787 protein-coding genes, 10 tRNA genes, 3 rRNA genes, 62 pseudogenes and 1 riboswitch (1 of these 863 cut by a window edge) are annotated in these 922,746 nt (G+C 58.9%); of the genes and pseudogenes, 409 read left to right on the top strand and 453 right to left on the bottom strand.

The annotated features are described in order from the left end of the window. From ACYZTU_RS13270 to ACYZTU_RS13220, 11 genes are all read right to left on the bottom strand, one after another. A protein-coding gene (locus tag ACYZTU_RS13270; protein WP_461970742.1) for an aldehyde dehydrogenase family protein crosses the window boundary here: on the bottom strand, window positions 1-856 show its 5' portion. Its footprint begins 560 nt before the window's first position; only the first 856 of its 1,416 coding nucleotides appear in the window; it begins with the start codon at window positions 854-856; its stop codon lies off the left edge, out of view. Further along, on the bottom strand, window positions 849-2,039 hold the full coding sequence (locus tag ACYZTU_RS13265; protein WP_461970740.1) for a pyridoxal phosphate-dependent aminotransferase: 1,191 nt from the start codon (window positions 2,037-2,039) through the stop codon (window positions 849-851). The genes ACYZTU_RS13270 and ACYZTU_RS13265 overlap by 8 nt, the downstream gene beginning before the upstream one ends. A gap of 45 nt (window positions 2,040-2,084) precedes the next feature. Next, the gene (locus ACYZTU_RS13260) at window positions 2,085-3,692 is read right to left on the bottom strand and encodes a 5-guanidino-2-oxopentanoate decarboxylase (protein ID WP_461970738.1); all 1,608 of its coding nucleotides are present in this window, start codon (window positions 3,690-3,692) and stop codon (window positions 2,085-2,087) included. A 10-nt stretch (window positions 3,693-3,702) separates the two neighbouring features. After that, window positions 3,703-5,802, bottom strand: coding sequence for an acetate--CoA ligase family protein (locus tag ACYZTU_RS13255; RefSeq protein ID WP_461970736.1), 2,100 nt, complete (start codon window positions 5,800-5,802; stop codon window positions 3,703-3,705). Window positions 5,803-5,820: 18 nt separating this feature from the next. Further along, window positions 5,821-6,981, bottom strand: a complete 1,161-nt coding sequence (locus ACYZTU_RS13250) for an acyl-CoA dehydrogenase family protein (RefSeq protein WP_461970734.1) — start codon at window positions 6,979-6,981, stop codon at window positions 5,821-5,823. 43 nt (window positions 6,982-7,024) lie between these two features. Then, the gene (locus tag ACYZTU_RS13245) at window positions 7,025-7,816 is read right to left on the bottom strand and encodes an enoyl-CoA hydratase/isomerase family protein (RefSeq protein WP_461970733.1); all 792 of its coding nucleotides are present in this window, start codon (window positions 7,814-7,816) and stop codon (window positions 7,025-7,027) included. Between the two features lie 293 nt (window positions 7,817-8,109). Next, window positions 8,110-9,522, bottom strand: a complete 1,413-nt coding sequence (locus ACYZTU_RS13240; protein WP_461970731.1) for an amino acid permease — start codon at window positions 9,520-9,522, stop codon at window positions 8,110-8,112. A 221-nt stretch (window positions 9,523-9,743) separates the two neighbouring features. Continuing rightward, on the bottom strand, window positions 9,744-12,005 hold the full coding sequence (locus tag ACYZTU_RS13235) for an ATP-binding protein (RefSeq protein WP_461970729.1): 2,262 nt from the start codon (window positions 12,003-12,005) through the stop codon (window positions 9,744-9,746). Beyond that, on the bottom strand, window positions 12,002-12,775 hold the full coding sequence (locus tag ACYZTU_RS13230) for a substrate-binding periplasmic protein (protein ID WP_461970727.1): 774 nt from the start codon (window positions 12,773-12,775) through the stop codon (window positions 12,002-12,004). Before ACYZTU_RS13230 ends, ACYZTU_RS13235 begins: the two co-directional genes overlap by 4 nt. Window positions 12,776-12,780: 5 nt before the next feature. Further along, window positions 12,781-13,497 carry a response regulator gene (locus ACYZTU_RS13225; RefSeq protein WP_415764994.1) on the bottom strand — a complete coding sequence of 239 codons (717 nt, stop codon included), beginning with the start codon at window positions 13,495-13,497 and terminating at the stop codon, window positions 12,781-12,783. Between the two features lie 92 nt (window positions 13,498-13,589). Then, the gene (locus tag ACYZTU_RS13220) at window positions 13,590-14,237 is read right to left on the bottom strand and encodes a TetR family transcriptional regulator C-terminal domain-containing protein (protein ID WP_461970725.1); all 648 of its coding nucleotides are present in this window, start codon (window positions 14,235-14,237) and stop codon (window positions 13,590-13,592) included. Between the two features lie 465 nt (window positions 14,238-14,702). On the opposite strand from ACYZTU_RS13220, the gene ACYZTU_RS13215 reads away from it, so the two are divergent. Beyond that, window positions 14,703-15,971: an IS110 family RNA-guided transposase gene (locus tag ACYZTU_RS13215; RefSeq protein ID WP_461966247.1), complete on the top strand. Its 1,269-nt coding sequence runs from the start codon at window positions 14,703-14,705 to the stop codon at window positions 15,969-15,971. A gap of 34 nt (window positions 15,972-16,005) precedes the next feature. Here ACYZTU_RS13215 and ACYZTU_RS13210 read toward each other — a convergent pair whose 3' ends face one another. Next, on the bottom strand, window positions 16,006-16,800 hold the full coding sequence (locus tag ACYZTU_RS13210; protein ID WP_461970723.1) for a class II aldolase/adducin family protein: 795 nt from the start codon (window positions 16,798-16,800) through the stop codon (window positions 16,006-16,008). Between the two features lie 75 nt (window positions 16,801-16,875). Then, window positions 16,876-17,704: pseudogene (locus ACYZTU_RS13205) on the bottom strand (extracellular solute-binding protein). Window positions 17,705-17,921: 217 nt separating this feature from the next. Here ACYZTU_RS13205 and ACYZTU_RS13200 point away from each other — a divergent pair. Next, window positions 17,922-19,883, top strand: a complete 1,962-nt coding sequence (locus tag ACYZTU_RS13200) for an oxidoreductase (protein WP_461970722.1) — start codon at window positions 17,922-17,924, stop codon at window positions 19,881-19,883. A 154-nt stretch (window positions 19,884-20,037) separates the two neighbouring features. Beyond that, on the top strand, window positions 20,038-20,634 hold the full coding sequence (locus ACYZTU_RS13195; protein WP_461959852.1) for a cupin domain-containing protein: 597 nt from the start codon (window positions 20,038-20,040) through the stop codon (window positions 20,632-20,634). Between the two features lie 119 nt (window positions 20,635-20,753). Here ACYZTU_RS13195 and ACYZTU_RS13190 read toward each other — a convergent pair whose 3' ends face one another. The 6 genes from ACYZTU_RS13190 to ACYZTU_RS13165 all read right to left on the bottom strand — a co-directional run bounded on the left by ACYZTU_RS13190 (window position 20,754) and on the right by ACYZTU_RS13165 (window position 27,263). After that, on the bottom strand, window positions 20,754-21,665 hold the full coding sequence (locus tag ACYZTU_RS13190; RefSeq protein ID WP_461970720.1) for an ABC transporter permease subunit: 912 nt from the start codon (window positions 21,663-21,665) through the stop codon (window positions 20,754-20,756). Beyond that, the gene (locus tag ACYZTU_RS13185; RefSeq protein ID WP_461971029.1) at window positions 21,662-22,543 is read right to left on the bottom strand and encodes an ABC transporter permease subunit; all 882 of its coding nucleotides are present in this window, start codon (window positions 22,541-22,543) and stop codon (window positions 21,662-21,664) included. The genes ACYZTU_RS13190 and ACYZTU_RS13185 overlap by 4 nt, the downstream gene beginning before the upstream one ends. A gap of 35 nt (window positions 22,544-22,578) precedes the next feature. Beyond that, window positions 22,579-23,721, bottom strand: coding sequence for an ABC transporter ATP-binding protein (locus ACYZTU_RS13180; RefSeq protein WP_461970718.1), 1,143 nt, complete (start codon window positions 23,719-23,721; stop codon window positions 22,579-22,581). Window positions 23,722-23,802: 81 nt separating this feature from the next. Further along, the gene (locus ACYZTU_RS13175; RefSeq protein ID WP_461970716.1) at window positions 23,803-24,711 is read right to left on the bottom strand and encodes a response regulator transcription factor; all 909 of its coding nucleotides are present in this window, start codon (window positions 24,709-24,711) and stop codon (window positions 23,803-23,805) included. Further along, the gene (locus tag ACYZTU_RS13170; RefSeq protein WP_461970714.1) at window positions 24,708-26,129 is read right to left on the bottom strand and encodes an aminotransferase; all 1,422 of its coding nucleotides are present in this window, start codon (window positions 26,127-26,129) and stop codon (window positions 24,708-24,710) included. The genes ACYZTU_RS13175 and ACYZTU_RS13170 overlap by 4 nt, the downstream gene beginning before the upstream one ends. Before the next feature lie 30 nt (window positions 26,130-26,159). Beyond that, complete coding sequence (locus ACYZTU_RS13165; protein WP_461970712.1) at window positions 26,160-27,263, bottom strand: polyamine ABC transporter substrate-binding protein; 1,104 nt, start codon at window positions 27,261-27,263, stop codon at window positions 26,160-26,162. Window positions 27,264-27,410: 147 nt separating this feature from the next. Here ACYZTU_RS13165 and ACYZTU_RS13160 point away from each other — a divergent pair, with 147 nt between their 5' ends. After that, window positions 27,411-27,812, top strand: coding sequence for an enoyl-CoA hydratase-related protein (locus ACYZTU_RS13160; protein ID WP_461970711.1), 402 nt, complete (start codon window positions 27,411-27,413; stop codon window positions 27,810-27,812). Between the two features lie 196 nt (window positions 27,813-28,008). Here the strand turns inward: ACYZTU_RS13160 and ACYZTU_RS13155 are convergent. Continuing rightward, window positions 28,009-28,487, bottom strand: a pseudogene (locus ACYZTU_RS13155) (LysR substrate-binding domain-containing protein); the annotation flags it as partial. Here ACYZTU_RS13155 and ACYZTU_RS13150 point away from each other — a divergent pair. Both ACYZTU_RS13150 and ACYZTU_RS13145 read left to right on the top strand, forming a co-directional pair. Further along, window positions 28,481-28,654: pseudogene (locus ACYZTU_RS13150) on the top strand (aldehyde dehydrogenase family protein); the annotation flags it as partial. The pseudogenes ACYZTU_RS13155 and ACYZTU_RS13150 sit on opposite strands and share 7 nt — an antisense overlap. Beyond that, window positions 28,633-28,770, top strand: a pseudogene (locus tag ACYZTU_RS13145) (aldehyde dehydrogenase family protein); the annotation flags it as partial. The pseudogenes ACYZTU_RS13150 and ACYZTU_RS13145, both read left to right, overlap by 22 nt. 19 nt (window positions 28,771-28,789) lie before the next feature. Here the strand turns inward: ACYZTU_RS13145 and ACYZTU_RS13140 are convergent. The 11 genes and pseudogenes from ACYZTU_RS13140 to ACYZTU_RS13090 form a co-directional block, all read right to left on the bottom strand. Continuing rightward, window positions 28,790-29,006, bottom strand: a pseudogene (locus ACYZTU_RS13140) (DinB/UmuC family translesion DNA polymerase); the annotation flags it as partial. Beyond that, entirely contained in the window at window positions 29,005-29,553 is a 549-nt protein-coding gene (locus tag ACYZTU_RS13135) for a hypothetical protein (protein ID WP_461970709.1), read from the bottom strand. The gene ACYZTU_RS13135 and the pseudogene ACYZTU_RS13140, both read right to left, overlap by 2 nt. Beyond that, window positions 29,550-30,479, bottom strand: coding sequence for a catalase family peroxidase (locus tag ACYZTU_RS13130; RefSeq protein ID WP_461970707.1), 930 nt, complete (start codon window positions 30,477-30,479; stop codon window positions 29,550-29,552). Before ACYZTU_RS13130 ends, ACYZTU_RS13135 begins: the two co-directional genes overlap by 4 nt. A 114-nt stretch (window positions 30,480-30,593) precedes the next feature. Next, window positions 30,594-31,703: an alkene reductase gene (locus ACYZTU_RS13125; protein WP_461970705.1), complete on the bottom strand. Its 1,110-nt coding sequence runs from the start codon at window positions 31,701-31,703 to the stop codon at window positions 30,594-30,596. Between the two features lie 59 nt (window positions 31,704-31,762). Continuing rightward, window positions 31,763-33,220, bottom strand: coding sequence for an aldehyde dehydrogenase family protein (locus ACYZTU_RS13120; RefSeq protein WP_461970703.1), 1,458 nt, complete (start codon window positions 33,218-33,220; stop codon window positions 31,763-31,765). A 19-nt stretch (window positions 33,221-33,239) separates the two neighbouring features. Further along, window positions 33,240-34,877, bottom strand: coding sequence for a GMC family oxidoreductase (locus ACYZTU_RS13115; RefSeq protein WP_461970701.1), 1,638 nt, complete (start codon window positions 34,875-34,877; stop codon window positions 33,240-33,242). 117 nt (window positions 34,878-34,994) lie between these two features. Beyond that, window positions 34,995-35,924, bottom strand: coding sequence for a LysR family transcriptional regulator (locus ACYZTU_RS13110; RefSeq protein ID WP_461970699.1), 930 nt, complete (start codon window positions 35,922-35,924; stop codon window positions 34,995-34,997). Window positions 35,925-36,101: 177 nt separating this feature from the next. Next, complete coding sequence (gene tnpA, locus ACYZTU_RS13105; protein ID WP_461970697.1) at window positions 36,102-36,419, bottom strand: IS66-like element accessory protein TnpA; 318 nt, start codon at window positions 36,417-36,419, stop codon at window positions 36,102-36,104. A gap of 170 nt (window positions 36,420-36,589) precedes the next feature. Beyond that, entirely contained in the window at window positions 36,590-37,627 is a 1,038-nt protein-coding gene (locus ACYZTU_RS13100) for a GGDEF domain-containing protein (protein WP_461970695.1), read from the bottom strand. A 212-nt stretch (window positions 37,628-37,839) separates the two neighbouring features. Continuing rightward, window positions 37,840-38,055, bottom strand: a complete 216-nt coding sequence (locus ACYZTU_RS13095; protein WP_461971027.1) for a carboxymuconolactone decarboxylase family protein — start codon at window positions 38,053-38,055, stop codon at window positions 37,840-37,842. A gap of 469 nt (window positions 38,056-38,524) precedes the next feature. Continuing rightward, the gene (locus tag ACYZTU_RS13090) at window positions 38,525-39,208 is read right to left on the bottom strand and encodes an MBL fold metallo-hydrolase (protein WP_461970693.1); all 684 of its coding nucleotides are present in this window, start codon (window positions 39,206-39,208) and stop codon (window positions 38,525-38,527) included. Window positions 39,209-39,298: 90 nt separating this feature from the next. Here ACYZTU_RS13090 and ACYZTU_RS13085 point away from each other — a divergent pair, with 90 nt between their 5' ends. After that, window positions 39,299-40,267 carry a GlxA family transcriptional regulator gene (locus ACYZTU_RS13085; protein WP_461970691.1) on the top strand — a complete coding sequence of 323 codons (969 nt, stop codon included), beginning with the start codon at window positions 39,299-39,301 and terminating at the stop codon, window positions 40,265-40,267. A gap of 167 nt (window positions 40,268-40,434) precedes the next feature. On the opposite strand, the pseudogene ACYZTU_RS13080 reads toward ACYZTU_RS13085, so the two are convergent. The 4 genes and pseudogenes from ACYZTU_RS13080 to ACYZTU_RS13065 all read right to left on the bottom strand — a co-directional run. Continuing rightward, window positions 40,435-40,566: pseudogene (locus ACYZTU_RS13080) on the bottom strand (M24 family metallopeptidase); the annotation flags it as partial. 19 nt (window positions 40,567-40,585) lie between these two features. Next, window positions 40,586-41,506 (bottom strand): LysR substrate-binding domain-containing protein, encoded by a 921-nt coding sequence (locus ACYZTU_RS13075; RefSeq protein WP_461970689.1) that lies wholly within the window; start codon window positions 41,504-41,506, stop codon window positions 40,586-40,588. 5 nt (window positions 41,507-41,511) lie between these two features. Beyond that, complete coding sequence (locus ACYZTU_RS13070) at window positions 41,512-43,725, bottom strand: xanthine dehydrogenase family protein molybdopterin-binding subunit (protein ID WP_461970687.1); 2,214 nt, start codon at window positions 43,723-43,725, stop codon at window positions 41,512-41,514. Continuing rightward, window positions 43,725-44,189, bottom strand: a complete 465-nt coding sequence (locus ACYZTU_RS13065; RefSeq protein WP_403139416.1) for a (2Fe-2S)-binding protein — start codon at window positions 44,187-44,189, stop codon at window positions 43,725-43,727. Before ACYZTU_RS13065 ends, ACYZTU_RS13070 begins: the two co-directional genes overlap by 1 nt. A 118-nt stretch (window positions 44,190-44,307) precedes the next feature. On the opposite strand from ACYZTU_RS13065, the gene ACYZTU_RS13060 reads away from it, so the two are divergent. From ACYZTU_RS13060 to ACYZTU_RS13010, 11 genes and pseudogenes are all read left to right on the top strand, one after another. Further along, window positions 44,308-45,198 carry a LysR substrate-binding domain-containing protein gene (locus ACYZTU_RS13060; RefSeq protein WP_461970685.1) on the top strand — a complete coding sequence of 297 codons (891 nt, stop codon included), beginning with the start codon at window positions 44,308-44,310 and terminating at the stop codon, window positions 45,196-45,198. A gap of 339 nt (window positions 45,199-45,537) precedes the next feature. Further along, window positions 45,538-46,467: an amidohydrolase family protein gene (locus ACYZTU_RS13055; protein WP_150732737.1), complete on the top strand. Its 930-nt coding sequence runs from the start codon at window positions 45,538-45,540 to the stop codon at window positions 46,465-46,467. Window positions 46,468-46,471: 4 nt separating this feature from the next. Continuing rightward, the gene (locus ACYZTU_RS13050; RefSeq protein ID WP_134418495.1) at window positions 46,472-47,377 is read left to right on the top strand and encodes an amidohydrolase family protein; all 906 of its coding nucleotides are present in this window, start codon (window positions 46,472-46,474) and stop codon (window positions 47,375-47,377) included. A 134-nt stretch (window positions 47,378-47,511) separates the two neighbouring features. Further along, complete coding sequence (locus ACYZTU_RS13045) at window positions 47,512-48,897, top strand: UbiD family decarboxylase (RefSeq protein ID WP_461970683.1); 1,386 nt, start codon at window positions 47,512-47,514, stop codon at window positions 48,895-48,897. 11 nt (window positions 48,898-48,908) lie between these two features. Beyond that, the gene (locus tag ACYZTU_RS13040; RefSeq protein WP_461971025.1) at window positions 48,909-49,505 is read left to right on the top strand and encodes a UbiX family flavin prenyltransferase; all 597 of its coding nucleotides are present in this window, start codon (window positions 48,909-48,911) and stop codon (window positions 49,503-49,505) included. Then, window positions 49,502-50,545 (top strand): CobW family GTP-binding protein, encoded by a 1,044-nt coding sequence (locus ACYZTU_RS13035; RefSeq protein ID WP_461970681.1) that lies wholly within the window; start codon window positions 49,502-49,504, stop codon window positions 50,543-50,545. Before ACYZTU_RS13040 ends, ACYZTU_RS13035 begins: the two co-directional genes overlap by 4 nt. Before the next feature lie 92 nt (window positions 50,546-50,637). After that, complete coding sequence (locus ACYZTU_RS13030) at window positions 50,638-52,005, top strand: nucleobase:cation symporter-2 family protein (protein ID WP_461970679.1); 1,368 nt, start codon at window positions 50,638-50,640, stop codon at window positions 52,003-52,005. Between the two features lie 12 nt (window positions 52,006-52,017). Beyond that, a complete protein-coding gene (locus ACYZTU_RS13025) occupies window positions 52,018-53,406 on the top strand; it encodes an amidohydrolase family protein (protein ID WP_461970677.1) in 1,389 nt (462 codons plus the stop codon). 80 nt (window positions 53,407-53,486) lie between these two features. Next, a complete protein-coding gene (locus ACYZTU_RS13020; RefSeq protein ID WP_461970676.1) occupies window positions 53,487-54,653 on the top strand; it encodes an XdhC family protein in 1,167 nt (388 codons plus the stop codon). An 84-nt stretch (window positions 54,654-54,737) separates the two neighbouring features. Next, window positions 54,738-55,595, top strand: a complete 858-nt coding sequence (locus tag ACYZTU_RS13015; protein WP_461970674.1) for a hypothetical protein — start codon at window positions 54,738-54,740, stop codon at window positions 55,593-55,595. A 539-nt stretch (window positions 55,596-56,134) separates the two neighbouring features. Beyond that, window positions 56,135-57,347: pseudogene (locus ACYZTU_RS13010) on the top strand (IS3 family transposase). Here the strand turns inward: ACYZTU_RS13010 and ACYZTU_RS13005 are convergent. Continuing rightward, on the bottom strand, window positions 57,339-57,581 hold the full coding sequence (locus tag ACYZTU_RS13005) for a restriction endonuclease (protein ID WP_461970672.1): 243 nt from the start codon (window positions 57,579-57,581) through the stop codon (window positions 57,339-57,341). The pseudogene ACYZTU_RS13010 and the gene ACYZTU_RS13005 sit on opposite strands and share 9 nt — an antisense overlap. Window positions 57,582-57,693: 112 nt before the next feature. Between ACYZTU_RS13005 and ACYZTU_RS13000 the strand changes: the two genes are divergently transcribed. The 3 genes from ACYZTU_RS13000 to tnpC all read left to right on the top strand — a co-directional run bounded on the left by ACYZTU_RS13000 (window position 57,694) and on the right by tnpC (window position 60,993). After that, on the top strand, window positions 57,694-58,698 hold the full coding sequence (locus ACYZTU_RS13000; protein ID WP_461970670.1) for a glycosyltransferase: 1,005 nt from the start codon (window positions 57,694-57,696) through the stop codon (window positions 58,696-58,698). Between the two features lie 374 nt (window positions 58,699-59,072). Continuing rightward, window positions 59,073-59,432 (top strand): IS66 family insertion sequence element accessory protein TnpB, encoded by a 360-nt coding sequence (gene tnpB / locus ACYZTU_RS12995; RefSeq protein ID WP_461964126.1) that lies wholly within the window; start codon window positions 59,073-59,075, stop codon window positions 59,430-59,432. A gap of 16 nt (window positions 59,433-59,448) precedes the next feature. Further along, window positions 59,449-60,993, top strand: a complete 1,545-nt coding sequence (gene tnpC / locus ACYZTU_RS12990; RefSeq protein WP_461970668.1) for an IS66 family transposase — start codon at window positions 59,449-59,451, stop codon at window positions 60,991-60,993. A gap of 573 nt (window positions 60,994-61,566) precedes the next feature. Here tnpC and ACYZTU_RS12985 read toward each other — a convergent pair. Beyond that, complete coding sequence (locus ACYZTU_RS12985) at window positions 61,567-62,514, bottom strand: diguanylate cyclase (protein WP_461970666.1); 948 nt, start codon at window positions 62,512-62,514, stop codon at window positions 61,567-61,569. Further along, window positions 62,514-67,064, bottom strand: a complete 4,551-nt coding sequence (locus ACYZTU_RS12980) for a CHASE domain-containing protein (protein WP_461970665.1) — start codon at window positions 67,062-67,064, stop codon at window positions 62,514-62,516. Before ACYZTU_RS12980 ends, ACYZTU_RS12985 begins: the two co-directional genes overlap by 1 nt. 589 nt (window positions 67,065-67,653) lie before the next feature. On the opposite strand from ACYZTU_RS12980, the gene ACYZTU_RS12975 reads away from it, so the two are divergent. From ACYZTU_RS12975 to ACYZTU_RS12955, 5 genes are all read left to right on the top strand, one after another. Further along, window positions 67,654-76,335 carry a GH36-type glycosyl hydrolase domain-containing protein gene (locus tag ACYZTU_RS12975; RefSeq protein WP_461970663.1) on the top strand — a complete coding sequence of 2,894 codons (8,682 nt, stop codon included), beginning with the start codon at window positions 67,654-67,656 and terminating at the stop codon, window positions 76,333-76,335. Between the two features lie 124 nt (window positions 76,336-76,459). Beyond that, window positions 76,460-76,954, top strand: a complete 495-nt coding sequence (locus ACYZTU_RS12970; protein ID WP_461970661.1) for a fasciclin domain-containing protein — start codon at window positions 76,460-76,462, stop codon at window positions 76,952-76,954. Between the two features lie 34 nt (window positions 76,955-76,988). Further along, on the top strand, window positions 76,989-78,017 hold the full coding sequence (locus ACYZTU_RS12965; protein ID WP_449644748.1) for a YkgB family protein: 1,029 nt from the start codon (window positions 76,989-76,991) through the stop codon (window positions 78,015-78,017). A 490-nt stretch (window positions 78,018-78,507) separates the two neighbouring features. Then, window positions 78,508-79,647 carry a glutathione-independent formaldehyde dehydrogenase gene (locus ACYZTU_RS12960; RefSeq protein ID WP_449644749.1) on the top strand — a complete coding sequence of 380 codons (1,140 nt, stop codon included), beginning with the start codon at window positions 78,508-78,510 and terminating at the stop codon, window positions 79,645-79,647. Window positions 79,648-79,782: 135 nt separating this feature from the next. Next, window positions 79,783-80,880, top strand: a complete 1,098-nt coding sequence (locus tag ACYZTU_RS12955) for an alpha/beta hydrolase (RefSeq protein ID WP_449644750.1) — start codon at window positions 79,783-79,785, stop codon at window positions 80,878-80,880. Window positions 80,881-81,229: 349 nt separating this feature from the next. Here the strand turns inward: ACYZTU_RS12955 and ACYZTU_RS12950 are convergent, their stop codons facing one another. Further along, a complete protein-coding gene (locus ACYZTU_RS12950; RefSeq protein WP_449644751.1) occupies window positions 81,230-81,787 on the bottom strand; it encodes an ATP-dependent Clp protease proteolytic subunit in 558 nt (185 codons plus the stop codon). Between the two features lie 255 nt (window positions 81,788-82,042). Here ACYZTU_RS12950 and ACYZTU_RS12945 point away from each other — a divergent pair, with 255 nt between their 5' ends. Beyond that, on the top strand, window positions 82,043-82,474 hold the full coding sequence (locus ACYZTU_RS12945; RefSeq protein WP_461970659.1) for a con-10 family general stress protein: 432 nt from the start codon (window positions 82,043-82,045) through the stop codon (window positions 82,472-82,474). 149 nt (window positions 82,475-82,623) lie between these two features. Here ACYZTU_RS12945 and ACYZTU_RS12940 read toward each other — a convergent pair whose 3' ends face one another. The 9 genes from ACYZTU_RS12940 to ACYZTU_RS12900 all read right to left on the bottom strand — a co-directional run bounded on the left by ACYZTU_RS12940 (window position 82,624) and on the right by ACYZTU_RS12900 (window position 91,000). Further along, complete coding sequence (locus tag ACYZTU_RS12940; RefSeq protein ID WP_461970657.1) at window positions 82,624-83,844, bottom strand: MFS transporter; 1,221 nt, start codon at window positions 83,842-83,844, stop codon at window positions 82,624-82,626. A 201-nt stretch (window positions 83,845-84,045) separates the two neighbouring features. After that, window positions 84,046-84,444 carry a YfeK family protein gene (locus ACYZTU_RS12935; RefSeq protein ID WP_461970655.1) on the bottom strand — a complete coding sequence of 133 codons (399 nt, stop codon included), beginning with the start codon at window positions 84,442-84,444 and terminating at the stop codon, window positions 84,046-84,048. A gap of 205 nt (window positions 84,445-84,649) precedes the next feature. Then, window positions 84,650-85,633, bottom strand: coding sequence for a Csu type fimbrial protein (locus ACYZTU_RS12930; protein ID WP_461970654.1), 984 nt, complete (start codon window positions 85,631-85,633; stop codon window positions 84,650-84,652). 17 nt (window positions 85,634-85,650) lie between these two features. Next, window positions 85,651-88,044: a fimbria/pilus outer membrane usher protein gene (locus tag ACYZTU_RS12925; protein WP_461970652.1), complete on the bottom strand. Its 2,394-nt coding sequence runs from the start codon at window positions 88,042-88,044 to the stop codon at window positions 85,651-85,653. A gap of 56 nt (window positions 88,045-88,100) precedes the next feature. Next, window positions 88,101-88,886 (bottom strand): fimbrial biogenesis chaperone, encoded by a 786-nt coding sequence (locus tag ACYZTU_RS12920; protein WP_461970650.1) that lies wholly within the window; start codon window positions 88,884-88,886, stop codon window positions 88,101-88,103. Window positions 88,887-88,913: 27 nt separating this feature from the next. After that, window positions 88,914-89,414: a Csu type fimbrial protein gene (locus ACYZTU_RS12915; protein WP_461970649.1), complete on the bottom strand. Its 501-nt coding sequence runs from the start codon at window positions 89,412-89,414 to the stop codon at window positions 88,914-88,916. Between the two features lie 4 nt (window positions 89,415-89,418). Continuing rightward, window positions 89,419-89,955, bottom strand: a complete 537-nt coding sequence (locus tag ACYZTU_RS12910) for a Csu type fimbrial protein (protein WP_461970647.1) — start codon at window positions 89,953-89,955, stop codon at window positions 89,419-89,421. A gap of 17 nt (window positions 89,956-89,972) precedes the next feature. Beyond that, window positions 89,973-90,506: a Csu type fimbrial protein gene (locus tag ACYZTU_RS12905; protein WP_461970645.1), complete on the bottom strand. Its 534-nt coding sequence runs from the start codon at window positions 90,504-90,506 to the stop codon at window positions 89,973-89,975. Next, window positions 90,500-91,000, bottom strand: coding sequence for a Csu type fimbrial protein (locus tag ACYZTU_RS12900; RefSeq protein WP_461971023.1), 501 nt, complete (start codon window positions 90,998-91,000; stop codon window positions 90,500-90,502). Before ACYZTU_RS12900 ends, ACYZTU_RS12905 begins: the two co-directional genes overlap by 7 nt. 455 nt (window positions 91,001-91,455) lie before the next feature. On the opposite strand from ACYZTU_RS12900, the gene ACYZTU_RS12895 reads away from it, so the two are divergent. Then, window positions 91,456-92,592, top strand: a complete 1,137-nt coding sequence (locus tag ACYZTU_RS12895; RefSeq protein ID WP_461970643.1) for an ATP-binding protein — start codon at window positions 91,456-91,458, stop codon at window positions 92,590-92,592. A 579-nt stretch (window positions 92,593-93,171) separates the two neighbouring features. Here the strand turns inward: ACYZTU_RS12895 and ACYZTU_RS12890 are convergent. Further along, window positions 93,172-93,333, bottom strand: a complete 162-nt coding sequence (locus ACYZTU_RS12890; RefSeq protein ID WP_449644761.1) for a DUF2986 domain-containing protein — start codon at window positions 93,331-93,333, stop codon at window positions 93,172-93,174. Window positions 93,334-93,437: 104 nt separating this feature from the next. On the opposite strand from ACYZTU_RS12890, the pseudogene ACYZTU_RS12885 reads away from it, so the two are divergent. Further along, a pseudogene (locus ACYZTU_RS12885) lies at window positions 93,438-93,641 on the top strand (hypothetical protein); the annotation flags it as partial. A gap of 176 nt (window positions 93,642-93,817) precedes the next feature. Here the strand turns inward: ACYZTU_RS12885 and ACYZTU_RS12880 are convergent. After that, the gene (locus ACYZTU_RS12880) at window positions 93,818-94,513 is read right to left on the bottom strand and encodes a tRNA (adenine(22)-N(1))-methyltransferase (protein ID WP_461970641.1); all 696 of its coding nucleotides are present in this window, start codon (window positions 94,511-94,513) and stop codon (window positions 93,818-93,820) included. 203 nt (window positions 94,514-94,716) lie between these two features. Here ACYZTU_RS12880 and ACYZTU_RS12875 point away from each other — a divergent pair, with 203 nt between their 5' ends. Both ACYZTU_RS12875 and ACYZTU_RS12870 read left to right on the top strand, forming a co-directional pair. Then, complete coding sequence (locus ACYZTU_RS12875) at window positions 94,717-96,201, top strand: M15 family metallopeptidase (protein WP_461970639.1); 1,485 nt, start codon at window positions 94,717-94,719, stop codon at window positions 96,199-96,201. Window positions 96,202-96,472: 271 nt separating this feature from the next. After that, window positions 96,473-97,216 (top strand): hypothetical protein, encoded by a 744-nt coding sequence (locus ACYZTU_RS12870; protein WP_461970637.1) that lies wholly within the window; start codon window positions 96,473-96,475, stop codon window positions 97,214-97,216. Window positions 97,217-97,258: 42 nt separating this feature from the next. On the opposite strand, the gene ACYZTU_RS12865 is transcribed toward ACYZTU_RS12870, so the two are convergent. Further along, the gene (locus ACYZTU_RS12865) at window positions 97,259-98,062 is read right to left on the bottom strand and encodes a hypothetical protein (RefSeq protein ID WP_461971021.1); all 804 of its coding nucleotides are present in this window, start codon (window positions 98,060-98,062) and stop codon (window positions 97,259-97,261) included. A 150-nt stretch (window positions 98,063-98,212) separates the two neighbouring features. On the opposite strand from ACYZTU_RS12865, the gene ACYZTU_RS12860 reads away from it, so the two are divergent. The 14 genes from ACYZTU_RS12860 (at window position 98,213) to ACYZTU_RS12795 (ending at window position 112,233) form a co-directional block, all read left to right on the top strand. Next, window positions 98,213-98,884, top strand: coding sequence for a GntR family transcriptional regulator (locus ACYZTU_RS12860; RefSeq protein ID WP_282382455.1), 672 nt, complete (start codon window positions 98,213-98,215; stop codon window positions 98,882-98,884). A gap of 114 nt (window positions 98,885-98,998) precedes the next feature. Further along, window positions 98,999-99,931 carry a 4-hydroxyproline epimerase gene (locus ACYZTU_RS12855; RefSeq protein ID WP_461970635.1) on the top strand — a complete coding sequence of 311 codons (933 nt, stop codon included), beginning with the start codon at window positions 98,999-99,001 and terminating at the stop codon, window positions 99,929-99,931. Continuing rightward, window positions 99,928-101,043 carry an NAD(P)/FAD-dependent oxidoreductase gene (locus ACYZTU_RS12850; RefSeq protein ID WP_461970633.1) on the top strand — a complete coding sequence of 372 codons (1,116 nt, stop codon included), beginning with the start codon at window positions 99,928-99,930 and terminating at the stop codon, window positions 101,041-101,043. The genes ACYZTU_RS12855 and ACYZTU_RS12850 overlap by 4 nt, the downstream gene beginning before the upstream one ends. Then, on the top strand, window positions 101,036-101,272 hold the full coding sequence (locus tag ACYZTU_RS12845) for a (2Fe-2S)-binding protein (RefSeq protein ID WP_461970631.1): 237 nt from the start codon (window positions 101,036-101,038) through the stop codon (window positions 101,270-101,272). Before ACYZTU_RS12850 ends, ACYZTU_RS12845 begins: the two co-directional genes overlap by 8 nt. Then, window positions 101,269-102,525, top strand: coding sequence for an FAD-dependent oxidoreductase (locus ACYZTU_RS12840; protein ID WP_461970629.1), 1,257 nt, complete (start codon window positions 101,269-101,271; stop codon window positions 102,523-102,525). Before ACYZTU_RS12845 ends, ACYZTU_RS12840 begins: the two co-directional genes overlap by 4 nt. Window positions 102,526-102,599: 74 nt before the next feature. Next, entirely contained in the window at window positions 102,600-103,349 is a 750-nt protein-coding gene (locus ACYZTU_RS12835; RefSeq protein WP_461971019.1) for an AraC family transcriptional regulator, read from the top strand. Window positions 103,350-103,599: 250 nt separating this feature from the next. After that, entirely contained in the window at window positions 103,600-104,418 is an 819-nt protein-coding gene (locus tag ACYZTU_RS12830) for an ABC transporter substrate-binding protein (RefSeq protein WP_461970627.1), read from the top strand. 10 nt (window positions 104,419-104,428) lie between these two features. Then, on the top strand, window positions 104,429-106,207 hold the full coding sequence (lhpI, locus tag ACYZTU_RS12825; RefSeq protein WP_461970625.1) for a cis-3-hydroxy-L-proline dehydratase: 1,779 nt from the start codon (window positions 104,429-104,431) through the stop codon (window positions 106,205-106,207). Next, window positions 106,200-106,865 carry an amino acid ABC transporter permease gene (locus ACYZTU_RS12820; protein WP_008157202.1) on the top strand — a complete coding sequence of 222 codons (666 nt, stop codon included), beginning with the start codon at window positions 106,200-106,202 and terminating at the stop codon, window positions 106,863-106,865. Before lhpI ends, ACYZTU_RS12820 begins: the two co-directional genes overlap by 8 nt. A gap of 10 nt (window positions 106,866-106,875) precedes the next feature. Then, window positions 106,876-107,526: an amino acid ABC transporter permease gene (locus tag ACYZTU_RS12815; protein ID WP_461970623.1), complete on the top strand. Its 651-nt coding sequence runs from the start codon at window positions 106,876-106,878 to the stop codon at window positions 107,524-107,526. Then, window positions 107,519-108,241 carry an amino acid ABC transporter ATP-binding protein gene (locus ACYZTU_RS12810; RefSeq protein ID WP_461970621.1) on the top strand — a complete coding sequence of 241 codons (723 nt, stop codon included), beginning with the start codon at window positions 107,519-107,521 and terminating at the stop codon, window positions 108,239-108,241. Before ACYZTU_RS12815 ends, ACYZTU_RS12810 begins: the two co-directional genes overlap by 8 nt. A 9-nt stretch (window positions 108,242-108,250) precedes the next feature. Next, window positions 108,251-109,279, top strand: coding sequence for a trans-3-hydroxy-L-proline dehydratase (locus ACYZTU_RS12805; protein ID WP_461970619.1), 1,029 nt, complete (start codon window positions 108,251-108,253; stop codon window positions 109,277-109,279). Between the two features lie 135 nt (window positions 109,280-109,414). Beyond that, window positions 109,415-110,332, top strand: coding sequence for a dihydrodipicolinate synthase family protein (locus ACYZTU_RS12800; protein WP_030132201.1), 918 nt, complete (start codon window positions 109,415-109,417; stop codon window positions 110,330-110,332). Between the two features lie 320 nt (window positions 110,333-110,652). Then, on the top strand, window positions 110,653-112,233 hold the full coding sequence (locus tag ACYZTU_RS12795; protein WP_461970617.1) for an aldehyde dehydrogenase (NADP(+)): 1,581 nt from the start codon (window positions 110,653-110,655) through the stop codon (window positions 112,231-112,233). 34 nt (window positions 112,234-112,267) lie between these two features. On the opposite strand, the gene ACYZTU_RS12790 is transcribed toward ACYZTU_RS12795, so the two are convergent. Then, a complete protein-coding gene (locus ACYZTU_RS12790) occupies window positions 112,268-113,275 on the bottom strand; it encodes an Ldh family oxidoreductase (protein WP_461970615.1) in 1,008 nt (335 codons plus the stop codon). Between the two features lie 115 nt (window positions 113,276-113,390). Between ACYZTU_RS12790 and ACYZTU_RS12785 the strand changes: the two are divergent. Together ACYZTU_RS12785 and ACYZTU_RS12780 are read left to right on the top strand one after the other, a co-directional pair. Next, window positions 113,391-113,573, top strand: a pseudogene (locus ACYZTU_RS12785) (OsmC family protein); the annotation flags it as partial. 109 nt (window positions 113,574-113,682) lie between these two features. After that, complete coding sequence (locus ACYZTU_RS12780) at window positions 113,683-114,123, top strand: Ohr family peroxiredoxin (protein WP_461970613.1); 441 nt, start codon at window positions 113,683-113,685, stop codon at window positions 114,121-114,123. On the opposite strand, the gene ptrR is transcribed toward ACYZTU_RS12780, so the two are convergent. After that, entirely contained in the window at window positions 114,104-114,994 is an 891-nt protein-coding gene (gene ptrR, locus ACYZTU_RS12775) for a putrescine utilization regulator PtrR (RefSeq protein ID WP_461970611.1), read from the bottom strand. The genes ACYZTU_RS12780 and ptrR overlap by 20 nt on opposite strands. Before the next feature lie 100 nt (window positions 114,995-115,094). On the opposite strand from ptrR, the gene ACYZTU_RS12770 reads away from it, so the two are divergent. Next, window positions 115,095-116,486, top strand: coding sequence for an aldehyde dehydrogenase family protein (locus ACYZTU_RS12770; RefSeq protein ID WP_461970609.1), 1,392 nt, complete (start codon window positions 115,095-115,097; stop codon window positions 116,484-116,486). Between the two features lie 91 nt (window positions 116,487-116,577). Here the strand turns inward: ACYZTU_RS12770 and ACYZTU_RS12765 are convergent, their stop codons facing one another. Continuing rightward, the gene (locus ACYZTU_RS12765) at window positions 116,578-117,522 is read right to left on the bottom strand and encodes an aldo/keto reductase (protein ID WP_461970607.1); all 945 of its coding nucleotides are present in this window, start codon (window positions 117,520-117,522) and stop codon (window positions 116,578-116,580) included. A 73-nt stretch (window positions 117,523-117,595) separates the two neighbouring features. On the opposite strand from ACYZTU_RS12765, the gene ACYZTU_RS12760 reads away from it, so the two are divergent. Beyond that, window positions 117,596-118,384, top strand: a complete 789-nt coding sequence (locus tag ACYZTU_RS12760) for an alpha/beta hydrolase (RefSeq protein ID WP_461970605.1) — start codon at window positions 117,596-117,598, stop codon at window positions 118,382-118,384. On the opposite strand, the gene ACYZTU_RS12755 is transcribed toward ACYZTU_RS12760, so the two are convergent. After that, on the bottom strand, window positions 118,334-118,750 hold the full coding sequence (locus tag ACYZTU_RS12755) for an OsmC family protein (protein WP_461971017.1): 417 nt from the start codon (window positions 118,748-118,750) through the stop codon (window positions 118,334-118,336). The two genes, ACYZTU_RS12760 and ACYZTU_RS12755, sit on opposite strands and share 51 nt — an antisense overlap. Before the next feature lie 23 nt (window positions 118,751-118,773). Further along, window positions 118,774-120,105 carry an aminotransferase-like domain-containing protein gene (locus ACYZTU_RS12750; RefSeq protein ID WP_461970603.1) on the bottom strand — a complete coding sequence of 444 codons (1,332 nt, stop codon included), beginning with the start codon at window positions 120,103-120,105 and terminating at the stop codon, window positions 118,774-118,776. Window positions 120,106-120,188: 83 nt separating this feature from the next. Between ACYZTU_RS12750 and ACYZTU_RS12745 the strand changes: the two genes are divergently transcribed. Next, window positions 120,189-121,079, top strand: a complete 891-nt coding sequence (locus ACYZTU_RS12745) for a DMT family transporter (RefSeq protein WP_461970601.1) — start codon at window positions 120,189-120,191, stop codon at window positions 121,077-121,079. 103 nt (window positions 121,080-121,182) lie between these two features. Continuing rightward, window positions 121,183-122,043 (top strand): CAP domain-containing protein, encoded by an 861-nt coding sequence (locus ACYZTU_RS12740; RefSeq protein ID WP_461970599.1) that lies wholly within the window; start codon window positions 121,183-121,185, stop codon window positions 122,041-122,043. A gap of 16 nt (window positions 122,044-122,059) precedes the next feature. Here the strand turns inward: ACYZTU_RS12740 and ACYZTU_RS12735 are convergent, their stop codons facing one another. The 3 genes and pseudogenes from ACYZTU_RS12735 to ACYZTU_RS12725 form a co-directional block, all read right to left on the bottom strand. Beyond that, a complete protein-coding gene (locus tag ACYZTU_RS12735; RefSeq protein ID WP_461970598.1) occupies window positions 122,060-122,689 on the bottom strand; it encodes a Vgb family protein in 630 nt (209 codons plus the stop codon). A 35-nt stretch (window positions 122,690-122,724) separates the two neighbouring features. After that, window positions 122,725-123,945, bottom strand: a complete 1,221-nt coding sequence (locus ACYZTU_RS12730; RefSeq protein ID WP_461970596.1) for a helix-turn-helix domain-containing protein — start codon at window positions 123,943-123,945, stop codon at window positions 122,725-122,727. Between the two features lie 130 nt (window positions 123,946-124,075). After that, window positions 124,076-124,480, bottom strand: a pseudogene (locus ACYZTU_RS12725) (GNAT family N-acetyltransferase); the annotation flags it as partial. 262 nt (window positions 124,481-124,742) lie between these two features. On the opposite strand from ACYZTU_RS12725, the gene ACYZTU_RS12720 reads away from it, so the two are divergent. From ACYZTU_RS12720 to katG, 4 genes are all read left to right on the top strand, one after another. Beyond that, entirely contained in the window at window positions 124,743-126,041 is a 1,299-nt protein-coding gene (locus ACYZTU_RS12720) for a sialidase family protein (RefSeq protein WP_461970594.1), read from the top strand. After that, window positions 126,038-126,652, top strand: a complete 615-nt coding sequence (locus ACYZTU_RS12715; RefSeq protein WP_461970592.1) for a hypothetical protein — start codon at window positions 126,038-126,040, stop codon at window positions 126,650-126,652. Before ACYZTU_RS12720 ends, ACYZTU_RS12715 begins: the two co-directional genes overlap by 4 nt. Before the next feature lie 32 nt (window positions 126,653-126,684). After that, a complete protein-coding gene (locus tag ACYZTU_RS12710; protein WP_461970590.1) occupies window positions 126,685-128,721 on the top strand; it encodes an LTA synthase family protein in 2,037 nt (678 codons plus the stop codon). A 378-nt stretch (window positions 128,722-129,099) separates the two neighbouring features. Continuing rightward, on the top strand, window positions 129,100-131,355 hold the full coding sequence (gene katG, locus ACYZTU_RS12705; protein ID WP_461970588.1) for a catalase/peroxidase HPI: 2,256 nt from the start codon (window positions 129,100-129,102) through the stop codon (window positions 131,353-131,355). A 346-nt stretch (window positions 131,356-131,701) separates the two neighbouring features. Here katG and ACYZTU_RS12700 read toward each other — a convergent pair whose 3' ends face one another. Continuing rightward, on the bottom strand, window positions 131,702-132,094 hold the full coding sequence (locus tag ACYZTU_RS12700) for a GFA family protein (RefSeq protein WP_461970586.1): 393 nt from the start codon (window positions 132,092-132,094) through the stop codon (window positions 131,702-131,704). A gap of 196 nt (window positions 132,095-132,290) precedes the next feature. Here ACYZTU_RS12700 and ACYZTU_RS12695 point away from each other — a divergent pair, with 196 nt between their 5' ends. Continuing rightward, on the top strand, window positions 132,291-132,962 hold the full coding sequence (locus tag ACYZTU_RS12695) for a class I SAM-dependent methyltransferase (protein ID WP_461970584.1): 672 nt from the start codon (window positions 132,291-132,293) through the stop codon (window positions 132,960-132,962). Between the two features lie 50 nt (window positions 132,963-133,012). Here the strand turns inward: ACYZTU_RS12695 and ACYZTU_RS12690 are convergent, their stop codons facing one another. Together ACYZTU_RS12690 and ACYZTU_RS12685 are read right to left on the bottom strand one after the other, a co-directional pair. Beyond that, entirely contained in the window at window positions 133,013-134,131 is a 1,119-nt protein-coding gene (locus ACYZTU_RS12690; protein WP_461970582.1) for a glycosyltransferase 61 family protein, read from the bottom strand. Window positions 134,132-134,202: 71 nt separating this feature from the next. Then, entirely contained in the window at window positions 134,203-135,357 is a 1,155-nt protein-coding gene (locus tag ACYZTU_RS12685) for a hypothetical protein (RefSeq protein ID WP_461970580.1), read from the bottom strand. A gap of 215 nt (window positions 135,358-135,572) precedes the next feature. On the opposite strand from ACYZTU_RS12685, the gene ACYZTU_RS12680 reads away from it, so the two are divergent. The 3 genes and pseudogenes from ACYZTU_RS12680 to ACYZTU_RS12670 form a co-directional block, all read left to right on the top strand. Continuing rightward, window positions 135,573-135,755, top strand: coding sequence for a hypothetical protein (locus ACYZTU_RS12680; protein WP_461970578.1), 183 nt, complete (start codon window positions 135,573-135,575; stop codon window positions 135,753-135,755). Between the two features lie 75 nt (window positions 135,756-135,830). Next, window positions 135,831-137,456 carry an NADP-dependent glyceraldehyde-3-phosphate dehydrogenase gene (locus tag ACYZTU_RS12675; protein WP_461970576.1) on the top strand — a complete coding sequence of 542 codons (1,626 nt, stop codon included), beginning with the start codon at window positions 135,831-135,833 and terminating at the stop codon, window positions 137,454-137,456. Between the two features lie 138 nt (window positions 137,457-137,594). After that, window positions 137,595-137,900, top strand: a pseudogene (locus ACYZTU_RS12670) (FUSC family protein); the annotation flags it as partial. A gap of 7 nt (window positions 137,901-137,907) precedes the next feature. Here the strand turns inward: ACYZTU_RS12670 and ACYZTU_RS12665 are convergent. Next, window positions 137,908-138,801, bottom strand: a complete 894-nt coding sequence (locus tag ACYZTU_RS12665; protein ID WP_461970574.1) for a DMT family transporter — start codon at window positions 138,799-138,801, stop codon at window positions 137,908-137,910. A gap of 135 nt (window positions 138,802-138,936) precedes the next feature. On the opposite strand from ACYZTU_RS12665, the gene ACYZTU_RS12660 reads away from it, so the two are divergent. Continuing rightward, complete coding sequence (locus ACYZTU_RS12660; RefSeq protein ID WP_008155029.1) at window positions 138,937-139,374, top strand: Lrp/AsnC family transcriptional regulator; 438 nt, start codon at window positions 138,937-138,939, stop codon at window positions 139,372-139,374. A gap of 64 nt (window positions 139,375-139,438) precedes the next feature. Here ACYZTU_RS12660 and ACYZTU_RS12655 read toward each other — a convergent pair whose 3' ends face one another. After that, a complete protein-coding gene (locus ACYZTU_RS12655; RefSeq protein WP_042609827.1) occupies window positions 139,439-140,110 on the bottom strand; it encodes a Bax inhibitor-1/YccA family protein in 672 nt (223 codons plus the stop codon). Between the two features lie 123 nt (window positions 140,111-140,233). Between ACYZTU_RS12655 and ACYZTU_RS12650 the strand changes: the two genes are divergently transcribed. Then, window positions 140,234-140,321: transfer RNA gene (locus ACYZTU_RS12650), tRNA-Ser, on the top strand. A 342-nt stretch (window positions 140,322-140,663) separates the two neighbouring features. Here ACYZTU_RS12650 and ACYZTU_RS12645 read toward each other — a convergent pair. Continuing rightward, window positions 140,664-141,377: a hypothetical protein gene (locus ACYZTU_RS12645; RefSeq protein WP_461970572.1), complete on the bottom strand. Its 714-nt coding sequence runs from the start codon at window positions 141,375-141,377 to the stop codon at window positions 140,664-140,666. A gap of 129 nt (window positions 141,378-141,506) precedes the next feature. On the opposite strand from ACYZTU_RS12645, the pseudogene ACYZTU_RS12640 reads away from it, so the two are divergent. Continuing rightward, window positions 141,507-141,761, top strand: a pseudogene (locus ACYZTU_RS12640) (cysteine hydrolase family protein); the annotation flags it as partial. Window positions 141,762-141,972: 211 nt separating this feature from the next. Here the strand turns inward: ACYZTU_RS12640 and ACYZTU_RS12635 are convergent. The 4 genes from ACYZTU_RS12635 to ACYZTU_RS12620 form a co-directional block, all read right to left on the bottom strand. Continuing rightward, window positions 141,973-145,113 carry a multidrug efflux RND transporter permease subunit gene (locus ACYZTU_RS12635; protein WP_461970570.1) on the bottom strand — a complete coding sequence of 1,047 codons (3,141 nt, stop codon included), beginning with the start codon at window positions 145,111-145,113 and terminating at the stop codon, window positions 141,973-141,975. A gap of 43 nt (window positions 145,114-145,156) precedes the next feature. Beyond that, window positions 145,157-146,311 (bottom strand): efflux RND transporter periplasmic adaptor subunit, encoded by a 1,155-nt coding sequence (locus ACYZTU_RS12630; protein WP_461970568.1) that lies wholly within the window; start codon window positions 146,309-146,311, stop codon window positions 145,157-145,159. Window positions 146,312-146,378: 67 nt separating this feature from the next. Further along, window positions 146,379-147,800: a diaminobutyrate--2-oxoglutarate transaminase gene (locus ACYZTU_RS12625; RefSeq protein WP_461970566.1), complete on the bottom strand. Its 1,422-nt coding sequence runs from the start codon at window positions 147,798-147,800 to the stop codon at window positions 146,379-146,381. Between the two features lie 118 nt (window positions 147,801-147,918). Further along, window positions 147,919-149,979: a TonB-dependent receptor gene (locus ACYZTU_RS12620; RefSeq protein ID WP_461970564.1), complete on the bottom strand. Its 2,061-nt coding sequence runs from the start codon at window positions 149,977-149,979 to the stop codon at window positions 147,919-147,921. 259 nt (window positions 149,980-150,238) lie between these two features. On the opposite strand from ACYZTU_RS12620, the gene ACYZTU_RS12615 reads away from it, so the two are divergent. The 8 genes from ACYZTU_RS12615 (at window position 150,239) to ACYZTU_RS12580 (ending at window position 187,671) form a co-directional block, all read left to right on the top strand. Continuing rightward, window positions 150,239-151,216 carry a TauD/TfdA family dioxygenase gene (locus tag ACYZTU_RS12615; RefSeq protein ID WP_461970563.1) on the top strand — a complete coding sequence of 326 codons (978 nt, stop codon included), beginning with the start codon at window positions 150,239-150,241 and terminating at the stop codon, window positions 151,214-151,216. Window positions 151,217-151,224: 8 nt separating this feature from the next. Next, entirely contained in the window at window positions 151,225-154,665 is a 3,441-nt protein-coding gene (locus tag ACYZTU_RS12610; RefSeq protein ID WP_461970561.1) for a condensation domain-containing protein, read from the top strand. A 31-nt stretch (window positions 154,666-154,696) separates the two neighbouring features. Continuing rightward, window positions 154,697-155,743, top strand: coding sequence for a TauD/TfdA family dioxygenase (locus ACYZTU_RS12605; protein WP_461970559.1), 1,047 nt, complete (start codon window positions 154,697-154,699; stop codon window positions 155,741-155,743). Window positions 155,744-155,855: 112 nt separating this feature from the next. Further along, a complete protein-coding gene (locus ACYZTU_RS12600; RefSeq protein WP_461970557.1) occupies window positions 155,856-158,918 on the top strand; it encodes a non-ribosomal peptide synthetase in 3,063 nt (1,020 codons plus the stop codon). A 58-nt stretch (window positions 158,919-158,976) separates the two neighbouring features. Continuing rightward, window positions 158,977-172,923 carry a non-ribosomal peptide synthase/polyketide synthase gene (locus ACYZTU_RS12595; RefSeq protein ID WP_461970555.1) on the top strand — a complete coding sequence of 4,649 codons (13,947 nt, stop codon included), beginning with the start codon at window positions 158,977-158,979 and terminating at the stop codon, window positions 172,921-172,923. 87 nt (window positions 172,924-173,010) lie between these two features. Next, window positions 173,011-182,127 carry an amino acid adenylation domain-containing protein gene (locus ACYZTU_RS12590; protein WP_461970553.1) on the top strand — a complete coding sequence of 3,039 codons (9,117 nt, stop codon included), beginning with the start codon at window positions 173,011-173,013 and terminating at the stop codon, window positions 182,125-182,127. A 58-nt stretch (window positions 182,128-182,185) separates the two neighbouring features. Further along, window positions 182,186-186,031 (top strand): non-ribosomal peptide synthetase, encoded by a 3,846-nt coding sequence (locus tag ACYZTU_RS12585; RefSeq protein WP_461970551.1) that lies wholly within the window; start codon window positions 182,186-182,188, stop codon window positions 186,029-186,031. Further along, window positions 186,028-187,671, top strand: coding sequence for a cyclic peptide export ABC transporter (locus ACYZTU_RS12580; RefSeq protein WP_461970549.1), 1,644 nt, complete (start codon window positions 186,028-186,030; stop codon window positions 187,669-187,671). Before ACYZTU_RS12585 ends, ACYZTU_RS12580 begins: the two co-directional genes overlap by 4 nt. On the opposite strand, the gene fhuF is transcribed toward ACYZTU_RS12580, so the two are convergent. Next, window positions 187,662-188,408, bottom strand: a complete 747-nt coding sequence (gene fhuF / locus ACYZTU_RS12575; protein WP_461970547.1) for a siderophore-iron reductase FhuF — start codon at window positions 188,406-188,408, stop codon at window positions 187,662-187,664. The genes ACYZTU_RS12580 and fhuF overlap by 10 nt on opposite strands. 106 nt (window positions 188,409-188,514) lie before the next feature. On the opposite strand from fhuF, the gene ACYZTU_RS12570 reads away from it, so the two are divergent. Further along, entirely contained in the window at window positions 188,515-190,218 is a 1,704-nt protein-coding gene (locus ACYZTU_RS12570) for an ABC transporter ATP-binding protein/permease (RefSeq protein WP_461970546.1), read from the top strand. A 9-nt stretch (window positions 190,219-190,227) separates the two neighbouring features. Here the strand turns inward: ACYZTU_RS12570 and ACYZTU_RS12565 are convergent, their stop codons facing one another. Continuing rightward, on the bottom strand, window positions 190,228-191,130 hold the full coding sequence (locus ACYZTU_RS12565; RefSeq protein WP_461970544.1) for a universal stress protein: 903 nt from the start codon (window positions 191,128-191,130) through the stop codon (window positions 190,228-190,230). A 458-nt stretch (window positions 191,131-191,588) separates the two neighbouring features. Between ACYZTU_RS12565 and ACYZTU_RS12560 the strand changes: the two genes are divergently transcribed. Continuing rightward, complete coding sequence (locus ACYZTU_RS12560) at window positions 191,589-191,786, top strand: hypothetical protein (RefSeq protein ID WP_461970542.1); 198 nt, start codon at window positions 191,589-191,591, stop codon at window positions 191,784-191,786. Between the two features lie 140 nt (window positions 191,787-191,926). Beyond that, entirely contained in the window at window positions 191,927-192,640 is a 714-nt protein-coding gene (locus tag ACYZTU_RS12555) for a metallophosphoesterase (protein WP_461970541.1), read from the top strand. A gap of 101 nt (window positions 192,641-192,741) precedes the next feature. Here the strand turns inward: ACYZTU_RS12555 and ACYZTU_RS12550 are convergent, their stop codons facing one another. Continuing rightward, window positions 192,742-192,939 (bottom strand): YbdD/YjiX family protein, encoded by a 198-nt coding sequence (locus tag ACYZTU_RS12550; protein WP_109631600.1) that lies wholly within the window; start codon window positions 192,937-192,939, stop codon window positions 192,742-192,744. Between the two features lie 14 nt (window positions 192,940-192,953). Beyond that, a complete protein-coding gene (locus ACYZTU_RS12545) occupies window positions 192,954-195,011 on the bottom strand; it encodes a carbon starvation CstA family protein (RefSeq protein ID WP_461970539.1) in 2,058 nt (685 codons plus the stop codon). 243 nt (window positions 195,012-195,254) lie between these two features. Between ACYZTU_RS12545 and ACYZTU_RS12540 the strand changes: the two genes are divergently transcribed. Beyond that, complete coding sequence (locus ACYZTU_RS12540; RefSeq protein ID WP_461970538.1) at window positions 195,255-196,622, top strand: cache domain-containing protein; 1,368 nt, start codon at window positions 195,255-195,257, stop codon at window positions 196,620-196,622. A gap of 33 nt (window positions 196,623-196,655) precedes the next feature. After that, entirely contained in the window at window positions 196,656-197,288 is a 633-nt protein-coding gene (locus ACYZTU_RS12535) for a response regulator (protein WP_461970536.1), read from the top strand. A 267-nt stretch (window positions 197,289-197,555) separates the two neighbouring features. Here the strand turns inward: ACYZTU_RS12535 and ACYZTU_RS12530 are convergent, their stop codons facing one another. The 4 genes from ACYZTU_RS12530 to ACYZTU_RS12515 form a co-directional block, all read right to left on the bottom strand. Beyond that, complete coding sequence (locus ACYZTU_RS12530) at window positions 197,556-198,902, bottom strand: glutamine synthetase family protein (protein WP_461970534.1); 1,347 nt, start codon at window positions 198,900-198,902, stop codon at window positions 197,556-197,558. A gap of 24 nt (window positions 198,903-198,926) precedes the next feature. Continuing rightward, the gene (locus tag ACYZTU_RS12525; protein ID WP_461970532.1) at window positions 198,927-199,481 is read right to left on the bottom strand and encodes a helix-turn-helix domain-containing protein; all 555 of its coding nucleotides are present in this window, start codon (window positions 199,479-199,481) and stop codon (window positions 198,927-198,929) included. A 26-nt stretch (window positions 199,482-199,507) separates the two neighbouring features. Continuing rightward, window positions 199,508-200,797, bottom strand: coding sequence for an NAD(P)/FAD-dependent oxidoreductase (locus ACYZTU_RS12520; RefSeq protein ID WP_461970530.1), 1,290 nt, complete (start codon window positions 200,795-200,797; stop codon window positions 199,508-199,510). A gap of 158 nt (window positions 200,798-200,955) precedes the next feature. Beyond that, window positions 200,956-202,158 carry an NAD(P)/FAD-dependent oxidoreductase gene (locus ACYZTU_RS12515; protein WP_461970528.1) on the bottom strand — a complete coding sequence of 401 codons (1,203 nt, stop codon included), beginning with the start codon at window positions 202,156-202,158 and terminating at the stop codon, window positions 200,956-200,958. A 284-nt stretch (window positions 202,159-202,442) separates the two neighbouring features. Here ACYZTU_RS12515 and ACYZTU_RS12510 point away from each other — a divergent pair, with 284 nt between their 5' ends. Then, complete coding sequence (locus ACYZTU_RS12510) at window positions 202,443-203,012, top strand: RrF2 family transcriptional regulator (protein WP_461970526.1); 570 nt, start codon at window positions 202,443-202,445, stop codon at window positions 203,010-203,012. 17 nt (window positions 203,013-203,029) lie between these two features. Here ACYZTU_RS12510 and ACYZTU_RS12505 read toward each other — a convergent pair whose 3' ends face one another. Beyond that, window positions 203,030-203,248 carry a hypothetical protein gene (locus tag ACYZTU_RS12505; protein ID WP_461970524.1) on the bottom strand — a complete coding sequence of 73 codons (219 nt, stop codon included), beginning with the start codon at window positions 203,246-203,248 and terminating at the stop codon, window positions 203,030-203,032. Between the two features lie 170 nt (window positions 203,249-203,418). On the opposite strand from ACYZTU_RS12505, the gene ACYZTU_RS12500 reads away from it, so the two are divergent. Then, a complete protein-coding gene (locus ACYZTU_RS12500) occupies window positions 203,419-203,658 on the top strand; it encodes a hypothetical protein (RefSeq protein ID WP_461970523.1) in 240 nt (79 codons plus the stop codon). 13 nt (window positions 203,659-203,671) lie between these two features. Beyond that, a pseudogene (bamE, locus tag ACYZTU_RS12495) lies at window positions 203,672-203,854 on the top strand (outer membrane protein assembly factor BamE domain-containing protein); the annotation flags it as partial. Between the two features lie 51 nt (window positions 203,855-203,905). On the opposite strand, the gene ACYZTU_RS12490 reads toward bamE, so the two are convergent. The 3 genes from ACYZTU_RS12490 to ACYZTU_RS12480 all read right to left on the bottom strand — a co-directional run bounded on the left by ACYZTU_RS12490 (window position 203,906) and on the right by ACYZTU_RS12480 (window position 205,524). After that, on the bottom strand, window positions 203,906-204,106 hold the full coding sequence (locus ACYZTU_RS12490; RefSeq protein WP_461970521.1) for an SPOR domain-containing protein: 201 nt from the start codon (window positions 204,104-204,106) through the stop codon (window positions 203,906-203,908). A gap of 157 nt (window positions 204,107-204,263) precedes the next feature. Then, window positions 204,264-204,506 (bottom strand): DUF1652 domain-containing protein, encoded by a 243-nt coding sequence (locus ACYZTU_RS12485; protein WP_461970519.1) that lies wholly within the window; start codon window positions 204,504-204,506, stop codon window positions 204,264-204,266. 118 nt (window positions 204,507-204,624) lie between these two features. Further along, window positions 204,625-205,524: a polysaccharide deacetylase family protein gene (locus ACYZTU_RS12480; RefSeq protein ID WP_461970517.1), complete on the bottom strand. Its 900-nt coding sequence runs from the start codon at window positions 205,522-205,524 to the stop codon at window positions 204,625-204,627. A gap of 104 nt (window positions 205,525-205,628) precedes the next feature. Between ACYZTU_RS12480 and ACYZTU_RS12475 the strand changes: the two are divergent. The 3 genes and pseudogenes from ACYZTU_RS12475 to ACYZTU_RS12465 form a co-directional block, all read left to right on the top strand. Continuing rightward, window positions 205,629-206,006, top strand: a pseudogene (locus ACYZTU_RS12475) (type 2 periplasmic-binding domain-containing protein); the annotation flags it as partial. A gap of 147 nt (window positions 206,007-206,153) precedes the next feature. Next, window positions 206,154-206,274 (top strand): annotated as a pseudogene (locus tag ACYZTU_RS12470) (ABC transporter ATP-binding protein); the annotation flags it as partial. A gap of 78 nt (window positions 206,275-206,352) precedes the next feature. Further along, a complete protein-coding gene (locus ACYZTU_RS12465) occupies window positions 206,353-207,033 on the top strand; it encodes an SOS response-associated peptidase (RefSeq protein ID WP_461970515.1) in 681 nt (226 codons plus the stop codon). Window positions 207,034-207,143: 110 nt separating this feature from the next. Here the strand turns inward: ACYZTU_RS12465 and ACYZTU_RS12460 are convergent, their stop codons facing one another. The 3 genes from ACYZTU_RS12460 to ACYZTU_RS12450 are packed head-to-tail and all read right to left on the bottom strand — an operon-like array spanning window position 207,144 to window position 208,372. Then, on the bottom strand, window positions 207,144-207,302 hold the full coding sequence (locus ACYZTU_RS12460) for a hypothetical protein (RefSeq protein WP_461970513.1): 159 nt from the start codon (window positions 207,300-207,302) through the stop codon (window positions 207,144-207,146). Window positions 207,303-207,362: 60 nt separating this feature from the next. Next, on the bottom strand, window positions 207,363-207,677 hold the full coding sequence (locus tag ACYZTU_RS12455; protein WP_449643943.1) for an AzlD domain-containing protein: 315 nt from the start codon (window positions 207,675-207,677) through the stop codon (window positions 207,363-207,365). Next, the gene (locus ACYZTU_RS12450; protein WP_461970511.1) at window positions 207,674-208,372 is read right to left on the bottom strand and encodes an AzlC family ABC transporter permease; all 699 of its coding nucleotides are present in this window, start codon (window positions 208,370-208,372) and stop codon (window positions 207,674-207,676) included. The genes ACYZTU_RS12455 and ACYZTU_RS12450 overlap by 4 nt, the downstream gene beginning before the upstream one ends. A gap of 266 nt (window positions 208,373-208,638) precedes the next feature. Here ACYZTU_RS12450 and ACYZTU_RS12445 point away from each other — a divergent pair, with 266 nt between their 5' ends. Then, window positions 208,639-209,013 carry a DUF2784 domain-containing protein gene (locus ACYZTU_RS12445; RefSeq protein ID WP_461970509.1) on the top strand — a complete coding sequence of 125 codons (375 nt, stop codon included), beginning with the start codon at window positions 208,639-208,641 and terminating at the stop codon, window positions 209,011-209,013. Between the two features lie 81 nt (window positions 209,014-209,094). Here the strand turns inward: ACYZTU_RS12445 and ACYZTU_RS12440 are convergent, their stop codons facing one another. Further along, on the bottom strand, window positions 209,095-210,672 hold the full coding sequence (locus tag ACYZTU_RS12440; RefSeq protein ID WP_461970507.1) for a sensor domain-containing diguanylate cyclase: 1,578 nt from the start codon (window positions 210,670-210,672) through the stop codon (window positions 209,095-209,097). A 212-nt stretch (window positions 210,673-210,884) separates the two neighbouring features. Beyond that, a complete protein-coding gene (locus tag ACYZTU_RS12435) occupies window positions 210,885-211,412 on the bottom strand; it encodes a DUF3087 domain-containing protein (RefSeq protein ID WP_461970505.1) in 528 nt (175 codons plus the stop codon). Between the two features lie 211 nt (window positions 211,413-211,623). Here ACYZTU_RS12435 and ppnN point away from each other — a divergent pair, with 211 nt between their 5' ends. Together ppnN and ACYZTU_RS12425 are read left to right on the top strand one after the other, a co-directional pair. After that, complete coding sequence (ppnN, locus tag ACYZTU_RS12430; protein ID WP_282377853.1) at window positions 211,624-212,997, top strand: nucleotide 5'-monophosphate nucleosidase PpnN; 1,374 nt, start codon at window positions 211,624-211,626, stop codon at window positions 212,995-212,997. Between the two features lie 117 nt (window positions 212,998-213,114). Further along, entirely contained in the window at window positions 213,115-213,555 is a 441-nt protein-coding gene (locus ACYZTU_RS12425; protein WP_461970503.1) for an NUDIX hydrolase, read from the top strand. Between the two features lie 237 nt (window positions 213,556-213,792). Here the strand turns inward: ACYZTU_RS12425 and ACYZTU_RS12420 are convergent. The 3 genes and pseudogenes from ACYZTU_RS12420 to ACYZTU_RS12410 all read right to left on the bottom strand — a co-directional run. Further along, window positions 213,793-213,947 (bottom strand): annotated as a pseudogene (locus ACYZTU_RS12420) (5,10-methylene tetrahydromethanopterin reductase); the annotation flags it as partial. Window positions 213,948-214,019: 72 nt separating this feature from the next. Next, window positions 214,020-214,115 (bottom strand): annotated as a pseudogene (locus ACYZTU_RS12415) (hypothetical protein); the annotation flags it as partial. Window positions 214,116-214,380: 265 nt separating this feature from the next. Continuing rightward, window positions 214,381-214,944, bottom strand: a complete 564-nt coding sequence (locus ACYZTU_RS12410) for a helix-turn-helix domain-containing protein (RefSeq protein WP_461970501.1) — start codon at window positions 214,942-214,944, stop codon at window positions 214,381-214,383. Between ACYZTU_RS12410 and ACYZTU_RS12405 the strand changes: the two genes are divergently transcribed. From ACYZTU_RS12405 to ACYZTU_RS12375, 7 genes are all read left to right on the top strand, one after another. Then, window positions 214,924-215,967, top strand: a complete 1,044-nt coding sequence (locus ACYZTU_RS12405; protein ID WP_461970499.1) for a DMT family transporter — start codon at window positions 214,924-214,926, stop codon at window positions 215,965-215,967. The two genes, ACYZTU_RS12410 and ACYZTU_RS12405, sit on opposite strands and share 21 nt — an antisense overlap. Window positions 215,968-216,128: 161 nt before the next feature. Next, complete coding sequence (locus ACYZTU_RS12400; protein ID WP_461970497.1) at window positions 216,129-219,047, top strand: monovalent cation/H+ antiporter subunit A; 2,919 nt, start codon at window positions 216,129-216,131, stop codon at window positions 219,045-219,047. Then, window positions 219,047-219,391: a Na+/H+ antiporter subunit C gene (locus tag ACYZTU_RS12395; RefSeq protein WP_007986256.1), complete on the top strand. Its 345-nt coding sequence runs from the start codon at window positions 219,047-219,049 to the stop codon at window positions 219,389-219,391. The genes ACYZTU_RS12400 and ACYZTU_RS12395 overlap by 1 nt, the downstream gene beginning before the upstream one ends. Beyond that, window positions 219,388-221,073 carry a monovalent cation/H+ antiporter subunit D gene (locus ACYZTU_RS12390; protein WP_461970495.1) on the top strand — a complete coding sequence of 562 codons (1,686 nt, stop codon included), beginning with the start codon at window positions 219,388-219,390 and terminating at the stop codon, window positions 221,071-221,073. The genes ACYZTU_RS12395 and ACYZTU_RS12390 overlap by 4 nt, the downstream gene beginning before the upstream one ends. Further along, window positions 221,070-221,558, top strand: a complete 489-nt coding sequence (locus ACYZTU_RS12385; RefSeq protein WP_461970493.1) for a Na+/H+ antiporter subunit E — start codon at window positions 221,070-221,072, stop codon at window positions 221,556-221,558. Before ACYZTU_RS12390 ends, ACYZTU_RS12385 begins: the two co-directional genes overlap by 4 nt. Beyond that, window positions 221,555-221,833 (top strand): K+/H+ antiporter subunit F, encoded by a 279-nt coding sequence (locus ACYZTU_RS12380; RefSeq protein WP_461970491.1) that lies wholly within the window; start codon window positions 221,555-221,557, stop codon window positions 221,831-221,833. Before ACYZTU_RS12385 ends, ACYZTU_RS12380 begins: the two co-directional genes overlap by 4 nt. After that, window positions 221,830-222,246 (top strand): Na+/H+ antiporter subunit G, encoded by a 417-nt coding sequence (locus tag ACYZTU_RS12375; RefSeq protein WP_461970489.1) that lies wholly within the window; start codon window positions 221,830-221,832, stop codon window positions 222,244-222,246. Before ACYZTU_RS12380 ends, ACYZTU_RS12375 begins: the two co-directional genes overlap by 4 nt. Here the strand turns inward: ACYZTU_RS12375 and ACYZTU_RS12370 are convergent. From ACYZTU_RS12370 to ACYZTU_RS12355, 4 genes are all read right to left on the bottom strand, one after another. Beyond that, window positions 222,189-222,626: a DUF3995 domain-containing protein gene (locus ACYZTU_RS12370; protein ID WP_461970487.1), complete on the bottom strand. Its 438-nt coding sequence runs from the start codon at window positions 222,624-222,626 to the stop codon at window positions 222,189-222,191. The two genes, ACYZTU_RS12375 and ACYZTU_RS12370, sit on opposite strands and share 58 nt — an antisense overlap. Window positions 222,627-222,790: 164 nt before the next feature. After that, window positions 222,791-223,807 (bottom strand): ABC transporter substrate-binding protein, encoded by a 1,017-nt coding sequence (locus ACYZTU_RS12365; RefSeq protein ID WP_461970485.1) that lies wholly within the window; start codon window positions 223,805-223,807, stop codon window positions 222,791-222,793. Between the two features lie 118 nt (window positions 223,808-223,925). After that, a complete protein-coding gene (locus tag ACYZTU_RS12360; protein ID WP_449643925.1) occupies window positions 223,926-224,129 on the bottom strand; it encodes a hypothetical protein in 204 nt (67 codons plus the stop codon). Continuing rightward, window positions 224,129-224,599: a hypothetical protein gene (locus ACYZTU_RS12355; RefSeq protein ID WP_461970483.1), complete on the bottom strand. Its 471-nt coding sequence runs from the start codon at window positions 224,597-224,599 to the stop codon at window positions 224,129-224,131. Before ACYZTU_RS12355 ends, ACYZTU_RS12360 begins: the two co-directional genes overlap by 1 nt. Here ACYZTU_RS12355 and ACYZTU_RS12350 point away from each other — a divergent pair. The 4 genes from ACYZTU_RS12350 to ACYZTU_RS12335 all read left to right on the top strand — a co-directional run bounded on the left by ACYZTU_RS12350 (window position 224,573) and on the right by ACYZTU_RS12335 (window position 226,023). After that, on the top strand, window positions 224,573-224,701 hold the full coding sequence (locus ACYZTU_RS12350; RefSeq protein ID WP_461971222.1) for a hypothetical protein: 129 nt from the start codon (window positions 224,573-224,575) through the stop codon (window positions 224,699-224,701). The genes ACYZTU_RS12355 and ACYZTU_RS12350 overlap by 27 nt on opposite strands. 313 nt (window positions 224,702-225,014) lie before the next feature. After that, a complete protein-coding gene (locus ACYZTU_RS12345) occupies window positions 225,015-225,263 on the top strand; it encodes a hypothetical protein (protein ID WP_461971015.1) in 249 nt (82 codons plus the stop codon). Window positions 225,264-225,421: 158 nt separating this feature from the next. Then, complete coding sequence (locus ACYZTU_RS12340; RefSeq protein WP_461970481.1) at window positions 225,422-225,652, top strand: hypothetical protein; 231 nt, start codon at window positions 225,422-225,424, stop codon at window positions 225,650-225,652. Window positions 225,653-225,783: 131 nt separating this feature from the next. Then, window positions 225,784-226,023 (top strand): DUF2789 domain-containing protein, encoded by a 240-nt coding sequence (locus ACYZTU_RS12335; RefSeq protein WP_033057641.1) that lies wholly within the window; start codon window positions 225,784-225,786, stop codon window positions 226,021-226,023. Between the two features lie 102 nt (window positions 226,024-226,125). Here ACYZTU_RS12335 and ACYZTU_RS12330 read toward each other — a convergent pair whose 3' ends face one another. The 13 genes from ACYZTU_RS12330 to ACYZTU_RS12270 all read right to left on the bottom strand — a co-directional run bounded on the left by ACYZTU_RS12330 (window position 226,126) and on the right by ACYZTU_RS12270 (window position 242,759). Beyond that, window positions 226,126-227,730, bottom strand: coding sequence for a methyl-accepting chemotaxis protein (locus ACYZTU_RS12330; RefSeq protein WP_461970479.1), 1,605 nt, complete (start codon window positions 227,728-227,730; stop codon window positions 226,126-226,128). Between the two features lie 199 nt (window positions 227,731-227,929). Beyond that, window positions 227,930-228,334 carry a TraR/DksA family transcriptional regulator gene (locus tag ACYZTU_RS12325; protein WP_007907888.1) on the bottom strand — a complete coding sequence of 135 codons (405 nt, stop codon included), beginning with the start codon at window positions 228,332-228,334 and terminating at the stop codon, window positions 227,930-227,932. A gap of 326 nt (window positions 228,335-228,660) precedes the next feature. Further along, a complete protein-coding gene (locus ACYZTU_RS12320) occupies window positions 228,661-229,683 on the bottom strand; it encodes an ABC transporter permease (protein WP_008153855.1) in 1,023 nt (340 codons plus the stop codon). 57 nt (window positions 229,684-229,740) lie between these two features. Then, window positions 229,741-231,306: a sugar ABC transporter ATP-binding protein gene (locus ACYZTU_RS12315; RefSeq protein ID WP_461970477.1), complete on the bottom strand. Its 1,566-nt coding sequence runs from the start codon at window positions 231,304-231,306 to the stop codon at window positions 229,741-229,743. Window positions 231,307-231,377: 71 nt separating this feature from the next. Further along, window positions 231,378-232,304 carry a sugar ABC transporter substrate-binding protein gene (locus ACYZTU_RS12310; RefSeq protein WP_461970475.1) on the bottom strand — a complete coding sequence of 309 codons (927 nt, stop codon included), beginning with the start codon at window positions 232,302-232,304 and terminating at the stop codon, window positions 231,378-231,380. Between the two features lie 148 nt (window positions 232,305-232,452). Further along, entirely contained in the window at window positions 232,453-233,505 is a 1,053-nt protein-coding gene (locus ACYZTU_RS12305) for a Gfo/Idh/MocA family protein (protein WP_461970473.1), read from the bottom strand. A 48-nt stretch (window positions 233,506-233,553) separates the two neighbouring features. Continuing rightward, window positions 233,554-234,564 (bottom strand): bifunctional inositol 2-dehydrogenase/D-chiro-inositol 1-dehydrogenase, encoded by a 1,011-nt coding sequence (gene iolG, locus ACYZTU_RS12300; RefSeq protein WP_461970471.1) that lies wholly within the window; start codon window positions 234,562-234,564, stop codon window positions 233,554-233,556. A 33-nt stretch (window positions 234,565-234,597) separates the two neighbouring features. Then, window positions 234,598-236,529: a 3D-(3,5/4)-trihydroxycyclohexane-1,2-dione acylhydrolase (decyclizing) gene (gene iolD / locus ACYZTU_RS12295; RefSeq protein WP_461970470.1), complete on the bottom strand. Its 1,932-nt coding sequence runs from the start codon at window positions 236,527-236,529 to the stop codon at window positions 234,598-234,600. A gap of 126 nt (window positions 236,530-236,655) precedes the next feature. Beyond that, entirely contained in the window at window positions 236,656-237,477 is an 822-nt protein-coding gene (locus ACYZTU_RS12290; protein WP_461970468.1) for a TIM barrel protein, read from the bottom strand. A 25-nt stretch (window positions 237,478-237,502) separates the two neighbouring features. After that, the gene (locus tag ACYZTU_RS12285) at window positions 237,503-239,005 is read right to left on the bottom strand and encodes a CoA-acylating methylmalonate-semialdehyde dehydrogenase (protein WP_461970466.1); all 1,503 of its coding nucleotides are present in this window, start codon (window positions 239,003-239,005) and stop codon (window positions 237,503-237,505) included. Window positions 239,006-239,049: 44 nt separating this feature from the next. Continuing rightward, the gene (iolB, locus tag ACYZTU_RS12280) at window positions 239,050-239,859 is read right to left on the bottom strand and encodes a 5-deoxy-glucuronate isomerase (RefSeq protein ID WP_461970464.1); all 810 of its coding nucleotides are present in this window, start codon (window positions 239,857-239,859) and stop codon (window positions 239,050-239,052) included. Continuing rightward, window positions 239,859-240,749, bottom strand: a complete 891-nt coding sequence (iolE, locus tag ACYZTU_RS12275) for a myo-inosose-2 dehydratase (RefSeq protein ID WP_461970463.1) — start codon at window positions 240,747-240,749, stop codon at window positions 239,859-239,861. Before iolE ends, iolB begins: the two co-directional genes overlap by 1 nt. Window positions 240,750-240,821: 72 nt before the next feature. After that, on the bottom strand, window positions 240,822-242,759 hold the full coding sequence (locus ACYZTU_RS12270) for a bifunctional 5-dehydro-2-deoxygluconokinase/5-dehydro-2-deoxyphosphogluconate aldolase (RefSeq protein ID WP_461970461.1): 1,938 nt from the start codon (window positions 242,757-242,759) through the stop codon (window positions 240,822-240,824). 311 nt (window positions 242,760-243,070) lie between these two features. On the opposite strand from ACYZTU_RS12270, the gene ACYZTU_RS12265 reads away from it, so the two are divergent. After that, window positions 243,071-243,991 carry a MurR/RpiR family transcriptional regulator gene (locus ACYZTU_RS12265; RefSeq protein WP_283183980.1) on the top strand — a complete coding sequence of 307 codons (921 nt, stop codon included), beginning with the start codon at window positions 243,071-243,073 and terminating at the stop codon, window positions 243,989-243,991. A 75-nt stretch (window positions 243,992-244,066) separates the two neighbouring features. Beyond that, window positions 244,067-244,678: a glutathione S-transferase family protein gene (locus tag ACYZTU_RS12260; RefSeq protein ID WP_461970459.1), complete on the top strand. Its 612-nt coding sequence runs from the start codon at window positions 244,067-244,069 to the stop codon at window positions 244,676-244,678. A 233-nt stretch (window positions 244,679-244,911) separates the two neighbouring features. Here ACYZTU_RS12260 and ACYZTU_RS12255 read toward each other — a convergent pair whose 3' ends face one another. Beyond that, window positions 244,912-245,850, bottom strand: coding sequence for a hypothetical protein (locus ACYZTU_RS12255; protein ID WP_461970457.1), 939 nt, complete (start codon window positions 245,848-245,850; stop codon window positions 244,912-244,914). Between the two features lie 278 nt (window positions 245,851-246,128). Here ACYZTU_RS12255 and ACYZTU_RS12250 point away from each other — a divergent pair, with 278 nt between their 5' ends. Both ACYZTU_RS12250 and ACYZTU_RS12245 read left to right on the top strand, forming a co-directional pair. Continuing rightward, window positions 246,129-246,812 (top strand): response regulator transcription factor, encoded by a 684-nt coding sequence (locus ACYZTU_RS12250; protein WP_461970455.1) that lies wholly within the window; start codon window positions 246,129-246,131, stop codon window positions 246,810-246,812. Continuing rightward, window positions 246,790-248,184, top strand: a complete 1,395-nt coding sequence (locus tag ACYZTU_RS12245) for a sensor histidine kinase (RefSeq protein ID WP_461970453.1) — start codon at window positions 246,790-246,792, stop codon at window positions 248,182-248,184. Before ACYZTU_RS12250 ends, ACYZTU_RS12245 begins: the two co-directional genes overlap by 23 nt. A gap of 72 nt (window positions 248,185-248,256) precedes the next feature. Here ACYZTU_RS12245 and ACYZTU_RS12240 read toward each other — a convergent pair. Continuing rightward, window positions 248,257-248,394: pseudogene (locus tag ACYZTU_RS12240) on the bottom strand (SRPBCC family protein); the annotation flags it as partial. A gap of 279 nt (window positions 248,395-248,673) precedes the next feature. Between ACYZTU_RS12240 and ACYZTU_RS12235 the strand changes: the two are divergent. The 7 genes and pseudogenes from ACYZTU_RS12235 to ACYZTU_RS12205 all read left to right on the top strand — a co-directional run bounded on the left by ACYZTU_RS12235 (window position 248,674) and on the right by ACYZTU_RS12205 (window position 256,283). Continuing rightward, window positions 248,674-250,746: a type VI secretion system Vgr family protein gene (locus ACYZTU_RS12235; protein ID WP_461970451.1), complete on the top strand. Its 2,073-nt coding sequence runs from the start codon at window positions 248,674-248,676 to the stop codon at window positions 250,744-250,746. Then, on the top strand, window positions 250,743-251,597 hold the full coding sequence (locus ACYZTU_RS12230) for a DUF4123 domain-containing protein (RefSeq protein WP_461970449.1): 855 nt from the start codon (window positions 250,743-250,745) through the stop codon (window positions 251,595-251,597). Before ACYZTU_RS12235 ends, ACYZTU_RS12230 begins: the two co-directional genes overlap by 4 nt. Then, the gene (locus ACYZTU_RS12225) at window positions 251,594-252,367 is read left to right on the top strand and encodes a hypothetical protein (protein WP_461970447.1); all 774 of its coding nucleotides are present in this window, start codon (window positions 251,594-251,596) and stop codon (window positions 252,365-252,367) included. The genes ACYZTU_RS12230 and ACYZTU_RS12225 overlap by 4 nt, the downstream gene beginning before the upstream one ends. 12 nt (window positions 252,368-252,379) lie before the next feature. Next, window positions 252,380-254,569 carry a lipase family protein gene (locus ACYZTU_RS12220; RefSeq protein WP_461970445.1) on the top strand — a complete coding sequence of 730 codons (2,190 nt, stop codon included), beginning with the start codon at window positions 252,380-252,382 and terminating at the stop codon, window positions 254,567-254,569. Between the two features lie 348 nt (window positions 254,570-254,917). Next, window positions 254,918-255,265 carry a DUF6124 family protein gene (locus tag ACYZTU_RS12215; protein WP_461970443.1) on the top strand — a complete coding sequence of 116 codons (348 nt, stop codon included), beginning with the start codon at window positions 254,918-254,920 and terminating at the stop codon, window positions 255,263-255,265. A gap of 3 nt (window positions 255,266-255,268) precedes the next feature. Continuing rightward, window positions 255,269-255,588, top strand: a pseudogene (locus ACYZTU_RS12210) (LysR family transcriptional regulator); the annotation flags it as partial. A gap of 377 nt (window positions 255,589-255,965) precedes the next feature. After that, the gene (locus ACYZTU_RS12205) at window positions 255,966-256,283 is read left to right on the top strand and encodes a DUF2388 domain-containing protein (protein ID WP_461970441.1); all 318 of its coding nucleotides are present in this window, start codon (window positions 255,966-255,968) and stop codon (window positions 256,281-256,283) included. A gap of 52 nt (window positions 256,284-256,335) precedes the next feature. On the opposite strand, the gene ACYZTU_RS12200 is transcribed toward ACYZTU_RS12205, so the two are convergent. After that, a complete protein-coding gene (locus ACYZTU_RS12200; protein WP_461970439.1) occupies window positions 256,336-257,265 on the bottom strand; it encodes a pyridoxal-phosphate dependent enzyme in 930 nt (309 codons plus the stop codon). Window positions 257,266-257,524: 259 nt separating this feature from the next. Here ACYZTU_RS12200 and ACYZTU_RS12195 point away from each other — a divergent pair, with 259 nt between their 5' ends. Next, entirely contained in the window at window positions 257,525-258,463 is a 939-nt protein-coding gene (locus ACYZTU_RS12195; protein ID WP_461970437.1) for a GlxA family transcriptional regulator, read from the top strand. 37 nt (window positions 258,464-258,500) lie between these two features. Here ACYZTU_RS12195 and ACYZTU_RS12190 read toward each other — a convergent pair whose 3' ends face one another. The 5 genes from ACYZTU_RS12190 to ACYZTU_RS12170 all read right to left on the bottom strand — a co-directional run bounded on the left by ACYZTU_RS12190 (window position 258,501) and on the right by ACYZTU_RS12170 (window position 261,568). Then, on the bottom strand, window positions 258,501-259,169 hold the full coding sequence (locus tag ACYZTU_RS12190) for an HAD-IA family hydrolase (protein WP_461970435.1): 669 nt from the start codon (window positions 259,167-259,169) through the stop codon (window positions 258,501-258,503). Between the two features lie 89 nt (window positions 259,170-259,258). Continuing rightward, a complete protein-coding gene (locus ACYZTU_RS12185; RefSeq protein WP_461970433.1) occupies window positions 259,259-259,666 on the bottom strand; it encodes a response regulator in 408 nt (135 codons plus the stop codon). 146 nt (window positions 259,667-259,812) lie between these two features. Next, window positions 259,813-260,094 carry a pentapeptide MXKDX repeat protein gene (locus ACYZTU_RS12180; RefSeq protein WP_461970431.1) on the bottom strand — a complete coding sequence of 94 codons (282 nt, stop codon included), beginning with the start codon at window positions 260,092-260,094 and terminating at the stop codon, window positions 259,813-259,815. Between the two features lie 71 nt (window positions 260,095-260,165). Further along, window positions 260,166-260,951 (bottom strand): molybdopterin-dependent oxidoreductase, encoded by a 786-nt coding sequence (locus ACYZTU_RS12175; protein WP_461970429.1) that lies wholly within the window; start codon window positions 260,949-260,951, stop codon window positions 260,166-260,168. Beyond that, window positions 260,948-261,568 (bottom strand): cytochrome b/b6 domain-containing protein, encoded by a 621-nt coding sequence (locus ACYZTU_RS12170; RefSeq protein ID WP_461970427.1) that lies wholly within the window; start codon window positions 261,566-261,568, stop codon window positions 260,948-260,950. Before ACYZTU_RS12170 ends, ACYZTU_RS12175 begins: the two co-directional genes overlap by 4 nt. 166 nt (window positions 261,569-261,734) lie before the next feature. Between ACYZTU_RS12170 and ACYZTU_RS12165 the strand changes: the two genes are divergently transcribed. Then, entirely contained in the window at window positions 261,735-262,676 is a 942-nt protein-coding gene (locus tag ACYZTU_RS12165) for a class I SAM-dependent methyltransferase (protein WP_461970425.1), read from the top strand. Here ACYZTU_RS12165 and ACYZTU_RS12160 read toward each other — a convergent pair. After that, window positions 262,660-263,436: a helix-turn-helix transcriptional regulator gene (locus ACYZTU_RS12160; protein ID WP_461970423.1), complete on the bottom strand. Its 777-nt coding sequence runs from the start codon at window positions 263,434-263,436 to the stop codon at window positions 262,660-262,662. The genes ACYZTU_RS12165 and ACYZTU_RS12160 overlap by 17 nt on opposite strands. 111 nt (window positions 263,437-263,547) lie before the next feature. Here ACYZTU_RS12160 and ACYZTU_RS12155 point away from each other — a divergent pair, with 111 nt between their 5' ends. Beyond that, on the top strand, window positions 263,548-264,651 hold the full coding sequence (locus tag ACYZTU_RS12155) for an extracellular solute-binding protein (RefSeq protein WP_461970421.1): 1,104 nt from the start codon (window positions 263,548-263,550) through the stop codon (window positions 264,649-264,651). A 78-nt stretch (window positions 264,652-264,729) separates the two neighbouring features. Then, window positions 264,730-265,851 carry a DmpA family aminopeptidase gene (locus ACYZTU_RS12150; protein WP_461970419.1) on the top strand — a complete coding sequence of 374 codons (1,122 nt, stop codon included), beginning with the start codon at window positions 264,730-264,732 and terminating at the stop codon, window positions 265,849-265,851. Here the strand turns inward: ACYZTU_RS12150 and ACYZTU_RS12145 are convergent. Next, window positions 265,808-266,458, bottom strand: coding sequence for an NAD(P)H-dependent oxidoreductase (locus ACYZTU_RS12145; protein WP_461970417.1), 651 nt, complete (start codon window positions 266,456-266,458; stop codon window positions 265,808-265,810). The two genes, ACYZTU_RS12150 and ACYZTU_RS12145, sit on opposite strands and share 44 nt — an antisense overlap. A gap of 86 nt (window positions 266,459-266,544) precedes the next feature. On the opposite strand from ACYZTU_RS12145, the gene ACYZTU_RS12140 reads away from it, so the two are divergent. Beyond that, a complete protein-coding gene (locus ACYZTU_RS12140) occupies window positions 266,545-267,198 on the top strand; it encodes a TetR/AcrR family transcriptional regulator (protein ID WP_461970415.1) in 654 nt (217 codons plus the stop codon). A 70-nt stretch (window positions 267,199-267,268) separates the two neighbouring features. On the opposite strand, the gene ACYZTU_RS12135 is transcribed toward ACYZTU_RS12140, so the two are convergent. Together ACYZTU_RS12135 and ACYZTU_RS12130 are read right to left on the bottom strand one after the other, a co-directional pair. Continuing rightward, window positions 267,269-267,991 carry a GNAT family N-acetyltransferase gene (locus ACYZTU_RS12135; protein WP_461970413.1) on the bottom strand — a complete coding sequence of 241 codons (723 nt, stop codon included), beginning with the start codon at window positions 267,989-267,991 and terminating at the stop codon, window positions 267,269-267,271. Between the two features lie 149 nt (window positions 267,992-268,140). Then, complete coding sequence (locus ACYZTU_RS12130; protein WP_461970411.1) at window positions 268,141-268,710, bottom strand: YceI family protein; 570 nt, start codon at window positions 268,708-268,710, stop codon at window positions 268,141-268,143. Window positions 268,711-268,950: 240 nt separating this feature from the next. Here ACYZTU_RS12130 and ACYZTU_RS12125 point away from each other — a divergent pair. Continuing rightward, window positions 268,951-269,325 (top strand): annotated as a pseudogene (locus ACYZTU_RS12125) (NmrA family transcriptional regulator); the annotation flags it as partial. 4 nt (window positions 269,326-269,329) lie between these two features. Here ACYZTU_RS12125 and ACYZTU_RS12120 read toward each other — a convergent pair. The 4 genes from ACYZTU_RS12120 to ACYZTU_RS12105 form a co-directional block, all read right to left on the bottom strand. After that, window positions 269,330-270,019, bottom strand: a complete 690-nt coding sequence (locus ACYZTU_RS12120; RefSeq protein ID WP_461970409.1) for a phosphoribosyltransferase — start codon at window positions 270,017-270,019, stop codon at window positions 269,330-269,332. A 222-nt stretch (window positions 270,020-270,241) separates the two neighbouring features. Further along, window positions 270,242-270,889: a hypothetical protein gene (locus ACYZTU_RS12115; protein ID WP_461970407.1), complete on the bottom strand. Its 648-nt coding sequence runs from the start codon at window positions 270,887-270,889 to the stop codon at window positions 270,242-270,244. 614 nt (window positions 270,890-271,503) lie between these two features. Continuing rightward, a complete protein-coding gene (locus tag ACYZTU_RS12110; protein WP_461970405.1) occupies window positions 271,504-272,862 on the bottom strand; it encodes an MATE family efflux transporter in 1,359 nt (452 codons plus the stop codon). A gap of 270 nt (window positions 272,863-273,132) precedes the next feature. Next, a complete protein-coding gene (locus ACYZTU_RS12105; protein WP_461965502.1) occupies window positions 273,133-274,563 on the bottom strand; it encodes an IS1182 family transposase in 1,431 nt (476 codons plus the stop codon). Window positions 274,564-275,370: 807 nt separating this feature from the next. Between ACYZTU_RS12105 and ACYZTU_RS12100 the strand changes: the two genes are divergently transcribed. Further along, entirely contained in the window at window positions 275,371-275,733 is a 363-nt protein-coding gene (locus tag ACYZTU_RS12100) for a DUF3885 domain-containing protein (RefSeq protein WP_461970403.1), read from the top strand. A 20-nt stretch (window positions 275,734-275,753) separates the two neighbouring features. Here ACYZTU_RS12100 and ACYZTU_RS12095 read toward each other — a convergent pair. After that, window positions 275,754-277,306, bottom strand: a protein-coding gene (locus ACYZTU_RS12095; RefSeq protein WP_461964900.1) for an IS3 family transposase whose coding sequence is annotated in 2 segments (ribosomal slippage) — window positions 275,754-276,844 and window positions 276,844-277,306 — 1,554 coding nt in all. Because the reading frame shifts where the segments join, the coding sequence is not laid out codon by codon here. On the opposite strand from ACYZTU_RS12095, the gene ACYZTU_RS12090 reads away from it, so the two are divergent. From ACYZTU_RS12090 to ACYZTU_RS12070, 5 genes are all read left to right on the top strand, one after another. Next, entirely contained in the window at window positions 277,273-277,518 is a 246-nt protein-coding gene (locus ACYZTU_RS12090; RefSeq protein WP_461970401.1) for a DUF3885 domain-containing protein, read from the top strand. The genes ACYZTU_RS12095 and ACYZTU_RS12090 overlap by 34 nt on opposite strands. A 220-nt stretch (window positions 277,519-277,738) precedes the next feature. Continuing rightward, window positions 277,739-278,083 carry a hypothetical protein gene (locus ACYZTU_RS12085; RefSeq protein ID WP_461970399.1) on the top strand — a complete coding sequence of 115 codons (345 nt, stop codon included), beginning with the start codon at window positions 277,739-277,741 and terminating at the stop codon, window positions 278,081-278,083. 441 nt (window positions 278,084-278,524) lie between these two features. Further along, window positions 278,525-278,797, top strand: coding sequence for a hypothetical protein (locus ACYZTU_RS12080; RefSeq protein ID WP_461970398.1), 273 nt, complete (start codon window positions 278,525-278,527; stop codon window positions 278,795-278,797). Window positions 278,798-279,046: 249 nt separating this feature from the next. After that, window positions 279,047-280,024: an IS5 family transposase gene (locus ACYZTU_RS12075; protein ID WP_461964113.1), complete on the top strand. Its 978-nt coding sequence runs from the start codon at window positions 279,047-279,049 to the stop codon at window positions 280,022-280,024. A 184-nt stretch (window positions 280,025-280,208) separates the two neighbouring features. Continuing rightward, window positions 280,209-280,523: a DUF6966 domain-containing protein gene (locus ACYZTU_RS12070; protein WP_461970396.1), complete on the top strand. Its 315-nt coding sequence runs from the start codon at window positions 280,209-280,211 to the stop codon at window positions 280,521-280,523. A 135-nt stretch (window positions 280,524-280,658) separates the two neighbouring features. On the opposite strand, the gene ACYZTU_RS12065 is transcribed toward ACYZTU_RS12070, so the two are convergent. Next, window positions 280,659-281,513 (bottom strand): LysR substrate-binding domain-containing protein, encoded by an 855-nt coding sequence (locus ACYZTU_RS12065; protein WP_461970394.1) that lies wholly within the window; start codon window positions 281,511-281,513, stop codon window positions 280,659-280,661. 106 nt (window positions 281,514-281,619) lie between these two features. Here ACYZTU_RS12065 and ACYZTU_RS12060 point away from each other — a divergent pair, with 106 nt between their 5' ends. Next, window positions 281,620-282,303, top strand: a complete 684-nt coding sequence (locus ACYZTU_RS12060; protein ID WP_461970392.1) for an FMN-dependent NADH-azoreductase — start codon at window positions 281,620-281,622, stop codon at window positions 282,301-282,303. 176 nt (window positions 282,304-282,479) lie between these two features. Here ACYZTU_RS12060 and ACYZTU_RS12055 read toward each other — a convergent pair whose 3' ends face one another. Next, entirely contained in the window at window positions 282,480-282,986 is a 507-nt protein-coding gene (locus ACYZTU_RS12055) for a hypothetical protein (RefSeq protein ID WP_461970390.1), read from the bottom strand. 118 nt (window positions 282,987-283,104) lie between these two features. Then, complete coding sequence (locus tag ACYZTU_RS12050; RefSeq protein ID WP_461970388.1) at window positions 283,105-283,788, bottom strand: winged helix-turn-helix transcriptional regulator; 684 nt, start codon at window positions 283,786-283,788, stop codon at window positions 283,105-283,107. Window positions 283,789-283,892: 104 nt separating this feature from the next. Between ACYZTU_RS12050 and ACYZTU_RS12045 the strand changes: the two genes are divergently transcribed. The 3 genes from ACYZTU_RS12045 (at window position 283,893) to ACYZTU_RS12035 (ending at window position 285,884) form a co-directional block, all read left to right on the top strand. Next, a complete protein-coding gene (locus ACYZTU_RS12045; RefSeq protein WP_461970386.1) occupies window positions 283,893-284,834 on the top strand; it encodes a carbon-nitrogen hydrolase family protein in 942 nt (313 codons plus the stop codon). 72 nt (window positions 284,835-284,906) lie between these two features. Next, complete coding sequence (locus ACYZTU_RS12040; RefSeq protein ID WP_461970385.1) at window positions 284,907-285,341, top strand: GFA family protein; 435 nt, start codon at window positions 284,907-284,909, stop codon at window positions 285,339-285,341. 237 nt (window positions 285,342-285,578) lie between these two features. Beyond that, window positions 285,579-285,884, top strand: a complete 306-nt coding sequence (locus tag ACYZTU_RS12035; protein WP_461970383.1) for a panthothenate synthetase — start codon at window positions 285,579-285,581, stop codon at window positions 285,882-285,884. Window positions 285,885-286,079: 195 nt separating this feature from the next. On the opposite strand, the pseudogene ACYZTU_RS12030 reads toward ACYZTU_RS12035, so the two are convergent. Further along, window positions 286,080-286,247 (bottom strand): annotated as a pseudogene (locus ACYZTU_RS12030) (extracellular solute-binding protein); the annotation flags it as partial. Window positions 286,248-286,337: 90 nt separating this feature from the next. Beyond that, entirely contained in the window at window positions 286,338-287,402 is a 1,065-nt protein-coding gene (locus ACYZTU_RS12025) for an agmatine deiminase family protein (protein ID WP_461970381.1), read from the bottom strand. A 135-nt stretch (window positions 287,403-287,537) separates the two neighbouring features. Here ACYZTU_RS12025 and ACYZTU_RS12020 point away from each other — a divergent pair, with 135 nt between their 5' ends. From ACYZTU_RS12020 to ACYZTU_RS12010, 3 genes are all read left to right on the top strand, one after another. Then, window positions 287,538-288,401 carry a LysR substrate-binding domain-containing protein gene (locus ACYZTU_RS12020; RefSeq protein ID WP_461970380.1) on the top strand — a complete coding sequence of 288 codons (864 nt, stop codon included), beginning with the start codon at window positions 287,538-287,540 and terminating at the stop codon, window positions 288,399-288,401. Window positions 288,402-288,483: 82 nt separating this feature from the next. After that, complete coding sequence (locus ACYZTU_RS12015; RefSeq protein ID WP_461970378.1) at window positions 288,484-288,888, top strand: antitoxin Xre-like helix-turn-helix domain-containing protein; 405 nt, start codon at window positions 288,484-288,486, stop codon at window positions 288,886-288,888. Next, window positions 288,882-289,574: an RES family NAD+ phosphorylase gene (locus tag ACYZTU_RS12010; protein ID WP_461970376.1), complete on the top strand. Its 693-nt coding sequence runs from the start codon at window positions 288,882-288,884 to the stop codon at window positions 289,572-289,574. Before ACYZTU_RS12015 ends, ACYZTU_RS12010 begins: the two co-directional genes overlap by 7 nt. Before the next feature lie 76 nt (window positions 289,575-289,650). Here the strand turns inward: ACYZTU_RS12010 and ACYZTU_RS12005 are convergent, their stop codons facing one another. The 3 genes from ACYZTU_RS12005 to ACYZTU_RS11995 form a co-directional block, all read right to left on the bottom strand. Continuing rightward, window positions 289,651-290,310, bottom strand: a complete 660-nt coding sequence (locus tag ACYZTU_RS12005; protein ID WP_461970374.1) for a DUF2931 family protein — start codon at window positions 290,308-290,310, stop codon at window positions 289,651-289,653. Continuing rightward, window positions 290,310-291,857 carry a T6SS phospholipase effector Tle1-like catalytic domain-containing protein gene (locus ACYZTU_RS12000; protein ID WP_461970372.1) on the bottom strand — a complete coding sequence of 516 codons (1,548 nt, stop codon included), beginning with the start codon at window positions 291,855-291,857 and terminating at the stop codon, window positions 290,310-290,312. The genes ACYZTU_RS12005 and ACYZTU_RS12000 overlap by 1 nt, the downstream gene beginning before the upstream one ends. Window positions 291,858-292,226: 369 nt before the next feature. Next, window positions 292,227-292,823, bottom strand: coding sequence for an eCIS core domain-containing protein (locus tag ACYZTU_RS11995; protein WP_461970370.1), 597 nt, complete (start codon window positions 292,821-292,823; stop codon window positions 292,227-292,229). A 171-nt stretch (window positions 292,824-292,994) separates the two neighbouring features. Beyond that, window positions 292,995-293,197, top strand: a riboswitch (cobalamin riboswitch). A 140-nt stretch (window positions 293,198-293,337) separates the two neighbouring features. Here ACYZTU_RS11995 and ACYZTU_RS11990 point away from each other — a divergent pair. From ACYZTU_RS11990 to ACYZTU_RS11980, 3 genes are read left to right on the top strand one after another with little or no spacing between them, the layout of a single operon-like run. After that, entirely contained in the window at window positions 293,338-294,351 is a 1,014-nt protein-coding gene (locus ACYZTU_RS11990) for an ABC transporter substrate-binding protein (protein ID WP_461970368.1), read from the top strand. Then, a complete protein-coding gene (locus ACYZTU_RS11985; RefSeq protein ID WP_461970366.1) occupies window positions 294,348-295,364 on the top strand; it encodes a FecCD family ABC transporter permease in 1,017 nt (338 codons plus the stop codon). Before ACYZTU_RS11990 ends, ACYZTU_RS11985 begins: the two co-directional genes overlap by 4 nt. Next, a complete protein-coding gene (locus ACYZTU_RS11980) occupies window positions 295,361-296,152 on the top strand; it encodes an ABC transporter ATP-binding protein (protein WP_461970364.1) in 792 nt (263 codons plus the stop codon). Before ACYZTU_RS11985 ends, ACYZTU_RS11980 begins: the two co-directional genes overlap by 4 nt. 122 nt (window positions 296,153-296,274) lie before the next feature. Here the strand turns inward: ACYZTU_RS11980 and ACYZTU_RS11975 are convergent, their stop codons facing one another. The 8 genes from ACYZTU_RS11975 to ACYZTU_RS11940 all read right to left on the bottom strand — a co-directional run bounded on the left by ACYZTU_RS11975 (window position 296,275) and on the right by ACYZTU_RS11940 (window position 306,443). Next, window positions 296,275-299,418, bottom strand: coding sequence for an efflux RND transporter permease subunit (locus ACYZTU_RS11975; RefSeq protein WP_461970362.1), 3,144 nt, complete (start codon window positions 299,416-299,418; stop codon window positions 296,275-296,277). Beyond that, window positions 299,415-300,899, bottom strand: a complete 1,485-nt coding sequence (locus ACYZTU_RS11970; protein WP_461970361.1) for an efflux RND transporter periplasmic adaptor subunit — start codon at window positions 300,897-300,899, stop codon at window positions 299,415-299,417. Before ACYZTU_RS11970 ends, ACYZTU_RS11975 begins: the two co-directional genes overlap by 4 nt. Continuing rightward, on the bottom strand, window positions 300,896-302,152 hold the full coding sequence (locus ACYZTU_RS11965; RefSeq protein WP_461970359.1) for a TolC family protein: 1,257 nt from the start codon (window positions 302,150-302,152) through the stop codon (window positions 300,896-300,898). Before ACYZTU_RS11965 ends, ACYZTU_RS11970 begins: the two co-directional genes overlap by 4 nt. A 99-nt stretch (window positions 302,153-302,251) precedes the next feature. Beyond that, complete coding sequence (locus tag ACYZTU_RS11960; RefSeq protein WP_461970357.1) at window positions 302,252-302,593, bottom strand: hypothetical protein; 342 nt, start codon at window positions 302,591-302,593, stop codon at window positions 302,252-302,254. A 74-nt stretch (window positions 302,594-302,667) separates the two neighbouring features. Continuing rightward, window positions 302,668-303,606 (bottom strand): copper homeostasis membrane protein CopD, encoded by a 939-nt coding sequence (copD, locus tag ACYZTU_RS11955; protein ID WP_461970356.1) that lies wholly within the window; start codon window positions 303,604-303,606, stop codon window positions 302,668-302,670. A gap of 3 nt (window positions 303,607-303,609) precedes the next feature. Then, window positions 303,610-303,993, bottom strand: a complete 384-nt coding sequence (copC, locus tag ACYZTU_RS11950; RefSeq protein ID WP_017737057.1) for a copper homeostasis periplasmic binding protein CopC — start codon at window positions 303,991-303,993, stop codon at window positions 303,610-303,612. A 369-nt stretch (window positions 303,994-304,362) separates the two neighbouring features. Then, window positions 304,363-305,751 carry a heavy metal sensor histidine kinase gene (locus ACYZTU_RS11945; RefSeq protein ID WP_461970354.1) on the bottom strand — a complete coding sequence of 463 codons (1,389 nt, stop codon included), beginning with the start codon at window positions 305,749-305,751 and terminating at the stop codon, window positions 304,363-304,365. After that, window positions 305,748-306,443 carry a heavy metal response regulator transcription factor gene (locus tag ACYZTU_RS11940; protein WP_461970352.1) on the bottom strand — a complete coding sequence of 232 codons (696 nt, stop codon included), beginning with the start codon at window positions 306,441-306,443 and terminating at the stop codon, window positions 305,748-305,750. Before ACYZTU_RS11940 ends, ACYZTU_RS11945 begins: the two co-directional genes overlap by 4 nt. 131 nt (window positions 306,444-306,574) lie before the next feature. Here ACYZTU_RS11940 and ACYZTU_RS11935 point away from each other — a divergent pair. The 5 genes and pseudogenes from ACYZTU_RS11935 to ACYZTU_RS11915 form a co-directional block, all read left to right on the top strand. Beyond that, window positions 306,575-306,724, top strand: a pseudogene (locus ACYZTU_RS11935) (co-regulatory protein PtrA N-terminal domain-containing protein); the annotation flags it as partial. Between the two features lie 167 nt (window positions 306,725-306,891). Next, the gene (locus ACYZTU_RS11930) at window positions 306,892-307,428 is read left to right on the top strand and encodes a cupredoxin domain-containing protein (protein ID WP_461970350.1); all 537 of its coding nucleotides are present in this window, start codon (window positions 306,892-306,894) and stop codon (window positions 307,426-307,428) included. 98 nt (window positions 307,429-307,526) lie between these two features. Continuing rightward, entirely contained in the window at window positions 307,527-307,778 is a 252-nt protein-coding gene (locus ACYZTU_RS11925) for a DUF2933 domain-containing protein (RefSeq protein WP_461970348.1), read from the top strand. 51 nt (window positions 307,779-307,829) lie between these two features. Next, window positions 307,830-308,821 (top strand): annotated as a pseudogene (locus ACYZTU_RS11920) (P-type ATPase); the annotation flags it as partial. 108 nt (window positions 308,822-308,929) lie between these two features. Then, the gene (locus tag ACYZTU_RS11915; protein WP_461970346.1) at window positions 308,930-309,130 is read left to right on the top strand and encodes a heavy-metal-associated domain-containing protein; all 201 of its coding nucleotides are present in this window, start codon (window positions 308,930-308,932) and stop codon (window positions 309,128-309,130) included. 52 nt (window positions 309,131-309,182) lie between these two features. On the opposite strand, the pseudogene ACYZTU_RS11910 reads toward ACYZTU_RS11915, so the two are convergent. Beyond that, window positions 309,183-309,505: pseudogene (locus ACYZTU_RS11910) on the bottom strand (metal/formaldehyde-sensitive transcriptional repressor). Between ACYZTU_RS11910 and ACYZTU_RS11905 the strand changes: the two are divergent. Further along, window positions 309,494-309,700, top strand: coding sequence for a hypothetical protein (locus ACYZTU_RS11905; RefSeq protein WP_461971220.1), 207 nt, complete (start codon window positions 309,494-309,496; stop codon window positions 309,698-309,700). The pseudogene ACYZTU_RS11910 and the gene ACYZTU_RS11905 sit on opposite strands and share 12 nt — an antisense overlap. A 113-nt stretch (window positions 309,701-309,813) precedes the next feature. On the opposite strand, the gene ACYZTU_RS11900 is transcribed toward ACYZTU_RS11905, so the two are convergent. Then, complete coding sequence (locus tag ACYZTU_RS11900) at window positions 309,814-310,203, bottom strand: DUF305 domain-containing protein (protein ID WP_461970344.1); 390 nt, start codon at window positions 310,201-310,203, stop codon at window positions 309,814-309,816. 927 nt (window positions 310,204-311,130) lie between these two features. On the opposite strand from ACYZTU_RS11900, the gene ACYZTU_RS11895 reads away from it, so the two are divergent. From ACYZTU_RS11895 to ACYZTU_RS11875, 5 genes are all read left to right on the top strand, one after another. Next, the gene (locus tag ACYZTU_RS11895; RefSeq protein ID WP_461970342.1) at window positions 311,131-311,337 is read left to right on the top strand and encodes a co-regulatory protein PtrA N-terminal domain-containing protein; all 207 of its coding nucleotides are present in this window, start codon (window positions 311,131-311,133) and stop codon (window positions 311,335-311,337) included. Window positions 311,338-311,558: 221 nt separating this feature from the next. Further along, the gene (locus tag ACYZTU_RS11890) at window positions 311,559-313,421 is read left to right on the top strand and encodes a copper resistance system multicopper oxidase (RefSeq protein WP_461970340.1); all 1,863 of its coding nucleotides are present in this window, start codon (window positions 311,559-311,561) and stop codon (window positions 313,419-313,421) included. A gap of 12 nt (window positions 313,422-313,433) precedes the next feature. Beyond that, window positions 313,434-314,396: a copper resistance protein B gene (locus ACYZTU_RS11885; RefSeq protein ID WP_461970338.1), complete on the top strand. Its 963-nt coding sequence runs from the start codon at window positions 313,434-313,436 to the stop codon at window positions 314,394-314,396. Between the two features lie 9 nt (window positions 314,397-314,405). Continuing rightward, window positions 314,406-315,221 carry a c-type cytochrome gene (locus ACYZTU_RS11880; protein WP_461970336.1) on the top strand — a complete coding sequence of 272 codons (816 nt, stop codon included), beginning with the start codon at window positions 314,406-314,408 and terminating at the stop codon, window positions 315,219-315,221. Beyond that, window positions 315,211-315,678: a DUF411 domain-containing protein gene (locus tag ACYZTU_RS11875; RefSeq protein WP_461970334.1), complete on the top strand. Its 468-nt coding sequence runs from the start codon at window positions 315,211-315,213 to the stop codon at window positions 315,676-315,678. The genes ACYZTU_RS11880 and ACYZTU_RS11875 overlap by 11 nt, the downstream gene beginning before the upstream one ends. A gap of 259 nt (window positions 315,679-315,937) precedes the next feature. Here ACYZTU_RS11875 and ACYZTU_RS11870 read toward each other — a convergent pair whose 3' ends face one another. The 4 genes from ACYZTU_RS11870 to ACYZTU_RS11855 are packed head-to-tail and all read right to left on the bottom strand — an operon-like array spanning window position 315,938 to window position 317,789. Then, window positions 315,938-316,120, bottom strand: a complete 183-nt coding sequence (locus ACYZTU_RS11870) for a DUF1289 domain-containing protein (protein WP_461970332.1) — start codon at window positions 316,118-316,120, stop codon at window positions 315,938-315,940. A 3-nt stretch (window positions 316,121-316,123) separates the two neighbouring features. Then, window positions 316,124-316,495, bottom strand: coding sequence for a hypothetical protein (locus ACYZTU_RS11865; protein WP_461970330.1), 372 nt, complete (start codon window positions 316,493-316,495; stop codon window positions 316,124-316,126). A gap of 41 nt (window positions 316,496-316,536) precedes the next feature. Further along, window positions 316,537-317,502 (bottom strand): CDF family Co(II)/Ni(II) efflux transporter DmeF, encoded by a 966-nt coding sequence (dmeF, locus tag ACYZTU_RS11860; RefSeq protein WP_461970328.1) that lies wholly within the window; start codon window positions 317,500-317,502, stop codon window positions 316,537-316,539. A gap of 11 nt (window positions 317,503-317,513) precedes the next feature. Beyond that, window positions 317,514-317,789, bottom strand: a complete 276-nt coding sequence (locus tag ACYZTU_RS11855) for a metal/formaldehyde-sensitive transcriptional repressor (protein ID WP_461970326.1) — start codon at window positions 317,787-317,789, stop codon at window positions 317,514-317,516. A 359-nt stretch (window positions 317,790-318,148) separates the two neighbouring features. Between ACYZTU_RS11855 and ACYZTU_RS11850 the strand changes: the two genes are divergently transcribed. Further along, a complete protein-coding gene (locus ACYZTU_RS11850) occupies window positions 318,149-319,459 on the top strand; it encodes an MFS transporter (protein WP_461970324.1) in 1,311 nt (436 codons plus the stop codon). 41 nt (window positions 319,460-319,500) lie between these two features. Here the strand turns inward: ACYZTU_RS11850 and ACYZTU_RS11845 are convergent, their stop codons facing one another. The 3 genes from ACYZTU_RS11845 to ACYZTU_RS11835 are packed head-to-tail and all read right to left on the bottom strand — an operon-like array spanning window position 319,501 to window position 320,969. Then, window positions 319,501-320,244 (bottom strand): TraX family protein, encoded by a 744-nt coding sequence (locus ACYZTU_RS11845; protein WP_461970322.1) that lies wholly within the window; start codon window positions 320,242-320,244, stop codon window positions 319,501-319,503. Further along, the gene (locus tag ACYZTU_RS11840) at window positions 320,241-320,615 is read right to left on the bottom strand and encodes a YqaA family protein (protein ID WP_461970321.1); all 375 of its coding nucleotides are present in this window, start codon (window positions 320,613-320,615) and stop codon (window positions 320,241-320,243) included. Before ACYZTU_RS11840 ends, ACYZTU_RS11845 begins: the two co-directional genes overlap by 4 nt. Window positions 320,616-320,669: 54 nt before the next feature. After that, the gene (locus ACYZTU_RS11835; RefSeq protein WP_069557030.1) at window positions 320,670-320,969 is read right to left on the bottom strand and encodes a metal-sensing transcriptional repressor; all 300 of its coding nucleotides are present in this window, start codon (window positions 320,967-320,969) and stop codon (window positions 320,670-320,672) included. A 512-nt stretch (window positions 320,970-321,481) separates the two neighbouring features. On the opposite strand from ACYZTU_RS11835, the gene ACYZTU_RS11830 reads away from it, so the two are divergent. The 3 genes from ACYZTU_RS11830 to ACYZTU_RS11820 all read left to right on the top strand — a co-directional run bounded on the left by ACYZTU_RS11830 (window position 321,482) and on the right by ACYZTU_RS11820 (window position 323,113). Next, the gene (locus tag ACYZTU_RS11830) at window positions 321,482-322,219 is read left to right on the top strand and encodes a HupE/UreJ family protein (RefSeq protein WP_461970319.1); all 738 of its coding nucleotides are present in this window, start codon (window positions 321,482-321,484) and stop codon (window positions 322,217-322,219) included. 12 nt (window positions 322,220-322,231) lie between these two features. Next, on the top strand, window positions 322,232-322,891 hold the full coding sequence (locus ACYZTU_RS11825) for a transmembrane anchor protein (RefSeq protein WP_461970317.1): 660 nt from the start codon (window positions 322,232-322,234) through the stop codon (window positions 322,889-322,891). Between the two features lie 93 nt (window positions 322,892-322,984). Further along, window positions 322,985-323,113, top strand: coding sequence for a hypothetical protein (locus tag ACYZTU_RS11820; RefSeq protein ID WP_461970315.1), 129 nt, complete (start codon window positions 322,985-322,987; stop codon window positions 323,111-323,113). A gap of 43 nt (window positions 323,114-323,156) precedes the next feature. Here the strand turns inward: ACYZTU_RS11820 and ACYZTU_RS11815 are convergent, their stop codons facing one another. Further along, on the bottom strand, window positions 323,157-325,058 hold the full coding sequence (locus ACYZTU_RS11815; RefSeq protein ID WP_461970313.1) for a potassium transporter Kup: 1,902 nt from the start codon (window positions 325,056-325,058) through the stop codon (window positions 323,157-323,159). Window positions 325,059-325,533: 475 nt separating this feature from the next. Here ACYZTU_RS11815 and ACYZTU_RS11810 point away from each other — a divergent pair, with 475 nt between their 5' ends. Next, window positions 325,534-326,094, top strand: a complete 561-nt coding sequence (locus tag ACYZTU_RS11810) for a lipid-binding SYLF domain-containing protein (RefSeq protein ID WP_461970311.1) — start codon at window positions 325,534-325,536, stop codon at window positions 326,092-326,094. A 155-nt stretch (window positions 326,095-326,249) separates the two neighbouring features. Beyond that, window positions 326,250-327,656, top strand: a complete 1,407-nt coding sequence (gene cls, locus ACYZTU_RS11805) for a cardiolipin synthase (protein ID WP_461970309.1) — start codon at window positions 326,250-326,252, stop codon at window positions 327,654-327,656. A gap of 123 nt (window positions 327,657-327,779) precedes the next feature. Here cls and arsJ read toward each other — a convergent pair whose 3' ends face one another. The 19 genes from arsJ to nspC all read right to left on the bottom strand — a co-directional run bounded on the left by arsJ (window position 327,780) and on the right by nspC (window position 349,729). After that, on the bottom strand, window positions 327,780-329,000 hold the full coding sequence (arsJ, locus tag ACYZTU_RS11800) for an organoarsenical effux MFS transporter ArsJ (protein ID WP_461970307.1): 1,221 nt from the start codon (window positions 328,998-329,000) through the stop codon (window positions 327,780-327,782). 9 nt (window positions 329,001-329,009) lie between these two features. After that, window positions 329,010-330,014 (bottom strand): ArsJ-associated glyceraldehyde-3-phosphate dehydrogenase, encoded by a 1,005-nt coding sequence (locus tag ACYZTU_RS11795; protein ID WP_461970305.1) that lies wholly within the window; start codon window positions 330,012-330,014, stop codon window positions 329,010-329,012. Window positions 330,015-330,037: 23 nt separating this feature from the next. After that, window positions 330,038-330,550 carry a cyclin-dependent kinase inhibitor 3 family protein gene (locus tag ACYZTU_RS11790; protein WP_461970303.1) on the bottom strand — a complete coding sequence of 171 codons (513 nt, stop codon included), beginning with the start codon at window positions 330,548-330,550 and terminating at the stop codon, window positions 330,038-330,040. A 12-nt stretch (window positions 330,551-330,562) separates the two neighbouring features. Further along, window positions 330,563-331,279 carry an arsenical resistance protein ArsH gene (arsH, locus tag ACYZTU_RS11785; protein WP_461970301.1) on the bottom strand — a complete coding sequence of 239 codons (717 nt, stop codon included), beginning with the start codon at window positions 331,277-331,279 and terminating at the stop codon, window positions 330,563-330,565. Next, the gene (arsB, locus tag ACYZTU_RS11780; RefSeq protein WP_461970299.1) at window positions 331,272-332,345 is read right to left on the bottom strand and encodes an ACR3 family arsenite efflux transporter; all 1,074 of its coding nucleotides are present in this window, start codon (window positions 332,343-332,345) and stop codon (window positions 331,272-331,274) included. Before arsB ends, arsH begins: the two co-directional genes overlap by 8 nt. Before the next feature lie 17 nt (window positions 332,346-332,362). Then, a complete protein-coding gene (locus ACYZTU_RS11775; protein WP_461970297.1) occupies window positions 332,363-332,833 on the bottom strand; it encodes an arsenate reductase ArsC in 471 nt (156 codons plus the stop codon). A 36-nt stretch (window positions 332,834-332,869) separates the two neighbouring features. Then, complete coding sequence (locus ACYZTU_RS11770) at window positions 332,870-333,232, bottom strand: metalloregulator ArsR/SmtB family transcription factor (RefSeq protein WP_461970295.1); 363 nt, start codon at window positions 333,230-333,232, stop codon at window positions 332,870-332,872. An 8-nt stretch (window positions 333,233-333,240) separates the two neighbouring features. Then, window positions 333,241-333,654: an arsenate reductase ArsC gene (locus tag ACYZTU_RS11765; protein WP_461970293.1), complete on the bottom strand. Its 414-nt coding sequence runs from the start codon at window positions 333,652-333,654 to the stop codon at window positions 333,241-333,243. 372 nt (window positions 333,655-334,026) lie between these two features. Continuing rightward, window positions 334,027-335,448 carry a mannose-1-phosphate guanylyltransferase/mannose-6-phosphate isomerase gene (locus tag ACYZTU_RS11760; protein WP_461970292.1) on the bottom strand — a complete coding sequence of 474 codons (1,422 nt, stop codon included), beginning with the start codon at window positions 335,446-335,448 and terminating at the stop codon, window positions 334,027-334,029. Window positions 335,449-335,581: 133 nt separating this feature from the next. Further along, the gene (locus ACYZTU_RS11755; RefSeq protein ID WP_461970290.1) at window positions 335,582-336,673 is read right to left on the bottom strand and encodes a mannuronate-specific alginate lyase; all 1,092 of its coding nucleotides are present in this window, start codon (window positions 336,671-336,673) and stop codon (window positions 335,582-335,584) included. After that, a complete protein-coding gene (locus ACYZTU_RS11750; protein WP_461970288.1) occupies window positions 336,673-338,070 on the bottom strand; it encodes an alginate O-acetyltransferase AlgX-related protein in 1,398 nt (465 codons plus the stop codon). Before ACYZTU_RS11750 ends, ACYZTU_RS11755 begins: the two co-directional genes overlap by 1 nt. A gap of 11 nt (window positions 338,071-338,081) precedes the next feature. Beyond that, entirely contained in the window at window positions 338,082-339,599 is a 1,518-nt protein-coding gene (algG, locus tag ACYZTU_RS11745; RefSeq protein ID WP_461970286.1) for a mannuronan 5-epimerase AlgG, read from the bottom strand. An 82-nt stretch (window positions 339,600-339,681) separates the two neighbouring features. Next, entirely contained in the window at window positions 339,682-341,070 is a 1,389-nt protein-coding gene (locus ACYZTU_RS11740) for an alginate export family protein (RefSeq protein ID WP_461971013.1), read from the bottom strand. Between the two features lie 41 nt (window positions 341,071-341,111). Continuing rightward, window positions 341,112-342,512: an alginate biosynthesis protein AlgK gene (locus ACYZTU_RS11735; RefSeq protein ID WP_461970284.1), complete on the bottom strand. Its 1,401-nt coding sequence runs from the start codon at window positions 342,510-342,512 to the stop codon at window positions 341,112-341,114. Next, complete coding sequence (locus ACYZTU_RS11730; protein ID WP_461970282.1) at window positions 342,509-343,723, bottom strand: alginate biosynthesis protein Alg44; 1,215 nt, start codon at window positions 343,721-343,723, stop codon at window positions 342,509-342,511. The genes ACYZTU_RS11735 and ACYZTU_RS11730 overlap by 4 nt, the downstream gene beginning before the upstream one ends. 117 nt (window positions 343,724-343,840) lie before the next feature. Continuing rightward, window positions 343,841-345,322, bottom strand: a complete 1,482-nt coding sequence (locus ACYZTU_RS11725; RefSeq protein WP_461970280.1) for a glycosyltransferase family 2 protein — start codon at window positions 345,320-345,322, stop codon at window positions 343,841-343,843. A 61-nt stretch (window positions 345,323-345,383) separates the two neighbouring features. Beyond that, a complete protein-coding gene (locus ACYZTU_RS11720) occupies window positions 345,384-346,694 on the bottom strand; it encodes a nucleotide sugar dehydrogenase (protein ID WP_461970278.1) in 1,311 nt (436 codons plus the stop codon). A gap of 665 nt (window positions 346,695-347,359) precedes the next feature. After that, window positions 347,360-348,604, bottom strand: coding sequence for a saccharopine dehydrogenase family protein (locus ACYZTU_RS11715; protein ID WP_461970276.1), 1,245 nt, complete (start codon window positions 348,602-348,604; stop codon window positions 347,360-347,362). 27 nt (window positions 348,605-348,631) lie between these two features. Continuing rightward, window positions 348,632-349,729 carry a carboxynorspermidine decarboxylase gene (gene nspC, locus ACYZTU_RS11710; RefSeq protein ID WP_461970274.1) on the bottom strand — a complete coding sequence of 366 codons (1,098 nt, stop codon included), beginning with the start codon at window positions 349,727-349,729 and terminating at the stop codon, window positions 348,632-348,634. Between the two features lie 582 nt (window positions 349,730-350,311). Here nspC and ACYZTU_RS11705 point away from each other — a divergent pair. Then, window positions 350,312-350,434: pseudogene (locus ACYZTU_RS11705) on the top strand (arginine deiminase family protein); the annotation flags it as partial. On the opposite strand, the gene ACYZTU_RS11700 reads toward ACYZTU_RS11705, so the two are convergent. From ACYZTU_RS11700 to ACYZTU_RS11670, 7 genes are all read right to left on the bottom strand, one after another. Continuing rightward, complete coding sequence (locus tag ACYZTU_RS11700) at window positions 350,394-351,581, bottom strand: carboxylate-amine ligase (protein ID WP_461970272.1); 1,188 nt, start codon at window positions 351,579-351,581, stop codon at window positions 350,394-350,396. The pseudogene ACYZTU_RS11705 and the gene ACYZTU_RS11700 overlap by 41 nt on opposite strands. Before the next feature lie 16 nt (window positions 351,582-351,597). Further along, window positions 351,598-351,909 carry a hypothetical protein gene (locus ACYZTU_RS11695; RefSeq protein WP_461970270.1) on the bottom strand — a complete coding sequence of 104 codons (312 nt, stop codon included), beginning with the start codon at window positions 351,907-351,909 and terminating at the stop codon, window positions 351,598-351,600. Window positions 351,910-352,183: 274 nt separating this feature from the next. After that, window positions 352,184-352,720, bottom strand: a complete 537-nt coding sequence (locus ACYZTU_RS11690) for a hypothetical protein (protein WP_461970268.1) — start codon at window positions 352,718-352,720, stop codon at window positions 352,184-352,186. A 303-nt stretch (window positions 352,721-353,023) separates the two neighbouring features. Next, on the bottom strand, window positions 353,024-353,848 hold the full coding sequence (locus ACYZTU_RS11685; RefSeq protein ID WP_461970266.1) for a DUF3618 domain-containing protein: 825 nt from the start codon (window positions 353,846-353,848) through the stop codon (window positions 353,024-353,026). After that, a complete protein-coding gene (locus ACYZTU_RS11680) occupies window positions 353,845-354,276 on the bottom strand; it encodes a phage holin family protein (protein WP_461970264.1) in 432 nt (143 codons plus the stop codon). The genes ACYZTU_RS11685 and ACYZTU_RS11680 overlap by 4 nt, the downstream gene beginning before the upstream one ends. Then, window positions 354,276-354,926: a hypothetical protein gene (locus tag ACYZTU_RS11675; RefSeq protein ID WP_461970262.1), complete on the bottom strand. Its 651-nt coding sequence runs from the start codon at window positions 354,924-354,926 to the stop codon at window positions 354,276-354,278. The genes ACYZTU_RS11680 and ACYZTU_RS11675 overlap by 1 nt, the downstream gene beginning before the upstream one ends. Window positions 354,927-355,115: 189 nt before the next feature. Next, complete coding sequence (locus tag ACYZTU_RS11670; protein WP_461970260.1) at window positions 355,116-356,552, bottom strand: J domain-containing protein; 1,437 nt, start codon at window positions 356,550-356,552, stop codon at window positions 355,116-355,118. A 269-nt stretch (window positions 356,553-356,821) separates the two neighbouring features. Here ACYZTU_RS11670 and ACYZTU_RS11665 point away from each other — a divergent pair, with 269 nt between their 5' ends. The 3 genes from ACYZTU_RS11665 to ACYZTU_RS11655 all read left to right on the top strand — a co-directional run bounded on the left by ACYZTU_RS11665 (window position 356,822) and on the right by ACYZTU_RS11655 (window position 358,454). After that, window positions 356,822-357,061, top strand: coding sequence for a DUF7693 family protein (locus ACYZTU_RS11665; RefSeq protein ID WP_461970258.1), 240 nt, complete (start codon window positions 356,822-356,824; stop codon window positions 357,059-357,061). After that, the gene (locus ACYZTU_RS11660) at window positions 357,046-357,480 is read left to right on the top strand and encodes a hypothetical protein (RefSeq protein ID WP_461970256.1); all 435 of its coding nucleotides are present in this window, start codon (window positions 357,046-357,048) and stop codon (window positions 357,478-357,480) included. The genes ACYZTU_RS11665 and ACYZTU_RS11660 overlap by 16 nt, the downstream gene beginning before the upstream one ends. Window positions 357,481-357,638: 158 nt before the next feature. Next, a complete protein-coding gene (locus tag ACYZTU_RS11655; RefSeq protein WP_461970254.1) occupies window positions 357,639-358,454 on the top strand; it encodes a DUF1206 domain-containing protein in 816 nt (271 codons plus the stop codon). A gap of 72 nt (window positions 358,455-358,526) precedes the next feature. On the opposite strand, the pseudogene ACYZTU_RS11650 reads toward ACYZTU_RS11655, so the two are convergent. Continuing rightward, window positions 358,527-358,914 (bottom strand): annotated as a pseudogene (locus ACYZTU_RS11650) (HhH-GDP family DNA glycosylase). A gap of 172 nt (window positions 358,915-359,086) precedes the next feature. On the opposite strand from ACYZTU_RS11650, the pseudogene ACYZTU_RS11645 reads away from it, so the two are divergent. Together ACYZTU_RS11645 and ACYZTU_RS11640 are read left to right on the top strand one after the other, a co-directional pair. After that, window positions 359,087-359,870 (top strand): annotated as a pseudogene (locus ACYZTU_RS11645) (IS1096 element passenger TnpR family protein). A 188-nt stretch (window positions 359,871-360,058) separates the two neighbouring features. Then, window positions 360,059-361,558, top strand: a complete 1,500-nt coding sequence (locus ACYZTU_RS11640; protein ID WP_461970253.1) for an MFS transporter — start codon at window positions 360,059-360,061, stop codon at window positions 361,556-361,558. A 229-nt stretch (window positions 361,559-361,787) separates the two neighbouring features. Here the strand turns inward: ACYZTU_RS11640 and ACYZTU_RS11635 are convergent, their stop codons facing one another. Both ACYZTU_RS11635 and ACYZTU_RS11630 read right to left on the bottom strand, forming a co-directional pair. Then, window positions 361,788-362,153: a histone-like nucleoid-structuring protein, MvaT/MvaU family gene (locus ACYZTU_RS11635; protein WP_461970251.1), complete on the bottom strand. Its 366-nt coding sequence runs from the start codon at window positions 362,151-362,153 to the stop codon at window positions 361,788-361,790. Window positions 362,154-362,664: 511 nt separating this feature from the next. After that, on the bottom strand, window positions 362,665-362,901 hold the full coding sequence (locus ACYZTU_RS11630) for a hypothetical protein (protein WP_461970250.1): 237 nt from the start codon (window positions 362,899-362,901) through the stop codon (window positions 362,665-362,667). A gap of 514 nt (window positions 362,902-363,415) precedes the next feature. Here ACYZTU_RS11630 and ACYZTU_RS11625 point away from each other — a divergent pair. After that, window positions 363,416-363,556, top strand: coding sequence for a hypothetical protein (locus ACYZTU_RS11625; protein ID WP_461970248.1), 141 nt, complete (start codon window positions 363,416-363,418; stop codon window positions 363,554-363,556). A 380-nt stretch (window positions 363,557-363,936) separates the two neighbouring features. Here the strand turns inward: ACYZTU_RS11625 and ACYZTU_RS11620 are convergent, their stop codons facing one another. The 8 genes from ACYZTU_RS11620 to ACYZTU_RS11585 all read right to left on the bottom strand — a co-directional run bounded on the left by ACYZTU_RS11620 (window position 363,937) and on the right by ACYZTU_RS11585 (window position 373,353). Then, complete coding sequence (locus ACYZTU_RS11620) at window positions 363,937-365,460, bottom strand: FAD/NAD(P)-binding protein (RefSeq protein ID WP_461971011.1); 1,524 nt, start codon at window positions 365,458-365,460, stop codon at window positions 363,937-363,939. 165 nt (window positions 365,461-365,625) lie between these two features. Continuing rightward, on the bottom strand, window positions 365,626-366,813 hold the full coding sequence (locus ACYZTU_RS11615; protein ID WP_461970246.1) for an aminotransferase class I/II-fold pyridoxal phosphate-dependent enzyme: 1,188 nt from the start codon (window positions 366,811-366,813) through the stop codon (window positions 365,626-365,628). Window positions 366,814-366,836: 23 nt separating this feature from the next. Beyond that, window positions 366,837-367,715 (bottom strand): acetaldehyde dehydrogenase (acetylating), encoded by an 879-nt coding sequence (locus ACYZTU_RS11610; RefSeq protein WP_461970244.1) that lies wholly within the window; start codon window positions 367,713-367,715, stop codon window positions 366,837-366,839. A gap of 16 nt (window positions 367,716-367,731) precedes the next feature. Further along, window positions 367,732-368,739 (bottom strand): 4-hydroxy-2-oxovalerate aldolase, encoded by a 1,008-nt coding sequence (gene dmpG, locus ACYZTU_RS11605; protein WP_461970242.1) that lies wholly within the window; start codon window positions 368,737-368,739, stop codon window positions 367,732-367,734. Window positions 368,740-368,777: 38 nt separating this feature from the next. Next, the gene (locus tag ACYZTU_RS11600; protein ID WP_461970240.1) at window positions 368,778-369,812 is read right to left on the bottom strand and encodes an AbrB family transcriptional regulator; all 1,035 of its coding nucleotides are present in this window, start codon (window positions 369,810-369,812) and stop codon (window positions 368,778-368,780) included. Window positions 369,813-369,899: 87 nt separating this feature from the next. Continuing rightward, the gene (locus tag ACYZTU_RS11595; protein WP_461970238.1) at window positions 369,900-371,141 is read right to left on the bottom strand and encodes an ATP-grasp domain-containing protein; all 1,242 of its coding nucleotides are present in this window, start codon (window positions 371,139-371,141) and stop codon (window positions 369,900-369,902) included. Window positions 371,142-371,307: 166 nt separating this feature from the next. Then, entirely contained in the window at window positions 371,308-372,132 is an 825-nt protein-coding gene (locus ACYZTU_RS11590; protein ID WP_461971009.1) for a hypothetical protein, read from the bottom strand. 45 nt (window positions 372,133-372,177) lie between these two features. Beyond that, window positions 372,178-373,353, bottom strand: a complete 1,176-nt coding sequence (locus ACYZTU_RS11585) for an MFS transporter (protein WP_461970236.1) — start codon at window positions 373,351-373,353, stop codon at window positions 372,178-372,180. A gap of 107 nt (window positions 373,354-373,460) precedes the next feature. On the opposite strand from ACYZTU_RS11585, the gene ACYZTU_RS11580 reads away from it, so the two are divergent. From ACYZTU_RS11580 to phnE (ACYZTU_RS11545), 8 genes and pseudogenes are all read left to right on the top strand, one after another. After that, window positions 373,461-374,360, top strand: a complete 900-nt coding sequence (locus ACYZTU_RS11580; RefSeq protein WP_461970234.1) for a LysR family transcriptional regulator — start codon at window positions 373,461-373,463, stop codon at window positions 374,358-374,360. A 260-nt stretch (window positions 374,361-374,620) separates the two neighbouring features. Beyond that, window positions 374,621-374,851: pseudogene (locus tag ACYZTU_RS11575) on the top strand (chorismate mutase family protein); the annotation flags it as partial. A gap of 112 nt (window positions 374,852-374,963) precedes the next feature. Next, the gene (locus ACYZTU_RS11570; RefSeq protein ID WP_461970232.1) at window positions 374,964-375,392 is read left to right on the top strand and encodes a nuclear transport factor 2 family protein; all 429 of its coding nucleotides are present in this window, start codon (window positions 374,964-374,966) and stop codon (window positions 375,390-375,392) included. Window positions 375,393-375,544: 152 nt separating this feature from the next. Continuing rightward, window positions 375,545-377,260, top strand: a complete 1,716-nt coding sequence (locus ACYZTU_RS11565; RefSeq protein WP_461970230.1) for an amidase — start codon at window positions 375,545-375,547, stop codon at window positions 377,258-377,260. A 173-nt stretch (window positions 377,261-377,433) separates the two neighbouring features. Beyond that, on the top strand, window positions 377,434-378,285 hold the full coding sequence (locus ACYZTU_RS11560; RefSeq protein ID WP_461970228.1) for a putative selenate ABC transporter substrate-binding protein: 852 nt from the start codon (window positions 377,434-377,436) through the stop codon (window positions 378,283-378,285). Then, complete coding sequence (locus ACYZTU_RS11555) at window positions 378,282-379,079, top strand: phosphonate ABC transporter ATP-binding protein (RefSeq protein WP_461970226.1); 798 nt, start codon at window positions 378,282-378,284, stop codon at window positions 379,077-379,079. The genes ACYZTU_RS11560 and ACYZTU_RS11555 overlap by 4 nt, the downstream gene beginning before the upstream one ends. Continuing rightward, on the top strand, window positions 379,073-379,900 hold the full coding sequence (phnE, locus tag ACYZTU_RS11550) for a phosphonate ABC transporter, permease protein PhnE (protein WP_461970224.1): 828 nt from the start codon (window positions 379,073-379,075) through the stop codon (window positions 379,898-379,900). Before ACYZTU_RS11555 ends, phnE (ACYZTU_RS11550) begins: the two co-directional genes overlap by 7 nt. After that, a complete protein-coding gene (gene phnE, locus ACYZTU_RS11545) occupies window positions 379,897-380,664 on the top strand; it encodes a phosphonate ABC transporter, permease protein PhnE (RefSeq protein WP_461970222.1) in 768 nt (255 codons plus the stop codon). Before phnE (ACYZTU_RS11550) ends, phnE (ACYZTU_RS11545) begins: the two co-directional genes overlap by 4 nt. A 969-nt stretch (window positions 380,665-381,633) precedes the next feature. Here the strand turns inward: phnE (ACYZTU_RS11545) and ACYZTU_RS11540 are convergent. Together ACYZTU_RS11540 and ACYZTU_RS11535 are read right to left on the bottom strand one after the other, a co-directional pair. Then, on the bottom strand, window positions 381,634-382,662 hold the full coding sequence (locus ACYZTU_RS11540) for a sterol desaturase family protein (RefSeq protein ID WP_461970220.1): 1,029 nt from the start codon (window positions 382,660-382,662) through the stop codon (window positions 381,634-381,636). Between the two features lie 85 nt (window positions 382,663-382,747). Further along, on the bottom strand, window positions 382,748-383,137 hold the full coding sequence (locus ACYZTU_RS11535) for a c-type cytochrome (protein ID WP_461970218.1): 390 nt from the start codon (window positions 383,135-383,137) through the stop codon (window positions 382,748-382,750). Between the two features lie 110 nt (window positions 383,138-383,247). Between ACYZTU_RS11535 and ACYZTU_RS11530 the strand changes: the two are divergent. After that, window positions 383,248-383,484, top strand: a pseudogene (locus ACYZTU_RS11530) (DUF7693 family protein); the annotation flags it as partial. Window positions 383,485-383,614: 130 nt separating this feature from the next. Here the strand turns inward: ACYZTU_RS11530 and ACYZTU_RS11525 are convergent. The 4 genes from ACYZTU_RS11525 to ACYZTU_RS11510 form a co-directional block, all read right to left on the bottom strand. After that, on the bottom strand, window positions 383,615-384,073 hold the full coding sequence (locus ACYZTU_RS11525) for a GNAT family N-acetyltransferase (protein ID WP_461970216.1): 459 nt from the start codon (window positions 384,071-384,073) through the stop codon (window positions 383,615-383,617). A gap of 128 nt (window positions 384,074-384,201) precedes the next feature. Beyond that, window positions 384,202-385,614 carry a purine-cytosine permease family protein gene (locus tag ACYZTU_RS11520; protein ID WP_461970214.1) on the bottom strand — a complete coding sequence of 471 codons (1,413 nt, stop codon included), beginning with the start codon at window positions 385,612-385,614 and terminating at the stop codon, window positions 384,202-384,204. 36 nt (window positions 385,615-385,650) lie between these two features. Further along, window positions 385,651-387,513 (bottom strand): amidohydrolase, encoded by a 1,863-nt coding sequence (locus ACYZTU_RS11515; protein ID WP_461970212.1) that lies wholly within the window; start codon window positions 387,511-387,513, stop codon window positions 385,651-385,653. A gap of 151 nt (window positions 387,514-387,664) precedes the next feature. After that, entirely contained in the window at window positions 387,665-388,687 is a 1,023-nt protein-coding gene (locus tag ACYZTU_RS11510) for a helix-turn-helix transcriptional regulator (RefSeq protein ID WP_461970210.1), read from the bottom strand. Between the two features lie 157 nt (window positions 388,688-388,844). Between ACYZTU_RS11510 and ACYZTU_RS11505 the strand changes: the two genes are divergently transcribed. Continuing rightward, the gene (locus ACYZTU_RS11505) at window positions 388,845-389,252 is read left to right on the top strand and encodes a hypothetical protein (protein ID WP_461970208.1); all 408 of its coding nucleotides are present in this window, start codon (window positions 388,845-388,847) and stop codon (window positions 389,250-389,252) included. Between the two features lie 128 nt (window positions 389,253-389,380). Here the strand turns inward: ACYZTU_RS11505 and ACYZTU_RS11500 are convergent, their stop codons facing one another. Continuing rightward, the gene (locus tag ACYZTU_RS11500; protein WP_461970206.1) at window positions 389,381-390,412 is read right to left on the bottom strand and encodes a lysozyme inhibitor LprI family protein; all 1,032 of its coding nucleotides are present in this window, start codon (window positions 390,410-390,412) and stop codon (window positions 389,381-389,383) included. Window positions 390,413-390,478: 66 nt separating this feature from the next. Here ACYZTU_RS11500 and ACYZTU_RS11495 point away from each other — a divergent pair, with 66 nt between their 5' ends. Next, window positions 390,479-390,697: a hypothetical protein gene (locus tag ACYZTU_RS11495; protein ID WP_461971007.1), complete on the top strand. Its 219-nt coding sequence runs from the start codon at window positions 390,479-390,481 to the stop codon at window positions 390,695-390,697. Window positions 390,698-390,740: 43 nt separating this feature from the next. On the opposite strand, the gene ACYZTU_RS11490 is transcribed toward ACYZTU_RS11495, so the two are convergent. From ACYZTU_RS11490 to ggt, 3 genes are all read right to left on the bottom strand, one after another. After that, window positions 390,741-391,304, bottom strand: a complete 564-nt coding sequence (locus ACYZTU_RS11490; RefSeq protein WP_461970204.1) for a flagellar biosynthesis protein — start codon at window positions 391,302-391,304, stop codon at window positions 390,741-390,743. 240 nt (window positions 391,305-391,544) lie between these two features. Next, window positions 391,545-392,078, bottom strand: coding sequence for a cysteine hydrolase family protein (locus ACYZTU_RS11485; protein ID WP_461970202.1), 534 nt, complete (start codon window positions 392,076-392,078; stop codon window positions 391,545-391,547). 69 nt (window positions 392,079-392,147) lie between these two features. Then, window positions 392,148-393,875, bottom strand: a complete 1,728-nt coding sequence (gene ggt, locus ACYZTU_RS11480; RefSeq protein WP_461970200.1) for a gamma-glutamyltransferase — start codon at window positions 393,873-393,875, stop codon at window positions 392,148-392,150. A gap of 150 nt (window positions 393,876-394,025) precedes the next feature. Between ggt and ACYZTU_RS11475 the strand changes: the two genes are divergently transcribed. Beyond that, window positions 394,026-394,541 (top strand): methylated-DNA--[protein]-cysteine S-methyltransferase, encoded by a 516-nt coding sequence (locus ACYZTU_RS11475; RefSeq protein ID WP_461970198.1) that lies wholly within the window; start codon window positions 394,026-394,028, stop codon window positions 394,539-394,541. A gap of 8 nt (window positions 394,542-394,549) precedes the next feature. Here the strand turns inward: ACYZTU_RS11475 and ACYZTU_RS11470 are convergent, their stop codons facing one another. Both ACYZTU_RS11470 and ACYZTU_RS11465 read right to left on the bottom strand, forming a co-directional pair. Next, on the bottom strand, window positions 394,550-395,143 hold the full coding sequence (locus tag ACYZTU_RS11470; protein ID WP_461970196.1) for an NUDIX domain-containing protein: 594 nt from the start codon (window positions 395,141-395,143) through the stop codon (window positions 394,550-394,552). Between the two features lie 61 nt (window positions 395,144-395,204). Further along, window positions 395,205-395,642, bottom strand: a complete 438-nt coding sequence (locus ACYZTU_RS11465; RefSeq protein WP_461970194.1) for a hemerythrin domain-containing protein — start codon at window positions 395,640-395,642, stop codon at window positions 395,205-395,207. A 151-nt stretch (window positions 395,643-395,793) separates the two neighbouring features. Between ACYZTU_RS11465 and ACYZTU_RS11460 the strand changes: the two genes are divergently transcribed. After that, complete coding sequence (locus tag ACYZTU_RS11460) at window positions 395,794-396,222, top strand: GNAT family N-acetyltransferase (protein WP_461970192.1); 429 nt, start codon at window positions 395,794-395,796, stop codon at window positions 396,220-396,222. Between the two features lie 5 nt (window positions 396,223-396,227). Here ACYZTU_RS11460 and ACYZTU_RS11455 read toward each other — a convergent pair whose 3' ends face one another. Next, window positions 396,228-396,578: a hypothetical protein gene (locus ACYZTU_RS11455; protein ID WP_282377726.1), complete on the bottom strand. Its 351-nt coding sequence runs from the start codon at window positions 396,576-396,578 to the stop codon at window positions 396,228-396,230. 161 nt (window positions 396,579-396,739) lie between these two features. Between ACYZTU_RS11455 and ACYZTU_RS11450 the strand changes: the two genes are divergently transcribed. From ACYZTU_RS11450 to ACYZTU_RS11410, 9 genes are all read left to right on the top strand, one after another. Then, window positions 396,740-396,988, top strand: coding sequence for a hypothetical protein (locus tag ACYZTU_RS11450; RefSeq protein WP_008154823.1), 249 nt, complete (start codon window positions 396,740-396,742; stop codon window positions 396,986-396,988). 20 nt (window positions 396,989-397,008) lie between these two features. Further along, on the top strand, window positions 397,009-397,338 hold the full coding sequence (locus ACYZTU_RS11445) for a DUF6388 family protein (protein WP_461970190.1): 330 nt from the start codon (window positions 397,009-397,011) through the stop codon (window positions 397,336-397,338). Window positions 397,339-397,373: 35 nt separating this feature from the next. Further along, entirely contained in the window at window positions 397,374-398,078 is a 705-nt protein-coding gene (locus ACYZTU_RS11440) for a YoaK family protein (RefSeq protein WP_461970189.1), read from the top strand. 65 nt (window positions 398,079-398,143) lie between these two features. Continuing rightward, window positions 398,144-398,536, top strand: a complete 393-nt coding sequence (gene tusD / locus ACYZTU_RS11435) for a sulfurtransferase complex subunit TusD (RefSeq protein ID WP_282377723.1) — start codon at window positions 398,144-398,146, stop codon at window positions 398,534-398,536. A gap of 1 nt (window position 398,537) precedes the next feature. After that, complete coding sequence (gene tusC / locus ACYZTU_RS11430) at window positions 398,538-398,900, top strand: sulfurtransferase complex subunit TusC (protein ID WP_461970187.1); 363 nt, start codon at window positions 398,538-398,540, stop codon at window positions 398,898-398,900. Next, entirely contained in the window at window positions 398,900-399,193 is a 294-nt protein-coding gene (tusB, locus tag ACYZTU_RS11425) for a sulfurtransferase complex subunit TusB (protein ID WP_461970185.1), read from the top strand. The genes tusC and tusB overlap by 1 nt, the downstream gene beginning before the upstream one ends. Further along, window positions 399,190-399,525 carry a TusE/DsrC/DsvC family sulfur relay protein gene (locus ACYZTU_RS11420; RefSeq protein WP_461970183.1) on the top strand — a complete coding sequence of 112 codons (336 nt, stop codon included), beginning with the start codon at window positions 399,190-399,192 and terminating at the stop codon, window positions 399,523-399,525. Before tusB ends, ACYZTU_RS11420 begins: the two co-directional genes overlap by 4 nt. Beyond that, window positions 399,522-400,523 (top strand): glycosyl transferase family protein, encoded by a 1,002-nt coding sequence (locus ACYZTU_RS11415; RefSeq protein ID WP_461970181.1) that lies wholly within the window; start codon window positions 399,522-399,524, stop codon window positions 400,521-400,523. The genes ACYZTU_RS11420 and ACYZTU_RS11415 overlap by 4 nt, the downstream gene beginning before the upstream one ends. Window positions 400,524-400,613: 90 nt before the next feature. Next, window positions 400,614-401,615, top strand: a complete 1,002-nt coding sequence (locus ACYZTU_RS11410) for a glutathione S-transferase family protein (RefSeq protein ID WP_461970179.1) — start codon at window positions 400,614-400,616, stop codon at window positions 401,613-401,615. Window positions 401,616-401,719: 104 nt separating this feature from the next. Here the strand turns inward: ACYZTU_RS11410 and cysG are convergent, their stop codons facing one another. The 6 genes from cysG to ACYZTU_RS11380 all read right to left on the bottom strand — a co-directional run bounded on the left by cysG (window position 401,720) and on the right by ACYZTU_RS11380 (window position 409,247). Beyond that, window positions 401,720-403,114: a siroheme synthase CysG gene (gene cysG / locus ACYZTU_RS11405; RefSeq protein WP_461970177.1), complete on the bottom strand. Its 1,395-nt coding sequence runs from the start codon at window positions 403,112-403,114 to the stop codon at window positions 401,720-401,722. Further along, window positions 403,115-404,395, bottom strand: a complete 1,281-nt coding sequence (gene serS / locus ACYZTU_RS11400) for a serine--tRNA ligase (protein ID WP_461970175.1) — start codon at window positions 404,393-404,395, stop codon at window positions 403,115-403,117. It lies immediately after the preceding gene. A 15-nt stretch (window positions 404,396-404,410) separates the two neighbouring features. Next, window positions 404,411-404,785, bottom strand: a complete 375-nt coding sequence (gene crcB, locus ACYZTU_RS11395; RefSeq protein ID WP_461970173.1) for a fluoride efflux transporter CrcB — start codon at window positions 404,783-404,785, stop codon at window positions 404,411-404,413. Next, entirely contained in the window at window positions 404,785-406,107 is a 1,323-nt protein-coding gene (locus tag ACYZTU_RS11390; protein WP_461970171.1) for a replication-associated recombination protein A, read from the bottom strand. The genes crcB and ACYZTU_RS11390 overlap by 1 nt, the downstream gene beginning before the upstream one ends. 33 nt (window positions 406,108-406,140) lie before the next feature. Further along, window positions 406,141-406,764 (bottom strand): outer membrane lipoprotein periplasmic chaperone LolA, encoded by a 624-nt coding sequence (gene lolA, locus ACYZTU_RS11385; RefSeq protein WP_449644690.1) that lies wholly within the window; start codon window positions 406,762-406,764, stop codon window positions 406,141-406,143. Between the two features lie 80 nt (window positions 406,765-406,844). Beyond that, a complete protein-coding gene (locus ACYZTU_RS11380) occupies window positions 406,845-409,247 on the bottom strand; it encodes a DNA translocase FtsK (RefSeq protein ID WP_461970170.1) in 2,403 nt (800 codons plus the stop codon). Window positions 409,248-409,553: 306 nt separating this feature from the next. Between ACYZTU_RS11380 and trxB the strand changes: the two genes are divergently transcribed. From trxB to infA, 4 genes are all read left to right on the top strand, one after another. Further along, window positions 409,554-410,513 (top strand): thioredoxin-disulfide reductase, encoded by a 960-nt coding sequence (gene trxB / locus ACYZTU_RS11375; protein WP_461970168.1) that lies wholly within the window; start codon window positions 409,554-409,556, stop codon window positions 410,511-410,513. Between the two features lie 64 nt (window positions 410,514-410,577). Then, the gene (aat, locus tag ACYZTU_RS11370; protein ID WP_461970166.1) at window positions 410,578-411,258 is read left to right on the top strand and encodes a leucyl/phenylalanyl-tRNA--protein transferase; all 681 of its coding nucleotides are present in this window, start codon (window positions 410,578-410,580) and stop codon (window positions 411,256-411,258) included. Between the two features lie 56 nt (window positions 411,259-411,314). Beyond that, window positions 411,315-412,022, top strand: coding sequence for an arginyltransferase (locus ACYZTU_RS11365; protein WP_282377706.1), 708 nt, complete (start codon window positions 411,315-411,317; stop codon window positions 412,020-412,022). 111 nt (window positions 412,023-412,133) lie between these two features. Then, entirely contained in the window at window positions 412,134-412,352 is a 219-nt protein-coding gene (gene infA / locus ACYZTU_RS11360) for a translation initiation factor IF-1 (RefSeq protein WP_002553999.1), read from the top strand. An 897-nt stretch (window positions 412,353-413,249) separates the two neighbouring features. On the opposite strand, the gene clpA is transcribed toward infA, so the two are convergent. Together clpA and clpS are read right to left on the bottom strand one after the other, a co-directional pair. After that, window positions 413,250-415,520 carry an ATP-dependent Clp protease ATP-binding subunit ClpA gene (clpA, locus tag ACYZTU_RS11355; RefSeq protein ID WP_129436903.1) on the bottom strand — a complete coding sequence of 757 codons (2,271 nt, stop codon included), beginning with the start codon at window positions 415,518-415,520 and terminating at the stop codon, window positions 413,250-413,252. A 30-nt stretch (window positions 415,521-415,550) separates the two neighbouring features. Continuing rightward, window positions 415,551-415,934: an ATP-dependent Clp protease adapter ClpS gene (gene clpS / locus ACYZTU_RS11350; RefSeq protein WP_034146919.1), complete on the bottom strand. Its 384-nt coding sequence runs from the start codon at window positions 415,932-415,934 to the stop codon at window positions 415,551-415,553. Window positions 415,935-416,159: 225 nt separating this feature from the next. On the opposite strand from clpS, the gene cspD reads away from it, so the two are divergent. Further along, window positions 416,160-416,426: a cold shock domain-containing protein CspD gene (cspD, locus tag ACYZTU_RS11345; RefSeq protein ID WP_461970164.1), complete on the top strand. Its 267-nt coding sequence runs from the start codon at window positions 416,160-416,162 to the stop codon at window positions 416,424-416,426. 79 nt (window positions 416,427-416,505) lie between these two features. Here the strand turns inward: cspD and icd are convergent, their stop codons facing one another. Continuing rightward, window positions 416,506-417,762 carry an NADP-dependent isocitrate dehydrogenase gene (gene icd / locus ACYZTU_RS11340; RefSeq protein ID WP_131062372.1) on the bottom strand — a complete coding sequence of 419 codons (1,257 nt, stop codon included), beginning with the start codon at window positions 417,760-417,762 and terminating at the stop codon, window positions 416,506-416,508. A 494-nt stretch (window positions 417,763-418,256) separates the two neighbouring features. On the opposite strand from icd, the gene ACYZTU_RS11335 reads away from it, so the two are divergent. From ACYZTU_RS11335 to nuoN, 22 genes are all read left to right on the top strand, one after another. Continuing rightward, a complete protein-coding gene (locus ACYZTU_RS11335) occupies window positions 418,257-420,482 on the top strand; it encodes an NADP-dependent isocitrate dehydrogenase (protein WP_461970162.1) in 2,226 nt (741 codons plus the stop codon). 75 nt (window positions 420,483-420,557) lie between these two features. Then, a complete protein-coding gene (locus ACYZTU_RS11330; protein WP_461970160.1) occupies window positions 420,558-421,004 on the top strand; it encodes an NUDIX hydrolase in 447 nt (148 codons plus the stop codon). 59 nt (window positions 421,005-421,063) lie between these two features. Continuing rightward, the gene (gene mnmA, locus ACYZTU_RS11325; protein ID WP_461970158.1) at window positions 421,064-422,209 is read left to right on the top strand and encodes a tRNA 2-thiouridine(34) synthase MnmA; all 1,146 of its coding nucleotides are present in this window, start codon (window positions 421,064-421,066) and stop codon (window positions 422,207-422,209) included. After that, window positions 422,206-422,829 carry a high frequency lysogenization protein HflD gene (hflD, locus tag ACYZTU_RS11320; protein WP_347805483.1) on the top strand — a complete coding sequence of 208 codons (624 nt, stop codon included), beginning with the start codon at window positions 422,206-422,208 and terminating at the stop codon, window positions 422,827-422,829. Before mnmA ends, hflD begins: the two co-directional genes overlap by 4 nt. Before the next feature lie 125 nt (window positions 422,830-422,954). Continuing rightward, window positions 422,955-424,325 (top strand): adenylosuccinate lyase, encoded by a 1,371-nt coding sequence (gene purB / locus ACYZTU_RS11315; RefSeq protein WP_461970157.1) that lies wholly within the window; start codon window positions 422,955-422,957, stop codon window positions 424,323-424,325. Window positions 424,326-424,411: 86 nt separating this feature from the next. Beyond that, entirely contained in the window at window positions 424,412-425,581 is a 1,170-nt protein-coding gene (locus ACYZTU_RS11310) for a ribosomal protein uL16 3-hydroxylase (protein WP_461970155.1), read from the top strand. After that, on the top strand, window positions 425,574-425,999 hold the full coding sequence (locus tag ACYZTU_RS11305) for a GNAT family N-acetyltransferase (RefSeq protein ID WP_017339601.1): 426 nt from the start codon (window positions 425,574-425,576) through the stop codon (window positions 425,997-425,999). Before ACYZTU_RS11310 ends, ACYZTU_RS11305 begins: the two co-directional genes overlap by 8 nt. Before the next feature lie 150 nt (window positions 426,000-426,149). Beyond that, complete coding sequence (locus ACYZTU_RS11300; RefSeq protein WP_461970153.1) at window positions 426,150-426,911, top strand: secretin N-terminal domain-containing protein; 762 nt, start codon at window positions 426,150-426,152, stop codon at window positions 426,909-426,911. A 475-nt stretch (window positions 426,912-427,386) separates the two neighbouring features. Beyond that, window positions 427,387-428,712: an isocitrate lyase gene (gene aceA, locus ACYZTU_RS11295; RefSeq protein WP_282377694.1), complete on the top strand. Its 1,326-nt coding sequence runs from the start codon at window positions 427,387-427,389 to the stop codon at window positions 428,710-428,712. A gap of 559 nt (window positions 428,713-429,271) precedes the next feature. Next, a complete protein-coding gene (locus ACYZTU_RS11290; RefSeq protein ID WP_003223812.1) occupies window positions 429,272-429,685 on the top strand; it encodes an NADH-quinone oxidoreductase subunit A in 414 nt (137 codons plus the stop codon). 10 nt (window positions 429,686-429,695) lie between these two features. Next, complete coding sequence (locus ACYZTU_RS11285; protein ID WP_008146035.1) at window positions 429,696-430,370, top strand: NuoB/complex I 20 kDa subunit family protein; 675 nt, start codon at window positions 429,696-429,698, stop codon at window positions 430,368-430,370. A gap of 72 nt (window positions 430,371-430,442) precedes the next feature. Then, complete coding sequence (gene nuoC, locus ACYZTU_RS11280) at window positions 430,443-432,227, top strand: NADH-quinone oxidoreductase subunit C/D (protein WP_461970152.1); 1,785 nt, start codon at window positions 430,443-430,445, stop codon at window positions 432,225-432,227. 2 nt (window positions 432,228-432,229) lie between these two features. Next, complete coding sequence (gene nuoE, locus ACYZTU_RS11275) at window positions 432,230-432,727, top strand: NADH-quinone oxidoreductase subunit NuoE (RefSeq protein WP_007946422.1); 498 nt, start codon at window positions 432,230-432,232, stop codon at window positions 432,725-432,727. Continuing rightward, the gene (gene nuoF / locus ACYZTU_RS11270; protein WP_461970150.1) at window positions 432,724-434,079 is read left to right on the top strand and encodes an NADH-quinone oxidoreductase subunit NuoF; all 1,356 of its coding nucleotides are present in this window, start codon (window positions 432,724-432,726) and stop codon (window positions 434,077-434,079) included. Before nuoE ends, nuoF begins: the two co-directional genes overlap by 4 nt. A gap of 137 nt (window positions 434,080-434,216) precedes the next feature. Continuing rightward, window positions 434,217-436,931, top strand: a complete 2,715-nt coding sequence (nuoG, locus tag ACYZTU_RS11265; RefSeq protein WP_461970148.1) for an NADH-quinone oxidoreductase subunit NuoG — start codon at window positions 434,217-434,219, stop codon at window positions 436,929-436,931. After that, window positions 436,928-437,935 (top strand): NADH-quinone oxidoreductase subunit NuoH, encoded by a 1,008-nt coding sequence (gene nuoH / locus ACYZTU_RS11260; RefSeq protein ID WP_461970146.1) that lies wholly within the window; start codon window positions 436,928-436,930, stop codon window positions 437,933-437,935. Before nuoG ends, nuoH begins: the two co-directional genes overlap by 4 nt. Window positions 437,936-437,947: 12 nt before the next feature. Next, complete coding sequence (gene nuoI / locus ACYZTU_RS11255; RefSeq protein WP_401123796.1) at window positions 437,948-438,493, top strand: NADH-quinone oxidoreductase subunit NuoI; 546 nt, start codon at window positions 437,948-437,950, stop codon at window positions 438,491-438,493. Window positions 438,494-438,502: 9 nt separating this feature from the next. After that, entirely contained in the window at window positions 438,503-439,003 is a 501-nt protein-coding gene (gene nuoJ / locus ACYZTU_RS11250) for an NADH-quinone oxidoreductase subunit J (RefSeq protein WP_461970144.1), read from the top strand. A gap of 3 nt (window positions 439,004-439,006) precedes the next feature. Then, window positions 439,007-439,315 carry an NADH-quinone oxidoreductase subunit NuoK gene (gene nuoK / locus ACYZTU_RS11245; protein ID WP_007905077.1) on the top strand — a complete coding sequence of 103 codons (309 nt, stop codon included), beginning with the start codon at window positions 439,007-439,009 and terminating at the stop codon, window positions 439,313-439,315. Further along, entirely contained in the window at window positions 439,312-441,165 is a 1,854-nt protein-coding gene (nuoL, locus tag ACYZTU_RS11240; RefSeq protein WP_461970142.1) for an NADH-quinone oxidoreductase subunit L, read from the top strand. Before nuoK ends, nuoL begins: the two co-directional genes overlap by 4 nt. Before the next feature lie 39 nt (window positions 441,166-441,204). Beyond that, window positions 441,205-442,737: an NADH-quinone oxidoreductase subunit M gene (nuoM, locus tag ACYZTU_RS11235; RefSeq protein WP_461970140.1), complete on the top strand. Its 1,533-nt coding sequence runs from the start codon at window positions 441,205-441,207 to the stop codon at window positions 442,735-442,737. Window positions 442,738-442,744: 7 nt separating this feature from the next. Then, window positions 442,745-444,208, top strand: coding sequence for an NADH-quinone oxidoreductase subunit NuoN (gene nuoN, locus ACYZTU_RS11230; protein WP_461970138.1), 1,464 nt, complete (start codon window positions 442,745-442,747; stop codon window positions 444,206-444,208). Window positions 444,209-444,273: 65 nt separating this feature from the next. Here the strand turns inward: nuoN and ACYZTU_RS11225 are convergent, their stop codons facing one another. Then, the gene (locus ACYZTU_RS11225; protein WP_461970136.1) at window positions 444,274-444,738 is read right to left on the bottom strand and encodes a GNAT family N-acetyltransferase; all 465 of its coding nucleotides are present in this window, start codon (window positions 444,736-444,738) and stop codon (window positions 444,274-444,276) included. A gap of 160 nt (window positions 444,739-444,898) precedes the next feature. On the opposite strand from ACYZTU_RS11225, the gene ACYZTU_RS11220 reads away from it, so the two are divergent. The 3 genes from ACYZTU_RS11220 (at window position 444,899) to ACYZTU_RS11210 (ending at window position 447,055) form a co-directional block, all read left to right on the top strand. Then, window positions 444,899-445,249: a toxin gene (locus ACYZTU_RS11220; protein ID WP_449644732.1), complete on the top strand. Its 351-nt coding sequence runs from the start codon at window positions 444,899-444,901 to the stop codon at window positions 445,247-445,249. Then, window positions 445,239-445,553: a helix-turn-helix domain-containing protein gene (locus ACYZTU_RS11215; protein ID WP_007940887.1), complete on the top strand. Its 315-nt coding sequence runs from the start codon at window positions 445,239-445,241 to the stop codon at window positions 445,551-445,553. The genes ACYZTU_RS11220 and ACYZTU_RS11215 overlap by 11 nt, the downstream gene beginning before the upstream one ends. A 176-nt stretch (window positions 445,554-445,729) precedes the next feature. Then, window positions 445,730-447,055: an OprD family porin gene (locus ACYZTU_RS11210; protein WP_461970134.1), complete on the top strand. Its 1,326-nt coding sequence runs from the start codon at window positions 445,730-445,732 to the stop codon at window positions 447,053-447,055. A gap of 146 nt (window positions 447,056-447,201) precedes the next feature. Here ACYZTU_RS11210 and ACYZTU_RS11205 read toward each other — a convergent pair whose 3' ends face one another. The 5 genes from ACYZTU_RS11205 to ACYZTU_RS11185 all read right to left on the bottom strand — a co-directional run bounded on the left by ACYZTU_RS11205 (window position 447,202) and on the right by ACYZTU_RS11185 (window position 453,634). Then, the gene (locus ACYZTU_RS11205) at window positions 447,202-447,534 is read right to left on the bottom strand and encodes a DUF2790 domain-containing protein (RefSeq protein ID WP_461970132.1); all 333 of its coding nucleotides are present in this window, start codon (window positions 447,532-447,534) and stop codon (window positions 447,202-447,204) included. A gap of 79 nt (window positions 447,535-447,613) precedes the next feature. Beyond that, complete coding sequence (locus ACYZTU_RS11200; protein WP_449644669.1) at window positions 447,614-447,814, bottom strand: co-regulatory protein PtrA N-terminal domain-containing protein; 201 nt, start codon at window positions 447,812-447,814, stop codon at window positions 447,614-447,616. A 108-nt stretch (window positions 447,815-447,922) separates the two neighbouring features. Then, window positions 447,923-451,075: an efflux RND transporter permease subunit gene (locus ACYZTU_RS11195; RefSeq protein WP_461970130.1), complete on the bottom strand. Its 3,153-nt coding sequence runs from the start codon at window positions 451,073-451,075 to the stop codon at window positions 447,923-447,925. A gap of 39 nt (window positions 451,076-451,114) precedes the next feature. Further along, on the bottom strand, window positions 451,115-452,314 hold the full coding sequence (locus ACYZTU_RS11190; protein ID WP_461970128.1) for an efflux RND transporter periplasmic adaptor subunit: 1,200 nt from the start codon (window positions 452,312-452,314) through the stop codon (window positions 451,115-451,117). 48 nt (window positions 452,315-452,362) lie between these two features. Continuing rightward, complete coding sequence (locus ACYZTU_RS11185) at window positions 452,363-453,634, bottom strand: TolC family protein (RefSeq protein WP_461970126.1); 1,272 nt, start codon at window positions 453,632-453,634, stop codon at window positions 452,363-452,365. 495 nt (window positions 453,635-454,129) lie between these two features. Between ACYZTU_RS11185 and ACYZTU_RS11180 the strand changes: the two genes are divergently transcribed. Further along, on the top strand, window positions 454,130-454,804 hold the full coding sequence (locus tag ACYZTU_RS11180; RefSeq protein ID WP_461970125.1) for a heavy metal response regulator transcription factor: 675 nt from the start codon (window positions 454,130-454,132) through the stop codon (window positions 454,802-454,804). Then, window positions 454,801-456,216, top strand: coding sequence for a heavy metal sensor histidine kinase (locus tag ACYZTU_RS11175; RefSeq protein WP_461970123.1), 1,416 nt, complete (start codon window positions 454,801-454,803; stop codon window positions 456,214-456,216). The genes ACYZTU_RS11180 and ACYZTU_RS11175 overlap by 4 nt, the downstream gene beginning before the upstream one ends. An 88-nt stretch (window positions 456,217-456,304) precedes the next feature. On the opposite strand, the gene ACYZTU_RS11170 is transcribed toward ACYZTU_RS11175, so the two are convergent. Genes ACYZTU_RS11170 through ACYZTU_RS11145 form a run of 6 tightly spaced genes read right to left on the bottom strand, consistent with a single transcriptional unit; the run spans window position 456,305 to window position 462,241 of the window. Then, on the bottom strand, window positions 456,305-458,047 hold the full coding sequence (locus tag ACYZTU_RS11170) for an ABC transporter substrate-binding protein (RefSeq protein ID WP_461970121.1): 1,743 nt from the start codon (window positions 458,045-458,047) through the stop codon (window positions 456,305-456,307). Window positions 458,048-458,094: 47 nt separating this feature from the next. Then, entirely contained in the window at window positions 458,095-458,367 is a 273-nt protein-coding gene (locus ACYZTU_RS11165) for a DUF2160 domain-containing protein (protein WP_449644666.1), read from the bottom strand. Between the two features lie 10 nt (window positions 458,368-458,377). Continuing rightward, window positions 458,378-459,178, bottom strand: a complete 801-nt coding sequence (locus ACYZTU_RS11160) for a carbohydrate ABC transporter permease (RefSeq protein ID WP_017339615.1) — start codon at window positions 459,176-459,178, stop codon at window positions 458,378-458,380. Between the two features lie 8 nt (window positions 459,179-459,186). Then, a complete protein-coding gene (locus tag ACYZTU_RS11155; protein WP_449644665.1) occupies window positions 459,187-460,053 on the bottom strand; it encodes a carbohydrate ABC transporter permease in 867 nt (288 codons plus the stop codon). After that, window positions 460,050-461,147 (bottom strand): ABC transporter ATP-binding protein, encoded by a 1,098-nt coding sequence (locus ACYZTU_RS11150; RefSeq protein WP_461970119.1) that lies wholly within the window; start codon window positions 461,145-461,147, stop codon window positions 460,050-460,052. Before ACYZTU_RS11150 ends, ACYZTU_RS11155 begins: the two co-directional genes overlap by 4 nt. Continuing rightward, entirely contained in the window at window positions 461,147-462,241 is a 1,095-nt protein-coding gene (locus ACYZTU_RS11145) for an ABC transporter ATP-binding protein (protein ID WP_461970117.1), read from the bottom strand. Before ACYZTU_RS11145 ends, ACYZTU_RS11150 begins: the two co-directional genes overlap by 1 nt. A gap of 271 nt (window positions 462,242-462,512) precedes the next feature. Here ACYZTU_RS11145 and ACYZTU_RS11140 point away from each other — a divergent pair, with 271 nt between their 5' ends. Next, window positions 462,513-464,345 (top strand): sigma-54-dependent Fis family transcriptional regulator, encoded by a 1,833-nt coding sequence (locus ACYZTU_RS11140; RefSeq protein ID WP_461970115.1) that lies wholly within the window; start codon window positions 462,513-462,515, stop codon window positions 464,343-464,345. 187 nt (window positions 464,346-464,532) lie between these two features. Here ACYZTU_RS11140 and cysS read toward each other — a convergent pair whose 3' ends face one another. Both cysS and ACYZTU_RS11130 read right to left on the bottom strand, forming a co-directional pair. After that, a complete protein-coding gene (cysS, locus tag ACYZTU_RS11135) occupies window positions 464,533-465,915 on the bottom strand; it encodes a cysteine--tRNA ligase (protein ID WP_461970113.1) in 1,383 nt (460 codons plus the stop codon). Between the two features lie 21 nt (window positions 465,916-465,936). Beyond that, on the bottom strand, window positions 465,937-467,634 hold the full coding sequence (locus tag ACYZTU_RS11130) for a glutamine--tRNA ligase/YqeY domain fusion protein (RefSeq protein ID WP_461970111.1): 1,698 nt from the start codon (window positions 467,632-467,634) through the stop codon (window positions 465,937-465,939). A 248-nt stretch (window positions 467,635-467,882) separates the two neighbouring features. On the opposite strand from ACYZTU_RS11130, the gene ACYZTU_RS11125 reads away from it, so the two are divergent. The 3 genes from ACYZTU_RS11125 to ACYZTU_RS11115 all read left to right on the top strand — a co-directional run bounded on the left by ACYZTU_RS11125 (window position 467,883) and on the right by ACYZTU_RS11115 (window position 470,683). After that, the gene (locus ACYZTU_RS11125) at window positions 467,883-468,386 is read left to right on the top strand and encodes a peptidylprolyl isomerase (RefSeq protein ID WP_449644659.1); all 504 of its coding nucleotides are present in this window, start codon (window positions 467,883-467,885) and stop codon (window positions 468,384-468,386) included. After that, on the top strand, window positions 468,383-469,126 hold the full coding sequence (lpxH, locus tag ACYZTU_RS11120; protein ID WP_461970109.1) for a UDP-2,3-diacylglucosamine diphosphatase: 744 nt from the start codon (window positions 468,383-468,385) through the stop codon (window positions 469,124-469,126). The genes ACYZTU_RS11125 and lpxH overlap by 4 nt, the downstream gene beginning before the upstream one ends. Window positions 469,127-469,414: 288 nt before the next feature. Further along, window positions 469,415-470,683, top strand: a complete 1,269-nt coding sequence (locus ACYZTU_RS11115; protein ID WP_461966247.1) for an IS110 family RNA-guided transposase — start codon at window positions 469,415-469,417, stop codon at window positions 470,681-470,683. Between the two features lie 97 nt (window positions 470,684-470,780). On the opposite strand, the gene ACYZTU_RS11110 is transcribed toward ACYZTU_RS11115, so the two are convergent. The 7 genes from ACYZTU_RS11110 to ACYZTU_RS11080 all read right to left on the bottom strand — a co-directional run bounded on the left by ACYZTU_RS11110 (window position 470,781) and on the right by ACYZTU_RS11080 (window position 481,891). Beyond that, window positions 470,781-472,310, bottom strand: a complete 1,530-nt coding sequence (locus ACYZTU_RS11110) for a DHA2 family efflux MFS transporter permease subunit (RefSeq protein WP_461970107.1) — start codon at window positions 472,308-472,310, stop codon at window positions 470,781-470,783. 65 nt (window positions 472,311-472,375) lie between these two features. After that, complete coding sequence (locus ACYZTU_RS11105) at window positions 472,376-473,578, bottom strand: HlyD family secretion protein (RefSeq protein WP_461970105.1); 1,203 nt, start codon at window positions 473,576-473,578, stop codon at window positions 472,376-472,378. A 16-nt stretch (window positions 473,579-473,594) separates the two neighbouring features. Continuing rightward, on the bottom strand, window positions 473,595-475,064 hold the full coding sequence (locus ACYZTU_RS11100; RefSeq protein WP_461970103.1) for an efflux transporter outer membrane subunit: 1,470 nt from the start codon (window positions 475,062-475,064) through the stop codon (window positions 473,595-473,597). Continuing rightward, on the bottom strand, window positions 475,061-475,534 hold the full coding sequence (locus tag ACYZTU_RS11095; RefSeq protein ID WP_461970101.1) for a MarR family winged helix-turn-helix transcriptional regulator: 474 nt from the start codon (window positions 475,532-475,534) through the stop codon (window positions 475,061-475,063). The genes ACYZTU_RS11100 and ACYZTU_RS11095 overlap by 4 nt, the downstream gene beginning before the upstream one ends. 242 nt (window positions 475,535-475,776) lie before the next feature. Continuing rightward, entirely contained in the window at window positions 475,777-479,451 is a 3,675-nt protein-coding gene (locus tag ACYZTU_RS11090; protein ID WP_461970099.1) for a translocation/assembly module TamB domain-containing protein, read from the bottom strand. After that, window positions 479,448-481,175 carry an autotransporter assembly complex protein TamA gene (locus tag ACYZTU_RS11085; RefSeq protein WP_461970097.1) on the bottom strand — a complete coding sequence of 576 codons (1,728 nt, stop codon included), beginning with the start codon at window positions 481,173-481,175 and terminating at the stop codon, window positions 479,448-479,450. Before ACYZTU_RS11085 ends, ACYZTU_RS11090 begins: the two co-directional genes overlap by 4 nt. Window positions 481,176-481,240: 65 nt before the next feature. Then, window positions 481,241-481,891: a GNAT family N-acetyltransferase gene (locus ACYZTU_RS11080; protein WP_461970095.1), complete on the bottom strand. Its 651-nt coding sequence runs from the start codon at window positions 481,889-481,891 to the stop codon at window positions 481,241-481,243. 176 nt (window positions 481,892-482,067) lie between these two features. Between ACYZTU_RS11080 and xthA the strand changes: the two genes are divergently transcribed. After that, window positions 482,068-482,880, top strand: a complete 813-nt coding sequence (gene xthA / locus ACYZTU_RS11075; protein WP_461970093.1) for an exodeoxyribonuclease III — start codon at window positions 482,068-482,070, stop codon at window positions 482,878-482,880. A gap of 78 nt (window positions 482,881-482,958) precedes the next feature. Beyond that, window positions 482,959-484,299: a substrate-binding domain-containing protein gene (locus ACYZTU_RS11070; RefSeq protein WP_461970091.1), complete on the top strand. Its 1,341-nt coding sequence runs from the start codon at window positions 482,959-482,961 to the stop codon at window positions 484,297-484,299. Between the two features lie 51 nt (window positions 484,300-484,350). On the opposite strand, the gene ACYZTU_RS11065 is transcribed toward ACYZTU_RS11070, so the two are convergent. After that, a complete protein-coding gene (locus ACYZTU_RS11065; RefSeq protein WP_123366263.1) occupies window positions 484,351-484,869 on the bottom strand; it encodes an ankyrin repeat domain-containing protein in 519 nt (172 codons plus the stop codon). A gap of 111 nt (window positions 484,870-484,980) precedes the next feature. Next, entirely contained in the window at window positions 484,981-486,819 is a 1,839-nt protein-coding gene (locus tag ACYZTU_RS11060) for a long-chain-acyl-CoA synthetase (RefSeq protein WP_461970089.1), read from the bottom strand. Window positions 486,820-487,163: 344 nt separating this feature from the next. On the opposite strand from ACYZTU_RS11060, the gene ACYZTU_RS11055 reads away from it, so the two are divergent. Further along, window positions 487,164-487,442, top strand: coding sequence for a DUF3509 domain-containing protein (locus ACYZTU_RS11055; protein WP_008146103.1), 279 nt, complete (start codon window positions 487,164-487,166; stop codon window positions 487,440-487,442). 241 nt (window positions 487,443-487,683) lie between these two features. Here ACYZTU_RS11055 and ACYZTU_RS11050 read toward each other — a convergent pair whose 3' ends face one another. From ACYZTU_RS11050 to aroC, 4 genes and pseudogenes are all read right to left on the bottom strand, one after another. Continuing rightward, entirely contained in the window at window positions 487,684-488,229 is a 546-nt protein-coding gene (locus ACYZTU_RS11050; protein WP_461970087.1) for a 1,2-dihydroxy-3-keto-5-methylthiopentene dioxygenase, read from the bottom strand. A gap of 20 nt (window positions 488,230-488,249) precedes the next feature. Continuing rightward, window positions 488,250-488,345: pseudogene (locus ACYZTU_RS11045) on the bottom strand (methylthioribulose 1-phosphate dehydratase); the annotation flags it as partial. A 20-nt stretch (window positions 488,346-488,365) separates the two neighbouring features. Then, window positions 488,366-489,511, bottom strand: coding sequence for an MFS transporter (locus tag ACYZTU_RS11040; protein WP_461970085.1), 1,146 nt, complete (start codon window positions 489,509-489,511; stop codon window positions 488,366-488,368). A gap of 34 nt (window positions 489,512-489,545) precedes the next feature. Continuing rightward, a complete protein-coding gene (aroC, locus tag ACYZTU_RS11035) occupies window positions 489,546-490,637 on the bottom strand; it encodes a chorismate synthase (protein ID WP_461970084.1) in 1,092 nt (363 codons plus the stop codon). A gap of 83 nt (window positions 490,638-490,720) precedes the next feature. Between aroC and ACYZTU_RS11030 the strand changes: the two genes are divergently transcribed. Both ACYZTU_RS11030 and ACYZTU_RS11025 read left to right on the top strand, forming a co-directional pair. Further along, window positions 490,721-491,719 carry an alpha/beta hydrolase gene (locus ACYZTU_RS11030; protein ID WP_461970082.1) on the top strand — a complete coding sequence of 333 codons (999 nt, stop codon included), beginning with the start codon at window positions 490,721-490,723 and terminating at the stop codon, window positions 491,717-491,719. Window positions 491,720-491,818: 99 nt separating this feature from the next. Then, window positions 491,819-492,610: a hypothetical protein gene (locus tag ACYZTU_RS11025; protein WP_461970080.1), complete on the top strand. Its 792-nt coding sequence runs from the start codon at window positions 491,819-491,821 to the stop codon at window positions 492,608-492,610. 56 nt (window positions 492,611-492,666) lie between these two features. Here ACYZTU_RS11025 and prmB read toward each other — a convergent pair whose 3' ends face one another. After that, a complete protein-coding gene (gene prmB / locus ACYZTU_RS11020; RefSeq protein ID WP_461970078.1) occupies window positions 492,667-493,575 on the bottom strand; it encodes a 50S ribosomal protein L3 N(5)-glutamine methyltransferase in 909 nt (302 codons plus the stop codon). A gap of 240 nt (window positions 493,576-493,815) precedes the next feature. Between prmB and ACYZTU_RS11015 the strand changes: the two genes are divergently transcribed. From ACYZTU_RS11015 to ACYZTU_RS10980, 8 genes are all read left to right on the top strand, one after another. Beyond that, complete coding sequence (locus ACYZTU_RS11015) at window positions 493,816-494,406, top strand: cysteine hydrolase family protein (RefSeq protein WP_461970076.1); 591 nt, start codon at window positions 493,816-493,818, stop codon at window positions 494,404-494,406. Between the two features lie 131 nt (window positions 494,407-494,537). After that, on the top strand, window positions 494,538-494,858 hold the full coding sequence (locus ACYZTU_RS11010; RefSeq protein ID WP_461970075.1) for a hypothetical protein: 321 nt from the start codon (window positions 494,538-494,540) through the stop codon (window positions 494,856-494,858). Window positions 494,859-494,934: 76 nt separating this feature from the next. After that, window positions 494,935-495,492 carry a Smr/MutS family protein gene (locus tag ACYZTU_RS11005; protein WP_008146127.1) on the top strand — a complete coding sequence of 186 codons (558 nt, stop codon included), beginning with the start codon at window positions 494,935-494,937 and terminating at the stop codon, window positions 495,490-495,492. A gap of 77 nt (window positions 495,493-495,569) precedes the next feature. Beyond that, complete coding sequence (gene folE, locus ACYZTU_RS11000) at window positions 495,570-496,115, top strand: GTP cyclohydrolase I FolE (RefSeq protein ID WP_461970073.1); 546 nt, start codon at window positions 495,570-495,572, stop codon at window positions 496,113-496,115. Window positions 496,116-496,215: 100 nt separating this feature from the next. Then, window positions 496,216-496,587: a glutathione S-transferase N-terminal domain-containing protein gene (locus tag ACYZTU_RS10995; protein WP_282376565.1), complete on the top strand. Its 372-nt coding sequence runs from the start codon at window positions 496,216-496,218 to the stop codon at window positions 496,585-496,587. A gap of 553 nt (window positions 496,588-497,140) precedes the next feature. Further along, entirely contained in the window at window positions 497,141-498,490 is a 1,350-nt protein-coding gene (locus ACYZTU_RS10990) for an NCS2 family permease (protein ID WP_461970071.1), read from the top strand. A 79-nt stretch (window positions 498,491-498,569) separates the two neighbouring features. Beyond that, window positions 498,570-499,196 carry a LysE family translocator gene (locus ACYZTU_RS10985; protein ID WP_461970069.1) on the top strand — a complete coding sequence of 209 codons (627 nt, stop codon included), beginning with the start codon at window positions 498,570-498,572 and terminating at the stop codon, window positions 499,194-499,196. Between the two features lie 287 nt (window positions 499,197-499,483). Then, on the top strand, window positions 499,484-500,752 hold the full coding sequence (locus ACYZTU_RS10980; protein ID WP_461966247.1) for an IS110 family RNA-guided transposase: 1,269 nt from the start codon (window positions 499,484-499,486) through the stop codon (window positions 500,750-500,752). A 128-nt stretch (window positions 500,753-500,880) separates the two neighbouring features. Here ACYZTU_RS10980 and uraH read toward each other — a convergent pair whose 3' ends face one another. Continuing rightward, window positions 500,881-501,234 (bottom strand): hydroxyisourate hydrolase, encoded by a 354-nt coding sequence (gene uraH, locus ACYZTU_RS10975; protein ID WP_282480738.1) that lies wholly within the window; start codon window positions 501,232-501,234, stop codon window positions 500,881-500,883. A gap of 430 nt (window positions 501,235-501,664) precedes the next feature. On the opposite strand from uraH, the gene puuE reads away from it, so the two are divergent. From puuE to ACYZTU_RS10940, 7 genes are all read left to right on the top strand, one after another. Continuing rightward, entirely contained in the window at window positions 501,665-502,591 is a 927-nt protein-coding gene (gene puuE, locus ACYZTU_RS10970) for an allantoinase PuuE (RefSeq protein ID WP_008146148.1), read from the top strand. Further along, window positions 502,588-503,103, top strand: a complete 516-nt coding sequence (gene uraD, locus ACYZTU_RS10965; RefSeq protein WP_461970068.1) for a 2-oxo-4-hydroxy-4-carboxy-5-ureidoimidazoline decarboxylase — start codon at window positions 502,588-502,590, stop codon at window positions 503,101-503,103. Before puuE ends, uraD begins: the two co-directional genes overlap by 4 nt. A gap of 86 nt (window positions 503,104-503,189) precedes the next feature. After that, the gene (alc, locus tag ACYZTU_RS10960) at window positions 503,190-504,185 is read left to right on the top strand and encodes an allantoicase (protein ID WP_461970066.1); all 996 of its coding nucleotides are present in this window, start codon (window positions 503,190-503,192) and stop codon (window positions 504,183-504,185) included. Between the two features lie 136 nt (window positions 504,186-504,321). Then, complete coding sequence (locus tag ACYZTU_RS10955) at window positions 504,322-504,825, top strand: ureidoglycolate lyase (protein WP_008005655.1); 504 nt, start codon at window positions 504,322-504,324, stop codon at window positions 504,823-504,825. Between the two features lie 50 nt (window positions 504,826-504,875). After that, on the top strand, window positions 504,876-506,168 hold the full coding sequence (locus ACYZTU_RS10950; RefSeq protein WP_461970064.1) for a urate hydroxylase PuuD: 1,293 nt from the start codon (window positions 504,876-504,878) through the stop codon (window positions 506,166-506,168). Window positions 506,169-506,556: 388 nt separating this feature from the next. After that, entirely contained in the window at window positions 506,557-507,342 is a 786-nt protein-coding gene (locus ACYZTU_RS10945; protein ID WP_461970062.1) for an outer membrane protein OmpK, read from the top strand. 375 nt (window positions 507,343-507,717) lie between these two features. Then, window positions 507,718-508,503 (top strand): outer membrane protein OmpK, encoded by a 786-nt coding sequence (locus ACYZTU_RS10940; RefSeq protein ID WP_282376557.1) that lies wholly within the window; start codon window positions 507,718-507,720, stop codon window positions 508,501-508,503. A gap of 86 nt (window positions 508,504-508,589) precedes the next feature. Here the strand turns inward: ACYZTU_RS10940 and ACYZTU_RS10935 are convergent, their stop codons facing one another. After that, the gene (locus tag ACYZTU_RS10935) at window positions 508,590-509,744 is read right to left on the bottom strand and encodes a patatin-like phospholipase family protein (protein WP_461970061.1); all 1,155 of its coding nucleotides are present in this window, start codon (window positions 509,742-509,744) and stop codon (window positions 508,590-508,592) included. 35 nt (window positions 509,745-509,779) lie between these two features. Next, window positions 509,780-510,712, bottom strand: a complete 933-nt coding sequence (locus ACYZTU_RS10930; RefSeq protein WP_461970059.1) for a lipid A biosynthesis lauroyl acyltransferase — start codon at window positions 510,710-510,712, stop codon at window positions 509,780-509,782. 118 nt (window positions 510,713-510,830) lie between these two features. On the opposite strand from ACYZTU_RS10930, the gene minC reads away from it, so the two are divergent. From minC to ACYZTU_RS10895, 7 genes are all read left to right on the top strand, one after another. After that, window positions 510,831-511,568, top strand: a complete 738-nt coding sequence (gene minC, locus ACYZTU_RS10925; protein WP_461970057.1) for a septum site-determining protein MinC — start codon at window positions 510,831-510,833, stop codon at window positions 511,566-511,568. Between the two features lie 202 nt (window positions 511,569-511,770). After that, window positions 511,771-512,583 carry a septum site-determining protein MinD gene (gene minD / locus ACYZTU_RS10920; protein WP_282376553.1) on the top strand — a complete coding sequence of 271 codons (813 nt, stop codon included), beginning with the start codon at window positions 511,771-511,773 and terminating at the stop codon, window positions 512,581-512,583. Next, the gene (gene minE / locus ACYZTU_RS10915) at window positions 512,583-512,837 is read left to right on the top strand and encodes a cell division topological specificity factor MinE (RefSeq protein WP_007898843.1); all 255 of its coding nucleotides are present in this window, start codon (window positions 512,583-512,585) and stop codon (window positions 512,835-512,837) included. Before minD ends, minE begins: the two co-directional genes overlap by 1 nt. A 181-nt stretch (window positions 512,838-513,018) precedes the next feature. Next, complete coding sequence (locus ACYZTU_RS10910; RefSeq protein WP_008146175.1) at window positions 513,019-513,654, top strand: RluA family pseudouridine synthase; 636 nt, start codon at window positions 513,019-513,021, stop codon at window positions 513,652-513,654. A gap of 171 nt (window positions 513,655-513,825) precedes the next feature. Further along, the gene (locus ACYZTU_RS10905) at window positions 513,826-515,115 is read left to right on the top strand and encodes a M18 family aminopeptidase (protein WP_461970056.1); all 1,290 of its coding nucleotides are present in this window, start codon (window positions 513,826-513,828) and stop codon (window positions 515,113-515,115) included. A gap of 110 nt (window positions 515,116-515,225) precedes the next feature. Further along, window positions 515,226-515,393, top strand: a complete 168-nt coding sequence (locus ACYZTU_RS10900) for a hypothetical protein (RefSeq protein WP_461971218.1) — start codon at window positions 515,226-515,228, stop codon at window positions 515,391-515,393. A gap of 78 nt (window positions 515,394-515,471) precedes the next feature. Further along, window positions 515,472-517,628 carry a mechanosensitive ion channel family protein gene (locus ACYZTU_RS10895; RefSeq protein WP_461970054.1) on the top strand — a complete coding sequence of 719 codons (2,157 nt, stop codon included), beginning with the start codon at window positions 515,472-515,474 and terminating at the stop codon, window positions 517,626-517,628. 235 nt (window positions 517,629-517,863) lie between these two features. Here ACYZTU_RS10895 and ACYZTU_RS10890 read toward each other — a convergent pair whose 3' ends face one another. Then, entirely contained in the window at window positions 517,864-519,537 is a 1,674-nt protein-coding gene (locus ACYZTU_RS10890) for a DEAD/DEAH box helicase (RefSeq protein ID WP_461970052.1), read from the bottom strand. Window positions 519,538-519,959: 422 nt separating this feature from the next. Here ACYZTU_RS10890 and ACYZTU_RS10885 point away from each other — a divergent pair, with 422 nt between their 5' ends. Next, window positions 519,960-520,751: a crotonase/enoyl-CoA hydratase family protein gene (locus tag ACYZTU_RS10885; protein ID WP_461970050.1), complete on the top strand. Its 792-nt coding sequence runs from the start codon at window positions 519,960-519,962 to the stop codon at window positions 520,749-520,751. Between the two features lie 109 nt (window positions 520,752-520,860). On the opposite strand, the gene ACYZTU_RS10880 is transcribed toward ACYZTU_RS10885, so the two are convergent. After that, complete coding sequence (locus ACYZTU_RS10880; RefSeq protein WP_461970048.1) at window positions 520,861-521,616, bottom strand: spermidine synthase; 756 nt, start codon at window positions 521,614-521,616, stop codon at window positions 520,861-520,863. 160 nt (window positions 521,617-521,776) lie between these two features. Here ACYZTU_RS10880 and ACYZTU_RS10875 point away from each other — a divergent pair, with 160 nt between their 5' ends. Continuing rightward, on the top strand, window positions 521,777-523,123 hold the full coding sequence (locus ACYZTU_RS10875) for a class II 3-deoxy-7-phosphoheptulonate synthase (protein WP_461970046.1): 1,347 nt from the start codon (window positions 521,777-521,779) through the stop codon (window positions 523,121-523,123). A gap of 86 nt (window positions 523,124-523,209) precedes the next feature. Here the strand turns inward: ACYZTU_RS10875 and ACYZTU_RS10870 are convergent, their stop codons facing one another. Together ACYZTU_RS10870 and ACYZTU_RS10865 are read right to left on the bottom strand one after the other, a co-directional pair. Further along, window positions 523,210-524,439 (bottom strand): winged helix-turn-helix domain-containing protein, encoded by a 1,230-nt coding sequence (locus tag ACYZTU_RS10870; RefSeq protein ID WP_461970044.1) that lies wholly within the window; start codon window positions 524,437-524,439, stop codon window positions 523,210-523,212. Window positions 524,440-524,503: 64 nt separating this feature from the next. Next, window positions 524,504-524,719, bottom strand: a complete 216-nt coding sequence (locus ACYZTU_RS10865) for a DUF1127 domain-containing protein (RefSeq protein ID WP_461970042.1) — start codon at window positions 524,717-524,719, stop codon at window positions 524,504-524,506. 95 nt (window positions 524,720-524,814) lie between these two features. Between ACYZTU_RS10865 and ACYZTU_RS10860 the strand changes: the two genes are divergently transcribed. Next, a complete protein-coding gene (locus ACYZTU_RS10860; protein WP_461970041.1) occupies window positions 524,815-525,669 on the top strand; it encodes a LysR substrate-binding domain-containing protein in 855 nt (284 codons plus the stop codon). On the opposite strand, the gene ACYZTU_RS10855 is transcribed toward ACYZTU_RS10860, so the two are convergent. Beyond that, on the bottom strand, window positions 525,659-526,393 hold the full coding sequence (locus tag ACYZTU_RS10855; protein ID WP_461970040.1) for a sulfite exporter TauE/SafE family protein: 735 nt from the start codon (window positions 526,391-526,393) through the stop codon (window positions 525,659-525,661). The two genes, ACYZTU_RS10860 and ACYZTU_RS10855, sit on opposite strands and share 11 nt — an antisense overlap. Window positions 526,394-526,519: 126 nt before the next feature. On the opposite strand from ACYZTU_RS10855, the pseudogene ACYZTU_RS10850 reads away from it, so the two are divergent. Together ACYZTU_RS10850 and ACYZTU_RS10845 are read left to right on the top strand one after the other, a co-directional pair. After that, window positions 526,520-527,271: pseudogene (locus tag ACYZTU_RS10850) on the top strand (LysR family transcriptional regulator). A 53-nt stretch (window positions 527,272-527,324) separates the two neighbouring features. Then, a pseudogene (locus ACYZTU_RS10845) lies at window positions 527,325-527,575 on the top strand (OsmC family protein); the annotation flags it as partial. Between the two features lie 177 nt (window positions 527,576-527,752). On the opposite strand, the gene ACYZTU_RS10840 reads toward ACYZTU_RS10845, so the two are convergent. Further along, window positions 527,753-528,322 (bottom strand): elongation factor P, encoded by a 570-nt coding sequence (locus ACYZTU_RS10840; protein WP_028619992.1) that lies wholly within the window; start codon window positions 528,320-528,322, stop codon window positions 527,753-527,755. Window positions 528,323-528,370: 48 nt separating this feature from the next. Further along, entirely contained in the window at window positions 528,371-529,513 is a 1,143-nt protein-coding gene (earP, locus tag ACYZTU_RS10835; protein WP_461970038.1) for an elongation factor P maturation arginine rhamnosyltransferase EarP, read from the bottom strand. Window positions 529,514-529,637: 124 nt separating this feature from the next. Here earP and ACYZTU_RS10830 point away from each other — a divergent pair, with 124 nt between their 5' ends. Beyond that, entirely contained in the window at window positions 529,638-530,048 is a 411-nt protein-coding gene (locus ACYZTU_RS10830; protein ID WP_461970036.1) for a hypothetical protein, read from the top strand. 14 nt (window positions 530,049-530,062) lie between these two features. Continuing rightward, window positions 530,063-530,545 (top strand): GreA/GreB family elongation factor, encoded by a 483-nt coding sequence (locus ACYZTU_RS10825; RefSeq protein ID WP_461970034.1) that lies wholly within the window; start codon window positions 530,063-530,065, stop codon window positions 530,543-530,545. Window positions 530,546-530,708: 163 nt separating this feature from the next. On the opposite strand, the gene cysB is transcribed toward ACYZTU_RS10825, so the two are convergent. From cysB to ACYZTU_RS10800, 5 genes are all read right to left on the bottom strand, one after another. Beyond that, the gene (gene cysB, locus ACYZTU_RS10820) at window positions 530,709-531,683 is read right to left on the bottom strand and encodes an HTH-type transcriptional regulator CysB (protein ID WP_461970032.1); all 975 of its coding nucleotides are present in this window, start codon (window positions 531,681-531,683) and stop codon (window positions 530,709-530,711) included. A 153-nt stretch (window positions 531,684-531,836) separates the two neighbouring features. After that, window positions 531,837-532,340, bottom strand: a complete 504-nt coding sequence (locus ACYZTU_RS10815; RefSeq protein ID WP_461970030.1) for a universal stress protein — start codon at window positions 532,338-532,340, stop codon at window positions 531,837-531,839. A gap of 94 nt (window positions 532,341-532,434) precedes the next feature. Next, complete coding sequence (locus ACYZTU_RS10810; protein WP_461970028.1) at window positions 532,435-533,340, bottom strand: 5'-nucleotidase; 906 nt, start codon at window positions 533,338-533,340, stop codon at window positions 532,435-532,437. A gap of 25 nt (window positions 533,341-533,365) precedes the next feature. Next, a complete protein-coding gene (locus ACYZTU_RS10805; RefSeq protein WP_461970026.1) occupies window positions 533,366-534,322 on the bottom strand; it encodes a putative 2-dehydropantoate 2-reductase in 957 nt (318 codons plus the stop codon). Continuing rightward, window positions 534,319-534,705, bottom strand: coding sequence for a thioredoxin family protein (locus ACYZTU_RS10800; protein ID WP_461970024.1), 387 nt, complete (start codon window positions 534,703-534,705; stop codon window positions 534,319-534,321). Before ACYZTU_RS10800 ends, ACYZTU_RS10805 begins: the two co-directional genes overlap by 4 nt. On the opposite strand from ACYZTU_RS10800, the gene ACYZTU_RS10795 reads away from it, so the two are divergent. Then, entirely contained in the window at window positions 534,704-535,147 is a 444-nt protein-coding gene (locus tag ACYZTU_RS10795; RefSeq protein ID WP_461970022.1) for a PilZ domain-containing protein, read from the top strand. The two genes, ACYZTU_RS10800 and ACYZTU_RS10795, sit on opposite strands and share 2 nt — an antisense overlap. Before the next feature lie 128 nt (window positions 535,148-535,275). Next, window positions 535,276-536,352 (top strand): 3-deoxy-7-phosphoheptulonate synthase, encoded by a 1,077-nt coding sequence (locus ACYZTU_RS10790; protein ID WP_461970020.1) that lies wholly within the window; start codon window positions 535,276-535,278, stop codon window positions 536,350-536,352. Window positions 536,353-536,412: 60 nt separating this feature from the next. On the opposite strand, the gene ACYZTU_RS10785 is transcribed toward ACYZTU_RS10790, so the two are convergent. After that, on the bottom strand, window positions 536,413-536,700 hold the full coding sequence (locus ACYZTU_RS10785; protein ID WP_008057026.1) for a GNAT family N-acetyltransferase: 288 nt from the start codon (window positions 536,698-536,700) through the stop codon (window positions 536,413-536,415). A gap of 638 nt (window positions 536,701-537,338) precedes the next feature. On the opposite strand from ACYZTU_RS10785, the gene oprI reads away from it, so the two are divergent. Further along, a complete protein-coding gene (oprI, locus tag ACYZTU_RS10780; RefSeq protein ID WP_002553018.1) occupies window positions 537,339-537,590 on the top strand; it encodes an outer membrane lipoprotei OprI in 252 nt (83 codons plus the stop codon). 124 nt (window positions 537,591-537,714) lie between these two features. On the opposite strand, the gene ACYZTU_RS10775 is transcribed toward oprI, so the two are convergent. The 3 genes from ACYZTU_RS10775 to ACYZTU_RS10765 all read right to left on the bottom strand — a co-directional run bounded on the left by ACYZTU_RS10775 (window position 537,715) and on the right by ACYZTU_RS10765 (window position 539,744). Then, on the bottom strand, window positions 537,715-538,686 hold the full coding sequence (locus tag ACYZTU_RS10775; RefSeq protein ID WP_461970018.1) for a L,D-transpeptidase family protein: 972 nt from the start codon (window positions 538,684-538,686) through the stop codon (window positions 537,715-537,717). A 102-nt stretch (window positions 538,687-538,788) separates the two neighbouring features. Then, complete coding sequence (locus ACYZTU_RS10770; protein ID WP_123432651.1) at window positions 538,789-539,082, bottom strand: hypothetical protein; 294 nt, start codon at window positions 539,080-539,082, stop codon at window positions 538,789-538,791. Window positions 539,083-539,138: 56 nt separating this feature from the next. Beyond that, window positions 539,139-539,744, bottom strand: coding sequence for an arylesterase (locus tag ACYZTU_RS10765; RefSeq protein ID WP_461970016.1), 606 nt, complete (start codon window positions 539,742-539,744; stop codon window positions 539,139-539,141). A gap of 10 nt (window positions 539,745-539,754) precedes the next feature. On the opposite strand from ACYZTU_RS10765, the gene ACYZTU_RS10760 reads away from it, so the two are divergent. From ACYZTU_RS10760 to greB, 3 genes are read left to right on the top strand one after another with little or no spacing between them, the layout of a single operon-like run. After that, on the top strand, window positions 539,755-540,438 hold the full coding sequence (locus ACYZTU_RS10760; RefSeq protein WP_461970014.1) for an ABC transporter ATP-binding protein: 684 nt from the start codon (window positions 539,755-539,757) through the stop codon (window positions 540,436-540,438). After that, window positions 540,438-542,942, top strand: coding sequence for an ABC transporter permease (locus ACYZTU_RS10755; protein ID WP_461970012.1), 2,505 nt, complete (start codon window positions 540,438-540,440; stop codon window positions 542,940-542,942). Before ACYZTU_RS10760 ends, ACYZTU_RS10755 begins: the two co-directional genes overlap by 1 nt. Before the next feature lie 48 nt (window positions 542,943-542,990). Next, window positions 542,991-543,488: a transcription elongation factor GreB gene (gene greB / locus ACYZTU_RS10750; RefSeq protein ID WP_008148506.1), complete on the top strand. Its 498-nt coding sequence runs from the start codon at window positions 542,991-542,993 to the stop codon at window positions 543,486-543,488. 18 nt (window positions 543,489-543,506) lie between these two features. On the opposite strand, the gene ACYZTU_RS10745 is transcribed toward greB, so the two are convergent. The 3 genes from ACYZTU_RS10745 to ACYZTU_RS10735 all read right to left on the bottom strand — a co-directional run bounded on the left by ACYZTU_RS10745 (window position 543,507) and on the right by ACYZTU_RS10735 (window position 546,021). Further along, on the bottom strand, window positions 543,507-543,815 hold the full coding sequence (locus tag ACYZTU_RS10745) for a hypothetical protein (RefSeq protein ID WP_027925699.1): 309 nt from the start codon (window positions 543,813-543,815) through the stop codon (window positions 543,507-543,509). Between the two features lie 246 nt (window positions 543,816-544,061). Beyond that, complete coding sequence (locus tag ACYZTU_RS10740; RefSeq protein WP_461970010.1) at window positions 544,062-544,496, bottom strand: DoxX family protein; 435 nt, start codon at window positions 544,494-544,496, stop codon at window positions 544,062-544,064. Between the two features lie 103 nt (window positions 544,497-544,599). Next, window positions 544,600-546,021: an MltF family protein gene (locus ACYZTU_RS10735; RefSeq protein ID WP_461970008.1), complete on the bottom strand. Its 1,422-nt coding sequence runs from the start codon at window positions 546,019-546,021 to the stop codon at window positions 544,600-544,602. 235 nt (window positions 546,022-546,256) lie between these two features. On the opposite strand from ACYZTU_RS10735, the gene ACYZTU_RS10730 reads away from it, so the two are divergent. Beyond that, a complete protein-coding gene (locus ACYZTU_RS10730) occupies window positions 546,257-547,063 on the top strand; it encodes a TatD family hydrolase (protein WP_461970006.1) in 807 nt (268 codons plus the stop codon). 54 nt (window positions 547,064-547,117) lie between these two features. Here the strand turns inward: ACYZTU_RS10730 and ACYZTU_RS10725 are convergent, their stop codons facing one another. Continuing rightward, window positions 547,118-548,347: an acyl-CoA dehydrogenase gene (locus ACYZTU_RS10725; protein ID WP_449645415.1), complete on the bottom strand. Its 1,230-nt coding sequence runs from the start codon at window positions 548,345-548,347 to the stop codon at window positions 547,118-547,120. A gap of 165 nt (window positions 548,348-548,512) precedes the next feature. Here ACYZTU_RS10725 and ACYZTU_RS10720 point away from each other — a divergent pair, with 165 nt between their 5' ends. After that, window positions 548,513-549,442 carry a LysR family transcriptional regulator gene (locus ACYZTU_RS10720; RefSeq protein WP_461970004.1) on the top strand — a complete coding sequence of 310 codons (930 nt, stop codon included), beginning with the start codon at window positions 548,513-548,515 and terminating at the stop codon, window positions 549,440-549,442. A 94-nt stretch (window positions 549,443-549,536) separates the two neighbouring features. Continuing rightward, window positions 549,537-549,953 (top strand): MerR family transcriptional regulator, encoded by a 417-nt coding sequence (locus ACYZTU_RS10715; protein ID WP_461970002.1) that lies wholly within the window; start codon window positions 549,537-549,539, stop codon window positions 549,951-549,953. On the opposite strand, the pseudogene ACYZTU_RS10710 reads toward ACYZTU_RS10715, so the two are convergent. Both ACYZTU_RS10710 and ACYZTU_RS10705 read right to left on the bottom strand, forming a co-directional pair. Next, window positions 549,950-550,213 (bottom strand): annotated as a pseudogene (locus ACYZTU_RS10710) (Tn3 family transposase); the annotation flags it as partial. The gene ACYZTU_RS10715 and the pseudogene ACYZTU_RS10710 overlap by 4 nt on opposite strands. A gap of 532 nt (window positions 550,214-550,745) precedes the next feature. Then, complete coding sequence (locus ACYZTU_RS10705) at window positions 550,746-552,209, bottom strand: aldehyde dehydrogenase family protein (RefSeq protein ID WP_461970000.1); 1,464 nt, start codon at window positions 552,207-552,209, stop codon at window positions 550,746-550,748. 130 nt (window positions 552,210-552,339) lie between these two features. Here ACYZTU_RS10705 and ACYZTU_RS10700 point away from each other — a divergent pair, with 130 nt between their 5' ends. Beyond that, window positions 552,340-553,194 carry a LysR substrate-binding domain-containing protein gene (locus ACYZTU_RS10700; protein ID WP_461969998.1) on the top strand — a complete coding sequence of 285 codons (855 nt, stop codon included), beginning with the start codon at window positions 552,340-552,342 and terminating at the stop codon, window positions 553,192-553,194. A gap of 38 nt (window positions 553,195-553,232) precedes the next feature. Beyond that, window positions 553,233-553,664, top strand: a pseudogene (locus ACYZTU_RS10695) (IS66 family transposase); the annotation flags it as partial. Window positions 553,665-553,775: 111 nt separating this feature from the next. Here ACYZTU_RS10695 and ACYZTU_RS10690 read toward each other — a convergent pair. Further along, window positions 553,776-554,561 (bottom strand): annotated as a pseudogene (locus ACYZTU_RS10690) (Tn3 family transposase); the annotation flags it as partial. A gap of 212 nt (window positions 554,562-554,773) precedes the next feature. On the opposite strand from ACYZTU_RS10690, the gene ACYZTU_RS10685 reads away from it, so the two are divergent. The 5 genes from ACYZTU_RS10685 (at window position 554,774) to ACYZTU_RS10665 (ending at window position 557,050) form a co-directional block, all read left to right on the top strand. Then, window positions 554,774-555,187: a hypothetical protein gene (locus ACYZTU_RS10685; RefSeq protein ID WP_461969996.1), complete on the top strand. Its 414-nt coding sequence runs from the start codon at window positions 554,774-554,776 to the stop codon at window positions 555,185-555,187. A gap of 1 nt (window position 555,188) precedes the next feature. After that, the gene (locus ACYZTU_RS10680; protein WP_461969994.1) at window positions 555,189-555,377 is read left to right on the top strand and encodes a GIN domain-containing protein; all 189 of its coding nucleotides are present in this window, start codon (window positions 555,189-555,191) and stop codon (window positions 555,375-555,377) included. A gap of 21 nt (window positions 555,378-555,398) precedes the next feature. Then, window positions 555,399-555,671, top strand: a complete 273-nt coding sequence (locus tag ACYZTU_RS10675; RefSeq protein WP_221733660.1) for a CopG family ribbon-helix-helix protein — start codon at window positions 555,399-555,401, stop codon at window positions 555,669-555,671. Next, a complete protein-coding gene (locus ACYZTU_RS10670; RefSeq protein ID WP_461969992.1) occupies window positions 555,671-555,946 on the top strand; it encodes a type II toxin-antitoxin system RelE/ParE family toxin in 276 nt (91 codons plus the stop codon). The genes ACYZTU_RS10675 and ACYZTU_RS10670 overlap by 1 nt, the downstream gene beginning before the upstream one ends. Before the next feature lie 204 nt (window positions 555,947-556,150). Continuing rightward, complete coding sequence (locus tag ACYZTU_RS10665) at window positions 556,151-557,050, top strand: hydroxymethylglutaryl-CoA lyase (RefSeq protein WP_461969990.1); 900 nt, start codon at window positions 556,151-556,153, stop codon at window positions 557,048-557,050. Window positions 557,051-557,659: 609 nt separating this feature from the next. Here ACYZTU_RS10665 and ACYZTU_RS10660 read toward each other — a convergent pair. Further along, window positions 557,660-559,357, bottom strand: coding sequence for an AMP-binding protein (locus tag ACYZTU_RS10660; RefSeq protein WP_461969988.1), 1,698 nt, complete (start codon window positions 559,355-559,357; stop codon window positions 557,660-557,662). A gap of 202 nt (window positions 559,358-559,559) precedes the next feature. Between ACYZTU_RS10660 and ACYZTU_RS10655 the strand changes: the two genes are divergently transcribed. From ACYZTU_RS10655 to ACYZTU_RS10640, 4 genes are read left to right on the top strand one after another with little or no spacing between them, the layout of a single operon-like run. Next, entirely contained in the window at window positions 559,560-560,723 is a 1,164-nt protein-coding gene (locus ACYZTU_RS10655) for an isovaleryl-CoA dehydrogenase (protein ID WP_461969986.1), read from the top strand. Between the two features lie 12 nt (window positions 560,724-560,735). Continuing rightward, entirely contained in the window at window positions 560,736-562,343 is a 1,608-nt protein-coding gene (locus ACYZTU_RS10650; protein WP_461969984.1) for a carboxyl transferase domain-containing protein, read from the top strand. A gap of 13 nt (window positions 562,344-562,356) precedes the next feature. Beyond that, entirely contained in the window at window positions 562,357-563,172 is an 816-nt protein-coding gene (locus ACYZTU_RS10645) for a gamma-carboxygeranoyl-CoA hydratase (RefSeq protein WP_461969982.1), read from the top strand. Beyond that, window positions 563,172-565,121 carry an acetyl/propionyl/methylcrotonyl-CoA carboxylase subunit alpha gene (locus ACYZTU_RS10640; RefSeq protein ID WP_461969980.1) on the top strand — a complete coding sequence of 650 codons (1,950 nt, stop codon included), beginning with the start codon at window positions 563,172-563,174 and terminating at the stop codon, window positions 565,119-565,121. The genes ACYZTU_RS10645 and ACYZTU_RS10640 overlap by 1 nt, the downstream gene beginning before the upstream one ends. A 39-nt stretch (window positions 565,122-565,160) precedes the next feature. Here the strand turns inward: ACYZTU_RS10640 and ACYZTU_RS10635 are convergent, their stop codons facing one another. Next, window positions 565,161-565,808 (bottom strand): LexA family protein, encoded by a 648-nt coding sequence (locus ACYZTU_RS10635; protein WP_461969979.1) that lies wholly within the window; start codon window positions 565,806-565,808, stop codon window positions 565,161-565,163. 129 nt (window positions 565,809-565,937) lie between these two features. Between ACYZTU_RS10635 and ACYZTU_RS10630 the strand changes: the two genes are divergently transcribed. Both ACYZTU_RS10630 and ACYZTU_RS10625 read left to right on the top strand, forming a co-directional pair. After that, window positions 565,938-566,279 carry a DUF6124 family protein gene (locus tag ACYZTU_RS10630; RefSeq protein WP_461969977.1) on the top strand — a complete coding sequence of 114 codons (342 nt, stop codon included), beginning with the start codon at window positions 565,938-565,940 and terminating at the stop codon, window positions 566,277-566,279. A gap of 484 nt (window positions 566,280-566,763) precedes the next feature. Further along, complete coding sequence (locus ACYZTU_RS10625; RefSeq protein ID WP_461969975.1) at window positions 566,764-567,915, top strand: M14 family metallopeptidase; 1,152 nt, start codon at window positions 566,764-566,766, stop codon at window positions 567,913-567,915. A 48-nt stretch (window positions 567,916-567,963) separates the two neighbouring features. Here ACYZTU_RS10625 and ACYZTU_RS10620 read toward each other — a convergent pair whose 3' ends face one another. Beyond that, window positions 567,964-568,410 carry a winged helix-turn-helix transcriptional regulator gene (locus tag ACYZTU_RS10620; protein ID WP_461969973.1) on the bottom strand — a complete coding sequence of 149 codons (447 nt, stop codon included), beginning with the start codon at window positions 568,408-568,410 and terminating at the stop codon, window positions 567,964-567,966. Between the two features lie 96 nt (window positions 568,411-568,506). Between ACYZTU_RS10620 and ACYZTU_RS10615 the strand changes: the two genes are divergently transcribed. Then, complete coding sequence (locus ACYZTU_RS10615; protein WP_461969971.1) at window positions 568,507-569,709, top strand: MFS transporter; 1,203 nt, start codon at window positions 568,507-568,509, stop codon at window positions 569,707-569,709. 1 nt (window position 569,710) lies between these two features. Here ACYZTU_RS10615 and ACYZTU_RS10610 read toward each other — a convergent pair whose 3' ends face one another. Both ACYZTU_RS10610 and ACYZTU_RS10605 read right to left on the bottom strand, forming a co-directional pair. Further along, window positions 569,711-570,256 (bottom strand): cytochrome b, encoded by a 546-nt coding sequence (locus ACYZTU_RS10610; protein ID WP_449645403.1) that lies wholly within the window; start codon window positions 570,254-570,256, stop codon window positions 569,711-569,713. Beyond that, a complete protein-coding gene (locus ACYZTU_RS10605) occupies window positions 570,253-571,341 on the bottom strand; it encodes a catalase family peroxidase (RefSeq protein ID WP_461969969.1) in 1,089 nt (362 codons plus the stop codon). The genes ACYZTU_RS10610 and ACYZTU_RS10605 overlap by 4 nt, the downstream gene beginning before the upstream one ends. 110 nt (window positions 571,342-571,451) lie before the next feature. Here ACYZTU_RS10605 and ACYZTU_RS10600 point away from each other — a divergent pair. The 4 genes and pseudogenes from ACYZTU_RS10600 to ACYZTU_RS10585 form a co-directional block, all read left to right on the top strand. Continuing rightward, window positions 571,452-571,586 (top strand): annotated as a pseudogene (locus ACYZTU_RS10600) (RNA polymerase sigma factor); the annotation flags it as partial. 22 nt (window positions 571,587-571,608) lie between these two features. Then, window positions 571,609-572,011: pseudogene (locus ACYZTU_RS10595) on the top strand (anti-sigma factor family protein); the annotation flags it as partial. 129 nt (window positions 572,012-572,140) lie between these two features. Then, a pseudogene (gene zapE, locus ACYZTU_RS10590) lies at window positions 572,141-572,330 on the top strand (AFG1/ZapE family ATPase); the annotation flags it as partial. 79 nt (window positions 572,331-572,409) lie between these two features. Then, window positions 572,410-573,798, top strand: a complete 1,389-nt coding sequence (locus ACYZTU_RS10585) for a leucine-rich repeat-containing protein kinase family protein (RefSeq protein ID WP_461969967.1) — start codon at window positions 572,410-572,412, stop codon at window positions 573,796-573,798. Here ACYZTU_RS10585 and ACYZTU_RS10580 read toward each other — a convergent pair. Next, complete coding sequence (locus tag ACYZTU_RS10580; RefSeq protein ID WP_461969965.1) at window positions 573,795-574,502, bottom strand: YebC/PmpR family DNA-binding transcriptional regulator; 708 nt, start codon at window positions 574,500-574,502, stop codon at window positions 573,795-573,797. The two genes, ACYZTU_RS10585 and ACYZTU_RS10580, sit on opposite strands and share 4 nt — an antisense overlap. Before the next feature lie 231 nt (window positions 574,503-574,733). Between ACYZTU_RS10580 and ACYZTU_RS10575 the strand changes: the two genes are divergently transcribed. Next, window positions 574,734-576,158, top strand: a complete 1,425-nt coding sequence (locus tag ACYZTU_RS10575; RefSeq protein ID WP_461969964.1) for a type VI secretion system Vgr family protein — start codon at window positions 574,734-574,736, stop codon at window positions 576,156-576,158. A 3-nt stretch (window positions 576,159-576,161) separates the two neighbouring features. On the opposite strand, the pseudogene ACYZTU_RS10570 reads toward ACYZTU_RS10575, so the two are convergent. After that, a pseudogene (locus ACYZTU_RS10570) lies at window positions 576,162-576,668 on the bottom strand (FAD-dependent oxidoreductase); the annotation flags it as partial. On the opposite strand from ACYZTU_RS10570, the pseudogene ACYZTU_RS10565 reads away from it, so the two are divergent. Beyond that, a pseudogene (locus tag ACYZTU_RS10565) lies at window positions 576,667-577,314 on the top strand (LysR substrate-binding domain-containing protein); the annotation flags it as partial. The pseudogenes ACYZTU_RS10570 and ACYZTU_RS10565 overlap by 2 nt on opposite strands. Before the next feature lie 27 nt (window positions 577,315-577,341). On the opposite strand, the gene ACYZTU_RS10560 reads toward ACYZTU_RS10565, so the two are convergent. After that, window positions 577,342-578,205, bottom strand: a complete 864-nt coding sequence (locus tag ACYZTU_RS10560; protein ID WP_461969962.1) for a LysR substrate-binding domain-containing protein — start codon at window positions 578,203-578,205, stop codon at window positions 577,342-577,344. 109 nt (window positions 578,206-578,314) lie between these two features. Here ACYZTU_RS10560 and ACYZTU_RS10555 point away from each other — a divergent pair, with 109 nt between their 5' ends. Both ACYZTU_RS10555 and phnX read left to right on the top strand, forming a co-directional pair. After that, on the top strand, window positions 578,315-579,424 hold the full coding sequence (locus tag ACYZTU_RS10555; RefSeq protein WP_461969960.1) for a 2-aminoethylphosphonate--pyruvate transaminase: 1,110 nt from the start codon (window positions 578,315-578,317) through the stop codon (window positions 579,422-579,424). Window positions 579,425-579,454: 30 nt separating this feature from the next. Further along, a complete protein-coding gene (phnX, locus tag ACYZTU_RS10550; RefSeq protein ID WP_461969958.1) occupies window positions 579,455-580,282 on the top strand; it encodes a phosphonoacetaldehyde hydrolase in 828 nt (275 codons plus the stop codon). Window positions 580,283-580,396: 114 nt separating this feature from the next. Here the strand turns inward: phnX and ACYZTU_RS10545 are convergent, their stop codons facing one another. Then, window positions 580,397-580,987: a hypothetical protein gene (locus ACYZTU_RS10545; protein WP_461969956.1), complete on the bottom strand. Its 591-nt coding sequence runs from the start codon at window positions 580,985-580,987 to the stop codon at window positions 580,397-580,399. 325 nt (window positions 580,988-581,312) lie between these two features. Between ACYZTU_RS10545 and ACYZTU_RS10540 the strand changes: the two genes are divergently transcribed. Further along, the gene (locus ACYZTU_RS10540; protein ID WP_461971004.1) at window positions 581,313-581,861 is read left to right on the top strand and encodes a cytochrome b; all 549 of its coding nucleotides are present in this window, start codon (window positions 581,313-581,315) and stop codon (window positions 581,859-581,861) included. 10 nt (window positions 581,862-581,871) lie between these two features. Here ACYZTU_RS10540 and ACYZTU_RS10535 read toward each other — a convergent pair whose 3' ends face one another. After that, window positions 581,872-582,789: a 1-aminocyclopropane-1-carboxylate deaminase/D-cysteine desulfhydrase gene (locus tag ACYZTU_RS10535; RefSeq protein ID WP_461969954.1), complete on the bottom strand. Its 918-nt coding sequence runs from the start codon at window positions 582,787-582,789 to the stop codon at window positions 581,872-581,874. A 98-nt stretch (window positions 582,790-582,887) separates the two neighbouring features. After that, window positions 582,888-584,927, bottom strand: a complete 2,040-nt coding sequence (locus ACYZTU_RS10530; RefSeq protein ID WP_461969952.1) for an oxidoreductase — start codon at window positions 584,925-584,927, stop codon at window positions 582,888-582,890. A 209-nt stretch (window positions 584,928-585,136) separates the two neighbouring features. On the opposite strand from ACYZTU_RS10530, the gene ACYZTU_RS10525 reads away from it, so the two are divergent. Next, window positions 585,137-586,267: a carbon-nitrogen hydrolase family protein gene (locus ACYZTU_RS10525; RefSeq protein WP_461969951.1), complete on the top strand. Its 1,131-nt coding sequence runs from the start codon at window positions 585,137-585,139 to the stop codon at window positions 586,265-586,267. A gap of 3 nt (window positions 586,268-586,270) precedes the next feature. Continuing rightward, window positions 586,271-587,311, top strand: coding sequence for an AraC family transcriptional regulator (locus ACYZTU_RS10520; RefSeq protein WP_461969950.1), 1,041 nt, complete (start codon window positions 586,271-586,273; stop codon window positions 587,309-587,311). A 349-nt stretch (window positions 587,312-587,660) separates the two neighbouring features. Here the strand turns inward: ACYZTU_RS10520 and ACYZTU_RS10515 are convergent, their stop codons facing one another. The 10 genes from ACYZTU_RS10515 to ACYZTU_RS10470 form a co-directional block, all read right to left on the bottom strand. Then, entirely contained in the window at window positions 587,661-588,479 is an 819-nt protein-coding gene (locus ACYZTU_RS10515) for a DUF2242 domain-containing protein (RefSeq protein ID WP_461969948.1), read from the bottom strand. 229 nt (window positions 588,480-588,708) lie between these two features. Continuing rightward, on the bottom strand, window positions 588,709-590,580 hold the full coding sequence (locus ACYZTU_RS10510) for a SurA N-terminal domain-containing protein (RefSeq protein WP_461969946.1): 1,872 nt from the start codon (window positions 590,578-590,580) through the stop codon (window positions 588,709-588,711). Between the two features lie 233 nt (window positions 590,581-590,813). After that, entirely contained in the window at window positions 590,814-591,086 is a 273-nt protein-coding gene (locus ACYZTU_RS10505) for an HU family DNA-binding protein (protein ID WP_002552737.1), read from the bottom strand. Between the two features lie 148 nt (window positions 591,087-591,234). Further along, window positions 591,235-593,631, bottom strand: a complete 2,397-nt coding sequence (gene lon / locus ACYZTU_RS10500; protein WP_461969945.1) for an endopeptidase La — start codon at window positions 593,629-593,631, stop codon at window positions 591,235-591,237. 162 nt (window positions 593,632-593,793) lie between these two features. Next, window positions 593,794-595,077, bottom strand: coding sequence for an ATP-dependent Clp protease ATP-binding subunit ClpX (clpX, locus tag ACYZTU_RS10495; RefSeq protein ID WP_149417943.1), 1,284 nt, complete (start codon window positions 595,075-595,077; stop codon window positions 593,794-593,796). Window positions 595,078-595,189: 112 nt separating this feature from the next. After that, window positions 595,190-595,825: an ATP-dependent Clp endopeptidase proteolytic subunit ClpP gene (gene clpP / locus ACYZTU_RS10490; RefSeq protein ID WP_461969943.1), complete on the bottom strand. Its 636-nt coding sequence runs from the start codon at window positions 595,823-595,825 to the stop codon at window positions 595,190-595,192. Between the two features lie 92 nt (window positions 595,826-595,917). Then, the gene (gene tig, locus ACYZTU_RS10485) at window positions 595,918-597,228 is read right to left on the bottom strand and encodes a trigger factor (protein WP_461969941.1); all 1,311 of its coding nucleotides are present in this window, start codon (window positions 597,226-597,228) and stop codon (window positions 595,918-595,920) included. A 419-nt stretch (window positions 597,229-597,647) separates the two neighbouring features. After that, window positions 597,648-597,732: transfer RNA gene (locus ACYZTU_RS10480), tRNA-Leu, on the bottom strand. 54 nt (window positions 597,733-597,786) lie between these two features. After that, a tRNA-His gene (locus ACYZTU_RS10475) sits at window positions 597,787-597,862 on the bottom strand. Between the two features lie 40 nt (window positions 597,863-597,902). Then, window positions 597,903-597,979 (bottom strand) — tRNA-Arg (locus ACYZTU_RS10470). A 279-nt stretch (window positions 597,980-598,258) separates the two neighbouring features. On the opposite strand from ACYZTU_RS10470, the gene folD reads away from it, so the two are divergent. The 3 genes from folD to ACYZTU_RS10455 all read left to right on the top strand — a co-directional run bounded on the left by folD (window position 598,259) and on the right by ACYZTU_RS10455 (window position 601,742). Beyond that, on the top strand, window positions 598,259-599,113 hold the full coding sequence (folD, locus tag ACYZTU_RS10465; RefSeq protein ID WP_461969939.1) for a bifunctional methylenetetrahydrofolate dehydrogenase/methenyltetrahydrofolate cyclohydrolase FolD: 855 nt from the start codon (window positions 598,259-598,261) through the stop codon (window positions 599,111-599,113). 237 nt (window positions 599,114-599,350) lie between these two features. Further along, window positions 599,351-600,289: a D-alanyl-D-alanine endopeptidase gene (gene pbpG, locus ACYZTU_RS10460; protein ID WP_461969937.1), complete on the top strand. Its 939-nt coding sequence runs from the start codon at window positions 599,351-599,353 to the stop codon at window positions 600,287-600,289. A 115-nt stretch (window positions 600,290-600,404) separates the two neighbouring features. Beyond that, window positions 600,405-601,742, top strand: a complete 1,338-nt coding sequence (locus tag ACYZTU_RS10455) for an IS4 family transposase (protein ID WP_461963881.1) — start codon at window positions 600,405-600,407, stop codon at window positions 601,740-601,742. A 38-nt stretch (window positions 601,743-601,780) separates the two neighbouring features. On the opposite strand, the gene ACYZTU_RS10450 is transcribed toward ACYZTU_RS10455, so the two are convergent. From ACYZTU_RS10450 to ACYZTU_RS10440, 3 genes and pseudogenes are all read right to left on the bottom strand, one after another. After that, on the bottom strand, window positions 601,781-601,996 hold the full coding sequence (locus ACYZTU_RS10450; protein WP_461969935.1) for a hypothetical protein: 216 nt from the start codon (window positions 601,994-601,996) through the stop codon (window positions 601,781-601,783). A 17-nt stretch (window positions 601,997-602,013) separates the two neighbouring features. Beyond that, on the bottom strand, window positions 602,014-602,220 hold the full coding sequence (locus tag ACYZTU_RS10445; RefSeq protein ID WP_461969933.1) for a DUF6021 family protein: 207 nt from the start codon (window positions 602,218-602,220) through the stop codon (window positions 602,014-602,016). Between the two features lie 91 nt (window positions 602,221-602,311). Further along, window positions 602,312-603,041, bottom strand: a pseudogene (locus tag ACYZTU_RS10440) (peptidase C39 family protein). 134 nt (window positions 603,042-603,175) lie between these two features. On the opposite strand from ACYZTU_RS10440, the gene ACYZTU_RS10435 reads away from it, so the two are divergent. Next, window positions 603,176-603,379, top strand: a complete 204-nt coding sequence (locus ACYZTU_RS10435) for a hypothetical protein (protein WP_461969931.1) — start codon at window positions 603,176-603,178, stop codon at window positions 603,377-603,379. A gap of 78 nt (window positions 603,380-603,457) precedes the next feature. Here ACYZTU_RS10435 and ACYZTU_RS10430 read toward each other — a convergent pair whose 3' ends face one another. Beyond that, window positions 603,458-604,207 (bottom strand): TerC family protein, encoded by a 750-nt coding sequence (locus ACYZTU_RS10430; RefSeq protein ID WP_461969929.1) that lies wholly within the window; start codon window positions 604,205-604,207, stop codon window positions 603,458-603,460. A gap of 28 nt (window positions 604,208-604,235) precedes the next feature. Beyond that, entirely contained in the window at window positions 604,236-604,478 is a 243-nt protein-coding gene (locus ACYZTU_RS10425; RefSeq protein WP_283188639.1) for a hypothetical protein, read from the bottom strand. Between the two features lie 135 nt (window positions 604,479-604,613). Between ACYZTU_RS10425 and nhaR the strand changes: the two genes are divergently transcribed. Beyond that, window positions 604,614-605,513 carry a transcriptional activator NhaR gene (gene nhaR, locus ACYZTU_RS10420; protein WP_282376458.1) on the top strand — a complete coding sequence of 300 codons (900 nt, stop codon included), beginning with the start codon at window positions 604,614-604,616 and terminating at the stop codon, window positions 605,511-605,513. A gap of 4 nt (window positions 605,514-605,517) precedes the next feature. Here the strand turns inward: nhaR and ACYZTU_RS10415 are convergent, their stop codons facing one another. Further along, complete coding sequence (locus ACYZTU_RS10415) at window positions 605,518-606,672, bottom strand: MFS transporter (RefSeq protein WP_461969927.1); 1,155 nt, start codon at window positions 606,670-606,672, stop codon at window positions 605,518-605,520. A gap of 278 nt (window positions 606,673-606,950) precedes the next feature. Between ACYZTU_RS10415 and sstT the strand changes: the two genes are divergently transcribed. Further along, on the top strand, window positions 606,951-608,183 hold the full coding sequence (sstT, locus tag ACYZTU_RS10410) for a serine/threonine transporter SstT (RefSeq protein WP_461969925.1): 1,233 nt from the start codon (window positions 606,951-606,953) through the stop codon (window positions 608,181-608,183). Between the two features lie 98 nt (window positions 608,184-608,281). Here sstT and ACYZTU_RS10405 read toward each other — a convergent pair whose 3' ends face one another. Further along, complete coding sequence (locus ACYZTU_RS10405) at window positions 608,282-608,791, bottom strand: DUF1993 domain-containing protein (protein ID WP_461969924.1); 510 nt, start codon at window positions 608,789-608,791, stop codon at window positions 608,282-608,284. Between the two features lie 139 nt (window positions 608,792-608,930). Between ACYZTU_RS10405 and ACYZTU_RS10400 the strand changes: the two genes are divergently transcribed. Beyond that, window positions 608,931-609,575: a YceH family protein gene (locus tag ACYZTU_RS10400; protein WP_461969922.1), complete on the top strand. Its 645-nt coding sequence runs from the start codon at window positions 608,931-608,933 to the stop codon at window positions 609,573-609,575. Window positions 609,576-609,582: 7 nt separating this feature from the next. Here ACYZTU_RS10400 and ACYZTU_RS10395 read toward each other — a convergent pair whose 3' ends face one another. Further along, window positions 609,583-610,101: a cupin domain-containing protein gene (locus ACYZTU_RS10395; protein WP_461969920.1), complete on the bottom strand. Its 519-nt coding sequence runs from the start codon at window positions 610,099-610,101 to the stop codon at window positions 609,583-609,585. A 12-nt stretch (window positions 610,102-610,113) separates the two neighbouring features. Next, window positions 610,114-610,968 (bottom strand): shikimate 5-dehydrogenase, encoded by an 855-nt coding sequence (locus ACYZTU_RS10390; protein ID WP_461969918.1) that lies wholly within the window; start codon window positions 610,966-610,968, stop codon window positions 610,114-610,116. A 243-nt stretch (window positions 610,969-611,211) separates the two neighbouring features. Here ACYZTU_RS10390 and ACYZTU_RS10385 point away from each other — a divergent pair, with 243 nt between their 5' ends. The 3 genes from ACYZTU_RS10385 to ACYZTU_RS10375 all read left to right on the top strand — a co-directional run bounded on the left by ACYZTU_RS10385 (window position 611,212) and on the right by ACYZTU_RS10375 (window position 612,290). Then, window positions 611,212-611,577: a hypothetical protein gene (locus ACYZTU_RS10385; protein ID WP_461969916.1), complete on the top strand. Its 366-nt coding sequence runs from the start codon at window positions 611,212-611,214 to the stop codon at window positions 611,575-611,577. Between the two features lie 235 nt (window positions 611,578-611,812). Next, window positions 611,813-612,007: a hypothetical protein gene (locus ACYZTU_RS10380; protein WP_449644003.1), complete on the top strand. Its 195-nt coding sequence runs from the start codon at window positions 611,813-611,815 to the stop codon at window positions 612,005-612,007. A gap of 100 nt (window positions 612,008-612,107) precedes the next feature. Beyond that, window positions 612,108-612,290, top strand: coding sequence for a hypothetical protein (locus tag ACYZTU_RS10375; protein ID WP_449644004.1), 183 nt, complete (start codon window positions 612,108-612,110; stop codon window positions 612,288-612,290). Here the strand turns inward: ACYZTU_RS10375 and ACYZTU_RS10370 are convergent. Further along, complete coding sequence (locus tag ACYZTU_RS10370; protein ID WP_461969914.1) at window positions 612,287-613,348, bottom strand: AI-2E family transporter; 1,062 nt, start codon at window positions 613,346-613,348, stop codon at window positions 612,287-612,289. The two genes, ACYZTU_RS10375 and ACYZTU_RS10370, sit on opposite strands and share 4 nt — an antisense overlap. 175 nt (window positions 613,349-613,523) lie before the next feature. Between ACYZTU_RS10370 and trhP the strand changes: the two genes are divergently transcribed. Continuing rightward, window positions 613,524-614,849, top strand: a complete 1,326-nt coding sequence (gene trhP, locus ACYZTU_RS10365) for a prephenate-dependent tRNA uridine(34) hydroxylase TrhP (RefSeq protein ID WP_461969912.1) — start codon at window positions 613,524-613,526, stop codon at window positions 614,847-614,849. Window positions 614,850-615,105: 256 nt separating this feature from the next. Here trhP and ACYZTU_RS10360 read toward each other — a convergent pair whose 3' ends face one another. Both ACYZTU_RS10360 and ACYZTU_RS10355 read right to left on the bottom strand, forming a co-directional pair. Then, on the bottom strand, window positions 615,106-615,336 hold the full coding sequence (locus ACYZTU_RS10360; RefSeq protein ID WP_461969910.1) for a hypothetical protein: 231 nt from the start codon (window positions 615,334-615,336) through the stop codon (window positions 615,106-615,108). A gap of 56 nt (window positions 615,337-615,392) precedes the next feature. Then, window positions 615,393-615,722 (bottom strand): annotated as a pseudogene (locus ACYZTU_RS10355) (FCD domain-containing protein); the annotation flags it as partial. Here ACYZTU_RS10355 and ACYZTU_RS10350 point away from each other — a divergent pair. Both ACYZTU_RS10350 and ampC read left to right on the top strand, forming a co-directional pair. Continuing rightward, a pseudogene (locus ACYZTU_RS10350) lies at window positions 615,722-615,838 on the top strand (GntR family transcriptional regulator); the annotation flags it as partial. The pseudogenes ACYZTU_RS10355 and ACYZTU_RS10350 sit on opposite strands and share 1 nt — an antisense overlap. A 122-nt stretch (window positions 615,839-615,960) precedes the next feature. Continuing rightward, on the top strand, window positions 615,961-617,118 hold the full coding sequence (gene ampC, locus ACYZTU_RS10345) for a class C beta-lactamase (RefSeq protein ID WP_461969908.1): 1,158 nt from the start codon (window positions 615,961-615,963) through the stop codon (window positions 617,116-617,118). A 102-nt stretch (window positions 617,119-617,220) separates the two neighbouring features. Here ampC and ACYZTU_RS10340 read toward each other — a convergent pair whose 3' ends face one another. Both ACYZTU_RS10340 and ACYZTU_RS10335 read right to left on the bottom strand, forming a co-directional pair. Next, on the bottom strand, window positions 617,221-617,589 hold the full coding sequence (locus tag ACYZTU_RS10340; RefSeq protein ID WP_461969906.1) for a DUF6124 family protein: 369 nt from the start codon (window positions 617,587-617,589) through the stop codon (window positions 617,221-617,223). Between the two features lie 284 nt (window positions 617,590-617,873). Next, a complete protein-coding gene (locus tag ACYZTU_RS10335; RefSeq protein ID WP_461969904.1) occupies window positions 617,874-618,437 on the bottom strand; it encodes a DUF4174 domain-containing protein in 564 nt (187 codons plus the stop codon). A 180-nt stretch (window positions 618,438-618,617) separates the two neighbouring features. On the opposite strand from ACYZTU_RS10335, the gene ACYZTU_RS10330 reads away from it, so the two are divergent. After that, entirely contained in the window at window positions 618,618-618,986 is a 369-nt protein-coding gene (locus ACYZTU_RS10330) for a VOC family protein (RefSeq protein ID WP_461969902.1), read from the top strand. 20 nt (window positions 618,987-619,006) lie between these two features. On the opposite strand, the pseudogene ACYZTU_RS10325 reads toward ACYZTU_RS10330, so the two are convergent. From ACYZTU_RS10325 to ACYZTU_RS10310, 4 genes and pseudogenes are all read right to left on the bottom strand, one after another. Next, window positions 619,007-620,806, bottom strand: a pseudogene (locus ACYZTU_RS10325) (ATP-binding protein); the annotation flags it as partial. 66 nt (window positions 620,807-620,872) lie between these two features. Further along, window positions 620,873-621,217 (bottom strand): annotated as a pseudogene (locus ACYZTU_RS10320) (ATP-binding protein); the annotation flags it as partial. Next, entirely contained in the window at window positions 621,214-621,813 is a 600-nt protein-coding gene (locus ACYZTU_RS10315; RefSeq protein WP_461969900.1) for a biliverdin-producing heme oxygenase, read from the bottom strand. The gene ACYZTU_RS10315 and the pseudogene ACYZTU_RS10320, both read right to left, overlap by 4 nt. A gap of 183 nt (window positions 621,814-621,996) precedes the next feature. After that, window positions 621,997-622,782: a sulfite exporter TauE/SafE family protein gene (locus ACYZTU_RS10310; protein WP_461969898.1), complete on the bottom strand. Its 786-nt coding sequence runs from the start codon at window positions 622,780-622,782 to the stop codon at window positions 621,997-621,999. Between the two features lie 278 nt (window positions 622,783-623,060). On the opposite strand from ACYZTU_RS10310, the gene ACYZTU_RS10305 reads away from it, so the two are divergent. After that, entirely contained in the window at window positions 623,061-623,882 is an 822-nt protein-coding gene (locus ACYZTU_RS10305) for an aldo/keto reductase (protein WP_461969897.1), read from the top strand. 30 nt (window positions 623,883-623,912) lie between these two features. Then, window positions 623,913-624,380 carry a DUF1810 domain-containing protein gene (locus ACYZTU_RS10300; RefSeq protein ID WP_461969895.1) on the top strand — a complete coding sequence of 156 codons (468 nt, stop codon included), beginning with the start codon at window positions 623,913-623,915 and terminating at the stop codon, window positions 624,378-624,380. Here the strand turns inward: ACYZTU_RS10300 and ACYZTU_RS10295 are convergent. Continuing rightward, complete coding sequence (locus tag ACYZTU_RS10295; RefSeq protein ID WP_461969894.1) at window positions 624,345-626,705, bottom strand: DNA polymerase II; 2,361 nt, start codon at window positions 626,703-626,705, stop codon at window positions 624,345-624,347. The genes ACYZTU_RS10300 and ACYZTU_RS10295 overlap by 36 nt on opposite strands. Window positions 626,706-626,946: 241 nt before the next feature. On the opposite strand from ACYZTU_RS10295, the gene ACYZTU_RS10290 reads away from it, so the two are divergent. Then, window positions 626,947-629,655, top strand: coding sequence for an RHS repeat-associated core domain-containing protein (locus tag ACYZTU_RS10290; RefSeq protein WP_461969892.1), 2,709 nt, complete (start codon window positions 626,947-626,949; stop codon window positions 629,653-629,655). Between the two features lie 103 nt (window positions 629,656-629,758). Here ACYZTU_RS10290 and ACYZTU_RS10285 read toward each other — a convergent pair whose 3' ends face one another. After that, the gene (locus ACYZTU_RS10285; protein WP_461969890.1) at window positions 629,759-634,702 is read right to left on the bottom strand and encodes an NEL-type E3 ubiquitin ligase domain-containing protein; all 4,944 of its coding nucleotides are present in this window, start codon (window positions 634,700-634,702) and stop codon (window positions 629,759-629,761) included. A 420-nt stretch (window positions 634,703-635,122) separates the two neighbouring features. On the opposite strand from ACYZTU_RS10285, the gene ACYZTU_RS10280 reads away from it, so the two are divergent. Beyond that, entirely contained in the window at window positions 635,123-635,563 is a 441-nt protein-coding gene (locus tag ACYZTU_RS10280) for a CBS domain-containing protein (RefSeq protein ID WP_461969888.1), read from the top strand. Between the two features lie 12 nt (window positions 635,564-635,575). On the opposite strand, the gene ACYZTU_RS10275 is transcribed toward ACYZTU_RS10280, so the two are convergent. Continuing rightward, on the bottom strand, window positions 635,576-636,199 hold the full coding sequence (locus ACYZTU_RS10275; RefSeq protein ID WP_461969886.1) for a glutathione S-transferase: 624 nt from the start codon (window positions 636,197-636,199) through the stop codon (window positions 635,576-635,578). 153 nt (window positions 636,200-636,352) lie between these two features. Here ACYZTU_RS10275 and ACYZTU_RS10270 point away from each other — a divergent pair, with 153 nt between their 5' ends. The 3 genes from ACYZTU_RS10270 to ACYZTU_RS10260 all read left to right on the top strand — a co-directional run bounded on the left by ACYZTU_RS10270 (window position 636,353) and on the right by ACYZTU_RS10260 (window position 638,209). Beyond that, window positions 636,353-636,874, top strand: coding sequence for a DUF3455 domain-containing protein (locus tag ACYZTU_RS10270; protein ID WP_461969884.1), 522 nt, complete (start codon window positions 636,353-636,355; stop codon window positions 636,872-636,874). Window positions 636,875-636,971: 97 nt separating this feature from the next. Further along, entirely contained in the window at window positions 636,972-637,493 is a 522-nt protein-coding gene (locus ACYZTU_RS10265) for a sigma-70 family RNA polymerase sigma factor (protein WP_461969882.1), read from the top strand. Further along, complete coding sequence (locus ACYZTU_RS10260; RefSeq protein ID WP_461969880.1) at window positions 637,490-638,209, top strand: anti-sigma factor; 720 nt, start codon at window positions 637,490-637,492, stop codon at window positions 638,207-638,209. Before ACYZTU_RS10265 ends, ACYZTU_RS10260 begins: the two co-directional genes overlap by 4 nt. A 172-nt stretch (window positions 638,210-638,381) precedes the next feature. On the opposite strand, the gene ACYZTU_RS10255 is transcribed toward ACYZTU_RS10260, so the two are convergent. Further along, complete coding sequence (locus ACYZTU_RS10255) at window positions 638,382-639,476, bottom strand: DUF1615 domain-containing protein (protein ID WP_461969878.1); 1,095 nt, start codon at window positions 639,474-639,476, stop codon at window positions 638,382-638,384. A 158-nt stretch (window positions 639,477-639,634) separates the two neighbouring features. Here ACYZTU_RS10255 and ACYZTU_RS10250 point away from each other — a divergent pair, with 158 nt between their 5' ends. Next, window positions 639,635-641,170 (top strand): FAD-dependent oxidoreductase, encoded by a 1,536-nt coding sequence (locus ACYZTU_RS10250; protein WP_461969876.1) that lies wholly within the window; start codon window positions 639,635-639,637, stop codon window positions 641,168-641,170. Here ACYZTU_RS10250 and ACYZTU_RS10245 read toward each other — a convergent pair. From ACYZTU_RS10245 to ACYZTU_RS10235, 3 genes and pseudogenes are all read right to left on the bottom strand, one after another. Then, window positions 641,154-641,266, bottom strand: a pseudogene (locus tag ACYZTU_RS10245) (porphobilinogen synthase); the annotation flags it as partial. The gene ACYZTU_RS10250 and the pseudogene ACYZTU_RS10245 sit on opposite strands and share 17 nt — an antisense overlap. Before the next feature lie 31 nt (window positions 641,267-641,297). Further along, complete coding sequence (locus ACYZTU_RS10240) at window positions 641,298-642,140, bottom strand: PhzF family phenazine biosynthesis protein (protein WP_461969874.1); 843 nt, start codon at window positions 642,138-642,140, stop codon at window positions 641,298-641,300. A 33-nt stretch (window positions 642,141-642,173) separates the two neighbouring features. Next, a complete protein-coding gene (locus tag ACYZTU_RS10235; protein ID WP_461969872.1) occupies window positions 642,174-642,872 on the bottom strand; it encodes a glutathione binding-like protein in 699 nt (232 codons plus the stop codon). A 283-nt stretch (window positions 642,873-643,155) separates the two neighbouring features. Between ACYZTU_RS10235 and ACYZTU_RS10230 the strand changes: the two genes are divergently transcribed. Beyond that, complete coding sequence (locus tag ACYZTU_RS10230) at window positions 643,156-643,827, top strand: histidine phosphatase family protein (protein WP_461969870.1); 672 nt, start codon at window positions 643,156-643,158, stop codon at window positions 643,825-643,827. Between the two features lie 36 nt (window positions 643,828-643,863). On the opposite strand, the gene mnmH is transcribed toward ACYZTU_RS10230, so the two are convergent. Together mnmH and selD are read right to left on the bottom strand one after the other, a co-directional pair. Further along, entirely contained in the window at window positions 643,864-644,973 is a 1,110-nt protein-coding gene (gene mnmH / locus ACYZTU_RS10225; RefSeq protein ID WP_461969868.1) for a tRNA 2-selenouridine(34) synthase MnmH, read from the bottom strand. Beyond that, window positions 644,973-646,007: a selenide, water dikinase SelD gene (gene selD / locus ACYZTU_RS10220; RefSeq protein WP_461969866.1), complete on the bottom strand. Its 1,035-nt coding sequence runs from the start codon at window positions 646,005-646,007 to the stop codon at window positions 644,973-644,975. Before selD ends, mnmH begins: the two co-directional genes overlap by 1 nt. Before the next feature lie 379 nt (window positions 646,008-646,386). Between selD and ACYZTU_RS10215 the strand changes: the two genes are divergently transcribed. Then, window positions 646,387-646,614 carry a DUF6555 family protein gene (locus tag ACYZTU_RS10215; protein ID WP_461969864.1) on the top strand — a complete coding sequence of 76 codons (228 nt, stop codon included), beginning with the start codon at window positions 646,387-646,389 and terminating at the stop codon, window positions 646,612-646,614. 38 nt (window positions 646,615-646,652) lie between these two features. After that, the gene (locus tag ACYZTU_RS10210) at window positions 646,653-646,931 is read left to right on the top strand and encodes a hypothetical protein (protein WP_461969862.1); all 279 of its coding nucleotides are present in this window, start codon (window positions 646,653-646,655) and stop codon (window positions 646,929-646,931) included. A gap of 32 nt (window positions 646,932-646,963) precedes the next feature. On the opposite strand, the gene ACYZTU_RS10205 is transcribed toward ACYZTU_RS10210, so the two are convergent. Both ACYZTU_RS10205 and ACYZTU_RS10200 read right to left on the bottom strand, forming a co-directional pair. Then, window positions 646,964-647,128: a metallothionein gene (locus ACYZTU_RS10205; RefSeq protein ID WP_449644034.1), complete on the bottom strand. Its 165-nt coding sequence runs from the start codon at window positions 647,126-647,128 to the stop codon at window positions 646,964-646,966. A 72-nt stretch (window positions 647,129-647,200) separates the two neighbouring features. Next, window positions 647,201-647,491, bottom strand: a pseudogene (locus ACYZTU_RS10200) (DMT family transporter); the annotation flags it as partial. On the opposite strand from ACYZTU_RS10200, the pseudogene ACYZTU_RS10195 reads away from it, so the two are divergent. Then, window positions 647,492-648,037: pseudogene (locus tag ACYZTU_RS10195) on the top strand (substrate binding domain-containing protein); the annotation flags it as partial. It abuts the pseudogene before it with no gap. A gap of 57 nt (window positions 648,038-648,094) precedes the next feature. Here ACYZTU_RS10195 and ACYZTU_RS10190 read toward each other — a convergent pair. From ACYZTU_RS10190 to ACYZTU_RS10180, 3 genes and pseudogenes are all read right to left on the bottom strand, one after another. Beyond that, a pseudogene (locus ACYZTU_RS10190) lies at window positions 648,095-648,295 on the bottom strand (methyl-accepting chemotaxis protein); the annotation flags it as partial. Continuing rightward, a complete protein-coding gene (locus tag ACYZTU_RS10185) occupies window positions 648,283-648,459 on the bottom strand; it encodes a hypothetical protein (protein WP_461969860.1) in 177 nt (58 codons plus the stop codon). The pseudogene ACYZTU_RS10190 and the gene ACYZTU_RS10185, both read right to left, overlap by 13 nt. Window positions 648,460-648,469: 10 nt before the next feature. Continuing rightward, a complete protein-coding gene (locus ACYZTU_RS10180) occupies window positions 648,470-649,786 on the bottom strand; it encodes a Na+/H+ antiporter family protein (RefSeq protein WP_461971002.1) in 1,317 nt (438 codons plus the stop codon). A gap of 192 nt (window positions 649,787-649,978) precedes the next feature. Between ACYZTU_RS10180 and ACYZTU_RS10175 the strand changes: the two are divergent. Together ACYZTU_RS10175 and ACYZTU_RS10170 are read left to right on the top strand one after the other, a co-directional pair. Then, window positions 649,979-651,268: pseudogene (locus tag ACYZTU_RS10175) on the top strand (cache domain-containing protein); the annotation flags it as partial. Window positions 651,269-651,370: 102 nt separating this feature from the next. After that, window positions 651,371-652,126: a methyl-accepting chemotaxis protein gene (locus ACYZTU_RS10170; protein ID WP_371918049.1), complete on the top strand. Its 756-nt coding sequence runs from the start codon at window positions 651,371-651,373 to the stop codon at window positions 652,124-652,126. A gap of 35 nt (window positions 652,127-652,161) precedes the next feature. Here the strand turns inward: ACYZTU_RS10170 and ACYZTU_RS10165 are convergent, their stop codons facing one another. The 4 genes from ACYZTU_RS10165 to ACYZTU_RS10150 are packed head-to-tail and all read right to left on the bottom strand — an operon-like array spanning window position 652,162 to window position 654,775. Continuing rightward, window positions 652,162-653,475 carry a sensor histidine kinase gene (locus ACYZTU_RS10165; protein WP_461969858.1) on the bottom strand — a complete coding sequence of 438 codons (1,314 nt, stop codon included), beginning with the start codon at window positions 653,473-653,475 and terminating at the stop codon, window positions 652,162-652,164. Then, complete coding sequence (locus ACYZTU_RS10160; protein ID WP_461969856.1) at window positions 653,472-654,140, bottom strand: response regulator transcription factor; 669 nt, start codon at window positions 654,138-654,140, stop codon at window positions 653,472-653,474. The genes ACYZTU_RS10165 and ACYZTU_RS10160 overlap by 4 nt, the downstream gene beginning before the upstream one ends. 3 nt (window positions 654,141-654,143) lie before the next feature. Continuing rightward, complete coding sequence (locus tag ACYZTU_RS10155) at window positions 654,144-654,467, bottom strand: PepSY domain-containing protein (protein ID WP_461969854.1); 324 nt, start codon at window positions 654,465-654,467, stop codon at window positions 654,144-654,146. Next, entirely contained in the window at window positions 654,467-654,775 is a 309-nt protein-coding gene (locus ACYZTU_RS10150) for a PepSY domain-containing protein (RefSeq protein ID WP_461969852.1), read from the bottom strand. Before ACYZTU_RS10150 ends, ACYZTU_RS10155 begins: the two co-directional genes overlap by 1 nt. Before the next feature lie 175 nt (window positions 654,776-654,950). On the opposite strand from ACYZTU_RS10150, the gene ACYZTU_RS10145 reads away from it, so the two are divergent. The 5 genes and pseudogenes from ACYZTU_RS10145 to codA all read left to right on the top strand — a co-directional run bounded on the left by ACYZTU_RS10145 (window position 654,951) and on the right by codA (window position 658,503). After that, on the top strand, window positions 654,951-656,030 hold the full coding sequence (locus ACYZTU_RS10145) for a patatin-like phospholipase family protein (protein WP_461969850.1): 1,080 nt from the start codon (window positions 654,951-654,953) through the stop codon (window positions 656,028-656,030). A gap of 93 nt (window positions 656,031-656,123) precedes the next feature. After that, the gene (queD, locus tag ACYZTU_RS10140) at window positions 656,124-656,480 is read left to right on the top strand and encodes a 6-carboxytetrahydropterin synthase QueD (RefSeq protein WP_081744008.1); all 357 of its coding nucleotides are present in this window, start codon (window positions 656,124-656,126) and stop codon (window positions 656,478-656,480) included. An 83-nt stretch (window positions 656,481-656,563) separates the two neighbouring features. After that, window positions 656,564-657,048, top strand: a pseudogene (locus tag ACYZTU_RS10135) (alpha/beta fold hydrolase). 43 nt (window positions 657,049-657,091) lie between these two features. Further along, window positions 657,092-657,245 (top strand): annotated as a pseudogene (locus ACYZTU_RS10130) (cytosine permease); the annotation flags it as partial. Window positions 657,246-657,258: 13 nt separating this feature from the next. Then, window positions 657,259-658,503 carry a cytosine deaminase gene (gene codA, locus ACYZTU_RS10125; protein WP_461969848.1) on the top strand — a complete coding sequence of 415 codons (1,245 nt, stop codon included), beginning with the start codon at window positions 657,259-657,261 and terminating at the stop codon, window positions 658,501-658,503. A gap of 99 nt (window positions 658,504-658,602) precedes the next feature. Here codA and ACYZTU_RS10120 read toward each other — a convergent pair whose 3' ends face one another. Next, window positions 658,603-659,595, bottom strand: a complete 993-nt coding sequence (locus ACYZTU_RS10120) for a diaminopimelate epimerase (RefSeq protein WP_461969846.1) — start codon at window positions 659,593-659,595, stop codon at window positions 658,603-658,605. Between the two features lie 165 nt (window positions 659,596-659,760). Between ACYZTU_RS10120 and ACYZTU_RS10115 the strand changes: the two genes are divergently transcribed. Then, entirely contained in the window at window positions 659,761-660,912 is a 1,152-nt protein-coding gene (locus ACYZTU_RS10115; RefSeq protein ID WP_461969844.1) for an MFS transporter, read from the top strand. Between the two features lie 155 nt (window positions 660,913-661,067). On the opposite strand, the gene ACYZTU_RS10110 is transcribed toward ACYZTU_RS10115, so the two are convergent. Together ACYZTU_RS10110 and ACYZTU_RS10105 are read right to left on the bottom strand one after the other, a co-directional pair. After that, window positions 661,068-661,322 carry a hypothetical protein gene (locus ACYZTU_RS10110; protein ID WP_461969842.1) on the bottom strand — a complete coding sequence of 85 codons (255 nt, stop codon included), beginning with the start codon at window positions 661,320-661,322 and terminating at the stop codon, window positions 661,068-661,070. A 33-nt stretch (window positions 661,323-661,355) separates the two neighbouring features. Beyond that, window positions 661,356-661,742: a DUF6124 family protein gene (locus ACYZTU_RS10105; RefSeq protein ID WP_461969840.1), complete on the bottom strand. Its 387-nt coding sequence runs from the start codon at window positions 661,740-661,742 to the stop codon at window positions 661,356-661,358. A 462-nt stretch (window positions 661,743-662,204) separates the two neighbouring features. On the opposite strand from ACYZTU_RS10105, the gene ACYZTU_RS10100 reads away from it, so the two are divergent. Further along, window positions 662,205-662,801 (top strand): helix-turn-helix transcriptional regulator, encoded by a 597-nt coding sequence (locus ACYZTU_RS10100; protein WP_461969838.1) that lies wholly within the window; start codon window positions 662,205-662,207, stop codon window positions 662,799-662,801. Further along, the gene (locus tag ACYZTU_RS10095; RefSeq protein ID WP_461969836.1) at window positions 662,794-663,663 is read left to right on the top strand and encodes a queuosine precursor transporter; all 870 of its coding nucleotides are present in this window, start codon (window positions 662,794-662,796) and stop codon (window positions 663,661-663,663) included. Before ACYZTU_RS10100 ends, ACYZTU_RS10095 begins: the two co-directional genes overlap by 8 nt. Here ACYZTU_RS10095 and ACYZTU_RS10090 read toward each other — a convergent pair. After that, window positions 663,662-663,763, bottom strand: a pseudogene (locus ACYZTU_RS10090) (7-cyano-7-deazaguanine synthase); the annotation flags it as partial. The gene ACYZTU_RS10095 and the pseudogene ACYZTU_RS10090 sit on opposite strands and share 2 nt — an antisense overlap. A gap of 144 nt (window positions 663,764-663,907) precedes the next feature. Then, window positions 663,908-665,044, bottom strand: coding sequence for an MFS transporter (locus tag ACYZTU_RS10085; RefSeq protein ID WP_461971000.1), 1,137 nt, complete (start codon window positions 665,042-665,044; stop codon window positions 663,908-663,910). Window positions 665,045-665,145: 101 nt separating this feature from the next. On the opposite strand from ACYZTU_RS10085, the gene ACYZTU_RS10080 reads away from it, so the two are divergent. Continuing rightward, on the top strand, window positions 665,146-665,910 hold the full coding sequence (locus ACYZTU_RS10080; RefSeq protein ID WP_461969834.1) for an AraC family transcriptional regulator: 765 nt from the start codon (window positions 665,146-665,148) through the stop codon (window positions 665,908-665,910). A 208-nt stretch (window positions 665,911-666,118) separates the two neighbouring features. On the opposite strand, the gene ACYZTU_RS10075 is transcribed toward ACYZTU_RS10080, so the two are convergent. Beyond that, window positions 666,119-666,559 carry a carboxymuconolactone decarboxylase family protein gene (locus tag ACYZTU_RS10075; RefSeq protein WP_461969833.1) on the bottom strand — a complete coding sequence of 147 codons (441 nt, stop codon included), beginning with the start codon at window positions 666,557-666,559 and terminating at the stop codon, window positions 666,119-666,121. Window positions 666,560-666,765: 206 nt separating this feature from the next. Here ACYZTU_RS10075 and ACYZTU_RS10070 point away from each other — a divergent pair, with 206 nt between their 5' ends. After that, window positions 666,766-667,188 carry a hypothetical protein gene (locus ACYZTU_RS10070; protein WP_461969831.1) on the top strand — a complete coding sequence of 141 codons (423 nt, stop codon included), beginning with the start codon at window positions 666,766-666,768 and terminating at the stop codon, window positions 667,186-667,188. 103 nt (window positions 667,189-667,291) lie between these two features. Here ACYZTU_RS10070 and ACYZTU_RS10065 read toward each other — a convergent pair whose 3' ends face one another. The 6 genes and pseudogenes from ACYZTU_RS10065 to ACYZTU_RS10040 all read right to left on the bottom strand — a co-directional run bounded on the left by ACYZTU_RS10065 (window position 667,292) and on the right by ACYZTU_RS10040 (window position 674,347). Next, window positions 667,292-670,507 (bottom strand): transporter substrate-binding domain-containing protein, encoded by a 3,216-nt coding sequence (locus ACYZTU_RS10065; RefSeq protein WP_461969830.1) that lies wholly within the window; start codon window positions 670,505-670,507, stop codon window positions 667,292-667,294. A gap of 12 nt (window positions 670,508-670,519) precedes the next feature. Continuing rightward, a complete protein-coding gene (locus ACYZTU_RS10060) occupies window positions 670,520-671,155 on the bottom strand; it encodes a response regulator (RefSeq protein WP_461969828.1) in 636 nt (211 codons plus the stop codon). A 109-nt stretch (window positions 671,156-671,264) separates the two neighbouring features. After that, window positions 671,265-671,678 (bottom strand): response regulator, encoded by a 414-nt coding sequence (locus ACYZTU_RS10055; RefSeq protein ID WP_461969827.1) that lies wholly within the window; start codon window positions 671,676-671,678, stop codon window positions 671,265-671,267. 125 nt (window positions 671,679-671,803) lie between these two features. Continuing rightward, a pseudogene (locus tag ACYZTU_RS10050) lies at window positions 671,804-672,056 on the bottom strand (cation transporting ATPase C-terminal domain-containing protein); the annotation flags it as partial. A 324-nt stretch (window positions 672,057-672,380) separates the two neighbouring features. Further along, window positions 672,381-673,718, bottom strand: a complete 1,338-nt coding sequence (locus ACYZTU_RS10045) for a lysine N(6)-hydroxylase/L-ornithine N(5)-oxygenase family protein (RefSeq protein ID WP_461969825.1) — start codon at window positions 673,716-673,718, stop codon at window positions 672,381-672,383. 146 nt (window positions 673,719-673,864) lie between these two features. Then, window positions 673,865-674,347 (bottom strand): sigma-70 family RNA polymerase sigma factor, encoded by a 483-nt coding sequence (locus tag ACYZTU_RS10040; RefSeq protein WP_461969823.1) that lies wholly within the window; start codon window positions 674,345-674,347, stop codon window positions 673,865-673,867. Between the two features lie 398 nt (window positions 674,348-674,745). Here ACYZTU_RS10040 and ACYZTU_RS10035 point away from each other — a divergent pair, with 398 nt between their 5' ends. From ACYZTU_RS10035 to ACYZTU_RS10025, 3 genes are read left to right on the top strand one after another with little or no spacing between them, the layout of a single operon-like run. Next, window positions 674,746-675,918 (top strand): efflux RND transporter periplasmic adaptor subunit, encoded by a 1,173-nt coding sequence (locus ACYZTU_RS10035; RefSeq protein ID WP_461969821.1) that lies wholly within the window; start codon window positions 674,746-674,748, stop codon window positions 675,916-675,918. Continuing rightward, window positions 675,919-677,892 (top strand): MacB family efflux pump subunit, encoded by a 1,974-nt coding sequence (locus ACYZTU_RS10030; RefSeq protein WP_461969819.1) that lies wholly within the window; start codon window positions 675,919-675,921, stop codon window positions 677,890-677,892. Between the two features lie 7 nt (window positions 677,893-677,899). Next, window positions 677,900-679,294 (top strand): efflux transporter outer membrane subunit, encoded by a 1,395-nt coding sequence (locus ACYZTU_RS10025; protein WP_461969817.1) that lies wholly within the window; start codon window positions 677,900-677,902, stop codon window positions 679,292-679,294. 82 nt (window positions 679,295-679,376) lie between these two features. Here the strand turns inward: ACYZTU_RS10025 and pvdP are convergent, their stop codons facing one another. After that, window positions 679,377-680,981 (bottom strand): pyoverdine maturation tyrosinase PvdP, encoded by a 1,605-nt coding sequence (gene pvdP / locus ACYZTU_RS10020; protein ID WP_461969815.1) that lies wholly within the window; start codon window positions 680,979-680,981, stop codon window positions 679,377-679,379. 173 nt (window positions 680,982-681,154) lie between these two features. On the opposite strand from pvdP, the gene pvdM reads away from it, so the two are divergent. From pvdM to ACYZTU_RS09995, 5 genes are all read left to right on the top strand, one after another. Further along, window positions 681,155-682,504 carry a pyoverdine-tailoring dipeptidase-like protein PvdM gene (pvdM, locus tag ACYZTU_RS10015; protein WP_461969813.1) on the top strand — a complete coding sequence of 450 codons (1,350 nt, stop codon included), beginning with the start codon at window positions 681,155-681,157 and terminating at the stop codon, window positions 682,502-682,504. Between the two features lie 30 nt (window positions 682,505-682,534). Next, window positions 682,535-683,815 carry a pyoverdine-tailoring periplasmic protein PvdN gene (pvdN, locus tag ACYZTU_RS10010; RefSeq protein ID WP_461969811.1) on the top strand — a complete coding sequence of 427 codons (1,281 nt, stop codon included), beginning with the start codon at window positions 682,535-682,537 and terminating at the stop codon, window positions 683,813-683,815. Between the two features lie 22 nt (window positions 683,816-683,837). Beyond that, window positions 683,838-684,701, top strand: a complete 864-nt coding sequence (gene pvdO / locus ACYZTU_RS10005; protein ID WP_461969809.1) for a dihydropyoverdine dehydrogenase — start codon at window positions 683,838-683,840, stop codon at window positions 684,699-684,701. A 108-nt stretch (window positions 684,702-684,809) separates the two neighbouring features. Then, window positions 684,810-686,459 carry a cyclic peptide export ABC transporter gene (locus ACYZTU_RS10000; protein WP_461969807.1) on the top strand — a complete coding sequence of 550 codons (1,650 nt, stop codon included), beginning with the start codon at window positions 684,810-684,812 and terminating at the stop codon, window positions 686,457-686,459. 215 nt (window positions 686,460-686,674) lie between these two features. Further along, window positions 686,675-689,140, top strand: a complete 2,466-nt coding sequence (locus ACYZTU_RS09995) for a TonB-dependent siderophore receptor (protein ID WP_461969806.1) — start codon at window positions 686,675-686,677, stop codon at window positions 689,138-689,140. 69 nt (window positions 689,141-689,209) lie between these two features. Here ACYZTU_RS09995 and ACYZTU_RS09990 read toward each other — a convergent pair whose 3' ends face one another. The 6 genes from ACYZTU_RS09990 to ACYZTU_RS09965 form a co-directional block, all read right to left on the bottom strand. Beyond that, entirely contained in the window at window positions 689,210-689,572 is a 363-nt protein-coding gene (locus ACYZTU_RS09990; protein WP_461969804.1) for a DUF6124 family protein, read from the bottom strand. A 374-nt stretch (window positions 689,573-689,946) separates the two neighbouring features. Further along, entirely contained in the window at window positions 689,947-690,903 is a 957-nt protein-coding gene (locus ACYZTU_RS09985) for an alpha/beta hydrolase (protein WP_461969802.1), read from the bottom strand. Between the two features lie 60 nt (window positions 690,904-690,963). Next, window positions 690,964-702,729: a non-ribosomal peptide synthase/polyketide synthase gene (locus tag ACYZTU_RS09980; RefSeq protein ID WP_461969801.1), complete on the bottom strand. Its 11,766-nt coding sequence runs from the start codon at window positions 702,727-702,729 to the stop codon at window positions 690,964-690,966. After that, window positions 702,729-713,702, bottom strand: a complete 10,974-nt coding sequence (locus tag ACYZTU_RS09975; RefSeq protein WP_461969799.1) for an amino acid adenylation domain-containing protein — start codon at window positions 713,700-713,702, stop codon at window positions 702,729-702,731. Before ACYZTU_RS09975 ends, ACYZTU_RS09980 begins: the two co-directional genes overlap by 1 nt. Before the next feature lie 125 nt (window positions 713,703-713,827). Continuing rightward, window positions 713,828-714,562, bottom strand: coding sequence for a thioesterase II family protein (locus ACYZTU_RS09970; protein WP_461969797.1), 735 nt, complete (start codon window positions 714,560-714,562; stop codon window positions 713,828-713,830). Window positions 714,563-714,636: 74 nt separating this feature from the next. Continuing rightward, a complete protein-coding gene (locus tag ACYZTU_RS09965; protein WP_461969795.1) occupies window positions 714,637-715,809 on the bottom strand; it encodes an MFS transporter in 1,173 nt (390 codons plus the stop codon). A 308-nt stretch (window positions 715,810-716,117) separates the two neighbouring features. On the opposite strand from ACYZTU_RS09965, the gene idi reads away from it, so the two are divergent. The 6 genes from idi (at window position 716,118) to ACYZTU_RS09935 (ending at window position 722,032) form a co-directional block, all read left to right on the top strand. After that, window positions 716,118-716,663 carry an isopentenyl-diphosphate Delta-isomerase gene (gene idi, locus ACYZTU_RS09960; protein ID WP_461969793.1) on the top strand — a complete coding sequence of 182 codons (546 nt, stop codon included), beginning with the start codon at window positions 716,118-716,120 and terminating at the stop codon, window positions 716,661-716,663. A 64-nt stretch (window positions 716,664-716,727) separates the two neighbouring features. Then, window positions 716,728-717,768 (top strand): terpene synthase family protein, encoded by a 1,041-nt coding sequence (locus ACYZTU_RS09955; protein WP_461969791.1) that lies wholly within the window; start codon window positions 716,728-716,730, stop codon window positions 717,766-717,768. A 142-nt stretch (window positions 717,769-717,910) separates the two neighbouring features. Continuing rightward, window positions 717,911-718,711 (top strand): glucose 1-dehydrogenase, encoded by an 801-nt coding sequence (locus ACYZTU_RS09950; protein ID WP_461969789.1) that lies wholly within the window; start codon window positions 717,911-717,913, stop codon window positions 718,709-718,711. Then, entirely contained in the window at window positions 718,704-720,530 is a 1,827-nt protein-coding gene (locus ACYZTU_RS09945) for a glycoside hydrolase family 15 protein (protein ID WP_461969788.1), read from the top strand. Before ACYZTU_RS09950 ends, ACYZTU_RS09945 begins: the two co-directional genes overlap by 8 nt. A gap of 177 nt (window positions 720,531-720,707) precedes the next feature. Further along, window positions 720,708-721,097, top strand: coding sequence for a hypothetical protein (locus ACYZTU_RS09940; protein ID WP_461969786.1), 390 nt, complete (start codon window positions 720,708-720,710; stop codon window positions 721,095-721,097). Window positions 721,098-721,129: 32 nt separating this feature from the next. Continuing rightward, window positions 721,130-722,032, top strand: a complete 903-nt coding sequence (locus ACYZTU_RS09935) for an alpha/beta fold hydrolase (protein WP_461969784.1) — start codon at window positions 721,130-721,132, stop codon at window positions 722,030-722,032. Here ACYZTU_RS09935 and ACYZTU_RS09930 read toward each other — a convergent pair. Continuing rightward, complete coding sequence (locus ACYZTU_RS09930; RefSeq protein WP_461969782.1) at window positions 722,001-722,984, bottom strand: GlxA family transcriptional regulator; 984 nt, start codon at window positions 722,982-722,984, stop codon at window positions 722,001-722,003. The two genes, ACYZTU_RS09935 and ACYZTU_RS09930, sit on opposite strands and share 32 nt — an antisense overlap. A 92-nt stretch (window positions 722,985-723,076) precedes the next feature. Between ACYZTU_RS09930 and inhA the strand changes: the two genes are divergently transcribed. Beyond that, a complete protein-coding gene (inhA, locus tag ACYZTU_RS09925; protein ID WP_461969780.1) occupies window positions 723,077-723,772 on the top strand; it encodes an isonitrile hydratase in 696 nt (231 codons plus the stop codon). Between the two features lie 668 nt (window positions 723,773-724,440). Here the strand turns inward: inhA and ACYZTU_RS09920 are convergent. Continuing rightward, window positions 724,441-724,905, bottom strand: a complete 465-nt coding sequence (locus tag ACYZTU_RS09920; protein WP_461969778.1) for an SRPBCC family protein — start codon at window positions 724,903-724,905, stop codon at window positions 724,441-724,443. 154 nt (window positions 724,906-725,059) lie between these two features. On the opposite strand from ACYZTU_RS09920, the pseudogene ACYZTU_RS09915 reads away from it, so the two are divergent. The 3 genes and pseudogenes from ACYZTU_RS09915 to ACYZTU_RS09905 form a co-directional block, all read left to right on the top strand. After that, window positions 725,060-725,215 (top strand): annotated as a pseudogene (locus ACYZTU_RS09915) (GFA family protein); the annotation flags it as partial. 54 nt (window positions 725,216-725,269) lie between these two features. Beyond that, window positions 725,270-725,671 carry a lysozyme inhibitor LprI family protein gene (locus ACYZTU_RS09910; protein ID WP_461969776.1) on the top strand — a complete coding sequence of 134 codons (402 nt, stop codon included), beginning with the start codon at window positions 725,270-725,272 and terminating at the stop codon, window positions 725,669-725,671. Window positions 725,672-725,770: 99 nt separating this feature from the next. Next, window positions 725,771-725,941: pseudogene (locus tag ACYZTU_RS09905) on the top strand (LysR family transcriptional regulator); the annotation flags it as partial. A gap of 12 nt (window positions 725,942-725,953) precedes the next feature. On the opposite strand, the gene mrdA reads toward ACYZTU_RS09905, so the two are convergent. The 6 genes from mrdA to ACYZTU_RS09875 form a co-directional block, all read right to left on the bottom strand. Continuing rightward, window positions 725,954-727,846: a penicillin-binding protein 2 gene (gene mrdA, locus ACYZTU_RS09900; protein WP_461969774.1), complete on the bottom strand. Its 1,893-nt coding sequence runs from the start codon at window positions 727,844-727,846 to the stop codon at window positions 725,954-725,956. Between the two features lie 315 nt (window positions 727,847-728,161). Next, window positions 728,162-728,277: ribosomal RNA gene (gene rrf, locus ACYZTU_RS09895) — 5S ribosomal RNA — on the bottom strand. A 154-nt stretch (window positions 728,278-728,431) separates the two neighbouring features. Beyond that, window positions 728,432-731,323, bottom strand: a 23S ribosomal RNA gene (locus tag ACYZTU_RS09890). 250 nt (window positions 731,324-731,573) lie between these two features. Beyond that, window positions 731,574-731,649 (bottom strand) — tRNA-Ala (locus ACYZTU_RS09885). A gap of 30 nt (window positions 731,650-731,679) precedes the next feature. Beyond that, window positions 731,680-731,756, bottom strand: a tRNA-Ile gene (locus ACYZTU_RS09880). A gap of 161 nt (window positions 731,757-731,917) precedes the next feature. Further along, window positions 731,918-733,456 (bottom strand): 16S ribosomal RNA (locus ACYZTU_RS09875). The 16S, 23S and 5S rRNA genes sit together here with 2 tRNA genes alongside, the layout of an rRNA operon. A 660-nt stretch (window positions 733,457-734,116) precedes the next feature. Between ACYZTU_RS09875 and rhtA the strand changes: the two genes are divergently transcribed. Together rhtA and ACYZTU_RS09865 are read left to right on the top strand one after the other, a co-directional pair. Further along, window positions 734,117-735,004 carry a threonine/homoserine exporter RhtA gene (gene rhtA / locus ACYZTU_RS09870; protein ID WP_461969772.1) on the top strand — a complete coding sequence of 296 codons (888 nt, stop codon included), beginning with the start codon at window positions 734,117-734,119 and terminating at the stop codon, window positions 735,002-735,004. A gap of 168 nt (window positions 735,005-735,172) precedes the next feature. Beyond that, on the top strand, window positions 735,173-735,454 hold the full coding sequence (locus ACYZTU_RS09865; RefSeq protein WP_461969770.1) for a hypothetical protein: 282 nt from the start codon (window positions 735,173-735,175) through the stop codon (window positions 735,452-735,454). A gap of 15 nt (window positions 735,455-735,469) precedes the next feature. On the opposite strand, the gene ACYZTU_RS09860 is transcribed toward ACYZTU_RS09865, so the two are convergent. Beyond that, entirely contained in the window at window positions 735,470-736,030 is a 561-nt protein-coding gene (locus tag ACYZTU_RS09860) for a TetR/AcrR family transcriptional regulator (protein ID WP_461969768.1), read from the bottom strand. A 92-nt stretch (window positions 736,031-736,122) separates the two neighbouring features. Between ACYZTU_RS09860 and ACYZTU_RS09855 the strand changes: the two genes are divergently transcribed. Both ACYZTU_RS09855 and ACYZTU_RS09850 read left to right on the top strand, forming a co-directional pair. Continuing rightward, window positions 736,123-736,851, top strand: coding sequence for an SDR family oxidoreductase (locus ACYZTU_RS09855; RefSeq protein ID WP_461969766.1), 729 nt, complete (start codon window positions 736,123-736,125; stop codon window positions 736,849-736,851). Between the two features lie 34 nt (window positions 736,852-736,885). Then, window positions 736,886-737,476 carry a 2-hydroxychromene-2-carboxylate isomerase gene (locus ACYZTU_RS09850; protein ID WP_461969764.1) on the top strand — a complete coding sequence of 197 codons (591 nt, stop codon included), beginning with the start codon at window positions 736,886-736,888 and terminating at the stop codon, window positions 737,474-737,476. Between the two features lie 54 nt (window positions 737,477-737,530). On the opposite strand, the gene ACYZTU_RS09845 is transcribed toward ACYZTU_RS09850, so the two are convergent. From ACYZTU_RS09845 to ACYZTU_RS09830, 4 genes are all read right to left on the bottom strand, one after another. After that, window positions 737,531-739,339: an aminopeptidase P family protein gene (locus ACYZTU_RS09845; RefSeq protein WP_461969762.1), complete on the bottom strand. Its 1,809-nt coding sequence runs from the start codon at window positions 739,337-739,339 to the stop codon at window positions 737,531-737,533. 65 nt (window positions 739,340-739,404) lie between these two features. Next, entirely contained in the window at window positions 739,405-740,562 is a 1,158-nt protein-coding gene (locus tag ACYZTU_RS09840) for a cysteine desulfurase family protein (protein WP_461969760.1), read from the bottom strand. Between the two features lie 203 nt (window positions 740,563-740,765). Next, a complete protein-coding gene (locus tag ACYZTU_RS09835) occupies window positions 740,766-741,380 on the bottom strand; it encodes a LysE family translocator (RefSeq protein ID WP_461969758.1) in 615 nt (204 codons plus the stop codon). A 94-nt stretch (window positions 741,381-741,474) separates the two neighbouring features. Continuing rightward, a complete protein-coding gene (locus ACYZTU_RS09830; protein ID WP_461969757.1) occupies window positions 741,475-741,744 on the bottom strand; it encodes a hypothetical protein in 270 nt (89 codons plus the stop codon). 290 nt (window positions 741,745-742,034) lie between these two features. On the opposite strand from ACYZTU_RS09830, the gene ACYZTU_RS09825 reads away from it, so the two are divergent. Continuing rightward, window positions 742,035-743,138, top strand: coding sequence for a sigma-54 interaction domain-containing protein (locus ACYZTU_RS09825; RefSeq protein WP_461969755.1), 1,104 nt, complete (start codon window positions 742,035-742,037; stop codon window positions 743,136-743,138). Here the strand turns inward: ACYZTU_RS09825 and ACYZTU_RS09820 are convergent. Further along, window positions 743,135-743,500 (bottom strand): antibiotic biosynthesis monooxygenase, encoded by a 366-nt coding sequence (locus ACYZTU_RS09820; RefSeq protein WP_461969753.1) that lies wholly within the window; start codon window positions 743,498-743,500, stop codon window positions 743,135-743,137. The two genes, ACYZTU_RS09825 and ACYZTU_RS09820, sit on opposite strands and share 4 nt — an antisense overlap. Before the next feature lie 95 nt (window positions 743,501-743,595). Here ACYZTU_RS09820 and soxR point away from each other — a divergent pair, with 95 nt between their 5' ends. From soxR to ACYZTU_RS09770, 10 genes are all read left to right on the top strand, one after another. Continuing rightward, entirely contained in the window at window positions 743,596-744,042 is a 447-nt protein-coding gene (gene soxR / locus ACYZTU_RS09815; RefSeq protein WP_461969751.1) for a redox-sensitive transcriptional activator SoxR, read from the top strand. Window positions 744,043-744,171: 129 nt separating this feature from the next. Next, window positions 744,172-744,630, top strand: coding sequence for a VOC family protein (locus tag ACYZTU_RS09810; protein WP_461969749.1), 459 nt, complete (start codon window positions 744,172-744,174; stop codon window positions 744,628-744,630). Window positions 744,631-744,905: 275 nt separating this feature from the next. Then, complete coding sequence (locus tag ACYZTU_RS09805) at window positions 744,906-746,105, top strand: PepSY-associated TM helix domain-containing protein (RefSeq protein ID WP_461969747.1); 1,200 nt, start codon at window positions 744,906-744,908, stop codon at window positions 746,103-746,105. Further along, the gene (locus ACYZTU_RS09800) at window positions 746,102-746,644 is read left to right on the top strand and encodes a thiamine pyrophosphate-binding protein (protein ID WP_461969745.1); all 543 of its coding nucleotides are present in this window, start codon (window positions 746,102-746,104) and stop codon (window positions 746,642-746,644) included. The genes ACYZTU_RS09805 and ACYZTU_RS09800 overlap by 4 nt, the downstream gene beginning before the upstream one ends. After that, window positions 746,641-746,970 carry a hypothetical protein gene (locus ACYZTU_RS09795; RefSeq protein WP_461969743.1) on the top strand — a complete coding sequence of 110 codons (330 nt, stop codon included), beginning with the start codon at window positions 746,641-746,643 and terminating at the stop codon, window positions 746,968-746,970. Before ACYZTU_RS09800 ends, ACYZTU_RS09795 begins: the two co-directional genes overlap by 4 nt. Then, window positions 746,967-747,539, top strand: a complete 573-nt coding sequence (locus ACYZTU_RS09790) for a DUF6162 family protein (RefSeq protein ID WP_461969741.1) — start codon at window positions 746,967-746,969, stop codon at window positions 747,537-747,539. Before ACYZTU_RS09795 ends, ACYZTU_RS09790 begins: the two co-directional genes overlap by 4 nt. A gap of 35 nt (window positions 747,540-747,574) precedes the next feature. Continuing rightward, window positions 747,575-748,504 carry a metal ABC transporter substrate-binding protein gene (locus tag ACYZTU_RS09785; protein WP_461969739.1) on the top strand — a complete coding sequence of 310 codons (930 nt, stop codon included), beginning with the start codon at window positions 747,575-747,577 and terminating at the stop codon, window positions 748,502-748,504. After that, the gene (locus ACYZTU_RS09780; protein WP_461969737.1) at window positions 748,501-749,244 is read left to right on the top strand and encodes a metal ABC transporter ATP-binding protein; all 744 of its coding nucleotides are present in this window, start codon (window positions 748,501-748,503) and stop codon (window positions 749,242-749,244) included. Before ACYZTU_RS09785 ends, ACYZTU_RS09780 begins: the two co-directional genes overlap by 4 nt. Beyond that, the gene (locus tag ACYZTU_RS09775) at window positions 749,244-750,143 is read left to right on the top strand and encodes a metal ABC transporter permease (protein ID WP_003226663.1); all 900 of its coding nucleotides are present in this window, start codon (window positions 749,244-749,246) and stop codon (window positions 750,141-750,143) included. Before ACYZTU_RS09780 ends, ACYZTU_RS09775 begins: the two co-directional genes overlap by 1 nt. Next, entirely contained in the window at window positions 750,144-751,058 is a 915-nt protein-coding gene (locus ACYZTU_RS09770; RefSeq protein WP_461969735.1) for a metal ABC transporter substrate-binding protein, read from the top strand. A 78-nt stretch (window positions 751,059-751,136) separates the two neighbouring features. Here ACYZTU_RS09770 and ACYZTU_RS09765 read toward each other — a convergent pair whose 3' ends face one another. The 5 genes from ACYZTU_RS09765 to ACYZTU_RS09745 all read right to left on the bottom strand — a co-directional run bounded on the left by ACYZTU_RS09765 (window position 751,137) and on the right by ACYZTU_RS09745 (window position 755,554). Further along, window positions 751,137-751,364 carry an MbtH family protein gene (locus tag ACYZTU_RS09765; RefSeq protein WP_461969733.1) on the bottom strand — a complete coding sequence of 76 codons (228 nt, stop codon included), beginning with the start codon at window positions 751,362-751,364 and terminating at the stop codon, window positions 751,137-751,139. A gap of 81 nt (window positions 751,365-751,445) precedes the next feature. Next, window positions 751,446-752,858 carry a diaminobutyrate--2-oxoglutarate transaminase gene (locus ACYZTU_RS09760; protein ID WP_461969731.1) on the bottom strand — a complete coding sequence of 471 codons (1,413 nt, stop codon included), beginning with the start codon at window positions 752,856-752,858 and terminating at the stop codon, window positions 751,446-751,448. Window positions 752,859-752,935: 77 nt separating this feature from the next. Continuing rightward, a complete protein-coding gene (locus ACYZTU_RS09755) occupies window positions 752,936-753,421 on the bottom strand; it encodes a GNAT family N-acetyltransferase (protein WP_461969729.1) in 486 nt (161 codons plus the stop codon). 127 nt (window positions 753,422-753,548) lie between these two features. Then, window positions 753,549-754,874 carry an ATP-binding protein gene (locus tag ACYZTU_RS09750; protein ID WP_461969727.1) on the bottom strand — a complete coding sequence of 442 codons (1,326 nt, stop codon included), beginning with the start codon at window positions 754,872-754,874 and terminating at the stop codon, window positions 753,549-753,551. After that, window positions 754,871-755,554: a response regulator gene (locus tag ACYZTU_RS09745; protein ID WP_074878741.1), complete on the bottom strand. Its 684-nt coding sequence runs from the start codon at window positions 755,552-755,554 to the stop codon at window positions 754,871-754,873. The genes ACYZTU_RS09750 and ACYZTU_RS09745 overlap by 4 nt, the downstream gene beginning before the upstream one ends. Window positions 755,555-755,708: 154 nt before the next feature. Here ACYZTU_RS09745 and dsbD point away from each other — a divergent pair, with 154 nt between their 5' ends. The 3 genes from dsbD to dsbG are packed head-to-tail and all read left to right on the top strand — an operon-like array spanning window position 755,709 to window position 759,057. Continuing rightward, entirely contained in the window at window positions 755,709-757,445 is a 1,737-nt protein-coding gene (gene dsbD / locus ACYZTU_RS09740; protein ID WP_461969725.1) for a protein-disulfide reductase DsbD, read from the top strand. Continuing rightward, entirely contained in the window at window positions 757,445-758,311 is an 867-nt protein-coding gene (locus ACYZTU_RS09735) for a TlpA family protein disulfide reductase (RefSeq protein ID WP_461969724.1), read from the top strand. The genes dsbD and ACYZTU_RS09735 overlap by 1 nt, the downstream gene beginning before the upstream one ends. Then, entirely contained in the window at window positions 758,287-759,057 is a 771-nt protein-coding gene (gene dsbG / locus ACYZTU_RS09730) for a thiol:disulfide interchange protein DsbG (RefSeq protein ID WP_461969722.1), read from the top strand. The genes ACYZTU_RS09735 and dsbG overlap by 25 nt, the downstream gene beginning before the upstream one ends. A gap of 126 nt (window positions 759,058-759,183) precedes the next feature. Here dsbG and ACYZTU_RS09725 read toward each other — a convergent pair whose 3' ends face one another. Beyond that, complete coding sequence (locus tag ACYZTU_RS09725; protein WP_461969720.1) at window positions 759,184-772,167, bottom strand: non-ribosomal peptide synthetase; 12,984 nt, start codon at window positions 772,165-772,167, stop codon at window positions 759,184-759,186. 397 nt (window positions 772,168-772,564) lie between these two features. Between ACYZTU_RS09725 and ACYZTU_RS09720 the strand changes: the two genes are divergently transcribed. Further along, window positions 772,565-773,113, top strand: a complete 549-nt coding sequence (locus ACYZTU_RS09720) for an RNA polymerase factor sigma-70 (RefSeq protein ID WP_282380058.1) — start codon at window positions 772,565-772,567, stop codon at window positions 773,111-773,113. Window positions 773,114-773,159: 46 nt separating this feature from the next. On the opposite strand, the pseudogene ACYZTU_RS09715 reads toward ACYZTU_RS09720, so the two are convergent. The 4 genes and pseudogenes from ACYZTU_RS09715 to ACYZTU_RS09700 all read right to left on the bottom strand — a co-directional run bounded on the left by ACYZTU_RS09715 (window position 773,160) and on the right by ACYZTU_RS09700 (window position 777,206). Next, window positions 773,160-774,471 (bottom strand): annotated as a pseudogene (locus ACYZTU_RS09715) (IS4 family transposase). Window positions 774,472-774,579: 108 nt separating this feature from the next. Then, window positions 774,580-775,593 carry a GNAT family N-acetyltransferase gene (locus ACYZTU_RS09710; protein WP_461969718.1) on the bottom strand — a complete coding sequence of 338 codons (1,014 nt, stop codon included), beginning with the start codon at window positions 775,591-775,593 and terminating at the stop codon, window positions 774,580-774,582. A 100-nt stretch (window positions 775,594-775,693) separates the two neighbouring features. Further along, the gene (locus ACYZTU_RS09705; RefSeq protein ID WP_461969716.1) at window positions 775,694-776,488 is read right to left on the bottom strand and encodes a substrate-binding periplasmic protein; all 795 of its coding nucleotides are present in this window, start codon (window positions 776,486-776,488) and stop codon (window positions 775,694-775,696) included. Window positions 776,489-776,579: 91 nt separating this feature from the next. Beyond that, the gene (locus ACYZTU_RS09700; protein WP_461969714.1) at window positions 776,580-777,206 is read right to left on the bottom strand and encodes a TetR/AcrR family transcriptional regulator; all 627 of its coding nucleotides are present in this window, start codon (window positions 777,204-777,206) and stop codon (window positions 776,580-776,582) included. A gap of 178 nt (window positions 777,207-777,384) precedes the next feature. On the opposite strand from ACYZTU_RS09700, the gene ACYZTU_RS09695 reads away from it, so the two are divergent. The 8 genes from ACYZTU_RS09695 (at window position 777,385) to ppnP (ending at window position 786,637) form a co-directional block, all read left to right on the top strand. Beyond that, window positions 777,385-779,187, top strand: a complete 1,803-nt coding sequence (locus ACYZTU_RS09695) for an acyclic terpene utilization AtuA family protein (protein WP_461969712.1) — start codon at window positions 777,385-777,387, stop codon at window positions 779,185-779,187. 12 nt (window positions 779,188-779,199) lie between these two features. Then, window positions 779,200-780,069, top strand: coding sequence for an SDR family oxidoreductase (locus tag ACYZTU_RS09690; protein ID WP_461969710.1), 870 nt, complete (start codon window positions 779,200-779,202; stop codon window positions 780,067-780,069). A gap of 3 nt (window positions 780,070-780,072) precedes the next feature. Then, window positions 780,073-781,689, top strand: coding sequence for a geranyl-CoA carboxylase subunit beta (gene atuC / locus ACYZTU_RS09685; RefSeq protein WP_461969708.1), 1,617 nt, complete (start codon window positions 780,073-780,075; stop codon window positions 781,687-781,689). A gap of 22 nt (window positions 781,690-781,711) precedes the next feature. After that, window positions 781,712-782,869 (top strand): citronellyl-CoA dehydrogenase, encoded by a 1,158-nt coding sequence (atuD, locus tag ACYZTU_RS09680; protein ID WP_461969706.1) that lies wholly within the window; start codon window positions 781,712-781,714, stop codon window positions 782,867-782,869. Further along, entirely contained in the window at window positions 782,866-783,663 is a 798-nt protein-coding gene (locus tag ACYZTU_RS09675; RefSeq protein ID WP_461969704.1) for an enoyl-CoA hydratase/isomerase family protein, read from the top strand. The genes atuD and ACYZTU_RS09675 overlap by 4 nt, the downstream gene beginning before the upstream one ends. A 44-nt stretch (window positions 783,664-783,707) precedes the next feature. Then, window positions 783,708-785,669 carry an acetyl/propionyl/methylcrotonyl-CoA carboxylase subunit alpha gene (locus ACYZTU_RS09670; RefSeq protein ID WP_461969702.1) on the top strand — a complete coding sequence of 654 codons (1,962 nt, stop codon included), beginning with the start codon at window positions 783,708-783,710 and terminating at the stop codon, window positions 785,667-785,669. A 71-nt stretch (window positions 785,670-785,740) separates the two neighbouring features. Continuing rightward, window positions 785,741-786,283, top strand: a complete 543-nt coding sequence (locus ACYZTU_RS09665) for a 3'-5' exonuclease (protein ID WP_461969701.1) — start codon at window positions 785,741-785,743, stop codon at window positions 786,281-786,283. 69 nt (window positions 786,284-786,352) lie between these two features. Continuing rightward, complete coding sequence (gene ppnP, locus ACYZTU_RS09660; protein WP_307332261.1) at window positions 786,353-786,637, top strand: pyrimidine/purine nucleoside phosphorylase; 285 nt, start codon at window positions 786,353-786,355, stop codon at window positions 786,635-786,637. A 71-nt stretch (window positions 786,638-786,708) separates the two neighbouring features. Here the strand turns inward: ppnP and ACYZTU_RS09655 are convergent, their stop codons facing one another. Together ACYZTU_RS09655 and ACYZTU_RS09650 are read right to left on the bottom strand one after the other, a co-directional pair. Beyond that, window positions 786,709-787,515, bottom strand: a complete 807-nt coding sequence (locus tag ACYZTU_RS09655) for an MOSC domain-containing protein (RefSeq protein ID WP_461969699.1) — start codon at window positions 787,513-787,515, stop codon at window positions 786,709-786,711. A 91-nt stretch (window positions 787,516-787,606) separates the two neighbouring features. Then, complete coding sequence (locus ACYZTU_RS09650; RefSeq protein WP_461969697.1) at window positions 787,607-788,542, bottom strand: chemotaxis protein CheV; 936 nt, start codon at window positions 788,540-788,542, stop codon at window positions 787,607-787,609. 463 nt (window positions 788,543-789,005) lie between these two features. On the opposite strand from ACYZTU_RS09650, the gene ACYZTU_RS09645 reads away from it, so the two are divergent. From ACYZTU_RS09645 to ACYZTU_RS09635, 3 genes are all read left to right on the top strand, one after another. Then, complete coding sequence (locus ACYZTU_RS09645) at window positions 789,006-789,476, top strand: hypothetical protein (protein ID WP_461969695.1); 471 nt, start codon at window positions 789,006-789,008, stop codon at window positions 789,474-789,476. A gap of 342 nt (window positions 789,477-789,818) precedes the next feature. Beyond that, on the top strand, window positions 789,819-790,712 hold the full coding sequence (locus tag ACYZTU_RS09640) for a sensor histidine kinase (RefSeq protein WP_461970998.1): 894 nt from the start codon (window positions 789,819-789,821) through the stop codon (window positions 790,710-790,712). Continuing rightward, on the top strand, window positions 790,709-791,368 hold the full coding sequence (locus ACYZTU_RS09635; protein WP_449644150.1) for a response regulator: 660 nt from the start codon (window positions 790,709-790,711) through the stop codon (window positions 791,366-791,368). Before ACYZTU_RS09640 ends, ACYZTU_RS09635 begins: the two co-directional genes overlap by 4 nt. Here ACYZTU_RS09635 and yegS read toward each other — a convergent pair. Next, complete coding sequence (gene yegS / locus ACYZTU_RS09630) at window positions 791,352-792,269, bottom strand: lipid kinase YegS (protein ID WP_461969693.1); 918 nt, start codon at window positions 792,267-792,269, stop codon at window positions 791,352-791,354. The two genes, ACYZTU_RS09635 and yegS, sit on opposite strands and share 17 nt — an antisense overlap. A gap of 228 nt (window positions 792,270-792,497) precedes the next feature. On the opposite strand from yegS, the gene ACYZTU_RS09625 reads away from it, so the two are divergent. Continuing rightward, on the top strand, window positions 792,498-792,806 hold the full coding sequence (locus tag ACYZTU_RS09625; RefSeq protein ID WP_461969692.1) for a hypothetical protein: 309 nt from the start codon (window positions 792,498-792,500) through the stop codon (window positions 792,804-792,806). A 64-nt stretch (window positions 792,807-792,870) separates the two neighbouring features. On the opposite strand, the gene ACYZTU_RS09620 is transcribed toward ACYZTU_RS09625, so the two are convergent. Further along, complete coding sequence (locus tag ACYZTU_RS09620) at window positions 792,871-794,097, bottom strand: molybdopterin molybdotransferase MoeA (protein WP_461969690.1); 1,227 nt, start codon at window positions 794,095-794,097, stop codon at window positions 792,871-792,873. Further along, window positions 794,081-794,620 (bottom strand): molybdenum cofactor biosynthesis protein B, encoded by a 540-nt coding sequence (gene moaB / locus ACYZTU_RS09615; protein ID WP_461969689.1) that lies wholly within the window; start codon window positions 794,618-794,620, stop codon window positions 794,081-794,083. Before moaB ends, ACYZTU_RS09620 begins: the two co-directional genes overlap by 17 nt. Before the next feature lie 81 nt (window positions 794,621-794,701). On the opposite strand from moaB, the gene mobA reads away from it, so the two are divergent. Beyond that, window positions 794,702-795,304 (top strand): molybdenum cofactor guanylyltransferase MobA, encoded by a 603-nt coding sequence (mobA, locus tag ACYZTU_RS09610; protein WP_461969687.1) that lies wholly within the window; start codon window positions 794,702-794,704, stop codon window positions 795,302-795,304. 76 nt (window positions 795,305-795,380) lie between these two features. Beyond that, entirely contained in the window at window positions 795,381-795,602 is a 222-nt protein-coding gene (locus tag ACYZTU_RS09605; RefSeq protein WP_282380102.1) for a YgdI/YgdR family lipoprotein, read from the top strand. A 52-nt stretch (window positions 795,603-795,654) separates the two neighbouring features. On the opposite strand, the gene ACYZTU_RS09600 is transcribed toward ACYZTU_RS09605, so the two are convergent. The 4 genes from ACYZTU_RS09600 to ACYZTU_RS09585 form a co-directional block, all read right to left on the bottom strand. Then, window positions 795,655-796,992 (bottom strand): IS4 family transposase, encoded by a 1,338-nt coding sequence (locus ACYZTU_RS09600; RefSeq protein ID WP_461968601.1) that lies wholly within the window; start codon window positions 796,990-796,992, stop codon window positions 795,655-795,657. A 136-nt stretch (window positions 796,993-797,128) separates the two neighbouring features. Next, complete coding sequence (locus ACYZTU_RS09595; RefSeq protein WP_461969685.1) at window positions 797,129-798,019, bottom strand: pseudouridine synthase; 891 nt, start codon at window positions 798,017-798,019, stop codon at window positions 797,129-797,131. Between the two features lie 71 nt (window positions 798,020-798,090). After that, entirely contained in the window at window positions 798,091-798,408 is a 318-nt protein-coding gene (locus ACYZTU_RS09590; RefSeq protein WP_008145883.1) for a hypothetical protein, read from the bottom strand. Window positions 798,409-798,556: 148 nt separating this feature from the next. Next, on the bottom strand, window positions 798,557-798,793 hold the full coding sequence (locus tag ACYZTU_RS09585) for a glutaredoxin family protein (RefSeq protein WP_461969683.1): 237 nt from the start codon (window positions 798,791-798,793) through the stop codon (window positions 798,557-798,559). A 213-nt stretch (window positions 798,794-799,006) separates the two neighbouring features. On the opposite strand from ACYZTU_RS09585, the gene ACYZTU_RS09580 reads away from it, so the two are divergent. Beyond that, complete coding sequence (locus tag ACYZTU_RS09580; RefSeq protein WP_461969681.1) at window positions 799,007-800,719, top strand: cation:proton antiporter; 1,713 nt, start codon at window positions 799,007-799,009, stop codon at window positions 800,717-800,719. On the opposite strand, the gene ACYZTU_RS09575 is transcribed toward ACYZTU_RS09580, so the two are convergent. Continuing rightward, window positions 800,716-801,924, bottom strand: coding sequence for an ammonium transporter (locus ACYZTU_RS09575; protein WP_461969679.1), 1,209 nt, complete (start codon window positions 801,922-801,924; stop codon window positions 800,716-800,718). The genes ACYZTU_RS09580 and ACYZTU_RS09575 overlap by 4 nt on opposite strands. A 326-nt stretch (window positions 801,925-802,250) precedes the next feature. Here ACYZTU_RS09575 and ACYZTU_RS09570 point away from each other — a divergent pair, with 326 nt between their 5' ends. The 9 genes and pseudogenes from ACYZTU_RS09570 (at window position 802,251) to ACYZTU_RS09530 (ending at window position 813,300) form a co-directional block, all read left to right on the top strand. Further along, window positions 802,251-802,565 carry an ElaB/YgaM/YqjD family protein gene (locus ACYZTU_RS09570; RefSeq protein WP_461969678.1) on the top strand — a complete coding sequence of 105 codons (315 nt, stop codon included), beginning with the start codon at window positions 802,251-802,253 and terminating at the stop codon, window positions 802,563-802,565. 1 nt (window position 802,566) lies between these two features. Then, window positions 802,567-802,956, top strand: coding sequence for a phage holin family protein (locus ACYZTU_RS09565; protein WP_461969676.1), 390 nt, complete (start codon window positions 802,567-802,569; stop codon window positions 802,954-802,956). Continuing rightward, window positions 802,953-803,294, top strand: coding sequence for a hypothetical protein (locus ACYZTU_RS09560; RefSeq protein WP_461969674.1), 342 nt, complete (start codon window positions 802,953-802,955; stop codon window positions 803,292-803,294). Before ACYZTU_RS09565 ends, ACYZTU_RS09560 begins: the two co-directional genes overlap by 4 nt. 214 nt (window positions 803,295-803,508) lie before the next feature. After that, a pseudogene (locus ACYZTU_RS09555) lies at window positions 803,509-803,796 on the top strand (EAL-associated domain-containing protein); the annotation flags it as partial. Window positions 803,797-803,864: 68 nt separating this feature from the next. Beyond that, window positions 803,865-805,193: a deoxyguanosinetriphosphate triphosphohydrolase gene (locus ACYZTU_RS09550; RefSeq protein WP_461969672.1), complete on the top strand. Its 1,329-nt coding sequence runs from the start codon at window positions 803,865-803,867 to the stop codon at window positions 805,191-805,193. A gap of 183 nt (window positions 805,194-805,376) precedes the next feature. Beyond that, window positions 805,377-805,769, top strand: a complete 393-nt coding sequence (locus tag ACYZTU_RS09545) for a response regulator (protein ID WP_461970996.1) — start codon at window positions 805,377-805,379, stop codon at window positions 805,767-805,769. A gap of 253 nt (window positions 805,770-806,022) precedes the next feature. Continuing rightward, window positions 806,023-806,649: a response regulator gene (locus ACYZTU_RS09540; RefSeq protein ID WP_449644135.1), complete on the top strand. Its 627-nt coding sequence runs from the start codon at window positions 806,023-806,025 to the stop codon at window positions 806,647-806,649. 8 nt (window positions 806,650-806,657) lie between these two features. Beyond that, complete coding sequence (locus tag ACYZTU_RS09535) at window positions 806,658-810,302, top strand: transporter substrate-binding domain-containing protein (RefSeq protein WP_461969670.1); 3,645 nt, start codon at window positions 806,658-806,660, stop codon at window positions 810,300-810,302. 49 nt (window positions 810,303-810,351) lie between these two features. Next, window positions 810,352-813,300 carry an HD domain-containing phosphohydrolase gene (locus ACYZTU_RS09530; RefSeq protein WP_461969668.1) on the top strand — a complete coding sequence of 983 codons (2,949 nt, stop codon included), beginning with the start codon at window positions 810,352-810,354 and terminating at the stop codon, window positions 813,298-813,300. On the opposite strand, the gene ACYZTU_RS09525 is transcribed toward ACYZTU_RS09530, so the two are convergent. Together ACYZTU_RS09525 and ACYZTU_RS09520 are read right to left on the bottom strand one after the other, a co-directional pair. Further along, a complete protein-coding gene (locus ACYZTU_RS09525) occupies window positions 813,301-813,783 on the bottom strand; it encodes a GAF domain-containing protein (protein WP_461969666.1) in 483 nt (160 codons plus the stop codon). It lies immediately after the preceding gene. Further along, the gene (locus ACYZTU_RS09520) at window positions 813,780-814,670 is read right to left on the bottom strand and encodes an ATP-binding protein (protein WP_461969664.1); all 891 of its coding nucleotides are present in this window, start codon (window positions 814,668-814,670) and stop codon (window positions 813,780-813,782) included. The genes ACYZTU_RS09525 and ACYZTU_RS09520 overlap by 4 nt, the downstream gene beginning before the upstream one ends. A gap of 166 nt (window positions 814,671-814,836) precedes the next feature. Here ACYZTU_RS09520 and ACYZTU_RS09515 point away from each other — a divergent pair, with 166 nt between their 5' ends. Next, window positions 814,837-817,158 carry a hybrid sensor histidine kinase/response regulator gene (locus tag ACYZTU_RS09515; RefSeq protein WP_461969662.1) on the top strand — a complete coding sequence of 774 codons (2,322 nt, stop codon included), beginning with the start codon at window positions 814,837-814,839 and terminating at the stop codon, window positions 817,156-817,158. Here ACYZTU_RS09515 and ACYZTU_RS09510 read toward each other — a convergent pair. The 3 genes from ACYZTU_RS09510 to msrB all read right to left on the bottom strand — a co-directional run bounded on the left by ACYZTU_RS09510 (window position 817,139) and on the right by msrB (window position 818,585). Continuing rightward, the gene (locus ACYZTU_RS09510; protein WP_461969660.1) at window positions 817,139-817,603 is read right to left on the bottom strand and encodes a MarR family winged helix-turn-helix transcriptional regulator; all 465 of its coding nucleotides are present in this window, start codon (window positions 817,601-817,603) and stop codon (window positions 817,139-817,141) included. The two genes, ACYZTU_RS09515 and ACYZTU_RS09510, sit on opposite strands and share 20 nt — an antisense overlap. Continuing rightward, on the bottom strand, window positions 817,600-818,085 hold the full coding sequence (locus ACYZTU_RS09505; RefSeq protein WP_074878825.1) for a glutathione peroxidase: 486 nt from the start codon (window positions 818,083-818,085) through the stop codon (window positions 817,600-817,602). The genes ACYZTU_RS09510 and ACYZTU_RS09505 overlap by 4 nt, the downstream gene beginning before the upstream one ends. 104 nt (window positions 818,086-818,189) lie before the next feature. Continuing rightward, window positions 818,190-818,585 (bottom strand): peptide-methionine (R)-S-oxide reductase MsrB, encoded by a 396-nt coding sequence (msrB, locus tag ACYZTU_RS09500; RefSeq protein WP_461969658.1) that lies wholly within the window; start codon window positions 818,583-818,585, stop codon window positions 818,190-818,192. Window positions 818,586-818,811: 226 nt separating this feature from the next. Between msrB and ACYZTU_RS09495 the strand changes: the two genes are divergently transcribed. After that, window positions 818,812-820,023, top strand: coding sequence for a pyridoxal phosphate-dependent aminotransferase (locus tag ACYZTU_RS09495; RefSeq protein ID WP_008030363.1), 1,212 nt, complete (start codon window positions 818,812-818,814; stop codon window positions 820,021-820,023). 316 nt (window positions 820,024-820,339) lie between these two features. Then, complete coding sequence (htpX, locus tag ACYZTU_RS09490; protein WP_282380135.1) at window positions 820,340-821,227, top strand: protease HtpX; 888 nt, start codon at window positions 820,340-820,342, stop codon at window positions 821,225-821,227. Between the two features lie 65 nt (window positions 821,228-821,292). Here htpX and ACYZTU_RS09485 read toward each other — a convergent pair whose 3' ends face one another. After that, window positions 821,293-821,946: a thiopurine S-methyltransferase gene (locus ACYZTU_RS09485; RefSeq protein WP_461969656.1), complete on the bottom strand. Its 654-nt coding sequence runs from the start codon at window positions 821,944-821,946 to the stop codon at window positions 821,293-821,295. A gap of 103 nt (window positions 821,947-822,049) precedes the next feature. Between ACYZTU_RS09485 and ACYZTU_RS09480 the strand changes: the two genes are divergently transcribed. Beyond that, complete coding sequence (locus ACYZTU_RS09480; protein WP_461969654.1) at window positions 822,050-822,817, top strand: DODA-type extradiol aromatic ring-opening family dioxygenase; 768 nt, start codon at window positions 822,050-822,052, stop codon at window positions 822,815-822,817. 30 nt (window positions 822,818-822,847) lie between these two features. On the opposite strand, the gene ACYZTU_RS09475 is transcribed toward ACYZTU_RS09480, so the two are convergent. Continuing rightward, complete coding sequence (locus ACYZTU_RS09475; protein ID WP_461969652.1) at window positions 822,848-823,561, bottom strand: UTRA domain-containing protein; 714 nt, start codon at window positions 823,559-823,561, stop codon at window positions 822,848-822,850. Window positions 823,562-823,911: 350 nt separating this feature from the next. On the opposite strand from ACYZTU_RS09475, the gene ACYZTU_RS09470 reads away from it, so the two are divergent. From ACYZTU_RS09470 to ACYZTU_RS09445, 6 genes are all read left to right on the top strand, one after another. Then, window positions 823,912-824,979 (top strand): ABC transporter substrate-binding protein, encoded by a 1,068-nt coding sequence (locus ACYZTU_RS09470; RefSeq protein WP_461969650.1) that lies wholly within the window; start codon window positions 823,912-823,914, stop codon window positions 824,977-824,979. A 122-nt stretch (window positions 824,980-825,101) separates the two neighbouring features. Then, window positions 825,102-825,908, top strand: coding sequence for an alkaline phosphatase family protein (locus ACYZTU_RS09465; RefSeq protein WP_461969649.1), 807 nt, complete (start codon window positions 825,102-825,104; stop codon window positions 825,906-825,908). Continuing rightward, window positions 825,905-826,750 (top strand): ABC transporter permease, encoded by an 846-nt coding sequence (locus ACYZTU_RS09460; protein WP_461969647.1) that lies wholly within the window; start codon window positions 825,905-825,907, stop codon window positions 826,748-826,750. The genes ACYZTU_RS09465 and ACYZTU_RS09460 overlap by 4 nt, the downstream gene beginning before the upstream one ends. Next, on the top strand, window positions 826,737-827,537 hold the full coding sequence (locus tag ACYZTU_RS09455) for an ABC transporter permease (RefSeq protein ID WP_461969645.1): 801 nt from the start codon (window positions 826,737-826,739) through the stop codon (window positions 827,535-827,537). Before ACYZTU_RS09460 ends, ACYZTU_RS09455 begins: the two co-directional genes overlap by 14 nt. Continuing rightward, window positions 827,534-828,523: an ABC transporter ATP-binding protein gene (locus tag ACYZTU_RS09450; RefSeq protein WP_461969643.1), complete on the top strand. Its 990-nt coding sequence runs from the start codon at window positions 827,534-827,536 to the stop codon at window positions 828,521-828,523. Before ACYZTU_RS09455 ends, ACYZTU_RS09450 begins: the two co-directional genes overlap by 4 nt. 34 nt (window positions 828,524-828,557) lie before the next feature. Beyond that, window positions 828,558-829,211 (top strand): HAD family hydrolase, encoded by a 654-nt coding sequence (locus ACYZTU_RS09445; protein ID WP_461969641.1) that lies wholly within the window; start codon window positions 828,558-828,560, stop codon window positions 829,209-829,211. 62 nt (window positions 829,212-829,273) lie between these two features. On the opposite strand, the gene ACYZTU_RS09440 is transcribed toward ACYZTU_RS09445, so the two are convergent. Next, entirely contained in the window at window positions 829,274-830,236 is a 963-nt protein-coding gene (locus ACYZTU_RS09440) for a zinc-binding dehydrogenase (protein ID WP_461969639.1), read from the bottom strand. A 139-nt stretch (window positions 830,237-830,375) separates the two neighbouring features. Here ACYZTU_RS09440 and ACYZTU_RS09435 point away from each other — a divergent pair, with 139 nt between their 5' ends. After that, entirely contained in the window at window positions 830,376-832,457 is a 2,082-nt protein-coding gene (locus ACYZTU_RS09435; protein WP_461970994.1) for a carboxy terminal-processing peptidase, read from the top strand. Between the two features lie 149 nt (window positions 832,458-832,606). Then, the gene (locus ACYZTU_RS09430) at window positions 832,607-834,397 is read left to right on the top strand and encodes a bifunctional diguanylate cyclase/phosphodiesterase (protein ID WP_461969637.1); all 1,791 of its coding nucleotides are present in this window, start codon (window positions 832,607-832,609) and stop codon (window positions 834,395-834,397) included. 306 nt (window positions 834,398-834,703) lie between these two features. Here ACYZTU_RS09430 and ACYZTU_RS09425 read toward each other — a convergent pair whose 3' ends face one another. The 8 genes from ACYZTU_RS09425 to ACYZTU_RS09390 all read right to left on the bottom strand — a co-directional run bounded on the left by ACYZTU_RS09425 (window position 834,704) and on the right by ACYZTU_RS09390 (window position 843,289). Next, window positions 834,704-835,027, bottom strand: coding sequence for a hypothetical protein (locus ACYZTU_RS09425; protein WP_461969635.1), 324 nt, complete (start codon window positions 835,025-835,027; stop codon window positions 834,704-834,706). A 383-nt stretch (window positions 835,028-835,410) separates the two neighbouring features. Beyond that, the gene (locus tag ACYZTU_RS09420; protein ID WP_461969633.1) at window positions 835,411-835,698 is read right to left on the bottom strand and encodes a contact-dependent growth inhibition system immunity protein; all 288 of its coding nucleotides are present in this window, start codon (window positions 835,696-835,698) and stop codon (window positions 835,411-835,413) included. Further along, entirely contained in the window at window positions 835,698-840,353 is a 4,656-nt protein-coding gene (locus tag ACYZTU_RS09415) for an RHS repeat-associated core domain-containing protein (RefSeq protein WP_461969631.1), read from the bottom strand. Before ACYZTU_RS09415 ends, ACYZTU_RS09420 begins: the two co-directional genes overlap by 1 nt. 238 nt (window positions 840,354-840,591) lie before the next feature. Next, the gene (locus ACYZTU_RS09410; RefSeq protein ID WP_461969629.1) at window positions 840,592-840,999 is read right to left on the bottom strand and encodes an SEL1-like repeat protein; all 408 of its coding nucleotides are present in this window, start codon (window positions 840,997-840,999) and stop codon (window positions 840,592-840,594) included. Beyond that, a complete protein-coding gene (locus ACYZTU_RS09405; RefSeq protein ID WP_003223109.1) occupies window positions 841,000-841,371 on the bottom strand; it encodes a hypothetical protein in 372 nt (123 codons plus the stop codon). Further along, window positions 841,368-841,709: a helix-turn-helix domain-containing protein gene (locus tag ACYZTU_RS09400; protein WP_282381005.1), complete on the bottom strand. Its 342-nt coding sequence runs from the start codon at window positions 841,707-841,709 to the stop codon at window positions 841,368-841,370. The genes ACYZTU_RS09405 and ACYZTU_RS09400 overlap by 4 nt, the downstream gene beginning before the upstream one ends. Before the next feature lie 114 nt (window positions 841,710-841,823). Next, entirely contained in the window at window positions 841,824-842,279 is a 456-nt protein-coding gene (locus tag ACYZTU_RS09395) for a YkvA family protein (RefSeq protein ID WP_461969628.1), read from the bottom strand. Between the two features lie 293 nt (window positions 842,280-842,572). Next, a complete protein-coding gene (locus tag ACYZTU_RS09390) occupies window positions 842,573-843,289 on the bottom strand; it encodes an FKBP-type peptidyl-prolyl cis-trans isomerase (RefSeq protein ID WP_449644112.1) in 717 nt (238 codons plus the stop codon). A 269-nt stretch (window positions 843,290-843,558) separates the two neighbouring features. Here ACYZTU_RS09390 and ACYZTU_RS09385 point away from each other — a divergent pair, with 269 nt between their 5' ends. Both ACYZTU_RS09385 and ACYZTU_RS09380 read left to right on the top strand, forming a co-directional pair. Continuing rightward, window positions 843,559-845,361, top strand: coding sequence for a di-heme-cytochrome C peroxidase (locus ACYZTU_RS09385; RefSeq protein ID WP_461969626.1), 1,803 nt, complete (start codon window positions 843,559-843,561; stop codon window positions 845,359-845,361). Then, complete coding sequence (locus tag ACYZTU_RS09380) at window positions 845,358-846,491, top strand: catalase family protein (RefSeq protein WP_461969624.1); 1,134 nt, start codon at window positions 845,358-845,360, stop codon at window positions 846,489-846,491. Before ACYZTU_RS09385 ends, ACYZTU_RS09380 begins: the two co-directional genes overlap by 4 nt. Window positions 846,492-846,632: 141 nt before the next feature. Here ACYZTU_RS09380 and ACYZTU_RS09375 read toward each other — a convergent pair. The 4 genes from ACYZTU_RS09375 to ACYZTU_RS09360 all read right to left on the bottom strand — a co-directional run bounded on the left by ACYZTU_RS09375 (window position 846,633) and on the right by ACYZTU_RS09360 (window position 847,163). Next, window positions 846,633-846,709: transfer RNA gene (locus ACYZTU_RS09375), tRNA-Asp, on the bottom strand. Window positions 846,710-846,727: 18 nt separating this feature from the next. After that, window positions 846,728-846,803, bottom strand: a tRNA-Val gene (locus ACYZTU_RS09370). Window positions 846,804-846,991: 188 nt separating this feature from the next. After that, window positions 846,992-847,068 (bottom strand) — tRNA-Asp (locus ACYZTU_RS09365). 19 nt (window positions 847,069-847,087) lie between these two features. Further along, window positions 847,088-847,163, bottom strand: a tRNA-Val gene (locus tag ACYZTU_RS09360). Window positions 847,164-847,322: 159 nt separating this feature from the next. Here ACYZTU_RS09360 and rdgC point away from each other — a divergent pair. After that, window positions 847,323-848,243, top strand: coding sequence for a recombination-associated protein RdgC (gene rdgC / locus ACYZTU_RS09355; protein WP_461969622.1), 921 nt, complete (start codon window positions 847,323-847,325; stop codon window positions 848,241-848,243). 343 nt (window positions 848,244-848,586) lie between these two features. Further along, window positions 848,587-848,901, top strand: coding sequence for a quaternary ammonium compound efflux SMR transporter SugE (sugE, locus tag ACYZTU_RS09350; protein ID WP_027922462.1), 315 nt, complete (start codon window positions 848,587-848,589; stop codon window positions 848,899-848,901). 81 nt (window positions 848,902-848,982) lie between these two features. Here sugE and ACYZTU_RS09345 read toward each other — a convergent pair whose 3' ends face one another. Both ACYZTU_RS09345 and ACYZTU_RS09340 read right to left on the bottom strand, forming a co-directional pair. Further along, window positions 848,983-849,744 (bottom strand): TenA family transcriptional regulator, encoded by a 762-nt coding sequence (locus ACYZTU_RS09345; protein WP_461969620.1) that lies wholly within the window; start codon window positions 849,742-849,744, stop codon window positions 848,983-848,985. Between the two features lie 78 nt (window positions 849,745-849,822). Further along, on the bottom strand, window positions 849,823-852,282 hold the full coding sequence (locus ACYZTU_RS09340) for an EAL domain-containing protein (RefSeq protein WP_461969619.1): 2,460 nt from the start codon (window positions 852,280-852,282) through the stop codon (window positions 849,823-849,825). Between the two features lie 255 nt (window positions 852,283-852,537). Here ACYZTU_RS09340 and ACYZTU_RS09335 point away from each other — a divergent pair, with 255 nt between their 5' ends. Beyond that, complete coding sequence (locus ACYZTU_RS09335) at window positions 852,538-856,749, top strand: hypothetical protein (protein ID WP_461969617.1); 4,212 nt, start codon at window positions 852,538-852,540, stop codon at window positions 856,747-856,749. Here ACYZTU_RS09335 and ACYZTU_RS09330 read toward each other — a convergent pair. The 5 genes from ACYZTU_RS09330 to ACYZTU_RS09310 form a co-directional block, all read right to left on the bottom strand. After that, entirely contained in the window at window positions 856,730-858,568 is a 1,839-nt protein-coding gene (locus tag ACYZTU_RS09330; RefSeq protein ID WP_461969615.1) for an ABC transporter ATP-binding protein, read from the bottom strand. The genes ACYZTU_RS09335 and ACYZTU_RS09330 overlap by 20 nt on opposite strands. Next, window positions 858,561-859,199: a DsbA family protein gene (locus tag ACYZTU_RS09325; RefSeq protein WP_461969613.1), complete on the bottom strand. Its 639-nt coding sequence runs from the start codon at window positions 859,197-859,199 to the stop codon at window positions 858,561-858,563. The genes ACYZTU_RS09330 and ACYZTU_RS09325 overlap by 8 nt, the downstream gene beginning before the upstream one ends. Before the next feature lie 3 nt (window positions 859,200-859,202). Next, complete coding sequence (gene trhO, locus ACYZTU_RS09320) at window positions 859,203-860,144, bottom strand: oxygen-dependent tRNA uridine(34) hydroxylase TrhO (RefSeq protein ID WP_461969611.1); 942 nt, start codon at window positions 860,142-860,144, stop codon at window positions 859,203-859,205. 102 nt (window positions 860,145-860,246) lie between these two features. Next, a complete protein-coding gene (locus ACYZTU_RS09315; RefSeq protein WP_461969609.1) occupies window positions 860,247-860,546 on the bottom strand; it encodes a BolA family protein in 300 nt (99 codons plus the stop codon). Between the two features lie 12 nt (window positions 860,547-860,558). Then, entirely contained in the window at window positions 860,559-861,083 is a 525-nt protein-coding gene (locus ACYZTU_RS09310; protein WP_461969607.1) for a DUF2059 domain-containing protein, read from the bottom strand. 190 nt (window positions 861,084-861,273) lie between these two features. Here ACYZTU_RS09310 and ACYZTU_RS09305 point away from each other — a divergent pair, with 190 nt between their 5' ends. Continuing rightward, window positions 861,274-862,668 (top strand): class II fumarate hydratase, encoded by a 1,395-nt coding sequence (locus tag ACYZTU_RS09305; RefSeq protein ID WP_461969605.1) that lies wholly within the window; start codon window positions 861,274-861,276, stop codon window positions 862,666-862,668. Window positions 862,669-862,714: 46 nt separating this feature from the next. On the opposite strand, the gene ACYZTU_RS09300 is transcribed toward ACYZTU_RS09305, so the two are convergent. After that, the gene (locus tag ACYZTU_RS09300; protein ID WP_461969603.1) at window positions 862,715-863,668 is read right to left on the bottom strand and encodes a DMT family transporter; all 954 of its coding nucleotides are present in this window, start codon (window positions 863,666-863,668) and stop codon (window positions 862,715-862,717) included. A 211-nt stretch (window positions 863,669-863,879) separates the two neighbouring features. On the opposite strand from ACYZTU_RS09300, the gene ACYZTU_RS09295 reads away from it, so the two are divergent. Further along, on the top strand, window positions 863,880-864,074 hold the full coding sequence (locus ACYZTU_RS09295; protein WP_461970992.1) for a DUF6316 family protein: 195 nt from the start codon (window positions 863,880-863,882) through the stop codon (window positions 864,072-864,074). A 123-nt stretch (window positions 864,075-864,197) separates the two neighbouring features. Here the strand turns inward: ACYZTU_RS09295 and ACYZTU_RS09290 are convergent, their stop codons facing one another. Together ACYZTU_RS09290 and pap are read right to left on the bottom strand one after the other, a co-directional pair. Continuing rightward, window positions 864,198-865,382: a thiolase family protein gene (locus tag ACYZTU_RS09290; RefSeq protein WP_461969600.1), complete on the bottom strand. Its 1,185-nt coding sequence runs from the start codon at window positions 865,380-865,382 to the stop codon at window positions 864,198-864,200. A gap of 105 nt (window positions 865,383-865,487) precedes the next feature. Beyond that, window positions 865,488-867,008 carry a polyphosphate:AMP phosphotransferase gene (pap, locus tag ACYZTU_RS09285; protein WP_461969599.1) on the bottom strand — a complete coding sequence of 507 codons (1,521 nt, stop codon included), beginning with the start codon at window positions 867,006-867,008 and terminating at the stop codon, window positions 865,488-865,490. Between the two features lie 184 nt (window positions 867,009-867,192). Here pap and mnmC point away from each other — a divergent pair, with 184 nt between their 5' ends. The 5 genes from mnmC (at window position 867,193) to ACYZTU_RS09260 (ending at window position 874,387) form a co-directional block, all read left to right on the top strand. Continuing rightward, window positions 867,193-869,175: a bifunctional tRNA (5-methylaminomethyl-2-thiouridine)(34)-methyltransferase MnmC2/FAD-dependent 5-carboxymethylaminomethyl-2-thiouridine(34) oxidoreductase MnmC1 gene (gene mnmC, locus ACYZTU_RS09280; RefSeq protein WP_461969597.1), complete on the top strand. Its 1,983-nt coding sequence runs from the start codon at window positions 867,193-867,195 to the stop codon at window positions 869,173-869,175. A 124-nt stretch (window positions 869,176-869,299) separates the two neighbouring features. Then, window positions 869,300-871,072 carry an N-acetylglutaminylglutamine amidotransferase gene (locus tag ACYZTU_RS09275; RefSeq protein WP_461969595.1) on the top strand — a complete coding sequence of 591 codons (1,773 nt, stop codon included), beginning with the start codon at window positions 869,300-869,302 and terminating at the stop codon, window positions 871,070-871,072. A gap of 3 nt (window positions 871,073-871,075) precedes the next feature. Beyond that, window positions 871,076-872,821: an N-acetylglutaminylglutamine synthetase gene (gene ngg, locus ACYZTU_RS09270; RefSeq protein WP_461969593.1), complete on the top strand. Its 1,746-nt coding sequence runs from the start codon at window positions 871,076-871,078 to the stop codon at window positions 872,819-872,821. Window positions 872,822-872,905: 84 nt separating this feature from the next. Then, entirely contained in the window at window positions 872,906-874,096 is a 1,191-nt protein-coding gene (locus ACYZTU_RS09265; RefSeq protein ID WP_461969591.1) for an osmoprotectant NAGGN system M42 family peptidase, read from the top strand. A gap of 63 nt (window positions 874,097-874,159) precedes the next feature. Then, window positions 874,160-874,387, top strand: a complete 228-nt coding sequence (locus tag ACYZTU_RS09260) for a YheU family protein (protein WP_025212539.1) — start codon at window positions 874,160-874,162, stop codon at window positions 874,385-874,387. A gap of 5 nt (window positions 874,388-874,392) precedes the next feature. Here the strand turns inward: ACYZTU_RS09260 and csrA are convergent, their stop codons facing one another. The 3 genes from csrA to ACYZTU_RS09245 all read right to left on the bottom strand — a co-directional run bounded on the left by csrA (window position 874,393) and on the right by ACYZTU_RS09245 (window position 875,944). Continuing rightward, window positions 874,393-874,578 carry a carbon storage regulator CsrA gene (gene csrA / locus ACYZTU_RS09255; protein ID WP_282481278.1) on the bottom strand — a complete coding sequence of 62 codons (186 nt, stop codon included), beginning with the start codon at window positions 874,576-874,578 and terminating at the stop codon, window positions 874,393-874,395. 153 nt (window positions 874,579-874,731) lie between these two features. Then, a complete protein-coding gene (locus ACYZTU_RS09250) occupies window positions 874,732-875,064 on the bottom strand; it encodes a YnfA family protein (RefSeq protein ID WP_449644096.1) in 333 nt (110 codons plus the stop codon). A 64-nt stretch (window positions 875,065-875,128) separates the two neighbouring features. Next, entirely contained in the window at window positions 875,129-875,944 is an 816-nt protein-coding gene (locus ACYZTU_RS09245; protein WP_461969589.1) for an SDR family oxidoreductase, read from the bottom strand. A 277-nt stretch (window positions 875,945-876,221) separates the two neighbouring features. Between ACYZTU_RS09245 and ACYZTU_RS09240 the strand changes: the two genes are divergently transcribed. After that, window positions 876,222-876,380 (top strand): DUF3309 family protein, encoded by a 159-nt coding sequence (locus ACYZTU_RS09240; RefSeq protein ID WP_172901242.1) that lies wholly within the window; start codon window positions 876,222-876,224, stop codon window positions 876,378-876,380. 61 nt (window positions 876,381-876,441) lie between these two features. Here ACYZTU_RS09240 and ACYZTU_RS09235 read toward each other — a convergent pair whose 3' ends face one another. The 10 genes from ACYZTU_RS09235 to ACYZTU_RS09190 form a co-directional block, all read right to left on the bottom strand. Beyond that, window positions 876,442-878,535: an LTA synthase family protein gene (locus ACYZTU_RS09235; protein WP_461969587.1), complete on the bottom strand. Its 2,094-nt coding sequence runs from the start codon at window positions 878,533-878,535 to the stop codon at window positions 876,442-876,444. A 621-nt stretch (window positions 878,536-879,156) separates the two neighbouring features. Then, a complete protein-coding gene (locus ACYZTU_RS09230; protein WP_461969585.1) occupies window positions 879,157-879,762 on the bottom strand; it encodes an START domain-containing protein in 606 nt (201 codons plus the stop codon). 41 nt (window positions 879,763-879,803) lie between these two features. Then, entirely contained in the window at window positions 879,804-880,058 is a 255-nt protein-coding gene (locus tag ACYZTU_RS09225; RefSeq protein WP_461969583.1) for a YkgJ family cysteine cluster protein, read from the bottom strand. A 165-nt stretch (window positions 880,059-880,223) separates the two neighbouring features. Then, window positions 880,224-880,697: a translation initiation factor 2 gene (locus tag ACYZTU_RS09220; RefSeq protein WP_461969581.1), complete on the bottom strand. Its 474-nt coding sequence runs from the start codon at window positions 880,695-880,697 to the stop codon at window positions 880,224-880,226. An 88-nt stretch (window positions 880,698-880,785) separates the two neighbouring features. After that, a complete protein-coding gene (locus tag ACYZTU_RS09215; protein WP_461969579.1) occupies window positions 880,786-882,225 on the bottom strand; it encodes an aminotransferase-like domain-containing protein in 1,440 nt (479 codons plus the stop codon). 288 nt (window positions 882,226-882,513) lie between these two features. Continuing rightward, window positions 882,514-883,326, bottom strand: a complete 813-nt coding sequence (locus ACYZTU_RS09210) for an OmpA family protein (protein ID WP_461969578.1) — start codon at window positions 883,324-883,326, stop codon at window positions 882,514-882,516. Next, window positions 883,323-883,679, bottom strand: a complete 357-nt coding sequence (locus ACYZTU_RS09205) for a DUF4398 domain-containing protein (protein WP_461969576.1) — start codon at window positions 883,677-883,679, stop codon at window positions 883,323-883,325. The genes ACYZTU_RS09210 and ACYZTU_RS09205 overlap by 4 nt, the downstream gene beginning before the upstream one ends. A gap of 9 nt (window positions 883,680-883,688) precedes the next feature. Further along, complete coding sequence (locus ACYZTU_RS09200) at window positions 883,689-884,525, bottom strand: substrate-binding periplasmic protein (RefSeq protein ID WP_461969574.1); 837 nt, start codon at window positions 884,523-884,525, stop codon at window positions 883,689-883,691. A gap of 80 nt (window positions 884,526-884,605) precedes the next feature. Next, complete coding sequence (locus tag ACYZTU_RS09195) at window positions 884,606-885,535, bottom strand: electron transfer flavoprotein subunit alpha/FixB family protein (protein ID WP_461969572.1); 930 nt, start codon at window positions 885,533-885,535, stop codon at window positions 884,606-884,608. Between the two features lie 2 nt (window positions 885,536-885,537). Next, a complete protein-coding gene (locus ACYZTU_RS09190; protein WP_461969570.1) occupies window positions 885,538-886,287 on the bottom strand; it encodes an electron transfer flavoprotein subunit beta/FixA family protein in 750 nt (249 codons plus the stop codon). Between the two features lie 547 nt (window positions 886,288-886,834). On the opposite strand from ACYZTU_RS09190, the gene ACYZTU_RS09185 reads away from it, so the two are divergent. Further along, window positions 886,835-888,499, top strand: coding sequence for an electron transfer flavoprotein-ubiquinone oxidoreductase (locus tag ACYZTU_RS09185; protein WP_461969568.1), 1,665 nt, complete (start codon window positions 886,835-886,837; stop codon window positions 888,497-888,499). A 51-nt stretch (window positions 888,500-888,550) separates the two neighbouring features. On the opposite strand, the gene ACYZTU_RS09180 is transcribed toward ACYZTU_RS09185, so the two are convergent. Beyond that, entirely contained in the window at window positions 888,551-889,441 is an 891-nt protein-coding gene (locus ACYZTU_RS09180) for an AraC family transcriptional regulator (protein WP_461969566.1), read from the bottom strand. Between the two features lie 192 nt (window positions 889,442-889,633). Between ACYZTU_RS09180 and ACYZTU_RS09175 the strand changes: the two genes are divergently transcribed. Next, complete coding sequence (locus ACYZTU_RS09175) at window positions 889,634-890,686, top strand: NAD(P)-dependent alcohol dehydrogenase (protein WP_461969565.1); 1,053 nt, start codon at window positions 889,634-889,636, stop codon at window positions 890,684-890,686. Here the strand turns inward: ACYZTU_RS09175 and ACYZTU_RS09170 are convergent. From ACYZTU_RS09170 to ACYZTU_RS09115, 12 genes and pseudogenes are all read right to left on the bottom strand, one after another. Beyond that, window positions 890,683-891,486, bottom strand: coding sequence for an IclR family transcriptional regulator (locus ACYZTU_RS09170; protein ID WP_461969563.1), 804 nt, complete (start codon window positions 891,484-891,486; stop codon window positions 890,683-890,685). The genes ACYZTU_RS09175 and ACYZTU_RS09170 overlap by 4 nt on opposite strands. Window positions 891,487-891,546: 60 nt before the next feature. Further along, window positions 891,547-891,744 (bottom strand): annotated as a pseudogene (locus ACYZTU_RS09165) (MFS transporter); the annotation flags it as partial. Window position 891,745: 1 nt separating this feature from the next. Then, window positions 891,746-892,161, bottom strand: a pseudogene (locus ACYZTU_RS09160) (MFS transporter); the annotation flags it as partial. A 75-nt stretch (window positions 892,162-892,236) separates the two neighbouring features. Continuing rightward, window positions 892,237-892,416 (bottom strand): annotated as a pseudogene (locus ACYZTU_RS09155) (galactonate dehydratase); the annotation flags it as partial. Between the two features lie 146 nt (window positions 892,417-892,562). Further along, a complete protein-coding gene (locus ACYZTU_RS09150) occupies window positions 892,563-893,183 on the bottom strand; it encodes a 2-dehydro-3-deoxy-6-phosphogalactonate aldolase (protein WP_461969561.1) in 621 nt (206 codons plus the stop codon). Window positions 893,184-893,202: 19 nt separating this feature from the next. Next, window positions 893,203-894,195 carry a 2-dehydro-3-deoxygalactonokinase gene (locus tag ACYZTU_RS09145; protein WP_461969559.1) on the bottom strand — a complete coding sequence of 331 codons (993 nt, stop codon included), beginning with the start codon at window positions 894,193-894,195 and terminating at the stop codon, window positions 893,203-893,205. 171 nt (window positions 894,196-894,366) lie between these two features. After that, window positions 894,367-894,885 (bottom strand): hypothetical protein, encoded by a 519-nt coding sequence (locus ACYZTU_RS09140; RefSeq protein ID WP_461969557.1) that lies wholly within the window; start codon window positions 894,883-894,885, stop codon window positions 894,367-894,369. After that, entirely contained in the window at window positions 894,854-895,288 is a 435-nt protein-coding gene (locus tag ACYZTU_RS09135; RefSeq protein WP_461969556.1) for an alpha/beta hydrolase, read from the bottom strand. Before ACYZTU_RS09135 ends, ACYZTU_RS09140 begins: the two co-directional genes overlap by 32 nt. A 225-nt stretch (window positions 895,289-895,513) precedes the next feature. Further along, the gene (locus tag ACYZTU_RS09130) at window positions 895,514-896,011 is read right to left on the bottom strand and encodes a hypothetical protein (RefSeq protein WP_461969555.1); all 498 of its coding nucleotides are present in this window, start codon (window positions 896,009-896,011) and stop codon (window positions 895,514-895,516) included. 6 nt (window positions 896,012-896,017) lie between these two features. Then, window positions 896,018-896,749, bottom strand: a complete 732-nt coding sequence (locus ACYZTU_RS09125) for an alpha/beta hydrolase (protein WP_461969553.1) — start codon at window positions 896,747-896,749, stop codon at window positions 896,018-896,020. A gap of 5 nt (window positions 896,750-896,754) precedes the next feature. Next, window positions 896,755-897,249 carry a PAAR domain-containing protein gene (locus ACYZTU_RS09120; protein WP_461969551.1) on the bottom strand — a complete coding sequence of 165 codons (495 nt, stop codon included), beginning with the start codon at window positions 897,247-897,249 and terminating at the stop codon, window positions 896,755-896,757. A gap of 232 nt (window positions 897,250-897,481) precedes the next feature. Next, a complete protein-coding gene (locus tag ACYZTU_RS09115) occupies window positions 897,482-897,964 on the bottom strand; it encodes a GNAT family N-acetyltransferase (protein WP_461969549.1) in 483 nt (160 codons plus the stop codon). A 165-nt stretch (window positions 897,965-898,129) separates the two neighbouring features. Here ACYZTU_RS09115 and ACYZTU_RS09110 point away from each other — a divergent pair, with 165 nt between their 5' ends. The 3 genes from ACYZTU_RS09110 to ACYZTU_RS09100 all read left to right on the top strand — a co-directional run bounded on the left by ACYZTU_RS09110 (window position 898,130) and on the right by ACYZTU_RS09100 (window position 899,551). After that, entirely contained in the window at window positions 898,130-898,783 is a 654-nt protein-coding gene (locus tag ACYZTU_RS09110) for an HD domain-containing protein (RefSeq protein WP_461969547.1), read from the top strand. A 130-nt stretch (window positions 898,784-898,913) separates the two neighbouring features. Beyond that, a complete protein-coding gene (locus ACYZTU_RS09105; RefSeq protein ID WP_461969545.1) occupies window positions 898,914-899,252 on the top strand; it encodes a hypothetical protein in 339 nt (112 codons plus the stop codon). A gap of 44 nt (window positions 899,253-899,296) precedes the next feature. Then, complete coding sequence (locus ACYZTU_RS09100) at window positions 899,297-899,551, top strand: hypothetical protein (RefSeq protein WP_461969543.1); 255 nt, start codon at window positions 899,297-899,299, stop codon at window positions 899,549-899,551. A gap of 113 nt (window positions 899,552-899,664) precedes the next feature. Here ACYZTU_RS09100 and ACYZTU_RS09095 read toward each other — a convergent pair whose 3' ends face one another. The 5 genes and pseudogenes from ACYZTU_RS09095 to ACYZTU_RS09075 form a co-directional block, all read right to left on the bottom strand. After that, complete coding sequence (locus ACYZTU_RS09095; RefSeq protein ID WP_461969541.1) at window positions 899,665-900,594, bottom strand: PfkB family carbohydrate kinase; 930 nt, start codon at window positions 900,592-900,594, stop codon at window positions 899,665-899,667. Further along, on the bottom strand, window positions 900,587-902,053 hold the full coding sequence (locus tag ACYZTU_RS09090) for a purine-cytosine permease family protein (protein WP_461969539.1): 1,467 nt from the start codon (window positions 902,051-902,053) through the stop codon (window positions 900,587-900,589). The genes ACYZTU_RS09095 and ACYZTU_RS09090 overlap by 8 nt, the downstream gene beginning before the upstream one ends. Window positions 902,054-902,228: 175 nt before the next feature. Continuing rightward, entirely contained in the window at window positions 902,229-903,227 is a 999-nt protein-coding gene (locus tag ACYZTU_RS09085) for an ADP-ribosylglycohydrolase family protein (RefSeq protein WP_461969537.1), read from the bottom strand. After that, window positions 903,224-903,937: a GntR family transcriptional regulator gene (locus tag ACYZTU_RS09080; protein WP_461969535.1), complete on the bottom strand. Its 714-nt coding sequence runs from the start codon at window positions 903,935-903,937 to the stop codon at window positions 903,224-903,226. The genes ACYZTU_RS09085 and ACYZTU_RS09080 overlap by 4 nt, the downstream gene beginning before the upstream one ends. 86 nt (window positions 903,938-904,023) lie before the next feature. Continuing rightward, window positions 904,024-904,420: pseudogene (locus tag ACYZTU_RS09075) on the bottom strand (FadR/GntR family transcriptional regulator); the annotation flags it as partial. A 257-nt stretch (window positions 904,421-904,677) separates the two neighbouring features. Here ACYZTU_RS09075 and ACYZTU_RS09070 point away from each other — a divergent pair. Further along, the gene (locus tag ACYZTU_RS09070; RefSeq protein ID WP_461969533.1) at window positions 904,678-905,550 is read left to right on the top strand and encodes an esterase/lipase family protein; all 873 of its coding nucleotides are present in this window, start codon (window positions 904,678-904,680) and stop codon (window positions 905,548-905,550) included. Between the two features lie 61 nt (window positions 905,551-905,611). On the opposite strand, the gene ACYZTU_RS09065 is transcribed toward ACYZTU_RS09070, so the two are convergent. The 17 genes from ACYZTU_RS09065 to ACYZTU_RS08985 form a co-directional block, all read right to left on the bottom strand. After that, entirely contained in the window at window positions 905,612-906,172 is a 561-nt protein-coding gene (locus ACYZTU_RS09065) for a DUF1285 domain-containing protein (protein WP_461969531.1), read from the bottom strand. A 17-nt stretch (window positions 906,173-906,189) separates the two neighbouring features. Next, window positions 906,190-906,798 carry a DUF4823 domain-containing protein gene (locus ACYZTU_RS09060; protein WP_461969529.1) on the bottom strand — a complete coding sequence of 203 codons (609 nt, stop codon included), beginning with the start codon at window positions 906,796-906,798 and terminating at the stop codon, window positions 906,190-906,192. Between the two features lie 87 nt (window positions 906,799-906,885). Then, window positions 906,886-907,854, bottom strand: a complete 969-nt coding sequence (locus ACYZTU_RS09055; RefSeq protein ID WP_461969527.1) for a GTP 3',8-cyclase MoaA — start codon at window positions 907,852-907,854, stop codon at window positions 906,886-906,888. 142 nt (window positions 907,855-907,996) lie between these two features. Continuing rightward, window positions 907,997-908,635 (bottom strand): TetR/AcrR family transcriptional regulator, encoded by a 639-nt coding sequence (locus ACYZTU_RS09050; RefSeq protein ID WP_008152317.1) that lies wholly within the window; start codon window positions 908,633-908,635, stop codon window positions 907,997-907,999. 342 nt (window positions 908,636-908,977) lie between these two features. Further along, window positions 908,978-909,763 (bottom strand): TatD family hydrolase, encoded by a 786-nt coding sequence (locus ACYZTU_RS09045; protein WP_461969525.1) that lies wholly within the window; start codon window positions 909,761-909,763, stop codon window positions 908,978-908,980. Between the two features lie 14 nt (window positions 909,764-909,777). Then, window positions 909,778-910,134 carry a PilZ domain-containing protein gene (locus ACYZTU_RS09040; protein WP_461969523.1) on the bottom strand — a complete coding sequence of 119 codons (357 nt, stop codon included), beginning with the start codon at window positions 910,132-910,134 and terminating at the stop codon, window positions 909,778-909,780. A gap of 42 nt (window positions 910,135-910,176) precedes the next feature. Continuing rightward, entirely contained in the window at window positions 910,177-911,163 is a 987-nt protein-coding gene (locus ACYZTU_RS09035; RefSeq protein ID WP_461969521.1) for a DNA polymerase III subunit delta', read from the bottom strand. Next, window positions 911,156-911,788, bottom strand: coding sequence for a dTMP kinase (gene tmk / locus ACYZTU_RS09030; RefSeq protein WP_461969520.1), 633 nt, complete (start codon window positions 911,786-911,788; stop codon window positions 911,156-911,158). The genes ACYZTU_RS09035 and tmk overlap by 8 nt, the downstream gene beginning before the upstream one ends. A 19-nt stretch (window positions 911,789-911,807) precedes the next feature. After that, complete coding sequence (gene mltG, locus ACYZTU_RS09025; RefSeq protein WP_461969518.1) at window positions 911,808-913,073, bottom strand: endolytic transglycosylase MltG; 1,266 nt, start codon at window positions 913,071-913,073, stop codon at window positions 911,808-911,810. 3 nt (window positions 913,074-913,076) lie between these two features. After that, the gene (pabC, locus tag ACYZTU_RS09020) at window positions 913,077-913,892 is read right to left on the bottom strand and encodes an aminodeoxychorismate lyase (RefSeq protein ID WP_461969516.1); all 816 of its coding nucleotides are present in this window, start codon (window positions 913,890-913,892) and stop codon (window positions 913,077-913,079) included. Further along, window positions 913,892-915,136, bottom strand: coding sequence for a beta-ketoacyl-ACP synthase II (fabF, locus tag ACYZTU_RS09015; protein WP_282375707.1), 1,245 nt, complete (start codon window positions 915,134-915,136; stop codon window positions 913,892-913,894). The genes pabC and fabF overlap by 1 nt, the downstream gene beginning before the upstream one ends. A 108-nt stretch (window positions 915,137-915,244) precedes the next feature. Beyond that, window positions 915,245-915,481 carry an acyl carrier protein gene (acpP, locus tag ACYZTU_RS09010; protein ID WP_003442511.1) on the bottom strand — a complete coding sequence of 79 codons (237 nt, stop codon included), beginning with the start codon at window positions 915,479-915,481 and terminating at the stop codon, window positions 915,245-915,247. A gap of 191 nt (window positions 915,482-915,672) precedes the next feature. Next, window positions 915,673-916,416, bottom strand: coding sequence for a 3-oxoacyl-ACP reductase FabG (gene fabG, locus ACYZTU_RS09005; protein WP_461969514.1), 744 nt, complete (start codon window positions 916,414-916,416; stop codon window positions 915,673-915,675). Between the two features lie 16 nt (window positions 916,417-916,432). Next, the gene (fabD, locus tag ACYZTU_RS09000; protein ID WP_461969512.1) at window positions 916,433-917,371 is read right to left on the bottom strand and encodes an ACP S-malonyltransferase; all 939 of its coding nucleotides are present in this window, start codon (window positions 917,369-917,371) and stop codon (window positions 916,433-916,435) included. A gap of 126 nt (window positions 917,372-917,497) precedes the next feature. Then, window positions 917,498-918,508 carry a phosphate acyltransferase PlsX gene (gene plsX, locus ACYZTU_RS08995; RefSeq protein ID WP_461969510.1) on the bottom strand — a complete coding sequence of 337 codons (1,011 nt, stop codon included), beginning with the start codon at window positions 918,506-918,508 and terminating at the stop codon, window positions 917,498-917,500. A gap of 4 nt (window positions 918,509-918,512) precedes the next feature. Beyond that, window positions 918,513-918,695: a 50S ribosomal protein L32 gene (rpmF, locus tag ACYZTU_RS08990; protein ID WP_008152339.1), complete on the bottom strand. Its 183-nt coding sequence runs from the start codon at window positions 918,693-918,695 to the stop codon at window positions 918,513-918,515. Window positions 918,696-918,708: 13 nt separating this feature from the next. Continuing rightward, window positions 918,709-919,236, bottom strand: a complete 528-nt coding sequence (locus tag ACYZTU_RS08985) for a YceD family protein (RefSeq protein WP_004371317.1) — start codon at window positions 919,234-919,236, stop codon at window positions 918,709-918,711. 105 nt (window positions 919,237-919,341) lie between these two features. Here ACYZTU_RS08985 and ACYZTU_RS08980 point away from each other — a divergent pair, with 105 nt between their 5' ends. Then, window positions 919,342-919,920 carry a Maf family protein gene (locus tag ACYZTU_RS08980; protein ID WP_461969508.1) on the top strand — a complete coding sequence of 193 codons (579 nt, stop codon included), beginning with the start codon at window positions 919,342-919,344 and terminating at the stop codon, window positions 919,918-919,920. A gap of 48 nt (window positions 919,921-919,968) precedes the next feature. Here the strand turns inward: ACYZTU_RS08980 and sppA are convergent, their stop codons facing one another. Genes sppA through rluC form a run of 3 tightly spaced genes read right to left on the bottom strand, consistent with a single transcriptional unit; the run spans window position 919,969 to window position 922,594 of the window. Further along, window positions 919,969-920,958, bottom strand: coding sequence for a signal peptide peptidase SppA (sppA, locus tag ACYZTU_RS08975; RefSeq protein WP_461969506.1), 990 nt, complete (start codon window positions 920,956-920,958; stop codon window positions 919,969-919,971). 24 nt (window positions 920,959-920,982) lie between these two features. Continuing rightward, window positions 920,983-921,645 carry an HAD-IA family hydrolase gene (locus ACYZTU_RS08970; RefSeq protein WP_461969504.1) on the bottom strand — a complete coding sequence of 221 codons (663 nt, stop codon included), beginning with the start codon at window positions 921,643-921,645 and terminating at the stop codon, window positions 920,983-920,985. Beyond that, window positions 921,632-922,594, bottom strand: a complete 963-nt coding sequence (rluC, locus tag ACYZTU_RS08965; protein WP_461955184.1) for a 23S rRNA pseudouridine(955/2504/2580) synthase RluC — start codon at window positions 922,592-922,594, stop codon at window positions 921,632-921,634. The genes ACYZTU_RS08970 and rluC overlap by 14 nt, the downstream gene beginning before the upstream one ends. Between the last annotated feature and the right edge of the window lie 152 nt (window positions 922,595-922,746).

Genomic DNA, 922,746 nt, shown 5'->3' with positions numbered 1-922,746 from the left:
GCATGCGGGTCAACGCGGTGCAGGTTTGCCCTGAATTGATCATCACGTCCTGCACGCCGTAGCGCACGGCGGCGGCCAGATCCGCATCCTCGGCGATCAGCAGCGCCGACTTGCCACCGAGTTCCAGGCATACCCGTTTTACCGAAGGCGCCGCCGCTTGCGCAACGCGCACACCAGCGCCGGTGGAACCGGTGAACGACACCATGTCCACGTCCGGGTGTTTGGCCAGCGCTTCGCCGACCTTCGCGCCCGGCCCACTGACCAGGTTGAATACACCGGCCGGCAAGCCGATATCCTCGATCATCTGCGCCAGCAAAAACGCATGCAGCGGGGTTTCCTGACTTGGCTTGACCACTACTGTGCAACCGGCCGCCAGCGCCGGGGCAAGTTTGCCGATCAACTGGTGCAGCGGGTAGTTCCACGGGTTGATGAACGCACAGACACCCACCGCCTCACGGATCACCAGCGAGTTGCCGACTTCGCGCACTTCGTCCATCAAACCGGCGAGTTCGACGTATTGCTGCAAGCCAATGATCGGCCCGTCCACTTGCACCGAGCGGCACCACTGAACCGGCATGCCCAGCTCGGTGGTGATCACCGACGCCATTTCATCGGCGCGAGCCCGCAGTTGCTTGGCCAGTGCACCGATGTACCCGGCGCGAACGCTGGATGGCGTGCGCGACCATGGCTCAAAAGCCTTGCGCGCCGCCGCCACGGCATTGTCGACATCGCGTTCATCGCCCAACGGCACGTTGCCGGCGACTTCCTCGGTGGCCGGGTTGATCACCTCGGCGACACCTTGCCCGGACGGGGTTTGCCAGCGTCCATCAATAAACAGTGCCTTATGATTAAGCATGTACTTGAGCCTCCATCAATTCCTCGGCACAACGGGCGATGCGCTGGCAGGCATCACGCAATTGCGTGGTGCCCACTACCAGCCCCAAACGAATGTGACCGGCAGCGCTCGGACCGAAGGCTTCGCCGGCCAGTACCGAGACGCCATGACGATCGAGCAAGCGATCAGCGAACACCTGGGCGCTGAGCCCGGTTTCGCGGATATCGACCATCACAAACATGCCGCCATCGGGCTTCAGCGCGCGAACGCCGGGGCAGTTCGCAAGGCTTTCGCAAACCAGATCCCGGCGCTGGCGATAGGCTTCGCGCATGGCCTCCAGTTCCGGCAGCTGGCTTTCCAGCGCCACCACGGCGGCGTCCTGGATGAAATCGGGCGAGCCGTAGAGCATGCACAGCGCCAGGTTTTCCAGATGCGCGGACAACGAGGATGGCGCCACCACCCAGCCGACGCGCCAGCCGGTCATGGCGTGGGATTTCGACAGGCTATTGAGCGTCGCGGTGCGTTCGGCCATGCCCGGCAAACTGGCCGGGCTGACGTGTTCGCCATCAAACAGCAGCTCGCTGTAGACCTCGTCGGAAATCAGCCACAGGTCGTGGGCGATACACAGCTCGGCCAACGCTTCCCAGGTACTGCGCGGCAGGCTCGCACCCGACGGGTTGTGCGGGCTGTTCAGCGCCAGCGCACGGGTGCGCGGGGTGATGCGCGCGGCAACGTCTTCGGGCAGAACGCGGAAACCGTTTTCCGAACGCACCGGCACTGGCACCACCACCGCGCCGCACGCACCGAACACCGCTTCGTAGGTGACGTACATCGGCTCGGCGACGATCACCTCATCGCCCGGATTGAGCACGCACTGGGCCACGCTGAACAGTGCGCACTGCGCCCCGGCCAGTACCGTGACCTGCTCCGCCGATACCTGCTGGCCGCTGCGTTGCCGGTGGCGCCTGGCGATGGCTTCACGCAAGGCACGCTTGCCACGCACCTCGGCGTAATGGGTGTTGCCGGACAACAGGCTATCGATGGCCCCTTGCACTATGGGCATCGGCGTGTCGAAATCCGGGTCGCCCACCGACAACAGCAGGATGTCTTCGCCCTGCTCCAGCAAAGCCAGTGCGCGATAGTGAATCTCCCAGGCGGCGGCGCCGTCACCGGCGATACGTTTGGTCAGATCGGAAAAACGCATGGTCTAATCCCCGTAAAAAGAAGCTCCGTAAAAAAAGGTCGAACGTCAGCGAACACAGGCATGCTTGAGCTCGATCAGGGTCACGCCGTTGCGATTGAAGCCGTGGCGCAAGTCGGTTTGCAGTTCCGCGAGGTTCTGCGGCTGGCTGACGGTGCAACCGAAGGCGCGGCCCAGGGCGGCGAAATCCGGGTTGCGCGGCAGCACGCCGATCGGCTCGATGTCCAGGCCGAGCATGTCGTCGCGAATCTGCCCCAGGGCATCGTTGTTCCACAGCAACACCACCAGCGGGCTGTCCAGTTCCTCGACCGCCGTCGCCAGTTCCTGCGCGGTGTAGAGGAAACCACCGTCACCCACCAGCACCAACCCCGGACGTTGCGGCGCGCCAAACTTGGCGCCGATACCGGCGGGCAAGCCGTAACCCAAGGTGCCGTAACCGGTCGGGTGCAACCAACTGCGTGGCGCCAGTGAATCGAAGGCGTAGTTGCCGGTGTAGGCCAGTTGGGTCATGTCGGTGCTGATGAAAGCGTCGGCCGGGAGTTCGGCAGCAATGCGCTGCAGAATCGCCTGATGGATCGACTGCAACGGACCGTGGCCGTTTTTCACGGCCTCACGCAGCGCCGCGACCGAGGCGATTGCCGCGCTGGCATCACGCACGTCGGGCGATAGACGCTCGAGCAGCGCGGTCAGGGTCTGTTGCGCGTCGCCGTGTAGCGCCACCGTGCAGGGATAGAAGTCATTGAACTTACGCGGATCGATGTCCACTCGTAGCAGCTCGGCGTTGAGTGGCAGGCGCTCGCGCCAGAAATCGGTGTCGGCCATTTCGGTGCCGACCGCCAGCACCACATCGGCCTCGGCGATCAGGTTCCAGCCCGGTTCCACGCACAGCGACGAACCGGCATTGAGCGGTGCGTCCGGTGGCAGCAGGCCTTTACCGGCGACACTGGTGAACAGCGGCGCAGACAGGCGGGTGCTGAGTTCTTGCAACTGCGATGCGGCATTCAATGCGCCGCCGCCCGCGATGATCATCGGCCGTTTCGCGCCATGCAGCTTGGCTACCGCCTCGTCCAATACAGTGGCGGCTGGCGTGCCGCGCCCCGGACGACGCACGACGTCGTTGCTCCAGTCGCGGGCAATCGGTGCCGACAGCACATCCAGCGGCACCGAAATGTGCACCGGGCGCGGACGCTCACTGTCGAACACCGCATAAGCGCGGGCGATCAGATCCGGCAAGTCTTCGGCGGTCAACGCCACCGCCGAGAACGCGGTGATTGGCGCGGTCATCGCGCGCTGATCCTGGGTTTCGTGCAGGCAACCCCAGCCCTTGCCGAGGCTGGCGCTGTGGTTGACGCTGGAAATCACCAGCATCGGAATCGAATCGGCGTAGGCCTGGCCGATGCCGGTGGCGGCGTTGGTCACGCCGGGGCCGGTAATGATGAAGCACACGCCGGGTTTGCCGCTCACCCGCGCATAGCCGTCGGCCATGAAACTGGCGCCCTGCTCATGGCGGGTCAATACGTGGCGAATGCCGCTGCCGGGCAAGCCGCGATACAGCTCCAGGGTGTGTACGCCGGGAATGCCGAACACAGTGTCGACGCCGTAGTTGGCCAGCAGACGCACCAGCGCCTGGCCACCCGTCAAGGTTTTGCTTTGCATGTTCAGGTCCTCACGCATGTGCGATGCGAATCAACGCATCGACCGCAGTCGTGCCATCGGCGCCGACCAACAATGGGTTCACATCAAGTTCCAGCAATTGTCCGGCGTTCTCGCAGGCGTATTCGGCGACCGCACCGATTGCCACCACCAAGGCGTCCAGATCCGCCGCTTCGCGACCACGAAAACCTTGCAGCAATGCGGCGCTGCGCAGGCTCAGCAAGGCCTGGCGAATCGCCCCGTCGGTGGTCGGCAGCAACAGGCTGCGACTGTCCTTGAGCAACTCCACCAGAATGCCGCCGGCGCCAATCACCAAAGCCAGGCCGAAATCGTTTTCGCGCTTGATGCCGACAATCAGCTCCGCCAGCGGCGGCTTGGCCATCGGTTCCAGCAGCAACTGATCGAAAGGCACGCCCGGCGCGTAAGCGGCGATGCTGGCGCGCATTTTTTCCAGGGCAGCGCTTAACGCGGCGCCGTCCTTGAGGTTCAGTGCCACGGCACCGGCTTCGGTCTTGTGCGGCAACTGTGCGCTGACCGCTTTGAGCACCAATGGATAGCCCAACGCTTCGGCGTCCTTCAGTACTTTGTCTGGCGTGCTCAGTACACCGTTGGGCGTCGGCAGGCCAAACTCGCGCAGGGCCTGCTTGGAATCCCATTCATTGAGCAACTGCCCTTCGCCTTCCAGCGCCTGCGGACAGAGTGGCACCAGAGCCGATTCGCCCAATGCCAACAACGCCTGACGATTGCGCTGATAACCGGCGATACGGCCCCAGGCCGCCAAACCGTCTTCGACACCCTGTAACGCTGCCACACCTTGCTCGTGCAAATGCTCGCGGGCATGAGCTGGCAGCAACTCGGGGAAGGCCGAGGTGACAAAACCGGTCTTGCCGTGACGCACCAGCGCCTCGCAGTACAGATCCAGCAGCAGGTCACATTCTTTGCGCTCGCCGGTAAACTCCGCGGGATAGTCGAGCACCAGCATCGCTGCATCGGCCTGTGTGCGCAGGGCGCTGTCGAGCATGGCATTCAAGGCCTCGCCGTCGCCCCAGATCGCCGTGGTGAAGTCCAGCGGGTTGACCAGGTTGGCGTAGGTCGGCAGTACCTGTGCCAGTTCACCGGTTTGGCCAGCGTCGAGCTTCGGCAAACTAAGGTCGTTGCGCTCGGCATAATCAGCGATCAGCCCGGCGTCGCCACCCGAGCAGGCCAGCGCGATCAGGCTGTTGCCCGCCGGCAGGTTGCCGCAGGCCGCGGCTTTCAGGGTTTCGACAAAACTCACCGGACCACTGACGCGAATCACTCCGAGCCTTGCGAACAAAGCGTCGTACAGCGCATCGGAACCGGACAACGAACTGGTGTGACTTAGGGCCAGTTCGGCGCCGATCTGCGACACGCCGGTTTTCAGGGCAATGATCGGAATGCCCTTCTCCAGTGCCTTGTGCGCGGCACGGGCGAAACCCGGTACGTTTTTCAAGCCTTCCATATGCAGGCCGATGGCGGTGACCCGTGGCTCATCGAGCAACACGTCCATCAGTTCGGCCACGCCCAGTTGCGCCTGATTGCCGACCGAGGCCATGTAGGCCACCGGCAGCGAGCGGTCACTCATGGACAGGTTGTAGGCGAAGTTGCCGCTCTGGGTCAGCACGGCCACGCCCTTCTCCACCGCTTTGCCGCCATGGGCCACCGGCCACAGCGCGGAGCTGTGCAGGTAGTCGAGCAGCCCGTAGCAATTGGGGCCGAGCAACGCCATGTCGCCAGCGGCTTCGAGCAGTTGCTGTTGCAGGGCCTGGCCTTCGGCGCCGGTTTCGGCAAACCCGGAGGCGTAGCAGATCGCGCCGCCGGTACCGACGGCGGCGAGTTCGGCGACGCAGGTCAGGGTCAGTTCACGGTTGGTCGCGATGAACACCGCGTCCGGGCCGCACGGCAAGTCCGCAATGCTGCGCAAGCAGGGTACGCCTTCGAGGCTGTCGTGCTGCGGATTGACCAGCCACATTTGCCCTGGGTAACCGCCGTCGGCACAGCGCTTGAGCGCGCGGGCCATGCTGCGGCCACCGACAAACGCCACGTGGCGCGGGGCGAGCATGCGTTTGAGGTTGTCACGAATCGTTTGCGACATTGTAATTCTCCGGGCCAATCAGCGCAGCAGCGGCCGCAGCAGCTCACGGGAAATGATGTGGCGCTGAATTTCCGAGGTGCCTTCCCAGATCCGCTCGATACGCGCGTTACGCCAGATGCGCTCCACCGGCCCTTCATCCATCAGGCCCATGCCGCCAAAAATCTGCACCGCCTCGTCGGCTGCGCGACCCAGCACTTCGCTGGCGAACAGCTTGGCCATGCCGGCCTCGCCGTCAGTCATGGTGCCTTGGTCCATTTTCCATGCGGTGTGCAGGGTCAACAGTTCCGCTGCGCGGATTTGCGTGGCCATGTCCGCCAATTTGAAAGAGACGCCCTGATAGCTGCCGATCGGCTGGCCAAATTGCTTGCGATCGGCCGCCCATTGCAGCGACACGTCCAGCGCCCGTTGCGCCTGACCGACGCAGTTGGCCGCGACCATCACCCGGCCGGCAGTCAGCCAGGCGTTGGCCACTTCCCAGCCTTTGCCGACTTCGCCCAATACTTTAGCGGCCGGGACACGGCAGTCGTCGAAGAACATTTCGAAGGTGTGATAACCACGGTTGCTCACGCACTTGGGGCCACGGCGAATGGTCATGCCCGGGCTGTCGCGGTCCACCAGGAACGAAGTCACGGCGTTGCGCTTGCGGCCGTTGTGCTCGTAGGTGTCGGTCACCGCGAAGACAATGGCGAAGTCAGCGTGGCCGGCGTGGCTGATGAAGTGTTTGCTGCCGTTGAGAACAAAGTCGTCACCGTCACGCACGGCGCGGGTCTGGATCGCATTGGCATCGGAACCTGCGCCCGGTTCGGTCAACGCGAAGCAGTCGATCTTCTCGCCCTGGATGCACGGCAACAAGTAGTCGTCGATCTGATCGCCGGTGCAGGCCATGAGAATTTTCGATGGCCGCGCAACGAAGACGTGCAGCGCCCAGGACACCTTGGAAAGCTCACGCTCGATCAGCGCTTGGGACAGGTAATCCAGACCACCACCGCCGACCTCTTCCGGCATGTTGAAGGCGTAGAAACCGGCGGCGATCGCCTTGCCGCGAATCTGCGCCGCCAGCTCCGGGGAGACTTCGTCGGAGCGATCGACTTCATCTTCATAGGGCAGCAGTTCCTTAACGACGAAACTGCGTACTGCGTCCACCAACATTTCTTGTTCTTGGGTCAGTTGGAAATTCATGGTGCTACCTGTTGTTCGTGTGCTGATAGAGGTGTGCCGAGGCTCAACGACCGATAAAGCGTGCCGGGCGTTTTTCCATGGCCGCGCGCAGGGCTTCGTTGCCGTCTTCGCTGCGACCGCACAACAGGCCGGCGGCCAGTTCCGCTTGCAGTTGCTCGGGCAAGCTACGGTCGGCACCTTCGCGCATGAGTTTTTTGGTCTGGGCGAAGGCAAAGGTCGGCCCGGCGGCCAGGCGTGCGGCGAGTTCGCTGGCGGCGGTCTGCAGTTGATCGTCGGCGCAGACATCGCTGACCAGGCCGGCGTCGAGGGCACGGTCAGCGCCCCACAACTCGTCGAGGAACAGCAGGCGCTTGGCCTGCTCGGCGCCGATCAGCCGCGGCAGGTGCCAACTGGCGCCGGCGTCCGGCGAGTAGGCCATGCTGGTGTAGCCGGCCTTAAAGCGTGCCGACTGGCCGGCGATGCGCAGGTCGCAGCACAGGGTCAGGTCCATCCCGGCGCCGACGGCGGTGCCGTTGATGGCGGCGATTGTCGGTTTTTCCAGGCTGTACAGGCGGGTCATCAAGGCATGGGCGGTTTCGGTCCAGCCGTAGCTTTCCAATGCGCCACGGGCTTCTGCGGCGGCCCATTCGTCGAGGTCGGCACCCGCGCAGAAACTGCGACCGCTGCCGGTCAGCACCACCACGCGTACCGCAGGGTCGGCGTTGAAATCGTCGAGCAAGGTGTGCAGGTTCTTCAAAGTCGGAATGTCCAGCGCGTTGCGCTGAGCAGTGCGATTTAGGGTGATCCAGGCAACGCCTGCTTCGACCTGACTGAGCAGTGAATCGTGAGTAGTCATGCGAGTCCTCGAATTATTGTGTTTGGTCTGAGGTGATGCGACTTGAGGCCATACTAAACGAGTGTTCAGTAAGGCGGCAATTGATGATGATAAAAGCTGTAACAGACCTAAAATCTCTATAACTAACTGTTTTATATAGGTTATGTATCTGTATTAAGTTCTTGATCGATGACGCTGTTACAACTTCGAACAACCTACACCGCTGACACGATCTGCCCGCGAATGGTTATTTCCCTGAAATGCAAAAAAAAACGCGACAGGCGCCTGCCGCGTTTTTTGTCAGTCGATGGGAATTACGCCGCCGGCAACGTCGGGGCCAACACCGCCTTGCGTTTACGATGGAGCAAGAAATACGCGCCATAACACAGAACAATGAATCCAAACCCCCAATACAACGACGGACGCTGGGTTTCATCCAGGGCCAGGAACACGAACAAAGAGCAGCACAGCGTGATGCACATCAAGGGCAGCACCGGGAACCACGGGGCGCGGTATTTCAGATCGCTGAGTTTTCCGCCGTCGCGCAGGTAGGCTTTGCGGAACTTGTACTGCGCCAACGCGATGACAATCCAGGTCACAGTGCCGGACATACCACTCACCGCCATCAGCACCATGAACAACGTTTCGGCGGCGATGAAGCTAGTCAGCAGCGACACCAGGGCAAAGCACAAGGTGATGCTCAAGGCGCGCAACGGCACACCACGTTTGCTCAACAGCGAAAGACTTTTCGGCGCCATGCCGGTTTTCGACATTGCCCACAGGATGCGGGTCGAGGCGTACAAGCCGGAGTTGCCCACCGACAAAATCGCCGTGAGAATCACAAAGTTCATTAAGTCAGCGGCGTACGGAATGCCGACCATGTCGAACACCTGCACGAATGGACTTTCCATCAGCCCCGCCTGCTGCCACGGCACGATGGCCGACAGCACGATAATCGCCAGCACGTAGAAGATCAGCACCCGGAACACCACGTTGCGCACGGCGCGCGGGATGCTTTTTTCAGGCTGGTCGGTTTCGCCAGCGGCCACGCCCATGATCTCGCAGCCCTGGAAGGCGTAGACCACGGTCATCATCACCGCGAACACCGCCGACAGGCCGTGAGGGAACAACGAGTCGCCGATCAGGTTGCTCATCATCGGCGCGGGTGCGCCACTGCTCAGCGGGATCGCGCCGAAAATCACCAGCACGCCGACCACGATGAACCCGAGAATCGCCGCGACCTTGATCCCGGAAAACCAGTATTCCGCCTCACCGAAGGCGCGGGTCGCCAGGGCGTTGAGGCCGAACAGCACCACCACGAACAGCGCCGACCAATACCAGATCGGCACCTGCGGAAACCAGCGGGTCATCAGCATCCCGGCTGCGGTGAATTCCAGGCCGACCGTGGTGGCCCAGCTCATCCAGTACACCCAGCCGATCATGAACCCGGTGGCCGGGCCGATGTATTTCGTGGCGTGGGTCTGGAACGAACCGGATACCGGCATGTGCACCGACAGTTCGCCCAGGCAGACCATCACCAGGTACATCAGGAAACCGGCGACCAGGTAGGCCAGAATCGCCCCCATCGGGCCGCCCTGGTTGATGATCACGCCGGAGCCCATGAACAGCCCGGTGCCGATTACGCCGCCCAGCGACAGCATGAAAATGTGCCGGCTTTTCAGGGCACGGGTCAATTGGATGCCATTGCGTTCGATGTTTTCGCTCATGTCGGCACCTCAGCAGTCAGTGAGGTGCGCAGCGCATGACAGGAGGTCATTGCGCAGGATGGGATCAGCTTTACGGCCATTCATTATTATTATCTCCAATAAGCTTCGAAGACCGCGCTACGGCGGTTGCGTCGATTATTGGAAAGCGATGTAAGGTCGTGTTGTACGCAGTGATCGAAGTTGTAGAAAATCGTAACGATATTGTACGGTGGGCTTGTACGTCAGGTCTGCAACAGGTGTTCCAGGGTTTGAAGCGAGCGCTGCAATTGTTCATGAACCCGCGGCGCCAGTTCATGGATGGCCGACTCGTCGTTGACCTGCGCCACTTCTTCCAGTGTTCGCAATACCGTGGCCAACGCTCGAAAGCCTAGCGAGTCACAGCTGCCGGCCAAGCGATGCGCCAGGTGCGCGATTTCGGTGCAATCCTCGGCCTCGGTGGCTTCGCGCAGCGCCTCCCGGTGCTGCAGGATCGAGTCGCGCAGCATCAATAGCAGACCCTGCACCTTTTGCTCACCAAGCAAGCTGCGATGGGTTTGCAGCAACGGCCAGTCCATGACGTTGTCGTCCGGCGCAGGTTCCCGGTCCAGCTTCTGCCCGGCCAGGGCCTGACGTAGATTGTCCAGTTTCAACGGTTTGGCCAACACGCCGTCCATGCCCGCATCCAGATACCCGCGCACCAGTGAAGGTTGCACGCTGGCCGTCAGGGCGAAGATGCGGGTCTGGCGGTTCGGTCCGTTGTTGCGGCGGATCTGATTGCACAACTCGACACCACTGATACCCGGCAGATGCACGTCCAGCAGAATCAAATCGAAAGTCTGGACAGCGCACTGCACTAACGCCTGTTCGCCCTCTTCGGCCAGCCACACTTGATGACCGTCACGTTGCAGCAGGCCCTGGACCACTTCGCGGTTCAGGGCCACGTCCTCAACCACCAGAACCTTGAGTGCTGACCCCACGACAGCCACTGGCGTAACGGCTACAGCACCGATGGCGGGCTGCAACGTCAGCTCGAACCAGAAACAACTACCGCGCCCGACTTCACTGTCAACGCCGATACATCCGCCCATGTGCTCCACAAGATGCTTGCAGATCGCCAGCCCCAGCCCGGTGCCGCCAAAGCGCTGCGCCACTTCCTCGCTGGCTTGAGTGAAGCGCTCGAAGATTTTCGCCTGCATCGCCGGTGCGATGCCGATCCCGTCGTCCGTTACACTCACCCGCATACGCTGCCCGCTGTGCGCTTCAGGCTGAGTGAGCCACGCCACCTCGACGCTGACTTCCCCGCCTTCGGTGAACTTGATCGCGTTGGCTAACAGGTTACTCAACACCTGTCGCAGGAATTGCTCGGCGCCGTGGTGATGTTCAGCCAGCCGTTGATCGACTCGGCAATGCAGGAGCGTGTCGTTACTCAGCGCCTTGGGTTCAAGCAGGGTCAACACTTCGTCGAGCAGTTGGCGAATCGAGAAACCCACCGGCTCGGGCAGGCATGCGCCCTCCTCCAGCTTGGCGAAATACAGCACTTCATTGAGGATCGTCAGCAAACCCTCGCCAGCCTTGCGCAGTGCATCCAGACGTTGGCTGTCGCGCTCGTCCAGGCTGGCACCGCGCAACAATTCGGCCATCCCGAGGATGCCGTTGAGCGGCGTGCGCAGCTCGTGGCTCATGGTCGCCAGAAAGCGCGACTTGGCCTGATTGGCCGCTTCGGCCTCGTCCTTGGCGCGCATCAGGCTGGCGGTGCGGCGCTCGACCATGCGCAGCAATTCGTCGCGGTTGTCCTGCAAGGCCAGGCGGTCGGTTTCCCGGCGGTCGATGTCCCTGAGGATCGCCCGGCGCATGTCGTCGAGGGCGTCGGCAACGGTGTCGATTTCATCTTCTTGAGCGTTGCGCCGTTTGTCCAGGCTTAACGGCTCCTGCCATTTACCGGCGGCGATGCGCCGGGCAAATTCGGCCATGACGCGCAGGTGGCGGGTGACCAATCGATAGAACAAGCCGGACAGCGCCACCGCCAAACCGCAGAGAAATACGCCCATCCACAACAAACTGGTCAACCCGGTGGCGTACAGGCGCTCATACACCGCGCCCAGATCAGTGCTGACTTCCAGTTCGCCGAGCTGCCGCAACGGGCCGGATGGCGGTAGATAGCGCAGGGCAAAACGCTCGATGCGCAACGGCCCCACAGGGTTGGGGTTACCTTGTAGCAAGTCGTAGTCCGGACTGGTCAGGTGCACCCGCGCCACATCGGAAAAACCCACCAGACCGCGCAATTGCACGTTCAACTGCTCCTGGTTCAGATCCCACAGGCTGCGCTCCAGGCTCGCCAGGTAGCCGGCGCGGATCAGCTCCATGCGCGAGTCGATCTCGCGCATCTCCCGGCGATATTCGATGTACAACTGCACGGTACTGGCGAGCACGGTGAAACACAGGCTGAACAACAGAATGAACAGCAGCAGGCGCCGCAACAGTCCACCAGGGCGGGCGTGGATCATGGCGCGTTCGCCGGCAGGTTGATCATGTCACGGTAGGTGACTTCGCTTTCATTGAGCAGACGCTCGATATCGCCGCCATCGACCATGCGCTGCAATTGCGCATTGATGTCTGGCATGCGCGCGGCCAGTGGCGAGCGGCGTGAAACGGCGACTCGCAGGTAGTCCACGCTGAGGGCATTGGGTAACGCAACGATGTCTTGCGCGCCGGGCATTTTCTCCACGTACAACTGCCCGGTGCGGCGCTCCTGGGTGATGAAGTCGATGCGCCCGCGAATCAGTTTGCCGAAGTTCTGGCGGCTGTCGGAGACCCACTCAATGTTGTTGTTTTGCGCGACCATGCGATCGAATTCCACGCCATAACTTTCGCCAAACAGCAGTCCGCCACGGTAGCGGACAAGGTCCTCCAGCCGTTCGAATTTCACCGGGTGCTGGCGATTGATGAACACCGCCACCTCTTCGCGCAGCACCGGCACCGTGGAAAACAACATGCTCTGTTCCCGTTGCGCGGTGGTGTAGGCCAGCACAACGTCGACCCGGCCTTCGGCGGCGTCGAGCAGACAACGCTGCCAGTTGCCCAGCACCACGATTTCGACTTCGTAGCCCAATTGACCGAACAGGATTTTCACTACGCTCGGCGCCAGGCCCCGGACCTGTTTGCCGTCGCTCCAGGAAATCGGCGGGTACACCGGATAGTCGCAATAGCGCACCTTCTCCGCCGCCAGCGTGTTGCCTGTCACCAGCACCAACAGCAGGCAAAACAGCCGCGCCACGGCCCTCACGCAGCGAGGCTGGCAGTGAACAGGTAACCGGCGCCGTGGATGGTGATGATCAACTGCGGTTCTGCCGGGTCGTCGTGCAGCTTGCGGCGTAAGCGGCCCACCAGCACATCGATTGAGCGGTCGTTGGGCACCCATTCGCGGTTGCGGATCTGGTCCATCAACTGGTCGCGGCTCAGGGTGTGACCGCTGTTGCGCAGGAACACGCTGAGCAGCTGGTACTCGCCGTGGGTGAGCAGGGTTTCACTGCCGGCCAGATCGATCAGGCGTCGGCGGTCGGTGTCCAGCGCCCAATCGGCGAACTGTTTGACGGGTCTGGGGACTGTGGCCACCGGTTGAGGAATCTGCGCGTGACGAACCCGGCGAATCAGGTTTTTCGCCCGGGACACCAGCTCGCGTGGATTGAGGGGTTTGATCACATAGTCATCGGCACCGCATTCAAGGCCGACGATACGATCAATTTCATCGTTGCGCCCGGTGATCAGGATGATCCCGACTTCCGAGCGCACCCGCAACTCTCGGGTCAGGGTCAGGCCGTCCTTGCCCGGCAGGCGGATATCGAGCATGACCAGGTCTACGGTCTGGCTGGCCAGGAAGGTTTCGGCCAGTTCCGCCGTGGCGGCGCAATGAACGTCGTAGCCCTCCTGGGACAAGTAGGCGTGCAACAGTTCACGAATCAGCGGATCGTCATCGACAATCAGTACCCGAGGCGTCATTGCTTGGTGTCCTGCACAGGCCCGAAGGCGTATTTCTTATTAGAGTGTTTTTCTGCATCAGCGGTAGAGAGTAGTCACTACTGAACAGGTGATCAACAGCTGCTCGTCTGCACGCAAAAACGCTGGCGGCCACCGGCCTGCAATCCGTCGACCCAGGCTTCGCAAATCTGGATACCCTGCTCCGGAGTAAAGGTGCCGGGATTGAGCCCGTACTCCAGCCACAGGCCATCGAGCAAGGCACTCAGGCTGATCGCCGCGAGATCGCCGTCGAAGTTTTCCCAGCCCTCCTCCTGCGCGAGTTCCATCAGCACCTTGCGCAAGATGCCGCGATACTCGCCGTAGGAATGATCGTGAGCCTTATTGATTGCCTCGGCAGTTTTCACCGCACCCCAGAACGCCAGCCAGGCATCGATCAACTGCGGATCGAGCAATTCGGCGGAAAACGAGCCGCGAAAAAACGCCGACAAGCGCTCGCGGGCATTGGGTGCGGCCTGCTCCATGGCGTCGCGCAGCAGGCTCATGACCCGCCCGGTGATCGCCATATAGGCCTCGGCCACCAGCTCATCCTTGCCGGAATAGTGATGGCTGATCAGGCCTAGCGAAACACCCGCCTCGGCGGATATCTTGCGGATCGACGCACCTTGAAAGCCGTGGCGCTTGAGGCATTCCAGCGTCGCCTCGATCAGATTGGCCTTGCGCAACTGCGGTTCCATGCGGGAAAAACGGGCTTCCTGATTCATGGGCAACACGCTCCTGGATTCAATCACTGGGGCTCGCACTATCATTGCAAGCTGAACGACTGTACAGCAAGAGCGTGGCATGTCTCCAGTCAGTTGCGCGTCCGGGAGACCGTAGCGCCCCAATCGCGGGCAAGCCTCGCTCCTACAGATTTGGGTTGTTCCACCATTATCGACACGAAGCAAAACCTGGAGCGGGGCTTGCCCGCGATATAGGTAGTCCGTTCCTTTCTCTTCCATACTGATATCGCTGGAAGTCAGTTGTCGGCGAGGAAGGAACATGCACCTGTGGGCTACGAATATGCCCGCGCAGCACTCGATGATTACGCCATCACCTTCGAGTCCACAGGTGCGCTTGCGCCCTCTAACGAATTCTCAGGGAAAGCCCGACACGGCTCTCTATATCGCCTTCGCTGGACGCAAGCATGCATGTCCCTGCATGTACTTTAGCGCCTGTTGAGGTGTTCCATGCAAACGCTCCTGTCTCAGAGTTTCACTGCTTATATCGGAATTGATTGGGCAGACACCAAGCACGACACCTGTTTGCAGATAGCTGGAGAGGCTCAGCGCAGTTTCGAGGTCATTGACCATAAGCCCGAGTCGATTGATCGCTGGGCCAGGTCGCTGCATCAACGTTACGGTGGCCCGATCGCGATCGCCGTGGAGTTGAACAAAGGCCCACTGATAGCGGCTCTGCAAAAATATGAGTTTTTTTGTATCTTTCCGATCAATCCGAGCACCTTGGCCCGGCACCGTAAAACCTTCGTCCCCAGTGGCGCCAAGGATGATCCAACGGATGCTCAATGGGCGCTTGAGCTGTTGCTGAATCACCCCGAACGGTTTCCTCAACTGGTCCAGCAAAGCTCCGCCATGCGTTCGCTCGCCAGCCTGACCGAACATCGCCGCGGATTGGTCGATGACCGGGTCAAGATCAGCAACCGTCTGGTGTGCATGCTCAAACAGTACTACCCGTTGGCCCTGGAGCTGTTTCATGACCATGACACGCTGGTTTTTTGTGAATTTCTGGCGCGCTGGTCGACCTTTGAAACGCTTAAGCGCGCTCGGCCGGCCAGCGTTTTGAAGTTCCTTCACGCGCATAATGTTCGCCATGCCGAGCTCAATCAGCAGCGTTTGGCGTTGATCGCCAAAGCCATGCCGTTGACTGAAGATCCAGGCGTGGTCAGTCCTTCAGCGCTGTATGTGCTGGCCCTGGTCTCGCAACTGAAAGGGATCATCACGGCGATCAAAGACTTTGATCGGGAGATCGAAAAAACTGCCAACACCCTGGCCGACTACCGACTCTTCAAGGCCTTGCCCGGCGCGGGACAGCAGCTTGCACCACGGTTGATGGTCGCCTTTGGTGAGCAGCGTGATCGCTTCAAGGATGCCAGTGCGGTGCAGCGATATGCCGGGATTGCCCCGGTCACCGAACGCAGTGGCAAGAAAAAAGTCGTCCACTGGCGCTATCAATGCGCAACTTTTTTGCGCCAGACCTTTGTTGAGTGGGCTGCCCACAGCATCAATCAATCGGTGTGGGCAGAGGCGTATTATCGCCAGCAAAGGGCCAAAGGCAGCTCTTACCAAGCAGCCCTCAGGGCTCTGGCGTTCAAGTGGATCCGGATCGTTTATCGGTGCTGGAAGACCAGCACCGTGTACGACGAAAACGTTTATTTACAGACCTTGCTACGGCACGGCTCGCCTTTGATCAGCGAGCCGGACACAGCAACATCGTGTTGACGGAAAGGCTCAGGGCGTGATGACGTCAGCCCATTCACACAGGGTCCCGATAACCCGGCGCCACTCGTTCCAGCAATCTCAGCAGCGCCGCCCACGCCAGCTGCATCCCATCGGGGTCGCTGAGTTCACCCTCGTCCAGCGGCCGACCAGGGTCGTTGAACTGGCGCTCGGTGTGTTCGCACACCTCGGCCGGGGGTAACACCAGCTCACCGGCAGCTTGCGCGGCCAACTGGATTTCGCAGGCTTTTTCCAAATAGTACATGCGCAAAAACGCCTGGCTCACCGTCTCGCCAACCGTGAGCAGACCGTGGTTGCGCAGCATCAGCACCGGTTTGTCGCCCAAGTCCTGCACCAGTCGTTGTTGCTCGCTCATGTCCAGCGCCACGCCTTCGTAGTCGTGGTAAGCGACGCGACCGTAGAACTCCATGGAAATCTGATTGACCGGCAACAACCCGCATTTCAATGCGGCGACTGCGCAACCGGATTTGGTGTGGGTATGCAGCACGCATTGTGCGTCTTCATCGCGGGCACCGTGAATGGCGCTGTGAATCACAAAACCGGCGGGGTTCACCGGGTACGGTGACCCTTCAACGGCGCGACCTTCGAGGTCGATCTTCACCAGATTGGATGCAGTGATTTCATCGAACATCAGCCCATAGGGGTTGATCAGAAAGTGATGCTCCGGCCCCGGCAGGCGCACCGAGATGTGGGTGAAAATCAGGTCGGTCATGCGAAAATGTGCAATCAAGCGATAACAGGCCGCCAGTTCTTCGCGCAGGCGCTGTTCGGTAGCGCTGCGCGCAGTCAGGTGGGTCGCAATCTCATTCATCGTTATGGTTCTCCAGGCTGATCGGTTCGGGCAGTCAGTACGGCTGGACGCGCATGGACGTCCAGCCGCAGTCAGTTATTTGCTCGCCCAGGCGTTGAAGCGCTCCTCAAGCTCCTCGCCATGGTCGACCCAGAAACCGACGTCCATCGACAGCGCGCCCTTGAGGTTCTGCGGCGCAGTCGGCACCCATTGCGCGAGTTTGTTGTCCAGTCGCGCAGCGGCCTCGGTGTTGGTCGGGCCATAGGGGATTTGCTGCACGTACTTGACCTGGGCATCCGGCTGATTGGCAAAGGCGATGAAGCGCTGGGCCTGATCGACATGTTTGGAGCCCTTGATGATCGCCCAGTAGTCCATGCCATACAGGCTGCCGGGCCAGACCAGCCCCAGATGACTGCCGCTTTGCGCGGCGGCGGCGATGCGTCCGCTGTAGGTTGAAGTCATCACCACATCGCCGGCGGTCAGCCATTGCGCCGGTTGTGCGCCCGCTTCCCACCACTGGATGTACGGCTTGATCTGATTGAGTTTGGCAAACGCCCGGTCTACGCCCTGTGGGGTATTGAGCACCTTGTAGACATCCTCGACCTTCATCCCGTCAGCGAGCAAGGCGAACTCCAGGTTGTACACCGCGCGTTTGCGCAGGCCACGTTTGCCCGGAATTGTCTGCACGTCCCAGAAATCGGCCCATGACTTTGATCTTGGCCATTTCGCCGTTGTATTCGCTCTGGATGACCTTGCGTTGATCCACTGCGCTAAACGGTTGGAAGAACGCCACGTCCTGGGCTTTTTGTCCGGCTCCGCCGTATCCGACCACCACCATGTCCGAAGCTGCCTGAGCACTGCCCAGGCCGATGGCCAGGGTCAACACTAAGGGATAACAACCGTGCTTGAGCGTATTCGATTTCATCAGTGGTTCCTCGTACAGGTGCAAGCCGAATATCGGTCGGCATCGCCCTTTTTTATTGTTGGTGAGGTTCGCCCCAGGAGCGGGCTCGAAACGAAACTACTGTAAGCCACAGTAAAAAAACAAGTTGATTTTTTACTGAAGGTAAATTTCTATAGGCAAATAATAACAACGCCGAAAGCCGGTCTTTCAGCTTCAGCCTGCCCTGAGTACCCGTACCATGCCGAGCCCGACCCCAGTTTATGCGCACCTGTTCGAACCCTTGCAAATCCGCGGCAAACGCCTGAAAAACCGCATCATGTCCAGCGGTCATGACACCTCGATGCCCACCGACAACCTGGTCAACGAACAGCTGATCGCCTATCACCGGGCGCGCGCCGAAGGTGGGGTCGGGCTGATCGTGCTGCAAGTGGCCGGTGTGCATGACAGCGCGCGGTACACCTCCCATGTGCTGATGGCCACCGACGATGCCTGCATCGATGGCTACCGGGAAATCGCGCAAACCTGCCACGCTCACGGCACCTTGGTGCTGTCGCAGGTGTTCCATCCGGGGCGGGAAATCATGGAGTCCAGCGATGGCCTGCTGGCCGTGGCCTACTCCGCTTCGGCGGTGCCCAATGAACGTTTCCGGGTGATGCCGCGCGCACTGGATCAGCCGATGATCGACGAGATTGTCGCCGGTTATGCCGCTGCCGCACGGCGTCTGCATCAGGCCGGGATCGATGGCGTCGAAGTGGTCGCCAGTCACGGCTACCTGCCTGCGCAGTTCATCAACCCCCGGGTCAACCGCCGAACCGACGGCTACAACGGTGAGCTGGAACAGCGTCTGCGCTTCCTGCGCGAAGTCATCGCCGCGATACGGGCCAGCACCGACGAGCAGTTCATCATCGGCCTGCGCATCTCCGCCGACGAGCGCGACCCTGAAGGCCTGACCGAAAACGAATCCTTGGCAGCCGTGCAATTGCTGCAACCACAACTGGATTACGTGCACATCGTCGCCGGCACCTCAGCGTCACTGGGGGGCGCGGTGCACATCGTGCCGCCGATGGCGATTGAAGCGGCATACCTGGCCAAAGAGGCTGGCACCTTCAAGGCCGGATTGAGCATTCCACTGTTCGTCACCGGGCGCATCAATCAACCCCAGGAAGCCGAACTGATTCTGGCCCGGGGTCAGGCCGATGTGTGCGGCATGACCCGGGCGTTGATCTGCGACCCGCAAATGCCCAACAAGACCAATGCCGGCCGCGCCGAAGACGTGCGCGCCTGCATCGCTTGCAATCAGGCGTGCATCGGGCACTTTCACAAAGGTTTGCCAATTTCCTGCATCCAGCATCCTGAAACCGGTCGCGAGTTGATCTTTGGAGCGCGGCAACGGGCGCCGACACGCAAGCGCATCATGATCGCCGGCGGTGGTCCGGCCGGGATGAAAGCCGCTGCGGTGGCGGCGCAATGCGGGCATGATGTGACGCTTTACGAAGCCAGCTCACAACTTGGCGGCCAAGTGCTGTTGGCGCAATTGCTGCCCCGGCGCAGCGAATTCGGTGGCGCGAGCACCAATCTGCAACGGGAAATGGAATTGGCCGGGGTACGAGTAGTGCGCAACACCCGAGTCGACCGGGCATTGGTGGAACGGGATAAACCGGAGATGGTGATTGTTGCCACGGGTGCCGAGCCATACTGGCCGGCGTTCGAACGCGGGGGTGAATTGCAGGTGGTGGATGCCTGGCAGGTGCTGCGCGACGAAGTGCAAATCGGCCGTTCGGTGGTGGTGGTCGACTGGCGTTGCGACTGGATCGGCCCCGGCATCGCCGAGCGTCTGACCCGTGCCGGCCATCAAGTGCAACTGGCGGTCAATGGCACCCATTGCGGGGAAAACCTGCCGCTGTACGTACGTGACCAACTGGCCGGTGAGCTGCACAGACTGGGCATTCCCATCACCCCTTACGCGCGGCTGTACGGTTGTGACGACAACACCGTTTACTTGCAACACACCGCCAGTGGCGAACCCATGTTGCTGGAAAATATCGACACGCTTGTGTTGTGTCAGGGTCATCAACCCGTGGATACACTTGGCGCGGAACTGCAAGGCCTGGTGGAATTTCGACGCATCGGCGATTGCCTGGCGCCGCGCACCGCCGAAGAAGCGATTTATGAAGGTTTGAAAGTCGCCTGGGCGCTTTAAGCCCGTTTATACTCCGGGGCTTTTACCCTATTGGAGCGAGCTTGCTCGCGATGCTCCCTAATGCGTGCTTACTGGTTGAACGCGGCGTCGGTGAGTCCATCGCGAGCAAGCTCGCTCCTACGGGGTTCACGTTCGACCCGGTTCGGAACTCACCATGAGCAACAACAGCAATACACCGCCCACAACCGGCACCGCCGAACCGCACTTTCTGGGCACGCGGATTCGCGGCCTGCGCAAACGCCGGGGCATGACCCTGGCGAAACTGGCGCAATTGAGTGAGCTGACAGCGGGCTACATCAGCCAACTGGAACGCAACCTCGCTTACCCGTCTATTCCGGCGCTGTTCAACATTGCCCGTAGCCTCGGTGTGACCATCCAGTGGTTCTTCGCCAGCGAAGCCAACACCGCCCCCGAGGACGATGGCGTGGTGGTGCGCAAAAACAGTCGTCTGAGCGTGCATTACGAAGACGGCATCGTCGACCAGCTCCTGACCCCACCACCCAACCGGCAACTGGAAATGCTCCACTCGCGCTTTCCGCCCGGCACCTACAGCCAGCAAAGCTACAGCCACGAAGGCGAAGAAGCCGGTTACTTGCTGTCCGGCAGTTTCGAATTGTGGGTCGGCGAGCGCTACTTCCAGCTCAACGAAGGCGACAGCTTCAGCTTTTCCAGCCAGGAACCGCACCGCTACGGCAACCCTGGCGAGGTGGATGCGGTGGTGATCTGGGTGATTACCCCGCCAACGTTCTAACGGCGCCCGCAGCTACGTTGGTTTTTCCAGGTACAACCGGCTCGCAGAAACTGCGGCCACTGCCGGTCCGGACCACCCCTGCAAAAAAGTTGAGGCGGTTGCCGGAATGACATCAAGGGTCAGGTGACTGGAGCAGCTTCGGAGCGCTCGGTGCGTTTTTGAAGTGGGGCAATAGATTGTGGCTTGGCCGATGCAACGGCACCTTCCTCGATCGCCTGCTGAATCGCACGCTTGCGCGCTTCTTCGGCACGGCGGCTGAAGAACCAGACCAGGAACGTCATCAGCGATACCGCCAGCAGAATCAGGCTGGCCACGGCGTTGATCTCGGGTTTCACGCCCAGACGCACCGCCGAGAACACTTCCATCGGCAGGGTCGTCGAACCCGGGCCGGAGACGAAGCTGGCCAACACCAGGTCATCCAGCGACAAAGCGAAGGACATCATGCCGCCAGCCCCCAAGGAGGGTGCGATCATCGGGATGGTGATCAGGAAGAACACCTTCCATGGCCGCGCACCGAGGTCCATGGCCGCTTCTTCGATGGACAGGTCCAGCTCACGCAAACGCGCCGACACCACCACCGCCACATACGCCGCACAGAACGTGGTGTGGGCGATCCAGATGGTGAGGATCCCCCGCTCCTGTGGCCAACCGATCATCTGCGCCATGGCCACGAACAGCAGCAACAGCGACAGACCGGTGATCACCTCGGGCATCACCAGCGGCGCGGTAACCAAGCCACCGAACAGCGTGCGTCCCTTGAAGTGGCTGATACGGGTCAGGACGAACGCGGCCAATGTACCCAGCGCTACCGCCGCCACCGCCGTGTAGCAGGCAATTTCCAGCGAGCGCACCACCGAGCCCATCAATTGCGTGTTGTCCATCAAACCGACGTACCACTTGATCGACCAGCCACCCCACACCGTCACCAGTTTGGAGGCGTTGAACGAGTAGATCACCAGGATCAGCATCGGCGCGTAGATGAACAGCAAACCCGCTACCAGCATGAAACTTGAGAAACGGAAGCGCTTCATTCCTTGCCCTCCATTTCTTTGGCCTGACTACGGTTGAACAGGATGATTGGCACAATCAGGATCAGCAACATAACCACTGCCAGGGCAGATGCCACCGGCCAGTCGCGGTTGTTGAAGAATTCTTGCCAGAGCACTTTACCGATCATCAGGGTTTCCGGACCGCCTAGCAGTTCCGGGATCACGAACTCGCCCACGACCGGGATGAACACCAGCATGCAGCCGGCGATGATGCCGTTCTTGGACAGCGGAATGGTGATCTTCCAGAAGCTGTTGAAGGTGCTTGAGCCGAGGTCGGACGCCGCTTCCAGCAGACTGTTGTCGTGCTTCACCAGGTTGGCGTAGAGCGGCAGGATCATGAACGGCAGGTATGAGTAAACCACGCCAATATAGACCGCGAGGTTGGTGTTGAGGATCTGCAGCGGTTCATCGATCCAGCCCATGGTCATCAGGAAACCGTTGAGCAGGCCGTTGTTGCTGAGGATGCCCATCCACGCGTAGACGCGGATCAGGATCGCGGTCCAGGTCGGCATCATGATCAGCAGCACCAGCACCGTTTGCATCTCTTTGCGGGCACTGGCGATGGCGTAGGCCATCGGGTAGCCGATTGCGAGACAAAGGATGGTGCTGATCAGCGCCATCTTCAACGAGCCGAGGTAAGCGGCAATGTACAGTTCGTCGCCGGCCAGCATCGCGTAGTTGCCGAGGTTAAGCAGCAACTGCAGTTTCTGTTCGGCGAAGGTATAAATCTCGGTGTACGGCGGAATGGCCACGTCGGCTTCGGCGAAGCTGATCTTCAGGACAATGAAGAACGGCAGCATGAAGAACAGGAACAGCCAGATGAACGGAACCCCGATGACCAGTTGGCGGCCACCGGGAATTATTCGGTTAAGACGGCGTTTGAATTTGCGCATGTTCATGAGCGAAGTACCACGCCGCTGTCGTCTTCCCAATACACGTAAACCTGGTCACCCCAGGTCGGACGCGCGCCACGGCGCTCGGCGTTGGCAACGAAGGACTGGACGATCTTGCCGCTTGGCAGCTCGACGTAGAATACCGAGTGCCCGCCGAGGTAGGCGATGTCATGCACATTGCCGCTGGACCAGTTGTATTCGCAGGTCGGCATGTCTGGCGTCACCAGCAATTTTTCCGGACGAATCGCGTAGGTCACGGATTTGTCCTGCACCGAGGTGCTGATGCCGTGGCCCACATAAATCTGACGGTCCAGGTCCTTGCAGGTGATGGTCGCGTGGCCTTCGGCGTCGTCGATCACTTCACCGTCGAAGATGTTGACGTTGCCGATGAACTCGCAGACCAGACGGCTGGTCGGGGTTTCGTAGATGTCGATCGGGCTGCCGATCTGGGCGATCCAGCCCAGGTGCATGATCGCGATGCGCTCGGCCATGGTCATGGCTTCTTCCTGGTCGTGGGTCACCATGACGCAGGTTACGCCGACCCGCTCGATGATCTCGACCAGCTCCAGCTGCATTTGCGAACGCAGCTTCTTGTCGAGCGCACCCATCGGTTCGTCGAGCAGCAACAGCTTCGGCCGCTTGGCCAAGGAACGCGCCAACGCCACACGCTGACGCTGACCACCGGACAACTGATGCGGCTTGCGCTTGGCGTACTGCGTCATCTGAACCAGCTTGAGCATGTCCGCGACACGGGCATCGACTTCAGCGGCGGGGATTTTGTCCTGCTTGAGCCCAAAGGCGATGTTCTGCGCCACGGTCATGTGCGGGAACAAGGCGTAGGACTGGAACATCATGTTGATCGGCCGCTCGTACGGCGGCATGTCGGTGATGTCTACGCCATCGAGGAAAATGCGCCCCTCCGTGGGCCGTTCGAAGCCTGCGAGCATGCGCAGCAACGTGGACTTGCCCGATCCCGAGCCGCCGAGCAGGGCGAAAATCTCACCTTTCCTGATTTCCAGGGACACATCGTCCACGGCAATCGTCTCGTCGAACTTCTTCGTGACCCGGTCGATTTTGACCAACACCTGTTTAGGTGATTGGTCGCCCTCGAGGGCTTTCTTATAGGCGCCGGAGGCAACTGCCATCTTTTTATCACTCGCGCAGAGAGGCCGCTTGCCTGAACAAGGCAACCTTATTGTTATTAGGATTCGCTAGTGGGCAATAACTTAATTCGTCCGTAACCACACGAAAAACAGTGCAAATAATTCCGACTGCGAATTGACGTTCAGCTTTAAATAAAGACCTTTGCGGTGCATGCGGACAGTCTCGGGCGAAATACCGAACTGCCTGGCCGTGGATTTCACGGAGTGCCCGCGGAGTACCATGTGCGCGACCTCGCGCTCGCGCTGCGTCAGCAGATCGCGACCGAAATCCTCAAAAGCGGCCTGCAATCGCTGTTTGAAATCGTCATGCGCGGTAGTGGCTTCGCCATCGGCGCTCGTTGCTACAATGTTCTGCAAACCGCGTTGGCCAAACTCATGGATGAACTCCCGTACTAGCGGCTCGACCGCCCGCAGCAGATTGAGTTGTTCCGCTTTGAGCGCCTCGCCTCCGAAGCCTTGAAACAAGCTCAATGATATTTGCGATTCATTCACCGTGTTGACAATATAAAAACTGTCCTCGGAACTCCCTGCTTTCAAGTAGTAAGTGTTGTAATACTCACTTTCAAAGAAGTTGTCAGGGGCAATTTCCTCAAGATGATAAAAACCTTCAGCCAGGCCCTGCTCCACTGCCAGACAAAACGGATCAAGCAAGTAGCCACCGGAAAAATAGCGGTCGATGATCGACTCCCGATATTTTTCCGGAATCCCGCGCTGATACAGCAACTGCGGTGCACGGTCCTTGTGTTCCAGGCTGATCATCACCGATTCGACGGACACCAGATGCCCGAACGCCGACGCCAGATATTGCAGCGCGTCGAGCGTCTCGACATGGGCAAATGCCTCGCGCATGTCGCGATGCCAGTTATGCAATGCCCCAAAACGCAAGGCAATCAACGTCTCTTCGTCAGGTTTGTTCATGCCCCGCAGTCTAGCGGGTGAACCGGCACCTGTTAATCGCAGACTTGAATTCATTGGCCGAGATACTGGCCGCTTTGCTCAAGCTCAGCGGCCACCTCAAGTATGCACACCCGCAGGATCTCGACGATTTCATCGACCTGAGCGCGCGTCAGAATCAGCGGCGGTGACATCACGTTGAGATGCATGATCGGGCGCACCAGCAAACCTCGAGCCTGGGCGCGGGAATGAATCATTTCGCCGATGTTGATTTCGTCGGCAAACAACGCTTTAGTGCGCTTGTCAGCCACGAACTCGACGCATGCCATGAGCTTCTGGCAACGCACCTCGCCAACCAGCGGCAGATTACAGAGTGTCGCGAGCCGCTCTTCCAGATAGCCGCCGACGTCGTCGACATGCGCCAGCAGATTTTCTCTTTCAATAATCTCAATGTTCTTCAGTGCCGCCGTACAGCACACAGGATGGCCACTGTAGGTAAAACCGTGAGTAAAGCAACGCCCCTTGCCGGGTTCGGCAATCACCTTCCAGATACGGTCGGAAAATATGCACGCTCCCAGCGGCAGATAAGCGGACGTCAGCCCTTTGGCGGTGGTGATAATGTCCGGTTGCACATCGAACAATTCATAAGAAGCAAAAAACTTGCCCAGCCGGCCAAACGATGTCACCACTTCGTCAGCGACAAAAAGAATGTCGTAGCGTTGGCATACTTCCCACATGCGCTTGAGGTAGCCCTTGGGCGGGATGATCACTCCGCCGGATCCCATGATCGGCTCGGCAAAAAAACCCGCCACCTTATCCGCACCGATAGACAGGATCTTGTCTTCAAATTCCTTGACCAGAAACTCCAGGAATTGCGCCTCGTCCATACCGCTCGGCGCGCGATATGGGTTGGGGTTGGAGATGTGGTGGATTTTGTCGTTGGCGTAATCGAATTCGGGCACCCGGTCGGCGGCCTTATTGCCGATTGACATCGTTAGAGTCGTGGAGCCGTGATAGGCGTTATACCGCGCGATGACATGCTTCTTGTCCGGTTTGCCACGGCAGTTCTGATAGTACTGAATCAGTCGGTACGCGGTGTCAACTGCAGTGGAGCCACCCGTGGTCAGAAACACGTGATCCAGATCCCCTGGCGCCAGGCTGGCGAGCTTTTCGCACAGTTGGATCGCGACATTGTTGGACATGTCGGAAAACGGATTCGAATACGCCAGTTGCCGCACCTGATCGGCAATCGCCAGCGCCATTTCCTCGCGCCCCAATCCGATATTGGTGCACCACATTCCACCAACGGCATCAAGAAAGCGGTTGCCATGGGCGTCGATGATATAGGCACCGTCACCCGCCACAATGTTCAAGGAACCCTGTTCGCTGTGCTCGTCGAACATGTGGTAGCCGTGCATGTAGTGAGCTTTATCGGCGCTGACCAACCTGGCGTCGTCTACAACAGCTGACAGTTGTTTATTGGCTGCAGTAACCATACAAAATCCTCAAACCAAATAATTGAAGAATTAAAGTCCGCTCTTGACGGTGCTCCAGACCCGAGTGATGGCACGCGTGTCTTTCGCGTTTTGGCTCTTCTGTGGAAACAGCCGTTGACGCGTCTGCTCATCGGGGTAGATAGCGGGATTGTTTCGTACATCGGCACTCAGCAACGCAGTGGCGGCCGCGTTGCTATTGGCGTAATGAATGTAATCACTCACCTCAGCCATCACCTGAGGCTGCATCAGATAGTCGAGGAACTTGTGGGCATTCGCGACATGGGGTGCGTCCACCGGAATGTACATATTGTCGAACCAGATCAACGAGCCTTCCTTGGGAATAAAGTAGGCAAGATTTATATTCAGTTTCGCTTCTTCGGCACGCGCCATCGCCGTCGCATAATCACCTGACCAGGTCATGGCCATGCACACGTCACCATTGGGCAGGCTGGTCAGGTAGTTGACCGAATCGAATTTGCGAATATACGGCCGCACCGACAACAACAAATCCTGGGCGGCTTTCAAATCTTCCGGCGCAGCGCTCTCAGGGTCGCGTCCCAGATATACCAGGGCTAACGGGATCACTTCCGTTGGCGCATCGACCAGCGTTACTCCGCAGTCGGCGAAGCGCGAGACGATTTTTGGATCGAAGATCATCGCCAACGAACCGATCGGCGCGTCCGGCATGCGCTCCTTGATCTTGTCGACGTTGTAGGTGATGCCATTACTGCCCCAGGTATAGGGCGCCGAGTACTTCGTACCGGCATCGAATCCCTGTTGCCCCTCCAGAACCTTCGGGTCAAGGTTGGTCCATTGGGGCAATAAACTCTTATCCAGCGGCTGGAAAACCTTGGCCTGGATCAATGGCGGTGCGAGGGACGCATTCAACACGACCAGATCGTAGCCGGAATGACCGGTCATGAGCTTCGCCTGAACCGTTTCATAGGCGTCGAACGTGTCATAGATCACGTGGATGCCGGACGCCTTTTCGAAGTTGGCGATGGTTTTTTCGCCAATGTAATCCGCCCAGTTGTACAGCCGCAGCGTATTGGCCTCATTCTCCTCACCAGCCTGTACACCGACCGCTATGAGTACCAGGAGCGTACTGAAAATCAACTTGAATGCCTTGCGCATAGCAAATCACCTTATCAAGTGAAGCCGGTTCTGGATGACCGGTTGGACTCACTATTAAGGGATTCGGCCAATGACGCCATAACCCAAATGGGGGGCTATCAGGATTGAGCACTCCCGAACTGAACGGGATGGCAAAAAACAGCAGCTATGGCGACACGTTTTGTCATAGTGCCGACAAAGGTCTACTCATCTGGACAGCCCGCCGTTTCGCCTGATGGATGTGGTCGTCCACCTGCAAAAACCGCTGCTTGCAGCAGTTTTCGGCAGGTGCTGGTCACGCAAAATTCCAAGCTTCGCATGCCGTTCGTGAATCTGGGCCTGTGCCCCGAATTCGGCGCCAGTCTGTTATTGCCCCGCCTGCTTGGCCATGCACGCACGGCGCGCATGCTGCTCTGGGGCGAAAGCCTGGATGGTGGCGCTGCGGTCGCTTGCGGATTAGCAAATGAAGTGTTCGACGACGCAGAAAAATGCCTGACGGCCGCGCAGTATTTGGCCCGACGCCTGCTGGCACTGCCCCGGCAATCCCTGCTTCGACGCGAAAATTGCTGAAGCAGGCGTCGATGGTTGAACTGGAAGCCACCTTACGCCAAGAAAACCTAATGTTCATCGAACGGCTCAACAGCATGGAGGCACAAACGGCGCTGAACACCCTCCTCCATCGCAGTAAATGAAGCTCGTCGGGGCCGATCCCAAGGCCATACCCATGAATCCGCCGCAGGATAGAAGCGGATAACGGCAACTGTCCCCCCGAAGGCGCCGTGTTCGCCTGCAAAAACTTCTTTAACGCTCCCGCCGCCGGCGACAGGCCCCGCCCTTTGCGCGTGAGCATGCCGATCTGGCGCTCCACCTTCGGCTCGGCCAGGGGCAAAAAGGCGAGCTTTTCGTTCTCCTGTGGAAACGCCAGGTAAGGCAAGGTACTGAATCCCGACGCCCTCCTCCAGCATCGCAATCAGCGAGATCATGTTGGAGATGAAAAAGCGACTGTGCTCCAACAAGCATTTTGCATCGGTGCCTTCCAATAGCCGTGAGGTGCCGTTACAGATCATTGGCAAGCCCTGCAGCTGCGACCAATGCAACGCCCCTCCCGCGGGTACCAAGGGTGTGCTCGACCACGACGCACCCCAAGGGGTCCGTCAGCAAGCGGCTGGCCACGGAAGGCACGGTGGCGATGCTGACCTGGCCTATCTCATGCTGGACCAACAAGGTGACCTCGCGGGCGATGCGGTATCGACATCAAGGTACACCGCGAGCCGGTGGGCGTGGTGGGCATCATCACCCCTTGGAACTTCCCCATGGCCACTGCTGCCTGGAAGATCGCTCCGGCCCAAGCCTTCGGCAACGCCGCAGTGTTCAAGCCGGCCAACCTGGTGCCAGCGAGTTCAAGCGCCGTGCCCAAACCGGCTGCGTGATGGTCAATCTGCCCACCGCCGGCACCGATTACCACGTGCCGTTCGGCGGCCGCAAAGCCTCGAGCTTCGGGCCACGCGCTATCTTCCGCGCAACTCAAGCTATTGACGTAAGTGTTATGGCAATTCCACCAGCACTCCATTGGCGTACTTCGCTTTGGGGCTTGAACATTCCAGGACGTATGCTTACCCGAATTTTCTTGCACAGCGACTGCTGAGCCCGAAGTTTGTCCGTAGCCCTCATCATGTAAGTCGCTATAGCTTCTTTTATCGGTGTTATCTCGGTGAGGTGCGTGCCGAACATTCGGCTACAGCAAATCTCCTATTTGGGCGGATCAGCGCAACAACCAGCGTGACATTAGACGTGTCGTCATGGGCATCAACCAATAGACCATATTGAAGGACACTAACCCAGCCACCAACACCTTGAACAACCAAGCGGGTAGATGCAGATCAGAAAGTTCAAGCAACACCGCCAAAAAACCCGGCATAAAAACTGACAATGGCAAGACTACCGACCAAGACAGTAGCCATTGCTTCCAGCGTGCAACCGTGGCCCGTCCTTGCATCGGCTCAAACCAGAATTTCGAATCATCGTCGACGCGATGGTAATCCTGCCGCAGCCAGGGCCGCGACTCATGCAGCAATGCCTGGCGCACGTCAGAGCCCAGCCACGCCAAGACATGGCACTTGCTGGTAAAGCGCAGGATTATTGCGTATCGCAACTGCGACCCTACGGGTTTGACTACATCAGTAGCTAAATAACCAGGGAACTGCTGATGGGCATCGATGGCCTTGTTCATCCATTGCTCATACAAGGCCTGATGCTGCGGATTGACCTCATGCACAATCACACTGACGCCAATGTCGGCGTCAATGCTCATTGTTGTTGCCTCCTGAGCATCGCCCGGTGGTAGATACCTTCACGTGCGAGAATCATTGGATCGTGACTTGGCTTAATGCCGTCGAGCAAGCGTCCGGGGCTGAAGGCAAGCCGCTGCTGGGCGAGTTGTTGTTCCTCTGCCGAAACAAGAGCGTCGAGGGTCAACATCCCCAGTTCGACTTCCTGATGGTTGCGCGACCAAGGAATCGAACCATCTTCGATGGCATCTCCTGGGGCTGCCAGTTGCACCATGAGTCGCAACTTCACCGTCCCCTTGGTCAATCGTGCGCCGATTTCGTCCTGCAAGTAATTGGCAGGCATCGAGGCGGCTTGCTCGTCGCTCAATAAAGGTTCTGGCAGCAACGGTTCAATGCGATAGCGACCGACATGGTCTTCACCCTGACGGTTGCTGAACACTAGGGCGTTGACGCCAAAGTATTCAGCACTAACGTAGCTGCTCGGTGCTGGCTTGGGCGTCTCAAGAAAATGCTGTGCCCTTGGATGGGTGACCAGAAATGCTTGCAGTGGCAAAGGATCGGACGGTGTGGCGACGTTGGCAGCAATGCCTCGCAAAAAGCTTAGGAAGTCTTCGGGGGTGGTCACCGGAAAGCCATTGAACGAGTGCGCCACGATATCCGTGGACTCACCGTCCGGTAGCGTAAAACGAACGGCCAGACCATGGGGGCTGGCCATCGGGTCACCGTCCTCGGTGGCAGGCACACCACTGAAGTTGGAGAACCTCAGCAATACCGGTACTGGCTGTCCCTGGAAATGAGCTGCTCGAGTAAGCGCCGGAGCCGCTTCAGAGGCGGTAAAGGTGCCACGTAACAACACGCCCTTGGCATGCGTTACGCGAAACCCAGGATGATGCCCGAAGGTCGCATAGAGAGCGTCAAGCAACGCGTCGTAGAGTTTGTCCTGGGGCATGGAGGTGTTTCTCACGGGAGAAGAATTATCTTCTTTGGCGGCGAAGGCAGAGGACGCTGTCAGCGTCCCTGCCAACAGCGCGCCTGCCATTAGTCGGGGCAGTCGCATCGGGGCTCAGCTCTGAGCCGCAAAGGATGGATAGTCCGTGTAACCCCGGGCGTCGCCACCGTAAAAGGTGCTGCCATCAGGCTCCGCTAACTCGGCGTTGAGCGCGAACCGCTGCGGCAGGTCGGGATTGGCGATGAAGGGTTTACCGAACGCCACGGCATCGGCAAGTCCTTGCGCGACGATGTGTTGCGCGTCGGCCTGCTGATAGCCGCCGCATACGAAGATCGCACCGCTGAACGCCGAGCGCAGTTGCGCGCGAAACCCTGAGGGATAATCCACACCGGGCCACTCGGACAAATGCAGGTAAGCGATGCACCGCTGACTGAGGAACTCGGCGAGGTACAAAGTAATGTCCTGAGCTTCGACGCTGAAGTCCATATCGTTGACGCTGGGTGGGCACCATGGCGAAAGGCGGATACCGACCCGATCCGCGCCAATCGCAGCCGAGACCGCGTCCACCACTTCCACGACAAAACGTGCACGGTTCTCCAGCGAGCCACCGTAGCGGTCAGTGCGCTCGTTGGTGGTAACGGAGAGAAATTGCTCCAGCAAAAAACCGTTTGCGCCTTGCAGTTCAACCAGATCAAAGCCTGCGGCGCGGGCCCACAGTGCGGCCTGAACAAACTCCTGCACGACCGCCGCGATCCCCTCTTCGCTTAACGCCTCTGGCATGTCGCAATCGACCATACTCGGCATACCTTCATCATCGAAGGCGAAAATCTTGGCCTGTGCACGAATAGCTGAAGGCGCCAGAGGCGACTGGCCCTGGGGTAAGACCGAGTGATGGGAAATGCGGCCGACATGCCACAGCTGGGCGGCGATCAGACCTCCGTTGGCATGAACCTCGTCAGTCACCTGCCTCCAGCCAGCTTGCTGGGCCTCGGTATAGATACCGGGTGTGTAGGCGTAGCCTTTGGCGCCGGGAGAAATCGGCATACCTTCGCTGATCAGCAGCCCTGCACCTGCACGCTGACCATAGTATCGGGCGTTGAGTGCTGTGGGGATATCACCGGGCTGGGCAGAGCGCGAACGAGTCATCGGAGCCATCAGCACGCGGTTGGCCAGGGTGAATGGGCCGAGATCCAAAGGTTCTAGTAAGGTTTTTGTACGATTCATGAATATGATTCTCTGTACAGCCGCCTACGCACCAACGCGCGCAGGCGAACTGAATGGATTTAAGCTTGGCGCAGGCCGGGATTGAGGGCGATATGTTTGTATTCGACGAAGTCATCCATGGCAGCTACACCGTTGAGGCGTCCCTGGCCCGACTGTTTAAAACCACCTTCCTCAAATTCGTCGTAGACCACTGCCCAGTCGTTGACCCATACAGTGCCAACCTCCAATTCACGGGCAACCCGCAGAGAACGGTCGACATCGCGAGTCCACACGCCAGCCGCAAGGCCGAACTCACTGTTGTTAGCCAGCTCGATTGCCTCGGCTTCGCTATCGAACACCTGTAGGGTCAGCACCGGGCCGAACGTCTCGCGCTGGACAATGGACATATTAGGGTCAGTGACGCGCAGCAAGGTCGGGCGATAGAAAGCGCCCTTGGCCAATGGCCCCTCGGTGATTGGCCCGCCGCGAACGATGATTTGAGCACCGTCGGTGATCGCTTCCTCCACCACTTGGTTGACCCGCTGCACGTTAGGTTTATCTATTAACGGCCCCATTTCGCTGGCGGGATCTGCAGCCGGCCCCACGCGCACGGCTTCCAACCGTGCGGCCAAGCGCTCCGTCAGCGCCGTGGCAATATCACGTTGCACCAGCAGCCGCGACCCCGTCATGCAGAATTGACCAGCGAATACCGTCAGAGCTTTTTCTAACTTTGGCACTACAACATCCAGGTCAGCGTCGTTAAACACCAGCATTGGCGTTTTCCCACCCAGTTCCAAGCCAAAGCGCTTAAGGTGCTGTGCACCCGCAGCGGAAATAGCCCGACCGGTGCTTGTGCTACCGGTGAAACTGATCACAGGAACCTTGGGCGATTCCACCAGATGTATGGAACCGGCCGCGCCCAGCTCACTGAACAGATTGATGACGCCACGAGGCAGCGACACCACCTCACTCATGATCCGAGCTACCAGGCAGTTGGTCTGGGCCGTTTGCCCGGGCATTTTGATCACTGTGGTGCAACCGGCAGCCAGAGCAGGTGCCAGGGAGCGAATCATCAGTACCACAGGCGAATTCCACGGCACGATGATGCCCGCTACGCCCACTGCTTGACGGATCACCAGGGAAATTTTGCCAGGCTTGGGCTCGGCCGCACGACCGTATTCGGCGCGAGCAAGAGCGGCGTAATAGCGCAGTTTGGAGGGCACCATAGTGACCTCGAACTCGGCTTCGGGTCTGATCTTTCCGTTTTCCAGCGCCAGGGTGTCGATCAACTCATCTGCGTTGCGCTCGAAAGCATCCGCCAACTCCAACAATACCTTGGCGCGCAAGTTACGATCATCTTTCCAAGGCGTTTCAGCGAACGACCGTTGTGCCGCCTTAATTGCCTGTTGCGCTTCGTTTAAGCCGCCTTCGGCGTATTGACCAATCAGCTCATAGGTCGCTGGGTCGATGGAGTCTTTGTAAACACCGGAGTCCAGCCATTGGCCGTCGATCCAGTTTAAAGCTGGAGTGCTGTTCATAGAGGCAGATTCCTGAGGATTAAACGTAGAGACGGGCGACTTTCTCGGCCGTGGCAATCACAGTGATATTGGTGGCTACCGAAGGCACATCAGGGAAGATCGAAGCGTCCACTACCCGCAGGCCCTGCACGCCGATAACCCGCGCTTCCAAGTCGACCACCGCTCGCGCATCGCCCGGCCGCCCCATGGGAGCAGTCGAGGTCGGGTGGTGATAGGTATCGAGACTGGCTTTGACGCTAGCCAGCAAGGCCTCGTCGGTGTCGTTGCCTTGGCCAGGGTTGAGTTCGGAATGGATCAGCTTATTGAGTGGTGCCGTTGTGCCGATTTTGCGGGACAGGCGGATGCCATCCAGCAGACGCTGGCGATCCTTTTCCTCAGCCAGAAAATTCAGATCGATGTTCGGTGCTACGAACGGATCGCGACTAGCGAGCGTAACTTTGCCTCGGGACAGTGGTCGAGTCAGGGCTACCGCTAGAACGAAGCCAACCTTGGTCGGGCTCTGGTCGTGGGGAAACAAGTGGGTGGCCGTGATATGAAGATCCAGATCACCGTTCTCGGCTGTACTGCTGTGAGTCCAGAGTTTTGCACCAATGGCTGGCGACTGACTGCCAATCACATCAGGCTTGGCGGCATAGGCGTTGTAGTAGAACGGGTGATCCACCAAGTTTTGTCCCACAGGCAGCTCGGCGACCAGTGGAATCTGCAAGGTACGGAGATCCTCCCCCGGGCCAATGCCGGAACGCAGCAGGATCGCGGCACTGCCATAGCTGCCAGCCGAAAGGATGACTTCACCAGACAAGAGCTTTTCCCCGTTGGCCAGTTGCACACCGATTGCGCGCTTACCGTCGAACAGAACTTTATCTACCAAGCTGTCGGGGCGGATATGCAGGTTGTCGCGGGCTCGCACCTCATCGGTGAGGTAGGCCATGCCGGTGTTGACCCGCACACCGTTGACGATATTCATCGGGTACGGCCCTACTCCGTTGGCGTCAGCACCGTCAAAATCGGTAACCACTTTGTAGCCATTAGCGACCGAGGCGTCGATGAAGGCGCGCTGCATGGGGGTCACATCGGCATTACTGAGTTGATGCACGGGGAGCGGCCCTTCATGGCCGTGTAGCTGGCTGGCACCACTGCTGTGAGTTTCCAGCTTTTTAAAGGAAGGCAGCAGCTCTTCATAACTCCAGCCTGGCAGATCCCAGCGTTTGAAGTCGGTAGGGCGCGCACGGATGGCCACCGCGCCGTTGATTGCCGAGCTCCCCCCCAGCACCTTACCGCGCAAGGCGCCGATGGGGTGGTCGATGTAGCCCGGTCGGGTCTTGTAACCCCATTCAAACTCAGGGTTGCCATTAGCACCGACGATGTCGCTGCTAGCGATGATTTCGGGGTAGTTACGCGGGCCAAAGCTATGCCCCGCCTCAAGCACCAACACCTGACGCTTACTGTTCTCGCTCAATCGGCGGGCCAAAACCGCACCGGCCGAACCACCGCCGATGATGATCACATCGACCGGGACACTACGACCTTCACTCTTACCGGGTTTGCTGCCTGGTTCCAAAACCTGCGCCAAACCATTGCCCGCCGCCAAAGTCGCGGCAACCATAACGCCACCTGCCAATACAGCACGGCGAGCAGGATTGCTAAGGGTACTCTTCATCCGTCTTCTTCCCTGTCAGACGCTCGGTAGTGCGTCTGGTGGAAAAAGCATAATTCAGGGCTCAGATCACCATAAGCTGGCAAAGAACGAATCAACGATTCGTTTTTTGCGAACGCATCAACTTGATCGCTGCGAGTGAGCCGCCAGCATTTGTTCCCACACAGGGGGACTGCCGATCTGTTCGATGAGGAAATTAGTCAGCGCTTGAAGCTTGGGCGAAGCCCTCTGAGATCGCCGATACACCATTGAGAAGTTGCCACCACGAGGCGCGTAGGGTGCCAGAACCTCTTCAAGTTCACCGGCCACAATGTCCGGTGCGGCCAGGAAGGTGGGCAAAATAGCTAGACCCATACCGGCCTTGGCGGCTTCCATGAGTTGATGACCATTGTTAGTGCGCATACGGCAACGCACAGGAAACGACTCCAATGTGTTGTTCACTGGTAGCGTCCATCTGCCAAGTGGTTCGCGATTCACATAGAGCATGGCGAAATGCTGGGCCAGATCTTGCGGGACTTGCGGTGTTCCGTGAGCAGCCAGGTAGGCTGGGCTCGCGCAGATGATATGGCGGTTGGCAGTAATGGTTCTGGCGATGAGCGAGGAGTCAGGTAACTCACCGATACGGATGGCCGCGTCAAACTTCTCTTCGTGTAAGTTTACGTTGCGATCATCATATTCGACATCCAACCGCAGTTCAGGGTAAAGCATAGCGAAGGACGACAAAATCGGCGTCAGGTAACGAATGCTAAAAGCCATAGGAGCCGCAATCCGTAGGCTCCCGCGTAAACTCGATTGAGATGTCAGGACGGCGTCTTCGGCATCTTCGACATCGGTAAGAATGCGCACACAATAACGGTAAAACACCTCACCCGATTCAGTCAGCCGAGCCTGGCGACCACGCTCCAGCAAGATGCTATCCAGGCGTTTTTCCAGTTTCTGGATACGCTGGCAGACCATTGATTTGGCCGTACCCAAACGCCGAGCCGCTTCGGAAATACTGCCAGTGTCCGCCACCATGACAAAAGAATGCATCTCGGACAGTTTGTTCAAGGTTTTTAATCCAAAGAAAAGTTATGTACATGCTTCTGCATTCGCATGCACTCTTGACGTTTTTTATAAGTAGTTAAGAGATATTCTTGGTTGCATCGGATAACTTTCCGTCATCATGATACCGGTCGGCGCGCATGTCCATGGGCTCGGTGGCGAGCCAGATGGAGTCGATGCGGATCATTGCGTTAGTCCGCGAACGAATCGGGTACAGCCATCAGGATCGGAGGCCGGCCATTTCACGGTCATCGTTCCTAGCCCGCACGGCAACTCGATGCTGACGGACTTCTCGTTCTGAATGTTTGATTCCAGCTTCACCGGCAAGAAAGCGACCAAGTCAGTGAGCTGTTGATCGCGGTAAAGCGGAAACCATTTGCGCACGACGTTAGCGTTGATGCCGTGACTCATCGCGACACTGGCAACAGAGGCGCCCGGTTGCAGGCATTCCTGGACGACTTGAGTTTTGAAGGGCTTTGGATAAGAGGTTCGTTGGTGCATGGAAATCCTGACATTAAGGGCAATCGCGTCCGCTTAAAAATACGCGGACACCATCGCCCTTAATGTTGGAGTTCGGAAGGTGTGTTGGCTGGACGCTTACGAATGAAGGCGAATCGAGTCACCCTATCCTGTGGAGCTATGTGATTGCAGCTAGAGTCCGAACGCCAGTTTCAGTTCACTCGGTTGCGCCCGCTGCGCTTGGCTAGATAGAGCGCATCATCAGCACGAGTCAGAAGGCTTTCCACGTCGTCACCCGCTTTGGCGAGGGCGACACCAAAGGACGCAGTTACGGTGTCTAGCACCTCATCCGTGCCACGAACCTTGATCCGCAGCGCCTGGATTTTTAGGCGCAGCTGCTCAGCAAAAGTATGAGCACTGGTGAGATCAAAACACGCTTGCAGGACTACACAGAACTCTTCACCACCATAGCGTGCCGCCAAGGCCTGAGGCGGGAGCGAGTTCCGTAACACCTGACCAACATGCTCAAGTACGCGGTCGCCCAGAGGATGGCCATACCGGTCATTGAACTGCTTGAAATGATCAATATCCAACATGACCAATGCCACCCCATGAGGAGCGTTGATCAACGCATGCTCCAGCAAGCGAGTGAAGGTAGCTCGGTTCAACACCTTGGTCAGCCCATCCAAAGATGCAGCCAGTTGGGCTCGCTCGAGCTTGTCTCTCAGACTCCTAATTTCATTCTGCGCTGAGTGCAGCTGGGAGAGGAAAAGCTCTTGCTGATCCTGCATGACCTGGGTGCTTTGTTGCAACTCGCTCAGAATGGCGGGCAACCTCTTGTCGACCGGCTCCGCGAGCATTTCCATGCAATACCCTAGACTGGCTTGAAAGTTGACACTGCCATTCACGCTACGCGAAACATTACGCTCCATGTCGTCAACCAGATTGATCGCTTGTTGTTGCCCTGCGCGCGCCTCCTCCAATTCGTCACGAATGATGTAGTCGCGAAAAAGCGTCGTAGCGGATTCTGGAGGGAAACAGTCGAAGTCTTTGACCACCCTGTCCAGAAGGCGATTAAGCTCTGGCTCCTGACCTTTGCTGTAGGTGTACCAGAGAGCATAGTGCACGGGATTGGGTGGAATGTTGTGACGCACCATCAGTGGTACGGCCTGTTTCAGCAGAGCCGCCGCCTCGCGGGAGTCCTCTGGATACAGCGTTAAGGCAGTCGCACGCGTCTTTGATTGGCTCATAACGTCACTGTAGTTGGTTTTTATTGGCATAAATGAAGTCGGGGGCAGCATATCCTTACGTACACCAAGAGGCCATACATAATGTATGCCTACTCCCTGTTGGACTATCTATAGACCGAACTCGACTACATCAATTTGCTGATGAAGTTGCGAATTGAACAAAGAACTATTTGAACACAACCTCCCCTCTCACCGCCCGCGAGGTCTACCAACTACTGAAGGACGTCGCGCTCGGCACGCGCATCATGAAGAGAGACACGAATCGCATTGGTGGTTTGCGGGGCGAGCCCTGACTTCATATCGGCAATGGCGCTATGAGCCGAGACACAGTATTCGCATCCGTTTTCGCGACTGATAACCAAAAAAATCAGCTCCTGTTCCGCCGATGTAAAACCTGACTCGTTACGGAATGCTGAATAGCCTTCCAGGTATGTCTCCAGCAGGCCAGGCGATTCGCCATGTGGGAGTACATGTTTGGGAGAACGCCTGCTTGTGCTTTGCCTTTGGTCAAAACGTCCTTTGCTCGGCCTTCGGAGGCCTCCAGTTCAATAGCTGGCAGCGTCATTTTGTATTCAGAAAGCATGTGCATGCTCCTCATAATATAGACAGATTGGTCTTTTAATCGGTAGCCAGAGCATTTAAATGATAACGTCATCCAGATACCCGAGGACAGTTATGAAACCGGGAGAGGTCGGTTGGGCTCAACGCATAGACCACGACCAACACTGAAATGCACTTCGAAGAAGTTCTAAATTTGTGCTGACATACATGCGGGTGGACACCACGATTCGATGGCTATTAGTTAAAAAGTGAATTCCATACTTTCACCATCTGCTGGGATCCGCAAACGCTGGTCAATACCGGCTAGTTTTCCTGCTTTAGCGAGTGCGGATCTAGTTACCGGGCAATGGCGACTGCTTCCATGTGATTGGCCACCACCGTTCCGCGACTCAGCCGAGTGAATTCAACGACTTCGTCAATCCCCATGATAATGTCGTCACCAAAATCAAATCGTGCACCCCCAGCAGGTACAACGCTGACGTGTGGCCCGTGATGTAGCACGAAATCCCGTATGGTCGGCGTGAGAATTGTATCGCCAGCCAGATAGAGGCTGGGTTCGCCTGGCATTTCGATTAAGTAACCGACACCGTGCTCCATCAACTTGCCAATCAGGCCTTTTCCATGGGTGCATTTGATTGTACGAATCGTGCCGCCCAAAAAGAGATTAGGCTGCTCATGATTTTCCGGAAGCGGCTGGATGTTTAAACCATGCTCTGCAAGATGGGGCGCGTCGTGCGGTGAACAGATCACTGGAATTTGTCTCTCGCGAAGCCATCTTTTGGCTGCTCGATCCAAATGGTCGAAGTGCCCCTTTTGGCAGTGGGTGATCAGACAGTGGGTTACCGCATCGAGAACAGTCGAGGTTGAATCCGGCAATTCGACGATTGGGTTGCGCTGCCTGGCGCCGAATAATCGTAAGGGCGGGAGCGCATCTTTTCGCGCCATCATTGGATCGACAAGGATGCGATGGAGGCCGATTTCAATAATGATTGTGGCATTTCGAATTTGTTGAATTTTCATCATAAAACCCTTTGGAAAGAGATCTTATGGTGCCAATCCGATACGGAGTCCATAATGGCAAGATTAGTCATAATGGATTCATTTTAGGCCATGTCCAAAACTTTAAGAGTTGGTCTCCTGCTGTTCTCCAATTGCATGCCTGCGGGCTTGTTCGCATTCGCAGATCTTCTGTACGCAGCGAATCGGCGCACAGGTCATGATCTCTTCGAAACTGTCTATGTCGCGGGGCAGATCGGTCCAGTTGAGTGTGCGCATGGCGTGACGTTGCAGGCGACAGCCTCCCTTGATAGCGACGAGCTGGACGCTATCTTGGTGCCAGGCTTCTGGGCGGAGTCGGCGCAGGAGGTTGAAAAGGAGTTGGTCGTTCATACGCCCCTGGTGGCAGCCCTATCGAATCGTGCCAAAACATGCAAGCTTTTGAGTTATTGCACGGGCGTTTGTCTACTTGCCGCGAGTGGTCAGTTAAATGATCAGGCGGCAACGATCACATGGTGGCTAGTGGAGACAATGGCTCAGCGCTACAAAAAGGTGCGCTGGCAAAGCGAGCAGATCTGCATCATTAACCAGAGAACGGCCACAGCTTCAGGCGTAAACGGATATCTGCCCATCGCCCAGGCGCTGATCGAAAAGAACGTCAGCTCTGAAATTTTTCGAGACCTCATCAAGTTGATGGTGCTACCACGCCCTGCTGTCGCTCACACCGCGTTTCAGACAATAAGCCTAATGGAGCAGTCCGAAAGGTTACTACGCAAGCTAATTATCCTAGTTGAGCAACTGCCGGCTGAACAACTTACAGTGGAAAAGTTAGCGGATAAACTCGGAATGTCCGCGCGCACTCTCGCGCGCAAGGTCAAAAAAGAAACAGGCCTAGCGGTTGCTGCCTATGCCCGTCTTATTAAGTTAAACCAGGTCAGCGAACGCCTCACCTTGACGTCATCAACCGTCAGCACAATTAGCATAGAGCTTGGTTTCAGCAGTGATTCCAATATGCGGCGAATGTTCAAAGAATTGACTGCCCTAACGCCAGCGGAATATCGACAAAAGTTTGGCCGTTACTGATGTGCGTTGGGTCTTAATATGGAGTATCTAGTCCAAGTTACGCTTCTGCATTCCGTTTCGAAGTCTGTTGACCCATGAACGTAACGAGCGCTCATGTAATCGTTCAGCGCCAAAATTGACTTTCCTGCAACGCAATCTCATGAATGAGGGTTTGCTGGTCGCGGTCGATTCACAATATCGCCTTCCTTCAGTGCAGTCGCCGAAGGGATTCCATGGCAGACCACCTGGTTGACGGATGTGCACACAGTGTTCGGGAAGCCGTGATAGCCGACATTGCCCAGAATGGCGAATCGTAAATTCGCCGGTTCGAGGGTGAAATCAAATCCGCGTTATGGAGTTGAGGAGGGGTTGCTGGCGTTCTTCGAGAACTAGTTCGCGCAACGTATCGAGAAACAGTTTGAGCACCGGCGAGTCATCGTCTGCGCGGTAAGTGGCGTACAGCGGCACTTCCGGCAACGCTGGGGTCAGGCGGCGGAACACCAGCCCGGCTGGCGCCAGCTGCTCGATGGACGCTGGCAACAACGCCACACCGAAACCGGCCTGCACCAGGCTGAGCAAGGTTTGAACCTCAATCACCTGTTGACGGATTTGTGGGGTAAAACCGGCCTTGATGCAGCACTGATAGAGAAAATCAGCAAACCGCGACTGCTTAAGTTCCAGCGCCACAAAAGGCTCCTGTGCCAAGTCTGCCGGCGCTAGGCTTTCGCATCGAGCCAAAGGATGATCGACAGGCATGACCACGCGAATCGGCTCGTAGATCAGCAGTTCATTGCGCAACTGCGGATCGTCATAGCCGACCCGGAACACACAGGCATCGATGCGTTTCTCCTTCAACGCCATGACCTGTGCCGCCGGCGTCATTTCATGCAGCCGCCAGGACACCTGAGGATAGCGCTCGCGGAAGAGGTGTAAGGCCCGCGGCAGCACGCCAACCATCACCGAACTGATCATGCCGATTTCCAGCTCGCCCAACTGACCACGACCGGTCTGACGAGTCAGGTCCAGCGCGCGGTTCAGTTGTTCGAACACCAGCGGCGCCTGTTCCTTGAGCATCTGTCCGGCCGCCGTCAGCTCGACCCGGTGATGACTGCGCTCGAACAGCGGTGTACCCAGTTCCTCTTCCAACAGACGAATCTGCTGGCTCAGCGGCGGTTGGCAAATGTGCAAACGCGTGGCAGCCCGGCCAAAGTGCAGCTCTTCAGCAAGGGCCATGAAATACCGCAGCAATCGCAAGTCCATGACGGCTATCCCAGGGTCAGTGGCGTCGAGCGCTGGCGCACACCGGTCAAGCTGAACAGCGCATTGGCGATGGCCGGGACCACCGACGTGCTGCCCAGTTCGCCGACACCTCCAGGTTTGCTCGGCTCGCCGTCCAGTACCAGAATATCAATCGCCGGCATGTCCGACATTCGGGGCACCCGGTAATCATGGAAGTTGCTCTGCACCACCCTGCCCTGCTTGATGTCCATGCGGTCGAACAGCGCGTGACCGAGGCCCCACATCAAGCCGCCATAGATCTGCTCTTCGACACCGCCCGGCGACACCGCCAGGCCGCAATCGACCACGCAGGTGAGCTTATCGACCTTGATCACACCGTCTTTTTTCGAAAGTCTGGCGACCACCGCGATGAAGCTGGTGTAACCCTGATTGGTGGCGATCCCCAAGGCTGTCCCTTCCGGCAATGGCTGGCCCCAACCGGCACGTTCGGCGGCGTTCTTCAGCACCGCGACGTGCCGGGGCCGTTCGTGCATATGGGCCAGGCGAAAGGCCAACGGATCCTGTCCCGAACTGTGTGCCAATTCGTCCATGAAACTTTCGACGGCAAACACATTGGGAATGAAGCTCACGGAGCGATACCAACCGCTGGGCACGTTGCTTTCGTGCTTGACCCAGACCAGGTCCAGATTCGCAGGACGATAAGCAAAGTCCCACGCGGTGATGGCTTCGGTCGTGCTGTAGTCCATGTGGTCGGGGCGTTCGAAATAGCCTGGTTCCCACTGTTCCGGCGAAGCCGGTGAGACCGCGTCAAGTTTCAACGCCGTGAGTTTGCCCTGAGCATCCAGCGCACCTTTGATTCGATGCAGAGTCGCCGGGTGCATGAACAGCGAACGCATTTCGTCTTCACGGCTGTTCATCAACTTGACTGGCACCTTGGCCTCCTGCGCCAGGTATGCCACTTCGAACAACCAGTACTTGGCCTCCCGCGCCCCGAAGCTGCCGCCGGACACCAACTCGTTGATGGTGACCTTGTCCTTGGAGATCTTGCACACCTTTTGCGCAGCTTCCAGCGCCGAGGATGGCACCTGAACGCCGCCCCAGTAGGTGATGGCGTTATTCTTTACCTCGGCGGTGATGCAGATCGGTTCCAGCGGGTTCTGCACCTTGTACGGCATGAGGTAATCGGCCTCGAGCAGCTTCGCGGCTTTCGGCCACTGAGCGCTCACGTCACCTGCAACCATGGCGGACACCCGTTGCGCATTTTTGTCGTGGATGGCCGCCGCTTGCGCCGTCGCCAGTTGATCGCTGTCGAAACCGGCCAGGGGTGAATCGCTCCATTGCACCTTGAGCAACGCACGACCCTGTTGGGCTGCCCAGTAGTTGTCCGCGAGCACTGCGACGCCTTCCTGATTGCCGCCCAGCACATCAGGCCGGCCGGGAATCGCGATCACCTTACGCACGCCCGGTACTTGCAACGCCATACTGGAATCCACCGAGACAACCTCGGCGCCGATCACCGGCGTGCGCTGAATCACCGCCACCAGCATCTCTGGCAATTCCACGTCGATGCTGTACTTGAAGCGCCCGCACACCTTGGCCGCCGCATCGCGCTTGTGCCGCAGTTTGCCAATGTACTTGAACTGCGCGGGGTCCTTCAGAGTGACCTTGGCCGGTGCTGGCAATTTCGCGGCAACACTCACCAGCTCACCGTAACCCAGGCTGCGTTTGCTGGCGGAATGCACCACCCGGCCCTCCTCGGTTGTGCAACTGTCGGGACTGACTTTCCATTGCTTGGCCGCCGCAGTGATCAGCAGTGCGCGCGCCGTGGCACCGGCCATCCGCAGGCGATCGTATTCCAGCGAAACACTGGTGCTACCACCCGTCGAGAAGACTTTCCATATCGGGTGAATGTAGGTTTCAAAGAACGGATTTTCCGGCGATATCACCTGCACGGTCATCGGGTTGACGTCCAGTTCCTCGGCCACGCAAGCGGCCAATGCAGTGTGGGTGCCTGTGCCCGAATCGTGTTTGTGCACCACCAGTTTTACCGTGCCGTCGGGCAATACCCGAACCCAGGCGTTGGGCTCGAATTCACCTGCAGGCGCAGGCACTTTTGGGTCCGTCGCCGCTAAGCCCGTGGGCAGATAAAACGCAATGGCCAGACCGGACGCAACGGTGGCGGCTTGCTTGAGAAAAATGCGGCGCGGCAGTTCGATCTGTGTGTCGTCGATAAACGTCATCACGCCTCCTTCGGCGCAGCAGCTGCGCGCTTGATAGCTTTATTGATTCGCCCGTAAGTGCCGCAGCGGCACACGTTGCCGGACATGGCGTTGCGGATCGAGTCATCGGTGACTGTCGCACCGGTGTTGAGCAACGCGGCCGCGGACATGATCTGCCCGGATTGACAGTAACCACATTGCGGGACATCTTCGGCAACCCAGGCCAGTTGCAGCGGATGCTGTTCGGTGGGCGACAAGCCCTCGATGGTGGTGATGCTGTGCCCCGCCACGGCGGCGACCGGCAGTTGGCAGGAACGTACTGCGACACCGTCCAGGTGCACGGTACAGGCACCGCACAGGCCCATGCCGCAACCGAACTTGGTGCCGGTGAGTTTCAAGTGATCACGCAACACCCATAACAAGGGCATGGAGGGCGATGTCTCTACCAGCTCGTGTCGTTCGCCGTTTACCGTGAATTCGATCATTGTCAGGCTCCAAGAGAGCGGCCCGTCTTTGTGCAGGCCTGGTCGCCGATTATTGGGAGCCTGCGCAAAAACGGGCCAGCGACGATTTCTGCCATCCTGTGTAAGTAGGACTAACAGCATGTACAAGCGATACCCGTCGGTGCAGTCCATGAGTGCATTCATCCAGGCCGCGCGCAGCGGAAGCTTCTCCAGTGCCGCGCGCAAACTCGACCTGACTCACAGCGCTATCAGCCAGCAGATCCGCAGCCTGGAAGACTTCATCGGCCAGCCGCTGTTCGTACGCGAAGGTGGCGGCAGTAACCTGACCGATGCCGGACAATTGTTTGCCAGCGTGCTGTCCGACGGCCTGGCGCAGATCGACCGGGCGCTATCCTCGGTGAAAAACCGCAGCGTCGCGCAGCGGCTGACCCTTGATGTCGACAGTGAATTGGCCCAAAGCTGGCTCAATCCACGGCTACCGGAACTGCTCGATTTATTGCCTGACCATCAAGTGGTATTGCTGTCGATGCCGCGCTCGGATCGCAGCTCGTTCGAGCGGGTGGACCTGGCGTTGCGCTACGGGTATGGCGATTGGGAAGACTGCGAGATGACCCAGATCTGCGGTGATCGAGTGACTGCGGTGGCATCCCCGGCGCTGCTTGAGCGCCATGGGTTGCAGGTGCCAATTACGCCGGCGCAGGTGCTGGAATTGCCGCTGCTGGGGTATACGCGGCGCTCGTGGATTCCCTGGCTGGATGCAGCAGCAATGTTGCCGACCGAGCCGAATGCGCGGATGGTTTTCGATAATGCGGCGAACCTGATTGCAGCGGCCGAAGCCGGGGTTGGCGCGGGGTTGGTGCGCGGGCTGCTAGCGGCGGATGCGTTGCGCGCGGGGCGTTTGGTAGAGCTGAACTCGGCGCAAATTCCGGCGCATTACAACCTCTACGCCGTGTGGCCGCCGGGCCAGGCCGAGCGGGTGGCGCCGGTGGTTGAGGTGATCAAGAAGCTGGCTCAGCAGACACTGACCTGACGCCATCGCGAGCAAGCTCGCTCCCACAGGGTTCTAAGGTTTGCCTTGGATTGTGCTCACACCCCAGATCCCTGTGGGAGCGAGCTTGCTCGCGAAGAGGTCCGCCCATCCACCACAAAACCCTGCCCCATATCGAACACATATCAACACCCCGCCCAATTAATATTGTACGAACCCCTCCCCCCCTTCCAATACTTCCTCCCAAGCAGCCAGCGTCCCGAGCCGGATGCGACCAGGCGAGGGAATGCGCAGCAGTGCGCATAGAAATGGCCGATTGCCCGGGACGTGGCTGCTGCGAACCGCAAGGTTCCCTTCCCCGCTATCAGGAGATCGACTTCAATGATCATCGATATCAGTTGCTATCCCACCGACCTGGTGGACCTCGCTTGGAGGCATGACGGTGACCCGTTCACCGGCGAGCGTCTGCTGGAGATGATGGATGGCCCGTACATGGTCAACGGCAAACCTCGCCGTATCGACAAAGCCTTCATCCAGCCGCCACAAGGCAACACCATTTACACCTGGACCGACGGCGACCTCAGCGGACGCGAATCCATCGATGCCTACATGGCTTACACGCTGAAGATGGTCCAGACCTACCCGGATCGCTTCATTGGCTGCTTCGTCTACAACCCGCGCTGCGGCGTGGAAAACGGTGTCGAGGCGATTGAGCGTTACGTCAAGGAACACGGTTTCAAGATGGTCCAGATGCAGGCCAACATGCACGCCTATCGCCCGGACCGTGCGCTGGACTGGGTCCGTCCGGCCTTCGAGAAATGCGCCGAGCTGGGCATCCCGGTCAAACTGCACACCGGCGACGGGCCGTACAGCATCCCGTCGGAATGGGTGCCGATGATCAAGGAGTTCCCCAACGTCGATTTCATCATGGCGCACTTCGGGGTGCAGACCGGCGGCGTCTACGTGTTCGAACCGATGCAATGGGCGATGGAACTGCCCAACGTCTACTGCGAATCGGGCTGGTGCCTGCAATCGCGGATCGTCGAGTTCGCCAAGGTCCTGCCGACCCACAAAATCCTTTTCGGCACCGACACCCCTCCGAACGAGCCGGGCATGTGGCTGCGCCTGCTGGAAGTGCTCTGTCATGAGCCGCCGCAAGGTCTGAATCTCGACGAGGACACCCTCGAAGAATACCTCGGCAACAACACCGCGCGGATGATCGGCCTCGAACCGACCCCGCCGCCACGTTCCGTGTCCGAAGCCGAGGCGCAGTTGAAGCGCCCTGTCACTACCCAACTGGCCAGGAGTTGAACCGATGATTATCGATACCCATCTGCACCCCACCAACCTGGTCGACGAGGCCTGGCGCCACACCGGCGAACCGTTTACCGGCGAGCGCATGCTCAAGTTGATGGACGGCCCGTACATGATCAACGGCAAACCGCGCCGCATCGACATGGGCTTCATCCAGCCGCCACCGGGCAACACCGGTTATCGCGACGGCAACCGGCGGGGCCGCGAAGGCGTGCGCGACTACATGTCGTACATCGCCGAGCTGTGCATGAAGTACCCGGATCGGTTCATTGGCAACTTCAACTTTAACCCGCGCTGGGGACCGGAAAACGGTGCGGCAGAGCTGGAGTTTCATATCAAGGAATACGGTTTCAAGATGCTCAAGCTGCACGCCAACATGCACGGCTATCGTCCCGACCGGGCACTGGACTGGCTGCGGCCGGCGATGAAAGTCTGCGCCAAGTACAACATTGTGGTGCTGATCCACACGGGTGACGGTCCGTACACCATCCCGACGATGTTCTACCCGATCATCCGCGAATTCCCGATGGTCAACTTCATCATCGGTCACTTCGGCATCCAGACCGGCGGCAACTACTCGTTCGAAGCGTTCTGGATGGCCATGGACACGCCGAACGTGTACTGCGAATCCGGCTGGTGCTTCCAGTCGCGGATCGTCGAGTTCGCCAAGGAGCTGCCGCGCAACAAGATCGTCTTCGGCACCGACTCGCCGCCGAACGAACCGGGCATGTGGTTGCGGGAACTGGAAGTGCTGTGTTCGCCGGCACCGCAGGGCTTGGGGATCGATGAAGATCATCTTGAGGATTACCTGGGCAACAACATTGCCCGGTTGTGCGGCATCGAACCGACACCGCCACCCAAGGATCTGATCGAGGCGGACATTCGTCTGACCACGACCTACCTCTAAGCGTTTTAAAACCAGAGCAAAGCGACTTTACAGGCGTACAGATGAGCCCGGCGTTCGATCGACCGGCAGGCCAACGGCTTGTCGATCGAACGTCGCCCTCAGCCCTGCGCGCCTGCTTTTTACGAGGTGAAACCATGACCCTCTCTACGCTCGGCGACACCCAGGATTTCCACGATTTTATCGACGCCTATCGCCGGCAGTACCCGGACGATGTGCTGACCGTTCACGAAAAACTATCCGCCGATCAGGACGTCACTGCCCTGGTCGATGCCCTGGCCACCCAGGGCCGTGACCCGCTGCTGATCTGCGAAAAAGTCGGCAACCTCGGTGTGCCGGTGGCGACCAACCTGTTCGCCTCCCGGACCCGCATCGCACGGATCTTCGGTGTCACTCCGGCGCAGCTGCACGAAACCTTCCAGGCTCGCGCCAATCATCCGATCGCGCCCCGCTACGTCGAAACCGGTCCGGTACTGGACGAGATCTTCGAAGGCGAAGCCGTGGACCTGGCACTGTTGCCGATGCTCAAGCACTTCGACAGTGACCGTGGCCCGTACATTACCAACGCGATCATCATCGCCGAAGACCCGGTCACCGGAATTGCCAACATGAGCTATCACCGCTCGATGCGCCATGCCCGGCAGACCCTCGCCACCAGCCTGCATTCGCGCGGTCACTTGTGGCGCATGCTGCAAACCGCTCGAGAGCGCGGTGAAGAATTGCGCGTGGCCATGGTGGTTGGTGCCCATCCGCTGTTTATGCTTGCCGCAGCAGCTCGATTGCCGTTCGGCAGTGATGAACGCGCGGTGGCCGGTGGCCTGTTTGGTGCCCCTTTGGAACTGGTCAAGACCCCGCTTTACGGGATCGGCGTACCGGCCTATGCCGAGTTTGTACTGGAAGGCGCCATCGATCCAGCGGCCTATGCCGAGGAAGGTCCGTTCGGCGAGTTCAGCGGCTATTCCTCAGACCGTTCAACCAATAACGTGCTGCGGGTCGACACCCTGATGCGGCGCAAGGACGCTTGGCTGGTGGACGTGGTCGGCGGCCGGTACGCCGAACACCTGACCCTGGCGCGCCTGCCACGGGAAGCGGAAATGAGCGAGAAACTCAAGGCACGCTTCCCCGCCGTCACCGCCGTGCACTACCCCAACTCCGGCACGCACTTTCATTGCTACGTGGCGCTGGATCAAAGCCGCGACGGCGAGGCGCGGCAGATCATGCTCGCCCTGCTCGGCTGGGACCCGTACCTGAAAACCGTGGTCGCGGTGGACAGCGACATTGACATCAGCGACGACAGCCAGGTGCTGTGGGCATTGGCCACACACTTTCAGCCGCATCAGGATATTTTCGTCATCGACGGTTTACCCGGCAGTCCGCTCGATCCGTCGTCCTCGGTCAACGGCACCACCTCGCGCATGGCGCTGGATGCCACGCGCGGTTCGGGATTCGACGGGATCAAGGCGCAGCTGGATCAGGACGTGGTCGAGCGTGCGCGCAATCTGCTCAAGAGCTATCAATCGTGAACCGCCAGCGCATGGTGGTCGGCATCAGCGGCGCGTCCGGCTTCATCTACGGCGTGCGCCTGCTGGAGTTGCTGGCTGAACTGAACATCGAAAGCCACCTGATCATCAGCCGGGCCGCGCTGCTGACCATGGCCCATGAAACCGACTACAAACTGGCCGACGTCACCGCGCTGGCCAGCCACTACCACCGCGCCGACGACGTGGCTGCCGGGATCGCCAGCGGTTCGTTTCGCTGCCTGGGCATGGTGGTTGCGCCGTGCTCCATGCGCACGTTGGCGGAGATTGCCACCGGCTCTTCCTCAGGGCTGATCGGCCGCGCTGCCGACGTCACATTGAAAGAACGCCGGACCTTGGTGTTGATGGCCCGGGAAACGCCGCTGACCCTCGCCCACCTGCGCAACATGACCGCCGTCACCGAAATGGGCGGGATCATCGCCCCACCGGTGCCGGCCTTCTACGCCCGCCCGCAAAACCTTTCGCAAATGGTCGATCACAGCCTCGGCCGTGTCCTCGACCTGTTCGGCCTCGACGCCGGGACCGCGCTGCGCTGGGGTGAACCCGGCCCATCGACCACCGGCCATTTCGCAACAACCAAGGAGCTCGCATGAACAGCCCATTCAACGCCCCTACCCCGAACCGCAAAATTCCGGTGACCATCCTTACCGGTTTCCTCGGCGCCGGCAAAACAACCCTGCTGAACTACATCCTCAGGGAAAACCACGGCCGCAAGATTGCCGTGATCGAAAACGAATTCGGCGAAGTCGGCATCGACGGCGACCTGGTGCTCAGCTCTGAGACCGAAGAAATCTACGAGATGGTCAACGGCTGCGTGTGCTGCACCGCCGAGGTTCGAGAGGACCTGGTGCGCATCGTCCGCGAACTGGTGGCGCGCCCGGTGCGGCTGGATCACATCTTGATCGAAACCAGTGGTCTGGCCGATCCGTACCCGGTAGCGCAGAGCTTCTTTATCAACGACCCGATTGCCGATGAAGTCGAACTGGACGCCATCGTGACCATGGTCGACGCCAAGCACATCGTCCAGCATCTGGAGGATTTGCAGCTGGATGGCGTGGACAACCAGGCGGTCGATCAGATCGTCTGCGCCGACCGCATTGTGATCAACAAGGTCGATCTGGTGAGCGAGGACGACGTGGCAGCGCTGCGCGGCAAGATTCGTGGATTAAACGCCACGGCGGATCTGGTGACCTCCAGCTACGCCGAGATCGATCTGTCGAAGATTCTCGGCATCGGTGCGTTCGAGTCGACGCAAAAGCTGATGGAAATCGGCTCTGAGCACGATCACCACGCCGACGAACACCACCATGATTCGGATCATGACCATGATCATGATCCGAGCGTGTCGTCAGTCGGCATCGCCGTGGACGGCGCCGTGAATCTGCTCGCCTTCCACCAGTGGATCAGCAAGTTGCGCGATGAGCAGGCCGACAACCTCTACCGAATGAAAGGCGTGCTGGCCGTCGCGGATCAGGATCAGCGTTACGTGCTGCAGGGCGTTCACAGCCTGGTCGAGTTCCGTGCCTCCACCTCATGGGGCACGGAACCACGCTCCAGCAAAATTGTGTTCATCGGCCGCGACCTGGACCGCGCGGCGTTGAACCAAGGCTTTGCCGCCTGCCTGGCAGGCTGAAAAAACGGCATCGGAGCCGGTGGATGGCGGCTCCGGGCACACAGAACGAATACCCCTCTCTACAGCATAAAAACAGCAAGAGGTGATTCCCCATGTCGTCAGCCACATCCCCATCAAAAACCCCTTCCACCGTCCACCCGGTCGACCAGATTCTGCCGGTCCGCCAAATGCTCACCCTTGGCCTGCAACACATGGCCGTCTCGTACATCGGCGCCATCGCTGTGCCGTTGATTGTCGCAAGCGCCCTGAAAATGTCCCAGGCCGACACCGTGGTGCTGATCAGCACCACGCTGTTCTGCTCCGGCATCGCCACGATTTTACAAACCGTCGGCTTCTGGAAATTCGGTGTGCGTTTGCCGATCTTGCAGGGCGTGGCGTTCAGCAGTGTCGGCCCGGTCATCGCCATCGGTACCAACCCGGAGGTGGGGTTCGCCGGGGTCTGCGGGGCGGTGATCGGCGCGGGGATCTTTACGATGCTCGTCGCGCCGTTCGTGGGCCGATTGCGTCGGTACTTTCCGCCGGTGGTCACCGGCTGCATTGTCACGGTGATCGGTTTGCAGCTGTTCCCGATTGCCTATGAGTGGATCGGTGGTGGCCGCAACGCCAGTGATTTCGGGGCGCCGGCGTACCTTACCGTCGCCGCCGTAGTGCTTTCGACCATTCTCTTGGTCAACCGCTATGGTGGGCCGATGATGCGCAACATGGCGGTGCTGATCGGGATGCTGGTGGGTGCGGGACTGGCTTACGGTCTGGGCATGGGCAGTTTTCACAGCGTGCAGGAAGCGCCCTGGCTCACCGTGCCCTACCCGTTCTACTTCGGCCTGCCGACCTTCAGCCTGATCCCGATTGCGACCATCGTGGTGGTGATGATCGTGCAGATGGTTGAGTCCATGGGGCTGTTCGTGGCCATCGGCGACATCGTCGACAAACCGGTAGAAGAAAAACAGGTGATCAATGGCCTGCGCGCCAATGGCCTGGCGAGCACCATCGCCGGGATGTTCGCCGCGTTTCCGTTCATTGCCTTCATGGAGAACGTCGGGCTGGTGATTTTGACCGGCGTGCGCAGTCGCTGGGTAGTGGCGATCAGCGGTTTGCTGATGTGTTCCGTGGCACTGGTGCCAAAGGCCGGGGCGATCATCGCGTCGATGCCGACCGCCGCCCTCGGGGGTGCCGGGATTGCCATGTTCGGGGTGGTCGCCGCGGCGGGCATTCAGACCCTGGCCAAAGTCGATTACGAGCGCAACCGCTTCAACGTGTTGATCGTCGGTTTCACCATCGCCGCCGCCTTGGTGCCGGTGCTGGCGCCTGCCCTGTTCAAGCAAATGCCCGACTGGTCCCAGCCGTTCCTGCACAGCAGCGTGGTGATTGCCTGCCTGGTGTCGGTGCTGCTCAACGCGGCGCTCAACGGCGTCAGTGTTCCCGACAGCGAGGCAACCAAGCCCGCGCCCCACAGCCTCTGACTGGAGAAGCACATGACTCAACTTCAAAACATCCTGATCAAAAACCCGGTGGCGGTGATGACCGGCTTGCGCGGCCCGCGTGCCCGGGCGGGCAACGTGGACATTCGCATCGTCAACGGGCGCATTGCTGAAATGGCTACGGACCTGGTGGCGCAACCCGGCGAACGGGTGATCGATGCCCGTCACTCGGTGGTCTACCCAGGCTGGATCAACACCCACCACCACCTGTTTCAGAACCTGCTCAAAGCCGTGCCCGAAGGTTTGAATCAAGACTTGCAAGGCTGGCTGGCCAGCGTGCCCTACCCGCGCCTCAACCGTTTTACACCACAACTGGCGCAGATCGCCGCGCGATTAGGCATGGCCGAGTTGCTGTTGTCGGGGGTAACGACCTGCGCCGATCACCATTACCTCTATCACGCCAACGGCACAACCGAGACCGGTGACCTGCTGTTCGACACGGCTGACACGTTCGGGATGCGTTTTGTGCTGTGCCGGGGCGGCGCACTGGAGTCCGCCAGCGCTCATCCGGGATTCTCGAAAACAGCGCTACAACCGGAGACGCTTGAGCAGATGGTCGGTGACATCGAACGGCTCAAATCGCGGTACCACCAGGACACTCCGGATGCGATGCGTCGAGTGGTGGTGGCGCCGACGACGCCGACGTTCTCGCTGCCGCCCACCTTGCTGCGCGAGCTTGCGCATACCGCTCGCGGCCTCGGATTGCGCTTGCACACGCACCTCTCGGAGACGCAGAACTACGTCAACTTTTGTCGCGAGAAATACAACTGCCTCCCGGTGGAATTCGTCGCCGAGCACGAATGGCTCGGCCCCGACGTCTGGTTTGCCCACGCGGTGCATTTGCAGCCGGGGGAAATCCGCATGCTCGCGCAAACTGGCACCGGCATTTCTCATTGCCCGGTGAGCAACGCACGGCTGGGCAGCGGCGTCGCGCCGGTGCCACAAATGTATGAGGCCGGGGTGCCGATATCGCTTGGGGTGGATGGCGTGGCATCGAACGAATCCGGAAGTATGGTCGGTGAGGCGCACACGGCGTGGTTGATTCATCGGGCCGAACAAGGGGCTTCAGCGACCACTGCCGAAGATGTGATTCATTGGGGCACGGCGGGCGGCGCGCAGGTATTGGGCCTGGGCGCGGTCGGAACGCTGGAAGTTGGCCAGGCTGCGGATCTGGTGATCTATGGCCTCGATCATCCACGGTTCTTCGGCTTCCACGATATCGCGCTGGCGCCGGTGGTCGCGGGTGAGCCGATTGCCGTGCGGTACAGCATGGTCGGGGGGCGACTGGTGGTCGACGACGGCGTGATTCCGGGGCTGGATCTGGAGCGCATGCGCGCTGAAGCGTGGGAAGGGGTGCAGCAGTTGATGCATGTCGTCGACTGACCCAACCGCTAAACAACCCCTTGTTGGAGCTGGTATGCCGGTTCCAACAGGTTGCGCACCGACTTTCGGGAGAACACACCATGTCCGGCCTCAACGACCTCCTCCAAGCCATTGAAACCTGCGCCCGGCAAGGCGAAGAAACCGTCCTCGCCACCGTGGTCAAGGTCGAAGGTTCGGCCTACCGCCGCCCTGGCGCACGCATGCTCATTCCCCTGCACGGCCGAACCATCGGCACCGTCAGCGGCGGATGCCTGGAACAAGACCTGGCCAAAAAGGCCTGGTGGCTGACCGATTCTGGCGAGCCGGTGGTGCGCCGCTATAGCACCGGCGCCACCGAAGATGAAGACGATGACCAAAGCGCCCTGACCTTCGGCCTCGGCTGCAACGGCACGGTTTTCGTCATGCTCGAACGCCTGCGCGCGAAGACCCCGTCATTGGCCATCGAACTGTTGCGACAGGTGCGTGATAGTCTGCAACCCGCGGCCATGGCGACCATCATTGCCACGTCTCGCCACACGTCGGTGCGGGTCGGTGATCGGGTGGTGTCGCACGCAAGCCCCGCGCTGCGCAATCGCGCACTCGACAGCAGCATCCGCAAAGACCTGCGCAAAACACTCACCGAGAAAAAATCCTCTCTGCGGCTCTACACCGATGCCCGTGGAGAGGTCGAAGTGTTCTTCGAGTACGTGGCTCCGCCCCCACGCCTGGTGATCTTCGGCGCCGGCCACGACGCCCAGCCACTGGTGCGCATGAGCAAACTGCTGGGCTGGCACGTCAGCGTGATCGACAGCCGCAGCCACTTTGCCCGCCCTGAACGCTTTCCGCAGGCCGATGCGGTCATCGTCGCGAACCTCGACGCCTCCATCGTCCTCGGACCGTTGATCGAGGGGGCCGCGGTGGCCGTCATGACGCACAGCTACCGCCAGGACCGACACTGGCTCGGCCAATTGCTGCAAAGCGCACCGGCCTACATCGGCCAACTCGGCCCCCGCGAGCGGACCGAGCGCTTGTTGACCGACATTCGCCAACATAATCCTGCCCTGAATGCATTGCTACAGCTGCACTACCCAATGGGCCTGGACCTTGGCGGCGACGCGCCCGAAGGCGTCGCGCTCTCGATTCTGGCGGAGATGACGGCGGCGTTGAATCAGCGTAACGGCGGGATGCTCAAGCATCGGAGCAAACCGATTCATTACGTGGATTTGCTGGTGTGTCAAACGTTGGAGGCTGCGGCAGTGGTCGATTGAGCTGGTTTCAAACGGCAACAGTTTCTCGGCACCTATAAAAAAGTCCCTCAAGCCGAAGTGGACGACTACTCAAGGAAATGAAAGATGCAGAACCGCACGTTTCTCGTTCGGAAGACCTTTGCCATCAGTACTCTGTTATTGACGACGGCCACTTCATTGCAAGCTGCCGACTGGAGCGATAACTCAATCAGTTACTGGTATGGCACCCACTTCGCCGAGCCGGGCATCGATGGCCCGATCGCCAAGCACATCGTTGAGTTCACTCACGTTGACGGATACAAATACGGCAGCAACTTCCTCAACGTGCAGGTGTTGTTCTCCGATAAAGACGATCCAGCCAACGGCGGCGGCGACGGTGCTACCGAGGTGTATGCGATATATCGCCATCAACTTTCACTGAATAAAATATCCGGCCAGGATTTCAAGTGGGGACCCGTCCGGGACTGGTCGCTTTCGGGTGGCGTCGACTGGAACACCAAAAACACTGCCTTTGCGCCGGCAAAACGCATGCTCGTCATCGGTCCAACGATCAATTTCAACGTGACAGGTTTTTGGGACTTCAGTGTGATGTACCGCTCCGAGCGCAACCACAATGGCTTGCCGTTCGCCCAAGAGCACGATATTCGCTTCAACGACACTTACTACTTGGAAACCGCGTGGGACATTCCATTTCAGCTCGCTTCAGTACCGCTCAAGTTCAAGGGCTTTGCCAACTTCGTCCCGCCCAAGGGCAAGGACGGCTTCGGCAACGACAGCGTGAGCGAAACGCTCGTGCACCTCGCCTTACTGGTGGACGTGGGCGAGCTCACTTTCGGGAAGAAAGACACCTTCTTTGCCGGGGTGGGTTACGAATACTGGAAGAACAAGTTCGGTAACAACTCTGCCAACACGCCTGGCACCGAAGCCAACACGCCGTTTCTGAATCTGGAATGGCATCTATAACGCTCCAATCAGAAGGAACACCGCCTTACACGGACAGTTGCATTGAGCCTACCGACTCCATGGATAGTGTCCGCACTAATGCGTGGGAGTTGACCCTACAACTTAGCCTCGGGCCGGTAGCCGGGCGGTGGGCTGACCGGACCCATACGGCTAAACCTAAATGTAGCCCTAGGTCTGCGACAGGCAGCAATCGGCCAACAGCAGACGTTGACCCAGGGCCTCTTCTGGCCAAAAGCGGACTATGCAATTGTGACTCTCAGCATTAGGGTCTTGAATCATTCGGCAAAGGCATCATCGAAAGCTAATTGGCTCCCTTTAACCAGAGCATCCTCAGTGAGGGAAAAGCTCGCGCACTCGAATAAATGACCGCCCTGTTTCAGCAGCCCTACGCACCTTTGAGTTCCAAGACCTTCTTACGGGGGATTTCCCTGTCTAGCATCTCGTAGATATCAAGTCAGTCGACGCAGATTGAATGAGCCCCATGAAAGACAGGACACCGTTTCCCCCTTACGATAAGGGATAGGCAAACGGTTATGTTTATGACTAATAGCAACGATAAGAGTGGTGAGCTTTTGGGCCAGGAGCGGCGGCGCCGCTGGAGCCCAGAGCAAAAACTGGCCATGGTTCGCGAGAGCCTTGAGCCAGGACAAAGCGTTTCGGTGGTGGCTCGGCGTAACGGCATCAATGCCAACCAACTGTTCCTGTGGCGCAAGCTTTACCAGGACGGCAGTTTGTCGGCGGTCAGTGCCGGTGAAGCCGTGGTGCCTGCCTCCGAGCTGAGCGATGCGCTCAAGCAGATCCGTGAGCTGCAACGGATGCTGGGCAAGAAAACGATGGAAGCAGAAATCCTCAAAGAGGCCGTGGAGATCGCCCGGTCGCGAAAATGGATTGCGCACTCACCCTTGTTGCCGGGGGACGACCAGTGAAGCTGGTCAGCAAATGTCTCGGTGTAGCGCGCTCGCAATTAACGGTTCGAATCAAACAATCGGTATCGCCCAAAGTACGGCGAAGCAGGCCTGTGGACGACGCTGATCTGGTGGTTGAAATCCAGCAACAGGTCAGCGAGCTGCCCAGCTATGGCTACCGTCGGGTCTGGGGATTGCTGCGTCGCTCCCGTGAAACCCAGTCGCTACCGGCAATCAATGTGAAGCGGGTTTACCGGGTCATGCGTGATCATAACTTGCTGCTTGAACGCAGAATCAAACAGCCGGGCGTGCCGCGTCGGCACGAAGGCCGTATTGCGGTGAAAACCAGCGATACGCGTTGGTGCTCGGACGGCTTTGAGTTCCGCTGCGAGGACGGCGCGAAACTGAGCGTGACCTTCGCCCTGGATTGCTGTGATCGCGAAGCTATGTCGCGAGCCCGACCGGGTATAGCGGCGATGACATCCGCGACTTGATGCTGGAAAGCGTGGAAAAGCGCTTTGGCGACCAACTGCCCACAACACCGGTGCAATGGCTAAGCGATAACGGCTCGGCCTACACCGCCGAACAGACGCGCCTGTTTGCTCGACAGATCGGTTTGCAGCCGGTGACCACCCCGGTACGCAGCCCGCAGAGCAACGGCATGGCCGAGAGCTTCGTGAAGACGATCAAGCGTGATTACGTGGCGCACATGCCCAAACCGGATCGGGAAACGGCGTTGCGCAACCTGGCAATTGCCTTCGAGCACTACAACGAGCAGCATCCGCACAGCGCCTTGAACTATCGCTCGCCGAGGGAGTTCAGGCGCTTGGCAGCGGCATCAAATTAACAGGGAGTTGGTGTCCGGTTTTGTAGGGGCAAATCCACAGATGACGCGTTTCCCCCTTCCAAAAGCTAATACTCCATCGTCAGTGAAGCCGCTGTTGCTGACGAAGATTCCCCTCGGCCAGGCGGCCCTCTGCTCTAGCTTCCCATGGAATGTGTGAAGGTCAGCTATCCCTATCTTGCTTCCATGCCACTTCGCTTCGATTAGATACGTCTCTCTGTTAAGCTTAAAACTCACAGGTGAGCGCAGCTGCCGCTACCCAAGGGGTATTTTTTGTATCGCCGTGCTAAAATTGGCAGTTACCAGCGCAATTACATTTTTATTGTACGTAACACAAAGAGCATATTATATGTCAGATCCGAAAATTTCCGTTATTGTTGCCGCATACAATGTCGAAGATTACATCGACGAGACGATGAAATCGCTCTTAGGGCAAACTTTTCAGCCATCGGAAATTGTGATTATCAATGATGGATCGACAGATGGGACGCTGGCATTAATCAACTCAAAATATGGCAATGACAGCAGGGTAAGTGTCATCACGCAGGAAAACCAGGGCGTCGGCGGAGCCCGTATAACGGGTTTCAACATGGCCACAGGTGACTACTTGTTTTTTTGTGACCCCGATGATGTGGTAGACCTCAATCTTTTCGAAGGCTTCAAAACAGCAGTAAATGAAAATACCGATCTGGAACTCTATTACTTTTCGAAACGATCTTTTGTTGATTCGAATGGCGAACGTAATTACTTGCGACGCGATACCGCACCGTCCCGCGAGGGCTGGTTCAGTAAGGGCGTGGAGTTGTTCGAGGATCTGATCATCAGTAATAAATACAAGGCCACGACGTGGCAGTATATTTTTAAAAAAACCATGACTGAGCGCTTCGAGGTTACATTCAAGGGGCGTGCGCACGAGGATCAGTTGTTCAGCATGAACGTCTATCTTCATAGCAAGCTCTGCTATGCAACACAGGCCGACCGATATTTCCAAAGGGTCCGCCAAGGGTCGCTTACCAATAGCGTCAAAGACGAGCGCCATGTTTTGACTAGCTACGACGCCTACCGAGACACCCTAGCTGCGCTCAAGGCCCATCTCCATCACTTCAGCCGCAAGCGTGAGGTGGCAATGGCTTATATGAGACGAGGCGTCACTTGGACAATCAAGGGGTGCATTCGAAACCGTGTGAGGCTACCCCACCGGTTTTTTACATTAACCCGCAAAGATTCCCGCGAATGTTGCGTGGGGCGCGAGGGAGGCATGGTATTAGTCCTACCGGAATGGCATTTCCTCGCGAAAAAAGTCAGCTTTGAATTGAAAGGTCTTTTGCGTCGGGGGCGATCCCGAGTTGCCTGAGTGCGAGCTTTGCTCGCCCGGACCACGCGTGGAGCCCACGACCACTCAACGCCCCTGCATGGCGAGACACTCAAAGTTCTGATCGAACACCTCGCCACCCGTCAACTCCACGCGCCCAGTAAGCGCAAAAAAACACCGTACTTTCGCTGGTAAACATATCCCCCTGTATTCACCATGAGCTGTGGCTGCCTAATATCCCCCGGTGTCAGGATAGTTGTCGCCTCTCCGAATTTTCCTGAAAAAGCATATCGGGGGCGGAAAGAGACTGGTCGTGCGGTGGCTCGTCATTGGTAAGGGATCCATGAACCCCACATTCCAAGCGGATAGCTGACGGCTGATGCTGTGCTCCCGATTTCCATGAGGAGCCCATCACCATGATGCGTCCCAATGCCAGCGTTGAAAAAGTGTACCTCTATCCAAAGCCGGTAGACTTTCGAAAGTCCATCGATGGCCTGGCTGCGCTGGTCGAACTGGATATCAAGGTCGCGGTGTTTGACCCCGTGCTCTTTGTTTTCCTGAATCGCCACCGTAACCGCGTCAAAGTGTTGTACTGGGAGCGCAACGGCTTCTGCCTTTGGCTCAAGCGCCTGGAGTCCGAGCGTTTTAAAATTTCACCTGATGTGGTGGACGAGGCTATCGTGCTGACCGTTCAGGAACTGAACTGGCTACTGGATGGATTTGATCTCTGGCGCAACCGTCCTCACAAGGTTTTAACGCCAAGATTCGTCGCTTGACGGGTATAATCCGGGCATGAATTTGATGCCCGAAGACCTCCCTGATGACCCTATTCTGCTCAAGCAAATGTTGCTTGAGGCACTCAGCCGTCAGCAGGCAACGGCTGAGGCATACCAGACTCATATCGTCGATCTAAAAGAACAGATCAAGTTGCTGCGCGACCGTTTATTCGGACGTAAATCCGAGCAGACCGTTGAACCCAACACGCCTCAACTCGCGTTATTCAACGAGCCCGAAAGCGAGCCGATGCCTTCAGTCGGCGACGCTGACGAAGAAGTGGTTGCTCCGACGCCACGTCGTGGCAAACGCAAGCCACTGTCGGCTGATCTGCCGCGCATCGAAGTCATCCACGAACTGCCAGAACATGAACTGACCTGTGCCTGCGGTTGCCGCAAGCATGTGATCAGTGAAGAAACCAGCGAACAGCTGGACATCGTGCCGATGCAGATCCGAGTGATCAAACACATCCGCAAAGTCTACGGCTGCCGTGGTTGTGAAACGGCTCCGGTCACTGCTGATAAACCTGCTCAGTTGATCGAAAAGAGCATGGCCAGTCCGAGCGTACTGGCGATGCTGCTGACCACCAAGTATGTCGATGGCTTACCGCTGCATCGTTTCGAAACGGTGCTGAGCCGACACGGTATCGATATCCCGCGTCAGACTCTCGCTCGCTGGGTTATCCAGTGCGGAGAGCACTTACAACCGTTGCTGAATTTAATGCGCGACCGATTGCTGGAAAGCCCGGTCATCCACTGTGATGAAACCCGCGTCCAGGTACTTAAGGAACCGGATCGAGACCCTACCTGCCAATCCTGGATGTGGGTGCAGGCCAGCGGGCCGCCAGACCGAAAAGTCGTGCTGTTCGACTACACGTCCAGCCGTGCGCAGGACGTGCCGTTGCGCCTGCTGGAAAGTTATCGCGGCTACGTGATGACTGATGATTACGCGGGTTATAACGCATTGGCGTTGCAACCGGGTGTGGAGCGGCTGGCGTGCATGGCCCATGCACGGCGCAAGTTCGTCGATGCGCAAAAAGTGCAGCCCAAGGGCAAGACGGGACGTGCCGATATTGCACTGACGATGATCAACAAGCTGTACGGCATCGAGCGTGAACTCAAGGATGCCAGTGATGAGCAGCGTTTTATTGGCCGTCAGGAAAAGAGCCTGCCGATCCTGGCCCAGTTGAAAGGCTGGCTGGAAAAAACGCAGCCTCAGGTCACCCCTCAAAGTGTGCTGGGTAAGGCAGTGAACTACCTGGCCAACAACTGGAGCCGACTGGAACGCTACGTGGAAGCCGGTTTTTTACCGATCGACAACAATCCGGCGGAGCGTGCAATAAAGCCGTTTGTCATTGGGCGCAAGGCTTGGCTGTTCAGCGACACGCCCAAAGGCGCCACCGCCAGTGCGCAGATCTACAGCTTGGTCGAGACCGCCAAGGTCAACGGCCAGGAGCCCTATACGTGGCTGCGCCACGTACTGGAGCGGCTGCCGCATGCGGAGTCGGTGGCCGATTACGAAGCGCTACTGCCATGGAACTGCTCACCGGAAATGCCACGGTAAACGAGGCGGTTGTCTTACGGTAGGTGTGGTTCATGGATCGGATACCGTCATTGTGATGTTGGACGTAAACCAATCGGCTACCCAACTGAAATTCACATTGCCATACATCCGAGGAAACACGCCAGTGGCCAAGCATGGGTTCAGTCAGCAGATTGATGTCCATATCGGTTCTACACAGGTGGAAAGGTGCACAGGTTATCCCCTCACACATCAACCTGGATGTGCGTAGCCGCTTAGTCTTTACTCCCCGCTTGAACTTGGTCGAAGCCGTCATTTAACTTGCACCTGACCGGCAGCTTGCGTCGTTTTCAGCCGGTCACGACAGGCAGCAACCGGCCAAAAGCGGTCACTGGACAATAACCATCCGGTCCCCAGTAGGGCAAAAACTCACATTTCAAATCGCTAGCCCCCCGGAGGAGGGAAGTCAGCACGGGGGCTAGGCAGTCGCGTGTCCCTAGGGGGCTTTCGGCAAACTGCGGATAGCTACTGGGCGTTTTCGATTGGAGCAAGTTCTTGATTCAATGCTTGCCCGTGAGATCCATTCGAAAATGCAGTCTGCAAAGGGAAAAACACTTAACTGGACGACATTGCAGAGGAACATACCCGAGCCCTACCCGCTTTCTTCGCTTCATAGAGTTGCTTGTCCGCAGCTTCTATCAACGCCTGGAATTCAAAGTCGTCAGTGGGCGTCAATGTTGCGACACCTAGAGAAAGAGTTACCACACGAGCTACATCAGAAGCAGAATGCTCGATACCCAGCGCCCGGATATGCTCTTGCATTTTTTCTGCAAGTTGGACCGCTCCGCAAAGATCTGTATTGGGTAGGATGCAGGCAAACTCTTCGCCACCATACCGAGCGACCAGGTCGTAGGGGCGTCTAACCGTTTCAGATAACGCTTGGGCAACAGATTTCAAGCAGCCATCTCCAGCCTGGTGGCCATATTGGTCGTTGTAGCGTTTGAAAAAATCAACATCCGCCATAATGAGCGACAGCGGTTTTTGCTCTCGAAAGCACTGGCGCCAATCCGCCAATATGTCCTCATCGAATTTGCGTCGATTAGCCACGCCAGTAAGACCATCCATTAATGCCATGGAACGCAGCAGATCGTTCTGTAGTTTAAGGGTCAGGTGTGTGCGCACACGGGCTCTAACAATGATTGGATTGATGGGTTTGCTGATGAAGTCCACCGCGCCAAGTTCCAGACCTAGTACCTCATCCGACTCCTGCTGCTGTGCGGTAATGAAGATGATGGGGATGTCCTGGGTCGCAGGGTCAGCCTTGAGTCGACGGCATACTTCATGCCCGTCCACTCCCTCCATAACCACGTCCAGCAGAATCAGATCGGGTAGTTGGGTCTGGCATACCGTGATCGCCTGCTCACCGCTGGTGGCCATGAACACATCACAGTCCTCACGAAACAACTCATGGAGTACCCGGATATTAATCGGTTGGTCGTCAACAATGAGGAGTTTTGGACGGTTATGGGAATGTGGTAACCAGGTTTCCATCGATTTTTCCATCAGGCAGATCTCAACAGTTCACGACCAATCGGCATCGCAGCAGAAAAGTTTAGCGACTGCACCATAACAACCAGTTCGTCGAACTGTGGGCGCAGGGATTGCGGCGTTTTTGACGCCAATGCGTCTGCCAGCTCTATGGCTTGGAGGTTGCCCGCTTCCAGCAACAGCAAAATCTCCTCTAGGGATTCTCGCCATTGCGTGAGCGCCATCAATTCGGAGTCAACACAGACCTTTGCGCTCGGGCTCTGACCAAAGTCGACATTCATCTGCTCAAGGCTTTGTTGCAGTAACCTGCTTAATTCATCAAACCATGTTGCGTCAGCAAAGATGCGCGCTACAGACTCTGCATCTGCGCAATTCAGTTTGTGCTCCAGGTCGCCCGCCAGTAGCGACACCGCCTTGGCACCCATGGTCCCGCTACTGCCTTTAATGGAATGGAGCACGAAAGCTGCCCCCGATGCGTCTCGCCGCTGGATCTGATCGTGCAACCGGCCAAGCAGTTTTTCTAGCTCGGGGCCAAAGTTACGCAGCACGTTTCGGATCAAATCGAGGTCGCCACCAAAGCGGCTAATGATCGATGCACGCGACTCGATCACGCCTTCTCCTGTATTAGCTTGGCCCGAGCCTGGAGATGCCTGGCGATTCTCAAGGCCCACTTGCAAAAGCAATGTGGCGACGAGTTGTTCCAGATCTATGGGCTTGCCGACATGCTCATTCATCCCCGCAGCAAGACACGCCTCACGGTCGGTATTTGAGGCATTCGCGGTCATCGCCACAATCGGCAGCGCTGCAAAGCGTGGATTCGATCGAATGCGACGGGTCGCCTCCAAGCCATCAATATCCGGCATCTGGATATCCATCAACACGACGTCGAAGGGCACACTCTCAGCCATCACCCTGCTCACCCCTTCCAGCCCACCTTCAGCCAGCGTCACTCGAGCGCCTTCCTCTGTCAGTAACTCATCGGCAACCTGCCGATTAAGCATGTTGTCTTCCACCACCAATAGCCGCAGCCCGGCCAGACGCTGCGGCCTGTCAACAGTTGACTTGGACGGGAGTGACTGCGCAAGGCCTTTGCCGTTGAGTGCTCGCTGAACAGCGTCGGCTAACTGCTTGGGAGTGACAGGCTTGGTGAGAAACCCCACGAAGGGAGCGTCTCCCATCTCGTTTGCGTCGGCCAGCACTTCACGGCCGTAAGCGGTAATCATAATGATCATTGGAGTAGGTACGCCGTTGCCCTGCTGATGGATCAGTTGCGCAGCGCTCAGCCCATCCATATCGGACATCCGCCAGTCCATCAGTACCACGTCGTAGGCTTCGCCTCTCGCCTGGGCGTTCTTCACCCATGCCACTGCTTGCGTGCCACCACTCACGTGGTCGGCCTTCCACCCCAATGCATGAACCGTTCGCAACAGCAATTCACCCGCCATGTCGTTGTCGTCGACGACCAGTATCCGTATGGACACATCGACTCCAGAGCTGTCAGATCTCAGCAGCGAATTCGGCGCTACATCCAGGGTGATATCGAACCAGAAGCGACTTCCCACACCTTGCTGGCTCTCCACCTGAAGTTCACCGCCCATCAAGCTGACCAACCGCTTGCAGATCACCAAGCCCAGACCGGTGCCGCCAAAGCGGCGGGTGGTTGAAGCCTCGGCCTGAGTGAATCCTTCAAAAATGCGTTGAAGTTGCTCCGGATTGATACCGATACCTGTATCAGAAACTGCGATGCGCAATTTCACAGCGTTTTTCGTGCGCATCAGTTGCTCGACGCTGACCACGATCTGGCCTTCCAGGGTGAACTTGAGGGCGTTACCCGCCAGGTTGATCAGCACCTGTTGCAGCCGCAGGCTGTCGCCTATCAGGTCGTTGGGCAGATTGGAGTCAAGGTCGAACATGACCTCGACTTCTTTCTGGCCCTGGTTACCGGCCAGCACAACGGCGAGGTCACGCATGAGCGATTCGAGTTCGAATGGGTGCACATCGAGTTGCAGCTTGCCGGCTTCAATCTTGGAGTAATCAAGGATGTCATTGAGCAAGCCCAGCAGTGATTTCGCAGCAGACTGTGCTTTGGTCACATAGTCGAGTTGACGACCATTCAGGTCAGTGTTCTGCACTAACTGCAACATGCCCAGCACGGCGTTCATCGGCGTGCGTATTTCGTGGCTCATGTTGGCCAGGAACGACGATTTGGCTGCACTCGCGGTGTCGGCCTGTTCCTTGGCATACAGCAGATTTGACTCCAGCTCGCGCTGGGAGGTTATATCCCGATTGATACCCGTAACACGCAAAGCCGCACCGTTCGGACTGCGTTCGACCTGCGCGCCTGCCTGTATGAAGCGGATCTGGCCGTCCGGGCGAACGACACGAAAAGTGGTGTCGTACACACCACTCCCCTCGACTGCGACACTCAGCTTTTCAGCCGCTGACACCGCATCGTCGGGGTGAACTCGCGAATACCAGTGCTCATAATCCAGACCATTACTGCGCAACGTCAGTGGCTGACCGTAGAACTCGAACATACGATCATTCCACTGCAAGGCATTGTCCGCCAACGTCCATGACCAGACGCCCAGTTCGGCTACTTCAGCAGCCATCAGCAACTGATCATGAATCGCCATCAGTTCACTACGTTGTTGCTGTGTTGTCTGCAGGCTCGCAGCCAGCTCCCTTTCCGCCGCTTTACGTTCGGTGATGTCCACCGCGATGCCCAGGTAGCCGCTCAATTTCCCTTCGTCATCACGCATGGAGGTGACCACCAGCGTGACAGGAAACCGCGAGCCGTCCTTACGTATGTAAGTCCACTCTCGGGTTTCTGCACCTTCAAGCTCAGGTTTATAGGTCAACACACGGAAACCATCGATTGCCTGAGCGTACTCCTCGCTCAGTTCAACGCTACGAGCAGCGACTTCCTCTGGTACATGGATCGATTCAGGTGTGCGCTGACCCAGCAACTCATCGGCGTGATAGCCCAACAAATGCTCAGCGCCTTTATTGAACACACGGATAACGCCATCGAGATCCGTCGCAATGATCGAGACCTCAGTGGCCGAGCGCAGCACGCTGTCTAACAATAGATTGAGTTGCCGCAACTCGGAAGTTCGCTGCGCAACCTGCTCCTCCAGATTTGAATTAAGTTCAAGAATTCGGGCTTCTGCTACTTTTTTCGCCGAGATATCCCTTAACGTCTTGGAGACTCCAACCACGCGACCACCCTCTCCATAAATGGGTGAGAAGCTGGCGGAGATATCGATCAGCCGGCGATCTTTACGGCGGCGCTGGGTATCAAAGCCAGTGATACTCTCCCCGGCCCATATGCGCGCAAGGATATGGGCTTCTTCAGCTACAAACTCCTCAGGAACAACCAGACTGACCAGCGTCTGGCCCACAGCCTCCTCGGCGGTATAGCCAAAAAGATGTTCGGCACCTTTGTTCCAGTTGGTGACGATGCCATCGAGTGTTTTTCCAATAATGCCATCGGCCGAGCTTTCGACGATGGCGGCCAGCCTTGCCTGTTCGGCGAGTATCTGCCGCCGACGTTGACGGCTGACACTCACGACACTCGTCAGAGTAGCCAGTAGAAGAGTGAGCAAACCACCAAGCAACAGGACGACTGTGGGTGAAACCTGATGCAGGCGCTGGATGAACAACGGGTGCGCGCTGAGTTCAACTTGCCATCGCCTCCCGTACACCTCGCGCTCCACCTGGTGGGTCATTAGCGTTTCATGGCTAGTCAATTCCTCGGTGCTTCCATAAAACAGCTTCTCTTGCCCAAGGACAGTGATATCCCTTAATCGCAGATGCACGGTCTCGTTTTCTATGCGCAGGCCTCTGAGTACCTCCTCTGTCCGCAACACGACATAGCTCCAGCCAAAAGCTGCGGCCTCTCGTTCAGCAGCGGTCGCCGGAGTCACACCACCGCGAAAGATAGGCATCAACACCAGGAAAGACTGCTGCGGTTTTCCTGTGTCCTGTATCAGAGTGATGGGCCCGGTAATCCGTACCCTACCGCTTTGTATCGAGGATTGGGCAGCCTCTCGCCGTGATGTTTCCGACGCAATGTCCAAACCAATTGCAGCCTGGTTTCCCTCAGCCGGTTCGACATACTGGATAACGTAACGCTCGCCTGAATGGGGTGAGAATTGACGAATGGAGAAATCGGCTTTGCCTTCGGCCCGAGCGTATTTGAGAAACTCGCGTTCATCGCGCTCCGATACTCGCCTGATAAAGCCCAAAGCACTGGCGCCGGGGAACTCGGCAGCGAGGTCGCGCGTTTGGTGATACTGGTTAAAAACCTCGCGACTGATGCCATGTTCACCCGCTGTCAGCACCGCGCCACGAGCGCCACGCAATCCGTATTGGTAAAGATCGAGGCGAGTTAAAACCAACTCGGCGGCTTCCTCGGTAGCCGCAGCGATCGCTTCTTGAGCCTGCTGCTGGTTGATGCGTTCGAGGATCCAGCCACCCAGAATGCTTGCCCCTAACCCCACCACCAGGGTGATGGCTACTCCCCTGCTCAATGCAAAAAACTTATGTTTTCTCACCCGCATTGTCCCATTGCAGAAGACCTTCAAGCCTTCAATATTAAAGTTAGAACCCTGTTGAGAGCGTCTGTAACTTAGTTTGTATGCATCACATTAACCATGAACCCCGTGGATAAAAATGTGCATATTTGAGCAAAGGGAACAGGACGCAAATATAGATAAACGTCTTGTCGCACATTCCTTTGGCCCTCGCAAATCCCTTGTATTAAATAACAAAAAATCCTCGCCCGGCTTTTCTGCGGTGAGATGCCCTGTCGGTGTCCCCGAATGCGCTCAGGCCAGGCCCGCCAATCGTTGAAGTCGTTCGAGGTCCGCTTCAGGCTCTCCATTATTCATAGCAGCCCTTAGCCCATCCTGAAAAAGCCCGAAGGCTATCGGTGCTCATAAGTCAGGGTGGACATAAAATTCCGATCAGCCGCTGACGCAGCTATGCTCGCTAGGCATACAAACATAGATCAGCTCCTTTGGCAGACTCCAAGCCAGCCGTAGTGGTGTGCTGCAAGGTGCTCGTGACGCACCATCAGGTCATGAACTGCGTCGGGAGCACTCCCACCCTCATCACTCCATTCGTCGAGGGCGTGTCATGCAAGGAAACATGGACAGTCAATGGCCCCACGTCTTCTTCCGGTTCTGGCGTCTGCCTGCCATTTACTATCGCCAGTGGAGCGAATCACGTCGTAAATTCGAGTACGAATCACTGCTGCGCTCGGAGTTGTTCAGCGCCGAACAGATGGCCAGCCATGGAACACTACTGGCTCAACAGCACCGTATTAGCGGCCGCACGGCGAAAGACTCGCTGCTGGCGCGCCTGGCCGACAACGAGACGACGCTAGCCAGTAGCTGCAAGGCGCTCACTGCGGCACCGTTGTCCGCCCGGCGTGCAACACCGGCAGCGGAATGGTTGTTGGACAACTATTACCTGGTCGAAGAACAAATCCGCACCACCAAGTCTCACCTGCCCCGAGGCTACAGCCGTGAGTTGCCGCAATTGGCCGATGGCCCGTCGGCAGGATTGCCACGGGTCTACGACATCGCTCTGGAGACCATTTCACATGGAGACGGCAGGGTCGATGAGGAGAGTCTGAGCCGTTTTGTAGTGTTCTATCAGACGATAACACCACTCACACTCGGCGAATTGTGGGCGATTCCGATCATGCTACGCCTGGCTCTGATCGAGAATCTGCGGCGAGTAGCTTCGCGAGTCATGGCTAACTGGGATGACCGCAACCTGGCCAATGACTGGGCCGATCACTTGATCGAAACCGCCGAGCGCGATGCCAAAAGCGTAGTTCTGACGGTTGCTGACATGGCGCGCTCAGAGCCGCCGATGACCTCATCATTCGTCGCTGAACTGGCGCGACGGTTACAAGGGCAAAGTGCCGCGCTGATACTGCCATTGGCCTGGATCGAGCAGATGCTCAGCGAGTCAGGACTCAACATTGAGCGCCTGGTGCAGGTGGATGCCCAGCAGCAAGCCGCCGATCAGGTGTCCATCAGCAACAGCATCGCCAGCTTGCGTCTGCTGTCGGCCATCGACTGGCAGGAGTTCGTCGAACAACTGAGCCACGTCGAGCATGTGTTGCGCACAGACCCGGCAGGGGTCTACGCGCGTATGGATTTCGCGACCCGTGATCACTATCGGCATGTGGTCGAACGCTTGGCCAGGAACTGTGACCAGGCTGAAAAAAGCGTCGCGCAAGCGGCCATCGCCCTGGCCGATGCCCGGATAAGGCCCCCGCCCGAGGGTGACGCGGCTGCACATGTGGGTTACTACCTGGTGGGCCCTGGGCTCAATGAACTCGAGCATCGAATCGCCGCTCGAGTGCCCTTGGGCGAGCAATGGTCACGCCTGCTGCTGCGCGCACCGCTGGCCTTTTACTTGGGTCTGGTGCTGATCCTGTCAACGCTGTTCGCCTGGCCTTTCCTTGAGACCGTTTATCGCGACGCAAGGCCTGGATACCTGCTGGTATTGATCGCGATACCCACGCTGCTGATGTCCAGCCGCCTGGCCATCGGGCTGGTCAATTGGCTGATCACTCTCACCATGCCCCCCAGCTTTCTTCCCCGACTGGATTACAGCCAGGGTCTCCCGCTGCAAGCTCGCACGTTGGTGGTCATTCCCACCCTGATAGCTCATTGCGTGGATGTCGAAGAGTTGGTCGAAGGCCTGGAAGTACGATTCCTGGCCAATCGGGATGCCAATCTGCACTTTGCCCTGCTCACCGATTTTATGGATGCCCCCACGCAGGAACTGGAGCAGGATGCGAGCCTGATGTTGCTGGCACGGCGGTTGATTGAAGGGCTAAATCGGAAATACCCCGACCCACACAACGACCGCTTTTTCCTGTTGCACCGACCAAGACGCTGGAACGAGGCCGAGCACACCTGGATGGGCTATGAGCGCAAACGCGGCAAACTCGCCGAGCTCAATGCCCTGCTGCGAGGCCGAGGCCAGGAGCACTTTTCACTGATCGTGGGCAATATCCAGGCACTGACTGCCGTTCGTTACGTGATCGCCCTCGACACTGATACCCAATTACCACGTGATGTTGCACAGCGATGCGTCGGCGCGATGGAGCACCCGCTCAACCACCCCGTGTTCGATCCGCACAAGGGCCACGTCATCAGCGGTTATGCGATTTTGCAACCGCGAGTGGGCATCAGCCTGCCGAGCACTGCACGCTCTTCCTATGCCCGGCTGTTCGGAAACGATGCTGGCGTCGATCCTTACACCCGTGCTGTTTCGGACGTCTATCAGGATCTTTTCCAGCAGGGTTCATTCATTGGCAAAGGAATCTACGCCGTGGATGCTTTCGAGCACGCCCTGGAAGGCTGTTTCCCGGAGAACCGCATCCTGAGCCACGACCTGATCGAGGGGTGTTATGCCCGCTCGGGGTTACTCAGCGACGTGCAACTGTTTGAAGAATACCCCGCCCGTTACAGCGCCGACGTCAAACGCCGGCATCGCTGGATTCGCGGGGACTGGCAGTTGCTGCCTTGGATCATGCCCTGGACACCCAAGGCAGGTGGAGGTCTAGAGCGCAATCGTCTTTGCGCCGTGGCGCGCTGGAAAATTTTTGACAATCTTCGGCGCAGTCTGGAGCCAAGCGCTTTCCTGATAATGTTGCTGTGGGGCTGGCTTGGAGCAATGGAGCCTCGTTCGTGGACCTTCGCGGTGCTTATCCTGGTACTGATCCCACCGCTGTCGAGCGCTTTGCACGAGCTCATGCACAAAACCGTCGACGTTCCGATCGAGCAGCATTTGACCGCTGCCTTGGGCACCTCCAGCCAACACTTTATGCGGGCGGTCCTTCCTCTGGTCTGGTTGCCGTTCGAAGCGTTATACAGCCTGGATGCAATCGGCCGTACGCTGTGGCGCATGCTGATCAGCAAGCGTCGTCTGTTGCAGTGGAACCCTTCCCGGGAAGTGGAACGCAGCGACAGCAACACGCTATCTGAGCTGTACCGCACAATGTGGATAGCCCCATTGCTGACAACGGTCCTTTTTGTACTGTTACTACCCACTCCGAACGTGCTCGCCTTGGCCGGACCCTTTTTGCTGCTGTGGCTGACGAGCCCGGCTGTCGCTTGGTGGCTCAGTCGGCCTTCCCCCCGGGCGAAGTTCAATCCTTCAGCGCAGGAGCTGCGCTTCCTGCGCTCCCTGGCGCGCAAAACCTGGGCATTCTTCGATCAATACGTCGGTCCGGCCGACAACTGGCTACCCCCTGACAACATCCAGGAGCAGCCCTACCTTGCCATTGCACACCGTACATCGCCGACCAATATGGGCATGGCGCTGCTGTCCCATCTGGCCGCGCATGATTTTGGCTATCTGAGTGGCGAGCGGCTACTGGAGCGCCTCGATCAGTCCTTGTCCAGCATGGCTGGCCTTGAGAACTACCGCCGGCACTTCTACAACTGGTATGACACCTTGACGCTCAAGCCCTTGCCACCGCTCTACGTATCGACGGTAGATAGCGGGAATCTGGCAGGGCTGCTACTGACCTTGCGCCCAGGGTTGTTGGACCTGATTGATGCGCCACTGTTTGATCTGCGGGTGGTCAATGGGCTGATCGACACTCTGAATGTGCTGCAAGACACCCTCCTAGCCGCGGGCCTGGACGACGCCGAGGTACAAACCCTACAAGAAGAAGCGCTCGTGGCGCAGGCCCGGATTATTTCGAACCCTGACGACGCCCCCGAGACGCTCCTGACCTTGCTGGAGCGCATGAATGCACCCACTGCCCTCAGCAACTTGGCGACGGTTGGTGAGGCCGCTTTCTGGCTCAAGGCATTGTGCGCGCAATGTCAGGATCTGCAGGCTGAGCTGCTGCGCTTTAGACTGCCGCCCGCCATCGACAAGGCAGAGCCGTTGGCACTCAGCTGGCGCCAATTGGCGCAACTCGATGTCGCTCGCTGGTTGCCGGCTCAGCAGGCTCAAGTGACGTCCGTGCAGCGCCTGGCGGTGCAGCGCATTGCCTCGGTCACCCGCCTGGCCAATCTGGCCGACACCATGGCGAACATGGACTTCACCTTTCTCTATGATTCCCGGCGCAATCTTTTCGCTATTGGCTATAACGCCAGCGACCACAAGCTGGATACGGGTTATTACGACTTGCTGGCCTCGGAGGCGCGACTGACCAACTATGTGGTTATCGCTCAAGGCCAGTTACCTCAAGAAGGCTGGTTTAGCCTTGGAAGGCTGCTCACCAGCAGCGGCGGCATACCCGTGCTGCTGTCATGGACAGGCTCGATGTTCGAGTACCTGATGCCCATGCTGGTAATGCCCAACTACGAAGGTACCCTGCTCGACCAGACCTGCCGCGCAGCGGTCGCCTTGCAGATAGAGTACGGCAATCAGTTGGGCATTCCCTGGGGGGTTTCCGAGTCGGGTTACAACATTCAGGATGCTCACTCCAACTATCAATATCGCGCATTCGGTGTACCAGGCCTGGGTCTCAAGCGGGGCCTTGGCGAAGACACCGTTGTCGCCCCCTATGCCAGCGCCCTGGCGCTGATGGTGGCCCCCGAGGCCTCGTGCCGGAACCTGCAGCGACTTTCCGCGCTGGGCCTGGCCGGGCGCTATGGCTTGTATGAAGCCGTGGATTTCACCGAGGCGCGCTTGCAACGCGGGCAGCGTTGCGCAGTCGTCTATTCCTTTATGGCGCATCACCAGGGCATGAGCCTGCTCGCGCTGACTTTCCTGCTACTTGACCGTCCGATGCAGCGACGTTTCGAATCCGACCCGCAATTCCAGGCGACCACCCTGCTGTTGCAGGAACGTGTGCCGAAGACCGCCGCACAGTACCTGCATGCCGCAAGCGCGCCGGCTGCGGACCGGGCATCACGAATACATGAAACCAAGCTGCGAGTCTTTTCCGATCCTGACCGCAAACGCCCTGCGGTGCAGTTGCTCTCCAATGGCCGCTACCATGTGATGGTCAGCAGTGCCGGCGCAGGTTACAGCCGCAGCAACGAGATTGCTGTCACCCGTTGGCATGAAGACTTCACCTGCGACAACTGGGGTATGTTTTGTTACCTGCGCGATGTTGCAAGCGGCACGTTCTGGTCCGCTGCGCACCAACCGACGTTGCGCCATCCGGAAAGCTACGAAGCCATCTTCACTGATGCCCGTGCCGAATTCCGTGTACGTGAGCAAGACTTCGACACTCATACCGAAATCGTCGTATCACCGGAGGACGACATCGAGTTGCGCCGCTTGCACATCACCAACCGCGCGCAAGTGCGCCGCAGTATTGAACTCACCAGCTACGCCGAGGTAGTGCTGGCTTCGGCCATCAGCGATGCGATGCACCCAGCCTTTAGCAATCTGTTCGTGCAGACCGAGCTGTTGCACCCGCTGCAGGCAATCATCTGCACGCGTCGGCCACGCTCCAGCCAGGAAACAGTGCCCTGGATGTGTCATTTGCTGGCAGCGCATGGTGTACATGTCGATGCGCTCTCCTACGAGACCGACCGTGCGCGCTTTATCGGTCGTGGGCGCAGTGTCGTGGCCCCGGCGGCACTGGACGATGAGGTCGAACATTTATCAGGAACCGCCGGCCCGGTACTTGATCCGATTGTAGCGATACGTTGTCGCATCACCCTGGACCCCTGTCAGACGGCGACCATCGACCTGGTGACCGGCCTTGCCGACAGCCGTGACAACTGCCTGCACCTGATCGACAAGTACCGCGACCGTCATCTGGCCGATCGCGTCTTTGACTTGGCCTGGACCCATAGCCAGGTGCTGTTGCGCCAGCTCAACGCGTCATTGAGCGACGCACGTCTGTTCGAGCAGATGGCCGCGTCGATCATCTACGCCAGCGCTGCATTAAGGGCCGAGAGCAGCGTGCTGGTGGCCAACCGGCGTAACCAGTCCAGCCTCTGGGGACAGGCAATATCGGGCGACTTACCCATCGTGCTGCTGCAGATCAGCGATCTGGCTAATATCGAGTTTGTGCAGCAGGTGGTCAAAGCTCATGCCTATTGGCGTCAAAAGGGCCTGTCGGTCGATCTAGTGATCTGGAACGAGGATCAGGCCGGCTATCGCCAGCAACTGCAAGACCTGATTATGGGGCTGGTTACCTCGGGCAGTGAAGCGAGCCTGGTCGACCGTCCTGGCGGGATTTTTGTGCGCCAGGCACAACAGTTGTCGGGCGAGGACCGGACACTGATGCTATCGGTGGCCCGCCTGGTACTCAATGACGGCCACGGCAGCCTGGCCGATCAGGTCCATCGGCGCCGCGCGGACCCTCTGCTCCCCAGGCTTGAACCGAGTCTTGTGCGAGTGGAGCAACCACCTGTGGTTGGTGCCGCACAAACCGACCCTGCCTTGATATTGAGCAATCCCTACGGTGGCTTCAGCCCGGACGGTAACGAATACGTAGTGACCCTGCGACCAGGCCAACCCACACCCGCGCCTTGGGCCAATGTGCTGGCCAATGCGCACTTCGGCACGGTGATTTCCGAAAGCGGCGCGGCTTACACCTGGAGCGAGAATGCTCACGAGTATCGTCTCACCCCTTGGCATAACGACCCGATCTCTGACCCCAGCGGTGAGGTGTTGTACCTGCGCGACGAAGATACCGGCCACTTCTGGTCGCCGACCCCGCAACCCTGCCCAGGTAGTGGCCTTTACCGTACTCGCCACGGTTTCGGCTACAGCGTATTCGAGTATGAAGAGGACGGCATCCATACCGAGTTGTGGGTCTATGTGGCGCTGGATGCACCGATCAAATTCTCGCGCCTGAAAATTCGCAATACCAGCGGCCGGCCGCGGCGTTTGTCGGCAACGTGCTATGTGGAGTGGGTACTGGGGGATTTGCGCAGCAAGTCGGCCATGCATGTGGTCACGGAGGTGGACCCATTCAGTGGCGCGCTATTCGCGCGCAACGCCTTTTCGATCGAGTTCTCCGGGCGCGTCGCCTTTCTCGACACGGACTCGACGGGGCGCAATTTTAGCGGTGATCGTGCCGAATTTATTGGTCGCAATGGAACCCTGCAAACGCCTGCAGCACTGACTCGTGCCCGACTGTCCGGACGGTGTGGTGGTGGTTTCGACCCGTGCGCAGCGATGCAGGTCGCACTGGAACTGGCGGACGGCGAAAGCCAGGACGTGGTGTTCCGACTCGGCGCCGAGCAGGATGCCAAATCAGCCACCCACTTGGTGCAAAAATACCGCGGCGCCAAGGCCGCGGCGAGTGAACTGGACGCTGTGCGTATGCATTGGCGCACGACCTTGGGGGCCATACAAGTTCAGACTCCCGATCCAGCCATCGATGTGCTGGTCAACGGCTGGCTGATGTATCAGGTCATCGCGTGCCGCTTCTGGGCGCGTAGCGGCTATTACCAATCCGGCGGAGCCATTGGCTTTCGTGATCAATTGCAGGACAGCATGGCAATGATCCATGCCGACCCGGCTGCCGCGCGCCGCCACCTGCTGCTCTGCGCCGCGCATCAGTACCCCGAAGGCGACGTACAACACTGGTGGCATCCACCGCAAAGTCGGGGTGTGCGAACGGGCTGTTCCGACGACTTTCTCTGGTTGCCCCTGGCAACCAGCCGCTACGTGTACATCACCGGTGACCGTAGCGTACTGAGCGAAGTGGTGGGCTATATCGAGGGACGTGCACTGAATGCTGGCGAAGACTCCTACTACGATCTGCCCGGCACTTCGCAACTCCAGGAAAGCCTCTACCAACATTGCGTGCGCGCCATTGAGCATGGCCTCAAGCGCGGATCCCATGGGCTGCCGTTGATGGGGGGCGGAGACTGGAATGACGGAATGAATCGGGTTGGCGAGCAAGGCCTTGGTGAGAGCGTATGGCTTGGCTTCTTCGGCTACGAGGTGCTGCTGCAATTCTCCAGTACTGCGCAGCTGGAAGGCGATTTGGTTTTCGCCCAGCGTTGTACCGACCAGGCGGCAACCTTGCGTGTGAGCCTGGAAAATCAGGGTTGGGATGGCGCTTGGTACCGCCGCGCTTACTTCGACGACGGCCAGGTATTGGGCTCTGCGAGTAACGAGGAATGTCGTATCGACTCCATAGCGCAAAGCTGGTCGGTGCTCAGCGGGGCTGCATCGCAGGTACGGCGCCGAACGGCCATGGATTCACTGGATCTGCACTTGGTCCGGCGCGATACCGGCGTGGTGTTATTACTGGACCCGCCGTTCGACAAGGGCGCACTGGATCCCGGTTACATCAAAGGCTACGTACCCGGCGTACGCGAAAACGGTGGCCAGTACACGCACGCTGCCGTCTGGGCAAGTATGGCCTTCGCCCGTCTCGGTGACAGCGACAAAGCGTGGGAGCTGCTGCGCATGATCAATCCCGTCAGCCGTCGCAGCGCTGCACAAATCGAAACGTACAAGGTGGAGCCTTACGTGATGGCCGCCGACGTCTACGGGGTTACGCCCCACACAGGACGCGGTGGATGGACCTGGTACACCGGATCGGCGGGCTGGACGTATCGCCTGATCGTCGAATCACTGCTGGGACTGACACGCTGCGCCAACTCGCTGCGCATTGAACCGGTGCTGCCAGCCGATTGGCCGGGTTTCACCCTCCACTATTGGTTCGGTGCAACCCTCTACCACATCGAGGTGCGCCAAAACGAAGACGCAACACACACACTCAGTCTGGATGGCAAGCTACTCCCCGATGCGACGCTAGGTCTGCTGGACGATGGGATCGAACACCGTATTTTGGCGACCTGCCCGAAATCTGCGGCAGTTAATGAGGGGCGCGTCACATCAACTTCTGAACGACCGTTGTAGCAGGGATTCTGAGCGTAGCGCGCAGAGTCCCTGCTTTGGGCTAGGCTGAGGGGGAAAGGATGTCTAACGTGTGAAAAAAAGCAACGCTGAGAATTGATCCAGCCAACAAACAAGGAGTTTGACAGTGAAACTATGGTCGCCCCTCGCATTGGCGATGCTGCTCATCGTTAGTAGCATTGTGTCGGCGAAAGATATTGTCGAGACGGCCAGGTCGGCTGGTCAGTTCTCAATCCTACTCAAAGCCGCGACTGCAGCTGGCTTGGACAAGACGCTATCAGAGCCTGGCCCCTATACCGTATTTGCGCCGACGGATGCCGCCTTTAATGCTCTGCCGCCGGGAGCGCTCGATAGGCTGATGCAGCCGGAGAATAAGGATTTGCTGAAACAGGTGCTGGGTTATCACACCCTGTTCGGTCGTTTGACGACCAAGGATCTCAAGGACGAGAAATCTGCCGCTACGGCAACGAACGGGCAACCTGTAATTCTGGAAAAGAAGAATGGCGCGGTGATGGTGAATGACGCCAAGATCATTCAACCCGACATTCCGACCGACAATGGCGTCATCCAGGTGATCGACAAGGTGTTGATGCCGGCCAAGCCCGTTCAGCCAAAAACGTGAAGTCGAGTGCACTCTTCCAACGGAGTAACCTTTCATGACTGACACGAAACTTTACCCCTCTTATTCCGTTGCCCCACTCACGCGCAATGGCGAGCGTGCTAAAGCCCTTGGCTCGATCCTCATGCGCTGTGCCCTTGGCGTGATCTTCCTTTGGTTCGGCGCAATGAAGTTCACTAGCTATGAAGCAACAAGCATCTCACCCTTCGTGATGAACAGCCTGTTGGTCGGCTGGTGGCATGGGGTGTTCGGCATACAAGGCACCTCTCATATCCTAGGCGTATTCGAAGTAGTCGCGGGCGCGTTACTGTTGGCCGGCTTTGTCAAACCCCTCCTGTCGGTGATCGGTGGTGCGATGGGCGTTATCACCTTTCTCATCACGCTTTCGTTCCTCTTCTCGACTCCCGGGGTGGCGGAACCGCTGGCCGGCGGCTTCCCGGCATTGTCGGCGGCTCCAGGTCAGTTTTTGTTAAAGGATGTGGGCCTGCTCGGCATTTCGCTGTTTATCGTTGGCGAGTCGCTTTTGAGGATGCGATCCGGCGCGGTGAGCGGCGTTGCGAGTATCGATGCATCTATCGACCGACGGAGCGAAACTGGCGCACAGATCCTCCGGTGGGGGGTAATCGTGATCCGCTACGGATTAGCGTTGATCTTCCTGTGGTTTGGCGGCATGAAGTTCACAAGCTATGAGGCAACGGGAATTGCGCCGTTCATCATGAACAGCCCGCTAGTCAATTGGTGGCATTCGCTGCTCGGTATTCAAGGCACCAGCTATATGCTCGGGATAATCGAAATCACCACCGGCATTCTGTTGACGCTCTACCAGATCACGCCGCGCGCGTCCGTAGTGGGCGGCGCCATGGCGGTAGTCACCTTCTTGATCACGCTGACTTTTTTCCTTACGACGCCAGGTGTTGCCGCGCCGATGGGATTCCCCGCGATCTCAGTCCATATTGGGCAATTTCTTCTCAAGGACGCGGGACTGCTTGGCATCTCGATCTGGCTTCTAGGCGAATCCCTGCTCGCATCGGCAGTTCGTGCCCCAACGGCCCTGGCGCACAGGTAGTTTAAAATTTCCGTACAGCCTTGCCAAAAACGCCCAGACGTCTAACGCTGTTCGTTGGCGCTCTACGGCGGCGTACCATTCGGCTCCTATTAGGCGAGCTTTGATCGATCATCTTCCGAAGAACTGCTGTTTGAAGCTTGGTACGCCCCAAACGGTTCTTTGGCTTACTCTAAAAATTCGCCTCGTCGGTAGTCGTGACAATTGAGAATTCAGTCGATGCAAACAAGATGATGCATACAAAATTGGTTAGCTCGTACTGGCACCTCTCTTCAAACTCCATCCCTCATTTCAAATGGACAGTTTGTTCCTCGTCTGCGCTCGAAAATAGATGCCAGCGAGAGCAAAAAATTCATATTTGTCGACGCAAAGTCAATCGATTTACCGCTCGTCAGCCTCTCGAATGAATTATTTGAACATCAGTTGATTTTCCCCTGACAGATAAATGATGAGCAGACGAAATTCCCCTTCGTTTCACTAATGGGAGAGCAACATGAAAGCAATCGTTTACAACGGCCCACGCGACGTGAGCGTGCAAAATGTTCCGGACGCCAAAATCGAAAAACCTACAGATGTTCTGGTTCGAATTACCACGACCAACATCTGTGGCTCAGATCTGCACATGTACGAAGGCCGTACATCAATGGAGACAGGCCGAGTATTTGGACACGAGAATCTTGGTGAGGTAATTGAGGTGGGAGCCGGCGTTGACCGGGTAAAGGTCGGTGATCGCGTTTGCCTGCCTTTCAACATCGGCTGCGGGTTCTGCGAAAACTGTGAGAAAGGCCTGACCGGTTTTTGTCTGACTGCCAACCCAGGTAATGCCGGCGCCGCTTATGGATTCGCAGAAATGGGACCTTATCAAGGAGGGCAGGCTGAGCTGCTCCGCGTGCCTTACGCGGACTTCAATTGTTTGGTGCTGCCGGAGGATGCGCAAGAGCGTGAAGACGACTACGTCATGCTGTCTGACATCTTTCCAACGGGATGGCACGCCACTGAGTTGGCAGGCCTGTTACCTGGCGAAAGCATCGCCATTTATGGCGCCGGCCCGGTCGGTCTGATGGCCGCTCACTCAGCCATGATCAAAGGTGCCTCCCAAGTGTTCGTGGTCGACAATCAACCCGACCGTTTGAAGCTGGCTGCTCAGATGGGCGCTACTCCAATCAATTCGCTTGAGAAGGAAGCCGTGGATCAGATTCTCAATCTGACCCTTGGCAAAGGTACTGATCGCGGTTGCGAGTGTGTGGGTTACCAATGCTGCGACCGTCATGGGCAAGAAGCCAATCACCTCACCATGAACAACCTCGTCGCTTCGACGAAGGCTACCGGCGGGATCGGTGTCGTCGGCGTGTTTGTCCCGCAAGACCCAGGTGCCAATAATGAGCTCGCGAAGGAAGGCAAGATGGCCTTCGACTTCGGTGCTTTCTGGTTCAAGGGGCAGCAGATCCGAACAGGTCAAGCCAACGTCAAAGTATACAACCGTCGCCTGGCTGAGCTCATTCATCATGGTCGTGCCAACCCGGCTCAAATCATTTCTCATCGGCTGAAACTCGCTGAAGGGCCTGACGCCTATAAGCACTTCGATGCGCGTGACAATGGCTGGACAAAGGTTGTGCTCAAACCGGCTGCTTAAGTCGCTGAGCATTGATGCTTTTGCCGGCTCAGTAAGATCGCCGGTACTCTCTATCGTGAAAGCTAAGCAACCGAAAAACCCGACTTATGGCGTTGCGTGCGTCTAAGTTGGGCTGTCGGTGTGAGGGGAAATACAATGACTACGAACCATCGCAAACTGGCCATTGCACTGTCCGCCATTGGCGTCATCACTTTGCTAAGCGGGTGTGCTCGCGACCCTGACAAACCTTCAGTTTCTCAGGTTGCTGCCAGTGGTACCAAAAGCATGCTGCGCACTGATTCGGACATGCAGAAAGTCCTGAATAAATTTGCCAGCTTCGATGGCAAAGCAATTGAGAAAATCACGCCTGCCGAAGCTCGCAAGCAACCGACAATGGCCGACGCCGTCAAAGGGGTACTGGCAGACCAGAAACGCGACAGTGCGCCCACAGCACTTGTACCAGGCGTCACCACCCGTGAGATACAAGTATCTGGTGCCGTAGGCTCAATGCCCGCGACCGTTTATACACCGGAAGGCGCAGGGCCGTTTCCAGTGGTCTTGTATTTTCACGGTGGAGGCTGGGTCTTCGCCGACCGCAAGGTCTATGACGGCGGCGCGCGAGGCCTAGCAAAGCAGGCTAATGCTGTCGTTGTTTCTGTGGACTATCGACTCGCCCCGGAAAACAAATTCCCCGCTGCACATGACGATGCCCTTGCAGCTTACCGTTGGCTGACAACGAAAGCGTCTTCGATTAATGGTGATCCGAAGCGTCTTGCGCTGGCAGGCGAGAGCGCGGGCGGTAACCTTGCCGTGGCGACGGCAGTAGCAGCTCTTAAGGCTGGACTGACTGCTCCGAAGCACGTGCTGTCTGTTTATCCCGTAGCCCAGTCGAACATAGGCACCGAGTCGTACCTGAAGTACGCAGATGCGATTCCGCTCAACCGTCCGACAATGCTGTGGTTCATTTCACAAGTCACTACCAGCGCTGCGGACAGCAAGGATCCGCGTATCGACTTAGTACACGCTAATTTGCAAGGACTGCCTCCGGTCACTTTAATCAACGCAGAGATTGATCCTTTGCGGGATGACGGTGCTCAACTGGAACAGGCACTGCGAAGCGCGGGTGTGAGCGTCGAGCGTCGACTCTATCCTGGGGTTACCCACGAGTTCTTTGGCACTGCCGCTGTAGTGCAGAAGGCCCAAGAATCACAGACGTATGCCGGCGAACGCCTTAAGGCTGACCTAGGGATGTAGCAACTACTGAAAAAAGCGACTCGGCTCGAACCGAACCAGCGTCCCTCTCTCTGTTATCGGCAAAAACTCGCGGAAAGGCCTGCCACGACAAACATTCCGACGTCCGTGGCATGGGGGGGGATTGGCGCCTTTGTCGTCTTCCCACCCGCCTCTACTAAGGCAAAAATCACCGCGCTGGCTAGCGAGTTGCTCCAGCGCAAAACAGCGTCGCTCATAATACATAAAGAGGTCGGGACTAGAAGAGAAGACATTCCCTCGTACCGCAGATCCTCGGAAATGCCAGCGGGGTACAGTATGCTGATGCGTTTCGGCATTTTTAAGCTGCCTACTCATGACGACCGCTCCGACCTCATCCACCACTTACTTTCCAGTGTTTGACATCATCGGCAAATACCATCTGTTGCATCTCATGAGCAATGCCGTAGGCCAGGGATTCGTGTGCAGCGATGACTTTTTCTTCCGCTGAAAGGCAATGAAAAATATCGAGCTTGGTCTCTGCGTCAGCAGTTTCGACTGTGAAAATTTGCACGTAACGCGCGAGGTCGTTGTCGAGGCTCAACAGGTATTCACGCAGGCGCTGATGGTCGACTGATTTTTGGCTGAAGTACCAATTCATCGGGTGAATTAGGAAGCGTGAGTGGGGCGAGGTGATGCGTCGGCCTGCCGCCAAAAACATAATGATGCCCATTGATTCGATGTTGCCCGCGTTGATTGCGCATAGCGGTACCGGCAATGACTTCAGGAACGTGTAAAGAGTGAAGCCAAAGTTAGTGCTACCCCCGCTTGTAGAAAGATTGAGGAGCAAGGAGGTGGCGCCTTGATCGATGGCCTCGAGGCAACAGTCCCGGAAGCGCTCAGTCGTTCCCTGATCGATTTGGCAATGAAAGTGGACGATGTGTTCGGTCATCGGCTTACCCTTTTTAACGGGACGGCTAGAGCACCTTTATAACCTTAGTAAAGAATTGACCTCTTTTAAGGAAAATCCAAGCGGAATGACAACCTGCGTCGCCTCTACCGCCAGTCGATTCGAATGTATTATTGCGGAACTAATAGCCTGATTCCGCTTGTCGTGAGAGGCGCACATCTGGTCAAACTTTCGACTTTTTGAGACCTCCGAATTAGACGAGCCACTGGGCTCGTAACTGAGAAGAGGTGGCTAGAGATGGCTAATACCGGAAAAGATAATCCCGGCAATTTTTCCAATGACCGGGACAAGGCCTCAGATGCCGGCAAGAAAGGCGAAGAGACCTCAGGTGGCAATTTTGCCAACGACCCACAACGTGCTTCAGAAGCTGGTAAGAAAGGCGGTCAGGCTTCGGGCGGGCAGCAGTCGAATGATGCGAATCGTTCAACTGGCGGTGGACAAGGAGCTGGTCGCGCAGGCAACTTTGCTGATGACAAAGAAAAAGCTTCTGAGGCAGGCCAAAAAGGAGGCCAAGCTTCGGGCGGACGCCAGTCTCGCGACGCTGATCAATCGACCGGCGGTGGGCAAGGAAGCAGTCGCGGCGGTAACAATGCCGAGGACATGGAAAAAACCTCTGAGGCTGACCGTAAAGGAGGTGTTCAAAACCCCGACGGCGGACGCAAATCCTGACGCCTTGTGAGCCACATCAAGCCCCGACTGATTCGGGGCTTGATCTTATGGCTTGGTATATAGGCAAGTAGGTGCCGACCTGTTTGCTGCTGCTCTAAAGCGCATAAAACCGGAACAACGAGTGGCGCCTAAAGCGGTTAGCTGTTCGTTCAAAACCATTTATTTTGCTTTTGGTTGCGCTTACTGCTTCTGAATAACAGTAACAACAGAGCTGTTGTGGCAAGCAGTGCACCTGCGAGGAAAGTGCTACCTGACCCAATGCTTTGCCAAAGCCAGCCCGCAAGAACGCTGGCGATCAGCATGCATATACCACTGACAAGATTGAAAATGCCGAAGGCAGTGCCCTTGAGTTCTGTGGGAGCGTTATCAGCTACCAGCGAGGCAAGAATGCCTTGGCTAAATCCCATATGAAGCCCCCACAGGGCAACGCCCAGCATCATCGTGATGACAGAACTGGATTGAGCGAGCACCAGATCCGCCAGAACGAGTATCCCCATCCCTATGCAGAGTAGTTTTGTGCGAGGAATGCGATCAGATAGCCAGCCGGCAGGATAAGCAGACAGCGTATAAAAAAACGCCATTACCACCATCACCAGTGGAGTCCAGGTGATCGACAGGCCTATCTGTTGCGCTCGTAATACCAGAAACGCCTCGCTGAAACGAGCAAGCGTAAACACCCCCCCAATTATGACGACCCACCAATACTCAGAGGAGAAGTCGTGAAGGACTTTCCAATGAATTGGAGATCGAAATTTGTGTTCGCTCGCGGGCTGTATGGGCTCTTTTACTCCAATGACAATGAGCGCCACCGCCACTGCTGCCGGAATCACTGCAAACCACAGGACAAGCTGTATATCTGCGAGCCATAACATAAGCAAGATGGCCAGAGCAGGGCCAAGAACAGCCCCTACGGTATCCATCGACTGCCGCAGTCCAAAACAGGCGCCACGGATTTCTGGTGGCGACACATCTGCGACCAGAGCATCACGTGGCGCCCCACGAATGCCTTTGCCAATGCGATCCAGCAATCGTGCTGTAAAGACCACTTCCACCGAATGAGCTAAAGGAAAAAGTGGTTTGCTCAGCGCGGCTAAACCATATCCAAGCAACAGTAATCCTTTGCGCCGACCAATAAAGTCGCTGATAGCGCCAGAAAATATCTTGACGAGCATGGCGGTCGACTCGGCAATACCCTCGATCACTCCGACGGCCAATGCACTCGCCCCCAATGTAGTGACCAAAAACACAGGCAGTAAACTGTGTACCAGCTCGGACGATAGATCCATGAATAGGCTGACAAAGCCAAGAGCCCAAATCGTGCGCGGAATACGAAAAGGCTCCGCTTTGGTGTTTGAACTTTCGCTACTCATATTTTCATCCTGTACCCATCGGCATCAAGGAGAGACTGAGAAAACTATTTAGTAGTGCTTGCAGGCGAACCAGGGTCCCGACAGAGCGGCCGCTTAAACCAGAACGATGAGCACCGCCGCCACTTTACTCAACGGGCACTTCACATGATGCAAGTGAAAAAGCCCAACGCCATCCAGAGCGTTATTCGACATGAGACAAACTCAACGAAGCTGCCGTTGCCTCTGTAGTTCCCTCTCCAGCCAGGTGCTTGCCGGTTGCACGCCTTCTGGACATCGCACTTCATAGGCGCGGCCACTCATACTGCTTTTAGTGGCAGCAAGATCGATGAAGTCTTCTGCGCTGCTCACCATGTTCTTGCCTTCGAGATAATTCAGCTTCTTCTCCAGATGCACCCGAGCCTGGGGACCTGGGAATTCGCTCCCGTTACGCACAAACTGACACTCACTATGCTCGACAAAGTCCAGCAAGCCCTTTATCTCTTGAGTGACTTGAGGTGTGGCTTGAGCCTGCGCATTGGTTACGATTGCGATAAGGCTAATACCAGCGGCAATCAGCAATCGGCTGATGGGCCGAGCCGCCGCCCCTATCCATGTCTGCATGATTCATCCTCGCCGTGAAAATGGAATGAATGTAGCTACCTCCAACAGATACCACCTATGTGCCAGGACAAGCACGGACTTTAACCTGCTGCCTCGTGGCAGCAGCCATTCCGATGGGCTGCAAGCCGAGTACTGGTCCAGCGGCGGTTATGACGATGCGATCGGACCGGCCGACCACACAAATGCTCAAGCAAACCCTGCGGCTCTAAAAGCCTACGTCCAGCACCACATTGTCGATATACGTTCCCCCCGGTGGGGTGTTCTGGTCCGTGTAGATCTTGGCGTTGTAGTTGAAAATCTGACTGCCGGTACCCAGGCCGTTGCCCGGGTTGACCTCGGCCGTGGAGCTGGCGCGGCGCGCTGTCGTCACACTGCCCCAACGGGTGGTGGTGGCGCTCTTGAAGATGTCATAGGCCAGCAGATTGCTGCCGGAGATCATCTGCCGCCGCCCACCCACGCTTGCCGGGTTCTGGCCGTCACTCAAGCCCACGGTGTAGGCGCTGCCCTTGGTGCAAGCGATGTTGATGGTCTGCCCGGTCACGGCACTGAAGCCACTGACCACCGGTGCGCTGCCAAAGCTGATGTTGGGCGCGGTGATCTGGCAGTCGTTGGTCACGGTCATGCTGACGGTCAGGCTGGCGGTGCCGGTGCCGATATCCCGCATCAGGCAGATGGCGCCAGTGCCCAGCGCAGCACAGTAGTTCCAGCTCCAGAAGATGCTCAAGGTCTCGCTGTAGACCCCGGCCGCAACGTTACTGCCAGTAATGCTGCCCAGGTAAATCGGCACTGTCTTGTTGCCTGGTCCGGATACCAGGCCAAGGCTCTGGGCAATATTGTTGCTGGCAAAGTCGAACTGGGTTCCACGAGTGATCGGGTAACTGGTGCTGTTATTGGCGTAAATCGTATAACCAATGACGTCACCCGTCGGGCCGACCATGCCGCTGGTCGCCGAGGTGATCGTTGCATAGAAGTGATCGCTGGCCGCCAGCAGCGAGATCAACGTCGCTCCACAACTCAAGCCGGCGTTGGTGGTCGAGCTGGCCTGGGCGGCGGTACGCACCGTCATCGAACTCACTGAGCCGAAACCGGCCGGCACGGTCGACACCACTGAGCAAGCCGCCCGGGCCTGTGCCGCGAAAACCAGGCTTGCCAGCAGCGCCAGTGAGTACACCCCTTGCTTGAGCCGCATGTCCACACTCCTCCACTTTATTGACAAACCAGCGGGCCAATCAGCGGCACCTGTTCCTGCTGAATGTCCAGTTCGAAGGTCGCCTGGCAGGTGTGGCCCTCGCCCACGGTCACCCGCAACGTGTTGTGCTCGGCCAGGCTTTCCAGGTAGACCAGGCCATCCCAGCCCACCACCGCCTGCGCGCCGCTTTGCTCATGCTGCACCAGGCTGCTCAGGGGCAGGTCCTGGTGCTGGGCATCCACCAATGTGATGCTGGCCGCAATGACCCGGCGCACCGGAAACTCCAGCACATAACCACTGCCTCGGCGAACCGCCACGCGTTGCTCGACCTGCGGGGTTTGCACGTTGGACGGCAGGTTCAACGGATCGATTTCATACTTGGCGCGGTAATAGGCGCTGCTCCAGGGCACCAGCAAATGCCCATTGCGGTCGGTTTCCCCTATCTTCTGGTTCTCGTAGAGCACCGGCACACCGGCAAAGCCATCGGTACTGACCACCACAAAGGCGTCATTGACCCGATTGGCGGCGAAGACTTGCTTGTCCATCCAGACCAGAGAGCCGCTGGCGTCCGCCCAGCGGGTTTGCGCATCGCTGCTGCCATACACGCCAGCCTGCAACTGCACCGACTGCAGACGCCAGGTCAGGTCGGCCTGGCGATAGGCCGGACCGTCGCCACGGGCGTAGCCGAGGTTGTAGCCCACGCCACCGTCGGTGGGGACCGCACGGCTGTAGTTGACCCGTTGACGGTTTTCTCCGGCCTGGGTGCGTTCATTGCTCAGGCTCAGACTGCCGTACATGTCGAAGGGAATCACCAGTTGCGCCTGCATGGCCCAGTTGCTGTCGCTAATCTCGCGGTTGGCGGACAGGTAGAAACTGGTGTTGTGCCATAGCTGTTTACTCCAGGTCAGGTTCAACAGCCGCGTGCGTGAATCATCAGCCGCCTGCACATCAAAATAGCCGGCGCCAATGCTGCCGTAGCTGTCCAGATTCAGACTCAGGGTCACCTGTTCGCTGCGCTTGCTGAGGCTGGCGTATGGCGTGTCGATCAGGGTCAGATCGGCGTACTGGTCACGGCGCCGTACCCTCTGGTAGGACAGGCTGTAGCGCTGGTTGCTGTACTGATAGCCCAGGCTCAATTGCTGGCCTTTCTCGCCGTCGAACTGGCTTTGGCTGAGGGCCGTGTTGAGCACACCAAAGTTGCCCAGCCGCAGGTTGCCGCCCAACCCGCCCAGGGTCAGGGAATTGGAGGCTTCGGCATGGCTCTCCAGGGTGAAGGTGTCCGATACCCCGTATCGAAAACTGCCGCTGGCCACCCCAGGCCCATAGCCGAAATCCCGCACGGTGTAGTCCCGGCGCAGAGTACCGGCGGCCACCGAAAAATCTGACAGGCCTTTTTGCAGCAGCGTACTGGTGACGTAGAACGGTACCGTGGTCGAGACCTGCCGCCCCAGAGCATCCGTGGTCACCACCACCGCTTCGCCCGCACCATTGATAAACGGAATATTAGTTAGGGTGTAGGGCCCAGGCTGCAGGTCGGCACTGCTAGATTTATAGCCGTTGATAAACAGGTCCACCGACGATGGCACAGCAGCCTCACCGGTGAACTGTGGCAAGGGGTAGGTCACCAAGTCTGGGCGCACGGCAAAGTCCCGTGACAGTTGCACTCCACCCAGGCGTACCGAACTGCTCCAGGGCAACGCACCGCTGATCACGTCGCCAGCCTCGTAAGTCAGCAGGCGCTCATCGTCGGAGAAGTGCCAGGTGGTGTCATAGCGCCGGTAGCCATTGTTCAGGGTGCTGCCTTCCACTTGGGCACCCATGGTGCTGCGGTACTGGCCGGTGTTGGACAGCGTGCCCCAGGTGTCAAACAGCCGGACTTCATTCCAGACCCCCAGGTAGGTACCGCTGTCATCGGTGTCGTTGAGGTAGGCGTCATAGTTGAGCAAGGCGCCAAAACTGGTCATCGCCTGGGTTCGCGGGTAGTTGCTGCGGTTGCCGATGAACTGATCCGGCAACCAGGCTGGCGGCACATTCAGCAACAAACGTTGGCCCTGACTGTCGTAATCACTGTGCAACCCGGCCAGGCTGTCGAGGGCGACTTCTTCGGTCACGCCAGCGGGCAGTTTCATACCCAGGTCACGCAATGTGGCCGCCGGCAGAAACAACCGTTCGGCACGCTGATTGACGGCGACCACCCGGCCGGTGTCCATCTGGTTGACCACAAGTTCCAGAAACAACTGGGCATCGGCAACAGCCTCTATATTGCCGGGGGGGGGCGGCAACGCAGCGGCCATACCCAGAGGCGTGAACACCAGGCCATACAGGTAACTCACTGCCACCACCGATCGCCACAGATAACGAAGCCGATCCTGGCTCATGAAGGCTTTGTGTCCTTCAATGGACATCTCCATCCTGTTCAAAGCAGGGACTGCCCCTGCATCACGCTCCTGACCGCGGCACTACCGTCCTACCGTCCTGGCGTAATGTTTTCCACGTTTGTTGCCCCGTTGATCCGCACCTGCAACGGCTGATCGGCCAGCACCGTATCCGGTACCGGCCAGCGCATGGTCGCGCCCGGCAGCACGTAGCCGAGCAAACCCTCCACCAGCGGCCGAAGCTGGCCGCCCTGCTTGAGCGCGGCATCAGTCAGCCGGGCGTGCACCGCGCCTTGATTGCGCATTTCCACATAGTTACGCCCAGCGACGGTGACCTTCTTCCAGCTCAGATCAGGCTTGCCTGCGCCTTTCGGGTCCCGCTGGCGGGTGCTGTCGTCCTTGCTCCACAGGCCGGGGCCATAAACAAACAAGGGCACCGAATAACGCATCTGAAAGCGGATGGCAGCAGCCGTCTTGCCATCGGCCGGCGGCGCTACCGGCGTCGCCGAAGGGATTTCATCGATGATGATCCGGTAGGCCAGTTCCTGGCCTGGCGGCACTTCCCGGGTTCGGGTCAGGCGCACCAGTTGCTTCTGCCCAGGTTCGATCTTGGCCACCGGCGGGCTGCCAATCACGTCGCGCTGGTTCTGGTATTGATCATCAAACCCGCTCTGGCTCCAGGCGAATACACGGATTTGCAGGTTGGCAGTCTCGGTGCCACGGTTCTCCAGCCACAACGCGCTGGCCTGTTGATCCGCTTCCAGAACCGGATCAATGGGCCAGATCAGCACGGAGCTGGCGGCCTGAACCTTGCCCATGCCCAACGCCACCAGCCCGATAAAACCCGCAACCCATAACCGTTGGGACGCTGAATACATAGACCCCACTCCTTGTGCCAAATAGCCTTACCACGACAGCTGCACCTGCAACACGTCGCTGTACGTCCCCCCAGGCTGATTACCCGGTAACTGCACCTGTCCGTAAATCGGCAGGGTGATGTTGTTAGCGTTGCTGTAGGCCACGCTGACGCTCTGGCTGATCCCCAGGCTCTGGCTCAGCGCGGCATCCTGAAACAACTGGTACGCCACCTGTGCGCTGCCGCTATTGAGCTGCAGGTGCCGGCCACTGCTGTTGTACAAACCGCCATCGACGCTCATGTTCAGGGTCACTCCCGGCGTGCATTGCAAGGTCACACTGCCGTTCAGCGGCACGGCGACGCTGCTGGTGGATAACGCCGAATAGGTGCCGAAGGTCAGACTGCCATAGTTCGACCCGCCGCCGACCACCAGGCAACCCGGCGTGATCGTCGCGCTGACCTGGAATGTCTGGCTGGTGACCGCGAGCAGTGACAGCGGCATCCCCCAGCCGATAACCACCGCCGCCGTCGTGTACCAGACGCCCTTCATGGCTCTAGAACGTCAGTTGCACGGATACCGTATCGGTGTAAGTACCGGCCGGCAGCCCCGTCTTGCCCACGGCTTGACCGTAGATATTCACGGTTTGCGCCAGGCCAGTGCTCGCGCCCACGTTGATCGTTCCGTTGATAGCCAGGAGCGTCGAATGCCCGGAGTCGGTATAGAAATCATAAGGCACGTAATTGGCAACGCTGTCGTACAGTGCCCGGGTACCGCCCGTCGATTGCCCGTCATGGGACCCTGCGCCCACGGTGATCACCGGCGAGGTGCCCGAAGAACACTGAATGGACAAGGCGCCCCCACCACCGCCCAGCACTTGGCCGGTGGCCGTGGTGAACTGGCTGTTGGTGGTACCAAAATTGAGCGTACCGAAGTTCAAGCCCGTGGTACCGCCGACGCCATTGACCAGGCAACTGTTGGTCAATATCAGGGTGGAACTGATCTGCCCGGTCACGGTGGTCGCCGCGTGAGCGCTGGAGGCCAACACCAGCGCCATCAACGGAAGGCCTACTTTTGAGACAAGTGCATGCATGATGTTCTCCTCATGGTTTACCAATCCAGTGTCACCGTCAGGGTGTCTGTGTAGATCCCGGCCGGTAAGGCCCTGGCATTCGCCTCCACCGAGCCGAATACCGGAATCGGTATTTGTGTGCTCTTGGTCACGATGAAATTACGTTGTTGGCCGATGCTGTAGCTGTTGCGACCGGAGGCATCGACAGAAAGACGATAGGGAATGGTCTGTCGACCATTGCTCAGGCGCCGGGTGCTGCCGTCGCCATGGGCACCACCATCGATGGTCACAGTGAAGCTGCTGACCGACGGGTTGCAAGAGACCGCCAACGGTGCCCTGTCACTGATCTCGGCATTCGGGCGGTTGTCCCAAGTCGGGCCTTGGTTGCCGAAATCCAGCACCGCCATCCGGCCGTCCGGGCTGACCGGGACGCTGTCGTTGCCTTTGCTCACCTCGCAGCTGGCGGTGATCACCAGCCGCGCGTGAACCTGCCCACTGACGGCAGCGTTGGCGTCATCAGCCAGCAGCAACAGGCCGGCCAGTGCCGCGAAGGCACAACGGCGGGCTACCATGTCACCGTCACCTTGAGCAGATCGGAATAGCGCCCAACCTGGGGAATGTCCTTGAGCGGCTCAATACGCCCGTAAAGCGGCAAATCCACCGACCCTGAATCCGGTACACGACCGCTGACCGGCGCATCCACGGCCAGAGGGATTCGCCGAGCGGCGTCGGTATAAATCCGATAGGGAATGGGTTTGGCTGACGCAGACGCGGCAGCCAGGTAACGTACCTCGCCAACGCCACCGTGCAGGCCACCGTCGACTCGTACCTGATAGAGCGTGTCCGGGTTGCACTCCAGGCGTGGTTGGCGCTGGCTGATCAGCGCGGCACTCAACGGGCCAGCGGGGTCATCCAGGCGCGGGCCGCTGCCAAAATCCAGCACCCCAAGTTGTTCGATACCGGTACTGCGAGTGGTACCTACCAATTGGCACCCACGCTGCACGTCAATGCGCACCTCCACTTGGAGCTGTGCACCGTAAACCGTGTTGCAGAGCATCGCGCTCATAACTGCCAAGACTGTGTGTCCCTTCACTGCCCCAATCCTTGTACAGGGGTGATTGCTGTGGATGAGGTTAGCAACGCAGGGGAAATCTGCCAGTCGGATCAGGTCTTGACGCCGGGCGTGGGGGCGGCTGACGCACTGTTCAGCGCGAAGCAAGTAAGCAGGCCAGCAGCCGAGTCCGTGGCGCTAATGAAGAGATGTTCGATCTATCGAACTGCGAAGACCGGCAAACTAGTATCAAGGCAGAAAACGACCCAGGCTGTGTGAAAACATAACGATGAGCCCTGCAACACAACCAGATGAACATTAACTGGGTAGGCATGCCTGACCAAGTCACATTTCGAGTCTATTGTTCTCTTTTGGCGTTCATGCAACACAACAAATCCATGTTCTACTGCACATTTATGGCTCGCCCTTCATTCCTGCCTGGAATTCACCTCATTACCTGGACTACCGGCATGCGACTGTCAGACTTTATCACCAAGAACCTTGAGCCCATTTTGCAGGCTTGGGAAGATTTCGCGCGAACCATTGACACACCTGGTGCGCCGCTGGATACCAAGGCTCTACGAGATCATGCCGAGCAGATGCTCCATGCCATCGTGCTCGATTTACGCACCAAACAATCGGTGCAAGAGCAAATCGCAAAGGCACAGGGCAATGCGCCGACGACCGATACGGAGACGCCTGCGGAAACCCACGCAGTTACACGACTAATGGCAGGTTTTACGATAGACCAAATGGTATCGGAGTATCGCGCGCTCAGGACAAGTGTACTAAGTCAGTGGTTGAAGCAAGTAAAGGCTGGTACCCCACTGGATGTGGATGATATGACCCGATTTCATGAAGCCATCGACCAAGCGCTAACAGAATCCATCGCGAGTTACTCGCGAGCAGTGGAGGCATCCCGCAACGTGTTTCTCGGCATCCTGGGTCATGACTTACGAACACCGTTGGGGGCTATCTTGCTAGGCGCTGACGTCTTGAGACGCTCAGAGAAATTAGGGGACCGGGCGACCAAGATCGCCTCCCAAATTTTCACTAGCGTAAAGCGAGCCAGTCAGATTGTCGGAGATCTGTTGGATCTAACTCGGTGTCAGATGGGCCCGGGAATTCCCGTCAAAAAAGAGAGATTGGACCTGTTGCCCCTCTGCGAGCGTATCGTAGATGAGATCCGGGCGTTTCATCCAGGTACGGATATCCTCTTCGAGAAGAAAGCATCGGCTGACGGGGAGTTTGATGGCGCGCGAATGGAGCAGGTGTTCTCCAATATCGTCAGCAATGCAGTGCAGCACGGTGATAATCATCAACCTATTGAGGTGACCCTGGACGTTTCAGAAGAGAGCATCGTTTTCACCGTACATAACAGCGGAGAACCGATCCCAGACGACGTTTTGCCCTTCATTTTTAATCCGATGGGCCGATTTTCTCAGCACTCGATCATCGACCATGGCCCTAGTGAAGGATTAGGTTTGGGCCTGTTCGTCGCCTCAGAGATTGTTGCATCGCACGGAGGCATCATTGAGGTGATTTCGGACAAAAAACACGGCACCACGTTCCTCGTCAGAGTACCTAGGCGCGTTTTCAATAGATGACAATCCTATGGTCACCGGCTATGACTTAATCGGAGGTGTCGAAGATGGCGCCCCCATTTCATCTAGCTCTTTCCTGCCCCGGTTGCCTGAGGAACTGCGAAACACTTCATTCTCTGGGGTGCTGCAAAATACGCTAACTGTCGTAGATCATTGTTTACGACAGCCGGCTGGATTGATGGTGTCCACACAGATACTTGTGGAAGACAGCCACTTTCAGCCCCGAAACATCCTGACCGAATACATCGCCAGTTTCACTACGCGCACCTCCAAATAACAACACTCAATGGAGATCGCCGCGCACTTCCTGCTCTTGGAGACATATTGAATCTTCGCCAACACCTGTCCTATGGTTTCTGTGTACGACCAGTGACCGCTTCACGCCCTGAGGAAGTCAGTCGCGACAGGCAGAAATCGGCCAAAAGCAGGCAGTCGAAGGTACCGAGGGAATCTGGTTCGATTCAGAGCCACGAAGCGGTTTCGACTTGAATGAATTGTTAGGCCGCGTCCTCGCGGTACGTGCCATCGGAATGAATAGCCCAATCAAATTTGTAAATGCCGGTGGTGCTTAAGCTACATAGATCAGCTCTCAGAGGAAATGATTGAGTCGTGACTGGATTCAGCAGCCAGCTTCAATCGGTCAGCTTTACTAATGTATTTAGACTTGCTTGGCGGTGCCAATTTGGCACTAGCCTTTTTGGCGTGAGCCTTTAATAACTGATTTATTTTTTTACGACGATTCATATTTTTCTACTCGGCTGGTAAGTTCTTGAATGATATCGGCTTAAATATTGGGCCAGATCCCGGTGATGCTCACTTAGGGCGGTCAGCGGTCAGTTCCGTTGGACATGCACTCTAGTCCTTCATTCAGACGGAGGACGAACCATGACCGTAACCAAGATTCGAGCCGGGCGCCCTGGAACAAAGGAAAGCTCGTGGGGCAAAAAGCGCCACTCCGGCTCAGGGATACCTGGGCGATTCGAGTGAAGCTTGAGCTAGCATACAAAACCCGGGACGTGGCTGTGTGTAATCTAGCAATCGACAGCAAACTCTTGACCGCTATGGGTCGTGGATTTCCATCAGTCATGACGGGCCGAAATCGGCCAGAAGCTGTCATTCAACTGTGGCTAAGAATTTTAGGGCAATTCAAAATTGGCCCTCGTTTCGTCGTAGGCTTTGTACGAAAAGTGCTTACGCGTCGACTTTTCGTACAAACCCTAGACCTGGCTCAAGCCAGCAGTTCGGTGATCCACCGGGCCTGCCGGGTGACGTCTTGCACCTTCTCCTCGGGCACGGCCTGCCGCGCCAGGGCGAAGTGGGTCAGGGTCTTCTGCTTCTGGCGCAGCATGCGCTGCCACTTGACCAGGAACGCCGGGCTGCGTGCCTGCATCTGCAGCGGGCCGAAGTACAGCTCCTCGGCGGTGTACATCACCGGCCCGGCGCGCTCGGCGACGATGATTTCGTAGTCGAAGCGCTTTTCCCGCAGCAGTTCCTCGCAGAGGATGCGGTAGCCATTTTCCATCAGCCATTGGCGCAGTGGCTGTTCGCCGCCGTTGGGCTGCAAGATCAGGCGCTCCTGGCCGCTCAGACGCGCCTTGCCGCTGTCGAGGATGTAGCGGATCGTCTCGCCGCCCATGCCGCAGATGCTGATCGCCGTGATTCCGTCTCCCGGCTCGATCGCCGCCAGGCCATTGGCCAGGCGCACGGTGATCCGCTGGTCCAGGCCATTCTCGCGCACGGTGCGTTCGGCCGAGCGGAACGGCGTCAATGCCACCTCGCCGGCCACCGCCGCCGCGATGGCGTTACGGCGCATCAATGCCACCGGCAGGTAGCCGTGATCCGAGCCGATATCGGCCAGGCGCGCACCGGCTGGAACATGCGCCGCCACGCGCTCCAGGCGCATGGACAATGTCTGTTCGTTCAACTGCAGCCCCTTTTCACCACAAGCGTCCAGCGCCTTTGGCCGGATCGGGGCACGATTCTGTCGAGCAACGCCGTGCATTTCAAATTTATGCGCCACACGGCGCTAAATAAGCGCGGCTGGTGCAACGGGTCGTGCGTTGCTACTGTCACTGACTCGACCCATTGCCTGATCTGGCTTGAGAACCGGCCACTTTGGAGCATCGCATGCGCCCGCTCTGCAACATCCTGCCCTCCTCATCACTGTTTTCGTTTCGTTCGTGCAGCCTGCTCGCGCGGCCCTGGCTGCAATTGGCCCTGTGCCTGAGCCTTGTCGTGCCCTGCATGGCCGGTGCAGAGCCACGACCCGAGAACATGGTTTATTTGCGCACGATTGATCCGGGCATTGAGCAAGACATTCGCTATGCCAGCGCGCACAACTTCACCGGGCAGTCACTCGACGGTTACACCGCTGGGGAGTGCCTGTTATCGCTGGACGCTGCCAAGGCCCTCGCTCGGGTACAAATGGCATTGCAGGCGCAGGGCTACGGTTTGAAAGTGTATGACTGTTATCGACCGAGCCGTGCCGTTGCCGATATGGGGCGTTTCGCGACGGAGCCGGGTGACCCACGCAAGGCCGAGTTCTATCCGCGCGTGGACAAGCAGGACTTCTGGCGTCTGGGTTACGTGGCACGGGTGTCGAACCACTCCAAAGGCTCAACCGTGGATTTGACACTGACCGGTCCGGATGCCCTGCCCGCCGATAGTTGGACGCCGTCAGCCAATCAAGTCGATTGCACGGCCCCCTATGGCCAGCGTTGGCGCGATGGCGCACTCGATATGGGTACGGGTTTCGATTGCTTCGATCAGCAAGCGCATACCGACAACCCGATGATCAACGCTGCCGCCAGGGACAATCGTCAGACGCTCAGCAGGGCCATGGAGAAAGAAGGGTTTACCGGGTACTCGAAGGAATGGTGGCACTTCACATACAGTGGAGAAAGTTCGCCGAAGAACGTCATGGACTTCCCCATTACGCCGCTGGGTGCAAGCGATGCTCTCGACACCAGCCATCAGCTGATTGTGATCACCACAAAAAACTGGACTGACATCCAGGGCACTGCCCAGCGCTATGAACGGCAGGGAAACACCTTTCGAAAATACGAAGCGCCGTTTTCGGTGGTGGTCGGCAAGAGCGGGCTGGCGTGGGGCAAGGGTCTTAGCAGCGTTGAGCAACGCGAAGGTCCGGTCAAACGTGAAGGCGATGGAAAAGCACCTGCCGGGGTATTCAAACTGGGAACGGCGTTTGGCTACGACAGCACGGCCGACACCCAACTGCCTTACCTTGCGTTGACATCGACTATCGAGTGCGTGGATGACAGCGACTCCGCACGCTATAACGAGCTTGTCGACGGAGCGATTGTATCGAAAGACTGGAACAGCTCCGAACGTATGCGTCGCGATGACGACAGGTATCGAAAAGGCATTTTCATCGAGCACAATACGCCAGCGTCCCCCGCCTCGGGCTCGTGCATTTTTTTGCACATTTGGCGTGGTGCCACTTCCCCGACGCTTGGTTGCACCGCCATGGATCAAGCGGATATTTCTCGCTTGTTCGATTGGCTGGATCCTCGCCAGTCCCCTCTGCTGGTTCAAATGCCCGAGGTGGAATACGAGCATTTTCGCAAACGCTGGAATCTGCCCAAACGCTGATACCGTCGACTCAGGCCACCTGAGCGATAGCTGCCCCCCATTGATACAACACCGTTACGCAGGCTGTTACTTGATGATCTGCACCGGCGTCCATGACCCTCCCGACTGTAACGCCAAGACACTTCGCCGCGCTGCGCGACCCGCCTACCGTGAAGCCGTCAATGTGCTTGCAGGGTATGGAAGAACGTCACGGGTGCTGCCTGATCGCAGGTCGGATTCGAAGCCCGCTGCCCATTGATTGTCCAACACTCAACCAAGGAAGAGGGAAACCATGAGTCAGTCAAACGCAGTAAGCAAACAAAGCCAGCAGTTGCACAATGACGTGCAAGAAGCCTTCAAATCGTTCCAGAGCGTCGCCCCAACGGCGCTGAAAACCACCGACTACAGCAAGGTGCTGACGTCGACCCTGGCGGCCACCCAAAAGTCGGTCAAGATCCAGATCGCCGCCGGTGACCTGACCTTGCTCAAACAATCAGGCTACAAGCTGTGCTTTGCCAAGAAGGTCGGCAATGAAGCCTACAACGTGGTCTGGCAATCCTACGTCCAGTACCTGAGCAACAGCACTTTCAGCTGGACGCCCCAGTATCAGTTGTTCGGTGCCAACTCTTTCCAGGCCAACGTTCAAGTCGATGTGTCGACCAACGTCGTCAATATCGGACTGGGCCAACAGTCGATACTCGACAATTCCGGCCTACTGGGTTCGGCGACGAGTGGTGGCCCCGACACCTCCATCACCCTGGTGAACAACTACGGTGCGATCCACCCCGGCATCAGCCAATTGTCCACGGGCATCGATGGCAAGCAGATCAGCACACCCATCTACGTGGCCTCGGCACAAGTAGTCACCGGCCAGACCGTGCTAACCCCCGTCGAGACCATTCTGGTGTGGTTCGAACAGAACGTGCAGACCAGCACCATGTTCAGCACCTCGCGCTCCCAATCAATCGAAATCGATTTGACCTTCGATAACAGTGCGACCCGCCTCTACTCTGGCGGTAGCTGGACCGTCGTGTAACGCCAGCATCCGGGGCAACCTTGCGGGTTGCCCCTCTGCTCATCAATCGTCACTACCACCCCGGGCGAAATAGCCCGTCAACGACTGGCAGATGGATTCGGCCAGATCTTCCTGAGTGGCGATGCCGTAGGGTCTATTTCGATCAAACTGCGCTGACCAACGGATTCGCCCCTGAGCGACATCAATCAAGCGTACCGAGGTCCGGACGCGCGCCGGTTCCACCCGCACGCTGCCCTCCAGGGAATAGCTGCCGCGCCTGGCCCGCCCCAGGTCGGGTGCTTTTACGCTACTTCGTGGCACCTTCATCAGCACATGGTTCGCCGGCGTTTGCGTCTGTTCGAACGACTCGAACAGTCTGCAACTCAACTCTTCGCACAAGCCCTGGGTAAAGTCGTCGCCGTCGCGGGTGATGCAGGTGAACGGCTGGAGTTGCAGGATCGGATGGCGCGTGCCGGTCGCCCGGGGTCGTTGCCGCTCGTACATCAGTCGATAACAACCGGCCGGCACGCTCAGACGTACCGGATCCTGTTGGCCAAGCGTGGCGTAATGACTGGCGAGCTTGCGCCGCAACCGGCCTACCTGAACCCGCACCACGGGATCATCGCCCGTGCAGTAGACCGCCGGGTCACGGCGAAACGCCGCGATGCCGATGGCATGCTCGGTGAGAGGCGTGTCGGAGAATTGGAGGTCGTGCTCGACCAGGAAGCGCAGCAGGCTGCCCATCCGCCTGGATTTGGCGAACAACGGACTGGCCAGCAGCAGCGCCAGCACCCGTTCCACCTCTTCCCGACCAAGCCGTTCGGGAGCAATGTCCGCACTCGAATTACTAACGAAATTGATCACAATCGCCCGCCTCCGTGCAGGTTGAGCGTCGCCAGATCGAAGCTTAGCAGCTGCAACCGGATGGTGAAGATATTCTAGTGGCTGGCCATGGCCGACGAACACCAGGGCAAATTCGTATACCCTATCTGCAAATCATTGCGAACGATCACGACCGTGGCCCTGACAAAACTCAACGCTCCCGACCTCGGCAATTCGCCTTCGACGTCGGAAATCATCACCCGTCATCTGCGTGACGCCATCGTCGCCGGGCATTTCGCCGAGGACGAGCCGATTCGCCAGGACGACATCGCCCGCCAGTTCAACGTCAGCAAGATTCCGGTGCGCGAAGCGCTCAAGCGCCTGGAGGCCGAAGGCCTGGTGATGTTCCAGCGCAATCGCGGGGCGATGGTCACGCGGGTGTCCGATGCGGAACTGGCGCAGATGTTCGAAGTGCGCATGTTGCTCGAAGACAAGGTGCTGCGCCTGGCCATTCCCAACATGACCGAAGACACCTTCGCGCGCGCCGAGCGCATCTGCCAGGAGTTCATCGGCGAAGATGACGTGGGACGCTGGGCCGAGCTCAACTGGGAATTGCACGCCTGCCTCTATGAGCCGGCGCAGCGACCGTTTCTGGTCAGCCTGATCCGCTCGGTCAACGACAAGCTGGAGCGCTACCTGCGCATGCAGATGAGCCTTTCGGCCGGCAAGGATCGCGCCGATCACGAACATCGGGAAATCCTGGCGGCCTGTCGCGCCGGTGACGTGGATCTGGCGGTGAAGCTGCTCGACGAGCACATTGCCGGCGTCTGCAAAACCCTGTTCGAGCACCTGCCTCACAGCCACTGACCGCTCACTCTTCTGTGCCGATTTCGTCATCGGCACTGGATAAAACCATCAAGCCGGCAAGCCCCCGCACCAGCCACTCTTGCGTTCAATCATCTGAACGGACGTGGCCATCCCATGAAACGCATCACCGTGATCGACTCCCACACCGGCGGCGAACCGACCCGCCTGGTGACCGCCGGTTTTCCTGATCTGGGCAACGGCAGCATGGCCGAACGTCGACAGCGGCTGGCCGAACAGCATGACCCATGGCGCGCTGCCTGCGTGCTCGAACCACGGGGCAGTGACGTGTTGGTCGGCGCCCTGCTTTGTGAACCGGTGGACCCGACCGCCTGTGCCGGTGTGATTTTCTTCAACAACAGCGGTTACCTCGGTATGTGCGGCCACGGCACCATTGGCCTGGTGGCCTCACTGGCGCACCTGGGCAAGATCGGCCCTGGCGTGCACAGCATCGAAACCCCGGTGGGCACGGTACAGGCGACGCTGCACGAAGACCATTCGGTCAGCGTGCGCAATGTGCCGGCGTACCGTTACCGCAAAGCGCTGGCGCTGCAGGTGCCGGGGCTCGGCCAGGTGATCGGCGACATTGCCTGGGGCGGTAACTGGTTCTTCCTGATCGCCGAGCATGGCCTGGACATTGCCGGCGACAACCTTGAGGCGCTGACCGCCTACACCTTCGCCGTGCAGCAAGCGCTGGAAGCTCAGGGGATCCGCGGTGAAGACGGCGGCTTGATCGACCATGTCGAGCTGTTCGCCGATGACGAGCAGGCTGACAGCCGCAACTTCGTCCTCTGCCCCGGCAAGGCCTACGACCGCTCGCCCTGTGGTACCGGCACCAGTGCCAAACTGGCGTGCCTGGCGGCCGACGACAAATTGCAGCCGGGACAGATCTGGCGTCAGGCCAGTGTCATCGGCAGCGAGTTCGAAGGCTCCTACGAACTTCAGGGCGAGCGCATCGTGCCGACCATTCGCGGCCGCGCCTTTATCAGCGCAGAAGCCAGCCTGATCATCGAACAAGACGACCCGTTCGCCTGGGGCATTCGCCCGTGAGCGAGGGCCGGGTGGCCGATGTGATCGTGATCGGCGCCGGCATCATCGGCGCTGCCTGTGCCCAGGCGCTGGCGGGTCGCGGCTTGCGCGTGCTGGTGCTGGACGCCGGCCTGCCGGGCGCTACGGCGGCGGGCATGGGCCACTTGCTGGTGCTCGATGACAACCCGGCCGAACTGGCCCTCAGTCAGTATTCCCTGCAACGCTGGCGCGAACTGGCGCCAGCCCTTCCCGATGGCTGCGCGTATCGCCGCAACGGCACCCTCTGGCTGGCGGCCAATGCCGAAGAAATGGCCGTCGCCCACAGTAAATACCTGAACTTGCAGGCCCAAGGCGTGGCCTGCGAATTGATCACCCGCAGCGACTTGCGCCAGCGCGAACCGCAATTGCGCGAGGGTCTGGAAGGCGGCCTGCTGATCAATGGCGACGGCATTCTTTATGCCCCGGCGACGGCCAACTGGATGCTCGAAACACCGAACATCAGCCAACGCCGGGCACGGGTCAGCGAAGTCGACGGCAACCGCGTGCGACTCGACGACGGCCACTGGCTATGCGCCGACGCGGTGATTCTGGCCAACGGCATCCAGGCCAACGTGCTCTGCCCTGAATTGCCGATCGAGCCGAAGAAAGGCCACTTGCTGATCACCGACCGCTACCCCGGAAAAGTCACCCACACCCTGGTGGAACTCGGTTACGTCACCAGTGCCCACAACGCCAGCGGTCCTTCAACGGCTTGCAATATCCAGCCCCGGCCGACCGGACAGTTGTTCATCGGCGCCTCGCGACAATTTGGCACCACCGACCCACAGGTCGAGGGCTGGATGCTGGCGAAAATGCTCAGACGTGCCACCGACTACATGCCGGGGCTGGCTCAGCTCAACGGCATCCGCGCCTGGACCGGTTTTCGCGCCGCCAGCCCCGACGGCTTGCCGCTGGTGGGTCAACACCCGCAACGCAAAGGCTTATGGCTGGCGGTCGGTCACGAGGGCCTCGGCGTGACGACCGCCCCCGGCACCGCCGACCTGCTGGTCGCGCTGTTGTTCGACGAAGCGCCGCCGCTGGCCGCGCAACCGTATCTGCCGCAACGTTTTCTCGGAGAGCCCGTTTATGCCTGAATTGACGCTGGACGGGCGTGCCTTGAAGGTTGCCGAGGGCACCAGCGTCGCGGCTGCGCTGGCCCTGAGCGGCGACGGCTGCACTCGCACATCGGTCAGTGGCCAACGTCGCGCCCCGCTGTGCGGCATGGGCATCTGCCAGGAATGCCGGGTGACCATCGACGGTCGCCGGCGCCTGGCCTGCCAGACGCTGTGCCGTGACGGCATGCACGTGGAGACTCAAGCATGAGCGAATACGCCGACCTGCTGATCATCGGTGCCGGCCCCGCCGGCATGGCCGCCGCGCTCGCTGCGGCGCCAAGCGGTGCACGCATCGCTCTGCTCGACGACAACCCATTGCCGGGTGGGCAAATCTGGCGTGACGGGCCTCAGGCCAACCTGCCGAACCCGGCGCGTCAGATGCGTGAACGACTCGAGGCGTGCAGCAACATCCACCGCCACTCCGGCACGCGGGTGATCGCCTGCGCCGGACCGAAACAACTGCTGGTTGAAGACGCTGATCATGGCTGGTTGATCAGTTACGACAAACTGATTTTGTGCACCGGTGCTCGCGAGTTACTCCTGCCCTTCCCCGGCTGGACGCTGCCCGGTGTGACGGGGGTTGGCGGCCTCCAGGCATTGATCAAGGGCGGCCTGCCAGTGCAGGACGAGCGCATTGTGATTGCCGGCAGCGGACCGTTATTGCTCGCCAGCGCCGCCACCGCGAAACACAACGGCGCCCGGGTGCTGCGCATTGCCGAGCAGGCCTCCACAGTCGCCGTCGGAGGTTTCGCCGCCCGACTGCCACGCTGGCCCAACAAACTGCTGCAGTCGATCACGTTGTTCGACCACCATTACCGTACCGGCACCCATGTACTGGCCGCCCTGGGCAATGGGCGGTTGGAAGGTGTGCGCCTGCAACAGCAAGGAAAAATCGTCGAACTGGAATGTGATCGCCTGGCCTGCGGTTTCGGTCTGATCCCCAATACCCAACTCGGCCAAGCCCTGGGCTGCGACCTCGACGGCCAGGCGCTCGCGGTCGATAACTGGCAGGCCAGCAGCCGCGCCGACCACTTTGCGGCCGGTGAATGCACCGGTTTCGGCGGCAGTGAACTGGCGTTGGTCGAAGGGGCGATCGCTGGGCATGCCGCGGTCGGTGACGTTGATTCGGCCCGAGCATTGTGGCCTCGTCGAACACGCTGTCAGGGTTTCGCCAACGCCCTGAACAAGGCATTCACCCTCGACCCGCAACTCAAGTCGCTGGCGCAACCCGACACCCTGGTATGCCGTTGCGAAGACGTGCCTTACGGGCTGCTTGCCGGGCACGCTGACTGGCGCGAGGCCAAACTGGCCAGCCGCTGCGGCATGGGCGCGTGCCAAGGCCGGGTGTGTGGCGGCGCATTGCAGCACCTGTTCGGCTGGCAACCTTCGGCACCACGCCCGCCCTTCAGTCCGGCGCGGATCGAGACTTTGTTGTGCCTGGACGACACCCCACCGGCCTGAATGCCGGCCCGGGGCTTTCGAGTCCGCTGCCGAGTCTCTATGATCCTGAACATTGCCACCAGACGCCCAGCGCCATGTATGCCTCGCTCACTACCTTCAAACCCTGCGACCTGCCGACCCTGCTAAGCAGTCTGCAGCCGATCGCGGCGCTGCTCGATACCCTGTCGGACGTGGTGTTTTTCATTAAGGACAGCGAGGCCCGCTACGCCTTCGTCAACCAGACCCTGGCCCGACGCTGCGGCTTCAAACACACTGACGAGTTGCTCGGGCGCACCGCCGACATGGTCTTTCCCGAGCGCTTCGGCCCGCTGTATACCGAGCAGGATCGCCGGGTGCTGTCCACCGGCCGCGAGCTGGCTGATCAACTCGAACTGCACCTGTATTACGGCAACCAGCCAGTCTGGTGCCTGACCCACAAACTCGCACTGCGCGACCTGCAGGGTCATGTGGTCGGCTTGGCCGGCATCTCCCGCGACCTGCAACTGCCACAGTCAAGCCATCCAGCCTTCCAGAAACTCGCGGCGGTGGACGCGCATATCCGCAGCCATTTCGCCCGGCCCATCAGCCTCGCCGAACTGACTGCGATCGCCGGGTTTTCCGTGGCGCAACTGGAGCGCCACTGCAAACGGGTGTTCCAACTCACCCCACGGCAGATGATTCATAAGGCGCGTCTGGAAGAAGGTTCCCGGCTGTTGCTGGAAACTGACCTACCCATCACCGAGATCGCCCTGCGCTGCGGTTACACCGATCACAGTGCCTTCAGCCGACAGTTCCGCGCCTTGACCAGTCTGGCACCGAGTCAGTATCGCGAAAGCCGTCGCTGAACCCGGGCGAGTGTTCCTTTAAGGGGCGCCCGGCGTCCCCACTGCTCCCTTCTGTAACACTGCCTGATACAGGTCATCGAGGCGCTCTTCTCCCGCGCCTTATTCCCACCCTCTTGCAGGACGTTTAACTCAAGGCTTGGCGAATAATTTTCGCCGCTGTTCGGAAACAGGCACGCTCATTGCTAATATAATATCGTATACGAAATTCACAATACGATATCTAACAGCACTTTCCGACCACGAGGCCTCTATGAAAAACCCCGCATTTGCCGTAGCCCTCAGCGCTGTTCTCAGTACTTCCTTCATTGCCACCGCCCAAGCCGACAAGCTCGACGAGATTATTGGTTCGGGCAAGCTGCGTTGCGCAGTGACCCTGGACTTCCCGCCCATGGGTTTTCGCGATGAAGGCAACAACCCAGCCGGTTTCGACGTGGACTACTGCCGCGACCTGGCGAAGATCCTCGGGGTCGAGGCTGAAGTGGTTGAAACGCCCTTCCCCGATCGAATTCCGGCGCTGGTCTCCGGGCGCGCCGACGTAATCGTTGCCTCCACTTCCGACACCCTCGAACGGGCCAAGACCGTCGGCCTCACCGTGCCGTACTTCGCCTTCCAGATGGTGGTGCTGACCCGCGACAACACCGGCATCAACAGCTTTGGCGATATCAAAGGCAAAGCCTTGGGCAACACCAGCGGAACCTATGAAGCCATCGCCCTGGAAAAAGACGTGAAGAGCTGGGGAAGCGGCACCTTTCGGGCCTATCAGTCGCAGAACGACACGCTGCTGGCGGTCGCTCAAGGCCACATCGACGCCACCGTGGTCACCAACACCGTGGCCGCCGCCACGATCAAGTCGGGCAAATACAAGAACCTGAAAATCGCCGGTAACGCGCCGTACACCATCGACTACGTGTCCCTGGGCGCCAAGCGCAACGAGTATGGCCTGCTCAACTACCTCAATCTGTTCGTCAACCAGCAGGTGCGCAGTGGTCGTTACAACGAGCTGTTCACCAAATGGGTCGGTACCGAGATTTCACCCTCCGACCTGACCGTGCCTAAGGTCTATTACTGAGGTGTCCGGCATGCCTAGGCCAACCTCTCTGACCGGTCGCAGCCTGGTCGCCGGCGCCGCACAAGGCGCCCTGCTGTTTGCCGATGTGGCCTTGAGTTTCTGGGGCGGGGTCGACCCGTTTAGCGGCGAGGTCATTGACCGTCACCACCCGCTCAGCGGCGAATACCTGGCCGGCCGGGTGCTGGCCATTCCCAGCGGCCGCGGCTCGTGCACCGGCAGCAGTGTGCTGATGGAATTGATCAGCAACGGCCACGCGCCGGCCGCGCTGGTGCTGGCCGAACCCGATGAGATCCTGACCCTGGGCGTGCTCGTGGCACAGACCATTTTCGAGCGTTCCCTGCCGGTGCTGTGCATCGGCCGGGAGGCCTTCGCCGCCTTGCGCGGCAAGGCCTTTGCTCGGGTCGAAGCTTCAACGGTGACCGTGTTCGAACGCCTGCCCGGTGATGCCTGGCAGGCACTCGACAGTCCGATGCAGACAGCAGAAAAAAGCACCTCTATCGAACTCACCGAACACGATCAGGCGCTGCTCGACGGCGAGCATGGCAAGGCCGCTCAGGTCGCCATGCAGATCGTCCTGCGCATGGCGCAATTACAAGGCGCCCGCCACCTGGTGGATGTCACCCAGGCACACATCGACGGCTGCATTTATACGGGACCTGCGAGCCTGCGCTTCGCCGAACAACTGGTGCAGTGGGGAGCAAAAGTACGGGTGCCGACCACCCTCAATTCGATTTCCGTCGACCAGCGCCGTTGGCGCGAGTTGGGCATTGATCCGGCACTCGGTGTGCCGGCCAGCGCTTTGGGCGATGCGTACATGGCGATGGGCGCACAGCTGAGTTTTACCTGCGCGCCCTACCTGCTCGACAGCGCGCCGAAGGCCGGCGAGCAAATCGTCTGGGCCGAATCCAACGCCGTGGTTTATGCCAACAGCGTGCTCGGCGCACGCACCCTGAAATACCCGGACTACCTGGATATCTGCATCGCCCTGACCGGCCGCGCGCCGTTGATTGGTTGCCATCTGGACGCGCAACGTAAAGCGAGACTGCAAATCGAATTACCGGTTTTGCGCGAGTTGGATGATGCCTTCTACCCCCTGCTCGGTTACCACATCGGTGCCCTGGCCGGCAGCAGGATTGCGCTGGTGCTGGGGCTGGAACACAGCAAACCGAGCCTGGATGACCTGAAAGCCTTCGGCGCCGCTTTCGCCACAACCTCCGCCGCGCCGCTGTTTCATATCGCCGGGGTGACTCCGGAAGCACTCGACCCGACGCAGGTGCTGGGGGCGGATGATCCTGTGCCGGTAGAAAAAATCTGCCTGAAGGATTTGCTGCTCAGCTGGCGTGAGCTCAACAGTGCCCGCGACCACCGGGTGGATGTGGTCTCGCTGGGCAACCCGCATTTCTCTCTTAGCGAATTCGCGCATCTGGCGCGACTGTGTCGGGGTCGGCACAAACATCCCGAGGTCGTGCTCGCCATCACCTGCGGTCGCGCGGTGCTGGAGCTGGCCCGTGAGGCCGGACATATCGCGGTGATCGAAGCCTTCGGTGCGACCTTGGTCACCGATACCTGCTGGTGCATGCTCGGCGAGCCGGTGATCCCGCTGGCCGCCAGAACCTTGATGACCAACTCGGGTAAGTACGCCCATTACGCACCCGGCCTGGTGGGCCGCAAGGTGCACTTCGCCAACCTCGCCGAATGCGTTGACGCCGCCTGCAGCGCCACGGCCAGCGGTCGTTTGCCGGCCTGGCTGCAATCGGCCGCCTCTCTGGAGAGCCACGCGCATGTTTGATTACACCTTCCAATGGCGCGCAACCCTGCGCGCCCTGCCGGACATGCTCGCCGGCGCCTGGGTCACCTTCGAGACCGCTGCACTGTCGATGATCTTCGGCGTGTTGATCGCCCTGGCCCTGACGGTGATGCGCGAAACCAAACAACCGTTGTTGCGCGGCATCGGCAACGGCTGGGTGTCGATCGCCCGCAACACCCCGTCGCTGTTCCAGATCTACGTCCTCTACTTCGGCCTCGGCTCGCTAGATTTGCATGTCAGCTCATGGTTCGCGCTGCTGGCCGGGATCACCTTCAACAACGCCGGCTACCTGGCGGAAAACTTTCGCGGTGGCCTCAAGGCTGTGCCCGGCACGCAAGTGCGCGCCGCGCGTTCGCTGGGCATGAGTGCCTTTCAGGCTTACCGGATGATCATCGTTCCGCAGCTGTTGCGGATCGTGTTCTACCCGTTGAGTAACCAGATGGTCTGGGCGGTGCTGATGACGTCGCTGGGGGTGATCGTCGGGTTGAACAATGACCTCACCGGCGTGACCCAGGATTACAACGTCAAGACGTTCCGCACCTTCGAATACTTCGCCATCGCCGCGGCGCTGTATTACCTGATTGCCAAGGCAATCGTCGCCGTCGCCCGGCTGATGGCCTGGCGGCTGTTCCGTTACTGAGGAGGTGACCATGTTGACCACCAGTTTTTCCTGGAATGACCTGCTGTTCTTGCTTGATGGCGCCTGGGTCACTCTGAAACTCACGTTCTGGTCGATCATCCTCGGCTCCTTCGCCGGGCTGCTGTTCGGCTTGCTGCGGGCGCTGTTACCGCGTGCCAGCCTGCCACTGGCCTGGGTGCTGGACGTGTTTCGCAGCGTGCCGCTGCTGATCCAGTTTGTCTTGTTCAACTCGCTCAAGAGCATCGTCGGTTTGAACATCAGCGCCTTTAGCGTTGGCTGCATTGTGCTCGGGGTCTACGCCGCCGCGTATTTCACCGAGATCGTGCGCAGCGGCGTACTTTCGGTGCCGTTCACCCTGCGTCGGGCCAGTCGTTCGCTGGGCCTGAGTTTCATGCAGGACCTGCGCTGGATTGTCCTGCCGATGGCCACACGGGTGGCTTTCCCCGGCTGGCTGAACCTGGTGCTCAGCGTGATGAAAGACACCGCGCTGGTGATGTGGATCGGCATCGTCGAACTGCTGCGCGCTTCGCAAACCATCGTGACCCGCATTCAGGAACCGCTGCTGGTGCTGTGCATCGCGGGCCTCATCTACTACGTCATGAGCCTGGTGGTCGCACGCCTCGGCGCTCGTCTGGAAAGAAGGTGGCAAGAAAATGATTGAGATCGACAACGTACACAAATCCTTCGGCGACCTCGAAGTGGTCAAGGGCGTCAACCTGACGGTGAGCAAGGGCGAGGTGGTGTCGATCATCGGCGGCTCTGGCTCGGGCAAGTCGACCCTGCTGATGTGCATTAACGGCCTGGAACCGATCCAGAAAGGCAACATCCGCGTCGACGGTGTGGAGGTCCACCACAGCGCCACCGACCTCAATCGACTGAGGCAGAAGATCGGCATCGTCTTCCAGCAATGGAACGCCTTCCCACACCTGACCGTGCTGGAAAACGTGATGCTGGCGCCACGCAAAGTGCTGGGTAAGAGCAAGTGCGACGCCGAGGAACTGGCGGTGAAACAACTGACCCACGTCGGTCTGGGCGACAAGCTCAAAGCCTTTCCCGGCAAGCTCTCCGGCGGCCAGCAGCAGCGCATGGCGATCGCCCGTGCCCTGGCCATGTCGCCGGACTACATGCTGTTCGACGAAGCCACTTCAGCCCTCGATCCGCAATTGGTGGGCGAGGTGCTGGACACCATGCGCATGCTCGCCGAAGACGGCATGACCATGGTCCTGGTGACCCACGAAATCCGCTTCGCCCGTGATGTGTCCGACCGCGTGGCGTTCTTTCGCAATGGCCTGGTGCACGAGATCGGCTCGCCCGACCAGGTCATCGGCAACCCGGTGCACGCGGAGACTGCGGCCTTCCTCAAGTCGGTCAAATAGGAGCAGACAATGCGCTCATCGAAAGTCATTCATGTAGTCAGCTGCCACGCCGAAGGTGAAGTCGGCGACGTGATCGTCGGCGGTGTCGCCCCGCCACCCGGGGCCACGGTGTGGGAACAGTCGCGCTGGATTGCCAAGGATCAGACCTTGCGCAACTTCGTCCTCAACGAACCTCGCGGCGGCGTGTTCCGCCACGTCAATCTGCTGGTGCCGGCCAAGGACCCTCGGGCGCAGATGGCCTGGATCATCATGGAACCGGCCGACACACCGCCGATGTCCGGCTCCAACTCGCTGTGCGTGGCCACCGTGTTGCTCGACAGCGGCATCCTGCCGATGACCGAACCGCAAACCCGGTTGGTGCTCGAAGCACCGGGCGGGCTGATCGAAGTTGTGGCCGACTGCCGTGACGGCAAGGTCGAACGGGTGGAAATCAAGAACGTGCCCTCCTTCGCGGACCGCCTCGATGCCTGGATCGAAGTCGAGGGCCTCGGCTCATTGCAGGTCGACACAGCGTACGGCGGCGACAGTTTTGTGATCGCCGACGCCAAGCGCCTGGGCTTCTCCATTCGTCCTGATGAGGCGGCTGAACTGGTCGAGGTCGGGCTGAAAATCACCCGCGCGGCCAACGAACAATTGGGTTTCGTCCATCCGCTGAACCCCGAGTGGTCGCATATTTCTTTCTGCCAGATTGCCGGGCCCATCGTCGTTGAAAATGGCATCGCCACCGGGGCCAACGCGGTGGTGATTCAACCCGGCAAGATCGACCGTTCACCGACCGGCACCGGTTGCTCGGCGCGGATGGCGGTGCTGCAGGCCAAGGGATTGATGCAGGTCGGCGAGCGTTTTATTGGCCGCTCGATCATCGGTTCCGAGTTCCATTGCCGCATCGACTCACTGACCGAAGTGGCGGGACGCCCGGCGATCTACCCGTGCATTTCCGGCCGGGCCTGGATCACCGGCACCCACCAGTTGCTGCTCGATCCGAGCGATCCGTGGCCACAAGGCTATCGACTGTCTGACACCTGGCCTGGGGCCTGATGCAGTCCTGAAAACCCTCATCAAAACTCTGACAAACGGCTAGCAAAAAACCCTACGTAACTGAAAAAAGCATTGGCCGAGCGTTGTCACTTGCAATATCGTATACGAAATACAATCACTGAACCGGAGGCAACAATGAGCAAGCGCATTAACTGGAGTGGCGTCTTCCCCGCGGTGACCACTCAATTCAACGATGACTTCACCATCAACCTGGAAAAAACCCACCAGGTGATTTCCAACGTGATCCGTGACGGCGTGTCGGGCCTAGTGGTTTGCGGTTCGGTGGGGGAAAACACCTCGTTGACCGCCGAAGAAAAAATCGCCGTGACTGAAGTCGCGGTCGACGCCTCCCGCGGCCGCGTGCCAGTGATCTGCGGTGTGGCCGAATTCACCAGCGTGCAAGCGGCCAAGGTCGCCAACGCCGTGCGCCGGGTGGGTGTCGACGGGGTCATGCTGATGCCGGCGCTGGTTTACGGTTCCAAGCCGTTCGAGACGGCCGAGCACTACCGCTACGTGGCCAAGAATGCCGATGTCCCGCTGATGGTTTACAACAACCCGCCGATCTACAAAAACGACGTCACCCCGGACATCCTGATTTCCTTGGCCGACTGCGACAACGTGGTGTGCTTCAAGGATTCGTCCGGCGACACACGGCGTTTCATCGACGTGCGCAATGAAGTCGGTGACCGCTTTGTGCTGTTCGCCGGTCTTGACGACGTGGTGCTGGAAAGCATCGCCGTCGGGGCCGAAGGCTGGGTCTCGGGCATGTCCAACGTGTTCCCGAAAGAAGGTGAAACCATCTTCCGCCTGGCCAAGGCGGGTCGCTTCGCCGAAGCCATGCCGATCTACGAATGGCTGATGCCGATCCTGCACCTCGACGCCCGCGCCGACCTGGTGCAGTGCATCAAACTATGCGAAGCCATCGCCGGTCGCGGCAGCGCCCTGACCCGTCCACCCCGTCTGGCCCTGCCGGAAGCCGATCGCGTTTTCGTCGAGCAGATCATGGCCAAGGCCTTGGCCAATCGTCCGGAGTTGCCGGACGTCGGTCTCTGAGTGATTGCCGGGCGGGCCCTTGAGGACCCGGCCCGGCTGCCTGTCTTTGCGCCTCTACAGGAAACGTCAGCATGTCCAACCCTCACAGCACCTCCCGCGCGACCACACCCTCGGGACTCAATACGCGACCTGTAGCAGCTGCCGCAGACTGCGTTCGAGCGCGTAGCGGTCGTCAATACTGGCGACACGGTGTGACTGTGACACCGCGTTGCATGGTTTTACGACGGCTTCGCCGCCGAACGCAGCCTTCGGCAGCTGCTACGGGTCATGCGCTGCAGTCTGGCAACGTATTTGGCCTCACATTCTGACAGGAGTTTTTCATGCCCCACATCATCGGCCACCACTACATCGGCGGCGCGCGCAGCGCCGCCGGCAACATCACTGTGCAAAGCCATGACGCCAGCACCGGTGAAGCGCTGCCCTGGTCGTTCATGCAAGCCACCGTTGAAGAAGCCGACGCCGCTGCTCAGGCCGCCGCGGCAGCCTACCCGGCCTTTCGCAACTTGCCGGCGAGCCGGCGCGCGGAGTTTCTCGAGGCCATCGCCGCGCAACTGGATGCGCTGGACGATGAGTTTGTTGCCCTGGTAACCCGTGAGACGGCGCTGCCGACTGGGCGCATTCAGGGTGAGCGCAGTCGCACCAGCGGCCAGATGCGCCTGTTCGCCCAAGTCCTTCGCCGTGGCGATTTCTACAGTGCGCGCATCGACCGGGCCATGCCCGAGCGTCAGCCGCTGCCACGGGTCGATCTGCGTCAGTACCGGATCGGCGTCGGGCCGGTCGCGGTGTTTGGCGCGAGCAATTTCCCGCTGGCGTTCTCTACCGCCGGTGGCGATACCGCAGCTGCCCTGGCCGCCGGTTGCCCGGTGGTGTTCAAGGCCCACAGCGGGCATATGGCGACTGCCGAGCACGTGGCCGATGCGATCCTTCGCGCCGCCGAGCAAACCGGCATGCCCAAAGGCGTGTTCAACATGATCTACGGCGCGGGGGTCGGGGAAGCGCTGGTCAAGCATCCGGCGATCCAGGCGGTGGGTTTTACCGGCTCGCTCAAGGGCGGTCGTGCCCTCTGCGACATGGCCGCCGCGCGGCCACAACCGATTCCGGTATTCGCCGAAATGAGCAGCATCAATCCGGTGCTGGTGTTGCCCGAAGCCCTGAAGTTACGGGGCGAGAAAATCGCCCGCGAACTTGCCGCGTCAGTGGTGCTCGGCTGTGGCCAGTTCTGCACCAACCCCGGATTGGTGATCGGCATTCGCTCCCCTCAGTTCAACGCATTCATTGAAACGCTTAGCGCGGCAATGGTCGAACAGCCGGGGCAAACCATGCTCAACGCCGGCACGTTAACCAGCTACGCCAAGGGCGTGCAGGCCTTGCGCGCGCATCCGCAAATCACCCATCTGGCCGGTCGCGAACAACAGGGCAAGCAAGCCCAGCCGCAGCTGTTCAAGGCCGACGTTAGCCTGCTGCTCAACGGCGACCCGCTGCTGCAGGAAGAAGTCTTCGGCCCCGCCACGGTGCTGGTGGAAGTGGCTGACAAGGCCGAACTGCAACGGGCGTTGCAGAGTTTGCACGGTCAACTCACGGCCACCCTGATTGCCGAAGCTGGTGACCTGCAAACCCATGACAAGCTGCTGCCGCTGCTCGAACAAAAAGTCGGCCGGGTGCTGTTCAACGGCTACCCGACCGGTGTCGAAGTCAGCGATGCGATGGTGCATGGCGGCCCCTACCCAGCCACCTCCGATGCCCGTGGCACCTCGGTCGGCAGCCTGGCCATCGAGCGTTTCCTGCGCCCGGTGTGCTACCAGAATTGCCCGGATGCGCTCTTGCCCGAGGCGCTGAAAAACGCCAATCCGCTGGGCATCACCCGTCTGGTCGACGGCAACAGCCATTGCCAACCGCTGTAAAGCCAAACGGGCGCCACTGGCGCCCGTTTTCACTTCAATCCAGCAGTGCCTTCAAGTCGTTGTACAAGGCTTCTGGAATCTGCACGCCTTCCACCAGACTGCGTGCTCGCGCCTCGTAACGCCGTTGCGACGGCAAGCGCGCGCCCTGCCCTTGTATGCTCTGGAACATCACTTCGGCACGGGCCAAGTGCTGCTCGGTGCCCTCGCCAAGAAAGCGCCGCGGATCGAGGGCGATGATCAGCTCGCCGTGGTACGGCGATGACTTGCTGCCGGCGTCATAGGCCAGCGATTCGGCACTGGTCAAATCACCGATCAACGGCCCGGCGATCAACTCCACCATGGCGGCCAACGCCGAGCCCTTGTGCCCGCCGAACGTCAGCATCGCACCCGCATCGAGCACCACGTTCGCATCGGTGCTCGGCTGCCCGTCAGCGTCCACGCCCCAACCCTCGGGAATCACCTTGCCGGCGCGTCGATGCAACTCGATCTCGCCACGGGCAATCGCGCTGGTAGCGAAGTCGAACACAAAGGGATCCGTGCCCGAACGCGGCCAACCGAAGGCGATGGGATTAGTCCCGAACACCGGTTGACTGCCTCCCGCCGGCGCGACCCAGGCATGGCTGGGATTACACGCCAGCGCCACCAGACCGGCAGCGGTCAGCTGCTCTATCTCGACCCACAGGGCGGAAAAATGCACACAGCGATTGATTGCTAACGCCGCAATCCCGTTTGCCCGGGTTTTCTCCTCCAGCAATGGCAGACCCGCCTGGAACGCCAACTGGGAGAAACCACCCGCCGCATCGACCCGCACGATCGAAGGTGCCTGGTCGATCACCCGCGGCTCGGCATCGGCCACCACCTTGCCGGCCCGGAGCGAGTTCACGCAGCCCAATACCCGGTACAAACCGTGGGAGGCACAACCATCGCGCTCGCCTGCAATCACCGTAGCGGCCACCGCTTGTGCGTGGGCAAGGTTGAAACCGTTGTGCAGCAAGATTGATTCGGCCAGCTCGCGAGCTTCGGCCAGGGACAGTCGGATCATCATCAACTCCTTGGACAGACCGTCCAGACTGGCCCATCCCAGAAGCCACGGCTTGATCGCTTTAGGCCCGGTCGACGACGAATTCAGCATATTCCGGCAGTCCGTCGACATCGAAGTCGAAGTCGATCTGGGTCAGACCGGTCCGGCCTACTTCCTTCAGGCTCGATTGACGTTGCGCGTGCCGGGGCTGGCGCATGACATTGCGACGACACTGGCGCACACCGCAGATCAAATTTGCCCGTACTCGAAAGCAACGCGGGGTAACATTGACGTGGCCCTGAACGTCCTCACGGCTTGACGCACCGCGCGGCGTTGATATCGATTGGCCTTGTCGATACGCCATACATATCGCATGCGCTTTAGGCGCATACGAATCACAATCCCATCAAAACGTTGAGGACTCATCCATGAACAAGATCGAAAAAGTCCTGGCCACAGGCAAAACCCACACGACGTTCAGCGACGGTGACAACTCCTCTCGCGGCCTCGCCATCCAGCTCTCGACGCCTGGAAACCCTAGACTGGCACACGAGTTCGCAGCCATCGTGCCGCACCCCACCGCGGAGCAGCTGTTCGCCGGCGCATGGTCGGCCTGCTACACCGCTGCCGTCGAGCTGGCGGCGAAAAATATGAAGGTGACGCTGCCGCCCAATCTGGCCATTGATATTGAGGTCGATCTGGGACAGACCGGCCAGGCCTACTTCCTACAGGCCCGGCTGAGTCTTCGCGTGCCAGGCTTGACGCAAGACGTCGCGACGGAGCTGGCGCACGCCGCAGACCAAATATGCCCGTATTCGAAGGCGACGCGAGGCAATATCGACGTGGAAATCAAGGCCCTGACGGTATGATGCACCGCACCACCCCGCGCTCTTCCAGCAAGCGCACAAACATGGTCAAACTTTGTGACACCGTCCCCCGGCGCCACACCAGCCAGGTGTGCAAATAACGGAACGATTCCGACAATGGCCAGACGCTCACCGTGGTGCATCCGGGCATGCTGTCGAGCATGCTGCGGGGCATCAGTGCCAGACCTGCACCGGCGCTGACGCACGCCAGCATGCCGTGATAGGACTCCATTTCGAAAATCTTGCCGGGCACCGCCGCGTCGTTGGCGAACCAGCTTTCGAAGTGGTGACGGTAGGAGCAATTGGAGCGGAAGGCGTAGATGTTTTCACCGTTAACATCCCCCGCGCGATGGATGGGGGAATGGTTGAGCGGTGCGATCACCACCATTTCTTCCTCAAACGCCGGCACGCCTTCCAGTGCCGGGTGCAGAACCGGTCCATCGACAAACGCTGCCGCCAGTCGGCCAGACAACACCCCGTCGATCATGGTCCCCGAGGGGCCGGTGGACAGGTCCAGCTCGACCTTGGCGTGCTTTTGGTTATACGCGGCCAGCAGCTCAGGGATACGCACCGCAGCGGTGCTCTCCAGTGACCCTAAGGGAAACGATCCCTGCGGTTCTTCGCCCGCCACGGTGGCGCGGGCCTCCTGGACCAGATCGAGGATGCGCCGTGCATAGTCCAGAAAACTCCAGCCGGCCGGCGACAAACGCAGGCGGCTCTTCTCGCGGATAAACAGGTCCACGCCCAGATCCAGCTCCAGCTGCTTGATCCGCGTCGTCAGGTTCGAGGGCACCCGGTGGATGTGCTGAGCGGCCGCGCTGATGCTGCCGTGTTCGGCGACGGCTTTGAAAATTTCCAGCTGAACCAGATCCAAGTCATTCTCCAAACGTGAACGATATGCTCAGTATTATTCAGTTTCCAGAAAACAAACGCCACCGTAACCTGAGCGCATCCCCACCTCGCAGGACGGTGCCATGACCCAAGTTTCCAGCCTTACCCATGCCATTTCGATCAACCCCGCCACCGGCGAGCAGATCGGCCACTACCCTTTCGAATCCGCATCGGAACTGGACGCCGCCCTTGCCCGCGCCGCTGCCGGGTTCCGCGTCTGGCGCAGTAAACCCGTTGATCAACGCTCGCAACTGTTGCTCGCCCTGGCTCAGGCATTGCGCGACAACGCCGCAGCGATGGCGAACATGATCACCCTGGAGATGGGCAAGCCGGTCACTCAGGCGCGCGGCGAAATCGAAAAGTGTGCGCAGCTCTGCGAGTGGTATGCCGAGCACGGCCCGGCGATGCTGAGCGCTGAACCAACGCTGGTTGAAGGTGGAAAAGCGCGTATTGAATATCGCCCGCTCGGTCCGATTCTCGCCGTCATGCCGTGGAACTTTCCGATCTGGCAGGTCCTGCGCGGCGCCGTTCCAGCGCTGATCGCCGGCAACACCTACGTGCTCAAACATGCGCCGAACGTGATGGGCAGCGCTTATCTGTTGCGGGAAGCCTTCCAGCGCGCCGATTTTCCCGAAGGTGTGTTCGAGGTCATCAATGTCACGCCGGACGGCGTCTCCACCGCGATTGCTGATCCACGCATCGCTGCGGTGACCCTCACCGGTAGCGTGCGAGCCGGCATGGCCATCGGCGCTCAAGCCGGTGCGGCGCTGAAGAAGTGTGTACTGGAACTGGGCGGCTCCGATCCCTTCATTGTGCTCAATGATGCCGACCTCGACGAAGCGGTCAAAGCCGCCGTGATTGGCCGTTATCAGAACACCGGGCAAGTTTGCGCGGCGGCCAAACGCCTGATTGTCGAGCAAGGCATTGTCGAGGAGTTCACGCGCAAGTTCGTCGACGCCACGCGCAAACTGGTGGTCGGCGATCCACTGTCCGCCGACACCTACATCGGCCCTATGGCCCGCTTTGATCTGCGTGATGAACTCGATCAACAAGTGCGCGACACCCTGGAAGAAGGCGCGACGTTGTTGATGGGCGGGAAGAAGTCTGAAGGCCCCGGCAACTTTTACGAGCCCACGGTCTTTGGTGATGTCACCGACCAGATGACCTCGTTCAAACAGGAACTGTTTGGCCCGGTGGCGTCGATCATCATGGCGCGAGATGCAGCGCACGCAGTGGAACTGGCGAATGACAGTGAATTTGGCCTCGCCTCAACCATTTACACACGCAACGTCGAGCTTGCCCAACAGATGGCCGGGGAACTGGAAACCGGTGGCGTGTTCATCAATGGTTATTGCGCATCCGACCCGCGCGTCACCTTCGGCGGCGTGAAGAAAAGCGGTTTTGGCCGTGAGCTGTCGCATTTCGGTGTGCGCGAATTCTGCAATGCCCAGACGGTGTGGCTGGATCGGCGCTGAGCGAACCACGATGCTTGGGAGCCCTTGGCTCCCTTGGTAGTGGCGCTTCCTTCTGGCACCGGACAACACCTGACGGCTCTCGCAAGCGCGCCTACCCCACCACGTCAATCAACTGCTCGCGCTGCGCGCCCGTCAGCATCGGGCCGAAACCTGCGCCGGCATTTTCCGCCATGTAACGCGGGTTGCCGGTGCCGGGGATGACGCAGGTCACCGCCGAATGAGACAGCAGGAACTTTAACGCCAGTTGCGGCCAGCTATTGACCCTCACATCCGCGGCCCAGCGCGGTAACGGTTTGTCCTTCAAGCGGGCGAGCAAATCACCGCCGCCGAATGGCCGATTGCAGATCACCGCCACGCCGCGCTCACGACACAGCGGCAGAATTCGTTTCTCGACCCCGCGATCGTCCAGGGCATAGTTGATCTGCAAAAAGTCCAACGGCTCGGTCTTGAGCACCGCTTCCACCTCGTCATACGCCGACGCCGTGTAATGGGTGATGCCGATGTAGCGGATGCGCCCTTCTTCCTTCCATTGGCGCAAGGTCGGCAAATGGGTTTTCCAGTCCAGCAGGTTGTGAATCTGCATCAGGTCGATCCGGTCGGTCTGCAGCAGTTTGAAAGACTGTTCCATCTGCGCGATGCCTTCTTTGCGGCCACGGGTCCACACTTTGGTGGCCAGGAAGGCCGGCGAACGCGGCTCATGAATCGACAGTAGTTCACCGGTCGTCTGTTCGGCGCGACCGTACATGGGCGAACTGTCGATCACCGTTCCGCCCTTCTCGAACAACGCACTGAGAACGGCTGGCAGTTGCTTGTAGGCGGGGCTTGAAGACTCGACATCAAAGCCGCGATACGTGCCCAGCCCGACGATCGGCAATGGTTCGGCACTGGATGGAATGGCCCGGGTCAGCATGTTCTTGCCTCCTGTTTCCGTCGACGGCGTGGATGCTGCAAAGGCCGGATCGAAGGTGAAAACCGCCGAAACTCCGGCAGCCAGCCTGAGTATTTTTCGACGCGTGTACCCATCAGTGTGGCTCATGGAATTGCCCGCTATCGGTCTACTACACTCTGACAGCGAACAATCGATAGCCGACTTCCGGCCAGAGCCGTCAATGCCGCCCACTAAAGTTAGTCGAATGTCACGAACACTGGTGTCCCTCGTCGTCATCATTGCCGTTTTTTATCTGGCGCTCTGCGCTGCGCTGTTCATCTTCCAGCGCGCCCTCATCTACTTCCCGCAACCTCGCGCTGTCGGCACATCGGCAACGCTGCTCACGCTGTCAGTCGCCGACGCGCAGGTGCTGGTATCCGTCAGACCGCATGAGGGGCCTAAAGCGTTGCTCTATTTCGGTGGAAATGCCGAGGACGTCTCCCGGAGCCTGCCTTCGTTTTCCGAAGCTTTTGTCGATCACGCCCTCTACATGCTGCACTACAGAGGCTACGGTGGCAGTTCCGGATCGCCCTCCGAAGAGATGATTTCGCGCGACGCCATGACCTTGTTTGACCAGGTCTACGCCACCCATCCACACATTACGGTGATCGGTCGCAGCCTGGGCTCGGGCGTTGCCGTGCGCCTCGCCAGCCAACGCCCGGCGGCGCGTCTGGTGCTGATCACGCCCTACAACAGCCTTGAAGAACTCGCCGCCCGGCAGTTCCCCATCTTTCCGGTGAAGTGGTTGCTCAAGGACACCTTTGAATCGTGGAAATACGCCGCCCACATCACGGTGCCGACACTCTTGATCGCCGCTGAGCACGACGAAGTGATACCACGCTCCAGCACGGAGCGGCTTTTCACGCATTTCGCCAACGGGGTGGCGTCACTGAAGGTCATACCGGCTACGGGGCACAACTCAATTTCCGAGAGTCCCGACTATCTCAAGGTCTTGGGTGATGGTTTGTAAGTGGCCGCGCGCTCGCCGACCAGCGCCGCAGCTGCACTCCGCACTCCGCACTAAGGCAAATGCTTCTGCGAAGTGGGCGCGTTGCGACTTAGCGGAGCGCCGTGCGAAGTTCCTCCAACTTCGGGCGTCAATCGCCAGGTCAGGCGGGAGCGTGACCTTCATTTTACCGGCAGCGACTTGCATCGCGCCGCTGAAGCAGGCTGACCATCCCGTGGCGAACAACTGCTCCGGATTGGTTCCGTCGCCCTTGGTGCCAGGGGACGAAAGCTTGACTTCGAGACGTCCATCATCACTGCGTGATGCGCCGTCCCATCCACCCGTGGTGTGGACTTTGGCCGTACGACGCGCAACAAGAGAATCAAAAATGATGGCGGGTGGGCGATTTCGGGCTATGAATAAGCGCCAATCACCCACTTAACTTTTTCAAGCGCTTCTCGAAGTGTGCCCATCTCCGCTGAGCCCAGCGCCAAGCGAATCGCATGGGGTACATGAGCAGAAGTGGCGAAAGGCTCAGCGGTTGAAACCGCCACTTTTTCACGCATCAGCGCCGCGGCAATCTGGTCAGCCCTAGCATCTTCAGACAAGGGCAGCCAAAGAAAATAGGACGAAGGGTGACCTACGCACGGAAGTCCTGCCAACACTTCACGGGCCATGGCTTGCCTGGCCTGCGCATCCCGGCGTTTTTCAGCTTCCAGTTGCATGACCGTGCCATCGTCGAGCCAGGTGCTCGCGATCGCCGTCAGCACGCCCGGGGTATTCCAGGTGGTCGCCCTGATCGTTCGCTCCAACGCGGGCACTCTTTCGGCGGGGGCGGCGACGAAACCTACGCGCAATCCGGTGGCCACACTCTTGGAGAGTCCTGAAACATAAACGGTCCGCTCGGGGGCGAGTTGCGCTAACGGTGCCGGCGGGTCCTCTGCGAGGAAGGCATAAGCGGCGTCCTCGATGATGAGCAAGTCATGCCTGCGCGCAATCGTCACCAGCGACTCACGCTGGTTAGCACTCATGACCCACCCCAGCGGATTGTGCAGCGTCGGCATCGTGTACACCGCCCGCACGCGGCGACGAAGGCACAGGCTGTCCAGCGCCTCTAGATCAGGTCCATGTTCGCCCGCGGGAATGGGCACGATTTCAAGGTGCAAGGCTTCGGCCAGCACGATGAATCCTGAATAGGTCAGCGCATCCGCCGCAATCACATCACCGGGTTGCAGCAGCGCCATCATTGTCACAGCCAGCCCATGCTGAGCACCACTGACCACTAACACTTGCTCGGCATCCACCGTCAGCCCTCGGACGAGCAAATGGCGCGCCACAGAGGCCCGCTCATGCGCACGCCCGGCGTATGGCTGGTAGCGCAACAGGGACTCCAGATCACCGCCCGACGCGAGTTGGCGCAGCGCATTGCGCAAGAGTTCCGCCTGCCCTGGCAGCGAGGGGTAGTTGAAGTTGAGGTCGGTCATTCCGACTGCCACGTTTTTCTGGTCGATACCCAAGCCAGGCGGCAACGAAGTCTCCCGTACGAACGTACCTCGACCCGTCTCGCCACTGACCAGGCCCATGGCCTCAAGCTCTGCATAGACCCGAGTGGCGGTCACCAGCGCCAGCCCTTCTGTCGCTGCGAGCTGACGATGCGTCGGCAATCGCGTACCCGGCAACAATCGTCCGGACCGGATGTCAGCCGCAAAAGCATCCACTAAAGACTTGTATCGTGAGCGAGGCATGTCGAGATGTATCCATGACAATTTTTTGATTGTAGTGACCGTCGATCATACGATGGATCTCTGCAAATTGAGAGTGCCCTGAAATGGAACGGACCCTGCAAAACCCAACGACGGAAAAGACCGCGAGCGGATGGCTCAACGGGTTTATCGGCGTGCTGATTTTCAGCGGCTCGCTGCCTGCCACGCGGTTGGCAGTGATGGAATTCGACCCGGTCTTCCTGACCGTTGCCCGAGCGGCGATTGCCGGGGTTCTGGCGCTTTGCATGCTTGTGCTGTTTAAAAAAAATCGTCCTGCCAAGCATCAGCTACTGCCCTTGGTGATCGTGGCAATGGGCGTTGTAGTAGGGTTTCCGCTGCTCACGGCGCTGGCTCTACAGCACGTGACATCGGCGCACTCAATCGTCTTCGTTGGCCTATTGCCGCTCGCCACGGCGGTGTTCGGCGTGTTGCGCGGAGGGGAGCGTCCACGGCCGGTATTCTGGTTCTTCTCGGTCCTGGGAAGCGCGTTGGTCGTGGGGTTTGCGGTCTCTCAAGGCCTGACAGCTTCTCCGACAGGCGACATGCTCATGCTGCTGGCCATTCTCGCCTGCGGGCTGGGTTATGCAGAAGGTGCGAAGCTTTCAAGAACACTGGGCGGGTGGCAGGTGATCTCTTGGGCATTGGTGCTGTCCCTGCCCGCCATGATCCCGCTGACCTGGTTAATGGCGCCTGTTTCGTTTTCGGGAATTACGACACCCGCGTGGATCAGCCTGGCGTACGTATCGATCTTCAGCATGCTGATCGGTTTCGTCTTCTGGTACCGCGGGCTTGCCCAAGGGGGAATTGCTGCCGTCGGCCAGCTTCAGCTGCTACAGCCGTTTTTTGGCTTGGCGCTGGCGGCCACGCTGCTTCACGAGCAGGTCAGCATTGGCATGCTGGGGGTTACCGTCGCGGTGATCCTTTGCGTTGCCGGAGCGCGAAAGTTTTCGAAGTGAACGGGCGCGACAAATAGATCTCTTGCGCTCGTGAACCTTGTGTTGAAGCGCCAGTCATAGCCGAGCCGTGAAAATCCACTTGCCCGCTCAGAGCTGTCCATCCATGCGCCAAACCCTCCAGTCCTTTCGCGTTGCCTCGCTCTGTTTCATTCCCCTGTTTTCACTGTTCGCCAACCCCGCCCACGCCAGTGCCGAAAGTCAATTGGTGGAAGCCATCAACGACTACCGCGCTCACCCCGATCGCTGCTCGGGGCGCGCGGGTCGAGCGTTATCGCCGTTGGCGTTGAAGGCGAACCTGGCCTTGCCGATCGGCTATGGCGGCGGATTGCGCGATAGATTGAAAGCGTCCGGCTATCAGGCGGTGACGGTGCGCACCCTACGTGTGGTCGGTGCGCGGGATGCCGATGAGGCCTTCGACATGCTTCAGAGCGATCACTGCGCGGCGTTGCTCGATACCCAGTTCGCCGACATTGGCGTCAGTCGCGCCCGTAGCGACTGGCAGATCGTGCTGGCGCGGCCGGTGCTCGACAATCAGGTGGGCGATACGCGAGCGGTCAGCAAGGCGTTGCTGGCACAAGCCAATGCGGCGCGTTCAAAGCCACGCCTCTGCGGTCGTCAGCGCTTCGCTGCCGCACGGCCATTGGCCTGGAACGCAGCCCTGGGCGCTGCGGCGCAAGGGCACAGCAAAGCGATGGCCTACGGCAACTACTTTGCACACCAGGACCCCGACGGTGAGATGCCCGCAGACCGGGCGCGAGCCGCTGGTTTCCGTGGCCGGCAGATCGGCGAGAACATCGCTGCCGGCCAGGGCTCACCCGGCAAGGCAATGTCGGGCTGGCTGGCCAGCCCGGGGCATTGCGCCAACTTGATGAACCCGATGTTTACCCAGATGGGTGCGGCCTATGCAGCAGACGCGCGCAGCGATGAGGGGGTTTACTGGACGATGTTATTTGGGGCGCCTTGAGTGATTGAGCGGCGCCTTATTTGGGGCGCCGCACCGCCCTCACCTTTCCACTGCCTCCGCCGCCGCAGAAAAACTGATCGCCACCGTCCGATTCAAGCCCCGACACCCCAACGCCCGCCGGCAGCTTCACGCTCTCCAGCACCTCGCCGGTCTGCGCATCAACATGGCGTAACTCACTCTCATCGCCTTCCCACGTGCCATGCCACAGCTGCCCATCGACCCAGGTCACCCCGGTGACGAAGCGGTTGGATTCGATAGTGCGAAGAATCGCGCCGGTCTCGGGATCGATCTGATGAATCTTCCGATCCCGATACTCACCGACCCACAGCGTCCCTTCCGCCCACGTCAGCCCTGAGTCACTGCCGCCAGGCGCCGGGATAGTCGCGAGTACGCGGCCGGTCTGCGGGTCAATTTTCTGGATGCGATCCTCGGCGATCTGGAACAGGTGCTGGCCGTCGAAGGCGGTGCCGGCATGGGCGGCGACGTCAATTGAGCGCAGTGTCTTGCCGCTCGTTGGGTCCAGGGCGTTGAGTGTGTCGCCGGTTGCAAACCAGACGTGCCGGCCGTCCCAAGTGACGCCATGCACCGTGTCGACACCGGCAAAGGGTCCATATTCACGAAGGATTTGAGCTTCAGACTGTTTCATGTTGGCTTCCTCGTCACGGGTGGGTGGCGTTCATCCTAGTCACCCGGCAGTGGCGCCGGGAGTAACAAGGTCGTCGCGAAACCCGGCACCGGCGGGGTCACCCAGCGACGCGCCCGGCCGCGACCGAACGACTGCACCTTGCCCGCGCAGGCGAGTTCGTCGAGTGCCCGTTGCACCGTCCGCTGGCTGACGCCAAGGGCCAGTGCCAGGGCCGAGCTCGACCACGATTCACCGTCGGCGAGGAAGGCGAACACCCCCGCGTGTTTCTCTTCGACGGGTTGCGCCAGCACCACAACGTCGCAGGCAACCAGCGACACCAGCGCAAAACCACGTTTAGTTGCAGTGACGCCGGCCCAGGGTTTAAGCGCCGCCCGCAGCCGCCCGACTTCGACTCTCAACCGTGCGCGAAGGGACTCATCGGCGAGCTTCAAACGAAAGGCCTGGGCAATCAGCGTTTCCCTCGACACGTCGGCCGGCCAGGCTTCGGCCAGTGCCCGCGCGAGGGCGAACAAGACCGGGCGTGTGGCGAGGGAAACCGACATGCCGGCGCCACGCACTACGTAGCGACACGCGTCCACGACCAGCGACGTTGACCCGAGCAGCGCTTCAACCTCATCCAGCAACAGAGGCCGTTCTTCGCCACGGGCAATCAGCCGCGCGACAGGCGTATTCAGGGCGAGGACCGCGTTTTCCACTTCGGCCGTCAGCGCAGGAATACCGGCATCGCGTGCGGCGTGTTCGGCCCTGGTGAGTGCAGACCGCGCCTTCTGCGTCTCGAGTCGCCGCATCGCGATCCCCGCCACGACCAGTTCGTGGGCGGCGCGCAATGCCGGCGGTAATGGCGCGGGGTCAAGCTCGGCGAGCAGCACGTCGGCCTCATCGAGATGCCCGATCAGCAGCAAACGCCGAATCTGCAGATATCGCGCAAGAGCGGCGTTCACTCGATCGCCGTGCGCCTCAAGCGTCACCCGCGCCGAGTCGAGTGCCTTCACCGGCCAGCCCAATTCCCGGGAGGCCAGCGCGATCTCGGCTTCAGCGACCACACACCGCGCCCGAGCCAAGGTCTCCTTCGGACCGAAGGCCCGTGCTGCTTTCTGCACCAGCGCCTTGGCCCGCACCAGATCGCCAAGTTGCGCCATCGCAATACCGCGCAACGCCAGCGCTGGCGCATCGTCGCGCAACGCGACCCGGTTCAGCGCGCCGAGCGGATCACCCGCTGCCAGCGCCTGTGCTGCGGCTGTGATCAGCGAGTCCATCTGAATCCCGCCACAGTTGTCACTCCCACCGTCGGATGTTCGGTGTTTAGTCTAATCCACGACCATCCACCTCGCTCTTTCCAGAAGCGCTCGCAGCTCTTGTTTCGCAGCACGACGGGGCACGCTTTATCTACGCGCAGGGGATTTCCATGCTTTTGGCTTCGGTGAGTAACCGCATCTTTATCAGCGCTACCCGGCGCCCGTCCGGCGCCAAGCGCTCCTCAACCCCATACGGCACAAACCCAAGCTGCGGATAAAGAAGCAGCCCCGCCGTATTCTCGTTGAAGCACGACAGCTGCACCTCGCGTGCCCGATGACGTTCCAACGCCAGCCCCACCATCGTCTGCACCAAGAACTTCGCGATACCTTACCCCCGAGCTTTGGGCGACACGATCACATTGCCGATCGCGCAGACGCCATCGCGATCAAACGTATAAAAGTTCGCGAAGCCCATAACAGAATCTTCGCCCTCAACCACCGTTGAGTCAGAACGTTGAGCAATCGATGCCTGCAGTTGATCTTTCGTCAGCGGGTGAAATCAGCTTCCTTTTCACTCTGGTCACTGTTCATGTCCGGCTTTTACGACCAACGGCGAGATTGGCCCGCCAATTCCGCTGGCTCGAATCTGAATCCCCCTAGTCCGGCAGTTTCAGCCTATCCATTGAGTGTTGCTGATCGACATGGCAGCGCACTACAAACAATTTCTTACAAAATAGAAATTCATAAAATTCGATCTTGTACTATCGAGTGTTAATTTGAGCGCCTGATCAGGCCCATGAGATGCCAAAATCTTAATTATGCGCATCAAATTTCCCAGCATTTCTGCCTTCGGTGCATACCTTGCACTTTCTTGCCTGTTTGCGGCCGCCTGGTTCGTCAATCCTGCCAATACGCACTCTTCCTTTGCCCTGATAAGTCCCGTGATGGCAGTGGCCGGCCAAGTGGCCAAGCCCATTTATACCAGCCGTTTCGCCTCCTCCGGGCTGGTTGACTTCGTGCATTCCTCGGCCGTCACCGCCTTGCCCGACGGTAGCCTGATGACGGTCTGGTTCGCTGGCTCGCGCGAAGGCGCAGCCGATGTGCAGGTGCGCTCCGCCCGTTACGACTCGAAAACCGGCGAATGGGGGGCTGAACAGGTATTGGCGACTCGGGATTCGACCCAACAGGGCACTCGAAAATACATTCGCAAACTGGGCAACCCGGTGGTTGCCCTAGCGCCGGATAATCGCCTGTGGTTGTTCTACGTGTCTGTGTCCATGGGTGGCTGGGCCGGTAGCGCGGTCAATGTGATGGTTTCAGACGACTTCGGTGGACATTGGTCCCCTCCGCGCCAGCTGATCACTTCACCCTTTCTGAACATCAGCACCCTGGTCCGGTCGGCACCGGTGTTTCATGCCGACGGCTCCATCGGCTTACCGGTCTACCACGAATTTCTGGGCAAGTTTGCCGAGTACCTCTACTTGAGCGCAGACGGCGATGTGATCGACAAATTCCGCATCAGCCACGGCAAGAACTCATTGCAACCCGCGGTGGTTCCGCTGGACGGGCAGCGCGGCATCGCCTTGCTGCGCTATGCCGGTAACACTCACCACCGTGTTCTGGCGACCCGCACTGAAGATGCCGGACAAACCTGGAGTGAGCCTTATCCGCTCGATCCCTCGAATCCGAATTCCTCGCTGGCGGCCGTCGCGACGCCCGAACACGGGTTGCTGGTGGCGCTCAACGACCTGCAGGAGGGGCGCTTCAAGCTGAGTCTTTACGGGACCGATGCAAAAATGGACGATTGGCGCTCGTTGCGCGACCTCGATAAGTCACCCGATCCAGCGGGCGCGCCGTTTTCACCCGAGGCCTACAAGGAAATCATCGGCAAAGAGTTCCGCGGTTCCAGTGGCGCTCTGCGTCAACCGCTGGAGGCGCAGTTCCTGGACAACCTCGACAACCGTGTCTGTAAAAGCCAAGGGTGTGAATTTGAATATGAATACCCGTACTTCATCCGCAGTCCCGACGGTATGTATCACTTGGTTTATTCCTGGAACAACACCTTCATCAAGCACGTCACCTTTAACGATGCGTGGCTCAACGAGCGTCTCAAATGATCAGCCTGTGGCAAGCCCATGCCAGCTTCGCAATGATCCTTTTCCTGGTGCTGCCTGCTTTCGGCCTAACCAAGACCTGGCGAATCGCACTGTTGGCCGCGTTGTTGGTCGCCAGCTTCATACCGCTGGACGGGTTGTCGTTGGCCGCCTATTTGCGCAGCTACATTGATGACCTGGCGATCACCACCATGGTGTTCATGGCGTGGGGCTGCTTGCGTCGGCTGGACATCCTGCCACCTGCGCGGGGTAAAACCAGCGTATTGATCCTCTTCGCCGCAATGGCCCTGGTGCTGTACCCGGCAACCCTGGGCATGAGTGATCTGGACCCCTATCGGTTTGGCTACAGCCCGCGCCCCATGTTGATTTTTTTCGCAGTGCTCACACTGGGCCTGTTTTACCTGCGCAACGGCCTGGCCGTCGTAATGCTGGCCAGCGCCACCCTGGCGTTCATCGCCGGGATAAAACCTTCGCAAAACTATTGGGATTATTTGATTGATCCACTGCTGGGTCTGTATTGCTGCGTGGCACTGCTGATGCTTGCCATGCGCTGGACGTTTCGCCGGGTAAGCAATCGGCGCGGTGCAGTGGGCGACATGCCCAAATCCGTTTGAGATTTAACGACTTTAATAACAGGGGAACATGGATGGGTTGGCTGCAATCGAGACGTTTGCATTACTGGCTGGGCGCGACAGCGATTACGTTTGCGCTGTTTGCACTGCTCAGGGTCGTGTTTTTCTTCGGCTTTTCCGGTTTCGACGCCAGCGCCCTGATCGACCAAAATGCTGTCGTGGAAACCCTCGGCATCGGCTTTCGCTTCGATCTGCGCCTGGCCATCCTGGTCGTGTTGCCGTTGGCGTTGCTGGCCTGGATTCCTCGTTGGAATCTGATCGGCAGCCGTCTGCTTCGCCGGATCGCACGCGTTTATCTGGTTGCAGCCCTGAGCGTCCTGCTGCTGATCTACATCATCGACTTCGGCCATTACGCCTACTTGGGCGTGCGAATCAACGCCACCGTGCTGCGCTTCATCGAGGATGCGCAAATATCCCGTGACATGGTCTGGCAAACTTACCCGGTTATCTGGATTTCACTGGGTTGGCTGGTAACGGTCACGCTGGCGATACTGGCCTTGGTGCGTCTGGAACGCGTAACGCTGGACCGCCCGCGCAAAGCCATTCACCCGCTCTCTGCGACATGGGGCGGCGCGCTGATGGTCGTGGTGGTGCTGCTGGGCATTTTAGGTCGTGTCGAAAACATGAACCTTGAAAATCCGGTCCCGTTACGCTGGAGCGATGCGTTCTTCTCGGGCAATAACCAGGTTGCCGCGTTGGGCCTGAACCCGGTGTTGTTCCTCTACGACACGGTCAAAGTCGGCCAGTCGCGCTATGACGAAGCGCAGGTGCGCGAACACTACCCGGTGATGGCCAACTACCTGGGGGTGGACAAGCCCGACGCGCAAACCCTTGATTTCGTACGTCAACAGGCGCCACAACCCTACAAAGTACCGGGTTCCCGGCCGCCGAACGTAATGTTCGTCATGCTTGAATCGCTGGGCACCAGCGCCGTCGGGGCCTACGGCAACCCGATCAATCCGACGCCCAATATTGATCGCCTGGCCACTCAGAGCTGGTTCTTCGAGCACTTTTACGTGCCGGTGACGGGGACCGCAAAAACCGTCTGGGCCAGCATCAGCGGGGTGCCTGACGTCACCCGCCAGGAAACCGCGACGCGTAATCCGTTGATCACCAAGCAAAACACACTGATCAACGCCTTCACCGATTACGAGAAGATCTACACCATCGGCGGCAACTCCGGTTGGGCCAACATGAATGCCTTGATTCGGCAAAGCATCGACGGCGTTCGCTTGTTTGAAGAGCGGGACTGGAAATCCCCGGTGGTGGATGTCTGGGGGATTTCAGACCTGGATCTGTTCAAGGAAACCGACCAGATCCTGCAAGCGCTGCCCAAGGACAAACCGTTCTTTGCGTATGTACAGACGGCCGGCAATCACCGTCCCTTCACGATTCCCAAGAGCAACGATGGATTCGAAGTCAAGCACCCTACCCTGGCGGAAGTCCAGGCCGCAGGATCGCGCAGTGTCGAGCAGTACAACGCCGTGCGTTTGCTGGACTTCAACATCGGACGCTTGATGGAAATCGCCAAAGCAGGCGGCTATTACGAAAACACCATTTTCGTGTTGTTTGGCGACCATAACACCCGAATCGCCCAGATCCCTTTCCTGGCACCCGCCTACGAGCAACTAGGCCTGGAAAGCAACGCGGTGCCGATGATCATCCACGCGCCGGGCTTGCTCGGGACGCGCAAGGTCAAAGAAGCGGTTGGCCTGGTGGACTTGCTGCCCACCGTGGCGGGCATGGCCGGTCTTGAGTTTCGCAACAGTGGCATGGGCCGTGATATCCAGCAGCCAGCGCCCGAGGGTGAGCGTGTGGTGCCACTGGTGTTACGTGAAGGCACCTTCCCGCTGATTGCCGGCGTTACTCAACACTACATGGTGCAGATGGAGCACGACGGCAGCTCGCCAAGTCTCCATGACCTGGCCTCACCGACGCCACTGGACAACGTCGCCGAGCAAAATCCGGAAGAGTTCAAACGCCTGTCACAGCTGACCCGCGCCATGCATGAAACCTCAAGGTTGATGCTGTACCAGAACGTGCGAAAGTAACGGCTTCCCCCGCGTCTATGCTGCAAATAGACGCGGGCCCACCCCAGATGCCGGTAAAAGACTCTGCCTATCGCGACCCAATACTCCACCTATTAGCTGACTTCCCAACTGGGGTCTAACCTTACTCGAGCGCTGGCACCCTAGCCGGCCGGTTAAGAGCTGATAAGGAGATAGGAATGGGTCAGAAGCCTGACTAAACCTGCCGTAGGCCACCGTGCAGGCAACTCGATTGCCACTGTTCAGAATTCCCGTGTGATCAAAACAATCAGTTGATCAAACTGCTGGCCCTGCAGCCTGTGTCATTGGTTTCGCTCGTTGCTATTTAATGCCCACGCTGGGCCGGATAGCCGGATGAACACGACCAAAGGTAGCTCACACATGGCAAATGAATCGAAATGCCCGTTCAATCACGCCGCTGGCGGTGGCACGACGAACCGCGACTGGTGGCCGAACCAACTGAATCTGAAGATCCTGCACCAGCACTCGTCCCTGTCCGACCCCATGGACGAGGATTTCAACTACACCGAAGCTTTCAAAACCCTGGACTTTGAAGCGGTCAAAAGAGACCTGACGGCGTTGATGACCGATTCGCAAGACTGGTGGCCGGCGGACTTCGGTCACTACGGGCCGCTCTTCATTCGCATGGCCTGGCACTCCGCCGGTACCTACCGCACCGGTGACGGCCGTGGTGGCGCCGGTTCCGGCCAGCAGCGCTTTGCGCCGCTCAACAGTTGGCCAGACAACGTTAGCCTCGACAAGGCGCGCCGGCTGCTCTGGCCGATCAAGCAAAAATATGGCCGTAACATCTCCTGGGCTGACCTGATCGTCCTCACCGGCAACGTCGCGCTGGAGTCCATGGGCTTCAAGACCTTTGGCTATTCCGGTGGTCGTCCGGACGTCTGGGAACCGGATGAGGATGTTTACTGGGGCTCCGAAAACAAATGGCTGGGTGGCGACACCCGCTATGGCAAAGAAAATGAGCCCATGCAAGAGCCCGGCGAAGGCCCACTCGTTGCTGAGCCGGGGGAAAATGAGGAGAGTCGTACCGAGCAAGGGCGCAACCTGGAAAACCCGCTCGCTGCGGTGCAAATGGGCCTGATCTATGTGAACCCTGAAGGCCCGGAAGGCAACCCGGACCCGGTTGCCGCCGGGAAAGACATCCGCGAGACCTTCGCTCGCATGGCGATGAATGACGAAGAAACCGTGGCACTGATTGCCGGCGGCCACGCCTTCGGCAAGACCCACGGTGCTGGACCTGCCGACAATGTCGGCGCCGAGCCCGAAGCCGCGGGCTTGGAACAACAAGGTTTTGGCTGGAAGAACAGCTTCGGCACCGGCAAAGGGCCGGACACCATCACCAGCGGCCTGGAAGTCACCTGGACCACCACGCCCACCCGGTGGAGCAACAACTATCTGGAAAACCTGTTCGGCTTCGAGTGGGAACTGAGCAAAAGCCCCGCGGGTGCGAATCAGTGGATACCGAAAAACGGCGCCGGTGCCGGCATCATTCCGGATGCTCACGACCCTTCCAAGCGTCGTAACCCGACCATGCTGACCACGGACCTGTCGCTGCGATTCGACCCGATCTATGAACCGATTTCGCGGCGCTTCCTGGAAAATCCGGACCAATTGGCCGACGCGTTCGCCCGCGCATGGTTCAAGCTGATCCACCGCGACATGGGCCCCCTCTCCCGCTACCTCGGCCCGGAAATGCCAAGCGAAGAACTGCTGTGGCAAGACCCGATTCCAGCGGTCGACCATGCCCTGGTCAACGACAGTGACGTCGCCGCACTCAAGAGCAAACTCCTGGCCTCGGGCCTGACAATCTCGCAACTTGTATCAACTGCCTGGGCGGCGGCCTCGACCTTCCGTGGCTCCGACAAACGCGGCGGCGCCAACGGCGGGCGTCTGCGTCTGGCCCCGCAGAAATTCTGGCAGGCCAACCAGCCTGAGCAAATGGCGAACGTGTTGGCGAAACTCGAGAGCATTCAGAGCGAATTCAACAACAGCGGAAAGAAGATCTCGCTGGCAGACCTGATCGTGCTGGCCGGTAGCGCTGGCGTCGAACAGGCGGCGAAAAATGCTGGCCACAGCGTCACGGTTGCGTTCACACCGGGGCGGATGGACGCCTCCCAGGAACAGACGGATGTGGAGTCTTTCGGCTTCCTCGAACCCATCGCCGATGGTTTCCGTAACTACCTCAAAGGCAGATACCGCGTACCGGCCGAGCAGCTGTTGATCGACAAGGCGCAACTGCTGACACTCACCGCGCCAGAAATGACCGCGCTCATTGGCGGTATGCGCGTGCTGAACACCAACGTCGGACAAACCAAACACGGTGTGTTCACGCAGCAGCCGGAGGCGTTGACCAACGACTTCTTCAAGAACCTGCTGGATATGGGCGTGGAATGGAAACCGGTCTCGGAGGCTAATGAGGAGTTTGAAGGGCGCGATCGCAAAACCGGCGAAGTGAAGTGGACAGGCACCCGTGTCGACCTCGTCTTCGGCTCACATGCGCAGTTGCGAGCGTTGGCTGAAGTCTATGCAACCGCTGATGCGAAGGAAAAGTTTGTTAAAGACTTCGTGGCTGCCTGGACCAAGGTGATGAACCTGGATCGCTTCGATCTTAAGTAACGCGAGCGGTAGTGCTGAAACTGCAACGCCTCCCAATGTGGAGGCGTTGTGCTTTTTGCTGAATGGAGGAAGTGATTAAACGGGAGAAATCGTGGCAAGGGCACCGATCAAAATGGTCAACACCAGAAATCCACCCAGGAAAATTGCCATCTTGCCCATTGGGCCTCCTACGTTATGAGTTTGCGGTGCGGCGGTTGCCGCGACTGTGGAGCGTGCTGTCATTGTGAGCCGGTGGCTGCGTGCGTTACAGCTGCAGATAGCGAAGGAAAATACGGATCAGAACAAAACCCGCCCACGTAAAAGCCCGCTGACCCTCACGGGTTCAGCGGGCTTTTTACTGCGCGGCCTACTCCTCAAAGCGACCCGACGCGTCACGATCGCGCTCGTATCGTCTTGTAAGCGGAAACGGTGGCAACCAAGACTCGCGACGGACGATCCAGCTTTCGTAGGTGGGCATCAGCTGGTCAAGGGCATCCAGGGATCCCAGGTTCACTTCGATTTCGTCGGCGGTGCGTGCAAAAACGGGCGAGCCGCAGCGGGGACAGAAAAACCGCCCGGCGTAGTCGCGTGTTTCGCCATCGATCGTCACCGCACTCTGAGGGAACACCGCGGAAGCGTGAAAAAGGGCCCCATGATGCTTGCGGCAGTCGAGACAATGACAAAGGCCGACCCGGTATGGACGTCCCGTAGCCTCAATTCGGACATTGCCGCACAGGCAACCGCCTGTAAATCGGTCCATGCTGCGTCTCCTCTAAAATCAAGCGGTCGGAATGTTTGCAACGCACAGCCGGTCTTCTCGAGTGACGCGCCGGCGTGACCTCGCAAAAGGCCATTGCCGGTGATAATGACGCAGGTAAAGCGTCACCGATAAGGTCCGATCCACCAGCAGATATCCTATCCTTCCTTCCATCCAACCAATAACTGCGGAGATCGAAATGCCCGCCTCCGAATCTACCCTCCTCCAAAGTTGGCACCACAACGCCCAATCCTGGATTGAAGCCATCCGCACCGGCACCATTGAAAGCCGCCTCAAAGTCACCGACCAGGCAATCCTGCTGGCTTTACTAAGCCGCCAGCCCGAGCGTGTGCTCGACCTGGGTTGCGGCGAGGGCTGGCTGTTGCGTGCGCTGGCTAAACGCGGCATCGAGGCGGTCGGTGTGGATGGCGATGCGACGCTAGTCGAGGCGGCTCGGGCGGCGGGTTCTTCGCAGGTGCATTTGGCGAGCTATGAAGCGTTGGTGGAGGCGAAGGTGGACATCGGCAGCGACTACGACCTGATCTGCGCCAACTTCGCCCTGCTGCATCAGGACATCATCCCTCTGCTCGCCGCCATGAACGGCCTGCTCGCCCCTGGCGGCGTGCTGGTAATCCAGACGCTGCATCCGTGGACCGCGGCGGCGGGCGACTATCAGGATGGTTGGCGGGAAGAGACCTTCGCTGGGTTCAAAGGGCAGTGGCAACCCATGCCGTGGTACCTGCGCACCTTGTCCAGCTGGCTTAATGCGCTGGACATGGCCGGTTTTCGGCTGGCCAGCCTGCAGGAGCCGCAGCACCCGCAAAGTCCTGTGCCGCAGTCGTTGCTGTTGGTGGCCGAGCAACGGGGGTGAGCCCCACACCCGGTTATTCACGCCCATGGGCTGACTTTTCTAGGCGGCCGTCATGATGGGAACAGGTCCAGTGTGCGCTCAACCTCTTGAATGTCGATTTTGAAGCCATCGCCCTCTGGCGTTCCGACCACAAAGCCAAAATTCTGGTTATCGCGATCCGTCAGGTACTTGAAGTAGCTGACGAAACGGTTCGGCGGTTGCAGTGCCAGCAACGAACCACCCTCCCGGAGTACATTGACACCATGTACTAACTGGCTCCCTTCGACCCCCACCACGGTCCGCGCCCCGGCACACGTCGCCACTATGGTCGGGACATCGGTTTTCAAAGGATCGATGATGCGAAACCCCCTACTCTTGCGCAGATGCTCAGCGAGCTCAATTTCATTGCGCAAAAAGCGCAAGTCACCGTCGCCACCCCGGAGAATGAACACGCCAGGGTGAGACTCATAGCGCACGTGCGACAGTAGCTTTTCACCCATGGCACGGAAACGTAAATGCCTGCTTCGATTGTTGCTCACATCGTCGAATAACACGAGCTCACGAAAAAACGCACCGCTCAAGCGAACCGGTTTCATGCCAAACCAGTTCTCATACGCGGGGGCCTGGGTAAATAGGGGAAACCTGGCGGATGGCGCGGTGGTCACCGGGACGCCTTCGTCGCAGGCCAACGAATAGGTCGGGCAGTCTTCCATCAACCATGTGCCAAACCATGTATTTCCATTTTGCGTGCAGTAAGCGGCACCGCGCTCGATCTCGTTTTCCACGAGAATTCGCGGGAACATTCCGGGTTTGAGAGACAACCACAGACTTGCCTTGTCCTTGTAGAGCGCGCCATCGATCAGCCAGACATCCTTGATCAAGTAGCCACGGGTCGGGCCTTGTACCACGTCACCCAGCCCTTCCATGGTGCGAGCGGGATGCTCGAAAGGATAAAAGCGCTTCGCCTCCCATCCTGTCACACGTTCCATTTGACCGGGCAGGAAGATAGCCGGCGGCGAATGCGATATCCCGCCCGGCGCAATATCCCAGCTTTTAACCGCCAGGCTTTTCAAGTTGATCTCCGCCTTGCGTGCCAGCCTTTTTCTCGCCATATAACTGTAGGCGGCAAGGGTCCATTTTTTTCGATTGCCAGCGGTCGCAGTGCTTAATTCCGAGACATCGCTATCCATGAAAAGTCCTCCCTGCGGGACAGGGTCAATAGTCAGGCGCGAAGCGCTGTAATTTCAGTTCTGGAAATGGCTCAGCTGGATGCAATCCTGTGCATGATGGGTGGGGTCTGCAGACTGGCATAGCGACTGCGCAAGGTTTCGAGGAACTGTTCGCCCGAGCTCTGTGCGCAATAGAGATAAATTTTGTGCAGCCCGCCAAAGACCATTTCATGATAGCGGCTGGCGACCTCCTCATCGCTTGGCCCGTCCGGTAAGCCAAGGTGCAGGGTCAATTCCTTCCCTTCGACGGCGAATAGCGGTGTGTCCCAGAGGAATTTGGCTGTACCGGTCTTGGGCAGCCGGACAAACATATAAGCGTGGTTTCCCAACGAATCAATATCACCGCCGCGCCTTCTTTTCCATTTCAGAAGACCGTCATCCGGCCGTGCCACGCAAAGACCGATGTCGTAATAATCGAAGCCATGATCGATCGCCCATTCAAGCGCCATGAAAGTGGTGATCGAATTGACTTCTCGCAGTCTTTTGGCATCTGAAAAAATCGCCTCGGTATAGCCGAAACGTAGTGTGCTCCAGTAGCGCTTTCCACCCCGAGTTATGACGCAGCCAAGGTGGCAGGCAACAACTTCGTCCTCCAGCATTATCAAGTCGAGCCGGCCCACAGTCTTGGCTATCCTGAAAACCTCCTGCGTGGCAAATTGCGCAGCGTGGATGCCTTGCCTTGCCGTGGCATAAGGCCGAAGCATTTCCCTGTCTGCCTTTTCAATTTCTTCATCCAGCAGCGTCTGTCTCATTCGGTAGCGCGGTCGGTTCTTGCGTATATTTCGACGCAACTCGCTATCGTATTTTGTGGTGATCTCCTCAATGGATCGCCCCAGCGGTACGACGGCACTCAGATACAAGGGTACATACAAGGCCCCCGAGGTCGGCATTTCACTGACCACTACCACATGATTCGACGCGGCAGGTTCCGGTTCGTCACCGGCCATAGGGGTATTCCCTTGGGACTTCCCCCCTATGAGAAGCTTTGCCATCTCCCGCTGCTTTTTCCTACCGATATAGAGGAATTCGTAAGGACTTTCGCTCTGCAGTCTGAACCTGGCAATTTCCCAGCGCCAGAAACAAGCCCGTCCAAGGATGTCTCGCAACCAGTTTGAAGCGTTTCTTATCTCATACCGCATTGAAGGAGATACGAGTCTTCGGATAACTGCCGCCAAGTCCCCTTTCATTTCTTCATCATCCTTTGAATTTTCTGGTGGTAGATCAGAAAAAGATTCAGGCGGAATTTCAAAAGGCGTGCTTAAACCTTGATATGAAAGACATATTTGATGAGGTATTACTCTGACGTTCGGTAACAGTAAAGGTAGGAGGTAGAGCCTTTGCAAGCGACGTACGGAGGGCGTCAGTCGTATATTTTATGTCTAAATGTTTCCTGGAGGCAGTGGTGAACGAATGGCCGGTGATCACCAGCTTGATGAACGAGAATGTCGGGGTTGCCGATGTCGCCCGCGTGAATGATCCGTTCATAACCCTCCAGGGCATCTACGCTTGGGACACAAGATCCAGACCATCACCCCTCTGCTCTGCCCATTTGCGCTTGATTGCAGTTAAAAAATCGAGTCATTAAGGCGTATAACCTTTCAAGTCAATTGCGAACTGCACGCCGCTAGTGCATGGCTTACACCACACACGGGGTAGCGACATGACCACAGAACACATCCTTGGCAACTTGTTTCCCGACTCCACCGACATACCGGAAAAGTACCGCCTCGACGGCCAGACCGAACAGCGTGAATACCTGGTCGACGGCGAGCTGAAAACCTGGCCCGGGCCCCTCGCCCAAGTCCGCAGCCCGGTGTACTTGACGGGTGAAAATGGCGATGAACAAGTGATCCTCGGCAGCACGCCGCTGCTCGACGCCGACACCGCATTGACCGCCCTCGACGCCGCCGTCCGTGCCTATGACCGGGGCCAGGGTCTGTGGCCGACGATGCGCGTGGCCGAGCGCATCCAGCACGTCGAAGCTTTCCTGGCGCGCATGCGTGAACAGCGCGAAGCCGTGGTCAAGCTGCTGATGTGGGAAATCGGCAAGAACCTCAAGGACTCGGAAAAAGAGTTCGACCGCACCTGCGATTACATTGTCGACACCATCAACGCGCTCAAGGAGCTCGACCGCCGCTCCAGCCGCTTCGAACTGGAACAGGACACCCTCGGCCAGATCCGTCGCGTACCGCTGGGTGTGGCATTGTGCATGGGACCTTACAACTACCCGCTGAACGAAACCTTCACCACGCTGATCCCGGCACTGATCATGGGCAACACCGTGGTGTTCAAACCGGCCAAGCTGGGCGTGCTGTTGATTCGCCCGCTGCTGGAAGCATTCCGCGACAGCTTCCCGGCCGGGGTGATCAACGTGATCTACGGCAGCGGCCGCGAGACCGTCAGCGCGCTGATGGCCAGCGACAAGATTGATATCTTTGCGTTCATTGGCACCAACAAGGCTGCCAGCGACCTGAAAAAACTTCATCCAAAACCGCACCGCTTGCGCGCGGCGTTGGGCCTGGATGCGAAAAACCCCGGCATCGTGCTGCCTGAGGTGGATCTGGACAACGCGGTCAGCGAAGCGCTCACCGGCTCGCTGTCGTTCAATGGTCAGCGCTGCACCGCGCTGAAAATTCTCTTCGTCCATGAAGACGTGGTCGAGGCTTTCATCGAGAAATTCAACGCCAAACTCGCCAGTCTCAAACCCGGCATGCCGTGGGACAGCGGCGTGGCGCTGACGCCGTTGCCGGAAGCGAGCAAGGTCGATTACCTGCACTCGCTGGTCGCAGATGCCGTCGGCAAAGGCGCCACCGTGGTCAACCCCAACGGCGGTGAAGCCCGCGCTTCGTTCTTCTACCCCGCCGTGCTGTACCCGGTGACGCCGCAGATGCGCGTCTATCAGGAAGAACAGTTCGGCCCGGTCGTCCCGATCGTGCCTTACCGGCATCTGGACACGGTGATCGATTACGTCCTGGAATCGGACTTCGGCCAGCAACTGAGTATCTTCGGCACCAACCCGGTGGCGGTCGGCCGACTGGTGGACACCTTCGCCAACCAGGTCGGCCGGATCAACCTCAACGCCCAGTGCCAGCGCGGCCCGGATACCTTCCCGTTCAACGGCCGCAAGAACTCCGCCGAAGGCACGCTGTCGGTGCATGATGCGCTGCGGGTGTTTTCGATCCGCACACTGGTGGCGACCAAGTTCCAGGAAACCAACAAAGAACTCATCAGCGAGATCATCAGCGGACGCAGTTCGAGTTTCCTGACCACCGATTACATCTTCTGAGGAGACCGAGCCTGAGCACATTCAGAGCCAATCGACTGCCACCGCTGTTGCGTCGACTGCTGCGTCCGCTGCTGGACCCGTATCGGCGCTATCGCCACGCCAGAGTGATCCACGCGGTGCGCGTGTCGCTGGGGTTGCACCCTGGAAATCCTCGGCAACACCCGACCGGATACCAGTGACGCGGACGCCATGGCCCATTTGCAATCGGCTTTGAAAGCCGAACATCGGTTGATCCGGGTGCAACTTATCGGTATGGCCCGGGCGCTGAAATCCGGTGCGTCCCAGCGGATTAATCGACCTGTCGAACTGCCGTCGGATTCAAGCCTGGCCGCACCGGTTTACAACCCTCTGGATGGTTACCGGTTGTTGGTCCGACAGTTGGCCAGCAACATCGGCGAGATGCGCCAGCGACTGGCCAAGACCGCGCCTCGATGGAACATCTGACGCCGGTTTATTGCGTTGCCGCTCGACGAAACTTCAGGCTCCAGCCTTGTTGCATGCCGGCAGCGGCCAACAGAATCGCGGCGACACCGATCCATTGCAGCGGCTCCAGGCGATGGCCGAAAGCAAACCAGTCAACGAAAATCGCCGCAATCGGGTAGATGAATGACAGCGCACCGGTCAGCGCCGTCGGCAGTTTTTGAATCGCGCCGTAGAGCAGCACGTACATCACGCCAGTGTGGACGATGCCCAGGGTCACGAGACTGGCCCACGCGCTCGGCGCTTGCGGCAGTGACGAAAAGTGCGCGAATGGCGCGAGTAACAGCACGCCGGTAAGAACCTGAATCAGCGCGATCAGATGCGGCGGTGTACCGGTCAGGCGTTTGATGATCAACGCGGCAATCGCGTAAAGGAATGCCGCCCCCAGCGCCAGAGCGATTCCCACCAGATAATCATTGCCGCTCTCGCCCTGCCCGCCATGAGCGCTGACAATCGCCAGCATTCCGAGAAACGAGATGCCCAGCCAGAAGAGTTTCTGCAGGGTGATTTTCTCGTTGAGGAACAATGCGGCCAGCCCCACCAACATGAACGGCTGAACGTTGTATACCGCCGTGCCGATGGCAATCGAGGCACGGGAGTAAGAAGCAAACAACAGCACCCAGTTGCCGACAATCGCCACGCCACTGAGCACGGCCAGCAAGAACGTAGTGCGGGTCAGAATGCCAGGACGGAGGAAGCCGAACGCCGCGCAAATCAGCAACAACGTGCCGGCGCCGAACACGCAACGCCAAAACACCACGTCCAGCACCGGTTGCCCAGACACCAGCACGAACCAGCCTATGGTCCCGGAAATCAGCATGGCGGCGGTCATTTCAAATGACCCGTGACGTATTGTTTTGTCCATCATCAGACTCCTGTGTTTAAGCCCAAAGTATGCCAATCCGCCGGGGAGCTTCTCCAGCGCAAAAAGCAGGCTAAACTTGGCATCTGCCTTTTTTTTCAAGGCGGTTTGAATTAATTGCCTAATAGGGGTTTCGTCATGACCGATGATATCGACCAAGTGCTGATTACGGCATTGATGGAAGACTCACGCCGCTCGCTCAAGGCCTTGGCGCAAATCAGCGGCCTGTCTTCGCCCAGCGTCGCCGAGCGTTTGCGCCGCCTCGAAGAGCGTGGCGTGCTCAAAGGCTATACCGTCGAGATCGACCCCAAATGCTTTGGCTATCAACTCCAGGCCATCGTCCGTATTCGCCCGCTGCCGGGCCAGTTGCAGGAAGTGGAGCGGCAGATCCAGGCCATCCCTGAATTCACCGAATGCGACAAGGTCACCGGCGACGACTGTTTCATCGCCCGTCTGCATGTACGCTCGATGGAACAACTGGACACCCTGCTCGACCGCCTCAACACCCACGCCGAAACCAACACGGCGATCGTCAAGAAAACCCCGGTCAAGCGCCGACTGCCACCGATGGCGTGAGCCTTTACTCAAATCGCAGGCAAGAAAAAACCCGCCGAAGCGGGTTTTTCCTCAAGGCTGACGATTAATCATCACGGCTCATGATGCCAAACAACTGCAACAAGCTGACGAACAGGTTGTAGATCGATACATACAGGCTGATGGTCGCCATGATGTAGTTGCGCTCACCGCCGTGAATGATGGCGCTGGTCTGGAACAGAATGCAGACCGAGGAGAACAGCACGAAACCTGCGCTGATCGCCAGTTGCAGACCGCTGATTTGGAAGAAGAAGCTGGCAACTACCGCGCCCAGCAACACGAAGAAACCCGCAGTGATGAAGCCACTGAGGAAACTCATGTCCTTGCGGGAAATCAGCACATAGGCCGACAGACCACCGAATACCAGCGCAGTCATCGCGAAGGCCGAGCTGACGACTTCAGCACCGCCCTGCATACCCAGGTAGCGGTTGAGGATCGGGCCGAGCAAGAACCCCATGAAACCGGTCAGGGCAAATGCCGACACCAGGCCCCAGGCCGAATCGCGTAGCTTGTTGGTGAGGAAGAAAAGGCCGTAGAAACCGATCAGCACCACGAAAATGTTCGGGTAGCCAACACGCATCTGCTGAGCGACAAACGCCATCACGCCGCTGAATGCGAGGGTGAGAGCGAGTAAGCCGTAAGTGTTGCGCAGGACGCGGCTAACCTCTAGCTGCTCAGCCTGCACGCTGTTATTAACTGCGTAATCCTGTTCGCGCATGGCGACACTCCTGTTGGTTTGAAACGTTCAGTCGCAAAGATCATAACAGACGCTCTGTAACAAGCTATGGAGAGAGTTTGACAGTGTGTTTCATTCAGGTATTATGGCGCCCGCAACGCAAACGGAGGTGTGGCCGAGTGGTTTAAGGCAACGGTCTTGAAAACCGTCGACTGTAACAGGTCCATGAGTTCGAATCCCATCGCCTCCGCCATATTTGTACCGACAAAGCCCTGATTATTCAGGGCTTTGTCGTTTCTGGGATTCGCAATTGTCACTCCGGTCTTTCTGGATCGTTTCCGCATCTTTTCAGCCATTTCCGCAACCCTACCCTTCCGACACCACCACGTCCCGCTCAAATAAAATTGCTCGAAACAAAATGTGTGGGGTGTTTTGACCGTTCTCGATAGCCAGCTTTCGGCCAATAGCGGTGATCCAAAGCAAAGACTGATAAATTTCTGAGGCAGAGGGACATTGTGTTTTTCTCCCGCGTGATTTCATTCAAGCTTGCATCCAACGGGTGTCGCCGCGTGTTTATTTGATTATGCAAGCAGTATCATGCGTCAGATTGCTTAAGAAATTTCATGCGTTTGTTCGCTTTATAACATTCATTGATATCGATAGCCTTCTGATAATACTCCCGTCGCTGCGTGCGATTACCGTCTCCCAGCAACCGGTAAATTTCAGCTTGATAGTCACGAATGCTGCCCCACTGCATGGCCATGCCAGCAGGTTGTTCCTGCCTGCACTCAAGCTTCACGGCAGGCTGTGGAAAGTATTTTTCATAGATCGGCATGCGGGCTTCTGTTGACTGCAACGCTGTTTGATACTGGGGCGTATTGGTGAACGCCAAACACCAGGATGCAATCCCAAGTGCCGGTGGAGCAAAGCCATGAGCAAGGCTTTGCTCAAACAACGGGCAAGCTTTCTCTTCAATTACTTTGCTTGGATACAGCATCACGTAGATCAGTCCGAGACGATACTGGGCTACGGGATGATCTAGCGCGGCTGCCTGTTCGAGCAGAGTGATCGCTGGCTTGAGTAGTGCACCAGCTTCCTCGGCCCGGGCCAACAAGCGCTTCTTTTCATCTTCGTTTGCAGTAGGAAATTCAACCGGTAATGCTTCGAGCTTGTTATTCGCTTCTTGGAGATACGGAACGGCTTGCTGGTAAAGGCTCTCGCTCTGAGGATTTATGGGAAGCGTGCTGGCCATGCATAATTGCGGCAGCAGCGATCCTAGAAGGGTGTAGCTCCAACGGTGAAAAAACATGGATTAGGTCCCTGTATTAGATTGTTTGAATGCGGCGCACAGTAATAGGTATTTGCGATAAAACAACATGCCTACCGCTCGCTCCCTTCGTCCGATCATAGCGGGCATTATCTAATCGGCCGCCGCTAGCTCATCATGACCACGCTCTGGACCGAAGCCTGCCTGACGCTTCCTGTACTTGACGTGACCCAGGAAAGCTATGACGGTTCGGCGGTACCTCTCTCGCCGCACACGACGCGGCGTTGCGCCGAATGGAGCAGGAGCGCTTAATCAACCGTATACAGATGTTGGTAGCTCCAGCGACTTGTCGCGCGAGTCGAACTGCCCGGGTTGATGGGTGGTTTTGAGAACTTTGATGGATTTAACGTTGAAAGGGCGTTGTAAAAGCGACTTAAGCAAACGGTGCGTGATGAAGATGGGGCTTGTGCATGACTTCTACCTTCATCTGTTAACGTCCTGTCCGGGATTAGTTGACCACTACATCCGGCCATACAGGTACATCAATGAAGTCTCCTAGCCCTTGTGACGCTGCATAACGGAGTCCGCAAAATGTAACTTGAGGGCCGAACAATTTCGGCAAATTTGCTGATCCATGTCATCGCGCGCCCTCTTCCGGAGTTGACCCGGTGAAAACGACATTACGATTACGCAACCGATCTGCCACGGACAGCACCCAGACAAAAAACACCGGCACGAACAGGACCCCGAGCACTGTTGCCGCGAGCATTCCACCAACCACGCCTGTGCCGATCGCTCGCTGGCTGGCAGCCCCCGCACCGGTGGCGATCGCCAGAGGCACCACGCCGAGGATAAAGGCCAGGGACGTCATGATGATCGGGCGAAAACGCAGACGTGCTGCCTGAGCCGCCGCTTGCGCAAGGCTGGCGCCCTGAGCGTGAAGCGCCTTGGCAAATTCGACGATGAGAATCGCGTTCTTCGCCGCAAGCCCAATGATCGTGATCAGCCCCACTTTGAAATAGACGTCATTGGGCATGCCCATGACCGTCACCGCTGCCACCGAACCGAGTATGCCGACAGGTACGATCAACAGCACGGCAAGGGGAATGGTCCAGCTTTCATACAGCGCCACCAGTACCAGCAGCACCACAATCAACGACAACCCCACCAGCAGCGGCACTTGATCGCTGGCCTGTTGTTCCTGAAGGGAAAGCCCGGCCCATTCGAGGCTGAAACCGGCCGGTAGCCGACGGGCGATTTTCTGCAGTTCTTCCATCGCTTGGCCCGTGCTGTAACCCGGTGCGGCATCCCCGGAAAAACGTAGCGATGCTGAGCCGTTGTAGCGAGCGATTTGCAACGGCCCGACCTGCCACTCGAAACGACTGAAGGCTTCCAGTGGCACCAATCGGTTCTGCCGGTTGGGCACTTGCAGGCGTAACAGCGCTTCAGGCGTCTGGCGACTGATGCCGTCCGCCTGAACGATCACTCGCTGCATCCTCCCCTGATTGGCGAATTCGTTGATTTGCTCCGAGCCCAACGCCGTGGACAAGGCCGAACTGATCACATCAAAACTCACACCGAGGGCTTCGGCCTTTTCACGGTCGATGCTGACATTGATTTGCGGCGCATCCGCCAGACCGTCCTCCATCAGGTAGTCGATCACCGGCGACGCCTTGGCCGTCTCCAGCAAATGAGTGCGGGCCCTCAACAGTGCTTCGTGCCCCTGCCCCGCCAGATCCTGCAACCGTAATTCGAAACCGTTCGAGGTGCCGAGGCCATCCACCGGTGGCGGCACCACGCTGAACAGCGTGCCGTCGGCGACGTTTTCAAAAGCATCGTTCGCGCGCCGAGCCACCGCATCGCTGGCCTGCCCGCTTCCACGAACCGACCAATCCTTGAGGCTAGTAAACGACAACGCCGCGTTGGCCCCAACCCCGGAGAAACTGAACCCCATGATCGCCAGCACCTGGTCCGTGGCGGGTTGCGCCAAGGCATAGTGCTCCCACGCTTGCACCGTCACATCGGTGCGCGAGGCTGAAGCCGCGGGTGGCAGCTGGATATCCGTGATGATGTAGCCCTGATCCTCGGACGGCATGAATGAGGACGGCAATCGGTGATAGGCGAATGCGAGTACCAATAGCAACATCAGGTACAGGCACATGCTGCGGGTGCTGCGCCGGACCCAGCTCGAACTGAGCCGTTCGTAACGCTGGGCCAAGGCATCGAAGCGTCGATTGAAGGCATTCGCCCATCGGTTGGGGCGGGCCTGATGCGTCGGATCGAAGGGCTTGAGCAACGTTGCACACAGGGCCGGCGTCAGGGTCAGCGCCAGGAACCCGGAGAACAGAATCGATACCGACAGCGCCATGGAAAACTGCTGGTAGATCACCCCTACCGAACCGCCCATGAACGCCAGCGGCAGGAACACCGCCGCCAGCACCAGCGTGATGCCGACAATCGCCCCGCCGATCTGTTTCATCGCCTTGCGGGTCGCGTCTTTGGGCGACAGCCGCTCTTGAGTGATCAGTCGTTCGACGTTTTCCACGACGACAATGGCGTCGTCCACCAGAATGCCGATGGCCAACACCATGCCGAACAGGGTCATCATGTTGATCGAAAACCCCAGCGGGGCCATCACCGCGAGGGTACCCAGCAAGCAGACCGGGACCACGATCGCCGGGATCAGCGTGTATCGCAGGTTCTGCAAAAACAGCAGCATCACCAGGAACACCAGCACCATGGCTTCGATCAACGTGTAGATGACTTGCTTGATCGCCACGTCGACAAAGTACGAGGTGTCATAGGGCACACTCAGGGTCATGTTCGCAGGCAATGTGCTTGAGAGCTGGTCGAGCCGTGCCTTGATCGCGGCCGCCGTTTGCAGCGCGTTGGCGCCCGGCGCCAACTGCACCGACATGGCCGCTGCGGGTTTACCGTTTAGACGAGCATCGAAGCGGTAGTCCTGACGGCCCAGTTCGACCCGCGCCACATCGTGAATCCTGACACTGGAGCCGTCGTCATTGGCCCGCAGCACAATGTTGCCGAACGCCTCCACGGATTCGAGCTGCCCCTGCACCATGACGGTGGCGGTGATGTGCTGTTCGGCAGGCCCCGGACGTTCGCCCACGCTGCCGGCAGGCACCTGCACGTTCTGCGCGGCAATGGCTTTGCTCACGTCAGCCATCGAGAGGTTGTAGCCGACCAGCCGGGCGGGATCGACCCAGATGCGCATGGCGCGTTCGGCGGTGTACATCTGCACCCGCCCCACCCCGGCCACGCGGCGAATTTCGTTGTTGATGCCCCGCGCGGCGTAATCCGCCAGCCCGATAGAATCCTGCTGCCCATTGGTATACGACAAGGCGTAGATCATCAGGAAGTTGGCGCGCACCTGTTCCACTTTCAGGCCTTGCTCGATCACGGCCTGAGGCAGCCGCCCAATCACCCGTTGCAAGCGGTTCTGGACATCGATCTGCGCCATGTCGGGATCGGTTCCCGGCTTGAAGGTGATCGTGGTTTCGGCGCTGCCGTTGGCGCTATTGGACTCGTAGTACAGCAAGTCTTTCAGGCCGTTAAGCTCCTCCTCGATCAGACTGGTGATGTTCTGATTGATGATCTGCGCCGAGGCGCCGGGGTAGCTGGCGCTGACACTGATTTGCGGCGGCGCGACGTCCGGGTATTGGCTGACCGGCAAGGTGCCCAGTGTCAGCGCTCCCGCTAGCGCGATGAACAACGCGATGACCCAGGCGAAGTTCGGACGATCAATAAAAAAATCGGGCATCGGTATGATCCTGGCTGACAACCGTGAGTAAAGCGTCAGGCCCTCAGTGACGGGCCTGCTGTTCGGCCAAGGTGATGACGCTGACCTGGGTCCCGGCACTGAGTTTGTCGGCCCGCTCGATCACCACTTGCTCACCGGCCGACAGCCCTTGGGTGATCTGCCAATCGGAGCCGAGCATCGCGCCGGTGCTGACCACGCGTTCGCGCACCACACCCTCGGCGTCCACCAGCATCAATCGGGCCTGGCCATCGACACCCCGATGCAGCGCTTTCTGCGGCACAAACAACGCGTGGGGATCGACCCCGGCCGGCGCCAATACGCGCACGTACATTCCCGGCAACAGCACGTTGTCGGGGTTGGGAAACTCACCGCGTAATGTCACCTGACCGGTGCTCTTATCCACGGAGATATCGGAAAACATCAACTTGCCTTGTCGGGTTTGTGCCGGGGTGCCAACTTGCACCGTTACCTGGGCGGCGCCCGCGCCGGTGAGGGTCAGACGACCGCTGGCCACGGCTTGCTGCAAGGCCACGACCTGATCGACGGACTGGGTGAAGTCGGCGTAAATCGGGTCCAGTTGCTGAATCCGTGCCATCTGCGTGGCTTCGTCCTGCCCCACCAATGCGCCCTCGCTGATCAGGGCACGGCCGATACGGCCACTGATCGGTGCACGCACCTGACAGTAACCGAGGTTAAGTCGGGCAGTCGCCACATCGGCTTGAGCGGCCAGACGGTTGGCCTGGGCACTCTTGAGATCGGAAACCGCGTCGTCGAATACCTGCGGACTGACGGCGTTGATGTCCACCAGTTGTTTGTAGCGCTGCACATGAGCGTTGGCGCGATAGACATCGGCTTCGGTTTTCGCCAAGGCGCCTTCGACCCGCATTAAGGCGGCTTTGAGCGGCGCCGGGTCGATGCTGAACAGCAGTTGACCGGCCTTGACGTCGCTGCCCTCTTCAAAATGTCGGGTCAGCACAACACCGGCAATCCTTGCACGCACCTCGGCGATGCGCACCGGTTCGATACGGCCCGGCAGGTCGGAGGTCATGGCAAACGGTCGGGGTTGCACGGTGAGCGTCTTCACCTGAGGCGGTGACGCAGTGTGTTCAGAGGGCTGATCCTGAGCACCACATCCGTTCAATGCCAGTAAGGCAATCAGCACCCACGCGGGTTTCATCGTCGCTAAAGCCTTGCGCATTGTCAGTCCCTGTTCAAAAAAACGTGCTTGCCGGTCCATGTCGACAAGCCAGTGCGTCGGCAGATCATTAACGCGCGGCGTGCTCGTTGAGCGTACTTGCCGCCTGGAACAGGATTTGCGCGACGAGATCGATTTCCTGTTCGGTAATGATCAACGGCGGCAAGAAGCGCACGGTGGCACCGTGGCGTCCGCCCAGCTCGACGATCAGGCCGTGCCTCAGGCACGCCTGCTGGAAGGCCTTGGCCCGGGCAGCGTCCACCGGCGGATGACCTTGTACGTCGAGGGCGCCTTGCGGGTCGACGATTTCCATGCCGAGCATCAAGCCGCGACCGCGTACATCGCCCACCCAGGCGAACTCGCTTTGCAGCATCTGCAACTGTTTGCGCAGGTGCGCGCCAGCGGTTTCGGCGTGCGCCACCAGGCCTTCATCGCGGATAAAACGCAAGGTCGCGGTACCAGCGGCCATCGCCAGCTGATTGCCACGGAAAGTGCCGGCGTGGGCACCTGGCTGCCAGACATCCAGCGAATCGTTGTAGACCATGACCGACAGCGGCAGACCGCCACCGATGGCCTTGGACAAGGTGATGACGTCCGGCGTGATACCGGAATGCTCGAAACCGAACATCCGGCCGCTGCGGGCGATGCCGCACTGGATCTCGTCGACGATCAGCGGAATGCCATGGGCCTTGGTCAAGCGGCGCAGTTCCTGAAGCCAGCGGTCCGGGGCGGTAATCACCCCGCCCTCGCCCTGGATCGGTTCCAGAATCATTGCCGCAGGTGCGGTGACGCCGCTTTCCGGATCATTGAGCAAATGCTCGAGGTAGCGCACGTTCAAGGTCACGCCTTGCTCGCCGGCCACACCGAACGGACAACGGTAATCGTGGGGGAACGGCAGGCGCTGTACGCCTGGCATCAACGCACCGAGGGCATTTTTCGGCGACAGGTTGCCGCTAATGGCCAATGTCCCCAGTGTCATGCCGTGGTAAGCCCCTTCAAACGCCAGCACCGAGTGCCGGCCCGTGGCGGTGCGGGTCAGTTTGAGCGCCGCTTCGACCGCATCGGCACCGCTCGGACCGCAAAACTGGATGCGCGCATTGCGAGCGAATTCTGTGGGTAGACAGCCAAAAATTTCTTGTACGAATGCATCCTTCACCGGGGTCATGAGGTCCAGGGTGTGCATCGGCACACCGGCCGCCATGACTTGGGTGATGGCTTGGATAATCACCGGATGGTTGTGGCCCAGCGCCAGGGTTCCGGCACCGGCCAGGCAATCGACAAACACTTGCCCCCGACTGTCCTGCACATAAATGCCATAGGCTCGTTCGAGCACCAGCGGAATGCGCCGAGGGTAACTGCGGGCATTTGATTCCTGCTGTTGCTGGCGTTCCAGCATTGGCGTCGAATCAAGGCAGTAAGGGCTCGACAGACCGCTATGCAACAGGCGTAGCTGTTGCGCGCCACCCGCTGTGACATTCGAAAAAGCATTCATGATTTCCTCCAGGGAGGCTGGTTTTGGAAAGAAGCAGGGCTGCCTGAATACGAACGTCCCAGACAGCAACAAACCTTGAAACCGAACGCGGGGAGCCTGCCTCCCCGCGCCCACCGGTTTACATGTCGTAACGCAGAACCACACCCACCGTGCGCGGCGCGCCGACGTCAATGATGTCGTCGTTGCGGTTGTTGGTGACGTATTCCTTGTCGAAGGCGTTTTTCACGAAACCGGACACTGCAACGTTCTTGGTGACCTTGTACTCGGTGTTGAAGTTGACCAGCACATAGTTGTCGCTCTTGAGCTCGCCAGTTACCTGACCGTCCGCGTCGAACAGGTATTCCGACGGCGTGGTGCTCTGGTAGGTGACGTCCGTGTTGAAGGTCAGGCGGTCGTCCCAGCGATAGGTACCACCCACCGACATCTTGTACTTGGGTGAATAGAGGAACGACTCGCCGCTCCTGTCCTGGCCATCACCCGCGACGAAGTCCTTGTACTTGCCATCGGTGATAGCCCCACCGGCGGTCAGCGTCAGCTGTTCGGTGATGTCTTTTTCAACGAAGACTTCCAGGCCCTTGATATCACTGCGACCGGCATTGAAGATGTGTACGAACTCGCGGTTGTCGTCCAGAACACTGACCTGCTGGTCTTTCCAGTCGGTGTAGTACAGGTTGGCGCGGGTACGCAGGGTCTCATCGAAGAATGAACCGCGGTACGACAGTTCGTAGTTTGTGGTGTATTCAGGATCGTAGGACTCGTGACCGCCGCCTGCACGGACGTTGACGCCGCCGCCGCGATAGCCTTTCTGCACCATGAATCCTAGGTACTGCCCCTTGGCCAGCTCATAGTTGATGCCCAGTTTCGGCAGCACGGCATCAAACGACTTGCTGACTTTCCCAGGGCTGGAGAAGTCATCCTGATCGACGTTGGTATCGTTCGTCTCGTGGTCGTAACGAAGACCGGTGATCAATGTCCAACGCGGGGCGAACGTCCAGTCGATTTCACCGAAGACCGCTTTGTTTTCAATCGTCGTGTCGCCCTTGACGGTCGCGAACAATTCGTTATCGAACAACAACTGGTCGTGGAAGTTGTTGGTGTTGTGGCCATAGTAGGCACCGACGAAGCTCTTCACCGTGTCCGAGCTGTAATTCAGGCGCAGCTCCTGACTGAACAGGTCGCCGTCCTGCTTGCGCAGAATGACTTCGTTGGCTTCAGCCGTCTGGTCGAAGTCCAGACGATTGCTGTAGTCCGAACGGGTATTGGCGGTAAGGCTGGTCAGGGACCAATCATCGTTCAGGCGATAGTCGACCTTGGCGCTGACGGTGTCCTGCTTCAGGTTGTCGAACGCCTTGGTGTCGGACGATACCTTGTAGTAACGGATCTTGTCGTTTTCGCGCATGACCGAGTTGTCGCCCTGACGGTGTTCGTTATGGGCGTAGGTCAGCAGCACATCGAGATCGTCGTTGGGCAGGATCAGCAGCTTGCCACGGGCATTACTGGTGCGATTGGGGTTGGCGTCATCGTGGAGTGCGATGTTGTCGATGTAACCGTCACCTTCCTGGGAATCCACGGCGATGCGTCCGGCGATCTTGTCGTCGACGATCGAACCGCCACCAGCAACGGCTGCTCCGCGCTCACCATATGTCCCCACATTGGTCCGCGCCGAGAAGGTCGGCTGGAAGGTTGGATTTTTGGTCTGGATGACCACCGCACCGGCCAGGGAATTTCGGCCCTGAGTGGTGGACTGCGGGCCGAGGAACACTTCGACCTGCTCTACATCCCAGAGCGGGATCGGGCTGAGGGTCAGTGCGCGGTTCGGCTGCACGGCGCCGTCGACATAAACCGATACGGCGCCGTTGAGGGTCGCCGGGCCCTGGTCGTCGAAACCGGACACCGGCACACCGCGAATCCCCCAGTTTTCGTTACCGGCCTGGCTGTACACACCTGGTGTACGGGCGAACACGTCGACCAGGCTGTGGTCGGCCTTCTCGCGTAGTTGCTGCTCGGTGACAACCACAACGCTGGACTGGGTTTGCTCAAGGGTGCGGTTGATTTTTTCACCGGACACCGTGATCGGAGCGATCTCCATTGTGTTCGACTGTTCGGCCGCCCATGCGCTATTAGCCAGGCACACCGCTGACCCCACAGCCAACGCAATTGTATTTTTCTTGAAATTCACGCCCCGCTCCCATCCGACAGATATTTGTTGTTTTTTTCAGCTGGCTGAATGCTGCTCGGCGCCAGCGGGGCGGAGTCTAATCCAAAAAAAAAAATAAAGGAATAAGATTGATAATCTATCTCATTAACAACTAATATGCCGCCGTGTATCAGAGCGAATACATTCAGTCGAGCTCTGCACCGGCGACCTCTGCCCCGTTTTCAAGGTCTGCCCAAGCCGCTCCGACTGATCGAATAAAGATAAAAAGGATGCGCAGCGGATGACCTCAATCGAACACCTGAGCCGGCGTTCCGAGCTTTTTTCCCTTGTTCCAGCGGATGGCAGCGAGCAGTCGTTACCCGTGCTAGTGCAGGCGGCATCGGGACAGTCGATTCATGATCTCGACGCGTCGGTTCGCGACACGCTGCCCCAGGCGCTGACCACCGTTGGCGGCGTGCTGTTTCGAGGATTCACTGTCGCCACGCCTATCGACTTCAAGCGCTTCGCCGCCAGTTTCGGCGCGCCGCTGGCCAGCTACGAATTCGGTTCCACGCCGCGCAGCAAAGTCTTTGCCGGGGTCTATAGCTCCACCGAATACCCAGCCCATCAATTCATTCCCTTGCACAACGAGCAGGCCTACACCCGGCCTTGGCCTTCGCGCATCTGGTTCCACTGCATCAAGGCCAGTGAAACCGGCGGCGAAACGCCGATTGCCGACAGCCGCCTGATCTACCAGCGCATGCCTGCCGAGATCCGCGAGCTGTTCGCCAGTCGCGAGCTTCTATATGTGCGCAATTACAGCGGCGCGCTGGACCTGCCCTGGCAGAAAGTCTTCAACACCGAAGACCGCGCTCAGGTTGAACGCTACTGCCAGGACAACGACATCGAGTGGGAATGGAAAGCCGATGGCGACCTGCGCACCCGCCAGCGTTGCGCCGCCGTGCTGCAGCATCCCGATACCGGTGAGTGGGTCTGGTTCAACCAGGCGCACCTGTTCCATGTATCGGCCATCGAACCGGGTGTACGCGCCAGCCTGCTGGCGGCAGTGGGTGAAGAGAATCTGCCACGCCACGTCTACTTTGGCGACGGCTCGGCGATTCCCGACGACGTGCTCGACACCGTGCGCGAGGTCTATCGCCGGACCGCCATCAGTTTTCCCTGGCAACCCGGCGACATCCTGATGCTCGACAATCGACTGGTCGCACACGGCCGCAATCCTTACACCGGTGACCGCAAAGTCATCGTTGCCATGGCGTGAATTCCACCATGTTCTCATTCAATCACTGGATCGACGTGCTGGAGGCCAACGCCCTGCACTTCCCGCAGCGTGCTGCCCTGCATTTCCTGCAGGACGGCGTCGAGATCGGCGAAACCCTGACCTTTGCCCAACTGCACGAGCAGTCCCGATCCCTCGCGGCCGCCCTGCAATCGCGCTACGCAGCGGGCGATCGCGTGTTGTTGATGCTGCCCAGCAGCCTCGATTACGCCCGTGCGTTCTGCGCCTGTTTATATGCCGGCCTGATCGCCGTGCCGTTGTTCCCGCCACCGTCGCGCAAGCCGCGGCACCTCGACCGGGTGCGCAAGGTGGTGGTGGATGCTGCCCCGTCGCTGATCCTCGCACCTGCAGATCACTGCCAGGGTTTGCTGGAACTGGTGGAAAACCAGGTCGATGTACTGACGGTCCACGACCTGGGCACGCCGCCGGCCAGTCAGTGGACGCGCCCGGACGTCGACGGCGCGACCGTGGCGTTCCTGCAATACACCTCTGGCTCCACCGGCACGCCAAAAGGCGTTGAAGTACGTCAGCGCAACCTGATCGCCAACGTCGAACTGATGCGTCAGGCCTACGGTTTCGATGAACATGGCGGCATGGTCAACTGGCTGCCGCTATACCACGACATGGGCCTGATCGGCGGTATGCTGGCCCCGCTCTACAGCGGCATGCCCTGCTACCTGATGGCTTCGCAGACCTTCGTCAACGCGCCGTCGACCTGGCTGCAGGCGTTGAGTCGCTACCGCGCCACCGCCAGTTTCGCCCCCAACTTCGCCTATGCGCTGTGCAACCGGGTGGTCAGCGACAGCCTGATCGCACAGCTCGACTTGAGCGCCTGGCAACACGCAATCAATGGTGCCGAACCGATCCACCCCGGCACCCTCGAAGCCTTCGCCCAGCGCTTTGCCCCTTGCGGCCTCAACCCTCTGGCAATCAGCCCCGGTTATGGCCAGGCCGAAGCGACATTGTGCGTCAGCGCCACGCGGGCCGATGCACTTCCGGTGGTGTTGCGCCTGGACAAGGCCGTGCTGGAAACCGGTCGCGTGGCGTTGGCGGCCACCGATGCCGCCGCCGTGGAGTTCGTCGCCTGCGGTTATCCGCAAGCCTTGCACAGCATTGCCATCGTCAACCCGCAGAGCCATGAACGCTGCGCTGCCGATCGCATCGGCGAAGTCTGGCTTAGGGGCCCGAGCAACGCCGAAGCCTATTGGAAAAACCCCGAAGCCAGTCGCGAAGCCTTTGAGGCGCGCATTGTCGGTGAGCCCGGCAACTACCTGCGCTCCGGCGACCTGGGTTTCATGCACGAAGGCCAGGTGGTGATCTGCGGGCGGCTAAAGGACTTGCTGATTCTCAATGGGCGTAACCTGTACCCCCACGACATCGAATTTGCCATTACCGATTCCGAGCCGGGCATTCGCACCGGGCGCATCGCCGCGTTCTCGGAAATGGACCCGGTGCTGGGCCGCGAGAAACTGGTGATTGTCGCCGAGCCTCAACGCAAGTTCGTCGACCCGGCTCATCACCCGGCGCTGTTTGCGTCGATGCAAAACGCCGTGCGCGAAGCCGCCGACTGCGGTATCGATCAGATCGTGCTGGTGGAAGCCGGCACCATCCCGATGACCACCAGCGGCAAGATCGCCCGTCAAGGCGCTCGCAAACAACTGGCCGCGGGCTCGTTAAGCATCATCGCCCAGAGCGGTGGGCAGATCGCCTCAAACAGCGAAACCATTGACCTCATTCAACTGAAGCATCGCGTGGGCAATGCGCCGCCGCAAACCGGGCAAGCCGGGCAAGCCGCGTGCCGTCAGTGGCTTGAGCAAACCCTGCGCGAGGTCAATCCGTACCTGACAGCAGACTGTGAACTCAGCCTGATCGGCCTCGGTCTGGACTCCATCAGCGTGGCCGACTTCGCCGCCCGCCTGCACAAGGATCTGGGCTGGAACCTGGACACACAAAGCCTGTTCGGCGAACAAACACTGGCGGAATGGGCGCTGGCCTTGCAGTGTTTCCTGAGCGAGCCGGCGCCGACGACCAGCGCCTCGACCACGCGGACGAACGTCAGCCAAAGTCATCAATCATTCGCCCAAAGTCGCCTGTGGTTCTTGCGTCAACTGAATCCGGACGACACCCGGCACAATCTGGTGTTGCACCTGAGCCTGCAAGGTCCGCTCGACATCGAAACCCTGGCGCTGCGCCTGAACACTCTGGTCAAGCGTCACAGCGTGCTGCGCACGGTGTATCGCGATGGCGTCGATGGGCCGCAGCAGCAGGTTTTACCAGCCACGACTGTACCGCTGACCTGGGACGATCTGCGTGATCAGAGCGAGCCGCAGCAACAGCAAGCACTCAGCGACTGTCTGGCAAACGAACACGCCACGCCAATCAACCTCGAGGCCGGGCCACTGCTGCGCGCCCAACTGCTCAGCCTTAAAGATGGGCAGCATGACCTGCTGCTGACCCTGCACCACATCGCCTTCGACGGGCGCTCGGCGCAAGTGCTGCTGGCGGAGCTGGCCGGCTCGGCCGACGCTGAATTGCCGGTGCAGTACCTGGATTTCGCCCAATGGGAAGCCCGGCACTGGAGCAAACAGCGGATCACCACGGAACAAAACTTCTGGCGTGAGCATCTGGCAAACTTGCCGCAAACCCTCGAGCTGGGTGGTAGCGGCCAGACCCAGGGCGAGCACAGCCTGAACTTCACTGTGCCCCAGGCAACCTGCGAACACCTTGCAGCGATGGCCCGCGAGCAAGGCATGACCCTGTTCATGCTGTTGCTGGCCAGCTATCAATTGGTGCTCCAGCAACTCAGTGGACAGCAACAGTTTCTGCTGGGCACCGATGTCAGTGGCCGTCCGCTGGCGGAACACAATGACGTCATTGGCTTCTTCGTCAACCAACTGGCCCTGCGCTGTGACCTGCACGGCGAACCGACACTGGCCGGTTTTCTTGAACGGGTGCGCGATGAAGCGCGACTGGCCTACGCACATCAAGGCCTGCCTTTCGATCTGGTGGTTTCGGCGCTCGCGCCGGAGCGCCGTGCGGGTCACTCGCCGCTGTTTCAGGTCAAGCTCAACTATCAACCGTCACGGGTAACGCCGACCGATATCGCCGGCGCGCACATGACCGCTCTGGACGTGGCGCAGGCGCCGGGGGATTTCCACTTGGTGCTCGATCTGGTTCACGGCGCCGCAGGCATCGACGCGACCCTCAAGTACCGCGGCGAATACTTCGATCAGGATCGCGCCCTGCGCCTGCAACACCTGTGGACGCGCCTGTTGGACGAAGCCCAAAGCCTGTTGCACGAACCGCTGCCTGCGCTGGCCGAACGGCTCGGCGTTTGGGATCAGACTTTCCAGCGTGAACGCCAACAGTCCCAAGCGCTGGCGGGTCGCAGCCAGATGATGCAAACCAAACGTCGCTCATTGTCCCTTTAACCCAGATCCATTAATCCAGTTGGATGCCTTTATGTCTATCGTGCCCCCATCGTCTCGCGCCCTCGGCGTTGTGCGCCGCAAAGCCATGAATGTCTCGGAACAGCAACTGGTCAGCGAGCGCCTGCTCAGCCCGGACCATGCCTTGCCACTGGTGATCGAGCCGGCGGTCAGCGGTGTCGATCTGGTCGCCTGGGCGAGCCGTGAACGCGAGTCTCTGGAGAAAAAACTGCTGCAGTACGGCGCGCTGCTGTTTCGCGGGTTCTCGGTGTTGTCCGTGGAGCAATTCGACCAGGTCATCGCCGCCCTCTCCCCCGGCGCACTGGAATACATGTTCCGCGCCTCGCCCCGGACCCGGGTCGGCGGCAACATCTACACCTCGACCGACTACCCGGCCGACCAGATGATTTTCCCGCACAACGAACACTCCTATTCACCACGCTTCCCACTGCGGCTGTTCTTCTACTGCCACATCCCGTCCGAGACTGGCGGCGAAACGCCGATTGGCTCGACCCGTGCCGTGAAGGCGAATATCAGCCCCGAGATCGAAGCGCGGTTCCGGGAAAAAGGCGTGCTGTACGTGCGCAACTACGGCGACGGTTTCGGCCTGCCGTGGCAGACCGTGTTCCAGTCCGAAGACCGCAGCGAAGTGCAAGCCTACTGCGCGAGCGTCGGCATCGACGTGGAATGGAAAGACAACAATCGCCTGCGCACCCGCCAGCGCGGGCCGGCCGTGGTGCGTCACCCGCGTACCGGCGAAGAAGTCTGGTTCAACCACGCGACCTTCTTCCACATCAGCACCCTGCCCCCGGCGATCCGCGATTCGCTGCAAAGCAACTTCAACGACCTCGACCTGCCCACCAACACCTTTTATGGCGACGGCGAAGCGATCGAACCGCAAGTCCTGGAGTCGCTGCGAGCGGCCTACCTCGACTCGCTGGTGCGGTTCAGCTGGCAACAGGGCGACGTGTTGTTCATCGACAACATGCTTGCGATTCACGGACGCGAACCCTTCACCGGCAAGCGCGCAATCATGACCGGCATGGCCGAAGCCCTGCTGTCGAGCGACGTCGCCGTCTGACTTTCAACGGGCGTATCAGCTGTTCGCAAGAGGCTCATCTGACAACCGGTCAGCGAGCCTCGGCACCTCTGCCATGGCCCAGGTTTAACCCCCATTTTTAGTCGAGTTGAACATGAGCGGACTCCAAGGTTTTCGTATTTCGCCGCAACAGGCATCTGTGTACCCGCACATCAACGGCACGGCCGAACACCCGTTCAGTTGCCATTTGCAATGGTCGTTGTCCCAGCCGGTGGACTTCGATGCGCTAAACAGCCGCCTGCTGGCGCTGATGGCCGACAGTGAAATCCTGCGCACGCACCTGATGCCAGTGCCGGGCCTGCGTCACCCGGTGCAGGTGATTCACGAAACCTGCGCCCTGCCCGTGACCGTACAGGATCTGCGTAAACACAGCCCCGCCGATCAGGACGCCGCGCTGACCAGCCTTGCCGCACAGGCCCGCGACTGGACAAACCCGCTGTGCGTGACCCTTGTGCAACTGGCGGACGAACAGTCGGTGCTGGATCTGGCCGCCGCCAGCAGCCACTTAGACCTTGCCAGCCTGAAACTGCTGGCTGCTGCACTGCTGCAAGACGCCGCCCCGGATCTGTCCGAAGCGCTGCAATACGCCGACTACGCCGAGTGGCGCTGGAGCCTGACAGAAGACGAGCCGGACCATCCGGGCGTGAACTTCTGGAAACCCCTGAGCGAAAGCGAGCAGCCGGTTTTGCAACTGTCGCTTGAATCGGCAACCGGCAACGGGTTTGCGCCGGCACGAGTGGAAGTAGCGTTGCCCGCTGATCTCGCCCGCCACCCCGCGCTGACCTCGAACCTGATGCTGACGGCCTGGGCCGCAGTACTTGGACGGTTGACCGGCCAGCAGCAAGTCCCGATCACCCTGATCCACGAAAGCCGTGGCCCGGAACTGGAAAGCGCGCTGGGCTTGTTCGAGCAGTGCCTGCCAGTGCGCATCGATCTGGATGCCCAGACCACCCTGCTGGAGCAAAGCAAACATGTCGGCGCCACGGTCGAGCGGACGGTTGGCTGGCAGGACTATTACACCCAGAACCTCAATGGCGGTTATGCCTTTGCCTGGCGTTCGGGCGATGCCCAGGAACGTTTTGCCAGCGCGGTAATGAACCCGGTGAAGGCCTGCCTAAACGTACGCCAATTGCCCGACAGCCTGCACGCTCACGTGGTTTACGACCGTCACACGTTAAGCGCCGAAGCAGCAGCCTGCCTCGCCGAGCAATGGGTGCAACTGCTGCTGGGCGCGCTGGCCGATCCGCAGCAAGCCTGGGCTCATCTATCACTGAGCGGGCCGATTCAGGCACATGTTATCGGCGCCCAACCGAGCTTGCCATCGATCGAACCGGTGACCCTGGTCGAGCTGATTGCTCGTCAGGTTCGCCAACAGCCGAACGCTATCGCCCTCAGCGACAAGGACGGCGACCTGAGTTACGCCCGCCTCGATGCCTGCGCGACTCATCTGGCCCATCAACTGGTGGCGGCTGGCATCGGTCCGGGCGTGCCCGTCGGCATTCTGTTCGCCCGCAGTAACGCCGCCATCGTCGCCATGCTCGCAGTGTTGAAGGCCGGTGGCGCTTACGTGCCGGTTGATCCGACCTACCCGGCGGATCGCCGCGCCTACATGCTCGCCGACAGTGCCATTGCGCACATCGTGGTCAGCGCCGAACTGGCCGACAGCGTGCCCGCCAGCCTGCAACGCTTCGTGCTCGACGACCTGACGGCGCCCGAGTCCAGCGACCTGCCGCCGTTGCCTGAACCGCACGCGGACGACCTGGCGTATCTGATTTACACCTCCGGCTCCACTGGCGCGCCGAAAGCCGTGGAAATCAGCCACGGTGCCCTGAGCTTTTCGACCCAAGTGCGCATGGCCGCTTATGAGACGCCGGTGCGCGCCTACCTGCTGCTGTCATCGTTTGCCTTCGACAGCTCGGTCGCCGGGATTTTCTGGACGCTGGCCCAGGGCGGGCGTCTGGTGCTGCCAGCGACTGGCGAAGAACTTGAGATGTCCCGACTGGCGCAGCTGATTGCCCAGCACCGGGTCAGCCACGGTCTGTCGCTGCCGTCGCTCTATCAAGCCCTGCTCGACCAACTGCAGCGCGCCAGTGGCGCCGACAGCCTCGAGTGCTGGATTGTTGCCGGTGAAGCTTGCCCTCCTTCGTTGATCGCCCAGCACAGCAAGACCTTGCCACAGGCCCGGCTGGTGAACGAATACGGCCCCACCGAAGCCACGGTCTGGGCCACCTATGAAGTGCTGGACCCGGCCCAGACGCTGAGCATCGGACGCCCGATTGCCGGCATGGATCTGCGCGTGCTGAACGAATACGGCATCACCAGCGGCATCGGCGAACCGGGGGAAATCGTCCTCGCCGGCCCGACCCTGGCGTGCGGTTATCGCAACAAACCCGAAGGAACCGCCAAGGCCTTTGTCACCCTGGCCGATGGCACCCGCGCCTACCGCACGGGCGATCTGGCCTGCTGGCTGGCGGACGGGCGCCTGGCGTTCCTCGGCCGCAAGGACCATCAGGTCAAGTTGCGCGGCTACCGCATCGAACTCGGAGAAATCGAGCGTCAACTGTGCAGCCACAGCGACGTGCGCGAAGCCGCGGTGATCGTGCAAGAGCATGCCGCCGGCAAGCGTCTGCTGGCCTACATCCTGGCCGCTCACGGCTACGCGCCGGACTCGGAAGCGATCAAGCGCTTCCTCGGTGAACGCCTGCCGTCGTACATGGTGCCGGCCCGGGTGCTGACCCTGCCGACCTTCCCGCGCACCCCCAACGGCAAGCTCGACACCCGCCAATTGCCCGACCCCGACCAGTTCGACGAAGGCGCCCACGTAGAACCGCGCAATGCGCTGGAAACCACCCTGCAAGCGATCGTCGCCAAGGTCTTGAAGCTGTCGACCGTCAGCGTCACCGAGAACTTCTTTGCCATCGGCGGCGACTCGATCCTGAGCCTGCAAGTGGTGGCCCAGGCCCATGAGCAAGGCATCGCGCTCTCCGCCAAACATGTGTTCGAGCGCCAGACCATTGCCGCCATGGCCGAAGTCGCACAGCCACTGGCCGCCGTCGCCGCTGAACCGCAAGCCGACAGCACCGAGTTCAGCGCTTCGGGTATGTCTGATGACGAAATGCAAGCGCTGATGGCCGAGCTGAACGAGGCCGACCTGTGACCGGTTTCCCTCGTCGCCCCGCCTTCACCGTTGCCCCTTTTTACGCAGGACGCTTTCAATGACCACCGAAAAAACCACCAGCAATCCGATCGAAGACATCTACCCGCTGTCGCCGTTGCAGCAAGGGATGCTCTTCCACTCCCTGCTGCACGAAGATTCCGGCGTGTACCTGATGCAGGATCGCTACCGCATCGGCGGTGCCATTGATGAAGTTGCGTTCCTTGAGTCCTGGCGCCAGGTGGTGGCGCTGCACCCTTCCCTGCGCGCCAGTTTCCAGTGGAAAACCCAGAAGCAACCGGTGCAAGTGATCCATCGCGAGGTCAAGGTGCCGCTGGACACCCTTGACCTGCGTGGGCTCGCCCCACACGAACAGGAAGCGCGGATCCGCACGTTGCTGGAAGACGAGCAGAAAGTCGGTTTCAACCTGTCGAAGCCGCCGCTGATTCGCTTCCGTCTGGTGCGACTGGCCGATGAATCCTACGAGTTCATTCGCAGCTTCCACCACATCCTAATGGACGCCTGGTGCATTTCCCTGGTGACCGTGGACTTCCTCAAAGTCTACGAAGCGCTGTGCAATGACCGCACGCCGGAGCTCAAGAGCCCGCGCCCGTTCCGCGATTACATCCAGTGGCTGCAACGCCAGGACGCAGGCAAGGCCGAGCAGTTCTGGCGCGGCCAGTTGCAAGGCCTCAATGCGCCCACGCCGCTGACCGTGGACAACGGCGTGGCCCGCGACCGCTACACCGACGCGGTGCTGGTGGACGATCATCTGATTCACCTGACTGAGCCAGAAACCCAGGCTCTGGCGGCGTTCTGCCGTAGCCGCCGGATCACTCCGAACACGTTCTTCCAAGGGGTCTGGTCGCTGCTGCTGTCGCGCTACAGCGGTCAACGGGACGTGCTGTTCGGCGTCACCGTCGCGGGTCGTCCGGCAGAGCTGACCGGCGTCGCAGAAATGATCGGCCTGTTCATCAATACCTTGCCGCTGCGGGTGTCAGTGGACCCGGAAGCATCGTTGGGCAGTTGGCTGAGTGCGCTGCAAGGGCTGAACGTCGACATGCGCGACTTTGAACACACGCCCTTGACCGACATTCAGGGCTGGAGTGATTTCCCCCGGGGCGAAACTCTGTTCGACAGTATCCTGGTGTTCGAAAACGCCCCGATTGACGAGCAGATTCTGGAAGGTGGTTTCCAGTTCAGCCTCGAAGGCATGGACCACAGTGTGCACACCCACTACGGCTTGACCGTGGTGATCCTGCCCGGTGAGCAGCTAGGCATTCGGGTGTCTTACGACCGCGAGCGTTTCGAGGCACCGACCGTGCAGCGCTTGCTCGGCCATATCGCCAGCCTGGTGCGCAGCATGCTTGCCGCACCGGAGGCGTTGCTGGGCAGTTTCGAACTGCTGGCTGCCGATGAGCGCCAGCAACTGCTGGGTGAGTGGGCGGTCAATCCCCACGACTTCCCGCTGGATCACAGCTACGCCGAACTGTTCGCCCTCCAAGTCGCCCAACGCGGCGGGCAGATTGCCGCGATCTGCGACGGTGAATCCCTGACCTACGCCGAACTGGATCAGCAATCCACGCGCCTGGCGCACGCCTTGCGCGACGCCGGCGCCGGTGAAGATCAATTGGTCGCGCTGGTTGCTCCCCGTGGCTTGGCACTGCTGACCATGATGATTGCCGTGTTCAAGGCCGGCGCAGCGATGCTGCCCCTTGAAGTCAATCATCCACCGGAGCGTCTGCGGGAAATCCTCAGCCTGTCCCGTGTACCATTGCTGTTGGCCAGTGAAGGTTGCGGCGCGCTGCTCGATCAATTGCTCAGCGGCCTCGATCAGGCGCCAGACGCCCTGCTCGCCGAAGCCTGCTGGAAGGCTGGCAACGATTCGCCGCTGCCGCTGCTCGGCGGCCCGGACAGCCTGGCCTACGTGCTGTTCACCTCGGGTTCGACCGGTACGCCTAAAGGCGTGATGATCGAACAACGGGGCATGCTCAATAACATCTTCGGCAAAGTGCCGGCCCTGGGGCTGAACGCCGAAGACCGGATTCCACAGACCGCTTCGGTGGCGTTCGACATTTCCGTGTGGCAGTTCCTTGCCGCGCCAGTACTGGGCGCCACGGTGCACATCCTGCCGGACGACGTGGCGCATGACCCACAACGCCTGCTGCAAGTGATCGCCAGCGAACGCCTCAGTGTGCTGGAAATCGTCCCGAGCCTGATGCGCACACTGCTTGCGCTTTGCCCTTGCGATCTGCAACTGCCCGACCTGCGCTGGGTGCTGCCTACTGGTGAAGCGCTGCCGCCGACCGTGGCCCGGGACTGGTTTGCACGTTTCCCCGACATCGCACTGATGAACGCCTACGGCCCGGCCGAATGCGCCGATGACGTGGCCTTCCAGCCGATCTTCGAAGCACCGGACGCTAACGTCAGCCATATGCCCATCGGCCAGCCGACCGCCAACAATCGCTTGTACGTGCTGGATGAAGCGTTGCGGCCGGTGCCAATTGGTGTGGCTGGGGAAATCTGTGTAGGGGGCGTCGGTGTCGGCCGCGGCTACCTGCACGATCCGCAGCGCACCGCTGATGCGTTCATCGACCATCCTCGGCTAGAAGGTCGCATGTACCGCACCGGCGACCTCGGGCGCTGGCGTGGCGATGGCGTGATCGAATACCTCGGCCGCCGCGACCAGCAGGTGAAATTGCGTGGACACAGGATCGAACTGACGGAAATCGAACACCGTCTGGCCCAGCACCCAAACGTGCGCGAAGCCGCCGTGCTGCTGCGCGAAAACAGCGTTGGCGAAGCCTGGCTGGTGGCTTACTGGTCGGCCCATGACGATACTTTGGGCAACGACGGGCTAACCGAACACCTGCGCGCACAACTGCCGCCGTACATGGTGCCGGCCGCGTTCGTGTGTCTGGAACGCTTGCCGCTGAACAACAACGGCAAGGTCGATCGCAAGGCCCTGGCCGCCCAGGAACTGAACTGGCAGGCTGACACTCAAGAAAGCATCGCACCGCGAAATGAGCTGGAAGCCGCTGTGGCGAAAATCTGGGCTGAGGTGCTGGGTCGCGACACCGTTGGCGTGGAAGACAACTTCTTCACCCTCGGCGGCCACTCGCTGCTGGCCACTCAGATCGTCGCGCGCCTGCGCAGCCATTTCAAACTCGACCTGCCGTTGCGGGTGCTGTTCGAACAACCGACGGTAGCGCTGCTGGCCGTCGCCATCGCCGCGCGCCAGGCTGACGCCGCCGCACCACAAGCCGTCGCAATCAGCGTGCCAAAGGCCCAGGTACGTCCGGCGCTGCTGCCGCTGTCGTTCTCGCAACAGCGCCTGTGGTTCATCGAGCAACTGACACCGGGCACGACGCTGTTCAACATCCCGTTCGCCCTGCACCTCAAAGGTGAACTCAACGTTGAAGCCCTGCACGCCAGTCTGAACGATCTGCTGGTGCGTCATGAAATTCTGCGCACCGGCATCCGCAGCACCGACGGCGTGCCCTGCCAGCAGATCAGCGATTCGCTGAACATCGAACTGCCTTTCGACGACTTGTCGGGCCTTGGCGCGACGGCTCGTGAAGGTGCGCAGTTCAATGCCCTGCAAGAAACCTTTGAGCAACCGTTCGACCTGACTTCACCACCGCTGCTGCGGGCGCGTCTGCTACGTGTGGCGCCGGGTGAACACGTGCTGGGCATCGCCTTGCATCACCTGGTCTCGGACGCGTGGTCGGCGACCATCGCCCTGCGCGAGCTGGCCCTGGGTTACGAAGCCCGTTGCAACGGCGCCCCCGCCCAACTGCCGGCCTTGCCGGTGCAGTACGCCGACTTCGCCCTTTGGCAGCGCGAACACCTGCAAGGTGCCGAGCTCAAGCGCCAGCTCGATTACTGGACCACCACGCTGGATCGTCGCAACAGCGAAGGCAGTCCGTTGCTGGCACTGCCGACCGACCATCCACGGCCGTCGATGCAAACTTACCGTGCCGGGATCGTACAGCGTGAACTCAGTGCCGACCTCAGTGGCCGGGTGCAAGCCTTCGCCAGTCGCCTGGGCACCACGCCGTTCACCGTGTTGTTCGCCGGCTTCGCGGTGCTGATGCACCGTTTGAGTGGCGATGCCACGGTGCTGATCGGCACCCCGGTCACGCACCGCGAACAACCGGGCACCGAAGGCCTGCTCGGCATTTTGCTGAACAACCTGGCGATCCGTGCCGACTTTGAACCACAAGCAGATTTCACCGCGCTGGTGGGTCAGGTGGCCAAGCGCTTGCGCGAAGGCTTGCAGCATCAAGACCTGCCATTCGAGCAATTGGTCGACAGCCTGCAACTGCCACGCAGCCTCAGCCATGCGCCGCTGTATCAAGTGATGGTCGCGCAGCAATTGGCCATGGAGTCGCGCTTGCGCTTCCCGGGGCTGGAGTTCGAAGCCCTCGACACACCGCTCAAGCATTCCGAATGCGATCTGGATTTGCACGTGTTGTGCCCGGCCAATGCGCCGATTCAACTGGAGTTGATGTTCGCCCTGGACCTGTTCGCTGCCGACAGCGCCCGTCAGACCCTCGCCCGCCTGGAGCACTTGCTCGAGCAAATGCTCGCCGAACCGCAACGCCCGGTGGCCGCCCTGCCGCTGCTGATGGCGGCGGAATGGCAGCGCACCGTGGTCGAGTGGAACCGCACCGAGATGGAGGTGCCACAGCACCTGACCTTCGCCCAGCTGTTTGAACAGCAGGCCGAACGCACCCCGGATCGTGACGCGTTATGTTTCGAAGGCCGCAGCCTGAGCTACGCCGAACTGAACCGCCGGGCCAACCAGGTGGCGCATTACCTGCGCAGTCGCGGTGTGGTCGCCAATAGCCCGGTGGCACTGTGCGTCGAGCGTTCGCTGGAATTGTTGGTCGGCCTGCTGGGTATTCTCAAATCCGGTGGCGCCTATGTGCCGCTGGACCCGACCTACCCGGTGGATCGCCTGGCGTACATGCTCGAGGACGCGCAACCCGCATTGTTCCTCGGTCAGCAGGGCTTGCTGGAACAACTGGGTGCCGAACTGCCGCGTCTGCGCCTGGACAGCGACGCCGCGTTGTTCGCCGATCAGCCGGACAGCAACCTCTCGCCTATCGCCGGTCCCGACGACCTGGCTTATATCATGTACACCTCCGGCTCGACCGGTAAGCCCAAGGGCACCCTGGTCACCAACGGCTCGGTGGTCAACTTGGCCTGGGCGCGCATCCATGGCCTGTATCGCCGCTACACCGATCAGCCGATGCGCACCAGCTTCAACTACTCGTTTGCCTTCGACAGCTCGGTGGCCGAGCTCATCCTGCTGCTCGACGGCCACAGCCTGTACCTGACCCCGGAAGAAGTGCGCTACGACCCCGAGGCCCTGGCGCAGTTTTTTCGCCAAACCCGTCTGGAAGCCTTCGAGTGCACCCCGGCGCAGCTCAAGGCCTTGCTCGAAAGCGACGGCGTACGCCGTGGCGAGGTGTACCTGCCGCGCTTCGTGCTGTTCGGTGGCGACGCGGTGGATGCCCAACTCTGGCAGCGTCTGCCATCGATTGCCGGCAGCCGCTTCTTCAACACCTACGGCCCCACCGAATGCACCGTTGATGCAACCGGTTGCGCCGTCGACGATTACCCTCAGCGTCCGATCATCGGACGGCCGATTGCCAACGTGCGCACGTACGTGCTCGATGCTTTTCTCAATCCGATGCCGGTAGGCGTTCCGGGTGAACTGCACATCGGCGGTGCCGGCGTGACCCTTGGCTACCTCAATCGCGCCGAACAGACCGCGAAGGTGTTCATTAACGATCCATTCTCGCCGCTGGCCGATGCGCGCATGTACAAGTCTGGCGACCTGGTGCGCTGGCTACCCGACGGTCAGCTCGAATACCTGGGGCGCATGGATCATCAGGTGAAAATCCGTGGTTTCCGTGTCGAACTGGGTGAAATCGAAGCGCTGATCGGCGCCCAACCGGGCGTCCGTCAGGCGGTGGTATTGGCCCGTGAAGACGTGCCCGGCGACAAGCGTCTGGTGGCTTACGTCACGTGTGACCAGCAGGCCGACATCAACGCCTGGCGCAAAACCATCGGCGCCGCCCTGCCCGACTACATGGTGCCGTCAGCGTTTGTGCTGCTCGATGAGTTGCCGCTGACCGACAACGGCAAACTCAATCGCAAGGCCCTGCCTGCGCCGGACATCCAGGCCACCCCAGACGCCCAGGATCCGCCGCGCACAGTCGCCGAACAGCAACTCGCCGCCCTGTGGGCCGAGCTGCTGAACGTGCCGCTGACCCAGATTGGTCGCGACAGTCATTTCTTCTACCTCGGTGGTCATTCGCTGTTGGCGGCGGTACTGTTTGCCCGTCTGCGCCAACAGTTCACCACGGTTCCGCCGCTGCGTGCGGTGTTTGAACACCCAAGCCTCGATGCACTGGCCGCCCTGTTGGGTGAGCCGCTGCAAGCCCCAGCGGCGACCTTCGTCCCGATGGCACGTCCCGCCCGTTTGCCGTTGTCGTTCGAACAGCAACGCTTGTGGTTCCTCGAACAATTGAGTGCTGGCGGTGGCGAGTACAACGTGGTCAGCGCCGTGCAGTTCGACGGTGAGCTGAACACCCGGGCCTTGCAGTCCGCCCTGAACAGCGTGGTTCAACGCCACGAAATCCTGCGCAGCCGGATCGCGCGCGATACCGACGGCGAGTTGGCACTGGTCATCGAACCGCAGGTCAACATCACCTTGCGCGTAGCAGCGCTGGATGCGGCCACCGACGACATCTGGCAACAGCTGACCGACGAGGCCATCCACGCCGAAACCGGGCACCGTTTCGATCTCGCCACCCAAGTGCCGATCCGCGCCACGCTGATGCAACGCAGCGGTCACGACCAGGCGCTGCTGTTGCTGACCGTGCATCACTGCGCCACCGACGATGCGTCCAGCCAGAACCTGCTGAATGAACTGGCGCAGTTCTACGCGGCCCAGTGCGAAGGCACCGTCGCTGCACTGCCGAACCTGGCCCTGCAATATCCCGATTACGCCCTCTGGCAGCGCTCCTCCTCGCAACAAACATTGTTCCGCAGCCAACTCGACTACTGGCACACCCAGCTGGAAGACAGCAACTATCTGCTGGATCTACCCACCGAACAGGGTCGTCCAAACCAGCTCGACCCTGCTGCCGGCGCGGTGCAACTGAAACTGCCGCAAGAGCTGGTGGGACGCTTGCGTCAGTTCGCTCAGCAACGGGGTGCCACCCTGTACATGCTGATGCTCGGCGCGGCGCAATTATTGTTGGGGCGCTACGCCAACCAGCGCGACGTGCGGGTCGGCAGCCCGGTTGCCCAGCGTCCGCTGGCCGAACTGCAGCCGCTGATCGGTTGCTTCGTAAACACCTTGGTAATGCGCGCCGACCTCGATCCGGCGCTGGATTTCGAAGGTTTGCTGAGCCAGGTGCGCAACCGTGTGCTGGATGCCCAGCAGCATCAGGACGTGCCGTTCGACCAGGTCGTTGAACACCTGGCGCCGGAACGCAGCCTCGGCCAGACGCCGCTGTTCCAGGTGTTGTTCGTGATGCAGAACGCCGACTCTTCCGCGAGTCACTGGCCGCAGTTGCAGGTGCGCGAACGGGTTGTCACCGCCCAGGCCACCAAGTACGACCTGAACTGGGAAGTGCATGACGGCGAAGTGCTGTCAGTGCTGCTGGAATACCGCGCCGCGCTGTTCAGCGAAACCACGGCCCAGCGTTGGCTGGCGCAATGGCAACAACTGCTCGAAGCCATGCTCGACGCGCCGCAGACTCGCCTCGGCGACTGGTCACCGTTGGCGGCGCCTGAGCGTCAACGCCAACTGGTCGAGTGGAACGCCACCGAACGCAGCTACAGCGGCCCGACCAACCTGCACACCGCGTTGACCCAACAAGCCGTCCTCAGCCCGAATGCCCCGGCGCTGGTGTTCGAAGGCCAGCGCCTGAGTTATGCCGAGCTTAACCAGCGCGCAGAAACCCTCGCCCGTGCCTTGCGTGCCGCCGGTATCGGCAGCGGCGCCATCGTCCCGGTGTGCATGGAACGTTCCGTAGAGATGGTCGTGGCGTTGCTCGGCATCGTGCATGCCGGTGCGGCGTGGCTGCCGCTGGACCCGGAATTACCCGGCGCGCGTCTGGCCTTCCTGATCGAAGACGCCGATGCCCAAGTCACCTTGACTCAACCACAATGGCTGTCGCGTCTGCCGGTCGGGCATCAGGCCTGGACCCTCGACGCACTGCCACAAGCGCCAGCGTTTGAGCCGATCAGCGTCAACGTCAATGATCTGGCCTACGTGCTCTACACCTCCGGCTCCACCGGCCAACCGAAAGGCGTGATGAACGAACACGGCGCCTTGATGAACCGTTTGTACTGGATGCAGGACGCCTTCCCGATCGGCCCGAACGACCGTGTATTGCAGAAAACCCCGTACAGCTTCGACGTCTCGGTGTGGGAGTTCTTCTGGCCGCTGATCACCGGCGCCACGCTGGTGGTGGCGCGGCCGGACGGCCATCGCGATCCGGCGTACCTCAGCGAATTGATCCAGCAAGAGCAGGTCACCACCCTGCACTTCGTGCCCTCAATGCTGCGGGCCTTCGTTGAAGAACCGAGCCTGGTGAATTGCCACAGCCTGCGTCAGGTGTTCGCCAGCGGCGAAGCGCTGCCGGCGGATCTGGTGCGGCGCTTCATGAGCCAACATCCGGCGGCGCTGGTCAACCTCTACGGCCCGACCGAAGCGGCGATCGACGTCTCGGTATGGCGCTGCTCGGTGGACGACGTGATCGTGCCGATCGGCAAACCGATCGCCAACCTGCGTTTGTACATTCTCGACGAAGCCATGCAACCACTGCCTATCGGCAGCATCGGCGAGCTGTACATCGGTGGTGTCGGCGTCGCTCGTGGCTACCTGAAACGGCCGGACCTGACTCAGGAACTCTTCCTCGCCAGCCCGTTCATCGACGGTGATCGCCTGTATCGCACCGGCGACCGTTGCCGCTTCCTCGCCGATGGCAACATCGAGTACCTGGGGCGTCTCGACCATCAGGTGAAACTGCGCGGTCAGCGGATCGAGTTGGGAGAAATCGATGCTCAATTGCTGGCGCAAACAGGCGTTCGCGACGCTGCCACCTTGTTGCTCGACCAGCGTCTGGTGAGCTTCTGGTGTGGTGACGCCGATGAAGCCGCAATGCGAGCCGCATTGCGCGACAGCCTGCCAGCGCACATGTTGCCAAGCCTTTTGGTTCAACTCGACAGCCTGCCACTCAACAGCAACGGCAAGCTCGACCGCAAGGCTCTGGCAGCTACGACATTGCCCGAAGCAGGCAGCGACCAGCCGCGCACGGCGCCACGCAACGCCACTGAAACGGTGCTCTGTGAGTTGTTCAGCGAAGTGCTGGAATGTTCCTCGGTGGGGATCGAAGATCACTTCTTCCATCTCGGCGGCCACTCCTTGCTGGCCACCCGTTTAGTCGCTCGGGTCCGTGAACGCCTCGGCGCGACTCTGCCGCTTGCGTTGGTGTTCGCACAACCGACGGTGGCGGCGTTGGCCGGTCATCTGCGAGCGGCGATGCCGGGCGAGCTGATCACCGCGCAACCGCGCCCGGCCCAGTTGCCGCTGGGTCTGGCTCAGCAACGGTTCTGGATGCTTAGCCGTCTGGTGCCGGAGTCCCGTGAATATCACATGCCATTCGCCCTGACCTTGCGCGGCGTGCTTCAGGTTCAGGCCCTGCGTGAAGCGTTCGAGCAGGTCAGCGAGCGCCATTTGGTGCTGCGCAGCCGCATTGTTGAGGTCCAGGGCGAGCCGCAGTTGCTGATCGACGATCAGGGCCCGGCGCTCGTGGTCACTTCGGTCGCCACACAGGACTGGACGACAGCTTGCGCCAATGCCCAGACCGCACTGATGGCGCCGTTCGATCTGGCCGCCGCCGCACCTTGGCGTGGGCACCTGTTGCAACGTCAGGACAGCGACGAAAGCCTATTGCTGGTTTGCCTGCACCACAGCGCCACCGACGGTTGGGCGATGCAGTTGCTGATCGACGAACTGGCCCAGGCCTACAGCGCCGGCCTGAACGGACAGTCGCCCGCCTGGACCGCGCTGGACGTCGACTATGTCGATTTCGCCCTGTGGCAACAGCATCCGGACACTCAGGCTCGACGCAATGACAGCCTGGATTACTGGAAAAATCACCTGGGCCAGGACGACTACCAACTCGACCTGCCCCTCGACCACCCACGAGGTGCCGAAGCCGATCGTCGCGCCCGGCAACTGAACGTCAGCCTCGGAGCCCAACGTGCCGAAGCGATTCGCCAGTTCGCCCGTCAACGTGGCACCACCACTTATGTGGTGCTGGCCAGTGCTCTGAGTGCTTTGCTCGCCCGCTACAGCGGTCAGCGCGACATACGCCTCGGCACCCCGGCCGACCAACGCGACCAACCGCAAACCCAGGCGTTGCTGGCCTGTCTGGTGAACACTCTGGTGATCCGCAGCGAGGTCGACCAACAGGCCCCGGCCGAACAGTTGCTTGCCAGCCTCGAAGCGGATCTGCGCGCGGCCCAGGCCCATGCCGACCTGCCGTTTGCCACCTTGGTCGGAGCCGCAGCCCAACACCGCGACCTAAATCGCACGCCGCTGTTCCAGGTCATGTTCTCCCTCAACCACGGTCGCATGGACAGCAGCCAATGGCCGGGCCTGAGCATCGAAGAGCAGACGCTGCCGGTGATCGATGCCAAGTTCGAACAGAGCTGGGAAGTCCAGGACGACGGCAGCGACATGATCCTTGCCCTGGAATACCAATCGGCACTGTTTGACGCGTCGACGATGCAGCGCTGGAGCGCGCAATGGTGTGCACTGCTGGACGCGCTGGTGACAACGCCGGAGCTAGCGCTGGTCGAGTTGTTCCCGCAACAACAGGATCAGCAGCAACTGGATCGCTGGAACGCTACCGAACGCAACTACAGCGGTCCGACCAATCTGCATACCGCGCTGACCCAACAAGCCGCGCTCAGCCCGAATGCCCCGGCGCTGGTGTTCGAAGGCCAGCGCCTGAGTTATGCCGAGCTTAACCAGCGCGCAGAAACCCTCGCCCGTGCCTTGCGTGCCGCCGGTATCGGCAGCGGCGCCATCGTCCCGGTGTGCATGGAGCGCTCCGTAGAGCTGGTGGTGGCCTTGCTCGGCATCGTGCATGCCGGTGCGGCGTGGCTGCCGCTGGACCCGGAATTACCCGCCGCGCGTTTGGCCTTCCTGATCGCGGACGCCGATGCCCAAGTCACCTTGACTCAACCGCAGTGGCTGTCGCGTCTGCCGGTCGGGCATCAGGCCTGGACCCTCGACGCACTGCCACAAGCGCCAGCGTTTGAGCCGATCAGCGTCAACGCCAATGATCTGGCCTACGTGCTCTACACCTCCGGTTCCACCGGCCAACCGAAAGGCGTGATGAACGAACACGGCGCCTTGATGAACCGTCTGTACTGGATGCAGGACGCCTTCCCGATTGGCCCGAACGACCGCGTACTGCAGAAAACCCCATACAGCTTCGACGTGTCGGTGTGGGAGTTCTTCTGGCCGCTGATCACCGGCGCCACGCTGGTGGTGGCGCGGCCGGACGGGCATCGCGACCCGGCCTACCTCAGCCAGTTGATCCAGCAGGAACAGGTCACCACCCTGCACTTCGTGCCCTCAATGCTGCGGGCCTTCGTTGAAGAACCGAGCCTGGTGAATTGCCACAGCCTGCGTCAGGTGTTCGCCAGCGGCGAAGCGCTGCCGGCGGATCTGGTGCGGCGCTTCATGAGCCAACATCCGGCGGCGCTGGTCAACCTCTACGGCCCGACCGAAGCGGCGATCGACGTCTCGGTATGGCGCTGCTCGGTGGACGACGTGATCGTGCCGATCGGCAAACCGATCGCCAACCTGCGTTTGTACATTCTCGACGAAGCCATGCAACCACTGCCTATCGGCAGCATCGGCGAGCTGTACATCGGCGGTGTCGGCGTCGCTCGCGGTTACCTGAAACGCCCGGACCTGACCGAGGAACGTTTCCTCGCCAGCCCGTTCATCGACGGTGATCGCCTGTACCGTACCGGCGACCGTTGCCGCTTCCTCGCCGATGGCAACATCGAATACCTGGGACGTCTCGACCATCAAGTGAAGCTGCGCGGTCAGCGGATCGAACTGGGGGAAATCGATGCCGCACTGCTGAACCTGCCTGCAATCACCGGTGCTTGCACTCTGGTGATCGATAATCGATTGGTAGCGTTCTACAGCAGCAACGCGGCGCAATCGGGACTCGATACGCTGCTTGCCGCCCAACTCAAAAACCAGCTGCCGGCGTACATGGTGCCGGCGGTGTGGGTCGAAGTGCCGACCCTGCCCCTGACCACCAACGGCAAGATCGACCGCAAGGCTTTGGCGGTCCTGCCATTACCGCAGACCCAGGAAAACTACGCCGCACCGCGTAATGACCTGGAAACCCTGCTTTGCCAGTTGTTCGGCGAACTGCTCGGCGAAGCCTTGACCGGTAGCCGCGAAGTCGGCACCTCGGACAGCTTCTTCGCGTTGGGCGGTGATTCGATTCTCGGTCTGAAGCTGATCTCACGCCTACGTGAACGGGGTTACTCGCTCACGCCAAAAGACCTGTTCCGCTCGCCGACCCCGGCGGCACTGGCGCAGGTAGCCAGCCCGTTGCTGACCCTGGCCGAACAAGGTGACGTGACCGGTGCCATGCCGTTGATGCCGTTGCATCAGTGGTTCTTCGAGCAACAACAACCGCAGGCCGCGTACTGGAACCAGTCGGTGCTGGCCGACAGCGATCGTCCTCTACAACCGGCCCTGGTGCAGGCGACACTGGACCGACTGGTCGCCCAGCACGACGCCTTGCGCCTGCGCTTCACCGAGGTTGACGGGCAATGGCAGGCGCACATCGCGCCGGTTGAGCCTGCGCAACTAGCGTGCTGCGACCATTTGGAGCAACTGGAAAGCATCGCGCAAAATCTGGACCTGCAACACGGCCCGCTGTTCGCCGCTGCGTTGCTGGAAGGCAAGCCGCAACGTTTGTATCTGGTCGCGCATCACCTGGTGATCGACGCAGTGTCATGGACGCCGCTACTGGAAGATTTCCAGCAGCTGTATCAAGGACTGGAACGTGGCGAGAATCCGAATCTACCGGCGAAAACCACCTCCTATCGTCAATGGGCCGAACACCTTCACGCCCATGCCAGCACGGTCAGTGCCGAACACCGCTACTGGAGCGCCCAGACAATAGCGAATGCCAAGCCTGTGGCTACGGTCGCCGAGCGCCAGACCCTGTCTGCCCGTTGGGATGCCGCCCACACCCACCAATGGCTGACCGAGTCCCATGCCGCTTACCGCACGCAACCGGAAGAACTGCTGATCGCCGCCCTCGCCGCCACCCTGGCGGAAGCCGAAAGCCGCTCCGACATCGTGGTCGATCTGGAGCGCCATGGTCGCGATGCGCCGTTCGAAGGCCTGGATGTCAGCCGCACCGTCGGTTGGTTCACCACCCTGTTCCCGCTGCGGGTGAATTCTAGCGGTGCCCCCGGCGACCGGGTGCGCAATGCCAAGGAAGCATTGCGCGCTGTGCCGGGTCAGGGCCTCGGCCACGGGTTGCTGCGTCAGCGCGGCGAGTTGCCGCCGGGCCGTGGAGATGTGTTGTTCAACTACCTGGGTCATGAGCAAACGCCACAAGGCTGGTTGCGCGCCAGCACCCTGACCCCACCGCCGGAAGTGGCGCTGGTGAACCGGGTCACCCATGGCCGCGAAGTGGTGGCCTGGCTGGAAGACGGCGTACTGCATGTCGAATGGCACAGCGTCACCTCGAGCGCCGACAGCCGCTTGCCCGCTCGCCTGCTGGAGCACCTGCAAGCGCTGGTCGGGCATTGCCTCGACCCGCAAGCCGGAACACTGATGCCGTCGGACTTCCCGCTCGCCAAAGGCATGAACCAGGCGACCCTCGACACCCTGCTCAAACGCCTGGGGCCGAAGAAGTGAGCCCCGGTATCGACCTGTATTTGACTTTGGAGTGCGCCGTTCGCGACGCACGTGCCTCCTCGTTTTTCTGGATTGAACACTGCTGCCATGCATGACCAAATCGAAAACATCTATTCGCTGACGCCCCTGCAAAAAGGCCTGCTGTACCACGAGGCCTATGCGCCAGAGTCCCGGGTTTACTACCAGCAGATGAGCATCGGGCTGGCCGGCGAACTCGACCTCGGCGCCTTCCGTCAGGCCTGGCTGGCCCTGATGCAACGCCACGCGGTGTTACGCACGGCGTTTCTCTGGGAAGAGCTGGACGACGCCTACCAGGTCATCCTCAAAGAGGTCGATCTGCCGCTGCGGGAAGTCGACTTGCGCGGCAACCCGCAAGGGCTGACGGCATTGGCGGCGGAAGATCACGCGCAAGCTTTCGAACTGGGCGCCGCACCGCTGATGCGTTTGACCCTGGCGCGACTGGACGATCAAAACGGTCAAGCGCACTGGTCGTTGCTGTGGACCCACCATCACCTGTTGCTCGATGGCTGGAGCGTCGGTTCGCTGCTGGCTGACTGGCGTGACCTTTATCGTGCCGCACGACGCAGGCAAAACGCGGCGCTGGAAACAGTGCGTCCGTTCCAGGATTACGTAGCCTGGCTCAGCGAACGCCCATCGGCCGATGAATTCTGGCGCAGCCGCCTGGCGGACTTCGCCAACACCACCCGCGTGCCCGAATCGGACCCGCGCGGCTTGCTCGCCGATCCGGTGGAGGCGCACCTGCCCTGCACCGAGCATCAGCTGATGCTGGATGCCGCAACGACCGCTCGCCTGACCGGCTTCGCCCGCGACAACAACCTGACCATCAACACCTTGCTGCAAGCGGCTTACGCTTACCTGCTAGGCCGCCATAACGGCAGCGACGAAGCCCTGATCGGTGTCACCGTGGCCGGGCGTCCGCAGCGCCTGAGCGGCGTCGAGCGCATGGTCGGTTTGTTCATCAACACCTTGCCGTTGCGCGTTCGCTGGGACGATGCGCCGACCGTTGGCCAATGGCTCGCGGGCATCCAGGACTGGAACGCCGAGATGCGCGAGCACGAACACACACCGCTGGCCAGTCTGCGGGCATTGACCGCGCTGCCGCCCGGTGGCGAGTTGTTCGAGGCGATCATGGTGTTCGAAAACTTCCCGTTCCCCCGGGAGCTGGATCAGATCGACGATGGCCTCGTCGGACTGCCGGACGCCGAACACACCGCGCCTTCGCGCCACACCGGCGGGCGCAACAACTACCCGATGTCGCTGATCGCGTCGATGGAAGGCGAAAGCTTGCAGCTGCATCTGGTACATCAGCGCAAACGCTTGTCCGATGCCGCCGGTGCCCGCCTGTTGCAGCAATTAGTGACCTTGATCGAAGAGTTGAGCCACGACGCCAATCGGCCATTGGCCGACGTGCCGCTGTGTCCGGTGCAGGAACTGAGCCTGACTCGCACCTGGGGCAACGGTGAGTCCCTCGAATTGCCTGATACTGCGCTGCACGAACTGATCGCCGCCCAGGCCCGCCGCCATCCCGAGCGTGAAGCCGTGCGCGACGCCAACGGCGCCTTGAGCTATGGCGAACTGCTTGAGGCTTCGACCGGACTGGCCAGTGTCTTGCGCCAGCGCGGTCTGCAACAGGGTGATCGCGTGGCGCTGGCATTGCCCCGTTGCAACGACGCAGTGGTCGCGCTGCTGGCGGTGATGCAGGCCGGTGGTTGCTTCCTGCCGCTGGATCTGGGCCAACCGGCCTCGCGCCTGAGTGCGCTGATGACCAGTGCTGACGTGGACTTCATCATTGGTTTGCCGACCTTCGATACCGCCTCCGCTCAGGTCGTCGACGCATCGGCCCGCACCACCGGCATCGACCTGCCAGCGGTGGATCAACAGGCCTGCGCCTATGTGATTTACACCTCCGGTTCCACCGGTACACCAAAAGGCGTGCGTCTGTCCCATCGCGCCATCGTCGCGTATGTCAGCGGCATTCTCGCCGAACTGGGTTGCGCCCAGGCTGAACAACCGTGGCGCCATGCGCTGCTCTCGACCCTGGCGGCGGACCTCGGTTACACCCAGTTGTTCGGCGCACTGGTCAGCGGTGGCAGCCTGCTGCTGGTGGACGACGACACCCGTGCCGACCCGAACGCCCTGGCGCGATGCTTTGCCGAATTCACCCCGGATCTGGTCAAACTCACCCCCAACCACCTGCACGGTTTGCTCGCCGCTCACCCCGACGCCGGCCTGCTGCCGCGCCGCGCCTTGTTGCTCGGCGGCGAAGCACTGCAAGGTGCGTTGCTGGACACCATCCGAGCGCTGCGTCCGGACTTGGCGGTCTACAACCACTATGGCCCGACAGAAAGCGCCGTGGGCATTTGCCTGTCACGCATCGACCAGCCGCTGGCCGGTGTGCAACCGCTGGGCCATCCGCAACCGAACCGCCAACTGCGGGTCCTCGACAGCCACGGTCACGCCATTCCTGTCGGTGTGCCGGGTGAACTGTGGGTCGGCGGCGAAGGCCTGGCCATCGACTACCTCGGCGATCCGGCGCAAACCGCTGCACGCTTCACTGCCGTTGCCGACCTGCCCCGCGCCTACCGCACCGGCGACCGTGTGCGCTGGCTGGAATCCGGCGAACTGGCGTTCCTCGGGCGCGTAGACAACCAGATCAAACTGCGCGGCTACCGCATTGAGCTGGGCGAAGTCGAAGCGCAGATCAAACGCCTGTCGAGCAACCTCCAGCAAGTGCTGGTGCGCGTGGTGCAGCCGGCCAACGAAACACCGCGCCTGGTCGCCTGGCTGGTGGCCAGCACCTCGATGTCAGCCGACAAATTGCGTTATGACCTGGCTCTGCGTGTGCCGGATTACATGGTGCCATCGGACTTCATCGCGCTGGACGCAATTCCGCTGAACGCCAACGGCAAGCCGGACATCGCACGCCTGCCATTGCCCGATGCCCCGACCAGCCAGGACAACTACGAGGCCCCGCGAGATGCGGTGGAAATCGCCTTCGCTGAGATCTGGCAGGATGTGTTGCGGGTCGAGCGCGTGGGTATTCACGACAACTTCTTCGCCCTGGGCGGCGATTCGATTCTCAACCTGCAGATCATCGCTCGCGCCCACCAGCGCGGCATGAAGTTAACGCCCAAGCAGTTGTTCGAAAACCGCACCATCGCCGAAATTTCTGCGGTGATCAGCCAAGGCGCGAACTACAGCCGTGATACGTCCAGCGCTGCGCGTAATGTGCCGCTGACACCGGGTCAGCACGCTCGGCTCGGAGCCGGCCCATTGGCAGCAGACTGGCGTTGCGTTGCGTTGAACGCATCGATCAGCCTCGAGGTATTGAACCGCGCCGTGTTGGCCCTGCAACAGCAACACCGTGCCCTGCAACTGGGTCTGGTCCGGCAGGCAGACGGCACTTGGGCGCAAACCCTGCCCGCCACGCCTAAACCGGTCAGCGCCAGCCGTCAGCCACTGAACATTGACGACTCGAACGCTCTAGCCGAGCTGGCTGAAACCACACTGGCCACGCTGGATCACGCATCAGGCGAAGGCTGGCACGCCTGCCTTTCGGAGCATGGCGACGCCGTGCTGTTGGTGGCCCATGCACTGCGCCTGGATGCGACCTCCTGGGCTTTGCTGATGACGGACCTGGCACTGGCCGTGGCTCAAGCGCAATACGATCGTGCGATCGAATTGCCGCGTCACGGCGGCAATCTGGATGAATGGGCCGAGCATCAGAAAAACTACGCCAGCGATGAAGACGGGCTGGAATCGGCCTGGGAATACTGGCTGCAATACGCCGGTGAAACCCTGCCGTCCGCCCTGCAACCGGATGGCGTGGCCACTGAAAGCCGCGTGCAGATTCCGGCGTCACTCAGTGCTCGCCTGAGCCTGCTGCAACGGCGTAGCCATGCACCCTGGGCCTCGTTGGTCGCCACGGCGGTCGCCGCAGAACTGGCGCAACACAGTGCTGAACAAGGCGTCTGGCTGACACTGGATCGCGGCCGTTGCGAGCGCGCACGCTTGCCGCTCACCAGCCCTCTGAGCCGTACCGACTTCAATCCGGCCACGATGATCGGTGCCCTGAGCCACGCCGTTCCTCTGCGCCTGACCGTAACACCGACCGCCAGCGCCGCGCAGTTGCTCGCACAGATCGACGCGCAAATGGCCGCCGCGCCGCACGCCGGTGACGATTACGGCGTGCTGCGTTACCTGGCCGACAACGACTACTTGCGTGAACCACTGCTGAGCCTGCCGCAGCCGACTGTGCATATCGTCATGGCCGGCGAATGGCAGGCCCATGAAGGCCCGTTGGGCGAGGTTATCGCCGCCAGCGCGCCAATCGATGGCGCCGGCTTGACCCTGTCCGTCAGCCTGCAACAAGGTCAGCTGCAGATCGATTGCCGTGGCCCGGGCGCCGAACGCTGGGCCGAGGCGCTGGAGCAGCGTCTGACCCTGCTGGCCGCCGACGCCGAGCAAGCCGTCCCCGGTGCCCATGCGTTTCCGTTGTGCCGCGCCGCCGGACACGACCTCACGGCCCTGGGTGCGAACTTCGACTGGGCGGGTATCGACGACTTGCTGCCCCTGTCGCCCATGCAGGAAGGCATGCTGCTGCACACCTTGTTGCGCCCCAACAGCGGCATTTATTTGATGCAGCAACGTTATCGCTGGGACGGCGAACTGGACCGCAGCGCCATCGAGTACGCTTGGGCGCAACAGCTGGCTCGACACCCGATGCTGCGCACCGGTTTTTGGTGGCAGGACGGCAAGGCCGCGCTGCAATGTGTCTACCACGAGACCGACCCGGCATTCGCCTGGTACGACTGGCGTCACCTCGACGAAGCGACTCGCCAGCGACAACTGGATGCCGTGCTGGACGCCGAATGCCGGCAGGGTTTCGACATGCGCCGCCCGCCGCTGACCTTCCTTCGGGTATTCCAGGTGGCCGATCAGGAGTTCCTGATCGTGCGCAGCTTCCATCACATTCTGACCGATGCCTGGTGCTTCGGTCTGTTGATGGCCGACCTGTTCGCCCACTACCAGGCACGGGTGCTCGGCCAGCCCGTGGCCCGCCCGTTGCTGCCATCGTTCAGCAACTACATCCATTGGCTGCACTGCCAGGACAGCTCCATCACCGAGCAATTCTGGACCCGCGAACTGGCCGGCTTCAGCGCCCCGACGCCGCTGGTGGTGGATCGCCCGGCCGTGACCGAGCAAGCGGTCGAAGCGGTGGCCAACCTTGACGTCACCCTGTCGATTGCCGACACCCGCGCATTGACCGCGTTGTGCCAACAGCACCAGCTCACACCCAACACCTGGATTCAGGGTGCCTGGGCGTTGCTATTGTCACGCTACAGCGGCAGCGATGACGTGCTGTTCGGCGTCACGGTGTCGGGCCGTCCGACCGATTTACCGGGCGTGGAAGACATCGTCGGGTTGTTCATCAACAGCTTGCCGCTGCGGGTCAAAGTCGACGACTCGCAATGCGTGGTGCCCTGGCTGCAAGCGCTGTTTGCGCACAACTTCGAGTTGCGCGCCTACGAACATGCACCGCTGGTGGATATTCAGCGCTGGAGTGAAATCGAGCACGGTCGCTCGCTGTTCGACAGTCTGGTGGTGTTCGAAAACGCACCGTTCGACGCCGGCCTGTCGGATCGTCAGGTGGACTTCAACGTCGACATCTACGAAGACCGCGTGCACACCAACTACCCGATGACCGTGGTGCTCTACCCCGGCGATCGGTTGGGCATTCGCCTGACTTACGATGCCGCACGTTTTGACACCGACACCGTGCAACGCATGCTTGGCCACCTGCGTCAGTTGCTGACGCAAATGGTTGCCCAGCCTGATGCGCCACTGGCCTCGCTGTCACTGTTGACGCCGGACGAACGCCAGACCCTGTTGGTGGACTGGAACCGCAGTGAACTCGACTTCCCGCTGGATCAAACCTACGCCGAGCTGTTCGCCCGGCAAGTGGCGGAGCATCCGCAGCGCATCGCTGCGGTGTGTGGTGCCGCCAGCCTGAGCTACGCCGAGCTGGATCAGCGCTCCAATCGTCTCGCGCGTGCGCTGATCGAAACCGGCGCCGGTCGTGACACATTGGTAGCCCTGGCTGCCGAACGCGGGCTGCCATTGCTGAGCATGATGATCGCCGTGCTCAAGGCTGGTGCCGCCTACTTGCCGCTGGATATCAAGCATCCGCCACAGCGCCTGAGCGAAATTCTCGAGCTGTCCGGGGCGACGATTCTGTTGACCAGCGACAGCGCCGACTCGGTCATCGACCCGGCACTGGCCGCTTGCACCGCGACACCGCGACACCTGCGCACCGAAGCCCTGTGGCTCGCGGGCGACGCAGCACCATTGGACATCGCGGGCAGCCCTGACGACCTGGCCTACGTGATCTTCACCTCAGGCTCCACCGGCACGCCCAAAGGCGCGATGGTCGAGCAACGGGGCATGCTCAACAACATCTTCGGCAAGGTGCCGACGCTGGGCCTGTCGAGCGCGGACCGGATTGCCCAGACGGCCTCCCCGGCATTCGACATTTCGGTCTGGCAATTCCTCGCCGCACCGATCCTCGGCGCCACCGTGCATATCCTGCCGGACGTGATTGCCCACGATCCCGAGCGCCTGTTGGAAGCGCTGGAGAACCAACAACTGTCGGTGCTCGAAGCCGTGCCGACGATGATCCGCGCCCTGCTCGACCTCGCTCGCACCGATACGCAACTGTCGGCACTGCGCTGGTTGCTGCCGACCGGCGAAGCCCTGCCACCGGCGCTGGCCCAGGCCTGGTTGAGCCGTTTTGCCCATGTGCCCTTGATGAATGCCTACGGCCCGGCGGAGTGTTCGGACGACGTGGCGTTCCACCCGCTGACCAGCGTGCCGAGCGAAGGTGGCAACGCCATGCCGATTGGCCGGCCGACCGCCAACAACCATCTGTACCTGGTGGACGCAGCATTGCGTCCGGTGCCGGTGGGTGTACCGGGGGAGATCTGCGTCGGTGGCGTCGGCGTCGGTCGTGGTTACCTGAACGATCCGCAGAAAACCCAGGCCGCGTTCGTCGCACACCCGTTCGAACCCGGGGCCCGTTTCTACCGCACCGGTGACCTGGGGCGCTGGCGTGCGGACGGGGTGATCGAGTTCCTCGGTCGCCGCGACCAGCAGGTGAAGATCCGTGGTCACCGTATCGAACTGGGAGAAATCGAAGATCACCTGGGGCGTCATCCCGCCGTGCAAGCCGTGGCCGTGATCGTCAACGCCGACCAGCGTGGCGACCTGCAACTGGTGGCGTACTGGACCGGTGACGACACGCCGGTGGCCGTGCTGCGCGAATGGCTGACCCAACGTCTGCCGTCGTACATGGTGCCGGCCCATTGGCAACCGCTGGAAGCACTGCCGCTGAACGCCAACGGCAAGGTCGACCGCAAACTACTGACCGCACGTACGCTGGACAATAGCAATCAGAGTCTTCAACGACCGCTGAGCAGCAAGACCGAGCAGCAACTGGGCGCGATCTGGGCACAGATTCTCAACGTGGCGGCGATCGGTGCCGACGACAACTTCTTTGCCCTCGGCGGACACTCGTTGCTGGCGACACTGGTGATCTCGCGGATTCGCAGCCAGCTCGCGGTGGATCTGCCGCTGCGGGCAGTGTTCGATCACCCGGTACTGGAAAACCTGGCACGCACCATCGACAGCGCTCGCTTGCAGGCGGCGCCTTTGGCCTTGCCCGCGATTAGCTTGGCAGAACGTTCGCGACCGCTGCCGCTGTCGTTTGCCCAACAGCGTCTGTGGTTCCTGGAGCAACTGAACCCTGGCTCCAGCGGTTTCAATATTCCGTTCGCCCTGACCCTGACCGGGGCACTGAATGTCGAAGCCCTGCGCCTGGCGTTCGAACAACTGATCGCGCGCCATGAAGTGCTGCGCAGCACCGTGCACAGCGATCACGGCGAACCCTGGCAGCGGATCGAAGCGGCGCAGGCGTTTGCCTTGCCGATCACCGACCTGCAACAGGTCTCGGCGCAGGAACAGGAGCCGGCCATCCAGTTGCAATTGGCCGAGGTCTTCGGCCAGCCGTTCGACTTGACCCAAGCGCCATTGATTCGTGCGCGGTTGCTGCAACTGGACGCGCAGACCCATGTGCTGGCCATTGCCATGCACCACATCGCCGTGGACGCCTGGTCCATTGCACAACTGGTGGATCAACTGGCCAGCGACTACGTCGGTTTCGGCACCACGACTGCCCGCATCGAAACCCCAGCCCTGCAATACGCCGACTTCGCCGTATGGCAACGCACGCACCTGCCGGGCCCGGTCTGGCAGCAACAACTGGCCTACTGGCGCCAACAGTTGCAAGCCAGCCCGGCGCCGCTGTTGTTGTCGGGCGCCCAAACCTCTCGGCAGGCCCGCGAGCATGGCGGTTGTGCACGTCATCGCAGTCGCCTGCCCGCATCGCTGGCCCGGGCCATCGGCGAGTTGGCGACGGCCCGCGAGGCTTCGCCGTTCATGCTGCTGCACAGTGCGCTGAACGTGTTGCTGCATCAGCAAACCGGACGCGAAGACCTGCTGGTCGGCACCGACATCGCCAACCGTCATCAGCAACAGACCGAAGACATGGTCGGCTTCTTCGTCAACCAGTTGGTGCTGCGTTGCCGCGTGACGCCCGAGCAGACATTTGATGAGCTGCTGAGCGATGCCCGGCGTGTGGCGCTGGATGCCTTTGCCCATCAGGACTTGCCGTTCGACGCCCTGGTCGCCGACCTGCTGCCGCAGCGGGACGCACGCTACACGCCGTTCTTCCAGGTCAAACTGGTGGTGCAAAACACCCGTCAACAGGACCTGCATCTGCCAGGCCTGGCGATCAGCGAGCGAGAACTGGAGCCTCAGGCTTCGGATGTGGACCTACTGATCAACGTCGTGGATGACGGCGAAGGCCTGCTGGTGGTGTACGACTACGACACCGGGCGTTATGCCAGTGCCTACATCGAACTGTTCGACAGCCTGTTCGTTTTCCTGCTGGAGCAACTTGCCCTGAACGCCGACACCAGCGTCGCCCAGTTGCTGCTGCCACTCAATCAACTGCAACAGACCTGCCGTGAACAGGCCCAGGCTGCACTGCGTGAAGCCAGCAGCGCCCGTCAGAGCACCTTGGGCCAGGCCCGTCGCCGCAGTGTCGTGAAGGATGCCGAACAATGATGGTCATCGGCTCATCGACCCTCGCGCTCATGTCGCACTTTTTTGTACAGGTCTCAGCATGACTCAGACTCACGAAGACACGCCGTTCGAAGGCTTCGAACTGTCGCCGCAACAGGCTCACCTGTGGCGTCTGCAACAAACCCGTCTGGCGCCGACAGCACACCGTGCCACGCTGCGCATTCGCAGTGAACAATCGCTGGACGGCGCACGGCTGAAAAACAGTTTGCTGGCGCTGATGCAACGCCACGAGATTCTACGCACCCGGTACCAGCAACTGCCGGGGCTGTCGTTGCCGATGCAGGTGATCGACGATTCAACCGCTGAATTGCAGACGCTGGGAATTGAACTGCAAGTGGACGCCAAGTCGGCGACGTTGCACCTGCCGGCATTGCATCTGGACAGCACCAGCCTGGGTTACCTCGGCGAAGAGTGGGCCCTGGGCTACTTGCAAGTGGCGCCGCAAGAGCTGCCGTTGCAGTACGCCGACTACGCCGCCTGGCGTCTGGAATCGGTGGACGACGAACAGAGCCGGCGGTTCTGGGATGAGCAGTTCAGCGCGGTGGTCGTGGATGTGCCGTTGCCCTGGCAGCGCCAGAACACGGCGCCATCCGGGCTGATCGAACCGGGCCGGGCGCAACTGCCGCTCGACGGTGCGACCCTGCAAAGCCTCGATCAGCAAGCGGCCAGCCTCGGCGTCAGCAGCGGCATTCTCATCCTCGCCGCCTGGGTAACCCTGTGGCAACGCTACAGCGAAGCCGAACGCCTGACGCTGGCCTACGAACACCAGGCACGTCCGGACGTATTGGGCGATGCCCTCGGGCTGTTTTCCGAACCGTTGCCGCTGACACTCGACACCGCACCCGAGCTATCGTTTGCCGCGCTGTGCCAGCAACTGACCGAACGCGTCGGCCTGCTCAACGATGCGCGGGACAGCTATCCGAGCCACTTGAGCAACGTACCATCGCTGTCGGGCGTAGGCTTTCGCGAACTCTCCATTGCGCCTCACAGCGCCCTGAACGATGCCGGTTGGCAGATCGAACAGGCCGACAGTGTCAGCGCCGGCTGCGCGTTGCTGTTGCAGTATCAACCGCGTTCCGCCAGCGGTTTGTCGCTGCATTTTGACGCCGCGCTCTACACGTCAGCCCATGTCGAAATGCTCGCCGAGCAGCTGCTGAGCGTGATCGAGCACAGCCTGCGTGAACCGTCCACCCGCCTGAACCGACTGGCGACCTGCAGCGCCGCCGAGCAACAACGGGTGACCGGCGCACTGGCCACTTCACCCACCCTGAGCCCGGCGCAAGAACAGCTTTATGCTGCCACGTTCGCCCTGCCAAACCTGGCTGCCTGCTTCTCCAAGGGTTCGGCCGCTCAGGGTTCGGCCACCAACGCCGGACACCCGGCGGTAACCGGTCCGAGCGGCACCTTGAACCACGCTGAGCTGGATCAGCGGGTCAGTGCCCTGACCCAGCAACTGCTGGCCCAAGGCCTGGAGCCCGGTGCGCGGATCGCGCATTTCCTGCCGCGGGACATTGATGCGGTGGTGGCGCTGGTCGCAATTTTGCGTGCCGGTGCCTGCTACGTACCGATCGATCCGGCCTACCCCACCGAGCGTATCGAACATATTCTGCGCGACAGCCAGGCACGTCTGGTGCTGACCCATCACGCTCGTGTGCAAGACCTGCCGGCGGACTGGCAGCCGAGTGCGCTGGCGATCGATCAAGCGATGCCGGCAGTGCCGTTTCGGGACGAGCCGAAAGTCTCGCGGGACCAACCCGCCTACCTGATTTACACCTCCGGCAGTACCGGCCAGCCCAAGGGTGTGGTCATCAGCCATGCCAACGCCCTGCATTCCCTGGCGGCGCGGCTGGCGGGGTATCCGCAGCCGGTGGAACGCTTCCTGCTGCTGTCGTCGTTCGCCTTCGACAGCTCCATCGCCGGGCTGTTCTGGAGCCTGGCCCAGGGCGGTTGCCTGCACCTGGCCAGTGAAATCGAACAGAAAGATCCGCTGCAACTGGCCCGGTTGATCCGCCGCCACGGCGTGTCGCATCTGCTGGCCCTGCCTTCGCTTTACGCATTGTTGCTGGACGAATTGGGCGACAGCCCGAGCCCGCTGAACACCGCCATCGTCGCTGGTGAAAGCTGCCCACCAGCGCTGGTGGACAACCACTATCGCCGCCAACCCGGCGCGCAGCTATACAACGAATACGGTCCGACGGAAGCCTCGGTGTGGAGCACCGTCGCCCTCTGCCGTCCCGATCAGGGCGTGGGATCCGTGCCCATCGGCCGCGCCATTGCCCACACCCGGGTGTACCTGCTCGCCAGCGACGGCGCACCCGTGGCTCGGGGACTCAAGGGTGAAATTCACATTGCCGGGCCGGGATTGTCCGAAGGTTATCTGGGCCTGCCGCAGATGACGTCCGAAAAATTCATCCGGGCCAGCCATCCATCTCTCGACGGCCAACGTCTGTACCGCACCGGCGATTTCGCCTGGCAGGATCTGGACGGGCAACTGGTGTTCCTCGGACGTACTGACTCGCAGATAAAACTGCGCGGTTACCGCATCGAGCTGGGCGAAATCGAAGCCGCACTGTGCAGCGTCAGCCACGCCAAACTGGCAGTGGTCTTGCTGGACACCACCCAGGCCGAACCGAGCTTGCGTGCTTTCGTCGAGTCGTCCACCCAGCTTCAGGCCAGTGCCGTGCGTGAGTCCCTGGCGACAATGTTGCCGGCGCACATGATTCCCGCCGACATCCAGTGGCTGGCGCAACTGCCGCGCACCGCCAACGGCAAGGTCGATCATCGCGCCTTGCTGGCCAGGGTGCCGAACCACAGCCTCGCGCCTTACGAAGCGCCTGAAGGTCATGTCGAACAGGTGCTTGCGGCAGTGTGGCAGGAACTGCTGGAGGCCGAGGTGATCGGTCGCCACGATGACTTTTTCGCCCTCGGTGGCCATTCGTTGCTGGTGGTGCGCATGACCGCAAGGCTGCGTGCCACGCTGGGTATTGAAGTGCCGGTCAACGTGATCTTCCAGCACCCGACGCTGATCCGGCTCGCCAAGCAGATCACCCAGCCGCACAACCGCGCAGCCGTCATTAACCTGCAGGCCGGCGAAGCAGGACAGACGCCGCTGTTCTGCCTGCACCAGCCCTCGGGTGGGGTGCATCACTATGTGCCGATGGTCGCCGGGTTGCCAAATGAACTGCCGGTGTACGGCATCCCGCTACCCGAGTCGCTGCGCAGCCAGGACCTCGCCGCATTGGCCAGCGAATACGTGCCGCAGATCCAGCAGATTCAGGCGCAAGGTCCATATCGCCTGGGCGGTTGGTCCATGGGCGGATTGCTGGCGCTGGAGCTGACCCGGCAACTGGAAGCGCAAGGGCAAACGGTCGAATGGCTGGGGTTGTTCGACAGCACCTTTCACGCCGAGGACGAGGCGCTGGCGTGGGATGCGCTGTACTCAATCGTGCAGCAAGAGCTGAGCAGCGACAGTCGCCAGCGACTGGCCACGCTCGCCCCGGAACGTCTGACTGAACTGCGCACGGCCACCGCCGGGCTGGGTCGCGTGGAGCAATTGCGTTTCGCCTTGCTGCAATGGGCGAACGCCAACGGCCTGAGCCTCAATGCACCGCAGGCTTACGTCGAGCAGACCTTGAATGTGATGGCCGACGCGCGTCGTTGGGTCATCGGCTATTCAGTGCCCGCCGTGCGTGCCACCCTGCACCTGTGGTGGGCCGAACAGACCCTCGTCGAGCGCCCGACCCTGCCTGCGCAGTGGGACGCGATCAGCCAGCGAACCTGTCATCATCAGGTCGCCGCCGATCACGACACGATCCTCGGGCAATCCGCCTTCCATGAACAACTCAACAAGTCGCTGGCCGTGGCCTCGACGGAAACCGTCGCATGAACCTGATTCTCTATCTCTACCGCCAATCGGCACGCCTGCTGGCGCTGGCCTCCATCACCGGTGCACTGGGCGGTCTGGCCAGTGCGGGCCTGGTGATCCTGATCAACCGCGGGCTGGCCAACCCGCAGCAACTGCCAGAGCTGGCCCTGGGGTTTTTCGGGCTATGCGTCGGCATGCTGCTGAGCAAGCTCTGCTCGGAACTGTCGCTGCTGCACCTGACCCAAAGCGCAATTTTTCAGATGCGCATCGACCTGTCGCGCAAGCTGCTCGCCACCCCGCTCAAGCGCCTGCAAGGCATGGGCAAACACCGTTTGCTGGTGATCCTCACCGAAGACGTGCACACCTTTACCGCCGCGTTCGAGTGGGTGCCGCTGCTGTTCGTCAACGCCGTGGTGACCCTGGCGTGCTTCGCCTACCTGGCCTGGCTGTCGTGGTCGCTGCTGGCGATTCTCGCGTTGTTCCTGTTGGTGGGGCTGGTGGCGTTTCACCTGGCCGAACGCGGGCCGTTGAGCCATCTGGAACGGGTGCGCCAACAAAAGGATGTGCTCTATCAGCACTTTCGCAGCCTGATCGAAGGCAGCAAAGAACTGCAGCTGAACAACGCCCGTGGCGAAGCCTTCGTCGAGCGGGTCATCCGTCCGGGCGCCGACGAGTTTCGTGTGCGGTTCCTGCGCGGCATGGCCGGGTATTCGGTGGTGGCCAATCTCGGCACCCTGCTGTTTTACCTCAACCTGGGCGTGCTGCTGTTCATCGTGCCGTTCTGGCTGCCGCAGCCGATCACCGTGCTGACCAGTTTCACCATCACCCTGCTGTATCTGGTGCGGCCGATTTCCGACCTGATGATCGCCCTGCCGTCGTTGCGTCAGGCCAGCATTGCCCTGGATCGCATTCGCCAACTGGACGCCGAATTGAGCACCGAAGCCCAGGCCGCCGCCCCGGTCGGTAACGTGTTCGCCAGCGAAGGTCCGATGCGGCTGTTGCTCAACGGCGTGTGCCACCGTTATCCCGGCGAACACGAGGATCATCCCTTCATGCTCGGCCCGATGGACCTGACGCTGGAACAGGGCGAACTGGTGTTCGTGGTGGGAGGCAACGGCAGTGGCAAGACCACGCTGTCGATGCTGCTGCTCGGGCTGTATGCGCCGGAAACCGGTTGCGTGGTGCTCAATGGCGTGGAAGTGGACGACGACAACCGCGAGCAATACCGTCAGCACTTTGCCGCGGTATTCGCTGACTTCCACCTGTTCGAACAGTTGCTGGGCGACGACGGACCGGACGCCGAGCACCGCACCGCCGAAGCGACGCGTTATGTGAAGGCTTTGGGGCTGGGGCATAAAGTCAGCATCGTCGACGACCGCTTTTCCACCGTGGATCTGTCCACGGGCCAACGCAAGCGACTGGCGCTGGTGTCGGCGTATCTGGACGACAAGCCGTTTTATCTGTTCGACGAGTGGGCCGCCGACCAGGATCCGACCTTCAAGCGGGTGTTCTACATGGAGCTGTTGCCGGAGTTAAAAGCCCGGGGCAAGACCGTGATCGTGATCACCCACGACGACGCTTACCTCCAACAGGCCGACCGGGTACTGAAAGTCGAGAACGGCCGCCTCACCCAGGTCGAAGCCCACGCGGCTTATGCCTGATGAGGCTGCGTGATGTCAGCGCCCGGCACCAGCGGACAGTTGTCGCAATACGGGCGCGCATCACCCAGTTGATGGTGCAGGCAGCACACCTTGCGCATCAGCAAGGGGACACCACTCGGGCCGGGGGCCAGTTGCAGGAAGCCGTACAGCGGATTGCGCGTGCCGTCGGGCCAATGACGCTCCCTGAACAGGCGATCACGCCACTGCGGCGCTTGCGGCATCTGGAAGTAATCGAGCGCGACTTCGATGGCGGCCGCCACGTTGTTCCACAGCAAGCGCTGGGCCACCCGCCCGGCGCTGGCCAATGCCTGGACCAAGGGCGCCATGTCTTCGACCAGCAGTTGTTGCACGAAGGCCAACGGGTCATTCAAGGGCAGCACTTCGCCCGCGGCAAACACCTGAGCCACGGGCATGCCGTCTTCCAGTGCTACATGAGGATCACGCACGGTGCAGCTCAGATTCTGCGCTGCGGCTGCCAACGGTAAGGCCAGCGTCACGCAAATCAAATCCATCGACCATTGAGATACCAGCGCGGCCCGAGGCGCAGCGGGATAGTAGCGGGCATACAGGCCCAACAGTTCGGTACAGGTTTGCGGATCGCGAAACTCAATCAGTCCACGGCCTTCGATGCAATCGCTGAGCCGGCACGTGCTGCGCAGAAAGGCGCCCTCGAAACGAAACAACTGATCGAGCAGGGTTTCGTCGAGCATTCGGGCAGCGGTTTGAAGAGACGTCATGAGGCTTCGTAACTGAGTTTGAGAACTGTTAACCTACCACGTTTTTTGTATTCCGAAGACTCTACACGGCGGGTCACCCCCCGAGTTTGCCAGGCAGGACGCTCTGATGTTCATCCATGATATGAAATTGCTGGCCGCGCCTTACTGGTCGGCTGAAGGCCGTCGTCGCGCCTGGCTGACCCTCGCCATGGCCATGCTGGCGGTGGCCGGGATCATTGCGATCCAGGTGCGCTGGAACGAGTGGAGCCTGGGGTTCTACAACTCATTGCAAAGCCTGGATGCCGCCGCGTTCGGTTATCACGTCGTGGAACTGCTGGTACTGGACGTCGCCTTCATCGCCTGCACCATGGCCAAGTTTCAGGTTCAGCAGCGATTGCTGATCAGCTGGCGAGAAAAACTCACCCAGGCCTTTCTCGCCAAGTGGCTCGACAGCCAACGCTACTACCGCAGCCGCTTTCACAGCGTGACCTACGACAACCCCGACCAACGCATCGCCGAGGACTGCAAGATCTTCGTCGAGCAGACCTTGGACCTGGGCTTGAACCTGCTCCAGGCGATCATTCTGGTGATACTGTTCAGCCTGATCATGTGGCGTATTTCCGGCACGCTGGAGTTCGAAGTCGCCGGGCATGCCGTCGCCATCCCCGGCTACATGTTGTGGCTGGCCTTGATCTACGCCGTGATCGGCAGCAGCATCGCACACTGGATCGGCAAACCGCTGATTGGGCTTAATTTCCTGCAACAACGTCGTGAGGCGGATTTTCGTTTCGGCCTGACACGCCTGCGTGAAGACGCTGAAAACGTCGCCCTTTCCCGCGGTCAGGGCTGGGAAAGCAAGCAGTTACTAGGACAACTGGGGCTGCTGCTGAGCAACTACTCCAGATTGGTTCGCTCGAAAAAACACCTGCTGGGCATCAATGCGGCATATGAGCGATTCGCCTTTACCTTGCCGCTGTTGCTGGTGTCACCGCGCTTCTTCTCGCGGGAGATTCAACTGGGACAACTGACCCAGATCGCTTCAGCTTTTGGCGAAATACAGGCCTCGCTGTCGTTTTTGATTCACAGCTACCCGCAAATCGCCGAATGGCGTGCGACCAAGACGCGCCTGTGCAGTTTCTGGCGTGAACTCGACGCACTGCCCGCCCCGGTCGACCCCGTGACCCATCGTACTGCCGGCCTGCGGCTGCATGACTTTTCACCGCTGAACGAGCACGGTTTACCGCTGTTCGAACCGCTGACCCTGACCTTGGCACCCGGTGAACGGCTGCTGCTGCGCGGCCCTTCGGGCGTGGGCAAGACCACCCTGCTTCGCTCACTGGCCGGATTGTGGCCACGGCACCAGGGCAGCGCCGAACTGGACCGGGATGGCCTGTTCATACTGCCTCAAAGGCCTTATCTGCCAAACGGTTCGTTACATGAGCTCTTGCATCAAACTGGCGAGGCCAGCGCTATCCACATTGATGAAACGCGCCTGGAAGAAGTACTCAAACTGGCAGAACTGCAACATCTGCCCTTGCACAGTACCGATGACTGGAGCCGGCGCCTGAGCCCCGGAGAGCAACAGCGCCTGGCCATGGCCAGGGCCTTACTGATACAGCCGCCGCTGCTGTTCCTCGATGAGGCCACCTCGGGGTTGGACGAAATTGCAGAGCGACGTCTGTACGAGGCTCTGGGAGCCACCGAAATCACAGTGGTCAGCATCGGTCATCGTGAAAGCCTCAGTGCGTATCACACCTGCGTGATCGACGTGGTGCCAGCAGCGTTGCCAGCTTCCCACAGGGAGCCAGTGCGCTCCACTGTTCACTACTGATGGTCTGATTCATTGATCCGCTTGCCCCTGAATTGCGAAAACGTTGCAGGGCACCTGGTACAGGACATGCTCTGTAGTGCTGCCAACCAATTTATCCAGCCCTTTGCGATGCACATTTCCCATTACGATTACATCGGCTCGGTTGTGGGCTGCAAAGTCAGCCATCGCCTTCGTAGGTGGTCCTGCAATGAAGTGCTGTCGCTCAGGTGGCACGCCGTAGTGATCGGCCAATGCCATGAATGACTTATGCAGCGACCGACGAACGTCGCTGCTGAAGCCTGGCATCGTCACTGCACCAGCACCTGCGTCAGAGATATGTGTCAGTGATAGATCGTAGGCATACAGCAGATGCAACTCGGCATTGCATTGCATTGCCAATCCGTTCGCAGCCTGGATGATACGGTCGTTAATTCCGGTGATCTGAGTTTCTGGGTGCGACGGATCAACTGCAGCCACTATCACCCGCGGAAGCGGACACCTAACTTCGCTGACCAGATGTAAAGCCACCGGACATTCGCGCAACAGGTGCCAATCCAAAGGAGTGATAAACACGCGCTTGAGCGCTGACTCGTGTTGCACGTCCTTAATAACCAGGTCCGGCTGCATTTCTTCCACGTGCCGAAGGATCTCTTGCAGCGCGTTGCGAGTTACCAGCACTTCAGTACTCACCTTGATACCGCTTCCGCGTATTAGATCGGCCTCATCCTTCAGCCACTTTTGGTTCTCTTGCTGACAGGTCTCACGAAACTTCCCACTTCCACTTATCAAACCCATGAAGTCGAAGTCTTCAATAAACACCGTGATATGTAGCGCTGCGCCTGTGGCTTCGGCAATTGCGACCGCTCGCTGCAGCGCCGGCGTGTGACGCATGGTTGAACCGGTTATCAGAAAGAGTCGTTGATATTCGCTCATGTAGCACCTCCAAACGTTCTGGGATATCTGCTCCGCTCCCCCCAGTCCTCTCGCACGTCACACCACAAGCGATCTGCTATCGCCTCAACTACTTGGATCGACATTATCAATATACGCCCTGCGAGAACAACGCAGCGATCCTGCTGCCAGTACATCGGCGCCGATGTCGGACACACACGCTTTTGTTAGTCGTGTGCCCCGGATCAGGATCAACCTGCGCAAGCGAAAGCGGATCAATGAGCCCAATGACCTGGTTCGCGAGCAGTTGGCCAAAGTCGCCGTTGCGCAACCATTCGTCGCATGAGAAACGTGGCGCGAATTTATTGACTATTTCTGGCTTAAGGATTGCAAAAGACGCTCGTAGCGGCCCCAGAGCGACGTAATTCTGACGCGGCGGCACTTTAATTAACGCTTAAGGACTCCAGCGATACGCTTGGTCAGTCACCGGGAGATGTAACGTGTCAACTCTCAATGAAATCGCAGCGAACCACGCGAGAATGGCTAAGGCTCTTGCAGAAGAGTCGACCGGGCTGAGTGAGCGCCAAACCCAAATAGTGGAAACTTTCGAAGTCCAATCCATTGATGCGCAACACGTGCCCCTGCACCTCATCGCCGGAGTGCAGGACAACCACTTCGGGCAAGCAACTGGCTACTGACTCTCACCGCGCTGGATCCGGGAAGCCTGTCGCGCGGCGGTAAAAGTCTTCTTGCCGCCGCGGTCATCGTCGACCAGCACTTCCTGGCCTAAACTCAACTGACTACCAGCCCGTTGGGGAGCTGCGGGAGAGGTATTCCCATGCTCGAAGCTTTCGAGATGCCGCGCGTGAAGCGCTTTGCCGTAAACGTTGCCGGCCGAGATTTCGTGGTCGGTGACATTCACGGCCATTTCACTCGGTTGCAGGCCGCTCTGGATGCAGTCGGGCTCAACCCCTCAGTAGATCGCCTGTTCAGTGTTGGCGATCTGATTGACCGTGGACCCGAGTGCCGTGACGCGCTCGATTGGCTGGACAAACCATGGTTCCACCCAGTGCGGGGCAACCATGACGACTATGTGGTGTGTTTCGACACCTGCGACTTCGACAGCTGGATCGGCAACGGCGGCTCATGGTTCACGGATCTATCGCCATTCGAGAAGCAAGCTTTCGCGGCGCAGTTCGCCAAGCTCCCTATCGCGATAGAAGTTGAAACAGCACACGGCCTGATCGGCATCGTGCACGCCGATTGTCCATTTCCATCATGGGAACAATTGCGTAAGGAACTGGAATCGCCAGAAAGCAACGAGCAGCTGCAAGTGGTCCAGCACTCCTGCATGTGGTCACGACGGCGGATCGATCAGATGCAAAAGCATGGCGTTGATGGCCTACGCGCACTCGTCGTAGGGCATACGCCGCTTCTTATGCCTGTCAGCCTTGGTAATGTGATTCACATCGATACGGCTGGCTGGAGGCCGGACCGTGGCTATTTCACCCTGCTGAATCTCGAAACGCTCGAAACCATCCCCGCCTCCTGACTCAATACGGATCGGCCAATGGAATTCACTTAATAAAAAACCCGGCCTCATCAGCCGGGTTCTTTAATTTGCTATTTAGATGGCATCACTGCCACCGACCCTCAACAGCACTTCGGCCCAGCCTTGCTTCCGTAACGAGCTTCCTGGCGTTCCCGGAAGAACACCTCATAACTCATCACCGGTTTGTCCGGGTGCTTGCTTTGCATATGTTCGACGTACGTGTCGTAGTCGGGCATCCCGACCATCAGGCGCGCGGCCTGACCGAGGTATTTACCGAGGCGACTCAGGTCATTGAACATGCTGCCCTCCTCGATCAAGCGTCCGGAATAGCCTGGAACGGTGCTTCCTTATCCGTACGTTCTTTGCTGCCCCAGGCGGCAATACCAACCTTGAGTGCAAAAAACAGGATGCTGAAGACCACCAGTAAGAACAGCGCCGTCAATGTTGCGTTGGTGTAGGCGTTGTAGATCACGTGCTGCATCTGCTCGATGCTCTTGGCCGGCGCGAGGATCTGACCGTTGGCCAGGGCATCGCTGTATTTCTTGGCCAGCGACAGGAAGCCGATCGCCGGGTTGGCGTCGAACAGCTTGATGAAACCGGCGGTGGTGGTGCAGATCAGCAGCCACACCGCTGGCAGCATGGTGACCCAGACGTAACGCTGGCGCTTCATTTTGATCAGCACGACGGTCGCCAACATCAGCGCGATACCGGCCAGCATCTGGTTGGAGATACCGAACAGCGGCCACAAGGTGTTGATGCCACCCAGCGGATCGATCACGCCCTGATACAGCAGATAACCCCACATCGCCACACATCCTGCGGTTGCGATCAGGTTGGCGGTCCAGGATTCGGTGCGTTTCAGCGCCGGCACGAAGGAACCAAGCAAGTCCTGGAGCATGAACCGCCCGGCACGGGTCCCCGCGTCGACGGCGGTGAGGATGAACAGCGCTTCGAACAGGATCGCGAAGTGGTACCAGAACGCCATGGTGCTTTCACCCGGCAGGACACTGTGCAGGATCTGCGCAATACCAACCGCCAGGGTCGGCGCACCGCCGGCACGGGCCAGGATCGTGGTTTCCCCGATGTCCTTGGCCACCGCTTGCAGCGCTTCCGGGGTAATTGCAAAACCCCAGCTGCTGACGGTTTGTGCGACAGCCACCACGTCACCACCGACGATCGCCGCCGGACTGTTCATGGCGAAATACACGCCCGGCTCGATCACCGACGCGGCAACCATGGCCATGATGGCGACGAAGGATTCCATCAGCATGCCGCCGTAACCGATGTAACGGGCATCACCTTCGTTAGCCAACATTTTCGGTGTGGTGCCCGAAGCAATCAGCGAGTGAAAACCGGAGACCGCGCCACAGGCAATGGTGATGAACAGGAATGGGAACAGACCGCCCTTCCACACCGGCCCGGTGCCGTCGATGAACTGGGTCAGCGCCGGCATTTTCAAATCAGGCATGGTGATCAGGATGCCGATCGCCAAGGCCACGATGGTGCCGATTTTCAGGAACGTCGACAGGTAGTCCCGCGGCGCCAGAATCAGCCAGATCGGCAATACCGCTGCGACGAAACCGTAGCCGATCAGCATCCAGGTTATTTGTACGCCGGTGAAGGTGAACGCTTTGGCCCACACCGGATCGGCGGCCACTTGCCCGCCCAGCCAGATCGAACCCAGCAACAGCAACACGCCAACCACGGAGATTTCACCAATGCGGCCCGGGCGGATGTAGCGCATGTAAATGCCCATGAACATCGCGATCGGGATGGTCGCCATCACCGTGAAAATCCCCCACGGGCTCTCGGCCAAGGCCTTGACCACGATCAGCGCCAGCACCGCGAGGATGATGATCATGATCAGGAAGCAGCCAAACAGCGCGATGGTGCCGGGGATGCGGCCCATTTCTTCACGAACCATGTCGCCGAGGGAACGGCCGTTGCGGCGGGTGGACATGAACAAGACCATGAAGTCCTGAACGGCACCGGCCAGCACCACGCCGGCAATCAGCCACAGCGTGCCGGGCAAATAGCCCATCTGCGCCGCCAGGACCGGACCGACCAGCGGACCCGCGCCAGCGATGGCGGCGAAGTGGTGACCGAAGAGTACGTGTTTGTTGGTCGGTACGTAGTCCAGACCGTCGTTGTTGACGACCGCGGGCGTGGCACGATTGGGGTCGAGTTGCATCACCTTGTTGGCGATGAACAGGCTGTAGTAACGATAAGCGACGAGATAGATAGCAACTGCTGCGACTACGATCCAGAGGGCATTGATCGCTTCGCCGCGGCGCAGGGCCACGACACTTAGCGCAAACGCTCCCAGGACAGCCACGGCAAACCAGGCGAGGTGTTTAGCCAGACGGGGCATAGCGTGTCTCCTGCCGACAGCCAGTGGACTGCGGCGGTAATTTTTATAATTGTGTCCGCTGTGCGGAGCTGGCCCAATATCCCCGCATACCGTCTACAAATAAATCCGCGTTACTACGTACGCGGCGTCTACGTAGTTCTACGTAGACGGTTTGTCATCCCGTCCAGCACCGCTACTGGGCGCGCGTATCTTTGGCATATGATGCCGGGCCTTCGCCTTCCCTCGGTCTGGACAGGAGCAGAGATGCAGCTCAAACACAAAATCGTCGCGCTCGGGATTCTGCCGCTGGTGTTGGCCATCGCCGTCATCTGCGCGCTGGTGATTTCGATGAACCGGCAACTGGGTGAACAACAGGCGCAACTGATCCAAGACAGCATTCTGGCGAGCAAGCGCGCAGAACTTAAGAACTATGTCGAAATGGCGCAAAGCCTGATCGAGCCGCTGTACGACGACGGCCACGGTGACGAACACGCACAGCAACAAGTGCTGGAAGAACTGCGCAAGCTCAGCTTTGGCATCAATGGCTACTTCTTTGTCTACGACCACGAAGGTCGCAGCCTGATGCACGCGCGCCAGTCGGAATTGGTGGGCAAATACCTGTGGGACATGAAGGACGCTCACGGTTTGCCAGTGATCCAGGCGTTGCTCAAAAGTGCGCAATCAGGCGAAGGTTTTCAACGCTACGCCTGGAACAAACCCTCTTCCGGCCAAGTGACCGACAAGCTCGCCTATGTGGTGATGCTGGATCGTTGGGGCTGGATGCTCGGCACCGGCATCTACCTTGAAGACGTTGAGCGCGCGACCCAACAGGCGCGTGACGAAGTGGCACAGGGCATTCGTAAAACCATGCTGGCGATTGCCGCGGTGGCCCTCGTGGCGGTGCTGTTTGTCTTCGCCAGTGGCATGACGCTCAACGTCAGCGAGCATCGTCTGGCCGACAAAAAACTGCAGCGCCTGACTCAGCGTATCGTCAGTTTGCAGGAGGAAGAACGATCACGGGTTTCCCGTGAACTGCACGACGGCATTAGCCAGCTGCTCGTCTCCATTAAATTTCAGTTCGAACTGGCCAGCCATCTGCTCGAGAACGGGCAAGCACAAGACAAGGGTTTGAGCACGCTGAGGGACGCCACGGAACGCCTGGGGGAAGCGATTGGCGAGGTTCGCAGCCTCTCTCACGACCTGCGCTCCTCGCTGCTCGACACCTTGGGCCTGCCGGCGGCGATCGGTCAACTCGCAGCTGAATTCGAACAACGCAGCGGCCTGGTGGTGACCTACAACGACAACGAATTCGACTGTCATTGGGTCGATGGGGCAGCGGTCGCGCTGTTTCGCATCGTGCAAGAAGGACTGACGAATATCGAACGCCACGCCCAGGCAAAAAACGTCTCCATTACCCTGCACGGGTCTGAAGAGTCCGTACGGTTGACGGTGGTCGATGACGGTATCGGCTTCAACGTCGCTCAGGTCGAACGTCGTCATGCGGGCATTGGCCTGCGTAATATTCGTGAGCGAGTCGAGCATTTTGGTGGACGATTCGACCTGATCTCAATGCCGGGAAGAAGTGAGCTGGACGTTCTGCTGCCGATGAAGATCCCCGGCGCAAAACGCTGACGCGCCCCACAACAACAAGAGTGAATACCCGCGATGAACCTGCCCTACCCGATCCGCGTCGCCCTGGTCGACGATCACTCCTTGGTCCGCGACGGCATCAAAGCGCTGCTGGCGGTCATGGCCCCCCTGGAAGTGGTGGGCGAAGCCGAGAATGGCGCGGATGCCATTGAAATGGTCGGGCGCTGCCAGCCGGACCTGTTGCTGGTCGACATTAGCCTGCGGGACATGAACGGGCTTGAGCTGACCCGGGTGTTACGCAGCCAGTACCCGTCGCTCAAGGTGCTGGTGCTCAGCATGTACGACAACAATGAATACGTGAGTGAGTCCGTGCGTGCGGGTGCCAGCGGCTATGTACTGAAGAACTCACCGTCGCGGGAAATCATTGCGGCGATCGAAGCCATTGCCAGTGGCGGTACGTTCTACAGCGCCGAGATCGCCCAGCGGCTCATCGCCGATAAAAGTACCGACAACGAGCTGACGCCGCGCGAAAGCCAAGTGTTGTACAAGATGGCTCAGGGGCTGAACAACAAGGAGATGGCCCGCGAACTGGACATCAGCGTTCGCACTGTAGAAACCCATCGCCTGAGCATCCGTCGCAAACTCAACATCGACAAACCGGCGGCCCTGGTCAAATACGCGATTGATCACGGGATCATCTCTCGATAGCGGATAGGGATCATTGGCCGCTGTGATCCTGGTCCTGCGCTGGAGCAAGTTGCGCGCACCGGCCCGAATTTCAGGCAAAAAAAATCCCAGGCAGCTGATGGACGCCTGGGACTCAAAATGCATAAACCGTGGTGGTGAACGCGGGGCGAATATTACTTAATATTTCTGCCTGCAACAAGATATTTTGATTCACTATCCGGTTACTAAAACGTCTAACTCATTAAATATCCACACAATTTTTATGGACGAGCGTCGACAAGGACTGATTTACAGGTACCAGCGATACTCCCGCGCACTGATGTCCTGCAGGAATTCTAAATGGTCTTGGCGCTTGTTTTCGCAGTAGACCTCCACAAATTCCGCACCCAAGCCTTCGCGCAACTGCGCATTGTTTTGCATCGAACGCACGGCATCCAGCATCTCCAGCGGGAAGTCGATACCGCTGCCACGGTCTTCGTTGAGGGATGCTATCGGTTCACGACCAACCTCCAACCCTTGCTCCAGCCCTACCAGAATCGCCGCCAACACGAGATAAGGGTTGGCATCCGCGCCCGCCAGGCGATGTTCGATGCGCAGATTTTTAGCGTCCGACTCAGGCACCCGCAGGCAAGCGTCACGATCTTCAAACCCCCAACTGGCGCGCGTCGCGACGTTCACCGTGCCGCTCAAGCGACGCATTGCGTTGTGATTCGGTGCAAAGATCGGCATGCAATGCGGCAACACTTCAAGGCAACCGGCCACCGCATGGCGCAGCGCCTGCTGATCGTTAGCCGCCAACAGGTTGTTTCCGGCCTCGTCGTAAAGGCTCACATGCACATGCATGCCGCTACCGGGGTGCTGCAAGTAGGGTTTGGCCATGAAGCTGGCACGGTGGTTGTGCTTGAGGGCCACCCCCCGGGTGCTGCGGCAAAACAGGGCCGCCCAGTCGGCCGCACGCAGGCCGTCGTCAAGGTGACCAAAATTGATCTCGAACTGGCCAGGGCCCAGCTCCGCGGTGATCACCGTGGTATCGATGCCTTGTGCCCGCGCGGTCTCGACCATGTCATCGAGTACCGGTGAAAATCTCGACAGCCGTTCGATGTGCATATTCGGCTGATCATCGGCATCGTCCGTCAGCTGATCGCGAGGGAACTGTGGCAAACCGTCACGTAGCTGGCGATCGAACAGATAAAACTCCAGCTCGAACGCGACCACGGGGAAAATCCCTTTTCGGCCAAGGCGCTCGAGCACCTGCGCCAACACTTCTCGCGGCTCGAAGACGATAGGTTTTTCGGTACCGCTTGAGGTAATCAGCATCTGCCCCAGCGGTTGTTTTTCCCAGCTCACAGGCTTGAGCGTACCGGGCACCAGGCGGCGGGGAGCATCCGGATCGCCGTCGTTAAAACAGTAGTCGCCGATTTTGAACAGACCGCCCTGCGTGCCCAGCAACACACAGTTTTGCGGCAGCTTGAGCACACTGCCGGCGGCGACCTTCTCGAGCATTTCTATCGGGTAGCGCTTACCGTAAAAATGCCCGGGAATATCCAGGGAAATCAGGTCAACGTAACGCACCTGCGGGAAGCGCTGACGAAACGCGCGAACCTCAGCAACCAGATCAGAGCAGACAGCATCCATCGTTAGTGTTCCTTGTTGTTTTTATCAGGTGTAAACCCAAAGCACTCGGGTGAGCTGATCCGTGAGGTTGCCGTAGCGACAATGCGTGTGACTGGCCAGTTGAAAACTGTCGCCGGCACGTAATGTCACCGGTTGATTGTCATCCAGCCACAGCGTCAGCTCCCCCTCGAGGACATAGCCACCCTGCTCCGAGCTGTCATTCATGTGCCGATCACCACTGCTGGCGCCGGGCTCCAGCTGACTTTCAAGCATTGAAAAGGACGCCCTCATCTTTGGAGAAACGAGGATGTCGGTAATCCCGTCGGCGTAATACAGCGTGCGTCGCTCATCCGGGCGGGTCACCCAAGGCAATGCCATGGGTTTGGGCAAGCTGTAGAAATAAGTGGTCGGCACGCCAAGGGTTTCACTGATGGCGGTCAAGTCCGCCACTGTGGGACGCGACAGCCCCCGCTCGACTTGCGAGAGAAAGCCGACCGAACGACCGATTTTGTCCGCCAGGTCTTTCAGCGTGTATTTTTTGTGCTTGCGCAGGTCCTGGATCAAGATCGCCAGCGCCGAAATTTCTTCTTGCATGTCCATCTAAAGGTTTCCAGAAATTGATGCTTTCAAAGGCTGTCGCGCAGCCGATACCAGGCCTTGCCGATGGCTTCCAGCGGTGCTGCCAAATACTTACCACCGGGAAAACTGCCGTTGATCAAACCCTGGTACAACGCCAGCTCATCCGGCCGGCCCAGTATCGCGTCGGACACGGCGCGGGCCCCGGCCAATGTCGGCAGCACGCCGTGGCCTGAGTAACCCTGCAGCCAGTAGAGATCGCCACGTCGACCGATGTCAGGCGTGCGCTTGAGGGTGAGGTCGATATGCCCTCCCCAGGCAAAATCGAACTCGACGCCCTTGAGCTGGGGAAAAACGCGCTCCAGATAAGGCCGCGTCGCAGCCGCGATGTCCTTCGGCATGCCACCCAGATAGGTGCAACCACCGCCGAACAGCAGACGGTTGTCCGGCGTACGGCGAAAATAATCGAGGACAAACTGGTTGTCGGTGACGCATACATTTTTCGGTAGCAACGCGGCTGCCTGCTCCTCTGAAAGTGGCGCGGTGGCCACCTGATAAGTGCCAACCGGTAACACGCAACTCGAAAGCTTCGGGTCAAGCCGATCCAGATAGGCGTTGCACGCCAGCACCAGCACGTCGGCGCGAATGCGACCGCGCTCAGTGGTGACCACATAACGATCGCCTTCTTCGCGATAACTCAGCGCCTTGCTCTGTTCATGAATGCATCCACCGGCACGTTCAATCGCGGCAGCCAGCCCGAGCGCCAGTTTCAGCGGATTCAAATGCCCGCCTTCAGGATCAAACAGGCCCGCCTGGTAGCGCTCACTGGCGACCCATTCCGGCAACGCCTCGCGCTCAATGAACTGCAAACTATCGTGGCCCCACTTGTGGCTGGCCTCGTGTTGCCATTCTGTCAGCAGACTCACCCGTCGCGGCATCACCGACGTCCAGAGGTGGCCGGGCCGATAGTCGCAGTCGAAATCATGGCGTGCGGGCAACGCTCGCAACTCTCGTGCTGCCCAGCGCATGCTGTCCCATAACCGGCGCGCGCGCTCATAACCCAGCGCCGCCTCCAGCGGCGGCATGTCACACGACCAACCGAGAATAGCCTGACCGCCATTGCGGCCCGAGGCGGCCCAGGCCACCCGACTGGCTTCCAGCAAGGTCACGCGTTTGCCGGCCAGGGCCAGACGCAACGCCGTGTGCAATCCACTGAAGCCGGCCCCGATGATCAACACTTCAGTGTCCTGCTCGCCCTGCAAAGGGGCTCGATCCAATAGACGATCCGCGCAGGTGTGGGCGTAATAACTGACGACGTGCTCGGTAGATTGTTGAAACATGCGGGCTCCGTGAAATTTTATACTTTTTATTTCATGAAAAAGTACACGTTAAATTTCACGCCCGCAACCGTTCAAGGCGCAAAAAAAATCCCACCCAAGAGAACCCGGGCAGGATTTTTCTAAGCAGACGGCGATATTACAGTTACGCTGCCGACGCTTCAGGCAACAGGAATCATCGGATCCGCTGAAGCCAGCGCAGTGACACGGTCAGCCGCAGGTGGGTAGATCCACGTCGTGTTGATCTGGGTTTTCAGCGCCTTGGCTTCCGCCTTGATCAACTTCACCTGACGATCCCAACCCTCGGAGTAGACCGCTCCCCAGACGCCCAGATCCAGACAGGTCACGTATTTAGGCTGGTTATACGGAGTCGGATCCACACCCAGGATCTGTGCGGCAACGTTGTTGCCGGCATGACGACCCAGCGAGATGGCGTGCTGACAGGTCATCAACGCGAAGTTACCGATGTCATCGCTGGCGGCGTAGGCGACGTCGCCGGTGGCGAAAATGTCTTCCTGACCAATGACTTTCAGGTGCGCGTCGACGTGCAGACGACCGAGGTGATCGCGTTCGGCCGGAATCTGCTCGGTCAGCGAGCTGGCGCGCACACCGGTGGTCCAAATCACGGTTTTGGCATCGATGCGCTGACCATCGGCCAGGGTCACGCCGCTTTCGTCGACGGCGACCACCGACGATTTCAAGCGCCATTTCACGCCGGTTTCAATACTGGCTTCAGCGATCGACTTGGCAATCTCGTCGCCCATGGACCCGCCAACTTTCTCGCCACGATCAACGATGATCACTTCGATGCCGGCACGATCACCCAGGATGGCACGCAGACGCCCAGGCATTTCGGTCGCCGTTTCAATCCCGGTGAAGCCACCACCGGCAACTACTACGGTGTTTCGGGCTTTGCTTTCTGGCAGGTTCACCAGGGATTTGAGGTGATTTTCCAGGCGTACGGCCTGTTCGATCTGGTCGACGTCGAAGGCGTGTTCCACCACACCTGGAGTGTTCGGCAGTGCCAGACGGCTGCCGGTCGCCAGAACGAGTTTGTCGTAGCTGCACACTTGCTGATTGCCCGATGCATCGACGTAACCGACGCGTTTTTGCTCAACGTCGATGCTCTCTGCGGTGCCCTTGATGAACTTCACGCCGACCGCATCAAACAGTTCGCCAATCGGCGCGGCCAGTAGGTGCGCATTCGGCTCGTAGAAGCGCGGACGTACACGCAACTCGGCCTGAGGGGCCAGAACAGTCACTTCAACGTCGTTGTGACCATGAATGTCGAACAGGCGCGTGGCGCTCAAAGCCGTCCACATGCCACCGAAACCTGCGCCGATAACCAAGATGTGCTGTTTCATTTTTAACTCCGTGGGAGAAGACCAAGTGATGAATTCGTTAAGGGTCACGCTCATCGGTAGCGGCTGCCGTCCTGACAACTACGACTATATTGATCCCAGTTACTTGGCACAAAACGAAATTACTGATGGTTACCATCGAAAAGTTTGATTCATCCTCAGGAGTAGCAATAAATCGTCCAACCAGCGCATGACGTTAGAGCAAACGCTGTGCATACGGGATCGAATTCATTGCTCAGCTCACTTTCCGCTGCTAACATTTACGACTGCTTTAGTCGGAGATCGATATGTCTCTTTACAGCGCCGGCGTTGAGTACGGCATTCATTGCCTGATTTTTTTGGTGGGAAATTGCGGCGACACCCGTGAGGCGAGCGTGCGCGACCTTGCTGAACTGCAAGGCGTACCTCAGGACTATCTGGCAAAAATCTTCACCAAACTGGCCAAGGCAAAACTGGTGGTCGCCACTGAAGGCGTGCGCGGCGGGTTCAAGCTGGCCCGGCCTTCTGACGAAATCAGCCTTCTGGATATCGTCAATGCCATCGACGGCCAGAAGCTCATCTTCGATTGCCGGGAGATTCGGGGGCGTTGCGCCTTGTTCGAAGGTTCCGCGCCGGCTTGGGCGGTGGCTGATCACTGCTCAGTCCATGCCGCCATGATGGTCGCGCAGAAACGTATGGAAGACGCCCTCGCCCAGCAGACCATTCTTGATCTCGCCAGGAAGGTCGGACGAAAAGCGCCGGCGCAATTCAATGCTCAGGTGGACAACTGGATGAACGAACGTCGGGAAAAGAAAACCAGTGCGAGCACTCAGGCAATCGACGACCCGATCATCCAGGCGATCGATATCACCGGCTAAACCTCGCTGAACAGCACTCAGCGAGGCGCGTTGTGATCCCCCGGATCCGGGTAAGACCTCTCATTGAGATAGGTCATCCATCTTTCGTACGCTTCATGCTGCCATTGAGTGACCCGCTCCCATTCCGGGCCGCTCAGCTGATGCGCGGAAATCAGCTTCATCATTTCCGTGGTAGCCGCGTCCATGTCAACCATCAGCTCATGGGCATGAAATCGAAAGTCATCGGTGGTCGTCATTGGAAGTTGCCTCGCCCTAGCGAAAATTCACTACCTCACTACGACATCAGATCTGCCCGTTCGCGTTCATTATCCCGACAGAAGGCTACGCCAACGGCCCGGACGAACGAAACGCCATGAATTGGGAAATGGGACTAAAATTTCGTAGCAGAGACTTTCAGGAGGTCATCATGTGGCTCAACGAATCTGAAAACGAACTTCGGCGTGACCTGCAAGGCGTTGCGTCGGACTTGAGGTGGTCAGCGGTAGAGCTTTTGCGCATCGCAGAGCAGCTACGCCAGCTCGGCAATGATGTGGATGCGCAAGCAGCCCAAAAGCTGTGCGAGTTGTTTCAGGGAGATGAAGAGCGACTGAAGGGTTATGCCGAGGAAGTGAAAGCCAAGGTTATCACTCGAACGAAAGCTCATTAGCAGGAGCGCTGCCATAAACAATCCGAGATGCGCACTGGTCGTCGTACTGGCAGCGTCGAGTGGCTGCAGCACTGAGTCGCGCATCTATCGGGATCAGCCGTTGGTCGCAAAGGCGGAGACCGGTATGAGCAAGGATCAAGTCCAGCAGATCGGCGGCCAGCCTTTATCGAAAACGGATCGCACTGTTGAGCCAGGGCCTTAATGCCATGCGAAAAAGCCCCGGCGAACCGGGGCTGCAAGCGCACTATCAATCTGACTTCTGGCTGAGTGCAGGCCGGCTTGATCTAGCCTTGTAGCCGGGAAGAGAGGCCGCAAAGGCCAGTGCTTCCTCTCGGCTGCCAAAGGCTCCAAGCCGGTCACCTTTGGTGCACACCCGCCACGGACCGTTGTTCACGCTGAGTACGTCATAACCGTTCATGTGCATTTTGGTCAGCATCGGAACGCTCATAGTCACCTCCATTTCGGCAGTGATGATCCTGAATTCACCTGAATACCTTACACCCGACCTTCATTGACGTGCCGACCAGACGTCGCGCCCGGAGGGTATCCGTAGAAATTGGATACCACGAGATGCAGCAAGGTGTGCGACAGCTGCTGCCGCGGGACTAGCCGGCAAACGCCCGGCGCCCGGCACGCATTTCAGTGCGCAACTCGCCAATCAGGTTGGAGATAGCGCGAACGGTGGTCAGCTGTGCTGGCGATACTCTGGTGATCAACAGATCAGTTCGCCCGGTGGCGGCTTCGTAGACCTTGATCCGTAACGTTCCGTCGGGGTTCACCGTGCAAGCACAGGACCGCGGTTGAAAACCGCACTCAACAATGCGGCAAAGCTCAGGAACTGAAACCATGACTGACGCCTCCGTGGCAGTTAATCGGATCCAACTTTCTCAGCATAGATGCACATTTCCCATCCTGCGTCGCCAATGCTCAAAATTTGTGTTAACTGTTTCTCACTTCGGAGTCCTCTCAGTGAGGATCCCGATCCCAGATCAAATTCCAGATCCCCGGCAATTTAATCGCCTCTGAACCGTCGCGGACGGTGCGCGCCATAGCCGCGCGTTGCAGCGCTGCCGTGTCGTCATAAAAAGGTTTCTGAGCTGTTTTCAGACCGGTGGCGCTCGCACTGTCGAGGAGGATTTGCAGGTACTCCCGCGTGTGCCGGGCGGTGTAGCGATTGAGGTCGTGGAAGGTCACCACTATCGGAATCACCCCGTCCACCACCGGTAACTCTCCAAGGGCGATGCGCTCGCGTACTTCGGACAGGCTGCGCAGCAGGTGGGCGCGCCGCCGGGGGCTGGCGTTGAAACCCCAGATCTTGCCGTCATTGGCGCTCAAATCGGTCAGCAGCACATGCATCCCATGTTGCTGATAGGCCGCGAAGGTGCGTTTGTCGTAGCTCCAGAATGGCGGGCGCACCAGCGTCGGCGGCGCGCCGGTGATCGCGGCGATGTCGGCGCTGCCGTGGGTGAGGGACTGCTCCAGTGCTTGCGGGTCCAGGGAGCGATGATTGGAGTGCCCGGGCGTGGCTGTGTGAAAGCCCAGGATCTGACCTTCGGCCTGTTCGCGGTGCATGACCTGGCGACCTATTTCACTGCCGCCGGCTCGTGAGGCGCGGGTCTGCACGAAAAACACCGCTTTGAGATTCGGCTGCACCGGGTTAGTGGCCAGACTGTCGAGCACCATCATCGTCGGATTCCAGAAACTCGAAGCGCTGGGACCGTCGTCAAAGGTCAGCAGAAAACGGATCGGTGGTTGCGCGCTCAGACGCTGTTCGGTCTGCGGCGTCATTTCGATGGGAGAAGCGATGCACCCAACCAACCCTGTGGCGATGACGAGTGCAGCTAGAACCTTGATTAGCTGTTTCATGATGTGCCTTGGCCGCACCGTTGAGCCCGCACATCTCTGCGGGCGTATGTTCGAACAGGGTACACAGTGTTTGGTCCCAGTGCTGCCCGGCATCGTGGGTTACTGCCCTGCGCGCCCTGGAAAAAGCCGACCTGCCGGAAGACTACGTCGACTTCATCAAACTGATGCCGATCGATACCGCCGCCGCGCTGCCTCAGGGCAGCATCGACGCGTTCCCGGTCTGGGAACCTTACATCTCTCAACAGATTCTGTTCTCCGGCGCTCGGCCGATTCTCACCGCCAAGAACCTGATGCCCGGCCTGAGCGCCATTGCCGCGTCAACGCCTTCAATCGACAGCAAGCGCGAAGCCATTACCGACTTTCTGGTACGCCTGAAAAAGGCCCGGGCCTAGGTCGACAATCTCACCGACGAGTACGCCGATCTGTGGGCGAAGAAAGCCAACCTTGACCAGAACGTTTCGCGCCATTGGTTGCGCCAGGCCAGCCAACGCACTGTTTGCCGCGCCACTGACCTACGCCGCCGAGCCCGTCGTCCTGCACGTAGGTGATCAGAACTACTACAACGTTCATGCTTCGGTGAAGGCTTCGGGCGTACTGAAAGACGCGCCTTATACCGTCGACTGGAAGCCAGCAGCATTTGTCAGGAGCTGGCAGTGCAACTGGTCCAATCCCCGTGACCGGCGGAACCCGCTGCTGGCGCGCCTCAAGGTCTTGTCGTTGACCGAGTTGCAGCGCGCCCACGTGAGCTGAGCAACTAAGCTGAAATCTCCAGCCAGAGCGCTTCAATCAGCGCTCTTCAATCAGAACTGTTCATCGGAGGATCGGCCTATGTGCGGACGCCTGTCGCAGTACCGTGGCATTCACGATTTTGTCGCGGCGCTGAGCATCCCCGACGCGTTGATCAACCACGTTGGTGATGAACCGCTAGCCCGCTACAACGCCGCGCCCACCACGCAACTCGCCCTCCTGCATCTGGAGAGCAACGGCCTGCACGCCGATTTCCAGCGCTGGGGATGGCGGCCACACTGGGCGAAGGATCGTGCGGCACCGATCAATGCGCGTGTCGAAAAAGTCGCCCACGGCGCGTTCTTCCGGGCGATCTGGCCGCACCGCGCGATTGTGCCGATCGACAACTGGTTTGAATGGGTCGACGCCGGGGATTCGACGAGGCAACCGTGGCTTATCCGCCGACGGGACCGGGCGCCGATTTTATGCGCGGCAATCGGACAGTTCCCCGACGCGAGGGGTGAGCCGCGGGCCGACGACGGTTTTGTGATCATCACCGCCGACAGCATGGGCGGCATGCTCGACATTCATGATCGGCGCCCCGTGGTGTTGTCTGCGCAACTGGCGCGGGAATGGCTTGATCCGGCCACCCCCAAAGAACGTGCTGAACACATGGCGCTGTTGCAGGGTGAAGTCAGCGAGGTTTTCGAGTGGTACAAGGTGGACAAAGCGGTTGGCCATTCAAGAAATCAAGGCGCGGCACTGATTGATGAAACACCCTGAACGTATCAATTCGAGGGACTGTTGAACCGTCATAAGGGCGGAGCCCTAAGCCGCCGTGACCACAGGAACGGATATGTACACGACCAACAAAAGACAGGTGTGCAAATCGGTCAAGGCCTCAGCGGACGCTCCTGGTCGCGATCGGACATCTCTTTACCGTCGTCGGGGTGCTTCCAGTCTGGCGTCGAACGCCGCTGCCGCTTGAGCTCCTCTTCCGTGGGTTCATCCAGCTCTTCATCCGGGTCCGGACGCTTTGGATCATTTGTCATACTCGCCTCGCTTCCTGAAGGGATCGTCTTTAAGCGTAGAACAGTTTCGACGGGAACGATTTAGAGCCACACGCGCAGCAAAAAGAAAAACCCCATGCTCAACACCATGCTGAGCAAGGTATTGCGGGTATAGAGCACCAGCCCCACCGCGACCAGCGAACTGATCAGGTACGGGTTGTCCCACTGCAGATTCAGCTGCTTGTCGGGCATGAACACGATCGGCCCGCAGATCGCGGTCAGCATGCCCGGTACCGCAAAACCCAGGAACTGCCGCGCATTACTGCTCAAGCGCACGGGCAACCGAGGCTCCAGAAACACATAGCGGTTCAGGAAAACCAGTATTCCCATGCCGACAATAACCGCCCAGACCATCATGTGCGTCCACCGTAGAGTTTGTTGCAGATAAAGCCAGCGGTCATGCCCGCCAATCCCGACAGCACCAGTGCCGAGCCCCATTGCCAGTAGCTGAACAGCACCGAGCAGAACAGCGACACCGCCACGCAAACCACGGTCGGCACGTCTCGCACCACCGGGGTGATCAGGGCAATAAAGGTCGCCGCAATGGAGAAGTCCAGCCCCAGATGTTCCAGTCCCGGAATACTGCTGCCCAGCACGATGCCGGCCAGGGTGAAGAGGTTCCAGGCGATGTAAAACGTCAGGCCGACACCCAACGCGTACCAACGGTTGAACTGCTGCTTGTCATGCTGACTGGTCAGGGCGAACAGCTCGTCAGTGAGCAAAAAGCCCAACCCCACACGCCAGCGGCCCGGCAACGGCGAAATTACCGAACGCATACTCATGCCATAAAGCAAATGCTGGGACGTCAGCAACACCGTGGTCAGCAGAATCGAAAAGATCCCGGCACCGCCCTTGAGCATGCCGATAGCCACCAGTTGCGCCGCCCCGGCAAACACGATGCTCGACAAACCCTGGCCTTGCAGGGGCGTGAGATTGGCCTCGATGGCCATGGAGCCGGCCAGCAGTCCCCAGGGCGCGGTCGCCAGGGACAACGGCATGATCGCCGCAGCGCCGCGAAGAAAGGCACTGCGCGGCATGAGTAAATTGGACATAACGCTCTACAACCAGGGAAAGACCTCAGACTGTGCCAGCAGTCGCGGCCGATGGCTTGAACAATCTGCGCACTGCTGCGAACTTGTGCCATTCATCGACTGCACGCTTGATTCGCCAAGCACAACGCAAGGATGCGTGCGGAGTTGGCTGACTTTCGCGATTGATGAAGGGCCGCTCGCAGCGCGGAACCGCAAACAATCGATAGAGCAGGAGCAACCCGCCCGAGTATCATGGAGCGATTCCAGTAACGCGTCAGGGAGTCGCCATGCTGTACCGAATCGCCGCCGACGGGCTGGTGCTGTTTCATCTGCTGTTCATTCTGTTCGTGCTGTTCGGCGGGCTGCTGGTGCTCAAATGGCGCCCTCTGATCTGGTGGCACCTGCCCGTGGCTGCGTGGGGCGTATCGGTGGAAGTCTTCCACCTGACCTGCCCGCTGACCGTGTGGGAAAACCTGATGCGTCACGCGGCCGGACAAACCGGCTATGGCGGCGGTTTCATCGAACATTACGTGTGGCCGGTCATTTATCCGGCGGGTCTGACGCCGGCGATTCAATTGGGACTGGGCAGCGTGGTGCTGGCGATCAACGTGCTGGTCTACCTTCGAGTGATCAGGCTGTGGCAGCGCCCATCGGGCGCGTAGCTGCCGCAGGCTCGGGCCGCGTTCGGACGATCTTTTGATCTTATCCGCTCAAGGATTCCCCAGTGACCGGTTTGTTTGAATTCAGTTGGCAATGACGCTCATGTTCCGGCCGCTGGCCTTGGCCACGTAAAGCGCCTTGTCGGCGGCCCCCACCAAGTCATCGGGCTGGGCCTGGGACGCCGGATCGTAAGCGGCGACGCCCAGGCTGACCGTCACCGAGCCTTCAGCACCTTCACAGTGCTCGATGCCTGCCTGCTGAACCGCGCGACGGATTTTTTCCGCCACCATAAACGCCCCCACATAGTCGGTTTCGGGCAGAACTACCGCAAACTCTTCGCCGCCATAGCGCGCAGCCAGGTCGCTGGGGCGCTTGATGTTGTCCCTGATGATCGTACTGATGTTGCGCAAACACTCATCGCCGGCCACATGGCCGTAAAGATCGTTAAAGCTCTTGAAGTGATCGACATCGATCATCAGCAGCGCAAGGTGGGTCTGGTTGCGCCTGGCGCGGCCCATTTCGGCAAGGATGAAATGATCGAACTGACGCCGGTTGGAAAGCCCGGTCAGTGCATCCTCCAGGGCCAGCAACTCAAGACTGCGGTTGACCTCAATCAGTTTTTCCTGCGCATCCAGCAATACGTTCTGCACGTGATTCTGCTGCGTCATGAGGCGAATGAGGCGATAACCGAGTACGCCCACAAACCCTAGAAATAACGAGACGATCCCGGCACTCAGCAGTACCTCCTTACGCCAGGCTGCCAGGACTTCATCTTTATTCAGCGCAGCAAAGATGATCAGCGGATAACCGTCGACCCTGCGAAATCCGACCACACGCTCGACGCCATCCACATAGGAGGGGACCGTTGCCGTGCCTGAATTGCCCTTGGGCAACAGTTGCGTAAACAGCGGCCCCTTGGCGACGCTGATGCCGATTTCAGCTTCTTTAAACGGTCGGCGAACGACGATGGTGGCGTCGTCGGCGATCAGGTTGATCACGCCGTTACCGCCCATGTCGATGCTGTTGTAGAGCGCAAGGAAGTGGCTGAGATAGAGGGTTGCCAGCGCCACGCCGGCAAAGCTGCCATCCGGATGATTGATCCGGCGGGAAACCGTCATGATCCATTCACCGCTCGAGCGACTCTTGATCGACGGGCCAATGTGGGGCCCTCGATCGGGATGATCACGATGGAAGATGAAGTATTCACGGTCGGCATTGTTCGCATCGGGCACGACGGCACTATTGGAATTGACAACCCAGCGACCTTTTTCGTCATACACGAACAAGCCATGGAGCTGGCCCAACTCGTTGCGCTGGGCTCTGAGCAATCGCTCCAGCCCGGGCATCCGGGCCTGGTCGAAACCGTCGTTTTCGAGGCGATCCACCAGGGTAAACAGCAGCGTGTCGGCTTGCTTGATCGACGCCTGCGCCTGCGAGGCCAAGGTCTGCGCAAGGTTGGACATCGCCACTGCCTTGTCATGCAGATGGTATTGGCGCGAGTTCCAGGCTTCCCACATCACGATAGCCGTCATGGAAAGGCACACCGCGACCAGCAGAAACACCGCAGAGCGAACCTTGAGCGTTACCCCGACCTGCTCGGCTACCAAGGGCATGCCGTGGCGGGCCTGTTCAATTCGATCTTTAACGGACGGATGACCCATGACGCTCCTGAATTCTGACCACATGGCGAATCCCGTTCGCCCTTTTTTTGACCCCTGGCGGGTATGAGCCGCCTGATGGCAGGCGACTATGCATCATCAAACACCTGATAGGGTGCGTAATGCCAGTCAGTTTAACCGCGATCCGTAGCAGCTGAAATGACTTAGCTGATTGGCATTAGACCCAGCGGAGCGGTTTCTGCCCACACCAGAAGCTACCGAGGCGCCTGCTTCACGGCCTCGATCCAGGCCGGATTCAATTGCGTCTGATCAGTCTCGATGCCCAGCGCCTCCATCCGTGCCTTGTGCTGATCCATCTCGCGGGTCAATTGGCTGTGATCACTGGAGTTGCCGTCCAACTCGTGCATCTGGCTCAACCCCAGATGATAGAAACGCAGCAGCTTCATGGCGGTCGGATCGCCGGCCTCCACCGCCGCCGTCACCTGATGCATGACGTTGGTAATGCTCATCAAACTGCGCTTGAGCTGCCAGCCGTAAACCGCCGGGGCCATCCATTGCTGGGTCCAGAACGTGCCGCGCATCAGCACTACCATCAGCAGTACCGCCACAAACACGCCACCAACGTTAAATCGCAGATTGTCGCCGTCGGGCTCACCGAACAGCGCCACCGCAGCGGTGGAGAGCACCATCGCCAGGGCCAGGAAAATCAGAGCTATGATCACTGTGCTGCGTCGCGTCTGGCTTCGATAGCGTTCGGGGTTCTGCGGCTGTATTTCGAACATCGCGACGGGTTTCCTTGAGGGCATGGGCAAAAAGACTGCGGGGCATTATCGCCTCTGCAGGGGATTTAGCTATGCTGAGGCTCCTTTTCAACTTTTCATCGTCAAACGGGGAAATGGCGATACAGCGCAGTTCGTGCCATCTTCTTTCATGGATACATACCATTCGGATGCCAGTTGCCTGTATGAATGGCATCGTTTTAAGGATCATTGAATGACCCAACGACAAGTAATCAACGCCTCGGTCAGCCCTAAAGGCAGCCTGGAAACCCTTTCTCAACGTGAAGTACAGCAACTGAGCGAAGCCGGATCCGGCAGCACTTACACCTTATTCCGCCAGTGCGCCCTGGCCATCCTCAATACCGGCGCCCATGTTGATAACGCCAAAACCATTCTCGAAGCCTACAAGGACTTCGAAATCCGCATTCACCAGCAGGATCGTGGCGTACGTCTCGAACTGCTGAACGCCCCGGCCGACGCTTTCGTCGATGGCGAAATGATCGCCAGCACCCGCGAAATGCTCTTTAGCGCCCTGCGCGACATCGTCTACACCGAAAACGAACTCGACGCCCAACGCATCGACCTGAGCACCTCCCAGGGCATCAGCGACTACGTCTTCCACCTGCTGCGCAACGCCCGTACCCTGCGCCCCGGCGTCGAGCCGAAGATCGTGGTGTGCTGGGGCGGCCACTCGATCAACACCGAAGAATACAAATACACCAAGAAAGTCGGCCACGAACTGGGCCTGCGCAGCCTCGACATCTGCACCGGTTGCGGTCCTGGCGTGATGAAAGGCCCGATGAAAGGCGCGACCATCGCCCACGCCAAACAGCGTATCCACGGCGGCCGCTACCTTGGCTTGACCGAGCCGGGCATCATCGCCGCCGAAGCGCCCAACCCGATCGTCAACGAACTGGTGATTCTGCCGGACATCGAAAAACGCCTGGAAGCCTTCGTCCGCGTCGGCCACGGCATCATCATTTTCCCGGGCGGTGCCGGCACGGCCGAAGAGTTCCTGTACCTGCTCGGCATCCTGATGCACCCGGACAATGCAGGCGTGCCCTTTCCCGTGGTCCTTACCGGACCGAAACATGCCGCGCCGTATCTGGAGCAACTGGACGCGTTTGTCGGCGCCACGTTGGGTGAAGCGGCAAAACAACATTACGAGATCATCATCGACGACCCGGTTGAAGTCGCGCGTCAAATGACTCAAGGCCTCAAAGCGGTCAAACAGTTCCGCCGCGAACGCAACGACGCATTCCATTTCAACTGGCTGCTGAAGATCGACGAAGGCTTCCAGCGCCCGTTCGATCCGACCCACGAAAACATGGCCAACCTGAAACTGAGCCGCAACCTGCCCGCCCACGAACTGGCCGCCAACCTGCGCCGTGCGTTCTCCGGCATCGTCGCCGGCAACGTCAAGGACAAGGGCATCCGCCTGATCGAAGAACACGGGCCGTACCAGATCCGTGGTGATGCAGCCGTCATGCAACCGCTGGATCAACTGCTCAAAGCCTTCGTCGCCCAGCACCGGATGAAACTGCCCGGTGGCGCGGCGTATGTGCCGTGTTATCAGGTGGTTGCGTAGCTCGGCTAAAGATCGTTCCCACGCTCCCGCGTGGGAACGAGCAGCAACGTGAACTGTAACCTTGCGAGCCGAAGCAAACGCTTCGGCTCGCTGCCTTCTATGGAAAGAGAATTCTTGATGCGCCAACGTAATGCCGCACGACTCCTCGTGGTCAATCCGGCCCGTCAGGTCCTGCTGTTTCGCTTCCAGCACAAGGGAGATGCCTTGGACGGACGCGACTATTGGGCCACACCGGGTGGAGGCCTTGAGGAAGGTGAAACCTTTGAAGCCGCCGCCATACGCGAACTGCATGAAGAAACCGGACTGCACACCAACACGGTGGGCACTAGCGTGGCAGAGCGCAGCTTTTCGATGATGTTGCCCAGCGGCGAAACCGTCCTTTCCGTGGAACGCTACTTCGTCGTCTGCACCGATGAAGAACGGCTGACGCGTGATGGCTGGACTGCCGATGAAGCCCGGGTAATGACTGAACACAAATGGTGGTCAATCGCCGAGTTGAAAGAAACCGCTGAAACAGTCTGGCCAGAAAACCTGATCCACATGATGGAGCAGGCCTGACCAGTGCCAGATGAATAACAAAAATCTAATAAGATCGTTCCCACGCTCCCGCGTGGGAACGATCATGCCTCAAGCTCGCGGCACTAATGCTCAGAGGTGATCCGCGTCGATTACTGCCTTGGCAAAGGCCTGCGGATCTTCCTGCGGCAAGTTGTGGCCGATGCCGCCGTTGAAAGTAGCGTCGTCGAAGCTCCATTTCGGGGAGGCCAGCTCCCAGATCAACTTGGCGAAGTCGTGCCCCTTGGTCAGATGGTCGAGCGTCGACAAGCGTCGGGCGAATGGATACGGGTGTTCGAAGGACAGCGAGGCGGTCAGCCGAACCCCAGGTGCTCGGAGACCAGCGCCATGGGCGGAATCAACTGCAGCGGATCGTTGACCGCCACTTGCGCAGCAGGTCATGCTGACTTTTCGCCAGGGGCTGCCCGGCAACAATCGGTTGGGTCAAGGCGTTCATGGATGGCTCCTCAGTTCCAGGCGTGGCGCGCAGGCTTCACGCCGTTGAGCAGGTAGTTGCCAATCAGGTGGTATTTCCAGCGTGCCGGATCGTGCGGCGAGCTTGTGGGCGACGGCGATTGCCTCGGCGTGCGAGCGGATGACGTGGGCGGTGCGAGGGGGTTGGGCTGGGGCTGTCATGGGCCGACTCCGTGGTTCCGGGTGAGTACCCAGAGCCTGTCGCAGAACTCATGCCTGAGGGGACGATCAGTCTTTCAGGCAATGACCATCGTGTGCACACCAGTGCGCACTTCAATTGGGCGCCCGCCCACAGGACTTGTCTACTGTCAGAAATAACAGGTGACACGCATTTCCCGATGAACCGTCAAGCGATCAAATCACCACATTCCGCACAAACCGCGCCGCAACTTCCCCATCGTTGCGATAGGAATGCGGCTGACTGCTGGCAAACATGTAGAACTCGCCGGCGACTATCTCATGCGGCACGTCACCCAGCATCAACGTCAGGCAACCTTCGAAGACGTAGATTTGTTCACTCCAGCCCTCGGCGTCCGGTTGCGACGGGTAAATTTCCCCCGGTTGCAGGCACCATTCCCATTGTTCCACCTCACGGGTGGCGGTGGCTTTGGACAGTAAAACGGCTTTGCTGCCAGGAATCGTCCCGGCCCAGGCCAGTTCGTTAATGCGGCTTGGATCGCGGGCATCCGGGGCCTGAATCAGGTCGCTAAAGGCCACGTCCAGCGCTTCGGCCACACGATCGAGGGTGGTGAGGCTGACGTTCTTCTCGCCGGCTTCGATGGCCACCAGCATCCGGCGGCTGACTCCGGACTTTTCGGCCAGTGCGGTTTGGCTCATGTCGGCGGCGTGGCGCAAGCGTCGAACGTTTTGACTGACGTGCTGGAGGACCGAAGCCCGATGCGTGGAATCTTTGTGCACTATATTGCTCACTTGGTGGGGTTGGGCAGTATACTGCGCAACATTCGGCGCATTGTGCGTCCCCCTCAGGTAGCGCGCAAGGTCATGACGTCGGTGAATATCTCTCACACTTCCCCCCGTTTCTCGCGATTCAGCAAGGCCGAGTGCGTGCTGGTGCTGATCACCATGGTCTGGGGCGGCACCTTCTTGCTGGTGCAGCACGCGATGACCGTCAGCGGGCCGATGTTTTTTGTCGGTCTGCGTTTTGCCGCGGCGGCGCTCATTGTTGCGCTGTTCTCCTGGCGTCACCTGCGTGAACTGACGTTGTTCGAATTGAAGGCCGGGGCCTTTATCGGTGTGGCGATCATGCTTGGTTATGGTTTGCAGACCGTCGGCTTGCAGAGCATTGCCAGCAGTCAGTCGGCGTTTATTACCGCGTTGTACGTGCCCTTCGTGCCGTTGCTGCAATGGCTGGTGCTGGGTCGGCGTCCGGGTCTGATGCCGAGCATCGGGATCATGTTGGCGTTTACCGGGTTGATGTTGCTGTCTGGGCCGGCCGGCGCTTCGTTAAATTTCAGCCCCGGTGAAATCGCCACGCTGATCAGCGCCGTGGCGATTGCGGCGGAAATCATTTTGATCAGCACTTATGCCGGACAGGTCGATGTGCGCCGCGTGACGGTGGTGCAATTGGCGGTCACTTCGGTGCTGGCGTTTCTGATGGTGGTGCCGACTCAGGAAGCGATTCCGGGCTTCTCATGGCTGTTGTTGTGCAGCGCGTTGGGGTTGGGCGCGGCCAGTGCTGCGATTCAAGTGGCGATGAACTGGGCGCAAAAGAGCGTTTCGCCGACCCGGGCGACGTTGATCTATGCCGGTGAGCCGGTGTGGGCCGGGATTGTCGGGCGGATCGCCGGGGAGCGTTTGCCGGCCATTGCGCTGGTTGGGGCGGGGTTAATTGTGGCGGCGGTAATTGTCAGTGAGTTGAAGACCAAGGGTAAAGCTGCGCCCGATGTCGAGGGCGACCCGGAAGGTGAAGCCGAGCACTGATCACTCCCACGCAGAGCATGGGAACGATCAAATCGCACTCTCTGAAACAATAAAAAACAGGTTTTTCCGTCGACCTTATAGGATTCTGCGACAGCTTGGCGTTTGGCGATCCGGGAGCTGGCACGTATGATGCTTCACAAACTTCCGCAGATTAGAAGCCTATGTCCCTGATAGTTCTACTGCTTCTGCCTTTTATCGGCAGCTGTCTGGCAGCCTTGCTGCCGCACAACGCGCGTAACACCGAATCTCTGCTGGCTGGCCTGGTTGCCTTGATTGGCACCGTTCAGGTCGCTCTCTTGTACCCGCAAATCGCCCATGGCGGCGTGATCCGCGAAGAATTTTTCTGGTTGCCCAGCCTGGGCTTGAACTTCGTCCTGCGCATGGATGGGTTCGCCTGGCTGTTCTCGATGCTGGTGCTGGGCATCGGCACGCTCGTTTCGTTGTACGCCCGCTACTACATGTCGCCGGACGATCCGGTGCCGCGGTTCTTCGCGTTTTTTCTGGCGTTCATGGGGGCCATGTTCGGGCTGGTGATCTCCGGCAACCTGATTCAGATCGTGTTTTTCTGGGAGCTGACCAGCCTCTTCTCCTTCCTGCTGATCGGCTACTGGCACCACCGCGCTGATGCGCGACGCGGCGCTTATATGGCGCTGATGGTCACCGGCGCAGGCGGTTTGTGCTTGCTGGCGGGGGTTATGCTGCTCGGCCATGTGGTCGGCAGCTATGACCTTGACAAGGTCCTGGCCGCCGGCGATCTGATTCGCGCGCACGCCCTCTACCCTATTCTGCTCTCCCTGATCCTGATCGGGGCCCTGAGCAAAAGCGCACAATTCCCCTTCCACTTCTGGCTGCCCCACGCGATGGCGGCGCCGACACCGGTTTCGGCCTATCTGCACTCGGCGACCATGGTCAAGGCCGGAGTGTTTCTACTCGCACGACTATGGCCGTCGCTGTCCGGCAGTGAAGAATGGTTCTACATCGTCAGCGGCGCCGGCGCCTGCACCCTGTTGCTGGGCGCGTACTGCGCGATGTTCCAGAACGACCTCAAGGGCCTGCTGGCCTACTCGACGATCAGTCACCTGGGCCTGATCACTCTGCTGCTGGGCCTGAACAGTCCGCTGGCCGCCGTGGCCGCGGTGTTCCACATTCTCAACCATGCGACGTTCAAGGCCTCGCTGTTCATGGCCGCCGGGATCATCGACCACGAAAGCGGCACCCGGGACATCTGCAAGCTCAGCGGCCTGATCAAGCTGATCCCGTTCACCGCCACCCTGGCCATGGTCGCCAGCGCCTCGATGGCCGGTGTGCCGTTGCTCAACGGCTTCCTCTCGAAAGAGATGTTCTTCGCCGAAACGGTGTTCATCAACGCGACAGCGTGGATCGAGATGACCCTGCCGATCGTCGCGACCATCGCCGGGACTTTCAGCGTCGCCTACTCGCTGCGCTTTACCGTCGACGTGTTCTTCGGCCCGACTGCCACCGACCTGCCGCACACCCCGCACGAACCGCCACGCTGGATGCGCGCGCCGGTGGAACTGCTGGTATTCACCTGCCTGGTCGTGGGGGTTTTCCCGGCGCAGGTAGTCGGCCCGTTATTGGCTGCTGCCGCCCTGCCGGTGGTGGGCGGAACCTTGCCTGAATACAGCCTGGCGATCTGGCACGGCTGGAACGCCCCGATGATCATGAGCCTGATCGCCATGTCCGGCGGCATCGTGCTTTATCTGCTGCTACGTAATCAGCTCAAACGCGGGCGTTTCAAGTACCCGCCGCTCATTGGCCGGTTCAACGGCAAGCGCCTGTTCGAGCGCAGCCTGGTGATCATGATGCGCCTGGCCCGTCGTCTCGAGCGGCGGATCAGCACCAAGCGCCTGCAAACCCAATTGTTCCTGGTGGTACTCGCGGCAGTGCTGGCCGGGTTGATCCCGATGCTCCACAGCAGCCTGAGCTGGGGCGACCGGCCGAAGATTCCCGGCTCGATCGTGTTCGTGACCTTTTGGCTGCTGGCGATTGCCTGTGCCCTTGGCGCGGCGTGGCAGGCCAAGTATCACCGGCTCGCGGCTTTGACCATGGTCAGCGTCTGCGGCCTGATGACGTGCATCACCTTCGTCTGGTTCTCGGCGCCTGACCTTGCGCTGACGCAACTGGCGGTCGAAGTGGTGACCACGGTGCTGATCCTCCTCGGTCTGCGTTGGCTGCCGCGCCGGATCGAAGAGGTGTCGCCGCTGCCGAGCACCCTGCGCAAGGCACGCATCCGCCGTATCCGCGACTTGCTGTTGTCGACCGTGGTCGGCGGTGGCATGGCGCTGCTGGCCTACGCGATGCTGACGCGCCAGACACCGAACCACATTTCATCGTTCTACCTCAGCCGTGCCCTGCCCGAAGGCGGCGGCAGCAACGTGGTCAATGTGATGCTGGTGGACTTCCGCGGCTTCGACACCCTCGGTGAAATTACCGTGCTGGTGGCCGTGGCCGTGACTGTATTCGCCCTGCTCCGACGCTTCCGACCGCCGAAAGAAAGCCTGCAGTTGCCCGCCCAGCAACGTCTGCTGGCACCCGACGTGGTCACCGACCTGGTCAATCCGCGGCAGGCCAGCGACACCGCGCTCGGTTTCATGATGGTGCCGGCGGTGCTGGTGCGCCTGCTGTTGCCTATTGCGTTTGTGGTATCGGTTTACCTGTTCATACGCGGCCACAATCAACCGGGCGGCGGCTTTGTCGCAGGGCTGGTGATGTCCGTGGCGTTCATCCTGCAATACATGGTCGCCGGCACCCAGTGGGTCGAGGCGCAAATGAGCCTGCGACCATTGCGCTGGATGGGCACCGGACTGCTGTTCGCCACGGTCACCGGGCTTGGGGCGATGGCGGTCGGTTATCCGTTCCTGACCACCCACACCTGGCATCTGGACCTGCCGGTGTTGGGCGATATTCACATTGCCAGTGCGCTGTTCTTCGACATCGGTGTGTACGCCGTGGTGGTCGGTTCGACCCTGTTGATCCTCACCGCCCTCGCTCACCAATCGGTACGCGGTCACAAGACCGCTGCCCTGCCTAGATCCGTCGCCACCAAAGGAGCCGTCTGATGGAAGAAGTCATCGCAATCGCCATCGGCGTATTGGCGGCGTCCGGGGTCTGGCTGATCCTGCGGCCACGAACGTTTCAGGTGGTGATGGGCCTGTGCCTGCTGTCCTACGGCGTCAACCTGTTCATCTTCAGCATGGGCAGCCTGTTTATCGGCAAGGAGCCGATCATCAAGGACGGCGTGCCGCAAGACCTATTGCACTACACCGATCCGCTGCCGCAAGCGCTGGTGCTGACCGCGATCGTCATCAGCTTCGCCATGACCGCGCTGTTTCTGGTGGTGCTGCTGGCCTCCCGGGGCCTGACCGGTACCGACCATGTGGATGGCCGGGAGCCTAAAGAATGAATCTGATGCCGCACCTGATCGCTGCACCGATTCTGCTGCCGCTGCTGACCGCCGCCATGATGCTGATGCTGGGCGAGAAACACCGGCCATTAAAAGCCAAGATCAACCTGCTTTCCAGTCTGGTGGGGCTGGGCATTGCCGTGCTGTTGCTGCAATGGACTCAGGAGACTGGCGTCCCCGGCTCCATCGGCGTGTACCTGCCGGGCAACTGGCAGGTGCCGTTCGGTATCGTGCTGGTGGTCGATCGACTGTCGGCGCTGATGCTGGTGCTGACCGGGATCATCGGCGTCAGCGCCCTGCTGTTTTCCATGGCCCGTTGGGACGGCGCCGGTTCGAGTTTCCACGCGCTGTTCCAGATCCAGATGATGGGGCTTTACGGCGCGTTCCTGACGGCGGACCTGTTCAACCTGTTTGTGTTTTTTGAAGTGCTGCTGGCAGCCTCTTACGGTCTGATGCTCCACGGTTCGGGTCGATCGCGGGTGTCGTCGGGGCTGCATTACATTTCGATCAACCTGCTGGCCTCGTCACTGTTCTTGATCGGCGCGGCGCTGATCTACGGCGTCACCGGCACCCTGAACATGGCCGATCTGGCGCTGAAGATCCCGCTGGTGCCCGAGGCTGATCGAGGCCTGCTGCATGCCGGCGCGGGAATACTCGCGGTGGCGTTCCTGGCCAAGGCCGGGATGTGGCCGCTGAACTTCTGGCTGGTGCCGGCGTATTCCGCGGCGAGCGCACCGGTGGCGGCGATGTTCGCGATCATGACCAAGGTCGGCGTCTACACCTTGCTGCGCTTATGGACCCTGCTGTTCTCCGGCCAGGCTGGCGCCTCGGCGTATTTTGGCGGCGACTGGCTGATCTACGGCGGCATGGCGACCATCGTCTGCGCCGCCGCGGCGATTCTCGCCGCACAACGACTGGAGCGTCTGGCCAGCCTGAGCATTCTGGTATCCGCCGGGATTCTGCTGTCGGCCATCGGTTTCGCCCAGCCGAACCTGATCGGCGCGGCATTGTTCTATCTGGTCAGCTCGACCCTGGCGTTGAGCGCGTTGTTCCTGTTGGCCGAGCTGATCGAGCGTTCGCGTTCGGCCAATGAAATGCCGTTGTTCGATGACGGCGATCTGCTTCCGCGACCGATGGAATCCTTACAGCCACCCAAAGGCATCAACCTCGATGACGAGCAGAAAGCCGTGGTCGGCCAAGTGATTCCCTGGACCATGGCGTTTCTCGGGTTGAGCTTCATTGCCTGCGCGCTGCTGATCATCGGCATGCCACCGCTTTCGGGATTCATTGGCAAACTCGGCTTGCTCAGCGCCCTGCTCAATCCGTTGGGCCTGGGCAATGCCAGCGATGAGCCGGTTTCGAACGCGGCGTGGGGCTTGCTCGCGTTGTTGATCCTCTCCGGGCTGGCGTCGTTGATCGCCTTCTCGCGCTTGGGCATCCAGCGTTTCTGGACACCCGAGGAGCGGCCGTCGCCATTGTTGCGACGTTTCGAATGCGTGCCGATCATCGCGCTGCTGGGCCTGAGCATTGCGCTGACCTTCAAAGCTGAACCGCTGTTGCGCTACACCCAGGCCGCCGCCCAAGCCTTGAACAACCCACAGCAATACGTGATGGCGGTGCTCGGCACCCGTGCGACGCCAAGCCCGGAAGCCAAAGCCGCGATTGCGGAGGTCAAACCATGAAGCGTCTGTTTCCGGCCCCGTGGTTGTCGCTGGCGCTGTGGTTGTTGTGGCTAGTGCTGAACCTGTCGATGAGCCCCGGCAATCTGCTGCTGGGCGCCGTGCTGGGGTTCTGCGCGCCGTTGATGATGCGCAAGCTGCGCCCGCTGCCGATCCGCATTCGTCGGCCGGGCGTGGTGGTGCGTTTGTTCTTTCTGGTCGGTCGCGATGTGGTGGTATCAAACCTCGCCGTGGCCTGGGGCGTGCTCAACGCTGGTCGCCGCCCACCGCGTTCGCGCTTCATCAAGGTGCCGCTGGACTTGCATGACGCCAACGGCCTGGCCGCGCTGTCGATGATCTGCACGGTGGTTCCCGGCACCGTGTGGTCGGAACTGGCACTGGACCGCAGCATTCTTTTGCTGCACGTCTTCGATCTGGAGGACGAAGCGCTGTTCATCCAGCACTTCAAGGCAACCTATGAGCGCCCCTTGATGGAGATCTTCGAATGAGCGCATTGCTGTCGAACGCAATCCTGCTGAGCCTGTTCATCTTTTCGCTGGCGATGATTCTGACGCTGATCCGGCTGTTCATGGGGCCGTCGGCCCAAGACCGGGTTCTGGCGCTGGATTACCTGTACACCATTGCGATGCTGATGATGCTGGCGCTGGGCATTCGGTATGCCAGTGACACTTACTTCGAGGCAGCGCTGTTGATTGCGCTGTTCGGTTTCGTCGGCTCGTTTGCCTTGGCGAAATTCCTGCTGCGTGGCGAGGTGATCGAATGAGCGCTGAACTGTCTCTGTGGGTGGAAATTCCGGTGGCGGTCCTGCTGGTGCTCAGCAGTCTGTTTACACTGATCGGCGCCGTTGGCCTGGTGCGGATGAAAGATTACTTCCAGCGCATGCACCCGCCGGCGCTGGCGTCGACATTGGGTGCCTGGTGCGTGGCACTGGCCTCGATCGTTTACTTTTCGGCGCTCAAGTCCGGGCCGGTGTTGCATGCCTGGCTGATTCCGATCTTGTTATCGATTACGGTGCCGGTGACCACGTTGCTGCTGGCGCGGGCGGCGCTGTTTCGCAAGCGCATGGCGGGGAAGGATGTGCCGGCCGAGGTGAGTAGTCGGCGTTCCGACGATGCTTATCAGATCCAGGCGACTGCCAGCAGCCCCGCCCCCAACACCACACACAACGGCGAATAGGCCCAGGTGTCGAGCCGTGCAAACTTCGAATCCTTCACCTGTTTGAAGAACCCAATCAGATTCGAATCGCCGATCGCCCTGGCGAACATCAGCATCGCAATGGCGCTGATCAACCATTGCAGCGACGAGTGATGCACCGTCGGCAAATACAGGCCGACCCGCAAGCACACCAGCATCGCAATCAGCAGCAACCCGACCGCCACCAATAACGTGGCAAAACCTGAAGGCTTGAAGACCGGCCTGGATTCCCCGCCGCCCTCTGCGGATATTCGCGGGATCGCCGCCTCGCTACCCAACTTGCCACCTGCCGCCCAGTACAGGTGGATCAGGCTGATCAACAGGAAGATGGCAGCCATCCATTGCGCGATCAATAGGCTCATGTTCAGACTTCCAGCGTGAAATGTCGCAGCAGGATGAACTTCCTTGAACGATTTTGTAAGGGTATTCGTCATCGGCAATGATAAAGTGCCGGCCCATGAAACTCGCCCGAACTGATCGCACGAGTCGGTGCGGCGCTCGCGAAGGCGTCATCAGACTCACTGCATCATTTCAACTCGGCAGACACCTTGTCTGCCACATCCTTGGGCACCCAGGCCTGCCACACGTCCGGGTGCGCCTTCATGAACGCCTCTGCCGCCTGCCGTGGCGGGGTGTGTTTTTCGCTCATCTCGGCCAGCGCCTTGTTCAGCAGACCGATTGGCAAGTCGACCTTGCTGAAGAACTCGGCAATCTGCGGATACTGTTTCTGGAAGGGCGTGGACACGCCGATGGACAATTTCGAGGCCAGTGAGCGCGTCGGTTTCGGATTCGGGTTGTCGGCGTCAGTCAGGGTCTTCCAGGCTTCGGCGTCGAACGGCGGCTCTTCGAGCTGAATCAGTTTGAAGCGGCCGAGCAATGGCGTAGGCGACCAGTAATAGAACAACACCGGTTTGCCGCGACGAATCGAAGAACTGATCTCCGCATCCAGTGCCGCCCCCGAACCACTGCGGAAATTCACATAGCTGTCGTCCAGCCCATACGCCTTGAGCTTCTGTTTGTTGACCACCTCCGACGTCCAGCCGATCGGGCTGTTGAGGAAGCGCCCCTTGCCCGGGGATTCCGGATCACTGAATACCCCCTTGTAGCGCGGCAGGTCGCTGACACTGCGCAAGTCCGGCGCCAGCGGCTTGATGCCTTTCGCAGGGTCGCCCTTGATCACATATTCGGGCACCCACCAGCCTTCGGTGGCGCCCTTGACCGTATCGCCGAGGCTCACGACTTTACCTTCGGCCTCGGCCTTGACCCAGACCGGACTGCGACCGGCCCACTCTTCGCCAATCACCTGAATGTCATTGTTGGCCAGTGCGGTCTCCAGGGTGATGGTCGTCCCCGGCAAGGTATCGGTCGGCAGCCCGTAGCCCTTCTCGACGATGATCCGCAGGATATCGGTGATCAGGCTGCCGCTTTCCCAGTTCAGGTCGGCGAAGTGGATCGGCGCCTGGGCAGCGAACACCGGAACGGGTGAAGCCAGCAAACCGAAAGTGGCCAGGGTAGCGGCCAGCAACCGTCGAAATCCGTTCATGCTTTTGCACCTCGTGCTGTTCGTAGCAATAGCAGGATGGCCTGGCAGAAGACCGCAAAGCCTCTGAATACTCAGTCAACTGACTGTAGTAGAGGTTCCTGCTTTCGAGGGGGGTCAACTAATTTTCGGAAGTTTCCTGCAAGCGCGCCAGCTCTCTTCGTACCATGCTGGCGTACTCCGCCGGACGCAACGTATAGATCTGTGACGCCACCCAACCGAGCCATGCACCTTGCAAAACAGCCTTTTGGTCGAACAGCCGTCGGGCCTCGACTTGCGCGCTGGCCTGGTTCTGTACGTGGAAGTCGGCGCGGGTCAGGGTCATTACTCGCTGGCCTTGAAGGTGATCAGTTCACCTTTGCGCCACTTGGCAGCCTTGGCGGTGACGGCTTTCAGGGTTTTGGTCAGGCCTTCCTGCAACTGTTGGTGAGCGGCGAACACCATCACCACGCTATGACCTTCCTTAAACACGATCCCGTGGCCATCAGCAGTGGTGACGAACGCGTAATCACCCATGCCGTAAACCGTGAGTTTGATTTCGCGAAACTTGATGTCCAGCTTGCCGCCTTCGCGACTGGGCAATACAGAGGCGCTGAAATGATCGCCGACCTTGAGTTTAAGCCCAGGTTTGTCATCAACCACCAGCGCTTCTTCGGTGTCGATCTCGGCAATATAAATGCCTTCAGCGTTCTGTTCGGTGATGTAAACAAAACGTGACTGGAACTGTTTAACCAGCTTTGCGCGCAAATCACCCAGCACGAACAAAGCATGCATATCGAGATTACTTACTGCCAAGGAAACATCCCCACATCTGAAAATGATGCTGCACGCAGGAAAAATAGCGCACAGCAGAAAAAAGCGGCAATGCCGAAGGTGTCGCCAAATGACCCGGGTTGAAATCCTGAAACGAGCAGAGCACTCATTCATCGCGAGGTTTAAGAAGACTACTGGAACGTCACTCACGTCGTCTTGCCTGGTATTCGTCAGAGGTTGAAGGAAAACGCCCTTCTAACGGCCAGATAAAACCGGACTACCAACCTTAGGGAACAAACTCTTTAATAAAAGCACTTTTCCTACATATCGCCCGCAGAAAATTGCTTTAGATAAGCATCAATCGCCAACCAGTGGTGGTGATTCTAGAGCAGCGATGCTCACCGAGACTACCCAAAACGACGAACACACGTCGGTAAAACAACGAAAAGGACTTCATATGTGCACGCTGACACACTTCGCTCACCCCCCGGCACCTTACACAAACAGCTCGCTGACCCTGCACTCGGTGATGTTTCAACCGCATGAATACCACCCTGAAGAGCTTGCCCGGCCACGCTTTCAGGTGGTTTTGGCCGGCAATGCCTTCTTCCATATCAAGGAAATTTCCACCGGCCGCGTCAGAGGTTTCCGCAGCAAGCATAACGAAGCCTGCGCCCTTGCCCGCTCTCTCGAGTTACGCAGTTGACGGTCCCGCTGAATTCATTTCTATAGACGCTTCGTCATGCCGGCGACTTATCTCAGCCGCCGGCATGCAACTACTGCCATACTGCCCGACCAATGAAACCCGTCCCCAGGGCGGGCGGCGTTCAAAACAACAGAATATTTCCAAGGGAAGGCTGCAACGTGACGGAATTTGATATCGGCGAATTTTTTATCCGGGGCGAAGCCAGAGAAGTCGAAGGCGAATTCCAGGCAGTCATTGTCATGCGCGCCAAACCACCGCTGACCACCGTGACGTATCACCAGGTCGAGAAGGATCGCTGGTTCAAGACCTCGGACGTCGCCGCCATTGCCGCCCAGGAATCCGCCAAGGCGCTGAAGCTTGCGGTCGATGAAGGGGCGTTGAAAGCCTGATAGTCGGTTTGCAGTCTATGCTCACTTCTGCTTTCGAACATCGCCATCGAACTCCTGAAGCGTGGCTCCCTCAGATGTATTGAAGCCACCCCTCAGATCTCGCACTCGACGCGACCCGCAAGGAGATGAACATGGATTCACCTACACACGACTTGAAAGGCTTGTTCGACCAACTCGGTCTGGACTCCAGCGAGAAGGCCATCGACGATTTTATTGCCAGTCATTCCCCTCTGGCCGACGACAAGAAACTCATCGATGCCGAGTTCTGGACCCCGCAGCAAGCCGGCTTCCTGAAAGAACAATTGCGCGAAGACGCCGATTGGGCACGGGTGGTCGACGACCTGAACTTGCGTATGCATCAGATCCACTAGCCTGTAATTAAAGGCAGGCTGTCGGGTATTTCGGCGTTCAGTTGCGCCAACCAGGCAGCCCTGCACTCCTGCGCCTCTTCGTGACTTGAGAATCCCGTCCTCTCAATGAGGATTTTCAGGCTTGTAACCCAATCGCAAACCACCCCAATGCCGGCCCTTAAGCATGATCGGCACCGAGAGGTCGTGCATCAGTTCACCGGTGTCGCGGGTGTAGGTTTGCAGCAGTACGGCCTGCTGATGGCTGCCACAGCGGATCCCGGTACGGTCGGCGAATTTGCGTTTGGTGCGGTTTTGCAAGGTATCGACCTGCGCATCACCGGTCAGTGGTTGGCTGAAGACTTTGTTGTGGGTCGGCACATAGCCCTGCTGCGTGCAGGCGATGGCGAACACCAGACCTTCATGGCGCGGCAACAACGGTTCCTGGATCGCCGGCAAGACCTGATCGGCATAGCGATCGAAGCGAGTCTGGTACTTGGCGGGGCTGGTGTTGGGTATGGCCTGGTAACTGCGATCAAACAGGTCATCGAGGCTGACGCGTCCCTCGTCGATATCCGCTTCAAAGCGCGCCGCTATCTGACTCGCGCCTTCGCGGGCCAAGTCATAAACCCGCTGGTGATAGTCATCCAGTCCGACTTCCGCGAGGCGTTCGCTGATGGTTTCGGCCTGACCTTCCATTTGCACCGCGGCCTGGGCCAGGCGCTGGGTCTGTTGGTCGCTGATCGCCAGGTCGCTGCGCATCCGTTCGATGGCGTGAAACAGGCTATCGAGTTGTTCGCGGTTGGTGTCAGCGCCCCTGGCGATTTCCCCGACCTGGCTTTCGACGCCAGCGGCCAGACGCGCAATGTTCTCCAGGTGCTCACCGGTGTGCTCGACCTGCTTGACGCCGGTGTCGAGGTCGCTGGACAGTTGACGGATCTGCTCCACCACTTGCGCGGTGCGCTGCTGAATATCCGCGACCATTTCCCCCACTTCACCGGTAGCCGTCGCCGTGCGCGCGGCCAGACCGCGAACCTCATCAGCCACCACCGCAAATCCGCGACCATGCTCCCCGGCCCGCGCCGCCTCGATAGCAGCGTTCAATGCCAGTAGATTGGTCTGGCTGGCGATGGACTGGATGACCAGGGTTACCCGTTGGATATCGTCACTGCGCAGGCTCAGGGCTTCGATCAGTTCACGACTGTTACTGGCGCGCTGACTGAGTTGATGCATACGGGCGATGGACTCAATCAACTCCGTACGCCCTGCCGCGCTGCTCTGATGAGCCTCGCTGGCCGCACTGAGGGCTTCCCGGCTGAGTGTCGAGGTGGCTTGTTCGGTGGCGATCATCACTTCGGCGTTGCTGACGATCTGCGCCGCGGCACCGAGCTGCGATTGCAGTTTGTCGGCCAGTTGCTTGACCGAAAAGGCCACACCGGCGGCGGACAAAGCGTTATGACTGGTTGTATAGGAAAGATCGCGAGTCAACTCGGCAATCGCGCTGGCGCTGTCGGCGGGGGTTGCCACAGGGATGGCGCGCGAGCGCAAGCGAGGTAGCCAGATCACCAACACGGCCAATGGCAGGCCAAGGTAAAGCGACCAGCCCCCCAGCGTCATGCCGCACAACAAGAGCATCAAGGCGATACTTTGCAGGGTCGGCGTTAGCCAAAGGTTTTTTGGCAAAAGCACGGGTGCAGGCACTGCCGCAACCAGCGATCCGTCTCGCGTCATCTTCGTCACCCCACCCATAATTCTAATTGTTGTATCGGCATTAAACGCCACTACAAGGCCATTATCTATGGTCCATTAGTAGTGGGCGTTGCAGCAGATCAATAGAAGGGTGGGAGATTTCTGCAGACGAAAAAAAGCACCGCGGGCAAGCCTTGCTCCAACAGGAGTGAGGCTTGCCCGCGATGCGGGCGTTACGAAATCAGGCCTGACGCTGGTGCTTGTCGATCTGTTCGTGACGCTCTTGAGCTTCGATGCAGTACTTGGTGGTCGGGCTGATCAGCAGGCGCTTCAGGCCAATGGCCTCGCCGCTGTCGTCGCACCAGCCAAAGCTGTCTTCCTTGATGCGTTCCAGAGCCTGTTCCAACTGAGGCAGCATGCGTTGGTCGCGATCGATCGCGTTTACCAGCCAGGTGCGCTCTTCTTCAACAGAAGCAGCGTCAGCCGGATCAGCCGGGGTGTCCAGGCTTTCGATGGCGATGCGGTTCTGTTCGATGCGCTCGTGGGTTTCGACTTTCATGTTCTGCAACAGCTCAGAGAAAAAAGCATGTTGCTCGGCATTCATGTAGTCATCCGCCGGCATGGCCAGCAACTTGTCCTTTGTCATTGATATCTCTATAAAAAAACGTGCATTAAGGCGAATTAGGAGCGATCCGGCGGACCTGGTCTGGCCATCGGAAAGGCGCCGTGTGTTCCAAGCGCCACCCGGCACTCAATTTACGAGGGGCAGCAGTCTAAGGCCGACTTGAGGCCTCAGCAACTGAAAAGACAGCGAATTTGTCCGACAAGGCCCAGAAAGTGCTCTACGGCAACCTTTGCGGTGATTATCGGAGTGCGTTTATAGCAAGAAATTCAATCGAGCGGCTGTATATAGAAGACAAACGGCTGCGCCACGCGGGTCAGGCGTGGCGCATTAGCGGTTTTATCGGCGACTCAGCGCTTGAGTTTGCGCTTGTTGCGGTACTGATCGATGACCACTGCCACCACGATGATCAGGCCTTTGATGATGTCCTGAATGTAAGCATCGACGCCAACAAAGGTGAAACCGCTGGCCATGACCCCGAGGATCAGTGCGCCGATGACCGTGCCGGTAATGCGTCCTACGCCACCGGCCAGGCTGGTGCCGCCGATCACTGCCGCGGCAATTGCGTCCAGCTCATAAGACATGCCCATCCCGGCCTGCCCGGTCGCGGCCCGTGCCGAAGCCACCACACCCGCCAGGCCTGCCAGCAACCCGGCGATGCTGTAGACGATCACCAGATGCCGCTTGACGTTGATCCCCGAGGTACGCGCCGCCTGCATGTTGCCGCCGATGGCGTAGGTGTACTTGCCGTACTTGGTGTAACGCAGGGCGATGTGAAAGATCACCGCGACCACCAGGAAAATGATCACCGGCATCGCGCCGTGTCCGATAGCCGTGTAGGAATCCGAGAGCATGCTCACCGGCTGGCCTTCGGTGTAGTAACGCGCGAGGCCACGCGCCGAGACCATCATGCCGAGGGTGGCAATGAACGGCGGGATACCGGTAATAGCAATGATGCTGCCGTTGATGGCCCCCGCCAGCAGTCCCACCCCAAGCCCGGCAATCACCGGAATCCATACCGGCAAGTCAGTCAACGACGGGAACACCGCCCGGGCGAAGTCCGACGTTTGCGCCAGACTGGCAGCGATCATCGCCGATAGCGCCAGCACCGAGCCGGAAGACAGGTCGATACCCGTGGTGATGATGACCTGGGTCACGCCGATGGCCAGCAGGCCAATGATCGACACTTGCAAGATCATCAGCACCAGACGCTGAGAGTTCATCAGGAAGCTCTGGTCGCGCACGATCCAGCCAAACACTTCAAAGACCAGGCCGATGCCAATCAGCACCAGGAAAATACTCAACTCAGTCGGAAAGCGCCGGCGACTCTTGACCGGTGCCGTTGCTGGCTTGTTTTCCAGTATCGCGTTCATAAACACTCACCCTTCTATTGCGTCGCCGACGCTGGCCATCGCCAGCGCCGGCATCAATTAGTGAACCGCGGACATGCCCGAGGCCAATTGCATCACTCGTTCCTGGGTCGCTTCGCTGCGGTCGAGGGTGCCCATCAGGTCGCCCTCGTGCATGACCATCACCCGGTCGCTCATGCCGAGCACTTCCGGTAGTTCCGATGAAATCATGATCACCGCCATGCCTTCGCTGGCGAGGCAGGAAATGAGCCGATAGATCTCGGCCTTAGCGCCGACGTCGATACCGCGAGTCGGCTCGTCGAGAATCAGGACCCGTGGATTGGTCATCAGCCAGCGCGCCAACAACGCCTTTTGCTGATTACCACCAGACAAGGTGTCGATGCACTGCTCCAGCGACGGGGTTTTGACCCGCAGCTTCTTGCACATGTCTTCGCACAAGGCGCGCAGGGCTTTTTGCTGGATGAAACCGTGGCCGGCGTAATGCGGCAACACCGCCATTTCCATGTTCTCCAGCACCGACAGGCACGGGAAAAGGCCGCTGAGCTTGCGATCCTCGGTCAGCAATGCGAAGCCCTTCTCGATCGCCATGTGCGGATCGCTGATGCGCACCACTTCACCGTCGAGACGAATCTCGCCACCGTCGCTCGGCGTGATGCCGAAAATCGCTTCGGCGACGTTGGTCCGCCCCGAGCCCATCAACCCGGCGATGCCGAGGATCTCGCCGGCATGCAGGTCGAAGGAAACACCTTTGAAAATGCCGTCCAGTTTAAGGTCGCGCACCGACAGCAGCAGATCACCGATCGGCTGCTCGCGCACCGGGAACAACTGGCTGAGTTCGCGGCCGACCATCATCGAAATCAGGCTGTCGCCGTCCATGCTGTCGGCCCGCTGCAGGCCGATGTAGGCACCGTCACGGAACACCGCGACTTCATCGGCGATGCTGAACACCTCGTTCATTTTGTGCGTGATGTAGATGATGCCTTTGCCCTGACGCTTGAGGTCGGCAATGATCGAGAACAGATGGGCGACCTCCTTGTCGGTAATGGCCGAGGTCGGTTCGTCCATGATCAGGATGTCGGAGTCGTAGGACACCGCTTTGGCTATCTCGACCATCTGCCGTTCGGCGATGCTCAGGTTGCCGACCTGTTCCTCCGGATCGAGGTTGATCCGTAGGCGTTCCAGCAGTTGCGCCGTGCAACGGTGCATTTCGCGGTGATCGATCATGTGCAGGCCATTAAGCTGCTCACGGCCGATCCAGATGTTCTCGGCGATGCTCATGTGCGGCATCAGGTTGAGTTCCTGGTGGATCATCGCGATCCCGGCCTGGAGCGCTGCCAGTGGCGTTTCGAAGACCACCGGTTTGCCCCTCAGGCGCAGTTCACCGGCGTCCGGCTGATAGATGCCGGCAATGATTTTCATCAGGGTGGATTTGCCGGCGCCGTTTTCGCCCATCAGGGCCAGCACGGAACCGGGGCGTACCCGAAGCTGTACATCGGACAAGGCCACCACACCGGGAAATCCCTTGCTGACGTTGATGATCTCCAGCAGGTACGGCTCATCGACAGGTGTTGCAGTTGGGTGGATACCCACCAACGGGGTGTTCGAAGCAGTCGCTGAAGCGAACATGATCAGGTACTCCATCAGCAAGGTCGCGGTCGCCACCTTGCGTATTTATTGTTGTTATTTGAACGGACAGGCTACTTGAACGTTTCGACGTTTTGCGGGGTGATCAAGCGGTATGGCACCCACACGGCCTGTTCAACCGGCTCGTTTTTGGCCATTTTCACTGCAGTGTCGATCGAACCGTCCGCCTGACCTTTCGCGTCCTGGAACACCGACACCGCCATGTTGCCTTTCTTGATTGCGTTCAAGCCGTCCGGCGTACCGTCGACACCCGCGATCAGCACACTGCCCTTCTCGACGCCGGCCTGTTGCAGGGCCATTGCAGCACCAATAGCCATTTCATCGTTGTTGGCTATGACCGCGTCAAACTTGCGGCCTTGGGTCAGCCAGTCGTTGACCAGGGTCATGCCTTTATCCCGCAGCCAGATCCCGGTCTGCTCTTGCTCGATCTTGATGTTCGGGTATTTGGCCAGTACGTCTTTAACGCCCTTGGTGCGGTTAGTGGTGGAGTTGTTCGCAAGGTCGCCCAGCAGAATCACGATATCGCCCTTGCCACCCATCTTGTCGGCCAGGTATTGCATCTGCATTTCACCGGCCTCCAGATCGTTGGAGGCGACAGTCACCACGCCTTTGGGCAACTTCAGGTCATCGGGGCGGCGGTTGACATAGACCAGCGGGATGCCGGCCTTGACGGCGGCTTCGGTGATTTTTTTTGTGGCGGCGGTATCCACCGGGTTGACCACGATGGCATCGACTTTCTGGCTGATGAAGTTTTCGACCTGGCTCAACTGCTTGACCACGTCGCTGCGGGCGTCTTCAAATTGCAGCTGGACGCCATCGGGATAAGACTTGGCTTTCTTGTCCATGGATTCGCGCAGGTAGGTCAGCCAGGTGTCATCGAACTGCGACATGCTGACGCCGATCTTCATATCGGCGAGTGCAGCGCCGCTGGCGAACATCAGGGACAAGGCAAGTGAGGCGAAACGGATCTTGGTCTTCATGAAAAGTCTTTCTCCACATTCTTGTTGGTTTTATGGATGAGGTGTGACGATTTCAGTCAGCGAGAAAAGCGTGAAAACGAGTCGCGAGGCAGGTCGCTGGAAATGACTCTATTGGAATATAATTTCTATATCAACTCATTTTAGAATCCTATTCTGTTTTTATTCCATGGCTTCCGAACGGGCTCAATGCCACCACTTCATGCCGCTCGACGCTCAGTCGCGCAGCATCTAGCACACGGGTGGTCGCCAACGCGTCACGGGCATCCACAGGCAGTGGGCCACCGCTCTGCAACGCGGCTTGCAGCTGTAAATAGAACTGATTCCAGCAACCGCGCTCGGAGGGCACCCGTTCGCGCACTTCGCCCTGTTCGAACCAGCCCCATCGGCGATGCTCTTCAACGCCCCAGCGTTCACCTTCGGATTTTGGCGAGCGCCCGGCGAGCGCCGAGGCTTCCTGTCCGTCCAGGCCATCGACGCTGTAACAGCCTTGGGTGCCGGTCACCCGAAAGCGCGGGCCGGGGGTGTTTTGCAGGCAACTGCCGCCCAGGTGCGAAGTCACGCCACTGGCATGGGTCAGGGCCATAAAGAAGCCGTTATCGAAGACCTGGCCTTTTTCCAGGTAATCCAGTTCGGCGTAGACCCGCGTCACAGGACCGAATAAAAGCAACGCCTGATCCACCAGATGACTACCGAGATCGCGCAGCAAGCCACCGCCACTGCCATTGTTCACCGCTTGCGGTGAGTAACGCTCGATCCGCGATTCGAAACGGGTGACCTGGCCCAGTGCGCCGGACTCGATGAGTTTGCGCACGGTGAGGAAGTCTGAGTCCCAGCGACGGTTCTGGTAGACGCTGAGCCGCACGCCTTGGCGCTCGGCCATGGTGATCAGGGTTTGCGCCTGCTGCGCGTCAGCGGCGAACGGTTTGTCGCTGACCACCGCCACACCGTGTTCGATGCCATCGAGCACCAGCGCCGGCCGGCCTTTGAGCGGAGTGGACACCACCAGCACATCGATCCCGGCTTCCACCAACTGGCCGATGCTGTCAAACGCGGGCACCCCTGGATGCTCGGCCGCCAGCAACTGTCGGCGCTCAGGTGAACGGGTGACAACACCCACGAACTTCGCCGCCGGCAAACTGCTGATCAGTGGAGCATGGAAAAACCGGCCGCCATGGCCGTAACCGACAAGTCCGATACGCATATTGTTCTCCTGATGATCGTTCCCACGCGCGTGGGAACGATCATCTAGTTAGCCGTAGAAGTGTGGGCGGTCTGGCAGACTGACTTTTACGATCGCCCCACTGTTCTGCGCCTCGATACACGCATCCGCCGCCACCGCCGCCGCGAACCCGTCCCATGCCGAAGGCCCACCCACCTGCCCTGCCCGAACGCCATCGATAAACGCCTGCAACTCAACGTCGTACGCGGCGATGAAGCGATCCTTCCAGTCCATCAGAATCGCGTTGGACAATTTCGCCCCGCTGCGCAATTGAACCTGCGACGGCTCAGGCAGTTTGGCGATGCCGGTCTCCCCCACGACTTCGCACTGGATGTCGTAGCCGTATTGGCAGTTAACGAACACTTCCACGTCGATGCGCGTGCCTTTGGCCGTTTCCAGCAGCACGATCTGCGGGTCTTTCAAATGCGCGAGCGCCTTGCTGCTCTTGCGCGGGAACACCACTTGTACCGACACGTAATCGTCGTCGAGCAACCAGCGCAACACGTCCAGTTCATGGATCAGCGTGTCGGTAATCGCCATGTCGGTTTTGTAGTTCTCACCCACGGTCGGGTTACGGTGCGCGCAGTGCAACATCAACGGCTCACCAATCTGACCGCTGTCGATCACGGCTTTAAGTGCCCGATAACCTTCGTCATACGGCCGCATGAAGCCGACCTGCACCAGGCGCTTGCCGTGGGCCACTTCGGCTTCGACGATCTTGCGGCAGCCTTCAGCGGTGACCGCCAGCGGTTTCTCGCAGAACACCGGTTTGCCGGCGGCAATCGCAGCCAGCACAAACTCTTCGTGGCTAGGCCCCCAGGAGGTGACCAAAATGGCGTCGACTTCCGGCGCCTTGATCAGTGCATGGCCGTCGGGATAGACCTCGGCGGTCAGCTTCAGGTCAGAAACCACCTTCGCGGCTTGTTGCAAGTTGATGTCGGTGACAGCGACTACCTGGCTGTTGAGCAAGGTCTGGCTGCAACGACGGATGTGATCCTGGCCGATGGCCCCTGTACCGATAACACCTAGCTTCAAAGACATTTCTGAACTCCTGTTGGAATTTTTGTAGAGCAATCAGTACTGACGGGCCTTGGACAGTCGTTCATTCAAGGTCTTGGCCACCGCATCGGTGCGGGCGCTGGTGGAGACTTGCGCCACGCCGACCCGCCACCACGACAGGTATTTGTGAATCATGGTTTTGGGCAGAACCTTGATGTCGATTAGCGTCGAGACTGTCTGCAATTGAGCATCGGCCAATGCCGCTTTCAGTTCATCAACGGTGTTCACTGTGTAGGTTTTGCAGCCATAGGCCGCCGCGCTCATGGCGAAATCTACCGGCACGAAACCGCCGTCCAGCTTGCCGGTTTCCGGGTTGCGGAAACGGAACTCGGTGCCGAAGCTGTCCATCCCGTGTTCCATCTGCAAGTTGTTGATGCAACCGAACGTCATGTTGTCGAGCAGTACCACGTTGATTTTGCGTCGCTCCTGAACCGAGGTCGCCAGCTCGGAATGCAGCATCATGTAGGAGCCGTCGCCGACCAGCGCATAGACCTCGCGCTCAGGCTCGGCGAGCTTCACACCCAACGCGGCGTTCACCTCGTAACCCATGCAGGAATAGCCGTACTCGACGTGATAGGTGTTCACGCCCTTGCTGCGCCAGCTGCGCTGCAAGTCACCGGGCAGACTGCCGGCGGCGGCGACGATGACTGCGTCATCGGCGAGGGTTTCATTGAGCACACCGAGCACTCGGCTCTGGGTCAGGCAGGAACCGGTCAGCTCGAAGAATTCGCGCAGCACCGCCAGGTCCATATGGTCGTTGATTTCCGGGACGAAATCCTTGGTCTGGTAGTCGATCTGATAAATGCGGTCGACTTCCTCGTCCAGTTGCGCCTTGGCCTGACGCGGTTGATCGCCCCACGCGGCGCGGTAATCACCCAAGGTCTCGGCCAGCGCTTGCAAACCGGTTCTGGCGTCTGCCAGCAGTTGCACGCCATCGAGTTTCAGGGCGTCGCAGGGGCTGATGTTCAGGTTGAGAAATTGCACCTCAGGATGCTGGAACAAGGACTTTGACGCGGTGGTGAAATCGCTGTAACGCGTGCCGACACCGATGATCAGGTCCGCATCCTTGGCCAACAGATTCGCCGCCAGACAGCCGGTTTCACCTATTCCGCCAACGTTCAGCGGGTGACTGGACACCACCGCACTCTTGCCGGCCTGGGTTTCGGCGAAGGGAATATCGAAGCGCTCCGCAAACGACTGCAGTGCGGCATTGGCGCCAGAGTATTTGACCCCGCCACCGCAAATGATCAGCGGTTTGCGTTTGCCTTTGAACAGCGCCAAGGCATCGCCGAGCATCGCTTCGGTAGCCGGACGACGCTCGATGCGGTGCACGCGTTTTTGCAGGAAATAATCGGGGTAGTCGTAGGCCTCGGCTTGCACATCTTGTGGCAACGCCAGGGTCACCGCGCCGGTTTCGGCAGGGTCAGTGAGCACACGCATGGCGTGGATCGCCGCCGTCATGAGTTGCTCGGGACGGTTGATGCGGTCCCAGTATTTGCTCACGGCCTTGAACGCGTCGTTGGTGCTGATGCTCAGGTCGTGGAACTGCTCGATCTGTTGCAGCACCGGGTCCGGTTGGCGGCAGGCGTAGACATCGCCGGGCAACAGCAGCAAGGGAATGCGGTTGGCGGTCGCCGTCGCGGCGGCGGTGAGCATGTTCGCCGCGCCCGGCCCGACCGATGAAGAGCAGGCGTAGATCTTGCGCCGCAGGTGTTGCTTGGCGAAACCGATGGCCGCGTGGGCCATGCCTTGCTCGTTGCGGCCCTGATGGACGATCAGGTCGCCACTGTCCTGCTCCAAGGCCTGGCCCAGCCCCAGCACATTACCGTGGCCGAAAATGGTAAAGATCCCGGCGACGAATTTGCTTTGAACCCCATCGACCTCGATGTACTGGTTATCGAGGAATTTCACCAGAGCCTGGGCCATGGTCAGTCTTGTTGTGGTCATGCTTGCACCTTCTGTATGCAAATCCGATCCCACTGTAGGAGCTGCCGAAGGCTGCGATCTTTTGATCTTGATCTTAAAAACAACATCAAAAGATCGCAGCCTTCGGCAGCTCCTACAGGGGAAGTGTCAACTCAGAGAGTTGTTCAGGTGATCCATGCTCGCGCCGATCGCCTGCTGGATATCCGCCAGGCCGTGGACACTGTCGGCAAACGGTTCGAACGACAGGTAGCCGCTGTAACCGCTGCTGAGCAAGGCGTCGATTTGTGCCGCGTTGCCGAGGATGTCGCCCTCGCCCACCAGCACTCGGTGGCCGTCGCGTAGGGTCGCCAACGGTGCCTCGGCATCCTCGACACCGGAGATGTGCACCAACCCGGTCAGCTCGGGGAAGAACTCATGCTCGCAGGCCAAGTGATGGTGAAAGGTGTCGTGAACCAGACGGAACACATCCAGCCCGCCGATGGCCTTGACCGCCTCCACCGCCGTGCGTTTACGACGCAGCGAGCACTCTTCAAAACCCAGCGGCTCGATGAAACCGAGAACGCCGTGTTCGCGCAGGATCGGCGCCAGTTCACTCAACGCTGTGCGCAGACCTGAAACACGTGCGGCCTCGTCACGCGGGTCGGCACGGTCGTTGAGCGGACACACGACCAATCCTTGAGCGCCGCAATCTCGGGCATAAGCGGCGAGTTTCAAGGCGTGTGCACGGCGCTCGTCATTCCACACATCAAACGGATACAGCGCGTTGATCGACAGCACGGTAATGCCGTTGGCGGCACACAACTCACGGACGCGCTCGGGCGCGGTGCCGTCTTCGATCTCGACGCCTCTAAGGTCGTTGCGAATTTCGATCGCGTCGGCTTTGAGGGCCACCGCCAACTCGATGAACGCGGGCAGGGACAACCGTGGGGCGACCATACGGTTCAGGGCGAAACGCAGGGGTTTGCTCATTATTGTTGTTCTCCGCACAGGTGAATTAGTTGGCCGTCGGCATACTGAATTCAGGGCCCTTGGCGATGCTGTCAGGCCAGCGCTGCATCACGCTTTTGTAGCGGCTGTAGAAACGAATTCCTTCCTCGCCGTAAGCGTGGTGATCGCCGAACAGCGAGCGCTTCCAGCCGCCGAAGGAGTGCCAGGCCATCGGCACCGGAATCGGCACGTTGATGCCGACCATGCCGACCTTGATCGTGCGGGCGAAGGCTCGGGCGATGCCGCCGTCACGGGTAAAACAGGACACGCCGTTGCCGAACTCGTGGGCGTTGATCAACGCGACAGCGCTGGCGAAATCCGGCACCCGAACAATGCCCAGCACCGGGCCGAAAACTTCCTGTTGGTAGATGCTCATCTCGGTCGTCACGTTATCAAACAGCGTCGCGCCGACGAAGAAGCCGTTTTCGGCGCCCGGCACCTTGAAGTTGCGGCCATCGACAATCAGCTGCGCGCCCTGGGCCACGCCTTCGTCGATGAAACCTTCGACTTTGGCCTTGTGCTCGGCGGTCACCAACGGCCCCATATCGCTGTTGCCGTTCAGGCCGTTGCCGACTTTCAGTTGATCGATACGCGGCAGCAGTTTGGCAATCAGTGGATCGCCGACATCGCCCACCACCACAGCAATCGAAATCGCCATGCAGCGCTCGCCGGCGGAGCCGTAAGCGGCACCGATCAAGGCATCAGCGGCTTGATCCAGATCCGCGTCGGGCATGACGATCATGTGATTTTTCGCCCCGCCCAGCGCCTGCACGCGCTTGCCGCGCGAGGTCGCTTGCTGGTGGATGTACTCGGCAATCGGCGTCGAGCCGACAAAGGAAATCGCCTCGATGTCCGGGTGTTGCAGCAACGCGTCGACCGCGGTCTTGTCGCCCTGGACCACGTTGAATACACCGTCCGGCAAACCGGCTTCGCTCAACAAACGGGCCATCAGCACACTGGCGGACGGATCACGCTCGGATGGCTTGAGGATGAAGCAGTTACCGGTGATCAGTGCCAACGGGATCATCCACAGCGGCACCATCACCGGAAAGTTGAACGGCGTGACGCCGGCACACACGCCCAGCGGCTGACGCAGGTTCCAGTTGTCGATGCCGCCGCCGATGTTGTCGCTGAACTCGGTTTTCAGCAGGTTCGGCGCACCGCAGGCGTACTCGACGATTTCGATGCCTCGGGTGACTTCGCCCTTGGCGTCGGAAAACACCTTGCCGTGTTCGCGGCTGATGATTTCTGCCAGCTCATCGTGATGAAGGTCGAGCAATTCCTTGAACTTGAACATCACCCGCGAACGGCGTAGCGACGATTGCTCGGACCATGCCGGAAAGGCTTTCAAGGCCGAGGCGACGGCTTCGTCGACAGTCTTCTGGCTGGCCAACCCGACGCGCGCCTGGACGCTGCCAGTGGCCGGATTGAAGACGTTGCTGAACCGCTCACTGCTGCTGTCTTGCACTTGACCGTGAATGTAATGGCCGATTACCGGGGCGTTGCTCATTGATCGTGTTCTCCGTGCAGACGTTGGAATTCAGGCTTTTTAGTTCAGAGATCAAGCAGCCAGCTGTGCTGCGGATCGTTATGGAACTGCCAGACACGTTTCGGGCCGGCCATCACGTTCAGGTAATACGACTCGTAACCGTACGGCACGCTGACCGGGTGGTAGCCCTTGGGCACGATCACGAGGTCGCTGTTTTCCACGGCCATGGCCTGATCGATGCTGCGATCGTCGGTGTACACCCGCTGGAACACGAAGCCCTGGGGTGGGTTGATCTGGTGGTAATAGGTTTCTTCAAGAAAGCTCTGGTGCGGCAAATCGTCGGTGTCGTGTTTGTGCGGCGGGTAGCTCGACGAGTGACCGGACGGCGTGCGCACTTCCACCACCAGCAGCGAATGGGCCGGCTCGGTGTCCGGCAGAATGTCGCAGACGTAACGGGTGTTGGCGCCTTTGCCGCGGACGCTGCGTTTCATGGTGTCGGGGTTGATCAGCCGTGGGCCGAGGCCGTTGCTCGTCGAACCGGGTGCGGCGCACACAGCGATCTGCACGTCGCTGAGCGCCACCACTTGCGCCTGACTGCCAGGCGGCAAGTACGCAGCGAAGGGCGATTTGTCTTCGAACACCGACTGGCGATCACCGATGTTGTCCCAGTCGAACGCGCCCTGCCCCGGTGCTTCGCCCTTGATGCTGACCCGACCGCTGAGTAGAACCAGGCACAGTTCTTTGTCACCGGCCGACACCGGCAAGGTTTCGCCCAGGCTCAAGCGGTAAGCGGCGAAGCCGACGTATTCCAGCTCACCTTCACCCAGTTCGACCATGGTCCGGCCACGGGCATTGCTTTTGACCAGCAGGCTCATCACTTAGTCCTCTCGTCGAGCAGCGTGCGCAAGGTGTCGTAACCTTTTTTGGCGTAGACATAGCTCGGCGCCACTGCCGGGTCCTGCTCGGCTTCGACCACCAGCCAGCCGTGGTAATCGGCCGCCAGCAGCACGTCGAGCAGGGCGCCGAAGTCGATATCGCCGTCGCCGGGCACGGTGAACGTGCCGTTGATGATGCAGTCCGGGAAGCTCCACAGGTTGTTGCGCGCCAGTTGCACCACCGGTTTGCGCACGTCCTTGAAATGCACGTGGCAGACGCGTTCGATGTGTTTGCGCAGCACCAGCAACGGCTCGCCGCCGCCCATATAGCAATGACCCGAATCGAACAGCAGACCGACTTCACTGCCGGTCAACGCCATCAGTTTGTCGATGTCAGCCGGGGATTCGACGTAGGCACCCATGTGATGGTGGTAGGCCAGGCGCACGCCTTGGGACAAGGTGAAGCGTGCCAGCTCAGTGAGCTTGTCGGCATATTCCTGCCAGGCGTGTTCGGTATGAAAACGTGGGCGTTCAACCAGCGGAATGTGCTGGCCTTGAATGGAGTCGGCGACTTCGCCGTACACCAGCACCTTGGCGCCGTTCTTGGCCAGCAGCTCGACATGGCTGCCGATGGCATCGATTTCTTCGGCCACCGAGCGGCGGGCCAGACGGCTGGAATACCAGCCGGACACCAGCGCCAGGTCATAAGGCCTTAGCACATCACCGACGCCCTTCGCGTCTTTGGGGAATTTGCCATTGAGTTCGAAACCTTCGTAGCCGATGTCTTTGCCTTCACTCAGGGCGGTGCTCAGCGGCGTCTCCCCACCGAGGGACGGCAGGTCGTCGTTGCTCCAGGAGATCGGGTTGATGCCAATTCGAATAGCGGGCATGGCTGCACCTTTTATTGTTTTCTAGATTTCCGTTGAGTCTGAGGCCGCGAAGAAAGATAACGCGGTGTCGCGTCAGGCCCGCGCCGTGCGCCAGGCATCGATCAGTTCGACGAACGTGCCCTGCACCTGACGGATCAGCGCTTCGTCATCGATTTCACCGGCCAGCCACGCGCGGCTCGGCTCCTGGAAAATCGTCCGGCCCACGGCGAAACCACGGCAGGTCTGGCTCTGGCTGGCCTGTTGAAACCCTTCGGCCAATGCCGCCGCCGGGGCATTCAGCCCCAGCAACACCACGCCACGGCAGTACGGATCACGCGCCTGAATCAGTTCGTCGAGTTGTTTCCACTCCTCGGCGCTCTGCGCTTCGATCTTCCACCACGCCGGGTAAATGCCCAGGTTGTAGAGGCGTTTGAGCGCGCGATACAGCACGTCCGGATGCGGCGATGGGTGATCCTTGGGCGGGATGATTTCCAGCAGCAGCTCATGACCGCTGACTTGGGAAGCCTGATACAAACCCTTGATCTGCGCTTCCTGTTCAAGTCGCAGCAGCGGCTCGTCGTCGGGGTGGAATTGCACCAGACACTTGATGATTTGTTCCTGCGGCCACGCGATCAGGTTGCTGCCAATGGAGCGCCCATGTTCGAACGCCAATGGCCGCGAGCCCTGCACTTCCACCGGTCGCGCCACCCACCAGCCGCGACCGGTGGCGGCGTTCAACGCGTCCTGACCGAAGCGTTGATCGGCCAGCAGCCCGACATCGGCCTCAATACCCTGCTCGCGCAAATCGGCTTCGACCCGTTCCACAGCCTTGATAAAAAGCTGCTTGAGTTCGCCAATAGCGCTCAGGTCGCGACCGCCCTTGTGCGCCAGTTCCACCAGTTGCCCGCGATGGTCGAAGGCAAAAATGAACAGTTGCTTCCACTGTTTGCGCGGCACGCTGACCTGATGCAGGCGTTGCAGCGTGGCGTCCTGGTCCGGCCGGGTAATCGGCACCGGGCTGTTGAACAGATAGTCGAGTTCGGCGCGGGTTGGCATGGCCGGGGCGCAGGCGTGACGCGACACCACCAGACCACCGCAGGCATTGGCCAACTGGCAGCAGCGCTCGTCGCTGGCGTCTTCCAACCAACCAGCGAGGAAGCCCGACATAAAGGCATCGCCGGCACCCAACACATTCAAGACTTCCACCTGAACGCCGGGATAAATGGCGCCGTCTTCGAGACGCACTGGAATCACCCCGTGAATCACCGTGCAGCCTTGCGGGCCGAGCTTGACCACTAACGTCGCCGCGCTCAGACGCCGGACATTGCGCAACGCGGTGAGCAAATCCTCGGAACCGCCGGCAATCAGAAACTCTTCCTCGGTGCCGACGATCAGGTCGAAACGCGGGAGGATTTTCTGCACATGCTGGCTGACGTTCTGGTCGGCGACGAAACGGGTTTCGCCGTCCGCCTTGCCGGCCAGGCCCCAGAGCACCGGGCGGTAGTCGATATCCAGTACGCGTTTGACGTTGTGCTTCTCGGCGTAATCCAGCGCCTGGATGCTCGCCGTGTAGACGCCGTCAGTGGAGAAATGGGTGCCGGTGATCAGCAAGGCTTTGCTGGAAGCCATGAAGGCTTCGTTGATGTCTTCGGCCCGCAGCGCCATGTCGGCGCAGTTTTCCCGGTAGAAGACCAAAGGAAAGGTTTCGCGATCCTTGAGGCCCAGCAGAACCATGGCGGTCAGGCGTTCCGGATCGACCTTGATGCCGCTGACGTCGCAACCTTCGCGGGCCAGGGATTCAACGAGGAAGCGGCCCATGTGGTCGTCCCCTACCCGGCTCAGCATCGCCGATTTCAGACCCAGCCGAGCGGTGCCGAAAGCAATGTTGGCGGACGATCCACCGAGGTATTTGGCGAAGCTGCTCACATCCTCCAGCCGCGCCCCGACTTGCTGCGCATAGAGGTCGACGCCAAGGCGCCCCAGGCAAATCAGATCCAATTGACGCCCACTGGCAAAACGAGTCTGGCCCATGTTGGCTCCTGTTATTTTTATCAGCCTGCGTTCGGGGCGATGGCCGCGCCGAACGCTCTTGGTGGATGCAGACTAAAACGTCGGGGACCGAACAATCAATAATTATTCCAATTATTTTTTACGTGGAATATTTATTCCAATAAACTTTGGTGAAAGCGTTACAGAAGCAGTGCATCGTTTCAGCAGACCTCGTACTGACTGCACGCTCAAGATTTTATTCCGGCCTACCCTGTAGACTGCGCACAGCCAACCTATTGTCAGGGGATGACGCTATCCGTCGTCCCTATAAGAACAAGCCAGAAGGATTCCTTATGACCCGCACCGATCAGCCGGCGACGACCGAGAGCACGCCCGACAGCGATCTCGCCAGCCCCCCGATCAATGCCGAGCGTCTGCTGCAACTGATCACCCACGAATACGAAAGCCTGCCGCGCCAGCTCAAGCGCATCGCCAGTTACATGAGCCAGCAGAGCGACCGGATCATGGTTGACCGCATCAGCGACATCGCCCGTGAGTGCGAAGTGCACCCCTCGGCGATCGTGCGTTTTTCCCAGCGCTTCGGGTTCAGCGGCTTCAGCGAAATGCAGGCGCTGTTCCGCGAGGCCTATACCCACAAGACCACGCCGGTTCAGAACTACCAGCAGCGCATTCGCAGCATGATCGCCAACAAGTCGCAGAAGGCCAGTGGCGGCGACCTGGCGCGCGAGTGCATCAATGCGACCCTCTCAGGGATCGAACGGCTGGGGCTGGAACTGGATGACCAGGCTTTCGACAAAGCTGTCGACCTGGTGGTGAATGCCGACAACATCTACGTGGTCGGGGTGCGTCGTTCGTTCGCGGTGGCCGACTACCTGGTCTACAACCTGCAGCACACCAACAAGCGTATTCATTTGGTCTCGGGGCTCGGCGGCAGCTACCGCGAGCAGATGCGCAGCGTGCGCGCCAATGACCTGGTGATCGCCATCAGCTTCACGCCCTACGGCAAGGAAACCCAGCATTGCCTGCGCATCGCCCAGCACAATCAGGCAAAAACCCTGATCATCACCGACAGCAACCTCTCGCCCCTGGCCAAGCGCGCCAACACCGTGCTGCTGGTGAATGAAGGTAGTTCGTTTGCCTTCCGTTCGTTGAGTGCGACGCTGTGCTTGTGCCAGGCGCTGTTCATCGCCGTGGCCTATCGGCTGGAATTGAAGGTCGATGAGATTCACGAACAGGTCGGCTTCGAGGATTAGCGCGTCGCCGGTTGCAGCGCGCGGAACCTCAGCTAAGGTAGTCCCTCCCGAATGGACATCTGAAGGAGCGGTTCAATGAAGTTAATCGGCATGCTGGATTCGCCCTACGTACGGCGCGTCGCCATCTCCGCCAAACGCCTTGGCATCTCGCTGGAACATCAATCGGTTTCGGTGTTTCGGCACTTCGAGCAATTCCAGCAGATCAACCCGGTGGTCAAGGCCCCCACCCTTGTGCTGGATGACGGTGAGGTGTTGATGGACTCGACGCTGATCATCGATTACCTGGAAGCGCTGGCCGATCCCGGCAAGCGTTTGATGCCGGGTGATCTCGATCAACGACTGCGTGCATTGCGCCTGATTGGCCTGGGGTTGGCGGCGTGCGAGAAGTCCGTGCAGATTTATTACGAACGCAGCCTGCGCCCGGCGCACATTCAATTTGAACCGTGGGTGGAACGGGTCGAAGGGCAATTGGCGGCGGCGTATTCGGCGCTAGAGCGGGAGCTGGAAAAGCAGCCGCTGAAGACAGACGGTTCGATTGATCAGGACGGAATTACGTTGGCGGTGGCCTGGAGTTTTACCAATCTGGTGGTGCCGGATCAGGTTGAGGGTGGACAGTTTCCGCTGATCAGCGCGTTTACCGCGTATGCCGAGGGGCTTGAGGTGTTTGTGTGTACGCCAATCGAGTAGATAGATTAAGGGCGCCTAATCTGGCCCCTTCGACTTGCTCGCGAATAGGCAGTCACATTCAATATCAAGGTGGCTGCCAGCCCGCTCACAAAAAAACGGCGCTTCCACCAGAGGTGGAAGCGGCAGAGGCATGAGCCCTAGTGGTATCAGGTGAACAGAGCGATCAGGATGATGATTGGGATGGGTATGCCAAGAAAGAGCAGCAGTAGTGAGCGCATGAGAGTTCTCCTGGGTTAACGAACAGGTACTGAAGTGGTGGATACATAAGCGTCGGTTTCGAGGTACTCGACCGCATCCCGACGACGACCACCGAAAGTTGCAGCAAGGCTGGCGAAGAACGCGCCAATCAGCAGTGCAATGAACATCCACAGCGAAGTCCAGGCAGCGACTTTGGCGGCGGTGTCGGCCGCTTGTTTGGTGGCGAGTTTGGCGTCGGCCACGGCTTTTTGAGCGCGGGCATACACTTCATCAACGCGACGTTCAGCGTCCGCTTGAGTGAGGTTGGTCCGTTGGGCGACCAATTGCGCCAGGTAGGTGCGATCTTCGGCAGCCAGCTGACCGTCGTTGCTCAGGCTGCGCACGAAGATGCGCGTCACGGTGCCTTGAACGGCGTCATCACTGACCGCAGTCGGGCGATCATCGCGGAACAGGCTGTCGACAAAGTAACCATACGGGTCACTGTTGGTAGTGCTTGCCGCGGTACCCGCCGCCAGCGTCGCGGCACTCGCGGCGCCACCGACCACACTCGCCCCGGCCTGCACGCCCCCGCCGACAATGCTGCTGACCGAGCCGACCACCAGCATCGCCGTCACCAGCGTCGCCACGCACCAGGCGAGAAAACCATGGGCGGTATCACGGAAGTAAACCTCATCACCGTGCATGTACGCCCACTTCACCCGCAGACGACCGGCGATATAACCGCCAAGCCCGGAAGCAATGATTTGCGTAACGGCCAGCCAGACAATCGTTGAAATACCCAGGCCCTTGGCGCTCACGCCTTCATGGGCCCAAGGCGACACCGCTGAAAAACCCAGGCCAAAGCCGAGCAGCACGAGGATCAGCGACAACGCCGCTGCCGCAGCAGCCCCGGCAAAAATCGCGGCCCAGGACACGCCAGAATGCGTGCTCGTCTCTTCGAAGGCAGGAGAGAAACCATCAGAGGATCTATTCATTGTTATATCGCTCCAGGCAGGAAAGATGGTGTTACAACTCTTCAATAAAGAAAGTGCAGTCACCGTGCCAGTCGCCAACTTTTAATAAATCGAGGTATTTCAATAGGTTATAAAATTTTTACTTCCAATGACCATGCAATTTGCAAGGATCTGCCATTTGCAGCGGGTTTTATGCATTGACCAAACAGGCGCCTGCATGAAGTTTTATTTAGAAAGCCTGCGCTCATTTCTTGGCAAAATGCCGCACACCATTGAGTTCTCCTAATCAGGCCCGCCCTATGACCCGCATCTTGACCATCGAAGACGACGCCGTGACTGCCCGGGAAATCGTCGCCGAATTGAGCAGCCACGGCCTCGACGTGGATTGGGTCGACAACGGCCGAGAAGGTCTTGCGCGCGCGGTCAGTGGTAACTACGACCTGATCACCCTCGACCGCATGCTTCCCGAGCTCGATGGTCTGGCGATTGTCACCACGCTGCGGACCATGGGCGTGGCCACGCCGATCCTGATGATCAGCGCCCTCTCCGACGTCGATGAACGTGTGCGCGGCTTGCGCGCTGGAGGTGACGACTACCTGACCAAACCGTTTGCCACCGATGAAATGGCCGCCCGGGTCGAAGTCTTGCTGCGTCGGCAGAACACCGTGACCGCCCAGGCCACCACGTTGCGGGTGGCGGATCTGGAGCTGGACCTGATCAGCCATGAAGCCAGTCGCGACGGTCAGCTGCTGACGCTGTTGCCCACCGAGTACAAATTGCTGGAATTCCTGATGCGCAACACCGGGCAGATTCTGTCGCGGATGATGATTTTCGAAGAGGTCTGGGGTTACCACTTCGACCCCGGCACCAACCTGATCGACGTGCACATCGGCCGGCTGCGCAAAAAAATCGACCCGCCAGGCAATGTCCCATTGATTCGAACCGTGCGAGGCTCGGGTTATGTCATTGCTGAACCCCTCTAACGGCTGGCGCTCTTCCAGCAGCCGTTTGCTGGCGCTCTACAGTTCGCTGTTCGTGCTCTGGAGCGGGATTCTCATGGGGGTCATGTACTACGAGGTTTCCGCTTACCTGGACAACCTGGCCAAACACTCGCTGATGCAACGTCAGCACCTGTTTTCGCACTTTTCGGGCGAACAACTGGCAGACGCCCTCGCCGTCAGCATGACCTTCGACATTCGCGGCATCGACGCCTATGGCCTGTTCGATAACCAGCATCGCTATATCAGCGGCGCTCTGCAGTACATTCCCGAAGGCCTGCCGCTGGACGGCAAGATTCACATGCTCAGCGACTGCGCCGATTCCGACGACCCGACCCTGCCCGTCGACAGCTGCGACGCGGTGGCGACCCAGACAAAGGACGGACGCTGGCTGGTGCTGGTGCGGGACAACGGTTCGTTGTTCGCCGTCACCCGAATCATCCTTCAGGCGTTGTTCTGGGGCGTGACGTTGACGATTCTTCCGGGCATCGCCGGTTGGCACTTGTTGCGCCGTCGGCCACTGCGGCGCATACGCGCAATTCAAGCCAGCGCCGAGGCCATCGTTGCCGGCGACCTGACCCGGCGACTGCCACTGTCCAATCGCCGCGATGAGCTGGACATGCTCGCCGCCATCGTCAACGCCATGCTCGAACGCATCGAGCGCTTGATGAACGAGGTCAAGGGCGTCTGCGACAACATCGCCCATGACTTGCGCACGCCGCTGACCCGCCTGCGGGCGCAGCTGTACCGGATTCAGCAGCAGGCTGACGACGGTTCGACGCTGGCCGTGCAACTGGATTCAGTGCTCGGTGAGGCGGATACCTTAATGGCGCGTTTTCGTGGGTTGCTGCGGATTTCCGAGCTGGAAGATCGTCAGCGCCGCTCGGGTTTTGTGCAGTTGGATCCGGTGCCGTTGCTGCAGGAACTGCATGAGTTTTATCTACCGTTGGCAGAAGAAGGCGAACTGGATTTCCAGTTGCAGTTGCCTGAAGGCTTGCCGCTGCTCAATGGCGATCGAGCGCTGTTGTTCGAAGCCGTGGCAAACCTGCTGAGCAACTCGATCAAATTCACACCGCCCGGTGGCGAGGTGGTTTTGCGTGGGCTCAATGAAGGCGGGCGTACGCGAATCGAAGTGCTCGATTCGGGGCCTGGTATTGCGGAGGCAGAGCGCGAGGCGGTGTTTCAACGCTTTTATCGCGCCGACGCTGGCAATCAGAAAAGCGGGTTCGGGCTGGGGCTGTCGATTGTCGCGGCGATTGTCAGCCTGCATGGGTTTACGCTGGAGGTGGGAAGCAGTGAACTCGGCGGTGCGCGATTGGTGCTCGATTGCCAGCAGAGCCTGATTCCACAGACCTGACCCAAATATCCTGAACCGACACATCTCCCCTGTGTGAACTGGTCCAGTAATTTTGGACATTTTTTTCGGTTCTCACTCCTCAACCTTTTCATCACTCACACCAACAGGCTCGAACCGCCCCGACCACTTCACCCGAGCCCCCTGCCCTTGCGCTTCAACCCGGATAGTCGCCAGATAGTCAGTGGCCGGAAACGGAGCCTGCAAAATAGACGGCCTTGACTCCGGCGAACCTGGCTGATCAGGAATGGATCGGCGTGTACCGCCAGAACGGTTTGGCTATCAAAGGTGATCCGCGCTGAAGCAACCACCGCTGGTTTGATTTGTAACGCCATTTTAGGAAGCGTCTGACATCAATTCCTGTGCGTCCTTGTTAGCGTTGCACCGAACCCGGCTTCGGGACGTTCTGTTGATCTGGCCATGGAAGGTCATTTACACGCGTTGCATCTACGTCCCGAAGCCTGTGCCACGCCACAGGAAAAGGAACCCTGGATGTTCAACGCAAACCCGCGCGCCTCTTTCAGCCTCACGATCAACGACTTCAAACACGACCTTCAGGTGCTCAGGTTCACCGGCAAGGAACTCATCAGCCAGCCTTACTCCTTTGAGATCGAGCTGGTCAGCGACAGGCGGGACCTGAACCAGATCGACCTGTTAAACAAACAAGCCTTCCTTGCCTTCAACGACGCAGGCAATGGTATTCACGGACAAATTCATTGCGCGGGCAAAGGCAGTCTCGGAAATGGCCTGACCCGCTACAGCGTGACGCTGGTGCCTCGTTTGGCGTACCTGGAGCACCGCATCAATTGCCGCATTTTCCAGCAAATGACCGTCCCGCAAATCATTGCGCAGGTGCTGGAAGGCCACGGCATCCATCGTGATTTCCACCAGTTTCAGCTGGGCAGCGCTTATCCGGATCGTGAGTACTGCGTTCAGTACAAGGAGTCCGATAGAGCGTTCATAGAACGCCTCTGCCAAGAGGAAGGAATGCACTACCACTTCCAGCACAGCCGCGAAAAACATGTGTTGGTGTTTGGCGACGACCAGACCGTTTTTCCCAGACTCGTCCGTCCAACGCGCTATAAGCATGACAGTGGCATGGTCGCCGAAACGCCGGTGATCAACCACTTTGACGTGCAGGTGAAAGCAGGCACCAGCCGCACCAGTCGCCGCGATTATGACTTCAACAAAGCACGCATTTTGCTGGAGGCCGAGAGCAGGTCAGATATTTCCCCGACTCAGCCGGATCTGGAGGATTACCAGTACCCCGGTCGTTTTACCCAGCGCGATCGCGGCAAGTTGTTGAGCCGACGCGCACAGGAGCGTCACGGCACCGAGTGCCGTGTGGCGCGGGGTAAAAGCGATCAACCGGCGCTGCTCTCCGGGCACTTCCTGCCACTGTCCGAACATCCGGACGAAGAATGGAACGACCTGTGGTTGCTGACCGAAATCGAGCATGAAGGTGCGCAGCCGCAGGTCCTGCAACAGTACGCGGCCTACACCGGCACCGGCGATGAAAACGGCTTTCAGGGTTATCGCAACCAGTTCCTCGCCACACCTTGGGAAGTGATCTACCGCTCGCCGCTGACCCATGACAAACCACGCATCGCCGGCAATCAGAGCGCAGTGGTGACCGGCCCGAAAGGCGAGGAAATCCACTGCGACGACTACGGTCGGGTCAAGGTGCAGTTCTTCTGGGATCGCGAAGGCCGTCACGACGATAAAAGCAGTTGCTGGCTGCGGATCTCCTCCCTCCTGGCCGGCAATGCCTTTGGCGGCGTCGCCGTGCCGAGAGTAGGCATGGAGGTCCAGGTCAGTTTTCAGGACGGCGACCCCGATCATCCTGAAATCAGCGGATGCCTCGCCAACAGCGCCAACCCGGTGCCCTACGAATTACCCGCCAACAAAACCCGCAGCGTATTCCGCTCCCGCAGCTCGCCGGACAGCACGGGGTTCAGCGAACTGCACGTTGAAGACCGTGCCGGTCAGGAATTGATTTACCTGCGCGCCCAGCGGGACATGGAACAGCGAATAGAAAACGACAGCCGTCTGGAGGTCGGCAACGAGCGGCGCACCACCGTCAAGGGTGACAGCGTTACCGTGCTGGAAGCCAACGAACATCGATCCACGACTGGAGACCGGCACACACAGCTCAAAGCCAATGACTACCTGCAAGTTGTTGGCAACAGTCACACCCACGCCGATCAATCGCTGGTGCTAGGCGCTGGCAGACTGATTTTTGCCGAGGCAGGTGATTATGTAATTTTTAAAGCAGGGTCAAGCTTCGCGATCGAAGCCGGTGGTGAATACTTGGTGGTAGGCGGCGGCGGAATTTTCGGCAGCAGCGAATTCCAGATTGGTGGGGCGCCCATGCGAGCGCCAGCCGCCTCACTCGCAATGCCTCGATCAGTCGATGGCCTGTCTGTGCCACCTGAACTGCCGCCTATGCTCGCGTCTTCCCAGCCCGCACTGATGGCGGCAAGCAACGCGTTGGCGGCGGACTTCTGCCCGATCTGCGAAGCCTGCCGAGATGGCGTTTGCCCAACGGAAGGAGCGGCCGCATGATCGACACGCTCCCCCGCCAATGGATGAGCGAACAGCGCCGCTCGGGCCATGAACTGTGCCTGGTGCTGGACTCGCAGAACGAGCGCGAAACCCGCCAGCTGTTAATGAAGTCCAGCGGACATAACCAGTACTTGAGCGTCTACAACGCTACAACCCTCGCGAATCTGGCCGATGCCGGTCCGTTCATCTTCACGCTGGATCAGTCCGGAGACAGGCGCCTCGACGACCTGCTGGATCATCCAGAACGCAACTGGGGCTGGCTCGCGAGCGTGGGAATAGGTGCCTTGCGCGAGTTGGTCAATCACTGGCAACAACGGTTGATTGTCGGGACGCGTCCCTATCAGGCGCTGTACCGCTTTCACGACAACCGAGTGTTGAGCCGCGCGCTAAAACATCTACCGCCTGAAGAATATCCGGCCGTCCTCGGCCCGGCGATCAGCGTTTGCTACTGGGATGGCACAGCCTGGAACACCGCTCAAAACCCTGCCCCCGGAACGTACCCCGTGCCGGACAAACCACTCTGGTTGCGCACGCCCCTGCCCCAACCGCAGGCCTCGGAAATTCGCCGGCTCAACGCCCATCGTTACTTGCTGGCCGAGCATGTTGAGGCCTACGCCAACCTCGCAGAACTGCATGACCCTGACGCGTGGTTGCGTGAGCGCTTGGCCCTAGCAGATACGTGGGGCTGGTTGGAGCCGGAGCAGTTGGAATTTCTATTGATTCAGAGTTTGCAGGCGCCAGGTTTTACGTTGTCGCCGCAGTGGGAGGTGCGGGGTGATGAGAGTCCGGTGGTGCACTTTGATAGGGTGCGGCAGTTGGTGGGTCTTGGGCAGGGAGATGCGCCGTTATGAAGCGGATAGCAGGCATTGCAGGTGTGGCTTGTTGTCTTGCGTTGGTCACGGGTTGCTCTAGTGGCCAACCGAACACATTCACCTTCACCGCCGATTTACCGCCCGATTTTGCCTATCAGGCCATCGCCGAGTACGTGCCCGCCAAAGGTGAAACATGCACCGTGCCGGGAGGGAGAAATACAGCAGTCGGGTACAACATGAAGTGGCGTGAAAGTTACACGCCGAACTCTGAAATCGCTATGTACAGGACAGTCAGTGGCTGTCCGCTGGTGATCCGGCGCATCAACCTGGAAATCAACTCTTCGTATTGGACACATCGGGGTGATTTCGGTGGGGACAGCGCAATGGTCATCGTCCGCGATGACCTGGAGGAACAGTACAAAGGCACGTTCAGTGAAGCTGGTGAAAGCACTTTCTACGGTCACTGTCAGTGGCTGTTTCGCACTGCGGGTGCGCAGCGACGCATTGTCAAAATTCTCGATTGCAAAACAGCGAACGCCCGAGGCGAGCCGGAACGTGGCCACCCAGTTTCGGGGTACAGCCTCGATCAGTTGAAAGGCAAAACCGTAAAAATGAAGATCACGTTGGCCGCGGAGGAAAGACCTGGTTGGGGTGACACATGGGTCGAAGTACCCGGCGGATGGAAGCGCTGCATGGGAAAAGGTTTTGAAGATCAGGATGCTTTCTGTTTTGGAAATCGCTCTGATTTCAGCACTTTCAAAATGCCAGATGGCCGCATCTGCACCATTTACCCCGGCTGCACGGAATAAGGAGATTTGGACATGACATCTATGGAAAAAGAGCTGGCATCACCATTGAGAAGCAGCGTGCTGACATGCCCCTTACAAGGTAAATGGAGCAGCTTCCAACTGGTCGACGAGTTCGGTTCAGGCGAGCCGTACTCGGGGCTGACTTATTCAGCAACTGACTCTGAAGGCCAGAAATACACTGGGCACCTAGATATCACAGGGACGGGCAAAGTCAGCAACCACTTTGCGGGACCAATTGCGTTGGTTCTCGACCAGAAATATGAAGGGGAGGAAACCGTATATGTGCGAGCCCAAACAAGGCCGCACTACCCGCTCAAAATTACTGAGCTTCAGGTCCGCGCCGAACAAACCCGCTATCTGAATCAAAACTCAACCCGCACCCGGACGAACCCGGCACAAGACTGCGCAGATGAGTTCCTCCAAGTAGAAGTACGTCACTTGGTCAAGCATGTTTCACACCTGCCGCCCGAGGTCTATCGTCATTATCCCCATAGCCCGAACCGAGCAAGAACCATGGGTGAACATGGGAAGCTCGGCGTTGTGCTGATGCCCCTTAAACACACGGTTCTGGAAGTGCGTCCTCTGCGAGCGTTGCGACCAATGCTGTCGACCCACCCGGAGTTTTGTGCGCTGAATCTCTACCAGCTCGCGCTGATGGCTACGCTGAGTTATTGCCCTTTCGGGCAGCAGCCAGACGGTCATCCGGTTAAAACGACGACCGTGACCTTCCCTATACAACCCAGCGTGGGAAGTTGGTTCGGCGATGCGTTGGCCAAGTTTGATGAGTTGTGGCGTGTCGATGCGGCGCAAAAAAGAGCCTTCTACCCACTGTATGAGGATGTGCCGTACTCCAAGCGTCTGGAAATCGTGCCGTTCGATCCAGGCCTTTATGAGGTCAACGAACTCAATCAAGAAAGCGATCAGGAACACCCTGCCAAAATTCACTTTCTCGATGACAGAAAACTTGGCGCAGAGTCGACCGATACCCAAGCGTTCATCACTCACAACGATGAACTCATCCTGATCGCTGTGCGCGGCACCGCGCAATTCAAGGCGGATGTACTGCGCGATGCCGACGCCTACCAAGTGCCGTTTGAAGACACCGACAGCAAAGTACATCGAGGCTTCTATGAATCCGCGCGGGTGGCTTACGAATTCGTCGTTAAATACCTCGAAAAATTTTACGCCGGACAGAAGCTCATGATTTGCGGCCACAGCCTCGGTGGCGCCGTCGCATTGCTGCTCTCCGAAATGCTGCGTCGTCGCCCGGGCTTCGACTACACCCTCCAGCTCTACACCTACGGCGCCCCCCGCGCAGGCGACGCGAACTTCGTCAAAGGCGCGAAGGACCTGATCCATCACCGCATCGTCAACCACAACGACCCGGTGCCGAGCGTGCCCGGCAGCTGGATGGACACCAAGGCCGGTGTGTACGGGGCGGGGCTGGCCTTGACGTTTGTCAACGTGCCGGCTGGTTTGTCGGTGTTCTTTGCGGGTATCACTAACTGGACAGGCGAGCCGTACGATCACCATGGCTCGTTGAGGCACTTCATGCCGGTGGAATTTGCTCGTGGGAAAATATCCGCGATCCTGTGGGACCCTGGCTGCGACACCATCACCCAACATGCGGCGTGCTCCTTGGCGATTCAGCAGAAAAACGGGCTTACGCATCGGCCGCCATTGCTGGCGCAGATCTTCCAGGCCGGGAATCATTTGATGACCGGCGGGTACATTCCGGCGTGTTGGGCCGTTCTGCTGCGGTGGAAGGAAGCGCACGAATCGAAAAGGTCGCGGGTTACAGATATCGAGTTCAATTGGGTCGCCGGGGCGCTGGCACGAATCACCCGGCAGCTCAGGGATGAAGAAGATAATTTGCCGGGACGTTCGGATGCTTACGCTCGCACCCGAGAGAACGACATCCGCGCATTGAGACTTGAACGGAGCAAGATTGAGGCCACAGTCAACCGACTGAAAAAGATTCGTCCTGAGAGGGTTAGCACACAAGACCTTTACGGATCGCTGTCAGAACAACTCGAGGAGCTGACGAAAAACGTCGATCGTTGGCTGGCTCATCCTGAAAACAAGGTCAAGGACCCATTGGCCATGGCGCCGGTGGACTCGGATGGCGATGCGCTGATGTCTTCGACCTATGGGCATACCATCGGGGCACCGCACACGCTGGATATTGATTCGTACCGTTAAACATCCCGTGTTTAAAAGCCTTCCAAGTAACTTCCCGAGAGCTACAGCGTCTTGCGTCATTGCCTACGGTTACGCCAGAATCCGCCGGCTTGTGCGCTTTGGGCCTGGGCTTTATCGTTTTCCGGTCGCTGAATAACAGCGACGGGGTTTGGTAGCCCCGGGTTATACAAGGTGCAACGCATCGCCATTTGGGGCATTTTTTGTCTCGGCTTTATGGTGGTCATGCACAGGGCGCCTTCGGGCGCGCCGGTTTCCTTGTGCCCGGTCTACCAACCTGCGTATGGCCGCCACCCTTCGTTTGGTAGCGAGGGTGATGGCTCCTCGTTTGTCGCATAAGGAGTTTCATCTATGTTCAAAGTAACGCCCAACCCGCCGGACACCGATCCCGCATCCCCCTCCGAAAACCCCGATTCAGAAAAACTCCACGAAGACCCCGACCGCGTCCCGTTCTATGCCGACATCCGAGCCACCCCGCGCAGACTCACAACGATGTACGTCATTGATCCGCACATCAACACCGAAGACCTGTTGGCCAACGCTTGCGAGTCGCTGGCATCCGCCCATGTCATGACCATGGACTTGGCAGATCGCACGCAGGGCCCCAGTCGCAACACTCTGCTGGGCATCGCGCAAGTCATCATGCTGGGTGAATTGACGGTGAACCGGGCGCTGGACCGACTCGACCCGATCGAGTAGCCGATGACTCGGCGCTATCCAACTATGGGAGCGATCCTGAAGTTCGAAAAGAACCTGACCCGGGCCGGGGAGAAACTGTTCCTCGGCCAGCCCGCCGTCAGTGCCTCACTGGCCAAGTTGCGCGATCTGTTCGACGACCCGCTGCTGGTGCGTAACGGTCGTGTCCTGGAGCCGACCCATCGAGCCTGACAATCCTCAAGGAATTGCAGCCGGCGATGGACAGCATCTCCGGCGCGGTCAGGGCTTCTCCGACGACGCCGAGTTCGGCGGCCAGCACGTTGATCGAAGGCAGCAGCCAGTTGCGTGCCGACGACCCGCCGTTTGACTGTCCGAACTGTCCATGGTCTGGAACGGCGTCTCTTGAAGCCATGCCCTCGGCCTTCGAGGTGGGCCCGGTCACTTCGCCGCGACGCGATCTGTGTAGCAGCTGGCGAAGCCTGCGTTCGACTGCGCAGCAGTCGTATAACCTGCGCGTTTTACCTGATAGACCGCAATGCCTGAATTGACGACTGCTGCGCAGCCGAACGCAGCCTCGCAGGCTCGGCAGCTGCTACGAGGATCGCATCGTGTGTGCGGCGAGGGACTGAGCATTTTCAGTCTTTGGACTGATCACGCATCGACAGGGAACTCCTGACGACCGCCACGCATCCTAATAGATGAGGTACTTCCTTTTTTGCTTCACGTTTCAGAGGACACCGTCATGCGCCGTCTGATTATTATCTCTTCCCTTCTGCTGTGTTTACCCTTCGGCTCCGCTATGGCCAAAGTGGATACAGGCGATGTCGCCACGTCAGCCGGGGTTTCCGCATCGCTGTACTCGACGTTCAAGGATGACAAACGGGTGATTCCGGCCCGAGATGACGCCTCCAGCTTCGTTGCCAGTGGCGGCGCAATTCGTGGTGTTTATCTGGAGTCCTACTTAAAGCAGATTCGTCAGGAGCACCCAGGCCTCAACGCCAGCGACGAAGACCTGGCCAGAGCAATCCTCGTCCAGGAAGGTGTTGCTGCGGGTCAATGAAGGCTGAAAAAGTAGCGGTGGGGCTCGCGACACCCGGATAGCGTTTGCAGCCCTACCTTGCTTCAGCGCCTGATAAACGCGCCCAACCCGCCACCAATTGCGCGCTGATGCTCACGCCGCCGCATACCACAATCACTGCATCATGGGCATCGGCAATCGCCGGATGGTCCAGATATCCAACCGCCAACGAAACGCCGCACGCCGGCTCGACCAACTGACGCAGGTCGTTGGCGTAACGGACCACGCCCATGATCGCCTCGTCATCGCTGAGCACCACACATTCGTGCGGAAAATCGACGATATGCTGCACCGGCCAGGCAGCCACCCGGGTCGCGCCGAGCGACCTGGCGACCGTATCGATCCGGGGGAATATGACCGGATGTCCGGCACTGACAGCGGCGGCAAAAGACGCAGAGCCCTGGGTTTCACAGGCGATGATCCGGCAGTCCATGCGATTGTGGCGGATCAAGCCGGTGAGAATCCCCGCCAGCAAACCTCCGCCCCCTACCGACATAACGAACGTATCGACCTGAGGACAATCCTCAAGAATTTCATCGACCATCGTGCTGTGCCCTTCCCACAGCACCGGGTGATCGAAGGCTGGCACGTATTCGGTGTCTGCGCCCTGCGCGAGTTCCTTGGCCCGTAGATTGGCTTCGTCCCAGACCTTGCCATGGACAATCACCTCGGCACCGGTTTTCCTGATCCGTGCGCGGGTGGTTTCCGGCGTGGTGTGCGGCACCACAATGCAGGCTTTCAACCCCAGGCTGGCAGCAGCCATGGCGGTGGCAAACCCGGCATTGCCACCCGAAGGACAGATCACTTTGCGTTTACCCTGCTTCGCCGCCTGGCTGCACAAGAGCCCTATTCCGCGAAGTTTGAATGAGCCACTGGGTTGCAGGTTTTCCAGTTTGAGCCAGATTCGTCGGGATGGGGTCGACAGGTCTGGATGCAGAATCAAGGGCGTTCTGATGTGAAGCATTTGTGGAGCTCCGTAAGGGTGAACGGTCCTTATCCAAGCTTAGTTCACCCTGCCCCGGCGGTGACCGTCTCAGCGATAACGCGGTGCCGCCGTAGAATGGCCGAACAAGCCTGAAAGCGGTTGGCGCTGGACTTCGTAGGCGTCCCACTTATCGCCGTCGTGCAGGCCCGGAAGGGTCACCACTTTGCCGCTTCTCCACGGAGCGGCCGGTTTCGTTACTCAGATGGTTTTTAGGACATGACATTTTGAGGACACCTCAATGACTTCCGTAGCGTTTGTAGTGTTTGAAGGGTTCCAGTCCATGGCGCTGGCGGCCATGCCGGTGTTCGAGTACGCCAACTTCAGCGCTGGCGAGATGCTCTATGAAGTGAGCGTGGTGTCCGAAGATGGCCGCACGTTGCGTGCCTCCGGCGGTTTGAATGTCGGCACCCAGGCCTTTGGTGAGCAGGTGTTCGACACGGTGATCGTGGTCGGCGGAGATGCCATCCTCGAGCAGGCGCCCGAAGGTGTGCTGAGTTACCTTCGCGACAGCGTTAAAACCACACGGCGCACGGCGTCGATCTGCTCCGGAGCGTTCGTCCTGGCCCAGGCGGGTTTACTCGACGGACGGCGGGCCACCACCCATTGGGCTTATGCACGGGAGCTGCAAGCGCGGTTTCCATCGATCAAAGTGGAAGAAGACCGCATCTACGTCGTCGACGGTTCGATATGGACCTCCGCCGGGATGACCGCCGGCATCGACCTGGCGCTGGCCATGGTTGAAAAGGATCACGGCGCCGCACTGGCCCGTTCCGTGGCGCAGAAACTGGTGATGTACCACCGCCGCGCGGGAGGCCAGTCGCAGCACTCGGCGCTGCTTGAACTGGAAGCGAAATCCGACCGAATTCAAACCGTCCTCGGCTATGCGCGAGAGCACCTCACCGAGACGTTATCGGTGGAGCACCTGGCGGACGTCGCGCGCCTCAGCCCTCGGCAATTCAGCCGGGCCTTCCGGGCGGAAACTGGTCAATCGCCGGCCAAGGCCATCGAAAACCTGCGTCTGGAAACGGCGCGTCAGATGCTGGAGCGCGGGCGGCTGACCCTCGATCAAATCGCCGAAGAGTCGGGCTTCAGCGATTGTCGCCGCATGCGCGAAGCCTTCCTTCGGGCGTTCGGGCAGCCGCCGCAGGTGATTCGGCGTAATGCCCGTTCGGCGTAGGATGCCTGTTGCTGGCAGCGGCTACGCTGCTCCCACATTAGATTTTCTGTAGGCGGACATGCCCGTCGGGGTCCACTAGCGTGATAACTATCTCATAGCTGGTGAGCGTGGCATGCGGGGTCTGGAGCGGATGGTCGTGGGTCGCGGTCACCACGATCAGGTCCGCGCCCGCCGCTTCAGCCGCGAGAATGCCTACGGTGGCGTCTTCGAATATCAGGCAATCGGCCGGTTTAACGCCCAACCTCTCAGCCGCCAGTCGATAGCCCGCGGGATCGGGTTTGCCGGCACTGACGTCTTCGGCAGTGACCATCACCAAAGGCTCCGGAATGCCCGCCGCAGCCATCCGTCGCAGCGCCAGTGCCTTCGGCGCCGAGGTGACGATCGCCCATTGGTTGGCGGGCAGGGACTTCAGAAAGTCTGCCGCGCCAGGCACCTCAATGATCCCCTCGACATCCTCGATTTCTGCCTCAGTGATGAACGCCGCTTCAGCCTCGACATTCACCCCCGGCAACGCCAGACGATTGATGGTGTCGATGGCGCGAACGCCATGGATGGTTGGCAGGAAGGTGTCGACATCGACGCCGTGGCGCAAGGCCCAGGCCGCCCAGATCCGCTCGGCAGCGGCGATGGAATTGAGGACGGTGCCATCCATATCGAACAGAAAAGCGCGGTATGGGGTGTTGAAGACGGAGTCGTGAGCAGACAAGGGGGGGCTTCCTCTCGCAAGTGCCAGGCGGGTTCGCCGAGCAATGTAGCATTTGCGAGGCCGCTGAGTTCAAGCATGGCAATAACGTTTCAGCCAGTCGTCTTCGGCTTCAAGGCACCGTTCACACAGTCCAGCAACTGCCCAATCGCCCACGGTTTCTTGATGAACGAAACCGAATGCCTGACCCCGGCGCTTACCGGCGTTTCGAAGCCAGACATGATCATGATCGGTTTGTCCGGCCAGCGGTCGCCAAATAGATTGGCCAGGTCCGCGCCATTGAGTTCGCCCGCCATGGTGATGTCCGTGAGCAACAAGCTCACCTTTTGTGCATTCAGTTTCAGGTATTGCGATGCGGCGTCTGCGCTGACATGCGGTTCAACCACAAAGCCTTCGTCCTGAAGAATTTCGCAGAGAAACTCCAGGATCAGCGGGTCGTCCTCCACCACAAGAATCAACCCGCCAGGAAGCTTCTCGCCCGCCGTCGATACTGGACTCATGACTGTGCCACTCCCTGATTGCCTAAATGATTTCGCGGCTGAAATCCGCTGTCTATCAAATATGAGCAGTGGACTCGGCGGAAAATTCATTTTTGATACAACCGGGTGATGAAATCAGGATCTGGCCTCGAAGAAGGGTGTTCGGATCAGTACGACGGAGCGTCTTTTTTCATGGTGTCCTTGGACATCGCGTCCTTCTTCACTTCGTCCTTGGACATGGAGTCTTTTTTCATCGTGTCCTTGCTCATGGAATCCTTGGACATGGCGTCCTTTTTCATCGTGTCTTTCTGCATGGCGTCTTTAGACATTGAATCCTTGCTCATGCTGTCGTTGCTCATGCCGTTATGGGTTGTTGCATCGGCGGCAAACACGCTGGCGGCGCCAAATGCCAGGCACATGGACAGTACGGTGGTCGCTAACTTTTTCATGATGAAACTCCTTGAAGCACAGGTTGCTAATCAGCGCAGCGAGTGCTGCGCAGTGAAGTGGCCAGGCGCCATCAGCTGCCACCGAACCAGCTGTAGCCCTGGTCTTCCCAGTAGCCACCCGGATAGGTGTTGGTGACGAACATCGCCTGAATGTGTTTGGGATTCTTGTAGCCCAGCTTGGTGGGCATGCGCAGCTTCATCGGGAAGCCGTACTGGCGAGGCAGCACCGCGCCGTCATAGGTCAGCGTCAACAAGGTTTGCGAATGCAGTGCGGTGGCCATGTCGATGCTGGTGTAGTAGTCGTCCGCGCATTTGAAGCCGATATACTTGGCATCCGTGTCGGCACCGACCCGCTTCAGGAAGTCGCTGAACCGTACGCCGCCCCAGCGCCCGATCGCGCTCCAGCCTTCGACGCAAATGTGCCGGGTAATCTGTTCGGTCTGCGCCATAGCTCGCAGCTCTTCGAGCCGCCAGCTGCGCTTGTCCGCGACCAGCCCGGTCACTTCCAGTCGATAACTCTCTTCCTCCACCGTCGGCGCCTCTTCGATGCCATAAAAGGCATTGAACGGAAACGGCCGGGTGATCATCGACTCGGGATAGGTCGGCGCCAGTGCGTTGGGGTTGAACAACCAGCCCTGCACCCGATCGTTGAATCGGGACATGGAGGACAACGCGGTTTCAACGCTTTTGTTGTCGGTGAGGTTGCAGCCGGACAACATGGCCACGCCGCCGAGGGTCAGGCCGCGCATCAGGAACGAGCGTCGTGAGCGGTCCTCGATCTGCGGTGCAATGATTTTTCTGGCGTCTGTCAGGATGGACGACTCGTCCAACCCTGAGCCTTGAATGCGCTTTTTCATAGGGGCTCCTTGCGACCGACAATCATCGCCCATAACGTTTTGGGAACCAGCGCGACCATCACCAGATGAACCGCGACAAAGGCCACCAACAGTGACATCGCGATGAAGTGCACGTGCCGTGCGCCTTCGTAACCGCCCAGCAGTTCACGCAACAGCGGAAATTGAACGGACTGCCACAACACCAGCCCGGAAATAACCAGCAGCGTGATGTCGAGCATCACGAACAGGTACGCCACCCGTTGCACCTGGTTGTAATGACTCAGATCGGCATGCCCCAACCGCCCTCGCAACCCCGCCCACAGGTCATGCAGGACACCGTTAGGCGAAACCGGGAAAAAGCGCCGCTTCAGACGACCACTGACGAGGTTGATGATCAGGTAGACAAGACCGTTGACGGCCAGAAGCCACATCGCCGCGAAATGCCATTGCAACGCCCCGCCGAGCCAGCCACCCAAGGTGATCGTTTTGGGGAAACTGAAGTCGTACAGCGGGGAAGCGTTATAGATTCGCCAACCGCTGGTGACCATGACCAGCACCGCCAGGGCATTCAGCCAATGGGTCAGCCGTAGCCAGCGGGGATGTGTGCTGACCGTGGGTGAAGCAGGTAACTGCGACATGATGGGCTCCCGGCGGTTGATCGTTGGAGCCGAGTATGTGAGCAGATAGATCGCTAAATCCTCACGTAAAGTTAAATTAAACGTGATAACTCTCGGCGCCTTGCAGCGGTCCTCGCGCCGCAATTGTGTTTAAAATGCCGCCCCTTCTCATTGCCGACGCTGCCCGATGAACTCAGACGCCCTCTCCACCCTCCACGACCATTTACTGACGGCCCTGGCAGCGGCCCCCGCCGAAACCCGCCGGCTGTTCCACGGCCGTGGCCGTTGCTGGCCGGGGCTGGAGCAATTGACCGTCGATTGGCTGCAGGGCGTGGTGCTGGTGTCGCTGTTCAAGGAACCCGAAGCATCGCAACTGGACGCGTTGAAACAGAAGCTGATGGACGTCACGCAATCGCCTGCGTGGACGCAATCCGGCGCGCACACGCTCTTGCTGCAACATCGCTACCTGCTGCAAAGCACGACCGAGTGGCTGTTGGGGGATGCGATCGACGAGATGACGATCACCGAGGGCGGTCTGCATTACCGGGTGGACCTGGGCCGCAAACAGAACACTGGCCTGTTCCTCGACATGCGTTACGGCCGCGACTGGGTGCGGGCCAATGCCCAGGGCAAGCGCGTGCTGAACCTGTTCGCCTACACCTGCGGATTCTCGGTGGCGGCCATCGAAGGTGGTGCAACGCACGTGGTCAATCTGGACATGTCGAGCCCGGCCCTGAGCCGTGGCCGCGACAATCACCGGCTCAACGGCCACGACTTGAGCAAGGTGACTTTCCTCGGTCATGACCTGTTCAAATCCTGGGGCAAGGTGATCGGCAAGGGCCCTTACGACCTGGTGATCATCGACCCGCCGTCCTTTCAGAAAGGCAGTTTTCTGCTGACCAAGGACTACCAGCGCGTGCTGCGCCGGCTGCCGGAACTGCTCGGCCCCCAGGGCACGGTTCTGGCGTGCATGAACGATCCGGCGTTCGGTCCGGACTTCCTCATCGACGGCGTCACCCGCGAAGCACCGAGCCTGCGTTTCGAGCAACGGCTGGACAATCCGCCGGAGTTTGCGGACGCCGATGTTGAATGCGGGTTAAAGGCGTTGGTGTTCAGGCTGGAGGATTGAGCACCAACGCAAACAACTCACCATGTCCATTCACATTGAGCTTGTGATAGAGGTTGCGCCGGTGCACCTTCACCGTCTCAGGGGAAATGCCCATCTGTTGGGCGATGGCCTTGCTTGAGAAGCCCTGGAGAATCAGTCGCGCCGTTTCGATTTCCCGCACCGACAGGCGCGCGTCGAAGCGATCCAGCAGGGTCGCCAGATCCCCGGCCACCGCTTCGGCGGCCGGTCCTTCCGGCGGCATTAATTGCAGGTGACGGCGCATCGCCGCCAGCACCCAATCACGCACGCAGAGCAGGCGACCCTGCTCTTCAAGGCTGAACCGCGTCGAGCGGCCGAGGGACAAACCGAGCACGGCGCCATCGACGTTGACCATGAACTGCAACTCGTCACCGCCCACCACGGTGCCAAAGTAGCTCAGGTAGTACTCGCTCTGCTGGAACTGGTCAGGTGCGACCGAGTCGAGGTTGTGCAAGCCGTCGGCAATGCCGGCGCAGGCAGCCTGATAAAACGGATCGAGCAGGTACATGCCGGCGCTATAGTCCGCCAGTTCTTCATGCTCGTCGGCGCCACCTTTGGCGTCGAAATCAATCAGCAGGCGCGGCACCCGCCCGGCCCGCATCACCGCGACCAACGCATTATCCAGCGGCACCAGCAGGCGCAGCGTGTCGACGAGCGCGCGCCAGAACCCGTCCTGCCCCACTGCACCAAATACCCGCGCCAGCCCTTGGTGCACCGGTAACTCTTTCAACAACGCGTCCACGCACTACCCCTTTCGAGTAACCCATGATGGGAATGGGTGAGTCCACTCCCTGCCGATACGCTGCAAACACCTGATCATCACCGGCCTGCAGCAGGCCAGGAGTGCCGCATCATGAGTCGTCACCGTGCGTATATCAATCTTGGACTGGGCGCCTGTCTGTCGGTCTCGCTATCGGCGGTTGCCGCCGAGGGCCCGACAGTTCACGTGTACAACTGGTATGACTACATTGGTCCCACGACCCTGCAGGATTTCAAACGTGACACTGGAATTTCGCCGGTCTACGACACCTTCGACAGCGCCGAAGTCCTGGAGGGCAAATTGCTCACCAGCCGCAGTGGATACGACGTGGTGGTGGCCAGCAACTTCAGCCTGCCGACCCTGATCAAGGCCGGTGCACTGGCCCCTCTGCCGCACGCTCAGATGCCTGATTTCAAAAACATGGACGCTGACCTGTTGGCGAAACTGGCCAACAACGATCCGGGCAACAAGTACGCCGTGCCGTATCTGTGGGGCACCAACGGCATCGGCTACAACATCGACAAGGTCCGCGCCGCGCTGGGCGACAAGGCGCCAGTGGACTCCTGGGACCTGGTGTTCAACGAAGAGAACCTGGCCAAGCTCGGCCAGTGCGGCGTGGCCATGCTCGACTCGCCGGCCGAGATGCTGCCAGTCGCCCTGCACTACCTCGGTCTGCCACCTAACAGTACCAACCCCGAGGACTACAAAAAGGCCGAAGCGCTGCTGCTCAAGCTGCGTCCGCACATTGCCTACTTCAACTCGTCCAAGTTCATCAGCGACCTGGCCAACGGCAACATCTGCGTGGCTGTGGGCTGGTCCGGCGCGATGCTGGAAGCCAAGACCAATGCCGAGCAGGCCAACAACGGCGTGAAGATCGCCTACAGCCTGCCGAAGGAAGGCGCGCCGGTGTGGTTCGACACGCTGGTGTTGCTCAAGGACGCGCCGCACCCGGAGCAGGGCCTGGCCTTCATCGACTACCTGATGCGCCCCGAAGTCATCGCCCCCGTCAGCGATCACCTCTCCTACCCCAATGGCAACCGCAGCGCGACGCCCCTGATGGCCGAAGCCACCCGCAACAACCCGGCCGCGTATCCGTCGGCCGAAGCCATGGCCACGTTATTCACCCTTCAGCCTCTGCCGCCCGCCACCGAGCGCGTGCGCACGCGGATCTGGAGCAAAGTCAAAAACGGTCAGTAAGCCCCGCCGTAGCGGCATCTGCTACAGGGATTGCGTTAGCCAATAACTTTTTTGAATAAATTGAAGATGAGAGAAACGATGAAACCACGTGCCCGCGACCTGAACATCCACTTCGGCCAACTGCAACCCGGCCCGCTCAACGCCATTACCGATGTCCCTGGCGTCCGAGTCGGCCACTGCAATGTGCGAGGACGCACGGCGAATGGCCGCGACATCCTGACCGGCGTCACCGTGATCGAGCCGCGTGCTGGTTCCACCAACCAGCAACCGTGCTTTGCCGGCGTCCATGTGCTCAACGGCAACGGTGATGCCACGGGACTTGAGTGGATTCGCGAGGCAGGCCTTTTGACCAGCCCGGTCGCTTTCACCAACACCCACAGCCTGGGCGTTGTGCGCGATGCGCTGGTGACGCTGGATCGCCAGAACCAGCCCGATGACGGGCGCCTCTACTGGAACATGCCCGTGGTGCTGGAGACCTTCGACGGTCTGCTCAACGACATCAACGGTTTCCACGTGAAGCCGGAACATGTCGCCGAAGCCCTGCGCACGGCGGTGGATGGCCCAGTCAGTGAAGGCGCCGTCGGCGGCGGCAGCGGCATGATCTGTCACGAATTCAAGGGCGGGATCGGCACTGCTTCGCGACGTCTGAACAGTGCTCAGGGCGGCTGGACCGTCGGCGCCATCGTTCAGGCCAACCACGGCATCCGCAACGAATTGCGCGTCGACGGTTACCCGGTCGGGCGCTACATGGAAAAGGCCGACTCGCCGTTCCTCAAGGCGTCCTTGCCGCATCCTGGCATGGGCTCGATCGTCGTTTGCCTGGCCACCGATGCGCCGTTGCTGCCACACCAGTGCACGCGCCTCGCGCAACGCGCCAGCCTCGGCCTCGCCCGCACCGGCGGCGGTAATGAAGACCACAGCGGTGACATCTTCATCGCCTTCGCCACCGGCAACCAACACGTGCCGCCGGCCGCTTATGAGGGCAAAGGCGCGCCGACCTGCGACAACCTGAGCATGGTCAACAACGACCACATCAGCGAGCTGTTCCTGGCCGCCACCGAAGCGGTGGAGGAAGCGATCATCAATGCCTTGCTGGCCTCCGATACTGCCGAAGGCAATGGCCATGCGGTGCCGGGACTGGATGCCGGGACGCTGCTCAACGCGCTGCGTCGGGCTGGCTGGCCGGGCGAACAGGTTTAGCAGAGTTGAGGGATCTGGAGGCCGCAAAGAGCTCGCGACCTAGGCTTCTCGCGGCGTCCAAATGTACAGCTGGATCCTGAATTTCCGATTCGAGCAGCAGTTCGGACGTCACCACCTGCGCACCGCAATAGTCAAAAATTCCATGGTCAATCTGCGTCTTCATGGCCTCGGCATAACCGTGCCGGGCGTAGGTTGTAGCGTCGGCACCGCCCACTCCGATCAGGTGAACCCGTAGATGGCCAAGCTTCTTCTCCAGCATGGCATCTGCACCGAAATCGAACGCCCAGCCGTTGGCGAACACCCGATCAATCCAGCCCTTGAGCAGCGCCGGCATCGACCACCAGTAGACGGGATAAACCAGCACCAGCGCATCGGCGCGGTCAATCCGCGCTTGCTCGGCAACCACATCAGCAGGGGGCGGTGCCTCCCGGTGATGCACTGCCAGATCAGCGGCGCTGAACTTCGGATCGAACCCTTCGGCCGAGAGGTCGGCGATTTCAACGGTGTGACCGGGATCGTCCAGGGCGATGCCCTCAGCGACTTGCGCGGCCAGGCTTTGCGTCAACGAACGAGGATCGTGATGAGCCACAACGATAAGCGCGTGCATGCTGGAAACTCCTGATTGAGAGCACAAGGCGGACCTTATATACTCTTGGTAAGTTACGATCAGTAAGTTACTTTTGGTACATAGCCATGTCAACCCCCGAAACAGACGCGCAAGACTCCACCCCGCCACCGCGACGACGAATGTCCCGGGAGGACCGCCAACGCCAGTTGCTGGACGTCGCCTGGCAACTCGTTCGGGAAGAAGGCACGGACGCGCTGACATTGGGGCGGCTCGCCGAGCAAGCCGGGGTGACCAAACCGGTGGTTTACGATCACTTCACCACGCGATCCGGGTTACTGGCGGCGCTCTACCAGGACTTCGATGCCCGACAGACTGCGCTGATGGATGCTGCGCTTCAGGACAGCGAACCGACGTTGCCCGGCACCGCAAGAGTGATCGCCTCGTCGTATGTCGACTGCGTGTTGCTTCAGGGCAACGAGATCCCCGGCGTCATCGCGGCACTGGCCAGCTCCCCGGAACTGGAGAAGATCAAACGCGAGTACGAAGCGATTTTCCTGAACAAGTGCCGGACCGCCCTCGCCCCTTTTGCTGGTTCGGGTGATATCAAGGCAGCGGGATTGCGGGCGATGCTCGGTGCGGCGGAAGCCTTGTCCCACGCCGCGGCAAATGGAGAAGTTACTGCCGTGCAGGCACAGGACGAATTGTTTGAAACCATCGTGGGGATGGTTGAAAGGAGTGCGCGTGGAGACGCAGGAGAGGTCGCCGGGGTTGATGCCTGAAACAGACACAAAAAAGCCCTTGGCGCGTTGTCCGCACCAAGGGCTTTTTTTGCATTGCGTCGAAGGTGACTTAGACCAACCGCAGTCGAGGGGAATGGGCTGGCACGGCACCTTCACCCAGTCGCTCCCGGACAAAATCGTTCGCTTTGCGCGTCATCTGGTCCAGATGTCGGTCACGCTGCTTTTCCGCATCGAGCATCGCGCGCTTACCGTGTTTTTGCAGCAGGTACGTATGAATCTGTCGCACCTCCAGCGAGCTGTAGATCGACGCCACGTCCAGCAGGGCCATCAAGCCGTCGGTGCCATGGTCACGGGTGTTCATCAGCACCTGAGTACCGCGCACGCCCACTAGCTGAAACCCCATTGCCTCAAAATACGGAACCTTGGTCACAGCGCACGTCAGTTCGGCATGCGGATAGCGGCCGACCATCTCCCGCAGCATCTTTCGGGCGACACCCTGACGCCGATGGCTCGCATGCACCGCCATATACGCCACGCCGCACGCCTCGGGATCGTCCTTGACCGGCAAGTACAGCAAGAAGCCGACAACCTTCTCGGGGTCGTCTTCGTCGGTCGCGACGAGCAACTCCACGGCAATCCCTTTCGCCCCGTTCAATGCCTCCAGATACAGATGAACCTCGTAGCCGATCGCGTACTGGTACACGTTGTACAACAGGTTGCTCGGCGCGATAGCGATCATGCTGATGTCGGTCAGGTAATCGACCACCATCTGCAGGATCTGGCTATTGATGTGCTCGGGGCACGGGGTTTTGAAATGGGTGATCTGGGGCATTCGTGCTCTGACTCTGGGACGGACGTGAAGAATGTGTTCGCGGGCGTGCCTATCATAACGTGCTGGAGCAGCGTGGCTTACAAAAGTACTCGCCGGTATGGACAAGTCCCTGTGGCGAGGTGCAAACAACGTGGAGTACCAGACGCACGTTACTGCTGCGGCGCAACCATGCGAAACCGGATGTTGATTTTGTCAGAGACAACACCGTCGGCCCATTCACCCTCACCGACTTTGAAGTCGCTGCGTTTGAGCGTTAACTGGCCATCGAAAATCCCGATGGCATTCTCGGACTTCAGCAGCACCGGCACATCCACTTCACGCGTGATCCCCCTGAGCGTAAGTTTTCCGGTGATCGAGTAGTGGTTGTCGCTCAACACCTTTACGCCGGTCGATTCAAACGTCGCCACTGGATACGTTGCCGAGTCGAACCAGGCCGGCTTTTGCAGTTCGCTGTTGGCGTCGCTGCTTCCGGCATCGATGCTGTCGAGCTGGATGGTGAGTGCGGTGTGGGCTGCTGACGGGTTCGCCGTGTCGAAATCAAGCGTGGCGTCAAACTTGCCGAACGTGCCGTATACCCGCGAGGAGAACTGTTTAAACGTGAAGGAGATCGTGCTGGCGGTTTCATTCACCTGCGTGTACTCAACCGCCTGGACGCAAGGCAACGCGCCGAATGCGAGGGCGGCAACCAGCACCGCGCAGGTCGGGAATCGATGTTTCATGGGATTCTCCGGTCGGGGCTCCCGTCATGAGCTGAGGCGCCGCACACGTTAGCCAGCGATAGGTGGACTAAAGCAAAAGAACGCGGTTTATTCCACCAGGCGCTCAGACTTCCGACCACCTGTCGGCCAACACGAGTGGCCACCCGAAACGGCCGCCGCCCGGGTGTTTAATGACTGCCCGACTCACCGCATCGGGAGATTGGCCATGAAATTCGTCATCATCGGAGGAAGTGGGCTGATCTGCGGGCCACGCAGTTCTTCGAGTTCGTGGGTGCCGTTGCTTACTCAGATCGCGAGGACGGCAACATCATCCATTTAACGTCCGCCGCGTTGCAACCGGTGGCCTCGGTCGACGTCGCGGCCGCACTGACGGCTATCGCTCAAAAAGCGCCGATCAATCAGACCGTGGAAGTAACCGGCCCGGATCGCCGCCCCATTGTCGAGTTCGTGAGTGAGTACCTGAAACACACCAAGGACCCGCACGAGGCGGTTCCGGACGACACGGTTCCTTACTTCGGCGCGCCGATCGATGACAAGTCCCTCACGCCAGGCGATAAGCCCATTGTCGGAGCGACCCGGTTTGAAAACTGGCTAGAGGCCTCGCATCCTTCTTGAGTCGCTATTGGCGATGATGATCAGCGGCGCTGGACTCTCGCAGCCACGCCCGCTGCAACAGCTTGATGACTTCGGCATCCGAGGTCTGGGTAAAGTCCATGTACCAACGGCCGATCGACATGAGCCAGTCGGGAATGAGCGGGCATATCAACTCATCCACCTCACTGCGCAGCGCCTCCGCCGTCTCAATCGGCGCCACCGGCACGGCGACGACGATACGAGACGGCGCGTGCACACGCACCGCGTGTATCGCCGCCATCATCGAGGCGCCTGTCGCCAGGCCGTCGTCGATCAGGATCACCACCTGATCCTTGAGTTGCACAGGCGCGCGCGTTCCCCGGTAAACCTGCTCGCGGCGCAACAGCTCCCGGGTTTCCCGTGCGACCACGGTGTCGAACGTGGCCTGATCAATCGGGTGGGCCCGCAGCGCGTGTTCATTGAGGATTTGGATGTCGCCGCTGGCGATGGCGCCCATGGCGAGCTCCTGATGGGACGGAACCCCGAGCTTGCGCACCAGCATCAGGTCGAGGCGAACCTCCAGGGCGGTGGCCACTTCATAAGCGACCGGCACACCGCCACGGGGCAAGGCGAGGACGATGACATCGGGTCTATGCGCGTATTTGAGTAACGGCTCCACAAGACGTCGACCGGCCGCGGCACGGTCCTGCAAGAGGGTTGGCGATGAGGAACTCATTGAAAACCTCCTCAGGCGATCACGCCTGCCGGTTCGCTTCACACGGTCACTCAGGATTGTCGGTCTGACGGTGGCTGACATCAAGCTCAGCCGTGATGTATCCGACCTTCCGACTCAAAACAAAGCGACCTCCCTGATGCAGGCTTTTATTATCACCTGCACAAAGAAGGTCGCGCCTGTCAGGCTCAGGACAAGCCCGCAAGGTTTACGCAGTGAAGCGGACTAACGTGCGCTCGCAACTGTCTGCGGAGAAATAACAACGGAGTCCTGTAGTTTCACACGCTGAGTCAATGCCAGCATCGTCAGGAAACCCAGTGCAATCAGTAGCGGATACGCCATCAACAGTTCGCAAAGGGAGTATTTCCAGGCCAACGGGCGCCCGACTCCCAGCATGGCCGCATACATCCAGGACACGGCCGACAGCGAGCCGCAGAACAGCGCCATCATCCGTGCGCTGAAGCCAAGATTGAGCAACGAGCCTGCCTTTTGCAGCGCGGGCAATACCAGGCGATGCAACAACAGGCCGTTGTAACTCAGCAACACGACAATAATCACTTTGGCGTGAAGCTTTGGATTCATAAAGTAATTCATACCTTTTTCCAGGTAATCAATACCGATGACGGCGATGCCGGTCACCCACAAAGCTATCAATGCAACGATGACAGACTTCTGAAGACTTTCCATGTGAGCATGATCATGCTCAGTGAATGCTTTTCGTTTTAACAGATCTCTAACCATCGCAATATCACTGGTCAATACCAAGCCAATGGCCACACAACACGACACTAAATGAACGTAAATCACGCCCAATCGCAAAAACCCCATAAACTCTTTATTTTCGAGCAGGCTCATAATTGTATTTATCGCCACGGTACTTTCCCCACCTTATTCGATAGTACAGATCGATAATTAACAGGGCATCCAACGCTTCAAAACCCTGTACGATCTTACTTTTATAAGATATGCCAAATCATAAACTTGGCACTGCTTAGCCCATTGATTCGCCTGGCAAACCAATGACCGGCTTATTATTGCCTCCTGAATTTCAGGTAAAAAAATCCCCATTAGCATTCAATGCCCATGAGGTTTATTTTCCACTTCTTTTCTGCGGCTGCAGGAGCAGGTCTTGGGTGACGTGCTGCAGGATCAGAGGCCAGGGATCCTGGAATGTTCATTTTTTGATCACACCACCGACAGACGGTGGTTACTGCGAAAAGACATTCGCATCGCAGTAGCACGTGCATTTCCCCCAGAACCCCCATGGTAACTGGCCTAGTGAATTACATAAGTTTAAAACAGTGTTTATTGGATCCATTAGTTGTTGCCATGCTCACGATAAGTGCAATAGCGACCCACTCTCATTTAGAACTGACACCCACTACAATAGTCATACTTTTCACTTTAAAAAACACACTAACTTTATCGAGCGTACGGACAGCACGTTAAACCTAATCAACTGCACGGTCAGCGCTCCTCCTGCCCGCCTACACCAACCGCTCAATCTTCTGATGCTGCCAGACCATTTTGTAATACGCCGTCTGCAATGCCAGCATCCCCAGATACGCCACCGGAAACGCCATCCACACACCCTGCAACCCGAACCGCGCATCCAACGCATACGCCACCGGCAATTGCACCAGCACCACGCAAACAATCGAAATCGCCATCGGCACCAGCACCGAGCCGCTGGCGCGCATGATGCCGCCGACGATCGCCTGGAAGCCGAACACCAATAGGCTCCAGAGCATGATGTGCAACAGGTGTTCCGCCATCGCCCGGGTGGAATCCTCCGTGAGGAACAACCCCAGCAACCAGTGCGACAACAAGTAACCCAACACCACCAACCCACCGGTCAGGCACACATTGATCAACAGCCCCGTGCGCAGAATCGGCGCCATGCGCTCAAGGCGCCCTGCCCCAATCGCCTGAGCGCCGAGGATCGACGCCGTGATCGCAATCGACAGCGCCGGAAACTGCACGTAATTGACGATCTGCGTCACCGCCCCATACGCCGCCGTCGCCTGCGAACCGTGCTGATTCACCAGCGCCAGAATCACCAGCTCCGACACCGACAACACCACCATCTGCAACCCGGTCGGCAACCCGATGCGCAGCACCTTGCCGAGAATCACCAAGTCCAACCGCATCGCCGCAAACATCTCCCGATCCGGCGCCAACGGATGCCCCTTGCGAATCAACCGCCACGCCAGCCACCCCATCGCCGACAAATTACCCGCCAACCCGGCATACGCCGCACTCTGAATCCCCATCATCGGCAGCCCGAACCAACCGCGAATCAACGCCGGCGTCAGCGCCAACCCGATACACGTTGACACCACCAACGCCACCAGCGGCGACACCGTATCGCTCACCCCGCGCAGGAGTTGGGTGAAGAGTACGTAGACCAGGAGGGACGGCATGATCCACATCATTACGTGGGCGTAGGACACTGCGTCGTCGAGTACGTCTGCCGGGGTCCCCAAGCCCTGCAACGCTGGTCTTGCGAATACGCTGCCGAGTACCGCTGCTGTCAGGCCGATCATTGCGCCTAACAGCAAGGTTGTGCCGGCGATGGTCTTCACCAGATGCGGTTCACGCGCGCCCCAGGCTTGGCCGATCAGCACACCCGCACCCGCGCCGAGGCCGATAACCAGGGCGATGAAGAAGAAGACGATGGGGAACATGCCCGAGACGGCAGCCAGGGCTTGAGTGCCAAGCATTTGGCCGATGTAGATGCTGTTGATGGTGCCCGACATGGATTGGAGGAAATTGGAGAGGACCATGGGGGCCAGGAAAAGGAGGTAGGTTTTCCAGAGGGGGTGTTGGGTGGCGGGGGTTTGCATTGAGGGTCCGTCTCGGGGTGGGCTCGTGTTTTGGAAATTCTACGCTAGGGGACTGGGTACCACCCGATTCGATTTCTCAAACTTGAGTAGTATGAGTAATGTCTGCTTTCGGCCCAGAGTGTGTAAAAACGCGCTGATGCACTGTCGGCGCGCAGCGCCGACGGTTGTTAGCTGAGTAATTGCTCGCAACAAGTCCTGCGGATCATTACTAGGGCCTGGGAGCCCCCAGCGCCGCTTCTACCTTGCTGGGTGGCCAAAATACAGACCTCTTCAGGCCGACAGCGCCTTCATTAAACCGCTGGTACCGAGAATTTTCATGACCCGCTTCAAGTTGTAGGCGAGGACGTTCAAGCTCATCTCCGCACTTACTCCGTTCAGCTTTCGTGTCAGGAAATGCGTGGCGCCCATCCATTGTTTGAGTGTCCCGAAGGGATGCTCGACCGTACGCTTGCGGATCCGCATCATGTCCGGCGCATTGCTCAGCCTGTTCTGCATTTCCTCCAGTACGGCTTCATGCTCCCAGCGTCGAACCCGCCGTTCCGTGCTCGGTGTGCACTGCGGTTTCATTGCGCAGCCCCGGCATTTCGAACTCCAGTAACGGTGCAACGTCAGGCCTTTTTCAATGTTGGTATAGCGCCAGATCAGCGCCTCTCCAGCCGGGCAAATGTATTCGTTTTTTGCCGCGTCATAGATGAAGGCATCATTATTGAAACGCCCGTCTGCTTTGGCTCCAGAGGTCATCGGCTTGGGCACATAGGCGGTGATGCCTGCATCGTGACAAGCCAGGATTTCTTCGCTTTTGAAGTAACCTCGGTCAGCCACTACCGAAAGCGTTTCTGACGCCATCGCTTCGCGGGCCTGCTTGGCCATCGAGCTGAGTTGATCGCGGTCGGAACCGACGTTGGTCACCTCATGTGCAACGATCAAATGGTGCTGGGTATCGACCGCTGTCTGCACGTTGTAACCGACGATTCCAGTGCCACGAGTCATCATGGAGCGGGCGTCTGGATCGGTCAGTGAGACCTGTTTATCCGGCGATTCGTTGAGCTGAGTTTCAATGACCTGTAACTCTTTCATCTGAGCTTTGAGCTTGTCGATTTTCTCTTGCAGACGAGTAGCCTTGGGCTGTGCGATCGAGGGTTCTTGCCGATCGGCTTCGTCGAGCGCAGTCAGGTACCGATTGATACTTGATTCAATTTCTTCCATTCGCCGCTTCAGTTTGGCGCTGGTGAAATTGCGGTCGCGGTTGTTGACCGCCTTGAATTTACTGCCGTCGATGGCAACCAGATTTTCTCCGAATAATCCCAGCTGCTGGCACAGCACCACGAACTGGCGGCAGACGCCTCGGATGGCCTTACTGTTGTCTTTTCGGAAGTTGGCAATGGTCTTGAAATCGGGCATCAAACGCCCGGTCAGCCACATCAGTTCGACGTTGCGTTGGGCTTCTCGTTCCAGGCGTCGGCTCGACTGAATGCGGTTGAGATAGCCGTAGATGTAGATCTTCAGCAGGACAGCGGGATGGTAAGCCGGCCGGCCAGTATCTGCCGGTATGGCGCCTTCAAAACCCAGTTTGACCAGGTCAAGTTCGTCGACAAAGACGTCGACTACGCGCACCGGATTGGTATCCGTGACGTAATCGTCGAGGCTCTCCGGAAGGAAGGTTCCTTGGCCTCGATGTTCACCTTGGATAAAGCGCTTCATGGGCGATCCCTGCGATGAAATCCTCAGAAATCATAGCAAGGGTTTGTGAAAGCGTTTTTACACACTCTGGGCCAAAAGCAGTCACTCATGAGTACCTGCTAAACTCTCACACACTACTAGACTGCTAGGCCGCCAGACATTGAATCCCGCTCTCACCATCAACCCGAAAGATGGCTCTATCCATATAGCAATCGCTGGATGCAACTTTGTAATCGAAAGTACATTTACCTCCGATACCACAGCGGCACCACTCGCGCAGTTCTACCGATCCGAACAGGATCACAAAAACGGGTACGTGTGGCGTACGTATCAGGGAATCAGTATTGAAGGCGTATCGGGTGGTTTGGCGCTTTGCTTCCATTCTGGTCGACTGACTGAAGTCCATATTGGCGCCTCTGTGCCACGCACAGGAACCGAAAACGGCTGGCCTACGAGAGAATTAATTGAACTAGAAGTCAACTTTCTAAAAAACTCATTCAGGCGACAGCTTTCACGCTCATTCCAGACCGACCTGGAAAGGTTTTCATGGGGAAGCGCTTGGGCCAAATTTGATGAGAAAGGATTCTCGGCTAGCGCTGGAATAAGCTATACACCGATATCACCAAGATCACATACCTAAGTACTACCGTCCACATAGGCATCGGCTCTCGGATTTTGATGTTGATTTTAGGCTGATGTCGATGCCGATCGGTTGAATCCACAGCCATATACGGACGCTCGCGGCTTAGCTCAGATCTTAGGTATACAGTAATATCCGTCCGCACCGCCCAACCTATGGAGTCGGGCTTGTAGCCATGAAGGGATCTAGTGAATCTACAACTTGAAATTCAGAGGATCTTTGGGGGCGAAGCATTTGCCAGGCCACTTTTCTATTCCTATCCGGGAGGTTTGCGTTTTGAGCTCTCTGAAACTGGTGGAGTGATTGAGCAATTTCTAACAGCACTACGAAAATCAACAAAGATCTGCAGCGATATCTTCCTTGATGACGCGACGTTTGTTGCTTGTCTGCGCATTCATTCTGGCAGCAACCGATTTGCTCATCGGCCCGTGATTCACGCTCTTCGATCTGCCGGCATTAACATACCCACGGAATGCTCAGTCTGGAGTGAGGAGATAGATCCGGAGGAATGGTTTTGCGAAAGTGAGCCGGAGCGGCGTTTTTCAAGGTAGTTGTCGCGTCAACCGTCTAACTATGCCGCTCTTTTCTCAACCTGTTGCTCTCGATCCGGGTTCAACAGCACGGTACCGACCGGCTCCCAGTTACGTGTTCGACCCGACCACCGTTCCGGCTTTTTCTCTTTGGCTCGTTCGTACAACTCATGTCGCCGCGCCAGGATCTGGTGGTCCAGCCCTCGATGCCGCTCCGTCGGTGTCACGAAGCGGATCCGGCTATGCCGGTGCTCGTTGTTGTACCAACGCATAAAATCCCTCACCCAAGCGCGTGCGGCGTCCAAGCTGGCAAAACCCTCCTGCGGCCATTGCGGGCAATATTTCAGCGTTCTAAACAGCGACTCCGAGTACGGATTGTCGTTGCTCACTCGCGGTCGGCCACGGGACGGCGTGATGCCCAGGTCGTACATCTTGCTCAACAGCGTCAGCGATTTCATCGGCGCACCATTGTCCGAGTGCAGCACCAGCGGCTCGCGTAAACACTGCTCGCCGATCACGCTGCGTTGCAGCAGCGCAGCGGCTTTTTCGCCGCTTTCTTCTTCGTAAACTTCCCAGCCCACGGCCTTGCGGCTGTAAATATCTTCGATCAAATACAGGTAGTAGTACTTGCCGCGTATCGGCGACGGCAAATACGTGATGTCCCACGACCACACCTGATTGGGCGCTTTGGCGACATGCGTCGTCGGTGCCGCATGCCGTCTGGGTCGCTGGCTACGGCCCCGATGATGTTGCTGACCGGCTGCACGCAGGATGCGATAAAACGTCGCTTCCGACGCCAGATAACGCCCCTCGTCAGCCAGCCTCGGCACGATCTGACTCGGCGGCAAATGGGCATACGCAGGGCTGTTACACAGGGTCACGATCGCTTGTCGTTCGATCTCGCTCAACGCATTACGCGGCGTGGGCCGCACGGTGGTTGTGCGGGCATCGGCTTGAACATCCTCACTCTGAGTCCATCGCTGCAAGGTTCTGAGCGACAGCCCCACCTCCTGGCACGCTCTGATTTTTCGAGCACCGGCCACGATGGCTTCGATCAACCAAGCCACCAACAACTGCCGTTCCGGCAAAGAGGTCAGGTGTCCTCGTTGTCGATCCCCCAGTAATCGTTGAGCTTTTTTCGCAGCACCAACAACGCGGCGGTCTCGGCCAGCGCCTTGTCTTTACGCAGCAGTTCGCGCTCTAGTTGCTGAATACGTTTCTTGTCCTTGCGAGATTGTTCGCGGTCGACCTTTTGTTGGTTCTGAACACTCTGCTGCCCCGTGATACAGGCTTGGCGCCAGGCGCTGACGTGTTCGGGGTACAGACCTTTTCGTCGGCAGTACTCACCCAGTTCGAGCTGCGACAGACCGGCGGTTTCAAGGACGACAGCGAACCGGGCTTCAGCAGACCAGTTCTCGGGGAGTGGCTTGTCTTCAGGCACGGCGCTTCCTTCAGAACTGACCTTCTTGCGCCAGTTGGACAAAGACATTTCGCTAACCCCTTCACGCCGGGAAACCTCGGCCATTGTCAGGTTCAGCGGGGGAAGCAGCATCTTGAGTAATGCGGCTTTGCGTTCAGGTGAATAGTACGGCACGACCAGTCTCTTTCCGCCCCCGATATGCTTTTTCAGGAAAATTCGGAGAGGCGACAACTATCCTGACACCGGGGGCCTACGACGACAGAGGTATGGATGTGGTTGGCCCCAACAAAGATCTGCTTTCACAGCTGTATCGTCAGCATCATACATACCTGCTGGATTACGACCGACACACGATGGACACCACATTCGCAGGGCCTGCCCGCTAGCCTCATTGCTTACATTGGAGCTGAAACCGTGCCCACAGCCCACAAGCCCACAAGCCCACCGTCTCCTATGGGTCGATTGCAGTCCATCGCGAAAGGCAGCAGTCGGCCAAAACCGGCCACTCACAAAATCGGCTTTCTCGCTGCCCCCTCACCGAGTTACGCATCGCATCAGCGATCCGACTTACTATCGAATGCTGAAAAACGAAAGAGAACATATCGATTGAGCGTCGTAAGCGAATTTGAAGATTGCCTACAAAACGAGCTTGCTCGTTCTGAAAATGATGAATGGTTTTTGAGTCATGCCAGAGAGGCAATCATAGCGAGGCTAAAACCGGACGAGGCTTATGCGGCGCTCGCATGCGCGCTCAAGCTTACGGCAAAACAAGACAGTCCATTCTACTTTGCGAGCTGTTGCTGGTTTGTCCTTGCTCTTGCTCGCAAAGCTGACACAACTCAACTCCCGCCAGACGCTTTTTCAATCATCCCTGCCCTGGAAACCAAAGCCGGACAGCTGTGTGAACAGCATGAACTTGAAGAGGTGTTTAAATGGTTTCGTGTTTTTTGAAGCCATAGAACGTAATACGTCGTGATTTCCAAGAAGAAATACGTCTGGTTTTGCTTGTTTTTTCTTTTCCCGAAAGACCGCTATTGGCCGATAGCCGTCGCTCGCGGAAGGGGCGTAACGGTCCTAGGAGCACCATAAAAATTCCTACACAAACCTCGGAATCCCTCACCTTTCCCGCCGTCCTGATGAGGCCTATAGTCCATCTCGTCGCCCAAAATGGCGATTTCGGGTTTGGCGACCCGAGATATGAGTGCGAGGGCCGTCTGCTCATTTGCAGGCGTCGTCGCAGCCGCAAAACCGCTGTACTATGGCGGTTGCGCGCGGGAGACCTTCGGGTCTGCCGGTTACTCATTCCCGGTTCGCCAACCTGCGCGCAACTGCCACCCTATCGTTTGGCGACGATCTGTTGGCGGTCTCAACAAACTGAATGAGATCTCCCCTATGGAAAGATACATACCCCTCACCGGAATCGACCTGATCCCGGCCTCCCTGCTCATCGACACCCAAGCCCCACTCGACGTCCTGCAAGCCATGGCCGATTACCGCATTCGCACGGTCACGCAGGTGCTGGAAAACATCGCCTTCCGCGGCGAGATCGGTTGCGACACGGTGGTGCTGTCCGACTTTTCCAAACTGCTGGCCATTCCGTTGCGCGATGGCTGCGACTTGATGGATGTGATCGGCCGACGCTTGCGGGCTCAAGCAGCGGAATAAACGAAAACGGGCGCCGTGAAGGCGCCCGTTTTTTGTGTCCGCAAACAAAGAGGTGCGCCAGCATTCATCGGACTTGCCAGCTCTGAGCGAAATCTAGGATTGCGTGCGCAAATGGCTGAAGCGGAGGTTGTCGCAACTTCTCAATGGCCGAGAATACGTGGCAGCCGTCAACTCTCTAGGGAAACTCTGAAAAAGACTTCCAGATTTGGTGAAATACGCACTTCACACGAACAGAACGGTTGAGCCCCGATGAAACAAATGTCCTTCGCCGATGCCGAGTACGCCGGCAAACGTAAGCAAACCCGACGTGAGCGCTTCCTGATCGAGATGGATCAGGTCGTGCCCTGGAAGGGTTTGATTGCTTTGATCGAGCCGTATTATCCGAATGGTGAAGGCGGTCGTCCGGCGTATCCGTTGCTGGCGATGTTACGGGTTCATCTGATGCAAAACTGGTTCGGCTACAGCGACCCGGCGATGGAAGAATCGCTGTATGAAACGACGATCCTGCGCCAGTTTGCAGGGCTGCATCTGGATCGAATTCCTGACGAAACCACGATCCTCAATTTTCGCCGTTTGCTGGAGAAAAATGAGCTGGCGGGTGGGATTTTGCAGGTTATCAACGGTTATTTGGGTGACCGTGGATTGATGCTGCGCCAAGGCACGGTGGTCGATGCCACGATCATTCATGCGCCCAGTTCGACCAAGAACAAGGACGGCAAACGCGATCCCGAAATGCACCAGACCAAGAAAGGAAATCAATATTTCTTTGGAATGAAAGCGCACATCGGTGTTGATGCCGAGTCGGGTTTGGTACATAGCCTGGTGGGCACGGCGGCCAATGTGGCGGACGTGACGCAGGTCGATCAGTTGCTGCACGGCGAGGAAACTTACGTGTGTGGCGACGCAGGTTACACCGGCGTGGACAAGCGTCCCGAGCATCAGGATCGCAAGATGATCTGGTCGATTGCCGCGCGTCCAAGCCGCTATAAAAAGCACGGAAAAAAGAGTTTGATCGGGCGCATGCGACGCAAGATCGAATACGCGAAAGCGCAGGTACGGGCCAAGGTTGAGCATCCATTTCGCGTGATCAAGCGCCAGTTTGGTTATACGAAAGTGCGCTTTCGTGGCTTGTCGAAAAACATCGCGCAGCAGACGACGTTGTTCGCTTTGTCGAACCTGTGGATGGTGCGAAAACGGTTGATGGGTATGGGCGAGGTGCGTCTGTAATGCGGGCCAATCGCCCTGAAACAGCGCGATCAGAGGAAAGAACCGTGAGTTAAGGGCGGGAAGGGTCTGATTTTCGACCGACTTATGATTTTTTGAACCTCAAGTAGTGAGGGCATCAAAAATCGGTGGGTACTTCAGACCTTCCCTAGGCAATCCTTCGTTCCACAGTTTGGATGAACTCAAAATGGGTCAAATGACTGAACAATTGATCGACGTTCTGGATCAGCTCGCCATCGTACTTGAAAGCGATGGAGCCACTGACTGGAGCCAGTGGATGCGCAAGGCCAAGGCACACTTGATGAACTCTGATTACTACGGGGTGGAATACTTTCTTTCAGCCTTTGGCGGAATGGGCTCGCTCAATGACCTGATCCTTGGGCAACACCACGTCGATGGTGTTTGGGCCTGGAAGCCCGGGTATGTCGAGTTGAACACAAGATTTGATGCGTTACGCAGCGAAGCCGCAGCGCTCGCCAGTGCCATACAACGTGCGCAGTAAAATAAATCTGAGAATCATCTGGCCGGCCTCCCCACCTTTCGGGTGCGGCCCTGCAATGCTGTTGTTCGGGCTCGCAGTCACTGACTCGTATGGAGGTCGCTACCCGAGACGTTCAAGCGGCCCTTGAAATGACAATCAAGCCCTGCGCGTGGAGCAGTACTCCACAATGAGCTGAGTGACCGCTGCCACAATCGCCTGATCCGCTTCAGGCGAGGTGAACAGCCGACATTGCGCATCCGGCAAATCCGGTAACCCTTGTTCTACCCCAATAACCGCCAATCCTTGCCCCAACTGACTGAGTGGCATGGGCGCTACCGCGAAGCCTGCCAGTGCCGCCGCCCGCAACCCGGCGGTGCTGCTGCACAACATCGCCGTGCGTTGGGCGATCCCCGCCTGCGCCAGTCTCGTCAGCGCGGCCTCGCGATAAGGGCACGGTTCGGGGAACAGGGCCAGCGGCAACGGCGTTGGTAACCGGGCGACGGGTTGCGCCGACCAGGCCCACACCAACGGTTCTTGCCATAGCAACAGCCCCGCTTCGCTGGTTTCGCACAGCGAACCGATGACCACCTCCAGATGCCCTTGCTTCATCAGCGCCAGTAACGTACCCGGAATGTTCACCTGCACCTCGATCTCCATCCCGGGGTACTGCGCCGCGAAATCCTGAACAGTGCGCAGTAATCGAGACTCGACAAAATCTTCGGACACCCCGATCCGCAGCCGCCCGTGAAACGGCGTGCGTGTCAGGTCTGTCCAGGCATCACGGTTCAGCGCGAGGATTGTGCGCGCATAAGAGACCAGGCGCTCGCCATCGGCCGTCAGTTGCTGGGAACGGGTGGTGCGCGTCAACAGGGGTTTACCAATCTGTTCTTCCAATCGCCGCACATGGCCACTGACCGCAGACTGAGTAAGGTGCAGCTTCTGGGCTGCACGGCTGAAGCCGTCTTCATCGACGACCGTGACAAATGTCTTGAGCAGCAGAGCATCGAACATAGTTTTATACGTGATCAATTGAGTACTAATTTACGATTTATATTTCAAATACAACTATGTTGCAATGCTCACACCTGCCCTGCCTCTCCATCATTCAAGGTGTGCCATGACGACTCTTCTCCATATTCAATGTTCTCCACGCAAGCAGCGTTCGGCTTCCCTTGAAGTCGCGCGCAGCTTCATTGCGCGTTATCAAGCAAACACCCCGGACACCGAAATCATCACCCTCGACCTCTGGAACATGACGCTGCCGGAATTCGATGATCTGGCCATTGAGGCCAAATACGCCGGGCTCAATGGCACGCCGTTGACCCCCGCACAACAAGACGCCTGGAACACGTTAAAAGAGTTGGCAAGTCACCTGCACCGCGCGGATGTACTCGTGATGTCCGTACCGCTGTGGAATTTCAGCATCCCGTACAAACTCAAGCACTTCATCGACTTGGTATCGCAGAAAGACATCCTGTTCAGCGTTGACCCGGAACGCGGTCTGGAAGGCATGCTGCACAACAAACTCGCCGTGGTGATGTACGCCCGCGGCCTGGATTTTTCGGCGCATTCGATCACACCGGCGGAGCGCTTCGACTTCCAGAAGCCCTATGTGGAAGCCTGGCTGAAATTTATCGGCGTCACGGATGTGCATTCGGTGATTGTGGAGAAAACCATCCTGGGGGAAGACGTTGATCTGCGCGCGCGTGAGGACGCGACTCAGCAGGCCAGGAGCCTGGCAGACAGTTTGTCGCTGACGCTTCAGGCCCCCCTGCTGTTGAGGCCGTCCCGGCTGAATTAAATAAATTGAATTAAATAAATCAGTCCCCAATTAATTTGTGATCGGCCGGCGCTTGCGGGCTCAAGCAGCGAAATAAACGAAAACGGGCGCCTTGTCGGGCGCCCGCTTTGTTTAGGGTTGCGTGCTGCGGGTTTTGCTTGCAGCCTATTCACCCACTGCCGAACGGTTATTGCTGATCATTGCGATTTTTTCGATACCGACGTCCCGGCTTTGCTCAACCCTTTCGCGTTGTGATCGCCTGGAGTCGAGGCCGAGATTGATCTGGCTTTGGCTACGCCGCGAGTATCTTTGGAATGGGCGATGCCTGAAGTCGTTGGGCCATGACCGCGATCACTATTGCGTTCACTGCCGTAGTGGTTTCCGCTTTCACCACGGTCGCGAACAGCCTTGCCGGCGTGATCGCTGGCCAGTCCATTACCGCGGCCGTTACTGGTAGAGCCGCCGGAGTGATCTGAACCACTGTGACCGCCGCCTACACCGCCGCCGTGGCCACCGCCATTACCGCCTCCGTTACCTCCCCCATTACCACCGCCGTTACCACCACCACCACCACCACCACCACCACCACCGTCTTTCGCATAGGCGGAGTTCATGATGGACAGGTCAGTAGGGAGTAATGGCGCGGCTGCAAGCATCAGGGCGCATGACATTACAGCAACGAGACTCTTATTCTTTAAAAGCATGATTGCTTCCGTAGGGTTGGTTGATATCGCGAGTCTTATGACGCTTTAAGCCCCAGTCAGTTCAAGCCCTGCGACCGACGGATGCAATGTGCACCGCCCCAATTAGCAGCTGCCAGCGCTAGCGTGCCGCACTCCGAGTCCCCGCAAACGCACTCGTGCCAAGCCAGCGCCACAAGCTTTCCGCATCCTTCACTGCGCCGTCGACACGCAGCTCCCGCGACTGAAGAACTTCCCGCGGTGTGCGGTCACCCGCCCACACTTCGGTCAACGCGCGCACGCTGGAGTCCACGACGAGCGTCAGTTCGCGTCCGGGGTCGTCGCGGCACAGGTCTGCCACGCCCTGTTCGACCACGAGCCACCACGCTTGCTCGCCGGGGCGCGCGTCGCGGAACGTGAACTGGATGACCACCGGTCGGGACGGGAACGTCTCGATGCGCACGAACCGGCGCACGTCCCACATCAGCAAGCCCGCGTCGAGTTCGTCATCGCGCAGGCGACTGCCGATCCAGCGCGCGCCCCAATGTCCCAACGCCATGATGATGGGGCGCAATTCCTCGCCCGCCTCGGTCAGGCTGTACTCCCAGACTTTGCCTGCGGGCGTGCGGTGCACGACGCCGATTTCTTCCAAATGGCGCAGCCGCTGTGTCAGCAGGTTAGTGGACATCCGTGGTACGCCGCGGTGCAGCTCATTGAAGCGCTTACTGCCGCACAGCAGCTCGCGCACGACCAAAGGTGTCCAGCGCTCGCACAGTGCTTCAGCACCGCGTGCGACCGTGCAGAACTGACCGTAGCTTTGTTCCATCGCCTGGACTCCGCAACTGCAACGCTTCAGTTTTTGAACTAGCCCCGCCACTTCGTCACGCGCACGCTCAAGCCTTCGAAAGCCAAGAGCCAAAGGAGAACGCCATGACCAAGGTAGCCATCATTCAGCGCCCGCCCGTGCTGCTCGATCGCAGCGCGACGATCGCCCGAGCCGTGCAATCGGTCGCTGAGGCTGCGACGGCGGGAGCCTCGCTGATCGTTTTGCCCGAATCGTTCATTCCCGGTTACCCGTCGTGGATCTGGCGGCTGGCGGCGGGAAAGGACGGGGCTGTAATGGGTCAGTTGCACACGCGGCTGCTGGCCAACGCCGTCGATATTACTAACGGTGACCTGAGCCAATTGTGCGAGGCCGCCAGGGTTCACGCCGTGACGATCGTGTGCGGCATCAATGAATGCGACCGGCGCAATGGCGGCGGCACGCTCTATAACAGCGTAGTCGTTATCGGCGCGAACGGCGCAGTGCTCAACCGACACCGCAAGCTGATGCCAACCAATCCCGAGCGCATGGTGCATGGCTTCGGTGATGCCTCCGGGTTGCGTACGGTCGATACACCGGTCGGCCGCATTGGTGCGCTCATCTGCTGGGAAAACTACATGCCGCTGGCACGCTATTCACTGTATGCCCAAGGGGTGGAAATCTACGTCGCACCCACGTACGACACTGGCGAGGGCTGGATCAGCACGATGCGTCACATTGCACTCGAAGGCCGCTGCTGGGTGCTCGGCAGTGGCACCGCGCTGCGCGGCAGCGATATCCCCGACGACTTCCCGGCGCGTACGCAACTGTTTCCCGATCCGGACGAATGGATCAACGACGGCGACTCGGTGGTGGTCAATCCTCAAGGCCGGATCGTGGCCGGCCCATTGCACCGAGAGGTAGGCATTTTGTATGCGGACATCGACGTCTCACTCGTGGCGCCAGCGCGGCGAGCGCTCGACGTCACCGGACACTACGCGCGCCCTGACATTTTCGAACTGCAGGTGCGGCGCACGCCGGCGACAGCGGTGCGCTACATCGACGGGTGAAGGTAGGCAACGTTCAGGCGATCCATGCCATGTCTGGCGGTATCGCCTGGCAATTAATCAAGGAGTCATGCCATGAGCATTGAACGGTCTTACAAGGGCAGTTGTTTTTGTGGCGCAGTCGAGTTCACAGTCAGCGGCGAGCCGGCCGGAATGGGCTATTGCCATTGCGAGTCGTGTCGGCATTGGTCAGCAGGACCGGTCAATGCCTTCACGCTGTGGAAACCCGAGGCGGTGCAAGTGACTCGGGGTGCTGACAACATCGGCACCTACAACAAGACATCGCGCAGTTACCGCAAGTGGTGCAAGACGTGCGGCGGGCACATCTTTACTGAACACCCGGGGATGGGGCTCATCGACGTGTATGCCGCGGTCATCCCGGATCTCGCGTACTCGCCAGGTGTTCACGTCCACTATCAGGAGACTGTGCTGCGCATCAAGGATGGATTGCCCAAGCTGAAGGATGTCCCCAACGAATTAGGGGGATCGGGCATCAGCGTGGACGAATAGCGCTAGCAAGGTGTTAGCGCCCAGTAGCTAAGTTTTATCGGAAGACCAATCCGCAATTTTCTGAAAAGTCTGGAGGCGTAAATCATGACCGCCCGTAACCCGTGCACGAGGGCTGGCTCACGCTTCGCTATTCTTGATGACACATACCGCGAGGACTGTTGAATGAATGGCCTGCGGCATGAGCGCCAGACGCAAAGGTCTGGCTACAGGGTTGCTAGTTGAGCAGAGGATTGAATGATGAAGATGTTACTGATGGTCGAGTGCCCGAATGAACCCTTCAATTCCCTTGTCAAAGCCGGAAATGTGGGCGAGGTCATTGAGCGCATTCTGGTCAGCATCAAGCCGGAGGCGGCGTACTTTACTGAGCAGGATGGCATGCGCGGCGGGATCTTTCTGGTCGACGTAAAAGACCCATCCGACATACCCGCTTTTGCAGAACCCTTTTTTCTCAACTTCAACGCCAACTGCAAGTTCCGTATTGTGCTGAGCGCGCAGGATCTGCAAAAGGCCGATCTGGCGACGCTCGGGATAACCTGGGCGTGAGGCGCATCCATTGCGGGCGTCGATAGTCACCATCATCGTGTGGCTGAAGGTGGTTCCGATCGTCTGATCGAAAGCCGCGCTGCATGAATGAGTAGCTTTACCGCGGTACTCAACGAAAAGCCCGGCCTTACAAGCCGGGCTTTTTCGTGCGTCGCGACGATCCGGACTAAGCCAACGGTGATTGACCGGTCGCTCTCATTTCGCGGTGGCCGTCTTGAACTTGGTCCAGGTTCGCATGCGCGCCCGCATGTCGGACTGGGGAATGCCCTTGCCAGGAATCAGCCGTGCGTAAGTGGCCTCATCGATGTAAATGTCCGGGTTGTCGCGCATTGTCGTATCGACGCTCGGACGTGCCTTGGCATCGCATAGGCGTACTCCGGATGATCGAGGTTGTGTGGCAAGTCCCAGGTGCAGGGCATCTGGGTTGTAGCGATGGTCAGAAGTGTCATGGCATCAGCCCTCCACCGGCCAGGCCGGCTGTTGCTGGGTGATGCAATGCACTCCGCCACCGCCATGAGCCAGGTGATTGATTCGAACCGGCACCACTTCGCGCCCGGGGAACGCCTGCCCCAGCACGGAGGCCGCCACGTTGTCGGCATCAATACCGTAGGCCGGCATGATGATGGCGTTATTGGTGATATAGAAATTGGTATAGGAGGCGCAGAACACCTCAGCCTCGGTGTCCACGGCATCGGTGGCCTCATACAATTCGATCAGCTCGAACTGTCGGCCTCGGGCATCAGTGGCCAGCTCCAGCGCACGACGGTTTTCGCGAGCCACTTTGGCATACACCGACTGCTGGTCGTGGGTGGCGTCCACCAGCAAAACCCCAGGGCGGGCGAAAGCACACACGCCATCAACATGGCCGTCAGTCATGTCGCCGGTCACATAGTCCGGATCGCCTGGCAGCCAGATCGTCTTCTGCACACCCAACAGACGCGTGAAGATTTCCTCTATGTCAGCCTTGTTCATGCCCGGGTTGCGATTGGGGTTGAGCAATACCGATTCGGTGGTGATCAACGTGCCTTCGCCGTCCACATGGATGGCCCCGCCTTCATTACTCAGCGCGGTACCAAAGCATTCCGCGCCCAAGTGATTGAGTGCGCGACGCGCCAGGCTTTCGTCCAGGTTGTGGGCGGACTTGCCGCCCCAGGCATTGAAGCGCCAGCTCACCCCGGCCAGGCCTTGTTGCGGATGGCAGACGAAGCTCGGTCCAGAATCCCGGCACCAGCTGTCGTTCACCGCCAGCTCGATCAATTCGATGTTTGGCCCACATAACGCTTTGGCGCTGGCGACAGCAGAAGGGTCGACGACCAGTTTCACCGGTTCGAAACGGGCGATGGCGTTGGCCACGCGAGCGAAATCCTCTTGCACCCGCGGCAATGTCACGCCCCAACCGGACTCCCAGAGTGCCTTGTTGTGTGGCCAGACCATCCAGGTGGCGGCATGCCTCACCCACTCGGCCGGCATCATCCAACCACTGTTTCGAACTGCAGTCTGCTGTATGACATGCTGCATGATAAAAAGCCCTTTTAGTTAAGCTATTGTGTTCAACAAAACTGCTTGAGTGATCCTGGCATGCATGCTACGGACGTGAATACAGGCAAACAAACGATGGATTTTGCAGACAAATGATTAGAGGAACTTATCAATATGCTCAAGCACTGGCCGCCTCTCAGCACCCTTCGCGGCTTTGAAGCCGCCGCCCGGCTGGGCAGCTTCCACAAGGCGGCCGCCGAGTTGCACCTCACCCAATCTGCGATCAGTCAGCAGATCCGCAGCCTTGAGGCGTACCTTGAACAACCCTTGTTCTTTCGCAGTGGACGCAGCGTCAGCCTGACCGATGCCGGTCACGACTTGCTCAGCACCACCCAAGCGATGCTGCAACAACTTGCCGTCGGCATTCGCCGCCTGGGGCAGTACCAAAAACCGAACCAACTGGTCCTCAACACCACGCCGGCGTTCGCCCGCCACTGGCTTCTGCCGCGTTTGGGGGATTTTCGCCGCGAGCATCCGGACGTTGATCTGTGGATTTTCAGTACCGATGAAGTCCCGGACATGACCACCCAGACTATCGACCTCGCGGTGCGCGATGACATCAGTTCCCAAGCCGAGTGCAGCTTCAAGGTGCTGCACGCCGACCGCCTCTACCCGGCTTGTCACCCGAACCTGTTGGCGCTGCCACGCGAGCAGCGCACAACCCTTCATGGCGAGCGGGAAATGGACTGGAGTCACTGGGCGGTGGAGGCTGGCATTGATGTCGGCCAGAAAGATCAGGGGCTGAATTTTTCCGACGCCGGCGTTCTGCTGGACGCCGCGTGCGCGGGGCTCGGTATCGCTTTGGTCAGCCAATTATTGAGTCGACAGGCACGCGCCAATGGCGTGTTGCTACCCTTGGTGGAGCAAACCATTCGTGGTCCGAACTGGGCCATGCTGACCCATCGTGACAGTGAAAATAATGCGCTAGCGCGAAGCTTCAGTGAGTGGCTGCTGAGTAATCTGGAAAATCGCCTGTAACGTCCGCTGGTCGAGGCAGTCTTGATCTATAGATTCAACATGACTATCTTTGAGTCTATGGATTCACGATGAGGTATTGAACATGGCCGTTGCCCTCCAGGAACAAGCCTTTACCAAGAGCCAGTGTGTGACGGGCCTGCGCGCCGCCGTCGGCATCCTCGAAAAATGGGGTGCGTCCAGCGATCAGGCCTGCCGCATCCTGCGCATTTCCCGCAGCACCTACACCCGCGCCCGGCAGCGTGATCCCGACTGGGCTGTGACTCTGGACTCGGACCAGATGCAGCGCATCAGTTTTGTGCTCAACATCCACGCCGCGCTGCGTCTGGTTTTCGATAACCCGGAGAACGTCTACGGCTTCCCGTCGATGGCCAACGACAACGAGTTTTTCAATGGGCGTAGCCCGCTTGAGATCATGTCTCAGGGCGATATGATTTCTTTGTATGAAACCTTTCGGCGCATCGACGTGCTGCGTGGCGCGCAATGGTAAAGGTGAATGAACTGGCAGAACTTGCTGGTGAGCAATTACAGGCCTATCGACTGGTCAATTCGAAGTTTCCACCGATCGCGATGTTTGATGACGTTGCGGACGCAGATGAGTTCGAGGTGCTGTATCAGATACAGGCGCTGACGAATCCCAGGCTGAAAAATGAAGTGGGTCATCTTGAGTTGATTCCCCGTGATCAGATCCCGTTCGGCATTCCTGGCTGCTCTTACGCGACAGCGCCTTTTACCCACGTCAACCCGGCGGGTTCGCGGTTCAGCGATGGCAGTTTTGGGGTGCTGTATTTGGCAGACTCCATGGAAACGGCGCTGGCCGAGGTGCGGCATCACCAGAGTCTGTATTGGGCGAATATCCGCAGCCTGAACTTTGAGCGCTTTGTTTTCCGGGGGCTGTCCTGCTCTTTCGTGGACGTGGCGATGAAGGATGCTGCAGTCATTTCGATGACTGATCCTGTTTATGCGCCTGACGATTACACGCATTCCCGTCGCTTGGGGAGGTCCGTTAAGGAGGCGGGTTGTCCCGGCATTCGTTACAACTCCGTGCGCATGCAAGGTAGTTACTGTTGGGCGCTGATGACGCCGAGACCGGTTTTATCGGTTATTCAAGCAGCGCATTACGAGATGATCTGGAATGGGCAGGTAACCAGTGTCAGTAAGATCAGTGAGGCCTGATTGCGATTGGGAAGCAGCGAAGTAAATGAAAACGGGCGCCATGCAGGCACCCGTTTTTTTGTTTGTACGGCGGTGTTTACCAACTGCCGTATGGAATGCCGAATCGCTCGATGTAGCGCTTGGCCTTGTCACTGACTGGATAGGCATACTTGCCTTCGCTCTTGCCCTGACTTGGCCCTAACAGCTCTATCTCAGCTTGAGCACGGGCGACCTTGATCGTTTTCAAGCATTTATCCTCTACCCACACTTGCACAATGCCGCCGGGAGCCAAGCCGACATAAACCGTCGCCCTGTAGTTGGCAGTTTCCTGCGGCCGAGTCGGGCAACGCTCGCTCACGGAGGCGTGCATGATCTGGCGCGCCTCTTCGGGAATATCAACCCACGCATGATAGGTTTTCGGCTCGACAATGGACTGCCAACGTACGTATATGCGTTTAGGTAAATCGGCCCCGACGACTCCCCTGATATTCCCACCGATGTGCTCGCCCCACCCGCGAGCCGCTTCCGTTCCATTCTCAGGTTCTCCCCCGGAAGCACGACCTCCGCCCGTGCGGCTGAACAGCTTGCCGTTGATGTCTTCAACAGCGCTGTCCTCCACCCAAACCTTCATGTAGAACGGCTCGTTAAAACTGAGGCTCCACCATGGGTTTTTTGGATCGTCCTTACCCGATAACGGTTCGATTGCCTGACAACCTGTTGCCAGCAATGCTCCCAACAAGATGACGATTGCTCGCATCAAAACAACCTCCAGCTTGGGTCAGCAATATGAGGTTGGCGTACGCGAACTCCGTTATCCGTTGGAGCATTGGTGTAGCGGATATTCGGGCCGCGTTCGCGGCTACCACCAATCGGGTTGTTCCAATTAGCAGACATGTGGATGTACTTCAGCCTCAGTAATCTTTCTTCTTCTGGCGATGGTTTGTACTGACCTGCGAGGACGTTGTCACAGAAGGATTGAAGCTCTGATGGGACGGTGTACGCGGGGGTTTCCGGAACATCATCAAACTGGACGCCTTTTTCCTTCGCCAATTTGTGCATCAAGCGCAGAGACACCACCGATAACTTTCCGCTTACCGATCTCTTTAGTTGCAAGCCTGCATAGGCTCTGAATTTTTTGACACCTATGCGATCTTGCCCCGCCGCCGGCAACTCAGATGGCGTAGGCGTAACAATCTCCAGCATTGCATCTGGCCAGCCTTTGGCTATCCACTTGGCTTTTTCTTGAAGAGCATCTCGATAAATGGAGGTGGTACGAATGTCTTCACCTTTACTAATTGTGAGGGCCTGCATTGGACTCACCAATACGCACTCCTCCACCTCTTCACGATAACCACCACCGATGTCGGAATGCACACCCGGCAGGGGAATTTCCGGATGCGCCGGAACGACACTGCTCAAAGCAAAATTCGCACGATGTTCGTCACGAGCCGTCAACTGAACAACATCGGTGAAGTATTTTCGGTCCAGGTACAGGTTAATGCCAGGAGCGACCGGGCTTTTGATATCGCCCATGTTTGTAAAACCTGCGACAGAGGGAACGGTATCAAACAGGCCGACAAAGCCCATGATGATTTCGCTGTTGTATTGGTTGCCAAAACTGGAACTGAAACCCTTAGGATTGCTTCGCAACACCTCTCCCAATGGCCCTTGCTTACAACGCACGACTTCATTCGCAAAATGCCGTGCCGCAGCAGCGCCTCGACTAAATCCAAACGTGTCAAAGGTGAGCGAGGTGATTTCGCCGTCAGGATTACTTTCGACTACCCGTTTAATCAAGGTTTTCAGGTCGGCAAACGCTTGCTGAACCTTACTCGCTACACCCGTTGCTCCCCGTCCGCTCGCCGCGTTTAAGAGACTGTCCTCGGTTCCGGCATTAGTGCCGATTCCTTCAACGTATAGGCTGCGCAAAACTAGTTTGACCGAGCCCTCTCCTTTTACGTCTTTCGATTCAGGATAGAGATCAAATAGCTTGGAGACATTACTCACATCATTCCCATAACTCCCCTCCGGATCGGCCATATACGGCTTACAGCTCGCATCGACGTCTTCCGGGCGGATCGGATGATGGGCGCCGCACACTAATCCTGATTCGGAGTTGCTCGCATTGTTCAGCGTCCCATCAAAGAACACCCCAATGCGCAGCGCTACCTTGATTTTATGCTTCTCAGGCGCCGGTACTTTGCCGTGCTTCTCATACTCGGCCCAGCGCTGGGCATGGATATCGACGGGTTTGGCTTCGTCGTATCGATAGTTTTTCGGGGGGTTGGGTACGTATCCACTCATTCCTTAATCACCTGGCTCCTTGGTGCAACGGGTGCTGAGGGTGCCATTGCGGATCCAATCAAGCAACGAGTAGCCGGATGCCATCATCCAAAGACATTGCCCACGTTGATAGTCACCATCAACTCAATGAAGTTCTCTTAAAAATTCCGGGGCGTAACATCGCCTCCATACCCAGCAACCGAAGCGGCAGGGTTCAGTGAGGAACATCGCTGCGCGACCGTGGAAATCAAAGGCGCCGATTACTCCGTTCAGGAGTTTTTAATCAGTGCCTGGACACTCCCGGAGAACATTCGCTACCAGATCATTCGTGAGCGCTACTGACCGAAATCGACACAATGCAGCCAGTCGTGATGGGCGGCTTCACTACCCTTAGTCAGTCCCTTCCCGCACCAACCGCCTGACCTCAGCCTGTATGGCATAAGCCGGCGCCTCCAAAGCATTGAAATCTTGTGTATACCGCTGGGCGAATCCTTCTACCCCCCATTCCTGAAACTGCTGCACGTGCTTTAGTTCGTGAGCCCAAAGCGCGATGTTCTGTTCTGCGGTTTGAGCGTCCCGGAAGAGGATGATGTCGATCAGCGTCACGGCACCGACATCGGGGTTTTGCAGCATGGCAGTGGCGGCGCTGAATTGGCCGTTGTCGCTAACCTTGTAGCGCGCGGTATCGAGCACGCTGGGGTCGTACCAACGCAACAGTTGCTCCCGGATGTGCGGTGGAATGGGCTGGATGCCGGCGTTGGCTGCTTCAGCGCGGGCTTGGGTCAGCCACAGCGCCAGGGCAGGTGCCGCGATCTGGTAGATGCCATCAGACAGGGGGCCGAGCAGTTGTCCTGCGTCTGGCAGGCAGATGCAGCCGTCCAGGCACACTTGTTTCTCGCCAGGTGGGCAGGCGTTGGTCTGGGCTGGCACTTCAAGCGTCAGGCAAAGAACAAACAGCGCCACCAGGCGCGTGGTGATGGGTGGCATTGGGCGCTCCAGGGACGGACGCAGCACGAACAGTGGGTCACAATTGATCGACGACCCGCATAACTTTAGCGTATCGCTATCGGACTCTTCTCGATGACCGCTTCACGCCCTGAGGAAATCAGTCGTGAACAGGCAGACATCAGCCAAAAGCGCTCAGTGGTGATATTCGGCATGATCGACTACCATGCCGGCCGCCGGTTTCCAAATGGGATTAATAGGGAATCCGAGATGCCTGACACGGCATCAAACGGAACTGCCCCCGCAACTGTAGGTGCTGAGCCTGCTCCTGAACTGCCACTGGGATCACTCCCGGGAAGGCTGGAGCCTGGCGACGACGCATCAGTCAGGAGACCTGCCGGCCAAGTAAATCACTAACCGGCGGGGTGTCCGGGAAGGACATCCTTGCGCCGAGCGTCGCCTGAGTGATCGGCACTTCACTGCTTCAATGGCAGCGATCGATGATGTGTTTCCAGTCCGTACCCCTGCTCTTGTACGGTCAAATGGAGATTGCGTCATGCTGCTGTTCCGCCTTGCCACCCTCGCCACTGCCCTGGGACTGTCCACCCTCGCCCATGCGGCCCCGACCCACTATCCCCTGACCGTCGAGAACTGTGGCAGCACGTTGACCTTTCAGCAGGCACCCAGCCGTGTCGTGACCATCGGCCAGGCTGGCACTGAAATGCTCTACGCCATGGGCCTTGGCAACACGCTGGTCGGCACTTCGCTGTGGTTCAACGATGTGCTGGCCACGTACAAGACAGAGAACGACACGATCGAGCGCCTGGCCGATAACGAGCCGAGTTTCGAGGCGGTGATCGGCAAGCGTCCGCAGCTGGTGGCAGTGGAGCTGGAGTGGATGGTCGGCCCGCAAGGCGTGGTCGGTACTCGCGACCAATTTCACGAACTGAAGATTCCGACCTACCTGATGCCCTCCGACTGCGAAGCCAAGGACAACCTGGTCGGTGCCGATGGCACACGTCTGGAGGCATTTCACATCGACAGCCTCTACAAAAGCATCAGCCAATTGGCTGAAATTTTCGATGTGCAGGAACGTGGCCAGCAGCTGACCGCCCAACTCAAGGCCAGCCTGGCCAAGTCCATTGCCACCGTACAGAACAAGGATCTGAAGCACACCAGTGCGCTGTTCTGGTTCTCCAGCGCCAGTCTGGATATCGACCCCTATGTCGCCGGGCACAAGGGCATTCCCGACTTCATGTTGAACACGTTGGGTGTGCGCAACGTGGTGGAGTCCGATGAAGAATGGCCAACAGTCGGCTGGGAAACCATCGCCAAGGCCAACCCGACCTTCCTGGTCATCGCACGCATGGATCGCCGTCGCTTCCCGGCTGACGACGATCAAAAGAAACTGGAATTCCTGCGTAGCGACCCGGTGACCCGCAACATGGACGCCGTGAAAAACAACCGCATCATCATCCTCGACGCCATGGCCATGCAGGCCAGCGTAAGAATGTTCGACGGTCTTGAAACCCTGGCATCAGCCATCAACGGCGACGACCTGCCGAAATGACCACGACGCTGATTCGTACGCTGCTGGCATTGCTGACACTGCTGCTGGCCGTGATTGCCGGTGTGGCCATCGGTGAAACGAGCATCGAGCCGAGCGTGGTGTTCCAGGTGCTGGCCAACAAGCTGTGGACTGCTGGTTATGTCCTCGATCCGATAGACGAAGGCATCGTCTGGAATTACCGCCTGACCCGCGCGCTGGTGGCAGCGGCCTGCGGTGCGGGCCTGGCCACCTGCGGGGTGATCCTGCAATCGCTGTTGCGTAACCCGCTGGCCGATCCTTATCTGCTTGGCATTTCCGCCGGCGCCTCGACGGGCGCTGTACTGGTGGCATTGCTGGGCCTCGGGGCGGGGCTGATTTCGCTGTCGGCCGGGGCGTTTGTCGGCGCCGTTGCCGCCTTCGCCGTGGTTGTTTTGCTGGCCCGCGCCAGTGGTTCAAACGGCGGTACCGGGCAGATCATCCTGGCGGGGATTGCCGGCTCACAGTTGTTCAATGCGCTCACCGCGTTTCTGATCACCAAGTCGGCCAGTTCCGAACAAGCCCGCGGCATCATGTTCTGGTTGCTGGGCAATCTCAGCGGTGTGCGCTGGCCGTCGGTGTGGCTGTCGGTGCCCGTGGCATTGATCGGTCTCGCGGTGTGCCTGTGGCACCGTCGGGCGCTGGATGCCTTCACTTTTGGCGCCGACTCAGCCGCCTCGCTCGGCATTCCGGTACGCCGAGTGCAAATTCTGTTGATCAGCTGCGCCGCACTGGTGACGGCGGTGATGGTGTCGATTGTCGGCTCCATCGGTTTCGTCGGACTGGTCATTCCCCATGCCGTGCGACTGCTGCTGGGCACCCGGCATGCGCGTCTGCTGCCGGCGAGTGCGCTGGGTGGTGCAGTGTTTCTGATCGCGGCCGATGTGCTCTCCCGAACGCTGATCAAAGGCCAGGTGATCCCGGTCGGCGTCATCACCGCACTGGTTGGCGCGCCGGTGTTCGCGTTGATCCTGATCGGTCGGAGGAATGCCCGATGAATGCTGCCTCGCCTGTTATCGGCGACTCCGTACTGCGTTGCTCCGGCCTCGGGTTCCATGTCCGCGACGCTGAGTTGCTGCACGACATCCACCTGGGCATCCGTCGTGGTGAAACCCTGGGCCTCGTCGGGCCCAACGGTTCGGGAAAATCCACGCTGCTTAAACTGCTGGCCGGCGTGCGCGTCCCCAGCCGGGGAGACATCCACCTCAACGGCCAGTGCCTCAAGGCGCTGTCACGACGAACCATCGCGCAAACCCTGGCGGTGGTAGAGCAACAGGCCGACACCTTGGATGCCATCAGTGTGTTTGATGCCGTAGCCCTGGGCCGAACGCCGTGGCTGTCGGCCTTGAGCCCGTGGTCGAGTGAGGACGATGCCATCGTCCTGCAGGCGCTGCACGACGTCGATGCGGCGCACCTGAAAAACCGTACCTGGCACAGTCTGTCCGGCGGTGAACGTCAGCGTGTCCACATCGCTCGCGCCCTGGCCCAGCGCCCGCAGATTCTGTTGCTGGACGAACCGACCAATCACTTGGATATCCAGCATCAACTCGCCATTCTAAATGTTGTACAGGCTTTGCCGGTGACGACATTGATCGCCCTGCATGACCTGAATCAGGCGCTGACCTGTGATCGTTTGGCGGTACTGGATCGGGGCCGATTAGTGGCCCTCGGCAAGCCACTTGAGGTGCTGACCCCGCAATGCTTGCAGGATACGTTCGGCGTGCACGGGCATTACCTTGTCGATCCTTTCGACGGCGCGCAGATTCTGCGATTTCGCTCTGTTTGACTTGCTCTCGGGTACTCGAGATATGTCGAACCTCAGGCGACAGAGATGATCAGCTTCAAGTCGCGCCGGTTTAACGTGATCGCGGTTGGTTAACGACAAAATCAGTTTCATACGACTTTTCCTTAACGGCTGGTGGGTTCAACTGGGAGATGGCGCCGACGCATCAGGCGATAGGCTGCCGGGATGACAAACAGAGAAAGTAAGGGCGCCGTGATCATGCCGCCAACCATGGGCGCGGCGATGCGGCTCATGACCTCGCTGCCGGTGCCGCTGCCCAACAGGATGGGTAACAGGCCGGCAATGATCACGGCCACGGTCATGGCCTTGGGTCGAACTCGCTGCACGGCGCCTTCACGAATGGCCGCAACCAGCCCGTGCTCAGTGCTGTCGCCGAGGTCCTCACGTTCGGCCCAGGCGTTCTTCAGGTAGAGCAGCATGATCACGCCAAATTCGGCAGACACTCCGGCCAAGGCGATAAACCCGACCCCGGTGGCGACTGACAGGTTGAATCCCAACAGATAGAGGAACCATGCTCCGCCCGTCAGTGCGAATGGCAGAGTGGCCATGATCAGCACGACCTCATCGAAGCGGGCAAAAATCAGGTAGAGCAACACGAAGATGATCAACAGAGTGGCAGGCACCACCAGTTTGAGTCGTGCGTTGGCCCTTTCGAGAAATTCGTACTGTCCCGAATAGCTCAAGCTCATGCCTGACTGCAACTTGACTTGCTCACTGACTACCCGGCGTAGATCAGCTACCACCGAGGCAATGTCCCGGCCACGCACGTCGATGTATACCCAACCAGAGGGCCGTGCATTCTCGCTCTTAAGCATCGGAGGACCGTCACTGACCTTGACCTTTGCCACCATGCCGAGGGTGATCTGGCTGCCTAACGGGGTGTAGATCGGCAACTGTTCCAAGGCACCGAGCGAGTCACGCCACTCCCGTGGGTAACGCACGTTGATCGGGAAACGTGCGAGACCTTCAATGGTCTCGCCGACGTTTTCACCGCCGATAGCGCCGGCCACGATGGATTGCACATCGGCGATATTCAGTCCGTAGCGAGCGGCGGCCTTGCGGTCGATATCCACGTCGATATAGCGGCCACCCGTCAGCCGCTCGGCCAGAGCCGAACTGACACCGGGTACGCCCTTGGCAACTCGCTCGACCGCCTGAGTCGCGGCATCGATCTCCGTCAGGTTGGTGCCGGTAACTTTCACTCCGATGGGACTCTTGATCCCCGTGGCCAGCATGTCGATACGGTTGCGAATCGGTGGTATCCAGATATTCGTAAGCCCAGGGACTCGTACCACTCGATCCAGTTCTTCCACCAACTTTTCCTGGGTCATGCCTGGCCGCCATTGCTCGTGCGGCTTGAATTGGATGGTGGTTTCGAACATCTCCAGCGGTGCGGGGTCGGTGGCAGTTTCGGCACGACCGGCTTTACCGAATACGTGTTCGACCTCTGGAACGGTCTTGATCAAGCGGTCGGTCAGTTGCAACAGTTGCGCCGCTTTCTGCGCCGACAATCCCGGCAGAGCTGAAGGCATATAGAGCAGGTCGCCCTCGTCCAACGGGGGGAGAAACTCGCCACCCAGGCGAGACATTGGCCATAGCGCGCTGACAAAAACCAATAGCGCCACCAGCAGCGTGATCTTTGGTCTACGCAAGACCGCGTCCAGAGCCGGCTGATAGATCCGAATCAACCACCGGTTCAACGGATTCTGTTGTTCACTGGGAATTCGTCCTCGAATCCAGTAGCCCATCAGCACCGGCACCAAGGTTACTGACAATCCCGCCGCTGCGGCCATGGCGTAGGTCTTGGTGAACGCCAACGGGCCGAACAGCCGCCCTTCTTGCGCCTCCAGAGTAAACACCGGAATGAACGACAGGGTGATGATCAACAAACAGAAGAACAGTGCTGGACCTACTTCTGCCGCCGCTTCGGTCATCACGTGCCAATGACGCTCCCCCTTCAATTCCTCTCCGGGATTGGCCACGTGCCAGGCCTCAACCTTCTTGTGGGCGTTCTCGACCATCACCACGGCGGCATCGACCATGGCGCCGATGGCGATGGCAATCCCGCCCAAGGACATGATGTTGGCGTTGATCCCTTGGTAACGCATAACGATGAAGGCAATCAACACACCAACAGGCAGCGAGATGATCGCCACAAGGGATGAGCGCAAGTGCCAGAGGAAGATCCCACAAACCAACGCGACGACGATGAACTCTTCGATTAGTTTTTGGCTGAGATTTTCCACAGCGCGGTCGATCAGCTTGCTGCGGTCGTAGGTGGTGACGATTTCCACTCCGGCCGGCAAACTGCTTTTCAGTTCGTCGAGTTTCGTTTTGACTGCCGCAATAGTCTCGCGAGCATTCTTGCCGCTGCGCAAAATCACCACGCCGCCGACGGTCTCGCCTTCGCCGTCGAGTTCAGTGATGCCACGCCGCATTTCCGGACCCAACTGGATCGTGGCGACATCGCCAAGGGTCACCGGCACACCACCCGAACCCAGCTTGAGCGGGATTGCCCGAAAGTCATTTAGTGTCTTCAGGTAGCCGGAAGCACGCACGATGAACTCGGTCTCAGCCATCTCCAGCACGGCCCCACCGGTTTCCTGATTAGCCTTGCCAATAGCCTCGGTTACCTGCGCCTGAGTGATGCCGAGGCTGGCCAGTTTGAGCGGATCAAGCTGCACCTGATATTGCTTGACCATGCCCCCCACGGTGGCCACCTCCGCAACATTGGGCAGGGTCTTGAGTTCGAACTTGAGGAACCAGTCCTGAAGTGCGCGAAGCTGCGCTAAATCGTGTCCGCCACTGCGATCCACTAGTGCGTACTGATAGATCCAACCCACCCCCGTCGCATCTGGTCCCAACGCCGGCTTGGCGCTGGCCGGTAAGCGACTTTGTATTTGGCTCAGATACTCCAACACCCGCGAGCGAGCCCAGTACAAGTCAGTGCCGTCTTCGAACAGCACGTAAACGAAGCTGTCACCGAAGAAGGAAAAACCACGCACCGTCTTGGCGCCCGGCACCGAGAGCATTGTTGTGGCCAACGGATAGGTCACTTGGTTCTCAACAATCTGCGGCGCTTGTCCCGGATAAGGGGTGCGAATGATCACCTGAACATCAGAGAGATCCGGCAGCGCATCAATGGGCGTGCTCTGCACCGACCAAATACCCCAAGCCGTGACGAATAGCGTCGCCAGTAGTACCAGGAGTCGGTTGGTCACTGACCAACGGATGAGGGCAGCGATCATGGCTGGCTCCCCGATTTATCCAAGCGCTCTACACGCAAGCCATCGTCGGTTTGGCTCACCGCGATCCGAACCTTGTCGCCCGTTTTATGGCCCTGCCCCAGAGCCGGATTGGCGAGTGGGAAAGTCATCGTCATACCCGGCATGCCGAGTGTCTTGAAGGGGCCATGGGCGAGCGTGACTTCTTTGTCGTTGATCTCAATGATTTGCCCATCCGCCTCGTGAAAGCTGGAGGCTGCTGCGCTGGGTGGTGGCTCTTGCTCCGAGGTTGCAACAATGCCCTTAAGACTGGCTTCCGAGTCGAGCAGGAACTGGCCAGAGGTAACCACCTTCTGCCCTTCTTCCAGACCTTTCAATATCGCCGTCTTGCCATCACTTTCCTGCCCGAGCTGCACCTCCACTGGACGATAGCGGCCAGCGTCTTCGGCGATCATCACCAAGGCACGTCGGCCAGTGCGAATGACGGCCTCGCTGGGCACCCACAACACACTTTGCTCGGCCGAGCGATTCAGGCGTACCTGCGCCGTCAAACCTGGTCTCAGGCGCCCGTCCGGATTGGGTAGTTCCACCCGCACACGAAGCGTGCGACTGTCTGGATTAGTTTCGGGCAAAATCGCACTGACTTTGCCACTAAGCGTTGTCCCTGGGAAGGCTGGCAGACGCGCTTCGACCGCCTGCCCCACGGTGATAGCTCCGGAATCCGATTCTGGAACGGCCACGGCTAGCCAGACACTACTTAAGCCATTGACGCGTGCCAGAGTGTCGCCAGTCGCCACGGTCATACCCGCGCGTACGTTCAACTCTTGCAATACACCGGCAATGGGGCTGGTGAGCGTCTGGTACGGCTGAACCTTACCGTCACGCTCTACCTGAGAAATCAGTGCTGCCGGCATCCCTGTTAGCCGTAGGCGCTGACGGGCAGCAACCAACAGGTCAGCATCCCCGCTGCGCTTCAGGGCAAGGAACTCTGTCTGAGCAGCGGCCCATTCCGGCACCAGGATATTCGCCAACGCCGCATTGGCTTTGAGCACATCACCGGGAGCATGGGCATAGACCCGCTCCACAAAGCCCGAGGTACGTGCTTGAATCACAGCGACATCACGCTCGTTGAACGCCAAGACACCTGTCGCATCGAGGCTGGAGTCAAAGATTCCACGGGTAACTGTCGCAAAACGCAGTCCGAGATTCTGGGCCAGACTTGGATCGATACTGACGGTCGCACGATCCCCTGCGCCACTGGCGTACTGGGGGACCAGTTGCATGTCCATGAAGGGGGACTTACCCGGCTTATCGAACTTTTGCTGCGGGGACATCGGGTCGTACCAATACAGTGCTTTGCGTTCACCCTGTGAATTGAGGCTCTGCTCCGGGCCGGCACTTGGTACTCCGTTGATGCGCTGATGAGCGAACCAGTAGCCACCACCAACACCCAATGCCAGCGAGATGCCTACCAGCAATGCCCCGTTCCATTTTGTAAGGATCATTGGCTGGACTCCCCATAAGCAAAATAAAGCCGCGCACTGGTTAACGCTCGCTGCTCTTCCACGTCGATCTGTTTGAGGCGGGCTTCGATGAGTTCACGCCGGGCGGCAACAACGGCATTTAAATCGCCTTTGCCGACACGATAACTGGCCATGCTGAGTTCGACCTTTTCCTTGGCCAGCGGCAACAGGCTTTCTTGGTTTCGGCGCACGGCACGATTCAGGCGCTCATAGTCAGCGAGTTCGTTTTCAAGTTGCTGAGTGTGCTCGCGTGACAGGGCTTCGCGCTCAGCCTCAAGCTGGCTGACTTCAGCCTGTTTGGCCGCGATTTTGGGGTTTTGGCGAGAGTCAGGAAACAGCGGCAGGTCCCAGGAAAATTGCACGCTGACCATATCGCCAAACTCACGGCCACGGCGCTGGTAATCCAGTTCCCAGCTCCAGTCCGACTGTTTCTCCGACACGGCTTCACGGACCTTGGCCTGCGCTTCGCGGGTCATTGGTGCAAACGCTGCCAACTCGGGGTGGTGTTGCAGTTTATGAGGGTAGCTTGAGGAATCGACGGGCCATTCAGGCAAGCTGCCCGCAGGCTTGTTGTTGGCGGCGGCGCCAATCCAGCGTTTTAGGGCCGCTCGGGCCTGTGCGCGCTGGCGAATCAGATCGTCCTGCTGCTCTTCCAGTTGTGCCGCTTCCTGTTTGGGCGTTACTGCATCAGCAGGTTGAGCGCGGCCGCCGGCAATTTGTGCACGGACGGTATCGGCCAGCAGACGGTTTTCTTTGTAGAAGTCCTGAAAGAGCGCGTCTTTACGCTCAACGGAGTAGCTGTTGATCCAGGCCAACGCCGTGGCCTGACGAACCTTTAGACGTTCGACCCGGCGCTCAGCGGCGGCGCGGTCAATGGCCGCATCAGCGACCTCAATGCGCGCTTTGCGCTTGTCACTATTGGGCATCTCTTGTCTGACCCCGACCATTCGCATGGTCATGAAGTCCTGGTCGATGCTCCAGCGATCCGGCCCCCCAATGGGGTAGTTCTGTACGCCTAGCAGCAACTTAGGATCGGGTAGTTCACCAGCGGGGATGGCCGCACTACTGGCGGCCTGAATTTTCGCGTCTTGTGCAGTCAGCGACGGCGCATTGTTTTCAGCCAGCTGCAAAGCTTCATCGAGTGTCAATGCGGCAGCGAAGCTCGGCAATGCCAGTACGCTTGCCGCCAGGCCGGCCACGAGGGACCAGCCTGTGCAATAGCACTTGGAGTTCATGTCTACGATTCCTGTGATGATCCACTGCGCGCTTCATCAGACATGCACGCAGATATGCCATCCCGCTAACGCGGAATGAGGCTCAGTGTGGTACAGGAATCAAGTGCGGGGCGGTCGCCATACCCCTGACGGGGTTTGTACTGGATGGGAATCTAGGGAGAAGGACAGTACGAGGGGGCTGGATAAGGTGATAGGAGGCTTGATGATGGAGACTTGCAGCATGCCACCAGTCTGGCACTCCTGGCCTGGCTTACAGGGTTTACCGTGCTCGGTGGGACTTTTCATGTCATGGCAGCAGTCTTGACCCATGCCGCTCATCATCGCCATGCCCATGGTTTTCATGGGGCAGGGCTCAGTCGGCGCCTGGACACCCGCCATCCCGCTGAGGGGAAGCGCTAGGCTAATCAGGAAAATCAGGCAAAACCGTAGGTAGCGTTTCATGGGCTGGAGTGTAGCCGGTGGAAATGGCCCTTACAATTCACCTACTAGACTCCTTAGTCGGCTGTCACCAACCTCTATCCCGCGCTCATTTCCACTTCCGGACTTAAAGTGCCTAACCATGCGACAAGACAAATTATGATGACTGCCATTAAAAATTCGAGTGTCATGCTGCGGCGCAAGGCATTGACCGCGGCAGAGTATTCTCCATTTCGAACTGACCGCTCCAATACCGGACTTAGGTGAAAGCGGTTCAGCGTGGCTAACACGATCATCCCGGCAAAGAGCAGGATCTTCAAAAACAGCAGTACACCGTACGTACTGAGCATCACTTCATCGAGATTTGGACCGATGACAAACAGATAATTCACTACGCCTGTGATGCTTATGATCACTACGATCACAGCGCCGGCCGATTCAAAACCAGTCAGCACCCGTGCAAGAATTCGAGCTTCTTGTTCGCCCTTTAGCGATTTCACCCGCAGCAGTAAAGCGAATGCCAATAGAGCACCCAACCAGCCACCAGCGGCTAAAAGATGGAATATATCGGTGATGAAATGCCAGTAGCGTCGGCTGCCTTCATCCATGGCACCGTGCCCTGTCCAAGCCAACGTCGCCAACGCAATCGCTCCGCATACGGTGACGATCCAGAGACTGGGTGTCGGAAATCGCCTATTCAATGCGACGCCAATAATTGCCATCACCAAGGCAGCTATTCGGACCATCCAGGTCAACCCGACGTCGGTCCCCATGAGGACCATTTCAAAAATATGGTGATGTAGCTCCATAAGCTCCGACACACCGCTCATTGCTTTCGCAAGCAGCAACATGGCGACAAGGGATAGAGCTACACCTGCGACAGAAGTACCGTAAAGAAGCGACTCAAAATTCAAGACCGTGCCCGATACTCTTTCCTTTCCCCTGAGGCTGTACAAGCCGAAAATTGCCAATCCGAATAACAACATCAGGTCGAAATAAAGAGCAAAGCGAACCACAATATTTATTGAGTCGCTCATAAATCATTTCACTTTAAATGAGAAGTTGCCGGTGATCGGGTGAGTGTCCGAGGAGACAGCACGCCATTCGACTTTGTAGGTACCGGTGGTCAAAGGTGCTGCTGGTGTAATCACCATCGTTTTCGGATCACCGCCACCCGCGACGGCGGCCTTAACACCCATTGGTGAGTTCGGCATGCCAGGCATATCGGTCATGATCAGTTTTGCACCGGAAAACTGAGTGGTGAGATTCTCAGAAAAGTGCAGTTCAATTTTCGAAGGGGCCGCCGCATCCGAGCCTTCTGCCGGAGTGGAAGAAAGGAGCTTTGGATGTGCTTGAGCAACTGCACTCAGAAGCAAACCAGCGGTCAGTGCAACAGCTACGGTGGTAGTTTTAAGGAATGACATGCAAGACTCCTCACAGCAAGAGCTGTTGATTCGAGGTTTGTTTGGGAATATCTAGTTTTTACTTTTCGATTCTTGTTAAAACCACTGATGATTAGCTAGTAGCCTCCGTATTCAAGGTCAGGTTGAACACGAGAAACTCACTAGGACCCAACGTCACAGTGCAAGAGCACGATGCCACACGAACGCAAACTGTTCGATTACATTTCAGTCAGCTTGACGAGGTGTTTGGCCTCGAATTGGCGGGCGTAGCGAGACTTAAAGACGAGACCGCGTGCCCGCGATACTAGGGTTTTCACTCATTCAAAAATAACGAAAGTGGACGCTGGGCGCAGGCTGAGAGATCGCCGTTGATCACAAATGCGCCGTTGTTCAGCTGACCTTCAAGTCAACACTAGGAAACTCTAGATGAAAGGCCGTTTTCCCGCCACATGACGTACACCAGATCTTGCCATCATGCGCTTCAATAATTGATCGAGTAATCGACAGACCTAGCCCTGCGTTGCTTGGACTCCCTTCTCGCCGAGCTGGGTCCACGCGATAAAAACGATCGAAAAGCTTTTCAAGGTGTTCGGGGGCAATGGGTTCTCCGTGGTTTTCCACGACGACCAATACCGACATCTCCTTCTGGAGAATTTCGACACTGATCGTCTTCCCTTCAGAGGTGTAGCGAAGCGCGTTAGAGAGCAGGTTAGAAATCGCTCTGTGGAGCATAAGGACATCGCCTCGGACGCTGCCCCTTCCTGAAACCTTGAGTTCAATCCCTCGCTCATCAGCCAAAAGGCGGTAGTACTCAAGCAATTTTTCCACGACTTCCACTAGGTCTATTGGTTTGTTCTCGTGTGTGATCAGACCGTTGTCAGATTTCGCCAGAAAAAGCATGTCATCAATCATCCGACTCATACGCTTCAAGTCATCAAGATTGGAGTACAGGTTGTCTTCGTAGTCCTCAATATCCCTTTTTCTAGAGAGTACTACTTCGGTATGGGTCATCAGATTACTGACCGGTGTGCGCAGTTCGTGAGCAATGTCCGCAGAAAAATTTGATAACCGGACAAAAGCATCATCCAGCCTGGATAACATCGCATTAAACGACAGCACCATCTGCTGAAGCTCTTTTGGAACGGGCGCTAATGGAATGCGCTCTTTAAGTGATTTAGCCGACATCGACGCAGCGACCCTGGTCACCTGCCGAATAGGACGCATACCACTGCTTGCAACCATCCAGCCCAGTGCGGCACTGACGAGCGCACTGATCACCAGCCCTATCCAGAACCATCGCTCAAGCGTCTCGAAGAAGGACATATGCTGAGTAACGTCAAAGATCAAAATCACGGTCCATGGTTTGTCTTGCCCCGTAACGATGGTTTGTGCCGTCACGCCACGGAACATTTGCTCGTGGTCTCGCCATTCCCAGACATTGTTGTTTGTGGCCGTGCGGAAATGCTCCGGAACATTTACTGGCCCGGGATCAGCGAAAAGCAATCTCCCATCACTGTCCAGGATTAGGGCTGTCAAATCACGGTGAGCACCGAGCAACGCCTGTAACTCAGGCTTTAAGTCGTCGAATTGGTCGATACTGTTCAGCTCTCCCAAAATTCTTTTGGTCGAATGGAGCTTTTCGTTCAGTGCCTGCTGATCCAGCATTTTGAAGTGATGCCGGCTGAGGTTATTGAAGCTGAGCCCGGCGACGGTGAGCACCGCCGTTACCGCAAGCATGAACATCAAACTCATGCGGGTGGTCAGGGATAGACTATTCATTCCGATTCCGATTTCGAATCAGGTGCATCGAGCATGTAGCCCATACCACGGCAGGTTTGGATCAGCTTGACCTCAAAGTCGTCATCGATCTTCGCCCTGAGCCTGCGCACCGCAACCTCGATTACGTTGGTATCGCTGTCGAAGTTCATGTCCCAGACTTGCGAGGCGATGAGCGATTTTGGCAGCACTTCGCCTCGGCGACGGAGCAGCAGTTCCAGTAGCGCAAATTCCTTGGCCGTAAGATCTATGCGTTTGCCTCCCCGAATAGCCCTGCGCTTGAGCAGATCTACTTCTAGATCGGCCAATTTCATATGGGTTTGCGAGGGCACGTTATTACCGCGACGGAGCAGCGTCCTGACCCGAGCTAGCAACTCAGAAAATGCGAAAGGCTTGATCAGGTAATCATCTGCCCCCAGCTCAAGCCCCTTGACTCGATCTTCAACGCGGTCTCGCGCCGTCAGAAAAAGGACCGGGACGTCCTTCCCTGACAAACGCACCTTCTGAAGGACCTCCCACCCATCCAGGCCCGGCATCATGACGTCTAATATCAGCAGGTCATATGCTTCGCTCAGGGCATGTTGAAGGGCCTCTGTACCGTTGGTAAAACGATCAACATTGAACCCAGCTTCCGTAAGGCCCTGTTGCAAATAGATACCTATTTTCGGTTCGTCTTCAGCAACCAGAAGTCTCATGGTGTGGCTCTCAAAGTGATGATGAGGCTGAGTTTGCAACGAATCAGCCGAACCAACCAGCAACTGACAGAAATGTAATCCTGGCTTCAGGTAGATGTCAGCCTGCGTTGTCTAGGGTTTGAACATGAACACTGAGCGAACTTCACAAGGATCATCCCGACGCATCGATGACGCCTCAACAGCACCTCGCCTGGATGGAGAAGCACGACAAAATCGTCGATGACGTTTTGAGCCAAATGCAACGCGAACACAAACTGATGCTTTCAGAAAAACATCAGTAAAGGCTCTATCTTCAAGGTTTCCGCGCTTTATCCAGGTTACAAACGGCGTCACTTCGGCGCCGTGTTTTATTTCAGAAACTGACAGAAATGTAGTGTTCAGGTCAGTTAACTGGCAGTTAAGTTTCCTTAGCATCACCAGTGCTACCCACTTTCACTTTGAGGTCACTATGAAAGCTAAATTTGCTATCCCGGTTTGCGCTGCAATTGCCCTTTTCCTCGGTTCTACAGCCATAGCTAGCGTTGGCCACGGGAAGGATGACATTGGTCAGCCCGGAGCGGCGGCCGAGGTTACCCGCACGATTGAAGTGAAAATGGGCGATATCTCCTTCGTGCCCAAAAACATCGATGTCAAACCTGGAGAGACAGTTCGCTTCGTCCTGCGCAACGAAGGCTCGCTGCTGCATGAATTCAATATCGGCAGAGCCGCTGCCCATGCCACGCATCAAAAAGAGATGGCAGCTATGTTCCAGAACGGCACGCTCAGTCCTACCGGACATGGGCAAGCGATGAGCGATATGGGACACAGCATGGGGGGGATGAAGATGGTCGGGATGGAGCACAACGATCCTAACAGCGTGCTGATTGAACCAGGCGCAACCAAAGAGCTTATCTGGACCTTTTCCAAGAGCACAGGCCTGGAGTTTGCCTGCAATGTACCGGGCCACTATCAGTCGGGAATGGTGGGTCAGTTTGAAGTGAAGTAAAGCGTGGATTGATCGATATCACAGCCTCAAAGCGTGCGTTGACTACTCTCAGTCGCAGATGTCACCCCAACGCTTGCAGGGACAAAAGGAACTCAATCATGACTAACCATCCGCATTCGGTTGAAAACGCTCCTCCACCCTTCTGGAGGAGCAAAACGGGTGTCGTACTGATCATGCTGGTTGCGATCGGCGTTTTCTACGTGGTCCGGGAACACTTCGGCCATGTCTCACCTTATCTGCCCTATCTGATTCTGTTGATCTGTCCGTTGATGCATTTTTTCGGGCACGGTCATGGCGGCCATGGCCGACACGTGAGTTCGGAAACCAACAAGGATGATAAGGGAAACTAGTCATGCCTGACGCCACAAGTCATCGCGACCATGATCACGCCCATCAGGTAACTCGGATGGATCGTGCAGATGGTGGCCCGTACCCAACGCTCTAAAGCCCCCATGCAGCGTATGGCGGACGCCGTTGTTGGTTACTTTGTGATGGGGGTAATCGTGATTGCCCTGCTGACTCTTCTGGGGTGGGGGCTGCTCGGTCCTGAGCCCTGTTGGGTCTTCGGCCTGATTAATGCGGTCGCCGTGCTGATTATTGCCTGCCCCTGCGCTCTGGGGCTTGCGACACCGATGTCGATCATGGTTTCCACGGGGAAAGCTGCCAGCATGAACCTTTACAAGATCGACACGCTGATCGTCGACAAGACAGGCACCCTGACAGAGAGCCGTCCGGTGTTTCACAGTGTGGAAGCCACACAGAACTTCGACCCCAATGATGTTCTTCAACTCGCTGCCAGTCTGGATCAAGGCAGTGAGCACCCAATACCGCGCTGATGGATGAGGCAGACGTGAGTATCAGGCCGCTCCAATACCGTGCAGAGCTGTTACGACTTGAAGGTATCAGCATTATCTATGTGGCAGTCGACGGAGTACTGGCAGGGTTGCTTGCAGTGTCAGATCCGATCAAACCAACCTCCAAAGAGGCCGTCACCAAGCTCAAGGCTGATAATGGGGGAATTGAAGAAGTCCACGGTGAAGTGAAGTCTCAGGACAAGAACGTCTTGTCGCGGACCTTCAGCAATACGGCCGGCGAGTTGCAATGGCTGACGACGGTATCAATGATGCGCCGGCTCTGGCCCGGGGCTTGTAAAAGGCGATTTGATGGGGATTCTTCGGGCGCGTGCCCTTTCTGTAGCGACGATGAAAAACATGCGAAAGAACCTGTGCTTTGCCTTTCCTTATAACTCGATGGGTATCCCGCTAGCAGCAGGTCTACCGTATCCACTGACCGGACATCTCTTATTCCGATGGTCGCGGCCATCGCGATGAGCGTGAGTTCAGCATCCGTGGTTTTCAATGCCTTGCGGCTGAGAAACACCCGAATAGATTGAGACTTGGACACCATTTAAACGGTGCAGACAACCCTTGACCTTCCTATCGTGTCAACGTTGATGCTGTAACTGCGGCCAAAGAGGCCGATCAACACGAGAGGAATAACTATGTTTGTCTTAGACGTATCAGGCATTGGTTGCGGTAGCTGTGTTAGCAAAATCACCAAAGCCATTCAGTCGTTGGATAGCGGGGCAGCTGTTTCGGTGGATCGTGCTGCCGGCAAGGTCAACGTTGAAAGCATCGAAAGCCCAGAGCGAGTCCGCGCTTCTGTTGAAGCGTTGGGTTTTCCTTCCAAGGTCAGCGCCTGAGGCGGTGATCTGCTCCGGCGTCAACGCCCTCACGCACAGACTCTCCCTGGGCTCATTTCAGATATGAGCGCAGGGCCGGGATGACTTGATCCAGGTCTTCTTGACGTTGTTCTGGAGTGACGGCTCCAGCACCCTGGTGCTCGCGGATATGCCCTTCAAGCACCTCTGCCATCAATCCGTTCACCGCGCCTCTCACCGCTGCAATCTGTTGCAAAACAGCAGAACACTCTGCTTCCGCTCCAGCGCTCGCTCCAAAGCCTCCGCCTGTCCCTTGACGGGTCTGACGCGAGTCAGCAGTCGTTTCTTGTCGTGGATGGTTGCGGCATAGGGCTGTTCCCTCCCCAAGGATCTGACGGGTGACACATGAGTTCCCATGCGCCGGCTCTGGGGCTTGCTGTCCTGGCCTATGCATGGCGGGTAGGCAAAGAGAAATATGCCTGCATTCTGACTTTGACAACTGACCAAAATGCGACACCCGCAAACTTCAAAGACCTCTTGTCAGTGCATGAGGAGCTGGTTCACATCACCGTTGAAATCAATCAAACAGCTCGTTCTAACATCGCAGCATAGTGAGCAGGTCGATCAGGGTAGCGGCGTTTTTCAAGGTGGTATGCGCCGACCGATGAAGCATGACATTTTCTTTCATCGGCGCGGCGCAGGAATCGACTTCGGCAACACCATATTCATGGTTTTTCGTTTGCTTTAATCCACCGATCGAATTCAGCAATTTCCTTCTTCTGTGCGGCAATTATGTCCTTGGCCATACGGAGCATCTCCGGATTTTTCCCGTTCTTGAGTTCAGTTTGCGCCATCTCGACTGCCATTTGGTGGTGCATTCGCATGTTGGCCGCGAAGTCATAATCCACATCACCGGTCATGGACATACCGCCCATTTGTTTCATCATCTTCGAATGATCCTTCTGCTCGGAAGGCATCTGCATCGCTTCACTTTTCGTGGGTTCTGCGGCATTAGTCCACGTCGGCGCTGCTGCCATTACCGCGACAGCCATCGCTATCACCCTCATCGACGAAGTGAACAGGCTAGAGCTGTTGTGCTTGATAGGCTGTGACATTGTAAATCTCCTGTTAGAGGCCGGAGGGTTGGCACATGTATGCCATTGCCCCCAAGCACGGAATTGCTACTTCTGTACCTGAATGGTGGTTCAACTATCCCTGGGCACCAGCCATTTTTCGGCAGCTCTCTGCGCATTCGCGGCAGGCCCTGACGCAATTTTCCATACCACCGACCTGTTCGCAGCTCTGGCGCAGGCCTCACATTTCTCGGCGCAAAACCCGCGAACGTGGTGGTGAAAGGTGGAACCACTCAACAAAAAATGGGTAATCGATGCATTCAGACAGGTTTGTGGCGTTGGCTACACGCATCAATGCGAGGCTGCTGGCATTGGAGAGTGTCCATGTGAGAGATCATCGGGCGGTCATAGCTATGTTCTCCATTGCATTTAAGGAAAGACAACGCTAGCAGTGGTACTGGGACCAGCGGCATTCGACAATTTCCATTAAAAACAGCTGATCATTTCGGACTGATCGCGGATGAGGATATTGCAGACGAATACCTAGCTGTAATGCGAGCCCGATGCTGTTTCATGCGCTCAGGTTGACCACATACCCAAGTGCTCATATTTCACCCTAGACGGACATAAGCGGACAGTCGACTGAAACCAAGATTACATTTCTGTCAGCTTCAGGTTGGTTAGCACTTCGTTACGAACCGGGAGGTAGGACGCGAGATTCATTTTGTCGGGGCCACCCGCCACCTCACTGCGTCAGCCAAGTAGTTGTCTGGCGAGGTGCTGTACCAAAGTGTAGACAAGGTCGTAATTCGAGAAGGAAATCGAAACCTGACACAACGGTAATGCTCACTTAAGGCTTCTGACAGGAGGAGAGTTTTAAGATTACGTCGTGGCTTCAACTCATCCCCCACGAATCACGTCTTGATGTGGATTCAACGGGGTAACCAAATCTCATTCGAGGATACCCAAATGAAATCCATGAAAACCCTATTTGTTATTGCAGCGTTGACCGTTTCTTCTCTGGCTATGGCCGAAGGCGGTGGTGACCGGACATTTGCACGTACGGAAGCGGCCAGGAAGGATTCGATGGAATCGTACCAAATTGCCCAAAAGCAAGGCACTCAATCCCCTGTAGCAGAGAGCAAAGGAAACGCAGTAGGCCACGCTAAGTGCTGAAACGATTGGCGTCGTTCCCAAGCTGACAGAAATGTAATCACCGTGATGGTTCAAATGTGGCAATTTCTAAACTCGCTTGCCGTATGACTGCGTCTTGAACGGCGGCGGAAAAACCTCATCCGGGCTCAAAACGATTCTCCGAGAGAGCGCCTTCAACCTGTCAGTGCAACTCACAGGTTGTTGCGAACGGCTTCCCTTTTGATTGATTGGACATAAACGGCATGCATTCCAAAACCTCTAGGCGGACATTCGTCAAAGGCCTGGCCGCTGGCGGCATTCTCGGCGGTCTTGGCCTGTGGCGCACCCCTGTATGGGCAGTAACCAGTCCCGGTTTTCCGAACGTACTGACTGGCAATGAATTTGATCTGTTCATTGGCGAAACCCCAGTGAATATCACTGGCTCGGCGCGTACGGCGATGACCATCAACGGCTCTTTGCCGGGACCGCTGCTGCGCTGGCGTGAAGGGGAAACGGTCACGCTGCGGGTGAAGAACCGCCTGGACCAGGATACCTCCATCCATTGGCACGGGATCCTCCTGCCCGCCAACATGGACGGTGTGCCGGGCTTGAGCTTTCACGGTATCGCGCCTGATGGCATGTACGAGTACAAATTCAAAGTCCATCAGAATGGTACTTACTGGTACCACAGCCACTCGGGTTTTCAGGAACAGGCCGGTGTCTACGGGCCTATCGTCATCGACTCGAAAGAGCCTGAACCTTTCCAATACAACCGCGATTACGTGGTGATGCTGACCGACTGGACTGATGAAGATCCTGGTCGGGTCATGGCCAAGCTTAAGAAACAGTCGGACTACTACAATCACCACAAACGTACCGTTGGCAACTTCATCGACGACGTGAGCGACAAAGGCTGGGCCGCAACGGTGGCGGATCGGAAGATGTGGGCCGAGATGAAAATGAACCCCACCGACCTCGCAGACGTCAGTGGCGATACTTATACCTATCTCATGAATGGGCAGGCCCCTGACGGTAACTGGACCGGTATTTTCAAACCAGGTGAGAAACTGCGGCTGCGCTTCATCAACGGTTCGGGTATGAGCTATTTCGACGTCCGTATCCCAGGTTTGAAAATGACCGTGGTGGCTGCCGATGGCCAGTACGTGAACCCTATCAGTGTCGACGAATTCCGCATCGCCGTAGCAGAAACCTATGACGTGATCGTGGAGCCTGTCAGCGCAGAGGCTTACACCATTTTCGCCCAGTCCATGGATCGAACCGGATATGCCCGCGGAACCCTGGCCGTGCGCGAAGGGCTGAAGGCGCCGGTCCCGGCGATCGACCCGCGTCCTCTCGTCACCATGGATGATATGGGGATGGGCGGAATGGATCACGGCAACATGGCAGGAATGGATCACAGCACCATGAAACCGGGCGACATGGCCGGTATGGATCACAGCAAGATGACCAGCATGGACCAGGGCGACATGTCCGGTATGAGCGGTATGGATCACAGCAAGATGACCGGCATGGACCAGGGCGACATGTCCGGCATGAGCGGTATGGATCACAGCAAGATGGCTGGCATGGGCACAGGAGCGATGCAGTCTCATCCGGCTTCCGAAACCAACAACCCGTTGGTTGATATGCAAGCCATGAGCACAGCGCCGAAGCTGAACGACCCAGGTATTGGCTTGCGCAACAACGGCCGTCGCGTGCTTACCTATTCAGACCTTAAGAGCACTTTCCAGGACCCGGATGGCCGCGAGCCCAATCGCACCATTGAGCTGCACCTGACCGGTCATATGGAAAAGTTCGCCTGGTCATTCAACGGCATCAAGTTCTCTGATGCTGAGCCTTTGCGCCTCAAGTATGGCGAGCGGCTGCGTATCACCCTGGTCAACGACACCATGATGACCCACCCCATCCACCTCCACGGCATGTGGAGTGACCTTGAGGATGAGGACGGCAATTTCATGGTGCGCAAGCACACGATCGACATGCCGCCAGGTACAAAGCGCAGCTATCGAGTAACAGCTGATGCGCTGGGGCGCTGGGCCTACCACTGCCACCTGCTCTTTCATATGGAAATGGGCATGTTCCGTGAAGTACGGGTTGATGAGTAAAGGAGACGGGTTATGAGCACATATCTGAATCGAAAGTCGCTGATCGGTTGCTTCCTTGCCATTGGCCTGTTGGGTGGAGTGCCATTTGCACTGGCAGGAGAAAGCACTGGTGATCATTCCCATTCCACTCCAGCATCATCAACGGACAAGCCAGAGCCAACGCAAAAGTCCAAGACCAATGAATCAAAGACCGATCACGGTTCCATGGACCATGGTTCGATGGATCACAGCAAAATGAAGATGGATGCCGGGGCGACCAGCACGAGTCGAACTCCCATTCCCGTACTAACAGATGCTGATCGTAAAGCTGCTTTTCCGCCTGTGGCAGGCCATGGTGTTCATGACAAAAGCCTCAACACGTTCTTTCTCCTTGATCAGTTCGAGTATCAGGACGCTGATAACGGCAGTGCCCTGAGTTGGGATGCAAAAGGCTGGATGGGTGGCGACATTGATCGTTTATGGCTGCGGTCAGAGGGGGAGCGTACCAACGGTGTGACTGAAGACGCTGAACTCCAAGCACTTTGGGGGCACTCGATCAGCCCGTGGTGGGATGTAGTGACTGGCGTGCGTCAGGATTTTAAACCAGGCTCGCCGCAGACTTGGGGCGCCTTCGGTATCCAGGGTATGGCACTTTATAACTTTGAGGCTGAAGCCACCGCTTTCATTGGCGAGAACGGCCAGACCGCAGCTCGGTTAGAGGGCGACTACGACATTCTGCTGACCAATCGCCTGATCTTGCAGCCCACAGCCGAAATGAACTTTTACGGGAAAAACGACCCTCAGCGGGGCATTGGCTCTGGTTTGGCCAATACCGAGGTGGGTTTGCGATTGCGCTACGAGATTGTCCGGGAGTTTGCCCCCTACATCGGGGTCACCTGGAGTCGCTCCTATGGCAAGACCGCCGACCTCGCTAGCGATGAAGGCGAAGATACGAACGAGGCGCGATTTGTCGCTGGTATTCGGATGTGGTTTTGAGAACCTGACATGAAAAGAACATTGAAAACATTAACTGCTGCTGGTGTGGTCGCCGCAATAGTAGGTGCCGGCGTGGTGTATTTTGGTGTGATTAATGTTGGGGCGGACGATCCACATTCCGAACCCGTTCACTCACTTCTGTCTATTGCTCGGGATCGCTCGATAGCAGTGCGCTCACGCGACATTAAAGTCCCCGACCTGAGCGAAGCAGCTCTCATTCGTGAAGGTGCTGGCAACTACAACTCAATGTGCATTGGCTGCCACCTTGCTCCGGGTGTCGCAGAAACCGAGTTAAGTAATAGCCTTTACCCTGCACCTCCAAATCTTTCAAAACTGGGCGTTGATGGAAACCCTGCCGCAGCGTTCTGGATCATCAAACATGGAATCAAATCCACAGGCATGCCCGCTTGGGGTAAAAGCATGGCCGATCCCTACATCTGGGGAATGGTCGCTTTTCTTAAGCAGCTTCCCACCCTGAATGCAGAGCAATACACCGCTCTAGCAGTCAGCAGTGGTGGTCATCAACACGGCGGCGGCGAGAGCAAAATGCATAACCATGAAGGTGAGCATGAGGGTCAAAAGGGGGCAGCCTCTGCACATCATGATGCGGGGGCAGCCGAAGAAGTAGCCGACGCAGGTGACCATCATGGCGAGAAGAACAGCGCCCATGCTCATGAGGACGCCGTACCACCTTCTCAGGATAAAAGTACCGATCACGCCCATCCTCAGGGTGCCGAGGCTTCACATGACGCTTCTGCAGCTCCTGGCGCTCAGCCAAAAACCCATGCCCATGCTGATGGGAAGGAGCATATCCATGCGAAATAACATTCATCGGTCCGGTCAGGCACTTCGCCTCGTTACATTCGCGGCTCTGTTGATCAGTTCAGCTGGTCATGCAGCAGAATCGCTGACGATCGACGTCCATCGTGATGCTAACTGTGGATGCTGCAAGAAGTGGATGCAGCACCTTGAAGCCAACGGCTTCACCGTCGTTGATCATGTAGAAACCAACATGAGCGCGGTCAAGCAGGACCTCGGTGTTGTTCCACGTCTCTCCTCATGCCACACCGCGATGATCGACGGAAAGTTTGTTGAGGGCCACGTACCTGCCGAGCAAATAGTCGCGTTGAGCAAACGCGATGACCTTCTCGGGATTGCTGTGCCGGGCATGCCGGCAGGCTCACCTGGTATGGAGGCAGGCGGAAAGCAGGACGCCTATCAGGTCATCGGCCTGACCAAAGCAGGTACTGATCAAATCGTCGCTGAATACCCGAAAAACTAATCTTCAACCCTTCCTGAATACTTGCATGGTCACTACCCATGCCCATGCAAGCGATGTGTACTTCTGCCGAGCACAAACCCGATCCCCCCCAGAAATGCGATGCCCAACGTGATGTAGGAGGAAGATTCAATACAGGTGAATGTTCCACCCTAGCTGACAGCTACCTGCCAACCGTTACCAGTATCAGTGAAGGTGGGACGGGCCATCTATATTGGGTCGATTACGGAATTTTCGAAACAGCGGCCTGAACTGCGGTTGTTCAATTGTTCTTTTTTTGCAGGCTTTTCAGGCGCAGGGTCGCGCGTTGTACAGCGGCCATCTTTTCTGGACGCTTCATCCGCTTCCATTTTCTGATGTCTTCCTTGGTGCGACCGCAGCTCAAGCAAAGTTCGCTGTTCAGCTGGCAAACGGAAATACATGGGTTTTCGATGTCCTGGGCCATGGTTTAACTCCGCGAAGATCGTGTACGTGTTAAACGCTGCTGCCAGTCACCGGCATTCGACCGCTGACATTGCTCTTCACTATCGAAATGCACGATGGCCGACACCTGACTCACGTGAACATTCGCTTCGCTTAACGCCAGGTTAGTGAGTTCGAGCACCCGCTTGTCTTGCCCATTGGCAAGAACCTGATCCCAGTTGGCATCGGTGTCGAAGACCCAAACAACTATCAGACTGGAGGGAAATCGCGCGTAATCCACATCGTGAGTCAACCAAGAGAAGCCCACGATCTCCGCTTTGGCCGTCTCGCAGGCCTTGGTCAGGGCGGCAATCAGACGACGCTCGATTTGCGCCTGATCTCGTTTGCTCAAAAGCATATCTCGATCCTTTTTCATCTCAGTCGACTATGCGTTCATTTCTAAGCCGGAACGGAGGCTTGAGCTGGTGAACCAGTTCCCAGCTTCGTGCGGTATTCAACAGTCAGGTGCGTGACCTCATGAACCGTAGCAAGCCGTTCTCGTATGTCTTCGGCATTCACTGCTGGGCTGCCTAGGACGCTAACAATCGCGGCTCGGGCCTGAGGCCCCACCTGCCAGACATGAAGATCAATAATCGAAGCATCTCCAGGCGTTTCAACCAATTCACGAATTTCTTGGGCTACATGATCATCTGTCTGGTCGAGCAATACACCCGCAGTCACCCGCATCAACGACCAAGCCCAGCGTGCAATAACAACTGCACCCACAATCCCCATTGCAGGGTCGAGCCATACCCAACCAAGATATCGGCCAGCAAGCAGAGCAGCGATGGCCAGAACCGAGGTCAGGGCATCTGCAATGACGTGAACGTAAGCAGAGCGCAAATTATTGTCGTGACCCTGCGCATGGTGAGATTGATCGTGGCCGTGGTCATGCCCATGGTGATGATCATGTCCGCCAGAAAGCAAAAGCGCGCTCACCACATTCACTGCTAATCCGACAACTGCGATAAGAGTCGCTGACCCGAATTGCACTTGAGTCGGTTGAAAGAGACGGAATAACGATTCTCCGCCAATTCCCAAGGCGACCAGTCCCAACATCAGAGCAGAGGCGAAGCCACCCAAGTCTCCCACCTTGCCAGTTCCAAAACTGTAGCGAGCACTTGAGGCATGTCTTTTTGCGTAACCATAAGCAGCTGCGGCTATGCCAAGCGCTCCAGCGTGCGTTGCCATGTGAAATCCATCGGCAAGCAACGCCATAGAGCCTGTGACATAACCTGCGGTGATCTCAACGACCATCATTACGACGGTCAGAGCTACCACCCACAAGGTTCGCTTGGCGTTTTCTTCATGCGATGCCCCCAGGAACATATGGTTGTGGGAATAGTCGGTGAACGAATTACTCATCTGGGTCAATCCTATTTGGAATAGCGGCGAATGGCTTCGAGCAGCTCTTCGACGCCTTTCGCTCTTTCTTCGTTGCTGAGTGTGGGATTCGCTACATGTTCACGAGCATGATCTTCGATGATTTCATCCATCAGCCCATTGATCGCGCCACGGGTCGAAGCGATCAAAAGCAAGGTTTTCGAGCAGTCATCGTCAGAGTCGAGTGCTCGCTCAATTGCCTGGATTTGCCCAGCGATTCGCTTTACGCGCTTAAGAAGATTGTCTTTGCTCGATCTTACATGACCCATACCATACCCCCCCTACCTATATTGAAGACATGATCACACGTTGCAATTAGCCAAACAAGCCAGGGAGGGAAGCCTTCCGACCGGCAGCGTTGCTGCATTTGAATCTGCAATCGAAACATTGAGCAGATCGTTTCGCAGGGCAAAACCAATACAAACCGATGGGCAGACCCGCACTTCAATCATTCGATAGAGGGTGTAGGGCCTATTTCTTGAGCTGCCATGGTCAATGGTTTAGGATCGAACCATATCCTCCCCGGGGGGATATTAACGCATCCACAAAGACGAAGTTGTTAACTCGCTTCCTTTCGATAAAAGTTCGGCAACCGCCTAGTCACGCACTTCGCCACCTGAGATCTTCCATGCTGAAAATCCTAGCCAACCGAACCTACCGCCACCTCTTCCTGGCCCAAGTAATTGCCCTCGTAGGAACGGGTCTTGCCACTGTCGCGCTAGGCCTACTGGCATTCGATCTTGCAGGTGCCCAAGCGGGTGCCGTCCTCGGTACAGCGTTGGCGATTAAGATGACGGCCTACATCGGCGTTGCACCCATTGCAGCGGCTTTTGCAGAACGCCTACCTCGTCGAGCAATGCTGGTCTCCCTGGATTTGATGCGGGCCCTGGTCGCGCTTGCACTGCCGTTCGTAACGGAGGTCTGGCAAATCTATGTGCTGATTTTCGTCCTTCAGTCGACCTCAGCAGCGTTCACCCCGACGTTCCAGGCAACTATTCCAGACATTCTGCCGGATGAAGACGACTACACCCGTGCCCTGTCACTGTCGCGTCTGGCCTACGATCTTGAAAGTGTCGCCAGCCCGATGCTCGCCGCCGCGTTGCTGACCGTGATCAGCTTCCATAACCTATTCGTCGGCACTGTCATCGGCTTCCTCGCCTCAGCGGCCCTGGTTGCCACGGTGTTGTTACCGAAGGCGAAGCCAACACCCAGACGCAGTATTTACGAGCGAACCACCCGAGGCATGCGCATCTTCCTAGCCACGCCCCGGCTGCGAGGGTTGCTCGCTCTTAACCTGACGGTAGCTGCCGCCAGTGCCATGGTCATCGTCAATACGGTGGTGCTGGTGCAATCGCGCTTCGCCCTGCCTCAAAGTTCTACAGCATTGGCGCTGGCTGCGTTTGGTGGCGGCTCGATGGTCGCGGCCTTGGTCTTGCCTCGGTTGTTAAAAAACATCAAAGACCGAACGGCCATGCTGTTTGGCGGAGGAATATTGGTCGCGGGTTTAGCGTTTGGTATCAACCTGACCACCTATAACATCCTGTTGCCGCTGTGGGTGGTGCTCGGGGTGGGCTACTCCCTGGCCCAGACTCCGAGCGGTCGACTGTTGCGTCGCTCGGCGCATGCCGAAGATCGCCCGGCGTTGTTTGCCGCCCAATTTGCTCTATCCCATGCCTGCTGGTTGATTACCTACCCCTTGGCGGGATGGCTGGGCGCCAACATCAGCCTCACGGCATCGTTTGTTGGGCTCGCTGTCGTGGCCGGTTGCGCACTGGTGGTCAGCATTGTGATCTGGCGTCCCGCTCATGACCAAGAGTCGATCAAACACACCCATGAGAACCTGCCGGACGATCACACTCACCTCGACGGCAAGGATGGCGTCGATCATGAACACCCATATGTGATCGATGATCAGCATCGCCGATGGCCCAACAGTTAATCGTAAGCTCCTTTGAATTGTTAAGGCTGGTTGACCAGCCTTCAGACCAGAAACCGTAGGCCTTGCAGAGCGGCAAGGTGGCCCGGATAAAACCAGTAGCCCCATTGCCGCACAGGCCACACCTTGAAGGCGAAGGTCTGACGCAGAAGCCAGAGTCCGATCAGGGGGGCAGCGAACGCGGTACACAATGCCAGCAAGGAATAGAATTCCAAGTCCATCGCCCTGGTCACGATGCTGCTGCGGGTATTACTCAAAAGGCATAGAGCCGCTGGCAGCAACCAAAGAACACCGGGCTTCTTAATCGCTAACAAGACCGCCGCTGGAACAAGTGCTCCGTAGAAGCCATACATCAGTGGATCATCCAGCACATAAGCAATTGTGGTGGCAATCAACGCCATAGCGCCGCTCAACAAGGTGCGATGCTGCCAACCCCAGGCAATCACCAGCCCCAACACCAGCGTAACCAACACGTTGAACGATCCCGAGGTGCTGATGTAGCGATACGGCACTTCTGAAATAGCGGCGAACAACAGCATCGAGAGAAGGTAACGACCATTAGCAGGCGTCAGCAGTTCGCCCGTTTTAGAGCGCGCCACGTTGGCCGCGATAGCGACACAGAACAACGGAAAAGAGAGCCGCCCCGGAATGAACAGAGTGCTCATCTCCGGCCACACTAACCGAAGGTGGTCGATGATCATGGTCAGCATCGCCACCCACTTGATCAGATCCAGGCTGCTGTTTCGGCGCTTGAGCAAGGCATGCTGGGTCGTATGAACAGTTGTCATGCCCACCCCAGTGTGACGGCGGCCAGCACGAGATAACACACGCCCTTGGCCAGGGAGACTATCAGCAGGAAGCTCCAAAGTGGCTCGCGCATGACTCCGGCGACGACTGTCAGCGGATCGCCAATGATCGGCACCCAGCTCAGCAGCAACGACCAGCGCTTGTGGCGCAATCGCTCAATGGAGCGACCGAGAATCCAGTTCAGTGCAGAGCCAAGAACGTTGCCGAGGGTGGCGACCGCCAAGAGCGCTGAAGCGACGTACTGATCGGAAAGCAACATTCCAACCAGTACCGCTTCAGACTGCATCGGCAGCAGCGTGGCGGCACCGAATGCCGCCAGAAACAGACCGACGTAGCTGGTGAGTTCAAACACTCATCTTCACCTTTTGCGTTCAAACCAATCCAGCCGTGGATGGGCATGTCAGACCTAGAGGTACTTGGTGATTTGCTTGAAGGCTTCCAGTGGTGCGCGCTCGCCATTGTTCAACGCCGAGACGGTGTCCTCCAGGCAGTGATCGATGTGATCCTGAATGAGCGTGCGCTTGGCTTGGCACACCGCTTTTTCAACAGCATGCAGCTGCTGGGCGATGTCCACGCACTGACGACCCTCTTCGATCATGGTGATGATGCCGCGTAAATGGCCGTCCGCCCGTTTGAGGCGTTTAATGATCGCCTCGTGACTTTGGTGGGTGTGGGGGTGGCTGTGTTCGTGTTCGTGCTCACTCATGACTTGAGCCTCAGGCCTCAATGAATTACGCTGGCATCCTATCCCCCCTAGGAGGATGGGTCAAACGCACCAAAGCCCTACAAAACGAGTTGAAACCCGCACGCTATGTTCAGCAGAACACTGACAACGACGGTGGTAATCGCGCTTGCTCTCGCCATGTTTGTGGCCTGGGCCGGGCATACCTATACGTTGTCAGTGATGTCGAAACAGCCGGCCTGGGAGATTGCGCAAGACGCTCATCACTCTCATGAAGAGCAAGCCGAGATGTCGTGTGCGAGCTGTTCGGATCACTATCACTCCCCTTTGACCCCTGACCACCAGCACGAAACGCCACAGCTCAGTGCTGTGTTGACTTTGTCTGCGCAGCCGAAGCTGTCCATGCGACTCGAAGCCCCGTCCTATTCCGTTCCTCGTCCGCCGATTTTCTTGATCGAGCGTCCACCCCGTCCTTCGTTCGCATCCTGACCATGGCCGCACTGCGGCCTTTGATCCCCGCAACGTAGGATTGATCTATGCATTCGCACTCGATGAGCGGCGTTGACGCATTTACTGCGCCTTCGCGTCGCCTGCTACTGCTGTTGTTTTTATTTGTCGCGACACTTTTCCTCGCAATGCCCGAGGCGATGGCTCATGCCGTCGCGGAAGGTGATAAGGGGTTCATCCAAGAAAGCTCTGGCGTCATGTTGTTGCCCTTCATCTATATGGGGGCCAAGCACATGATGACAGGCTACGACCACCTGCTGTTTCTGTTCGGGGTGATCTTCTTCCTCTACCGTCTAAAAGACGTGGGGCTCTATGTCACGCTATTCGCTGTAGGCCACTCGGTCACGCTGCTGCTGGGCGTGCTGACCGAGGTCAGCATCAGCTCCTACATCATCGACGCCATTATCGGTTTCTCGGTGGTGTACAAGGCGCTCGATAACCTGGGTGCATTCCAGCGCTGGTTCGGTTTCCAACCCAACACCAAGGTGGCCACGCTGATCTTCGGCCTGCTCCATGGTTTCGGTCTGGCCACCAAGATTCAGGAGTACGAGATCTCGCCTGATGGCCTGATTCCCAACCTGCTCGCTTTCAACGTCGGTGTCGAGATCGGCCAATTACTGGCCCTCAGCGCGATTCTCATTTTGATGGGGTATTGGCGGCGCACCGGCAGTTTCTGGCGCCACGCCTATACCGCCAACGTCGCCATGATGAGTGCCGGCTTCCTCCTGATGGGTTACCAGATCATCGGCCTATTTGTCTCCGCGTAAGGAATTCTGACCATGTTCAATACTCCGCTTCCCACCGTTAATGAATTGCCTAGCACTCGCAAACTCGTGCGTTCGACTGTCATTGCACTGCTGACTGCTGTCGGCCTGTTGGTGACCGTTGTTATGCCCTCGGAATACGCCGTTGATCCAACGGGTGTGGGCCGAGCACTGGGACTGACCCAGATGGGCGAACTGAAGATCACCCTTGCCCAGGAAGCTTTGGCGGATACCGCGCCACCTCAACCAGCAGCTCCAGCTCCAGCTCCAGCTCCAGCTCCAGCTCCGCAGGTTGCTCAAGTCCAACCTATTGCGAAACCTGTTGCTCAACCAGTGGCGACACCTGCCCCTGCTCTGAAGACGAATCAAATGACCGTCACGCTCAAGCCAGGTGAAGGGACAGAAATCAAACTGGAAATGTTGAAGAACAAAACCGTCACATATGAATGGACAACGGCTGGTGGGCCTGTGAACTACGACACCCATGGCGAACCCTACAACGGTGAAAAGGGTTACTTCCACAGCTACACCAAGGGCAAGCAAGTCAAAGGTGATAAAGGTGAATTCACCGCCATTTTTGACGGCACCCACGGTTGGTTTTGGCGTAATCGCAGCAACAATGACGTGACTATCTCACTGAAAACGACCGGCGATTACTTGAGCGTCAAACAGTAGTTCGAAGCAGCGATGGCTGTCCTACTGCCGAAAATGCGGTGCTCAGCCTGAACACAGGCCATTTATTTCATCCGTTTTATGAAGAGTCTTCCCATGAAAACCCCCACAACTCTGATCCGTTCGATGCTTCTGATCTGCTTCCTCGGCCTGATGACGGCATGCGGCGGCGGTGAAAAAGGCACAACCTCCGAAAGCGCTGAGCACGGCCATTCACACGAGTAACCCCTAAAAAAACAAGGGCCGCAAAATGCGGCCTTGTTTGTTTCTACATCTCAACCTGTGTACCCAGCTCGATCACTCGGTTCAACGGCAGCTTGAAGTATTTCAGGTTGCTGTTGGCGTTCTTCAGCAGAAACGCGAAAAGACTCTCCCGCCAGCGTGCCATACCAATGCGCTTGGTTGGGATCACTGTCTCCCGACTGAGGAAATAGGTCGTGCGCATCGGACTGAAATCCAGCTCAGACAAGTGACAGAGACTCAACGCTTGGGGTACATCGGGCTCCTCGATAAAACCAAAGTGCAGACTGACCCGGAAGAAGCCATCCCCATAGGCTTCAACCTCAAACCGCCGGTCAGCACTCACGCGAGGACTGTCTTCGGACACCACGGTGAGCAGTACCACTTGCTCATGCAAAACCTGGTTATGCAGGAGATTGTGCAGTAGTGCATGCGGAACAGCATCTGCCCTGGCCGTCAGAAAAACCGCCGTGCCTTGTACGCGATGGGGAGGCTGCGTACGGATGCTGGCGATGAATAACGGTAGTGGAAGCGCGGTTTCATCCAGCCGCTCAACAATAATCTTCCTGCCCCGCTTCCAGGTCGTCATCAAGATGAACAGACCAATGCCAGCGATCACCGGGAACGCACCGCCCTGAAAAATCTTCGGCGCATTGGCCGCGAAATACAGACCGTCCACCAGCAAAAATCCTAGCAGCATCGGGATGGCCAGCCAGCGCGGCGTTTTCCAAAGGAGCAGGACGACGGCCGAGGATAAGATTGTCGTGACCAACATGGTTCCCGTCACCGCGACTCCATAAGCGGCGGCCAAGGCACTGGATGACTCGAAACCGATCACCAGCAGCACGACACCGACCATCAACGCCCAGTTAACCGTGCCGATGTAGATCTGCCCCTGCTCCTGGCTGGAGGTGTGCTGGATAAACATGCGAGGAACGTAACCCAGCTGAATGGCCTGGCGAGTCAGGGAGAAAGCACCGGAGATCACGGCTTGAGAAGCGATGATGGTGGCCAGGGTGGAGAGCGCGACCATCGGCAGCAGTGCCCAGCTCGGCGCAAGCAGATAAAACGGATTACGCACAGCCTCCGGGTTCTCCAGGATCAAGGCACCCTGGCCAAAATAATTGAGTACCAGCCCCGGCAACACCAAAATGAACCATGCACGAGAAATCGGTTTGCGACCAAAGTGGCCCATGTCGGCATACAGTGCTTCAGCACCAGTCAATGCCAACACGACAGCGCCCAAAATCGCTACACCCATGCCCGGATGAACCACAAAGAATTGCACTGCCCAAGCAGGGTTAAGCGCTTGCAGCACTTCGGGACGCTGCAAAATACCGTAGATCCCAAGGGCACCCAACACCACAAACCACAGCACCATGACCGGGCCAAACAGGATGCCGATTCGAGCCGTGCCATGTTTCTGTATCAAGAACAGCGCGACCAGCACGATCACTGACAAGGGCACCACCCAGTGCTCTATTCCGTCAAACGCCAGCTGTAGTCCTTCAACCGCAGAGAGCACCGAAATGGCCGGGGTGATCATGCTGTCCCCGTAAAAAAGTGCCGCACCGAACAGGCCGAGCAGCACCAGTACCTTGCTCATGTGCGGATAAGGTGCTGCCGCACGGCGGGCTAACGCCGTCAATGCCATGATGCCGCCTTCGCCCTGGTTGTTGGCACGCAGGATGAACAGTACGTATTTGATCGAGACTACCCAGATCAGTGACCAAAAGATCAACGACAGAATGCCCAGCACGCCATCGTGATTTACCTGAACGCCGTAGTGACCGGAAAATACTTCTTTCAGCGTGTAGAGGGGGCTGGTGCCAATGTCTCCGTAAACCACCCCGACAGCAGCGACGAGCAAGCCCACTCCTGAGCTTTTGGATGGGGAGTCTTCGTTTGCAACGGTCGCTGTCTCACTCAAGGGGCGCTTCTCTCAATTAGCGGGGAGTCACTGCACGCCATCCTTGGGCAATACATTTTTCCAGGGCCATCGGAAAAGCAAGGCACATGGACGATCTAAAAAATCGCGGCCAGTATCGTTGCGGGCAAAAACACCAACCGTAAAGAAAGCGTAAAAATATTACGGGAGATATCCGTTTCAAACGATTGCTTTAGAGCGATGAAATCCTCAGAAATCATAGCAAGGGTTCGCGAAAGCGTTTTTTCACACTCAGGACCAAAAGCAGCCTCTGACGACGAACCCGGCCCTTACACAGTGGTCAAAACAAGTGATGGCATCGCGACTGATCAAAGGCCTTGGGCCTGCTTCATTCAGAAGCGAAGCTTGCAATTCACATACTTTAGGGTGCGCCGGATAACTTCAGTAGGTTCGGATCCTGTCTGGAACAGGTGCAGACTGCTGCTTCCATCCAATGCTCCCTTATCGGAGTACGCAAATGACTCAGCCAATGCGGTTTTTCCTATCGATCTTCCTCGCGACAGCATCATTGGCATCAGCGAGCCTGCTGAACAATGCAAGTGCGGCAACCGCCGAGGATTTGAATGCCGACTCCCGGCAAGCGTTGCAAACTCTTTACAAGGCCACTCCATTTGCCGAAACCATTTCGCACAATGCCAAAGCGGTGCTTGTCTTCCCGAAAATCATCAAGGCCGGCCTTGTGTTTGGTGGCAGCTATGGCGAAGGCGTGCTGATGAAGGGCTCGAAAGTGGAGGGATATTACAACTCCGTAACTGGGTCATGGGGGCTGCAGGCAGGCGCCCAATCGTACGGTTATGCGGTGTTCCTGATGACTGAAAAGGCCGTGAACTATGTACGTGAGACCAAGGGCTGGGAAGTCGGCGTGGGGCCAACCGTTGTCGTGGTTGACGAAGGGGTCGCGAAGAATCTGTCGAGCTCGACACTAAAGGACGATGCCTACGCCTTCATATTCGACCAGCAAGGGTTAATGGCTGGAGTCAGCATTGAGGGAACGAAGATTTCCCTGATCAAGCGCTGAAAGCCTGTCCTTCAAGGGCTTTGATCTTTTGAAGCGTACCGCGTCTGCGCCGTTGAAACACGCTCTAAAGGGTAGCCCCTCTATCAAGGCGCCTTGCGTAGGAAGCAAGACGCCCGGACTGAGCGCTATCACCGTCCTCGCCGAGAGGAGGCCTAATGAATATTCTAACCACCTGCAAGGGTATTTTTATTCCTCTGGTGCTGTGCGTGGCTGTGCTCCTGGCCTTTGTGATTTCCTGCAGTACATTGCCGAGGATAGTGCCCGACATGGCTCACGTTCCCTCTGCGCCCGTGCAACTCGACGGGATACACGGACCTCTGTCAACCGAGCGCAGCAAAGCCATTCTCGACCGACTTAAGTCCAGAGGCAAAGAAACCAACATCTTCGATGTGCACCTCGCAATCGAAGCATCCATCACCGGTAGCCCGCTAACGGAAGGAAACAAAGTCGACTTGCTGCAGGACGGCCCCACCACCTACCAGTCGATGATCAAAGCCGTGGAAGATGCGCGCGACCACATCAACATGGAGACCTACATCCTCGACGATGATGAAGTCGGCCAGCGTTTCGCCGCCGCTTTGATCGCTCAGCAACAAAAAGGCGTACAGGTCAATCTGATCCGTGACAGCGTCGGAACCCTTGGAACACCATCAGCGTTTTTCTCTCGATTGACCGACGCGGGCATCAAGGTGCTGGAGTACAACCCAATCAATCCGGTGACGGCCAAAGCGGGCTGGGACGTGAACCAGCGCGATCACCGAAAGCTGCTGATAGTGGACGGTCGTATTGCCTTTCTCGGCGGGATCAACATCAGCAGCGTCTATTCGGGGGGCTCGTTCAGCTCTCACTCGAAGACTCGCCCGAATGGTGATTTGCCTTGGCGCGATACCGATTTGCGCGTCGAGGGACCCGTGGTTGCGGAACTGCAGAAGCTGTTCATCGGAACCTGGACTACCCAGAAAGGTGAACCACTCGCGGCTCGCCACTACTTTCCGTCACCTGAGCGCAAAGGTAGCGAGGTGGTGCGCGCCATCGGCAGCTCACCAGATGAGCCGTTTAGCTTGATCTATGCCACGCTGATTTCGGCGCTGCATAGCGCGCAGACTGAGATATGGCTGACGAACGCCTACTTTGTGCCCGATCCTCAGTTGCTGGCGGCACTCAAGGAGGCGGCAGCACGTGGAGTCGACGTCAAGCTGGTGCTGCCTAGCAGCACCGATTCGTGGCTGGTATTCCATGCCGGACGCGCCTACTACAGTGAGTTGCTGAAGGCCAACGTCAAGCTTTTCGAACGCCATGACGCGCTACTCCACGTCAAGACCGCAGTAATCGATGGCGTGTGGTCGACTGTCGGCTCCACCAACTTCGACTGGCGCAGCTTCCTGCACAACGATGAAGTTAACGTCGTTGTGCTGGGCACCGGGTTTGGAAAAAAGATGCAGGCGGCATTCATGGCTGATCTGGCCAAGTCGAACGAAATCAAGCTGGAAAAGTGGCAGCGTCGCTCGCTCGCTGTGAGAGCCAAAGAGCAGATGGCGCGACTCTGGGAATACTGGCTATAAGTCGAGTGGTGCGTCGCTGATTTCTACTCCGATTTCGACTGTCAAACTAGCTCTAAACCGTTTTCACACAGCCTGGGTCGTTACCTGCCAGCATCGACCGGTTGAATCCACAGCCAAAAGCAGTCATCCACTAAGCGCGTGACGAGGCAATGCCATTGAAATCAAAGCTGCGAGCAGCACGAATGCACTCGATATCCATAAGCACGCCCCCAGCCCAAATACCTGATAAACCCAGCCGGAGAGCACCGTGCCGATAAGGCGCCCCATTGCGTTCGACATGTAATAAAACCCCACATCCAATGACACGCCATCTTCCTTGGCGTAGGACACGATTAGGTAACTGTGCAGCGAGGAGTTCACCGCGAACAGCGCACCAAAGACCATCAATCCACCCAACAACACCACCTGTTGCGACAGCCCAGTGCTCAGCCCGAGAGCAATTGCCGCAGGCAGCCCCGCCAGTGCAAGTGCCCACAGAAATGCCGCACGACCATCCGGTACGTGTCCACGTTTCTTACCGGTGATGTTGGGCGCGAAGGACTGCACGATGCCGTAGCCAATCACCCAGGCCGCAAGGAAGCCGCCCACCTTCCAGAAATCCCAGCCGAACACACTGCTCAGGTACACCGGCAAGGCCACCACAAACCAGACATCGCGGGCACCGAACAGGAACATCCGTGCCGCTGAGAGAATATTGATCGCCCGGCTCTTGGAGAGGATGTCGCGAAACTTTGGCTTGGCTTTGGCTTTGCCCAAGTCCTTTTTCAACAGGATCAGGCTGCTGATCCAGATCAGCGCCAGGACACCCGCCATGGCCAGCAAGGCACCTTTGAAGCCGATCAATGCCAACAAGGCTCCGCCGAGAAAGAAGCCAACACCCTTGAGTGCGTTCTTCGAACCGGTGAGGATCGCAACCCACTTGTAGAGTTTGCCCTGCTGCCCATCAGGAACCAGAAGTTTGATGGAGCTTTTGGCACTCATCTTGTTCAGGTCTTTGGCAATCCCCGACAGCGCCTGGGCCCCCATCACCCAAGGGATGGTTAGCCAAGCTACCGGAACCGTCAGCATCAATAGCGCCGCGACCTGGATGCCCAGCCCGATGTTCATGGTTCGGTTCAGCCCCAAGCGTGCGCCGAGGTAGCCACCCACCAGGTTGGTGATAACACCAAAGAGTTCGTAGAACAGAAACAACGCCGCGATTTGAAGGGGGCTGTAACCCAACGCGTGAAAATGCAGCACCACCAACATGCGCAAGGCGCCGTCGGTGAGGGTGAAGGCCCAGTAGTTGCTCGTCACGAGCAGGTACTGCCGCACTTCCGGAGCGAGGGCTGACAACGCTTTCATGACCGCTCCTTAGACTGCCAGACCAACCATTTTGGCCAGTTCGACGGTGCGGTTGGCATAGCCCCACTCGTTGTCGTACCAGGCATAGAGTTTGACCTGGGTGCCGTTGATGACCATGGTCGACAGCGCATCGATAATCGATGAGCGAGGGTCGGTACGGTAATCGATGGACACCAGTGGACGCTCCTCGAAACCGAGGATGTCTTTCAGTTCATTCTCGGAAGCGTTCTTGAGGAACTGATTGACCTCTTCGACAGTAGTGGCCCGCTCGACTTCAAAAACACAGTCCGTCAGCGAAGCGTTGGCCAGCGGCACACGTACGGCGTGACCATTCAGGCGCCCACGCAGCTCCGGGAAGATTTCGGCAATGGCGGTGGCCGAACCGGTGCTGGTTGGAATCAGGCTCATGCCTGAAGCACGCGCACGGCGCAGATCCTTGTGCGGCTGATCGAGAATGCTTTGGGTGTTGGTCAGGTCGTGGATGGTGGTGATCGAACCGTGGCGAATGCCCAGCTTCTCGTGGATGACTTTCACCACTGGCGCCAGACAGTTGGTGGTGCACGAAGCAGCGGTGACGATGCGATGTTCAGCTGGCTTGAACAGCTGATGGTTGACGCCCATGACGATGTTCAACGCGCCCTTCTCTTTCACTGGCGCACTGACCACAACCCGCTTCACACCTTGGTCTAGGTAAGCCTGAAGTACCGCAACCGTCTTCATTTTGCCGCTGGCTTCAATCACCAGATCACAGCCCGCCCAATCAGTGTCGGCAATCGCCTTGTTGGCCGTCACCTTGATTCGTTTGCCGTCGATGACGATGCTGTCGCCCTCAGAGTCGGCCTGGTAATTCCAACGGCCATGCACCGAGTCGAAGTTCAGCAGGTGCGCATGAGTCGCCGCGTCACCTGCCGGATCGTTGATCTGCACGAATTCGAACTCTGGCCAGCTCCAGGCTGCTCGCAGCGCGAGGCGACCGATCCGACCGAAACCATTGATGCCAACTTTGATAGTCATGTTGTTGTGCTCTGTATCTGTTGTCAGTGGGCGTTCGACTGAGTGTCGAACTGGCCGATGTATTCAATGTGGGCAGGATGCTGAATGGCGCGTGGGCGCAACGACTGAACATCGCGGATGGCATCGCTGAATGGCACACCGCTTTCGATCAACAGTTGAGCAGCGATTAAACCGGTACGGCCTGAGCCGCCCTTGCAATGGATGGCAATGGTTTTCCCTTCGGTCAGCAATTGCTTTAGACGCGGATGGTGTTGCGCCCATGCGGCTTTGAATGCTTCGCCAGGCGCTTGATCGTCTTCAACTGGCAGGTGAAACCACTCAATGCCAAGCATTTGGCATTCTTCGGGCAGCAGGTCGATCTCGTTCTGAAGCAACTCTTCGGTCGGCATCAGCGTCAGCAACGCCGATGCCCCTGCGTCCTTTAGGGTCTGCAACGCCTCGAAAGGTCGAGTGCCCTTCGTGCCTGGGCACGGGGTGAAGATCAACTGACCATTGAACTGTGCCAGGGGCAGTACGGAATAGGGATGTTGTTGCACGGTGAATAATCCTCAGATGGAGCGCTGATTGACACGTTTCATGAGTTCTTCCGCTGACTCTTTGCGCTCGGAATAACGATCGACCAGATAGTCCTGACGGTCGCGAAGCAGCAGCGTGAATTTCACCAACTCTTCCATCACATCCACTACACGGTCGTAGAACGGAGAAGGTTTCATTCGGCCGTTGTCATCGAATTCCATGTAGGCCTTCGGTACGGAGGATTGGTTGGGGATGGTGAACATGCGCATCCACCGTCCCAGCACTCGCAGCTGATTGACCACGTTGAACGACTGCGAGCCACCGCACACCTGCATGACGGCGAGGGTTTTGCCTTGGGTGGGGCGTACCGCGCCCATCGCCAGTGGCACCCAGTCAATCTGCGCTTTGAAGACCGCGCTCATGGAACCGTGACGTTCTGGAGAACACCAGACCTGCCCCTCGGACCACAGCATCAGCTCGCGCAATTCCTTCACTCGTGGATGATCATCGGGAGCGTCATCGGGCAGCGGCAAACCTGACGGATTAAAAACCCGCGTCTCGGCGCCGAAGTGCTCCAGCAGTCGAGCGGCTTCCTCAACCAGCAGTCGACTGAAGGAGCGCTCTCGGGTCGATCCATACAACAGCAAAATGCGCGGCTTATGGATGGAGGTCTTTTCAATACCGAGTTTGTCTGTCGATGGGAGATCAACCAGTTCGGTATCGAGTTGGGGGATGTGGTCATCAAACATAGTCTTTGTCCTGCGCAACGGCGCTCTTGGATTCATCGAACCAGCGGCGTTTCAACCAAAGGGCCACACCGACCAGGGAAATCAGTACCGGCACTTCCACCAACGGGCCAATCACCGTGGCGAAAGCGACCGGGGAAGCCAGGCCGAAGGTGGCAATGGCGACGGCAATCGCCAGTTCGAAGTTGTTGCTTGCGGCTGTGAAAGCCAATGCGGTGGTGCGGGGATAGTCAGCCTTGAGCAATTTACCCATCCAGAAACTGATGAAAAACATCACAACGAAGTAGATTGCGAGCGGGATCGCGATACGCAATACATCCAGCGGCAATTGCAGTACCACGTCACCCTTGAGGCTGAACATGGCCACGATGGTCAACAGCAGTGCCACCAGCGTCAGCGGGCTGATTTTTGGAATGAAGCGCTCCTGAAACCAAGCCTCACCTTTACGGGCGATGAGGATCTTGCGGGTCAGGAAGCCCGCCAGGAATGGCACACCCAGGTAGATCAGCACCGACTCGGCAATGCTGACAAAGCTGGTCTCAATCACACTGCCTTCCAGCCCGAACAGCGGCGGCAATAGCCCCAGAAAGACCCAGGCATACACACTGAAAAACAGGATCTGGAAGATGCTGTTGAATGCCACCAGCCCGGCGACGTACTGATTGTTGCCACCCGCGATCTGATTCCAGACCAACACCATCGCGATGCAACGAGCCAAGCCGATCAGGATCAGGCCCGTCATGTATTCCGGCTGGTCCCGCAAGAAGATGATCGCCAGTGCGAACATCAACACCGGGCCGATGACCCAGTTCTGCACCAAAGACAAAACAAGGATGCGCTTGTCCTTGAAGACTTCCGGCAGCTCCTCATAACGAACCTTGGCCAGAGGCGGATACATCATCACGATCAAGCCGATAGCGATGGGGACGTTGGTTGTGCCCACAGAAAGACTGTTGAGCCACTGTGGCCAGCCTTTGAACAGGCTCCCCAATCCGATACCCAAGGCCATGGCGAGAAAAATCCACAGGGTCAGGTAACGGTCCAGGAATGAAAGGCGGCTTTTACTCATGATCATTGCTCCTGTGGTTACAGCGTGCCAATCAGGGCCAGCTCTGCCTTGAGCTGTTCGGCACTCAGTTGAGAAAGCGGTAAAGCAAGGAAAGCCTCAATACGGGTTCTGATCTGCTCCAAGGTGGCTTCAAAAGCCGCCTCGATCTCTTCTTGGGTCCCGAGGTATTCCGAAGGGTCAGCCAGTCCCCAGTGGGCCTTGGTGGCCGGTCCGAAAAATACCGGGCAGGCTTCACCGGCTGCCTTGTCGCACACCGTGATGACGAAATCAGGTGCCAAATTCACATGGACATCGCTGGACTTACTGAACAGCCCAAGCGTCGAAATACCAGCGCTTTCCAAAGTTTGGAGACTCAACGGATGCACTTCGCCTTTGGGTTGACTGCCAGCGCTGTAGGCTTTCATGCCTTCCGGTGCCAAGTGATTGAAGACCGCTTCACAAAGGATGCTGCGGCAGCTATTGGCAGTGCAGAGGAACAGGATTTTCATCGAGCGATCTCGTAGTCGAAGGCGGAATCAGGCGATCTAGCTTTCACAGCAGGCGAGTGCCCGCTCGGGACGGTCACCCATCTCATCTAGGCGTTTGGCATCAGGACTCAACCAGTGCTTGTTGCTTTCGAGCACAGTGGTCAGCACTTGATGGACCCAATCTGGGAGATTCGGGTGCAGTCGGTAATACACCCATTGTCCTTGCCGACGGTCCGACAACAGGCCGCAAGTACGCAGTTGCGCCAGGTGCCTGGAGATTTTTGGCTGACTCTCATTCAACGCGCAGGTCAGCTCGCAAACACATAGCTCTCCTTCACGGGTGATGAGCATCATCGTGCGGACCCGAGTGTCGTCAGCCAGGCATTTGAAAACAGTGGTCGGTGTCAGATGGTCAGCCATATTCGTTCTCAGTGTTTGTTTTTGACCAAGACGAACATCTTGATGCGCTCATGAATTTCGTGAAGGGTGTGACGGAAGGCATCGGGTTTGATGCTGGTCACCGGGTCTTCAAAACTCCAGGCCAATGCCTCACCGGCTCCAGGTAAAGACAGGCATTGCGCTGCGGATTTATCACACAAGGTGATGACGTAATCAAAACGCTCACCACGGAACTCGTCTATCGACTTGCTACGTAATCCTTCGGTGCTCACACCGATGTGTGAAAGCGCCTCAAAGGTGCGCGGATCTACCTGAGTCGGAACGGTGCCGGCGCTGAACGCCTCGAAATGCTCCGAATCGGTATGCCGCAGCAACGCTTGGGCCAACTGAGAGCGTGCAGCATTGGCGGTACAGACGAACAGGACACGGGATTTGCTGGTCATAGTGAAATCTCAGCTCATATGCGGTTTGGCGAATATATGATTTTCCGAATACAAGGTAAAGACTCAGCGGCAGATTAATCCTTGAAGCGATAGGGCTCTGCCGCTCACCTGCACTTAAAGCCACGCGCAATGGCGTGATACACGTAAATTGCTTAGTGGGCCGCTTCAGAATATTTGAGGGGGTGCATATATGGTTTTTGTAATAAATATGTCATTCACGCAGAAATAGGCCACTCCCCTGGCACAGGGACTACCTGGACGTGCACAAGAAATAAGCAGGCAGCCCTAACCCGCCCCCGGTCGTAGAGGGCGGATTCGGTGGCTGATCACTAGGCTTTTCAACAACCCGGCGAGGTACGAGGTGCGACGGGCTCAACTCTTGACCTGTTGGTTCCTGCCGTAGACATCTTCCAGGCGCTCGATATCGTCCTCACCCAGGTAACTGCCGGACTGCACCTCGATGATTTCCAGCGGGATCTTGCCGGGGTTGGACAGGCGATGCACCGAAGCGATCGGGATGTAGGTGGACTGGTTTTCAGTGAGCAGGAAGACCTTTTCGTTGCACGTCACCTGGGCGGTGCCGGACACCACGATCCAGTGTTCGGCACGGTGGTGATGCATCTGCAGGGAAAGCTGCGCGCCAGGTTTCACGGTGATGTGCTTGACCTGGTGACGGGTGCCGCTGTCCACCGAATCGTAACTACCCCAGGGGCGATACACCGCGCAATGGCTCTGGGTTTCCGAGCGGCCTTTGGCATCGAGCGCATTGACCAGTTTTTTCACATCCTGCACGGCATCGCGGTGCGCGACCATCAATGCATCCTTGGTTTCTATCACAACCAAATCGTCCAGCCCTAGCAGGGTCACCAGCTTGCTACTGCCATGCACGAAGCAATTGCGGCTGTTGTAGCTGACTACATCACCCTTGAGTACATTGCCCTCGGCGTCCTTGTCATGCACATCCCACAGCGAAGACCAACAACCGACATCACTCCAGCCAGCGCTTAGCGGGACGACGCAGGCGCGGCTGGTGCGCTCCATCACCGCATAGTCGATGGAGTTGTCCGGGCAGCATTCAAAGGTGACCCGATCGATACTGGTCACGCCTTCGCTGCTGCGGCTGCGCTCAAGGGCCAGCACGCAGGTGTCGTACATGTCGGGTTCGTGAGTGCGCAACTCGTCGAGATAGCGGCTGGCACGGAACAGGAACATGCCACTGTTCCAGTAGTACTCGCCGGACCGGACAAACTCGCTGGCGGTTTGCTGGTCGGGTTTCTCGATAAACTTCTCGACCTTGAAGGCGCCGACGCCAGCATCGCCGCAGGCGGCCTTGATATACCCAAAGCCGGTTTCCGGACGCGTCGCCGGAATGCCGAACAGCACCATATTGCCTTTGAGCGCCTCTTCCTGCGCATGTGACAGCGTGGCGCGCAAGGCGGGCACGTCACTGATCACATGGTCGGCCGGAAGCACTAGCAGCAACTCATCGCGGCCCTCAGCGATCAGCTTGAGGGCCGCCAGCGCCACCGCCGGCGCGGTATTGCGGCCGAAGGGTTCGAGCAGTATCGCCTGAGGCGTACAGCCGATGGCGGCGAGTTGTTCATTGACGATAAAGCGATGCTCCTGATTACAGACCACGATCGGCTTGGCGACACCCTCGAACGCCAGGCGCTGCAGGGTCTGCTGAAACAGCGACCCCTCGCCTGCCAGACTCAGGAATTGCTTGGGATACAACTTGCGCGACAACGGCCACAACCGCGAACCACTGCCGCCGGACAGAATGACTGGAATCATTTCACCTCCTCCCGCACCTTTCATCACTCGACATGAAGGCGCTTCAAACAGCGAAGGACTGCCTTCCCTTTTGCAACACAAGCCCATTTACGAATGGCCCCACCGGGTATCCCGTGCGTATTGGCTGTTGCATTTATTCTTTCTGACCAGCAAATAGCTGGGTGATATCGCCGCCCAGGCGATAGGTTTTCATCGGTTCGATCGATTGGCGCCAACGGTTGGTTTGCACCGAGCAGTCGTACAGCGCGCAGTAAGGTTCCAGCCAGGCAAACTTGCCATCCTCGTTGAGGTCCTCGAGTTCTTGCTTGTAGCCGGTCTTGCGTTCAAACGAGCGTGGATCCTTGATCCCTTCCTCCACCCGCGCCGCCAGACGCCGCATCGCGCCGTGGTTTTCTTCGCGCAGGTCGATGCCATTGGCTCGGGCAAAGGCAGCGATCATCATCAGCGGCCCCATTGCATAGTTGTGGTACGCCAGTGCGCGGGTGTCGCGGCTCAGTTCGTTGGGCAGATAGCCGTCTGCATCGACCTGGGAAGCGCCGATGCGAAACTGCGCTACCGACCAGTCGAACAGGTCACGCCGGTCGACCACCACCGAGGCCGCCATGACGGCCCAGGCCGCCCAATACTGGTGATTGTTCAGCCGGTCCAGCGGCTGGTCGCGCCAGTCCCGCACCACCTGATCGGCGACCTGGCCGATCCAGACCTCGATCGGCCGGGCCTGCTCCTCGCGGCCCTTCAATGGCTGCGAACGCGAATACTTGAGCCGTAGATAGGCCGAAGAAATACTGCCCAGCGCCCATTTGCGCATCGACTTGCCGGTATGGGTGTAGGTGGTACTCAGCAGCGCCTGCGCCTTGGCCCATTCACCCAGCCAGCTCAGGGTGCATTCCACATGGCCTGCGCGGCCAAGCCGTAAATAGGCTGCGACGTGTTTGTTGATGCCCTTCTCCAGTTCGTTGATATCGGCTGACATTTGCTTGTAGCGTTGGTTGGATTGCGCGTTGAGCTGATCACGTGCCTTGCCAGAGCCCTCGTACTTGCTGGGGATCAACAGGTCACCGGTATAGGGTTTGGGTGCTGCCGGACAGCTCGGAGCGTCGCCTTCTTTGTCCACGGCCGGCGCGTAATAGCCCTGCGGCGGGCGGAGTTGAGCGGCCGCTGCCTGCACGATCGGCCCCATCAAAATGAAGGCCACGCCAACGGCGGCCCAGTGCATATGACGCATCACCGACCCTCCGCCTGCGCAGTGCGCAGGGATGGTGTCTCAGCGATGACCGGCTTGGCGCACAAGCGGGCCGAGAGTCCCATGGAGGTCGCTCCGGGCGGTGGCAGCACGTCCATGGAAAGAAAAGTCAGTTCGTCCCAGTCCGCATCAGCGCGAAGCTCGAAGACGAAGCGGCCCTGGGTGTTGACACTCGGCGGACGGCTCAAGTTGATGTTTTCCTGGCGACCGTTCATGAAGGTCAGGGTCGCGCTCATCAGGTGCACGGCGGGATCGGCGAACTTGAGGTCTACCTGATAACGATTGCCCTTGATCGGATACACCGCGCCGCCACTGCCGTTGAACAACACTTGATTACGCCCGCTGTGCAGGGTCGAGTGGCTTTTGAGCAGCGGCGCCTGGTTGTCGCAGCCATCGCTCAGCGCCGCCATCGCCTGCCGGTAGAAGCTGGATTTCTGGATGCTGTCGAGATTATCGGTTTCCCACACCAGCACCGTCGGCGGGCGCTTCTGAAAGTCGTCGCCGAGCAGGTAGGCGATCAACGAATCATCGTAGCCACCGCCCGGAACAGTGAAGTTGCTGACCGGAGTCTGCAGATACTGTTCGAGGAAACCGGCAAAGTTGAACGCCTCGCCGCTGGCGCTGGTACCGATCAATGCGACCTTGGCGGGGAGCTTGGAATCGCCCTGGGCCCGGGTTTGATAACGGGTGACAAACTGCGCCGCATAACCGTTGCCGCAAATCTGTGCGGCGACTTTTTGCAACGTGCCAGAGCGTCCCAGCAGGCCGGCTGGCTGGCTGGCAAAGACCTGATGCGGCAACGCCTTGAGCACATCGTTGCCCCTGAGCGTCTGGGCCACCAACTGTGCGCTGCGTTCGGCGCCATAGGGCGTCCAGTTGTGATCGCCCTTGAAGTAGAAGGGCTGCCCCGCTGGCTGTGGCGCACTCAGCAGGTTGGTAAAGTCGGGGACCTGAACGCCCAAGTCGCGCACCCGGACCAGCGTTTGCATGTAGTTCTGCCGGGCCTTGGCCTGATCGAATCTGGCCACTTCCAGCGATGTCAGGCGGTCGGCATGCAGCAAGCCGCGGCTGGGTGGCATCACCAGCACCAGCTCGACCCCGCGCTGGGCCAGCCCGTCGCGCAAGCGCTTGAGGGCCTTGTAACCGCTCTCATCGAGGCCGAAGTCAGTGCGAAAATCGCTTTGGGTGCGAAAGAGCCACTGGTCCTTGGCCTCCACCAGGGTCGCGTAGTTTTTCAGCGTCGGCTGCTCGTAAAGTGCCGCCTGCGCCGCTTGCGGGCACAGTTTGCAGCAGGCCTCGGCCGTGTATTCCGGCTGTGCCTGGACCCACGCCGGCACAGACAGCATGCATAGCGCGGCATACCCATGGATTGTCTTCATCAACAGGCTCCTCAAAGTTTCACCGGCAGAATCAATGCGGCTTCACGGCGACGCAGGAGAATGTCCATCAAGTCGCCCTGCACCTCTCCCAGCAAACCGGTGAAGGCAAGGCCGTCCTGTTTCTGCGGCGCCAGAAAGGTCAAGTCGTAGAGTTCCAGACGCGAGGGTGAAAACACCGTGATAGGACTGGAACCGTTGCCGATCAGCTTGCCGCCGACCACGGTGAGCGACAGCTTGGCTTCGAAGGGGTCTTCCTTGAGATCGCGGTCGGTGCCGCGCAAATCCTTGATGTGGCCGTAGATGCCGGTCAGGGCATTGGCCATCAGCTCGTTTTCATACAGCCGCACACCGGTACTGTTACGCACCCGAATCCCATGGCGGTTATTGTCGATTGCGCGGTTGCGCCAGAGCAGGTTATTGCCGCTCTCATACAGAGTTATTCCGTCGGAGTGGTTTTTGTAGGATTCGTTGTAGGCCAGCAGGTTATTGATGCTGGAACGGTCCAGGACAATGCCCGACAGGTGATTGTTGTAGGCGCGGTTGTAGATGATCCAGCTGTCATTGACCTCGCGCGAGAGGATAATGCCGTGCTTCTTGCGGGTACCGAAGGCATCGTTGTGGGCAATGATCAGCCGGCGCGAACGATCGTGCGGGTCAATGCCATAGACGATGTTGTCGCGATAGGCATTGCCGAGAATCACCACGTCGTCGGCCTCATAGCAATAGAAGCCGTACCAGTTGTCGACGAACTCGGAATTGAGCAGCCAGCCGGTCGGCCGCTTGCGCTTCATCTTCGGCGCCATGCTCGGGCTGTACTGGGAAATACTCACGCCATAACTCTTGCTCGCGGTGTAGCCGAAGCTGGTGATGGTGCTGCTGACGATGTAGGTCTCGGTGCCGCCCCAGGACACCAGGAAGGGCCGAAACTCCCCCTCTTTCTTGTACCAGGCCGGGCTGTTGTTCTTCTCGCTCCAGGCGCTGACCTTGGTGTCGGTGATAAACAGCTTGCCGTCATTGACCAGGAAGGAACCGCCCTCCTGGGACAATCGCAATTCCTTGACCGACTTGTCGATATGCAGGGTCCCGCCGGGACGTATGACGATTGGCAAGCGTGCCAGAAACACCCCCGGCGCGGTTTCGCGCAAGGCTGTCGGTGGCAGGCTGCGCGCCAGTTGCGTCAGGCTCATGTAGCCACGGTCGATGAAGATCGCTACCGGCATTCGCTGCTGGCGCACCACCCATTCCTTGAGACGCTCCTTGCCGCCGATGAACTCGTCGAGCGAGTTTTCCTTGAGCATCGGCAAGATCAAGGCACGGCCGGCGGGTTTGTAGGAAATCTTCGCCATGACTGCCTCGGCGGTATAGCCAGACAGGTCGGGGATCTTCGGCTCGCTGATCAGCAACGGCTTTCCCGGAGCCTCGCTGATGGTATAACGCGGCGGTTCGACGAGACCCGCCGCGCTGACACCCGCGGCCTGCACCAACAGCAGTCCGGCGAGCAACAGCGCGATCTTGACGACACTGTCCATAAGTCTCACCCATCAAAATAAATGCAATCTGTTGTGATCAAGGCGCTGCCCACAATGGCATCACTGCGGGCAACAACCGGACCTAGATTTTCCAAACGAAATCAATGAACGCCCGGTGCATGCTCGAATCGGTGTCGCTGGCGTAAGCGTCGCCCGGGAAGAACACGCCGAGGCGCAAGCGGACCAGTGCCGAGGGTTCGTCGACCCAATCCACCATGCTCGCGGGCAACAGACCCTGCTTGAAGTACTTGGTCATGACCAGATCGACTTCCTGGCCCAAGTCCTTCTCACCGTCCACCAGAGCCGCATTGATGATCCCGTCGTCGCCAGTGTCCTGCTGGTCGTCGACCCGCCAGAAGCGGTGGTAGACGAGGCTGGCGTCGTAGTCCTCGCGCAGCTGCCAGGAGCCGAACACGGTAGCCACCTGGAGGTTGCTCAGTTCACCGCGAAAGGCTTCACCGAAGCGGTGTACGCGCGAACGCGTGCCGGTGTAGTTCGAGCGGTTGCTCTGCAGGCCGGTTTGCTGGAACTGATTCTCCTGGTCGCGACCACCGCCGTCGCCGCGGGCCGCGGCCGCACCGAGGCGCCAGCTCTCATCGATGTTCCAGCGCAAACCCAAGTCTGCGGCCCAGGCGTTGACGTCGCCACTGGTGTGGCCCGTCGCGACCCGATCGCCGTCAGGGCCTACCGCGGTGGTGAGGTTGTCGCGTTCGCCGGTCAGCCAGGTCGCGTTGAGCCAGTAATTGACCGGCATCGTCGAGCGATAGTTGTAGCCGTCACCGTTCGCTTCGAGACCGGCCCAGGTCAGGCTGCCGGTGTTAGTCTTGTCGAGCGCATCGAGCTGCTCCCCTGCATCGGGCAGATTGCCGCTGTCCTCAACGTGGTGTACACGCAGGCCGAACCAGTGATTGGGCGTCCATTGCGTAGAGATGTCGGCGAAGGCATGGGAGCGGTCTTTGTCTTGGGGCGCCAGGTCGCTCACGTCAGTACGGTAGTCGGAAAAGCGCTGGGCGGCACCGAGGTGGGCGCGCAACAGAGTGGTCTCGAAGGTCCAGTTGAGCGCTTCGATGTTGGTGTCCATCCACTCGCCGCTGTCCTCGCGCAAACGCTGGCGCCCCAGACGCAGATGCTCGCCCGGATAAGCGGTGATGCCCGCATAATCGATCCAGAATTCGCGCATCGCCAGGTAGCTGTCATCCGTCTCACGGGCGTTACTGGCATCGACGCCGTTGTTGATCGTATCGGTATCGATGGTATCGGTCGCGGCTACTGCCTGCCCCATCGCATAGGCACTCCAGTTACCCCACTGGCCAAAGGCCCAAGGGCGCACGTCGATGCCGATACCGTTGACCGTGCCACCGGACGCGGTGCCCAGGTCACGGTCATCCTGCGACTCAGCGGTAATTTTCACATCCAGACCGAAGTTCTTCGGTGCCACTTCCGCCGCCAGCACCAGATCGACGCTGCACATCAGCGAAACCCCAAGACCACATCCTGCCAACAATGCTTGCTTCATAGTAAGTCCTGTCCATTTTCCGGAGTTTGCAACCTGGCTAAAGCCGCGCCCGTCAGACGGGCCTGGGCTTCTTCCTCAAGCAAGGGCTGCGCGATTTTCCTTTCTGCCGGGGTCAGCCCCGACTGCAGGGCCGACAGTACTGGCTCTGCCTTTACCACGCCCTGGCGTTGCGCGAGTTGCGCAAAGACAAAAGCATTGACCCGATTGACCTTGATCCCACGGGAGTCGGAAAACATGTGGGCCAGGGCCAGGTCGGCGTTGGGCGAGCCGTTGCGGGCTGCCAGCAACAAATGTAGCAGCGCTTTCTGTGGTTCGACCTGGCCCAGATAACCGCGCCGGTACAACTGTCCCAGGTAGTAATGCGCCCCGACTTCACCGGCCGCGGTCGCCTTGAGCAAATGCTCTTCAGCCAGGCGCGGATCCTGTGGCAACCATTTGCCGAGGTAATACAGCCGCCCGGTCAGCAGTTCCGCCCGTGGATCGCCCGCTTCGCGTCCGCGTTGCAAGGCCGAAAGCAATTGCGGCGCATCGCCTTGCACGGGGTAGTCGTTGATCAACCGTGCCAAGCTGGTCCAGGCCGGCGCATAGACCGGTGCCAGTTCCTCGAGCAGGCGCTGGGCGCTTTGCGGGTCGGCCGGGCCTTCGAGGGCTGGCGACGACAGAACGCGCGCCACCGACTCGATCCGCAAGGGCGCTACTCGTCCCTCGCGCCAACCCTGGCGCAACTGCGCCAGCAAGTCCGCTTGCGCCTTGGGCTGGGCGCGCATTCGGTTAATGGTGGCCAGCTCCACATAACAGGCATCGAGTACCGCCAGCCGCGCCCGGCACAGCTGCTCGATCTGCGGCAGGTGAGCCTTATAAGTGCCCTGATTGCGGTATATCAGAATCTGCGCCAGGTCCGCCTCGACAATGCCCTGGGCGCGCCAACTGTCGACCTTCTGTTGCGGTTCCACCACAGGCGCCATTCGCGGGTAGCCCAGGTACAACAACGTCAGCGGCACCACCGCAGTGAACTCGCCTTTATCCAGCGCGCCTTCCAACAATTGCCGGGCCTCGTGCACTTGCTGGGGATCACTCGGGCTCTGACGCAGCAACAGACGGCCCAGACGTGACTGCGCCTTGACCGATTCCGGCGCGGCCTGCCGGTACAAGACTTCCGCCTCTTTCAGGCTCGTCGGGTCACCCGCCGACGCCGTCAAGTCGCCCATCCCGGCCTGGGCATCGGCATAGCCATCCTCCGCCAGCGCCGCGTAGTGCTTGCGTGCTGTTTCATAATCGCCGCGCAACATGGCCTCGCGCGCCACCCCCTGATCCGGCAGGGTGCCACACCCATGACTCATCGTCAGAGCAGCGGCCAGCGCAGAAAACCGCAGCCCCGATCGCCATACGCCGTTCATTTTCCGGCCGCCATGACTTTATTCTCCCAGGCATTCTTCACCCAGGTGTTAGCCGCCACGGCATTCTGCACCCAGACATTGTCCTGCAGATCTTCGACACTGACCTCCACCGGACGCCCGCCCAGTTCGGTCCGCAACGGGCTGTCAGGCTCAATGGTCACCCGCAGGTCGGAGGCCAGGCCACCGTTGTCCAGCGCCACGGCGGCGATTTTGCCCGTGCGTGGCTGTTCTTCTCCGATCAGTTGAAAGCTCACTGACTTGCCAGGCTGGATCTTGGCAAAATTCTTATAGGGGAAGCGCGCTTCGATGGTTGCCACACCGTCGATCGGCATCAACTCGTACACCGTGGTGCCCTTGCCGACGACCTGCCCGTCCGGCACCAACTGCGCCACCACCCGGCAATCGCAAGGGCTGGTCAGCGAACCTTGCAGGGTGCGGCTGAACAGGCGCTCAAGGTTTTCCGGGGTCGCCTGCCCGGGCGGCAGATTGCCTTTCATCACATCTAGCAGCGAGGCAGAAAAGGTCGCCAGTGGGGCTCCCTTGGACACCACCGCGCCCACCTTGACCAACGAATTGACGCTGCCGTCGCGCGGCAGGCCGATCAACTGACCGGGCACATTGACCCGCGCCGATTCGGCGTGAGTGACGAAATAAATGCCATACAACTGGTTCAGCACATAACCAAAGGCAACCAGTCCCACCAGAAAGATCAGCAGGCTCACCGTGGTAGCCCGCAATCGTGCGAAAAAGCCCATGCCGTTGCCGCTTTCGTGCTTTCGCGGCTTGGTGAAGTTGTCGCGTTGTTGGGTCGCGAGCATGTCACCCAGGCTGATCACCCCTCCCGAGAGGTAGGAGGTGATCAGATAACGCAATGCGGAGATCGCGCGCGCAGGCAGGTTGTGGAACTCGCAACCCACCCGCAGTCCCTCGCTGCTGACCGAGCGCACGACAAATTCCACGTCGATGGCAAACCCCAACGCATCGACCTGGAACACCAGTTTGCCTTTGTGATGGCGGCCCGCGATCAGTGGAGTGTCCGGCTGACTCAGGCTGAAGCCACCGGCCGACAAGTCGATCAGCTCGCAATCGAACTTCTCCCGGTCCGGCCCATTAAACTTGATCCGTGCCGGTAGATTCAGCCGCGCATGCTGACGCTGCACCTCTGACTCATGCACGACATTGTCATCAACAGCAAAAACGGCTGTGTTCATAACGCGTCCCTTCCCATCCACGATTCAGACCGATCCGGCAGGTCAGTGCCGGTGTTCACCTTTATTCTTTACCGTTGAGCAGACCGACACGGCACGCCGACTACCCTGATACCTGCGCTACACCACCCACATCAGCAGCGCGCAAAACACACTGCCGGCCGAAAAGGTCATGGCCCGCGACGACCAGGTATTGAACCAGCGCTGATAGCTGGCCAGCCCGCGGTCGAGCTTGGTTTTCTGGCGCGTCCACGATTGCCGGTCGAGACGGAAGAACACATAGATCTTCACCATGGCGCCGACCAACTGGTTGTAATAGATAATCAATGGATAAGCCGGCCCGACCGGGTGCCCCGACGCCAGCAACAGCAGACTCAGGATCAAGCGAGTCACGCCGATCCAGAGCACATAGATCAGCAGGTAGGCCGCGCTGTATTTGAGGCTGGCGATGATCGCTATTGACGGCCCGAGCAGGCTGGCCCACATCGATACGCGTTGGTCGAACAGCACCAGCGAGGTGAACCAGCCCAACCGCTGCACGCCCAGGTGCAGGGCCCGCGAGTTCTGCCGCAGGTTATTGCCATACCAGCGGAACATCAGCTTGCGGCTGGCCTTGAAGAAACTCTTTTCCGGTGGGTGCTCAACCGTGTTGATCGCCGCATCGGGCACATAAAAAGTGTCGTAGCCCAGCCGCATCAGACTGTACCAACTGGACTTGTCATCACCGGTCAAGAAGCGGAAACGCCCCAGGCGCCAGTGCTGCAGATAATCGCTCTCAACGTCTTGAATAAAGCCGGGATCGGTCACCACCTGGGCGCGGAACACCGACATCCGCCCGGTCATTGTCAGCACTCGCTTGCCCAGTGCCATCGAACACATATTGATGTGCCGCTGGGCGAACCGCAGCTTGTGCCATTGGCTCATCAGGTAGCTTCCGCGCACCTCGCAGAACTCATTGGTGGTCAGCCCGCCGACTTTCGGGAACAGCTTGAACCAGGGCACGGTCTGACGCACCAGACCGGGCGAAAGCACGGTGTCGCCATCGACCACCGCCACCACCGCATCGCCATCCGGCAAATGCCGGGAGATCGCCCGAAAACCATGGGCCAGGCCATCGCGCTTACCGGTGCCGGGAATCCGCACGAAGCTCAGCTTGACCTGCTCCGGCGGGGTATAGCTGTCCCAGAGCGCTTTGATCAGTAACTCATCAGCCAACTCGACGATGGAACAGACCACCGTGGTCGGGTAACCACAACCGATGGCCTCCTCGATCACCGAGCCGTAGACCTGCGCCGTGGTCAACGCATCGATACGAAAACTGGTGACCAGCAAAAACACTTGCGACGGATCGGCACTTCTGCCCAGCCTGGTGACTTTGCGTCTGTAATAAGGGAATACCAGATAAAGGAACAGCATCCCCCGCAGGTAATGGATCGCGCCCATCGAATAACGCCAGATACCGACCGCCCCCAGCAACAGGAGAAAGTCCCTGGATTCGGGATCGAACACTGTGCGCGGCAGCAACAGTGCAAGCCCCATCAGCGCGGTGACGTAGAACAGCCAGCCCGCCGCTTCGCGCAAGTAAACCCTGGAATCAGCCATAGATATGACCCCTGCTCGATAAACCCATGTTGCTTGGAGCGCACCAGCTCGCGCGCCTCGCTTACCAGCAGATACCCTCAAGCCGATCGCCACTGGCATGCGGCATGAAGCCCACCAGGTCGACCACCTGCTTGCCCTCGGGCGCCTGAAGCGCAATGGCTTCGAAGGACTCGTCACTGTTGCCCAGTACGATCACGTCCGCCTGCTCGATCACCTTCGCAAGGTCAGCGCATAACAGCGAAGCGAGGTGCGGAATCTTCGACTCGATGTATTCCTTGTTGGCCCCGTAGATACGCGCGTACTCAACGTTGCGGTCGAAGATATGCAGGTCGTAGCCCTTGCCTATCAACATCTCGGCCAACTCCACCAGCGGGCTTTCGCGCAGGTCATCGGTGCCCGCCTTGAAGCTCAGGCCGAGTAGCGCCACACGCCGCTTGCCATAACTGCTGATAATGTCGAAGGCTCTCTGTACCTGCACCGCATTGCTGCGCATGATCGAGGCCAGTAGCGGGTGCTCGACGTCCATTTGCCCGGCGCGATAGTTCAGCGCACGTACATCCTTGGGCAGGCAGGAACCGCCGAACGCGAAGCCGGGGCGCATGTAATAACGCGACAGGTTGAGTTTGGTGTCCTGGCAGATCACGTCCATTACATCGCGACCGTCCACGCCGACGGCCTTTGCGATATTGCCGATCTCATTGGCGAAGGTCACTTTGGTCGCGTGCCAGACGTTGCAGGTGTACTTGATCATCTCCGCCACTTCGATGCTCCTGCGCAGGAGCGGCGCGTCCAGCTCTTGATAGAGCGCGGCGAGCATGTCACCGCTGCGCTGGTCGAGTTCACCGATCACCGTCATGGGCGGACAGTTATAATCCTTGATCGCGGTACTTTCGCGCAGGAACTCCGGGTTGATCGCCACACCGAAGTCGACCCCGGCCTTCTTGCCGGAACAGTCTTCAAGTATCGGGATCACCACGTTCTTCACGGTGCCCGGCAGCACCGTGCTACGCACCACGACCGTATGCCAACTGTCCTTGTCGTGCAGGGCTTCGCCGATCTCGCGGCAGACCGACTCTATGTAGACCAAATCCAGATCACCATTCTTCTTGCTGGGCGTACCGACGGCGATGAACGACATATCCGTGCCCATCACTGCCGCCTTCACATCACCGCAACCCCGCAGCAGCCCAAAATTTACCCCTTGCTCGAGCAGCGACTCCAGGCCCGGCTCAACGATGGGCGACTTACCCTGGTTGATCAGGTCGACCTTGACTTGCGAGACATCCACCCCGATTACGTCATGACCGCGAGCACAGAGACAGCCCGCACATACAGCGCCCACGTACCCCAAACCAAATATGCTGATACGCATCGGTGAACACCCCCATATACCCTGATTCAGGAAGGCCATCGGCATGCCACGCAGACCGACAGTCGCTCTACCGCGCCAACTAGCGGGCAGTTAGGTACAACTTGATTCTCGACCACACTCGAAAAACTTGAGTGTAGACAAACATAACTTTGGCACTGTCATTTTTTTAAAAAATCTCGAACACTTCGCGTCAACTACATGTGCAGCGAGATCAGAAAAACGAGAAACACTAATAAAATCAGATTGATATGAAAGCTATCGGAATGACAACTTGAACAAAAATTATATCCACGCACCAGAAACGCGTTACAACATTGTAAGCGTGACTATTAAACTCATCGCACACTGTAAAGCGAATGAAACATGTCAATTTTTTAATAACTATTTATTGGCGCTAACAATACGAGCAACAGTTAATATATTAAACGTCTGCAAGAGCGAGAGTTAGTCGTTGAGTTTTAAGCTCGAAGCTTGGTCAGCTACTGTCCCTGACGACCGGTTGAATTCACAGTTGATTGCTGCCGCTTCACGCCCTGAGGATGTCACTCAACCTTGATCTCGTCCTCAACATGCTCAACAAATGACGCACAAAGCAAAACGCCGCTCAAAGAGCGGCGTTTTGGCGTTTAGAGCGGGAAACGAGACTCACCTGTAATTTCGGCGCCTCAAACGTTGCAGCTCCAGGGACGATCACCACTCTCATCCTTGATGCGGGTCGGCAGGCCCATCACATCCAGCGCCTTGAGGAACGGCTCAGCCGGCAGCTCCTCGACGTTGACCATACGCTGCACGTCCCACTCGCCGCGGGCGACCAGCAGGGCCGCGGCCACGGGCGGCACGCCAGCGGTATAGGAAATGCCCTGGCTGTCGGTTTCTGCGTAGGCGTCTTCATGATCGGCCACGTTGTAGATGAACACCTCGCGCGGCTGGCCATCCTTGGTGCCCTTGACCAGATCGCCGATGCAGGTCTTGCCGGTGTAGCCAGGGGCCAGCGAGCTCGGATCAGGCAGCACGGCCTTGACCACTTTCAGCGGCACGACTTCCAGGCCTTCAGCGGTCTTGACCGGTTGCTCAGAGAGCAGGCCGAGGTTCCTGAGCACGGTGAACACATTGATGTAATGCTCGCCGAAGCTCATCCAGAAACGCACGTTGGGCACGTTGAGGTTCTTCGACAGCGAGTGAACTTCATCGTGGCCGGTCAGGTACAGGTTCTGCGCCCCTACGACCGGCAGGTTGTCAGTGCGTTTGACTTCAAACATCGTGTTGCTGGTCCACTGGCTGTTCTGCCAGCTCCACACCTGTCCGGTGAATTCTCGGAAGTTGATTTCCGGGTCAAAATTGGTGGCGAAATACTTGCCATGGGAACCGGCATTGACGTCAAGAATGTCGATCGAATCAATGCGGTCGAAATACTGTTGCTGCGCCAGCGCTGCATAGGCGTTGACCACTCCCGGGTCGAAGCCCACGCCGAGAATGGCGGTGATGTTCTTCTCTTTGCACTCCTCGAGGTGGTTCCACTCGTAGTTGCCATACCAGGGCGGCGTCTCGCAGATTTTGCCCGGTTCTTCGTGAATGGCGGTGTCCAGGTAGGCTACACCGGTGTCGATGCAGGCACGCAGCACCGACATGTTGAGGAACGCGGAACCGACGTTGATGACGATCTGCGATCCGGTTTCGCGGATCAGCGCCTTGGTCGCTTCGACATCCAGGGCGTTCAGCGAGAAGGCCTGGATTTCGGCGGGCACTTTGAGGCTGCCCTTTGTCTTGACGCTGTCGATGATGGCCTGGCACTTGGAGATGTTGCGCGACGCGATAGCAATACGACCGAGTTCATCGTTGTGCTGCGCGCACTTGTGGGCCACCACCTTGGCGACACCTCCTGCACCAATGATAAGCACGTTCTTCTTCAATTTTTCTCTCTCTCCTTCTCTGCCAGCTTACGAAAGGCTGGACATGTAGTCGTTGTAACCAAACTCACGAACCACCTCGACAGTACCGTCGAGTTGTTTCACTACGATGGACGGCATTTTCAGGCCGTTGAACCAATTCTTCTTGACCATGGTGTAACCCGCGGCGTCGATGAACGACAGCCGATCACCGATGGCCAGCGGACGATCAAATTGATATTCACCGAAAATGTCTCCGGCCAGGCAAGATTTGCCGCACACCATGTAGGTGTGCTCGCCCTCGCTGGGCGCCAGCTTGGCATTCAGGCGATAGATCAGCAGATCGAGCATGTGTGCTTCGATAGAGCTGTCCACGACTGCCAGGTGCTTGCCGTTGTAGAGGGTGTCGAGCACGGTGACTTCCAGCGACGCGCTCTGTGTGATGGCGGCTTCGCCCGGCTCCAGATAGACCTGAACGCCGTATTTTTGCGAAAAGGCCTTGAGGCGCGCGCAAAATTCATCCAGCGCGTAGCCTTCACCGGTGAAGTGGATGCCGCCGCCGAGGCTGACCCACTCGACCTTGTGCAGCAGATGACCGAATCGCTCTTCGATGGTGCACAGCATTTGGTCGAACAGGCCGAAGTCGCCGTTCTCGCAGTTGTTGTGGAACATGAAGCCAGAGATCTGGTCGATCACCTGCTCGATTTTCACCGGGTCCCACTCGCCCAGACGGCTGAACGGCCTCGCGGGGTCAGCCAGCAGATAATCCGAGCTGCTCACTTGCGGATTGACCCGCAGACCGCGGACCTTGCCTGCTGACGCCTCAGTGTAGCGCTGCAATTGGCCAATGGAATTGAAGATAATCTTGTCGCAGTTCTCGAGCATCTCCTCGATCTCGTCGTCGGCCCAGGCCACGCTGTAGGCGTGAGTCTCGCCAGCGAACTTCTGTCGACCGAGTTTGAGCTCGTAAAGCGACGACGACGTGGTGCCGTCCATGTATTGCTGCATCAGGTCGAACACCGACCAGGTGGCGAAGCACTTGAGTGCCAGCAGGGCCTTGGCCCCGGACTGTTCGCGCACATAGGCGATCTTCTGCATGTTCGCCAGCAGCTTTTGCTTGTCAATGAGGTAGTACGGCGTTTTGATCATTTCGAGGCGCCTCCGGCAAGGCCAACCAAAAAAGGATGCGCATTGTGCCTTCACTGACTGCATATCGAAAGAGCAGAAAGCGCTGCTCGCTGAGTCAACCTGAACGGGACCAGGGAGCATGTTGCACTTTGGGGCGTCGAACAGGGCGCTGCCTTTGCCACTGGATCCCTCTCCATGCGTAGTCAACGGCTATTGTAACGCTCTGACTTTCCAGCCTCACAGCAGTAGCCAGTCGGAGCCTTGATAAACCAGAATGTTCCGTAGCCCTTCCTTATTGTCTGGAACCTCTACCGTATCCGCCAATCAATCTTATATGAGGTGGGTATAGGACTGAGACGGTGATCTATGACGGCAAACGAGGACCTGATTGACTGGAATACCCACTGGCGAATTTTTAACGGTGTCGTGTCTTGCCGGACTTGCGAAGCACAACAACGAGAAACTGAACGAGGTGCAACATTTGAACACTGTCCTGGCTGTGGGCTCGCGGGACAAAAGCATCATCCGTGGGATGACTTGGATTCCATCTGTAAAAAGTTTGATGGCTTGGCATAAATGGCCGGAGTAAATCCAGTTATCAACTTCCTCGGCCACTCAAGCTTCATTCTGCCGCCACTGCCGAACACCCAATTTACCCGCGACACCGCTTGCTGGATCAAATTCACTAACGCCGACTTTCAGGTCTGGTACGGCGACCCGGCGAAGTGGGCAAGCCCTTCAGTTCGCGATTTGCTCCCGCTGTTTCCATCATCAGCTGATCGACTACTTGTGAGAGGGCTTCATAGACACTCCGTCCACTGCCGACGCTTTCTTCGTAGACATAACGTTGCCGCTCTGCACTGGTGCCTTCACGGATAATTCGCCGAAGCTGAGAAAAAACCTTCTCTACACCCAGTGCTCGAGCTGTATCTCCCAAGATCTGCTCTGCCATGAAAAGCCATTGTTCAATCGTAAATGGCCGGTCGTACCCCTCAACCAGGAACGCTGCGTAGACTCCATATCTTTTAGCTCTCCATCGATTCTCCATCAGCATCCATCTGGATTTTTGCGAGTAGTCCGATCCTGGACGAGGTTGATCGATAGCGTAGGCGATCATTAATCGGAAAAAAGAGGCGATACATAAAGCGTCCTCTAAACGCGGACATGCGTCTGTCATTCGCAATTCCAGCGTCGGGTACTTGGCAGAGGGCCGCACCCCCCACCAGCAATCGCTTGGCATTTTCATCGAGCCGGTTGAAATCAAAAATGCGATGTAGGCGTCATAGGCGAGATGATCCTCAAGGAACTCCGGTACGCCCATCCGGGGCCATTCATCACAGGCTGTCTGGCGATAGCTTGCAAATCCGCTGTCGGCACCATCCCAAAAGGGTGAGGAGCTACTTAAGGCCAGTAGTAAAGGTACCCACGGAAGCACCTCGTTCATCACCTGAATTCGATCCAAGTGATTCGCAATCTCCACATGTACGTGCAAACCCGATAGCAGACTGCGCCGTGCTACGCGTTGGTAATCTTTGAACAGCTGTTGAAAATGACTCTGGTCTGTGGCGTGTTGCACACGCCAGTCCGCCAAGGGATGACTACCGGCACACAGCAACCCTAATTCAAAAGACTGGAGAGAATGCTGCAACGTGCCGCGCGCGTTAGCGAGATAATCCGCTGCTTGCGCAAGACTCGTGAAAACAGGCGAAGCTACTTCGATCTGTGCTTGGAACATCTCGTACGCAAAGCTTTGCCCCAATTCAGCTTTGCACTTGTCACTCACCTCGCTGGACAGATTCCCAGGCATCTGTCGGGTGACCAGGTCGGTTATGAAATACTCTTCTTCTATACCAAACTTCAACTGACCGTTCATTGCTCCTCCCTGTCCCCTAAACGAGATTCAGGTCAGTCGACAGAGCCGACATTTCACACATCGTCTTGCAAGGATCAACCGAGTGGTAATCCTCTCCCGCGACTGCACGCAAATAAGCCTGATCCGCCTGAACTCGTAAGTCTCTCCACTCCTCCCAATCAACAATACCTTTACGATCCATCTCGTCCGCCTGTCGAAGCAGTTCCTCATGATAGGAATCTGGACAGTCCATACGCAGAGAGCAGTTCTCGAGCGCGCGATGCCACACATCCAGAGCAAAAAGTCTTCGCTCTTGAGCAGGCGTCAGCAGGTTTTTAAAAAAGTTCATCACGGCATGAATCCTGGAAGCATTTCTGAATGGATCTGCAAAATTCGCCGTGGGTTCATGAAGGCCGACAAAAGGTGTTTTATCTGTAACGACGAAGCAGCCAAGAATCGTCCACTTCTGAAAAAATCCTTACGATTCAAAAGCCTGGGTCCGCTGATAAACAGTTTGAATTTTTTTGGCACGCTCACTCCTTTACGCCTATCCGAACGCATCACCGGTAGCGGGGACTTGGAACACTCTTGAACGAAGCGAGTGCAGCGCTATTCTGACGACATCAGCTGCCTGGATTTGTGACTTGGATGAAGACCGCCCAGATGCCAAGCAGTATCCAGAATGTCGCAAAAATCCAAGGCGTGCGCACCGAAAATAACAGTGCCTTTCGGTACCCTTTATGAGTGGACTCACACTTACTGAACAAGGGCGATTCGTCATACGCCAGGCCCATCAGTGGTTCGCTACGCAACAGCTCACTCTGTTTGAAGTACCAGTGATCAATGATGTCATAGGCCGCGCGAATACCCGGCCAAGCATTCAGTGAGCTGAGCAATCCCAAGAGCGCGAGAAAAGGTGGTACCACCAGCGTGAACAACTTCCCCCACTCGGGATTGAGATTGGCCATGCAAGACGCAAATGCAATAACCAAAAACGACTGCGCGGCTAGATACGCGTCAGTTCTATTGGCCAAGATGCTGGTCTCGTACTGAATCTCTCTTCTGTAAAAATCCAGTCGCTCCTTAGGCGACCCGAACATTTTCGCATTGTGCTCAGTGAGTTCAGTATCGTGTGCTTGCGAAGTCAAAATTCTTGGCAAAATGGATTCCCTCTGTTCAGTTAATACGTAGCTTGTGCTCAGCCCAACACAGTCTCGAGAAACAGGAGTTCGTACAGGCGAAAATGTTCCGACATGAGCACACCTATTTTCCATTGGAGCGCTTATGGGTGGATCTCGGTGCAGCCATATGCATCTGTTTTGATATCCGCAAAGCGTCTAGTTCGAACGCAATGGCAGTGGCATTGAACACGCGAGAAAAGTTCTGTGTGGCCTTCGACTGCAGTCACGCCCCAGTGAACAGCGGGAGGTCAGTATTGAACCTCCCGCCTTTCATCCAACCCTTTATGACGTTCCCAATCCTCGAGAAAGATCAGCGGACGTATCGGATGCTGTGCGGTTCTCCCCTTCCGGCTTCACGTCCACGTCCGAATGATCAGTCGTTTTGGTCACCGTATCGCGCACCGCTTCAAATCCCTCCCGTGCCTGCTGTTTTACCTTGTCGGCCAGGCCTGCGCTGGTCTTGCCCAGGTAGCGTTGCTCTGTGGCTGTCGAAGGCAAGGCTGCCCCCAACATCGCCCCTAACGCGATCCCCGCAGCGGCTACCATCAGCGGCTGCTCCTTAAGTAAATGGCTGAATTGATTGCTCATCACTTGGGTACTACGCACCAAACGGTCGCTGGCGTCATGAACGGCATGGCTGATGTTTTCGGTGGCAGCCCCCAAGTTGTCACCCAGGTTTGCCGCTTTGCCTTTGACGGTCTGGTAGCCCTCTTTAAGCGTGTCCGCAGTCTGGTGCAAATGATCACGCGCACTATCGATGCCATCAGCAAGGCCATCGGCCCACTCGCCAACCCTGTTCTGATCGGGGCCCACTTGATATCCAGGGCGTGGGGTCGGTGGACGATTCTGACTCATCATCAACCACAGCAACCCGACCGACGTCAGTACAGCGGGAACGGGGTTATTACGAACGCTGGTGCCCAGGTTGGTCAGGAACGTCGTGCCATTACTCTGCATGAAAGACAACGCCTGATCGAACACCTGTCCTGGCGTAAATTTGCTTTCCAATGCATCAACGATGTTGCCGATGCTCGCCCGCTGCGCGTCGATTTCACGCTCGATGGCTTCAGGGCTTTTCTGCGACTCTGTTTCGAATTCACTTTTCATGAGACTTTCCTCCGCAGCGCTTCCTGGTCTTTGTTCAAGGCATCCAGCGTGCGATCAGGCTTGAAGTGGGACGGATCGAATTGTTTTTTCCCTGACTGCAGCATGGCGAACCCAACGATCATCACCACGACACCGACAATCAGCGCTGCCAGCCAAGGCGCCATGATGATGCTCAGGCCGTAGACGGCGGACATCAACAAGATGATGAACCCCGCCAGCAGCACAATCGCACCGCCCGCGACACCGGTAATACCGGCCTTGAGCGTCGTGAGGCTGGCCTGAAGCTCAGCTTTGGCCAAAGCGAGTTCCTTGGTGAACAGCGCAGGCACTTCGCGGGATAGCTGCCGTATCAGACCGACAACAGAGGCGTCGGGATCAGGCACGGGCACTGGTCTTGAGCCCGAAAAATCTGAATCTTCTCTGTTCATCACAGTGCTCCTTTGAAGGTTGTTGACCCAGGTGTCGAGTTCGTTGCGAAGTCCGAAGGATGGTCTTGCTCATTCGGCGAGGCTGGCGTGATGCCAGTGGCCAGGCCCGGGCCTTGATCGGCGTGTGACGGAACTGAAGTTTCATAGGGTCTTTGCGCGCCGAAACCGCCTGCAGGAGGCATTGAGTTGCCTGCTGCCGGGTCGCTGGTATCAGTGAATGTCGCCGCAGGCGAGCTACCGGCCTTTAGAAAGCGCGACAGGCCAAAGCCCAACGCAATACTGCCGGCGATGAACAACGCCGGGTTGTTACGAGCAAGATCAGCCCCGTCATGAAGCAATTGTTCGGCACTCTTTCCCCGTAGACTCCCGGCTAAGCCGCTCATGGACTCCGCCATGTCCGCGAGGTAGTCGGACATGCCGAGCGTGTCCTTGCTTTCAAGTTCAGATACGACTGATTTCGCTCCTTTGGCCAATGCCTCAATCTGGTCTGCTGCCGTATCTCGATATTGGCCAAACTGCGCATCAGCTTGCTGCCTTGCGCCGCCAAGCACCTCAGTCACGTTTTCTTTCAATTGTTCAAAGTTCTGCTCTGGCCCACCGGAGTTGGGTTTATCTGGCTGACTCCCAGTGGTGCTGTCTGAAGTATTCATGTTTGTCCCTCGCCTTCTGAATGAAAAAAGCGGTATCAGGGTTCGCCACGAAGTACCCGCAGCCCCCCTCATTCCAGATGACGGAGCGGCGTTATGGGGAGTTCCAATGGAATGATGAGCGATGCACTACAGCCGACGATTGAATCGCGGTGTCCTGTCTTTTATGGGGCTCGTTCAGCCACCCGATAATCAGAATTCATCTTCGGCAAGACTATAGGTGGTCATATTGCCGTTTTTGGCTTTATACAGCTTCAGCGTGAGGTCACTGTAGCGCGTACCTTGAGAAGTCTTTTTTTCTTCAAGCGTGAACTGTTCGGAGCGCGACAGATGGCCGGAAACTAGATCTCTATAGCGCACATCATAACCACCAGGTGTGACTGCTTTGACCGTAAAACGTCCGTGTGCAGGAATGAACACGAAGCGGGCCGGCTTGGCGTGATTTCCGTTTAGGGACACTAGCTTTACAAAGACATCCGAATTGTTCTGTCCGTTGTCGATGGTGACGGTCGAACGCCCTTTAGAGTTGGCTTGAGGGAACCCTTTCAAATAAGAGGCCAACTTCGGCCAAGGTTGCCCGTTTGGTGCTTTCGGTGGCCTGACCCAGGCTTGTTTGACAACCGGAGTGCCGGCGATCGTCGAGTTCCCCTGAGCCACAGGCTGGCGCGTTGAGCTCGTCCCAGCCGCATTCGGAGAAGGTATCCCGGCAGTTAAAGTCTGCTTGCCGTGGTCGACATTCGCCGCAGCTTCAGCCACGTATGGCTTAGGGTTTCGCGGCGGAGCATAAGTGTTCGGCTGCGCATTCAGTACCACAGAGGAGATGCCAGCGGCAATTACAGCGACTACCCCTACTTGCACAAAAAACCGACGCTGCGTGAGTTTCCACGCGTTCCTAAGGCGGACACTACTGCCGCCGAGCGCGTCTAAAAACGCTTCAATGTGTGCGCGTAACTTGGCCCCTTCGTCATCAACGTAACGACCGTCGGACTTTTTCCTGCGAGGAATTTTTTGCGCCAAGCTAAGCGCATCCAAGGCAACTGCGCGCGCCATATCGGGGCGGCCTGTGGCGGCGAAAAAACGGGCCTGATGGGCAGCCAATCGCGCGTTAGGCAACACCGGTCGCTTGCCTCCGAGCATATTGACCCATAGGGCCTGGACGGAATAAATCGGGCCCCACGGAAAACCCCACCACCCCAAGGCCCAGGTAATCGCGGTGGCCTGAAGTGCCTTTTTTTCGGCACAAGGGCTACAAAAAACCCCTTGGATCATTGAGCGTACCGTGAAAACCAGGAAGCTCTTGGCTTTTAAGAAAATCACGTAACGAGGCTGGGCAGAGACTTTGCCGCAACATGAGCAGACGATTGGCTCGGGCGCCTCGAAAGGTTCGGCGCAGACCTTCTTGGCTGCCTCGACCGACATCGTGTCATATTCGGCTCGAGACTCTGGTTCGCAGAGTACGGCGTAAGCTTCATTGAGGTGCTGAAATTGGCTGGTCGCGCCTGCTGACGCGTTCCGATCAGGATGTAGTTCCATTGCCCGACGACGATAGGCGGCTTTGATAAACGCGCCATCAGCGTCGCTATCTACCCTGAGAATGGCATAGTAGCCTTTCGGATCCCTACTCCCCATAGCGTCTCGTACCTGTCTTATCATGCTGCTTGCGTGCCAGATCTCACCAACTATTGCGCTCCGGCTAAAATCTCAGCCTTTGGAGTGGTAACGCTTTTCAACGTTTGCAAGGTTTCGGACTTCGCTTGCAACAACAAAACAGGCTAAGTCTAGGGCAATAAGCCACTATTCAGAAGAGCAAATTCTATTCCCATTCCATAAGCCCGGTTCTGCGCAGTCTGCCAATGAGGAAGTGGCGCACACGCTTAGCGGTGGACATGAGTCGTTGAATGCGGGTCTCTCTTTTCAATGATAGCGACAACCTGGACTACTGCGAGGACTGCAGGTCGCCTGACGGTCGTGCCGGGTCTCTTGAAACCTGGCAGCGCTATGGCCGAAGCAATCGAGATTCATCGAGCCTGGTACACATCCCGGTATGTTTTCCTCATAGAGGCTATTGGCTTCTACGGATGAGCTACCATAGTTTGACCGTGTTTTTTTTCAGGAGAAGATTATGCATCGATTGGTGAAGCCGTCGGATTATGTTCTTCAGACTATGATGGACAAAATGGTGTACATCCTTCCTTGGGAACGACGACATTGTCCGGGAAATCCTACGGATGCACCCGAGCAAGGCGCTCTGCTCTATAACAGATACATCCTGAATTTCATACTTGGTGTAACACCGCGAGCACCAAGTGAACAAATAATTGAAATCGCGCAATGGTGTCTGGCGTTAGCCGGAGAGCCTGCCAGGGCTTTGGCAGATGATTTGTCTGCGGCCTACCTCAGTCGATACAGCTTTGTGCTCGCTGACATTTCAAAATACGATGATGAATCGAAAGAATTTCGTGGGCACCTGGCGCTCTGGCCTGACGAAATTAAAAAAATGCCAGCGAATCTTGTGATGGCTTTGCGAGCCCGAGCGGCAGGCCTTTTGTTGCGCTGAAGCCTGCGATAGCCAAAAAAACAGGGGGCAGGGCTACGAATAGTTAGGTCTTGACCTGCTCACCCCTCATGCACCGACCGGATCAAAGCCTATCTTTAATCGAACCCCTCCTGACAAGATAGGTCTGCTTCTGTATTACCTCTGTGGAATTAAATTCTATGTCCGCGCAAGAGAGCCTTGTTGTACTCGCACGGGGTGGTTATGCCGCTCGAGGCGTTCTTTATCTCATCATTGGTATCTTCGCTCTGCTGGCGGCTCTAGATTCGACAAAACCGAAGGATAGTCACAAAAGCCTGGAGGCATTGTTAAGCCAGCCATTCGGTTATGTTTTAGTCGGACTAGTGGTGGCTGGCCTGCTCGCCTTCGCCTGTTGGCGAGTGTTGCAAGCAACGCGGGACGTTGATCACCACGGTAAAAAACTCAAGGGCCTGGTGATTCGTGCAGGTTTGTTAGCGGGAGGCGTAGTCAACGGCGCGCTAGCATTTTTTGCATCGGGCCTACTCATTGGCGGCATCAGAAGCTCGGGCAACTCCGGAGGGGAACAAACAAAAGATTTATTGGCGTATCTCTTGTCCTGGGAACACTCAAATGTATTGGTGTACCTAGTCGCACTCATACCACTCGGTGTTGGCATCGCTCACATCATCAAAGGCTGGAAGTCGTCGTTCGAAAAATATTTTGAAGCCGACGAGGACGTTATGCGATATGTACGGCCGGTGTCTCGGTTCGGTCTTATAGCCCGTGGAGTCGTCTTTATCGAGATCGCCCTGCTGCTGATAATAAGCGGCTCGAATTACAAGACCATGGATCCACCGGGCATGAAGGACGCCCTCGATGCCCTCCAGAACTTACCGGCCGGAGGTGTGATTTTGATGGTGATGTCCTTGGGGCTGATCGCCTTTGCGGTTTACAGCTTGTCCGAAGCCGTTTGGCGCAAGATAAACATGGACGTGCCTGGAGTACCGAGATCATAGCTGCGTACTACAGGGTTGTTTTCGGCCTCTCGCGACTGGCGGGAATCGCTCACCGCGATCCAGACCGCACATTCAATTCAAACGTTCGGTCGCTAAAAAAATCACTTTCCCTACCTCCCGCATAAAAATTTCGACGGTCTTGGGGCCAATCCCTTTGAAGGCAGAAAGGCGTTTCTCAAACTCCTAGCGGTCGGTACTCGCCTCCACGATGTTGCCTACCTCCCCGGCGTATCCGTTGTTGAGTTGTGAGCCAACGCCAATAGGCGTGACGCTGTGGTTTCGTCATAACGCACGTAATGAGCTTCACCGAGCAGCGCAACCAGTTCACGGTGAGTGCAATGGGAGAGCTTTCGGGGCGTATCGCGCTAATGTTTATCTACGATCACCCGGTAAGCCTTTGCTGCAATCTCGCCCTGAATTCGTTTTCCCATCAGAAAACTGCCACCAACCATTTGAACATCCCCTCTTCATTCGCATCATTCGGGGGGGGGCCGCAGCACTATGTTTTGGTGTGCTATCACGAAAAGCAAACGCAGAGTGGGTTTTAGAGGGCGACATTCAAGGCTGTTTCGAAATATCAGCCATGACTGGATGATCGCCAACATCCCTATGGATAAGCCGATTTTGCGGAAATGGCTCAAGACGGGTTACGTCTACCAGAACGAATTATTCCCCAGCCACGCCGGAAATTTCCAAATGCAAAGTGGACAGCCCGAAAAATGCGCGTGGTGCCTTATGCAAATGACTTCATCATCACTGGGTGTTCGAAAGAGTGGCTGGAGAATGAGGTCAGACCTGCTGTGGCTCAATTCCTGGCAGAGCGTGGACTGATCCTCTCCCCGGAAAAAACCAAAATAACGCACATCAGGGACGGGGTCGACTTCCTCGGATGGAATTTGCGTAAGTACAACGGCAAGCTCCTGATCAAGCCATCGAAAGCGAACATCAGGGCGCACCCTGCCAAACTCCGAGAAGTGATCAAGACCAACAAGACGGCCAAACAGGTGAATTTGTTAGGGTTGCTCAATCCGATTTTACGGGGATGGGCGAACTACCATAGCCATGTGGTTGCCAAGAAAGTCTGGGGGCCGACGGTGAACCCGGAAGCCCGCAAAACACTGATCAAGGCGCTGAACGGAAAGCGGACATTTAATTATCTTTATGACTTTGGTGACTTGGCATCACCGTATCAAGGTCGAAAAAATGCTACCTGCTATTGCCTGACCTCAGGTTCCGTATTGCATCGACGGCGCCAATGCTTGCCCACCGGAAGACGTAGGTGGCGAACTTGGCTATGAGGAGTTTCTAGAAGCGATGGCCAACCCCGATCATCCAGAGCATGACGCGAGGGTTGAATGGCATGGAGATTTTTTTGATCCAGCGGCATTGGAGTGCGAGCGTGAGCCAGTGATTTAAACGGATTAAGATTTGAGTTGCAAGTCAGTGTAGCTTGGACGCTTACGTTCGGACGTTTACAATCCAATAACATTGTTGCACTCAGCTCCTACATCCGCCCAGTATAATGGCCGAAATTTTCATCCATTTAATTTTAGAATATTTAATCCTAAATACTTAGAATTTTTTTAATAGCTGTTTGGTGTTTAATGACCTCTCGATGGATCGTTCTCGTAATAGTCTCTAGCGCACTGTTCTTAGTCAGCATTGACGTAACTGTACTGCACACGGCCCTGCCGAGTATTGCACATGACCTCGGCGCGACCAGTTCTCAAAAATTGTGGATAGTAAATACCTATTCTCTGGTTGTGGCGGGGCTGCTGCCCGGCTTTGGTTCACTGGGCGATCGCATCGGCCACCGCCGCGTCTTCATGTGGGGACTGGTCGCGTTCGGCATCGCCTCACTGGCCGCCGCCTTCGCGCCAAGCGCCGAACTACTCATCACAACCCGCGTGCTGCTTGCCGTGGGCGCAGCAATGATGCTGCCCGCTACTATCGCTCTTCTGCGGCTAACCTTTAAGGAGGAGCGCGAAAGCGCTGTCGCACTTGGCATATGGGGAGCCACGGCCTCTAGCGCCGTGGCAATCGGCCCGCTGATTGGAGGGGCATTGTTGGAGCACTTTTGGTGGGGGGCAGTATTCCTGATCAATGTGCCTGTGGTGCTGGTCACACTGGCTCTGGCCGGTCGTTACGTCCCCAACCTTGGAGGAAACTCCACGCGCCATTGGGATTTGTGGACTTCCGTACTAATTACGTTCGCCTTAGTGGGGCTCATCTATGGGCTGAAGGAGTCGATTAGGCCGGACGGCGATGCCGTACATACCCTCACGGCAACTATTGTCGGCGGGTTGTTCGCATGGTTGTTTCTGAGGCGACAGAAGAGTCTTCCCTCACCAATGTTGGATTTTTCGCTGTTTCGCAATACGCGCTTCGCTGCAGGCAGCATGGCAGCGCTGTTCAGCAGCCTTGCTATTATGGGCACCGATTTCGTAATTACCCAGCAACTACAGCTTTCACACGGCTATACGCCTTTACAGGCGGGACTGTACCTGCTGCCAATCGCCATCGCCTCGTTCCTGTCTGGCCCCGCTATAGGCTCCGTACTAATGCAGGTAGGGGTGGAACGCATGCTAGCAGTTATGCTCGGAGTGACCGGAATTGGGCTTGGTTTGTTTACCTTGTCGGGTGGCGTTTCTATCATCTGGCAGGCTGCAGCGCTGGCTCTATTTGGTTTTGGGGCGGGCGGAGCCATGTCAGCTGCCTCTAGCGCGATTATGGTCAGCGTGCCAGTGGATCGCGCTGGTATGGCTGGCTCCATCCAGGAGGTATCATTCGAGCTGGGAGCAACGCTTGGTGTGGCCGTATTGGGCAGTCTTATGGCTGCGATCTATACCGCCTCCTTTGCACCACCATCGGATTTGTCCGTCCCGGTATTGGCATGGGACAGCATTGACCAGGCGCTGATTGCTGCCGGTTCACTTCCGCCCGATGCCGCCGCACGCATGACGGCAGCAGCGCGCATAGCCTTTGATCGCGGAGCTATCGTCAGCTTCACAGTGGGGGCAGCCCTCGTGACGGCATTGGCGATTGGCATCGGTATATTGGCGCGCCGCAGATCTGCCAACGCAAGCCTTCCGGTTGAACTATGAATGCATGAACCGTATTGGCGTTCATTCAAGTGTGAGATTGGTTTCCATGGCAGCTAGTTCAACCACTCAATCTCTGCCCGCTGCGCAGCCGTGCCTCATCGGCGGGAAGAGCGCGTTTATCCCCGGGCTATCAGGCTCAAATCCCCGAAGTGTCCGATCAGAAAGAAAAAAGCCAGTCAGCTTAACTGACTGGCATTAGCCCTGAGGGCCCTTCGCACTCAAACCAATATCACTTGGTGAGCCATGACTCTACCGTGTCCGAACCGTATTTCGCTTTCCACTCTTTCAGTGTTTTGTGGTTGCCACCCTTGGTTTCAACTACCTCGCCGGACTCAGGATTTTTATAGACCTTCGTCTGGCGAGGCTTGCGAGAGCTGCTCTTCGACGGGGTCGCTGGTGCGCGACGACCGGCCTGTTGATCAAGAAGGCTAATCACATCTTTCAAGCTGTAGCCATATTTAGCAAGCAGATCACGAAGCTTCTTTTCGAATTCTATTTCCTGCTTGAGGCCAGTATCACCTTTCATGGTTTCGAGCGCTTGGAGCTGTTCTGCCAAGTGTTTTTCAAGCTGACGAAATTCTGCGAGCTTAGACATGGGCAATCTCTATGTGATCGTTCCCCTAACGTTACACCAAAAACAGCGATGTGCATGAAGCGGTGACGAGAGAATGTTTAAAAAATCACAAATAAGGGATTTTGCTGCGATGACGCCGCTTTTGAGACTGATTTGTGGAACGGAATTGCGTGCGAAGGTGTCGTTTGTATTAGACACCTTGGTGTCGAAATCCTATTCAGATAGAGAGGTAGCTTTCATGAACAACATTATCTACATCGTCGGGGCAGTTGTGATCGTCCTCGTTATTTTGTCGTTTATCGGCCTTGTTTAGACTTCACTGCTGAACACGTCACTGACGCATTCGTTTGATGCTAACGGCTTTCTCAAAGGTGTCGGGGCGGGTTACGAAATACAAGGCGTCTGGCCAGGGCAAACGTTCAAATGGCCAAGGTAGCGCTCGGGGAGCGAGGCCCCGTGTGGTGGGATGATGGCCGCCCTGACCTCAATAGGCATCAAGTCACAAAAACTCTATACGCCGAGTGGTACAGCTTCAACTGGGTTGATCGACGACCTTAATCTGCGTCAGCCCTACCAGCTCAGCCTGCTCTAAAATCTCCTCCGGCGTCGCGTCCGCAGTGGGCATGATCAGGCTGTTCTCTCCATCCCCAAAATGCAGCTGTAGCAGGTGCATCGCCGCCTCATGTACGGGCAGTTGAGGCTGCTTGAATTCGAACATGTGCGTGCGGGGCTCGCCGTTGAACAGGTATTCCAGGGTGTACTTGCGCATGGTGGGATCCTCGTCATAGAAGTGCAGCTGAACTCCCGACTTAATAGTCGACTCCTAGTTCAACATGGGAAAGCCCCCTGTACTCGTCCTGCCGATGGTCGATCGCGTACAACCAGAAGCCAATGTGAAGCACTCGATGAAATAAAAATGTAAGGCGTTAACCCTATATAACACCCAAGCACGGATGAATCACCGCCGGTCGTTAAAAGCCCGCGCGCTTGGGGTTGGTCACGACCAGATCGGCTCTGGCATTTCATCTACATCGCCGCCAACCAATACTTCCGTATCCGCCTCAACGCGCCGGCAGGTCTCTCGAAATGGCTGTGTTGTTGATGGGAACGGTGTACGGCGTTGAATCGACGGCCTCTACACCGAAGATTTCGTCAGCACCTATGACCTCGACGGCATGCTTGGCCAAAGATTGGTTTGCGCCGATAGATTCACTGGAGTAGCCCACCCGATGTGAGACAAAACGTTTTTGTGCGGGAACCGCTTTCGAGGAGGCTGACGCGTCATGGATGAAACCGTTACTCACCGCAGGGCGACTGCCGAGGGTACCCTGGCCATTTTCGAGTTGGGTCAACTGCTGAATGCGTTGCACAACGCTGCCTGCCCCGAAATCTACGCCCCTGCAACTGCCGAATTTTTCTCGTGACCTTCCGCACTGGATGAAGTTTTTTGAACAACCCGGTCAGGTTGCCTTTATCGCGGCAGTAGCCCACAAACCAGTGGAATTCATCCCTGCCGGCCTGTCATCCAGCAGCGGCCGTCTGATGCAGCCCATCGATTCGGTGCGGATTGGGTCAGTTTGCGTAAACGAGCAGTTCTGGGTCAACGGTAGCGGGCGCGAGCTTATACGACGGGTTCGAAAATGGCGCCAACGACCTGAAGCTCACCGTGTGGGCATTCAATGCACGGGCGGCTCGTCTGTATACAGAACTGGGATTCGAGACCCGTGGGATGTTTCTCTGAGGGTATGCATCAAGGCCAGCGCGGCAGTCGTGGCCAAGCTCACGACTGGCGCGGCCCTATTTTTCAGACATGCTCTTCCACGCGCTCAACCCTGTGCGTTTCTTCGCGCCATTGCATCGCGTCCGCACAACAGAAGGCGTGTCGCCCGTTGATTTCCAGCGCAGAGGTAAAGAAAAACTGCCCCGCCGTTAGCTCGCCGACCGCATAAATCTGGCGTGCCGAGCCCATCCGGCCCTGAATGCGGTAGGTATCCGAGTCGACGCAGATGCCACCCATCGGATGACAGGTGGCCGTGCCGCTCTTGATCAGCGAGCCCAGCAAGGTCGACTCAATGTGGTTCGCATCTCGAGGAAAGCCAGTTGCGTAGATCACCCGATCATAGACATGCTCCCAGCCAACCCCGCGAATGCTCAGTTCCGGCACATCAACTGGCTCGGGCGCGGCGAACGCACCGGGGACGAACTCCAGCTGGCCGCTTCGCAGGTAACCGAGGATCTTGCGCGCGTTTTCCGCCGGGATGGAGACGCGGTAAGCCATGAAGAAGCTGAAATACTCGCTCATGAACCTGGCTTGTGCAGTGTCGTCCAGCGCTTGCCAAAGGTGTTCGATAAAGCCGTTGGTTGCGTAGAGGATGGCCTGCCAGATACGCGGAGCTTGCGAGACATTGATCTCGTTCTCGATGAAGCTGATGACGTCGGCCGGCGGTGCTGGCAGTGGGATCACGGCACTTGCCGAGGCCGGGTCGTGGGCGGCCAGTTCCTTGCGAAACAGTGCGACCAGATCACTGATCTGCATCGGCCCGTTTTGCGCGACCAGCGCGCGAACACCCTCGCGGGTGAGGTGCTTGAGCTCGACGCGCTCTTGGGTTCCGCGAACCACGGGGAAATAGCCGCTGCGCGAATGCATGCGAATCAACTCGCGATGCCCGCCTTCAATCAGCGCGATCACCGTGTCGATGGCGCTCAACCGCGCACCGATTACGGCCACCCGCTCGTCCGGGGAAATTGTCTTCAGCAGGCGCGCAACCGGATAGGGTGTCGCCACGACGCGCTCGTCGTGCTTGTCGGGATCAATTTTCTTGGCCAACGGTCCGCAGAACAGCAAGACCTTATGCGCGGCGATACTCAGTCCGCATCGCGTCCGTACGGTCTCCATTCCGTCAATCAGATTGATAGCGCAGACCTCGGCATTCATCAGCACCAATTGGCAGCCGAGCGAGGCGCCACGCAATACGATCTTTTTGATCTGGTCCTGCAGGTAAACGCCGAACAAGGCCCGCGGAGCAAAGCTCTCCGGGGTCGGACGAAACTCGGGAAAGGTATGCCGCCATGCCCCGGGATGGTCCTCCAGCCAGCGCTGGAAATGACCAGGGAGATGCGGATAGGGCGTAATGAAACCGGTCTTGGTATTGAGGATGTTGCTCTGCAGATCAGCCTCATAAGCCGCGCCGCACCCGAAGTCTTCGCGTTTTTCGAAGAGGTAAATGGTCCCGGCCGGTGCGTTGTATGCAGCGACGCGATCCAGGTGTCGTTGCAGGAATGCGATAGCCGTCGCGCCGCAGCCGACGATTGCAAAGGGATTTTTCATCAAAGTACTTCCTTATATAAAACCGCTTCCCTTACGTGTGCTTCAGCCCGGCAGCAGACGTGATGTGACCAGCCACTCCCGCTCCAGAAGAACGCAGAGCAGCTCGCGGTTAGCCGAATCAGATCACTTCAGCGTCGCCAAACCTCGCCCATGCCAGACCGGTAATCACGAGATGGCGGACAGGAACTCTCTCAAGCGCGCGGCCCCGGACCTGACCTGCTCGGCATCACCGGAGTACGACAATCGCGCATGACCCGGTGCGCCAAAAAAGCTGCCGGGAATCAGCGCAACGCCGTATTCCTCCAGCAGCAAGGCGCAAAATGCCTCGTCATCGGCGATCAATCTGCCATGCAGGGATTTGCCCAGGGTCTGGCTGATATCCATGAACAGATAAAACGCCCCCGCTGGTTGGCAGAACCTCAGGTCTGGCGCCCCCTGCAAGTCGGTGAGCAATGCCTGGCGCTGGCTGTGCAAGCGTTCTCTTGCTGCGTAGGAGAACGCCTGGTCACCGCTGAAGGCCGCCGCTGCCGCTGCCGCCGGGATCGGTGGGATGTTCGAGATCGAGTTAGAATTGAGCGTGGTGACTGCCGAGGCAATCCGTTCATTGGCCGCCAACAGGCCGACCCGCCAGCCCGGCATCCCATAGAGCTTGGATACGCTGTCGATCTTGATGATGCGGTCGCTCAGATCCGGGGCGACCGAAAGCAGACTGGGGCAGCGATCCATGTCGTAGACGAATCGCTGATAGACGTCATCAGAAATTATCCAGACATCCTTTTTACGCAGCACCTCTGCCAACGCCGCGAGTTCCCCGGAGGAATACACGGCGCCGGTAGGGTTGCCCGGAGAGTTCAGCATGACCACCCGCACCTTGTCGGACAAGGCATCATCAAGGGCTTGCGCCGTCATCTTGAAATCGGTTTGCGCCGAGCAGGTGACGTTGACCACGCCCGCTCCGACCAGATCGGCAATGTCGAAATAGGTTGGCCAGCAAGGGGTGGACACGAGGATCTCGTCGCCGGGGCGGATGATCGCGCGTAGCACGCTGAACAACAGGTGCTTGGCGCCGAGGCCGGCCACCAGATTCTGCTCGCGATAGTGGGTGAACCCCTGTCCGTGCAGGTAACCCAGATACGCCGCCAGCAGCGCTTCATCTCCGCGGCTCGAGCCATACCCGCCGGTGTGTTCGCAGGCAGCCTTGACGGCCGCCTCGACGATATGCGGCGCCGGAAGAAAACCCGGCACACCGACACCGAGATCGATCACTGGATGCAGCGTTTCCCTGACCTTCTGAACGACACCCAGGATCGGGCAAAACCGTGCAAATTCGAGATCTGGCGAAAGAGTAGGCATAAAAGTCTCTCCGTTACGCTGAGTCAGGCTGCGCGTTCGGTCACGCGGCCTCGGGCCATGAGCGCGGCCATGTGGGTTGCGGTCGCAGTGATGATGTCGAGGTTGCCGGCGCTTGGATCGAGAAAGTCCCCTGCCCCTTCAACGCGCACCATGGTGAACAAGCGTCCCTCGCTGTAATGCAGATTGACGATCACCTGATACCCAGGCACGGCAGACTGCACCTGGCTCACGGCACGTTCCACTTCACGGCGGGTGGCGGCCAGATCAACCGTCTCGATCAGCGCCGAAATCGCGGTCTGCATAAAGACGTTCGGCTTGGCCGGATTGATGTTGAGGATCGCCTTGACGTCCTTGCAGCCGGTGAAGTGGCTTAACGCATTCTCGGTGGTAGTGATGTAGTTGCTCAGGTTTCGCCGAGTGGCCGGGCCGGCGCTTTCAGCGCTGATCGAGGACACCACTTCGATGTAGCGCACGCTCGGATTAGCCCGGGCGATCGCGGCCGCAAGCGGGATAGAAGCCTGGCCACCACAGGTGATCATGTTGATATTGCTCGCCTTGATCAGCTCCACGCCGTTGAGGGACGGCACGCACAATGCGCCCAGAGAGGCCGGGGTCAGGTTGATGATCGCTTTCCCGGCCTCGATCAGGCGCGGTGCGTGGGCTTCATGGTCGGCCGCCGAGGTGGCATCGAACACCAGATCAAATTCGTTGATCCGGGCAAACAGACCGTCGATGCCGTCCGCGGTGGTGGCGACCCCGCGCTCGCGGGCGAACGCAAGGCCGGATGAGTGCAGGGAGCGACCGGCAACCAGCGTGCAATCCAGATCCGGATGGACGAGCACCTTGCACAGGATGTCGCAGCCGATATTGCCACTGCCAATGATGGCGGTTTTCAAAGTCATTTTTTCAGTTCCAGAGTCAGGCGACGACGGGTTGAGAAAGGCGGCTGGCCACCGAGATGATCAGGTCTTCCTGGCCGGCCACGGCGTTGCATCGCGCAAGCTCTTCATAGATTTTTCGCGGCTCGACGCGAAATTCCGCCGCCGCGCGCGTGACGTGCTTCTCGAACCCGCTGCAAACGCCGTAGAGGCCGCTGATAAGATTGGCAGTCTTCACCACCGTGGGAGTCCTGACCGGCGTGAAGTCCTCAAGGCTCTCGACGGCGCGGCAAAGATCAAAGACCCTAACCCCTGTCTCGAACTTGTAGCGCTCGAGCACCGCGCACAGCACCTCCAGCTGGGTATTGCCGGCACCCGCGCCGAATCCGCGCATGCAGCCGTCAATGATGGTCGCCCCGGCCTGGGCGGCAGCCAACGAGTTGGCGATCGCCAGTCCAAGATTGTTGTGGCCATGGAAACCCACGGGAATGGCGAGCTCCCTGACCAGCAGGCCGATCTTTTCGCGGGTGCTGTCCGGGTCAAAGTGCCCCGCCGAATCCATCAGAACCAGGGCATTGGCGCCATAGCGCTGCTGCTTCAATGCTTCTTCGAGCAGCGTCTCGGGACTGGCCATGTGGGTCATCATCAGCACGCCCTGGACGTACCCGCCCTTGGCCCGCGCATGTTCGATGTAGCTCTCGGTCAGGCTGGCCTCGGTGCAATGGGACGCGATGCGCAGCACGTCGACGCCGATCTGCAGTGCGGTATCGATGTCGCTCAGCCTGGCAAACCCGGGAATCATGTGGATGCCAAGCCTGGAATGCGTCAGGTTGGCTCGCGCTGTTTCGAGCATCTCGCTGTCTTTGTAGCGCGCAAGTCCGAGTTGCAGGGAGGACGCACCCAGGCCATTTCCGTGGCCGACTTCTACAACGCTGAGGCCGCAGCCATCGACAGCCTGGCAGTAGGAGGCGATATCCTCCAGGCTCAGCGAATGGGAGACAGCATGATTTCCGTCGCGCAGCGTTGGGTCGTGAATAGCAATACTCATCGAGATCAGATCCTTGTCATTCGAGTTTTTTGCAGCAATTACTGTTCAGGCTGCGGGTTTTCCTGCAGTAGCCGTTTGGGCAGGAACGCCGGCGAAATATGGATGATCGACATCCGCACCACGTGATTGAGCATCACGAAGGCAGGATCGAGCTTGAGTAGCAAAGCCGCTGCGGTCATCACCTCAACACCACCAGGAACCCACGACATGAACAGCGAAAGGAACGGCTTGCCGGTCAGCTTGCTGAACGCGAAGGCAACCAGTAGTGTCGTGCAGAACGTCAGGGCAGTAACCACTAGACCGGCGCGGATGTAGCGCACGAAATCCTTGAGCGTGATGTCCTTTAGGCGAATGCCGATCAGACCGCCGAGCAGGATCAGCGCAACGATCGCCAGCGGATCGGGAACATGCAGATGGACTTGAGGAAAACCGACGTTGACCGCGGCGGAGCAAACCAGCCCGGTCAACATGTAAGGCGCGGGAACATCGAAGCGCTCCAGCAGGTAACCGGCGACCACAGCCGCGATCGCCGGAGGGATCACGCCCAGGTAATCATCAAACGAGCCCAGCACCGGCGCCGCGCTTTCGGCGTGCCCACCGGCAATGATCGTCACCACCAGCAACAGCGCGAGCAAACGGACAATGTGCACGAACGCGATGCGCCCGGAGGCCGGGCCCTCCTCTCCCGAGACCGTCATCACCGCCGCCATTGCGCCGGGAATGGACCCGAGCAGGCTTTCTACATGCCCCCAGCGCTCCATGCGCCGCAGCCAGTTATAGCCGACGAAAATTTGCGTGGTCATGCAGATGAGCAGACCGACCAGAATGCTGAAATCCGTCAGCTCGTGCATCATCGAGGCGGTGACGAAGGAGCCGACACTGACCCCTAGCAGCAACTGCACGGTAGCCACGAACGGATACGGCATGCGCATGCGCACACCCATTTTGCTGAGCGCAGTGACCAGGCAGATCGCGCCGATCAGCTCACCAAGCGCAAGCCCGGTCATGTAACCGAGCCATGCGCCCAGCGCCGCGACGGGAATCGGGATAAGGCTTTCGAACACAGTCTTCATTGGATATCCACTTTTCTGCGGGCGTGACGATTCCGTCCAGCTCAGGAAGGTCAGCTCAATTAATGTCGAAAGGTTGTGCGATAAGGTCTATGTCGCGGCGGCGATTTCGCTGCCCGACCAGTCGCAACTCTCGTGGAACCAGGCTTCGACCTGATGCAGCATGTTGCGCAACTCGGCCTCATCCTGACCTGCCACGATGGCGTTGAGGATTTCCGAGTTGGTGAATTCCATGCCGCCATAGGAGGTCATCTTCCTGGCGGAAATTCGGTACTCCAGGACACCGTTGAGCGGGCAGGTTTGCGGAACGTCGCGCAGCAGACCGACCCGCGGCGGGATGCTGATATGCCCGACCATCCGCAGCGGCGCGGCCATTGGCTCAGGGCGGTAGAACGGATCATGCAGCGCACGCAGGAAGCTCATCCGCGGATCAATGCCCCAGGCGTGGGTCAGCTCCTGGTTGAAGAACACCCCGCCCAACCGCGAGGCGATTTCGCAGAGGACGATCTCGTCATTTTCATCCACGAAAAGTTCAAGATGAAACAGCATGGTAGGGTCGGATGGCAGCACCTCTTCGACCAGCGAACGCGCATAGCGAACCAGCCTGTCGCGCATCGGGTTGTCGGCGTCGAGCATGTGCAGGTCATGTGATTTGCCGCCGAGGAAATCCAGCGCCGAGGTCATGACCCGAACCGGTGAAACCAGGATCGGACGGCCATCGATGTACAGACCATTGACGATGTAATGGCTGCCACGCACATAGCTCTCGATCATCAGGTTGTGGAACGTGCTTGAAGTGCGCCCGCCCAGCCATTCCCGCAGCTGCTGCGCGTCGTCGAGTACCTCCACGCCGTTCGAGCCGCGGCCATCGCGAGGCTTGATGACCACAGGGAAACCGAAGCGCTCGCTGAAACGAACCGCTTCCGTGGCATTGCTGATGGATGCCATTTCGGCGATGGCAAACCCGCAGTCCCTGGCGCGTTGCTTCATCAGGAACTTGTCCCGGTAAAACGAGGCGCGATCCTCGGCACCCAGCGTAATCCCGAGCCGATCATTGATGCGCGCCACCCGCAGCACATCGATCTCGGCCAGCGCCACACACAGCGGCGCATGGAGCTCCCGTGCAAGCTCATAGACATCGATCTCGACCAGCGCGCTGTCGTTAAAGTTGTCGAAGAGCTGGAAGCGGACGGTATGGCCCAGATGCGCCGCAATCTCTTGAGATCGCGAGGCGCAGCTCAACAGCATGCCTCTCTGGCCAAGCGCGGCAGACCAGCTCGCGGCAGAGTGCTGGAGAAGAATTTTCGGTGGGCAAAAAACAATGAGCTGCATACGGCTTTCCTTGCAATCTTCCATAGTTTGTAAATCTCCACCCCCAGGCACATCAAATCCACGCCGGATCCGGAGCTTCAGTATCTTGATAAAAACCTGAAGTACAGGCCAATACCGATTCCGTCGTTATTGATACTTTCCCAAGCGCTGTTCAGGTCGTTGTCTGTCAGTCCAGGTATTGGCCGCACTCACGCATCACTGCAGCCTTGCGCTGCAGGTATTGGACGAAGATTTCCTGGGCGGCAGACTTGACCACCGCGATGCCCATGACATCGACGAACTCCTCGACCCCTGTAACCGCGTGGGCGAAGTGATTGCTTTCGGTGCCGCCGGTGTGCACGGTGACCCAGGCGACAGTGGCCCGTACCTTCGCGGGCGGCACGCCCATGTCGCGTTCGAACCATTGCTTGAACAGCGGATGAATGAACTCCACTTCACCGTGGGTGTAGACCTCGTGAACCAGGGTGACCAACAGCCCCTGCAACAGGTCGCGGTCACGCAGGCGTCGCGCGTCCGTCCAGTCCTTGAAAGCCTGAGCCGACGGCAGGCAGTTGTCTTTCAGCAGCCACTGATCGTCACCGCAGATCGGCGTTGCCATGTTGTAAAAAAGCTCGGAATGCAGCGTGTTGCTCAGTGCGCCGAGGTCCTCGTCGGTGATCCGTTGCAGACTGCCGCAGACCCGGTAGAGCCGTTGCGCCGCTTCGCCCCACTGCTCGGAGCGCGCCAGCAGCGTGATGCGGTTGGCCAGGCCGGACACACTGGCGGCCGAGTTGTTGGTTTTCGACCAACTGCCAAAGAATTTGCGCAACTGCGGCGCAGCATGGCGGCGCGAGGTGAGCGTCTGGAACGTACTTTCGATGTCCAGCAGTTCCGATTCCTGGCTGCGAAACGCATCCACCAATGCTTGCTTCAGAACCCCGGCCGGCATCAGCTCCAGCACCGGCTTTATCACGTTCAACAACTGGCTTTGCAGCGTCAGCAGGTTACTCAAGGTCATCTCACTTTTTTCCTTGTTGGATGATGATTTCAGGCACATTCACGGGCGCGGGCGCGGGAGCGGCGATGACGGCAATGGGGAGTACTTCCAACCACCCCGCACGATCAGCAGCGGCAGCAACTGGAAAACCGCGATCAACGCGATACAGCCAGGCCAGCCCCATTGCTCCCACAGCACGCCAGGCACAAAGGCGCCGAAGCTGCCGCCCAGGTAGTAGCAGGTCAGATACACGCCTACGGCGCCGGCCTTGTTTTGCCGGGCATGGGCGGTGATAAAGGCATTGGCCGCGGACTGGGCGAGGAATACGCCGGTGCAACTGAATGCCAGACCGACAACGATCAGCCACAACGATGGCCACAGGGTCAGCACCGAGCCGCTGACGCCCAGCCATACCGCCACCCTCACCAATTCACTGCGAGGCCGGGCCTTGCTCATGCGCCCTGCGATCGGCACCACCACCAGTGCCAGCAGGAACACCGCATAAATCGAACCGAGCGCAGCGGTGCCCAGCGCAAACGGCGCCCGACTCAGGTGTAATCCGACATAGGTAAACGTCGCGACCTGAGCGAACAGCACGCAGAAACCCACGGCGTAGGTGGCCAGCAACGGCCTGCTTAGCAACTCGCTGTGCATTGCCTGGCGATCGGCAGGCGTTTGTACGGGTGACCGAAGGTTGCGCGGTAAAAGCAGGAAAATCCCCAGACCGATGATCAGGTTCAAGCCGGCCAGCACTGTCAGCGCCAGGCGCCAATCATCGAACTCGGTCACCAGGCCGGTCAAAAAGCGTCCGCTAAAGCCGCCCAGAATCGTGCCGGCGATATACAGGCTGGTCATTTCCGTCACGTCCCCGCCGCTCCAGCGCACGCCGATGTAGGCAACGCTGGTGGCAAACACCACCGGAATCAGCGTGCCTTGCACCGCTCGCCAGAGCAGCAGCTCGCTAAAACTGCCCGAGCAGGCCGCCATCACCGCAGGCAGTGACAGCAATATCGCGGCCACGGCGACGACCCGGTGCTGCTCGCCCCGCGCAGTCAACCGGCCGACAAAGGGGGCGGTGATTGCCACGGCCAGGGTGGTGACGGTGATGCTCCAGCTCGCTTGCCTGGCGGAAATGTGAAACGCCGCGGCCAACTCGTTGAGCAGACCTTGAGTGGCATAAAGGTTGATAAAAGCGGCGCACCCAGCCAGAAACAAGGCAACTCGAGGACAACTCACGCAATGATTCCCAAGATTAATTGTAATATTTTTAAACAACTTTATAAGATAGGCCGTCGAAAGGATCCAATACCTATTTCTGACCGATTGATACCTCAAGGATGACGATGATTGACCTCCGCCGCTTGCGCTACTTCCTGATCGTCAGCGACGAGTTGCACTTTGGCCGTGCCGCGGCACGCCTGCACATCGCCCAGCCGCCACTGACGCGGCAGATTTCGGCACTGGAGTCGCAACTGAGCTTTCGCCTGTTCGATCGCAGCACCCGCAACGTCACGCTCACCTCCGAGGGCCGTTATTTTCTGCCCTACGCCAAGGCGGTGCTGGAGCAAGTCGATCTGACGGCGAGCATTATCAGCAAGCTGGCGGCGGGTTCCGCTGGTCATCTGGCGGTGGGCTACGCCAGTTCGATTGCGCTGTCGGACATCTTCAGTCAGACCATTCAGGCCTTCTGCTCGGCGTATCCGGATGTGCAACTGACCGTGGAAGAAGGCGCGTCCAGCACCCAATGGTCGCAGCTCATCGAGGGACGTCTGGATATCGGCATGAGTCGTATGCAGCCCCCCGCCGAAGATGCCGAGATTCAAGCCATCTGCCTGGACAACGAGCCGCTGGTCGCGGCCATTGCCAGTGACAGCCCGCTCGCCCGGCAAGAACAGGTGACACTCGCCGAGCTGAGCGCCTACCCGTTGATCGCCTTCCCGACCGACTACGGTTCCGGATTGAACGAGATCATCGAGGCGCTATATCGGCGCCAGGCGCTGACACCCCTGCCCGCGCCGAAGGGCAAGCAGATCACCTCGATCATCGCCCTGGTCGCCGCAGGCCGTGGCGTCGCCGTAGTGCCCCAGTGCACCCAGACCTTGGTCAAGCGCGGCGTGACCTATCGGCCCTTGGCCGAACCCGGGGCCACCGCACCCTTGCTGGTATTGACGCGCAAACGCGAGCGCAGCCCGCTGGTCAAGGCATTTGTCGAAATCATCGAGCAGACCCTGCGAGCCAAGTAAATGATTTGAGTGGTTGGATGCGCGGTGTGACACACAATCACCGCCACTGGAAATCTGCGCTCACCGGACAAAATTGCCATCCTCTGATCAACTACCGCACTGCATAAATGAATAGCTTTACCGCAGTACTCAACGAAAAGCCCGGCCTGACAAGCCGGGCTTTTTCGTGAACAAAATAAATCATTCCCCACTTAATGCCTCTGCCACACCTGTGATACATAACACTTGATTGTGAGTCCCGTACCCAATGAGGTTTGCCGATGCTCCGTTCCTCACGCTTACCGCAACTGCTGACCTGCGCAATCCTCGGTTTACTTGTCTGCAGCGCACAAGCCAGCGCGCCCTCCCCGGTGCCCGATAGCTTGCAACCGCTGCTGGTGACGTTGAACGAGCGCCTGAGCATGGGTGATCTTGTGGCGCTGACCAAGTAGGACAGTGGCAAACCGATCCAGGACAGTGCCCGGGAAACGCAAGTCATCGCCAACGCCAGGTAGAGGCAGGCACTGATACGCGCCACCGGGGAGTTGTGCGTCGCTGGAGCGTGAAACACTGCATGAACAACACTGAAGCGTTTGCAAAACAACAAAAATACAGGAGTTGAAAATGTCTGAACTGAAACTGCACCCCAACGCCGTAGAATCCTTGAACCAGTGGCACGATATGATCAGCAAGCGTGACTTGAGCGCCTTGCCCCATTTGTTGGACCCACAGGCGATATTCCGCTCGCCGATGGCTCACACGCCTTACCCGGGAGCGGCCGTGGTATCGATGATTCTCAACACGGTCATCGAGGTATTTGAGGATTTTGTCTACCACCGGGAGCTGTCGACGGCCGACGGGTTGAACGTCGTCCTGGAGTTCAGCGCCAACGTCGGCGGAAAAGAGCTGAAGGGCATCGACATGATCCGCTTCAACGAGCAAGGAAAAATCATTGAGTTTGAGGTGATGGTCCGTCCCTTGAGTGGCCTGCAAGCCTTGGGCGAGCAAATGGGACAACGCCTTGGCGCTTACCTGGCGGCCAGCAAAGCCTGATGACCCCTGCTTGGTGTTAAATAGAACGCATAAAGCCGCGCAACGAGAACACCGATGAATACCCATTTTGAGATAAGTGATGCCCCTGAGCCCAAAACCCAGCGAGATGGAAACATTCACCCCCTCCCCCATCAGCCGCCGGTGGTAACAGCATGATCGAGGTCACCGAGGTTTCCATTGCCGAACTGCGTGCCGCGCTCGAATCTGGGCGAACCACTGCGGTTGAGCTTGTCCAGGCCTACCTCGCCAGGATCGATGCCTTCGATGGACCCGACACGTCCACCGCCCTCAACGCGGTGGTGGTTCGAAACACCGAGGCGCTCAACGAGGCGCAGGCGTCCGATGCCCGGCGGGCCAAGGGCGAAACGCTGGGTCCGCTCGATGGCATTCCCTACACGGCCAAGGACAGTTATCTGGTCAAGGGGCTCACCGCCGCCTCGGGAAGTCCCGCGTTCGCGAACCTGATTGCTTATCGCGATGCGTTCACGATCGAGCGGCTTCGAGCCGCTGGCGCGATCTGCCTGGGCAAGACCAATATGCCACCCATGGCAAATGGCGGCATGCAACGTGGCGTCTACGGACGTGCGGAAAGCCCGTACAACGGGGAGTATCTCACCGCTCCTTTCGCCTCGGGCTCATCAAACGGCGCCGGTACTGCCACCGCCGCCAGTTTCGCGGCATTCGGCCTCGCGGAAGAAACCTGGTCGAGCGGACGCGGTCCTGCATCGAACAATGGTCTGTGTGCCTATACGCCTTCGCGCGGGGTGATCTCGGTGCGCGGCAACTGGCCGTTGACGCCGACGATGGACGTTGTCGTGCCGTATGCCAGAACCATGGCCGACCTCCTCGAGGTGCTCGACGTGGTGGTGGCGGATGATCCCGACACACGGGGCGACCTGTGGCGGATGCAACCCTGGGTGCCGATTCCGAGTGTCGCCTCGGTACGTCCCGCCTCTTATGCGTCGCTTGCCGCGAATACTGATGCGCTCGCCGGAAAGCGATTTGGCGTTCCCCGCATGTACATCAACTCGGATCCGGATGCCGGTACGAGCGATGCGCCTGGCATCGGTGGTCCGACGGGGCAGCAAATCATCACCCGTCCTTGCGTGATCGGGCTCTGGGAAGCCGCTCGCCAGGCACTCGAAGCTGCGGGTGCGGAAGTGGTCGAAGTCGATTTCCCGTTGGTCTCCAATTGCGAAGGTGATCGTCCCGGTGCGCCGACGGTGTTTACGCGGGGCCTGGTGTCCCAAGAGTTCCTTCATCATGAGCTGTGGGACCTGTCGGCCTGGGCGTTCGATGATTTTCTGCGGGCCAATGGCGATCCCAAATTGAACCGTCTGGCCGATGTCGATGGACCGCTGATTTTCCCGCACGACCCAGGGACGCTCCCCAACCGGGAGGACGACCTTGCCGCTGGCATGGACGAGTACGTGAAGATGGCCGAGCGCGGCATCACACCGTGGGACCAGATCACCACGTTGCCTGACGGGCTGCGCGGACTTGAAAAGACGCGTCGCATCGATCTTGAAGACTGGATGGATCGGCTGGGGCTCGATGCGGTGATATTCCCGACGGTGGCCGACGTTGGGCCGGCGAATGCCGATGTCGACCCGAAGTCTGCGGATATAGCGTGGAGTAACGGCGTATGGGTCGCCAACGGCAATCTCGCTATCCGGCACCTCGGCGTTCCCACAGTCACTGTGCCAATGGGCATCATGCCGGACATCGGCATGCCCGTCGGGCTGACCTTTGCCGGTCGTGCCTATGACGATTCGACGCTGCTGCGCTTGGCGTCGGCGTTCGAGTCGATTGGGACAAAACGATTGATCCCGCCTCGCACCCCTCCTTTGTCGCGTGGCAAAAAATAGTAATGGCGGGATTGGGGCATTACACGCTTCAATCCCGCCACTAACGGCAAAGCAGGCCAACGACGCAGGAACTCATATTCGCTGCGTTTCGTCTACCCTCACAACGCGCCATTCAGCAATCAGCGTGTGCCTAGCGCATCGACATTTTTGCGCTAATGAAACGGAGAACTTACATGCTAAAGCGTAACCTGGCATTGGCCATTGGCTTAACCCTGTCTTTTTGTACCCTGCTAGCGCAGGCCGCCGACACCCTGAAAGTCAGCGCCATTCCCGATGAAGCCCCGACCGAACTGCTCCGCAAGTTCAAGCCGCTTGGCGCTTATCTGGAACAACAAACAGGCATGAAAGTTGAGTTCGTGCCTGTGAGCGACTATCCGGCCGTGGTCGAGGCGCTGGCCACCGACCGAATCGACCTGGCCTGGCTGGGCGGTTTCACGTTCGTGCAGGCACGCCTGAAAACCGGCAATGCCATTCCGCTGGTACAGCGCGAACAGGACGCCCAGTTCACCAGCAAGTTCATCACCGCCGACCCAGCCATCAAGTCCCTCGCCGATCTCAAGGGCAAGACTTTCGCCTTCGGCTCGGTGTCATCCACGTCGGGCAGTCTCATGCCGCGCTATTTCATGCTGAAGGACGGCATCAAACCGGAAACGTACTTTAGCCGCGTGGGCTACTCCGGTGCCCATGACGCCACCGTCGCCTGGGTCCAGGCCGGCAAGGTGGACGCCGGGGTACTGAACGCCAGCGTGTGGGAAAAACTGGTCGCCGCCGGCAAGGTCGACACCAACAAGGTCAAAGTGTTTGCTACCACCCCGACTTACTACGACTACAACTGGACGGTGCGCGGGACGCTCGACCCGGCACTGGCGGCCAAGATAAAGGCAGCCTTCCTTGCGCTCGATCCGGCGAACCCGAAGGACAAGGAGATTCTGGATCTGCAGGCCGCCAGCCGCTTCATCGAAACCAAGCCTGAAAACTACAAGGGTATCGAGGACGCCGCACGCGCCGCCGACCTGCTCAAATGACGTTGCATCTGACCCAGGTCAGCCTTACCCACGCCAACGGCGTCCAGGCGCTGCGTGGCGTGGACCTGCACATCGGTGCAAGCGAACAGGTCGCCATCATCGGCCCGTCCGGCGCCGGTAAGTCGAGCCTGCTCAACCTGCTGGCCACCGCCCTGCGACCGGACAACGGCGAGCTGCGGGTGCTCGGCGAGCAAGCCTGGCAGCTTTCTGCCCGTCAGCGTCAGCGTCTGCGCGCTCGCATCGGTCTGATTCATCAATCGCCCCCCTTGCCACCGCGCCTGCGCGTGGTCACCGCGGTTCTGGCCGGAAAGCTTGGCCAGTGGGGTCTGGGCAAGAGCCTGCTGAACCTGCTGCACCCATTGGATATTCCGGGTGCACGCGCGGCTTTGGGCCAGCTGGACCTGAGTGACAAGTTGTTCGCGCAATGCCAGCAGCTGTCCGGTGGACAGCTACAGCGCGTGGGCATTGCCCGCGTGTTGTATCAAGCGCCCGAGGTGTTGCTGGCCGATGAGCCGGTATCGGCCATGGACCCGGTGCTCGCCGAGCACACGCTGTCGGTGCTCTGCCGCCATGCCCGGGAGCAGAACGTCACCCTGGTCGCCAGCCTGCATGCGGTGGAACTGGCCCTGGTGCATTTTTCGCGCATCATCGGCCTGCGTGATGGACAGATCCTGTTCGACCTGCCGGCCGGCGCTGTCGGCCGCGAGCTGCTCGACAAGCTCTACGTCAACGAACAGCTGCAAGCCTCGCCCATTCCTCCGGCACCCATGAGTGTGCAGATTCCCCGATGCTGACGCGCGACACCCGAGACCCCGCCACCCGCCCCCGCCTGCTGCTCATTCTGCTGGCCCTTGCCCTGCTGTGGCCTGGCATCCACTACAGCGAGTTGGACCTGAGCGTCCTGGTAGCAAGTGATAGTCAGAGCGAGATCGGCAAATTTGTCTCAGCCTTTTGGCCACCGGCCCATGACGAGGCGTTCATTGAGCTGTTGTTGCAAGCCACGCTGCAGACGCTGGCTATCGCCACAGCCGGCATGGCCCTGGCGCTGCTCTTGGCAGTCCCCGCCAGCCTGCTGGCCAGCCGGGCTCTGTCGCTGTCGGCTGCGTCCCGTGCCGGCCATCCGAGCTATTGGGGCCAGCTGCTACGTTGGCCTGTACGCGGTTTACTGATCTTCCTGCGCAGCGTGCCGGAAATCGTCTGGGCCCTGCTGTTCGTGCGTGCCGTTGGCCTCGGCCCGACTGCCGGGGTACTGGCGATTGCCATTACCTACAGCGGCATGCTGGGTAAGGTTTACGCAGAAATTTTCGAGTCGGTCGATCAGCGCCCGGCCCACGCGTTGCTGCAGGCCGGCAGTGGTCGGCTCGCGGCCTTTTGTTACGGGATCCTGCCCAATGTCGCTGCGGAGCTGCTGTCGTACACGGTGTACCGCTGGGAATGCGCCATCCGCGCCTCGGTGGTGATGGGCTTCGTCGGCGCCGGCGGTCTGGGCCAGCAAATGGATTTGTCGTTGCGCATGTTTGCCGGCGGTGAAGTGGCCAGCCTGTTACTGACGTTTCTCGTGCTGGTGCTGCTCGCCGATCAACTCAGCCGCCTGCTGCGCTGGAGGCTGACATGAATCGCCTGTTCAACCTGGTACTGGTCCTGTGCATCGGCGCAGCGGTCGCCGCCTCGTTCACCTATCTGGGCATCGACCTCGCCGAACTGGGTGACACCGGCAATCTGAACCAGATGGGTGCCTATGCGCAGCGTTTTCTCTGTCCGGACCTGAGCACTGGTCATCTGCAAGCCATCGGCCATGGCGCCCTGGAAACCATCGCCATGTCCGCCCTTGGCACCCTGCTCGCGGCGGTGCTCGGTCTGCTATTGGCACTGCCCGCGGCCGGGCGATTCGGCTGGCCGCTGCAGAGCGCATCGCGCCTTGTGCTCAACGCCCTGCGCGCAATTCCGGAACTGGTGTGGGCCGCGTTAATGGTCCTTGCCGCCGGGCTCGGCCCGAATGCCGGCACCCTGGCATTAGCCCTGCACACTACCGGCGTGCTCGGCCGCCTGTTCGCCGAAGCGCTGGAAAACGCCCCACCCGAACCGGCCGAAGCTATCCGCCTGCAGGGCGCCAATGCCGTGTGGGCTTTCTGTTACGGCACACTGCCCAATCTATTGCCACAGCTGCTGGCCTACATCCTGTACCGCTGGGAGAACAACATCCGCATGGCCAGCGTGCTCGGCTTTGTCGGCGCGGGTGGTTTGGGGCAGATGCTCTATGTCAGCCTCAGCCTGTTCCAGGAAGCTCAAGCCAGCACTATTATTCTGGCCATGCTGTTACTGGTATTGGCCGTCGATACGCTGAGCAGCTGGAGCCGCCAACGCTGGGTCAAGGCCTAATGCTGTTCACTTAAGGTTGGGGGACATATCCGTTTCTGCGGTGATGGCTGATTACGGTTTCGCTTTTACAGCGAGTCACTTGGAAGAGCCCCAAGTAACCAAGGGCTCCTGCCCCACCATTCGGTGCCTCGCCTAGGCTCGGCATGCCCTCACTCCGGCATTGCTCCGGGGCGCCCGCCGCCATCGGCCATCCGTGGCAATCTGGAGCCAAAGCAAAGCAACAGCAACGGCAAGATCAAAAGATCGCAGCCTCGCTTCGCTCGACAGCTCCTACAGGGAAATGCTTTCACTTGAAGTCAGGCCGGCCGGGAGGCCGCCTCGCTTTTGCTTTTGCGGTGTGCGCCCCCTCGAGAGGCAGAGTGGAGGTTCTGCGCAGTGGGCAACCCGGCATGGATGCCGGGTTAGCCGCCCCCGGCCATGGATGGCCGATGGCGGCGGGCCCACGGAGCAGGACCGGAGCGAGGGTATGCCGAGCCTAAGCGAGGCACCGAACGAAAGGGGCAAGAGCCCTTGGTTACTTGGGGTTGGGCGGCATTCCGTATTTCCAAGTGACTCGCTGTAAAAGCGAAACCAATAGCGGCCATTACCACAGAAACGGATATGCACACGATCAACAAAAGACAGGTCGGCCGCCTCGCTTTTGCTCTTGATCCACCGCCCCCTCGCTACGCATGTGTGTGTGCCTGGAAACACCGAGCTTAAGTGAACAGCATTAGGGTCAAGGCCTGACTGTTTGCGCAGAAGCAGCATCAGCTACCCAACTCATCAACCATAAGGTGATGGAGATCTTTCTGATGAGCCCGCAAGAGCATTTCGAGCAATGTGTGGGTTTATTCAAGGCGTATGTGGGTGATTATCGACCGGCCGGCACCTGATCGACGTGTCGGGCCTGGCGTTCGCGCATCAGCTGATTGAAATCCGCGCGATGGCACACACGGGCTGATGTTTCCGTCGCCTGCGGCACAGTGCTCAATTTTTCGGAGAGACGCGTGCCCATTCCATGGCGCGTCTGGTGGGAATCTTGCGGGCTATGTCCACAAAGGGGGTGACGATCAGGCTATAGAGCGTCAGGTAACGGTGGTGATCCTGTTCGCCGGTGCCGAACTGAATGGGCTCGGGCGTCGAGTGTGTGACGTAGAGCGTACCGAACATCCAGTCCCAGAGTGACAGGTTGGTACCGAAGTTCTTGTTGAAGTGTCGGGGCGCGTCACTGTGGTGAATCTGGTGTTGCGCGGGGCTGTTCAGCACATGCTCGACCACGGGCCCAAATGAGAGCCAGACATGGCTGTGACGCAGGTTGGCCGCCAATGCATTGAGGATGAAAACCATATAGGTCACGCCGAACAAGGTATACCGGCTGATCTCTCCGCCACAGGCGTACCAAAAGACCCCGGCATAGGCGCCGAGGCAGACAGTGTCTATCAGTTTTTCGACAATTTTTTCCACAAAGTGAATCCGGCTTGCCGTCGCCGGTACCAGGACGGGCGCGGAATGATGGACGTTGTGGAACGCCCACAGATACCGGGAATGAAAGGCGCGGTGGACCCAGTAATGGATGAAGTCTTGCACCAGAAACACGCCCAGCCCGTAGAGCAAGGAGAGTGAGAGGTTCTCCCCCACCTGCACGCGTGCGCCCCAAAGATGGGTGAAAAACGAGATATAGTCGCCGGAGCGCAGGACGTACGGGTCAACCAGGCCAACAATCGGCAGCACCAGCGCGACTTTCAGGATGGCCCGCACGAAGTAGTACCGGTAATCCAGCAACGCCGAGCGATGAAAATGAACCCGGCGTCCGCCGATAAACTGCCCGAAAGAACGTGCGTCGGTCAGCCCGCGAGACTGTCTGAATCGGTAAAGGCTGTAGGCGATGCTGTAGGACAAGCAGAGAAACACGATGCCGAAGCGGCCGTTCAGATCGAAAATGCCAAAAAACTGGTCCGTGACAGGCCCGATCACCCACTTGATCAGGTAGTCACATAGAAGCACGAAAACATCCATGACCGGCTGCCCTCTGTCAAAGGGCGGTATTGTAAATCAGATCGGAACCACCGCGTGTTCCGCGCCTGACGAATGTCGCAAAGTCCTACTGCGGCTGAAACGTCTGAAGGTACGCCAATAGATTTTCGATCTTTTGCGAATCGCTTAGCCCCCAGAAAATCATGCGAGTGCCGGGTACCACTGCTTTGGGATTTTCGAGGTACGCGGTCAGCGTTTCGCGGGTCCAGACGATGCCGGCTGATTTCATGGCATCGGAATATTGGTAATCCTTGGTGCTGCCCGAAGCGCGTCCAAAAATGCCGTTGAGCTGCGGACCAAAAGAACCCCGTGCCGACTCCCCGACTTGATGGCAGCCACCGCATATCCGCTTGAACAGTGTCGCACCCGCTTCGGCATCGCCGGCCGCTGGGGCTTGCGTACTGAACAGCCCCGTACTGAGTATCAAGGAGAAGGTGAGTACGGCGGCTTTCTTCATGTAGGGTTCCAGATCAGTGGGTGTCCAGAGCAGAAGCTCGCGGAGATTTCACCATGATCGTCTATCCTGTGCACCCCCGTTTCTACGCCACGAACTCACCGGAGACACACGTGCCGCCTCTGACCGCACGCGAGGTTTACCAGCGACTGCGCGCCGCCGCGATGGGCAGCTGCCCTTTGCTGCGCCTCGATGAACAATCCGAGCCCGGCCAGTTACAAGTCGATATCGAGGGCTGGCGCCTGACCCTCGACTTCGATGGCATTCGTCTGCGCCACTGCCAACGTTGCCAGAGCCCGGACGGCCGTGAGGACGTGTTCGACAGCTGGCAACGACTGATCGCCCAACCCGAACAGGCCGCAACGTTGCTGTTGGACATCTTCCAATTGTTTGGGCAGACGCTGGTCGAGGGGTTTGTTCACGTGCCCCAAGGCCCAAGCTGCATTCCTGCACGCGCTGAGGTGACCGGCAGCGGTTGGCTCAGCCTTGCTTCAAATCGAGGCAGTAGGTGTAGTAACCCGTATCGCGCACATAGCCCAAGGATTCGTACAACCTTTGCGCGCCGACATTGTCCGTCGCCGTTTCGAGCACCATGCCTTTGGCACCGGTCAACAGCGCAAAGTCTCGCGCGGTGTTCATCAGCAACGTGCCTACCCCTTGCCCTCGGGCGGCGGGTGTTGTGAAGAGGTCGCCAAGCAGCCAGGTGCGGTGTGCATCGATGGAGGAGAACGTCGGGAACAACTGCACGAAACCCAGCGCTTCGCCGCGGGTGTCCTGGGCGTAGAAAATCGCGGATTCGTCCCGGGCAATGCGCTCGGCGATGAACTCGCGAGATTGCGGCAGGTTCGACGGCTGGCCGTAGAAGCCTCGATAGGCGTCGAAGAGGCTGGCGATTTTATCGATGTGGGTTGCGTCGCCGCGTAGGGCCTGGATATCCATAGTTGTCGTCTCGTCGAAAGTGCCTGGGGCTGGTCAGCCTGAAAGTCTAGCACCGCGTATTCAATTGTCCCGGCAACTGGACAGCGCGCGCTCACACCCGGCGAAGAGTGTGAGCGTTGTTCCGGATCTCAGGCCTTTGAGCCCTGCTCAGGCAACACAGCAAGCGCTGAGGTCCTGGCCAGCAGGTAGTAGAAGATGCCCGGCACCACCAGACCCACAATCCAGGAAATATCGACACCGCCGAGTTGCGCGACCATCGGCCCGGAGTAGAAGTGAGTATCGACGAAGGGCAACTGGATCAATACACCGATGACATACACGCTGATCCCGCGCATGTTCCAGCGGCCATAACGACCTGCCGGGTCGGACAACGCCGGAATGTCATAGCGCTCCTTGTTGATGAAGTAGTAATCCACCAGATTGATCGCGCTCCAGGGCGTGAAGAAGGTCAGCAAAAACAGAATGAAATACTTGAAGGCGTTGAGAAACGAGTGCTGGCCCAGAAGCGCGAGCGTGGTGGACGCCGCGACAATCACCAATACAAACAGCATGCGCTGCCTGGCGGAGATCTCGAGACGACTGCGAAAGCCACTGATGATCGTGGCCACGCACATGAAGCTGCCATAAGCGTTGAGCGTGGACACCGTGACCTTGCCGAACACCACGCTCAAGTACAGCAGAGACGCCATTACACCGGTGCTGCCCAACCCGACGATCGTCGCCACCTCGTGACCGCGAAAATTTGCACCGGCCAATGCCGCCGCGAATACACCCAGCACCATGGACGCCTGGGCGCCCAGCACCGTTCCAAGGCCAACGGCAGCAAACGTTTTCCAGGACGAGGTCTTGCTCGGCAGGTAGCGTGAGTAGTCAGCCACATAAGGGCCAAAGGCGATCTGCCAGGACGCGGAAAGGGATACTGCCAGCAGGAAAGTGCTCCAGCCGAAGTGGCGGTTCTCCAGCAACAGGCCGATATCGTTGAGCGTCATCAACCGGGTAAACAGATAGACGAAAGCAATGATGCCCAGCACGCTGGCCACCCTGCCGACCAGGTGAATAACCCGGTAACCGAAGATCGTCAGAAACGCGATGCACGAGGCAAAAATCAGGATGCCGGCGCTGTCGCTGACATGGATCAACTGGGCAATGGCCTGCCCTGACAGTACCGCGCCGGTGGCGCTGAAACCGAGGTACATCAGGCACACCAGCACAATCGGGATGGCCGCCCCATAGACCCCGAACTGCACACGACTGGAGATCATCTGCGGCAGCCCGAGCTTCGGCCCTTGTGCCGCGTGCAGGGCAACCACCGCACCGCCGAGCACCTGGCCGATCAGCAAGCCAATGAGTGACCAGAACACATCACCGCCCAGCACCACGGCCAGGGCGCCGGTGACGATCGCCGTGATCTGCAGGTTGGCGCCGAGCCATAGGGTGAACTGACTGTAGAGGCTGCCATGACGCTCGGCCTCGGGGATGTAATCGATCGAACGTGTCTCGATCAGGGGACTTCGCTGCTGACTATCGCTGACCTTGGTCATTTACGGGGTTCTCTTCTGAGGGGCAGACTGTTGCTTTTATTGTTGTTCAGTCACGGCGACTTGAGTCGGCCGCTGATCAAGACCCACGAACGGCGCCTTGGCCCACACGACCTTGCCGCCGACCACGGTCATCAGCACCTCGTTGCGTGCCAGCTCATCCTCGGGCATTTGCATGAAGTTCTTGTCCAGGACGATCACGTCGGCGAACTTGCCGACCTCGACCGAACCGACAACAGCGTCCAGTTTCAGCTGCTCGGCCGCGTTTATGGTGATGGTGCGCAGCACTTCAGTGCGCGACAGCGCCGGGTCGGCATTCAGCCTGCCCGCATACTTGGGACCGTAGCTGTGCGGGTTCAGTGGATCGCCTGAGCGAGTGACCCCGACCTTCAACGCGAGGAATTCGTCGAGCGGGTCGACGGGCCAGTCGCTGCCATACGCAACACGCCCGCCGGCACGCGCGATGCTGCCCGAGGGCTCCATGCGGGCGAAACGCGCAGGCCCGAGGTGATCGCTGGTGCCGTCGACCGTGGACGGCGCCTGCTGCGCCCACTGGAAGGACATGCTGGCGGTCACGTCGAGCGCCTTGAAGCGCGCATAGTCGGCAGGGTCCACCGACTCGTTGTGCGTAATGGCTGGGCGGAAGCCATTGCCCGGCAGTTGCTGGCGCACGTATTCGATGCCGTTCAGTGAGTCACGCACCGCTCGGTCTCCGGTGGCATGAAGGTGCGGATCGAGGCCGGCCTGGACAGCCTTCAGCAGCAGCGGGTTGAGCACTTGCGGCGGGAAATACAGCTCACCGACATTCTTGCCTGGCGTCCATTTGGGCGCTGCATCGGTTCCGGCATTGCGCAGATAGGGCGTCAACATTGCCCCCGTGTCCGCCGGCGCGTTGATGATGCCATCCATGAACAATTTGACGTGGCGCATGCTCACGCCCGGCGTGGGTTTCGCTTCGCCCTGATCGTAAGTCGTGGCCAATGCCTTGGCCTCGGCGATGGTTTTCGCCGGGTCTGCAGCCGCGGCGGCAGGGTCCAGTTTGATCGCCAGCAAGGCCCGGGCGGTCAGCTCGCCCGACTGCTGCAACGTGGTGAAAGCTTTGCCATTCTCCGGCCCCGACAAGGCATCGAAGAAACTGGTGATGCCTTGCTGGCGCAGGGCGTCGAGCGCCGCGCGGGTCTGCTTGAGTTTCTCTGCGTCGGTGGCTGGCGGTACCACGGCGGCCATGGCATCGGCAGCGCCGTCTTCGCAGATGCCGGTCGGGTTGCCGGCGCTGTCGCGCACGAACTTGCCATCACCGGGATTGGCCGTGTGCTTGTTGATGCCAGCCACTTCCAGGCCGCGAGAGTTGGTCAGCACGGTATGGAAATCAGTGGATCGGACCTGAATCGGTCGATGGGTCTTGAGCGCATCCAGCGTCGATTTGTCCGGGTCGCCGTCAAGTCCGTCCATGCCTATGCGATCCCAACTGCCCACTTCCAGCCAGACATCCGGGCCTTTGCCTTTGTCGGCATCCAGGCACGCCTGAATGGTTTCCTGGAAAACCTTGCGGGTCATCGTCTGGTATTTCAGGTCGCACAGCGTCATGGCGCGGCCGCCGTCTCCCGGATGCATGTGCGCATCGATGAAGCCCGGCATCACCATGCGTCCCGCCAGATCGATCAGCTGCGTCTGCTTGCCGATGTACGAAGAAACGCCTTCATCGCTGCCGACATAAACGATCTTCCCGCCCGTGACGGCGATCGCCTGCTGCACGGAATTCTTGCCGTCGACGGTGTAGACATAGCCGTTGCGCATCACCATGTCAGCGGGTGTCGAACCCTGCGTCTGACACCCCACCAGCGCCACGCAGGAAAATGCCGTTGTCGCGGCAACGGCGATAAATAGCCTGGAAAATTTCAAATGCCTCACCTCTGTTTTTATAGTTTTAGAAGTGCCCGAACAGACTGCCGTGCAAACCCCTGATATGCAGGGCATACCCTATAGAGCAAGGCGATCGGATGGACCTCCACAAATGAGGAGGGGTAAGGCGATTAGTTAGAAATATCGCGGGTTAATCGCGGCGCGCAGCCTCCACAAGCGAACTCGACGAACGCAGGACAGAACCCAGTTCCACCTTGCTCTTCACACCGAGCTGCAAGTAGCAATTGCGCAGATAAGTGCGCACTGTCGCAGGACTCAAGGCAAGGATCTTGGCAATCTCTTTATAGGAATGACCGGCAGCGAACAGCATCGCAGCCGTGCGCTCGCGAGGCGCCAGCACCGCCCCGCGCGACTGTGTTTCGAGCGACAGGATGACATGCTCGGCATTAGGGCTCAGTGTCAGTGCGCAGCGACCCAGGCGCATGACGCAAGGTGCCTTTTGCAGCTGCGCGATCACATCAACGGGCAGCGTTGAACCACTCCACCCAGGCAACTCGCGCTGAATGGCGGCGCACAGACGTGCTCCCACGTACAGCAAACTGCCGTCCATACGCGCGACCCCGAAGTCAGTAGCCCCGTTGCCCGTGTCGAAGCGGATCATGTCCTGCACCTGAAAGCGCCACAACTGCAACAGATGGTCGCAGAACGCCGAAAACAACCCGGCTTCGCTGTCATTGAACGCCGCAGCATCAGCGCCGCGGTAGAGACAGACAAAGAACATCAAACCGCTTTCGGGCAACTCGAAGGTGATGCACATCGGGTGGTAGAGGTCGTGGCGACGGGCGAACGCGTCCACGTCTGCATCCGGGTCGGTGAACCCGCTGTCGCGCACGACCTCGCCGGGTTGGCTCAAAGTGTCATGGGAGAATTTGTCGCTGCCCGCACTCTTGTGCCATTCGGCGGCAAACGACTCCGGCAGATTGATTCGCCCGTGCATCCAGCTTTTGGGCGGAGCATCGGCGCCTGATGCGGACATCTCGCCCCACCAGGCTGACGCGAACGTCACCAGTGGGCGGAAGGCCTGCAGGCCGTCTGCGATGAGTTGGGAGGCGTCGCGCTCTCGAGCAAGACGACCCAACTGGAGCACGCACAGATTGAATGCTTTCAGCGTTGCCATCGACGTATTGGCGCCGACTTCGTCACCCTCCTCCATTGTTTTGATCCTGTTTGCTACATGGCGTATTAATTTGACGATGCCATAGGCTCGGTTATGGCGTCCAGCGCGATACAGCTATCCAGATAAAACCTTCGCCGGATTGAGAACTGAGTATGCTTGGTAGCCTCTGAATCCCCATTGAAAAGGAGTTCGAATGAAAACGGATTGGCAGCAAATTCGAGAAATGATGAACACTGTCATCGACAGCTGTGAGCAGATCGAAGCGGCAGGTTACTGCGAAGAGCATCGCGCCGCGACCGTGGCTATCAAAGGCGTCGAATACTCCGTTCAGGAGTTCTTGATCAGTGCCTGGACACTGCCTGAGAACATTCGCTATCAGATTATTCGTGAACGGCATGAGGCCGGGAGTAACCTCCCTAACGTACCGGAAGCAGCTCGTATTCTGGTTGCCATGGCGCAGGCTTGCGCAGAGTTGGTCGGGGCTTACGACGTTGCTCCCGCCAAGAAAGCCATTGAAGGGATGAATCATTGGTACAAAACGTATGCGGTGCCTCATGTGACGACAGCTATTAAGCGCGTAAAGAGCCAACCTGACGCGTAGCGCAGAACCAGTGCCGATAAAGTGCTGGCAACTCTACGTGATGTGGTGAGCGCTTTTTTGACTGAGCTGATCGAGATTTTCGGGGCAGCGTAAGCGTTAACCGGCGCAAGCCCCCCACAATTATCGGCTCAAGGCATCAAGTCCAGCGGTAACGTCTCGTCTTTCGCTCGCTCGTCGTACCAACGCTTCAATGACTCAGGCAAGCGACCTTTCCAGCCCGGTACGTTGGTGTAGTAACGAGCCCTTAAATGGCTCTGCTGATCGGTCACCACCAGTAGCAGCCAGAATCGGCTATCCGGTGCGCTCGCGAAGATCGCAGCGTTGATCGAGCCTAAACCGCGTATCCACATTTCCGTGACTTGCGCCCCCGGCAAGTCGCTCGACGTGTCGCCTGTCACCCTCGAACTGCTACTCGCCACCAACCGCGGATAGTCGTCCTTGAGCAATTTCCGTAGCGCGTCATCTTCCTGCCGTGTGCGCACCAAGCCCACGCTGAGTAAATCGTTGTCCAGAGCCAAAGACTGTTCCGACGCCACATAACGTCCGGCGTAATACACGCCCATGCCGGCGCCACAATCGGCAGCCTCGCCGCTCTGTGAAACGTCGAGTACACCGTTGATGGCTTTGAAATCCAGGGTGCAGGCCCCCTCGGCGTAACGCGCCTGAGTGCCGTCGAGTGTCGCGATGCCGTCCAGCTCGCCCATGTTGGCGCCGTTCATGGCCGAAACGTCGAACGTAATGTGAGTTGAATCCTTGCGTTGGGTTTTCAACTCGGCCCCCGTCGAAACGCCCCACGGAATCAATTGCCAAGAGGCGTCCCACGTAAATGGCGTGGCAGCGTGGCCAAGTTCAACGAGGCGCATCTGGTACTGCTGACGCAGACAGCTGATGTTGTCAGCGCATTGATTGCGTTGTTTCAGCCACTGGCGTTGATCCGCCTTCAGCGCCTTGGGATCGGCGACCTCAGGCAGCGTCGAACTCCAGAGTGCGCCCAGTTTGCGGTCAAGATCCGAGGTGTAGGGATCCGCACAGATGGCTTTTTCGCTGACGTTGGCGGCGCTGTCGCAGTTGAAGCTGCTGGCGTGGGCAGCTGCGGACAAGAAGACAGGCATCAACAGGAAAGCGTAAGGGGTCTTGAAACGAGAAAACGTTGAGAGCATCGACAGATTCCATTCTATGGGCGCCACCAGTATGCCCAAGTCCATGAGCGCGGGCATTTGAAAACGATGGATCGGTGGTGCTTTGCAACCCGGCGCTCGCTCGCCACACACGTGGTGGCTGACGGGTTGGATCAGCGTTACTGGGATCTGGAAGTTGAAGGGCAAGTCATCACGCTGCATCTGGAACACTGCCTGGGGATCATGCTGCTGGTAGAGGACGCGGGCCCCGACTGGGTGGCCTCCAAGCGTTTTCAGGTGGTCGTGCGGCGGTTGCAGACAGAGTGAATTAAAACCGGCGCCTTGCGGGCGCCGGTTGTATTTTCAGTGCTTAGAGATTTTTTGCCATCGTCTCGGTGATGGCTTTTAAACCTTGTTGGGTGCTTTCCTTCCAGTCGTTTTCGGTGACGACCTGCACGCCTTCGCGGTTCTGTTTCACTATTTCGACAGCCGGGGACGCGTTGCCTGTTTCCACTTTCAGGTGAAGCTTGTTGTTCACGCCTACTGTGAGGAAACCTGGCGACATCCACGACCAGAACTCAATGACATGCACGGTGACGGCTTGGGTATCGGCTGTCTTTTCACCGCTCTGGACGACGCGATAGCCCGCTTGGCCATAGGCCGCGGCAATGCTCTTGGCGATCAGGCTGCTGAGCTTGGTGCCTTCTGGCAACAACACGTCACCCAGCGCCATGCCATAGCCGTTGCGTTTACGGGCGATAGCACGCTCGGTGATGGTCTTGTCGGTGATTTCGCCATCCTTGAGGGACGGGATCTCGGGGATTTCAGGTTTGAGCTCGAAGCGGCGCTCGTCGAGCACCGTGATAGCGACTTTCTGGCCATTGCCGTTGGCGACTTGAGGTGCGTCTACGCCGACTACCGAACGACTGGTCACTCACCCGAACAAGGCGGTCGTAGCCAACAACAAGCAGGCGAGTTTCAGGTGTTTCATGACGACTCCGGTCATTGTGATCCGTCCAATTTACGATTCAGGAAGGCAAGCGGGTTTCGCGCGCCCTGCACTGTCGAGCCCCGATGTAAAAACCGGGGCTTGCGAGGGCATTAAGTGAATCGGCAGTGCGGCAGGAATCGTGAGAGAGGGGACACGATTTTTGCTTAAAGGATTAAGCCGCCTTTAAACGCGGATTTCGCTGGTCGGGGTAACGTCGATTCGCGCCACGGGCCCCGTCAAGTGCGCCAGGTCTGCGTTGTGCTCAGCAATAATGTCCTGAGCGGCAAGGTTGCCGTTGTCGACGGTGGAATGCGCGTCGGCGGCGAGCACCACGTCATAACCCAGGTTCAGGGCCTGGCGGACGGTAGCGTTGACGCAATAGTCGGTTTGCAGGCCGCAGATGATCAGGCGGTCCGTGCCCTGGTCTTGCAACAATGATTGCAAGTGGGTTTGGTAGAACGAATCTCGAGTGGTTTTGCGCAGGCGCAGGTCCAGTGGCGAAGTCACCAGGCTGTCTGCCAGTTGCCAACCTTCGGAGCCGTGTTGCAGCAGACCACCCTTTTCTTCGTGCTGGATGAGGATGACCGGAACACCGGTCTCTCGAGCCTTGGCACTGAGGTCGTTGATGCTCTCGATGACGCGCTTGATATCAAAACATTCGTACTCGCCGGTGCACAGGCCGTGTTGGACGTCGATGATCAGCAATGCAGTGGCCATGGGTTCCCTCCTGATAAGTCGGTGGATTAGGAGACGGAAACTAGATCCGTCTCCTTCAAAACACAACCCTCAATAACCGAGCGACAACCCGGTATTACGTCGCGGGTCGTTCGCCCCATAGAAGCGGTTTTTGCCCACCGGTTTGCCTTCCAGCGAAGGCGCGCCGACCAGAATCGCCGCCACATGGTTGGCGTCCTGTGGCCCGGCAAACTTGTGCCCCCAGCTTTCAAGCATCTTCACCGTATCGGGACTGGTGGTGAAGGTCTCCAGGTTGGTCTCTTCCGGCAACCACTGCTGGTGGAAACGCGGTGCATCGACCGCTTCCTGGATGTTCATGCCGTAGTCGATCACGTTGAGGATGGTCAGCAAGGTCGCGGTGATGATCCGGCTGCCGCCGGGGGTGCCGACGACCATTACGACTTTGCCGTCCTTGGTGACGATGGTCGGGCTCATGGACGACAGCGGTGCCTTGCCGGGAGCGATGACATTGGCCTCCCCTTGCACCAGGCCGTACATGTTCGGCACGCCGATTTTCGAGGTGAAGTCATCCATCTCGTCGTTGAGAATGACCCCGGTTTTGCTGGCCATGACGCCGGCGCCGAACCAGTCGTTCAGGGTGTACGTCACCGAGACCGCGTTGCCCCACTTGTCGACGATGGAGTAATGGGTGGTGTTACTGCCTTCGTGTGGCGCTACGCCGGGTTTGATCTCGCGGGACACACCGGCCTTTTGCGGGTCGATGGCGGCGCGGATTTTGGTCGCGTAGTTTTTATCCAGCAAGTGGGCGATCGGGTTTTTCACGAAATCCGGGTCGCCGAGGTAGCTGTTGCGATCCACATAGGCGTGGCGCATCGCTTCGATCTGATAGTGCATGCTCTGGGCCGAGTGATAGCCCAGGTCTTTCATTGGGTAGCCTTCGAGGATGTTCATGATCTCGCAGATCACCACGCCACCAGAGCTTGGCGGTGGGGCCGAGACGACGTGGTAGCCGCGGTAATCGCACTCGATCGGGGCCAGTTCACGGGTCTTGTATTTGTCGAGGTCGGCCTGGGTGATGATGCCCTTGTTAGCCTGACTGGAGGTGACGATGGCGTCGGCCACCCAGCCTTTGTAGAAGCCGTCTTCGCCCTTTTCGGAAATTTCCAGGAGGGTTTTGGCCAGATCCTTCTGCACCAGTTTTTGCCCCACCTGCATCGGCTCGCCGTTGCTCAGGAAGATCGAGCCGGAATCGCGCATGTCCTTTTTGAAGACGTCGGTGGCGTATTCCAGCAACTCGACATCGCCCTGCTCCAGCTCAAAACCGTCTTCGGCGAGCTTGATGGCCGGGGCGATGACTTCCTTGCGGGGTTTGGTGCCGTATTTCGACAGCGCCAGTTCCATCCCGGACACGGTGCCCGGCACGCCGACCGCCAGATGGCCACGGGTGCTCAGGTCAGGGACGACGTTGCCCTCCTTGTCGAGGTACATGTCTGCGGTGGCGGCCAGCGGTGCTTTTTCGCGGAAGTCGAGGAAGGTCTTGCGCCCGTCCGCCAACTGAATGGTCATGAAACCGCCGCCGCCCAAGTTGCCCGCCGCGGGATAAACCACCGCCAGCGCGTAACCGACGGCTACTGCGGCATCGACGGCGTTGCCGCCGTTCTTGAGCACATCCACGCCCACATGACTGGCCAGATGCTGGGCGGTGACGACCATGCCGTTTTCTGCCGCGACCGGCGCCACGGAGGCCGAGTAAGCACTGAGGCAGCTGAGCGCCAACGAGGTCGCAATCAGCGATTTGGCAAAAGGTTCGAACTTCATGAGTCGGTCTCTTTTTGTTTTTAGGCTCTGTACAAAAACAGAGGGAAGGCTTCAAGAGCAGAGGCAAGTATGGCTGGGATTGCGTATTGCGCCTCCCCGTCGAGGCAGTATGCTTGCCCTCAGTTCAGCACTTTTGCGGAGTCCACCGGCATGAGTTACACCTTCACCACCCTCGCATCCCCGGTGGGCGAATTGAAACTGGTCGCGAACGGCTCACGACTGGCAGCCATCCTCTGGGAAAACGACAAACCCGGCCGTGTGCGACTTGGGCCGATGAGCGAGGCGCCGGATAATCCGATCCTTATGCGCACCGCTCAGCAGTTGCGGGAATACTTTGCGGGCACACGCAATCGATTCGACCTGGAGTTAGCGTTTGCCGGGACGGAATTTCAAAAGAAGGTCTGGGCGGCGCTGCTGACCATTCCATTTGGTGAGACACGTAGCTATAGCGAGATTGCCAGGCAGATCGGTAATCCCAGTGCGGTTCGGGCGGTGGGAGCCGCGAATGGCAAGAATCCGATTTCAATTGTGGCGCCGTGTCATCGGGTGATTGGCGCTTCGGGGAAGTTGACGGGGTTTGCCGGGGGGCTTGAGGCGAAGGAGAGGCTGCTGATGCTTGAAGGTTGCGAGTGGTCAGGCCTCAGCAGGACGGGGGAATTGTTTTGATTTAACGCTCAAGCGTCGGAGAAGATGTTTTTCATCGCCGCATACTGCAACAGCATGATGGTCTTCGCATCGCAGATGTCCCCGCGATAAAACGCCTCAAGCGCGTCGTCGAACTTCCACTCCAGCACTTCCAGCTCCTCGGTCTCCTCCTCCAGTCCGCCGCCATCACTGACCTTAGACGCGGCATCGTACTCAGCGATGAAGAAGTGCAGTTTTTCAGTCACCGAGCCGGGGCTCATGTAGGCCTCGAACACCTTGTGCACGTGGTGCACGCGATAACCGGTTTCTTCCTCCGCTTCTTCGCGGATGCGCTCTTCAGGCGCCGCACCTTCAAGCAGCCCTGCTGCCACTTCGATCAGCAAGCCATCGTGGCCGTTGACGAACACCGGCAATCTGAATTGCCGGGTCAGCACGACGGTTTTCTTTTCACGGTTGAACAGCAGAATCGCCGCGCCATTACCACGGTCGTAGACCTCGCGGGTCTGGCGCTGCCATTCGCCGTTGTTGCGCAGGTAATCGAAGGTGATTTTCTTGAGCAGGTACCAGTCGCGGGACAACACCTGGGACTCGATGAGGTTGACCCGCTCGGCTGTGTTCGACATGACAACGCATCCCTTTTTTCGTCGGAAGGCGCACATGTTAGGCGAAAACGAAAGCCTGGCGCTAAGAAAGCTGGGCCTTGTATTCCTTCACATATTGCCCCGCCAGCGTCTCTTTCTGTTTGTCGTCGAGTAGCTTGCCGGCCATTTGGAAGAACTTCTGCTCTTCCTCTTCCATGTGGTGATTGACCTTCTCGGCGAGCTTCTTCGCGGCGGCCAGCCAAGCCGGACTGGACATCTCGGTCTCATCCAGCGTTTCCATCATTTCGTCCATCTCGTGATGTTCGGCAATCGCATGGCGGCTGAGGTCGACGCCGTTATCGAACTCCATCAGCGGGATGTAGAAATGGCGCTCTTCAGCAGTTTCGTGGGCCTGAAGTTCGGACTTGAACCGCTTGTAAGCCTCGACCCGCTCGGGGGTGTCCCCGCTGGTCTGGATCAGCGCATCGGCGTAGGTGCGTTGGCGGTCGTGGCTTTCGCGCAAGGCTTCAAAAATATTCACGGATTGTCCTCATAGGCCGCGTTCTGGAATGACGCTGTTTAGGCTAGACATCTGCACGATGGCGAGGGTTCCGCCTCAGGGGCTGGAACAACGACCGCTGACCGCGATAGGCTTGAGGCTGTTGTCCACTCAGACCATAAGGAAATAGCTGATGACCCTGCGAATCGAGCAGTCGCAAAACCCCACGGATGCCGAGGAACATGCACTCGTGCTGCCGTTGCGTGCGTATAACGCCTCAAAGGCCGGCGTCACGGTGCCGGAGCCGATTGCCTTGCTGGTACGCGACGACAACGACGAAATCCTCGGCGGGCTCTATGGCCGGGTGTTTTACCAGTGGTTATACATCGAGTTGCTGTCGGTACCGGAACAGGCCAGGGGACAAGGCATGGGCACGAAACTGATGCAAATGGCCGAAGACCTTGCACGGGAAAAGGAATGCATCGGGGTCTGGCTCGACACCTTCGACTTCCAGGCGCCGGCGTTCTACAAGAAACTCGGCTACAGCGAGTTCGGGCAGATCGCTGACTATCCGCCGGGTCACAAGCGCTTCTTTTTCCAGAAGCGCCTGATCAATAGCTGAGCGGCTTACAAGCAGGTCGCCAACGCCGCCAGTCGACGCTTGGCCACAAAGTCGTCACGTTGCGCGTAATAATTCAGCACGGTTGCGGAAGCGTCAGTCGTCACGTCCACAAAGGACTCTGCCGAGCGCGTGTAAACGGTGGAACCACCCTTTTTGCCAGGCTGCAAATACGCGCCCGCATCGACCCCGAACACCGCCTCGTCCTGCCAGGAAAACTGCACACACTGGGCGACGACTTTTTCCGGTTTGTCCGACGTCAGGGTTTTGTACGGGGTTCCAGTGCGGGCATCGTTCATCGCCGAGCCGGCGCATCCCGCCAGCAACGTTACGGCCAGCGCCACCATCAGAATTCGCATTGCGTTCGCTCATCAAGAAAAAGCGGACTGTATCACCGCGGCACGGCGTATCGTTCTGCTTTACTTCATTTATACCGCGACACCGCGTGACGATTCGCGCACCCTGTCGCGCCATTAACGCCGCATCGCCCATTTTTCCGGGCTCATTTTTTGGAAAGGCCATGACACCCAACGCCGAATATTACAAACCGACCGCTGAATATGCCGACAAGCTGATCAGCCAGATCGGTCAGACGCCGTCCTGGATTGCCAAGCGAATTGGCGTCACCGACAAGCGGATTCGTTACATCCTCGACGGCGAAAGAACCGTCAAAGGTGAAACCACGCCGATTCAAATGACCTATCCCGAGCAGTTTGCCCTTGAGTGCCTGGCAGCAGCGGCCAAGGCCAGCAAGAAGCAATCTTCGTAACCCGGCCTCAAGGAGCGACCATGGCGGCAACCGAACAGCAACACGAGCAAGCGCTGAAGAAGTTTCTCGATGAGCGCCCTGAACTGCGCGTCGAGCTCGACAACCTCAATCCTCTGTTGGCTCAGGCCAAGGGCGAGACCGCTGCGCAGTACCGCGAGGAACGCTTGCATGAAGCCTTTGAAGCCGAGGCCGAGCACCTGGGGTTGTTTGCCTGGGAACTGACGCTGCAACTGACCGCGGCGACGGCCGAGGACTATCAGGCACAACGCTTGGAAGTGCACAAGGAAGTGGCCGAGATGGCCGGCATGGACTGGCTGGAGTATTGCGAGTTATATGGTTTGAGTAAGTGACCATCACGGTCGCTGCCTGAGGACGACCTTCGCTGATGTTGCCATCCCTTTCAACTGACCGCGCCAGTCCAGGCCACCTGCATACCCGGAAATGGCGCGGACGCATCGGCATGTTGCTGGTGGCCAGCCTCTCGGTGCTCGCAGGCATGACCGATGCCATCGGCTTCATGGCCAGCGGCGATTTCGTCTCGTTCATGAGTGGCAACACTACCCGCCTGGCCGTGGCGATCAGCGATGGCGACCTGGGCCTGACCTTGCGCCTGATGATACTCGTTGGCACCTTCGTCCTCGGTAACGCCTTGGGTATTGTCGTCAGCCGCCTCGGCGGTCGCCGGGCGCTGCCCTTGCTGCTGTGCATCGCCACGCTGCTGTGTGGGGCTGCGGCTTGGCCTTATGAGGAACAATTGCCGGCGTTGCTGGCGGCCATCATTGCCATGGGCATGCTCAATGCCGCCGTCGAGGAAGTGAACGGTCTGCCGGTCGGCCTGACCTACGTCACCGGCGCCCTGTCGCGCTTCGGCCGTGGGCTGGGACGCTGGATGCTTGGCGAACGTCGCAACGGTTGGCGCGTGCAACTGATCCCCTGGAGCGGGATGTTTGCTGGCGCGGTCATCGGCGCCGTGCTGGAACATCACTTGGGGCTCAGGGCCCTGTTTGTCAGCGGGCTGCTGGCCGGCGCCATCGGGCTGCTGTCGCTGAAAATTCCGCGGCGTTGGCAGTTGGGGTATATGCCGCGCTGAAACGCCCTTCGCCGCCCCGGCGATAAAGCATTATCATGGCCGCAGTCTTGCTGATCGAGTCCGTCATGAAGTTCGCCATCGCGCTGTTTTCCGCCGCCCATGCGCCCTCCTCGCGCCGCGCCTTGCTGTTCGCTCAGGCCGCCCTGGCTGGCGGGCATGAGATTGTCCGGCTGTTTTTCTATCAGGACGGCGTCTACAACGCCTCCGCAAGCGTGGTCACGCCGCAGGATGAGCTGGATTTGCCCAAGCAATGGCGCAACTTCGTTACCGAGCATCAACTGGACGGTGTCGTGTGCATCGCCGCGGCCCTGCGCCGTGGTGTGTTGAACGAAGAAGAAGCCGGACGCTATCAGCGTGAAGCCGTTGCAGTAGGCGCGCCGTGGGAATTGTCCGGCCTCGGCCAGTTGCATGACGCGGTGCAGGACGCTGACCGTCTGATCTGTTTCGGAGGCGCGTGAGATGCCTAAATCCTTGCTGATTATCAGCCGTCAGGCGCCATGGTCCGGACCGAGTGCGCGGGAAGCGCTGGACATCGTGCTGGCCGGTGGTGCGTTCGATCTGCCGATCGGCCTGCTGTTTCTCGATGACGGCGTGTTTCAGCTCGCCGCGAAACAGGGCGCCAAGGCCCTCCAGCAGAAGGACCTGAGCGCCAACCTGCAAGCCTTGCCGATGTTCGGTGTCGAAGACCTTTTCGTCTGTGGCGCCAGTGCTGCAGAACGGGGTCTGGACCCGGCCGGTTTAGCGCTGGAAGAAGCCCAAGTGCTGGCCGCACACGAAATCACCGCACTTATTGACCGTTACGACCAGGTGATTACCCTCTGATGTCGACTTTGCATGTGTTGTCTCATTCCCCGTTCGGCGACGATCGCCTGACCAGTTGCTTGCGCGTGATCGGCACTGGCGATGCGCTGCTGCTGTGCGGCGACGCGACCTACGCGTTGCAACCTGGCACCGCGCCTTTCAGCACGCTGAGCGCCCGCAGTCTGAAACTGTTCGTGTTGGCCGAAGACGCTCAGGCCCGCGCGCTGCAATTGCCTGACTGGGTCAAGGCCATCGATTACCCGGCCTTCGTCGAGCTGTCGATTCACTACGACAAGGTCAACAGCTGGCTATGAACTCCCTGACGGTCGGCGCGCGCGCCATCGAGTTGGACAAGGACGGTTTCCTGATCGAACTGTGCGACTGGTCCTTTGAGGTGGCCAGCGCCCTGGCAGCCGCCGAAGACATCGAATTGAGCCCCGAACACTGGGAGATCCTCGAACTGCTGCGCAGTTTCTACGCCGAATTTCAGCTATCGCCGGCCACCCGTCCGCTGATCAAGTACACCGCGTTGAAGCTGGGCCCGGACAAGGGCAACAGCCTGCACCTGAACCGACTGTTCAAAGGCACCCCTGCCAAACTCGCCGCGAAACTGGCGGGCCTGCCCAAACCGACGAATTGCTTATGACCGATTACCCAGCGCTGACCCTCGAAACACCCGCCGAACACCCGTTCGCCCCGTTCGTGCGCATCCTCGGCAAAGGCAAACGCGGCGCTCGCGACTTGACCCGCGAGGAAGCCCGCGAAGCGATGGGCATGGTGCTCGACCACAAGGTCGAAGACACCCAACTCGGCGCCTTCCTGATGCTGTTGCGGCACAAGGAAGAAAGCGCCGAGGAGATGGCGGGCTTTACCGAAGCGTTGCGCGAACGTCTGAATTCTCCAGCGCTGGCAGTTGATCTGGACTGGCCGACGTATGCCGGCAAGAAACGTCATCTGCCGTGGTATCTGCTGGCGGCCAAGTGCCTGGCGCAAAATGGTCTGCGCATCTTCATGCACGGCGGCGGCGCGCACACGGCGGGTCGGCTGTATAGCGAACAGTTGCTGGATGAGTTGAAAATTCCGTTGTGCCGCGACTGGCAGCAGGTGGGTGTGGCGCTCGATAACGGCGGTCTGGCCTTTATGCCGCTGGTGGATTGGGCGCCGCAACTTCAGCGCATGATCGACCTGCGCAACACCCTGGGCCTGCGTTCGCCGATCCACTCCCTGGCGCGAATTCTCAATCCGTTGGGTGCTCGCTGTGGCCTGCAAAGCATTTTCCACCCTGGTTACCAGGCCGTGCATCGCGATGCCAGCGGCTTGCTCGGCGACACCGCGATCGTGGTGAAAGGCGACGGCGGCGAAATCGAGATCAACCCGGACGCCGACAGTCATCTGTACGGCACCACGGGCGGCGAAAGCTGGGATGAGGAATGGCCGCAACTGTCGAGCCAGCGCCACGTCAAACCGGCCGCGCTCGATCCCGGACACCTGAAAGCCGTGTGGCGTGGCGACGTAGTCGACAGCTACCCGCAAATGGCGCTGATCTCGACCATGGCCCTGGCCTTGCGGGGCCTCGGCCAATCCCGCGAACACGCCTTCGAAACCGCCCAGCAATACTGGGATGCTCGGGACAGATTGATTTAACCGATCATAAGCGCCCACCCTTTGCGCTTTTTTATCGAACCTATGCGAATAGACTCCTCTCCAACGCTTATTGGTTGAGGAGTCTTGAACATGGGTTTGTTGGTTGAAGGTCGCTGGCATGACCAGTGGTACGAAAGCAGCAAGGATGGCGCGTTCCAGCGTGAACAGGCGCAGCGTCGCAACTGGCTGACCGCTGACGGCAAACCCGGCCCGACCGGTGTCGGTGGCTTTGCGGCCGAGGCCGGGCGCTATCATCTCTATGTGTCCCTCGCCTGTCCGTGGGCTCACCGCACGCTGATCCTGCGCAAACTCAAAGGACTCGAAAGCCTGATCGATGTGTCAGTGGTCAGTTGGCTGATGCTGGAAAACGGCTGGACCTTCGACCAGAACCTCGGATCGACCGGCGACAAACTCGATCACTTCAATTTCATGCATCAGCGCTATACCGCTGATACCGCCGACTACACCGGCCGCGTCACGGTGCCGGTGCTTTGGGATAAACAGCAGAATCGCATCGTCAACAATGAATCGGCGGAGATCATCCGCATGTTCAATGGCGCTTTCGATGATTTGACGGGTAATGACCTGGATTTCTACCCGGCGCCGCTACGGGGTCAGATTGACGCGTTGAACGAACGGATTTATCCGGCGGTGAACAACGGCGTGTACCGCGCAGGATTTGCCACGTCGCAGAAGGCGTATGAAGAGGCGTTCGACGAGTTGTTCGAGGAGCTTGATCGGCTGGAACAGCTGTTGGGCGCCAATCGTTACCTGACCGGCGAATACCTGACTGAAGCTGATATTCGGTTGTTCACCACGTTGATTCGCTTTGACGCGGTGTATTACGGGCACTTCAAGTGCAACCTGCGGCGGATTGCCGATTATCCGAACCTGTCGAACTGGCTACGGGAGATTTATCAGTGGCCGGGGATTGCCGAGACGGTGGATTTCGAGCACATCAAGCATCACTACTACGCCAGCCACAAGACCATCAACCCAACAGGGGTTGTGCCGAAAGGGCCGGCGCAGGATTTCGCGGCACCGCATGATCGGGAGCGGTTGAGCGGGAAAGGGGTTTGGCAGAGGCATTAAAATCAAAAGATCGCAGCCTTCGGCAGCTCCTACAGGATTATGCGATCCCTTGTAGGAGCTGCCGAAGGCTGCGATCTTTTCCAACAGGCAACACACTTCTCAAATCAAACTTGCGCCTGAGCCCCTTCAAACCACGCCAGTTTCTCGCGCAACTGCACCACTTCCCCAACGATCACCAGCGTCGGCGCATGCACCTCATGTTCCGCCACCAGCCGTGGAAGGTCCGCCAAAGTTCCGGTAAACACCCGCTGATTGACGGTGGTGCCCTGTTGGATCAACGCCGCCGGCGTATCCGCTGCGCGACCATGCTTGATCAATTGCTCGCAGATGATCGGCAAGCCCACCAACCCCATGTAAAACACCAGGGTTTGCGCTGGCGCAACCAGGTCGGCCCACGGCAAATCGGTGGAACCGTCCTTCAGGTGCCCAGTGACAAAACGCACCGACTGCGCGTAATCGCGGTGCGTCAGCGGAATCCCGGCATACGCCGCGCAACCGCTGGCCGCCGTGATACCCGGCACCACCTGAAACGGGATGCCATGGGCCGCCAGTTCTTCGATCTCTTCACCGCCACGACCGAAGATGAACGGATCACCGCCCTTCAACCGCACGACCCGCTTGCCTTGCTTGGCCAAATCCACCAATTGCTGGTTGATCTGATCCTGGGGCACGGAGTGATCGGCGCGACGCTTGCCGACGTAAACCCGTTCAGCATCGCGACGGCACAAATCCAGAATCGCGGGCGCCACCAAGCGGTCATACAGCACCACATCAGCTTGCTGCATCAGGCGCAAGGCACGGAAGGTCAGCAGGTCGGGATCACCCGGGCCGGCGCCCACCAAATAGACTTCGCCCGTTGCACTCGGTGCTTCACCAGCAATTTTCGCCAGCATCAAGCGCTCGGCTTCGGCGCCCTGCCCGGCCAGTTGACGATCGGCAATCGGGCCCTGGAACACGTCTTCCCAGAACGCCCGACGCTGCTGCACATCCGGGAACAGGCGTTTGACCTGGCTGCGGAAACGCGCCGCCAGACCGGCCAATTGACCGTAGGTGGAAGGAATCCAGGTCTCCAGTTTGGCGCGGATCAACCGCGCCAGCACCGGCGCGTCGCCGCCACTCGATACCGCAATGATCAAAGGGGAACGGTCGACGATCGCCGGGAAGATCACGCTGCACAAGGCCGGCGCATCCACCACGTTTACCGGCACGCAACGCCGATGGGCATCGGCGGAGACTTGCGCGTTCAGCGGTTCGTCGTCGGTGGCGGCAATAATCAGCCCGCAACCGTCCAGGTCCGCTTCGACATAGCCACGCACCAAACATTCGCCACCGCTGCCGGCAACCAGCTCACGCAGTTGCGGCTCGATTTCAGGTGCGACCACCCGCAGCAGCGCACCGGCTTCGGCCAGCAGGCGGGATTTGCGCAAGGCAATCTCCCCTCCGCCGACGACCAAGACACGACTGCCGCGAAGGTTATGAAACAGCGGCAGATAGTCCATTTAGCCGATGACCTCAAGGCCACCCATGTACGGTTTCAGCACGTCCGGCACACGGATCGAACCGTCGGCTTGCTGGTAGTTTTCCAGCACCGCCACCAGCGTACGACCGACCGCCAGGCCGGAACCGTTCAGGGTATGAACCAGTTCAGGCTTGCCGGTTTCCGGGTTGCGAAAACGCGCTTGCATACGACGGGCCTGGAAGTCGCCGCAGTTGGAGCACGACGAAATCTCGCGGTATTTGTCCTGGCTCGGGATCCACACTTCCAGGTCGTAGGTCTTGACCGCGCTGAAGCCCATGTCGCCGGTGCACAGTGCAATAGTGCGATACGGCAGCTCGAGCAATTGCAGGACTTTCTCGGCGTTGGCAGTCAGGCCTTCGAGCGCGTCCATCGAAGTCGATGGCTCAACGATCTGGACCATTTCAACCTTGTCGAATTGGTGTTGACGGATCATGCCGCGAGTATCGCGACCCGACGCACCGGCTTCGCTGCGGAAGCACGGCGTGTGCGCAACGAACTTGATTGGCAGCAGTTTCGAATCGACGATTTCGCCCGCGACGATGTTGGTGAGCGACACTTCAGCAGTCGGGATCAGGTACAGATCGGCTTCGCCTTCGCGGCTGATCTTGAACAGGTCTTCTTCGAACTTCGGCAGTTGACCCGTGCCTTGCAGCGCCGGCGCTTGAACCAGATAAGGTGTGTAGGCCTCTTCGTAACCGTGTTCGCTGGTGTGCAGGTTGATCATGAACTGCGCCAGAGCGCGGTGCATTCGAGCAATCGGACCACGCAACAGGGCGAAACGGGCACCGGACAGCTTGGCGGCGGTTTCGAAGTCCAGCCAGCCGAATTTCTCGCCCAGGGCCACGTGGTCCTGAACCGGGAAATCGAACGCCGTCGGGGTGCCCCAGCGGCGCACTTCGACGTTGCCGTCCTCGTCATCACCGATTGGCACGGATTCGTGTGGCAGGTTCGGGATACCGAGCAGGATCGAGTCCAGATCGGTCTGGATCCCGTCCAGCTCGACTTTACCGTCACTCAACTCGTTCGCCATGCGCTCGACGTCAGCCATCAGCGGGGCGATGTCTTCGCCACGCTGCTTGGCCTGACCGATGGATTTGGAGCGCGCATTACGTTCAGCCTGCAGTGCTTCGGTGCGGGTCTGGACGGTCTTGCGCTGTTCTTCCAGCGCTTCGATGCGCGCAACATCCAGCTTATAGCCACGGGATGCCAGGCGGTCCGCTACGTCCTGAAGGTTGCTACGTAACAGTTTGGAATCGAGCATGTCGGTCTCTCGTTATCAAAGTTTGGTCAAGGACAGGCCAGCCCAAGTAGCGAGCAGCCCGCCGAATACGCTGATGGCAGCATAGCCCAGGGCCAGCGGCATTTGCCCGGTTTCCAGCAGGCGCACCGTATCCAGTGAAAAGGATGAAAAAGTCGTCAGCCCCCCAAGGAAGCCGACCATCAACCCGGCGCGCACCGCAATCGGCACCTCCGGGCGGATTAAAAACAGACCGTATAAAACGCCGATCAGCAAACAGCCGACGATATTAACGGCCAGCGTCGCGGTATAGAAGTGCCGCGGCCAATTAGCGTTGATCCAGTTACCGGTGGCAAAGCGCAAAAGCGTTCCGGCGATACCGCCCACAGAAACGGCAACGATCAAAGGAATCACTATTTTCTCCGCTGCCGCGGGCTGAGACGGTCAAGTTGCGCGAGGTGATTGAGTTTCTCGCCGATCTTCAGCTCCAGGCCACGGGGCACCGGTTGATAGAACGGTTGTGGTTCGAGCTCCTCCGGGAAGTAGTCTTCGCCAGCGGCGTAAGCGTCCGGCTCATCATGCGCGTAACGGTATTCGTCGCCATAACCCAGTTGCTTCATCAATTTGGTCGGCGCGTTGCGCAGGTGCAACGGCACTTCCAGCGAACCGTGTTCGGTGGCGCTGCGCATGGCGGCTTTGAAACCCATGTACACCGCATTGCTTTTCGGCGCGCAAGCCAGATAGGTGATGGCCTGGGCCACCGCCAATTCACCTTCAGGACTGCCGAGGCGTTCCTGCACTTCCCACGCCGCCAAGCACAGGCTCAGGGCGCGGGGATCGGCGTTGCCGATGTCTTCGCTGGCCATGCGCACCACGCGCCGGGCCAGGTACAGCGGATCGCAACCGCCGTCGATCATTCGGGCGAACCAGTACAGCGCGCCGTCGGGATTGGAGCCGCGCACCGACTTATGCAGCGCGGAGATCTGGTCGTAGAACGCTTCGCCGCCCTTGTCGAAACGCCGACGGGTATCACCGAGCAGACTTTGCAGCAGGTCGACGCCGATCTCGTTGTTGTCTTCAGCCAGGTCCGAGGCGTTTTCCAGCAAGTTCAGCAGACGCCGGCCATCGCCATCGGCAGCCGACAGCAGCATCTGGAAGCCTTCATCGCTGAGGGTCAGTTGCCGCGTGCCCAAACCACGCTCTTCGGTGAGGGCTCGATGCACCAGCTTACGCAGGGCCGCTTCGTCGAGGCTTTTGAGCACGTAGACGCGGGCCCGTGAGAGCAGCGCGTTGTTGAGTTCAAACGAGGGGTTTTCAGTGGTCGCGCCGATGAAAATCAGCGTGCCGTCTTCAACGTACGGCAGGAACGCATCCTGCTGGGACTTGTTGAAACGGTGCACTTCATCGACAAACAGGATGGTCCGCTTGCCGTACTGCCCGGCCTGCTGCTTGGCGATTTCCACCGCCTGGCGGATTTCCTTTACACCGGCCAACACCGCCGAAACCGTTTCGAAGTGCGCGTCCGAGACTTCCGCCAGCAGCCGCGCCAGGGTGGTTTTGCCCACGCCCGGCGGCCCCCAGAAGATCATCGAGTGCAGGGCACCCTGCTCCAGGGCTTCGCGCAAAGGCTTGCCGCGAGCGAGCAGGTGTTCCTGACCGACGTACTCGTCCAGATTGGCTGCCCGCAAACGGGCGGCCAGGGGTTGAGCAATCGGGGCACTGCGAAACAGGTCCATCACTACTTATGAAACCTCACTGGATGCTGCGTCTTATTCCTGGATCACATCGGCACCCTTCGGGATGTCGAACTTGAACTTTGACGCCGGAATCGGCTCGTTGGCCTTCACACCGGTGAACAGGATATTGGTGCGCTGGCCGACGCTGTCGATCAATTGCATGTCATTGACCAAGCCATTGCGGAACGACAGACGCAGGCTGTCGAACAGGGTGTCCTTGGTTTTCGGCTTCAACGTGAAGTCGATCACGCCACCGGCTTCCTTGGCGCTGATGTCGAAGCTCTGGCTGATCTTGGACACGTCACCGGACAGCAGCAGTGCCGGGGTCTGAGTCAGGCGCTGGTCGAGGTTCTTGATGGTGACCTGTTCAAGGTCCGGGTCCCACAGGGAAACCTTCTTGCCATCGGAGACCATCAACTGCTCTTGCGGTGCGTCGGTGTGCCAGTAGAACAGGCCAGGACGCTGCAGGGACATTTGACCCGCCGTTTCCTGCAACCGGGTGCCACTGCCGTCGAGGGTCAGCTGCGAGAATCGCGCGGTCAGGGTCTGGGATTTTTCCAGCAATTGGGTCAGACGCGCCACGTCCTTGTCATCGGCGTGGGCCGAAAGCGTGGTCAAAGCCAGTACCGGCAGCAACAGCATGCGGATAAGACGCATGGGAGTCCTCATAACATTCGTGGGAGTTCGGGCGGCGCATCACTGCGCCGCCGCTTTTCAATTCAGGTCAGCAAATCAAATCAGTCGCGCACCGGGCCTGGAGCCAGGACTTCACGCGAACCGTTGGTATTCATGGATGTCACGACCCCGGCCATTTCCATGGCTTCGATCATGCGCGCGGCGCGGTTGTAGCCGATTTTCAGCTTGCGCTGAACCGCAGAGATGGACGCACGACGGCTTTCCAGTACGAACTGCACCGCTTCGTCGTAGAGCGCATCGGATTCACTGTCGTCATCGCCGCCGCTGCCGCCTTCAAAGCCGCTACCGGGCTCTTCGACACCCGCAAGGATCTCGTCGTTGTAATCCGGCGCGCCACGCAGTTTCCAGGCTTCGACCACCCGGTGAACCTCGTCATCGGACACGAAGGCACCGTGGACACGGATCGGCAGACTGGTGCCAGGCGGCATGTAGAGCATGTCACCGTGGCCCAACAGTTGTTCGGCGCCACCCTGGTCGATGATTGTTCGCGAGTCGATCTTGCTCGATACCTGGAACGCCATACGGGTCGGAATGTTGGCCTTGATCAGACCGGTGATCACATCAACCGACGGACGCTGGGTCGCAAGGATCAAGTGGATACCGGCAGCACGGGCCTTCTGGGCAATACGGGCGATCAGTTCTTCAACCTTCTTGCCGACGATCATCATCATGTCGGCGAATTCGTCCACCACCACGACAATGGTCGGCAGCTTGGTCAGCAGCGGCGCTTCGTCGTGAATGTTTTCGCGCTTGTACAGCGGATCGGTCAACGGCGTGCCGGCGTCCTGGGCTTCCTTGACCTTGGCATTGAAGCCCGACAGGTTACGCACGCCCATCTTCGCCATCAGTTTGTAGCGACGCTCCATCTCCGCCACGCTCCAGCGCAGGGCGTTGGCCGCGTCCTTCATGTCGGTCACGACCGGGCACAGCAGGTGCGGAATGCCTTCGTAGATCGACAGCTCAAGCATTTTCGGGTCGATCATGATCAGCTTGGCGTCTTCCGGGCCAGACTTGAACAGGATCGACAGGATCATCGCGTTCACACCTACCGATTTACCGGAACCCGTCGTACCGGCTACCAGCAAATGGGGCATTTTTGCCAGATCGGTGATGACCGGCTTGCCACCGATGTCGTGGCCCAAGGCCAACGTGACCGGCGACTTGAAGTTATCGTACTCAGGCGTCGACAGCACTTCGGAGAAGCGCACGATCTGGCGATCTTCGTTAGGAATTTCGATACCAACGGTGGTCTTTCCTGGAATCACTTCGACCACACGCACGCTGGTCACGGCCAGGGAACGTGCCAGGTCTTTCGCCAGATTGGAGATGCGACTGACCTTGACGCCTGCCGCTGGCTGGATTTCGTAACGGGTAATGACCGGGCCTGGGTGAATTGAATCCACCGAGACTTCGACGCCGAACTCCTTGAGCTTGATTTCCAGCAAGTGGCCGACCGCAGCCAGGGATTCAGGCGAATAATTGAGTTGTTTCTTTTCTGCAGGGTCGAGAATCGAGATCGGCGGCAAGGTGCCTTCGACGGCGCTGTCTACGAACAGTGGCGCCTGTTTCTCTTTTTCCACGCGCTTGCTGGGAGCCGCTGGCTTGGGCGGAGCTGGCGCAATGACCGGCGGCACCTGCTTCTCGCGGTCGGACATGTGCTTGCTCAGCGCTTGCTCACGCTCGATCAAGCGTTCCTTGACCTTGGCCTGCTCGCGCTTGTCGGTGACGGTCGGCGCCACCACGGCATGGACGCGGTCGTCGACTTCACGCAACTGAGCGACCAGTTGCTTGCGTTCTGTGCGGGCGGCCCACCAGCGATTGGCCGCACCCTGGAACAATTCGAACAGGTCGAGGGTGATCTTGCCGGTGAGGTCCATCACCTTGAACCACGACAGGTCGGTGAACACCGTCAGGCCAAACAGGAACAACGCGATGAGCAACAGCGTACTGCCCTGAATATTCAGGGCGTTCCTGGCCAGATCGCCAAGGCTTTCGCCTAAAGCGCCGCCAGCGCCGGCCGGCAGACCGGTCGCGGCGTGGAAATGGATATGGGCCAGGGCGGCGCCCGACAGCACCAGAAACACCAAGCCGATCAGGCGCCAGGAGAACAGCCAGCCGCTCCACTCCCACTGCTCGTGGCGTTGACGGAAGATTTGATAAGCCTTGATCGCCAGCAACAGCGGGAAGATGTAGGCGAAGTAACCCAACACCATGAACAGGATATCGGCGCTGTAGGAGCCGACCGGTCCGCCGAAGTTCTGCACATCGTCGATCTTGCTGTTATGGCTCCAGCCCGGATCGTCCTTGCCGTAGGTCAACAAGGCCATCATCAGGAACAGGCACAAGCCGCCGATGGCGATCAATGCACCTTCCTTGAGCCGGTAGTGCAAGTGCTGGCGCCAGAGCGGAACGACTGTTTTTGGAGCTGCGGTGGATTTCTTCAAAACGCTTCTTTTCCTGCGCCCATGGCGCGTCCATCTGTTGAGTGACTATAAAAAACTGCCCAATCCAGGCAGGTAAAAAAGTTAACAGGCGCAACTGAGACTACTTTTAACACTACGCTCCGGCTTTTATAAACACGGCGCGCACTGCTTTTTTATTTCAAACACTGTAACAGGCAGGCATTGTACGGGTTTGTTCGTCCGATGCCATGCTTGAAACCCAAGGTGTAGCATAGCCAACAGCACATGACTCGCGGTTCAATTTGAGCATGCATTCTCTTTTGTGACAAAGGCTTATGAGGTGTTTTTATGAGCGAAGCGAAGCATTCCCGCCTGATCATTCTGGGTTCCGGCCCTGCTGGTTACAGCGCAGCCGTTTATGCCGCCCGCGCCAACCTCAAACCCGTTGTCATTACCGGCATGCAGGCAGGTGGCCAGCTCACCACCACCGTCGAAGTTGACAATTGGCCCGGTGATGTCGAAGGCCTCACCGGCCCGGTCCTTATGGAACGCATGCAAAAACACGCCGAGCGCTTTCATACAGAGATCGTTTACGACCACATCCACACTGCCAAGTTGCAACAGCGCCCGTTCGAACTCATCGGCGACAGCGGCACTTACACCTGTGACGCGCTGATTATCGCCACCGGCGCCTCGGCGCAATACCTGGGGCTGCCATCGGAAGAGGCATTTGCCGGCAAAGGGGTTTCGGCCTGCGCGACGTGCGACGGTTTTTTCTACCGCAATCAGGTAGTCGCGGTCGTTGGCGGCGGCAATACGGCGGTTGAAGAAGCGCTGTACCTGTCGAACATCGCCAAGGAAGTCCACCTGATTCACCGGCGCGACAAGTTGCGCTCGGAGAAGATCCTCCAGGACAAGCTCTTTGAAAAAGCCGCCAACGGCAATATCCGCCTGCACTGGAACCAGAATCTGGATGAAGTGCTGGGCGATGCGAGCGGCGTTACTGGCGCCCGCCTGCGGGACAGCCGCACTGGTGAAACCAGTGAATTGTCGCTGGCCGGCGTGTTCATTGCTATCGGCCACAAGCCCAACACCGACTTGTTCGAAGGCCAGCTGAAAATGCGTGACGGCTATCTGCTGGTCAAGGGCGGCAGCGAAGGCGATGCTACCAGCACCGAAATCAAAGGTGTGTTTGCCGCCGGCGACGTCGCCGACCACGTTTATCGCCAGGCCGTGACCTCCGCCGGGGCCGGTTGCATGGCCGCGCTGGACGCCGAGAAGTATCTCGACGACATTCCAGTCGTTTGACGGCACACTTCAGGGTGGGCCCACCCGCCCGCCACTGCCCTCCACTTCTGTAAGCCCGGATGCCATGCTGACTTGGTTACAACGCAACACCCTGACCTTCCCGCCCCTGGAAAAAGCCATGCGCGATCCCAACGGGCTGTTGGCCGCGGGCGGCGATCTGTCCGCCGATCGTCTGATTCAGGCCTATCGCCACGGCTGTTTTCCGTGGTTCTCGGAAGGCCAGCCGATTCTCTGGTGGTCGCCGGATCCACGCACCGTACTGTTTCCCGACGAACTGCATGTCTCGCGCAGTCTGAACAAACTGTTGCGCCAGCAACGCTATCAAGTGACCTTTGATCAGGATTTTGCCGCGGTCATCCGCGCCTGCGCCGCGCCACGGGATTACGCCGACGGGACCTGGATCACAGAGGCGATGCAGAACGCCTACCTCGAGCTGCACAAGCGCGGGTACGCCCATTCGGTGGAAGTCTGGGACCGGGATGAACTGGTCGGCGGGCTCTATGGCCTGGCGATGGGTCAGCTGTTTTTCGGCGAATCCATGTTCAGCCGCGCCGACAACGCCTCGAAATATGGCTTTGCCTCACTGGTCCGACATCTGAAAGACTCAGGCGTTGTGCTGATCGACTGCCAGATGCCTACCGATCATCTGCACAGCCTCGGCGCCCGAGCGATTCCACGCAGCGATTTTGCCGACTACCTTGCGCAGCATCTGGATCAACCCAGCCGTGCAACCTGGGTTTGCTGAGCGACTTTTGCGCGCGTGGCTTACACTTAATTCAAAAGCTATCCCGAGGGTTGATCATGACCGAGTTGGCGCGCTTGAAGTTCTATGCCACTCAGCCCCACTCTTGCAGTTATCTGCCCGAGGAACAGGCCACAACCCTGTTTCTCGACCCTAGTCAGCCCATGGATGTGCATGTCTACGCAGACCTGTCTGAAATGGGTTTCCGTCGCAGCGGCGATCATCTTTACCGGCCCCATTGCCAGAATTGCAACGCGTGCGTGCCGGCGCGAATCCCTGTGGCGCAATTTGAGCCCAACCGTCAGCAGAAACGCATCTTCAAGCGCAATGCCGACTTGCAGATACGTCCCGCCAGGCCAGGGTTCAGCGAAGAGTATTTCAACCTTTATCAGCGCTATATCGAACAGCGTCACGCCGATGGCGATATGTACCCGCCGAGTCGCGATCAGTTTGCGACGTTCCTGGTACGTGACTTGCCGTTTTCCCGGTTCTACGAATTTCGCCTCGAAGGACGACTGGTGGCAGTGGCCGTCACCGACTTACTGCCGAACGGTCTGTCGGCGGTTTATACCTTCTACGAGCCCGCTGAAGAACGCCGCAGCCTGGGGCGCTATGCGATTCTCTGGCAAATCACCGAGGCTCAGCGTCTGGGGCTGGAAGCCGTCTATCTGGGCTATTGGATAAAAAACTGCAAAAAGATGAGTTACAAGACGCAATATCGTCCTATCGAACTGCTGATTAATCAGCGCTGGGTCATCCTGAACTAGAGCAAGCCGTAAACCCCTTGGCTTAAACCCCATTTTTCGGGCACAATGCACGCCGCTTTTGCCTGGCGCAGTTGCACCGGGCCATTCATTGGACACCGAGGGCTTTACTGCATGTCGAAAGAAGACAGCTTCGAAATGGAAGGCACTGTCGTCGACACCCTGCCCAACACCATGTTTCGTGTGGAGTTGGAAAATGGGCACGTCGTAACCGCGCATATTTCCGGCAAGATGCGCAAGAACTACATTCGTATTCTTACCGGTGACAAGGTGCGCGTCGAGCTGACGCCCTATGACTTGAGCAAAGGGCGCATCACTTACCGCGCTCGCTAATCAAGTCAATACAAAACGCCCGGTTTATGCCGGGCGTTTTTGTGTCTGCGGTTTGGTGGGGGCTCTTTAGTTTTTGGTGTATATCCGTTGCTGCGGTTAGGGCTTCTGGCGGTTTCGCTCTTACAGCGACTCACTTTTCCAAACGCCGGAATGCCGGCCCAGCGAAAAGTAAGCAAAAGGCTTCGCCCCGGCGTACGGCGCCTCGCTAAAGCTCCGCGTTCCCTCGCTACGGTGTCCATCAGGGGGCATCGCCTCCGGTCTGCTTCGCGACGACCTCCTCTCGATGTGTGCGGCTCCGCCGCACGGCGCTACGCGCCTAACCCCCTGATGAACACCTCCGCTCGGCCTGCCGAAGGGGCGAAAGATCAAGATCAACTTCAAAAGCCAAAGCCACAGCCACAGCCACAGCCACAGCCACAGCCAGATCAAAAGATCGCAGCCTTCGGCAGCTCCTACTGAAGCAAGCAAATCCGCCCCTCACCACTCAACAGGCCGAGCGTTAGCTCGCCTGCAGCTTTTGATTTTGATCCACCCGCCCCTTCGGGAGGCTGAGCGGAGGTGTTCATCTGGGGGGCAGGCGCGCAGCGCCGTTCGACGAAGTCGAACACATCGAGAGGAGGTTGAAGCGAAGCCAACCGGAGGCGATGCCCCCAGATGAATGCCGGAGCGAAGGAACGCCGAGCCTAAGCGAGGGGCCGGACGCTCGGGGCGAGCCTTTTTTTGCTTACTTTTTTTTGGCGTTTGAAAAAAAAGTGAGTTGCCGTAAGGGCGAAACCTCCAGCAGCCGTTACCGCAGCAACGGATATACACCCAAATCTCAATGGATATACACCCAAATCCCAAGCAGCAAAAAGGCGCCAACAGGCGCCTTTCGCTTTACCGCACTAGCAACAACCGTCAGGCCATCTCTGCCGTGGTCTCGAAGTCAAAGGTCAGCTCGCCGTCCTTGAGATCGATGTGAACCACCCCACCATGATCGGCCAATTCGCCAAAGAGAATCTCTTCGGCCAGCGGACGCTTGATCTTGTCCTGGATCAAACGCGCCATTGGTCGAGCGCCCATTGCCGTGTCGTAGCCACCCGCAGCCAACCAGCTGCGCGCCGCGTCCGTCACTTCCAACTGCACGCGCTTGTCTTCCAGCTGCGCCTGAAGCTCGGTAAGGAACTTGTCCACCACGCTTTTGATAACCTCATGACTGAGGCGACCAAACTGAATAATGGTGTCCAGACGGTTACGAAACTCCGGCGTGAAGCTCTTCTTGATCACTTCCATCGCATCGGACGAGTGGTCCTGATGGGTGAAACCGATCGAAGCGCGCGCTGCGGTTTCGGCGCCGGCGTTGGTCGTCATGATGACGATCACGTTTCGGAAATCCGCTTTACGCCCGTTGTTATCGGTGAGCGTACCGTGATCCATGACCTGCAGCAGCAGGTTAAAGACTTCCGGATGCGCCTTCTCGATTTCATCGAGCAACAGCACGCAGTGAGGTTGCTTGGTGATGGCTTCGGTCAACAGACCGCCCTGATCAAACCCGACATAGCCTGGAGGCGCACCGATCAGACGCGATACGGTGTGGCGCTCCATGTATTCCGACATGTCGAAGCGAACCAGTTCAATACCCAACGCTTTGGCCAACTGACGTGCCGCTTCGGTTTTACCGACACCGGTAGGCCCTGCAAACAGGAACGAACCGACGGGCTTGTCAGGCGACTTGAGGCCGGCACGGGACAGTTTGATCGCGGTCGACAGCGAGTCGATCGCGGCATCCTGGCCAAACACTGTCAATTTCAAGTCACGTTCAAGGTTACGCAGCAGCTCTCTGTCGGAGCTGTTGACGTGCTTAGGCGGAATCCGCGCGATTTTCGCAACGATGTCCTCGACCTGAGGCACTTCGATACGTTTTACACGCTTCTCGATGGGTTGCAGACGCTGGTAGGCACCCGCCTCGTCGATGACGTCGATGGCCTTGTCCGGCATGTGCCGGTCATTGATGTAGCGTGAGGCCAGCTCAGCCGCCGCACGCAGGGCTTCATCGCTGTATTCAATGCCGTGGTGCGTTTCGAAACGCCCTTTCAGGCCGCGCAGGATGCTGATGGTGTCTTCTACCGAAGGCTCCGACACATCGACCTTCTGGAAGCGTCGTGCCAAGGCACGGTCCTTCTCGAAGATCCCACGGAATTCCTGGAACGTGGTCGAACCGATGCAGCGGATATCACCCGACGACAACAGCGGCTTGAGCAGGTTTGAGGCATCCATGACGCCACCCGATGCGGCACCCGCACCGATAATGGTGTGGATTTCGTCGATGAACAGGATCGCCTGCGGACGTTTTTTCAGCTCATTGAGCAGCGCCTTGAAGCGTTTCTCAAAATCGCCGCGGTATTTGGTCCCGGCCAGCAAGGCACCCAGATCGAGGGAATACACCACGCTGTTGGCCAGCAAGTCCGGCACCTGGTTGTCGACAATGCGCTTGGCCAGGCCTTCGGCAATCGCGGTTTTACCCACGCCTGCCTCGCCCACCAACAGCGGATTGTTTTTGCGACGACGCGCCAGGATCTGTGCGACGCGCTCGACTTCCAGCTCACGGCCTACCAATGGATCGATACGACCCTGGCGCGCGAGTTCATTGAGGTTGCTGGCATAAGCATCCAGAGGATTGCCTGAAGATGAAGACTCACCGCCCTCGTCGTCCTGCATATCTTGCTCACCTTCAGAGTGATCGCCATGCCCCGGCACTTTGGAAATGCCGTGTGCGATGTAGTTGACGACATCGATGCGCGCAACGCTCTGCTGTTTCAGCAGGAACACTGCCTGACTCTCTTGCTCACTGAAGATCGCGACCAGCACGTTGGCGCCAGTCACTTCGCGTTTGCCCGAGCTCTGTACGTGAAAGACAGCACGTTGCAGAACACGCTGGAAGCCCAGGGTTGGCTGGGTTTCACGATCCTCGTCATGCACGGGGATCAATGGCGTGGTGGAGTCGATGAACTCCTGCAGATCATGCTTGAGTTTGTCGAGGTTTGCGCCGCAGGCACGCAATACGGTGGCGGCAGCCTCATTGTCCAATAGCGCCAGCAGGAGGTGTTCGACGGTCATAAACTCATGACGCTTCGATCGGGCCTCCTTGAAGGCAAGATTGAGGGTGACTTCGAGCTCGCGGTTTAACATAGCTTCACCTCATACCCAAGTGGTCGGCGATTAACCGTCCTTCTCGATTTCACAGAGTAGCGGATGCTGGCTTTCCCTGGCGTACTGGTTGACCTGCATGGCCTTAGTCTCGGCGATGTCGCGGGTAAACACTCCACATACTGCCCGTCCTTCTGTGTGGACGGCCAGCATGACCTTGGTCGCCAGCTCTCGATTCAGGTTAAAAAACACCTCGAGTACTTCGACGACGAAATCCATCGGTGTGTAGTCATCATTGAACAAAACCACCTTGTACATCGGCGGCGCCTGTAAAGCAGGCTTGGCCTCCTGAACAGCAATGCCTGCGGAATCGTCGTCGTGTTCCTCCGGATGATCTTTTTGGAGAGTCGGGCGATCCTGATTGAATGTTAGTCGAATCTGGCTGATTGCATGCATGGAAAGAAAGGTTCGTCAGTTGTGCAAATACAGTGGTGGGGGCGACCATCGCCGATTTCAACTCCGACTGCCTGGTCACCTTGACTATCGGCAAAACGGTGTTACAACCAATAGAGCCCACAGTGGGTAAAAAAGGTCCGCGGAGTCAATCTTATTTCTAAGAACTGACTGCGGATGTACTGGATGATACTCCAGTGATGGAGTCTGTTGCAGAGGGATATGGGTATGTCAGGCGTCAAGGTCAGCGGCAAGGTCAAATGGTTCAACAATGCCAAGGGTTACGGCTTCATCAACGAGGAAGGCAAGAGAGAAGACCTTTTCGCCCACTACTCGGCCATCCAGATGAACGGTTATAAAACCCTGAAGGCCGGACAGGCTGTCGTCTTTGAGATCATTCAGGGGCCCAAAGGCCTGCACGCCATCAATATCGGCGCGCCTCAGGACACTCAGAATGTGGTCGCTCCCACCGGACAACAAACCGTCACGGCTTGAATTCGCAGCAACCATCCAGTCATAAAAAAACCGCCCGACTCAATCACTTGAGTCGGGCGGTTTTTTATTACCTATTCGCTTACATATGCGAAATCAGCGCATCACCAAACGCCGAAGAAGACAGCAGCTTCGCGCCTTCCATCAAACGGTGGAAGTCATAGGTCACGGTCTTGGCGGAAATCGCGCCGTTGGTGCCCTTAATGATCAGGTCAGCCGCTTCGGTCCAGCCCATGTGACGCAGCATCATCTCGGCGGACAGGATCAGGGAGCCCGGGTTGACCTGGTCCTTGCCGGCGTATTTCGGCGCAGTACCGTGGGTCGCTTCGAACATCGCAATGGTATCGGACAGGTTGGCACCCGGAGCGATACCGATACCGCCCACTTCCGCCGCCAGGGCGTCAGAGAGGTAGTCGCCGTTCAGGTTCAGGGTCGCGATTACATCGTATTCGGCCGGGCGCAGCAGGATCTGCTGGAGCATGGCGTCGGCGATGGCATCTTTGACGATAACGTTCTTGCCGGTTTTCGGGTTTTTGAACTGCATCCACGGACCGCCATCGAGCAGGGTCGCGCCGAACTCTTCAGCCGCCACTTCGTAGGCCCATTCCTTGAAGGCACCTTCGGTGAACTTCATGATATTGCCTTTGTGCACGATGGTCAGCGAGTCGCGGTCGTTGTCGACCACATACTGCAACGCCTTGCGCGCCAGACGCTTGGTGCCTTGCAGCGAAACCGGCTTGATGCCGATACCGCAGTTTTCGTCGAAACGGATCTTGGTGACGCCCATTTCATCTTTAAGGAACTTGATGACCTTGGTCGCTTCCGCCGAACCGGCTTTCCACTCGATACCGGCATAAATGTCTTCCGAGTTTTCGCGGAAGATTGTCATGTCGACGTCGCCTGGTTTCTTGACCGGGCTAGGCACACCTTCGAACCAGCGCACAGGGCGCAGGCAGACATAAAGGTCGAGTTGCTGACGCAGGGCCACGTTCAGGGAGCGAATACCGCCGCCGACCGGCGTGGTCAGTGGGCCCTTGATGGAAACAACGTAATCCTTGACCGCGTCCAGGGTTTCCTGAGGCAGCCAGGTGTCCTGATCGTAAACCTGAGTCGCTTTCTCCCCGGCATAGACTTCCATCCAGGAAATTTTGCGCTCGCCGCCGTAAGCCTTCTTAACAGCAGCATCGACAACCTTGATCATGACCGGGCTGATATCAACGCCAATACCATCACCTTCGATGAAGGGGATGATCGGGTTGTTAGGAACATTGAGAGAATGGTCCGCGTTGACGGTGATTTTGTCGCCGACTGCTGGAACCTGAATCTTCTTGTATCCCATGCTGAACTCCATTGTTTGGATTGAACATCTGGCTTCGTTCGAGCGTACCCCAGTTAAATCGGCACGCAAACCCTATGTTCCATTCATCTGCCGCAAAGCTGCACAGTTCGCGGCCTACAAGCCTGAAAGCAAAGGGAAAAGCGCCAAACTCAAGCACGGTGCAAGACTCTACGCCCCGCTCGCCCCTGCGACCTTTAGACCAATGGACGATATTCGTTGCTTATGAACCATCGGCAGATTGCCAGCTACCTATGTATAATGCCGCCCGCTGACCACAGAGTCACGACGGCCAAACCTCTCTACTACGAGGCTCCAGGCCCGAAAAAGCCGGACTGTTACCGCAGTCCACCCGCTTGACGCTCGACTGATGCACCCAACATCACCGCGAAGAAACCTCGACATTCGGCTCATGGATGACTTTGAACGAACGCGCTCACACGGCGCCCCTCGAGTTTCTGCGCACGCTTAGCAAAGAAGAGAGAGTTAATCCGAATATGCCCACCCGCTCGAAGATCATCTATACCTTCACCGACGAAGCTCCCGCCCTCGCCACCTATTCACTGCTGCCTATCGTAGAGGCCTTCACCGCCTCCGCTGATATCGCCGTGGAAACCCGCGATATCTCTCTTGCAGGGCGCATCCTGGCCAGCTTCCCCGAGCAATTGGGTGACAAAGCCGTAGCCGACCACCTCGCCGAACTGGGCGACCTGGCCGTTACGCCTGAAGCCAACATCATCAAGTTGCCGAACATCAGCGCCTCGGTTCCGCAACTGCAAGCCGCGATCAAGGAACTGCAAGCCCATGGCTTCGCACTGCCTGACTACCCGGAAACCGTTACCAGCGACGCCGACAAGCTCGCCAAGTCGCGTTACGACAAGATAAAGGGCAGCGCCGTGAACCCGGTTCTGCGCGAAGGCAACTCTGATCGTCGTGCACCGCTGTCGGTCAAGAACTACGCGCGCAAGCACCCGCACAAAATGGGCGCCTGGGCTGCGGACTCCAAGTCCCACGTAGCGCACATGAGCACCGGCGATTTCTACGGCAGCGAAAAAGCTGCCCTGATCGACGCCGCTGACGCCGTCAAAATCGAACTGATCGCTCAAGACGGCACCACCACCGTCCTGAAAGAAAAAACCACCGTGCAAGCCGGTGAGATCCTCGATTGCGCAGTCATGAGCAAAAACGCTCTGCGCAGCTTCATCGCTGCCGAGATCGAAGACGCCAAGCAAAAAGGCGTACTGCTGTCGGTTCACCTCAAAGCCACCATGATGAAGGTCTCCGACCCGATCATGTTCGGCCAGATCGTTGCCGAGTTCTACAAAGACGCGCTGGCCAAGCACGCTGACGTGCTGGCACAGATCGGCTTCAACCTGAACAACGGCATCGGTGACCTGTACGCTCGCATCAAAGCCCTGCCAACTGAGCAGCAAGCTGCGATTGAAGCGGACATCCAGGCGGTCTACGCCGCTCGTCCGTCGTTGGCCATGGTCAACTCCGACAAAGGCATCACCAACCTGCACGTGCCGAGCGACGTTATCGTCGACGCCTCGATGCCAGCAATGATCCGTGACTCCGGCAAAATGTGGGGCACTGACGGTCAGCTGCACGACACCAAGGCTGTGATCCCGGATCGCTGCTACGCCACCATCTACCAGGCGGTGATCGAAGACTGCAAGCTGCACGGCGCCTTCGACCCAACCACCATGGGCAGCGTGCCAAACGTAGGCTTGATGGCGAAGAAAGCCGAAGAATACGGCTCGCACGACAAGACTTTCCAGATCAAGGCAAATGGCGTAGTTCGGGTTTCCGACGGCGCTGGCCGCACGCTGCTGGAACAGTCGGTTGAAGCCGGCGACATCTTCCGCATGTGCCAGACCAAAGACGCGCCGATCCAGGACTGGGTCAAACTGGCCGTCAACCGGGCTCGCGCCAGCAGCACGCCAGCAATTTTCTGGCTGGACCCAATGCGCGCCCACGACGGTGTGGTCATCGAGAAAGTTCAGGCTTACCTGAAGGATCACGACACCGCAGGCCTGGACATCCGCATCATGTCGCCCGTCGACGCGATGGCCTTCACCCTGGGCCGTACCCGCGAAGGCAAGGACACCATTTCGGTGACCGGCAACGTACTGCGCGACTACCTGACTGACCTGTTCCCGATCATGGAACTGGGCACCAGCGCCAAGATGCTGTCGATCGTTCCACTGATGAACGGCGGCGGCCTGTTCGAAACCGGCGCTGGCGGTTCGGCACCGAAGCACGTTCAGCAGCTGCTGGAAGAGAACTTCCTGCGCTGGGATTCCCTGGGCGAGTTCCTGGCCCTGGCCGCGTCCCTGGAGCACCTGGGTGTGACGTACAACAACCCTAAGGCGTTGGTGCTGGCCAAGACCCTGGATCAGGCCACCGGCCAGTTCCTGGACAACAACAAGTCGCCATCGCGTAAAGTCGGCAACATCGACAACCGCGGCAGCCACTTCTACCTGGCGCTGTACTGGGCTCAAGCCCTGGCTGCCCAGACCGAAGACACTGCACTGCAAGCGCAGTTCGGTCAGTTGGCCAAGACCTTGGCCGAGAACGAAGCGACCATCGTCGCCGAGCTCAACGCCGTTCAGGGCAAGCCAGTGGACATCGGCGGTTACTACCACGCCAATGCCGAGCTGATCAGCAAGGCCATGCGCCCAAGCAACACTTTCAACGCCGCGATCGCTGCGTTGGTTTAAGGTTGTAAGGATGCAAAGAAGCCCCGGCCCTGTGCCGGGGTTTCTGTTTCTGCCCCTCAACAGGAGGTTTTAATTATGGATTGGCTACCTCACATCACCGTCGCCACCATCGTCGAAGACAACGGCCGCTTCCTGATGGTCGAAGAATCCAAGGGCGGACGAACGGTGCTCAACCAGCCCGCCGGCCACCTCGACCCGGACGAAACCCTGATCGACGCTGCCGTGCGTGAAACCCTCGAAGAAACCGGCTGGGACGTCGAGCCGACGGGCGTGGTGGGCATTTACCTCTACACCGCCCCAAGTAATGGCGTGACGTATCAGCGGGTTTGTTTCACCGCAAAACCAATCAAACACCACCCCGATTATCAACTGGACGACGGCATCGTCAGCGCCAAGTGGCTGACGCGTGACGAATTGCTGGCACAGCGCGCAAACTGGCGCAGTGAGCTGATCATCCGCTGTATTGATGATTATCTGGACGGTCAACACTTCGGTCTCGAACTGATCCGCCCTTCTCTTTAGCCTTGCAGGCTTGGGCCTGTTAGAATCGCGTCCTTTTTCAAGACACTCATTGAATCCCTATGCGTGATCCAGCCCCTTCTGACACACAAAAGAAGCGCGTCATTGTCGGCATGTCCGGCGGCGTGGACTCTTCCGTTTCCGCTCTCCTGCTGATCGAGCAGGGTTATGCGGTGGAAGGCCTGTTCATGAAGAACTGGGAAGAAGACGATGGAACGGAATACTGCACCGCCATGGATGACCTGGCGGACGCTCAGGCCGTGTGCGACAACATTGGCATCAAGCTGCACACCGCCAATTTCGCCGCCGAGTACTGGGACAACGTGTTCGAGCACTTCCTGGCCGAATACAAGGCCGGTCGCACGCCGAACCCGGACATCCTCTGCAACCGCGAAATCAAGTTCAAGGCGTTCCTCGACTACGCCATGATGCTCGGCGCCGACCTGATCGCCACCGGTCACTACGTGCGCCGCCGTGATATCGAGGGTCGCACCGAACTGCTCAAGGGCCTGGACCCGAACAAGGACCAGAGCTACTTCTTGCACGCCGTCGGCGGTGAACAGATCGCCAAGACCCTGTTCCCGGTTGGCGAACTGGAAAAGCCCGAAGTGCGCGCGATTGCCGAGAAACATGATCTGGCCACCGCGAAGAAAAAGGATTCCACCGGGATCTGCTTTATCGGCGAACGCCGCTTTAGCGATTTCCTCAAGCAATACCTGCCGGCCCAGCCGGGCGAGATCAAGACCACCGAAGGTGAAGTCATCGGCCGTCACCACGGCTTGATGTATCACACCATCGGTCAGCGCCAGGGCCTCGGCATCGGCGGCTTGAAAGACGCGGGTGACGAGCCGTGGTACGTACTGATCAAAGACCTTGAAAACAACGAACTGATCGTTGGCCAGGGCAATGATCATCCGTATCTGTTCTCCCGCGCCCTGCTCGCTTCAGACATTTACTGGGTCAACCCGATTGATCTGACCGAGCCGCGCAAGTTAACCGCCAAAGTCCGTTATCGCCAAAGCGATCAACCCTGCACGCTGGAGAAAACCGCCACCGGCTACCGCGCCACCTTCGATGACCCGCAACGCGCAGTCACCCCAGGCCAATCCGTGGTGTTCTATGACGGTGAGATCTGCCTCGGCGGCGGCGTGATCGAAATTGCAGAACCGTGGACCAGCAAAGGCACTCCTCAAGGCGAGCAACAATGAGCCCGACTCAGGAGCAACTGACGGCACTGGGCGGCGTATTCCTCGCCGCCGTGCTGGTCGACAAGATCGCCAAGACCGGCCAGACCACCGAAGCCGGCCTGACCTGCATGCTCGGCAGCCTGCTGATTCGTGATCCCAAGGACACGCTGGAAGTCTACGGCGGCGACGACATCAATCTGCGTGAAGGTTACCGCGCATTGATTGGCGCCCTGGAACGCGACCCGAGCACCCTTCAGCGCGAACCGCTGCGCTACGCCCTGGCGATGCTCGGACTGGAGCGTCAATTGGCCAAGCGCAACGATATGCTGGATGAGATCGGCAAGCGCTTGCCGCAGATTCAGTCCCAGGTCGAGCACTTCGGCCCGGCTCACGAAAACGTGATTGCAGCCTGCGGTGCGCTGTACCAGGACACCTTGAGCACCTTGCGCCAACGCATTCAGGTCCATGGCGACATGCGCAACCTGCAACAACCGAGCAACGCTTCGAAAATCCGCGCCCTGTTGCTGGCCGGTATTCGATCGGCGCGCCTGTGGCGGCAGTTGGGCGGCCATCGCTGGCAACTGGTGATCAGCCGACGCAAGTTGCTGAAAGAGCTTTATCCGCTGATGCGCAGCAGCTGAACCGCGCCCGCAAGATCTTTTGTAATTTGAAACGCGTAGACGCTGGTCAGTTGGCAACGGACCGGCGGATTTTTTCATGTATGATACGCGCCCCATTTCGTTGCCCGACTGTCCGAGAACACCCCATGCAGCTTTCTTCGCTCACTGCGGTTTCCCCTGTTGACGGCCGCTACGCCGGCAAAACCCAGGCCCTGCGCCCAATTTTCAGCGAGTACGGCTTGATCCGTGCTCGCGTTCTGGTTGAAGTGCGCTGGCTCCAGCGCCTGGCCGCTCATCCTGCCATCAGCGAAGTGCCGGCGTTCTCCGCCGAAGCCAACGCGGTGCTGAATACCCTGGCGGAAAACTTCGCTCTGGAGCACGCCGAGCGTGTCAAAGAGATCGAGCGCACCACCAACCACGACGTCAAAGCCATCGAATACCTGCTCAAAGAGCAAGCGGCCAAGCTGCCAGAACTGGCCAAGGTCAGCGAATTCATCCACTTTGCCTGCACCAGCGAGGACATTAACAACCTGTCCCACGCCCTGATGTTGCGCGAAGGCCGTGATGACGTGATGCTGCCGCTGATGCGCCAGACTGCCGAAGCCATTCGCGAACTGGCGATTCGTTTCGCTGACGTGCCGATGCTGTCGCGCACCCACGGTCAACCGGCTTCGCCGACCACCCTGGGCAAAGAGCTGGCGAACGTGGTTTACCGTCTGGAGCGTCAAATCACCCAGGTCGCTGCCGTTCCGCTGCTGGGCAAGATCAACGGCGCTGTTGGCAACTACAACGCACACCTCTCGGCTTACCCTGAGATCGACTGGGAAGAAAACGCCCGCGCCTTCATCGAAGACGAGCTGGGCCTGGGCTTCAACCCGTACACCACGCAGATCGAACCGCACGACTACATCGCCGAGCTGTTCGACGCGATCGCGCGCTTCAACACCATCCTGATCGACTTCGACCGCGACATCTGGGGCTACATTTCCCTGGGTTATTTCAAACAGCGCACCATCGCTGGCGAAATCGGTTCGTCGACCATGCCGCACAAGGTCAACCCTATCGACTTCGAAAACTCCGAAGGCAACCTGGGTATCGCCAACGCGCTGTTTCAGCACCTGGCAAGCAAGCTGCCGATTTCCCGCTGGCAGCGTGACCTGACCGACTCCACCGTACTGCGCAACCTCGGTGTCGGCTTCGCCCACAGCGTGATCGCGTACGAAGCAAGCCTCAAAGGCATCAGCAAGCTGGAGCTCAACGCTCAGAAAATCGCTGCTGACCTGGATGCGTGCTGGGAAGTATTGGCCGAGCCGATCCAGACCGTCATGCGTCGCTACAACATCGAAAACCCGTACGAAAAACTGAAAGAGTTGACCCGTGGCAAGGGCATCAGCCCTGAAGCGCTGCAAACTTTCATCGATGGTCTGGACATGCCAGCCGCGGCCAAGGCCGAGCTGAAGCTGCTCACCCCGGCGAACTACATCGGTAACGCTGTAGAGCAAGCCAAGCGCATCTGATTGACCGCTTTACCCGTTTGAGACGCCCGGCAGCGCCGGGCGTTTTTATTCCCGTCTGAAAAGTGCTTTTTTTCAATAGGTTACACATGAATCCTGACATTCCTTTTCAACTTCTGGGCGGCATCACGGCGCGCGAATTTCTGCGCGACTACTGGCAGAAAAAACCCCTGCTGATCCGTCAGGCGATTCCTGAATTCGAAAGCCCGATCAACGCCGACGAACTGGCCGGCCTGGCGCTGGAAGAAGAAGTCGAATCGCGCCTGGTGATCGAGCACGGCGAGCGCCCTTGGGAATTGCGCCGCGGCCCGTTCGCCGAAGACGAATTCAGCAAATTGCCGGAACGCGACTGGACGCTGCTGGTTCAAGCGGTCGACCAATTCGTACCGGAAGTCGCTGAGCTGCTGGAAAACTTCCGCTTCCTGCCGAGCTGGCGCATCGACGATGTGATGATCAGCTTCGCCGCCCCGGGTGGTAGCGTCGGCCCTCACTTCGACAACTACGACGTATTCCTGCTGCAAGGTCACGGCAAGCGCAACTGGAAAATCGGCCAGATGTGCGATTCCGAGAGCAAGCTGCTGCAACACGCCGACCTGCGCATCCTCGCCGACTTCGAGGCCACCGACGAATGGGTCCTGGAACCGGGCGACATGCTTTACCTGCCGCCGCGCCTGGCCCATTGCGGCGTTGCCGTTGATGACTGCCTGACCTACTCGGTAGGTTTCCGCGCGCCAAGCGCCGCTGAAGTGCTGACCCACTTCACCGACTTCCTCAGCCAGTTCCTGCCAGACGAAGAGCGTTACACCGATGCCGACGCCCTGCCTGCGGCTGACCCACATCAGATCCAGCACGACGCACTTGATCGCTTGAAAGGCCTGCTTGCCGAGCACATGAGCGACGAGCGTCTGCTGCTGACTTGGTTCGGCCAGTTCATGACCGAGCCGCGCTACCCGGAACTGGTGGTGGGTCCGGAAGAGATCGAAGAAGACGACCTGCTCGCCAGCCTTGAGCAAGGCGCAGTACTGATCCGCAACCCGAGCGCGCGCATGGCCTGGTCCGAAGTCGATGACGACCTGCTGCTGTTCGCCAGCGGCCAGAGCCGTTACCTGCCGGGCAAGCTGCGCGAGCTGCTGAAGTTGATTTGCGCCGCAGACGCGCTGCACACCGACAACCTCGGCGACTGGCTGAGCGACGAAGACGGTCGCGGCCTGCTGTGTGAACTGATCAAGCAAGGAAGCCTGGGGTTTGCTGATGAATAAAATTCACGTACGTGTCGCAGACTGGCAAAAGGACAACGCCGAGATCCGGCGCATTCGTGAGACGGTGTTCATCGCCGAGCAATCCGTTCCGCCCGAGCTGGAATGGGATGCTGATGACGCAACTGCGGTGCATTTTCTGGCCTTCGAAGGCGACTTTCCGATTGGCACCGCTCGCCTGCTGCCCGACGGCCACGTCGGCCGGGTGTCGGTGCTCAAAGACTGGCGCGGCTTGAAAGTCGGCGATGCGCTGATGCAAGCGGTGATCGGTGAAGCCGAGAAGCGCGGACTGAAGCAGCAGATGCTGAGCGCACAGGTACAAGCCACGGCGTTCTATGAGCGCTTGGGCTTCAGCCTGGTCAGTGAGGAATTCCTGGAAGCAGGGATTCCGCATGTGGACATGGTACGTCATTCGGCTTGAGATCCTGTGGCGAGGGGGCAAGCCCCCTCGCCACAAAACGCCCCGCCATCTTCGGATGCCGGGGCGTTTTGCTGTCTACGGTTCAACTTGCCCCACGCCGGGCCGACAAACTGGCAATATCAACACTTCAAGATGTCGGAGATAACGGTTATGTCCCTACGCACCCTGTTCACCACGCTGCTGATGGCCTGCAGTTTTTCGGTTATGGCCGCCACCGAGATCGTGCCCCTGAACTACCACACCAGCGCCGACATGCTGCCGATGGCCCAGGATTTCATCGGCAAGGATGGCCAGGTCAGCGCCTACGGCAACCAGCTGATCGTTAATGCCGATCAGCGCAAGATCGACGAACTTAAAGCCCTGATTGCGCAACTCGACACCCAACCCAAACGCCTACTGATCACCGTCGACACCAACGAAAACAACGTTCAGGGCGATCAGGGTTATTCGGTGAACGGTGCCAAACCGAGCCAGACCCGCATCATCAATCGCAGCACCGACAGCCGTGATGGCGGAATCCAACAGGTTCAAGCCAGCGAAGGCGCACCAGCCCTGATCCAGGTCGGCCAGAGCGTGCCGCTGACCAGCACTCAAACCGACTCTTACGGCGACCTGCGAAGCCAGACCGAATACCGTAACGTCACCCAGGGGTTCTACGTCACCGCCAGCGTCACCGGCGACATCGTTCACCTGGCGATCAGCACCAATCGTGACCGCATGAGCCAGGAACGTCCCGATGTAGTGAATGTGCAAAGTACCGACACAACTGTCACGGGCCGATTGGGTGAATGGATCACCCTGGCGGGCGTAAATCGCCAGACACAGGCCGACAAACAGGGCCAGACCCGCAGCTACTCGACTCAGGGACGGGACGACATGACCCTGCGGGTGAAAGTCGATACTTTGGACTAAACCACCGAAAACTGACTGATTAGTCGTATTAGACCAAAGATGTAGTGCTTAAAAATAAGCACTACAAAACGTTTGACGATACAAAAAAGCGAAGGCATGATGGCCTCGCTCCCGCTAATCAGGGGCCCTGGCAAGGGCCTTCGAGGCGCCGTTCGCAACTACCCCGCGAGCCGCTTCGTGTCTGTACCGCCCACAAGGTGTGTTTGACGAGGTTGCCGACTGGAACGAAGTTGTCCCGAGGGACGGAAGCGTAATTAGGTAACCCGGCTCCACACTGAAGTTCGCACCAAGGCCCACGACGCCCGAATGCGCTCGCCAGTTCGCCCTTACCTGCTCACTTCCCCTCGAGCCCATCGTTCATCCCGTCGCCATCCCCGCCGAATCCGACTTGACCATCTAAGCTTCTGGTCAGCGAGCGCATGAATTTTCCACCGCAGAACAACTTTCCGTAAAAGACGCGACGAGGTTTATCTCCATGGCACTGACACGCGAACAGCAAATTGCAGCCCTCGAAAAAGATTGGGCTGAAAACCCACGCTGGAAAGGCGTGACACGCGCTTACTCCGCTGCTGACGTCGTCCGCCTGCGTGGCTCGGTTCAACCTGAGCACACCTTTGCAAAATTGGGCGCCGAGAAGCTTTGGAACCTGGTGACCCAAGGCGCCAAGCCGTCCTTCCGTCCTGAGAAAGATTTCGTCAACTGCATGGGCGCCCTGACCGGCGGCCAGGCCGTGCAACAAGTTAAAGCCGGTATCCAGGCGATCTACCTGTCGGGCTGGCAAGTCGCTGCGGACAACAACTCCGCCGAATCGATGTACCCGGACCAGTCGCTGTACCCGGTGGACTCGGTTCCAACCGTGGTCAAGCGCATCAACAACTCGTTCCGTCGTGCTGACCAGATCCAGTGGAAAGCCGGCAAAGGCCCGGGCGACGAAGGTTACATCGACTACTTCGCTCCGATTGTGGCTGACGCCGAAGCCGGTTTCGGCGGCGTACTGAACGCTTACGAGCTGATGAAGAGCATGATCGAAGCAGGCGCCGCCGGCGTTCACTTCGAAGACCAACTGGCTTCCGTGAAAAAATGCGGCCACATGGGCGGCAAGGTACTGGTTCCTACCCAGGAAGCTGTACAGAAGCTGACCGCTGCTCGCCTGGCTGCTGACGTTGCCGGTACTCCGACCATCATTCTGGCCCGTACCGACGCTAACGCGGCTGACCTGCTGACTTCCGATTGCGACCCGTACGACAAAGAGTTCGTGACTGGCGAACGTACTCAGGAAGGTTTCTACAAAGTGCGCGCTGGTCTCGACCAGGCAATTTCCCGCGGCCTGGCCTACGCGCCGTACGCCGATCTGATCTGGTGCGAAACCGCCAAGCCGGATCTGGACGAGGCTCGTCGCTTCGCCGAAGCGATCAAAAAGGAATACCCGGACCAACTGCTGTCGTACAACTGCTCGCCTTCCTTCAACTGGAAGAAAAACCTGGACGACGCGACCATCGCCAAGTTCCAGCGCGAACTGTCCGCCATGGGTTACAAGCACCAGTTCATCACCCTGGCCGGCATTCACAACATGTGGCACAGCATGTTCAACCTGGCGCACGACTACGCCCGTAACGACATGACTGCCTACGTGAAGCTGCAAGAGCAAGAGTTCGCTGACGCTGCCAAGGGTTACACCTTCGTGGCTCACCAGCAGGAAGTGGGCACCGGCTACTTCGACGACATGACCACTGTGATTCAAGGTGGCTCGTCGTCGGTAACCGCACTGACCGGTTCGACTGAAGAAGAGCAGTTCCACTGATCTGATTCGCCTGAGCAAACGGCCGTTGCGGATCGGATAGAAAGCTAACCGCAACGTCGCACAATTGACGCCCCGACTGGTTCGGGGCGTTTTTTTGCCCGCGATTTCACAAACACAATCAAAACCCTGTGGGAGCCCAACCTTCAAATCCTGAAAAAAATCATTGATCCAGAGCAGTTTTTCGATCAGGGAAAGAAGGTAAAACGACCCCGTGCGCTACTTACAGCAACGCGCATATAAGACAACTTTCCGGCCACCCACCCGTTAAACAGTTTAAAAACCACCACAAACAATATTGATTATCATTTAGCCAAAACTATGTTCGTTACATTCCCTACAAAACATATTTGATGAAATCCCGGCTAATGCCCGCAACGCATGGGCTGCGGGACCTTGGAGGCGCGCTATGTCCTTATTCTATTAAATAATTTCGCTATCTGAATTTTACTTGCACGGTGATGTGCCATAAAATCAGCGGGATTGATTGCTGCGACATATCGTCACTGCTTTGTTTCTTATCAAGCTCAGAGACCTTTGCTCTCTGTTAAGGATTACCAGCATGCCCGAAGCGACAGGACTCATGGCCCACAACTGGGGCTTTGCCATTTTCCTTCTGGGCGTCGTCGGCCTTTGCGCCTTCATGCTCGGCGTCTCCAGCCTCCTCGGGTCAAAAGCCTGGGGCCGCAGCAAAAACGAACCGTTCGAGTCCGGCATGCTACCTACAGGTGGTGCCCGCTTGAGGCTCTCAGCCAAATTCTATCTGGTCGCGATGCTCTTCGTGATCTTCGATATCGAAGCCCTTTTTCTCTTTGCCTGGTCTGTGTCCGTCCGCGAAAGCGGCTGGACCGGATTCGTCGAAGCTCTCGTTTTCATAGCAATTCTGTTGGCAGGTCTTGTCTACCTGTTCCGAGTGGGCGCCCTTGATTGGGCTCCGGAAGCTCGTCGCAAGCGGCAGGCGAAGCTGAAACAATGAGGCTTTGGCAATGCAATACAATCTCACCAGGATCGACCCCGATGCTCCTAACGAGCAGTATCCGATTGGCGAACGGGAAACCGTTTCCGATCCGTTAGAAGATCAAGTTCACAAAAACATTTTCATGGGCAAGCTCGAAGACGTGCTTAACGGCACGATCAACTGGGGGCGCAAGAACTCCCTGTGGCCGTATAACTTCGGTCTTTCGTGCTGCTACGTGGAAATGACCACCGCCTTCACGGCGCCCCACGACATCGCGCGCTTTGGCGCCGAGGTTATCCGGGCATCGCCGCGTCAGGCGGATTTCATGGTTATCGCCGGTACCTGCTTCATCAAGATGGCGCCGATCATTCAGCGTCTCTACGAGCAAATGCTCGAACCTAAATGGGTTATCTCCATGGGTTCGTGCGCCAACTCCGGTGGCATGTACGACATCTACTCCGTCGTTCAAGGGGTGGACAAGTTCCTGCCCGTGGACGTCTACGTGCCTGGCTGCCCGCCCCGCCCTGAAGCTTTTCTGCAAGGCTTGATGCTCTTGCAAGAGTCGATTGGACAGGAGCGTCGTCCGCTTTCCTGGGTCGTCGGCGATCAAGGCGTGTACCGCGCCGAGATGCCTTCGCAAAAGGAACAGCGCCGCGAACAGCGAATCGCAGTCACCAACCTGCGCAGCCCCGACGAAGTCTGATCCAGATCTGCTTCTTTTATAGAACGAGAAACTGGCTTCATTCTTTACGTTGACCGAAAGCGATAAATAACCATGACTACAGGCAGTGCTCTGTACATCCCGCCTTATAAGGCAGACGACCAGGATGTGGTCGTCGAACTGAATAACCGATTTGGCCCAGAGGCGTTCGCCGCCCAGCCTACCCGCACCGGCATGCCGGTGCTTTGGGTTGCCCGCGCCAAACTCGTTGAAGTCCTGACCTTCCTGCGCAACCTGCCCAAGCCGTACGTCATGCTCTATGACCTGCACGGCGTGGACGAGCGTCTGCGCACCAAGCGTCAAGGGCTGCCAAACGGCGCCGACTTCACTGTGTTCTATCACTTGATGTCGATCGAACGTAATAGTGACGTAATGATCAAGGTCGCCTTGTCCGAGAGCGACCTTAGCGTGCCGACCGTTACCGGTATCTGGCCGAACGCCAACTGGTACGAGCGTGAAGTGTGGGACATGTACGGCATCAACTTTGCCGGTCACCCGCACCTGACCCGCATCATGATGCCGCCAACCTGGGAAGGTCACCCGCTGCGCAAGGACTTCCCGGCCCGTGCCACCGAATTCGACCCGTTCAGCCTGACGCTGGCCAAGCAACAGCTTGAGGAAGAAGCCGCGCGCTTCAAGCCTGAAGACTGGGGCATGAAGCGTTCCGGTGCGAACGAGGACTACATGTTCCTCAACCTCGGTCCTAACCACCCTTCTGCTCACGGTGCGTTCCGCATCATTCTGCAGCTGGACGGTGAAGAGATTGTCGACTGCGTGCCGGACGTCGGTTACCACCACCGTGGTGCCGAGAAGATGGCCGAGCGTCAGTCCTGGCACAGCTTCATTCCGTACACCGACCGTATCGACTACCTCGGCGGCGTGATGAACAACCTGCCGTACGTGCTCTCGGTCGAGAAGCTGGCCGGCATCAAAGTGCCTGAGAAGGTCGACGTCATCCGCATCATGATGGCCGAGTTTTTCCGGATCACCAGCCACCTGTTGTTCCTGGGGACTTACATCCAGGACGTCGGCGCCATGACCCCGGTGTTCTTCACGTTCACCGACCGTCAAAAGGCGTACACGGTGATCGAAGCCATTACCGGTTTCCGTCTGCACCCGGCGTGGTACCGCATTGGTGGCGTCGCTCACGACCTGCCGCGTGGCTGGGAAAAACTGGTTAAAGACTTCATCGAGTGGATGCCAAAGCGTCTGGACGAATACCAGAAAGCCGCACTGGACAACAGCATCCTGCGTGGCCGGACTATCGGCGTCGCGGCCTACAACACCAAAGAGGCCCTGGAATGGGGCGTCACCGGTTCTGGCCTGCGTTCGACCGGTTGCGACTTCGACCTGCGTAAAGCTCGCCCGTACTCCGGTTACGAGAACTTCGAATTCGAAGTACCGCTGGCGGCCAATGGCGATGCCTATGACCGCTGCATCGTGCGTGTCGAAGAAATGCGTCAGAGCCTGAAGATCATCGAGCAGTGCATGCGCAACATGCCGGAAGGCCCGTACAAGGCGGATCACCCGCTGACCACGCCGCCGCCGAAAGAACGCACCCTGCAGCACATCGAGACCCTGATCACGCACTTCCTGCAAGTTTCGTGGGGCCCGGTCATGCCGGCCAACGAATCCTTCCAGATGATCGAAGCGACCAAGGGCATCAACAGTTATTACCTGACGAGCGATGGCGGCACCATGAGCTACCGCACCCGGATTCGCACCCCAAGCTTCCCGCACTTGCAGCAGATCCCTTCGGTGATCAAAGGCAGCATGGTCGCGGACTTGATTGCGTACCTGGGTAGTATCGATTTCGTTATGGCCGACGTGGACCGCTAAGCATGAACAGCACGCTTATCCAGACAGACCGTTTCACCTTGAGTGAAACCGAGCGCTCGGCCATCGAGCACGAGTTGCATCACTACGAAGACCCGCGCGCGGCGTCGATCGAAGCCCTGAAGATCGTCCAGAAGGAGCGTGGCTGGGTGCCTGACGGCGCGCTCTACGCCATCGGCGAGATCCTCGGCATCCCGGCGAGCGACGTTGAAGGGGTGGCTACTTTCTATAGCCAGATCTTCCGTCAGCCGGTTGGCCGTCACATCATCCGTGTCTGCGACAGCATGGTTTGCTACATCGGCGGCCACGAATCCGTTGTCAGCGAAATCCAGAGCAATCTGGGCATCGGCCTGGGTCAGACCACCGCCGACGGTCGTTTCACCCTGCTGCCGGTCTGCTGCCTCGGCAACTGCGACAAGGCGCCGGCGTTGATGATCGACGACGACACTTTCGGTGATGTGCAGCCTGCCGGCGTTGCCAAATTGCTCGAGGGCTACGTATGACCCTGACTTCCTTCGGTCCTGCCAACCGCATCAAGCGGTCGGCCGAGACTCACCCGCTCACCTGGCGTCTGCGTGACGACGGCGAAGCTGTCTGGCTCGACGAGTACCAGGCCAAGAACGGTTACGCGGCTGCGCGCAAAGCCTTCGCCGACATGGCCCAGGACGACATCGTCCAGACTGTGAAAGACGCCGGTCTTAAAGGTCGCGGCGGTGCAGGCTTCCCCACGGGTGTTAAGTGGGGCCTGATGCCGAAAGACGAATCCATCAACATCCGCTACCTGCTGTGCAACGCGGACGAGATGGAACCGAACACCTGGAAAGACCGCATGCTGATGGAGCAACTGCCCCATCTGCTGATCGAAGGCATGCTGATCAGTGCTCGCGCGCTGAAAACCTACCGTGGCTACATCTTCCTGCGTGGCGAATACACCACCGCCGCCAAGCACCTGAACCGAGCCGTGGAAGAAGCCAAGGCAGCTGGCCTGCTGGGTAAAAACATCCTGGGCAGCGGCTTCGATTTCGAGCTGTTCGTCCACACCGGCGCCGGGCGTTACATCTGCGGTGAAGAAACCGCACTGATCAACTCCCTCGAAGGTCGCCGCGCCAACCCGCGCTCCAAGCCGCCCTTCCCGGCCGCCGTTGGCGTGTGGGGCAAGCCGACTTGCGTGAACAACGTTGAAACCCTGTGCAACGTGCCGGCGATCATTGCCGACGGCGTGGACTGGTACAAATCGTTGGCGCGCGAAGGCAGTGAAGACATGGGCACCAAGCTCATGGGCTTCTCCGGCAAGGTCAAGAACCCGGGCTTGTGGGAATTGCCGTTCGGCGTCACCGGTCGCGAGTTGTTTGAAGACTACGCCGGCGGCATGCGCGACGGTTACAAGCTCAAGTGCTGGCAGCCTGGCGGCGCCGGTACCGGTTTCCTGTTGCCGGAACACCTGGACGCACAAATGTATGCCGGCGGCATCGCCAAAGTGGGCACCCGTATGGGTACCGGCCTGGCCATGGCGGTGGACGACAGCGTCAACATGGTTTCCCTGCTGCGCAACATGGAAGAGTTCTTCTCCCGCGAATCCTGCGGCTTCTGCACCCCGTGCCGTGACGGTTTGCCGTGGAGCGTCAAGCTTCTGCGCGCCATCGAGAACGGTGAAGGGCAAGCCGGTGATATCGAGACCCTGCTGGGTCTGGTCGGCTTCCTCGGCCCAGGCAAGACCTTCTGTGCTCACGCACCGGGCGCCGTGGAGCCGTTGGGCAGCGCAATCAAATACTTCCGCCATGAGTTCGAAGCCGGCATCGCGCCTACCAGCGCCGCCGTCCCGCCTCTGGCGAGGCCGATCGTAGTCGGCGCTTAACGCTTTAAAAAAAGCGAACGGTCCGTGCCGTTCGCTTTTCGCGCGATGACGCCTTTAACGGCTGTTTTGATTCGCGCGGATAACAAGATTCCATTAGCCACGCCCGCTGACACCGGGCCAACGAAGAACTTTGAACCATGGCCACTATCCACGTAGACGGCAAAGAGCTCGAAGTCGACGGGGCAGACAACCTGTTACAGGCATGTCTGTCGCTAGGCCTCGATATCCCTTATTTCTGCTGGCACCCAGCCCTAGGCAGCGTTGGCGCTTGCCGCCAGTGCGCGGTCAAGCAGTACACCGACGAGAACGACAAACGTGGTCGGATCGTCATGTCGTGCATGACGCCCGCTACCGACGGCAGCTGGATCTCCATCGACGACGAAGAAGCGAAAGTGTTTCGCGCCAGCGTCGTTGAATGGCTGATGACCAACCACCCTCACGACTGCCCGGTCTGTGAAGAAGGCGGTCACTGCCACCTGCAAGACATGACCGTGATGACCGGCCACAACGAGCGCCGTTATCGCTTCACCAAGCGTACTCACCAGAACCAGCAACTGGGCCCGTTCATTTCCCACGAAATGAACCGCTGCATCGCTTGCTACCGCTGCGTGCGCTTCTATAAGGACTACGCCGGCGGCACCGATCTCGGTGTGTTCGGCGCCCACGACAATGTGTACTTCGGTCGCGTTGAAGACGGCACCCTCGAAAGCGAGTTCTCCGGCAACCTCACCGAGGTCTGCCCGACCGGTGTGTTCACCGACAAGACTCACTCCGAGCGCTACAACCGCAAGTGGGACATGCAGTTCTCGCCGAGCATCTGCCATGGCTGCTCCAGCGGTTGCAACATTTCCCCGGGCGAGCGCTACGGTGAACTGCGTCGTATCGAAAACCGTTTCAACGGTTCGGTAAACCAGTATTTCCTGTGCGACCGTGGCCGCTTCGGCTACGGCTATGTCAACCGCGAAGACCGTCCGCGTCAGCCAAAGCTGGCCAACGGCGCCAAGCTGACCCTCGACGAAGCGCTGGATAAAGCCGCCGACTTGCTGCGCGGTCGCAACATCGTCGGTATCGGTTCGCCACGTGCCAGCCTCGAAAGCAACTACGCGTTGCGCGAACTGGTCGGCGCCGAGCACTTTTACTCCGGTATCGAAGCCGCTGAGCTGGAACGCATTCGTCTGGTCATGCAGGTGCTGAAAGACAGCCCGCTGCCGATCCCGAACATGCGCGACATCGAAGACCACGATGCAATTTTCGTCCTCGGTGAAGACTTGACCCAGACTGCTGCGCGCATGGCCCTGTCCCTGCGTCAATCGGTCAAAGGCAAAGCTGAAGACATGGCCGACGCCATGCGCGTCCAGCCTTGGCTCGACGCTGCGGTGAAGAACATCGGTCAGAACGCTCTGCACCCGCTGTTCATCGCCAGCCTGGCTGAAACCAAGCTCGACGACATCGCTGAAGAATGCGTTCACGCGGCGCCGGACGACCTGGCCCGCATCGGTTTCGCCGTGGCTCACGCCCTCGACGCCAGCGCGCCTGCCGTTGAAGGCCTGGACGCTGAAGCTCTGGAGCTGGCCAAGCGTATCGCCGATGCCCTGCTCGCAGCCAAGCGTCCGCTGATTATTGCCGGTACCTCGTTGGGTTCCAAGGCGCTGATCGAAGCGGCGGCGAACATCGCCAAAGCGCTGAAGCTGCGCGAGAAGAACGGTTCCATCAGCCTGATCGTGCCAGAGGCCAACAGCCTCGGTCTGGCCATGCTCGGTGGCGAATCGGTCGACGCGGCCCTGCAAGCCGTGATTGACGGCAAAGCCGATGCCCTCGTCGTACTGGAAAACGATCTGTACACCCGTACCGACAAAGCCCGTGTCGATGCTGCCCTGAACGCCGCGAAAGTGGTGATCGTTGCGGACCATCAGAAAACCGCCACCAGCGATCGCGCGCACCTGGTTCTGCCCGCCGCCAGCTTCGCTGAAGGCGACGGTACGTTGGTCAGCCAGGAAGGTCGCGCCCAGCGTTTCTTCCAGGTGTTCGACCCGACTTACCTCGACGCGAGCATCCTCGTTCACGAAGGCTGGCGCTGGCTGCATGCCCTGCGCGCGACCCTGTTGAACCAGCCAATCGACTGGACTCAGCTGGACCACGTCACCGCTGCGTGTGCCGCAAGCACTGCGCAACTGGCCGGCATCGTCAGTGCCGCGCCGTCCGCCGCGTTCCGTATCAAAGGCCTGAAACTGGCCCGCGAACCGCTGCGTTACTCCGGTCGCACCGCCATGCGCGCCGACATCAGCGTGCACGAACCGCGTACTCCCCAGGATAACGACACGGCGTTCTCGTTCTCCATGGAAGGTTACTCGGGCTCGGTCGAACCGCGTCAGCAAGTGCCATTCGCCTGGTCTCCGGGCTGGAACTCGCCGCAAGCCTGGAACAAGTTCCAGGACGAAGTCGGTGGTCACATCCGCGCTGGCGACCCGGGCACCCGCCTGATCGAAAGCACCGGTGATTCGCTGAACTGGTTCGCCAGTGTTCCGCGCGCGTTCAACCCGGCTCCGGGCACCTGGCAGGTTGTGCCGTTCTTCCACCTGTTCGGCAGCGAAGAGAACTCTTCCAAAGCCGCGCCGGTTCAAGAGCGCATCCCGGCCGCCTACGTGTCGCTGGCCAAATCCGAAGCCGACCGCCTGGGTGTCAATGACGGCGCCATGCTCAGTTTGAACGTGGCCGGTCAGACCCTGCGTCTGCCGCTGCGCATCAACGAAGAGCTGGGTGCCGGCCTGGTCGCTTTGCCGGCCGGTATCGCTGGCATTCCGCCGGCGATCTTTGGCAAATCCGTTGACGGTCTGCAGGAGGCAGCTCAATGACCTGGTTCACGCCTGAAGTGATTGCCGTGATCATCGAGGTCCTCAAGGCCATCGTGATTCTGCTCGCCGTCGTGGTGTGCGGCGCGCTGCTGAGCTGGGTCGAGCGTCGTTTGCTCGCCCTCTGGCAGGACCGTTACGGTCCGAACCGCGTCGGCCCGTTCGGCGCGTTCCAGATCGCGGCCGACATGATCAAGATGTTCTTCAAGGAAGACTGGACGCCGCCGTTCGCCGACAAAGTGATCTTCACGTTGGCGCCGGTCGTGGCCATGAGCGCCTTGCTGATTGCCTTTGCGATCATCCCGATCACCCCGACCTGGGGTGTGGCGGATATCAACATCGGCATCCTGTTCTTCTTCGCCATGGCCGGTCTGTCGGTTTACGCGGTGTTGTTCGCCGGCTGGTCGAGTAACAACAAGTTCGCCCTGCTGGGCAGCTTGCGGGCCTCGGCGCAAACCGTATCGTACGAAGTGTTCATGGGCCTGTCGCTGATGGGCATTGTGATCCAGGTCGGCTCGTTCAACATGCGCGACATCGTTGAGTATCAAGCGCAGAACCTGTGGTTCGTCATTCCGCAGATCTTCGGTTTCCTGACCTTCTTCATTGCCGGCGTCGCCGTGACTCACCGTCACCCGTTCGACCAGCCGGAAGCGGAACAGGAACTGGCCGACGGTTACCACATTGAATACGCCGGCATGAAATGGGGCATGTTCTTCGTCGGTGAGTACATCGGCATCGTGTTGATTTCGGCGCTGCTGGTGACCTTGTTCTTCGGTGGCTGGCACGGCCCGTTCGGCATTCTGCCGCAGATCCCGTTTATCTGGTTCGCGCTGAAAACCGCGTTCTTCATCATGTTCTTCATCCTGCTGCGCGCCTCGATTCCGCGCCCACGGTATGACCAAGTGATGGATTTCAGCTGGAAGTTCTGCCTGCCGCTGACCCTCGTCAACATGCTGGTGACCGCTGCGATCGTGTTGCTCAACACGCCCGCCGTCGCGGCTCAGTGAGGATAGAGAATCATGAAGTACATTTTTGACATCGTGCATGGCTTCTTCACCCAGCTTCGCAGCCTGGTGATGATCTTCAGCCATGCCTTCCGCAAGCGCGACACGCTGCAGTACCCGGAAGAAGCCGTGTACCTGCCGCCGCGCTTTCGTGGACGTATCGTCCTGACCCGCGACCCTGATGGCGAAGAGCGTTGTGTAGCCTGCAACCTGTGCGCCGTGGCATGCCCGGTCGGCTGCATCTCGCTGCAGAAAGCTGAAACCGAAGACGGTCGCTGGTACCCGGAGTTTTTCCGTATCAACTTCTCGCGCTGCATTTTCTGCGGCCTCTGCGAGGAAGCCTGCCCGACCACCGCGATCCAGCTGACACCGGATTTCGAGATGGCCGAGTTCAAACGTCAGGACCTGGTGTACGAGAAAGAAGATCTGCTGATCTCCGGCCCCGGCAAAAACCCTGATTACAACTTCTATCGCGTTGCAGGTATGGCAATTGCCGGTAAGCCGAAAGGCGCCGCGCAGAATGAAGCCGAACCGATCAACGTGAAGAGCTTGCTGCCTTAAGGAAGAAAGATGGAATTCGCTTTCTATTTCGCATCGGGTATCGCTGTTGTGTCCACGCTTCGCGTGATCACCAACACCAACCCTGTGCACGCCCTGCTCTACCTGATCATTTCGCTGATTGCCGTGGCGATGACCTTTTTCGCCCTCGGCGCACCGTTCGCCGGTGTGCTGGAAGTGATCGCCTACGCTGGCGCCATCATGGTGCTGTTCGTGTTCGTGGTAATGATGCTGAACCTGGGTCCGGCCTCGGTTCAGCAAGAGCGCGTCTGGCTCAAACCCGGCATCTGGCTGGGCCCCGTCGCACTCGGCGCCCTGCTGCTGGTTGAACTGCTGTACGTGCTGTTCAGCGACGCCAGCGGTCAGGCCATCGGCCACACCACCGTAGACGCCAAGGCCGTGGGCATCAGCCTGTTCGGTCCTTATCTGCTGGTGGTCGAACTCGCCTCGATGCTGCTGCTTGCTGCAGCCGTCACGGCGTTCCATCTCGGCCGTAACGAGGCGAAGGAGTAACCCATGCCTGCTATCCCTCTCGAACATGGTCTTGCCGTTGCCGGCATCCTGTTCTGCCTCGGTCTGGTCGGCCTGATGGTCCGCCGCAACATTCTCTTCGTGCTGATGAGCCTGGAGGTCATGATGAATGCCTCCGCACTGGCGTTCATCGTTGCCGGTAGCCGCTGGGGTCAGCCGGATGGACAGATCATGTTCATCCTGGTGATCAGCCTGGCAGCCGCCGAGGCCAGTATTGGCCTGGCGATTCTGTTGCAGCTGTATCGCCGCTTCCACACTCTCGATATCGACGCTGCCAGCGAGATGCGCGGATGAATCTTCTCTATCTGACTTTCGTATTCCCTCTCATAGGTTTCCTGCTGCTGTCGTTCTCACGCGGCCGCTTTTCGGAAAACCTGTCGGCGCTGATTGGCGTCGGTTCCATCGGCTTGTCGGCCATCGTGACTGCTTATGTGATCTGGCAATTCAACGTTGCGCCACCTGAAGGCGGTCACTACACCCAGGTGTTGTGGCAGTGGATGGCGGTGGAAGGCTTTACGCCGAACTTCGCGCTGTACCTGGATGGTCTGTCCCTGACCATGCTCGGTGTAGTCGTCGGCGTCGGCTTCCTGATCCACCTGTTCGCGTCCTGGTACATGCGCGGTGAAGCCGGTTACTCGCGCTTCTTCGCCTACACCAACCTGTTTATCGCCAGCATGCTGTTCCTGGTCCTGGGCGATAACCTGTTGTTCCTGTACTTCGGTTGGGAAGGCGTGGGCCTGTGCTCGTACCTGTTGATCGGTTTCTACTACAGCAACCGCAACAACGGTAACGCGGCACTGAAAGCCTTCATCGTCACCCGTATCGGCGACGTGTTCATGGCCATCGGCCTGTTCATCCTGTTCGCGCAGCTGGGGACGCTGAACATCCAGGAACTGCTGGTGCTGGCACCGCAGAAATTCCAGGCCGGCGACTTCTGGATGGTCATGGCGACCCTGATGCTGCTGGGCGGCGCTGTCGGTAAATCCGCGCAACTGCCGCTGCAAACCTGGCTGGCGGATGCGATGGCCGGTCCTACTCCGGTTTCGGCACTGATCCACGCCGCAACCATGGTGACCGCCGGTGTCTACCTGATCGCCCGTACTCACGGCCTGTTTGCGTTGGCGCCGGACATTCTGCACCTCGTCGGCATCGTCGGTGGCGTGACCCTGGTGCTCGCAGGTTTTGCCGCACTGGTCCAGACCGACATCAAACGTATCCTCGCCTACTCGACCATGAGCCAGATCGGCTACATGTTCCTGGCGTTGGGCGTAGGTGCCTGGGATGGCGCGATCTTCCACCTGATGACCCACGCCTTCTTCAAGGCGCTGCTGTTCCTTGCGTCCGGTGCGGTGATCGTTGCCTGCCATCACGAGCAGAACATCTTCAAGATGGGCGGCCTGTGGAAGAAACTGCCATTGGCTTACGCCAGCTTCATCGTCGGCGGCGCGGCGTTGTCTGCCCTGCCACTGGTGACCGCAGGCTTCTACTCCAAGGACGAAATCCTTTGGGAAGCGTTCGCCAGCGGCAACCACGGTCTGCTTTACGCAGGTCTGGTCGGCGCGTTCATGACGTCGCTGTACACCTTCCGCCTGATCTTCATCGCATTCCACGGTGAAGCGAAGACCGAAGCGCACGCCGGTCACGGTATCGCTCACTGGTTGCCGCTGTCGGTGCTGATCGTGCTGTCGACCTTCATCGGCGCAATGATCGTTCCACCACTGCACGGCGTGCTGCCGGAAAGCGTCGGCCATGCCGGCGGCGATGCCAAGCACAGTCTGGAAATCGCTTCGGGCGCCATCGCCTTGGCCGGTATCCTGCTGGCCGCGTTGCTGTTCCTCGGCAAGCGTCGTTTCGCCACTGCAATCGCCAACAGCGGCATCGGCCGTTTCCTTTCGGCCTGGTGGTTCGCTGCCTGGGGCTTCGACTGGATCTACGACAAACTGTTCGTCAAGCCCTACCTTGCGATCACCCACGGACTGCGCAAAGACCCGCTCGACCAGACCATCGGTCTGATCCCGCGTATGGCCAAAGGCGGCCACACCGCCCTGAGCCGTACCGAAACCGGTCAACTGCGTTGGTACGCGGCATCCATGGCTGCCGGCTCCGTGCTGGTCATCGGCGCCATCGTGCTGGTAGCGGTCTGATATGAACCTTGCGAACTTGCGAAAGGAATTGAGCCCGTCATGATTCTGCCTTGGCTAATCCTGATCCCCTTCATCGGCGGCCTGCTGTGCTGGATGGGTGAGCGCTTCGGCGCTACCCTCCCCCGCTGGATTGCGCTGTTGACCATGACCCTGGAACTCGCTCTCGGCCTCTGGCTGTGGGCCCACGGTGATTATTCATTTGCTCCGGCACCGGGTGCCGATCCGACCTGGGTGCTTGAGTTCAAGCACATCTGGATCGAGCGCTTCGGCATCAGCGTACACCTGGCCCTCGACGGCCTGTCGCTGTTGATGATCCTGCTGACCGGTCTGCTGGGTATCCTCTCGGTACTCTGCTCATGGAAAGAGATCCAGCGTCATGTTGGCTTCTTCCACCTGAACCTGATGTGGATCCTGGGCGGTGTCGTCGGCGTGTTCCTCGCCCTCGACCTGTTCATGTTCTTCTTCTTTTGGGAAATGATGTTGGTGCCGATGTACTTCCTCATCGCGCTCTGGGGTCACAGTTCTTCGGACGGCAAGAAAACCCGGATCTACGCGGCGACCAAGTTCTTCATCTTCACTCAAGCTTCCGGCCTGATCATGCTGGTGGCGATCCTGGGTCTGGTACTGGTCAACTTCAACGACACCGGCGTGATTACGTTCAACTACGCCGATCTGTTGAAAACCAAGATGTCGCTGACCACCGAGTACATCCTGATGCTCGGCTTCTTCATCGCCTTCGCGGTCAAGTTGCCAGTGGTGCCGTTCCACTCCTGGTTGCCTGATGCTCACGCCCAGGCGCCGACGGCGGGTTCGGTCGACCTGGCCGGTATCTTGTTGAAAACGGCGGCTTACGGTCTGCTGCGTTTCGCCCTGCCGCTGTTCCCGAATGCCTCGGCCGAGTTTGCGCCGATCGCCATGACCCTCGGTCTGATCGGGATCTTCTACGGTGCGTTCCTGGCCTTCGCACAAACCGACATCAAGCGTCTGATCGCCTACTCCTCCGTTTCCCACATGGGCTTCGTGTTGATCGGCATCTACTCCGGCAGCCAACTGGCGCTGCAGGGTGCGGTGATGCAGATGCTCGCACACGGCCTGTCGGCCGCGGCACTCTTTATCCTCAGCGGTCAACTGTACGAGCGCACCCACACCCGCGACATGCGCGAAATGGGAGGCCTGTGGTCGAAGATCGCTTACCTGCCGGCCCTCAGCCTGTTCTTTGCAGCCGCGTCCCTCGGCCTGCCGGGTACCGGTAACTTCGTCGGTGAGTTCCTGATCCTGATCGGCACGTTCCCCGCTGCGCCATGGATCACCATCATCGCGACGTCCGGTCTGGTGTTCGGTTCGGTCTACTCGCTGATCATGATCCACCGTGCGTACTTCGGCCCGGCCAAATCGGACGCGGTGCTGCATGGCATGGACGGTCGCGAACTGATCATGGTGGTCGGCCTGGCGGCGCTGCTGATTTACATCGGCGTGTACCCGCAACCGTTCCTCGATACCTCTGCCGCTACGATGCATGGCGTGCAGCAATGGCTCGGCACCGCCTTCACTCAACTCGCTTCGGCCCGGTAAGAGCGCTATGGAATTCACGACTCAACACTTTATCGCGCTTGCGCCGTTGTTGATCACCAGCGCCACGATCATCGTGGTGATGCTGGCAATCGCCTGGCGCCGCAACCACTCACAGACCTTCCTGATTTCCGTGGCGGGTCTGAACCTGGCGTTGCTGTCGATCCTGCCAGCCTTGAAGGTCGCACCATTAGCTGTGACCCCTCTGTTGCAAATCGATAGCTTCGCGTGTCTGTACATGGCGCTGATCCTGGTCGCCACCCTCGCTTGTGTGACCCTCGCCCACGCCTACCTCGGCGATGGCGGTTCGGGTTACCCGGGCAACCGTGAAGAACTTTACCTGCTGATCCTGATGGCCGCCGCCGGTGGCCTGGTGCTGGTCAGCGCGCAGCATCTGGCCGGGTTGTTCATCGGTCTGGAACTGCTCTCGGTACCGGTTTACGGTCTGGTGGCTTACGCCTTCTTCAACAAGCGTTCGCTGGAAGCCGGTATCAAGTACATGGTGCTGTCGGCCGCCGGTTCCGCGTTCCTGTTGTTCGGTATGGCCCTGCTGTATGCCGACTCCGGCAGCCTGAGCTTCGTCGGTATCGGTCAAGCGCTTGCGGCTACTGGCCTGCCAAGTTCGCTGGCGCAACTGGGCCTGGGCATGATGCTGATCGGTCTGGCGTTCAAGCTGTCACTGGTACCGTTTCACCTCTGGACCCCGGACGTTTACGAAGGTGCTCCGGCACCGGTGGCGGCGTTCCTGGCCACCGCGTCGAAAGTCGCCGTGTTCGCGGTGATGGTGCGTCTGTTCCAGATCTCGCCGGCGGCAAGCAGCGGTGTACTGAGCGACGTGCTCACCATCATCGCCATCGCGTCGATCCTGTTCGGTAACCTGCTGGCCCTGACCCAAAGTAACCTCAAGCGTCTGCTGGGTTACTCGTCCATCGCGCACTTCGGTTACCTGCTGATCGCCCTGGTGGCGAGCAAGGGTCTGGCCGTGGAAGCCATCGGCGTGTACCTGGTCACCTACGTGATCACCAGCCTCGGCGCGTTCGGCGTGATCACGCTGATGTCCTCGCCGTACAACGGCCGTGATGCGGATGCCTTGTACGAATACCGCGGCCTGTTCTGGCGCCGTCCGTACCTGACCGCCGTACTGACCGTGATGATGCTGTCCCTTGCCGGTATCCCGCTGACGGCGGGCTTCATCGGCAAGTTCTACATCATCGCTACCGGTGTCGAGTCGCACCAATGGTGGCTGGTCGGTTCCCTGGTACTGGGCAGCGCCATCGGCGTCTTCTACTACCTGCGTGTGATGGTTACCCTATTCCTGATCGAGCCGAACCTGCGTCGCCACGATGCGCAACTGCACTGGGAACAAAAGGCAGGCGGCGTGATGCTGCTGGCCATCGCCGCACTGGCGTTCTTCCTCGGGCTGTATCCGCAGCCGTTGCTGAATCTGGTTCAGCAGGCGGGGTTGGCGGGTTGATCACGTAGCGCACTTGGTAACAAACAAAAACGGCACCTTCGGGTGCCGTTTTTGAGTTTGGGCTATCACAGTTTCTTCACCATGGGCACGCAGGCCAGTTGAAGACCTGAGGGCGAATGGTAAATCGCAGATTCCTCCCCGACGTAACCGTAGCGTCGATAGAAATCGGCCGCATTCAACGTCGCATCCAGACACACTTCCCTCAGTCCCAGATCCCGCGCCAGATCTTCGAGAAAGCGCAGGACGCGTTTGCCCAAACCGCGCCGCATAAAATCAGGGTGAATGAAGATTGCACCGATTTCGCGGTTCTCCGGATCGAGCATGCCTGTCGCCACGGGCTCACCCTGAACGCATCCCAGATAAAAATGCTTTTCCATGAGTACGTCGTATCCGTCCTCAGCCGAGCCCTTCGTCCAGGCCAGCATTTGCTTCTCGGTATAGGCACCGATGCATTGATGTCGGATGGCTAGCAACCGTATGTCGAATGCCGTCTGGGCGTCGCTTTGGCTGGCTTTTCTAATCTCGAACATTTCACTCTCCATCAGCCATGTGCAGACGGAGAATCGCTTCGTCCTACAGGCGTTTTTACGACCGGGGTCTACCTTGAAAACGGGGACGAAAAAGGATGGCTTCGATGCCTTGACCTATTCGATTATCAAGACAACACTATACGCAGGTGACGTACAGAATATGGATGCTCTTTTTATCGAATTACCTGCGTTTCAGAAACACCGAGACAATTACCTGGATGACGATCTGTTTCGCAGCTTTCAGCTGGAGCTGCTAAAAAACCCCGAAGCGGGCGATCTCATTGAAGGCACGGGCGGGCTGCGCAAAATCCGCTTTTTCGATCAACGTCGCGGTAAAGGCAAACGCAGCGGATTGCGGGTGATTTATTACTGGTGGTCAGGTTTCGATCAATTCTGGCTGTTCACGGTGTACAGCAAAAACGAGCAAGACGACCTGACGCCTGCCCAGAAAAAACTTTTCAGACAAACGCTGGATCGAGAAATCAACACGAGAACCCACTATGAAACGTGACATTTTTTCCGAACTGATGGAAGGCCTCGAAGCCTTGGCCGACGAGCGCCAAGGCAAGGTCACGCTGCGGACCCACAAGGTTAAGCTGCCAAAACTGGTACCCATCACTGCCGAGGAAGTGGTAGCCATCCGCCAACAACTCAACCTTTCCCGGTCGGTGTTCGCCATGTATCTGCGCACCAACACCCGAACCCTCGAAAACTGGGAACAAGGACGGGCAACACCAAATGCCCAAGCCACGACATTGATCCGTCTCGTTGAGCGCTTTCCGCAAACAATCGAACAACTCGCAGCCTTGACCTGAACCGTCGAGGCTCCAACCCACTACGCATGACGAAATTGTAATTACCCCATCACCTTGGCGTTATCCGCAGATTGCAACGATGTCACCCGGCGACCATGCCGGCGGGCCCTTCCCCGCCGAACAATAAAACCTACGCCGAAGCACGTTCCCGTTCTGCCGAACCCAAGGAGTGATTGATGGTTAACAATACAAAAATGTCGATGGCCGCTTTAGCAGTGGTTGTCGGCTCCGGGCCGTCCATGGTGTTGGCGGAAGATAAAGCCGAGGGGTTTATCGAGGGCAGCAGCCTGACGGTGCTCAACCGCAACTTCTACTTCAATCGTGATCACCGCAACGGCCAGTCCAGTCCCACCGGCAATGGTTATTCCGAGACCTGGGCCCACGCCGTTATCAGCAAATTCGAATCCGGGTTTACCCAAGGCACCGTCGGGGTCGGTGTCGATGTGTTTGCGATGATCGGTTTGAAGCTCGACACCGGTGACGGCCGCAACGGTGGCCGCAGTTCGTTTGATGTGCTGCCGGTCAACAGTGACGGCCAGGCTCGGAACGAATACACCAAGGTCGGTGGCGCCGCCAAAGTGCGTGCCTTCGATACGGTGATCAAGGTCGGTGATGTGTTCCCCGCCAACCCGGTCGTTGCGGCGGGTGACTCCCGACTGTTGCCGGAAAGCTTCCGGGGTGTCACGGCCACCAACACCAGTATCGAAGGTTTGTCGGTACAGGGCGGTCGCCTGCATGCGATGAGCCAACCGGTTTCCAGTGACATGCGCGAGAACTTCGCGACCTTCTACGCGGGTCCGGTCAACTCGCCGTGGATCGGTTATTTCGGTGGCGACTACGCACTGAACAAGAACCTCAGCTTCAGTCTGTACTCCAGCCGTCTCAAAGATGCCTGGAATCAGTACTACGCCGGCACCGCATGGACTTACCCGCTGTCGGATGACCTGTCGCTATTCGGCGGACTGAACTATTACAAGGCCGTCGATGAGGGCAAACAACTGCTCGGCGAGTTCGACAACAACATCTGGAGCGGCCGGGTCGGCGTGAAACTTGGCGCACACTCCGTTGCGTTATCGCACCAGCGCAACAACGGCAACGACGATTTCGATTATCTGCGCCAATCCGACTCGATCTTCCTCGACAACTCCATTCAGTACAGCGACTTCAACTCGCCCAAGGAACGCTCCTGGATGGTGCGCTATGACCTCGACATGACGGCCTATGGTGTTCCGGGGCTATCGTTCATGACCCGTTACGCCCGGGGCACCGACGCCGACTATTCCAACGCCAACGCCGTGTACATGCGCCGCGATGCTGACGGCAGCCCGCTGACCGACCAGAAGCGCTGGGAGCGTGACATCGAGGTCAAATATGTGGTGCAGAGCGGCTCGCTGAAAGATATGTCGCTGCGCCTGCGCCAGGCCAATACCCGCGCCACGGCGTTTGAATCGGATCTGGATGAAGTGCGGGTGATTATCGAGTACCCGTTGGCGATTCTCTGACTTCACGGTTTATACAAATTCACCTTTAGAAGCTCCTTGCTCCTTTGGTAAGAGGTGAATCTTTTGGCGCCCTTCGGGGCGCTTTTTTTATGCGCGTAGATTGAGAATCTGTAGATACCGTCTTGAACCTCACCGAGCAAGCCGTGTCAGCCACCGCGTTTGCGGCAATCCCCCGCCACGGTGTATTTGATCGTGTTGAGTTGGCCCTGAGAATCTTCATAGGTCATTGCCGTAGGCACCACGGCGCAGGCAACGGTCGGCCGCACAACGCTCACCACTTTCACCACATCCAGCGTCATCCCGTATTCGTAATCTTTCACAACAGGGGCCGGTTTGCCCTGGTTGGCGGCGTATTGCTCCATGGCTTTGGTGTTGGCTCTGAGCATTTTCTCGAATGCCCTGTCACCGCCACCCTCAGCAAGCACATTCAGGGACATCACCATAACCCCGACGAACGCGATCAACTTGATCAACTTCATATTCTGTACCTTCAAAACCCGGCTCATAAAAAAGCCCACCATCGGCACTCGATGACGGGCTTGTTCAAGTGCGACACGCTTACAAGTCTTTGGTCTTGTCGTCGTTCTTTTCATTCACAACGACGGGGTCGCGCGCCTGTTCTTTCGCGACAAACTTCTCCACTGCCTGATCATTGGCCGCCATCATTCTGTCGAACGTTCTGTCGCCGCCACCTTCAGCCAAAACAACAGAAGACATCACCAACGCCGCAGCCAACGCACTCAGTTGTGCAAGTTTCATGTTTGATTCCTCGTTTAATTAACTAACGGGATCAGGGTATCAATCCGAACCTTTCGTCACGGTGGCGCCGAAATTACATATCCGTTATGTGACCTGAGAAACATTGGCTTATGGGGTGGGACTCACTTCCTCTTCACGCCGATGCGCCAGCTGATACAGCGCAGGCAATATCAACAACGTCAAAATGGTCGAAGACAGAATCCCGCCAATCACCACCGTCGCCAGCGGCCGCTGCACTTCCGCACCGGTGCCGGTTGCCAGGGCCATCGGAATGAAGCCCAGGGAAGCCACCAGCGCCGTCATCAACACCGGCCGCAGACGCGTGAGCGCACCTTCGTTGATCGCATCACTGAGTGAGCGCCCCTCCTCGCGCAGGTTGCGGATGAACGCAATCATCACCAGCCCGTTAAGCACCGCCACCCCCGACAGCGCAATGAAGCCCACACCCGCCGAGATCGACAGCGGAATGTCACGCAGCCACAACGCCATGACGCCGCCGGTCAACGCGAACGGAATCCCGGTGAACACCAGCAAGCCGTCCTTGAGGTTGTTGAACATCATGAACAGCAGGCCGAACACCAACAGCAAAGCCACGGGCACCACGATCTGCAAGCGCCTGGCCGCCGACTGCAACTGCTCGAACTGCCCGCCCCAACTGGTCCAGTAACCGGCCGGAACCTGAACATCGCGCTCGATCACTTCGCCGGCCTCTTTGACGAAAGAGCCAATATCGCGCCCACGGACGTTGGCGCTGACGATCACCAGACGCTTGCCGTTCTCGCGGCTGACCTGATTCGGCCCCAACACCAGATCGAGGCTGGCGACTTCCTTGAGGGCGATGAATGCGATCTGGTCGGTTGCGCCATTGAGCGGCGCCGGCACCGGAATCAGCAGCGCCGACAGGCCTTCAATGTCTTTGCGCATGGCATCGGACAAACGCACCACCATGTCGAAACGCCGGTCGCCTTCATACAACGTGCCCGCCTGACGCCCGCCGACCGCCACCGCAATGGTGTCTTGCACATCTCCGACGTTGAGCCCGTAACGCGCAGCCTTGTCGCGGTCGATGTTGATGGTCAGCACCGGCAAGCCGGTGGTCTGCTCGACCTTGACCTCTGACGCGCCACTGACCTTCTGCATGGCAGCAGCAATCTTCGCCGCCGTGGCGTTGAGCACCGCCATGTCATCACCGAACACCTTGACCGCCACGTCGCTGCGCACGCCGGAGATCAGCTCGTTGAAGCGCAACTGGATCGGCTGCGACAGTTCATAGTTGCTGCCCGGCAACGTCGCGGCGGCCTGTTGCAGTTCGGCCATCAGAGTCTCGCGGGACTTGCCCGGATCCGGCCACTGCTCTTTGGGCTTGAGCATCACGTAGCTGTCGGAAATGTTCGGCGGCATAGGGTCGGAGGCGATTTCGGCGGTGCCGGTACGGGCGAACACGCGCTCGACCTCCGGCACTTTGCCGAGGATCAGGGTTTCCAGACGCTGCTGCATGTCCACCGACTGCGTAAGGCTGGTGCCCGGCACCCGCAAGGCTTGCAGGGCAAAATCGCCCTCACTGAGGCTCGGCACAAACTCGCTGCCCAGGCGGCTGGTCACCACGCCGCTGAGCGCAATCACGCCCAACGCCATGCCCACGGCCAACGCCCGATGGCTCATCACCCAGGCCAGCGCCGGTGCATACACCTGCCGCGCACCGCGCATGACCACGCCTTCCTCTTCTTTGACTTTACCGGTGACAAACAGCGCAATGGCCGCGGGTACAAAGGTCACCGACAACAGCATGGCGCCCAGCAGTGCGATGACCACGGTGAAGGCCATAGGGTGGAACATTTTCCCTTCGACACCGCTCAAGGCGAAGATCGGCAGGTACACGACCATGATGATCAACTGGCCGAAAATCAGCGGTCGGCGCGCCTCTTTGGCTGCCGCAAAGACTTCGTGAAAACGCTCGGAACGGGTCAGCAACCGCCCATGATGCCGCTGCGCATGGGCCAGCCGGCGCAGGGTGTTTTCGACGATCACCACCGCGCCGTCGACGATGATGCCGAAGTCGAGCGCGCCGAGGCTCATCAGGTTGGCGCTGACTTTGTTGGTGAACATGCCGGTGAAGGTGAACAGCATCGACAGCGGAATCACCATCGCGGTGATCAGCGCCGCGCGGATGTTACCCAGAAACAGGAACAGAATCGCGATGACCAGAATCGCCCCCTCCACGAGGTTTTTCTTCACCGTGGCGATGGCCTTGTCCACCAGGTGCGTGCGGTCATAGACCGGCACGGCGATCACGCCTTTGGGCAGCGAACGGTTGATCTGCTCAAGTTTGCTGGCCACTGCTTGGGAGACGGTGCGGCTGTTTTCGCCGATCAGCATGAACACTGTGCCGAGCACCACTTCGCGACCGTTTTCGGTGGCGGCACCGGTGCGCAGTTCGTGGCCGATGTCCACGGTTGCGACGTTCTTGATCCGGATCGGCGTACCGTCGACATTGGCCATGACGATGTTGGCGATGTCTTCGGTGCTCGCCACTTGCCCGGGCGCACGAATCAGCAACTGCTCACCGCTGCGCTCGATGTAACCGGCGCCGACGTTGGCGTTGTTGCGCTCCAGCGCCGTGACCAGATCGGTGAGGGTCAGCTTGTAGGCCGCCAGCCGTTTCGGATCGGGAGCGATCTGGTACTCCTTGGCGAATCCGCCGATGGTGTTGATCTCGGCCACACCGGGGACGTTGCGCAATTGCGGCTTGATGATCCAGTCCTGAATCACCCGCAGATCGGTCGGCGTGTAGGTCGTTCCGTCGTCCTTGAGCGCCCCTTCCTGCGCCTCCACCGTCCACAGGAAAATCTCGCCAAGCCCCGTGGAAATCGGCCCCATCACCGCTTCCGCGCCCTCGGGCAGTTGCTCCTTGGCGATCTGCAGGCGTTCGTTGACCAATTGCCGGGCGAAGAACAGGTCGGTGCCGTCCTTGAAGATCACCGTGACCTGCGACAGCCCCGAACGCGACAGCGAACGGGTCTGCTCCAGCGCCGGCAGACCGGCCATGGCGGTTTCAATCGGGAAGGTGATGCGCTGCTCGGTTTCCAGCGGCGAGAACCCGGCCGCACCGGTATTGATTTGCACCTGGACGTTGGTGATGTCGGGCACGGCGTCGATCGGCAGCTGTTGATAACTGGCGATGCCGAGGCCGGCCATGAGCAGAACGGCGAGCAGCACGATGATGCGCTGCTCGATGGCAAACTGGATCAGGCGTTCGAACATGAGAACCTTCTCGACGAGGGGGCGGATCGGTGGGAGTCTTCAGTGAGAGTGCTCAGCCGAGGCTTTGCCCAGTTCCGATTTGAGAACGAAGCTGCCGGCGCTTGCGACTTGCACGCCCGATTCCAGCCCTTGAGTGATTTCCACCTGACCGGCCGCGCGACTGCCCAGCTCCACCACTTGCGCCTTGAAGCCATCGGCGGTGCGCACGAACACAGTGGGTTTGTCCTCGACGGTCTGGATCGCGGCTTCAGGTACAGCGACTTTGGCTTGGCGGCTGTCGGTCGCGACCAGTGCGGTCACGAACAGCCCGGGACGCCACGCGCCTTGCGGGTTTTCCAGGGTCACGCGAACGGTGGCGGTGCGCGTCTGCTCTCCCAGCAAACTGCCGACGTAAGACACGTTGCCCGCGACTTCGGCGTTCAGCTGCGCAGCGCTGACGGTGACCGGTTTGCCCACCTGCACCTTGTTCAAATCCTTGGGCGAAACGCCGAAAGTCACCCACACGCGGGACAGGTCCGAGAGCGTGAAGGCATTGCTGGTTTCGTCGACCACTTCACCCGGCGTCAAGTGTTTTTCCACCACCACGCCGTCGAACGGCGCGCGCAACTCATAACGATTGCCACCGCTGGCGACCACACTGCCACTGAGCACGCTGATTTTCTGCCGGGCGTTGTTCAGGGCGATTTCGGCTTCCTCCAACGCCTGACGAGCCTGAAGGAAATCCTGCTCGGCGGAGATCTTGTCTTGCCACAATTGCCGTTCACGCTCGTAAGTGGTGCGCGCCAGCGCCAAGCGCCGTTGCGCGGCAGCCTGCTCGCTGCGCTGATCGGAAATCTGCTGACTGGCGATCACCGCCAGCAACTGGCCCTTCTTCACCGACTGCCCGAGATTGACTGACACCGACTCGACCACTCCCGGCACGCGCGGCACGACGTGGGCTGTGCGGTCTTCGTCAAAGCGCACTTCACCGGGAAACGGCAAGCCGAGGCTGATGTTCTGCGCCCGTGCTTCAGCCAATTGAATACCCGCCGCTGCGATCTGTTCGGCGCTCAACGTCAGGTGCCCTTCTTCGCCTTCGGCATGTTCGCCGTCGGCTACCGCACCTTCTTCGGCGTGATCGGCGTGTTCCGCCGCTTCATCGGCGTGGGCATCAATGGAAGAATTGCCCGCCCATATCGAACCGATACCAATGCCCAGCGCCAGCGTCGCCGTAGCGACAACGATCAGTTTTTTATCCATGGAAACTCCTCTGCGTCATGCCATCGCGAGTGATCTGAAAGATGAAATTCAAGGGCTGACGGCAAACGTGCCGAGATCGCCGAAAATGCGTTCGATGCGTACTCGTGCGTCTGTCGCTTCGGCGACTGCCTGGATGTATTGGGTGCGAGCACTGATCAGGGTGCGCTGGGCGTCGAGCACGTCGAGGAAGCCGAACTTGCCCATTTCGAAACCGCGAGTGGCGCTGTCGACCGCACTTTGCGCGGCGGGCAGGATGGTTTGGTTGAACGCCTTGACTTCGCCGTTAGCGGTCTGCCACTGCTCAATGGAGGTCTGGATTTCCGTGCGCAAACGCAGCTCGGTGGCGTTGCGCAGATCCCGCGCCTGATCGGTGCGCCGCGCCGCCGCCAGCACGTTGCCCTGATTGCGGTTGAACAGCGGAATCGGCATCGACAGCCCGACCACATTCACCCGCTCGCGCTCCAGCTCGCTGTACTGGCTGCCGACGCTCACGGTCAGATCCGGAATCCGCTGCGCCTTTTCCAGCCCCAGTGATGCCTCGCGCTGATCGATCTGCAAGTTGGCCAAACGCAGCTCAGCGGTCTCGTTCAGTCGCTCAAGCAATCGGGTTGGCGGCGGCACGGCGGGCATGCCTTGAGCGGCAGTTTGCACATTGACCGACGTCGGTAACGGTGAGCCCATGGCTTGCGCCAATTGCCGGTAGGCATTGGCCTGATCGCGCTCGGCCCGACTCAGCTCCAGACGCACTTCGGACAATTGCACTTGCGCCCGGGTGCCTTCGACTGGCGACGATTTTCCCGCCTCGATACGCCCTTGCGCCACACGCAACCCGTGCTCGGCCAGTTGCAACGACTGGCGGGACAACTGCAGCCGTTGCTGCGCGGTCTGTGCGCTGTTGAACGCTTGAATCACGTCCGCCCGCAAGGCATTGCGCTTGCGCTCCAGCTCGATCCCGGCGGCATCCTGCGCGCGGCTGGCAACGTCGATTCGTGCACCGCGTTTGCCGCCCAGTTCAATCGGTTGGCTGAGCATCACCGTGGTGGTGCGCGACTCGCGGCGGGTGTCTTCGACCTCCCACGACACTTCGGGATTGGGGATCAAACCGGCCTGCTTGCGGTCACCCTCGGCGATGCCGATCTCCCATTGCGCCGCCGCCAGGTCAGGGTTGCCGGCGAATGCCGTTTGCAGGGCCTGCTCAAGGGTCAGTGTCGATGCATTCGCAAGACGCGCGCCGGCCAGCAGCAAAACGCAGCTGGCCGTCACCACCCTTGCTGTTTTTTTCAGGCGTGATCGCGCCGTCAGTTCTCTTAAACCGGGCAATGGAATACTTCCTTTTTAAATCAAGTCTTTTTAAATCGAGAGCGTTCGGAGTCGCCACGGTAGGGTTTCTAACTTATCGACAAGGTGACTGGAACATTACAAATCCGTTATCAACAGCTCGAGCAAGTTGTTTTGCTCTAGCATGCAAAGTGCAAAATCTGATGTAGCAATAGATAGAAACAAATGACCTGTAGTTATCCGCCGAACAGTACTTGCCTGAGTTCAGTTCTCATGAGGCGCGTGAACTTTTGGCCGCGTCTACTGCGACAGGCTGTCGCAGATAGGCCTTTTCAGTGCTCAAGACCGCGCGCCTTAGTTGACTCTGTAGCTACTACAGCCTTTACCTTGCACGCCCTCCCGCGGAGAAATCTCTGTAGGAAAACGGGAATTCACAGCATCTAGTCGTTTTTACAAGCCCTCCGGAAGCCCTTACAAAACAACAATTTTTCCGACCACCTTAATTACATATCCATTAAATAAAAGTGGTGATTAATCATGCGAATCCTTGTCGTCGAGGACGAGTTTAAAACTGCCGAATACTTGCATCAGGGATTGACGGAAAGTGGTTATATCGTTGACCACGCGGCAACCGGCGCCGATGGACTGCATCTGGCCCGACAACAGGTTTATGACCTGGTGATACTGGACGTCAATCTGCCGGAGCTGGACGGCTGGGGCGTGCTTGCACAACTGCGTCGCACCCACTCCACCCGGGTGATGATGCTGACCGCGCGCGGTCGCCTGGCCGACAAGATCCGTGGCCTCGACTTGGGCGCCGATGACTATCTGGTCAAGCCGTTCGAATTTCCGGAACTGCTGGCGCGGGTGCGTACCCTCATGCGCCGCAGCGAGAATATCCCGATGCCGCAGGTGCTCAAAGTCGCCGATCTGGAACTCGATCCGGGCCGCCACCGCGCCTTTCGCGGCGAGCAGCGCATCGACCTGACCACCAAGGAATTCGCCCTGCTGCACCTGTTGATGCGTCAGTCCGGCGAAGTGCTGACCCGGACCCAGATCATTTCGCTGGTGTGGGACATGAACTTCGACTGCGACACCAACGTGGTCGAAGTCTCGATCCGGCGTTTACGGGCGAAAATCGACGACCCGTTCGACAGCAAATTGATCCATACCCTGCGCGGTGTCGGTTACGTGCTGGAGGCACGGGAATGAAGCCGGCGAGCCTGTCGCTGCGTCTGGGTCTGACGGTCAGTACTCTCGGGGCGCTGCTGGTAGTGTTTCTGGCGAGCCTGGCTTACTTCGCCCTGACCCATGAGCTGAACGCATTATCCAGAGACAGTCTGGATAAGAAGATGGAGCAGGTTGAACACAGCCTGTCGCTTTACACCGATCCCGGGGAGATCCGTTCGAAGCCGCACATTTTGCTCGATCAGGTCATGGGGCATGACAACCTCACCCTGACCATTTATGACCGCACCAATCTGCGCTCCCCGCTGCTCAAATCCGGCTCCGGCATGGCCGATCCGCGCGTCGAACTGAAGGCTGTGCGGGCGGCCACCGATCAACTGGCCTACTCCAACAGCACCCACGCTGAGGGTGCAAAATTCCTCACCGCCTCCAGGCTGATCCGCATCAAGGACGGCACCAGCGTCCCGGTGCTGCTGTCGATGGACGATACCCACGATCAGGCCTTGCTCAGCGCCTATCTGCGCTCGACGCTGATTGCCTTGCCGTTGCTGCTGATCTTCATCGGCCTCAGTGCCTGGGGGGCGGTGCAACGAGGACTGGCGCCGTTGCGTGAGTTTCGCAAGGTGGCGGCGATGGTTTCGACGCAAGACCTCGACCATCGGCTGTCGATGGTGAACATGCCACAGGAGCTCAGTGAACTGGCGCAGGGCATCAACTTCATGCTGCATCGCCTCGACAGCGGCGTGCAGCAGTTGTCGCAGTTCTCCGATGACCTCGCCCACGAACTACGCTCGCCGATCAATAACTTGATGGGCAAGGCCCAGGTGACACTGTCTAGGGAGCGCACGGACGAGGAGTACAAAAACGTTTTGGTGTCATGCACCGAAGAGCTGGAACGCGTCGCGCGGATTGTCTCGGACATGCTGTTTCTGGCCCAGGTCAGTCACCCGGCAGCGCTGGCGCCATTCGAGCCAGTCGCACTGCATGAGGAAGCCTTGAAAGTCGCAGACCTGTTTTCCCTGTCGGCGCAGGACAAGCATATTCATTTGAGTGTGGTCGGCAGCGCTCGGGTGCTGGGTGACCGGTTGATGATTCAACGCGCGATCTCGAACCTGCTGTCTAACGCCCTGCGCCACTGCCCGGCCGAGCAAACGGTTTCGTTGCTGATTGAGCAAGGCCCAACACAGGTTTCACTGCTGGTCAGCAACCCCGGCGCGGGCATCGAAGCGCAACACCTGCCGCACCTGTTCAACCGTTTTTACCGGGTCGACAGCAGCCGCTCCCGCTCGCAGGGCAGTACCGGGCTGGGCCTGGCCATCGTGCGTTCGATCATGAGCTTGCATCAGGGAGTGGCCGAGGTTAAGAGCTTGCCGGGGCTGATGACGGTGTTTCGGTTGGCGTTTCCTGCGGTTGAGGGCGCAGCAACATCGTGTTGACGGAAAGGCTCAGGGCGTGAAGGCGTCCGCACAGGCACAAAAGAGAACGGCACCTTTCGGTGCCGTTCGCGTTTCACTGTCCAGCTGTTTACTTCCGCGCCGCCTCCCACGATTTCAGCAGTTCGGCATAGCTCACGGTTTCACCTTTAGGCTTCTCGTCCGCGAGTTTCGGTTTCGGCGCTCCCGGCTGATCGAACCAGTACTGCGCATCCCGCTCAGGATTCATTTTTGGCCCGCAGGTCGGCTGTACCTTGGAGCGTTCCAGACGGGTCATGATCGCGTCCTGATCCTTCGCCAAACCATCCAGTGCCTGTTGCGGGGTTTTCTCGCCGCTGGCGGCTTCCGCGATGTGGCTCCACCACAGTTGCGCCAGACGTGGATAGTCCGGCACGTTGGTGCCGGTCGGGGTCCATTGCACGCGGGCCGGGCTGCGGTAGAACTCCACCAGCCCACCGAGTTTCGGCGCCAGGTCGGTCATGGCTTGCGAGTTGATGTCCGACTCGCGGATCGGGGTCAGGCCGACGATGGTTTTCTTCAGCGACACGGTTTTCGAGGTCACGAACTGCGCGTACAGCCAGGCCGCCAGTTTTTGCTTCTCGGGCGTGGATTTGAGGAAGGTCCAGGATCCGGCGTCCTGATAACCGAGCTTCATACCCTCTTCCCAATACGGGCCTTTTGGCGACGGCGCCATCCGCCATTTCGGCGTGCCGTCGGTATTCATCACCGGCAGGCCCGGTTTGGTCATGTCGGCGGTAAACGCGGTGTACCAGAAGATCTGCTGGGCGATGTTGCCCTGGGACGGCACCGGGCCAGACTCGGAGAAGGTCATGCCCGCCGCTTCCGGTGGCGCATATTTTTTCATCCAGTCAACGTATTTGGTGGTCGCATACACCGCCGCCGGGCCGTTGGTGTCGCCGCCGCGGGTTACGCTGGAGCCGACCGGGCGGCAGTCCTCGACGCGGATGCCCCACTCGTCCACCGGCAAACCGTTGGGGATGCCTTTGTCGCCAGCACCGGCCATGGAGAACCAGGCATCGGTAAAGCGCCAGCCGAGGGACGGGTCTTTTTTGCCGTAGTCCATGTGCCCGTAGATACGCTTGCCGTCGATTTCCTTGACGTCTTCGCTGAAGAATTTGGCGATGTCTTCATAGGCCGACCAGTTCACCGGGACGCCCAATTCGTAGCCGTACTTCTCCTTGAACTTGGCTTTCAGCTCTGGCCGTTCGAACCAGTCGGCGCGGAACCAGTAGAGGTTGGCGAACTGCTGGTCGGGCAGCTGATAGATCTTGCCGTCAGGCGCTGTGGTGAAGGAAATGCCGATGAAATCCTTGATGTCCAGGGTCGGTGAAGTGAAGTCCTTGCCTTCGTTGGCCATCAGGTCGGTGATCGATTCGGTCTTGCCGTAACGAAAGTGCGTACCGATCAGGTCCGAGTCGTTGACCCAGCCGTCATAGATGTTTTTGTCCGATTGCATCTGGGTCTGCAGCTTTTCAACCACGTCGCCTTCCTGCAGCAAGTCGTGAGTCAGCTTGATCCCGGTGATCTCGGTAAAAGCTTTGGCCAGCACTTTGGATTCATATTCGTGGGTGGCGATGGTTTCCGACACCACTTTGATGTTCATCCCGCGAAACGGCTCGGACGCCTTGATGAACCACTTCAGCTCTTCCAGTTGTTGATCGGCCGTCAGCGTGGACGGCTTGAATTCGCTGCCGATCCATTTCTTCGCGGCGTCTTCATAGGCATCGGCCCAGGCCGAAGCGCTCAAACCGCTGAGTGCCAGCATGGCTGCCAATGAAACGCTATGTCGCAGCTTATTGTTTTTGTCGAACATAGAGACCTCCTTATTGAGTTTCGGAGCAACATTGCCGAGCGATTCGACTAGCCCCAACGCATCACAGCCAACAGCCACACCAGGGACAACGCGGACGCCACCCAGATGCTCCAGTCGGTGACGCCGATTACCAGCAGATGCAGGTAGGCGCTGCCGAGAAGACCGATAAACAACCGATCGCCACGGGTGGTGGCAATCGGCAACAAACCACGCCGAAGAATGCTCGGCGAACGCAATTCCCACGTCGTCATGCCCACCAGAATCAGGCCAATGACGATAAAGAACGCTGCTGTGGGGGTGGTCCAACTCATCCATTCCATCATCAGCTCCTCAGACCCGGCCCAGGGCAAAGCCCTTGGCCACGTGGTTACGAACAAACCAGATCACCAGCATGCCCGGCAGAATGGTCAACACCCCCGCCGCCGCCAGCACGCCCCAATCAATGCCGGACGCCGAGACCGTGCGCGTCATCACCGCCGCAATCGGTTTGGCATTCACCGACGTCAGCGTTCGCGCCAGCAGCAGCTCGACCCAGGAAAACATGAAGCAGAAAAATGCGGTGACACCGATCCCGGAGCCAATCAGCGGAACGAAAATCTTCACGAAGAACTTGGGAAAACTGTAGCCATCGATGTAGGCGGTTTCGTCGATCTCCTTGGGCACGCCGGACATGAAACCTTCGAGGATCCACACCGCCAACGGCACGTTAAACAGGCAGTGGGCCAAGGCCACAGCGATGTGGGTGTCGAATAAACCAATCGAGGAATACAGCTGGAAGAACGGCAGCAAAAACACCGCCGGTGGCGCCATGCGGTTGGTCAGGAGCCAGAAGAACAGGTGCTTGTCGCCGAGGAACCGATAGCGCGAAAACGCATACGCTGCCGGCAGCGCCACACTCAGGGAGATGACCGTGTTCAGGCTCACGTAGTACAGCGAGTTGAGATAACCGGTGTACCAGGCCGGATCGGTGAAGATCACTTTGTAGTTGGCGAAGGTAAAATCCTGCGGAAACAGCGTCAGGCCACTAAGGATTTCGGTGTTGCTCTTGAAGGACATGTTCAGCAGCCAGTAGATCGGCACCAGCAGGAACAGGATGTAGATCAGCAATGGGATCAGCTTTCTTTTGCTCATGGCGGACCTCAGCGGTTGGCGTCAGAGTGAGTCATGGCGGTGTAGAACAGCCAGGACACCAACAAGATGATCAGGAAGTACACCAGCGAGAAAGCCGCCGCCGGGCCGAGGTCGAACTGCCCGATCGCCATCTGCGTCAGGGTCTGACTGAGGAAGGTCGTGGCATTACCCGGACCGCCACCGGTCAGCACGAACGGCTCGGTGTAGATCATGAAACTGTCCATGAACCGCAGCATCACCGCGATCAGCAACACGCTCTTGAGTTTGGGCAACTGAATATGTCGGAAAACTGCCCAGGCCGACGCGCGATCAATCCGTGCCGCCTGGTAATAGACGTCCGGAATCGCCCGCAGCCCCGAGAAACACAACAGCGCCACCAACGACGTCCAGTGCCAGACGTCCATCACCAGCACCGTGACCCAAGCGTCCATGGTGTTGGACGCGTAGTTGTAGTTCAGGCCCATGGCCTTGAGGCTTGCGCCGAGCAAACCAATGTCCGCCCGACCGAAGATCTGCCAAATGGTGCCGACTACGTTCCACGGAATCAGCAACGGGATCGCCAGAATGATCAGCACCAGCGACGACCAGCGGCCCTTGGTCGGCATGGTCAGGGCGATGGCAATACCCAGCGGGATTTCGATCAGCAGCACACAGCCCGAGTAGATGAACTGGCGCAGCAACGAGTCATGCAGGCGCGGATCGAGCAGCACTTGCCGGTACCAGTCGGCGCCGACAAAGTAGCGGCTGGACTGGTCGAAGATGTCCTGCACCGAGTAGTTGACCACGGTCATCATCGGGATCACCGCACTGAACGCCACCAGCAAAAACACCGGCAACACCAACCACCAGGCCTTGTTGTTCTGCACCTTGTTCATGGCTGCGTCTCCAGCAGGTAATCGTCGGCATACACCATCAACCACTGGGCCGGAAAGCTGATGTAGGCGGTTCCCTCAGGCACTGGCTTGTCTTCGGCCAGGCGCACTTTCAGCGGCGCGCCGTCGAGGTTCAGGGTCATGATCTTGTAGGTCCCGAGGTCTTCAACGTGTACGACCTGCGCCTGCATCGCGTCGTCAAAGGGTTCGTCCCACACATGGACGAACTCTGGACGGATACCGACCTTCAGGGTGTGCCACTCGGATTCGGCGATGCGTTTCTGTTGGGCGTCCGACAGCGGCAAATGGGTCGAAGCAAAACCGACACCACCTGGCTGCGGCTGAACCTCGATCAGGTTCATCCCCGGACTGCCGATGAAATAGCCGACAAAGGTGTGGCTCGGTCGCTCGAACAGTTCTCGCGGCGTACCGAATTGCACAATCTGCCCGCCGTACATCACCGCGATCTTGTCGGCGAAGGTCGAGGCTTCGAGCTGATCGTGAGTGACGTAGACCATGGTGATGTTGAACTGCTCGTGGATCTGCTTGAGCTTGCGCCGCAGCTTCCACTTCAGGTGTGGGTCGATCACCGTCAGCGGTTCATCGAACAGGATCGCCGAGACGTCATCGCGCACCAACCCGCGGCCCATGGAGACTTTCTGCTTTTCATCCGCCGTGAGGTTGCGCGCCTTCTTGCTCAGCAACGCCTGGAGGTCGAGGACTTCGGCGATTTCCTGCACCTTGCTGAGAATTTTCGCCTCGGCCATGCCCTGATTGCGCAGCGGAAAAGCCAGGTTGTCGAACACCGTCATGGTGTCGTAGACCACCGGAAACTGGAAAACCTGGGCAATGTTGCGCTTTTCCGGGGTCAGGTCATTAACCACTTTATTGTTGAACAGCACCTGCCCTTGGGACGGGCTGAGCAGCCCGGAAATGATGTTGAGCAAGGTCGACTTGCCGCAGCCTGATGGCCCGAGCAAGGCATAGGCACCGCCCTGTTCCCAGACGTGATCCATCTCGCGAATCGCGTAATCCTCGGGGCCGCTCGGCGTGCGGGTGTAACTGTGCGCGAGGTGTTGCAAACGAATTTCGGCCATCAGGCAACCCTCGCGATACGGCGACCGGGCGCCTGGACCAACTGCCCCTGCCTATCGAACACAAACAGTTTATGGGTCGGGATATAGATGCGAATCGGCGCATCGACGTCGTATTCGTGGACGCCCGGCAAGTGCAGCACCAACAGAAAATGCTCGTTGCGCACGTGCAGGAAGGTTTCCGAACCGCTGATCTCGGCCACCTCGACAGTCACCGCCAGCTCCAGATCATCGTCGTTGCTCGGCACCAGCGAAATATGGCTGGGCCGCACGCCAAAGCGGAACTCGCCCTCGCCCACCGGCCGCAGATCGACGTTCAGCGGGAAGTGCACGAAATTGGCGAAACTGACTTCGTTGCCGGCGATACGCCCCGGCATCAGGTTGATCGGCGGCTCGGAGAACAGCTCCGCCGCCAGCACGGTTTGCGGCTGGTGATAAACCTCGGAAGACTTGCCGCTCTGAATCACCCGGCCCTCATGAAGAATGGTGGTGGTGCCGCCCAGGGCCAGGGCTTCATTGGGTTCGGTGGTGGCGTAGATAGCGATGGTGTGGTGAGCCTTGAACAGCTCGCGCATTTCCTGACGCAGTTCTTCGCGCAGTTTGTAGTCGAGGTTCACCAGCGGCTCGTCGAACAGGATTAGCTCGGCGTCCTTGACCAGCGCCCGGGCCATCGCCGTGCGCTGTTGCTGACCACCGGAGAGTTCGAGGGGATGGCGCTGGAGGAACTTCTCGATGCGCAACATCTTCGCGGTTTCCAGCACTTTGCTCTGGATCAGCTCATTGGACACACCGCCCTGGCGCAACGGCGAGGCGATGTTCTCGAACACCGTCATGGTCGGGTAGTTGATGAACTGCTGATAGACCATCGACACATTGCGCAAACGCACCGGGCGCTGGGTAACGTCGACACCGTTCATCAGGATGCGGCCGCTGTCGGGCTTGTCCAGACCGGCCATCAGGCGCATGAGACTGGTTTTGCCGGACAGCGTGCGCCCGAGCAAAACGTTGAAGGATCCGGCTTCGAAACTAAGGCACGCATCGTCGATCCAGGTCTGGCCCTCGACGGTGCGGCTGACGTGCTCCAGGGTTAATGACATGGCTCGGCCTTTTTATTATTGGAGTCAAGCGACCGGAGCTACAGAGCGACATTCGTGCCAGAAATTGCAAGCCTTTGATTCGACTTGAAAATCCTTCAAATGGAGGATAAACCGCGTTCATTGCTGAACAGAAATGAACAACCGCGGCTGAACAATTGAACAATCCACCCATTGACAATGAACAATAGTGAACAACACTCTACGGATGCTTTGGGCTCGCAAAGACGAGCGCATAACAAAAACAACAAAGCTTTTTCAGAGACTGCCGACCATGGCCGCACTCGCATCAAAGCTCTCCCACGACGCGATCATTCAGGACTCCTGGTCCCGCTGCCGCGCGTTCGGTCTCAATCATCAGAGCGCACCGGCGTTTGATCAGTTGCCGGCCGAGGGCATTGCGCAATTGCTGGAGAGCCAGCACTCACTGGTACAAACCACTCACCAGGAAGTCCTGCCGTATTACGAAAATATCCTCAGTAACTCAAATTGCCTGATCATGCTCGCCGACAACCAAGGCCAGGTGCTGACAACCTGGGGCACCCAGCGCTTTATCGAGCCGAGTCTGACCCGCGGTTTCAGCGCCGGCGCCAGCTGGATGGAACGGTGCAGCGGCACCAATGCCATTGGCACCGCGCTGGCCTGCGAACAGGCGGTGCACATCGAGCACGATGAACATTTCCTCAAGGCCAACCGTTTCATGACCGGTTCCGCCGCGCCGATTTTCAATGCCGAGCGCAAGGTGATCGCAGTGCTGGATGTGTCCAGCGACAGTTACCTGCCGCCGTCGCACACCCTCGGCATGGTCAAAATGATGAGTCAGACCGTGGAAAACCGGCTGATCCTCAACCTGTTCCATGGTCAGCATTTCCAACTGACCTTCAACACCGGACTGAACAACCTCGACAGCCAATGGGCGGGCCTACTGATCTTCGACGAGACTGGCCAGGTGCTGTCGGCTAACCGCCGCGCCGACAATCTGCTGGGCATCAGCCTGTCGCGGGTTAGCGTCGAAAGCCTGTTCAAGGTCTCGCTGCTGGAACTGCTGAACCAGCCGGACGGCCTGCCCTTCGCCTTGCAAGCTTCGGGGCGCAACCGCTTCCAGTGCCTCTTGAAACGGCCGAAACAGGCTGAGATTCAGGCGCGGGTGTTTGTCGAACCTGCCGTTTCGGCTCCGGCGGCGATCAGCCTGAACACCCTGCATTTTGGCGACAGTCGCGTGGAAAAAGCCGTGCGCCAGGCCAAGCGTTTGCTGGAAAAAGACATTCCGTTGTTGATCCACGGCGAAACCGGGGTCGGCAAGGAGGTCTTCGTCAAAGCCCTGCATCAGGCCAGCTCTCGAAGCAAAAAACCATTCATTGCCGTCAACTGTGCAGCCATCCCCGCCGAACTGGTGGAGTCCGAGCTGTTTGGCTACGAGAAAGGCGCGTTCACCGGCGCCAACCAGAAAGGCAGCATCGGGCTGATCCGCAAGGCTGACAAAGGCACCCTGTTCCTTGATGAAATCGGTGATATGCCGTTGCCAACTCAGGCTCGACTACTGCGAGTGTTGCAGGAGCGTTGCGTGCAACCGGTGGGCAGCAGCGAGTTGTTCCCGGTGGATATTCGCATCATCTCGGCAACCAACCGCTCGTTACGCGAGCAGGTTCAGCTCGGGCGGTTTCGTGAAGATCTTTATTACCGGATTGGTGGTTTGACCCTCGAACTGCCTCCCCTGCGCGAACGCAGTGACAAAGAAGCACTGTTTAAGCGCCTGTGGGAGCAACACCGCGAACCGAGCCAGTGGGCCGGGCTGAGCCGAGAAGTGCTGGAGTTGTTCAGCCGACATCCGTGGCCGGGGAATCTGCGCCAGGTCAGCAGCGTGATGCAGGTGGCGCTGGCCATGGCTGAGGAACAACCGGTGCGGCCGGAGCATTTGCCGGATGATTTTTTTGTGGATATGGAGATGGAGCCCGTGGATACGCCAGAGCCACTGACCGTCGACCTGAATGATGCAGAGGATTTGAATCGGCAGTTGCAGGCGGCTGGGGGGAATATTTCGCACCTGGCGCGGCGGCTTGGGGTTAGCCGAAATACTCTTTATAAACGGTTGCGCCAGGCCGAGTGACGAGCGAGCCGCAGCTGACTGATCGTTCCCACGCTCCGCGTGGGAATGCAGCCCGGGACGCTCCGCGTCCCATGCCGAAGCGGACGCGGAGCGTCCATTGAGGCATTCCCACGCGGAGCGTGGGAACGATCAGTGGGCAAACAAAAACCCGCACAAGGCGGGTTTTGTTTTGCAGCAAACACAGCAATCAGTCAGCCAGACGCCAAGTCGTTCCACCCTTCCCGTCTTCCAGCATCACGCCCATGGTGGTGAGCTGGTCGCGGATGCGGTCCGATTCTGCCCAGTCTTTACCAGCACGAGCCGCCAGACGCGCAGCAATCAGCGCATCAACCTCAGCCGCATCAACCCGCCCTTCAGCGCCAGCCTGCAGGAAGTCATCCGCTTCGAGTTGCAACACACCCAGCACGCTGGCCAGTTCCTTCAAGCGTGCTGCCAGACCGGCCGCGGTGTCGAGATCGCTCTCGCGCAAACGGTTGATCTCGCGAACCATCTCGAACAACACCGCGCAGGCTTCCGGCGTACCGAAGTCGTCGTTCATCACCTGGGTGAAACGCTCGACGAACGCTTCGCCACCGGCCGGCGCCACGTTCGGCAGGCCTTTCAACGCGTGGTAGAAACGCTCGAGTGCGCCTTTGGCGTCCTTGAGGTTGTCTTCCGAATAGTTGATCGCGCTGCGGTAGTGGCTCGACACCAGCAGGTAACGCACGACTTCCGGGTGGTATTTTTCCAGCACGTCGCGAATGGTGAAGAAGTTGTTCAAGGACTTGGACATCTTCTCGCCGTTGATGCGAATCATGCCGCAATGCATCCACGCGTTGGCGTAGGTCTTGCCGGTGGCCGCTTCGCTCTGGGCGATTTCGTTTTCATGGTGCGGGAACTCAAGGTCGCTGCCGCCGCCATGAATGTCGAAGGTCTCGCCGAGGCAGCAAGTCGACATCACCGAGCACTCGATGTGCCAGCCCGGACGACCGGCGCCCCACGGCGATTCCCAGCTTGGTTCGCCCGGCTTGGTGGCTTTCCACAGGACAAAGTCCAGCGGGTCCTGCTTGGACTCGTCGACTTCGATCCGCGCGCCGATGCGCAGGTCTTCAATCTTTTTGCGCGACAGCTTGCCGTAGCCCATGAACTTGGCGACGCGGTAGTACACGTCGCCATTGCCCGGGGCATAGGCGTAACCCTTGTCGATCAGGGTCTGGATCATGCTCAGCATGCCAGGGATATGATCGGTGGCCCGCGGTTCCATGTCCGGTTTGAGGATGTTGAGGCGCGCCTCGTCCTCGTGCATCGCGGTGATCATGCGCTCGGTCAGCACGTCGAACGGCTCGCCGTTCTCTTTGGCCCGATTGATGATCTTGTCTTCAATGTCGGTGATATTGCGCACGTAGGTCAGGTTGTAACCGCTGAACCGCAACCAGCGGGTCACCAGGTCAAACGCGACCATGCTGCGGCCGTGGCCAATGTGGCAGTAGTCGTACACGGTCATCCCGCAGACGTACATGCGCACATTGTTGCCATCCAGCGGCTTGAATACTTCTTTGCTCTTGGTGAGCGTGTTGTAGATCGTAAGCACTGAGTGCTCCTTAACGCTGAATCACTGGCCCCACGAATCGCGCAGGGTCACGGTACGGTTGAAGACCGGAGAACCTGGTTTCGAGTCCTTGATATCCGCGCAGAAGTAACCTTCGCGCTCGAACTGGAAACGGTCTTCCGGCTGTGCATTGCCCAACGAAGGCTCGGCACGACAACCGGTGAGGACTTGCAGCGAGTCAGGGTTGATGTTGTCCAGGAAACTGGCGCTGTCTTCGGCTTTCTCAGGGTTGGCCGAACGAAACAGGCGGTCGTACAGACGCACTTCGCACTCGACGCTGGCAGCGGCCGGCACCCAGTGCACGACGCCTTTGACCTTGCGGCCTTCAGGGTTCTTGCCGAGTGTTTCCGGATCGTAGGAGCAACGCAGTTCGACGATGTTGCCATCGGCGTCCTTGATCGCTTCGTCGGCACGGATCACATAACTGCCGCGCAGGCGCACTTCGCCATTCGGCTCCAGGCGTTTGTAGCCTTTTGGCGGCTCTTCCATGAAGTCTTCACGGTCGATGTAGATCTCACGGGCGAACGGCAGAACGCGCACGCCCATGTCTTCTTTCGGGTGGCACGCCAGTTCGAGGTTCTCGACCTGGCCTTCCGGGTAGTTGGTGATCACGACTTTCAGCGGGCGCAGCACGCACATGGCACGCGGGGCGCTGTGGTCGAGGTCGTCACGGATGCTGAATTCCAGCATGCCGAAGTCGACCACGCCGTCGGAACGGTTGGTGCCGATCATGTCGCAGAAGTTGCGGATCGATTTCGGCGTGTAGCCACGGCGGCGGAAGCCGGACAGCGTGGACATGCGCGGATCATCCCAACCGAGAACGTGCTTTTCATCGACCAGTTGCTTGAGCTTGCGCTTGCTGGTGATCGTGTAGTTCAGGTTCAGACGGCTGAACTCGTACTGACGCGGTTGCGCCGGCACGGGCAGGTTCTCGAGGAACCATTCGTACAGCGGACGGTGGCTTTCGAACTCCAGGGTGCAGATCGAGTGGGTGATGCCTTCGATAGCGTCCGACTGACCGTGGGTGAAGTCGTAGTTCGGGTAGATGCACCACTTGTCGCCGGTCTGGTGGTGGTGAGCGTGGCGGATGCGATACATGATCGGGTCGCGCAGGTTCATGTTCGGCGAGGCCATGTCGATCTTGGCCCGCAGCACGCGTGCGCCATCCTTGAATTCGCCGGCCTTCATGCGGGCGAACCAGTCGAGATTTTCTTCCACGGAGCGGTCACGGAACGGGCTGTTTTTGCCCGGCTCGGTCAGGCTGCCGCGGTATTCCTTGGCCTGTTCGGGGCTCAGGTCATCGACGTAGGCCTTGCCGGCCTTGATCAGTTCAACGGCCCAGTCGTGCAACTGGTCGAAATACTGCGAGGCGTAGCGCACTTCACCGGACCATTCGAAGCCCAGCCATTTGACGTCGCTTTCGATCGCGTCGATGTATTCCTGGTCTTCCTTGGCCGGGTTGGTGTCGTCGAAACGCAGGTGCGTGACGCCGCCAAATTCCTGGGCCAGACCGAAGTTCACGCAAATCGACTTGGCGTGACCGATGTGCAGGTAACCGTTGGGCTCAGGCGGGAAACGGGTGACGATCTGCGAGTGCTTACCCGAGTCCAGGTCCGCCTGGATGATCGGGCGCAGGAAATTGACCGGCACGGCAGGGCCGGTCTTGGAATTCGAGGTAGGGTCGACAGTGGGCTTGCTCATAGGATCCTTGAACGTACAAGTGCGCGGCCGGAAGACAGCCTGACAAAACAAAGCCGCTATCATAGCCGATGCCGTCAAGCCGCTGACAGAGCAGGCCCGAAAACGGCTGCATTTAATCGGATGCACATGAAAAACAGCCTCGAAATTCACGCCTGTCGCGCTAAACTGCGCACCTTGGTCGTAGCAGACCAACACGGTTGCGGGCTGTGATGCCCCGAAACCCACGAATTCATTAAAGAGTAGCCAACATGACCCAAGTCAAATTGACCACCAACCATGGCGACATCGTCCTGGAACTGAACGCTGAAAAGGCACCGCTGACCGTTGCCAACTTCATCGAGTACGTCAACGCCGGTCACTACGAAAACACTGTTTTCCACCGCGTCATCGGTAACTTCATGATCCAGGGCGGCGGTTTCGAGCCAGGCATGAAAGAAAAGAAAGACAAGCGCGGCAGCATCCAGAACGAAGCCGACAACGGCCTGCCGAACGAGAAGTACACCGTGGCCATGGCCCGTACCATGGAACCGCATTCGGCTTCCGCCCAGTTCTTCATCAACGTGGCTGACAACAGCTTCCTGAACCACAGCGCCAAGACCACTCAGGGCTGGGGCTACGCGGTATTTGCCAAAGTCGTTGCAGGCACCGACGTCGTCGACAAGATCAAAGGTGTTTCCACCACCATGAAATCCGGCCACCAGGACGTACCTGCAGAAGACGTGATCATCGAGAAAGCCGAGATCATTGAGTGATACTGCTGATTTCAGACTTACATCTGGAAGAGGAGCGCCCGGACATCACCCGGGCGTTTCTGGATTTGCTCGCCGGACGCGCCCGCTCGGCGAGTGCGCTGTACATTCTGGGCGATTTTTTCGAGGCGTGGATTGGCGACGATGCCATGACGCCCTTTCAGCGTTCCATCTGCCAGGCCCTTCGCGAACTCAGCGACAGCGGCACGGCCATTTTTCTGATGCACGGCAATCGCGACTTCATGCTCGGCCAGGCCTTCTGTAAACAGGCCGGCTGTACGTTGTTGAAGGACCCGAGTGTCGTGCAGTTTTACGGTGAGCCGGTCCTGTTGATGCATGGCGACAGCCTGTGCACCCGCGACGAGGCTTACATGAAGCTGCGTCGTTATCTGCGTAACCCCATCACCCTGTTCATCCTGCGGCACTTGCCCTTGCGGACTCGCCATAAACTGGCGCGCAAGCTGCGCAGTGAAAGCCGTGCGCAGACGCGGATGAAGGCCAATGACATTGTTGATGTCACACCGGAAGAAGTCCCGCGGATCATGCAGGCCTTTGGCGTGAAGACCCTGATCCATGGGCATACCCATCGCCCGGCCATTCACAAATTGCAGATTGGCGAACAGGCGGCCAAGCGGATTGTGCTGGGGGATTGGGATCGTCAGGGGTGGGCGTTGCAGGTGGATGAGAATGGGTTTGCGTTGGCGCCGTTTGATTTTGGAAACCCGCGCCTGACCGTTGAATGAGATCCCTGTAGGAGCGAGGCTTGCCCGCGATATAGGTAGTCCGTTCCTTTCTCTTCCATACTGATATTCGCTGGAAGTCGGTTGTCGGCGAGGAAGGAACATGCACCTGTGGGCTACGAATATGCCCGCGCAGCACTCGATGATTACGCCATCACCTTCGAGTCCACAGGTGCGCTTGCGCCCTCTAACGAATTCTCAGGGAAAGCCCGACACGGCTCTCTATATCGCCTTCGCTGGACGCAAGCATGCATGTCCCTGCATGTACTTTAGCGCCTGTTGAGGTGTTCCATGCAAACGCTCCTGTCTCAGAGTTTCACTGCTTATATCGGAATTGATTGGGCAGACACCAAGCACGACACCTGTTTGCAGATAGCTGGAGAGGCTCAGCGCAGTTTCGAGGTCATTGACCATAAGCCCGAGTCGATTGATCGCTGGGCCAGGTCGCTGCATCAACGTTACGGTGGCCCGATCGCGATCGCCGTGGAGTTGAACAAAGGCCCACTGATAGCGGCTCTGCAAAAATATGAGTTTTTTTGTATCTTTCCGATCAATCCGAGCACCTTGGCCCGGCACCGTAAAACCTTCGTCCCCAGTGGCGCCAAGGATGATCCAACGGATGCTCAATGGGCGCTTGAGCTGTTGCTGAATCACCCCGAACGGTTTCCTCAACTGGTCCAGCAAAGCTCCGCCATGCGTTCGCTCGCCAGCCTGACCGAACATCGCCGCGGATTGGTCGATGACCGGGTCAAGATCAGCAACCGTCTGGTGTGCATGCTCAAACAGTACTACCCGTTGGCCCTGGAGCTGTTTCATGACCATGACACGCTGGTTTTTTGTGAATTTCTGGCGCGCTGGTCGACCTTTGAAACGCTTAAGCGCGCTCGGCCGGCCAGCGTTTTGAAGTTCCTTCACGCGCATAATGTTCGCCATGCCGAGCTCAATCAGCAGCGTTTGGCGTTGATCGCCAAAGCCATGCCGTTGACTGAAGATCCAGGCGTGGTCAGTCCTTCAGCGCTGTATGTGCTGGCCCTGGTCTCGCAACTGAAAGGGATCATCACGGCGATCAAAGACTTTGATCGGGAGATCGAAAAAACTGCCAACACCCTGGCCGACTACCGACTCTTCAAGGCCTTGCCCGGCGCGGGACAGCAGCTTGCACCACGGTTGATGGTCGCCTTTGGTGAGCAGCGTGATCGCTTCAAGGATGCCAGTGCGGTGCAGCGATATGCCGGGATTGCCCCGGTCACCGAACGCAGTGGCAAGAAAAAAGTCGTCCACTGGCGCTATCAATGCGCAACTTTTTTGCGCCAGACCTTTGTTGAGTGGGCTGCCCACAGCATCAATCAATCGGTGTGGGCAGAGGCGTATTATCGCCAGCAAAGGGCCAAAGGCAGCTCTTACCAAGCAGCCCTCAGGGCTCTGGCGTTCAAGTGGATCCGGATCGTTTATCGGTGCTGGAAGACCAGCACCGTGTACGACGAAAACGTTTATTTACAGACCTTGCTACGGCACGGCTCGCCTTTGATCAGCGAGCCGGACACAGCAACATCGTGTTGACGGAAAAGCTCAGGGCGTGAAGGCGTTGTATCAGTCGACATCAATGTTGAATGATACTACGCCTTCGCGGGCAAGCCTCGCTCCTACACGGATTCGCTTAATGGCCGGAGGTAGCAGGCCCCGCCTTCGCCGCGAACGGCGGTTTCGCCAGCCACACCAGCACAATCAAGCCCATGAATGCCCACCCCAGTAACGTGAAGTAATCCACGGTCGACAGCATGTACGCCTGACTGGTCAGCACATGATCCAGCTGCGCATACGCCGGACTCCCCGCCCCGCCCAGACTGTTCAACGCCTCCCGGGTCGCCGGCTCATAGGTCGTAATGCTTTCACTCAAATACGCATGATGCTGATCCGCCCGGCGAATCCAGATCCAGGTGGTCAATGACGCCGCAAAACTGCCGCCCAAGGTCCGCAGGAACGTCGCCAGGCCCGCGCCGTCGGCGATTTGGCTCGGCGGCAGGTCCGACATCAGAATACTCAAGGTCGGCATGAAGAACAGCGCCACGCCAATCCCCATGAACAGCTGCACCAGAGCGATGTGCTGGAAGTCCACCTCGTTGGTGAACCCGGCGCGCATGAAGCAACTCAGGCCGATCGCCAGAAATGCCAACCCAGCCAGCAGCCGCAGATCAAACTTGTGCGCGTACTTGCCGACAAACGGCGACATCAGCACCGGCAGAATCCCGATCGGCGCAACCGCCAGCCCCGCCCAGGTCGCCGTGTAACCCATCTGGGTTTGCAGCCATTGCGGCAGGATCAGGTTGATCCCGAAGAACCCGGCGTAACCCAGCACCAACACAATGGTACCGATGCGGAAGTTGCGGTAAGCGAACAGCCGCAGATTGACCACTGGGTGTTTGTCGGTCATTTCCCAGATCACGAACACCGCCAGTGCAATCACGGAAATGGCCGCGCCAATGAGGATGAAGTTCGACTCGAACCAGTCCAGGTCGTTGCCCTTGTCGAGGATCACCTGCAACGCCCCGACGCCAATGATCAGCGTGATCAAACCGACGTAATCCATCGGCTGGTAGCTGGTTTCCACCGGCCGCGCCTTGAGCTGCGAACGCACCACCATCACCGCAAAGATGCCGATCGGCACGTTGATGAAGAAGATCCACGGCCAGCTGTAACTGTCGGTAATCCAGCCGCCGAGGATGGGACCTGCAATCGGTGCGACCACCGTGACCATCGCCAGCAGTGCCAGGGCCATGCCGCGCCTGGCGGGCGGATAGATGGCAATCAGCAGCGTTTGAGTCATCGGGTACAGGGGACCTGCCACCAGACCTTGCAGCACGCGGAAGCCAATCAGCTCTGGCATCGAGGTCGAGATACCGCAGAGAAACGAGGCCAGCACGAACAGGACTGTCGCCCAGAGAAACAGCTTCACCTCACCAAAGCGCCGACTGAGCCAACCGGTCAATGGCAGCGCAATCGCGTTGCTGACCGCGAATGAGGTAATCACCCAGGTGCCCTGCTCCGAACTCACGCCCAGGTTGCCGGAAATCGTCGGCAGCGCCACGTTGGCGATGGTGGTGTCGAGCACCTGCATGAAGGTCGCCAGCGACAAGCCGAGCGTGCTGAGCAGCAGGCTGGGCGGCGTGAAAGACGCGTTATTGCTCATCGCGAATCCTTTAAAACTGGGCTGGCGCGGCGCCTTTTAACGGGCGCCGCTGAGGGATTGGCGAATCAGCGTTGAACGGTTTTGCTGACCGCTGCGCTGTTGTCGTGGATCAATTGAGTGATCATCGCGTCGGCCTCGGCCAACTGATGGTCGTAAACGTTGGTGCTGAACGAGGCCTTTTGCGGCGGCTGTTGCGCCAGCACCGGACCGCTCTGGTCACGCAGGTTCACATCGACCTGAGTCGACAGGCCGACGCGCAACGGGTGCTTGGCCAGTTCTTCGGCGTTGATGTGAATCCGCACTGGCACACGCTGGACGATCTTGATCCAGTTACCGGTAGCGTTCTGCGCGGGCAGCAAGGCAAACGCGCTGCCGGTACCGGCGCCGAGGCTGTCGATGGTGCCGCTGAACTTCACGTCGCTGCCGTACAGGTCGGCTTCGATGTCCACTGGCTGCCCGATGCGCATGTCACGCAGCTGGGTTTCCTTGAAGTTGGCGTCGATCCACAGCTGATCCAGCGGAATGACGGCCATCAATGCAGTACCCGGCTGGACCCGTTGGCCCAGCTGCACCGAGCGCTTGGCCACGTAACCGGTGACCGGCGCGATCAAGGTGCTGCGAGCGTTGATCAAGTACGCCTGACGCAATTGCGCGGCGGCAGACATCACGTCCGGGTGCGACGACACAACGGTGTCATCGACCAGCGCACTGGTGGTTTTCAGTTGCTGTTTGGCGTTGGCCAGGGCGTTTTGCGCCGAGGTCAGGTCGTCGCGAGCGTGGGACAGTTCTTCCTGGGAAATCGCCCCGCCAGCGGCGAGGTTTTTCCGCCGATTGAAGTTGTCCTGAGCTTTTTGCACTTCGGCCTGCTGAGAGTTGACCTGGGCTTTCATGCCGTCGACGTTGCTGTACAAGCCGCGAACCTGACGCACGGTGCGGGCCAGATTGGCCTGGGCACTTTGCAAACCGACTTGGGCGTCGTTCGGGTCGAAGTTGATCAGCACCTGACCTTCGTGAACCAAGTCGCCATCGTCGGCACCGATGCTGACCACGGTGCCGGTGACCAACGGAGTGATTTCCACCACGTTGCCATTCACATAGGCGTCGTCGGTGCTTTCGTTCCAGCGCCCGTAGAATTCGTGATAACCCCAGACGCCGACACCGGCGAGGATCACCACGATCGCCAACACCACCAGCATGACTTTGCGTTTGCGCGGGTTGCTCGTGTCTTGAGCGTTGTCTGGGGTTTGAGGTGTATCGGCAGTGGCCATGACAAATTACCTTGAATTAGTGGGTCTGCGTGGCTGGGGTTACTTTGGCGGCGGCCAGGGTTTCGCCCTGGAAGCCACCGCCCAGCGCCTGCATCAGTTGGATCGACAGATCGATCTGCTCGGCATTCAGGTTGGCCAGCTGACGCTGGGCCTGGAGCAATTGCTGCTCGATGCTGAGCACGTCCAGGTAGTTGCCGATGCCGGAACCGTAGCGCTGGACCACGGTGTTGTAAGAATCCTGGGCAATGTCGGTGGCGCGCTGCTGGGCGCCGAGCTGCCGGCCGATATCGCGCAGCTGGTTGATGGTGTCGCTGACATCACCCAGCGCTTTCACCAGGCTTTTGTTGTACTGCGCCACGGCGAGGTCGTAATCGGCGTCGCGGGAATCGAGGTCGGCACGCAGGCGGCCGCCATCGAAGATCGGCACCGAGATCGTCGGCGCAATGTTGAAGAAGCGACTGGCCGAACCGAACATCGCGTCGCCCAGCAACGACTCGGCACCCGCCGCAGCGCTAAGGTTCAAGTTTGGGTAGAACTGGGTTTTGCCGGCGTCGATGTTCTTGCTCGCCGCTTCGACCCGCCAGCGTGCGGCCACCAGGTCTGGACGACGACCCAGCAACTCGGCCGGTAGCACCGAGGGCAACGCGACGGCGCTGGCCTGAAGGATTTTCGGCCGGGCGATTTCATTGCCGCGATCCGGGCCTTTACCGAGCAGCACGGCCAAAGCGATTTTTGCGCTTTGCAGGCGTTTCTCGGCGTCGATCAGACTCGCTTCGGAGCTGGCTTCCAGGCTTTCGGTCTGCTGGAACTGGTATTGACTGTCGATCCCGGAGCTCAGGCGACGCTGGCTCAGATCGAGCATTTGCCGGGTGCGCTTGAGGTCTTCACTGGCCAGGTCATAGACGATGTGCGCCTGACCCAGGTCGCTGTAGGCGCGAGCCACGTCGGCGGACAAGGTCAGCTGAGCGGCTTGTTGATCGACTTCGGCAGCACGGGCCTGGCCCAGCGCAGCTTCCCAGGCGTCGCGCTGACCGCCCCAGAGGTCGAAGTTGTAATTGAAACCGGCGCTGATGTTGCGCACGGTGGAATAAGTCCCGCCCTGCCCGCTCGGGTCCTGATCCCGGGCCAGACGCGAACGACTGACGCCTGCTCTGGCATCGAGGGTCGGCATCCGCGCCGCATCCGCTGCATAGGCGGCGGCACTCGCTTGGTGGGCGCGGGCATCGGCGATTTGCATGTCGGGGCTGTCGTGCAGGGCTTCGCGGATCAAGCCGTCGAGCTGTGGGTCGCCGAGGCTTTTCCACCAATCACTTTTCGGCCAGGCCGCGGGCGAGAGGGTCACGCCGTTGAGCGATTGCCCGGCCTTGAGGTTTTTCGCATCGAGGCTGACGCCTTCGGTGGTCAGGCCGCTGTAACTGGCGCAACCGGCGAGGCTCATGGCCAACAGCACCAGGCTCAGTCCGGTACGCAGGGTTTTGCTGCTCATTTTTTACCTACCCGCAGCAGGGTGATCGAGTCACCGGCTGCCACCAAAATTTTCGTCAGGATCTGTTCCAGGGTTTTCAATTCTTCAGGGGTGATCGCGCCTGCCAGCTCATTCATGGCGTCAGCGCCGATCTCCGGCAGGCGGTCAGTCAACTGCTGGCCTTGCTCGGTCAGTACCAACTGAACTTGACGGCGGTCCGCCTCGGAGCGTTGGCGGGCAAGGAAACCTTTCTGTTCCAGACGATCGAGCATGCGGGTCATCGAACCGCTGTCCAGCGACAGGTGACGGCACAGCTCCGCCGGGGTATCGACGCCGAACTGGGCCATGATGATCAGCACTTTGAACTGCGCGGCGGTGATGCCGTGGGGTACCATGTGCGTGTCGATGATCCGGTCCTTGAGCAGCGCGGCGCGCCCGAGCAAAAGGCCGAGATGGCAATTATGGAAATTGTATGAGGTGAAATGTTTCATCTGACCACCGATTAGCTGCCTAGGCAGAGAATGTATGACGAGATGTTACTGCCTAGGCAGAGAATGTCAATGCAATAGTTAGGTTGCTTGCTATTCAGCTGATAAATGGTGCGCCGCTGATCATTCCCACGCTCTGCGTGGGAATGCCTCAACGGACGCTCTGCGTTCGGCTTGGGAAGGGACGCGGAGCGTCCCGGGCTGCATTCCCACGCGGAGCGTGGGAATGATCAGGTTGGGGGGGGTTAGAAATCCCGCTTGTAGAAGATGTCCAGCGAGCTGGCCACGCCGCCGGCGGCTTCGAGGTAGACCTTCTTGCTCAGCTTGTAACGCAAGGCGATGGTGTTGGCCGGTTCGAACACGCCCACGCCATAGCGCAGACTGAGTTTCTCGGAGATATTGCCGCTGGCCACCACGCTGGTTGCGTTGCCGCTGCCTTGGGTGTCGAGCTGGAAGTCCTGAATGCCCAGGTCCTTGGCCAACCCGCTGGTCACCCCCGAGCTGCCCATCAACCCCAACCCCAGCGCGGCTTGGGCAAGCATATTGTTGTCCTCACCGCTGGTGCTCAGCGGACGCCCCAGCACCAGATAGGACAACGCCTGCTCCTGGCTCATGGCCGGTTCCGAGAAGATCTGTGTTGTCGGCTGCTCGGCGCTGCCGCTCAGGCGAATGCCGGCGATCACGTCGTCGGTCTGGCGAATCGCTTCGATGTCCAGATAGGGCTGATCGATGGGACCTGCAAACAGCAGCCGCGCACGGCGCACCGTCAGCCGCTGACCGTAGGCACGGTATCGCCCATCGTTGAGCCAGAGTTCGCCGCGAGTGTCCATGTTGTCGCCGATGTGCACATGACCTTGCAGGTTGGCGGTCAGGCCAAAACCGGCAAAGCTGAGTTTGTCCTGCCCGACCACCACATCGATGTCCATTGCCATGGCCATCGGCGGTTTGCCCGCTTCGGTCTGCTGGCCGACGATCACCGTGTCATCGGACACCTTGACCGTCGACGGCGGCAGCTCGCGTACGGTGATCTCACCTTTTGGCACCAGCACCTTGCCGGCGATCGCCAGTTTGTCGTCCTTCATCGAGATTTTCAGGTCCGGCGCCATTTCCAGTTTGGCGTATGGCTCGACAGTGACGGGCAATTGCGTGCCTTTGAGCGCCAGATCCACCACCAGCGCCTGACCCCAGGCGATGTTGCCATTCAGGCTACCCTGCCCGCTCTTGCCGCTTTTCCAGCCGCCGTTCAACTGCACAGTTTCGCCAGCAATCACGGCTTGAAGTTGCAAGGCTTCCAGATCCATCGGTAGTTCAGGCCCGGAAATTTCGCCGTCGCTGAGCAGCAAGTTACCGTTGACCTGAGGCGCCAGCAGCATGCCTGCAAGCGTGCCGCTGCCATTCAAACGACCGGTCAGTTTCTCGACCATCGGCACGAACGGCCGCGCCACGGACAGGTCCAGACCATTCAAGCGGAACGAGCCGGTCAGTGGTTTGTTGTTCGGCAGCGGATTGATCTGCGTCTGAACCATGAGTTCGCCGAGCTTGCCGCCGACGAAGTTGAGGTCGGTGTCGATGCGCTTGGGCGTGAGTTTGCTGTTGAGTGTCAGCGTCTGGTACGGGAAGTCCAACCACTGGTCCTTCTCCTTTATACGCAACGTGCCGCCGCTGGCATCGACGCTGATCTGGCCGTTCGGGCCGCTGGCCGGCAGGTCCAGTTGCAGGTCGGCGTTGAGCCGGCCCTTCCAGGCGAAATCTTTCGGCAACCATTGCGCGAGGCTGTCGATCGGGAACTGTTTGAGGTGATAACGCAGCTTCGGCTCAGGCATCAGGCGCTGATCCTCGCCGCACAGGCTGGCTGGGCCGGACGCCCAGCAATGGGCGCCAAAAATGATCTTGCCGTCCGCCAGCCGTTCAAGCTTTGCCGGACCTTGCAACTTCCAGTCTTGACCGCCGGCCTGGATATCGCCGCTGGCCAGCCGCCCACGCCAATTGCCTTTGTCCAGATTGCCGTCGAGGCCGAGCGCAAGTTTCAGCTTCGGCCCTTGCAGATCGAGGGCGAGCTTCTGGTTTTTGATATTGCCCTGGCCGCTGGCGGTCAGCGTCCCCAGTGACGTCTCACCGGCCTGAATGCCACTGCCCTTGAGATCGATTTTCGCGCGCTGCGCACTGTCGAGGGTTGCATCCAGGTTCAGGCTTTGCAGGCGATTGTCTTCGAACGCCAGTTGCGTGCCTTGCAGCCCGAGCTTGCCTTGCGGCGCCTTGAGCGTCCCGGCGACATCGATGCGACCATTGAGCTGACCGCGCAGTTGCGGCCAAAGCTGGGCAAGGCGCGACAGCTTGATATCAATCTGGCCGGCGAGCTTCTGTTGCAGACTGCCTTTGCCATTGATGCTGTTGTCGCCCAGACGAATCTGTAGCGCGCTGAGGTTCCATTGCTCACCGCTGCCATCGGCTTTGGCTTGCAGAACGGCCGGTTGGCCGCGCAGTTTGCCTTTGAGATCGAGGTCGGCGGTCAGGCTGAGTTTTTCATTCTTCATCTCGCCTTTGCTGCGCAACGGTCCGGCCAGCGTGCCCGGCAACTCCGCAACCCAGTACGCCGGGTTGATCGCCGACAAGTCCAGTGCGGTGTCCCAGGCAATGCCCTCGGCGAATTGCAGGTTCAGGTGCCCTTCGGCCTTGCCTTGCCCGGCTTCGAGTTGAATCTGTTGGAGATAGATTTTCGTCAGGTCGCCGCTGAACGGGCTGGTCAGGCTGAACGCCCCGGCCGGGCCGTCGAGTGCGGCTTTGAAGCTGCCGAGGTATTTACCGTCGGTGTAGGAAACTTCACCGTTGAAGCTGCGCAATGCCACTTCTGGTTCGTCGATCAGCGGATAGAGGCGATGCCACGGGAAATCCAGCCAGTCGATTTTTGCATCAACGCTCAGGCCTTTGCTCCAGTCGAGGTTGCCGGTGAGTTTGAGGCTTTGCTTGTCGTTGGCCGTGAGGTCCAACCCGGCGATCTGAGCGCCGTTGGCGTCAACCTTGCCTTGCAGCAACAACACGACCGGGCCAAGTTCTGCGGGCAACGTGGCTTTGCCGAGCAACTGGTAACCGTTTTTCAGGTCGCCGTCGCCGGTGAGTTCCAGTTGATTGAGTTGTAGAGTGTCCGGCAGATCGGCGCTGGGCTTGAAGCCGTCAGCGGTGATCCGCACCTTGGCCGGCAGGTTTTCCACCAGCGGTTGCAGTTCACCGGTCAGTTGGCCGTTCAGGTAACCGCTGCTGTCGGCTTTCAGGTTCAGGGTTTTCAGCAGATCGCCGTCGACCTTCAGAGCCAGCGTCCAAGGCTCGGTGCCAGGCGCCGGCAGGGTCAGTTTGCCTTCGGCGGTCAGCGCCCAGTTGCCGCTGGGTTGCAGCAGGCCTGAAAGATTCAGGCTCAGCTCATCCCTTTGCAAATGAACAGAGTCGATCTGCAAGCCTTTGGCCGTCCAGTGCGCCGCCAGTTGCAAACCCTTGAGTTCTTCGCTGCCGTTAAACAGCAGGCTGCCGACCTGGACATCGCCCAGCTCGATGGCCAAGGGCAATTTCAGATCCGGGAGACTGATCGGCCCGCTGCTTTCTTCTTCCGTACCGGGCGGGAATTGTAGGCTGACCTGATCGGCTTTCAATTGCGAGATACACAGGGTCATACGCGTCAGGCACAACGGCGACCAAGCGAAAATCGCCTTGTTCAGCTCAACCCGGCTGCTGTCCTGCTGCCACACCACATGGTCGGCACTCCACTGTCCGCCCAGACGGCCTTGGAAATTATCCACGGTCAAACCCGGCACAAACCCCAGCGCCCAGCGACTGCCTGCTGCAGTTCCCAGCACCGTGGCCAGCGCCAGGACGACCAGCATCAGCAGCGCCAGAATCGCCAGCAGCGATATTTTCAAACCACGATTCACAGCTCAGGCCCCATGGAAAAGTGCAGTCGAATGCCGCCGTCGTCGTCCATCGCATGGGCCAGGTCGAGGCGTATCGGCCCCACCGGTGAGACCCAGCGCACGCCGATACCGACACCGGTCTTGAGGTTCGGCAGTTCGAGGGTATTGAAGGAATTGCCCTGATCGATGAAGGTCGCGACCCGCCATTTTTCGGCGACGGAGTACTGATACTCGAAGCTACCAGCGATCATGTAGCGGCCACCGATGCGGTCGCCCTCGGAGTTTTCCGGGGACAGGCTCTGGTAGTCGTAGCCGCGCACGCTCTGATCGCCACCGGCGAAGAAGCGCAACGACGGCGGCACCGATTTGTAGCCGTTGGTGGCGCTGCCGCCGACCTGCACCCGACCGAGGAAGCGGTGCTTGTCGAAGACCGTGGTCAAGCCTTTCACCAACGCGGTGCCGTAAAGCAGGTTGGTGTCGGAACCCAAGCCTTCCTTGGCCACCTTGGTCTCGAATTCCAGACGATAGCCATTGTGCGGGTCGATGCGGTTGTCGCTTTTCAGGTACGAATAGCTGACGCCAGGCATCAGCAACGTGCTGAGCCCCGAGTCGTCGCCGAGCCTGTATTCCTCGCGCTGCCACTTGAGCGACACCACCCGCTGCCAACCGCTGGGCAGCTTGCTGTGCCACTCGGGACCGACGGTCAGCAGTTTGCTGAGGGAGTCCTTGTCGGCGATTTCTTCGTTCTGATAACCACCGGCGAACCGCAGTTTGTCGGTCAGCGGCGGATCCAGGGGAATGTCGTAGAACACACCGACGTTCTGTCGTGGTGCCGAGACTTCGGTCTCCCAGCCATAGCTGTGCCCCTGAGGGTTGACCCAGTGCCGGGTCCAGTTGGCCTTGACCCGTGGGCCGACGTCGGTGGAATAGCCCAGCCCCAGGCCCATGGTCCGCGGTTTGCGGGTTTCGAGTTTAACGTCTACCGGAATCACATCGTTCTTCGACGCTGTCGGCGCCGCATCCACCCGCACACTGTCGAAATAGCCGCTCGATTGCATGGCCTGATTGAGTTCGGCGATCAGTTCGGAGTCATAAGGCGCGCCGGCCTTGAACGGCACCATGCGTTGTAGCAGGTCTTCGTCAAACGGCGTATCACCCTCGAAACTGACCTTGCCCAGTGAATAGCGCGGGCCGCTGTTATAGATCAGTTCAATGTCGGCAACGCCGGCTCGCGGGTCGACCGACAATTTCTGGCTACTGAAGTGCCCGCTGAAAAAGCCGTAGCGCGAAGCCTGATTCTGAATCAGGCGCTTGGCGTCTTCGTAATGTCCATGGTTGAGCACTGCGCCGGTTTTCAGCGCATTGCTTTTGGGTACACGAAAGGATTTGAGGGAGGCGGCCGGGCCGTCGATGCGAACAGTGACATTGCGCAGATGGACAGACTCGCCGGGATCGATGGTCAGCACCAGGCGCGGCGTCTTGCCACCCTTTACATCCGTGTCGATCTGCGGCTGGTAATAACCCAAGGCCTGGGCGGCCTTGCGCGCCTGTTCTTCGGCGCCACGACTGAAGCGCAGCAAGGCTTCCTCGTCACGATCGCCGAGGCTGCCGATATAGCCCTCTATATTGGCTTTCAGTTCATCGTTGGACGGTTTGATCCGAACATCCAATTCACTTTGCGCCAGCGCCGTGCAGCTGGTAATCAGCATCAGCACGCCGCTGGTAATTCTTCCTGGAAACTTCATAGGCGCGGATGCTATCACGAGCGTGGGAGCGTGATAGAGCCTGGTGTGCCGTGAAAGTTCTACCTTTATGCCGTTGCTGTTTGTAACACCTGCGGGTTGGCGTGGAAAAACACGTGTTCGCGAATCGGTCCTACGGCGACTTCACCGATTTCCTCATAACCCTGACGCTTATAGAAATCCAGATAACGAGGATTCCCGGTATCGAGAATCACGCCCTCGGAGTGCTCATCCACCGCGCACCAGTTGTGCACCGCTTGCAGCAATTGTTCGCCGAAGTGTTTGCCCTGGAATTGCGGATGAACCCCCAGCAACGGCAGCACGTGCACCGAGTCGGACGGCACGCAAGCCATCACGGCATCGTGATATTCAAGATAGCGACGGGTGCAGCGAAACCCGGTGCTGAGCACCATGCGCAGACGCCAGGCCCAACTTTCGGTGATGCCCAGGCGACGTTGCGGCGGCGCGATCAGCGCGATGCCGATCAACCGGTCGTTGACCAGCAGGCCGATGGCCGGCAAGTCCTGAAGAAAGTGTTGTTTGACCAACTCGCGCACGGTGGCGCGGACCCGTTGTTCATAACCGGGACGTTCCGCTTCGAACAGGTAGCCAAATGTCGGCTCATGCCGGTAAGCCTGGTACAACAGCGAACGTGCTTCGCGGGAATAACCGTTGTCGAGCATGTGAATATCGGCGATGACGGTCGAGGTTTCGGGCATAACGGTATTTCTCCCCTGGGCGAGGCTCAAAAAGGCCTCGTTCTTATTGGTACGAGCCTTGCGCAGTCGCGATCGTTCCCACGCCCCCAGACATTAGCAGCGCATTCGGACTACTGCCACGCTGGCCCCATTCCTACATGTCAGCTAGCATCGCCCTTTTGCTAGGACTGCCGACCATGAAGATCGTCTCCTTCAACATCAATGGGCTGCGTGCTCGTCCCCATCAGCTGGCGGCGCTGATCGAAAAGCATCAGCCGGACGTCATCGGCTTGCAGGAAACCAAGGTCCACGACGACCAATTCCCGCTGGCCGAGGTTCAGGCGCTGGGTTATCACGTGTATTTCCACGGGCAAAAGGGTCACTACGGCGTCGCCCTGCTCTCGCGTCAGGAACCGATTGCCTTGCACAAAGGTTTCGCCACCGATGAAGAAGATGCACAGCGCCGCTTCATCTGGGGCACTTTCGCCGACGCCAATGGCGTGCCGGTGACCATCATGAACGGCTATTTCCCACAGGGTGAAAGCCGCGATCACCCCACCAAGTTCCCGGCCAAGGAACGTTTTTACAGCGATCTGCAGCAACTGCTGGAAAGCCAGTTCAGCAACGATCAGCCGGTGGTGGTGATGGGTGACGTGAACATTTCCCCACAAGACTGCGACATCGGTATCGGCCCGGACAACATGAAGCGCTGGCTGAAAACCGGCAAATGCAGCTTCCTGCCGGAGGAACGCGAGTGGATGGCCCGCTTGAAGAACTGGGGCCTGGTGGACAGCTTCCGTCACTTGAACCCGCAGGTGACCGACCGTTTCAGCTGGTTCGACTACCGTAGCCGCGGTTTTGAGGATGAGCCCAAGCGCGGGCTGCGCATTGACTTGATCATGGCGTCCCACGGGTTGCTGCCTCGCGTGAAGGATGCCGGTGTGGATTACGACCTGCGCGGGATGGAAAAACCATCGGATCACGCGCCGATCTGGCTTGAGTTGAGCTAAAAGCAAAAGATCTGTCATCTTTCAGAAATCTTACTGACTTATTCTCCCGGCACTCCCTTTGGCTTATAAGGTGCCGGCATGACGCTGCGCGTGTTGTTCCTGTTGATGCTGTGCGCCTGGCTGCCGCGGACGGCTTCGGCTGGCGATTTGCCGACGCCCGAACACGGCCCGGTGCTGCGCATCCAGGGCTCCAATACCATCGGCGCGGCATTGGGGCCGGCGCTGGTTGAGGGGTTGATGCGCGAACAGGGCCTGCTCAAGATTCACAGCGAGGCCCCGGACACAGCCAACGAACTGCGCGTCGTCGGCGAAACCGTTCAGGGCCGCCGGGTCGTGGTGGACGTCGCGGCCCACGGTTCCAGCACCGGTTTCACCGCCCTGAAAACTGCCACGGCCGACCTTGCCGCCTCCTCGCGCCCGATCAAGGACAGCGAACGGGTGGACCTCAAACCCTTGGGCGACTTTAAAAGCCCCGGCGCCGAGCAGGTTATCGCCATCGATGGCCTGGCGATCATCCTTCATCCGCAAAATCCGTTGAGTGAACTGAACACCGAACAACTGGCGCGAATCTTCAGCGGCGAGGCAAAAACCTGGGAAGAACTCGGCGGTACCGGTGGGACGATTCATCTCTATTCGCGGGATGACCAATCGGGCACGTATGACACGTTCAAGGAATTGGTCCTCAGCCGTCGTGGGAAAACGCTGAGTAGCGCTGCGAAACGTTTCGAATCCAGCGAGCAATTGTCCGACGCGGTCAGCCTCGACCCGCAAGGCATTGGCTTCATCGGCCTGCCTTATGTGCGTCAGGCCAAAGCCGTGGCGATTGCCGATGGTCAATCCCAAGCCATGTTGCCGCTCAACAACCTCATTGCCACGGAAGACTATCCGTTGTCCCGCCGGCTGTTCTTTTACCTGCCGCCCAATGGGAAGAATCCCTGGGCTGAAGCATTGGTGGCGTTCGCCCAAACCAGCAAGGGCCAAGCGATTGTCGCCGCCAATGGTTTTATCGCCCAGACCGTCCAGGCCATGACTGTCACGCCGAATGCGTTGATGCCGGAGGGTTATCAGGCGCTCAGCCGTCACGCCCAGCGATTGTCAGTGAATTTTCGTTTCGAAGAAGGCAGTGCGACGCTCGACAACAAGGCCCGGCAGGACCTGTCGCGGGTGTTCGACTATATAAAGCAGCACGAGAAAACCAATCGGCAGGTGACGCTGGTGGGGTTTGGCGACGCCAAGAGTGATCCGGCGCGAGCCGATCTGCTGTCGAAACTGCGAGCCATGGCGGTGCGGCGGGAACTGGTGAAAAGCGGCGTGGTATTTCGCGAGATTCGTGGTTTTGGCGCCGAAATGCCAGTGGCGGCCAATAGCGCGGATGAGGGGCGAATCAAGAATCGCCGAGTTGAGGTTTGGGTGTATTGATACAGTCAGACTCTTCAGCGAAGAAAAGCCTGACCGACAACAGAATGCAAATCAGCCGAGCAGCTTTTGCAACTGCGCCGTGGTGTCCACCGCGCCCATCGTCTTGGCGGCATCCAGCGCCGATACGCCATTGGCGTCCTTGGCTTTCGGGTCGGCGCCTTTGCTGATCAGGTAGTCGACGATTTCGACGCGATTGAACATTGCCGCCATCATCAGCGCGGTACGGCCATCGAAGGACGAGCCTTCCACTTGCGCGCCGCCTTCGACCAGCGCCTTGACCACCGCCAGATCACCCTTGAACGCCGCGCCGGCAATCGGGCTCTGGCCGTTGTCATTGCGGATTTCCGGGTCGGCCTTGTGTTCGAGCAGGACTTTTACCGTCTCCACATGGCCGTGGTACGCCGCCAGCATCAGTAAAGTATCGCCCTTGTGGTTGCGCAGGTTCGGCGGCAAGCCCTTGGTCAATAGCGCAGCCATCATGGCCGCATCGCCCTCGCGCGCTTTGTTGAATACCTGTTCGGCAAATTCAGCGGCTTCTTCGGGGGTCATCTGGCGGCTTTGGTCTGACATTGGGACTCCACTTTCTGTTATTCGCAAAGCCGACAGTTTCCCGAGCCGCCCCGAGGCTGTCACTTCTTTTTTTCTCATGGACCTCCATAGCCACATTCAATAGCGCTGCATTCAATAACGAAAAGCGCCGCCATGAATGTCCGCCAGCAATTGCTCGGTGACCTGCACATAAGTCAGGGTCCCCGGCAGCCAGGCATAGATTGGATCATCGCCGGTTTTTCCGGGGTCGAAGGCTTCATCCTTGAGGCGAGTCTTCTGGTATTTGAAGGTCCCGGTGGTCTCCATTTTTACTTTCACTCGCAGGAACAAAGGCACCGCATAAGCGGGCAATTGCTCGCGGGCGAAAGCCAGCAACTCACTGAAATCCAGGGTCGCCAGAGACTCGGCCGGCGTAATCGCCGCCATCCCGGCACGCCCGTTGGTGTTCTGGATCTCCACACCGTAGGCCACGGCCTCGGAAATATTCGGGTGTTGCAGAAGGATGTTTTCGACTTCGGTGGTCGAGACGTTTTCGCCCTTCCAGCGGTAGGTGTCACCCAAACGGTCAACAAACTGAGCGTGGCCAAAACCGATGTTGCGCAGCAGGTCACCGGTATTGAAATAGCGATCGCCCTTCTCGAACACGTCGTGGAGCACAACCTTTTCGGTCTTCTGCGGATCGGTGTAACCGTCGAGCGGTGCCTTGTCGTTGATCTTCGCCAGCAACAGCCCTTTCTCGCCTTTGGCAACCTTGCGCATGAAGCCCTTGGCATCCCGAATCGGCGCGCCGCTGTCGTGGTCGTAGGCCGCCAACTCCCATGACATCAGGGAAAAACCGACGGTGTTATCAAAGTTCAGGATGTTGGTGAAACCGATATTGCCGTCGCTGGCGGCGTACAGCTCACAGATATGGTTCACCCCGAATCGCGTCTTGAACTCGCCCCACGCGCCGGGGCGCAGGCCATTGCCAATCATCTTCGTCACGCCGTGCTTGCTGTCGTCGGCACTGGGCGGTTGATCCACGAGGTAGCGGCACAATTCGCCGACATAACCAAGGGTGGTCGCGCGGTACTGGCGCACATCGTTCCAGAATTGACTGGCGCTGAACTTACGGCGAATGGCAAAGCCCGAGGCGCCACTGATCGCCGAGCCCCAGCACACGCACAGCCCGGTGGCGTGATAGAGCGGCAAGGTGCAATAGACGACATCTTCCGGGCGCATATCCAATGCGATCAGCCCGAAGCTTGCGCAGCTGCGCATCCAGCGACCGTGCTTGAACACCCCGGCCTTGGGCAAGCCGGTGGTGCCCGAGGTGTAGATATAGAAACAAGGGTCGTCGAAGAAAATCTGTTGGCTGCTGTCAGGATTGTCACTGGCAGCGTCGGCACTGGCCGTCATCAGGTTAACGAACCCGTCGGGCGTAATGCCCGGTTGAGTGAAGGTGTCTTGATCGGCGACGAACCAGGTGTGCGCCGCCTCTATCGACACCCGTTCGCGCACCGCCGAAAATGCCGGGACCAGCTCTTCTCCGACAATGATTGCTGCGGGTGCCACCAGGTTGAGGCTGTGAGCCAGGGTATCGCGGGTTTGCGAGGTATTGAGCAAGGCGCTGATCGCGCCGACCTTGGCCACCGCCAGAATCGTCACCAACAGTTCCGGGCGATTTTCGATAAAGATCGCCACCCCATCGCCCTTGCGGATGCCTTGGACAATCAGCTGATGGGCGATGCGGTTCGCCCACTGGTTGACCTGAGCATACGTCAGCGCCCTCTCGCCCTGCAGCAATGCCGGGCCATCGGGATTGCGCAACGTCGCTTGTTCGAAGCACCAGCCCAGGCCACACGGTTGGGTCGGGTCCTTGACGTTGGCGGCTTTCATGCCTTTCATCACGCGAGGAATGGCCTTGGCAATGGAAGGCAGCTTGCGGAGCATCATGCCCCAGGTAATCGTGTCGTTCGGCGTGCGGCTCATGGTTGCTCCCGGTCGATTTTTTTATTGTTCGGGCGGCGTTGATTGAGGCCGAAAATACGTCAGCGGTTCCTGAGCTGTACACGCGGTTTTTGAAATGATTTGTATCCACGTCTGCGGCATTCGAAATCGTGAGCTTGCGCCGGGCAATTGGTTCCATCGAATCGATGTCGACCACGCAAAATGCAGGATGCACGATGGCCATTCATGCAGATTGCACGAAAGTGCAAAAACACTGAAAAACTAACTAATTGATATACAAGGGTTTTTAAAAAATCAGGTGCTGGCACAATCACTGCAACTACCTCTGCATGCTTGCCATTCAAGAGCTAACGGAGCTGATAGACATGAACCTGATCCAAGAAAAATTTTCGTCCCTGTTCTCCAACTTCGAAGTGACCACCCAGCCACGTCCCGACGGTGGGATTCTGCTGACCTTGAGCAGCACCGACGGCAAAGTCTTCAAACGTTCGATTTCCTACCAGCAATTGCATGCTGGTGATCAGTTGTCGTGGGTGATCAGCGCGATTCGCCGTGACATTGCCGAACAGGCCAGCGAACTGCCGCAGATCTCCATGCTGCAAAGCCAGCAGCGGTTTGCCCTGCCGACGTATCACTCGGTCTAAAACCGTATCGACGCTGTAAACGATCAGGCCGTGAAAGCTTTCGCTTCACGGCCTGAATTATTTGTGGAGTTGCGCAATCCCTGTAGGAGCAGAGCTTGCTCGCGAAAGCGGTGTGCCATTCCATATTGCTGTTGCCTGATATACCGCTTTCGCGAGCAAGCTTCGCTCCTACAGAGTATGACCAATGGCTTGGGTAATACGCCCTTCGATATCGGTGAGAATCGCTTTGACCGGCATGCGCTCAGTCCTCGAGACGCGGGAAGCGGCTGGCGATGTCTTCGCCGGTGAAGTTGGCCACCCAGCCTTCGGCGTTGTTGAACAGACGGATCGCGACGAAATGCGGATGCTCGCCCATGTCAAACCAGTGCGGGGTGCCGGCCGGGACCGAGATCAGGTCGTTTTTCTCGCAAAGCACCGCGTAGACGTAATCGTCGATGTGCAGGGTGAACAAGCCACGGCCGGCGACGAAAAATCGTACTTCGTCTTCGCCATGGCGATGTTCGTCGAGAAACTTGGCGCGCAATTCAGCTTTCTGCGGGTGATCGCTGTTCAGGCTGATCACATCGACGGTGATGTAACCGCGTTCGGTCATCAGCGTGTCGATTTGCTCCTGATACGCGGCGATCACTTCCTCCTGGCTGGCGCCGGGCTGGATCTTCGCTGTGGCTTGCCAACGGTCGAAACGCACGCCCTGTTCGGCCAGAGTCGAGGCGATGTCTTCGAAATGCGTTAGCACCTTGTTTGGCAAGTCAGGGCTTGAGACGTGGTAAACGGACAGGCTGCTCATCAGGGCAACTCCTTAACGGTTCATGCTGTACGGTTCAAGAGCGAGCGCGTCTTCAACTCGCACTCGAACAAAAATTCAAAGGCTTCGATCTGCCGCAGCGCATCGCTCATGCGCGCGAGCTGTTCACGGCTAAGGCTCATGGCCTGTCCTCTTGCATACGTGTGGCAATGATAACGGCTGCCGCGAAGGCTGCGAGGCTGGCAATACTAAAGGTCAATGTGGCGCCGAGTGCATTCCAGCTATAGCCGGAATACAACGCGCCCAATGCGCCACCTGCGCCGGCCAGTGCGGCATACAACGCCTGCCCCTGACCTTGCTGACGCGCGCCGAAGCTACGTTGCACGAACTGGATGGCAGCCGCGTGAAAACTACCGAAAGTGGCCGCGTGCAGCACCTGGGCAAACAACAGCACCCAAAGAAATTCAGCGAACGAACCGAGCAACAACCAACGCAACGCCGCCAGCAGAAAACTCGCCAGCAACACCCGACGCACGGAGAAACGCGCAAGGATCTTGCTCATGGCCAGAAACATCAAGACTTCGGCGACCACGCCGACCGCCCAGAGCATGCCGATCAGCCCACGGCTGTAGCCAAGTCGCTCCAGGTGCAAGGTCAGAAAGGTGTAATAAGGACCGTGGCTCACCTGCATCAGCGCCACACAACCGTAAAACGCCAACACCCCGGGACTGCGCAACTGTTTGAGGAAACCGTCCCCCGCCGGTCGCTCACCCTGAACCGGTTGAGCGTTGGGCACCCACAGGCTGCTGACGACAATGCCAGCCATGATCAGCACCAGCGCCAGAGGATAAATGTCGAGGCTGAGCCATTCGAACAGCCTGCCGAGTGCGACCACGGTGATGATGAACCCGATGGAACCCCACAGGCGGATCTGGCTGTAACGGTGAGTCTGGCCCTGCAAGTGCGCCAACGTGATGACTTCGAACTGCGGCAACACCGCGTGCCAGAAGAACGCGTGCAAGGCCATGACCATCGCCAGCCAGGCGTAGGTCTTGCTGACGAAAATCAGTGAGAACGTCAGCAGCGTACAGACCGCACCGAAACGCACGATCGCCAGGCGCTGGCCGGTGTAATCGCCGAGCCAGCCCCAGATGTTCGGCGCCACACAGCGCATCAGCATCGGGATCGCCACCAGCTCGCCGATGCGTGCGCTGGAAAAGCCCAGATGATCGAAGTACAGCGCCAGAAACGGCGCTGTCGAACCGAGCAAGGCGAAATAGAACAGATAGAAACTGGAGAGCCGCCAGTACGGGAGCGCCGCCACAGTTGTTAAACCGCAGCGGCTGTGAGGTCAGCCATTAAACCTGACCCAGCACCGGCGTGCTCACGCGCACGTCCAGGTTCTGCCCACGGTGACGCAGCAGGTGATCCATCAGCACGATGGCCATCATCGCTTCGGCAATCGGCGTGGCACGGATGCCGACGCACGGGTCGTGACGACCCTTGGTGACGACTTCCACCGGGTTGCCATGGATGTCGATGGAACGGCCCGGCGTAGTGATGCTCGAGGTTGGCTTGAGTGCCAGGTGCGCGACGATCGGCTGACCCGACGAAATGCCGCCGAGAATCCCGCCGGCGTTGTTGCTGAGGAACCCTTGCGGGGTCATTTCATCGCGGTGCTCGGTGCCGCGCTGGGCAACGCTGGCGAAACCGGCGCCGATTTCCACGCCTTTGACCGCATTGATGCTCATCAGCGCATGGGCCAGTTCGGCGTCAAGGCGGTCGAAGATCGGCTCGCCGAGGCCCGGCATCACGCCTTCAGCGACAACGGTGATCTTCGCGCCCACCGAATCCTGGTCGCGGCGCAACTGGTCCATATAGGCTTCCAGCTCCGGCACTTTGTCCGGATCAGGGCTGAAGAAGGCGTTCTCTTCCACCGAATCCCAGGTCTTGAACGGGATTTCGATCGGGCCGAGCTGGCTCATGTAGCCACGAATGACGATGCCCTGAGTGGCCAGGTATTTCTTCGCAATCGCACCAGCAGCCACGCGCATGGCCGTTTCACGCGCCGAACTGCGACCGCCACCGCGGTAATCACGCTCGCCGTATTTATGGTGATAGGTGTAGTCGGCGTGGGCCGGGCGGAACAGATCCTTGATCGCCGAGTAATCCTTGGACTTCTGATCGGTGTTGCGGATCAACAGGCCGATGGAGCAACCCGTGGTGCGCCCTTCAAACACGCCGGAGAGGATTTCGACTTCGTCGGCTTCCTGGCGTTGGGTGGTGTGGCGGCTGGTACCGGGTTTGCGGCGATCCAGGTCACGCTGCAGATCTTCCAGAGAGATCTCCAGGCCCGGCGGGCAGCCGTCGACAATGGCGACCAACGCCGGACCATGGCTTTCGCCCGCGGTGGTGACAGTGAACAGCTTGCCGTAGGTATTGCCGGACATGCAGGACGCTCCGTGAAATCGAACCAAATACGTAATGCGCGCCAGTATACGCAGGCTACCCAAGTAGTTCATCCTCGAACCTTATGGGTGCCTGCGAGTCCAACCGGCATCTTGTTCATGATGGCGTGATGATGCTGCGAGTTATAGCCTTGAGCCTTACCCTGTTTACCGGCTTTGTACAGGCCACTGTCCTGCAACGCCCGATCACTTTAGACACGGGCAGCGGCGAGCTTTTCGGCTCGTTATTGCTACCCAAGTCCGACACGCCGGTACCGGTTGTCCTGATCATTTCCGGGTCCGGCCCTACGGATCGTGACGGCAACAACCCGGACGGCGGACGCAACGACAGCCTCAAGCGTCTCGCTTGGGTACTGGCCAAACACAACATCGCCAGCGTGCGTTATGACAAACGCGGCGTGGCGGCGAGCCTTGCGGCGACCCCGGACGAACGCAATCTGTCGGTTGAAGCCTATGTGGCCGACGCCGAGGCCTGGGGCCGGAAGCTCAAAACTGACCCGCGCTTTGGCCAACTGATCCTGCTGGGCCACAGCGAAGGCGCCTTGATCGCCAGCCTCGCGGCGCCGAGCCTTGATGCCGCCGCGGTCATTTCCTTGTCCGGCAGCGCCCGGCCGATCGATCAGGTGCTGCGCCAACAATTGAGCAATCGCCTGCCGCCACCGCTGATGCTGCGCAGCAATGAACTGCTCGACAGCCTCAAGGCCGGCCACACCGACGACAACGTGCCGCCGCAGTTGCAGGTCATTTTCCGCCCGAGCGTGCAGCCGTATCTGATTTCACTGTTCCGCCAGGACCCGGCAGCGGCGTTTGCCAAGTTGAAGATGCCGGCGCTGATCATTCAGGGCAGCAACGACATTCAGGTCGGCGTCGGTGACGCCAAGATGCTGAAAGCCGCCAAACCGGACGCCGAACTGGCGCTGATCGAAGGCATGAACCACGTGATGCGCATCGTGCCCAACGATGTGAAACGGCAATTGGCCTCTTACAAAGATCCGCAATTGCCACTGGCGGCCGAACTCGGCACGCGAATCCTCGGGTTTATTGACGGACTTCGCACCAGTTAAGCGCTGTTAGCCCTCCAGTCCTGAAAAAAACGGCCGATAAGCCTTTGTCACCAGCGCTATGACTGGCGGCAAGCAGAGCTTGGAAAGGATCTCGCCGTTATGACTGATACCCAGACTTCACCCGACACCACCGCTGAAAAAGACGTACCGCCAGCGGTCGAGCTGCCATGGGCGGACGTCCACGTCGAGCACCAAAGGATGCTCCGTCTGGCGCCGTTGCAGACCGACCGCAACACCGGTGGACGGCCGCTGCGTTTTGTCGAGTACGGTTACGCCGAACGCAATAGCAAGGAACGCAGCCTGATGCGCATGAGCATCAAGTTGCCCGGCCAGCGCGTGCGCAAGGAACAGAATCATCTGGACGTGTGGGTCGATCACGCCACCAAGCGCGTGCATTTCGGGCCTGACAGCGGTTTGCAGATCGAACCGATGAACCGTGGCATCGGGCGTTATATGGCGGCCCAGGGCATTACCTGGGCGAAAAAGCGCTGGCCCGGTTACACCGTCGACGGCACCGACTTGAACAACAAGGACGCGCTGAACGAAGACACTCGTCTGCGTCGCGATCACTTTTTGCGGATGCACGGTTTCGATGTGGTCTATGCCGACCCGCAGCATTTGAAGGGCAGCGTCAAAGAGGTGCAGGTCGGCGACCTGCTGGCTGACTGGAGCACGGAAAAATTGCAGGTCGTGGAAATCCTTGAGGCGGCGCAGATGCTCCAGCAAGCCGAGCAAAATCTGGCCGAGCAGGAAGTCAAACTCAAGAAGCACGAAGAAAAGGTCAGTAAGTACAAACGCGAAGACGCCGGGCTGCGCTTTACCATTACCTGTCTGGTGGCGTTTGCGGTGTTTCAGGCTGGGTTGCTGATCTGGATTGCTACGCACCGCTGATCGCGCAAGTTAGCGCTTGATCGTTCCCACGCTCTGGTGGGAACGATCATTACGGGTTAAACGCGAGAAGCGAACAGTGCCTGATGATCGCGGCACTGCTCCGCCGCCAGCATGAACACGCCATGCCCACCGCGCTCGAAATCGAGCCAGGCGAAGTCGACTTCCGGGTACAGCGCCTGGACGTGAACCTGGCTGTTGCCTACTTCGACAATCAGCAAGCCCTTCTCGGTCAGGTGATCCGCCGCTTCGGCAAGCATGCGACGCACCAGGTTCAAGCCATCATCACCGCAGGCCAGGCCCAGCTCCGGTTCGTGCTGGTATTCGTCCGGCATGTCGGCGAAATCTTCCGCATCAACGTAAGGCGGGTTCGACACGATCAGGTCAAAACGCTGCCCCGGCAATCCATCAAATCCATCGCCCTGCACCGTGTACACCCGCTCATCGACGCCATGGCGCTCGATGTTCTGGTTGGCCACTTCCAGTGCTTCGAACGACAGGTCGGCCAGCACCACTTCGGCGTTCTGGAACTCGTAGGCACAAGCGATACCGATGCAGCCGGAACCGGTGCACAGGTCGAGAATTCGCGCAGGTTCGGCGCCCAGCCACGGTTCGAAACGCTTTTCGATCAGTTCGCCAATCGGCGAACGCGGGATCAAGACGCGCTCATCGACGATGAACGACATGCCGCAGAACCACGCTTCCCCCAACAGGTACGCGGTAGGAATGCGTTCTTCGATACGGCGTTTGAGCAGGCGTTGCAGGTTGACCAGCTCGTCTTCTTCCAGATTGCAGTCGAGGTAGCTGTCGGCGATTTCCCACGGCAAGTGCAAGGCACCCAACACCAGCTGACGAGCTTCGTCCCAGGCGTTGTCGGTCCCATGGCCGAAAAACAGATCCTCCCCATGGAAGCGGCTGACGGCCCAACGAATATGGTCACGCAGGGTACGAAGTCGGGAAGTGATCACGGGGGGCAAACTCCAAAAAAAACGACTGGCGATTCTAACAGCCAAAACGCGTCACGACGACGCGGGAAAACTACCGGGACAAATGTAGGACTATTCTATTTTTTCGGCTGGTGATTGAACAAAACGCGCATATTGACAAGGCTGCGAGCCAGCAAAGACGGCGCCTACGATGGTAGCGATTCACAGAAGCGCTCAGCCAGAGGACAATGTCGCAAAAGCCCCAACCGAAGGAGCCCCAGAATGTCCGTTACACAAACGATGTTTCAACTCAGCGGCCGCGGTTATGCAGCAGCCAAACTGAGCCATGCGACCCTTGTCATTATCGATGCCCAGAAAGAATACCTCAGCGGCCCACTGGCCCTGAGCGGCATGGATGCTGCCGTCGCGAACATCAACCAACTGGTGACCGCTGCCCGTGCAGCCGGTCGGCCGATTGTGCATGTCAGCCATCTCGGCACCGTCGGTGGACTGTTCGACCCGCGTGGCGAGCGCGGGCAGTTCATTCCTGGGTTGGAGCCGCTGCCCGGCGAAATCAAAATTGAAAAAATACTGCCGAGTGCGTTCCATGGCACGGATCTGAAAAAACGCTTGGAAGAACTTGGCTCGGTGGATCTGGTCGTTTGCGGCTTCATGAGCCACTCCAGCGTCAGCACCACCGTGCGTGCGGCAAAAAACCTGGGCTTTCGCTGCACGCTTGTAGAAGACGCCTGCGCCACCCGCGATTTGCCATATAAGGGCGGAGTCCTCAGTGCCGAGCATGTTCATCAGACCGAAATGGCGATCATGGCAGACAATTTCGCGGTCGTTGCCCTGACTCAAGAGTTGATCTGATCGACCTACGATGAGCGGTCCATGCCGCCGCTCATCCGCAAAGGCCTATCATTTGCTGTAATTGTCTTAGCCTCAGGAACATCCCGGACAACTCCCGGTCGAAGGGCCGATACCCATTGAGGAAGGTCGGAATGAAGTTATCCGATGGTTTTGACGCACGCCGCCTGCGGCCTAAAGGCCAACGCAACTGGCGTTTTCGAATCGGCGCGGCATTTGCTGCCTTGCTGGCAATGTGCGGTGTGTTGCTGGCGATGGCAGGTATAGCCAGCCTGCTCGGCCACGCGCCCGCCTTGGGCGAGCTGAATGCCAGCCCGGCCGGGTCGGCAGTGATTCTGGCGATTGGTCTGTTCGTGCTGTACATCGGCGTGTGGCTATGGCGTCGCTGCCGTCGTCGCTCGCGTCAGTCGCGTGAGCTGAACATCTCCCCGCACCTGATGAAAAAACACGACTGAGCCGTGCCCTTCGCGTTTTCTCGCGCCCCGATTCGTCTCGAGTTGGGTAAACTGGCCGCCCTTCGCGGAGGCTGACATGCAAGACGACGATTTTTCCCTGTTCAAAAGCGCGATCCAAGGCGTCAAGCCGATCAAACATGATCGCGCCGAAACCGGCAAACCCAAAGCTGACCGCGCACAAATCGCCAAATTGCGCCAGGCCGCCACCGTTCGCACCGATGCCACCACCGTTGACGGACTGTCTGATCAGTTCGTCATCGATGTTGGCCCGGAAGACGAGCTGATGTGGGCGCGTGACGGTGTTCAGGAAAGTCAGATGCGCAAGCTCAAGATCGGACAGATTCCGTTCGAAGGTAGCCTCGACCTCCATGGCATGAGCGTGGAAAAGGCCCGGGAAACCCTCTGGGCGTTTCTGGCCGAAGCGACCAAATTCGAAATCCGCTGCGTGCGCGTCACCCACGGCAAGGCCGTGCGTCTGGACGGCAAGCGGCCGATGATCAAAAGCCACGTCAACACTTGGCTGCGCCAGCATTCACAGGTGCTCGGCTTCACCTCGTGCCAAGCGAAACATGGCGGCGCCGGCGCGGTGTATGTGATGCTCAAACGGACCATGATGGAAGGTCGCGACGAGTAAAGCCGTCGCGCCACGCTTGCAGCGTCGTGTCCGCCACCGTACCCTTGTCCTTTGCGTAAAATCCCACAGGTAGTTTCATGTCCCTGGAACAGAATTACACCGAGATTCTCGGCCAATTGGGCGAGGACGCCTCCCGCGAGGGCCTGCTCGACACGCCAAAACGTGCCGCCAAAGCCATGCAGTACCTCTGCCGCGGTTATGAACAGACGCTGGAAGAGGTCACCAACGGTGCCTTGTTCAGCTCCGATAACAGCGAAATGGTGCTGGTGAAGGACATCGAGCTCTACTCGTTGTGCGAACACCACCTGCTGCCGTTTATCGGCAAGGCCCACGTCGCTTACATTCCGAGCGGCAAAGTGCTGGGCCTGTCGAAAGTCGCGCGGATCGTCGATATGTACGCCCGTCGCCTGCAGATCCAGGAAAACCTCAGCCGCCAGATCGCCGATGCGGTCCAGCAAGTCACCGGCGCCCTGGGCGTTGCAGTGGTGATCGAGGCCAAGCACATGTGCATGATGATGCGCGGCGTGGAGAAACAGAATTCGTCGATGATCACCTCGGTGATGCTGGGTGAGTTCCGCGAAAACGCGGCCACCCGCAGCGAGTTTCTAAGCCTGATCAAATAATTCGCAGCACGAAGAAAACCGGCATTCATCGCCGGTTTTTTTTCGACCGCGAAAATCAGGTAAGCTGCGCGCCTTCGTTTGCCCCTGTGAGGCTTATACCGTGTTCGTAAAAGCGCTTCGTGTCGGCCTTGGCCAACTGATCATCTTCATCGACTTCATCACCCGCCCCGGCAAAAAGCAGCGTCCTGCCGAGGTTCAGGCTCAGGTCAACACGGCTGCCAAGGGCCTGACCCTGTATCAGTTCCACGCCTGCCCGTTCTGCGTGAAAACCCGCCGCACCCTGCGCCGCTTGAACGTGCCGGTGGCGTTGCGCGATGCAAAGAACAACGAACAGGATCGCCAGACCTTGCTGGAACACGGCGGCAAGATCAAGGTTCCGTGCCTGCGCATCGAAGAGAATGGCCAGACCACCTGGATGTACGAGTCCAAGGTGATCATTGATTATCTGGACAAGCGGTTTGCCGCGGCCTGATGGTTTGTGCTGGTGCTGATGGCCTCATCGCGAGCGAGCTTGCTCGCGATGAGGCCGGCCCTTGCACCAAAAATCTCGGACAAAAACAAACCGCCCCCTGCGCCGGTTTTTTTGTCTCTGCCCTCAGATCGCTTCCGCTGCCTGGGCCTGACGCACCACAGCTGCCCAGCCGTTTCAGCCCTTCGATGGCGATGGACATGGCTTTGGGAAAAACCCAAGTGCCAACCGAGTAACTTTCGTTTCCACGCTCCCGCGTGGGAATGCCGCCATGGACGCTGTGCGTCCGCTCCTGAAAGTGACGCATAGCGTCACCGGATGCATTCCCACGCAGAGCGTGGGAACGATCGTCTATAGCCGATATATCCCAATCAACAAACTTTTCGTCTACAAAATCAAAAACATTATTTGCTTTATTTGTATACAAAAGCATAATCCACTTCGTGCGAGATCTTGACCAAAAGGTCAACAACTTCGCAAGTGCCTCAAAGGGCCGCTGCCGCCCTCATGGGTCCGGCCCTGGAAATAACAATAAAACTCTTGAGGAGTACTCGCTGTGGAAAGCCGCAAATCCGAAGTCCCGTCGCTGGAACTCTCGCCGCCGTTACGTAATGGTTGGCTGGAGCGCATCTTCAAACTCAGCTTGCATGGCACTACGGTGAAGACCGAGCTGATTGCCGGTCTGACAACCTTCATCACCATGGCTTACATTATCTTCGTCAACCCCAACATCATGGCCGATGCCGGGATTGATCACGGTGCCGCGTTCGTCGCCACCTGTATCGCCGCCGCGCTGGGTTGCCTGTTGATGGGCCTTTACGCCAACTGGCCGGTCGGCCTGGCGCCAGGCATGGGTTTGAACGCCTTCTTTACTTATACCGTGGTTGGCACCATGGGCTACAACTGGGAAACCGCCCTCGGCGCGGTGTTTATCTCGGGTGTACTGTTCATGTTCCTGACCTTCTCGCGGATTCGCGAATGGCTGCTCAACAGCATCCCGGTCAGCTTGCGCTACGCCATGGGCGCCGGTGTAGGCTTGTTCCTCGGGCTGATCGGCTTGAAAACCGCTGGCATCGTCGTCGATAGCCCGGCCACCCTGATCAAACTCGGCTCCCTGCGCGAGCCTGGCCCGCTGCTCGCCGCCATCTGCTTCCTGATGATCGCCGTGCTCAGCTACCACAAAGTGTTCGGCGCGATTCTCATCAGTATCATCACCGTCACCCTGGCAGGTTGGGGCCTTGGGCTGGTGCACTACGAGGGCCTGATGTCGGCCCCGCCGAGCTTGGCTCCGACCTGGATGGCCATGGATGTCGCCGGCGTGTTCAACATCAGCATGATCAGCGTGGTGCTGGCCTTCCTCTTCGTGCACATGTTCGACACCGCCGGCACCTTGATGGGCGTCGCCCAGCGCGCCGGTCTAGTGAATGCTGACGGTAAGATCGAAAACCTTTCCCGTGCCCTCAAAGCCGACAGTGCATCCAGCGTGTTCGGTGCGGTGGTCGGTGTTCCGCCGGTTACCAGTTACGTGGAAAGTGCCGCTGGCGTAGCCGCGGGTGGTCGGACTGGTCTTACCGCCGTGACCGTAGGTGTGCTCTTTATTGCCGCGATGTTTTTCGCACCGCTGGCTGGCATGATCCCAGCGTATGCTACCGCCGGTGCGTTGATTTATGTGGCGATGCTGATGATGGGCGGCATGGCTCACATCGAATGGGACGAAGCGACCGATAGCATTCCGGCGATCGTCACCGCGATCATGATGCCCCTGACCTTCTCGGTCGCCGACGGCATTGCGCTGGGCTTTATCACTTACGTGGTACTGAAAGCCTGTACTGGTAAGCACAAGGAAATTTCCATCAGTCTGTGGGTGCTCTGCGCGATCTTCATCGCCAAGTTCGTTTTCTTGTAAGCCGTCTACGTTTCAAAAACAGTGTTTCAAAACAGCCTCACCCCGTCGGGTGGGGCTTTTGCACAAATGGAGGAAAGTGATGAGTCTGGAAACCTGGCTGCTGTTCAGCGGCGCTGCGCTGGTGGTGATCCTGATCCCCGGGCCACTGTCTTTGCTGATGATCAGCAACAGTCTGAATTACGGTTTGCGCCGTTCGTACCCGGCGTTTCTGGGAGGCGTGATTGCGTCGATCTGTTTGCTCAGTGCTTCCGCGTTGGGTTTGGGCGCCTTGCTGCTGGCGTCGGAACAGCTGTTCAGTGCCCTGAAGATCGTCGGTGCGCTGTACCTGTTCTACCTCGCCTGGCAGAGTTGGCAGCAATCGCGTCAGCCCTCACACGGCGCTGAAGTGCCCCTGGCTGCACCGGTTCCACGCTTTCGTGCGTTGTTCGGCCGCGCGTTTGTGCTGGGCGCGAGCAACCCGAAAGACATTCTGTTTTTCGCCGCTTTCCTGCCGCAGTTCCTCAGCGCCGAGCAACCGTTCCTGCCGCAGTTGCTGGTGATGATAGTGACCTGGACCGTGCTGGATCTGTTGTGCAAATTGGCTTATGGGCTGGGCGCCCACGGGGCGGCGCAGTATTTGCGCAGTGGCAAGGGCCAGAACTGGTTTAACCGGATCAGTGCGGGGTTGTTCAGTGGTGCGGGCGCGGCATCCTTGTTGAGCCGCTGAAGAGCAAAAGCATCGCGGGCAAGCCCGCGATATAGGTAGTCCGTTCCTTTCTCTTCCATACTGATATCGCTGGAAGTCAGTTGTCGGCGAGGAAGGAACATGCACCTGTGGGCTACGAATATGCCCGCGCAGCACTCGATGATTACGCCATCACCTTCGAGTCCACAGGTGCGCTTGCGCCCTCTAACGAATTCTCAGGGAAAGCCCGACACGGCTCTCTATATCGCCTTCGCTGGACGCAAGCATGCATGTCCCTGCATGTACTTTAGCGCCTGTTGAGGTGTTCCATGCAAACGCTCCTGTCTCAGAGTTTCACTGCTTATATCGGAATTGATTGGGCAGACACCAAGCACGACACCTGTTTGCAGATAGCTGGAGAGGCTCAGCGCAGTTTCGAGGTCATTGACCATAAGCCCGAGTCGATTGATCGCTGGGCCAGGTCGCTGCATCAACGTTACGGTGGCCCGATCGCGATCGCCGTGGAGTTGAACAAAGGCCCACTGATAGCGGCTCTGCAAAAATATGAGTTTTTTTGTATCTTTCCGATCAATCCGAGCACCTTGGCCCGGCACCGTAAAACCTTCGTCCCCAGTGGCGCCAAGGATGATCCAACGGATGCTCAATGGGCGCTTGAGCTGTTGCTGAATCACCCCGAACGGTTTCCTCAACTGGTCCAGCAAAGCTCCGCCATGCGTTCGCTCGCCAGCCTGACCGAACATCGCCGCGGATTGGTCGATGACCGGGTCAAGATCAGCAACCGTCTGGTGTGCATGCTCAAACAGTACTACCCGTTGGCCCTGGAGCTGTTTCATGACCATGACACGCTGGTTTTTTGTGAATTTCTGGCGCGCTGGTCGACCTTTGAAACGCTTAAGCGCGCTCGGCCGGCCAGCGTTTTGAAGTTCCTTCACGCGCATAATGTTCGCCATGCCGAGCTCAATCAGCAGCGTTTGGCGTTGATCGCCAAAGCCATGCCGTTGACTGAAGATCCAGGCGTGGTCAGTCCTTCAGCGCTGTATGTGCTGGCCCTGGTCTCGCAACTGAAAGGGATCATCACGGCGATCAAAGACTTTGATCGGGAGATCGAAAAAACTGCCAACACCCTGGCCGACTACCGACTCTTCAAGGCCTTGCCCGGCGCGGGACAGCAGCTTGCACCACGGTTGATGGTCGCCTTTGGTGAGCAGCGTGATCGCTTCAAGGATGCCAGTGCGGTGCAGCGATATGCCGGGATTGCCCCGGTCACCGAACGCAGTGGCAAGAAAAAAGTCGTCCACTGGCGCTATCAATGCGCAACTTTTTTGCGCCAGACCTTTGTTGAGTGGGCTGCCCACAGCATCAATCAATCGGTGTGGGCAGAGGCGTATTATCGCCAGCAAAGGGCCAAAGGCAGCTCTTACCAAGCAGCCCTCAGGGCTCTGGCGTTCAAGTGGATCCGGATCGTTTATCGGTGCTGGAAGACCAGCACCGTGTACGACGAAAACGTTTATTTACAGACCTTGCTACGGCACGGCTCGCCTTTGATCAGCGAGCCGGACACAGCAACATCGTGTTGACGGAAAGGCTCAGGGCGTGATGGCGCCTGACCCGGCACCTACTTTCTCAAGGACGAAAAAAAGCCCGCAGTGTGAGCGGGCGAAAGACCAAAGAAGCTATATGCGCAGGATTTTTTGGGGGGAAAGTCCTAGCTTCCTCTGTAGGTCGAATAGCTGTACGGCGAAATCAGCAATGGCACATGGTAGTGATCCTGTTCCGCAGAGATGCCGAAACGCAGCACCACTACATCCAGGAACGCTGGTTCCGGCAGCTGAACGCCACGGGCGCGGTAGTAATCGCCCGCATGAAACTGAACCTGATAGACCCCGGAGCGATAGTCATCGCCTTGCAGCAGCGGTGCATCGACACGGCCATCGCTGTTGGTCATCGCAGTGGCGACCAGTTCCAGCTGCGAACCTTCAACGCGGTATAACTCGACCTTGATCGAGCTGCCCGGGCAACCGTGTGCAGCGTCCAAAACGTGTGTAGTCAAACGTCCCATTGATTCTGCGCGCCTGCCCGCCGGAGCAGTCAGACCTCGCGCCTCCCGAAGTCAGTTGAAAAGGAGACCGCACCGATTCGGAGCACGAAAAGCTGCGGCGAGGGACTGATTAAGACACTTTCAAACGAAATTGTACACAATAAAATTACATTTTTACGCCGATGTACGTTACTCATCGATTCGTACCGAATCTGGTGTCGAACCACAGGATCAAGGACCTTCCATCCATTAGCTGACCAATCAGGCAGGTTTCTTGCAATAACATGTGGAGATGACAGTCAGTGAAAAATGCAAAAAATCAGGCTTACAAAGTGGATATAAAGTTGTATACAATCAGTCCATCGCTGTGGCGCCAGCCTGTCATCAAATTGCCAGGCCGCCACACAACCCTGACCTTGAACAAGTCGAACGAATAAGAAGGAAGACTGCAGTGAGCGCTGACTACCCACGCGACCTGATCGGTTACGGCAGTAACCCTCCTCACCCACACTGGCCGGGCAATGCTCGCATCGCCTTGTCCTTTGTGCTCAATTACGAGGAAGGTGGCGAGCGCAACATCCTGCACGGCGATAAAGAATCCGAAGCCTTCCTCTCCGAGATGGTCTCGGCGCAGCCGCTGCAAGGCGCGCGCAACATGAGCATGGAATCCCTTTACGAGTATGGCAGCCGTGCCGGCGTCTGGCGGGTTCTGAAACTGTTCAAGGAATTCGACATCCCGCTGACCATCTTCGCCGTGGCCATGGCCGCCCAGCGTCACCCGGACGTGATCCGTGCGATGGTCGATGCCGGCCACGAGATCTGCAGTCACGGCTATCGCTGGATCGACTACCAGTACATGGACGAAGCGCAGGAACGCGAGCACATGCTCGAGGCGATCCGCGTCCTCACCGAAATCACCGGTGAACGTCCGCTGGGCTGGTACACCGGCCGCACAGGCCCGAACACCCGTCGCCTGGTGATGGAAGAAGGCGGTTTCCTCTATGACTGCGACACCTATGACGACGACCTGCCCTACTGGGAACCGAACAACCCAACCGGCAAGCCGCACTTGGTGATCCCGTACACCCTGGACACCAACGATATGCGCTTCACCCAGGTCCAGGGCTTCAACAAGGGCGACGATTTCTTCGAATATCTCAAAGACGCGTTCGACGTGCTGTATGCCGAAGGCGCCGAAGCACCGAAGATGCTGTCAATCGGCCTGCACTGCCGTCTGATCGGCCGTCCGGCGCGTCTGGCCTCGCTCAAACGCTTTATCGAGTACGCTAAAAGTCATGAACAGGTGTGGTTCAGCCGTCGCGTCGACATCGCTCGCCACTGGCACGAAACCCACCCGTACCAAGGGGCCGCAAAATGAGTCACTTCCAAAGCCTGAAGCCCTCGACCCTGAGCCGCGATGACTTCGTCGCCGCCTTCGCCGACATCTACGAACATTCGCCATGGGTGGCCGAGAAAGCCTTCGACCTGGGGCAGGACGCATCGATCGACGAGATCGAAACCCTGCACCAGCGCATGAGCGACATCCTGTTGAGCGCCGATCACGTCAGCCAGCTGGCATTGATCAACGCTCACCCGGACCTGGCCGGCAAAGCCGCCGTCCAGGGCCAATTAACCGAAGCCAGCACGAATGAACAGGCTGGCGCCGGTATTCACCAATGCTCGAGCGATGAGTTCCAGCGCTTCACCGAGCTGAACGACGCCTACAAAGCCACGTTCAAGTTTCCCTTCATCATGGCGGTAAAAGGCAGCGACCGGCATCAGATCCTCGCGGCGTTCGAAACGCGCATTCACAACCCGGAAGACATCGAGTTCAAATGCGCGCTGGCAGAGATCAATAAGATCGCCCTGTTCCGATTACTGACCCTATAGCGAGCCTTGCCCGAGGGTTTAAAACGCGAAGACACCCAGGGCACTGCAAGCATCCCAAGCCAACTAATTAAAGGCAGACAAGAAGAATGAAAGCTTACGCCGTACCTTTCGAGAAGTTCGTCAACTTGGCCGACGCCCGTCTGGGCACCAAAATCATCTCGGTCACCGATGACTGGTTCGCTGACGCCAACCGCCTGTTTCAACCGACCCCGGCTGTGTGGAAGGAGGGCGTGTTCGATGACAACGGCAAGTGGATGGACGGCTGGGAGTCGCGCCGCAAGCGCTTCGAAGGCTACGACAGCGCGGTAATCCACCTGGGCGTTCCAGGCTCGATCAAAGGCGTGGACATAGACACTTCATTCTTCACCGGCAACTTCCCACCGTCGGCCTCCCTGGAAGCGTGCTTCCTGGCCTCGGGCGAGCCGGACGAAAGCACCCAGTGGACTGAAGTGCTGTCGGCCGTCGAGCTGCAAGGCAACAGCCACCACTTCCACGAAATCAACAACGACCAGGCCTTCAGTCACCTGCGCTTCAACATCTACCCGGATGGTGGCGTAGCCCGCCTGCGTGTTTACGGTATTCCGTTCCGCGATTGGTCCGCTGTCGGCGACAACGAACAGGTTGACCTGGCTGCAGCGCTGAACGGCGGCCGCGCCCTCGCCTGCTCCGACGAACACTTCGGTCGCATGAGCAACATCCTCAACCCGGGCCGTGGCATCAACATGGGCGACGGCTGGGAAACCGCACGTCGTCGTACCCCTGGCAATGACTGGATCATCGTCGCGCTGGGTCATCCGGGCGAGATCGAGAAAATCGTCGTCGACACCCTGCACTTCAAGGGCAACTACCCGGACACGTGCTCGATCCAGGGAGCGTTCGTCAAGGGCGGCACTGACAGCCAGATCGAAACCCAATCGCTGTTCTGGCGCGAATTGCTGCCGGCGCAGAAACTGGAAATGCATGCCGAACACACCTTCGCCGAGCAGATCAAGGCTCTGGGGCCGATCACCCACATCCGCCTCAATGTGTTCCCGGATGGTGGTGTGAGCCGCCTGCGCGTCCTCGGCAAGGTCGCTAAATAAGCGCTGAGGCCAATCGCGAGCAAGTCGAATCGTCGCTCCCACATTGGATTGTGGCGTACACAAAACCTGTGGGAGCGAGCTTGCTCGCGATAGCAATAGAACAGACAACACAGAACTCAACGAAAAGAAGACCAGCATGCGCACATTGACGATTGAACCGCTGACCAAAGAAGCCTTCGCCCCTTTCGGTGACGTGATCGAAACCGACGGTAGCGATCACTTCATGATCAACAACGGTTCGACCATGCGCTTTCACAAACTGGCGACGGTTGAAACCGCCACGCCAGAGGACAACGCGATCATCAGCATATTCCGCGCCGACGCGCAGGACATGCCGCTGACCGTCTGTATGCTGGAGCGTCACCCGCTGGGCAGCCAGGCTTTCATCCCGCTGCTCGGCAACCCCTTTCTGATCGTGGTCGCGCCACTTGGCGATGAACCTGTATCAGGCTTGGTCCGCGCCTTCGTCACCAACGGCAGGCAGGGCATTAATTACCATCGCGGCGTTTGGCACCATCCGGTGCTGACGATCGAAAAGCGGGATGACTTCCTGGTGGTTGATCGCAGTGGCACAGGCAACAACTGCGATGAGCATTTTTTCAAAGAGGATGAGCGTTTGATCCTTGCCCCCCACCAATAAGAGAAGGTCTGATCACTCGACGACAGAGTGACAGGCGAGAGGTAAAGACTGTGGAAGCACATCTGTTGGAATGGCTGAACCTCAGCGTGCGCTGGGTTCACATGATTACTGGCGTGGCCTGGATCGGCGCGTCGTTCTATTTCGTCTGGCTGGAAAACAACCTCAATCGGGTCAACCCGAAAAGTGGCTTGGCGGGCGATTTGTGGGCGATCCACGGCGGCGGTATCTATCACCTGGAAAAATACAAACTGGCCCCACCGACCATGCCGGACAACCTGCACTGGTTCAAATGGGAAGCCTATTTCACCTGGCTGTCGGGGATCGCGCTGCTGTGCGTGGTGTTCTACTCCAACCCGACGCTCTACCTGCTGGCACCGGGCAGCAGCCTGACCGGCCCTGAAGGTGTTGCCCTGGGCATCGCCTCGTTGTTCGTCGGCTGGTTCGTCTACTCCTTCCTTTGCGACTCGGCCCTGGGCAAACGCCCTGCCCTGCTAGGCTTCATCCTGTTCGTGCTGATCATTGGCGCCGCTTACGGCTTCAGTAAAGTGTTCAGTGGTCGGGGTGCGTACCTGCACGTCGGCGCGATCATCGGCACCATCATGGTCGGCAACGTGTTCCGCATCATCATGCCGGCCCAGCGTGCGCTGGTGGCGGCGATTGCCGAGAACCGCACGCCGGATCCGGCGCTGCCGGCCAAAGGCTTGCTGCGTTCGCGTCACAACAACTACTTCACCTTGCCGGTGCTGTTCATCATGATCAGCAACCACTTCCCGAGCACTTACGGCAGCCAATACAACTGGCTGATCCTCGCCGGAATTGCGGTGCTGGCGGTATTGGTGCGTCATTACTTCAACACCCGTCATGACAGCCACAAGTTCGCCTGGACCATGCCCGTCGCAGCAGTGGGCATGATCTGCCTGGCGTACGTGACTGGCCCGGCGCAAATGTCCAGTGCACCTGAAGTAGCCAAGGCTCCTGGCACCATCGAGTACCAGCCGCTGCCGGAAACCGCCCTCGGTGGAGGTGCCAAACCTGCCGCCGCGAAGCCTGCTGACGCGCCGGTTCAGGCTGCGAACGCCGGACCGAGTTACGACAAGGTGCACAGCGTGATTCAGGAACGTTGCTCGGTTTGCCATTCCGCCAAACCGACCAGCCCGCTGTTCAGCGCTGCACCGGGCGGCGTGATGTTCGACACTCCCGAGCAGATCCGTCAGAACGCCGCACGCATCCAGGCTCAAGCCGTCACCAGCCAGATCATGCCGCTGGGCAACATCACCCAGATGACCCAGCAGGAACGTGACCTGATTGGCGCGTGGATTGTTCACGGAGCTCCAACCAACTAAGCAACAAAGCGTCGCGGGCAAGCCTCGCTCCTACAGGATTTGTGTTGTTCCCGTAGGAGCGAGGCTCGCCCGCGAATGGCCGCGCCGCGGTCCCCTGATACAAAAATCACAAGAATAAAAAAGATCCGAGGTGTTGCATGTCCAAGCTATCCGAAGCGCACCGGCCAGGAAGTCTGCCCACGGATGCTGCGTCGCGGTTTGCTGTGTGATGCCGGAGCTGTCGTTGAACCTGCTGTTCAACATCCTCGGCGGCGCTGAACGCGCGGCCATCAACGACTGCCACGCCCACCCGCATTGACACACTAAAAGCCATACAACCTGTGGGAACAGTTGCTCCCACAGTGGCCACACCTGCGCCTCAAACAATAAAAACAAGAGGGAGCAACAGATGATTCGGACACAGACAAACATGCTGTTGGGCGGTGGTCTTTTGGCCGCCAGCCAAGCCATGGCCGGCGATTTACTGCTGTGGCAGACCAACAGCCTGAGCTATTTGTACGGCAAGAATTTCGAGATCAACCCGTCGATCCAGCAGACGGTGACGTTCGAGCACGCCGACAAATGGAAGTACGGCGACAACTTCCTGTTCGTCGACAAGATCTTCTACAACGGACAGGAAGACCGAAACAAAGGGCCCCACGCCTTCTACGGCGAGTTCAGCCCACGCCTTTCCTTCGGCAAGATCCTCGACCGCCGCTTCGAATACGGCCCGATCAAGGACGTACTGCTCGCGATGACTTATGAGTACGGCGAAGGCGACAGCGAGGCCTACCTGATCGGCCCGGGTTTCGACCTCGCGGTGCCGGGCTTCAACTATTTCACCCTGAACTTCTATCGTCGCCACACCGAAGGCCCGCGCCCCGGCGATGGTGTCTGGCAGATCACGCCGGCCTGGTCCTACAGCATTCCATTGGGCAATTCAGACCTGTTGTTCGACGGCTACCTGGACTGGGTGGTCGACAACGATCAGAACGCCCGCGGTACCTACCACGCCAACCTGCACATCAATCCGCAGCTCAAATATGACCTTGGCAAAGCCTTGGGCTGGGGGCAGAAACAGGTCTATGTCGGCACCGAATACAGCTACTGGAAGAACAAGTACGGAGTCGAAAACAGCTCGAACCTGGACACTAACCAAAACACCGCCAGCCTGCTGGTGAAGGTGCACTTTTAAGATGGCCCGCAACCGTGTTCCAAACCTGCTGTCGGTGCGCTGTTGCGGGGCACTTGAGACCTGGCCAAGGAGTCAGTATTCTCCGCGGCCGCCCGAATCTGGACTAAAAAAAAGCCCGGATTTAATTCCTGACCAGAAAGCCAACTTATCCCGGCTCTGGACGGTACCAAGGCACTCCAAAACCTCTCTCAATCGACTGCTCTTGAGCAGCCGAACGGGCGTTTTTGGGCTTTTTGAAAGCTTTGGCGCAGCTCTTGCTAACAGCACTGAAGCTGACCGATTGGATGATTTTTACAGCGACAGAAAAAGGCGCCACACCAGAGCGCCGACCTAAAAAAAATAACGTGGAACCACCTACTTTTTGGGAGCAACCGAATGAAACGTACGTGCACTAGCCTGATGCTGGCGGGATCTTTGCTGGCCGGGGGCCAGGCAATGGCCGGCGACTTGCTGCAATGGCAGAACAACAGCCTGACCTACCTGTATGGCAAGGACTTCCAGGTCAATCCGCGCATTCAGCAAACCGTGACATTCGAACACGTCGATGGCTGGAAATATGGGGATAACTTCTTCTTCGTCGACAAAATCTTCTACAACGGCGACAAGGATTTCAACGTCGGCCCGAACACCTATTACGGTGAGTTCAGCCCACGAATTTCCCTGGGTAAGGTCCTCGACCAGAAAATCGAATTCGGCCCGGTCAAAGACGTGTTGCTGGCCATGACGTACGAGTTCGGTGAAGGCGATACCGAGTCCTACCTGATCGGTCCTGGTTTCGACCTGGCGATCCCGGGCTTCGACTACTTCCAGCTGAACTTCTACCAGCGTCACACCGAAGGCAGCCGCGCGGGCGACAACGTGTGGCAAATCACCCCGGTATGGTCCTACACCATCCCGGTCGGCGATTCGAACATCCTGATCGATGGTTTCATGGACTGGGTGGTCGACAACGACTCCAATTCCAAAGGCGACTACCACGCCAACCTACACTTCAACCCACAGGTCAAATACGATTTGGGCAAGGCGTTGAATTTCGGTGAGAAACAGTTGTATGTCGGTGTGGAGTACGACTACTGGTCGGACAAGTACGGGATTAAAGACAGCCAGTACTTCAAAACCGATCAGAGCACTACAAGCTTCCTGGTGAAGCTCCACTTCTGATTTAGAGTCAAAATATCGCAGCCTTCGCCAGCTCTACAGGGATATGCGCTCCAATGTAGGAGCTGGCGCAGCTTGCGATCTTTGCTTTATGACAATCCCAGAAACCGACACAACTCATCCCGCTTGGCCAACGCATCCCGCCGCCCAAGATCAATCAGTTCGCTGCAATACCCCGCCTCGAACAGCAGATAACTCAGCACCCCCGCCCCGCTCGTCTTGGTCGCCCCCGGACCGCGCAAAAACAGGCGCAGCGCCGCCGGCAACTCCTGCCGATGCCGCGCCGCAATCTCATCGATCGGCTGACTCGGCGAAATCACCAGCACCTCCACGGGCGCCACCCCGAGTGCTCGGGTCGGTGTGCCATCGGGCAGCAGATGACTGAACTGATTGAGTCGCTGCAGCAACTCGATGTCACTTTCCAGGCTGTCAATGAACGTGCTGTTGAGCAGGTGCCCGCCGATCTGCGCCAGGCTCGGCTGCTGACCGGTGTAGGCGCGCTGCAGCGGTTGTTCCGGGTCGACGCCGCGGGGGTTGCCGCTGACGCCCACCACCAGCACTCGGCTGGCGCCCAGGTGCAGCGCCGGGCTGATCGGCGCCGACTGACGTACCGCGCCGTCACCGAAATACTCTTCACCGATTTTCACTGGCGCGAACAGCAGCGGAATCGCTGAACTGGCCAGCAAGTGATCGACGGTCAATTGCGTGGGAACGCCGATTCGCCGATGGCGCAACCAGGCATTGATGGTGCCGCCGCCCTGATAAAAGGTCACCGCCTGACCGGACTCGTAGCCGAACGCGGTCACCGCAACCGCCTGCAACTGCTTCTGTGCAATGGCCTCGGCAATCCCGCTCATCTGCAGTTTGGCGTCGAGCAATCCGCGCAGCGGCGAGCTGTTGAGCAAGGCCACCGGCACCTGAGCGCCAATCCCCAGCAAACTGTGGCTGACAAAACGACTGGCCTGATGGATCACGCCCGGCCAGTCGCTGCGCAGCACCAGATGACTGCGGAAGCCCTGCCAGAAGGCTGTCAGACGTTGAATCGCACCACGAAAATCCATCGCCCCACTGGCGAGACTGACCGCGTTGATCGCGCCGGCCGAGGTGCCGACGATCACCGGAAACGGATTCGCTGCGCCCACCGGCAGCAGCTCGGCAATCGCCGCCAGCACGCCGACCTGATAAGCCGCCCGAGCCCCGCCGCCGGAAAGAATCAACCCTGTAACCGGTTCAGCAGGACTCATCGCAACACTCCATGGTGCTTATCGGGATCGGTGGTTCAACCGCGTTTTGCGTACAACTTGGGTTCGCCCGGTGGGCGGCTCTTGAAGCGGCGATGAGCCCAGAGGTATTGCTCTGGACATTCGCGCAACGCGCCTTCAACCCACTGATTGATGCGGATGCAATCGGCCTCTTCGGTCTCGCCGGGGAAATCCTCGAGCGGTGCATGAATCATCAGTCGATACCCACTGCCGTCAGCCAGACGTTCCTGAGTGAACGGCACCACCAGCGCCTTGCCCAACCGCGCAAACTTGCTGGTGGCGGTGACGGTCGCGGCCTGAATTCCGAACAGCGGCACGAAGATACTTTGCTTGGCGCCATAGTCCTGATCCGGTGCGTACCAGATTGCCCGGCCGGCCCGCAGCAGTTTCAGCATGCCGCGAACGTCGTCGCGCTCCACCGCCAGCGAGTCGACGTTGTGCCGCTCGCGACCCAGGCGCTGGACGTAGTCGAACAACGGATTCTTGTGCTCGCGGTACATGCCATCGATGGTGTGTTGCTGGCCGAGCAACGCCGCGCCGATTTCCAGCGTGGTGAAATGAACGGCCATCAGGATCACACCTTTGCCGTCGCGCTGGGCCTTTTTCAAATGCTCCAACCCTTCGACATGGGCCAGCTTCGCCAGACGCTCGCGCGACCACCACCAGCTCATCGCCATCTCGAAAAACGCGATGCCCGTGGAGGCGAAGTTTTCCTTGAGCAGGCGCTTGCGCTCGGCAGCGGTTTTTTCAGGGAAACACAGTTCGAGATTGCGCTTGGCAATGCGCCGTCTGTCGCCCGCTACTCGATACATCAATGCACCCAAGGCGCGACCAATCGACAGCAACGCCGGATACGGCAGCTGAATAATCAGCCACAACAGCCCCAAGCCACACCACAGCGGCCAGAAACGTGGAGAAAGAAATGTTTTTCGAAAACGCGGGCGATCCATTAAAGGTTCCGGAAAGACAATGGCCGCGCATTCTACATCGTTCGACCCGGCTTGCGGCCCGCGGGCGTTCTCGTTATAAGTCTCGGCACTTTTAGTGACAAGTCGTTGTATGCCGACCATGAGCCAAACCGAACCGCTAGACCAAGATCCCGTGTTCCAGCTGAAGGGCAGCATGCTCGCCATTACGGTGCTGGAATTGGCCCGTAACGACCTCGAGAACCTTGATCGTCAACTGGCCGCCAAGGTTGCCCAGGCGCCTAACTTCTTCAGCAACGCGCCACTGGTGCTGGCCCTGGACAAACTTCCGGCCAGCGAAGGGGCAGTTGATCTGCCAGGCCTGATGCGCGTCTGCCGTCAGCATGGCCTGCGCACCCTGGCGATCCGTGCCAGCCGCATTGAAGACATCGCCGCGGCCATCGCGGTCGATTTGCCGGTGCTGCCACCGTCCGGCGCCCGGGAACGTCCGCTTGACCTGCACGAAGGCGTCGTTGCAAAAAAACCGGAAAAACCGCCGGAGCCGACCATCAAGCCAACGAAGATCATCACGTCGCCCGTACGTGGTGGCCAGCAGATTTATGCCCAGGGCTGCGATCTGGTCGTGATCTCGTCGGTCAGTCCGGGGGCGGAACTTCTCGCCGATGGCAACATCCATGTATACGGCCCGATGCGCGGCCGTGTGTTGGCCGGCGTCAAAGGCGATACGAAAGCCAGGATTTTCTGTCAGCAAATGAGCGCTGAACTGGTTTCCATCGCAGGCCACTACAAGGTTTCGGAGGATCTGCGTCGCGACCCTATGTGGGGCGCGGGTGTACAGATCAGCCTGTCGGGCGATGTGTTGAACATCATTCGGCTTTAACGGATACTGCCGCATTTTCCAAACATCTCTAAAACGTAGCGAAAACGGCTCAAACGAAGTAGGAAAAAAGGCCATAGGCAGTGTTTACCCGAGGTAAGCGCCGTTCTGGGCCAGATTCCAGCCAAGGCTGTCCGACTGCAGTAGTTTTTCTAGAGATGTTTTTCAGGGGCTAAATGTCCTTTTTCCTTAGGGGTGAAACACCTTGGCCAAGATTCTCGTGGTTACATCCGGCAAGGGTGGTGTGGGTAAGACCACCACCAGTGCTGCTATCGGTACCGGCCTCGCACTGCGCGGCCACAAAACAGTCATCGTCGACTTCGACGTCGGTCTGCGTAACCTCGACCTGATCATGGGTTGCGAGCGCCGCGTGGTGTACGACTTCGTCAACGTGGTGAACGGCGAAGCCAACCTGCAACAAGCCCTGATCAAAGACAAACGCCTGGAAAACCTCTACGTACTGGCCGCCAGTCAGACCCGCGATAAAGACGCGCTGACTGTGGAAGGCGTGGAAAAAGTGTTGATGGCGCTGAAAGAAGACTTCGAATTCGTGGTCTGCGATTCCCCGGCCGGCATCGAGAAAGGCGCCCACCTGGCCATGTACTTCGCTGATGAAGCGATCGTCGTGACCAACCCGGAAGTGTCCTCGGTACGTGACTCGGACCGCATGCTTGGCCTGCTGGCCAGCAAGTCCCGCCGCGCCGAAAAGGGCGAAGAGCCGATCAAGGAGCACTTACTGCTGACCCGCTACAACCCGCAAAGGGTCAGTGACGGCGAAATGCTCGGCGTCGAAGACGTCAAAGATATTCTGGCCGTCACCCTGCTGGGTGTCATTCCGGAATCCCAAGCGGTACTCAAAGCTTCCAACTCGGGCGTGCCGGTGATTCTCGACGACCAGAGCGATGCCGGTCAGGCATACAGCGATGCGGTCGATCGTCTGCTGGGCAAAACCGTGGAGCATCGTTTTCTCGATGTAACGAAGAAGGGCTTCTTCGAGCGCCTGTTTGGAGGTAGATAATGAATCTTTTTGACTTCTTTCGTGCCAGCAAAAAGGTCAGCACCGCGTCGGTAGCGAAAGAGCGTCTGCAGATCATCGTGGCGCACGAACGCGGCCAGCGCAGTACACCGGACTACCTGCCAGCCTTGCAGAAGGAATTGGTCGAGGTGATCCGCAAGTACGTCAATATCGGGTCCGATGACGTGCACGTGGCTCTGGAAAACCAGGGCAGCTGCTCGATTCTGGAACTCAATATCACCCTGCCTGACCGCTAGTCGATCAGACAGGAGTCACGGCGGCTCAGGTCTCCTGGCACTTTGTAGGAGCGAAGCTTGCTCGCGAAGCAGGCAACTCGGTGTATCTGATAGATCGAGGTGATGCGTTCGCGAGCAAGCTTCGCTCCTACAGGGTGTGGGGGCCTGAGCCGCCGTTGGCGTTTGTTACGAGGCTGTTTTAATGCCGCTGTCCAATATCCGCATCATCCATCAGGACGCCGCCGTACTGGTGGTGAACAAACCGACCCTGCTGCTCTCCGTCCCTGGCCGGGCCGATGACAACAAGGACTGCCTGATTACCCGCCTGCAAGAAAACGGCTACCCGGAAGCGCGAATCGTCCATCGTTTGGACTGGGAAACCTCCGGCATTATTCTATTGGCCCGTGACCCGGACACGCATCGCGAGCTGTCTCGGCAATTTCATGACCGCGAAACCGAAAAGGCCTACACCGCCCTGTGCTGGGGCCAGCCGGAACTGGACAGTGGCAGCATCGATCTGCCCTTGCGCTACGACCCGCCGACCAAGCCACGCCATGTGGTGGACCATGAATTCGGCAAACATGCCCTGACCTTCTGGCGCGTATTGGAGCGTTGCGGCGATTGGTGTCGTGTCGAATTGACGCCGATCACCGGCCGATCCCATCAGTTGCGCGTGCACATGCTCTCCATCGGTCACCCGCTGCTGGGTGACGGGCTCTACGCCCACGAGCAAGCATTAGCGGCCTGGCCACGACTGTGCCTGCACGCGAGCATGCTGAGCTTTACTCACCCGCAAAGCGGCGAACGCTTGCGCTTCGAGTGTCCTGCTCCTTTCTAAGCAGCGCTGAATCAAAAAAAAACGCCCTTCCATTGAAGGGCGTTTTTTTGTTTCTCCCTGCCGCGCAAGACCGCCTCGCCAACCAGCAGGCGACGCACACCGAACAGCATTGCCTCTGCAATGCCGTGAGCCAATACGTTAAACTTGCGCCATTGCCGTCTGGAGCTACTTATGCGCGAAGAGTTGAACCAAGGCCTGATCGATTTCCTCAAGGCCTCCCCTACCCCATTCCATGCCACCGCCAGCCTTGTTCAGCGTCTGGAAGCGGCGGGCTATCAACGCCTCGACGAGCGCGAGCCATGGACCACCGAAGCCAATGGTCGCTACTACGTTACCCGTAACGACTCTTCGATCGTCGCGTTCAAGATGGGCCGTCATTCGCCCCTGCATGGCGGTATTCGCCTGGTCGGCGCGCACACCGACAGCCCGTGCCTGCGGGTCAAGCCCCAGCCGGAACTGCAACGCCAGGGTTTCTGGCAGCTGGGCGTCGAAGTCTATGGCGGCGCACTGTTGGCGCCATGGTTCGACCGCGACCTGTCATTGGCCGGCCGCGTGACCTTCCGTCGTGATGGCAAGGTCGAAAGCCAGTTGATCGACTTCAAGGCACCGATTGCCACCATCCCGAACCTGGCCATTCACCTTAACCGTGAAGCCAACATGGGCTGGGCGATCAACGCCCAGACCGAACTGCCGCCGATCCTCGCGCAATTTGCCGGTGACGAGCGTGTGGACTTCCGTGCCGTGCTGACCGATCAACTCGCCCGCGAACACGGCTTGAACGCCGACGTGGTGCTCGACTATGAGCTGAGCTTCTACGACACCCAAAGTGCTGCGGTCATCGGCCTGCATGGGGATTTTATCGCTGGCGCACGCCTGGACAATTTGCTGTCGTGTTATGCCGGCCTGCAAGCCTTGCTGACCACCGAAACCGACGAAACCTGTGTACTGGTCTGTAACGATCACGAAGAAGTCGGCTCCTGCTCTGCCTGCGGTGCCGACGGCCCGATGCTCGAGCAAACGCTGCGTCGCCTGTTGCCCGAAGGTGATGAGTTCGTACGGACCATTCAGAAATCCCTGCTGGTCTCGGCCGACAACGCCCACGGCGTGCACCCCAACTACGCCGACAAGCACGATGCCAACCACGGCCCGAAACTCAACGCCGGCCCGGTGATCAAGGTCAACAGCAACCAGCGCTACGCCACCAATAGCGAAACCGCTGGGTTCTTCCGCCATCTGTGCATGGCCGAAGAAGTGCCGGTGCAGAGCTTCGTGGTGCGCAGCGACATGGGCTGTGGCTCGACCATCGGCCCGATCACCGCCAGCCACCTGGGCGTGCGCACCGTGGACATCGGCCTGCCGACATTCGCCATGCACTCGATCCGCGAGCTGTGCGGCAGCCATGATCTAGCGCACTTGGTCAAAGTGTTGAACGCGTTTTACGCCTGCCGCGAGTTGCCGTGATCCTTGTAGCTGCCGAAGGTTCGGCAGCTCCACACACATCACCACAGGCCACCCAAAAGCCACCTAGACTTTAACTACCTCTTCCGACAAGGCAGTCGCTCATGATCTCGATGTCTTCGTTTCACACCATGCTGATACCGATTCTCGCCGGGATGATCATGCTGGCAACCGGTTTCAATTTTCGCGACAAGAACGCCGGCGTGTTCGCGATGTGGATCGGCATGTTGATGATCCTCGCCACCGTGGTCTTCAAGATCCTCGCCAAACTCAACGAATAAATCCTCACCCCTGGCTCGCATTGATTTTGACGGGCTCGTACACTCGCTCGATCCGCTTATCCCGAGGTTCACCGCCCAGTGTTCGTTCGTCTTTTTGCCCTGCCGTATTACGTACTTGTCTGCCTCATGACGCTGCTGCCGATGGCGCCCGCCCAAGCGGTCGGTTTGCCAGGATTGCTTAACAGCTCGGCGAAATCCCAGCCAGAAGCGCAAGAACCTTTGGGCCAGTCCCTGGACGAAGTGATCAAGTCCTTGGAGAACGATCAGCAACGCAGCAAGTTGCTGGCCGACCTGAAGAAGCTGCGCGACGCCACAAAAAAAGCCCAACCGGCCGCTGAAGAAGGCGTGCTGGGCCTGATCGGCGGCACACTGGCCAGTTTCGAGAAACAGTTTTCCGGGGCCGACAGTCCGCTCACGCGCTGGTCCGACGAGTTCAATCTGGCCAAGGAGGAATTGACAGCGCTCGTGCTGCCGACCAATGAATGGCTGCCGATCATTTTTGCCTTCGCCATGATCCTGATGGTCTGGAGCTTGCTCGCCGCCGTGCTGATCTGGGTCAGCCACCGGGTGCGGATGCGCTTTGGCCTGACCGAAGAGCTGCCGCAGCACCCCAAGGCCCTGGACATGTTGCGCTTCGCCCTGCGCAAACTCGGGCCGTGGCTGATTGCCTTGGTGATGACGGTCTACATGACTTACGCCCTGCCCTCGTCATTGGGTAAAAGCCTGGCCATGGTGTTGGCCTATGCGCTGGTGGTCGGAACCTGTTTTTCGGCAATCTGCGTAATTGCCTTTTCCGTGCTCGACGGCCCACACCGCCACCGCGCCTTGTACATCCTGCGGCATCAAGCCTTTCGGCCGCTGTGGCTGATCGGCAGCTTCGCCGCCTTCGGTGAAGCCTTGAGCGATCCGCAACTGGTCGCCAGCCTCGGCAGCCACCTGGCGCATACCGCCGCAACCGTGGCCAACGTCCTGGCCGCACTTTCCACCGGGTTGTTCATCCTGCGGTTCCGTCGCCCCATCGCCCACTTGATCCGCAACCAACCGCTGTCCCGACGCCTGACCCGTCGCGCGCTCAGCGACACGATCGAGATTCTCGGGACCTTCTGGTACGTACCAGCACTGGTGCTGGTGGGCATCTCGCTATTCGCCACGTTCGTCTCCGCTGGCGATACCAGCACCGCGCTGCGCCAGTCGCTGATCTGCACGGTACTGCTGGTGTTGTGCATGGTCATCAACGGGTTGGTGCGCCGCCACTCCCTCAAACCGCAGCGCAGCGTAAGGCGCCATGCGCTGTATTCGGACCGCCTGAAAAGCTTCTTCTACTCCCTCGCTCATTTGGTGGTGTGGCTGGCGTTCATCGAGCTCGGCCTGCGGGTCTGGGGTATGTCGCTGATCGCATTCACCGAGGGCGAAGGCCATGAAGTCAGCGTCAAACTGTTCAGCCTAAGTGGCACGCTGATTTTTGCCTGGCTGATCTGGATTCTCAGCGACACCGCCGTGCACCACGCCCTCACCCGCTCACGCAAAGGCCTGGCGAATGCTCGCGCGCAGACGATGATGCCGCTAATCCGCAACGTATTGTTCGTGGCGATTTTCATCATCGCACTGATCGTCGCCCTGGCGAACATGGGCATGAACGTCACGCCATTGCTGGCCGGTGCCGGTGTGATCGGTCTGGCGATCGGCTTCGGTGCGCAGTCACTGGTGGCGGACCTGATCACCGGGCTGTTCATCATCATCGAAGATTCCCTGGCCATCGACGACTACGTGGACGTCGGCGGCCACCTGGGCACCGTCGAAGGGCTGACCATTCGTACCGTGCGCCTGCGGGACATCGATGGCATCGTCCACACCATTCCGTTCAGCGAAATCAAAAGCATCAAGAACTACTCCCGGGAATTCGGCTACGCGATTTTCCGGGTGGCGATACCCTCCAACATGGACATCGATAACGCGATCAAACTGATGCGCGAAGTCGGCCAGAAGATGCGCACCGATCCCCTGCAACGGCGCAACATCTGGTCGCCGCTGGAAATTCAGGGTGTCGAGAGTTTCGAGTCAGGCAATGCGATTCTTCGTGCCCGGTTCAAGACCGCGCCGATCAAGCAGTGGGAAATTTCCCGAGCCTTCAACCTGTCACTCAAGCGCCACCTGGACGAAGCCGGGTTCGACCTGGCGACACCACGCATGAGCGTGCAAGTCGTCACGACGGGCGGAGGAACGGCGACGGAGTAACCTCGTAGCAGCTGCCGAGCCTGCGAGGCTGCGTTCGGCTGCGAAGCAGTCGTGAAATCAGGCGCCTTCGGTCTTTAAGACAAACTGCGGCGACTTGATTGGCGGCGGCTCCGTCCGAACGCGGCCCGCACCGAACGCAGCCTCGCAGGCTCGACAGCTGCTACAAACGGCAGGCAAAAAAATCCCCGAACCAGTCGGGGATTTTTTATGTTCGATCAATCAGCCCGAGAGCGGATCAATCTTCGCGATAGCGACGCAGCTTCAACTGCTTACCAGCAACGCGAGTGTCCTTCAGCTTGGTCAGCAGACGCTCCAGACCATCTTCCGGCAGCTCAACGAGGCTGAAGCTGTCACGCACCTGGATGCGACCGATTGCTTCGCGAGCCAGACCACCCTCATTGAGGATAGCGCCCAGCAGGTTCTTGGCAGCGATACCATCACGCGCACCCAGCGCGGTACGGCAACGAGCACGACCTTCGGCCAATGGAACCGGAGCACGACGCTCGCGATCACCACGGTCCGGACGATCACCGGTACGCTCTGGACGATCGCCACGTGGTGCGTTGTTCGGCACCAGTGGACGGTCTTTCTCGATCGCGGCCAGGGTCAGCGCCTGAGCGTTGGTCGCCTTGCGCAGCAGAGCAGCGGCCAGTGCACGCGGGGTGCAGCCGATGTCGGCAGTCAGGCGATCCAGCAGATCACCGTGAGTCGATTCGGCATCAGCCACCAGCGGCGACAGGCTGCTGGTCAGTTTCTTGATGCGGGCATCGAGAACGGCCTGAGCGTCCGGCAGGCGAACTTCAGCAACTTTCTGACCGGTTACACGCTCGATCACTTGCAGCATGCGGCGCTCACGTGGAGTCACCAGCAACAGCGCACGACCTTCGCGACCGGCACGGCCAGTACGGCCGATACGGTGAACGTAGGACTCTGGGTCGTACGGCATGTCAACGTTGAACACGTGAGTGATACGCGGAACGTCCAGACCACGAGCAGCAACGTCGGTCGCCACAACGATGTCCAGTCGGCCATCCTTGAGGGATTCGATGACGCGCTCACGTTGGTTCTGAGCAATGTCACCGTTCAGCGCAGCGGCTTTGTAGCCTTTGGCTTCCAGGGCACTGGCCAGGTCCAGGGTCGCTTGCTTGGTGCGCACGAACATGATCAGGGCATCGAAGTCTTCAACTTCCAGCAGGCTCAATACAGCCGAGGTCTTCTGGTCAGCGTGAACCAACAGGTGAGCCTGTTCGATCGCGGTAACGGTCTGAGTCTTGGTCTGGATCTTCACGTGTTGCGGATCGCGCAGATGGCGCTCGGCAATGGCACGGATCGACTGCGGCAAGGTAGCCGAGAACAATACGGTCTGACGGGTTGGTGGCAGAGCCTTGAAGATAACTTCGAGGTCGTCCATGAAACCCAGTTTGAGCATTTCGTCCGCTTCGTCGAGAACCAGGTGGTTCACGGTCGACAGGACTTTTTCGTCACGACGCAGGTGGTCGCACAGACGGCCCGGAGTGGCGACAACGATCTGTGCGCCATTACGGATTGCTTTCAGTTGTGGACCCATAGGGGCGCCGCCGTAAACGGCCACAACGGTAACGCCCGGCATTTGCTTGGCGTAGGTTTCGAAAGCGGTTGCTACTTGCAGCGCCAACTCACGGGTTGGCGCCAGGATCAGGGCTTGCGGCTCGCGCTTAGCAGGATCGATGCGATGCAGGATAGGCAGGGCGAACGCAGCGGTTTTACCCGTACCGGTTTGCGCCTGACCAATCATGTCGTGACCGGCCATGATGATCGGGATCGATTGATGCTGAATAGCCGAAGGCTCTTCGTAGCCAGTCGCGATGACGGCTGCAAGAATATTCGGATTAAGATTAAAAGCGGCGAAGCCGCCGGTTTCCTGGGTCATGGGTCTGCCTCTAAGTGCATCCGCAAAGACCCATGCTCCAAAGCTGCGCATGCCGTGTAAGACTCAAGAGTCGCCCTGGCTGCTTTGTCGGCGGGGATTTGCGAAAACGAATGAATGAAAAAGATTCGTCAAGGGAGAGTCCGCTGTACGGACGTGCAGCCGAAGCTGACTTCGGGAAATTGCGCTACCTAAACGCGGCCCGGTTAAAGGCCGGCGCGCACTATACCGGAAATAGCCCAAAAAGGGAGCTTTATTTGTCGGAAAACTGCCGCGTATAGCGTTCTGTCACACGCTTTGCGGATCATCGTGCAACGGTCTATTTTGCAAAGGCCCAGCCCTGCTGGCGATCGCGCTAAAACGGTTCACCCTTGTGACGCAGACCTGCGGTCTCACATATCCCTTCCCGCCCGAGGAAATGCTTCATGAATCAGTCCGGCTCCAGTCGTGTAACCCGTGAACGACACGGTCATGTCCTGATGATAGGCCTGGATCGGGTGGCCAAATGCAACGCCTTCGACCTCGATCTGCTCAACGAACTGAGCCTCGCCTATGGCGAGTTCGAGGCGGACAGCGAGGCGCGGGTGGCGGTGGTGTTCGGCCATGGTGAGCATTTCACCGCAGGGCTGGATCTGGTCAGTGCCAGCGCGGCCCTGGCTGAAGGCTGGCAGGCACCGGCCGGCGGCTGCGATCCGTGGGGTGTATTTGCTGGCCCCAGAGTCAGCAAACCGGTGATTGTCGCCGCGCAAGGCTACTGCCTGACCATCGGTATCGAATTGATGCTGGCCGCTGATATCAACCTGTGCGCCAGCAACACCCGCTTCGCCCAGAAAGAAGTGCAACGCGGAATCTTCCCGTTCGGCGGCGCCACGTTGCGCCTGCATCAGGTCGCTGGCTGGGGCAACGCCATGCGCTGGCTGCTGACCGGCGATGAGTTCGATGCCCATGAAGCGCTGCACCTGGGATTGGTCCAGGAAGTCATGGCCAGCGAGGATCTGCTGCCTCGAGCGATTGAGTTGGCTGAGCGGATTGCCCGGCAGGCGCCGCTTGGGGTTCAGGCGACGTTGATGTCTGCGAGGCAGGCACGTTATGAAGGGGAAACAGCGGCGGCACAAGCGTTGCCACCGATGGTGAAGAAGCTGCTGGCTAGCGAGGATGCCAAGGAAGGCGTGCGGTCGATGATCGAGAAGCGACCGGGGGTCTTCAAAGGACTCTGAGGCATGTGTTGACTGGAAGATGGCCATCGCGAGCAAGCTCGCTCCCACATTGAAATGCATTCCCCTGTGGGAGCGAGCTTGCTCGCGATGAGGCCCTGACAAACAACACTTATGTCGCCGGGCGGATCGCCTTGATCAACGACTGCAACGAATACCCCAAGCGCGGCGCCAGCCCTTCGGCCCGGGCGTTCAAGCCATCCATGTCCAGTTCCTGATCCAGCTCCGAAGGCACGATCAGAATCACATTGCCCTCCTTTACCGGCAGCTCCCAGTAGTGCCGGTGATAGAGCCCGCGAAACAACGCCGCGCCCAACGGCTTGCCATCGTCGGTGGCCCACTGATTGATCACCAGCCAGCCACCCGGATTCAGGCGTTTCTGACAGTTTTCCAGGAAATTCCAGGCAAGGTGCCCGACACCCGGCCCGACATCGGTATAGAGGTCGACGAAAATCAGATCCGCCGGCTCAGCGGTATCGAGCAACTCCAGCGCATCGCCCACCCGGATATACAGCCGCGGATCGTCATCCAGCCCAAGGTATTCAATGGCCAAGCGCGGCACGTCGGGGCGCAGTTCGATGGCTTCGACGTCTTCCAGCGGCAGGAACTTGAGGCAGGCCTGGGTCAGGGTGCCAGCGCCGAGGCCGAGGAACAGCGCGCTTTCCGGCTGCTCGTGGCACAACGCGCCAATCAGCATCGCCCGGGTGTAATCGTATTCGAGCCAGCTCGGATCAGCCGTGAACACGCAGCTCTGCTCGATGGCATCACCGAACTCGAGAAAACGGTAATCGGCCACTTCCAGCACGCGAATCACGCCGAACTCATCCTGCACCTCGGCGAGCAGTTGCTCGACGCGCTCCTCAGTCATTTCGTCTCCTGATCGTTACCGGGCCTGCAATGTAAACAGCAGCGCAATAAAACCGCTGCAGGCAGCGGCAAAGGCGCGATTGTCCGCGAAACGACGGGAACAGGTCACGCGCTAATTGCTGATAACATGACCGTCCGAGCGTAAAACACTAGAGACCGTGATGAGCCAACCCTGGAGCCCTGACAGCTGGCGCGCCCTGCCGATCCAGCAACAACCCCACTACCCCGACGCAGCGCATTTGCTCCACGTCGAGCAAACGCTGGCCAGTTATCCGCCGCTGGTGTTTGCCGGTGAAGCCCGGGAGTTGCGCCGTCAGTTTGCCGAAGTGACCCAGGGCCGCGCGTTTCTGCTGCAGGGCGGCGACTGCGCTGAAAGCTTCGCCGAGTTCTCTGCCGCGAAAATCCGCGACACCTTTAAAGTCCTGCTGCAAATGGCGATCGTCATGACCTTCGCCGCCGGTTGCCCGGTGGTCAAGGTCGGGCGCATGGCCGGGCAGTTCGCCAAGCCCCGTTCAGCCAACGACGAAACCATCGACGGCGTAACCCTGCCGGCCTACCGTGGCGACATCGTCAACGGCATCGGTTTCGATGAAAAAAGCCGCGTGCCGGACCCGGAGCGCTTGCTCCAGTCCTACCACCAGTCCACCGCGACCCTGAATCTGCTGCGTGCCTTCGCCCAGGGCGGTTTCGCCGACCTGCATCAGGTGCACAAGTGGAATCTGGACTTCATCGCCAATTCGGCGCTGGCCGAGAAGTACAGCCACCTGGCCGATCGAATTGATGAAACCCTGGCGTTCATGCGCGCCTGCGGCATGGACAGCTCGCCGCAACTGCGCGAAACCAGTTTCTTCACCGCCCACGAAGCGCTGTTGCTGAACTACGAAGAAGCCTTCGTGCGTCGCGACAGCCTGACCAACGATTACTACGATTGCTCGGCGCACATGCTGTGGATCGGCGACCGCACCCGTCAGCTCGACGGTGCTCACGTCGAGTTCCTGCGCGGCGTGAACAACCCGATCGGGGTCAAAGTCGGCCCGAGCATGAACCCCGAAGACCTGATTCGCCTGATCGATGCACTCAACCCGGACAACGATCCGGGGCGTCTGAACCTGATTGCGCGGATGGGCGCGAACAAGGTTGGCGATCATTTGCCGGCGTTGATCCGCGCGGTGCAGCGTGAAGGCAAGCAGGTGCTCTGGAGTTCCGACCCGATGCACGGCAATACCATCAAGGCCAGCAGCGGCTACAAGACCCGCGACTTCGCGCAGATTCTTGGCGAGGTGAAGCAGTTCTTCCAGGTTCACGAAGCGGAAGGCACTTATGCCGGCGGCATCCACATCGAGATGACCGGGCAGAACGTCACCGAGTGCATTGGTGGCGCGCGGCCGATTACCGAAGACGGGTTGTCGGACCGGTATCACACCCATTGCGATCCGCGGATGAATGCCGATCAGTCGCTGGAGTTGGCGTTTTTGATTGCCGAGACCCTGAAACAGGTTCGGCGCTAAATCGCGTCGTCTCTATCGCGAGCAGGCTCGCTCCCACAGGATTGCGCTGTACCTGTGGGAGCGAGCCTGCTCGCGATATAGGTATGTCAGCCACCACTGAGCTGCGCCAATGCCACCCGCAACCGCCCTGCACTCGCCCGCGGACAATTCAACTGAACCCGCTCAAGCCCCAGCCACTCCGCCATCCGCCGCAGATTAACCGCCAACGCCAGCATCCCCTCGTCATCCAGTCCCGGCTCATCCTCATGCACAGCGTGCACCGCCAGCCTGCCCAGCGCCCGCTCAGCGCGCAGGTCTACCCGCGCGGCAATTCGTTCATTGTGCAAAAACGGCAACACGTAATAGCCGTAGACCCGCTTGTCCTGCGGCGTATAAATCTCCAGCCGATAGCGAAAATCGAACAGGCGCTCAGTGCGGCTGCGCTCCCAGATCAGCGAATCAAACGGTGAAAGCAAGGCGCTGGCCTCAACCTTGCGCGGCACTTTCGGCTGGGGCAGGCAATAAGCCGGTTGCCGCCAGCCCTGGACTTCACAGCTCAGCAATTCACCCGCCTCCACCAGTTCCGCCAAGCGCGGACGGGCATCACCGGGACTCAGGCGAAAATAATCGCGCAGGTCCTTTTCAGTCGCCACACCCAAGGCATTCGCGGCATGTCGCAACAGACCGCGCTGGGCCTGCGCTTCCGAGAGCAGCGGTTGCTGGAGTATCGCCGAAGGAATCACCCGCTCCGGCAGATCATAAAGCCGTTCGAACCCACGCCGCCCGGCCACGGTCACTTCACCGGCGGCGAATAACCACTCCAGCGCATGCTTTTCCGCGCTCCAGTCCCACCAGGGCCCTGCCCGCTCCTGACGGGTCGATAGACTTCCGGCACCCAGCGCGCCCAGCGCCTGAACCGAGGCCAGCACCCGACGAATCGTGTCCTGCTGCTCACGACCGAAACGTGCCAGTTGCTGGTAAATATCTTCGCCACGGGTCGCGCGCAGCATGCGCCAGCGCATCAACGGGTACATCGACAAGGGCAGCAACGAGGCTTCATGGCCCCAATATTCGAATAGCGTGCGCCGCCGGCCCGAACTCCAGGCAGCCTGGTCGAGCAAGTCGGATGAGTAATTGCCGAGGCGGGAAAACAAGGGAAGGTAGTGCGAACGCACCAACGCATTGACCGAATCGATCTGCAGAATGCCCAACCGTTCAATCAGACGATTGAGCTGAACCGGTTTGATCGCCGCTGGCGGCTGGCGCCTGTTGAACCCTTGGGCAGCCAGCGCCAGACGCCGAGCCTGTTTGATGGAAAAGGACACTGTTGCGGGCATGAGCATCTCCTTGTCTGCTCGCAACCTACCTCACCGGGAGACGGTTTGTGTAGTTGTGTTTTACTCATTTGTGCATCGGGTCATCCCAGAACGGTTTGACCGACTCGAACTCCACATCCGCACGACTCATGCCGATGTCCTTCAGTGCTTCATCGCTCAGACTCGCCAACAACTCGCGCTCCCGGTGAAGCTCGTACCAGCGACTGAATTTGTGCAGCAGATCGGATACCAGGTGGATTGAGTGCTTCTCTACTGCTGGATATTCATGTTGACCTTTCATCTTGTTGCCCTCCGTTTGGATGGCTCAAGTGTCGCGCTGGGGCTAAGATCAATCCAACGAATGTTTCTGATGTAACACATCTCGGAGATTGATGAATGTCTGCCTACCCGAGTATCGACACCGAAGTGCTGCGCACCTTTGTCGCCATCGCCGATCAGGGCGGCTTTACACGTGCCGGCGAGTTGGTCAACCGCACCCAATCCGCCGTGAGCATGCAGATGAAGCGGCTGGAAGAGGATGTGTTGCAGCGTCAGTTATTCCAGCGCGACGGGCGGCAGGTGCGGCTGACGGCTGAGGGGCAGGTGTTGCTCGGCTATGCCCGGCGCATCCTCAAGCTGCACAGTGAAGTGTTCAATACGCTGCGCGAGCCGCACATGGTTGGCATGGTGCGGATCGGCACGCCGGACGATTACGTGATGCGTTTTTTGCCCGGGATTCTGCGCCGATTTGCGCAGTCGTATCCGCTGATCCAGATCGAGGTGCACTGCGAATCATCAAAACAATTGCTGCTGCGCCAGGACCTGGACTTGACCATCGTCACCCGCGAGCCGGGTAACGAAATCGGCCAACTGCTGCGCAAAGAGCGCTTTGTCTGGGCCGAGGCGCAGTGTTTCAACGCCCACGAGCAAACGCCGCTGCCGCTGGCGATGTTCAACAGTGATTGCTTCTGCCGCTTATGGGCCTGCAATGCACTGGATGCCATGGGTCGCGATTACCGCGTGGCGTACAACAGCGACAGCCTGTCGGCAATCATGGCGGTGGTCAGTGCCGGCCTGGCGGTGACCGCGCAACTGGAAAGCCTGGTCACCCCGGACATGCGCATTCTCGGTGAAGCCGAAGACCTGCCGATCCTGCCAGAAGCCAGCATCATGCTGCTGCGCAACCTGCACAACCCCTCGCCGATCACCGAGTGCCTGGCCGAACACATCGTCGAAGGTTTCAAACTTTAAGGGCGAGCATCACCGCGCAGAACACCAGAAAACCACAGAACAACCCGCGCAGCAGTCGCTCCGGCAGTGCGTGAGCGATCCTCACGCCCCAGCTGATGCTCATCAGGCCACCGACCGCCAAGGGCAGACCGATCATCCAGTCCACCTGATGGTGCACCGCGTAAGTCACCAGCGTGACACCCGTGCTCGGCAACGCCAGCGCCAGCGACAAACCCTGCGCAACTACCTGACTGGTGCCGAACAGACTGGTCAACACCGGCGTTGCCACCACCGCCCCGCCCACGCCAAATAACCCGCCCATGGTGCCGGAGGCGGCGCCGAGTACACCCAGCCATGGCCATGAATAATTCATCTGCGCAGACGCCGGCGCGTTGGCGCAGAACATTCGCACCAGGTTGTAGGCCGACAGGGCAATCAGGAACGCAACAAATCCTGCGCGCATGGTTTGCGCATCAATGCCCACAGCCCAGATCGAACCGATCCAGGCGAAACAGAAACCCATCGAAGCCAATGGCAGCGCATGGCGCAATTCAATGCGATTACGCTGGTGATAACGCCACAGCGCCAGCATCACGTTGGGCACTACCATCACCAGCGCCGTGCCTTGGGCAACCTGCTGATCGAGGCCGAACAACACGCCCAGCAGCGGGATCGCGATCAAACCACCGCCAATGCCGAACAACCCACCGAGGGTTCCCAGGGCGGCGCCAAAGATCAGATACATCAAAAACTCAATCACAAGCGATTTCCCCCTCACGTCAGGCTACTCATCCTACGCAGTCGGCGCTGGCGGGGAAACGCACAGCAACGCACAATGGCTGTGCCAACTTCGCATAAGCGCTGACAACCCATGAACCCCAATCAATTGACCGAACAACTGGGTCTATTCCTAGACGTGCTGGAAACTGGCAGTTTTTCCGCCGCGTCCCGCCGTCACCCGCTGACCCCTTCGGCGGTGGCGCGGCGTATTGACAGCCTGGAAAACGCCGTCGGCAGCCAGTTGTTCATCCGCAGCACTCATGCGGTGCGCGCAACCCCGGCAGGTCTGGCTTTTGCCGAACGCGCACGGCGGATCGTGGCTGAACTGCGGCTGGCTCGGGCTGAAGCGGTATCCTTGAGCAGCGCACCGGAAGGCTTGATTAGGATCAGCGCATTGCCTGCGCCAGCCCCGAGTATTTGCAACGGCGTGGCGTGCCGACCGATCCGGCGCAGCTGATTGAGCACGACGGCCTCGACTGGGAGGGTCTGGCCCCGCCGTTCGCTTGGCGTTTCGAGCGGGATGGGCAGATGCACTTGCACCGCCCCGCGCGCATCCGCATGAGCGCCAACAATGCCGAGGCGCTGGTCTGCGGCGCATTGGCCGGGCTGGGTATTGCGCACTTGCCGACCTGGCTGGCCAGCGAATACTTGCTGCGCGGCGATTTACTGCCACTGTTTTGCGAAAACGGCCTGCCAACGCCGGAGACCACCGGCATTTACGCGCTGCGCCTGGAGCAACAACCCAATTCCCGCAGTCGCTTGTTACTGGAATACCTGAAAACCCGCTTCAGCCCGATCCCGCCGTGGGATCTGGCGCTGCAAAATACCCTCGACCGGCACTAGGCTAAAATTGTCTGGCACAGTAAAGATTCGCCCGCTAAATTCATGAGATCACCATCCTCGACGTGAAACTCGCCACGCCCAAAGAACTCGGTGGTGCTGGTGGCGCTGCGACCAACCCTGAACCGCTCATGTTGGCATCGGCCAGATCCCTAGTGGTTTCGGTCTGGACATCGACCTGCACGTCAGCTTGCCGGGTCTTGAACACGCCGATGCACAAAGCCTGGTCGACGCTGCCCACCAGGTCTGCTCGTACTCCAACGCCACCCGTGGCAACGTCGATGTGCGCCTGCACGTTACCGTCTAACGCTGACTCCCTGCAGTTCGCTATGGTTTACTCAACGTGGCAAGCCAGGTTCCAGCGGCGCAATCGGCAATGTTGCAGGCGTCCGAAGAGCTCAAGCAACACCTCAAGTAAGCGGTAAATCGCAGGTACAAAAAAGCCCGACTCAATGGTCGGGCTTTTTCATTCCTGAAGCGGTGCTTATTTGGCACGGCCTTTGTAGGAACCGCCTTCGCGGGTATCGATCTCGATTTTGTCACCGATTTCGATGAAGTCAGCAACTTGCAGCTCAGTACCGTTGCTCAACTTGGCAGGCTTCATCACTTTGCCGGAAGTGTCGCCGCGAGCGGAACCTTCGGTGTAGTCAACGACGCGCACGATGGTGGTCGGCAGTTCTACGGAAACCAGACGCTCTTCGAAGAAGATCGCTTCGCAAACATCGGTCATGCCTTCTTCAACGAAAGGCAGAACGGCTTCGATGTCTTCAGCGTTCAGCTCGTACATGGTGTAGTCGGTGGTGTCCATGAACGTGTAGGTGTCGCCGCTGATGAAGGACAGGGTCGCTTCTTTGCGGTCGAGGATTACGTCGTCCAGTTTGTCGTCGGCGCTGTAAACGATCTCGGTCTTGTAACCGGTCAGCAGGTTTTTCAGCTTGGTCTTCATGATCGCGCTGTTACGACCAGACTTGGTGAATTCAGCTTTCTGAACCAGCCAAGGATCGTTTTCGAGACGGATCACGGTACCGGGTTTCAGTTCTTTACCAGTTTTCATTGCGAATATCCGAATTTGGATGGGATTTACAAAAATCTAGGCCGCGCATCATATCCAATTTACATAAAACTGTACCAGCGCTGCGGCAAGATCATCCTGCAAGGCCTGTTCCAGACACCACGTTTCGGCGTGTTTTTGCAGTTCTGGCCAGTGTTTGCGGGTCGCCAGCCAGTGGTCGGACATTGCCTCACCGGCATTCCACGAATGCCAAAGACCGCTGATCGCCTCGCGTGCAGGCTCCGACAGTCCTTTGCTGTACAGAGCGAGGAAGGCCTCGAGCTTGTCCAGATGGATGTCTTCGTCCTGCTGATAGATGTGCCAGAGCAGCGGCCGGCCCGCCCATTGAGCGCGAACAAACGAATCTTCACCGCGCACGGCGTTGAAATCGCAGCACCACAGCAACAGGTCATATTGGTCCTGTCTGACGAACGGCAGCACATGCACGGTCAAAGCATCGCGCACATGCACGGCACCGGCCACCAGACCGTCCACACCGAGCCAACGCTCGACATCCCCAAGAATCCGACCTTCGGGAACCAGCAGATGAGTGGGCGTCGAGTCGGCCGCCATTGCATCAAACCAACTGGCCAGCCCTTTATTTTCGTAGGCAAACAGCGAGACCAGCTGTGCACCTTGCGCGCGATCAATCCCTAAACTTTGAAGGAATTCTCGCTGAGCCTCGGGGTTTTGCTGAAACTGCTGACGACGCTCAAGCAATCCGCTTTCACGCAACAAGCCGCCCGTGCCCTTCTGGAATCCTGGGAAGAAAAAGATTTTTTGTACGCTTTTGTACTTCACGGACGGCAAACCGTGGCAACCGACGATCCAGTCCTCGGCACTCAGATAGTCGAGATTCATCCACAGCGGCGGTTTTTCCCGCTCGGCCATGGCGTCCATGTAAGCACCCGGCAATTGGCAGGCGAACGCGGCGATCACCACATCAGCAGCGTCAGTGGGCTGCCATTCGGCCGTCCACTGACACACTTCGACGCCCTGCTGCCATTGCTGTGAAGCGTTGATGTCGATTTCCGGGCACAACCGCTCGAAGGCCCGCAAATCATCGACCCACAAGCGCACCGTCACTGAATGTTCGGTCACCAGCTGTCGGGCCAGGCGCCAGGTCACGCCGATGTCGCCAAAGTTGTCGACCACCGTGCAGAAAATATCCCAGCGGGCTTTCATTTCAGGCATTCCAGGCTCCCGTTGGCAAAGGCGCCGATTGTCCTCATAAATTACCCCGTGCAGAAGAGCCGACGGCGATTAATCTTCATGCGACAATCGCCACTCGCCCGCGACCACCCGCCAGGAGGCAGCCATGCCCTACCGTCCAAACCCGCGCCGCCCGTTGCCGATCCAGCTCAGCGCCTTGCAACTGACCGGCAGCATTGCCCTGGGTTTGTGGCTGGGGTTTATCGCGATCGCGCTGACGTGCTGGCTCGCCTCTCGCCTGCTGTTCAACGAGCCATTGGCGCCCGTGGCTGCGGCGATAGAACAACTGGCCAAACCGCCGATGGTGGTGCAACCGGTGCCGGATAGTCCTCCGCAGAGCCCGTTGTTCGAACAATACGAAGAGAACCTGCGCAAAAACGAGCAGCAGCAACGGCTGGATCAAGCGCGCAGCAGTAACCGCAACCTGTCGAACCCCAAATGCCAGTTCTGGTTGCAACAGGACCAGACTGCACCGAGCGAAAAAAGCCGCGCCAACGTCCAGCAATTCTGCGATTGATCATGAACCTGACCATGCACAAGCCTACCGTCCACCAACTGATTCTCGACAAGCTGCGGATCGATCTCGACATCGCCGAGCGTGCCGCGCAAACCGCTTACGAAACCGCGACCCACGAAGAAAACATCGCCGAGAACAAGTACGACACGCTGGGTCTCGAGGCGTCATACCTCGCGGCCGGGCAGGCGAAGCGGGTCGAGGAGATCCGTCATTCACTGACGCTTTGCCAGAACCTGACGTTGCGCCCATATGACGATCAGCGCGGTATCGAAGTCGGCGCCCTGCTCGGTCTCGAAGACGAAAAGGGACGTGAACAATGGCTGTTCCTGGCCCCCGACGCGGCGGGTTTGAAGGTCGATCTGGTGGGGCAATTGATCACCGTCATCACCCCCCGCTCGCCGCTGGGCAAAAGCCTGCTGGGCAAGTTCGAAGGGGACGAGGTGGAGATTCTGGTGGCGGGCGCTCGGCAACAATTTGCTGTTACCGAGGTGATTTAAGTGTCCTGCCTCGCGAATACGTTCCTCTTTTGACGAGTGGCTGTGGTCGTCAGGCAAGGCGCCGCGACGAGTCATAGCCCGCTATGGCGAGGAGCGGCAACGCAGCATGACGGCGACAGACACCGTCAAAAAGGAACAGTATTCGCGAGGCAGGACACTCTGATTAATGGACCGGCAGTTCGACGCCGTCGAACAGCTCTTCCAATTCCTGTTTGTTGTGGCACTGGATGGCCTTGGCCATAACTTCGCGGGTCAGGTGCGGGGCGAACTTCTCGATGAAGTCGCACATGAAGCCACGCAGAAAGGTGCCGCGACGGAAACCGATTTTAGTAATGCTGGATTCGAACAAATCACTGGCGTCAAGCATGACCAGGTCGCTATCGAGTTTGGCATCGACCGCCATTTTCGCCACGATGCCCACGCCCAGGCCCAAGCGAACGTAAGTCTTGATCACGTCGGCGTCGGCGGCGGTAAACACCACTTTCGGCGTCAGGCCGCGGTGGCTGAACGCTTCGTCGAGTTTCGAACGGCCGGTAAAACCAAACACATAAGTTACGATCGGGTATTCGGCCAGGGCTTCGAGGGTCAACTTCGGAAGTTTGGTCAGCGGGTGGCCGTGAGGCACGACCACGCAGCGGTTCCAGCGATAGCACGGCATCATCACCAGATCACCGAACAGCTCCAGCGCTTCGGTGGCAATGGCGAAATCCACGGTGCCGTCAGCGGCCATTTCGGCGATCTGCATCGGCGAACCCTGGTGCATGTGCAGGGCAACGTCCGGGTACTGCTTGATGAAATTGCTGATCACCGGTGGCAACGCATAACGCGCCTGGGTGTGAGTGGTGGCGATCGACAGGGTGCCTTTCTTCTCGTTGGAGAATTCCTGGGCAATCTGCTTGATGCTTTCAACCTTGCGCAGGATCTCGCCGGCGGTAGTGATGATGCGCTCGCCGGCCGGGGTGACGCGGGTCAGGTGCTTGCCGCTGCGGGCGAAAACCTCGACCCCCAATTCGTCTTCCAGCAGGCGGATCTGCTTACTGATGCCCGGTTGCGACGTGTAAAGGCTTTGGGCTGTAGCGGAAACGTTGAGGTCGTGGTGCGCCACTTCCCAGATGTAGCGCAATTGTTGAAGCTTCATATGAATCCCTCAAAGCAGGTAGACGCCACGGGCATCAGCGACGGTATATAACTATATTAATGGTTTGAAGAATAAATCTAGAACTTTTTATCAAAATGCCACTATTCGTGTTCTGGTGTCCTGCCTCGTGAACAGAATTTGCGAGGCCGGACACTAACGATCCCCTTGGCGACGACGTTCCACCAGCGGCACCAGATAGACCGGCACCCGAGACAGTTGCAACACCCGCGCTGCAGTCCGGCCCAAAGGCGTTTCCGCGCCAGCACCATGGCTATGACTACCTACGATCAACAAATCCACGGAGAGTTTCTGCGCCTGGTCGAGAATCACCTGCGACGGGTCGCCCTGAAGCACCCGGACCGCTTTAATTCGTTCCAGGTCCTGATCCCCTTCGTCCCCCAGTTCCTCACGAAAGCTGTCGAGCACCCGCTGCTCGATATTGGCAATCACTGTGTTCAGGCCCTGGCTGTGAAACTCGTTCAACGCCTGCTCATCGAGGTAACTCTGAAGCACCGATTCGGCGAACAACCCCATCGGTTCAACGGCGTGCACCACGTAGAGGTCGGCATTGAATGTTCGAGCCAGTGCCAAGGCATGTTGCATCACCAACGGCGCATACAGGCCGAGGTCAGTGGCATACAGCATCGACCGAATCATATGACCTCCTCGCGTCCAACATGGCGGAGATTTGATTCAGCTTAGCAGTGCCTTGGCGAGTACGACGTTCCGCGTAACGCGTTGAACCGCGGGCTTAAACCTTTTGCTCGTTGCTTATGCCATGGGGCACGTGACCGGTGGCGACCACCTCGCGGGCCAACTCGCAGTGACCGGCCTGATCGTCGAAAAACACGTCGGCGGCAAAGGCTTCGAGAAATGCCGACTTGGTCAGGCCGCCGAGAAACAGCGACTCGTCCAGGCGAATGTCCCATTCGCGCAAGGTACGAATGACTCGCTCATGGGCCGGCGCCGATCGCGCGGTCACCAGGGCCGTGCGGATTGGACATGCGTCATCCGGGAACTCGCGCTGCAACAGATTGAGGGCCGCAAGGAAGCCCTTGAACGGCCCACCGCGCAACGGCTCGCGGGCGGCTTCGCGCTCGCTGGCCTGAAACGCTTCCAGACCACCGGACTGATAGACGCGCTCCGACTCGTCGGAAAACAGCACCGCATCACCATCGAAGGCAATGCGCAATTCATCGCTGGCCGCACGGCTGGCGCCACCCGACAGAATGGTCGCCGCGGCAAACCCGGCATCCAGTGCACTGCGCACGTCTTCGGCATGCGTCGAGAGAAACAGGTCACAGCCAAACGCCTTGAGGTACGGATAAGGACTGCGCCCGCCGACAAACGCCGCGCGGGAAATCGCCAAGCCATAGTGGTGGATCGAATTGAACACCCGCAAACCGGTGTCCGCACTGTTGCGCGACACCAGGATCACCTCGACCCGGGCGCGACCGAGGCTGGTGTTCAAGTTGAGGAGTTTTTGCACCAACGGGAATGCATCACCGGGCTCAAGAATTTCATCTTCGTGTTCGATCTGATATTGCCGATAGGCTTCGACGCCGCTCGACAGATAAACCTTGTGGCTTTCGCTCAGGTCGAACAGCGCACGCGATGAAATCGCCAGCACCAGTTTGTCGTTGATCGTTTTTGCCATGCCCTTCTCCCCAAGGTTGATCGACTCAAATGTTACGTCGATCGATAAAACTCAAACTGCGATACAAGGCTTCGATTCGCGGCATTTCGCATCCTGCCGCTTTGGCCACCGCCAGGGGCCGGACGTAAATCGCCTCCAGCTCCAGCGGTCGCTTGTGCAGAAAATCGTGGTACATGCTCGGCCAGTAGTCGGGCATTTTCTGGGTCATCATGAACAGATGGTCGGCATATCCGGCCGGTACGTCGTGACCGCAGGCGATTGCGCCTTGAACCACTTCGGCCATCAGTGCCTTGATCAATTCACGGCTGTCGGCATCGGCCATCAACGGCGTAGTGCTCGCCCCAAGCAGCACCGACAGACCGTTGTAAGGGATATTCCAGACCAGTTTTTGCCAGCGCGCCTGATGCAGGTTCGCCATGGCCCGGGAATCGATGCCGGCGGCGCGGAACAGCCCGGCGCCTTCCTCGACAATTGCCATGCCCGCCTGCCCGTCGGCTACGGGGCCGCTGTGATAGCCAACATTCACCGCGCCGAGCGCCTGATGGGTGATGACGCCGGGGCCGTCGCGATGGACGCAGATATAGCAGAGCCCACCGAGAACGTGCAGCGAATCGGGAAGCAACGCCCGCAAGCTGTCTTCGACCTCCAGACCGTTTTGCAACAGCAGCACCTTGGCATTCGGTGCCGCCGCTTTAACGATGGCCGGCACCAGGTCCGTGTTGCTGATGGTTTTTGCGCCGACGAGCAACCAGTCACAGGGCGGCATGTCTTCGGCCGTCGAATAGGCCTGAACCGGATTCAACGTCAGCGCGCCGTGCACCGCGCTGTCGAGTTGCAATCCGCGTTCGGCAACGGCCGAAAACTCACTGCGCAATAAAAAATGCACATCAAAACCGGCACGCGCCAGCATCACGCCGTAGAACCCGCCGATCGCGCCGGTGCCGATAATACCGATTGTCGGTTTGATCACTGCCCCCATCATGGCAACTCCTCTGCTATTCGACTCAACGCCTGACCCACGGCCTCATTTAGCTCGGTGCGGGTCAAGCGCGATTTTAGTGCCCCGAAGAATTCACCGTCGCGCACCACAAACAGCGCCGGCAAGTAAAAGACCTGATAACGCTCGACCACGCCACCATTGTTCCCCGCATCAATCCAGCACAGTCGATCAACGTTCAGATCGAGTCGTGGCAACTGCTCACGGGCAAAACGGCAACTGGCGCAGCCGACACTGGTGAAAATAACCAGCGACACACCGCTCATCGCCAGCAGCCGTTGGTCGGCGTCGAAATCAGTCAGTTCCAATTCGACCACTATACTGGGGGAAACAATGTCAGATGGCCGACACATGGAGTCCGTGTTCATGGGACGTTTTATTCCTCACCCTGACGATGTGCCCGTCGAATTAACATTGCTCAAACCTGAGTGTATTTCGCGGCAACAGCTGCACACTATCAGCCTCGGGGGCATGGCTTGCAATTATCACCGGGCGTGGCGCCACGGTACGGCGCTGGAAGTGCGCATGCCCACCTTAAACCCCGACATGCGTTTTCTGGGCTATGTGGCCTGGTGCCTGCGGCGCAAGCGCGGCTATCTGGTAGGCATCGCTTTTGTTGACGAGCAGATGATGTTTAGTGCCCGAATGGGCGAGCAAGTGTGCCAGATCGAGCGTTACTGCCGCCTGCATGACGCGCACGACGACCTGCAGGAAACTCAAGCCCTGGCCCTCGAATGGGTCCAGGAGCACGCCGATGAGTTCTCTCACGACACGGTTCGCAGGGTATTTGCACAGGCTGTGCTGGATTAAACCGGCGTCTGCCCATTGTCGAGCCACGGTGTAACGCGCTAAGGTTCTGCTCCCCGACGCGCTTAATTTGCTGTGCTCCGCCGCGCGGGTTCGCTGGCGGCCGGCACCCGTGACCTGACGAGTAAACGATGGCTGATTTACCGATCAACGACCTAAACGTCGCCTCCAACGAGACCCTGATCACTCCCGATCAGCTCAAGCGTGATATCCCACTGAGCGACGCTGCCCTGCGCACCGTCACCAAGGGACGCGAAGTCATTCGCAACATTCTTGATGGCACCGACCACCGCCTCTTTGTTGTCATCGGGCCTTGCTCGATCCACGATATCAAGGCGGCCCATGAATACGCCGAACGTCTGAAGGTGATTGCGGCCGAAGTGTCCGATACCTTGTATCTGGTCATGCGCGTGTATTTCGAGAAGCCACGCACCACCGTCGGCTGGAAAGGTTTGATCAACGATCCGTACCTGGACGACTCCTTCAAAATTCAGGACGGTTTGCACATCGGCCGCCAGTTGCTGCTGGACCTGGCCGAGATGGGCCTGCCGACCGCAACCGAAGCCCTCGACCCGATCTCCCCGCAATACTTGCAGGACCTGATCAGCTGGTCGGCCATCGGTGCGCGCACCACCGAATCCCAGACTCACCGTGAAATGGCTTCCGGCCTCTCCTCGGCAGTCGGCTTCAAAAATGGCACCGACGGCGGCCTGACCGTAGCGATCAACGCCCTGCAATCGGTTTCCAGCCCGCATCGTTTCCTCGGTATCAACCAGGAAGGTGGCGTGTCGATCGTCACCACCAAGGGCAATGCCTACGGCCACGTGGTGTTACGGGGTGGCAACGGCAAACCGAACTACGATTCGGTCAGCGTCGCACTGTGCGAACAAGCGCTGAACAAGGCGAAGATCAAGCCGAACATCATGGTCGATTGCAGCCACGCCAACTCCAACAAGGACCCGGCCCTGCAACCGCTGGTGATGGAGAACGTCGCCAACCAGATCCTCGAAGGCAACCAGTCGATCATCGGCCTGATGGTCGAAAGTCATCTGAACTGGGGCTGCCAGTCGATCCCGAAAGACCTCGCCGACCTGCAATACGGCGTGTCGATCACCGATGCCTGCATCGACTGGCCCGCCACCGAAAAGTCGTTGCGCAGCATGCATGCCAAGCTCAAGGATGTGCTGCCAAAACGTGATCGCAGCTGATCACCGTTTTTCGCGCACAAAAAAACGCCGGGCTTAACCCGGCGTTTTTTTGTGTACGGTTTACTGGCTCAGCTTGGCCGCATGCCGCTGGTGACGTTCCATATAGCGCTCCACGTAGGAACACGATGGAATGACGGTGTAGCCCATTTCCTCAGCGTACTCCAGCGCCTTCTCGGTCAAGGCTGCCGCAATGCCGCGACCACGCAGTGCGTTGGGCACAAAGGTGCGATAGATATCCAGGGTCTGTTTCCCCAGATCCATATAGGTCAAGTAGGCACGATGACCGTCCACATTGGTCTCGAACTGATGACCAGCCTGGTCATGGTGGATGGACAACGCCTCGCTCATCACTACTCCTCGCGGGTCTGGAATTCTGACCCCTACCTTACCGATGTTTTTCCGGCGAAGGAACATCTACGCCACCCCGTGCCTGAATGGACACCGAGAAGAGCCGCACCCATCTCGCGCAACCGAGCACGTATCAAATAGTAGGCGCCATTGGCAGAAATGCTCAAGATACGCTTGTCATCACGCAGGTTGGCGGGTGCTGCTCCGGGTTACGCAGAGACGGCTCGACCGAAGATCCTGAAAGGTCGATAGCCTGAACATTGCCGGATATTGAGACTTAAGACGAGCGCCCTTTGTTAAAGTCACCTCAACATGGAGAAAGATATGAGAGGCGCCACGCAAATTCCGAACAAAAGTGTAGACGAATCCATCTAGACAGACTTTAGCCAAGACTCGGAAAAGAGCTGTGAGCGCGCGGAACCTTTCTTCGGCGGCTCGCTCAGCTCGGGCCTCCCAGCTGGATATTTTTTAAACAATGCAGTTAAAAGTTGCTCGAAAAAGAATCAACGCCTACAATTTTTTTTGCTTCTTGCTATACGTCAGTTTACTTACGACAAGTAATGGGTAGTATGTACGCCGGCTATTTCCTCACTCTGAGGAGACAGCTACTTAATAGAAAGTCCTTGAAGGGGAACACGATGAACAACGTTCTGAAATTCTCTGCTCTGGCTCTGGCCGCAGTTCTGGCTACCGGTTGCAGCAGCGTATCGAAAGAAACCGAAGCACGTCTGACAGCTACTGAAGACGCAGCTGCTCGCTCCCAGGCTCGTGCAGACGAAGCTTACCGTAAAGCTGATGAAGCTCTGGCTGCTGCTCAAAAAGCACAACAGACTGCTGACGAAGCTAACGAGCGTGCTCTGCGCATGCTGGACAAAGCTAGCCGCAAGTAATAATCCTTCGGGATTGTTATCAAGCCGACCCATTTTTTGGGTCGGCTTTTTTATTGCCCGGGGTTTTGTCCAGACCATAAAAAACCCGCCGGCGCAGTCAGCGTCGGCGGGTTCTGTTCAAACATTACTGCAGCGGGTCGATCGGTGCACTCGTCACCATCGGCGCGGAAGTATTCGGCACGCCGATTTCCACCGGCAGGCCATCTTCAGCGGCAACCACGTCGCGCACTACATCCCAGTTCATGCGCAGGTTGTTGGTGATGTCCTCACGCTTGAGCATCGCATTGATCACCGCGGTGTGCTTGTCGACTACAGAGGGGTTGCCCTTGTCGTCCAGCGGTGTGTGCGCTTCCAGATACACTTTGCCGCCACTGACGCCGAATTTGTACGGATCGCTGACGATGCGTACCGACGTACCTACCGGCACCATGCCCGCCATCTCCAGCACGTTGTTGTTGAACATGCGGAAGCAACCGTGGCTGGTGCGCATGCCGATGCCGAACTTCTTGTTCGAACCGTGGATCAGGTAGCCCGGCGTGCCCAGCGTGAATTTGAACGGCCCCAACGGGTTGTCCGGGCCTGCCGGCACCACATTCGGCAGCGGATCTCCATCGGCAAGGTGCTCGGCCTTGATCGACGCTGGAGGGGTCCAGGTCGGGTTCGGTGTCTTGGCGATGATGCTGGTATGGGCAATCGGCGAGCCCCAGCCTTCACGGCCGATACCCAGCGGGAAGGTGTACACCACGTTCCGGCCTTTCGGGAAGTAATAGAGGCGGTACTCGGCCAGGTTGATGACGATGCCTTCACGCGGGCCCGGCGGCAGGATGAAGCGCGTCGGCAGCACCACTTCGGTGCCTGCGCCCGGCAACCATGGATCGACGCCAGGGTTGGCCGCGACCATTTCCGAATAGCCCAGATCGTAGGTGGTGCCAAGGTCGGCGAAGGTGTCTTCGTACTTGGCCTTGATCACCTGGACCTGACCGATGATGTCTTCACCGGGTGGTGGCAGGGGCAGCTCCAATGCTGCTACGGGACCCGCCACACAGAGGGCGGCGAGAGACAGGTAGCGGGTGACGGCAGGAAAGCGCGGCAACATCCGGAAAATCCTTCGCATGATCGACAAGGGTGTAAAAACGAGATTGTACACCGGCGCCTGGAAAATCGGGGAGCTGACCGATAGCAAGCACTGTATCGGGTTCTAAAGCTCGAAACGCAGCTCTGGCCAGATCGGCGATGTACCGCGCTTTTGCGATTCCAGAATGGCCCGGCACAGCGAGCACAGGCGCTGGTCCTGGAACACTCGGCGTTCGACGCTCGACCAGCGTGGTTGTGCTGGCAGCAGGCTGCCGCACAAGGTCCGGTCCGCCGAGCCACCCAGCTCCAGCTGACGGGTCACCAGATGTACCCGCACTTCCTGGCAGGCGAACAGATCCAGCTGTTCGTCAGGCTCGATCAGTTGGTAGGCAAAAAGGGACCAGGCAGGACGTGGCATCGGGGGCTCCAAATCGGGGGCGCCACCTTAGCCGAAACACCGCCGCTAGAAAAGCGTCAAAGCAGCGGTTTCAGTGTCGGCCAGACATTTTCCAGCAACTTGTCCTGAGCCCCGACAGTCGGATGCAGACCATCGGCCTGCATCAAGTCCGGATGACCGCCCACGCCGTCGAGAAAAAACGGCACCAGCGGGATCTTTTTTTCCTCGGCCAGGGTGCTGTAGACCTTCGCGAAGGCCTCGGTATAACGAACGCCGTAGTTGGGTGGCAACTCCATGCCGAGCAAAAGCACCTTGGCGCCACTGTCCCTGGAGCTGTCGATCATCGATGCAAGGTTTTGTTGCAAATTAGCTGGGGGCATTCCGCGCAGCCCGTCGTTGCCGCCCAATTCAAGGATCACCAATTCAGGCTTATGCTCTGCAAGCAGCGCGGGCAGGCGCGCCTGGCCTCCGGCGCTGGTGTCGCCGCTGATGGACGCATTGACCACCTTGTCGTCGAAACCTTCGCGCTTGAGCCGTTGCTCGAGCAGGGATACCCATCCCAACTGGGTATCCAGCCCGAAACCGGCGCTGATACTATCGCCAACGATCAGGACTGTACCCGCCGCTGCATTCTGGGCCATGCACATCAAGGCCAGGCCAGCACTCAAAAACCACACACGCATCGGATTCTCCATGGGCGCAAGCATTCTCACCGCGAAGAACCTCAGCAAAGTGGTTCCCAGCGCGGAAGGTGAACTGACTATCCTGCACGAACTCAGCCTGGAACTGAACAAGGGCGACAGCTTGGCGATTGTCGGCGCCTCCGGTTCCGGCAAATCCACCCTCCTGGGCCTGCTCGCCGGCCTCGATCTGCCGAGCAGCGGCGACGTCACCCTCGCAGGGCAACCCCTGAGCAACCTCGACGAAGACCAGCGCGCGCGCATCCGGGCCGAGCATGTCGGTTTTGTGTTCCAGTCCTTTCAGCTGCTCGACAGCCTCAACGCCCTGGAAAACGTCATGCTGCCGCTGGAACTCGACGGCCGCAAAGACGCCCGTGAACGCGCCACCGAGCTGCTGCAACGGGTCGGCCTGGGCCAGCGACTGACCCATTCGCCACGCCAACTTTCCGGTGGCGAGCAGCAACGCGTGGCGATTGCCCGTGCATTTGCCGCCGAACCCGATGTGCTGTTTGCCGACGAACCCACCGGTAACCTCGACAGCCACACCGGCGAGCGCATCAGCGATCTGCTGTTCGAGCTCAACCAGGAACGCGGCACAACCCTGGTGCTGGTGACCCACGACGAACGCCTGGCACATCGCTGCCGGCGCCTGATCCGCCTTGAAGCCGGCCTGCTGGTCGCCCCTCTGGAGCCTTGATGGCACGCCTGCCGCTATTACGCCTGTTCAGTCTTGCCATCCGCCAACTGCTGCGCGATGCCCGCGCCGGCGAGTTGCGCGTGTTGTTTTTCGCCTTGCTGGTCGCCGTCGCCGCGAGTACCGCCATCGGTTACTTCGGTGCCCGCCTGAACGGCGCCATGATGCTGCGCGCCACCGAGTTTCTCGGCGCCGACCTGTTGCTGGAAGGCAGCTCGCCGGCACGGCCCGAACAGATCAGAAGCGGCACGGAGCTGGGCCTTGAACACGCTCAAGTGGTGGAGTTCTCCAGCGTCATCGCCACTGACAACGGCATTCAGCTGTCCAGTATCAAAGCCGCCGACCAGGTCTACCCACTGCGCGGTGAACTGAAAAGTGCCCCGGCGCCCTTTGCCCCGGAAGAACCCGGCGGCGGACCGAAACCTGGTGAAGCCTGGGTCGAAGCGCGACTGCTGACCGCGCTGGATTTGAAGATCGGCGACAGCATCGATGTTGGCATACGAACCCTGAAGCTGGCGCGAGTGCTGACCTACGAACCGGACCGCGCCGGCAACTTCTACAGCCTCACGCCGCGAGTATTGATCAACCTCAGCGACCTCGCGGCGACGGGTGTGGTGCAACCCGGCAGCCGGGTCAGTTACCGCGAACTCTGGCGTGGTAAAGCCGAGGCGCTGGAAACCTATCGTCAATTGATCAAACCCGGCCTCGCCGCCAACCAGCGTTTGCAGGATGCCCGCGATGGCAACCGACAGATCGGTGGTGCGCTGGGCAAGGCCGAGCGCTACTTGAACATGGCCAGTCTGGTGGCGGTTCTGCTGTCCGGTGTGGCGGTGGCGCTATCGGCGACACGCTTCGCCACGCGCCGATTCGATGCCAGTGCATTGCTGCGTTGTCTGGGGCTGTCCCGACGGGAAACCATGCTGCTGTTCAGTTTGCAGCTGACGGTGCTCGGACTGCTCGCCAGTATCAGCGGCGCCCTCATCGGCTGGTTCGCGCAGTTGGGGCTGTTCGCGCTATTGCATGATTTATTGCCGAACGACGTTCCGCCGGGCGGTCTGTTTCCAGCCATCGCCGGGATCGGCACCGGGCTGGTGGCGCTGGCCGGTTTTGCCTTGCCGCCACTGGCTGCACTGGGTCGCGTTCCGCCATTGCGGGTCTTACGTCGGGACATGTTGCCGATTCCTTCCAGTACCTGGATGGTCTACGGCGCGGCATTGGGCGCCCTCGGGCTGATCATGTGGCGTCTGAGCCTGGACCTGGTGTTGACCTTCGCCCTGCTCGGTGGCGGGGTGATCGCGGCGCTGGTGCTTGGTGGTTTGCTGTTGCTGCTTTTGAAGAGTCTGCGCCGAATGCTCGCGCGAGCCTCTTTGCCATGGCGCCTCGGACTGGGCCAATTGCTGCGTCATCCGCTGGCGGCAGCGGGACAATCCCTGGCCTTCGGTTTGATTCTGCTGTCCATGGCGCTCATCGCATTGCTGCGGGGCGAGTTGCTGGACACCTGGCAGAACCAGCTACCGAAAAACGCGCCTAACTATTTCGCGCTTAACATTCTGCCGGCGGACAAACAGGCGTTCATCGATCGCCTGATCAAACTGTCGGCGCAATCGGCGCCGCTATACCCGGTGGTACCTGGACGGCTGATCAGCGTCAACGGCGAGCCGGTACAGGAAATCGTCAGCAAGGATTCGGCCGGTGATCGAGCGATCCAGCGCGACCTGAGCCTGACCTGGGCGGCGGATTTGCCGGCGGGTAACAAACTCACTGCGGGTAACTGGTGGGCCGAACAGGCGCCGGACGAGATTCCCGGCGTATCGGTGGAAGGTAAAGTCGCTGAAAGCCTGAAGCTCAAGCTCGGCGATCACATGGTTTTTACCGTCGGCGGCGTTAACCGCGAAGCGAAAGTCACCAGCCTGCGAGACATCAACTGGGACAACTTCCAGCCTAACTTCTTTATGATCTTCCAGCCCGGCACGCTTAAGGATCTGCCGGCGACCTACCTGACCAGTTTTTATCTGGCAGCGGGTCATGATCAGCAGATCGTGGATCTGTCGCGGGCCTTCCCGGCGGTGACCATTCTGCAAGTCGAAGCCTTGCTCGAACAGCTGCGCAGTATCCTCGGTCAAGTCACCCTGGCGGTGGAATACGTGCTGTTGTTCGTGTTGGCGGCGGGGATGGCGGTGTTGTTTTCAGGCTTGCAGGCGACGCTCGATGAACGTATTCGCCAAGGCGCATTGTTGCGAGCGCTGGGGGCTGAGCGCCAATTGTTGGTCAAGGCCCGGCGGATCGAGTTTGGTTTGCTTGGGGCGGTCAGTGGATTGTTGGCAGCGCTGGGCTCGGAACTGGTGAGTTTGGTGCTCTATCGCTACGCCTTCGACTTGCCCTGGCATCCGCATCCATGGTTGTTGCTACTGCCGTTGATCGGCGCTGTGCTGATCGGTGGTGCCGGTGTATTCGGCACTCGTCGGGCCTTGAACGCCAGCCCACTGACAGTCCTGCGCGAGGGTTGATAGACTCAAACACTCTCGTTCACAAGAACCCAACCACAAGAAGTTGCCATGAGCCGTTATCGCCCTCCCCGCACCGCTGGCACCGCGCTGATCACCCCCGAAGGTGAAGCGCGGATGCGGGCCGAGTTTCATGAGCTCTGGCATGTTCGGCGGCCACAGGTCACACAGTCGGTCAGCGAGGCCGCAGCACAAGGTGATCGCTCGGAAAACGCCGAATACACCTACGGCAAAAAGATGCTGCGCGAGATCGACAGCCGCGTGCGCTTTCTCACTAAACGGCTGGAAGCGCTCAAGGTCGTCAGTGAGAAGCCCAGCGATCCGAACAAGGTCTACTTCGGTGCCTGGGTGACGATCGAGGACGAGGACGGCAAAGAGTCGCGCTATCGCATCGTCGGGCCGGATGAACTGGACCTGAAACAAGGCCTGATCAGTATCGACTCACCGCTGGCTCGCGCCCTGATCGGCAAGGCCCTGGACGCGGAAGTTCGGGTCCAGACACCGACCGGCGAGCAGTGCGTGTATATCGTGGCGATCGACTATCTTTGAGCCGCAGCGCTCTAAGCCTCAACGGCGGGTAATCAGCCCTTGCCGGGCCACGCGAGTCAGTTGTTTGATCACTTCGGGGGCGTCCTCGAGACTGGGCGATTGAATCACCGCCAGATCGAAACTGTCGCTGGCAAATCGAGCCAGCGATTCACCGTCTTCGACAAACTGGATGAGGAAGGCGGCAGGCCCACCGGTGCGACGTGGCCAGCCATCGAGATAACGCAAGAGTGTCGGCTGATGTTTGCCGCCAAGCAGGATTTTTGGATTGCGCTGGGTGAGATGTGCCGTGATCGGCGCGGGGCGTACAACGGGGCTTAATGCATTCATCGTGTCGTGTCTCTGCCTCAAAAGTCTGCATGGCAGGTGAGAGGCAACACCGAACCAGCGCTTTAGCGGTATTTCGAAGCCTGAATCAAGCTTCTATCGGCAACTGAATGAGTCACCTGGCGCCCCGCAAGTAGCTGTTTAAATCGGCGCATGGGCAGCATCCTAGAGAAGCTGACTGGACAGTGTCAAGAATGACGCACAACAAAAAAGGCTCGCAATGCGAGCCTTTTAGTTGAGCCAGAGCGGTTAGCCGGCGATGGCGCGGTCAGCCGAGAGCTTGCCGGCGCCTTCGATCAGCACCGCAACGCTGCCGCCGAGCAGGGCCAGGGCGAATTCATAACCGTTGTTAGCCATGAACAGACCGTTGCTGATATGCACTGTAAAAATGGCGACCAGCGAGAGGAAGGTCAGACCCAGTGCTGCCGGGCGAACCAACAAGCCGATGATTAAGGCCAGGCCGGCGAAGAACTCGGTACCACCCGCCAGCATCGCCATCAGGTAGCCCGGCGCCAGACCGATGCTCTCCATGTACTGCGCGGTGCCGGCCAGACCGTAACCACCGAACGCCCCGAAAAGTTTCTGCGAGCCGTGGGCAGCGAAGATGATGCCGACGAAGATCCGCAGAACGGTCAGGCCGTAGCCAGCGCGGGTAAACAGTACCTTGTTGATCAGTGAGCTCATGCTGTGTCATCCATTGTCAGTGTGTGGTGGTTGGCCGCTATATTAATTAGTAAATCTTATGCTAAAAGCGCAATAAATTCGCCATTACAATCAGTTTATTCGATCATTTACGTGAGGCAACTTTTTGTCCCTCGGGCTCCAACGACTCCCGCTCCCGATCGAACGCCAGATAATACTTGTTCACGCTATTAACATAGCTGACAGCCCCCATTCCCACCTGCTCCATGGCGATGCGTTCGACCTGGAAGAACCACTGATTGGGATTCAAACCGCGCCGACGTGCCTCGGCGCGCATGCCCTGCACCCGCTCCGGCCCCATGTTGTAGGCCGCCAGAACGAACGCCATGCGCTCGCGCTCGTTGAGTTTGGGGCTGGCAAAGAACTTGCGGCGGATCAGCGCCAGGTACTTGGCCCCGGCCTGCACATTGGCGTCGAGATTCTGAATGTTGTTGACCCCCACCCGCTCGGCGGCGGACGGGGTGATCTGCATCAGGCCGGTAGGGCCGCTGCCACTGCGGGCATTGGGTTGCAGGGCCGATTCCTTGAACGCCAGTGCCGCCAGGTTCAGCCAGTCCATGCCTTGGGCTTCGGCGTGTTTCTGCAGCACCGGTCGAAGTTTTTCGAGGCGCTGCCGATCAGCCTTGGCTAATGGATAATGCACTTGATACAGGCGTCGATAGATTCGCAGGAACGCTGCGTCCTGATCCGATGGCTTTTTGTAACCGGGCAGGAAGCGATCAATGCTCGCCCGCAACATTGAGGCATCGCGGCGCACGAACCAGAACTCTTCGCCCGGTTCACTGATGAGCACCTGCCGATCGAAACGCAACTTGGGCAGGATCTTGCCCCAGCGCTCGGCAATGGGTTGTTCGACGATCGTCAGGTGAAAGATTCCGCCTTGGACCATCTCCAGCACGTCCTCGACCGCCAGACTGGGATCGACCCACTCGATTTTCACCGGCGGCAGCTTGTGCAGCGCGAGCTTTTGATTGATCTGACTGACCGCGGCTCCGGCGGCACTACCGGTCGTCAACGCCAGGGTTTTGCCAGAGAGTTGTTCGAGACGGGTGTAGCGTCGCTCGCCTTTGATCCCCACCAGGACCAACGGGATGTTGCTGGCAATCGGTTGACTGGTGCTGACCGCATGACCCGGTTGCAGGTCGAGCAGCTCCCCCGGTGCGACAAGATCACCCTCGCCGCGCTGCAAAGCGCCAATCAGTTGATCCTTGGCTTTGGGAATGATCTTGAGGGTAATTTCCTGACCGTCACGGGCGTGACCGTTGAGGTATTGCTCGAAGGCGCGCAAACGGTGGTATTCAACACCGATGGCCTGGCCCTGAACTTCGCCAGAGCTGTTACGGCTCTGGTTGACCAACACCCTTAACACACGACTGCTGCGGATTTCCGCCAAGTCGCGAACTTTGCTCGAAGGCACGGCTTGCAGCGGCCCGGCCAGACGCGCAACCGCCGGCATCGGCAGCAGCAACGAACAACACAGCAGTAGCAAAACCGAGGGACGTGTCATCCACTCTCCAGAATGAATACTGGGCCGATCTCAAGAATTTTCATGAAATCGAACGACAGAAACAGAGCGCCTTGAGCGCTGGCAAAGTGCGAAAGACTGGCACAGTGATGGCACCTTAGCCACCCTGACCTGTCTCGCGGCATCAAGAGACAGCTACAACTCATTGTAGTTCTTGGCTTTTCTTATAAATCTACAGCTCTGATATGCTTTCCGGCCTTTGGTCCGAGGTAGCACCATGCAACTCATCGATATCGGCGTCAACCTGACCAACCCCAGTTTTGCCGACAAACACCAGGCTGTACTCGACCGCGCCTACGCTGCCGGGATCTGCCAATTGGTGCTCACCGGCACCAGTGTCGAGGGCAGCGAGCAGGCTCTGGAACTGTGCCAGCAACTGGACGAAACGGCTCAACGGCTGTTCGCCACCGCCGGCATTCACCCCCACTGCGCCAGCGACTGGAACGCTGACAGCGCCCAGCGTCTGCGCAGTTTGCTCAAGCAGCCGAACGTCGTGGCGGTGGGTGAATGCGGGCTGGATTTCAATCGTGATTTCTCGCCGCGCCCGCAGCAGGAAAAAGTCCTCGAAGAGCATCTGGCGATGGCGGTCGAACTGCAATTGCCGGTGTTCCTCCACGAGCGTGACGCCAGTCAGCGCTTGCTGGAAATCCTGCGTGATTACCGTGATCAGTTGCCGGCCGCCGTGGTGCATTGTTTCACCGGCGAAAAGAAGGCGCTGTTCAGCTACCTTGATCTGGATTTACACATCGGCATCACCGGCTGGATCTGCGACGAGCGCCGGGGCACGCATCTGCATCCGCTGGTGAAAGAGATCAAGCGGGGGCGGCTAATGCTGGAGAGCGATGCGCCGTATCTGTTGCCGCGCAGCTTGCGCCCCAAGCCGAAGAATGGTCGCAACGAACCGGCGTATCTGACCGAAGTGTTGCGTGAAGTGGCGTTGCATCGTGGGGAGAGCGAGGAAGATCTGGCCGCTCACAGCACGGCGTGTGCGCGAGCATTCTACGGGTTGCCTTCTGTTGATTGATGCAGCCTCAACGTTATCGCGAGCCTGATCCAGGCCCGCGATACAAGCCGGGGTTTAGTGACTGCTGCGCATCATTTCTTTAGGCACGTATTTGCCAATCTCGAACTTGCCGATCGCCGCGCGGTGCACTTCGTCCGGGCCGTCGGCCAGGCGCAGGGTGCGTTGCATCGCATACATGTAGGCCAGCGGGAAATCGTTGGAAACCCCTGCCCCGCCATGGATCTGGATCGCCCGGTCGATAACCCGCAAGGCCACGTTCGGTGCGACAACCTTGATCTGAGCGATTTCGCTCTTCGCCACCTTGTTGCCGACGGTGTCCATCATGTACGCCGCTTTCAAGGTCAGGAGCCGCGCCATGTCGATCTCCATCCGCGAGTCGGCGATCTTGTCGATGTTGCCGCCCAGGCGTGCCAAGGGTTTACCGAACGCGGTACGGCTCACCGAACGTTTGCACATCAGTTCCAGCGCACGCTCGGCCATGCCGATCGAACGCATGCAGTGGTGAATCCGGCCCGGGCCAAGGCGACCCTGAGCGATTTCAAAACCGCGTCCTTCGCCCAACAAGACGTTTTCGTACGGCACCCGGACGTTTTCGAACAGCACTTCGGCGTGGCCGTGAGGTGCGTCGTCGTAACCGAACACGGGCAGCGGACGAACGATCTTCACGCCCGGTGCATCCACCGGTACCAGAATCATCGAGTGCTGCGCATGACGCGGCGCGTCAGGATCGCTCAGGCCCATGAAGATCAGAATCTTGCAGCGTGGATCGCAGGCGCCTGAGGTCCACCATTTTTTGCCGTTGATCACCCATTCGTCGCCATCACGCACGGCGCGGGCGGCCATGTTGGTGGCGTCGGACGAGGCCACGTCCGGTTCAGTCATGGCGAACGCCGAGCGGATCTCGCCACGCAGCAGCGGTTCGAGCCAGCGTTGCTTCTGTTCTTCGTTGGCGTAGCGCACCAACACTTCCATGTTGCCCGTGTCTGGCGCGGAGCAGTTGAACGGCTCGGGGCCCAGCAGCGAGCGGCCCATGATCTCCGCCAACGGCGCGTATTCGAGGTTGGTCAGGCCGGCGCCGAGTTCGGACTCAGGCAGAAACAAATTCCACAGGCCTTCAGCCTTGGCCTTGAGTTTGAGCTCCTCCATGATTGCGGTCGGCTGCCAGCGATCACCCTCCGCGACCTGGCGCTCGAATACCGCTTCGGCGGGATAAACGTAGGTGTCCATGAACGCGGTCACGCGCTCACGCAGTTCTTGCACCTTGGGCGAATAAGCGAAATCCATGGGCAGCTCTACCTTTTAACTGAGGGTTTTGATGAGTTGTTCAGGTCATGCAATCGATGCTAAAACAGCTACGAAAATTTACCTAGCCTATTCTCGGCGTGTATTAACATTCATCACCGATATATGATCGGCTGATTGAGAGCCCCACAATAAGAGTGCAGCGCAATGAATCTGAGCAAGGTCGACCTCAACCTTTTCATCGTCTTCGACGCGATCTACACCGAAGCCAACCTGACCCGCGCCGGGCAGATTGTCGGCATTACTCAACCGGCGGTCTCGAACGCTCTGGCCCGTCTGCGCGAGACCTTCAATGACCCGTTATTCGTGCGCACCGCTCAGGGCATGGTCCCGACGCCGATGGCCCAGAACATTATCGGGCCGGTGCGTAACGCCCTCTCCTTGCTGCGGGTGTCGGTGCAGGAAAGCCGCATTTTCAACCCGTTGCAGGCGGTCAAGACCTATCGCATCAGCATGACCGACCTCACCGAGGCGGTGATCCTGCCGCCACTGTTCCAGCGCCTGCGTCGCCTGGCGCCGACGGTGATCATCGAAAGCTTTCTGTCCAAGCGCCGCGAAACCACCAAGGAACTGGCGGCCGGGCGTCTCGATTTCGCGGTGGATGCGCCGCTGAACACTGACCCGCAAGTGCGCCACGTCAAATTGATGGAAGACCGTTACGTGTGCGCCATGCGCAAAGGCCATCCGCTGGCGGGCAAAGAGAAATTCACCCTCGATGATTATCTGTCGCTGACACATATCCATATCTCCAGCCGTCGCAGCGGTCTGGGCCATGTCGACCTGGCCTTGGGCAAAATGGGCATTCAGCGCAAAATCGCCTTGCGTTCCCAGCACTACCTGATGGCGTCGCAAGTGCTGCAGCAGACCGACATGGTCATGACGGTGCCGGAACGCTTCGCCCGTCGCCATGACCTGTACTCGGTGAACCTGCCGGTCAAGGATGTGCCGCCGGTGGAAACCCACCTCTATTGGCACGAAAGCACTGATCAGGACCCGGCCAACCGCTGGATGCGCGAGCAGATGATCGAGTTGTGCCAGCAGGTGACGGCGCATGAGCAGAAACTCGATAAGGTGTAGGAATCACCTGATAGACGAAGGATCAGGGCGCGATGCTTGACGTAAACGTCAACCTGCCATTAGCTTAGCGCCATGACCTTTTTCGAGCGCTTCCATGAGCAGCCAGACCTATAGCATTTCCGACCTCGCCCGCGAGCTCGACATCACCACCCGGGCCATCCGCTTTTATGAAGAGCAAGGCCTGCTCAGCCCCGAGCGACGCGGTCAGGAACGCATCTACTCACCCCGCGACAAGGTCAGCCTGAAGCTGATCCTGCGGGGCAAGCGCATTGGTTTCTCTCTGGCCGAATGCCGCGAGCTGATCGAACTCTACGACCCCATCGGCGGCAATCAGAAGCAGCTGCAAACCATGCTGACCAAAATCGCCGAACGTCGTGAACAGCTGGAGCAGCAGATGCTCGACATCGAACAGATGAAGCTGGAACTGGACACCGCGCAGGAGCGTTGCACCCAGGCGCTGGAACAGACCATCAAGGGGAGCCTACAGAATTCGGAAAAAATCGTACGCTAAGGTTTTCCGACCTGTCGTAGCGGCCTGAATTTACCGTCTTCCAGCTTGCGGCTCTGTTGCCAGACGTAATCGCCGGTCAGGTTGACGTGCTCCCAGCCCAACGGCGACAGGTACTGAAATAGCGTGCGTTCAATCCGGCCCAGCTCCCGCAGTGCCACAGCCAGACCATTCTGACGCGGATAGCTGCTCAGCTTGCGCAGCATCAACGAGGCAGTGACCGTGCCCTGCTTGATCGATGCCGCCAGCCGCCGCAGTTCATTCATCACCAGCGAGCCATTGACAACGCCACATTCCAGGGCTAACTCGCAGGCCACTTGCAGTGCATCCATACCGACCTCGCGGGCGACCAACAACAACTCAACAAAGGCGCGATCACCACGGGACTGCTTAAGCAGGCGTTCGCGAACCTGCTGGATCGCCGCCGGCAAATCCCATTTACACAAAATCAGGGACACCCTCAAAATGCTCCGTATCTTTCGATACGGAGCATTTTGCGTTTCTACGGTTTAACCACTCCCCTGACCTTCGCAACGGCTTTGCCGTTGGTAGCTCTATTTCGGTAAGCCGTAACGATGCTGTAATACAAGCCACCCTCTCCATCTGGCCATGGGGCTAGCACAGCCGAGCCTTTGCGACCACGCAACACAATCACCCATTGATCACCGCCCATATTGTCGAACTCGCACACTATGCTTGTGTCATGCACGATGATATCGGCCACAAAACGGGGCACATCGGAAAAGTCTGTAATAACTACCTACGGTGGTCCGACGCAGTTCATCCCCATGCCTGTCAAAGGCTGTAGTCGAGGTAGACCGTTTTGGTCCGCACATAGGTGCGATACCCATGCTCACCGTCGTCGCCACCCAGGCCAGAGCGTTTCCAGCCCGCGTGGTAGCCGTTGATTTCCTCGGGGCCCGCGCGGTTGATGTACACCTCGCCGCTTTCCAGTGCGTCGGTCAGTTGCATGGCGGTGCGCAGGTCTCGGGTGTAGACGTAGGCGCTCAAGCCATATTCGCTGCGGTTGGCCCACTCGATCACCTGATCCAGCGTCGTGAACTCGATCACCGGCAACACGGGGCCGAACACCTCGCTTTGGAAGATTTCAGCGTCCGCCGGCAAATCGGTGAGAATCGTCGGGGCGACCCAGAAACCTTTGCCCATCGAGTCGGCAGGCGTGCCGGAGTATGCCACCTGCGCGCCTTGCTCCTGCGCCTTGGCGATGTGTTTGAACACACTCTCGCGCTCTGCCGCACTGACTTTCGGGCCGATATCGGTCGACTCGTCGTGGGGGTCACCGATCCGCAGCTGACGTGCAGCCTTGAGCAGCGCTTCCATAAATTGCGGATAGACGCTGGCATGCACGTAGGTGCGCTCGTTGGCGATACAGGCCTGACCGCAGTTGTGCATCCGCGAGGCCAGCGCATCCCGGGCCGCGCGCTCAACATCGGCGTCCGCCATCACGATAAACGGCGCCTTGCCGCCCAGCTCCAGCGACACCGGCAGAATGTTTTCCGCCGCAGCGGCCAGGATTTCACGACCGGCGCGGGTCGAGCCGGTCATGGTCACCAGGCTCGTCAGCGGGTGGCGGACCAACGCATCACCGACCGTCTTGCCCGGGCCGGTCACCACGTTGACCACACCGGCAGGCAGCTTTGCCCGCTGGCACAGCGTGGCCATTGCCAAAGCAATCAAGGGCGTGTTTTCACTCGGTTTGATCACGAGGGTATTACCCGCCACCAACACCGGCGCGAGCTTGCGAACAAACATCGCCAAGGGAAAGTTCCACGGAATGATTGCGGCCACAACGCCAAAAGGTTCGTCACGAATCGTCGTGCTGCGTTGCTGGCGGTCAGCCGCCATCAGGCTGCCGGTCTGGCGAAAACCGAAGCCTGCGTAGTAACGCAGCATGGTCAAGGCCATGCCGACCTCACCACGGGCTTCCTTGATCGGCTTGCCTTGTTCGGTGACCAGCAGGCGGGCCAGGCCTTCGGCATTATCCTTTACTTGCTCCAGCAGGCCCTGCAAATAGTCGGCACGCACGGCAATGCTCAGGGCGGCCCAACCTTTCTGCGCTTGATGGGCATTTTCCACCGCCAGGGCAGCAGTACTGCGATCACCGTCTGCCACTTGGCCGATCACCGCTTCGGTTGCCGGGTTGAGCGAGTCACGAACGGTCTGGGAGGCGTGCCATTGGCCGCCGATAAAATGTGCGGGTGCGTCGGGTAATAGCGATTGAAATTGAGCGGTATGCATCGTCTGGCTCCTGCAGTGAAAACACCCTGCGGCGCTGGGTGCTTGTTGCTGAGTGCCTAGACTAAACAGGCTTATATGTTCTATAAATTGAAAAATATTGAATCAACCTTTTCGAATTTGAGAACAACTTATGCAGCTTTCCCAATTGCGCGCGTTCTGCACGGTCGCTTCCACCGGTTCCATCACCGCCGCGGCCAAGCTGCTCAACCGCGTGCCGTCCGGCGTGACGATCCGGATCCAGCAGCTTGAGGAGGACCTGCAATGCCAGTTGTTCGTGCGCGAAAAACAACGCCTGACGCTGTCCCACGCCGGGCGCCTGCTGCTGGAGCATGCGCCACAGATCATTGAACAGGCTGACAGCGTGCGCGCGCTGATGCGCAATGAGCAGGCACAGGGCAGCCTGACGGTTGGCGCGATTGACCTGGGTTTGATTGCGTTCATGCCGACCCTGATTGGTCGCTTCCGGGAGTGCCATCGCGGGGTCGACATGGATATCCGCTGCGAACCGTCGGAGGTACTGGTTGAGCAAGTGATCAACGGCACACTGGACATCGCCTTGACCGACGGCCCGGTGCAGTCGCCCTCACTGGAAAGTGACTACGCGTTTTCCGATCAATTGGTACTGATCACGGAGAAAGGCCATCCCACGGTAGCCAATGCAAGTGAGCTGCGCTGTCAGGAAATCTATGGGTTCAGGCAAAACTGTTCATACCGGCTGCGGCTTGATAGTTGGCTGACGCAAACGCCCCAGGCGCTGTTGAAGGTGGTCGAGATGGAGTCTTATCACACGATGCTCGCGTGCGTCAGCGCCGGGATCGGTGCCGCCTGGATACCTCAGGCTGTACTGGACGGGCTGCCGGGACGGCATTCGGTAAAGGCTCATGCACTGGGCCCGTCGGCTCAAAGCGATCTCTACTTTATCTGGCGCAAAGGCCACCTGACCGAGAATGCCGAACGGATTTTGCAACTGCACCGCACGGGCTGAGCAGAGTGGGTGAGTCGGATCAACTGATCGGCGATCTCGGCGTTTTGGCGATGTTGCTGACGACTAAATACGTCGATGGTCTGCCACTGCATCGCTTCGAAAAAGTACTCGGTCGCCACGGCGTCGATATTCCACGGCAAACCTTGGCGCGCTGGGTTATCCAGTGCGGCGAACACCTGCAACCCTTGCTCAACTTGATGCGGGATCGACTGCTGGAAAGTCGCGTCATCCACTGCGACGAAACGCGTGTGCAAGCGCTGAAAGAACCTGATCGAGAACCGAGCAGCCAATCCTGGATGTGGGTACACACCGGCGGGACACCGAATCAGCCGATGATTCTGCTTGACTACTCGACCAGTCGGGCGCTGGAGGTTCCGTCGCGCCTGCTCGAACGTTATCGCGGCTACCTGATGACCGATGATTACACTGGTTATAACGCCTTGGGCGCGCGACCTGGTGTCGAACGTTTAGGGGTGCCTACAGAAATCGGAAAAATCGTACGCTAAGGTTTTCCGACTTGTCGTAGCGGCCTGAACTTCCCATCTTCCAGCTTACGGCTCTGCCGCCAGACGTAATCGCCGCTTGGCGTAGGTCATGCCCGGACTCGACCCGGCCATTTTGGTCAGCCCAATGTTGATGGCATCTCCGAGGATCGCTGACAGCAGCAGCGTTCTATCCTTGGCCTGGGCACCATCCTTCAGGTGGGTAAAGTGACGGGTGAAGCCCGTCCACTCGTCCACGTCCATCAGCAGCTCGGTGATCTTGATGCGCGGCAGTAGCTGACTGGTCTTGTCGATCAGCGCCTGGGCGGTGTCCGGTACCGCCGCATCCAGCGGCGTGATCTTCAGTCCGGACTCGGTAAGGATGGCGTCGGGGAGTTCATTGTCCTTGGCCAGTTTGGCGACGGTCGCCAGTTGCTCATCCAGCAGCTGCAAGCGTTGCTCTAGGTACTGGTCGCTGTTGGGGTTGATCGCCAATGGCAGTGCCTGTTCCTGCTTGAGTGCGGCAAACTTCGCGGGCGGTAGCAGGTAATCTTCAAAGTCGCGGAACTGCCGTGAGCCCTTGACCCAGATGTCGCCGGAACGCAGTGCGTTTTTCAGTTCGGACAAGGCGCAGATCTCGTAAAAGCGCCGGTCAATACCTTCCGGCGTGATCACCGGCGGCTTCCAGCGCGGCTTGATGAAGGCGATTGGTGCGTCCGATGGCACCGTGCGCAGGTTGTCTGCGTTCATCTCGCGCAGCTGCTGGACGGCATCCAGCACCCGTTGTGCTGCCGGTGCGGCCCGTAGCTGAAGCACCTCCAGAAAAGCCGGGGTGTAGCGGCGCAGCGTATTGAAGTTCTCGCTGACCTGGTGCAAATGGTCGAACGTCTTCGTTAGCAAGTGTCAATAAAATGCACTTTAAACTCTAACCTGACGGACTGAGTTCTGGCAGCCTGACATCAGGTTAGGGTATAGCCCAAACTGACAGCACGCTTGACGACACACAATTATTCACTATGATTAACTTTAAATCGAATTGACGAAGATCAGCGCAGAGCAAATGACCAAGGATCGAACCCATAAACCATTCCAGCCCTTTGACGCTCCAGGATGCCAACCATCGCGATTCTGCGTGGGAACGGGCAGCCAATTATGAGAAGGAAGCGCGACCCATCCGTCCGGTGCGCAAAATTGTGGTCAAGGGCGCAGTGGATGTTGTGTTCTTCCGCCCACCTTCAGCGCACCTGGTTGTGGCCGGGGAAAACCAGGAGGCCATTGGTAGCATCAAGACCCGATTGGAGGGTGACAAGCTGGTCATCAAGCAGGACGGCGTTTCCATCAGCGGGGGTGGTGCCAATATTCACGTATCTAGCACCGGCAACATTTTGTTGGTGGAACAATCAATGTCGCTGGACGCCAGGGCGGTATCACGATGCAGTTCAAAGGGCGTTGTATTGTCGGAGTCGCACTGCCTGAAGCGCCAAGTATCCGTATATCAAGGGCAGCGGTGACGTGACCCTGTACGACCTTCACAGGCCATCCTCGACCTTGGAGTCCAGGGCTCAGGGGACCATCGACGCTTATGTCAGCAACTCCGTGAAGGCTCGTGTCGCGGGCTCTGGCGACATCGTAATCCGTGGTAACCCACCGATCCGCGATCATTCCGTTGCAGGATCCGGCGACATCAAATTCAAGAAGTAACGATTAGGAGTAACCCTCATCATGGCAACCACCGCGAAAACCCGATCTGTCACGGCTCACGTCCCTGAACAACTGGCCCAAAAGGTCGATTTGATGGCTGAGCGTCTGGAGCGCTCCAAAAACTGGATCGTCAAGCAGGCTCTGTCCGCTTGGATAGACCAGGAAGAAGAGCGTAGTCGCCTGACCCGTGAGGCCTTGGCCGATGTTGACGCTGGCCGCGTTATTGACCACCAAGCTGTCCAGGCCTGGGCTGATAGCCTCAGCACCGACACTCCGTTGCCGGTGCCGCACTGATGGAATTGAAGTGGACAACCAAGGCGCTTTCCGACACTACCCGACTGTACGAGTTTCTGGCCTCGGTGAATCAACCTGCCGCCGCACGAACAGTGCAGCAACTCGCAGCCGCACCTATCACGCTGCTGAACAACCCGCGCATTGGCGAACGCCTGGAAGAGTTCGAGCCAAGGGATGTGCGCCGAATTCAGATCGGCCAATACGAAATGCGTTACGAGATAGTGGATTCCACTATCTACCTGCTGCGCCTGTGGCACACCCGCGAGGATCGATAGCATGGTGAAAACAACGCGACTGACTTTTGCGCTGGGAACATATCAACCTGGCAGGCCTAAAAACCTTAGCGTACGATTTTTTCCGAATTCTGTAGGCTCCCCATCAAGAGCCAGGAAGTGGTTCAGTAATCGTACGAAATGATCGTTCCCGCGCTCTTCCCACGCAGAGCGTGGGAACGATCCCTAACTGACAGGTGAATTCTTATGTCTCTCCCCACTCACGTACGCCTGGTCGAAGTCGGCCCACGCGACGGTCTGCAAAACGAAGCTCAACCCATCAGCGTTGCGGACAAGGTGCAACTGGTCGACGCGCTGACCGCCGCCGGTCTCGGCTATATAGAAGTCGGCAGTTTCGTCTCGCCCAAATGGGTACCGCAGATGGCCGGCTCTGCTGAGGTCTTCGCGCAAATCCAGCGCAAGCCTGGCGTGACCTATGGTGCACTTGCCCCTAACCTGCGCGGGTTTGAAGACGCCATTGCGGCCGGGGTCAAGGAAGTCGCGGTGTTCGCTGCGGCGTCGGAAGCGTTTTCCCAGCGCAACATCAATTGCTCGATCAGCGAAAGTCTGGAGCGCTTCGTGCCAATCATGGACGCCGCCAGGCTACAGGGTGTCAGCGTGCGCGGTTACGTGTCCTGTGTGCTGGGCTGCCCTTACGAAGGTAACGTCGCGCCTGCGCAAGTCGCGTGGGTCGCCCGCGAGCTCTACGCGATGGGCTGCTATGAAGTTTCCCTGGGCGACACCATCGGCACCGGCACCGCTGGAGCGACCCGCAAGATGTTCGAGGTGGTGTCGGCCGACGTACCCCGTGAAAAACTGGCCGGGCACTTCCACGACACTTATGGCCAGGCCATGGCCAATATCTACGCCAGTCTGCTGGAAGGCATCTCGGTGTTCGACAGTTCCATCGCCGGCCTCGGCGGCTGCCCGTACGCCAAGGGCGCCAGCGGTAACGTTGCCACCGAAGACGTGGTTTACCTGCTCAACGGCCTGGGTATCGAGACCGGTATCGACCTGGACGCGTTGATTTTGGCTGGTCAGCAAATTTGCACAGTGCTGGGACGTCCGACCGGTTCGCGCGTGGCCAAGGCTCGCAGCGCACAGTGAGGCCTCGGGGTGTTACCGCAGCCTCTGGAACGTGGGCAAAAGCGAGTAACACGGAAACAAATTGTCGCGCCTTGATTGAACGTAAAACCCTACAAAATTTCAAGACGTTGATTTTAAAGACTTTTATAAAGTTGGCACGGCTTCTGCTATCTCTATTGCATAACAAGAACAAAAAAAGCGGCAAACCTAATAAAAATAAGACGTAACGACTCTGACATAACAAAAACAACACGGCAGAGACGCAGCTAACAGATTTTTTTGGAGAGGATGTGCTTTTCAGGGTGCTTTTCGGAGTAACCCGCAACCGGGCAGAGAACAATAAAACTACCTTCAGGTAGCTCCCGAACTGGTTGGATCGCTTAGCGAAAAAGTAGATCAGCGCTCAAAAAAATACGTTTGCTCTTGATCCCGGATGGGGATCGACAAAAACAGCGGTAAAGGGTCACGGTTTCTAAAAACAAAAACAGACCGCCCCTCAATAATAAAAAAAGAGCACGCGCAACGACAAAATTAAAGGGGAGCTTCGGCTCCCCTTTGTGCTTTGTGGCGTTTGTAATTTCCAGCGCCATCCCCTGTGGGAGCGAGCTCGCTTCTCACAGGGGATTATCGTTAGATGGTATTGGTTTTCAGCTCCTCGATACTGATCTCGCGCATTCGAAACTTCTGAACTTTCCCCGTCACCGTCATCGGAAACTCCTCGACGAACTTAAAGTAACGCGGTGTCTTGAAGTGCGCGATGCGTTCCTTGCACCAGGTCTGCAGCTCCTGCTCGGTAGCGCTGTGGCCCGGATGGAATTTGATCCACGCGACAATCTCTTCGCCATAACGCGAGCACGGAATCCCGATCACTTGCACATCCGCTACTGCCGGGTGGGTAAAGAATAATTCTTCCAGTTCCCGTGGGTAAATGTTCTCACCGCCGCGGATGATCATGTCCTTGTTACGCCCGGCAATGCACACGTAGCCTTCGTCGCTCATGCTCGCCAGATCACCGGTGTGCATCCAGCCGGCCTGGTCGATCGCTTCCGCGGTGCCTTGCGGGTTGTTCCAGTAACCGAGCATCACGCTGTAACCGCGCGTGCACAGTTCACCGATAGTGCCCCGCGACACCAGGTTGCCCGCCTCGTCGATGATCTTGCTTTCCAGTTGCGGCTGGGTGCGGCCGACGGTGGTGACGCGCAATTCCAGTTCGTCTGACGGACCGGTCTGCAACGACACCGGACTTGTTTCCGTCATGCCGTAGGCAATCTGCACTTCGCTCATGTGCATGTCACTGATGACCCGGCGCATCACCTCGATCGGACACGTCGCCCCGGCCATGATCCCGGTGCGCAGGCTCGACAGATCGAATTCGGCACGTTGGGGCTGATCGAGTATGGCGATAAACATGGTCGGCACACCGTAGAGTGCAGTGGCCTTTTCTTCGGCGACAGTGGTCAGGGTCAGCAGCGGATCGAAGGCATCGTTGGGGTAAATCATGGTGCTGCCGTGGGTCATGCAACCGAGGTTGCCCATGACCATGCCAAAGCAGTGATACAGCGGCACCGGGATGACCAGACGGTCACTCGCGGTCAAACCGAGGCTTTCGCCGACCATGTAACCGTTGTTGAGAATGTTGTAGTGACTGAGGGTCGCGCCTTTCGGAAAACCGGTGGTGCCAGAGGTGTACTGGATGTTTACCGCCTGGTCGAAATGCAGACTGTCCTGACGTTCGCTTAACTGCTCTGCCGACACGATCGCCGCGAGATCGGCCAATTGCGACCATGGCAGGAAACCCGATGGCGGCTGTGCATCTAGACTGATGACACCACGCAGCTCTGGCAGTCGTTCGCTTTGCAATTTTCCGATGGATTGCTCAGCCAGCTCGGGAATGAGGCCTTGCAGCATCCCATGATAGTCGGAGGTCTTGAAAGCGCCTGCGCAAACCAGCCATTGGCAGCCAGACTGCTTCAACACGTATTCAAGTTCGGAATTGCGATAGGCCGGGTTGATGTTGACCAGAATCACGCCGATTTTCGCGCTGGCGAACTGGCTGATACACCACTGGGCGCAGTTCGGTGCCCAGATACCGAGACGATCACCGGTCTGCAAACCCAGCGCCAACAGCGCTTTGGCATGCAGGTCCACGGCTTCGGCCAGTTGCTGCCAGGTGTACCGCAACTGTTGATGGCGCACGACCAGCGCCTCCCCGGTCGGATACTGCGCGACGGTATTATCGAATGCCTGGCCGATGGTCATCGCCAGCAAGGCTTTGTCCTGGGCACCACGGGTATAGCTGCGCGGCGGGCTTGCACTGGGTTGATCCATGACGACCCCTATTGTCTTTATTAGTGGGTTGTTGGAACGAGGCATGGCTAGCCCCGATCATTCAGAACTGGCTCTACTCTCGCCCAAGTTGACGTTAACGTAAAGGGTGATTGACAGCCATCCATCACAGGCTTACGTTGACGTAAAGGTGAGAGCCAAATCACTGCCCTCCCTACCCTACAAAAAAGCCAAAAGGTGACCCATGAGCTACCCATCCCTGAACTTTGCCCTCGGTGAAACCATCGACATGCTGCGTGATCAGGTTCAGTCCTTCGTCGCCAAAGAGATCGCACCACGCGCCGCTCAGATCGACATCGACAACCTGTTCCCCGCCGACCTGTGGCGTAAATTCGGTGACATGGGCCTGCTGGGCGTCACCGTGCCGGAAGAGTATGGCGGCGCTGGCCTGGGTTACCTGGCCCACGTGGTGATCATGGAAGAAATCAGCCGCGGTTCGGCCTCGGTCGCCCTTTCCTACGGTGCGCACTCCAACCTTTGCGTCAATCAGATCAACCGCAACGGCAATCACGAGCAGAAAACCAAATACCTGCCGAAGCTGATCAGCGGCGAACACATTGGCGCCTTGGCCATGAGCGAACCGAATGCCGGCTCCGACGTGGTGTCGATGAAACTGCGCGCCGACAAACGCGGCGATCACTACATCCTCAACGGCAGCAAAACCTGGATCACCAACGGCCCTGACGCCAACACCTACGTGATCTACGCCAAGACTGACCTGGAAAAAGGCCCCCACGGCATCACCGCGTTCATCGTTGAACGTGATTCCAAAGGCTTCAGCCGCAGCAACAAATTCGACAAGCTCGGCATGCGCGGTTCAAACACCTGTGAGCTGTTCTTCGATGACGTCGAAGTGCCGGAAGAAAACATCCTCGGCGTGCTCAATGGCGGTGTGAAGGTGCTGATGAGCGGCCTCGATTACGAACGCGTTGTTCTGTCCGGCGGCCCGACCGGGATCATGCAGGCCTGCATGGACCTCATCGTTCCGTACATCCACGACCGCAAGCAGTTCGGCCAAAGCATCGGTGAATTCCAGCTGATCCAGGGCAAGGTCGCCGACATGTACACCCAGCTCAACGCCAGCCGCGCCTATCTCTATGCGGTAGCGCAAGCGTGCGAACGCGGCGAAACCACCCGCAAGGATGCCGCCGGTGTGATCCTTTATAGCGCCGAACGCGCCACACAAATGGCCCTCGATGCGATTCAGATTCTCGGTGGCAACGGCTACATCAACGAATTCCCGGCCGGGCGTCTGCTGCGTGACGCCAAGCTGTACGAAATCGGCGCCGGCACCAGTGAGATCCGTCGCATGCTGATCGGTCGCGAACTGTTCAACGAAACCCGCTAAACGGAGCTGTCCATGGCTATTCTGCATACCCAGCTCAACCCCCGTTCGGCGGAGTTCGCGGCCAACAGCGCGGCAATGCTCAAACAGGTCGACGCCCTGCACACCCTGCTCGCGCAAGTGCAGCAAGGTGGCGGCCCGAAGGCTCAAGAACGCCACACCTCGCGGGGCAAACTGCTGCCCCGTGAGCGGATCAATCGCTTGCTCGATCCGGGTTCGCCGTTTCTCGAGATCAGCCAATTGGCCGCCTACGAGGTGTATGGCGAAGACGTGCCGGCCGCTGGCGTGATTGCCGGTATCGGCCGTGTGGAAGGCGTCGAATGCATGATCGTCGCCAACGATGCCACCGTGAAAGGCGGTTCGTATTACCCGCTGACCGTGAAAAAACACCTGCGCGCGCAGACCATCGCCCAGCAGAACCGTTTGCCGTGCATCTACCTGGTGGATTCCGGCGGCGCCAACCTGCCGCGTCAGGATGAAGTATTCCCGGACCGCGAGCACTTCGGGCGGATCTTCTTCAACCAGGCGAACATGAGCGCCATGGGCATCCCGCAAATCGCGGTGGTCATGGGTTCGTGCACCGCCGGTGGCGCGTATGTGCCGGCCATGGCGGACGAAGCGATCATGGTCCGCGAACAGGCAACCATTTTCCTCGCCGGCCCACCGCTGGTGAAAGCCGCGACCGGTGAAGTAGTCAGCGCCGAAGACCTCGGCGGGGCCGATGTGCACTGCAAAATTTCCGGGGTGGCCGACCATTACGCCGAGAGCGACGAACACGCCTTGGCCATTGCGCGGCGCAGCATCGCCAACCTCAACTGGCGCAAACTCGGCGAAGTGCAACAGCGCACGCCCATCGCCCCGCTCTACAACAGCGACGAGTTGTACGGCGTGGTGTCGGCGGACGCCAAGCAGCCGTTCGACGTTCGCGAAGTGATCGCACGGTTGGTGGACGGTTCGGTGTTCGACGAGTTCAAGGCGCTGTTCGGGACTACATTGGTTTGCGGTTTTGCCTACTTGCACGGTTACCCGATCGCGATCCTCGCCAACAACGGCATCCTCTTCGCCGAAGCCGCGCAGAAAGGCGCGCACTTCATCGAGCTGGCCTGTCAGCGCGGCATTCCACTGCTGTTCCTGCAAAACATCACCGGTTTCATGGTTGGCCAGAAATACGAGGCCGGCGGCATCGCCAAGCACGGTGCGAAACTGGTGACCGCCGTGGCGTGCGCCAAGGTGCCGAAATTCACTGTGATCATCGGCGGCAGTTTCGGTGCCGGGAACTACGGCATGTGCGGCCGGGCTTACGATCCGCGTTTCCTGTGGATGTGGCCGAATGCGCGGATCGGTGTGATGGGCGCCGAGCAAGCCGCGGGGGTTTTGGTGCAGGTTAAACGCGAGCAGGCCGAGCGCAGTGGCCACGGTTTCAGTGCCGAGCAGGAAGCCGAGATCAAGCAACCGATCCTCGACCAGTATGAAGAACAGGGTCATCCCTACTACTCCAGCGCCCGGTTGTGGGACGACGGCGTCATCGACCCGGCGCAAACCCGCGATGTATTGGCCCTGGCCTTGTCGGCGTCGCTGAATGCGCCTGTCGAACAGAGCCGCTTCGGCGTGTTCCGGATGTGATCGGGAGAAAATCATGATCAACTTCAACACCCTCGAACTGCTGAACGATCCAAGGGGTTTTGCGACTCTGTGGCTCAGCCGTGAAGAAAAGAACAACGCCTTCAACGCCGAAATGATTCGCGAACTGATCCTCGCCTTGGACAAGGTGTCGAGCGACGCCAGCCTGCGGTTTCTGCTGGTGCGTGGACGCGGCAAACATTTCAGCGCCGGCGCAGACTTGGCCTGGATGCAGCAGTCGGCCGAACTCGATTACCACACTAACCTCGACGACGCCCGGGAACTGGCGGAATTGATGTACAACCTCGCCAAGCTCAAAGTCCCGACGCTGGCGGTGGTGCAAGGCGCTGCATTCGGTGGCGCGTTGGGCCTGATCAGCTGCTGCGACATGGCCATCGGCGCCGACGACGCGCAGTTCTGCCTGTCGGAAGTGCGTATCGGATTGGCGCCGGCGGTGATCAGCCCGTTCGTGGTGCAAGCCATCGGCGAACGCGCAGCACGGCGCTACGCGCTGACCGCCGAGCGTTTCGGCGGACAACGAGCGCGGGAAATCGGCTTGTTGTCGGAGAGTTATCCGATCGCTGAGCTGGAACTGAACGTCGAGCAATGGATCGACAACCTGCTGCTCAACAGCCCGGCCGCCATGCGTGCCAGCAAGGACTTGCTGCGTGAAGTCGGCCACGGCGCGCTGACCCCGGCGCTGCGGCGCTACACCGAAAACGCCATCGCCCGCATCCGCGTCAGCCCCGAAGGCCAGGAAGGCTTGCGGGCCTTTCTGCAAAAACGTCCGCCGAGCTGGCAAGCCGCAACCACCACCAAGGAGTCGCGTTGATGAGCGCACCTGTTCTCACCACCCTACTGGTGGCCAACCGCGGCGAAATCGCTTGCCGGGTGATGCGTACCGCCAAGGCCTTGGGCCTGACCACCGTGGCCGTTCACAGCGCCACTGACCGTGAAGCCCGGCACAGCCGCGAAGCGGATATTCGCGTCGACCTCGGTGGCAGCAAAGCCGCTGACAGTTACCTGCAAATCGACAAACTGATCGCCGCCGCCAAGGCCAGCGGCGCTCAGGCGATTCATCCGGGTTATGGCTTTCTGTCCGAGAACGCCGGGTTCGCCCGTGCCATCGATGAAGCGGGCCTGATCTTCCTCGGCCCGCCCGCTTCGGCCATCGACGCGATGGGCAGCAAGTCTGCCGCCAAATCATTGATGGAAACCGCCGGCGTGCCGCTGGTGCCCGGTTATCACGGCGAGGCGCAGGACCTCGATACTTTCCGCGACGCCTGCGAACACATCGGTTATCCGGTGCTGCTCAAGGCCACCGCGGGGGGCGGCGGCAAAGGCATGAAAGTGGTCGAGGACGTCAGTCAATTGGCCGAAGCCCTGGCCTCGGCCCAGCGTGAAGCACAATCGTCGTTCGGCGATTCGCGGATGCTGGTGGAGAAGTACCTGCTGAAGCCGCGTCACGTGGAAATCCAGGTCTTCGCCGACCAGCATGGCAACTGCCTCTACCTCAACGAACGGGACTGCTCGATTCAGCGTCGGCACCAAAAAGTCGTTGAAGAAGCACCCGCTCCAGGTTTGAGCCCGGAACTGCGTCGCGCCATGGGCGAAGCGGCTGTGCGCTCGGCGCAAGCCATCGGCTATGTCGGCGCTGGCACCGTGGAGTTTTTGCTGGATGCGCGCGGTGAGTTCTTCTTTATGGAAATGAACACGCGCCTGCAGGTCGAACACCCGGTCACCGAAGCCATCACCGGCCTCGATCTGGTGGCCTGGCAGATTCGTGTGGCCCGCGGTGAAGCGCTGCCGATGACTCAAGCCGAGGTTCCGCTGATCGGTCATGCCATCGAAGTGCGCTTGTATGCCGAAGACCCAAGCAATGATTTCCTGCCGGCTACCGGTCGACTGGAGCTGTATCGCGAATCCGCGAAGGGTCCGGGACGGCGGGTGGACAGTGGTGTCGAAGAAGGCGACGAGATCTCGCCGTTCTACGACCCGATGCTCGGCAAACTGATTGCCTGGGGTGAGGATCGTGAACAGGCGCGACTGCGGCTGCTGAGCATGCTCGATGAGTTTGCCATTGGCGGGCTCAAGACCAACATCAACTTCCTGCGCCGGATAGTCGGCCATTCGGCGTTCGCTGCAGCCGAACTGGATACCGGGTTCATCCCGCGTTATCAGGAAGAACTGCTGCCAGCGGCCTCGGACCTCAGTGACGAGTTCTGGCAGGCCGCCGCGCAGGCTTTCGCCCAGAGCCAGCCGAACACGACCCGTGCCGATGACCCGAGTTCGCCTTGGGGTGTCAGTAACGGTTTCCGAGCCGGACTACCGCGCGAAATCACGTTGCATTTGAGCTGCGAAGGACAAGACCGGGCGCTGACGTTGGGCGACACCTGCTCGGCACATCTCAAGGGCGAACAACTGTTGACCGAGCACAACGGCCTGCGCCGCCAGCATCGGGCAATCCGCCGTGGCGATGCCCTATATCTGCAATGGGAAGGTGAACTGCGCCGCATCGAGTCCTACGACCCGATCAGTGCCGTCGAGGCCAGTCACAGCCATCAGGGCGGGCTGACCGCGCCCATGAATGGCAGCATCGTGAGGGTACTGGTGGAAGCCGGACAAACGGTCGAAGCCGGGGCGCAACTGGTGGTGCTGGAAGCGATGAAGATGGAGCACAGCATTCGTGCGCCACACGCAGGGGTGATCAAGGCGCTGTATTGCCAGGAAGGCGAGATGGTCAGTGAAGGCAGTGCGTTGGTCGAGCTAGAAGAAGCGTGAAATGAAGATCGGTCCTACGTCTTGCGAGGACCGATCTGATTAGAACCTGGCTGTCGCCTGAACCACTACGCCGATAATTCGGCACTCTTCGGTGTAAAGGGCTTTCGGATACGTCGGATTGAGCGGGACCAGGTAACGCTGCCCGCCCTCTTCGATCAACTTGCGAAAGGTCGCCTCGGCGCTGTCGGACCATTGGGCGATCACCAGCTTTCCGGGCTCAGGCACAATGGCCGGGTCCACCAGGACCATCATGCCCTCGGCGATGCTGATACCGCTGGGTGCAGTCATCGCATCGCCGACTACCACCAGCCAGAATGCCGCGCCCTGGGCATGGTAATCGGTCAGTTCGAAACGTGGCTTGCCGTACACCGACAGCTCACCGTCGCGCACCTCGGCAGGCGCCCGCCAGTCGCTGACCGGGTAGCGGAAATAGGGGTTGTACTTTTGCGTCAGGGAAATCTCGTCGCCCTGCTGGACTAAAGGCTCCCGGATCACCATCGCCACTTCCAGAAAATCCATCCCGAGCGCCCGCAAGACACGGTTCATGTCTTCGATGCTCGGCTGACGGCGTTTATTCAGCCAATGACCCACGCCGCCCTGGGACATCCCGAGACGTTCAGCGAGTATCTCTTGAGTGACTTTGAGTTCACTCATCTTGGCCTTGACCAATTCAATCCATTTATCCATGTGCGGCACGATACGTGGGGGACTCCGACCATCAAAACACAAATTGTAGTATTTAAACTCTCGTCATAAATACAGTTCGTACTAGGATTGGTTCACGGATCTGAATCTATCACGGAGCTCACCATCGCCATGTCCATCCCCTGCAACGACCTGCCAGACATGCAAATTGATACCAGCCTCACCTCGCCCAAAGGCTCTGCCGCCGCGCAACGCGCGTTGGACTATTACTTGAAACCAACTGTTTCAGAGGAGGTGGTCGAAGAACGTTTCTTTGACGTGAACCGCAACATCAGCTGCGAAGAGGCACTGGTCCATGCGTCGGATCTGTTGCGTTGTGCCGCCGCCACCGCGTACGAATCAGCCAACAATCTGCACGGCACAAACCGCGACCTGGCGTTTTCGGCGGTACACATGATCGACATGGCCAAGGCAATGGTGGATCGATCCCTGGAGGGCGATCAGAACGAGTGAGACGAGGGTACTGTCGAGGAGGACGGGGAAAGAATTTTCCAATCGCGCAAATAAAAACATTTGACTTGCAAACGAGAATGATTATTATTGCATGCAGCTGGTCGCGAGATCAGTCGATTGTCCAAGTGACCTTAGGTCGGTCTCCTGGACTCTCTCCTCATCAGGCTAATCACGGTTTTTGACCCGGCTTTTTGCCGGGTCTTTTTTTTGCCAGTTATTCTGGCTTTACCTTCAGGCTAATGAAGTCTTTAGGTGCTACAAATTCGATGGCGCGGATGATATCAAAAGAATATCCGTTGGCAATAGAAGCCCGGCATCATTGGCCCAAACTAGTTAAAAACAGCGCTTGAGAATCAATCGCACAGTCTCTAAGCTTCGTCGGCGTCAAGGAGGACGCCCCCCGCTTCACCTCAGAATTTCCCCCGGTTTTTCCCTTCCCAGCGTGTAAAGTAGCAGCCATGAAAATCATATTCAGGAATTGACTATGGCCGTGGCTAAATCCTCTTTCGACATCAGTGCCAACTTCGACAGTGGCAACATTGAAGTGCTGGATATCAGCAATCCGTTGCAAGCCTTGCTGGCCATCAAGCCGGACACCCGTAGCCAGCACTTTCAGTGGTTCCACTTCAAGGCCAGCGGTCTGCACGTCGGTCAGGAGCACTGGTTTCGCCTGAACAATGCCAGCAAATCTTCGTACAACAAAGCCTGGGATGGTTATCAGGCGGTCGCGTCCTACGACCACGTCAACTGGTTCCGGGTGCCAACCATATTCGAAGGTGACTGCTTGCGCTTCAGCCTTGAAGCCACCGCCACCCACGCCTGGTTTGCTTACTTCGAACCCTACAGCCGCGGTCGCCATGACTGGTTGATCGAGCAGGCGCTGGCCAAGGCCGGCACCGAACTGCTGGCCACCGGCAAGAGCGTCGAAGGTCGGGACATCCAGCTGCTGCGTAAAGGCACGGGCGCCGAAGGTCAACGCAAGGTCTGGATCATCGCCCAGCAACACCCCGGCGAACACATGGCCGAGTGGTTCATGGAAGGCGTGATTGAACGTCTGGAAAAGCACGACGATCCTGTACTGAGCAAGTTGCTGGCCAGCGCCGACCTGTACCTGGTGCCAAACATGAACCCGGATGGCGCTTTTCACGGTCACTTGCGCACCAACGCCATGGGCCAGGACCTGAACCGCGCCTGGCAGAACGCCAGCCAGGAAGTCAGCCCGGAAGTGCTGTTCGTTCAGCAGCAAATGGAAAAGTACGGCGTGGACCTGTTCCTCGACATCCACGGCGATGAAGAAATCCCCTACGTGTTCACCGCCGGTTGCGAAGGCAACCCGGGCTACACGCCGCGGATCGAAAAACTCGAAGAGCATTTCCGCAGCCATCTGAAGCACCTGACCAAGGACTTCCAGACCAAGCACGGCTACACCCGCGACGAGCCGGGCAAAGCCAACATGACCCTGGCGTGCAACAGCGTCGGCGAGAAATTCGACTGCCTGTCGCTGACCCTGGAAATGCCGTTCAAAGACCACGACGACCATCCGAACACTGAAACCGGCTGGTCCGGCAAGCGCTCGAAGCAGTTGGGCAAGGATGTGCTGACCACCGTCGCGGACATGGTCAATACCCTGCGCTGATCACGCGCGATGGCTGCATGCCCGGCATGCCCGGCATGCAGCCTTGCCTCACTCGGCAGCGATCCGCACGCAATCCTCAGGTCCAAGCAAGCGCCCATCTTCGGCACGTAACTCCAGCGTCTGCACGGGTCGGCCGTTCTCTCGGTCAACGACCCGCGAGTGTGCCTCCCCTGCCTCATAGAAAAACGCCTCGCCCCATTGGCGCAATCCGATGATCAACGGGAACAAGCCTTGGCCCTTTTCGGTCAGCACATATTCCTGATACGCACTGCCGTCCGACGCCGGCACCAGGTCGAAAATGCCGTGGGTCACCAGGGTACGCAGCCGCGCAGATAAAATATTCTTGGCCATGCCCAAATTGCGCTGAAACTCCCCGAACCGGCGAATGCCGTCAAATGCATCGCGCACGATCAGCAACGACCACCAATCGCCAATAGCATCCAATGAACGGGCAACCGGGCATTCGGCGTCTTCCATGCTTGTACGTTTAGCCATGAGCGCACTCACCTCAATCAAATGTAGTTGCAATATAAAACCAGCTTCCTTACCGTACAACTGGTTTCAATTTGAAACCACAAAAGGAAGCCTGTCATGAAATCTGATCATCCATTGAGCGGCGCCGTGGTGCTGCTGTTTGCCATCGCCTGCGGCTTGGCCGTCGGCAATGTTTACTACGCACAACCGCTGCTCGATGCCATGGCCGAGGCCTTCGCCATGGACCCCGCCACCATCGGCATCGTCGTCACGCTGACTCAAGTCGGTTACGGTGCAGGCTTGGTGTTGCTGGTGCCGCTTGGTGATTTGCTCAATCGTCGGCACCTGATCGTTACGCAAACGGTGCTGTCGGCGCTGGCCTTGCTCACGATCGCTCTGGCGCCTAACAACATCTGGCTGCTGATCGGCATGACATTGACCGGGTTATTGGCTGTCGTGACCCAAGTATTGGTGGCCTACGCCGCGACATTGGCCATCCCAGAGCAGCGAGGGCGCGTGGTCGGTGTGGTCACCAGCGGCATCGTCGTCGGCATTCTGCTCGCTCGGACAGTGGCCGGCGGCATGGCTGACCTCGCCGGTTGGCGTTCGATTTATCTGTTGTCAGCAGGTTTGACGCTGGTGATGGCGCTGCTGCTGTTTCGTGTGTTGCCCAAACACGAGGATGCGCAACCCGCCCGTTCCTACGGCGCCTTACTTGGCTCGGTATTCACGCTGTTCAAGGAAGAACCGGTGCTACGCCAGCGGGCGGTGCTCGCGCTACTGACCTTCGCCAGCGCCATGGTGTTGTGGACGCCCATGGTGCTGCCGCTGAGCGCACCGCCGCTGTCGTTGTCCCACACACAAATCGGATTATTCGGACTAGCAGGTGCCGCCGGGGCACTGGCCGCCGCTCGCGCCGGGCATCTGGCTGATCGTGGCCTGGGGCAATGGACCAGCGGGTTGTCACTCTTGTTGATGCTGGTTTCCTGGCTGCCGATCGCCTTCACCCAGTCCTCATTGTGGGCATTGCTGCTTGGCGTGATTACCTTGGATCTGGGTTTGCAGGCCGTGCATGTCACCAGCCAGAGCATGATCTACAACGTGCGCCCCGAAGCCCAAAGCCGACTCACCGCCGGCTACATGCTGTTCTATTCAGTTGGCAGCGCCTTGGGGTCGATCGGTTCGACGGCGATGTACGCATGGGCCGGGTGGCTCGGCGTATGCCTGCTGGGCGCAGGCATCAATGCTGTGGCGTTGATCTATTGGTGGCGAACGCTGTCCATAAAAGCCCCCTCGCCACAGTGCCTCGCCAGCCTATAGGTCATCCGCGATCCTTCCCCCGCAACATGCTGTCCAGCACCTCATCGCGACGCACCCAGCCGTGAAACAACGCCGCCGCCAAATGCAGCAGCACCGTCAAAAACAGCAGATACGCCAAATACCCGTGAGCCTTGCGCAGGAACGCAAACACCTGCGCATTCGCGGGCAGGATCGATGGCAACTGCAACGAGCTGCTGAGCATGACCGGATCCCCCGCCGCCGAAATCATCGCCCAGCCCAGCAGCGGCAGGACCAGCATCAAGGCATACAACAAAACATGTGAAGCCTTGGCCGCCAGCACTTGCCAACCTGGCAGATCCGCCGGCAGCGGTGGCTGCTGAGTGGAAAAACGCACGCCCAGACGCACGATCACCAGCAGCAGAATCGCAACGCCCAAGGGTTTGTGCAGATGAATCAGCCACTGATGACGCTCGGACACCGAAGCGGCCATGCCCGCGCCGATAAACAGCATCGCAATGATCATCAGCGCCATCAGCCAGTGCAGCAATCGCGCTAAAGGCGCGAAGTGGTTCGGTTGAGCGCTCATTGACGAGACTCCTGTTTATTGGCAGAGGGCAACTGGCTGACTTCGCTGGTGCGGCGCAAGTAGGAAGTGGCGTAACCGGCGGAACGAGCGGCGAGCAACGGGTCGTTGGAACCTTCGATACCGGCGGGCAGTACCAGCGGGTCGTAGTTGATGTCACGGCATTCGCCATTGAGTTGCGGCTGAGTGCTTTCGAGCACCAGGGTGCCGGCGTTCAACACTTTGCGACCGTCGGGCCAAGCCTTGCTGGCGTCGTTGACCGGGTCACCAGAGTTGGCCAGCGTGATGTTCAACTGCCAACGTAGCGGCCCTGCGGAAATACGCTGAACCAGGTCTTTCTCGAGGAAATCGCCCCCTTCAGGCGCCGAGGTACCTGCTGCATCCTGAGCCACCGGCACCATGCTCCAGCGCACCGCCTGCCGTTGTCCCGCAGCGTTCACCAGGTAAAACGCATTGACGCTGTTGTAGGTTTCCGTCACGTAACTGGCCGACGGCTTGGCGGTTTTGACCCAGGCCAGGAACGGTGCCGCATCCGGATGCGAACCGAAGAACGCTGACACAGCAGCCGGGTTCGGCTTGCCGGTGGCCGGGTCCGGCGACTGGGCTTGTTGCAACTGGTAGAACGCCTCGGGCGTGCCCACCGGAAACACCGGCATGCTGTTCATCCCGGTGCGCCATTGTTGGCCGTTGGCCTGGGTGAATCGCAACGCTAGGCTGCGGATCGGCACGCTGTTGTCCGGCGCATAAGGATTGCCGGCCGGTAAGGCGAAACGCCCGACCACCGGGGTCCGCGCTTCGTTGAACACCTGAGCACTGGAATAACTGCGCGCCTCACCGCTGCTCTCGAAATGCCCGATGACGCACACGCCTTTGGAATGATTACGCCGGAAACCCGGGTGCACCCCGTTGTTGGTCTCCAGCACATTGATCAGCTTTTTCGGCGTCAGGCGCTGTGGGTCAAAGGTGCCGTTGACGTAGGCAAATGCCGCGGCCACTGCAGCGACCACCACGGCAATGCCAGCCAGACGGAATATCAGGCTCGCGGCACTCAAGGGTGGCCGGGTTGGCGGTGATGAGCGATCTACCATGAAAGACTCCAGGGCCATCGGCCACAAATGAGAAGGATCAAGCAGACGAACCCCACGGCGGTTTATTCCATCGCCCGGTATTTATTTTTTCAGGCGTGGAATAACCTCAAATGCCGGGCGTCTTCCTAGTCCACAGCGTAGCGACTAGTCAGAACTTCATGAACGATATCGACGAACAACTGAGAGAAATCATTCCCAGATTGCGCCGGTTTGCCGTGTCGCTGCCGCGCAATCCCAGCAGCGCCGCCCTTCTCTGGGGAGACTCAAATGATCAGCATGCCCCCAAGCGAGCGTGACCTGCACGCCAACGTCGACCATCAACTCAGCGATACCGACCGACGTCTGGTGGAGACTTTTCTGGCCTGCAACACTAAAGTGGCTGCACACGTGCGCGCCTGGCAGCAAGACACTAAGCAACATGCGCACGGCATTGAGCGGCGCCCTGCAGCAACCGGCCAATCCGGACCTCGACCCGGCGCTGATTCGCCAACGCCTCAAACGACAATCGCGCCGCCATCTGGCCAGCTGGCCAGCGCCACCGTGTTGCTGATCGCGATCAGCGTCGGCGGGTTCGGGTTGGCTCGGCCGCTATTTCACTCAGGCCAATCGCTTGCCGGACCTTTCGGGTGCAGGTTTCAAACCGGTCAGCGGGCGCTTGCTCAGTACCGAGTAAGGGCCGGCGGCGCAGATGCTCAGGCAGATGGTGCAGTTCTGACCGTGGTCAACCCTGCCCAAATATTTGCGAAGGCCGGCGCAGCACACTCCAGCCGCCACAGGCAAGCCCACTCTCCACAGGAGCAAAATGCTCCCTGGCCTTTACCTGCATGGCGCCGTGGGTCGCGGCAAGAGCTGGCTGCTCGACGGGTTTTTCCAGGCCATTTCTATCGCGGAAAAAACAGCGCCTGCATTTTCATGAGTTCTTTGCGTAACTTCACCAAGGGATGTTCAGTCATCGCGATCAACCCGATGCGCTGGAAACCGTGCCTGACCGGCACCACACTTTTCCGGCTATCATGTCGCCCTTTCTCTGGCCCCCGCGCCTCCTCTCGATCAATAGTGGATCTGTTCATGGATACCCTTGCCCAACTGCGCGCCGGCCAACTGTCGGGCATCACCCGCTTGGACCTCTCCAGCGGCCTGACCGAGTTTCCGCGAGAAATCTTCGACCTGGCGGACTCGCTGGAAGTCCTCAACCTCAGTAGCAATGCCTTGAGCAGCCTGCCGGACGACTTGCACCGCCTGACCCGTTTGCGCGTGCTGTTTTGCTCGGACAATCTGTTCACCGAACTGCCCGACTGCCTGGGCCAATGCGCCGCACTGACGATGGTCGGCTTCAAGGCCAACCGCATCGAGAGCGTGCCAGGCGCCGCCCTGCCACCGTTGCTGCGCTGGTTGATCCTCACCGATAACTGCATCACTGAGTTGCCCGCCGAGCTGGGTGAGCGCCCGCACCTGCAAAAACTCATGCTTGCTGGCAACCGCTTGCAACGTTTGCCGGAGAACTTGCGTCATTGCCATCGACTCGAACTGTTCCGCATCGCCGCCAATCGGTTGACCGAGTTGCCCGAGTGGCTGCTGTCCCTGCCGAGTCTGACCTGGCTGGCGTACGCCGGTAACCCGCTCGAGACCGAAGCCGATGCGGCCGCCCTCGAAGCCACGCCCCACATTCCCTGGTCTGAACTGCGTCTGGAGCAGCAACTGGGCGAAGGCGCGTCGGGGGTGATTCATCGGGCAATGTGGGATCGACCGGGCCAACCGGCCACACAGGTCGCGGTCAAACTCTACAAAGGCGAAATGACCAGCGATGGCTCGCCGTTGCACGAAATGAACGCCTGCATCACCGCAGGTTGTCACCCCAACCTGATCCGGATTGAAGGGCGAGTCGTTGGGCATCCAGAAGCCCAGGCCGGGCTGGTGATGCATCTGATCGATCCGAGCTATCGAAATCTGTCCGGGCTGCCGAGCCTGGCGTCATGTACCCGCGACGTTTACGCCAACGACACCCGGTTCAGCGCCGGCGTAGCATTGCGCATCGCCTCTGGCATCGCCTCGGCGGCCGAACATTTGCACCAACATGGCATCACCCACGGCGACCTCTACGGCCACAATATTTTGTGGAACGAGCACGGTGATTGCCTGCTGGGGGATTTTGGCGCGGCGTCTTTCCATGCCACCTCGGACGGCCTTGAAAGCCGTGCGCTGCAACGGATCGAGGTGCGAGCGTTTGGTATTTTGTTGGGGGAATTGTTGGAGCGGATCGACTCGGGGTTGAGCGATGAAGGTCGTGCGCAGCTGGAGCAGTTGCAGCAGCGCTGCTGTCAGCCGCATGTGCTGACGCGACCGGGGTTCAGCGAGATTATTCAGGCGCTTGCGGTATTTGCCTCAACCACTGGAAGCCAATACAAACCTGTGGCGAGGGGCCTCGCCACACGTCATCACACGCTCGAAGCGGTTTAACCCGCCAACCCGACAAACATGTCCTGCACGTCATCGTGGTTATCGAGGCCTTCGAGGAAGGCTTCGACTTCAACCATCTGCTCATCGCTCAGACCGCTGACCGGGTTTTTCGGCTGATAACCCAACTTGGCCGACAGCACGGTGAAACCTTGCTCGGGCAGGGCTTTCTGTACCGAATCCAGGTCCGCAGGCTCGGTCAGGAACAGGGTCGTGCCCTCTTCTTCACCCGGCTCAAAATCCTGGGCGCCGGCTTCGATGGCGGCCATTTCCGGATCGGCATCAGGGCTGTCCGGCGAGGCCTCGATCATGCCCACATGGTTGAAGTCCCAGGTCACCGAGCCGGAAGCGCCCAATTGGCCTTTGCGGAACGCGACGCGGATTTCAGCGACGGTGCGATTAATGTTGTCGGTCACGCATTCGACGATCAGCGGCACCTGATGCGGTGCGAAGCCTTCATAAGTCACGCGATGGTATTGCACGGTTTCGCCGAGCTGGCCGGAGCCTTTCTTGATCGCGCGTTCCAGGGTCTCGCGGGGCATCGAAGCCTTTTTCGCCTGTTCGACCACCAGACGCAGGTGCGCGTTGGTCGCGACATCGGCACCGTTACGGGCAGCAATGGTGATTTCCTTCACCAATTTGCCGAAGATCTTGCCCTTGGCGTTAGACGCCGCTTCTTTGTGTTTAACCTTCCACTGTGCGCCCATTACTCACTCTCTTATCTGTGGCGCCGAGACATCTATTGGCCGACGCTTTGCGCAAGTTTATACGGCCTAAAGTTGGCAATCGACCAAAAAATCCACGCTGTTCACCGGCATGGTGAATCGACATCTTCACCGGCAGTTGTAGGGCGATTCTGAAACTTCGATTTGCGGTGACCATAAAGGGCTGTGGTTTCGTACCCTCTGCGCCCTTATCCCATGGCAGAAGCGCGTTCGATGCACAACGACAAGGAAAGTCCCTTCACCCTGACACTCCTCGACGGCGATTTGAGTTTGCAGGTGTTGCAGTTCAGTGGCCGAGAAGCCCTCAACCAGCCCTATCGATTCGACATCGAAGTAATCGGCCTGGCACCGGCCATGAACCTCGACCGATTGCTGCAACAACCGGCTTTCCTCAGCCTGATGGATGGCCAGGGTATTCACGGCGTACTTCACAGTGCCAGTCGCGAGCATCGCGGCCCACACCGGGTCGACTACAAACTGGTGCTGGTGCCCTACCTTCAGAGGCTCGACCGGCAGCGTTCACGGCGCGTCTTTCATCGCCTCAGCGTACCGATGATCCTGCGCCAACTGTTGGAGGAACATGATGTGCCGGAGGGGAGCTATCGCTTCGAATTATCCAACGGACACTATCCCGTCCGGCCTTTTTGCATTCAGTACGAGGAGAGCGATCTGGCATTGCTGCAACGGCTGTGCGAAGAAGAAGGCATTCATTATCACTTCGAACATCAGCGCGACGGGCATGTGCTGGTCCTCGCCGATGACAGCCTGAGTTTCCCCCAGGAACCGGTCCTTACGCCTTTCCAGGGCAACGCGTCCGACAAAAGTGACTTACCGGTGATCAGTGAGTTGTTCCAGCGCCATGACTCGCCGCCCTCGCCCTCGCGACTGGAGGCCAGAAACCGTGGCTCGCAGATCGCCGACGAGGGAGCGGCCAACCACGCTTTCATCCGACCATTGCCGGTGATGGCCCTTCCCGCTCCCGAGCACCGCCATCGCGATCATTTGAGCCGACGACAATTGGAGCGTCTGCGTTGCCAGCACGTGCAAATCCACGGCCAAAGCAACCACAGCGCGTTGCGCAGCGCACGGATTGTCCAAGTGTCAGCGCATCCACTGTCGAGTTTCAACGATCAATGGCTGCTCACCGAAACCCGACATCAGGGGCAACAGCCTTCGATTCTTGCCGCCGACAAATCCGTGACTGTCCGCCATTACCGCAATCAGTTCACCGCCATTCCCTGGTCAACGGTCTTCAGGCCGGCGCTCAAACAGACGAGGCCGAGCATCCCGGGCTATCAGCCGGCGCGGGTGCTTGGCCCTGCCGGACAGCCAGCTGTGATGGATGCGCGAGGACGAATACAGGTCAGACTGTGGCCAACAGCGGAACCGGGTCCGGATGAATCTGCCGGTATCTGGCTACCCGTGGCCCTCGCAGCGCCGGACGGTCGGATTGACCCGTCCAGACTGCCAAGGGCCGGCAGTGATGTACTCATCAGTTTTCTCGACAGCGACCCAGACCGGCCGGTGCTGTGCGTCGGTATGGGCCATCACCCGCGCACCAGGCCTGCTCCCGAGCTACGCGGCGATAGCCACTTGCTGCTTGATTGGCTGGTCAATCGCTCGGACCTCGCCCCCTGACACTCATCCCTTGTCGGCCTTGCCTGCCGCCGCCGCGAACTTCGCCAGACGCACATCCAGGTGCCGTGGTCGGCACCCGTTATCTTCGGCGCGCTCCTCGCGGCGGATGGCGTTGCGCACCATCAGTGAGCCGAGGTAACGAATCGGTTCCGGCGGAAAGAAGCCCAAGGGGCCGTTGACCAGCGGCGAACGGGTCCAGGCGTTGTCCAGTCCCTGGACCATCGAGGCGAGAATCTGCCCGCCCATATGACACGGGCCGACCCCGCTGCCGGAGTATCCGAAACCGTAAAACACATTGCCGCTGGCACTCATCTGGCCGAAGAACGGCAAACCGGTGACGGAGCGATCAGACGGACCGTTCCAGGTCGCCTCGACGTTGACCTCGGCAAACGCCGGAAAGAACTCGCTCAGGCTGTGCCGCAACAAACCGGCATAGGGCGACGGCTGATCGAACACCGGCAACATTCGCCCGCCGTAAGCGAAGGTGTTGCCGCCCTTGCCGAGCATCATCGAGGCCGAGGCTCAAGAGTTGCTTCAGGAGTCCCAAGCACTGCAGACCGGCAGCCTGATTCTTGCCGTTGATGCGCCGGTGCACGTGCTGCCGCAGATCGCCCGGTTCTGCGAACGCTATCCCGGCATCAGCGTGAAAATCGAAACCGGTAACACCGATGAATCGCTGTTTCGGTTGTTCAACTAACAGGCCGATCTGGCATTGTTGGGGCGTGAAGTCAGTGACGAACGATTAATTTCGTTGCCGCTGCGCAATGACCCGATGGTGGCATTCGTTTCCCGCCATCATCCGTGGGCCGACCGTGAATCGATTTGCCTCGCGGACCTGGACGACACGCCTTTGGTGCTGCGGGAAATCGGCTCGGTGACGCGCCAGACGCTGGAAGAAGAAATGGCCCGAGCCGGGTTTCGTATCCGCCCGGCGATTCAGGTTGAAGGTCGGGAAGCAGCGCGTGAAGCGGTGGTCGTGGGGATAGGTGTCGGTGTTGTATCAGCCGCCGAGTTCGGTGCGGATTCGAGGGTTTGCGCGTTGCCGATTACCGATTGCAAACGGCGGCTGACCGAGACACTGGTGTGCTTGCGCGAGCAGAGTTCGCGGCGGGTGGTGGCGACGTTTCTGGAGATGGTTCGCGAGAGTCTTGTGTAGGCAGGCCCGGCCCCTTCGCGCCGCGGTTCAACTGGATGGCGCCAAATCAAAAAAAGCCTGAATCAAGCGCAAACCCCGCCGCCGATCCATGCAGCCAATCATGTGCCGATTGAGCAACCCTTCGCCAATAATCGGCACCGCCACCACCCTCGGGTCGTGGCTGACTTCCACCGACGACACCACGCCAACCCCCAAATCTGCGGCGACGGCTTCGGTCACCGCCTCGCGACTGTCCAGCTCCAGCAACACCCGTGGATTGACCAACGCCGTCGCGCAGGCTTCGTCGAAAGTGCGCCGGGTGATCGAGCTCGGCTCGCGCAACACCATGATCACCTGATCCAGCGCCTTGAGCGGCACGCCCTTCGACATCCGCGCCCACGGATGCCCCTCAGGCACCAACGCACACATTCGTGACTCGCTTAAGCCTTGCAGATGCAAGCCCTTGCGCGGTTCGACTTCGGTCAGCACCGCCACGTCGGCATGCTCCGACAGTAACGCCGCCAGGGTTTCCTGAGCATTGCCCAGCCGCAGGTTCACGGTAATTCCGGGATACCGCGCGCGCAGGCTGGCAAGCATCGGCATGACCATGTGCGGCCCGTCCGCCGCCACTTCCAAACGCCCGGTCAGCAACTGCCGGTTCGCTTCCAGCATCACCTGCGCTTCTTCGGCCAGACCGAACATCGCCCGGGTGATCGCGGCCAGTTGGGTGCCCTCCTCCGTCAATTCCACTCGTCGTGCCGTGCGCCGCAACAAGGTGATCTGGTAGTGCTCTTCCAGCGCCTTGATGTGGCCGGTGACCGCCGGTTGGCTGATGAACAATCGCGCAGCGGCCCGGGTGAAGCTGCCCTCACGGGCCACGGCGTCGAATGCGCGGAGCTGAAACAGGTTCATGAATAACTCTCACTGATGGTTGGCATAACAATAAACAATTTGATTGATAGCACGGCAAATTGCAATTTAAGCCCCGTAGCTTCATCCCATCGATTGCGAGGACACGAGAATGAGTACTGCCGAGCCCATCCTGCTCACCCCCGGTCCATTGACCACATCGGCCCGCACCCGCCAGGCGATGATGGTCGACTGGGGTTCATGGGATGATCGTTTCAATCAACTGACCGCCAGCCTCTGCGAGCAACTGCTGGCAATCATCAACGGCGGCGACAGCCACCACTGCGTGCCCCTGCAAGGCAGCGGCACGTTCGCGGTCGAAGCGGCGATCGGCACGCTGGTGCCACGCGATGGCAACGTGCTGGTGCTGATCAACGGCGCCTACGGCAAACGCCTGGCGAAAATCTGCGAAGTGCTCGGCCGCTCCTTCAGCACCTTTGAAACTGCCGAAGACGAACCGACCACCGCCGCCGACGTCGACCGCCTGCTGCGCGCCGATGCCAGCATCACCCACGTCGCGCTGATTCATTGCGAAACCAGCACCGGCATCCTCAACCCGCTGCCGGACATCGCCCACGTCATCGCGCAACACGGCAAACGCCTGATCATCGACGCCATGAGCTCCTTTGGTGCCCTGCCGATCGACGCGCAACAGGTGCCGTTCGACGCGCTCGTCGCCGCCTCGGGCAAATGCCTGGAAGGCGTACCGGGAATGGGTTTCGTCTTCGCTCGCAAAGAAGCGCTAGCGAATGCCGCCGGCAACTCGCACTCGCTGGCGATGGACCTTTTTGACCAGCACACCTACATGGCCAAGACCGGTCAATGGCGCTTCACCCCGCCGACCCATGTGGTCGCCGCGCTGCACGAAGCCCTGCTGCAATACAACGAAGAAGGTGGTTTACCCGCCCGGCATCAACGCTACGCCAACAACTGCCAAGTGCTGCTTGATGACATGGCCAAGCTCGGACTGCGCAGCTTCCTGCCCGCCGCCATTCAGGCGCCGATCATCGTCACCTTCCATGCGCCGAAAGATCCGCGCTACCAGTTCAAAGAGTTCTACGAACGCGTCAAGGCCAAGGGTTTCATTCTCTACCCTGGCAAGTTGACCCAGGTCGAAACCTTCCGCGTCGGCTGCATCGGCCACGTCAACCAAGCCGAGATGCACGCGGCCGTGGCGGCGGTCGCCGAAGTACTGCGCGAGATGGAAGTGCTGGAAATCTGATTGCCCCCATTCCCACAGGATTATCAAAAAATGAACTACAGCAACCCAACCAAACTCCAAGCGGCCATCCTCGACTGGGCCGGCACCGTGGTCGACTTCGGCTCCTTCGCGCCGACGCAGATTTTTGTCGAAGCTTTCGCCGAGTTCGATGTCCAGGTTTCCATCGAAGAAGCCCGCGGGCCGATGGGCATGGGCAAGTGGGACCACATCCGCACCCTGTGCGATCAGCCGCAAGTCGCCGAGCGTTATCGCGCGGTGTTCGGCCGTACGCCGACCGATGACGACGTCACTGCCATCTACAAACGCTTTATGCCACTGCAAATCGAGAAAATCGCCGAGCACTCGGCACTGATTCCCGGCGCGCTGGACACCATCGCCAACCTGCGCCAGCAAGGGATCAAAATCGGTTCATGCTCCGGTTACCCGAAACAGGTCATGGACAAGGTTGTCGAGCTGGCCGCCACCAACGGCTACATCGCCGATCATGTGGTCGCCACCGACGAAGTGCCTAACGGTCGTCCATGGCCGGCCCAGGCGCTGGCCAACGTGATCGCCCTCGGCATCGATGATGTCGCGGCCTGCGTGAAGATCGACGACACCGTGCCGGGCATTCTCGAAGGTCGCCGTGCCGGCATGTGGACCGTGGCGCTGATCTGTTCGGGCAACGCGCTGGGCCTGGACTACGAAGGTTATCAGGCCCTGGGCAGCGACAAACTGGCCAGCGAACGTAAACGCATCCATGCAATGTTCGAAGGCTCGCGGCCGCACTACATGATTGACACCATCACCGATTTGCCGGAAGTGATCGCTGATATCAATAAGCGCCTGGCCAATGGTGAAATGCCACAAAACTTCTAGAACATAAGATGCCGCGATGTCCCAGGACATCGCGGCATGATAGGTAATAGGGGAAGCACCGAACTTCTTTCGGGCGTTCAATGACAACCCCATTCATAGCCAACACAACAACACTTAGTTAATTTGATTACCGTCGGCATCAACAATCACGCCGTCGGGATATCGGGTACTGCCATCCGCAAATCGTTCAGTGCCATCAGCCCAGACAATACGTCCATCCAGGTATTCAACAGTACCGTCCGGCCATTCAATACTTCCATCCGGGTGACCCACCCTGCCGTCAGCATATTGCACAACGCCGTCAGGGCGTTTGACCGACTGCTCATCCGCACTCACCAGACTGCCGTCCGGCAGCAGGCTGGAGCCGTCCGCGTTGTGGATTCGACCGGGCGTAGCCAGCAAGTTGTACCAACCTAACGGATCGACGGTGACATTAAATGTCGGCCAAGGCATTGGCGGCCGCGGGTTCGGCTTGGGCGTTGGTTTCGGGGTGGGCCTCGGAGCCGGTTTCGGCGCCTCGGGTTTTGGCACCGGCTTCGGTGCAGGTTTGGGTGTCGGCTTGGGCGTCGGTTTAGGGGTCGGCTTCGGATCGGGTTTAGGCGTCGGTTTAGGGGTCGGCTTAGGTTTCGGGGCAGGAGGTTTAACGGCCATCATTTTTTTGGCGAGGCCACGCTGTTGCGACTTGGCAATATTGAATCCTTTCATAACTTTCTCCAGTGAGATCTTTTCAATAATAACTTTAAATTAAATCCGCCCTTGTTCAACTTAAACAACGAAAGGACGTAACAGCAGAATATAGAGAGCAACGAAAATTGCAAAACAACAACCAATGCAAGACATGATCACGCCCCTCTACATCCAAACTAACCAATCGTTTATCAACTACCGAAGAAACCAGACTTTCATAAAAAACCCGCTTACCCCCGAAATAAACGGAACGGCCTAGGCGGACTCGGCAAAACAGGATTACAGTTAGAACATGACGTCGCACAAGAACGACAGCTCAAGCCTGAATCATGAGGAACACCGTATGCCCTGGAAGAATTCCGACTCACGCTACAGCACTGTATCGATCGCGCTGCATTGGTTGATGCTGGTCCTGCTGGCGCTGGTTTACGCTTGTATCGAATTTCGCGGGATCTTTCCAAAAGGCAGTGGCGGCCGGACGCTGATCACCGAATCGCACTTTATGCTGGGCTTGACGGTATTTGTATTGGTCTGGCTGCGGCTGTTTGCTCGCAGCCTGGGCCCGGCCCCGCAAATTTTCCCGGCCTCGCCTCAGTGGCAGACCGTGCTAGCCAAATTGATGCACTGGGCGCTGTACATTTTCATGATCGCCATGCCGATTCTGGGCTGGCTGGTCACCAGTGCCAAAGGCCATCAAGTGATGTTCTACGGCTTTGACCTGCCGTTGCTGATCGCGGAAGACAAGGCGTTGGCCAAGCAGATCCAGGGCTGGCATGAACTCGGTGGCACTATCGGCTATTGGCTGATCGGCCTGCATGCCTTGGCGGGGATTTATCACCACTATGTGGTGCGCGATAACACCATGCTGCGGATGATGCCCAAGCGCGGCTAAATTCGGCCGCTCACTGGAAACCCCGGCGGCCCTGCAAACCGCCGGTGTGGATGAAGATCAGGCGTGTCCCACGAGCAAACTTTCCCGCTTCGACGTGCTGCTTGAGCGCCAACAGTGCTTTGCCGGTGTACAGCGGTTCGAGGGGAATGCCGCTGGCCTGTTCGGTCTGATCGATGAATTCGAGTAACAGCGGATCGACTTTGGCAAAGCCACCACGGCTGGCGTCGAACAATTCATAGGCGCGATCCTGTAAACCCGCCTCTCGCACAATCGATTCGACCTGCTGCGCAACCCCATGATCGTCGGGCACGGCCAACGCGCCATACACCGGGTGTTCGCCGGCCTCGGCCAGCACCAGACCGGCCAGGGTCGTGCCCGTTCCGCAGGCCAGCCACCAGCCGTCGTAGTCGTTCCAGCCCAGACCGTTCAGCTGCTCACTGACCATTGTCCTCATCTGCAGGCAGCCCTTTGCTCCCTGCAAACCGCCGCCACCTTCCGGCACTGGATGCAGATCGGGATACTGCGCCTGCCAGGGTTGCCAGAAACCCGGTTCGTGCCGCGCTCGATAACCGCCATAGCCCAGCCAATGCAGCTGCATACCGAACGCCTGCAAGTCCTTCACCGTCGGCGTTTCTTGTGGATGTCCACGCAGCAGGCCAGCGGTGGTGAAACCGAAACGTTTGCCCGCGGCGGCCAGTGCATGCAGATGATTGGAGTGGGCACCGCCGAGACTGATGATGCCTTTGGCACCGATCAGGTCAGCGGATTTCAGGTGTTCAATGAGTTTGAACCATTTGTTGCCGCTGATCAGTGGATCGATCTGGTCGAGGCGCAGGGTCGCGACTTCGATGCCGGCATTGGTCAGCCAGCCAAGAAGGAGGGGTTCGAGCAGGGGCTTAGGTAGCCAGTTGGCTGGAGGAGAAAGCATCGGCTCTGCGCAGGCGAAAAAGACGCCAGTCTATCAGCCAACGCAAACCTTGTAGCAGCTGGCGCAGGCTGCGCCAGCTGCTACAGAATGTGTGAGTTTTAGAGTTCAGCAGCCAGACGCGACCCTTGGTTGATCGCCCGCTTCGCATCCAATTCCGCCGCCACATCCGCGCCGCCAATCAAATGCACGTTCTGCCCGGCCGCTACCAGACCCTCCTGCAATTCGCGCAGCGGATCCTGCCCGGCGCAGATCACGATGTTGTCCACCGGCAGCACTTGCGGCTCACCGGTTTCGCCGATGCGGATGTGCAAACCTTCGTCGTCGATCTTCAGGTACTCGACGCTGTTGAGCATCTGCACCTGCTTGTTCTTCAAACCGGTACGGTGAATCCAGCCGGTGGTCTTGCCCAGGCCGTCGCCGACCTTGGATTTCTTGCGTTGCAGCAGGAACACTTCACGAGCCGGTGCATGGGGTTCAGCCTTGATGCCGGCGACACCGCCGCGCGCTTCCAGATGCGTATCGATGCCCCACTCCTTCCAGAACGCCTCACGGTCCAGACTGGTGGCCACGCCCTGATGCACCAGGAACTCCGACACATCAAAACCGATACCGCCCGCACCGATCACGGCGACACGTTTGCCCACCGGTTTACGCTCGAGGATCACATCCAGGTAGCTCAACACCTTGGCATTGTCGACGCCCGGAATCGCCGGAGTTCTTGGGGCAATACCGGTAGCCAGGATGATCTCGTCGAAACCGCCCTCAACCAGTTTTTCCACATCAACGCGGGTGTTCAGGCACAGCTCGACGTTAGTGGTTTGCAATTTGCGGCTGAAGTAGCGCAGGGTTTCAAAGAACTCTTCCTTGCCTGGCACGCGCTTGGCGATGTTGAACTGGCCGCCAATTTCGCTGGCCGAATCAAACAGCGTCACCTGATGGCCGCGCTCGGCGGCCACGGTAGCCGCGGACAGCCCCGCAGGACCGGCACCGACCACAGCGATTTTCTTGATCTGTTGCACTGGCAGGTAATTGAGTTCGGTTTCATGGCAGGCGCGCGGGTTCACCAGACAACTGGTCAACTTGCCGCCGAAGGTGTGATCCAGGCACGCCTGGTTGCAACCGATGCAGGTGTTGATTTCATCGCCACGGCCGGCCGCTGCCTTGTTGACGAAGTCCGGGTCGGCGAGGAACGGCCGCGCCATGGAGACCATGTCGGCATCGCCTTCGGCCAGAATCTGCTCGGCGACTTCCGGGGTATTGATGCGGTTGGTGGTGATCAGCGGAATGCTCACCGAGCCACGCAGCTTGGCCGTGACTTTGCTGAACGCGCCGCGCGGCACTTTGGTGGCGATGGTCGGGATCCGCGCTTCGTGCCAGCCGATGCCGGTGTTGATGATCGTGGCACCGGCCTGTTCGACGGCCTTCGCCAGCTGGACGATTTCTTCCCAACTGCTGCCGCCTTCCACCAAATCGAGCATCGACAGGCGGAAGATAATAATGAAATTCGGGCCTACAGCTTCACGCACCCGACGGACGATTTCCACCGGCAGGCGCATACGGTTTTCATAGCTGCCACCCCAGCGGTCAGTACGGTGGTTGGTGTGGGCGGCGAGGAACTGGTTAATGAAATAACCTTCAGAGCCCATGATCTCGACGCCGTCGTACTCGGCCTGTTGCGCCAGGGTCGAACAGGTGACGAAATCGCTGATCTGTTTCTCGATGCCTTCTTCGTCCAACTCTTTTGGCTTGAACGGGTTGATCGGCGCCTGAATGGCGCTCGGCGCGACTTGTTTCGGGCTATAGGCATAACGACCGGCGTGAAGAATCTGCATGCAGATCTTGCCGCCCGCCTCGTGCACCGCGCGGGTGACGATCTGGTGCTTGAGCGCTTCCGCCTCAGTGGTCAGTTTGGCCGCGCCGGAGTACACGCCGCCCTCATCGTTCGGGCCAATACCACCGGTGACCATCAGGCCAACGCCGCCACGGGCACGTTCGGCGAAGTACGCCGCCATGCGCTCGAAACCGCCGGGCTTTTCCTCAAGACCGGTGTGCATCGAACCCATCAGGGTACGGTTGCGCAGCGTGGTAAAACCCAGGTCCAGCGGGGCCAACAGGTGCGGGTAATGAGCGGCGGCCATCGGTAACTCCACATCGAGCGATCACGGAAAAAGTGCAGGAGCTCTACGGCCCCCGTCAGTCATATTGGACAGACTAAGAGTCGCGCCGCCGTCACTCAATGACCGTAACTGACAACTTATTGATCCAAATGTGCAGCGCCCCTTGGCAAGTGCCGGCATGCGCCCTACCCTAGTCGCGAACCCTGCACACGGCCGTAGACTGTTTCCCCATGCGCAAACTTCTGTACCTGACCTTTTCCATGGCGTTGATCGCCGCCCTCACGACCTACGCCATGTGGGCCGCGGACCGTCCGGTGGGTCATTACCTGTCGGACCTGCGGATCAATCTTGCGGTCGACCAAGGCACGCCTGCTGATCGCGGCAACTTGCTGGGCATCCAGCCCGAGCTGTTTCCCACCGACTACCAAAGCCCCGAGCGCCTGCACCGCAAGCTGGCGGCCTATTTGCAGAAGGCCCAGGACCAGGGCCTGCTGAATGAAAAAACCATCGTTGTACTGCCCGAACATGTCGGCACCTGGTTGATGGTCAGCGGCGAGAAAGATGAGCTGTACCAAGCAACCACGCTCAAGGAAGCCATGAACTGGCTGGCGGTGAGCAATCCCTTGAAGTTCCTCCGCGCGCTAATCAGCGCCAAGGGCGACAGCCGTCTGGACGACGCACACTTGCGCATGAAGGCCAAAGGCATGGCCAAGGACTACCAGGCACTGTTTGGCGGTCTGGCGAAAGAATTCCACGTGACCCTGGTGGCGGGCTCCATCGTGCTGCCCGAGCCTAGTGTCATCGACGGCACCCTGAAAATCGGCCGCGGCGCGTTGTACAACAGCACCGTGGTGTTCGGCGCCGATGGCCTGCCGATCGGCCAGCCCCAGCGTCAGATGCATCCGATTTTCGATGAGCATGAAGTCATCGCGGCCAATGGCGAGCATACGCTCAACGTCGTCGACACCCCGGCCGGACGCTTGGGTGTTCTGATCGGCAGCGACAGCTGGTACCCGGACAATTACCGCAAGCTCGACAGCCAGGGTGCGAAGTTCGTCGCGGTCCCGGCGTTTGTGATCGGGCGCGGCACCTGGGACAAACCGTGGCGTGGCTACAAGGGGCTGTTGACGCCTGGCTCCGTCAGTCTCAAGGCCGGGGAGCTCAGCGAAGGCCAGGCCTGGCATCGTCTGACACTCACCACTCAACCACCCAGCAGCCAGGCAATCGCCGGCATGAGCGTGTTCCTGCGCGGTCAATTCTGGGATCAGGGCAGCGCCGGTCAAAGTTTTCTCAGCAGCAACGGGCAGCAGTTCGCCGACGGCAATGCCCGTGGCGCGCGCTTGCTGAACCTCTGGTTGTAACCAATGAAACCGTTGCCGATGCGGCTCGGCGATCTGTCGGTGGGCTTTGTTCATAGCCTGGCCGACGCCGTGCGCAGCCACGGTGTAGACCCTCAGACGCTGCTCGAACAATACGGCCTCGACGCGGCTCGCCTGAGCGAAGCAGGCGCCCGGCTCTCGATCCCGCGCTACATGCGCCTGGGCCACAGCGCCATTCAACTGACCGACAACCCGGCACTTGGTTTACGCATGGGCCAACTCAGTCGCCTGAGCCAAGCCGGCCTGGCCGGGGTCACCGCCGCCCAGGCGCCAACAGTGCGAGAAGCCGCGCGCTGCCTGATTCGCTTCGAAGCCTTATATGGCTCCAACTATCGCGGTCAATCGAGCTTTCACGAAGACGCCCAAGGCGCCTGGCTGCGGTTCTATTCCATCAGCCCTTACAACGCCTACAACCGCTTCGTGGTGGATTCGATCATCGCTGGCTGGTTGCAGCAATTGTCCAGCATAAGCCCTGCACCGTTGCGGGCCGAACGCATCGAGATCGAGTTTGATGAACCGGATTACCGCAGGGCTTATGAGGTGCTGGGTGACTGCCCGATCCAGTTTGGCGGCGAGCACAATCAACTGCGCTTGAGCCTTGCCAGCCTCGCACAGCGTAACCCGGAACATTGCCCAAGCACTTGGCGACACCTGCTGCAACTGTGTGAACGGGAGCTGGAGCAACTGACACGCACCCGCAGCCTGCGTGAACGTATCACTCAGTTGCTGGGGCCGTTACTCAATGGTGGCCGGGAACCCGACCTGGAAGAAGTGGCGGCACGCCTGAAGCTGCCAACCTGGACCTTGCGCCGCAAACTTGCCGAGGAAGGCACGCAATTTCGCGCGATTCTCAACGACACACGTCGCGACCTGGCCATGACCTACATCCGCGATACCGAACTGGCGTTCGGAGAAATCGCCTACCTGCTGGGCTTTGCCTCAGCCGAAGCGTTTCAACGGGCCTTCAAACGCTGGAGCGGCCAGACACCCGGCGAGTTTCGCCGCAGTCATCGCCAATCCGCTTGACGCTTATAGCTCGGTAGCGTCTTCGGCCGGTTCCAGCGGATCCAATTCAAACGCCTGATACTCGAGCAGTTCTTCTTGATAATCGTCCATTTTTAATCCCCCAACTGTTTGAAAAAAACGCCTGAATAAATGTCCAGCACCCCGAGCGTAAAGCGCCCACGTGAAAGAAAAATGACGCAGGCACGCCGCTCAGCGGCTACTTAATAAAACGTAGCAGGCCGTCAGGAATTTATCACAGGATTTTTTCGATACAGACCGTAGGACTACGGTCTGAGTTGACGTGGATCAAACTTGAAAGTCGCTGCGCAATCGATGTCGTTTGACTCGATCCCGCAGCGCCAGAATCCGATTACTGGCCTGAAGCAGGATTGGCCGAAATAGGCTCGGTGGGTGGAGGCAGGCTTGATTCCGGCGGCGGAGTGACTGTTTCCGTGGCCGGTGCCGGTTCGGAGTTCTCGGCCGGAGCGATCGGAGCGGTTTCGGGCGGCGGTGCAACCGGCTCGGAGGCTGCTGGAGCAGCTTCGGCAGGTGCCGGCGCAGGTTCTACCGCAGGCGGCGCCAATGGAGCCGGTGCGGCCTTGGCTTCAGGCACGCCGAGATCAGGTTTCGGCTTCTCCTTGATGTGCGCGGCCTTTTTCGCTTCCGGCGGCAGGAACAACTCGACCAGGGTGAAGAAACGCTCGTAGAACTTGGGCGACGATACGGTTTCGCTGGCAACCTTGACCATCGAGTCGTCGGACGAGCCAATCGGCATCGACACTGAACCCAACACGCCCACACCAACGCTGGCGGAGTTGTTGGTCTTCTTCAGCGCATAACGGTCCTGCAGGGCGTTGGCGAACATGGTCGCGTGAAGCCCCTCACTGCCATCATCGGCACAGACCACACTGAAGCTGATCTCCAAGTGGCTCTCGCCGGTCTGCTGGAAGCTTTTGTGTCCGCTGACCAGTTTCGGGTCGGCGCTGGTGATGATGTAGCCTTGGCTGAGCAACGCCCGACGGGCGGCTTCGCACGTCTGCGTATCAGTCACCGGGTAGCTGCGCGAAAACGTTCCGGAGTCATCGAAGTTCTCATGCTCATAGATAGGGGCTTTCTTCGACGAGCAGCCGGACGCGGCGGCCAGCACCAACGCAAGCCCGGCAACACGCATGGGAAATGATTTAAACATTGAACATCCTGAGGAAAACGGTCCGGGGCGTATTGTGCAACAGATCGATGCTTAGCGGAGTATCGATTAGTGTCTTGAAACAGTTACAGGTCTACTGACTGTCATTTACAGGGAAAAGTCGCACGGTAAATACTCAGGCGACGGGTAACCCGCCCTGCTTTTGTTTCGCTCATAAAAAACCCCAGCCTTTCGGCTGGGGTTTTTATGTTGCGGGAAACTCAGACAGGCATCAGAAACGCTTGATGTCTGCTTCGGCTTCCAGCTGCTTGCGGTAAGCAGCAAAGTCTTGCTGGCCAATGCGCGAGGCGAGGAAGCGACGGTATTGAGCCTTCTCCTCTTCAGTCGGTGCAGCGGCTTCGTTGACGCCGTTCAGACGCACGATCACCAGGCTACCATCGGTCAGGGTCACGCTACTGAAGGTCGGCTTGTCCTTGGCTGCCGGCTTCGGCATGCGGAACAGCGCTTGCAACACGGTTGGGTCAACCCCTTCCTGGCCACGAGTGGCTGCCTGGATTGCTTTCCAGTTCTGGCCGTCGATCGCCTTGACCAGCGGTGTCTTGCCATCGCGCAGACTGACAATCAGCTCTTCAGCCTTGGTCTTGGCGGCAGCACTGGCGTGCTCCTTGGCCAATTGCACGCGAATGTTGGCAGCAACGCTTTCGAGCGGCAGTTGCGCAGGTTTCAGGTGCTCCTTGGCGCGCAGCACGATCACGGTTTCCGGATCAAGCTCGATGGCGGTGCTGTTGGCACCCTCATCCAGCACTTCAGCGCTAAACGCAGCAGTGACCACGGCACGGTTGGCCGCAACACCTTCGCCACCTTCACGACCGAACGGCTTGGACGTGTGAACGGTCAGCTTCAGGTCCTGCGCCGGCTGAGCCAGATCGGAGGCTTCGAACGACGAGTCTTCCAGTTGCTTGGTCGCGTCAACGAAACGCTGCTCGACCTGCTGGGCTTTCAACTCACGGGTCAGCTTGTCTTTCAAACTGGCTAACGTCGGCACTTCAGGTGCTTCCACGCCCAACAGCTTGATCAGGTGAAAGCCGAAGTCGGTGCGGACCGGCGCCGAAACCTGATCCTTGGCCAACGCGTACAGCGCTGTTTCGAAGGCTGGATCGTAGACACCAGGACCTGCATAGCCGAGGTCACCACCGATGTTTGCCGAACCAGGATCCTGCGAGAACTCCTTGGCCAAAGCCTCGAACTTCTCGCCTTTTGCCAGACGCGCCTGGATTTCATCGATCTTGGCCTTGGCTTGCGCTTCGGTCACCTTGTCGTTCACTTCGATCAGAATGTGCGCGGCCCGGCGTTGTTCGGACAGGTTCGCGGTTTCTTTCTGATACGCCGCTTGCAGGTCTTCGTCCTTAACGCTGACCTGATCAAAGAAGGAAGCCTTCTTCAACTCGAGGTAATCGATGACCACCTGATCCGGCGTCATGAATTCCTTGGCGTGTTCGTCGTAGTAGGCTTTGACTTCATCGTCGGTCAGCTTCACAGCCGCCGGGTCAACCTTGACATTCAAGGAAGCGAAATCGCGGGTCTGTTTTTCCAGACGGGCGAATGCCAGAACCTGTGCATCGGTGACGAAACCGCTACCCGCCAGACCAGCGCGCAGCTGACCGATCAGCATTTCCTGAGCCAGCATCTGGCGGAATTGCATGCGGCTGTAGCCGAGTTGACGAATCACCTGGTCGAAACGCTCAGCGCTGAACTTGCCATCGACCTGGAATTCAGGCGTTTGCAGGATCACTTGGTCCAAAGCAGCTTCGGAAAAGGCGAATTTCGAATCTTCTGCACCTTGCAGCAGCAGCTTGCGATCGATCAAGCCTTTGAGGGCGGATTCGCGCAGCATTTTTTCGTCGAGCAAGGAAGCATCGAAATCCTTGCCCAGCTGTTGCATGAGCTGACGGCGTTGCATATCGACCGCCTGGCTCAGCTCGTTCTGGCTGATTTCTTCACCATTGACCTTGGCCGCGTCCTGGCTGGTGGTCGTCGCCTGGAAAATGGCCTCGATACCGGTGAACGCCATCAATACAACGATGATCCCGATAATGGTCTTGGCAATCCAGCCTTGTGAATTGTCCCTGATATTCTGCAGCATGCGTCCCCCAGAAACGGTTGAACTTCAAAATTAGGCAACCGTGGAGCGTGGGTAGAATCCGGATAGAAGAAAGGCGCATCCGAGGATGCGCCTTCTCGTAACTGGCGGAGCGGACCGATGACTCGAACTTGCGAGCCTCGGCGTCTCGGATCGGCGACTCGTCGACCGGACTACCGCTCCGCTGCCAGGTCAGGCATGACCCCGACCCGGATAGGCAAAAACCTGAATCGAGCTTAGTTAACAGCTTCTTTCAGTGCTTTACCGGCTTTGAAACCTGGTTTTTTAGCGGCTGCGATTTCCAGCGTCTTACCGGTCTGTGGGTTACGACCAATGCGAGCTGGACGATCGGTGACGGAGAAAGTACCGAAACCAACCAGAACAACAGAATCGCCAGCCTTGAGAGCGCCAGTGACGGATTCGATTACAGCGTCCAGCGCACGGCCAGCAGCAGCTTTCGGGATATCAGCGGATGCAGCGATAGCATCAATCAGTTCCGACTTGTTCACTCTAAGTCCCCTTATATCTATTTGAGTATGATTCTAAGTTTTTTGGTGAAAGCAAAAACGAGTGCTGAATGGCCTACAGACACTTAAGAGCCGCTTTATAACAAGGGCTCTAAAAAGCTGTCAAGGAAGCCCCCCAGGCAAATGCGTACTAATGCGTGCTAATTCTTTCCTTAGAGTCAGACTCGCGCTTTTCATCCTTTGCAACTATCTCTGGAGCTACATCGGGCAAGGGCTCCGGCGCGTATTGCAGCGCAATTTGCAGGACTTCGTCAATCCATTTAACCGGTTTAATCTGCAGATCTTGCTTGATATTGTCAGGAATTTCCTTCAGATCGCGTACGTTCTCTTCCGGAATGATCACGGTCTTGATCCCGCCACGGTGAGCAGCGAGCAGTTTTTCTTTCAGACCACCAATCGCCAGTACCTGACCACGTAGCGTAATTTCGCCGGTCATGGCAACGTCCGCGCGTACAGGAATCCCGGTCAAAGCCGACACCAGAGCCGTGCACATGCCTACACCGGCGCTAGGACCGTCCTTCGGGGTCGCCCCTTCCGGCATGTGGATATGCGTGTCGCGCTTCTCGTGGAAGTCCAGGGGAATCCCCAGGCTCTTCGCGCGACTGCGGACAACGGTCAGGGCCGCAGTGATCGATTCGACCATCACGTCACCCAAAGAACCGGTCTTGATCAACTGGCCTTTACCCGGCACGACGGCAGCTTCGATGGTCAGCAACTCACCACCCACCTGAGTCCACGCCAGCCCGGTAACCTGACCGATCTGATCCTGCGATTCGGCCAGACCGTAGCGGAATTTGCGCACGCCCAGGAAGTGTTCCAGCATCTCGGCCGTGACCTTCACCGAGAAACGTTTTTCCAGTGAATGCTCTTTGACCGTCTTGCGGCAAACCTTGGCAATCTGGCGCTCCAGCCCCCGTACACCGGCTTCACGGGTGTAGTAGCGGATGATGTCGCGGATCGCTTCGGCGTCGAATTCCAGCTCACCTTTTTTCAAGCCGTTGGCAGTAATCTGCTTTGGCGAAAGGTATTTGACAGCAATGTTGATCTTCTCGTCTTCGGTGTAACCCGGCAGACGAATCACTTCCATCCGGTCCAGCAGGGCTGGCGGAATGTTCATGGAGTTCGAGGTGCAAAGGAACATCACATCGGACAGGTCGTAGTCGACTTCCAGATAGTGATCGTTGAAGTTGTGATTTTGCTCCGGGTCGAGCACTTCCAGCAACGCCGACGCTGGATCGCCACGCATGTCACTGCCCATTTTGTCGATTTCATCGAGCAGGAATAGCGGGTTACGGACGCCCACCTTTGTCATCTTTTGAATCAATCTTCCTGGCATCGAACCGATATAAGTACGGCGATGACCGCGAATTTCCGCTTCATCGCGTACGCCGCCGAGGGCCATACGCACGAATTTTCGGTTGGTGGCGTGAGCGATCGACTCCGCCAGCGAAGTTTTACCCACACCCGGAGGACCGACCAGGCACAACACCGGGCCACGAATTTTCTTCACACGTTTTTGCACGGCGAGGTATTCGAGAATCCGTTCTTTGACTTCTTCCAGACCATAGTGGTCTGCATCGAGAATATCTTCTGCGCGCGCGAGATCAAGGCGTACTTTGCTCTGCGCCTTCCACGGCACCTGAACCAGCCAGTCAATATACGAGCGGACCACGGTCGCTTCCGCAGACATTGGCGACATTTGTTTCAATTTGTTCAGTTCACCCTGGGCTTTGGCCAAGGCATCTTTAGGTAGACCAGCGGCATCGATGCGTTTTTTCAGCTCTTCGATTTCGTTGTGGCCTTCGTCGCTGTCGCCAAGCTCTTTCTGAATGGCCTTCATCTGCTCATTCAGGTAGTACTCGCGCTGACTGCGCTCCATTTGTTTCTTAACGCGACCGCGAATGCGTTTTTCGACTTGCAGCAAGTCGATCTCCGTATCCAGCAACGCAAGAACGTGCTCGACCCGGGCCGACAAATCGATAATTTCGAGGATTTCCTGCTTCTGCTCAATCTTCAGGGCCATGTGCGCGGCCATGGTGTCGACCAGGCGACCTGGTTCGTCGATGCTGTTGAGCGACGACAGGACTTCAGCCGGGACTTTCTTGCCCAGCTGCACATATTGTTCGAACTGAGCCAGCAGGCTGCGGACGAACACTTCCGACTCGCGCTCCGGCGCGTCGATTTCGTCGATCAATGAGACTTCGGCACGGCAGTGGCCGTCCACTTCGCTGAAACGCTCAACGGCGCCTCGCTGCTCGCCTTCAACCAAAACCTTGACCGTGCCGTCAGGCAGCTTGAGCAGCTGCAGAACGGTAGCAATGGTACCTACGCGATAAAGTGCGTCTTCACCGGGATCGTCGTCAGCAGGGTTTCTCTGAGCCAGCAGAAGGATCTGCTTGTCGCCCGTCATCGCTGCCTCGAGGGCTTCGATGGATTTCTCGCGCCCCACGAACAGCGGGATAACCATGTGCGGATAAACCACGACATCACGCAATGGCAGGAGAGGCAATTCGATGGTTGTCTTCATGATTTCGCCTCTACGGCGGCCATAAGGCCGTAAACAGATGGAAGTAAGCTTGAAACCAAGATGGGGGCTGCTTTGAAAAAAAACAAGCGCAAAGAGGGTGTTAAAAACGCTTTAAAAGAAAAGGGGCCCGAAGGCCCCTTCTTTGTTCCAGCTGCCTGACGCTTAAGCGTCTGGCGCTGCCTTGGCAGCAGGCTCACTGTTTTCGTAGATATACAGTGGCTTGGACTTGCCTTCTATAACGCTTTCGTCGATCACTACTTTACTCACCTCGGACTGCGAGGGGATTTCATACATAGTGTCGAGCAATACACCTTCGAGAATCGAACGCAGTCCACGAGCACCGGTTTTGCGTTCCAGAGCACGTTTGGCGACCGATTTCAAAGCGTCGGCCCGGAACTCCAGGTCCACACCTTCCATCTCGAACAGCTTGGCATACTGTTTGGTCAGAGCATTCTTCGGCTCGGTGAGAATCTGCATCAACGCAGCCTCATCAAGCTCGTCCAGCGTGGCAAGCACCGGCAGACGACCGACGAACTCCGGGATCAGACCGAACTTGACCAGATCGTCAGGTTCGACTTCACGCAGGGATTCACCCACCTTCTTGCCTTCTTCCTTACTGCGTACTTCCGCGTTGAAACCGATGCCGCCCTTGGTGGAACGGTTTTGAATAACCTTTTCCAGACCGGAGAATGCGCCGCCGCAGATGAACAGAATGTTACGGGTGTCAACCTGAAGGAATTCCTGCTGCGGATGCTTGCGACCACCTTGAGGTGGAACGGAAGCGACCGTGCCTTCGATCAACTTGAGCAAGGCCTGCTGCACGCCTTCACCGGAAACGTCCCGAGTGATCGACGGGTTGTCAGACTTGCGCGAGATCTTGTCGATCTCATCGATGTAGACAATGCCCATCTGGGCTTTTTCTACGTCGTAATCGCACTTCTGCAGCAGCTTCTGAATGATGTTCTCGACATCTTCACCTACGTAACCCGCCTCGGTGAGGGTGGTTGCGTCGGCGATGGTGAACGGAACGTTCAGCAAGCGGGCCAGTGTTTCGGCAAGCAGGGTTTTACCCGAGCCTGTCGGGCCGATCAGCAGGATGTTGCTCTTGCCGAGTTCGACGTCGTCACTTTTCTTGTCGCGCTGGTTCAGACGCTTGTAGTGGTTGTATACCGCTACGGCCAGAACCTTTTTCGCACGCTCCTGACCAATCACATACTGATCAAGGATGCCGCTGATTTCTTTAGGCGAAGGCAATTTATGCGCGCTGCTTTCGGCCTGGGCTTCCTGCACCTCCTCACGGATGATGTCATTGCACAGGTCGACGCACTCGTCGCAAATAAAGACCGAGGGGCCGGCAATCAACTTACGCACTTCATGCTGGCTTTTGCCACAGAAGGAGCAATAGAGCAGCTTGCCGTTGTCCTCGCCGTTGCGGGTGTCAGTCATTCGTTCGATCCAAATCCGATAGGCTTGCAACACAAGATGAAGGCTATTGCGGGCTTTTTCAAGCCCGCTGGTGATCGGAGCAGCCGACCACCCCTATTTTGAGCTGCTTATTTTAAGCGGGGCGCTGGGTGATCACTTCATCGATCAACCCATATTCGCGTGCGGCTTCTGCACTCATGAAGTTATCGCGGTTGGTATCACGCTCGATCTCTTCAAGAGTGTGCCCGCTATGCTTGGCCATCAGCGTGTTGAGACGCTCACGAATGAAGAGGATTTCCTTGGCATGGATTTCGATATCCGACGCCTGCCCCTGGAAACCGCCCAGTGGCTGGTGAATCATCACGCGTGAGTTCGGCAAGCAGAAACGCTTGCCAGGAGCACCGGCTGTCAGTAGAAAAGCGCCCATGCTGCACGCCTGACCGATACAGGTGGTCGACACGTTGGGTTTGATGAACTGCATGGTGTCGTAGATCGACATGCCCGCTGTCACCGAACCGCCCGGGGAGTTGATATAGAGATGGATGTCCTTGTCCGGGTTTTCCGCTTCAAGGAACAGCAGTTGCGCACAGATCAGGTTGGCCATGTAGTCCTCTACCGGGCCAACCAGAAAGATCACTCGCTCCTTGAGAAGGCGCGAGTAAATGTCGTAGGCGCGCTCGCCACGAGCGGACTGCTCGACAACCATCGGGACCAGGCCGCCTGCGGCCTGGATATCAGAGTTCTGCTGAATATACGAATTACGGAACATGCTCTGCAGTCACTCCCAAATAGTTATGTCTTGAATACGCATAAGCCAGCACGAAGGCTGGCTTATGTGTGTACTTCTTACCGCAAAAACGATCAGTCGGCTTGTGGAGCTTCTACCGGCTTGACCGCTTCTTCGTAAGAGACCGATTTGTCGGTCACGCTAGCTTTCTGCAGAACAGTATCCACAACTTGCTCTTCCAGCACAACCGAACGAACTTCGTTCAGTTGCTGGTCGTTCTTGTAGTACCAAGACACAACCTGCTCAGGCTCTTGGTAAGCCGAAGCCATTTCCTGAATCATTTCACGAACGCGGGCGTCGTCAGGCTTGAGGTCGAACTGCTTGACCACTTCAGCCACGATCAGACCCAGCACAACGCGGCGCTTGGCTTGTTCTTCGAACAGCTCGGCCGGCAGCTGGTCAGGCTTGATGTTGCCGCCAAACTGCTGAACAGCCTGCACGCGCAGACGGTCAACTTCGTTCGACAGCAGAGCCTTAGGCACTTCGATCGGGTTGGTGGCCAGCAGACCGTCCATTACCTGATTCTTGACTTTGGATTTGATCGCCTGACGCAGTTCACGCTCCATGTTCTTGCGAACTTCGGTGCGGAAGCCTTCCAGACCCGTTTCCTTGATACCGAATTGAGCGAAGAATTCTTCGGTCAGCTCTGGCAGTTTTGGCTCGGAAACAGTGTTCACGGTAACGGTGAACTCAGCGGTTTTACCGGCCAGGTCGAGGTTCTGATAGTCCTCTGGGAAGGTCAGGTTCAGAACGCGCTCTTCGCCGGCTTTAGCGCCAACAAGACCGTCTTCAAAACCAGGGATCATGCGACCTGAACCCAGAACCAGCTGAGTACCTTTGGCGGAACCGCCAGCGAACACTTCGCCGTCAACCTTGCCAACGAAATCGATATTCAGTTGGTCTTCGTTTTGAGCAGCGCGATCGGCGGCTTCGAAACGGGTGTTCTGCTTGCGCAGGACTTCCAGCATTTTGTCCAGATCGGCATCAGCCACGTCAGCGCTCAGGCGCTCGACAGTGATACCTTCGAAACCAGCAACGGTGAACTCAGGGAACACTTCGAAGATTGCGACGTATTCCAGATCTTTGCCGGCTTCCATCGATTTAGGCTCGATCGAAGGAGCGCCAGCCGGGTTCAGCTTCTGCTCGACAACAGCTTCGTAGAACGAAGACTGGATCACATCGCCCACGGCTTCCTGACGTGCATCAGCACCAAAACGGCGCTTGATTTCACTCATTGGCACTTTGCCTGGACGGAAGCCAGCAATCTTGGCCTTTTGGGCAGTCTGCTGCAGACGCTTGTTGATCTGAGTCTCGATGCGCTCCGCCGGCACGGTGATGCTCATGCGGCGCTCAAGAGCAGAAGTATTTTCAACAGAAACTTGCATGGATATTCCTCGTTGCACAGACGTTAGCCGGCCGTTTCCGACCCCAGAATCAAGGGCATGCATTCTAGTAGGTCAAACTCAAGAAGTCACCCTACTGAAAACGGGTAAAAAAGCAGCAGGCAATTTATAGGCGGGGACAAACGGTTGTGCCTCGCCCTGTAAGCAAATACAACCAATCATGCCAGGGCTCTGCACCAATCCTTCTATATATAGAAGACACCGGCAATCCATCCCTGACAGTCGACCCCCGAGGGGACCAACGGACGAATCAGTATCATCGAGAAACAAATCCGACGACCCGACCCGCCCTCTCGACCCAGACCCTGCGGTCGTTTTTAAAATTCAGATTTCTAAAACAAAAACGGCGCAGCCCTTTTCAGGTGCTGCGCCGTTTTCTGCTATTAAATAGCTACTTGTAATGGTGCGGACGGAGAGACTCGAACTCTCACACCTTGCGGCGCTGGAACCTAAATCCAGTGTGTCTACCAATTCCACCACATCCGCATCAAGCTTTTAAAGCAAAGGCGCCAGACTGTTAATCTGGCGCCTTTCTAAATATGGGGTGGACGAAGGGGATCGAACCCTCGACAACGGGAGTCACAATCCCGTGCTCTACCAACTGAGCTACGCCCACCATATTGCCATGTTGCGTTACTTGTGCCAAAGCTGCCTAATGGCGCACCCGGCAGGACTCGAACCTGCGACCATCCGCTTAGAAGGCGGATGCTCTATCCAGCTGAGCTACGGGCGCCTTGTTAATCTGTATTCTTGGACGATTACAAACTAAGTGCTTTCAGTCTGACCGAATTAAACATCAACTCTGCTTGACCTTCTTAACCAGTGCTAGGCTGTGCCCGACAAGTGCGACGAATGTTATAGGTGACCCTGAGGGTCGTCAACTCTTTTTTATAAAAAATTCATTTAATTAAAGGGGTTAGGGGAATTTGCAGACCAAGCGCCTTTGCCCTTACCTCATGACATGCGAGAATGCGTTCTCTTTTTTTCCCCTCTCGATGGTTAATCACGCGCAATGACTGCACAACTAATCGACGGCAAATCGATCGCCGCCAGCCTGCGCCAGCAGATCGCCAAACGCGTCAATGAGCGTCGCCAGCAAGGCCTGCGCACGCCCGGCCTCGCGGTGATCCTGGTCGGCAGCGATCCTGCCTCTCAGGTTTATGTCTCGCACAAGCGTAAAGACTGTGAAGAGGTCGGCTTCATTTCTCAAGCCTATGACCTGCCCTCCGAAACCACTCAAGAAGCGCTGACTGATCTGATTGATCGTTTGAACGACGATCCAGTGATTGATGGCGTTCTGCTGCAGCTTCCATTACCTGAACACCTGGACGCCTCCAAATTGCTGGAGCGCATTCGTCCAGACAAAGACGTCGACGGTTTCCACCCTTATAACGTCGGCCGCCTGGCCCAGCGTATTCCGCTGCTGCGTCCGTGCACCCCTAAAGGCATCATGACGTTGCTGGAAAGCACCGGTGTCGATCTTTACGGGATGGACGCCGTGGTTGTCGGGGCCTCCAACATTGTTGGCCGCCCGATGGCGATGGAATTGCTACTGGCCGGCTGCACCGTGACTGTCACCCACCGTTTCACCAAAGATCTGGCGGGCCATGTCGGCCGTGCCGACCTGGTGGTGGTCGCCGCCGGCAAGCCGGGGCTGGTCAAGGGGGAATGGATCAAGGAAGGCGCGATCGTGATCGACGTCGGCATCAACCGACAGGAAGACGGCAAACTGGTCGGTGACGTGATCTACGAAACCGCCCTGCCCCGCGCCGGCTGGATCACTCCAGTCCCGGGTGGCGTTGGCCCGATGACTCGTGCCTGCCTGCTTGAAAATACGCTGTATGCAGCCGAAACCCTGCACGGCTGAATCACTGTTTTTACAGCCGCGGCAAACAAAAGAACCTCGCCAATGGCGGGGTTCTTTTTGCCTGACCAAAAACCCCTACCACTCGCCGGAAACTCCCCTTTAGCGCAGGTTTTCAAGGTCTTTCACCTGATCTTCGAACAACCATCGACAGTTCTTCAGCCATACTCCTAAAATGCGTCAACTTGAAGAAACAACCCGTTACAGAACGGCTAATCCACACCTAATGAGTCTGCCAGCGTGAAAATCCGTCTTTCCATCCTGAGCCTATTTTTTGCATTTACAGGGACGTTCATCACGCCAATGGCCAACGCCGCCGAAACAACCTCGGCGCCCCGCGACACCTCACAACTCAAGATCGCTTCCGGCAGCGCATTGCTGATGGATATGCAGACCAACAAAGTCATCTATGCCAGCAACCCTGACGTGGTTGTCCCGATCGCTTCCGTCAGCAAACTGATGACTGGCCTGATCGTGGTCGAAGCCAATCAGAACATGGACGAATACCTTTCCATCAACATCAGCGACACGCCGGAAATGAAAGGCGTGTTTTCCCGAGTCAAACTCAAAAGCGAATTGCCGCGCCGGGAAATGCTGCTGATTGCCCTGATGTCCTCGGAAAATCGCGCTGCCGCGAGCCTTGCCCATCACTACCGCGGCGGTTATGTCGCGTTCATTGCAGCGATGAATGCCAAAGCCAAGGCACTGGGCATGACCAGCACCCACTTCGTCGAACCGACCGGTCTCTCCCCTCGCAACGTGTCCACCGCCCGCGACCTGAGCAAACTGTTGGTTGCCGCGCACAAGCATCCACTATTGACTGAGCTGAGCACGACCAAGGAAAAAACCGTCTCGTTCCGCAAACCCAATTACAGCCTGGGTTTCCGTAATACCGACCATCTGGTCAGAAAGCCGAACTGGGACATCAAACTGACGAAAACCGGATTCACCAATGAGGCCGGTCACTGTCTGGTGCTGGTTACCAGCATGGGTAATCGCCAGGTTGCGCTGGTGATTCTTGATGCTTTCGGCAAGTACACACACTTTGCCGATGCCAGCCGTATTCGCAGCTGGGTGGAAACCGGCAAGGGCACGAACGTGCCGTCTGTAGCCCTGCAGTACAAATCCGACAAGAACCTCAAACATCGTCAGAGTGGCGTAGTTGAAGCGTCGAAGTAATTAAGCGACAGAAAAAAAAGCCCCGATCATTCGGCAATGCTGTTCACTTAAGGATTGTTGACTAATTCTCAGACAGCAGGAAAATCCGGAATCTGATAAAGATTCCGGATTTTTTATGTCTGTTGCTCAGGATTTAAGCGCTGTTCTGGACTTCGCTGAACAGCCACTCTCACGCCTTGAGGTGTTCACCGATCACATTCCTCAGGATTGGATCACCGCTGCGGCCGCTCTGGCGGACAAAGCGACTATCCGACGTCGACGCCTGCCTTCGGACATGGTCCTTTGGCTGGTAGTGGGGATGGCGCTTTTCAGAGGAGAGCCAATAGTTGAGGTCGCTCGCCGACTCAATATCTGTGCCGACGGCCTTGCCAATGAAGTGCTTTTGGCCAAAAGCGGCCTGTCTCAGGCGCGCCAGCGCCTGGGTAACCAGCCCGTGGCCTGGCTGTTTCAGCAGTGCGCCAATACCTGGGGATACGAGCGCTACCCGCAAGACGACTGGCACGGCCTTCAGGTTTTTGCCGTCGACGGTGCCTTGTTTCGAACCCCGGAAACGTCATCATTGCGCGAACATTTTGGCTCCGGCAATACCTCCTCCGAGCGTCAAACTCCCTATCCGGTGCTGCGCCTTGTTGCGCTGATGAACGCCCGCTCTCACATCATCGCCAATGCGGCTATCAGCCCTTACCGCAAGGGCGAAATCCCGCTGGCCAAGGACTTCGTCGAGACCATACCCAATCATTCGGTGACACTGCTGGACAAAGGTTTTTTCAGTGCAGACTTGTTGTTGAGCATCCAAAGTACTGAGAGAAACCGGCATTGGATGATCCCGGAGCGCAAAGGTACGGTTCGTACAGAGATTGAACACTACGGCGATGGTGATTACCTGGTACAGATGAAAGTCTCGCCGCAGGCACGCAAGAAGAACCCACTTTTGCCTGAGTACTGGCAAGTACGGGCCGTCACCTATGAAGTCGAAGGGAAAGAAAAAACCGTCTTCACCTCGCTGCCGGCCTCACACTTCAGCGCCGAACAGATCGCCAGCCTTTATCACGAGCGATGGGAAATAGAGCTGGGCTTCAGGGATATCAAAAGCTCGATGCAAGACAATGCCTTGACCCTGCGCAGCAAGACCGTGGATCTGGTGTATCAAGAGTTGTGGGGACTCTTACTGGCTTACAACGTGGTACGTCGGGAAGCCAGTCAGGCGGCGGTTGCTCACAAGCGAGCGCCGAGCGAAGTGAGTTTCAAGTTTGCCTGTCGGCACATCGCCAGCCATCTCGTCGTCATGGCTGGAGCAGTGTCGCCGTCACACACACCCAGACGCCTGGAGGAGCTTCGCGGTAGCGTCGGTGTGCTTTTCATAACAAAACGCCCCAGACCGGCGAGGCCCAGGGCGGTGAAGATGTCAAAAACCCGGTATCCGGTTAACCGCAAAGCTGCTCCGCTTAAGTGAACAGCATTGCGATCATTCGGGGCTTGTTCCGTGTTGCGTTAATCATTGGGCAGTGGCATCTGATCGTCGCCCGGAATGCCGTCCCCGGCACTCGGGTCTTTCCAGCCCCGTGGATGTTCCGTCGTCACTACCACAGGTCTGGCCAGAGGATCCCGTAAGGGACTGTCCGGATCCAACACGGGATCGATGTCGTTTTCAGGGGTGGTTGGAACGCTGTCCGGACGTTTGTCGTTGAAACTCGAATCAGTAGACATACGCACCTCACTAAGGCTCAGGGTTTCAGATCGGCGAGTGGATCGTAAGGCTTCGCAGGCACCTTGGGATTGTCGCCCGGCTTCACATCCCTGGGGGCCTTGGCGGGTCCGATGGGGTCGACCTGAGGATCGGCGAGGTCCGGTGAGTCGGGATCGAACCCCAACTCATCGCCCGACGAATGCTCGGACGAGTGCGGGCCGACGGGGGTATTGGAATGTGCCATGGGCGCCTCCTGGTCACAGCCCGTAGAAATCCGGGCCCTATACCTTAGAAGTCGGCAACGTGCAGAGGTGCCCGACAGATGACGAACGGACTTATTGTGCGCTCAGCGCTTTTTTCGCCCTGGCTGCCGCTTGCTCCTGACCTGCCTGGGCAAGATCGCTCGCAGCCTTGAGCCATCGCTGTTGATCGACATTGGTCGGCAGCTGATTTGGCTTCTGAATCAGCACGGCCCAGCCACCGGCATCCTTGAGCGCCGATTCAAACGAACCGAAACCCATCAACTCCCGACGATTCATGCCCGAACGCAGCAGCACGGTGCGCTTTTGGCGATTGTACCCGGCAAGAATGGCGTAACGGGGTTCAGCCCAGAACGCCGAGCCTTCAGTAAAGCGCACCATCACCGGATATCCAGCCGCGACCTGGGTCAACAGCGCTGGCAGGTTGCTGTCGAGGGGATAGACGACCATGCCGTACTCGCGAGCGAGGTTCTGCATGCTCTGCTGCAACTGGGCTTCGGCACCCGGCAAATGCAACGGCTTTTCGAGCAAACCTGGGGTAATCACAATGCCTTGTTGGGACAACAGGCTGGCCAGCACCTGCGGCCCGCTTTGATTCGCCACGCCACGGTAGAACGTGCCACTGAGTTCGACACGCTCCGGCAAACGCTTGATTTCAGGCGCCACACTCCCCGCGCAGCCGGCCAGGCCTGCAACGCAGCCAACGACCAGCACTAAAGATCGAATTCGAGAAAATACCCGCACCATCATCACTCTCTTGATTTGGACGCCAGGCATTTGCGCTCCCGGCTTGGGCGTCGATCATAGGACGCCGAGCGGCGGCGGTATAGCCTTAACCGGCAGATGATTGCATTCGATAGAGCGAACTGATTGGTGACAGCCGACCTTTGGTCAATAGCCTGAAACACAGCAGCGACTAGACTGTCATTTGCAAAGAGTATGTGCCCGCAGCAGGGCGAAGAGGAGGCACTGATGAGCCTGGCAATGACCATTGTGATGTTGATTTCTGGCTGGCTGGCCGTTGCCGCCGCCATGTTATGGGGGGTCTTGCGAATTACCCGTCGGCACCATCACCACCCTGCTCAATCGGCGCCGGTGGTGAAAACGGATGAAACTACTGCACACCACGCCAGCGCGCACTGACTGGCACTTTTTTTAACAGCAAAAAAAACGGCCGCCTGCCCTCTTTCGAGCGCAGGCGGCCGTTTCGTTTATCGCCCGTTAAGCTTCAGTAGCTACACGCTTTTGCTTTGACCGCCGCGACATCATGTTCAAACCCTCGATCGTCGCCGAGAACGCCATGGCCGCGTAGACGTAGCCTTTCGGTACGTGGGCGCCGAAGCCTTCGGCGATCAGCGTCATGCCGATCATGATCAGGAAGCCCAGCGCCAGCATGACCACTGTCGGGTTGTCGTTGATGAACTTGGCCAAAGGATCAGCCGCCAGCAACATCACCAGCACCGACACCACCACCGCGATGATCATGATCGGCAGATGCTCGGTCATGCCGACAGCGGTAATGATGCTGTCGATGGAGAACACCATGTCCAGCATCAGGATCTGACCGATGGCGGCAGCGAAGCCAAGCGTCACGGCCGAAGTAGCCGACTTCGGATCATCCGGTGCCGGGTCCATGCTGTGATGGATCTCGGTGGTCGCCTTCCACAACAGGAACAGGCCACCGGCGACCAGGATCATGTCTTTCCAGGAGAACGCATGGCCGAAGATATCGATCACCGGCTCGGTCAGCTGGACGATGAACGCGATGGTGCTCAACAGCGCCAGTCGCAGGATCAGCGCCATGCCGATGCCGATGCGCCGCGCCTTCTGCCGATGCTGCTCGGGCAGCTTGTTGGTCAGGATCGAAATGAAGATCAGGTTATCGATGCCGAGCACGATCTCCATGACGATCAACGTGGCCAGGGCGACCCAGGCGGTAGGGCTTGCAGCAAGTTCTAAAAGGTATTCCATGGGTCAGTCCTGACTCGTTTTAAACGGTTTAGATTTCCTGGGACGAAGATTCGGTTTTGTCTTTATCTTCGTTTGATGATTCTTTCTTGCTGATCAGGCCGCCGGTGGCGTCGCTGATTGCTTGCTCGGCGGCTTTGTGGGTGTCATCGATCGCTTGCTTGGCGGTTTCGGCAGCCTTGCCCATCAATTGCTGAGCGCTTTTCTCGGCCTGGTCACAACCGGCCAATACCAGTAAAGACGTAATCAACAGTGCCGTGGTTTTAAGCTTCATGATGCTTTCCTCGATAGAACAAACCGAACCGAAACGATGGCCCGTTGATAGCGAGGCATTCTAGGGAGGCAAACACTTCAGGAAAATTCGTATTTTTAGCGGTTATACTTCGGTTTTAACGAACTGTAGATCGATATGCTCAATTATCGGCAATTGCATTACTTCTGGGTAGTGGCCAAAACCGGCAGCATCGTGCGCGCCTGCGAGCAGCTGAACCTGACGCCACAGACCATCAGCGGGCAGATTTCCCTGCTCGAACAGACCTATGGCATCGAGCTGTTTCGCCGGGTCGGCCGACAGCTTGAGCTGACGGAAGCTGGACGTCAGACCCTGCCCTACGCCGAGCAAATGTTTCAGCTGGGAGGTGAACTGGAGTTGATGTTGCGAGCGCAGCCCAATGAGCAGCAGATTCTGTTTCGGGTGGGTGTGGCCGACGTGGTACCCAAATCCATCGTCTATCGGCTGATTGCGCCGACCATGGAATTGAGTGAGCCGCTACGCATCACCTGTCGTGAAGACAAACTCGAACGCCTGCTCGCCGACCTGGCGATCCAGCGCCTGGATCTGGTCATCTCCGACAGCCCGATGCCATCGCACCTGGACATCAAGGGCTACAGCCAGAAACTCGGGGAATGCGGGATCAGCTTCTTTGCCACCGCTGAATTGGCGGCGCGCTACGGTCAGGACTTCCCCCGCAGCCTGCACGGCGCACCCCTATTGATTCCCGGGCCAGAGACCGTGGTGCGCAGTCGCTTGCAGCGCTGGTTTGCCGAGCAGCAGATCCAGCCGCGCATCGTCGGCGAGTTCGACGACAGCGCCTTGATGCAGGCTTTCGGTCAATCCGGCAGCGGGATTTTCATCGGCCCAAGCGTGATTGCCGATGAAGTGAAGCGCCAATACGGCGTGGAGTTGATTGGCCAGACCGACGCGGTCACCGAATCGTTCTACGCCATTTCGGTGGAACGCAAGGTCAAGCACCCCGGCATTGTTGCCATTACCGAAGGTGCCCGACGCGAGCTGTTCACCGAGCTTTGAAGTGTCAGGCGCAGACTTCGCGGGGTTTGAAGGTCATCAGCGCGATTGCCAAGAGGATCGAGACAAGGATAAAACCGGCGGCCGCAAACCCAAGGCCTCCCAGGCCAACGCTGTCGATCACTCGCCCGCCCACCATCGCGCCCAAGCCGATTCCCAAGTTGGCCCCGGCGATGTTCAGCGACGCAGCAAAGGCCGGCGCTTCGGGCGCAGCCTTCATCAAACGCACATGACTGACCAGGAACAACGCCGCCTGAGTCACGCCCCAGATCCCCATCGCCGCTGCCAGGCCCAGCGGCGAATGAATGTTCGGCACCAGCGCCACCATGCCGGCGATCATGAACGCGCAGAACATCATTGAGGCGATCAACGGATGACGATCCACCGCGCGGCCACCCAGTGAGTTGCCGATCAACCCGACCGCGCCGAAGCCCATCAGGCACCAACCGACCACCGTGCCGTTGAAACCGGCCAAGCGCTCAAGAATGTCCGCCAGGTAGGTGTAAGCGGTGAACATGCCGCTGAACACCAGGATCGACAGCAGCACATGCCCCACCATCAGCGGGCTGCGCAGGATCTTTAACTGCGAGCGGAAACTCACTTGATGCTGATGCAGATTGGTTTTCGGCAGGTAGATAAATAGCAGCAACGCCTTGGCAAACGCGATCACCGCCAGAATGCCAAAGGCACTGCGCCAGCCGAATGCATCGGAGATCAGTGTGCCCACAGGAATGCCGAACACCGTGGCGCAAACAATGCCAAAACCGATCTTGGCGATGGCGCGGCCGGCATAGTCCGGGCCGACAATGCCCACCGCCGTCTCACTGGCCAGCGCCCAGAACACCGGCAATCCCAGCGCCGGAATCAACCGGGCAATGGCCATTACCCAAATGTTCGGCGCAAACGCCGCGAGGGTGTTGGCAAGACCGAACATGATCAGCACCGAGATGAACAACTTGCGGCGCTCGAACCGGGCGAAATACGCGGTCAGGAACGGCCCGAATGCGGCGACCGTGAAGGCGAACAAGGTCACCAGCAAACCCGCTTGGGGGACGCTGACGTCAAGGTCTCGAGCGATGGCCGGCAACAGGCCGACGATGATGAATTCCGTGGTCAGCACCGTGAAACCGGCAGCAGACAACAGAAGGATGGGCAACAACATGCAGAACTCCAGAAAACGACGACACCAGCGATAGCCCGAAGGCCCACTGGCATGACTTGAAAATGAGGATGGCGAATCTTAACAGAGTGTTTCCAATCAGGGTTGCACGAACCTGCCAATCTCGTTGGCCCCACGGGCGGCAGATCGTCACAGGTCTGAAGGATAAAGGCCACTGTGATAAAGTCCGCGCCCTGCGATATGTACACCCTATTCATCGGCCATTGATTGGCATTGATGTCGCGATACCCCGCACCTAAAAAAATCAGAGATGCCGTTTTATGACCGTTTCATCCCCTTCGCTATGGTTACGCCTGAAACGCTTAAGCCTGGTCACACAAATCATCATCGGCCTGATCGCCGGGATTGCCCTGGCGTTGTTCGCGCCGGAGGTGGCGAAGTCCACTGCGTTCATCGGCAAAGTCTTCGTATCGGCACTGAAAGCGGTCGCGCCGATTCTGGTGTTCGTGCTGGTCATGGCGTCTATCGCCAACCATAAGCACGGCCAGGAAACCCACATCCGGCCGATTCTGTTTCTGTATCTGCTGGGGACTTTTGCGGCGGCGGTGGTGGCCGTTGTCGCCAGTACGTTGTTCCCGTCGAGCCTGGTATTGGCGACTCACGACGTTGCGGTCACCGCGCCGGGCGGTATCAGTGAAGTGTTGCAAAGTCTGTTGCTGAGTGTGGTCGACAACCCGGTCAGCGCGCTGATGAATGCCAACTTCATCGGCATTCTGGCGTGGGCGATTGGTATGGGCGTTGCCATTCGCCATGCCGGTGACACGACGCGCGAAGTGCTGGGCGACCTGTCCAATGGCGTGACCCTGATCGTGCGTTTAGTGATTCGTTTCGCGCCGCTGGGCATTTTCGGCCTGGTGGCTTCTACCCTCGCCACCTCCGGTTTCGGCGCCTTGATCGGCTACGTGCATCTGCTGGCGGTGCTGCTGGGCTGCATGCTGTTCGTGGCGCTGGTGATGAACCCGGTGATCGTGTTCTGGAAACTGCGTCGCAACCCGTATCCGCTGGTGCTGATGTGCCTGCGGGAAAGTGGCATCACCGCGTTTTTCACCCGCAGTTCGGCGGCGAACATTCCGGTCAATCTGGCATTGAGCAAGCGCCTGGGCCTGCACGAAGACACTTACTCGGTTTCGATTCCGCTCGGCGCGACCATCAACATGGCCGGCGCGGCGATCACCATTACCGTGCTGACCCTGGCAGCCGTGCATACTTTGGGCATCGCCGTGGACATTCCGACGGCCATCCTGCTGAGCGTCGTGGCAGCGATTTGTGCCTGTGGCGCTTCGGGTGTGGCTGGCGGCTCGTTACTGCTGATTCCATTGGCGTGCAGCCTGTTTGGCATTCCAAGTGAAATCGCCATGCAAGTGGTGGCGGTCGGTTTCATCATCGGTGTGTTGCAGGACTCGGCGGAAACCGCCCTGAACTCCTCCACCGACGTATTGTTCACGGCGGCGGCGTGCCTGGGTGAAGACGAGAAAGCCCAGCGTCTGGCCTAAACCCGCTCCCAGAGGATCAGCGGTGCAGATGAAAAATGCTTAGCTGTAAAAAAGCCCCCGCAACTCAGGCTGCGGGGGCTTTTTATTGCCTGAGCGGTTTAGAACGCGCCCATGTAATCGCGCTTGCCCACTTCCACACCGTTGTGACGCAGCAGTGCGTAAGTGGTGGTGATGTGGAAGAAGAATTGCGGCAGGCCGTAGCTCAGCAGGTAAGTCTGGCCGGTGAAGCGCTTCTCTTTCGGCGTGCCCTGACGAGTGATGATTTCGATGCCTTCCTTGCCGTCGATTTGTTCTGGTTTGATCTCACCGATGAAGGCCAGCACCTTGGCGATCAACGCTTGCAGCTCGACGAAGGTGGTTTCGGTGTCGTCGTATTTTGGCAGTTCAACTTCGGCCAGACGCGCGGAAACGCCCTTGGCGAAATCAACGGCGATCTGCACCTGACGTACCAGCGGGAACATGTCCGGGTACAGACGGGCTTGCAATAAAGCGTTTGGGTCGATGTTCTTGGCGGTGGCGTGGGCTTCGGCCTTGTTCAAAACGTCGCTCAGGGCGTTGAGCATTTGTTTGAAAACCGGGACGGAAGCGGCGTACAGGGAAATAGTCATGGCAGTCTCGTGTTGTGACAGGAGGGAAACGTGGGCCGATTATAGCCATCCCCGCCCCTCCTGCGGCTTGTCTTTTATCCTGCAAGGATTACGCTAGGCGGCTTCGACTGCATGCTTCGACTGCATAGGGAAAAGCGCGATGAGCACTGAGCAAGAAACGACCTTCGACGAGCCGCGACTTAACAGCACGGAAATCCGCATTCTGGGTTCGTTGATCGAAAAACAGGCCACCAGCCCGGAAACCTATCCACTGACCCTCAATGCGCTGGTGATTGCCTGCAACCAGAAAACCAGCCGCGAGCCGGTGATGAACCTTACCCAGGGTCAGGTCGGCCAGAGTCTGCGCGCCCTCGAAGGACGCGGTTTTACCAAATTGGTGATGGGCAGTCGTGCCGATCGCTGGGAACATAAAGTCGACAAGGCGCTGGAACTGGTGCCGGCGCAGGTCATTCTTGCGGGGCTGCTGTTCCTGCGCGGCCCCCAAACGGTCAATGAACTGCTGACCCGCAGCGGCCGCATGCATGACTTCGAAGACGCCGAACAGGTCGTGCATCAACTGGAACGCTTGATTGCTCGAGGTCTGGCGCTGTTGATTGCGCGCCAGGCCGGTCAGCGTGAAGACCGCTACATGCACGCCTTGGGCGACCCGGCGGACATCGAAGTGATCCTGGCGGCACGGCAGAACCCGGTCGAACGTGGCACGGGCGGCGTATCGGTTGAGCGGATCGAAGAACTTGAAACGCGGATTGCGGCGCTGGAAGAGCGTCTGGCCCGCCTCGAATAACCCTGCGCTACTCGCCGTCCCAATAATCCACACCGTCAGCCGGCCGGGCGACGGCGACGAAGCCCGAGGCATTGCCTTCGGCGTCGACCTTGAAGTCGTCCATCACCACGTACTTGCCAGAATCCGGGTACTCGCAAATCTCGGGTGATTGCTGGGTGCTGACCGCCAGGTAGCGCAGCTCACCGTTGCTGGTGTTGATGATCTGGTGTGCGGTTTCAGGGCCGCCCGGCGGGCAGGCAATGACATCCCCGGCGCGAACGGGAAAGCGTTCGGCACCCAAGCGAATCTCCCCTTCCCCGGCCACGATGTAAAACATCTCTTCGTTAACCCGATGACTGTGAAACGGGCTGCCACGCATCCCCGGTTCCAGCGCGTACAGGCGACAACCCAATTTCTGCGCGCCGAGTTGCTGGCCGATGCGCGCCTGTCGTTGTTGATAGCGGCCGGCGGTGTCTCCCGTAGGGGCAAACGCTTCGGGCAGCGCCTCAAGTTCGGCTTGATCCAGATTAAGAATGGCAGGATGCATGAATAACCTCGGTCACGGTTTCGCTTGCTGGGCAGCAGGATAGCCAAGGCTACTGCGGGCAAATTCCACTGCGTTGTGAAACTGCACATCGGTCGGCCGCACGCCGGTGTACAGCACGAACTGCTCCAGCGCCTGGATCGCGATCACTTCCAGCCCGGTGATCACTCGCTTGCCTTCAGCACGAGCGCGCACAATCAACGGTGTTTCCGAGGGGACTGCCACTACATCGAAGACAGTCTCGGCAGCAGCGATGGTTTCAGCATCGAACGCCAGCTGATCGACCTCGGGACCGCCGGACATGCCAATCGGTGTGACGTTGATCAGCATCTGCTTGCGCTTCGAGCCCAGCTCCGCTTGCCATTGATAGCCCAGCGATTCGGCCAGCGCACGTCCGGCACGCTCGTTACGGGCAACGATCAGGCCATTTTTGTAGCCACCATCGCGCAAGGCACTGGCCACAGCCTTGGCCATGCCGCCGCTGCCGCGCAGGGCAAAGGACGATTCCTTCGGCACCTCGTGGGTTTCAAGCAACTGGGCGATCGCGATGTAGTCGGTGTTGTAAGCCTTGAGATGGCCGTCAGTGTTGACGATGGTGTTGATCGATTGAATGGCCGCAGCGGAGGGGGCCAGTTCGTCGACCAGCGCAATGCACGCCTCCTTGAACGGCATCGACACGCCGCAACCACGAATCCCCAAGGCGCGAATGCCGCCAACGGCGCCTGGAAGATCCTGGCTGCTGAAGGCCTTGTAGTAAAAATTCAGGTCCAGTTGCTCATACAGATGATTGTGAAACCGCAGGCCAAAATTGCCGGGGCGCCCGGAAAGCGACATGCACAGCTGGGTATCTCTGTTGGGGTTCATCTGCATGAATATCTCCTTCAATAGCACTTTCAGATAGACGGGATTAGCCATTCCATCGGGTCTGATCGATCATAACGGCGTGTCTGCGCGCAGCATCACTGGACCGTAAAGATGCTAGTACAGACCTTACACAAAATTTACCCAACGGCTGTGCTGATTTAAAAAAAACGCTGTCTTAGAAGTATCCCCGCGACAATCCTTGGGTCTATTGCAGACGCAAGCGCCGGGTCGAAGAACCGAGGAGTTTTCATGATCCGTAAAATCCCCACAGTGGCCTTGCTGATCGGTGCTTTTGCTATCGCAGGGCAGGCAGAAGCTGGCGGCGGTCACGGTTGGCAAGGTCCGGCGGTGTTTGGTGCGATCATCGGCTCGGCCATCGTCGGTTCGGCCATCATCAACAGCAACCGCCCGGTCTATGTACAGCAACCGGTGTACGCTCAGCCTCAGCCGGTTTACATACAACAACCTCCACCGGTTTATTACCAGCCGGCCCCGGTCTACGTGCAACAACCGGTCTATTACGGCCCGCCACCGGTTTACTATGGTCCGCCACGTGGTTACTACGGTCCACCGCGTGGTTACTACGGCCACCCCCACGGTTATGACCGCTGGTAACAGAATCATAGGCCCCGCCTCATCAGCGGGGCCTTTTTTTGCGACCGTCTGTCGGTAGAGGTCTGGATAAATCTCGCCAAGGTCGCTGTCGGGACAGTCTTTGCGGTTCAAGTTGGCAAGATTGACTCGCCACCCTTCCCCCATTTTGGGGAAAGCGGTCATATTTATGTCATGTCAGGTCCGCACTCTGGGATCTGTCCGCTAACAACAGATTGATAAAAACAAGGACGACCTCATGCCCACGCAAAATCCGCACCGCATTGTCGGCTTGTGCACTTCCAGCAAGGTGTACAACACACTGACCGAACTCAAGCACCTGGAAGGCCATCGCAGCGCCAAGTTTCTTTCGCTGCTCGCAGAAAACCTGGTGCGAAAAGGCCTGCTCAACGAGCAGGAAGTGGTCCATATGCTGGATCTGGTGGTCGACTGAACCGATAATTCATTGGCGTCAATGACGACTATCGAAAGCGTTGATTGTCCGTTCAAGTGTCCGGTCCGTAAGGTAGCTCCATAGATTGATGGAGGTACTTATGTCCCAGGTTCAGATCATGTCCGTTATCGGCAGCGCCGTTCCCGCACCGCTCAGAGAGCTGGGATTGCTCGCCTGTTGGTATCTGGTGCAGGACGGCGAACCGATCAGCGGCCCGCTCACCTCGCTGCCGGCCGCCCAGGCATTGTCGCAACGTATCGGCCAAGGCCAACTCAGCGTTTAAGGCAACTGCACCCGCGGCTTGGTTTCCATGAAGATTGACCAGCTCGACATAAACAGCGCGGCGATCAGCGGCCCGATTACAAAACCATTGAGGCCGAAGACCGCCAGACCGCCAAGGGTCGAGATAAGGATCAGATAGTCCGGCATCTTTGTATCCTTGCCCACCAGGATCGGTCGCAGTACGTTATCCACCAGACCGATCACAAAAACCCCGAACAGCCCCAGCACCACGCCCTGCCAGATCGCCCCGGCGAACAGGAAAAACGCCGCCACCGGTGCCCAGACGATCCCCGCCCCCACCGCTGGCAACAGGGATAGAAACGCCATCAATACCGCCCAGAGCAACGCGCTCGGGACGTCCAGAAACCAGAAAATCAACCCCCCCAACGCGCCTTGCGTGATTGCCACCAGCAGGTTGCCCTTCACTGTCGCCCGCACCACGCGATTGAACTTCAGTTGCAAGCGACGTTTCTGGTGCTCCTGCAGCGGCACAGCGGCGCGAACTTTTCGCGCCAGTTCGGCACCGTCCCGCAGAAAGAAGAACAGCAGGTAGAGCATGATGAAAAAACCCACCACGAATTCGAACGTACCCTGACCAAAACTGAAGGCTTTGTTGGCGATGAACTCATTGCCTGTCACTGCACTCTTGATGATCTTCTCCCGCAACCCATCCAGCTCGCCAACCCCGGCCCGATCGAGCACATGCTGAAAGTACGGCGGCAGGCTGTGTTTGAAATGCGTCAAATACCCGGCGATGTCCAGTTCGCCACTTTCGATGCTCTTGTACAGCGCGGCCCCTTCTTGAACCAGCAAGATACTAAGGATGATCACCGGCAGGATCGCGATCACCATGCAGATGCTCAGGGTGAGCAGCGCCGTCAAGTTGCGCTCCCAGCCGAACTTCAGTTGCAGTCGACGTTGCAGGGGCGCGAAGAGGATGCCGAGGATGACCGCCCAGAACACCGCACCGTAAAACGGCAGCAAGATCCAGATGAAAGCGGCGGTGACCAGTCCCAGTAAAATCGCCAGTGATTTGTTTTGCAGTGTCTTTTCGTTCATGTCCGATCCGTGTCAGTCCGCGGGGCGCAGGCTCTTGTACTGAAGAGCCGTCCTGATGCTTAGTCCGCCACGGTTCGCGCGAGTGCCATCCGTTTGTTCATCAAGCATAGATCCAGATCAATGAATCTTTGGGGCAAGCCGCTTATTCTCGGCGGCTTTTGTGACCGACACTGCCATGACCCTGCTCCCCCCGGAACTGCTCGCCCCCGCGGGCACCCTGAAAAACATGCGTTATGCCTTCGCCTATGGCGCCGATGCGGTGTACGCCGGCCAGCCGCGTTACAGCCTGCGGGTGCGCAATAACGAATTCGATCACGCCAATCTCGCCCTCGGCATTCACGAGGCCCAGGCTCAGGGCAAGCGCTTTTATGTGGTAGTGAACATCGCCCCGCACAACGCCAAACTGAAAACCTTCCTCAAAGACCTGGCGCCGGTAATTGCCATGGCGCCGGACGCGCTGATCATGTCCGACCCGGGTCTGATCATGCTGGTCCGCCGGCATTATCCGCAGATGCCGATTCACTTGTCGGTGCAGGCCAACACGGTGAACTGGGCCAGTGTCGAGTTCTGGCAGCAACAAGGCTTGAGCCGGATCATCCTGTCGCGGGAACTGTCCCTGGAAGAAATCGCCGAGATCCGCGAGCAGGTTCCGGCGATGGCGCTGGAGGTGTTTGTCCACGGCGCCTTGTGCATGGCCTATTCCGGTCGCTGCCTGTTGTCGGGCTATATGAACAAGCGCGACGCCAACCAGGGCAGCTGCACCAACGCCTGTCGCTGGAAGTATTCGGCGCAGCAGGCCACGGAAAATCAGCTGGGCGAGATCGTTCAGACTTTCCAGCCTGAACCGACCCTGGGCATAGGCGCCCCGACCGATCAGGTGTTCCTGCTGCAGGAAGCCAACCGCCCCGACGAACTAATGCCGGCCTTTGAAGATGAACACGGCACCTACATCATGAATGCCAAGGATCTGCGCGCGGTGCAGCACGTCGAGCGACTGACACAGATGGGTGTGCACTCGTTGAAAATCGAGGGCCGGACCAAATCCCACTTTTATTGCGCGCGGACCACTCAGGTTTATCGCCGGGCGATCGACGACGCGGTGGCCGGTCGCGAGTTCGACCGCAGCCTGATGACGGATCTGGAATCCCTCGCTCAGCGCGGCTACACCGAAGGTTTTCTGCGGCGGCATGTGCATGACGAATACCAGAACTACCAGCACGGCAGTTCGGTGTCGGAGCGGCAGCAGTTTGTCGGCGAGCTGACTGGTGAGCGGCGTGACGGGATGGCGGAAGTCAAGGTGAAGAATCGATTTGGCCTGGGTGATCACATGGAACTGATGACGCCCAAGGGCAACTTCCAATTCGACTTGAATCAGTTGCAAAACGTCAAAGGCGAGCCGATCGAGGTGGCGCCGGGGGATGGGCACACGGTGTATCTGCCGATTCCGGATGCGGTGGATTTGGGGTTTGGGTTGTTGATGCGGGATGTGGGCGCAGTTTAGATTCATGTGCAACTGGCGCTGGTTGTGTTGGTCAGTGTGTTCACCTTGAATCTGGAGCAGCGGAAAAGTTGGCGGCGTGAGAACCGAAAAAAATGTCCAAAATTACTGGACCAGTTCAAGCCAGCTCCCACAGGGTCTGTGGCGATCACATTATTCTCATCCGACTCAAAACCTGTGGGAGCGGGCTTGCCGGCGATGAACGATGACGCGGTTGAACTGCACGGCATAAAAACCCGGCGCACTGGCCGGGTTCTGTTTATCGCCTGTCATCGGATAGCGGTGTCGGCTCATCTGCCGGAGGAACGTCATCGGCCGCTTCAGGATCCATCCAGTCTTCAGGTCGGTCTGCGTCAGCCTCAGCCGGGTCCAGCGAAGGGTCCATGCCGGGGGGCGCGTCGTGATCCAGGGTCGGCTCGTCGGTGCCGGGCATGGGTTTGGTAGGGTCGGTATTGGGCGTTCCACCCTGGAACATCGAGTCGTTAGCCATGACGCACCTCACTGATGAGGTCCAGCAAATCTGGGCCGTATTCGTTGGAAGCAGGGTCACGGATGAGGTGCTATCGAGTAGACAAACGGTGGCCAGCGATCAGCCGAAAACCGGTCGCGACTGTTGGTCAGGTGCAACAACATGGCCGCCCGCGCTGCATCCGGATCCTGGCGCTTGATGGCGTTGAGAATCGCCTCGTGCTCAAGGTTGGCCAGTTGATCACCGACATAAAACAGATAACCCGGCATCTTCACCTCATCGTGCTGCTGACCTTCACCGAGCAGGGCGGCCACCAGCACGTCCAGGTGCTGACCCAAGAGATCAAGCAGCGCAGCTTCAAGGCCCGTGACGGCGTGGATGGTGATGCGCAAATCGAACGTCTGTAGCCACGGGCAACGTGTGCTTCACCGAAATCATGCAGCACTTGGGCGGCGCCATGATCCCGCGAACCCGCGTCAATGCCGCCGAGCGCGGTGCAGTGGACTTGAGCAAGCTCGGGCAGCGCTAATTCAGCGGTCGCGCCTAGCCTATTAACAATCAGCCCGGCCCGTCTATGGGCGGCCGGATTTAAAAAACGCTCGGAGCGTAGCGTTTAACACCCTAAAATCGCACGCAATCGAATCAATGACGGACAAAACCAACATGAATAGGCTGAAGACTCTCGCCGTTTGCGTGGCGGTGCTCGCCACCGGCCAATGTGTCGCACAGGATCAAATCGAGACGGTGGTGAATGCCGCCATACGACCGGTCATGCAAGCCCAGGCCGTTCCCGGAATAGCCGTGGCCATCACCGTCAACGGCCAATCGCATTACTTTAACTACGGCGTGGCCTCGAAGGAAAACGGCAAAGCCGTCACCAAAGACACCCTGTTCGAGATCGGTTCGGTGAGCAAAACCTTCACCGCTACCCTCGCCGCCTACGCTCAGTCCACCGGCAAACTGTCCCTGTCCGACAAGGCCAGCATTGTTCTGCCGGAACTGCGTGGTAGCGCGTTCGATAACATCAACGTGCTGCAACTGGGCACCTACAGTGCTGGCGGCCTGCCGCTGCAATTCCCCGGCGATGCCGATGCACCGGACAAGATGCTCAGCTATTTCAAACAGTGGAAACCGACCTATGCCGCCGGCACCCATCGGCAGTATTCGAACCCGAGCCTGGGGTTGTTCGGTTATCTGGCGGCCAAAAGCATGGGCCAGCCGTTTGATGAGCTGATGGAGAAGTCCCTGCTGCCGAAACTCGGGCTAAAGCACACCTACCTCAAGGTGCCACAGGCTGAAATGGGACTTTACGCTCAGGGTTACAACAAGGATGACAAGCCTGTGCGGGTTGGACCGGGGGCACTGGATTCGGAGGCTTATGGCGTGAAAACCAGCGCCGCGGACCTGATTCGTTATGTTGAAGCGAACATGAAACCGACCAGCCTTGAAGATCCGCTGCAGCGGGCAGTCGCCACGACGCATTCCGGTTACTACAAGGTGGGCGAGATGACTCAGGGGTTGGGTTGGGAGTTCTACAACTACCCGGTCACCCTCGATACATTGCTGGCGGGTAACTCGACGCAGATGGCGATGGAGGCTCACGAAGTCCAGTGGCTGACCCCGCCGCAACCTCAACCGAAAAACGTACTGATTAACAAAACCGGTTCAACGAGCGGCTTCGGTGCCTATGTGGCGTACGTACCGTCGAAAGACATCGGCATCGTGATCCTGGCCAACAAAAACTACCCGAACCCTGAGCGAATCAAGATCGCTCACAAAATATTGAGCGCACTACTCAAATAGATCGTTCTCTGGAGACAATCACTTGCCTGTCGCGCGGGTGTCAATGTCAGTAATAACAATGGGCGCCCCTTTGAGGTCGCCCCTTGTCGTTACTGCGTCAGCTCAATGCCGAGTCGGCGGTTGAGCGTCAGGCGCATCGCTTCTCGGATCAAGATTTTCCCGTGCCTGATTCACCAACAACTCGGCGACCGACGCCAATTGCTGAATCGACAGCAGCACATTGCGGTTCGAGCCTTCCAGTTTGCCGGTAAAATTCGCAATCAGGACATTCAGGGAGGCAAGGGTTTCACAGGCCTGATTTAGCAGGGCTAGTGTGTCGACACCGGGGGCAACAGTGAAGATCTGCTTGGTCGTGGCGGTACGCGTGGAATTTCGAATGACTGCGTCTTTTGAGGTTTCACACGGCTTCGCGGGACCGAGATGATCGGCGTCGGTTAGGGTTTTCGGTTGATTCTTGCTGAATTTTTTCACAGACGAGCTCCTTATTGTGCCATTGGTGTTTTTCGTCCCTGGATCCCTCAGTGTCGCGGACTCCCACGTCCGACCGCGATTTTGCGGTGGCTGACGAAGGCTAGCGGTGCGCTCTGACAGAAACCAGTTCATGAAGTCCGACAGGACTTGCAGGAAATTTCCGAGACCAATAGAAGCCAATACATCTCACCCTGGAACACCCGGTTTTTTTAGCAGCTACCGAGCAAAAAATGGGCGACCTCTTGAGGTCGCGCACTCTTGTAGCAGATGGCGAAGGTCCGGGTTCAATCGTCCGGCATTTCAGGAGGCTTGGCGGGTTTGTCCGGTTTGCCCGGTTTTGCGCCTTTGGAACCCTTGGCGGCCGGTTCGGCTACAACAGGCGTCGCGACCGTCGGCGCTGCAGCTTCTTTCTCGGTCACTGGCAACGCGTCGATGGTCTCGAAAATTTTCTTCAAATCGACCGATTTTGATTCATCCCCCGAACTCTCGAATTTCTTTTCGCCGTCCTTGCCCACCAGGATAACCTTGGGCAACGCCCCGGCACCGAGTTTAAGCGAGCGGATCAGTGCCATGGTGTCCTGTTGGCCGAGATCCTTGCCGTCGAGCTGACCGAACATGTTCAGCACGGTGTACACCCTGATATTGCGTTGGGCGACACCCTCCTTGTTGGCCGGATCGGCCAGCGACTTTTTCAGACCAACCCACACCGGATCAACCGTGCTGGAAGCAATAACAATCAGTGGCCGCGCCCTGCCCTTGTCCATATCCAGAGGTGAGTCGCCATCGGCGGCGAACAAGGGGCCGGCGAAAGCCAGCAGGGTAGTCAGGGTCAATGACCTGATGAGCATGCGCATCTCCTTTTGATATCCACGCTCTAATGATTGCGCATCGCGGCGTTCGTTCCGGGTGACGCACCGCAATTGTGTCTAGCCTTGCCCAAAGCTTAGGCCAGGGCGGTCATTGCGCAACAGGCTGAGCTAATCTCATAGCTCAACAACAACGCCCTGATCCGCCGTGAGGACCACTGCATGAGCGCTCAGCTGAACCACACCATTGTCTGGTGCCGTGACAAGCAGACATCAGCAAACTACCTGGCAGAAATCCTTGGCCTGCCCAGCCCCGAACCCTTCGGCCCGATGCTGATCGTCACGTTCGACAACGGTGTGTCGCTGGACTTCTACGACAATGACCCGCCGATTGCCTCCCAGCACTACGCGTTTTTGATCGGTGACGACGATTTCGATGCGGCCTTCGCCCGCCTGCAAGCACGAAAGCAACCCTGGTGGGCTGACCCCGGCAAGCAGCGACCGAACCAGATCAACGATTACGGCGGTGGCCGGCGGGTTTACTTCGATGACCCGGACGGGCATCTGCTGGAGATTATGACCCGGCCCTAGGCCGCGTCAGCCGCCAACGCCGGAATGGAAAAGGTAAACACGCTGCCAATCCCTGGTTCGCTCTCGGCCCAAAGCTCTCCGCCATGCGCCTGCACAATGCTGCGGCAGATGTACAATCCCAGGCCACTGCCGTTGGGATTACCGTCACGAACCGACCAGTAGCGCTCGAAGATGTGCGGCAAATGCACGGCGTGTATACCGCCGCCGTTGTCGCGCACCGAGATCAGCACTTTGCCGTCTACCTGGCGGGCGCTGAGGTCAATACGTCCGCCCGTGGGGGTGAATTTAATTGCGTTGCCCAACAGGTTCGACAGCACCTGGAACAAACGCTGGGGATCGGCGTCGATGCTCAAGCCTTCAGAACTGCTGCAGTTGAGCTCGATGTTTTTGTGGGTCGTGAGGGTCACCAGCAACCCACAGGCCTCTTCAAGCAGGTTGACCACATCCAGCGGCTTGCACTCGAGTGGGTACTTGCCTGCATCGAGTTTCGACTTGTCCAGCAAATCGGCAATCAGGGTATTCATCCTTGCGGTGGCTTCCTCCATGGTGCCCAAGGCCGCGCTCAGGCGCACGGTATGTTTGCCTTCGTCCTTGGCTACCAGGCGCTGCATCATTCCACATTGCATGATGATAATGGTCATCGGATTGCGCAGGTCATGGGACACCATCGCCACCAACTCATCACGCTCGCGGACCGCTTCATGCTCGCGGAGCACCTGACGGGCGAGGTCGTTTTCGATGGCATTGCGGCGTAGCTCACTGACCGCATAAGCATCCGCCGCGCTCCATTCGCGCGCCCTGCCCTCCACTTGCTGTTCCCACAGCGCAAAGGATGTACGCGGTTGCAGACGGTTGTCGCCTGCGGCACTGAAATGTTCATCAGGATTGCCGCTCCACTTCATGCTGGAGCGCAGCTGCGGGCGGAACCACAGGACGCCGTTGTCCACCGGTTTGGGCAGCACGAACGCCAACAGACCGCTGGCCACGTCACTGTAGAGGGCGCTGGCACCGTGCAGGCCTTGCAGGTGGTCGGTCAACAGCGGCTCGCCGCTTGCCAGGCATTGCTCGCGCACCCACAGGTAAAGGGCTCGTACCTGCTCAACCGTCGGGCACTCACCGAACAGCTGCAAGCGGTCTTCGATCAATACGGCGACGCCACTGGCCCCGGTCAGGGCTTGCAATGGCTGCGGGTGGTTGAGCAGCCCCTCCAGCACGTCGCTGTCAGCCAGGCGCATCGCTGCGGTCAGTTCAGTGATCAGCCGGGATTTCTGTTCACGCTGACGCTGTTCGTCCCGGGTGTGCAGTGCCATGATCTGCACACTGAGCAACTGGGCGATCGCAGCGCACATCGTGCGCACCGAATGGCTCACCCGCAGCGGTTCAGGATGGGCACACGTGATCAGTCCCCAAAGCTGATCGCTCGCAAGCAAAGACAAGCTCATGGAGGCCCGCACGCCCATGTTTTCCAGGTATTGGCAGTGCACCGGCGACACGCTGCGCAGGACCGAAAACCCCAAGTCCAGCGGCTGTCCGGTGTCAGGGCGCAACACCGGAAGAATCGGCACCGGCACATAGCGCGCATCCGGGATCACCCGGATCCAGTTCAGGCGATACAACTCACGCGCCTGCGCTGGAATGTCCGAGGCGGGGAAACATTGCCCCAGGTAACCGGGTAGCACACCGCCCAGTGCCTCGCAAATGACTTGCCCATGCCCCGCCGGTTGGAAACGATAAATCATCACCCGGTCGAAGCCGGTCAGGCGGCGGACTTCATCGACACTGACGGTGTACAAGTCGTCCAGCGTGCTGGCGGCCTGCATCCGCCGCAAGGCCCGAAGCAGGATGCCGGTGTTGTCCGGCGCAGCGTCGTGCAACGGCTCCAGTTCAAGAATAATCACGCCGTCATGTCGGTTGAGCAATCCGTTGAACCGCTGCGCCCCTATCTCCAGCACCAACGGATTGGCATCCTCCAGATCATTCAACAACAGTGCGTGACGAACCTGCTCTGCCGCCGTGGCACCCAACAGCATCGTCAAAGGGTGCTGCAATAAAGCCGCCGCCGTCTGACCGAGCAACGACGCACAATTGCGGCTGATCTGCTGGATGATCAACTCAGGCTCACTCAGTACCAGCAGAACGCCATGGGGTTGGATCGACCCTGGAGTCCGGATCGCTTCGCGGGCGCACTCGGCGAGCGCAGCGTCGAGTTGCTCATCAGTGAGGCGATTCATACCAATACCTCGCACTGCTCGAGCCAACCTTCGAAGGCCTCGAAAGTCGCCTGGGCCGCGGTCACCGACGCCGCCCGTTCAACGGGATCACACACCTCATACAGGCACGCCAGGAAACCGCGCCACATCAGCAAAGTCGACGTGCCGTACACCGCAAAAAAGCGGCCGCCCATGTGTTCGTCGACACCGAGGCGCGAGTACAGGCCGTTGCGCAGCGATTGACCGCCCAGTGTCGCGCCTTCAAGGACGTACAGCACGCCCAGCACATCGGCAACGGAGCGGGGCTGAAGGGAAAACTGGCAGAGGGGGATGGCATCGATGGCGCCCGCGTCCAGACCCAAGGCATACAGATCGGCTTCAAGCGATGGGGTTTTGCTACGAATCAGCCAGTCCAGACCGGGAATGGTCATCGCCATCTGGCACAGCAGGTTTTCCAGCGGCCGATAAAAACCGTAGTAAGCCTTGATCAGGCGGGTGTAGAGCAATAAATCGGCGGTGAAAAACGGAATGCGTTTTTCCAGCACTTGATGCTGCCGGGTCGTCGCGGTGCGCAGCTCACTGAGAATCAGCGGCAGGCTTTTGGGCAGGGCAGTCACAACAGTGTGTCGAGGCAATACCCGGCTTCGAGGCTTTGATATTCAGCGATCAGCCTGTACACGTGCCACCTCTTGTCGATCACGGGAAATGCCGACAGGTCATTCACGGGTAAATGAAGGCGGGCTTTCAACCGTAGCACCTATACGGCGCAGGAGGTGGTTTGTTTCTGGAACCTGTGTCGGCTAAAAGGCCAGTTTGTAACCGATCAGCACCAGCATCGTGGCCAGGCAAGGACGCAACACTTCATCGGAGATGCGGCCAGTCAGGTGGCTGCCCAGGTAAATCCCCGGCAGCGAACCGACCAGCAAGTAACCCAGCACATGCCAATCCATGTTGCCCATGCTCGCATGGCCGAGGCCTGCAACCAAGGTCAGCGGTACCGCGTGCGCGATTTCCGTGCCCACCAGACGGCGGGTTGGCAGCAGCGGATAAAGAATGAACAACGCGACGGTGCCCAAGGCGCCAGCGCCGATGGAGGTCAGGGCAACTATGGTGCCGAGGACCAGGCCGGTGATCACGGTCAGTACATTCAAGCGGTTGCCGCTGGGGTTGTAATTGCCACCCGCACGCTTATGGGCGAAATCGAGCAGGCGTTTCTTGAAGAAAATCGCCAGCGCCGTTGCAAACAGGACAAAGCCCAACGCCTGTTTGATAACAGCGTTCATCGCCTCGGGTGATGTCTGCAAGGTGCTCAGGAACCACAGCGTCAGCGCCACCGCCGGCACACTGCCGAGGGTCAACCAACCGGTAATTGCCCAATCGATGTTCTTGTTCTTTCTATGAACCAGCACGCCACTGGACTTGGTAATCGCCGCGTACAGCAAATCCGTGCCCACTGCGGTGGCCGGATTGACGCCGAACCACAACAGAATGGGGGTCATCAACGAACCGCCACCTACGCCAGTCATCCCGACAATAAAACCGACCACCAGACCTGCAATGACTAAACCGAAATTACCGAATTCCATTAACACGCCCACAAAAAACGCATAAAAAATCTGGCCCGCAGCATAGCGATTTTTCTTATAACCACTTATATCGATGCGATCTATCTTTATGCACTTCCTTGCTCCGTCATGTAGAACTCGAGCCGACTACCGTGGGCGGTGACGAGCATGCTGCACCGCGTATTTCGGCCTGCGCCGACGACGCAATTGCTGTTACCTCCTTTCTGGTGCTCGACGGAACCACCGGGCTATTCTGCTGCCCACTAAAGTATCGATCGAAATTCAGAAAGGAGGTTTTGATGCGGACCCTCGAATTGGCCGGCGTCAATGTACCGGTCATCGGCCAAGGCACCTGGCGCATGGGCGAAGATCGCTCCCGACACACCCAAGAAGTGGCTGCATTGCGCCTGGGCATCGAATTGGGCATGAACCTCATCGACACCGCTGAAATGTACGGCGAGGGCGCTGCTGAGGAAGTGGTCGGTGAAGCCATCGCCGGCAGGCGTGACAAAGTCTTTCTCGTCAGCAAGGTTTACCCGCACAACGCCAGCCGCAAAGGCATCCCACAAGCGTGCGAGCGCAGTCTGCAGCGACTGGATACCGATTACATCGATCTCTACCTGCTGCACTGGCGCGGCCAGTATCCCCTCGAAGAAACGGTCGAGGCCTTTGAACGTTTGCGCGAAGAAGGCAAGATTGGTCGCTGGGGCGTCTCCAATTTCGACGTCGACGACCTGGAGGAATTGGCCTCACCGGCCTGCGCTACCAATCAGGTGCTCTACAACCTGGAGGAACGCGGCATCGAGTTCGACTTGCTGCCCTGGTGCCAGCAGCAAAACCTGCCAGTCATGGCCTACTGTCCGATTGGCCAGGGTGGGCATATGCTGGTCAATTCAACCCTCAAGCAGGTTGCCGCCCGTCACGGGGTGACGCCTGCCCAAGTATCGCTGGCATGGATTCTGCGACAGGAAGGTGTGATCGCCATCCCCAAAGCGGTCAAACCTGAACATGTGCAACTGAATGCGCAAGCCGCGCAATTACGGCTCGAAGCTGGGGATCTGGAGGCGCTGGACCACGCGTTTCGCGCGCCACAACACAAACAGCGGTTGGCCATGGTCTGAGCCATCGCAGTTTTGTCAGAGGGCTTCTGCATGAGAAGCACCGATCAGCTCGATTCCTTTAATCTGCAACGCTTTATCCTGGCCCAGGACCCGGTGTTTAAACGGGTCCAGACCGAGCTGAAGGAGGGTCACAAGCGTAGCCACTGGATGTGGTTCATCTTTCCGCAATTCGCAGGGTTAGGCGGCAGCGAGATGTCCCGCCACTTTGCCATTCGTTCCGAAGAGGAAGCGGCGGCGTACTTGAATCATCCGCTGCTGGGTTCACGATTGCGCACCTGCACACAGTTGGTGCTGAACATCGAAAAAAGCTCTGCCGCCATCTTCGGCCACCCCGACGATCTCAAGTTTCACTCATCCATGACGCTGTTCGCCCAGGTTGCCGGCGCTAACAGCGACTTTCATCAAGCACTGGACCGGTATTTCCACGGCATGACGGATGACTGGACGTTGTCACTGCTGGATTCAAAACAGGCCCAGTTGCCCCCCAATCAAGGTTGAAAAGTCGTCGTCCACGAAGGGCAGAATCGCGTCCGCCACCGGTTGCAGTTGCCGGGTGACGTAGTGGTCGTAGTCGATGGGCGCGCTGCGGATTTCCAGCGGTTCGGGCCCGGCGACGGTGATCACGTAGCTGATCCAGCCACCGTTCTGATATTGCCGCGGGCGACCCTGCTGATCGTTGTAATCATCGGCTATTCGCGCGGCCCGCACGTGGGGCGGCACGTTGCGCTGATAGTCATCTAGGGTGCGGCGCAGGCGCTTGCGGTAGATCAGGCGGTCGTCGAATTCTCCCGCCAACGTCTTGCGCACGTAGTCGCGCACATAATCCTGATAGGGTTTGCGATTGAAGATGCGCAGGTACAACTCCTGCTGAAACTGCCGGGCCAGCGGCGACCAGTCGGTGCGCACGGTTTCCAGGCCTTTGTAGATCATTTCATCGGTGCCATCGGCGCGGGTCACAAGCCCCGCATAGCGCTTCTTGCTGCCCTCCTCGGCACCGCGAATGGTCGGCATCAGAAAGCGCTTGTAGTGGGTTTCGAACTGCAACTCCAGCGCACTGTCCAGACCGTATTCCTGCTGCACATGCTCGCGCCACCACTGGTTGACGTGATCCACCAGCGCGCGGCCAATCTGTGCGGCTTCCTGCTGACCGTGCGCGCGGCGCAGCCAGACGAAGGTCGAGTCAGTGTCGCCGTAAATCACCGTGTGGCCCTGGGCTTCGATCAGCTGTCGGGTACGCAGCATGATCTCGTGGCCGCGCAAGGTAATGGACGACGCCAGGCGTGTATCGAAGAAGCGGCAACCGCTGGAACCGAGCACGCCGTAGAACGCGTTCATGATGATCTTCAAGGCCTGGGACAGCGGCGCGTTGTATTCACGCTTGGCGGTTTCCCGGCCTTCGGCAACCCGGGCAACGATAGCGGGCAGGCAGTGTCGGGTTCTTGAAAAGCGTGCGCCACGAAAGCCCGGCACCGACTCGCTGTCAGCGGGATGTTTAAGCCCCTCGATCAAGCCCACCGGGTCGATGAGGAAGGTACGGATGATCGATGGATAGAGGCTTTTGTAGTCGAGCACCAGCACCGACTCGTACAGGCCCGGTTGCGAGTCCATGACAAAACCGCCGGGGCTGGCCTGCGCTGGCTTGTTCCCAAGGTTCGGTGCAACGAAACCCTGGCGGTGCATCAGCGGCATGTAAAGGTGCGTAAACGCCGCCACCGAGCCGCCGCTGCGGTCTGCCGGCAATCCGGTGACGCTAGCCCGTTCCAACAAGAAGGTCAGCAACTCGGTCTTGGCGAAAATCCGCGTCACCAGCTCGCAGTCCTTGAGGTTGTACTTGGCCAGGGCCGGTTTGTCCTCGGCGAACATGCGGTTGATTTCGTCCATGCGCTGATACGGATTGTCGATCGACTTGCCCTCGCCGAGCAGGGTTTGCGCGACGTTTTCCAGGCTGAACGAGGGGAAACTCCAGGTCGCCGAGCGCAGGGACTCGATGCCGTCGATGATCAGCCGGCCGGCGGCCGAGGCGAAGTAATGGTTGCGGCTACCGTGTTCGCGCCATTGCATTTCTTCGCCACCACGGCCCAGCTTCAGCGGCACTGCCAGGCGCCGGGCGTGTTCATGGAGTACGCGCAGGTCGAACTGCACAACGTTCCAGCCGATGATCGCGTCGGGGTCGTGGCGGGCGAACCACTCGTTGAGTTTTTTCAGCAGCAGGGTTCGGGAGTCGCAGTATTCGAGCTGGAAATCCACCTCGCTGTCATCACCGTTGGGCGGGCCGAGCATGTAGACCTGGCGCTCACCACAGCCTTCCAGGGCAATGGAATACAACTCGCCCTGAGCGGTGGTTTCGATGTCCAGGGAGACCAGCCTGAGGCTTGGGCGGTAATCGGGGTCGGGTTTCATCTGCGCATCGAGCAGCAGACCCACGGTATTCGGCGTGCCACTGAACCGGACCGGCGCGGTGATGAAACGCTCCATCATGTAGCGTTCCGGCGGACGCACGTCGGCTTCGAACATGTCGACGCCCGACTTGCGCAGTGCGGTTTCCAGACGCATCAACTGACCGTGCTGCTGGCAATACAAGCCAAGCACCGGACGGTGCTCGAAATCCTGCAATGCCAAAGGGCGTAGCTCGACGTTCTTTTCGCCGCGCAGCAGCACTTCGGCCTGCTCTCGTTGCACTGCGGGGATGAACGCCACCGACGGTTGATGAGGCAGGCGGATCCGCTGGGGACCGACATCGGTCGCCAGCCAGAACTCGACTTCCGTACCGGCCGGGGTATCGCGCCAATGCCGGGTCAGGACGAAGCCCTGCTGTAAATCCACCACTGCAACCTCTAGATTTGATTCAAGGCGCAATTCTACGCGTCATTGCGCGATTACGTGCGTGGACGCTGTATTGAGATCCGACCGAAATAAACACTCGTCACTTGCAACATACTCGGTCTAAAGCATCCAACCGACCTGTCAGATATGACAGGTCACACACTGAGGTTGCATTGATAGTATCAATTCATCAAAAAACCTTTCGCAAGTACCGGTGCACAGCATCGCAGGAGATTGAACAATGAATCTCGCCGAGCATCGGAACACCCCCTTGCTTGAAGTTTATGACGGTCGTGGCCTGTCGATCCGCCAGGTAGCTTATCTGCGCAAGGTTGAAGCATCAGTGGAATCGCTCATTACCCGACAGGGATATGACGTCGCGGGCAGGGTAAAAACCCAATGCGATCCACGTTTGGCCGGTTCTCCCAGACCTAACCTGACGAATGTCCACGGGCTATCCGGCCAAGCCATCAAGGTTGACAGCGTCGATGCCGGTTGGCGCCTGAACCTGCCCGGAATGGCCGGTGAAATCCTTCAGCGTTGGGATGAGCGCGGTAATCAGTGGCGAAACACCTACGATGAAAAATTGCGTCTATTGACGGTCGATGAAAATGCTCAGACGAACGTCGAAGTTTTTACTTATGCGCAGGGCGATGCAGAGCCTGGAAACAACCTGCGCAGTCAGTTATGCAAGAAGGTCGATCCTTCGGGCTCTGTTGAATTCAAGCGCTTCAGCCTGCATGGCCTCCCCTTTGAAGAAGTCCGCACACCACTGGATGACAATGTCTACACCACAACATGGTCTTACGGCGCAACCAGTCAGCCTCTTAACCAGACTGACGCGGGCGGCCATCAGCAACTTTCTCGCTACGACATTGCCGGGCAACTCAAGCAAGTGACACTCCAAATCAATGCCGACGGACCGGTGCTGGAAATCCTTGAAGACGCTCAATACAACGCCGCCGGCCAGACCATTGAACAACTCACCGGCAATAAGGTGGCCAGGACCTGGATCTACGACTTGGCAGATGGTCGGCTGACGAACATGGAGGCAGGTGTACCCGGTCAGCCCTTGTTGCAAAATCTCGAGTATTTCTATGATCCGGTCGGGAATGTGCTGGGCATCGACGATCACATGTTTAAACCGGTGTTCTTCGCCAATCAGTACATCGATGGCCACCGCGAGTTCACCTATGACTCGCTGTACCGGCTAATCAGCGCCACGGGACATGACGACACCCCGTCAACTGACATGCCGGGCCGCCCGTTGCCGAGCGATCCCAACAATCACCTTAACTATAAACAGCTATACGACTACGACCCGGGCGGCAACCTGATCAAGTTGACCCATACCCGTGCGGTAGGTGGCTACACCCACCAGATGCGCATTGACCCGTCGAGCAATCGTGGCGTGCGCTGGAAACCGGAAGATCCCGAACCGAATTTCGAAACGTTGTTCGACCGCCACGGCAATCTCCAGACCTTGCAACCGGGACAGACCCTGTTCTGGAACAACCGTGATGAGCCGTCATCCATAACACTGATCGAACGCCAGTCCAGCCTCGACGATAAAGAAACCTATCGCTACAGCAATGGCGAACGGATCTATAAACGCCATGAAACTCATACGCTATCGACCACCCATTTCCATGAAGTGCTCTACCTTAACGGACTGGAGATACGCACCCGCGAAACGGGTGAAGCGCTGCATGTCATCACTTTGCCGAGCAGCCTTGGCCGCGTGCGTTGCCTGCATTGGGTGAGCAATAAACCTGACGATATTGATAACAATCAGGTGCGTTACATCCTCGATGACAACCTGGGTTCCAGCCTCACGGAGCTCGATCAACACGCCCGCCCTATCAGTCATGAAGAATATTATCCATTCGGTGGCACCGCCTTTTTGACTCGGGGCTCGGTAGCTGGAATCAGCTATAAAACCATCCGTTACTCAGGTAAGGAGATGGATGACACTGGACTTTACTACTACGGACGACGCTATTACGCGCCGTGGTTGCAACGCTGGGTCAGCGCCGATCCGGCGGGGGATGTGGATGGGTTGAATCTGTATGCGATGGTGCGCAATAACCCGATGACGCTTGTAGATAAGTGGGGACTGGCCGGAGATTTTTCGCAGCACATGAGTAACAGGACCACATCAATATTGACAACCTACACTTTGCACCCACCACCCACCGGCGGGACTGTGACCAAACAGAAGAAAGCGGCGGAGGATCACTACAAGAAAGTTCCAGATGCCAGGTTTTCGAAGAAAGTGCTTGGGGATCTTGTCGCCCATGCCGGTTTTGAATACTCGGATGGGAATCCTGAAAATACCGTCAGTGCTACTGACGTTTTCAACATATCGCTACCCAAAGGCGGAGTGGCAGGCATACCTGGCGTCTCGATTCATAAACCGTTTGACGCTGCCATGGGATCCGGCAATCCAGCAAATCTCGGGATATTGAAAGTCGAACCACATCAATTCCTCCCTGCATTGAATAAACAATACGAAACAGCGTTCAACGATAAAACGTTCCCAGTGAAAATTTATAAGGAGAGCACGAAGGAGACAGTGGACATGAGCGGAGTCGAATATGAAGCGTCTCCGCTCCACCCATTGACGAGAGAGCTCGTTGAAAGTCATATCACTCAAAGCGGTGGATATATCCCCCAAGGTGCAGGGCTTCCGGGTTTTCATGCAGAGGTTAAGATGCTTAACATCGCCGCGCTGATGATCCCCAATCTTGGCCAACAACTTGATAACCTCACCATCGTCACTCAAAAATTGGTTAACGTAAAAGCCGCAACAGCTTTTCCGGGCTGTTTCAACTGCGCCAACATATTGGTTAACTCCTACAATGGTGGACCCGGAGTAAATATTCCAACAGGGCGAGCAGATTTGTCCCATACCCAGTGGAAAAAAATTGTTGAGGAGTATCCAGGTTAACGATGTTACGCACGGACATTACGTGGCAGCTTGTATCAGTCAACGCTCCTGAAGGCAGGAGCGTTTATTGGCCTCCGTGATAATTAGCGGGTCCTGGTGACCGTCAGATACTTGTCGAGTCCATCGCTGTGCGGGTCAACGTCCTGAGTAAAGCCTTACGCGCGAACGCCAATTCGGCGAGTTTGTATACATAGTCCTGCTGCGAAAGTGAACCTGACAACTGCCGATCGAGCAACACATTGTACTTTTCGTTATACGCCGCCGAGTTTTGCGCAAACTCTCGCGGATAGCGGCTTTTCAAGTACTTGCGCCAAAATCGCTGTTCGATGATGTGGTTCACCAGCCCATCTCCAGCCTCCAGCCCCAGTATCGACTGATACGCCTGTTCTACTTGCACATCGTCCACGCCGGCCATCGCTCGAAACAACATGTCCCGCGATTGCCATGGCAGCTCCAGCCGATCCGCCAGACCGGTTTGAAACGCCAGATAGACTTCCACTTCATCGATGGTTCCGGTGATTTCGCCGTCGTCATCGACCGCCTGAAAAGTTTCCCCTGCCTGCAACCTGCCCTGAATCGTGGCACGGGCGATTTCATTGACTTGATCCAGTCGATACTTACCCTTGGCCAACGTGACCAGGCTGGCTTCGATCTGCGCAGGACTGCCTGCCCGATAAGCTTCGTAGACCAGCACTTTGCTGCCCATTTCATTAAAAATCTGCGCACCGGCGTCTGCGCAAGAGTCCGGGTTGGTCGCCATGCGAAACAGTTCTTCACGCAGCGGCGTGTTCTCAGAGGCGGCATCGAGCATTCGCCACACTCTTGCTGTCAGTCCCGGGCGGTAGGCGTCATCGACGTAATCGGCTGATTCGGTGAGCTGTTCCAGCACCTCAAAAAACCCCTGGGCATTCGATTCCCGTTCAAGCTCATCCCAAGTCGCTTGTCTGCTGACTCGTTGTTCTGCAGTACTGCCTTCAAGCCAATACTCACTGGTTCCCTCACCCTTGGGCGGGTAACTGCGGGTGGGGTCATAACCCACCGAGCGCATATAGTTTTGAAACTGCTGACGGCTTTGGTCGGTGAGCTGATCGCGATTCAGGCGCGTTCGTGCAACAAGGCGTGCCTGCTCCGAACCGGGAGTGACGTGTGGCATCTGTTGGATCGGATTGCCTTGCAAGTCCAGTTCAAAGGAACGCGGCCGCGGTAACTCAAACAAGCCTTTGGGCCAATCGGCAACACCGGTATTGTGCAGATCCAGATGATTAAGTTCAGGCATCCTGCCGATATCCGGCAGCCAACCCAATGTTGGATTATTGCCCAGCTTCAAGACTTGCAGACGCGTCAGCCCGCCGAGGTCAGTCTCACTTTGAACGGTCAGCATCAAATGGTTATTGGAGAGATCCAAATGCTCAAGCGCCGGCAGGTTCGCTCGCACAAGCGGTGGCACGACCAGGGCATTATCACTCAAGTCCAGTATTCTCAAGTTCGGAAAATACCCGAGGAAACCGGTGATATCGGTGCGCAACTCGACATGGCGGAACTGCAACGCGCTGACGTGGCGAAAGTTCGCATCCAAGGCAGGCAGATACTCCAGAAAATCACTCGTCCAATGAAAGTTCAAATCCAGGGTGTAGCCTTGCGGCAACAATTCCATTCCTGCCTGCCAGCATTGTTTGATGGTCTTGGCGAAGCGCCCTTTGTGATAGCGCTGATCCATTGGAAGAAGGTCGCCTCTTTCAATCGCCACCCAGTTATCGAGTGCTTTGCTCAGCACGTCGAACTCCATTTCTCGCTCCCTGATGGCGGCGAGTGCCTGTGCTTCGGAGGTAAACGACTGCATGAAACCGGTAAAGGTGTCCGCCGTCGTGCCCGGAAAGAGCGTTTTGAAACGTTCCCCGGGGCTGGGCGCCCCGTCCTGCCCGACCTCTATCGATTCATAACCTTGCATGCCTCCACGCAAACGCATGACGTAGGGGTCATAGACCGGCTTACGGACAGGCTGCTGCAAAAGCACCTTGCGAAACTCTTCCTGCGCCAACGGAGCCTTTTGAAGGGTTTGCTTTAGACGGGCGCCCTGGCCGATTTCGTAACCCAGCGCCTTGCGACTGGAATCAGGCAACGCCTGCAAAATTGACGTGTAAAACTTGTCGGTGCCATGCAGGGAATTACCTTCGGCGTCATACGACTGGAATCCGCCCTCATCGCTCAACACCAGGACTTTGCGAACGGATGAGTCGACGGGCCCGACACTGTCGAGCAACGGTCCGTCAAACGTAATACCCCGGATCTCGATACGAAGATCCGGGGACCAACCCCTCCACTGTTCCAGGCTATGCAATGCCAACCGCGCGGTATCGACACTCTCACTCGCCTCTAGATATAGCCCCTCGTAGCTGCGCAAGAGCCGTAGCTCAAGCGTCGCAGCACGGGCAGCCTGTCGCAGCCGCAGCGGTATTTGCCGACCTTCGCGCATTTGCAGCAGTTCGGTAGGGGTTGCGTTGATCAATAGTTCGTCCATGACTGATCGCGGCAAATGCTCAAAGTCGATACGCAACAACTGAGCATACGGATTGGCACTCGTATCGCCAGCGCGCTCGAAGAACCTGTATCGGGCATCGACCAGTGTGGCTGTTCTGTCCTTGGCCAACCCGGCAATCACCCTGCGCAGCCTGGCTGCCCGCACATCAAGGGCAATAGAGCCGAGACCCGTTTCTTCATCAAGCAAGATTTTGATCTGCGGCTCGTCCAGCCCACGCAACAGTGTTTTCGCCAAATCGTCGTGACCGGCTTGAGTCTCTCTGATTTGCAACACCGGATCAGTGGCCGACTCCGGCAAGTATTGCCATTGCACCTGACCGTCACCGTCCAGTAACTCGACCGCGCGCAACTCCGGCCATTTTCCATGAAGCGTCAGCAGTTGCAGCTGGGTCTTCAGGTCAGCATTGCCAAACACTTGGGGATCATCGCTGCTCATCTGCTCGATGAACGTCTGAACTTCTTGGTCGACCTTGAAGCGTTTGATGGTTTCGACCAGCAACGCTGGCGGTTGCTCGTGCTCGACATGCAGCTTGCGCAACACGTCGTCTTCGACGCCGCTGACAATGCGAATCTGCTCCAGGGTCTGATCGGTAAATGACTCGACGCTGTGCCCCAGACGTCGCATGAGCGTGACACCCCGCCACGTCTCGGGGCGTTCGGCCTCATGGGTCCAGGCGCCGACGCCGTTATGGGTAAGCCTGGGTGAATACGCATCGGCTCGGGTGGGATGCTGAATGCGATATTGGTCCAGCCCAGGTTCCTGCCTGATTGCGAAGTACTTGTTATCAAGCGGGAGCACCTCTCGCCCCTCATGCCGATAAATCCCCTTGGTGTCAGGTCGGGCATTCTCCCCCAGAGGCACCGGCAGCTTGTAAACCTCAAGGTCCGGTTGCCATAACCGTGATTGACAATTGCTGATCTCGACGACTTTCATGCGTTCGACAAATGGCGACGGCTTGAACGGCAACAGATCCCCCACCCATTTGCCGCCTGCCGCGAATGTTCCCAGCTGAATGAGGCTTTCAACCAAGCCGATAAAATGCTCGGCGGCTTCGGTTCGCTGTCCTTCTGACCATTCGATAATCCCTTCGAACGTTTCATCGAGCAGTTGATAGGCGGTATAAGCCAGCATCAGCTCGCCAACAAAAGGCACAAAGGGCACGGCCACAAAAGCGGCGACTTCAAGAACGGCTGACGCTATTTTCTCAAAGCTCTCCCATCGCGCCCAACGGGACTTTTCATCCTCATCGTCAGTGGGCACCGCCATTGCCCTCGCGTCATTGAGGATTTTATTCAGCTTCTGGTGGAAGTCATGGGTCCAGAAATCACCGCTGACTCGGCCATATGCCATCCCCAGACGCGGATTCTGAACGGGCTCGGCCCGCCATGGCGGGGTTTGTTCAAACGGTATCGGTTTGTGCCATTGAACCTTCGAAAGTTTGTCATTGAGCTGGAAAAAGAAAGTACCCCGCTGTTGGTGCGGGACAAACCGGCTGATAAACCGTTGATACTCAGGTCCACGTAGTTGAGCGGTGAGCTCGGCGGCGAAGCTGGCGATGGACGAATACTGTTTGACCGGGTGCTGCGGGTCATGGGGAACATAAGCGATGATTTGTTCGGTCGTATGGCTATGGTCCAGGTCTGCGGCAATTAGGACGATGTCCGAAAGCGCAGCATCCATGATCGTCAACCCAAAGCAGTGCATCGGCTTACCGCGCAAAGTCAGCGCTCGGTGCCCCTCAACCAACCTGATAAGCATAAGGTGAGTCTCAAGATCGATATCGTGCTTCATGAGTGCCATCACGCTGGCGGCACGCAACGCATCCCTATGGCTGGTCTGGACTTTAATTTTTAACACTGCCCTCGCCACCGGGTTTTCGAACCCCAAAAACGCCTTCAGGTAAGCCTGATATCGAGCGCCAATATCAAGCTCACGACACAGCGCTGCAAAGGCCTCGACAGACAGTTTGGATTTGATCGGCACAACCTCAAATTGCCCGGTGTCAGAAGGTTTGGTAATGAAGTCGCTCGCCCTGTCGAAATACCCCGTTCGGGTTTCTTTAAGTTCGAAGTTAAGCAGCGAGGCCTCAAGCAGCGACAGCGTCCGTACATCAAACCCGACGACAATACCCTTGGGACGGTACAGCCGCAGGTAGATCGCTCTGACATCCAGAGCAATGTTGTACTTGTCTTTCAATGCAGCGGTTAATAGTTCTTCCGCGAACGTTTCGATTCCTTGAAGTCTTTTCAGGACTTCATCCAATTCATTGTGTGAAGCCCAACTGTCTTCAAACGCCTTGTTCATTTCACCACGCAGTTGCGCTGATGCCACGTCGTACCAAGGCATCGCGGGCCCAACTGCCTGTTTCAAAGCTGCGCGATTTTCTGAGTGAGTGTTTGTAAGCCAGTCAGGTATCGCCTTGACAATGAAATGTGCGTGCCGACTCTGATTAACAGATTCGGCAAATGAACGCTGTGTATATAGAGCGGCCGTTAGAGCATTAAACATTATGCCTCGTCATCCATGAACGATAGAAAACGCGAGCCTATTCGAATTCCCGGTTTTCATTTCCCTGTATCTGTTTCAAGTTATTAACTAACGAATCTATAGCCGTCCACTGCCCAAAGTTTGTTTACCTGCGGATCCAGGGCTACACCAGTGAGTTTTCTATCGCCAAAGAGTCGTCAGCGGGAAGTTGATACAGGTGCTGCAAGACTGGACGCCACCCATCCCGGCCTCTGTCTTTATTACCCGGCCGATCGGCATGTTCCTGCACGGCTCCGGGCGCTTATCGACCGGGTACGTAAGGTTTTCCGAAGAAAAACCGCTGAATGACGTTTTTTGCGTGTTATCTGCCGCTTTCTCCCTTGCCCTCAGCGCCTGGGTCTACGATTCTTCAAGGACAACGAAAACACCTGAGAATCCGCCATGAAAACCGTCGCCCAACTGCTGAAGTTAAAGGCTGAACAGAATCATGAAGTCCACATCATTGCGCCGCATCAAATGGTGCTGGAAGCGTTGATGGTCATGGCCGCGAAAAACGTCGGCGCATTGCCGGTCGTGAAGAATGGCGAGGTCGTCGGCATCATCAGCGAGCGCGACTATGCGCGCAAACTCGTGCTCAAGGGCCGCTCCTCCGTCGGTACGCCGGTCGAAGACATCATGGTCTCGCCGGTCATCACCGTGGACACCCATCAAACCGTCGAAACCTGCATGGGCATCATGTCCGACAAACGCCTGCGCCACTTGCCGGTGGTGGAAAACGGCGCATTGATCGGCTTGCTGTCGATCGGCGACCTGGTCAAGGAGGCTATCGCCGAACAGGCTGAACTGATTCGTCAGTTGGAACAGTACATCCGCGGCGAATAAGAGCAGACCTTTTCAGGCCGGCCAATGCCGCGCGAAGACCGGTGCCAGTGTCAGGTGCCGGTCGATGCGTTCCAGCCAGGCGAAAAACCCAGGCCTTGCACTGCGTAAATGTTCCCGACTGCCCGCCCATCTGGAAACCACCGCCGCCAGCACATCCAGCGCCCCCGGCGTTTCATCGCCCAGGTACAAATCGCCCGAAAACTGATCGGCAAACACCTCCCAACTCCAGTGCAGTCGCGCGCGGGTGCCGGCCATGAGATTTTGCCTGGACGATTCATCCGCCTCGGCCAACCAGCGCTCCGGGTAATCGATGATGCCAATCGCCGAATAGCAATGGCTGACGATGTACACCAGGCCGCGAATGGCCTGATCCCGCGCGGGGGCGCTTTTCGGCAGCAGGTTCGACTTGGGAAAGGTGAGCCCCAGGTGAATCAGAATCGCCGCGCTCTCGGTGAGAACGCTGCCGTCGGGCAATTGCAGTGTCGGAATCTGCTTGAGCGGGTTAAGTTTCTCCAGGGCTTTGGCCGCCTCCGGGAACGATTCAACGTCGATGAAGCGATAAGCAATATCGCAGAGCTCAAGGGCGGCTTCTATCGCCGCAGCTCCAGAGTTCTTGTGTCCGTAGAGCTGGTACATAAACACCTCCTTGCGATTGTCTCTTTGTAGCAGCTGACGCTGGCAATGTTAGAAATTTCTTTTACCCACTGCATCCAAATCGCTTTCCGATGGGTAGTACCTGTAGCAGCCCTGATGCTGCCGAGCGGGTTACTCATTTTCGGAGAGAAATTCATGAACGCCAAACACCTGATTTGCCTTGCCGGTTTACTCGCTGCCATACCTGCAGCTTATGCCCAGACGGGTCTGCCCGACAGCATCAAGGTGCCGGACGGGCACAAGGTCGCCATGGAAACTACCGGGGTCGGCGAGATTACCTACGAATGCCGTGACAAGGCCAATGCAGCCGGCCAGACCGAATGGGTTTTTGTCGGCCCCAAAGCGGTGCTCAACGATCGCAGCGGCAAACAGGTCGGCACCTACTTCGGCCCCCCCGCTACCTGGCAGGCGAAAGATGGCTCGAAAGTCACCGGCACCCAACTGGCCGTAGCACCGTCGAGCCCGGGCAATCTCCCCTACCAATTGGTCAAGGCCAACCCGGCCGAGGGCAAAGGCGCGATGAGCGACGTGAGTTACATCCAGCGCGTAGCCCTCAAGGGTGGCGTGGCCCCAAGCGCCGAGTGCACGGCCGCCAACAAGGGCAAGCAGGAAGCGGTGAAGTATCAGGCGGACTATATTTTCTGGGCGGCCAACTGAAACCAGTCCTGCGGGAAATTGGTCTACGCTGCTCTGCACATGCCCCGGTCCTCTGGTCCGGGGCTATTGCCCACTTTGACGGCTGAGCACTGTGTCCTTGCCCCAACCCCTTTTCGATTACGAAGCCCATCTGGCCGCCTGCGCTCGCGGCGAGCGTCAGGCCTTGCAGGATTTGTATGTGCAGGAAAGTCCGCGCCTGCTGGGGGTTGCCAAACGCCTGGTACGCGACACTGCGCTGGCCGAGGATATTGTCCACGATGCGTTCCTCAAGATCTGGGGCGGCGCCGCGCGGTTCGACCCGGCGCGGGGTTCGGCGCGAGGCTGGATGTTTAGCGTGACCCGGCATCTGGCGCTCAATTTCATCCGTGACAACAGCCGCGAGGTTCAGGGCGAGATCGACATGCAGGATAACGCTGAAACCTTCGATGCTCAGGTCCACTCGTCACGCATTCATCTGTGTCTGGAACGACTGGAACCTGCGCGGCGCAGCTGCATTCTGCACGCCTACGTCGACGGTTATTCCCACGCTGAAATATCACACAAACTCGGCACTCCGCTGGGCACCGTCAAAGCCTGGATCAAACGGAGCCTGACGGCATTGCGGGAGTGCATGGGATGATCACCAGACCTGCGAATGAAACCCCGGAAGAGCTCAACGAGCTGGCCGGCGAGTATGTGCTGGGCACGCTCCCGGCACAGCGACGTACAGAGGTGCAACAACGCCTGCGCGACGATGTCGAACTGCGCACGGCGGTCGACACCTGGGAGCGCCGCTTGCTCGACCTGACTGACTTCGCCGAACCCCTGGCACCCTCGCCACACCTGTGGCCGCGCATCGAGCGCAGTGTGCATGCCTTGAACCGGCAACCAGCAGGGGCGGCGGTTGCGTCGTCATCCTGGTGGAACCTCCTGCCGCTGTGGCGCGGGCTCGCGGGGGCGGGGCTAGCGGCGACCTTGCTGCTCGGCGCCTTGATGTTGACGCAAACCACGGTCAAACCGACCTATCTGGTGGTACTGGTCGCCCCTCAGGACAAAGCGCCGGGTTGGGTGATTCAGGCCAGCAATCCAAGGGAAATCCAGTTGATCCCACTGGGCGTGGCGGAAGTTCCGGCCGACAAGGCACTGGAGTTCTGGACCAAAGCTGAAGGCTGGCAAGGACCGGTGTCCCTGGGCTTGGTCAAACCGGGGCAGATGCTCTCGGTGCCGCTGGACAAGTTGCCGCCACTGCAACCCGACCAGCTGTTCGAGCTGACCCTGGAAAACCCCAATGGCTCGCCGACCGGCAAACCTACGGGGCCGATTCAGTTCATCGGCCGAGCGGTGAAAGTGATCTGACGGCGATCACCCCAGTGCCGCGATCCCCCCGCCCCAGGTTCCGGCAGCAAACACCTGAGCACGACTGGCGCCTTGTTGATAGGCGCTGCATAAATGAATGGTTTTACCGCGGTACTCAATGACAAACCCGGCCTCATCAGCCGGGTTTTTTACGCTTGTGTGTTGCGGTCGGTCACTTGCCCGCACGTGCCATACATCGCTGATAGCGTTCATCGACCCGTTTGGCGAACCAAGCCGTCGTGAGTTTGCGGGTGATTTTCGGGCTTTGCAGCACGATCCCGGGCAACACCGCACGCGGTAATGGCCGACCTTCCGCCTGCTCGGCCAAAGCGAAAACCCGCGCATAGAGCTGGGTGTCCTCGAACTCGACGTTTTTGCCCTCCTCCAATTGGTCCCGAATGGTCGGATTGCGCATGCCCAGCTGCTTGCCGAGGGTGCGCACCGCCAATTCCGTGGTGCCAGGCATGATGGAATCGTAACGGACCAGGTCCCCATCCAGCGCCAGCGGTATGCCCGAAGCGCGACTCACCGCGTTCTGAAAACCGGCATTGCGACTGGCGTACCAACCGGCATTGAAATCGGCGAAGCGATACAACGGTTGTTTGTAGGTCACCGGATAACCGAGCAAGTGGGCGATACCGAAGTACATGCCACCGCGACGACTGAACACTTCATGCCGGATCGAACCGTTCACCGGGTACGGATACGCCTTCGCCTGCTGCTCGGCGAAATCGATGCTGACCTGCATCGGCCCACCGGTGTGCACCGGGTTGAAGCCACCGAACAGCGTTCGGCCCATGGGCACCATGCCGATGAAATCATCGAAAATCGCGCTGAGCTCTTTTTCGCTGCGCGCCGCATTGAGGCGGTCGCTGTAGCTTTTGCCGTTAGATGAACTCACCTGCAGCGCACCGCTCACCAGCAGGCCGGGAATATGGACTTTGTCGGCACGGCGGTCTATCTCCTCGCGGGCGATTTTGCCCAGGCCCGGTACCGGCGGGTCCACCTGAAAGGTCGATTCCTGCTCGGTGACCGCCAGTACCGAGCACAGGTTTTGGGTGGATGGATAAATGTTCTGAGCAGCAAATGCTGCGTAAATATCGGTGGCCCAGCCTTGGCGATCAGTGGCTTTGGCCGGCAGCAGGCGCACGATCTCGGCCTTGACCTCCGCGGGCTTGCGCGCCGGTAGTTCCTGCGTTCGCTGAGAACCGCAACCGGCCAGAACCAGCAGCGCGGCGACACTCATCATCAATCGATTGGCTTGCATGTTGCTCCATCAAATCCGTTGAGCCGGGTTAACCATACGACCAATAGCATGGCGCAGGCTATGACTGTGGCTGCCGCCCCCTGTTCCGTTGGGCAGCCTGTCTGACCTCACGCCTGGGCTGAACCATACTTGAGCCACACACCGCGGAGGGCGGGCTCATGAACCGTAGCGACGTACTGATCATCGGCGCCGGCCCGACCGGGTTGGTGCTGGCGTTGTGGCTGAGCAAGCTTGGCGTGCAAGTGCGGATCCTCGACAAGACGTCTGCACCCGGCACCACTTCGCGGGCGCTGGCCGTCCAGGCGCGGACGCTGGAGCTGTATCGCCAGCTCGACCTCAGCACTGCCATTGTGCAGAACGGTCATCGCGTGGGCGCGGCGAACTTCTGGGTCAAGGGCGAACCCGTGGCGCGTTTGCCCCTGACCCGCATCGGCGAAGGCCTGACGCCTTATGCATTCCTCGAAATCTTTCCTCAGGATGAGCACGAACGGCTGCTGATAGATCGCCTCGAAGCCTTTGGCATCAGGGTGGAGCGCAAGACCGAACTGGAAAGTTTCGAGGAAACCGGCGACGGCATCACCGCCCATCTGCGCCTGCCCGATGGTCAGCTGGAAACCTGTCAGGCCTGCTATCTAGCGGGTTGTGACGGCGCCCGGTCGATTGTGCGCAAGGCCCTGGACACCGGTTTCCCGGGTGGCACCTACCAGCAGATTTTCTACGTCGCCGACGTGCAGGCCAGCGGGCCGACGTTCAACGGCGAACTGCATGTGGATCTCGACGAAGCGGATTTTCTCGCGGTGTTTCCCTTGGCTGGTACAGGCCGCGCCCGCCTGATCGGCACCGTACGCGGCGAGCGCGCCGATCATGCCGAAGCCCTTCAGTTTGAAGACGTCAGCAGCCGGGCCATCGAACATTTGAAGGTGCAGATTGAACAGGTGAACTGGTTCTCGACTTACCGCGTGCATCATCGGGTGGCGGACCACTTTCGCACCGGGCGCGCGTTTCTTTTGGGTGACGCCGCCCACGTCCACAGCCCCGCCGGTGGCCAGGGCATGAACACCGGAATTGGCGATGCCATCAACCTCGCCTGGAAACTCGCGGCGGTGTTGAACGGCGGCGCCGAGGTAAAACTGCTCGACAGTTATGAAACCGAGCGCATCGCGTTTGCCCGCAAACTGGTCGCCACCACCGATCGGGTGTTCAGTTTCGTCACGGCCGAAGGGCGCATGGCCGATTTGCTGCGCACGCGTCTGGCGCCGTTCGTGATTCCGAAAATGGCATCGTTTGAGGCATCCCGCGAGTTTCTGTTTCGGACGGTGTCGCAGATCACCCTGAATTATCGCGGGATGCCTTTGAGCATGGGCGCTGCCGGTCATGTTCACGGTGGCGACCGCCTGCCCTGGGCTCACGACGGTGAGGGGGACAATTTCGAATCACTGAAGTGTCCAACCTGGCAGGTGCATGTGTATGGCGACACCAGCGACGAAATGATCGCCTGGTGCCACGAACATCATTTGCCGTTGCATGTGTTTGACTGGCGGCCGGCGTTTGAAGCGGCGGGCCTGGGGCGTAACGGGTTTTATCTGTTGCGGCCGGATACGTACGTGGCGATTGCCGACAACTCTGCCGATCCCAAGGTGATTGAGCGGTACTTCCGGGGTCACGGGATTCGACCGTTTTTCGGCGCCCGCTGATGATGTCCAGGTACGCGCCGGCGGTTTGACCATCAGCGCGTCGGCGCCTTCCTGCTCATCCATCAGTGATTCGCGCACGGCTTCTCGGCGGCTCAGCCGAGCCCGCGAGGCAGCTGCTACAGGCCTCTTAAAGCGTCAGGGTTCCGCTGATGCAGGTCACCACCGCGCCGCCGATCCAGATCTCGTCGCCCACTTGCTCGACCTGAATGCACCCGGCGCGGCCCATCGTCAGGCCCTGGCTGACCACATAGGAAGACGGCGCCAGTCCTTCGCTGAGCAGCCATTGGGCAATCCCGGCGTTCAGGCTGCCGGTGGCGGGGTCTTCCGGCATGCCGTCGCCGGAGACAAACGCCCGCACTTCGAACTGTGCACCATCGCCATCGCGCTCGGGATGCCAGGGCGCGATGACACCGACGGCCAGGCCAAGCATTTGCGAATGATCCGGTTGCAGGTCGAGCACCTGCTGGCGATCCTCGACCATTACTGCCAGCCATCCAGCCCCGTTGTCGACCCACTGGGCCCTGACAATCGCGCCATGCTCCAGCCCGAGCCCTGACCGCACATGCTCCTTCAAATCGGCGTCCACCGGCCCGGTTCTGATCAGAGGCGGCGCGAGAAAGGCCAGCTCCGTGCCCTGTCGACGAACCCGCACCAGCCCCACGCCGCACTCCTGAATGATGTCTTCGCCCTTGGGCACGCCACCGGCCTCAAGCCAGGCATGGCAGGTGCCCAGTGTCGGATGTCCGGCGAATGGCAATTCGTTCAGGGTGGTAAAGATCCGTACCCGGTAGTCGGCGCGAGGGTCGCGCGGTTCGAGTATGAATGTGGTTTCGCTGAGGTTGGTCCAACTGGCAAACGCCGCCATGCGCTCATCGCTGAGCTCATCGGCGCCGAACACTACTGCCAGCGGATTGCCCTTGAGTGCAACGCGGCTGAAGACATCTACTTGCTTGAAATCGAATGAGTGCATGGCCTGCCTTGGTCTTGATCAAATCGAAGTGTTTTACATGGGGATTTCCAGCCCGCGCATCACCGCCGGCCGCGCCAGGAAGCGCTCCAGCACCCGCGTGATGTTCGGGAAGTCCTTGATGCCCACCAGCTCGCCGGCCTCATAGAAGCCAATCAGGTTGCGCACCCAGGGGAAGGTCGCGATGTCCGCGATGGTGTAACGCTCGCCCATGATCCAGTCGCGCCCTTCCAGACGGTTGTTGAGGACATTGAGCAGGCGTGTGCTTTCATCGACGTAGCGGTCGCGCGGGCGTTTGTCCTCGTAGTCCTTGCCGGCAAATTTGTTGAAAAAACCGAGCTGGCCAAACATCGGCCCGATTCCGCCCATCTGAAACATCAGCCACTGAATGGTTTCGTAACGCGCTGCCGATTCCTGGGCCAACAATTGCCCGCTCTTGTCGGCCAGGTAGATCAGAATCGCCCCGGACTCGAACAGCGCCAGGGGTTTGTCCCCCGGACCGTGGGGGTCGAGGATCGCCGGGATCTTGTTGTTGGGGTTCAGCGAAAGAAATTCGGCGGACATCTGATCACTGGTATCGAAGCCCACCCGATGCGGTTCATAGGGCAGTCCGATCTCTTCGAGCATGATCGACACCTTGACGCCATTGGGTGTCGGCAAGGAGTAAAGCTGGATCCACTCAGGGTACTGGGCGGGCCATTTTTGAGTGATGGGGAATGCGGACAAATCGGTCATGGGAGCATCCGTCGACAAAGAAAGGGGTTGAGCATAATCCAGGATTCATCGCTTCTTACTTAAAACCGCAACATCCTGTCGATAACCTCTGTTCAAACCCATCTCAGGTTGCCGCTACAGTGCTGCGCACTTGCTCGGATCGAACCAATGGGCTTCAGAGGACTCTGAAGGTTGCCCTTTCGGAACGGACCGGCTCAACGACATGGAAAACACCCGAAGCTGGGAGCTCGCGGTGTAAAGGTTTGTCAGCCTTAACCGAATGCGCTGAAGATCACCTATTCAAATGATGAACCCTTTGAAACTCGTCAAACGCTTCAAACATCGCGCGTATGTCGTCCTGCCCTCCCTGTTGGTGGCCAGCGCGCTGTTCCTGTCCCTTGCCAGCGAAAGCCGCGCTCAACCGGCAGACGGCACCCAGACGCTGGTGTTCCTGCGTCACGCGGAAAAACCCGCAGGTGGCCTAGGCCAGCTCAACTGCCAAGGTCTGAATCGCGCCATCGACCTGGCCACCTTGCTGCCGGAAAAATTCGGCAAGGCCAATTACGTGTTTGCCGCCAACCCGACACGCAATGTCGAGGAAGGCGAACTGGACAATTCCTACAGCTACATCCGCCCCCTGATGACCATCAGCCCCAGCGCGATCAAGCTCGGCTTGCCGGTGAACATCAATTTCTCGGCCAACGACACCAGTGACCTGGCGGATGAGTTGCTTCACGACAAGTATCACAACTCGGTCATCTACACCGCCTGGTCCCACGGCTACCTGCCCGAGCTGATCAACAAAGTCGCTGGAGAAGCCGTCGGCAAGAAACAGAACATCACGGATGACTGGGAGTCCAGCGACTACGACTCGCTGTACGTGCTCACCCTGACCTGGCACAACGGCAAGGCCAGCGTGCAGAGCCACGCCTACAAGCAAGGCCTGGATAACGGGCGCGAGACCTGTCCGACGTAAGTGTCGGCTGCAGCGGATTGATCAGGGCGGCGCTGATTAACCCTCAGCCCTCTGGCGGCTACGCTCTCGCAGGTATTCGAGCACGGCAGCCCGCTCCCCGGCGAATTCAATGCGCCCCCCCTTCTTCTCCCGCTGAAACGCATACATCGGGTCGTAATACTCGCGAAGCAACCCTTCGATCCAGCCCCGATGCAGGTCCACTGCCCCACTGCTCGCCTGCACCGCCAACGCGTCCTCCATCAAAATCAACATCCGCCGATGGCGCTCACCACCCAGACGTTTCTGCACATTGTTCAGACTCTCCAGCAGGCGCTCGGAAAACAATGCAAATCCTTCATCGCCATGCACGCCGATGAACTCGGCACACAAGTCCACCACGTAATCGCGCAGGATCCGTTCGACCCGCCCTTCCAGGCTGTCTTCAAGCCAGACCATCGGAAACTGTTGCATGCCCTGAAACAGCGGCAGCGGTAAGGCGCAACTGCCGACCATGCGGCTCTCGTCTTCCAGCACAAACTGCTCGATGCCATGGGCGCGCTTTTTCAGCACGTCCACCGCCAAGCGGTTTTCAAAATCGATGTTGGAGGGTTGGCCGGTGGCGCGTTTACCGAAACTCGAGCCGCGATGATTGGCGTGACCTTCAAGGTCCAGCCCGTTGCTCAACTGCGTGAGCACTTCGGTTTTGCCAGTGCCGGTCATGCCGCCCAGCAAGACAAAATCACACTGGGCAAGCGCCTGATCGACCGTGTCGAGCAAGAAGGTGCGCATAGCCTTGTAACCGCCACCGACGCGCGGATAGTCGATGCCCGCCTCGTCCTTGAGCCATTGCTGAACGATCTGCGAACGCAAACCACCGCGAAAACAATACAAATATCCATCAGGATGCGCCCGGGCAAAATCGGCCCAGGCCTGGATGCGAGCGGTTTTTATCTCGCCGGACACCAACTGGTGCCCCAGCGTGATGGCGGCTTGCTGACCGTGCTGCTTGTAGCAAGTGCCGACCTGTTGCCGCTCGTGGTCGTTCATCAACGGCAGATTGACCACACCTGGGAACGAACCTTTGAGAAATTCGACCGGCGCGCGGGCATCCATCATCGGCCGGTCGTTGAGGAAGATGTCGCGGTAATCGGTGGAGTCCATAGACATTAAAACACCTCAACCGCGTTGGTCTGTCGCTCGATCAGTTCACCCATCGGCTCAAGCGTCAGGCCCAGTTCGGCAGCCGCGTTGAGGAAGTGTTCGTTGCCTTCGGGGGTGACCGCAACCAGCAGGCCACCGCTGGTCTGCGGATCGCAGAGCACGCGTTTGTGCATTTCCTGAAGACGCCCCAGCTTGCTGGCGTAGCTGTCGAAATTACGCAGCGTCCCGCCCGGCACGCAGCCTTGGTCGAGGTAATACTCGACACCCGGCAAACGCGGCACACGGTCGTACTCGATGCGAGCGGTCACGTTGCTGCCGTCGGCCATTTCCACCAAATGCCCCAGCAGGCCAAAACCGGTGACGTCGGTCATCGCGGTGACGCACTCGAGTTTGCCGAAGCGGCTGCCGGGTTTGTTCAGGGTGCACATCCAGTCGCGGGCCAGGCCGATGTCGGCATGGCGCAACTTGCCCTGCTTTTCGGCGGTGGTGAGGATGCCGATGCCCAGAGGTTTGGTGAGGTAGAGCAGGCTACCGGCGGTGGCGGTGTCGTTGCGCTTCATGTGGCGCTTTTGCACCAAACCGGTCACGGCGAGGCCGAAGATCGGTTCCGGTGCGTCGATGGAATGCCCACCGGCCAGCGGGATCCCCGCTTCATCGCAGACCGAACGCCCACCGCGAATCACCTCCCGGGCAATCTCCGGCGCCAGTACGTTAACAGGCCAGCCAAGGATCGCAATCGCCATCAAGGGATCGCCACCCATGGCGTAAATGTCGCTGATGGCATTGGTGGCGGCGATGCGGCCGAAATCGAACGGGTCGTCGACGATCGGCATAAAGAAGTCGGTGGTCGACACCACGCCGCGTTCGTCATCGATGGCATACACCGCCGCGTCATCGCGTGAGGCGTTGCCGACCCAGAGATTCGGGTCAAGGTTCTGCGCCCCGCTGCCGGCCAGAATCACCTCCAGCACCTGGGGAGAAATCTTGCAGCCGCAACCTGCGCCGTGGCTGTATTGGGTCAGTCGAATCGGTTCGCTCATGGGGGGGCACACCTCGTGAAGTCATTGCCGAGGAGTCTACATCAACGTCATTGCCCAGAGGCCCCGCGAATCCTTGACCGAAGGACAGCTAACCCAACCATTTCCTAGCCTTTTCCGTGCGCTGAGCAAAACCGGTATGCCTTGTGCAAACGTTTGCGAGTCGCTGATATAAGCGTTTTCGCTACATAACCGCGCAAACCCACAGAACCGGGCCTCGCACGAAAAGGGACTTTTATGCACCGCCATTGGGGGTTTTCAGAGATGGCAGGGTAACGAGCCACCAGTCTCGTCGCTACTGGCGGCATCCATCTGACAATCCGAGTGAATTTTCCGTAACCCAAACGATCCTTGTATTACCACAGGGAGGAATACGGGCTCTATGAACAACGCAAAACTTTTCGTCATTGAATACACCCTTCATGGCACGTCCAAGTCTTTCATCATCCGCCTGGACAAGATGGATAACGCGGAGGCTTGGCATTGGGCAAGTTGCGACGCGGGGGTCGGACGAATCCCTCGCTTCGGCCGAGAGAAGGTGCAAAAAACCAGCAAGCCGATGGCTGAGAAATTTGGCGTGGAAAACGTCAAGTGGCGGCCGGCGAATTAACAGATGGCGCGGCTTTGGACATTTGGAGGGATCGGCGCATGAAAACCACGCAACTCACCAGCACGGCACACATCGACTACGGCCTCGATACGCTGTTCGGTCGAATCACCAAAAGCGCCGAGTGTCAGGTCGGCCTTGAACAAGTCGAGCATGACCCGACCCGCTTCGCACTGCGCGTCCAGTCACCTATACCGCAAGATCTGGAACAGGCAAAAACGCTGTTGGTGAGGGTGGACGGACGGCGACTCAATGGCATCATTCGCCATATTGAACAGCTGGAGGATCAAAGCCTGAAGCTGGAAGTGGAGCCCGAATAGGCCCCACATTCTGTGCGTGTGCGTGGCTGATGTCAGCCTTTGGCGCACTTACAGCCCTTGCTTGCACATACTTCGCCATGTTCGTGGTGCTTGGCACACGCCTCACAGCAATAGTGCTTGCCGTGGCGCGCAATCGGGTGTTCGCCCAGTTTGCAGGAACACTTGGGGCAGTCGCATTTACTGTCACTGCTGATCATGAGTCTGACTCCATGGTTGTGGTCGTCCGGTTACCGCGAACGCGGCCCGTATAACCAGTGTAGGAGCTTGCGTCAGCCCTGCCGCGTACTGCTGCGATACATGAACACCAACGCCAACGCGAGACACACCATCGCCAGCATCCGGCTACTCGACAACTCGATCGCCGGGTTCCCCAGCCAGCCAAAGTTATCGATCAACATTCCCATGCCCAGTTGCCCGACGATTACCGCCACCGTCGCCACCGCCGCCACCGCCGTGCCGACCCGTGGCACCGCGCCGACCATCACCATCATGTACACCACACCGAACAGCGCACCGCTGAGCTGCCATTTCGGCACGTCCAGCAAACTCACGGCATGGGCCAGCAGACCGACAGCTACGTCGACCCGCTGCAGGAAGGCGCCGACCTGCTGTTTCGGATCGGCCCGCTGCCCGACTCGAGCATGCAGGCGCGCATTTTGGCGCCCCATCGCTTTCAAGTCGCCGCGAGCCCGGCCTATTTAGAACATCACGGCACGCCGCACCATCCCGAAGAACTGGCCGCGCATCAATGCCTGGCCTACAAAGGCGTGACCGGCCAGCAACGCTGGTTTTTCCGCAAGGATCAGCAGGACTGGACGCCCTACTCGGTGGAGGGACCGATCACCGGCAACCACGCCGACACCTTGACTCAAGCCGCGGAACAAGGCTTGGGGTTGGTGATGTTTCCGTCGTGGCTGATGGGTGAAGCGGTGCGCAACGGCACGCTGGTGCCGGTGCTCGGGGCGTATCAGGTGTCCAACAGCCTTGAGCCGCAGCAGATTGCCGTGCTCTGGCCCGGCAGCCGCCGGTTATCGGTGAAGGTGCGGACGGTGATCGATTTCTATGTCGAGTGTTTTGGAGCGGTGCCGTACTGGGACAGGCCATAACCCCCAGTAGCAGCTGGCGCAGCCTGCGTTCGGCTACTACAAGGAATGCGTCGCGGCTCAGATACGGAACTGACCCACCAATTTGCCCAAACGTTGGCCAAGGTCAGCAAGGCTGCGGGAGGTCTGGGCGCCGAGTTGGGTTTCATCGGCGACGCTGTCCACGGCCACGGTGATCTGATGCACGCTGCGGTTGATCTCTTCGGCCACGGCGGTCTGCTCTTCGGCAGCGCTGGCGATCTGCGCGTTCATTGAATTGATACGGCAATCCCGACGATGCTCAGCACCACGCCTTGCATGCACTCCTGAACCTTGGCCTCAACCAGCGCGACTTGCGCTTCGATACCGTCAAGGTTCACCGAAGTACCGACCGCCATGTCCCACTTCGGCAGGTATTCGGCGTAGCCGAATTTAGGCACCTGCACTTGGGTGCGGTTACAGGACCATCGCAGCCACCCAGCCGAACGCCAGCAGCGGCAGGTTGTAGTGCAGGAAGGTCGGGACCACGGTGTCCCAGATGTGGTGGTGCTGGCCGTCGATGTTCAGGCCGGAGGTCGGGCCGAGGGTCGAGTCCGAGGCTGGCGAACCGGCGTCACCCAAGGCGCCAGCAGTGCCGACGATGCAAACAATCGCCAATGGGCTGAAGCCCAGCTGCACGCACAACGGCACGAAAATCACCGCCAGAATCGGTACGGTGGAAAACGACGAGCCGATGCCCATGGTCACTAACAGGCCCACCAACAACATCAGCAACGCGCCAATGGCTTTGCTGTGGCCGATCCATGAAGCCGAGGTTTCGACCAGCGTTTGCACTTGCCCGGTGGCTTTAATCACTTCGCCAAACCCGGACGCGGCGATCATGATGAAGCCGATCATCGCCATCATTTTCATGCCTTCAGTGAACAGGTCATCGGTGTCGCGCCACTTCACAATGCCCGATACCGAGAAGATCAGGAAACCCGCCAGCGCGCCGATGATCATCGAGTCCAGCAGCAGCTGAATGATGAACGCTGCTGCGATGGCCAGACCGGCCACCATCAGGCTCAGCGGGTTGTACTGCACCGCCACCTGTTCGACTTGCTCGATCTTTTCCAGATCGTAGACGCGCTTCTTGCGATAGCTGACGAACGCTGCCGCAAGCCCGACGACCATGCCCAATGCCGGAATACCCATGGCATGGGTGACGTTGATGCCGCTGATGTCCACGCCGCTACGGGCGACGTTGGCCAGCAGGATTTCATTAAGGAAGATGTTGCCGAAACCCACAGGCAGGAACATGTACGGCGTAATCAAACCGAACGTGATGACGCAGGCAATCAGCCGGCGGTCCAGCTGCAGCTTGGTCAGGACATACAACAGTGGCGGTACCAGCAACGGAATAAAGGCGATATGTATCGGCAAGATGTTCTGGGACGCGATGGCCACCACCCACAGCAAACCGATCAACAGCCATTTGACCTGGCGGCCACCGCTGGCGTGCTGGCGGTCAACCATCAGCAAGGCTTTGTCTGCCAGGGCATGGGCCAGGCCGGACTTGGCAATCGCCACGGCGAAAGCGCCGAGCAATGCATAGGACAACGCGACCGTCGCGCCGCCACCGAGGCCGCTGTTGAAGGCTTTCAGTGTCGCGTCGATGCCCAGGCCACCGGTCAAACCACCCACCAGCGCGCCTACGATCAGCGCGATTACTACGTGCACGCGGGACAGGCTGAGGATCAGCATGACGCCAACCGCGGCAATTACTGCATTAATCATCGTTACCTCAAGGCAAACGGAATGAGCCCGGCCGGCAGTCTGCAAAGAGCCGCCAGCGGATTAAAGAGAGGGTTTTATTAGAGGGCGCGCACTTTGAAGGAAGCAGCCGCAAGCTGCAAGCCTCAAGAAAGCCGATTTGCCGCCGCTACAGTGCAAAGTCTCAGATACTTATCGAATAAGGACGTCTCCATGTCGCTCAGACAACTTTCCATTCAATGGAAAATCACCCTGCTGGCCGGGCTTTGCCTGGCGGCTATCGTGACCCTGCTGGTGGGTCTTTCGCTGTATCGCATGGAGCACAGCTCCGCGCTGGTGAAAGCCTCGAGCATGGAGATGCTCACCGAAGCCGCCCAGGCCCGGATCGAATCCCAGGGTGAAAACCAGGCGCTGGGGATTCGCCAGCAGTTCATGGACGCCTATCAATATGGCCACGGTTTTTCGCGTCAGGTGCTGTTCCTGCGCGACCAGGCCGAGAAGCGCTTCCTCGATGCCTTTGACCTGCGTGAAGACCTGACTCGTCAGGTCAAGTCGGCCCTGCAAGCCAACCCGGAACTGCTCGGTCTGTCGCTGGTGTTCGAAGCCAATGCGCTGGATGGCAAGGACGATCTGTTCGCCGGTCAAGCGGAGCTGGGCAGCAACGACAAGGGCCGCTTCGCCCTTTATTGGTCGCAACCGACACCGGGCAAGGTGACGTTCATGGCGCTGCCCGAAAGCGACATGGCCGACACCCGCACCGGCCCCAGCGGCGAGCCGGCCAACGCTTGGTTCACCTGCCCGCGCACGACCCTCAAGCCCTGCGTGATCGAACCCTACTTCTATGAGATCGATGGCCAGAATGTGCTGATGACCAGCATCGTTTTCCCGCTGATGGTCAACGGCAAAGTCATCGCTTCGCTGTCGGTGGACATCAACCTCAACAGCCTGCAATCCATCAGCCAGGGCGCGAGCAAGAAGCTCTATGACGGCCAGACCAACGTCAGCATCATCAGCCCGGTCGGTTTGCTGGCCGGCTACAGCCCGGACGCCAGCAAGCTCAGCCAGCGCTTGGATTCCGTGGACAACACCGACGGTGCCGAGCTGATCCGCATGCTCGCCGCCAGCAGCAAGACCGAAAGCCTGCACAATAATCAACAACTCAAAGTGCTGTCGCCGTTCCAGCCAATTCCCGGTGGCAAGTCCTGGGGCGTGCTGCTCGACGTGCCGGAGAAAGTCCTGGTCGGCCCGGCCGAAGCGCTGAAAAAACAACTCGATGTCAGCAACACCGACGGCACCCTGATCGAACTCGGCCTGGGTGTGCTGGCCGCGTTGATTGGCCTGATGCTGGTGTGGCTGATGGCCCGCAGCGTGACCAAACCGATCCTCGGTGTGGCACACATGCTCGAAGACATTGCCAGCGGCGAAGGTGATCTGACCCGCCGCCTGGCCTACGACAAGCAGGACGAACTCGGTCAATTGGCCGGCTGGTTCAACCGCTTCCTCGACAAGCTGCAACCGATCATTGCCGAGGTCAAACGCTCGGTGCAGGACGCCCGCAGCACGGCGGATCAGTCGTCTGCCATCGCCACGCAGACCAGCGCCGGCATGGAGCAGCAATACCGTCAGGTGGATCAGGTCGCTACCGCGTCCCACGAGATGAGCGCCACTGCTCAAGACGTTGCTCGCAGTGCAGCGCAAGCGGCACAGGCGGCACGGGATGCGGATCAGGCAACCCGTCGCGGCTTGACCGTGATCGACCGCACCACCACCAGCATCGACAACCTCGCCGCCGACATGAGCGCAGCGATGGTTCAAGTCGAAGGCCTGGCGGCCAATAGCGAGAAGATCGGTTCGGTGCTGGAAGTGATCCGGGCCATCGCCGAACAGACCAACCTGCTGGCGCTTAACGCCGCCATCGAGGCCGCTCGTGCCGGTGAAGCCGGACGCGGTTTTGCCGTTGTGGCCGATGAAGTGCGCAACCTGGCACGCCGGACCCAGGAGTCTGTCGAAGAAACCCGTCTGGTGATCGAGCAGTTGCAGAGTGGCACTCAGGACGTAGTCGGCTCGATGAACAACAGCCATCGCCAGGCTCAGGGAAGTGTCGAACAGGTGGGTCAGGCGGTGACGGCGCTGCGGCAGATTGGTGAGGCGGTGACGGTGATCAGCGACATGAACTTGCAGATTGCTTCTGCTGCGGAAGAGCAGAGCGCGGTGGCGGAGGAGATCAACAACAACGTGGCGACCATTCGGGATGTGACGGAGTCGCTGTCGGGGCAGGCCAATGAGTCGGCGCGGGTGAGTCAGTCGCTCAATAGCCTGGCGAATCAGCAGCAGAGTTTGATGGATCAGTTTCGCGTTTAACCCTCTCAAATGATCGTTCCCTCGCGTGGGAACGATCAGCGCTTGGGCAACTCGATCATCACCTTCAACCCACCCCACTCACTCTCCTCCAACCTCAAAACCCCGCCCCACGTATCAACGATATCCCGCACAATTCCCAACCCCAACCCATGCCCATCCGTCTGCTCATCAAGCCGAGTCCCACGGCTGAACACCTGATCGCGCTGGTGTTCGGGAATCCCCGGCCCATCGTCTTCCACGCTTAACTCAAACCCTTCGGCCGTCTCGACCACGCTCAACCGAACCTCGGCGTCCGCCCACTTGCAGGCGTTGTCCAGCAGGTTACCGAGCAGTTCGAGCAAATCCTCACGGTCCCACGGCAGTTGCAAACCGGCCGATGCACGGTAGCTGAGCTCAAGATGCTCACCATGGATCATGTTTAACGTCGCCAACAACCCCGGCAATTGTGCGTCGCAATCAAACAACACCCCCGGCAGCGCATCGCCGGATAACCGTGCGCGATTGAGTTCACGATTGAGTCGTTGCTGCACTTGCTCAAGCTGCGCCTGAATCACCTTGCGCAGCTGCGGATGAGCGTCGAGCTTCTCGCTTGAGGCGAGGCTCAACAACACCGCCAGCGGGGTTTTCAAGGCGTGGCCGAGGTTGCCTAGCGCATTGCGCGAGCGCTTCAGGCTGTCTTCGGTGTGAGCGAGCAAATGGTTGATCTGCGCCACCAGCGGTTCAAGCTCTACCGGCACCTGATCATCGAGTTGCGAGCGCTGGCCCTGCTGCAACTGGGCGATCTGCTCACGAGCCGTTTCCAGCGGGCGCAAGGCGCGGCGCACGGTGATCCGTTGCAACAGCAGAATCAGCAGCAACCCCGCCAATCCCAGGCTGAGACCAACCTGTTGCATACGCAGGAAGCTCTCGCGTACCGGCGTGTAATCCTGGGCCACGCTGATCGAAATTGATTGGCCGAGCCGTCGATAGTCCGAACGCAGCACTAGCAATTGCTGCCCTTCTGGCCCCAATTGCAGGTTGCTGTGCAGGCCGGCATGGTCGAGGTGCGGCATGTCCTGATCCCATAGCGAACGGGAGCGCCAATGGCTGTCGGCAAAGTCGATGCGGAAGTAATGCCCGGAAAACGGTCGCTGATAGGCCGGTGACAGGTGCCGCTCGTCCAGCTGCAACCCCTGCGGGCCACGCACCAGCGCCACCAGCAGATTTTCGCTGTCGTTGCGCAGCCCGGCTTCGAGGTAGCGCTGCAAACCCATTTCAAACAGCCACAGGCTGGTCTGCGCCAGCACCAGGCCGACGATCACCATCACGCTGATCAGGCCCAGACTCAAGCGGCGCTGGATCGACCTCACTGGGCTTGCCCGCCGAACAGGTAACCCTGGCCGCGACGGGTTTCGATGACGCTGCGCCCGAGTTTGCGCCGCAGGTGGTTGACGTGGACTTCGAGCACGTTGGAGTCACGCTCGGTTTCACCGTCGTAGAGGTGTTCGGCGAGGTGGCTTTTGGAAAGTATCTGCTCGGGGTGCAGCATGAAATAACGCAGCAGACGGAATTCAGCGGCGGTGAGCTGGATATCGGCGCCGTCGCGGGTCACGCATTGACGGCCTTCGTCCAAATGCAGTCCGGCAGCCTTGAGCGTCGGCTGGTTGGCATGGCCATGGGAGCGGCGCAACAGCGCCTGGACTCGCAAATGCAGCTCTTCAGGGTGGAAGGGTTTGGTCAGATAATCGTCAGCGCCAGCCTTGAGGCCTTCGATCCGTTCGGCCCAGGAATCACGGGCGGTGAGGATCAGCACGGGGGTGGCCAAGCCACTGGCCCGCCATTGGGTCAGCACCTCGAGCCCTGGCAAACCCGGCAGACCGAGGTCGAGGATGATCAGGTCATAAGGCTCGCTGCTGCCCTGATACACCGCATCGCGACCGTCGGCCAGCCAGTCCACGGCGTACCCCTGCCGGTTGAGGCCGGCCATCAATTCGTCGGCCAGCGGCACATGGTCTTCCACCAGAAGCAAACGCATCGATCAATCTTCCTTGTCTTTCAATAACTGGCCAGTGATGGCGTCGAGGTCCAGTTCGCGGACCACCCCTTCGGTGGTCAGCAGCTCGACTTCATAAACGTAGACGTCGTGTTTCTCTTCAAGCTCGGCTTCCAGCAATTTGGCCCCGGGATAGCGGTCCAGCGCTTGCTGCAACAGCTGCTCCAGCGGCAGGATCACGCCCTGTTGACGCAGGCGCAGGGCCTCGTCCTGATCCAGGTCGCGGGCCATGACCACCGAGCAAAAAGCCAAAAGCGCCAGAGCCATTCGACCGCTCGCGCACCGATGTGAAAAAGAAGACACCTTCATTACGTATCCTGATGATCCTTGAGAACCTGCCCGCTGACAGCGTCCAATTCCAGGTCCCACTCAAGGCCCTGCGGGTCGCGCAATTCCACCTGATAAATGTACTTGCCGTACTCTTCTTCCAGCTCGGTTGCAGTGATCTTTGCACCGGGATGTTTGGCCAGAGCGGTGGCATTGAGCTTCTCGAAAGACACAATGGTACCAGCGTCACGCAGTCTCAGGGCTTCGTCGGGGCCGAGGTCGCGAGCGTGGGCGATGCTGGCGGTCATGCCAATGATGGACGCGGTGAACAGGGCAGTCAGGGTTTTCATGGGATGTCTCCGTTTTTTTTGTGTGTTGCCGGTGTAAGCCACCTTAGCGATCTGAACTTAACTGAAACTGAATTGCCATCATTGGTCATGACAACCTGACATCAATATCAGGCAGCTACATTGATCGGGGGCGACGCGTTTATAATCCGCACGTTCGCCAACTATCGAGACCGGCATGACCGCCATCCACATCAAGTTCCCCTCCCTGATCCTCAGGGCCGGCCCTCGCGCCTTCGCGCGCATCCGTGAAAACGGTTTGAGCGCCGCCGATGTCGGCACACTGCCAGGTGCCGCCGGTGGTCCCAAGGCGTTGGGGATTCAAGGTCTGGACCTGGCGTTGTTCGGTGAATGGCTGCCGGCGGCGCCCCGGGAACGTTCGCTGATCGGTGCGTCGGTGGGTTCCTGGCGCTTCGCCAGCGCTTGTCTACCGGATGCCGCCGAGGGCATCCGCCGCCTCGGTCACCTCTACACCGAGCAAAACTTCGCCAAGGGCGTGACCATGGCGCAGATCAGCCAGAGCTCCCGGCGCATGCTCGATGACCTGCTCGACGGCCGCGACGCCTCGATTCTGGACAACGCTCATTACCGACTGAACATCATGGTGGTCAAAAGCCACGGCTTGTTGGCGGACGATCATCGCGGCCGACTGGGGCTGGGCCTGTCATCGGTAATCGCCGACAACCTGCGGGGGCGCGCGCGGTTGTCGCGGCATTTCGAACGGCTGATCATCCACGATCCGCGCCTGGCACCGCCGGTCAATGCACTGAACGACTTCCCCTCGCGCTTCGTTGCGCTGAAGGTCGGCAACCTGCGCCAGGCCTTGCTCGCCTCGGGCTCGATCCCGATGGTGATGGAGGGCGTGCGTGACCTGCCGGGCGCAGGTATAGGGACGTTTCGCGATGGCGGTCTGTTGGACTATCACCTCGACCTGCCCTACAGCGGCAACGACATCGTGCTCTATCCGCATTTCACCGACCGGGTCATCCCCGGCTGGTTCGACAAGACCCTGCCCTGGCGCCGCGCTTGTCCTGCGCGTTTGCAGGATGTCCTGTTGCTGTCACCGTCGAAGGAATACCTGGCGCGCCTGCCCTACGGAAAACTCCCGGACCGTAACGACTTCAAGCGCTTCATGGGCGATGCACCGAGCCGGCAGAAATACTGGCGTGCAACGATGGATGAAAGCCGTCGTATGGGCGATGAGTTCCTCGAACTGGCCGCCAGCGGTCGCCTCGGGGAGCGCTTGCTGACCCTTTAGTCAGTGTTTTCCCGCAATGCCAAACGCAAACTGTTAAACTCGCCGCCTGCCCAAATCGCCGCGGCGATCGCCACCTGACAGAGCTCAAACCCCTTGGAAATCTTCAAAGAATTTACCTTCGAATCCGCCCACCGCCTGCCCCACGTGCCGGAAGGCCACAAGTGCGGCCGCCTGCACGGTCACTCGTTCAAAGTGGCGATCCACCTCAGCGGCGACCTCGATCCGCACACGGGCTGGATCCGCGATTTCTCGGAAATCAAGGCGATCTTCAAGCCGCTCTACGAGCGTCTGGACCATAACTACCTGAACGACATTCCCGGCCTGGAAAACCCGACCAGTGAAGTCCTGGCCAAATTCATCTGGAATGAATTGAAGCCTCTGCTGCCGGAGCTCAGCGCGATCCGTATCCACGAGACGTGCACCAGCGGCTGTATCTATCACGGCGAGTGAGCCGATAGATCAAAAAAACCACCGAGACCGGTGGTTTTTTTATGCCTATGCTTTTGGCTCGAACACGCCAAGAGGACACGCGCATGGCTGACTGGCCGCTGGCTCAGACCTATCGCTTCAACGGGCACTCCGTTCGCTACGCCGTACGGGGTGACGGCCCGCCGTTGGTGTTTGTGCATGGCACGCCTTTCTCTTCTGACGTGTGGCACCGGATTGCGCCGCACTTCATCTCAAGCGCGAAATCCCGGACGACGAACTCGCGTCTTACATGCAGCCGTGGCGGGGTGATCCGCGGCAAGCGGCGTTCTATCGGCAGATCGCGCAGATGGATGAGCGTTATACCCGTGAGGCCGAAGGGCTGTACCCGACGATTCGCTGCTCGGTGCAGATTCTTTGGGGGGAAGGCGATCAATGGATTCCCATCGGGCGTGAGCGGGCGTTGCATCAGATGATTCTGGGGTCGCAATTTCACCCCATTCCCAATGCAGGGCATTTAGTACAGGAAGATGCACCGGAAGCGATCGTCGCGGCGCTTCTTAAGTTTTTGCCCCTACAAAAATCCCACTGAAAAAACCGGATTAAATGTGGGCTTGCTCGCGATATAGGGGTCCGGCCTGGGCGCCTACGCAGTCGGCACCGTCGCCGCGTTCAGCTCGCCATGGGTCGCGCCGCTGGTAGGGATTGCCGCTGCCGCGCTAACGTATGTGCTTATTGACCGGTGTGCTGGGTGCCCGTACTGCCAACGCACCATTACAAGATCTATAAAAGGATTCGCCTGATGCACATCATCAACGCCCGCCTGCGCAACCAAGATGGCCTGCATGAGTTGCACCTGGAAAACGGCCTGATCAGCAGCATCGCCCGACAGACCGAAGCACCGACCCTGGGCCCCGATGATCTGGACGCCGGCGGCAATCTGGTGGTGCCGCCCTTCGTCGAGCCGCACATCCACCTCGACGCTACGCTCACTGCCGGCGAGCCGCGCTGGAACATGAGCGGCACGCTGTTCGAAGGCATCGAGTGCTGGGGCGAGCGCAAGGTGACGATCACCGAGGAGGACACCAAAACCCGCGCCAAGAAAACCATCCAGACCCTCGCCGCCCACGGTATCCAGCATGTACGCACCCACGTCGACGTCACCGACCCGCAGCTCACTGCGCTGAAGGCGATGCTCGAGTTGCGCGAGGAAAGCCGTCACCTGATCGACATGCAGATCGTTGCGTTCCCGCAGGAAGGCATCGAATCGTACCGCAACGGTCGGGCGTTAATGGAAGAAGCAATCCGCATGGGCGCCGATGTGGTCGGCGGCATTCCGCATTTCGAGTACACCCGCGATCAAGGCGTGAGCTCCGTGAAATTCCTGATGGACCTGGCCGAGCGCACCGGTTGCCTGGTGGACGTGCATTGCGATGAAACCGACGACCCGCACTCGCGCTTCCTAGAGGTGCTGGCCGAAGAAGCCCGCAGCCGCGACATGGGCTCGCGGGTCACCGCCAGCCACACCACGGCCATGGGCTCTTACGACAACGCTTACTGCGCCAAACTGTTTCGCCTGCTCGGGCATTCGGGGATCAGTTTTGTCTCCTGCCCCACCGAAAGCATTCACCTGCAAGGGCGCTTCGACAACTTCCCGAAACGCCGGGGCGTGACCCGAGTGAATGAATTGCTGGAAGCGGGGATGAACGTGTGTTTCGGCCAGGATTCGATCGTCGACCCGTGGTATCCGCTGGGCAACGGCAACATCTTGCGAGTGCTCGAAGCTGGCCTGCACATCTGCCACATGCTCGGTTACCGCAACCTGCAAAGCGCGCTGGACCTGGTCACCGACAACAGCGCCAAGGCCATGAACCTCGGTGATCGGTATGGACTGGAACGCGGACGGCCGGCGAATTTGCTGATTCTGTCGGCGGACAGCGATTACGAGGTGATCCGCAGCCAGGGCCTGCCGCTGTATTCGGTGCGTGATGGCAAGGTGTTGATGAAGCGGCAGATGCCGGTGGTGGAATGGGCGGATCAGCTCTGAAGGGATGTTGACCCTGCGGGCCCCTTCGCGGGCAAGCCTCGCTCCTACATGGGACTGCACTTGTAGGAGCGAGGCTTGCCCGCGAAGGCAATCTTGAATTCACCCCATCCACCGCGCCGTGCCGAACAACCTGACCCGACTCAATTCACCACCCATTTCCTCCAACAATATCGGCGCCGTACCGCCGGGCATCACCACCTTCACTTCCCCGGCACTGACCCAACCCACCCGCCATGCGGCGCAAGCCACCGCACTGGCGCTGGTGCCGGACGAAGCTGTCGGCCCTTCTCCGCGTTCAAATACTCGCGCGACAACTCGCCCTTCAGACTCAAGCATCGCCCATTGCAAATTGATCCCCACCGGACACGGGCGCCCTGCCCCGGTCGGCATGGCGTAGGCAATGTGCGTCAACCCTGCGGACAATCCCGGTGCGCGCATCTGCTCATTGGCCGGCAATGCCCCGGCATCGTCCACAAGGGTCACGCAGTGCGGATTGCCGACCCGCACGAACTGGCTGCGAGACCAGGCCGGCTCGAGTGCCGACAGCGGTTGAACGTGGCTGAGCTCGCGACCGTTGAAGGCCACGCCCGCAACGCCTTGCGCGCTGACCGCCCCCGGCCCGAACGCAGGTTTGCCCAGATCCAGCCAGAAACCCTGCACGCCATCGACCTGCGCTGTGTTCGCCAATGTTTCACCCGGAGAAGGCGTATCGGTCTTGTCGTGATGAACCCTGAGCAGGCACGCCTCGTATTCCGGGAACAGCCTCTGGTCGCTGAGCGCCTGGCAAAAAATCGTCAAACCATTGCCACTGCGTTCGGCCAACGTGCCGTCGGTGTTGACGATCAACAGATCGAACGGCGGCGCTGATTGAAAGGGCCCCACCAGCAGCCCGTCGCAGCGATGGTTCTTGCTGCCGGGTGGTTGCGCGCCCGGCGCCCAGGCACAGAAGGCCTCGATGGCCGATAACGCCCATGCCGCACGGGCTTGCGCCGCCAGGCTGGCCTGTTCCGGCAAATCAATCCCGAAGCGACGCACCGCGTCAGGCGCCACTACCGCGTAGATGTTGCCCCGAGCATCGTAGAACGGCGTCATGGCGCCTCCTGTACAAACATCGAAGGCGACAACATATCGCGAAACCGCAACGGGCTGTGCAAGGATGTCACCCTGCCTGACCGCGAACCTCGGCGGACGCTGATCGAACCCTCACCGGTGAGTCACTGTCCCTTGGGTACGCGACGTTTTTTACCAAGGATTGATATGACCAACCTCAACACCCAAACCGAATTTGTTCCCGGACGCCTGGAGCAAATGTCCACGCGCATCGCCTTTTTCATTGCCGGGTTAGGCATCGCGGCGTGGGCGCCACTGGTGCCCTACGCCAAGGCTCGGGCCGGGCTGGATGAAGGGACGCTCGGTTTGCTGCTGTTGTGCCTGGGGGTGGGGTCGATTCTGGCGATGCCGATGGCGGGGATGCTGGCCACGCGTTTCGGCTGTCGCCGGGTGGTGAGCGCCGGGGTGCTGCTGATCTGTGCGGCCCTGCCGATGTTGGCGACGGTGTCGACGATTCCGGCGTTGATTGTCGCGTTGTTCATGTTCGGCGCGGGCCTTGGCACCGTGGATTCGACGGTAAACCTGCAAGCGGTGATCGTCGAACGGGCCAGCGGCAAGACCATGATGTCAGGCTTTCATGGGCTGTTCAGCCTCGGCGGGATTGTCGGTGCGGCGGGCGTCAGCGCCCTGCTCGGCTTCGGGGTTTCACCGCTGGGGGCGACGCTGGTGGTGATCGTGATGCTGCTGATCGCCCTGTTCAAGGCCGCGCCACACCTATTGCCTTACGGCAGCGAAAGTTCGGGGCCGGCGTTTGCCGTTCCCCATGGCATCGTGCTGTTCATCGGCGGGATGTGTTTCATTGTGTTCCTCGCCGAAGGCGCGGCACTCGACTGGAGCGCTGTGTTCCTGGCACAGGAGCGCGGGATCGACACCGCTTATGCGGGGCTGGGTTACGCGGCGTTTGCGTTGACCATGACCGTCGGACGTTTGACCGGTGATTCGATCGTGCGTCGTCTCGGCGCTACGCGGGTGATTGTGTTCGGTGGATTGACGGCCGCAGCAGGCCTGTTTGTGGCGACGTTCGCACCAAGTTGGGAAGCGGCGCTGGTGGGTTATGCATTGTTGGGGATTGGCTGCTCGAACATTGTGCCGGTGCTGTACACCGCGGTGGGCAAACAGACGGTGATGCCCGAAAGCATCGCCGTGCCGGCCATTACCACGCTGGGATATGCCGGAATTCTTGCGGGGCCTGCGTTGATCGGGTTTATCGCCCATGGCAGCAGTTTGAGTTTTGCCTTTGGGTTGATGGCCGTGTTGCTGGTGGCGGTGGCCATTGGCGGGAAGGTGTTGAAAGTCTGAAAGCGAAAAGATCGCAGCCTCCGGCAGCTCCTACATTTGGATGGCGTACATCCTGTAGGAGCTGCCGGAGGCTGCGATCTTTTGATCTTCAGCCGTTAAGACGGTGCGCCGCCGGCAGCAAATCAGCCGGCAACACGCCAAACGGCGCCCTTTTTCTACGTTGAAACGTGCACCTGCAGTCGTCGTCCGACGACATCCATCAAATCACAGCCATCGCGCAGTGAAGTCACCAACACCCGCGCCAGCTCACTGTGGACACCCTCGCCAAACGCAAAGCTCTCCAGCAGTTGCGTTGCAGTACGAATGCGATAGGCCGCGGTTTCATGCAACACGTCCAGTGGTGCTTCAGTGTCAATCAGCAATGATGGGACGTTGCAGTCGATGCCGGTAACAGGCATGTATCGATCCATGACGAAAAACCTCCATTGGGGAAAGGCACACGATTATTCAGCGTTGGCAGTTGGACGAACTTCAGACGATCCTCGGGGCGGCTCCAGGTTGTCCAGCGCTCGATTGACCAGCAATTCGCCCAGCGCGGACAGTTGCTGAATACCCACAATGACATGGCGACGAGGGCCTTCCAGTTCACGGGCGAGATCGGTGGCCATGACACTGAGGGAGGCGAGGGTTTCAGAGGCGTGACAGAGCAGGGATTCCATGTCGACATCCGGAACGACGGCGAAGAAATAGTTAGCAGACTCGGGACGTGTGTGCTTGCGCAGGGGCACGCTGACGAGTTGTTCGGTGACTTTGGTGGGATTGGATGAATCGACTGTGTCGTTGGGGGAATCGTTTGGTGATTCCGCAGATTGGGTGGCGGATTTTTTCATAACAGAGCTCCTTCCGAAGTTAAAAAATGCAAGTCCCAAACTGCCAGCCGGGACAAGGCTGTTTACTGTACGCGTGTTATTAGAGAGGTAAAAACATTAATAATAAATTTAACTTTGTTAATCAAACAAATGAACATTTGTGCAAAAAGATGATTATAAGTGGTTAATATTTGTGCATCCCTGCGCAATACGACAGCTACAAAAAATAGACGATATTGCTCGCTGCAAACTGTGTCGCACATAAACTTACTCTTACTTCCCCATTTCTGTAAGAAAATTCTTTATTTTACCGGCACGCCCCGCAGCGAAACATTATCTAACATTTGCCCACCGTGCGTCCGACATTATTTTGTACATACTTCATGCATGAAAGGACGCAGGGCTCCCAAAAATAGGATCACCATGACTATTTCGTTTAGATCGGGAGATTTTTTTGCAGCAACAAATAAATGGTAATTCTCAATGCACAGAAAAGAAAAAACAGAGAACTTAAAAAACAACATCAAATACTTAATAAAAAGCCGAGGAGAGACGCAGTTATCTTTGTGCAACTCCATTGGCTTAACCAGAACCACGATATACAACATATTGGAGGGAAAGGTTGTAAACGTTCAACAGTCGACAATTCGCAAAATTTCTGATTTTTTTGGCGTCTCATATAAAGAAATAGAGAGCGTAGATTTTCAGGAAAAAGAAATTATAGAAAACAGTGTTTCCATGCAAGGAAACATGAACCCATCGGCAGTACCCATAATTAAAGAGAGTTTGCTAATTCAAAGTCTAGAAAAAAGGATTGGCGAGCTAGCCACACTTCATCCCCTGACATACTACTTTGGTATAGCGTGCAATTTAATCGGCGTGCTTTTGGAAAACGAAATCAGTGGTGCCAATGAACCTGGCGACTTGTTGATAATAAAAAAGGGGGGCTCAAATAATGATAGAGAAAAGCTGATGTACGACAAAACAACAAAAAGATTATTTATAACCAGCGAAAGTTTCTTTGATTCTGATGTCGTTTGCGCCGTGGGAGAAGTTATAGAGGAAAGATTTAATGGCTAGTAAGAGCGCAATCGAAAATAGCAGGTACAAACTATTAGGATTTGAAAATAGCAAAGAACTCGCAGTAATTATGATTATTTCCACAGGAAAAGTTATCAAGGTGAATCTAGGCAAACTCATAAAAAGCGACATACTAGACAACTTAAACAAAGCGGAAATAAAAGACATATATAGAAAATTCTATTCGCGCGGGACTGCGTTGACAGCCTACGAAATGACCGACCGCCATGAAAAGTCGTGGACCATGTACGTGCTACTAAACCTTCTACTTTTCACGCTTTACATTTTTGCAAATATCGGCGCAGCGAAACCCGTTTACTTGGAGCAATTTGATATTGTTGTTACGCCGGGAGTTTTTCTGTATCCGCTGACGTTCTTAATAGTTGATTTGTTAAATGAATTTTACGGACTTAGACTTGCTAAAAAAGCTATTCTTTTTGTATTTTCATGCAACATCTTTATTATGGTGTTGCTTGGCGCATCGACCTACTTTCCGGGTCTACCTGGCTGGAAACTTGATGCATCCTATAACGAAGTTATTGGCCACGTGTCATCTATCTTAGTAGCGTCCTCTGTCTCATTTCTAATTTCCGAATACGTAAACTCGTATCTGCTTTGCAGAATAAAAGAACTCACGAACTCCAGATTTCTATTTTTGCGAGTGTTTTTCAGCACTTTCTTTGCGGTAATAATAGACAGCTTTATTTTCTGCTATATTGCATTTTACGGCTCCATGCAAAATAGCGAACTACTTAATATCATCTATATCCAGATAGTGATAAAAATGTTTTTTGCTGTTTTTAATATTTTTCCAGCATATGGAGCAAGATCACTATTTCAGAAATGTATGCCAAGCCGATAAACGTGATGCAATGAATTTCATCGTACATCGGCAATGCATGGATCAAGCAGGTGGTTGAGTCTTGTCCGCCGCTGAAAACGATAACGGCCTTTCTGTTCATGGTTCGTTCTTCCTTGGGGGTGCCCCGGCAGGGTGCCGGGACCGTTGACCCTACCGGGAAGCTCAGTTTCTGGGTGTGGGAGATTTCCGAAATGACCGTCTCCGATTTCCGTTTGTATTAGTTCTTTGTTGAACTGGACAGCCGTCATGAACGCCAACGTTTGCTGCCTGAACCCGCCAACAGCAACGCCAATGCGCCGCACAGCACCAACGTCTCACCCAATGCCTGTCCCCAGGCTGCCAGCATCAGCCCACCGCCAATTAACAAGTAGTAGAACAATCCAAATAACGCGCCAGCCGTGCCCAATCGATCACCATAGTTCGCCAATGCCGAGCCAAGGATATTCGGGATCGCCATGCCAAACGCCAGCACCACCAGCAGCATCGGCATTACAAACAGACCGCTGCCCTGCATCAGCCAAACGCCGCCACCGCCCGCCAATGCCAACACCGCCGCCAGCCGGATCAGCTGCAAACCATTGAGCCCTCGATGCAGCAGGCGTTTGTTGAGCCAGGCGCCGAGGCCGGAGCCCAAGGCCAGGATTATCCCGCTGTAACCGAACAACTGCGCACTCAAATCCAATCGCTGAAACATGAAGGGACCGAGGCTGTAATAGCTGAACAGGGCAATATTGAATAACGCCACCAACAGCGTCGAGCGCCAGATATCGCGGTCCTGGAGCATTTGCCGCAACGTCTCGAACAGCGCAGGCGTTGTCAGATTCAGTGGACGGGTTTCCGGTAAGGTCCGCAGGCACCACAGCCACAACACCAAGGACAGCAGCAGGAGGCATCCCAACACGCCGCGATAGCCGAAGCCTTGCGCCAGGCTCGCCCCGGTGAACAGGCCAATCGCCGGGCTGAGCGCCAGCGCGATGCCCATCACCGAAAACACCTGCGCCAGTTCCGCACCCTTGAAACGGTCGCGCAGCACAGTTTGCGTCACGACCGAGCCGACCGCCGCACCGAACGCGGCCAGCGCCTGAGCCATCAACAGGGCATCGAAGGTGCGCGCATTCAGCGCCAGCATCGAGGCACCGGCGTACAACGCCAGCCCGGCGAGCATTGAGGGACGACGGCCGATGCGGTCGCACATCCGCCCCCACACCACCACGCCGAAGGCGAAAGCCAGAAAATACACCGAGAGGGTTTGCGCCGCCTCTTGCGGCCCGACGGCAAAGGCACGGCCAATGTCTGCCAGCGCCGGGCTGTAAAGAGTTTGGGCGATCTGCGGAAACATCAGCAAGGCAATCGCCAATACCAACAGGCTTTTGGAGTTCATCACGACTTCACTCTTCCAGGAAAAACTGGCGAGCAGTTTAAGAAGCCGTGATTGGCGTATTATCCAAACCCTGCCAATTAATCGTTGAAATCGGACAATCCATGGCCTGGCTCAACGCCCACGCGCAATTCGATCCCGATAGCTACCCCGCGTCGGTCATCGGCATCGCCGCAATCTTGGGCGATCACGATTCCGGACTGCATCAGCATGAACGCGGGCAGTTGCTGTTCACCCGTCAGGGCTGCACGCGCATTACCCTTGCGCAGCAGTTGTGCCTGCTGCCCCCCTCTCGCGCCGCGTGGATTCCACCTGGGGTTGCCCACCGCGCGGTGATGCAGCAGAGCGTCGACTATCGCTCGATTTACCTGACACCGGCGTTGTGCACCGAGCTGCCGCAACAGGTCTGTGTGATTGAAGTCAGCCCGTTGCTGAGGGCGGTGTTGGAACCGATAGCCATCGCTGACTTCGACACCGATTGGCAGCAGGGCAAATTCATTCATCTGTTGGGTCTGTGCCTGAGCGAAATCCGCGACGCCGTGCAGCAACCGATGCTACTGCCATTGCCCCGGGACAAACGCTTGGCGCCGCTGCTCGCAACGCTCGAGATGCTGCCACCGGAACTTCACGCCCTGGAACAACAAATCGGAGCCAGTGGCCGAACCATCGGGCGAATCTTCCAGCGTGAAACCGGCATGGGCTATCAGCAATGGCGCCAGCAATGGCGGCTGATGCGCGCCATCGAACTGCTCGCTACCGGGCGGAACATCAGCTACAGCGCCTTCGACCTGGGGTTTGCCAGTGACAGCGCGTTCATCGCCTTCTTTAAGGACATGACCGGCATCACCCCTGGCCATTGGCCCAAGTAAGCACCTGACGACCGGCAGTGGAAATCATTTGCCACTATTTCTCCATGACCCGCATGCCCAGCCTTGAAACCAACGGGTGATCATTCATGCCGACGTGCTCTCGGGCAGATCATGGTCTGCTTCATCCTCGCCACGGCGATGGTGCCCTTGATGCGCAAGGAGCAACCACCGACGGCGCCGAGTGCGGATGCTCATTAAGCCGTTAGTGTTACTCCTGAGGCATTTTGCGGAAGCCAACCGCCAGGCGGTTCCAGGCGTTGATGGTCGTAATGGCCACGGTCAAATCGACCATTTCCTTGGGACTGAACTCGGAAGTAGCCAGTTCGTAATCTTCGTCCGGAGCATGGGTCTGGCTCAGCAGCGTCAAGGATTCGGTCCAGGCCAGCGCCGCACGTTCACGCGGGGTGAAGAACGGCGTTTCACGCCAGACCAACACCGCGTACAGCCGACGTTCGGTTTCACCACCCTTGCGGGCATCAGCGGTGTGCATGTCGATGCAGAAGGCGCAGCCGTTGATCTGGGAAGCGCGCAGCTTGACGAGCTCAATCAACGACTTTTCCAGAGGCAGCTTCGACACAGCGGTTTCCAGCGCGATCATGGCTTTAAGTGCGTCAGGGGAAGCGGTGTAGAAATCGATACGCGGTTGCATGGTGGCTCCAGTCACAAAAGGTGTGGAGCTACGTTAATCGCGCACTGACCTGCAGCAAATAGCCAATTATTGGGAAGTTGAGGATGCCAATCGGCGGGCAAAAAAATAGTCCATATGGGTAATTGCCATCACGCCACCGACACCACTAGAATGCGACTCATTCTTGATAGCGCGGCCAGGATGCCGGAAACGAGTACCTCCTGCCCATGTCGTCCTCATCCGAAATGCCTTTGCCACCTACTATTTCGCCGAATTCCGAATCGCGCTGGCACCTGGAGTCCTTGTTGTGGGAAATGCCGGAACAGGCGCGCGAAGCCTTTCTGCTCTCCCAGATTCACGGACATGGCCGCGCCCGATTCGCAGCGCAACAGTCGGCGCACAAAAAACCGCTGACGCGTCGACAAACCCTGGCTTATCTAGCCTTGCTGTTGATAGCCGGTCCCGTTGGTATGGTTTGGCAACATGCGCCGTTCGACTACTGGAACAGCCATGATCGAACTTTGGTCAGCGAACAGCTTATTCGCCAGGCGCCTACTGACGGCTCATTCGATTGCACCCGCGCCCATGACCTTCGAGCCCCTACGCTCGCTTGCGCAGCCACTGCAAAAATCCCTTCTGCACAACCTTAGGCGCTTCTTGAGTCAACCTCTGGGCCTTATGCTGATCGCGGGTCTTGATCGCGGCCATCGACTGACCAGCCCCAAAGGCATCGCGCCACACTGGGATTAAGCGTCAGTCCCTCTTGAGGCTCTGATCCAGGCGTGCCATGGCGTGCTGCAATTGATCGACGGCTTCGTCGATCAACGTCGCGCGCCCCTCGGCGCAGGCACGCTCCAGATGTTCGCAGCACTCGATCAAACGTTCTGCACGGACCATGCGCGCACCACCTTTGATGCGGTGCGCCAGGTCTTGCAGACGGTGACAATTGCCACTGACGTGCGCTGCAAGCAGATCATCGCGATCGTAGAGGTTGGTCACGGCCAGTTCGCGCAACAATTGATTGATCAGCGTCCGGTCGTCACCGACGTATAGCTCCAGGCCGCTCAAGTCGATCTCGGACGTTAATTGATCTTCAACCGGCGCTGGCAGCTCACTCACAAATCGAGACGCCAACCAGGCACGTAAATCCGCCAGCCGGATCGGTTTGAACAGGCAGTCATCCATGCCCGCCTCCAGGCAGCGGACCTTCTCTTCAGGTTGTGCATTGGCGGTAAATCCCAGAATCAGCGTCGACGGCAATCCATGGGCACGCTCTTCATCGCGTATCGCACCTGCCAGCTCATAACCACTGACCACTGGCATATTGCAGTCGGTGATGACCAAATCGAGCTCATGTTCGCGCCACTGCGCAAGACCGCGCTCGCCGTTCTCCACCTCCAGCACACGATGCCCCAGATAGCTCAGCTGGCGTGAGAGCAACAATCGATTGGCCGGGTAATCGTCGACCACCAGAATCGTCAGCGGCCGGGTCAGCACCTGCAAACCGCTATCCACCCACTCGCGGGGCAACAACGGTTGCAACGCGATCAGATCAAGGCGGACTTCAATCTGCGTCCCCAGTCCGAGAACGCTGACGAGCTGCAATCGGCCGCCCATCATTTCGCACAGAGAACGGCTGATGACCAGCCCCAGGCCGGACCCGTTACGGCCGGACTGCTGGCTGTTGCCGGCCTGCACGAAAGGGCTGAACAATCGCTGTTGATCGACCAGACTGATACCGATGCCGCTGTCCTCAATGCGCACACTGACTGCCAGATGCCCCGGCAACCCCGGGTCCACTTGCAGCGTCAGGCTCACCTCACCTTCACGAGTGAACTTGATCGCATTGCTCAGCAGATTGGACAGCACCTGCTTGAGGCGCGTGGGGTCGACCAACACGTCACGGTCGCTGTGCTCACCCAATTCCACTCGCCACTGCACATTCTTCTGCCGTGCCAGGCCTTCGAACACCTGGCACACTGACGCCACGAGTGTCCGCAGATTCGCTCGCGCAGGGGTCAACGACAAATGCCCTGATTCAATGCGGGCGATGTCCAGGATGTCGCCAATCAACGCCAGCAATTGCTGCGCGGCTTCGGACGCCACCTCAATGGCAGAACGGTCAGTGACGCCCTCCTCCGCTTGCTTCAGCGCCAATTCGAGCATGCCGATCAGGGCATTCATCGGCGTGCGGATTTCATGGCTCATGGTCGCCAAAAAAGTGGTTTTCGCGCGGTTGGCATCGTCGGCAGCGTTCTTGGCGTCCTGCAATTGCCCGAGCAGTTGTTGGCGCTGACGGATCTGCCGACGCTGCCAGGCAATCCACACCAGTGCGAGCAACAACAAGGTGCCGGCCGCAGCAAATGCCTGGAAAATCCCTTCGCGATGGCGCAGCCAATAGCTGTCATCCACCACCACATCATTGCTCCAGCGGGCCACCAGTTTGTCCATCTCCTGGGGCGGAATGCTCAGCAACGCCTTGTTTAGAATCGACTGCAACTGCGGCGCATCACGGCCGATGGCCAGGGCGATGCGCGCCGGTTCATCGCCCACCGTACTGCTGATGCGCAGATGCTCGCGGTAATACCGGGCAATCAGGTAACGGGTCATGAACAACGAACTGAGCGCGGCATCGGCTTGCCCCTTCATGACCAACTCCAGACCTTGGGCCGGGTTTTCGACATCCACCATCCGCACACCCGGTGCCTTTGCCTGAATGAACGAGCGCATCGGATGGCTGTGGTAAATCGCCAGGCGTTTACCGGCCAGATCGTCCAGCGTCCTTGGACTACCGGGGCTGATTGCACTGACCAACGTGTACGGATTCGTCACGTAAGGGCTGGTAAAACGCAGCTCGGCGACGCCTTCGGTTGTGGGGATGATGGCGGGCAACACGTCGATCGCGCCAGCCTTGAGTCGCTGGATTTGCTGGTCCAGGGAGTGCCCCCGCAGCACGTTGAAGTTCAAGCCGCTGCGCTGGCTGATCAGCGTCAGCAATTGCGCCGTCAACCCGCTGAATCGCCCCTGGGCGTCGTAAAACGTCAACGGCGCAAAATTCTCGACCACGCCGACATTCACCGTCGGGTGCTGATCCAGCCAGCGCTTTTCACTCGCGCTCAGACTCACGCGCTGCTGCCCCATCATTTTGGCCTTGCCCGCGCTCCAGCGATGCTCGATGGCCGAGCGTTGATCCATGGGGATCGCCGCCAGGGCCTTGTCGACAATGCTTTTCAAACGCACATTGCCGCCAGCCAATGCGAAACCGAAAGGGTTAGCGTCGAGGCCGGACGGCCCCACCAAGTGAACGTTATTGAGATTGTTGTAGTTGACCATGTAATTGGCGCTGATGAGGTCACCGAGGTAGACGTCATCCTGCCCGTACGCCACCGCCCCAAGCGCATCGACCACCGAGGCATAACGTTGCAGGCTGGCCTCGGGATAGAAGGCTTCGACGGTCTGCGACGGCAGATAGTCATCGACCATGGCGATGCGTTTACCCGCCAGATCGACGGGCATCTGCTCGTCCACTCGGCTCACCAGAATGGGCTGATCTTCAGCATAAGCACTGGATAGGGTCAGCTCGGAGTCCGCCACCTCGAAGTTGTTTGATGTCCCGAGCAGATCCAGATCATCACGTTTAAGTGCCTCCATGGCCGCTTCACGGGTGCCATAACGCAGCACGTCGATCTTGATGTGCAGCAGTTGCGCAAGCAACTCAGCGTAGTCGGCGGTAATGCCCTCCAGCTCATCGTGTTTGCGCGTCACTTCGAACGGCGGATAGTCCGGCCCGCTCACGCCAACGCGCAAAACCCGTTTGCTGCGCAGCCATTGCCAGTCCTTTTCATCCAGTTTGACCCGATAGCCCTCAACGGTGGAACGCCCCAGCAAATGCAAACGCTGTGGTTCGTCGGCAACTGCAGCCGCTGCTCCCAGTACACACAACAACAGAGCCCACAAACAATTGCGCATGATCAGGCTCACTCAGATCAGATGATTACGCTTTGCAAAATCCCTCAGGTGCACCGACGCTTCCACGTTGAGTTTTTCAATCAAACGGGTCTTGTAGGTACTGACGGTCTTGTGGCTCAGGTGCATTATGGCGGCGATCTCCTTGTTGCTCGTGCCTCGGGCCAGATGCTGAAAGATGGCCAGTTCGCGGTCGGAGAGTTTGTCGATCATCTGTTTTTCGCTGAGTTGCAACGTGTTCAGCGACGCCGACGCGCAGGGTAGCTGGGCAAAATAGGTATAACCGGCCATCACGGCATGAACCGCTTTGTGCAATTGCTGCAAAGTATTGGTCTTGGCGACATAGGCCGCGGCACCGGCACGCATGCACCGATCCTGATAGAACATAGGCTCCTGCGACGTGAAGACCAGCACTCGGCACGGCACCTGACAGGCCCGGATCCGCGCCAGCACATCCAGACCGTCGCCACCGGGCATAACCAGATCCAGCACCACCAGATCGGGTGAATGCTCCCGGACAATCGATAAAACCTCGTTACCGCTGGACGCTTCGTATATTTGTTTGAAGCCTTCTTCTTTCAATACCATTTTGACCGCGGCACGGACCACCGGATGATCGTCTCCAACCAGTACTGACGGCACTGACTTCATGGCAACTTCCTGTGCAAAAAACACGACGATTGAGAGATCAATGCCCATGAGCCCGGCCCGGTTAAACGCACCGGTTGCGCAAAACTTTTGCATGGAAATCCGGATGCAACTACCTGACAGAAATGACAGTGCCGACGAACGGTAGATCAGGATCGATGACCGCCATCAGCCGCTGGATGGACGCCAGATCAGGCAACGTTGCATGGCTCACCTGAACGGGCTGTTGAACGCAAGCAGAAATGGGCGGCAACTGCGCCTGCTGGCCGTCGTAGACCAAGGCGTGATGAACCTGTGGGTTATCGAGAAAAAAATCAAACAGGTTCAACGCTTTACCCACCAGCGATGCATTGATGACCACCAGATCAAATGGCTCGCAACCGTAATCGACCAGGGTCAATAGCTCTTCCAGGCTGTGCACCGGTGCTATCCGGTGGTAATCGAGTTGATTGAACAGTCGCTCAACCTTCATGCGGTGAAAATGCAGCTCGTCGGCGATCAGGATACGTAAGGCTTTGTTCGACAACAGGGGCCCCCAGGAGGTGTCGGATTCGTGAGGGCGCAAGGCTACGGAAGACCTGTCGCGTTTTCTGTAGGACCTTTCCTAAATGTGCACGCTTTACTGCCAGCCAAACCGGCGAATGTAGAAGCGGTGCGGATCATGTGCACGATCAGGGTCTGGGTCAGCAGCCCGACCACGAACCAAGCCGGACTGGAACAGGGTTTGATGGTCCAGGGTGTTGGCGTCGAACACGTACCGCATCAAGGCAAACGTGGTGATGTCGAAGATTGAGCTGATCGGTCCGCAAAACAGCATGAAGCGACCGACGTCCGCCAGCTGCCAGCGTTGTGGTTTTTTCAGCATGTCCTCGTCGACGTTATCGAACGGGATGCCGATCTGCGAAGTGCGAGCAATGTCAGCAGCAGGTTGAACGGGTTTTTGTAGCAGTGCCATAGGTGAGACTGTGGGTCTCCGCTATTGATTGAAAACGCACGAAGCTTACGCCCCCGATTTCTGGACAGTAACGATGCAAAGGCGTGTAGTAGGGGAATCGCGAGGTTCTTCAGGAAGGGTTCAGCTTTCGAGATTTGTGGTGCTCTTTCGGGCCCCCTTCGAGCAAGCCTGTTCCCACATTGAATCTCGGTCGTACACAGATTCTGTACTCACTGAAGATCTACTGTGGGAGCGGGCTTGCTCGCGAAGACTGACTATCAGGCGCAGAAAATCTCAGCTGGCAGTCGCCAACAGCAGGTCCATCACCGAACGTCCCTGCCCACGTGCCTTGCCATGGTTATACAACGAACCGGCAATTTCATCGGCGCGGATCGGCAGGATCGACAGCAAGGTGTCGCTCAAGCCGTGGCTGGCCTGGCAGAAGCCCTGCATATAAATGCCAGCCTTGCAGCGCTCGTCTGTGATCAGTTTGTAGTTGCGATCGACTTCGAAATCACCTAGGTATTGTTCCAGCGGCGCCAGCAGTTTGCGGTGCATCTGGCGCTCGTAACCGGTGGCCAAAACCACGGCGTCGTAATGACGGACCGTGACTTCACCCGTGGCGTTGTTGCGTACTGCCAACTCGATACCGCGCTCGGTGGCGGTGGCTTTTTCGATCGTGGTCAGGGTGCGGAACGCATGGCGCGCGATGCCCGACACTTTCTGACGATAGAAGATGCCGTAGATGCGTTCGATCAGGTCGATGTCCACCACTGAATAGTTGGTGTTGTGGTACTCGTTGACCAGTCGCTCGCGCTCGCTGCTTGCCTGCTGGAACACCAGGTCAGTGAACTCCGGCGAGAACACTTCGTTGACGAACGGGCTGTCGTCCGCCGGCTTCAGGGCCGAGCCACGCAGGATCATGTCCACCTGCACCGACGGGAAGCTGTCGTTCAGATCGATAAAGGCTTCCGCCGCGCTCTGCCCGCCGCCGATGATCGCGATGCTCATCGGCTGGTTGTTCACGCACGGTTGCTTGGCCATCTGCGCCAGGTACTGGGAGTGGTGGAAGACGCGGCTGTCACTCTTGAGTGCCTTGAACACTTCGGGAATGCGCGGTGTGCCGCCGGCGCTGACCACCACCGAACGGGTAGTGCGAACGTGTTGATGACCTTGGGTATCGCGCGAGATCACCCGCAGTGCTTCGACCTGCTGGTTGTGCAGCACCGGCTCGATGGTCAGCACTTCTTCGCCGTAGCGGCTCTGTTCGGTGAATTGCCCAGCGACCCAACGCAGGTAATCGTTGTACTCCATGCGGCACGGATAGAAGGTGCCCAGGTTGATGAAGTCCACCAGACGACCGTGATGCTTGAGGTAATTGACGAACGAGTAAGGGCTGGTCGGGTTGCGCAGGGTTACCAGGTCCTTGAGGAAGGAAATCTGCAACTCGCTCTGGGTCACCAGGGTGTTGCCGTGCCAGCGGTAGTCGGCCTGCTTGTCGAGAAACAGAACATCCAGCTCGCCCTGACTCGGCCCGCGCTCTTGCAGAGCGATGGCCAGCGCCAGGTTCGAAGGGCCGAAGCCGACGCCGATCAGGTCGTGAACGATGGGCGATGCAATTGCCTGTGTCATTTCCAGTGTCCTCTGGATGAACCCCTCAACCGCGGGGAATAAGCCTAAGTGACCTGACCGGCCTTGAGCAGGACAGCAAGTCGTCTGTTGAAGGGAACGAGGACAATGAAACAAAATTTAACGCAATTTTGATGAAGCAGAAAAGATCAATGGGCATCCCATTGGCGCATCCGCACCCGGCAATGCTTCATCGCATTGACGATGTGTTTCTCCACCAGGGCCCGGGAGATGCCCAGGTGTTCGGCGATCTCCGGGTGCGACAGGCCATCGATCTTGCGCAGCAGAAAACTCTCGCGGCACAACCGTGGCAATTCCGCCAATGCACGCTGGAGCATCTCCAGCCGTTGGCCGTGATCGAGGCTGTGATGGGGGGATGGCGTGAAGTAGCGCTCGTCGTTGTCGAGCACTTCCAGGGATTCGACCTGACGCAGGGCATTGCGCCGATGGTCGTCGATCACCAGATTGAGTGCGGTGCGATACAGGAACGCCCGAGGCTGCTCGATTGGCGTGTCGCTGGAACGCTCCAGAACCCGCAGATAAGCGTCATGCACCACATCTTCGGCCACCTGACGGTTGCCCAGCTTGGCGTTCAAAAAACACACCAGCTCGCGATAGTAGTTTTCCAACATGACTCCCGGCCGCAGGGGTGCGGTTTCTATCCTTGAGCCAGATCGACGACCGCCGAAACAGGCAGTGGCACGATAGTGGCAGTTCGAGGTGCGTAATTTATAGTAATTCTCATATAGATTTAAAGTATTGCTTCGCCTTGCCCGACAAATAGTAGGAGCTGCCGCAGGCTGCGATCTTTTGATCTTCGGCGTACCTGGACGCGCAACAGATCAAAAGATCGCAGCCTGCGGCAGCTCCTACAGGTGTTACGCCATATGTCCGAGCCTAAATCCCCCGGTACTTTCTTCGTTTACAGGACAGCTCCCCGTCTCTGTCGGCCCCCCGACAGCGCTCTGCTGCTGCCCGTTTTTGCGCACAGATTGAACGACGGGCCGATATTCATTGGCCGGAACCCTGCATGAAACGTCCCCGACAGACCCGACGCGCCCTGCTTGTAGCACTTTGTCTGATCCCCGTTATCGCCGTCGCCGCCTGGCAGATCATCCCGCCCGGCCGCGACCAGTTCGCCACCGTTCAGGTCACCCGCGCCGACATCGAAAGCAGCGTCACCGCGCTGGGCACTCTGCAACCTCGACGCTATGTCGACGTCGGTGCCCAGGCGTCCGGGCAGATCCACAAGATCCACGTGGAAGTCGGCGATGGGGTGAAGGAAGGCCAGTTGCTGGTGGAAATCGATCCCTCCACGCAGCAGGCCAAACTCGACGCCGGGCGTTTCTCCATCGAAAACCTCAAGGCACAGCTGCAGGAGCAACGGGCGCAGCACGACCTCGCCCGGCAGAAATTCCAGCGTCAGCAGAACCTCAAGGCCGGTGGCGCGACCCGTGAAGAAGATGTGCAGACCGCCCAGGCCGAACTGCGCGCCACCCAGGCCCGTATCGACATGTTCCAGGCACAAATCCGCCAAGCCCAGGCCAGTCTGCGCAGCGATCAGGCGGAATTGGGTTACACCCGAATCTATGCGCCCATGAGCGGAACCGTCGTCGCACTCGACGCCCGTGAAGGCCAGACCCTCAACGCCCAGCAGCAGACGCCACTGATTCTGCGTATCGCCAAGCTGTCGCCGATGACCGTCTGGGCCGAGGTGTCGGAAGCGGACATCGGTCACGTCAAACCGGGCATGACGGCCTGGTTCACCACGCTCAGCGGCGGTAACCGTCGCTGGAACAGCACCGTGCGGCAGATTCTGCCGGTGCCGCCCAAGCCGTTGGACCAGACCAGCCAGGGCGGCGGCAGCCCCGCGAGTTCGAGCAAAAGCGGCAGCGCTCGCGTGGTGCTCTACACCGTACTGCTGGACGTCGACAACGCCGACAACGCGCTGATGGCGGAAATGACCACGCAGGTATTCTTCGTTTCCAACCAGGCGAAAGACGTGCTCACCGCACCCATCGCCGCCCTGCAAGCCAGCACTCAAACCGACAACCAGACCGCGCAGGTCGTCGCAAAAAATGGCCGCATTGAGCAACGCGACGTACGCACCGGCATCAGCGATCGCCTGCGGGTGCAGATCCTCGACGGCTTGCAGGAAGGCGATCACCTGTTGATTGGCCCGGCCGACGGGAGTGGCGGCTGAATGCAGACGCCCCTGATTGACCTGCAGGACATCCGCAAAGCCTACGGCGGCGGCGATTCACTGGAAGTTCACGTGTTGCGCGGCATCGACCTGTCGATCCATGCCGGAGAGTTCGTGGCGATCGTCGGTGCATCCGGCTCCGGCAAGTCGACGCTGATGAACATCCTTGGCTGCCTCGACCGTCCGACCTCGGGCGAATACCGCTTCGCCGGGGAAAACGTTGCCGCACTCGACAGCGACGAACTGGCCTGGCTGCGCCGCGAAGCCTTTGGTTTTGTCTTTCAGGGTTATCACCTGATCCCGTCCGGTTCGGCCCAGGAAAACGTCGAGATGCCGGCCATCTACGCCGGCACGCCGGTCGCCGAACGCCACGCCCGCGCTGCCGCCCTGCTCGACCGTCTCGGCCTGGCTTCACGCACCGGCAATCGTCCGCACCAGCTCTCCGGCGGCCAGCAACAACGGGTATCCATCGCCCGAGCCTTGATGAACGGCGGCCACATCATCCTCGCCGACGAACCCACCGGCGCCCTTGACAGCCACAGCGGTGCCGAGGTCATGGCCCTGCTCGACGAACTGGCGAGCCAGGGCCACGTGGTGATCCTCATCACCCACGACCGCGAAGTGGCGGCCCGGGCCAAACGCATCATCGAAATTCGCGACGGGCTGATCATCAGCGACAGCGCCCGGGACAACCCCGAAGTACAGGCGTCGGCCAATCCCGGCGCGCTGCAAGCGGTGGACTTGCGCAAGCGCCTCACCGAAGGCGCCGAAGCCACCGGGGCCTGGAAAGGCGAACTGGTCGATGCCGTGCAAGCCGCATGGAGGGTGATGTGGATCAACCGCTTTCGCACCGCGCTAACGTTGCTCGGGATCATCATCGGCGTCGCGTCGGTGGTGGTGATGCTGGCGGTGGGTGAAGGGAGCAAGCGCCAGGTGATGGCGCAAATGGGTGCGTTCGGTTCTAACATCATTTACCTCAGCGGCTCATCGCCAAACCCGCGAACACCGCTGGGCATCGTCACCCTGGATGACGTCGCTGCGGTGGCGAGCCTGCCGCAGGTGATGCGGATCATGCCGGTCAATGGCCAAGAGGCCGGGGTGCGTTTCGGCAACCTCGACCACTTGAGCTACGTCGGCGGCAACGACACTAACTTCCCGGCGATTTTCAATTGGCCGGTGGTGGAAGGCAGCTATTTCACTCAAGACGATGAGCGTAATGCGGCGGCGGTCGCGGTGATTGGCCACAAGGTGCGCACCAAGTTGCTCAAGGGCGTCGCCAACCCGATCGGCCAGTACATCCTGATCGAGAACGTGCCGTTCCAGGTGGTCGGCGTACTGGCCGAAAAAGGCGCCAGCTCCGGCGACTCCGACAGCGACGACCGCATCGCCATTCCGTATTCCGCTGCGAGTGTGCGGCTGTTCGGCACCCACAATCCCGAATACGTGGCCATCGCCGCGGCCGATGCACGCAAGGTCAAGGAGACCGAAAAAGCCATCGAACAATTGATGCTGCGATTGCACAACGGCAAAAAGGATTTCGAACTGACCAACAACGCCGCAATGATTCAGGCCGAGGCACGCACGCAAAATACGCTGTCGCTGATGCTCGGCTCGATTGCCGCGATTTCGTTGCTGGTGGGCGGCATCGGCGTGATGAACATCATGCTCATGACCGTGCGCGAACGCACCCGCGAGATCGGTATCCGCATGGCCACCGGCGCGCGCCAACGCGACATCCTGCGCCAGTTCCTCACCGAAGCGGTGATGCTTTCGGTGGTCGGCGGGCTCGCCGGGATCGCCCTGGCGCTGATCGTCGGCGGCGTGCTGATCCTCAGCGAAGTCGCTGTCGCGTTCTCCTTGATAGCGGTGCTCGGCGCCTTCGGCTGCGCCTTGGTCACCGGTGTTGTCTTCGGCTTCATGCCGGCCCGCAAAGCTGCCCGACTCGACCCGGTCACGGCCCTTACCAGTGAATGATCTCTCCATGAAGCCGCAACTCAGTCTGCTGACCCTCTGCCTGCTGCTCGGCGCCTGCGGCAGTCCCGCCCAGCGCCCGGACAGCGGCCTCCAGCCGCCCGCCTCCTGGCAGTCGCCGCATACCGCCAATGCCACCCGCAGCAACCTGCAATGGTGGACGCAGTTCGGCAGCCCGCAGCTGGATCAACTGATCGAACAGGCGCGGGTCGGCAGCTACGACCTGGCCGCTGCCATCGCCCGGGTGCGCCAGGCTCAGGCCGACACGGTGATTGCCGGCGGCACACTACTGCCTGAGGTCACGGCCGCTCTGAAAGCCAACCGCCAGAAACTGCTACGCGGCAACGGCTACAGCCAACTGGATGCCGACAGCAGCAACAAGGCGGTGGATTACTTCGACGCCAACCTCAGCGCCAGTTACGAAATCGACTTTTGGGGCAGGCAACGCGCGTCCCGCGACAGTGCGCAATTCGGGCTGCAGGCCAGCGAGTTCGATCAGGCGACGGTGGAGTTGACGCTGCTCAGCGGCGTCGCCAACAGCTACGCGCAAACCCTGTCTTTGCACGAACAGAGCCGCATTGCCGAGCTGAACCTGGCGAACGCGCAGAATGTTTTGCAACGGGTGCAGACGCGTTTCGACTCGGGCTCGGCGACGGCTCTGGAACTGGCGCAACAGAAAAGTCTGGTCGCCGCACAACAACGGCAATTGCCGCTGGTGCAGCAACAGGCTCAGGACGCGAAGATCAGCCTCGCCGCCCTGCTTGGTCGGCCCGTTCAGGAATTGAGTTTGGGGGAGGAACGCTTTGATCAACTGTCATGGCCAACCATCGCTGCAGGTGTGCCCAGTGAACTGATCAGCCGTCGACCTGACATCGCCCGCGCCGAAGCACAACTGGCCGCCGCACAGGCCAACGTCACCGTCGCCCGCGCCGCCATGCTGCCGGCCGTGACCCTGAGCGCAGACATCGGCTCCGGTGCCGATCGCGCTGCCGACATTCTGCGCAACCCCTTCTACAACTTCACCGCCGGACTGCTTGCGCCGGTCTTCAACAATGGTCGCCTGAGTGCCGAGCGCGACAAAGCCACGGCCCGCCAGGAAGAACTGCTGGAGACATACCGCGGGGCGATCATCAATGGCTTCGCCGATGTGGAAAAAGCCCTCAACAGCATTCGCGGACTGGACGAACAGCGGCAGTGGCAAAGTGAAGAACTGAACCAGGCGCAGACGGCATTCAACATTGCGCAAAGCCGTTATCAGGCCGGTGCCGAGGATTTGCTGACGGTGCTGGAGACACAGCGCACGCTGTATGCGGCGCAGGATTTGAATGTGCAGCTGCGATTGTCGCGGTTGCAGGCGAGTATTGCGTTGTACAAGGCGCTGGGTGGGGGGTGGCAGACACTCTAAAAATCAAAAGATCGCAGCCTTCGGCAGCTCCTACATTGGTATGACGTACACCTGTAGCTGTCGAAGGCTGCGATCTTTTGATCTAGGCTTTGGCCTTCAAATGCCGCGCATACCAAGGCCGCTGCGGCACTTTGCGGAACAAATCCGCCAGCTTCTTCTCGTCATCACCAAAGGTAATCCGCAACGCCAGCTTCATGGTTTCCGGGTCCATCTCAACCGACTTGCCGGTCTGCAACCCCGGCGTGGTGCTGCAACCATGAGTGCTCGGGCCGAGCCACGGGTCGTCGATCTCGACCCAACGTCCCGGCGCAAACCAAGGCACACCCTTCACCTCCAACCGACTGACCTCCCCTGGATGAAAACGCTCATGCGCGCGGAACCAGTCTTCCAGACGATCGTCGATCCAGCCATGGAAGTGCCAGAACACCGGGTTGACGTGGGACGAGAACGGGTCGCCGAGAAAGTCGTTTTCCGGCGCATACCAGCGCGCGGAAAAGTCCGCCGGATCCCGGGCAAATGGCACCGGCTGGCCATTGGCTGGATCACGCGGCACCGAGGCCCAACGCATGTGCAGCCAGTCGTGCAACCCCAGTTCCACCTCTGAACCGAACTGACCCAGGGTCAATGTCGACAGATAACGCGGATCGCGGTACTGCGACTCCCAGACCTGGAAATTGCTGTGGTAGGTCTCGGCGGTCTTGATGTCACTGACCCATTGCGAGTACTCGGCATCGTCGTCGGCCAGCCAGGTAGGCGGCAGCGCGGTGCCGTCGTGGTTGTCGAAATAATTGGCGAATCCGAGCCGATCCCGCGCCAGCTCCGGCTGTGGCAATGGGAAGTGCGACCAGGACGGCAAATCCTGCAGGGAGCGCGCCTTGCCGAGCATGTGCCGGTGCATGAAGAAGAAATCCACACCCGAGCCGTTGCGATCCTTGCGCTTGCCACGGGCATCACGCTCCTTGTCGCGCGGGCCAGGCTGCCAACCAATGCCGCGCAGGGCTGCGCGCTTGTCGTCGGACAGCGTGTGCCATTTGTCCCGGGAGGCATGCCAGAGCTGATGAAACAGTCGATGCTCGGGCGAAATCAGCCAGGCCAGCAGCGTCGGGTTGAGACCGGTTCGCTCGCGGGCTTCGGGGAACACGCGCTTGATGGCAATGAAGCGATTGTCCTGCGCGGTCAACATCAACGGACGGTCCAGATTCAACACCCGACCGCTGAGGGTGCCGCTGCCGGCGTTGCCGAAACCGGCCCAGACCTCGTCCAGCGCCATGCTGAATTCATAGTCCGCTGTGGCGCTGAGCAGTCGCCAGCTCAACTGCGCCGGTTTGGCGCCGGCCAGGTCGCCGAGCACCCGATAACGCGGCGCTTCGCTCGAACGCAAACGTTCGGCGGTGTCGAGGCACCCGCTCAGGCCGCGACCTTTGTGACCGACATCGAGAAACACTTCCAGCCCGTCCCGTGGCAGGCCTTCTATGCCGGCATCACGACCTTCGAAACGAATCTGCCAGACACCGCGAAGGGTGTTCGCCAGGTGCTGGCCGGCGACATCCGCGACATCGAACGAAGCTTCGCCGGGGGTGATCGTCGGATCCGGCTTCGTCCATTCACGATGCCCATAAAAAGCCGCAGGCACGGCGGCGCCGGTCAGCGCCAGGCCTGCCATGAACCATCGTCGAGAAATCGTCATTGCCCTACCTGTGTCAGCCATGAAGCAGGCTTTATCCAAGCTAGAACGTTTGTTGCCTTCACAAATTTAAGAGCCGGCACAAACAACTAAATTCCTGCAGCGGTCACTCGTTCTTCCCAGATAGCAAAGGCCCCTGCGCCTGCCCCCCAACGGCGAACCTGACTGAGACGGCAATGACAAAACCACGTTCGAAAAAGGCGCTTTACATCGGCCTGCCGCTGGCCCTGGCGATCAGCGCCGGTGCAGGCTTTGCGGCCTGGGATTACGGGTTCAAGGACAATCCTGGTTACCCGGTCAAGGTAATGAAACAGGCCGATGAGTTGCACGAGCGAATCCTTTCCTTCGACAGCCACGTCACCGTTCCGCTGGACTTCGGCACCGCCGGCAATGAAGCGGACAAGGACGGCACCGGGCAGTTCGACCTGGTCAAGACCGGGCGCGGACGCTTGTCCGGCGCAGCCCTGACGATTTTCGGCTGGCCGGAAATCTGGAACGGCGAAAACGCCCCGCACCGCCCAACCGCCGGCTTCGTCGACGAGGCACGGTTCGAGCAGGAAACCCGCTACAAAATCATCAGCACCCTGGTTCGTGACTTTCCCAATCAGGTCGCCATCGCCTACACCCCCGACGATTTCCGCCGCCTGCACGGCGAAGGCAAGTTCGCGATTTTCATGAGCATGCTCAACGCCTATCCGCTGGGCAACGACCTGAACGCCCTGGACAAATGGGCGGCCCGGGGCATGCGCATGTTCGGCTTCAGTTACGTGGGCAACAACGCCTGGGCTGACTCGTCCCGGCCGTTGCCGTTTTTCAACGATTCCCGCGACGCCCTTGGCGGCCTCTCGGAGATCGGCAAACAAGCCGTGCACCGCCTCAACGATCTTGGCGTGATCATCGATGTTTCGCAGATGTCGACCAAGGCACTGGAGCAAGTCGCCCAGCTGAGCCGTGCACCCATGGTCGCTTCCCACTCCGCGCCACGCGGGCTGGTGGACATCCCGCGCAACCTCAGCGACCAGGAAATGCAGCTGATCAAGAACAGCGGCGGCGTGGTGCAGATTGTCGGTTTCCCGACCTACATCCGCCCGCTCAGCCAAGCCACCCAAGACAAACTCAACGCCCTGCGCGCACGTTTCGACCTGCAACCGTTGCAAGGCCTGGAGATGGCGCTGATGCCGGGGGATCCGGTGATCACCGTCTGGTCCGAACAACGCTTCGGCGAATACGCCAGCCAGCTCTACGCCATCGTCGACGAGGAGCCCAAGGCCACGCTCAAGGACTACGGCGACGCGATCGACTACGCGGTGAAGAAAATCGGCATCGACCACGTCGGCATCAGTTCCGACTTCAACGATGGCGGCGGCCTGGACGGCTGGAAAGACGTCAGCGAGGCCCGCAACGTGACCGCCGAGCTGATCAGCCGCGGCTACGGCGAAGCTGATATCGCCAAGCTCTGGGGCGGCAATTTCCTGCGGGTCTGGGACCAGGTGCAAAAATCGTCCAAACCTGTCGCCAAGAACTGATCCCCTCTTTTGCAAAAGCGGACCGAGCTCATGACCAACCGTCGTTCATTCCTCAAGCAGGCCGGTATTCTCGCGGCCGGCCTGCCCTTGGGCGCAGCCGTGAACCTGCCGGCGCTGGCCGCCAATCCGGCGCCGCTGCCGAAGGATAAATGGGCGCAACTGCGCCAGATGTTCAATCAGGACCCGGATTACCTGCATTTCGCCAATTTTCTGGTGACCTCACACCCAAGACCGGTGCGTGACGCGATCGACATGCACCGCGCCAACCTCGACCGTAATCCCGGTCGGGCCATGGACTGGGACTTGGGGGAAACCGAAAAGCGCGACCAAGCAGTGCGCGTTTGGGCCGGTCGTTACCTCAAGGCCAAGCCCGAGCAAATCGCCCTCACCGGCAGCACCACCGAAGGCCTGTCGCTGATTTACGGCGGCATTCATGTGCGCCCCGACCAGGAAATCCTCACCAGCGAACATGAACATTACGCCACCAACTACGCCTTGGCGTACCGCCAGCAAAAGGACGGCGTCAAGGTTCGCAAGCTCAAGCTGTTCGAGAACAGTCACGACGTTTCATTGGATGAAGTGCTCGGTTCGATCGCCAAAGGCATTCGCCCCGAAACCCGCGTGCTCGGCATGACGTGGGTGCAATCGGGTAGCGGCGTGAAACTGCCGATCGGCGAGATCGGCAAACTGGTGGACGAACAGAACCGCAACCGCGAGGACAAGGACCGCATCCTGTATGTGGTCGACGGCGTCCATGGCTTCGGCGTCGAGGACCTCGACTTCCCCGACATGCACTGCGATTTCTTCATTGCCGGCACCCACAAATGGATGTTCGGCCCGCGCGGTACCGGGATCATCTGCGCCCGTTCGAGCGAGCTCAAGGACGTGACGCCGACCATCCCGACGTTCTCCGAAGCCACCACCTTTTCGACCATCATGACCCCCGGCGGCTATCACAGCTTTGAGCATCGCTGGGCCCTGAACGAAGCCTTCAAGCTGCACCTGAACCTGGGCAAGGCCGAGGTGCAGGCGCGCATCCACGCGCTCAATACCTACGCAAAAAACCGTTTGCTGGAGCACCCGCAGATCGAACTGGTCACGCCAAAGAGTCCAGACCTGTCGGCCGGTTTTACCTTCTTCCGGATCAAGGGTCGGGACTGCGAAAAAGTCGCCGTCCATCTGATGGAAAACCGCGTGGTCTGCGACTCGGTGGACCGCGATGTTGGCCCAGTGATCCGCATCGCCCCCGGCCTGCTCAACACCGAAAACGATATCGACCGTTTCATGGCCGTGTTGAGCAAGAGCCTGTGATTTCCTTTAATCGAGATGATTCATGAACCGTGATCTGCTGACTCTGACGCTGACCGCCCTCCTCGCAGGATTGCTGCCGACCGCCGCTCAGGCGGCCGCACCCGCGCAACCGGGCAAAGTGTTCAAGGACTGCCGGGACTGCCCGGAAATGGTTGTGCTGCCGGCTGGCACCTTCACCATGGGTACGCCGGACGACGAAGTCGGGCGCGAGCCTGATGAAAGTCCGACGCACGAAGTGACCTTTGCCAAACCATTCGCCATGAGCCGCTTCCAGGTCACCGCCGGCGAATGGGACAGCTACGTACGCGAGAGTGGCGTGACCATCGCCAATGGCGACACCCGGCCAGGTCGCGAATGCGTCGCCAGCAAGCCGCGTTATCCGCAGAGCCCGCGTCAGCCCGCGGTGTGCATGAACTTCGACGACGTCAAAAACTATGTCATCTGGCTGTCGAAAAAGACCGGGCAGACGTACCACATGGTCAGCGAAGCCCAACGCGAATATGCCGCGCGTGGCGGCAGCAAAGGGCCGTTCCCCTTCCCGTTCGATGAAGGCAAGGAATACAGCATCGCCAAGCACGCCAACACGTATGGCCCGGCGGACGGTTACAGCTACAGCTCGCCAGTGGGCAGATACCCGCCGAACGCCTTCGGCCTGTACGACATGCACGGCAATGTCTACGAATGGGTTGAAGACTGCGAACACCCTGATTACGTCGGAGCCCCCACCGATGGCAGCGCCTGGGTCGAGCCCAAGTGCGAAGCCGTGCGGATACGCGGCAATGACTGGGGTGAAGCGCCGGTGTTCTCGCGTTCCGGCAACCGCAACAGCCAGTACCCGCAAGAGCGCGGCGACTGGATGGGTTTCCGCATCGTGCGTGACCTTTAAGCCGTCGTCCCCAACCGGTCGCCGCCCCAGTCGGCGGCCGGCTAAATTAAGCCATCCACCAGACGTTCTACTGGGTATCTGCCTTTACGACCCAAGGAACTGTCTTCCATGACCCAGCCTACCCGTGGCGCCATCGGCGAATTGTTCGCCCTGTTGAAACCCTTTCGGCTCATCGTCGCCGCGTCCATTTTCCTGGGCATGGTCGGCGGCCTGAGCGTCACGGTATTGCTGGCGACCATCAACAACGCCCTGCATTCGGAAACCGGCCTGACCCAAGGCGTGGTCGCCCTGTTCGCCGGCCTATGCCTGCTGGCACTGGCCAGTTCGATCTGTTCGGACATCGGCACCAACTATGTGGGCCAGCACATCATCGCCAAACTGCGTAAACAGTTGGGTGAAAAGGTTCTCTCGGCACCGATCGAACAGATCGAGCGCTATCGCAGCCACCGGTTGATCCCGGTGCTGACCCGCGACGTCGATACCATCAGCGACTTCGCTTTCGCCTTCGCGCCGCTGGCCATTTCCGTCACCGTGACCCTGGGCTGCATGGGCTACCTGGCCATTCTGTCGTGGCCGATGTTCCTGATCATGGTCGCCGCGATTCTGATCGGCACGGCGATCCAGGCTTACGCTCAGAGCAAAGGGGTGCGGGGTTTCATGGCCGCCCGTGAGGCCGAAGATGAACTGCAAAAGCACTACAACGCGATTGCCGAAGGTGCCAAGGAACTGCGCATTCATCGTCCACGCCGCCAGCGCATGTTCGTCTCGGGTATAAAGGCAACGGCCGAGTTCATCTGCAACACCCAGGTGCGCTCGATCAATACGTTCGTGATTGCCAAGACGTTCGGCTCGATGCTGTTCTTTGTGGTGATCGGCCTGGCCCTCGCCCTGCAAACCTATTGGCCGAGTGCCGACAAAACCGTGATGAGCGGCTTTGTGTTGGTGCTGCTGTACATGAAAGGTCCGCTGGAGCATTTGATCAGCACCTTGCCGATCGTCAGCCGCGCGCAGATCGCCTTCCGCCGCATCGCCGAACTCTCGGAGCAGTTTTCCACCCCGGAACCTCACCTGCTGCTCAGTGATAAAGGCAACGTCAAGCAAGCGGTACACGAACTGAAACTGGCCGATGTGCGTTTCAGCTTCCCGGCTGCCGAAGGTGCTGCGCCATTCCAGCTCGGGCCGGTGAACCTGACGATCAAGCAAGGCGACATCACCTTTATTGTCGGCGAGAACGGTTGCGGCAAGACCACGCTGATCAAGCTGCTGCTGGGCCTGTACACACCGCAACAGGGCGAAATCCGCGTCAACGGCGAGGCGATCGACGCGCAGAACCGCGATGACTATCGCCAGTTGTTCACCACCATCTTCGCCGACTATTACCTGTTCGATGATGTGATCCAGGGCGACCAGCACATCCCCGAAGATGCCAACAAATACCTGAAACGGCTGGAAATCGCGCACAAGGTCAGCGTCAAGGACGGCAACTTCACCACCACCGACCTCTCCACCGGCCAGCGCAAACGCCTGGCTCTGGTCAATGCCTGGCTGGAGGAACGTCCGGTGCTGGTGTTCGATGAATGGGCGGCCGATCAGGACCCGACCTTCCGGCGCATTTTCTACACCGAGTTGCTGCCGGACCTCAAACGTCTGGGCAAGACCATCATCGTGATCTCCCACGATGACCGTTACTTCGACATGGCGGACCAACTGGTGCGCATGGAAAGCGGCCGGGTCGTCACCGAGCTGGCCCCCGCCTGACAACCCGGCCCCCGTAGGAGCCAGCGGTGCGGCGATCCGACTTGCCGGCGAAAGCGATCTTGAGGACGCCTTCGCCGGCAAGCCTGGCTCCTACAACCGCCTTTCGACATTTATTTTTCCGGTTTCTTTCCGGTTTTTTGCTCGTGCTGCGTCTAATAATCATTCCTATTAACAAAAAACTCTGCACAACACTTTTTCTGGAGCTCAGGTAAGTAATGCGACCTCAAACACGCCGCACACCTCTCGCGCTGGCCGTACAGCGCCCGACTTTGCATCGCACCCTGTTCACTAGCGTACTGCTGACCGCCACCTTGCTGGGGAGCTCGATGGCCAATGCAGCACCTGTGAAAGTGAACATTGCAGGTCAATCGCTTTCCAACGCGCTGACCGAGCTGGGCATGCAGACCAATCTGCAAATCCTCTACAGCCCGGACCAGGTTGCCGGCATCAAGTCCCGCGCGGTGTCCGGTTCGCTGGAACCGTCCGACGCCCTGAAGGCGATGCTGCAAGGCACCGGCATCGCGTTCCAGATCAACGGCAACAGCGTCTCCCTGGTGTCCGGCGGCTCTTCGAGCCTGCAACTGGGCGCGACCACCATTTCCGGCCAGGCCCTGGGCCTGACCACCGAAGACACCGGTTCCTACACCACCGGCGCGACCACCACCGCGACCAAGCTGCCGCTGACCCTGCGTGAAACGCCGCAATCGGTAACCGTGGTGACGCGTCAGCAAATGGACGATCGCGGCGTTCAAAGCGTCGGCGACGCCTTGCGCAACACCCCTGGCATTTCGTCGCAGAAGTACGACAGCGACCGTACCGAGTTTTCCGCCCGTGGCCAGGCCATCACCAACTTTCAGTACGATGGCGTCAACACCATCTACGACGGTGTTTACGGTGAAAACCCGAACAACAGCGACGATGCTGCCAGCCTGGACCACATCGAAGTCATTAAAGGCGCTACCGGCCTGATGACCGGCACCGGCGACCCTTCCGCCACGGTCAACCTGATCCGCAAGAAGCCGACCAAGGAATTCAAGGCCTCGGTCAGCGCCACCGCCGGCTCGTGGGATAAATACCGCGCAGAAGGCGACATTTCCGGCTCGCTGACCGATTCCGGCAACGTGCGCGGTCGCTTCGTGAGCACTTATCAGGACGCCAACTCTTACCTGGATCATTACAGCCAGAAAAAAGACCTGTTTTATGGCGTCCTCGAAGCTGACCTCACGGACGACACCCTGCTGACCTTCGGCATCGACAAATCCAGCGCCACCCCGCGCGGTACATCCTGGACGGGTAACCCGACCTACTTCGCCGATGGCGGCCGTACCGACTTCTCTCGCAGTTTCAACTCCGGCGCCGACTGGAGCCGTCGTGATTTCGACAGCACCACCTACTTCGCATCGCTGGAACAAGCGCTGGCCAATGACTGGAAACTCAAACTCAGCCTGGACCAGAAAACCACCGATCACGATACCCAACTGGCCTCGGCCAGCGGCGGCAACCCGGACCGCGCCACCGGTGAAGGCATGTTCCTTTACTGGGGTCGTTGGGAAGGCCATCGCGTGCAGAACACCGCTGACGTAAACGTCTCCGGCCCGTTCACCCTCGGCGGTCGCGAACACGAAGTGGTTGCCGGTGTCATGGCATCGCACTCGCGCCAGACCGGCTCGACTTACGACACCAGCGCCTTCGAAATGGTCCCGGGTGGCATCTATGACTGGGAAGGCAATCTGCCGAAACAGGAGTTCCCGAAAAACGGCAAATACGAACGCACCCAGAGCCAAAACGGTATTTACCTGGCTACGCGCCTGCGTCCGACCGACGACCTGTCGTTCATCCTCGGCAGCCGTCTGAGCACCTTTAAGTACAACGAGGATTACTCCTACTATCCCGGCGGCACCCTGAGCGATACTCACGCCAGCTACAAGGAACATGGCGTCGTCACACCATACGCCGGCGTGGTCTATGACCTGAACGACACGTACTCGGCCTACGCCAGCTACACCAATATCTACCAGCCACAAGTCTACAAGGACGCCAACGGTTCGACCCTGAAACCGGTGGAAGGCAACGCCTACGAAACCGGTCTGAAAGCGGCTTACTTTGAAGGCAAACTGAACGCCAGCCTGGCCTTCTTCCGCATCGAGCAGGACAACGTCGCCGAATCGATCGGCACCAACCCGGTCACCAACGAAGGCATTTACAAAGCCATCGACGGCGCTACCACCAAAGGCGTGGAACTGGAACTGGCGGGTGAACTGGCCGAAGGCTGGAACCTGTCCGCCGGCTACACCTACGCCCGTACCCGTGACCAGGACGAGCAACGTATCTTCGGATACCCGTTGTCCACCACCCGACCGGAACACGTCGTGCGTACGTTCACGACTTACCGTCTGCCGGGCGTCCTGAACAAGTTCACGGTCGGCGGCGGCGTCAGCTGGCAGAGCGCTTTCTACGGCAAGATCTACAGCCCTACCGTGGGCGACTACACCCAGATCAAGCAAGGCGGCTACACCCTGGTGGACCTGATGACCCGTTACCAGGTCGACGAACACCTGAGCTTCACCGTCAATGCCAAAAACGTCTTCGACAAGACGTACCTGACGGGCCTGGGCAACTTCGACACCACGTTCTACGGCGAGCCACGCAACCTGCAGCTCACTGCGAAGTATGATTTCTGAGTTACTGAGCTGAAATGAAAAATGCCCGCATCGTGAGATGCGGGCATTTTTTATGGCTGTGTTGATCGGTTAACCCGGTGGGTCGAGCTGATCCAGCGCCCGGTTCACCGCCAGCTCGCCCAGCATGATGACTTGCGCAATACCCAGCAGGGAGTTGCGACTTGATCCATCCATATGGTCCGCCAAATCCATGGCCATGACATTGGCCGATGCCAGCGACTCGCACGCATGGGCCAGCAGGGTTTCGGTATCGAGCTCCGGGTTGACGATGAACATGGTGCTGAGTTTGCGCGGGGTGGCTTTGATATCGGCAGCCGAGCCGAGGTAGTAATCGAGGGCGCGGTCGGCGGCTTCGTGGAGTTTTTTTGAATCGGGGGTTTCGTACGGGGATGCCGGATCGGTTTCCGGCGGGTTTGGTGTCGGTTTGAACATTGGTGGTGTTCCTCATAGGGCCACACCCATTCCGCTACTACACGAAAGGGTGGCGGCTGTGCGCAAGTTAGTAGACCGGTAACACCCACCAAACCCGGCGCGTCCGAGGACGCCATGCGCACAGCCACCATTAAGTGCAGGTGAACCTGACTGAATGACGCTTATGCAACCGATGGTGGGGACGGCGGGCTACTAAACCCGATCACTGACAATCAGTGACGGGAACCAAGTTACCGGCCGGCCCCAAGACGCACAAGCCGGCGGATTCTGGCGTAACTGTAGGCAACGACGCAAGGCGCTGTAGCTTTCATGAAGTAACCTTGAGGGCTTTTAAACAAGCGCGATCAAACGACGTTTAATGATCTGACTTCAGATCACAACCGCGAACGCACCCACCCCGCCACTTCCGCATGAATCCCCTCAACCTCCCCCAACAACCCCGCCATGCGCAAAAAGTCATGGGTCATGCCCGGCTGCTCCAACAACGTCACCTCATTCCCCGCAGCACGTAACAAATCGGCGTACGCCAACCCTTCGTCATGCAACGGATCATGCCCGGCCAAATACACCAACGCCGGCGCCACACCGGACAGATCCGCTGCCTGCAACGGCGAACAACGCCAATCCGCCAAATCCTCTGGCGTGCGCGCGTAATGCCCGTAGAACCAGTCCAGCGTCGGCGTCTCCAGCAAATAACCCTCGGCGAAATCCCGATGTGACGCCCGTTTCGTCGTGGCATCCGTCACCGGGTAAACCAGCAATTGCGCCTTCGGCTTCAACGCCAGTTCCTGAGGTTCACGCACGGCCATGATCGACAACACCGTCGCCAGCGTCGCGCCAACGCTGTCACCGGCCACGGCCACCCGCGTCGCGTCCAAACCACGTGCCGCGCCCTCGCGCACCAGCCAGTTACCGGTATCGCAGGCATCCTGCACCGGCGTCGGGAAACGCCATTCCGGTGCCAGGCGATAATCCACGGTCAACAACGCAAAACCTCCCTGTGCCGCCAGTCGCCGGCACAGCGCATCATGGGAATCGAGGCTGCCGACCACGTAGCCGCCGCCATGAAAATACAACACCACCGGTTGCAACCCATCGACCGTTTGCCCATCGTGATACACCCTTGCCGACAGACAGTGGCCATCTCGCGCGGCAATGGTGAAGTCCTCGCAGGAAACGCTGTCCAGCGGCACATCGAGGAACCCCGACGACGCTTCAAAATCGTTCCGCGCCTGTTGTGGCGACTGTTCATGCATCGCGCGACTTTTGCCGGTCATCCGGCCGAACTCGGCGAGTTCTAAAAATGCTTCTAGTTCTGGCAAAACAGCCATGGGACGAATCCTTCACACAAATAGGTCGATAACCGGGCGCGGTGAAACATCCGGCTGTTTTCAAATGATCGCCAATCGGCGTTCCAGCAAGTCTTCAAGCGCGTCGAGCAACTCGTCACCGCGCAGCAACTCGTAGTGCCCACCCACCAACAAGCGATCAACGCCGTGGCTACCAACCTGAGCCTCGAACACTCGACGTTCGTCGTCGCGCTCGGCCACCCACCAGCGATGTGCCGTGACCTGAATCGCCGGCAGTTGCCGATGCGCCAGGGCCAATTGCTTGAGCCGTGAACCGGTGGCGAAGATCTGTGTGAGTTCCCCCGCGCCCAACGCAGATTGTTCATTGGAGCCGTGCATGGCCGCCTCGATCACCGCCGTGGAACCCTCGCGTTCATTCAAATCAGCGGCTTTCAGCGCAATCAGCGCTTGAGCCTCATCACCCGGCAGGCCCAGCACAAATGTCAGGAAGTCTGCCAAGTCCTCGTGCCAGTCCCCCGTTTCTGCAGTGCCGGCCACGTAACTGTCGACCAGCCCGGCAAACGCCACCGTCTCACCCTGGGTTTCCAGTTCGTGAGCGACCAGTTGCGTCAACGCGCCGCCCAAGGACCAGCCCAGCAAATAATACGGCCCCTTGTCCTGCTGACTGCGAATCCGTTGCGCGTAGGCCTGAGCCATGGCCAGCAGCGATTCGTCCTGCCAGTGCGGGTCGAGCAGCATGCGGCATTGCAGGCCGTACACCGTGCGCCGTCCTTCCAGTCGGCGAGCCAGCGGTTCGTAGTCGAACACCGTGCCGAAACCGGCGTGCAGGCAGAACAGCGCCGGCACGTTGGGGATCCGCGCATTCAGCGCCAGCAGTGGGTCCGGTGCCGCTGCAACCGGCTCAGCAGCCTGATAGCCACTGAGTTCGGCAATGCACGGCTTTTGCATCAAATCCCGCAGCTTCAATTCGAAGCCCAGTTGCGGCTGACTGCGCACCCGCGAGATAACTTTGAGCACCTGCAACGAGTCGCCACCGAGTTCAAAGAAGTTGTCGTCGATGCCCACTTGCGGCACGCCGAGCACCTCTTGCCAGATCGCCGTCAATGCCGTTTCCAGCGCATTGCGCGGTGCGCGATAACCGCCGAGCGCCCATTCAGGCGTAGGCAATGCGCGACGGTCGAGCTTGCCGTTGGCCGACAGCGGGAAGCGTTCCAGCACCATGATTCGCGCCGGCACCATGTAGTCCGGCAGTTGCGCTTGCAGTTCAGCCTTCAAGCGGCGATCAAGGCCTACAGCGCCGGCAGCCACCACGTAACCGACCAATTGCTTGCCGGTCGGCGTTTCGTGCACCACCACGGCGGCATCCTGCACCCCGGCGCAGTCGCGCAGACGGGCTTCGATTTCGCCCAGTTCGATGCGGAAACCACGGATCTTCACTTGCTGGTCAAGACGCCCTAAATAGTCGATCAACCCGCATTCGCGTTGGCGCACCAGATCGCCGGTGCGGTACATGCGGCCCCCGGCCTCGAACGGGTCCGGGATGAAGCGCTCGGCGCTCATACCCGGACGCTGGTGATAACCCCGCGCCAGGCATTCGCCACCCAGGTACAACTCGCCGCTGACACCGACCGGCAATGGATTGAGGTCGGCGTCGAGTACATAGAGCCCACGTCCGGCCACACCACGACCAATAGGCGCATAGGCCGCGTCGCAGGTTTCGCTGACCTCGGCACGCCACAACAGCGGCGTGACCACGGTTTCGGTCGGGCCATAACCGTTGACCAGACGCTGCGGACGCAGAGCCCGTTTGACCTGTTCAAAACTGGCCTCCGGCACCGCATCACCGCCAAAGCAATACACCTCGACCGCTGGTGGATTGCCTAGGCGTTCGGCCACCTCGGCCATCTGTTGCAGGTACGCCGGAGGGAAGCAGGCCACGGTGACGCCGTGACGATGCAGCACTTCCAGGGTTTGCTCCGGCGTCCACACACTGTCATCGCGGATCACCAGACTGCCACCGGCCAACAGCACACTCAGCCAACGCTCCTGAGCGCCGTCAAAAGCGAACGACATGAAGTGCAACTCACGGCTGCGCGGTGCCAATTCGTAGAGCTCGATGATGCCTCGGCAATGCCGGGCAATCGGTCCGCGCGCCACCGCCACGCCCTTCGGCTGGCCGGTGGAACCGGAGGTGTAAATCAGGTACGCCAGGTGTCCCGGCAGCGGATTGGAAACCGGGCACTGGGTGTTGCCAGCAACGGTCAGCTGATCGAACAACAGACGTGGCGGGTTATCAGCCAGCGTCAAACGTTCACCCAGATCGCTGTCGCAAAGCAACAGGCTGGCCGCCGAATCGCTGAGCATGTAGGCCAGTCGTTCGGCCGGGTAGGCCAGGTCCAGCGGCAGATAAGCAGCCCCGGCCTTGAGCACCGCGAGGAACGCGACGATGGTGCGCTCGGAACGCGGCAGCGCCACAGCCACCAGACTTTCCGGGCCAATACCACGATCAATCAATTGCTGCGCCAACCCATTGGCCTGCGCCTCAAGCTCGGCATAACTGACGTCCCGATCTTCACAGATCAAAGCAATTTTCTGCGGCTGCGTGTGCACATGCTGATTGAAGGCGTGCAGCAAATCGGCGTTGTCGTCGGACACCTGCGGCAAACTCAAACGCGCTTCAGGTAAGCCAATGTTGCCGAGCTGACAAGCAGCATCCTCAGGCAACGCACGCAGCAATCCCTCGAGCTGCGCACGAATCCGCTGTACTTCCAGTTCACTGAAGCGATCACGCAGGAACAGGTATTCGACCTCCAGGCCTTCCTCGTTGGCACTGACCATCAAGTCCATCGGGAAGTTGGTCACGCCACCGCTGCCGACTTCGGCAAAGCGCAGCTCACCTTCCTCGCCCCCTTTCAGGGCCCGGTCCACCGGATGGTTTTCGAACACGATGATGCTGTCGAACAGGCCCTGGCCACCCTGCCCGGCCCAGCGCTGAATGTCCGACAACGGCGTGTGCTCGTAGTCGCGAACCATCAGGTTGTAATCCTGCAAGGTACGCAACCACTCGCCCAATGGCTGTTGCGGATCGAGGGTCTGGATCACCGGCAAGGTGTTGATGAACAGGCCGAGCATGTCCTGCGCGCCGGCCAAACCAGTCGGGCGCCCCGCCACCGTGGCACCGAACGCGACGCTGCGCTGGCCGCTGTGGCGTTGCAGCAGCAAGAGCCAGGCGCCTTGCACCAGCGTGTTGAGGGTCACGCGCTGACGCTTGGCGAAACTGTGCAGTTTGCGCGTCGCCTCGGCGTCGAGGTTGCTGTACATCACGCCGTGACCGGAACCTGCGGCACCCGATGCCTTGGCCAAAATGGTCGGGGCTTCGAGCAACGCCAGTCGCTCACGCCAGAAACCTTCTGCCTGCGCGCCGTCCTGACGTTGCAGCCAGGCAATGTAGTCAGCGTATCGACCGGTCAGGGTCGGCAGGTTGTCGTTGTGGTACAGGCGCAGCATGTCGCCCAACAGCCGCGAGGCACTCCAGCCGTCCAGCAGCAGGTGATGGTAAATCCAGATCATCTGGTAACGGTCATCGTCCAGACGAACCAGAATGAAGCGCATCAACGGCGGGCAGCTCAGGTCGAAGCCCTTGGCTTGTTCCGCAGCCGCCAATTCGCTCAACGCTTGTTCGGTGTCGGTGCGGTCGCGCCAGTCGAGTTCTTCGATCGGCAACTTGACGTCGGCGAACACCGCTTGCAGTGGATCGGCCAGACCATCGCGCCAGCGGAACGCCGCGCGCAGCACTTCATGACGTTCGACCAGCGTCTGCCAGGCCGCGCGAAAACGCGTCACCTGCAAGCCGTCCACCGCCACGCTCAACTGGTTGACGTAGGGGTTCAGCTCCGGCGAATCGAGGCAATGGAACAGCATGCCTTGCTGCATCGGTGACAGCGGATACAGATCTTGCAGACCCTCGCGGCCAGCGATGTCGATGTGCGGCACCAGCGCGAACGCCTCGACTTTCGGCGCTTCGATCAACGCCGTTTCACGGCTGCTGGCGACTGCGGCCAGAGCACGAATGGTCTGCTGCTCGAACAGTTGCTTCGGACTGAACACCAGCCCCCGTTGCCCGGCACGACTCACCGCTTGCAGGGAGATGATCGAGTCACCGCCCAGTTCGAAGAAGTTCTCGGTGACGCCTACCGAATCCAGCCCCAACAGCGCTTGCCAGATCTCCACCAGCAACGCTTCGGCCGGCGACGCGGCGGCCACCTGATCGTGGTTCTGACGCGACGCTTCAGGCGCCGGCAAGCCCTGACGGTCGAGCTTGCCGTTCGGCGTCAGCGGCAACGCGGCCAGGCACATCAAGTACGCCGGCAGCATGTGCGCCGGCAGACGGCTGCGCAGGTGCAACGTCAGCGCTTCACCCAGGTCCTGCTCATCAGCGAGCGGATCGCGCGGCACCACATAACCGACCAACTGGCGGCTCACTGGGCCTTCGCGATCGATCACGAAGGCTTCACGCACACCTTCGTGTTCAAGCAGGCAGGCTTCGATTTCACCAAGCTCGATACGGAACCCGCGAATCTTCACTTGCTGGTCGATACGGCCGAGGTATTCAACGACACCGTCGGCACGGAACCGCGCGAGGTCGCCACTGCGATACAAACGCGCGCCCGGCACAAATGGATCCGGCACGAAGCGTTCAGCCGTCAGGTCAGGACGCTGATGGTAACCACGAGCAACGCCCTCACCACCCAGGTACAACTCGCCCGCCACGCCAACCGGCAACGGCTGCAAGCCGCCATCCAGAATGTAGGCGCTGCGGTTGCCGACTGGCCGACCAATCGGCATGAACGCCGAGTCGAATTCAGTATCGGGATACGCCAGCCAGATCAGCGGCGTGATCACCGTTTCGGTCGGGCCATAGCCGTTGATCAGGCGCTTCGGTTGCAGCACTTGCTGCACCTCGTCGAACGCATGCTTGGCCATCCCTTCCCCGCACGGAGTGTAGGAACGGATCGGCAGATCACGCCCCGCTTCGCCCATGAAATCGGCCATCTGCAGCAGGTAACTCGGGGTGAAGCAGGCGATGGTGATGCCGTGCTTTTCGATCTCGGCGCAGGTGCGCTCCACGCTCCACAACTCGTCATCGCGCGGCATCACCGCTGAACCGAACACCAGCGGTGTCAGCCAGCGTTCATGGGCGCCGTCGAAGCTGATCGAGGCGAATTGCAGCTCGCGATCATCCGGGGTCATGCCGTACAACTCGCCGATCGACAGGCAATGCATGGCCAGCGGACCGTGGGCCACGCTGACGCCTTTTGGCCGCCCGGTGGAGCCTGAGGTGTAAATCAGGTACGCGAGGTTTTCGCCGCAGGTCAGGTTGACCGGGTTGGTGTCAGCCACGAACGCCAGCGGTTCGCGGTCGATTTCCAGCACCGACAAGCCTTGCGGCAAGGGCAGTTTTTCTCGCAGCCACGATTGGCTGATCAGCAGCGAAATACCGCTGTCTTCCATCAGATAGCGCAGGCGTTCGGCCGGGTACGCCGGGTCTAGCGGCACGTAAGCGCCGCCCGCCTTGAGGATCGCCAGCAGGCCAATGATCATCTCCGGCGAGCGTTGCATCGCCAGGCCGACCCGCACTTCCGGACCGATGCCCAGTGCACGCAGGCGGTGGGCCAATTGGTTGGCGCGGCGGTTGAGTTGGTCGAAGCTGAATTCCTGGTCGTTGAAGATCAGCGCCGTGGCGTCCGGGCGGGCAAAGGCCTGGGCCTCGATCAACTGATGCACGCAGAGCGGGTTTTCCGTCACGGTGAACGCTGGGTTCCACTCCACCAACTGTTGTGCGCGTTCCGGCGCGGTCAGCAGGTCCAGTTCACTCAATGCAGCGTGTGGCGCGGCAACCATCGCCGCCAGCAACGCGGCCAAATGCTCGCTCATGCGGGCAATCGCCTCGGCGCTGAAGTGGCTGCACTGGTAGCTCCAGTTCAGGCTCAACTGGCTTTCGGCGGTGGCCGCCAATGTCAGCGGGAAGTTGGTGCGTTCGTGGTTCTGCGGGATCGAGAAACTCAAACCGGCTGGAGCACCCTGTTGCAGCGCTTCGGCCACCGGGAAGTTTTCGAACACCAGCAGGCTGTCGAACAGCGGTTCACCGGCTCGTCCGGCCCAACGCTGAATATCACCGAGGGCGGTGAATTCATGCTCACGCAATTCCAGGTTTTGCGCCTGCAAGCGGATCAGCCACTGGCCGACGCTTTCGACCGCGTCCGGCGTGCTGATCACCGGCAAGGTATTGATGAACAGGCCAAGCTGGCTTTCGGCGCCCGGTAAGTCCACTGGACGCCCCGCCACGGTCGCGCCGAACGCCACGCTGCGTTGACCGCTGTAGCGTTGCAGCAAGAGTGCCCAGGCACCTTGGACCAAGGTGTTGAGCGTGACTTTTTGCTGACGGGCAAACTCACTGAAGCGCTTGCTCGTGGCAACATCGAAGGTCTGGCGATGGTCGGCGAACGCTGCCGTCGCCTGCTGTTTCAAATCGACATGCGCCAGGCTCTGCGCCAACAGGGTCGGGTTGTCGAGGGTCGCCAGTTGCTCACGCCAGAAGACCTCGTCGGCGTGGGCATCCTGATGTTGCAGCCAACCAATGTAATCGGCGAAACGCCCGGTCGGTGCCTGCACTTCTTGCCCGGCATAACGCTGCAAGACTTCGCTCAACAGCAGCGAGTTACTCCAGCCATCGAGCAACAGGTGATGGTGGGTGTAGATCAGTTGCTGACGCTCATTGTCCAGACGCACCAGGGTCAAACGCATCAACGGCGCCTGGGTCGAATCGAGTTGCAGGCGCTCACTGTCGATCAACTGCGCCAGCGCGTCGGCTTGATCGCTGCGGCCGCGCCAGTCGAGGCAGGTCAGCGGCAATTGCAGATGACGATGCACCAGTTGCACCGGCGCTTCGAAGCCGTCGGGGAAGTGGAAGCTGCTGCGCAGGATTGGATGGGTGTCGAGCACCGCTTGCCAGGCGCGACCCAGCCGTTCGGCATCAAGCCCGCAGGCTTCGACGCTGAGCTGGTTCACGTACGCGCCGGAATCGGATTCGTACAAGCTGTGGAACAACAAACCGGCCTGCATCGGCGACAACGGATACACATCTTCGATCTGCGCCGGCGGCACCGGCAGGCCGTCGAGCTGCGCCTGGGTCAAGCGCGCCAACGGAAAGTCCGCCGGGGTCACGCCGCCCGCGCCATCGCTCAGGCAATGGGCGATCAGCGCCAGCATTTCGCCACGGAAGTCCGCGGCCAGCGCTTCGATCTCGCGCAGGTCAAAGCATTCGCGGCTGAAGGTCCAGTCGAGTTTCAGTTCACCGCCATACACCTGGCCGTCCACCGACAGCCAGTTCGGCAACGGTGCGTCCGCCGATTGCGCGGCACCGCTGGATTCGCGAGCCGGGGTGAACAGTGCGTCCTCGGCGAAGCTCTGGTCGAACTGCCCAAGGTAGTTGAACGTCACGCGCGCTTGAGGCAACTCGGCCAGCGCTGCTTGGGTCGAGGCATCGCCCATGTACCGCAACAGGCCGTAGCCCATGCCTTTGACCGGAATCTCGCGCAATTGCTGCTTGATCGCCTTGATCGAACCCGCAAGGTCGGCGGTCGGCGTCAGGCGCACCGGGAACAGGCTGGAGAACCAGCCGACGGTGCGGGTCAAATCGATGTCGTCGAACAGCTCTTCGCGGCCATGGCCTTCGAGCTGAATCAGCGCCGATGCGTGGCCGGTCCAGCGGCTGAGGGTGCGGGCCAGCGCGGTCAGCAGCAGGTCGTTGACCTGCGTGCGGTAGATCGCTGGCGCCTGTTGCAGCAACTGGCGGGTCTGCTCGCGGTCCAGACCGATGCTGACGCCCTGGCGCAGATGCCCGGCCTGACTGGCCCCGGTATTTGCCGCTGGCAACGAATCATTCGCGACGCTCAGTTGCGCCTGCCACCAGTCCAGCTCGCTGGCAGCGGCATCGGAGCGTGCATAAGTGTCAAGTTTGTCGGCCCAGGCCTGGAAGGCGCTGGTCTTCGGCGGCAGGTCTTGCCCTTGGTAAGCCGCCTGCAGATCTTCCAGCAATACCCGCCAGGACACACCGTCCACCGCCAAATGGTGGATGACCAACAGCAACCGCTGCGAGCCATCGGCCTGGGCGATCAACGCCACGCGCAACAGCGGACCGTCTTGCAGACTGAGGCTGCGTTGCGCTTCGTCGCACACCGCTTCCAGCGATGCATCGCTGGCCACGCGAGCGGTCCAGAGCATGTCGATGACATCGCAGCTGTCGGCCCCGACGTAACGCGCCGACCATTGACCGTCGACCTGACTGAAGCGCAAACGCAGCGCATCGTGTTGTTTGAGCAGGCGTTGCAGAGCCGCTTGCAGGCGCGGTAATTCGAGGGTTTCGCGCGGCACCAGCAGCACCGCCTGGTTCCAATGAGCGCGCTGCGGGATCGGTTCGTCGAAAAACCAGCGCTGAATCGGCGTGAGTTTTTGCAGCCCGTCCACCGGCCCTTGTTGCGCCAGCGGTGCCGTTTGCTCTTTGACCACAGCGGCCAGCGCTTGCAAGGTTTGCTGCTGGAACAGATCGCGCGGTTGCAGGCTCAGGCCGGCTCGACGGGCACGGCTGACCACCTGAATCGAAATGATCGAGTCGCCGCCCAGTTCGAAGAAGTTGTCTTGACGCCCGACCTGCTCCACGCCCAACACGTCCTGCCAGATCTGCGCCAGCACCTGTTCATGTTCGCTGCGTGGCGCTTCGAACGCGCGTTGGCTGACCTGTGCGGTCGGCGCGGGCAGGCGTTTGCGGTCGAGTTTGCCGTTCGGACTCAGCGGCATTTGTTCGATCAGCACGGTCTGCGCCGGCACCATGTAATCCGGCAGGCTGGCGAGCAAATGACTTTTCAGGGTTTCGCGCCACGCGCCTTGTTGCTCTGCATCGACGCTGACCAAGGCGCGATCCTGCGGCACGATGTACGCGACCAATTGTTTGCCGCTCGGTCCGTCGAGGGCCAACACCACGGCTTCCTGAACGTCGGCATGCTCTTGCAGACGCGCTTCGATTTCGCCCAGTTCGATGCGCAAACCGCGAATTTTTACTTGATGGTCGATACGCCCGCAGTAGTCGATGGCGCCGTCGGCTCGATAACGCGCCAAGTCACCGGTGCGGTACAGGCGCTCGCCGCTGCCAAACGGATCGACCACGAAACGCTCGGCAGTCAGCGCGCTACGACGGTGATAACCACGCGCCAGGCCGACGCCGCCGAGGTACAACTCGCCCACCGCGCCGAGTGGCAACGGTTGCAGTTCGCTGTCGAGGATGCAGGTGCGCAGGTTGGCGATCGGGCGGCCGATCGGCACGCTGTCGCGGCCTTCTTCCACGCAGGTCCAATGGGTCACGTCGATGGCCGCTTCGGTCGGGCCATACAGGTTGTAGAGATTGGCTTGCGGCAGGCTGCGCAGGGTCTGGCGTTGCAGTTCCACCGGCAGCGTTTCGCCGCTGCAAATGATCCGTTGCAGCGAGGTGCAGGCCAGCGCCTCGTCGGCACCGATAAACGCCGAGAGCATCGACGGCACAAAGTGCAGCGTGGTGATCGCCTGCTCGATGATCAACGCGGCGAGACGTTGCGGATCACGATGCTCGCCCGGAGCGGCGATGACCAAAGTGGCGCCCTTCATCAGCGGCCAGAAAAACTCCCACACCGACACGTCGAAACTGAACGGCGTTTTTTGCAGCACGCGGTCGCTCGGCAACAGGTTGTAGGCTTCCTGCATCCACTCCAGACGGTTATGCAGCGCCACATGGCGGTTGCCGGCGCCTTTGGGTTTACCGGTGGAACCGGAGGTGTAAATCACATAGGCGAGGTTTTCAGCGATTGCCAGGTTGGGTAAATCAGTACCCGGCAAATCGCTCAGCCAATCGCCTTCGGCGTGCAGGCATAAGGTGCGCACGTTGTCCGGCGTCGGCAATTGCGCCAGCAGATGTTCCTGGGTCAGCAACAGCGAAATGCCGCTGTCTTCGATCATGTAGCTCAGGCGAGCGAGCGGGTATTCCGGGTCCAGCGGCACATAGGCGCCACCGGCCTTGAGGATCGCCAGCAGGCCGACGACCATTTCGAACGAGCGGTCGCAGGCAATCCCCACCAGCACTTCCGGGCCAACACCTTGGGCGCGCAAGTGGTGGGCCAAGCGGTTGGCGCGCCGGTTCAGCTCGGCGTAACTCAGGCGCTGACCCTGGGACACCAGCGCCGTCGCTTCACCGTCTTCAGCCACGCGCGCTTCGAAATGCCGTTGCACGCAGACTTCACCCGGAAAGTCCTGAGCGGTGTCGTTGAGGTCATCAAGAATGCGCAGACGCTCGTTGGCATCCAGCAGTGGCAACTCGGCGAGCGGGCATTGCGGATTCGCCAGCACGCCGGCCAACAGATTGCGCCAGTGACGAGCCAGGTGTTCGATGCGCTCGGCGTCGAACAAATCGGTGGCATACGTCAGGCTGGCGAACAGCTTGTCGCCCTCTTCCTGAGTGTCCAGTTGCAGGTCAAATTGCGTGGTGTGCGCCGTCGCGTTCAGTGCTTCGACGCGCAGGCCGGCGAGCAAGCCGCTGACCGCCGCCGGTTTGGCTTGCTGGTGGTTGAACATCACCTGGAACAGCGGGCTGTGGCTCAGGCTGCGTTCTCCTTGCAGCGCCTGCACCAGACGCTCAAACGGCAAGTCTTGATAGGCCTGGGCATCCAGCGAAGCGGCACGGGTCTGGTCGAGCAACTGGCTGAACGACAGACGTCCATCGAGTTCGGCACGCATCACCTGGGTGTTGACGAAGAAGCCGATCAGACCCCGGGTTTCCGCACGATTACGGTTGGCAATCGGCACGCCAACGCGCAAATCGGACTGGCCGCTGTAGCGATAGAGCAACGCCTGGAAGCTCGCCAGCAACAGCATGAACGGCGTGACGCCGCGCTGTTTGGCCAGGCTCATCAGGCTGCTGGCCAGGGTCGCGTCGAGGGCGAAATCCAGACGCGCACCGCGCTGACTCGGCTGCGCCGGGCGTGGACGGTCGGTGGGCAATTCCAGCAGCGGTTGTTCGCTGCCCAGCGTTTCACGCCACCAGTTGAGTTGACGTTCCAGCTCGCCCGCTTCCATCCAGCGGCGTTGCCACATCGCGTAATCGGAATACTGGATCGGCAACGCTTCCAGCGCTGCGTTCTGACCTTGGCAATGCGCGGCGTAGAGCCGGGAAAATTCTTCCACCAACACGCCCATCGACCAGCCATCGGTAACGATGTGGTGCAGTGTCAGCAACAGCACATGGTCGTCGCGTTCCAGTTGCAACAAGCTGACCCGCAACAGCGGACCGTGCTGAAGATCGAACGGCCGGGCAATGTCCTGCTCGACGCTTTTCATCGCCAGATCGAGGCGCTGTTCCTGAGGTTCGGCGCGCAGGTCGATCTGTGCGATCGGCAGCGACGTGAACTCAGCCAGTGTCTGCACCACCTGACCGTCATCCTCTACGAAACGGCTGCGCAGGCTCTGATGACGTTCCAGCAGCACGTCGAAACTCTGCTGCAACGCCGCGACATTCAGCGGCCCGTGCAAACGCAATGCGGCCGGAATGTTGTACGCCGAGCTCTGCGGATCGAGCTGCCAGAGGAACCATTGGCGCTGCTGCGCGTACGACAGTTCGAAGGTCGTTTGCGGCTCGGCAGCCGGCGGAATCGGCAGTTGCCCGAAGCTCACGCCCTGCTCTTGCATGCGCTGCAGAAACTCGCGGCGCTTGTCAGCAGGCAGGCCGGCGAAGCGAGTGGCGATACGCTGGGCAGTGGTGTGTTCCATCAGTTGATCTCCATCTCGTCGAGAAGCGACTCAAGCGCATCAAGACGTGCATCGTTGTCAGCCGGGGCGTGTTGCCCGGCCATGGCGGCATAAGCCTGAAGGTCGGTGGATTCAAACAGCGCGCGCAGCGGCAGCTCGATGCCCAGCTCCAGTTCCACACGGGCACTGGCCTGGGCGGCGAGCAGCGAATGCCCGCCCAGTTCAAAGAAGTTGTCGTGCCGACCGATCTGCGCCACGCCCAGCACGCTGGCCCAGATCGCGGCCAGTTGCTGTTCAAGCTCGCCTTTGGGGGCTTCGAACGGTCGTTGCCAGTCCTCGGCATCGGGCACCGGCAAGGCCTTGCGGTCGAGCTTGCCATTACCGGTCAGCGGCAAGGCATCGAGCAGCAACCAGTGGCTCGGCACCATGTAATCCGGCAGATCAACCTTGAGCGCGGCGCGCAGATTGTCGCGCCAGGCGATCGGGTCGTGCGGGGTTTGTTCCGCCACCACGTAGGCGCACAGCTGCGGTCCGCTTTCGCCTGCATGCACGCTCAATACCGCTTGGCGCACGCCCGGCTGCGCCAGCAACGCGGCTTCGATTTCGCCCAGCTCAATGCGGAAACCGCGAATCTTCACTTGCTGGTCGATCCGTCCGAGGTAATCGATGCTGCCGTCGGCACGCTGACGCACCAGGTCACCGCTGCGATAGAGGCGCTGCGAGGCCTCGAACGGGCTCGGCACAAAGCGCTCGGCGGTCAGGCCGTAACGTCCGTGATAACCGCGCGCCAGACCGGCGCCGGCGATATACAACTCACCCGCCACACCCACCGGTACTGGTTGCAACTGGCTGTCGAGCAGGTACCAGCGCAGGTCGCGGATCGGCAGGCCAATCGGGCTTTGGGCCTTGCCATCGAGGTCGGCTAGGCGGATGGCGCGGTAGGTCACGTGCACCGTGGTTTCGGTGATGCCATACATGTTGACCAAGGTTGGCTGACGGTCGCCGAAGCGTTCAAACCAAGGACGCAGGCTTGCAACTTCCAACGCTTCGCCGCCGAATATCACCTGACGCAGCGCCAGGTTTCGTTCGCTGGCGCAGGCAATCGGCAACAGTTGCCGGAAAGCAGTCGGCGTCTGGTTCAACACCGTCACGCCCTCATCACAGAGCAAGCGGTGAAACGCTTGCGGCTCGCGGCTGATGTCATACGGCACGATCACCAGACGCCCGCCAGTGCACAGCGAGCCGAACAGCTCCCACACCGAGAAATCGAAGGCGTAGGAATGGAACAGCGTCCAGACATCGTTCGGGCCGAAGTTGAACTCGTCAGCGGTGGCCGTGAGCAGGCGCCCGACGTTGCCGTGGCTGAGCAATGCGCCTTTTGGCCGGCCGGTGGAACCGGAGGTGTAGATGACGTAGGCGAGGTTTTCCGCGGACGCCAGCGCTGGCAAGTTGTCGGCGCTGTAGTCGCCCAGTTGCAACGACTCCAGGCTCAACACCTGCACGCCGTCACGGGACGGCAAACCGTCGATCAGGTGTTGCTGGGTCAGCAGCAGCGTGATGCCGCTGTCTTCGATCATGTAGCTCAAGCGCTCGGCCGGGTAGTGCGGGTCCAGCGGCACGTAGGCACCGCCCGCCTTGAGAATCGCCAGCAAGCCAACCACCAGCGGCATCGCCCGCTCGGTGGCAATGCCGACCCGCACCTCTGGCCCGACGCCCTGCTCGCGCAGTTTGCGCGCCAGTCGATTGGCCTGAGCGTTGAGCGCGGCGTAGGTTAATTGCTCGCCTTCGTAGACCAGGGCGTTTGCGTTCGGCCGTTGTGCGGCTTGAACTTCGAACAACTGATGCAAGGTCGGCGATTGCGGTTGCGCCTCGAACGCTGGGTTCCAGTGCTGCACCAAAGCATCCCGTTGCAACCGGTCAATTATTGGCAGTTGCGCCACCCGTTGATGCGGATCCGCGACCACCGCCCGCAGCAGGTTCAGCCACTGTTCGGCGAGGCGCTTCATCGACGCCTCGTCGTACACATCCGTGGCGTAGGTCAGGCTGGCGTCCAGCGCTTCGCCCTGCTCTTGAGTGTCGAGCACCAGATCGAATTGCGTGGTGTGTTGCTGCCAGTGCAGACGCTCGACCTGCAAGTCAGCGACGCTGCGCTCGACGCTCGCGCCCAACTGCTGTTGATGGTTGTAGAGCACCTGGAACAATGGGCTGTAATTGGGGCTACGATCAGGCTGTAAGGCGTCGACCATCTGCTCGAACGGCACGTCCTGATTGACCTGCGCGCCAAGTGCTACCTGTTTAACCTGTTGCAGCAAGGTGCTGAAAGTCTGCTGCCCGTCGATCTCGGCACGCAGCACTTGAGTGTTGATGAAGAAGCCGATCAGGCCTTCGGTTTCGATACGCGAACGACCGGCGCTGGGCACGCCGACGCTGATGCTCGACTGCCCGCTCTGGCGATGCAGCAAAGTCTGGAAACTCGCCAGCAACAGCATGAACAACGTCACCTGTTGTTCCTGGGCGCGTTGACGCAAACCGGCCAGCAACTCGCGATCAACGTTCAGCGCCAGGCTGGCACCACGCTCGGTGCGACGGGCCGGACGGGGCAGTTCACTTGGCAACTCAAGCGGTGCCTGGCTCCCCGCCAGTTGCTCGCTCCACCACGTCAGTTGGCGTGCGCCCTCCCCGGCCTCCAGCCAGTCGCGCTGCCAACGGGCGTAGTCGCTGTAGTTCACCGGCAGGTTGGACAGGTTCGCCGGATGCCCTTCGACGGCGGCCTGATACAGCGCGCTGAATTCATCGACCATGACCTGCATCGACCAGCCATCGGCGGCGATGTGGTGCACGGTCAGCACCAGCACGTGTTCGTCAGCATTCACTTGCAGCAGCAACACGCGCCACAGCGGACCGGTGCGCAGGTCGAACGGCCGGGCGATTTCTTCGGCCACGGCAGTGTCGACTGACGATTGATCGAGTGTGCGTTCATCCAGTTGCAGCGCCAGATTGTCGTGCAGTACCGGACGCGCCTGTTGACCATCCTGTTCGAAGGTCGTGCGCAGGGTTTGGTGACGGGCCTGCAATTGCGCAAAGGCTTCGCGCAAGGCTTCGCGGTTCAGCGATCCCTTGAGGCGCAGTGCGGCGGGAATGTTGTAGGCCGGACTCTGTGGGTCCAGCTGCCAGAGAATCCATTGGCGCTGTTGGGCGTACGACAGGATCTGCGGCTGATCGGCCGTTGCACGTTGCAGCACCGGTTGGCCGCTGAAGTTCGACAGTGCGGCACGCTCGGTAAATTGCGCCAGATTGGCGGCGGAGAACAGGCTGCTCACGGACAGTTCGCGCTGCAGTTGCTGACGCACACGGGAGATCACTTGAAGCACCAGCAACGAGTGCCCGCCCAGTTCGAAGAAGTTGTCGTCGCGACCCACGCGCTCGACCTGCAACACCTCCTGCCAGATCAGCGCCAGTTGCGTTTCCAGCCCTTCGGGCGGTGCCACGAAGTCACGTTGGGCGTCGCTGGCCTCAGCACGTGGCAAGGCTCTGCGATCCAGTTTTCCGTTGTTGTTGAGCGGCAGTTTCGGCAGCAGGATCAGGTGATTCGGCACCATGTATTCCGGTAGCGACTGACGCAGAACGGCCTTGAGTCCTTCCAGATATTCAGTCTGAGAAAGCACCGCATCGCTGGCCACGATATACGCCACCAGTTGCGTACCGTCCTGAGCGATGACGGCCGCTTCGCGCACCTCCTCCCGCGCTTGCAGGCAGGCTTCGATCTCGCCCATTTCGATGCGGAATCCGCGAATCTTCACTTGATGATCGATGCGGCCGACGTATTCCAGATTCCCTTCAGCGTTGTAACGCGCCAAATCACCGCTGCGGTACAAACGCGCACCCGGCTCACGGGCAAACGGGTCTGGCAGGAAACGTTCGGCGGTCAGTGCCGGGCGATCAAAGTAGCTTTGCGCCAGGCTGGCCGGAGCACCGATGCACAATTCGCCGACGCCACCGTTTGGCAACAATTGACCGGCCGCGTCCAGCACGTACAGCGCCCGACCCGCGATGGCTCGACCAATCGGGATGCCAAACGCATCGCTGGCATCGATCAGTCGGCATTGATGAACGCTGGACACTACCGTCGCCTCAGTCGGGCCGTAAGTGTTGAGCAAACGCACGTGGCTCAAACCTGCTTGATGCCACAAGCGCAGACCTTCGACCGACATGGCTTCGCCGCCAACGTGAACCTGGCGCAAATCACCCAGGTTGCGCACCACACCGCTCGCACATTCCCGGGCCAGCAAGTACCAGTAAGCGGCCGGCAAGTCCGCCACGGTTACGCCCTGCTGGACGATTTCGGCGGCGAGTCGGCCGGCATCCCACACGTCATCGCCGCGCATGATCAACGCAGCGCCGACGCACAGCGCCGGGAAGCACTGTTCGACGAAGCCATCGAAACTGAAGGTCGCGAACTGCAACACGCGGTCGGACGCCGACAGTACTGAATAGTCGGCGGCGGTCTGGCAGAACTCGCGCAGCGCGGCATGGGCGATGGCCACGCCTTTGGGTTGGCCGGTGGAACCGGAGGTGTAGATGATGTAGGCCAGATCTTCGGCGACCGCATGATTTTGCGGATTGCTGTCGGGGTAGTCGGTGTTGTCTTCAAAACTGAGACGTCGCACGCCTGGCACATCTTCCAGCAAACCGGACTCGCACAGCAGCACGTCGAGACGGCTGTCGTCGATCATGTACGCCAGGCGTTCCGTCGGGTATTTCGGGTCCAAAGGCACATAGGCCGCGCCGGCTTTGAGCACCGCCAGCAGGCTGACGATCAGTTGCGGGCCGCGGTGCAGCGCCAGACCGACACGCGAGCCTGGACCGACGCCGTTGTCGATCAGGCGATGGGCCAGACGGTTGGCCTGAGCGTTCAACTGGCCGTAGCGCAAGGTCTGACCATCGACCTGCAATGCCAATGCTTGCGGAGTGGCGGCAGCCTGAGCCGCGAGTTGTTCGTGGACCAAAAGAGTTGTGGATAACTCAACCGTCACCGGCTGACTGATCGCGAGCACCGCATTTTTGCCATCGACATCGAGCAGTTCCAGCGTGCCCAGTGCCGCGTCCGGCAGCGCCACCAATTGCGCGAGCAGGTGCTGCAAATTAGCCGACAACTCAGCGACCTGCGCCGCACTGAACCGCGCCGCGTCGTAACTGAAGTCCAGGCTCAGGCCTTCGCCCAGTTCGATGCCCAACGTCAGCGGATAGTGCGTGCGCTCGTGGTTGTGCAGATTGCCGAACGACAGCCCGGCCGGCGCGCCCTGCTTCAGCGCTTCGGCCACCGGGAAGTTTTCGAACACCAGCAGGCTGTCGAACAGCGCCGAACCCTGCTGCCCCGCCCAGCCCTGAATGTCGTAAAGCGGCACATGCTCAAACTCGCGCATGGCCAGGTTCAGCCCTTGCAGCTCGCCCAACCACTGGCTGACGGTTTGATCCGGCTTCATCGCACAGACCAGCGGCAGCGTGTTGATGAACAAGCCGAGTTGCTCTTCGATCCCCGGCAGCGGCGCGGATCGACCGGCTACCGTGGCACCGAAGACCACGCAATCCTGGCCGGTGTAGCGTTGCAGCAACAGGCTCCAGGCCGCTTGCAGCAGGGTGTTAAGGGTGACTTTCTGCTGGCGGGAAAACTCGGCCAGACGCTGGGTCGCGCGGCTGTCGAGTGCGACGCGATATTCCTCGCTACCTTCGGCACCGACCGGCGGCCGCAACGCTTCGGCCAGCAACGTTGGTGCTTCAAGCGGCGCCAATGCGGTTTTCCAGAACTGCTCGCCAGCGACGGCGGATTGCTGCTGCAACCAGCCCAGATAATCGCGGTATTGTCCGGTCGGCGCTGGCAGCGATTGCCCTGCGGCGTAGTGCTGGATCACTTCGGCGAGCAACTGCGCGTTGCTCCAGCCGTCCATCAAAATGTGATGGCTGGTGTAGATCAGGTGCCAGTCATTGACGCCCGTGCGGACGAGTTTCAAGCGGAACAGCGGTGCGGTGCCCAATTCAAAACCTTGAGCACGCTCGGCGTCGGCCAGCGCATCGGTGTCGGTCGCTTCAAGCACTTCAAGCGGCAACGCGACGTGGCGGACAATCGCCTGATGCGCGGTGTCGAGGCCTTGCCAGTGGAAGCTGCTGCGCAGAATGTCATGACGCTCCAGCGCGGCTTGCCAGGCCTGAGCGAATCGCTGCGGATCGAGGCCCTGAATGTCCAAACGCAACTGACTGATGTAGGCGCCGACTGCCGGTTCGTACAACGTGTGAAACAGCATGCCCTGCTGCATCGGCGACAACGGATAAAGGTCTTCGAGGGTCGAGATGGCGACCGGCAATGTGTCGAGTTGCGCCTGATTGATACGCGCTAGCGGGAAGTCCGACGGTGTGACCTGGGTTACCTCAAGCGTGCAGCAATGCTCGATCAGCGCGTTGAGTTCCAGTGCGTAATCGTCCGCCAGACGCTGGATGGTTGCGCTGTCGAACATCTCACGGCTGAAGCCCCAGCTCAGCGACAACTCGCCGCCGTAAACCTGGCCTTCGACCGTCAGCCAATTGCCCAATGGCGCCGAGGGGTCCTGCGCCACACCGTTGCCTTCGGTGGACGGCACGAACATCGCGCCGTCGTCGAACTGACGGTCGAACTGCCCCAGGTAATTGAAGGTAATACGCGGTTGCGGCAACGCCGCCAGTTCAGCGCGAATCGCCGGGGTGCCGAGGTAACGCAATACGCCATAGCCGAGACCTTTGTCCGGCACGGCGCGCAGTTGTTCCTTGATGGATTTGATCGAGGCGCCGAGATCGCTGGAAGGCATCAGGTTGACCGGGAACAGGCTGGTGAACCAGCCGACGGTGCGGGTCAGGTCGATGTCATCGAACAGGTCTTCGCGACCATGGCCTTCGAGCTGGATCAGCGTGCTGCCCTGCCCGCTCCAGCGGCACACCGCTCGCGCCAGGGCGGTCAGCAGCAGGTCGTTGACCTGCGTGCGATACGCCGCCGGGGCCTGTTGCAGCAGTTTGCGGGTTTGCTCGGCGTCGAGTTTGAGTTCGAGTTTCTGCTCGAAGCGGTTTTCCAGCGCGCCAGTTTGACGGTCGCACGGCAGATCGTTCGGTGCGTCGCGCAGTTGGGCCTGCCAGTGACAGAGGCTGTTTTCAAAGGCTGGAAGATGATCGTGCAGACGGGCGACCCAGCGTTGATAGGTGCTGGTTTTCGCCAGCGAAACAGGGCTGCCGCTGTAGAACTGCTGAAGATCTTCCAGCAGCACGCGCCAGGAAACGCCGTCCACCGCCAGATGATGAATGACCAGCAGCAAACGCTGAGAGCCGTCGGCCATCGCCACCAGCAACGCGCGCAGCAACGGACCATTTTGCAGATTGAGACTGCGCTGGGCTTCGTCGCACAGGGCGTTGAGTTCTTGGACCGAACGGGCCGAACGCTGCCACAACACCGATTCAGTGGTCGACGCAGCATAGGCTTGCAACCAACCTTCGGCGGTCTGCGCGTAACGCAGGCGCAAACTGTCGTGATGAGTCAGTAATTGCTCTAAAGCGCGATCCAGCGCCTCAACGTTCAACGGCTCGCGCGGCACCAGCAACAGCGACTGGTTCCAGTGCTGACGCTCAGGAATGACTTGTTCGAAGAACCACTGTTGCACCGGCGCCAGCGCCACCGCGCCAATGGCCGGACCTTGATCGATCAACGGCTGCTCGCCGCTGCGAGCGGCCTGGGCCAGGCTGCGAAGAGTCTGGTGCTGAAACAGATCCTTGGGGCTCAACACGATCCCGGCCTGACGCGCACGGCTGACCACCTGCATGGAAACGATGGAGTCGCCGCCCAGTTCGAAAAAGTTGTCTTCGAGACCGACGTTGTCGATGGCCAACACGTCCTGCCAAATCGCCGCGAGGGACTTTTCCATCGCAGTGCGTGGCGCGACGTGTTCGCGTTGTTGCTCAGAGCCGTCAATCGCCGGCAAGGCCTTGCGGTCGAGTTTGCCGTTGGGGGTCAGCGGCAAGTGTTCGAGGAACAGCAGAAACGCCGGGACCATGTAGTCAGGCAAATGTTGGCGCAGTGCAGCTTTCAGGGTTTCACGCAGGGTCGCTTGAGCGTCGATATCGCCCAGCAACGCCAGATCGGTCGGCACGATGTAGGCGACCAGTTGCTGACCGTTGACGCCGTCCTGCGCCAGCACCGCCAGCTCGCGCACGGCGTCCTGCTGCAACAGCCGGGCTTCGATTTCGCCGAGTTCGATTCGGAAACCGCGAACCTTGACCTGATGGTCGATGCGACCGACGTATTGCAGCGTGCCGTCGGCCTGATAACGGGTCAGGTCGCCGGTGCGGTACAGGCGCTCGCCATTGCTGGAAAACGGGTTAGGCACGTATTTTTCGGCGGTCATGCCCGGTCGCGCCAGGTAGCCGCGAGTGATGCCGGCACCGGTCAGGTAAAGCTCGGCGGACACGCCTTGAGGTACCGGTTGCAGGTCAGCGTCCAGCAAGTAGCTGGCGGTGTGCTTGAGCGGGTGGCCGATGTTTGCGCGGCCACCGGCCTCGCGACGGGTCCAGGTTGAGTAAGTGGTGTCTTCCGACGGACCGTACAAGTCGTAGACATGTTCGACGGTCGGCTGCTGATACAGCGCGTCCACCAGGCTTTGCTTCAGCGGCTCGCCGGCAAGGTTGATGATGCGCACGCTCGGCGGGATCTGCCCGTCGCGCTGCAACGCATTGATCGCCGACGGCACGGTGTTGATCAGGCGCACCTGATCCCGGGCCGGCAGTTGCGGCAATTCCAGGGCATTGCGGGCGATGATCACCGAGCCGCCGTTGGCCAACGTGACGAACAGCTCCCACACCGACAGGTCGAAGCAGACCGACGTCGAGGCCAACACCCCTTGAATATCCTCACGGCTGTAAACCGATGTCGACCAGTCGATCAGCGCCAGCACGTTGCGATGGGCGATGGCCACGCCTTTGGGTTTGCCGGTGGAGCCGGAGGTGTAAATGACGTAGGCGAGGTTATCCGGCGTGACGCGGGTCACCGGCGCGTTGACCGGATAATCAGCCCACGCCATTTCTTCCATCAGCAGCACTTGCGTATCGGCCGTGACGGGCAACGTCGCGGCGACAACCTGTTCAGTCAGCAGCACCAGGGCGCGGCTGTCTTCAAGCATGTAGGTAACGCGTTCTGCGGGGTAATCCGGGTCCAGCGGCACGTAGACGCCACCGGCCTTTAGGACGGCGAGCAACGCTACCAACAAGTTTTCGGAACGCTGCATGGCCACGCCAACACGGACTTCCGGGCCCACGCCCAGCTCGATCAGCTTGTGGGCCAGGCGATTGGCCTGACCGTCGAGTTCGCCGTAGCTCAGCTGTTTGTTGGCAAAGGTCACCGCTAACGCGTCCGGGCTGGCCGCGACTTGCTGGCCGATCAGTTCATGAATGCACATGTCTTGCGGGAAACTTTCGTCAGCGCGATTCCAGTCATGCACGATGCGCTGATATTCGACTGTCTCAAGCAGCGGCAGATCGCTGATGCGCTGTTGCGAATCGCAGACCATGCCGCGCAGCAAATGCGTCCAGTGCTGCGCCATACGCGCGATGGTCGCGGCGTCGAACAGGTCGTTGGCATAGGTCAGCGCGGCGTGCAGCTTGCCGCGCTTCTCGTAAGTATCCAGTGTCAGATCGAACTGAGTTGTGCGCCCTTCCCACTCGATCACGCCCAGCGCCAGACCGGACGCGGTGCTGACCGTAGAAATGTCCGCGACCTGCGGCTGGTGGTTGTACATCACCTGGAACAGCGGCGTGTGGCTGAGGCTGCGTTCCAGCTTCAGCGCTTCGACCAGGCGCTCGAATGGCAAATCTTGATGAGCCTGGGCGCCGAGGGCGGTTTCCTTGATGGCGCGCAGCAAATCGTCGACCCGGGTTTGGCCGTCGAGCTTGGTGCGCAGCACTTGGGTGTTGACGAAGAAGCCGATCAGCCCTTCGATTTCGGCGCGGTTGCGGTTGGCAATCGGCACGCCGACGCGGATGTCGATCTGCCCGGTGTAGCGATGCAGCAACGCGTTGAAAGCGCCGAGCAACAGCATGAACAGGGTGATGTTGTGCTTCTGAGCCGTGGCCCGCAGCTGCTCGGCCAGTTGACCGTCGACCGCGAATTCGTAACGGGTGCCGCGATAGCTCGGCATCGCCGGACGCGGATGATCGGTGGGCAGCTCCAGCACTGGATGCTCAGCGCCCAGTTGCGCCTGCCAATAGTCGAGTTGGCGCGCCTGTTCGCCAGCCTCCAGCCAGCGGCGTTGCCACAGGGCATAGTCGCTGTACTGGATCGGCAATGGAGCGAGTTGTGGTTGCGCGCCCGCCTCGAAGGCGTCGTAGCAGCGGATGAATTCGTCGATCAACACGTTCATCGACCAGCCGTCGGAAACGATGTGGTGCAGGGTCAGCAGGAGGACGTGTTCCTGCTCGGCAAGTTTGAGCAAGGTGACGCGCAGCAGCGGGCCGGCCGATAGATCGAAGGGCAGCACAGATTGCTGCTCGGCCGCTCGGGCGACTGCTTGCTCACGCTCATTGGCCGGCAATGCGCTGAAATCCACCTGATCGATCACCAGCGGCGCGCTGGCCGGCACTTGCAGCAGGTTGCCGTCGGCCTGACGCTGGAACACCGTGCGCAGGGTTTCGTGGCGCGCGACGAGGCTAGCGAAGGCTTGCTCCAGCGCTGACAGATTCAGCAGCCCGGTCAGACGCACCGCGCCGGGCAGGTTGTACGCGCCGCTTTGCGGGTCCAGCTGCCAAAGAAACCACATGCGCTGCTGGGCGTACGACAACGCCTGGCGATCGTCGGCTTCAACGCCGGCAGGAATCGGAAAACGGGCGAAATCAACGCCCTCCTTGTGCAAGGCCGCAAGGAACATCTGGCGCTTTTCCAGGGGCAACCCGATAAACCGGCGAGCAAGTTTCAAGGAGTCTTCAGCATTCATTTCTTAGCATCCGGATCAGTGGCGGGAAGCACAAAGGCACGTCGTCCCTATAAAACGAATGCAGACCGGAAAAATTAGCGACTGAGAACAAGTATCAGAAAGGAAGTAAACGAGGGGAGATCGTGTCAGGCGCTGGCGGCCATGGCATGCCGCCGATGATGAACCTCCAACTGATCCTTGATCACCCGCAACACCTTGGCTTCGTGCTCATGGATAAAGAAGTGTCCGCCAGCAAGCATGTCCACCGAAAAACTGCCACGGGTTTCCTTACTCCAGCCGATCAACTGTTCGGTGGTGGCGCGGTCGGCCTTGCCGCCGAGCACATGGATCGGGCACGTGAGCAACGGCCTTTGCTGCGGTTCGAAACGTCCACACAATAGAAAGTCCGCGCGCAGCACTGGCAGCGTCAGGCTCATCAGCTCTTCGTTGGCCAATACTTCTTCGCTGGTGCCGTTGAGGGTGCGCAATTGCTCGATCAATTCGGCATCGGTTTTAGGCTCGGCGAAGCCGCGATCGTAGTCGGCGCGCAGGGTCGGTGCGGCGGTGCCCGAGGCGAACAGCGCCACCGGTTCCAGACAGTCAAGCGAGCGAAACGCATGGGCCATTTCACAGGCCAGCAACGCGCCAAGGCTATGACCGAACAGCGCGTACGGCGTCTTGAGCGTGGCTTTTTGTTCCTGCGCAAGTTGCAGCGCCAAGCGCCGCATGTCGGTGTGCAAGGGTTCGCCAAACCGGGCGCCACGCCCCGGAAGTTCCACGGGTTGCAGCTGGAGCCACTCCGGCAGTTTGCGCCGCCAGCGGCTGTAGACCATGGCGCTCGCGCCCGAATAGGGCAGGCAGAGCAATGTCAGCTGGGTCACCAGGCTTACCTCGAAAGTTGTCTGTATAGAAGAACGGGTGAGCGCCGAGGGGAATTAGTCGAACAGGTAAATCATCATTTCAAGTGGCGGAAGCTTTGGACTGCGGAACCGAGGACCACGGCGCCAGCAACAATCGCCACCCAGAACCCGCTACGCGCCCCGAACGCATCCACCAGCCACCCGGAACTGGCCGCACCAATCGCCACGCCAATGCTCAACCCGGTCACCAGCCAGGTCAGGCCTTCGGTGAGTTTGGCCGGCGGCACGATGCGCTCCACCAACGCCATCGCCACAATCAACGTCGGCGCAAAAAACAGCCCGGCGACGAACACCGCCAGCGACAGCCCGAGAATGTTCGTCGCCAGCAGCAACGGCAACGTGGTCACCGCCGTCGCCACCCCGCCGTAAAGAAACAGTCGCGACAGCGGCAATTTCGAGCGCAATGCCCCGAACGCCAGCCCGGCCAGGCACGAGCCGATGGCATACACCGACAACACAATGCTCGCCGCCGCTGGCTGGCCCTGCTGCTGGGCGAACGCCACGCTGACCACATCCACCACACCGACGATGGTACCCATCGCGACCATCAACAGCACCAGCAACTGAATCTCGCCAGAACGAATGATCGAACCTTGATGATGGTCTTCATGAGGATGAATCGCCGGCTCGGTGTCACGTTGCAGCACAAACGCCGTGACCCCGATCGCCAGCATCAGCAACGCCGCCAACGGCCCGGCTTCGGGGAACGCCACCACGCACAACCCTACCGACAATGGCGGCCCGACAATAAAGCAGACTTCGTCCAGCACCGATTCCAGCGCATAGGCGGTTTGCAATTCTGGCTGGCCGCGATACACCTCGGTCCAGCGCGCCCGCACCATGGCCGACATGCTCGGCATGCAACCGGCCAGCGCTGCGAACAAAAACAACGTCCACTGCGGCGCCTGCAAGCGAGTGCAAAGCAACACCAGCAACAACGCCCCGCCACCGATCAGCGCCGATACCGGCAAGATCCGGCGCTGCCCGAAACGGTCCACCAGCCGCGAAACCTGCGGCGCGCAAAATGCCGTAGCCAGGGCAAACGTCGCCGCCACCGCGCCGGCCAATCCGTAGCCACCCTGCAATTGCGAGAGCATGGTGATCAGGCCGATGCCGGTCATGGAAATCGGCATGCGCGCGATCATGCCGGCCAGTACAAAAGCTCTGCTGCCGGGGGCTTTGAATAGTTCGCGGTAGGGGTTTGCCATGAGGTCAGGTCTCAGCCAGGGCGTGCAAGTTGACATAAGACTGATCGAGGGCAAAGTCCGCATTTGTTTGTTGAATGTGAACGTCGCTCAAACCGTACCGGCGAGTATCGACGCTCAAACCTTGTACAAAAAACTTAGGTCAGCACACCCTCAGGTACTTTAACGAGTCATTGAAAACGGTCTAATAGAAATTTGCAGGAGATAAAAGCCTTGACTATATTTCGATTCATTCAAGTACACGTCTGAATTTCCCTACGTAGTCTGGTCAGTAGTAACGCCCAGTAGCGAAGACACATTGGAGTCTTGCTATGGAAGAGTTACTTGTACTCGTCGACCAACGCGATCGCAAAAAGGGCTGCGCGCCCAAACTGCTGGCCCATCAACACGGTCTTCTGCATCGAGCGTTCTCAATCTTCATTTTCGATAATGCTGGCCGTCTCTTGCTACAACAACGCGCCTTTGGCAAATACCATTCTCAAGGCTTGTGGACCAACACCTGCTGCGGCCATCCCCGGCCCGGTGAGCGGACGGCCTCAGCCGCAAAACGCCGCTTGCAGGAAGAGATGGGGATGACGTGTTCTCTGCTCAAGGTTTCCACCCTGCTCTACCGCGAAGAGGTCTCGAACCAGCTGATCGAGTACGAGTTCGACCACGTGTTCGTCGGTATCAGCCACTGCGACCCCATCGCCAATCCCGAAGAAGCCCATGCATGGCGATGGCTGAAGATTTCGCAAATCCCCGCGTGCATCGCCGCTGCCCCCGAGGCCTTCACGGTCTGGTTCCGTCGAATAGTCGAGACCACCGGACCTGCCGGGATAAGCGCCTGGAAAGAACTCGCAGAAGCGAGTCGCTAGGCCATACCCCTCCCGATCACGAAAAACCCGCGATGAACATCAGCCCGAAGAAAAGGAGAACCCCATGACTCATCAGCCGACCTTACTGGCTAGTGCTCACCCGCGGACGATTGCACCGTTCGTGGTGCGCCGGCTCCGCTGTCCAGCGCCACTGCGAATCGACGAAGCACTCGGAAAGGAGGTCAATGATCGGTTGATGTCATGGGTCAAGGGCATAGGGATCTTTGCCGGCAAGCTCGACAAGATCCGCGATTCGAATTTCGGTCGCTACGCCATGTTGTGTCATACGGATACGGACGATCCTGATCGACTCTTGCTACAGGGCCAGTGCCTCGCTGCGCTGTTCGCGGTCGATGATCATTTTTGCGATGACCGTTCGCTCGGCTGTAGCCCCGAAACGGTCGCATCTCGCCTTTCGTTTGCCATCGCAGCCATGGACCCGGTCTACCTGCCTCGGCCATTCGACACCGAACTCAAGCGCCAACTGAACAGTGACCCGGTTTTGGTGGGGCTGCGCGCTTATATGAAGCGGGTCGAACAGTTCTGCACGCCATCACAAGTCGCCCGGGTTCGCCAGATAAGCATTGCCATGTTTGTGACCATGGCCGCCGAGGGGGCCTGGCGCATCTATGGCACCAAACCGACGATTGCGGAATACCTGGCCAGCAGGCAGGTCAACAGCTTCTGGCCGTGCCTAGTATTGATCGATCCTGTTGGCGGGTACGAGATACCGGCCAACCTGTATTCCCAACCTGAGGTCCATCACATCACCGCACTGGCGTCCCTCGCTACGACGCTGGTCAACGACCTTTACTCTGCTTACAAAGAGCACGTGAACGAGGTGGGGGAATTCAAGCTGCCTTACCTGCTTGCCACCCAGCACAATTGCAACCTACAACAGGCGATCGATCACATTGCCAATATTCACGACGACGTCATGCGCGATTACGAAGCCGCCGAGCACAAACTGCTGACCAACGCATCACCCTTGCTCAAACGCTACCTCACAGGACTGAACGCGTGGATCGCTGGAAACTTGGAATGGCACAAAACTAGCGCGCGATACCACGTTAAATCGATTCCGCAGAATTGTGCCGAGGGCTGATCCGCATCGAGCGCCGACTCGGGAGGGCTCTATCGTGATTTGCATACATCGACCAGGGACGATCTTTTCATTTTTCAACGTGAACTCCCGCCACCGAACGCCAGTCAGCTAGTTAAGCCCTCGACTCAAGGCTTCAACCTTCATGCAGATTTCCCTCGCCCAACAAGTCGCCCTGATCACCGGAGCCAGTTCCGGCATCGGTGCCGGCGCTGCCAAGGCCCTGGCCGCCGCCGGTGCCGCCGTGGTGATCAACTACAATTCCCAGGCCGCCCCCGCCGAGGAGCTGGCCCGGCAGATCAATGGTGAAGGCAGGCGGGCCATCGCCATTGGCGCCGATGTCTCCAAAGAAGCAGACGTCGAACGGTTATTCGCACAAACCCTCGAAGCCTTCGGTTTTCTGGACATTCTGGTCGCCAACTCAGGCCTGCAGAAAGACGCACCGGCCGTGGACATGAGCCTCGACGACTGGAACCAGGTGATCGGCGTCAACCTCACCGGCCAGTTCCTCTGCGCCCGCACCGCCCTGCGAATTTTCAACCAACAAGGCATTCGCGATGGCGTCTCGCGGGCCGCTGGCAAGATCATCCACATGAGTTCGGTGCACCAGCGCATTCCCTGGGCCGGTCGCGTCAATTACGCCGCGTCCAAGGGCGGCGTGGACATGCTGATGCAAACCCTCGCCCAGGAAGTCAGCCACCAGCGGATTCGCATCAACGGCATCGCGCCGGGCGCCATTCGCACGGCGATCAATCGCGCCGCCACCGAAGGCGAGCACGAGCAGGAACTGCTCAAACTCATTCCTTATGGCCGCGTTGGCGATGTCGAGGACATCGCCAACGCAGTGGTCTTCCTCGCCTCCGATGCTTCTGACTACATCGTCGGTACCACCCTGTTCATCGACGGCGGCATGAGCCTTTATCCGGAGTTTCGCGGCAATGGCTGATCATCATCCCGAAACACAAAGCGCTATCGATGCCCATGGCATCATCGGCGACATGCGCAGCGCGGCACTGGTCAACGACAAGGGCAGCGTGGATTTTTTCTGCTGGCCCGAATTCGATAGCCCGTCGATCTTTTGCTCGCTGCTGGACACACCTGAGGCCGGGATTTTCCAACTGTCCCCGGATTTACCCGACGCTCGCCGCGAACAGATTTACCTGCCCGACACCAATGTGCTGCAAACCCGATGGCTCAGCGACCGCGCAGTCGTCGAAGTCACCGACCTGCTGCCCATTGGCGACAGCGAAGATGACACGTCGGTGCTGATGCGCCGGGTTCGCGTGGTCAGTGGCCAAGCAACGTTTCACATGCGCTGCGCCGTGCGTCATGACTACGCTCGCGCCAAGACCCGCGCACGCATGGATGAAAAGGACGTGACCTTCGAGGCCGCCGGTCAGCCGTCCCTGCGCCTGTCTTCGGACCAGGTTTTACGTATCGACGGCCATGCGGCGGTCGCCGAATTTACCCTCGAACAGGACCAGAGCGCCGAGTTCCTGCTCGGCGGCATCGACGATCCGCGCTTCCAGGAAGGCGCCGCAGCGCTGTGCATGGAACGCACGCTGAAGTTCTGGCGCGACTGGATCGGCCAGTCCAACTACCGCGGTCGCTGGCGGGAAATGGTCAATCGTTCGGCCTTGGCGCTGAAGCTGCTGACCTCGCGCAAGCATGGCGCAATCCTCGCTGCCGCGACCTTCGGCCTGCCGGAAACGCCTGGCGGCGAGCGCAACTGGGACTACCGCTACACGTGGATCCGCGACGCCTCGTTCACGGTTTACGCGTTCATGCGCCTGGGATTCGTTCACGAAGCCAACGATTACATGCGCTGGCTACGTGGCAGAGTCAGTGATTGCCACGGAAAATCGATGAAACTCAACATTCTCTACGCCATCGATGGCCGTCAGGAACTGCCGGAATCCGAACTCTCGCACCTGTCCGGCCATGGCGGTGCGACACCGGTGCGCATCGGCAATCAGGCTTACGAACAGGTCCAGCTCGACATCTTCGGCGAGCTGATGGACGCGGTGTACCTGGTCAACAAATACGGCGACGCCATTTCCCATGAAGGCTGGAAACACGCTGTGGAAGTGGTCGATCAAGTCTGCGAAAACTGGGAGCAAAAGGACGTCGGCATCTGGGAAATGCGCGGCGAACAACATCACTTCCTGCACTCGCGACTGATGTGCTGGGTCGCCTTGGACAGGGCCATTCGCCTCGCCTCCAAACGCTCACTGCCCGCCCCGTTCGCCCGCTGGGACCAGACCCGACAGGCGATCTACGCAGACATCTGGGAAAACTTCTGGAACGAAGAACGCGGGCACTTCGTCCAGCACATCGGCGGCACCGCGCTTGATGGCTCAATGCTGCTGATGCCGCTGGTGCGCTTCGTCAGCGCCAAGGACCCGCGCTGGCTCGCGACCCTCGACGCTATCGAAAAAAACCTGGTGCGCGATGGAATGGTTTACCGCTATCGCAATGACGACGCCCGGATCGACGGCCTCGACGGCACCGAAGGCGCGTTCGCCGCGTGCTCGTTCTGGTACGTCGAATGCCTGGCCCGCGCCGGTCAGGTGGAAAAGGCGCATCTGGAATTTGAACAGTTGCTGAGGTATGCCAACCCGCTGGGGTTGTACGCCGAAGAGTTCGACAGCCATGCGCGGCATCTGGGGAATACGCCGCAAGCGCTGACGCATCTGGCGCTGATTAGTGCGGCAAGCTTTCTGGATCGGAAATTGAGTGGGGAGAAGAATTACTGGCAGCCTTAAGACCGAGTCGCCCCCTTGCCACAGGTTTTGTGTAGGCCAAAGCCTTACATTTCATAAACAAAATCCGCATCCCCCTCCCGAAAATCCTTTGTTGCCAGCCGTTACATCCACCCCTACCATCCACCGTCAACGGGTACAGCGGAGCTGTCCAACAAAACCCGAATTCAAGGAACCAGAATGACCCAGCGCATCCACCGCAGCATTGACACCCCACTCAGGTCAGGCCTGAACCGTGATGAATTGTGGGAAGCCCACGACAAAGGCCTGATCAAATGCTGGGAGATCGGCCGCCAACGCGCCGCCCGCTTCCCCGAACTCGCCCAACGATGCCTTGCCGGCGAACTGCCGGTGCTGGGCTGGAAAGGTGGCGTCAGCCGTAGCCTGAAGAAACTCGAAAAATACGGATCCCTCAAATACCTCGCTCAGTGGCAGGGGTTGCGCGGGGAAGATCTGGATATCGATCTGAGTGAAGAACGGGCGTTGACCTGTTCGCGGACAAAAATGGTGGTGACGTTTACGCCAGATCGGTCGAAGTACTTCAATCAGGTGGCGGAAACCGAAGTCTAGGAAATCGGCAAGAACAACCTCTGGAGTGTCGAATGAACACTGAAGCGCGGATCCACTTCACCAAAACCCCGAGTTTGTCTCTCGCCTATGAAGAACACGGTCCCACAACCGGCGACCCCGTCATCCTCCTCCACGGTTTCCCTTACTCCCCGCGCGCCTACGACGAAATCGCCCCAGCCCTCGCCGCAAAGGGCTACCGCGTCATCGTCCCGTACCTACGCGGTTACGGCCTGACCCGTTTCAACAACCCCGACACCCTGCGCTCCGGACAACAAGCCGCTCTCGCCCAGGATTTGCTGGATTTGATGGACGCCCTCGCCATTCAACAAGCCGCCCTGTGCGGCTACGACTGGGGCGGTCGGGCGGCGTGCATCGTGGCGGCGCTATGGCCTGAGCGGGTTCGTTGCCTGGTGACCGGCGACGGTTACAACCTTCAGAATATTCCCCACTCCACCGAACCGCTGGACCCGCAAACCGAGCACCGCCTCTGGTATCAGTACTACTTCCACACGCCACGCGGGGTCGAAGGCCTGACGAAAAATCGCCGAGACTTGTGCGAATTACTCTGGACGTTGTGGTCACCCACCTGGGCCAAAGGCCCTGAGTTGTATCCGTTAAGCGCCCCGGCCTTCGATAATCCGGATTTCGTCGAGGTGGTGATTCACTCTTACCGCCACCGGTTCATGTACGCGCTGGGCGACCCGGCGCTGGAGTGGATCGAAGCAGCGCTGACCCGACAGCCGCCGATCAGCGTCCCGACGATTTCCCTGTGCGGTGCTGACGATGGCGTCGGACCGGCACTGGAAATAGACGAAGACATCGCCCATTTCACCGGGCGTTATGAGCGGCGTGTGCTGGCGGGCGTCGGGCACAACATTCCCGAAGAAGCGCCCGAGGCGACGGTCAGAGCGTTACTGGATCTGCTGGAGGGCTGACGCTGAAACGCTCGCGATAGGCCTGCGGGGTCACGCCCATGGCCCGCAGAAAACTGCGCCGAAGCGTCTCTTCGCTACCGAACCCACATTGCACCGCCAGCCGTTTGATCGGCACGCCGGTGTCGCTGAGCAAACGTCTGGCGGTCTCGACCCGAATCAGTTCGATGGCCCGCGCTGGCGTCTGGCCGGTGTCGGCGCGGTAGTGGCGCACGAAGCTGCGTTCGCTCATGCCCGCCTGCAAGGCCAGGGTCGGGATGCCCAAATCCTTGGTGAGGTTTTCACTGATCCAGGCGTGAAGTTCGTCGAAGCGGTTGCCCTCCTTTTGCAAAGAGAGGGTCACGCTGAACTGCGACTGGCCGCCGGGCCGTTTCAGGAACACCACCAGTTGCCGGGCGACTTCCAGGGCCATCGTGCGGCCAAGATCTTCTTCAACCATCGCCAGCGCAAGGTCGATGCCGGCGGTGACCCCGGCCGAGGTCCAGACCGGGCCGTCATTGATGAAAATAGGATTGGGTTCAACCTGTAACCGCGGATGCTTCTGCGCCAACTGCTCGCAACGCGTCCAGTGAGTGACCACCCGCCGGCCATCGAGCCAGCCGCTGGCTGCCAGCAAAAATGCCCCGGTGCACACCGACGATACCCGCCGACACCCCGCCGCATGTTCACGTACCCAAGCCACCAGCGGTGGGTCTTGCGCCGCGTCGTAAACGCCCCAGCCACCGGCAATGATCAACGTGTCACTGCTCTGCTCAGGCAACGGCTCGGCCAACAGCGCCAGCCCCGCCGAAGACATCACCGCCCCGCCGCCGCTGGCAATCACCGTCGGCGCGTAAGGCGGCGGCAGGCCTTTTTGGTGAGCAATGTCATTGGCCGAGGCAAACACCTGCAACGGCCCGGTGACGTCGAGCAATTGCACATTGGCAAAGGCGAGTACGTGAATGATTTTCGGCATGATTGGCGTAATTCGTGGGGTTATTGGCGTATACGCCAAATCCTACGAGCCTAAAGTAAAGGCGTCTACCCCCACTTCATGAGAAAAATGCCATGACGTTGCAGATCGGTTTTCTGTTGTTTCCACAGCTTCAGCAACTGGACCTCACCGGCCCATACGACGTACTGGCCTCGCTGCCGGACGTGAAGGTGCATTTGGTCTGGAAGGACCTGATGCCAGTCACCGCGAGCACGGGCCTGGTGCTGAAACCGACCACCACGTTCGACGATTGCCCGCCGCTGGATGTGATCTGCATCCCCGGCGGCAGCGGCGTCGGGCCGTTGATGGAGGATGAACAGACACTGGCCTTCATCAAGGCTCAGGCCGCCAGCGCGCGTTACATCACGTCGGTCTGCACCGGCGCGCTGGTGCTCGGCGCGGCGGGTCTGTTGAAAGGAAAACGCGCCACCACTCATTGGGCCTATCACGAACTGTTGGCGCCTTTGGGTGCGATCCCGGTGAAGGATCGAGTGGTGCGCGACGGCAATCTGCTGACCGGTGGCGGGATCACGGCGGGCATCGATTTTGCCCTGACGCTGGCCGCGGAGTTGTTCGATAAGGACACGGCAGAGCTGGCGCAGTTGCAGCTGGAATATGCTCCGGCGCCGCCGTTTGCTTCGGGCAGCCCTGAGACGGCTCCAGTCAGCGTGCTGGAGGAAGCCAGCAAACGTGCTGCCGGATCGTTGAAATTACGCTCGGAAATTACCGAGCGTGTTGCGGCGAAACTTGATCGGGCGTCAGTACGTTGATCCGTTCCTCGGTGCTGCCAGCGCCCGGCTGCATCGAGGACTTTCCATTGCCCACAAAAAAACCCGCCTAAGCGGGTTTCTCAAGACCATTGCGACATCCTGTCAGCAGCCATCCGGGCCTATGGTCGATCATCCATGATCCTGAGTGCATCCTGCGACTCAGTTGATAGATCCAGAATAAACACATCGGTGACGCATCAAAAGACGACATACCAGCGCTCTGGTGTAAGCCATTGACCATTCAGCCATGAAGCCCTCCCCTGTAGCAGTTGCCGCAGGCTGCTACACGGGACTCATCTGCCCGGGGCCTTTCGACAGGCGAAAAAAAACCCGCCGAAGCGGGTTTTCCCAAGACCATGTCGACTCCCTGTCGATAGCGTTCCTTGCTGATGGCCGATCATCCGTGATCCCGAGCACTTCCTGTGCTTCGGTTGATGAGGCTAGATTACGCTTCGGATCCAATGTGCACTAGACGACATAGCTACCATCGCGTGTAAGACATTCGCTATAGCAGCCCTTCCGAAAACCCTTAGACAGCTCAGGGTATAAAGCATAGATGCCGGGTGTTTAGCAGCCTGCAGCTGACCTTCGGCAGCACCAGCGCCAGCGCCCAGCGTTTCAGCCAAGGTTTAAACATGCAACCATCACTCTTCCTGGCGCTCGCGTTCCTAGGCACTGACTTTGAGAAACTCTTCGATGTTGTTCATTTGTTCATCCCAACCGCGGCTGTCCATGCGGAACGCCTTGAGCCGGCGCGACTGAGGAATGTGATCGAAACCGGACTCGGTAACCTTAAGCAACGTGCCTTCATCCATGTCATCGAGCTCGAATTTCACCAGAGTGGTCGGCTCCTGGGAGTAATCGACTTCCGGCTCCACGGCATACGGGTGCCAGCGAAACGAAAACACCCGTTCCGGCTCGACCCGCTCCACCAGCACATTCCACAGCAAGTGCTCATAACCCGGGTACGTAATCTGCCCCTGGGTCCATTCACCGGCGACAAAACGCTTGCCTTCCAGCGCCACGCCAAACCACTGCCCGAAGGCTTCGGCATTGGCCAGCACGCGCCAGACCTGAGAACGCGGCGTTTTAAGCAGGATCTTCCTTTCAATGCGATCTGATGCTGGGTTCATAAGTCACCTCCTGTACTGAACAGTAGGCCTGTAAGACCACAAGACCAACCCTAAAGTTGTATCAATCGGGTATCGCAATCAACCCTGTCCGAAATATTCGGCTGCATTTCTGCCCCTGAGCACCGGTTTGAAGACAAGAGTCAGCGGGCTGAAGCTGGCTGAGCGCTTGGCCCAACCCCACGTCATTGTGCGTGTTGCGACACTGGGTGATGACCCGAAAATGACGCCTCAAGCGCATATCTGGACGTCACATGACATGCCGTGGCTCAACTACGAATCGATCGAAAATCACCCCGAGTGGCAGGCATAGCCAGGCGCAGCGCTACACTGCACCTCAACTTTCCACGTCACAGCGAGAATCCCCATGCAACGACGCTTTCTTCTGGCACTGACGCCTTTGCTGTTCACCACCGCGGCTTATGCCGTGGACTGCGACAACGCCGCCGATCAGGCCACGATGAATCAATGCGCTGCGCAGCAGCACAAGGCGGCGGATCAGGCGTTGAATGCGCTTTACCAGCAGATCAGCGCGCGTTTGAAGAGCAACCCCGAAAGCAGAAAGCTGCTGATTGGGGCGCAGCGTTCGTGGATTGCATTTCGCGATGCCGAGTGCAAGTTCTCGAGCGCCGGGGTGGAAGGCGGGAGTGTGTATCCGGCGATCTACAGCAACTGTGTTACTGAATTGACCAAGGCGCGGGTTGAGACTTTCAAGAATTATTTGAATTGCCAGGAGGGGGATTTGAGTTGCCCGGTGCCCGGGGCTTGATGCTCGATTGTTAGTGAGGTTCGTCAACTCAGGCGCCGCTATTACCGAACAAATATCTGCGCAGTAGTAATAGCCATATCCCCACCCGGCAACTTGACGGTTCGCAGGGATGTCGAGCAAGGTTTGCTCTGGCGTTTGCCGCCGGAAGAGGGAGTGGTCGATTTCGATATTCAACTGCTGTGGAACCGCGAGCAGAAGATGGCTCAGGCAGAAACCGTGTTCCTGGAAAGCTTCCAGCACATGCTCAGTATTCGTGAGCCTGTGCTGTAAAGCCTTGACCGCTTAGACGTGAGGGTCGCCCGGCACTTTGCTCGGTGTAGCGTATTGCGGCTTCAGGTGGCCGTCTTGATCAAGTAACCAGGCATCCATGATCTGCCGCACTACAGGTCCAGCGACTCGACCGCCGGCCTCGCCGTTTTCGATCATCACCGAGATGACAATCTTCGGGTGTTCGGCCGGGGCGAAACCGACGAACAAGGCGTTGTCGCGGTTACGCTCCAGGGTTTTCGCTCGGTTGTAGCGCTCGCCCTGCTTGATCGCCACCACTTGCGCGGTACCACTCTTGCCGGCGATGCGGTATTGAGCCCCCGCCGCTGCCGCCCGGGCAATCCCGCGCGCGTCGTGCATCACCATTTGCATGCCATGGTTGACCTGCTCCCAATCACGCGGGTCTTTCAACAGGATGTTTGGCATCGGGTGCTCATCCACTGGCGCAACACCGTCCACGGTTTTGGCCAGGTGCGGGCGATTCCAGACACCCTTGTTGGCGATCAGCGCAGTAGCCTGGGCGAGCTGCAGCGGTGTGACCTGCATGTAGCCCTGGCCGATGCCGAGGATCACGGTCTCACCCGGGAACCATGCTTGACGGCGCGTGGCGCGCTTCCAGGCTTGCGATGGCATCAGGCCGGCAGACTCTTCGAACATGTCCAGCGAGACTTTCTCGCCGAGGCCGAACATGGCCATGTAATCATGCAGTCGGTCGATGCCCAGCTTGTGGGCCAGGTCGTAGAAGTAGGTGTCGTTGGAGCGCATGATCGCCGCGTCCATGTCTACCCAGCCGTCGCCGCTGTGGTTCCAGTTTCGGTACTTGTGATCGAAGTCAGGCAGTTGGTAGTAACCAGGGTCGAAGACGCGGGTCTGTGGGGTGATGACGCCGGCGTCCAGGCCGGCAATGGCCACTTCCGGCTTGATGGTCGAACCCGGTGCGTAGAGGCCGCGCAGTACGCGGTTGAACAGCGGCCGGTCGATGGAGTCGTGCAGCGCTGCGTATTCCTTGAAGCTGATCCCGGTGACGAACAGGTTCGGGTCGAAGCTTGGCTTGCTGACCATCGCGAGCACTTCGCCGGTCGACGGATCGAGAGCGACCACCGAACCGCGACGGTCGCCCAAGGCTTCCTCGGCGGCTTCCTGCAGCTTGACGTCGAGGCTCAGTACGATGTTTTTACCGGGGATCGGATCGGTGTGCTTAAGCACTCGCAGGACCCGGCCCTGAGCGTTGGTTTCGACTTCTTCGTAACCCACTTGGCCGTGCAACTGCGACTCGTAGAATTTTTCGATGCCAGTCTTGCCGATGGATTGAGTGCCACGGTATTCCACCGTGTCCAGGGCTTTGGATTCTTTCTCGTTGATGCGGCCGACGTAGCCAATCGAATGCGCAAAGTGCGCGCCCATCGGGTAGTGGCGAACGAATTGTGGCTCTACGTCGATCCCCGGCAGACGGAACTCGTTGACCGCCAACACCGCGATTTGTTCTTCGCTGAGTTCGTAGAACAAGGTGACCGGCACGAATGGATGCCGGGCCTGCTTCATTGCCTTGTCGAACAGCGTTCGATCTTCTGTCGGCAAGTGCAGGAGGTTGACCACCTCATCCAGTTCTTCTTTGACATCGCAGGCGCGCTCGCGGGTGATGGTCAGGTTGAAGCTGGGCCGGTTATCCGCCAGAACCACGCCGTTGCGGTCGTAGATCAGCCCGCGGGTTGGGGTGATCGGCAGGACATGGACGCGGTTGTTTTCTGAGATCGTCGAGTGATAGTCGAATTCGACCACTTGCAGGACATACATGCGCACGACCAGCGCGCAGGTAATGGCGACAACGAACAGGGCGCAAGCTATCAGTCTTTTGTTGACCAGGCGCGTCTCTTTTTCGTGGTCCTTGATCGGTATCGGTTGGGGCATTTCTGCAGCAGCTCTTTGACTGTAAAGGGGGGGTGCCGATCCGTAGGCTTGAAATCAGTCCGTTAAAAAACGAGCTGCACCATACCAAAAACCGCGCAGTCACTTTAGTGCGATTTCCTCTAACGGTTATCTTGAAGGCCAAAACGTCGGTCGGTTTTTTTATGACTCGTGCGTTTTGCGTGCTGCCGAAATCTCACTAACGATGCTGCTGGAACCAGGGATAGCCGATCGACTATCCCGTTTTCGTCGCGCCACTTTCCTGCGGACAAAACAAAACCCCTACCTGCATACGCAGATAGGGGTTTCGGAATTTAATCTTGACGATGACCTACTCTCACATGGGGAAACCCCACACTACCATCGGCGATGCATCGTTTCACTGCTGAGTTCGGGATGGGATCAGGTGGTTCCAATGCTCTATGGTCGTCAAGAAATTCGGTAGCCAGGTCGTGGGCCTTTGCAGGTTCACGCTCCAGCGAATGGGTATGCGATAGTTTGGTGTTTTGTGAGTATCTCGAACTTTCGGTTCGTTTCGTCTTCACACACCGCAATCTGGCCTTTCGACGCAAATTGCTTGGGTGTTATATGGTCAAGCCTCACGGGCAATTAGTATTGGTTAGCTCAACGCCTCACAGCGCTTACACACCCAACCTATCAACGTCGTAGTCTTCGACGGCCCTTCAGGGGACTCAAGGTCCCAGTGAGATCTCATCTTGAGGCTAGTTTCCCGCTTAGATGCTTTCAGCGGTTATCTATTCCGAACATAGCTACCCGGCAATGCCACTGGCGTGACAACCGGAACACCAGAGGTTCGTCCACTCCGGTCCTCTCGTACTAGGAGCAGCCCCTCTCAAATCTCAAACGTCCACGGCAGATAGGGACCGAACTGTCTCACGACGTTCTAAACCCAGCTCGCGTACCACTTTAAATGGCGAACAGCCATACCCTTGGGACCGGCTTCAGCCCCAGGATGTGATGAGCCGACATCGAGGTGCCAAACACCGCCGTCGATATGAACTCTTGGGCGGTATCAGCCTGTTATCCCCGGAGTACCTTTTATCCGTTGAGCGATGGCCCTTCCATACAGAACCACCGGATCACTAAGACCTACTTTCGTACCTGCTCGACGTGTCTGTCTCGCAGTCAAGCGCGCTTTTGCCTTTATACTCTACGACCGATTTCCGACCGGTCTGAGCGCACCTTCGTACTCCTCCGTTACTCTTTAGGAGGAGACCGCCCCAGTCAAACTACCCACCATACACTGTCCTCGATCCGGATAACGGACCTGAGTTAGAACCTCAAAGTTGCCAGGGTGGTATTTCAAGGTTGGCTCCACGCGAACTGGCGTCCACGCTTCAAAGCCTCCCACCTATCCTACACAAGCAAATTCAAAGTCCAGTGCAAAGCTATAGTAAAGGTTCACGGGGTCTTTCCGTCTAGCCGCGGATACACTGCATCTTCACAGCGATTTCAATTTCACTGAGTCTCGGGTGGAGACAGCGCCGCCATCGTTACGCCATTCGTGCAGGTCGGAACTTACCCGACAAGGAATTTCGCTACCTTAGGACCGTTATAGTTACGGCCGCCGTTTACCGGGGCTTCGATCAAGAGCTTCGCGTTAGCTAACCCCATCAATTAACCTTCCGGCACCGGGCAGGCGTCACACCCTATACGTCCACTTTCGTGTTTGCAGAGTGCTGTGTTTTTAATAAACAGTCGCAGCGGCCTGGTATCTTCGACCGGCATGGGCTTACGCAGTAAATGCTTCACCCTCACCGGCGCACCTTCTCCCGAAGTTACGGTGCCATTTTGCCTAGTTCCTTCACCCGAGTTCTCTCAAGCGCCTTGGTATTCTCTACCCAACCACCTGTGTCGGTTTGGGGTACGGTTCCTGGTTACCTGAAGCTTAGAAGCTTTTCTTGGAAGCATGGCATCAACCACTTCGTCACCCAAAGGGTAACTCGTCATCAGCTCTCGGCCTTAGACTCCCGGATTTACCTAAGAGTCCAGCCTACCACCTTAAACTTGGACAACCAACGCCAAGCTGGCCTAGCCTTCTCCGTCCCTCCATCGCAATAACCAGAAGTACAGGAATATTAACCTGTTTTCCATCGACTACGCTTTTCAGCCTCGCCTTAGGGACCGACTAACCCTGCGTCGATTAACGTTGCGCAGGAAACCTTGGTCTTTCGGCGTGGGTGTTTTTCACACCCATTGTCGTTACTCATGTCAGCATTCGCACTTCTGATACCTCCAGCAAGCTTCTCAACTCACCTTCACAGGCTTACAGAACGCTCCTCTACCGCATCACCTAAGTGATACCCGTAGCTTCGGTGTATGGTTTGAGCCCCGTTACATCTTCCGCGCAGGCCGACTCGACTAGTGAGCTATTACGCTTTCTTTAAAGGGTGGCTGCTTCTAAGCCAACCTCCTAGCTGTCTAAGCCTTCCCACATCGTTTCCCACTTAACCATAACTTTGGGACCTTAGCTGACGGTCTGGGTTGTTTCCCTTTTCACGACGGACGTTAGCACCCGCCGTGTGTCTCCCATGCTCGGCACTTGTAGGTATTCGGAGTTTGCATCGGTTTGGTAAGTCGGGATGACCCCCTAGCCGAAACAGTGCTCTACCCCCTACAGTGATACATGAGGCGCTACCTAAATAGCTTTCGAGGAGAACCAGCTATCTCCGAGCTTGATTAGCCTTTCACTCCGATCCACAGGTCATCCGCTAACTTTTCAACGGTAGTCGGTTCGGTCCTCCAGTTAGTGTTACCCAACCTTCAACCTGCCCATGGATAGATCGCCCGGTTTCGGGTCTATTCCCAGCGACTAGACGCCCTATTAAGACTCGCTTTCGCTACGCCTCCCCTATTCGGTTAAGCTCGCCACTGAAAATAAGTCGCTGACCCATTATACAAAAGGTACGCAGTCACCCAACAAAGTGGGCTCCCACTGCTTGTACGCATACGGTTTCAGGATCTATTTCACTCCCCTCTCCGGGGTTCTTTTCGCCTTTCCCTCACGGTACTAGTTCACTATCGGTCAGTCAGTAGTATTTAGCCTTGGAGGATGGTCCCCCCATATTCAGACAAAGTTTCTCGTGCTCCGTCCTACTCGATTTCATGACTAAGAGATTTTCGCGTACAGGGCTATCACCCACTATGGCCGTACTTTCCAGAACGTTCCGCTAATCTCAAAGCCACTTAAGGGCTAGTCCCCGTTCGCTCGCCACTACTAAGGGAATCTCGGTTGATTTCTTTTCCTCAGGGTACTTAGATGTTTCAGTTCCCCTGGTTCGCCTCTTAAGCCTATGTATTCAGCTTAAGATAACCATCTTATGATGGCTGGGTTCCCCCATTCAGACATCTCCGGATCAAAGTCTGTTTGCCGACTCCCCGAAGCTTTTCGCAGGCTACCACGTCTTTCATCGCCTCTGACTGCCAAGGCATCCACCGTATGCGCTTCTTCACTTGACCATATAACCCCAAGCAATCTGGTTATACTGTGAAGACGACATTCGCCGAAAATTCGATTCTTGCTCATAAAGAGCAACTCACAAATTTTACCTTAGCCTGATCCGTTACCAGTGAAAGTAACGCCCAGTCTATCTTTCTATCACATACCCAAATTTTTAAAGAACGATCTAATCAAAGACTAGAAATCAACATTCATCACCGTCTTGGTGGAATGCTCATTTCTAAGCTTTCAACAAACAGAAGCAGTTAGTGGTGGAGCCAAACGGGATCGAACCGTTGACCTCCTGCGTGCAAGGCAGGCGCTCTCCCAGCTGAGCTATGGCCCCGTATTTCTACAGGCGTTTCCCACACAAAATTGGTGGGTCTGGGCAGATTCGAACTGCCGACCTCACCCTTATCAGGGGTGCGCTCTAACCAACTGAGCTACAGACCCAATTTCGAGCTATAAGGCCGACCTCACCCTGCTCTCTACCACAAAGCATGGGGTGCGCTCTAACCAACCAAGCTACAACCCCTCAGGGCTGCTTCTTATCGTCTTCTTCAATGAATCAAGCAATTCGTGTGGGAGCTTATGGAGCAGCTGATGTCGTCGATTAAGGAGGTGATCCAGCCGCAGGTTCCCCTACGGCTACCTTGTTACGACTTCACCCCAGTCATGAATCACACCGTGGTAACCGTCCTCCCGAAGGTTAGACTAGCTACTTCTGGTGCAACCCACTCCCATGGTGTGACGGGCGGTGTGTACAAGGCCCGGGAACGTATTCACCGCGACATTCTGATTCGCGATTACTAGCGATTCCGACTTCACGCAGTCGAGTTGCAGACTGCGATCCGGACTACGATCGGTTTTCTGGGATTAGCTCCACCTCGCGGCTTGGCAACCCTCTGTACCGACCATTGTAGCACGTGTGTAGCCCAGGCCGTAAGGGCCATGATGACTTGACGTCATCCCCACCTTCCTCCGGTTTGTCACCGGCAGTCTCCTTAGAGTGCCCACCATGACGTGCTGGTAACTAAGGACAAGGGTTGCGCTCGTTACGGGACTTAACCCAACATCTCACGACACGAGCTGACGACAGCCATGCAGCACCTGTCTCAATGTTCCCGAAGGCACTCCGCTATCTCTAGCAGATTCATTGGATGTCAAGGCCTGGTAAGGTTCTTCGCGTTGCTTCGAATTAAACCACATGCTCCACCGCTTGTGCGGGCCCCCGTCAATTCATTTGAGTTTTAACCTTGCGGCCGTACTCCCCAGGCGGTCAACTTAATGCGTTAGCTGCGCCACTAAGAGCTCAAGGCTCCCAACGGCTAGTTGACATCGTTTACGGCGTGGACTACCAGGGTATCTAATCCTGTTTGCTCCCCACGCTTTCGCACCTCAGTGTCAGTATCAGTCCAGGTGGTCGCCTTCGCCACTGGTGTTCCTTCCTATATCTACGCATTTCACCGCTACACAGGAAATTCCACCACCCTCTACCATACTCTAGCTCGACAGTTTTGAATGCAGTTCCCAGGTTGAGCCCGGGGATTTCACATCCAACTTAACGAACCACCTACGCGCGCTTTACGCCCAGTAATTCCGATTAACGCTTGCACCCTCTGTATTACCGCGGCTGCTGGCACAGAGTTAGCCGGTGCTTATTCTGTCGGTAACGTCAAAACACTTACGTATTAGGTAAATGCCCTTCCTCCCAACTTAAAGTGCTTTACAATCCGAAGACCTTCTTCACACACGCGGCATGGCTGGATCAGGCTTTCGCCCATTGTCCAATATTCCCCACTGCTGCCTCCCGTAGGAGTCTGGACCGTGTCTCAGTTCCAGTGTGACTGATCATCCTCTCAGACCAGTTACGGATCGTCGCCTTGGTGAGCCATTACCTCACCAACTAGCTAATCCGACCTAGGCTCATCTGATAGCGCAAGGCCCGAAGGTCCCCTGCTTTCTCCCGTAGGACGTATGCGGTATTAGCGTCCGTTTCCGAGCGTTATCCCCCACTACCAGGCAGATTCCTAGGCATTACTCACCCGTCCGCCGCTCGCCACCAGGTACAAGTACCCGTGCTGCCGCTCGACTTGCATGTGTTAGGCCTGCCGCCAGCGTTCAATCTGAGCCATGATCAAACTCTTCAGTTCAAACATCTTTGGGTTTTTAAGAAACCCTAAACTTGGCTCAGCAATCGTTGGTTACATCTTTGATTTCTCGCGGAGTAACTTGTGATGCTGATAATCTTGTTGACTATCAGTCTGACTCCACAAGCACCCACACGAATTGCTTGATTCAGTTGTTAAAGAGCGGTTGGTTAAGATCTTTCGTCTCAACCGAGGCGCGCATTCTACAGCAGCCTCTGTTGCTGTCAAGCGGTTATTTTCAGAAGTTTTCAAAGTTTCCTTTGTAACTTCAACCACTTGCGCTTTCGATCTCTCGTCAGCGGGAGGCGAATTCTACAGCGTTACTCGCTGCTGTCAACACCTCTTTTACGACGCTTTCGACCGAGAAGATCGAACCGTTAAAAGAGCCAAACAACCCCGCTCTTTCAACTCCTTCTGGGCTTCGATGACCTGAAGCAACTCGCTGTCGAAAACTACGTAACTCATTGTTTACCAAGGAGTTTTCAGTTTCGACTGCGCCGGAAGTGGGGCGAATTATAGACTTCCAGTATCTGCCGTCAACCCTTAATTGCGCTTTTCTATAAGGATGTTCAAAATCGCTGCTATATATAGAAGTGCCTGCAATGAATGCGCAGTATATTGCCCAACAACGCTCTCGCTTTCTACTTCGGACGATGCCTCGCAATGAAAGACCAGCCCCGCAGCTTTGCCTCGACTCTGTTTTCGGTTGGCCTGCTATTGATAGCCATGGCATCAATCCAGTCGGGAGCCTCCCTTGCTAAAAGTATGTTCCCCGTTATCGGCGCGCAAGGGACCACCACCCTGCGCCTGATCTTCGCCAGCGTGATCATGATGCTGATACTGCGTCCCTGGCGAGCGAAGCTCACCGCAAAATCCCTGCGCACCGTCATCGTCTTTGGGATGGCGTTAGGCGGCATGAACTTCCTCTTCTATATGTCGTTGCAAACCGTCCCCCTGGGGATCGCGGTTGCACTGGAATTCACTGGCCCACTGGCGGTAGCTATCTTTGCGTCACGTCGCGCGATCGACTTTTTGTGGATCGCCTTGGCCGCCATCGGTTTGCTGCTGTTAATACCTACGGGAGAAACGACGGCGGGAATCGATCTGTTAGGCGCCGGTTATGCATTGGGCGCGGGTGTCTGCTGGGCGCTGTACATTCTGTTCGGCCAGAAGGCCGGCGCCGACAATGGCGTACAGACTGCGGCACTGGGGGTGATGATTGCGGCACTTTTTGTAGCCCCTATCGGCATCGTCCACGCTGGCGCCGCGCTACTCACTCCCTCACTGATCCCCGTGGCAATCGCTGTCGCCATTCTGTCCACCGCCGTGCCCTACACGCTGGAGATGATCGCCCTCACCCGAATCCCAACCCGGACCTTCGGCACGTTGATGAGCATTGAACCTGCGATCGGCGCACTGTCAGGCCTGTTGTTTCTCCATGAGTACCTCTCACTGTCACAATGGATGGCCATCATGTGCATCATTCTGGCTTCCATAGGCGCGACCATGACGATGGGGAGTGCGGCCAAGCCTGCAGTCGCTGCAGATTGAGACAGGATTTGACGAGGGTCTGGTATTTGCCGCGCAATTAGGCCATGTTTAGACACGTAACCCAGTGTCAGACATGGATTTTTTCAGATAGGGATATCAGAACGCTTCAAGCGAACGCGAATGCAGCCAGACCCGGGCGCAAAGATCCGGGACGCTATAAGGACAGCAATGAAACGAATTTTGATACTGATCGCCGTACTTGCGGTTGCGGGCTGCGCGGCGACATCGAAAACCCAGGTAAAACACGGTAAGAAAGGGCTGCATATCAACTGTTCCGGACTCTCGTCATCCTGGGACAAGTGCTACACCAGCGCTGCCAACTCGTGCGCACCCAAAGGTTACAAGGTCATCGCCAAGTCGGGGGACGGCGTGGAGGAACCAGGCGATTACCCGTTCGGCCTCAACCCTGCCGGCTATACCAGCCGCAGCATGATTGTCATCTGCAAATAGGTTGATACCGTTTTGTCAGGTTCGTGGACCTGCAATCTGGCGGCCAATCTCATCGTAACTGGACTTCAGCACCGCGCGCTGAATGTCTGGAGTGGCCAGCATCCGCGCCACGACCAACGCACCAATACATTGCGACAGAATCGCCCATGCCAGGCTGTCGCTTTCCAGAACTCGCGCCCAACTCTCCTGAAGCCGACAAATCCAGTTCTCCGCCTGCTGACGAATCATCACGTCTGAGCGGGCAATCTCAGCCCCCAATGCCGGCAAAGCACAACCGGATTCCGGGTGCCCGACATGGGCCATGCTCAGGTAGTGTTTCAGGCAGCGCTCGAGCTTGTCACGATTCTGGTCCGCCCCTAAACGCTCTAGGCTTTGGCACAGCTCACGCTCGACGATTGAGGCGAACAGTTCATCCTTTGAAGAAAAGTGACTGTAGAAAGCCCCGCCACTCAAGCCGATCGCCTTCATCAAACCGTCGACACCCACCGTTGAAAAACCTGACTTCTTGGCCGACACCGCACTGCTTTCAATCAGTTTCTCTTTGGTTTCCAGTTTGTGATTGGCCGAGTAACGCATTGCCTTGCCCTCAGGATTGATCGCCTTGACGCTTGCCGAATCGTAGCATAACGTTCGTTTAGTTAACGATCGTTTAGCAAAGGGATCTACCCATGAATAACAAGAAGGTCGTACTGGTTGTAGGCGCAGGGGATGCCACAGGCGGCGCCATTGCAAAACGCTTTGCGCAGGAAGGATTTGTGGCTTGTGTCACCCGCCGCAGCGCGGACAAACTCCAGCCGCTGGTGGATGCCATCAACGCCGATGGCGGTGAAGCCCTTGGTTTTGCCTGTGATGCGCGCAAGGAAGAGGATGTGATTGCGTTGGTTGAGCAGATCGAAAGCCAGATTGGCCCAATCGAAGCGTTCGTTTTCAACATTGGCGCCAATGTGCCTTGCAGCATTCTCGAAGAAACCGCGCGCAAATATTTCAAGATCTGGGAAATGGCCTGCTTCTCAGGTTTTCTCAACGCTCGTGAAGTGGCCAAGCGCATGGCCAAGCGTCAACGCGGCACTATCTTGTTCACCGGTGCCACCGCAGGCATGCGTGGAGCAGCAGGGTTTGCGGCTTTTGCCGGCGCCAAGCACGGGATTCGCGCCCTGGCGCAAAGCATGGCTCGAGAACTGGGGCCAATGAACATTCACGTCGCCCACGTCGTAGTCGACGGTGCCATCGATACCGATTTTATCCGCGAGAGTTTCCCCGAGAAGTACGCGACCAAGGATCAGGACGGCATTCTCAATCCTGAGCACATCGCCGAGAACTATTGGTACCTGCACAGCCAGCCCCGTGACGCATGGACCTTCGAGCTGGACCTGCGTCCCTGGAGCGAACGCTGGTAACCCCCCCTAAAATAATAAGCAGAGCGCATCGACCATGAGCAAAACCGTAGAGTTCTATTTTGACCTCGGCAGCCCAGCCACCTACCTGGCTTATACCCAACTGCCGAAGATCTGCGAGCAGACCGACAGCCAACTGATCTACAAGCCGATGTTGCTGGGCGGAGTCTTCAAAGCCACCGGCAACGCGTCTCCGGCAGCCATTCCGGCCAAGGGCCGGTACATGTTTCAGGACCTGGATCGCTACGCCAAGCGCTACGGCGTGCCGCTGAAGTTCAATCCGCACTTCCCTATCAACACCCTGATGTTGATGCGCGCCATCACCGGCATGCAGTTGCGCCATCCCGAACGCTTTCAGGCGTTCATCGATTGCCTGTTTCACGCCCTTTGGGTTGAAGGCCGCGACCTTGTTGATCCGGCGACTGTCGCGACAGTTCTGACACAGAGCGGTTTCGATCCAAATGAGGTGCTGGCCCTGACTGCCGATGAGGAAGTCAAAGCCACTCTCAAGGACAACACAGAGACAGCCGTGCAACGAGGCGTATTTGGTGCCCCGAGCATGTTTGTCGATAATCAGCTGTTCTTCGGTCAGGATCGCCTGGACTTCGTCCTTGAAGCCCTGAGTTAAAACTCGACGACCACATGAGCCAGGCGTTCTATGAAGCGCCTGCACTCCAACCGATCAAATAGCCGCAGTGCGGGTGTTCAACCACTCAAGGGCTGCACCGTCGAGCAACGGGCTCAAGCGCTCGCGCACCTCGGCGTGGTAGGCGTTGAACCACTGTTTTTCGTCAACCGTCAGCAGCGACGGCTCCAGGCAGCGAGTGTCGATCGGGCACAACGTCAGGGTTTCGAACTTCAGGAATTCACCGAATTCACTTTTGCCCGCCTCGCGGTTCAACACCAGGTTCTCGATCCGCACACCCCAGCGTCCTGGACGGTAAGTGCCCGGCTCGATGGAGGTGATCATGCCCGGCTGCATTGCAGTGTGTGGCGCGGCGGCGGCTTGGTAGGCGATGACCTGCGGACCCTCGTGCACGTTGAGGAAGTAGCCGACGCCATGACCGGTGCCGTGACCGTAATCAACGCTTTCAGCCCAGATCGGCGCGCGGGCAATGGAGTCCAGCAACGGCGACAGAATGCCTTTTGGGAATTGCGCACGGGACAGCGCAATCACGCCTTTGAGCACCCGCGTGCAATCGCGCTTCTGCTCATCGGTCGGCGTACCGACCGGCACCATCCGAGTGATATCGGTGGTGCCGCCCAGGTACTGGCCGCCGGAGTCGATCAACAACAGACCATCGCCTTCGATCACCGCATGTTCTTCTTCGGTGGCGTGGTAGTGCGGCATTGCGCCATTGGCGTTGAACGCGGCAATGGTATTGAAGCTCAGTGATACATATCCCGGACGTCGGGTACGCGCCCCCGTCAGGTGTTCGTCGATGGTCAGTTCGGTGATGCGCTCACGACCCAACGCCGTGTCCAGCCAGGTGAAGAACTCGCATAGCGCCGCGCCGTCCTGCTCCATGGCCTGACGAATGTGCTCGGCATCGGCCAGGCTTTTTTGCGATTTGGCCAACGTCGTCGGATTCAGGCCTTCGACCAGCTTCACGCCGCTATCCAGGTTATCCAGCAAGCCGGCGGTGACGCGCGCCGGATCGACTTGCAGACTCGCCCCGCTCGGTACGGCGCGCAAGGCGGCAGCCACTTCGCTGTAGTCGCGCAGGGTTACGCCGTCCTGTTCAAGGACCGCGCGCAGTTCGGTATCGACCTTGCTCAGGGCAACGAACAGGGTTGCCTGCTGCTGGCTGATCAAAGCAAAGGAAACAAACACCGGATTGAACGACACGTCGCCGCCGCGCAAGTTGAACAGCCAGGCGATGTCATCGAGGGTGGCGATGAAATGCCAGTCGGCACCGCGATCTTTCAAAACCTCACGCAGCTTGGCCAGTTTTTCGCCGCGGCTGACAGTTGCCTGAGGTGGCAGGTGTTGATAGATCGGTTCATTCGGCAGCGTCGGACGGTCGCTCCAGACTCCGCTCAACAAGTCGATGTCGGTGCGCAGACGTGCGCCGCGTTCTTCGAGCTTGCCACTCAAAGTACGCGCCGAAGCCACGGCCATCACTGCACCATCTACCGCGACGACGCCGCCTTCAGGGGTTTGCTCGGCCAGCCAGTCCAGCGGGCCGGGTTGACCCGGTTGCAGCTTGACCAGTTCGATACCGCTGCCCTTGAGTTCCTTGGTCGCTTGTTCCCAATAACGGCTGTCGGCCCAGACACCGGCAAAGTCCGGCGTAACAATCAGCGTGCCGACCGAGCCATGGAACCCCGACAACCATTGCCGTCCTTGCCAGTAACCCGGCAGGTATTCCGAAAGATGCGGGTCGGCCGACGGCACCAGCAGAGCGTGAATGCCCTCCCGGCTCATCAGTTCGCGGGTTTGCGCCAGGCGTTGGGGCACCGATCCATTGATTGAAGGCTGCGTACTCATCGTGTCTCCTGCTAATCACTTCATCATTATTGTTGAGTGCCGATCAACGCCGGCACTTTCAGACCTTATTGCCAGAATGCCGGAGCACTGGCGCAGGCCGCTTGAATCAGGTGTACCGCTTGGTCGATGTCCTGCTCGGTAGTGAACCGGCCGAGACTCAAGCGAATGGTGCGACTCGCCGAGCGGGCGTCATGCCCCAGGGCCAGCAGCACATGGGAGGGAGCATTGCTGGCGGAGTTGCAGGCCGAGGTCGCGGAAAACGCAATCGACTGGATCAGCACCGCAGAGTTGAACTCGCCTTCGTTGAAGGTCAGGCTCAGGGTATGGGGAATGCGTTGGGTCGGGCTGCCGTTGAGCCGAACCCCGGGAATGCTCAGCAGCGGCTCAAGCAAGCGTTCACGCAGGCGCGCGATCGTGGCTTTCTCTTCATCGAACGAGGCCGCCGCCAACGCAAAGGCCACACCCATGGCGGCGATCTGGTGAGTCGCCAGGGTGCCGGAACGCAAACCGCCCTCGTGACCACCACCGTGGATCTGCGCCTGCAAGCGCTGTTGCGCGCGAGGCCCGACGTACAACGCGCCGATGCCTTTGGGGCCATAGAGTTTGTGGGCGGAAAACGACATCAGATCCACCGGCCAATCGGCCAGATCGATCGCCACTTTGCCCGCGCCCTGAGCCGCATCGACATGGAACAACGCATTGCGATCACGCACTACCTGACCAATGGCCGGGATGTCGTTGAGGGTGCCCAGCTCGTTGTTGACCAGCATCAGCGACACCAGAAAGGTGTCTTCGCGCATCGCTTCGCTGACCGCTTGTGGGGTAATCAAACCCTCGGCGTCAGGCACCAGATAAGTCACCGCAACACCGGCGTCCTGCAACTGCTTTGCCGTGTCGAGAATCGCTTTGTGTTCGATCTGGCTGGTGATGATGTGGCCGCCAGAAACGCCGCGGGCCTGGGCCACGCCCTTGAGGGCAAGGTTGTTCGATTCGGTGGCGCCGGAGGTCCAGACGATCTGTTGCGCTTGAGCGCCAACCAGTTCGGCGACCTGTCGCCGCGCCTGCTCGACCGATTGCCGGGCCTGTTGCCCGAACGCATGGGAGCTGGACGCCGGATTGCCGAAATTGCCGGTAAAACCCAGACACTCGACCATCACCTTGATGACTCGCTCATCCACCGGCGTGGTGGCGGCGTAGTCGAAATACAACGGACGTTTATTCATAAAAGACTCGCAGAGCGTGTTCCGGGATCAGGAAGCTCGTCACTGAAACGTCAAACGCAGCCTCGTGAGCTGCGCCGACCGTTCAGAGCGTTAGAAATACCTGATCGGAGGCCGTTAAAGAAGAACAACTTCATTTAAAAGTGCGTAGGAACGCTCCTGAAGTCGAGCTTAACAGGCATCGGGCAACCGGTTGAAGCAATGCGTCAGCTAAAGCTTTCGAGCAACAACGGATACAGCGAAGCCACCAGCAGCAACGCCATGCCCCAGTTGAACCGCCGCAACCAGCGACGATCCTTCAGCACGTTGCGCAACAACGTGCCGCAACCTGCCCAGACACCAACGCTCGGCAGGTTGATCAAGGCGAACACGGCCGCAATCACGATCACGTTGGTGAAGTAGCCCTGCATCGGCGTGTAAGTGCTGATGGCACCGATGGCCATGATCCACGCCTTGGGATTGACCCACTGAAACGCCGCCGCGCCCAAGTAACTGATCGGCTTGCTCTCGCCCTTTTCGCTCTCGGAGACCGGCCCTGAATGGGCGATTTTCCACGCCAAGTACAGCAAATACATCGCACCGACGTAACGCAACACGGTGTAGAGCAACGGATAGGTTTGAAAAACTGCGCCCAACCCGAAACCTACCGCCACCACGAGCACGAAGAACCCGCAGGTGACGCCAAGCATGTGGGGAATGGTGCGGTTAAAGCCGAAGTTCACACCCGATGCCAGCAACATAGTGTTGTTGGGGCCGGGAGTAATCGAGGTAACAAGCGCAAAGAGGGCGAAGCCCAGCAGCAAATCGAGCGAGAGCGTCATGGCAGCGATCCATCAGGTCAGTCAGGTGTTGACCCTATCGCACGCCTTGAGGGAAACCCATGGACAGTTACGTGAAACTTCGACCCGTACAGTTTCAGCTAGGACGACCGTGAAGCTGTACAGCACGTTCAGCGTTCATTTCGCCTTGTTTGTCGAAACTGAACGACTTCTGCGGTTGGCCGAGCAATTCAGCTTTCTTCGCGTGGTACTCCTCGAAAGACAGACCGCGACGATTCAAGTCCTCAAGTGCCAGTTCCTTGGTTTCTTCCGCGGTGTAGGGTCGTAATTCCGGGGAAACATGGCTGGCACATCCGGCGAGAACGGAGACTACAAGCAGCAAGAAAGTGGCGAATAGAGGTTTCATGGTTGACGTCCTGGCAACTGGATTGGGGCAATGAACACAGGCTACGCCGGGCATCTGAATCGCAGAAATCAACGCTCTCGATAGTGGCTATCGACTTTGGCCCACTACGCTGAAGCAGACCATTTTATATTTCAAAATGATCTATAAATATTAATTTACAGTCTTTTACGGAATAACACAGAGCCTTTATAACAACGCTTCACGCACTCCATGGACTGGATGACTGAGCGTTGAACCAGTCCCTGCCGATCCCGACTTTCTATTCATAGCCTTATTCATGGAGCCTGCCCATGCAACTGCTGACCTTACCGCCCTCACCCGCCCTGGCCACCTCGATCCGCGCCACGGCGCAGGTGTTCGAAGACCCTAAATCCCAAGACTTGCTCGCACACATTCGACAAGTAGCACCGAGCGAAGCCAGCGTGCTGATCATCGGTGAAACCGGCACCGGCAAGGAGCTGGTGGCGCGGCATATCCACAACCTCAGCGCCCGGCGAAACCGGCCATTTGTGGCGGTGAACTGCGGCGCGTTCTCTGAATCCCTGGTGGAGGCCGAGTTGTTCGGCCATGAAAAAGGCGCCTTTACCGGTGCGCTGAGCGCCAAGGCCGGCTGGTTCGAAGAGGCCGACGGCGGGACGTTGTTCCTCGATGAAATCGGCGATTTGCCGATGGCGATTCAGGTCAAGTTGTTGCGGGTGTTGCAGGAGCGCGAAGTGGTGCGACTGGGTTCGCGCCAGAGCACTCCCATCAACGTGCGGGTGCTGGCCGCGACCAATGTGCAACTGGAGAAAGCCATCAACGCCGGGCATTTCCGCGAGGATTTGTACTACCGCCTCGACGTCGTCAGCCTGGAATTGAGCCCGCTGCGCGACCGCCCCGGCGACATCCTGCCGCTGACCCGACACTTCGTCGACGCCTACAGCCAGCGCCTCGGTTACGGCACCATCACCCTCAGCAAAGAAGCCGAACTGAAACTGCGCAGCTACAGCTGGCCGGGCAACATCCGCGAACTGGAAAACGTCATTCACCGCACCCTGCTGATCTGCCGTAACGGTGTGATCGAACGCGACGACTTGCGCCTGTCGAACCTGCGCGTCGGGCGTCAGGACGATTTCCACTGCAACGTCGACGACTCACCGGAAGGTCTGCTCGATCGGGCCTTTCAAAAGCTCTTCGAAGAACAGGCCGGAGCGCTGCACGAAAAAGTCGAAGACGCTTTGCTGCGAGCGGCCTATCGTTTCAGTCATTACAACCAGGTGCACACCGCTGCGTTGCTGGGATTGAGCCGCAACGTAACGCGCACGCGACTGATCAAGATCGGCGAGCTGGCGGTGAACAAGCGCCGGCCCATGGAGAACCTCAAGGGCGAGCGTGTCATGCAGTTGTCGATCTAACCCACCAGATTGCAGTGCAGCGCATTGTCGTGGCTGCGTTCCAGGCTGTGCAGCACCTGGAACGAGCCGAAGGTCACGGTTTTCGCCTGATGGGCGCGGATCAACTGCCAGAAATCCTGCTCGCCGCTTTCAAAGCTTTGAAACGCGGCTTCTCCCGCCTCGCGTGTTTGCCATTGCAGGTAGTTGAGCACTCGCCGGCCATCGTCGCTGGCCTGGATGCTGGCGCTCAGAAACCCTATGAAGTCCTGAGCCAGACGCTCGGTCTGCTTAGACAGCGCCGACACCAGCGCGGGCTGTTGATGGGGTTCGATCTCGAATTCGATCAATTGGGTGAAACTGCGATTTTTCTCTGACGCTTGCATGAATAGTCCCCACTCACCTGTAAGCCGGATCTTGCGATCCGAAGGCCTGCAGGGTAAAACCTCTGGTTAACTTGAGGTCAAGGGGCATTTTTTAAATGATCACCTCGGAAAATCTGCATAAAGAACTCACCGTCGGCCAAGTGGCTGCGCGCAGCGGCGTCGCGGTCACGGCGCTGCACTTTTACGAGTCCAAGGGTTTGATCAAAAGCAATCGCAACCAGGGCAACCAGCGGCGTTATCCACGGGAAGTGTTGCGGCGGGTGGCGTTGATCAAAGTGGCTCAGCGATTGGGCATTCCACTGGCGGAGATTGGTGAGGCATTGAAATCGTTGCCGGACAACCGGGCACCGACGGCGGCGGACTGGAAGGTGCTGTCGGCGCAATGGAGTCGGGATCTGGATGAGCGGATCAATCAGCTCGTGCTGCTGCGGGACCGGCTGAAGGGCTGCATTGGGTGTGGGTGTCTATCGATGGAGGCGTGTCCGTTGCGTAATTTTGGCGATGTGTTGGGGGAGCAAGGGCCCGGGGCGCAGCTGCTTTAATGATAACTGAACAGTGATTACTGCTCGTCGGGGGTTCGGTCGACCGAAAAGTGCTGACCTATAGTTACTCGACCGGAAATCGGCGAAAAAACACCTTTTCACTCACGACAAGAACAGGGAGTAACCATCATGAGCGTCAAACCCATTCCAGAGGGTTATCACAGCATCACCCCGTATCTAGGCATTCAAAAAGCGGCCGAAGCCATCGAGTTCTACAAGAAAGCCTTTGGCGCCACCGAAGTCATGCGCCTGTCCATGCCCGATGGCGGCATCGGGCATGCCGAACTGCGCATCGGCGATTGCCCGATCATGCTCGGCACGCCCTGCGACCAGGGCCCTTTGAGCAATCCGGACACGTCGCCGTCCGTGGGCCTGCACCTGTATGTGAACGATGTGGACACGTCGTATAAACAGGCGATTGCCGCCGGTGGCACGGTGGTGTCCGAGGTCAAGGATCAGTTTTATGGCGACCGCTCGGGGACTTTGAAGGATCCCTATGGACATCTGTGGTTTCTGGCCACGCGCAAGGAAGATCTGACTCAGGAGCAGATTGAGCAGCGGGCGAAGGAGATGTTCAAGCAGGGTTGAACCTAATGATCGTTCCTACACTCTGCGTGGGAACGATCTTGGTTCTACACACTTCATGAACAATGTACGCACAGCCGCACCCAAGTGAACAAAATCCAGCCCCCCAGCAATACGAAACATTTTCTTTCACATCCCCGTTCGGGATTTCCATTGCTCATCCGTCTTATTTAGATGCAGTCGCCCGCGTAGGCAAAAGCCACGGCCTGGCCTTTCATGGACCTCATTGCTGGGAAGCCCTTAGCTGCGGCCCACTCATCGAAACAAGACCTTTAATCATGTCGAAGAAATCCCGTTCTAAACTCTGGTTTCTGGTCCATAGCTGGCTGGCGTTGCCGATCTGGTTTTTCGTGCTGATCGTCTGCGTGACCGGCACCCTGGCGGTGGTCAGTCAGGAAATCGTCTGGCTGGCCAACCCACAAATGCGCGCCAGCCAACCCTCGGACGATGCACCGCTGCTCAGCTATGACCAGATCATCGCCGCCATCAAGAAGGCTGAGCCCAACACCTTGGTTGAGGCCATCAGTCGGCCCGATGAATCGCACTTCGCCCTCGACGTAGACGTCAGCTACCCCGATGGTCGCTCCGTGACGGTTTACGTCAATCCCTACAGCGGCGTCATTCAGGGCACTGCCCCGCAATTCAATTTCAAGGCGTTTACCCGCGCGCTGCATGGCTGGTGGCTGGTGCCGTTTACCAATGGCTACAGCTGGGGATGGTATCTGGTGTCGTTTCTCAGCCTGCCATTGCTGGCTTCGTTGGTCACCGGGCTGGTGGTCTACAAGCGCTTCTGGAAAGGTTTCTTCCGACCGACTTTGCGCATTCGTCACGGCGCGCGGATTTTCTGGGGCGACTTTCATCGCCTCAGCGGCATCTGGTCGATCTGGTTCATCGCGGTGATTTCCGTCACCAGCACTTGGTTCCTGATTCAGGCGTTCATGTTCGATAACCAGATTTCAATCAGCACCGCGCCGGTAGCTGCCGTGGTTGCGCGTGAAAGTGTCCCGCTGACTGCCGACGGTTCGCCTGCGCCGATGATCAGTCTGGAGACGGCCATTCGCCAAGCCAAGGAACGAATTCCCGGCCTGGACGACAGCTTCGTCAGCCTGCCCGCCAATGCCTATAGCTATCTATCGGTGGGCGGGCGCAGTTGGTATCCGCTGATGTTCCAGACGGCCGACATCAACCCGTATACCGGCGACATCGCCGCCACCCGCCTTTTGTCGGACCGCTCCGGCCTGGAGTTGGTGACCGAATCCATGCGTCCGCTGCACACCGGCGATTTCGGCGGGATCTGGATCAAACTGATCTGGTTCTTCTTCGGCCTGATCCTCAGCATGATGGTCCTCAGCGGCCTGTTGATCTGGACCAAGCGCACCGCCCTGGCCACGGCCAACGCCCTCAAGCGCAGCCATAAACGCCCACGCAGTCAGACCGCCCCGGCCACGAGCCGTGAAACCACGGAGGTCAGCCAATGAGCCTGTTCACTGAGGAAAAACCGGGGTCGAAGCTGAGTCGTTTCTGGCACAAATGGCGCTTCCATATCAACGTCCTGCTGTTGCTGGTGCCGCTCGGGTTCACGCCCAAATACTTCGCCGACGCGGCGCTGTTTCGCGGTGACACCGGTTTGGGTGAGCGGGAAATCGGCGAGGTTCAGGTGGGTCCCTGGAGCCTGCGACTGGCCGAGTTGCGTAACGAAGCACCGACGCTCGATGGCCCGGCCGGCTACATGAAGAACTTCAACGCGGCGCTGTGCGACCGCTGCCGTGATCAGGTCAAGGCCACTTACCTGCGCATCGGCAAACCGCGCAGCCTGCGCGCGGCCGGGGTAATTTTCTTCGGCACGCCGTATCGCATGGGCGCGATGTTGCCGATCCCCGAGAAAACCAAAGCCGACGCCGAGCTGTGGATCACCATGGAAGGCTGGGACGGCGCCATGCATCAGACCTCCATCCCCCTGAGCCAGGCATCCCCGGCCACCCTCGCCTGGCTGAACCAACAAGGAGGCAAACCATGATCAACGTTATACGTCCTCTCAGCGCCGTGCTGCTGGTGCTCTGCGCCGGTTTCAGCGCTAGCGCCCTGGCCCACAACCCGATGTGCGAATGCAAAGCCATCGACGCCGAGCAGATCAAATGCACCGGCGGTTTCTCCGACGGCAGCGGCGCGCCGGGCGTGACCCTGGACGTGATCGGCTATGACGAAACCATCCTGGTGCCCGGCAAGCTCGGTGCCGATTCCACCCTGACCTTCAATAAGCCCGGCGCCGAGTTCTACGTGCTGTTCGATGCAGGTCCCGGTCACGTCGTCGAGATCGACCAAGCGGACATCGAAGCCCCATGAGTACGCCAACCACACACGTCGTTCGCCCGGCCGGTGCCGGCCATGAAACCCTCTATGTGTTGCTGTTGTGCCTGATGATCCTGGTGGTTGCCGGCTCGGTGGTCGCTTGGCGCCATGAATCTCAGGAAGTCAGTAGCGTCAGCAGCCACCAACTGGATGCCCGCCGCGACCTGAGCGCGTCCGAGCAAGGCATCTACGCCGACCTGCGGGTGACGCTCGACGAAATTCACCTGCTGCGTCAGGAACAGCAAGCCTTACCGACACCTGAAACCCTCGCCGACGAGGGCTTTGCGCCGTTCGCCCAGGACGCCAGTTCCATCAGACGCGGCGGGCATGCCTGGCAGTTGCTCAAAGCCAAGGCCTACTTCGGTCAGAGCCAGACGCCCACCGTGGCCGGTTCGTTTCTGATGCGCCTGACCGCTGACAACGATGCGCCGGACGTCTGGCTCAACCGCGCCAACGCCCTCACTGCCCCGACCGATCTCACCGACGCCGCGCTCGAAAGCGCCGGCTGGCAGCAGATCGTCGCGCAATTCGATGCCGGCGTGACCCGCCAGCACCGGCACTGACCCATCGCCTTCACCCGAGAGAAGACCGCTTTCCCATGCCTAGCTCATCTCAACGCCGTCCATTCTTGCGCCTGCTGCTGATCGGCCTGTTCGCCTGTCTTCTGACACCCATGGCCCATGCTGACGAGGCCAAGCGCCTGCGCATCGGCATCACCCTGCACCCTTATTACAGCTACGTGGCGAACATCGTCGGTGACAAGGCCGAGGTGGTGCCGCTGATTCCGGCCGGTTTCAACCCACATGCCTACGAGCCGCGCGCCGAAGACATCAAGCGCATCAGCGGGCTGGACGTGATCGTGCTCAACGGCGTCGGCCATGACGACTTCGCCGACCGCATGATCGCTGCCAGCGAAACGCCGAACGTTCCGGTGATCGAAGCCAACGAAAACGTGCCGCTTTTGGCTGCCACCGGCACGGCTGCTCGCGGCGCTGGCAAGGTTGTAAACCCGCACACGTTCCTGTCGATCAGCGCCTCGATTGCCCAGGTCAACAACATCGCCCGGGAACTGGGCAAGCTCGACCCGGCCAACGCCAAGACCTACACCCAGAACGCCCGCGCCTACGGTAAACGCCTGCGGCAGATGCGCGCCGATGCCTTGGCGAAACTGACCCAGGCGCCGAACGCGCAACTGCGAGTGGCCACGGTTCACGCGGCTTATGACTATCTGCTGCGTGAATTCGGCCTCGAAGTGACCGCCGTGGTCGAACCGGCCCACGGCATCGAACCGAGCCCGAGCCAGCTGAAAAAGACCATCGATCAACTGCGGGAACTGGACGTGAAGGTGATTTTCTCGGAGATGGATTTCCCGTCCACCTACGTCGAGACCATCCAGCGTGAATCCGGGGTGAAGCTGTATCCGCTGTCGCACATTTCCTATGGCGAATACACCGCCGACAAGTACGAAAAGGAAATGACCGGCAACCTCAACACCGTGGTCCGGGCGATTCAGGAGTCCGGCCAATGACCGTACAAGAAACCCTGACGGTACAAAGCGCCGGTCCGACCCTCGATTTCGCCGACGTCAGCCTGACGCTGGGCCGCACGACGATCCTCGATAACGTCACGTTCCAGGTTCAGCCCGGCAGCGTGCATGCGCTGGTCGGCCCCAACGGTGGCGGCAAAAGCTCGCTGATCAAGACCCTGCTCGGGCAGATGCCCCATCAGGGCCGTTTGAGTCTGCAATGGCCCGGCACGCCGGGGACCATCGGCTACGTGCCTCAAGCCCTGGAATTCGATCGGGGCTTGCCGATGACCGTCGATGATTTCATGGCGGCCATGTGTCAGCGCCGTCCGGCGTTCCTCGGCTTGAGCAAACACTACGCCGCCGCCATTGGCGAAGCCCTGGAACGGGTCGGCATGCAGGACAAACGCAAGCGGCGCATGGGCGCGTTGTCCGGCGGTGAACGGCAACGAGTATTGCTGGCTCAGGGTCTGATTCCAGCGCCGCAGTTGCTGGTGCTCGACGAACCGATGTCGGCGCTCGATGAGGCCGGTATTCAGGTGTTCGAACGGCTGCTCGGCGACTGGCGCCAGAGCGGGATCACCGTGCTGTGGATCGAACATGATCTGGAAGCGGTTGGACGGTTGGCGGATCGCGTCACTGGGCTCAATCGCCGGGTGCTGTTCGATGCCACGCCGAAACAGGCACTGACGCCGGAGCGATTGCTGACGCTGTTTTCGACCCATCCACGGAGCGCTGCCTGATGAGTTACGAAGCCTTTCGTTTGATGGTTCAGGGCTGGGCCTCGTCGGGTTATCTGCCCGAGGCGCTGGCCTACGGATTTGTGGTCAACGCGCTGCTCGCCGGCTTACTGATCGGCCCGGTGCTGGGCGGTCTGGGCACGCTGGTGGTGGTCAAGCGCTTCGCGTTTTTCTCCGAAGCGGTGGGACATGCAGCGCTGACCGGCGTGGCCATCGGCATTTTGCTGGGCGAACCTTACACCGGGCCTTACGGCAGCCTGTTCGGCTACTGCTTGTTGTTTGGCATCTTGCTGAACTACCTGCGCAACCGAACGGGTCTGGCGCCGGATACGTTGATCGGTGTGTTTCTGTCGGTGTCGTTGGCGCTGGGCGCCAGTCTGCTGCTGATTCTGGCGGGAAAAATCAACGTACACATCCTTGAAAACGTGCTGTTCGGTTCGGTGCTGACGGTGAACGGCAATGACTTGCTGGTGTTGGCCATCGTCGGTTCGCTGGTCATGGCACTGGCCTTGCCGCTGTACAACCGCATCATGCTGGCCAGTTTCAACCCGCAACTGGCGGCGGTTCGCGGTGTGGCGGTGAAGACCCTGGATTATCTGTTTGTGATTCTGGTGACGCTGATCACCGTGGCCGCGGTGAAAGTCATCGGCGCGATTCTGGTCGGAGCGCTGTTAGTGATTCCAGCGGCGGCGGCGCGTTTGCTCAGCCAGTCGCTCAAGGGGTTTTTCTGGTGCTCGGTGCTGATCGCCACGGTCAGTACGCTGTGCGGGATCCTTGCGCCGATTGTGTTCGACCTGCCTATCCCGTCCGGCGCCGCGATCATTCTGGTGGCCGGCATCGCCTTCGCTCTCGCTGCCATTGCCCGTGGCGTCGTCCCAAGCCTGAAAGGGAATCTCGGATAAATGTCTTTTTCTCTGCGTCAACTGACCCTGGCATTGACCTTCACATTGCCCCTGTGTGGGCTGGTCAATACATCCATAGCGGCTGACAGCGCCAAACCGCTGCGTGTATTGGCCTCCTTGCCGATCACTTACGGTCTGGGCGAAGTCTTGCTCAAAGGCACCGACGTCAACCTTGAACGTGCCGCACCGGCCAACCTGCCTGGCAGCCGTCAGACCGCGTACTTCACAGGTCGTGGCGCTCCGGCGCTGGCCAAACTGGCGAGCGATGCCGATGCGGTGATCGGCCTGCGCTCGTTGTGGGCGGATGATCCGCTGTACCCGATCTCGCGGCGTAGCAACATCCGTATCGTTGAGGTCGATGCCGCGCGCCCGGTGGATGGCGCCCTGCCCGGCATCGCCGTGCAACCAGGCAATAAGGTAGATGGGTTGAACAGTCAGCCGTGGTTGTCCAGTAACAACATGGGGCGCATGGCGGACGTGATGGCGGCGGACCTGGTGCGTCTGGCGCCCGAGGCCAAGCCGACAATCGAGGCCAACCTGGCGACGCTTAAACAGCGCTTGCTTAAATTCAGCGCCGACAGCGAAGCGCGGTTGGCCAGTGCCGACAACCTCAGCGTGATGAGCCTGAGCGATCACTTTGGCTATCTGATTGGCGGCCTCAACCTGGAGCTGATCGGCCTCGATGCGCGGCCGGACGCCGAGTGGACACCTGAAACGCTCAAGCAATTGGGCGCGACGCTCAAGGACAATGACGTAGCGGTGGTGTTGCATCATCGACAACCGTCGGATGCGCTGAAAGCGGTGATTGCCGAGGCAGGTAGCCGGTTGGTGGTGTTGAGTGTGGATGCGGCGGATCCGGTGGCCGAGCTGGAAGGGAATGTGGATTTGGTGATCAAGGGGTTGAGCGGGGCGTAAAGTCAGACAACACAAACTCCAGATCAAAAAAAGCCCGCTGACCTTACCGGTTCAGCGGGCTTCTTTTTGCGTGGTGACTTAGTGAGCCACGGCCGCCTGTTCTTCCATTTTCTGACGCAGGCTCAGAGGACGCATGTCGGTCCAGGTTTCTTCGATGTAGGCCAGGCAGTCCTTTTTCAGGCCGCTCTTGCCCACGGTGCGCCAGCCTGCAGGCACGGCTTTGTAGTCGGGCCAGATCGAGTATTGCTCTTCGTGGTTGACCACGACCTGAAAGAGGATGTCCTCGCGGTCGAATACTGAAGTCATGGTGTTTCTCCATCGCTGTAGGGTGGGCTGCACTGCGTGCGCAGCCGGTATGTAGAAGGAACGTGCCAGAGGCTGAAAAATTTAGAGGCTGGCGGTGGCAGCGGCCATGGCCCTGCCGAAAATCTCGGCCACTCGATCGATTTCCGCCGCAGTGATCACCAGCGGCGGCAGGAACCGCACCACGCCGCCATGACGGCCGCCCAGTTCAAGAATCAAGCCGCGCTTGAGGCATTCACGCTGCACCAGCGGCGCCAGACGACCGAAAATCGGCGGATGACCCAATGCATCCGGCGCACCCGTCGGATCGACCAGTTCAACGCCAAGCATCAAGCCGCGCCCCCGAATGTCACCCAGTTGCGGGAAGTCCCGCTGCAGGATGCGCAGGTGTTCGCTTAAGCGTTCGCCCATGGCAGCGGCGTGCTCGCAGACCTTGTGTTCAGTCAGGTAACGCATCACCGCAGAACCTGCGGCCATGGCCATCTGATTGCCGCGGAAGGTCCCGGCATGGGCGCCCGGCAGCCAGGTGTCGAGCCAGTCACGATAGACCACCACGGCCAGCGGCAAACTGCCGCCGATGGCTTTGGACATGACCACCACGTCGGGAATGATCCCGGCGTGTTCGAAGGCGAACATCTTGCCGGTGCGGGCAAAACCGCTCTGGATTTCATCGACGATCAGCGCCACGCCAGCCTTTTCGGTAATCCGCCGCAGGCCGCGCAACCAGTCGAGATCGGCCGGGATCACCCCGCCCTCGCCCTGCACCGCTTCAACGATCACTGCCGCCGGCAATTGCACACCCGCCTCGGGATCATTCAGCAGGTTTTCGAGGTAGTTCAGATTGACCTGCACGCCTTGCGCGCCGCCAAGCCCGAACGGGCAGCGGTAATCGTAGGGATACGGCATGAATTGCACGCCATTGCTGAGCAAGGCGCCCAAGGGCTTTTTCGGCCCCAGACTGCCCATCAGGCTCAGCGCGCCCTGGCTCATGCCGTGATAACCGCCCTGGAACGACAGCACGGTGCTGCGTCCGGTGGCGGTGCGCACCAGTTTCAGCGCGGCTTCCACCGCGTCGGTGCCGGTCGGGCCGCAGAACTGGATCTTGGCTTCAGCGGCCAATGCCGGCGGCAGCAAACCGAACAGGTCCTGAACGAACTGATCCTTGACCGGGGTGGTCAGGTCGAGGGTATGCAGGGGCAGTTCATCGGTCAGCACTTGCTGGATCGCTTCGATCACCACCGAATGGTTGTGCCCCAGGGCCAGGGTCCCGGCGCCGGCCAGGCAGTCGATGAAACGACGGCCTTCGACGTCTTCGACATAAATGCCCTTGGCACGTTTGAGGGCCAGGGGAATACGTCGCGGATAGCTGCGGGCATTCGATTCCTGCTGGTTTTGACGGGCCAGCAACGGCGATTCGTTGAACTGATAAAGCGTCTCGGTCGGCGCCGGAGTGATCCGGGCCGACTGATCTTCCATAAGGCTGGTAGCGACTGACATCTCTCGACCCCTCAATAAGGTTTTCCTGTTCTGGAAACGCGTCAGGGCGCCGAGGATTTAGACCCTCGATCAGCTTTCTAGGAAGGGGGTGTCAGCACTTTGTGCATGGGAATGGCATGGAGCCCCGCCACCGCGAAGGTTTCAGCGCAAGGCTGGTAACCCAGATGACGGTAAAAAGCTTCACTGGTTCGGGTGCTATTGAGTCGTGCCTGGCGCAAACCCTGACCGCTCAACCAGCCTTCGAGGTCGTGCACCAGTGCTTGCCCGGCCCCGCGACGAAACCATTCCGGCTGCACGTAACAGAATGCGACCTTGCCACTGATCGCGGCCATGGCGACCCCAACCGGTTTGTCCTGCAACAGGGCGATGTTCAGGTACAACCGCTGGTCGGTCAGCCAGGGCTGCACGTGTTCGATGGTCTTGTTGTGGGTCCAGGTGGCGACGGTTAGCGGATCGTTGCGATGGTCGAGCGCACAACCCACGCGAATGGAGCGCTCGACGATCCGGCTAATGATGCCGGCGTCGGCGGGGGTTGCCTTGCAAATGTGTATAGGTGCATCCATGGCGCTGTTACCTCAATCCATTGAGTCAAAGCTGCCGGGGACAATAGCGCTGTGGGGAGTCGGTGACTAATGGAGAGAAGTTACATTTGATGTGCAACACAGCACTAATGTGGGTTTGTATTGTGGGTTAAATCGGTTGCAACGGCATGGTCAACTCAACCCGCAGCCCATCCGGCCGGCTGTCGAAATGCAGGGTGCAGCCGCAGCGCTGGACAATCGCCTGGACAATCGCCAGACCGAGACCGCAGCCGGTGCTCTGGCCGTGGCGCCAGAAGCGTTGGGTCAGGTGTTGCAGATCGTCTTCGGCAATGCCGGGCCCATGGTCGCGAACCACAAACTGCACGCGATTGCCGGTGGTTACCAGACTCAGCTCCACCGCGCCGTCGCCCGGGGTATGACGCAGCGCGTTGTCCAGCAGGTTGCGCAGTGCGGCAATCGACAGCACGGCGGGCATTTGCACCGGGGCGTGAGAGATCTTCTGCGGCACCTGAAATTTGATCCGCCGACGATCACCGCTGGCGGCGTCCTGAATCGCCAGTTTCGCCACATGCTCGGCGCTGCATTGCACACCATCATCGAACGACAGACTGCCCTCGACCCGCGCCAGTAGCAGCAATTGCTCAAGGGTGCGGTGCAAGCGATCGGCACCCTCTTCGGCCCGGGCCAGGGATTGATCCCGGGCCGCGCCATCGGTCATGCGCGCCACTTGCAGGTGGGTCTTGATCGCCGTCAGCGGGCTGCGCAACTCGTGGGCGGCGTCACCGGTCAGACGGCGTTCCCGTTCGATGGTCTTGCCGATCCGTTGGAACAGCTGATTCTGGGTGTCCAGCAACGGTTGCAGTTCGCTGGGCAGAGGCTGGATCTGCAGCGGTTCCAGGGAATCTGCGCTGCGGCGCATCAAGGCATCGCGCATGCGGTTGAGTGGCGCCAGCCCTTGGCCAATACCCAGCCACAACAGGCACAGGCAACCGAGCAAGGCCACTCCCACCGGCACCGAAGCCGCCAGCAGGATCGACAGGTTCAGAGCCTCACGCTCGATCTGCCGATCGGCGGTGGTGATGCGCAGATCGCCGCGGGCCAGAGTGAAACTGCGCCACGGCGCGCCGTCGATCATCTGATCGTGGAAGCCCATTTTCTCGGCTTCCAGGGTTTGTTGCGGATCGGTGTGACTGCGGGCGAGGATTTCGCCACGCAATGAACTGACCTGACAGGCCATGCCACCGGGGATGTTCAGTTGTTCAGCGCTGAAATGAGTGCCCTCGCCCTTAGTCGGCAATGCGGGCAATTGTTCCATCAAGCCGGCGACCATGCGTGCCGATGCCACCAGCCGCTGGTCGAGGGAAAACATCATTTGGTTGCGCAGGTCGCTGAGCATCCAGGCCGCAGCCAGGGCCCAGATCAGCGCAAAAGCGGCGCCGAGTGTCAGGCTCAGGCGCAATCGCAGGCTCATCACTTTTTCAATTCCTCTGCGCCATCGGCCGGCCCCAGGCGATAGCCCAGGCCGCGCACGGTCTCGACAATGCCATTGCCGAGTTTGCGCCGCAGGTGATGGATATGCACGTTGAGGGCGTTGCTTTCCAGTTCATCGTTGAAACCGTAGACGCTGTCTTTGAGTTGCTCGGTGGACAGCACCCGGCCCCGGTTATGCAGCAAGGCCTGCAGCAGCGACTGCTCGCGACGGGAAAGGTCAACCGGCTGGCCGCCCAGCATGGTTTCGCGGCTGCTCGGGTCGTAAGTCAAACGGCCGTGCTCGATCAGGTTGACACTGCGTCCCGCCACTCGTCGTAGCAGCGTATGCAGACGCGCGGCGAGTTCGCGCAGGTCGAAAGGCTTGAGCAAGTAATCGTCAGCGCCGGCTTGCAAGCCATCGACGCGGTCGGTGACTGAATCCCGGGCGGTGAGGATCAACACCGGGATTTCCAGACCGCTGTGTCGCAACTGCTGCAGCAGCTTCAAACCGTCTTCATCGGGCAGACCGAGGTCGAGCACCATCACATCGAACTCGGCGACCTTGAGCATCGCCCGGGCAGACGACGCGGTAGCGACGTGCTCTACCGTCAGGCCCTGAGCGGTGAGGCCGGCGACAATGCCGCTGGCAATCAGCTCATCGTCTTCGCAAACCAGTACGTGCATGGGGAGCCCCGTAGAAAAAAGCTGATTAGGCCGGTGGCCGATTAAGCGGACATTATGCCGCAAGCGCCAATGCCACAAGGCCACCGCGGTTAATCATCGGTTAATCGACGCCGCCCATTGTGCACCTCACTTGCACAGGGACAAAGGCTTACCCATGCGTCGACTGTTTCTATTCTTTGTTCTCCTGATCTCGGGTCTGGCCCAGGCAGGGACTGATCCGTTCGCGACCAAACCCGACTTTCTTCCCGTCGGCAAGGCGTTCATCTTCACCTCCGAACGCCTTGATTCCGGTGAAACCCAGCTCTATTGGCAGATCGCCGACGGTTATTACCTCTACCAGCAACGCCTGAAATTCGATGGCTTGCCCGCGGAACACAAGCCTGTATTGCCTGACGGTGAAGCGCACAGCGATGAGTTCTTTGGCGAACAGCAGGTCTATCGCCAAGGCCTGGAACTGAAGATCCCGGCAGGCGCCACGGGTCAGATCAAGGTGGGCTTCCAGGGCTGTGCCGATGCAGGCTTGTGTTATCCGCCGCACACTCAGGTCGTGGATCTCGGCGGTAAATCGACTACCGCTGCGACAAACGAAGCGCCGGATCAAGCCTTGGCCAGCGACTTACAACAACGGGCGCTGGGCTGGAGCTTACTGGTGTTCTTTGGTCTGGGGCTGTTGCTGGCCTTCACGCCTTGCTCGTTGCCGATGCTGCCGATTCTGGCCGGTTTGATCGTCGGCAGTGGTGCCACGCCCAAGCGCGGCTTCGCCTTGGCGACCAGCTACGTCGTGAGCATGGCGCTGGTGTATGCGGCGATGGGCGTGCTGGCCGCGCTGCTCGGGGCGAATCTGCAGGCGTTGTTGCAAAACCCTTGGTTGCTGGGCAGTTTCGCGGCGGTGTTTGTGTTGCTGGCGTTGCCAATGTTCGGCTTCTTCGAGTTGCAACTGCCGGTGGCTGTGCGTGATCGCCTGGAACATGTCTCGCGCAATCAGCGCGGCGGCAGCCTGTTCGGCGCCGGTGTGTTGGGTGCCTTGTCCGGTTTGCTGGTGGGCCCGTGCATGACCGCTCCACTGGCGGGCGCCTTGCTCTACATCGCTCAAAGCGGCAATGCGCTGCATGGCGGATTGATTCTGTTCGCCATGGGCATCGGCATCGGTGTGCCGCTGCTGCTGCTGGTGACCGTCGGCAATCGCTTTGTGCCCAAACCCGGCGCCTGGATGAACCTGCTCAAGGGAGTGTTCGGCTTCCTGTTCCTCGCCACTGCCCTGCTGATGCTGCGCCCGGTGCTGGATGAATCCCTGTGGGTCGGCTTGTGCGGCGCCCTGCTGGTGATCGCCGCCTACAGCGCCTGGCGCCAATCCGACGGTTTCGGACGGACCGCTCATGTGTTCGGTGCCAGCTCATTGTTACTGGGTTTGTGGGGCAGCCTGCTGATGGTGGGTGCCGCCGGTGGCAGCGATGATCTGTTCAAGCCCTTGCAGGTTTACAGCAGCTCAAACTCAAGCAGTGCCGCAAGCCCTGTCGGACATGATGCGTTCACCACTATCAAGGACCCCGCCGAACTGCAACGGGAACTCGACGCGGCACGGGCTCAAGGCCAGTGGGTGCTGCTGGACTACTATGCCGACTGGTGCGTGTCGTGCAAGGTCATGGAAAAACAGGTATTCGGCAAACCCCACGTACTGGAAGCCTTGAAAGATGTGCGCTTGCTACGCCTGGACGTCACCGCTGACAATGCCGCCAGCCGCGAACTGCTCGGCCGTTATAAAGTGCCGGGGCCACCGAGCCTGCTGTGGATCGGTGCCGACGGCATCGAGCGTCGTAGCCAGCGCATCACCGGTGAGGTCGATGCCGACACATTCCTGCAACGCTGGTCCACCACCCGAGACGCCCGTTAATGCTGACCTTTACCCTCGGCACTTTTGCCATCGCGCTTAATCACCTGCTGCTGATCAGTGCCCTGGCGCTGGCGACCTTCGTCGGCTGGCGGGTGGCCAAGCGCGGCGGTGAGAACCCGGAGTCGGTGCTGTTCAGCCTGTTCCTGCTGGGCATGCTGGTCGCCCGGATCAGCTTTGTGATCGCCTACTGGGCGCAGTACCGCAACGATCCGTGGCAGATCATCGACCTGCGCGACGGCGGCTTTCTCGCCTGGCCCGGTGTGATCGTGCTGTTGCTCGCCGCGTTGTATCGAGGCTGGCGTCGCCCGGGCTTGCGCCGCCCCTTGGGCTTTGGCGTGGCCAGTGGCCTGGCGTTCTGGCTGCTGGCGACTTTCTCCCTGACGATTTACGAACAAGGCACGCGCCTGCCGGAAATTGCCCTGCGCAATGCCGCCGGTGAAACCGTGCAATTGGCCGACTACAAGGGCGGCCCGTTGGTGATCAATCTCTGGGCCACCTGGTGTCCGCCGTGTCGGCGGGAAATGCCGGTGCTGGAAAACGCCCAGCAACACCGCCCGGACCTGACCTTCCTGTTCGTCAACCAGGCTGAAAGCATGCAAAGCGTCAGTACTTACCTGGAAACCCAGGGCCTGAGCCTGTCCAACGTGCTGTTCGACGGTAGTGGCCGTTTGGGCCAGGCCGTCGGCTCCATGGCGTTGCCGACTACGCTGTTCTATAGTCCCGACGGTCGCCTGCTGGGCAGCCATCTGGGTGAGCTGTCGGACGCCAGCCTGGCCCGCGCCCTGGAAAACTTCGACACCCCGAATCCTGCCGCACCGGCCACCTCTTCAAGGAAACTGCCATGCCCCGCCTCCGCCACCTGCTGACACTGACCCTGGGCGCCGCCCTGCTGCATCTACCGTCGGTGCAGGCCGCCGAAGAATTGCCCGAAGCGATCAAGAAAATCGAAGCCAAGGGCGCGAAAATCGTTGGCCAATTCGACGCACCCGACGGTCTGCGGGGTTATGCGGCGCAGTACCAGAGCCGTGGCATCGCGCTGTACCTGACTCCGGATGGCAAGCATGTGTTGCTCGGCAATTTGTACGACGCCGACGGCAACGACCTGAGCAGCGCGCCGCTGCAGAAGCTGGTTTACGCACCGATGGCCAAGGAAGTCTGGGGCAAGATGGAAACCAGCAACTGGATCGGCGACGGGAAGAAAGATGCACCGCGGATCGTGTACCTGTTCAGCGATCCGAACTGCCCTTATTGCAACGTGTTCTGGGAGCAGGCGCGGCCATGGGTCAAGGCTGGCAAGGTGCAGCTGCGGCACATTATGGTCGGCATCATCCGCGAAGACAGTCCGGGCAAATCGGCTGCGCTGCTGGCCGCCAAGGATCCACAGAAAGCGCTGGAAGACCATGAGAAGTCCGGCAAGAACAGTTCGCTAAAAGCCCTGAAGAATGTACCTCCGGCGATTCAGGCGAAACTGGCGGCGAACATGCAGTTGATGGAAGATCTGGAGCTGCAGGCCACCCCGGCGATTTTCTACATGGACGACAAGGGCGAGTTGCAACAGCAGCAAGGCGCGCCTTCGCCGGACAAGTTGGTGAAGATTCTCGGGCCTAAGTGACCTCACCGGCCCCTTCGCGGGCAAGCCTCGCTCCTACGGATTTATGTCGATCACAATGGTTGCGAACGACTCAATACTGTAGGAGCGAGGCTTGCCCGCGAAGGGGCCCGCACAGACGCTAGAAAACTACAGCCCCTCCAACTCCGCCATCAGATCATTCAGACGATCCACCTTCTCCTCGGTAATGTCGCTCGCCGCCAGCCCTTCGATGTACTCGGCCAGTTCCTCCACCGTGCTGCATTCGAACATCGCCCGCAGCGGCACATCACGTTGCAGGGCTTTCTGCACCCGCGAGGCGATTTGCGTCGCCAGCAATGAATGCCCGCCCAGCTCGAAGAAGTTGTCACGCCCCCCCACCTTCTCGACCTTCAGCACTTCGGCCCAGATATCAGCCAAGGTCTGCTCCAGTTCATTGCGCGGCGCCTGATAGTCCTGGCTCTGCAACTGGCCGATTTCCAGCGCCGGCAGGGCCTTGCGGTCGAGTTTGCCGTTGGCATTCAGCGGCATCCGGTCGAGCCACAACCAATGCAGCGGCACCATGTATTCCGGCAGCTCGGCACGCAGCCGTTGCTTGACGCGCTCCAGTCGCTCGGTTGGATTGATCAAAGAATCAGCCGCTACCAAATAACCGACCAGATGCTTGCCGTTGACCCCTTCCTGCACACCCACCGCCGCTTCGCGGACTTGCGGCTGTTCATGCAGACGCGCCTCGATTTCACCCAGTTCGATGCGGTAGCCGCGGATCTTCACTTGATGGTCGATACGCCCGACGTATTCCAGCACGCCGTCACTGCGACGACGGGCCAGATCACCGGTGCGATACAAACGATCACCGGGCGCACAAAACGGGTTCGGCACAAACACTTGAGCGGTGCGCAACGGATCACTGACGTAGCCACGGCCGACACCGGTACCCGCGACGCACAACTCGCCCACCGCACCCAACGGCACCAACTCCAAGGCGCCATCTAGCAGGTACAAACGGTTGTTGTCGGTCGGCGTACCGATCGGCAAATAACTGCCGCGAGTCGACGCCATGTCGACGCGGAAGAACGCCACGTCATCCGAGCATTCCGCCGGACCGTAAGCATTCACCAGACCGATCTGCGGGTAGCGCAGCAACCACTGGTGCGCCAGCTCCGGCGGCATTGCCTCACCGGTCGGCAGCATCCAGCGCAGTCCGTCGAGCCTCATGCGTTCCTGGGCGAGCATGCCCTGAATCAGCGATGGCACACTTTCCAGCACGGTGATGCCCTGGGCCGACACATGCGCCAGCACCCCTTGCGGATCATGAGCGATGGTGTTCGGCACGATGTCCACCCGCGCGCCGAACAACGGTGCGGCGAGGAACTGCCAGACCGAAATGTCGAAACTTTGCGAGGCGGTCTGAGCGATCACATCGGAGGCGCTCAAATTCAGGTACGGCACCTTGCTCAACTGGTTATTGAGCATGCCGCGCTGCTCGACCATCACGCCCTTCGGCAGACCGGTGGAACCCGAGGTATAGATCACGTAAGCGAGGTTGTCCGGACCACTGTAGACCCCCGGATTGACCACCGAAACATCGCTCGCCTGCACCTCTTCCCACACCAGCAACTTCGGCCGATTGGCGCAACTGAACTCATCCAGTAGCGCGACAGCTTGTTCGCGACAGGCCTCAGTGCAAACCAGCAACGGCGTGCGGCTCAGATCAATGATCCGGCTCAGACGCTGACTCGGCAGGCCCGGGTCCAGCGGCAGGTAACCGGCTCCCGCCTTGAAGCTGCCGATGATCATGCCCAGCAGATCGAGGTTACGTTCCGCGAGCAACGCCACCGGTTGATCCAGCCCGACGCCTGCCGCGATCAACGCATGACCGAGACGGTTACTGCGCTGGTTCAGCTCGACGTAACTGTGCAGCCTGTCGAGGCAACTCGCGGCAATCCGTTGTGGATGTTGCGCGACCTGAGCTTCGAACAACGCGACGTAGCTCTGCTCCAGCGGGTAATCGTGTTCGCTCTGGTTGCAGCCGTGGATCAGGAAGTCCTGCTCTTCGGCCCCCAGCAGCGGCAGATCGGCCATGTCGCCGTGGAAACCTTCGACCAGCGCCAGCAGCAACCGCTTGAACTCGCCGAGCATGCGCTCGACGGTCGACTCATCGAAATAACGCTGGTCGTAAGACAGGTGCAAGCCCAGGTCATCGCCCGGATAGCACACCGCCGTCAGCGGGAAGTTGGTGTGGGTTCGGCCCGAATCCGACGTCGCGTTGAGGCTCTGCGCACGGTCCAGCACCGAGACTTCCACCGGGGCGTTTTCGAACACGAACAGGCTGTCAAACAACGGTTGGCCCTTGGGCAGTTCGCTGTTTTCCTGAATGCTCACCAGCGGCAGGTATTCGTACTCGCGCAGCTGCATGTTGCTGTCGAGCAATCCACTGAGCCATTGACGAACGCTGCAACGCTGATCGTCTTCGGGCATCTTCACTCGCAGCGCGATGCTGTTGATGAACAGCCCGACAGTGCGCTGCATCGCTGGCATTTCCACCGGCCGCCCGGCCACCGTGACGCCGAACAGCACGTCGCGATCGCCGCTCAAACGTCGCAGCACCAGCGCCCACGCCGCTTGAGCGAAGGTGTTGATGGTCAGTTGATGCGCCTGGGCCAGTTCGCGCAGTTGCGCACCGTCACGGGCATCCAGCCTTGTGTAGCGGTCGCCGACGATCATGCCGCCGCTTTCACCAGCATGTTCACGCAGGAACGGCCGGTCGCTCGGAATCGGTGTGGTCCGCTCGAAGCCTTGCAGGTTGGTTTTCCACCACTGCCGCGCCTCGGCCAGGCTCTGGCGTTGCAGCCAGCCAATGTAATCGCGATAGCGCGGTGGCACGGCCAGTTGCGCGTCTCGACCTTCGCCCAGTGCGGTGTAGATTTCGAAGAAATCGTTCATCAGCAGCGAACGGCACCAGGCATCGATCAGGATGTGGTGGTTGCTCATCATGAACCAGTAACGCGCCGCGCCAACTCGGATCAGTCGCAGGTGGAACGGTGCCTGGTTGAGCAGATCGAACCCGGCCTCGCGCTCGCTTTTCAGCAATGCTTGCAGTTTCGACTCCTGCTCGGCGTCGTCGATTGCAGTCCAGTCCAGATACTCGATCGGCGTGCTGCCCGGCTTGTGGATAACTTGCAGCATGGCTTCGCCGACGTTCCAGCAGAACGACGCGCGCAGGGCTTCGTGACGGGCGATCACCGCTTGCCAGGCTTGGGCGAAACGCTGCGGGTCGAGTTCGCTGTTGATGCGGTAGCGATCCTGCATGTAGTACAGGCCAGTGCCCGGTTCCAACAGGGTGTGCAGCAGCATGCCTTCCTGCATCGGGGTCAACGGGTAGACGTCTTCGATGGCGGCCGCCGGAATGGGCAACGCGTCGAGTTGCGGTTGGGTCAGTTTCGCCAACGGGAAGTCCGACGGCGTCAGGCCGCCCGCATCGTCGCCCAGGCAATGCTCGATCAGGCGCTGCAATTCGCCGAGGTAAGCGTCTGCCAGTTCAGTGATGGTCTGCGGGTCGTAGCGTTCGGCGCTGAAGGTCCAACGCATCACCAGCTCACCGCCATAGACCTGACTGTCGACGCTCAGCTCGTTGGGCAGCGGCGCGCGAGGATCATGGGCCGCGCCGACCGCTTCATCGAGAGGCAGGAACAAGGCATCCGCGCCGAAGCTCTGGTCGAACTGACCGAGGTAATTGAAGGTGATCGGTGCCACCGGCAAGGCCGCTATGCTCTGACGGCTCGAGTCATCGGCGAGATAACGCAACACGCCATAACCCAGACCTTTGTGCGGCACCGCACGCAGTTGTTCCTTGATCGCCTTGATCGAGGCGCCCTGCCCATCCGCTGGCACCAGCCGCAGCGGATAAGCGCTGGTGAACCAGCCGACGGTGCGAGTCATGTCGATTTCGTCGAACAGGGTTTCGCGGCCGTGGCCTTCCAGTTGAATCAGTGCCGATGCGTGACCGCTCCAGCGGCACAGAACGCGAGCCAATGCAGTCAGCAGCAAGTCGTTGACCTGAGTGCGATAGGCACTCGGCGCTTGCTGCAACAATTGTCGGGTGAACTCGCTGTCGAGGCGCACGCTGACGGTTTGTGCATGACGATTCTGCCGCCCACCCTCGGGGCGATCACACGGCAACTCGACGCTTTTACCGGCCAGTTGTGACTGCCACCAGCTCAGTTCTTCACGCAGGGATTCGCTGCCGGCATACGCCTGCAAACGTGCGGCCCAGTCCTTGAAGGCACTGGTTTTCGCCGGCAGTTTTGCCGAGTGCCCCGCGTCCAGTTGGCGATACACCGTTTGCAGGTCGTCCAGCAGCACCCGCCACGAAACGCCGTCCACCACCAGGTGGTGAATGGCGATGAACAGCCGCTGTTGGCCCTCGGGACCGTCAACCAGCAGCACCCGCATCAACGGCCCCGCTTCGAGATCGAGGCTGCGCTGGGCATCGGCGAACAGTGCCGCGCATTTGTCCATGGACGAAACGCGCACTTGCCACAATACCGGCGCGTCGGAAACCGCTTGGTGCTCGGCCTGCCATTGACCTGCGACTTCGGTGAAACGCAAACGCAAGGCGTCGTGCTGTTCGATCACCGCCAGCAATGCTTGCTCGAGGCGATGGGGTTCCAGCGCCACTGTGGGTTCCAGCAGCAGTGCCTGGTTCCAGTGTTGGCGCTGAGGGATATCGGTGTCGAAGAACCAGTGCTGGATCGGCGTCAACCGTGATTCGCCGGCCAGCAAACCTTGCTCGGCCGTGACCTGCTCCGTACGGGTCGCCACGGCGGCCAGTGTCTGTACCGTCTGGTGCTGGAACAGGTCACGCGGGCTGAAGTGAATGCCCTGCTGCCGCGCACGGCTGACCACCTGAATCGACAGAATCGAGTCGCCGCCCAGTTCGAAGAAGTTGTCGTTGAGGCCCACTTGTTCGACATTCAGCACTTCGCACCAGATCGAGGCCAGCGTCAGTTCAAGCTCATTGCTCGGCGCCACGTAGTGCTGACGGTTCAGCTCCGGATCCGGCGCCGGCAGTGCGCGGCGGTCGAGCTTGCCGTTTGCGGTCAGCGGCATGGATGCCAGCAAGATCAAGTGCGTCGGCACCATGTAATCCGGTAACTGGGATTTGAGGTGATTTTTCAGGGCTTCGCGCAGTGAGGCTTGTTGGATTTCGTCCTGCTCGGCAACGTCGGTCACCAGGTAGCCGACGAGTTGTTTTCCGCTCGGTGCATCAAGGGCCAACACCACGGCCTCACGCACGGATTCATGCTCCAGCAAACGGGTTTCGATCTCGCCCAGTTCAATGCGGAAACCCCGAATTTTCACTTGATGGTCAATGCGCCCGAGGTACTCCACCAGACCATCGGCGCGCTGACGCACCCGATCGCCGGTGCGGTAGAGACGCCCGCCATTGGCAGCAAAAGGATCGGCGACAAACCGCTCGGCCGTCATGCCCGGACGCTGGTGATAACCCTGCGCCAGCCCGGCGCCGCCGACGTACAACTCGCCCGTCGCTCCTTGCGGCACCAACGCCAGATCGGCATCGAGGATATACGCCACGCGAGCGCCAATCACACTGCCGATCGGCACGCTGCCCATTCCCTCTTCAAGCTGCTCAGGCGCCAGACTGGCCAGCGGCATGACCACGGTTTCGGTCGGGCCGTAGGCGTTGAAAAACAGACTCGGCTTGAATGCTGCGCGAATTCGCGTCAGGTGTTCGCCAGTCAAGGCTTCACCGCCGGTGATGCACATCCGTACCGGTAATGTCTCGCCCTGAGTCGCCAGCCACTGCGCCAACTGGCTGCCGTAGCTTGGGGTGAAGCCGAGGATATTGATGTTGTGACGGCGAATCAGACCGCAGATTTCTTCCGCGTCCCACTGGCCTTGCGCACGCAGAACGACTTGCGCCCCACTCAACAGCGGCACCAGCAAACGCTCGGTCGCGGCGTCAAAGTTGATTGAATAGAAATGCAGTTCGCAATCGTCCGGGCGCATGCCGAAACGCTCGATCACAGCGCGGCAGTGCATGGCGATTTCACCGTGGGACACCACCACGCCTTTTGGTTTGCCGGTAGAGCCCGAGGTGTAAATCAGGTACGCCTGGTGTTGTGGCAGGCTGATAAACGGCAGCTCGGTGGCCGGGTAATTGGCCAGTGTGGCGGCGTCCTCTTCGAGGCACCCGCGAGCCACGGTTGGCGGCAGTTCGCCGAGCGCTTCGAACATCGCCGCATCGCTGAGCAGCAAACCGATGCCGCTGTCTTCGATCATGTAGTGCAAACGATCCAGCGGGTATTCCGGGTCCAGAGGCACGTAGGCGCCGCCCGCCTTGAGGATCGCCAGCAGGCCGACGACCATTTCCAGCGACCGCTCAAGCGCCAGACCGACCCGAACCTGCGGCCCAACGCCACGCTCGCGGAGCATCCAGGCCAGGCGATTGGCGCGACTGTCGAGTTCGGCGTAGCTCAGGGTTTGCCCGGCGAACGTCAATGCCGGTGCATCTTTGCGCGCCAGCGCCTGCTCGCTGAACAGGTGATGAATGCACTGATCGAGTCGATGTTCGCCCGGCTCGACGCTGAGGCTGTCGAGCAGGTTTTGCTGTTCGGCAGCTTCCAGCAACGGCAGCTCACTGAGGCGCTGTTGCGGATCGGCCAGCAGCCCTTCCAGCAGGTTGCGCCAATGCCCGGCCATCCGCGCAATGCGTGGTTCATCGAACAGATCGGTGCTGTAGGTCAGGCAGCAACCCAGGCGATGGTCGAGGTCGGTGACTTCCAGGTTGAGGTCGAACTTGGTCGCTCGCGCATCGTTGGCGAGGTACTCGACGGTCATGCCGGCCAGTGTGCGGCTCTGCTGGAATTCCCAGCGCTGAACGTTGCACATCACCTGGAACAACGGGTTGTAAGCCGCGCTGCGCGGTGGTTGCAAAGCTTCCACCAAGTGATCGAACGGCAAGTCTTGATGGGACTGACCTTCGATCACGGTGTGGCGAACCTGCTCGAACAACTCACCCACAGACATCTGCCCGTCGAGCTGGCAACGCAGCACCTGGGTGTTGAGGAACGCACCGATCAGCCCTTCACTTTCCGGACGAATCCGGTTGGCCACCGGCGCGCCGATGCGCAAATCGGTCTGGCCGCTGTAGCGGTAAAGCAGCACGGCCAGCGCGGCGGTCATGGTCATGAACAGGGTCAGACCGTTTTGCGCGTTGAAGGCGCGGACCCGTGCGGCAAGATCATCGCTCAGGTCGAAACGGAACAGTTCACCCCGATGACTTTGCACGGGCGGACGTGGACGGTCGGCGGGCAATTCCAGCAGCGGATGTTCACGCCCCAGTTGCGTGGTCCAGTAATCGAGTTGGCGCTGACGTTCGCCGGACTCCAGCCACTGACGCTGCCAAACGCTGTAATCCAGGTATTGCACCGGTAGCGGTTGCAGCGGCGAATCGCGGTCATCGACAAACGCCTCGTACAGCGCGCTCAGTTCCCGAGCGAAGATGTCCATCGCCCAGCCTTCGGTGACGATGTGGTGCAGGGTCAGCACCAGGTAGTGTTCCTGCTCGGCGGTCTTGACCATGCAGGCGCGCAGCAGGGGTCCGGTGTCCAGATCGAAGGGTTTATGCGCCTCGTCGTCGGCCAGTTGCTGGACGCGCTGTTCGCGGCTATCAGCGTCGAGCGCGGAGAAGTCCTTCCAGTCCATGCGCATGCCGGTGTCCGGGTGAACCCTTTGCTGGGCCACGCCGTCGATGCTCGGGAACGTGGTGCGCAAGGTTTCGTGACGCATGATCAATGCTTGCAGCGCGGCTTCAAAGCGCCCGACATCAAGCACCCCGCGCAGCCGCGCCATGCCGCCGACGTTATAGGCCGGGCTGTCCGGTTCCATCTGCCAGAGGAACCACATGCGCTGCTGGGAATAGGACAACGGCACCTGTTGGCTGCGGTCGACTTTCTCGATCGGCGGCTGCTGGTTGGTGTTGCCGCTGGCCTGAATCAATTGAACCTGTTCAGCAAACGCGCCCAGCTCACTGTTTTCGAACAGCGTGCGCAGCGGCAACTCGACGTCGCAGGCCTGACGGGTGCGGGAGATGATTTGCGTGGCCGGCAAGGAATGGCCGCCGAGGGCGAAAAAGTCGTCGCGCAGACCGATTTGCGCCAGGCCTAATACTTCACGCCAGATACCGGCGATGTGTTGTTCCAGCGCGGTGACCGGTTCGACATGTTCGCGCACTTGCCATTGCGGTTCCGGCAAGGCGCGACGATCAAGTTTGCCGCTGGGGCTCAGGGGCATTTCGTCCAGACGCATCAGTTGCGCCGGGACCATGTACTCCGGCAACTCAGCGGCCAGCGCTATTGTCAGGCGGGCGGTTTGAGCGTCTTCGGTTTCGCTGGTTTCAGTGGCGGTGTAGTAACCGATCAACTGTGCGCCGGCCGCCGTTTCGCGCACCAGCACCACGGCTTGAACGACGCCGTCCTGAGCCAGCAATCGTGCTTCGATTTCTTGCGGTTCGACACGGAAGCCGCGCAGTTTGACCTGCTGATCGAGACGGCCGAGGTATTCAATCACGCCGTCGGCGGTCCAGCGGGCACGGTCACCGGTGCGGTACAAACGCGCGCCCTGCTCGCCCAGCGGATCGACGACGAAGCGTTCGGCGGTCAGGCCTGGACGACCCAAATAGCCGCGCGCCAAACCGATGCCACTGATGCACAGTTCGCCCGGTACACCGGCCGGAACGGGATTGAGTGCCTCATCGAGTACGCGGCACAGCACATTGCCCAACGGGCGACCAATCGGTGCGCGTTCGCCATCGGCTGTTGTGCAGTGCCAATGGGTGACGTTGATCGCGGTCTCGGTCGGGCCGTAGCGGTTGTGCAATTGCACGGCGGGCAGTTGTTCCAGCACGCGGTTGCGCAGTTCGGCGGGCAAGGCTTCGCCACCGGAGAATACCCGACGCAGGCTGGTGCATTCGGCGGTGAGCGGTTCGTCGATGAACAGCGCCAACAGCGGCGGTACGAAGTGCAGCGTGGTCACGCTGTACTGTTGGACAAGCTGCGCGATGCGGTGCGGATCGCGGTGTTCACCTGACCCGGCGATGAGCAAGCGTGCACCTGTAATCAGCGGCCAGAAGCACTCCCACACCGACACGTCGAAACTGATCGGCGCCTTTTGCATCAGCACGTCGGTGTCGTTCAAACGATAAGTGTTCTGCATCCATTGCAGGCGCTCGGCGAGGGCTGCGTGGGTGTTGCCGACGCCCTTCGGCTGGCCGGTGGAACCTGAGGTGTAAATCACGTAGGCCAGGTTGTCGCCGTGCAAATGCAGGCCCGGCGTTTGGCTCGGCCAGTTCTCCAGATGCAAGGCGTCCATGGCGATCACGCTGACGCCGTCGGCGGCTGGCAGGCGGTCAAGCAGCTCGGTTTGGGTCAGCAGCAATTCGACGCCGCTGTCGCTGAGCATGTAGGCCAGACGTTCGGCCGGGTAATCCGGATCCAGTGGCACGTAGGCGCCACCGGCCTTGATGATCGCCAGCAGGCCAATCAGCAACTGCGGCGAACGCTCGGCGGCGATGGCCACGCAGACATCCGGACCGACGCCTTTGTCGCGCAGGTAATGGGCCAGGCGGTTGGATTGGGTGTGCAGTTCGGCGAAGTTCAGGCTGCCGTCGTCCCACATCAGGGCGGTGCGCTCAGGGGTCAGGCGAGCCTGTTCATTGAGCAACTCGGGCAGCCAAACGCTGGCCGGCGTACACGGTGCGGCGCTCCACAAAGTTTGCTGATCGAGCTCGGACGGGTTCAGCAGTTGCAGGTCCCCGATCGTGGTTTTCGGTTGCTCGCAGATCGCTCGCAGCAGGTTGCTGAAATGCTCGGCCAGACGCTCGATGGTCGCGGTCTCGAACAGTTCGCTGGCGTAGTCGAAGGACAGACTGAGGCGACCATTACGGTCTTCCTCGCTGTGCAACTGCAGGTCGAACTTGGCTTCGCGGCTGTGCCACGGCAGCTCTTCGGCCAGCAAACCAGGCAGGCGACGCAGTGCGCTCAAATCGCGCTGCTGGTGGTTAAACATGACTTGGAACAAACCTTGTTCGCGGGCTTGCGGGAAGGCTTCGAGCAATTGTTCGAACGGCAGGTCCTGATGCGCTTGTGCGCCCAACGCGGCCTGACGGGTGTGCGCCAGCAACGCCACAAATGGCAGCTGCGAATCCAATTCGGCGCGCAGCACCTGGGTGTTGATGAAGAAGCCGATCAACCCTTGGGTTTCCAGGCGCGGACGGTTGGCGTTCGGCACGCCGATGCGGATGTCGCGTTGGCCGCTGTAGCGGTGCAGCAGGCTCTGGAACGCGGCGAGCAACAGCATGAACGAGGTGGATTCATGGGCCTGGGCGGTCTGGCGAATGGCTTCGCTCAGGGTCGCGCCCAGCTTCACGCAATGGCGGGCAGCACGGTAAGTGTGTTGCGCCGAGCGCGGATGGTCGGTGGCCAGGCTCAGGGTTGGATGCTCATCGCCCAATTGCGTTTTCCAGTAAGCAAGCTGACGCTCGCCCTCCCCTTGCGCCAGCCATTGGCGCTGCCAGCTGCCGTAGTCGGCGTATTGCGTGTGCAATGCCGCGAGCGTCGCTGTTTGTCCTTGGGACGCTGCGGCGTACAGGCGCGAGAACTCGTCGATCAGCACGTTCAGCGACCAACCGTCGGCAATGATGTGATGCATCGTCACCAACAGTTGATGGTCCTCTTCATCCAGGCGCACCAGGGTCACCCACAGCAGCGGGCCTTTCTGCAAATCGAATTGAGTACGGGCTTCGTCTTCACGGATTTGCTGCGCACGGACTTCACGCTCGGTAACCGGCAGGTCGCTGATATCGATCAGTTGCAGGTTGAATTCGCCCGCTGCATCGACCTGTTGCAGCGCCACACCTTCACGCTCGAAGAACCGAGTACGCAGGGATTCGTGACGCTCAATCAGTTGCTGGAAGCTGGCGCGCAAGGCGTCTTCATCCAGCTCGCCGCGCAAGCGCAACGCGCCGGGAATGTTGTAGGCGCTGCTCTGCGGGTCGAGCTGCCAGGTAATCCACAGACGATTTTGCGCCAGGGATTGCGGTATGGCTTCGGTGCGCGACAGCGGGGTGATCGAGCCTTGGGCCAGGCCACCATCCTGTTGTTGCTGAGCGACAGCGGCGGTGAACGCGCCGAGGGTTGGCGCTTCGAACAACAGCCGCAGGTTTAGCTCCAGAGCGAGTGCTTCGCGCAGACGCGCGACCACCTGAGTGGCAGCGATGGAGTTGCCGCCCAGCAGGAAGAAGTGATCGTCGGCGCTGAGCTGTTTGACGCTCAGTTGCTCGCACCAGATCTGGCCGATCAAGGTTTGCAGTTCGGAACCTGATTCAGTTGCAGAGTTACCTTCGGCGTCTGCCGACGGGAACAGCGCATAGCTGTCGAGGCTGCCGTCCCCCAGACGATTGCGGCATGCCGAGCGTTGTAGTTTGCCGCTCGAGGTCTTCGGCAGCGCGCCCGGATTGAGCAGCAGCACCACGCTCGGCGCTTCCTGATACGCCTCGGCCACGGCTTGGCGGATGGCTTTGATCAGGGCGTCGGGCGGGAGGATCTTCTGCACGCTGCGGCTGATTTCCGCCGCAATGCCGATGCCTTCCTGCCCCTCGATGTTGACGGCGAAAGCGGCGACCCGACCTTTGCGCACCACCTCCACTTCGCGTTCGATGGTTTGCTCAATGTCCTGTGGATAAAGGTTGTGACCACGGACGATCAACATGTCTTTCAGGCGCCCGGTGATAAACAGTTCACCGCCGCGCATAAAGCCCAGGTCGCCGGTGCGCAGCCAGGTACGGCCAGCGTGCTGAACGAAGGTTTTGTCGCTGGCCTCCGGATTGCGCCAGTAGCCGTGAGCGATGCTTGGCCCGGCGGCCCAGACTTCGCCGACCGCGTTGTCAGCCAACTCGTTGAGGGCTGTCGGATCGACAATCAGCACCGCGTGCTCCGGCTGACTGATGCCGCAACTCATGATCGCGCTGCCGTCACCCGCCTCCGCACGGTTTTGTGCCAGGGCTTTATCGTCCACGCGCAGGTTGCCAATGCCCTGACCGCGAGGGCTGCCGGCCACGAACAGCGTCGCTTCGGCCAACCCGTAGGACGCCATGAAACTGTCTTGGGTGAAACCGCAGGCCGCGAACTTCTCGGCGAAGCGTTCCAGCGTATCGAGGCGAATCGGCTCGGAGCCGGAGTACGCCACGCGCCAGCCGCTCAGGTCGAGGCGCTCCAGGGCCGACTCGCTGACCCGCTCGCTGCACAACCGATAGGCAAAATCCGGTCCGCCGCTGATGGTGCCGCCGTACTCGCTGATCGCTTCCAGCCAGCGCAACGGCCGGCCGAGGAAATAAGCCGGCGACATCAACACGCACGGCACGCCGCTGAAAATCGGCTGCAACAGACCGCCAATCAGGCCCATATCGTGGTACAGCGGCAGCCAGCTGACGATCACGTCGTCAGGATTCAGATCAATGCCGAAGCCGTGGCGAATCAGCAGTTCATTGGCCACCAGATTGCCGTGGCTGACTTGCACCCCTTTAGGCAACGCGGTGGAGCCGGAGGTGTATTGCAGGAACGCAATGTGGTCGTCTGCAAGGTTCGGCGCCACCCAACGTTCGGACAATGCACTGTCGAGCGTATCGACACACAGCAATGGCGGCGCACCCTCAATTTGCTGCAACGCATCGCGCAGGCTGACGCTGGTCAGCAGCAGACGCGGTTCGGCATCGCTGATGATCGACAGCAGACGCTCCTGATGATGACGACGAGCCGACTCCGGCGGATAAGCCGGCACCGCGATCACACCGGCGTACAGGCATCCGAAGAACGCCGCGACGTAATCCGGGCCGCTGGGAAACAACAGCACCGCGCGATCGCCAAACGCAGCCTCGGCCTGCAACGCGCCAGCAATGGTCCGCGCCCGCTGATCCAGCTCGCGATAACTGAGCACCACAGCCTGATCCTGGGTTTCGGCGAGAAAACGCAAGGCCACCCGGTCCGGCGTCAGGGCTGCTCGGCGCTGAAGGGCTTGGACCAGTGTGTTGGGGAGTTCGAACGCGTCGGTCATGAGGTTTCCTGCCTGAATTCGGCTTGCAAGTGAAATCGGTTTTCTGACGTCACGCCCCTTCGAGGGCGTGCAGGACGCGGTCTTCGCCGACCGCGCAAGGCTTGGGAATGCTGTTTTAGGCCGCATCTGCTACCCGGAACCCTTCACCAATGAGAACGGTTAACGTCTTGAATTAATTAGTCGAAGGCCAGATCGCCAATGGGGCTACGGTGCGGCAAGCGGGCGCCGCAAGCGGGCGCGTCAGCGTGTCGCAGTTCTCACTCTGCATCTTTGCCGAGCATTAGTTCTCTTTCTCATTTGACAATCATTATCATTGAGAATAATTTGTCGCTCGATGTGTAGGACGGCTCAGCCCCGCTTGCCGTCCCACTAACCTATTGGCAGCAAGGTGATTTCCATGACGGAACAAATGTCCACAGGCAGGTGCGATTCACCGCTACTTCAGGCATTCGTCGACAATCGACTGATTCTGGTCAAGATTGCAGCCCGCATTACCGGTTGCCGGTCGCGTGCTGAAGACGTCGTGCAGGATGCGTTCTTCCGGCTGCAATCAGCGCCGCAGATCACGTCCTCGTTCAAGGCTCAGCTCAGCTACCTGTTCCAGATCGTGCGCAACCTGGCGATCGATCACTACCGCAAACAGGCGCTGGAGCAGAAGTATTCGGGCCCCGAAGAGGAAGGCCTGAACGTGGTGATTCAAGGCGCTTCGCCGGAAACCTCGCACATCAACTTCTCGACCCTGGAAAACATTGCCGATGCGCTGACCGAGCTGCCCAGCCGCACCCGCTACGCCTTCGAGATGTATCGCCTGCACGGCGTGCCGCAAAAGGACATCGCCAAGGAGCTTGGCGTTTCACCGACCTTGGTGAACTTCATGATTCGCGATGCGCTGGTGCACTGCCGCAAGGTGTCGGGCAGTCGTGTGGATACCTTTGCTCGTCGCTGACACGCAAGCGCACGCAGGAAAAACGCAGCCCAAGGCTTAATGCCAGTCAGTTAAGCTGACTGGCATTTTTATTTTTGATCGGATACTTCGGGGATTTGAGCCTAATAGCCCGGGGATAAACGCGTTCCTCCCGCCGATGAGGCAGGACGTAATGCATGGCTGAGGCATGAAGCTCGGCCAGGTACTTGGGGATGTTCCCGGAACGGTCGACGGAGACGCTGTTGATAAACCCGAGAATCGCCCAGGTGCACGCGCTAAAGCTCATTTCGCATGGGTAAATTCCTGGACAGTGACGACTCATTTCCACCATCTGATAGCGCAACAAGTTGTAGCCCAGCAGCACTCCCCACAGCTCCTGCTCGATCATCTCGGGCGTCTTGCTGCGCAGCGTGTAACTGCTGTTGAGCAAAGTCTGTTTCATCTCCCGAAATCCTAATTCGATCTCCCATCGCTGGCTGTACAGGTCGACGATTTCGTCGGGCGGAAAGCGCAGCGGATCGGCCATCGACGTCAGGATCTGACACACCTTGCCCTTGACGGTTTTGCTCAGGAGCCGCGCGGTCAGGCGCTCCGGCAGCCCCGGCCATTGCTTGCGGGCCTGCGGTGAAGTGCTTAATGAGACAACCGCATCCTGGCGCCCCAAACGCTGAAGCACTTCGTACTGCGAGCCTTTTTTCAGCGGCATCAGCCAGTGACGCTCGATCCCTGCCTGCTGCCATTGATGCAGTAAACCCAAGGAATAAAAACCACGATCAAACAGCGTCAGCGAGTGATCAGGGGTGGTTTCGATCAACTGCTCCGCCAGTTTCATCTCGTTGCTGCGATAGCCGTCAAACGCACTACCGATCAGCAAATGGCTGGTCAACTCCATTTGGCAGACCATGCGCACCTGAGGAAAACCAGTGTCGCCATGCTGGTTGCTGGCGGAGTCGTAACGCGCACGGTTTTCCAGCGTATCGGGCGTTCGCCAGACAACGCCATCGACCCCCAGTAAACGCAAACCGGCCCAAGTTGGATGAGAAGCCGCTTCATGCCAACTTTTCTGAGTCAGATGGAAGACTTGTCGTACAGCCTCGCTGCCCAATCTCTGACGGGCTTGAACCACGGCGCTGGCCCGGCAGCATGATATTCATGCGGCTGACTACATCCCACGCCGACATGCGCCGAAAGAATGCCATGGAGATCACGCACCAAAGCATCATTTCCAACGGCAAGCGCCGCTTGCGCAGGGTCGCTACGCCTGCCTGTTCAAGTGCTTGCTCGACCAAAGAAGGGTCGAGCAAGGAATCCAATCCCTCGATTGAGTTTGGAGTGGAGACGATGTTATGGGTCAGTTCCAGTGCCCGAGCGAGACGCATAAAAAAATCCGATGCCAGTACAGGCATCGGATTTTGATTTCTTGCGGCCAAAGGTCAAGCGAAAGGGCTTAACTGATCGGCATTAGCCCAAGGCTGCGTTTTTTTGTATCAAGCCAACGCACACCGATCAAAAAACCGCTCACGCCCCAACACCATCAAAGCCGCGCGCTTGTGCGGGAAGTCGAACTCTTTCTGGCAGTGAAAACCCTGGTTCTGCATATGCCCGATCATCTTCGCGTTGTCGGCGCGAGGCTCGGCAACCACCTGCTGAGTGCGTGGATCGTCGAGAAACAGGTAATGCGTCAACGCCGATAACCAGCTCGCCACCTTGTGCGGGCCACGGTGATTTTCTTCACCCACCAGCATGTGAATACCGCGGTCGTAATCGCCGACGTCATAGAACGGCGCAATGCGATCTTCTTTGGCCCAATAGGCTTCAAAGTAGGCGAACGGCTGATCATCGAAACAACCGATCAACGTCAGGGTGTGGGGATCGGCTTCAAGTTTGTTCAGGTACTCGCGATGCTGGTCGAGACTGCCCTCCTCCTGCCAGAAACTTGCCACTCGCGGACTGTTCTGCCAACGATTGAAACGCGCCAGGTCCAGGTCAATGTCCACCGTGCGCAGGGAAATCCAGGCACCGAGGCGCGCATCAAAACGCCGATAGACTTCACCGCGCGGTTTCATCGGGCGCAGCGGATGACGCTTGCCGCCACTGATGATCATTTGCTGTGGATAATTCGATGTCAGCGACACACCCAGCCAAGGCTGAGGCAATTGCCAGAACAGTGTTCGCTCACAGCGATACTGGCCGACGATGTCGGTCGGGATCAGCAACCCGCTGAGCAATGCTTCGGTGGGGGCTACATCGAGTTGCCAGGTCAGGCGCAGGCAGGCCGTGTCACGGACAAACAGCCAATAACAGGCAGCCCAGATGGCTTGACTGTCGGCGTGGTCGAAGCGTGCCTCGACCTGCACCTGCAACTCGGGCTCGCGAGTCAGGCGCAACTCGATCAGCGGCTGCCCTTCAAGGCTGAGACACAGGCGGCTTTCGGTTTCATCAGCTACAAGACGGCTTCCTGTCGGCAAGGCCAGGGCCGTCAGGTGATTCAGATTGGACATGGGTGGGGCTCACGTTAATCGTCGACAGTTCAACGATGTGACGTGAGCCAGTGCGGGAAATTTAAGAGAAGCCGGCAAATGCGCGACCTGTGGCGCGATCTCAGTTACCCGGGGCCGGCACCACGGCGATCTTGTAGGGATCGAAAATCTTCAGCATCTGGCCATTGTCCCGCAACCCTTGCAGCAACTTGCCGAACGCCACGCCGCTGATGGGTGCGGCCGGACGGAGGATGGCGTAGTGGTGATAAACCTGATCGATACGCTGGGACACCAGCAATTGATCAGCGACTTCCTTGCTGCGCAGCAGGTAATCGCTCAGGTACGAGCGTGTCACCAAGGCAACGTCGGCACGCCCGCGCAGCACCATCAACAGGTTACTGTCATGGGAATACGTCAGCGTGGCGTTGTAGTTCTGCGCGAGGAATTTTGGATCGGCATTGAAGTTGGCGAATTCGTAGTGATAACCACTGAACAGCGCCAGACGCTTGCCGGTGAGGTCGGCAAAGTAACTCTCGCGACGATCAGGTTCGCGCTGCGCGACAAAAATCTCGGCGTCTTCCAGACCCATGTCAACGGTGGTGTGAGGAATGTCCTTCCAGCCCCAATCCGGGTTCTCGAAAATCGCCATGTCCACCCGACCTTGTTTGAAATCACCGAAACGCCGGGGAATGGAAGTGGGCACCAGCACGAACTGGTAATCGGTTTGCAACTGGTTCAAGGCTTCGACCAGTTGCGGCAGCAGACCGGTGTCGGCACCGGACTCCGGGCGCACGGTATAAGGAGGAAAATGTGCGGCACCGACCCGCACCAGCTGTGCTGCTTGGGACGGAACCGCGCATAACACCGCGAGCGTCGCCAGTAAAAGCCGCGAAGCCGTCCGAATTGGAGAAGACATCAAAACAACCTACTCCCCGAGAAAATACGCATCAATCCATTCAAGCTAGGTGGTTTCGGCCACTTAGCCAGTTTCCTTCTGTCTTGGAAAGCTATTGTTTCTCTTCCAGCACCAGAATCAACGCCTCATCGGCCAATTGATCGAGGTTCATGCTGCCACCGGCGCGAAACCAGGTGGTGGTCCAGGACAACGCCCCCGTCAGAAAGCGGCGGGTGATGAACACGTCCCCGCGAATAAAACCGGCGTCCTTGGCCTCGCCCAGCACCTGTAGCCAAAGGTCTTCATAAATGTCACGCAGCGCCAGCACTTGCGCCTGCCCGTCTTCGGACAGCGAACGCCATTCATAGACCAACACCGCCATGGCCTCGCCGCTGCCGCCCATGATCGACTGCAATTCACAACGAATCAGCGCCAGCACTCGCTCACGCACACTGTCGGCTTCTGCCAGGGCTGCGCGCATTAACGCGGTGTTGTAGCGAATGGTTTCCTCCATCACCGCCCGCAGGATCTCGTCCTTGCTTTTGAAGTGATGAAAAATACTGCCCGACTGAATGCCCACGGCGCCGGCCAGATCGCGCACGGTGGTGCGCTCAAAACCTTTGTTGCGGAACAGGTGAGCCGCCACTTGCAGCAGTTTGCCGCGGGCGCTGTCCGGGTCGGTCAATTGGCCGCTGTCGACCAATTCGCGCATCACCCTCAGGGCTTTTTGCTCGTCCACCCGATCTCTCCTACAGTCGATCAATCAAATACGCCGCTCACCGCTAAAACAGCGGGGTTGCGCGGGCAATTTAAGCTGGCCGGGGCGCCCAAGCAAGCGCTTGGGAAGAAGATAGTTAAGGCGTTTACAAACCAAGCGCTTGCTTGGTAGTCTCGATGCACTTCTATCGGAGGTGACTATGGAATTGACTGGGCCCAAAACAATTCGCATCGGTTGCGCCAGCGCCTTCTGGGGCGACACCTCGACCGCTGCCGCGCAACTGGTGGAAGGTGGGCGTCTGGACTATCTGGTCTTCGATTATCTGGCGGAGATTACGATGTCGATCATGGCCGGCGCGCGGATGAAAGATCCTCAGGCCGGTTACGCCAACGACTTCATTGAAGTCCTCAGCCCGCTGCTGGGTCAACTCGCCGAACAGAAAATCCGCGTCATCAGTAACGCAGGCGGAGTCAATCCACAGGCTTGCGCCGCCGCCCTGATCGCTGCCTGCGACAAGGCCGGGGTGGCGTTGAAAATCGCCGTGCTGCTGGGCGATGACCTGCAGCCGCAGCTCAAGCAGCTGGGCAGCAGCGGTATCCATGAAATGTTCAGCGGCGCGCCCCTGCCGCCGATGTGCGTCTCGACCAACGCCTACCTCGGCGCACCGGGCATCGTCGAAGCCCTGCGCCTGGGCGCCGACATTGTGATCACCGGGCGTGTGGTCGACAGCGCGGTGGTCAGCGCTGCATTGGTGCATGAATTCGATTGGTCCTGGCACGACTACGACAAACTCGCCCAGGCCGCATTGGCCGGGCACATCATCGAATGCGGCGCCCAGTGCACCGGCGGCAACTTCACCGATTGGCGCGAGGTGCCCGACTACGAACACATCGGCTTCCCCATCGTCGAAGTCAGCGCCGACAGCCAGTTCATCGTCAGCAAACCCGAAGGCTCGGGCGGACTGGTTACACCGCTGACGGTCGGCGAGCAGATGCTGTATGAAATCGGCGACCCGCAGGCGTATCTGCTGCCGGACGTGGTCTGCGATTTCACTGAAGTCAAACTCGTGCAACAAGGCAAACATGCGGTTCAGGTGCACGGCGCAAAAGGCTTGCCGCCGACCGATCAGTACAAGGTCAGCGCGACTTACCCGGACGGTTTCCGCTGCACCGCCAGTTGCCTGATCGCCGGGATCGATGCAGTCGACAAGGCGCGTCGAGTCAGCGAAGCCATCATCAACAAGACGTCGGAAATCTTCAGCCAGCGTGGCTGGCCACCCTACAGCGAAGTGAACATCGAACTGCTCGGCAGCGAAGCCACTTACGGCCCCCACGGTCAGCGCCATGACAGCCGCGAAGTGGTGATCAAACTGGCGGTGCGCCATCCGGGTAAACAGGCGTTGATTGTGTTCTCCCGGGAAATCGCCCAGGCCGCCACCGGCATGGCGCCGGGACTGACCGGGATTGTCGGTGGACGGCCGACGGTGTATCCGCTGATCCGGCTGTTCTCGTTCCTTATCGACAAAACCGCCTGCACGCTGGAAATTGATCTCAAGGGCCAGCGCCACCCATGCGCCCTGCCCGCCGTTGATGTACTCGACACCGCCGACCTGCCCGTGGCGTGCGCCCCACCGAAACCCTCAGACCGGGCCGATGCCAGCGTGGCCCTGGTCAAACTCGCCGTGGCACGCTCCGGTGACAAGGGCAACCACAGCAACATCGGCGTCATGGCCCGCGAGCCGGAGTACCTGCCGTGGATTGCCGAAACCTTGACGCCAGAAGTGATCGTCGACTGGATGAGTCATGTCCTCGACCCGATCCACGGCCGTGTCGAACGCTGGTACCTGCCGGGCACCCACAGCCTTAATTTTCTGCTGGAGAACGCCCTTGGAGGCGGTGGTGTGGCCAGCCTGCGGATCGATCCGCAAGGCAAAGCCTTCGCCCAGCAACTGCTGGAAATCCAGATACCGGTGCCTAAACGCATCGCCGACCAAGTCAACTAGAGGACTGTCGCCATGGCATACGATTCGATTTTCAAAGCCGATTTGTTTGCAGGCCAAACCATCATCGTCACCGGTGGCGGCAGCGGCATCGGCCGTTGCACCGCTCACGAACTGGCGGCCCTCGGCGCCCATGTGCTGCTGCTCGGACGCAAGGTCGACAAGCTGAAAAACGTCGCCGCCGAGATTGCCGAAGATGGCGGCAAGGTGGATTGGATGGCCTGCGATATTCGTGAGGAAGAAGCGGTCAAGTATGTGGTCAGCGAGTTGATCCGCAAGCACGGACCGATTCACGGACTGGTCAACAATGCCGGCGGGCAGTACCCGGCGCCGTTGGCGTCGATCAATCAAAAAGGTTTCGAAACAGTGTTGCGCACCAACCTGATGGGCGGCTTCCTGATGGCCCGGGAAGTGTTCAACCAGTCCATGAGCACGCACGGCGGCGCCATCGTCAATATGCTCGCCGACATGTGGGGCGGCATGCCCGGCATGGGGCACTCGGGCGCAGCGCGTTCGGGCATGGACAATCTCACCAAGACCGCCGCGTTCGAATGGGGTTATGCCGGGGTGCGGGTCAACGCGGTGGCGCCGGGCTGGATCGCGTCCAGCGGCATGGACACCTACGAAGGCGCGTTCAAAGCGGTGATCCCGACGTTGTGCGAGCACGTGCCGCTCAAACGCATCGGCACCGAATCGGAAGTCAGCGCGGCGATCGTTTTCCTGCTCAGCCCGGCAGCGGCATTTGTCAGCGGCAGCACCTTGCGCATCGACGGCGCCGCCAGCCTGGGCGGGCGCGCCTGGCCGATACACAAGGCGCAGATCAGCGAGTCATATAACGGTTTTCACCGTGCCTACCTCCCTGACGTGCTCAAGGACAAGGAATAAGTCATGCCGGTGATTCAGTCGCAAGTGGACCCGTTCGGCGAGCAGTTCGCGCTCAATCGAGCGGCGATGCTGGTCGGCATCGAGCACGTCCGCCAGCTCGAACAGAACCTGCTGAACAAGGCTGCCGAAGCCAAACCCAGGTTCGACAAGCGCGGCCAATTGTTGCCCCGCGAACGCCTCAATCTGCTGCTGGACCCTGGCGCACCCTTCCTCGAACTGGCCAGCCTGACCGGCTATAAACTGCATGACGACAAGGACGGCAGTTCGGCTGGCGGCGGTTTGATCGCCGGGATCGGTTACGTGTCCGGCGTTCGGGTTCTGGTGGTAGCGAACAACAGTGCGATCAAGGGCGGGACCATTTCCCCCAGCGGTTTGAAAAAATCCCTGCGCCTGCAACAGATCGCCATGGAGAACAAACTGCCAGTCATTACCCTGGCCGAAAGCGGCGGCGCGAACCTCAATTACGCAGCGGAGATTTTCGTCGAAGGTGCCCGCAGCTTTGCCAATCAGGCGCGGATGTCCGCCATGGGGTTACCGCAAATCACGGTGGTTCATGGTTCGGCCACGGCCGGCGGCGCTTATCAGCCGGGGCTCTCGGATTATGTAGTGGTGGTGCGTGGCAAGGCCAAGCTGTTTCTTGCCGGCCCGCCACTGCTCAAGGCTGCCACCGGCGAAGTCGCCACCGATGAAGCACTGGGCGGCGCCGAGATGCACGCGCAAATCGCCGGCACCGCTGAATACCTGGCCGAGAGCGATGCCGATGGCGTGCGGCAGGTGCGCGAGATTGTCAGCCTGCTGCCGTGGAATGCCCGGTTACCTTTAGCGCCTGCGCGGCACTGGGAAGAACCGCTCTACCCCATCGAAGAAGTGCTCGGACTGATTCCTGACGATCCGAAAAAACCTTACGACGTGCGCGAGATCATCGCGCGAATTGCCGACGGCTCGAACTTTCTCGAATTCAAGGGCGAGTTCGATCAGCAAACTGTCTGCGGCCATTTGCAGATTCAAGGCCGCGCCTGCGGGTTCATCGGCAACAACGGGCCGATCACCCCCAAGGGTGCGAGCAAGGCGGCGCAGTTCATTCAGCTCTGCGACCAGAGCCAGACGCCGCTGCTGTTTTTCCACAACACCACAGGGTTCATGGTTGGCACCGAGTCGGAGCAGCAAGGCGTGATCAAACACGGCGCGAAGATGATTCAAGCGGTGGCCAACGCCCGGGTGCCTAAACTGACCCTCGTCGTCGGCGGTTCCTACGGCGCCGGCAACTATGCGATGTGTGGCCGCGGCCTCGACCCGCGCTTCATCTTTGCCTGGCCCAACAGCCGCACGGCGGTGATGGGCGGCGCCCAGGCCGGTAAAGTGTTGCGGATCGTCACCGAGGCCAAACAGGCCAAGGACGGCCTGGTGCCCGACCCGAAAATGCTCGACATGCTGGAACAGGTTACCGCGCAGAAACTCGACAGCCAGTCCACCGCGCTGTATGGCAGCGCCAGTTTGTGGGATGACGGGTTGATCGACCCTCGCGATACCCGGACCTTGCTTGGGTACTTGCTGGATATCTGTCATGAGGCTGAAGTGCGGCCGCTGCAATCCAACAGTTTTGGTGTAGCCCGCTTCTAGGGCGTTCAGGAGAACAATAAAAATGATCTTCACCCAGGAACACGAAGCACTGCGCCGCACTGTCCACCAATTCGTCGATCACGAGATCAATCCTCACGTCGAGGAATGGGAAAAGGCCGGACGCTTTCCGATCCACGAGATCTTTCGCAAGGCCGGTGATCTTGGCCTGTTGGGGATTTCCAAACCGGAAAAGTTCGGTGGCATGGGTCTGGACTACAGCTACTCAATCGTCGCTGCCGAAGCGTTCGGCACCATTCATTGCGGCGGGATTCCGATGTCCATCGGCGTGCAAACCGATATGTGCACCCCGGCCCTCGCCCGCTTCGGTTCCGATGAATTGCGCGAAGAGTTTCTCCGGCCGGCCATCACTGGCGAGCAGGTCGGCTGCATCGGTGTTTCCGAAGTCGGCGCCGGCTCCGATGTAGCCGGTTTGAAGACCACCGCCCGCAAAGACGGCGACGACTACGTGATCAACGGCAGCAAGATGTGGATCACCAACGCACCGAGCGCGGACTTCATCTGCCTGCTGGCCAACACCTCGGACGACAAACCCCACATCAACAAGTCGCTGATCATGGTGCCGATGAACACGCAGGGCATCAGTCTCAGCTCGCACCTGGACAAGCTCGGCATGCGCAGCTCGGAAACCGCTCAGGTGTTTTTCGATAACGTGCGGGTGCCGCAACGCAACCGCATCGGCCATGAAGGCGCGGGGTTCATGATGCAGATGCTGCAGTTTCAGGAGGAACGGCTGTTTGGCGCGGCGAACATGATCAAGGGCCTGGAGTACTGCATCGACAGCACCATCGAGTACTGCAAGGAGCGCAAAACCTTCGGCAATGCGCTGATCGACAACCAGGTCATCCACTTCCGACTGGCCGAACTGCAAACCGAAATCGAATGCCTGAGGGCGCTGGTCTATCAGGCCACCGAGCAATACATCAAAGGCCAGGACGTCACCCGCCTGGCGTCCATGGCCAAACTCAAGGCAGGACGGCTGGGCCGCGAAGTCAGCGACAGTTGCCTGCAATATTGGGGCGGCATGGGCTTCATGTGGGACAACCCGGTGGCCCGCGCTTACCGCGATGTGCGGCTGGTGTCGATCGGCGGCGGTGCCGACGAAATCATGCTGGGGATCATCTGCAAACTCATGGGCATCCTGCCGGGGAAAAAGAAATGAGCACCCTGCCTGTTTGCCAGACCTTGTTGCTCGAACCCCATAACGGTGTCCTGCACATCACCCTCAACCGCCCCGAAAGCCGCAATGCCATGAGTTTGCAAATGGTCACCGAACTGCGTTCGGTACTGGCAGCAGTGCGTGACGACCGAGGTATTCGCGCGCTGGTGATCGGCGGTGCCGGCGGGCATTTCTGCGCCGGGGGCGACATCAAGGACATGGCCAATGCACGCGCTCAAGGTCCGAGCGCCTATCGCGACTTGAATCGAGCGTTTGGTGCGCTGCTGCAAGCGGTGCAACACGCGCCGCAAGTGGTGATCACGGTGCTGCAAGGCGCGGTGCTCGGCGGTGGTTTTGGTCTGGCCTGCGTCAGCGACGTCGCCTTGGCCGATCACCAGGCGCAATTCGGTCTGCCGGAAACCAGCCTTGGTCTGCTGCCCGCGCAGATCGCGCCGTTCGTGGTGCAGCGCATCGGCCTGACTCAGACTCGCCGACTGGCGCTGACCGCGGCACGTTTCGATGGCACACAGGCACGGCGCATGGGGTTGGTGCATTTTGTCGAGCATGACGCGCAAGCGTTGGCCGAGCGTCTCGATGAAATTCTGGCCCATGTGTTGTGCTGCGCGCCGGAGGCCAATGCGCGGACAAAAAAACTGTTGCTGGCGAGTGCCGGGCAGCCGTCGAATGCGTTGCTGGATGAAGCGGCCGAGTGGTTCAGCGAGGCGGTGACCGGGGCTGAAGGAGTCGAGGGGACCATGGCTTTTGTGCAAAAGCGTAAACCGGGGTGGGCGCCTTAACAGCATCTCCATCACATTGACCGCAACACTTAAGGGAAGAAGCCATGCCCACCCTGAAAAAAATCCTGGTCGCCAACCGTGGTGAAATCGCCTGCCGCCTCCAGCGCACCGCCCAGGCCCTGGGCTATCGCACGGTCGCGGTGTTCAGCGATGCCGACGCCGGTGCCCTGCATGTGCAGATGGCCGACGAAGCTGTGAACATCGGCCCGGCCGCGGCACAGCAGTCTTATCTGAGCATCCCGGCATTGCTCGACGCCGCCCGGCGCACTGGTGCCGACGCAATCCATCCCGGCTACGGCTTCCTCTCGGAAAACGCAGGGTTCGCCCGCGCCTGCCAGAATGCCGGCATCACTTTCATCGGCCCCAGCCCCGAGGCCATCGAACTGATGGGCAGCAAACGCCTGTCGAAACTCGCCATGATCAAAGCCGGTGTGCCGTGCATCAAAGGCTATCAGGGCGCCGAACAGGACGACGCCACCCTGAGCCGCGAAGCCGCACGCATCGGTTATCCGCTGATGATCAAGGCCAGTGCCGGCGGTGGTGGGCGGGGCATGCGCCTGGTGCACGAGGCCAATGACTTGCTGGAACAGCTGCGCACCGCCCGCTCCGAAGCGCTGCACGGGTTTGGCAGTGACGAGCTGATTCTTGAGCAGGCGTTGGTTGATCCGCGCCACGTCGAGGTTCAACTGTTCGGCGACCAGCACGGCAACCTGATCTACCTCGGCGAGCGCGATTGTTCGATCCAGCGCCGCCACCAGAAAGTCATCGAGGAAGCCCCCTGCCCGGTGATGACCGCCCAATTGCGTCAAGCCATGGGTGAAGCAGCGCTCAAAGCCGGTCGCGCGGTGAATTACGTCGGCGCTGGCACCGTCGAGTTTCTGCTGGATGCGCGAGGGCAGTTTTACTTTCTAGAGATGAACACCCGACTCCAGGTGGAACACCCGGTGACTGAATTGATCACCGGCCTCGATCTGGTGGCCTGGCAGTTACGCGTCGCTGAAGGGCTGCCGCTGCCGCTGCGTCAGGAACACGTACAACTCAACGGACATGCCATGGAAGTCCGTTTGTACGCCGAAGATCCGGCGCACGATTTTCTGCCACAAACCGGTCGCATTGCCGCGTGGCAGCCAGCGTTGCAGGGCGATATACGAATCGACCATGGCCTGATCGAAGGCCAGAACGTCAGCCCGTTCTATGACCCGATGCTGGGCAAGATCATTGCCCACGGTGCTACCCGCGAAGAAGCCCGGCGCAAGTTGCTGCGAGCGGTGCAGGACAGCGTACTGCTCGGCGTGCAAAGCAATCAGCGCTTGCTCGCCAGTCTGCTGGAACATCCGCAGTTCATCAGTGGCGAGTTCAACACCGGGTTCATCCCGACGTATTTTTCCGACCATGCCTGCCTGCACACCCGAGTACCCGACGCTGAAGAACTGGCAATCGCCGCAGCGTTGTTCTACCAGGCCTGGGCACAGGTTCATCCCGCACCACTGGCCGGTTGGCGCAACAACGCCAGCGTGCCGTTGCACTATCGAATCGGCCTTGATGATCAGGATTGGTCAGTGGAATTGAACGCTGTGCCGGGGGAACCGTATCGGATTCAAGTCGCTGAGCAAAATGTTGAATTAACGATCATCCAGTGCGACGGACGCTGGGCCAGCCTGGAAGTCAACGGTATCCGGCGACGCCATGCCTACCGTCTTGAGGCGGGACAACTCTGGCTGTTCACCCGGCCTGGCAGTTTACAGCTGGTGGATCGGACCCAGGCCTTGGTCAGCAGCCAGGTCAGCGTCAGCACCGGCACCCTCAAGGCTCCGATGGACGGGGCGATCGTCGACGTGCTGGTCACTGAGGGCAGTCCGGTCAGCAAAGGCCAGTTGTTGGTCGTGCTGGAGGCCATGAAAATGGAGCATCCGCTCAAGTCGGGCATCGACGGCGTGCTCAAACGCTTGCAGGTCAGGGTCGGTGATCAGGTGAAAAATCGTCAGATTTTGTTGGAGGTCGAATAAGCCGCTAGGCGGATCCGCTGGCTTTGGCTACGCTCAAGCCCTATCAGGACGCGGATACCAGGAACCCTGCGATGCCTCACTGGCTGGTCATTGATCTCGAAGCCACCACCGATGAAGGTGGTTGGCCAGTAACTGAAATGGAAATTATCGAAATCGGCGCCACCCTGGTGGACCGAAAAGGTCGAGAACTGGATAGCTTTCAGTGCTTCGTGCGCCCGACGCATCGACCTTTGCTGACGCCGTTTTGCCGGGAACTGACCCACATCACCCAGGCCAACATCGATACTGCGCAGCCTCTGAGCGAGGTCTGGGCATCGTTCGAATGCTGGCTCGGCCAGCATCACTCGCGCCTCGAAGGCTGGGCCAGTTGGGGCGATTACGATCGCAAACAGCTGCTTCAGGAATGGCAGAAACTGCAACTCGACAGCGCCCTGAGCCGAGTGCCGCACATGAACCTCAAGCAGCGCTTTGCCAAGGCTCGTCGGCTGGAACGCCCGCTGGGGCTCAATGGCGCTCTGCAACTTGCGGGCATGCAGTTTACCGGGCAGCAACACCGGGCGCTGGAAGACGCGCGCAATACAGCGCGTCTGTTACCACTGGTTCTCCCCGTCTAGAGAGGTGACGGCGCCAAGGGCCTTGTGCATACTGGCCAGCCCTTTTTAGCCCTTTTCGAGGAATCGCCCATGTTTAAAGTCAACGAGTACTTCGACGGCACCGTCAAGTCGATCGCCTTTGGCACCGCTGAAGGTCCTGCGACCATCGGCGTCATGGCACCGGGCGAATACGAATTCGGCACCAGCCAGCGTGAAATCATGCACGTGGTAACCGGCGCCCTGACCGTCAAACTGCCGGACAGCAGCGACTGGGAAACCTTCGCCGCCGGCAGCCAGTTCAACGTACCCGCCAACTGCAAGTTCCAGTTGAAAGTGGCCGTCGACACGGCTTACCTGTGCGAATACCGCGGCTAAACCCCCGAGTTTTCACAGCGACAAAAAAATGCCCGTGTCCTTGGACACGGGCATTTATCATTCAGGGTCGTTTATTCCAGGACCGTGACCGGCATGCCCACTTCGAGTTGGCCATTGCCGTCATTGACCAGGTTCTGGCCGAACATTGCGCCGTCTTCCTGCGCGCGGTATTTCTGCAGGGTCGCCAGCGGTTCGCGATCTTCACTGCGCTCGCCGGTTTGCGGGTCGATGGTGGTCAAAATGCAGCGTGAACACGACTTGACCACGCGGAACTCGACATCGCCGATGCGGATGCGCTTCCAGCCATCTTCGGCATACGCCTCGCTACCTGCAATTACCAGATTGGGCCGAAAGCGCAGCATTTCCAGCGCACGCCCGACCTTTTGCGACAAGTCTTCCAGGGATGTCTGTCCGATCAGCAACAGCGGAAAGCCATCGGCGAAGGCCACCTGATCGTCATCCTTGCCGTAGCCGGCCTGGGTGGTCCGCGCGCGATCGAGCGGCACTTGCACCAGACGCGTCGGCTTGCCAATGAACTCACTGACCCACGCACCGGCCTCATCACCGGCATCGGGGACTCGCAAACTGTCTCGAAAGATGGTCACGCCGCGCAGTTCAGCGTCGCTGGCCGGCAAGGCAATATCGATCGCTGAGCGTCCCGGAGCACTGAGGGTCAAGCCACCTTCGGCATTCCACAGCGCCGACAACTGACTCATCTGCCCCACTACGCGCTGGGTCAGGAAACGGCCGCTGGCCTCGTCCACCAGCATCCACCGTCGGTCACCGTCCAGGCCCAGCTTGTCGAGGCTGACCTGCTGCAGGATCTCGCCCTTGCCGGATTTCAACGGATAACGATAAAGCGCGCTCAGACGCAACATGGCCAGCTCCCTGGTGGGCAAAAAACGCCACCCTATACGAGCTTGATCGCCGAATCAAAGGCTGACTTCAGGCCAGCCTCTGCGTGGGGTGTCAGGCAGGCACTTCGTCGAGCATCAGACGCTGGCGCACCACATCGACGAGTTTGTCCGGCTGGAATTTGGAGAGGAAGTTGTCGCAGCCGACTTTCTTGACCATCGAGTCGTTGAAGCTACCGGACAACGAGGTATGCATCACCACGTAAAGACCACGCAGACGCGGGTCGTTGCGGATTTCCGTCGTCAGGCGATAGCCGTCCATTTCCGGCATTTCCGCGTCGGTGAAGATCATCAGCAGTTTGTCGGTCATGTTCACACCGGTATCGGCCCATGCCTTGAGCATGTTCAGTGCCTTCAAGCCATCGCTGGCAATGTGCATCTTCACGCCCAACTGACCCAGGGTGTCACGCAATTGCGAAAGTGCCACGTTAGAGTCGTCCACCAGCAGCACTTCACGGCCACGGGCACGTTCCAGAACCGGATCTTCGAGTTTGTCGCGCGATACCTTCGCGTTGTACGGGACAATTTCCGCCAGGACTTTTTCGACGTCGATGATTTCCACCAACTGGTCGTCGACCTTGCTGATAGCGGTCAAGTAATGTTGACGACCGGCGCTGGCCGGCGGCGGCAGAATGGCTTCCCAGTTCATGTTGACGATGCGGTCCACGCCGCCGACCAGGAACGCCTGCACCGAACGGTTGTACTCGGTGACGATGATCGTGCTGGTAGGGCTTGGCACCAGCGGACGCATGCCGATCGCCTGGGACAGGTCGATCACCGGCAAGGTCTGGCCGCGCAGGTTGACCACGCCGCAGACAAACGGATGACGCTGGGGCATCAGGGTCAGCTTCGGCAGTTGCAGCACTTCCTGCACTTTGAAAACGTTGATTGCGAACAATTGCCGCCCGGCCAGCCGGAACATGAGAATTTCCAGGCGATTCTCACCCACCAGTTGCGTGCGTTGGTCTACCGTGTCGAGAATGCCGGCCATCAATGACTCCTGGGCTTGTTCTGATGAAATTCACTAAAGGGGGTTATCGGCTGTTTTTGCCGGACCTTGACCCCCCTGTAAAATGCCACGATCAAACATTGATGTCACATTAACATCATGCTTTACTGGCCAAGTGACTTCATCTGCTTCATTCCCTCCCGCGAGACCTCGTTTCGTTCGGGTGGTTCCTTTGTGTAAGGGATTCCCCTAGTAGCAATCAGGCCCAACCTGATATTCGCAATATCCAATAGCCATTAATGTGACGCCATTCTCATTGCATGAACGGAGTCAGGCTTTTGTGTGCGATCGCAGGTCAGTGGCCATCCCCCCTATCGAGTTCCCCAGCCTGCAGCCAGACAGGCCGGAGCGCGATCTTACGATGGCACGGCAATGCCGCTACTCCGACCGTCCTCGTCGACACACACGACATTCCCTCATTTGACATGACGTTGTGGAGATAAACATGCCGAACGATCGTAAAGAATGGGCTCAGCAGCACGCGGAGTTTCTCGTCGAAGCTGAGACGCTCCTGGACAAAACCGAGGAATGCCTGAGTCATTTGCAACTGATCAGCAATGACATGGACGCCATCGACTGCATGCTCAGCACCCTGCTCAAACTGGCCAAAAAGGCTGATACGCTTGCTCTGGCAGCGGTTTCGGAGTTTTCGTTGCACATTCATGGGTTGCTGAGCCACGCCCAGAATCACGTGGACTTGCACGAGCAGGCCTTGGGTGCGCTGAAAGACTGCCTGACGTTGATCGCCTGGCAACTCGAGCTTATCGATCAGAACACCGGCCAACTCAGCCTCGATGACAGTGAACAGACCTCTCTGATCGAAGCCTTCGCCTGCCAGGTCGGACACAGTCAGTTTCATCCACCCGCTAATTCCAAACCGTTCGCACTCGTCTCCTTTTCAGGACGGCAAGCCTGAATTTATCGGAGCACTATGCCGTGCTCCGATTTTTTATTGCCGTGACTGCCTCTCTAACTTTAGCGACGTTATGTCGCAATTGAATATTCCATACCCGTTAACGACAATTCGAACCCAATAAACAATTCCTGCCGCACAACTTTTTCCATTATGGAGCCGACGTCCATAACTTCCTGTTTTCTGACTCTTCAGACCTATATACCAAACGCGACCAACGGTATCTTAAGTGGTATTATGCCGCCCGTTAGTTGACGTCAATTAATGGCAGAGTGACTCCAGACAGAGACCGTCATCCGTTATGACCGGTCTTCCCGCAGCGAACATCCATTGGCTCCATCCGCTATGTACGCCAGCCTCAAGTCAATCACCCTATGCCCACCCTCCCGAAAAAACGCGCGTTTGGTCACGCTTATGTTGTGTACCTGCTCGGCGATTGGCAGCCTGCTGATTTACAGTCTGTCCACTCGCCTGCCGCTGAGCCTGCTGGTGCTCAATGTTGCGGCGCTGACCTGCGTCTGGGTGGAGCATTGCCTCTCGCGCAAATCGATAAAGTTTCAACCTCAAGAGTTGGCCGACCGGCTGTTGGAGGTTCAAGAAAACGAACGTCACCGGCTCAGTCGAGAACTGCATGACGACATCGGCCAGTTGCTGACCGCGGCAAAACTTCAAAGTGACTGGCTCAAGCGCCGAATGCCCGAAGAACTTCAGGGCCAATGTTCGGTGCTCTGCGACACGCTGGAAGAAACCCTGACCAAAGTTCGGGATGTATCGGCCATTCTCAATCCCAGGCAGCTGACCAGTCTCGGGCTGGAAGCCAGCCTGCGTGCGCATTTACTCAAGACACTGGCCAACACGTCGGTGCACTGGAGCCTGGAATGCCATCAGCGCTTAACCGGTATACCGGAAGAAATGGCGCTGGCCGCCTTTCGAATAACCCAGGAAGCGGTCACCAATATACTGCGCCATGCCGACGCGCAAAATCTGCAGGTCCGCCTGCAACGTCTGCCTCAGGGACTGGCGCTGTCGATCAGCGACGATGGTCTGGGTTTCGCGCCATCGATGGATCCAGGTCGTGAAGGGCAGCGCGGAATGGCGGGGATGTCGGAACGGATCGATCAGCTCGGCGGCACATTGAGCGTTACCAGCGAGCCGGGCAAAGGCACTCAAATCGAAGCTCTCTTCCCCTGGGCACCTCGTGCGCTCGAACGGGCCAGCTCGAATAAGGTTATGCATTGACTTGTAACTTACTTCTGGTGGATGACCACTCGCTTATCAGGGCAGGCGTGCGCGCTCTGGTGCTGGATATTCCAGGCTACGCGGTAATCGGTGAGGCCAATGATGGCTCGCAGTTGCTCGAGATGGTCGAGCAGCTGTCCCCGGACATCGTCCTGCTGGATATTTCCATGAAGGAAACCAGCGGCCTTGAAGCCTTGCAGCGACTCAAGCGAGTTCGCCCGCAGAGCAAGGTGCTAATCCTGTCGATGCACACCGATCCTGCACTCATCATGCAGGCACTGGAATCCGGCGCACATGGCTACCTGCTCAAGGACACCACGGCCACCGAGCTTGAACATGCCCTGGAAGCCTTGCGTAACAACGAACGCTACCTGAGCCCGGCCATCGCCCACACCGTCATTAACCAGGCGCTGACCCGATCTCAGAAACACCAGCCGGAACCTGCTGACTCCCACAACCTGACAGCGCGTCAGCTGGAAATCCTTCGGCTGATCGTTCGCGGAAAATCCACCCGGGAGATCGCCAACGGCCTGGGTCTCAGTATCAAGACGGTCGAAACTCATCGCTCACAGATCATGAAGCGCTTGCAGATCTACGATGTGGCGGGCCTGGTGCTGTTCGCCGTTCGCGAGCAGATCATCAGCCTGGATGATTGATCAATTGCGATGACCCCAGCAGCGGTGAGTTTTCAGGCAAATGTACGCGCAGTGCTGCCGGACGAGCCGAGAAACGCAAGCTGTCGCCTTCCAGAGGCTCGCCATCGAGGTTGATGTAGAGGCCTTCCGCAACCTTGATTTCTACCCAGGGCAATCGGACTCGTACAAACATGTTGTCGATGCCGAAGCCATCGGTCAGCAGGTTTTTCAAGGTCCCGACGACTTCCTGCGGAGCAGGCAGAATACTGATGTCCAGCAGGCCATCGTCCGCCAGCGCTTCTGGGCACAACACGTGTCCGCCGCCGGCCTGTCGGCCATTGCCGATGCCCAATGCCAACAGCTCGCCACTCCACTGAAAATCAGGACCCTGCAACTCGCCATAGGCCGCGTGCAATTCACTGAATCGCGATAAACCGGTGAACAGATAGGCCGCGCCCCCGAGGATTTTTTTCAAGTCCTCCGAGGTGTTTGCAGTGACCTGACTGCCAAAACCGCCCGTGGCCATATTCAGGAACACCTGCCCGCCGACCTCCCCCAGATCAATGGCGCTCGGCGCAGTGTCAAGCAGAGCCAGCGCCTGATCGGGCTCCAGAGGCACGCCGGCGGCACGAGCGAAATCATTGGCGGTCCCCAAGGGCATCAGTATCAGGCTGGCCTGCGTTGTATGCGCCGCCATGGCCTCGGCAATATCACGCAAGGTGCCATCACCGCCGCCGGCGATGATCTGCATGTAGCCTGCCGCCAGCGCTTCATCCACCAGCCGCTGTGCGTCGCCGGCCTCCCAGGTCACTCGAACGGCTAGCTCCCAACCCTGTTTGCGCTTGCCCTCCACGGCAGAACGAACCGCCTCGTTGAGCGCTTGCTTGCCATGCAGAATCAACAGTGCCTTGCGATCGCTCATTGCTGTCACTCCCAAGATTGAATTCCGTATGGGAGATGTTGACCTCGTCGCGCCACATAAAAGTCGAAAAAATTTGAATTATTTGTCGGCGAGCCGCATGGCGTCCTACAAGGCGGGACTTTTTCTTACAAAACCTGAGGAATCGGCTCAATTGACCGGCAAGTGGGATTGGTACACCTTGGCGTCTGCGGTTATCAAACATCAGCAGGAAACACACAGGGACGTGCCATGCAAAGCCATGAGATCAGGTCACCGGTCATTCCGGTCGTACCGCTCGCAGAAAAACGCGCCAATCATCAAGCTGAATTCAAAGTCAGCGCTAAACCCACTGGAGAAGTTGATATGGAACCTCGCGTCGTTGAATTGGAGACACACCTAAAATACATCCGACGAGACATGGATGAAGTCCGTAGTGACGTCAAATCCATCAAACACAGGCTTGCCTATTCGGCTGGCGGAACGACCGTAGTCATCGGGCTTCTGGCCTGGATCGCCAATAGCCGTTTTGACCAGGTCGTGACACTCCTGGCTCATTGAGGGTTAGCCATGAACGCAAAACCCGGTTCGATCAACCGGGTTTGCGGCAAGCCTGCGGCAGGAATCAGCTCAGGACTTCGCTCAGCGGGATAAAGCTAACGCAGTCACCTTCGATCAGCGTGCGATCCTCCAGCACCTCAACCAGACCATCGGCCCAGGCGGCGCTACGCAGTACACCAGAACTCTGATTCTTGTAGATGATTGCCCGGCCATTCTCCAGACGTCCACGCAAGTACTCGCGCCGATTGCCTGCTTTGGGCCAGGTAAACCCTGCCGGAACCTGGAACTTCAAAGGCTCAACCTCTTTTACGCCCTGTCGACGCAAGAGATAGGGCCTTGCCAACAAAGCAAAGGTCACCAGCGTCGACGCCGGATTGCCAGGCAAACCAATTACAGGTACGCCGCGAAAATGCCCAAATGTCAGCGGTTTACCTGGTTTGATGGCGAGTTTCCACAACGTCAACTCGCCCTCTTCACGCAAGGCAATGCCCAGAAAGTCCGCCTCTCCCACCGATACACCACCGGTCGATAGAATCAGGTCGACATCCTTCAATTCACCAAGGCGAGCGCGAGTGGTTGCTAAATCATCCGGAAGAATACCGGCATCGATCACTTCACAGCCCAAGCGCTGCAACCAACTACAAAGCAACACACGATTGCTGTTGTAGATCTGTCCCGGCCCCAGAGGCTGACCCGGTTCAATCAGTTCATCCCCGGTGGACAGAACAGCAACACGAACCTTGCGAATCACATCCAGCTCTGCACATCCCAGCGATGCGGCCAGCCCCTGTTCGATCGGCCCGAGGCGCGTGCCGGCTGGTAGAATCAATTCACCTACAGTGGATTCCTGGCCTTGAGGGCGGATGTTTTGTCCGGAGGCCATGGTTTCGGTGAAACGGACTCGCTCATCCGCCTGAACCTCGGTGTTCTCCTGCATCTCGACGCAATCAGCACCTGCGGGAACTGGCGCACCGGTGAAGATTCGTGCACAGGTGCCGGGTTTCAAGGGCTCCGGAGCCTGTCCGGCAAAAATCTTCTGGCTGACCACCAGTGACTCTCCAGTCCAGTCAGCCGTGCGCAAGGCATAACCGTCCATGGCACTATTGGGCCAAGGTGGTAGATCGAGCGTCGAGACCAAGTCATCGGCCAGCACGCGGTCCTGAACCTGCGCCAATGGCAAGCGTTCACGCTCACGAATCGGTGAAGCTTCAGCTAATGCCAGCAAGCGTGCCAGTGCCACCTCGACAGCCATCAGACTATCCGTCTTGCCTGGCTTACCCGCGGGATTCACAGGGTGCCGCCTGTTTGAGATGAGCGACGAAATTGCACGGGCGGTGCCGCGAATCGAGCTGCTCGGCAAGAATGCCATCCCAACCGGTACGCACGGCATTGGTCGAACCCGGCAAACAGCAGACTAGCGTGCCATTGGCCAAGCCGGCCAGGGCACGGGACTGAACAGTAGAGGTACCGATATCCGCCACCGATATCTGCCTGAATAGCTCACCAAAACCGTCGACCTGTTTGTCCAGCAGGCAAATCACCGCTTCCGGAGTGCTGTCGCGTCCAGTGAAACCAGTACCGCCAGTGATTAGCACGACCTGCACGACATCGTCGGCAATCCAGTTGGCGACTTGCGCACGAATTTTGTAGAGGTCATCTTTGAGCAGAATACGGGCCGCAAGGTTATGACCAGCGGCACTCAACCGGTCGACGAAGACCTGGCCTGAGGTATCGGTTTCCAGGGTACGGGTATCGCTGACCGTCAGCACCGCGATGTTGAGCGGCGCGAAAGGTACATCAGCCTTGGCTGTCATAGGCTCATCCAGTTGTAGGAGAAACAGCCCGGTGTTATATCACAGCGCCTCATTTTTTCGCCGCTCCCATGGAGACCTGCCATGACCTCGAATACACATTTGCCGCCCTGTTCCATTCTGCTCCTGGCAGGTGGTCGTGGCCAACGCATGGGCGGTCAGGACAAAGGATTGCTGGAATGGCACGCCGAGCCGCTGATTGCCCACTTGCACCGCAAGACCCGAACGTTAAGCGATGATCTGATCATCTCCTGCAACAGAAACCTGGAAAAGTACGCGCCCTACGCCGACCAGCTGGTTCATGACGATGAAGGCGACTTTCCAGGCCCCCTGGCCGGTATTCGCGCTGGCCTGAAGGCCGCCCGCCATGCGCATCTGCTGGTGCTGCCTTGTGACGTACCACTCATCGATGCCGCGCTGCTCAATAGCATGCGCGAAGCAGCCAGCCAGCACCCGGACCTACCGTTGATGCTGCGCCATGGTCAACACTGGGAACCCTTGTTGTGCATTATCCCCGTGGCACTCTTGGCAGATTTCGACAGTGCCTGGAACGACGGCGAACGCAGCCCGGGTCGCCTCATGCGCAAACTGGGCGCTACTGCCCTGCAATGCCCCGACAATGACCCGCGCCTGGCCAACCTCAACACACCAGAACTGTTAAGTGCCCTCAACACTGTGTCAGACTGACAGGAGAAGGAACTTGCGCGCGCTGTACACGTCTCAAGCTCAGTAACCAAAAGAATTCATATTCGGAGACACACTCATGACTCAACGGACCCTCGCCACTTTCATGCTCGCACTGGGCCTCGCTACCCTCGCCGGTTGCGCATCGCCTACAGTGATCACCTTGAATGACGGTCGAGAAATCCAGGCTGTCGACGCGCCACAGTTCGACAAAGATTCGGGTTTCTACGAATTCGAACAACTGGATGGCAAGCAGACCCGCATCAACAAGGATCAGGTTCGTACCGTTAAAGAGCTGTAATTTTTGCGGTGACAACCTGATATGGAAAAGCCCGCTTTATGCGCAATGCTGTTCACTTAAGCGGAGCAGCTTTGCGGTTAACCGGATACCGGGTTTTTGACATCTTCACCGCCCTGGGCCTCGCCGGTCTGGGGCGTTTTGTTATGAAAAGCACACCGATGCTGCCGCGAAGCTCTTCCAGACGTCTTGGTGTGTGTGACGGCGACACTGCTCCAGCCATGACGACGAGATGGCTGGCGATGTGCCGACAGGCAAACTTGAAACTCACTTCGCTCGGCGCTCGCTTATGAGCAACCGCCGCCTGGCTGGCTTCCCGACGTACCACGTTGTAAGCCAGTAACAGTCCCCACAACTCTTGATACACCAGATCCACGGTCTTGCTGCGCAGGGTCAAGGCATTGTCTTGCATCGAGCTTTTGATATCCCTGAAGCCCAGCTCTATTTCCCATCGCTCGTGATAAAGGCTGGCGATCTGTTCGGCGCTGAAGTGTGAGGCCGGCAGCGAGGTGAAGACGGTTTTTTCTTTCCCTTCGACTTCATAGGTGACGGCCCGTACTTGCCAGTACTCAGGCAAAAGTGGGTTCTTCTTGCGTGCCTGCGGCGAGACTTTCATCTGTACCAGGTAATCACCATCGCCGTAGTGTTCAATCTCTGTACGAACCGTACCTTTGCGCTCCGGGATCATCCAATGCCGGTTTCTCTCAGTACTTTGGATGCTCAACAACAAGTCTGCACTGAAAAAACCTTTGTCCAGCAGTGTCACCGAATGATTGGGTATGGTCTCGACGAAGTCCTTGGCCAGCGGGATTTCGCCCTTGCGGTAAGGGCTGATAGCCGCATTGGCGATGATGTGAGAGCGGGCGTTCATCAGCGCAACAAGGCGCAGCACCGGATAGGGAGTTTGACGCTCGGAGGAGGTATTGCCGGAGCCAAAATGTTCGCGCAATGATGACGTTTCCGGGGTTCGAAACAAGGCACCGTCGACGGCAAAAACCTGAAGGCCGTGCCAGTCGTCTTGCGGGTAGCGCTCGTATCCCCAGGTATTGGCGCACTGCTGAAACAGCCAGGCCACGGGCTGGTTACCCAGGCGCTGGCGCGCCTGAGACAGGCCGCTTTTGGCCAAAAGCACTTCATTGGCAAGGCCGTCGGCACAGATATTGAGTCGGCGAGCGACCTCAACTATTGGCTCTCCTCTGAAAAGCGCCATCCCCACTACCAGCCAAAGGACCATGTCCGAAGGCAGGCGTCGACGTCGGATAGTCGCTTTGTCCGCCAGAGCGGCCGCAGCGGTGATCCAATCCTGAGGAATGTGATCGGTGAACACCCCAAGGCGTGAGAGTGGCTGTTCAGCGAAGTCCAGAACAGCACTTAAATCCTGAGCAACAGACATAAAAAATCCGGAATCCTTATCAGATTCCGGATTTTCCTGCTGCCTGAGAATTAGTCAACAATCCTTAAGTGAACAGCATTGCGCTTTATGCGGGCTTTTTCGTGGCTGAAGATCAGCAGATTTGCTGAACTCGCGATCACCACTGCAGGGTGATGGTACTTTCGAATACTCTTTCCTGGCCGGTGACCGGATCCACAAACCGTAGCCCCTGAGCGAGTAGTTTCAAAGGATTGGCGTAGTCGTCCTCAACATCCTTGAATACCTGCGGATAAAACGGGTCGTTGCAGATACTGGCACCCAAAGCGGTCATGTGCACCCGCAATTGATGCTTCTTGCCCGTCACCGGGTAAAGCGCATAACGCCAGAGGTCACCGTTCTTCTCCCTGACCTCGACTGCCGTCTCGGTATTGCTGGCGCCAGGACCTTCCTGCATGCGGAAGAAAGGCTCGCCATCGATGAGCCGGCTCTTATGGACCAATGGAAAAGAAAGTTCAGGCAACGCTCGGGCAATTGCCTCGTAGCGCTTTTCGATCTGTCGCGTAGGAAACAACGACTGATACGCCGAACGGCTCTGAGGATTGGCGGAAAACAGCACCAGCCCCGCCGTGTGCCGGTCAATGCGATGCAAAGGCACCAGATGCGGGTTATCGAGTCGACGGATCAACCGTCGCAACAGGGTCTGCTCCACGTATTCACCCGCAGGAGTCACTGGCAGAAAATGCGGTTTGTCCGCCACTACCAGATGCTCATCCGCGTACAGAATCGATTCAACCACCGGGATCGGCTTTTCGTCCGGCACTTCGCGAAAATAGTGAATCCGCAGGCCTTCCTTGTAAGGCAAGTCCAGGGCGATTGGCATGCCTTGCCCATCAAGCACACGACCGCGGGCGATTCTGTCCAGCCATTGTTCACGGCCGATGGCACTGAAGTGTTCGCACAGACAATCGAGTACGGTCTGCCACGGGCCAGGCGGCAAGTAGAGCGTGCTGGCCTGGTTGTGTGCAGCAGAAAAAGATGAAGTGGACATACGAAAGCTCTAACCCTCAATACAGGGCGGCATTATCCAGCAGCGGCCGGAACGAACCTAGAAGAGAATCTTCAAGCCGGTATCTGCGTGCGCGCTGCCGCTTCGGTGAATTCCTTGAGCCAGCGCAACACATCGACCGCTTCCCAGCGACCGGGATCATAAAGCGCGTACAACAACCCCTGATAACCCACGACATCCAGTTGCCGGTGATAGCCCGCGCGCTGGAACAAGGCTTCGATTTCGGCGAAACAGGTATTGAAATGCAATTTGTTGAAGGGGGTTTTTCCTTCTGTCACCAGGCCATCCAGACGCAATTCGAGGACAGCCTCGCGTACCACGTCCGCCGACATCCGGTTCACGCTGTTCTTCAATTGTTCGACATTGACCACGATTCATCCCTCTCACGCCCGGACTGCCTACGCAAGGCAGGCATTACGAATAACTGTATGCGCATACAGTATCCGAACAGCACCGGTAAAGCCAAGGGGATCAATCGCAAAGTTCGACAGGCGGGAACACCGTCACCGCAAAAACCGCTTAACTCAGGAACGCCACAACCTGATCGGCACTAAACGGCCAGTCCAGCTCAGCGCCAGTATCGATCCGGCGTAACACCGGAATACGCAGACTGTAGGCTTCGTACCATGTTTCGTCGTCCGCGATATCCACCAGTTCGACCAGCAGACCGCGCTCGACAAATTCCATCAACATGGCTTCGGCCACTTCACAGAGATGACACCCAAGGGTGCCGAACAGCTGACATTCAGGAGGCATGACAATAAGACCCGGCAAAGTAGGCGTTCATTCTAGGCCCGCCATGAAAAGCAGTCGAGCCAGTGATCCGGACGTCTGGGCCAAAGCCGGGGTTCAAGTGATTTCGGCAACTCCCTGACGCACATCAATCGGCCTGAACATCACTTGCGACATGCTCACGGCTTTTTTTGCCTCTACGCTTGTGTTGCCAGTGTCCATCACCGGAGTTTTTTTGTGTTCGCCAACCTGTTAATCATCCTCGCCTCCTCCCTGGTGGTGATTGCACTGTTCCAGCGCCTGCGCTTACCACCGGTGCTGGGCTACCTGTGCGTGGGGCTGATGATCGGGCCGACGGCGTTCGACTGGATAAATGAAAGCGAAGAGTTACCAGACCTCGCAGAGTTGGGCGTGGTGTTCCTGCTGTTCTCCCTCGGGCTGGAATTTTCCCTGTCGAAAATGCTCGCATTGCGCCGAGTGGTGTTCGGGCTTGGCAGTCTGCAGGTGTTGTGCTCGGGGATGCTGCTGGGCGGTTTGCTGATATTGCTCGGCATGCCAATCACGCCTGCGCTGTTACTCGGCGCCGGCCTGTCGCTTTCTTCCACTGCCATTGTCAGTAAAGAGCTGCGCAGTCTTGGCGAGATTTTCAGCAGCCACGGCCAGAATGCCATCGCCGTGTTGCTGTTCCAGGACATCGTGGCTGTATTGCTGCTGACCCTGGTGCCAGTGTTCGCTGGCAGCAGCGATCAGGCCTGGTATTGGGCGCTGCCAGTGACGCTGGGGAAAACCGTCGTGTTGTTCGTCGGCCTGCTGCTGGCCAGTCGCTGGGTACTGCCACGGCTGTTCCATGAAGTGGCGGCGGCCCGTTCCGCGGAACTATTCGTACTTCTGGCGCTGGTCATTGTGCTGCTGACAGCGTGGCTGACTCACCTGCTCGGCCTCTCCCCTGCCCTGGGTGCGTTTCTCGCCGGCATGCTGCTGGGGGAAAGCCACTACCGGCATCAGATCGAGGCCGACATCCGCCCGTTCCGCGACATCCTGCTCGGGGTATTCTTCGTCAGTATCGGCATGTTGATCGACTTGCAGTTGTTCGCCAGCCACGGCTTGCTGATCCTCGGCCTGACCCTGGGATTGTTGCTGATCAAGGGCAGCGTCGTTGCCCTGCTGGTCAAATGGCGCGGCAGCGATGGTGAAACCGCCTGGCGCAGCGGCTTGGCATTGGCCCAGGGCGGCGAGTTCTGCTTCGCGCTGATGGCACAGATGCAGCTGAACAAACTGATGCCCGCCGACCTCGGCGGCCTGCTGCTGGCGGCGACCTTCTGTTCGATGCTGGTCACGCCGTTGCTGCTGCGCGCCGCGCCTCGTATCGCTACACACGTGCACCGCAAACCCAACGAAGAAGCGAAACTTGAAGAAATCAGCGCGCTCAATGCCGGGTTACACAGCCATGTCGTTATATGTGGCTACGGTCGCGTCGGCCAGTCCATCGGCCGTTTTTTACGCCATGAGCATCAACCCTACATTGCGCTGGACAGTGATCCGGTGCGAGTCCAGGAAGCAGCCGTCGTTGAAAGCTGTGTGCATTATGGCGACTCCCGTCGCGGCGAGCTGTTGGTTGCCGTAGGGCTGGAGCGCGCAAGGCTGTTGGTGGTTGCCGTCGACAAAACTGACATCGCCCTGCTGATACTCAAGGAGGCACGCCGCTTCAACCCGACGGTGCCGATCCTGGTGCGCACCCGCGATGACAGTCAGTTGGCCGAGTTGAAAGCGGCCGGTGCCAGCGAAGTCGTGCCCGAGTTGCTGGAGTCCAGCCTGATGCTCGCCTCCCATGCGCTGATCATGCTCGGCTTGCCCGGCCAGCAAGTGCAGGACCGGGTCGATCAGGTGCGGCATGACCGCTATCGCCTGCTGCACGGGTTTTATCCCGGTGCTGACGATGAAGAGAACTAGTCCTGGCTCACGGCGCCAATCTTGTGCACCGACAAGTCCGCACCGTAATACTCTTCTTCCTGACTCAGGCGCAGACCATGGAACGCCTTGATCACGCCATACACCGCAAAACCACCGGCCAGCGCCACGACCACACCGAGCGCAGTGCCGATCAACTGGCTGATCAGACTCACGCCACCCAGACCACCCAATGCGCTCTGGCCGAAGATGCCGCAGGCGATCCCGCCCCAGACGCCACACAAACCATGCAACGGCCAGACGCCCAGCACATCATCGATATGCCATTTGCCTTGGGCCGCGGTAAAGCACCAGACGAACAGTACCCCGGCGATAGCGCCCGTCACCAGCGCACCCACCGGGTGCATCAGATCGGAACCGGCGCAGATCGCCACCAATCCGGCCAGCGGACCGTTATGCAGAAAGCCTGGGTCATTACGCCCGACGATCAGCGCCGCCACGGTTCCACCGACCATGGCCATCAGCGAATTCACCGCCACCAGCCCGCTGACACCTTGCAGGGTCTGCGCGCTCATCACGTTGAAACCGAACCAGCCGACGATCAGAATCCACGAACCCAACGCCAGAAACGGAATACTCGACGGCGCGAACGCCACCAATTTTCCATCGCGATAACGCCCTTGACGTGGCCCGAGCAACAACACCGCTGCCAGGGCCAGCCAACCGCCCATGGCGTGGACCACGACCGAGCCCGCGAAGTCATGGAAGCTGGCGCCAAAGCGTTCCAGCAACCAGGCTTGCAGGCCAAAGTTGCCGTTCCAGATCATCCCCTCGAAGAAGGGATAGATGAACGCTACGATCAATGCCGTTGCGCACAACTGAGGGACGAACCGGGCACGCTCGGCGATCCCCCCGGAAATGATCGCTGGTATCGCCGCCGCAAAGGTCAGCAGAAAGAAAAACTTCACCAGTCCATAGCCATGATCAGCGTTGATCACAGCCGCCGGTTGCATGAAGGTCACCCCATAGGAAATCCAATAGCCTATAAAGAAGTAGGCCAGGGTCGAAATAGCGAAATCGCTGAGGATCTTCGACAAGGCGTTGACCTGGTTCTTTTGTCGAACCGTGCCGACTTCGAGAAAGGCGAAACCGGCGTGCATCGCCAGCACCATGACCGCGCCGATCAGAATGAACAACGTATTGGAGCTATGGACCAGACTGTCCACAGCGCTTTGCAGATTTTCCATGGGTTGGCAGACCTTACGGCTGAAAAAAGCACCAAAGCAGTTCGCGAAAACAATTCATGCACCAAGTTGCGACTTGCCGGAATCAAGGAGCCGATCGCGGTGAACCGCTTTGGCGCACAAAATTCATGAAGGCAAATCAAGACCCGGACGTTTGCGCGAGTTTTGATTGTTAGAGTTAAGGTTTTCCTGAAATCATGCCCAGCAACAGCGCAACGGCGCAGGCAGACGCACCACGACGTAGCAAAAGTTGTACCAGACATTTGTACTGAACCTTCGCGCAAGGCTCATACTCGAAAGCAACAGACGCCACTTACGGAGATCCACCAATGGCCAGCATCAAGGCAAAGACTGCTCAAGAGATCCTGATGAACGATTTTCAGACACTGGTCAGCGACACCGAACGGTTGCTGGAACACACCGCATCCCTGGCCGGCGATCAGGCCGATGAGTTGCGCGAGCAGATCCACGACAGTCTGTTGCGTGCCCGCGAAACCTTGAAATTGACCGAAGATTCCCTGCGCGAACGCGGCCAGGCAGCCGTCACCGCCACCGAAGATTACGTTCAGGCAAACCCATGGCAATCGGTCGGCATCGCGGCTGGCGTAGGTTTAATGATTGGTTTGCTGGCAACGCGGCGCTGATATGGCGATCAGCGAATCCGGCTCGTCCGCGACGGGCACAAGCTCCTCACCGCGGCGCCTGGGTGCCGCTTTTCTTGGATTGCTGCACAGCCATGTCGAACTGTTCGGCATCGAATTGCAGGAACAAAAAGCGCGCACTGTAAGCCTGTTGCTGTTTGCAGGCTTGGCGCTGGTCTTTGCCTTGCTGTTACTGGTGGGGTTGTCGACGCTGGTGATGATCCTGTTTTGGGATACCTATCGCCTGCCCGCTATCATCGCACTTTGCGTGTTCTACATCCTTGCATGCATCTTCTGCGGGATGCGCTTGAGAGCGGCGATTTTCGATGAGTCCTCACCCTTCCACGGCACTCTGGAAGAATTGGCCAACGATCGGGAGCGCCTGCTGCCATGAACCTGCCTGAACTGCCTCACAACAGCTCGCGCACAGAAATGCGCAAGGCGCTGATCCGCCTGCGCATGGAAATGCATCGTCAGGAAATCCGCCATGAATCCGCACAATTGCTGCAACCTTTGCAGCGTGTACGCGGTATGTCGCAAAACCTGCAGGAAGGTTTCGGCATCAAGCACGCCCCACTCTGGGGCATGGCAGCCGTCACCTTGCTGGGCTTCTTGACTGGCAAGGGCGCCAAAAGCGGCGGCGTCAGCAGCCTGACTCGACTGGTTCACCTGGGCACCACGCTGGGGCCATTGATCAAGTTGGTCATGCAAGGCTCTTCGCGCAAACATTGATCAGCCGCTATCTGGCTGCATTCTTGCAATACCGCCGGGATGAACCTCTCTATCGAGGGGTTCAATCCTGCATGCCTACCCGGTAACCAGGATTAATCCAAGAACAAGACCTTATTAAGGAGGCCTCGTGATCGACGGGCAACCGCTCGCCTGCTTTCAGCCGTTCATCGATACCGCCACCGGCCGTATCGCTGGCGTCGAGGCACTGGGCCGCCCCTGGCTGTTGCGCTTTTATCAATGCGACCGCCATGGCACGCAGCTGTCGCCCAATCTTGAGTGGCGCAATAACGGCTGGGAGGCTGACAACCGCTACCTGGGCCACAACTGGTCATGGCGTCCCTATTTCTATCACCTGCTGGCAGAGGGTTGGGATGAGCGCAGGCTGACGCTTTCCAACACTTACCGCGATGCCACCAGTAACCAGTACTGCCTCACCGCCGGGCAATTTTTCGATAACGGTGAGCGACTGCTGCTCATCGATATTGACGCCGTCGGGCTCTAGTTCCACTTGCAGGCACCGCTGCGAAACCGGAAGCTAGGAGCTCAATCACCTGACGGAGCAAACCAGCCTTGGATTGGCAAACCCTGCTTACCCGCGAACGCCTCGGAAAGCCTCTGCACAGCCCGGACGAACTCGGCCGCAGCCCTTTCCACAAAGACCACGACCGCATCATTTTCTCGGGCGCGTTCCGCCGCCTCGGGCGTAAGACCCAGGTCCATCCGGTCACCAGCAACGATCATATCCACACGCGCCTGACCCACTCGCTGGAAGTCAGCTGCGTCGGCCGCTCGCTGGGCATGCGCGTTGGCGAAACCATCCGCAGCGCCCTGCCCGACTGGTGCGATCCCAGCGATCTGGGGATGGTGGTGCAATCGGCTTGCCTGGCCCATGACATCGGCAATCCGCCCTTCGGCCACTCCGGCGAAGACGCGATTCGCCACTGGTTCCAGCAAGCCGCCGGCCGTGGCTGGCTGGATGCAATGAGCGAAGTCGAACGCAATGACTTCCTCAACTTCGAAGGCAATGCCCAGGGCTTTCGGGTACTCACCCAGCTGGAATATCACCAGTTCGACGGCGGCACCCGACTGACCTACGCGACTTTGGGAACCTATCTGAAGTATCCATGGACTGCAAAACACGCGGATTCACTGGGCTACAAGAAACACAAGTTCGGCTGCTATCAGAGCGAATTGCCGCTACTGGAACAGATCGCCCATAAACTCGGTTTGCCGCAACTCGAGGAACAGCGCTGGGCGCGCCATCCGCTCGTGTATCTGATGGAGGCTGCCGATGACATCTGCTACGCGCTGATCGACCTGGAAGATGGTCTGGAGATGGAGCTGCTGGAATACGCCGAAGTCGAGTCGCTGTTGCTGGACCTTGTAGGTGACGATTTGCCGGAAACCTATCGCCAGCTCGGTCCACAGGATTCGCGTCGGCGAAAACTGGCGATCCTGCGAGGCAAAGCCATTGAACACCTGACCAACGCCGCAGCCCGCGCCTTTGTCGAGCAACAGGACGCGTTGCTGGCCGGCACGCTGCCCGGTGATCTGGTGGAGCACATGCACGGTCCCGCCAAACGTTGCGTACTGAATGCCAAGGACATGGCGCGCAAAAAAATCTTTCAGGACAAGCGCAAGACCCTGCATGAAATCGGCGCATACACCACGCTGGAAATCCTGCTCAACGCCTTCTGCGGCGCGGCACTGGAACAGCATAACGGTCGAACGCCGTCGTTCAAGAGTCGCCGCATCCTCGACCTGTTGGGCAACAATGCACCCGATCCTCACGGCCCATTGCACACCTCGTTTCTACGGATGATTGACTTCATCGCCGGTATGACCGACAGCTATGCGAGCGAAATGGCGCTGGAGATGACTGGTCGCTCGAGCCACTGATGAGACCGGTGGATCAGCCATTACGCCGCCTGCAATGGTTGATTTACCTCTAAAAAACCCAAGTGCACTCAACGTTCGTCGAATCCCCCTACAACATGTGCTGAGCTAACTGATCGATTATTCAGTAACTTCGCGAAATAATCCCGCTTCCCTCGGTTCGACAGAAGAAGCGTGAATAATCCAATGCTCAAAGACAATCTGCGCATCTTGCTGGTGGAAGATCACCCCTTTCAACTCAAGGCGACTCAATACCTGCTTGAGAGTTATGGTTTCACCCAACTGACCACCACCGACAGTGCCGATGGCGCGCTGCAACAAATGCTAAAGGCTGTGCAACCGTTTGATATTCTTTTATGCGATCAATGCCTGCCCGACCTCTCCGGGCTCGATCTGGTCAAATTTGCCAGCCACCAAGGGATGATCAGACAGGCAATACTGTTAAGTAGCCTGACATCCGCCGAACTGGACGAACTTGAAAAAAAGGCCAACGAACACGGGCTACCATTGTTGGGTTACTTGATAAAACCGCTGAAACAATCAGAATTTAGAAAATTGTTGACCCTGGCCTCACTGTAAAAAGCGCACTCCAAAGGCACTAAAACCCAGCACAAACACAATTCAAACCTTACAAATAAATACTTCTACCACCTCGACTAATTCTCAACTAACTTTGCCCTTCCTCATTAAAAATCCAGTTGATACGTAGTCCTATTCTTCTTCATCTGTAGGAATCATCCTATATTGCCGCTACAGGTCCGTCAGTTCATGCGTCACCTCAACCATCTGAGCTAATGTGCGCGCTTTATTTGAGCTCGTATGGGATTTGATTATGAACTCCGTTTTTATTGTCGACGATCACCCGGTCATCCGCCTTGCCGTCAGAATGTTGCTTGAACATGAAGGTTACAAAGTCGTCGGCGAAACTGATAATGGCGTCGACGCCATGCAAATGGTTCGCGAATGCACGCCCGACCTGGTCATTCTCGACATCAGCATTCCCAAACTGGATGGGCTGGAAGTTCTCGCCCGATTCAACGCAATGAGTACCCGTCTCAAAACATTGGTGTTAACAGCTCAGTGCCCGACACTTTTTGGTATTCGTTGCATGCAATCCGGCGCATCAGGCTATGTGTGCAAACAGGAAGATTTGAGTGAGTTGGTCAGTGCTATAAAAGCCGTATTGTCAGGTTACAACTATTTTCCAAGTCAGGCGCTGAACCCTGTTCGCAGTGATGACGCGCGCTTTGCCGACCTGGAACTGTTCAAGTCAGTCAATGACCGAGAACTGATGGTATTGCAACTCTTTGCCCAAGGCCGCACCAACAAGGAAATTGCCAAAGGAATGTTTCTGAGCAACAAGACTGTCAGCACTTATAAAAAACGCCTCATGCAAAAACTCAAGGCCAAATCCTTGGTTGAACTCATCGATATGGCAAAACGTAACGCGCTAGTGTGAGAGACAGGATGCCCAGTCGTATAAAGGATTATCTGCCACTGATGGCCGCAGGTTTATGCCTGAGCACCTCAGTGCTCGCTGCGCAGACCGTCAGCGAGAACTACACCCTGCTCAGTCGCTCAATGACCGGACACCAGGAAGTCCAACTGGATAAATCACAACGACAATGGATCAAGAATAAACGGGAACTGATCCTTGGCACGTCAGCCCCGGACTACCCCCCTTTCGACCTGACCACCAGTGGTCACGACTACGAAGGTTATACCGCCGATTACGCGGGCATCCTGGGTACATCAACCGGTTTGCCAATCAAGGTTCTGCGCTTTGCGTCCCGGGAGACCGCAATCGAAGCACTCGAAAACGGAGAGGTCGACTTACTGGGTAGCGCCAATGGATTCGAAGCGCATAACGCCGACATTGTACTTTCCACACCCTACGCCGTAGACCAGCCGGTTCTGGTGACACGCGAAGGAGAAACCAGATCCTTGACCGATGGCCTGGCCGGTCTACGGCTGAGCATGGTGTATCACTATTTGCCGCTGGAAGAGGTCAAGGCAATGTATCCGAGGGCGATCATCACGTCCTTTCCGTCCTACCAGAATGCGATCAATGCAGTGGCCTTCGACCAGGCTGATGTTTTTCTGGGTGACACAATTTCCACCCATTACATGATCAACAAGGGCTACCTGAACAACATCCGCATGGCCAATTTCGGCAAACACGAAGCCCACGGTTTCAGCTTTGCCGTGCGCAAGGACAACCCGCAACTGCTCGGGATCATCAACGCAATGCTCTGGGCGATCCCCACCAGCGAACGCGATAACATCGCCAAACGCTGGAGTGCCGGCAGTGACATTCTTCTCACCGATCAAAAACTGCAGCTCACCCACAACGAGGAACGCTGGCTGGCGCAACATCCGGTAGTCCGTGTGGTGGTCAATGAGGCCTTCGCGCCGCTGACGTTTTTCGACAGTGATAACAATTTTCGCGGGGTTACCGCAGACTTGCTCGAGCTGATCAGATTGCGCACCGGGTTGCGTTTCGACGTCCATCGCAGCCGCAGCGATGACGAGATGATCGAGCAGATCAGGGATAATAAGGTCGACTTGATCGCCGCCCTGCTCCCCAGCGTCCAACGTGAAACGACGTTGAACTTCACCCGCCCCTATCTGCAAAACTCATTTGTCCTGCTGACTCGCAAAGCCGCCGACAGCCCGACAAGCCTTGCGCAGTTGCAGGACAAACGCCTGGCTATCGCCCAAGGCAATCCCCTGGTGGATTACCTGCGCGGCGAGTTTCCACAGATCAAGCTGATTGAAACACAGGACGCGTTCAGCGCCGTGGAGTTGCTGGCCGAGGGCAAGGCAGACGGCGCGGTGAACGCCCTGGTAATTGCCAACTACTTCATCTCATCGCGGCTCTTCGAGCACACACTTCAAATCAGTACCACCATCGGTACCCGCCAGGCCGCGTTCGCCCTGGCCACAGGCCGAGATGCCAAAGAACTGAATTCCATCCTCAACAAGGCGCTGCTGAGCATTGCGCCGCAAGAGCTGGGCATCATCAACAGCCGCTGGCGTGGCTATTCGGCATCCTCGCAAAGCACCTGGCGCCTCTATCACCGACTGTTCTACCAAATCATTATCGGTTGCGGGGTGCTGCTGCTGATTTCCTTTGCCTGGAACGCTTACATGCGTCGCCAGATAAAGCAGCGTCAGGCGGCCGAGCGCGCGTTGAACGATCAACTCGAATTCATGCGATCGCTGGTCAACGGTACGCCTCATCCCATCTACGTACGCGATCGCCAGGGACTGCTGCAAAGCTGCAACGACAGTTACCTGGAAGCCTTCTGTGCGAAACGTGAAGACGTCATCGGCAAAAGCGTCATGCAGGGCAACATGAGCAATGCGTTCGAAGCCCGGGAATATCAGGCCGATTACCAGCGTGTCGTGGCCGAGGGCATACCGCTGATTCTCGACCGCGCGTTGCACATCGGCGGCCACAGGCTGACGATTTACCACTGGATTCTTCCCTACCGTGATTCGAGCGGTGAAGTGCAAGGTATCATCGGCGGCTGGATCGACATCAGTGAACGGCGGCAACTTTTCGATGAGCTGCGCTGCGCGAAAGAGCGCGCCGATGAAGCCAACCGGGCCAAAAGCACGTTTCTGGCGACCATGAGCCATGAGATCCGCACCCCGATGAATGCGGTCATCGGCCTGCTCGAACTGACGCTCAAGCGTATCGATCATGAGCACCCGGATCGCCCCGCCATCGATGTGGCGTACAACTCGGCGAAGGATCTGCTGGAACTGATCGGGGACATTCTCGACATTGCACGGATCGAATCCGGGCGTCTTAGCCTGAGCCCTGAACGCGTCAATCCAGGTGAAATCGTGACCTCGGTCGTGCGGGTCTTCGATGGACTGGCGCGCCAGAAAAATCTCCACCTGCTGCTGGAATTCCGCCCTGCCAATTCGGAGTTTGATGTCCTGTTGGACCCCATGCGCTTCAAGCAGGTACTGTCCAACCTGGTCAGCAACGCCATCAAGTTTACGGAGCAGGGCCAGGTCAGGGTCATCGTCGACCTGCAGCCCACCACCGAACCCGAGCGGGTTCAGATGCTGTTGCACGTTCAGGACAGTGGCATAGGCATCAGCGAACAGGATCAGCAGCGGTTATTCGAACCCTTCGCTCAAGCCGATAACTGTGCACAATCAGACAGAGGTGGCGCAGGACTGGGTCTGGTGATCAGCCGCAGCCTGTGCGAGATGATGGGTGGCAGCCTGCAATTGAGCAGCCAGCCAGGTGTGGGCACTCAAGTCGAGGTTTCATTGCACCTGGAAACACTGCCACTTGAGCAGGTGCCGGAGACTGTTGAAGCGCACATACACACCACGGCGACCCCCTTGAACGTTCTGGTGGTCGACGATCACCCGGCCAATCGCTTGCTCATGTGCCAGCAACTGGAGTTTCTGGGGCATCGATTCAGCGTCCAGGCGGATGGCGAAGCGGGATACAAGGCGTGGAAAGCAGAGCCGTTCGATCTGGTGATTGTCGATTGCAACATGCCGATCATGAATGGATACGAACTGGCCCGCGCCATTCGCCGACAGGAACAACAAACGCAACGCCCGCCCTGTACCGTTCTGGGTTTTACCGCCAACGCGCAACCGGAAGAAATACAACGCTGCAAACAAGCCGGGATGGACGACTGCCTGTTCAAGCCCCTCACCCTGACAGCCTTGAGTCAGTGGGTTGAAGGTATCAGGCCGACCGTCCGCGATCCGGCGTTCAGCCTGCAAGGGCTGCGGCTTTTGACGGGTGGAAATCCGCTATTGGACCAGCGATTGTTGGCCGAACTGTTGAACAGCAACCGTTTGGACCGACAAGAATTGCTGGCCCTGAACCTATCCAAAGACCCACAGTCATTTCTCGACGTCGCCCACAAAATCAAGGGCGCCGCCCGAATCGTCCAGGCCTCCCGAGTGATCGACAGCTGCGAGGCGTTGGAAAAGGCCTGCCATGAAGTGTTCCATCACGACGAGGTGGCCGATTGCAGCAAGGCTATAGAGCGCGCCATGCTCGAACTGGAGCAAGCCTTGCAGCAACAAATTGGCCAAAACGACAACAGCAGAATGACAGAGCCTTAACTATGCTAGGACGCTGAGCAGTGTGTTTACCATCATGGAGAGACCTGCAATGCCCAGCCCTCTGCGCCCGGATCAACGGCGGTTTCCCCTGCACGTCCATATCAGCGTGATGTTCACGCTCCTGTTGATGCTGACTGGAGTGGTGCTGGGCATTTTCAACTACCGGCAAACCACGCAGATCATTCTTTCCAGTAGTGAAAAGCTCTTCAACCGCATCGAGCAGGACGTCCGCCTTGACCTGCACACCACCTATGAGCCGATTCGTCATCTGCTGAGCCTGTTGGCGGATTACCCGGCGACGCAGGCACCTGACCTGGAGCAACGCCTGGCGTTGTTCAAACCCTTCAGCCAGTCACTCAAGGACAACCCCTACCTGGCCTCGCTGTATCTGGGCTACGGCAATGGTGATTTCTTCATGGTTCGGTCCTTGCGAACCTCCGGTCTGAAAACGCTCCTGAATGCCCCGGACACTGCGGCTTATCAGGTGTGGAGCATTGAGCGAACCGGCAACAACGGAAAGGTCCGCTCCCAATCACTGTTTTTCGATCAAGATCTGACCCTCATCAGTCGCCAGGACAATCCCGACGAAACCTACGATCCGCGAACCCGCGCCTGGTATGCCAACGCCCTCAGCGACAGGGATCAGATCACCACCGAACCCTACATTTTTTTCTCCACCCACGATGTCGGCACCACCCTGGCCCGGCGCAGCGGCGAACAAGCCGTCATGGGCGCCGATCTGACCCTGGCGGAACTCTCCGCGACCCTGGCCAATCATGTGGTGACCCCCAGCACCGAAATCGTGCTGTTCGATGCCGAGGGCAATGCCATTGCTTATCCCGACAGCCGCAAACTGATCATCGACGATCAGACTGCCCGCCTGATCAAAGCCGCCGACTTGAGCCCCAACCTCGGCGCGCTGCTCAACAATCCCCCCGAAGGTAACCGCCTGGATGTCGCCGGTCGTCAATGGATCGTTGCCCGCAGCAGCATGCAGGAGGGTGGCCCCCAGGGACTGCAACTGGCGCTGCTGGTACCGGAAGATGAATTACTCGTCGATGCCTACCGCATGCGCTGGCAAGGCGCGCTGATTACCTTGGCCACGCTGTTGCTATGCCTGCCGCTGGGTTGGCTGACCTCTCGGATTCTGGTAAAACCCTTGCGCGCGCTGGTGCGGGAGGCCGATGCGGTTCGCAGTTTCGACTTCAACTTTCCGCCCTCACGTCGCTCTCCCGTACTCGAAGTCGACCAACTGAGCGTGTCGATGACGCGCATGAAAGATACCTTGGCGAGTTTTTTCCAGATCACCGAAAGCCTGAGCGCCGAGGTCCGTTTTGCCCCCTTGCTGGAACGCGTGTTGTTTGAAACTGTGAAAATCGGCCAGGCCCAGGCCGGTCTGATCTACCTGCGCGAAAGTGATGGAGATCGCATGGAGCCACAGGGTCTGGTCATCAACGGCATCTCACAGGCGTTGCCGTCCTTTGATCTTCAAGGACACGAACTCCAGGCTCCGCATAGCCCTGCATGGCTCCGGCAGCTGGCGGATGCCGACAACGTCGTCACCACGCTTGGTTTCGAACAGGCGGGGGATTTGCAGAAGGTGCTGCTTGCACTGGAGTGCCCCCGCGTTCATCTGATCGGTATTCGACTGCACAATCGTCATAACGAAACCGTGGGCCTGCTGATCCTGCTGTTGGCCGATACCGGCAACCAGAGCGATCTGGAAAAACTCCGTCCGGACCGCATCGCGTTCCTCCAGGCCGTGTCCGGTGCGGCTGCCGTGAGTATTGAAAGTCAGCGTCTGCAAGCCAGACAAAAACAACTGCTGGACGCCTTCATTCAACTGCTGGCCGGTGCGATTGACGCCAAAAGCCCCTACACCGGCGGTCACTGCCAGCGAGTGCCGGCGCTGACCCTGATGCTCGCCCAAGCCGCCGCGGCCAGCCAGGCCCCGGCCTTCAGTGGCTATCAACCCACCGACGATGAATGGGAAGCGCTGCACATCGCGGCCTGGCTACACGATTGCGGCAAGGTCACCACTCCGGAATACGTGGTCGATAAATCCACGAAGCTGGAAACGCTTAACGACCGCATCCACGAAATCCGCACCCGTTTCGAAGTGCTCAAGCGCGATGTCTGGATCAACTATTGGCAGGATATGGCCCTGGGCGGTGACGAGCAGCCCCTGGCCGAATTGCGCAACGCCACTCTGGCGGGACTGGACGATGACTTCGCGTTCGTTGCCCGCTGCAACCTGGGTGGCGAGGCGATGGCCGAGCCCGATTTGCAACGCCTGCACAGCATGGCCCAGCGCACCTGGACCCGAACACTGGATGACCGGCTGGGCGTTTCCTGGGAAGAGAACCGGCGCCAGGCGCGAACCCCGGCACCGGCACTGCCGGTTAGCGAACCATTGCTGGCGGACAAACCCGAGCACCTGTTCGAACGACCCGAAGCCGAACTGATTCCGGAAGATAATCCCTGGGGATTCAAACTCGATGTGCCGCGCTACAAGTACAACAGGGGCGAGCTCTACAACCTGAGCATTGCCCGAGGCACCCTGACCCGCGAGGAGCGTTACATCATCAATCACCACATGGTGCAGACGATTCGGATGCTCAGCCACCTGCCCTTCCCAGGCCACCTCAACAACGTCGCGGAGATCGCCGGCGGCCACCACGAAAAAATGGACGGCACCGGCTATCCCAAACAGTTGAAGCGTGAAGAAATGAGCCTGCCGGCGCGGATGATGGCGATTGCCGATATTTTCGAAGCACTGACCGCCGCCGATCGCCCCTACAAGAAAGCCAAATCGTTGAGCGAGGCGCTGGGCATCATGGCTACCATGTGCCGGGACGCCCACATCGATCCTGAGTTGTTCGGGCTGTTCATCAACGAACAAATCTATTTGCAGTACGCCGATCGATTCCTCGATGCCCAACAAATCGATGCGGTGGACTCGTCGAGCCTGCTGGTCAAGGCAGGCTTAAGGGCATGATCAGCAGTCGGTCAGGCGCAGGAAAATCGCCGCCAATTGCTCGATACCGGCCTGATCTTCAGCGGTAAAACGCGCCAGTTTCGGGCTGTCGAGGTCCAGCACGCCAATCAATCGACCGTCCTTGACGAGTGGCACCACCAGTTCGCTGTTCGACGCGCTGTCGCAAGCGATGTGTCCGGGGAACGCGTGCACGTCCTCGACCAACTGGGTCTGCAAGGTCGCCGCCGCAGCCCCGCACACGCCCCGACCGAATGGAATCCGCACGCAGGCGATCTGCCCTTGAAAAGGGCCGAGCACCAACTCTTCGTCGCGATTGAGGTAGAACCCGGCCCAATTCAGGTCATCGAGCTGGTTGTACAGGAACGCCGAGAACTGCGCGGCGTTAGCGATGAAATCCCGCTCGCCCGCCAGCAATGACTCCAATTGCGCCCACAGCATGCCGTAGCCTTCGAGGCCCTGGCCGCTCTTCTGTAGATCGATCATGCCTTGTGCTCCAACAGCTTCAGCCCGACCCAGTAGCGGGCAAATTGATACGCGCATCGTCCGTTGCGATTACCCCGGCCCGTGGCCCAGCGCACCGCGAGGATCTCCAGTTCTTCGTCTCGTTGCCACTTGAGGCCCGCCTTGTTGGCCAGTTGACCGATCCAGTGTTCGACGACGTTGAGGAAGTGTTCCTGGGTGAACGGGTAGAACGACAGCCATAATCCGAAACGGTCCGACAGCGCAATCTTGTCTTCCACCGCCTCGCTGGGATGGAGTTCGCCGTCGACCCTTTTCCAGTTTTCGTTATCGCTTTCCTTTTCCGGCACCAGATGGCGGCGGTTGGAAGTGGCGTACAGCAAAACGTTATCCGGCGCCTGTTCGAGAGAACCGTCGAGCACGCTCTTGAGCACCCGATAGTCACCCTCGCCCGACTCGAACGACAGGTCATCGCAGAACAGCACGAAACGCTGGGGCAGTTTGGCGATTTGTTCGACCACTCGCGGCAAGTCTGCCAGGTGATCGCGTTCGATCTCGATCAGCCGCAAACCCGCCTTGGCGTGTTCGGCCAGCAAGGCGCGAACCAGCGACGATTTACCGGTGCCGCGCGAGCCCCAGAGCAACGCGTGGTTGGCCGGCATGCCGTCGAGGAACTGTTGGGTATTTCGCCCCAGTTGCTCCAGTTGCCGGTCAACGCCGATCAGGTCGGACAAACGCATGTCAAGGCTGACTTGCAGCGGCAGCATAAAACCGCTGCGCCCCTCGCGTTGCCAGCGTGCAGCCAGGCAGTGGTTCCAGTCGATGACTTGCCGAGGTGCGGGCAGCAGCGGTTCGATACGGGCCAAAACGGCATCGGCGCGTTCAAGAAAAGCATTTAATCGGGAATCCACGTCTTCTCCTCGGGCACGTTCACAGTAATGATGGCGATACAGCGACGAAACACAGCGCTCGGTGTCCGGTTCATCCCTTTGCACAAGGGCTCGCGAGGACATCGGTATCCATGCATGATCGACTATGCTTGACCAGCGAAGGGAAACGGAAGTGGTTCAACACCCCATGGATATCAAGTTCACCAACCGGCTGTCCTACAAGCAAGCCAGGCTTACTGTGCTGGTCGGTTTCATTCTGGGCACGCTGCTCAGTCTGCTGCAAATAGGCATCGATTATGCCAGTGAAGACGCCTCCATCAACCGCGAAATCCTGTCTTTACTGGAAATCAGCCATAACCCCGCGTCCCGCATCGCCTACAACATCGACGCCGAACTCGCTCAGGAATTGACCCTGGGCCTGTTGCGCTCGCCGGCGATCATCGGCGCGCAATTGATCGACAATAACAATACTGTGCTGGCCAACGTCAAACGCCCAGGCGTGCAACGCGGCTATCGGGTGATCAGCGACTTCCTGTTCGGTGCTAACCGACAGTTCGAAGACCGTCTCTACCTGGATCACTTGCCGACCGAATCCCTCGGCACCCTGCGTCTTGACGTCGACACCTATTCATTCGGCAACCGGTTCCTGCGCCGGGCCGAGGTGACACTGCTTAATGGCTTCGCCCGCAGCCTGCTTCTGACCGGCATCCTGCTGGCCCTGTTCTATGTGATGCTGACCAAGCCGTTGGTGCGTGTCATCCGCGAACTCAGTAGTCGCGACCCGCGCAGCGCGGAGCCGACGTCGATGGAATGCCCGACGAGCCATGAAAACGATGAAATCGGTGTATTGGTCAAGGTTGCCAATCAACAGTTCGAAAACATCGCCACCGAAATCCAGCAGCGACGCAACGCCGAAAACCGCCTGACCGACTACCTCGGGCAACTGGAGAACATCGTCTCGGCCCGCACGGCGGAACTCAAGGCGATCAACACTCGGCTCAGCCAATCCAATCAGGAGCTGGAAGTCGCCCGCAGCACCGCCCTGGGCATGGCCGACGCGCGCTCTGTGTTCCTGGCCAACATGAGCCACGAGATCCGCACGCCGCTCAACGGCCTGCTGGGGATGATCGCGCTTTCCCTGGACGGTCCGCTCAATGCCGAGCAGCAGCAACAGCTGTCCATCGCCCATGACTCGGGCAAAGTACTGGTTGAACTGCTCAACGATATCCTCGATCTGTCGAAGTTCGATGCCGGCCAACTTGAGCTCGAACATATTCCGTTCGACCTCGGCTCGCTGATCGAGGATACCGCCAACCTGCTGTCACAGAACGCCGCGCCGAGCGTCGAGCTGAGCTGCCTGATCGATCCGCATTTTCCGGCGCTGGTGCTCGGGGATCCGACCCGGGTCCGACAGATCGTCAGCAACCTGTTGTCCAACGCCCTCAAGTTCACCCGTTTCGGTCGGGTCGATGTGCGCCTCTCGACATTCGAGGACGGCGTCAGAATCGAAGTCTGCGACACCGGCATCGGTATCGCCCAGGACGCCCAGGTCAAGATCTTCCAGCCCTTCACCCAGGCGGGTGCCGGCATTACCCGGCAATTCGGCGGGACCGGGTTGGGCCTGGCGCTGACCTACAACCTTTGCGAAGTCATGCAAGGGCGCCTTACCATCAGCTCGGAAGCAGGCTTCGGTAGCCAGTTCTGCGCGGATCTGCCGCTGCCCAGCCACACCCGCGCGTTGCCTCCGGCCTCTTTACAGGGCAAGGTCATCGCAATCACCGCCGCGAGCAGCGGTCTGGCAGAACTGCTGAACAGTGTGTTGCCCGGCTGGGGGCTCGACTATCAGCAGCGTTCCATCGATGACTCGTTGCAGGGTCTGAACCCTGATGTACTGATTACCGATTGCCCCGAATGCCTGTTTGGCCTGCGTCCCTCGTGTACAGCCCCCATTCTGCTGGTCACCGCTTACGGCAGTTTCATGCCCAGCGAAGAAGCCGCCGCCCTCGCCCCCTTGCAGCAACAGGCGCGGCCTCTGGCGCGCAACGCGCTATACCAGACGCTGCGACGAGTCCTGCAGCCGGAACTCAACACGATCAACGATGCCCGGCTCGACACGCTTTCCTCACAACGACGCGGACGTGTGCTGCTCGTGGAGGACAATCCGGTCAACCAATTAGTGGCCAAGGGGATGCTTGGGAAACTTGGTTGCGAGGTGATCGTCGCCGGTCACGGTGGCGAGGCCCTGGATCAACTTGAGCAGAGCGAATTCGATCTGGTGCTGATGGACTGCAACATGCCGGTGATGGACGGCTACGAGGCCAGTCGGCAAATCCGTCGCAGCGGTCGCTGGCCACAGCTGCCCATCGTCGCCCTGACCGCCAACGCCATGTCCGAAGAGCGCGAACGCTGTCGTGCGGCGGGCATGAGCGATTACCTGGCAAAACCCTTCCGCCGGGAAGAGTTGGCTGCCCTGCTGGACTTGTGGGTCCCTACAACGACAGTGCTTTGATTTGCCCCAACAGGTGATCAAGGCCATCGCGCAGATCATTCAGGCGATCCAGATCCACACCGCTGTCGCACAGCAGACGGGCCTTGAGCGGCCCGACCTGATCGCGCAAGGCCTTGCCGGTGGGCGACAGACTCAAGTGCACTTCACGTTCATCCCGCGCCGAGCGCTGACGCTGAACCAGTTGCAGTTGCTCAAGACGCTTGAGCAACGGCGTCAGGGTGCCGGAATCCAGCGCCAGGCGTTCGCCCAACGCCTTGACCGTCGGCTGCTCAGGGGCTGCCTCCTGCCATTCCCACAACACCAGCATCGCCAGGTATTGCGGGTAGGTCAGGCCGAGCTGATCGAGCATCGGCTTGTAGGCGCGGATCACCGCCCGGGAAGCGGCGTACAGTTTGAAGCACAGTTGGCTGTCGAGCTTCAGGGAATCGACTGACAAGGTGTTCATTTGAGCAGGGCTTCGATCTCGCGGCTCAGGTCCTGCGGTTTAGTCGCGGGGGCGAAGCGCTTGACCAGCTGGCCATCCTTGCCAATCAGAAACTTGGTGAAGTTCCACTTGATGCCCTGGGAACCCAGCACACCCGGCGCGCGCTTTTTCAGTTGAACGAACAGCGGATGGGCACCGGCGCCATTGACTTCAATCTTTTTGAACAGCGGAAAACTGACGCCGAAGTTTAATTCGCAGAACTCCGAAATCGCCCCTTCGTTGCCCGGCTCCTGCTTGCCGAACTGATTGCATGGAAAGCCCAGCACCACCAGACCTTGATCCTTGTAGGTCTGCCACAACTCTTCAAGGCCTTTGTACTGCGGGGTGAAACCGCATTTGCTCGCGGTGTTGACCACCAGCACGGCTTTGCCGGCGAAATCCGCCAGGGTCTTTTGCTCACCCTTGATGGTGGTGCAAGGGATACTCAGCAGATTGTCGCTCATGATTCGGACTCTAAATGAGGGAAGATGAGATAAACATAGCGAGCAATTGAATTGTGTGCAATTTAAATATCCGAAAGGCGATCATCGGATCGCCCTCTGGCTTATTACTCGCGGGGTACCAGGTCCAGGCACACCGAGTTGATGCAGTAACGCAGGCCAGTCGGCGGCGGACCGTCCGGGAACACGTGCCCCAGGTGTGCATCGCATTTGCCGCAGACCACTTCGGTGCGGATCATGCCGTGGCTGACGTCACGGATCTCGACCATGGCGCTGTCGCCGATCGGCGCGTAGAAGCTTGGCCAGCCGCAGCCGGAGTCGAATTTGGTCTTGGAGTCGAACAGTGGCTCGTTGCAGCAGATGCAGTGGTAAACACCGTCAGTTTTGGTGTCGTTAAATTTGCCGGAGAACGGTCGCTCGGTGCCCTTGAGACGGCAAACGTTGTACTGCTCCGGGTCGAGCATTGCTTTCCATTCTTCCAGGGTTTTTTCCAACTTTTCCATCATCACACCTCAGCAGCTGAAAAAGCCCGATCTGTACCTTTTCCACGGATCGGGCGGCACGTATGATTGCGCCTCGTCATACGCCAGTCTGGCAGCCAGACCACGCGCATTCAAACGGATTTATGGGTGCTGCCTCTCAAGGCGTCAGGCCTGTGTGAATACGCAGGATTCCCAGCGCGGTTGTTCATACGCCGCCTGGATCGTTCATTTTCGGGAACACATCGCCATGCAGGTCAGCAAATCGAACAAGCTCGCCAACGTCTGCTACGACATTCGCGGCCCAGTGCTCAAGCACGCCAAACGCCTGGAAGAGGAAGGCCATCGCATCCTCAAGCTGAACATCGGCAACCCAGCGCCTTTTGGTTTCGAAGCGCCGGATGAAATCCTCCAGGACGTGATCCGCAACCTGCCGACCGCTCAGGGCTACAGCGACTCCAAGGGTCTGTTCAGCGCCCGCAAGGCCGTCATGCAGTACTACCAGCAAAAGCAGGTGGAAGGCGTCGGCATTGAAGACATCTATTTGGGCAACGGCGTTTCCGAGCTGATCGTGATGTCGATGCAGGCCCTGCTCAACAACGGCGACGAAGTGCTGGTGCCCGCCCCGGATTACCCGCTGTGGACCGCCGCGGTGAGCCTGTCGGGCGGCAACCCGGTGCATTACCTGTGCGACGAGCAGGCCAACTGGTGGCCGGATCTGGCCGACATCAAGGCCAAGATTACCCCGAACACCAAAGCACTGGTGATCATCAACCCGAACAACCCGACCGGCGCGGTGTATTCGAAAGAAGTCCTGCTGGGCATGCTGGAACTGGCCCGTCAGCACAACCTCGTGGTTTTTTCCGACGAAATCTACGACAAGATTCTGTACGACGATGCCGTGCACATCTGCACGGCCTCCCTGGCGCCAGATCTGCTGTGCCTGACGTTCAACGGTCTGTCCAAGTCTTATCGCGTGGCTGGTTTCCGTTCCGGCTGGATCGCCATTTCCGGCCCGAAACATCACGCCCAGAGCTACATCGAAGGCATCGACATGCTGGCGAACATGCGCCTGTGTGCCAACGTGCCGAGCCAGCACGCTATCCAGACAGCGCTCGGCGGTTATCAGAGCATCAATGATCTGGTATTACCCCAAGGTCGGCTGCTGGAACAGCGCAACCGTACCTGGGAACTGCTCAACGACATTCCCGGCGTAAGCTGCGTCAAGCCAATGGGCGCGCTCTATGCGTTCCCACGGATCGACCCGAAAGTCTGCCCGATCCATAACGACGAGAAATTCGTGCTCGACCTGCTGCTGTCGGAGAAGCTGCTGGTGGTTCAAGGCACCGCCTTCAACTGGCCATGGCCGGACCACTTCCGTGTGGTGACCCTGCCGCGCGTGGACGACCTGGACATGGCCATCGGACGGATTGGCAACTTCCTCAAGTCCTATCGCCAGTAAGCGGCCTGTCACCGTGCGACGCTTGCGCAAGTCGCACGGTGATTGATTCAGCAACATATCTTTGCGCCCTGCCGAACATCGCTTCTTCAATTGCTGGCTGATGACTCGTTGCGCGCTCACGCCTAACAACGACGGGGCCTGCGACGTGAAATGACTGACAAACACTTCCCCTATCGACGTCGGAAATGCCCTTCAAATAGCTAGGCTGTTGCCGTAGGACACAGTTTGAAATAGTCACCCGGTTGAATAGCCCGGTTCAGCACCTTATATACCCCGCAGTACGCTACATCTTTAGCATGAGGAGATTTCTACAACCATGATGCGCATCCTGCTGTTTTTGGCCACTAACCTGGCGGTCGTGCTGATTGCCAGCATCACCCTGAGCCTTTTCGGCTTTAACGGGTTCATGGCGGCCAACGGGGTTGATCTCAACCTCAATCAGCTGCTGATTTTCTGTGCGGTCTTTGGTTTCGCCGGTTCGCTGTTCTCGCTGTTCATCTCCAAGTGGATGGCGAAGATGAGCACCAGCACCCAAATCATCAGCCAGCCGCGCACACGTCACGAGCAATGGCTGCTGCAAACCGTCGAGCAATTGTCCCGGGAAGCCGGGATCAAGATGCCCGAAGTCGGTATTTTCCCGGCCTACGAGGCGAACGCGTTTGCCACCGGCTGGAACAAGAACGACGCATTGGTCGCGGTCAGCCAAGGCCTGCTCGAGCGTTTCTCGCCGGATGAAGTGAAAGCTGTTCTGGCACACGAAATCGGCCACGTGGCCAATGGCGACATGGTCACCCTGGCCCTGATCCAGGGCGTGGTGAACACCTTCGTGATGTTCTTTGCGCGGATCATCGGCAACTTTGTCGACAAGGTGATCTTCAAGAATGAAGAAGGCCAGGGCATTGCCTACTACGTGGCGACCATCTTCGCCGAACTGGTCCTGGGCATTCTGGCCAGCTCCATCGTCATGTGGTTCTCGCGCAAACGTGAGTTCCGTGCCGACGAAGCCGGTGCACGCCTGGCGGGCACCAACGCGATGATTGGCGCCCTGCAGCGCCTGCGTGCGGAGCAAGGGCTGCCAGTGCACATGCCGGACACCTTGAATGCTTTCGGCATTAACGGCGGCATCAAACAAGGGTTCGCCCGCATGTTCATGAGCCACCCGCCGCTGGAAGAACGCATCGACGCATTGCGTCGTCGGGGCTGACAGTCCTGCGGTGACAAAAAAGGGGCGATCTGATGATCGCCCCTTTTTTGTGCGTTGCTGTTCCATCAACTCATCAGGCGATACACCCGCTCTTCAAGCCGCGTCACACCGCTTTCCAGAAACTTCCAGCTCTCACCCAGAACGTCCTGGTCCTCCAGAATCTTTAACTTCCACGAAGCCCCGAACAACCGTTGCACTTCGTCATCCAGCACGGCAAAGGGTGGTCCGTCCATTTGCGGCTGGTCGTAGTCCAGGGTAATCAGCAGCCCCAAAGAATCCTTTGGAAGAATCCGCTTCAGATGCTCGGCGTACTGCTCACGCATTGTTGGCGGTAAGGCGATCAACGCAGCGCGGTCGTACAGCGCACTGCAATCGGCGACATCGCCGGCAGTCAACGCGAAGAAATCACCACACCAGATCTCGATCGAGCCCGCCCGATAGACAGTGAACGGGCCTTGGTCGCTGACGTCTGGATCAAATTGATGCTCGTGGAAAAAATCTTCCACCGCTTTTTCCGACAGCTCGACTCCCAACACCTCGTGACCGCACTTCGCCAGCCACAGCAGATCCAGGCTTTTCCCACATAGCGGCACCAGTACGCGCGCGCCCTCTTCCAGGCCCAGCTGCGGCCAGTACCGTTGCAGATATGGATTTACTTCCGGCAGGTGAAAGCCGATCTGATTCGACGTCCACCGCTTGTGCCAAAACTCCGGCTGCATAATTAATCCCGAAAATTCGATCAAAAGACTCTAAAACTTATATTAGATTTAGATCAATGATCTGACTGAAGATGATGCCATCTTACGCCTCAGGAGCTCATTCATGTTCCCCAGCCTGTACATATCCCATGGCTCGCCCATGTTGGCACTGGAACCGGGCGCCAGCGGGCCCGCCCTCGCTCGCCTGGCCGCAGAATTACCGAAACCCAAGGCCATCATCATTGTTTCCGCGCATTGGGAAAGCAATGAATTGCTCGTCAGCGGCAATCCCCAGCCTGAAACCTGGCATGACTTCGGTGGCTTCCCACAGGCGTTGTTTGACGTGCAATACCCGGCGCCCGGCGATCCACAATTGGCCGCAGAGGTTGTCGAACTGCTGAAGAGCAATGGCCTGTCTGCACGCATCGACGCCGAACGGCCGTTCGACCATGGGGTCTGGGTGCCCTTGTCGTTGATGTATCCACACGCCGATATCCCCGTGGTGCAAGTCTCGCTGCCCACCCGTGGTGGCCCGTCCCTGCAAACCCGCGTCGGCCATGCGCTGGCCAGTCTGCGCGAACATGGCGTGCTGTTGATCGGTTCCGGCAGCATCACCCACAACCTGCGCGAACTGGACTGGCACGCAGGCCCGGAAAGCGTCGAACCCTGGGCCCAGGCATTTCGAGACTGGATGATCGAAAAACTCGCTGCCAACGACGAAACCGCATTACACGATTACCGACAGCGAGCACCTAATGCCGTGCGCAACCATCCCAGTGAAGAACATTTGCTGCCGTTGTACTTCGCGCGCAGTGCGGGAGGGACCTTCAGCGTGAGCCACAAAGGGTTCACCATGGGCGCGCTGGGTATGGACATTTACCGGTTCGGGTAATGACAGAACCGAGACCTGTGGCGGCCAGGCTCAGACCACATCGACCCCGACATGAATTGCATCATGACGCCAAAACTCCAGATCACAATCGATCAACCGCTCATACTGATCGTAATTGACCCGAGCGATGCGCAAACCCGGACTCCCCACCGTCACTCGTAAAGCAGCCGCCGCATCTACCGACAACGCCGTCGGCACAATCTCGAAACGCACCCGCCCATAATGCAAATCGTAATGCCGCGCGTACAGCTCGGTAATCGACTGATTTAAATCGAAATCCAGAATCCCCGGGAAAAACTGCGGATTCAAATAGTGCTCCACGTACAACACCAGTCGCTCATCAATCCGCCGCGCCCGGCGAATCTGAATCACGCTCGACAACGCCGGCAACTGCAACCAGGCACAGACCGCCGCCGACGCCGGTTGCAACCGCGCTGAAATCACCTCGGTGGACGGTACACGCCCCTGTGCACTGACCATCGCGTGAAAGTGACTGCGTTGCATCAGGTTATACGCCAGGCGCGGTGGCGACACGAACCAGCCACGGCGCTCCTCCCGATAAATCTGACCCTGGGCTTCCAACTGCAACAACGCTTCACGCACGGTGATTCGCGTGGTACCGAACAACTCACTGAGTTTACGCTCGGCCGGCAGTTTGCTACCGGGCGCCAACAGGCCATGGTCAAGCTGTTCCTGCAGAACCTGCCCGATCGCTGTCACCGCTTTGGTTGTCTCGATGCGCATCAACGTTACCTATCTGGACTAGACCAGCACTGTTTCGGGGCGGAACCGCGATTCAATCGGCTCCCATCAACTCCCTGCAAGCCTAGGCACTGCTTATGACTGACAGATGACAAAGCCGCCGAACGGTTGATCCAGACACCTGCAATTTCATGGCCAAGTCCTTTCATATCAGCTCTTTAGCCATGGTCTACGCTTACCCCGGAGCCTGAGCATTCCAGCGCTGAACATAGAGCTAGACCGGTCGTCGACATCAAAATGTCATCCAACCGGCCTAAATTGGCTCAGGTATTGCTGACCTAGACCAACACAACCGCAAATTGCAGCGTTGAAAACGCCCAAAGGAGCTTCGGATGAAAAAGCTTTTCCTGGCATCACTGTTAGGCTCGACCATTGCCATGTGCACCGCCGCCATGGCCGCTGACACCGACTTGAAAACTCTGGAAGCCGCTGCGAAAGCGGAAGGTGAGGTCAACAGCGTCGGCATGCCCGATAACTGGGCCAACTGGAAAGGCACTTGGGATGACCTGGCCAAGAACTACGGCTTGAAGCACATCGACACCGACATGAGCTCGGCCCAGGAAATCGCCAAGTTCAAAGCTGAAAAAGACAACGCCACGGCTGACATCGGTGACGTCGGTGCAGCCTTCGGCCCGATCGCGGTCAAGCAAGATGTGGTGCAACCTTACAAACCCTCTACTTGGGATCAGATTCCAGATTGGGCCAAGGACAAGGACGGCAATTGGGCGCTGGCCTATACCGGCACCATCGCGTTTATCGTCAACAAGAAGCTGCTGCACGGTTCCGAAGCCCCGACCAAGTGGGCTGATCTGAAAACCGGTAAATACAAGGTTTCCATTGGTGACGTGAGTACCGCCGCCCAGGCCGCCAACGGCGTACTGGCCGCAGCACTGGCCAACGGTGGCGACGAAAAGAACCTGCAACCAGCGCTGTTGCTGTTCGCAGATATCGCCAAACAAGGACGCCTGTCCATGGCCAACCCGACCATCGCCACGATGGAAAAGGGTGAAATCGAAGTCGGCGTGGTCTGGGACTTCAACGGCCTGAGCTACAAGGCCAAGATGGCGAATCCGGATGATTACGTGGTGCTGATTCCATCCGATGGCTCGGTGATTTCCGGTTACACCACCATCATCAACAAATACGCGAAAAACCCGAACGCCGCCAAGCTGACCCGCGAGTACATCTTCAGCGATGCCGGTCAGATCAACCTGGCGCGCGGCAACGCCCGTCCGATCCGCGCCGACCACGTCAAATTGCCGGATGACGTCAAGGCCCAACTGCTGCCTAACGAGCAGTACAAAAAGGTCACGCCGATCAAAGACGCGGATGCGTGGGAAAAGACTTCCAAGGCTTTGCCGCAGAAGTGGAACGAAGAAGTCATCGTCAATATGCAATAACCCTGTAGCCCGCCATTTGGCGGGCTAATGGAGATCCCTGTGGGAGCGAGCAAGCTCGCTCCCACAGTGGACCGTGGTGAATTCGAGTTTATGAATTTCTGTTTTGCGGAGTTTTTGCCCCTATGAAGCACAACGTCATCCTTGTGGTGCTCGACGGCCTCAATTACGAAGTCGCGCGCCACGCCATGGGGCACCTGCAGGCTTATGTTGGCGCAGGACGCGCGTCGCTCTACAAACTGGAGTGCGAGCTGCCGGCCCTGTCCCGACCGCTTTACGAATGCATCCTCACCGGCGTCCCGCCCATCGAGAGCGGCATCGTCCACAACAACGTCTCGCGCCTGTCCAACCAGCGCGGCATCTATCACTACGCCCGTGATGCCGGCCTTACAACCGCCGCCGCTGCCTATCACTGGGTCAGCGAGCTGTATAACAATTCGCCCTTCGTTGCCGCACGGGATCGTCACACCGACAACCCCGACCTGCCGATCCAGCACGGTCATTTCTACTGGAACGATCACTACCCGGACTCGCACCTGTTCGCCGACGCCGAAAACCTGCGTCTGCGTCATGCGCCGAATTTTTTACTGGTCCACCCCATGAACATCGACGACGCCGGGCACAAACACGGTCTGGACACCCCGCAATACCGCAACAGCGCCCGCTCGGCGGACATTATTCTGGCCGACTACCTGCAAACCTGGCTCGACGCCGGTTACCAGGTGCTGGTGACCGCCGACCACGGGATGAACAACGACCGTTCCCACAATGGCCTGCTGGCCGAAGAGCGCGAAGTACCGCTGTTCGTTCTGGGAGATGCCTTCAGTTTCAACGCCGATGCCGCACCGAAACAGATTGAAATATGCGGCACCGTCTGCGAATTGCTGGGTGTGACCCACGACAAACCTGTCTGCCGGGAATTGCTCAAATGAACGCCATGACGCGCGGCAAATGGCTGGCAGCCTTGTGCCTGGTGCCTTTCGCACTGTTCTTTATCGTGTTCGAGATCGCCCCCCTCGTCTGGGTGATGATCAACAGCCTGCAATCGGAAGAGTTCGGCTGGGGCGTGGCGAACTTCACGAAGATCTTCAATTCGAAGTTCTATTTGCAAGCGATCCAGTACAGCCTCGAGATCAGTTTCTGGTCCAGCGTGTTCGGCATCATCATCGCCGTACTCGGCGCCTACTCCTTGCGCCGGGTCGACTCGAAACTGCGCAACTTCGTCAACGCCTTCGCCAACATGACCAGCAACTTCGCCGGCGTGCCCCTGGCTTTCGCGTTCATCATCCTGCTGGGCTTCAACGGCAGCTTCACCATTTTGCTTAAGCAGGCCGGGATCATTCAGGACTTCAACCTGTACTCGAAAACCGGGCTGATCATTCTTTACACCTACTTCCAGATTCCATTGGGCGTGCTGCTGCTCTACCCGGCTTTCGATGCCTTGCGCGAAGACTGGCGTGAGTCCGCCCAATTGCTCGGCGCCAACGGCTGGCAGTTCTGGCGCCACATCGGTTTGCCGGTGCTGACACCGGCGCTGCTTGGCACCTTCGTGATCCTGCTGGCCAACGCCCTGGGTGCGTACGCCACGGTGTACGCCCTGACTACCGGCAACTTCAACGTGCTGCCAATCCGTATCGCGGCGATGGTTTCCGGCGACATTTCCCTGGACCCGAACCTGGCCAGTGCCCTGGCCGTGGTGCTGGTGGCGTTGATGACCCTGGTGACCATCGTGCATCAGTTGCTGCTGAAGAGGAGCTACCATGTCTCGCGCTGAACTGGGCCCCATCGGTGTCTATCACCGGGTGGTGGTGTACTTGCTGTTTGCCATTCTGTTGTTGCCGCTGCTTGGGACGCTGATTTACTCAATCGCCAGCAGTTGGTCGGCGACCATTCTGCCCAGCGGCTTTACCCTCAAGTGGTACGTCCAGCTGTGGAGCGATCCGCGCTTTCTCAATGCGTTCGGGCAGTCGCTGCTGGTTTGCGTCGGCGCGTTGATTCTGTCGGTGGTGCTGATTCTTCCGTTGCTGTTCGTGGTGCATTACCACTTCCCCAAACTTGATGCGCTGATGAACATCCTGATCCTGCTGCCCTTCGCGGTGCCGCCCGTGGTGTCGTCGGTGGGGCTGTTGCAGCTCTATGGTTCCGGGCCGTTTGCGATGGTCGGTACACCGTGGATTCTGATTGGCTGCTACTTCACCATCGCGCTGCCGTTCATGTACCGGGCGATCACCAACAACCTGCAGGCGATCAACCTGCGCGACCTGATGGACTCCGCTCAGTTGCTTGGGGCCAGCACCTGGCAAGCCGCGTTCCTGGTGGTGTTGCCGAACCTGCGCAAGGGCCTGATGGTGGCGTTGTTGCTGTCGTTTTCGTTTCTGTTTGGTGAGTTCGTGTTCGCCAACATTCTCGTCGGCACCCGCTACGAAACCCTGCAGGTCTACCTCAACAACATGCGTAACAGCAGCGGCCACTTCACCAGTGCGCTGGTGATTTCCTACTTCTTCTTTGTGCTGGTTCTGACCTGGGCGGCCAATATCTTGAACAAGGACAAAAGCGAATGAGCTATGTCAGCGTCCAACACCTACAGAAAAACTACGCCGGCACCACCGTGTTCAGCGATATCAACTGCGAGATCCAGAAGGGCGAATTCGTCACCCTCCTCGGCCCGTCCGGCTGCGGTAAATCCACGCTGCTGCGCTGCATCGCAGGCCTGACGTCGGTGGATGGCGGCAAGATCCTGCTCGATGGCGCCGACCTCGTGCCGTTGAGCCCGCAGAAACGCGGGATCGGCATGGTGTTTCAGAGCTATGCGCTGTTCCCCAACATGACCGTGGAGCAGAACGTCGCTTTTGGTTTACGCATGCAGAAGGTCAACGCCGACGACAGCCATAAGCGTGTTGCCGAAGTGCTGAAACTGGTGGAACTCAACGATTTCGCCGCGCGCTATCCACATCAACTGTCCGGCGGCCAATGCCAGCGAGTCGCCCTCGCCCGATCGTTGGTGACCCGACCACGTCTGTTGTTGCTGGATGAACCGCTGTCGGCCCTCGATGCGCGGATTCGCAAGCACTTGCGCGAACAGATCCGTCAGATCCAGCGTGAACTCGGCTTGACCACAATCTTCGTCACTCACGATCAGGAAGAAGCCCTGACGATGTCAGACCGGATTTTCTTGATGAATCAGGGGAAAATCGTACAGAGCGGCGACGCCCAGACCCTTTACACCGCACCCATCGATTTCTTTGCCGCAGGTTTCATCGGCAACTACAACCTTCTGGACGCCGACAGCGCCACAAAACTGCTGCAGCGTCCCATTACCCACCGCATCGCGATTCGCCCGGAAGCCATCGAGCTGAGCCTGAACGGCGAACTCGACGCGCAAGTCCGCAGCCACAGCCTGTTGGGCAACGTGATTCGCTACCGGGTTGAAGCCCGGGGCGTGGAATTGGTGGTGGATGTGCTGAACCGCTCGGCGGCCGATCTGCATCCCGATGGTCAGCGTCTGGCGCTTTCCATCGATCCGACGGCCCTCTGTGAGGTAGCCTGATGCCTTTGCTGATGTTGAAGAGAGAACCGCACTGATGGCCCTGGCAATTTTTGATTTGGACGAAACCCTGATCCACGGTGACTGCGCCACCCTTTGGAGCGAGCAAATGGGCCGCCTGGGTTGGGTCGATCCCGAGTCGTTCATGCGTCAGAACAACGAACTGATGGACGCCTACAGCCACGGCAAGCTGCGGATGGAGGACTACATGACCTTCAGTCTCGAGCCGATGATCGGGCGCACTCCGCAAGAGGTCGACCATTTGGTAGGGCCTTGGGTGGAAGACTTCATCGAGCCGATCATCTTCAGCGACGCCACCAAAGCTATCGCTGCCCACCGCAAGGCCGGTGACCGGATTCTGGTGATCTCGGCGTCGGGCACGCACCTGGTCAGGCCGATTGCCGACCGTTTGGGCATCGACGAGATTCTCGGCATCGAGCTGGAAGTCGCGCACGGAGTTTATAGTGGCCACACCGTCGGCACGCTGACCTACCGCGAAGGCAAGATCACGCGCTTGCTGGAATGGCTGGATGCGGAGGAGGAAAATCTGGAAGGCGCTAGTTTCTACTCGGACTCACGCAATGACTTGCCGCTGTTGTTAAAGGTGGATTTCCCGCACGTGGTGAATCCGGATCCAGTGTTGCTTGAGCACGCCGAAAAAGCGGGCTGGCCGATCCATCTCTGGAAATAATCCCCCTTCCCCACTGATCGTTCCCACGCCTCTGCGTGGGAACGATCTAAGCCAGCCGGAAATCAGGTCAGGCTTGGGTCGATCACCAAGACTAACTTCCCCGCTACCTTATTGGTCGCCAACTCAGCAAATGCCGCTTCAGCATCTTTGATCGGGAAGGTCTTGGCCAGTTGCGGACTCAAACGCCCTTCGGCAAACAACGGCCAGACATGCTGGCTCAGATCACTGAACAAATCTGCCTTGAACTGATCGTCGCGACTGCGCAAGGTCGAACCCAGTAATTGCACGCGCTTGGCCAGCACCTGCGCCAGATCCAGCTTCGCCTCACGTCCGCCCATCAGGCCGATCAACACCCAACGGCCGTCGCGGGCCAGCAGTTTCAGATTCAACGTCGCGTAGTCACCGCCGACCGGATCAAGGATCACATCGAACGGCCCCAGATCGTTCAAGCTGTCCAGATCCCCGTTGCGCACTACCCCGCCTTGCGCGCCCAGCGCTTCGCAGTAAGCCAAACGCTCGGCGGAACCGACGCTGACCCAGCACGGGTTACCAAACGCCTTGCACAGCTGAATCGCAGCTGAACCGATTCCACTTGCTCCGGCATGCAGGAGAACTTTCTCACCCGGCTTGAGCGCAGCCAATTGAAACAAATTCAGCCAAACGGTCGCATACACTTCCGGCAGCGCTGCTGCCTCAGCCAGAGACAAACCTTCGGGAACCGGCAACGCATGCCGTCCGTCGACAACTACCTCCTCGGCCATCCCCCCCCCGGCCAGCAAGGCGCAGACCCGATCCCCGACCTGCCAGGACGAACCCGGCCCCACCTCGCTGATCACCCCCGAACACTCAAGACCCAGTACCTGACTGGCTCCCGGCGGTGGCGGATAAAGACCCGCCTTCTGTAGCAAATCGGCGCGATTGAGACCCGCAGCCGCCACTCGAATCCGAACTTGTCCTACATCGCATGTAGGACTGGGCTCTTCCACCCACGCCACTTGACCTTCAACGCCTTGCAATGCTTTCACAGTGCCTCCATAGTGAGTCTGGACTGAGCCCGTAGCTATAGCGCCGGGCTTTCTTGCATTTTTGACCGGCCCTTTGTGGAACCGGCGACTTCAAAGACGGCCTAATATGCGTGATCAATTGTCCCCGCGTCGAATCAGCATGAAGTATTTTTTCCCCAGCACCGCCCTAGCTCTATTCATTGGTATCGGCCTGTTGCCGATGTCGACCAATTCGTTTGCAGCCAATAGCTGGGACAAGCTTCAGCCTGATCGTGACGAAGTGATCGCCAGCCTGAATGTCGTCGAGTTGCTAAAGCGCCATCACTACAGCAAACCGCCTCTCGATGATGCGCGCTCGGTGATCATCTATGACAGCTACCTCAAGCTGCTGGATCCGTCGCGCAGCTACTTCATGGCCAGCGACATTGCCGAATTCGACAAATGGAAAACCCAGTTTGACGACTTCCTCAAAAGCGGCGACCTGAACGCCGGGTTCACCATCTACAAGCGCTACCTGGACCGCGTCAAAGCGCGTCTGGACTTCGCCCTTGCCGAGCTGAACAAAGGCGTCGACAAGATCGACTTCACGACCAAGGAATCCTTGCTGATCGATCGTAAGGACGCCCCTTGGCTCAAATCCACAGCAGAACTCGACGACCTGTGGCGCAAACGCGTCAAGGACGAAGTGCTGCGGATGAGGATTGCTGGCAAAGAGCCCAAGCAGATTCAGGAAACCCTGACCAAGCGTTACAAGAACCAATTGTCGCGCCTGGACCAAACCCGTCCGGAAGACATCTTCCAGGCGTACATCAATACCTTCGCCATGTCCTACGACCCGCACACCAACTATCTGTCGCCGGATAACGCGGAGAACTTCGACATCAACATGAGCCTGTCCCTCGAGGGCATCGGCGCCGTATTGCAGAGCGACAACGACCAGGTGAAAGTCGTGCGTCTGGTGCCGGCAGGCCCGGCCGACAAAACCAAGCAAGTCGCACCGGCTGACAAGATCATCGGCGTTGCCCAGGGCAACAAAGAAATGGTCGACGTGGTCGGCTGGCGTCTGGACGAAGTGGTCAAGCTGATCCGTGGGCCGAAAGGCACCGTGGTGCGCCTGGAAGTGATCCCGGCCAGCAACGCGCCGAACGACCAGACCACCAAGATCGTCCCGATCACCCGCGAAGCAGTGAAGCTTGAAGACCAGGCTGTGAAGAAGTCGGTCCTCAACCTGAAACAAGACGGCAAGGACTACAAGCTCGGCATCATCGAGATCCCGGCCTTCTACCTGGATTTCAAGGCCTTCCGTGCTGGCGATCCGGACTACAAGAGCACCACTCGCGACGTCAAGAAACTGCTGACCGAGTTGCAGAAAGACAAAGTTGACGGCGTAGTCATCGACCTGCGCAACAACGGCGGTGGTTCCCTGCAGGAAGCCACCGAGCTGACCAGTCTGTTCATCGACAAAGGTCCGACCGTTCTCGTGCGTAATGCCGATGGCCGGGTCGATGTGCTGGAAGATGAAAACCCGGGTGCGTTCTACAAAGGCCCGATGGCGCTGCTGGTCAACCGCTTGTCCGCCTCGGCTTCGGAGATTTTTGCCGGCGCCATGCAGGACTACCACCGCGCATTGATCATTGGCGGCCAGACCTTCGGTAAAGGCACCGTGCAGACCATTCAGCCGCTGAACCATGGCGAACTGAAACTGACCCTGGCCAAGTTCTACCGGGTTTCCGGCCAGAGCACCCAGCATCAGGGCGTACTGCCGGACATCAATTACCCGTCGATCATCGACACCAAGGAAATCGGCGAAAGCGCACTGCCTGAAGCCATGCCGTGGGACACCATCCGTGCGGCCATCAAGCCTGCGGTCGACCCGTTCAAGCCGTACATCTCGCAGCTTAAATCCGAGCACGAGGTACGCTCGGCCAAAGACGCGGAGTTCGTGTTCATTCGCGACAAGCTGGCCTTGGCGCAGAAACTGATGGCAGAAAAAACCGTCAGCCTCAATGAAGCTGATCGTCGTGCACAACACGCCGATATCGAAGCCAAGCAACTTGCCATGGAAAATATCCGTCGCAAGGCCAAGGGTGAAGAACCGCTCAAAGAGCTGAAGAAAGAAGACGAAGACGCGATCGCGGCCGAACCAGACAAGACCAAACCAGAAGACGATGCTTATCTGAGCGAGACCGGTCGGATTCTGTTGGACTATCTGAAACTCAACACCGCGGTAGCCAAGCACTAAGTTGTTACAAGCAAGATGATGGCAATTTAATGCTAACGCTCCCCGGAGCGTCATCAAACAGTCATCATTCTGTCGTGAAATACAGGACTGGGAGCCCTCTTTAAACCAAGAGTGTGCTCCCAGTCCTTTTTTTATCGCCAGAGATCGCCATGACCACTACCGAACAGCTGAGTGCCTTGAGTTCCATACTGGCTCAAAGCGGTTTGCACAGCCTGTTCCAGCCGATCATTTGCCTCTCTGAGCGACGCATTCTCGGTTACGAAGCACTCAGTCGCGGCCCCTCCAACAGTCCGCTGCACTCCCCCATCGCACTGTTCGCCGTCGCCCGGCAAGCTGGCCGCCTGAGCGAACTGGAGATCGCTTGCCGTGAAAGCGCTTGCCGCCGCTTCAACGAACAACAACTGCCCGGCAAACTTTTCCTCAACGTTTCTCCGGAATCCTTGCTCGAAGCCGCTCACCAACCCGGTCGCACCCTGCAACTGCTGCAGGATTTCGGCATACCGCCGAGTCAGGTGGTGATCGAACTGACTGAACAGACCCCGACCGACGATTTCGAGCTGCTGCAAACCGCGCTGCATCACTATCGAGCGATGGGGTTTTCCATTGCTCTGGATGATCTGGGTGCAGGCTATTCGAGCTTGCGGCTCTGGTCCGAATTGCGTCCGGACTACGTGAAGATTGATCGACACTTCATCGATGGCATTCACCAGGACGCCCTCAAGCGCGAATTCGTTGGCTCTATCCTGCAAATCGCCAAGGCGTCGCGGGCGCAAGTGATCGCCGAAGGCATCGAGCTGCCGGAAGAACTCGCGGTGTTGACCGAGATGGGCGTCGACCTGGTTCAGGGTTATTTACTCTGTCGGCCTCAAGAGCAACCGCCTCGGGATGCCCGAGCAATGATGCCAAAACATGACAGCACCGCCGTGGCGCTGAATGACGAAGGCAGCGACCTCAGCGCACTGCTCAACGATCAACCGGCCGTGGCCCGCGACACCCCGACCGCCACGGTGCTGGAAGCCTTCCGCCGCCAAGCCAACCTAAACTCACTGGCGGTGCTCGACGAGCAAGGCCACCCTTGCGGCATCGTCCATCGGCATTCGCTCTCGGACGCATTGCTGAAGCCCTTTGCCACCGACCTGTTCGCCCGCAAGCCGATCAGCCGCTTGATGAACGACGACTTTCTCGCCGTTGAGATGAGCCAGTCGTTGCAACAAGTGAGTCGCCTGATCACCAGCCGCGCGCGGCAGCGCATCGAAGAAGACTTCATCATCACCCTCAATGGCGCTTATCTGGGGTTGGGCCGGGTTATCGATGTGCTCAAACTGATTACCGAACTGAAAATCCAGCAAGCCCGCTACGCCAACCCGCTGACCCTGCTGCCGGGAAACGTGCCGATCCAGCAATGCCTGACACGGCTGCTGCAACAGCAACGGGAATCGGTGATCTGCTACGTGGACATCGACAGTTTCAAACCCTTCAACGACATCTACGGCTACGGCCGTGGGGACGAAGTCCTACTGTGTCTGGCACAATGCCTGAATGATCGCGTTGACCCTTCCCGCGACTTCGTCGGGCATATCGGCGGCGATGACTTCCTGCTGGTGCTCGGCCCGGAAGACTGGCGCAAACGTTTGAACCAGTTGCTGGACGACTTCCAGAGCCAGTGCCGACGCTTCTACCGCAGCGAGCACCTGGAAGCTGGCTGCTTCATCGCCCCAAACCGTCAGGGTGTGCGCCAGGAATTTGCGTTGCTGTCACTTTCAATCGGCGTGGTGCATTTACATCCACAGGCCTGTGGACACCTCGATGCAAGCCAATTGGCGGAGATGGCCTCGCAAGCCAAACACCACGCGAAGAATATGCCTGGGTTTAGCGTGCATGTGATTGATAGTTTGGCGATGCCAGAAGCCGAGGAAGCGTTGGTTGCCGGGCATCGGTGATCTGATCGTTTCCATGCTCTGGGAATGCCTCCAGGGACGCTCCGCGTTCCAGCCCCACCGCTGGTGTCCAGCCTGACACTGATGTGACGCAGAGCGTCACGGGCTGCATTCCCACGCAGAGTGGAGCGTGGGAACGATCATCAACCCTGTGCGAGGGGCTTGCCCCCGTTGGGCTGCGGAGCAGCCCCAAAACCTGCAATCCGGTTTTGTCAGGTACACCGCAGGGCTCGGTCTTGCGACTGCTTGGCAGTCGAACGGGCGATGCGGCGTTCCGACAAGCCCCCTCGCCACAAAAGCCGCCCGGTGCTACTCCGAAGGCCGTGCCCGCAACCGCCGGCCAAGCACATCCAGCACATCACACCCATCCCGCAACGGAATGGCGCAGAGCAAGGCAAAGTCACTGAGAATGAAGGACTGACACTCAATCGAACCACGCATGGACAGGTTCTCCATCACTTGAGTGACAGCGCGGATTCGGTAGCTGGCAGCGTCATACAAAACATCAAGCGGCGCTTGGGTATCAACGAACAGTGTGGGCATGTCGTCGCAGTTGCTGGTGAGCGCCATGAAGCGGTTTTCGGGGTGGGGGGTTGGTTTTTTGTAGGGTGGATCGGGGGTTAGCGTCGTCATTTTTTGAAAGTCCATGGAGTACTAATTTAAAGCTACCAACAGCCTTTCCTACGGGCTTGGGTGGCAGCCGTGCGCGGGAGTAGGAAACTGAGACACTCCAACTCAGCCACGTCGAAACGTGTCCCGCACACAGCCGCCGCGAACGATGTTACGGACACGATTTAAGTGCCGCAATCAATCGACAGTACTGATGCACGTTGGAGTAAGGGTTCCTACACCCTGCCACTGCATATGCAGCGACAGCCAAAGACTATCCATGGATCTCACTCCGCACCAGTTCATGGAAACCGCTACAACTTGAAGGAAACTTCCGACGACCTTGCCCAGAAATTTCGTTACCCCTCCTAATCCCATACGCACAGTAAATCTAGCAATGTCCATGGCTAAAGCATGGCAAAAACATGTTCCAACCAAGCTTTACCTGAGGGCCACGCATAGGGGTAATAGTAGGAACATCCGATTTCCTCAAACAAAAATATCTGTAATTCCTTTTCACTTCGGATAGTACGCAAAACGACCTGCAACTCGTCCTTCACTTGAGAAATCGTTTCAGAAGATGAGTCAGCAACGAACGATCGAACGACATCATCTTCTGACTCGTGATCACAGCGCCAATCTTCATGGAAGTAGCCAGCCAAGAACTGAAATAGCGCCGGAAATCTTGTGCTCATTATTCTGCATACCCTGTATGTATTCGATATCCGTCTGGCATTTGCCTGTCCTTGCGTAAAAGTAGATATACACCGGATACAGGCTTCACGGTTGACGCTTTGCGTCTTAATACAACGCCAACTGGATAAGAAACAGAGTCACTAATAATGATCTGAGTATCTCGGCTCTTTAAGAATTTTGCTATTACAGCCTTATTGGTAGCTATCACGCTGGACATAGCTTTTTCTGCCGTTGCTCGATCATAGAAAGTAGACGCCTTGCCAAGCCATCCCTCATCTTTAAGCCTTTTGGCCAACTGTGCTTCAGATCGACCAATGTGTTTTTCAATCAGATGCCCTCCCCGAGCCTCATGCGCAGCTAAGCCCCCACCAGGAACAATTCCGCTATACGGCCCATCGGCATCTATATCGCCAGGGCACGGGTTACAAGCCAACCCCAACGGATCAACCCACCCCGTCGGATTCGGCGTGTACTGATACTGGTTCAGCCCACCCGCCAACTTGATCGGATCCGGCGTCAGATACCGTCCAACCTCCGGATCATAGTACCGATGCCGGTTGTAGTGCAGGCCGCTCTCGGCATCGAAGTATTGCCCCTGGAAACGCAAGGGCTGATCTAGCTGCTCTCCCCCACCGAACGCCAGGCGCGTGACCTTGCCATAGGCGTTGTACTTCGCCGACCAGACAATCTCGCCACCAAAATCGGTCAGTTCCTGCGGTGTGCCGAGGTGGTCGAGTTGGTAGTAGAACGGGCAAGCCTTTTGCGGGCCTTTGCCGTCGAGCATGGCCAGTGGGCGGAAGCTGCCCGGTTCGTAGACGTAGCTGCGGTAGTGCTCGCGGCTGCTTTCGGCGACGAGGTTGTCGCCCTGCCAGAAGAACTCGGTGGTGTGGCCGTCGACGGTTTTGGCGATGCGGCGGCCGAAGGCGTCGTAGCGGTAGCTTGAGCAGCGACCGTCCGGTGTGGTGACGCCAATGAGCCGGTGCTGGCAGTCGTAGCGGTAGTCGGTGACGAGTTTTTGCGCGGTGCCGCGGCGTTCGCGGATGAGGTTGCCGAAGGCGTCGTAGTCGTAGTGGCGATCGCCTTGCATCAGCAGGCGATTGCCTTTGACGGTCGCGGCGCCGGGACGGTCCTGCATCAGCAGGTTGCCGGCGGGGTCGTGGGCGAAGTTTTCCGGTGGGTCGTCGCGGCTGTGGCGCACGCGGGTCAGGCGGTTGAGTGGGTCGTATTGGTAGCTGCGCTGGCCGTGGCGGGTGTCGGCGATGCTGTCGAGATTGCCGTTGGCGCTGTAGGCATAGTCGCGGCGATACAGCGGTTGGTGCTGTTGACTGACAGCGTGGGCCTTCAGTCGGCCCTGATCGTCGTAGGCATATTCGCTGAGCAGCAGGCCTTGCTGACGGTTTTGTTCGCGGCCGAAGGCGAATTGGTGGCTGGTGAGTCGCGCACCGTTGAGGTCGATGGCGGTCAGCGCGCCACCCTTGGCGTGGTGGTAATCGAGTTTGCTGCCGTCCGGGAGGCGCAGGCGATTGAGTTGGCCGCAGGCGTCGTAGCCATAACGCAGGGTGCCCCAACCCTGATGCTCGGTGATCAGCCGGTCCTGTTGGTCGTACTCGAATTCCAGCGGATGATCGTGACCGTCATCGACGCTGATCAGGCGACCGAGGCTGTCGTAGCGGTATTGAACCTTGATGCCGTCGGGTAGGGTTTTGACCAGCAACCGCCCTGCCGCGTCGCGCTGATAAGCCGTCACCAGCTGCGAGTCGTCCTCGCCGAACTCGGTTTTCTCCAGCAGTTGGCCGTTGAGGTCGTAGGCATACGCCGTGCGCTGGCCGTCGAACCCTGTTTCTTGTCGGATCAGGCCGTTGGCCGTGTAGTCCAGCTGATATTTTTCGCCGAATTCGTTTTCAATTTCCGTGAGCAACAGCTGGGCGTTGTCGTAGCGATAGTTCAGCTGGGTGCCGTCGACATTGATTCGACGGCTGACCAAGTGCAAATCGTCGACGTATTCGTAACGGGTGACGCGGCCCAGTTCGTCGCGTTCGGCGGTGATCTTGCCGTAGGCGTTGTAACTGAAGGCGCGGCTGGCGCCTGTGGGAAGCGTCGTCTGGATCAGTCGTCCGACGGCATCCCATTGGTACTGGGTGACGGCGCCGTGTTCGTCCTGACGGGTAATCTGCCGCCCCAACACATCGTAGGAAAACCGCCGCTGGCTACCGTCCGGCAAGGTCTCTTCGAGCAGTTGCCCTAAGGCGCTCCAGACGAAGACATGCCGGCTGTTGTCCGGGTAACGGATCGACAGCAGCTGGCCTTTTTTGTCGTAGTGGTAGTGGCTGACATGGCCGTCGGGATCGGTCGCTTCGGTGATAGCGCCCTGAACATTGCGCTGATAGGTCCAGACCGCTTTGCCGCGAAAGCGCGCGTGCAGGAAACCGCTGCGGTACTCGTAGGCCGTCGGTTCGTCTTCCGGCGGAATCAGCGCAATAAGCCGTCCGACTTCGTCGTATCGGTATTCAGTGACGGCGCCGAGCGGATCCTGCTCGGCAATCAACCGCCCCTGGTCGTCGTAGGCCTTGAGGTGTTCGCCACCATCCAGTTCGACCTTGCGCACCAGCCGCGCCCGGTCGTCATGGACGTAAACTTCTTCGCTGCCGTCGATGTTCTGAACGGTGACACTGCCCTGGTCATCCCAGACATACCGCGCGTCCATCTGCGCAAACGACGCCCAGTGGCGGATGCATCGGGCCGCCTTGCCGGACCTTTCCCACGCCCAAAAGAAACTCGCCCCACCGGCCAACTGCCGCTGCAGGATGACGTGCTGATCGTCGTAGTCGTAGCGCTCGCTTTCGTTGGCGGCGTTGGTCGCTTCGATGAGTTGATCGCGTTCGTCGTAGCGATAACTGACCAGTGTCTGCTCGGTGTGCCAAGCCTCGTCGAGGGTCTGGGCCGGGACAAAAACCTGATAGTCGACGGCGACCAAATGGCTGCGGTCATAGCGCAACAGCAAGGCGCGTCCGGCGCCGTTGTCGAGGCGTTTGATCCGGTCCTGGCGGTCGCGGGTGATGCGCAGGCGGTTGTCGTAAGCGTCGCTGATGGTGGTCAGTCGACCGTGTTGAAAGTGATAAAACCGCGTGTCGTCACCGGCCTGGGCGAGGATCAGTTCTTCGGGTTCATCGCCGAGATAAATCGCCGCCCGCGACAGGCTGTTGTGGATCGCCGGGCGTTCGCGGTTGGGTAGCGGGAAAGTGGTGCGACGGTTTTCGTGGTCGATCCAGATGACGTGGTCGCCGTCGATTTCCAGTCGATGGGCGAGGCTGTGACTCCAGCCGAAGCCGAGGCCGCCGTCGATGTCGGCAGCGCTGGTGCGATAGAGCCGGGTGAAGTCGAACGGCAGGATGCCGTCCAGCGAGCCGTCGGTGAGGGTCAGCAGTTCTTCGCCGGTGACCATCGACACCGGGCATTTGTTGGTGGCGGTGTTATCGGCGGAATCGGCGCTGTCGCCGTTGGGGTTTTTCGCCTGATCCGGGACGTCGTCGTGGTGTTCGTCTTTTTTCAGCGTGGTGTTCTTGCGGCCATTCCAGCGCAATTGCATCCGACCTTGTTTCAGACCCGCAGCCACACCGCGCGCAGCGACCGTTTTGTAGCGGTCGACGTAGGTCATGAAGCTGTTGATGATCGTGAAGATCGCTTTGACGAGGCCCAGTACGGCGTTGACGATCCGCTTGCCATAATTGGCAAGACGCATACCCAGATAGGCAATGCCCGCACCCGCGCCCGCGAAGGTCAGGACAATCCCGATCAGAATGTCGATGAGCAGCTGCACTACTACCGTGGACACAGCCTCGGCGGTTTTACCGGCAATCTCACTGGGTGGCAGCATTTCCAGCCAGAGACTGGCCGTACGCAGCAGCAAACACAGCGCCGCTTCATCGCTAGCCAGCAGCTGGATTTTTGCCATCGTTGCCGGAAATTCTTCTGCCAACTCGGCCAGTTGGTCGGCACCACTCCCCAAACGCTCAACGAACTTGCGCGGCTCCTGAAGAATGTCCGAGAGCAGGCTGATGCTGTCCCACACGCCCACGATCGCGGCCCAGCTCCCTGCGAGCATTCCGTTACCCGTCGCAGCAAAAGTCGACTGCGACCACTGTGGTTTGAACCCTTCCCACTCTTGGCGCAGCCAGCCGTCCAGCTCTTTGGTCAGGCCGTCGTAAGAGGAGAAAAGATCATCGATTTGAGTCGGGGTGACTTCATTCTGGACATGAACGCGATAGAACTTGCCGGGAGTGCCTTCGAACTGCCCTTTACCGTTTTCATCGAGCGTGACAGGCGTACTCTCGCCACCCTCAACAGCAATCACATCGACCTGAATATTCCCCAACGGAATGTCATAGACCGATTCAAACTTGCTCTCGATCTGCAGAATCCGATTGGCAGGGCACTGCGCAACGCTCGAGAAAAAGTCCTCATCGCCACGGCTCACCGCAGTGGTGGTATTACCAAGCTTTATGAGCCGTTCCATGCCCATCAGCGACGGCAAATCAGCGACACGGCTGACCTTATCCGTCGCTTGGTTAAACCAACGCTTAAGTTGTTCGCGGTAGAGGGACAGGGTGTCCGGAAAACCGTCGAGTTCCTGCTCGATACGGGCGATGTGCTCCATCAACACACCGAACGGCATGAAGTGAAGTGAAAAACCGGGTCAAACATGAGCAATCCCTCGCGCAGAAAATGGAGCGCGCGAGACTTTGCGGGGAATCAATCCAGAAAGAAGTCAGGGAAGTAGGATATGGATGTAGGGCAAATCTCTAATTAACCAACACCGAATGACAAGCAGGCAGAAACGCAAACGTGGCGGGAGGTTTCCCTCACGCCACGTTTGTTTATCGAATAACTATGGGTTAATGCGTCGTACCGCGAGACGCCAACTCTTTAAGCTTGATCTCCGCCAACGGATGTCCTGCTCTGGCAGCCATCTCCCAAAACCGCGCAGCTTCAACCGGATCCGGTGCCTTGCTCGGCGTCCCCGCCAAACTGATCACACCCACCTGATAGGCCGCTTTTCCATCCCCCGCCAATGCCGCCAGGCGCAGCAATCGAACGCCTTCCTCACGAGCCCCAAGGCCAACGCCGCGAAAGGTCAGGATGTGGCCATAGAAGCTTTGCGCGCCAACGTCACCCAGGTTGGCCATGCGGGCGAACTGGCCTTCGAGCCAACTCCAGCCGCGCGGCTGTCGCACGAACCACGACCAGTGAAACAATCGGCGGGCCAGCCAGTAACCGGCCCGCGCCTTGAGCTTTAAAAACACTCAGGCCTCCGCCGATTCCGGGTACTCGTATTCGAACACGCGCACCACTTCCGAGGCGTGCCACGAGGCGGCAGCGACGCCGTCGGACGGCCCGGAGAAACGCCCCAGACGCTCGACACATTCAAAGAAACCGGTGCGCGGCAGGCGGCTGGCACCCTGGCTGATCACCAGCGAGCTGCGCAAGGGCTGCTCGGCCTTGGCGTCCAGCGCGGCCAGATGTTCAAGGGCAGCGGTCAGGGTTTGCATGGCCGGCGTGGGCAGTTGCAAACGTTCGAGCAACGCCCGGTATGTCAGAAGATGGCGCTGGCGACGCGCCTGATCCAGTTCACCCAGCAACCCGTCCCAATGTTGACGACTGATGCGTACGCTCACGATTCATCCCTCCACCCTGGCACCGTCAATTCCCAGGCCAGGCTGCGGCGAATCGCAGCGTCGGGTTGACGCTCGCCACTTTCGATCAAGGCCAGATAAGACGGACTGATGCCTACCGTGCGGGCCAGCGCCTCGATGGCGATGCCCTTCCCTTCGCGCAAACTGCGTAGTTGATCCAGACCCGGAAGAATCTGGTCGGGTGTTGCCGCGTGACGCTCTGGGGCGACCTGCGGCGGTTGTTCGTTGATGCCTGCTGCTTTCAGTAGAGCCTGATACTGAGCCCACGGCAGAACCGCATATTCGGGCTCGCCTTCGCGTGTAATTATCTGAATATCCATGACTACCCCGTAGGACAACAACACTTAGCGAGTCGGCACTTTTCCCTAGAAGTGTAATCCTAACAGCGGCCAAGGTCGCGGGGGGCATCAATCTGCGGAGGAGACTGAATCAACTCAGTTTTTTTTCGGCGCTTGAAGCTGAAGTTGTTCCGGGGTATTGGGCAGGCGCTCGACCACTGCGAGCTTCTCCGGCAGTTGACGATTGCGCCAGGCGCGGAAGGCGTTGAGTTCGTCGTCGAGTACTTTCATCAGCCAAGCCAGCACCGCGATGTCATCGAGCATGCCGAACACTGGAATGAAGTCCGGAATCGCATCCAGCGGACTGAGGAAGTACATCAGGCCTGCCACGACCGAGATCAACGCCTTCGGGCTAATGGCCCGGTACTCGCCGCGCCAGTAAGCCAGGCAGAGTGCCTGCAACAAGCGCAGATCGTCTTTCAGTTTGCCCAGCCGGTTGCCTTGGCTGGCACCCTTGCTGGCCACCGCGAACAGGAGCGTCGGCAAACGTCCACGCGCGAGCAGCCGACCGGCCAGAGGCAGGAAACGAGCGAAATTCCAAGGCGTTTTCATCATTCCTCCCACTGAAATGTTATCCACACAAATTGTGGATAACCTTGTGAACAGAGCTGCTTTTCACGGCTGAAAGCCCCGTTTCATAAGGGCTTAACTCAGATCGGGCGTTTTTTACTCACATAAAAAAACCCAAGATTTCATTGACTTGGCGTTCTGGCGCGGCTAGCACAGGCGTCCTCAATGGCTATGACTCCAGCCTACAGCATCCGTTCGCTTTGTTTACCTTCGCTGAACGCCAGATGCAACAACGCCCCGCATAAGCGAGGCGTTGTTTTTAGATCAGACGCCGGTTACTTGGCAGTAGCGTCTTGTTTTGCTGGATCCTTGATCGCCAGCAATTCCAGGTCGAATACCAGCACCGAGTTGGCTGGAATCGCCGGGCTTGGGCTTTGGGCGCCGTAAGCCAGTTCGCTAGGGATGTACAGTTTGTACTTCTCGCCAACGTGCATCAGTTGCAGGCCTTCGACCCAACCCGGAATCACACCGCTGACCGGTAGGTCGATCGGGCTACCACGCTCGACGGAGCTGTCGAACACGGTGCCGTTGGTCAGAGTGCCGGAGTAGTGAACAGTCACTACGTCGGTCGGCTTAGGCTGTGCGCCTTCAGCTTTCTTCACCACTTCATACTGCAAGCCCGAAGCGGTGGTGGTTACACCGGCTTTCTTGGCGTTGTCTTCGAGGAATTTCTTGCCGGCGGCTGCCGACTCTTCGCTCATTTTGGCCATACGCTCTTCGGCACGCTTTTGCAGTGCTGCGAAGGCTTCGACCAGTTCGTCATCCTTCAGCTTCTGTTCTTTCTTGCCGACGGCATCTTCGATGCCTTGTGCTACGGCTTTGGAGTCCAGGTCATCCATGCCTTCCTGAGCCAGGCTCTTGCCCATGTTCAGGCCAATCCCGTAGGAAGCTTTTTGCGCCGGGGTTTTCAGCTCTACGCTGGTCTGCGAATCACAACCCGCAAGTACCAGGCTAACCAGGGCCACCGCCGCCGCCAACCGATGCTGTTTCATGCTATTTCCTTGTTCATGCGCCTAAAGGGCAATCGAATAAAGCCGCGAGCTTATCAGGCGGCCACGACCAATGGCTACCGGCATGAGAGCAGGAAACTTCTGATAAGTTCAGGTGTTTTAACGCATTTCGGGATTGGGATGATGAAGCTTCTGTCATCTTGCGCTCATAGAAACTGGAATCGGATCCCACAGCATCTGGCGTAATGGCCACTTGCCGCACCTCTGGTGTTGAGGCATAAGGGAGTTAAAAACCGACAGGGATGTTTATCTTGCGCCTCTTCTTCCGTTTGCTGGCTCTGCTCGCAATGCTGCTCGGGCTGGGCCTCGCCGTGGTGCTGTACTATATCGCCAACCCGAAACTGCCGACCTGGTCACCCGCGCAACAACTGCATTACCTGGAGCAATGGAGCGCCGCGGACCGCCAGACCTACTATTTCACTCCGCAGGGCACCCAGGTCAAAGGCTTGCGCTATGACTGGTTCAAAGCGCTCGAACTGCCGTTTTCACAACAGAGATTCGCCGCTCCCGAATACCTCGCCCGCTTCGGTTTCCTGATCGACCCCAGCCAAAGACCCACACCGAACAACCCCGGCAATCTGCCCGTGGGTTTTGCCCGTCATCAGAACCCTGGAAGCCAGGACGAGTTTCTGGACATCACCTGCGCTGCCTGCCACACCGGCGAACTGCGTTTTAACGGCCAGGCCGTGCGTATCGATGGCGGTTCGGCGCAGCACGTTCTGCCATCCAGCGTTCCTACGTTGCGCGGCGGCAGTTTCGGGCAAGCGCTGGTGGCCAGTCTGACATCTACTTACTACAACCCTTGGAAATTCGAACGTTTCGCACGCAACGTGCTGGACCAGGACTACGATGCCCAGCATCAACAGCTGCGCAAAGACTTCAAAGTATCTCTCGACACCTTCTTGAAGGTGGCCTGGAACGACACCCATCTCGGGCTCTACCCGACCGCAGAAGGCCCCGGCCGCACTGACGCTTTCGGGCGCATTGCCAACGCCAGTTTCGGCGATGCAATCTCCCCCGCCAACTATCGGGTGGCCAACGCTCCGGTCGACTATCCGCAGTTATGGGACATGTGGACCTTCGACTGGGTGCAGTGGAACGGTTCGGCGCAGCAGCCGATGGCCCGCAACATCGGCGAGGCGTTGGGCGTTGGCGCCACGCTGAACTTCTTCGACAGCAATGGGCAGCCACTCAAGGGCGACAACCGTTATCCATCCAGCGTCCGGGTGCGCGATTTACACCTGATCGAAGAAACCCTGCAGCGACTCAAGCCGCCAGCCTGGCCGGAAGAACTGCTGGGCGCGGTCGACAAACCCTTGGCCGCCAAAGGGCGCGCGTTGTTTACAGAAAACTGCGCAGGCTGTCATGTACCGCGCGTGACGCAAAGCGACGGGCGATCCGTGCAGCACCTGAAAATGCTCCCGGTGGAGGTCATTGGCACCGACCCGGGGGCCGCCAACAATATTGCCGACCACCGTTTCGATCTGACCGCCTTGCAGTGGGACCCGGCTGAGCTGGCGCAACTGGACGTCCAACCAAAGCCCACCGAGCCACCGGACCTGAGCAAGCTTTCAGTGGCCAAAGGTCTGGCCTACGTCACCGCATTTGTCGAAAATCGCGCGTATCGCGAGGCCAACATTACCCCAGCCGAGCGACCGGAGATGGATGGCTTCGGCCTGCCGATTGGCGTGCGCGAATTACGTGCCTACAAGGCTCGGCCGCTGGCGGGTGTGTGGGCGACCGCGCCGTTTCTGCACAACGGTTCGGTGCCAAGCATTTATCAACTGCTCTCGCCCCAGGATGAACGCGCAACCACCTTCTACAAAGGCACTTTCGAGTACGACCCGAGGCATTTGGGTTATCGCACCGAAGCCTTTACCAACGGCTTCGTGTTCGACACCGGCATCACCGGCAATCACAACAGCGGTCACGAGTTCCGCGCAGGCAAGCGGGGCAACGGCGTTATCGGCCGCTTGCTGCAACCCCAGGAGCGCTGGGCGTTGCTGGAATATCTGAAAGTGTTGGGCGCACCATTGGAGTCACAATTGCCATGAGCATTCTCTGGTTGCGCCTTGGCGCCTTTCTCGGCAAGACCCTGCTTTGGTTGCTGGGACTTGGATTGTTTGGCTGGGCGCTGTCCACGGCGTGGTTCGCCTGGCAGCACAGCGGCCCGGTGTCGGCTGAAGAGCTGATCCCGGCCGGCGAAGCGGCAATGACCCAGGACATCATCCAGACGGCCGTGCGCATCGTCGACCAGCACCGTGAAAGCACTCGCTACCTGCGCGATGCTCATGCCAAGGCTCATGGCTGCGTGAAGGCCGAGGTTAAGGTGCTGCCGGAGCTGGCGGGTGACTTGCGTCAGGGTGTGTTCAGCGAACCCGGCAAAACCTGGCAGGCGACAATGCGCTTATCCAACGGTAATGCTTACCCGCAGTTCGACAGCATCCGCGATGCTCGGGGCATGGCGATCAAGTTGCTCGATGTGCCCGGCAAACAACTTCTGAACGATCAACAGAGTCGCGGCGAACAGGACTTTGTGATGTTCAGCCATCCGAACTTCTTCGTCAGCGATGTCGCCGAGTACCGTCAGAATGTAGCCGCACAGGCTGATGGCAAGAAGCTGATGGCGTTCTTCCCGGGTTGGGACCCGCGGACCTGGCAGGTTCGCCACCTGTTTATCGCGCTGGCGACACTGTCTCCCGCCCCGGAAAGTCCGACCCAGACGACTTATTTTTCGGTTTCGCCCTACAAATTCGGCGAAGCCAATGCCAAGTTCCGCGTCATGCCCGATCCGGCAAGCTGCCCGACCTACACCCTACCCGCGCAAAACCAGAAGTTACCGAACTTCCTGCGCAATGCGCTGAACCAGCAACTGTCGGCCGACCGGATGCCGGCCTGTTTCGTCCTGCAGATACAACGCCAGGATCCGGCCATGTACATGCCGATCGAAGACACGAGCATAGAGTGGCAAGAAAATGATGCTCCGTTCGAGACCGTGGCGCGGATCAAAGTACCCGCCCAGGACTTCGATACGCCTGCGCTGAACGTGCAATGCGACAACCAGTCGTTCAACCCTTGGTTTAGCCTTGAGGCTCATCGCCCTATTGGCGGCATCAACCGATTGCGCAAAGCCGCGTATGAAGCCGTGAGCGACTACCGACACAGCCGCAACGCCGAACAATAAGAAGACCGAACGAAAAAAAGCGACCCGAAGGTCGCTTTCTCAGTGGAGCCCCGGAAGAAGCCAAATCCCAGACAGCAAAAAGCCCGCATTAAGCGGGCTTTCTGTGGTCACCTGGCGTTCAGCGTTCCAGGTTACCGAATATGGCGCAGCGGACGGGACTCGAACCCGCGACCCCCGGCGTGACAGGCCGGTATTCTAACCGACTGAACTACCGCTGCGCGTAACATTGAAAGTAGTGGTGGGTGATGACGGGATCGAACCGCCGACATTCTGCTTGTAAGGCAGACGCTCTCCCAGCTGAGCTAATCACCCTTTACCTTCGTTGCGGGGCGCATTGTGCCACAGATTTTCATAATATGTTGATTTAATTGATAAATTTATCAAAGAAATCTTAAAACCCGTAAAACGACACACCCTGCAGGAACTACGGACAGAAAAAAACCCGCGTTAGCGGGCTTTTTTGTGGTGACCTGGCGTTCAGCGTTCCAGGTTACCGAATATGGCGCAGCGGACGGGACTCGAACCCGCGACCCCCGGCGTGACAGGCCGGTATTCTAACCGACTGAACTACCGCTGCGCGTAACACTAAAAGCGAATGGTGGGTGATGACGGGATCGAACCGCCGACATTCTGCTTGTAAGGCAGACGCTCTCCCAGCTGAGCTAATCACCCTTCACTTTCGGTGTGGCGCGCATTCTACGGAGCGACTTCACCTCTGGCAAGCACTTTCTAAAATAATTTTTCAGGCCTTCCAAAGGCTTAGAGAAGGGTTGGCCTATGGCGCGGCGAAGAGAATAATGCCCCCCTTTGCATAAAGGAGAGACTCGCCCCATGTGGTTCAAAAACCTGCTTATCTATCGCCTGACCCAAGATCTGCCTTTTGATGCCGAGGCGTTGGAAACTGCACTGGCCACCAAACTGGCGCGTCCCTGTGCAAGCCAGGAGTTGACCACCTACGGTTTCGTCGCGCCGTTCGGCAAGGGCGAAGAGGCTCCGCTGGTGCACATCAGCGGCGACTTCCTGCTGATCGCAGCGCGTAAAGAAGAACGCATTCTGCCGGGTAGCGTCGTGCGTGACGCCGTGAAGGAAAAGGTCGAAGAGATCGAAGCGGAACAAATGCGCAAGGTCTACAAAAAGGAACGCGACCAGATCAAGGATGAAATCATCCAGGCCTTCCTGCCGCGCGCCTTTATTCGTCGTTCGTCGACTTTCGCTGCCATCGCACCGAAACAGGGTCTGATCCTGGTCAATTCGGCCAGCCCGAAACGTGCCGAGGACTTGCTGTCTACCCTGCGTGAAGTGATCGGCTCGCTGCCGGTGCGTCCGCTGACCGTGAAGATGTCCCCTACGGCGACCATGACTGAATGGGTCACCACCCAGAAAGCTGCGGACGACTTTTTCGTACTGGACGAGTGCGAACTGCGCGACACCCACGAAGACGGCGGCATCGTGCGTTGCAAGCGTCAGGACCTGACCAGCGAAGAAATCCAGTTGCACCTGAGCACCGGCAAAGTGGTCACTCAGCTGTCGCTGGCCTGGCAAGACAAGCTGTCTTTCGTTCTTGACGACAAGATGGTGGTCAAGCGCCTGAAGTTCGAAGACCTGCTGCAAGACCAGGCGGAACAGGACGGTGGCGAAGAAGCCCTCGGCCAACTGGACGCCAGCTTCACCCTGATGATGCTGACCTTCGGCGACTACCTGCCGGCGCTGGTTGAAGCGCTGGGCGGCGAAGAGACTCCGCAAGGGATCTAAAGCCTTGTGATCTCTACTGTGGGAGAGAGCTTGCCCGCGATAGCGGACTGTCAGTCAACATCTTCGTTGAATGTAAGTCCCACATCGCGAGCAAGTCGAATCGTCGCACCGCCGCTCCCACATTGGTTTTTGTGGTGCTACTTGTCGGCAACACCTTCGCTTACTGGCTACTGATTTTCGCCGTCGTTGATCGGGAAACAGCGGCCCAGCAGGCTGTCGACTGATCCGAATACTTGATCCCTGGGTTAATGATGGGCACTCTATTGCGCAACGCGAGGACGACCTCGCGGCTCGATCGAGTCATTAATCTGGGGACGACCCCGTCAATCGATGGAGGTCTCTCATGTCCTGGATCATTCTGTTCTTCGCCGGCCTGTTCGAAGTTGGCTGGGCCGTCGGCCTGAAATACACCGATGGCTTCAGCCGCCCTCTCCCCACCGCATTGACCGTGGCCGCCATGGCCATCAGCCTTGGCTTGCTGGGTCTAGCCATGAAGGAATTGCCGCTGGGCACGGCCTATGCGATCTGGACGGGTGTGGGTGCAGTCGGGACAGTGATCGCCGGAATCATTCTGTTTGGCGAATCCATGGCGCTGTTCCGGCTGGCCAGTGTGGCGCTGATCATAGCCGGGCTGGTTGGCCTGAAGGTCAGCGCCTAGTCATTTGCAGGTGTCACTAAAAAGCCCGCCCTCTGTCGATACGGACAGGGGTGCGGGCTTTTTCAATACAGTGATAACGGATCAGCTTTCGGCCAGCGCCCTGCGCTCACGCGCGACCGGGACCTTTTCCGCATGCTCAAGCTGCATGCAACGCTCCAGGAACAGGAACATGTAGTCGTAGCTCTTGCAAACTGCCTGACGCAATTCCACTTGCAGGGATTTGCTTGGGTTCATGCCCGCCAGCGTGCAGATGATTTCCAGTGCTTCCCACGGATGGGCATCGTCGTACTGGGCATGCATCTTCAACCACTTCATGGCCCGCTTGCGATCTTCCTCCGGGAACGATGCGGCGTAGACGCCACTGGAACAGACCAGCGCGGACCACTCCCCGGTCGCACCTTCGATGGCGTAATTGGTGGCGGCAATGGAAACGATCAGCGAATCCGCCGAACTGGTGTGCCAACACCAGTGGCTCAAGGCGTGAAGTTCAGGGGCAACCTGTTGCGCTTGCAGATCTTCCAGGCTCACACCGTGAGCACGGCTCCAGTGCACCCAGTAATCGGCATGGTTCAATTCGACGCGAATGTTGCGCATCAGCCAGCGACGCGCCATGTCTTCGCCCGGGTGGCGGGAAAAGCGGGTCTTGGTGAGGTTCTGGGCCATATACAACGCGAACTGTTCGACTACTGGCCAGCCACCAATCAGGTACTGGCGCATGGTCTTTGCGCTGAGTTTGTTGTCACGCAGACGCTGATACAGTTCGTGTTCGACAACCCGGCGTTTGCTCTCGCTGCAATCCTGGATCAGGCGCTGAGCCCAGGCGGGGTAGCTTGCAGCTTCCATGAGTGGTCCGGTTCGGTTGAATGTGTCGATCACTGTCGAGCTCCTTTTGATTGTGATTATAAGGATCAGCAAGAGATTTCAACGGAACGTGCCAGGCGCTTTGAATAACAAAGGCTGAGGCCTGGCAGGACGACTTTGTAAACTGTCGCAGGTAAACAAGTGCGGGCGTTCAATAACATACCCTTGAGCGTAATCCACCCCGATCTCCAGTAATGCCTGCTCGATCTGGGGTGTTTCAACAAACTCGGCAATCGTACGTTTACCCATAACATGACCGATGTGATTGATCACTTCGACCATGGCGCGGTTAATCGGGTCGTCCAGCATATCCTTTACGAAACTCCCGTCGATCTTCAGGAAGTCTACAGGTAAATGTTTCAAGTAGGCGAATGAGGACATTCCGGCGCAGAAGTCATCCAACGAAAAATGACAACCTAAACCTTTGAGTTCATTGATAAATCTAATTGCACTTCCAAGATTGGAAATTGCACTGGTTTCAGTGATTTCAAAACAAATCATTTCAGGTGGTATGGAGTAAGTAACAAACTGTTCACGCAGGAAGTCCAGAAATGCGTCATCTCCGATAGTTGTGCCTGACAGATTAATCGCACACATAGCTAACGGCCCTTTGTGCTTTCCGGCAATGCATTGAGCAATGATCTTGAATACGTTCTGCACAACCCAGCGGTCAAGGGACGTCATCAGTCCATAACGTTCGGCAGCCGGAATAAAACTTTCGGGCAGAATCATCCGTCCGGCTTCGTCATGCAGGCGCAACAGAATTTCGATATGTCCGCCGCCCTTTTCGATATGGCCCAGCGGTGCAATTTCTTGGGCGTACAAACAGAATCGGTTGTCTTCCAGCGCCATGTGCAAGCGCTGCACCCAAGCCATCTCGCCGAAGCGCAGGGACAGTTCCGAATCGTCAGCGTGATAGACCTGAACCCGATTGCGACCCTTTTCCTTGGCCATGTAGCAGGCCATGTCGGCAGCGCGCAGCGAGGCTTCAAAGGTGGTCGGATTCTGGGCGACGTGAACCATCCCGATGCTCACTGTGGTCACGAACGGTCGGCCTTTCCAGACGAAGTGCAGGTTCTGCACGGTCTGACGCAAGCCCTCGGCGATTTTCTCAGCGGCTTCCGGGGCGCAGTTCTCCAGCAAGATGCCGAACTCGTCGCCACCCAGCCGAGCCAGGGTATCGCCTTCGCGCAAACCGGATTGCAACAGGGCGCAGATATGCCGCAGTAACTCGTCACCCGCGGCATGGCCGCAGGTATCGTTGACCAGTTTGAACTGATCCAGATCGAGGAACATCAGCGCATGGCGCCCCGACTGCCGCGCCAGGTTGTGCAGCGCCTGTTCCAGGCGATATTCGAATTCGCGGCGATTGGCGAGCCCGGTCAAGGCGTCATGGGTCGCCTGCCAGGACAAATTCGCAATGTACTGCCGCTCCTGGGTCATGTCGTGCATTACCAGCACTGTGCCGCTGACCTTGCCAGCGTTGCGGATCGGCGCACCGACCAGGGTAACCGACACCGTGCTGCCATCCAGACGCTGGATCAATTTGGAGTGTTCGCTGCCACCGCTGAGCTGTCCGCTCAAAATGTGCTCGATCAACGTAAAGCCATCGGCCTGAGCGTTCTCGTCCAGCAGATTGAACAGCGCCGCCAGCGGCAACCCCGTCGCCTGTTCCGCCTTCCAGTGGGTTAACGCCTCGGCGGCCGGGTTCATGTAGGCAATTGCGCCTTCGACATCCGTGGTGATCACGCCATCGCCAATCGATTGCAGGGTGATTTGCGCCCGGTCTTTCTCCAACTGCAGCGCGTCGGCGAAGGCATGGCGCTGCTTGAGCAGCTTGTGCGTGCGCATCAGGGCCAGAACAATCAAGCCCAGCGCGGTGGCGAGGTTCGTCACCAGCAGCAGACGCAGAATCACCCGTGAGCCCTCGCCCAAGGCATCGCTGAAGGCCTTCGCCGCCGGCGTCACTTCATCGTTGATGGCGAAAATCTGATCCTTCCAGCGCTTGATATCGCTCTCGGAGGCCTGACTGACAGTGATGAGCTGGTGCATTTCCCGTGCAACATCATCAAGACGCACCAGGTACGCGTCGCCCACTGTCCAGAGGTCGATGGCTTTCTCGAGGTAAGTGAAGTGCCGGAAGTTGAGGTACAGCCAGATCAAGCTGGAGACGTCGTCCGGGTGGTTGCCACCCTTGAGGATCGCCCTTCGTGCCGCCTCGATATTCGGCGGCTGATGGTCCAGCGACACGCGCAACTCGTGGCCCCCTTGGGGCACGGCAATGGCGTTCTGGTATTTTAGAAAAATGCTCCCGTCGCGACTGTCGGCGTAGAGATTGAGGTAATAGATGGCATCTTTCTGGCCCTTGGACCAAAGGCTTTCACCCGCCACGTAGCCGCGCACCGCCGACAGAACGTACAGGCTGACACCGCCCAGCAGGGCCTGAAACAGCACGACGGCGATGAATGGCCAGACGATGCCCAACAACCGTGGCGTTCCGAGAGTCCGCGTTTGATTCATGAGGTCCCTTGCATTAGCACTGCTTGATCGTCTTCCGGACGAAATCGCTCTAGCTAGACTAGGGGGCGTTTTCGCTCCCGGCAAGCGGACAGATCGCGTCGGGCAATTTCAATTGGCAGCGGCGCAGGCAACGCGCATTGGGGACAGCTCGACGCTTGGAGTGCAAAAACCGCGACCCGTAATAACTATGTACCGCCACAAGCAGTTTCAGGTGCTCAAGACTGGTGTCTTTCATTACTGAAGACGCCAATTGATATGACTTCCATTCCTCCTGAAATAACCGCATCACAGCAACCTCAAGGTCAAATGGCGCAACACGACGCCCTGCCGGCCGAACGTCGACATGGCAACCCTTTGGGCTTATCGGTAAACGAGCTGGAAGAATGGCGGGCGGCGGCCGCTTTAAAGCTCGAGAGTGGCAATGACCTTTTACAGTTGAGGCGAGGCCCGACCCCACAAGACCTGGCGCTGTTCGAAAGTGTCAAACGAGTGTCCGCCAATCCCGATCGCGTGGATGTGCATGCACTGCACGACCGGATCATCCGGGAAGAAGTGATCCTTGCCGTCCAGGATTTTTTACCCGAAAAAACCTCCTCACCCTTTAGTTATCTCGCCGGACATGTTCTTTCGTCGCAGACTATCGAGCAGATCAAGGCAACACCCACTGTTTTTTTACAGAGGATTCTACAAACCGCCGAAGCCGAAACGCTGGGCCGCTCACTTTTAAAGGCCATTGGTTGGTACGGAGGCAATCAGGGTGAGGAAACATCACCCACCATCCGCACCCAATTGACCGCCCGGGCCTTACAGCTTTGTCTGAACCGGCCCGACAGTGAATCCCCCGTCTGCGTAGCCGGTTTCGACTTGCGGACCGCCTCGATCCAGGGAAAAAGCTATCAGACCATCCAGTCCGAATTTGTGGTCCATCTGATCAAGTCCGGACGGGCAGCCTCGGAAAAAGAAGCCGTCATCATTTCGCGGTTGTTTCTGCCCCGATTTCCGAGCGAATTTCGCGTCAGAGACATTCCGCCCACGCTTCGATACTGCGGTTCTGTCGTTTGGGTGAATTTTGTCAACGGCGTGAACCTTATTCAGGCGACAGATGCGCAAGCGTTGGACCAGATGACATTCCAGCAGTTGGTCAATCTGCCGATCGAGACCTCAAGGGATGCGTCGCCTGAACAACTGGAACTCCTTACCCTGACAAGGATTGATCCGGCCCTTGCCTGGGCGATAACCCAGGGTGAAGTAGCTCATCGCGGCGATGGGAATTATTCGGATGATGAGATTGAACACGCGCTGTGCTGCCTCGACCGGCATACGGACGAACTGACGAAAGCCGTCCTGCAACTTGATCAGCCCCCCCCAAGCCGGCTCGATATGGCGAAAGCGCAGGTGGAACGCATCTTTGGCAAAGGCAGCTTCAGTTCCGACGGAAAAAAACTTGCCTGGAAAGTCCCTCTCGACCCGAGTGGTTTTCGCGACACTCCCGTGCTCAGAGGCAAGGAGTACGACTATTACAGCTTCGTTGATGTTTACGCCTCGGGCCAATTCGACAATAAGAAAGTCTGGACCATTACCGAGAATGACGGCCGCACCCTTACTCCCCAGAAAATGCTGCTGGAGGACAGAAAAATAAGAGTCTCGCCCCCCTGGAAATTGCCCAATTCCATTTTATTCCTGTCTCCCCACAAACAGCTGCCAGATATCAAGGCGCTCTTTGATAGCGCCTTTAAACAGTACCTGCAATTGACCCAAGCGGCTTATGAAACGCTGATCAACAGCCTGCTCGCCTCGCTGCCCAGGGTTGACCGCCGGATACTGGAGTCCGGCGAGGTCAGAATTTACAGTTTGAGAAAAGAGACAACGAGTGTCGAAGCACAGAATGAAACCGCAGAAATGGTCCTGCCGCTCAGAGCCCGCAACGGTTTGATATTACGGGCCACTTACGAGCAGCAAACTGTCACTTACGAGCTATTGCCTCGTGCCGGGGTCATACGCCGTCTCGAAGCGCTGTCACCGGAGTTGATTGGCGGCCGAGAAACCACCCAGGAGTGGAAAGTCAGCAGATCCGGAACCGTCAAGGTTTCAGTGCTTCGCCATAAAGACCTGCCATTCGACTGGGACGCTCATTCATCGGGGACCGTCCCGAAGAACAATGCGTCTTGCCAGGCCATCATTGAACAGCTGGGTACCACACTACCGACCCCAGCCTCCGGGTCTTCAAGCGCACAGAACGCTCCCACTACATTGTCGTCGGAGCGAACGAAAGCCATCAGCCACCTGATCGCGACTGAGCTTCTATATGTCGACCCCAAGGCGTTGAGAGAGGCCGCTAACGGGCAAACCGCATTCGAACGCAAAGAAGCGCAAGATAAAAAAATCCTCCAGCTCGTGAAAATCTTCGTTCCGTTCTGGAACAGCATCGAAGACCTGGCCTCCGGGGATCGCCGCCGAGTCATCAACGGTGTGTTCGGCCTGTTTGCTGAACTGGTCGCGTTCTTGCTGCCCCTCGGCAAGTTTGCTTCCGGCTCCGTGGCGTTACTGAGAGCGGGAGGCCAACTGACGGTTTTCGCTCGCCTGAACACGTTTGGAACGCTGACAAAGCGTTTGCTGACATCCAGCCTAAGAGCACTTTTGCCCCTTGATGGGCTTCCGCAACTGATGCATCCACTGGGTAAAGCCATTATCAAATTAGGCAGGTCCGGCATATTCAGGTCCAAGATGCTGATCGGCAAAGCCGCCCGGTATGACATGCTGCGCAGCCTGCCGGATATCCAGGACGCTGGACGATGGAGGCCGCTGGCAGCCACGGATGAGTTGGTCACGTTCAAAGGGGTCGATGATGTGCCCGTGCGTCAGATTCGCACGGGTGCTGAACCCCACTACCGTCTGCTGGACCCGAAAACGTCCAGACCTTACGGGCCGGCATTGAAAAACGATGAACTGATACGAGGTCGATCTCATTACCGGAGCCTGGAAACCAGCGGCGATCACGTACTCGTCGAACTGCCGGAAAACGTCCGGGCGCGAGAACTGCTCGAAGTTGATGGCAGGACAACGCTGCTGCTTGATGACGTGCCCTATAGACTGCACGAAAACACGTTACGCCGCGCTGACCTTGTGGAGGTCGGATACACGGCGCTGCCATGTCGGGTGCGCCGCGTCCCTGGAGCGGTATGCACCACGAGTTTCGTCACGAGGCCGCCGGCGGCCCCTCCGCTTCCCGCCGAGCGATTCGACGACACCAAAGGCTGGGCGCTCTGGTTCGGTGACACGATTTACACCCCGGCCGGCGGCCGCGCCCCGATGAAAGCGGCCTCCTTTGCCAAACGCGATCACCTCACCGCGACCATCGAATTTCGCAAGGGTATTTATGCGCGCGTCAAAGTTAACGTGCCGGAGCAGGGTCTTGACGATACTTTTCAGGTGGGCGCGATTATCTGCCCGTCCAGGGATGGCTCGAAACACTATGTGTTTACTCGCCTCAACGCGGGAGACTTTTACGTGGCCGAACGCGGCGCAGGGCAGAGTCTGTACGACGGCCTGCTGCCCCTCAAGAAAGCCGATACCCTTGGCGACGAACTGAAAAACGAACTGATAGTGGTCTACACCGGCTCGCTGAATGCCAACAACGTCGCGCGCATTCACGGGGTCGAGGCCGTTGAACGCGCCATCAAAACCATGGATGACATCGCCATCCCCCTCGGCGTCAAGGCGACACCGTCCGACACTATGAACGGGCTGAGAGTGGACACCAGCCCGGGTGAGGCGTTGATGTTCGACAACTCGACACGAATGATCGTCACCCGATTACCGGAAGGAGCGAGTTCCTGGACACGCAGCACCGGAGCGCCGCAAGCCTTCCGGGAAAGAACAGCCACTATCTTCGATACGCTGTTCCAGTCGCCGACCAGCAATCCCGCCAATGCCGCCGCCGCGTTGCGGATCGACAGAGCGATGCAGAAACTGCAACGGCTGTTGCCCCTGCGCGAACGTGCGCTCAATGCCAGAAACATCGCCTTCGCCGACGTGACGACCGTTTCGGGGAGCCGGGAGGTCTACGTCAGTGTTTCCGGAGCCCAGCGCACCACCACCCGCTTGCCGCTGTTCCAGCATCTGGGCGGCAATCAGGTCCGTATGGGAGATACGACGTACTTCAACATTGATTTCGATCAGGCTTACCCCAGAACGTCCCTTGAGGTCACTTCCGAGGGCAAGATATTGGCCGTTCCCCTGACGATCAAGGACATCAACACCTATAAACCGGCACAGACGATCAGACCGACTTCGCTGGACAGCGAAAGCAAGCTGATCGCTGCGATTCGTAAGAAATATCCCGACTTGTCGCAGATCCGCTCCGTCGACGTAGCGACGACGATGCGCCCTTGTGAGTCGTGTTCAGTGGTGCTGAAAGAGTTCGGTCACGATGGCGCAGCCAACGCACTCAAGGTGCTTTGGGGTTGACCTGCAATTGCTGCAAATGCCCATAAAGCTTGGCGTACAACCCACCATCGGCAATCAGTTGCTGATGGTCGCCATCCTCGGCGATCTGCCCTCCATCGAACACCAGCACCCGGTCGGCCTGCTTCACGGCCGACAATCGGTGCGCAATGATCAATGTGGTGCGGTTGCTCAAGAACCGCGCCAGCGCCTGGTGCAGGTTGTATTCGGTGGCGGCATCCAGCGCTGAGGTGGCCTCGTCGAGGATCACCACTTTAGGGTCGGCCAGCACCATCCGCGCAATCGCCAGGCGTTGACGCTGGCCGCCGGACAAGCGCACACCGGAACGGCCGACGATGCTGTCCAGGCCGTTGGGCAACTCTCGAACGGTCTGGTGCAGTTGCGCGATTTCCAGCGCTTGCCAGCAGGCCTCGTCGCTGCGCTCACGCCCCATGGTCAGGTTGGAGCGGACGGTATCGTTGAACAGTGCCGGGTGTTGCAGGACCACGGCGACATTTTCCCGAACGGTTTCCAGACCGATTTCCTGCTGGGTCGAGCCGCCGAAACGGATCGTCCCGGCGAGCGGCGTGTACAAGCCCAGCAGCAACTGCACCAGCGTACTTTTGCCACCGCCGCTGGCACCGACGATCGCGACTTTCTCACCGGGAGCGATCGACAGGTTCATCTGGTTCAACACCAGCTCGTCGCCGTAACCGAAACTCAATCCCTGGACTTCGATGCCAACGGTTTTGCGACCGTTGAACGGGTCCACTCCGCCCGGATATTCAGGCTCATCGGCCCGGGCCAGTAACTCGTTGATCCGCGACAGCGCACCGCCAGCGGCGTAGTAGGCATATTGCAGATTCAGCAGTTGTTCCACCGGTCCGATCATGAACCACAGGTAGCTGAACACCGCGAGCATCTGGCCGATGGACAGGTCGGAAAACAATACCGTGAGCATCGCCGCCGCACGAAAAATGTCGATACCGAACTGGAACAGCAAGCCGCTGGCACGGTTCGAGGCATCGGTTTTCCACTGCGAGATCACCGCGTAATCGCGTACTTCCCGGGCGCGTTGACCCAGGCGCCCGAGGAAAAAGCCCTGACGGTTTCCGGCGCGTACTTCCTGAATGGAATCGAGGGTTTCGGTGAGTGCCTGGGTGAAACGCGAGGTGCTGTCGTTCTCGAGTTTCTTCAGGTGCTTGACCCGCTTGCCCAACTGCACCGTGGCGTAGATCACCAACGGGTTGAACAGCAGGATCAGCAACGCCAGCTTCCAGTGCATCCACATCAGGATGGAGGCGGTGCCGACCAGGGTCAGCATGGCCACGAGGAAACGACTGAGGGTTTCGCCAACGAATTTGTCCAGCGTGTCCAGGTCAGTTACCAGGTGGGTAGTGACCGTGCCGCTGCCCAGGCTTTCATATTCACTCAGCGAAATACGCTTGAGCCGGTCGATCAGCCGCAGGCGAATGCGGTACACGATGTCCTTGGCCAGCGCCGCGAACAACCGCGCCTGTACGACGTTGAACAGCAAAGCGGCGCAACGCAGACCCAGCGTCACCAGCAACATAAGGCCGATGTAACCCGCGGCTTTCTGCCAGTTTTCGGGCAACGCTTGGTTCATGATCTTCAGTGCGGTGTCGCCGTGGCCCAGCAACACTTCGTCCACCAGCAACGGCAAGAGCAAGGGGATCGGGACGCTGCACAGGGTTGCCAGCACCGCCACGCCGTTGGCAATCCACAGGGATTTCTTGTGATGCAGCGCCAGGCGGCGGATTTCCACCCAGCTCAGACGGTCGACACGTGTAGCGGTTGGGGCGTCGTCGGGCAGATCATGCACAGGCAGCGCGCTCCAGCCAGCGGCCGAGCAACGGAGACAATACGCTGAGAGGCTGATAGCCATTGGTCAACAGCGCCAATTGACCATCACGCTCAGCCAGCAATGTAGGGAAACCGGCAATGCCCAGATCCTGGACCCAGGTGAAATCGGCAGCCGTCGCGGCGTGCTGATCGGCACGGTCGAACGCAGCGGCGAACTCGATGCGCGGTAGACCGGCTTGCTCCGCCAGTTCCACCAGAACGCTGGCGTGCGTGACGTCGCGACCTTCGGCGTAAAACGCATGCTGAATCAGCCCAAGCAGTTTCCACGCGCAATCCGGGGCCAGGCTGCGTGCGGTCACCAACGCCCGACAGGCAGGTTCGGTGTCGTACACAAAGCCATCAGGCAAAGCCCCTTCGATTTTGAACGGCTGGCCGGTGGCCTTGGTGACCGCCTGCCAATGTTCAAGAATGTAGCGCCGGGTGGTCGGCTCCAGCGCCGAACCACTGCCGGTGCGCAAACCACCCACCACCAAGCGCACGTCCACACCCGCCGCCTGCGCCTGCTCGACCAGCGCGTTGGCGACTGGCGCAAAGCCCCAGCACCAGGAACACATCGGGTCCATCACATAGAGCAGGCGTTGTGCAGACATGGTTCAAGCCTCGGAAGGAGTTTGCTTGTAGTTGTAGCCGATCGGATGAGGCAGGTTGCGCGCTTTGGCCAGTTCGATCTGCTTCTGCCGATCAATGGCGCTGCGGCGGGTTTTCTCGCTGAGCGTATCCCAGCAATGCGGGCAACTGATGCCGGCCACATAGTGCTCGGATGTGCGGTCTTCGACGCTGATCGGTGTACGACAGGCATGACATTGATCGTAGTCGCCTTCGCTAAGGTCGTGACGAACGGTCACGCGGTTATCGAACACGAAGCAGTCGCCCTGCCATTTGGTTTCTTCCTGCGGCACCTCTTCGAGGTACTTCAGAATACCGCCCTTGAGGTGATAAACCTCGTCGAAGCCCTGGCTGAGCATGTAGCTCGAGGCCTTTTCACAACGAATACCGCCGGTGCAGAACATCGCGACTTTCTTGTGCACGGCCGGGTCGAAGTGGGCTTTGATGTAGTCGGGGAATTCGCGAAAACTGGTGGTCTTCGGGTCGATGGCGCCTTCGAAGGTGCCGATCGAGACTTCGTAGTCGTTACGGGTGTCGATCAACAGCACTTCAGGATCGCTGATCAAGGCGTTCCAGTTCTCTGGATCGACGTAGGTGCCGACCTTTTTGTTCGGGTCAACGCCTTCAACGCCGAGGGTGACGATTTCTTTCTTGAGTTTGACTTTGGTGCGATAGAACGGCTGATCGTCGCAGTACGACTCTTTGTGGTCGACGTCGTCCATGCGTGGGTCGTTCTTGAGCCAGGCCATCAGCCCATCGATGCCTTCGCGGCTGCCGGACACGGTGCCGTTGATGCCTTCTTCAGCGATCAGCAGCGTGCCTTTGATGCCGTTGTCGACCATCGCTTGCAGCAATGGCTCGCGCAGGGCGACGTAATCTTCCAGAGTGACGAACTTATACAGTGCCGCCACGACAATTTGTTGTGTCATGGGTGATTCTCCAGGTGGCTACCCTCGTAAGGGGTGAACCGGATGCGAAAAAAAACGCGCCGGGTGAGCGGCGCGTTGCGGATTCTAGCAAAAAACCAATGCTTATTGCTTGCTGCCGCCAGCACAGGTTGGCGAGGCCGGAGCCGCGTCGATCTGTGCCCATTCCTCGGGTGTGTAGGTATGCAGCGCCAACGCATGGAATTCGCCCATCAGCTCGCCGAGCGTGCCGTAGACTTTTTGGTGTCGCTTGACCCGGTTGAGCCCTTCGAATTGTTGGCTGACCACCACGGCCTTGAAGTGGGTCTGCAACCCACGGCTGTGCATGTGGCTTTCATCCAGCACTTGCAGATGCTGCGGCTGCAACAGGCCCAGCGTCGATTCGATGCGTTGTTGCATGGTCATACCGAACTCCGCTTAAGGCTTTTTCTTGGCTGGAGCGGTGGCGCCTTTAGGCTCCAGCTCGGCCGTCATGTCAGCCAGCAGTTTGTTGACCACAGGCACTGCGCTTTCCAGCTTGGCTTGAGTCATCTGGGCCGATTGCTGAGTCAGCTGCGGCATTTTTTCCAGGACTTTCTTGCCCAGTGGCGATTTGTAGAATGCGACCAGGTCTTTCAGCTCGGATTCGCTGAAGTTGGTGGTGTAGAGCTTGACCATGTCCGGCTTCAGCTTGTTCCAGCCAATGGCTTGGTCCAGCGCGGCGTTGGCTTTGGCCTGGTAAGTTTCCAGCAGGGCTTTTTTCGACTCGGGGGCTTTGGTCTGTTCAAAGCGCTGAGCGAACATTTGCTGCACTTGCATGTACACCGGAGTGCCCAATTTGTCAGCGTGCGCCAGGGTCAGGAAAGCCTCGGCACTGGCGTTGTGGCTGGCGGTATCGGCAAAAACAGGGCCGCTGGCGCAAACCAGTGCAACCGCGGTACAGATGGCACGAAGACGAGTCATCGAGTTTCCTTTTCTAGCAGGCGAGGTAAAACCCCAAGGGAGACCATTCTGCGCCTAAAAAAGTGTGTCGCTCAACCCCAAGCCTTATTGGGCCTGATTTATAGGGGTTGAACGGTCAAATTCCAGACTGATGGAACCACGGCCGGCGATGACGGCCTAAACTGCGATCAGACCTACAGGAGTGTGCACGATGAGCCGTATCGAAACCGACAGCCTTGGCCAGGTTGAAGTCCCGGATGAAGCCTACTGGGGCGCTCAGACGCAACGCTCGCTGATTAACTTCGCCATCGGCAACGAACGTATGCCGCTGGCGGTGCTGCATGCCCTGGCACTGATCAAGAAAGCCGCGGCGCGGGTCAATGACCGCAACGGTGACCTGCCCGCCGACATCGCCCGGCTGATTGAACAGGCCGCCGACGAAGTGCTCGACGGCAGCCACGACGACCAGTTTCCGCTGGTGGTCTGGCAGACCGGCAGCGGCACCCAGAGCAACATGAACATCAACGAAGTGATCGCCGGACGCGCCAATGAACTGGCCGGTAACCCTCGCGGCGGCAAGTCACCGGTCCACCCCAACGATCACGTCAATCGCTCTCAGAGTTCCAACGACTGTTTCCCGACTGCCATGCACATCGCCACGGTTCAGGCGGTGCAGCAACAATTGCTGCCAGCGATCGGAGAACTGTCGGGCGGGTTGGCGGAGTTGTCTGCGCGGCACATGAAACTGGTCAAGACCGGTCGGACCCACTTGATGGACGCGACGCCGATGACCTTCGGTCAGGAACTCTCGGCGTTCATCGCGCAACTGGATTACGCCGAGCGGGCGATCCGCAGCGCACTGCCGGCCGTGTGTGAACTGGCCCAGGGCGGCACAGCCGTCGGCACCGGGCTGAATTCGCCCCATGGTTTTGGCGAAGCTATCGCGGCCGAGCTGGCCGCGCTCTCCGGCCTGCCGTTCGTCACCGCACCGAATAAGTTTGCCGCCCTGGCTGGCCATGAACCGCTGACGACACTGTCCGGCGCGTTGAAAACCCTTGCCGTGACCCTGATGAAAATCGCCAACGACCTGCGCCTGCTGGGCTCCGGACCGCGAGCAGGCTTTGCCGAAGTGAAACTGCCAGCCAACGAACCGGGCAGTTCGATCATGCCGGGCAAGGTCAATCCGACTCAGTGCGAAGCGCTATCGATGCTGGCTTGTCAGGTCTTGGGCAACGACGTCGCCATTGGTTTTGCAGCGAGTCAGGGCCATTTGCAATTGAACGTGTTCAAACCGGTGATCATCCACAATCTGCTGCAATCGATCCGCCTGTTGGGCGATGGCTGCAGCAACTTCCAACAGCATTGCATTGCTGGTCTGGAACCGGATGCAGAGAAAATGGCTGAACACCTGGAGCGTGGGTTGATGCTGGTGACGGCACTGAATCCGCACATTGGTTATGACAAATCGGCGGAGATCGCCAAAAAGGCTTACACAGAAGGGCTGACATTGCGTGAGGCGGCGTTGCAACTTGGGTATCTGACAGATGAAGAGTTTGATGCCTGGGTAAGGCCGGAGAATATGTTGGAGGCGGGTGCCAAGGGTTAAGCCCCAGCCCCGATCGTTCCCACGCTCTGGACTGGGAACGATCAACTTAGGCCATCCTCATCCGCCGCGCCTTGAGCCCCGCAATCAACGACGGCCCTAACGCCACCAACGCCGACCCAATCACCACCAGCACCGCCCCGCCATAACCCAGACCATTGATTGTCTCAGCATGCACATAGTCCGGCCATAACCCCGCCGCCACAGCCACCGCAGCGAACGTCACCAACGGCGTAATCGCCAGCGTCGCACTGACCCGCGACGCCTCCCAATGGGCCAGTGCCTCGGCAAACGCGCCATAGGCGATCAAAGTATTCATGCAGCACGCCAGCAGTAGCCAGCCTTGCAGCGGACTCAGTTGCAACGCTTCCAGCGGATGCACCCACGGTGTCAACAACAACGCACAGAACAGGTAGATCACCATCATCACTTGCAGCGAATTCCACACCGTGAGCAATTGCTTCTGGCCCAAGGCGTAGAAGGTCCAGACCGTGGACGCCAACAGCACCAACAACACACCGGCGGTGTAATCGGTCAGCGAGGTCAGCAACTCGGCCAGCCGCTGATTGAAAAACAATGCGAAGCCGATCAGCAGCACCAGCAGGCCAATCCCCTGCCCCACGCTGAACCGTTCCTTGAACACAAACAGACTGGCGATCAACAACATGATCGGCCCCATCTGCACCACCAGTTGCGCAGTGCCGGGGCTGAGCAGGTTCAGGCCCATCAGGTACAGCACGTAGTTGCCCACCAGGCCGAGCACCGCCATCAACACCAACCAGCCTCCGCGCGGCCCGAGCACTTTGCGGCTTGGCAGGCGCCTGGTCGCCGCCAGGTAAATGAACAGGCACCCGCCGGACACGATCAAGCGAAACCAGGTCACCGTCACCGGGTCCATCACCAGCAGCACTTGCTTGAGTTTGATCGGCAGGATTCCCCACAGCAACGCGGTCACCAAGGCCAGGAACAGACCGTAAACCCAGCGACCCGATGAAATGTGCATGGCGAACCCCGAAGCCAAGTGGCGAGAAAGGTCATTCTAGGCTTAGCGTTGTTCGGCACACAGGGACAGTTCGGTGTCGGCCGCGAATGAAACTGTACAGGTCGCATCATTAATTTGGCGCTATGCCGTCGATCGGGCGGCCAGGCGTTGCAAATGGTTCATGCATAAGCTCATTGAATTCGCCAGCAGGAACATCACTCAGGAGATCGCCATGTACGGCATGCGCGCCCAGGACAATGCCCCCACCACGCACTTTCGCTGTGACCGGGTGTGTCGTGTGAATGGGGAGTTGTATTTCAGCACCCGGGAAAACACCCTGGAGGGGCCGTTTGAAAACCCGGAGAAATTGGCGCGGGAGGTACAAGCTTACATCGAGCGGATGCTGCTTTTGCGTATGAGCCTATAGACCGAGGAGCCTCCATTCGCGAGCAGGCTCGCTCCCACACTCGATCTCTGTCACACACGAGATCCCTGTGGGAGCGAGCTTGCTCGCGATAGCGGTTAATCAGGCAACAAAAAACTGGGGGATTTAACGCACCGCCTCAAACAACCCGGTCGCGCCCATCCCGCCACCCACACACATGGTGACGATGCCGTAACGCAGATTACGCCGCTGCAATTCACGCACGACATGCCCAACCTGACGCGAACCGGTCATGCCGAACGGATGACCGATGGAAATCGAACCGCCATTGACGTTGTACTTGTCGTTATCGATCTCCAGCCGATTGCGGCTGTACAGGCACTGGGACGCGAAGGCTTCGTTGAGTTCCCACAGATCAATGTCGGCAATCTGCAAACCCTTGGCCTTCAGCAACTTCGGCACCGAAAACACCGGGCCGATGCCCATTTCATCCGGCTCGCACCCGGCCACGGTGAAACCACGGAAAAATGCCTTCGGCTTCAACCCCAATTCCAGGGCTTTTTCCAGGCTCATGACCAGCGTCATCGACGCGCCATCGGACAGCTGAGAAGAATTGCCCGCCGTCACCGAACCGTCTTCGGCAAACACCGGCTTCAATCCCGCCAAGCTTTCCAGGGTGGTGCCTGGGCGATTGCAGTCGTCGCGATCGACGATGCCGTCAAGGATCTGCACCTGACCGGTGGCCTTGTCTTCAACGCGATACTTCACCGCCATCGGCACGATTTCATCGTCAAACAATCCAGCGGCCTGAGCCTGAGCGGTACGTTGCTGACTTTGCAGCGCGTACAGGTCCTGTTCTTCGCGGCTGACGTTATAACGACGTGCAACGATTTCGGCCGTCTGCCCCATCGGGAAATAAATGCCTGGCACCTGCTCTTTAAGCAGCGGATTGATCAGGTTGTCGGTGTTGATGCTTTTCATGGTCAGGCTGATGGACTCGACGCCACCGGCGACGATGATGTCGCTGCAACCCGAAGCGATCTGGTTGGCGGCGATGGCGATCGCCTGCAAGCCCGACGAGCAAAAACGGTTGAGTGTCATGCCGGCAGTGCCAGTACCCAGGCGCGACAGCACCGCGACGTTGCGACCGATGTTGAACCCCTGGCCGCCTTCGTTGGAGCCGGCGCCGACGATGCAATCCTCGACGCTGGCCGGGTCAATGCCAGTGCGCTCGAGCAGCGCATTGACGCAGTGAGCCGCCATGTCGTCCGGACGGGTCTGGTTGAACTTGCCGCGAAAGGATTTGGCCAGGCCGGTCCGCACGCTGTCGACGATCACCACTTCACGCATGGCATACCTCATTGTTGTTGTCAGTTGGGAGTGGATCGAGCATAAGCCCACCCAATTACCGACTGCGACAATCATTCACCCCGCGTATGCGTAACCATCGGCTCGCTACTTGTTCTTTTTGGCTTTCCTGGCGTGTTTGTCGGACTTTTCGAACGCTTCTTCCAGCGCATGGTTGATGGTGCGCAGGACTTTGACCCGAGCCCAGCGCTTGTCATTGGCTTCCACCAGGGTCCAGGGTGAGATCTCGGTGCTGGTACGGTCGACCATGTCACCGACAGCAGCCCTGTAGGCCTCCCACTTATCGCGGTTGCGCCAGTCGTCTTCGGTGATTTTGAAGCGTTTGAAGGGGATCTGTTCGCGCTCTTCGAATCGTTCCAGTTGCGTCTGTTTGTCGATAGCCAGCCAGAACTTGACCACGATTACCCCGGCATCGGCGATCTGCTCTTCGAAATCGTTGATCTCGCTGTAGGCGCGCAACCAGTCGGCTGAGCTGCAAAAGCCTTCGATGCGCTCCACCAGCACCCGGCCATACCAGGAGCGGTCGAACACAGTGAATTTGCCTCGCGCCGGTAAATGTCGCCAGAAGCGCCAGAGATACGGGTGCGCCCGTTCCTCTTCGGTGGGCGCGGCGATCGGCACGATGCTGTACTGTCGCGGGTCCAGCGCAGCGGCAACCCGGCGAATCGCCCCGCCTTTGCCCGCCGCATCGTTGCCTTCAAACACCGCGATCAAGGCGTGCCGACGCATGCGTTTGTCGCGCATCAGCCCGGAAAACCGCGCCTGCTCGGTGATCAGCTGTTCTTCGTAATCGTCCTTGTCCAGGCGCAGGGTCAAGTCGAGGCTGTCGAGCAGGTTTACCTGATCGACGCTGGGGGACACTGGCGCGGCGCTGACTTTTTCCGGGTGAATTTTCGGCCGTTTCAGAGCGCTTTGCAGGCCCTCGAGCAATATTTTGCCCACGACCAGACTCCGATAACGCGGGTCCATCCCGGCGATGACATGCCACGGCGCATAGTCACGGCTGGTGCGGCGCAGTATGCGTTCGCCATATTTCACGAATGTGTCGTACGTTTCGGATTGTTGCCAGTCCAGCGGACTGATGCGCCAGCTGTGCAGCGGGTCATCGGCCAGCGCCTTGAGGCGTGCCTTCATTTGTTTCTTGGAAAGATGGAACCAGAACTTGAAGATCAGCGCGCCTTCGTCGCACAGCATCTTCTCCAGCCGCTCGGCTGCGTTGATGCCTTGATCGAGTCTGGGATCGTTGAACAAGCCATGAACCCGGCCTTGCAGCATCTGGCTGTACCAATTACCGAAGAAAATCCCCATGCGGCCCGTGGCCGGGAGCATCCGCCAGTAGCGCCATGCTGGTGGTCGCGCCAGCTCTTCGTCGGTCTGTTGGTCGAAGGTGCGGACCTCAATCAGGCGTGGGTCCATCCATTCGTTAAGCAACTTGACCGTCTCGCCCTTGCCTGCGCCTTCGATGCCATTAATCAAAACGATCACCGGAAAGCGGCGTTGCTGGTGAAGTTCGAACTGCGCTTCGAGCAAGGCTTCACGCAGGGCCGGCACTTCGGCGTCGTAGGTTTCTTTGTCGATGACGTGACCGATTTCGGCGGATTCGAACATGGGACAGCTCCTTCCAGGATTGAGCAAGACTAGCGGATTGGGCCGATAGTCAGCAGAGAAAATTCCCTGTGGTTTAGCCTTTTGTGGGGATTGTCCCTGACACACCCAGCCTGGCACTTGCCATGGATCAAGCACCGCCCCGGCGATCGGCTAGAATGGCCGCCTTGCCGTTGCCGAGCCTGCCATGAAACCTGTATTGCCCCACGCCCAGCTCGACTGGGACGACCAAGGGCTCCCGCGCTCGCGGGTGTTCAACGATGTGTATTTTTCCGATCTGTCGGGGTTGGACGAAACCCGCTACGTATTCCTTGAACAAAACGCTTTGCGTGAACGCTTCGCCGCATTACCGGCCGGCGGTCGACTGGTGATTGGCGAGACCGGTTTCGGCACCGGGCTGAACTTCCTTTGCGCCTGGCAGCTGTTTGAACAGCACGCGGTGGCCGGTGCGCGGCTGCATTTTGTCAGTGTCGAAAAGTACCCGCTGAGTGCACCGGATCTGCAACGGGCGCTTGCGCTGTGGCCGGAGCTCAAGCCGTTTGCCGATCAGTTACTTGCGCAGTACGTGGCGATCCATCAAGGCTTCCAGCGCCTGGTGCTGGATAACGGTCGCGTGACGTTGACCCTGTTGATCGGCGATGCATTGGAACAATTGCCGCAACTGGACGCGCAGATCGATGCCTGGTTTCTCGACGGTTTCGCCCCGGCGAAAAACCCTGACATGTGGACCGCCGAGCTGTTTGCCGAACTCGCCCGGCTGGCGGCGCCCGACTCGACCATCAGCACCTTCACCAGCACCGGCTGGGTGCGCCGCCTGCTGAATGCGGCGGGCTTCAAGATGAAGCGCACGCCAGGCATCGGCCATAAATGGGAGATCCTGCGGGGCGTGTTCCTCGGCTGGCCGCAAGAGGCAGCGCCGCCAACCGTGGCAAAACCGTGGTTTGCGCGGCCGACGCCGCTGACCGGCGAACGTCGAGCCCTGGTGATCGGTGCCGGCCTGGCCGGTTGCGCCAGCGCCGCCAGCCTGGCTGCGCGGGGCTGGCAGGTGAGTCTGCTGGAGCGTCACGATGCGCTGGCGCAGGAAGCCTCGGGCAATCCTCAGGGCGTGCTGTACCTCAAGCTTTCGGCCCACGGCACGGCGTTGTCGCAATTGATTGTCAGCGGTTTCGGTCACACCCGGCGCTTGCTTGAGCATTTGCATCGAGGTGTCGACTGGGACGATTGCGGGGTCTTGCAACTGGCCTTCAACGCCAAGGAAGCGGAGCGTCAGGCGCAATTGGCTTCAGCCTTTGCGCCTGATCTGGTGCACTTGCTCGATCAACCGCAAGCCGAGGCCCAGGCCGGCATCGCCCTGGAGCACGGCGGATTATTTTTCCCGGAAGGCGGCTGGGTTCATCCGCCAGCGTTGTGTCATTGGCAGGCGTCCTCGGCGAACATCCAGTGGCTGCCCCATCGCGATGTACTGGAACTGCGCAAGGTTGATGATCAGTGGCAGGCCTGGGACGGGGATGATTTGCTGGCCAGTGCCCCCGTGGTGATCCTGGCCGGCGCCGCCGAGATCAAGCGTTTTGCGCACAGCGCCGAAGTGCCCCTCAAACGCATTCGTGGCCAGATCACCCGACTGGCGCAAACACCTGAAAGCCAGAGCCTGGCCACCGTTGTCTGCGCCGAAGGCTATGTGGCGCCGGCTCGACTGGGCGAACACACGCTCGGCGCCAGCTTCGATTTCAAGAGCGATGACCTGACCCCGACCCTCGCCGAACACCTCGGCAACCTGGCCTTGCTCGAGGAAATCTCCCCGGACCTGGCCACTCGACTGCATGCTCAAGAACTGGACCCGCAGCAGCTTGAAGGACGCGCCGCGTTCCGCTGCACCAGCCCGGACTACCTGCCGATCGTCGGCCCGTTGGCCGAGCAAGGAGCGTTCGCCGACGCCTACGCCGTACTGAGCAAGGACGCTCGGCAAGTACCGGACATTCTCTGCCCCTGGCTTGAGGGTTTTTACGTCAACAGCGGCCACGGATCTCGCGGCCTGATCACCGCGCCACTGTCGGGTGAGTTGCTCGCAGCGTGGATCGAGAACGAACCTCTGCCCCTGCCCAGGGCGGTTTCCGAGGCCTGTCATCCCAACCGTTTTGCCGTGCGCCAATTGATCCGCGGAAAAGTCTGACGGCTCGCCTTATAACTTATCGTTCTAAAACTCCGGGGATTCAGCCGGGTCAGTTTCTGAGTACCCGCCATTTTTGGCGCGGTATCGATTGACCCTCCCCAACGGAAAAACCGGTAAGGACTTTATGTGCGGATTATCTGGAGAATTACGTTTTGACCATCAACCGGCCGACTTGGCCGCGATTGAGCGGATTACCCATCACCTGGCACCACGCGGCCCTGACGCGTGGGGTTTTCACAGTCAGGGGCCGATTGCCCTTGGCCATCGTCGCCTGAAAATCATGGACCTGTCGGACGGCTCGGCGCAGCCGATGGTCGACAATCAATTGGGCTTGTCCCTGGCCTTCAACGGCGCGATCTACAACTTCCCGGAATTGCGTACCGAGCTGGAAAGTCTGGGTTATGCCTTCTATTCCGGTGGTGACACCGAAGTGTTGCTCAAGGGCTATCACGCCTGGGGCGAAGCTTTGCTGCCCAAGCTCAACGGCATGTTCGCCTTCGCCATCTGGGAGCGCGACGCTAAACGCCTGTTCATCGCCCGCGACCGTCTCGGCGTGAAGCCGCTGTACCTGTCTCGCACCAGCCAGCGCCTGCGCTTTGCCTCGGCGCTACCGGCGTTGCTCAAGGGCGGCGACATCAATCCCATCCTCGATCCGGTGGCACTCAATCATTACCTGAATTTCCACGCCGTGGTCCCGGCGCCGCGCACCTTGCTGGCCGGCATCGAAAAACTGCCGCCGGCCACCTGGATGCGCATCGAAGCGGATGGCACCACCGAGCAGAAAACCTGGTGGACCCTGCCCTACGGACCACACGCCGACGAGATGAATCTGACACTCGAAGACTGGCGCGACCGTGTACTCGACAGCACCCGTGACGCGGTGGCGATCCGTCAACGTGCGGCGGTCGATGTCGGTGTGCTGCTTTCGGGCGGGGTCGATTCGAGCATGCTGGTCGGTCTGTTGCGTGAAGTCGGTGTGGAAAACCTGTCGACCTTCTCCATCGGTTTCCAGGATGCCGGCGGCGAGCGCGGCGACGAGTTCCAGTATTCGGACCTGATCGCCAAGCACTACGGCACGCAGCATCACCAACTGCGCATTGACGAAAAAGAGATCATCGAGCAACTGCCTGCGGCTTTCCGCGCCATGAGCGAACCGATGGTCAGTCATGACTGCATTGCTTTCTATCTGCTGTCCCGTGAAGTGGCCAAGCATTGCAAGGTGGTGCAAAGCGGCCAGGGTGCCGACGAGTTGTTCGCCGGTTATCACTGGTATCCACAAGTCGACGGTGCCGCCGATCCGTACGCGGCCTATCGCGATGCGTTTTTCGACCGCAGCTACGACGACTACGCCGCCACTGTGCAGCCGAAATGGCTGACAGCGAATGACGCGGCCGGTGACTTCGTCAAAGAACATTTCGCACAGCCCGGCGCCGATGCGGCGGTGGACAAGGCCCTGCGTCTGGACAGCACGATCATGCTGGTGGACGACCCGGTCAAACGCGTCGACAACATGACCATGGCCTGGGGCCTGGAAGCGCGCACGCCGTTTCTCGACTACCGCCTGGTGGAATTGTCGGCGCGCGTGCCGGGCAAATTCAAACTGCCGGACGGCGGCAAACAAGTCTTGAAAGAAGCCGCGCGGCTGGTCATTCCGAGTGAAGTGATCGACCGCAAGAAAGGCTACTTCCCGGTCCCCGGCCTGAAGCATCTGCAAGGCGATACGCTGAACTGGGTGCGCGAATTGCTGCTTGATCCGAGCCAGGATCGCGGCCTGTTCCAGCCAGAGATGCTCGACCGCCTGCTGACCGATCCGCAAGGCCAGTTGACCCCATTGCGCGGCTCCAAGCTGTGGCAATTGGCGGCGCTGAACCTGTGGCTCAGTGAACAAGGAATCTGATCGATGAAACCCCACGCCACGGCCTACAGCCAACGCTTGTTGCGCGGTCAGGCGCCCTCGTACGAACGCTTGCAGGCGCGTCTGGCCGAAGACGGCAGCGAATTGGGCGCCGCACCGATAGCCGTGCATTGCGGCTGGGGCCGGTTGCTGATCGGCCACACCTTCCCCGATGCGGCGAGCCTTGCCCAAGAGCTGCTCAACGAGCAGGCCGGCGAACGCGACATCGCCTTGTACGTGGCTGCGCCCCAGCAAGTGCTGGGGCTGGAGCCGGCCCAGTTGTTTCTCGACCCGTCCGACACCTTGCGTCTGTGGTTCAGCGATTACCGGCAGGCGACCCGCGTGTTCCGCGGCTTTCGCATTCGTCGTGCGCAAAGCGATATGGATTGGCAGGCGATCAATCAGCTGTACCAAGTGCGGGGCATGCTGCCGATCGACGCCAACTTGCTGACCCCACGTCATCTGGGCGGCCCGGTGTATTGGCTGGCCGAAGACGAAGACAGCGGCGCGATCATCGGCAGTGTCATGGGCCTCAATCATCACAAGGCGTTCAACGATCCAGAGAATGGCAGTAGCTTGTGGTGCCTGGCAGTTGATCCGCACTGTTCGCGACCGGGTGTCGGCGAAGTACTGGTGCGGCATTTGATCGAGCACTTCATGAGCCGTGGGCTGAGTTACCTGGACTTGTCAGTGCTGCATGACAACCGCCAAGCGAAAAGTCTTTACGCCAAGCTGGGGTTTCGCAACCTGTCGACCTTCGCCATCAAGCGCAAGAACGGGATCAATCAGTCGCTGTTTCTGGGCCCCGGTCCCGAAGCCGAATTCAACCCGTATGCGCGGATCATCGTAGATGAAGCCCATCGGCGCGGCATCGAAGTACAGGTCGATGACGCCGAGGCCGGTCTGTTCACCTTGGTGCATGGCAGTCGGCGTGTTCGTTGCCGTGAGTCACTGAGCGATCTGACCAGTGCAATTAGCATGACGTTGTGTCAGGACAAGAGCCTGACCCACAAGGTCTTGAAAAATGCCGGGCTGAACCTGCCGTCGCAGCAACTGGCCGGCAACGCCGATGACAATCTGGCCTTTCTCGACGAGCACGAACGCGTGGTGGTCAAACCGCTGGATGGCGAACAGGGCCAAGGCGTCGCGGTGGATCTGCGCACCATCGAAGAGGTGCTGCAAGCCATCGAATCCGCCCGCCAGTTCGACAGTCGCGTGCTGCTGGAGAGTTTCCACGAAGGCCTCGACTTGCGGATTCTGGTGATCGGTTTTGAGGTGGTCGCCGCGGCCATTCGCCGACCGGCAGAAGTGGTGGGCGATGGTCAGCATTCCATCGCTGAGCTGATCGAAGCCCAGAGCCGGCGTCGTCAGGCGGCTACCAGCGGTGAAAGCAAAATCCCCCTGGACGCTGAGACCGAGCGCACCTTGCACGCGGCGGGTTATGACTACAGCAGTATTCTGCCGGCCGGTGAGCATTTGTTCGTACGGCGTACAGCGAATCTTCATACCGGCGGCATTCTCGAGGATGTCACGGCGATCCTGCATCCGACCCTGGCGGACGCGGCAGTGCGCGCGGCGCGTGCGCTGGATATTCCGATGGTCGGGCTCGACCTGATGGTGCCCGCCGCCGATCAACCGGAGTATGTATTTATCGAAGCCAATGAGCGTGCCGGACTGGCCAACCATGAACCGCAGCAGACGGCCGAGCGATTTGTGGATTTGTTGTTTCCACATAGTCAGCCAGCGGCCTGACCATCCCCTTCATGATCGTTCCCACGTCGAGGCGTCGAACCGTCTGCGTGGGAACGACCAGGCCTCAACTCATCAGGAGTTTCCATGACCAGCAAAATTCCGGAACCGGATCTGAACTACCTGCAAAAAGTCCTGCTGGAAATGCTCGCCATTCCCAGCCCGACCGGGTTCACCGACACCATCGTGCGTTATGTCGCCGAGCGGCTTGAAGAGCTGGGCATTCCCTTTGAGATGACCCGCCGCGGCACCATCCGCGCCACTCTCAAGGGCAAGAAGAACAGCCCCGACCGTGCGGTCTCCGCCCACCTCGACACCATCGGTGCGGCGGTGCGCGCGATCAAGGACAACGGTCGTCTGACCCTGGCCCCCGTCGGTTGCTGGTCCAGCCGTTTTGCCGAGGGCAGCCGGGTCAGTCTGTTTACCGACAACGGCGTGATCCGTGGCAGCGTGCTGCCGCTGATGGCTTCCGGGCATGCGTTCAATACCGCCGTGGATGAAATGCCGATCAGTTGGGATCACATCGAACTGCGCCTGGATGCTTATTGCGCCACCCGTGCCGATTGCGACTCTCTGGGGATCAGCGTCGGTGATTTTGTCGCCTTCGACCCATTGCCGGAGTTCACCGAAAGCGGCCACATCAGCGCTCGACACCTCGACGACAAGGCCGGTGTGGCAGCCTTGTTGGCGGCGTTGAAAGCGATCGTCGACGGCGGCGAAGAGCTGATGATCGATTGCCATCCGCTGTTCACCATTACCGAGGAAACCGGCAGCGGCGCCGCGGCCGCATTACCTTGGGACGTCAGCGAATTCGTCGGCATCGACATTGCCCCGGTTGCGCCGGGCCAGCACTCCAGCGAACACGCCGTGAGCGTGGCGATGCAGGATTCCGGCGGACCTTATGACTATCACCTGTCGCGGCACCTGCTGCGACTGGCCAGTGACAACGAGTTGCCGGTGCGCCGCGACCTGTTCCGCTACTACTTCAGCGATGCCCATTCGGCGGTCACTGCCGGGCACGACATTCGCACCGCCCTGCTCGCCTTCGGCTGCGACGCCACTCACGGCTACGAACGTACCCACATCGACAGCCTTGCTGCGCTCAGTCGATTGCTCGGCGCCTACATCCTTAGTCCGCCGGTGTTTGCCAGCGATGCACAACCGGCCAAGGGCTCACTGGACCGGTTCAGCCATCAGATCGAACATGAGACGCAGATGGAAAGCGATACGCGGGTGCCGTCGGTGGATAGTCTGGTGGGGCAGCGCAACGATAACTAAGCGAACGCTGGTCCTGTGCGTTCAACCGCCGTAGCATCGCGACATTGTTTAGCCGAGGTGCCCATGCTCATTCCCCACGACCAACTTGAAGTCGACACCCTCACTCGCCTGATCGAGGATTTCGTAACCCGTGACGGTACGGACAACGGTGATGACACGCCGCTGGAAACCCGTGTTCTGCGGGTTCGCCAGGCACTGACCAAGGGCCAGGCGCTGATTGTCTTCGATCCAGACAGCGAGCAATGCCAGTTGATGCTCAAGCATGATGTGCCCAAGCACCTGTTCGACTGAGGCCTTCAGCGCCCTTTGTTTTTTGCCCGTTTGGCCTGGATGCGGTCGTAGACCTCCGCCCGGTGCACGCTGACGTTCTGCGGCGCTTCGACACCGAAGCGCACAGTGTTGCCGTTGACCGCGACAATGCGCACGGAAATGTCGTCACCGATGGAAATCAATTCGCCCACAACGCGACTGAGTACAAGCATGACATTCATCCTTCAGGGTTATCGGACCCTGAAGATGCCTCGCATGCAGCAGCTCTTCAATGCGCTGACAGACAATCAGTCCATCCCTACAGCGCAGGACGAACGCTTCCTAAGGAAACGTCTGACAAATCGATTGATTGAAGGACCGATCCTTCAGGAGGCGGAGAACCGCGGCCCGAAAAGGATGACGCTCGCCCCGATCACACACAACGCCACGCCGATCCAGTCCGAGCCCAGCGGACGAACCCGCTCGACCACCGCCAGCCAACCAATCGACGCAATGATGTAGATGCCACCATAAGCGGCGTAGGCGCGACCGGCGTAGGTCGCTTCGATGCGGGTCAGCAGCAGCGCGAACAAGGTCAGGCTGAGCAGAGCCGGCACCACCCACCAGGCGCTTTTGCCCTGGCGCAGCCACATCCAGAAGGCAAAGCATCCGGCGATTTCAAACAGTGCGGCAAGAAAAAACCACAGGTAATTGAGCATGCAAACGTCTCGCGAGGATGACCGATTGCGGCCACCCTAACGACGGTGTCGTGCACGGGCAAGCTCAGCCTGCGTTTTGTTTGGCCTTGGCGCGCATTTTGTCGGCCATGACGGTCATTTCGTCGTAGAGCAATTGCGGGTTCTTCTGCTTGAGCGCCCAGGCCATACGGCCCTGTTCGTGCGGCAGAATCATGAATTCCCCGGCGGCGACGTGCTGATAGATGTAATCGGCAATGTCGGCAGCGGTGATTGGCGAGCTTTCCAGCAACTTGCCGACCTGGGCTTTCATCGCCGGCGTCGGGCCACGGAAAGAGTCCAGCAGGTTGGTCTGGAAGAACGACGGGCAGACCACATGCACGCCCACTTCCTGCTGCGCCAATTCGATCAGCAGGCTTTCGGACAACGCCACCACCCCAGCCTTGGCCACGTTGTAGTTGCTCATGGCCGGGCCTTGCATCAGGGCTGCCATCGACGCGATGTTGATGATCTTGCCTTTGCTTTTTTCCAGCAGCGGCAGGAAGGCCTTGCAACCCTTGACCACGCCCATCAGGTTGATCGCGATTTGCCAGTCCCAGTCCTCCAGGGACAGCTCACTGAAGAACCCGCCCGAGGCAACGCCGGCGTTGTTGACGATGACATCGATGCCACCGAGTTTCTCTTCGCAAGCCTGAGCGAAGGCGGTCAGCTGGCTGTAATCGCGCACGTCGCAACGCTGAATAAAACCATCGCCACCGGCTTCGCGAACAAGCTTCAGGGTTTCCTGCAGACCGGGTTCGCTGACATCCGACAAGGCCAGCTGCCAGCCTTCACGCGCCCATCGCAGCGCGATTTCGCGACCTAAGCCCGAGCCCGCGCCAGTGATCATCATGCGATTTTGCATAGCAAACAGCCTTGTAGTTCCGGGGAAGATGCATCGAGTGTAGCGAAGGACAATGCCCGACCCACGCTCCATCAGATTGCTGAATGGCCCGAGCAAACCGCGGGAGCGTCTGAACCAACTAGAGTAATAAAAAAGAAATAAGCCTTTCTTCGAAAAACATTAAAAAAACTTGGAATTTTCTTTCATATGCGACAGTCGGATTTTGTAAGCAGCCTGGTTTATAGCATCCCGGCTGACAGTTAAACGCCAGGTATTCCAGAACACTTCCAACAAGGAAATAGACATGGGCACAATTCTTATCGTAATCCTGATCCTCTTGCTGATTGGTGGTCTGCCAGTGTTCCCGCACTCCAGAAGTTGGGGTTATGGCCCGTCGGGTATCATCGGCGTCGTGTTGGTGGTGCTGTTGATTCTGCTGTTGCTCGGCAAGATATAAAGGTTTAACCGGCAAAAAAAAGAGGCCCTTTTCAAGGGCCTCTTTTTTATTGCGTCAAGACTTAGTCCGGCTTGCCGTCAACCACACCGGCGGTGTTGTCGATCAGGCTCTTGGTCGCCGTTTGCAGGAACGCTTCGAGCTTGAGCTTCAGCTCAGCGGTACGCGGCGCATCCGCAACGATCTCGGCGTGAGGTGTCGCGCCCAGTTCGTACTGGTACAACTTCGGCGCCATTTCCTTTTCTTTCGGCAGCACCAGGATCTGATCGGCCGTGATGATGGCGGTGGTCTGCTCGCTACCCGACGGCTTGATCACGCCAAAACCGGGGTCACCTTCAGGCAGGTTAAGCAGGTCACGCCCCCAGCACTGATGACGCACTTCGCCACCAATACGACCCATGATGGTCGGCACGATGTCGATCTGAGTGCCCACGGTGTGGTCACGCTGGCCGAACTTCTCCTGGATGCCCGGTGCGATCATCAGCATCGGCACGTTGAAGCGGCCCAGGTCCATTCCGGTGATCTGACGCTCGTTGCCAAAACCGTGGTCTCCGACGATCACAAACAGGGTTTCCTTGAAATACGGCTCCTTGCGGGCCTTTTCAAAGAACTGACCCAGCGCCCAGTCCGCGTAACGCATGGCGGTCAAATGCTCGTTCAGACTACCGCGATCGGTGACAGGCTCGACCGGCAGTGGCGTCGGCAAGGCGTATGGCGTGTGGTTGGACAGGGTTTGCAGTAACGCATAGAACGGCTTGCCGTTTTCCCGCGCCTTGAGCTCGACCAGACCGCGGTCGAACATGTCCTGGTCGGACACGCCCCAGGTCGGATCGGAGAACACCGGGTTAACAAAGTCGTTACGACCAATGAAGTTGGTCATGCCCTGGCTGCTGAAGAAACCCGACTGGTTATCCCAGGCGAAGTCGCCGTTATAAACATACACGTCGTCATAGTCACGGGCACTGAGCAATTGCGGCAGGCCGGACAACTTGTGGCTGCCTTCCGGCGTCTGCATCAGGTATTCAAAACCCGGCAGATTCGGGAAGCATGCCATGGTTGCGAACATACCCTGGTGGGTATGGGTCCCGTTGGAGAAGAAGCGGTCGAACATCAGGCCTTCCTTCGACAGTTTGTCGAGGTACGGTGTGATGTTGCCCGGTGCGCCCAAGGCACCCACCGAGTGACCGGCCATGCTTTCCATCAGGATCACGACGACGTTCTTGATCGGCAGTGTCTTGTCGGCCGGCGGCGTGTAATCGCGACGCACTGCTGCGGTTTCGGTATCGACCAGCTTGTCGTCCGCCATCACCAGCATGTCACGCACCACTTTCTGCGCTTCAGGCTGTGGCAGGGTGGCCTTCCAGATGTTGTCGCGATTTTCGGACATCCGGCTCTTGGCCGCGGCGACCAACGACAATGTGCCGTTGAGGCCCAACTGGTTGGCGAAGTTCGAGTCGGTGGTGTAAACGTCCCCCCAACGCATTGGCGGGCCTTGACGCAACGTGCCGCGAGCAGCCACCACGCAGACCAGCAGGCAGACGACGAACACCGCGATGCGCGCATACCACGGGGCGATCTGGCGCGTGCCGATGCTGCCGCCGCTGAATGGACCACGAGGACGGGTGGCGCGGTCGGCGCCCTTGAACGCCAGGGTCAGGATCAACGTCCCCACGGCCCAGGCCAGCAGGTAGCGAACCACCGGGAAACCGTACCAGAGCATGCTCATCACGGTTTTCGGATCTTCCTTCACATACTGGAAGACCAGGCCGTTGAGGCGTTGGTGGAACTCGCGGTAGAAGTCCATCTCCATCAGGCCGAGGAACAGCGCGATGCTTGAGGCAATGGTCAGCCAGAAACGGAAGAACCCGCGTGCGGCCATCGCTCGGGCGCTGAACAGCGCCAGCAGCAACGGAATGCTCAGATAGACCACCAGACGCAGGTCGAAACGCAAACCGTTGGCGAACGCTTCGAAAAAGGTCGAGGCCGGGGTGTCGAGGATCATCTCACTGTTGTAAACCAGCAGCGCAACGCGCAGCAGGCTGAACATGACCATCATGACCAGGGCACACAGCAGCGTGTAGGCCAGATGCGATTTGACGGTCGGTTGCAGCAGGCGACTTGAAGCTCGCTGCTGATTCAGGGCGTCCGGGATTGCCATGTCGTTTTAGGACCCATTGGAAGTTGAAGTTTCAAAAAGACAGCTGCGCCCTGCCCTCTGTTGGCCAGTACTCGGCCCCGGGGCTTGCGCGGTGCGCAAATGTTGCACGATCAACCGCGGCATTGCCATTGATTACTGCCCGGCATGTTTGGCGCGGGCGAATTGTCTTGGAGACTTTGTGAAAATTTCGTGCAACGCGATATCCGGAAACAAAATAAAGTCCCCAGATCCTCATGCCCGTTAGTTCGGGGGCATATCCGTTTCTGCGGTAAAGGCGACTTAGCAACGGCAACAGCAAGATCAAAAGATCGCAGCCTCGCTGCGCTCGACAGCTCCTACAGGGAAATGCGTTCACTTGAAGCCAGGCCGGCCGGTAGGCCGCCTCGCTTTGGCGTTTGCGGTGCACGCCCCCTCGAGAGGCCGAGTGGAGGTTCTGCGCAGTGGGCAACCCGGCATGGATGCCGGGTTAGCCGCCCCCGGCCATGGATGGCCGATGGCGGCGGGCCCACGGAGCAGGACCACTTTGGGATTCTTTTCCAAAGTGACCTGCCGTAAGGGCGGAACCCTAAGCAGCCATTACCGCAGAAACGGATATGTACCCCAATCAAAAGAGCGCCGCAGTTACTTCTCGGCGCGTTCTTTCAGGGCTTTCAGGGTATTGAACGGCGCATCGACCACAAACTTGTTGGCGACCATCGACGGTATGCTACCGCCCGGCTCAGTGTGCACCTGATAGGTCACTTCGATCTGGTCACCCTTGGGCACGAACTTCCAGAAACCATCGACCTTGGTCACCCGCACAAAGCCTTTTTCCTCAGGAATGTACTTCGGCACGCCTTCGAGTTTACGGGTCAGGCTGCCATCGGCACCCTCGACGGTGGTCACATGCAACACCGAGTCACGCGCGGTGACCGGCCAAGGGGTATTGAATTGAGTGTAGGTCCAGCTCTGATCGCCTTCGTGCTTGAGCAGCTTCTGGGTTTTGCATTCGTGAATCCAGACGCAGGCGCCTGGCACGTCTTCCTGCAATGCACGCAGTTTGGCCATGGTGGTCTTCATCAGTGTGACGCCACGGTAGGCCTTGTAATCGGAGCCGGCCACCTCGCTCAAGGAGATCTTGATGCCGTCCTGTTCCTTGGCGACTTTCCAGTCTTCGGCCTGAGCAGCCGTGGTGGCGAGCATTACCGTCAAACCACACAGCACAGCCATACGATGCAGCGAACCCATAATCTCATTCCTTATTGTTGAAGTTCCGTTCGTTGTACACATCACGCAGCCGTCATTTTCTCCCACCAACCCAACAATTTGATCGCTTCGTCACTGCTGCTTCCGCAGACTTCAGTGTCGGCTTCGAACGCCGAACACACGGCAGGACGTTCCGGTTTGCCGAAAACACTGCACAGGTTTTCGGCAGAGAGTTGTATGCAACGTTCTCCGGCGGCTTTGCCCTTGGGCATGCCGGGAATCGGTGAACTGATGGAAGGGGCAATGCAACAGGCGCCACAGTCTTCACGGCATTTCATGACGACGAGCTCCTCGCGACGGGCGATGTGTTAATGGACGTGGCAAAGAGTAACCGCTAAAACGCTTGTTTAAAATTGCCTGGACCCAAGTTTTTTCGCTCAAACGAGCGTTACTGACCAGTCTCCGACAAAGCGTCTGGCCAGCGGGTCACCGATGGGAAGAAATTATCGTTTGAACTCGAATTCCAGGGCTGCGCCTTCGACTTCATAGCGCTCTTCGTTACGCAGCTGCAACTGCATTTCGTTGCTGATAAGCCTTCCATTGAGCTGAAACGGAGTGCTGCCGGCCTTGTCACCAAACATTTGCGGCAATACCGCATCGTGCCGTGGCAACGCTACCGTACCGATCGGTTTCAGCTCCTCGGCCATGTCCTCGGGCAGGCTCAAATCCAGATCAGCCGAAGGAAGCTTGGTTTTCACGACCTCACTGGCGGGTTTGGACTTGGAGGCAATCGGCGGTCGTTTTTTCACCGGGGCCGCTTTCTTTTTGACCGGCACGGCTTTTTTGCCGGGAGCCGGGTTTTTCGATGTGGCGCTGGCTGCCGGCTTTTCCTGAACGGAAGCCGCCATGACGCCTTCGGCCTGGAAGGTCATCAGCAGGCAGATCGAAAGCCAGACGGCGGGGAAAATCGATTTCATGGACCCAACGGCGCAACGGCAGGAGGCCATATGCTCGCCTGTTGCAGGCAACATGACAAGCACGGACAGGAATAACCTGCCAGCCCCGTCACAGGCCGCCGGTCATCTCCTGGCAGAGCTGGGTGGCCAGCATGCCCAGGGTCATCAATGCACGCTCGGCTTCACGGTTCCAGGGTGTGCCGCAGTTCAGTCGAATGCAGTGATTGAACTGCTCGGTGTTACTGAAAATCAGCCCCGGCGCGATACTGATGCCCTGCTGCAACGCACGAACGTGCAGCTCCTGAGTGTTGACCCGCCCCGGCAGACTGACCCAAAGAATGAAGCCGCCGGTAGGCCGGGTCATCTGCGTGCCTTCCGGGAAGTATTGCTGCACGGCCAGCTGGAAAGCGCTGAGGTTCTTGCGGTACTCCTGACGGATGTAGCGCAAATGCCGGTCGTAACCACCATTCTCCAGATAGGCCGCAATGCCCATTTGTGTGACGCTGCAAGCCGAATGAGTACTGAACGTCTGCAAACGCTGGATTTCCTGCTGGTACTTGCCGGCAATCATCCAGCCGATCCGCACGCCCGGGGACAGGGTTTTGGAGAAACTTGAGCAGTAGATCACCCGGTCCAGCCGATCGTAGGCTTTAAGCGACTTGGTGCGACCCTGCTCGAACATCAACTCGCCGTAGATATCGTCCTCGACGATCTGAATGTCGAAATCCGAGGCCAGGCGCAGCAGCTGTTTCTGCCGCTCTTCGGGCATGGTGCCGCCCAGCGGATTGCTCAAGCGAGTGGTGAGCACAAGCGCCTTGATCGACCACTGGTTGGCTGCCAATTGCAGGGCTTCGAGGCTCATGCCGGTCGCCGGGTCGCTCGGGATCTCGATGACTTTGAGGCCCAGCAGGTCGGCCAGTTGCAGCAAACCGTAATAAGTCGGTGACTCGGCGGCGATCAGGTCGCCCGGCCGGGTCAGCACGCGCAGCGACATCTGCAAGGCATCGACGCAGCCGTGGGTAATCACCACTTCCGACGGATCGACCACTACGCCGGCATCGCGCATGCGAATCGCAACCTGACGGCGCAATGGCTCGAAGCCGGGGCTGAACATGTAGCTGAAGGCACGCGGGCTATGGAAACGGGTGACCTTGGCCAATTGCTGATGCAGCGCCCGCACCGGCAGATAATCGACGCTCGGCACGGCCGCGCCCAAAGGGAACACACCTTCGCGGCGAGATTCGACCAAGACTTGTTGAATGATGCTGCTGCGAGTGACCAGACCGGGACGTTCGACCCGGGCGATGTCCGGTGTCGGCGCGGTCAGGGCCGGGGTCTGGTGCACGTAGTAACCCGACTGCGGCCGGGCGCGAATCAGCCCCTGATCCTCGAGGTTGGCGTAAGCCTGCAACACCGTCGCATGGCTGACGTTAAGCTGCGAGCTCATTTTGCGCACCGAAGGCACGCGCTCCCCTGGTTGATAGACGCCACGGCGGATGTCTTCGGCCAGTTGCTGAGCAATACGTTGGTAGAGCAAGAGATTGGTCATGACGCAGCACTCGATTTCACGGGCATTTTATTCTTGTGTGAAACAATACCGGAACAGTTTAGAAGTGTACTGGGACAGTTGCCACAATAGTCGACCGTACAGTGCATTGTCAGCAAAAACTGTACTGCTTTTATTGGCCCGGCGAGAGGTAAATGGCAGGCACAAAAAAACCCGGCGCTGACTGGCAGGCCGGGTTGTAGGAGCTGTCGAGTGAAACGAGGTTGCGATCTTTCCAGGCCCAATTGAGTATCAAGAGCAAGATCAAAAGTTCGCAGGCTCCGCCAGCTCCTACCGGGCAGCGCCGAGCAGGCCTTTTGCGTCGGAGAACACAATTTCTACCCGACGGTTCTGTGCCCGGCCCCGTTCGGAGGCGTTCACGTCCACCGGGTATTCATCGCCATACCCTTCGACCTGGATGCGTTTGTCGTCGATGCCCAGATCCATCAGCACGTTCGCTACCGATTGCGCACGGTCGCGAGACAGCTTGAGATTTTCCTGCTTGCCGCCGGTACTGTCGGCGTAGCCTTCGATGCGCACCACACGCTTGGGGTTGAGCTGCAGGAACTGCACAATCTTTAGCACCACGCGGTTCGCCGAGTTTTTCAACTCTGCTTCGCCCGTATCGAACAGCACATCGCCCAAGGTCATCACCAGACCGCGATCGGTCTGGGTGGTCGCCAGCGCGACAATCTGTTCTTCGAGCCATTTGCCCTGCTGCTGCACGCTGAGCAATTTGGATTCGCGCAGGGCCAGCTGCAGGCGCTGACGCTCCAGTTCGAGCTTCGCTGCACGTTCTTCGTTGAGCACCTGATTGGTGTGTTCACGCGCGATTTCGCTGTAGCGCTCACTCAGGTAAGCGTAATGCCGCACGTCCGATCCACTGCCCCAGTAGCTGGTCAGACGATCGGCGCGGGCCAGCGACTCCCCCGCGCGAATCACGTCCTTGGGCGCAATACGCAGCACGTTGGAGTCTTCCTTGACCTTCTGGAAGTCAGTACTGGCTTGCTGCAACACGGCCTCGCTGTGCTGGCCGGCACATCCATAGAGACTTACGCAGCCTGCCAGAATCAAACCGCCGAGCGCTTTGGTCTTGAGGCTCATTGGGCATCTCCCAGTTGCTTGCGCAGGCGAGTAATGCGGGTATTGAGCACGTTCAACTGCTCCTCGCTCTTGAGGGTCAGAACCCGGGCTTCGGCCAGACGCGCGTCCAGCTCAGCCTGCTCAGCCCGCATGCGCGCATGTTTGTAGGACTGATCGGTCATGTCGCCTTGGGCACGGGCGAACTTGTCTTCGGCCAGCTTCAGTTCCGGCACATCGGTGGTGGTGGCGCCCACGGCTTTGGCTTGTACCAGTGCCTGTTCGGTCAGGCGAATTTGTTCATTCGGCGCCGGATCGGCTGCACAACCCGCCAGAGCCAGAACGGCCAGGGCAGCGAAAAGAGGTCGAATACTCACTAAAAATCCCTACTGTTTTGGGGTACTGACGGGTTGTGGCGGCGATTGCTGCTGTTGCGCCTTCCAGCGCTCGATATTGCGTTGCAGCACGGCTTCCGTCAGTCCGGACGCGGGCAATTCTGTCATCTTTTTGGCCAGCTGTCCGCGCAACCACGGATCGTTGCAGGCTGAGTTGTGGGAAACCGCGAGGAACAGGCCGGGTTTGTCGATCGGTTGTGGTCGGGCGATCAGGTCGTTGGACAGGTTAAGTGTCTGCGCAGCAGCCATGCCCGAGTAGCGTCCGGCAAGGACAAATTCCACCTCGCCCAGCAGTAATTTCTGAAAGGCCTGGGTCAGGTTAGGCGTACGTGCGAGGGTCAATTGCTGCTCGGCGAACGTGCCGAATGCCGGGGTCATACGAGACTTTTCCGACAACGCGCCGGGATGACCGTGAAGGTCCTGCGCTTCGTTGTAGACCAGCGTCGAGTCTTTGCGGGTCCAGACCAGGTAATCGTTTTCCAATAACGGTGGATGAATGTAATCCAGAGTTTCCAGTTCACTGACCGTCAATGACGCATCCGCCAGCATGTCCATGCGCCCACTGCGCACTTCGTCCAGGGCCTGGGAACGTTTGCCGGCGTAAAGCAGTTCGACCTTGATCCCCAGCTCCCCCGCCACTTGCTGCAACAGGTCAGCACTGGCGCCGATCAGGTGCTTGGGGTTTTGCGGGTCTTGCCACAGGTACGGTGGCGCATCCGGGCCGCCAGTCACCACCAGGCGTTCGCACTTGCCGGCAGCATTGGACAACATCGGCAACATTGTCAGACCCAGCAGTAATGACCAGCCACCCACGCGGCGCAGATCCATGGCAACACTCTCCCACTCAAATCCGGAACAAAAAAAAGCCCGACCAAAAGGTCGGGCTCTTTATAAGTCAGGCCGCTGGATTAGACCAGCTTCTCAAACTCAGGGATGGCTTCGAAAAGGTCCGCCACCAGGCCGTAATCGGCCACCTGGAAGATCGGCGCTTCTTCGTCCTTGTTGATCGCAACGATCACTTTGGAGTCTTTCATGCCGGCCAGGTGCTGGATCGCGCCGGAGATACCGACGGCGATGTACAGCTGTGGAGCAACGATCTTGCCGGTCTGACCGACCTGCATGTCGTTGGGTACAAAACCTGCGTCGACCGCGGCGCGGGAAGCACCGACGGCAGCGCCCAGCTTGTCGGCCAGGGCGTACAGGTGTTTGAAGTTATCGCCGTTCTGCATGCCGCGACCGCCGGAAACGACGATCTTGGCAGCGGTCAGTTCCGGACGATCGGACTTGGCCAATTCTTCGCCGACGAAGCTCGAAGTGCCCGCGTCGTGAGCAGCCGCAACGGCTTCAACAGCCGCCGAACCACCTTCAGCAGAAACCGGGTCGAAACCGGTGGCGCGAACGGTGATCACTTTGACCGCAGCGTTCGACTGAACGGTCGCGATAGCGTTACCGGCGTAGATCGGGCGCTTGAACGTGTCAGCGCTTTCGACCGAGATGATCTCGGAGATCTGGTCAACGTCCAGCTGAGCGGCAACGCGCGGCAGGATGTTTTTGCCGTTGGAGGTAGCGGCAGCCAGGATGTGGCTGTAGCCCTTGCCCAACTCGACGACCAGCGGCGCTACGTTTTCCGGCAGTTGGTGAGCGTAGGCGGCGTTATCGGCCACCAGCACTTTAGCAACGCCAGCGATTTTCGCAGCAGCTTCAGCCACGGCGCCAACGTTCTGGCCAGCGACCAGTACGTGGATGTCGCCACCGATTTTCGCAGCGGCAGCCACGGTGTTCAGGGTGGCCGGGGCCACTACCTTGTTGTCGTGTTCTGCGATTACCAAGATAGTCATGATTAGATTACCTTCGCTTCGTTTTTCAGTTTCTCGACCAGTTCAGCCACCGACTTGACCTTGATACCCGCGCTACGTGCAGCTGGCGCTTCGACTTTCACGGTCTTGTTGGTGGAGGCGGTGGAAACGCCCAAAGCGTCCGGAGTCAGCACTTCGAGAGGCTTCTTCTTGGCTTTCATGATGTTTGGCAGGGACGCATAGCGCGGCTCGTTCAAACGCAGGTCGGTGGTGACGATGGCCGGCAGTTTCAGGGAAACCGTCTGCGCGCCGCCGTCGACTTCGCGAGTCACGGCAACGCTGTCGCCGCTGACTTCGACTTTGGACGCGAACGTGCCCTGACCGTAGCCGCTCAATGCTGCGAGCATCTGGCCAGTCTGGTTGTTGTCGCTGTCGATGGCTTGTTTGCCAAGGATCACCATCTGAGGCTGTTCCTTGTCGACAACGGCTTTCAACAGTTTGGCAACGGCCAGGGAGGTCAGATCTTCGGCGGATTCGACGAGGATGGCGCGGTCGGCACCCAGAGCCAGCGCGGTGCGCAGTTGCTCTTGAGCGGTAGACGGGCCGATGGAGACGACGACGATTTCAGTCGCAACACCTTTCTCTTTCAGGCGTACGGCTTCTTCCACTGCGATTTCGCAGAACGGGTTCATCGACATCTTCACGTTGGCGAGGTCGACGCCGGAATTGTCCGCCTTGACGCGAACCTTGACGTTGTAATCCACAACGCGTTTGACAGCTACAAGAACCTTCATGGATTCCTCGTTACTCTCCGGTGAAAAGAAGTCGCCTAGGCGAACCTGGCGGTTTGATGCTCATCGGCGCAAGGGCACCTCTAAAAACGCTGACAAAGGTGTCAAGTGACAAGCGCTCACGATGCAGATGACCGTTCGTCAGTGATGACCGACAAGTCATTCAATATCGCGGCGTGTAAACTGCGCAGCAAACTTGCACGGCGCATCACCCTGTACTGCCATCGCCCTGTCTTTAGAGGTGCTCTTGAAACCAACAGTCAGCCTACGGCGAGCGCAAAACCGACCGTATATTGACCGGAACGCCTATTCCGGTCAATACGGCAAAATGGCCAGTCATAAGCCGCGTGACTTTGATTTCTCTGGCTTTGAGCCGATTCAAACAAACGTTTGTATTGGACGCTAGGAGTGGTGTAGATATAATGCGCCACCTTAGAGAGAAAGGTGGCTCATCGATTGTCCTCTTCCTGCATTGAGCAGGAATTCATGGATGCGACACCAAACCTCCAATTAGAAAAAAAACTGTTGAGCCTTGAGTAGGAGATTACCTGTGGAACGCGAATACATGGAATTCGACGTGGTCATCGTCGGTGCCGGCCCCGCGGGTCTTTCCGCCGCCTGCCGATTGAAGCAGAAGGCCGCCGAAGCCGGTAAGGAAATCAGCGTCTGCGTGGTCGAAAAAGGCTCCGAAGTCGGTGCACATATTCTTTCCGGCGCGATCTTCGAACCCCGCGCCCTGAACGAATTGTTCCCGGACTGGAAAGAACTCGGCGCACCGCTGAATACGCCGGTCAAGCGCGATGACATCTTCGTTCTCAAGAACGCCGACAGCGCGCAAAAAATCCCTGACTTCTTTGTGCCCAAGACCATGCACAACGAAGGCAACTACATCATCTCCCTGGGCAACCTGTGCCGCTGGCTGGCCCAGCAAGCCGAGAATCTGGGCGTAGAAATCTACCCTGGCTTCGCCGCCCAGGAAGCACTGTTCGACGAGAACGGCGTGGTTCGCGGAATTATCACGGGCGATCTGGGCGTTGATCGCGAAGGTCATCCGAAAGAAGGCCTGTACACCCCGGGCATGGAACTGCGTGGCAAGTACACGCTGTTCGCCGAAGGTTGCCGCGGCCATATCGGCAAGCAGCTGATCAAGCGCTTCAACCTCGACAGCGATGCCGACGCCCAGCACTACGGCATCGGCCTGAAAGAAATCTGGGAAGTCGATCCGGCCAAGCACCAGCCAGGCCTGGTAGTCCACACCGCCGGTTGGCCGCTGGACATCATGGGCACCGAGAACACCGGTGGCTCGTTCCTTTATCACCTGGAAAACAATCAGGTTGTAGTGGGTCTGATCGTCGACCTGTCCTACAGCAACACTTACTTGTCGCCATTCGACGAGTTCCAGCGCCTCAAGCATCACCCGGTGCTCAAGCAGTACCTGGAAGGCGGCAAGCGCATCAGCTACGGTGCTCGCGCCATCTCCAAGGGCGGCCTGAACTCGCTGCCGAAAATGGTCTTCAAGGGCGGCGCGCTGATCGGTTGCGACCTCGGCACCCTGAACTTCGCCAAGATCAAAGGCAGCCACACCGCGATGAAGTCCGGCATGCTCGCCGCCGAATCCGTGGCCGAGGCGCTGTTTGCTGAAAAAGACGGCACCGAAGAGCTGACCACTTACGTCGACGCCTTCAAGAAGAGCTGGCTACACGACGAACTGTTCGCCAGCCGCAACTTCGGCCCGGCGATCCACAAGTTCGGCGCCATCGTCGGCGGCGGTTTCAACTGGCTCGACCAGAACATCTTCGGCGGCAAACTGCCGTTCACCCTGCACGATAACAAGCCGGATTACGCTTGCCTGAAACTGGCGGCCGATTGCAAGAAGATCGACTACCCGAAACCGGACGGCAAGATCAGCTTCGACAAACTCAGCTCGGTGTTCATCTCCGGTACCAACCATGAAGAAGAACAGCCGTGCCACCTGAAGCTGACCGACCCGAGCATCCCGATCGCCAAGAACCTGCCGCTGTACGATGAGCCTGCTCAGCGCTACTGCCCGGCCGGCGTGTATGAAGTGGTGACCAAGGAAGACGGCGAGAAGCGCTTCCAGATCAACGCCCAGAACTGCGTTCACTGCAAGACCTGCGACATCAAGGACCCTGCACAGAACATCACCTGGGTGGCGCCGGAAGGCTCTGGCGGCCCGACTTATCCGAACATGTAAGTCGAACGGCTGAACATCAAGGCTCCCGAATGGGGGCCTTTTTGTTGTCCGTCAGGCAGCGCGCTCATCACCGGGATTGCGCTCGAAGTAGCGCTTGTACTCGCGACTGAACTGCGACGTACTTTGATACCCGACCCGATGCGCCACCTGCGCCACACCCAAACCTTCGGTGAGCAACAACTGCTGGGCCTTGAGCAAGCGCAAACGTTTCAAATACTGCACCGGCGATAACAAGGTGCTGCGTTTGAAATGCTCATGAAACGTCGACGCGCTCATGTTCGCGCAACTGGCCAGCGTCTCGACGTTCAACGGCTCGGTGTAATGCGCATGCAGATGACTGAGCGATGCCGCTACCCGAGCGAACTGACCCTGCTGCTCCACCAGCGCACGCAACACATTGGCTTGCGGACCGCGCAACGCAACGAACAATAACTCACGCGATCGTGCCTGCCCCATGATCTGGCATTCCAGCGGATCGTGCAGGCAGTGCAACAGCCGCTCTACACAACCGCGCATGTCATTGTCGAGCACAGCCGAGGTCATCGACTCGGGTGTCTGCGCAGGAATATTGCGCCCCGGCGCCAGCCCCATGGCCAACACCAACTCGCCGAGCAGTACCCGATCGATGGCGATGGAAACCCCTAGCATTGGCCCATCCGGCGCCGAAAAAGTTTCGCATTCAAAAGGTACCGGCAATGCCTGAATCAGATAGTGCCCGGCACCATATTCCAGGGTACGCGGCCCGAGGTACGCCAGTTTGCTGCCTTGGGCGATGATGACCAGGCTCGGCTCGTAAATCTGCGGACCACGGGCCACGTCGCAACTGGCCCGCAAAACCTGCACCCCTGGTAACGCCGTCGGTACGAAACCGTCGCGAATCGCCAGTGGCTCAATCAGCGAAACCAAGGTGGCATTGGCATCGAGATGACGGGTCAACAACATGGGGAGCTCTTCACAGAAAAAGTCACGAAAAAAGGGATGAAAGCATCATCGCAGGTCTGATCGCCCATTTGACCAATCAAAGAAACAAGCCGGAGGATTAGGCATGACACCCGGAGGAATCGCCATGGCCGGTGACAGGTGCGGCGCCCAGAATGTGCCACCTCACCTGTCACAGTTTTTGCGAGGTTCATCATGTACACCGCCATCGGATACGCCGCCCAGTCGGCCACCACTCCCCTCGCCCCCGTGAAATTCGAGCGCCGCAGCCCACGGGCCGACGACGTTGCGATCGATATTCTCTACTGCGGCGTTTGCCATTCCGACATCCACCAGGCACGCAACGAGTGGGGCATTGCCGTCTACCCGCTGATGCCTGGCCACGAGATCGTAGGCAAAGTTACCGCGATTGGTTCGAACGTCACCCAGCACAAAGTCGGCGATCTGGTCGGCGTCGGCTGCATGGTTGATTCCTGCCGCAGCTGCGAAGCCTGCCAGTCGAACCTTGAGCAATACTGCCTCGAAGGTCCGACCATGACGTACGCCACCCCGGACCGGGTCGATGGCAGCAACACCATGGGCGGTTACTCCGACAGCATCGTGGTCAGCGAGCACTTCGTCGTGCGCATCCCCGAAGAACTCGACCTGGCCAGCGCCGCGCCGATCCTCTGCGCCGGCATCACCACCTACTCGCCGCTCAAGCACTACGGCGTGAAAGCGGGCGATAAGGTCGGGATTCTCGGCATGGGCGGTCTCGGCCACATGGGCATCAAGTTCGCCAAGGCGATGGGCGCGGAAGTGACGCTGTTCACCCGTTCGGCGAGCAAGGCTGAAGAAGGTCGTCGCCAGGGTGCGGACCACGTGATCGTGTCCACCGATGCCGATCAGATGAAGGCTGCGGCCGGCCATTTCGACTTCCTGCTGGACACCATTCCGGTGCAGCACGATCTCAATCCCTACCTCGATACGCTGCGTTTCGACGGCGTGCACATTCTGGTCGGGCTGATCGAGCCGGTAGATCCACCGGTACACGCTGGCAAACTGGTGATGAGCCGTCGCGTGTTGGCCGGTTCGCTGATCGGTGGCATCGCCGAAACCCAGGAAGTGCTGGATTTCTGCGCCGAGCACAACATCACCTGCGACATCGAAATGCTCGACATCCGCCAGATCAACGAGGCTTACACCCGCATGATCGCCGGGGACGTGAAGTACCGCTTCGTCATCGACATGGCGACGCTGAAGGTCTAAACCTTAGCGCCAAGCTCCGCCGACAGCCGGGCTGTGACCCCTTTGATCAGGGGAATCAGCTCGGCCATTTTCTCCAGCGGCATATACGGCACGGTGCTGGCGATGCTGATGCCGGCGACGATGCGTTGGCTGGCATCGCGGATCGGCGCCGCCACGCAGCGGATCGACGGTTCATTGTCTTCCAGATCGAAGGCATAACCGCCCGCCACATACTCAACCATGCGCTGCTGAAACTGCTCCCAGGACTGTTCCGGGTGCTGCGGCCAGAACTGATTTTTCCCACCCGCCGGCAAGCTGACTTCGTACAGCCGCTGCCATTCTTCCTGCGTGTCATCGAGCATCAGCGCCTTGCCGATCCCGGTACGCGCCAACGGCATGCGATGGCCAACCCGCGAACGCATTTCCGGGCCATTGCGCCCCGGATTCTTGTGCAGGTACAGCACCTCGTCGCCTTCACGAATCGCCAAATGAATGGTGTCGCCGGTCAACGCCGACAACTCATCCAGATACGGTCCGGCCAGGGTCACCAACGGCAGCTCTTCGCGCGCCTGGAAACCCAGTTCGATCAGCTTCGGCCCCAACAGATAACCGACTTGCGGCACCACGCGCAGGTAACGCTCGTCCACCAGGCAACTGGCCAGACGATGGGTGGTGCTGCGTGTCGTGCCGATCAGCCGGGCGATTTCCTTCAGATCGCGGGCACCACTGGCCACGGCCTGAACCACACCCAAACCACGAAGCAGTGTCTGGGTGCCGGTCGGTGCGGCGTCCTTGGCGATTTTTGGGGCGTCTTCCTGCATATCCAGCCTTTACCGTTGAGCGAGTGAACGGGCGGCATTATGGTCGCCCGACGGCTGCGACTACAACTTGATACGCTCGACCTTGCCGACCAGCAAGATATAGGAAAGCGCACCAATCAACGCCAGAACCGAGATGTAGGTGATCGCCGGGGCAAACGAATCACCGGTGGCGAGGAAACCGATGACGATCGGCGTGGTAATCGCCGACAGGTTGCCGATGAAGTTGAACACCCCGCCGGTCAATCCCAGCAATCGAACTATATTGGTGCTGCAGCCAGGCCAATACCGGCGTCAGGAACGCCAGACCGACGAATTGCCCGGAAGTGTAGAGACCGATCGCCGTAGCGCGCTCGCTCTCGGGAAACCAAGCATGACGGTGGCGATCGACCATAACAGCAGCGCGACGCTGTAAAGAATCCGCGGCGGGACGCGATCCACCAGCCAGCCGCCGGAGATTTGCATCGCGGCGTAAGTCCAGCCGAATGCGGAGAAAATCAGACCGACATGAATCGGATCGATGCCCAGTTCGTTGGTCAGCGCCGGAGCGGCGATGGACAGGTTGCTGCGGTCCAGGTAGTTGATCACCACGGTGATAAACAGCAGGACCATGATGAAAAAACGCTTGCGGCTGGGCGTCACCAACGACGCCTGCCCGGTGAGGGTCTGCGGTTGCATGGTGAGTGCCTCTTTTTATGTTTATTGAGGGCGATTCAAAGACTTGCGCTGAAACCCTGTGGGGTCAGACAGAACTCACCACTCGGCAAAGCTGCCATCGGCATGGCGCCAGATCGGGTTGCGCCAACGGTGGCCGACCGCCGCGCGTTCGATGACGTATTCCTCGTTGATCTCAATCCCCAGGCCCGGGCCATTCGGGATATTCACGAAACCTTTGTCGTAGTCGAACATCCGTGGATCCTTGACGTAATCCAGCCGGTAACGCCCTCGTCGGTTTCGACTTTGAGGAAGCAAAAGCGCGGTGGAACGATGAAGGTGGTCAGTTTGGTGATTTTCATCTTTTGCTCTCTTTTTATAAGTGCAGCTCTTATAGATGCAGCGCTCGCAGCGCCAAAAAAGTCTTAGCGAAGGGCTTTCCAGGCAGCCACGTAGGCCTTGGCGTTTACGGCCACTTCCTTAGGCGTCATGCCTGGTTTGAACAACCCGGAACCCAGTCCGAACCCTTTGACGCCAGCGTCGATAAACACCTGCATGTTGTCCGGAGTGATCCCGCCGACGGGCGCCAGAATCGTTCCCGTAGGCAGCACCGCAAGCCAGGCTTTGACGACTGCCGGGCCCATCTGCTCGGCCGGGAACATCTTCAGCACGTCCGCCCCTTCGGCCAATGCGGCGAAGGCCTCAGTCGGCGTCGCCACACCTGGCGACAGGAACAACCCCGCCGCTTTCGCTGCGCGCAACACCTTGGCATCGCTGTGAGGCATGACGATCACTTGGCCCCCTGCTGCTTTCACTTGCTCGACCTGTTCCGGCGTCAACACAGTGCCCGCGCCGATCAGGCAATCGCCGGGCAAGGTACTGCGCAGGATGCGGATACTTTCGTACGGTTCAGGGGAATTAAGCGGCACTTCGATGACGCGAAATCCGGCGGCGTAAAGGACTTCGCCGATGGCTGCCGCTTCTTGCGGGCGCAGGCCACGCAAAATAGCGATCAGACCGTTTTGCGCCAATGCTTGCTTGAGCATGTCAGACCTCCAGTCAGGTTTAACGGGATGAGTGTGATGTGATCAGTCCGGCGGCAACCGCCAACTGCCACAAGCCGCGTTCGGTGGCTCGTTCGGCCAGGGTCACCCGGGCAAAACCGCAGGCGTCGAGGGCCCGGCTGTAGCGGGCACAGAGTTGGGCATTACCGATGAGGATGATCGAAGGCAGATGAACGCTGTTGCGTCGGCGCCGCTGAACACTCGCCAACGCTGACAGTTCATGGCCGATCAACAGACCGGACAAGTAATCCGGTTGGGCGGTGGCGCTGAGTTCGCCCGTCAACCCGAGGCTGCGGGCACTGAACACTGTCGACAACGGCCCGATCTCGCCATCCGTTGACAAGGCCACCTGCACGCCACGATCAAAGGCTTGGCCATCGAAGGACGCGCCCTTTTGCTGGGTACGCCCCAGAATGCTGTGTTCGCTGAGCACGGCGAAGACTTCGCCGGTCATGAAGGTATCGAAATGTACGATGCAGCCGTCGGCCACTTCCACCCACTTCGAATGACTGCCCGGCAGACCGATCAACAGATCGTTGCCCGCCTCGCCCAGCAGAGTGTGCAGAACGCCAAGCACCTGAGTTTCTTCGCCACGCATCACGTTCGGCAGGCGCGAACGCTGAATCACGCCCGGCACGATGTGCACATCGACACCGCGAAGACTGCGAACCGTTTGTAGGGAAGTTCCGAGATTGGCGACGTTCGCCGGCGTATCGCGGTAAGCCGTTTCACACCAGCCTTGTGCGCTGCCGACCATGCCGCAAGCAATCACCGGCAAGTCGGGCTGCGCGTCGAGCCAGTCACCGCAGGCCTCATCGAAGGCCAGTTCAAAACCGTCGGTACATGCCTGACCCGCAATCATTCGCGGCGTCCTGGGCAGCTGCATGATGCCCGACGACAGCGAACGCTGTTCGAGCACCTGGCCACCCGCGGCGAGTTTGTAAGCACGTAATGAGGTTGTCCCCCAATCGAGCGCGATCAATTGCGCCAGCATCGCTTCACCTGTTTTGTTTATTGGCAGTGAGTGAGCTGACTATAGACCTCCCGGAGCACAAATCTCAATATGTAATTTATCATCCCATATTTTGGGATATTGCTTTCTGGCCTCTCCTTCAGGTTTGGATGGACCACTGACTTTGCGACCATCCTCCGCGCCGTTTTGCGTTCAGTACTTAGCGATCTCTCGTAACAAATCTTTCGTAGGAACCTGCATCTCTTCCGAAAAATAGGTTTTGTAAGAATAGGCATTGATTCTAACTTTGCAGGTAATTGACGCCTGCTCGACCAATAGCGAACTAAGCACTTCGCTTTTCATCACCGCATCGTTTGTCGAACTCTTGACTTCACTAAATATTAAATCAGCCTTAAACACCTGCTCGCCACCCTGCTGAACAGTTTCAATCAACCCCTCCCCGTATTGCTGGATGCGGTGAGCCACTGAAAAATCAGTATCACCGCCCAAGGAGCAGATTAATGTCTGACTTATCTTTGATTTAAACAGATTCACCACATCTACGTTTGACGTAAAGCTAACTTGATATATACGTTTGTCTTGATAGCGCTCGACGCTGACGTAATCCAATTTAGCAATGGGTTTACCATGATTCATTGCGCATGAAGCGCACAGCATGAACATTAAACACAGGAGCAATCTAGGCACATTTTTTTCCTTTGAAGTGTTCAACTATCGACTCCATTAAAATATCCCTGGCCGACTTACCGCATTCAAGCATGGCGATGTAAATCGCCCACGCGTCGGCATGATTAACATCAACACGGCCGTTCATATTTGGACCGGATGCCATATTCCACTGCTCACCAAAATCGGCCACAAGGTCGGAAAAGTTCCAATCCTTGGCATCTGCTCTCACGTTGACCCAGTACTCTGCCTTTGGTTTGGGTTCTTGCTGATAGATACTCGAGATCCCATAGACAATTTTTCCTTCACCCACAGGATCAAGCGTGACTAAAACCGGAATTCTATACCCTCGATTACTTAACACTGCTGATAGGTGAGCACCATTCCATCCACCCAGGCTGTGACCCACTATATATACAGGTGTTGTCAGATCCGGCGCCTTGGCCATACATTGGCTGATGAGCGCGCCACCCACCTTGAAGTAAGTGGGGTTCTATGGAGCGCTTACGGTTATACGGCGTGGAAAGCGGCGTTTGACGAAGGGAAGACCGGGGCTTTCAAGATTACCGTTCGACAAGTCCTCGACGGTTTGATCAATAGTAATTGGGAAGCCAGTGACTGAGTGAGAGGCTGCTTTTTCCCGGCAAACAACCTCGCATCACCTAGGCTTGTTTTACTGTTTAGAAATAGCCTTCAACAGTTCCGCGGTCGGCACGCGCATGACCTTGGAGAAGTACGTATTGTACGTGGTGGTATGAACTCGAAACAGGCACGAAATAAAATCACGTTTCTTCAATAGCGGAATCAGGGCCTCTCCTTCCAAATAATCCTCTCCTCCTTTTCCGCTTTCTGACTCACTAAAAATGACATTCGCTCGATAGAGCAATGACGCCGGCTCAATAACTTTTTCTACCAAACCAAAACCGGAACGCTGAATATGGTGTGCTTCGGTAAAATCCAGATCATCTTCTAAAGAACAGACAAGCCCCTCACCTATTCGCGACTTGAATAACTGGAGAAGCTCCACATCGGAAGTGAAATAAATTTGGTAAAGCCCAGTACTCCGAAGTTCATTTACACTGGAGTATTCAAGCGTTGCGATAGGTCTTCCATGATTGAGAGAACAAGATGCACTCATCAAGATTGTTAAAAACAAAAAAACCTTATGCATCCAGAATCACTCCCTAAAGTAGCTCAAAATCGACTCGTTGAATATTTGCCGAGCAGACTTGCCACCAGGCAATGTCTGCACAAACATCCTGTCGGCATCGGCATGGTTGACGTCCACCCGCCCCATGACATTAGGTCCCTGTGTTACTTCCCACTGTTCACCAAAGTCCGCGACCAGATCCGACACATTCCAGTCGACCGCTGCAGCCCGAATGTTAACCCAGTAGTCAGCCTTGGGTATTGGCTCCCGTCCATAGATACTTGAGATGCCGTAGACGATTTTCCCTTCACCTACTGGATCCAGTGTAATCAGCATTTTTACTCTGAAGCCTTTGTCTGTCAGCACACTGGAAAGGTGGGCACCATTCCAACCACCGAGGCTGTGGCCAACGATGTAAATTGCGGTGGAGCAATTAGGTATTCGACTCAACACATTGCGTTCAAGATCATCATCACTAATAAACGAATTATAACTGAGCGCCCACGATGGACAGCGCTTCAAAATCTCCAACTGCTTTGCGTCGTCAACAGCAATCCGGCGCACATAATCGATATTATTATTGGGCCCTGTACCGTAATAACTCTCCTGATCGCCCGCACCACCAATAAAAAATACAACCAAGTCTCGCAAAGTAATAGGTACCTGTTTAATAGACTGGTCCGTTTTACAGGTCAATGTATGGGTTTTTACTTCTCTTTTAGGCAACTCTTGTTTCACCGCTGCAGCTTCACCAGCCATGCCAATCACTCCACAAACAATTTAATGGTCTCGGCCAAATGAGAATTGACGGTGTGAGTAAACCCGGACGCATCCGTAACGCCATGCTCTTCGCTGCCGTCACCACGCTGAATGGTGTATGGGTGATAAGGAATCGGCTCACCGGTCGCGTCATTCACCACTTGTAATCTGTCGGTGAAATGCACCGGCATCGCAAGCAACCCACTAAAGGCTGCTCCGCCTCCGCTTTGTCCGATGATAACGGTCCCGGAACCGCCGATGACTACGTTGCCGTGCCCGCCCGTGCTATCGAGGGTTGCAGCGTTGAGACCATTGATGAATACCGTACCCGAAACAGCACCGGTAATTGGGCTGCCACAGGCAGATTTGTCCGTCATGCGAGCAGCGGCCAGACCATCGAAGAAAACATCTGGCGATCCAGAAACAATCGGTTTGGTGCCATGTCCGGGTAACGGGCACGACGTAGGGTCGGTAACGCGCGCAGCAGGTTTTCCACTCAAGTCAAAGCTCCTTGCTGTTGAGTTTTAAAGCGATGGTGGCAAACATCTAGGGTGCAAAAGAAATGCACCAACAGCGTTCAACCAAACCGGATAGTCGATGGCGATCGTGACGAATGTCGAGAGATGAAGATGCCATGGCATTGCAGGTGTCATCCGTGAGCGCGCAAAGGCGCACAGGATGCCGGACTAAACCGGTGGCGACAACTGGATTCAGCGTTTGGCAAGATGTGCATCAACTCCCCTCGGCAAACTCCCGCAACACCGCCCCATCCATCCGATATCGAACCCACTCTTCCTGCGGCTGCGCGCCCAACGACTTATAAAACTCGATCGCCGGTTTGTTCCAGTCCAGCACGCTCCACTCGAAGCGTCCGCAGTCATTGGCGCAGGCGATTTTGGCGAGGTGGCGCAACAAGGTTTTGCCGGCGCCGCCGCCGCGTTGTTCGGGGGTGATGTAGAGGTCTTCGAGGTACAGGCAGTTGCTGCCCAGCCACGTGGAATAGCTGAAGAAGAACACCGCGAAGCCGATCGGCGAGCCGTCGCGCAGGCAGATCAGGCCGTGAGCGGTGGCGCCTTCGCTGAACAGGCTGCGCTCGATGTCGGCGACGCTGGCGATGACTTCGTGGCGGGCACGTTCGTAGTCGGCCAGTTCGGTGATGAACCCGAGGATCTGCGGTGCATCGCTCGGGGTCGCCGGGCGGATCTCGATCGTCATGGACGTGCCTTCGTCAAAAGTTGAAAACGCCATACTAAGTCGGCAAGCGGCGCTCGTCACACTGGAAATTCAAAGCTGATCCATGGAGCATGTGTAGCAGCTGGCGAAGCCTGCTGCTACAGGGCTATGTCGCTGCAAAAGACGTTTTCACTTAACAGGATGTTTATGAACATTGATGCTTTCGCGCCACTGCAACTCCTCGCTGCGCAACTGCTGCCCCACGCGCTGGAACCCTCGGAGGACGGTGCTCATGATCTGTCGCACTTGCAGCGGGTCTGGCACAACGTGCGAACGCTCCACGCGCAAGAAGGGGGTGATCTTGAGGTGCTGCTCGCGGCGGTGCTTTTGCACGATTGCGTGGCGGTAGAGAAGAATTCGCCGCTACGTTCTCAGGCGTCGCGGCTGGCCGCCGAGAAGGCATCAAAAGTGTTGGCGGACATGTTCTGGCCAGGCGCAAAAATCAGCGCTGTTGCCCATGCCATCGAAGCGCACAGTTTTTCCGCCAACATCGCGCCGACCACGCTCGAAGCCAAAATCATGCAGGACGCCGACCGCCTCGACTCTCTCGGCATGCTCGGCGTGGCGCGGACCTTTTACATCGCCGGACGTATGGGTAGCGCTTTGTACGACCCACAGGATCCCGAGGCGAAGGCACGGGAGTACGATGACAAACGTTTTTGCCTCGACCACTTCCAAACCAAACTGCTGCACTTGGCGGACGGATTCCAGACGACCACCGGCCAGCGTCTGGCGCAGATTCGCCACGAACGGTTGAAGGGATTCATGATGTTGTTCAAGGAAGAAATCGGCGCCTGCTGAAGGCGCCTGTTTTGCCCGTTATCAGCAAAGCGCTGCAGCAGGCCTAAACCGTTCGTCGTTCATCAGGCACCAATCCAAATCGGGGGCGGACCAACATCAAGTAGGGACTCTAATTAAATGGAGACACACCATGATGATGTCCAAATTGACCGCCCTCGCTCTCACCACCCTGTTGTCCTGCACCGCGTTTGCCGCAACCACGGCCACGGGTACTGGCCCGACCGACCCGGTCGAAAAACCCAAATCCCCAGCTATCCAAAGCGCACCCGGCATCAACACCAATGGCACGGGCGTCGACAGCAGCCTGCCTCCCTCTACGGGCACCGACCCACGGACCCAAGGCAACGACGCGGGCCGTCAAGGCGGAATGAACAGGCCAGACACCCAGACACCCGATAACGCCGACACCGGCGTCGGCTCGAAAACCACCACCGGTGGTTCGGGCTCAGAAGGCGGTGCCAGCCAGTAGTTCGCCGACGCGAGCGACCTATCCACATCCATGAAGAGGTAACCATGAACGTCGATAAAAACCTTGAGAAAGAAATCCTGACCCGTCTGCTGCATGCCCATCCAAGCGGCTTGGGCAAAGAGGTCCTGGACAATTACCGGGGGGAAAAAGTCGTGGCCAGCACCCTCGCCACGCTGCAGGATCGCGGGCTGATTCAACATGGGCATGTGTCCTGTAACGAAGCGGGTGAGCATTCCTTGAGTTTGCCGATCAAACTCAGTGCCGCAGGGGTTGAAGCGGCGCGTAAGCTGGACGTTTAAACAGCTGAGGGCCCTTTCGCGAGCAGGCTCGCTCCCACAGGGATCTGTGTACGCCGCAGATTCAATGTGGGAGCGAGCCTGTCTCCGGGCGGCGATCCGACGAAGACGTCAGATCAGGCACCAAAAGTCAGGCTGATTAAAGCATCCACCTCGGCAGTCCCCGGTGAAGTCGCCGGCCCCCATCGAGTGACCGCCAACGCAGCCGCCGCATTAGCCCGCCGCGCCGCTTCAACCGCCGACAATCCTTGCGCTAACCCGGCCACAAATACCCCGGCATGTGCATCCCCCGCACCATTGCTGTCTACCGCCTCAACCTTGAAACCCGGCACATGCTGGCGATCTCCACGCTGGCTGATCCAGCACCCTTGAGGGCCGTCACGAACCACCATCAAGACGTCGACCGGCAGATGAGCGGCCAACCGGTTCGCGGCCTCGGCAATGTCCGATGTACCGGTAAACTTCAACGCCTCGACACTGTTGCTGGTCCACAGATCAATGCGTGCCAGCAAGGCTTGCATCAACGGCTCATCCGGCGAATTCACCAGCGGACCCGGATCGAACACCACGTTGATCGCTCTCGGCAAATCCAGCACCCAATCCACCAGTGCCTGGGCTTTGCCGCCCTGCAGCAGGCTGTAGCCGCTGACGTAGACAAAGTCACCCGCCTCGGTCGGCACGCTCGCCAAGTCCTCGGCGGTCAACTCACCCTCGGCACCGATGTAGGAAATGAAACTGCGCTCGGCTGACGCTTCGGTGACCGCGACGCACAATCCCGTATCCCGCTCGGCGCGGTGAGTGATGCCGATCCGAATGCCTTCAGCGTTCATCGCTTCGCGGGCCAGGTCGCCGAAACGTCCGGTGCCATGACGGCCGAGGTAAACCACCGGCAAGCCATTGCGCTGGGCGGCAGCCATCACATTGAAGCCGCCGCCAGCCTCGAAACTGGCGGACTGCGCCAGTACATCGCCGCCCGAATGAGGCAGTTTATCCACGGCCATGACCAGGTCGATCATGACCTGGCCGGTGTGCAGCAATCTAGGCATGAGCGTTCTCGGTCATCGCGCCACGACGATCCTTCGCCCCGCCGAGTACACCATAAATCCCGCCGGCCACCAGGAACGTCACGATCCAGCCGAGGCCGTTATGACCCAGCCAGGAGTCGGACAGGAAGCCGCGGAACCAGACAGTTTGTTCGGTCGTGCCGATGGTGGTGAAGCTGAAGCCCAATACGATCGCCACCGCCCACGCACCGAAGGCGCGCCACTCAATACCGCCGTTGTACCAGTAAGCGCTGCTCGGGCTGACGTCCAGCAGGTCTTTGGGGCTGTAGTAATGACGGTGAATCAGGTCGACGACGAAGATCCCGACCCACGCCGTGATCGGCACCGCCAGCAGCGAAATGAAGGTAATGAACGGACCGTAGAAGCTGTCGGCGATCAGCATAAAATAAATCGAACCGGCGAAGATCGCGACGATATCCACCACCACCGCGTAGACGCGTTTGACCTTCAGACCGAGGGTCAGCGTGGTCAAACCGGCGGAGTACACCGAGAGGTTGTTCGACAGCAGCAACCCACCGAACGCAGTGATCAGGTACGGCACGGCCATCCAGGTCGGCAGCATGTCGCGGATTGCGATGATCGGGTCAGTGGCCGAGGCCAAGTCATTGTTACCCACCGACAGCAGGCCGCCGAGGGTGATCAGCAGCACCAGCGGAATTCCCGCACCGAACGCTGCCGAAGCCACCAGGCGCGCGGCTTTGACGCTGCGATGCTGATAGCGCGACATGTCGGCACCGGCGTTGGCCCAACCGATCCCGGTGCCAGCGGCCATGGTGCCGACGCCGATGATCATCGCACTCAACGGCGCGGGCGTTGCGTTGAACACCGCACTCCAGTCGATGGTCGCGCAGAGGAAACCGCCCACCAGCAGGTTCAGCGCACCGAACACGTAAGTCGCCCACTTCTGAATCGCAAGCAACGTGGCGTGACCGAGGCCAGAGACCGACAACGTCAGTAACACGAAAATCGCGATGAACACCAGGGTCAGCAGCGGCGCGCTTTTGGCTTCTACCGGCGAGCCGAACAGAATCGAGCACAGCGACAACAGCACGAACGCTGCAGTGGTGGTGTTGACGGTTTCCCAGCCCAGACGCGACGTCAACGAAACCAGGGTCGGCCCAATGTTGCCGCGTACACCAAAGATCGCTCGCGACAACGTCAGGCTCGGTGCGCGACCGCGGCGACCGGCAATGGAGATGATCCCGACTACCGCGAAGGAGCCGGCGGCACCCAGGATCGCGACGATGATCGCCTGCCAGATCGCCAGCCCGCGAAAGGCTACGAGGGTCGCCCCCAACGGCAGGCCGAGGATAGAAATGTTGGCCGCGAACCAGACCCAGAACAGTTGCAGCGGATGACCGTTGCACTCCGCTTCCGGCACCGGCTCGATGCCACGGGTTTCCAATTGCCCGACGCTTTGCCCGGCGGTCGATGAACTCATGTGAAAATGCTCCTGTTGCCTTTGTTGTGGTTGTGGGCAATGACGGAAGACAAAACGACATCCCGGCTGTCCTGGCCAAGTCAGTGCGATCCATTGCGGGGTTATCAAATGAAATACGCGGCGCGCCCATCGTCGGAACGCCGCCCGGAGCAAGCTCGCGATATAGGTAGTCCAGTCAACGCAGGGCGAGAAGTCCTCTCACCAAAGGTTCCAGCTCCAATGCATTCACGGCTTTGACCGTGTCGATCATCTCGACCGGCCAACTCTCAAGGCCCAGGCAGGCCCCGAGCATGGCGCCGAGAATCGCCGCGATGGTGTCAGTGTCGCCGCCAAGGCTTGCGGCCATGCACAGCGCTTCGAAAGCGTTCATTTCGCCAATGGCCACTTGCTGGGCCAAGGCAAACGAGACCACCACCGATTCCTGCGAAGCCACCGATGTGCCGATCACGTCGTACATCAAATCCGCCAGCAATGCCTTGTCGCTGTCATCACTGAGGGTCCGCGCCCAGCTGATGCGCGAGGCGATGCGTCCGCCAGCCACCCAGTAACCGTGGCTTTCAGCTTGCTGAGCGATTTGCTGGCCGAGGTTCAACGCCTCGCCCAGGTCTATGCCGTTGATACCGGCCGAGACCACCGCCGCCACTGCCGCCGCGCTGGAAATGCCCAACGTGGTGTTGTGGGTGACCTGGCAAGCCTGCACGACAGCGTTGATGAAACGCTCAGGGTTGGCAACGTCCGCCGCAATCCCCACCGGCGTGATGCGCATCGCCGCGCCATTGGTGGTGCCGTAGCGCCCCGCTTCTTCCGGCGAGTGGCCGGCGAGAATCATTTCGATAGCACGTTTGGTCGAAGGGCCGAGCAAGTCTTGCGAGCCCTTGGCCTGCATCTCGGATTCCCATTCGATCAGCCGCTGGGCGAGCATCGCCGGTTCGAGCCGGCCCTCGCCTTCAACCAACAATTGTCCGACCAGAATCGCCTGTTCGGTGTCATCGGTGATCGAGCCTTTGGGCATGTTCGCGGCGATCGGTTGATCCGGGCCGGCGTCCTCCAGATCAGTAATCTCGCCGAAGCGCACCTTGATCTCGGCACGACTCAAGGATTGGGTCGGCATGCCCAGCGCATCGCCCAGGGCCAGGCCGTAGAAAGCGCCCAAGGCACGGTTGAGCGCTGTCATTGCGAGTTTCCAAATTGCAGGTGCAGGCGAAAGTGCACCGGGTCGAGCAAGCTTTCGACCTGCTCCATGAAGCGGTTTCGACGGTCGTAGGTAGTGCGCAAGGCCTTGAGGAAAACCGTGCCGACCGGACGACCGAGCAGTTCGGCGTCTTCGGCATTCAAGGGTTCGGCGCCAATCCATTGATCGCCGCGTTCGCCGATGTAGCCATAGGCGGCCAGGGTGATGGTCAGGGAGTCATCGATCAAGCCGACCCGAGGCAGGCTTTCTAGGCCTCCGGTGGCGGGCATCAATGAGCGTTCGAGGGAGACCAGCTTGCCTTCGTTGGAACGGCGCCGCCGGTCGAGGGTGATGAATTGGTCAGTGCCGAAACGCGGCAGCAGGTCAGGACGGGTGACCGCCTCCAGCCGCAGCACTTCGGTATTGATCAGCGCCCCGCTGTCGGCCAGGGCCTGGGCCCAGCCACTACGCTGATCGAGCACTACACCGTCGAAGGTGACGATGGAGCCCACCCCGCTTTGGGTTGCGATGTAGTTGCGCCGTTTCAATTCAGCCAGGGCCTCGCGCAGCGTGCCGCGGCTGACTTTGAATTCTTGAGCCAATTGATGCTCGCCCGGCAACAGAAAGCCGTCCTCCATTAGGCCGCTTTCGATGCGCCCGATGAGTTCGTCGACCACCCGTTGTTTTTTGTCAAATCGTACCTGTCTAATCATGTACAGAGTGATAACCGAAACGGGGTTGAGCGGGCAAGGGATATTTCAGGGAGGTGGCGGGTGAACTTACGCTGATCGTTCCTATGCTCCGCTTGGGCGGCGGACACCTCGAAAGACACCGCCAGCAGCGCGCCGAGTGCCGGGACCCTTTTGTTCGATGAATTGATTGTGGCTCGCGGCGAGGATGCACTCGTGGAATTACTGGTCGGCACGGTTGTAATCGACGCCGCTGTCCACTGCCCCCTCCAATGCGTTGTAAGCCTGAAGGATGGCTTGAACCTGCTCGACGGTAGCGTGCTCGCACGCCCAGCGCACGGCCATTGGTTCGATGGTGCGGCGCAGGTCGAGCAAGTCGTCGACGAAGTTTTCCGGCAAGCCGCTGCGCGACAGCCAGCTTACGACTTGTGGATCGAAGAGGTTCCAGCGCCGCACCGGCAACACCCGCGTACCGACCTTTGGCCCGACTTCGAGCATGCCTTTGGCGAACCCAGCCAATCGACCGACAACGCATGAAAACTGCTGGACATGGATACCTCGAGGCAAGGACGGCACAAAGCCGTTCGCGATGGGTGTCCACGCCAATCATCATACGATTTGGTGTCAATTTGAATTTTTCTGTTTGACGGCGTCCAGGCGAGCAATTTGAACGAACCCCCCTATTGTGACCTACAGTTAGCCGCGACAGATCAAGCAGTCAATAGCATCTGTTCCACTAAAGTCCGCTATCGGCAGGTATAAGCATGAACATGGATACGTCTACGCGATACCCGATTATTTTGGTCCACGGCCTTTTTGGCTTCGATAAAATTGCTGGTTATCCCTACTTCTTCGAAATAAAGGAAGCTCTGGAACATGCTGGCACCACGGTGTTTGCCGTCAATATTCCAGCCGTTAACGGAAACGAGGAGCGCGGTAAAAAACTGCTAGAACACGTCAACCGTATTTTGCAGGAAACGGGAGCCGCCAAGGTCAATCTGATCGGGCACAGCCAAGGTCCACTGGCCGCACGCTACGTAGCGGCGCTACACCCGGAAAAGGTCGCATCAGTCACTTCCGTCAGCTGCCCCAATCATGGCTCCGAGATTGCCGACCAATTGCATAAGGCGCTGACGCCTGGAGAGTTGCCCGAAGCGCTCGTTTTAGCCCTGTTCAAAGCAGTCGGCACCTTCATTTCGTTGATCAGCGGCCATCCGCAAAACCCTCAGGACGCTCAAGCGGCTTTCGAATCCCTGACCAGCGCAGGATTGGCCGCTTTCAATCTCAAGTACCCGCAAGGAATACCGAAACATTGGGGTGGGGAAGGCAACGAAATTGAAAACGGCGTGTATTACTACTCTTGGAGCGGGATCGTACAAAACTTTCAAAGCCTGCAACCCCTCGATCCGTCCCACTTGAACTGTATCGTGCTGTCGAAGCTATTTTACAAAGAGAAAAACGCCAACGACGGGCTGGTTGGTCAATACAGTTCGCACCTGGGGAAAGTGATTCGCTCCGATTACCCGATGGACCATTTTGACGCAGTCAATCAGATTGCAGGGGTCGACAGCTGGAATGTGAACCCGGTCAAGCTCTACCTTGACCATGCCGCTCGGCTCAAGAGCAAGGGTTTGTAAGCCCAATGAGAGCGGCCCGCTTGATAGCGGGCCGTTTTTCAGAACACAGCAACTCAGCGAGTTAAGGCTCAAGCCCGATGGGGAAGAATTCGCCACCACTCCACACGCCTAACCAGCGCTGCCCGTCGATTTCACGGGTCACGGCCAATTCCACCAGTTGGTAAAACACGTTGCGGTGGATCAAGGCTTCTAGGTTGGTGCGCACATGCACGTAGGGTGCAGGCTCCTGCGTTACCGGGTCGATCACCACGCGCATGGGGTGTTCGGCACCGGCCTCGGCGGTCTCATCAACATTGGTGGTGAAGCGCAAGAGCTGGGCTTCGCCCTCGCCCTCCACGTCCACGGCAATCGCCACGAAGGGCGCATCGTCGACCTTGATGCCGACCTTCTCGACCGGGGTAATGAGGAAGTAATCGTCACCATCGCGGCGAATGATGGTGGAGAACAGCTTGACCATCGGCTTGCGCCCGATCGGCGTGCCCAGGTAGTACCAAGTGCCGTCACGGGCGATACGCATGTCGATGTCGCCGCAAAAGTCGGGGTTCCACAGGTGGACTGGCGGCAAGCCTTTGGTTTTGGGGATTTGCCCCAACAGATCGTTGGCTTTTTGCGGGCCACTCATGGCGTTCTCCTTTTGAACTACTGGTCGCTGAGCCCCAGCAGGCTGCGCGCGTATTGCTCCAGCGGCGGGCCCATCAGGTCTTCTGGCTTTTTGTCGTGGAACGTCAGTAAACCGCCACGACTCTTGATCCGTGCAGTATCAATCAAATACTGGGTACTGGTCTCGATCAACATGATCTGAATCACGCCGCTGTCGATACCGAGGCGATCCAGGGCTTCCTGATCGAGCCATTCGTCCGAGTTGCCGATACGGTCGTCGGACCTGGCGAACCGGGTATAGAGCAGGTAATGGGCACCGGCGGCACGGGCCTCGCCCATGGCTTGATCAAGGCCTTCCGGGGCACGGGCGCGGCGGACCATAGGGAAGTATTCGACAAAGCCATCGAAGGCGACTTCGGCTATCACGTTAGGTCGTGGGTAGACAGCACTGCCCGGCGGCACAAAGGCGCCTTGGGCGATATAGACGAAAGAGTCCGGTTGAATGCGCAGGTTATTCACACGACGACTGTCGCTATGGTCGAGCAGCCCCGCATCGCTCATGTGGTAGCGAGTCCCTTCAGCCAGATCGCTGACATTCATGCAGCCACCAAGCGCCAAAACGGCCAGCAGCAAAACCAGGCTACGCATCCTACCCTCCAGAGGCCGGTGACGGAAAACCGGCGAATGGCCATGGGATGCAGCTTCCGCGCCAGCTCGGTGTGGCAGGAATAGAGATTATCCGCCGATGATTTTCATCACAGTCGCGCCACCAGAAAATGCCACTTCCTGTTTATCACCCAAGGCTTTCACCAAGAGTCTCTGCAAGGCGGGCAATGCTTGATGACGGGGTTTGTCCAGCAGATCGCCGACATAGTGGCGGTTGCTCGAAGACAGGCAGCCATGTAGCCAGCCCGTGGACGACAGACGCAGCCGCGAGCAAGTGCGGCAGAACGGCACGCTTTCGTTGGCGATCACACCGAAGTGGCCTTGCCCCGGGATCTCGTACCGCACGGCTGTGGCGTCGACTGGCGCATCGGCCTGAAGATACTCGTGGCGCTCACCGATCAGGCTCAGCAACTGCTGAAGGCTCACGAACTGCTGCAGGAAAGCATTGGAGTCGCTGGCCAGGTGGCCCATGCGCATCAGCTCGATGAAGCGAAGCTCATAGCCGCGCTCCAGACAATAATCGAGTAGCGGCATCACTTGATCGAGGTTCTGCCCACGCAGCGGCACCATATTGACCTTGATCTTCAGGCCGGCTGCACTGGCCTGACCCATACCGTCGAGCACAGTCGCCAGATCGCCGCCACGGGCAATGCTGCGAAAAGCGCTGGCATCCAGGGTATCGAGCGAAACGTTAATGCGACGAATGCCGGCGTCCACCAGCAGTGGCAGTTTTTTCGCCAGCAGCTGACCGTTGGTAGTCAGGCTGATGTCCGCCAGGCCCATCTGCCCGACGGCGGTCATGAAGGTTTCGAGTTTGGGGCTGACCAGCGGTTCGCCACCGGTAATGCGCAAACGCTCGATGCCTGCGGCCTCGATCAGATATGCCACACCGCGTGCCATGGCCTCGGCCGACAATTCATCCTGCGCAGCCACCAAACGCTTGCCGTTGGGCACGCAGTAGGTACAAGCGTAATTACAGGCTGAAGTCAGACTGATTCGCAAATTGCGAAAACGCCTGCCTTGACGGTCAACGATCATGGATCACTCCGGCGAAAGAATATTCGGACCGCTAAAACTTGACTCACAAATCAAGTTTTAGCAATACCTAAGCCTGAGTATATTCCTGCGGTACTGCGCCATGGTGTGAATATCATGGCGCGATAAGGCGAACTGTATGGACTCAGCTGCTCGGGGTGTCGGTGTCGCGCTTGCGCTTGTTGCCCATCCGCACGCCGATATCCATCAGGAACTGGAAGAAGCCTTCCTGATCTTCCAGCACATTGCTCCAGAACGGCGAGTGATACAGCGCCACAGCGCCGTGCACCAGCGCCCAGGACGCGCAGTAATGGAAGTATGGCGGCACGTCTTCGAGCTTGCCTTCACTGATCCGACCCTTGATCAGCAGCGTCAGGCGTTCGAAGTTCGAGGCGCGGATCTTGTGCAGCTCCTCGACCATCTCCGGAACCTGATTGCCCTTGACCACCTTTTCTTCCAGGCGATCGAACAACCGATAGCGTTGCGGGTCGCGCATGCGGAATTCGAAGTAGGCGCGGGACAGGGCTTCCTTGTCCTTGTCGACATCGGCCGAATGCAACAGCTCGTTCAAATCGCGCTCGTAATCGAGCATCAGGCGCAGATAGATTTCAGCCTTGGATTTGAAGTGCTTGTAGATCGTGCCTTTGCCGATACCGACGGCATCAGCAATCATCTCGACGGTGACACTGTCTTCACCTTGATCGAGGAACAGCTTGAGCGCGGTATCGAGAATTTCTTGCTCGCGGCGACGAAACTCACGGACCTTACGAGGTTCTTTATGCATAAGAAAAGGTCTGTAGGGGTCAAAATTCGAAGCCGCGTATTATGCCTAACTTGCGCAAAAATGCACGGATCATCCGACCATATATATGTTTCTTGATGAATTCCGGAAGTTTGGCAGAGTGATGAGAACTCAACCGAAGCGCCCGTATTCCAAATTTGTTTAAAAACCGTGACCGGTAAACTGGACTCGGCGCAATACTGATCAATACTTCAAATGTCGGCGGGGCATCTCCCCCAAGTGTCGCGCCGATATAGGTACCAACGGACCGCGTGCCTTTGTTTTACTCCTAATGGTCTTAACCCGGATTCCCCCCCCAGAACCCGGGTTTTTTTTGCCTGCGATTTAACCTTTCACATGCGCCAGCGGAAAAAGCCGCTTGAAGTTTTCGGTGGTTTGCTCGGCAAAACGCTCGTAGGGCTCACCACGCAACATTGACAGAAATTCCGCTACGTCGCGCACGTACTGCGGCAGGTTCGGTTTGCCGCGATGAGGAATCGGCGCCAGGTAGGGCGAGTCGGTTTCCACCAGCAGTCGGTCAGCCGGCACTTTACTGGCCACGTCACGCAGAGCGTCAGCATTGCGGAAAGTGACAATCCCGGACAAGGAAATGTAGTAGCCCATGTCGAGCGCAGCTTTGGCCATATCCCAGTCTTCGGTGAAGCAATGCAGAACGCCCGCTTGGGGTAGCGCGGCTTCGCGCAGCAGATTCAACGTATCGGCGCGGGCGCCACGGGTGTGGATGATCACCGGCTTGCCGGTCTGCTGCGCCGCTTGCAGGTGCAGTCGAAATGACGCCTGCTGCAACTCTGCCGCTTCTGGCTCGTAGTGATAATCCAGACCGGTTTCACCAATCGCCACCACACGCGGGTGGTTGAGCTCGCGCAACAACCAATCCAACGCCGGCGCTGCACCCGGCTGCACATCCAACGGATGTACGCCAACCGAACAGTCGACGTCGTCGTAACGTTCGGCCAGGGCTTTGACGTCCGCGGCGTTCTCTACGCTGACGCCGATACACAGAAAATGCCCTACCCCGCGCTGACGGGCCGCATCCAGTGCAGCATCCAGCGAGCCGTCGTGGGCGGAGAGGTCGAGTCGATCAAGGTGGCAATGGGAATCTACGAGCATAAAAGGGCTGCAACTTACATCGTATGAGTGGGACGGTCGGACTTCAGGGCTCCGGCCAGATGGGTTTCGATTCGACTGCGCGCAGTGTTGTCGCCGTCGTTAAATTGCACACCGACTCCTGCGGCCCGGTTGCCCTGCGCACCTTTGGGAGTGATCCAGGTGACCTTGCCGGCAACCGGTATCTTTTCCGGTTCATCCATCAGGTTCAGCAGCATGAATACCTCATCGCCCAACTTGTAGTTCTTGTTGGTCGGGATAAACAGGCCACCGTTTTTGATGAACGGCATGTAGGCCGCGTAAAGCACGGACTTGTCCTTGATCGTCAGGGACAAAATGCCGTTGCGCGGCCCCGGACTGACGGCTTCATTCATGCTGACCTCCACTGCTGATGTTCAGAGTCTAGGCCCAGACGGTCACCTCTGGGTAGGCAAACCCGCCCATTGCACCAACAGTGCCTCCAGCAACAGCACGCGATTGAGGTTGGCTTTGCTCATCACTTTCTGGCGCTGGGCGAGGATCCAGTCCTGGATATTCAGGACTTTGTCCTGGCCGGCTTTTTGCGCCAGGTACTGAATCACCTTGCGCATGTCTGTCAGTCCCAACCCTTCTTCATCCTGAGTCAGCTGATAGCGCAGGATCAGGCTCGACCAATCGCAGAACCAGTCGAACAGCAGCAACAGTGGAATCGCATTCCAGCCTTCGGCCAATTGTGTTGGCGACTGTTGCTGCTTGAGCAACTTCTTCACGCCATCGACCACCAGCGCGCGCTGCTCACGCACGTCCTGGGCCTGTAAGTTGACGGCGGCCAGTGGCGAACCGGCAGCCAGGGTCAGCAACTCGATGCGCTCTTCTTCCGAGCAGTCCGGCAAAGCCTTCGCCAGCCACGCAAGACTCATGGCTTCGCTCGGCAGCGGACAGGCCTGCTGCACGCAGCGGCTCTTGATCGTGGGCAACAGACGACTGGTCTGGTGGCTGACCAACAGCAAAACAGTATCGCCGGAAGGTTCTTCAAGGCTTTTGAGCAAGGCGTTGGCGGCGTTGATGTTCATCGCCTCGGCCGGCTCGACCAGCACCACTTTGCGGCCGCCCATCTGCGCGGTCTGGACCACGAAGCTGACCAGATCACGAACCTGATCGACCTTGATCGCCTTATCGGCTTCTTCCGGTTCCAGAATGTAGTTGTCGGGGTGACTGCCGGCCTTCAGCAACAGACAGGATTTGCATTCGCCACAAGCATCCTGGGCGGATGGACGCTGGCACAGCAAACTGGCCATCAAGCGCTCGGCCAGCGCGCGCTTGCCGATCCCGGACGGGCCATGCAGCAGATAGGCATGAGCATGTTGCTTGCGACCGGCCAACTGCTGCCAGAGACTGTCCTGCCACGGATAGGCTTCAGCCACGAGTCAACTCCAGCAAACGCGGCAGCAACGCATCCAGTGACTGCTGAACCTGCGCCAGCGGCTGGGCGGCGTCGACCAGGACATAACGCGCAGGATCCGCTTCAGCACGCTTGAGGAAAGCACTGCGCACCGCATCAAAAAAGGTTCGGCCTTCGAGTTCGAAACGATCCAGACGACCGCGAGCGCTGGCGCGGGCCAAGCCTACTTCCACCGGCAGATCGAAAATCAACGTCAGGTCCGGGCGCAGATCGCCCTGGACGAAGGTTTCCAGGGTCGCGATGCGCTCCAGCGACAGGCCGCGACCGCCCCCCTGATAGGCGTAGGTCGAATCGGTGAAGCGATCACACAAGACGACTGCGCCACGGGTCAACGCCGGGCGAATCACTTCGGCCAGATGCTGGGCTCGCGCGGCGAACACCAACAGCAACTCAGTGTCCGGGTTCATGACTTCGTCAACCGGCGCCAGCAGCACTTCGCGGATCCGCTCGGCCAACGGCGTGCCGCCGGGTTCGCGGGTCAGCACGACCTCGATCCCAGCGGCGCGCAGGCGCTCGGCCAGGTACTCGCGATTGGTGCTCTTGCCGGCACCTTCCGGGCCTTCCAGAGTAATAAACAAGCCAGTCACAGGCAGTCCTTAGTCAGAGTCATTGCGGGCTTTGCGGCGCGGTTGCATCCGGTTCGGGCACAGGTGCAGCAGCGGGTTCTTGAACGGGTTCTTGCGCCGGCGCCTGTGACGGTTCCTGGGCAGGCGCTTGCGGTTCGGGTGGCGCCGCTTGAGCAGGCTCTTGCGGCGGCACTTGCGGCAGATCCTCGGGGGCGGTGTCGGGCGATGCAGCCGGAATCGGTGCCTGCTCATCCGTCGCCTCTGGCGCCGTGGTCGGCGCGGGGCTGGAGCGGTAGTCGGCACGGCGCCTGATCTGGAACTCACGCACAGCGTTATTGTGCGCGTCCAGATCATCGGAGAACACGTGGCTGCCATCACCACGGGCCACGAAATAGAGGCTATTGCCAGCCACCGGATTCAGCGCTGCATGAATCGCTTCGCGGCCGACCATGGCGATCGGAGTCGGCGGCAGGCCCGAAATCATGTAGGTGTTGTACGGGGTCGCTTCCTTGAGATGGGCGCGAGTCAATTTGCCGTTGTAACGATCACCGAGGCCGTAGATCACGGTCGGATCGGTCTGCAACAACATGCCCATTTCAATGCGCCGCACAAACACGCCAGCGATTTGCCCGCGCTCCTGCGGCACACCGGTTTCCTTTTCCACCAGCGAGGCCATGATCAGCGCCTGATAGGGTTCGGTGTACGGCACGTCAGCCGAGCGCTGCCCCCACTCCTTGGCGAGGACTTCGTCGAGGCGGTCGTAGGCTTTCTTCAGCAGCTCGACGTCAGTCATGCCACGCACGAAGCGGTAGGTGTCGGGGAAGAATCGTCCTTCGGGAAAGATCCCGGTGTGTCCGAGCTTGTCCATCACCTCGCTATCGCTCAAACCGTTCAAGGTCTGTTCGAGTTTTTCATCCTTGGCCAGTGCCGCACGGACCTGATGGAAATTCCAGCCTTCGACCAAGGTCAGACTGTACTGAACCATTTCCCCGCGTTTCCACAGGTCGATCAAGCCCTCGACAGTCATGCCGGGCTGCATGCGGTACTCACCCTTGTGCAACGGTTGTTTGGCGAGATTGAAGCGCCAATACACGCGAAGCCAAAAAGCATCCTTGATGACGCCGTTGGCTTCGAGTCGATAGAAGGTACGGGTGGGTGTCGTGCCTTTTGGCACTTCCAGCAGTTCTTCCTGGGTGATGTTCAGCGGTTGGTCCAGCGCCGAATGGATTTTCCAGGCGGAAGCGCCCAGACACAGCCCCGCCAGAACCAATCCGGTTTCCAGCAGCAGCAAGAATTTACGTCTCACGTATCAAGCATCCAGTAGCGCACGGGCAATAATTTGGAGTTTACGGGTGAGCGGACCAACCGGCCAGCTCAGTGCTGCATAGGCGCACACAGGCCAAACGCCATACACGCTGTTGCAGACAAAGACTTCATCAGCCCATTGCAGCTGATCGAGGGTGATGTCGGTGATTTGGGTGGGGATCCCCAGTGAATCGGCTTGAAACAATAATTCGGCACGCATCACGCCGGCCACTCCGCAGCGTTTGAGATCGGCCGTGATCAGTACACCATCGCGCACCAGGAACAGATTGCTGAACACGCCTTCAATGACGCGCCCGGCCTGGTCGAGCATCAAGCCTTCGGCATGATCGGTGTCTTGCCATTCGGAACGGGCGATGACCTGCTCAAGACGGTTCAGGTGTTTGAGTCCGGCGAGCAGAGGCTGTTTGGAAAGCCGCGTCGCACAGGGGAACAGGCGAACGCCCTGCTCCGCATTGGCAACAGGATAAACCGCAGGAGGGTTGCCCAGCATAATGCGTCGCGCCTGAGCCGAAGGATCGGGCGCATAACCGCGCGCGCTTTCGCCACGCGTGACGATGAGCTTCAGCACACCTTCACCCAATGCTTGGGCATAAGTCAGTAACTCAGTGCACACGGCCGCATGGTCGAGATTAATTGCCAACCGCTGGCAACCTTTGACCAAACGCACCAGATGCCGATCCAGCAGCACTGGCGTGCCATTGCGCACAGCAATGGTCTCGAACAGACCATCACCGTAAGCCAGGCCGCGATCTTTCAGCGACAAAGCGTCAGCCGGCTGACCGTCAACCCAGCTGTCCATCAGTCAGCGAACCGGCGGAACACCAGCGAGCCGTTGGTACCGCCAAACCCGAAGGAGTTGGACAGCACCACATCGATATTCATATTTCGCGCGGTATGCGGTACGAAATCGAGGTCGCAACCTTCGTCCGGCTCATCAAGGTTGATGGTCGGCGGCGCCACCTGACTGTTGATCGCCAGCACACTGAAGATCGCCTCGACCGCGCCCGCCGCGCCCAACAGGTGGCCGGTCATGGACTTGGTCGAACTGACCGCCAGCTTGTAAGCGTGATCGCCGAACACCGACTTGATCGCACAGGCTTCGGCAAGGTCGCCCGCGGAAGTCGAGGTGCCGTGAGCGTTTACGTACTGAACCTGATCGCCATTGATCTTGGCATCGCGCAAGGCATTGGTGATGCAACGCGCAGCACCTGCGCCATCGGCCGGCGGCGAAGTCATGTGGTAGGCATCGCCACTGGTGCCAAAGCCGATCAGCTCGGCGTAGATCGTCGCGCCGCGGGCCTTGGCGTGTTCCAGCTCTTCGAGAACCAGAGCGCCGGCGCCGTCGGACAGCACGAAGCCATCACGCCCCTTGTCCCATGGTCGGCTGGCGCGGGTCGGCTCGTCGTTGCGGGTCGACAGTGCGCGGGAAGCTCCGAAGCCGCCCATGCCCAGACCGCAAGCCGCCATCTCGGCGCCGCCGGCAATCATCACGTCGGCTTCGTCGTACATGATGTTGCGGGCCGCCATGCCAATGCAGTGCGTACCGGTGGTACACGCAGTGGCGATGGCGTAGTTAGGTCCCTGTGCACCCAGGTGGATGGACAGGAAACCGGAAATCATATTGATGATCGAGCCAGGCACGAAAAACGGAGAAATCCGTCGTGGGCCGGAATCATGCAGCGTGCGGCTGGTTTCTTCGATATTGGTCAGTCCGCCAATACCCGAGCCCATGGCCACGCCGATGCGCTCACGGTTGGCGTCGGTGACTTCCAGACCGGCGTTACGAACTGCCTGAAAACCTGCGGCCAGACCGTATTGAATGAACAAGTCGAGCTTGCGAGCTTCCTTGACCGACAGGTATTCCTCGACATTGAAGCCCTTTACCGAGCCGCCAAAACGGGTGGAATAGGCAGAAAGGTCGGTGTGTTCGATCAGACCAATGCCACTGCGGCCAGCTAGAATGCCCTGCCAACTGCTCGGCACATCCGTGCCCAGTGGCGACAACATACCCATACCGGTGACTACGACGCGTCTACGCGACACAGCACTCTCCTTTTTCAAATGACGACTTTGCATCAGGCCTAAAGAAAAAACCGCACGCCGTGATGGCAGTGCGGTTTTTCCATGACAGCAAGCAACGATTACAAGCTATTAAGCCTGGTGGTTAGTAACGTAATCGATTGCGGCTTGTACAGTAGTGATCTTCTCAGCTTCTTCGTCAGGGATTTCGGTCTCGAATTCCTCTTCCAGAGCCATCACCAGCTCAACGGTGTCAAGGGAGTCGGCACCCAGGTCTTCAACGAAGGAAGCAGTGTTGACCACTTCTTCTTCTTTAACGCCCAGTTGCTCAGCAACGATTTTCTTGACGCGCTCTTCGATGGTGCTCATACCTTGTTTTCACTCCTAATGGACAAATTCAGGCAGCTGGCCAGTGGGTAAGTGTATAGAAAGACTTTTCAGTTTTTCAACTGAAAGCTTCACTCCTCAAACCCGGTGGCCCTCTGCCTATAAATAGATTGCAGCTTTATAACGGATTTTAGACAGCTCGTATGACATTTTTTTGAAGCAACCCGTCACATTTAACTCATGTACATCCCGCCATTCACCGGGATTGTAGCCCCAGTAACGTAAGCCGCACCGTCGGATGCAAGAAAAGCGACCACAGACGCGATCTCTTGAGCTTGTCCCAGACGGCCCAGCGGAATCTGCGTCTGCAAGGCTTCACGCTGTGCCTCGGGCAGTTCGCGGGTCATATCGGTGTCGATGAACCCAGGAGCCACCGAGTTTACCGTAATCGAACGCGATCCGACTTCACGCGCCAGTGCACGGCTGAAACCTTCCAGACCGGCCTTGGCGGCTGCGTAGTTTACTTGGCCTGCGTTGCCCATGGCACCCACAACCGAGCCAATACTGATAATTCGTCCCCAACGGGCTTTGGTCATGCCGCGCAAAACGCCCTTGGATAGGCGGAACAGACTGTTCAGGTTGGTATCAACGACATCATGCCATTCGTCATCTTTCATGCGCATCATCAAATTATCGCGGGTGATGCCGGCATTATTGACCAGGATCGCCGGCGCCCCGAACTGCGAAGTGATGCTCGCCAGTACTGCAGCAACGGACTCGTCGCTGGTGACGTTGAGTTCCAGGCCAGTGCCTTGAATTCCGTTTTCCTTCAGGGTAGCGGCAATGCGCTCGGCACCCGCGGCAGACGTCGCGGTGCCGATAACGATGGCGCCCTGACGACCCAATTCCAGGGCAATAGCCTGGCCGATACCGCGGCTCGCGCCGGTGACCAATGCAACTTTACCTTGCAGACTCATGCAGGCTTCTCCTGATTCAGACCAGCGCTGCGCGGGCGGCAGCGAAGGCGTCGGGGGTATTGAGGTTGGATGTCGACACGCCTTCGGCGCAACGCTTGTTCAGACCAGCCAGCACTTTGCCAGGGCCGCATTCGACCAACTGGGTAGCCCCCTTGGCGGCCAGTGCCTGAACCGATTCGACCCAACGTACAGGCTTGTAAAGCTGCTCAAGCAGATCGCGCTTGAGGGTTTCCAGATCGGCCGGCACATTGGCGCTGACGTTCTGAACCACCGGGATCTGCGGCACCTGCCAGTCGATCGCAGCGATCGACTCGGCGAAACGCTCGGCCGCTGGACGCATCAGCTCGCAATGGGACGGCACGCTGACCGGCAATGGCATGGCGCGCTTGGCACCACGGGCCTTGCAGCCTTCGATGGCGCGCTCGACCGCGGCCTTGACACCGGCGATGACCACTTGGCCAGGGGAGTTGAAGTTGACCGCACTGACCACCTCGCCTTGCGCCGCTTCGGCACAGGCTGCCAGCACATCAGCATCGTCCAGACCGAGAATGGCGGCCATTCCACCTTGCCCGGCCGGAACGGCTTCCTGCATCAACAGACCACGGCGCTCAACCAGCTTCACCGCGTCGCCCAGGCTCAGACTGCCTGCGGCGACCAAAGCGCTGTATTCGCCCAGGCTGTGACCGGCAACATAAGCCGGACGCGCGCCGCCTTCAGCCAGCCATAGACGCCACAAGGCAATCGAGGCGGTCAGAATGGCCGGTTGGGTTTTATCGGTTTGATTGAGCTGCTCTTCCGGCCCTTGCTGGGTCAGTGCCCACAGGTCGTAACCCAGTGCATCGGAAGCTTCTTTGAAAGTGTCGAGGACAACCGGATGTTGCGCGCCCAACTCGGCCAGCATGCCGAGGGACTGCGAACCCTGTCCCGGAAAGACGAATGCGAGGGAAGCAGACATGTAACAAGCCCCTAATGATCTTGTCGTCGGAGAATTAACGTCCCGTTTGGGGGAACGCAAGAAACTGACAGTTGGATGGCAAATTGAACTGAGCGGTCACATTTAAGCATTGTCCGACGAAAACGCCTAAAGCAACAAATCCTCCAGACGACCATGAATGCGTTCCGGCAGGTTTTCCTGGATCTCGATCAAGGCGCGCTGAATCGCACTCTGGAAGCCATGAACCCCCGCAGAACCATGACTCTTGACCACAATCCCCTGCAAACCAAGGAAACTCGCGCCGTTATGTCGCGCAGGCGCCAGATCGGCTTGCAAGCGCTTCATCAGTGGTAATGCCAGAGCACCGACCACTTTCGACGCGAGGTTTTTCTTGAACAAGGCTTCGATGCGCCCGGCAATCATAGTCGCCAGGCCTTCGCTGGATTTGAGCAGGATATTGCCGACAAAACCGTCACACACCACCACATCCGCCTCGCCACGATACACACCGTCACCTTCGACAAAACCGATGTAATTGATGCCGCGTGCGCTCTGTAACAACGTGGCCGCCAGCTTGACCTGCTGATTGCCCTTGATGTCTTCAGTACCGATGTTCAGCAGCGCCACGCGTGGACGAACGATGCCCAGGGTTTCCGCCGCCACCGACCCCATCACGGCGAACTGCAACAGATGCTCGGCACTGCAATCGACATTGGCGCCCAAGTCGAGCAACTGGCAGTAGCCCTTCTGCGTCGGAATCGCCGCAACCATCGCCGGCCGATCAATGCCCGGCAAGGTCTTGAGCACAAACCGCGACAACGCCATCAGCGCGCCGGTATTGCCGGCACTGACACAGGCCTGGACCTTGCCGTCTCGCAGCAACTCCAGCGCCACGCGCATCGACGAATCGGGCTTGCCCCGCAAGGCTTGGGCAGGCTTTTCGTCCATGGTGATGACTTCGGACGCCGCCACAATTGACAGGCGCGAGCGATCCACAGCCGATTGGCCAGAGAGCAATTCTTCAAGAAGAGAGGGTTGACCGACGAGGGTCAGGTGCAGCGAGGGCGTAGCAGACAGACAAGCAAGGCTGGCCTGAACAATGCTGCGGGGACCGAAGTCCCCGCCCATTGCGTCAATCGCGATGACTTGAGCAGACAAGTGATTACTCGTCAGCGCCCTTGTCGATCACTTTACGGCCACGGTATACGCCTTCTGGCGATACGTGGTGACGCAGGTGAATTTCACCGGTGGTTTTTTCTACAGACAGAGTGCTTGCCGTCAGGGCGTCGTGCGAACGACGCATGTCACGGGCAGAGCGGGATTTTTTGTTCTGCTGAACAGCCATAATTGATTAACTCCTAAACGTTTGGGTCACGCTTTAACTGCGCCAATACACTGAACGGGTTGGACCGCGTTACCTCGTCCTCGCTCGGTTCGGGCTCATCGAGACCCGCCGGCTGCTGGCATTCTTCCGGATGATGAGCAGGCACAATGGGCAAGGCGAGCAGAAGCTCCTCCTCGATCAGTGACTGCAGATCCAATGGATCTTCGCCCAGTTCCAGCACGTCATAACCTTTCGGCAACGACTGGGTATTCGCACCCTCCTTCACCACAGCATAACTGCATTCGCTATGGATCGGCAGGGTGACCAGCTCAAGACAACGCTGGCAAACCATTTTGACTTCGGTGTCGATAAAGCTGTGGATTACCACAGACTTACGTTCATCTCGTTCAAAAACGAATTTAGCCTGCACCGTACCGACAGTGTCGGAAAGCGGGTCGCAGAGTCTCTCCAAATCGGCCAGCAGCAGTTCACCTTGAAGGGTGGTGCCACGATCAGCCAATTTGCGCGGGTCAACGTGAGGTGGAATCGGGTCATTCAACATAGGCGCAGCATTATAGGGATGCCCCCAGCCATGTCAAAGGAAATTCAACCCTGTCCGTCACTTGGAAGCCTCGCTAGAATTCGCGCCTGTCTTCTGGAGATGCGCATGCTGCCTTTATTACTCGCTTCAAGCTCGGTTTATCGCCGGGAATTGCTGGCCCGCTTGCAGCTGCCGTTTACCTGCAGCTCACCGGATATCGACGAAAGCCATCGTCCGGGCGAGTCAGCCATCGAGCTGGTGAAGCGCCTCGCGGAGGAAAAAGCGCGCGCATTGGCCGGCAGCTACCCCGCTCATCTGATCATCGGCTCCGATCAGGTCGCGGCACTCGGTGATCGGATTATCGGCAAACCGCACACCTTCGAAAAGGCCCGCGAGCAACTGCTGGCTGCAAGTGGCACCCGCGTGACCTTCCTCACCGGCCTCGCACTGTTTAACAGCCAGACCGGCACCTGCCAGGTCGACTGCGTGCCCTTCACCGTACACATGCGCACACTCGACCCATCGCGCATCGAACGCTACCTGCACGCCGAACAGCCCTACGACTGCGCTGGCAGCTTCAAAGCCGAAGGTTTAGGGGTGAGCCTGTTTCAAAGCACCGATGGCCCTGACGCCACCAGCCTGATAGGCCTGCCATTGATTCGCTTGGTCGACATGCTGCTGGCCGAAGGCGTGCAAATCCCCTGAATGCAAAAAACCGACCACGAAGGTCGGTTTTTCATGCTGCCGGAAGAATCAGCGCAACGAAGGCCCCTGGAAGCCCATCCACATCGCCAGATGCTCAGCCACGCTGGCACCGAGCTTTTTCGAGAAGCGATCGAACGGCGATTCCTGAACGGTGAAGTCCACCAGCTCTTTCTCGCCGATCACATCACGCGCCACCGAACTGGCACTCCCCAGACCATCGATCAGGCCCAGTGGCAAGGCCTGCTCCCCGTTCCAGACCAACCCGGAGAACAGCTCCGGATGCTCTTTGTCCTTGAGACGGTCGCCACGGCCCTTTTTCACGCTATTGATGAACTGCTGGTGTGTCGTATCCAGCACGCCCTGCCAGAACCGAGTCTCCTCAGGCTTTTGCGGCTGGAACGGGTCGAGGAACGACTTGTGCTCGCCCGACGTGTAAGTCCGACGCTCGACACCGAGCTTCTCCATGGTGCCGACAAAGCCGTAACCGGCCGCTGTCACACCAATGGAACCGACCAGACTCGCCTTGTCGGCGTAAATCTGATCGGCCGCGCTGGCGATGTAGTAAGCACCGGAAGCCCCAAGGTCCGAGATCACCGCGTACACCTTGGTATCCGGGTGCAAGCCGCGCAGACGGACAATTTCGTCATACACATAACCCGACTGCACCGGACTGCCGCCCGGGCTGTTGATCCGCAGGATCACACCCTTGACCTTCTCATCCTCGAAGGCTGCACGCAGACTGCCGACGATGTTGTCTGCGCTGGCAGGCTCCTTGTCGGCGATCACGCCGGTCACGTTGATCAGCGCGGTGTAATGGGCACTGCGAGTGGCGGCTTTCTCCATGTCCATCAGCGGCGTGAACAGGACCAGCGCACCCAACAGGTACACAAAGGTCAGCAACTTGAAGAAAATCCCCCAGCGACGGGACCGGCGCTGCTCCTGCACACCGGCCAGCAGGGTCTTTTCCAGCAGCTTCCAGCTTTTCTCGTCACCGCTCTCTGCGCTCGCCTTGGCGGGCGCTTTCCATTCGTCGGTCATGACTTCTACCCCAGCAAAAACGTATTAAGCCCGCTGATTCAGCCAGGCATGCAATTCTGAAAAACGATCAATGGCCAGCCGCGGTTCGAACAGCTTCAACGCCTCGATCGATTGAGCGCCATAGCTGACAGCCACGGAGTCCATGCCGGCGTTGCGTGCCATCTGCAAGTCAAAGGACGAATCGCCGACCATTAGCGCTTGCTCCGGGCGAACCTCGCAATGCGCGAGGATCTGCTCAAGCATCAGCGGGTGGGGCTTGCTGGCGGTTTCGTCGGCGGCGCGAGTGATGTTGAAGTAATCTTCCCAGCCGTGAGACTTCAGCACCCGATCCAGCCCGCGACGAGCCTTGCCGGTTGCGACCGCCAGGTGATAACCCTCGGCACGAAACGCCTCCATCGACTCGACAACGCCTTCGAACAACGGCGAAGGCACGGCTTCTGATGCAATGTAGTGATCGGCGTAGTGCTCGCGAAAAGCGATCAGCTCGGCATCGCCAATGTCCGGATACAAGGTACGAATCGCTTCCGGCAAGCCCAAACCGATGATGCCCTTGACGGCAAAATCATCACACAACTGAAATCCTGAGCGCTCGGACGCGACATGCATCGCCTCGACAATCCGACCAATGGAATCAGCCAAGGTGCCGTCCCAGTCGAAAATCAGCAGCTTGTAATCAGAGGGGTGCACTCAGGCGCTCCACGGTTTTGGCCCACATCTCATCCACGGGCGCCTGCAATTTCAGCTCACCGCCATCGGGCAGCGGCACGGTCAGCATGTAGGCGTGCAGGAACAGGCGCTTGCCGCCCAGGTCACGAATTTCTTTACTGAAACCTTCATCGCCGTACTTGGTATCGCCAGCGATGCAATGCCCGGCGTGCAAGGTGTGGACGCGGATCTGGTGCGTCCGGCCGGTGATCGGCTTGGCTTCGATCAGGGTGGCAAAGTCGCCAAAACGACGCAGGACCTTGAACACGGTCACAGACTCCTTGCCCTCCTCCTCGTCGACCTCGACCATGCGCTCGCCGGAACGCAGATTGCTCTTGCCGAGCGACGCACGAACTTGCTTGATCGAGGCCGCCCAGTTACCGCGAACCAACGCCATATAGCGCTTATCGACGCCATCGCCGCGCAATGCCGTGTGCAAGTGACGCAGCATGCTGCGCTTCTTGGCGATCATCAGCAGGCCGGAGGTGTCACGGTCGAGACGGTGAACCAGTTCCAGTTCCTTGCAATCGGGACGCAACTGACGAAAGGCTTCGATCACCCCGTAAGTCAAGCCGCTGCCACCATGAACCGCGATGCCACAAGGCTTGTTGATCACGATCAACGCCTTATCCTCGAAGACAATCGAGGCTTCGAGGCGCTGCAGCAGGCCTTGTGCCAGCGGCACCGGCTCGTCTCGCTCAGGCACGCGAACCGGCGGCACGCGCACGATATCGCCCGCCTGCAGCTTGTATTCGGGCTTGATCCGACCTTTGTTTACCCGCACTTCGCCCTTGCGCAAAATGCGGTAAATCAAGGTCTTGGGCACGCCTTTGAGGCGAGCGAGAAGGAAGTTATCAATACGTTGGCCGGCATATTCCGGCGAGACCTCCAGCAGTTGTACGGCTGGGGTCGAAGGGGCAGTAGTCGTCATGGCGCGGATGATAACAATTTTTTATGGAATTGAAGCACTTAATCATTGCTGCTATAGTCGCGAACGCCGCCAAAAGTGGCCTGGACAGCGGACTAACGGTCAAAAACCGGCCCTGACCAACGCAATTCACGAGGACGAGAGGCCGCCCTACG

The organism is Pseudomonas sp. HLT2-19-2, assembly GCF_054898005.1.
The sequence above is the reverse complement of the archived record's forward strand: the minus strand, read 5'-3'. Positions and strand labels throughout refer to the sequence as shown.

Coding starts and splice junctions, on each gene's coding strand:
- ACYZTU_RS13265 (WP_461970740.1), bottom strand. CDS start 2,039: ATGCGTTTTTCCGATCTGACCAAACGTATCGCCGGTGACGGCGCCGCC.
- ACYZTU_RS13260 (WP_461970738.1), bottom strand. CDS start 3,692: ATGCAAAGCAAAACCTTGACGGGTGGCCAGGCGCTGGTGCGTCTGCTG.
- ACYZTU_RS13255 (WP_461970736.1), bottom strand. CDS start 5,802: ATGTCGCAAACGATTCGTGACAACCTCAAACGCATGCTCGCCCCGCGC.
- ACYZTU_RS13250 (WP_461970734.1), bottom strand. CDS start 6,981: ATGAATTTCCAACTGACCCAAGAACAAGAAATGTTGGTGGACGCAGTA.
- ACYZTU_RS13245 (WP_461970733.1), bottom strand. CDS start 7,816: ATGACTACTCACGATTCACTGCTCAGTCAGGTCGAAGCAGGCGTTGCC.
- ACYZTU_RS13240 (WP_461970731.1), bottom strand. CDS start 9,522: ATGAGCGAAAACATCGAACGCAATGGCATCCAATTGACCCGTGCCCTG.
- ACYZTU_RS13235 (WP_461970729.1), bottom strand. CDS start 12,005: ATGATCCACGCCCGCCCTGGTGGACTGTTGCGGCGCCTGCTGCTGTTC.
- ACYZTU_RS13225 (WP_415764994.1), bottom strand. CDS start 13,497: ATGACGCCTCGGGTACTGATTGTCGATGACGATCCGCTGATTCGTGAA.
- ACYZTU_RS13220 (WP_461970725.1), bottom strand. CDS start 14,237: ATGAATCAGGAAGCCCGTTTTTCCCGCATGGAACCGCAGTTGCGCAAG.
- ACYZTU_RS13215 (WP_461966247.1), top strand. CDS start 14,703: ATGCAAACGCTCCTGTCTCAGAGTTTCACTGCTTATATCGGAATTGAT.
- ACYZTU_RS13210 (WP_461970723.1), bottom strand. CDS start 16,800: ATGAATGAGATTGCGACCCACCTGACTGCGCGCAGCGCTACCGAACAG.
- ACYZTU_RS13200 (WP_461970722.1), top strand. CDS start 17,922: ATGCCGAGCCCGACCCCAGTTTATGCGCACCTGTTCGAACCCTTGCAA.
- ACYZTU_RS13195 (WP_461959852.1), top strand. CDS start 20,038: ATGAGCAACAACAGCAATACACCGCCCACAACCGGCACCGCCGAACCG.
- ACYZTU_RS13190 (WP_461970720.1), bottom strand. CDS start 21,665: ATGAAGCGCTTCCGTTTCTCAAGTTTCATGCTGGTAGCGGGTTTGCTG.
- ACYZTU_RS13180 (WP_461970718.1), bottom strand. CDS start 23,721: ATGGCAGTTGCCTCCGGCGCCTATAAGAAAGCCCTCGAGGGCGACCAA.
- ACYZTU_RS13175 (WP_461970716.1), bottom strand. CDS start 24,711: ATGAATTCAAGTCTGCGATTAACAGGTGCCGGTTCACCCGCTAGACTG.
- ACYZTU_RS13170 (WP_461970714.1), bottom strand. CDS start 26,129: ATGGTTACTGCAGCCAATAAACAACTGTCAGCTGTTGTAGACGACGCC.
- ACYZTU_RS13165 (WP_461970712.1), bottom strand. CDS start 27,263: ATGCGCAAGGCATTCAAGTTGATTTTCAGTACGCTCCTGGTACTCATA.
- ACYZTU_RS13160 (WP_461970711.1), top strand. CDS start 27,411: ATGGCGACACGTTTTGTCATAGTGCCGACAAAGGTCTACTCATCTGGA.
- ACYZTU_RS13135 (WP_461970709.1), bottom strand. CDS start 29,553: ATGAGCATTGACGCCGACATTGGCGTCAGTGTGATTGTGCATGAGGTC.
- ACYZTU_RS13130 (WP_461970707.1), bottom strand. CDS start 30,479: ATGCCCCAGGACAAACTCTACGACGCGTTGCTTGACGCTCTCTATGCG.
- ACYZTU_RS13125 (WP_461970705.1), bottom strand. CDS start 31,703: ATGAATCGTACAAAAACCTTACTAGAACCTTTGGATCTCGGCCCATTC.
- ACYZTU_RS13120 (WP_461970703.1), bottom strand. CDS start 33,220: ATGAACAGCACTCCAGCTTTAAACTGGATCGACGGCCAATGGCTGGAC.
- ACYZTU_RS13115 (WP_461970701.1), bottom strand. CDS start 34,877: ATGAAGAGTACCCTTAGCAATCCTGCTCGCCGTGCTGTATTGGCAGGT.
- tnpA (WP_461970697.1), bottom strand. CDS start 36,419: ATGCACCAACGAACCTCTTATCCAAAGCCCTTCAAAACTCAAGTCGTC.
- ACYZTU_RS13100 (WP_461970695.1), bottom strand. CDS start 37,627: ATGAGCCAATCAAAGACGCGTGCGACTGCCTTAACGCTGTATCCAGAG.
- ACYZTU_RS13090 (WP_461970693.1), bottom strand. CDS start 39,208: ATGAAAATTCAACAAATTCGAAATGCCACAATCATTATTGAAATCGGC.
- ACYZTU_RS13085 (WP_461970691.1), top strand. CDS start 39,299: ATGTCCAAAACTTTAAGAGTTGGTCTCCTGCTGTTCTCCAATTGCATG.
- ACYZTU_RS13075 (WP_461970689.1), bottom strand. CDS start 41,506: ATGGACTTGCGATTGCTGCGGTATTTCATGGCCCTTGCTGAAGAGCTG.
- ACYZTU_RS13070 (WP_461970687.1), bottom strand. CDS start 43,725: ATGACGTTTATCGACGACACACAGATCGAACTGCCGCGCCGCATTTTT.
- ACYZTU_RS13065 (WP_403139416.1), bottom strand. CDS start 44,189: ATGATCGAATTCACGGTAAACGGCGAACGACACGAGCTGGTAGAGACA.
- ACYZTU_RS13060 (WP_461970685.1), top strand. CDS start 44,308: ATGTACAAGCGATACCCGTCGGTGCAGTCCATGAGTGCATTCATCCAG.
- ACYZTU_RS13055 (WP_150732737.1), top strand. CDS start 45,538: ATGATCATCGATATCAGTTGCTATCCCACCGACCTGGTGGACCTCGCT.
- ACYZTU_RS13050 (WP_134418495.1), top strand. CDS start 46,472: ATGATTATCGATACCCATCTGCACCCCACCAACCTGGTCGACGAGGCC.
- ACYZTU_RS13045 (WP_461970683.1), top strand. CDS start 47,512: ATGACCCTCTCTACGCTCGGCGACACCCAGGATTTCCACGATTTTATC.
- ACYZTU_RS13040 (WP_461971025.1), top strand. CDS start 48,909: ATGGTGGTCGGCATCAGCGGCGCGTCCGGCTTCATCTACGGCGTGCGC.
- ACYZTU_RS13035 (WP_461970681.1), top strand. CDS start 49,502: ATGAACAGCCCATTCAACGCCCCTACCCCGAACCGCAAAATTCCGGTG.
- ACYZTU_RS13030 (WP_461970679.1), top strand. CDS start 50,638: ATGTCGTCAGCCACATCCCCATCAAAAACCCCTTCCACCGTCCACCCG.
- ACYZTU_RS13025 (WP_461970677.1), top strand. CDS start 52,018: ATGACTCAACTTCAAAACATCCTGATCAAAAACCCGGTGGCGGTGATG.
- ACYZTU_RS13020 (WP_461970676.1), top strand. CDS start 53,487: ATGTCCGGCCTCAACGACCTCCTCCAAGCCATTGAAACCTGCGCCCGG.
- ACYZTU_RS13015 (WP_461970674.1), top strand. CDS start 54,738: ATGCAGAACCGCACGTTTCTCGTTCGGAAGACCTTTGCCATCAGTACT.
- ACYZTU_RS13000 (WP_461970670.1), top strand. CDS start 57,694: ATGTCAGATCCGAAAATTTCCGTTATTGTTGCCGCATACAATGTCGAA.
- tnpB (WP_461964126.1), top strand. CDS start 59,073: ATGATGCGTCCCAATGCCAGCGTTGAAAAAGTGTACCTCTATCCAAAG.
- tnpC (WP_461970668.1), top strand. CDS start 59,449: ATGAATTTGATGCCCGAAGACCTCCCTGATGACCCTATTCTGCTCAAG.
- ACYZTU_RS12985 (WP_461970666.1), bottom strand. CDS start 62,514: ATGGAAAAATCGATGGAAACCTGGTTACCACATTCCCATAACCGTCCA.
- ACYZTU_RS12980 (WP_461970665.1), bottom strand. CDS start 67,064: ATGCGGGTGAGAAAACATAAGTTTTTTGCATTGAGCAGGGGAGTAGCC.
- ACYZTU_RS12975 (WP_461970663.1), top strand. CDS start 67,654: ATGGACAGTCAATGGCCCCACGTCTTCTTCCGGTTCTGGCGTCTGCCT.
- ACYZTU_RS12965 (WP_449644748.1), top strand. CDS start 76,989: ATGACTGACACGAAACTTTACCCCTCTTATTCCGTTGCCCCACTCACG.
- ACYZTU_RS12960 (WP_449644749.1), top strand. CDS start 78,508: ATGAAAGCAATCGTTTACAACGGCCCACGCGACGTGAGCGTGCAAAAT.
- ACYZTU_RS12955 (WP_449644750.1), top strand. CDS start 79,783: ATGACTACGAACCATCGCAAACTGGCCATTGCACTGTCCGCCATTGGC.
- ACYZTU_RS12950 (WP_449644751.1), bottom strand. CDS start 81,787: ATGACCGAACACATCGTCCACTTTCATTGCCAAATCGATCAGGGAACG.
- ACYZTU_RS12945 (WP_461970659.1), top strand. CDS start 82,043: ATGGCTAATACCGGAAAAGATAATCCCGGCAATTTTTCCAATGACCGG.
- ACYZTU_RS12940 (WP_461970657.1), bottom strand. CDS start 83,844: ATGAGTAGCGAAAGTTCAAACACCAAAGCGGAGCCTTTTCGTATTCCG.
- ACYZTU_RS12935 (WP_461970655.1), bottom strand. CDS start 84,444: ATGCAGACATGGATAGGGGCGGCGGCTCGGCCCATCAGCCGATTGCTG.
- ACYZTU_RS12930 (WP_461970654.1), bottom strand. CDS start 85,633: ATGCGGCTCAAGCAAGGGGTGTACTCACTGGCGCTGCTGGCAAGCCTG.
- ACYZTU_RS12925 (WP_461970652.1), bottom strand. CDS start 88,044: ATGGAGATGTCCATTGAAGGACACAAAGCCTTCATGAGCCAGGATCGG.
- ACYZTU_RS12920 (WP_461970650.1), bottom strand. CDS start 88,886: ATGTATTCAGCGTCCCAACGGTTATGGGTTGCGGGTTTTATCGGGCTG.
- ACYZTU_RS12915 (WP_461970649.1), bottom strand. CDS start 89,414: ATGAAGGGCGTCTGGTACACGACGGCGGCGGTGGTTATCGGCTGGGGG.
- ACYZTU_RS12910 (WP_461970647.1), bottom strand. CDS start 89,955: ATGCATGCACTTGTCTCAAAAGTAGGCCTTCCGTTGATGGCGCTGGTG.
- ACYZTU_RS12905 (WP_461970645.1), bottom strand. CDS start 90,506: ATGGTAGCCCGCCGTTGTGCCTTCGCGGCACTGGCCGGCCTGTTGCTG.
- ACYZTU_RS12900 (WP_461971023.1), bottom strand. CDS start 91,000: ATGAGCGCGATGCTCTGCAACACGGTTTACGGTGCACAGCTCCAAGTG.
- ACYZTU_RS12895 (WP_461970643.1), top strand. CDS start 91,456: ATGCGACTGTCAGACTTTATCACCAAGAACCTTGAGCCCATTTTGCAG.
- ACYZTU_RS12890 (WP_449644761.1), bottom strand. CDS start 93,333: ATGAATCGTCGTAAAAAAATAAATCAGTTATTAAAGGCTCACGCCAAA.
- ACYZTU_RS12875 (WP_461970639.1), top strand. CDS start 94,717: ATGCGCCCGCTCTGCAACATCCTGCCCTCCTCATCACTGTTTTCGTTT.
- ACYZTU_RS12870 (WP_461970637.1), top strand. CDS start 96,473: ATGAGTCAGTCAAACGCAGTAAGCAAACAAAGCCAGCAGTTGCACAAT.
- ACYZTU_RS12855 (WP_461970635.1), top strand. CDS start 98,999: ATGAAACGCATCACCGTGATCGACTCCCACACCGGCGGCGAACCGACC.
- ACYZTU_RS12845 (WP_461970631.1), top strand. CDS start 101,036: ATGCCTGAATTGACGCTGGACGGGCGTGCCTTGAAGGTTGCCGAGGGC.
- ACYZTU_RS12840 (WP_461970629.1), top strand. CDS start 101,269: ATGAGCGAATACGCCGACCTGCTGATCATCGGTGCCGGCCCCGCCGGC.
- ACYZTU_RS12835 (WP_461971019.1), top strand. CDS start 102,600: ATGTATGCCTCGCTCACTACCTTCAAACCCTGCGACCTGCCGACCCTG.
- ACYZTU_RS12830 (WP_461970627.1), top strand. CDS start 103,600: ATGAAAAACCCCGCATTTGCCGTAGCCCTCAGCGCTGTTCTCAGTACT.
- lhpI (WP_461970625.1), top strand. CDS start 104,429: ATGCCTAGGCCAACCTCTCTGACCGGTCGCAGCCTGGTCGCCGGCGCC.
- ACYZTU_RS12820 (WP_008157202.1), top strand. CDS start 106,200: ATGTTTGATTACACCTTCCAATGGCGCGCAACCCTGCGCGCCCTGCCG.
- ACYZTU_RS12815 (WP_461970623.1), top strand. CDS start 106,876: ATGTTGACCACCAGTTTTTCCTGGAATGACCTGCTGTTCTTGCTTGAT.
- ACYZTU_RS12810 (WP_461970621.1), top strand. CDS start 107,519: ATGATTGAGATCGACAACGTACACAAATCCTTCGGCGACCTCGAAGTG.
- ACYZTU_RS12805 (WP_461970619.1), top strand. CDS start 108,251: ATGCGCTCATCGAAAGTCATTCATGTAGTCAGCTGCCACGCCGAAGGT.
- ACYZTU_RS12800 (WP_030132201.1), top strand. CDS start 109,415: ATGAGCAAGCGCATTAACTGGAGTGGCGTCTTCCCCGCGGTGACCACT.
- ACYZTU_RS12795 (WP_461970617.1), top strand. CDS start 110,653: ATGCCCCACATCATCGGCCACCACTACATCGGCGGCGCGCGCAGCGCC.
- ACYZTU_RS12790 (WP_461970615.1), bottom strand. CDS start 113,275: ATGATCCGACTGTCCCTGGCCGAAGCTCGCGAGCTGGCCGAATCAATC.
- ACYZTU_RS12780 (WP_461970613.1), top strand. CDS start 113,683: ATGAACAAGATCGAAAAAGTCCTGGCCACAGGCAAAACCCACACGACG.
- ACYZTU_RS12770 (WP_461970609.1), top strand. CDS start 115,095: ATGACCCAAGTTTCCAGCCTTACCCATGCCATTTCGATCAACCCCGCC.
- ACYZTU_RS12765 (WP_461970607.1), bottom strand. CDS start 117,522: ATGAGCCACACTGATGGGTACACGCGTCGAAAAATACTCAGGCTGGCT.
- ACYZTU_RS12760 (WP_461970605.1), top strand. CDS start 117,596: ATGCCGCCCACTAAAGTTAGTCGAATGTCACGAACACTGGTGTCCCTC.
- ACYZTU_RS12750 (WP_461970603.1), bottom strand. CDS start 120,105: ATGCCTCGCTCACGATACAAGTCTTTAGTGGATGCTTTTGCGGCTGAC.
- ACYZTU_RS12745 (WP_461970601.1), top strand. CDS start 120,189: ATGGAACGGACCCTGCAAAACCCAACGACGGAAAAGACCGCGAGCGGA.
- ACYZTU_RS12740 (WP_461970599.1), top strand. CDS start 121,183: ATGCGCCAAACCCTCCAGTCCTTTCGCGTTGCCTCGCTCTGTTTCATT.
- ACYZTU_RS12735 (WP_461970598.1), bottom strand. CDS start 122,689: ATGAAACAGTCTGAAGCTCAAATCCTTCGTGAATATGGACCCTTTGCC.
- ACYZTU_RS12730 (WP_461970596.1), bottom strand. CDS start 123,945: ATGGACTCGCTGATCACAGCCGCAGCACAGGCGCTGGCAGCGGGTGAT.
- ACYZTU_RS12720 (WP_461970594.1), top strand. CDS start 124,743: ATGCGCATCAAATTTCCCAGCATTTCTGCCTTCGGTGCATACCTTGCA.
- ACYZTU_RS12715 (WP_461970592.1), top strand. CDS start 126,038: ATGATCAGCCTGTGGCAAGCCCATGCCAGCTTCGCAATGATCCTTTTC.
- ACYZTU_RS12710 (WP_461970590.1), top strand. CDS start 126,685: ATGGGTTGGCTGCAATCGAGACGTTTGCATTACTGGCTGGGCGCGACA.
- katG (WP_461970588.1), top strand. CDS start 129,100: ATGGCAAATGAATCGAAATGCCCGTTCAATCACGCCGCTGGCGGTGGC.
- ACYZTU_RS12700 (WP_461970586.1), bottom strand. CDS start 132,094: ATGGACCGATTTACAGGCGGTTGCCTGTGCGGCAATGTCCGAATTGAG.
- ACYZTU_RS12695 (WP_461970584.1), top strand. CDS start 132,291: ATGCCCGCCTCCGAATCTACCCTCCTCCAAAGTTGGCACCACAACGCC.
- ACYZTU_RS12690 (WP_461970582.1), bottom strand. CDS start 134,131: ATGGATAGCGATGTCTCGGAATTAAGCACTGCGACCGCTGGCAATCGA.
- ACYZTU_RS12685 (WP_461970580.1), bottom strand. CDS start 135,357: ATGAAAGGGGACTTGGCGGCAGTTATCCGAAGACTCGTATCTCCTTCA.
- ACYZTU_RS12675 (WP_461970576.1), top strand. CDS start 135,831: ATGACCACAGAACACATCCTTGGCAACTTGTTTCCCGACTCCACCGAC.
- ACYZTU_RS12665 (WP_461970574.1), bottom strand. CDS start 138,801: ATGGACAAAACAATACGTCACGGGTCATTTGAAATGACCGCCGCCATG.
- ACYZTU_RS12660 (WP_008155029.1), top strand. CDS start 138,937: ATGACCGATGATATCGACCAAGTGCTGATTACGGCATTGATGGAAGAC.
- ACYZTU_RS12655 (WP_042609827.1), bottom strand. CDS start 140,110: ATGCGCGAACAGGATTACGCAGTTAATAACAGCGTGCAGGCTGAGCAG.
- ACYZTU_RS12645 (WP_461970572.1), bottom strand. CDS start 141,377: ATGTTTTTTCACCGTTGGAGCTACACCCTTCTAGGATCGCTGCTGCCG.
- ACYZTU_RS12635 (WP_461970570.1), bottom strand. CDS start 145,113: ATGCCCGATTTTTTTATTGATCGTCCGAACTTCGCCTGGGTCATCGCG.
- ACYZTU_RS12630 (WP_461970568.1), bottom strand. CDS start 146,311: ATGCGCAAGGCTTTAGCGACGATGAAACCCGCGTGGGTGCTGATTGCC.
- ACYZTU_RS12625 (WP_461970566.1), bottom strand. CDS start 147,800: ATGAATGCTTTTTCGAATGTCACAGCGGGTGGCGCGCAACAGCTACGC.
- ACYZTU_RS12615 (WP_461970563.1), top strand. CDS start 150,239: ATGACCTCAATCGAACACCTGAGCCGGCGTTCCGAGCTTTTTTCCCTT.
- ACYZTU_RS12610 (WP_461970561.1), top strand. CDS start 151,225: ATGTTCTCATTCAATCACTGGATCGACGTGCTGGAGGCCAACGCCCTG.
- ACYZTU_RS12605 (WP_461970559.1), top strand. CDS start 154,697: ATGTCTATCGTGCCCCCATCGTCTCGCGCCCTCGGCGTTGTGCGCCGC.
- ACYZTU_RS12600 (WP_461970557.1), top strand. CDS start 155,856: ATGAGCGGACTCCAAGGTTTTCGTATTTCGCCGCAACAGGCATCTGTG.
- ACYZTU_RS12595 (WP_461970555.1), top strand. CDS start 158,977: ATGACCACCGAAAAAACCACCAGCAATCCGATCGAAGACATCTACCCG.
- ACYZTU_RS12590 (WP_461970553.1), top strand. CDS start 173,011: ATGCATGACCAAATCGAAAACATCTATTCGCTGACGCCCCTGCAAAAA.
- ACYZTU_RS12585 (WP_461970551.1), top strand. CDS start 182,186: ATGACTCAGACTCACGAAGACACGCCGTTCGAAGGCTTCGAACTGTCG.
- ACYZTU_RS12580 (WP_461970549.1), top strand. CDS start 186,028: ATGAACCTGATTCTCTATCTCTACCGCCAATCGGCACGCCTGCTGGCG.
- fhuF (WP_461970547.1), bottom strand. CDS start 188,408: ATGACGTCTCTTCAAACCGCTGCCCGAATGCTCGACGAAACCCTGCTC.
- ACYZTU_RS12570 (WP_461970546.1), top strand. CDS start 188,515: ATGTTCATCCATGATATGAAATTGCTGGCCGCGCCTTACTGGTCGGCT.
- ACYZTU_RS12565 (WP_461970544.1), bottom strand. CDS start 191,130: ATGAGCGAATATCAACGACTCTTTCTGATAACCGGTTCAACCATGCGT.
- ACYZTU_RS12555 (WP_461970541.1), top strand. CDS start 191,927: ATGCTCGAAGCTTTCGAGATGCCGCGCGTGAAGCGCTTTGCCGTAAAC.
- ACYZTU_RS12550 (WP_109631600.1), bottom strand. CDS start 192,939: ATGTTCAATGACCTGAGTCGCCTCGGTAAATACCTCGGTCAGGCCGCG.
- ACYZTU_RS12545 (WP_461970539.1), bottom strand. CDS start 195,011: ATGCCCCGTCTGGCTAAACACCTCGCCTGGTTTGCCGTGGCTGTCCTG.
- ACYZTU_RS12540 (WP_461970538.1), top strand. CDS start 195,255: ATGCAGCTCAAACACAAAATCGTCGCGCTCGGGATTCTGCCGCTGGTG.
- ACYZTU_RS12535 (WP_461970536.1), top strand. CDS start 196,656: ATGAACCTGCCCTACCCGATCCGCGTCGCCCTGGTCGACGATCACTCC.
- ACYZTU_RS12530 (WP_461970534.1), bottom strand. CDS start 198,902: ATGGATGCTGTCTGCTCTGATCTGGTTGCTGAGGTTCGCGCGTTTCGT.
- ACYZTU_RS12525 (WP_461970532.1), bottom strand. CDS start 199,481: ATGGACATGCAAGAAGAAATTTCGGCGCTGGCGATCTTGATCCAGGAC.
- ACYZTU_RS12520 (WP_461970530.1), bottom strand. CDS start 200,797: ATGTTTCAACAATCTACCGAGCACGTCGTCAGTTATTACGCCCACACC.
- ACYZTU_RS12515 (WP_461970528.1), bottom strand. CDS start 202,158: ATGAAACAGCACATCTTGGTTATCGGCGCAGGTTTCGGTGGCATGTGG.
- ACYZTU_RS12510 (WP_461970526.1), top strand. CDS start 202,443: ATGTCTCTTTACAGCGCCGGCGTTGAGTACGGCATTCATTGCCTGATT.
- ACYZTU_RS12505 (WP_461970524.1), bottom strand. CDS start 203,248: ATGACGACCACCGATGACTTTCGATTTCATGCCCATGAGCTGATGGTT.
- ACYZTU_RS12500 (WP_461970523.1), top strand. CDS start 203,419: ATGTGGCTCAACGAATCTGAAAACGAACTTCGGCGTGACCTGCAAGGC.
- ACYZTU_RS12490 (WP_461970521.1), bottom strand. CDS start 204,106: ATGAGCGTTCCGATGCTGACCAAAATGCACATGAACGGTTATGACGTA.
- ACYZTU_RS12485 (WP_461970519.1), bottom strand. CDS start 204,506: ATGGTTTCAGTTCCTGAGCTTTGCCGCATTGTTGAGTGCGGTTTTCAA.
- ACYZTU_RS12480 (WP_461970517.1), bottom strand. CDS start 205,524: ATGAAACAGCTAATCAAGGTTCTAGCTGCACTCGTCATCGCCACAGGG.
- ACYZTU_RS12465 (WP_461970515.1), top strand. CDS start 206,353: ATGTGCGGACGCCTGTCGCAGTACCGTGGCATTCACGATTTTGTCGCG.
- ACYZTU_RS12460 (WP_461970513.1), bottom strand. CDS start 207,302: ATGACAAATGATCCAAAGCGTCCGGACCCGGATGAAGAGCTGGATGAA.
- ACYZTU_RS12455 (WP_449643943.1), bottom strand. CDS start 207,677: ATGATGGTCTGGGCGGTTATTGTCGGCATGGGAATACTGGTTTTCCTG.
- ACYZTU_RS12450 (WP_461970511.1), bottom strand. CDS start 208,372: ATGTCCAATTTACTCATGCCGCGCAGTGCCTTTCTTCGCGGCGCTGCG.
- ACYZTU_RS12445 (WP_461970509.1), top strand. CDS start 208,639: ATGCTGTACCGAATCGCCGCCGACGGGCTGGTGCTGTTTCATCTGCTG.
- ACYZTU_RS12440 (WP_461970507.1), bottom strand. CDS start 210,672: ATGGGTCATCCGTCCGTTAAAGATCGAATTGAACAGGCCCGCCACGGC.
- ACYZTU_RS12435 (WP_461970505.1), bottom strand. CDS start 211,412: ATGTTCGAAATACAGCCGCAGAACCCCGAACGCTATCGAAGCCAGACG.
- ppnN (WP_282377853.1), top strand. CDS start 211,624: ATGACCCAACGACAAGTAATCAACGCCTCGGTCAGCCCTAAAGGCAGC.
- ACYZTU_RS12425 (WP_461970503.1), top strand. CDS start 213,115: ATGCGCCAACGTAATGCCGCACGACTCCTCGTGGTCAATCCGGCCCGT.
- ACYZTU_RS12405 (WP_461970499.1), top strand. CDS start 214,924: ATGCGTGGAATCTTTGTGCACTATATTGCTCACTTGGTGGGGTTGGGC.
- ACYZTU_RS12400 (WP_461970497.1), top strand. CDS start 216,129: ATGTCCCTGATAGTTCTACTGCTTCTGCCTTTTATCGGCAGCTGTCTG.
- ACYZTU_RS12395 (WP_007986256.1), top strand. CDS start 219,047: ATGGAAGAAGTCATCGCAATCGCCATCGGCGTATTGGCGGCGTCCGGG.
- ACYZTU_RS12390 (WP_461970495.1), top strand. CDS start 219,388: ATGAATCTGATGCCGCACCTGATCGCTGCACCGATTCTGCTGCCGCTG.
- ACYZTU_RS12385 (WP_461970493.1), top strand. CDS start 221,070: ATGAAGCGTCTGTTTCCGGCCCCGTGGTTGTCGCTGGCGCTGTGGTTG.
- ACYZTU_RS12380 (WP_461970491.1), top strand. CDS start 221,555: ATGAGCGCATTGCTGTCGAACGCAATCCTGCTGAGCCTGTTCATCTTT.
- ACYZTU_RS12375 (WP_461970489.1), top strand. CDS start 221,830: ATGAGCGCTGAACTGTCTCTGTGGGTGGAAATTCCGGTGGCGGTCCTG.
- ACYZTU_RS12370 (WP_461970487.1), bottom strand. CDS start 222,626: ATGAGCCTATTGATCGCGCAATGGATGGCTGCCATCTTCCTGTTGATC.
- ACYZTU_RS12365 (WP_461970485.1), bottom strand. CDS start 223,807: ATGAACGGATTTCGACGGTTGCTGGCCGCTACCCTGGCCACTTTCGGT.
- ACYZTU_RS12360 (WP_449643925.1), bottom strand. CDS start 224,129: ATGACCCTGACCCGCGCCGACTTCCACGTACAGAACCAGGCCAGCGCG.
- ACYZTU_RS12350 (WP_461971222.1), top strand. CDS start 224,573: ATGCATATCGAGATTACTTACTGCCAAGGAAACATCCCCACATCTGAA.
- ACYZTU_RS12345 (WP_461971015.1), top strand. CDS start 225,015: ATGTGCACGCTGACACACTTCGCTCACCCCCCGGCACCTTACACAAAC.
- ACYZTU_RS12335 (WP_033057641.1), top strand. CDS start 225,784: ATGGATTCACCTACACACGACTTGAAAGGCTTGTTCGACCAACTCGGT.
- ACYZTU_RS12330 (WP_461970479.1), bottom strand. CDS start 227,730: ATGACGCGAGACGGATCGCTGGTTGCGGCAGTGCCTGCACCCGTGCTT.
- ACYZTU_RS12325 (WP_007907888.1), bottom strand. CDS start 228,334: ATGACAAAGGACAAGTTGCTGGCCATGCCGGCGGATGACTACATGAAT.
- ACYZTU_RS12320 (WP_008153855.1), bottom strand. CDS start 229,683: ATGAACGCGATACTGGAAAACAAGCCAGCAACGGCACCGGTCAAGAGT.
- ACYZTU_RS12315 (WP_461970477.1), bottom strand. CDS start 231,306: ATGTTCGCTTCAGCGACTGCTTCGAACACCCCGTTGGTGGGTATCCAC.
- ACYZTU_RS12310 (WP_461970475.1), bottom strand. CDS start 232,304: ATGAAGACCAAGATCCGTTTCGCCTCACTTGCCTTGTCCCTGATGTTC.
- ACYZTU_RS12305 (WP_461970473.1), bottom strand. CDS start 233,505: ATGCGTATCGGACTTGTCGGTTACGGCCATGGCGGCCGGTTTTTCCAT.
- iolG (WP_461970471.1), bottom strand. CDS start 234,564: ATGTCTTTGAAGCTAGGTGTTATCGGTACAGGGGCCATCGGCCAGGAT.
- iolD (WP_461970470.1), bottom strand. CDS start 236,529: ATGACCACAACAAGACTGACCATGGCCCAGGCTCTGGTGAAATTCCTC.
- ACYZTU_RS12290 (WP_461970468.1), bottom strand. CDS start 237,477: ATGAGCAAACCCCTGCGTTTCGCCCTGAACCGTATGGTCGCCCCACGG.
- ACYZTU_RS12285 (WP_461970466.1), bottom strand. CDS start 239,005: ATGAGCAACGCCCCGGTAATCGGCCATTACATTCACGGTCAAGTGCAA.
- iolB (WP_461970464.1), bottom strand. CDS start 239,859: ATGAGCCTGCTGGTCAAAAGCAATGCCCGTGGCCGGACCATGGTCGAA.
- iolE (WP_461970463.1), bottom strand. CDS start 240,749: ATGCCCGCTATTCGAATTGGCATCAACCCGATCTCCTGGAGCAACGAC.
- ACYZTU_RS12270 (WP_461970461.1), bottom strand. CDS start 242,759: ATGGGCCAGACTCGTTTTGCCAGTGGGCGTCAATTGGATCTGATTTGC.
- ACYZTU_RS12265 (WP_283183980.1), top strand. CDS start 243,071: ATGACCCGCACCGATCAGCCGGCGACGACCGAGAGCACGCCCGACAGC.
- ACYZTU_RS12260 (WP_461970459.1), top strand. CDS start 244,067: ATGAAGTTAATCGGCATGCTGGATTCGCCCTACGTACGGCGCGTCGCC.
- ACYZTU_RS12255 (WP_461970457.1), bottom strand. CDS start 245,850: ATGAATAGATCCTCTGATGGTTTCTCTCCTGCCTTCGAAGAGACGAGC.
- ACYZTU_RS12250 (WP_461970455.1), top strand. CDS start 246,129: ATGACCCGCATCTTGACCATCGAAGACGACGCCGTGACTGCCCGGGAA.
- ACYZTU_RS12245 (WP_461970453.1), top strand. CDS start 246,790: ATGTCATTGCTGAACCCCTCTAACGGCTGGCGCTCTTCCAGCAGCCGT.
- ACYZTU_RS12235 (WP_461970451.1), top strand. CDS start 248,674: ATGTTCAACGCAAACCCGCGCGCCTCTTTCAGCCTCACGATCAACGAC.
- ACYZTU_RS12230 (WP_461970449.1), top strand. CDS start 250,743: ATGATCGACACGCTCCCCCGCCAATGGATGAGCGAACAGCGCCGCTCG.
- ACYZTU_RS12225 (WP_461970447.1), top strand. CDS start 251,594: ATGAAGCGGATAGCAGGCATTGCAGGTGTGGCTTGTTGTCTTGCGTTG.
- ACYZTU_RS12220 (WP_461970445.1), top strand. CDS start 252,380: ATGACATCTATGGAAAAAGAGCTGGCATCACCATTGAGAAGCAGCGTG.
- ACYZTU_RS12215 (WP_461970443.1), top strand. CDS start 254,918: ATGTTCAAAGTAACGCCCAACCCGCCGGACACCGATCCCGCATCCCCC.
- ACYZTU_RS12205 (WP_461970441.1), top strand. CDS start 255,966: ATGCGCCGTCTGATTATTATCTCTTCCCTTCTGCTGTGTTTACCCTTC.
- ACYZTU_RS12200 (WP_461970439.1), bottom strand. CDS start 257,265: ATGCTTCACATCAGAACGCCCTTGATTCTGCATCCAGACCTGTCGACC.
- ACYZTU_RS12195 (WP_461970437.1), top strand. CDS start 257,525: ATGACTTCCGTAGCGTTTGTAGTGTTTGAAGGGTTCCAGTCCATGGCG.
- ACYZTU_RS12185 (WP_461970433.1), bottom strand. CDS start 259,666: ATGAGTCCAGTATCGACGGCGGGCGAGAAGCTTCCTGGCGGGTTGATT.
- ACYZTU_RS12180 (WP_461970431.1), bottom strand. CDS start 260,094: ATGAAAAAGTTAGCGACCACCGTACTGTCCATGTGCCTGGCATTTGGC.
- ACYZTU_RS12175 (WP_461970429.1), bottom strand. CDS start 260,951: ATGAAAAAGCGCATTCAAGGCTCAGGGTTGGACGAGTCGTCCATCCTG.
- ACYZTU_RS12170 (WP_461970427.1), bottom strand. CDS start 261,568: ATGTCGCAGTTACCTGCTTCACCCACGGTCAGCACACATCCCCGCTGG.
- ACYZTU_RS12165 (WP_461970425.1), top strand. CDS start 261,735: ATGAACTCAGACGCCCTCTCCACCCTCCACGACCATTTACTGACGGCC.
- ACYZTU_RS12155 (WP_461970421.1), top strand. CDS start 263,548: ATGAGTCGTCACCGTGCGTATATCAATCTTGGACTGGGCGCCTGTCTG.
- ACYZTU_RS12150 (WP_461970419.1), top strand. CDS start 264,730: ATGAAACCACGTGCCCGCGACCTGAACATCCACTTCGGCCAACTGCAA.
- ACYZTU_RS12145 (WP_461970417.1), bottom strand. CDS start 266,458: ATGCACGCGCTTATCGTTGTGGCTCATCACGATCCTCGTTCGTTGACG.
- ACYZTU_RS12140 (WP_461970415.1), top strand. CDS start 266,545: ATGTCAACCCCCGAAACAGACGCGCAAGACTCCACCCCGCCACCGCGA.
- ACYZTU_RS12135 (WP_461970413.1), bottom strand. CDS start 267,991: ATGCCCCAGATCACCCATTTCAAAACCCCGTGCCCCGAGCACATCAAT.
- ACYZTU_RS12130 (WP_461970411.1), bottom strand. CDS start 268,710: ATGAAACATCGATTCCCGACCTGCGCGGTGCTGGTTGCCGCCCTCGCA.
- ACYZTU_RS12120 (WP_461970409.1), bottom strand. CDS start 270,019: ATGAGTTCCTCATCGCCAACCCTCTTGCAGGACCGTGCCGCGGCCGGT.
- ACYZTU_RS12110 (WP_461970405.1), bottom strand. CDS start 272,862: ATGCAAACCCCCGCCACCCAACACCCCCTCTGGAAAACCTACCTCCTT.
- ACYZTU_RS12105 (WP_461965502.1), bottom strand. CDS start 274,563: ATGAAGCGCTTTATCCAAGGTGAACATCGAGGCCAAGGAACCTTCCTT.
- ACYZTU_RS12090 (WP_461970401.1), top strand. CDS start 277,273: ATGCGGCTTTGCGTTCAGGTGAATAGTACGGCACGACCAGTCTCTTTC.
- ACYZTU_RS12080 (WP_461970398.1), top strand. CDS start 278,525: ATGGAAAGATACATACCCCTCACCGGAATCGACCTGATCCCGGCCTCC.
- ACYZTU_RS12075 (WP_461964113.1), top strand. CDS start 279,047: ATGAAACAAATGTCCTTCGCCGATGCCGAGTACGCCGGCAAACGTAAG.
- ACYZTU_RS12070 (WP_461970396.1), top strand. CDS start 280,209: ATGGGTCAAATGACTGAACAATTGATCGACGTTCTGGATCAGCTCGCC.
- ACYZTU_RS12065 (WP_461970394.1), bottom strand. CDS start 281,513: ATGTTCGATGCTCTGCTGCTCAAGACATTTGTCACGGTCGTCGATGAA.
- ACYZTU_RS12060 (WP_461970392.1), top strand. CDS start 281,620: ATGACGACTCTTCTCCATATTCAATGTTCTCCACGCAAGCAGCGTTCG.
- ACYZTU_RS12055 (WP_461970390.1), bottom strand. CDS start 282,986: ATGCTTTTAAAGAATAAGAGTCTCGTTGCTGTAATGTCATGCGCCCTG.
- ACYZTU_RS12050 (WP_461970388.1), bottom strand. CDS start 283,788: ATGGAACAAAGCTACGGTCAGTTCTGCACGGTCGCACGCGGTGCTGAA.
- ACYZTU_RS12045 (WP_461970386.1), top strand. CDS start 283,893: ATGACCAAGGTAGCCATCATTCAGCGCCCGCCCGTGCTGCTCGATCGC.
- ACYZTU_RS12040 (WP_461970385.1), top strand. CDS start 284,907: ATGAGCATTGAACGGTCTTACAAGGGCAGTTGTTTTTGTGGCGCAGTC.
- ACYZTU_RS12035 (WP_461970383.1), top strand. CDS start 285,579: ATGAAGATGTTACTGATGGTCGAGTGCCCGAATGAACCCTTCAATTCC.
- ACYZTU_RS12025 (WP_461970381.1), bottom strand. CDS start 287,402: ATGCAGCATGTCATACAGCAGACTGCAGTTCGAAACAGTGGTTGGATG.
- ACYZTU_RS12020 (WP_461970380.1), top strand. CDS start 287,538: ATGCTCAAGCACTGGCCGCCTCTCAGCACCCTTCGCGGCTTTGAAGCC.
- ACYZTU_RS12015 (WP_461970378.1), top strand. CDS start 288,484: ATGGCCGTTGCCCTCCAGGAACAAGCCTTTACCAAGAGCCAGTGTGTG.
- ACYZTU_RS12010 (WP_461970376.1), top strand. CDS start 288,882: ATGGTAAAGGTGAATGAACTGGCAGAACTTGCTGGTGAGCAATTACAG.
- ACYZTU_RS12005 (WP_461970374.1), bottom strand. CDS start 290,310: ATGCGAGCAATCGTCATCTTGTTGGGAGCATTGCTGGCAACAGGTTGT.
- ACYZTU_RS12000 (WP_461970372.1), bottom strand. CDS start 291,857: ATGAGTGGATACGTACCCAACCCCCCGAAAAACTATCGATACGACGAA.
- ACYZTU_RS11995 (WP_461970370.1), bottom strand. CDS start 292,823: ATGCCACCCATCACCACGCGCCTGGTGGCGCTGTTTGTTCTTTGCCTG.
- ACYZTU_RS11990 (WP_461970368.1), top strand. CDS start 293,338: ATGCTGCTGTTCCGCCTTGCCACCCTCGCCACTGCCCTGGGACTGTCC.
- ACYZTU_RS11985 (WP_461970366.1), top strand. CDS start 294,348: ATGACCACGACGCTGATTCGTACGCTGCTGGCATTGCTGACACTGCTG.
- ACYZTU_RS11980 (WP_461970364.1), top strand. CDS start 295,361: ATGAATGCTGCCTCGCCTGTTATCGGCGACTCCGTACTGCGTTGCTCC.
- ACYZTU_RS11975 (WP_461970362.1), bottom strand. CDS start 299,418: ATGATCGCTGCCCTCATCCGTTGGTCAGTGACCAACCGACTCCTGGTA.
- ACYZTU_RS11970 (WP_461970361.1), bottom strand. CDS start 300,899: ATGATCCTTACAAAATGGAACGGGGCATTGCTGGTAGGCATCTCGCTG.
- ACYZTU_RS11965 (WP_461970359.1), bottom strand. CDS start 302,152: ATGAACTCCAAGTGCTATTGCACAGGCTGGTCCCTCGTGGCCGGCCTG.
- ACYZTU_RS11960 (WP_461970357.1), bottom strand. CDS start 302,593: ATGAAACGCTACCTACGGTTTTGCCTGATTTTCCTGATTAGCCTAGCG.
- copD (WP_461970356.1), bottom strand. CDS start 303,606: ATGAGCGACTCAATAAATATTGTGGTTCGCTTTGCTCTTTATTTCGAC.
- copC (WP_017737057.1), bottom strand. CDS start 303,993: ATGTCATTCCTTAAAACTACCACCGTAGCTGTTGCACTGACCGCTGGT.
- ACYZTU_RS11945 (WP_461970354.1), bottom strand. CDS start 305,751: ATGAATAGTCTATCCCTGACCACCCGCATGAGTTTGATGTTCATGCTT.
- ACYZTU_RS11940 (WP_461970352.1), bottom strand. CDS start 306,443: ATGAGACTTCTGGTTGCTGAAGACGAACCGAAAATAGGTATCTATTTG.
- ACYZTU_RS11930 (WP_461970350.1), top strand. CDS start 306,892: ATGAAAGCTAAATTTGCTATCCCGGTTTGCGCTGCAATTGCCCTTTTC.
- ACYZTU_RS11925 (WP_461970348.1), top strand. CDS start 307,527: ATGACTAACCATCCGCATTCGGTTGAAAACGCTCCTCCACCCTTCTGG.
- ACYZTU_RS11915 (WP_461970346.1), top strand. CDS start 308,930: ATGTTTGTCTTAGACGTATCAGGCATTGGTTGCGGTAGCTGTGTTAGC.
- ACYZTU_RS11905 (WP_461971220.1), top strand. CDS start 309,494: ATGAGTTCCCATGCGCCGGCTCTGGGGCTTGCTGTCCTGGCCTATGCA.
- ACYZTU_RS11900 (WP_461970344.1), bottom strand. CDS start 310,203: ATGTCACAGCCTATCAAGCACAACAGCTCTAGCCTGTTCACTTCGTCG.
- ACYZTU_RS11895 (WP_461970342.1), top strand. CDS start 311,131: ATGAAATCCATGAAAACCCTATTTGTTATTGCAGCGTTGACCGTTTCT.
- ACYZTU_RS11890 (WP_461970340.1), top strand. CDS start 311,559: ATGCATTCCAAAACCTCTAGGCGGACATTCGTCAAAGGCCTGGCCGCT.
- ACYZTU_RS11885 (WP_461970338.1), top strand. CDS start 313,434: ATGAGCACATATCTGAATCGAAAGTCGCTGATCGGTTGCTTCCTTGCC.
- ACYZTU_RS11880 (WP_461970336.1), top strand. CDS start 314,406: ATGAAAAGAACATTGAAAACATTAACTGCTGCTGGTGTGGTCGCCGCA.
- ACYZTU_RS11875 (WP_461970334.1), top strand. CDS start 315,211: ATGCGAAATAACATTCATCGGTCCGGTCAGGCACTTCGCCTCGTTACA.
- ACYZTU_RS11870 (WP_461970332.1), bottom strand. CDS start 316,120: ATGGCCCAGGACATCGAAAACCCATGTATTTCCGTTTGCCAGCTGAAC.
- ACYZTU_RS11865 (WP_461970330.1), bottom strand. CDS start 316,495: ATGCTTTTGAGCAAACGAGATCAGGCGCAAATCGAGCGTCGTCTGATT.
- dmeF (WP_461970328.1), bottom strand. CDS start 317,502: ATGAGTAATTCGTTCACCGACTATTCCCACAACCATATGTTCCTGGGG.
- ACYZTU_RS11855 (WP_461970326.1), bottom strand. CDS start 317,789: ATGGGTCATGTAAGATCGAGCAAAGACAATCTTCTTAAGCGCGTAAAG.
- ACYZTU_RS11850 (WP_461970324.1), top strand. CDS start 318,149: ATGCTGAAAATCCTAGCCAACCGAACCTACCGCCACCTCTTCCTGGCC.
- ACYZTU_RS11845 (WP_461970322.1), bottom strand. CDS start 320,244: ATGACAACTGTTCATACGACCCAGCATGCCTTGCTCAAGCGCCGAAAC.
- ACYZTU_RS11835 (WP_069557030.1), bottom strand. CDS start 320,969: ATGAGTGAGCACGAACACGAACACAGCCACCCCCACACCCACCAAAGT.
- ACYZTU_RS11830 (WP_461970319.1), top strand. CDS start 321,482: ATGCATTCGCACTCGATGAGCGGCGTTGACGCATTTACTGCGCCTTCG.
- ACYZTU_RS11825 (WP_461970317.1), top strand. CDS start 322,232: ATGTTCAATACTCCGCTTCCCACCGTTAATGAATTGCCTAGCACTCGC.
- ACYZTU_RS11820 (WP_461970315.1), top strand. CDS start 322,985: ATGAAAACCCCCACAACTCTGATCCGTTCGATGCTTCTGATCTGCTTC.
- ACYZTU_RS11810 (WP_461970311.1), top strand. CDS start 325,534: ATGACTCAGCCAATGCGGTTTTTCCTATCGATCTTCCTCGCGACAGCA.
- cls (WP_461970309.1), top strand. CDS start 326,250: ATGAATATTCTAACCACCTGCAAGGGTATTTTTATTCCTCTGGTGCTG.
- arsJ (WP_461970307.1), bottom strand. CDS start 329,000: ATGAAAGCGTTGTCAGCCCTCGCTCCGGAAGTGCGGCAGTACCTGCTC.
- ACYZTU_RS11795 (WP_461970305.1), bottom strand. CDS start 330,014: ATGACTATCAAAGTTGGCATCAATGGTTTCGGTCGGATCGGTCGCCTC.
- arsH (WP_461970301.1), bottom strand. CDS start 331,279: ATGTTTGATGACCACATCCCCCAACTCGATACCGAACTGGTTGATCTC.
- arsB (WP_461970299.1), bottom strand. CDS start 332,345: ATGAGTAAAAGCCGCCTTTCATTCCTGGACCGTTACCTGACCCTGTGG.
- ACYZTU_RS11775 (WP_461970297.1), bottom strand. CDS start 332,833: ATGAAAATCCTGTTCCTCTGCACTGCCAATAGCTGCCGCAGCATCCTT.
- ACYZTU_RS11770 (WP_461970295.1), bottom strand. CDS start 333,232: ATGGCTGACCATCTGACACCGACCACTGTTTTCAAATGCCTGGCTGAC.
- ACYZTU_RS11765 (WP_461970293.1), bottom strand. CDS start 333,654: ATGACCAGCAAATCCCGTGTCCTGTTCGTCTGTACCGCCAATGCTGCA.
- ACYZTU_RS11760 (WP_461970292.1), bottom strand. CDS start 335,448: ATGATTCCAGTCATTCTGTCCGGCGGCAGTGGTTCGCGGTTGTGGCCG.
- ACYZTU_RS11755 (WP_461970290.1), bottom strand. CDS start 336,673: ATGCGTCATATGCACTGGGCCGCCGTTGGCGTGGCCTTCATTTTGATG.
- ACYZTU_RS11750 (WP_461970288.1), bottom strand. CDS start 338,070: ATGAAGACAATCCATGGGTATGCCGCGCTATGCATGCTGTCTGTGCCG.
- algG (WP_461970286.1), bottom strand. CDS start 339,599: ATGGACAGTGTCGTCAAGATCGCGCTGTTGCTCGCCGGACTGCTGTTG.
- ACYZTU_RS11740 (WP_461971013.1), bottom strand. CDS start 341,070: ATGTGCAGCGTCGATCTGGTGCTGGCGGCGGAAGTGGCACCGAAGAAC.
- ACYZTU_RS11735 (WP_461970284.1), bottom strand. CDS start 342,512: ATGAACGGCGTATGGCGATCGGGGCTGCGGTTTTCTGCGCTGGCCGCT.
- ACYZTU_RS11730 (WP_461970282.1), bottom strand. CDS start 343,723: ATGAACACAGCCGTTTTTGCTGTTGATGACAATGTCGTGCATGAGTCA.
- ACYZTU_RS11725 (WP_461970280.1), bottom strand. CDS start 345,322: ATGGCTGATTCCAGGGTTTACTTGCGCGAAGCGGCGGGCTGGCTGTTC.
- ACYZTU_RS11720 (WP_461970278.1), bottom strand. CDS start 346,694: ATGCGTATCAGCATATTTGGTTTGGGGTACGTGGGCGCTGTATGTGCG.
- nspC (WP_461970274.1), bottom strand. CDS start 349,729: ATGATCAAAACGCCGTACTACCTCATTGACAAGCAAAAGCTGCTGGCG.
- ACYZTU_RS11700 (WP_461970272.1), bottom strand. CDS start 351,581: ATGAACGGTCAGTTGAAGTTTGGTATAGAAGAAGAGTATTTCATAACC.
- ACYZTU_RS11695 (WP_461970270.1), bottom strand. CDS start 351,909: ATGAACTTTTTTAAAAACCTGCTGACGCCTGCTCAAGAGCGAAGACTT.
- ACYZTU_RS11685 (WP_461970266.1), bottom strand. CDS start 353,848: ATGAAAAGTGAATTCGAAACAGAGTCGCAGAAAAGCCCTGAAGCCATC.
- ACYZTU_RS11680 (WP_461970264.1), bottom strand. CDS start 354,276: ATGAACAGAGAAGATTCAGATTTTTCGGGCTCAAGACCAGTGCCCGTG.
- ACYZTU_RS11675 (WP_461970262.1), bottom strand. CDS start 354,926: ATGAATACTTCAGACAGCACCACTGGGAGTCAGCCAGATAAACCCAAC.
- ACYZTU_RS11670 (WP_461970260.1), bottom strand. CDS start 356,552: ATGGGGAGTAGGGATCCGAAAGGCTACTATGCCATTCTCAGGGTAGAT.
- ACYZTU_RS11665 (WP_461970258.1), top strand. CDS start 356,822: ATGCGGGTCTCTCTTTTCAATGATAGCGACAACCTGGACTACTGCGAG.
- ACYZTU_RS11660 (WP_461970256.1), top strand. CDS start 357,046: ATGCATCGATTGGTGAAGCCGTCGGATTATGTTCTTCAGACTATGATG.
- ACYZTU_RS11655 (WP_461970254.1), top strand. CDS start 357,639: ATGTCCGCGCAAGAGAGCCTTGTTGTACTCGCACGGGGTGGTTATGCC.
- ACYZTU_RS11640 (WP_461970253.1), top strand. CDS start 360,059: ATGACCTCTCGATGGATCGTTCTCGTAATAGTCTCTAGCGCACTGTTC.
- ACYZTU_RS11635 (WP_461970251.1), bottom strand. CDS start 362,153: ATGTCTAAGCTCGCAGAATTTCGTCAGCTTGAAAAACACTTGGCAGAA.
- ACYZTU_RS11630 (WP_461970250.1), bottom strand. CDS start 362,901: ATGCGCAAGTACACCCTGGAATACCTGTTCAACGGCGAGCCCCGCACG.
- ACYZTU_RS11625 (WP_461970248.1), top strand. CDS start 363,416: ATGGATGAAACCGTTACTCACCGCAGGGCGACTGCCGAGGGTACCCTG.
- ACYZTU_RS11620 (WP_461971011.1), bottom strand. CDS start 365,460: ATGAAAAATCCCTTTGCAATCGTCGGCTGCGGCGCGACGGCTATCGCA.
- ACYZTU_RS11615 (WP_461970246.1), bottom strand. CDS start 366,813: ATGCCTACTCTTTCGCCAGATCTCGAATTTGCACGGTTTTGCCCGATC.
- ACYZTU_RS11610 (WP_461970244.1), bottom strand. CDS start 367,715: ATGACTTTGAAAACCGCCATCATTGGCAGTGGCAATATCGGCTGCGAC.
- dmpG (WP_461970242.1), bottom strand. CDS start 368,739: ATGAGTATTGCTATTCACGACCCAACGCTGCGCGACGGAAATCATGCT.
- ACYZTU_RS11600 (WP_461970240.1), bottom strand. CDS start 369,812: ATGAAGACTGTGTTCGAAAGCCTTATCCCGATTCCCGTCGCGGCGCTG.
- ACYZTU_RS11595 (WP_461970238.1), bottom strand. CDS start 371,141: ATGCAGCTCATTGTTTTTTGCCCACCGAAAATTCTTCTCCAGCACTCT.
- ACYZTU_RS11580 (WP_461970234.1), top strand. CDS start 373,461: ATGATTGACCTCCGCCGCTTGCGCTACTTCCTGATCGTCAGCGACGAG.
- ACYZTU_RS11570 (WP_461970232.1), top strand. CDS start 374,964: ATGTCTGAACTGAAACTGCACCCCAACGCCGTAGAATCCTTGAACCAG.
- ACYZTU_RS11565 (WP_461970230.1), top strand. CDS start 375,545: ATGATCGAGGTCACCGAGGTTTCCATTGCCGAACTGCGTGCCGCGCTC.
- ACYZTU_RS11560 (WP_461970228.1), top strand. CDS start 377,434: ATGCTAAAGCGTAACCTGGCATTGGCCATTGGCTTAACCCTGTCTTTT.
- ACYZTU_RS11555 (WP_461970226.1), top strand. CDS start 378,282: ATGACGTTGCATCTGACCCAGGTCAGCCTTACCCACGCCAACGGCGTC.
- phnE (WP_461970224.1), top strand. CDS start 379,073: ATGCTGACGCGCGACACCCGAGACCCCGCCACCCGCCCCCGCCTGCTG.
- phnE (WP_461970222.1), top strand. CDS start 379,897: ATGAATCGCCTGTTCAACCTGGTACTGGTCCTGTGCATCGGCGCAGCG.
- ACYZTU_RS11540 (WP_461970220.1), bottom strand. CDS start 382,662: ATGGATGTTTTCGTGCTTCTATGTGACTACCTGATCAAGTGGGTGATC.
- ACYZTU_RS11535 (WP_461970218.1), bottom strand. CDS start 383,137: ATGAAGAAAGCCGCCGTACTCACCTTCTCCTTGATACTCAGTACGGGG.
- ACYZTU_RS11525 (WP_461970216.1), bottom strand. CDS start 384,073: ATGGATATCCAGGCCCTACGCGGCGACGCAACCCACATCGATAAAATC.
- ACYZTU_RS11520 (WP_461970214.1), bottom strand. CDS start 385,614: ATGACCAAGGTCAGCGATAGTCAGCAGCGAAGTCCCCTGATCGAGACA.
- ACYZTU_RS11510 (WP_461970210.1), bottom strand. CDS start 388,687: ATGGAGGAGGGTGACGAAGTCGGCGCCAATACGTCGATGGCAACGCTG.
- ACYZTU_RS11505 (WP_461970208.1), top strand. CDS start 388,845: ATGAAAACGGATTGGCAGCAAATTCGAGAAATGATGAACACTGTCATC.
- ACYZTU_RS11500 (WP_461970206.1), bottom strand. CDS start 390,412: ATGCTCTCAACGTTTTCTCGTTTCAAGACCCCTTACGCTTTCCTGTTG.
- ACYZTU_RS11495 (WP_461971007.1), top strand. CDS start 390,479: ATGGATCGGTGGTGCTTTGCAACCCGGCGCTCGCTCGCCACACACGTG.
- ACYZTU_RS11485 (WP_461970202.1), bottom strand. CDS start 392,078: ATGGCCACTGCATTGCTGATCATCGACGTCCAACACGGCCTGTGCACC.
- ggt (WP_461970200.1), bottom strand. CDS start 393,875: ATGAAGTTCGAACCTTTTGCCAAATCGCTGATTGCGACCTCGTTGGCG.
- ACYZTU_RS11475 (WP_461970198.1), top strand. CDS start 394,026: ATGAGTTACACCTTCACCACCCTCGCATCCCCGGTGGGCGAATTGAAA.
- ACYZTU_RS11470 (WP_461970196.1), bottom strand. CDS start 395,143: ATGTCGAACACAGCCGAGCGGGTCAACCTCATCGAGTCCCAGGTGTTG.
- ACYZTU_RS11460 (WP_461970192.1), top strand. CDS start 395,794: ATGACCCTGCGAATCGAGCAGTCGCAAAACCCCACGGATGCCGAGGAA.
- ACYZTU_RS11455 (WP_282377726.1), bottom strand. CDS start 396,578: ATGCGAATTCTGATGGTGGCGCTGGCCGTAACGTTGCTGGCGGGATGC.
- ACYZTU_RS11450 (WP_008154823.1), top strand. CDS start 396,740: ATGACACCCAACGCCGAATATTACAAACCGACCGCTGAATATGCCGAC.
- ACYZTU_RS11445 (WP_461970190.1), top strand. CDS start 397,009: ATGGCGGCAACCGAACAGCAACACGAGCAAGCGCTGAAGAAGTTTCTC.
- ACYZTU_RS11440 (WP_461970189.1), top strand. CDS start 397,374: ATGTTGCCATCCCTTTCAACTGACCGCGCCAGTCCAGGCCACCTGCAT.
- tusD (WP_282377723.1), top strand. CDS start 398,144: ATGAAGTTCGCCATCGCGCTGTTTTCCGCCGCCCATGCGCCCTCCTCG.
- tusC (WP_461970187.1), top strand. CDS start 398,538: ATGCCTAAATCCTTGCTGATTATCAGCCGTCAGGCGCCATGGTCCGGA.
- tusB (WP_461970185.1), top strand. CDS start 398,900: ATGTCGACTTTGCATGTGTTGTCTCATTCCCCGTTCGGCGACGATCGC.
- ACYZTU_RS11420 (WP_461970183.1), top strand. CDS start 399,190: ATGAACTCCCTGACGGTCGGCGCGCGCGCCATCGAGTTGGACAAGGAC.
- ACYZTU_RS11415 (WP_461970181.1), top strand. CDS start 399,522: ATGACCGATTACCCAGCGCTGACCCTCGAAACACCCGCCGAACACCCG.
- ACYZTU_RS11410 (WP_461970179.1), top strand. CDS start 400,614: ATGGGTTTGTTGGTTGAAGGTCGCTGGCATGACCAGTGGTACGAAAGC.
- cysG (WP_461970177.1), bottom strand. CDS start 403,114: ATGGACTATCTGCCGCTGTTTCATAACCTTCGCGGCAGTCGTGTCTTG.
- serS (WP_461970175.1), bottom strand. CDS start 404,395: ATGCTCGATTCCAAACTGTTACGTAGCAACCTTCAGGACGTAGCGGAC.
- ACYZTU_RS11390 (WP_461970171.1), bottom strand. CDS start 406,107: ATGGACCTGTTTCGCAGTGCCCCGATTGCTCAACCCCTGGCCGCCCGT.
- lolA (WP_449644690.1), bottom strand. CDS start 406,764: ATGCGTCTTATCCGCATGCTGTTGCTGCCGGTACTGGCTTTGACCACG.
- trxB (WP_461970168.1), top strand. CDS start 409,554: ATGAGCGAAGCGAAGCATTCCCGCCTGATCATTCTGGGTTCCGGCCCT.
- aat (WP_461970166.1), top strand. CDS start 410,578: ATGCTGACTTGGTTACAACGCAACACCCTGACCTTCCCGCCCCTGGAA.
- ACYZTU_RS11365 (WP_282377706.1), top strand. CDS start 411,315: ATGACCGAGTTGGCGCGCTTGAAGTTCTATGCCACTCAGCCCCACTCT.
- infA (WP_002553999.1), top strand. CDS start 412,134: ATGTCGAAAGAAGACAGCTTCGAAATGGAAGGCACTGTCGTCGACACC.
- clpA (WP_129436903.1), bottom strand. CDS start 415,520: ATGTTAAACCGCGAGCTCGAAGTCACCCTCAATCTTGCCTTCAAGGAG.
- clpS (WP_034146919.1), bottom strand. CDS start 415,934: ATGCATGCAATCAGCCAGATTCGACTAACATTCAATCAGGATCGCCCG.
- cspD (WP_461970164.1), top strand. CDS start 416,160: ATGTCAGGCGTCAAGGTCAGCGGCAAGGTCAAATGGTTCAACAATGCC.
- icd (WP_131062372.1), bottom strand. CDS start 417,762: ATGGGATACAAGAAGATTCAGGTTCCAGCAGTCGGCGACAAAATCACC.
- ACYZTU_RS11335 (WP_461970162.1), top strand. CDS start 418,257: ATGCCCACCCGCTCGAAGATCATCTATACCTTCACCGACGAAGCTCCC.
- ACYZTU_RS11330 (WP_461970160.1), top strand. CDS start 420,558: ATGGATTGGCTACCTCACATCACCGTCGCCACCATCGTCGAAGACAAC.
- mnmA (WP_461970158.1), top strand. CDS start 421,064: ATGCGTGATCCAGCCCCTTCTGACACACAAAAGAAGCGCGTCATTGTC.
- hflD (WP_347805483.1), top strand. CDS start 422,206: ATGAGCCCGACTCAGGAGCAACTGACGGCACTGGGCGGCGTATTCCTC.
- purB (WP_461970157.1), top strand. CDS start 422,955: ATGCAGCTTTCTTCGCTCACTGCGGTTTCCCCTGTTGACGGCCGCTAC.
- ACYZTU_RS11310 (WP_461970155.1), top strand. CDS start 424,412: ATGAATCCTGACATTCCTTTTCAACTTCTGGGCGGCATCACGGCGCGC.
- ACYZTU_RS11305 (WP_017339601.1), top strand. CDS start 425,574: ATGAATAAAATTCACGTACGTGTCGCAGACTGGCAAAAGGACAACGCC.
- ACYZTU_RS11300 (WP_461970153.1), top strand. CDS start 426,150: ATGTCCCTACGCACCCTGTTCACCACGCTGCTGATGGCCTGCAGTTTT.
- aceA (WP_282377694.1), top strand. CDS start 427,387: ATGGCACTGACACGCGAACAGCAAATTGCAGCCCTCGAAAAAGATTGG.
- ACYZTU_RS11290 (WP_003223812.1), top strand. CDS start 429,272: ATGCCCGAAGCGACAGGACTCATGGCCCACAACTGGGGCTTTGCCATT.
- ACYZTU_RS11285 (WP_008146035.1), top strand. CDS start 429,696: ATGCAATACAATCTCACCAGGATCGACCCCGATGCTCCTAACGAGCAG.
- nuoC (WP_461970152.1), top strand. CDS start 430,443: ATGACTACAGGCAGTGCTCTGTACATCCCGCCTTATAAGGCAGACGAC.
- nuoE (WP_007946422.1), top strand. CDS start 432,230: ATGAACAGCACGCTTATCCAGACAGACCGTTTCACCTTGAGTGAAACC.
- nuoF (WP_461970150.1), top strand. CDS start 432,724: ATGACCCTGACTTCCTTCGGTCCTGCCAACCGCATCAAGCGGTCGGCC.
- nuoG (WP_461970148.1), top strand. CDS start 434,217: ATGGCCACTATCCACGTAGACGGCAAAGAGCTCGAAGTCGACGGGGCA.
- nuoH (WP_461970146.1), top strand. CDS start 436,928: ATGACCTGGTTCACGCCTGAAGTGATTGCCGTGATCATCGAGGTCCTC.
- nuoI (WP_401123796.1), top strand. CDS start 437,948: ATGAAGTACATTTTTGACATCGTGCATGGCTTCTTCACCCAGCTTCGC.
- nuoJ (WP_461970144.1), top strand. CDS start 438,503: ATGGAATTCGCTTTCTATTTCGCATCGGGTATCGCTGTTGTGTCCACG.
- nuoK (WP_007905077.1), top strand. CDS start 439,007: ATGCCTGCTATCCCTCTCGAACATGGTCTTGCCGTTGCCGGCATCCTG.
- nuoL (WP_461970142.1), top strand. CDS start 439,312: ATGAATCTTCTCTATCTGACTTTCGTATTCCCTCTCATAGGTTTCCTG.
- nuoM (WP_461970140.1), top strand. CDS start 441,205: ATGATTCTGCCTTGGCTAATCCTGATCCCCTTCATCGGCGGCCTGCTG.
- nuoN (WP_461970138.1), top strand. CDS start 442,745: ATGGAATTCACGACTCAACACTTTATCGCGCTTGCGCCGTTGTTGATC.
- ACYZTU_RS11225 (WP_461970136.1), bottom strand. CDS start 444,738: ATGTTCGAGATTAGAAAAGCCAGCCAAAGCGACGCCCAGACGGCATTC.
- ACYZTU_RS11220 (WP_449644732.1), top strand. CDS start 444,899: ATGGATGCTCTTTTTATCGAATTACCTGCGTTTCAGAAACACCGAGAC.
- ACYZTU_RS11215 (WP_007940887.1), top strand. CDS start 445,239: ATGAAACGTGACATTTTTTCCGAACTGATGGAAGGCCTCGAAGCCTTG.
- ACYZTU_RS11210 (WP_461970134.1), top strand. CDS start 445,730: ATGGTTAACAATACAAAAATGTCGATGGCCGCTTTAGCAGTGGTTGTC.
- ACYZTU_RS11205 (WP_461970132.1), bottom strand. CDS start 447,534: ATGAAGTTGATCAAGTTGATCGCGTTCGTCGGGGTTATGGTGATGTCC.
- ACYZTU_RS11200 (WP_449644669.1), bottom strand. CDS start 447,814: ATGAAACTTGCACAACTGAGTGCGTTGGCTGCGGCGTTGGTGATGTCT.
- ACYZTU_RS11195 (WP_461970130.1), bottom strand. CDS start 451,075: ATGTTCGAACGCCTGATCCAGTTTGCCATCGAGCAGCGCATCATCGTG.
- ACYZTU_RS11190 (WP_461970128.1), bottom strand. CDS start 452,314: ATGGATAAAAAACTGATCGTTGTCGCTACGGCGACGCTGGCGCTGGGC.
- ACYZTU_RS11180 (WP_461970125.1), top strand. CDS start 454,130: ATGCGAATCCTTGTCGTCGAGGACGAGTTTAAAACTGCCGAATACTTG.
- ACYZTU_RS11175 (WP_461970123.1), top strand. CDS start 454,801: ATGAAGCCGGCGAGCCTGTCGCTGCGTCTGGGTCTGACGGTCAGTACT.
- ACYZTU_RS11170 (WP_461970121.1), bottom strand. CDS start 458,047: ATGTTCGACAAAAACAATAAGCTGCGACATAGCGTTTCATTGGCAGCC.
- ACYZTU_RS11165 (WP_449644666.1), bottom strand. CDS start 458,367: ATGGAATGGATGAGTTGGACCACCCCCACAGCAGCGTTCTTTATCGTC.
- ACYZTU_RS11160 (WP_017339615.1), bottom strand. CDS start 459,178: ATGAGCAAAAGAAAGCTGATCCCATTGCTGATCTACATCCTGTTCCTG.
- ACYZTU_RS11155 (WP_449644665.1), bottom strand. CDS start 460,053: ATGAACAAGGTGCAGAACAACAAGGCCTGGTGGTTGGTGTTGCCGGTG.
- ACYZTU_RS11150 (WP_461970119.1), bottom strand. CDS start 461,147: ATGGCCGAAATTCGTTTGCAACACCTCGCGCACAGTTACACCCGCACG.
- ACYZTU_RS11145 (WP_461970117.1), bottom strand. CDS start 462,241: ATGTCATTAACCCTGGAGCACGTCAGCCGCACCGTCGAGGGCCAGACC.
- ACYZTU_RS11140 (WP_461970115.1), top strand. CDS start 462,513: ATGGCCGCACTCGCATCAAAGCTCTCCCACGACGCGATCATTCAGGAC.
- ACYZTU_RS11130 (WP_461970111.1), bottom strand. CDS start 467,634: ATGAGCAAGCCCACTGTCGACCCTACCTCGAATTCCAAGACCGGCCCT.
- ACYZTU_RS11125 (WP_449644659.1), top strand. CDS start 467,883: ATGACCCAAGTCAAATTGACCACCAACCATGGCGACATCGTCCTGGAA.
- ACYZTU_RS11115 (WP_461966247.1), top strand. CDS start 469,415: ATGCAAACGCTCCTGTCTCAGAGTTTCACTGCTTATATCGGAATTGAT.
- ACYZTU_RS11110 (WP_461970107.1), bottom strand. CDS start 472,310: ATGAGCAATAACGCGTCTTTCACGCCGCCCAGCCTGCTGCTCAGCACG.
- ACYZTU_RS11105 (WP_461970105.1), bottom strand. CDS start 473,578: ATGGCCACTGCCGATACACCTCAAACCCCAGACAACGCTCAAGACACG.
- ACYZTU_RS11100 (WP_461970103.1), bottom strand. CDS start 475,064: ATGAGCAGCAAAACCCTGCGTACCGGACTGAGCCTGGTGCTGTTGGCC.
- ACYZTU_RS11095 (WP_461970101.1), bottom strand. CDS start 475,534: ATGAAACATTTCACCTCATACAATTTCCATAATTGCCATCTCGGCCTT.
- ACYZTU_RS11085 (WP_461970097.1), bottom strand. CDS start 481,175: ATGAAGTTTCCAGGAAGAATTACCAGCGGCGTGCTGATGCTGATTACC.
- ACYZTU_RS11080 (WP_461970095.1), bottom strand. CDS start 481,891: ATGCCCGAAACCTCGACCGTCATCGCCGATATTCACATGCTCGACAAC.
- xthA (WP_461970093.1), top strand. CDS start 482,068: ATGAAGATCGTCTCCTTCAACATCAATGGGCTGCGTGCTCGTCCCCAT.
- ACYZTU_RS11070 (WP_461970091.1), top strand. CDS start 482,959: ATGACGCTGCGCGTGTTGTTCCTGTTGATGCTGTGCGCCTGGCTGCCG.
- ACYZTU_RS11065 (WP_123366263.1), bottom strand. CDS start 484,869: ATGTCAGACCAAAGCCGCCAGATGACCCCCGAAGAAGCCGCTGAATTT.
- ACYZTU_RS11060 (WP_461970089.1), bottom strand. CDS start 486,819: ATGAGCCGCACGCCGAACGACACGATTACCTGGGGCATGATGCTCCGC.
- ACYZTU_RS11055 (WP_008146103.1), top strand. CDS start 487,164: ATGAACCTGATCCAAGAAAAATTTTCGTCCCTGTTCTCCAACTTCGAA.
- ACYZTU_RS11050 (WP_461970087.1), bottom strand. CDS start 488,229: ATGAGCAGCCTGTCCGTTTACCACGTCTCAAGCCCTGACTTGCCAAAC.
- aroC (WP_461970084.1), bottom strand. CDS start 490,637: ATGTCCGGCAATACCTACGGCAAGCTGTTCACTGTCACCACCGCGGGC.
- ACYZTU_RS11030 (WP_461970082.1), top strand. CDS start 490,721: ATGGGTGCCTGCGAGTCCAACCGGCATCTTGTTCATGATGGCGTGATG.
- ACYZTU_RS11025 (WP_461970080.1), top strand. CDS start 491,819: ATGACTGATACCCAGACTTCACCCGACACCACCGCTGAAAAAGACGTA.
- ACYZTU_RS11015 (WP_461970076.1), top strand. CDS start 493,816: ATGTCCGTTACACAAACGATGTTTCAACTCAGCGGCCGCGGTTATGCA.
- ACYZTU_RS11010 (WP_461970075.1), top strand. CDS start 494,538: ATGAAGTTATCCGATGGTTTTGACGCACGCCGCCTGCGGCCTAAAGGC.
- ACYZTU_RS11005 (WP_008146127.1), top strand. CDS start 494,935: ATGCAAGACGACGATTTTTCCCTGTTCAAAAGCGCGATCCAAGGCGTC.
- folE (WP_461970073.1), top strand. CDS start 495,570: ATGTCCCTGGAACAGAATTACACCGAGATTCTCGGCCAATTGGGCGAG.
- ACYZTU_RS10985 (WP_461970069.1), top strand. CDS start 498,570: ATGAGTCTGGAAACCTGGCTGCTGTTCAGCGGCGCTGCGCTGGTGGTG.
- ACYZTU_RS10980 (WP_461966247.1), top strand. CDS start 499,484: ATGCAAACGCTCCTGTCTCAGAGTTTCACTGCTTATATCGGAATTGAT.
- uraH (WP_282480738.1), bottom strand. CDS start 501,234: ATGGGACGTTTGACTACACACGTTTTGGACGCTGCACACGGTTGCCCG.
- uraD (WP_461970068.1), top strand. CDS start 502,588: ATGAGTCACTTCCAAAGCCTGAAGCCCTCGACCCTGAGCCGCGATGAC.
- alc (WP_461970066.1), top strand. CDS start 503,190: ATGAAAGCTTACGCCGTACCTTTCGAGAAGTTCGTCAACTTGGCCGAC.
- ACYZTU_RS10955 (WP_008005655.1), top strand. CDS start 504,322: ATGCGCACATTGACGATTGAACCGCTGACCAAAGAAGCCTTCGCCCCT.
- ACYZTU_RS10945 (WP_461970062.1), top strand. CDS start 506,557: ATGATTCGGACACAGACAAACATGCTGTTGGGCGGTGGTCTTTTGGCC.
- ACYZTU_RS10940 (WP_282376557.1), top strand. CDS start 507,718: ATGAAACGTACGTGCACTAGCCTGATGCTGGCGGGATCTTTGCTGGCC.
- ACYZTU_RS10935 (WP_461970061.1), bottom strand. CDS start 509,744: ATGAGTCCTGCTGAACCGGTTACAGGGTTGATTCTTTCCGGCGGCGGG.
- ACYZTU_RS10930 (WP_461970059.1), bottom strand. CDS start 510,712: ATGGATCGCCCGCGTTTTCGAAAAACATTTCTTTCTCCACGTTTCTGG.
- minC (WP_461970057.1), top strand. CDS start 510,831: ATGAGCCAAACCGAACCGCTAGACCAAGATCCCGTGTTCCAGCTGAAG.
- minE (WP_007898843.1), top strand. CDS start 512,583: ATGAATCTTTTTGACTTCTTTCGTGCCAGCAAAAAGGTCAGCACCGCG.
- ACYZTU_RS10910 (WP_008146175.1), top strand. CDS start 513,019: ATGCCGCTGTCCAATATCCGCATCATCCATCAGGACGCCGCCGTACTG.
- ACYZTU_RS10905 (WP_461970056.1), top strand. CDS start 513,826: ATGCGCGAAGAGTTGAACCAAGGCCTGATCGATTTCCTCAAGGCCTCC.
- ACYZTU_RS10900 (WP_461971218.1), top strand. CDS start 515,226: ATGTCTTCGTTTCACACCATGCTGATACCGATTCTCGCCGGGATGATC.
- ACYZTU_RS10890 (WP_461970052.1), bottom strand. CDS start 519,537: ATGACCCAGGAAACCGGCGGCTTCGCCGCTTTTAATCTTAATCCGAAT.
- ACYZTU_RS10885 (WP_461970050.1), top strand. CDS start 519,960: ATGAATCAGTCCGGCTCCAGTCGTGTAACCCGTGAACGACACGGTCAT.
- ACYZTU_RS10880 (WP_461970048.1), bottom strand. CDS start 521,616: ATGACTGAGGAGCGCGTCGAGCAACTGCTCGCCGAGGTGCAGGATGAG.
- ACYZTU_RS10875 (WP_461970046.1), top strand. CDS start 521,777: ATGAGCCAACCCTGGAGCCCTGACAGCTGGCGCGCCCTGCCGATCCAG.
- ACYZTU_RS10870 (WP_461970044.1), bottom strand. CDS start 524,439: ATGCCCGCAACAGTGTCCTTTTCCATCAAACAGGCTCGGCGTCTGGCG.
- ACYZTU_RS10865 (WP_461970042.1), bottom strand. CDS start 524,719: ATGAAAGGTCAACATGAATATCCAGCAGTAGAGAAGCACTCAATCCAC.
- ACYZTU_RS10860 (WP_461970041.1), top strand. CDS start 524,815: ATGTCTGCCTACCCGAGTATCGACACCGAAGTGCTGCGCACCTTTGTC.
- ACYZTU_RS10855 (WP_461970040.1), bottom strand. CDS start 526,393: ATGTATCTGATCTTTGGCGCCGCCCTGGGAACCCTCGGTGGGTTGTTC.
- ACYZTU_RS10840 (WP_028619992.1), bottom strand. CDS start 528,322: ATGAAAACTGGTAAAGAACTGAAACCCGGTACCGTGATCCGTCTCGAA.
- earP (WP_461970038.1), bottom strand. CDS start 529,513: ATGCCTGAAATGAAAGCCCGCTGGGATATTTTCTGCACGGTGGTCGAC.
- ACYZTU_RS10830 (WP_461970036.1), top strand. CDS start 529,638: ATGCCCTACCGTCCAAACCCGCGCCGCCCGTTGCCGATCCAGCTCAGC.
- ACYZTU_RS10825 (WP_461970034.1), top strand. CDS start 530,063: ATGCACAAGCCTACCGTCCACCAACTGATTCTCGACAAGCTGCGGATC.
- cysB (WP_461970032.1), bottom strand. CDS start 531,683: ATGAAGCTTCAACAATTGCGCTACATCTGGGAAGTGGCGCACCACGAC.
- ACYZTU_RS10815 (WP_461970030.1), bottom strand. CDS start 532,340: ATGATTCGGTCGATGCTGTATGCCACTGACCTCGGCCTGTATGCGCCG.
- ACYZTU_RS10810 (WP_461970028.1), bottom strand. CDS start 533,340: ATGGCAAAAACGATCAACGACAAACTGGTGCTGGCGATTTCATCGCGT.
- ACYZTU_RS10805 (WP_461970026.1), bottom strand. CDS start 534,322: ATGATGGGGGCAGTGATCAAACCGACAATCGGTATTATCGGCACCGGC.
- ACYZTU_RS10795 (WP_461970022.1), top strand. CDS start 534,704: ATGGGACGTTTTATTCCTCACCCTGACGATGTGCCCGTCGAATTAACA.
- ACYZTU_RS10800 (WP_461970024.1), bottom strand. CDS start 534,705: ATGAACACGGACTCCATGTGTCGGCCATCTGACATTGTTTCCCCCAGT.
- ACYZTU_RS10790 (WP_461970020.1), top strand. CDS start 535,276: ATGGCTGATTTACCGATCAACGACCTAAACGTCGCCTCCAACGAGACC.
- ACYZTU_RS10785 (WP_008057026.1), bottom strand. CDS start 536,700: ATGAGCGAGGCGTTGTCCATCCACCATGACCAGGCTGGTCATCAGTTC.
- oprI (WP_002553018.1), top strand. CDS start 537,339: ATGAACAACGTTCTGAAATTCTCTGCTCTGGCTCTGGCCGCAGTTCTG.
- ACYZTU_RS10775 (WP_461970018.1), bottom strand. CDS start 538,686: ATGTTGCCGCGCTTTCCTGCCGTCACCCGCTACCTGTCTCTCGCCGCC.
- ACYZTU_RS10770 (WP_123432651.1), bottom strand. CDS start 539,082: ATGCCACGTCCTGCCTGGTCCCTTTTTGCCTACCAACTGATCGAGCCT.
- ACYZTU_RS10765 (WP_461970016.1), bottom strand. CDS start 539,744: ATGCGTGTGTGGTTTTTGAGTGCTGGCCTGGCCTTGATGTGCATGGCC.
- ACYZTU_RS10760 (WP_461970014.1), top strand. CDS start 539,755: ATGGGCGCAAGCATTCTCACCGCGAAGAACCTCAGCAAAGTGGTTCCC.
- ACYZTU_RS10755 (WP_461970012.1), top strand. CDS start 540,438: ATGGCACGCCTGCCGCTATTACGCCTGTTCAGTCTTGCCATCCGCCAA.
- greB (WP_008148506.1), top strand. CDS start 542,991: ATGAGCCGTTATCGCCCTCCCCGCACCGCTGGCACCGCGCTGATCACC.
- ACYZTU_RS10745 (WP_027925699.1), bottom strand. CDS start 543,815: ATGAATGCATTAAGCCCCGTTGTACGCCCCGCGCCGATCACGGCACAT.
- ACYZTU_RS10740 (WP_461970010.1), bottom strand. CDS start 544,496: ATGAGCTCACTGATCAACAAGGTACTGTTTACCCGCGCTGGCTACGGC.
- ACYZTU_RS10735 (WP_461970008.1), bottom strand. CDS start 546,021: ATGACACGTCCCTCGGTTTTGCTACTGCTGTGTTGTTCGTTGCTGCTG.
- ACYZTU_RS10730 (WP_461970006.1), top strand. CDS start 546,257: ATGCAACTCATCGATATCGGCGTCAACCTGACCAACCCCAGTTTTGCC.
- ACYZTU_RS10725 (WP_449645415.1), bottom strand. CDS start 548,347: ATGGATTTCGCTTATTCGCCCAAGGTGCAAGAACTGCGTGAGCGCGTG.
- ACYZTU_RS10720 (WP_461970004.1), top strand. CDS start 548,513: ATGAATCTGAGCAAGGTCGACCTCAACCTTTTCATCGTCTTCGACGCG.
- ACYZTU_RS10715 (WP_461970002.1), top strand. CDS start 549,537: ATGAGCAGCCAGACCTATAGCATTTCCGACCTCGCCCGCGAGCTCGAC.
- ACYZTU_RS10705 (WP_461970000.1), bottom strand. CDS start 552,209: ATGCATACCGCTCAATTTCAATCGCTATTACCCGACGCACCCGCACAT.
- ACYZTU_RS10700 (WP_461969998.1), top strand. CDS start 552,340: ATGCAGCTTTCCCAATTGCGCGCGTTCTGCACGGTCGCTTCCACCGGT.
- ACYZTU_RS10675 (WP_221733660.1), top strand. CDS start 555,399: ATGGCAACCACCGCGAAAACCCGATCTGTCACGGCTCACGTCCCTGAA.
- ACYZTU_RS10670 (WP_461969992.1), top strand. CDS start 555,671: ATGGAATTGAAGTGGACAACCAAGGCGCTTTCCGACACTACCCGACTG.
- ACYZTU_RS10665 (WP_461969990.1), top strand. CDS start 556,151: ATGTCTCTCCCCACTCACGTACGCCTGGTCGAAGTCGGCCCACGCGAC.
- ACYZTU_RS10660 (WP_461969988.1), bottom strand. CDS start 559,357: ATGGATCAACCCAGTGCAAGCCCGCCGCGCAGCTATACCCGTGGTGCC.
- ACYZTU_RS10655 (WP_461969986.1), top strand. CDS start 559,560: ATGAGCTACCCATCCCTGAACTTTGCCCTCGGTGAAACCATCGACATG.
- ACYZTU_RS10650 (WP_461969984.1), top strand. CDS start 560,736: ATGGCTATTCTGCATACCCAGCTCAACCCCCGTTCGGCGGAGTTCGCG.
- ACYZTU_RS10645 (WP_461969982.1), top strand. CDS start 562,357: ATGATCAACTTCAACACCCTCGAACTGCTGAACGATCCAAGGGGTTTT.
- ACYZTU_RS10640 (WP_461969980.1), top strand. CDS start 563,172: ATGAGCGCACCTGTTCTCACCACCCTACTGGTGGCCAACCGCGGCGAA.
- ACYZTU_RS10635 (WP_461969979.1), bottom strand. CDS start 565,808: ATGGATAAATGGATTGAATTGGTCAAGGCCAAGATGAGTGAACTCAAA.
- ACYZTU_RS10630 (WP_461969977.1), top strand. CDS start 565,938: ATGTCCATCCCCTGCAACGACCTGCCAGACATGCAAATTGATACCAGC.
- ACYZTU_RS10625 (WP_461969975.1), top strand. CDS start 566,764: ATGGCCGTGGCTAAATCCTCTTTCGACATCAGTGCCAACTTCGACAGT.
- ACYZTU_RS10620 (WP_461969973.1), bottom strand. CDS start 568,410: ATGGCTAAACGTACAAGCATGGAAGACGCCGAATGCCCGGTTGCCCGT.
- ACYZTU_RS10615 (WP_461969971.1), top strand. CDS start 568,507: ATGAAATCTGATCATCCATTGAGCGGCGCCGTGGTGCTGCTGTTTGCC.
- ACYZTU_RS10610 (WP_449645403.1), bottom strand. CDS start 570,256: ATGAGCGCTCAACCGAACCACTTCGCGCCTTTAGCGCGATTGCTGCAC.
- ACYZTU_RS10605 (WP_461969969.1), bottom strand. CDS start 571,341: ATGGTAGATCGCTCATCACCGCCAACCCGGCCACCCTTGAGTGCCGCG.
- ACYZTU_RS10585 (WP_461969967.1), top strand. CDS start 572,410: ATGGATACCCTTGCCCAACTGCGCGCCGGCCAACTGTCGGGCATCACC.
- ACYZTU_RS10580 (WP_461969965.1), bottom strand. CDS start 574,502: ATGGGCGCACAGTGGAAGGTTAAACACAAAGAAGCGGCGTCTAACGCC.
- ACYZTU_RS10575 (WP_461969964.1), top strand. CDS start 574,734: ATGCACAACGACAAGGAAAGTCCCTTCACCCTGACACTCCTCGACGGC.
- ACYZTU_RS10560 (WP_461969962.1), bottom strand. CDS start 578,205: ATGAACCTGTTTCAGCTCCGCGCATTCGACGCCGTGGCCCGTGAGGGC.
- ACYZTU_RS10555 (WP_461969960.1), top strand. CDS start 578,315: ATGAGTACTGCCGAGCCCATCCTGCTCACCCCCGGTCCATTGACCACA.
- phnX (WP_461969958.1), top strand. CDS start 579,455: ATGAACTACAGCAACCCAACCAAACTCCAAGCGGCCATCCTCGACTGG.
- ACYZTU_RS10545 (WP_461969956.1), bottom strand. CDS start 580,987: ATGAAAGGATTCAATATTGCCAAGTCGCAACAGCGTGGCCTCGCCAAA.
- ACYZTU_RS10540 (WP_461971004.1), top strand. CDS start 581,313: ATGCCCTGGAAGAATTCCGACTCACGCTACAGCACTGTATCGATCGCG.
- ACYZTU_RS10535 (WP_461969954.1), bottom strand. CDS start 582,789: ATGCTTTCTCCTCCAGCCAACTGGCTACCTAAGCCCCTGCTCGAACCC.
- ACYZTU_RS10530 (WP_461969952.1), bottom strand. CDS start 584,927: ATGGCCGCCGCTCATTACCCGCACCTGTTGGCCCCGCTGGACCTGGGT.
- ACYZTU_RS10525 (WP_461969951.1), top strand. CDS start 585,137: ATGCGCAAACTTCTGTACCTGACCTTTTCCATGGCGTTGATCGCCGCC.
- ACYZTU_RS10520 (WP_461969950.1), top strand. CDS start 586,271: ATGAAACCGTTGCCGATGCGGCTCGGCGATCTGTCGGTGGGCTTTGTT.
- ACYZTU_RS10515 (WP_461969948.1), bottom strand. CDS start 588,479: ATGTTTAAATCATTTCCCATGCGTGTTGCCGGGCTTGCGTTGGTGCTG.
- ACYZTU_RS10510 (WP_461969946.1), bottom strand. CDS start 590,580: ATGCTGCAGAATATCAGGGACAATTCACAAGGCTGGATTGCCAAGACC.
- lon (WP_461969945.1), bottom strand. CDS start 593,631: ATGAAGACAACCATCGAATTGCCTCTCCTGCCATTGCGTGATGTCGTG.
- clpX (WP_149417943.1), bottom strand. CDS start 595,077: ATGACTGACACCCGCAACGGCGAGGACAACGGCAAGCTGCTCTATTGC.
- clpP (WP_461969943.1), bottom strand. CDS start 595,825: ATGTTCCGTAATTCGTATATTCAGCAGAACTCTGATATCCAGGCCGCA.
- tig (WP_461969941.1), bottom strand. CDS start 597,228: ATGCAAGTTTCTGTTGAAAATACTTCTGCTCTTGAGCGCCGCATGAGC.
- folD (WP_461969939.1), top strand. CDS start 598,259: ATGACTGCACAACTAATCGACGGCAAATCGATCGCCGCCAGCCTGCGC.
- ACYZTU_RS10455 (WP_461963881.1), top strand. CDS start 600,405: ATGTCTGTTGCTCAGGATTTAAGCGCTGTTCTGGACTTCGCTGAACAG.
- ACYZTU_RS10450 (WP_461969935.1), bottom strand. CDS start 601,996: ATGTCTACTGATTCGAGTTTCAACGACAAACGTCCGGACAGCGTTCCA.
- ACYZTU_RS10445 (WP_461969933.1), bottom strand. CDS start 602,220: ATGGCACATTCCAATACCCCCGTCGGCCCGCACTCGTCCGAGCATTCG.
- ACYZTU_RS10435 (WP_461969931.1), top strand. CDS start 603,176: ATGTGCCCGCAGCAGGGCGAAGAGGAGGCACTGATGAGCCTGGCAATG.
- ACYZTU_RS10430 (WP_461969929.1), bottom strand. CDS start 604,207: ATGGAATACCTTTTAGAACTTGCTGCAAGCCCTACCGCCTGGGTCGCC.
- ACYZTU_RS10425 (WP_283188639.1), bottom strand. CDS start 604,478: ATGAAGCTTAAAACCACGGCACTGTTGATTACGTCTTTACTGGTATTG.
- nhaR (WP_282376458.1), top strand. CDS start 604,614: ATGCTCAATTATCGGCAATTGCATTACTTCTGGGTAGTGGCCAAAACC.
- ACYZTU_RS10415 (WP_461969927.1), bottom strand. CDS start 606,672: ATGTTGTTGCCCATCCTTCTGTTGTCTGCTGCCGGTTTCACGGTGCTG.
- sstT (WP_461969925.1), top strand. CDS start 606,951: ATGACCGTTTCATCCCCTTCGCTATGGTTACGCCTGAAACGCTTAAGC.
- ACYZTU_RS10405 (WP_461969924.1), bottom strand. CDS start 608,791: ATGACTATTTCCCTGTACGCCGCTTCCGTCCCGGTTTTCAAACAAATG.
- ACYZTU_RS10400 (WP_461969922.1), top strand. CDS start 608,931: ATGAGCACTGAGCAAGAAACGACCTTCGACGAGCCGCGACTTAACAGC.
- ACYZTU_RS10395 (WP_461969920.1), bottom strand. CDS start 610,101: ATGCATCCTGCCATTCTTAATCTGGATCAAGCCGAACTTGAGGCGCTG.
- ACYZTU_RS10390 (WP_461969918.1), bottom strand. CDS start 610,968: ATGCAGATGAACCCCAACAGAGATACCCAGCTGTGCATGTCGCTTTCC.
- ACYZTU_RS10385 (WP_461969916.1), top strand. CDS start 611,212: ATGATCCGTAAAATCCCCACAGTGGCCTTGCTGATCGGTGCTTTTGCT.
- ACYZTU_RS10380 (WP_449644003.1), top strand. CDS start 611,813: ATGCCCACGCAAAATCCGCACCGCATTGTCGGCTTGTGCACTTCCAGC.
- ACYZTU_RS10375 (WP_449644004.1), top strand. CDS start 612,108: ATGTCCCAGGTTCAGATCATGTCCGTTATCGGCAGCGCCGTTCCCGCA.
- ACYZTU_RS10370 (WP_461969914.1), bottom strand. CDS start 613,348: ATGAACGAAAAGACACTGCAAAACAAATCACTGGCGATTTTACTGGGA.
- trhP (WP_461969912.1), top strand. CDS start 613,524: ATGACCCTGCTCCCCCCGGAACTGCTCGCCCCCGCGGGCACCCTGAAA.
- ACYZTU_RS10360 (WP_461969910.1), bottom strand. CDS start 615,336: ATGGCTAACGACTCGATGTTCCAGGGTGGAACGCCCAATACCGACCCT.
- ampC (WP_461969908.1), top strand. CDS start 615,961: ATGACGGACAAAACCAACATGAATAGGCTGAAGACTCTCGCCGTTTGC.
- ACYZTU_RS10335 (WP_461969904.1), bottom strand. CDS start 618,437: ATGCTCATCAGGTCATTGACCCTGACTACCCTGCTGGCTTTCGCCGGC.
- ACYZTU_RS10330 (WP_461969902.1), top strand. CDS start 618,618: ATGAGCGCTCAGCTGAACCACACCATTGTCTGGTGCCGTGACAAGCAG.
- ACYZTU_RS10310 (WP_461969898.1), bottom strand. CDS start 622,782: ATGGAATTCGGTAATTTCGGTTTAGTCATTGCAGGTCTGGTGGTCGGT.
- ACYZTU_RS10305 (WP_461969897.1), top strand. CDS start 623,061: ATGCGGACCCTCGAATTGGCCGGCGTCAATGTACCGGTCATCGGCCAA.
- ACYZTU_RS10300 (WP_461969895.1), top strand. CDS start 623,913: ATGAGAAGCACCGATCAGCTCGATTCCTTTAATCTGCAACGCTTTATC.
- ACYZTU_RS10290 (WP_461969892.1), top strand. CDS start 626,947: ATGAATCTCGCCGAGCATCGGAACACCCCCTTGCTTGAAGTTTATGAC.
- ACYZTU_RS10285 (WP_461969890.1), bottom strand. CDS start 634,702: ATGTTTAATGCTCTAACGGCCGCTCTATATACACAGCGTTCATTTGCC.
- ACYZTU_RS10280 (WP_461969888.1), top strand. CDS start 635,123: ATGAAAACCGTCGCCCAACTGCTGAAGTTAAAGGCTGAACAGAATCAT.
- ACYZTU_RS10275 (WP_461969886.1), bottom strand. CDS start 636,199: ATGTACCAGCTCTACGGACACAAGAACTCTGGAGCTGCGGCGATAGAA.
- ACYZTU_RS10270 (WP_461969884.1), top strand. CDS start 636,353: ATGAACGCCAAACACCTGATTTGCCTTGCCGGTTTACTCGCTGCCATA.
- ACYZTU_RS10260 (WP_461969880.1), top strand. CDS start 637,490: ATGATCACCAGACCTGCGAATGAAACCCCGGAAGAGCTCAACGAGCTG.
- ACYZTU_RS10255 (WP_461969878.1), bottom strand. CDS start 639,476: ATGCAAGCCAATCGATTGATGATGAGTGTCGCCGCGCTGCTGGTTCTG.
- ACYZTU_RS10250 (WP_461969876.1), top strand. CDS start 639,635: ATGAACCGTAGCGACGTACTGATCATCGGCGCCGGCCCGACCGGGTTG.
- ACYZTU_RS10240 (WP_461969874.1), bottom strand. CDS start 642,140: ATGCACTCATTCGATTTCAAGCAAGTAGATGTCTTCAGCCGCGTTGCA.
- ACYZTU_RS10235 (WP_461969872.1), bottom strand. CDS start 642,872: ATGACCGATTTGTCCGCATTCCCCATCACTCAAAAATGGCCCGCCCAG.
- ACYZTU_RS10230 (WP_461969870.1), top strand. CDS start 643,156: ATGATGAACCCTTTGAAACTCGTCAAACGCTTCAAACATCGCGCGTAT.
- mnmH (WP_461969868.1), bottom strand. CDS start 644,973: ATGTCTATGGACTCCACCGATTACCGCGACATCTTCCTCAACGACCGG.
- selD (WP_461969866.1), bottom strand. CDS start 646,007: ATGAGCGAACCGATTCGACTGACCCAATACAGCCACGGCGCAGGTTGC.
- ACYZTU_RS10215 (WP_461969864.1), top strand. CDS start 646,387: ATGAACAACGCAAAACTTTTCGTCATTGAATACACCCTTCATGGCACG.
- ACYZTU_RS10210 (WP_461969862.1), top strand. CDS start 646,653: ATGAAAACCACGCAACTCACCAGCACGGCACACATCGACTACGGCCTC.
- ACYZTU_RS10205 (WP_449644034.1), bottom strand. CDS start 647,128: ATGATCAGCAGTGACAGTAAATGCGACTGCCCCAAGTGTTCCTGCAAA.
- ACYZTU_RS10170 (WP_371918049.1), top strand. CDS start 651,371: ATGGAGCAGCAATACCGTCAGGTGGATCAGGTCGCTACCGCGTCCCAC.
- ACYZTU_RS10160 (WP_461969856.1), bottom strand. CDS start 654,140: ATGCGTTTGCTTCTGGTGGAAGACCATGTGCCGCTGGCCGACGAATTG.
- ACYZTU_RS10155 (WP_461969854.1), bottom strand. CDS start 654,467: ATGAAGGTGTCTTCTTTTTCACATCGGTGCGCGAGCGGTCGAATGGCT.
- ACYZTU_RS10150 (WP_461969852.1), bottom strand. CDS start 654,775: ATGAAAACCCTGACTGCCCTGTTCACCGCGTCCATCATTGGCATGACC.
- ACYZTU_RS10145 (WP_461969850.1), top strand. CDS start 654,951: ATGACCGCCATCCACATCAAGTTCCCCTCCCTGATCCTCAGGGCCGGC.
- codA (WP_461969848.1), top strand. CDS start 657,259: ATGCACATCATCAACGCCCGCCTGCGCAACCAAGATGGCCTGCATGAG.
- ACYZTU_RS10120 (WP_461969846.1), bottom strand. CDS start 659,595: ATGACGCCGTTCTACGATGCTCGGGGCAACATCTACGCGGTAGTGGCG.
- ACYZTU_RS10115 (WP_461969844.1), top strand. CDS start 659,761: ATGACCAACCTCAACACCCAAACCGAATTTGTTCCCGGACGCCTGGAG.
- ACYZTU_RS10110 (WP_461969842.1), bottom strand. CDS start 661,322: ATGGATCGATACATGCCTGTTACCGGCATCGACTGCAACGTCCCATCA.
- ACYZTU_RS10105 (WP_461969840.1), bottom strand. CDS start 661,742: ATGAAAAAATCCGCCACCCAATCTGCGGAATCACCAAACGATTCCCCC.
- ACYZTU_RS10100 (WP_461969838.1), top strand. CDS start 662,205: ATGCACAGAAAAGAAAAAACAGAGAACTTAAAAAACAACATCAAATAC.
- ACYZTU_RS10095 (WP_461969836.1), top strand. CDS start 662,794: ATGGCTAGTAAGAGCGCAATCGAAAATAGCAGGTACAAACTATTAGGA.
- ACYZTU_RS10085 (WP_461971000.1), bottom strand. CDS start 665,044: ATGAACTCCAAAAGCCTGTTGGTATTGGCGATTGCCTTGCTGATGTTT.
- ACYZTU_RS10080 (WP_461969834.1), top strand. CDS start 665,146: ATGGCCTGGCTCAACGCCCACGCGCAATTCGATCCCGATAGCTACCCC.
- ACYZTU_RS10075 (WP_461969833.1), bottom strand. CDS start 666,559: ATGCAACCGCGTATCGATTTCTACACCGCTTCCCCTGACGCACTTAAA.
- ACYZTU_RS10070 (WP_461969831.1), top strand. CDS start 666,766: ATGTCGTCCTCATCCGAAATGCCTTTGCCACCTACTATTTCGCCGAAT.
- ACYZTU_RS10065 (WP_461969830.1), bottom strand. CDS start 670,507: ATGCGCAATTGTTTGTGGGCTCTGTTGTTGTGTGTACTGGGAGCAGCG.
- ACYZTU_RS10060 (WP_461969828.1), bottom strand. CDS start 671,155: ATGAAGTCAGTGCCGTCAGTACTGGTTGGAGACGATCATCCGGTGGTC.
- ACYZTU_RS10045 (WP_461969825.1), bottom strand. CDS start 673,718: ATGACACAGGCAATTGCATCGCCCATCGTTCACGACCTGATCGGCGTC.
- ACYZTU_RS10040 (WP_461969823.1), bottom strand. CDS start 674,347: ATGTTGGAAAACTACTATCGCGAGCTGGTGTGTTTTTTGAACGCCAAG.
- ACYZTU_RS10035 (WP_461969821.1), top strand. CDS start 674,746: ATGAAACGTCCCCGACAGACCCGACGCGCCCTGCTTGTAGCACTTTGT.
- ACYZTU_RS10030 (WP_461969819.1), top strand. CDS start 675,919: ATGCAGACGCCCCTGATTGACCTGCAGGACATCCGCAAAGCCTACGGC.
- ACYZTU_RS10025 (WP_461969817.1), top strand. CDS start 677,900: ATGAAGCCGCAACTCAGTCTGCTGACCCTCTGCCTGCTGCTCGGCGCC.
- pvdP (WP_461969815.1), bottom strand. CDS start 680,981: ATGACGATTTCTCGACGATGGTTCATGGCAGGCCTGGCGCTGACCGGC.
- pvdM (WP_461969813.1), top strand. CDS start 681,155: ATGACAAAACCACGTTCGAAAAAGGCGCTTTACATCGGCCTGCCGCTG.
- pvdN (WP_461969811.1), top strand. CDS start 682,535: ATGACCAACCGTCGTTCATTCCTCAAGCAGGCCGGTATTCTCGCGGCC.
- pvdO (WP_461969809.1), top strand. CDS start 683,838: ATGAACCGTGATCTGCTGACTCTGACGCTGACCGCCCTCCTCGCAGGA.
- ACYZTU_RS10000 (WP_461969807.1), top strand. CDS start 684,810: ATGACCCAGCCTACCCGTGGCGCCATCGGCGAATTGTTCGCCCTGTTG.
- ACYZTU_RS09995 (WP_461969806.1), top strand. CDS start 686,675: ATGCGACCTCAAACACGCCGCACACCTCTCGCGCTGGCCGTACAGCGC.
- ACYZTU_RS09990 (WP_461969804.1), bottom strand. CDS start 689,572: ATGTTCAAACCGACACCAAACCCGCCGGAAACCGATCCGGCATCCCCG.
- ACYZTU_RS09985 (WP_461969802.1), bottom strand. CDS start 690,903: ATGGCTGTTTTGCCAGAACTAGAAGCATTTTTAGAACTCGCCGAGTTC.
- ACYZTU_RS09980 (WP_461969801.1), bottom strand. CDS start 702,729: ATGGAACACACCACTGCCCAGCGTATCGCCACTCGCTTCGCCGGCCTG.
- ACYZTU_RS09975 (WP_461969799.1), bottom strand. CDS start 713,702: ATGAATGCTGAAGACTCCTTGAAACTTGCTCGCCGGTTTATCGGGTTG.
- ACYZTU_RS09965 (WP_461969795.1), bottom strand. CDS start 715,809: ATGGCAAACCCCTACCGCGAACTATTCAAAGCCCCCGGCAGCAGAGCT.
- idi (WP_461969793.1), top strand. CDS start 716,118: ATGGAAGAGTTACTTGTACTCGTCGACCAACGCGATCGCAAAAAGGGC.
- ACYZTU_RS09955 (WP_461969791.1), top strand. CDS start 716,728: ATGACTCATCAGCCGACCTTACTGGCTAGTGCTCACCCGCGGACGATT.
- ACYZTU_RS09950 (WP_461969789.1), top strand. CDS start 717,911: ATGCAGATTTCCCTCGCCCAACAAGTCGCCCTGATCACCGGAGCCAGT.
- ACYZTU_RS09945 (WP_461969788.1), top strand. CDS start 718,704: ATGGCTGATCATCATCCCGAAACACAAAGCGCTATCGATGCCCATGGC.
- ACYZTU_RS09940 (WP_461969786.1), top strand. CDS start 720,708: ATGACCCAGCGCATCCACCGCAGCATTGACACCCCACTCAGGTCAGGC.
- ACYZTU_RS09935 (WP_461969784.1), top strand. CDS start 721,130: ATGAACACTGAAGCGCGGATCCACTTCACCAAAACCCCGAGTTTGTCT.
- ACYZTU_RS09930 (WP_461969782.1), bottom strand. CDS start 722,984: ATGCCGAAAATCATTCACGTACTCGCCTTTGCCAATGTGCAATTGCTC.
- inhA (WP_461969780.1), top strand. CDS start 723,077: ATGACGTTGCAGATCGGTTTTCTGTTGTTTCCACAGCTTCAGCAACTG.
- ACYZTU_RS09920 (WP_461969778.1), bottom strand. CDS start 724,905: ATGAACCCAGCATCAGATCGCATTGAAAGGAAGATCCTGCTTAAAACG.
- ACYZTU_RS09910 (WP_461969776.1), top strand. CDS start 725,270: ATGCAACGACGCTTTCTTCTGGCACTGACGCCTTTGCTGTTCACCACC.
- mrdA (WP_461969774.1), bottom strand. CDS start 727,846: ATGCCCCAACCGATACCGATCAAGGACCACGAAAAAGAGACGCGCCTG.
- rhtA (WP_461969772.1), top strand. CDS start 734,117: ATGAAAGACCAGCCCCGCAGCTTTGCCTCGACTCTGTTTTCGGTTGGC.
- ACYZTU_RS09865 (WP_461969770.1), top strand. CDS start 735,173: ATGAAACGAATTTTGATACTGATCGCCGTACTTGCGGTTGCGGGCTGC.
- ACYZTU_RS09860 (WP_461969768.1), bottom strand. CDS start 736,030: ATGCGTTACTCGGCCAATCACAAACTGGAAACCAAAGAGAAACTGATT.
- ACYZTU_RS09855 (WP_461969766.1), top strand. CDS start 736,123: ATGAATAACAAGAAGGTCGTACTGGTTGTAGGCGCAGGGGATGCCACA.
- ACYZTU_RS09850 (WP_461969764.1), top strand. CDS start 736,886: ATGAGCAAAACCGTAGAGTTCTATTTTGACCTCGGCAGCCCAGCCACC.
- ACYZTU_RS09845 (WP_461969762.1), bottom strand. CDS start 739,339: ATGAGTACGCAGCCTTCAATCAATGGATCGGTGCCCCAACGCCTGGCG.
- ACYZTU_RS09840 (WP_461969760.1), bottom strand. CDS start 740,562: ATGAATAAACGTCCGTTGTATTTCGACTACGCCGCCACCACGCCGGTG.
- ACYZTU_RS09835 (WP_461969758.1), bottom strand. CDS start 741,380: ATGACGCTCTCGCTCGATTTGCTGCTGGGCTTCGCCCTCTTTGCGCTT.
- ACYZTU_RS09830 (WP_461969757.1), bottom strand. CDS start 741,744: ATGAAACCTCTATTCGCCACTTTCTTGCTGCTTGTAGTCTCCGTTCTC.
- ACYZTU_RS09825 (WP_461969755.1), top strand. CDS start 742,035: ATGCAACTGCTGACCTTACCGCCCTCACCCGCCCTGGCCACCTCGATC.
- ACYZTU_RS09820 (WP_461969753.1), bottom strand. CDS start 743,500: ATGCAAGCGTCAGAGAAAAATCGCAGTTTCACCCAATTGATCGAATTC.
- soxR (WP_461969751.1), top strand. CDS start 743,596: ATGATCACCTCGGAAAATCTGCATAAAGAACTCACCGTCGGCCAAGTG.
- ACYZTU_RS09810 (WP_461969749.1), top strand. CDS start 744,172: ATGAGCGTCAAACCCATTCCAGAGGGTTATCACAGCATCACCCCGTAT.
- ACYZTU_RS09805 (WP_461969747.1), top strand. CDS start 744,906: ATGTCGAAGAAATCCCGTTCTAAACTCTGGTTTCTGGTCCATAGCTGG.
- ACYZTU_RS09800 (WP_461969745.1), top strand. CDS start 746,102: ATGAGCCTGTTCACTGAGGAAAAACCGGGGTCGAAGCTGAGTCGTTTC.
- ACYZTU_RS09795 (WP_461969743.1), top strand. CDS start 746,641: ATGATCAACGTTATACGTCCTCTCAGCGCCGTGCTGCTGGTGCTCTGC.
- ACYZTU_RS09790 (WP_461969741.1), top strand. CDS start 746,967: ATGAGTACGCCAACCACACACGTCGTTCGCCCGGCCGGTGCCGGCCAT.
- ACYZTU_RS09785 (WP_461969739.1), top strand. CDS start 747,575: ATGCCTAGCTCATCTCAACGCCGTCCATTCTTGCGCCTGCTGCTGATC.
- ACYZTU_RS09780 (WP_461969737.1), top strand. CDS start 748,501: ATGACCGTACAAGAAACCCTGACGGTACAAAGCGCCGGTCCGACCCTC.
- ACYZTU_RS09775 (WP_003226663.1), top strand. CDS start 749,244: ATGAGTTACGAAGCCTTTCGTTTGATGGTTCAGGGCTGGGCCTCGTCG.
- ACYZTU_RS09770 (WP_461969735.1), top strand. CDS start 750,144: ATGTCTTTTTCTCTGCGTCAACTGACCCTGGCATTGACCTTCACATTG.
- ACYZTU_RS09765 (WP_461969733.1), bottom strand. CDS start 751,364: ATGACTTCAGTATTCGACCGCGAGGACATCCTCTTTCAGGTCGTGGTC.
- ACYZTU_RS09760 (WP_461969731.1), bottom strand. CDS start 752,858: ATGTCAGTCGCTACCAGCCTTATGGAAGATCAGTCGGCCCGGATCACT.
- ACYZTU_RS09755 (WP_461969729.1), bottom strand. CDS start 753,421: ATGGATGCACCTATACACATTTGCAAGGCAACCCCCGCCGACGCCGGC.
- ACYZTU_RS09745 (WP_074878741.1), bottom strand. CDS start 755,554: ATGCACGTACTGGTTTGCGAAGACGATGAGCTGATTGCCAGCGGCATT.
- dsbD (WP_461969725.1), top strand. CDS start 755,709: ATGCGTCGACTGTTTCTATTCTTTGTTCTCCTGATCTCGGGTCTGGCC.
- ACYZTU_RS09735 (WP_461969724.1), top strand. CDS start 757,445: ATGCTGACCTTTACCCTCGGCACTTTTGCCATCGCGCTTAATCACCTG.
- dsbG (WP_461969722.1), top strand. CDS start 758,287: ATGCCCCGCCTCCGCCACCTGCTGACACTGACCCTGGGCGCCGCCCTG.
- ACYZTU_RS09725 (WP_461969720.1), bottom strand. CDS start 772,167: ATGACCGACGCGTTCGAACTCCCCAACACACTGGTCCAAGCCCTTCAG.
- ACYZTU_RS09720 (WP_282380058.1), top strand. CDS start 772,565: ATGACGGAACAAATGTCCACAGGCAGGTGCGATTCACCGCTACTTCAG.
- ACYZTU_RS09710 (WP_461969718.1), bottom strand. CDS start 775,593: ATGTCCAATCTGAATCACCTGACGGCCCTGGCCTTGCCGACAGGAAGC.
- ACYZTU_RS09705 (WP_461969716.1), bottom strand. CDS start 776,488: ATGTCTTCTCCAATTCGGACGGCTTCGCGGCTTTTACTGGCGACGCTC.
- ACYZTU_RS09695 (WP_461969712.1), top strand. CDS start 777,385: ATGGAATTGACTGGGCCCAAAACAATTCGCATCGGTTGCGCCAGCGCC.
- ACYZTU_RS09690 (WP_461969710.1), top strand. CDS start 779,200: ATGGCATACGATTCGATTTTCAAAGCCGATTTGTTTGCAGGCCAAACC.
- atuC (WP_461969708.1), top strand. CDS start 780,073: ATGCCGGTGATTCAGTCGCAAGTGGACCCGTTCGGCGAGCAGTTCGCG.
- atuD (WP_461969706.1), top strand. CDS start 781,712: ATGATCTTCACCCAGGAACACGAAGCACTGCGCCGCACTGTCCACCAA.
- ACYZTU_RS09675 (WP_461969704.1), top strand. CDS start 782,866: ATGAGCACCCTGCCTGTTTGCCAGACCTTGTTGCTCGAACCCCATAAC.
- ACYZTU_RS09670 (WP_461969702.1), top strand. CDS start 783,708: ATGCCCACCCTGAAAAAAATCCTGGTCGCCAACCGTGGTGAAATCGCC.
- ACYZTU_RS09665 (WP_461969701.1), top strand. CDS start 785,741: ATGCCTCACTGGCTGGTCATTGATCTCGAAGCCACCACCGATGAAGGT.
- ppnP (WP_307332261.1), top strand. CDS start 786,353: ATGTTTAAAGTCAACGAGTACTTCGACGGCACCGTCAAGTCGATCGCC.
- ACYZTU_RS09655 (WP_461969699.1), bottom strand. CDS start 787,515: ATGTTGCGTCTGAGCGCGCTTTATCGTTATCCGTTGAAATCCGGCAAG.
- ACYZTU_RS09650 (WP_461969697.1), bottom strand. CDS start 788,542: ATGGCCGGCATTCTCGACACGGTAGACCAACGCACGCAACTGGTGGGT.
- ACYZTU_RS09645 (WP_461969695.1), top strand. CDS start 789,006: ATGCCGAACGATCGTAAAGAATGGGCTCAGCAGCACGCGGAGTTTCTC.
- ACYZTU_RS09640 (WP_461970998.1), top strand. CDS start 789,819: ATGTACGCCAGCCTCAAGTCAATCACCCTATGCCCACCCTCCCGAAAA.
- yegS (WP_461969693.1), bottom strand. CDS start 792,269: ATGAGCGATCGCAAGGCACTGTTGATTCTGCATGGCAAGCAAGCGCTC.
- ACYZTU_RS09625 (WP_461969692.1), top strand. CDS start 792,498: ATGCAAAGCCATGAGATCAGGTCACCGGTCATTCCGGTCGTACCGCTC.
- moaB (WP_461969689.1), bottom strand. CDS start 794,620: ATGACAGCCAAGGCTGATGTACCTTTCGCGCCGCTCAACATCGCGGTG.
- mobA (WP_461969687.1), top strand. CDS start 794,702: ATGACCTCGAATACACATTTGCCGCCCTGTTCCATTCTGCTCCTGGCA.
- ACYZTU_RS09605 (WP_282380102.1), top strand. CDS start 795,381: ATGACTCAACGGACCCTCGCCACTTTCATGCTCGCACTGGGCCTCGCT.
- ACYZTU_RS09600 (WP_461968601.1), bottom strand. CDS start 796,992: ATGTCTGTTGCTCAGGATTTAAGTGCTGTTCTGGACTTCGCTGAACAG.
- ACYZTU_RS09595 (WP_461969685.1), bottom strand. CDS start 798,019: ATGTCCACTTCATCTTTTTCTGCTGCACACAACCAGGCCAGCACGCTC.
- ACYZTU_RS09585 (WP_461969683.1), bottom strand. CDS start 798,793: ATGCCTCCTGAATGTCAGCTGTTCGGCACCCTTGGGTGTCATCTCTGT.
- ACYZTU_RS09575 (WP_461969679.1), bottom strand. CDS start 801,924: ATGGAAAATCTGCAAAGCGCTGTGGACAGTCTGGTCCATAGCTCCAAT.
- ACYZTU_RS09570 (WP_461969678.1), top strand. CDS start 802,251: ATGGCCAGCATCAAGGCAAAGACTGCTCAAGAGATCCTGATGAACGAT.
- ACYZTU_RS09565 (WP_461969676.1), top strand. CDS start 802,567: ATGGCGATCAGCGAATCCGGCTCGTCCGCGACGGGCACAAGCTCCTCA.
- ACYZTU_RS09560 (WP_461969674.1), top strand. CDS start 802,953: ATGAACCTGCCTGAACTGCCTCACAACAGCTCGCGCACAGAAATGCGC.
- ACYZTU_RS09545 (WP_461970996.1), top strand. CDS start 805,377: ATGCTCAAAGACAATCTGCGCATCTTGCTGGTGGAAGATCACCCCTTT.
- ACYZTU_RS09540 (WP_449644135.1), top strand. CDS start 806,023: ATGAACTCCGTTTTTATTGTCGACGATCACCCGGTCATCCGCCTTGCC.
- ACYZTU_RS09535 (WP_461969670.1), top strand. CDS start 806,658: ATGCCCAGTCGTATAAAGGATTATCTGCCACTGATGGCCGCAGGTTTA.
- ACYZTU_RS09530 (WP_461969668.1), top strand. CDS start 810,352: ATGCCCAGCCCTCTGCGCCCGGATCAACGGCGGTTTCCCCTGCACGTC.
- ACYZTU_RS09525 (WP_461969666.1), bottom strand. CDS start 813,783: ATGATCGATCTACAGAAGAGCGGCCAGGGCCTCGAAGGCTACGGCATG.
- ACYZTU_RS09515 (WP_461969662.1), top strand. CDS start 814,837: ATGGATATCAAGTTCACCAACCGGCTGTCCTACAAGCAAGCCAGGCTT.
- ACYZTU_RS09510 (WP_461969660.1), bottom strand. CDS start 817,603: ATGAACACCTTGTCAGTCGATTCCCTGAAGCTCGACAGCCAACTGTGC.
- ACYZTU_RS09505 (WP_074878825.1), bottom strand. CDS start 818,085: ATGAGCGACAATCTGCTGAGTATCCCTTGCACCACCATCAAGGGTGAG.
- msrB (WP_461969658.1), bottom strand. CDS start 818,585: ATGGAAAAGTTGGAAAAAACCCTGGAAGAATGGAAAGCAATGCTCGAC.
- ACYZTU_RS09495 (WP_008030363.1), top strand. CDS start 818,812: ATGCAGGTCAGCAAATCGAACAAGCTCGCCAACGTCTGCTACGACATT.
- htpX (WP_282380135.1), top strand. CDS start 820,340: ATGATGCGCATCCTGCTGTTTTTGGCCACTAACCTGGCGGTCGTGCTG.
- ACYZTU_RS09485 (WP_461969656.1), bottom strand. CDS start 821,946: ATGCAGCCGGAGTTTTGGCACAAGCGGTGGACGTCGAATCAGATCGGC.
- ACYZTU_RS09480 (WP_461969654.1), top strand. CDS start 822,050: ATGTTCCCCAGCCTGTACATATCCCATGGCTCGCCCATGTTGGCACTG.
- ACYZTU_RS09475 (WP_461969652.1), bottom strand. CDS start 823,561: ATGCGCATCGAGACAACCAAAGCGGTGACAGCGATCGGGCAGGTTCTG.
- ACYZTU_RS09470 (WP_461969650.1), top strand. CDS start 823,912: ATGAAAAAGCTTTTCCTGGCATCACTGTTAGGCTCGACCATTGCCATG.
- ACYZTU_RS09465 (WP_461969649.1), top strand. CDS start 825,102: ATGAAGCACAACGTCATCCTTGTGGTGCTCGACGGCCTCAATTACGAA.
- ACYZTU_RS09460 (WP_461969647.1), top strand. CDS start 825,905: ATGAACGCCATGACGCGCGGCAAATGGCTGGCAGCCTTGTGCCTGGTG.
- ACYZTU_RS09455 (WP_461969645.1), top strand. CDS start 826,737: ATGTCTCGCGCTGAACTGGGCCCCATCGGTGTCTATCACCGGGTGGTG.
- ACYZTU_RS09450 (WP_461969643.1), top strand. CDS start 827,534: ATGAGCTATGTCAGCGTCCAACACCTACAGAAAAACTACGCCGGCACC.
- ACYZTU_RS09445 (WP_461969641.1), top strand. CDS start 828,558: ATGGCCCTGGCAATTTTTGATTTGGACGAAACCCTGATCCACGGTGAC.
- ACYZTU_RS09435 (WP_461970994.1), top strand. CDS start 830,376: ATGAAGTATTTTTTCCCCAGCACCGCCCTAGCTCTATTCATTGGTATC.
- ACYZTU_RS09430 (WP_461969637.1), top strand. CDS start 832,607: ATGACCACTACCGAACAGCTGAGTGCCTTGAGTTCCATACTGGCTCAA.
- ACYZTU_RS09425 (WP_461969635.1), bottom strand. CDS start 835,027: ATGACGACGCTAACCCCCGATCCACCCTACAAAAAACCAACCCCCCAC.
- ACYZTU_RS09420 (WP_461969633.1), bottom strand. CDS start 835,698: ATGAGCACAAGATTTCCGGCGCTATTTCAGTTCTTGGCTGGCTACTTC.
- ACYZTU_RS09415 (WP_461969631.1), bottom strand. CDS start 840,353: ATGGAGCACATCGCCCGTATCGAGCAGGAACTCGACGGTTTTCCGGAC.
- ACYZTU_RS09400 (WP_282381005.1), bottom strand. CDS start 841,709: ATGGATATTCAGATAATTACACGCGAAGGCGAGCCCGAATATGCGGTT.
- ACYZTU_RS09395 (WP_461969628.1), bottom strand. CDS start 842,279: ATGAAAACGCCTTGGAATTTCGCTCGTTTCCTGCCTCTGGCCGGTCGG.
- ACYZTU_RS09390 (WP_449644112.1), bottom strand. CDS start 843,289: ATGAAACAGCATCGGTTGGCGGCGGCGGTGGCCCTGGTTAGCCTGGTA.
- ACYZTU_RS09380 (WP_461969624.1), top strand. CDS start 845,358: ATGAGCATTCTCTGGTTGCGCCTTGGCGCCTTTCTCGGCAAGACCCTG.
- rdgC (WP_461969622.1), top strand. CDS start 847,323: ATGTGGTTCAAAAACCTGCTTATCTATCGCCTGACCCAAGATCTGCCT.
- sugE (WP_027922462.1), top strand. CDS start 848,587: ATGTCCTGGATCATTCTGTTCTTCGCCGGCCTGTTCGAAGTTGGCTGG.
- ACYZTU_RS09345 (WP_461969620.1), bottom strand. CDS start 849,744: ATGGAAGCTGCAAGCTACCCCGCCTGGGCTCAGCGCCTGATCCAGGAT.
- ACYZTU_RS09340 (WP_461969619.1), bottom strand. CDS start 852,282: ATGAATCAAACGCGGACTCTCGGAACGCCACGGTTGTTGGGCATCGTC.
- ACYZTU_RS09335 (WP_461969617.1), top strand. CDS start 852,538: ATGACTTCCATTCCTCCTGAAATAACCGCATCACAGCAACCTCAAGGT.
- ACYZTU_RS09325 (WP_461969613.1), bottom strand. CDS start 859,199: ATGTCTGCACAACGCCTGCTCTATGTGATGGACCCGATGTGTTCCTGG.
- trhO (WP_461969611.1), bottom strand. CDS start 860,144: ATGACACAACAAATTGTCGTGGCGGCACTGTATAAGTTCGTCACTCTG.
- ACYZTU_RS09315 (WP_461969609.1), bottom strand. CDS start 860,546: ATGACCATGCAACAACGCATCGAATCGACGCTGGGCCTGTTGCAGCCG.
- ACYZTU_RS09310 (WP_461969607.1), bottom strand. CDS start 861,083: ATGACTCGTCTTCGTGCCATCTGTACCGCGGTTGCACTGGTTTGCGCC.
- ACYZTU_RS09305 (WP_461969605.1), top strand. CDS start 861,274: ATGAGCCGTATCGAAACCGACAGCCTTGGCCAGGTTGAAGTCCCGGAT.
- ACYZTU_RS09300 (WP_461969603.1), bottom strand. CDS start 863,668: ATGCACATTTCATCGGGTCGCTGGGTTTACGGTCTGTTCCTGGCCTTG.
- ACYZTU_RS09295 (WP_461970992.1), top strand. CDS start 863,880: ATGTACGGCATGCGCGCCCAGGACAATGCCCCCACCACGCACTTTCGC.
- ACYZTU_RS09290 (WP_461969600.1), bottom strand. CDS start 865,382: ATGCGTGAAGTGGTGATCGTCGACAGCGTGCGGACCGGCCTGGCCAAA.
- pap (WP_461969599.1), bottom strand. CDS start 867,008: ATGTTCGAATCCGCCGAAATCGGTCACGTCATCGACAAAGAAACCTAC.
- mnmC (WP_461969597.1), top strand. CDS start 867,193: ATGAAACCTGTATTGCCCCACGCCCAGCTCGACTGGGACGACCAAGGG.
- ACYZTU_RS09275 (WP_461969595.1), top strand. CDS start 869,300: ATGTGCGGATTATCTGGAGAATTACGTTTTGACCATCAACCGGCCGAC.
- ngg (WP_461969593.1), top strand. CDS start 871,076: ATGAAACCCCACGCCACGGCCTACAGCCAACGCTTGTTGCGCGGTCAG.
- ACYZTU_RS09265 (WP_461969591.1), top strand. CDS start 872,906: ATGACCAGCAAAATTCCGGAACCGGATCTGAACTACCTGCAAAAAGTC.
- ACYZTU_RS09260 (WP_025212539.1), top strand. CDS start 874,160: ATGCTCATTCCCCACGACCAACTTGAAGTCGACACCCTCACTCGCCTG.
- csrA (WP_282481278.1), bottom strand. CDS start 874,578: ATGCTTGTACTCAGTCGCGTTGTGGGCGAATTGATTTCCATCGGTGAC.
- ACYZTU_RS09250 (WP_449644096.1), bottom strand. CDS start 875,064: ATGCTCAATTACCTGTGGTTTTTTCTTGCCGCACTGTTTGAAATCGCC.
- ACYZTU_RS09245 (WP_461969589.1), bottom strand. CDS start 875,944: ATGCAAAATCGCATGATGATCACTGGCGCGGGCTCGGGCTTAGGTCGC.
- ACYZTU_RS09235 (WP_461969587.1), bottom strand. CDS start 878,535: ATGGCAATCCCGGACGCCCTGAATCAGCAGCGAGCTTCAAGTCGCCTG.
- ACYZTU_RS09230 (WP_461969585.1), bottom strand. CDS start 879,762: ATGGGTTCGCTGCATCGTATGGCTGTGCTGTGTGGTTTGACGGTAATG.
- ACYZTU_RS09225 (WP_461969583.1), bottom strand. CDS start 880,058: ATGAAATGCCGTGAAGACTGTGGCGCCTGTTGCATTGCCCCTTCCATC.
- ACYZTU_RS09220 (WP_461969581.1), bottom strand. CDS start 880,697: ATGAAATCGATTTTCCCCGCCGTCTGGCTTTCGATCTGCCTGCTGATG.
- ACYZTU_RS09215 (WP_461969579.1), bottom strand. CDS start 882,225: ATGACCAATCTCTTGCTCTACCAACGTATTGCTCAGCAACTGGCCGAA.
- ACYZTU_RS09210 (WP_461969578.1), bottom strand. CDS start 883,326: ATGAGCCTCAAGACCAAAGCGCTCGGCGGTTTGATTCTGGCAGGCTGC.
- ACYZTU_RS09200 (WP_461969574.1), bottom strand. CDS start 884,525: ATGGATCTGCGCCGCGTGGGTGGCTGGTCATTACTGCTGGGTCTGACA.
- ACYZTU_RS09195 (WP_461969572.1), bottom strand. CDS start 885,535: ATGACTATCTTGGTAATCGCAGAACACGACAACAAGGTAGTGGCCCCG.
- ACYZTU_RS09190 (WP_461969570.1), bottom strand. CDS start 886,287: ATGAAGGTTCTTGTAGCTGTCAAACGCGTTGTGGATTACAACGTCAAG.
- ACYZTU_RS09180 (WP_461969566.1), bottom strand. CDS start 889,441: ATGTTGTTGACCCGTCATCTCGATGCCAATGCCACCTTGGTTTCGCTG.
- ACYZTU_RS09175 (WP_461969565.1), top strand. CDS start 889,634: ATGTACACCGCCATCGGATACGCCGCCCAGTCGGCCACCACTCCCCTC.
- ACYZTU_RS09170 (WP_461969563.1), bottom strand. CDS start 891,486: ATGCAGGAAGACGCCCCAAAAATCGCCAAGGACGCCGCACCGACCGGC.
- ACYZTU_RS09150 (WP_461969561.1), bottom strand. CDS start 893,183: ATGCTCAAGCAAGCATTGGCGCAAAACGGTCTGATCGCTATTTTGCGT.
- ACYZTU_RS09145 (WP_461969559.1), bottom strand. CDS start 894,195: ATGCTGGCGCAATTGATCGCGCTCGATTGGGGGACAACCTCATTACGT.
- ACYZTU_RS09135 (WP_461969556.1), bottom strand. CDS start 895,288: ATGGCCAAGGCGCCGGATCTGACAACACCTGTATATATAGTGGGTCAC.
- ACYZTU_RS09130 (WP_461969555.1), bottom strand. CDS start 896,011: ATGCATAAGGTTTTTTTGTTTTTAACAATCTTGATGAGTGCATCTTGT.
- ACYZTU_RS09125 (WP_461969553.1), bottom strand. CDS start 896,749: ATGGCTGGTGAAGCTGCAGCGGTGAAACAAGAGTTGCCTAAAAGAGAA.
- ACYZTU_RS09115 (WP_461969549.1), bottom strand. CDS start 897,964: ATGACGATCGAGATCCGCCCGGCGACCCCGAGCGATGCACCGCAGATC.
- ACYZTU_RS09110 (WP_461969547.1), top strand. CDS start 898,130: ATGAACATTGATGCTTTCGCGCCACTGCAACTCCTCGCTGCGCAACTG.
- ACYZTU_RS09105 (WP_461969545.1), top strand. CDS start 898,914: ATGATGATGTCCAAATTGACCGCCCTCGCTCTCACCACCCTGTTGTCC.
- ACYZTU_RS09100 (WP_461969543.1), top strand. CDS start 899,297: ATGAACGTCGATAAAAACCTTGAGAAAGAAATCCTGACCCGTCTGCTG.
- ACYZTU_RS09095 (WP_461969541.1), bottom strand. CDS start 900,594: ATGCCTAGATTGCTGCACACCGGCCAGGTCATGATCGACCTGGTCATG.
- ACYZTU_RS09090 (WP_461969539.1), bottom strand. CDS start 902,053: ATGAGTTCATCGACCGCCGGGCAAAGCGTCGGGCAATTGGAAACCCGT.
- ACYZTU_RS09085 (WP_461969537.1), bottom strand. CDS start 903,227: ATGACAGCGCTCAACCGTGCCTTGGGCGCTTTCTACGGCCTGGCCCTG.
- ACYZTU_RS09080 (WP_461969535.1), bottom strand. CDS start 903,937: ATGATTAGACAGGTACGATTTGACAAAAAACAACGGGTGGTCGACGAA.
- ACYZTU_RS09070 (WP_461969533.1), top strand. CDS start 904,678: ATGAACATGGATACGTCTACGCGATACCCGATTATTTTGGTCCACGGC.
- ACYZTU_RS09065 (WP_461969531.1), bottom strand. CDS start 906,172: ATGAGTGGCCCGCAAAAAGCCAACGATCTGTTGGGGCAAATCCCCAAA.
- ACYZTU_RS09060 (WP_461969529.1), bottom strand. CDS start 906,798: ATGCGTAGCCTGGTTTTGCTGCTGGCCGTTTTGGCGCTTGGTGGCTGC.
- ACYZTU_RS09055 (WP_461969527.1), bottom strand. CDS start 907,854: ATGATCGTTGACCGTCAAGGCAGGCGTTTTCGCAATTTGCGAATCAGT.
- ACYZTU_RS09050 (WP_008152317.1), bottom strand. CDS start 908,635: ATGCATAAAGAACCTCGTAAGGTCCGTGAGTTTCGTCGCCGCGAGCAA.
- ACYZTU_RS09045 (WP_461969525.1), bottom strand. CDS start 909,763: ATGCTCGTAGATTCCCATTGCCACCTTGATCGACTCGACCTCTCCGCC.
- ACYZTU_RS09040 (WP_461969523.1), bottom strand. CDS start 910,134: ATGAATGAAGCCGTCAGTCCGGGGCCGCGCAACGGCATTTTGTCCCTG.
- pabC (WP_461969516.1), bottom strand. CDS start 913,892: ATGGACAGCTGGGTTGACGGTCAGCCGGCTGACGCTTTGTCGCTGAAA.
- acpP (WP_003442511.1), bottom strand. CDS start 915,481: ATGAGCACCATCGAAGAGCGCGTCAAGAAAATCGTTGCTGAGCAACTG.
- fabG (WP_461969514.1), bottom strand. CDS start 916,416: ATGAGTCTGCAAGGTAAAGTTGCATTGGTCACCGGCGCGAGCCGCGGT.
- fabD (WP_461969512.1), bottom strand. CDS start 917,371: ATGTCTGCTTCCCTCGCATTCGTCTTTCCGGGACAGGGTTCGCAGTCC.
- rpmF (WP_008152339.1), bottom strand. CDS start 918,695: ATGGCTGTTCAGCAGAACAAAAAATCCCGCTCTGCCCGTGACATGCGT.
- ACYZTU_RS08985 (WP_004371317.1), bottom strand. CDS start 919,236: ATGTTGAATGACCCGATTCCACCTCACGTTGACCCGCGCAAATTGGCT.
- ACYZTU_RS08980 (WP_461969508.1), top strand. CDS start 919,342: ATGCTGCCTTTATTACTCGCTTCAAGCTCGGTTTATCGCCGGGAATTG.
- sppA (WP_461969506.1), bottom strand. CDS start 920,958: ATGACCGACGAATGGAAAGCGCCCGCCAAGGCGAGCGCAGAGAGCGGT.
- rluC (WP_461955184.1), bottom strand. CDS start 922,594: ATGACGACTACTGCCCCTTCGACCCCAGCCGTACAACTGCTGGAGGTC.